Source organism: Streptococcus sanguinis (assembly GCF_900635155.1).
In the GTDB taxonomy this organism is placed as follows: Bacteria; Bacillota; Bacilli; order Lactobacillales; family Streptococcaceae; genus Streptococcus; species Streptococcus sanguinis_G.
This window is the reverse complement of record NZ_LR134002.1, coordinates 346,030-1,268,775: the sequence shown is the minus strand read 5'-3', so window position 1 is coordinate 1,268,775 and position 922,746 is coordinate 346,030. Positions and strand designations below refer to the sequence as shown.

At 42.9% G+C, this 922,746-nt stretch carries 883 protein-coding genes, 20 tRNA genes, 6 rRNA genes, 1 other RNA gene, 18 pseudogenes, 1 CRISPR repeat array, 2 riboswitches and 2 other annotated features (2 of these 933 cut by a window edge); of the genes and pseudogenes, 204 read left to right on the top strand and 724 right to left on the bottom strand.

Annotation, left to right across the window (positions count from 1 at the left end):
- The 41 genes from ELZ47_RS06525 to ELZ47_RS06315 all read left to right on the top strand — a co-directional run.
- Positions 1-1,319, top strand: the end of a protein-coding gene (locus ELZ47_RS06525) for a glycoside hydrolase family 3 N-terminal domain-containing protein (protein WP_164549570.1). It extends 1,480 nt beyond the left edge of the window; only the last 1,319 of its 2,799 coding nucleotides appear in the window; its start codon lies beyond the left edge, outside the window; it ends in the stop codon at positions 1,317-1,319.
- Positions 1,320-1,603: 284 nt separating this feature from the next.
- Positions 1,604-3,565 (top strand): peptide ABC transporter substrate-binding protein, encoded by a 1,962-nt coding sequence (locus ELZ47_RS06520; protein ID WP_126435622.1) that lies wholly within the window; start codon positions 1,604-1,606, stop codon positions 3,563-3,565.
- Positions 3,566-3,673: 108 nt separating this feature from the next.
- Entirely contained in the window at positions 3,674-4,531 is an 858-nt protein-coding gene (locus tag ELZ47_RS06510; protein ID WP_164549569.1) for a GNAT family N-acetyltransferase, read from the top strand.
- 119 nt (positions 4,532-4,650) lie between these two features.
- On the top strand, positions 4,651-5,553 hold the full coding sequence (locus tag ELZ47_RS06505; RefSeq protein WP_126435621.1) for a LysR family transcriptional regulator: 903 nt from the start codon (positions 4,651-4,653) through the stop codon (positions 5,551-5,553).
- A gap of 3 nt (positions 5,554-5,556) precedes the next feature.
- Positions 5,557-6,024 carry a signal peptidase II gene (gene lspA / locus ELZ47_RS06500; RefSeq protein ID WP_125330946.1) on the top strand — a complete coding sequence of 156 codons (468 nt, stop codon included), beginning with the start codon at positions 5,557-5,559 and terminating at the stop codon, positions 6,022-6,024.
- Complete coding sequence (locus ELZ47_RS06495) at positions 6,008-6,904, top strand: RluA family pseudouridine synthase (RefSeq protein ID WP_125330945.1); 897 nt, start codon at positions 6,008-6,010, stop codon at positions 6,902-6,904. The genes lspA and ELZ47_RS06495 overlap by 17 nt, the downstream gene beginning before the upstream one ends.
- A 115-nt stretch (positions 6,905-7,019) precedes the next feature.
- Entirely contained in the window at positions 7,020-8,129 is a 1,110-nt protein-coding gene (proB, locus tag ELZ47_RS06490; protein WP_126435620.1) for a glutamate 5-kinase, read from the top strand.
- Positions 8,130-8,150: 21 nt separating this feature from the next.
- Positions 8,151-9,413 (top strand): glutamate-5-semialdehyde dehydrogenase, encoded by a 1,263-nt coding sequence (locus ELZ47_RS06485; RefSeq protein WP_126435619.1) that lies wholly within the window; start codon positions 8,151-8,153, stop codon positions 9,411-9,413.
- 2 nt (positions 9,414-9,415) lie between these two features.
- A complete protein-coding gene (gene proC, locus ELZ47_RS06480; RefSeq protein WP_126436108.1) occupies positions 9,416-10,219 on the top strand; it encodes a pyrroline-5-carboxylate reductase in 804 nt (267 codons plus the stop codon).
- A 138-nt stretch (positions 10,220-10,357) separates the two neighbouring features.
- Positions 10,358-11,488, top strand: coding sequence for a radical SAM family heme chaperone HemW (hemW, locus tag ELZ47_RS06475; RefSeq protein ID WP_126435618.1), 1,131 nt, complete (start codon positions 10,358-10,360; stop codon positions 11,486-11,488).
- Positions 11,489-11,491: 3 nt separating this feature from the next.
- Positions 11,492-12,247 carry an acyl-[acyl-carrier-protein] thioesterase gene (locus ELZ47_RS06470; RefSeq protein WP_126435617.1) on the top strand — a complete coding sequence of 252 codons (756 nt, stop codon included), beginning with the start codon at positions 11,492-11,494 and terminating at the stop codon, positions 12,245-12,247.
- On the top strand, positions 12,244-13,014 hold the full coding sequence (locus ELZ47_RS06465) for a TIGR01457 family HAD-type hydrolase (RefSeq protein ID WP_126435616.1): 771 nt from the start codon (positions 12,244-12,246) through the stop codon (positions 13,012-13,014). The genes ELZ47_RS06470 and ELZ47_RS06465 overlap by 4 nt, the downstream gene beginning before the upstream one ends.
- On the top strand, positions 13,007-13,636 hold the full coding sequence (locus ELZ47_RS06460) for a TIGR01906 family membrane protein (RefSeq protein WP_126435615.1): 630 nt from the start codon (positions 13,007-13,009) through the stop codon (positions 13,634-13,636). The genes ELZ47_RS06465 and ELZ47_RS06460 overlap by 8 nt, the downstream gene beginning before the upstream one ends.
- Before the next feature lie 13 nt (positions 13,637-13,649).
- On the top strand, positions 13,650-14,633 hold the full coding sequence (locus ELZ47_RS06455; protein WP_126435614.1) for a CPBP family intramembrane glutamic endopeptidase: 984 nt from the start codon (positions 13,650-13,652) through the stop codon (positions 14,631-14,633).
- A 169-nt stretch (positions 14,634-14,802) separates the two neighbouring features.
- Positions 14,803-15,546, top strand: a complete 744-nt coding sequence (locus ELZ47_RS06450; protein WP_125330936.1) for a DeoR/GlpR family DNA-binding transcription regulator — start codon at positions 14,803-14,805, stop codon at positions 15,544-15,546.
- Positions 15,543-16,454, top strand: coding sequence for a 1-phosphofructokinase (gene pfkB / locus ELZ47_RS06445; RefSeq protein ID WP_125330935.1), 912 nt, complete (start codon positions 15,543-15,545; stop codon positions 16,452-16,454). Before ELZ47_RS06450 ends, pfkB begins: the two co-directional genes overlap by 4 nt.
- Positions 16,451-18,412, top strand: coding sequence for a PTS fructose transporter subunit IIABC (locus tag ELZ47_RS06440; RefSeq protein WP_126435613.1), 1,962 nt, complete (start codon positions 16,451-16,453; stop codon positions 18,410-18,412). The genes pfkB and ELZ47_RS06440 overlap by 4 nt, the downstream gene beginning before the upstream one ends.
- 125 nt (positions 18,413-18,537) lie before the next feature.
- Positions 18,538-18,912, top strand: coding sequence for a DUF1149 family protein (locus ELZ47_RS06435; protein ID WP_002915309.1), 375 nt, complete (start codon positions 18,538-18,540; stop codon positions 18,910-18,912).
- A gap of 2 nt (positions 18,913-18,914) precedes the next feature.
- Entirely contained in the window at positions 18,915-19,763 is an 849-nt protein-coding gene (locus ELZ47_RS06430) for a DegV family protein (protein WP_126435612.1), read from the top strand.
- A gap of 41 nt (positions 19,764-19,804) precedes the next feature.
- Positions 19,805-20,572, top strand: coding sequence for a 4-hydroxy-tetrahydrodipicolinate reductase (dapB, locus tag ELZ47_RS06425; protein ID WP_126435611.1), 768 nt, complete (start codon positions 19,805-19,807; stop codon positions 20,570-20,572).
- Positions 20,569-21,768 (top strand): CCA tRNA nucleotidyltransferase, encoded by a 1,200-nt coding sequence (locus ELZ47_RS06420; RefSeq protein WP_126435610.1) that lies wholly within the window; start codon positions 20,569-20,571, stop codon positions 21,766-21,768. The genes dapB and ELZ47_RS06420 overlap by 4 nt, the downstream gene beginning before the upstream one ends.
- Complete coding sequence (locus tag ELZ47_RS06415) at positions 21,765-23,633, top strand: ABC-F family ATP-binding cassette domain-containing protein (RefSeq protein WP_126435609.1); 1,869 nt, start codon at positions 21,765-21,767, stop codon at positions 23,631-23,633. The genes ELZ47_RS06420 and ELZ47_RS06415 overlap by 4 nt, the downstream gene beginning before the upstream one ends.
- The gene (locus ELZ47_RS06410) at positions 23,630-24,217 is read left to right on the top strand and encodes a hypothetical protein (RefSeq protein ID WP_126435608.1); all 588 of its coding nucleotides are present in this window, start codon (positions 23,630-23,632) and stop codon (positions 24,215-24,217) included. The genes ELZ47_RS06415 and ELZ47_RS06410 overlap by 4 nt, the downstream gene beginning before the upstream one ends.
- 71 nt (positions 24,218-24,288) lie before the next feature.
- Entirely contained in the window at positions 24,289-24,699 is a 411-nt protein-coding gene (locus ELZ47_RS06405) for a GNAT family N-acetyltransferase (protein ID WP_002933857.1), read from the top strand.
- Between the two features lie 754 nt (positions 24,700-25,453).
- On the top strand, positions 25,454-26,413 hold the full coding sequence (locus tag ELZ47_RS06400) for an ROK family glucokinase (RefSeq protein ID WP_126435607.1): 960 nt from the start codon (positions 25,454-25,456) through the stop codon (positions 26,411-26,413).
- Between the two features lie 104 nt (positions 26,414-26,517).
- On the top strand, positions 26,518-27,357 hold the full coding sequence (locus ELZ47_RS06395; protein ID WP_002915301.1) for a thymidylate synthase: 840 nt from the start codon (positions 26,518-26,520) through the stop codon (positions 27,355-27,357).
- Positions 27,358-27,481: 124 nt separating this feature from the next.
- Complete coding sequence (locus tag ELZ47_RS06390; protein ID WP_126435606.1) at positions 27,482-27,994, top strand: dihydrofolate reductase; 513 nt, start codon at positions 27,482-27,484, stop codon at positions 27,992-27,994.
- A 2-nt stretch (positions 27,995-27,996) separates the two neighbouring features.
- Positions 27,997-28,167, top strand: coding sequence for a hypothetical protein (locus ELZ47_RS06385; protein WP_002895584.1), 171 nt, complete (start codon positions 27,997-27,999; stop codon positions 28,165-28,167).
- A gap of 51 nt (positions 28,168-28,218) precedes the next feature.
- On the top strand, positions 28,219-29,448 hold the full coding sequence (gene clpX, locus ELZ47_RS06380) for an ATP-dependent Clp protease ATP-binding subunit ClpX (protein WP_002917310.1): 1,230 nt from the start codon (positions 28,219-28,221) through the stop codon (positions 29,446-29,448).
- 10 nt (positions 29,449-29,458) lie between these two features.
- Complete coding sequence (gene yihA / locus ELZ47_RS06375; RefSeq protein WP_126435605.1) at positions 29,459-30,046, top strand: ribosome biogenesis GTP-binding protein YihA/YsxC; 588 nt, start codon at positions 29,459-29,461, stop codon at positions 30,044-30,046.
- A gap of 147 nt (positions 30,047-30,193) precedes the next feature.
- A complete protein-coding gene (locus ELZ47_RS06370; protein WP_126435604.1) occupies positions 30,194-30,892 on the top strand; it encodes a glucosaminidase domain-containing protein in 699 nt (232 codons plus the stop codon).
- Positions 30,893-30,955: 63 nt separating this feature from the next.
- Positions 30,956-31,903, top strand: coding sequence for a homocysteine S-methyltransferase (gene mmuM, locus ELZ47_RS06365; RefSeq protein WP_126435603.1), 948 nt, complete (start codon positions 30,956-30,958; stop codon positions 31,901-31,903).
- Between the two features lie 113 nt (positions 31,904-32,016).
- Entirely contained in the window at positions 32,017-32,814 is a 798-nt protein-coding gene (locus ELZ47_RS06360) for a formate/nitrite transporter family protein (RefSeq protein ID WP_002904443.1), read from the top strand.
- Positions 32,815-33,051: 237 nt separating this feature from the next.
- Positions 33,052-33,393 (top strand): hypothetical protein, encoded by a 342-nt coding sequence (locus tag ELZ47_RS06355; protein ID WP_125331009.1) that lies wholly within the window; start codon positions 33,052-33,054, stop codon positions 33,391-33,393.
- Between the two features lie 106 nt (positions 33,394-33,499).
- Positions 33,500-34,129, top strand: coding sequence for a hypothetical protein (locus tag ELZ47_RS06350; RefSeq protein WP_002895573.1), 630 nt, complete (start codon positions 33,500-33,502; stop codon positions 34,127-34,129).
- A 110-nt stretch (positions 34,130-34,239) separates the two neighbouring features.
- Positions 34,240-34,375 (top strand) — a sequence feature (ribosomal protein L10 leader region).
- 37 nt (positions 34,376-34,412) lie between these two features.
- Complete coding sequence (gene rplJ / locus ELZ47_RS06340) at positions 34,413-34,913, top strand: 50S ribosomal protein L10 (RefSeq protein ID WP_126435602.1); 501 nt, start codon at positions 34,413-34,415, stop codon at positions 34,911-34,913.
- Positions 34,914-34,986: 73 nt separating this feature from the next.
- On the top strand, positions 34,987-35,355 hold the full coding sequence (rplL, locus tag ELZ47_RS06335) for a 50S ribosomal protein L7/L12 (RefSeq protein ID WP_002895571.1): 369 nt from the start codon (positions 34,987-34,989) through the stop codon (positions 35,353-35,355).
- A gap of 285 nt (positions 35,356-35,640) precedes the next feature.
- Positions 35,641-41,265 carry a ZmpA/ZmpB/ZmpC family metallo-endopeptidase gene (locus tag ELZ47_RS06330; RefSeq protein ID WP_126435601.1) on the top strand — a complete coding sequence of 1,875 codons (5,625 nt, stop codon included), beginning with the start codon at positions 35,641-35,643 and terminating at the stop codon, positions 41,263-41,265.
- A 367-nt stretch (positions 41,266-41,632) separates the two neighbouring features.
- Positions 41,633-43,369, top strand: a complete 1,737-nt coding sequence (locus ELZ47_RS06325) for an ABC transporter ATP-binding protein (protein ID WP_126435600.1) — start codon at positions 41,633-41,635, stop codon at positions 43,367-43,369.
- Positions 43,370-43,382: 13 nt separating this feature from the next.
- On the top strand, positions 43,383-45,161 hold the full coding sequence (locus ELZ47_RS06320; RefSeq protein ID WP_126435599.1) for an ABC transporter ATP-binding protein: 1,779 nt from the start codon (positions 43,383-43,385) through the stop codon (positions 45,159-45,161).
- Positions 45,162-45,217: 56 nt separating this feature from the next.
- Positions 45,218-45,772: a GNAT family N-acetyltransferase gene (locus tag ELZ47_RS06315; RefSeq protein ID WP_126435598.1), complete on the top strand. Its 555-nt coding sequence runs from the start codon at positions 45,218-45,220 to the stop codon at positions 45,770-45,772.
- 62 nt (positions 45,773-45,834) lie between these two features.
- Here the strand turns inward: ELZ47_RS06315 and ELZ47_RS06310 are convergent, their stop codons facing one another.
- Positions 45,835-46,989, bottom strand: a complete 1,155-nt coding sequence (locus ELZ47_RS06310) for a low temperature requirement protein A (RefSeq protein WP_126435597.1) — start codon at positions 46,987-46,989, stop codon at positions 45,835-45,837.
- Positions 46,990-47,367: 378 nt separating this feature from the next.
- Here ELZ47_RS06310 and brnQ point away from each other — a divergent pair, with 378 nt between their 5' ends.
- The 9 genes from brnQ (at position 47,368) to sdbB (ending at position 55,685) form a co-directional block, all read left to right on the top strand.
- Complete coding sequence (gene brnQ / locus ELZ47_RS06305) at positions 47,368-48,696, top strand: branched-chain amino acid transport system II carrier protein (RefSeq protein ID WP_126435596.1); 1,329 nt, start codon at positions 47,368-47,370, stop codon at positions 48,694-48,696.
- A 157-nt stretch (positions 48,697-48,853) separates the two neighbouring features.
- Entirely contained in the window at positions 48,854-49,564 is a 711-nt protein-coding gene (gene ccdA2 / locus ELZ47_RS06300) for a thiol-disulfide oxidoreductase-associated membrane protein CcdA2 (RefSeq protein WP_126435595.1), read from the top strand.
- Between the two features lie 27 nt (positions 49,565-49,591).
- A complete protein-coding gene (locus ELZ47_RS06295) occupies positions 49,592-49,912 on the top strand; it encodes a hypothetical protein (protein WP_002904456.1) in 321 nt (106 codons plus the stop codon).
- Positions 49,913-49,982: 70 nt separating this feature from the next.
- The gene (locus ELZ47_RS06290; protein WP_002904457.1) at positions 49,983-50,546 is read left to right on the top strand and encodes a redoxin family protein; all 564 of its coding nucleotides are present in this window, start codon (positions 49,983-49,985) and stop codon (positions 50,544-50,546) included.
- Between the two features lie 15 nt (positions 50,547-50,561).
- The gene (gene msrB / locus ELZ47_RS06285) at positions 50,562-51,671 is read left to right on the top strand and encodes a peptide-methionine (R)-S-oxide reductase MsrB (RefSeq protein WP_126435594.1); all 1,110 of its coding nucleotides are present in this window, start codon (positions 50,562-50,564) and stop codon (positions 51,669-51,671) included.
- Between the two features lie 59 nt (positions 51,672-51,730).
- Positions 51,731-52,465: a response regulator transcription factor gene (locus ELZ47_RS06280; RefSeq protein WP_126435593.1), complete on the top strand. Its 735-nt coding sequence runs from the start codon at positions 51,731-51,733 to the stop codon at positions 52,463-52,465.
- Positions 52,462-54,165 carry a cache domain-containing sensor histidine kinase gene (locus ELZ47_RS06275; protein ID WP_126435592.1) on the top strand — a complete coding sequence of 568 codons (1,704 nt, stop codon included), beginning with the start codon at positions 52,462-52,464 and terminating at the stop codon, positions 54,163-54,165. Before ELZ47_RS06280 ends, ELZ47_RS06275 begins: the two co-directional genes overlap by 4 nt.
- A 222-nt stretch (positions 54,166-54,387) precedes the next feature.
- Positions 54,388-55,095, top strand: coding sequence for a thiol-disulfide oxidoreductase-associated membrane protein CcdA2 (gene ccdA2, locus ELZ47_RS06270; RefSeq protein ID WP_126435591.1), 708 nt, complete (start codon positions 54,388-54,390; stop codon positions 55,093-55,095).
- A gap of 14 nt (positions 55,096-55,109) precedes the next feature.
- On the top strand, positions 55,110-55,685 hold the full coding sequence (gene sdbB, locus ELZ47_RS06265; RefSeq protein WP_126435590.1) for a thiol-disulfide oxidoreductase-associated lipoprotein SdbB: 576 nt from the start codon (positions 55,110-55,112) through the stop codon (positions 55,683-55,685).
- Positions 55,686-55,734: 49 nt separating this feature from the next.
- Here the strand turns inward: sdbB and ELZ47_RS06260 are convergent, their stop codons facing one another.
- The 3 genes from ELZ47_RS06260 to ELZ47_RS06250 form a co-directional block, all read right to left on the bottom strand.
- Positions 55,735-56,982, bottom strand: coding sequence for an NAD(P)H-dependent oxidoreductase (locus tag ELZ47_RS06260; RefSeq protein ID WP_126435589.1), 1,248 nt, complete (start codon positions 56,980-56,982; stop codon positions 55,735-55,737).
- A 17-nt stretch (positions 56,983-56,999) separates the two neighbouring features.
- Positions 57,000-57,605 (bottom strand): NADPH-dependent FMN reductase, encoded by a 606-nt coding sequence (locus ELZ47_RS06255; RefSeq protein ID WP_126435588.1) that lies wholly within the window; start codon positions 57,603-57,605, stop codon positions 57,000-57,002.
- A 170-nt stretch (positions 57,606-57,775) separates the two neighbouring features.
- A complete protein-coding gene (locus ELZ47_RS06250; protein WP_126435587.1) occupies positions 57,776-58,711 on the bottom strand; it encodes an FAD:protein FMN transferase in 936 nt (311 codons plus the stop codon).
- A gap of 258 nt (positions 58,712-58,969) precedes the next feature.
- Between ELZ47_RS06250 and nox the strand changes: the two genes are divergently transcribed.
- The 15 genes from nox (at position 58,970) to ELZ47_RS06175 (ending at position 79,205) form a co-directional block, all read left to right on the top strand.
- Positions 58,970-60,346, top strand: a complete 1,377-nt coding sequence (gene nox, locus ELZ47_RS06245; RefSeq protein WP_002917240.1) for a H2O-forming NADH oxidase — start codon at positions 58,970-58,972, stop codon at positions 60,344-60,346.
- 148 nt (positions 60,347-60,494) lie between these two features.
- The gene (locus tag ELZ47_RS06240) at positions 60,495-62,051 is read left to right on the top strand and encodes a ClC family H(+)/Cl(-) exchange transporter (protein WP_126435586.1); all 1,557 of its coding nucleotides are present in this window, start codon (positions 60,495-60,497) and stop codon (positions 62,049-62,051) included.
- A 118-nt stretch (positions 62,052-62,169) separates the two neighbouring features.
- Positions 62,170-63,042, top strand: a complete 873-nt coding sequence (gene efeO, locus ELZ47_RS06235) for an iron uptake system protein EfeO (RefSeq protein WP_126435585.1) — start codon at positions 62,170-62,172, stop codon at positions 63,040-63,042.
- A 4-nt stretch (positions 63,043-63,046) separates the two neighbouring features.
- Positions 63,047-64,255, top strand: coding sequence for an iron uptake transporter deferrochelatase/peroxidase subunit (gene efeB, locus ELZ47_RS06230; protein ID WP_126435584.1), 1,209 nt, complete (start codon positions 63,047-63,049; stop codon positions 64,253-64,255).
- Positions 64,233-65,933: an FTR1 family protein gene (locus ELZ47_RS06225; RefSeq protein ID WP_126435583.1), complete on the top strand. Its 1,701-nt coding sequence runs from the start codon at positions 64,233-64,235 to the stop codon at positions 65,931-65,933. The genes efeB and ELZ47_RS06225 overlap by 23 nt, the downstream gene beginning before the upstream one ends.
- On the top strand, positions 65,926-66,642 hold the full coding sequence (gene tatC / locus ELZ47_RS06220) for a twin-arginine translocase subunit TatC (RefSeq protein ID WP_164549637.1): 717 nt from the start codon (positions 65,926-65,928) through the stop codon (positions 66,640-66,642). Before ELZ47_RS06225 ends, tatC begins: the two co-directional genes overlap by 8 nt.
- Positions 66,642-66,830 carry a twin-arginine translocase TatA/TatE family subunit gene (locus tag ELZ47_RS06215; protein WP_002897604.1) on the top strand — a complete coding sequence of 63 codons (189 nt, stop codon included), beginning with the start codon at positions 66,642-66,644 and terminating at the stop codon, positions 66,828-66,830. Before tatC ends, ELZ47_RS06215 begins: the two co-directional genes overlap by 1 nt.
- Before the next feature lie 64 nt (positions 66,831-66,894).
- On the top strand, positions 66,895-67,476 hold the full coding sequence (locus ELZ47_RS06210; protein ID WP_126435581.1) for a xanthine phosphoribosyltransferase: 582 nt from the start codon (positions 66,895-66,897) through the stop codon (positions 67,474-67,476).
- A 115-nt stretch (positions 67,477-67,591) separates the two neighbouring features.
- Positions 67,592-68,935 carry an MATE family efflux transporter gene (locus ELZ47_RS06205; protein ID WP_126435580.1) on the top strand — a complete coding sequence of 448 codons (1,344 nt, stop codon included), beginning with the start codon at positions 67,592-67,594 and terminating at the stop codon, positions 68,933-68,935.
- A gap of 228 nt (positions 68,936-69,163) precedes the next feature.
- Positions 69,164-71,407, top strand: coding sequence for an ATP-dependent Clp protease ATP-binding subunit (locus ELZ47_RS06200; protein WP_126435579.1), 2,244 nt, complete (start codon positions 69,164-69,166; stop codon positions 71,405-71,407).
- A 206-nt stretch (positions 71,408-71,613) separates the two neighbouring features.
- Entirely contained in the window at positions 71,614-72,954 is a 1,341-nt protein-coding gene (gene lpdA, locus ELZ47_RS06195) for a dihydrolipoyl dehydrogenase (RefSeq protein WP_126435578.1), read from the top strand.
- A gap of 15 nt (positions 72,955-72,969) precedes the next feature.
- Positions 72,970-74,043 (top strand): thiamine pyrophosphate-dependent dehydrogenase E1 component subunit alpha, encoded by a 1,074-nt coding sequence (locus ELZ47_RS06190; protein ID WP_126435577.1) that lies wholly within the window; start codon positions 72,970-72,972, stop codon positions 74,041-74,043.
- Positions 74,044-74,061: 18 nt separating this feature from the next.
- Complete coding sequence (locus ELZ47_RS06185; RefSeq protein WP_111675830.1) at positions 74,062-75,093, top strand: alpha-ketoacid dehydrogenase subunit beta; 1,032 nt, start codon at positions 74,062-74,064, stop codon at positions 75,091-75,093.
- A 13-nt stretch (positions 75,094-75,106) separates the two neighbouring features.
- Entirely contained in the window at positions 75,107-76,366 is a 1,260-nt protein-coding gene (locus ELZ47_RS06180) for a dihydrolipoamide acetyltransferase family protein (RefSeq protein WP_126435576.1), read from the top strand.
- Positions 76,367-76,604: 238 nt separating this feature from the next.
- Positions 76,605-79,205 (top strand): PRD domain-containing protein, encoded by a 2,601-nt coding sequence (locus tag ELZ47_RS06175; RefSeq protein ID WP_125331083.1) that lies wholly within the window; start codon positions 76,605-76,607, stop codon positions 79,203-79,205.
- Positions 79,206-79,315: 110 nt separating this feature from the next.
- Here ELZ47_RS06175 and ELZ47_RS06170 read toward each other — a convergent pair whose 3' ends face one another.
- The 3 genes from ELZ47_RS06170 to ELZ47_RS06160 form a co-directional block, all read right to left on the bottom strand.
- A complete protein-coding gene (locus ELZ47_RS06170; RefSeq protein ID WP_164549568.1) occupies positions 79,316-80,701 on the bottom strand; it encodes an MATE family efflux transporter in 1,386 nt (461 codons plus the stop codon).
- Positions 80,702-80,816: 115 nt separating this feature from the next.
- Complete coding sequence (locus tag ELZ47_RS06165) at positions 80,817-82,778, bottom strand: family 20 glycosylhydrolase (RefSeq protein WP_125331081.1); 1,962 nt, start codon at positions 82,776-82,778, stop codon at positions 80,817-80,819.
- 83 nt (positions 82,779-82,861) lie between these two features.
- Positions 82,862-83,299 carry a DUF3284 domain-containing protein gene (locus tag ELZ47_RS06160; RefSeq protein WP_125331080.1) on the bottom strand — a complete coding sequence of 146 codons (438 nt, stop codon included), beginning with the start codon at positions 83,297-83,299 and terminating at the stop codon, positions 82,862-82,864.
- Between the two features lie 371 nt (positions 83,300-83,670).
- Here ELZ47_RS06160 and ELZ47_RS06155 point away from each other — a divergent pair, with 371 nt between their 5' ends.
- From ELZ47_RS06155 to ELZ47_RS06140, 4 genes are read left to right on the top strand one after another with little or no spacing between them, the layout of a single operon-like run.
- Complete coding sequence (locus tag ELZ47_RS06155; RefSeq protein WP_125331079.1) at positions 83,671-84,003, top strand: PTS lactose/cellobiose transporter subunit IIA; 333 nt, start codon at positions 83,671-83,673, stop codon at positions 84,001-84,003.
- On the top strand, positions 84,000-84,290 hold the full coding sequence (locus ELZ47_RS06150) for a PTS sugar transporter subunit IIB (protein ID WP_002909758.1): 291 nt from the start codon (positions 84,000-84,002) through the stop codon (positions 84,288-84,290). The genes ELZ47_RS06155 and ELZ47_RS06150 overlap by 4 nt, the downstream gene beginning before the upstream one ends.
- Before the next feature lie 13 nt (positions 84,291-84,303).
- Positions 84,304-85,611, top strand: a complete 1,308-nt coding sequence (locus ELZ47_RS06145) for a PTS sugar transporter subunit IIC (protein WP_125331078.1) — start codon at positions 84,304-84,306, stop codon at positions 85,609-85,611.
- On the top strand, positions 85,608-86,993 hold the full coding sequence (locus ELZ47_RS06140; RefSeq protein ID WP_164549567.1) for a glycoside hydrolase family 1 protein: 1,386 nt from the start codon (positions 85,608-85,610) through the stop codon (positions 86,991-86,993). The genes ELZ47_RS06145 and ELZ47_RS06140 overlap by 4 nt, the downstream gene beginning before the upstream one ends.
- Before the next feature lie 68 nt (positions 86,994-87,061).
- Here ELZ47_RS06140 and ELZ47_RS06135 read toward each other — a convergent pair whose 3' ends face one another.
- Positions 87,062-87,262, bottom strand: coding sequence for a 4-oxalocrotonate tautomerase (locus tag ELZ47_RS06135; protein WP_223322810.1), 201 nt, complete (start codon positions 87,260-87,262; stop codon positions 87,062-87,064).
- A gap of 105 nt (positions 87,263-87,367) precedes the next feature.
- On the opposite strand from ELZ47_RS06135, the gene ELZ47_RS06130 reads away from it, so the two are divergent.
- The 9 genes from ELZ47_RS06130 (at position 87,368) to ELZ47_RS06085 (ending at position 95,734) form a co-directional block, all read left to right on the top strand.
- Entirely contained in the window at positions 87,368-87,940 is a 573-nt protein-coding gene (locus ELZ47_RS06130) for a thymidine kinase (protein WP_125331077.1), read from the top strand.
- 36 nt (positions 87,941-87,976) lie between these two features.
- Entirely contained in the window at positions 87,977-89,056 is a 1,080-nt protein-coding gene (gene prfA, locus ELZ47_RS06125) for a peptide chain release factor 1 (protein WP_002895522.1), read from the top strand.
- The gene (prmC, locus tag ELZ47_RS06120) at positions 89,056-89,886 is read left to right on the top strand and encodes a peptide chain release factor N(5)-glutamine methyltransferase (RefSeq protein WP_125331076.1); all 831 of its coding nucleotides are present in this window, start codon (positions 89,056-89,058) and stop codon (positions 89,884-89,886) included. The genes prfA and prmC overlap by 1 nt, the downstream gene beginning before the upstream one ends.
- Positions 89,879-90,469 carry an L-threonylcarbamoyladenylate synthase gene (locus tag ELZ47_RS06115; RefSeq protein WP_125331075.1) on the top strand — a complete coding sequence of 197 codons (591 nt, stop codon included), beginning with the start codon at positions 89,879-89,881 and terminating at the stop codon, positions 90,467-90,469. Before prmC ends, ELZ47_RS06115 begins: the two co-directional genes overlap by 8 nt.
- Before the next feature lie 47 nt (positions 90,470-90,516).
- Positions 90,517-91,779 carry a serine hydroxymethyltransferase gene (gene glyA, locus ELZ47_RS06110; protein WP_125331074.1) on the top strand — a complete coding sequence of 421 codons (1,263 nt, stop codon included), beginning with the start codon at positions 90,517-90,519 and terminating at the stop codon, positions 91,777-91,779.
- 1 nt (position 91,780) lies between these two features.
- Positions 91,781-92,755 carry a nucleoid-associated protein gene (locus ELZ47_RS06105; RefSeq protein ID WP_125331073.1) on the top strand — a complete coding sequence of 325 codons (975 nt, stop codon included), beginning with the start codon at positions 91,781-91,783 and terminating at the stop codon, positions 92,753-92,755.
- On the top strand, positions 92,755-93,357 hold the full coding sequence (locus ELZ47_RS06100) for a lysozyme family protein (protein WP_002915229.1): 603 nt from the start codon (positions 92,755-92,757) through the stop codon (positions 93,355-93,357). The genes ELZ47_RS06105 and ELZ47_RS06100 overlap by 1 nt, the downstream gene beginning before the upstream one ends.
- Positions 93,358-93,622: 265 nt before the next feature.
- Entirely contained in the window at positions 93,623-94,477 is an 855-nt protein-coding gene (locus ELZ47_RS06090) for an alpha/beta hydrolase (RefSeq protein WP_125331072.1), read from the top strand.
- 276 nt (positions 94,478-94,753) lie between these two features.
- The gene (locus tag ELZ47_RS06085) at positions 94,754-95,734 is read left to right on the top strand and encodes a DUF1002 domain-containing protein (RefSeq protein ID WP_125331071.1); all 981 of its coding nucleotides are present in this window, start codon (positions 94,754-94,756) and stop codon (positions 95,732-95,734) included.
- A gap of 136 nt (positions 95,735-95,870) precedes the next feature.
- On the opposite strand, the gene guaA is transcribed toward ELZ47_RS06085, so the two are convergent.
- Positions 95,871-97,433: a glutamine-hydrolyzing GMP synthase gene (guaA, locus tag ELZ47_RS06080; protein ID WP_125331070.1), complete on the bottom strand. Its 1,563-nt coding sequence runs from the start codon at positions 97,431-97,433 to the stop codon at positions 95,871-95,873.
- Positions 97,434-97,671: 238 nt separating this feature from the next.
- Between guaA and ELZ47_RS06075 the strand changes: the two genes are divergently transcribed.
- The 7 genes and pseudogenes from ELZ47_RS06075 (at position 97,672) to xerS (ending at position 103,196) form a co-directional block, all read left to right on the top strand.
- Positions 97,672-98,370, top strand: coding sequence for a GntR family transcriptional regulator (locus ELZ47_RS06075; protein WP_002909746.1), 699 nt, complete (start codon positions 97,672-97,674; stop codon positions 98,368-98,370).
- Between the two features lie 152 nt (positions 98,371-98,522).
- Positions 98,523-98,855, top strand: coding sequence for a putative DNA-binding protein (locus ELZ47_RS06070; RefSeq protein WP_125331069.1), 333 nt, complete (start codon positions 98,523-98,525; stop codon positions 98,853-98,855).
- A 2-nt stretch (positions 98,856-98,857) separates the two neighbouring features.
- Positions 98,858-99,073, top strand: coding sequence for a 2-oxoglutarate:acceptor oxidoreductase (locus ELZ47_RS06065; RefSeq protein WP_126435575.1), 216 nt, complete (start codon positions 98,858-98,860; stop codon positions 99,071-99,073).
- Between the two features lie 27 nt (positions 99,074-99,100).
- Positions 99,101-100,675 (top strand): signal recognition particle protein, encoded by a 1,575-nt coding sequence (ffh, locus tag ELZ47_RS06060; protein WP_125331067.1) that lies wholly within the window; start codon positions 99,101-99,103, stop codon positions 100,673-100,675.
- 78 nt (positions 100,676-100,753) lie between these two features.
- Positions 100,754-101,554: an alpha/beta hydrolase gene (locus ELZ47_RS06055; RefSeq protein WP_126435574.1), complete on the top strand. Its 801-nt coding sequence runs from the start codon at positions 100,754-100,756 to the stop codon at positions 101,552-101,554.
- Between the two features lie 52 nt (positions 101,555-101,606).
- A pseudogene (locus ELZ47_RS06050) lies at positions 101,607-101,947 on the top strand (MepB family protein).
- A 178-nt stretch (positions 101,948-102,125) separates the two neighbouring features.
- Positions 102,126-103,196 (top strand): tyrosine recombinase XerS, encoded by a 1,071-nt coding sequence (gene xerS / locus ELZ47_RS06045; protein ID WP_125331065.1) that lies wholly within the window; start codon positions 102,126-102,128, stop codon positions 103,194-103,196.
- Between the two features lie 79 nt (positions 103,197-103,275).
- Here xerS and ELZ47_RS06040 read toward each other — a convergent pair whose 3' ends face one another.
- The 34 genes from ELZ47_RS06040 to ELZ47_RS05865 form a co-directional block, all read right to left on the bottom strand.
- A complete protein-coding gene (locus ELZ47_RS06040) occupies positions 103,276-103,914 on the bottom strand; it encodes a hypothetical protein (RefSeq protein WP_125331106.1) in 639 nt (212 codons plus the stop codon).
- 173 nt (positions 103,915-104,087) lie between these two features.
- Positions 104,088-105,077 (bottom strand): lipoate--protein ligase, encoded by a 990-nt coding sequence (locus ELZ47_RS06035; protein WP_125331064.1) that lies wholly within the window; start codon positions 105,075-105,077, stop codon positions 104,088-104,090.
- A 66-nt stretch (positions 105,078-105,143) separates the two neighbouring features.
- Positions 105,144-106,850 carry a dihydrolipoyl dehydrogenase gene (lpdA, locus tag ELZ47_RS06030; RefSeq protein WP_125331063.1) on the bottom strand — a complete coding sequence of 569 codons (1,707 nt, stop codon included), beginning with the start codon at positions 106,848-106,850 and terminating at the stop codon, positions 105,144-105,146.
- Positions 106,851-106,923: 73 nt separating this feature from the next.
- Entirely contained in the window at positions 106,924-107,967 is a 1,044-nt protein-coding gene (locus ELZ47_RS06025) for a dihydrolipoamide acetyltransferase (protein ID WP_126435573.1), read from the bottom strand.
- A gap of 710 nt (positions 107,968-108,677) precedes the next feature.
- Positions 108,678-109,670 carry an alpha-ketoacid dehydrogenase subunit beta gene (locus tag ELZ47_RS06020; RefSeq protein ID WP_002900354.1) on the bottom strand — a complete coding sequence of 331 codons (993 nt, stop codon included), beginning with the start codon at positions 109,668-109,670 and terminating at the stop codon, positions 108,678-108,680.
- Positions 109,671-109,688: 18 nt separating this feature from the next.
- A complete protein-coding gene (locus ELZ47_RS06015; RefSeq protein WP_125331061.1) occupies positions 109,689-110,657 on the bottom strand; it encodes a thiamine pyrophosphate-dependent dehydrogenase E1 component subunit alpha in 969 nt (322 codons plus the stop codon).
- 222 nt (positions 110,658-110,879) lie between these two features.
- The gene (locus tag ELZ47_RS06010; RefSeq protein WP_126435572.1) at positions 110,880-112,046 is read right to left on the bottom strand and encodes an ATP-grasp domain-containing protein; all 1,167 of its coding nucleotides are present in this window, start codon (positions 112,044-112,046) and stop codon (positions 110,880-110,882) included.
- A gap of 12 nt (positions 112,047-112,058) precedes the next feature.
- Positions 112,059-112,799, bottom strand: coding sequence for an esterase family protein (locus ELZ47_RS06005; protein ID WP_125331059.1), 741 nt, complete (start codon positions 112,797-112,799; stop codon positions 112,059-112,061).
- A 32-nt stretch (positions 112,800-112,831) separates the two neighbouring features.
- Positions 112,832-113,656, bottom strand: a complete 825-nt coding sequence (locus ELZ47_RS06000) for an alpha/beta hydrolase (protein ID WP_125331058.1) — start codon at positions 113,654-113,656, stop codon at positions 112,832-112,834.
- A gap of 163 nt (positions 113,657-113,819) precedes the next feature.
- Complete coding sequence (locus ELZ47_RS05995; protein WP_002906562.1) at positions 113,820-114,170, bottom strand: DUF1801 domain-containing protein; 351 nt, start codon at positions 114,168-114,170, stop codon at positions 113,820-113,822.
- Between the two features lie 98 nt (positions 114,171-114,268).
- Positions 114,269-115,603 (bottom strand): methylenetetrahydrofolate--tRNA-(uracil(54)-C(5))-methyltransferase (FADH(2)-oxidizing) TrmFO, encoded by a 1,335-nt coding sequence (gene trmFO, locus ELZ47_RS05990; protein WP_125331057.1) that lies wholly within the window; start codon positions 115,601-115,603, stop codon positions 114,269-114,271.
- Positions 115,604-115,696: 93 nt separating this feature from the next.
- Complete coding sequence (locus ELZ47_RS05985; protein ID WP_125331056.1) at positions 115,697-116,191, bottom strand: phosphoribosylanthranilate isomerase; 495 nt, start codon at positions 116,189-116,191, stop codon at positions 115,697-115,699.
- A 58-nt stretch (positions 116,192-116,249) separates the two neighbouring features.
- Complete coding sequence (gene topA, locus ELZ47_RS05980) at positions 116,250-118,343, bottom strand: type I DNA topoisomerase (RefSeq protein WP_125331055.1); 2,094 nt, start codon at positions 118,341-118,343, stop codon at positions 116,250-116,252.
- An 84-nt stretch (positions 118,344-118,427) separates the two neighbouring features.
- Positions 118,428-119,270, bottom strand: coding sequence for a DNA-processing protein DprA (dprA, locus tag ELZ47_RS05975; protein WP_125331054.1), 843 nt, complete (start codon positions 119,268-119,270; stop codon positions 118,428-118,430).
- A 132-nt stretch (positions 119,271-119,402) separates the two neighbouring features.
- The gene (locus ELZ47_RS05970; protein ID WP_125331053.1) at positions 119,403-119,966 is read right to left on the bottom strand and encodes a sugar O-acetyltransferase; all 564 of its coding nucleotides are present in this window, start codon (positions 119,964-119,966) and stop codon (positions 119,403-119,405) included.
- A gap of 19 nt (positions 119,967-119,985) precedes the next feature.
- A complete protein-coding gene (locus ELZ47_RS05965) occupies positions 119,986-120,750 on the bottom strand; it encodes a ribonuclease HII (protein WP_126435571.1) in 765 nt (254 codons plus the stop codon).
- Entirely contained in the window at positions 120,737-121,588 is an 852-nt protein-coding gene (gene ylqF, locus ELZ47_RS05960; RefSeq protein WP_125331051.1) for a ribosome biogenesis GTPase YlqF, read from the bottom strand. The genes ELZ47_RS05965 and ylqF overlap by 14 nt, the downstream gene beginning before the upstream one ends.
- Before the next feature lie 142 nt (positions 121,589-121,730).
- Positions 121,731-122,069 carry an ATP cone domain-containing protein gene (locus tag ELZ47_RS05955; protein WP_002895476.1) on the bottom strand — a complete coding sequence of 113 codons (339 nt, stop codon included), beginning with the start codon at positions 122,067-122,069 and terminating at the stop codon, positions 121,731-121,733.
- 292 nt (positions 122,070-122,361) lie between these two features.
- The gene (locus tag ELZ47_RS05950) at positions 122,362-122,961 is read right to left on the bottom strand and encodes a hypothetical protein (protein ID WP_125331049.1); all 600 of its coding nucleotides are present in this window, start codon (positions 122,959-122,961) and stop codon (positions 122,362-122,364) included.
- Between the two features lie 59 nt (positions 122,962-123,020).
- Positions 123,021-123,956, bottom strand: coding sequence for a 4-hydroxy-tetrahydrodipicolinate synthase (dapA, locus tag ELZ47_RS05945; protein WP_002902934.1), 936 nt, complete (start codon positions 123,954-123,956; stop codon positions 123,021-123,023).
- 82 nt (positions 123,957-124,038) lie between these two features.
- Positions 124,039-125,115: an aspartate-semialdehyde dehydrogenase gene (locus tag ELZ47_RS05940; RefSeq protein WP_126435570.1), complete on the bottom strand. Its 1,077-nt coding sequence runs from the start codon at positions 125,113-125,115 to the stop codon at positions 124,039-124,041.
- Between the two features lie 371 nt (positions 125,116-125,486).
- Positions 125,487-125,612 (bottom strand): hypothetical protein, encoded by a 126-nt coding sequence (locus tag ELZ47_RS12060; protein ID WP_260468431.1) that lies wholly within the window; start codon positions 125,610-125,612, stop codon positions 125,487-125,489.
- 506 nt (positions 125,613-126,118) lie between these two features.
- A complete protein-coding gene (locus ELZ47_RS05925) occupies positions 126,119-127,498 on the bottom strand; it encodes an ISLre2 family transposase (protein ID WP_126435569.1) in 1,380 nt (459 codons plus the stop codon).
- A gap of 387 nt (positions 127,499-127,885) precedes the next feature.
- On the bottom strand, positions 127,886-128,560 hold the full coding sequence (locus ELZ47_RS05920; RefSeq protein WP_126435568.1) for a hypothetical protein: 675 nt from the start codon (positions 128,558-128,560) through the stop codon (positions 127,886-127,888).
- 73 nt (positions 128,561-128,633) lie between these two features.
- Positions 128,634-128,867: a hypothetical protein gene (locus tag ELZ47_RS05915; RefSeq protein WP_126435567.1), complete on the bottom strand. Its 234-nt coding sequence runs from the start codon at positions 128,865-128,867 to the stop codon at positions 128,634-128,636.
- Positions 128,868-128,947: 80 nt separating this feature from the next.
- A complete protein-coding gene (locus ELZ47_RS05910; protein ID WP_126435566.1) occupies positions 128,948-129,769 on the bottom strand; it encodes a ParA family protein in 822 nt (273 codons plus the stop codon).
- A gap of 126 nt (positions 129,770-129,895) precedes the next feature.
- A complete protein-coding gene (locus ELZ47_RS05905; protein WP_126435565.1) occupies positions 129,896-130,687 on the bottom strand; it encodes a DNA adenine methylase in 792 nt (263 codons plus the stop codon).
- Positions 130,688-130,856: 169 nt separating this feature from the next.
- On the bottom strand, positions 130,857-131,444 hold the full coding sequence (locus ELZ47_RS05900; protein ID WP_126435564.1) for a recombinase family protein: 588 nt from the start codon (positions 131,442-131,444) through the stop codon (positions 130,857-130,859).
- Between the two features lie 98 nt (positions 131,445-131,542).
- Positions 131,543-132,349: a hypothetical protein gene (locus ELZ47_RS11920; protein ID WP_197715333.1), complete on the bottom strand. Its 807-nt coding sequence runs from the start codon at positions 132,347-132,349 to the stop codon at positions 131,543-131,545.
- Between the two features lie 17 nt (positions 132,350-132,366).
- Positions 132,367-134,013 (bottom strand): helical hairpin domain-containing protein, encoded by a 1,647-nt coding sequence (locus ELZ47_RS05890; RefSeq protein WP_126435563.1) that lies wholly within the window; start codon positions 134,011-134,013, stop codon positions 132,367-132,369.
- A 7-nt stretch (positions 134,014-134,020) separates the two neighbouring features.
- Entirely contained in the window at positions 134,021-134,395 is a 375-nt protein-coding gene (locus ELZ47_RS05885; RefSeq protein WP_126435562.1) for a plasmid mobilization protein, read from the bottom strand.
- A gap of 202 nt (positions 134,396-134,597) precedes the next feature.
- Positions 134,598-134,858, bottom strand: a complete 261-nt coding sequence (locus tag ELZ47_RS05875; protein WP_061592889.1) for a hypothetical protein — start codon at positions 134,856-134,858, stop codon at positions 134,598-134,600.
- Between the two features lie 66 nt (positions 134,859-134,924).
- Entirely contained in the window at positions 134,925-138,128 is a 3,204-nt protein-coding gene (locus ELZ47_RS05870) for a PBECR4 domain-containing protein (protein WP_126435560.1), read from the bottom strand.
- Positions 138,115-138,780 (bottom strand): toprim domain-containing protein, encoded by a 666-nt coding sequence (locus ELZ47_RS05865; RefSeq protein ID WP_232011379.1) that lies wholly within the window; start codon positions 138,778-138,780, stop codon positions 138,115-138,117. Before ELZ47_RS05865 ends, ELZ47_RS05870 begins: the two co-directional genes overlap by 14 nt.
- Before the next feature lie 67 nt (positions 138,781-138,847).
- Between ELZ47_RS05865 and ELZ47_RS05860 the strand changes: the two genes are divergently transcribed.
- Entirely contained in the window at positions 138,848-139,417 is a 570-nt protein-coding gene (locus ELZ47_RS05860) for a hypothetical protein (protein WP_126435559.1), read from the top strand.
- Here ELZ47_RS05860 and ELZ47_RS05855 read toward each other — a convergent pair.
- The 25 genes from ELZ47_RS05855 to ELZ47_RS05740 form a co-directional block, all read right to left on the bottom strand.
- Entirely contained in the window at positions 139,403-139,663 is a 261-nt protein-coding gene (locus ELZ47_RS05855) for a hypothetical protein (RefSeq protein ID WP_126435558.1), read from the bottom strand. The two genes, ELZ47_RS05860 and ELZ47_RS05855, sit on opposite strands and share 15 nt — an antisense overlap.
- Entirely contained in the window at positions 139,660-140,001 is a 342-nt protein-coding gene (locus tag ELZ47_RS05850) for a hypothetical protein (protein WP_126435557.1), read from the bottom strand. Before ELZ47_RS05850 ends, ELZ47_RS05855 begins: the two co-directional genes overlap by 4 nt.
- A gap of 66 nt (positions 140,002-140,067) precedes the next feature.
- Positions 140,068-141,909, bottom strand: coding sequence for a VirD4-like conjugal transfer protein, CD1115 family (locus ELZ47_RS05845; protein ID WP_126435556.1), 1,842 nt, complete (start codon positions 141,907-141,909; stop codon positions 140,068-140,070).
- Positions 141,910-142,449: a DUF3801 domain-containing protein gene (locus ELZ47_RS05840; RefSeq protein WP_126435555.1), complete on the bottom strand. Its 540-nt coding sequence runs from the start codon at positions 142,447-142,449 to the stop codon at positions 141,910-141,912.
- A gap of 58 nt (positions 142,450-142,507) precedes the next feature.
- Entirely contained in the window at positions 142,508-143,266 is a 759-nt protein-coding gene (locus ELZ47_RS05835; protein WP_126435554.1) for an LPXTG cell wall anchor domain-containing protein, read from the bottom strand.
- 47 nt (positions 143,267-143,313) lie between these two features.
- Positions 143,314-144,105 carry a hypothetical protein gene (locus tag ELZ47_RS05830; protein WP_126435553.1) on the bottom strand — a complete coding sequence of 264 codons (792 nt, stop codon included), beginning with the start codon at positions 144,103-144,105 and terminating at the stop codon, positions 143,314-143,316.
- Positions 144,106-144,253: 148 nt separating this feature from the next.
- Positions 144,254-144,511 (bottom strand): hypothetical protein, encoded by a 258-nt coding sequence (locus tag ELZ47_RS05825; RefSeq protein ID WP_126435552.1) that lies wholly within the window; start codon positions 144,509-144,511, stop codon positions 144,254-144,256.
- A gap of 21 nt (positions 144,512-144,532) precedes the next feature.
- Positions 144,533-145,174 carry a hypothetical protein gene (locus ELZ47_RS05820; RefSeq protein WP_126435551.1) on the bottom strand — a complete coding sequence of 214 codons (642 nt, stop codon included), beginning with the start codon at positions 145,172-145,174 and terminating at the stop codon, positions 144,533-144,535.
- Positions 145,171-145,761 carry a hypothetical protein gene (locus ELZ47_RS05815; RefSeq protein ID WP_126435550.1) on the bottom strand — a complete coding sequence of 197 codons (591 nt, stop codon included), beginning with the start codon at positions 145,759-145,761 and terminating at the stop codon, positions 145,171-145,173. The genes ELZ47_RS05820 and ELZ47_RS05815 overlap by 4 nt, the downstream gene beginning before the upstream one ends.
- Positions 145,762-145,775: 14 nt before the next feature.
- Positions 145,776-148,436 (bottom strand): phage tail tip lysozyme, encoded by a 2,661-nt coding sequence (locus ELZ47_RS05810; RefSeq protein ID WP_126435549.1) that lies wholly within the window; start codon positions 148,434-148,436, stop codon positions 145,776-145,778.
- Positions 148,437-148,450: 14 nt separating this feature from the next.
- Positions 148,451-150,817, bottom strand: a complete 2,367-nt coding sequence (locus tag ELZ47_RS05805; protein ID WP_126435548.1) for a VirB4-like conjugal transfer ATPase, CD1110 family — start codon at positions 150,815-150,817, stop codon at positions 148,451-148,453.
- Entirely contained in the window at positions 150,771-151,130 is a 360-nt protein-coding gene (locus tag ELZ47_RS11975) for a PrgI family protein (protein ID WP_232011378.1), read from the bottom strand. The genes ELZ47_RS05805 and ELZ47_RS11975 overlap by 47 nt, the downstream gene beginning before the upstream one ends.
- A gap of 71 nt (positions 151,131-151,201) precedes the next feature.
- Positions 151,202-151,612 (bottom strand): lactose transporter, encoded by a 411-nt coding sequence (locus ELZ47_RS05795; RefSeq protein WP_126435547.1) that lies wholly within the window; start codon positions 151,610-151,612, stop codon positions 151,202-151,204.
- 51 nt (positions 151,613-151,663) lie between these two features.
- Positions 151,664-152,200, bottom strand: a complete 537-nt coding sequence (locus ELZ47_RS05790) for a type IV secretion system protein (protein WP_232011377.1) — start codon at positions 152,198-152,200, stop codon at positions 151,664-151,666.
- A 217-nt stretch (positions 152,201-152,417) separates the two neighbouring features.
- The gene (locus ELZ47_RS05785; RefSeq protein ID WP_125336601.1) at positions 152,418-152,645 is read right to left on the bottom strand and encodes a hypothetical protein; all 228 of its coding nucleotides are present in this window, start codon (positions 152,643-152,645) and stop codon (positions 152,418-152,420) included.
- A 5-nt stretch (positions 152,646-152,650) separates the two neighbouring features.
- Entirely contained in the window at positions 152,651-152,980 is a 330-nt protein-coding gene (locus ELZ47_RS05780) for a YdbC family protein (RefSeq protein WP_126435545.1), read from the bottom strand.
- A complete protein-coding gene (locus ELZ47_RS05775) occupies positions 152,977-153,312 on the bottom strand; it encodes a hypothetical protein (RefSeq protein ID WP_126435544.1) in 336 nt (111 codons plus the stop codon). The genes ELZ47_RS05780 and ELZ47_RS05775 overlap by 4 nt, the downstream gene beginning before the upstream one ends.
- 258 nt (positions 153,313-153,570) lie before the next feature.
- A complete protein-coding gene (locus ELZ47_RS05770) occupies positions 153,571-153,780 on the bottom strand; it encodes a hypothetical protein (RefSeq protein ID WP_126435543.1) in 210 nt (69 codons plus the stop codon).
- Positions 153,781-153,848: 68 nt separating this feature from the next.
- Positions 153,849-154,724 carry a replication initiator protein A gene (locus tag ELZ47_RS05765; RefSeq protein ID WP_126435542.1) on the bottom strand — a complete coding sequence of 292 codons (876 nt, stop codon included), beginning with the start codon at positions 154,722-154,724 and terminating at the stop codon, positions 153,849-153,851.
- Positions 154,725-154,727: 3 nt separating this feature from the next.
- Positions 154,728-154,889 (bottom strand): hypothetical protein, encoded by a 162-nt coding sequence (locus ELZ47_RS11860; protein WP_002926338.1) that lies wholly within the window; start codon positions 154,887-154,889, stop codon positions 154,728-154,730.
- A gap of 91 nt (positions 154,890-154,980) precedes the next feature.
- Positions 154,981-155,523, bottom strand: a complete 543-nt coding sequence (locus ELZ47_RS05760; RefSeq protein ID WP_126435541.1) for a GNAT family N-acetyltransferase — start codon at positions 155,521-155,523, stop codon at positions 154,981-154,983.
- On the bottom strand, positions 155,520-156,173 hold the full coding sequence (locus ELZ47_RS05755) for a DNA alkylation repair protein (protein ID WP_126435540.1): 654 nt from the start codon (positions 156,171-156,173) through the stop codon (positions 155,520-155,522). Before ELZ47_RS05755 ends, ELZ47_RS05760 begins: the two co-directional genes overlap by 4 nt.
- A gap of 3 nt (positions 156,174-156,176) precedes the next feature.
- Positions 156,177-156,788, bottom strand: a complete 612-nt coding sequence (locus ELZ47_RS05750) for a DUF5052 family protein (RefSeq protein ID WP_125331044.1) — start codon at positions 156,786-156,788, stop codon at positions 156,177-156,179.
- Positions 156,785-157,318 carry a GNAT family N-acetyltransferase gene (locus ELZ47_RS05745; protein WP_221762802.1) on the bottom strand — a complete coding sequence of 178 codons (534 nt, stop codon included), beginning with the start codon at positions 157,316-157,318 and terminating at the stop codon, positions 156,785-156,787. The genes ELZ47_RS05750 and ELZ47_RS05745 overlap by 4 nt, the downstream gene beginning before the upstream one ends.
- 77 nt (positions 157,319-157,395) lie before the next feature.
- Positions 157,396-159,066, bottom strand: a complete 1,671-nt coding sequence (locus ELZ47_RS05740) for a formate--tetrahydrofolate ligase (protein WP_125331042.1) — start codon at positions 159,064-159,066, stop codon at positions 157,396-157,398.
- A gap of 213 nt (positions 159,067-159,279) precedes the next feature.
- Here ELZ47_RS05740 and ELZ47_RS05735 point away from each other — a divergent pair, with 213 nt between their 5' ends.
- From ELZ47_RS05735 to ELZ47_RS05715, 5 genes are all read left to right on the top strand, one after another.
- Positions 159,280-159,963: a phosphopantothenate--cysteine ligase gene (locus ELZ47_RS05735; RefSeq protein ID WP_125331041.1), complete on the top strand. Its 684-nt coding sequence runs from the start codon at positions 159,280-159,282 to the stop codon at positions 159,961-159,963.
- Between the two features lie 11 nt (positions 159,964-159,974).
- The gene (coaC, locus tag ELZ47_RS05730; RefSeq protein WP_126435539.1) at positions 159,975-160,526 is read left to right on the top strand and encodes a phosphopantothenoylcysteine decarboxylase; all 552 of its coding nucleotides are present in this window, start codon (positions 159,975-159,977) and stop codon (positions 160,524-160,526) included.
- Positions 160,510-161,073 carry an ECF transporter S component gene (locus ELZ47_RS05725; RefSeq protein WP_125330402.1) on the top strand — a complete coding sequence of 188 codons (564 nt, stop codon included), beginning with the start codon at positions 160,510-160,512 and terminating at the stop codon, positions 161,071-161,073. The genes coaC and ELZ47_RS05725 overlap by 17 nt, the downstream gene beginning before the upstream one ends.
- 238 nt (positions 161,074-161,311) lie before the next feature.
- Positions 161,312-163,030, top strand: a complete 1,719-nt coding sequence (locus tag ELZ47_RS05720; protein WP_125331039.1) for a phospho-sugar mutase — start codon at positions 161,312-161,314, stop codon at positions 163,028-163,030.
- Positions 163,031-163,146: 116 nt separating this feature from the next.
- Positions 163,147-163,494, top strand: coding sequence for a PedC/BrcD family bacteriocin maturation disulfide isomerase (locus ELZ47_RS05715; protein ID WP_125331038.1), 348 nt, complete (start codon positions 163,147-163,149; stop codon positions 163,492-163,494).
- A 47-nt stretch (positions 163,495-163,541) separates the two neighbouring features.
- Here ELZ47_RS05715 and mutY read toward each other — a convergent pair whose 3' ends face one another.
- The 5 genes from mutY to ELZ47_RS05690 form a co-directional block, all read right to left on the bottom strand.
- Positions 163,542-164,672 (bottom strand): A/G-specific adenine glycosylase, encoded by a 1,131-nt coding sequence (gene mutY, locus ELZ47_RS05710; protein ID WP_125331037.1) that lies wholly within the window; start codon positions 164,670-164,672, stop codon positions 163,542-163,544.
- Positions 164,673-164,737: 65 nt separating this feature from the next.
- On the bottom strand, positions 164,738-165,715 hold the full coding sequence (pta, locus tag ELZ47_RS05705) for a phosphate acetyltransferase (protein WP_009660434.1): 978 nt from the start codon (positions 165,713-165,715) through the stop codon (positions 164,738-164,740).
- Positions 165,716-165,735: 20 nt separating this feature from the next.
- Positions 165,736-166,626, bottom strand: coding sequence for an RluA family pseudouridine synthase (locus tag ELZ47_RS05700; RefSeq protein ID WP_125331036.1), 891 nt, complete (start codon positions 166,624-166,626; stop codon positions 165,736-165,738).
- Complete coding sequence (locus tag ELZ47_RS05695; protein WP_002930523.1) at positions 166,623-167,450, bottom strand: NAD kinase; 828 nt, start codon at positions 167,448-167,450, stop codon at positions 166,623-166,625. The genes ELZ47_RS05700 and ELZ47_RS05695 overlap by 4 nt, the downstream gene beginning before the upstream one ends.
- A complete protein-coding gene (locus tag ELZ47_RS05690) occupies positions 167,425-168,096 on the bottom strand; it encodes a GTP pyrophosphokinase (protein WP_125331035.1) in 672 nt (223 codons plus the stop codon). Before ELZ47_RS05690 ends, ELZ47_RS05695 begins: the two co-directional genes overlap by 26 nt.
- A 100-nt stretch (positions 168,097-168,196) precedes the next feature.
- On the opposite strand from ELZ47_RS05690, the gene ELZ47_RS05685 reads away from it, so the two are divergent.
- From ELZ47_RS05685 to ELZ47_RS05655, 7 genes are all read left to right on the top strand, one after another.
- The gene (locus ELZ47_RS05685; protein WP_312022626.1) at positions 168,197-168,760 is read left to right on the top strand and encodes a CYTH domain-containing protein; all 564 of its coding nucleotides are present in this window, start codon (positions 168,197-168,199) and stop codon (positions 168,758-168,760) included.
- Positions 168,761-168,895: 135 nt separating this feature from the next.
- Positions 168,896-169,852, top strand: a complete 957-nt coding sequence (locus ELZ47_RS05680) for a ribose-phosphate diphosphokinase (RefSeq protein ID WP_125331033.1) — start codon at positions 168,896-168,898, stop codon at positions 169,850-169,852.
- A 10-nt stretch (positions 169,853-169,862) separates the two neighbouring features.
- Entirely contained in the window at positions 169,863-170,975 is a 1,113-nt protein-coding gene (locus ELZ47_RS05675) for a cysteine desulfurase family protein (RefSeq protein ID WP_164549565.1), read from the top strand.
- 1 nt (position 170,976) lies between these two features.
- The gene (locus ELZ47_RS05670) at positions 170,977-171,324 is read left to right on the top strand and encodes a DUF1831 domain-containing protein (protein WP_125331031.1); all 348 of its coding nucleotides are present in this window, start codon (positions 170,977-170,979) and stop codon (positions 171,322-171,324) included.
- A gap of 122 nt (positions 171,325-171,446) precedes the next feature.
- Positions 171,447-171,668 carry a DUF4649 family protein gene (locus ELZ47_RS05665; protein ID WP_125331030.1) on the top strand — a complete coding sequence of 74 codons (222 nt, stop codon included), beginning with the start codon at positions 171,447-171,449 and terminating at the stop codon, positions 171,666-171,668.
- A gap of 120 nt (positions 171,669-171,788) precedes the next feature.
- Entirely contained in the window at positions 171,789-172,436 is a 648-nt protein-coding gene (locus ELZ47_RS05660; protein WP_125382264.1) for a redox-sensing transcriptional repressor Rex, read from the top strand.
- 24 nt (positions 172,437-172,460) lie between these two features.
- On the top strand, positions 172,461-173,153 hold the full coding sequence (locus ELZ47_RS05655; protein WP_125331028.1) for a gamma-glutamyl-gamma-aminobutyrate hydrolase family protein: 693 nt from the start codon (positions 172,461-172,463) through the stop codon (positions 173,151-173,153).
- Between the two features lie 68 nt (positions 173,154-173,221).
- Here ELZ47_RS05655 and radC read toward each other — a convergent pair whose 3' ends face one another.
- The 3 genes from radC to gyrA all read right to left on the bottom strand — a co-directional run bounded on the left by radC (position 173,222) and on the right by gyrA (position 177,292).
- On the bottom strand, positions 173,222-173,905 hold the full coding sequence (gene radC / locus ELZ47_RS05650) for a RadC family protein (protein ID WP_002930545.1): 684 nt from the start codon (positions 173,903-173,905) through the stop codon (positions 173,222-173,224).
- A 157-nt stretch (positions 173,906-174,062) separates the two neighbouring features.
- The gene (locus ELZ47_RS05645; protein ID WP_126435537.1) at positions 174,063-174,818 is read right to left on the bottom strand and encodes a class A sortase; all 756 of its coding nucleotides are present in this window, start codon (positions 174,816-174,818) and stop codon (positions 174,063-174,065) included.
- A gap of 14 nt (positions 174,819-174,832) precedes the next feature.
- On the bottom strand, positions 174,833-177,292 hold the full coding sequence (gene gyrA, locus ELZ47_RS05640) for a DNA gyrase subunit A (RefSeq protein WP_164549635.1): 2,460 nt from the start codon (positions 177,290-177,292) through the stop codon (positions 174,833-174,835).
- 196 nt (positions 177,293-177,488) lie between these two features.
- Here gyrA and ELZ47_RS05635 point away from each other — a divergent pair, with 196 nt between their 5' ends.
- Positions 177,489-178,475, top strand: a complete 987-nt coding sequence (locus tag ELZ47_RS05635) for an L-lactate dehydrogenase (RefSeq protein WP_002930548.1) — start codon at positions 177,489-177,491, stop codon at positions 178,473-178,475.
- A gap of 44 nt (positions 178,476-178,519) precedes the next feature.
- Here the strand turns inward: ELZ47_RS05635 and ELZ47_RS05630 are convergent, their stop codons facing one another.
- From ELZ47_RS05630 to parE, 15 genes and pseudogenes are all read right to left on the bottom strand, one after another.
- Positions 178,520-178,936, bottom strand: a complete 417-nt coding sequence (locus tag ELZ47_RS05630; protein ID WP_126435535.1) for an NUDIX hydrolase — start codon at positions 178,934-178,936, stop codon at positions 178,520-178,522.
- A 57-nt stretch (positions 178,937-178,993) separates the two neighbouring features.
- Positions 178,994-179,065 (bottom strand) — tRNA-Arg (locus ELZ47_RS05625).
- 87 nt (positions 179,066-179,152) lie between these two features.
- Positions 179,153-180,355, bottom strand: a complete 1,203-nt coding sequence (gene rpsA / locus ELZ47_RS05620; RefSeq protein ID WP_002897515.1) for a 30S ribosomal protein S1 — start codon at positions 180,353-180,355, stop codon at positions 179,153-179,155.
- A 162-nt stretch (positions 180,356-180,517) separates the two neighbouring features.
- Positions 180,518-180,589 (bottom strand) — tRNA-Gln (locus ELZ47_RS05615).
- Positions 180,590-180,602: 13 nt separating this feature from the next.
- Positions 180,603-180,683 (bottom strand) — tRNA-Tyr (locus tag ELZ47_RS05610).
- 49 nt (positions 180,684-180,732) lie between these two features.
- Positions 180,733-180,963, bottom strand: coding sequence for a DUF2969 domain-containing protein (locus ELZ47_RS05605; protein ID WP_002895433.1), 231 nt, complete (start codon positions 180,961-180,963; stop codon positions 180,733-180,735).
- Positions 180,964-181,068: 105 nt separating this feature from the next.
- Positions 181,069-182,094, bottom strand: a pseudogene (locus tag ELZ47_RS05600) (branched-chain amino acid aminotransferase); the annotation flags it as partial.
- A 168-nt stretch (positions 182,095-182,262) separates the two neighbouring features.
- Complete coding sequence (gene parC, locus ELZ47_RS05595) at positions 182,263-184,713, bottom strand: DNA topoisomerase IV subunit A (protein ID WP_126435534.1); 2,451 nt, start codon at positions 184,711-184,713, stop codon at positions 182,263-182,265.
- Positions 184,714-184,748: 35 nt separating this feature from the next.
- The gene (locus tag ELZ47_RS05590; protein ID WP_126435533.1) at positions 184,749-185,564 is read right to left on the bottom strand and encodes an aminoglycoside 6-adenylyltransferase; all 816 of its coding nucleotides are present in this window, start codon (positions 185,562-185,564) and stop codon (positions 184,749-184,751) included.
- A gap of 16 nt (positions 185,565-185,580) precedes the next feature.
- Entirely contained in the window at positions 185,581-186,117 is a 537-nt protein-coding gene (locus ELZ47_RS05585; protein ID WP_126435532.1) for a GNAT family N-acetyltransferase, read from the bottom strand.
- 29 nt (positions 186,118-186,146) lie between these two features.
- Positions 186,147-186,248 (bottom strand): annotated as a pseudogene (locus ELZ47_RS11970) (cell filamentation protein Fic); the annotation flags it as partial.
- Between the two features lie 72 nt (positions 186,249-186,320).
- Positions 186,321-186,695, bottom strand: coding sequence for a GNAT family N-acetyltransferase (locus ELZ47_RS05575; RefSeq protein WP_126435531.1), 375 nt, complete (start codon positions 186,693-186,695; stop codon positions 186,321-186,323).
- A gap of 63 nt (positions 186,696-186,758) precedes the next feature.
- Complete coding sequence (locus ELZ47_RS05570; RefSeq protein WP_126435530.1) at positions 186,759-187,505, bottom strand: DUF6261 family protein; 747 nt, start codon at positions 187,503-187,505, stop codon at positions 186,759-186,761.
- 247 nt (positions 187,506-187,752) lie between these two features.
- A complete protein-coding gene (locus tag ELZ47_RS05565) occupies positions 187,753-188,808 on the bottom strand; it encodes a hypothetical protein (protein WP_126435529.1) in 1,056 nt (351 codons plus the stop codon).
- Positions 188,805-190,754: a DNA topoisomerase IV subunit B gene (parE, locus tag ELZ47_RS05560; RefSeq protein ID WP_126435528.1), complete on the bottom strand. Its 1,950-nt coding sequence runs from the start codon at positions 190,752-190,754 to the stop codon at positions 188,805-188,807. Before parE ends, ELZ47_RS05565 begins: the two co-directional genes overlap by 4 nt.
- Before the next feature lie 190 nt (positions 190,755-190,944).
- Here parE and plsY point away from each other — a divergent pair, with 190 nt between their 5' ends.
- The gene (gene plsY, locus ELZ47_RS05555; RefSeq protein ID WP_126435527.1) at positions 190,945-191,595 is read left to right on the top strand and encodes a glycerol-3-phosphate 1-O-acyltransferase PlsY; all 651 of its coding nucleotides are present in this window, start codon (positions 190,945-190,947) and stop codon (positions 191,593-191,595) included.
- A 39-nt stretch (positions 191,596-191,634) separates the two neighbouring features.
- Here the strand turns inward: plsY and nt5e are convergent, their stop codons facing one another.
- From nt5e to ELZ47_RS05495, 12 genes are all read right to left on the bottom strand, one after another.
- Positions 191,635-193,782, bottom strand: a complete 2,148-nt coding sequence (nt5e, locus tag ELZ47_RS05550) for a cell surface ecto-5'-nucleotidase Nt5e (protein WP_126435526.1) — start codon at positions 193,780-193,782, stop codon at positions 191,635-191,637.
- 162 nt (positions 193,783-193,944) lie between these two features.
- Positions 193,945-195,213, bottom strand: coding sequence for a dihydroorotase (locus ELZ47_RS05545; RefSeq protein WP_125331104.1), 1,269 nt, complete (start codon positions 195,211-195,213; stop codon positions 193,945-193,947).
- 12 nt (positions 195,214-195,225) lie between these two features.
- On the bottom strand, positions 195,226-195,690 hold the full coding sequence (locus ELZ47_RS05540; protein ID WP_126435525.1) for an NUDIX hydrolase: 465 nt from the start codon (positions 195,688-195,690) through the stop codon (positions 195,226-195,228).
- Positions 195,691-195,698: 8 nt separating this feature from the next.
- Positions 195,699-196,352: a uracil-DNA glycosylase gene (locus ELZ47_RS05535; RefSeq protein WP_125331017.1), complete on the bottom strand. Its 654-nt coding sequence runs from the start codon at positions 196,350-196,352 to the stop codon at positions 195,699-195,701.
- A gap of 10 nt (positions 196,353-196,362) precedes the next feature.
- Positions 196,363-196,995 (bottom strand): hypothetical protein, encoded by a 633-nt coding sequence (locus ELZ47_RS05530; RefSeq protein ID WP_125331016.1) that lies wholly within the window; start codon positions 196,993-196,995, stop codon positions 196,363-196,365.
- A gap of 49 nt (positions 196,996-197,044) precedes the next feature.
- Positions 197,045-197,797: a DUF4336 domain-containing protein gene (locus ELZ47_RS05525; protein WP_126435524.1), complete on the bottom strand. Its 753-nt coding sequence runs from the start codon at positions 197,795-197,797 to the stop codon at positions 197,045-197,047.
- Positions 197,794-199,332: a glycosyltransferase family 39 protein gene (locus tag ELZ47_RS05520; protein WP_125331014.1), complete on the bottom strand. Its 1,539-nt coding sequence runs from the start codon at positions 199,330-199,332 to the stop codon at positions 197,794-197,796. Before ELZ47_RS05520 ends, ELZ47_RS05525 begins: the two co-directional genes overlap by 4 nt.
- Before the next feature lie 111 nt (positions 199,333-199,443).
- Positions 199,444-200,073, bottom strand: coding sequence for an orotate phosphoribosyltransferase (pyrE, locus tag ELZ47_RS05515; protein ID WP_125331013.1), 630 nt, complete (start codon positions 200,071-200,073; stop codon positions 199,444-199,446).
- A 78-nt stretch (positions 200,074-200,151) separates the two neighbouring features.
- Entirely contained in the window at positions 200,152-200,844 is a 693-nt protein-coding gene (gene pyrF, locus ELZ47_RS05510; RefSeq protein ID WP_125331012.1) for an orotidine-5'-phosphate decarboxylase, read from the bottom strand.
- A 247-nt stretch (positions 200,845-201,091) separates the two neighbouring features.
- The gene (locus ELZ47_RS05505; RefSeq protein WP_126435523.1) at positions 201,092-202,030 is read right to left on the bottom strand and encodes a dihydroorotate dehydrogenase; all 939 of its coding nucleotides are present in this window, start codon (positions 202,028-202,030) and stop codon (positions 201,092-201,094) included.
- A gap of 11 nt (positions 202,031-202,041) precedes the next feature.
- Entirely contained in the window at positions 202,042-202,848 is an 807-nt protein-coding gene (locus ELZ47_RS05500) for a dihydroorotate dehydrogenase electron transfer subunit (RefSeq protein ID WP_032909711.1), read from the bottom strand.
- A 206-nt stretch (positions 202,849-203,054) separates the two neighbouring features.
- Positions 203,055-203,912: a hypothetical protein gene (locus tag ELZ47_RS05495; protein WP_002915127.1), complete on the bottom strand. Its 858-nt coding sequence runs from the start codon at positions 203,910-203,912 to the stop codon at positions 203,055-203,057.
- A gap of 308 nt (positions 203,913-204,220) precedes the next feature.
- On the opposite strand from ELZ47_RS05495, the gene ELZ47_RS05490 reads away from it, so the two are divergent.
- Entirely contained in the window at positions 204,221-205,129 is a 909-nt protein-coding gene (locus ELZ47_RS05490) for a LysR family transcriptional regulator (RefSeq protein ID WP_002897493.1), read from the top strand.
- 117 nt (positions 205,130-205,246) lie between these two features.
- Here the strand turns inward: ELZ47_RS05490 and csm6 are convergent, their stop codons facing one another.
- The 15 genes and pseudogenes from csm6 to rpiA all read right to left on the bottom strand — a co-directional run bounded on the left by csm6 (position 205,247) and on the right by rpiA (position 222,422).
- Positions 205,247-206,563 (bottom strand): type III-A CRISPR-associated CARF protein Csm6, encoded by a 1,317-nt coding sequence (gene csm6, locus ELZ47_RS05485; protein ID WP_002915124.1) that lies wholly within the window; start codon positions 206,561-206,563, stop codon positions 205,247-205,249.
- On the bottom strand, positions 206,560-207,699 hold the full coding sequence (gene csm5, locus ELZ47_RS05480; protein WP_126435522.1) for a type III-A CRISPR-associated RAMP protein Csm5: 1,140 nt from the start codon (positions 207,697-207,699) through the stop codon (positions 206,560-206,562). The genes csm6 and csm5 overlap by 4 nt, the downstream gene beginning before the upstream one ends.
- On the bottom strand, positions 207,696-208,604 hold the full coding sequence (csm4, locus tag ELZ47_RS05475; protein WP_126435521.1) for a type III-A CRISPR-associated RAMP protein Csm4: 909 nt from the start codon (positions 208,602-208,604) through the stop codon (positions 207,696-207,698). Before csm4 ends, csm5 begins: the two co-directional genes overlap by 4 nt.
- Positions 208,605-208,615: 11 nt before the next feature.
- Positions 208,616-209,326 carry a type III-A CRISPR-associated RAMP protein Csm3 gene (gene csm3 / locus ELZ47_RS05470; protein ID WP_124765955.1) on the bottom strand — a complete coding sequence of 237 codons (711 nt, stop codon included), beginning with the start codon at positions 209,324-209,326 and terminating at the stop codon, positions 208,616-208,618.
- Positions 209,323-209,712, bottom strand: coding sequence for a type III-A CRISPR-associated protein Csm2 (gene csm2 / locus ELZ47_RS05465; RefSeq protein ID WP_032909801.1), 390 nt, complete (start codon positions 209,710-209,712; stop codon positions 209,323-209,325). The genes csm3 and csm2 overlap by 4 nt, the downstream gene beginning before the upstream one ends.
- Before the next feature lie 129 nt (positions 209,713-209,841).
- Entirely contained in the window at positions 209,842-212,139 is a 2,298-nt protein-coding gene (cas10, locus tag ELZ47_RS05460) for a type III-A CRISPR-associated protein Cas10/Csm1 (RefSeq protein ID WP_126435520.1), read from the bottom strand.
- The gene (gene cas6 / locus ELZ47_RS05455; protein ID WP_126435519.1) at positions 212,120-212,854 is read right to left on the bottom strand and encodes a CRISPR-associated endoribonuclease Cas6; all 735 of its coding nucleotides are present in this window, start codon (positions 212,852-212,854) and stop codon (positions 212,120-212,122) included. The genes cas10 and cas6 overlap by 20 nt, the downstream gene beginning before the upstream one ends.
- A gap of 2,104 nt (positions 212,855-214,958) precedes the next feature.
- Positions 214,959-215,577: direct repeats of the CRISPR family, unit length 37 nt; unit sequence GTTTCCGTCCCCTCTCGAGGTGATTGGGGTTTCTAAC.
- 103 nt (positions 215,578-215,680) lie between these two features.
- Positions 215,681-216,007 carry a CRISPR-associated endonuclease Cas2 gene (cas2, locus tag ELZ47_RS05450; protein ID WP_164549564.1) on the bottom strand — a complete coding sequence of 109 codons (327 nt, stop codon included), beginning with the start codon at positions 216,005-216,007 and terminating at the stop codon, positions 215,681-215,683.
- Between the two features lie 2 nt (positions 216,008-216,009).
- Positions 216,010-217,011: a CRISPR-associated endonuclease Cas1 gene (cas1, locus tag ELZ47_RS05445; RefSeq protein ID WP_126435518.1), complete on the bottom strand. Its 1,002-nt coding sequence runs from the start codon at positions 217,009-217,011 to the stop codon at positions 216,010-216,012.
- A gap of 111 nt (positions 217,012-217,122) precedes the next feature.
- A complete protein-coding gene (locus ELZ47_RS05440; RefSeq protein ID WP_125332561.1) occupies positions 217,123-217,860 on the bottom strand; it encodes an NAD-dependent protein deacylase in 738 nt (245 codons plus the stop codon).
- Between the two features lie 11 nt (positions 217,861-217,871).
- Positions 217,872-218,633: a hypothetical protein gene (locus ELZ47_RS05435; RefSeq protein WP_125332563.1), complete on the bottom strand. Its 762-nt coding sequence runs from the start codon at positions 218,631-218,633 to the stop codon at positions 217,872-217,874.
- The gene (deoD, locus tag ELZ47_RS05430) at positions 218,630-219,343 is read right to left on the bottom strand and encodes a purine-nucleoside phosphorylase (protein WP_004186762.1); all 714 of its coding nucleotides are present in this window, start codon (positions 219,341-219,343) and stop codon (positions 218,630-218,632) included. Before deoD ends, ELZ47_RS05435 begins: the two co-directional genes overlap by 4 nt.
- A gap of 334 nt (positions 219,344-219,677) precedes the next feature.
- Positions 219,678-220,490, bottom strand: a pseudogene (locus ELZ47_RS05425) (purine-nucleoside phosphorylase).
- 29 nt (positions 220,491-220,519) lie between these two features.
- Positions 220,520-221,731, bottom strand: coding sequence for a phosphopentomutase (locus ELZ47_RS05420; RefSeq protein ID WP_125332569.1), 1,212 nt, complete (start codon positions 221,729-221,731; stop codon positions 220,520-220,522).
- A gap of 13 nt (positions 221,732-221,744) precedes the next feature.
- Entirely contained in the window at positions 221,745-222,422 is a 678-nt protein-coding gene (gene rpiA / locus ELZ47_RS05415) for a ribose-5-phosphate isomerase RpiA (protein ID WP_125332571.1), read from the bottom strand.
- Between the two features lie 177 nt (positions 222,423-222,599).
- Here rpiA and mnmE point away from each other — a divergent pair, with 177 nt between their 5' ends.
- Positions 222,600-223,973 carry a tRNA uridine-5-carboxymethylaminomethyl(34) synthesis GTPase MnmE gene (gene mnmE / locus ELZ47_RS05410; RefSeq protein WP_125332573.1) on the top strand — a complete coding sequence of 458 codons (1,374 nt, stop codon included), beginning with the start codon at positions 222,600-222,602 and terminating at the stop codon, positions 223,971-223,973.
- A 385-nt stretch (positions 223,974-224,358) separates the two neighbouring features.
- On the opposite strand, the gene ELZ47_RS05405 is transcribed toward mnmE, so the two are convergent.
- The 7 genes from ELZ47_RS05405 to ELZ47_RS05375 all read right to left on the bottom strand — a co-directional run bounded on the left by ELZ47_RS05405 (position 224,359) and on the right by ELZ47_RS05375 (position 228,246).
- Positions 224,359-224,430 (bottom strand) — tRNA-Arg (locus ELZ47_RS05405).
- A gap of 40 nt (positions 224,431-224,470) precedes the next feature.
- Positions 224,471-224,818 (bottom strand): 50S ribosomal protein L19, encoded by a 348-nt coding sequence (gene rplS, locus ELZ47_RS05400; RefSeq protein WP_009660455.1) that lies wholly within the window; start codon positions 224,816-224,818, stop codon positions 224,471-224,473.
- A gap of 118 nt (positions 224,819-224,936) precedes the next feature.
- Positions 224,937-225,263 (bottom strand): fluoride efflux transporter CrcB, encoded by a 327-nt coding sequence (crcB, locus tag ELZ47_RS05395; RefSeq protein ID WP_164549563.1) that lies wholly within the window; start codon positions 225,261-225,263, stop codon positions 224,937-224,939.
- Positions 225,260-225,634 (bottom strand): fluoride efflux transporter CrcB, encoded by a 375-nt coding sequence (gene crcB / locus ELZ47_RS05390; RefSeq protein WP_125332576.1) that lies wholly within the window; start codon positions 225,632-225,634, stop codon positions 225,260-225,262. Before crcB (ELZ47_RS05390) ends, crcB (ELZ47_RS05395) begins: the two co-directional genes overlap by 4 nt.
- The gene (locus tag ELZ47_RS05385) at positions 225,634-225,897 is read right to left on the bottom strand and encodes a chorismate mutase (RefSeq protein ID WP_126435517.1); all 264 of its coding nucleotides are present in this window, start codon (positions 225,895-225,897) and stop codon (positions 225,634-225,636) included. The genes crcB (ELZ47_RS05390) and ELZ47_RS05385 overlap by 1 nt, the downstream gene beginning before the upstream one ends.
- A gap of 401 nt (positions 225,898-226,298) precedes the next feature.
- The gene (sufB, locus tag ELZ47_RS05380) at positions 226,299-227,681 is read right to left on the bottom strand and encodes a Fe-S cluster assembly protein SufB (RefSeq protein ID WP_126435516.1); all 1,383 of its coding nucleotides are present in this window, start codon (positions 227,679-227,681) and stop codon (positions 226,299-226,301) included.
- Positions 227,682-227,805: 124 nt separating this feature from the next.
- On the bottom strand, positions 227,806-228,246 hold the full coding sequence (locus ELZ47_RS05375) for a flavodoxin (RefSeq protein ID WP_002915076.1): 441 nt from the start codon (positions 228,244-228,246) through the stop codon (positions 227,806-227,808).
- A gap of 105 nt (positions 228,247-228,351) precedes the next feature.
- Between ELZ47_RS05375 and ELZ47_RS05370 the strand changes: the two genes are divergently transcribed.
- Together ELZ47_RS05370 and ELZ47_RS05365 are read left to right on the top strand one after the other, a co-directional pair.
- Positions 228,352-229,287 carry a DHH family phosphoesterase gene (locus tag ELZ47_RS05370; RefSeq protein WP_126435515.1) on the top strand — a complete coding sequence of 312 codons (936 nt, stop codon included), beginning with the start codon at positions 228,352-228,354 and terminating at the stop codon, positions 229,285-229,287.
- A 107-nt stretch (positions 229,288-229,394) separates the two neighbouring features.
- A complete protein-coding gene (locus tag ELZ47_RS05365) occupies positions 229,395-229,637 on the top strand; it encodes a type B 50S ribosomal protein L31 (RefSeq protein ID WP_002895374.1) in 243 nt (80 codons plus the stop codon).
- 362 nt (positions 229,638-229,999) lie between these two features.
- Here the strand turns inward: ELZ47_RS05365 and ELZ47_RS05360 are convergent, their stop codons facing one another.
- The 30 genes and pseudogenes from ELZ47_RS05360 to uvrC all read right to left on the bottom strand — a co-directional run bounded on the left by ELZ47_RS05360 (position 230,000) and on the right by uvrC (position 254,264).
- Entirely contained in the window at positions 230,000-230,443 is a 444-nt protein-coding gene (locus ELZ47_RS05360) for a YrhA family protein (RefSeq protein WP_126435514.1), read from the bottom strand.
- 12 nt (positions 230,444-230,455) lie between these two features.
- On the bottom strand, positions 230,456-230,740 hold the full coding sequence (locus ELZ47_RS05355) for an HNH endonuclease signature motif containing protein (protein ID WP_126435512.1): 285 nt from the start codon (positions 230,738-230,740) through the stop codon (positions 230,456-230,458).
- A 13-nt stretch (positions 230,741-230,753) separates the two neighbouring features.
- Positions 230,754-231,215 (bottom strand): immunity 22 family protein, encoded by a 462-nt coding sequence (locus ELZ47_RS05350; protein WP_232011375.1) that lies wholly within the window; start codon positions 231,213-231,215, stop codon positions 230,754-230,756.
- 430 nt (positions 231,216-231,645) lie between these two features.
- Entirely contained in the window at positions 231,646-231,825 is a 180-nt protein-coding gene (locus ELZ47_RS05340; RefSeq protein WP_126435510.1) for a hypothetical protein, read from the bottom strand.
- 36 nt (positions 231,826-231,861) lie between these two features.
- Positions 231,862-231,984 (bottom strand): annotated as a pseudogene (locus tag ELZ47_RS11965) (T6SS immunity protein Tdi1 domain-containing protein); the annotation flags it as partial.
- An 18-nt stretch (positions 231,985-232,002) separates the two neighbouring features.
- Positions 232,003-232,476 carry an Imm6 family immunity protein gene (locus ELZ47_RS05330; protein WP_126435508.1) on the bottom strand — a complete coding sequence of 158 codons (474 nt, stop codon included), beginning with the start codon at positions 232,474-232,476 and terminating at the stop codon, positions 232,003-232,005.
- A gap of 170 nt (positions 232,477-232,646) precedes the next feature.
- Complete coding sequence (locus ELZ47_RS05325; protein WP_126435506.1) at positions 232,647-233,090, bottom strand: hypothetical protein; 444 nt, start codon at positions 233,088-233,090, stop codon at positions 232,647-232,649.
- Between the two features lie 12 nt (positions 233,091-233,102).
- Positions 233,103-233,546 (bottom strand): DNA/RNA non-specific endonuclease, encoded by a 444-nt coding sequence (locus ELZ47_RS05320; protein ID WP_126435504.1) that lies wholly within the window; start codon positions 233,544-233,546, stop codon positions 233,103-233,105.
- A gap of 191 nt (positions 233,547-233,737) precedes the next feature.
- Positions 233,738-234,433 carry a PoNe immunity protein domain-containing protein gene (locus tag ELZ47_RS05315; RefSeq protein ID WP_126436104.1) on the bottom strand — a complete coding sequence of 232 codons (696 nt, stop codon included), beginning with the start codon at positions 234,431-234,433 and terminating at the stop codon, positions 233,738-233,740.
- An 8-nt stretch (positions 234,434-234,441) separates the two neighbouring features.
- Complete coding sequence (locus tag ELZ47_RS11960) at positions 234,442-235,071, bottom strand: hypothetical protein (RefSeq protein WP_232011374.1); 630 nt, start codon at positions 235,069-235,071, stop codon at positions 234,442-234,444.
- A 62-nt stretch (positions 235,072-235,133) separates the two neighbouring features.
- Positions 235,134-235,448 (bottom strand): DUF6572 domain-containing protein, encoded by a 315-nt coding sequence (locus tag ELZ47_RS05305; protein WP_125332677.1) that lies wholly within the window; start codon positions 235,446-235,448, stop codon positions 235,134-235,136.
- The gene (locus ELZ47_RS05300) at positions 235,445-236,101 is read right to left on the bottom strand and encodes a hypothetical protein (RefSeq protein ID WP_126435502.1); all 657 of its coding nucleotides are present in this window, start codon (positions 236,099-236,101) and stop codon (positions 235,445-235,447) included. Before ELZ47_RS05300 ends, ELZ47_RS05305 begins: the two co-directional genes overlap by 4 nt.
- 12 nt (positions 236,102-236,113) lie before the next feature.
- Positions 236,114-238,291: an LXG domain-containing protein gene (locus ELZ47_RS05295; protein WP_232011373.1), complete on the bottom strand. Its 2,178-nt coding sequence runs from the start codon at positions 238,289-238,291 to the stop codon at positions 236,114-236,116.
- The gene (locus tag ELZ47_RS05290; protein ID WP_126435500.1) at positions 238,284-239,003 is read right to left on the bottom strand and encodes a DUF4176 domain-containing protein; all 720 of its coding nucleotides are present in this window, start codon (positions 239,001-239,003) and stop codon (positions 238,284-238,286) included. The genes ELZ47_RS05295 and ELZ47_RS05290 overlap by 8 nt, the downstream gene beginning before the upstream one ends.
- Positions 239,003-239,302: a hypothetical protein gene (locus tag ELZ47_RS05285; RefSeq protein ID WP_232011372.1), complete on the bottom strand. Its 300-nt coding sequence runs from the start codon at positions 239,300-239,302 to the stop codon at positions 239,003-239,005. The genes ELZ47_RS05290 and ELZ47_RS05285 overlap by 1 nt, the downstream gene beginning before the upstream one ends.
- A gap of 11 nt (positions 239,303-239,313) precedes the next feature.
- Positions 239,314-239,742 carry a hypothetical protein gene (locus tag ELZ47_RS05280; RefSeq protein WP_126435499.1) on the bottom strand — a complete coding sequence of 143 codons (429 nt, stop codon included), beginning with the start codon at positions 239,740-239,742 and terminating at the stop codon, positions 239,314-239,316.
- Positions 239,743-239,821: 79 nt separating this feature from the next.
- Positions 239,822-240,118, bottom strand: a complete 297-nt coding sequence (locus ELZ47_RS05275) for a WXG100 family type VII secretion target (protein WP_032909709.1) — start codon at positions 240,116-240,118, stop codon at positions 239,822-239,824.
- A gap of 304 nt (positions 240,119-240,422) precedes the next feature.
- Entirely contained in the window at positions 240,423-242,324 is a 1,902-nt protein-coding gene (locus ELZ47_RS05270) for a CAP domain-containing protein (RefSeq protein ID WP_126435497.1), read from the bottom strand.
- A 702-nt stretch (positions 242,325-243,026) separates the two neighbouring features.
- On the bottom strand, positions 243,027-243,317 hold the full coding sequence (locus tag ELZ47_RS05260) for a cupin domain-containing protein (protein ID WP_002895366.1): 291 nt from the start codon (positions 243,315-243,317) through the stop codon (positions 243,027-243,029).
- Positions 243,318-243,346: 29 nt separating this feature from the next.
- Complete coding sequence (gene ldcB, locus ELZ47_RS05255) at positions 243,347-244,141, bottom strand: LD-carboxypeptidase LdcB/DacB (RefSeq protein ID WP_420031187.1); 795 nt, start codon at positions 244,139-244,141, stop codon at positions 243,347-243,349.
- 4 nt (positions 244,142-244,145) lie between these two features.
- Positions 244,146-245,876 carry a TcaA second domain-containing protein gene (locus tag ELZ47_RS05250; protein WP_126435493.1) on the bottom strand — a complete coding sequence of 577 codons (1,731 nt, stop codon included), beginning with the start codon at positions 245,874-245,876 and terminating at the stop codon, positions 244,146-244,148.
- Between the two features lie 15 nt (positions 245,877-245,891).
- On the bottom strand, positions 245,892-246,986 hold the full coding sequence (locus ELZ47_RS05245; protein WP_126435491.1) for a DUF6574 domain-containing protein: 1,095 nt from the start codon (positions 246,984-246,986) through the stop codon (positions 245,892-245,894).
- A 98-nt stretch (positions 246,987-247,084) separates the two neighbouring features.
- Positions 247,085-247,399: a rhodanese-like domain-containing protein gene (locus ELZ47_RS05240; RefSeq protein ID WP_126435489.1), complete on the bottom strand. Its 315-nt coding sequence runs from the start codon at positions 247,397-247,399 to the stop codon at positions 247,085-247,087.
- Positions 247,392-248,354 carry a zinc-binding alcohol dehydrogenase family protein gene (locus ELZ47_RS05235; RefSeq protein ID WP_126435487.1) on the bottom strand — a complete coding sequence of 321 codons (963 nt, stop codon included), beginning with the start codon at positions 248,352-248,354 and terminating at the stop codon, positions 247,392-247,394. Before ELZ47_RS05235 ends, ELZ47_RS05240 begins: the two co-directional genes overlap by 8 nt.
- 274 nt (positions 248,355-248,628) lie before the next feature.
- Entirely contained in the window at positions 248,629-249,117 is a 489-nt protein-coding gene (locus ELZ47_RS05230) for a prolyl-tRNA synthetase associated domain-containing protein (protein WP_002930655.1), read from the bottom strand.
- Positions 249,118-249,127: 10 nt separating this feature from the next.
- Positions 249,128-249,712, bottom strand: coding sequence for a uracil-DNA glycosylase family protein (locus ELZ47_RS05225; protein WP_126435485.1), 585 nt, complete (start codon positions 249,710-249,712; stop codon positions 249,128-249,130).
- Between the two features lie 54 nt (positions 249,713-249,766).
- Positions 249,767-251,173 (bottom strand): dipeptidase PepV, encoded by a 1,407-nt coding sequence (gene pepV / locus ELZ47_RS05220; RefSeq protein ID WP_126435483.1) that lies wholly within the window; start codon positions 251,171-251,173, stop codon positions 249,767-249,769.
- Between the two features lie 69 nt (positions 251,174-251,242).
- Positions 251,243-251,848: a nitroreductase family protein gene (locus ELZ47_RS05215; protein WP_126435481.1), complete on the bottom strand. Its 606-nt coding sequence runs from the start codon at positions 251,846-251,848 to the stop codon at positions 251,243-251,245.
- 297 nt (positions 251,849-252,145) lie between these two features.
- A pseudogene (locus ELZ47_RS05210) lies at positions 252,146-252,379 on the bottom strand (DUF4274 domain-containing protein); the annotation flags it as partial.
- A 49-nt stretch (positions 252,380-252,428) separates the two neighbouring features.
- Positions 252,429-254,264, bottom strand: coding sequence for an excinuclease ABC subunit UvrC (gene uvrC, locus ELZ47_RS05205; RefSeq protein ID WP_126435479.1), 1,836 nt, complete (start codon positions 254,262-254,264; stop codon positions 252,429-252,431).
- A gap of 364 nt (positions 254,265-254,628) precedes the next feature.
- Here uvrC and ELZ47_RS05200 point away from each other — a divergent pair, with 364 nt between their 5' ends.
- From ELZ47_RS05200 to ELZ47_RS05190, 3 genes are all read left to right on the top strand, one after another.
- Positions 254,629-255,885, top strand: a complete 1,257-nt coding sequence (locus ELZ47_RS05200) for an extracellular solute-binding protein (RefSeq protein WP_002930668.1) — start codon at positions 254,629-254,631, stop codon at positions 255,883-255,885.
- Between the two features lie 81 nt (positions 255,886-255,966).
- Positions 255,967-257,325 carry a carbohydrate ABC transporter permease gene (locus tag ELZ47_RS05195; protein WP_002904606.1) on the top strand — a complete coding sequence of 453 codons (1,359 nt, stop codon included), beginning with the start codon at positions 255,967-255,969 and terminating at the stop codon, positions 257,323-257,325.
- The gene (locus ELZ47_RS05190) at positions 257,325-258,161 is read left to right on the top strand and encodes a sugar ABC transporter permease (RefSeq protein WP_126435477.1); all 837 of its coding nucleotides are present in this window, start codon (positions 257,325-257,327) and stop codon (positions 258,159-258,161) included. The genes ELZ47_RS05195 and ELZ47_RS05190 overlap by 1 nt, the downstream gene beginning before the upstream one ends.
- Before the next feature lie 136 nt (positions 258,162-258,297).
- Here the strand turns inward: ELZ47_RS05190 and ELZ47_RS05185 are convergent, their stop codons facing one another.
- The 3 genes from ELZ47_RS05185 to rimM form a co-directional block, all read right to left on the bottom strand.
- Complete coding sequence (locus ELZ47_RS05185) at positions 258,298-260,859, bottom strand: CAP domain-containing protein (RefSeq protein ID WP_126435476.1); 2,562 nt, start codon at positions 260,857-260,859, stop codon at positions 258,298-258,300.
- A 189-nt stretch (positions 260,860-261,048) separates the two neighbouring features.
- Complete coding sequence (gene trmD / locus ELZ47_RS05180) at positions 261,049-261,771, bottom strand: tRNA (guanosine(37)-N1)-methyltransferase TrmD (protein ID WP_125332402.1); 723 nt, start codon at positions 261,769-261,771, stop codon at positions 261,049-261,051.
- Positions 261,761-262,279 carry a ribosome maturation factor RimM gene (rimM, locus tag ELZ47_RS05175; protein WP_125332404.1) on the bottom strand — a complete coding sequence of 173 codons (519 nt, stop codon included), beginning with the start codon at positions 262,277-262,279 and terminating at the stop codon, positions 261,761-261,763. The genes trmD and rimM overlap by 11 nt, the downstream gene beginning before the upstream one ends.
- Positions 262,280-262,477: 198 nt before the next feature.
- Between rimM and ELZ47_RS05170 the strand changes: the two genes are divergently transcribed.
- The gene (locus tag ELZ47_RS05170) at positions 262,478-262,936 is read left to right on the top strand and encodes a hypothetical protein (RefSeq protein WP_125332406.1); all 459 of its coding nucleotides are present in this window, start codon (positions 262,478-262,480) and stop codon (positions 262,934-262,936) included.
- Between the two features lie 110 nt (positions 262,937-263,046).
- Here the strand turns inward: ELZ47_RS05170 and ELZ47_RS05165 are convergent, their stop codons facing one another.
- On the bottom strand, positions 263,047-263,832 hold the full coding sequence (locus ELZ47_RS05165) for an alpha/beta fold hydrolase (protein WP_126435474.1): 786 nt from the start codon (positions 263,830-263,832) through the stop codon (positions 263,047-263,049).
- A gap of 247 nt (positions 263,833-264,079) precedes the next feature.
- Here ELZ47_RS05165 and ELZ47_RS05160 point away from each other — a divergent pair, with 247 nt between their 5' ends.
- Positions 264,080-264,391, top strand: a complete 312-nt coding sequence (locus ELZ47_RS05160; protein WP_125332419.1) for a VOC family protein — start codon at positions 264,080-264,082, stop codon at positions 264,389-264,391.
- Here ELZ47_RS05160 and ELZ47_RS05155 read toward each other — a convergent pair.
- From ELZ47_RS05155 to lepA, 14 genes are all read right to left on the bottom strand, one after another.
- Complete coding sequence (locus ELZ47_RS05155) at positions 264,313-264,834, bottom strand: GNAT family N-acetyltransferase (protein ID WP_125332421.1); 522 nt, start codon at positions 264,832-264,834, stop codon at positions 264,313-264,315. The genes ELZ47_RS05160 and ELZ47_RS05155 overlap by 79 nt on opposite strands.
- Before the next feature lie 158 nt (positions 264,835-264,992).
- Positions 264,993-265,664, bottom strand: a complete 672-nt coding sequence (locus ELZ47_RS05150) for a potassium channel family protein (protein ID WP_032913402.1) — start codon at positions 265,662-265,664, stop codon at positions 264,993-264,995.
- 10 nt (positions 265,665-265,674) lie between these two features.
- Positions 265,675-267,024, bottom strand: a complete 1,350-nt coding sequence (locus tag ELZ47_RS05145; protein ID WP_125332423.1) for a TrkH family potassium uptake protein — start codon at positions 267,022-267,024, stop codon at positions 265,675-265,677.
- Positions 267,021-267,572: a putative immunity protein gene (locus tag ELZ47_RS05140; protein WP_125332425.1), complete on the bottom strand. Its 552-nt coding sequence runs from the start codon at positions 267,570-267,572 to the stop codon at positions 267,021-267,023. The genes ELZ47_RS05145 and ELZ47_RS05140 overlap by 4 nt, the downstream gene beginning before the upstream one ends.
- A gap of 261 nt (positions 267,573-267,833) precedes the next feature.
- Positions 267,834-268,073, bottom strand: a complete 240-nt coding sequence (kphA, locus tag ELZ47_RS05135; protein WP_000379617.1) for an RNA-binding protein KphA — start codon at positions 268,071-268,073, stop codon at positions 267,834-267,836.
- 19 nt (positions 268,074-268,092) lie between these two features.
- Positions 268,093-268,365, bottom strand: a complete 273-nt coding sequence (rpsP, locus tag ELZ47_RS05130; RefSeq protein ID WP_002895310.1) for a 30S ribosomal protein S16 — start codon at positions 268,363-268,365, stop codon at positions 268,093-268,095.
- A 175-nt stretch (positions 268,366-268,540) separates the two neighbouring features.
- Positions 268,541-269,230: a YjjG family noncanonical pyrimidine nucleotidase gene (locus ELZ47_RS05125; RefSeq protein WP_126435472.1), complete on the bottom strand. Its 690-nt coding sequence runs from the start codon at positions 269,228-269,230 to the stop codon at positions 268,541-268,543.
- A 191-nt stretch (positions 269,231-269,421) separates the two neighbouring features.
- Positions 269,422-270,348 carry a DNA repair protein RadC gene (locus tag ELZ47_RS05120; protein WP_125332431.1) on the bottom strand — a complete coding sequence of 309 codons (927 nt, stop codon included), beginning with the start codon at positions 270,346-270,348 and terminating at the stop codon, positions 269,422-269,424.
- A 53-nt stretch (positions 270,349-270,401) separates the two neighbouring features.
- A complete protein-coding gene (locus ELZ47_RS05115; RefSeq protein ID WP_125332433.1) occupies positions 270,402-271,235 on the bottom strand; it encodes an AraC family transcriptional regulator in 834 nt (277 codons plus the stop codon).
- A 197-nt stretch (positions 271,236-271,432) separates the two neighbouring features.
- Complete coding sequence (locus ELZ47_RS05110) at positions 271,433-271,927, bottom strand: YkgJ family cysteine cluster protein (protein ID WP_125332435.1); 495 nt, start codon at positions 271,925-271,927, stop codon at positions 271,433-271,435.
- 167 nt (positions 271,928-272,094) lie between these two features.
- A complete protein-coding gene (locus ELZ47_RS05105) occupies positions 272,095-272,739 on the bottom strand; it encodes a hypothetical protein (protein ID WP_125332437.1) in 645 nt (214 codons plus the stop codon).
- Positions 272,740-272,843: 104 nt separating this feature from the next.
- Entirely contained in the window at positions 272,844-273,635 is a 792-nt protein-coding gene (gene pnuC, locus ELZ47_RS05100; protein WP_002895303.1) for a nicotinamide riboside transporter PnuC, read from the bottom strand.
- A 330-nt stretch (positions 273,636-273,965) separates the two neighbouring features.
- A complete protein-coding gene (locus tag ELZ47_RS05095; protein ID WP_125331403.1) occupies positions 273,966-274,598 on the bottom strand; it encodes a hypothetical protein in 633 nt (210 codons plus the stop codon).
- Positions 274,599-274,640: 42 nt separating this feature from the next.
- Entirely contained in the window at positions 274,641-276,464 is a 1,824-nt protein-coding gene (lepA, locus tag ELZ47_RS05090; RefSeq protein WP_164549560.1) for a translation elongation factor 4, read from the bottom strand.
- A gap of 122 nt (positions 276,465-276,586) precedes the next feature.
- Between lepA and ELZ47_RS05085 the strand changes: the two genes are divergently transcribed.
- Positions 276,587-277,402 (top strand): Cof-type HAD-IIB family hydrolase, encoded by an 816-nt coding sequence (locus ELZ47_RS05085; RefSeq protein WP_125331401.1) that lies wholly within the window; start codon positions 276,587-276,589, stop codon positions 277,400-277,402.
- A gap of 77 nt (positions 277,403-277,479) precedes the next feature.
- Here ELZ47_RS05085 and ELZ47_RS05080 read toward each other — a convergent pair whose 3' ends face one another.
- From ELZ47_RS05080 to ELZ47_RS05055, 6 genes are all read right to left on the bottom strand, one after another.
- Complete coding sequence (locus tag ELZ47_RS05080; protein WP_125331400.1) at positions 277,480-277,845, bottom strand: TIGR02328 family protein; 366 nt, start codon at positions 277,843-277,845, stop codon at positions 277,480-277,482.
- 51 nt (positions 277,846-277,896) lie between these two features.
- Positions 277,897-278,991 carry a ferrochelatase gene (gene hemH, locus ELZ47_RS05075; RefSeq protein WP_164549633.1) on the bottom strand — a complete coding sequence of 365 codons (1,095 nt, stop codon included), beginning with the start codon at positions 278,989-278,991 and terminating at the stop codon, positions 277,897-277,899.
- A gap of 195 nt (positions 278,992-279,186) precedes the next feature.
- Positions 279,187-280,470 carry a glycosyltransferase gene (locus ELZ47_RS05070; RefSeq protein ID WP_125331398.1) on the bottom strand — a complete coding sequence of 428 codons (1,284 nt, stop codon included), beginning with the start codon at positions 280,468-280,470 and terminating at the stop codon, positions 279,187-279,189.
- Positions 280,439-281,086, bottom strand: coding sequence for a hypothetical protein (locus ELZ47_RS05065; RefSeq protein ID WP_164549559.1), 648 nt, complete (start codon positions 281,084-281,086; stop codon positions 280,439-280,441). Before ELZ47_RS05065 ends, ELZ47_RS05070 begins: the two co-directional genes overlap by 32 nt.
- Positions 281,079-282,221 (bottom strand): glycosyltransferase, encoded by a 1,143-nt coding sequence (locus ELZ47_RS05060; protein ID WP_164549558.1) that lies wholly within the window; start codon positions 282,219-282,221, stop codon positions 281,079-281,081. The genes ELZ47_RS05065 and ELZ47_RS05060 overlap by 8 nt, the downstream gene beginning before the upstream one ends.
- A gap of 2 nt (positions 282,222-282,223) precedes the next feature.
- Entirely contained in the window at positions 282,224-282,994 is a 771-nt protein-coding gene (locus ELZ47_RS05055) for an SDR family NAD(P)-dependent oxidoreductase (protein ID WP_125331395.1), read from the bottom strand.
- Between the two features lie 138 nt (positions 282,995-283,132).
- On the opposite strand from ELZ47_RS05055, the gene pepT reads away from it, so the two are divergent.
- A complete protein-coding gene (pepT, locus tag ELZ47_RS05050) occupies positions 283,133-284,356 on the top strand; it encodes a peptidase T (protein WP_125331394.1) in 1,224 nt (407 codons plus the stop codon).
- Positions 284,357-284,467: 111 nt separating this feature from the next.
- On the opposite strand, the gene ELZ47_RS05045 is transcribed toward pepT, so the two are convergent.
- From ELZ47_RS05045 to ELZ47_RS04995, 11 genes are all read right to left on the bottom strand, one after another.
- Positions 284,468-285,265, bottom strand: a complete 798-nt coding sequence (locus ELZ47_RS05045; RefSeq protein WP_125331393.1) for a hypothetical protein — start codon at positions 285,263-285,265, stop codon at positions 284,468-284,470.
- A 201-nt stretch (positions 285,266-285,466) separates the two neighbouring features.
- On the bottom strand, positions 285,467-289,009 hold the full coding sequence (locus tag ELZ47_RS05040) for a pneumococcal-type histidine triad protein (RefSeq protein WP_126435470.1): 3,543 nt from the start codon (positions 289,007-289,009) through the stop codon (positions 285,467-285,469).
- A gap of 9 nt (positions 289,010-289,018) precedes the next feature.
- The gene (locus ELZ47_RS05035) at positions 289,019-289,957 is read right to left on the bottom strand and encodes a metal ABC transporter solute-binding protein, Zn/Mn family (protein ID WP_125331391.1); all 939 of its coding nucleotides are present in this window, start codon (positions 289,955-289,957) and stop codon (positions 289,019-289,021) included.
- Between the two features lie 282 nt (positions 289,958-290,239).
- Complete coding sequence (carB, locus tag ELZ47_RS05030; protein ID WP_126435468.1) at positions 290,240-293,419, bottom strand: carbamoyl-phosphate synthase large subunit; 3,180 nt, start codon at positions 293,417-293,419, stop codon at positions 290,240-290,242.
- A gap of 23 nt (positions 293,420-293,442) precedes the next feature.
- A complete protein-coding gene (locus tag ELZ47_RS05025; protein ID WP_164549557.1) occupies positions 293,443-294,519 on the bottom strand; it encodes a carbamoyl phosphate synthase small subunit in 1,077 nt (358 codons plus the stop codon).
- A 114-nt stretch (positions 294,520-294,633) separates the two neighbouring features.
- Positions 294,634-295,551: an aspartate carbamoyltransferase catalytic subunit gene (locus ELZ47_RS05020; RefSeq protein ID WP_002917113.1), complete on the bottom strand. Its 918-nt coding sequence runs from the start codon at positions 295,549-295,551 to the stop codon at positions 294,634-294,636.
- Between the two features lie 107 nt (positions 295,552-295,658).
- A complete protein-coding gene (locus ELZ47_RS05015) occupies positions 295,659-296,942 on the bottom strand; it encodes a uracil-xanthine permease family protein (protein WP_125331387.1) in 1,284 nt (427 codons plus the stop codon).
- A gap of 8 nt (positions 296,943-296,950) precedes the next feature.
- Positions 296,951-297,469 (bottom strand): bifunctional pyr operon transcriptional regulator/uracil phosphoribosyltransferase PyrR, encoded by a 519-nt coding sequence (gene pyrR / locus ELZ47_RS05010; protein WP_002895270.1) that lies wholly within the window; start codon positions 297,467-297,469, stop codon positions 296,951-296,953.
- A 231-nt stretch (positions 297,470-297,700) separates the two neighbouring features.
- The gene (locus tag ELZ47_RS05005; protein ID WP_125331386.1) at positions 297,701-300,241 is read right to left on the bottom strand and encodes a pneumococcal-type histidine triad protein; all 2,541 of its coding nucleotides are present in this window, start codon (positions 300,239-300,241) and stop codon (positions 297,701-297,703) included.
- A 136-nt stretch (positions 300,242-300,377) separates the two neighbouring features.
- The gene (locus tag ELZ47_RS05000; protein WP_126435464.1) at positions 300,378-301,010 is read right to left on the bottom strand and encodes a Pr6Pr family membrane protein; all 633 of its coding nucleotides are present in this window, start codon (positions 301,008-301,010) and stop codon (positions 300,378-300,380) included.
- Between the two features lie 7 nt (positions 301,011-301,017).
- Complete coding sequence (locus tag ELZ47_RS04995) at positions 301,018-301,356, bottom strand: zinc ribbon domain-containing protein YjdM (protein ID WP_002920966.1); 339 nt, start codon at positions 301,354-301,356, stop codon at positions 301,018-301,020.
- 274 nt (positions 301,357-301,630) lie between these two features.
- Between ELZ47_RS04995 and ELZ47_RS04990 the strand changes: the two genes are divergently transcribed.
- Together ELZ47_RS04990 and ELZ47_RS04985 are read left to right on the top strand one after the other, a co-directional pair.
- Positions 301,631-302,155: an ECF transporter S component gene (locus tag ELZ47_RS04990; RefSeq protein WP_125331384.1), complete on the top strand. Its 525-nt coding sequence runs from the start codon at positions 301,631-301,633 to the stop codon at positions 302,153-302,155.
- 20 nt (positions 302,156-302,175) lie between these two features.
- Positions 302,176-302,706 carry a transcription repressor NadR gene (locus ELZ47_RS04985; protein ID WP_193389755.1) on the top strand — a complete coding sequence of 177 codons (531 nt, stop codon included), beginning with the start codon at positions 302,176-302,178 and terminating at the stop codon, positions 302,704-302,706.
- Positions 302,707-302,830: 124 nt separating this feature from the next.
- Here ELZ47_RS04985 and ELZ47_RS04980 read toward each other — a convergent pair whose 3' ends face one another.
- The 9 genes from ELZ47_RS04980 to ELZ47_RS04940 all read right to left on the bottom strand — a co-directional run bounded on the left by ELZ47_RS04980 (position 302,831) and on the right by ELZ47_RS04940 (position 309,817).
- The gene (locus ELZ47_RS04980; protein WP_049553343.1) at positions 302,831-303,127 is read right to left on the bottom strand and encodes a hypothetical protein; all 297 of its coding nucleotides are present in this window, start codon (positions 303,125-303,127) and stop codon (positions 302,831-302,833) included.
- A 44-nt stretch (positions 303,128-303,171) separates the two neighbouring features.
- The gene (locus ELZ47_RS04975) at positions 303,172-303,639 is read right to left on the bottom strand and encodes an 8-oxo-dGTP diphosphatase (protein WP_126435463.1); all 468 of its coding nucleotides are present in this window, start codon (positions 303,637-303,639) and stop codon (positions 303,172-303,174) included.
- A 23-nt stretch (positions 303,640-303,662) separates the two neighbouring features.
- Complete coding sequence (locus ELZ47_RS04970; RefSeq protein WP_125382359.1) at positions 303,663-304,106, bottom strand: hypothetical protein; 444 nt, start codon at positions 304,104-304,106, stop codon at positions 303,663-303,665.
- Positions 304,084-304,620, bottom strand: coding sequence for a hypothetical protein (locus ELZ47_RS04965; RefSeq protein ID WP_126435461.1), 537 nt, complete (start codon positions 304,618-304,620; stop codon positions 304,084-304,086). The genes ELZ47_RS04970 and ELZ47_RS04965 overlap by 23 nt, the downstream gene beginning before the upstream one ends.
- Positions 304,610-305,155 (bottom strand): DUF1697 domain-containing protein, encoded by a 546-nt coding sequence (locus ELZ47_RS04960; protein WP_126435459.1) that lies wholly within the window; start codon positions 305,153-305,155, stop codon positions 304,610-304,612. Before ELZ47_RS04960 ends, ELZ47_RS04965 begins: the two co-directional genes overlap by 11 nt.
- Positions 305,156-305,190: 35 nt before the next feature.
- Positions 305,191-305,688, bottom strand: a complete 498-nt coding sequence (locus tag ELZ47_RS04955; protein WP_126435457.1) for a GNAT family N-acetyltransferase — start codon at positions 305,686-305,688, stop codon at positions 305,191-305,193.
- A 22-nt stretch (positions 305,689-305,710) separates the two neighbouring features.
- Positions 305,711-307,699, bottom strand: a complete 1,989-nt coding sequence (gene uvrB / locus ELZ47_RS04950; protein WP_002904675.1) for an excinuclease ABC subunit UvrB — start codon at positions 307,697-307,699, stop codon at positions 305,711-305,713.
- 158 nt (positions 307,700-307,857) lie between these two features.
- Positions 307,858-308,805 carry a CPBP family intramembrane glutamic endopeptidase gene (locus ELZ47_RS04945; RefSeq protein WP_126435455.1) on the bottom strand — a complete coding sequence of 316 codons (948 nt, stop codon included), beginning with the start codon at positions 308,803-308,805 and terminating at the stop codon, positions 307,858-307,860.
- Positions 308,806-308,878: 73 nt separating this feature from the next.
- A complete protein-coding gene (locus tag ELZ47_RS04940) occupies positions 308,879-309,817 on the bottom strand; it encodes a CPBP family intramembrane glutamic endopeptidase (RefSeq protein ID WP_126435453.1) in 939 nt (312 codons plus the stop codon).
- 194 nt (positions 309,818-310,011) lie between these two features.
- On the opposite strand from ELZ47_RS04940, the gene ELZ47_RS04935 reads away from it, so the two are divergent.
- Together ELZ47_RS04935 and ELZ47_RS04930 are read left to right on the top strand one after the other, a co-directional pair.
- Positions 310,012-312,180: an ABC transporter substrate-binding protein/permease gene (locus ELZ47_RS04935; protein WP_126435451.1), complete on the top strand. Its 2,169-nt coding sequence runs from the start codon at positions 310,012-310,014 to the stop codon at positions 312,178-312,180.
- On the top strand, positions 312,180-312,920 hold the full coding sequence (locus tag ELZ47_RS04930; RefSeq protein WP_002895249.1) for an amino acid ABC transporter ATP-binding protein: 741 nt from the start codon (positions 312,180-312,182) through the stop codon (positions 312,918-312,920). The genes ELZ47_RS04935 and ELZ47_RS04930 overlap by 1 nt, the downstream gene beginning before the upstream one ends.
- Before the next feature lie 57 nt (positions 312,921-312,977).
- On the opposite strand, the gene ELZ47_RS04925 is transcribed toward ELZ47_RS04930, so the two are convergent.
- From ELZ47_RS04925 to ELZ47_RS04905, 5 genes are all read right to left on the bottom strand, one after another.
- Positions 312,978-314,756: a serine hydrolase domain-containing protein gene (locus ELZ47_RS04925; RefSeq protein WP_126435449.1), complete on the bottom strand. Its 1,779-nt coding sequence runs from the start codon at positions 314,754-314,756 to the stop codon at positions 312,978-312,980.
- 66 nt (positions 314,757-314,822) lie between these two features.
- Positions 314,823-316,604 carry a serine hydrolase domain-containing protein gene (locus ELZ47_RS04920; protein WP_126435448.1) on the bottom strand — a complete coding sequence of 594 codons (1,782 nt, stop codon included), beginning with the start codon at positions 316,602-316,604 and terminating at the stop codon, positions 314,823-314,825.
- A gap of 101 nt (positions 316,605-316,705) precedes the next feature.
- Positions 316,706-317,518, bottom strand: a complete 813-nt coding sequence (locus tag ELZ47_RS04915; RefSeq protein ID WP_126435446.1) for a CPBP family intramembrane glutamic endopeptidase — start codon at positions 317,516-317,518, stop codon at positions 316,706-316,708.
- Between the two features lie 219 nt (positions 317,519-317,737).
- The gene (locus ELZ47_RS04910; protein WP_126435444.1) at positions 317,738-319,519 is read right to left on the bottom strand and encodes a serine hydrolase domain-containing protein; all 1,782 of its coding nucleotides are present in this window, start codon (positions 319,517-319,519) and stop codon (positions 317,738-317,740) included.
- A 113-nt stretch (positions 319,520-319,632) separates the two neighbouring features.
- Positions 319,633-319,824, bottom strand: a complete 192-nt coding sequence (locus ELZ47_RS04905) for a hypothetical protein (protein ID WP_002912675.1) — start codon at positions 319,822-319,824, stop codon at positions 319,633-319,635.
- A 621-nt stretch (positions 319,825-320,445) separates the two neighbouring features.
- On the opposite strand from ELZ47_RS04905, the gene ELZ47_RS04895 reads away from it, so the two are divergent.
- A complete protein-coding gene (locus tag ELZ47_RS04895; protein WP_126435442.1) occupies positions 320,446-321,972 on the top strand; it encodes an ATP-binding cassette domain-containing protein in 1,527 nt (508 codons plus the stop codon).
- A gap of 74 nt (positions 321,973-322,046) precedes the next feature.
- Here the strand turns inward: ELZ47_RS04895 and ELZ47_RS04890 are convergent, their stop codons facing one another.
- The 11 genes from ELZ47_RS04890 to ELZ47_RS04840 all read right to left on the bottom strand — a co-directional run bounded on the left by ELZ47_RS04890 (position 322,047) and on the right by ELZ47_RS04840 (position 332,894).
- On the bottom strand, positions 322,047-323,783 hold the full coding sequence (locus ELZ47_RS04890; protein WP_126435440.1) for an ABC transporter ATP-binding protein: 1,737 nt from the start codon (positions 323,781-323,783) through the stop codon (positions 322,047-322,049).
- Positions 323,773-325,515, bottom strand: a complete 1,743-nt coding sequence (locus ELZ47_RS04885) for an ABC transporter ATP-binding protein (RefSeq protein WP_126435438.1) — start codon at positions 325,513-325,515, stop codon at positions 323,773-323,775. Before ELZ47_RS04885 ends, ELZ47_RS04890 begins: the two co-directional genes overlap by 11 nt.
- A gap of 96 nt (positions 325,516-325,611) precedes the next feature.
- Complete coding sequence (locus ELZ47_RS04880; RefSeq protein ID WP_125331368.1) at positions 325,612-326,799, bottom strand: MFS transporter; 1,188 nt, start codon at positions 326,797-326,799, stop codon at positions 325,612-325,614.
- A gap of 156 nt (positions 326,800-326,955) precedes the next feature.
- The gene (gene asnS / locus ELZ47_RS04875) at positions 326,956-328,302 is read right to left on the bottom strand and encodes an asparagine--tRNA ligase (protein WP_125331367.1); all 1,347 of its coding nucleotides are present in this window, start codon (positions 328,300-328,302) and stop codon (positions 326,956-326,958) included.
- 22 nt (positions 328,303-328,324) lie between these two features.
- Positions 328,325-328,690: a VOC family protein gene (locus tag ELZ47_RS04870; protein WP_126435436.1), complete on the bottom strand. Its 366-nt coding sequence runs from the start codon at positions 328,688-328,690 to the stop codon at positions 328,325-328,327.
- A gap of 179 nt (positions 328,691-328,869) precedes the next feature.
- Positions 328,870-329,220: a hypothetical protein gene (locus ELZ47_RS04865; protein WP_126435434.1), complete on the bottom strand. Its 351-nt coding sequence runs from the start codon at positions 329,218-329,220 to the stop codon at positions 328,870-328,872.
- A gap of 9 nt (positions 329,221-329,229) precedes the next feature.
- Positions 329,230-329,823 (bottom strand): hypothetical protein, encoded by a 594-nt coding sequence (locus tag ELZ47_RS04860; protein ID WP_126435432.1) that lies wholly within the window; start codon positions 329,821-329,823, stop codon positions 329,230-329,232.
- Positions 329,824-329,837: 14 nt separating this feature from the next.
- Positions 329,838-330,257 (bottom strand): hypothetical protein, encoded by a 420-nt coding sequence (locus tag ELZ47_RS04855; RefSeq protein WP_002930810.1) that lies wholly within the window; start codon positions 330,255-330,257, stop codon positions 329,838-329,840.
- A 232-nt stretch (positions 330,258-330,489) separates the two neighbouring features.
- Positions 330,490-330,963, bottom strand: a complete 474-nt coding sequence (locus ELZ47_RS04850) for a hypothetical protein (RefSeq protein WP_126435430.1) — start codon at positions 330,961-330,963, stop codon at positions 330,490-330,492.
- A gap of 264 nt (positions 330,964-331,227) precedes the next feature.
- Positions 331,228-332,409, bottom strand: coding sequence for a pyridoxal phosphate-dependent aminotransferase (locus ELZ47_RS04845; protein WP_125331362.1), 1,182 nt, complete (start codon positions 332,407-332,409; stop codon positions 331,228-331,230).
- Complete coding sequence (locus tag ELZ47_RS04840; protein WP_125331361.1) at positions 332,406-332,894, bottom strand: DUF5590 domain-containing protein; 489 nt, start codon at positions 332,892-332,894, stop codon at positions 332,406-332,408. The genes ELZ47_RS04845 and ELZ47_RS04840 overlap by 4 nt, the downstream gene beginning before the upstream one ends.
- Positions 332,895-333,008: 114 nt before the next feature.
- On the opposite strand from ELZ47_RS04840, the gene ELZ47_RS04835 reads away from it, so the two are divergent.
- Both ELZ47_RS04835 and ELZ47_RS04830 read left to right on the top strand, forming a co-directional pair.
- Positions 333,009-333,455, top strand: coding sequence for a MarR family winged helix-turn-helix transcriptional regulator (locus ELZ47_RS04835; protein WP_002930817.1), 447 nt, complete (start codon positions 333,009-333,011; stop codon positions 333,453-333,455).
- Between the two features lie 85 nt (positions 333,456-333,540).
- Complete coding sequence (locus ELZ47_RS04830) at positions 333,541-334,089, top strand: NADPH-dependent FMN reductase (protein WP_002895223.1); 549 nt, start codon at positions 333,541-333,543, stop codon at positions 334,087-334,089.
- Positions 334,090-334,190: 101 nt separating this feature from the next.
- Here ELZ47_RS04830 and ELZ47_RS04825 read toward each other — a convergent pair whose 3' ends face one another.
- From ELZ47_RS04825 to ELZ47_RS04785, 9 genes are all read right to left on the bottom strand, one after another.
- A complete protein-coding gene (locus tag ELZ47_RS04825; protein WP_125331360.1) occupies positions 334,191-334,490 on the bottom strand; it encodes a DUF4176 domain-containing protein in 300 nt (99 codons plus the stop codon).
- Positions 334,491-334,521: 31 nt separating this feature from the next.
- Entirely contained in the window at positions 334,522-335,067 is a 546-nt protein-coding gene (locus ELZ47_RS04820) for a hypothetical protein (RefSeq protein WP_002918844.1), read from the bottom strand.
- Positions 335,064-335,606, bottom strand: coding sequence for a hypothetical protein (locus ELZ47_RS04815; protein ID WP_125331358.1), 543 nt, complete (start codon positions 335,604-335,606; stop codon positions 335,064-335,066). Before ELZ47_RS04815 ends, ELZ47_RS04820 begins: the two co-directional genes overlap by 4 nt.
- Before the next feature lie 101 nt (positions 335,607-335,707).
- Entirely contained in the window at positions 335,708-336,262 is a 555-nt protein-coding gene (locus ELZ47_RS04810) for an ABC transporter permease (RefSeq protein WP_126435428.1), read from the bottom strand.
- A gap of 33 nt (positions 336,263-336,295) precedes the next feature.
- Positions 336,296-337,744 (bottom strand): LXG domain-containing protein, encoded by a 1,449-nt coding sequence (locus ELZ47_RS11955; RefSeq protein ID WP_232011370.1) that lies wholly within the window; start codon positions 337,742-337,744, stop codon positions 336,296-336,298.
- Complete coding sequence (locus ELZ47_RS04800) at positions 337,735-338,094, bottom strand: hypothetical protein (RefSeq protein WP_126435426.1); 360 nt, start codon at positions 338,092-338,094, stop codon at positions 337,735-337,737. The genes ELZ47_RS11955 and ELZ47_RS04800 overlap by 10 nt, the downstream gene beginning before the upstream one ends.
- A complete protein-coding gene (locus ELZ47_RS04795) occupies positions 338,094-338,393 on the bottom strand; it encodes a TIGR04197 family type VII secretion effector (RefSeq protein ID WP_197715330.1) in 300 nt (99 codons plus the stop codon). The genes ELZ47_RS04800 and ELZ47_RS04795 overlap by 1 nt, the downstream gene beginning before the upstream one ends.
- Before the next feature lie 64 nt (positions 338,394-338,457).
- Entirely contained in the window at positions 338,458-339,186 is a 729-nt protein-coding gene (yaaA, locus tag ELZ47_RS04790) for a peroxide stress protein YaaA (protein ID WP_126435423.1), read from the bottom strand.
- A gap of 16 nt (positions 339,187-339,202) precedes the next feature.
- The gene (locus ELZ47_RS04785) at positions 339,203-339,787 is read right to left on the bottom strand and encodes a VanZ family protein (RefSeq protein WP_049553324.1); all 585 of its coding nucleotides are present in this window, start codon (positions 339,785-339,787) and stop codon (positions 339,203-339,205) included.
- Between the two features lie 129 nt (positions 339,788-339,916).
- On the opposite strand from ELZ47_RS04785, the gene ELZ47_RS04780 reads away from it, so the two are divergent.
- Together ELZ47_RS04780 and trhA are read left to right on the top strand one after the other, a co-directional pair.
- Positions 339,917-340,378: a DUF1836 domain-containing protein gene (locus tag ELZ47_RS04780; RefSeq protein WP_125331314.1), complete on the top strand. Its 462-nt coding sequence runs from the start codon at positions 339,917-339,919 to the stop codon at positions 340,376-340,378.
- Entirely contained in the window at positions 340,362-341,009 is a 648-nt protein-coding gene (gene trhA, locus ELZ47_RS04775; protein WP_002918829.1) for a PAQR family membrane homeostasis protein TrhA, read from the top strand. The genes ELZ47_RS04780 and trhA overlap by 17 nt, the downstream gene beginning before the upstream one ends.
- 64 nt (positions 341,010-341,073) lie before the next feature.
- Here the strand turns inward: trhA and ELZ47_RS04770 are convergent, their stop codons facing one another.
- Together ELZ47_RS04770 and ELZ47_RS04765 are read right to left on the bottom strand one after the other, a co-directional pair.
- Positions 341,074-341,640, bottom strand: a complete 567-nt coding sequence (locus tag ELZ47_RS04770; RefSeq protein WP_125331316.1) for an ECF transporter S component — start codon at positions 341,638-341,640, stop codon at positions 341,074-341,076.
- Complete coding sequence (locus ELZ47_RS04765) at positions 341,597-342,487, bottom strand: pyridoxamine kinase (RefSeq protein ID WP_125331317.1); 891 nt, start codon at positions 342,485-342,487, stop codon at positions 341,597-341,599. The genes ELZ47_RS04770 and ELZ47_RS04765 overlap by 44 nt, the downstream gene beginning before the upstream one ends.
- Before the next feature lie 39 nt (positions 342,488-342,526).
- Between ELZ47_RS04765 and ELZ47_RS04760 the strand changes: the two genes are divergently transcribed.
- Positions 342,527-343,846: a PLP-dependent aminotransferase family protein gene (locus tag ELZ47_RS04760; protein WP_125331318.1), complete on the top strand. Its 1,320-nt coding sequence runs from the start codon at positions 342,527-342,529 to the stop codon at positions 343,844-343,846.
- A 49-nt stretch (positions 343,847-343,895) separates the two neighbouring features.
- On the opposite strand, the gene ELZ47_RS04755 is transcribed toward ELZ47_RS04760, so the two are convergent.
- The 27 genes and pseudogenes from ELZ47_RS04755 to miaA form a co-directional block, all read right to left on the bottom strand.
- The gene (locus ELZ47_RS04755; protein WP_126435421.1) at positions 343,896-345,635 is read right to left on the bottom strand and encodes an ABC transporter ATP-binding protein; all 1,740 of its coding nucleotides are present in this window, start codon (positions 345,633-345,635) and stop codon (positions 343,896-343,898) included.
- Between the two features lies 1 nt (position 345,636).
- Positions 345,637-347,379: an ABC transporter ATP-binding protein gene (locus tag ELZ47_RS04750; RefSeq protein ID WP_126435419.1), complete on the bottom strand. Its 1,743-nt coding sequence runs from the start codon at positions 347,377-347,379 to the stop codon at positions 345,637-345,639.
- An 87-nt stretch (positions 347,380-347,466) separates the two neighbouring features.
- Complete coding sequence (locus ELZ47_RS04745) at positions 347,467-348,138, bottom strand: MmcQ/YjbR family DNA-binding protein (RefSeq protein ID WP_125331321.1); 672 nt, start codon at positions 348,136-348,138, stop codon at positions 347,467-347,469.
- Between the two features lie 34 nt (positions 348,139-348,172).
- Positions 348,173-348,805, bottom strand: coding sequence for a copper homeostasis protein CutC (locus ELZ47_RS04740; protein ID WP_164549632.1), 633 nt, complete (start codon positions 348,803-348,805; stop codon positions 348,173-348,175).
- A 64-nt stretch (positions 348,806-348,869) separates the two neighbouring features.
- A pseudogene (locus tag ELZ47_RS04735) lies at positions 348,870-348,959 on the bottom strand (N-acetyltransferase); the annotation flags it as partial.
- 94 nt (positions 348,960-349,053) lie between these two features.
- The gene (locus ELZ47_RS04730) at positions 349,054-349,653 is read right to left on the bottom strand and encodes a hypothetical protein (protein WP_002917067.1); all 600 of its coding nucleotides are present in this window, start codon (positions 349,651-349,653) and stop codon (positions 349,054-349,056) included.
- Between the two features lie 203 nt (positions 349,654-349,856).
- Entirely contained in the window at positions 349,857-350,903 is a 1,047-nt protein-coding gene (gene rfbB, locus ELZ47_RS04725) for a dTDP-glucose 4,6-dehydratase (protein WP_125331323.1), read from the bottom strand.
- A gap of 241 nt (positions 350,904-351,144) precedes the next feature.
- The gene (locus tag ELZ47_RS04720) at positions 351,145-351,738 is read right to left on the bottom strand and encodes a dTDP-4-dehydrorhamnose 3,5-epimerase family protein (protein ID WP_015605114.1); all 594 of its coding nucleotides are present in this window, start codon (positions 351,736-351,738) and stop codon (positions 351,145-351,147) included.
- A gap of 4 nt (positions 351,739-351,742) precedes the next feature.
- Complete coding sequence (rfbA, locus tag ELZ47_RS04715; protein ID WP_002897349.1) at positions 351,743-352,612, bottom strand: glucose-1-phosphate thymidylyltransferase RfbA; 870 nt, start codon at positions 352,610-352,612, stop codon at positions 351,743-351,745.
- A 134-nt stretch (positions 352,613-352,746) separates the two neighbouring features.
- Positions 352,747-353,571, bottom strand: a complete 825-nt coding sequence (tmpA, locus tag ELZ47_RS04705; RefSeq protein ID WP_126435417.1) for a ZIP family manganese transporter TmpA — start codon at positions 353,569-353,571, stop codon at positions 352,747-352,749.
- Between the two features lie 22 nt (positions 353,572-353,593).
- Positions 353,594-354,064 (bottom strand): annotated as a pseudogene (locus ELZ47_RS04700) (8-oxo-dGTP diphosphatase).
- Between the two features lies 1 nt (position 354,065).
- Positions 354,066-355,160 carry an NAD(P)/FAD-dependent oxidoreductase gene (locus tag ELZ47_RS04695; RefSeq protein ID WP_126435415.1) on the bottom strand — a complete coding sequence of 365 codons (1,095 nt, stop codon included), beginning with the start codon at positions 355,158-355,160 and terminating at the stop codon, positions 354,066-354,068.
- A gap of 11 nt (positions 355,161-355,171) precedes the next feature.
- Positions 355,172-355,969 (bottom strand): Nif3-like dinuclear metal center hexameric protein, encoded by a 798-nt coding sequence (locus tag ELZ47_RS04690; protein WP_125331326.1) that lies wholly within the window; start codon positions 355,967-355,969, stop codon positions 355,172-355,174.
- Entirely contained in the window at positions 355,956-356,645 is a 690-nt protein-coding gene (locus ELZ47_RS04685) for a tRNA (adenine(22)-N(1))-methyltransferase (protein WP_125331327.1), read from the bottom strand. Before ELZ47_RS04685 ends, ELZ47_RS04690 begins: the two co-directional genes overlap by 14 nt.
- A gap of 141 nt (positions 356,646-356,786) precedes the next feature.
- Positions 356,787-357,575, bottom strand: coding sequence for a glutathione-dependent disulfide-bond oxidoreductase (gene yghU, locus ELZ47_RS04680; protein ID WP_125331328.1), 789 nt, complete (start codon positions 357,573-357,575; stop codon positions 356,787-356,789).
- Positions 357,576-357,642: 67 nt separating this feature from the next.
- Complete coding sequence (locus tag ELZ47_RS04675) at positions 357,643-358,323, bottom strand: DnaD domain-containing protein (RefSeq protein WP_125331329.1); 681 nt, start codon at positions 358,321-358,323, stop codon at positions 357,643-357,645.
- 8 nt (positions 358,324-358,331) lie between these two features.
- On the bottom strand, positions 358,332-359,273 hold the full coding sequence (gene metA / locus ELZ47_RS04670) for a homoserine O-acetyltransferase MetA (RefSeq protein ID WP_125331330.1): 942 nt from the start codon (positions 359,271-359,273) through the stop codon (positions 358,332-358,334).
- Between the two features lie 147 nt (positions 359,274-359,420).
- The gene (locus tag ELZ47_RS04665) at positions 359,421-359,933 is read right to left on the bottom strand and encodes an adenine phosphoribosyltransferase (protein WP_002897341.1); all 513 of its coding nucleotides are present in this window, start codon (positions 359,931-359,933) and stop codon (positions 359,421-359,423) included.
- A gap of 317 nt (positions 359,934-360,250) precedes the next feature.
- Positions 360,251-362,470 (bottom strand): single-stranded-DNA-specific exonuclease RecJ, encoded by a 2,220-nt coding sequence (recJ, locus tag ELZ47_RS04660; protein WP_126435414.1) that lies wholly within the window; start codon positions 362,468-362,470, stop codon positions 360,251-360,253.
- Positions 362,471-362,575: 105 nt separating this feature from the next.
- A complete protein-coding gene (locus tag ELZ47_RS04655; RefSeq protein ID WP_126435412.1) occupies positions 362,576-363,166 on the bottom strand; it encodes an HD domain-containing protein in 591 nt (196 codons plus the stop codon).
- An 86-nt stretch (positions 363,167-363,252) separates the two neighbouring features.
- A pseudogene (locus ELZ47_RS04650) lies at positions 363,253-364,301 on the bottom strand (acyltransferase family protein).
- Positions 364,302-364,359: 58 nt separating this feature from the next.
- Positions 364,360-365,070, bottom strand: coding sequence for a class I SAM-dependent methyltransferase (locus ELZ47_RS04645; RefSeq protein ID WP_125331334.1), 711 nt, complete (start codon positions 365,068-365,070; stop codon positions 364,360-364,362).
- A 6-nt stretch (positions 365,071-365,076) separates the two neighbouring features.
- Entirely contained in the window at positions 365,077-365,832 is a 756-nt protein-coding gene (locus tag ELZ47_RS04640; RefSeq protein WP_125331335.1) for an SDR family NAD(P)-dependent oxidoreductase, read from the bottom strand.
- On the bottom strand, positions 365,829-366,758 hold the full coding sequence (rnz, locus tag ELZ47_RS04635) for a ribonuclease Z (RefSeq protein ID WP_002895167.1): 930 nt from the start codon (positions 366,756-366,758) through the stop codon (positions 365,829-365,831). Before rnz ends, ELZ47_RS04640 begins: the two co-directional genes overlap by 4 nt.
- Positions 366,759-366,768: 10 nt before the next feature.
- Positions 366,769-367,392 carry a cystathionine beta-lyase gene (locus tag ELZ47_RS04630; RefSeq protein WP_164549556.1) on the bottom strand — a complete coding sequence of 208 codons (624 nt, stop codon included), beginning with the start codon at positions 367,390-367,392 and terminating at the stop codon, positions 366,769-366,771.
- Positions 367,385-368,623, bottom strand: coding sequence for a GTPase HflX (gene hflX, locus ELZ47_RS04625; protein WP_125331337.1), 1,239 nt, complete (start codon positions 368,621-368,623; stop codon positions 367,385-367,387). Before hflX ends, ELZ47_RS04630 begins: the two co-directional genes overlap by 8 nt.
- Positions 368,624-368,654: 31 nt before the next feature.
- On the bottom strand, positions 368,655-369,539 hold the full coding sequence (gene miaA / locus ELZ47_RS04620; RefSeq protein ID WP_126435408.1) for a tRNA (adenosine(37)-N6)-dimethylallyltransferase MiaA: 885 nt from the start codon (positions 369,537-369,539) through the stop codon (positions 368,655-368,657).
- 82 nt (positions 369,540-369,621) lie between these two features.
- Here miaA and ELZ47_RS04615 point away from each other — a divergent pair, with 82 nt between their 5' ends.
- Positions 369,622-369,792 (top strand): DUF3042 family protein, encoded by a 171-nt coding sequence (locus ELZ47_RS04615; protein WP_125331339.1) that lies wholly within the window; start codon positions 369,622-369,624, stop codon positions 369,790-369,792.
- A gap of 68 nt (positions 369,793-369,860) precedes the next feature.
- Here the strand turns inward: ELZ47_RS04615 and ELZ47_RS04610 are convergent, their stop codons facing one another.
- From ELZ47_RS04610 to ELZ47_RS04390, 45 genes and pseudogenes are all read right to left on the bottom strand, one after another.
- Entirely contained in the window at positions 369,861-370,277 is a 417-nt protein-coding gene (locus tag ELZ47_RS04610; RefSeq protein WP_125331340.1) for a hypothetical protein, read from the bottom strand.
- A gap of 196 nt (positions 370,278-370,473) precedes the next feature.
- Positions 370,474-370,839 carry a nuclear transport factor 2 family protein gene (locus ELZ47_RS04605; RefSeq protein ID WP_125331341.1) on the bottom strand — a complete coding sequence of 122 codons (366 nt, stop codon included), beginning with the start codon at positions 370,837-370,839 and terminating at the stop codon, positions 370,474-370,476.
- Between the two features lie 83 nt (positions 370,840-370,922).
- Positions 370,923-371,848, bottom strand: a pseudogene (locus ELZ47_RS04600) (helix-turn-helix transcriptional regulator).
- A 16-nt stretch (positions 371,849-371,864) separates the two neighbouring features.
- Positions 371,865-372,335: a GNAT family N-acetyltransferase gene (locus ELZ47_RS04595; RefSeq protein ID WP_125331343.1), complete on the bottom strand. Its 471-nt coding sequence runs from the start codon at positions 372,333-372,335 to the stop codon at positions 371,865-371,867.
- Positions 372,336-372,346: 11 nt separating this feature from the next.
- Positions 372,347-373,096 carry a PHP domain-containing protein gene (locus ELZ47_RS04590; RefSeq protein ID WP_125331344.1) on the bottom strand — a complete coding sequence of 250 codons (750 nt, stop codon included), beginning with the start codon at positions 373,094-373,096 and terminating at the stop codon, positions 372,347-372,349.
- Between the two features lie 33 nt (positions 373,097-373,129).
- Entirely contained in the window at positions 373,130-373,444 is a 315-nt protein-coding gene (gene hisE / locus ELZ47_RS04585) for a phosphoribosyl-ATP diphosphatase (protein WP_002914873.1), read from the bottom strand.
- Between the two features lie 116 nt (positions 373,445-373,560).
- Complete coding sequence (gene hisI / locus ELZ47_RS04580; RefSeq protein ID WP_125331345.1) at positions 373,561-373,905, bottom strand: phosphoribosyl-AMP cyclohydrolase; 345 nt, start codon at positions 373,903-373,905, stop codon at positions 373,561-373,563.
- Complete coding sequence (gene hisF / locus ELZ47_RS04575) at positions 373,905-374,663, bottom strand: imidazole glycerol phosphate synthase subunit HisF (RefSeq protein WP_002914871.1); 759 nt, start codon at positions 374,661-374,663, stop codon at positions 373,905-373,907. The genes hisI and hisF overlap by 1 nt, the downstream gene beginning before the upstream one ends.
- A 2-nt stretch (positions 374,664-374,665) precedes the next feature.
- Complete coding sequence (gene hisA / locus ELZ47_RS04570) at positions 374,666-375,388, bottom strand: 1-(5-phosphoribosyl)-5-[(5-phosphoribosylamino)methylideneamino]imidazole-4-carboxamide isomerase (RefSeq protein ID WP_164549555.1); 723 nt, start codon at positions 375,386-375,388, stop codon at positions 374,666-374,668.
- A complete protein-coding gene (gene hisH / locus ELZ47_RS04565) occupies positions 375,366-375,989 on the bottom strand; it encodes an imidazole glycerol phosphate synthase subunit HisH (protein ID WP_126435406.1) in 624 nt (207 codons plus the stop codon). The genes hisA and hisH overlap by 23 nt, the downstream gene beginning before the upstream one ends.
- Positions 375,990-376,023: 34 nt before the next feature.
- Positions 376,024-376,608, bottom strand: a complete 585-nt coding sequence (gene hisB, locus ELZ47_RS04560) for an imidazoleglycerol-phosphate dehydratase HisB (protein WP_002912765.1) — start codon at positions 376,606-376,608, stop codon at positions 376,024-376,026.
- 11 nt (positions 376,609-376,619) lie between these two features.
- The gene (hisD, locus tag ELZ47_RS04555) at positions 376,620-377,912 is read right to left on the bottom strand and encodes a histidinol dehydrogenase (protein WP_125331348.1); all 1,293 of its coding nucleotides are present in this window, start codon (positions 377,910-377,912) and stop codon (positions 376,620-376,622) included.
- On the bottom strand, positions 377,909-378,553 hold the full coding sequence (hisG, locus tag ELZ47_RS04550) for an ATP phosphoribosyltransferase (RefSeq protein WP_002900079.1): 645 nt from the start codon (positions 378,551-378,553) through the stop codon (positions 377,909-377,911). Before hisG ends, hisD begins: the two co-directional genes overlap by 4 nt.
- The gene (locus ELZ47_RS04545) at positions 378,550-379,539 is read right to left on the bottom strand and encodes an ATP phosphoribosyltransferase regulatory subunit (protein WP_125331349.1); all 990 of its coding nucleotides are present in this window, start codon (positions 379,537-379,539) and stop codon (positions 378,550-378,552) included. Before ELZ47_RS04545 ends, hisG begins: the two co-directional genes overlap by 4 nt.
- A 55-nt stretch (positions 379,540-379,594) precedes the next feature.
- Entirely contained in the window at positions 379,595-380,653 is a 1,059-nt protein-coding gene (gene hisC / locus ELZ47_RS04540; RefSeq protein ID WP_002900077.1) for a histidinol-phosphate transaminase, read from the bottom strand.
- A gap of 471 nt (positions 380,654-381,124) precedes the next feature.
- Positions 381,125-381,430 (bottom strand): DUF4298 domain-containing protein, encoded by a 306-nt coding sequence (locus ELZ47_RS04535; protein WP_002900075.1) that lies wholly within the window; start codon positions 381,428-381,430, stop codon positions 381,125-381,127.
- Between the two features lie 33 nt (positions 381,431-381,463).
- Positions 381,464-385,138 carry a helicase-exonuclease AddAB subunit AddA gene (addA, locus tag ELZ47_RS04530; RefSeq protein ID WP_126435404.1) on the bottom strand — a complete coding sequence of 1,225 codons (3,675 nt, stop codon included), beginning with the start codon at positions 385,136-385,138 and terminating at the stop codon, positions 381,464-381,466.
- On the bottom strand, positions 385,135-388,416 hold the full coding sequence (rexB, locus tag ELZ47_RS04525) for an ATP-dependent nuclease subunit B (RefSeq protein ID WP_125331353.1): 3,282 nt from the start codon (positions 388,414-388,416) through the stop codon (positions 385,135-385,137). The genes addA and rexB overlap by 4 nt, the downstream gene beginning before the upstream one ends.
- Before the next feature lie 201 nt (positions 388,417-388,617).
- Positions 388,618-388,929: a hypothetical protein gene (locus ELZ47_RS04520; protein ID WP_125331354.1), complete on the bottom strand. Its 312-nt coding sequence runs from the start codon at positions 388,927-388,929 to the stop codon at positions 388,618-388,620.
- A gap of 47 nt (positions 388,930-388,976) precedes the next feature.
- Positions 388,977-389,822, bottom strand: coding sequence for a DUF4300 family protein (locus ELZ47_RS04515; protein WP_126435402.1), 846 nt, complete (start codon positions 389,820-389,822; stop codon positions 388,977-388,979).
- Positions 389,823-389,856: 34 nt separating this feature from the next.
- A complete protein-coding gene (locus ELZ47_RS04510; RefSeq protein WP_126435400.1) occupies positions 389,857-390,399 on the bottom strand; it encodes a ClbS/DfsB family four-helix bundle protein in 543 nt (180 codons plus the stop codon).
- 29 nt (positions 390,400-390,428) lie between these two features.
- Positions 390,429-390,839 carry a type II toxin-antitoxin system death-on-curing family toxin gene (locus ELZ47_RS04505; protein ID WP_125434353.1) on the bottom strand — a complete coding sequence of 137 codons (411 nt, stop codon included), beginning with the start codon at positions 390,837-390,839 and terminating at the stop codon, positions 390,429-390,431.
- On the bottom strand, positions 390,836-391,072 hold the full coding sequence (locus tag ELZ47_RS04500) for an AbrB family transcriptional regulator (RefSeq protein ID WP_126435398.1): 237 nt from the start codon (positions 391,070-391,072) through the stop codon (positions 390,836-390,838). Before ELZ47_RS04500 ends, ELZ47_RS04505 begins: the two co-directional genes overlap by 4 nt.
- A 124-nt stretch (positions 391,073-391,196) precedes the next feature.
- Positions 391,197-392,954, bottom strand: a complete 1,758-nt coding sequence (locus ELZ47_RS04495; protein WP_164549554.1) for a glycoside hydrolase family 13 protein — start codon at positions 392,952-392,954, stop codon at positions 391,197-391,199.
- A 233-nt stretch (positions 392,955-393,187) separates the two neighbouring features.
- Positions 393,188-394,069 carry an aminoglycoside phosphotransferase family protein gene (locus ELZ47_RS04490; protein ID WP_126435394.1) on the bottom strand — a complete coding sequence of 294 codons (882 nt, stop codon included), beginning with the start codon at positions 394,067-394,069 and terminating at the stop codon, positions 393,188-393,190.
- A gap of 120 nt (positions 394,070-394,189) precedes the next feature.
- Positions 394,190-394,618: an aminoglycoside 6'-N-acetyltransferase gene (gene aac(6') / locus ELZ47_RS04485; RefSeq protein WP_126435392.1), complete on the bottom strand. Its 429-nt coding sequence runs from the start codon at positions 394,616-394,618 to the stop codon at positions 394,190-394,192.
- 340 nt (positions 394,619-394,958) lie between these two features.
- Complete coding sequence (locus ELZ47_RS04480; protein ID WP_126435390.1) at positions 394,959-395,858, bottom strand: hypothetical protein; 900 nt, start codon at positions 395,856-395,858, stop codon at positions 394,959-394,961.
- A gap of 158 nt (positions 395,859-396,016) precedes the next feature.
- Positions 396,017-397,558 (bottom strand): ATP-binding cassette domain-containing protein, encoded by a 1,542-nt coding sequence (locus tag ELZ47_RS04475; protein ID WP_126435388.1) that lies wholly within the window; start codon positions 397,556-397,558, stop codon positions 396,017-396,019.
- Between the two features lie 166 nt (positions 397,559-397,724).
- Complete coding sequence (locus tag ELZ47_RS11950) at positions 397,725-398,306, bottom strand: hypothetical protein (protein ID WP_126435385.1); 582 nt, start codon at positions 398,304-398,306, stop codon at positions 397,725-397,727.
- Positions 398,299-399,039, bottom strand: a complete 741-nt coding sequence (locus tag ELZ47_RS04465) for an ABC transporter permease (protein ID WP_061589121.1) — start codon at positions 399,037-399,039, stop codon at positions 398,299-398,301. Before ELZ47_RS04465 ends, ELZ47_RS11950 begins: the two co-directional genes overlap by 8 nt.
- Entirely contained in the window at positions 399,029-399,928 is a 900-nt protein-coding gene (locus ELZ47_RS04460) for an ABC transporter ATP-binding protein (RefSeq protein WP_126435383.1), read from the bottom strand. Before ELZ47_RS04460 ends, ELZ47_RS04465 begins: the two co-directional genes overlap by 11 nt.
- Before the next feature lie 200 nt (positions 399,929-400,128).
- A complete protein-coding gene (gene rlmD, locus ELZ47_RS04455; protein ID WP_126435381.1) occupies positions 400,129-401,499 on the bottom strand; it encodes a 23S rRNA (uracil(1939)-C(5))-methyltransferase RlmD in 1,371 nt (456 codons plus the stop codon).
- Positions 401,500-401,583: 84 nt separating this feature from the next.
- On the bottom strand, positions 401,584-402,933 hold the full coding sequence (locus tag ELZ47_RS04450) for an LCP family protein (protein WP_126435380.1): 1,350 nt from the start codon (positions 402,931-402,933) through the stop codon (positions 401,584-401,586).
- Between the two features lie 18 nt (positions 402,934-402,951).
- Positions 402,952-403,785: a prephenate dehydratase gene (gene pheA / locus ELZ47_RS04445; RefSeq protein WP_126435378.1), complete on the bottom strand. Its 834-nt coding sequence runs from the start codon at positions 403,783-403,785 to the stop codon at positions 402,952-402,954.
- On the bottom strand, positions 403,782-404,258 hold the full coding sequence (locus ELZ47_RS04440) for a shikimate kinase (protein WP_126435376.1): 477 nt from the start codon (positions 404,256-404,258) through the stop codon (positions 403,782-403,784). Before ELZ47_RS04440 ends, pheA begins: the two co-directional genes overlap by 4 nt.
- The gene (gene aroA, locus ELZ47_RS04435) at positions 404,251-405,534 is read right to left on the bottom strand and encodes a 3-phosphoshikimate 1-carboxyvinyltransferase (protein ID WP_126435375.1); all 1,284 of its coding nucleotides are present in this window, start codon (positions 405,532-405,534) and stop codon (positions 404,251-404,253) included. The genes ELZ47_RS04440 and aroA overlap by 8 nt, the downstream gene beginning before the upstream one ends.
- A 131-nt stretch (positions 405,535-405,665) precedes the next feature.
- Positions 405,666-406,004, bottom strand: coding sequence for a YlbF/YmcA family competence regulator (locus ELZ47_RS04430; protein ID WP_126435373.1), 339 nt, complete (start codon positions 406,002-406,004; stop codon positions 405,666-405,668).
- Between the two features lie 18 nt (positions 406,005-406,022).
- Positions 406,023-407,129: a prephenate dehydrogenase gene (locus tag ELZ47_RS04425; protein ID WP_126435371.1), complete on the bottom strand. Its 1,107-nt coding sequence runs from the start codon at positions 407,127-407,129 to the stop codon at positions 406,023-406,025.
- Between the two features lie 15 nt (positions 407,130-407,144).
- Positions 407,145-408,311, bottom strand: a complete 1,167-nt coding sequence (gene aroC / locus ELZ47_RS04420) for a chorismate synthase (protein ID WP_126435369.1) — start codon at positions 408,309-408,311, stop codon at positions 407,145-407,147.
- Between the two features lie 90 nt (positions 408,312-408,401).
- On the bottom strand, positions 408,402-409,469 hold the full coding sequence (gene aroB, locus ELZ47_RS04415) for a 3-dehydroquinate synthase (protein WP_126435368.1): 1,068 nt from the start codon (positions 409,467-409,469) through the stop codon (positions 408,402-408,404).
- A 10-nt stretch (positions 409,470-409,479) separates the two neighbouring features.
- On the bottom strand, positions 409,480-410,334 hold the full coding sequence (locus ELZ47_RS04410; protein WP_126435366.1) for a shikimate dehydrogenase: 855 nt from the start codon (positions 410,332-410,334) through the stop codon (positions 409,480-409,482).
- Complete coding sequence (gene aroD / locus ELZ47_RS04405; RefSeq protein ID WP_126435364.1) at positions 410,324-411,001, bottom strand: type I 3-dehydroquinate dehydratase; 678 nt, start codon at positions 410,999-411,001, stop codon at positions 410,324-410,326. Before aroD ends, ELZ47_RS04410 begins: the two co-directional genes overlap by 11 nt.
- Positions 410,998-412,161 carry a class I SAM-dependent rRNA methyltransferase gene (locus tag ELZ47_RS04400; protein ID WP_126435362.1) on the bottom strand — a complete coding sequence of 388 codons (1,164 nt, stop codon included), beginning with the start codon at positions 412,159-412,161 and terminating at the stop codon, positions 410,998-411,000. Before ELZ47_RS04400 ends, aroD begins: the two co-directional genes overlap by 4 nt.
- Positions 412,162-412,501: 340 nt before the next feature.
- Positions 412,502-413,020, bottom strand: coding sequence for an HlyD family efflux transporter periplasmic adaptor subunit (locus tag ELZ47_RS04395; protein WP_002918766.1), 519 nt, complete (start codon positions 413,018-413,020; stop codon positions 412,502-412,504).
- 62 nt (positions 413,021-413,082) lie between these two features.
- Complete coding sequence (locus tag ELZ47_RS04390; protein WP_002918765.1) at positions 413,083-413,775, bottom strand: Csa1 family protein; 693 nt, start codon at positions 413,773-413,775, stop codon at positions 413,083-413,085.
- A 463-nt stretch (positions 413,776-414,238) separates the two neighbouring features.
- Here ELZ47_RS04390 and ELZ47_RS04380 point away from each other — a divergent pair, with 463 nt between their 5' ends.
- Positions 414,239-416,434: an LTA synthase family protein gene (locus ELZ47_RS04380; protein ID WP_126435360.1), complete on the top strand. Its 2,196-nt coding sequence runs from the start codon at positions 414,239-414,241 to the stop codon at positions 416,432-416,434.
- A 53-nt stretch (positions 416,435-416,487) separates the two neighbouring features.
- Here ELZ47_RS04380 and pulA read toward each other — a convergent pair whose 3' ends face one another.
- The 4 genes from pulA to ELZ47_RS04360 all read right to left on the bottom strand — a co-directional run bounded on the left by pulA (position 416,488) and on the right by ELZ47_RS04360 (position 422,348).
- Complete coding sequence (gene pulA, locus ELZ47_RS04375; RefSeq protein ID WP_126435358.1) at positions 416,488-418,785, bottom strand: type I pullulanase; 2,298 nt, start codon at positions 418,783-418,785, stop codon at positions 416,488-416,490.
- Positions 418,786-418,808: 23 nt separating this feature from the next.
- Positions 418,809-419,759: a diacylglycerol kinase family lipid kinase gene (locus tag ELZ47_RS04370; protein WP_002906169.1), complete on the bottom strand. Its 951-nt coding sequence runs from the start codon at positions 419,757-419,759 to the stop codon at positions 418,809-418,811.
- Positions 419,760-419,768: 9 nt separating this feature from the next.
- Complete coding sequence (gene ligA, locus ELZ47_RS04365; protein WP_126435356.1) at positions 419,769-421,727, bottom strand: NAD-dependent DNA ligase LigA; 1,959 nt, start codon at positions 421,725-421,727, stop codon at positions 419,769-419,771.
- Positions 421,728-421,832: 105 nt separating this feature from the next.
- Positions 421,833-422,348, bottom strand: a complete 516-nt coding sequence (locus ELZ47_RS04360; protein WP_126435354.1) for a QueT transporter family protein — start codon at positions 422,346-422,348, stop codon at positions 421,833-421,835.
- Positions 422,346-422,482: riboswitch (PreQ1 riboswitch) on the bottom strand. It overlaps the preceding gene by 3 nt.
- A 28-nt stretch (positions 422,483-422,510) precedes the next feature.
- On the opposite strand from ELZ47_RS04360, the gene ELZ47_RS04355 reads away from it, so the two are divergent.
- Positions 422,511-422,954 carry a GtrA family protein gene (locus ELZ47_RS04355; protein ID WP_126435352.1) on the top strand — a complete coding sequence of 148 codons (444 nt, stop codon included), beginning with the start codon at positions 422,511-422,513 and terminating at the stop codon, positions 422,952-422,954.
- A gap of 66 nt (positions 422,955-423,020) precedes the next feature.
- Here ELZ47_RS04355 and ELZ47_RS04350 read toward each other — a convergent pair whose 3' ends face one another.
- The 16 genes from ELZ47_RS04350 to ELZ47_RS04275 all read right to left on the bottom strand — a co-directional run bounded on the left by ELZ47_RS04350 (position 423,021) and on the right by ELZ47_RS04275 (position 435,422).
- On the bottom strand, positions 423,021-423,728 hold the full coding sequence (locus tag ELZ47_RS04350; protein WP_126435350.1) for a B3/4 domain-containing protein: 708 nt from the start codon (positions 423,726-423,728) through the stop codon (positions 423,021-423,023).
- A gap of 17 nt (positions 423,729-423,745) precedes the next feature.
- Positions 423,746-424,195 (bottom strand): MarR family winged helix-turn-helix transcriptional regulator, encoded by a 450-nt coding sequence (locus ELZ47_RS04345; protein WP_126435348.1) that lies wholly within the window; start codon positions 424,193-424,195, stop codon positions 423,746-423,748.
- 115 nt (positions 424,196-424,310) lie between these two features.
- Complete coding sequence (locus tag ELZ47_RS04340; RefSeq protein ID WP_232011369.1) at positions 424,311-424,763, bottom strand: hypothetical protein; 453 nt, start codon at positions 424,761-424,763, stop codon at positions 424,311-424,313.
- A gap of 276 nt (positions 424,764-425,039) precedes the next feature.
- On the bottom strand, positions 425,040-425,963 hold the full coding sequence (locus tag ELZ47_RS04335) for a YihY/virulence factor BrkB family protein (protein WP_164549630.1): 924 nt from the start codon (positions 425,961-425,963) through the stop codon (positions 425,040-425,042).
- 32 nt (positions 425,964-425,995) lie between these two features.
- A complete protein-coding gene (locus tag ELZ47_RS04330) occupies positions 425,996-426,853 on the bottom strand; it encodes a methionyl aminopeptidase (RefSeq protein WP_002900015.1) in 858 nt (285 codons plus the stop codon).
- 21 nt (positions 426,854-426,874) lie between these two features.
- Positions 426,875-428,152 carry a CBS-HotDog domain-containing transcription factor SpxR gene (gene spxR / locus ELZ47_RS04325; protein ID WP_164549552.1) on the bottom strand — a complete coding sequence of 426 codons (1,278 nt, stop codon included), beginning with the start codon at positions 428,150-428,152 and terminating at the stop codon, positions 426,875-426,877.
- Positions 428,145-428,696 (bottom strand): GNAT family N-acetyltransferase, encoded by a 552-nt coding sequence (locus tag ELZ47_RS04320; RefSeq protein WP_125331708.1) that lies wholly within the window; start codon positions 428,694-428,696, stop codon positions 428,145-428,147. The genes spxR and ELZ47_RS04320 overlap by 8 nt, the downstream gene beginning before the upstream one ends.
- Positions 428,697-428,729: 33 nt before the next feature.
- Positions 428,730-429,989, bottom strand: a complete 1,260-nt coding sequence (locus ELZ47_RS04315; RefSeq protein ID WP_125331710.1) for a UDP-N-acetylglucosamine 1-carboxyvinyltransferase — start codon at positions 429,987-429,989, stop codon at positions 428,730-428,732.
- A 268-nt stretch (positions 429,990-430,257) separates the two neighbouring features.
- A complete protein-coding gene (metK, locus tag ELZ47_RS04310) occupies positions 430,258-431,448 on the bottom strand; it encodes a methionine adenosyltransferase (RefSeq protein WP_125331712.1) in 1,191 nt (396 codons plus the stop codon).
- 175 nt (positions 431,449-431,623) lie between these two features.
- Entirely contained in the window at positions 431,624-432,238 is a 615-nt protein-coding gene (locus ELZ47_RS04305; RefSeq protein ID WP_125331714.1) for a tetratricopeptide repeat protein, read from the bottom strand.
- Between the two features lie 33 nt (positions 432,239-432,271).
- Entirely contained in the window at positions 432,272-432,739 is a 468-nt protein-coding gene (locus ELZ47_RS04300) for a deoxycytidylate deaminase (protein ID WP_002895042.1), read from the bottom strand.
- A 216-nt stretch (positions 432,740-432,955) separates the two neighbouring features.
- Positions 432,956-433,315 carry a 50S ribosomal protein L20 gene (rplT, locus tag ELZ47_RS04295; RefSeq protein ID WP_125331716.1) on the bottom strand — a complete coding sequence of 120 codons (360 nt, stop codon included), beginning with the start codon at positions 433,313-433,315 and terminating at the stop codon, positions 432,956-432,958.
- 44 nt (positions 433,316-433,359) lie between these two features.
- Complete coding sequence (rpmI, locus tag ELZ47_RS04290) at positions 433,360-433,560, bottom strand: 50S ribosomal protein L35 (RefSeq protein WP_002895038.1); 201 nt, start codon at positions 433,558-433,560, stop codon at positions 433,360-433,362.
- Between the two features lie 33 nt (positions 433,561-433,593).
- Positions 433,594-434,124 (bottom strand): translation initiation factor IF-3, encoded by a 531-nt coding sequence (infC, locus tag ELZ47_RS04285; protein WP_002895037.1) that lies wholly within the window; start codon positions 434,122-434,124, stop codon positions 433,594-433,596.
- Between the two features lie 16 nt (positions 434,125-434,140).
- Positions 434,141-434,271: a sequence feature (ribosomal protein L20 leader region), on the bottom strand.
- Between the two features lie 26 nt (positions 434,272-434,297).
- The gene (gene cmk, locus ELZ47_RS04280) at positions 434,298-434,975 is read right to left on the bottom strand and encodes a (d)CMP kinase (protein WP_125331718.1); all 678 of its coding nucleotides are present in this window, start codon (positions 434,973-434,975) and stop codon (positions 434,298-434,300) included.
- A 9-nt stretch (positions 434,976-434,984) separates the two neighbouring features.
- The gene (locus ELZ47_RS04275) at positions 434,985-435,422 is read right to left on the bottom strand and encodes an SAG1386/EF1546 family surface-associated protein (protein ID WP_125331720.1); all 438 of its coding nucleotides are present in this window, start codon (positions 435,420-435,422) and stop codon (positions 434,985-434,987) included.
- 45 nt (positions 435,423-435,467) lie between these two features.
- Here ELZ47_RS04275 and ELZ47_RS04270 point away from each other — a divergent pair, with 45 nt between their 5' ends.
- Entirely contained in the window at positions 435,468-435,665 is a 198-nt protein-coding gene (locus ELZ47_RS04270) for a ferredoxin (protein WP_295345912.1), read from the top strand.
- Here the strand turns inward: ELZ47_RS04270 and ELZ47_RS04265 are convergent.
- The 19 genes from ELZ47_RS04265 to ftsW form a co-directional block, all read right to left on the bottom strand.
- On the bottom strand, positions 435,662-436,150 hold the full coding sequence (locus tag ELZ47_RS04265; protein ID WP_125331722.1) for an EbsA family protein: 489 nt from the start codon (positions 436,148-436,150) through the stop codon (positions 435,662-435,664). The genes ELZ47_RS04270 and ELZ47_RS04265 overlap by 4 nt on opposite strands.
- Positions 436,151-436,229: 79 nt before the next feature.
- A complete protein-coding gene (locus ELZ47_RS04260) occupies positions 436,230-438,698 on the bottom strand; it encodes an LTA synthase family protein (RefSeq protein WP_126435344.1) in 2,469 nt (822 codons plus the stop codon).
- Between the two features lie 57 nt (positions 438,699-438,755).
- Positions 438,756-440,426, bottom strand: a complete 1,671-nt coding sequence (locus ELZ47_RS04255; RefSeq protein WP_125331726.1) for a rhamnan synthesis F family protein — start codon at positions 440,424-440,426, stop codon at positions 438,756-438,758.
- 16 nt (positions 440,427-440,442) lie between these two features.
- Complete coding sequence (locus ELZ47_RS04250) at positions 440,443-441,648, bottom strand: ABC transporter ATP-binding protein (RefSeq protein WP_126435343.1); 1,206 nt, start codon at positions 441,646-441,648, stop codon at positions 440,443-440,445.
- A complete protein-coding gene (locus tag ELZ47_RS04245) occupies positions 441,648-442,454 on the bottom strand; it encodes an ABC transporter permease (RefSeq protein WP_126435341.1) in 807 nt (268 codons plus the stop codon). The genes ELZ47_RS04250 and ELZ47_RS04245 overlap by 1 nt, the downstream gene beginning before the upstream one ends.
- Positions 442,455-442,459: 5 nt before the next feature.
- The gene (locus tag ELZ47_RS04240; protein WP_126435339.1) at positions 442,460-443,395 is read right to left on the bottom strand and encodes a glycosyltransferase family 2 protein; all 936 of its coding nucleotides are present in this window, start codon (positions 443,393-443,395) and stop codon (positions 442,460-442,462) included.
- Entirely contained in the window at positions 443,392-444,540 is a 1,149-nt protein-coding gene (gene cps2T, locus ELZ47_RS04235; protein WP_125331734.1) for a beta 1-4 rhamnosyltransferase Cps2T, read from the bottom strand. Before cps2T ends, ELZ47_RS04240 begins: the two co-directional genes overlap by 4 nt.
- 113 nt (positions 444,541-444,653) lie before the next feature.
- A complete protein-coding gene (locus ELZ47_RS04230; protein WP_125331736.1) occupies positions 444,654-445,901 on the bottom strand; it encodes a glycosyltransferase family 4 protein in 1,248 nt (415 codons plus the stop codon).
- 3 nt (positions 445,902-445,904) lie between these two features.
- The gene (locus ELZ47_RS04225; protein WP_125331738.1) at positions 445,905-447,212 is read right to left on the bottom strand and encodes a DUF2142 domain-containing protein; all 1,308 of its coding nucleotides are present in this window, start codon (positions 447,210-447,212) and stop codon (positions 445,905-445,907) included.
- A complete protein-coding gene (locus tag ELZ47_RS04220) occupies positions 447,199-450,180 on the bottom strand; it encodes a rhamnan synthesis F family protein (RefSeq protein ID WP_125331740.1) in 2,982 nt (993 codons plus the stop codon). Before ELZ47_RS04220 ends, ELZ47_RS04225 begins: the two co-directional genes overlap by 14 nt.
- 24 nt (positions 450,181-450,204) lie before the next feature.
- Complete coding sequence (locus ELZ47_RS04215; RefSeq protein WP_125331742.1) at positions 450,205-450,984, bottom strand: glycosyltransferase family 2 protein; 780 nt, start codon at positions 450,982-450,984, stop codon at positions 450,205-450,207.
- Positions 450,974-451,333 carry a DUF2304 domain-containing protein gene (locus ELZ47_RS04210; protein WP_125331744.1) on the bottom strand — a complete coding sequence of 120 codons (360 nt, stop codon included), beginning with the start codon at positions 451,331-451,333 and terminating at the stop codon, positions 450,974-450,976. Before ELZ47_RS04210 ends, ELZ47_RS04215 begins: the two co-directional genes overlap by 11 nt.
- Complete coding sequence (locus ELZ47_RS04205; protein WP_164549551.1) at positions 451,333-452,049, bottom strand: glycosyltransferase family 2 protein; 717 nt, start codon at positions 452,047-452,049, stop codon at positions 451,333-451,335. Before ELZ47_RS04205 ends, ELZ47_RS04210 begins: the two co-directional genes overlap by 1 nt.
- The gene (locus tag ELZ47_RS04200; RefSeq protein ID WP_126435338.1) at positions 452,046-453,017 is read right to left on the bottom strand and encodes a glycosyltransferase family 2 protein; all 972 of its coding nucleotides are present in this window, start codon (positions 453,015-453,017) and stop codon (positions 452,046-452,048) included. The genes ELZ47_RS04205 and ELZ47_RS04200 overlap by 4 nt, the downstream gene beginning before the upstream one ends.
- 26 nt (positions 453,018-453,043) lie before the next feature.
- Positions 453,044-453,991: a glycosyltransferase family 2 protein gene (locus tag ELZ47_RS04195; protein ID WP_126435336.1), complete on the bottom strand. Its 948-nt coding sequence runs from the start codon at positions 453,989-453,991 to the stop codon at positions 453,044-453,046.
- A 7-nt stretch (positions 453,992-453,998) separates the two neighbouring features.
- Positions 453,999-455,273, bottom strand: a complete 1,275-nt coding sequence (locus ELZ47_RS04190; RefSeq protein WP_126436100.1) for a lipopolysaccharide biosynthesis protein — start codon at positions 455,271-455,273, stop codon at positions 453,999-454,001.
- A gap of 312 nt (positions 455,274-455,585) precedes the next feature.
- Positions 455,586-456,782: an elongation factor Tu gene (tuf, locus tag ELZ47_RS04185; protein WP_002895003.1), complete on the bottom strand. Its 1,197-nt coding sequence runs from the start codon at positions 456,780-456,782 to the stop codon at positions 455,586-455,588.
- 255 nt (positions 456,783-457,037) lie between these two features.
- Positions 457,038-459,884 (bottom strand): phosphoenolpyruvate carboxylase, encoded by a 2,847-nt coding sequence (gene ppc / locus ELZ47_RS04180; RefSeq protein WP_126435334.1) that lies wholly within the window; start codon positions 459,882-459,884, stop codon positions 457,038-457,040.
- A 46-nt stretch (positions 459,885-459,930) separates the two neighbouring features.
- Positions 459,931-461,163, bottom strand: coding sequence for a cell division peptidoglycan polymerase FtsW (ftsW, locus tag ELZ47_RS04175; protein WP_126435332.1), 1,233 nt, complete (start codon positions 461,161-461,163; stop codon positions 459,931-459,933).
- 154 nt (positions 461,164-461,317) lie between these two features.
- On the opposite strand from ftsW, the gene ELZ47_RS04170 reads away from it, so the two are divergent.
- From ELZ47_RS04170 to lysS, 6 genes are all read left to right on the top strand, one after another.
- Positions 461,318-461,794: a glutathione peroxidase gene (locus ELZ47_RS04170; RefSeq protein ID WP_125331438.1), complete on the top strand. Its 477-nt coding sequence runs from the start codon at positions 461,318-461,320 to the stop codon at positions 461,792-461,794.
- A 208-nt stretch (positions 461,795-462,002) separates the two neighbouring features.
- On the top strand, positions 462,003-462,860 hold the full coding sequence (locus tag ELZ47_RS04165) for a glycoside hydrolase family 25 protein (protein WP_125331437.1): 858 nt from the start codon (positions 462,003-462,005) through the stop codon (positions 462,858-462,860).
- A gap of 142 nt (positions 462,861-463,002) precedes the next feature.
- Entirely contained in the window at positions 463,003-463,851 is an 849-nt protein-coding gene (locus ELZ47_RS04160) for a DUF368 domain-containing protein (RefSeq protein WP_164549550.1), read from the top strand.
- On the top strand, positions 463,844-464,329 hold the full coding sequence (locus ELZ47_RS04155) for an aminoacyl-tRNA deacylase (protein ID WP_125331435.1): 486 nt from the start codon (positions 463,844-463,846) through the stop codon (positions 464,327-464,329). Before ELZ47_RS04160 ends, ELZ47_RS04155 begins: the two co-directional genes overlap by 8 nt.
- 62 nt (positions 464,330-464,391) lie before the next feature.
- Entirely contained in the window at positions 464,392-465,027 is a 636-nt protein-coding gene (locus ELZ47_RS04150) for a histidine phosphatase family protein (RefSeq protein ID WP_125331434.1), read from the top strand.
- A 100-nt stretch (positions 465,028-465,127) separates the two neighbouring features.
- The gene (gene lysS, locus ELZ47_RS04145; RefSeq protein ID WP_002914784.1) at positions 465,128-466,618 is read left to right on the top strand and encodes a lysine--tRNA ligase; all 1,491 of its coding nucleotides are present in this window, start codon (positions 465,128-465,130) and stop codon (positions 466,616-466,618) included.
- Between the two features lie 97 nt (positions 466,619-466,715).
- Here lysS and ELZ47_RS04140 read toward each other — a convergent pair whose 3' ends face one another.
- The 3 genes from ELZ47_RS04140 to ELZ47_RS04130 are packed head-to-tail and all read right to left on the bottom strand — an operon-like array spanning position 466,716 to position 469,829.
- Positions 466,716-467,984, bottom strand: a complete 1,269-nt coding sequence (locus ELZ47_RS04140; protein ID WP_126435328.1) for an ABC transporter permease — start codon at positions 467,982-467,984, stop codon at positions 466,716-466,718.
- The gene (locus ELZ47_RS04135) at positions 467,984-468,682 is read right to left on the bottom strand and encodes an ABC transporter ATP-binding protein (RefSeq protein ID WP_002906126.1); all 699 of its coding nucleotides are present in this window, start codon (positions 468,680-468,682) and stop codon (positions 467,984-467,986) included. Before ELZ47_RS04135 ends, ELZ47_RS04140 begins: the two co-directional genes overlap by 1 nt.
- Positions 468,666-469,829 (bottom strand): efflux RND transporter periplasmic adaptor subunit, encoded by a 1,164-nt coding sequence (locus ELZ47_RS04130; RefSeq protein ID WP_002931019.1) that lies wholly within the window; start codon positions 469,827-469,829, stop codon positions 468,666-468,668. Before ELZ47_RS04130 ends, ELZ47_RS04135 begins: the two co-directional genes overlap by 17 nt.
- Before the next feature lie 210 nt (positions 469,830-470,039).
- On the opposite strand from ELZ47_RS04130, the gene gorA reads away from it, so the two are divergent.
- Entirely contained in the window at positions 470,040-471,389 is a 1,350-nt protein-coding gene (gorA, locus tag ELZ47_RS04125) for a glutathione-disulfide reductase (RefSeq protein WP_125331432.1), read from the top strand.
- Positions 471,390-471,743: 354 nt separating this feature from the next.
- Here gorA and ELZ47_RS04120 read toward each other — a convergent pair whose 3' ends face one another.
- Complete coding sequence (locus ELZ47_RS04120) at positions 471,744-472,475, bottom strand: cyclase family protein (protein ID WP_126435326.1); 732 nt, start codon at positions 472,473-472,475, stop codon at positions 471,744-471,746.
- Positions 472,476-472,946: 471 nt separating this feature from the next.
- Between ELZ47_RS04120 and ELZ47_RS04115 the strand changes: the two genes are divergently transcribed.
- Positions 472,947-473,492 carry a biotin transporter BioY gene (locus tag ELZ47_RS04115; protein WP_125331430.1) on the top strand — a complete coding sequence of 182 codons (546 nt, stop codon included), beginning with the start codon at positions 472,947-472,949 and terminating at the stop codon, positions 473,490-473,492.
- Between the two features lie 24 nt (positions 473,493-473,516).
- Here ELZ47_RS04115 and ELZ47_RS04110 read toward each other — a convergent pair whose 3' ends face one another.
- On the bottom strand, positions 473,517-473,729 hold the full coding sequence (locus ELZ47_RS04110; RefSeq protein ID WP_002894983.1) for a YdbC family protein: 213 nt from the start codon (positions 473,727-473,729) through the stop codon (positions 473,517-473,519).
- A 90-nt stretch (positions 473,730-473,819) separates the two neighbouring features.
- On the opposite strand from ELZ47_RS04110, the gene ELZ47_RS04105 reads away from it, so the two are divergent.
- Positions 473,820-474,176 (top strand): hypothetical protein, encoded by a 357-nt coding sequence (locus ELZ47_RS04105; protein WP_002899965.1) that lies wholly within the window; start codon positions 473,820-473,822, stop codon positions 474,174-474,176.
- Between the two features lie 26 nt (positions 474,177-474,202).
- Here ELZ47_RS04105 and ELZ47_RS04100 read toward each other — a convergent pair whose 3' ends face one another.
- The 3 genes from ELZ47_RS04100 to ELZ47_RS04090 all read right to left on the bottom strand — a co-directional run bounded on the left by ELZ47_RS04100 (position 474,203) and on the right by ELZ47_RS04090 (position 477,041).
- On the bottom strand, positions 474,203-474,526 hold the full coding sequence (locus ELZ47_RS04100; protein WP_164549549.1) for a CHY zinc finger protein: 324 nt from the start codon (positions 474,524-474,526) through the stop codon (positions 474,203-474,205).
- Positions 474,527-474,598: 72 nt separating this feature from the next.
- Positions 474,599-475,885, bottom strand: coding sequence for a peptidase U32 family protein (locus ELZ47_RS04095; protein WP_125331428.1), 1,287 nt, complete (start codon positions 475,883-475,885; stop codon positions 474,599-474,601).
- Between the two features lie 226 nt (positions 475,886-476,111).
- Positions 476,112-477,041: a peptidase U32 family protein gene (locus ELZ47_RS04090; RefSeq protein WP_164549548.1), complete on the bottom strand. Its 930-nt coding sequence runs from the start codon at positions 477,039-477,041 to the stop codon at positions 476,112-476,114.
- A gap of 130 nt (positions 477,042-477,171) precedes the next feature.
- Here ELZ47_RS04090 and ELZ47_RS04085 point away from each other — a divergent pair, with 130 nt between their 5' ends.
- Positions 477,172-477,474, top strand: coding sequence for a DUF3270 family protein (locus tag ELZ47_RS04085; protein ID WP_002897221.1), 303 nt, complete (start codon positions 477,172-477,174; stop codon positions 477,472-477,474).
- Positions 477,475-477,746: 272 nt separating this feature from the next.
- On the opposite strand, the gene ELZ47_RS04075 is transcribed toward ELZ47_RS04085, so the two are convergent.
- The 8 genes from ELZ47_RS04075 to ELZ47_RS04040 all read right to left on the bottom strand — a co-directional run bounded on the left by ELZ47_RS04075 (position 477,747) and on the right by ELZ47_RS04040 (position 484,216).
- Positions 477,747-478,226 carry a YtxH domain-containing protein gene (locus ELZ47_RS04075; RefSeq protein ID WP_002897220.1) on the bottom strand — a complete coding sequence of 160 codons (480 nt, stop codon included), beginning with the start codon at positions 478,224-478,226 and terminating at the stop codon, positions 477,747-477,749.
- A gap of 15 nt (positions 478,227-478,241) precedes the next feature.
- Positions 478,242-478,640, bottom strand: a complete 399-nt coding sequence (locus ELZ47_RS04070) for a DUF948 domain-containing protein (RefSeq protein ID WP_002897219.1) — start codon at positions 478,638-478,640, stop codon at positions 478,242-478,244.
- A gap of 57 nt (positions 478,641-478,697) precedes the next feature.
- Complete coding sequence (lgt, locus tag ELZ47_RS04065) at positions 478,698-479,483, bottom strand: prolipoprotein diacylglyceryl transferase (protein WP_125331425.1); 786 nt, start codon at positions 479,481-479,483, stop codon at positions 478,698-478,700.
- A complete protein-coding gene (hprK, locus tag ELZ47_RS04060; RefSeq protein ID WP_125331424.1) occupies positions 479,476-480,411 on the bottom strand; it encodes an HPr(Ser) kinase/phosphatase in 936 nt (311 codons plus the stop codon). Before hprK ends, lgt begins: the two co-directional genes overlap by 8 nt.
- A gap of 137 nt (positions 480,412-480,548) precedes the next feature.
- Complete coding sequence (locus ELZ47_RS04055; protein WP_125331423.1) at positions 480,549-481,040, bottom strand: NUDIX hydrolase; 492 nt, start codon at positions 481,038-481,040, stop codon at positions 480,549-480,551.
- 205 nt (positions 481,041-481,245) lie between these two features.
- On the bottom strand, positions 481,246-481,521 hold the full coding sequence (locus tag ELZ47_RS04050; protein ID WP_331852794.1) for a PspC domain-containing protein: 276 nt from the start codon (positions 481,519-481,521) through the stop codon (positions 481,246-481,248).
- A gap of 138 nt (positions 481,522-481,659) precedes the next feature.
- Entirely contained in the window at positions 481,660-482,097 is a 438-nt protein-coding gene (locus ELZ47_RS04045; RefSeq protein ID WP_126435323.1) for a SprT family protein, read from the bottom strand.
- Complete coding sequence (locus ELZ47_RS04040) at positions 482,084-484,216, bottom strand: Tex family protein (protein ID WP_126435322.1); 2,133 nt, start codon at positions 484,214-484,216, stop codon at positions 482,084-482,086. Before ELZ47_RS04040 ends, ELZ47_RS04045 begins: the two co-directional genes overlap by 14 nt.
- Before the next feature lie 178 nt (positions 484,217-484,394).
- On the opposite strand from ELZ47_RS04040, the gene ELZ47_RS04035 reads away from it, so the two are divergent.
- From ELZ47_RS04035 to zwf, 4 genes are all read left to right on the top strand, one after another.
- Positions 484,395-484,532, top strand: a complete 138-nt coding sequence (locus tag ELZ47_RS04035; RefSeq protein WP_002897213.1) for an SPJ_0845 family protein — start codon at positions 484,395-484,397, stop codon at positions 484,530-484,532.
- Positions 484,529-485,434 (top strand): permease, encoded by a 906-nt coding sequence (locus ELZ47_RS04030; protein ID WP_126435321.1) that lies wholly within the window; start codon positions 484,529-484,531, stop codon positions 485,432-485,434. Before ELZ47_RS04035 ends, ELZ47_RS04030 begins: the two co-directional genes overlap by 4 nt.
- Entirely contained in the window at positions 485,431-486,249 is an 819-nt protein-coding gene (locus ELZ47_RS04025) for a TIGR03943 family putative permease subunit (protein WP_126435320.1), read from the top strand. The genes ELZ47_RS04030 and ELZ47_RS04025 overlap by 4 nt, the downstream gene beginning before the upstream one ends.
- A gap of 175 nt (positions 486,250-486,424) precedes the next feature.
- Positions 486,425-487,891: a glucose-6-phosphate dehydrogenase gene (zwf, locus tag ELZ47_RS04020; RefSeq protein ID WP_126435319.1), complete on the top strand. Its 1,467-nt coding sequence runs from the start codon at positions 486,425-486,427 to the stop codon at positions 487,889-487,891.
- A gap of 44 nt (positions 487,892-487,935) precedes the next feature.
- Here zwf and ftsY read toward each other — a convergent pair whose 3' ends face one another.
- The 9 genes from ftsY to yycF all read right to left on the bottom strand — a co-directional run bounded on the left by ftsY (position 487,936) and on the right by yycF (position 498,725).
- Positions 487,936-489,456 (bottom strand): signal recognition particle-docking protein FtsY, encoded by a 1,521-nt coding sequence (gene ftsY, locus ELZ47_RS04015; protein WP_126435318.1) that lies wholly within the window; start codon positions 489,454-489,456, stop codon positions 487,936-487,938.
- A gap of 3 nt (positions 489,457-489,459) precedes the next feature.
- On the bottom strand, positions 489,460-490,278 hold the full coding sequence (locus tag ELZ47_RS04010) for a Cof-type HAD-IIB family hydrolase (protein ID WP_125331417.1): 819 nt from the start codon (positions 490,276-490,278) through the stop codon (positions 489,460-489,462).
- Positions 490,278-491,072, bottom strand: coding sequence for a Cof-type HAD-IIB family hydrolase (locus tag ELZ47_RS04005; protein WP_125331416.1), 795 nt, complete (start codon positions 491,070-491,072; stop codon positions 490,278-490,280). The genes ELZ47_RS04010 and ELZ47_RS04005 overlap by 1 nt, the downstream gene beginning before the upstream one ends.
- A 1-nt stretch (position 491,073) precedes the next feature.
- On the bottom strand, positions 491,074-494,610 hold the full coding sequence (gene smc / locus ELZ47_RS04000) for a chromosome segregation protein SMC (RefSeq protein ID WP_126435317.1): 3,537 nt from the start codon (positions 494,608-494,610) through the stop codon (positions 491,074-491,076).
- Complete coding sequence (rnc, locus tag ELZ47_RS03995; RefSeq protein ID WP_002903151.1) at positions 494,601-495,299, bottom strand: ribonuclease III; 699 nt, start codon at positions 495,297-495,299, stop codon at positions 494,601-494,603. The genes smc and rnc overlap by 10 nt, the downstream gene beginning before the upstream one ends.
- A gap of 121 nt (positions 495,300-495,420) precedes the next feature.
- Complete coding sequence (locus ELZ47_RS03990) at positions 495,421-495,780, bottom strand: YbaN family protein (RefSeq protein ID WP_004186130.1); 360 nt, start codon at positions 495,778-495,780, stop codon at positions 495,421-495,423.
- Between the two features lie 91 nt (positions 495,781-495,871).
- The gene (locus ELZ47_RS03985; RefSeq protein ID WP_125331414.1) at positions 495,872-496,672 is read right to left on the bottom strand and encodes an MBL fold metallo-hydrolase; all 801 of its coding nucleotides are present in this window, start codon (positions 496,670-496,672) and stop codon (positions 495,872-495,874) included.
- Between the two features lie 9 nt (positions 496,673-496,681).
- Positions 496,682-498,031 carry a cell wall metabolism sensor histidine kinase VicK gene (gene vicK, locus ELZ47_RS03980; protein ID WP_125331413.1) on the bottom strand — a complete coding sequence of 450 codons (1,350 nt, stop codon included), beginning with the start codon at positions 498,029-498,031 and terminating at the stop codon, positions 496,682-496,684.
- Positions 498,024-498,725 (bottom strand): response regulator YycF, encoded by a 702-nt coding sequence (gene yycF / locus ELZ47_RS03975; RefSeq protein WP_002894937.1) that lies wholly within the window; start codon positions 498,723-498,725, stop codon positions 498,024-498,026. Before yycF ends, vicK begins: the two co-directional genes overlap by 8 nt.
- Positions 498,726-498,971: 246 nt before the next feature.
- On the opposite strand from yycF, the pseudogene ELZ47_RS03970 reads away from it, so the two are divergent.
- Both ELZ47_RS03970 and ELZ47_RS03965 read left to right on the top strand, forming a co-directional pair.
- Positions 498,972-499,154: pseudogene (locus tag ELZ47_RS03970) on the top strand (amino acid ABC transporter permease); the annotation flags it as partial.
- A gap of 109 nt (positions 499,155-499,263) precedes the next feature.
- The gene (locus ELZ47_RS03965) at positions 499,264-499,668 is read left to right on the top strand and encodes a hypothetical protein (protein WP_125331412.1); all 405 of its coding nucleotides are present in this window, start codon (positions 499,264-499,266) and stop codon (positions 499,666-499,668) included.
- 91 nt (positions 499,669-499,759) lie between these two features.
- Here ELZ47_RS03965 and thrS read toward each other — a convergent pair whose 3' ends face one another.
- From thrS to ccpA, 6 genes are all read right to left on the bottom strand, one after another.
- Complete coding sequence (thrS, locus tag ELZ47_RS03960; protein ID WP_126435316.1) at positions 499,760-501,703, bottom strand: threonine--tRNA ligase; 1,944 nt, start codon at positions 501,701-501,703, stop codon at positions 499,760-499,762.
- Positions 501,700-502,392 carry an AAA family ATPase gene (locus ELZ47_RS03955; RefSeq protein ID WP_185758705.1) on the bottom strand — a complete coding sequence of 231 codons (693 nt, stop codon included), beginning with the start codon at positions 502,390-502,392 and terminating at the stop codon, positions 501,700-501,702. Before ELZ47_RS03955 ends, thrS begins: the two co-directional genes overlap by 4 nt.
- Positions 502,393-502,603: 211 nt before the next feature.
- A complete protein-coding gene (locus tag ELZ47_RS03950; RefSeq protein WP_126435315.1) occupies positions 502,604-503,086 on the bottom strand; it encodes a hypothetical protein in 483 nt (160 codons plus the stop codon).
- A 71-nt stretch (positions 503,087-503,157) separates the two neighbouring features.
- A complete protein-coding gene (locus tag ELZ47_RS03945; RefSeq protein WP_002894916.1) occupies positions 503,158-504,480 on the bottom strand; it encodes a glycosyltransferase family 4 protein in 1,323 nt (440 codons plus the stop codon).
- Between the two features lies 1 nt (position 504,481).
- A complete protein-coding gene (locus ELZ47_RS03940; RefSeq protein WP_002904961.1) occupies positions 504,482-505,480 on the bottom strand; it encodes a glycosyltransferase family 4 protein in 999 nt (332 codons plus the stop codon).
- Between the two features lie 245 nt (positions 505,481-505,725).
- Positions 505,726-506,730 (bottom strand): catabolite control protein A, encoded by a 1,005-nt coding sequence (gene ccpA, locus ELZ47_RS03935; protein ID WP_004192897.1) that lies wholly within the window; start codon positions 506,728-506,730, stop codon positions 505,726-505,728.
- A 162-nt stretch (positions 506,731-506,892) separates the two neighbouring features.
- On the opposite strand from ccpA, the gene ELZ47_RS03930 reads away from it, so the two are divergent.
- The 5 genes from ELZ47_RS03930 (at position 506,893) to ELZ47_RS03910 (ending at position 512,069) form a co-directional block, all read left to right on the top strand.
- The gene (locus tag ELZ47_RS03930) at positions 506,893-507,975 is read left to right on the top strand and encodes a M24 family metallopeptidase (protein ID WP_126435314.1); all 1,083 of its coding nucleotides are present in this window, start codon (positions 506,893-506,895) and stop codon (positions 507,973-507,975) included.
- A 533-nt stretch (positions 507,976-508,508) separates the two neighbouring features.
- Entirely contained in the window at positions 508,509-509,555 is a 1,047-nt protein-coding gene (locus ELZ47_RS03925; RefSeq protein ID WP_126435313.1) for a FecCD family ABC transporter permease, read from the top strand.
- A gap of 1 nt (position 509,556) precedes the next feature.
- Positions 509,557-510,312, top strand: coding sequence for an ABC transporter ATP-binding protein (locus ELZ47_RS03920; RefSeq protein WP_126435312.1), 756 nt, complete (start codon positions 509,557-509,559; stop codon positions 510,310-510,312).
- Between the two features lie 55 nt (positions 510,313-510,367).
- Positions 510,368-511,396, top strand: coding sequence for an ABC transporter substrate-binding protein (locus ELZ47_RS03915; protein ID WP_126435311.1), 1,029 nt, complete (start codon positions 510,368-510,370; stop codon positions 511,394-511,396).
- Positions 511,377-512,069 (top strand): alpha/beta hydrolase-fold protein, encoded by a 693-nt coding sequence (locus tag ELZ47_RS03910; protein WP_126435310.1) that lies wholly within the window; start codon positions 511,377-511,379, stop codon positions 512,067-512,069. The genes ELZ47_RS03915 and ELZ47_RS03910 overlap by 20 nt, the downstream gene beginning before the upstream one ends.
- A 186-nt stretch (positions 512,070-512,255) precedes the next feature.
- Here ELZ47_RS03910 and ELZ47_RS03900 read toward each other — a convergent pair.
- From ELZ47_RS03900 to ELZ47_RS03845, 12 genes and pseudogenes are all read right to left on the bottom strand, one after another.
- A pseudogene (locus tag ELZ47_RS03900) lies at positions 512,256-513,539 on the bottom strand (type I restriction enzyme endonuclease domain-containing protein); the annotation flags it as partial.
- Positions 513,538-514,041 (bottom strand): annotated as a pseudogene (locus ELZ47_RS03895) (HsdM family class I SAM-dependent methyltransferase); the annotation flags it as partial. The pseudogenes ELZ47_RS03895 and ELZ47_RS03900, both read right to left, overlap by 2 nt.
- Before the next feature lie 19 nt (positions 514,042-514,060).
- Positions 514,061-515,791 (bottom strand): DUF262 domain-containing protein, encoded by a 1,731-nt coding sequence (locus tag ELZ47_RS03890; protein WP_126435309.1) that lies wholly within the window; start codon positions 515,789-515,791, stop codon positions 514,061-514,063.
- A gap of 256 nt (positions 515,792-516,047) precedes the next feature.
- Entirely contained in the window at positions 516,048-516,941 is an 894-nt protein-coding gene (locus tag ELZ47_RS03885; RefSeq protein ID WP_197715328.1) for a DUF6414 family protein, read from the bottom strand.
- Between the two features lie 76 nt (positions 516,942-517,017).
- Positions 517,018-517,785 (bottom strand): annotated as a pseudogene (locus ELZ47_RS03880) (KilA-N domain-containing protein).
- Positions 517,786-517,951: 166 nt separating this feature from the next.
- A pseudogene (locus tag ELZ47_RS03875) lies at positions 517,952-518,557 on the bottom strand (type I restriction-modification system subunit M N-terminal domain-containing protein); the annotation flags it as partial.
- Between the two features lie 93 nt (positions 518,558-518,650).
- A complete protein-coding gene (locus ELZ47_RS03870) occupies positions 518,651-519,166 on the bottom strand; it encodes a methylated-DNA--[protein]-cysteine S-methyltransferase (RefSeq protein ID WP_125331748.1) in 516 nt (171 codons plus the stop codon).
- Positions 519,167-519,201: 35 nt separating this feature from the next.
- Positions 519,202-520,059: a VOC family protein gene (locus tag ELZ47_RS03865; RefSeq protein ID WP_125331750.1), complete on the bottom strand. Its 858-nt coding sequence runs from the start codon at positions 520,057-520,059 to the stop codon at positions 519,202-519,204.
- 229 nt (positions 520,060-520,288) lie between these two features.
- Positions 520,289-520,741 (bottom strand): Rrf2 family transcriptional regulator, encoded by a 453-nt coding sequence (locus ELZ47_RS03860; RefSeq protein WP_126435308.1) that lies wholly within the window; start codon positions 520,739-520,741, stop codon positions 520,289-520,291.
- Positions 520,742-520,797: 56 nt separating this feature from the next.
- Positions 520,798-521,646, bottom strand: a complete 849-nt coding sequence (locus ELZ47_RS03855) for a metallophosphoesterase family protein (protein ID WP_126435307.1) — start codon at positions 521,644-521,646, stop codon at positions 520,798-520,800.
- Positions 521,647-521,741: 95 nt separating this feature from the next.
- Positions 521,742-524,465, bottom strand: coding sequence for an FtsX-like permease family protein (locus tag ELZ47_RS03850; RefSeq protein WP_126435306.1), 2,724 nt, complete (start codon positions 524,463-524,465; stop codon positions 521,742-521,744).
- A gap of 1 nt (position 524,466) precedes the next feature.
- Positions 524,467-525,168, bottom strand: coding sequence for an ABC transporter ATP-binding protein (locus ELZ47_RS03845; protein WP_126435305.1), 702 nt, complete (start codon positions 525,166-525,168; stop codon positions 524,467-524,469).
- Between the two features lie 143 nt (positions 525,169-525,311).
- Between ELZ47_RS03845 and ELZ47_RS03840 the strand changes: the two genes are divergently transcribed.
- On the top strand, positions 525,312-525,872 hold the full coding sequence (locus tag ELZ47_RS03840; protein WP_126435304.1) for a TetR/AcrR family transcriptional regulator: 561 nt from the start codon (positions 525,312-525,314) through the stop codon (positions 525,870-525,872).
- A 90-nt stretch (positions 525,873-525,962) separates the two neighbouring features.
- Here ELZ47_RS03840 and ELZ47_RS03835 read toward each other — a convergent pair whose 3' ends face one another.
- The 21 genes from ELZ47_RS03835 to ELZ47_RS03725 form a co-directional block, all read right to left on the bottom strand.
- A complete protein-coding gene (locus ELZ47_RS03835) occupies positions 525,963-528,014 on the bottom strand; it encodes a C69 family dipeptidase (RefSeq protein ID WP_126435303.1) in 2,052 nt (683 codons plus the stop codon).
- A 124-nt stretch (positions 528,015-528,138) separates the two neighbouring features.
- Positions 528,139-528,960 carry a PrsW family glutamic-type intramembrane protease gene (locus tag ELZ47_RS03830; RefSeq protein ID WP_126435302.1) on the bottom strand — a complete coding sequence of 274 codons (822 nt, stop codon included), beginning with the start codon at positions 528,958-528,960 and terminating at the stop codon, positions 528,139-528,141.
- Positions 528,953-530,617 (bottom strand): C69 family dipeptidase, encoded by a 1,665-nt coding sequence (locus tag ELZ47_RS03825; protein WP_126435301.1) that lies wholly within the window; start codon positions 530,615-530,617, stop codon positions 528,953-528,955. The genes ELZ47_RS03830 and ELZ47_RS03825 overlap by 8 nt, the downstream gene beginning before the upstream one ends.
- Before the next feature lie 402 nt (positions 530,618-531,019).
- A complete protein-coding gene (locus ELZ47_RS03815; RefSeq protein ID WP_126435300.1) occupies positions 531,020-533,089 on the bottom strand; it encodes a M13-type metalloendopeptidase in 2,070 nt (689 codons plus the stop codon).
- Between the two features lie 425 nt (positions 533,090-533,514).
- A complete protein-coding gene (gene tehB, locus ELZ47_RS03805) occupies positions 533,515-534,378 on the bottom strand; it encodes an SAM-dependent methyltransferase TehB (protein WP_125331774.1) in 864 nt (287 codons plus the stop codon).
- Between the two features lie 193 nt (positions 534,379-534,571).
- Positions 534,572-535,039, bottom strand: coding sequence for an SsrA-binding protein SmpB (smpB, locus tag ELZ47_RS03800; protein WP_002894882.1), 468 nt, complete (start codon positions 535,037-535,039; stop codon positions 534,572-534,574).
- On the bottom strand, positions 535,002-537,350 hold the full coding sequence (rnr, locus tag ELZ47_RS03795) for a ribonuclease R (RefSeq protein ID WP_126435299.1): 2,349 nt from the start codon (positions 537,348-537,350) through the stop codon (positions 535,002-535,004). The genes smpB and rnr overlap by 38 nt, the downstream gene beginning before the upstream one ends.
- A gap of 89 nt (positions 537,351-537,439) precedes the next feature.
- Positions 537,440-537,673: a preprotein translocase subunit SecG gene (secG, locus tag ELZ47_RS03790; protein WP_002894878.1), complete on the bottom strand. Its 234-nt coding sequence runs from the start codon at positions 537,671-537,673 to the stop codon at positions 537,440-537,442.
- A gap of 42 nt (positions 537,674-537,715) precedes the next feature.
- A complete protein-coding gene (rpmG, locus tag ELZ47_RS03785; protein WP_072074309.1) occupies positions 537,716-537,865 on the bottom strand; it encodes a 50S ribosomal protein L33 in 150 nt (49 codons plus the stop codon).
- Positions 537,865-539,067: a multidrug efflux MFS transporter gene (locus tag ELZ47_RS03780; RefSeq protein WP_312022631.1), complete on the bottom strand. Its 1,203-nt coding sequence runs from the start codon at positions 539,065-539,067 to the stop codon at positions 537,865-537,867. The genes rpmG and ELZ47_RS03780 overlap by 1 nt, the downstream gene beginning before the upstream one ends.
- Before the next feature lie 3 nt (positions 539,068-539,070).
- The gene (gene coaE, locus ELZ47_RS03775; RefSeq protein ID WP_126435297.1) at positions 539,071-539,667 is read right to left on the bottom strand and encodes a dephospho-CoA kinase; all 597 of its coding nucleotides are present in this window, start codon (positions 539,665-539,667) and stop codon (positions 539,071-539,073) included.
- A gap of 5 nt (positions 539,668-539,672) precedes the next feature.
- On the bottom strand, positions 539,673-540,497 hold the full coding sequence (gene mutM / locus ELZ47_RS03770) for a DNA-formamidopyrimidine glycosylase (protein WP_126435296.1): 825 nt from the start codon (positions 540,495-540,497) through the stop codon (positions 539,673-539,675).
- A gap of 25 nt (positions 540,498-540,522) precedes the next feature.
- A complete protein-coding gene (locus tag ELZ47_RS03765; RefSeq protein ID WP_125331780.1) occupies positions 540,523-540,732 on the bottom strand; it encodes a helix-turn-helix domain-containing protein in 210 nt (69 codons plus the stop codon).
- Complete coding sequence (locus ELZ47_RS03760) at positions 540,732-541,223, bottom strand: hypothetical protein (RefSeq protein WP_125331782.1); 492 nt, start codon at positions 541,221-541,223, stop codon at positions 540,732-540,734. The genes ELZ47_RS03765 and ELZ47_RS03760 overlap by 1 nt, the downstream gene beginning before the upstream one ends.
- 152 nt (positions 541,224-541,375) lie before the next feature.
- A complete protein-coding gene (locus ELZ47_RS03755) occupies positions 541,376-541,846 on the bottom strand; it encodes an NUDIX hydrolase (RefSeq protein ID WP_125331784.1) in 471 nt (156 codons plus the stop codon).
- Between the two features lies 1 nt (position 541,847).
- Positions 541,848-542,630, bottom strand: a complete 783-nt coding sequence (locus ELZ47_RS03750) for an alpha/beta fold hydrolase (protein ID WP_125331786.1) — start codon at positions 542,628-542,630, stop codon at positions 541,848-541,850.
- A gap of 26 nt (positions 542,631-542,656) precedes the next feature.
- Entirely contained in the window at positions 542,657-543,556 is a 900-nt protein-coding gene (gene era, locus ELZ47_RS03745; RefSeq protein ID WP_125331788.1) for a GTPase Era, read from the bottom strand.
- A gap of 66 nt (positions 543,557-543,622) precedes the next feature.
- The gene (locus ELZ47_RS03740) at positions 543,623-544,021 is read right to left on the bottom strand and encodes a diacylglycerol kinase family protein (protein ID WP_002894866.1); all 399 of its coding nucleotides are present in this window, start codon (positions 544,019-544,021) and stop codon (positions 543,623-543,625) included.
- A complete protein-coding gene (gene ybeY, locus ELZ47_RS03735; RefSeq protein ID WP_126435295.1) occupies positions 544,002-544,499 on the bottom strand; it encodes an rRNA maturation RNase YbeY in 498 nt (165 codons plus the stop codon). The genes ELZ47_RS03740 and ybeY overlap by 20 nt, the downstream gene beginning before the upstream one ends.
- Positions 544,500-544,723: 224 nt before the next feature.
- Positions 544,724-544,796 (bottom strand) — tRNA-Thr (locus tag ELZ47_RS03730).
- 48 nt (positions 544,797-544,844) lie between these two features.
- On the bottom strand, positions 544,845-545,414 hold the full coding sequence (locus ELZ47_RS03725; RefSeq protein WP_125331793.1) for a GNAT family N-acetyltransferase: 570 nt from the start codon (positions 545,412-545,414) through the stop codon (positions 544,845-544,847).
- A gap of 130 nt (positions 545,415-545,544) precedes the next feature.
- On the opposite strand from ELZ47_RS03725, the gene ald reads away from it, so the two are divergent.
- Positions 545,545-546,657 carry an alanine dehydrogenase gene (gene ald / locus ELZ47_RS03720; RefSeq protein WP_125331795.1) on the top strand — a complete coding sequence of 371 codons (1,113 nt, stop codon included), beginning with the start codon at positions 545,545-545,547 and terminating at the stop codon, positions 546,655-546,657.
- A gap of 67 nt (positions 546,658-546,724) precedes the next feature.
- On the opposite strand, the gene ELZ47_RS03715 is transcribed toward ald, so the two are convergent.
- From ELZ47_RS03715 to rplK, 8 genes are all read right to left on the bottom strand, one after another.
- Positions 546,725-547,714, bottom strand: coding sequence for a PhoH family protein (locus tag ELZ47_RS03715; RefSeq protein WP_142998689.1), 990 nt, complete (start codon positions 547,712-547,714; stop codon positions 546,725-546,727).
- Positions 547,715-547,800: 86 nt separating this feature from the next.
- Positions 547,801-548,016, bottom strand: coding sequence for a YozE family protein (locus ELZ47_RS03710; protein ID WP_002894860.1), 216 nt, complete (start codon positions 548,014-548,016; stop codon positions 547,801-547,803).
- Between the two features lie 67 nt (positions 548,017-548,083).
- Positions 548,084-548,938, bottom strand: a complete 855-nt coding sequence (gene cvfB / locus ELZ47_RS03705; RefSeq protein ID WP_125331797.1) for an RNA-binding virulence regulatory protein CvfB — start codon at positions 548,936-548,938, stop codon at positions 548,084-548,086.
- 104 nt (positions 548,939-549,042) lie between these two features.
- The gene (frr, locus tag ELZ47_RS03700) at positions 549,043-549,600 is read right to left on the bottom strand and encodes a ribosome recycling factor (protein WP_002894858.1); all 558 of its coding nucleotides are present in this window, start codon (positions 549,598-549,600) and stop codon (positions 549,043-549,045) included.
- 19 nt (positions 549,601-549,619) lie between these two features.
- Entirely contained in the window at positions 549,620-550,345 is a 726-nt protein-coding gene (gene pyrH, locus ELZ47_RS03695) for a UMP kinase (protein ID WP_002894857.1), read from the bottom strand.
- A 194-nt stretch (positions 550,346-550,539) separates the two neighbouring features.
- Positions 550,540-551,988 carry an APC family permease gene (locus tag ELZ47_RS03690; RefSeq protein WP_125331799.1) on the bottom strand — a complete coding sequence of 483 codons (1,449 nt, stop codon included), beginning with the start codon at positions 551,986-551,988 and terminating at the stop codon, positions 550,540-550,542.
- Between the two features lie 128 nt (positions 551,989-552,116).
- A complete protein-coding gene (gene rplA, locus ELZ47_RS03685) occupies positions 552,117-552,806 on the bottom strand; it encodes a 50S ribosomal protein L1 (protein ID WP_002894855.1) in 690 nt (229 codons plus the stop codon).
- A 101-nt stretch (positions 552,807-552,907) separates the two neighbouring features.
- Positions 552,908-553,333, bottom strand: a complete 426-nt coding sequence (gene rplK, locus ELZ47_RS03680; RefSeq protein ID WP_002894851.1) for a 50S ribosomal protein L11 — start codon at positions 553,331-553,333, stop codon at positions 552,908-552,910.
- A gap of 151 nt (positions 553,334-553,484) precedes the next feature.
- Here rplK and ELZ47_RS03675 point away from each other — a divergent pair, with 151 nt between their 5' ends.
- Positions 553,485-553,832, top strand: coding sequence for a DUF3397 domain-containing protein (locus ELZ47_RS03675; RefSeq protein ID WP_002897148.1), 348 nt, complete (start codon positions 553,485-553,487; stop codon positions 553,830-553,832).
- A gap of 110 nt (positions 553,833-553,942) precedes the next feature.
- Here ELZ47_RS03675 and ELZ47_RS03670 read toward each other — a convergent pair whose 3' ends face one another.
- The 3 genes from ELZ47_RS03670 to ELZ47_RS03660 form a co-directional block, all read right to left on the bottom strand.
- Positions 553,943-554,329 carry a VOC family protein gene (locus ELZ47_RS03670; protein ID WP_126436098.1) on the bottom strand — a complete coding sequence of 129 codons (387 nt, stop codon included), beginning with the start codon at positions 554,327-554,329 and terminating at the stop codon, positions 553,943-553,945.
- A gap of 113 nt (positions 554,330-554,442) precedes the next feature.
- Positions 554,443-556,749: a DNA translocase FtsK gene (locus ELZ47_RS03665; RefSeq protein ID WP_126435294.1), complete on the bottom strand. Its 2,307-nt coding sequence runs from the start codon at positions 556,747-556,749 to the stop codon at positions 554,443-554,445.
- A gap of 128 nt (positions 556,750-556,877) precedes the next feature.
- Positions 556,878-557,060 (bottom strand): PspC domain-containing protein, encoded by a 183-nt coding sequence (locus ELZ47_RS03660; protein ID WP_002899876.1) that lies wholly within the window; start codon positions 557,058-557,060, stop codon positions 556,878-556,880.
- A 222-nt stretch (positions 557,061-557,282) separates the two neighbouring features.
- Between ELZ47_RS03660 and ELZ47_RS03655 the strand changes: the two genes are divergently transcribed.
- From ELZ47_RS03655 to ELZ47_RS03645, 3 genes are read left to right on the top strand one after another with little or no spacing between them, the layout of a single operon-like run.
- Positions 557,283-557,702 (top strand): NUDIX hydrolase, encoded by a 420-nt coding sequence (locus tag ELZ47_RS03655; RefSeq protein WP_126435293.1) that lies wholly within the window; start codon positions 557,283-557,285, stop codon positions 557,700-557,702.
- Between the two features lie 54 nt (positions 557,703-557,756).
- The gene (locus tag ELZ47_RS03650) at positions 557,757-558,575 is read left to right on the top strand and encodes a peptidylprolyl isomerase (RefSeq protein ID WP_126435292.1); all 819 of its coding nucleotides are present in this window, start codon (positions 557,757-557,759) and stop codon (positions 558,573-558,575) included.
- Between the two features lie 35 nt (positions 558,576-558,610).
- Entirely contained in the window at positions 558,611-558,847 is a 237-nt protein-coding gene (locus tag ELZ47_RS03645) for a zinc-ribbon domain-containing protein (protein WP_126435291.1), read from the top strand.
- 54 nt (positions 558,848-558,901) lie between these two features.
- Here ELZ47_RS03645 and ELZ47_RS03640 read toward each other — a convergent pair whose 3' ends face one another.
- The 32 genes and pseudogenes from ELZ47_RS03640 to ELZ47_RS03475 form a co-directional block, all read right to left on the bottom strand.
- Complete coding sequence (locus ELZ47_RS03640; protein ID WP_125331811.1) at positions 558,902-560,443, bottom strand: ABC-F family ATP-binding cassette domain-containing protein; 1,542 nt, start codon at positions 560,441-560,443, stop codon at positions 558,902-558,904.
- Positions 560,444-560,554: 111 nt separating this feature from the next.
- The gene (locus ELZ47_RS03635) at positions 560,555-560,863 is read right to left on the bottom strand and encodes a DUF898 family protein (protein ID WP_002899871.1); all 309 of its coding nucleotides are present in this window, start codon (positions 560,861-560,863) and stop codon (positions 560,555-560,557) included.
- Between the two features lie 12 nt (positions 560,864-560,875).
- Positions 560,876-561,568 carry a 5'-methylthioadenosine/adenosylhomocysteine nucleosidase gene (locus ELZ47_RS03630; RefSeq protein ID WP_126435290.1) on the bottom strand — a complete coding sequence of 231 codons (693 nt, stop codon included), beginning with the start codon at positions 561,566-561,568 and terminating at the stop codon, positions 560,876-560,878.
- Between the two features lie 76 nt (positions 561,569-561,644).
- Positions 561,645-562,067 (bottom strand): cell wall synthase accessory phosphoprotein MacP, encoded by a 423-nt coding sequence (macP, locus tag ELZ47_RS03625; RefSeq protein WP_126435289.1) that lies wholly within the window; start codon positions 562,065-562,067, stop codon positions 561,645-561,647.
- A 12-nt stretch (positions 562,068-562,079) separates the two neighbouring features.
- Positions 562,080-562,631, bottom strand: a complete 552-nt coding sequence (locus ELZ47_RS03620) for an NUDIX hydrolase (protein ID WP_126435288.1) — start codon at positions 562,629-562,631, stop codon at positions 562,080-562,082.
- Positions 562,632-562,639: 8 nt separating this feature from the next.
- Positions 562,640-564,019, bottom strand: coding sequence for a bifunctional UDP-N-acetylglucosamine diphosphorylase/glucosamine-1-phosphate N-acetyltransferase GlmU (glmU, locus tag ELZ47_RS03615; protein WP_126435287.1), 1,380 nt, complete (start codon positions 564,017-564,019; stop codon positions 562,640-562,642).
- A gap of 123 nt (positions 564,020-564,142) precedes the next feature.
- On the bottom strand, positions 564,143-564,937 hold the full coding sequence (locus ELZ47_RS03610; protein ID WP_126435286.1) for a DUF6612 family protein: 795 nt from the start codon (positions 564,935-564,937) through the stop codon (positions 564,143-564,145).
- 198 nt (positions 564,938-565,135) lie between these two features.
- Entirely contained in the window at positions 565,136-565,762 is a 627-nt protein-coding gene (locus tag ELZ47_RS03600) for a PadR family transcriptional regulator (RefSeq protein ID WP_126435284.1), read from the bottom strand.
- A 94-nt stretch (positions 565,763-565,856) separates the two neighbouring features.
- A complete protein-coding gene (locus ELZ47_RS03595) occupies positions 565,857-566,306 on the bottom strand; it encodes an ASCH domain-containing protein (RefSeq protein ID WP_126435283.1) in 450 nt (149 codons plus the stop codon).
- Positions 566,307-566,334: 28 nt separating this feature from the next.
- On the bottom strand, positions 566,335-566,703 hold the full coding sequence (locus ELZ47_RS03590; RefSeq protein ID WP_126435282.1) for a DUF7716 domain-containing protein: 369 nt from the start codon (positions 566,701-566,703) through the stop codon (positions 566,335-566,337).
- Positions 566,700-567,458: a GNAT family N-acetyltransferase gene (locus tag ELZ47_RS03585; protein ID WP_126435281.1), complete on the bottom strand. Its 759-nt coding sequence runs from the start codon at positions 567,456-567,458 to the stop codon at positions 566,700-566,702. Before ELZ47_RS03585 ends, ELZ47_RS03590 begins: the two co-directional genes overlap by 4 nt.
- Before the next feature lie 38 nt (positions 567,459-567,496).
- The gene (locus ELZ47_RS03580) at positions 567,497-569,053 is read right to left on the bottom strand and encodes an AbiH family protein (protein ID WP_126435280.1); all 1,557 of its coding nucleotides are present in this window, start codon (positions 569,051-569,053) and stop codon (positions 567,497-567,499) included.
- An 11-nt stretch (positions 569,054-569,064) separates the two neighbouring features.
- Entirely contained in the window at positions 569,065-569,763 is a 699-nt protein-coding gene (locus tag ELZ47_RS03575) for a 3-oxoacyl-ACP reductase (RefSeq protein ID WP_126435279.1), read from the bottom strand.
- Entirely contained in the window at positions 569,756-569,992 is a 237-nt protein-coding gene (locus ELZ47_RS03570; RefSeq protein WP_002899859.1) for a DUF2829 domain-containing protein, read from the bottom strand. The genes ELZ47_RS03575 and ELZ47_RS03570 overlap by 8 nt, the downstream gene beginning before the upstream one ends.
- Before the next feature lie 129 nt (positions 569,993-570,121).
- Entirely contained in the window at positions 570,122-570,580 is a 459-nt protein-coding gene (locus tag ELZ47_RS03565; protein ID WP_126435278.1) for a GNAT family N-acetyltransferase, read from the bottom strand.
- Between the two features lie 15 nt (positions 570,581-570,595).
- Positions 570,596-571,021, bottom strand: coding sequence for a GNAT family N-acetyltransferase (locus ELZ47_RS03560; RefSeq protein ID WP_126435277.1), 426 nt, complete (start codon positions 571,019-571,021; stop codon positions 570,596-570,598).
- 63 nt (positions 571,022-571,084) lie between these two features.
- Positions 571,085-572,095, bottom strand: coding sequence for a S41 family peptidase (locus ELZ47_RS03555; RefSeq protein ID WP_126435276.1), 1,011 nt, complete (start codon positions 572,093-572,095; stop codon positions 571,085-571,087).
- Between the two features lie 71 nt (positions 572,096-572,166).
- Positions 572,167-572,436 (bottom strand): hypothetical protein, encoded by a 270-nt coding sequence (locus ELZ47_RS03550; protein WP_126435275.1) that lies wholly within the window; start codon positions 572,434-572,436, stop codon positions 572,167-572,169.
- A gap of 42 nt (positions 572,437-572,478) precedes the next feature.
- On the bottom strand, positions 572,479-573,879 hold the full coding sequence (locus tag ELZ47_RS03545) for an amino acid permease (protein WP_125408870.1): 1,401 nt from the start codon (positions 573,877-573,879) through the stop codon (positions 572,479-572,481).
- A gap of 156 nt (positions 573,880-574,035) precedes the next feature.
- Complete coding sequence (locus ELZ47_RS03540; RefSeq protein WP_125356728.1) at positions 574,036-576,024, bottom strand: ABC transporter permease; 1,989 nt, start codon at positions 576,022-576,024, stop codon at positions 574,036-574,038.
- Positions 576,024-576,785 (bottom strand): ABC transporter ATP-binding protein, encoded by a 762-nt coding sequence (locus ELZ47_RS03535; RefSeq protein WP_002894797.1) that lies wholly within the window; start codon positions 576,783-576,785, stop codon positions 576,024-576,026. Before ELZ47_RS03535 ends, ELZ47_RS03540 begins: the two co-directional genes overlap by 1 nt.
- A gap of 178 nt (positions 576,786-576,963) precedes the next feature.
- Positions 576,964-577,095 (bottom strand): hypothetical protein, encoded by a 132-nt coding sequence (locus ELZ47_RS12055; RefSeq protein ID WP_009659231.1) that lies wholly within the window; start codon positions 577,093-577,095, stop codon positions 576,964-576,966.
- Between the two features lie 272 nt (positions 577,096-577,367).
- The gene (locus tag ELZ47_RS03525) at positions 577,368-582,587 is read right to left on the bottom strand and encodes a SpaA isopeptide-forming pilin-related protein (protein ID WP_126435274.1); all 5,220 of its coding nucleotides are present in this window, start codon (positions 582,585-582,587) and stop codon (positions 577,368-577,370) included.
- Between the two features lie 296 nt (positions 582,588-582,883).
- Positions 582,884-582,973, bottom strand: a pseudogene (locus ELZ47_RS03520) (SAM-dependent methyltransferase); the annotation flags it as partial.
- Entirely contained in the window at positions 582,945-583,811 is an 867-nt protein-coding gene (locus ELZ47_RS03515) for a PrsW family glutamic-type intramembrane protease (protein WP_125332524.1), read from the bottom strand. The gene ELZ47_RS03515 and the pseudogene ELZ47_RS03520, both read right to left, overlap by 29 nt.
- Positions 583,808-584,671: a PrsW family glutamic-type intramembrane protease gene (locus ELZ47_RS03510; protein WP_126435273.1), complete on the bottom strand. Its 864-nt coding sequence runs from the start codon at positions 584,669-584,671 to the stop codon at positions 583,808-583,810. Before ELZ47_RS03510 ends, ELZ47_RS03515 begins: the two co-directional genes overlap by 4 nt.
- A gap of 666 nt (positions 584,672-585,337) precedes the next feature.
- Positions 585,338-586,078: a class I SAM-dependent methyltransferase gene (locus ELZ47_RS03505; RefSeq protein ID WP_126435272.1), complete on the bottom strand. Its 741-nt coding sequence runs from the start codon at positions 586,076-586,078 to the stop codon at positions 585,338-585,340.
- A gap of 186 nt (positions 586,079-586,264) precedes the next feature.
- Complete coding sequence (locus ELZ47_RS03495; RefSeq protein WP_164549547.1) at positions 586,265-588,118, bottom strand: SpaA isopeptide-forming pilin-related protein; 1,854 nt, start codon at positions 588,116-588,118, stop codon at positions 586,265-586,267.
- 298 nt (positions 588,119-588,416) lie between these two features.
- Complete coding sequence (locus tag ELZ47_RS03490; protein WP_072074358.1) at positions 588,417-588,602, bottom strand: hypothetical protein; 186 nt, start codon at positions 588,600-588,602, stop codon at positions 588,417-588,419.
- A 33-nt stretch (positions 588,603-588,635) separates the two neighbouring features.
- The gene (locus tag ELZ47_RS03485; RefSeq protein ID WP_197715327.1) at positions 588,636-588,992 is read right to left on the bottom strand and encodes a class Ib ribonucleoside-diphosphate reductase assembly flavoprotein NrdI; all 357 of its coding nucleotides are present in this window, start codon (positions 588,990-588,992) and stop codon (positions 588,636-588,638) included.
- Complete coding sequence (locus ELZ47_RS03480) at positions 588,993-589,340, bottom strand: hypothetical protein (RefSeq protein ID WP_126435269.1); 348 nt, start codon at positions 589,338-589,340, stop codon at positions 588,993-588,995.
- A gap of 194 nt (positions 589,341-589,534) precedes the next feature.
- Positions 589,535-590,101, bottom strand: a complete 567-nt coding sequence (locus ELZ47_RS03475; protein WP_126435268.1) for a TetR/AcrR family transcriptional regulator — start codon at positions 590,099-590,101, stop codon at positions 589,535-589,537.
- Between the two features lie 151 nt (positions 590,102-590,252).
- Here ELZ47_RS03475 and ELZ47_RS03470 point away from each other — a divergent pair, with 151 nt between their 5' ends.
- The gene (locus ELZ47_RS03470; RefSeq protein ID WP_126435267.1) at positions 590,253-591,206 is read left to right on the top strand and encodes a hypothetical protein; all 954 of its coding nucleotides are present in this window, start codon (positions 590,253-590,255) and stop codon (positions 591,204-591,206) included.
- A 123-nt stretch (positions 591,207-591,329) separates the two neighbouring features.
- Here ELZ47_RS03470 and ELZ47_RS03460 read toward each other — a convergent pair whose 3' ends face one another.
- From ELZ47_RS03460 to ELZ47_RS03415, 10 genes are all read right to left on the bottom strand, one after another.
- Positions 591,330-591,746, bottom strand: a complete 417-nt coding sequence (locus ELZ47_RS03460; RefSeq protein WP_126435266.1) for a DUF3021 domain-containing protein — start codon at positions 591,744-591,746, stop codon at positions 591,330-591,332.
- Between the two features lie 10 nt (positions 591,747-591,756).
- Positions 591,757-592,212 (bottom strand): LytTR family DNA-binding domain-containing protein, encoded by a 456-nt coding sequence (locus ELZ47_RS03455; RefSeq protein WP_125340999.1) that lies wholly within the window; start codon positions 592,210-592,212, stop codon positions 591,757-591,759.
- A 22-nt stretch (positions 592,213-592,234) separates the two neighbouring features.
- Positions 592,235-593,080, bottom strand: coding sequence for an ABC transporter permease (locus tag ELZ47_RS03450; RefSeq protein ID WP_002931252.1), 846 nt, complete (start codon positions 593,078-593,080; stop codon positions 592,235-592,237).
- A gap of 1 nt (position 593,081) precedes the next feature.
- Positions 593,082-593,948, bottom strand: a complete 867-nt coding sequence (locus tag ELZ47_RS03445; protein WP_126435265.1) for an ABC transporter ATP-binding protein — start codon at positions 593,946-593,948, stop codon at positions 593,082-593,084.
- 137 nt (positions 593,949-594,085) lie between these two features.
- Entirely contained in the window at positions 594,086-596,098 is a 2,013-nt protein-coding gene (locus ELZ47_RS03440) for an ABC transporter permease (RefSeq protein WP_126435264.1), read from the bottom strand.
- On the bottom strand, positions 596,079-596,858 hold the full coding sequence (locus tag ELZ47_RS03435; RefSeq protein WP_002899832.1) for an ABC transporter ATP-binding protein: 780 nt from the start codon (positions 596,856-596,858) through the stop codon (positions 596,079-596,081). The genes ELZ47_RS03440 and ELZ47_RS03435 overlap by 20 nt, the downstream gene beginning before the upstream one ends.
- A 169-nt stretch (positions 596,859-597,027) precedes the next feature.
- Positions 597,028-597,783 (bottom strand): TraX family protein, encoded by a 756-nt coding sequence (locus ELZ47_RS03430; protein WP_126435263.1) that lies wholly within the window; start codon positions 597,781-597,783, stop codon positions 597,028-597,030.
- A gap of 149 nt (positions 597,784-597,932) precedes the next feature.
- Positions 597,933-598,313: a class Ib ribonucleoside-diphosphate reductase assembly flavoprotein NrdI gene (locus ELZ47_RS03425; RefSeq protein WP_164549545.1), complete on the bottom strand. Its 381-nt coding sequence runs from the start codon at positions 598,311-598,313 to the stop codon at positions 597,933-597,935.
- 11 nt (positions 598,314-598,324) lie between these two features.
- Entirely contained in the window at positions 598,325-599,305 is a 981-nt protein-coding gene (locus tag ELZ47_RS03420; protein WP_126435262.1) for a sensor histidine kinase, read from the bottom strand.
- Positions 599,289-599,975, bottom strand: a complete 687-nt coding sequence (locus tag ELZ47_RS03415) for a response regulator transcription factor (protein WP_032906647.1) — start codon at positions 599,973-599,975, stop codon at positions 599,289-599,291. The genes ELZ47_RS03420 and ELZ47_RS03415 overlap by 17 nt, the downstream gene beginning before the upstream one ends.
- Positions 599,976-600,124: 149 nt before the next feature.
- Here ELZ47_RS03415 and ELZ47_RS03410 point away from each other — a divergent pair, with 149 nt between their 5' ends.
- Positions 600,125-601,339 (top strand): DUF2974 domain-containing protein, encoded by a 1,215-nt coding sequence (locus ELZ47_RS03410; protein WP_126435261.1) that lies wholly within the window; start codon positions 600,125-600,127, stop codon positions 601,337-601,339.
- Positions 601,340-601,497: 158 nt separating this feature from the next.
- The gene (locus tag ELZ47_RS03405) at positions 601,498-602,694 is read left to right on the top strand and encodes a ferric reductase-like transmembrane domain-containing protein (protein ID WP_126435260.1); all 1,197 of its coding nucleotides are present in this window, start codon (positions 601,498-601,500) and stop codon (positions 602,692-602,694) included.
- Between the two features lie 151 nt (positions 602,695-602,845).
- Here ELZ47_RS03405 and ELZ47_RS03400 read toward each other — a convergent pair whose 3' ends face one another.
- Positions 602,846-603,406, bottom strand: a complete 561-nt coding sequence (locus ELZ47_RS03400) for a hypothetical protein (RefSeq protein ID WP_126435259.1) — start codon at positions 603,404-603,406, stop codon at positions 602,846-602,848.
- Between the two features lie 293 nt (positions 603,407-603,699).
- On the opposite strand from ELZ47_RS03400, the gene ELZ47_RS03395 reads away from it, so the two are divergent.
- Positions 603,700-604,227, top strand: coding sequence for a DUF2975 domain-containing protein (locus ELZ47_RS03395; protein ID WP_125353263.1), 528 nt, complete (start codon positions 603,700-603,702; stop codon positions 604,225-604,227).
- Positions 604,228-604,239: 12 nt separating this feature from the next.
- On the top strand, positions 604,240-604,449 hold the full coding sequence (locus ELZ47_RS03390; protein ID WP_002894739.1) for a helix-turn-helix domain-containing protein: 210 nt from the start codon (positions 604,240-604,242) through the stop codon (positions 604,447-604,449).
- Positions 604,450-604,503: 54 nt separating this feature from the next.
- Here the strand turns inward: ELZ47_RS03390 and lacG are convergent, their stop codons facing one another.
- The 12 genes from lacG to metG all read right to left on the bottom strand — a co-directional run bounded on the left by lacG (position 604,504) and on the right by metG (position 616,105).
- The gene (lacG, locus tag ELZ47_RS03385) at positions 604,504-605,910 is read right to left on the bottom strand and encodes a 6-phospho-beta-galactosidase (protein WP_126435258.1); all 1,407 of its coding nucleotides are present in this window, start codon (positions 605,908-605,910) and stop codon (positions 604,504-604,506) included.
- A 98-nt stretch (positions 605,911-606,008) separates the two neighbouring features.
- Complete coding sequence (locus ELZ47_RS03380) at positions 606,009-607,715, bottom strand: lactose-specific PTS transporter subunit EIIC (RefSeq protein WP_126435257.1); 1,707 nt, start codon at positions 607,713-607,715, stop codon at positions 606,009-606,011.
- Positions 607,715-608,032, bottom strand: coding sequence for a PTS lactose/cellobiose transporter subunit IIA (locus ELZ47_RS03375; protein ID WP_002894735.1), 318 nt, complete (start codon positions 608,030-608,032; stop codon positions 607,715-607,717). The genes ELZ47_RS03380 and ELZ47_RS03375 overlap by 1 nt, the downstream gene beginning before the upstream one ends.
- Before the next feature lie 49 nt (positions 608,033-608,081).
- Positions 608,082-608,915, bottom strand: coding sequence for a PRD domain-containing protein (locus tag ELZ47_RS03370; protein WP_126435256.1), 834 nt, complete (start codon positions 608,913-608,915; stop codon positions 608,082-608,084).
- A gap of 196 nt (positions 608,916-609,111) precedes the next feature.
- The gene (gene lacD / locus ELZ47_RS03365; RefSeq protein WP_002899822.1) at positions 609,112-610,092 is read right to left on the bottom strand and encodes a tagatose-bisphosphate aldolase; all 981 of its coding nucleotides are present in this window, start codon (positions 610,090-610,092) and stop codon (positions 609,112-609,114) included.
- A gap of 3 nt (positions 610,093-610,095) precedes the next feature.
- Positions 610,096-611,025, bottom strand: a complete 930-nt coding sequence (locus tag ELZ47_RS03360; protein ID WP_126435255.1) for a tagatose-6-phosphate kinase — start codon at positions 611,023-611,025, stop codon at positions 610,096-610,098.
- Between the two features lie 12 nt (positions 611,026-611,037).
- The gene (lacB, locus tag ELZ47_RS03355) at positions 611,038-611,553 is read right to left on the bottom strand and encodes a galactose-6-phosphate isomerase subunit LacB (protein WP_126435254.1); all 516 of its coding nucleotides are present in this window, start codon (positions 611,551-611,553) and stop codon (positions 611,038-611,040) included.
- Positions 611,554-611,569: 16 nt separating this feature from the next.
- The gene (gene lacA, locus ELZ47_RS03350) at positions 611,570-611,995 is read right to left on the bottom strand and encodes a galactose-6-phosphate isomerase subunit LacA (protein WP_126435253.1); all 426 of its coding nucleotides are present in this window, start codon (positions 611,993-611,995) and stop codon (positions 611,570-611,572) included.
- A 210-nt stretch (positions 611,996-612,205) separates the two neighbouring features.
- A complete protein-coding gene (locus ELZ47_RS03340) occupies positions 612,206-612,961 on the bottom strand; it encodes a DeoR/GlpR family DNA-binding transcription regulator (RefSeq protein ID WP_126435252.1) in 756 nt (251 codons plus the stop codon).
- Positions 612,962-613,177: 216 nt separating this feature from the next.
- Positions 613,178-613,834, bottom strand: coding sequence for a DUF4230 domain-containing protein (locus ELZ47_RS03335; protein WP_126435251.1), 657 nt, complete (start codon positions 613,832-613,834; stop codon positions 613,178-613,180).
- Between the two features lie 4 nt (positions 613,835-613,838).
- Positions 613,839-613,973 (bottom strand): hypothetical protein, encoded by a 135-nt coding sequence (locus ELZ47_RS12050; protein ID WP_002903218.1) that lies wholly within the window; start codon positions 613,971-613,973, stop codon positions 613,839-613,841.
- Between the two features lie 137 nt (positions 613,974-614,110).
- Positions 614,111-616,105, bottom strand: coding sequence for a methionine--tRNA ligase (gene metG, locus ELZ47_RS03330; protein ID WP_126435250.1), 1,995 nt, complete (start codon positions 616,103-616,105; stop codon positions 614,111-614,113).
- A gap of 244 nt (positions 616,106-616,349) precedes the next feature.
- Between metG and ELZ47_RS03325 the strand changes: the two genes are divergently transcribed.
- Both ELZ47_RS03325 and ELZ47_RS03320 read left to right on the top strand, forming a co-directional pair.
- Entirely contained in the window at positions 616,350-616,676 is a 327-nt protein-coding gene (locus tag ELZ47_RS03325; protein WP_126435249.1) for a DUF805 domain-containing protein, read from the top strand.
- 170 nt (positions 616,677-616,846) lie between these two features.
- Positions 616,847-617,428 (top strand): DUF805 domain-containing protein, encoded by a 582-nt coding sequence (locus ELZ47_RS03320; protein ID WP_126435248.1) that lies wholly within the window; start codon positions 616,847-616,849, stop codon positions 617,426-617,428.
- Between the two features lie 49 nt (positions 617,429-617,477).
- Here the strand turns inward: ELZ47_RS03320 and ELZ47_RS03315 are convergent, their stop codons facing one another.
- Together ELZ47_RS03315 and ELZ47_RS03310 are read right to left on the bottom strand one after the other, a co-directional pair.
- On the bottom strand, positions 617,478-618,110 hold the full coding sequence (locus ELZ47_RS03315; RefSeq protein ID WP_126435247.1) for a DUF421 domain-containing protein: 633 nt from the start codon (positions 618,108-618,110) through the stop codon (positions 617,478-617,480).
- On the bottom strand, positions 618,107-618,562 hold the full coding sequence (locus ELZ47_RS03310; RefSeq protein WP_002897090.1) for a DUF3290 family protein: 456 nt from the start codon (positions 618,560-618,562) through the stop codon (positions 618,107-618,109). The genes ELZ47_RS03315 and ELZ47_RS03310 overlap by 4 nt, the downstream gene beginning before the upstream one ends.
- A gap of 141 nt (positions 618,563-618,703) precedes the next feature.
- Between ELZ47_RS03310 and ELZ47_RS03305 the strand changes: the two genes are divergently transcribed.
- Together ELZ47_RS03305 and ELZ47_RS03300 are read left to right on the top strand one after the other, a co-directional pair.
- The gene (locus ELZ47_RS03305; RefSeq protein WP_126435246.1) at positions 618,704-619,531 is read left to right on the top strand and encodes an exodeoxyribonuclease III; all 828 of its coding nucleotides are present in this window, start codon (positions 618,704-618,706) and stop codon (positions 619,529-619,531) included.
- Between the two features lie 11 nt (positions 619,532-619,542).
- A complete protein-coding gene (locus ELZ47_RS03300) occupies positions 619,543-619,929 on the top strand; it encodes a bleomycin resistance protein (protein ID WP_125331172.1) in 387 nt (128 codons plus the stop codon).
- A 27-nt stretch (positions 619,930-619,956) separates the two neighbouring features.
- On the opposite strand, the gene nth is transcribed toward ELZ47_RS03300, so the two are convergent.
- From nth to tmk, 9 genes are all read right to left on the bottom strand, one after another.
- Positions 619,957-620,586: an endonuclease III gene (gene nth / locus ELZ47_RS03295; RefSeq protein WP_002905943.1), complete on the bottom strand. Its 630-nt coding sequence runs from the start codon at positions 620,584-620,586 to the stop codon at positions 619,957-619,959.
- Between the two features lie 94 nt (positions 620,587-620,680).
- Positions 620,681-621,034: an arsenate reductase family protein gene (locus ELZ47_RS03290; RefSeq protein ID WP_125331171.1), complete on the bottom strand. Its 354-nt coding sequence runs from the start codon at positions 621,032-621,034 to the stop codon at positions 620,681-620,683.
- A 135-nt stretch (positions 621,035-621,169) separates the two neighbouring features.
- Positions 621,170-622,345, bottom strand: coding sequence for a 3-phosphoglycerate dehydrogenase family protein (locus tag ELZ47_RS03285; RefSeq protein ID WP_126435245.1), 1,176 nt, complete (start codon positions 622,343-622,345; stop codon positions 621,170-621,172).
- A gap of 12 nt (positions 622,346-622,357) precedes the next feature.
- On the bottom strand, positions 622,358-623,449 hold the full coding sequence (gene serC / locus ELZ47_RS03280; RefSeq protein WP_125331169.1) for a 3-phosphoserine/phosphohydroxythreonine transaminase: 1,092 nt from the start codon (positions 623,447-623,449) through the stop codon (positions 622,358-622,360).
- Between the two features lie 237 nt (positions 623,450-623,686).
- Positions 623,687-624,451 (bottom strand): DpnI domain-containing protein, encoded by a 765-nt coding sequence (locus ELZ47_RS03275; protein WP_126435244.1) that lies wholly within the window; start codon positions 624,449-624,451, stop codon positions 623,687-623,689.
- A gap of 85 nt (positions 624,452-624,536) precedes the next feature.
- On the bottom strand, positions 624,537-625,406 hold the full coding sequence (gene rsmI, locus ELZ47_RS03270) for a 16S rRNA (cytidine(1402)-2'-O)-methyltransferase (protein WP_125331167.1): 870 nt from the start codon (positions 625,404-625,406) through the stop codon (positions 624,537-624,539).
- Positions 625,407-625,408: 2 nt separating this feature from the next.
- Entirely contained in the window at positions 625,409-625,726 is a 318-nt protein-coding gene (yabA, locus tag ELZ47_RS03265; RefSeq protein WP_002894690.1) for a DNA replication initiation control protein YabA, read from the bottom strand.
- Between the two features lie 24 nt (positions 625,727-625,750).
- Positions 625,751-626,641, bottom strand: a complete 891-nt coding sequence (locus ELZ47_RS03260; RefSeq protein ID WP_125331166.1) for a DNA polymerase III subunit delta' — start codon at positions 626,639-626,641, stop codon at positions 625,751-625,753.
- On the bottom strand, positions 626,638-627,276 hold the full coding sequence (gene tmk / locus ELZ47_RS03255) for a dTMP kinase (RefSeq protein ID WP_125331165.1): 639 nt from the start codon (positions 627,274-627,276) through the stop codon (positions 626,638-626,640). Before tmk ends, ELZ47_RS03260 begins: the two co-directional genes overlap by 4 nt.
- A 313-nt stretch (positions 627,277-627,589) precedes the next feature.
- On the opposite strand from tmk, the gene ELZ47_RS03245 reads away from it, so the two are divergent.
- Positions 627,590-628,477: a YitT family protein gene (locus ELZ47_RS03245; protein ID WP_125331164.1), complete on the top strand. Its 888-nt coding sequence runs from the start codon at positions 627,590-627,592 to the stop codon at positions 628,475-628,477.
- A gap of 35 nt (positions 628,478-628,512) precedes the next feature.
- Here the strand turns inward: ELZ47_RS03245 and ELZ47_RS03240 are convergent, their stop codons facing one another.
- The 12 genes from ELZ47_RS03240 to ELZ47_RS03180 all read right to left on the bottom strand — a co-directional run bounded on the left by ELZ47_RS03240 (position 628,513) and on the right by ELZ47_RS03180 (position 640,198).
- The gene (locus ELZ47_RS03240; protein ID WP_125331163.1) at positions 628,513-629,169 is read right to left on the bottom strand and encodes a CBS domain-containing protein; all 657 of its coding nucleotides are present in this window, start codon (positions 629,167-629,169) and stop codon (positions 628,513-628,515) included.
- Positions 629,170-629,430: 261 nt separating this feature from the next.
- Positions 629,431-630,141 carry an ABC transporter ATP-binding protein gene (locus tag ELZ47_RS03235; RefSeq protein WP_002894681.1) on the bottom strand — a complete coding sequence of 237 codons (711 nt, stop codon included), beginning with the start codon at positions 630,139-630,141 and terminating at the stop codon, positions 629,431-629,433.
- Positions 630,141-630,905: an ABC transporter ATP-binding protein gene (locus tag ELZ47_RS03230; protein WP_125331162.1), complete on the bottom strand. Its 765-nt coding sequence runs from the start codon at positions 630,903-630,905 to the stop codon at positions 630,141-630,143. Before ELZ47_RS03230 ends, ELZ47_RS03235 begins: the two co-directional genes overlap by 1 nt.
- A complete protein-coding gene (locus ELZ47_RS03225) occupies positions 630,905-631,858 on the bottom strand; it encodes a branched-chain amino acid ABC transporter permease (RefSeq protein WP_125331161.1) in 954 nt (317 codons plus the stop codon). The genes ELZ47_RS03230 and ELZ47_RS03225 overlap by 1 nt, the downstream gene beginning before the upstream one ends.
- Before the next feature lie 3 nt (positions 631,859-631,861).
- A complete protein-coding gene (locus ELZ47_RS03220; RefSeq protein WP_125331160.1) occupies positions 631,862-632,731 on the bottom strand; it encodes a branched-chain amino acid ABC transporter permease in 870 nt (289 codons plus the stop codon).
- A gap of 245 nt (positions 632,732-632,976) precedes the next feature.
- Positions 632,977-634,137, bottom strand: a complete 1,161-nt coding sequence (locus ELZ47_RS03215) for an ABC transporter substrate-binding protein (protein WP_002905096.1) — start codon at positions 634,135-634,137, stop codon at positions 632,977-632,979.
- 88 nt (positions 634,138-634,225) lie between these two features.
- Positions 634,226-634,495 (bottom strand): YlbG family protein, encoded by a 270-nt coding sequence (locus tag ELZ47_RS03210; protein WP_002920616.1) that lies wholly within the window; start codon positions 634,493-634,495, stop codon positions 634,226-634,228.
- Between the two features lie 161 nt (positions 634,496-634,656).
- Positions 634,657-635,274, bottom strand: coding sequence for an ATP-dependent Clp protease proteolytic subunit (locus ELZ47_RS03205; protein WP_223313447.1), 618 nt, complete (start codon positions 635,272-635,274; stop codon positions 634,657-634,659).
- An 80-nt stretch (positions 635,275-635,354) separates the two neighbouring features.
- The gene (upp, locus tag ELZ47_RS03200; protein WP_126435243.1) at positions 635,355-635,984 is read right to left on the bottom strand and encodes a uracil phosphoribosyltransferase; all 630 of its coding nucleotides are present in this window, start codon (positions 635,982-635,984) and stop codon (positions 635,355-635,357) included.
- Positions 635,985-636,147: 163 nt separating this feature from the next.
- Entirely contained in the window at positions 636,148-637,314 is a 1,167-nt protein-coding gene (locus ELZ47_RS03190; protein ID WP_125331156.1) for a MalY/PatB family protein, read from the bottom strand.
- 1 nt (position 637,315) lies between these two features.
- Positions 637,316-638,413: a cystathionine gamma-synthase gene (locus ELZ47_RS03185; RefSeq protein ID WP_164549544.1), complete on the bottom strand. Its 1,098-nt coding sequence runs from the start codon at positions 638,411-638,413 to the stop codon at positions 637,316-637,318.
- A 156-nt stretch (positions 638,414-638,569) separates the two neighbouring features.
- Positions 638,570-640,198, bottom strand: coding sequence for a putative polysaccharide biosynthesis protein (locus ELZ47_RS03180; RefSeq protein ID WP_126435241.1), 1,629 nt, complete (start codon positions 640,196-640,198; stop codon positions 638,570-638,572).
- Positions 640,199-640,284: 86 nt separating this feature from the next.
- Between ELZ47_RS03180 and ELZ47_RS03175 the strand changes: the two genes are divergently transcribed.
- Positions 640,285-641,730 (top strand): UDP-N-acetylmuramoyl-L-alanyl-D-glutamate--L-lysine ligase, encoded by a 1,446-nt coding sequence (locus ELZ47_RS03175; protein ID WP_125331153.1) that lies wholly within the window; start codon positions 640,285-640,287, stop codon positions 641,728-641,730.
- Positions 641,731-641,775: 45 nt separating this feature from the next.
- On the opposite strand, the gene ELZ47_RS03170 is transcribed toward ELZ47_RS03175, so the two are convergent.
- From ELZ47_RS03170 to treP, 9 genes are all read right to left on the bottom strand, one after another.
- Positions 641,776-642,531, bottom strand: a complete 756-nt coding sequence (locus ELZ47_RS03170; protein WP_164549629.1) for a CPBP family intramembrane glutamic endopeptidase — start codon at positions 642,529-642,531, stop codon at positions 641,776-641,778.
- 234 nt (positions 642,532-642,765) lie between these two features.
- Positions 642,766-642,960, bottom strand: a complete 195-nt coding sequence (locus ELZ47_RS03165) for a CsbD family protein (RefSeq protein ID WP_002894655.1) — start codon at positions 642,958-642,960, stop codon at positions 642,766-642,768.
- A gap of 100 nt (positions 642,961-643,060) precedes the next feature.
- A complete protein-coding gene (locus ELZ47_RS03160; protein ID WP_126435240.1) occupies positions 643,061-643,714 on the bottom strand; it encodes a DUF1803 domain-containing protein in 654 nt (217 codons plus the stop codon).
- A complete protein-coding gene (locus tag ELZ47_RS03155; RefSeq protein ID WP_126435239.1) occupies positions 643,707-644,219 on the bottom strand; it encodes a YiiX/YebB-like N1pC/P60 family cysteine hydrolase in 513 nt (170 codons plus the stop codon). The genes ELZ47_RS03160 and ELZ47_RS03155 overlap by 8 nt, the downstream gene beginning before the upstream one ends.
- Before the next feature lie 92 nt (positions 644,220-644,311).
- Positions 644,312-645,247: a manganese-dependent inorganic pyrophosphatase gene (locus ELZ47_RS03150; protein ID WP_126435238.1), complete on the bottom strand. Its 936-nt coding sequence runs from the start codon at positions 645,245-645,247 to the stop codon at positions 644,312-644,314.
- A 138-nt stretch (positions 645,248-645,385) separates the two neighbouring features.
- On the bottom strand, positions 645,386-646,195 hold the full coding sequence (gene pflA, locus ELZ47_RS03145) for a pyruvate formate-lyase-activating protein (RefSeq protein WP_002894645.1): 810 nt from the start codon (positions 646,193-646,195) through the stop codon (positions 645,386-645,388).
- Between the two features lie 246 nt (positions 646,196-646,441).
- On the bottom strand, positions 646,442-648,691 hold the full coding sequence (locus ELZ47_RS03140; protein ID WP_126435237.1) for an endonuclease/exonuclease/phosphatase family protein: 2,250 nt from the start codon (positions 648,689-648,691) through the stop codon (positions 646,442-646,444).
- Positions 648,692-648,878: 187 nt separating this feature from the next.
- Positions 648,879-650,510, bottom strand: a complete 1,632-nt coding sequence (gene treC, locus ELZ47_RS03135; RefSeq protein ID WP_164549543.1) for an alpha,alpha-phosphotrehalase — start codon at positions 650,508-650,510, stop codon at positions 648,879-648,881.
- Between the two features lie 71 nt (positions 650,511-650,581).
- Positions 650,582-652,579 carry a PTS system trehalose-specific EIIBC component gene (treP, locus tag ELZ47_RS03130; protein WP_125331146.1) on the bottom strand — a complete coding sequence of 666 codons (1,998 nt, stop codon included), beginning with the start codon at positions 652,577-652,579 and terminating at the stop codon, positions 650,582-650,584.
- Positions 652,580-652,767: 188 nt separating this feature from the next.
- Here treP and treR point away from each other — a divergent pair, with 188 nt between their 5' ends.
- Positions 652,768-653,481 (top strand): trehalose operon repressor, encoded by a 714-nt coding sequence (treR, locus tag ELZ47_RS03125; RefSeq protein ID WP_164549628.1) that lies wholly within the window; start codon positions 652,768-652,770, stop codon positions 653,479-653,481.
- Positions 653,482-653,895: 414 nt separating this feature from the next.
- On the opposite strand, the gene ELZ47_RS03120 is transcribed toward treR, so the two are convergent.
- The 8 genes from ELZ47_RS03120 to ELZ47_RS03085 all read right to left on the bottom strand — a co-directional run bounded on the left by ELZ47_RS03120 (position 653,896) and on the right by ELZ47_RS03085 (position 660,818).
- The gene (locus ELZ47_RS03120) at positions 653,896-654,237 is read right to left on the bottom strand and encodes a hypothetical protein (protein ID WP_232011367.1); all 342 of its coding nucleotides are present in this window, start codon (positions 654,235-654,237) and stop codon (positions 653,896-653,898) included.
- An 8-nt stretch (positions 654,238-654,245) separates the two neighbouring features.
- Positions 654,246-654,539, bottom strand: coding sequence for a hypothetical protein (locus tag ELZ47_RS03115; RefSeq protein ID WP_002914579.1), 294 nt, complete (start codon positions 654,537-654,539; stop codon positions 654,246-654,248).
- Between the two features lie 8 nt (positions 654,540-654,547).
- On the bottom strand, positions 654,548-656,059 hold the full coding sequence (locus ELZ47_RS03110; RefSeq protein ID WP_125331143.1) for a hypothetical protein: 1,512 nt from the start codon (positions 656,057-656,059) through the stop codon (positions 654,548-654,550).
- Positions 656,050-656,658 (bottom strand): hypothetical protein, encoded by a 609-nt coding sequence (locus tag ELZ47_RS03105; RefSeq protein WP_125331142.1) that lies wholly within the window; start codon positions 656,656-656,658, stop codon positions 656,050-656,052. The genes ELZ47_RS03110 and ELZ47_RS03105 overlap by 10 nt, the downstream gene beginning before the upstream one ends.
- A gap of 120 nt (positions 656,659-656,778) precedes the next feature.
- Positions 656,779-657,300, bottom strand: coding sequence for a hypothetical protein (locus ELZ47_RS03100; RefSeq protein WP_232011366.1), 522 nt, complete (start codon positions 657,298-657,300; stop codon positions 656,779-656,781).
- A gap of 128 nt (positions 657,301-657,428) precedes the next feature.
- Complete coding sequence (locus tag ELZ47_RS03095; protein ID WP_164549542.1) at positions 657,429-658,037, bottom strand: hypothetical protein; 609 nt, start codon at positions 658,035-658,037, stop codon at positions 657,429-657,431.
- A 164-nt stretch (positions 658,038-658,201) separates the two neighbouring features.
- On the bottom strand, positions 658,202-659,542 hold the full coding sequence (locus ELZ47_RS03090) for a hemolysin family protein (RefSeq protein ID WP_126435236.1): 1,341 nt from the start codon (positions 659,540-659,542) through the stop codon (positions 658,202-658,204).
- A gap of 151 nt (positions 659,543-659,693) precedes the next feature.
- Positions 659,694-660,818, bottom strand: coding sequence for an AI-2E family transporter (locus ELZ47_RS03085; protein WP_126435235.1), 1,125 nt, complete (start codon positions 660,816-660,818; stop codon positions 659,694-659,696).
- A gap of 74 nt (positions 660,819-660,892) precedes the next feature.
- Here ELZ47_RS03085 and ELZ47_RS03080 point away from each other — a divergent pair, with 74 nt between their 5' ends.
- From ELZ47_RS03080 to ELZ47_RS03070, 3 genes are all read left to right on the top strand, one after another.
- A complete protein-coding gene (locus ELZ47_RS03080) occupies positions 660,893-661,687 on the top strand; it encodes an ABC transporter ATP-binding protein (protein ID WP_125331138.1) in 795 nt (264 codons plus the stop codon).
- Positions 661,684-663,246 carry a beta-carotene 15,15'-monooxygenase gene (locus ELZ47_RS03075; protein ID WP_126435234.1) on the top strand — a complete coding sequence of 521 codons (1,563 nt, stop codon included), beginning with the start codon at positions 661,684-661,686 and terminating at the stop codon, positions 663,244-663,246. The genes ELZ47_RS03080 and ELZ47_RS03075 overlap by 4 nt, the downstream gene beginning before the upstream one ends.
- A gap of 111 nt (positions 663,247-663,357) precedes the next feature.
- Positions 663,358-663,732, top strand: a complete 375-nt coding sequence (locus ELZ47_RS03070; protein ID WP_125331136.1) for a hypothetical protein — start codon at positions 663,358-663,360, stop codon at positions 663,730-663,732.
- Positions 663,733-663,988: 256 nt separating this feature from the next.
- Here the strand turns inward: ELZ47_RS03070 and ELZ47_RS03065 are convergent, their stop codons facing one another.
- From ELZ47_RS03065 to ELZ47_RS03040, 6 genes are all read right to left on the bottom strand, one after another.
- The gene (locus ELZ47_RS03065; protein ID WP_126435233.1) at positions 663,989-664,543 is read right to left on the bottom strand and encodes a class I SAM-dependent methyltransferase; all 555 of its coding nucleotides are present in this window, start codon (positions 664,541-664,543) and stop codon (positions 663,989-663,991) included.
- Positions 664,537-665,484, bottom strand: a complete 948-nt coding sequence (locus ELZ47_RS03060) for a TIGR01212 family radical SAM protein (RefSeq protein WP_125331134.1) — start codon at positions 665,482-665,484, stop codon at positions 664,537-664,539. Before ELZ47_RS03060 ends, ELZ47_RS03065 begins: the two co-directional genes overlap by 7 nt.
- Positions 665,485-665,543: 59 nt before the next feature.
- Entirely contained in the window at positions 665,544-665,852 is a 309-nt protein-coding gene (locus ELZ47_RS03055) for an MGMT family protein (RefSeq protein WP_125331133.1), read from the bottom strand.
- 95 nt (positions 665,853-665,947) lie between these two features.
- Entirely contained in the window at positions 665,948-666,598 is a 651-nt protein-coding gene (locus tag ELZ47_RS03050) for a phosphatase PAP2 family protein (RefSeq protein WP_125331132.1), read from the bottom strand.
- Positions 666,588-667,145, bottom strand: coding sequence for an ECF transporter S component (locus ELZ47_RS03045; protein ID WP_125331188.1), 558 nt, complete (start codon positions 667,143-667,145; stop codon positions 666,588-666,590). The genes ELZ47_RS03050 and ELZ47_RS03045 overlap by 11 nt, the downstream gene beginning before the upstream one ends.
- A 132-nt stretch (positions 667,146-667,277) precedes the next feature.
- Positions 667,278-667,425: riboswitch (FMN riboswitch) on the bottom strand.
- Between the two features lie 116 nt (positions 667,426-667,541).
- Positions 667,542-668,045 (bottom strand): tRNA (cytidine(34)-2'-O)-methyltransferase, encoded by a 504-nt coding sequence (locus tag ELZ47_RS03040; protein WP_164549541.1) that lies wholly within the window; start codon positions 668,043-668,045, stop codon positions 667,542-667,544.
- Between the two features lie 341 nt (positions 668,046-668,386).
- Between ELZ47_RS03040 and trkA the strand changes: the two genes are divergently transcribed.
- Both trkA and ELZ47_RS03030 read left to right on the top strand, forming a co-directional pair.
- Positions 668,387-669,736 carry a Trk system potassium transporter TrkA gene (gene trkA, locus ELZ47_RS03035; protein ID WP_125331130.1) on the top strand — a complete coding sequence of 450 codons (1,350 nt, stop codon included), beginning with the start codon at positions 668,387-668,389 and terminating at the stop codon, positions 669,734-669,736.
- A 4-nt stretch (positions 669,737-669,740) separates the two neighbouring features.
- Positions 669,741-671,180, top strand: coding sequence for a TrkH family potassium uptake protein (locus ELZ47_RS03030; RefSeq protein WP_126435232.1), 1,440 nt, complete (start codon positions 669,741-669,743; stop codon positions 671,178-671,180).
- 50 nt (positions 671,181-671,230) lie between these two features.
- Here ELZ47_RS03030 and yidD read toward each other — a convergent pair whose 3' ends face one another.
- The 14 genes from yidD to ELZ47_RS02960 all read right to left on the bottom strand — a co-directional run bounded on the left by yidD (position 671,231) and on the right by ELZ47_RS02960 (position 680,697).
- Entirely contained in the window at positions 671,231-671,485 is a 255-nt protein-coding gene (gene yidD / locus ELZ47_RS03025; protein WP_126435231.1) for a membrane protein insertion efficiency factor YidD, read from the bottom strand.
- Positions 671,482-672,210, bottom strand: coding sequence for a pseudouridine synthase (locus ELZ47_RS03020; protein ID WP_125331128.1), 729 nt, complete (start codon positions 672,208-672,210; stop codon positions 671,482-671,484). The genes yidD and ELZ47_RS03020 overlap by 4 nt, the downstream gene beginning before the upstream one ends.
- The gene (gene scpB / locus ELZ47_RS03015) at positions 672,197-672,766 is read right to left on the bottom strand and encodes an SMC-Scp complex subunit ScpB (RefSeq protein WP_002894610.1); all 570 of its coding nucleotides are present in this window, start codon (positions 672,764-672,766) and stop codon (positions 672,197-672,199) included. Before scpB ends, ELZ47_RS03020 begins: the two co-directional genes overlap by 14 nt.
- Positions 672,759-673,469: a segregation/condensation protein A gene (locus ELZ47_RS03010; protein WP_126435230.1), complete on the bottom strand. Its 711-nt coding sequence runs from the start codon at positions 673,467-673,469 to the stop codon at positions 672,759-672,761. The genes scpB and ELZ47_RS03010 overlap by 8 nt, the downstream gene beginning before the upstream one ends.
- Positions 673,470-673,471: 2 nt before the next feature.
- Positions 673,472-674,203: a site-specific tyrosine recombinase XerD gene (xerD, locus tag ELZ47_RS03005; RefSeq protein ID WP_125331126.1), complete on the bottom strand. Its 732-nt coding sequence runs from the start codon at positions 674,201-674,203 to the stop codon at positions 673,472-673,474.
- A complete protein-coding gene (gene cbpB / locus ELZ47_RS03000) occupies positions 674,200-674,661 on the bottom strand; it encodes a cyclic-di-AMP-binding protein CbpB (RefSeq protein WP_002897025.1) in 462 nt (153 codons plus the stop codon). The genes xerD and cbpB overlap by 4 nt, the downstream gene beginning before the upstream one ends.
- Positions 674,658-675,179 (bottom strand): metallophosphoesterase, encoded by a 522-nt coding sequence (locus ELZ47_RS02995; protein WP_002897024.1) that lies wholly within the window; start codon positions 675,177-675,179, stop codon positions 674,658-674,660. Before ELZ47_RS02995 ends, cbpB begins: the two co-directional genes overlap by 4 nt.
- Complete coding sequence (locus ELZ47_RS02990) at positions 675,158-676,162, bottom strand: nucleoside-triphosphate diphosphatase (RefSeq protein ID WP_125331125.1); 1,005 nt, start codon at positions 676,160-676,162, stop codon at positions 675,158-675,160. Before ELZ47_RS02990 ends, ELZ47_RS02995 begins: the two co-directional genes overlap by 22 nt.
- Positions 676,159-676,953: a glutamate racemase gene (racE, locus tag ELZ47_RS02985; protein WP_049543891.1), complete on the bottom strand. Its 795-nt coding sequence runs from the start codon at positions 676,951-676,953 to the stop codon at positions 676,159-676,161. The genes ELZ47_RS02990 and racE overlap by 4 nt, the downstream gene beginning before the upstream one ends.
- Before the next feature lie 98 nt (positions 676,954-677,051).
- On the bottom strand, positions 677,052-677,300 hold the full coding sequence (locus ELZ47_RS02980) for a YneF family protein (protein WP_002894600.1): 249 nt from the start codon (positions 677,298-677,300) through the stop codon (positions 677,052-677,054).
- Between the two features lie 56 nt (positions 677,301-677,356).
- Positions 677,357-678,607: a diaminopimelate decarboxylase gene (locus ELZ47_RS02975; protein WP_125331124.1), complete on the bottom strand. Its 1,251-nt coding sequence runs from the start codon at positions 678,605-678,607 to the stop codon at positions 677,357-677,359.
- 104 nt (positions 678,608-678,711) lie between these two features.
- Positions 678,712-679,395: a Bax inhibitor-1/YccA family protein gene (locus tag ELZ47_RS02970; RefSeq protein WP_002913238.1), complete on the bottom strand. Its 684-nt coding sequence runs from the start codon at positions 679,393-679,395 to the stop codon at positions 678,712-678,714.
- Between the two features lie 25 nt (positions 679,396-679,420).
- Positions 679,421-679,912 (bottom strand): HD domain-containing protein, encoded by a 492-nt coding sequence (locus tag ELZ47_RS02965; RefSeq protein WP_126435229.1) that lies wholly within the window; start codon positions 679,910-679,912, stop codon positions 679,421-679,423.
- A 44-nt stretch (positions 679,913-679,956) separates the two neighbouring features.
- Positions 679,957-680,697: a TrmH family RNA methyltransferase gene (locus tag ELZ47_RS02960; RefSeq protein ID WP_126435228.1), complete on the bottom strand. Its 741-nt coding sequence runs from the start codon at positions 680,695-680,697 to the stop codon at positions 679,957-679,959.
- A gap of 84 nt (positions 680,698-680,781) precedes the next feature.
- On the opposite strand from ELZ47_RS02960, the gene ELZ47_RS02955 reads away from it, so the two are divergent.
- Together ELZ47_RS02955 and yidC are read left to right on the top strand one after the other, a co-directional pair.
- The gene (locus ELZ47_RS02955) at positions 680,782-681,060 is read left to right on the top strand and encodes an acylphosphatase (protein WP_049553182.1); all 279 of its coding nucleotides are present in this window, start codon (positions 680,782-680,784) and stop codon (positions 681,058-681,060) included.
- Between the two features lie 81 nt (positions 681,061-681,141).
- A complete protein-coding gene (yidC, locus tag ELZ47_RS02950; RefSeq protein ID WP_125331121.1) occupies positions 681,142-682,065 on the top strand; it encodes a membrane protein insertase YidC in 924 nt (307 codons plus the stop codon).
- 116 nt (positions 682,066-682,181) lie between these two features.
- On the opposite strand, the gene ELZ47_RS02945 is transcribed toward yidC, so the two are convergent.
- The 28 genes from ELZ47_RS02945 to ELZ47_RS02805 form a co-directional block, all read right to left on the bottom strand.
- A complete protein-coding gene (locus ELZ47_RS02945) occupies positions 682,182-683,417 on the bottom strand; it encodes a sensor histidine kinase (RefSeq protein ID WP_125331120.1) in 1,236 nt (411 codons plus the stop codon).
- Positions 683,401-684,102, bottom strand: a complete 702-nt coding sequence (locus tag ELZ47_RS02940) for a response regulator transcription factor (RefSeq protein WP_312022627.1) — start codon at positions 684,100-684,102, stop codon at positions 683,401-683,403. The genes ELZ47_RS02945 and ELZ47_RS02940 overlap by 17 nt, the downstream gene beginning before the upstream one ends.
- 4 nt (positions 684,103-684,106) lie before the next feature.
- Positions 684,107-684,727 (bottom strand): GTP pyrophosphokinase, encoded by a 621-nt coding sequence (locus ELZ47_RS02935; RefSeq protein ID WP_125331118.1) that lies wholly within the window; start codon positions 684,725-684,727, stop codon positions 684,107-684,109.
- Positions 684,728-684,880: 153 nt separating this feature from the next.
- Positions 684,881-685,363, bottom strand: coding sequence for a transcription elongation factor GreA (greA, locus tag ELZ47_RS02930; RefSeq protein ID WP_002894584.1), 483 nt, complete (start codon positions 685,361-685,363; stop codon positions 684,881-684,883).
- 145 nt (positions 685,364-685,508) lie between these two features.
- Positions 685,509-687,005: an endolytic transglycosylase MltG gene (mltG, locus tag ELZ47_RS02925; RefSeq protein WP_125331117.1), complete on the bottom strand. Its 1,497-nt coding sequence runs from the start codon at positions 687,003-687,005 to the stop codon at positions 685,509-685,511.
- Positions 687,006-687,055: 50 nt separating this feature from the next.
- The gene (locus ELZ47_RS02920) at positions 687,056-687,571 is read right to left on the bottom strand and encodes a GNAT family N-acetyltransferase (RefSeq protein WP_072074445.1); all 516 of its coding nucleotides are present in this window, start codon (positions 687,569-687,571) and stop codon (positions 687,056-687,058) included.
- Complete coding sequence (locus ELZ47_RS02915) at positions 687,571-688,083, bottom strand: GNAT family N-acetyltransferase (RefSeq protein ID WP_125331116.1); 513 nt, start codon at positions 688,081-688,083, stop codon at positions 687,571-687,573. The genes ELZ47_RS02920 and ELZ47_RS02915 overlap by 1 nt, the downstream gene beginning before the upstream one ends.
- An 11-nt stretch (positions 688,084-688,094) precedes the next feature.
- On the bottom strand, positions 688,095-689,429 hold the full coding sequence (gene murC / locus ELZ47_RS02910) for a UDP-N-acetylmuramate--L-alanine ligase (RefSeq protein WP_125331115.1): 1,335 nt from the start codon (positions 689,427-689,429) through the stop codon (positions 688,095-688,097).
- A 282-nt stretch (positions 689,430-689,711) separates the two neighbouring features.
- Positions 689,712-690,371, bottom strand: coding sequence for a cystathionine gamma-synthase (locus ELZ47_RS02905; protein ID WP_125331114.1), 660 nt, complete (start codon positions 690,369-690,371; stop codon positions 689,712-689,714).
- A gap of 54 nt (positions 690,372-690,425) precedes the next feature.
- Positions 690,426-693,527 (bottom strand): DEAD/DEAH box helicase, encoded by a 3,102-nt coding sequence (locus ELZ47_RS02900; protein WP_126435227.1) that lies wholly within the window; start codon positions 693,525-693,527, stop codon positions 690,426-690,428.
- Positions 693,528-693,654: 127 nt separating this feature from the next.
- Positions 693,655-693,822 carry a hypothetical protein gene (locus ELZ47_RS02895; RefSeq protein ID WP_420031189.1) on the bottom strand — a complete coding sequence of 56 codons (168 nt, stop codon included), beginning with the start codon at positions 693,820-693,822 and terminating at the stop codon, positions 693,655-693,657.
- 20 nt (positions 693,823-693,842) lie between these two features.
- Positions 693,843-694,181 (bottom strand): hypothetical protein, encoded by a 339-nt coding sequence (locus ELZ47_RS02890; protein WP_125331112.1) that lies wholly within the window; start codon positions 694,179-694,181, stop codon positions 693,843-693,845.
- A 47-nt stretch (positions 694,182-694,228) separates the two neighbouring features.
- Positions 694,229-695,539 carry a ribosome biogenesis GTPase Der gene (gene der / locus ELZ47_RS02885; protein WP_125331111.1) on the bottom strand — a complete coding sequence of 437 codons (1,311 nt, stop codon included), beginning with the start codon at positions 695,537-695,539 and terminating at the stop codon, positions 694,229-694,231.
- A gap of 42 nt (positions 695,540-695,581) precedes the next feature.
- On the bottom strand, positions 695,582-696,298 hold the full coding sequence (locus ELZ47_RS02880; RefSeq protein WP_126435226.1) for an NADPH-dependent oxidoreductase: 717 nt from the start codon (positions 696,296-696,298) through the stop codon (positions 695,582-695,584).
- Positions 696,295-697,194, bottom strand: coding sequence for a primosomal protein DnaI (gene dnaI / locus ELZ47_RS02875; protein ID WP_126435225.1), 900 nt, complete (start codon positions 697,192-697,194; stop codon positions 696,295-696,297). The genes ELZ47_RS02880 and dnaI overlap by 4 nt, the downstream gene beginning before the upstream one ends.
- Complete coding sequence (locus tag ELZ47_RS02870) at positions 697,195-698,349, bottom strand: DnaD domain protein (RefSeq protein WP_126435224.1); 1,155 nt, start codon at positions 698,347-698,349, stop codon at positions 697,195-697,197.
- Positions 698,350-698,823, bottom strand: coding sequence for a transcriptional regulator NrdR (nrdR, locus tag ELZ47_RS02865; RefSeq protein ID WP_002894570.1), 474 nt, complete (start codon positions 698,821-698,823; stop codon positions 698,350-698,352).
- A 171-nt stretch (positions 698,824-698,994) separates the two neighbouring features.
- Positions 698,995-699,810 (bottom strand): endonuclease/exonuclease/phosphatase family protein, encoded by an 816-nt coding sequence (locus ELZ47_RS02860; protein WP_126435222.1) that lies wholly within the window; start codon positions 699,808-699,810, stop codon positions 698,995-698,997.
- A 17-nt stretch (positions 699,811-699,827) separates the two neighbouring features.
- Positions 699,828-702,020, bottom strand: coding sequence for a PTS transporter subunit IIBC (locus ELZ47_RS02855; protein WP_126435220.1), 2,193 nt, complete (start codon positions 702,018-702,020; stop codon positions 699,828-699,830).
- Between the two features lie 286 nt (positions 702,021-702,306).
- Positions 702,307-702,996, bottom strand: coding sequence for a response regulator transcription factor (locus ELZ47_RS02850; RefSeq protein WP_061602877.1), 690 nt, complete (start codon positions 702,994-702,996; stop codon positions 702,307-702,309).
- 9 nt (positions 702,997-703,005) lie between these two features.
- Positions 703,006-704,430, bottom strand: a complete 1,425-nt coding sequence (gndA, locus tag ELZ47_RS02845) for an NADP-dependent phosphogluconate dehydrogenase (RefSeq protein WP_126435219.1) — start codon at positions 704,428-704,430, stop codon at positions 703,006-703,008.
- Between the two features lie 637 nt (positions 704,431-705,067).
- Entirely contained in the window at positions 705,068-709,540 is a 4,473-nt protein-coding gene (locus tag ELZ47_RS02840; protein ID WP_126435217.1) for a hypothetical protein, read from the bottom strand.
- Between the two features lie 74 nt (positions 709,541-709,614).
- Complete coding sequence (locus ELZ47_RS02835; RefSeq protein WP_126435215.1) at positions 709,615-712,266, bottom strand: valine--tRNA ligase; 2,652 nt, start codon at positions 712,264-712,266, stop codon at positions 709,615-709,617.
- Complete coding sequence (locus tag ELZ47_RS02830; RefSeq protein ID WP_126435214.1) at positions 712,259-712,837, bottom strand: AAA family ATPase; 579 nt, start codon at positions 712,835-712,837, stop codon at positions 712,259-712,261. Before ELZ47_RS02830 ends, ELZ47_RS02835 begins: the two co-directional genes overlap by 8 nt.
- The gene (locus ELZ47_RS02825) at positions 712,837-713,397 is read right to left on the bottom strand and encodes a GNAT family N-acetyltransferase (protein WP_126435213.1); all 561 of its coding nucleotides are present in this window, start codon (positions 713,395-713,397) and stop codon (positions 712,837-712,839) included. Before ELZ47_RS02825 ends, ELZ47_RS02830 begins: the two co-directional genes overlap by 1 nt.
- Before the next feature lie 261 nt (positions 713,398-713,658).
- On the bottom strand, positions 713,659-713,913 hold the full coding sequence (locus ELZ47_RS02815) for a DUF1912 family protein (protein ID WP_126435211.1): 255 nt from the start codon (positions 713,911-713,913) through the stop codon (positions 713,659-713,661).
- A gap of 26 nt (positions 713,914-713,939) precedes the next feature.
- Positions 713,940-715,301 carry a DUF438 domain-containing protein gene (locus ELZ47_RS02810; protein ID WP_126435210.1) on the bottom strand — a complete coding sequence of 454 codons (1,362 nt, stop codon included), beginning with the start codon at positions 715,299-715,301 and terminating at the stop codon, positions 713,940-713,942.
- A 2-nt stretch (positions 715,302-715,303) separates the two neighbouring features.
- Entirely contained in the window at positions 715,304-715,534 is a 231-nt protein-coding gene (locus ELZ47_RS02805; protein ID WP_002894544.1) for a DUF1858 domain-containing protein, read from the bottom strand.
- Between the two features lie 252 nt (positions 715,535-715,786).
- On the opposite strand from ELZ47_RS02805, the gene ELZ47_RS02800 reads away from it, so the two are divergent.
- The 4 genes from ELZ47_RS02800 (at position 715,787) to ELZ47_RS02785 (ending at position 721,547) form a co-directional block, all read left to right on the top strand.
- Positions 715,787-717,214 carry a helix-turn-helix domain-containing protein gene (locus tag ELZ47_RS02800; RefSeq protein ID WP_061591950.1) on the top strand — a complete coding sequence of 476 codons (1,428 nt, stop codon included), beginning with the start codon at positions 715,787-715,789 and terminating at the stop codon, positions 717,212-717,214.
- Positions 717,215-717,371: 157 nt separating this feature from the next.
- On the top strand, positions 717,372-718,880 hold the full coding sequence (gene glpK / locus ELZ47_RS02795) for a glycerol kinase GlpK (protein ID WP_002909032.1): 1,509 nt from the start codon (positions 717,372-717,374) through the stop codon (positions 718,878-718,880).
- A gap of 68 nt (positions 718,881-718,948) precedes the next feature.
- Entirely contained in the window at positions 718,949-720,775 is a 1,827-nt protein-coding gene (glpO, locus tag ELZ47_RS02790) for a type 1 glycerol-3-phosphate oxidase (protein WP_126435208.1), read from the top strand.
- 67 nt (positions 720,776-720,842) lie between these two features.
- The gene (locus ELZ47_RS02785) at positions 720,843-721,547 is read left to right on the top strand and encodes an MIP/aquaporin family protein (RefSeq protein ID WP_049547876.1); all 705 of its coding nucleotides are present in this window, start codon (positions 720,843-720,845) and stop codon (positions 721,545-721,547) included.
- A gap of 200 nt (positions 721,548-721,747) precedes the next feature.
- Here the strand turns inward: ELZ47_RS02785 and rlmD (ELZ47_RS02780) are convergent, their stop codons facing one another.
- Positions 721,748-723,118, bottom strand: coding sequence for a 23S rRNA (uracil(1939)-C(5))-methyltransferase RlmD (gene rlmD / locus ELZ47_RS02780; RefSeq protein ID WP_126435206.1), 1,371 nt, complete (start codon positions 723,116-723,118; stop codon positions 721,748-721,750).
- 55 nt (positions 723,119-723,173) lie between these two features.
- Here rlmD (ELZ47_RS02780) and ELZ47_RS02775 point away from each other — a divergent pair, with 55 nt between their 5' ends.
- From ELZ47_RS02775 to ELZ47_RS02760, 4 genes are all read left to right on the top strand, one after another.
- The gene (locus ELZ47_RS02775; RefSeq protein WP_126435204.1) at positions 723,174-723,950 is read left to right on the top strand and encodes an aminoglycoside 3'-phosphotransferase; all 777 of its coding nucleotides are present in this window, start codon (positions 723,174-723,176) and stop codon (positions 723,948-723,950) included.
- A 26-nt stretch (positions 723,951-723,976) separates the two neighbouring features.
- Complete coding sequence (gene recX, locus ELZ47_RS02770) at positions 723,977-724,753, top strand: recombination regulator RecX (RefSeq protein WP_126435202.1); 777 nt, start codon at positions 723,977-723,979, stop codon at positions 724,751-724,753.
- Between the two features lie 86 nt (positions 724,754-724,839).
- Entirely contained in the window at positions 724,840-725,373 is a 534-nt protein-coding gene (locus ELZ47_RS02765) for a DUF402 domain-containing protein (protein ID WP_002896978.1), read from the top strand.
- A gap of 127 nt (positions 725,374-725,500) precedes the next feature.
- A complete protein-coding gene (locus tag ELZ47_RS02760) occupies positions 725,501-725,818 on the top strand; it encodes a DUF960 domain-containing protein (protein WP_002899683.1) in 318 nt (105 codons plus the stop codon).
- A 375-nt stretch (positions 725,819-726,193) separates the two neighbouring features.
- Here the strand turns inward: ELZ47_RS02760 and ELZ47_RS02755 are convergent.
- From ELZ47_RS02755 to ELZ47_RS02675, 17 genes are all read right to left on the bottom strand, one after another.
- Positions 726,194-726,267 (bottom strand) — tRNA-Pro (locus ELZ47_RS02755).
- Between the two features lie 46 nt (positions 726,268-726,313).
- Positions 726,314-726,387 (bottom strand) — tRNA-Arg (locus ELZ47_RS02750).
- A gap of 57 nt (positions 726,388-726,444) precedes the next feature.
- Positions 726,445-726,518, bottom strand: a tRNA-Arg gene (locus ELZ47_RS02745).
- A gap of 34 nt (positions 726,519-726,552) precedes the next feature.
- Positions 726,553-726,638: transfer RNA gene (locus tag ELZ47_RS02740), tRNA-Leu, on the bottom strand.
- Between the two features lie 7 nt (positions 726,639-726,645).
- Positions 726,646-726,717: transfer RNA gene (locus tag ELZ47_RS02735), tRNA-Gly, on the bottom strand.
- A gap of 14 nt (positions 726,718-726,731) precedes the next feature.
- A tRNA-Thr gene (locus ELZ47_RS02730) sits at positions 726,732-726,804 on the bottom strand.
- Between the two features lie 16 nt (positions 726,805-726,820).
- Positions 726,821-726,902, bottom strand: a tRNA-Leu gene (locus tag ELZ47_RS02725).
- A gap of 5 nt (positions 726,903-726,907) precedes the next feature.
- A tRNA-Lys gene (locus ELZ47_RS02720) sits at positions 726,908-726,980 on the bottom strand.
- A gap of 32 nt (positions 726,981-727,012) precedes the next feature.
- Positions 727,013-727,085, bottom strand: a tRNA-Asp gene (locus tag ELZ47_RS02715).
- A gap of 5 nt (positions 727,086-727,090) precedes the next feature.
- Positions 727,091-727,163: transfer RNA gene (locus ELZ47_RS02710), tRNA-Val, on the bottom strand.
- A gap of 104 nt (positions 727,164-727,267) precedes the next feature.
- A 5S ribosomal RNA gene (rrf, locus tag ELZ47_RS02705) occupies positions 727,268-727,383 on the bottom strand.
- Between the two features lie 116 nt (positions 727,384-727,499).
- Positions 727,500-730,400 (bottom strand): 23S ribosomal RNA (locus ELZ47_RS02700).
- A 243-nt stretch (positions 730,401-730,643) separates the two neighbouring features.
- Positions 730,644-730,716 (bottom strand) — tRNA-Ala (locus ELZ47_RS02695).
- Between the two features lie 64 nt (positions 730,717-730,780).
- Positions 730,781-732,328: ribosomal RNA gene (locus tag ELZ47_RS02690) — 16S ribosomal RNA — on the bottom strand.
- The 16S, 23S and 5S rRNA genes sit together here with 11 tRNA genes alongside, the layout of an rRNA operon.
- Positions 732,329-732,661: 333 nt before the next feature.
- Positions 732,662-733,204, bottom strand: a complete 543-nt coding sequence (gene hpf / locus ELZ47_RS02685) for a ribosome hibernation-promoting factor, HPF/YfiA family (RefSeq protein ID WP_002903257.1) — start codon at positions 733,202-733,204, stop codon at positions 732,662-732,664.
- An 81-nt stretch (positions 733,205-733,285) separates the two neighbouring features.
- Complete coding sequence (locus ELZ47_RS02680) at positions 733,286-733,951, bottom strand: ComF family protein (protein WP_125331602.1); 666 nt, start codon at positions 733,949-733,951, stop codon at positions 733,286-733,288.
- Entirely contained in the window at positions 733,948-735,246 is a 1,299-nt protein-coding gene (locus tag ELZ47_RS02675; protein ID WP_125331604.1) for a DEAD/DEAH box helicase, read from the bottom strand. The genes ELZ47_RS02680 and ELZ47_RS02675 overlap by 4 nt, the downstream gene beginning before the upstream one ends.
- A 55-nt stretch (positions 735,247-735,301) precedes the next feature.
- Here ELZ47_RS02675 and ELZ47_RS02670 point away from each other — a divergent pair, with 55 nt between their 5' ends.
- On the top strand, positions 735,302-735,940 hold the full coding sequence (locus ELZ47_RS02670; RefSeq protein ID WP_125331606.1) for a YigZ family protein: 639 nt from the start codon (positions 735,302-735,304) through the stop codon (positions 735,938-735,940).
- 95 nt (positions 735,941-736,035) lie between these two features.
- Positions 736,036-736,965, top strand: coding sequence for a cysteine synthase A (gene cysK, locus ELZ47_RS02665; RefSeq protein ID WP_125331608.1), 930 nt, complete (start codon positions 736,036-736,038; stop codon positions 736,963-736,965).
- Positions 736,966-737,070: 105 nt separating this feature from the next.
- Here the strand turns inward: cysK and ELZ47_RS02660 are convergent, their stop codons facing one another.
- The 13 genes from ELZ47_RS02660 to ELZ47_RS02600 all read right to left on the bottom strand — a co-directional run bounded on the left by ELZ47_RS02660 (position 737,071) and on the right by ELZ47_RS02600 (position 751,489).
- The gene (locus ELZ47_RS02660; RefSeq protein WP_002901252.1) at positions 737,071-737,433 is read right to left on the bottom strand and encodes a S1 RNA-binding domain-containing protein; all 363 of its coding nucleotides are present in this window, start codon (positions 737,431-737,433) and stop codon (positions 737,071-737,073) included.
- The gene (locus ELZ47_RS02655) at positions 737,433-738,833 is read right to left on the bottom strand and encodes a bifunctional Cof-type HAD-IIB family hydrolase/peptidylprolyl isomerase (protein WP_125331610.1); all 1,401 of its coding nucleotides are present in this window, start codon (positions 738,831-738,833) and stop codon (positions 737,433-737,435) included. The genes ELZ47_RS02660 and ELZ47_RS02655 overlap by 1 nt, the downstream gene beginning before the upstream one ends.
- A 39-nt stretch (positions 738,834-738,872) precedes the next feature.
- On the bottom strand, positions 738,873-739,505 hold the full coding sequence (locus ELZ47_RS02650; RefSeq protein WP_009659067.1) for a response regulator transcription factor: 633 nt from the start codon (positions 739,503-739,505) through the stop codon (positions 738,873-738,875).
- Positions 739,483-740,502, bottom strand: a complete 1,020-nt coding sequence (locus ELZ47_RS02645) for a sensor histidine kinase (RefSeq protein WP_126435200.1) — start codon at positions 740,500-740,502, stop codon at positions 739,483-739,485. The genes ELZ47_RS02650 and ELZ47_RS02645 overlap by 23 nt, the downstream gene beginning before the upstream one ends.
- Positions 740,499-741,194: a cell wall-active antibiotics response protein LiaF gene (gene liaF, locus ELZ47_RS02640; protein ID WP_002893496.1), complete on the bottom strand. Its 696-nt coding sequence runs from the start codon at positions 741,192-741,194 to the stop codon at positions 740,499-740,501. Before liaF ends, ELZ47_RS02645 begins: the two co-directional genes overlap by 4 nt.
- Before the next feature lie 142 nt (positions 741,195-741,336).
- Complete coding sequence (gene pknB, locus ELZ47_RS02635; protein WP_126435198.1) at positions 741,337-743,187, bottom strand: Stk1 family PASTA domain-containing Ser/Thr kinase; 1,851 nt, start codon at positions 743,185-743,187, stop codon at positions 741,337-741,339.
- Positions 743,184-743,924, bottom strand: coding sequence for a Stp1/IreP family PP2C-type Ser/Thr phosphatase (locus ELZ47_RS02630; RefSeq protein WP_002893499.1), 741 nt, complete (start codon positions 743,922-743,924; stop codon positions 743,184-743,186). The genes pknB and ELZ47_RS02630 overlap by 4 nt, the downstream gene beginning before the upstream one ends.
- A gap of 18 nt (positions 743,925-743,942) precedes the next feature.
- A complete protein-coding gene (gene rsmB / locus ELZ47_RS02625) occupies positions 743,943-745,259 on the bottom strand; it encodes a 16S rRNA (cytosine(967)-C(5))-methyltransferase RsmB (protein ID WP_126435196.1) in 1,317 nt (438 codons plus the stop codon).
- A complete protein-coding gene (fmt, locus tag ELZ47_RS02620; protein ID WP_126435194.1) occupies positions 745,249-746,184 on the bottom strand; it encodes a methionyl-tRNA formyltransferase in 936 nt (311 codons plus the stop codon). The genes rsmB and fmt overlap by 11 nt, the downstream gene beginning before the upstream one ends.
- Before the next feature lie 83 nt (positions 746,185-746,267).
- Positions 746,268-748,655, bottom strand: coding sequence for a primosomal protein N' (locus tag ELZ47_RS02615; protein WP_126435193.1), 2,388 nt, complete (start codon positions 748,653-748,655; stop codon positions 746,268-746,270).
- 60 nt (positions 748,656-748,715) lie between these two features.
- Entirely contained in the window at positions 748,716-749,030 is a 315-nt protein-coding gene (gene rpoZ / locus ELZ47_RS02610; RefSeq protein ID WP_002893503.1) for a DNA-directed RNA polymerase subunit omega, read from the bottom strand.
- Positions 749,031-749,055: 25 nt separating this feature from the next.
- Positions 749,056-749,688 carry a guanylate kinase gene (gene gmk, locus ELZ47_RS02605; protein ID WP_002893505.1) on the bottom strand — a complete coding sequence of 211 codons (633 nt, stop codon included), beginning with the start codon at positions 749,686-749,688 and terminating at the stop codon, positions 749,056-749,058.
- Between the two features lie 187 nt (positions 749,689-749,875).
- Positions 749,876-751,489 (bottom strand): ribonuclease Y, encoded by a 1,614-nt coding sequence (locus ELZ47_RS02600; protein WP_002893506.1) that lies wholly within the window; start codon positions 751,487-751,489, stop codon positions 749,876-749,878.
- A gap of 365 nt (positions 751,490-751,854) precedes the next feature.
- Here ELZ47_RS02600 and ELZ47_RS02595 point away from each other — a divergent pair, with 365 nt between their 5' ends.
- Positions 751,855-752,337 carry an S-ribosylhomocysteine lyase gene (locus ELZ47_RS02595; RefSeq protein ID WP_002901276.1) on the top strand — a complete coding sequence of 161 codons (483 nt, stop codon included), beginning with the start codon at positions 751,855-751,857 and terminating at the stop codon, positions 752,335-752,337.
- 65 nt (positions 752,338-752,402) lie between these two features.
- Here ELZ47_RS02595 and ELZ47_RS02590 read toward each other — a convergent pair whose 3' ends face one another.
- The 5 genes from ELZ47_RS02590 to ELZ47_RS02565 all read right to left on the bottom strand — a co-directional run bounded on the left by ELZ47_RS02590 (position 752,403) and on the right by ELZ47_RS02565 (position 756,659).
- Complete coding sequence (locus tag ELZ47_RS02590) at positions 752,403-753,857, bottom strand: cell division site-positioning protein MapZ family protein (RefSeq protein WP_126435191.1); 1,455 nt, start codon at positions 753,855-753,857, stop codon at positions 752,403-752,405.
- A 12-nt stretch (positions 753,858-753,869) separates the two neighbouring features.
- Positions 753,870-755,024, bottom strand: a complete 1,155-nt coding sequence (locus ELZ47_RS02585) for a THUMP domain-containing class I SAM-dependent RNA methyltransferase (RefSeq protein ID WP_126435190.1) — start codon at positions 755,022-755,024, stop codon at positions 753,870-753,872.
- A 284-nt stretch (positions 755,025-755,308) separates the two neighbouring features.
- An RNA gene (gene rnpB / locus ELZ47_RS02575) (RNase P RNA component class B) lies at positions 755,309-755,676 on the bottom strand.
- Between the two features lie 21 nt (positions 755,677-755,697).
- The gene (gpsB, locus tag ELZ47_RS02570) at positions 755,698-756,060 is read right to left on the bottom strand and encodes a cell division regulator GpsB (RefSeq protein WP_050540601.1); all 363 of its coding nucleotides are present in this window, start codon (positions 756,058-756,060) and stop codon (positions 755,698-755,700) included.
- A 71-nt stretch (positions 756,061-756,131) separates the two neighbouring features.
- Entirely contained in the window at positions 756,132-756,659 is a 528-nt protein-coding gene (locus ELZ47_RS02565) for a DUF1273 domain-containing protein (RefSeq protein ID WP_048773574.1), read from the bottom strand.
- A gap of 67 nt (positions 756,660-756,726) precedes the next feature.
- On the opposite strand from ELZ47_RS02565, the gene recU reads away from it, so the two are divergent.
- Both recU and pbp1a read left to right on the top strand, forming a co-directional pair.
- Positions 756,727-757,329 carry a Holliday junction resolvase RecU gene (gene recU / locus ELZ47_RS02560; RefSeq protein WP_126435188.1) on the top strand — a complete coding sequence of 201 codons (603 nt, stop codon included), beginning with the start codon at positions 756,727-756,729 and terminating at the stop codon, positions 757,327-757,329.
- A complete protein-coding gene (gene pbp1a, locus ELZ47_RS02555; protein ID WP_126435186.1) occupies positions 757,322-759,463 on the top strand; it encodes a penicillin-binding protein PBP1A in 2,142 nt (713 codons plus the stop codon). The genes recU and pbp1a overlap by 8 nt, the downstream gene beginning before the upstream one ends.
- A gap of 77 nt (positions 759,464-759,540) precedes the next feature.
- Here pbp1a and pepC read toward each other — a convergent pair whose 3' ends face one another.
- The 13 genes from pepC to rsmH form a co-directional block, all read right to left on the bottom strand.
- Positions 759,541-760,875 (bottom strand): aminopeptidase C, encoded by a 1,335-nt coding sequence (gene pepC / locus ELZ47_RS02550; RefSeq protein ID WP_125331632.1) that lies wholly within the window; start codon positions 760,873-760,875, stop codon positions 759,541-759,543.
- A 78-nt stretch (positions 760,876-760,953) separates the two neighbouring features.
- A complete protein-coding gene (locus ELZ47_RS02545) occupies positions 760,954-761,514 on the bottom strand; it encodes a GNAT family N-acetyltransferase (protein ID WP_125331634.1) in 561 nt (186 codons plus the stop codon).
- Between the two features lie 47 nt (positions 761,515-761,561).
- The gene (nadE, locus tag ELZ47_RS02540) at positions 761,562-762,386 is read right to left on the bottom strand and encodes an ammonia-dependent NAD(+) synthetase (RefSeq protein WP_125331636.1); all 825 of its coding nucleotides are present in this window, start codon (positions 762,384-762,386) and stop codon (positions 761,562-761,564) included.
- Complete coding sequence (locus tag ELZ47_RS02535) at positions 762,383-763,843, bottom strand: nicotinate phosphoribosyltransferase (protein ID WP_125357071.1); 1,461 nt, start codon at positions 763,841-763,843, stop codon at positions 762,383-762,385. Before ELZ47_RS02535 ends, nadE begins: the two co-directional genes overlap by 4 nt.
- A gap of 107 nt (positions 763,844-763,950) precedes the next feature.
- Entirely contained in the window at positions 763,951-764,865 is a 915-nt protein-coding gene (gene trxB, locus ELZ47_RS02530) for a thioredoxin-disulfide reductase (protein ID WP_125357070.1), read from the bottom strand.
- Positions 764,866-764,930: 65 nt separating this feature from the next.
- Positions 764,931-765,155: a DUF4059 family protein gene (locus ELZ47_RS02525; protein ID WP_002896945.1), complete on the bottom strand. Its 225-nt coding sequence runs from the start codon at positions 765,153-765,155 to the stop codon at positions 764,931-764,933.
- Positions 765,156-765,326: 171 nt separating this feature from the next.
- A complete protein-coding gene (locus ELZ47_RS02520; protein ID WP_125357069.1) occupies positions 765,327-766,070 on the bottom strand; it encodes an amino acid ABC transporter ATP-binding protein in 744 nt (247 codons plus the stop codon).
- Positions 766,070-766,876 (bottom strand): amino acid ABC transporter permease, encoded by an 807-nt coding sequence (locus ELZ47_RS02515; RefSeq protein WP_125357068.1) that lies wholly within the window; start codon positions 766,874-766,876, stop codon positions 766,070-766,072. The genes ELZ47_RS02520 and ELZ47_RS02515 overlap by 1 nt, the downstream gene beginning before the upstream one ends.
- A 261-nt stretch (positions 766,877-767,137) precedes the next feature.
- Positions 767,138-768,481 carry a DEAD/DEAH box helicase gene (locus ELZ47_RS02510; protein ID WP_126435185.1) on the bottom strand — a complete coding sequence of 448 codons (1,344 nt, stop codon included), beginning with the start codon at positions 768,479-768,481 and terminating at the stop codon, positions 767,138-767,140.
- Positions 768,482-768,585: 104 nt separating this feature from the next.
- Positions 768,586-769,569 (bottom strand): phospho-N-acetylmuramoyl-pentapeptide-transferase, encoded by a 984-nt coding sequence (gene mraY / locus ELZ47_RS02505; RefSeq protein ID WP_126435184.1) that lies wholly within the window; start codon positions 769,567-769,569, stop codon positions 768,586-768,588.
- A 1-nt stretch (position 769,570) separates the two neighbouring features.
- Positions 769,571-771,859, bottom strand: coding sequence for a penicillin-binding protein PBP2X (gene pbp2X / locus ELZ47_RS02500; RefSeq protein WP_126435182.1), 2,289 nt, complete (start codon positions 771,857-771,859; stop codon positions 769,571-769,573).
- Positions 771,849-772,172 (bottom strand): cell division protein FtsL, encoded by a 324-nt coding sequence (ftsL, locus tag ELZ47_RS02495; RefSeq protein WP_002893529.1) that lies wholly within the window; start codon positions 772,170-772,172, stop codon positions 771,849-771,851. The genes pbp2X and ftsL overlap by 11 nt, the downstream gene beginning before the upstream one ends.
- Positions 772,173-772,179: 7 nt before the next feature.
- On the bottom strand, positions 772,180-773,130 hold the full coding sequence (rsmH, locus tag ELZ47_RS02490; protein ID WP_125331646.1) for a 16S rRNA (cytosine(1402)-N(4))-methyltransferase RsmH: 951 nt from the start codon (positions 773,128-773,130) through the stop codon (positions 772,180-772,182).
- 200 nt (positions 773,131-773,330) lie between these two features.
- Between rsmH and ELZ47_RS02485 the strand changes: the two genes are divergently transcribed.
- Genes ELZ47_RS02485 through ELZ47_RS02470 form a run of 4 tightly spaced genes read left to right on the top strand, consistent with a single transcriptional unit; the run spans position 773,331 to position 774,871 of the window.
- On the top strand, positions 773,331-773,546 hold the full coding sequence (locus ELZ47_RS02485; RefSeq protein ID WP_125331648.1) for a helix-turn-helix transcriptional regulator: 216 nt from the start codon (positions 773,331-773,333) through the stop codon (positions 773,544-773,546).
- Positions 773,547-773,593: 47 nt separating this feature from the next.
- A complete protein-coding gene (locus tag ELZ47_RS02480; protein ID WP_125331650.1) occupies positions 773,594-774,124 on the top strand; it encodes a DUF3278 domain-containing protein in 531 nt (176 codons plus the stop codon).
- Positions 774,125-774,155: 31 nt separating this feature from the next.
- Entirely contained in the window at positions 774,156-774,698 is a 543-nt protein-coding gene (locus ELZ47_RS02475; protein WP_124765598.1) for a DUF3278 domain-containing protein, read from the top strand.
- Entirely contained in the window at positions 774,695-774,871 is a 177-nt protein-coding gene (locus tag ELZ47_RS02470; RefSeq protein WP_002927526.1) for a hypothetical protein, read from the top strand. The genes ELZ47_RS02475 and ELZ47_RS02470 overlap by 4 nt, the downstream gene beginning before the upstream one ends.
- 57 nt (positions 774,872-774,928) lie before the next feature.
- Here the strand turns inward: ELZ47_RS02470 and ELZ47_RS02465 are convergent, their stop codons facing one another.
- The 25 genes and pseudogenes from ELZ47_RS02465 to ELZ47_RS02345 all read right to left on the bottom strand — a co-directional run bounded on the left by ELZ47_RS02465 (position 774,929) and on the right by ELZ47_RS02345 (position 804,911).
- Entirely contained in the window at positions 774,929-775,186 is a 258-nt protein-coding gene (locus tag ELZ47_RS02465; RefSeq protein WP_004189791.1) for a DUF896 family protein, read from the bottom strand.
- A gap of 20 nt (positions 775,187-775,206) precedes the next feature.
- Entirely contained in the window at positions 775,207-777,246 is a 2,040-nt protein-coding gene (gene glyS, locus ELZ47_RS02460; RefSeq protein ID WP_125331656.1) for a glycine--tRNA ligase subunit beta, read from the bottom strand.
- A 2-nt stretch (positions 777,247-777,248) separates the two neighbouring features.
- Positions 777,249-778,166 (bottom strand): glycine--tRNA ligase subunit alpha, encoded by a 918-nt coding sequence (gene glyQ / locus ELZ47_RS02455; RefSeq protein ID WP_125331659.1) that lies wholly within the window; start codon positions 778,164-778,166, stop codon positions 777,249-777,251.
- Positions 778,167-778,186: 20 nt separating this feature from the next.
- On the bottom strand, positions 778,187-778,948 hold the full coding sequence (locus ELZ47_RS02450; RefSeq protein ID WP_126435180.1) for an elongation factor Tu: 762 nt from the start codon (positions 778,946-778,948) through the stop codon (positions 778,187-778,189).
- Between the two features lie 310 nt (positions 778,949-779,258).
- Positions 779,259-783,779, bottom strand: a complete 4,521-nt coding sequence (locus tag ELZ47_RS02445; protein ID WP_126435179.1) for a S8 family serine peptidase — start codon at positions 783,777-783,779, stop codon at positions 779,259-779,261.
- A 326-nt stretch (positions 783,780-784,105) separates the two neighbouring features.
- Positions 784,106-785,191 (bottom strand): HigA family addiction module antitoxin, encoded by a 1,086-nt coding sequence (locus ELZ47_RS02440; RefSeq protein WP_126435177.1) that lies wholly within the window; start codon positions 785,189-785,191, stop codon positions 784,106-784,108.
- Entirely contained in the window at positions 785,184-785,522 is a 339-nt protein-coding gene (locus ELZ47_RS02435; RefSeq protein ID WP_126435175.1) for a type II toxin-antitoxin system RelE/ParE family toxin, read from the bottom strand. Before ELZ47_RS02435 ends, ELZ47_RS02440 begins: the two co-directional genes overlap by 8 nt.
- A gap of 174 nt (positions 785,523-785,696) precedes the next feature.
- Positions 785,697-786,110 (bottom strand): hypothetical protein, encoded by a 414-nt coding sequence (locus ELZ47_RS02430; RefSeq protein ID WP_126435174.1) that lies wholly within the window; start codon positions 786,108-786,110, stop codon positions 785,697-785,699.
- Entirely contained in the window at positions 786,085-786,918 is an 834-nt protein-coding gene (locus tag ELZ47_RS02425) for a hypothetical protein (RefSeq protein WP_126435173.1), read from the bottom strand. The genes ELZ47_RS02430 and ELZ47_RS02425 overlap by 26 nt, the downstream gene beginning before the upstream one ends.
- Positions 786,919-786,968: 50 nt before the next feature.
- Positions 786,969-788,177: a restriction endonuclease subunit S gene (locus ELZ47_RS02420; protein WP_126435172.1), complete on the bottom strand. Its 1,209-nt coding sequence runs from the start codon at positions 788,175-788,177 to the stop codon at positions 786,969-786,971.
- Entirely contained in the window at positions 788,167-789,774 is a 1,608-nt protein-coding gene (locus tag ELZ47_RS02415; RefSeq protein WP_126435170.1) for an HsdM family class I SAM-dependent methyltransferase, read from the bottom strand. Before ELZ47_RS02415 ends, ELZ47_RS02420 begins: the two co-directional genes overlap by 11 nt.
- Complete coding sequence (locus tag ELZ47_RS02410; protein WP_126435169.1) at positions 789,774-792,845, bottom strand: type I restriction endonuclease; 3,072 nt, start codon at positions 792,843-792,845, stop codon at positions 789,774-789,776. Before ELZ47_RS02410 ends, ELZ47_RS02415 begins: the two co-directional genes overlap by 1 nt.
- 204 nt (positions 792,846-793,049) lie before the next feature.
- On the bottom strand, positions 793,050-793,895 hold the full coding sequence (locus ELZ47_RS02405; protein WP_126435167.1) for an aldo/keto reductase: 846 nt from the start codon (positions 793,893-793,895) through the stop codon (positions 793,050-793,052).
- A 76-nt stretch (positions 793,896-793,971) separates the two neighbouring features.
- Entirely contained in the window at positions 793,972-794,166 is a 195-nt protein-coding gene (locus tag ELZ47_RS02400; RefSeq protein WP_126435165.1) for a hypothetical protein, read from the bottom strand.
- A 158-nt stretch (positions 794,167-794,324) separates the two neighbouring features.
- A complete protein-coding gene (gene nagA, locus ELZ47_RS02395) occupies positions 794,325-795,476 on the bottom strand; it encodes an N-acetylglucosamine-6-phosphate deacetylase (protein ID WP_126435164.1) in 1,152 nt (383 codons plus the stop codon).
- Positions 795,477-795,714: 238 nt separating this feature from the next.
- Entirely contained in the window at positions 795,715-796,065 is a 351-nt protein-coding gene (gene rbfA / locus ELZ47_RS02390) for a 30S ribosome-binding factor RbfA (protein WP_002893555.1), read from the bottom strand.
- Positions 796,066-796,241: 176 nt separating this feature from the next.
- Positions 796,242-799,037 (bottom strand): translation initiation factor IF-2, encoded by a 2,796-nt coding sequence (infB, locus tag ELZ47_RS02385; RefSeq protein ID WP_126435162.1) that lies wholly within the window; start codon positions 799,035-799,037, stop codon positions 796,242-796,244.
- Positions 799,038-799,056: 19 nt separating this feature from the next.
- A complete protein-coding gene (locus ELZ47_RS02380) occupies positions 799,057-799,353 on the bottom strand; it encodes a YlxQ-related RNA-binding protein (protein ID WP_002893557.1) in 297 nt (98 codons plus the stop codon).
- Entirely contained in the window at positions 799,346-799,642 is a 297-nt protein-coding gene (gene rnpM, locus ELZ47_RS02375) for an RNase P modulator RnpM (protein ID WP_002893558.1), read from the bottom strand. Before rnpM ends, ELZ47_RS02380 begins: the two co-directional genes overlap by 8 nt.
- Positions 799,643-799,810: 168 nt before the next feature.
- Positions 799,811-800,909, bottom strand: a pseudogene (nusA, locus tag ELZ47_RS02370) (transcription termination factor NusA); the annotation flags it as partial.
- Positions 800,910-800,968: 59 nt separating this feature from the next.
- A complete protein-coding gene (gene rimP, locus ELZ47_RS02365; protein WP_331852795.1) occupies positions 800,969-801,457 on the bottom strand; it encodes a ribosome maturation factor RimP in 489 nt (162 codons plus the stop codon).
- A 199-nt stretch (positions 801,458-801,656) separates the two neighbouring features.
- Positions 801,657-802,295, bottom strand: a complete 639-nt coding sequence (gene trmB / locus ELZ47_RS02360; protein ID WP_125331977.1) for a tRNA (guanosine(46)-N7)-methyltransferase TrmB — start codon at positions 802,293-802,295, stop codon at positions 801,657-801,659.
- Positions 802,292-803,086, bottom strand: a complete 795-nt coding sequence (gene ccrZ / locus ELZ47_RS02355; RefSeq protein ID WP_002893562.1) for a cell cycle regulator CcrZ — start codon at positions 803,084-803,086, stop codon at positions 802,292-802,294. The genes trmB and ccrZ overlap by 4 nt, the downstream gene beginning before the upstream one ends.
- 50 nt (positions 803,087-803,136) lie before the next feature.
- A complete protein-coding gene (locus ELZ47_RS02350; RefSeq protein WP_125331975.1) occupies positions 803,137-804,183 on the bottom strand; it encodes an ABC transporter permease in 1,047 nt (348 codons plus the stop codon).
- Positions 804,180-804,911, bottom strand: coding sequence for an ABC transporter ATP-binding protein (locus ELZ47_RS02345; protein ID WP_164549539.1), 732 nt, complete (start codon positions 804,909-804,911; stop codon positions 804,180-804,182). The genes ELZ47_RS02350 and ELZ47_RS02345 overlap by 4 nt, the downstream gene beginning before the upstream one ends.
- 68 nt (positions 804,912-804,979) lie before the next feature.
- Here ELZ47_RS02345 and ELZ47_RS02340 point away from each other — a divergent pair, with 68 nt between their 5' ends.
- Entirely contained in the window at positions 804,980-805,390 is a 411-nt protein-coding gene (locus ELZ47_RS02340) for an HIT family protein (RefSeq protein WP_125331971.1), read from the top strand.
- A gap of 9 nt (positions 805,391-805,399) precedes the next feature.
- A complete protein-coding gene (locus ELZ47_RS02335; RefSeq protein WP_125331969.1) occupies positions 805,400-805,687 on the top strand; it encodes a hypothetical protein in 288 nt (95 codons plus the stop codon).
- 120 nt (positions 805,688-805,807) lie between these two features.
- Here the strand turns inward: ELZ47_RS02335 and brpA are convergent, their stop codons facing one another.
- From brpA to ELZ47_RS02310, 5 genes are all read right to left on the bottom strand, one after another.
- Entirely contained in the window at positions 805,808-807,046 is a 1,239-nt protein-coding gene (brpA, locus tag ELZ47_RS02330) for a biofilm formation/cell division transcriptional regulator BrpA (protein ID WP_125331967.1), read from the bottom strand.
- A 7-nt stretch (positions 807,047-807,053) separates the two neighbouring features.
- Entirely contained in the window at positions 807,054-807,575 is a 522-nt protein-coding gene (locus ELZ47_RS02325; protein ID WP_125331965.1) for a GNAT family N-acetyltransferase, read from the bottom strand.
- Positions 807,568-808,008, bottom strand: coding sequence for a tRNA (adenosine(37)-N6)-threonylcarbamoyltransferase complex ATPase subunit type 1 TsaE (gene tsaE / locus ELZ47_RS02320; protein ID WP_125331963.1), 441 nt, complete (start codon positions 808,006-808,008; stop codon positions 807,568-807,570). The genes ELZ47_RS02325 and tsaE overlap by 8 nt, the downstream gene beginning before the upstream one ends.
- Positions 808,009-808,147: 139 nt before the next feature.
- Entirely contained in the window at positions 808,148-809,569 is a 1,422-nt protein-coding gene (locus tag ELZ47_RS02315; protein WP_126435157.1) for an NCS2 family permease, read from the bottom strand.
- A 145-nt stretch (positions 809,570-809,714) separates the two neighbouring features.
- Positions 809,715-810,317: a DUF1361 domain-containing protein gene (locus ELZ47_RS02310; RefSeq protein WP_125331961.1), complete on the bottom strand. Its 603-nt coding sequence runs from the start codon at positions 810,315-810,317 to the stop codon at positions 809,715-809,717.
- 123 nt (positions 810,318-810,440) lie between these two features.
- On the opposite strand from ELZ47_RS02310, the gene ELZ47_RS02305 reads away from it, so the two are divergent.
- From ELZ47_RS02305 to ELZ47_RS02280, 6 genes are all read left to right on the top strand, one after another.
- Entirely contained in the window at positions 810,441-811,253 is an 813-nt protein-coding gene (locus ELZ47_RS02305) for a Cof-type HAD-IIB family hydrolase (RefSeq protein ID WP_125331959.1), read from the top strand.
- Between the two features lie 219 nt (positions 811,254-811,472).
- On the top strand, positions 811,473-812,492 hold the full coding sequence (adhP, locus tag ELZ47_RS02300) for an alcohol dehydrogenase AdhP (RefSeq protein ID WP_125331957.1): 1,020 nt from the start codon (positions 811,473-811,475) through the stop codon (positions 812,490-812,492).
- Positions 812,493-812,952: 460 nt separating this feature from the next.
- Entirely contained in the window at positions 812,953-813,948 is a 996-nt protein-coding gene (locus ELZ47_RS02295; RefSeq protein WP_002893577.1) for a PTS sugar transporter subunit IIB, read from the top strand.
- A gap of 44 nt (positions 813,949-813,992) precedes the next feature.
- The gene (locus ELZ47_RS02290) at positions 813,993-814,799 is read left to right on the top strand and encodes a PTS mannose/fructose/sorbose transporter subunit IIC (protein WP_002893578.1); all 807 of its coding nucleotides are present in this window, start codon (positions 813,993-813,995) and stop codon (positions 814,797-814,799) included.
- 18 nt (positions 814,800-814,817) lie between these two features.
- Positions 814,818-815,759, top strand: coding sequence for a PTS system mannose/fructose/sorbose family transporter subunit IID (locus ELZ47_RS02285; RefSeq protein WP_002893579.1), 942 nt, complete (start codon positions 814,818-814,820; stop codon positions 815,757-815,759).
- A gap of 70 nt (positions 815,760-815,829) precedes the next feature.
- A complete protein-coding gene (locus ELZ47_RS02280) occupies positions 815,830-816,192 on the top strand; it encodes a DUF956 family protein (protein WP_125331955.1) in 363 nt (120 codons plus the stop codon).
- Positions 816,193-816,377: 185 nt separating this feature from the next.
- Here the strand turns inward: ELZ47_RS02280 and ELZ47_RS02270 are convergent, their stop codons facing one another.
- From ELZ47_RS02270 to ELZ47_RS02260, 3 genes are read right to left on the bottom strand one after another with little or no spacing between them, the layout of a single operon-like run.
- Positions 816,378-817,010, bottom strand: coding sequence for a GNAT family N-acetyltransferase (locus ELZ47_RS02270; protein ID WP_125331954.1), 633 nt, complete (start codon positions 817,008-817,010; stop codon positions 816,378-816,380).
- 13 nt (positions 817,011-817,023) lie between these two features.
- The gene (locus tag ELZ47_RS02265; protein ID WP_125331953.1) at positions 817,024-817,602 is read right to left on the bottom strand and encodes an NAD(P)H-dependent oxidoreductase; all 579 of its coding nucleotides are present in this window, start codon (positions 817,600-817,602) and stop codon (positions 817,024-817,026) included.
- On the bottom strand, positions 817,595-818,152 hold the full coding sequence (locus tag ELZ47_RS02260; protein ID WP_125331952.1) for a TetR/AcrR family transcriptional regulator: 558 nt from the start codon (positions 818,150-818,152) through the stop codon (positions 817,595-817,597). Before ELZ47_RS02260 ends, ELZ47_RS02265 begins: the two co-directional genes overlap by 8 nt.
- Positions 818,153-818,462: 310 nt before the next feature.
- Here ELZ47_RS02260 and serS point away from each other — a divergent pair, with 310 nt between their 5' ends.
- Positions 818,463-819,740: a serine--tRNA ligase gene (serS, locus tag ELZ47_RS02255; RefSeq protein WP_125331951.1), complete on the top strand. Its 1,278-nt coding sequence runs from the start codon at positions 818,463-818,465 to the stop codon at positions 819,738-819,740.
- A 120-nt stretch (positions 819,741-819,860) separates the two neighbouring features.
- Here serS and ELZ47_RS02245 read toward each other — a convergent pair whose 3' ends face one another.
- From ELZ47_RS02245 to ELZ47_RS02170, 16 genes are all read right to left on the bottom strand, one after another.
- On the bottom strand, positions 819,861-820,778 hold the full coding sequence (locus ELZ47_RS02245; RefSeq protein WP_125331949.1) for a TDT family transporter: 918 nt from the start codon (positions 820,776-820,778) through the stop codon (positions 819,861-819,863).
- Positions 820,779-820,850: 72 nt separating this feature from the next.
- Positions 820,851-821,915 carry an acyl-CoA dehydrogenase family protein gene (locus ELZ47_RS02240; RefSeq protein ID WP_125331947.1) on the bottom strand — a complete coding sequence of 355 codons (1,065 nt, stop codon included), beginning with the start codon at positions 821,913-821,915 and terminating at the stop codon, positions 820,851-820,853.
- An 18-nt stretch (positions 821,916-821,933) separates the two neighbouring features.
- The gene (locus tag ELZ47_RS02235) at positions 821,934-822,482 is read right to left on the bottom strand and encodes a carboxymuconolactone decarboxylase family protein (protein ID WP_125331945.1); all 549 of its coding nucleotides are present in this window, start codon (positions 822,480-822,482) and stop codon (positions 821,934-821,936) included.
- A gap of 199 nt (positions 822,483-822,681) precedes the next feature.
- Positions 822,682-823,452, bottom strand: coding sequence for an acetyl-CoA carboxylase carboxyl transferase subunit alpha (locus ELZ47_RS02230; protein WP_002927615.1), 771 nt, complete (start codon positions 823,450-823,452; stop codon positions 822,682-822,684).
- Complete coding sequence (accD, locus tag ELZ47_RS02225; RefSeq protein WP_002901174.1) at positions 823,449-824,312, bottom strand: acetyl-CoA carboxylase, carboxyltransferase subunit beta; 864 nt, start codon at positions 824,310-824,312, stop codon at positions 823,449-823,451. Before accD ends, ELZ47_RS02230 begins: the two co-directional genes overlap by 4 nt.
- Positions 824,313-824,411: 99 nt before the next feature.
- Complete coding sequence (locus tag ELZ47_RS02220) at positions 824,412-825,779, bottom strand: acetyl-CoA carboxylase biotin carboxylase subunit (protein WP_125331943.1); 1,368 nt, start codon at positions 825,777-825,779, stop codon at positions 824,412-824,414.
- 19 nt (positions 825,780-825,798) lie between these two features.
- Positions 825,799-826,221, bottom strand: coding sequence for a 3-hydroxyacyl-ACP dehydratase FabZ (fabZ, locus tag ELZ47_RS02215; protein ID WP_002896886.1), 423 nt, complete (start codon positions 826,219-826,221; stop codon positions 825,799-825,801).
- Positions 826,218-826,706: an acetyl-CoA carboxylase biotin carboxyl carrier protein gene (accB, locus tag ELZ47_RS02210; protein WP_049540999.1), complete on the bottom strand. Its 489-nt coding sequence runs from the start codon at positions 826,704-826,706 to the stop codon at positions 826,218-826,220. Before accB ends, fabZ begins: the two co-directional genes overlap by 4 nt.
- Positions 826,707-826,712: 6 nt before the next feature.
- Positions 826,713-827,945, bottom strand: a complete 1,233-nt coding sequence (fabF, locus tag ELZ47_RS02205) for a beta-ketoacyl-ACP synthase II (protein WP_002927619.1) — start codon at positions 827,943-827,945, stop codon at positions 826,713-826,715.
- 64 nt (positions 827,946-828,009) lie between these two features.
- Positions 828,010-828,744 (bottom strand): 3-oxoacyl-[acyl-carrier-protein] reductase, encoded by a 735-nt coding sequence (gene fabG / locus ELZ47_RS02200; RefSeq protein WP_125331941.1) that lies wholly within the window; start codon positions 828,742-828,744, stop codon positions 828,010-828,012.
- 12 nt (positions 828,745-828,756) lie between these two features.
- Complete coding sequence (gene fabD, locus ELZ47_RS02195) at positions 828,757-829,677, bottom strand: ACP S-malonyltransferase (RefSeq protein ID WP_125331939.1); 921 nt, start codon at positions 829,675-829,677, stop codon at positions 828,757-828,759.
- A complete protein-coding gene (fabK, locus tag ELZ47_RS02190) occupies positions 829,670-830,644 on the bottom strand; it encodes an enoyl-[acyl-carrier-protein] reductase FabK (RefSeq protein WP_002896881.1) in 975 nt (324 codons plus the stop codon). The genes fabD and fabK overlap by 8 nt, the downstream gene beginning before the upstream one ends.
- Positions 830,645-830,780: 136 nt before the next feature.
- Positions 830,781-831,005, bottom strand: coding sequence for an acyl carrier protein (locus ELZ47_RS02185; protein ID WP_002893611.1), 225 nt, complete (start codon positions 831,003-831,005; stop codon positions 830,781-830,783).
- A 55-nt stretch (positions 831,006-831,060) separates the two neighbouring features.
- Positions 831,061-832,035 (bottom strand): beta-ketoacyl-ACP synthase III, encoded by a 975-nt coding sequence (locus tag ELZ47_RS02180; protein ID WP_125331937.1) that lies wholly within the window; start codon positions 832,033-832,035, stop codon positions 831,061-831,063.
- A complete protein-coding gene (locus ELZ47_RS02175) occupies positions 832,035-832,469 on the bottom strand; it encodes a MarR family winged helix-turn-helix transcriptional regulator (protein ID WP_002901186.1) in 435 nt (144 codons plus the stop codon). The genes ELZ47_RS02180 and ELZ47_RS02175 overlap by 1 nt, the downstream gene beginning before the upstream one ends.
- 141 nt (positions 832,470-832,610) lie before the next feature.
- Positions 832,611-833,402, bottom strand: coding sequence for an enoyl-CoA hydratase (locus ELZ47_RS02170; protein WP_125331935.1), 792 nt, complete (start codon positions 833,400-833,402; stop codon positions 832,611-832,613).
- Positions 833,403-833,653: 251 nt separating this feature from the next.
- Here ELZ47_RS02170 and ELZ47_RS02165 point away from each other — a divergent pair, with 251 nt between their 5' ends.
- On the top strand, positions 833,654-835,018 hold the full coding sequence (locus ELZ47_RS02165) for an aspartate kinase (RefSeq protein ID WP_125445564.1): 1,365 nt from the start codon (positions 833,654-833,656) through the stop codon (positions 835,016-835,018).
- A 230-nt stretch (positions 835,019-835,248) separates the two neighbouring features.
- Here ELZ47_RS02165 and ELZ47_RS02160 read toward each other — a convergent pair.
- The 12 genes from ELZ47_RS02160 to ELZ47_RS02100 all read right to left on the bottom strand — a co-directional run bounded on the left by ELZ47_RS02160 (position 835,249) and on the right by ELZ47_RS02100 (position 851,532).
- Positions 835,249-835,322 (bottom strand) — tRNA-Asn (locus tag ELZ47_RS02160).
- A gap of 5 nt (positions 835,323-835,327) precedes the next feature.
- Positions 835,328-835,443: ribosomal RNA gene (rrf, locus tag ELZ47_RS02155) — 5S ribosomal RNA — on the bottom strand.
- A 116-nt stretch (positions 835,444-835,559) separates the two neighbouring features.
- Positions 835,560-838,460 (bottom strand): 23S ribosomal RNA (locus ELZ47_RS02150).
- A gap of 243 nt (positions 838,461-838,703) precedes the next feature.
- Positions 838,704-838,776, bottom strand: a tRNA-Ala gene (locus tag ELZ47_RS02145).
- 64 nt (positions 838,777-838,840) lie between these two features.
- A 16S ribosomal RNA gene (locus tag ELZ47_RS02140) occupies positions 838,841-840,388 on the bottom strand.
- A gap of 315 nt (positions 840,389-840,703) precedes the next feature.
- Positions 840,704-841,630: an ATP-binding cassette domain-containing protein gene (locus tag ELZ47_RS02135; protein WP_125332704.1), complete on the bottom strand. Its 927-nt coding sequence runs from the start codon at positions 841,628-841,630 to the stop codon at positions 840,704-840,706.
- Positions 841,631-841,640: 10 nt separating this feature from the next.
- Positions 841,641-842,708 carry an ABC transporter ATP-binding protein gene (locus ELZ47_RS02130; RefSeq protein WP_125445638.1) on the bottom strand — a complete coding sequence of 356 codons (1,068 nt, stop codon included), beginning with the start codon at positions 842,706-842,708 and terminating at the stop codon, positions 841,641-841,643.
- A gap of 8 nt (positions 842,709-842,716) precedes the next feature.
- Positions 842,717-843,643, bottom strand: a complete 927-nt coding sequence (gene oppC, locus ELZ47_RS02125; RefSeq protein ID WP_072074535.1) for an oligopeptide ABC transporter permease OppC — start codon at positions 843,641-843,643, stop codon at positions 842,717-842,719.
- Complete coding sequence (locus tag ELZ47_RS02120) at positions 843,643-845,139, bottom strand: ABC transporter permease (RefSeq protein ID WP_125332708.1); 1,497 nt, start codon at positions 845,137-845,139, stop codon at positions 843,643-843,645. The genes oppC and ELZ47_RS02120 overlap by 1 nt, the downstream gene beginning before the upstream one ends.
- A 64-nt stretch (positions 845,140-845,203) precedes the next feature.
- Positions 845,204-847,180 carry a peptide ABC transporter substrate-binding protein gene (locus ELZ47_RS02115; RefSeq protein WP_125332710.1) on the bottom strand — a complete coding sequence of 659 codons (1,977 nt, stop codon included), beginning with the start codon at positions 847,178-847,180 and terminating at the stop codon, positions 845,204-845,206.
- A 233-nt stretch (positions 847,181-847,413) separates the two neighbouring features.
- Positions 847,414-849,384, bottom strand: a complete 1,971-nt coding sequence (locus ELZ47_RS02105; protein ID WP_126435155.1) for a peptide ABC transporter substrate-binding protein — start codon at positions 849,382-849,384, stop codon at positions 847,414-847,416.
- Between the two features lie 192 nt (positions 849,385-849,576).
- Positions 849,577-851,532 carry a peptide ABC transporter substrate-binding protein gene (locus tag ELZ47_RS02100; protein ID WP_164549538.1) on the bottom strand — a complete coding sequence of 652 codons (1,956 nt, stop codon included), beginning with the start codon at positions 851,530-851,532 and terminating at the stop codon, positions 849,577-849,579.
- A 295-nt stretch (positions 851,533-851,827) separates the two neighbouring features.
- On the opposite strand from ELZ47_RS02100, the gene pbp3 reads away from it, so the two are divergent.
- Positions 851,828-853,096: a D-alanyl-D-alanine carboxypeptidase PBP3 gene (gene pbp3 / locus ELZ47_RS02095; RefSeq protein WP_126435151.1), complete on the top strand. Its 1,269-nt coding sequence runs from the start codon at positions 851,828-851,830 to the stop codon at positions 853,094-853,096.
- A gap of 123 nt (positions 853,097-853,219) precedes the next feature.
- Here the strand turns inward: pbp3 and sufB (ELZ47_RS02090) are convergent, their stop codons facing one another.
- The 9 genes from sufB (ELZ47_RS02090) to ELZ47_RS02050 form a co-directional block, all read right to left on the bottom strand.
- Positions 853,220-854,632: a Fe-S cluster assembly protein SufB gene (sufB, locus tag ELZ47_RS02090; RefSeq protein WP_126435149.1), complete on the bottom strand. Its 1,413-nt coding sequence runs from the start codon at positions 854,630-854,632 to the stop codon at positions 853,220-853,222.
- A 17-nt stretch (positions 854,633-854,649) separates the two neighbouring features.
- Positions 854,650-855,087: a Fe-S cluster assembly sulfur transfer protein SufU gene (gene sufU, locus ELZ47_RS02085; RefSeq protein WP_126435148.1), complete on the bottom strand. Its 438-nt coding sequence runs from the start codon at positions 855,085-855,087 to the stop codon at positions 854,650-854,652.
- Entirely contained in the window at positions 855,074-856,306 is a 1,233-nt protein-coding gene (locus tag ELZ47_RS02080) for a cysteine desulfurase (protein ID WP_126435146.1), read from the bottom strand. Before ELZ47_RS02080 ends, sufU begins: the two co-directional genes overlap by 14 nt.
- A gap of 40 nt (positions 856,307-856,346) precedes the next feature.
- Positions 856,347-857,609 (bottom strand): Fe-S cluster assembly protein SufD, encoded by a 1,263-nt coding sequence (sufD, locus tag ELZ47_RS02075; RefSeq protein ID WP_126435144.1) that lies wholly within the window; start codon positions 857,607-857,609, stop codon positions 856,347-856,349.
- Positions 857,610-857,650: 41 nt separating this feature from the next.
- Entirely contained in the window at positions 857,651-858,421 is a 771-nt protein-coding gene (sufC, locus tag ELZ47_RS02070; protein ID WP_126435142.1) for a Fe-S cluster assembly ATPase SufC, read from the bottom strand.
- A gap of 89 nt (positions 858,422-858,510) precedes the next feature.
- Positions 858,511-859,677 carry a glycosyltransferase family 4 protein gene (locus tag ELZ47_RS02065; RefSeq protein WP_126435140.1) on the bottom strand — a complete coding sequence of 389 codons (1,167 nt, stop codon included), beginning with the start codon at positions 859,675-859,677 and terminating at the stop codon, positions 858,511-858,513.
- The gene (gene mecA / locus ELZ47_RS02060) at positions 859,668-860,420 is read right to left on the bottom strand and encodes an adaptor protein MecA (RefSeq protein ID WP_125445632.1); all 753 of its coding nucleotides are present in this window, start codon (positions 860,418-860,420) and stop codon (positions 859,668-859,670) included. The genes ELZ47_RS02065 and mecA overlap by 10 nt, the downstream gene beginning before the upstream one ends.
- Before the next feature lie 175 nt (positions 860,421-860,595).
- The gene (locus tag ELZ47_RS02055; RefSeq protein WP_126435138.1) at positions 860,596-861,438 is read right to left on the bottom strand and encodes an undecaprenyl-diphosphate phosphatase; all 843 of its coding nucleotides are present in this window, start codon (positions 861,436-861,438) and stop codon (positions 860,596-860,598) included.
- Positions 861,439-861,577: 139 nt separating this feature from the next.
- Positions 861,578-863,473, bottom strand: coding sequence for a DUF2207 domain-containing protein (locus ELZ47_RS02050; protein WP_126435137.1), 1,896 nt, complete (start codon positions 863,471-863,473; stop codon positions 861,578-861,580).
- Between the two features lie 131 nt (positions 863,474-863,604).
- Between ELZ47_RS02050 and ELZ47_RS02045 the strand changes: the two genes are divergently transcribed.
- Positions 863,605-865,170 carry an ABC transporter substrate-binding protein/permease gene (locus ELZ47_RS02045; RefSeq protein WP_126435135.1) on the top strand — a complete coding sequence of 522 codons (1,566 nt, stop codon included), beginning with the start codon at positions 863,605-863,607 and terminating at the stop codon, positions 865,168-865,170.
- Entirely contained in the window at positions 865,167-865,907 is a 741-nt protein-coding gene (locus ELZ47_RS02040) for an amino acid ABC transporter ATP-binding protein (RefSeq protein ID WP_126435134.1), read from the top strand. The genes ELZ47_RS02045 and ELZ47_RS02040 overlap by 4 nt, the downstream gene beginning before the upstream one ends.
- A 95-nt stretch (positions 865,908-866,002) precedes the next feature.
- Here ELZ47_RS02040 and ELZ47_RS02035 read toward each other — a convergent pair whose 3' ends face one another.
- The 6 genes from ELZ47_RS02035 to ELZ47_RS02010 all read right to left on the bottom strand — a co-directional run bounded on the left by ELZ47_RS02035 (position 866,003) and on the right by ELZ47_RS02010 (position 871,922).
- Entirely contained in the window at positions 866,003-866,218 is a 216-nt protein-coding gene (locus ELZ47_RS02035) for a hypothetical protein (RefSeq protein WP_002893653.1), read from the bottom strand.
- A gap of 108 nt (positions 866,219-866,326) precedes the next feature.
- Complete coding sequence (locus tag ELZ47_RS02030) at positions 866,327-867,259, bottom strand: SPFH domain-containing protein (protein ID WP_002911761.1); 933 nt, start codon at positions 867,257-867,259, stop codon at positions 866,327-866,329.
- Between the two features lie 56 nt (positions 867,260-867,315).
- Positions 867,316-868,566 carry a threonine ammonia-lyase IlvA gene (ilvA, locus tag ELZ47_RS02025; RefSeq protein WP_126435132.1) on the bottom strand — a complete coding sequence of 417 codons (1,251 nt, stop codon included), beginning with the start codon at positions 868,564-868,566 and terminating at the stop codon, positions 867,316-867,318.
- 99 nt (positions 868,567-868,665) lie between these two features.
- On the bottom strand, positions 868,666-869,688 hold the full coding sequence (ilvC, locus tag ELZ47_RS02020; protein WP_002898885.1) for a ketol-acid reductoisomerase: 1,023 nt from the start codon (positions 869,686-869,688) through the stop codon (positions 868,666-868,668).
- Positions 869,689-869,752: 64 nt separating this feature from the next.
- A complete protein-coding gene (gene ilvN, locus ELZ47_RS02015; RefSeq protein ID WP_002898887.1) occupies positions 869,753-870,229 on the bottom strand; it encodes an acetolactate synthase small subunit in 477 nt (158 codons plus the stop codon).
- Positions 870,222-871,922 (bottom strand): acetolactate synthase large subunit, encoded by a 1,701-nt coding sequence (locus ELZ47_RS02010; RefSeq protein WP_126435130.1) that lies wholly within the window; start codon positions 871,920-871,922, stop codon positions 870,222-870,224. Before ELZ47_RS02010 ends, ilvN begins: the two co-directional genes overlap by 8 nt.
- 302 nt (positions 871,923-872,224) lie before the next feature.
- Here ELZ47_RS02010 and ELZ47_RS02005 point away from each other — a divergent pair, with 302 nt between their 5' ends.
- Positions 872,225-872,575 (top strand): hypothetical protein, encoded by a 351-nt coding sequence (locus ELZ47_RS02005; protein ID WP_126435129.1) that lies wholly within the window; start codon positions 872,225-872,227, stop codon positions 872,573-872,575.
- A 249-nt stretch (positions 872,576-872,824) separates the two neighbouring features.
- Here ELZ47_RS02005 and ELZ47_RS02000 read toward each other — a convergent pair whose 3' ends face one another.
- From ELZ47_RS02000 to ELZ47_RS01795, 42 genes and pseudogenes are all read right to left on the bottom strand, one after another.
- On the bottom strand, positions 872,825-873,424 hold the full coding sequence (locus ELZ47_RS02000) for a response regulator transcription factor (protein WP_126435128.1): 600 nt from the start codon (positions 873,422-873,424) through the stop codon (positions 872,825-872,827).
- Entirely contained in the window at positions 873,421-874,521 is a 1,101-nt protein-coding gene (locus ELZ47_RS01995) for a sensor histidine kinase (protein ID WP_126435126.1), read from the bottom strand. Before ELZ47_RS01995 ends, ELZ47_RS02000 begins: the two co-directional genes overlap by 4 nt.
- A gap of 4 nt (positions 874,522-874,525) precedes the next feature.
- Positions 874,526-875,260, bottom strand: a complete 735-nt coding sequence (locus ELZ47_RS01990; protein ID WP_126435124.1) for an ABC transporter permease — start codon at positions 875,258-875,260, stop codon at positions 874,526-874,528.
- A gap of 10 nt (positions 875,261-875,270) precedes the next feature.
- Positions 875,271-876,146, bottom strand: coding sequence for an ABC transporter ATP-binding protein (locus ELZ47_RS01985; protein ID WP_126435122.1), 876 nt, complete (start codon positions 876,144-876,146; stop codon positions 875,271-875,273).
- A gap of 417 nt (positions 876,147-876,563) precedes the next feature.
- The gene (locus tag ELZ47_RS01980; protein WP_126435121.1) at positions 876,564-877,166 is read right to left on the bottom strand and encodes an SP0191 family lipoprotein; all 603 of its coding nucleotides are present in this window, start codon (positions 877,164-877,166) and stop codon (positions 876,564-876,566) included.
- 109 nt (positions 877,167-877,275) lie between these two features.
- Positions 877,276-878,940, bottom strand: a complete 1,665-nt coding sequence (locus tag ELZ47_RS01975) for a DAK2 domain-containing protein (protein ID WP_126435119.1) — start codon at positions 878,938-878,940, stop codon at positions 877,276-877,278.
- 2 nt (positions 878,941-878,942) lie between these two features.
- Entirely contained in the window at positions 878,943-879,308 is a 366-nt protein-coding gene (locus ELZ47_RS01970; RefSeq protein WP_002893676.1) for an Asp23/Gls24 family envelope stress response protein, read from the bottom strand.
- Between the two features lie 142 nt (positions 879,309-879,450).
- Positions 879,451-879,639, bottom strand: a complete 189-nt coding sequence (rpmB, locus tag ELZ47_RS01965; protein WP_001140948.1) for a 50S ribosomal protein L28 — start codon at positions 879,637-879,639, stop codon at positions 879,451-879,453.
- A 126-nt stretch (positions 879,640-879,765) separates the two neighbouring features.
- Positions 879,766-880,428, bottom strand: coding sequence for a LiaF transmembrane domain-containing protein (locus tag ELZ47_RS01960; protein ID WP_126435118.1), 663 nt, complete (start codon positions 880,426-880,428; stop codon positions 879,766-879,768).
- A gap of 5 nt (positions 880,429-880,433) precedes the next feature.
- Positions 880,434-880,880 (bottom strand): LytTR family DNA-binding domain-containing protein, encoded by a 447-nt coding sequence (locus ELZ47_RS01955; protein WP_126435117.1) that lies wholly within the window; start codon positions 880,878-880,880, stop codon positions 880,434-880,436.
- A 190-nt stretch (positions 880,881-881,070) separates the two neighbouring features.
- Positions 881,071-881,143: transfer RNA gene (locus tag ELZ47_RS01950), tRNA-Thr, on the bottom strand.
- 51 nt (positions 881,144-881,194) lie between these two features.
- Positions 881,195-881,482: pseudogene (locus tag ELZ47_RS01945) on the bottom strand (GNAT family N-acetyltransferase); the annotation flags it as partial.
- 177 nt (positions 881,483-881,659) lie between these two features.
- Entirely contained in the window at positions 881,660-884,908 is a 3,249-nt protein-coding gene (locus ELZ47_RS01940) for a DEAD/DEAH box helicase family protein (protein WP_126435115.1), read from the bottom strand.
- Positions 884,905-886,785, bottom strand: a complete 1,881-nt coding sequence (locus ELZ47_RS01935) for an Eco57I restriction-modification methylase domain-containing protein (RefSeq protein WP_126435113.1) — start codon at positions 886,783-886,785, stop codon at positions 884,905-884,907. Before ELZ47_RS01935 ends, ELZ47_RS01940 begins: the two co-directional genes overlap by 4 nt.
- Positions 886,786-887,018: 233 nt before the next feature.
- Positions 887,019-887,900: a class II fructose-bisphosphate aldolase gene (locus ELZ47_RS01930; RefSeq protein ID WP_126435111.1), complete on the bottom strand. Its 882-nt coding sequence runs from the start codon at positions 887,898-887,900 to the stop codon at positions 887,019-887,021.
- Positions 887,901-888,077: 177 nt separating this feature from the next.
- Positions 888,078-888,163, bottom strand: a tRNA-Leu gene (locus tag ELZ47_RS01925).
- A gap of 144 nt (positions 888,164-888,307) precedes the next feature.
- On the bottom strand, positions 888,308-888,718 hold the full coding sequence (locus tag ELZ47_RS01920; RefSeq protein WP_126435110.1) for a GyrI-like domain-containing protein: 411 nt from the start codon (positions 888,716-888,718) through the stop codon (positions 888,308-888,310).
- Between the two features lie 70 nt (positions 888,719-888,788).
- The gene (locus ELZ47_RS01915; RefSeq protein WP_126435108.1) at positions 888,789-890,402 is read right to left on the bottom strand and encodes a CTP synthase; all 1,614 of its coding nucleotides are present in this window, start codon (positions 890,400-890,402) and stop codon (positions 888,789-888,791) included.
- 197 nt (positions 890,403-890,599) lie between these two features.
- Complete coding sequence (locus ELZ47_RS01910) at positions 890,600-891,286, bottom strand: B3/4 domain-containing protein (RefSeq protein ID WP_126435107.1); 687 nt, start codon at positions 891,284-891,286, stop codon at positions 890,600-890,602.
- Between the two features lie 120 nt (positions 891,287-891,406).
- Positions 891,407-891,997, bottom strand: coding sequence for a DNA-directed RNA polymerase subunit delta (gene rpoE, locus ELZ47_RS01905; protein ID WP_002898937.1), 591 nt, complete (start codon positions 891,995-891,997; stop codon positions 891,407-891,409).
- A gap of 91 nt (positions 891,998-892,088) precedes the next feature.
- Positions 892,089-892,838 carry a CPBP family glutamic-type intramembrane protease gene (locus ELZ47_RS01900; protein WP_125331886.1) on the bottom strand — a complete coding sequence of 250 codons (750 nt, stop codon included), beginning with the start codon at positions 892,836-892,838 and terminating at the stop codon, positions 892,089-892,091.
- A gap of 134 nt (positions 892,839-892,972) precedes the next feature.
- Positions 892,973-894,256, bottom strand: coding sequence for a trigger factor (gene tig / locus ELZ47_RS01895; RefSeq protein ID WP_125331888.1), 1,284 nt, complete (start codon positions 894,254-894,256; stop codon positions 892,973-892,975).
- 79 nt (positions 894,257-894,335) lie between these two features.
- The gene (locus tag ELZ47_RS01890) at positions 894,336-894,899 is read right to left on the bottom strand and encodes a TIGR01440 family protein (RefSeq protein ID WP_125331890.1); all 564 of its coding nucleotides are present in this window, start codon (positions 894,897-894,899) and stop codon (positions 894,336-894,338) included.
- 12 nt (positions 894,900-894,911) lie between these two features.
- A complete protein-coding gene (locus ELZ47_RS01885; protein WP_125331892.1) occupies positions 894,912-895,394 on the bottom strand; it encodes an ECF transporter S component in 483 nt (160 codons plus the stop codon).
- A complete protein-coding gene (locus tag ELZ47_RS01880) occupies positions 895,384-896,145 on the bottom strand; it encodes a bifunctional hydroxymethylpyrimidine kinase/phosphomethylpyrimidine kinase (RefSeq protein ID WP_125331894.1) in 762 nt (253 codons plus the stop codon). The genes ELZ47_RS01885 and ELZ47_RS01880 overlap by 11 nt, the downstream gene beginning before the upstream one ends.
- Positions 896,135-896,884 (bottom strand): tRNA pseudouridine(38-40) synthase TruA, encoded by a 750-nt coding sequence (gene truA / locus ELZ47_RS01875; protein WP_125331897.1) that lies wholly within the window; start codon positions 896,882-896,884, stop codon positions 896,135-896,137. Before truA ends, ELZ47_RS01880 begins: the two co-directional genes overlap by 11 nt.
- A 256-nt stretch (positions 896,885-897,140) precedes the next feature.
- Positions 897,141-902,879 carry an SIALI-17 repeat-containing surface protein gene (locus ELZ47_RS01870; protein ID WP_126435106.1) on the bottom strand — a complete coding sequence of 1,913 codons (5,739 nt, stop codon included), beginning with the start codon at positions 902,877-902,879 and terminating at the stop codon, positions 897,141-897,143.
- Between the two features lie 317 nt (positions 902,880-903,196).
- Positions 903,197-904,330, bottom strand: coding sequence for a molecular chaperone DnaJ (gene dnaJ / locus ELZ47_RS01865; protein WP_002911727.1), 1,134 nt, complete (start codon positions 904,328-904,330; stop codon positions 903,197-903,199).
- 137 nt (positions 904,331-904,467) lie between these two features.
- On the bottom strand, positions 904,468-905,100 hold the full coding sequence (locus ELZ47_RS01860; RefSeq protein ID WP_126435104.1) for a DJ-1/PfpI family protein: 633 nt from the start codon (positions 905,098-905,100) through the stop codon (positions 904,468-904,470).
- 227 nt (positions 905,101-905,327) lie between these two features.
- Positions 905,328-907,157, bottom strand: coding sequence for a molecular chaperone DnaK (dnaK, locus tag ELZ47_RS01855; protein WP_002905346.1), 1,830 nt, complete (start codon positions 907,155-907,157; stop codon positions 905,328-905,330).
- A 263-nt stretch (positions 907,158-907,420) separates the two neighbouring features.
- The gene (gene grpE / locus ELZ47_RS01850; RefSeq protein ID WP_125331903.1) at positions 907,421-907,957 is read right to left on the bottom strand and encodes a nucleotide exchange factor GrpE; all 537 of its coding nucleotides are present in this window, start codon (positions 907,955-907,957) and stop codon (positions 907,421-907,423) included.
- A 35-nt stretch (positions 907,958-907,992) separates the two neighbouring features.
- Complete coding sequence (gene hrcA / locus ELZ47_RS01845) at positions 907,993-909,027, bottom strand: heat-inducible transcriptional repressor HrcA (RefSeq protein WP_125331929.1); 1,035 nt, start codon at positions 909,025-909,027, stop codon at positions 907,993-907,995.
- 163 nt (positions 909,028-909,190) lie between these two features.
- Positions 909,191-909,919 (bottom strand): ABC transporter permease, encoded by a 729-nt coding sequence (locus tag ELZ47_RS01840; protein WP_125331905.1) that lies wholly within the window; start codon positions 909,917-909,919, stop codon positions 909,191-909,193.
- Complete coding sequence (locus tag ELZ47_RS01835; RefSeq protein ID WP_125331907.1) at positions 909,912-910,751, bottom strand: ABC transporter ATP-binding protein; 840 nt, start codon at positions 910,749-910,751, stop codon at positions 909,912-909,914. Before ELZ47_RS01835 ends, ELZ47_RS01840 begins: the two co-directional genes overlap by 8 nt.
- Before the next feature lie 41 nt (positions 910,752-910,792).
- Positions 910,793-911,365, bottom strand: coding sequence for a DUF2812 domain-containing protein (locus ELZ47_RS01830; RefSeq protein WP_125331909.1), 573 nt, complete (start codon positions 911,363-911,365; stop codon positions 910,793-910,795).
- Positions 911,365-911,688 carry a PadR family transcriptional regulator gene (locus ELZ47_RS01825; RefSeq protein ID WP_002908738.1) on the bottom strand — a complete coding sequence of 108 codons (324 nt, stop codon included), beginning with the start codon at positions 911,686-911,688 and terminating at the stop codon, positions 911,365-911,367. The genes ELZ47_RS01830 and ELZ47_RS01825 overlap by 1 nt, the downstream gene beginning before the upstream one ends.
- A 225-nt stretch (positions 911,689-911,913) precedes the next feature.
- Positions 911,914-912,702 (bottom strand): M15 family metallopeptidase, encoded by a 789-nt coding sequence (locus ELZ47_RS01820; protein WP_125331911.1) that lies wholly within the window; start codon positions 912,700-912,702, stop codon positions 911,914-911,916.
- On the bottom strand, positions 912,689-913,387 hold the full coding sequence (locus ELZ47_RS01815) for a histidine phosphatase family protein (protein WP_125331913.1): 699 nt from the start codon (positions 913,385-913,387) through the stop codon (positions 912,689-912,691). Before ELZ47_RS01815 ends, ELZ47_RS01820 begins: the two co-directional genes overlap by 14 nt.
- A 99-nt stretch (positions 913,388-913,486) precedes the next feature.
- A complete protein-coding gene (locus tag ELZ47_RS01810) occupies positions 913,487-914,188 on the bottom strand; it encodes a histidine phosphatase family protein (protein ID WP_125331915.1) in 702 nt (233 codons plus the stop codon).
- 120 nt (positions 914,189-914,308) lie between these two features.
- On the bottom strand, positions 914,309-915,205 hold the full coding sequence (locus tag ELZ47_RS01805; RefSeq protein ID WP_125331917.1) for a hypothetical protein: 897 nt from the start codon (positions 915,203-915,205) through the stop codon (positions 914,309-914,311).
- 132 nt (positions 915,206-915,337) lie between these two features.
- Positions 915,338-916,675, bottom strand: a complete 1,338-nt coding sequence (locus tag ELZ47_RS01800) for a PFL family protein (protein ID WP_126435103.1) — start codon at positions 916,673-916,675, stop codon at positions 915,338-915,340.
- Positions 916,676-916,685: 10 nt separating this feature from the next.
- Entirely contained in the window at positions 916,686-916,952 is a 267-nt protein-coding gene (locus ELZ47_RS01795) for an ACT domain-containing protein (RefSeq protein WP_002893729.1), read from the bottom strand.
- Between the two features lie 254 nt (positions 916,953-917,206).
- Here ELZ47_RS01795 and ELZ47_RS01790 point away from each other — a divergent pair, with 254 nt between their 5' ends.
- Positions 917,207-920,308, top strand: coding sequence for an LPXTG-anchored zinc carboxypeptidase (locus ELZ47_RS01790; RefSeq protein WP_126435101.1), 3,102 nt, complete (start codon positions 917,207-917,209; stop codon positions 920,306-920,308).
- A 58-nt stretch (positions 920,309-920,366) separates the two neighbouring features.
- Here the strand turns inward: ELZ47_RS01790 and ELZ47_RS01785 are convergent, their stop codons facing one another.
- Complete coding sequence (locus ELZ47_RS01785) at positions 920,367-921,401, bottom strand: dihydrodipicolinate reductase (protein WP_126435099.1); 1,035 nt, start codon at positions 921,399-921,401, stop codon at positions 920,367-920,369.
- An 86-nt stretch (positions 921,402-921,487) separates the two neighbouring features.
- Between ELZ47_RS01785 and ELZ47_RS01780 the strand changes: the two genes are divergently transcribed.
- The gene (locus tag ELZ47_RS01780) at positions 921,488-922,324 is read left to right on the top strand and encodes a MerR family transcriptional regulator (protein WP_002908007.1); all 837 of its coding nucleotides are present in this window, start codon (positions 921,488-921,490) and stop codon (positions 922,322-922,324) included.
- 150 nt (positions 922,325-922,474) lie between these two features.
- On the opposite strand, the gene ELZ47_RS01775 is transcribed toward ELZ47_RS01780, so the two are convergent.
- Positions 922,475-922,746, bottom strand: the 3' end of a protein-coding gene (locus ELZ47_RS01775) for a GH32 C-terminal domain-containing protein (protein ID WP_126435097.1). Its footprint extends 3,946 nt past the window's final position; only the last 272 of its 4,218 coding nucleotides appear in the window; the start codon falls outside the window, past its right edge — the gene reads right to left on this strand; its stop codon occupies positions 922,475-922,477.

Sequence of the window (922,746 nt, the reverse complement as noted above, 5' to 3'; positions counted from 1 at the left end):
TGACGCGAATCTTGAATCTAAAAGAAAAACGGGGTGTTTTAGACTTTGACCCATCTGAGCGAACCCAAGCCAAGGCTGAAGCAACTGTTGGCTCAGAGTTAAACAGAGATACCGAGAGAAAAATCGCTGCTAGTGCAGTAACGGTAGTTAAAAACGATGATACTGTTCTGCCCTTTAAGGTCAAATCTGGCGACAGAATTTTGCTGTTAGCAGCCTATGACGATGAAGTGCCTGGACTAGAGTTGGGTGTCAAGCGTTTGATAGCTGACGGAGTGATTCCGGCAGGTGTCACATACGAAGCGCTGAACTACAGCAAGACAACCAAGTTGGAAGATTTGAAAGGAAAGATTGACCAGGCTACTCACCTTGTCCTAATCTCTGAAATTGGTCGTCAATCTCAACTGGCTAGCGATTTCTGGCTGACAAGGGTTCCGACGGAAGTTGTAGACTATGCAAATGCAAGTGGAAAGCAAGCAGCTGTCATGAGCATTTCCAAACCTTATGATGTAGCGAATTATCCTAATGCCAAGGCTATTGTAGCAGTTTATGGAAACAAGGGCATGGATCCGACCGAGTCCCTGAAGCCGGACAATGCTTTTGGTCCTAATATCCCAGCTGGAGTGGAAGTGATTTTCAATGGTCAAAAACATGTTGGAACGCTACCAGTAAATGTGCCGCGTATCAAGGATAGCATCATGTCTGAGAAAGAGGTAGCCTATCCTATCGGGCATGGTCTCTTTTATACCGATCCAGTTAAGGATATCAAAGTCAATGTCCCTGCATCTGCTCAGCTAGATCAGCCTTTTACAGCTACGGTTACCCTGAGTGGATTAAATGGTCTAGAGAAAAATGACTACCGTCTTGCTCTTAAGATGGATAATCAGCATTTCAGCATTCTCCCTAGTCCAGACTATACCATCTCTGGTGATACTGTTTTGATTTCTAAAAAAGCTAATGATACCAATCCAGTTCAGATTGGCTTGAAAGGCATAGTAGAAGGACAGTTCAGTCCGGTTGTGTCTCTAACCTTGATTGACAGTCAAGACCGAGAATTCAGTATGGGAGAAGGTTATTACAAGGAGCTTGTTCAGGTTGCTGCAGCTAGGGAGAACGGGATTCCAGGTCAACAAAATCCTCCGCAGTTGAGTTTGCGTTCTGTTGAACCTGTAAGTTCTCGTCGGCAACTAAGTCAGCAGGCTACACAGTTTGGCCAGCTTCCTAAAACAGGAGACAACAGCAGCTTGTTCTTAGTCTTGCTGGGTGCCTTATTCTTGTTTGGAGTTGTCTATCTGTATGGCTTATCGTACCGAAGACTATAAGAAATAAAAGAACGAGCTAGCATTGTTAAACCTCTAACAGTTCTAGTCATTCTTGATAAAATAACAAAAAGGAAGAATCCAAAGCAACTTTGCAGTAAAAGTGGATTCTTCCTTTTTATGCGGCAATTCGCAGGAATGTGGTAACGGAAAGCTTTGTGAGCTTGCTAAAAGCACCCATCCTTAGATATTTTACTCAACAGTCATCGGTTTACTATTTACTTTTTATACGTTTTTTGGTATAATAGTTCATGTTATAAAATGTAACATCAAAGGAGGTTCTATCCATGAAAGCATCTAAATGGCTGATTGCGACTGGAGTTGCACTGAGTGCCGGGCTATTGCTGACGGCTTGTAGCCAGTCTTCATCTAGCACAAATAATTATACTTACGTTTATAGTTCAGACCCTGATAGCTTGAACTATCTTGCTACAAACCGTGCAACGACAGGTGATGTCATTTCCAACCTGGTCGATGGACTTTTTGAAAATGACAAGTACGGGAACCTGATTCCCTCAATCGCCAAGTCATGGACAGTTTCTAAGGACGGCCTGACCTATACTTATAAGCTGCGTGATGATGCTAAATGGTACACATCCGATGGTGAAGAATATGCAGAAGTAAAGGCCCAGGACTTTGTGACTGGCTTGAAGTATGCAGCAGATGAAAATTCTGAAGCTATTTATCTCGTTCAGGATTCTGTGAAGGGCTTGGATGCTTATATCAAGGGTGAAGATAAGAATTTCGACAATGTTGGTGTTAAGGCTATTGATGACCACACTCTGCAATACACTCTGGCTCGCCCTGAGCCTTACTGGAACTCTAAAACGACCAGTACGATTCTTTTCCCAGTCAATGAAGAGTTTCTGAAAGCAGAAGGAAGCAACTTTGGCTCAGTCAAGCCATCTAGCATCCTCTATAATGGTCCTTACTTGCTCAAGTCTCTGACTTCCAAGTCTGTGATGGAATTTGTCAAAAACCCAAATTACTATGACAAAGACAATGTCACTCTGGATAGTATCAAGCTGACCTACTACGATGGAAATGATCAGGAAGCACTGATCCGTAACTTCAGCGATGGCGTTTACAGCACAGCTCGTCTCTATCCGAATAGCTCTGGCTTTGCCTCAGTCAAGAAGAAATATGCGGACAATATTGTTTACAGCCCGCAGGATTCTACTTCTTATTACTATAATTTCAACTACAATCGTCAGTCTTACAATCATACTTCTAAAACAACAGACGCTCAAAAATCTGCTACAAACGAAGCAATCATGAACAAAGACTTCCGTCAGGCTATCAACTTTGCCTTTGATCGTACGTCTTATGGAGCGCAAGGGAATGGTGAAGACGGAGCGACTAAGGTCTTGAGAAATACCTTGGTACCGCCTAGCTTTGTCCAAATTGGCGACAAGGATTTTGGAACTGTTGTTGGGGAAAAATTAGTTAATTATGGTAGCCAATGGCAAGGAATTGACCTCTCTGACGCGCAAGATCCATACTATAATCCTGAAAAAGCTAAGGCGAAATTTGCAGAAGCGAAGCAAGCCTTGCAGGCTAAGGGAGTTGAATTCCCGATTCACTTAGATATGCCAGTGGATCAGTCTAGCACCATTGGCGTTCAATGGGCTAGCTCAACCAAGCAGTCTATCGAATCGGCTCTTGGAGCGGAAAATGTCGTCATTGACCTGCAAAAGATGAGCACAGACGATCTTAATAATATCACTTATTTTGCTAACTCTGCTGCTCAGAAAGACTATGATATGTCTACTGGTGGTTGGACTGGTGACTACCAAGACCCATCTACCTATCTTGATACTCTTAATATTAAGAACGGCGGAAGCTTGCAAAACTTTGGTTTTGAACCAGGTCAAGACAATGATAAGATTAAAGAGCTGGGCTTGGATACCTATACTAAGATGCTGGAAGAAGCTAATGCTGAAACGAGCAATGTGCAACTGCGTTACGAAAAATACGCAGAAGCAGAAGCTTGGTTGCTGGATAGCGGCTTGATTATCCCGACTATTTCTCAGGGAGCAACACCGTCAGTTACTAAATCAGTCCCATTCAAAAAGGCTTATTCACCAGTTGGTGTCAAAGGTTCAGGCTACAACTTCAAGCTGACCCAGCTTCAGAAGGATGTTGTAACGACCAAAGAATACGAAGCGGCTAAGAAAAAATGGAAAGAAGAAGCTACTGCGGCAAATAAAAAAGCCCAGGAAGAACTTGCTGACCACGTTGAAAAATAAAAACGAACTTAGCGAGATTGGGGCTGGATTTTTCCAGCCCCTTTTTGAATGGCTTGACAGGGCTATTCGTGGTAGAATAGAAAGAAATACTGGAAAGAAGTGAGACAGATGCAGATAAGTATTTATAGTGCATTACCTGAGAAAGAAAAGCAGGAATTGTTTGAATTAGTTCAAGAGTGTAATAAGGCAGACGGAGGCTATCGACTGCCCTATCTGGATAATAATTATAATGCAGATCCTGAAATGCCAGCCTTCTTCTTGGCTGAGATGGATGGCCAGACCATCGGTTTTTTATCAGTCTATGCGGATGAACCTAGTCAAGCAGAGGTTTCTCTCTATGTCTTGCCGGCGTATCGCTGTCAGGGTGTGGCTAATCAGCTCCTAGCTGCTTTTGCAAAAGTAGCTGATAAGTATGACTTGACCGAGATTGAGTATGTAGCAGAGCAGGCCTTTTTGAACGATCAAGCTGATTTTGCTCGGAGATTTGATTACCAAGAGGGTGAAGCTGAAATCTGGCTGACGCAGTCTGCTCAAACTTTTCCTCTGGAAAAGAGAGAAGGGATAGAGGTCTTGCAAGGAATTTTGGACTTGGCAGAAGAGATTGCAGCCTTTCAGTCCCAAGTCTTTGAGACACCGCTAGATGTTGCTTTGAAATACGCCCAAGAATCCATTAGCAGTAGCTCCAGTCTGCTTTACATCTTGAAGAAAGATGGTAGAGTTGTAGCTTCTGTGTCAGTTGATACGGATTTTGGTACCAATTATTTCTTTGGCTTGGCGGTTGATCAAGACTTTCAGGGACAGGGGCTAGGAAGCTATCTCTTGCTTGCAAGTATGCAGGATTTGAATGTGCGCAATGGACAGGACTTTCAGATTGTCGTAGAAAAGCAGAATACCCGAGCATTGAAACTTTATAAAAAGCTAGGCTTCAAAGAGATGACAGAGGTTGTTTATCTAAAAGAAAAATAGCAAATTTTTCTCAGGTTGCTCATTAAGTTCAAAGGATAAACCAGCTTCTTACGGCTGGTTTCTTTTGTTCTGCCTTGGTTTATGGTATAATGAGACGATATGTAAAGAAGGAAAATGTTATGAATATTCAACAATTGCGTTATGTGGTCGCCATTGCTAACAGTGGGACTTTTCGAGAAGCAGCGGAAAAAATGTATGTCAGCCAGCCTAGTCTGTCTATTTCTGTCCGTGATTTGGAAAAAGAGCTGGGCTTCAAGATTTTTCGTCGGACCAGCAGTGGGACTTTTCTGACTCGCCGAGGAATGGAGTTTTATGAAAAGGCTCAAGACTTGGTCAAGGGTTTTGATGTTTTTCAAAATCAATATGCAAATCCCGAGGAAGAGCGGGATGAGTTTTCTATTGCCAGCCAACACTATGACTTTCTGCCGCCTTTGATTACCCAATTTTCTCAGACCTATCCTGAGTATAAGAACTTCCGGATTTTTGAGTTAACAACTGTACAGATTCTGGACGAAGTCGCGCAAGGCCATAGTGAAATCGGCATTATCTACCTCAATAACCAGAATACCAAGGGTATTATGCAGCGGATGGAAAAGCTGGGCTTGGAAGTAATTGAGTTGATTCCTTTTCAGACCCACATTTACCTGAGGGAGGATCATCCTCTGACTCAGAAGGAGGAGTTGGTCATGGAAGATTTAGCGGCCTTGCCGACTGTTCGCTTTACTCAGGAAAAGGACGAGTATCTCTATTATTCAGAGAATTTTGTCGATACCAGTGCCAGTTCCCAAATGTTTAATGTGACTGACCGAGCGACTTTGAATGGGATTTTGGAGCGAACCGATGCTTATGCGACTGGATCTGGCTTTTTGGACAGCAATAGTGTAAATGGTATTACTGTCATCAAGCTTCGTGACAACTTGGACAACCACATGGTCTATGTCAAGCGAGAAGATGTGGAGTTGACTCAGGTCGGAGAAGACTTCGTATCGGTTATGAAAGAGTATTTTGCACAGAAAAAATAAAGTATGAAAAGAAAAATTATTATTCCTTTTGCAGTCTTAGTTCTTATTGCTGTGGACCAGCTGGTCAAGTTATATATTATCAGCGATTTTAAGCTGGGGCAAGTCAAGAGTTTCATTCCGCATCTGGTGAGTCTGACCTATCTTCAGAATACAGGCGCAGCCTTCTCTATGCTGGAAAATCAGCAATGGCTCTTTACTTTGGTGACATTTTTGGTCATCGGCGGAGCTGTTTATTATCTCATCAAGCATCTACATGCTTCAAAGTGGATGCTGGCCGGGCTGACCTTGGTGATTGCTGGCGGTTTGGGGAACTTTATTGACCGGATACGTCAAGGTTTTGTCGTGGATATGTTTCAGTTTGATTTTATCAATTTTGCTATTTTCAATGTGGCAGATATGTATCTGACCTTTGGTGTAGCTATTTTACTGCTGATGATTTTGAAGGAAGAAAAAGATGGAAGTAAGAATTGAGGCTTCAGTAGCTGGTCAGCGCTTGGACAAGGCGGTCGCTGAGCTGACAGACCTATCCCGTAGTTTGGCCAATGAGCAGATTAAGGACGGCCAGATTTTGGTCAATGGACAAGTCAAAAAAGCCAAATATGTGGTCAAAGAAGACGATGTCATCTCCTATGAGCTGCCTGAGCCGGAAGTGGTTGAGTATGTAGCTGAAGATATTCCGCTAGAAATCGTCTATCAAGATGAGGATGTGGCAGTCGTCAATAAACCTCAGGGGATGGTGGTCCATCCTTCTGCGGGCCATACCAGCGGTACGCTAGTCAATGCCCTTATGTACCACATCCAAGACCTCTCTGGCATCAACGGAGTTCTTCGGCCGGGCATTGTCCATCGGATCGACAAGGATACTTCTGGGCTTCTTATGATTGCCAAGAATGACCAAGCCCATGTGTCTCTGGCTGATGAGCTCAAGGATAAGAAATCCCTACGCAAGTATTGGGCTATTGTTCATGGAAACCTGCCTAACGACCGTGGAGTGATTGAGGCACCGATTGGCCGCAGTGAAAAAGACCGCAAGAAGCAGGCCGTGACGGCCAAAGGCAAGCCGGCTTTGACGCGTTTCCAAGTCTTGGAACGTTTTGGTGACTATAGCTTAGTCGAGCTTCAGCTGGAAACAGGTCGGACTCATCAGATCCGCGTTCACATGGCCTACATCGGACATCCTGTGGCTGGTGATGAGGTCTATGGACCGCGTAAGACCTTAAAAGGTCATGGCCAATTTCTGCACGCGCGAACGTTAGGCTTCACTCATCCTCGAACTGGTGAAGTGCTGGAATTTACAGCTGAAGCGCCAGCCATTTTCCAAGAAACCTTAGCAAAACTGCGACAAGAATAGGTAGGTCTGCTCATTGTTAAAATACAAATTTTCCTTTGACCGCTTCAATCGCGGTCGTTTTTATTTTCTGTAAATCGTGGTATAATAAGACAACCTAGCAGTGAAGGAAAAGGAAATGAAAGCAAAGCGAATCGTATTTAAGGTGGGGACTTCGTCATTAACCAACGCAGATGGCAGTCTGTCACGCGCCAAGGTAAAGGAAATCACTCGGCAGTTGGCTCTCTTGCACGAGGCGGGTCATGAGTTAATCTTGGTCTCATCAGGAGCTATTGCCGCAGGTTTTTCTTCTCTGGGCTTTAAAAAGCGACCAACCAAGGTGGCGGATAAACAGGCATCAGCTGCTGTTGGACAGGGTTTGCTTTTGGAGGAATATACAACCAATCTTCTTTTGAAGCAAATCATTTCTGCTCAGATTCTTTTGACTCAGGATGATTTTGCAGATAAGCGTCGGTACAAGAACGCCCATCAGGCCTTGTCTGTCTTGCTGAATCGCGGAGCTATTCCTATCATCAATGAAAATGACACGGTGGCCATCGAGGAGCTCAAGGTCGGGGACAATGATACACTTAGTGCTCAAGTAGCGGCTATGGTCCAGGCAGACCTCTTGGTGCTTCTGACAGATGTAGACGGACTCTACACGGCCAATCCGTCTACCAATCCAGATGCCCGCCGGCTTGAAAAGATTGAGAAGATTAGCTCTGAGCTGATTGATATGGCAGGCGGCGCAGGAACGAGCAATGGAACTGGTGGTATGCTGACAAAGATTAAGGCAGCAACGCTTGCGACCATGTCAGGTGTGCCGGTCTATATCTGCTCCTCACTCAAGACGGATGCTCTGCTGGAAGCAGCGGAGAAAACCAAGGATGGCAGTCTCTTTTTGGCTCAGAAAAAAGGTCTAAAAACGCAGAAGCAATGGCTGGCTTTCTATGCTAAAAGTCAAGGTGAAATCTATGTAGACCAAGGAGCAGCCAACGCTCTCAGAAACAATGGGAAAAGTTTGTTGGTGTCAGGTCTTGTATCTGTATCGGGGAGCTTTGCCTATCAAGATACGGTGGCAGTTTACGAGGAAGGCAGCGGAGCTATTCTTGGTAAAGGGCGTGTGCGTTTTGGCAAGTCAGCTCTTAAAGATATGCTCAAGTCCAATAAACCTAAAGGTGTTGTCATTCATCGGGATGACTGGATTTCTCTGACACCGGAGTTGAATGATTTATTTGCAGAATTTTAGAAGACGAGGAAAGGAGAAGAGATGACCTCAACACAAGCGATTTTTGAAAAGGTTCAGAAAGTCAAGAAGACGATCAATACGGCCACAACGGCTGAGAAAAACCATGCTTTGGAAGAAATGGCAAAGCAGCTCTGGCTTTCTCGTGCTGATATTTTAGCGGCCAATGAATTGGATATGACTGCAGCTAAAGGTAGCATTTCAGATGTGATGCTGGACCGCCTCTATCTGAATGAGGATCGCATTGCTGGCATGGCAGAAGGTATTCGCCAGCTGATTGCCTTGGAGGATCCTATAGGTCAAGTCTTAGAAAGGAACGAGCTGGATAATGGCCTTGTTATTAGCAAAAAGCGTGTAGCTATGGGCGTGATTGGGATTATCTACGAGAGCCGGCCTAATGTCACCTCTGACGCAGCGGCTCTGGCTCTAAAGAGTGGTAGCGCAGTCGTTCTCAGAAGCGGCAAGGATGCCTATCAGACTGCGCTAGCTATTGTCACGGCTCTGAAAAATGGCTTGGATCAGACGGAGATTTCGCCAGATTGTATACAGTTGGTTTCTGATACTAGCCGTGCTTCCGCCCAGGCTATGATGAAGGCCAAGGGATATCTGGATTTGCTCATTCCTCGTGGAGGTTCGGGACTGATTCAGGCGGTAGTTGAAAATGCTACTGTGCCGGTTATTGAGACAGGTACTGGAATTGTCCATGTATATGTAGATAAGGATGCTGATCAAGACAAGGCGTTGGCCATTGTTGAGAATGCCAAGACCAGTCGCCCTTCTGTCTGCAATGCCATGGAAGTACTACTGGTTCACGAAGAGATTGCAGCTGCATTTTTACCACGTTTGCAGAAGATGCTGGTAACAGATCGTGATGCTGCGCAAGAAAACCCTGTTGAATTGCGTTTGGATGAGAAAGCAGCTCAGTATATCTCTGGCTCGCAAGCTAAACCAGAAGATTTTGACACCGAATTTTTGGATTATGTCTTAGCGGTCAAGCTGGTTTCTTCGCTGGAAGAAGCGGTGGAGCATATTGAGGCTCACAGCACTCATCACTCGGATGCCATTGTGACGGAGAACGATGCAGCGGCAGCTTACTTCACAGAGCAGGTGGATAGCGCGGCAGTTTATGTTAATGCCTCAACCCGCTTTACAGATGGCGGTCAATTTGGCCTTGGCTGCGAAATGGGGATTTCTACTCAGAAACTGCATGCTAGAGGTCCTATGGGACTGAAAGAGTTGACCAGCTATAAGTACGTCATCCAAGGGACTGGTCAAGTGAGGAAATAATGATGAAAATTGGATTTATCGGTCTGGGAAATATGGGCGGCAGTTTAGCCCGCCTAGTTGCCCAAGATGAAAGATATAGAAGCGAATTATTCCTGGCTAATCGCAGTCGTGACAAGGCTGAAAAGATTGCTGCAGAAGTTGGTGGTCAGCCGGTCAGTAATGCAGAAGTTTTTTCGCGAGCAGAGGTGATTTTTCTGGGTATCAAACCAGCTCAATTTGCTGACTTGCTGGCTGAATATCAGGAAATTCTTGAAAAACGGGAGTCTCTTCTGATGGTTTCGATGGCTGCTGGTCTGAGCTTGGAAATATTAGAAAAATTGACACCTAGCCACCATCGTTGGATTCGGATTATGCCTAATACACCGGTAGCCGTAGGTGAGGGTGTTATTACCTATAGCTTATCTCACCAGGCGAATCAAACGGACGAAGACTTGTTGCGTGAGCTTCTGTCTTCGGCTGGCCTTTTAGTCAAACTAGAGGAAAAACAGCTGGATGCTGCCACGGCACTTGCCGGCTGTGGACCAGCTTTCGTCTATCTATTTATAGAGGCCTTAGCGGACGCTGGTGTCCGAGCAGGACTCAGTCGCGACATATCGCTTGAACTGGCCAATCAAACTCTCTTAGGCGCTGCCAAACTAAGTCAGGTCAGTGGTCAACATCCGGCTCAACTCAAAGACCAGGTCTGCAGTCCGGCTGGTTCGACCATCGCCGGGGTAGCTAGTCTGGAAGAAAATGCTTTTCGAGGAACGGTCATGGATGCCGTTCAAGCTGCCTACAAGAGGACGCAGGAGTTGGGGAAGAAGTGATTTAGAACTTCAATTTTTTAGATTATAAGAAAGAGTGTGACTTGCGAGGACAATTTTTGTCTTTGCAGGCTCACTCTTTTTTTCTTTGTTTGATAATCAAATAAGTCCTCTCTTTAAAACTGTGGTATAATAAGTACTATGCAAACCAAACCGACTTCTGCTTATGTGCACATTCCTTTTTGTACTCAGATTTGTTATTACTGCGATTTTTCCAAGGTTTTTATTAAAAATCAGCCGGTGGATTCTTATCTGGAGCATTTGATTGAGGAGTATGATTCCTACGACATCAAAAAGCTCCGTACCCTCTATATCGGTGGTGGGACTCCGACGGCTTTATCAGCGCCTCAATTAGCTTTTTTGTTGGAAAAGCTGACGGATAAGCTTGATTTGTCATATCTAGAAGAGCTGACCATTGAAGCCAATCCTGGGGACTTGGACCAGGAGAAGATTGCTGTACTCAAAGACTCACCTGTCAATCGGGTTTCGCTGGGCGTACAGACTTTCAATGACCGCACGCTTAAACAAATTGGCCGCAGTCACTCGGAAAAGGACATCTATGAGAATATTGCCAATCTCAAAAAAGCGGGTTTTGGCAATATCTCGATTGATCTGATTTATGCCCTGCCCAAGCAGACCATGGAAGATGTGAAAATCAACGTAGCCAAGGCTATTGCCCTAGACATTCCCCACATGAGTTTGTACAGCTTGATTTTGGAAAACCATACGGTCTTCATGAATCGGATGCGGCGAGGCAAACTGCCTCTGCCCAAGGAAGATTTGGAAGCGGAGATGTTTGACTACATTATAGCTGAGCTGGAAAAGGCCGGCTTTGAGCATTATGAGATTTCAAACTTTTCCAAGCCAGGCTTTGAGAGCCGTCACAACCTCATGTACTGGGACAATGCGGAATATTATGGTATTGGAGCGGGAGCGTCTGGCTATGTCGATGGTGTTCGCTATAAAAACCACGGGCCTATTCGTCATTATCTGCAGGCGGTGGAAGCGGGCAATACCCGTGTACAGGAAGAAGTGCTGACGCTGAAAGAAAAGATGGAAGAAGAGATGTTTCTAGGACTGCGCAAGAAATCTGGCGTTTCCAAAAAATGTTTTGAGGAAAAATTCGGTATTTCCTTTGAAGGCCAGTATGGAGCTGTTGTGTCTGATCTGACTGAGCAGGGCTTGCTAGTGCCAGATAGAGATATCGTGCGCATGACCAAACAAGGCCTCTTTTTGGGCGATACGGTTGCTGAGAAATTTATATTGGAGTAAATCATGGGCTTAACTTATCAAATGAAAATGAAAATTCCTTTTGATATGGCAGATATGAATGGCCATATCAAGCTGCCGGATGTCATCTTGCTATCCTTGCAGGTATCGGGGATGCAGTCGATCGAGCTTGGCGTCAGTGACAAGGATATGCTGGAGCAGTATAACCTAGTCTGGATTATCACGGACTATGATATTGATGTGACACGTCTGCCACGATTTGAAGAAGAAATTACCATTGAAACAGAAGCTTTAACCTACAATCGGCTCTTTTGCTACCGTCGCTTCACGATTTTTGATGAAGCGGGTCAAGCCATTATCCAGATGATGGCAACCTTTGTTCTTATGGATCGGGATAGCCGCAAGGTTCGTGCCGTTGATCCGGAGATTGTAGCACCATACCAGTCTGACTTTTCCAAGAAATTACTGCGCGGTCCTAAGTATCCAGCTTTGGAGAATCCTGTCAGCAAGGACTACCATGTGCGCTTTTACGACTTGGATATGAACGGACATGTCAATAATAGCAAGTATTTGGACTGGATTTTCGAGGTTATGGGGGCAGACTTCCTTACGAAGCATATTCCTAAGAAGGTCCATCTAAAGTATGTCAAGGAAGTTCGACCAGGTGGCATGATTGCTTCTAGCTACGACCTAGAAGGTCTGCAGAGCAATCACCAGATTTCCAGTGACGGCGAAGTCAATGCCCAAGCTTTGGTTACCTGGCAAGAGTTTAAACATGAGAATGAGGAAGAGCAGAAATGACTTATAAAGGATATTTGATTGATTTAGACGGGACGATTTATAAGGGGAAGAGCAGGATTCCGGCTGGTGAAACTTTTGTACATGAGCTGCAGAAGCGCAAGATTCCCTATCTTTTCGTGACCAATAATACCACACGCACGCCAGAAGCAGTGCAGACCATGCTGGCTGAAAATTTCAATATTGAGACGCCACTAGAGACTATTTACACAGCTACTTTAGCTACCATTGACTATATGGAGGAGAAAAATCTGGGCAAGAAAGTCTACGTTATCGGAGATGTCGGACTTAAACATGCCATTGAAGAAGCTGGATATATAGAGGATACAGAAAATCCTGACTATATAGTAGTGGGCCTGGACTGGGAAGTGGATTATGAGAAGCTGACAATAGCGACTCTGGCTATTCAAAAGGGTGCTCACTTTATCGGTACCAATCCTGATCTCAATATTCCGACGGAGCGCGGTCTGCAGCCGGGAGCGGGTGCTATCAACGCCCTCTTGGAAGCAGCCACTCGTGTTCAGCCGACCTTTATCGGCAAGCCTAATGCTATTATCATGGAAAAAGCGATAGAGCATCTAGGACTGGCGCGTGAAGAAGTGGTCATGGTAGGTGATAACTATCTGACAGATATTCGAGCAGGAATTGATAATGGGATTCCGACCCTCTTAGTCACGACAGGATTTACCCTGCCAGAAGAGGTGCCTAATCTGCCGATCCAACCGACACATGTCTTGTCCAGTCTAGCGGAGTGGGACTTCGATGCGTGATAAGTTGAGATTTTCAGCCAGCGTCTTGTGCTTGCTGGCAACAGCTATTTTGTTAACCATTTATCTGGCTTGGCTCTTATACCCGATGGAGATTTCTTATTTCAACTTACCGGATAAGGTGTATTTGAAAGCTGAGACCATCCAGTATAATTTTAATATTTTGATGAATTATCTGACCAATCCTTTTAGTCAGAAGCTGGCAATGCCGGATTTTCGCTCGTCTTCAGCTGGGCTGCATCATTTTCAGGCGGTCAAGTATCTTTTTCACTTGGCGCAAGCTATTTTTCTAGTTACTTTGCCGGCTTTGATCTTCTTTGTCAAAAAAGTGGTCAAAAAGGGATTTTTAGGCCTCTACAGACGGGCTTTTCTAGTGATGAGTATCTTGCCACTTGTCTTTGCTGGACTGGCCTTTCTGATTGGCTTTAACAGTTTTTTCACACTCTTTCATCAAGTTCTCTTTGCCGGAGACAATACTTGGATGTTTGACCCGGCCAAGGATCCAGTCATTTGGATTCTACCCGAAGAATTTTTCATGCACGCCTTTATTCTTTTTGCTTTGCTTTATGAGGGAATCTTTTTGACCTTGTATTTTCTGAGCAGAAAGGGGAAAGAGAAAATTTAATATAGGAGATTTTATGTATTATATACCCGAACCTTTAAATCCTAAAAAAGATCTAGGACGATTTTCAGCGACCTGCTTTACTTATTTATGGGTTATGCTTGGTTCTGTTTTCATTTATGCATTTGTGGCTTTTTTCGTTATCATGCCTGGGCAAGGTATGGATATTCAAAAGACACAGGAAGTTCTCACTAAATTTATTGAAAAAGATGGTGGAGCCTATATTCTAGCTTCCTGTCTCGGTGTGCTTACTTTCACGGTGTCTCGAGGAAAGCAGCTCTTTAAATACGACCTTCGTCGCAAGGGGCGGAAGATGACTCCTAAAGTTTTCTTTTATATGATTTGCTTCCTTTTATTCGCCCAAATGTTTACAGCTGTTGTCAATCAGATCATGCAGGCTATCATGCAACTCTTCAATCTAGATCTTTCTAGTATGGAATCAGGAGGCGGCGGTTCTGAAACACTGACCATGCTGATTTATTCATCCTTGATGGCTCCAGTTACGGAGGAAATTATTTTCAGAGGTGCTGGATTGCGAGCGTTGGAGAAGCATGGAAAAATTTTTGCCATTCTTCTGACTGCGATTTTGTTTGGTCTTTTTCACGAAAATCTTTATCAGTTTTATTTTGCTAGTTTGATTGGTTTAGGCTTTGGCTATATCGCTTTTGAGTATTCGATTATCTGGTCTATCATTTTTCATGCTCTCAATAACTTTGTCATAGCAGAAGGTATAGCTTTTCTTTCAAAAAAAGCTCCAGAGCCTATCGTTAACATCTTTTTTTACGGTCTATTAATCGCTGGCAGCACAGTATTTCTTTTGCTTTTAATCTTGAAGTGGCCAAAATTTAAGGAATACATTGATGCCAATCGTTCGCTCCCAGGGACCTACCGACAGGCTTTTAAATCAGTCTGGTTCTGGGTTCTGGTTGTGTTTACTTTTCTTGGAACCTTTCTGCCTGTTATGGCAGCCTATATTGTATCGTTGATCAATAATAGCTAATTGTCTTTTATTTGGCAGTTATGCAATGATATGAAAGGAGTCGGACATAGTCCAGCTCTTTTTTGTTCGGTAAAAAGATAGAAAATGAAAGATTTTGATAGAAAATGCTTGACATTGAAAAATAAAGAGGTATAATAATAATCGTAAACGATTCCAAAGGAGGTACTTTATGCTGAAGTCGGAAAGAAAGCAAGTTATTCTAGAGACAGTCATAAGAGAAAAATTTGTTTCTTTAGACTATCTAGTACATGCTTTAAACACTTCAGAATCAACTATCAGAAGAGATTTGGATGAATTGGAGAGCGAGCATAAGCTGCGACGAGTTCATGGTGGAGCCGAAAGCCTTCATTTTCTGCAAGAAGAGGAGAGTAATCAGGAAAAATCTATCAAAAGCATTCAAGAAAAGACAGCTATTTCGAAAATGGCAGCAAGCTTGATTCAAGAGCATGATGTGATTTTTATTGATGCGGGGACAACCAATGAGCTTTTAGTCAATGAGCTGCATGATCCAAGAGTGACAGTTGTCACCAACTCCATTCACCATGCAACCAAGTTGGTAGAGCGCAATATCCCGACAGTCATTATCGGCGGAAAGGTCAAGCGCTCAACGGATGCCAGCATTGGCGGTGTTGCCCTAAATCAAATCGGTCAGTTGAATTTCGATAAGGCCTTTATTGGAATGAATGGCATTGATGATGGCTTCTTTACCACTCCAGATATGGAGGAAGGAGCTGTCAAAAGAGCGATTTTAGAGAATGCTAAGAAGACTTATGTCTTGGCTGATCTTTCTAAACTAGGACAGACGTCCTTTGTAAAGGTCGCTCCTCTTGCCAAAGCAAGCATTATTACTAATCAAAATGAATCTGAAGTGATTCAAGCGCTCAAAGAAAAAACGGAGGTGATTGAAGTATGATTTATACTGTCACACTAAACCCTTCCATCGACTATATTGTCCGTCTGGACAAGGTCCTTATAGGAAGCGTCAATCGGATGGACAGTGACGACAAATTCGCTGGCGGAAAAGGAATCAATGTTAGCCGAGTTCTCAAACGTCTAGGTATTGAGAATACAGCGACTGGCTTTATCGGTGGTTTTACTGGCAAGTTCATCACAGATACACTGAAAGAGGAAGGGATTTCCAGCCATTTTATAGAGGTTGAGCAGGATACTCGTATCAATGTCAAAATTAAAGCAGATGCTGAGACAGAAATTAACGGACCAGGTCCAGAAATTTCCAGTCAGAAACTAGAAGAGCTGGAGTCATTTCTTTCTTCTCTGACTTCAGAAGATACAGTAGTCTTCGCTGGCAGCAGTCCTAAAAATTTAGGAAATGTTGTCTACAAGAGGTTGATTGGTCTGACCAGAAAGACAGGAGCACAAGTCGTCTGCGACTTTGAAGGACAGACGCTGCTGGATTCTTTAGAGTTTGAACCTCTCTTAGTCAAACCTAACAATCACGAACTAGGTGATATTTTTGGAGTCAAGCTTGAAAGCTTGGATCAGATTGAGAGTTATGCCCGTCAAATCTTAAACAAGGGTGCCCAACATGTGATTATTTCCATGGCTGGCGACGGTGCCTTGCTAGTAACTCAAGATGGTGCCTACTTCGCTAAACCTATCAAGGGCAACGTGAAAAATTCTGTAGGTGCTGGCGACTCCATGGTGGCTGGATTTACCGGAGAGTTTGTCCGCTCTGGCGATGTTATTCAAGCCTTCAAATGGGGAGTGGCCTGCGGAACAGCAACCACCTTCTCAGATGATTTGGCAACAGCTGAGTACATAAAAGAAATCTATGAAAAAGTAGAGGTAGAAAAAATATGAAAATTCAAGACTTACTAAGAAAAGATGTCATGTTGCTAGACTTGCAGGCAACAGAGAAAAAAGCCGTTATCGAAGAAATGACTCAAAGCCTAGTTGATCATGGCTATGTGACGGACTTTGAGACTTTCAAAGAAGGGATTTTGGCTCGTGAAGCCTTGACTTCTACAGGCTTGGGTGACGGAATTGCTATGCCCCACAGCAAAAATAGCGCAGTGAAAGAAGCAACGGTTCTTTTTGCCAAGTCAAATAAAGGCGTAGATTATGAAAGTTTGGATGGCCAGCCAACTGACCTTTTCTTCATGATTGCAGCTCCAGAAGGTGCTAACGATACTCACTTGGCTGCCTTAGCTGAATTGTCTCAATACCTGATGAAGGATGGTTTTGCGGATAAATTGCGCCAAGTGACTTCGCCTGATCAGGTGATTGAGCTCTTTAACCAAGCTTCGGAAAAAGCAGAAGAGCCTGCTGTCGTTGAACCTGCCAATGAAGGCGGAGACTTCCTTGTAGCTGTAACAGCATGTACAACAGGGATTGCGCATACCTACATGGCTCAAGAGGCCTTGCAGAAGGTCGCTGCTGAAATGGGTGTTGGTATCAAGGTTGAAACTAACGGTGCCAGCGGTGTCGGAAATAAACTTACAGCAGAAGATATTAAAAATGCAAAAGCTGTTATCATCGCGGCAGATAAGGCAGTAGAGATGAATCGCTTCGACGGCAAGCCGTTGATCAATCGTCCAGTTGCAGATGGTATTCGTAAGACAGAAGAACTCATCAATCTGGCTCTTTCTGGAAATGCTGAGATTTACAAGGCTGCCAATGGTGGCGGTACGACAGAGTCTAGTAATGAAAAGCTTAGCCTGGGTGGTGCTTTCTACAAGCACTTGATGAGCGGTGTTTCCCAAATGTTGCCATTCGTTATTGGTGGCGGTATTATGATTGCCATTGCATTCTTGCTGGATCAGATTTTGGGTGTGCCAAAAGATCAGCTTTCTAATCTAGGAAGTTACCATGAGATTGCAGCTCAGTTTAAAGCAATTGGTGGAGCAGCCTTTGGCTTCATGTTGCCAGTATTAGCTGGTTATATCGCATACTCAATCGCTGAAAAGCCAGGTCTGGTTTCTGGTTTCGTAGCTGGCGCAATTGCGAGCAGCGGTGCATCATTTGGCGGTGTTGCCTATGCTGAAGGCGGTCAGAAAACTCTTGATTTAGTTGGTGTATCATCAGGTTTCCTTGGTGCTTTGGTAGGAGGATTCTTAGCCGGTGGTGTTATCTTACTTCTTCGCAAGCTTCTTGCAGGTCTGCCTCGCTCACTTGAAGGTATCCGTTCAATCTTGCTCTTGCCTCTTCTGGGTGTTCTTGTGACTGGATTTGTGATGTTGGCGGTGAATATTCCAATGTCAGCAATCAATACAGCCCTGAACGATTTCTTGGCAAGTCTGAGCGGAAGCTCTGCGGTCCTCCTCGGTCTCTTAGTCGGTGGTATGATGGCTGTCGATATGGGTGGGCCGGTTAATAAGGCTGCTTACGTATTTGGTACTAGTACACTGGCAAGCACTGTTTCAACTGGTGGTTCACCTGTTATGGCAGCAGTTATGGCAGCTGGTATGGTTCCGCCTTTGGCAGTATTTATTGCAACTCTTTTGTTCAAACATAAATTTACTGAAGAAGAACGTGATTCAGGTTTGACAAACATCGTTATGGGACTATCTTTCATCACAGAAGGAGCGATTCCTTTTGGAGCTGCTGACCCAGCCCGTGCTATTCCAAGCTTTATCGTAGGTTCAGCTCTAACAGGTGCTCTTGTAGGATTGTCAGGTATCAAGCTCATGGCTCCTCACGGAGGAATCTTCGTTATCGGTTTGACAAACAATCCAATCCTTTACTTGGTATATGTATTGATTGGTGCAGTAGTCAGCGGTATTATCTTTGGTTACCTGCGCAAACCACTTAAAAAATAATATTTAAAGAATCTCGCTTGTCAGTGAGATTCTTTTTTGTGTTTTCTGGCCTGTAAATTTTAGCATGGAAACTTCGCTCGATATATGGTATAATGGGCCTATCGCATATTTTTAGGAGAATAAAAATGAATATACAGCGCGAAAAAGAATTTGTTAGTCAGTACCATTTTGACGCCCGAAATTTTGAATGGGAAAAAGAAAATGGCACACCTGAAACCAAGGTTGATGTGAATTTCCAATTGGTCAAAAGAGACGTCGAAGCCCACACAACTTCATTGATTGTGATTTTGACTTTTATGATTGTTTTTGAGAATTTTGTTATTAGCGGAACTATTTCGCAAGCCAACCACATTCACGGTCGTCTTATTGAGGAACCGAGTGAATTTGACCACGATGAAGTAGAAGAGCTGGCTCGGCCTTGCCTGACCATGCTCAACCGCTTGACTTATGAAGTGACAGAAATTGCTCTAGATTTGCCAGGCATTAATTTGGAGTTTTAATCATGAAGTTAGCGGTTATCACAGATTCATCGGCCTATCTGCCGGCTTCGCTGCTGGAGAATGAAAATCTTTTCGTCTTGGATATTCCAGTCGTGATTGCTGGTGAGACTTATGTCGAAGGCAGAAATTTAACAGCCAGTGAATTTTATGAAAAAATGGCTCAGTCAAATGAACTGCCTAAGACCAGTCAGCCTAGCATTGCTGAGTTAGAAGAGATTCTCACCATTCTAGACGGCAAAGACTATACCCATGTTCTGGGGCTCTTTCTATCTAGCGGAATTTCTGGTTTTTATCAAAATATTCAGTATCTGAAAGATGAATTTCATGGTTTACAAATTGCCTTTCCGGATTCCAAGATTACCAGCGCTCCGCTTGGTATCATGGTCCAATCTGCTCTAGAGTGGGCAGAAGAAGGGCTAGATTTTGAAACAATTTTAGCTAATGTTCAAAAGCAGATTGATGGCACCAGCGCCTTTATCATGGTCGATGACTTGAACCACTTGGTCAAAGGAGGACGCCTGTCTAACGGTGCAGCTATTCTGGGAAATCTGCTCAGTATCAAACCTATTCTGTATTTTAATGAACATGGCGTGATAGAGGTTTTTGAAAAGATTCGGACGGAGAAGAAAGCTACCAAGCGTATGTTGGAACTTGTCCAAGAAAGAACAGCGGGCGGTGTTTATCAGATTATGGTTATCCATGGCAATGCGCCAAAAAAAGCAGCCGAGCTTCAGAAAAATCTGCTAGACAGCGGTATTGCTAGTGAAGTTCCTATCGCAACCTTTGGCAGTGTCATTGGAACGCATCTAGGCAAGGGGAGCGTTGCACTTGCTTATATTCCTGTGATTTGATTGTCTGAGTGCCTGAGCTTGTCTCTGTAAGGAGGAGAAACATGAGTATCAAAGTTATTATTGCTGGTTTTAAAGGGAAAATGGGCCAAGCAGCCTATAAAATGGTAACAGAAGATTCTGAACTAGAATTAGTTGGACTGCTGGATCCCTTTACGGATGAAAAAGAAGTGGCTGGTGTTCCTGTTTTCAATGCTAAGGAAGAATTGGCTGGACTGGAAGCCCATGTCTGGGTTGATTTTACAACCCCAAAAGTAGCTTATGCCAATACTCGCTTCGCCCTAGAACAGGGATTTTGCCCAGTGGTCGGAACGACAGGTTTTACTCCTGAGCAGTTGGAAGAGTTAATCAAACTGTCTAGAGAAAAGGAGCTGGGCGGATTGATTGCTCCGAACTTTGCTTTGGGAGCTGTTTTGCTGATGCAGTTTGCAGCTCAGGCAGCTAAGTATTTCCCAAATGTAGAAATTATCGAACTGCACCATGACCAGAAAAAGGATGCACCGAGCGGGACAGCTATCAAGACAGCCGAGCTCATAAGCCAAGTCAGACCAAGCAAGCAGCAGGGAGCTGCTGATGAGGAAGAGTCTATAGTTGGCGCCCGCGGAGCTGATTTCGATGGCATGCGTATCCATTCGGTTCGCTTGCCAGGTCTGGTTGCCCATCAAGAAGTAATCTTTGGCAGCCAGGGAGAGGGATTGACCCTGCGGCATGATTCCTATGATCGCGCTTCCTTTATGACAGGAGTTAATCTTGCCATTAAAGAAGTTGTCAAACGCTCAGAATTAGTCTATGGATTGGAACATTTACTATGAGATTAGAAACTCTGCCTTCTGAATTTCAGGAGGCTTTGCCAGTATTAGAGAAGATAAAAGCGGCTGGCTTTGAAGCTTATTTCGTTGGGGGCTCTGTTCGAGATGCCCTTTTGCAGAGACCTATTCACGATGTGGATATCGCTAGCTCCAGCTATCCTGAGGAAACCAAGCGTATCTTTGACCGTACGGTTGATGTGGGGATTGAGCATGGAACCGTCTTGGTTCTGGAAAATAACCGTGAATATGAAGTGACGACTTTCCGGACCGAGGATGTTTATGTGGACTACCGCAGGCCCAGCAAGGTTTCTTTTGTGCGCTCGTTGGAAGAAGATCTCAAGCGGCGCGATTTCACCATCAATGCTCTAGCTTTGGATGAAAACGGTCAAGTCATCGATCTTTTCCAAGGCTTGGATGACTTGGAAAATCAGATTTTGCGGGCAGTTGGGACGGCTGCTGAGCGTTTTAATGAAGATGCTCTACGCATCATGCGGGGCTTTCGTTTTCAAGCTGCCTTGGATTTTGACCTAGAGCAAGATACTTTTGCAGCTATCAAGGATTGTGCTCCCTTGCTGGAAAAGATTTCAGTCGAACGAATTTTTATCGAGTTTGACAAGCTCTTGCTGGCTCCATTTTGGCGCAAGGGCTTAGAAGCACTTTTAACAAGCGGTGCCATAGAATTTTTGCCAGATTTGAAGGGGAGCAGAGCTAAGTTAGAACGGCTCTTTGACTTGGCTTCAGATTTTCGCTTTTCAGCATCTGAACAGGCTTGGGCAGCCCTTTTACTGGCTTTAGATGTGCAAAATGTCAAAGGTTTTCTGAAAAAATGGAAGACTTCTCGTGAATTTGCCAAGAAAGCAGAAGACTTGGTTGAGATTGCGGCCATCCGCTCAGAACGAGACTTGACCAAGCGCGACTGCTATGACTATGATATTGACTTATTGCTACAAGCAGAAGAACTGCGGCAGGCGCAAGGTTTACCAGTGGATTTCTCTGCGATTCAGAATCTTGATGCCAGTCTAACTATTCATAACAAACAGGAAATGGTGGTTAATGGTGGTATGCTGATGCAGGAGTTCGGCTTTGAGCCTGGACCAAAACTGGGTCAAATTCTGAAAGAGTTGGAACACGCTATTGTAGACGGCTGCTTACCTAATGACTTAGAGGTCATTTACGCCTATATCAAGGAGAAAAAATGAGCGATTTTATCGTTGACAAGCTAACCAAATCAGTAGGAGATAAGACTGTTTTTCGGGATATTTCCTTTATCATTCATGACCTAGACCGGATTGGTCTGATTGGTGTCAATGGAACAGGAAAGACAACGCTGCTGGACGTGTTGTCGGGCAAGTCGGGCTTTGACGGAGATGTCAGCCCTTTTTCTGCTAAGACAGGCTATAAGATTGCTTATTTGACTCAGGAGCCTGATTTTGATGAGGAGCAGACGGTGCTTGATACTGTTTTGTCCAGTGATTTACGGGAAATGCAGTTGATTCGAGAATATGAGCTGCTCCTGACGGCTTATGATGAAAGTCAACAGTCTAGGCTAGAAGCGGTTATGACCGAGATGGACTCGCTCCATGCTTGGGAAATCGAAAGCCAGGTCAAGACGGTTCTGTCCAAGCTTGGTCTGACTAATCTGTCACTTAAGGTTGGTCAGTTATCAGGAGGTCTTCGTCGCCGAGTTCAGCTGGCTCAGGTTCTCTTAGGTGATGCCGATTTGCTCTTGCTGGACGAGCCGACCAACCACCTAGATATTGATACCATTGAATGGCTGACGCATTTCTTGAAAAATTCAAAGAAGACCGTGCTTTTTATCACCCATGATCGCTATTTCTTGGATAATATTTCGACACGGATTTTTGAGCTGGATGGCGGTCGCTTGATTGAATACCAGGGAAACTATCAAGACTATGTCCGTCTTAAGGCAGAGCAGGATGAGCGGGATGCGGCCTTGCTTCATAAGAAGCAGCAGTTATACAAGCAGGAGCTTTCTTGGATGCGACGGCAGCCTCAGGCTCGGGCAACCAAGCAACAGGCTCGTATCAATCGTTTCCATGACCTCAAGAAAGATTTGGCAGGCCAGACGACTGAGAGCAATCTAGAAATGAATTTTGAAACCAGCCGTATTGGTAAGAAGGTTATCGAGTTTCAAAACGTAGACTTTGCTTATGACCAGAAGCCTATTCTCTCTCAGTTTAGCCTTTTAATCCAGAACAAGGACCGCATTGGGATTGTTGGAGATAACGGTGTCGGCAAGTCAACCTTGCTCAATCTGATTGCTGGTAAACTTCAGCCTCAGGCTGGTCAGCTCATTATCGGAGAGACAGTCCGAGTGGCCTATTTCTCTCAGCAGATTGAGGGCTTGGATGAGTCTAAGCGGGTCATTAATTACCTGCAAGAAGTGGCTGAGGAGGTCAAGATAGGCAGTGGAACGACTTCCATTGCAGAACTCTTGGAGCAGTTTCTTTTTCCTCGTTCTACTCATGGAACTTTAATCGAAAAGCTTTCTGGTGGAGAGAAAAAGCGCCTTTATCTGCTCAAGCTTCTTTTGGAAAAGCCGAATGTCTTGCTTCTTGACGAGCCGACCAATGATTTGGATATTGCAACTCTGACGGTACTGGAAAACTTTTTGCAAGGCTTTGCCGGCCCAGTCATTACAGTCAGCCATGACCGTTATTTCCTAGACAAGGTAGCCAGCAAGATTTTGAATTTTGAGGATGGAGTGATCAGAGAATTTTTCGGAAATTACACCGATTACCTGGATGAAAAAGCCTTTCTGGCAGAAAGCTCTGCTATTTCCCAAAAGGTGGAAAAGGAAAAATCGGCCAAAGTGCGCGAGGAGAAAAAGCGTATGAGCTACTTTGAAAAGCAGGAGTGGGAGTCCATTGAGGCCGATATCGAGGCGCTTGAGGAGCGGATTTCTGAGATTGAAGCGGCTATGCAGGAGAATGGATCTGACTTTACTCGCCTGTCTCAACTTCAGCAAGAACTGGATGAGCAGAACGAGAAATTGCTGGAAAAATACGAGCGCTATGAATACCTAAGTGGGTTAGATGGATGAAAGAAGTAGTGTTTAGACAGAGCTGGTTGAAGATATTCATCTTAGCTATATCGGCGAGCGCTCTTGCTGTCTTTATGACTGCAGTTCTTGTATTACCATCTAAAAATGGATACCTATTATTCGACTCCAATATTTCTGTGATTGAAAAAATGTTTTTAGTGATAGGTACAATTGTTTTTGATTTTCTCTCTATTTTGGTATGGATTTGTTTGTTTAGGGATAAACGTTTTCTTCGTCTAACGGAACAGGGCTTTTACTTTAAACCCCTTCTTTTTAGAGAAGTTTCGTTTTATAGTTGGGAAGAAATCCAGAGAATAGACTATAGAATTGAACGTATTCGACATTATGCAAAATATCAATTATTCAATAAGAGTCATATTTTGACGATTTGTTTTCATTCAGTGGATCCTGCAGTTTTGAAGAGAAGTAGGCTTGCTTCTAGAAAGAGCAAAAGATATAAGTTTGGTATTCCTGAACCGTTAGAAATTACTCTTATGTTATTGAAAAAAGAGAAACCAAAATATATTTATGAAACGATGATGGATTACCATAATCAATGGCGAGCAAATCAGAAGGATATTTAAAGTGAAGATATAGTCCGAACAGTTTCATAAACTTTAAATCTAAAACCTTTAGAGATGGAACGGAGGCATCTATGAAACTAAGATTGGAAAATACCAACTCGAAGAAGACACAAGAACTGGGAAATTTAATCAGATCCTACAATCGCTCTAAAAGAGAGTTCTCCAAAAGTGAGCCTCTTAACATCTATGTAGAAGACGAACAAGGAAATCTGCTGGCTGGTATGGCGGCCGAAACTTTTGGTAATTGGCTGGAGATTGAATATTTGTATGTGAGTGAGGATTTACGAGGGCAAGGCATAGGCTCAAAAATACTTTGTAGGGCTGAACAAGAAGCCAGAGAAAGAAAATGCAAATATTCATTTGTGGATACGTATCGGTTTCAAGCCCCAGATTTTTATAAACAGCACGGCTATACAGAAGTGTTCGCGTTGAAAGAATACCCCTATACTGGTGAAAGATATTATTTTACAAAAGAGTTGTGAGTTAGGATGAGTAAATATAGAAAAGATTATTGGTGAAAAATAGTGCAAGAAAGAATAATAAAAAGAAGTTCGAAAAAATACTTTTTTGGGCAATTCTTAATAGTTTATTTTCTATTTTTTTGTCTTATTTTTTTGTATGTTTTATCGTTTTGGAAAATCGACTGACATATTTTTATTCTTACATTTTATTAGTATTACTTTTGATTTTATATCTAATTTTGTTCGCTTCTTGGAGTCTTCTTTTTGCTGACAAAGAGTTCATTAGACTAACGGTGAACGGTTTCTATTATAAGCCTTCTCTAGTGGCTGATAGAGAATTTTTTTCATGGAAAGATGTGTCAGAGATAAATTTTCGTATAATACGAAACAGGTTTACAACTTCTTACAGAATTGAAATAAATTTTAATGACGTCGAGGGACTTTGTAAAACTTCAGCTATTGTACGTAAAAATAAGAAGCGCGTCTTTAAAAATCAAGTTGATTTAATTATCCCGTTGATTTTTCTTGAAGAAACGTTTCTGGAACGTATATATGATTCAATGAAGTATTATGAAAGAGAGTGGAGGATAGAATCTAACCATAAGCCATTGGTTAAGAAAAAGAAATTACTAGTACAAGAAAGTAAAGGATAAAAGTGGCTAAGAGAATTAGCAAAGTTAGATTTTTGTTGATTTTCACTTTTCTTTATGCAAACCTTTTCCTTACTGAAAAAATCTGATATAATGATGATAAATAAAACACAGAGGAGAACATCATGTCGAAAAAAATAATCGGAATTGACCTTGGTGGAACATCTATTAAGTTTGCTATTTTGACCTCAGAGGGTGAAATTCAGGAAAAATGGTCCATTAAAACCAATGTTTTGGACGAAGGTAGCCACATCGTAGAGGATATGATTGAGTCAATCCTGCATCGTTTGGACTTGCTTCAGCTTTCAGCAGAGGATTTTATCGGGATTGGAATGGGTTCGCCAGGAGTTGTTGACCGAGAAAAGGGCACTGTTATTGGTGCTTACAACCTTAATTGGAAGACGCTTCAGCCAGTCAAGGATAAGATTGAAAAAGCGACTGGGATTCCTTTCTATATTGACAACGATGCTAACGTTGCTGCTTTGGGCGAACGTTGGATGGGTGCTGGAGAGAACCAGCCTGATGTAGTCTTTATGACACTGGGTACAGGTGTTGGCGGAGGAATTGTTGCAGAAGGCAAGCTCTTGCACGGACTTGCTGGAGCAGCAGGAGAGTTGGGCCACATCACTGTTGACTTCGATCAGCCGATTCAATGTACCTGTGGCAAGAAAGGCTGCCTAGAGACTGTTGCATCTGCGACTGGTATTGTTAATTTGACTCGTCGCTATGCTGATGAGTATGCTGGTGATGCTGAGCTGAAAAAACTGATTGACAATGGTGAAGATGTCAATGCAAAGGTTGTCTTCGACTTGGCGAAAGAGGGCGATGAGCTGGCTCTGATTGTCTATCGCAATTTCGCGCGCTATCTAGGTATTGCCTGTGCCAATATCGGCTCTATTCTCAACCCATCTACAATCGTTATTGGTGGTGGCGTATCAGCTGCGGGTGACTTCTTACTTGATGGTGTGCGCAAGGTTTATGAAGGGAATAGCTTCCCGCAGGTTCGTACTTCAACCAAGTTGGCCTTGGCTACTCTTGGAAATGATGCTGGCGTTATCGGGGCAGCTTCATTGGTATTACAATAATTCTACAAGTATGCTTCATTTGTTCTCCTGCAGAAAGGTCTGTAGGAGAATTTTTATAGAAAATTTGCTATACTAGAAAAAGCTCACTGAACGAAGGAGAAATCATGACGCTAGCAGATACGATTTTCAAAGAGAATATTAAAAAAATTATGGAGCAGGGTGTTTTTTCTGAAAATGCCCGTCCGCGCTACAAAGATGGAAATGTGGCTAACTCCAAATATATCACTGGTTCTTTTGCGGAATACGATTTGAGCAAGGGCGAGTTTCCAATCACAACTCTGCGTCCTATTGCCATCAAGTCTGCTATCAAGGAAGTTCTTTGGATCTATCAAGACCAGTCTAATAGCTTGGAATTGCTCAACGACAAGTATAATGTTCACTATTGGAATGACTGGGAAGTTGGCGATACAGGTACCATTGGCCAGCGCTACGGAGCTGTTGTCAAGAAGCACAATATTATCAATAAAATTCTCCAACAGTTGGAAGCCAATCCTTGGAACCGTCGCAATATCATCTCTCTCTGGGATTATGAAGCTTTTGAAGAGAGTGACGGCCTGCTTCCATGCGCTTTTCAAACCATGTTTGACGTTCGGCGTGTAGATGGAGACATTTATCTGGATGCGACTCTGACTCAGCGCTCAAATGATATGTTAGTTGCTCACCACATCAATGCTATGCAGTATGTGGCTCTGCAGATGATGATTGCCAAGCATTTCGGCTGGAAGGTCGGCAAGTTCTTTTACTTTATCAATAACTTGCACATCTATGACAATCAGTTCGAGCAGGCGGAGGAGCTATTGCGTCGGGAACCTAGCGACTGTTACCCTAGGCTCGTGTTAAATGTGCCGGATGGAACCAATTTCTTTGATATCAAAGCAGAAGATTTTGACTTGCTGGACTATAATCCCGTTAAACCTCAGCTGAAGTTCGATTTGGCTATTTAACGATTTTGATAAGTGTATGCGAAAACTGCCAACCTCTGCAAAAGTTCTGCTTGAATCATACTTTAAACATGCCTTTTTACAGCAAATTTGATAGAATAGAGTTACTAATACAAAGGATAAAAGGATGACAAAGAAGATTATTGCCATTTGGGCTCAGGCAGAGGATGGTCTGATTGGAAAAGACAAGGTCATGCCCTGGCATCTCCCGGCAGAATTGCAGCATTTTAAGGCAACGACGACTGGACATGCTATTTTGATGGGGCGTGTGACCTTTGATGGTTTGCAGCGTCGCGTTTTACCAAATCGAATCAGTCTGATTTTGAGCAAGGACAAGAACTATCAATTTGACAATGAAAATGTCTTACTGTTCAGCAATGTGGAAGATGTCTTGGATTGGTACCACAGTCAGGATAGAAACTTGTATATTATCGGCGGAGCGCAGATTATCAGGGCTTTTGAGCCGTATTTGGAAGAATTGATTCAGACTCAGATTGCTGCTAAGCTTGAAGGAGATACCTATTTCCCTGAGACATTTGACTGGGCTCCTTATCAAGAAGTTAGCAGTGAATTTCATGCCAAAGATGAAAAGAATCCTTATGATTTCACTATAAAAAGATACCAAAGGAAGGACTCGTAAGAATGGAACGTAGTATTTTTGGTTTTTTTACGGCCTTTTTATGTGTCATTTGCCTTATTTGTGCCGTTCAAACCTTTCGGAAAAAGCGGTTTGGACTGGCGGCTTTATTTTTGTTGAATGCTTTTACAAATCTTGTAAATTCCATTCATGCTTTTTATATGACACTTTTTTAACATGTACGAAAGAAAATAAATAGATTTAGAATTTTAGAATTGGAGTAAACAATGCCTACAAGTCGTAATGATGATATGATGGTTTTTTGTTCTTTCTGTGGGAAGAACCAAGATGAGGTGCAGAAGATTATCGCTGGTAACAATGCCTTTATCTGTAATGAATGTGTGGAACTGGCGCAGGAAATCATCCGTGAAGAGCTAGCTGAGGAAGTGCTGGCAGATTTGTCTGAGGTGCCAAAACCTCAGGAGCTGCTGAATATCTTGAACCACTATGTTATCGGGCAAGACCGAGCTAAGCGTGCCTTAGCGGTAGCGGTCTATAATCACTACAAGCGTATTAACTATCACGACAGCCGTGAAGAAGAAGATGTGGAACTGCAAAAGTCAAATATTTTGATGATTGGTCCGACCGGGTCAGGTAAGACCTTCCTGGCGCAGACTCTGGCTCGCAGCCTCAATGTGCCTTTCGCCATTGCGGACGCAACAGCTTTGACTGAAGCTGGTTATGTCGGTGAAGATGTGGAAAATATCCTCCTCAAGCTTTTGCAGGCTGCTGACTTTAATATTGAGCGTGCAGAACGCGGCATTATCTATGTCGATGAGATTGATAAAATTGCCAAGAAAGGTGAGAATGTCTCAATTACTCGTGATGTTTCGGGTGAAGGAGTTCAGCAAGCTCTCTTGAAGATTATCGAAGGAACAGTAGCTAGTGTACCGCCGCAAGGTGGACGCAAGCATCCGCAGCAGGAAATGATTCAGGTTGATACCAAGAATATTCTCTTCATTGTTGGCGGTGCTTTTGACGGTATCGAAGAAATCGTCAAACAGCGTCTGGGTGAGAAAATCATTGGTTTCGGTCAGAATAACCGGGCGATTGACGAAGATGGGTCCTATATGCAGGAAATTATCTCAGAAGACGTTCAAAAGTTTGGAATTATCCCTGAGTTGATTGGTCGTTTGCCTGTTTTTGCTGCTCTGGAGCAACTGACAGTTGATGATTTGGTTCGGATTTTGAAAGAGCCTAGAAACGCCCTTATTAAGCAGTATCAGGCGCTTCTATCTTATGATGATGTTAAGCTTGAATTTGACGAAGATGCTTTGCAGGAGATTGCCAATAAAGCGATTGAACGTAAAACCGGTGCACGCGGTCTTAGATCAATCATCGAAGAAACTATGATGGATGTCATGTTTGAAGTTCCAAGTCAGGAAAATGTCAAACTTGTCCGCATTACCAAAGAAGCAGTAGATGGAACAGACAAGCCTATTCTAGAGACTGCCTAACGAGGTACCTATGGAAATCAACACACACAATGCTGAGATTTTGCTGAGTGCAGCAAATAAATCGCACTACCCTCAAGATGATATTCCAGAGATTGCCTTAGCTGGCCGATCAAATGTCGGAAAGTCCAGCTTCATCAATACACTTCTCAATCGCAAAAATTTAGCGCGAACGTCAGGAAAACCTGGAAAAACGCAGCTGCTAAACTTTTTCAACATTGATGACAAGCTGCGTTTTGTCGATGTGCCAGGTTATGGCTATGCCCGTGTTTCCAAAAAAGAACGTGAAAAATGGGGCCGGATGATTGAGGAGTATCTGACCAATCGTGAAAATCTCAGAGCGGTTGTCAGCCTTGTCGATCTTCGGCACGATCCTAGTGCAGATGATGTGCAGATGTATGAATTTCTGAAATATTATGACATTCCAGTCATTTTAGTTGCAACCAAAGCTGATAAAGTTCCTCGCGGAAAATGGAATAAGCACGAGTCAGCTACTAAGAAAAAGCTGGACTTTGACAAAAATGATGATTTCATTCTTTTTTCCTCTGTCACCAAGGATGGCTTAGATGCTGCTTGGGACGCGATTTTGTCAAAAATTTAATAATACGAATTAAAACCAACTCTTTCTCTAGTTGGTTTTTTTGAAATAAAACGAAAAATGTCATATACTTGTAAATTATCAATAGTGTTTTTTTAATCTTTAGTATGTTACAATGGTATCATTAACATCTTATTCAGGAGAAGTGCTGTGAAAAAGAGAATTTCAAAAAAAGGTAAGAGAATCCTTTCAGCTTTATTCATCATGACAACAACGATTGCTGTTGGTTTCATCTTGGCAAAGCATATTAATCCTGCTAGTGCCAATAATAGCGACCAGCAGCCTATGAATCAGACAGACTATTTCATTTCACAAATCGGTGAGCCAGCGCGTCAGTTGGGACAGGATAATGATCTTTATGCCTCTGTTATGATTGCACAGGCCATTTTGGAAAGTGGTTCAGGACAGTCTGGTCTGTCTGGTGAACCTCATTATAACCTTTTCGGTATCAAAGGTCACTATGACGGTCAGTCTGCTAATATGGAGACTTGGGAAGATGATGGAGAGGGAAATGCTTATACCATCAACGATAGCTTCCGTTCATATCCTAGCTATGTAGAGTCTCTGCAAGACTATGTTGCGGTTCTCAAACAGGGGCATTTTGCAGGCGCATGGAAGAGTAATGCACCAACCTATCAGGATGCAACAGCCGCCCTGACTGGTGTCTATGCGACAGATACTAGCTATAATGCTAAATTGAATTATATTATTGAAAAATACGATCTGACTCGCTTTGATTCACCACTCTATGAGTCTGGTGCTGGCTATATCGTTTACAATCCTTATCGTCAGCAATACACTACTCAAGATATCTTGGACGTCGATACTGCTTGGGCGAATAGATTTTAATAAAGACAACAAAAAAGAGGGAGACCTCTTTTTATGTTTAATCGTAGATTTTAGGAGTATTTCATGGGAAAATTTAAAGATTTGCTTGACAAGCAAGAAATTATTATTTTAGATGGAGCCTTAGGTACAGAGTTGGAAAGCCGTGGTTATGATGTATCTGGTAAGCTTTGGTCCGCTCAATACCTATTAGACCAGCCTCAGATTATTCAAAATGTGCATGAAAGCTATGTGAGAGCTGGCAGTGACATCATCACTACGTCCAGTTATCAGGCTAGTATTCCAGCATTTATAGAGACAGGACTAACTCCTGAAAAGGGTTATGATCTTTTAAAAGAGACCGTCTTCTTAGCACAAAAGGCAATCGAAAATGTCTGGCAAGCATTATCTCCGGAAGAGCAAAAGCAGCGGCCCTATCCTCTGGTTGCAGGCTCAGTAGGGCCTTATGCTGCTTATTTAGCTGATGGTTCCGAGTATACGGGAAACTACCAGCTGAGTGAAGAAGAGTTTCGAGATTTTCACCGTCCGCGTATCCAAGCTTTGTTAGAAGCAGGCTGTGATTTATTGGCTATTGAAACCATTCCAAATGGATCAGAAGTAGTAGCAATCCTCCGACTTTTAGCTGAGGAATTTCCGCAGGCTGAGGCTTATTTGTCCTTTGTTGCCCAGTCGGAGAATGCTATATCAGATGGCACTAAGATTCAGGAATTAGGAAACTTGGCTCAAGAAAGCCCACAAGTCCTGGCAGTTGGTTTTAACTGTACAGCTCCACATTTAATTGCTCCATTATTAGATAGGCTTGGACAAGTGTGCAACAAACCTTTTCTGACCTATCCAAATTCTGGCGAAACTTATAATGGCTTGACCAAGACTTGGCATGACGATCCAGAGCGGGAGCGGAGCTTGCTGGAAAATAGCAAACTTTGGCAAAATCAAGGAGTGCAGCTTTTTGGTGGTTGCTGTCGAACACGGCCAGAAGATATTGCTCAGTTAGCCAAAGGATTAAAGGGTTGAAAATAAATTTTCAATCCTTTTTTAGAAAATTCAAAAAGGTTCTCGAAAACGCTATCAAAAGCAAGAACTTTGTGATATACTATACATAGTTTAAATTAATAGGAGAAATTTTTATGCCTGAATCGACATTTATCCCTAAAATTGAAGCAGCTTGCCACAAGAAAGAAGCTTTGTTTGATACAAGCAAGGCCAAGTACGCTGTTCGTTCCATCTTTGCTGGAGCTTTCCTAACCTTTAGTACTGGTGCTGGAGCTATTGCGGCTGATTTGACGAATAAGATCGTTCCAGGAACTGGGCGTTTTCTCTTTCCTTTCATCTTTGCTTGGGGATTGGCTTACATTGTCTTTCTAAATGCAGAGTTGGTGACTTCCAATATGATGTTTCTGACTGCTGGTACCTTTTTGAAGAAGATTGACTGGAAAAAGGCTTTGATGATTTTGCTTTATTGTACCTTTTTCAATCTGATTGGAGCTTTGATTGCCGGCTGGCTCTTTGCTAACTCGGCTGCTTACGCAGGGCTTAGCAAAGATAGTTTCATTTCTGGTGTTGTACAGATGAAGCTTGCTCGATCTAATGAGCTGATTCTGCTCGAGGGAGTGTTAGCCAATATCTTTGTTAATATTGCTATTCTTTCCTTTGTTTTGGTCAAGGATAGTACAGCTAAGCTCTTCTTAGTTATATCAGCCATTTATATGTTTGTATTCCTGACTAACGAACACTTGGCAGCCAACTTTGCTTCCTTTGCTATCGTGAAATTTAGCTCAGCAGCAGCGGAAGTGCAAAATTTTGGTATTGGAAATATCCTACGCCACTGGGGCGTAACCTTTATCGGTAATCTCATCGGTGGTGGCCTACTCATAGGTTTGCCATACGCTTGGTTTAATAAAAAGGAAGAAAATTACGTGGATTAAAATGCAGCCTTAGGGCTGTATTTTTTTGAAAAAACATTTAAATTTCACACTTTAAAGGTCTAATTCAAACAAAGAAGTCAATTCCATTCAGTTCTCTAGTACGATCTTTGACTAACTTTCTAGTCTCTTTTTAATGTTCATTGACTTTCAATCTCTAATATCTAAGCAAAACAGTTGACAGATTTATCGAAGTTTGTTAAATTAATTTGGTATATTATGTAATCAAAAGGAGATGTTATGAATAAGATCACTATTCAGTCACCAGATGGAAGCAAAGTTAAAACCTTGTCACCATCCTACTCTATTACAACGTTACTATTTAGTTTTTTTGTCCCGCTTTTTCGAAAGGACTGGAAATACTTTGGTATTATTTTAGGTTCTTTCTGCGCTTTGCTTGTTATTGCTGTGCTTTTCATTCCAGAAGATTTGTTAAAGCCAATTGGAACAGCCTTTAATTTCTTTTGGACTTTTTTCTATAATCGTTTTTGGATAAAAGATCGTGTTTTCAATGACGGATGGCTGCCTGCCGATGAAGAAAGCAGAAATCTGCTTAAGAAGACTTTTCCTAATATGTCATAAAACTACTGAAATAAATTTTTTCTATGATAAACAAAGTTAAATACACAAGAGGGGGGATGCGATATAAAAGGAGATAAAGAATTGAGTTTAGGAGGAACTGAGGGAAGTGGGAAAAAGATTTGAGTTTTCGCCGCTTAGAGCTAGAATTTTGATGATGATTGGTCCAGTAATAAGTGCTATCTTCTTTGGTTTATATTCGTGTAGTTTTATTTATTATACATTAAAAGAAGGATTATCATTTTGGCTAGATATGATTCGTGATAATTTTATGTTTATTCTTTTCTTTATTTGGATCCATATGAGTTTAGTCGAGTCTATCTATAGAATGATAAAAAATAATCTTCTGTTAAACAGCAATATTCAGGAATTGAGAGGTTGTTACCCTGAGCTTGAAGATAGCTGGGACTATCTCAACGATGCGGACTACCTTGACAAAGATTTGCAAGTTTTGGTTTATGGCGATCATCTCATTTGTTACAGGACATTTGATATTGCCTACCTACCAGAATGTTCTAAGATAGGTGCATTTATGAAGGCGTCTGTTTTTCGTCTTTCCCGTTTTCGTGAGGTAAGACGAGTTCATTTTTCTGCATGGTACCTTGATGGCAGTGAATCTGAACTCCGGACAGATGAGTTGCGAAAGTTTATTGGAATGAATCAGAAAGCTCATAAAGACGCCTTATTTGATTATATAAGAGAGAACTTTGATTATATTGAACTCGAAACATACGACTAAGGGAAAGAAGTAGATATTAGTCAAGTAAGAGATTTGCAGAAAATAATGACTAATTTTTAAAAGATTGTATAAAAAGCTTGCAATCTTTTTTTTCTTTTGCTATAATTATCAATGGTTTGAAAAAACTGCCTAAGACAGTAGGGGAGCTCGACTCATAAAGATCCTACCGAGGACAAAACGTATCATGTAAAAAGAAGCGTATTGTACTTTCGTGTCTAGGTTTGGGCGCGTTTTTCTTTTGGAAAAATCCCCAAGCAAAATAATTACGGAGGTGAAACACTAAATGAGTGAAGCTATTATTGCTAAAAAAGCGGAACTGGTTGACGCAGTTGCTGAAAAAATGAAAGCTGCTGCATCTATCGTCGTTGTCGACGCTCGTGGTTTGACTGTTGAGCAAGATACCGTTCTTCGTCGTGAGCTTCGTGGAAGCGAAGTTGAGTACAAAGTTATCAAAAACTCAATCTTGCGTCGTGCAGCTGAAAAAGCTGGACTTGAAGACTTGGCATCTGTTTTTGTTGGACCATCTGCAGTAGCATTTTCTAACGAAGATGTTGTTGCTCCAGCGAAAATCTTGAACGACTTTGCTAAGAACGCTGAAGCACTTGAAATCAAAGGTGGTGCAATCGAAGGCGCTGTCGCATCAAAAGAAGAGATTCTTGCACTTGCAACTCTTCCAAACCGCGAAGGACTTCTTTCTATGCTCCTTTCTGTACTTCAAGCGCCTGTTCGCAACGTTGCACTTGCTGTCAAAGCAGTTGCAGAAAACAAAGAAGACGCAGCTTAATTTTAAGCTACGCAGCGTAGCTTAGCTACGAAAAAAATATTATAAATTTAAAACTTATTTGGAGGAAATAACAATGGCATTGAACATTGAAAACATTATTGCTGAAATTAAAGAAGCTTCAATCCTTGAATTGAACGACCTTGTAAAAGCTATCGAAGAAGAATTTGGTGTAACTGCAGCTGCTCCTGTAGCTGTAGCTGCTGCTGGTGCTGGTGAAGCTGCCGCTGCTAAAGATTCATTTGACGTTGAATTGACTGCAGCTGGTGACAAGAAAGTCGGCGTTATCAAAGTTGTACGTGAAATCACTGGTCTTGGCCTTAAAGAAGCTAAAGAACTCGTTGATGGTGCACCAAACGTTATCAAAGAAGGCGTTGCTGCAGCAGAAGCTGAAGAACTTAAAGCTAAATTGGAAGAAGCTGGTGCTTCAGTTACTCTTAAATAATAGAGTTTCCATGCATAGAAATCAACCAAGTCGAAAGACTTGGTTTTTTTGTATCCCAAAATTATTTTTATGTTAAAACGCTAACAAAAAATAGGATTGTATGATATAATTTAGACAGATTATTGCGATTTAGGAGATATTATGAATAAGATAAAAGTTATATGAGATTGTTGATTAGGGAATTTTTGTTAGGGGGATTCAGATGAATGAATGCAATTGATATTGTTGCTCGTTCTCTGGTTAAAGGATTTGTTATTCTTTTTAGAATAATTTGAAAGGGTTTTTATGAAAAAGTTTTTTGGGGAGAAGCAAACTCGTTTTGCTTTTAGGAAATTAGCTGTCGGGCTTGTTTCGGCTGCTATTTCTAGTTTGTTTTTTGTTTCTATCGTTGGGGTTGACTCTGTTCAAGCACAGGAGAAGTTGAATGTACACTATAAATACGTGACAGATACTGAAATAACTCCGCAAGAAAAGGAGTTGATTGTAAGTGGATTTCCTAAAATGTCAGAAGGCAACGAGGAAACTTACTATCTTGTCTACAGGTTAAACTCAAATACTGGAGCAAAAACCTTACCGAATACAGGCGACAGCAACAACTCCAATACTATGATGACGGCCGGTCTGTTAACGACGATAGGATTGGTTGTTTTTGTTGTGTCAAAAAGAAAGGTTCAAAGCAAGTTCCTATTGACTGTTTTGGTGGGTGCTGGTGTCGGAGGAGGTTTGATACTATCCGTCGATGCACTGGAGAATGGGATCTTACTGCAGTATAATGCGGAATATCAAGTGTCAGCTGGGGAAAGTCTGCCGTCACCAGGTGAGATCTCGGGCTATACCTATGTTGGCTACATAAAAGATGAATCGATTCAGAAATTATTAGACAATAAGATGCTTGATAATCAGCAGAATGCTAATCTAGATAAAGAAACTTTAAACCAAAATAAGAAGCTAGATTATTCAGTTTCTTTTGATAAGAATGGGCTGAAAAATCAAACTCTTGGCGTCAATACAATTGAGCCTCAAGATGAAGTCTTGTCTGGCCGAGTAGCTAAGCCTGAGCTATTATACAAAGAAGAGAACATTGAAACTGAGATAGCCTTTGGAGAACAAATACAAGAGAATCCTGATTTAGCTGAAGGTACTGTAAGAGTAAAACAAGAAGGCAAACCAGGCCGTAAAATCGAAGTCGTTCGAATTTTTACTGTAGATAATGCGGAAGTTTCAAGAGAAGTTCTTTCGACTAAAATAGAGGAAGCGACTCCTAAAATAGTGGAAAAAGGGACTAAAAAGCTTGAAACGCCAAGTGAAAAGCTAGTAGCTTCTAACTTGGTGGAACCCGAGCAAGTCGCTCCCTTACCAGAATACACAGGCGTCCAATCTGGCGCAATCGTTGAGCCTGAGCAGGTGGCTTCATTGCCTGAGTATACAGGTGCATTATCTGGAGCTATAGTTGAGCCTGAACAAATTGAACCTGAAATCGGTGGTGTCCAATCAGGCGCCATCGTTGAACCCGAGCAAGTTACATCGTTACCAGAATACACTGGTGTTCAATCAGGTGCAGTAGTGGCACCCGAACAAGCGACTCCCTTACCAGAATATACAGAGGTTCAAGCAGGCGCGGTGGTCGCTCCCGAGCAAGTTACACCATTACCGGAATACACAGGAACTCAATCAGGCGCAATTGTTGAACCTGAGCAAGTGACTTCATTGCCAGAGTATACGGGAACTCAAACCGGTGCAGTAGTAGCCCCCGAACAAGTCACCCCGTCGCCTGAATATACAGGCGTTCAATCAGGTGCAGTAGTAGCCCCCGAACAAGTCACCCCGTCGCCTGAATATACAGGCGTTCAATCAGGTGCAGTAGTAGCCCCCGAACAAGTGACTCCATTGCCAGAGTATACAGGCGTTCAATCAGGAGCCATAGTAGAGCCCGAGCAGGTAGAGCCTCCGCAAGAATATACCGGAAACATCGAACCAGCGGCGTCAGAAGCGGAAAATCCTGCTGAAAAAGCTCAAGAGCCAAAAGAGCAGAAGCAAGAACCAGAAAAGAATATCGAGCTAAGAAATGTATCTGATGTAGAGCTGTATAGTCTAACTGATGGAAAATACAAGCAGCACGTTTCTCTGGAGGCCATTCCAAGCAACAAAGAGAATTATTTTGTGAAAGTGAAATCTTCTAAATTTAAAGATGTTTTCTTGCCGATTTCTTCAATAGTAGATAGCACGAAAGATGGTCAGCCAGTTTATAAAATTACAGCAAGTGCTGAAAAATTAAAACAGGACATTGACAATAAATACGAGGACAATTTTACCTTCTATCTAGCTAAAAAGGCAGCGAAAGAAGTCACAAACTTTACTTCCTTTAGTAACTTGGTTCAAGCTATAAATAACGATCTCAATGGAACTTATTATTTAGGTGCTAGTTTGAATGCCAATGAGGTTGAACTAGAAAATGGCGCTAGCAGTTATATAAAGGGCAGATTTACTGGTAAGCTCTTTGGCAGCAAAGACGGAAAAAATTATGCTATTTATAATTTGAAGAAGCCTTTATTTGACACATTGAGCGCTGCTACTGTAGAAAATCTAGCTCTTAAAGATGCAAATATCTCTGGGAAAACTGATATTGGAGCCCTTGCAAATGAAGCGAATAATGCAACAAGAATTAACAATGTCCATGTAGACGGTGTTCTGGCTGGCGAACGTGGCATTGGTGGCTTGGTGTGGAAAGCTGATAATTCTAAGATTAAGAACAGCAGTTTCAAGGGAAGAATTATCAACTCCTATGAAACGAAGGCACCATACGATATCGGAGGATTAGTAGGTCAACTGACTGGCATCAACGCAGTAGTTGATAAGTCAAAAGCTACAATTACCATCTCGTCAAATGCGGATAGTACAAACCAAACTGTCGGCGGCCTTGCAGGTCTTGTCGAGAAAGATGCGCTTATCAGCAATAGTTACGCCGAGGGCAACATTAATAATGCGAAGCGCTTTGGAAGTGTTGCAGGTGTAGCTGGCTACTTATGGGATAGAGAGTCTAACGAAGAGAGACATGCTGGAAGATTGCATAATGTTCTTAGTGATGTTAATGTTATGAACGGGAATGCGATTAGTGGCTATCACTATCGAGGGATGAGGATAACTGACTCATTTAGCAACAAAGACAACAGAGTCTACAAAGTGACTCTTGAAAAGGATGAGGTTGTGACCAAGGAATCTCTTGAAGAGAGAGGAACAATCCTTGATGCTTCTCAAATCGCAAGTAAGAAATCTGAAATCAACCCTCTTTCTGTACCGATTGTTGAACCCCTACTGACTAGCACTAATAAAGAAAGTGATTTTTCTAAGGTTGAAGACTATCAAGCCAGTCGAGCTTTAGCATATAAGAATATTGAAAAATTACTGCCGTTTTATAATAAGGCAACCATTGTCAAATACGGTAATCTGGTAAAAGAAGATAGCACTTTGTTTGAAAAAGAAATCTTATCTGCAGTCATGATGAAGGATAATGAAGTGATTACAGATATTGCTTCGCATAAAGAAGCGGCGAATAAGCTCTTGCTTCATTATAAAGATCATTCATCTGAAAAGCTAGATCTCACCTACCAATCTGACTTTAGTAAGTTAGCAGAATACCGTGTGGGTGATACAGGTCTCATCTATACGCCAAATCAATTCTTGCATAGTCATAGTTCGATCATTAATGAAGTTTTGCCTGATTTGAGAGCGGTCGATTATCAGTCAGAGTCTATCAGAAACACCCTAGGTATTTCTTCAGGCGTTTCACTGACGGAGTTATACTTAGAAGAGCAGTTTGCTAAAACCAAGGAAAATCTAGCAAATACACTGGAAAAACTTTTGTCTGCCGATGCAGTCATTGCCAGCGAAAATCAAACGATTAATGGTTATGTCGTTGATAAAATCAAACGCAACAAGGAAGCCTTGCTTCTAGGTTTGACCTATTTAGAGCGCTGGTACAACTTTAACTATGGTGACGTGAATATTAAAGACTTAGTCATGTACCACATGGATTTCTTTGGTAAGGGCAACGTGTCACCTCTAGATACAATCATTGAATTAGGTAAATCTGGCTTTAACAATCTTCTGGCCAAGAACAACGTAGATGCTTATAGCATCAGCCTTGCAAACAATAATGCAACAAAAGATTTGTTTAGCACGCTGGCCAATTACCGAGAGGTATTTTTACCAAACAAAACAAATAATCAATGGTTCAAAGAGCAAACCAAGGCTTATATCGTTGAAGAAAAATCAGCTATTGATGAGGTGAAGGTCAAGCAAGAACAAGCTGGCAGCAAATACTCTATAGGGGTGTATGATCGAATTACCAGCGACACTTGGAAATACCGAAATATGGTCCTTCCTTTGCTGACAATGCCTGAAAGATCGGTCTTTGTCATATCGACTATATCCAGTCTTGGCTTTGGTGCCTATGACAGATATAGAAATAATGAGCACAAAGCAGGGGCAGAACTCAATAAGTTTGTTGAGGATAATGCCCAAGAAACCGCAAAACGTCAACGCGACCATTATGATTATTGGTATAGAATATTAGACGAGCAGGGCCGTGAAAAGCTCTATCGAAATATCTTACTCTATGATGCCTATAAGTTCGGTGATGATGCTACTGTCGGCAAGGCTACAGCGGAGGCACAATTTGACAGTTCTAATCCAGCTATGAAGTATTTCTTTGGACCTGTTGGAAACAAGGTCGTACACAATAGGCATGGAGCTTACGCTACCGGGGACGGCGTTTACTACATGGGCTATCGTATGCTGGACAAGGACGGAGCCATTACCTATACCCATGAAATGACGCATGATTCTGATAACGAGATCTATTTAGGCGGATATGGAAGAAGAAGCGGTCTTGGTCCTGAATTCTTTGCCAAGGGCTTGTTGCAAGCACCGGATCATCCAGATGATGCGACAATCACAGTCAACTCAATTCTCAAATATGACAAGAATGATGTGACGGAAAAATCTCGTTTGCAAGTCTTGGATCCAACTAAACGTTTCCAAAATGCGGATGATCTGAAAAATTATGTTCATAACATGTTTGATGTCATTTATATGTTGGAGTACCTAGAAGGGATGTCAATCGTGAACCGCCTGTCCGATGTGCAGAAAGTGAACGCGCTAAGAAAAATCGATAATAAATATGTCCGAGATGCGGATGGAAATGATGTTTACGCAACGAATGTGATAAAAAATATTACAATGGCGGATGCGCAAAAATTAAATTCATTCGACAGTCTCATTGAAAATGATATCCTTTCAGCGCGTGAGTACAAAAATGGTGATGTAGAAAGAAACGGCTACCATACGATTAAGCTCTTCTCTCCGATTTATTCGGCTTTAAGCAGTGAAAAAGGAACGCCTGGAGATCTTATGGGACGGCGTATGGCTTATGAGCTTCTGGCAGCCAAGGGCTTCAAAGATGGTATGGTCCCTTATATCTCTAATCAGTATGAAGATGATGCTAAGCAAAACGGGAAAACGATCAGTATCTATGGTAAGACCAGAGGTCTGGTAACAGATGACTTGGTTTTACGCAAGGTCTTCGATGGTCAGTTTAATAATTGGACTGAGTTTAAGAAGGCTATGTATGAAGAACGTAAAAACAAGTTCGACAGCCTGAACAAGGTCACATTTGATGATACGAGACAACCATGGACAAGTTTTGCTACTAAGACTATAAGTACTGTTGGAGAGTTGCAAACCTTGATGGATGAAGCAGTTCTCAAAGATGCAAACGATAATTGGTATTCTTGGAGTGGCTATAAACCAGAACATGACAGTGCTGTACACAAGCTGAAAAAAGCAGTCTTCAAAGCTTACCTTGATCAGACTAAAGATTTCAGAACATCAATCTTTGAAAACCAGAAGTGATTGGTTTGAGCTGTCAAATGGTCTGCAAAGTTGCAAGTCTGAAATGTTAGGGCAGAGCTTGAATTACTCTTAGACTCAGACCTTCTTGCAGATAAGAAATGACGAACCTAGTGAGAACTAGGTTTGTTTTTCTATATAAGTCATGCAATTAAAACAGTTGCGGGTCTGCTTTCAGGCAGTTTGCTGCTGACAGTCATTTATGAGGCTGATAATAGGCAGAAAAAAGCCTGAAATGACCTTTACCCTCCTTCATATTTTTGTTATAATATTTGTATTAAGGCGTGCATTTGCGCGCTCTTTTCTGTGTTTTAAAGGTACTGAGTACTTTAGAGTGAGTTATTTTTGAATAGATGGTGAAGGAGGACTTATGTTATACATTTGGTCTTATTTGAAGAGATATCCTAAGTGGCTGGTCTTGGACTTTGTTGCGGCAATCTTTTTTGTAATTGTCAATCTAGGCCTGCCAACGGTACTGGCTCGAATGATCGATGAGGGAATCAATCCTAAGCAGACAGACCGGCTCTTTTTCTGGGCTTGGGTCATGTTTGGCGTTATTATCTTAGGAGTGCTGGGGCGAATTGTTCTGGCTTATGCGGCTGGAAAGCTAACGACGACCATGGTGCAGGACATGCGCAATGATCTCTATGCCAAGCTGCAAGAGTATTCTCATCATGAGTATGAGCAAATCGGTGTGTCTTCATTGGTCACGCGCTTGACCGCGGATGCTTTTGTGCTTATGCAGTTTGCAGAGCAAACCCTGAAAATGGGTGTCATTACTCCCATGATGATGCTGTCCAGTATTCTTATGATTTTTCTGACCAGTCCGTCTCTGGCCTGGATTGTAGCTGTTTCAGTGCCTTTCTTGGCTGTTGTGGTCATTTATGTGGCGGTTAAAACCAAGCCCTTGTCTGAAAAGCAGCAGAAGACCCTTGATAAGATTAATCAGTATGTAAGGGAAAATCTGACTGGTCTACGCGTTATTCGGGCTTTTGCAAGAGAGGAATTTCAAGAGAATCGTTTTGCTGATGAAAATGAGGTCTATGCGCAAAACTCCAATAAGCTCTTTAAGCTGACTGGTCTGACTGAGCCGCTCTTTGTGCAGATTATTATTGCCATGATTGTGGCCATTGTCTGGTTTGCCCTAGACCCCTTGCGGGACGGCAGTCTTGAAATCGGAAATCTCGTTGCCTTTATCGAATACAGCTTTCACGCGCTGCTGTCCTTCCTCTTCTTGGCCAATCTCTTTACTATGTATCCAAGGACGGCGGTATCGAGCCAGCGGCTCAAGGAAGTCATGGACATGCCCATTTCAATCAATCCTAATGAAAATGGTGTAACCGAGACAGATACGCAGGGTTATCTGGAGTTTGACAATGTAACCTTCGCTTATCCAGGTGAGACAGAGAGTCCTGTACTGCATAATATTTCCTTCAAGGCTAAACCGGGTGAGACTATTGCCTTTATCGGTTCAACTGGTTCTGGTAAGTCTACACTGGTACAGTTGATTCCGCGCTTTTACGATGTAACACTAGGTAAGATTTTAGTGGACGCTGTGGACGTCCGTGAGTACAATCTGAAAGCTTTGCGTCAGAAGATTGGCTTTATCCCGCAGAAAGCTCTGCTATTTACCGGAACCATCGCGGAAAACCTACGCTACGGAAAGGAAGAAGCCAGCCAAGAAGAGCTGAGTCAGGCAGCTGAGGTGGCTCAAGCCAAGGACTTCATCGAGAGTCGAGAAGAGCGTTTTGAGACTCATCTGGCCGAGGGAGGCAGCAATCTATCCGGAGGGCAGAAGCAACGGCTCTCTATCGCTCGCGCGGTGGTCAAAAAGCCGGATATTTATATCTTTGATGACTCTTTTTCTGCTCTGGACTATAAGACAGATGCGGTGCTTCGTCGTCGCCTCAAGGAAGTGACAGGTCAGGCAACGGTGCTGATTGTAGCTCAACGGGTGGGAACTATCATGGACGCTGACCAAATTATCGTTCTGGATCAGGGTGAAATCGTTGGACGCGGGAAGCATGAAGAGCTGATGGAAACCAATGATATCTATCGTGAAATTGCGGATTCGCAGCTGAAAAATCAATCTTTGGCAGAGGAATAGAAAGGAGACTGATATGAAAAACACATCTAGTTTTGCTCGCCTGTGGAGCTACCTAAAAGTTTATAAGTTTGCAGTCGCCTTTGCGATTTTCCTCAAAATCCTCAGCGTCGTTATGAGTGTCGTCGAGCCCTTTGTCTTAGGTCTAGCCATTACAGAACTGACAAATAATTTGCTGGATATGGCTAAAGGTGTGGCTGGTGCCCAGATTAATGTGTCCTATGTTGGCTGGGTCATGGTCTTGTATTTTGTACGGGCGATTTTTTATGAAATCGGTTCTTACTATTCTAATTACTTTATGACCAATGCAGTACAGGCTACCATTCGTGACTTGCGCGATGAACTTAGTCATAAGATTAATCGCATCCCCGTTTCTTACTTTGATAAGCACCAGTTTGGTGATTTACTGGGGCGTTTTACCAGCGACGTCGAAGCTGTTTCCAATGCCTTGCAGCAGTCCTTTCTGCAGGTTATCAACGCAGTCTTTACTCTGATTTTGGTTATTGTCATGGTATTAGTACTCAATCTGCAGTTGGGTATCATTGTGGTAATCTCGATTCCGATTACCTACCTTAGTGCCCGCTTTATCGTGAAGAAATCCCAGCCTTACTTTAAACAGCAGGCAGATGCACTGGGAGCTATGAATGGCTTTGTTCAGGAAAATCTGACAGGTTTTAATATCTTGAAGCTCTATGTCAGAGAAGAAAGCTCCCAGGAGGATTTTCGTCAAATTACGCAAAATTTGCAGAAAGTAGGTTTTAAAGCCAGTTTTATCTCTGGTTTGATGATGCCTGTTTTGAATGTTATTTCAGATCTGACCTACCTCTTGCTGGCTCTCCTAGGCGGTCTTCAGGTTATTGCAGGGCGCTTGACAGTCGGGAATATGCAAGCCTTTGTTCAGTATGTCTGGCAGATTAATCAGCCCATTCAAAACCTGACTCAGTTAGCTGGTCAGCTGCAGAGTGCCAAGTCTTCTTTAGACCGGATTTTCCAAGTTCTGGACGAAGCAGATGAAGTAAATGATAGGACAGAAAAGCTGGATCAAGATCTGACAGGTCAGGTTAGCTTCAAGGATGTGGACTTCCAGTATGTGGCAGATAAGCCGCTTATTCGGAATTTCAATCTGGAAGTCAAACCTGGAGAGATGGTGGCTATTGTTGGTCCGACTGGTGCTGGTAAAACCACGCTGATTAACTTGCTCATGCGTTTCTACGATGTGACTAGAGGTGCGATTACAGTTGATGGATATGACATACGCCACCTTTCCCGCCAGGACTACCGCAAACAGTTCGGTATGGTGCTGCAGGATGCCTGGCTTTATGAAGGGACTATCAAGGAAAATCTTCGCTTTGGCAATTTGCAAGCCACTGATGAAGAAATTGTAGAGGCGGCTAAGGCGGCTAATGTGGACCACTTTATCCGAACCTTGCCAGGCGGCTACAACATGGAAATGAACCAAGAATCCAGCAATATCTCGCTGGGGCAGAAGCAGTTGCTTACGATTGCGAGGGCTCTTTTGGCCAATCCTAAGATTTTGATTTTGGATGAAGCGACCTCGTCTGTTGATACACGGCTGGAGCTCTTGATTCAGAAAGCCATGAAAACACTCATGCAGGGGCGGACCAGTTTTGTCATTGCTCACCGACTGTCGACCATTCAGGAAGCAGATAAGATTTTGGTGCTCAAGGATGGTCAGATTATCGAGCAAGGCAATCATGAGAGCCTCTTGGCTGATAAAGGATTTTATTATGACCTCTATCAGAGCCAATTTTCTAAAAAGGCGGAAGAAGCTTGATAATGCTTGCTAAATTTTTTGACAACTGCTAGAATATTAAGCAAAGTGAGGTAGCAATGTCTTTAACAAGTCAAATTATTACAGCAGAATTTCCCGATTTAGATAAGGTTGAGGCCTTAAACCGCGAGGCTTTTCCTGAAGAAGAGAGAGTTCCTATCAGTGAATTTCTCCGCTATACTAATGATAAACGGTCTCATTTCTTTGCCTTCTACAATGAGGAAGAATTTGTTGGTTTTGCATTTGCAGTTTATAACGAAAAAATGTTCTATGTCAGCTTCTTTGCGATTATGCCGCACCTTCGCAGCCATGGCTATGGGGGAGAAATTATTCATAAACTGACAGAGTTTTATCAAAAAACCATGGTTTTAGAGGTAGAACGTGTCGATGAAGAATGTGATAATTTAGAGCAACGTCAAGCACGTATGGACTTCTATAAGCGTAACGGCTTTCGAACGACTAATGCCTTTCTGGAATATGAAAGCTTAAGCTTTGAAATCCTGTATTTGGGAGACCATTTTGATGAGGAGGCTTATCGAGATATTTTCCATAGGCTGCAAGAGAAGAACTTTTTTGAATTCGAAATTAAGCACAGAAGATTTAGCGATGTGTAAAGATTGCTAAATGATTTATAGCCATTTTTAAAAGGTTGAGATAAGATGTCTCAACCTTTTTACTATGAAAAATCTCTTTTATTTTGTTTTGGATCGGGATGTACAATATTGTATTTCTCACGCATTAAGCGTCGATAGCGCATACCTGTCTGCTGCATCAAAAAAGTCGAAATGACTAAGGACAGGCCGAGTAGAAAAAGGTTATGGCGCAAGATATAGAAAAAGAAGCAAGAAAGAAACAAGATAAGAGAGTACTGACCAATCAGCTTCTTATCAATCTGGTAGAAGTCGTGATTGTACCAAGAAGTTGCTAAAGTACCGATGAAAAAGGCCAGGATGGAAAAGGTAAAGAAATAGCTGCCTAATTCATGATGGGTTTTATTGGCAATGAACTGGAGACCAAGAGTAAGAAACATGAGGCTCAGTATGATAATCCAATGAGCATAGTGGAGCAGAAGTGGTGAAGCATTTTGATGGTGATTAACATTGATAAAGGTCTGGATAATATAAAAGACAAAGAGAAAACCTAAACCGAGAAAGAAGACAATGCCTTCCAAAGGATAGTGAGTGAGGGGATAGGTGCGGATAATGGTAACAACGGATTCACCAAAAGTCAGAATTGTCAAAAGCTGCTTGCGCTCCAGAAAGTGAGCGAAATTGAAGCGATCTGTGAAGAGTTCTTTTCTGAAAAAGAGGGGCAAAATCAGAGGAAGATAGTAGACTGGAAAAACAGAAAGGGAAAAAGGAATCAGAGTAGTTGCTAGCGGAAGAAGAGCGATAGAATAGATAAGCAAGAAGCTGATATAAAACTTCATGACCCGATTAAATCCTAGCTTTCGTCCCTTGAGATAATATTGTAGGGCAATGGTCAGGTAAGCTAGTATCAGAAAACTATTAAAGGAGATAGCGGTAAGCTGGTTATTGGCAAGGACTTCTAAATCAAAATTGATGTTGAGAGCCAGATTTCCTACCCAAAGCATGAGAAAAATCACTGAGTAAATGTCAATCATGCGAGAATCACCGTATTTGTTGTAGTAATAAGCTTCATTATTCCAAATGCTAATCATGACAATGTTGATAGTGATAAAGGCTACAATTTGCTGCCAATTCAAAGGTTCGATATGAATGGCAGAAGTCATCTGACTAATCGCTAAGACAAAGGATAAGTCAAAAAATAGTTCGTAGTTGGATACGCGTTTCGAAACAATCTTGGACATCGATCCTCCTATAAATGATTAGGAAAGACAAGCGAAGTTAACATAAAATAGACAAAGAGATATGTAAGCTCTTTCTAACTTTTCTTCTCTTAGTATAACATAAAGGAGCCACTCAAGAAAGATAGGTAAAGAAGAGAATGATAAGGAAAGAGATTACGATTTAAAACAAAAAACGTTGTTTCGTTTTAAAACATTCAAAATCTCCAAAAAATCTGTGGATAAGTGAGGATTTTTCCCAAAATTCCGGATGAATAATTCGATTTAAATCATATATACTCTTTTGATTTGAATCAATATTCTGAAAAATTCAAAAGTCTTGCGGAGCGGGCTATTTCCATATATAATGATAAAGCATGAAAAAATTTAAAGGAGATTCCTGTGATTAAAAAAGGTGCCTTGACAGGCTTGCTCTTATTTGGAATATTTTTCGGTGCTGGGAATTTGATTTTCCCGCCTTCGCTTGGAACATTATCTGGCCAGCATTTTTGGCCAGCTATTGCAGGATTTGTCCTGTCCGGGGTTGGGCTTGCAGTTTTGACTTTGATTATTGGAACACTCAATCCTAAGGGTTACATCCATGAGATTTCTCAGAAAATTGCGCCTTGGTTTGCTATTGTCTATCTTGTAGCCTTGTATCTGTCAATCGGGCCCTTTTTTGCTATTCCGCGGACAGCGACAGTAGCTTATGAAGTGGGTATCGCTCCGATGCTGTCTAAAAATATGACAGGTATAGGATTGATTGTTTTCACGACCCTTTACTTTGTGGCTGCTTATCTGATTTCTTTGAATCCATCTAAGATTTTGGATCGGATTGGACGTATTCTGACGCCTGTCTTTGCAGTTTTGATTATTATCTTAGTCATTCTAGGAGCTTTGAAATACGGAACAACGACACCTCAGCAGGCTTCGCAAGCTTATTCTGTGTCAGCTTTTGGGCAAGGGTTCTTGGAAGGTTATAATACTCTGGATGCCTTGGCTTCCGTGGCTTTCAGCGTAATCGCAGTAACAACTCTTAACCAGCTGGGTTTCAAGAATAAAAAGGAATATGTTTCAACCATCTGGGTTGTTGGTTTGATGGTAGCGTTGGGATTTAGCGCCATGTATATCGGTTTGGCTTTTCTGGGCAATCATTTCCCAGTTCCAGCTGAGATAATTGCCAAAGGCAATCCTGGTGTTTATGTCCTGTCGCAGGCGACACAGGCTATCTTTGGACCTACAGCACAGATTTTTCTTGCAGCTATGGTAACTGTGACTTGCTTTACGACAACAGCTGGACTTATTGTATCGACTGGGGAATTCTTCCATAAAACTTTCCCTAAGGTGTCTTATAAAGTTTACGCAACCGTCTTTACTTTGATTGGGTTTGCGATTGCTAATCTTGGCCTTAATGCCATTATCCAATATTCTGTTCCAGTCTTGCAAATTCTTTATCCAATTACCATTGTTATCGTGCTGATTGTCATTGTCAATAAATTCTTGCCACTGTCCAAAATCGGTATGCAATTGACGGTAGCAGCAGTGACTCTGATTTCCTTTGCGGGCATTCTTGGGCAGCAGTTCCATATTACTAGGATAAGTGATATTGTAAATGCCCTTCCATTTGCTCAGGCATCCCTGCCTTGGTTGGTGCCAGCTCTAGTTGGAATCCTGCTTTCTCTCTTTTTGCCAAACAAGCAGAAGAGTGAGCGTTTTGAGATGGAGAGCTAATAGATAACATCCGCCACAATGTGGTGGATGTTTTTGCCCAATCCAGAAATCTCAAGCAATATAACATCAAATTCAAGTTTTTTCAAATCTTTCTCTCTATTTTTAGGGGGATTTTTATTTTATACTAGAGTCAGAAATTGATAGAGAGGTTTTTGAAATGGCAACAAGTTTTTTGTTCTTTATTTCTGTTTTTCTGGCGGGGATTCTATCTTTTTTCTCGCCCTGTATTTTACCGCTTATGCCAGTCTATGTGGGGATTTTGCTGGATTCTGATCAGCCGAAAACAGTTCGATTTATGGGAAGAGACATTTCCTGGTATGGTCTAGCTAAGACGCTCTGCTTTATAGCTGGCTTATCAACTGTATTCTTGGTTTTAGGCTACGGAGCTGGCGCTCTAGGGCAAGTCCTCTATGCCCCTTGGTTTCGCTACGTTCTGGGCGGGATTGTTATTCTACTGGGAATCCACCAGATGGGGATCATCAATATCCAGCAGCTGCAAAAGCAAAAGAGCATCCAACTTAAAAAGAATAGTAAAAGAAGTGATTTTCTTAACGCTTTTCTCTTGGGGATTACCTTTAGCTTTGGTTGGACGCCCTGTGTGGGACCTGTTCTGAGTTCTGTCTTAGCTATTGCGGCTTCAGGTGGCAATGGTGCTCTGCAGGGTGGGCTTCTCATGCTAGTATATACACTGGGCTTAGCCTTGCCTTTCCTAGCTATGGCTTTGGCTTCCGGCTGGGTATTACAGCGCTTTGCGAAACTCAAACCTTATATGGGAACACTTAAGAAAATCGGCGGTGCACTCATCATTCTCATGGGAATTTTGTTAATGCTTGGAAATCTCAATATCCTAGCATCGTTATTTGGATAAATATTGTATAATTAAAGGAGAAACATCATGAAAAAAATCACTACACTTACAATCGCTGCACTTAGTGTCTTTGTCCTAGCCGCCTGCTCTAATCAAAAATCAGATTCTGATATGAAGAAGATGGATGATAGCAGCATGATGAAGAAGGATGATATGAAAAAAGACGACATGAAGAATGAGGATATGAAAGACTCTAGCATGTCTGATGGTAAAATGAAAAAGGATGATATGAAGGACTCTTCTATGATGTCCGACAGTAAGTCTGATATGAAAGATGATATGAAATCAAGCGATTCAAGCATGAAGGATGAAATGAAAGATTCATCCGAAATGTCATCTGACAAATAAGAATTCCACCATAGGAAAGAAAGTCGTCAATTTTGTCGGCTTTCTCCTTATTTTGAAAGGAAAGAAAACGATGAAGAAGATATCGATATTGACTGTCAGTCTGCTTTGTGTCGGATTTTTGGGAGCCTGTTCAAATCAGAAGATGAACTCGGAAGTTTCTAAAAGTGATAAAAGTAATATGGAAATAAAAGCTGATTCTGAGCAATCTACCAAGATGGCCAAGGACTTTAGTCTGAAAGGAGTAGACGGCAAGACCTACAAGTTGTCTGATTTCAAAGGCAAGAAAGTCTACCTCAAGTTTTGGGCTTCTTGGTGCTCAATCTGTCTATCTACACTTGGAGATACCAATGATTTGGCTAAGGAGCAGTCAGGAAAAGATTATATTGTCCTTTCGGTGGTGTCTCCAACTTTTAACGGAGAAAAGTCTGCCGATGATTTCAAGGAATGGTATAAGTCTTTGGATTACAAAGACTTCCCAGTTCTCATGGACACCAAGGGAGAATTGCTGAAAGAATACGGTATTCGCTCTTATCCATCTGCTCTTTTTGTTGGCAGCGATGGTTCTCTTGCCAAGACACATATTGGCTACATGAGCAAGGAAGATATTGAGAAAACACTGAAAGAAATCCAGTAGAAAGGTGCAATGAACATGGAAGGAAAATGGAAGATTTTTCTAACTTTGATTGGCTTACTTGTCTGCTTTGGACTGGTCTACTTGATAGCGGGGAATGGTAAGCAATCATCTTCTGAACAGATCAAGAAAGCTTCAATGAGTAAGACAGAAGCTGTATCCCAACAAAAGCAAGAAGACGTCAAGGAAGAAGATAAGCGGGAGATTTATCTGGCTGGCGGCTGTTTCTGGGGAGTAGAAGAGTACTTTTCACGCGTGCCAGGTGTACTTGATGCAGTATCAGGCTATGCAAATGGCAAGGGCGACACGACCAAGTATGAATTGGTCTCCCAAACTGGCCATGCTGAGACTGTCCACATTACTTACAATGCCAAGAAAATTTCGCTAAAAGAAATTCTGCTTCACTATTTCCGCATCATTGATCCAACTTCTAAAAACAAGCAGGGAAATGATCAGGGTACCCAGTATCGGACAGGCGTCTACTATACGGATGAAGCTGATCTTGATACTATTAACCAGGTCTTTGATGAAGTTGCAAAGAAATATGATAAACCTTTAGCTGTTGAAAAAGAATCTCTGAAAAACTTTATCAAAGCAGAAGATTATCATCAGGATTACCTGAAGAAGAATCCTAATGGATATTGCCATATTGATGTCAATCAAGCTGCTTACCCAGTTATCGAAGCTAGTCGCTATCCTAAACCGAGCGATGAAGAGATTAAGTCCAAGCTCTCGCCAGAAGAATATGCTGTCACACAAAAAAATGACACAGAGCGAGCTTTTTCTAATCGCTATTGGGATAAGTTCGATGCTGGTATCTACGTGGATGTGGTGACGGGAGAGCCTCTCTTTTCATCAAAGGATAAGTTTGACTCTGGCTGCGGTTGGCCAAGTTTCACCCGTCCTATCAGTCCAGATGTAGCGACTTACAAGGAAGACAAGAGTTTCAACATGATACGGACGGAAGTTCGCAGTCGGGTTGGAAATTCCCATCTGGGCCATGTTTTCACAGACGGTCCTAAGGACAAGGGCGGCTTGCGCTATTGCATCAATAGTCTGTCAATCAAGTTCATTCCAAAAGCTGAGATGGAGGAGAAAGGCTACGGTTATCTTTTGGATTATGTTTAAGAGCATTTTGATTGAAAATTTGCTATAATAAATCCAGTATAAATAAGGAGTTGAATCTTGTGTATTCAATTATGATTGTAGAGGATGAGTATCTGGTAAGACAGGGGATTGCGTCCTTGGTAGACTATGAACAGTTTGGTATGCAAGTTATTGCCCAGGCTGAAAATGGAAGAGAAGCTTGGCAGAAATTTCAGGAAAATCCTGCTGACATCCTGCTGACCGATATCAATATGCCACAGATGAACGGTCTGGAACTGGCCAAGCTAGTCAGAGACCAGGCTCCTAAGTGCCATATCGTTTTTCTGACGGGATATGATGATTTTGACTATGCTCGGACTGCCATTAAGCTGGGTGCAGATGACTATCTGCTCAAGCCCTTTTCCAAGGATGATGTTGAGGAGATGTTGGCCAAGCTACAGACCAAGCTCGATAAAGAACGTAAAAAAGCACAGATTCAAAGCTTGGTCGATCAGGGACAACGCTCTGAGTTGGAAGAGGCTATTCACGCGCGTCTAGCAGATTCAGAATTAAGTCTGAAAAGTTTGGCTTTCCAATTAGGGTTTAGTCCCTCCTATCTTAGCGTTCTTATCAAAAAAGAATTAGGCTTGCCTTTTCAGGATTATCTGATCCAAGAGCGGATGAAAAAAGCCAAACTCTTACTCTTAACTACAGATTTGAAGATTTATGAAATAGCAGAGAAGGTAGGTTTTGAAGATATGAACTATTTTTCTCAGCGCTTCAAGCAGGTGGTCGGGCTGACACCTCGGCAGTTTAAAAAAGGAGAGGAGAAATGAAACGATATCCGCTTCTTATCCAGTTGATTGTCTATATTTTTCTGCTGGTTCTTTTACTCTTGGGATTTGTTGGTAGTCTTTACTATCAGACTAGCTCGGAAACTATTCGACAGCTGACAGAGCGGACGACGCGTAATAGCATGGAGCAAAGCGGGCAGTTCATAGCTTCCTATTTGCAGAAATTAAAACAAACCACTTCCACACTGAGCAAGGAAGAAACGATTCGGGAGTTTGCTCAGAATCAAGAAAGTAGTGAAACGTCAGTTCAGACTTTGATGAAAACCATTATTGAGACAGATCCGGATTTGGTGTCGGCAGTATTGGTTACCAAGGACGGGCGCGTGGTCTCAACAGATTCTCAAATCAGTATGCAGACATCCTCTGATATGATGAATGAAAAATGGTATCAGGAAGCTGTCCATACCAGAGCCATGCCTGTCTTGACTCCTGCTCGCAAGGAGTCTCTATCATCAGAGAAGGAGAAGTGGGTTGTTTCTGTCACTCAGGAAGTGGTGGATGAAGCAGGGCAGAATCTGGGTGTTTTGCGTCTGGATATCGGCTATAAGAGCCTCAAAGCCTATCTGGATCGGCTTCAGCTAGGGAAGAAAGGATTTAGTTTTATTGTCAACAGCCAGCATGAATTTGTCTATCATCCCAAGAAGAGTGTTTATTCATCCAGTCAGGAAATGAAAGCTATGCAGCCCTATATGTCGGTCAAGGACGGTTACGCAGACCAGAAACAGGCTTTTGTCTACCAGATTGATATCGAAGACAGCGACTGGACTTTAATTGGCGTCGCCTCATTAGAGCAATTGCAGATGCTTCAGTCACAGATGCTTTATTCTTTTTTGGGAATGGGCGTTTTATCACTCCTGATGTGCTTGACTGGTATTTGGTTTGTTCTGCGTTTGTGGATTAAGCCTCTGCAGAATCTACAAGCAGTTATTCTAAAAATTGGGGCAGGTGACTCAAATCTGCGAGCAGAAGCAAAGGGTTCTCCAGAGTTGGTTGACTTGGCTCAGCAATTCAATAAAATGTTGGACCAAATTGAACAGCTGATGGAAGCTGTCAAGACTGAAGAACAAAATGTCCGACGCTATGAGCTCCGAGCTCTTTCAGCTCAAATCAACCCCCATTTCCTTTATAATACCTTGGATACGATTGTCTGGATGGCTGAGTTTAATGATAGCAAACGTGTTGTTGAGGTAACAAAATCACTCGCTCAGTATTTCCGCTTAGCGCTCAATCAAGGACATGAACAGATTGCTCTTAAAGATGAGATTGATCACGTTCGTCAGTATCTTTTTATCCAGAAGCAACGCTATGGTGACAAGCTCCAGTATATGATTGAAGAGGATGAATCTCTAGCTGATTATAAACTGCCCAAGCTGGTACTTCAGCCTTTGGTCGAAAATGCCATCTACCATGGCATCAAGGAAATTGACCGACATGGCATGATTCGGGTGACGTCGGCAGTAGAAGAAGGACAACTGATATTGTCTATCTATGATAACGGCCGTGGTTTTGATGTCAACGCATCTATGGATGCGACTCTTCTTCGCTTAGGTGGTGTCGGTCTGAAAAATGTTGATCAACGTTTAAGATTGCAGTTCGGAGACGACTACCATATGGAAATCCAGTCCGAACCAGATAAATTCACTCGGATTAGTCTTTATTTGCCGCTAGTTACAGATGATTAGATCTATTAAGTTTTAAAATATTCAAGCCGGTAGAACTTTCTCCGGCTTTTTACTGTTTGAAAAAAATGCACTAGTTTTGCTGTTCATCAAGCGAAATTTTCTCTTTTCATAGTCTCATGAGTTTGCAAAAAAATTACCGTAGCGGATTTGTGAAAAATCTATAAGATTCATTTATAATGATAAGTGAATGTATATTCTACGTGAGTAGTTAGAGGAGAGAAAATGGAATCACCTTTATTTTTTGTTTCAGTTCTTTTAGCTGGTATTTTGTCCTTCTTTTCCCCTTGTATTTTTCCCTTATTGCCAGTTTATATTGGCATTTTATTGGATGACAAGGAGGTCAAGACCCTGAAAGTATTTGGCCGGGAGCTTGCTTGGCAAGGCATGGTTAGAACGCTCTTTTTCATTGCAGGCATCTCAACAGTCTTCTTTTTGCTTGGCTTTGGAGCAGGCTTTCTAGGAACAATTATTTACAGTTCGACCTTTCGATATGTGATGGGCGGCCTCATTATTCTGCTAGGTCTGCATCAGATGGAGCTTATTAATATTCGCCAGTTACAGATTCAAAAGAGCTTGACTTTCAAAAAGAACAGCCAGAAGCATCATTTTTGGTCGGCATTCTTATTAGGAATTACCTTTAGCTTTGGTTGGACTCCTTGCATTGGTCCGATTCTCAGCTCAGTCTTGGCCTTAGCAGCTTCGGGTGGGAATGGTGCATTCCAGGGAGCCATTCTGACCTTGATTTACACTTTGGGAATGGCTCTGCCTTTCTTAATCTTGGCTTTGGCATCTAGCTTTGTTATGCAGTATTTTAATAAAATCAAGCCTTATATGGGCCTGATGAAGAAAATTGGCGGAGCCCTGATTATTCTGATGGGAATTCTGCTGATGTTAGGACAGCTCAACGCCCTGTCTGGACTTTTTGGATAAAAGGAGAAAGAAATATGAAAAAAATCATTACATTATTAGCAACTGTGTCAGCTGTAGCATTTTTGGCAGCCTGCTCGGAGCAGGAGGATAAACCTATGACTATGCCCACAACCAGCAGCTCGTCTAGTGAGACCACTCAGACAAGCACAGTCACCCAAGCAGCTGTCAGTCAAGAGGCGCCTGACTTTACTCTGCAGTCTATGGATGGAAAAACAGTCAAACTTTCTGACTACAAAGGCAAGAAAGTTTATCTAAAATTCTGGGCTTCTTGGTGTGGACCTTGTAAGAAGAGTATGCCAGAATTGGTCGAATTAGCTGGTAAAACAGATCGTGATTTTGAAATCTTGACAGTTGTAGCACCAGGTCTCCAAGGAGAGAAATCTGTCGAGGAATTTCCAAAATGGTATCAAGAACAAGGTTATAAAGATGTACCAGTTCTATTTGATACTTCAGGAGAAATTTTCCAAGCCTATCAGATTCGCAGTATCCCGACTGAAATCCTCATTGACAGTCAAGGGAAAATCGGTAAAATCCAGTTTGGAGCTATCAGTAATGCTGATGCAGAAGCAGCTTTCAAAGAAATGAAATAAAGCAAAAAAGAATGGATCACAAGTCCATTCTTTTTAGTTTGTAATGTGATTAAACGCTAGCACCTGATGTCGCATCAGCTCCTCCGCCTCCGTGACCACCATCGCCTCCAGCATCAGAAGCACCAGAAGTAGCATCTGCGTCTCCATGGCCTCCAGTGGCAGGAGCGAATGGTCCGCTGCCTCCAACCAAACGTTGACCAGTTTCTTTTAAGTACCAGTCGAGCCATGGTTGGAAATTAAAGACGATTTCATTGATACCTGCGTAGGATCCGTCAGGATAGTACATAGCTTGGTAGTTGTGAGTATTGATAACGCCTGCAGGTGAACCTGGGACGATTGTACGTACGTATTCTTGGTTTCCGTTGCGAAGTGTTCCGATAACCCACTCTACATTTTTCATCCGAGCTGGTGGAAGAGAACCATGAACGGTTGACATGCGGCTACCTGATTGAGGTGGCACACGTTTGGCAAACATGGTGTCTGGGTCTTGGTGGGCGTTGTTGTAGTAGAGGAATTGGTTGTTATCGTCAGCGTATGTCAATTCAAATGGCATAGCTTTCAAGAACATATCAATTTGATTAACGGTCAAGATACCATGGTCGAGTTTGACATAAGTATCTCCTGAAACAGCTCCAGTGATTTCAGCGACCTTTTCTACCCATTCTGGATCATCTGGATCAACTTCCGTAATTGTCGTAGCGATTGGTTTTCCACAGTCTAAGTCTTCAGGTTCGATTGGTTTTGGTTTTTTCAATTTTGAAACGACCTCTACATATTTGATAAAGTTATCTAAGCATGTTTCAAGGAAATTCACAGTTCCTTCGTTGGTGATATTGCCATCATTGTCAAAAGCTTCCTTGGCTTTGCCCAGCAAGAACTCGTTGCCTGGAAGGGTATAAGCATTGACACCAGGGGCGTCTAGGATTTTACGCAGGTGAACTTGAGCACGAGAAGTTCCTTGGTCATAGTAAGAAGCACCGACGATCATGACAGGCTTGTTTTCGAAAGGATGAACCTCGTAAGAGAGCCATTCTAAGACACTCTTCAAAGGAGCGCTGATAGTATGATTGTGCTCAGGGGTTGCGATAATAACACCGTCTGCACGTGTGATTTTGTTATACAAATAACGCAATTGGAAGCTTTCATCCCATTTTTCATCTTGGTTAAACATTGGAACTTCATCGATTTCTAAGACTTCCAATTCAAATTTAATTTTGAACTGACGGCGGATGAATTCCAATAATTTTCGGTTATATGATTGTTCGTAGTTTGATCCTACAATTCCAACAAATTTCATTCTTTCGGTCTCCTATCTTACAATTTTTCCCAGTTAAATTCTTCAGCATCTTTGCGAAGCAATTCTTGAGCGTTGCGCAATTTGTCAGTGATTTTGACAAAGATACGGAAGTCATCAAAGATAGCATCCAATTTTTTGACAACATCAAGATCTACCAAGTCTCCGCTTTGGTCAAAAGCTTGAAGAGAATGTGAAAGCAAGAACTCATCTGGAAGAACAGTTGCCTTGATTTCTGGAGCGTTCAAAATTTGACGGAGCTGCAATTGGGCACGAGAGGAGCCAAGTGTACCATAAGAAGCACCAGTGATCATGATCGGCTTGTTCAGCAGTGGATAAATACCATAAGAAAGCCAAGCCAGAGCATTCATGAGCACAGCAGGGATAGAATGATCATACTCAGGTGTGCCGATAAGTACGCCATCCGCTGCATCAATTTTTTCGGCAATTTCTGATACCGACTCAGGGACGTTTCTGTCAGCAGGTTTATTAAACATAGGAATATCTTTAATCTCAACCAGCTCGATTTCAGCTTTGTCAGCGAAGTGCTTAGACATATATTGAAGAAGTTGCCGGTTTGTAGAACGGTTAGAATTTGTTCCAACAATTGCAATAAGTTTTAACATAAAATTTCCTTTCTGAAATTAAGATACAGAGCCCTCATGTGAGTATTTATTTTTCTTTAGGCAAGTAAAACCTAGAAGAAAGAGAGGGCATTTTTTTATGAGCATATTTATAAAAGATAGGGTGATAGAGGTAGCACTTGGTGTGGCAGCAAATTTATCACTTTTGAAAATTAAGAAGCAGGAGTTATCTTCTCTAAAAGGCCTGAGCTACAGAAGAGCTGACTGTCCTGAGTGATAATCAATGCTTCAATCCCAGTTTGCTGTTCAATCTGGGACAGAATTGATGTCGGACTTTCACCAAATAGGCGAGTCGTCCAGATTTCGCCATCTACCGACTTGTCTGAAACAATGGTCAAACTAGCCAATTGATTTTCGATAGGATAGCCTGTTTTGCGATTCAGAATGTGATGGTAGTTCCGCCCTTCAACTGTAAGGGTTCTCTCGTAAATTCCTGATGTGACTACTGACTGATTGGTGACAGCTAAGATAGCTGAATGCTTGCCGCGAGGCTGCTTGGGATTTTGGATGCCAATTCGCCAGGCGCGCTGGCTGACTGCATTTTGGCCAATCGTCAGAACATTGCCACCGAGATTGATAAGAGCAGAAGTCACTCCCTGGCTCAGCAAATAGTCCTTAATTTTATCAGCGATATAGCCTTTAGCTAAGGCGCCTAGATCCAGCTTCATGCCTTCCTTAGCCAAAAAGACACTGTGGTCTTCTGGATTCAGCTCAAGCAAGTTTGGGTCAGTCAGGCTCAGAGCTTGCTGAATCTCCTCCGTACTTGGGAGATGAGCGTCTGAAAATCCTATCCGCCAGGTCTGGACGAGAGGGCCAATCGTGATATTTAAGTGGCTGCCTTCTGCTAGGCTGTGATACTTTCCCAGATCAATCAGCTCAAAAAGCTCTGGATGAACTGAGACACTTTTAATTCCTGCCAAATGGTTGATAGTCATAAGTTCAGAGTCTTCATCATTGGCACTGAAGCGATTTTTATAGACATGAAGCAGTTGGACCGCCTCATCTAAGAGTATTTCCGCTCGCTCATGGTAGAGAGAGATGCAAATCGTACTCCCCATCAAATGAAGCGAGCGAGAAGTAAAGTCCACATTATCACAACCTTTCTAAAATTAACCTCTCTAACCTTATTATATCAAAAAGATACCGGTTTCACAATCTTAAATTTGTTATATTTTCAGAAAACGAAACATTGCAAAAGGTAGTTTTTCTGAAGCATTTAGACTGCAGTGGTACAGCTTTTTAGGTAGCCTAAGAATTTTTGAAAATTTCGAGCAAATTTCTTGTAAACGCTCACAGGAGATGATATACTTGTTTAGTAAATTATAAATTAAGGTAGGACTATTCTTATGAGTAAAATCGTTGTAGTTGGTGCAAACCACGCAGGTACAGCGTGTATTAATACAATGTTGGATAATTATGGTGCAGAAAATGAAGTAGTTATTTTTGACCAAAACTCAAACATTTCATTCTTGGCATGCGGAATGGCCCTTTGGATTGGACAGCAAATCAGCAAGCCAGATGGACTTTTTTATGCAGACAAAGAAACTTTTGAAGCAAAAGGCGCAAAAGTTTATATGAATTCACCAGTTGAGTCAATTGATTATGATGCGAAAAAAGTTACAGCTATCGTTGATGGCAAAGAGCATGTAGAGTCTTATGACAAATTGATTTTAGCTACAGGTTCTCAGCCAATTCTGCCTCCGATTAAAGGTGCTGAGCTGGATCCTAACAGCCGCGAATTTAAGTCAACCTTAGAAAATCTGCAGTTCGTAAAATTGTATCAAAATGCTGCAGATGTTATTGAAAAATTGCAAGACAAGAGCAAACATATCGAACGTGTGGCAGTAGTAGGTGCTGGCTACATTGGGGTTGAGTTGGCAGAAGCCTTCAAACGTCTTGGTAAAGAAGTGATTCTGATTGATGTTGTGGATACTTGCTTGGCTGGTTATTATGACCACGACTTGTCTGATATGATGCGCCAAAACCTTGAAGACAATGGTGTTCAATTAGCCTTCGGTCAAACTGTTCAGGCTATTGAGGGTGAAAGTAAAGTAGAACGCATTGTAACAGATAAGGCTAGCTATGATGTAGATATGGTTGTCTTAGCAGTTGGCTTCCGTCCAAACACTGGTCTTGGTGCTGGCAAGTTGGAAACATTCCGCAATGGTGCTTTCTTGGTGGATAAGAAGCAAGAAACTAGCATCAATGATGTTTATGCAATCGGTGACTGTGCAACTGTTTACGATAACTCTATCAATGATACAAACTACATCGCCTTGGCTTCTAACGCCCTGCGCTCTGGTATCGTAGCAGCTCATAATGCTTGCGGTCATGAATTGGAGTCCAACGGTGTTCAAGGTTCTAACGGTATTGAAATCTTTGGTTTGAAGATGGTTTCAACTGGTCTGACAGAAGAAAAAGCTAAACGCTTTGGTTACAGCCCAGCTGTGGTTGAGTTTAAAGATACTCAAAAACCAACTTTCCTTGAAAAGGTTGAGCATCATGATGTTACAATTAAGATTGTCTATGATAAGGACACACGTGTAGTTCTTGGAGCGCAGATGGTTTCTAGAGAAGACATGTCTATGGGGATTCACATGTTCTCATTGGCCATTCAGGAAAAGGTTACAATTGATAGATTAGCCTTGCTGGATCTCTTCTTCCTGCCACACTTCAACAAACCTTACAACTACATTACTCAAGCAGCTTTGCGCGCCAAATAAGAAAATAATTAAGTCTGGGACAAGTCCTGGACTTTTTTTGTAGAGTTTTTAAAAAGAAAACTGAAATAAGAAATTTATATTTCATCTGTTTATCAGGCCTGCTTTGTGCTAGAATATTGGTAAAGTAACTATTTAGAGGAGATTGAGAATGGCAAAAAAGTCTATCTCGCATAAGCACGACATCAAGAGAGAATTTAATTTCACAACTCATTCGATTATTTCCCAGGTTTTGCGAGGTGTTTTAGTTGGGATTTTTGCTGGACTAGTAGTGGGCGTTTTTCGCTTTTTGATTGAAAAAATCTTTCACTTAGTGCAGGATATCTACCACAGGAGTCAGCAGTCTATGCTTTGGTTACTGGCTTTGGTGTTCCTTTATGCTTTCATCGTCTTCCTCAACGCTCACTTGGTAAAGTCGGAGAAAAATATCAAGGGGTCGGGGATTCCGCAGGTCGAAGCAGAGCTGAAAGGTCTGATGTCGCTTTCTTGGTGGAGTGTTCTCTGGAAGAAGTTTGTATTGGGGATTTTAGCCATTTCCAGCGGTCTGATGCTAGGGCGAGAAGGACCAAGTATTCAGCTAGGCGCTATGAGTGGCAAAGGTGTCTCTAAATTTCTGAATCTAAGTTCCGCTGAGGAGAGAGCGCTCATTGCTAGCGGTGCTGCGGCAGGCTTAGCAGCAGCTTTTAATGCACCAATCGCAGGTCTGCTATTCGTAGTAGAAGAAGTTTACCGTCATTTTTCACGCTTTTTTTGGGTTTCTACGCTGGCGGCCAGTCTGGTTGCCAACTTTGTCTCTCTTTCTATGTTTGGCCTAACACCAGTACTGGACATGCCGGATAATATCCCAATCATGAGACTGGAGCAGTATTGGATTTACCTAGTCATGGGCTTGCTGCTGGGCTTGTCAGGCTTTATTTATGAGAAAGTTATTTTGAATATTCAGCTGCTTTATCAGTTTTTGGGTCGGTTGTTTAGGATTTCAGAAGCTTACTATCCTATTCTGGCCTTTGCCTTGATTCTTCCGATTGGTTATTTCTTACCTCACTTGCTGGGCGGGGGCAATCAGTTGATTTTATCCTTGACCGCTAGTCATTATACTGTGGGAACCTTGCTCTTATTTTTTATTCTGCGTTTTGTCTGGAGTATGTTAAGTTATGGAAGCGGCTTGCCAGGTGGCATTTTTCTGCCTATCCTTGCTCTGGGTTCACTGCTTGGCGGAGCAATGGGGGCGGTCTGTCTGCAGCTAGGTTTGATTTCTCAGGAGCAATTTCCGATTTTCATTATTCTGGGCATGAGTGGCTATTTTGGCTCCATTTCTAAGGCTCCACTGACAGCCATGATTCTGGTCACAGAGATGGTCGGTGACATTCGTAATCTCATGCCGTTGGGACTGGTCACTCTGACTGCTTACATTATCATGGATTTGCTAAAAGGAGCGCCCGTCTATGAAGCCATGCTGGAAAAAATGTTGCCAGACAGTATGGAGGACCAGGGAGATACGACTTTAATTGAAATCCCTGTTTCTGAAAAGATTGCTGGTCGGCAGGTACATGAGCTAAACTTGCCTGATGGGGTCTTGATTACCATGAATGTCCACAAGGGGAAAACTCAAACGGTCAATGGCAGCACGCGCCTCTATTTGGGGGATACGATTTACTTGGTGCTGAAAAAGACGGAGATTGGAAAAGTCAAAGAAGCACTGCTTTAGTGGTCTTAATATATAGTTTTTGATTAAATTGTCAGACAATTTCTTGAAATATGAGAAAAAAACTGGTATAATTTACAGGAAATAATCTCTATCTAGGAGAGAAAACAAAGGAGTCACCATGAAAAAACTTGGCATCGTCCTATTTTCAACGGCAATTTTACTGACTGGCTGTGCAGCCAACAACTCTTCAAACAAGACTGGCTCAAGCAGTCAAGTATCCAGCAGCCAAACAGCTGTCAATCAGAAAGAATTGGACAAGGCGACAGAGGATTACAAATCTTTTGTCCAAGGACAAATCGATCAGCTCCTGACAGATACGGAGAAATTTCGTGATACCCTTAAAGAAGGCAAGCTTGATGAGGCTAAAAAGCAATATCCGCTTATCCGTATGGCCTACGAGCGCTCGGAGCCGATTGCTGAGAGCTTTGGTGAATCAGACGTTAAAATTGACTTCCGCTTGGTCGACTATGTTGACGAAAACAAGACCGAAGAAGGCTGGTCTGGTTTCCACCGCATCGAAAAAATCATGTGGGAACAAAATACGACCAAAGGAACTGAAAGCTATGCTGATCAGCTGGTCAACGATATCAAGGAGCTAAAAGCTAAAATCGCAACAGTTGAAGTGACTCCGGATATGATGTTGACGGGCGCTGTTGACTTACTCAATGAAGTAGCGACCAGCAAGATTACAGGTGAGGAAGAAGTTTTCTCTCATACAGATCTCTATGATTTCCGTGCAAATATTGAAGGAGCAGAAAAGATTTTTGAGCTCTTCAAGCCATTGATTCAGGACAAGGACGAGAAACTTGTCAAGACCTTGGAACTTGAGTTTAAAAACGTCAACGGTCTTTTAGACAAGCACATGACTGACTCGGAAAACTACAAGCTCTATACAGAATTGACAAAAGAAGATACCAAGGAGCTGGCAGAAGCAGTTACCAAACTGGGTGAGCCTCTTTCACAAATGGGAGTCATTCTAAACGGGGAGTAATCATATGACAAACGACGAAAAATGGTTTAATAAAAAGATGGATCGTCGTGAATTTCTTAAAAAAGCAGGGATTGGAGGCGCTGGTCTTGCACTGGGTGTCTCTGGTGCATCTGCTTTTTTCGCTAATCAGGCGAAGGAAGATAAGAAATTCGCTGACGGTGAGGAAGAAATTAGCTTCTATGGGGAGCATCAGGCGGGTATCACAACTCCGATGCAGAAGAATATCTACTTTGTTGTGTTGGATTTGCATACGACAGATAAGGAGACCATTATCCGGCTCTTCAAGGACTGGACGGCCTATAGCGAGAAGCTGGTAGATGGAGAATTGGTCAAAAAAGATAATTCCAATGCTCTTTTGCCGCCAACGGATACTGGAGAAACTGTTGGTCTCAACCCTTATCGACTGACCTTGACCTTTGGTGTCTCAGCCTCTTTTCTGAAAAAAATGGGCTTGTCAGACAAACGACCTAAGGCTTTTCGAGATTTGCCGCCTTTTCCAAAGGAGCAGCTTAAAGAAAAATATACGGGTGGTGATATTGTCATCCAGGCCTGCGCGGATGATGATCAGGTGGCCTTTCATGCGGTCCGCAATCTGGTCCGCAAGGGGAGAAATGCTATCACTATGAAGTGGAGTCAGTCAGGTTTTGCTGCTATCGGAGACCGGATGTCAACGCCTCGTAATCTCTTTGGATTTAAGGACGGCACAGCCAATGTGACCAAGGAAAAAGATTTTGACAAGGTCATTTGGTGCGACAGCAAGGACTGGATGCAGGGTGGCTCTTACATGGCTGTCCGCCGGATCCAGATGTTCCTTGAAACCTGGGACCGGACCAATCTGCAGGAGCAGGAAAACACTTTCGGTCGCTATAAGGAGAGTGGAGCGCCTTTTGGCAAGAAAGACGAGTTTGACGAGGTTGACTTGAAATTGCTGCCAGAGGATTCACATGTCCGTCTGGCCAAGGAGGTTGATAAGCCTATATACCGTCGGTCTTACTCATACTCGGACGGGATTGATGAAACTACTGGTCAGTTCGATACAGGCCTGCTCTTTCTTTCCTTCCAGAAAGATCCAGATAGCTTTGTCAAAGTTCTAACTAATCTAGGCGCTCAAGATAAGATGAATGAATACGTCACACATATTGGCAGTGGCTTGTTTGCTTGCTTTGGCGGAGTAAAAAAAGGAGAATACCTTGGTCAAAAATTATTTGAATAAAAGTCTGTTGATATTAGGGCTCTTGCTGATCTTTTTGGCTAAGCCGGTTTTAGCTGACGAGAGCTACAGCAGTCTATTCGTCAAAATTACTGATGCCAGCACTGCAGTCAAGCAGAAAGACCAGGAAAAATCCAAGCAGCTAATCAGAGAGATCAAGACTGACTTTGAAAGGGTAGCTAATCACGACTCTGCAGCGGGACAAGAGGTAAGCAAGGCACTAGACTTATCGGGTCAGGTGACGGAGGAGAAGCTGACACAGATTTCTTCTGCCCTCTTGAAATTTGAGAAAGAGCAGAATCCAGTCGACTTAGAAGCCGAGAAAAAGAAGCTTCTCAGTAAGCTAGAGCCAAAATTTGAAAATTTACAAAAGGCTATTAGCGCTAAGGATTTAGAAGCGACTCGAGAAGCTTACAAGAAGATGAATAGCACCTGGACTACCAATGAAGGTGTAGTTCGAGACAGCAGTACAGCCCATTACGGCAAGGTTGAAACAGCTATTTCATTCCTGCGTAGCGCCATTGAGACGGAGCCTACTGACTTTGACATGATTCAGTCTTCTTTTGATGACTTGAAAACCGCCATTGATAATTTTGTCAAAGGAGAGAAAGTCCAAGAAGCTGCTGGCAATCTGACGCTGAAAGATGGAATTAAGCTGCTAGAGGAGGCCTTGAGTCTCTTTCAAAGCGGAGATGATAAAAAGGCCGCTGCTAAGATGAAAGAATTCATCACCATTTGGCCAACGATTGAAGGAGATGTCAGTGTCAATAATCCTTCGCTTTATACCAAGGTTGAGAGTCAGACACCTGTTATTATGGTCAAGGGGAGCGAAGAGAAGTATCAAAAGCAGCTAGAATCCTTGATTAGTGAGCTGTCACAGATTGACACGACATCTTCCTATCATTTCTTTGATGCTATGCTGATTTTGCTGCGTGAGGGTGTAGAAGCGCTCTTGATTGTCATGGCTTTGATAACGACTCTGAAAGCCTCCAAGATGAAAAAAGGACTCAAATGGATTTATGCAGGGGCAGCGAGTGGAGTTCTAGCCAGTGCTGTGATTGCAGCTTTGCTGCAGTTTCTTTTTCCGGCAGTTGCTTCTGGATCCAATCGTGAAATTATCGAAGGTGCAGTGGGAATTTTCGCTGTCGCCATGATGATATTGGTTGGTATCTGGCTGCATAGCAAGGCATCTATCGAGAAATGGAATGACTTTATGGAAAGTCAGATGAAGGCTGTAACAGCCACAGGCAGTTTTCTTTCCATGTTTGCTCTTAGCTTTCTGGCAGTTTTCCGTGAAGGGGCTGAGACCATCCTCTTTTATGCAGGAATTCTGCCGCGCATCACTATGACTGATTTCCTTTTGGGAATCGGCTTGGCTCTTCTGGTCTTGGTCTTGCTAGCCTTTATCTTGAGCAAGGCGTCTGGTCTGCTCAAGCCACACAGCATTTTCTTCTGGCTGACCTGGTTAATCTATGCCCTGGCCTTTAAGATGCTGGGCGTCAGCATCCATGCCCTTCAGCTGACCAATATCCTACCGACGCACTTAATCAATGGTTTTGTGACAGTAGACTGGATGGGGCTTTATCCAAGCCTAGAAGTGGTCGTCAGTCAGGCGCTCTTTATCCTGCTGGTGGTCTATGTTAGTTTTAAAAATCAGAAAAGCGAGCAGCGGCATGGATAAAAAAGAGCAGACTATTATTGAGCATTTGACGGAGTTCAGAAGGCGTTTTCTAGCGGTAGTGGCTTGCTTCTTCCTGGTTTTTCTGGTTAGCTTGCTCTTTTCAGCCGATATTTACCGATGGCTGACCAGTAATTTTGAGCAGAAACTGCTGGTGCTGGGTCCGGATGATATCCTTTGGATTTATATCAGTCTGGCTAGTCTGGTCGCTTTTTCCCTGACCTTGCCATTTTTGGTTTATCAGGTCTGGGAGTTTGTCCGACCGGCTTTGCGAGCTAATGAAGCACGAGCCGTTTTCGCTTATATCCCGGCTACCTTTCTCTGTTTTGTTCTGGGGCTGGCTTTCGGCTTTTACTTTGTGACTCCGGCTATTTTACAGGTTTTGCTGTCGCTGGGTGAGGGCCTCTTTGAGACACGGCTAACAGCACAGAATTATCTTAGTTTCGTCTTTCATACCACTATTCCGATTGCTTGCCTTTTTGAGCTGCCAGTTCTTGTATCCTTTGTGACTTCTATCGGTTTGCTCAATCCGAAATTTTTGGTAAAATATAGACGATACGCTTACTTCATTTTGCTGATTTTAGCTGTTGTCCTGACACCGGCCGACTTTATCAGCGATCTGACTATGACAATGCCTTTGATTTTGCTCTATGAAGTCAGCATCTTGCTCAGTCGCATCATTTATCAAAGAAAATCAACGAGGAGAAATTAATGGGACTTTTAAAAGACATCGGAGTACCTGGGGTAATCATTATTGTTCTGGGAGCCCTGCTCATTTTTGGACCAAAACGCCTGCCCGAACTGGGACAATCGATTGGTAAAATGTTTTCAGAATTTAAAAAAGCAGTCAATCATGCTGGAGAAGAAGACAAGACCGAGAATAAAAATGAAAAAGAGTAAACGAAAAACACGGATAGCCGTGTTTTTCTGCTAGACGCAAGATGATTTGTGAGAAGGAGGGCAAATGAAAAAATTAGAAGAACGGATTCTTAGAGATGGACAAGTGCTAGGTGAAAATATCCTGAAAGTTGACTCTTTTCTGACCCATCAGGTTGATTTTTCTCTGATGAAAGAGATTGGCCAGGTCTTTGCGGAGGCGGTAAAGGACGCAGGAATTACCAAGGTAGTGACCATTGAGGCTTCTGGCATTGCTCCGGCTGTCTATGTGTCTGAAGCGCTGAATGTCCCGATGATATTCGCCAAGAAATCCAAAAACATCACCATGACTGAGGGGATTTTGACAGCTGAAGTATACTCTTTCACCAAGCAAGTGACTTCGACCATTTCGATTGCTGGGAAATTTCTCAACTCTGACGATAAGGTGCTGATTATTGACGATTTTTTAGCTAACGGTCAGGCAGCCAAGGGCTTAATTACCATTATCGAGCAAGCAGGAGCACAGGTTGAAGCGGTTGGCATTGTCATTGAAAAATCCTTTCAGGATGGTCGTCAACTTTTGGAAACTGCTGGTTATCGTGTTCTTTCTTTGGCTCGCATTGCTGGATTTGAGAAGGGGCAGGTTGTCTTTACTGAGGCAGATATATGATTTCCTTTTCCTTTTGACTATCTGTCTGGCTTATAGTATAGTAAAGATAGTTGATATTTTAAAAATCTAAGCTCATTGATTTTACTTGGGTAGAAAAAGTTTTTGAGGGATTTCTATGCACCAAACTCATAATTTACAGCAGCGGATGCGGCTCTTTATTTCTATTTTTTTGCCAATTTTGATCTACCAACTGGCCAATTTTTCAGCATCTTTTGTCGATACGACTATGACTGGTCAGTATAACACTTTGCATCTGGCTGGTGTTTCCATGGCAACTAGTCTTTGGATTCCATTTTTCGACCTGCTGATAGGGATTGTTTCGGCCTTGGTACCCATAATTGGGCATCATTTAGGGCAGGGAAAAAAAGGAAAGATTGCTTCTGATTTTTATCAGTTTATTTATCTTTCTTTGGGGTTATCGCTAATTTTATTTGCTTTGGTATTTGTGGGCGCTCCTCTGGTTTTGTCTCACCTTAGCCTAGAGCCTTTAGTAGAAGAAGTAGCTAAGAACTATCTTTGGTATCTGGCGCTCGGCATTATTCCTCTTTTGCTATTTAGCACCATCCGTTCTCTGTTTGATGCTCTTGGATTGACCAAACTTTCCATGTATCTTATGCTCTTACTCTTACCTTTGAATGGCTCTTTCAATTATGCCCTAATCTACGGAGCATTTGGATTTCCAGAAATGGGCGGAGCTGGAGCTGGACTTGGGACTTCTTTGGCTTATTGGGTTTTGCTCCTCATATCCTTGTTAGTAGCAGTCAAACATCCCAAAATCAGAGCCTATGAGCTGTGGAAGATTCGACCGCTAGATAAAAAGGGCTTAATCGAAGGCATTCGACTTGGTCTGCCTATCGGAGGAACGTTTTTTGCTGAAGTCGTGATTTTCTCGGTTGTTGGCCTGGTCATGGCTAAGTTTTCGTCACTAATCATTGCTAGCCATCAGGCGGCCATGAATTTTTCAAACTTAATGTATGCCTTTCCTATGAGCATTTCAACCTCTATGTCCATCATCGTTTCTTATGAAATTGGAGCCAATCATCCTGACGATGTTAGGAAATTCTGTAAACTTGGGCGGCTGACGGCTTTGGGAATTGCTGGATTTACCTTTCTCTTTCTCTATATTTTACGTGATCGAGTGGCTGCTCTCTATGGTTCTGATGCCGAGTTTATCCGTATGACGTCCGTTTTTCTGACTTACAGCCTCTTTTTCCAGTTAGCAGATACTTTTGCAGCTCCTTTACAGGGCATTCTTCGGGGCTATAAGGATACTCAGGTACCATTTTACTTGGGTTTGATTGCTTATTGGGGAGTTTCGCTGCCCCTGGGTCTCTTCTTAGATCATTTTACCAGCTTGGGCCCTTACGGATATTGGATTGGACTTATCGCTAGCTTGGTGATGAGCGGCATTCTTTTTCAGTGGCGGCTTAATCGTTTGACTAAAAATATCATAACTTAAAGAGCGCTGGCTTGTCCTTTTAGGATAAGCTAGTGTTATTTTTTTTCACAAACTTTTATTAAAATTAGATTAAAACGGTAAAACGCTTACATATTTTCTAGTATATTGATTGTGAAAATGATATAATAGACATAAGATTATCAAGTCAAGTTTTTGTTAAAATAGGTTAATTTTTAGAATATTGTTTACAGTTGTCTTTGGTTTTCAGTAGAAAAGCGAGGGAACTATATGACTGAACACTATACCCATCTTTTGCAAGAAGTACTAAATGCTGCAAAGGAATTAGCTATTCAAAAACACAATTATCAAGTGGACATTCCGCATGTATGGACAGTGCTGACCCAGCCTCAGGCTTTTGCCTTGGAATTCTATACCAGTCTGGATCTTGATATTAATGAATTTATCAGTGTCATCAATCAGGAACTAGCCAAGATTCCTGTGTTTTCACATACGGACACGAGCCGCTACGGACGTCAGTATAGTCAACGTCTCAAGAATCTTTTGGATGATGCAGATGCTGAGAGGGCGGAACTGAGGGATGAGGTGGTAACAGTAGAGCACCTGATTCTTAGTCTATTTCAGCAACAGCGAAATCCGATAACTGTCTTTTTGAAGCAGGCAGGAATTGATAAGGAGCTAGTTGCGGCAAAGTTGAATAAGGTTCGCCAAGGCAAACGAGCAATCTCTCCAAGTCAGGAGAGTCGCTATCAAGCCCTGAGCAAATATGCGACTAACTTTAATCAATGGTTGGCTGACCAGACCGATAGACAGGTAATTGGTCGAAATGACGAAATTGACGATATTATCCGTGTGCTGTGTAGGAAAGAGAAAAGCAATGCCATTCTCCTAGGTTTTCCAGGCGTTGGAAAATCCAAAGTGGTAGAGGGGTTTGTTGGAAGATTACTTGCAGATGATGTTCCGGAACATTTACTGGGCAAGGAAGTTTTTAAGTTAAATCTAGGCGGACTGATTGCCGGAACTAAATATAGAGGAGAGTTTGAAGAGCGCTTCAAGGCTGTTTTGGATGAGGTGCTGGCTGCTAAGGGGAAGATTATTCTTTATATTGAGGATATCCACCAAATCGTGACAGCAGGTCGGACAGAGGGCTCTCTTGATGCAGGCAATCTTTTAAAGCCGCTCTTGGCTCAAGGACAGATTAATATCATCGGCACAACGACTTTTGCTGCCTATCGAGAGAGCTTCGAGCTAGATCAAGCTTTGGAGGGGCGTTTCCAGCGGATTCGCATTGAGGAGCCTGATCAAGATAAGGCATTGACAATTCTGCAAGGACTGCGGCAGAATTACCAGGACTTTCACGGAGTTTCCCTGACGGATGAAGCTCTGCAGGCAGCGATTAGTCTTTCAATTCGTTATCTGTCAGATCGTTATTTACCTGATAAGGCACTGGACTTGATTGATGAGGCTTGTGCTGTCAAGAAAATCCAGCTAGCTCAAGCGGAAACTGAACGACCAGACGTCAGTCGTGAGGATATAGCCAGTATCGTAGAACGTATAACGGGAATCAAAGTGCAGGGAATCATGGACAATGAGCGCGAACACCTGCTAAATCTAGACAAGCTCCTGCGCCAGAGAATTGTAGGACAAGACCAAGCTGTTCAAAAGGTTTCGGAGGCGATTTTGCGCTCGAGAGCAGGAATTCAAAATCCAAAGCGTCCTATTGGTTCATTCCTCTTTCTGGGGCCAACTGGAGTCGGTAAGACTGCTCTGGCTAAAGCCCTCGCTGAGCGGCTGTTTGGCAATGAGCTGGAAATGGTTCGACTGGATATGTCTGAATACATGGAAAAACATGCCGTTGCTCGTTTAGTTGGTCCGCCACCAGGCTACGTAGGATTTGAAGAGGGAGGACAGCTGACAGAAGCTGTTCGTAGAAGGCTTTATTCGATTGTCTTGCTGGATGAGATTGAGAAAGCCCATCCGGATGTATTTAACACCCTGCTGCAAGTATTGGACGAAGGACGCTTGACAGACTCTAAAGGGCGTACTATTGACTTTAAAAATACTATTTTGATTATGACAAGCAATATTGGCTCCCAGCAGATTTTGGAAAGTCTCAAAAGTGAACAGGGACTGACTGCTGAAACGCAGGAAGAAGTTCTGTCCCTGCTGCAACATAGCTTTAGACCAGAGTTTTTAAATCGAATTGACGAGACGGTTATTTTCAACCCTCTGAGGGCGGAAGATATGATCAATATCGTAAAAATTGTGGTTCGGCAACTTCAGGAAAGGTTGGAACATCAGAAGATTCAGCTTCATCTGAGCGAAGAAGTTTACGCTTTTTTAGCCCAGAAAGGTTACCAACCGGAGTTTGGTGCCCGTCCTATTCAAAGAAGCATTATGCGCTATCTAGAAACGCCTTTGGCTCGTTATTTGGTCGAAAATAAGGAAACAACTGAAATGACAGTTCAAGTCGGTTTGAAGGATGGGCAACTGGATTTTAATTATTTGGTATAAGTTTCTTCTAAAAGTAAGCGCTTACTATGTATATACAAAGAAAAACAAAGAAAGGGGGTTCATGGTTTCTGAGCAGACTCTATCCTGAGATTTTGAAATGAGTCTTAGGTATACGTAAAATAATGAGATGCTTTTTGTATCTATAGCCGACAGCAATCATTTTGATTGTTGGAGCACCCTTTGCATTTTATGAAAGGAGGAGAGTTTTGTCTGTTTATGATGTTTTGATTATCGGTGCTGGACCGGGTGGTTATGTGGCTGCTGAAGAAGCAGCTCGTTTGGGCAAGAAGGTGGCCGTGGTAGAAAAGAAGTCTATCGGCGGAACCTGCCTGAATGTGGGATGTATACCGTCTAAGGCTTATCTCCAGCACGGTCATTGGTTGCTGACAATGGAGGAGGCTAGGCGTTATGGCATTGAGAGCAAGCTTGAAAGGATTGATTTTGAGAAATTGGTAGACCGAAAGAATCAGGTTATTGCCAGTTTGCAATCTGGAATTCATGCTAGCTTTAAGTCTTTAGGTATTGAATATATCCAAGGGCAGGCCAAGTTTGTCAAAGACCGAACTTTCTCCGTCAATGGTAAAGAAATCAGTGGCAAAGATGTGATTTTGGCTACTGGCAGTTATCCTTTTGTGCCTCCTATCAAGGGATTGGAACAGGTTGACTATCTAACGACGGATACGTTTTTTGACTTGAGGGAGCTTCCTGAGAAGTTAGTCATTATTGGAGGTGGCGTTATCGCAATTGAGCTAGCTTTCGCTATGGCTCCTCTGGGTGTCGCTGTCACTGTTATTGAGGTTGCGCCGGAAATTCTTTTGACTGAAGAAGCAGAAGCGCGACGTGTGATTCAAAAGAAACTAAAGAAAATGGGGGTGATGATTTATCAGGGAGCTCAGATAAAGGGAGTAACTGCTAATTCTGTCTTACTTGAGAACGAGCAGGTTGCTTTCGACCATCTTTTAGTCGCTACTGGCCGTAAACCAAATCTAGAGTTAGCAAAGGATATGGGATTAGCCTTGACAGAGCGGAATTTTGTCAAGGTAGATCAATACTACGAAACATCCAAAGAGCATGTTTATGCTATCGGTGATCTCTTGGAATCTTATATGCTGGCTCACGTAGCCAGTGCAGAAGGGATAAAGGCTGTAAGAGCTATCTGTCGAAGAGCTGAAGAAGCAGTTGATCCGCTGGGTGTTCCCCGTTCACTCTACACCAATCCTGAAGTGGCTTCTTTTGGTCTCAGCAAGGAAGAGGCTGAGCAGGCCGGCTATGATGTTCTGGTCGATCAGCTGCCTTTCTCTTATAACGGGCGGGCTATCGCTATAGGTGAGACGGAGGGGTATGTCAAGCTAATTTCAGAAAAGCAATACCATCTTCTACTAGGTGCTGTCATCGTTGGTCCGCACGGTACGGATCTTCTACAGAATTTGATTTTGCTGAGGCAGGCTGAAGCAACGTTGGATCAAGTTCTTGAAACAGTTTTCGCTCATCCGACTACATCAGAACTTATACAAGAAGTCGCCAAAAGACTCGTTCAGGACGATTAATGAGGAGGTAAAAATATGTCACATTATAAAGATTTACCACAACGATTGACCAAAACAAGAAGCCAAGGGGCTGTATCGGAGCTAGTCGATTTAAAAGTCCATGATGCTACCGAAGTTGAGGTGGAGCAGATTTCCAAAGAAAAAGCCAAGACCATGTATAAAACCATGTGGGATATCCGTAATTTTGAGGAAAATACTCGGCGTTTCTTTGCAGCAGGACAGATTCCTGGCTTTGTTCACCTTTATGCCGGAGAGGAAGCGATTGCTACGGGTGTCTGTGCTAACCTGACAGACCAGGACTATATTACCAGTACCCACCGGGGACACGGTCACTGTGTTGCTAAGGGCGGTGATTTAAAGGGCATGATGGCAGAAATTTTTGGCAAGGAGACTGGACTTGGAAAAGGAAAAGGCGGATCTATGCACATTGCCGATTTGGACAAGGGAATCCTCGGCGCCAATGGTATGGTTGGTGGAGGCTTTGGTCTAGCTACCGGTGCAGCTATGCGCAACAAGTACTTGAAAACCGACAGTGTAGCTGTCTGCTTCTTCGGTGATGGTGCGGCCAATGAAGGGAATTTCCACGAATGTCTCAATATGGCATCAATTTGGAAACTGCCAGTTATCTTTGTCAATGAAAACAACTTCTTTGCAGAATCGACACCGCAATGGTATTCTTCAGCGTCTGGCACCATTGCTGAGAGAGCGGCTGCTTATAATATGCCCGGCGTTCGGGTTAATGGTAAGGATTTATTCGCTGTCTACCAAGTAGCCAAGGAAGCTGTAGAGCGGGCTCGTAGAGGTGAAGGGCCTACCTTAATTGAAGCTGTAACATATCGCGATCATGGTCACTTTGAAGGGGATGAGCAGAAGTATAAGGCTTTGGAAGGTGAAGAAAAAGACTGGGCTGATGTGGATGCTCTGGACGTCTTCCGTGACTACGCTATCGAGCATGGCCTCTTGACTGAAGAGGAACTTGATGCCATATTAGAGGAGTCTAGAAAGGATGTGGAAGAAGCTATCAAATTTGCTCAAGACAGTCCTATTCCTCGTTCCGAGTCTCTGCTGGAAGATGTATTTGCTGATTGATAGAAGGAGGTTGATCAAATGGCTAGACAACTGTTATTTATGAAAGCAATCAATGAAGCGCTGGATCAGGCAATGGCAAAAGATGACACCGTAATCCTTCTGGGAGAAGATATTGCTGGCGGTGTAACAATCAAGCACTTGGAAGAAGAAAACGAAGATGCTTGGGGCGGTGTAATGGGTGTGACCAAGGGACTCATGCCAAAATATGGCCGAGAGCGGGTGATTGATACTCCGATTTCAGAGCACGGATACGTGTCAGCTTCTGTTGGAATGGCTCTGACTGGCTTGCGTCCAGTACCGGAGCTGATGTTCAATGACTTTATCGGTTTCTGCTTTGATGCCATTCTGGGGCAGGGCTCAAAAATGCGCTATATGTTTGGTGGTAAGGCCAAGGTTCCGATGACAATGCGCACCATGCACGGGGCAGGAGCTTCGGCAGCAGCTCAGCACTCGGGTTCTTATTACGGTCTCTTCGGATCCATTCCCGGCATTAAGGTGGTCGTTCCGGCAACACCTTACGATGCTAAGGGCTTACTGCTGGCTTCTATTGAAGATGATAATATCGTCATTTATTCAGAAGATAAGACCCTCTATGGTATCAAGGGAGAGGTGCCAGAGGAATATTATACAGTTCCAATTGGAAAGGCTGCTGTCCGCCGTGAGGGAACTGATCTTACTATTGTCACTATCGGTAAAATGCTCTATGTAGCTTATGAAGTAGCGGATCGCTTGGAAAAAGATGGTATTTCGGTTGAAGTCATTGACTTGAGAACGGTAGCTCCTTGGGATGAGGAGACAGTCTTTGAATCAGTCAAGAAAACTGGACGGCTGATTATCGTTGATGAATCAAACCCTCACAATAACACAGCGACGGATATCGCAGCAGCAGTGACAGACAAATGCTTTGACTATCTGGACGGTCCAGTGAAATGCGTCTGTGCGCCAAATGTGCCAGTACCATTTGCGGTGAATTTGGAACAGCTCTATATCCCTAATGCTGATAAGGTTCTGACTGTTGCTGCAGAATTGATTGACGATCTGAAGAGATAGAAGGGAGGCAAGTATGGCTACAGAAATTGTAATGCCTAAGCTAGGCTTAACAATGACCGAAGGTCTGATAAATAACTGGCTGGTCAAGGAAGGCGACACCGTAGCTGCTGGTCAGCCTGTCTTGGAAATCAGTTCTGAAAAATTGACCAGCGATGTAGAGGCGCCAAGCGCAGGAGTGATTTTGAAAATTATCAGTCAGGCGGGCGATACTGTCCCGTGCAAGAAAGTAATTGCATGGATTGGTGAAGCAGGAGAATCTATTCCAGGTATGGAGACGGAAGAAGTCTCTGCGAATAAATCAGAAAGTGATAAGGGAGCAGTTGATTCAGAGCCAGAGCTAGCTGAAAAAACTGTGGCAGCAAGTTCCAACGCTGTTGGAAAAAGTGAACAGGGACGTATTTTTATCACTCCGCTGGCCCGCAAGATTGCTAAGGAAAAAGGATATGATATTTCCATGATTTCAGGAACGGGAGGCAAGGGCCGCATTACCCGACGGGATGTGGAAAACTATAAACCAGAGGCGCTTCCAAACCAAACACCTGAAAATAGCTCTGCGATCCTTCAGCCGGCTAGTCAGGCTGACTATGGCGCAGGATTGACAGGCATGCGTAAGTCTATTGCGGAGCGGATGATGACCAGTCTCCAGACATCGGCTCAGGTGACCTTGCACCGTAAGGTTGATATCAGCAAGCTGATAGCCTTTAGACAGGATATGAAGGATAAGGTAGCTTCTCCGCTAGAAAATGGTGAAATCAGCATCACGACCCTGCTGACAAAGGCAGTTGCCAAGGCATTGAAAGATCACCCTCAGCTCAACGCTTGGTATTTCAATGGTCAGTATCAGGAAGTAGAAGATATTCATATCGGGATTGCGACTGCGCTTAGTGATGGTCTAGTGGTGCCGGTTATCCGACACGTGGATAAGCTAACGCTGGCTGACTTGGGCTTAGCTATCAAAACAGAGGCCACCCAAGCTCGTAAAGGCACTTTAGATCCAGCTCTTTACTCAGGTTCAACCTTCAGTATTACCAATCTCGGGGCAGCAGGCATTGAATATTTCACTCCTATCCTAAATACTCCAGAAGTGGCCATTTTAGGAGTTGGTGCCCTGCAAACGGCGCTGGCTCTTGATAGCCAAGGACAGGTCTATGAGCAGAAATTCCTGCCGCTCAGCCTGACTTTTGACCATCAAGTCGTAGATGGTCAGCCTGCAGCGGAGTTTCTAGCCAGTCTAGCGGACAAGTTGGAATCTCCTTACGACTTGGTTTTCTGATAAATGAATAGGGACAATCATTCCTAAGTGAAAATGAAAAGGCCAGCTGTTTATATCACTCATTAACAGTTGGCCTTTATGTATTCTGTCATCCTCTTGCTTCAAATTTATAAAGGTTTGATAAGGAAATGACAGGATGATAGGGAGTAAGCTCTAAGGCTCTAAGTGGTTGGATAAAGCTGCGGTATAAGATAAATTGAATGACGATAATGGGAGAAAAATATCAGTGAGGTAGAATATGAAGGTTGCCAAAACACTAGTCTTAGAATATCTAGAACAAGAATTACTAAAGAATAATAAGCAAGGTCTTGAAACGAAAGTAATTGCTGCTGCTTTAGGAATGCAACGCTCAAATGTGAGCACTATCTTGAATCAATTGGTAAAAGAAGGGCTACTCGTTAAAGGAAATACACGGCCAGTTCAATACCAATTAAAAGAGGTATTTGTGGAAAATCCTTTGGATTTTCCAAGCATTATAGGTGAAAATGGCAGTTTGCGAACAGCCATCCAGTTAGCACAGGCAGCTATTTTATACCCAAATTATGCCCTTCCAGTACTCATTTTATCCGAGGTCGGTGCTGGTAGAACTCACTTCGTTAATAAAATGATGGAGTTTGCCATTCAAAATCAAGCGATTAGTAAACCTCAGTTGTTTGAAAAAATTAACTGCTTAGACTATATTGATGTTCTCGATGATTTGCTGAAGTTGTTATTTGGCTCAGAGGCAACGAAGTCTGTATTTGAGAAAGTAGCAGAAGGAATTTTATTTATAGATAACATACAAGTTTTATCTTCGGCGGATCAAAATAGATTGATTTCCTGGCTGAATCACAGAGAAGGGGAACAAAAGAGACGTCAGAAGAAAGGTTTGGTAATTATCGGAAGTAGCGCTAAGCTATCTGAACATTTATCCAATAAACTTCCTGTTGTAATCCAGCTGCCTTCTTATCCGAATCGACCGATTAGTGAAAAGCTAGAGTTACTAAATTACTTTTTAGCTATCGAATCAAAGAATTCTGCCCATGATATTCAAGTGCCGCGTGATGTCATTCATTCCTTCATCCTATCAGCGAATATTAGCAATATAAAAGAATTAGAATATGCAGTTCGAACTGCTTGTGCCAATGCTTTTGTAAGAAGTCTGAGGTCGGAGCTAAAAGATTTAACACTTAGTAATGACGATTTGCCTATTCCTTATCAAGGAATTCGGCATTTAGGTAGTCATAATGTAGTTAAAATCGATGAATTGATTGGCAAACGTAAGGTGTTGATTTATGATAAGGAGTTGGGATTGCTGGATTTTCCAGAGCAAGAGTCGGATGATTTATATAACAAAATTAAATCAGAATATTCTCAGTTATCAGAAAGAGGCATTGAGCAGGATGATATTTTTGAGGCAGTAAGAAACTATATTCAAAGCTATATTGAATACAAACCTTTTGTTAAGAAAGAGGATGAGTTGGAAAATCTTAATCAGCTTGAGACGATTGTTTCTGCTGAAGTAATCCAGTTGGTACAAGCCTTTGTTTTATCTGTTCAAAAAGAACTCAATATAGAGCTTAATTCGACGGCATATTACGGCATCAGCCTTCATGTCAATGCGATGCTTAAGCAGAAAGGGTCGTTAAACCGGCAGTTGGATAATGATGCTATTGTGAAAGTGATTCGGGATTATCCAATAGAGTATGCACAATGTTCTAAATTTGCCAGGCAGCTAGAAACAAGATTTCAACTAGCTGTTCCGATAGATGAAATCGTCATCCTAACCATGTTTATTATTGAATCCGAAAAGAAACAAGATAGTCTACGACCTATCTTGCTCTACGTTCTGCATGGTAAAGGGGTTGCCAAGTCCTTGGCTGAGTCAACCAAGATGCTGACTAAAAATAGCCAAGTGTATGGCTTTGATATTCTATTAGAAGAATCTCTAGAGGAAAGCTATCGTAAATTAAAAGAGCAAATTGAGGAACTAGACCAAGGTTTAGGGGTCATTGTCCTCTATGATATGGGCTCGATTAAGGAAATGCTGGATAAAATTCGAGAAGAAACTCTGATTAAAATCAGAGAATTTGAAATTCCCATTACTATTATTGGCATGGGGATTGCACGGCGCTGTTTGATAGAAAATGATATTGACAGTGTCTTTCATGCTTTTCATATGGAAATGAATCAGCTTTATAAAAATAGGGACCAGGAAAAAATCATCATTACACTCTGTTATACCAGCGAAGGTGGTTCTCTTCAGCTCAAGCACTATCTTGATCAGTATTCAAAGCTGGGTTACCGTGTCATTGCTTTGTCAGTTGCTAATAAGGAGATGTTGATTGAGGAAGTGATGGCCTTAAGAAAGACCTATCAAGTTCATGCTTTTGTTGGAACTTTCGACCCTCAAATTATGGGTATCCCTTTCATTTCCATTAAAGATGTTTTTGAGCAGCCCAAGGAGCACTTAGATAAATTATTGATGTTTGTACCGACCTCTGTCAATAGCTACGATTATGAGAAGGTTTACCAATTTTTAGAAGAGCAATTTGTCTATACTTCCTTAGCTAAGATTAAAAAGATTCTTCCTGCTATTTTAGATGAATTTGATTTTTATTATCAGCTGACAGAGGAGCAAACAATAGGTTTGTTTGTTCATATTGCGTGTCTAGTGGAGCGAACCCTTTCAGGAGAATGCTTGAAGAAGAGCAGTAAAGAAATTGCTGGTGTTATCGAAAAATTCCCTGATGACTATAAGCACGTTAGGAAAATCATCCGAACGGTGGAGCGAAGCTTTAAGATTCTTGTAGATGACGCAGAGGTCAGTGTTTTAATTCAGATGCTGCGCAAATTATAAAATTGTAAGTTGGAGTCGCAAACCAATAAAAAGCACCTAACTCTCATTACCTTTTTAGTCGGGATTTACATTTCCGATTTCTGTGGTAATGTTGTGATTTAGATGCTTTTTTACATGTGCTCTTGTACAAGATTATGCAGCCATTTCCCTGAGAAGACACGAGGGATGCCCCAGATTGGCTTGAGAATGTCTTCGCCATTTATCACAAGAAAGATTAGCCAAATGGGAGCCTGCAGACTAACCAGAGCATAGCCAAGTGGAATGCTGAAGAGCCAGACGGGTAAAATATCTAGCAGACAGGCATAGTTGGTATCGCCTCCGCTACGTAAAATCCCAACGATTAAAACAACACTAAATGCTTTTGGGATAAACAACAGGGCATTTAACTGAATCATCAAGATGGTTAGCTGCTCTGTCTGATTGCTTAAGTTGTAGAGTTTCAGGGCTAAGGGCGTGGCCCAGATGAGTAGGACGCTGACGATGAGCCCGATGAGAGGTAATAGAAGTAAGAAGCGCTTGGCATCTTGTAAGGCTTTTTCTACTTGATTCTCTCCGATGGTATTGCCTAGCATAACAGCTACGGCATTGCCTGCACCACGAACGAAGACAAAACCAATTTGGGCAATGGCGCTAGCAATCTGGGTAGAGGCCACCACTTCAGTACCTAATAGCCCGATAATGGCCAAGCCAATCGTTGTTCCGAGCGACCAGGCGCCTTCATTGAAGACGACTGGCAAGGTTTTTTTCAAAAATTGATAAATAAAATCTTTGTGAAAGGCAAAGAGTTCAGTTATGCTAGCTGCTCCAGCCATCCTTGTTCGATAGACACCAAATACTAACAAGCAAAGCTCTAGCAATCGAGCAATAAAGGTAGCAATAGCAGCACCAACCAGTCCAAGTTTAGGAAATCCAATCAGTCCAAAAATAAGGACGGCATTGCCAATGATATTGGTCGCCATGGATAGGAGACTTGCAAGAGTTGGTAAGAAAACTTCGTTACTACAGCGACACATGGTGGCCAAGGAGGTTGTGATAGCTGTCATCAGGTAGGTCCAGGAGACGATAGATAGGTACTGGGCGCCCAACTGAATAGCTTCGGTATCATGGATATAAAAGCCAATCAGTTGCTTGGGAAAAAGTAAAGCGACTAAAGTAAAGGAAGCGGAGATGATCCCGCTCAGCATATAGACTAATCCCAAGGTTTTTCTCATATCAGCAATTCGCTGGGCTCCCCAGTATTGGGCCATGAAGACAGAAGCTCCGCTACCGATACCAAACTGTACAATAGTCAAGAGAAAGAAAATCTGGTTGGCAGCACCAGCAGCTGCGATTTGTTTTTCCCCTAGCTGTCCAATCATGACAACATCAGCTAGATTGACAGCGCTGGCTAGTAGAAATTGAAGAGAAAACGGTAGACTGAGACGTAAGAATTGTTTCAGAAATGTTTTCTTTTCACTCACTCTCCCACCTCCTTTCGTTTCAAATAGGATAAGCAATCAGTATGTCTAGTAACCTGATATCTAGAAAGTTTCTGCTTTTTTTGAATTGGATGATTCTGATTCCTCATAAATTTCGCTATTTCTATCTGATAGCTTGAAATAAGCCTCAAGTTTAGTGATAATAGGCAATTTGATCAACAAAAATTTGACAATCTTTGTCAGCTTCTGTTTCAACCTCTACATTCTTCAATTCCTTTTCAGGATAAGGGTTTTGAATAGGAAATGCGAAGAAAGTTTGCTGCTCTTTTTGATAAGGTTTGGTTCTAAGCGAGACTTCAAATAATTGCTCATCTACTTTATAGATAGGTTCACCAGGTAAAGGGTTGGTATTGGTAGACCGATCCCAGTCAACACTTGTTTTGCCAATGTTTTCTCCAAAGATAATGGGAACAGTGAACTTGGTTTGATCAGTATAGATTAGTAGAATATTTCCGATTTGATAGGTTTCCATTTCAGGGAAGACACCGTCCACAAACCATTGGTATTCCACAAAATAGTCAGTAGCATAGCCAATTTCAATCCAGCTGGGATGCGCCAGTGCTTCAAGGCTGCGCGAGTGGTTTTGAAGATCAGGATAGTGGTAATGGAAGAGATAAGATAAGGTTTTATCACGGATAGTCGCATAGTCTTCATCACGATAGTCATGATTCCAAAACATCTCGTAAGCATAGGCCAAGCCAAAGAAAATGACATTTCTCTGCAGGATTACCTCATTTAAGGTGCTCCAGTTGGAGATGATAGCCCCCTTGCTCCCCTTCTTCAAATGCTCAGCCCAATGCGGAAAGAGATAGCCTTCAAAATTACCATAACGGATGCTAAAGCCTTCTTCTAAAACTTCATCTTCCAGTTGTTCATCCAAACTCCAGAGCCAATGGAGAATTTCGACATCTTTGGGAATCTGGTTAATAGCCTGCCAGGTTGCCGGCATGATGCCAACTTTTTTGCCTGTATCTTTTTTGAACTGGGGAGTGTACATGACGATTTCTGCTCCACCAAAAGGCCCTGCATCAGGAACGATAGCGTTTTTAAGTAACTTGTCTCCCCAAATCATGGTTCGGACATTTTTCTGTTTTAGATAGTCATAAATTTTGATAACATCCTCTGCAAAGATGTCTGATCCAGCCTTTCCTTTGCAGCGCTCACACATGGCAATTGAATAGTATTCATCATGTCCGATATTGATGACTTCAGGTTCAAAGACCTCAATGATTTCATCCAGAACATCAAAGAGGAGTTCATAAGAGGCAGGATTTGATGGGCAGTAAGTGTCCGGATAAGGATCTTCAGGGATTTCTGCGATTTCAGGGTGGCCAAGCATCAGGTAGTCACAGTGGCCAAGAGAGGGAACCTCAGGAATCACTTCAAAAAATCGTTCCTTACAGTAGAGGACCAGATCTTTCACATCATTTTGACTTAGAAATTCCCCATCACCATTTTCCATGTGAATGGCATTCTTGTACCAAGGGAAGGTATAGTCTTGGATTTCTTTGGTCTTGCCAGAGTATTCAGCCATATCAGCACAATATTTAATCCACTCCTGGTTAATTTCAGGGTGTTTTTTATATTCCATAGCACCGCCGATTTCAATCATGAGGGTATTGTACTTGAAGAAAGCAAGCATATCCACAAATTGCTTGAAGAAATCCATATTCTTACGAGACGGTAAAAAGACCTTGAGTCCACGCTCAGAACAGACGGGTTCGTCGTAGGCCAAACCATAAGGTAAGTAGCCATCCTGCAACATTTGGATAATCGAAATTGCCCCATAAAATAAGCCACGTTGGGACAAAGCATAAACGAAAATACCATCTTCAGTAGCCTTTACGATGTGCGCTTCAGGATTGGATGGATAGGCAAGTGAAAAGGACTGCATGACCTCTTGACCAACTTCTCGGGAAATCCCTTCTACGAAATGAATGGCAGGGAAAGCCAGCTGTCCATCATTTCTTGCTCTTGGATGAGCCCGTAAAGTGTCACTCAAAATAGGAATCGGGCTGAATATTTGAGTTTCTTTAGTGAAATAGCGACCGCTGTTTTCTTGTTTCCAATATTGAGGTGTGATGCCTTGTTTCATGATCTACTCCTTGAACTATCTGAATATCTGCGAGTCATAAAAAATTTGGTAGCAGAAAAGAAGGTATGGATCGGATTTGCCTTTTACTGAGTTTTCGCTTTTCTAGCCTTTTCAATTTCCCCTTGAATCTTATAAAGATTTTCCGAAAGGCGACCAAAGTAGAGAAGCTCTCCCATCCACTTGATGAGCTTGCTTTTTGAATTTTTTGTCAATTTATTTTGTTCTTGTTCTAGCGTAACCTCAAGCCCTTTTGAGCAAGGCTTGGTCTTGTAGGAAGTAATCGTTTTTTCACTGTGGGACGAGATTTGAATGACGTAGGTTTCATGGCGACGATAGTCCAGAATCTCATAATCAGTCTTGGTATAGACATTGTCTGACAATTTTGAGTAACGAAGTCCTTTCTTTAACCTATCTATCTTTTTTGTTTGATTGTCAGTTTGATTGATTTGATTCAGAAACTCGCTTTCCAAGAAGTCATAAAATTCATCTGAAGTGACTTGGAGTTCTCTAATAATCTTCATAAATTAAGTATATAATAAGCCCTTGCGGAAAGTAACCCCCTGAGGAAAAAGAGACGGATTTTAATGAATTTTATACTCTTTAGCTTTGTGTTATACATTATCATAAAAAACGATTAATTTTTATACACTAATTTTACGATAGGTTCTAAAATATATTAAAGGAACTATTTAAAAATAACAGAGTACCAGAGGTAAAGCACGTAAGAAAGTGTTGCTTTAAATTTTTTATAATAAATTGAGTATGAATGGCATTTGAAAATGGATACACTAAGCTAGAAAACTGTATATTAAGAAAATATAAACGCTTTTGACAGTAAAATAAAGCTATAGTAAACTTTGGGTAAGAAGTCAAATTGAAAGGAGGAGTTTGTATGGAAGAATGGAATAGTTCAGCGGAGATTATTGCCATGTCCTTAATTGCCAATTCTGGTGCGGCCCGATCCTTAGCTTTTGAAGCACTTAAAAAAGCAAAATTAGCCGAATTTGATGCAGCTAAGGAATTAATGGATGGGGCAAATAGTGTTATTTTAAAAGCCCATCATTCTCAAACGGAATTATTGCAGGAAGAAGCACAAGGAAACGGTCATCAGTTGAGTATATTGCTTGTTCATGCACAAGATCATTTTATGACGAGTCTCTTGGCTATTGACCTTATCACTGAGATGATTGAACTGTATTCCAATAGAGAAGGAGAAAGACAATGAAAATCTTATTAATATGTGCAGCCGGAATGTCCACGAGCATCCTGATGAAAAAAATGGAGCAATATGCAAATGACCAAGGTATTGACCTCGATATAAAAGCGGTCGGATTGATGGACTATCAAGATTATGCTCAGGACTATGACGTAATTTTATTAGGTCCTCAGGTTTCTTATAAACTTGATTCTGTCAAAGAGACAGTTTCAAAACCTGTTGCCACCATTCCAGCTATGGATTATGCAATGGGAGATTGTAAGAATATCTTTCAATTAATTAAAGCAATATCTTAAGGAGGTTTTTCTGATGGAAAAATTCTTTAACAGTAAATTCATGACCAAACTTCAGGAAATTGGTTATAAACTGGCCAACAATGTGTTTATACAGTCTTTACAAGCTGGATTAGGCTCTCTCTTGGGATTGATTACCGTAGGTTCCTTATTTCAAGTCTTAGCTGCAATTGGAAATGAAACTGCTCTAGGTTGGTTCAAAACAGGGGATGCAGTGTATAATACATTGACCTTGCCTTTCCGTTTTTCAATGGATTTTATTTCTATCTGGGTTGCCATCTTCTTTGCTTATCATTATGCTAAGAATTTGAAATTGAAATCCCCTATTATGGCAGCTGTTGATACAGCAGTTACTTTCATGCTTGTGGCAGGAGCTTTTGTTGATACTGAAGAATTCTCCGGTCTGCAATTAGACTATCTCGGCTCACAAGGTATGTTTATCAGCTTCTTCATTGTCTTTGTCGTCGTTCAGATTGAAAAATTCTGTTATGAAAAAGATATTAAAATAAAGATGCCAGATGTTGTGCCGCAGTTCCTGCAAGATAGTTTCGGCTCTATTCTGCCGGTATTCTTCTCCATCACTCTCTTCCTCTTGCTGAATGTTGGAATTGGAGCCTTGACAGCAGGAGCTTATAATGTTCCGTCTGGTTTTATGGCTCTCTTGCGTGCACCGCTTGGCGCTGTATCATCTGTTCCAGGTATTGTGATGCTTTGTATGTTAGCGCTGATTCTTTGGTGTTTCGGTATTCATGGTACCCTCATCATTATTCCAATCATTTCTCCGCTTGGGATTCAAGCGGCAACAACCAATGCTGCTCTTCATGCGAACGGTCAGCCAATGCAATTCTTCCCAGTCTTACTCTACACTTCCATGGCTTTAGTTGGTGGTACAGGGAATACCTGGGCACTAGTCCTGATGGGCTTACGTTCAAAATCTAAACAAATCAGTGCCGTATCAAAGATTTCGCTCATTCCTGGGTGGTTTGGTATCAACGAGCCAGTAACATTTGGTATGCCAATTATGTTCAACCCAATTCTTTGTATCCCTTATGTACTCAATGTGCCTATTATGATGATTTTGACTTATTTTGCTTACAAAACAGGCTTTATCATTCCAGCTTGGATTGTTGTCAGCGCTCAGTTGCCAATGGGCTTTAGTAACTATCTGACCACCCTTCGTTGGCAAAACTTTGTTTGGGACTATATCTTGATTTTACCAGCTATGTTAATCTACTATCCATTCTTCAAAAAATACGAAGAGCAATTGGTTAAGCAAGAAGCTGAAATGGAAACTCTAGAAGCCAAAGGAGGTGCAGCAGCTTGATTGATGTGACAAAATTTTCCAGAGACTTTCTCTGGGGATCGGCTTCAGCAGCCTATCAAGTTGAAGGAGCTTGGGATGAAGATGGTAAGAGTCTGTCTATCTGGGACACCTTTGTCCGCCAGCCTAATAGGACCTTTAAAAACACGACAGGCGATGTGGCAGTGGACCATTATCATCACTATAAAGAAGATGTGAAACTGATGGCCGAAATGGGCCTAAAAGCTTATCGATTTTCTATTGCATGGACCCGTATTTTGCCCGAGGGACGAGGAGAGGTTAACCAGAGAGGGATTGAGTTTTATTCAAATCTGATTGATGAGCTTCTCAAATATAATATTGAACCTATTATCACGATCTATCACTGGGATCTGCCTCAGACGCTTCAAGATGAGTATGGAGGCTGGGAATCCAGAAAGATAATCGACGATTTCCTGTATTATGCAGAGATTCTCTTCAAAAACTTTGGAGATCGAGTGAAATATTGGATAGGACTTAACGAGCAAAATGTCTTTGTTGGACTCGGCTACAGAGATGGCTATTTCCCACCAGGAATTAAAGACATCAAGCGAATGCATCAAGTCAATCACATTGTCAACTTGGCTAATGCGACAATTATCAAGCGATTCCATGATTTAAAAATAAAAGGTCAAATCGGTCCAAGCTTTGCCTTTCCTGTTCTCTATGCTCTGGATAATCGACCAGAAAATGTTCTAGCAATGGAGAAATCCTTGGATGTTAATGTTTGGTACTGGATGGATGCTTATCTATTGGGACGTTATCCAAAGACAGCCTTAGCTTATCTGAAAAATCAATTCGGTATAGAATTGGATATCCGAGAAGGGGATTTAGAGATTTTAAAAGCTGGTCGTCCAGATTTCGTTGGTGTCAACTATTACCAATCTCATACTTTTGCTGCTAATGTACCGAATGCTGAGGCTGGAGAGCCGGACCAGTTTAAGCATGTGCCAAACGAACACTTAGAGCGTACTAGCTGGGAGTGGGAAATAGATCCAATTGGTTTGCGAATTGCTTTACGGCGGATTACCAGCAGATATGACATCCCGATTATGATAACTGAAAATGGGCTAGGAGAGTATGATACCTTAACGGAAGATAGAAAGATCCATGACCCATATCGGATTGAATATCTTGATAATCATATTACAGCTGTACAAAATGCCATAGAAGATGGTTGCCAAGTCATCGGCTATTGTACGTGGTCTTTCACAGATCTACTTTCATGGCTCAACGGTTATGGCAAGCGCTATGGATTCGTTTATGTAGACCGTGATGAGGAAGAAGGGGGTAGTCTAGAGCGGATTCGAAAAGATAGTTTTTACTGGTATCAAAAATTAATTAAAGAATTTGAGAGCAAAAGATAAAACAGTAGAAGCCATTCATAGAAAAAAGCCAGCAGTTTGTATCCCTATACACTGCCGGCTTTTCTTTTTTATTTTTCCCTCATTTCTCCTTGTGGGAAGTAGGTTCCTTCTGGCATGTCGTTAATAATGACATGGACAGCAGACTGAGGTGCGCCTGTATTTCTGACAACGGCTTCAGTTACTTCCTTGGCAAGAGCTTTTTTCTGCTCCAGAGTACGACCTTCAAATAAATCAATTCTAACAAATGGCATATTTTTTGCCTCCTTTATTTCTTTATCATTATTTTATCACAAATGAGGTTTTAAAGAGTAGTGAATTATGGTAAAATAATGTGAAGTAAAAATGGAGATAGTGAATTAGCAAAGATTTAAATTATGGCTCAGTTATACTACAAATATGGCACGATGAATTCGGGCAAGACCATTGAAATTTTGAAAGTGGCCCACAATTATGAAGAACAAGGCAAGAGCGTAGTTATCATGACCTCGGCTGTTGATACCCGCGACGGTTTTGGTGTCGTTTCTAGTCGTATCGGTATGAAGCGGAATGCTATGGCTATTGAAGATCAGACGGATATTTTTGGCTATATCCAGCAGCTGCCTGAGAAGCCATACTGTGTTTTAATTGATGAAGCTCAGTTCTTGAAACGCCATCATGTCTATGATTTGGCTAGAGTGGTGGATGAGTTGGGTGTTCCAGTTATGGCTTTTGGTCTGAAGAACGATTTTCGCAATGAACTCTTTGAAGGCTCCAAACATCTCTTACTCTTGGCTGATAAGATTGAGGAGATTAAAACCATTTGCCAATATTGCTCTCGTAAGGCCACCATGGTTTTACGGACTGATAACGGAAAGCCGGTTTATGACGGAGAGCAGATTAAAATTGGCGGCCACGAGACCTATATCTCAGTCTGCCGCAAGCACTATTTTAACCCTGATATTAAGTAATCCAATGATAGAAATAAAGGAGATGATGAAAAATCTATGAACATCTATGAACAGTTACAGGCGGTTGAAGATCGCTACGAAGAGTTAGGTGAGCTTTTGAGTGACCCTGATGTGGTCAGTGATACCAAGCGTTTTATGGAGCTTTCTAAGGAAGAAGCCAGCACCCGAGATACAGTGACGGCATACCGCGAGTATAAAAAAGTCCTGCAAAACATCACTGACGCTGAAGAGATGATTAAAGACGCCTCTGGTGATGCCGACTTGGAAGAAATGGCCAAGCAGGAGCTCAAGGATGCCAAGGCTGAAAAAGAAGAATACGAGGAAAAACTAAAAATCCTTCTTTTACCGAAAGATCCAAACGATGATAAGAATATTATCCTTGAAATCCGCGGTGCAGCAGGAGGAGATGAGGCTCAGTTGTTCGCAGGAGACCTCTTGCAGATGTATCAAAAATATGCTGAAAGCCAAGGCTGGCGCTTCGAAGTCATGGAGGCTTCTTACAATGGTGTAGGTGGGATCAAGGAGGTGGTCGCTATGGTCTCAGGTCAGTCGGTCTACTCGAAACTTAAGTATGAATCTGGTGCACACCGCGTACAGCGGGTTCCTGTGACCGAAAGCCAAGGTCGCGTTCACACCTCGACGGCAACTGTCTTGGTGATGCCAGAAATCGAAGAAGTCGAATACGACATTGATCCTAAAGATTTGCGTGTTGACATCTACCACGCTTCAGGTGCCGGCGGACAGAACGTCAACAAGGTTGCAACCGCGGTTCGTATTGTCCATCTGCCAACCAATATCAAGGTTGAAATGCAGGAAGAGCGTACTCAGCAGAAGAACCGAGATAAGGCTATGAAAATCATCCGAGCTCGTGTGGCAGACCACTTTGCTCAAATTGCTCAAGATGAGCAAGATGCAGAGCGCAAGTCCACAATTGGTACAGGCGATCGCTCAGAGCGGATTCGCACCTATAATTTCCCACAAAACCGTGTGACAGACCACCGTATTGGATTGACTCTGCAAAAGCTGGATACGATTTTAGCTGGCAAACTGGATGAAGTTGTTGATGCCTTGGTTCTCTATGACCAAACACAAAAACTAGAAGAGCTGAATAAATAATGACATTGACTCAATATTTGACTGAGTTAGAGCAGGAGCTAGTAGCAGCGGGAGAAGAAGCAGAAAGCCTGTCTTTCGTTTATCGGGCTCTCAACGAGCTCTCCTTTACCGACTTTGTTCTAAAGCTTCGGACAGAAGTCAGCCGGGAAGACCGTGAGCAGCTAAAAGCAATTCAAGAGCAGCTGCTTGCTCACAAGCCAGCCCAGTATATCATTGGGAGCAGTGACTTTAACGGTTTGACTCTCAAGGTGGATGAGCGAGTTCTGATTCCAAGGCCTGAGACGGAGGAGTTGGTGGAGCTGATTTTGTCAGAAAATCCCGAAAGTTCTCTGTCTATCTTGGATATCGGAACAGGTAGCGGAGCCATTGCTCTTGCACTAGCAAACAGCCGCCCAGACTGGAAGATTACTGCTTCTGATCTGTCAAAAGATGCTCTTTCCTTGGCAGCAGAAAATGCTCAGTCTTGCGGACTCAACCTCACTTTTGTCCAATCTGATTGCTTGGATACAATACAAGGAAAATTTGACATTATCGCCTCCAATCCGCCTTATATTTCAGAAGAAGATAAGCATGAAGTTGGACTTAATGTTTTGACTTCAGAGCCTCACATGGCTCTCTTTGCGGAGGAAGATGGCTATGCAGTCTACCGGAAAATAGCCGAGCAGGCAGGAGACTATCTGACAGAAAAGGGAAAGATCTATCTGGAAATTGGTTACAAGCAAGGAGACGGTGTCAGGGAGTTACTAAAAAAATCTTTTCCGCAAAAACGAATCCGAGTTCTGAAAGATCAATTCGGCAAAGATAGAATGGTGGCGATGGACAATGGATAAGATAGAGAAGACTCTGGCAGCAGGCGGAGCAGTTGTCCTGCCGACAGAAACAGTTTATGGCCTCTTTGCCCAGGCTTTGAATCAAGAGGCGGTTGAACGTGTCTACGAATTAAAACGAAGACCTCGTGACAAGGCTCTTAATCTCAATGTGGCTAGCTTGGAAGAGATTTATGTTTTTTCTAAGAACCAGCCCAGCTACCTAGAGCAGCTCTATCAAGCCTTTCTACCTGGGCCGCTGACTATTATCCTCCAGGCCAATGACCGAGTGCCTGTTTGGATAAACTCAGGTATGGAAACCGTGGGTTTTCGGATTCCTAAGCATCCAGTTACGCTGGACTTGATTCGGAAGTACGGTCCCTTGATTGGTCCATCCGCCAATCTTTCTGGAAAAGCTAGTGGAACTTCTTTTCAGCAGATTATGATGGATTTTCAAAAGCAAGTCTCGGGAGTAAAAGATGATGCTGCTCTGACAGGTCAGGATTCAACCATTTTAGACTTGTCTGGAGAAAAGACTCTTATTTTACGCCAGGGAGCGATTACTCGCGAGGATATTCTCGCCCGGGTAAGTGGTATAAACTTTTAACTTTTAGGACCTAAGGTCCTATTTTCGCAAAAGAAGGGAGACACCTTATGATTTTTGACCAAGAAGACTACAAAGCATTTGACCCAGAGATTTGGGAAGCAGTTGCTAAAGAAGAAGAACGTCAGCAACATAATATTGAACTAATCGCTTCAGAAAATGTCGTTTCTAAAGCTGTCATGGCTGCTCAAGGTTCAATTTTGACCAATAAGTACGCTGAGGGCTACCCAGGCCGCCGTTACTATGGTGGGACAGATGTAGTGGATGTGATTGAGAGTCTGGCAATTGAACGCGCCAAGGAAATTTTTGGTGCCAAGTTTGCTAATGTGCAACCCCACTCAGGCAGCCAGGCTAATTGTGCAGCTTATATGGCTTTGATTGAGCCAGGTGATACAGTTATGGGCATGGATCTGTCTGCCGGAGGCCACTTGACTCATGGTGCATCAGTCAGCTTCTCTGGGCAAACCTATAATTTTGTATCTTATAGCGTAGACCCAGAAACAGAATTACTGGACTTTGATGCTATTCTCCAGCAAGCCAAAGAAGTACAGCCTAAGCTGATTGTGGCAGGGGCTTCAGCTTACTCTCATATTATTGACTTTTCAAAATTCCGTGAAATCGCTGATGCGGTAGGTGCTAAGCTCATGGTTGATATGGCTCACATCGCTGGTTTGGTTGCTGCAGGTCTCCATCCTAGCCCTGTGCCTTATGCGGATATCACAACCACGACAACCCACAAGACCTTGCGAGGACCTCGCGGTGGTTTGATTTTGACAAATGATGAAGAATTGGCTAAGAAAATTAACTCAGCTATCTTCCCAGGCATTCAAGGCGGACCGTTGGAACACGTCATTGCAGCCAAAGCAGTTGCCTTTAAAGAAGTGCTTGACCCAGCTTTCAAGATTTATGCCCAGCAGATTTTGGATAATGCCCAAGCCATGGCCCAAGTCTTCCGTCAGCATGACAAGTTCCGTGTGATTTCTGACGGTACTGAAAATCACCTTTTCTTGGTGGATGTTACTAAGGTTGTAGAAAATGGAAAAGTAGCGCAAAATCTCTTGGATGAGGTTAATATCACGCTTAATAAAAATTCCATCCCTTACGAGACTTTATCACCATTTAAGACTAGCGGAATTCGTATCGGTACAGCAGCCATTGCAGCTCGAGGCTTTGGTGTAACAGAAAGTATCAAGGTAGCCGAGCTCATTATCAAGGCTCTGGAAAACGCTGAAAACGAAGCGGTGCTGAATCAGGTGCGGGCGGAAGTTCGCGAATTGACGGACGCTTTTCCACTCTATGAGGGCTTGAACTAAGATGGATATTTACGTAAAAAAAGCCATTATTCATCAATTCAGCCCAGCTGATACCGAACTGCTGCTGGCGGATAAGTTTCTCAACATTACTCCCAAGATTGAAGAATACCTGCGCAAGAAGATTGAACGGGTCTATTCTGACGATGCTAAAACAGGTGTTTTCGATCCTGAAAATGTCTTTTTAGCCCAGCTTTCAGACGACCTATTGGAAACATCAGTGACAGTTGCCAAGCTCTGGCAGGAGGAGTTTTCTGTCAGTGAAAACCAGAAAACCAATGATCTGATTTTTGTCCAGTTTGACAAAGAAGGTGTGGAGCACTTTGCTTTTCTGCGGATTGCTCTGCGGGAAACTCTGACCCACTTAGGTGGCGAGGTGGACAATCCTATCAAGTTGACGCAGAACAATCTGCCTGGCTTTGGTACGGGTGCGGACGAGGCTTTGGTCATTAATCTCAAATCTCGCAAGTACCATCTGATTGAAAAGCGCATCAAGTATAACGGTGCCTTTCTCAATTATATGTCAGACAATCTCTTGCAGGTCAATCCGACAATCTCAGCTAAGAAATCAATCAAAGCACTTGAGAGGACTGCTCAAAAAGTTGCCGAAAGTTTTAACAAAGACGATTTTCAGTTCCAGTCCAAGGTCAAATCCAGTATTTTCAAAAATTTGGAAGAAAATGACGAACTGTCGCCTGAGAAACTTGCCGATGATCTTTTTGACAGCAATCTGACTGCCCGACTTACCTTTATTGACCAAGTCAAGGAAGCTATTCCTGAGCCAGTCAAGTTTGATGAGATTGACAGCAGCCGCCAGAAGAAAAAGTTCGAAAATCAGAAACTCTCCCTTTCAAATGGAATTGAACTCATCGTTCCTAATAATATCTATCAGGACGCAGAGTCGGTAGAATTTATCCAGAACGATAACGGGACCTATTCTATTTTGATTAAGAACATCGAGGATATCCAAAATAAATAATGTTTAAATTTCTAAGAAGACTGATTTTAGTCCTTTTCGTGCTCTTTGCTGGCTACAAGATTTATCAGGTTCATCATGATGTCAAGCAGGTCATGAAGTATCAGACATTGGTCAGAGAAGTGCTTGATGAGCAGGACACAGCGGCCAATGAAGAATTGGTGCTGGCCATGATTTATACAGAGACCAAGGGAAAAGACACCGATGTCATGCAGTCCAGTGAAAGCGCAACTGGTCAGACCAATGCCATCACGGACAACAAAGAAAGTATTCGCCAGGGAGTTCAGACCTTATCTGATAACCTAGAGTTAGCCAGCGAGAAAAAGGTGGATGTTTGGACAGCAGTACAAGCCTATAATTTCGGTCAGGCCTATATCGACTATGTAGCTAAAAACGGTGGCGAAAATACGCTAGAACTGGCTAAGAAATATTCCAAAGATGTAGTAGCGCCAAGCTTAGGAAATGTAACTGGCAAGACCTACGGCTACTATAACCTGATTTCAATTTTCCACGGTCCAGAACTCTATATAAACGGCGGTAATTATTATTATTCCCGCCAGGTCAAGATGAACATGCACATCATGCGCCTCTTAAAATGGTTTTAGAGAGTGGGACAGAAATCGGTAATTCGTTAGAATTCGATTTCGTCGTCCCACCTCCGCACAGTTGAGTAGGGCTGTAAAAGCTGATGAAATCAGCGTAGTAGAGCCCACTCAACCACTGCGTCTTGCTCGACAATCCAAAGACAATTGAGAGGCTAGGACTTTTGTCCCAGCCTCTTTTTTGATGGTGAAGTAATAATCCAGATATTTGTAACCATGATGGATACATGATATAATTTTGTACATCTATCATAAAAAGGAATGAAAAATGAACAAGAAACTTGGTTTTAAACTCCTCATTCTGGTTTTGGTGACAATTGCCGGTCTAACAGCTTTTTACAACCATAAAGAAGCCACTGAGCTCAACACAAAACAATATGTGCAGTCAACAACGCCGACCTTGTTTTTCCATGGTTTTGGATCCAGCTCTAATGCTGAAAATCATATGACAGAGGCTGCCAAAAAGGCTGGAGTCACTCAGACAATTATCACAGCAAATGTCAGTAAAAATGGGCAAGTAAGCTTATTAGGAGAGATACCGAAAGGTGCTATCAATCCCATTATTAAGGTAAACTACGAAGATAACCGCAATGCCGACTATGCTCAAGATGGCAAATATGCAGCAGCTGTGATTCGTAAGCTACAAGAAACTTATGGATTTGATAAGATGAATCTAGTAGGCCATTCGATGGGGAATATGTCCATCCTCTTTTATATGCTGGAGAACGGTCAGGATGAAAATCTTCCTCAGTTGCAAAAGCAGGTCAATATTGCCAACCATGTTAATGGTCTGGAAGGAAGGGACTTGCCTGAAGATTTGAGTATCTTAGATGACCAAACTGGCCAGCCTAATGCTATGAGCCAGACTTATCAAAATCTACTGGGATTACGAGAAGTTTACCCGCAAGATCAGGTAGATGTTTTGAACATTTACGGTGATTTTAAAAATGAATCCGACGGTTCTGTCCTCAATATTTCTTCTCGAAGCCTCAAATATCTCCTAGTTGAGAATGCTAAATCTTATCAGGAAAAGAAAATCACAGGTCAGTTGGCTCAGCACAGCCAATTGCATGAGAATCCAGAAGTAGACGAGTTACTGATAGACTTCCTTTGGAAAAAGTAGAAAAGAGCAGTTGCTGGCTAGCAAATTCAGTGACTGTTTTTTCTTTGAACTTCTTTGAGAAATGTTGTAAAATGTATCTATTATCTCGAGCCATTTATGGATGAGATAATAATAACTCCATCATTGCAGCAACTTAACTGAAGCACTCTGGACATCAAATGGAGCGAAAATTACAAGCTCAAGAAACAGAAATTAGAGGAACTCAGATAAAAGGTTTGCTCTATAAAAAAGCTATAGAATTTGGGAAACTATAGCGGGAGGAAAAGAGGAAAAAATATGAAATTCAAAAAAACTTTAATGACAGCAGGAGCCTTGCTGGCTACTCTGTTTACTGTATCGACCGCAGCTGCCGATTCAAATGTTCAGAAAGTCATTGATGAGACATACGTGCAGCCAGAGTATGTGCTGGGTTACTCCTTAGATGAGAGCCAAAAACAGCAGACCTTGCAGATGTTGGGCTACAATTCATCTAGTGACAGCAAGCCACTTAAGACCATGACACCGGAAGTCTACTCTAAAATCATGGATGTTGCCAATGACCCTAGCCTGCAGCTTTATTCTTCTGTAAAAATCCAGAAATTAGGCAGCAATAAGCCATTAGAGGTCAAAATTGTCACTCCGCAAAACATCACCAAGGTTACAGAAGATATGTATCGCAATGCGGCTGTTACTCTAGGGGTTCAGCACGCGCAGATTACCGTTGCTGCACCGATTCCGGTAACAGGTGAGAGCGCCTTGGCAGGGATTTACTACTCTCTGGAAGATAATGGAGCGACCATTCCTCAGGAAAATAAAAACCTAGCGCAGGAAGAACTGGCTGCCCTTTCTGGTATCAATGCTGAAAACACAGGTAAGGAAGGCTATGACGCAGACAAGCTCAACGTGGCTCTGGCTGATATCAAAGCGGCTATCGCCAACGCTAAGAAGAACAACAGCAATCTGACAGCAGATGATGTCCGTAAGATTGTCGAAGAAACCTTGAAAAACTACGGTCTGACTCAGTCAGTGACCAGTGACCAAATCAACCTCATCGTGAATTTCGCTGTCAATCTTTCAAACAGTGGAGTCATTACGGATTCTGACTTTACAAAGACGCTTAGTGACTTGAAAGACAGTATTGTTTCAAAGGCAGGGGATACCTTTAACAATATTAACCTTAACTTTGATGCAAATGGCCTCCTTCAAGAAGGCGGTAATTTCTTTTCTAATATCTGGAATGCCATTGTCAACTTCTTTAAAGGATTGTTTGGCGGTTAATTCTAAGACTATGTAAAACAAGGCTGGGACATGTTAGTCCCAGCCTTGTTTGTTATTTCTTAATATGTTAAATCCTCCATCAGAAGCGTTCTAGTGGAGGATTTTTACTTTTAATATTTCAAATTAGATTTATTTCTTACTCCCACTCTACAGTTGCAGGTGGTTTGCTGGTGATATCATAGACGATGCGGTTGACATGGTCTACTTCGTTGACGATACGAACAGAGATTTTTTGCAGGACATCCCAAGGAATCTTGGCAAAGTCAGCTGTCATTCCATCGATAGAAGTGATGGCGCGAATCGCAATTGTGTAGTCGTAAGTCCGGCCGTCGCCCATGACACCAACCGAACGGACTCCAGTATTAACAGTAAAGTATTGCCAGATGTCGCGGTCAAGACCAGCTTTGGCGATTTCTTCGCGGAGAATAGCATCCGATTCGCGGACAGTTTCTAATTTTTCCTCAGTGATTTCTCCCATAACGCGAATAGCAAGTCCTGGTCCTGGGAATGGTTGGCGCCAGACAATTTCATCAGGCATACCAAGCTCTGTACCCAAAGCACGAACTTCGTCCTTATAAAGTGTGTTCAACGGCTCAATCAGCTCAAACTGCATGTCTTCCGGCAGACCACCAACGTTATGGTGAGACTTGATAGTCTGAGCGGTGTCGGTGCCAGATTCGATAACGTCTGTATAGAGCGTTCCTTGAGCCAAGAATTTTACATCTTTCAGTTTGCTGGCTTCGTCGTCAAAGACATAGACAAACTCGTTTCCGATGATTTTACGTTTTTGCTCCGGATCTGAAACACCGGCTAGTTTATCAAGGAAACGTTTAGCTGCGTCTGCCTTGACGATATTCAAACCAAATTTGCCGCCAAGCATATCCATGACCTGATCAGCTTCGCCTTTACGCAAAAGACCATGATCCACAAAGATACAGATTAGTTGATCACCGATTGCTTTCTGCAAGAGAACACCGACGACAGAAGAGTCTACACCACCAGAAAGTCCCAACAGCACCTTCTTGTCACCGACGGTTTGGCGGATTTTTTGGATTTCCATGTCAATGAAGTTATCCATAGACCAGTCGCCTTTGGCTCCACAAATATTCAGAGCAAAGTTACGAAGAATATCGTAGCCAAACTCCGAATGACGAACCTCAGGGTGGAACTGAATGCCGTAGATTTTCTTAGCAGGATTTTCAATTGCTGCAAAAGGACAGTCAGCAGAAGTACCAGTACGGACAAAGTCAGCAGGAATTTCTGTTACTGCATCTCCATGGCTCATAAGAACTAGCTGGCTTTCAGGTGTTCCGTTGAAAAGGCTGGAGTTAGCAGTATGTGACAGAGTTGACTGCCCATATTCTCGATTTCCAGCATGACCAGCAGGGACAACCTTGCCGCCCAGCTTGTGAGTCAACAGTTGCATACCATAGCAGATCCCCAAAATCGGGATTCCCAACTCGAAAATTTCTGGGTCAATATCAAAGGAGCCGTCTTCATATACAGAATTCGGACCGCCTGAAAGGATAATCCCGACAGGCTGGATAGCACGGACTTCGTCAACAGTAATCTTGTTGCTCTTGAGCTCAGAAAAAACACCGATTTCACGAATGCGGCGTGAAATCAGCTGGTTGTACTGGCTTCCGTAATCAAGCACGATGATCTTTTCGACATCTTGCAATTCAGTTCTAGTTGTCATCTGTTCCCTTTCTTAAAAGAAGTAATCTTTTCCCCTCATTTTATCACAAAAAAGGAATTTTTCCAAGGTAATAAGGAGTAAGAGTGATGAAAAAGCGAATATGAGACTTTATTTGACTAAACAGCTAGAATCGTGAGAAAAGCAAGCGTTTGAGAGCTAATACTTATCATTTAGTTTGACATTTGAAGTATTTGGTACTAAAATAAAGGAAGGTACCAAATAAGAAAGAAGAGCCGACATGTTACCCGCATATATCAAAATTCATGATCAGATTAAAAAAGACATCGACGATGCCGTTTGGGAGATTGGAGAGCGCCTGCCCAGTGAGCGAGATCTAGCCGAAACCTTTAAGGTCAGCCGTATGACCCTGCGTCAGGCCATCACGCTCTTGGTTGAGGAGGGAGTGCTGGAGCGTCGGGTCGGTAGTGGAACCTTTGTAGCCAGCACACGCGTTCAGGAGAAAATGCGCGGCACCACCAGCTTCACGGAAATCATGAAAGCACAAGGCAAAACGCCGTCCAGTCAGCTCATTTCTTATCGACGCACTCTGCCGAGTGAGCAGGAAGTGGAAAAGCTAGGCATCCATAAGACAGAAAATGTCATTCGGATGGAGCGGGTTCGCTACGCTGACGATTTGCCGGTGGTCTACGAGGTGGCTTCAATTCCAGAGAAGTTCATTAAGAATTTTAAAAAAGAAGAGGTGACCAGTCATTTCTTCCAGACCTTGCAGGAACATGGCTATAAGATCGGCAAGTCCCAGCAGACTATCTATGCTCGGCTAGCTAAGGAAAAAATCGCCAATTACCTCGATATTCCTCGCGGCCATGCCATCTTAGGACTGACTCAGATCTCTTACTTTGACGATGGTACAGCTTTTGAATATGTAAAAAGCCAGTATGTCGGCGATCGTTTTGAATTTTATTTGGAAAACAATTAATAGCTGCAAAACTCTTGGTTATCACTAAGAGTTTTTAACTTGTCTTTCACTCGGCAAAAAAAGCTGATTGACCTTTTGCAATCTCATATTTCGAGTGTTTATTTCCCTTGTCAGACTAGAGTTTATCATGCTTTTCTGGTATAATATTTCTTATGGAAATTGAAAAAACAAACCGAATGAATGCTCTCTTTGAGTTTTATGCGGCGCTTTTGACTGACAAGCAGATGAACTATATCGAGCTCTATTATGCGGATGACTACAGCCTGGCTGAGATAGCTGAGGAGTTTGGTGTCAGCCGTCAGGCCGTTTATGATAATATCAAGCGTACAGAGAAGATTCTGGAAGACTATGAGAAAAAGCTGCACATGTACTCGGACTACATTGTTAGAAGTCAGATATTTGACCAAATTACGGAGAAATACCCTGAAGACAGCTATCTGCAAGAGCAGATCGGGATTCTGTCGGGTATTGACAACCGAGAGTGACTATGGCTAAGCAAGTTATCTACAAGGGAATGTCTTGCTGGTTGTTGGAGTTGGAAAAACCTTTTCCTGCCAGGGTACAAATCATCTCCCCTGACAATCTTTCTAAGGCAATGCAAGAAGGCTTCAGCTGCTGGGGATACCCAAATGAGATTATGAAAGAAATATCTGCTGAGGAATACGCTTGTTTAACACGTTTTGGAAAATTTCCACTGAATTGATTGAAATAGAAACTAGGAGAAATAAAAATGGCATTTGAAAGTTTAACGGAACGTTTGCAGAACGTCTTTAAAAATCTGCGCAGAAAAGGAAAAATCTCAGAGAGCGATGTTCAGGAAGCAACCAAAGAGATTCGTCTGGCCCTTTTAGAAGCCGACGTTGCCCTGCCAGTTGTCAAAGACTTTATCAAGAAAGTCCGTGAGCGTGCTGTCGGCCATGAGGTTATTGATACCCTCAATCCAGCGCAACAGATTATCAAGATTGTTGACGAAGAGCTGACAACTATCTTGGGTTCTGATACTGCTGAGATTATCAAGTCACCAAAAATTCCAACTATTATCATGATGGTTGGTCTGCAAGGGGCAGGTAAAACCACCTTTGCTGGTAAGCTTGCTAATAAACTCAAGAAAGAAGAAAATGCTCGTCCGCTCATGATTGCGGCGGATATTTACCGTCCGGCGGCTATTGATCAGTTGAAAACACTTGGACAGCAAATTGATGTACCAGTTTTTGCTTTAGGTACGGAAGTTCCGGCTGTTGAGATTGTCCGTCAAGGTCTGGAGCAGGCAAAAGCCAACCACAACGATTATGTCCTAATTGATACGGCTGGGCGTCTACAGATTGACGAAAAGCTCATGCAGGAGCTGTCAGATGTCAAAGCGCTGGCTAATCCGAATGAAATCCTCTTGGTTGTCGATGCCATGATTGGTCAGGAAGCAGCTAATGTCGCTCGCGAATTTAACAGTCAACTGGAAGTGACTGGGGTTATCTTGACCAAGATTGATGGGGATACCCGTGGCGGTGCAGCCTTGTCTGTCCGTCAGATTACTGGTAAGCCCATTAAATTTACTGGTACCGGTGAAAAGATTACTGATATCGAAACCTTCCACCCAGACCGCATGTCCAGCCGGATTTTGGGTATGGGGGACATGCTGACTCTGATTGAAAAAGCCTCTCAGGAATACGATGAGAAAAAATCGCTTGAAATGGCTGAAAAGATGCGAGAAAACACCTTTGATTTCAATGACTTCATTGATCAGCTGGATCAGGTACAAGGCATGGGACCTATGGAAGATTTGCTCAAGCTGATTCCAGGCATGGCCAATAATCCTGCCCTCAAGAATATCAAAGTGGATGAGAAAGAAATTGCCCGCAAACGTGCCATCGTATCCTCTATGACACCGGCTGAGCGGGAAAATCCTGACTTGCTGAGTCCTAGCCGTCGCCGTCGGATTGCCAATGGTTCAGGTAACAGCTTCGTTGATGTTAATAAATTTATCAAAGACTTCAATCAAGCTAAGCAGATGATGCAGGGCGTTCTATCAGGCGATATGAGCAAGATGATGAAGCAAATGGGTCTTAATCCAAACAATATGCCTAAGAACATGCCAGGTGGCGGAGGAATGCCTGATATGTCAGCGCTGGAAGGTATGATGGGCCAAGGCGGTATGCCGGATATGTCAGCTTTGGGAGGAGCTGGCATGCCGGATATGAGCCAAATGTTTGGTGGCGGTCTCAAAGGGAAAGCTGGAGAGTTTCTGATGCGACGCAGCATGAACAAGATGGCCAAGCAAATGAAGAAAAACAAGAAGAAGCGGAAGTAATAACAAAAAAACAAGTCGCATAACTAAGTTTTATGTGGCTTGTTTTTGAAAACATCAGATTCAGATACGGAGACTAGAATGAAGCCTTTTTTGACTCGATGCATTCATCGACTTGCTAAGACCTTTCAAAAATTATTAAACAAGATGCCTTCCCACCCTATTTCTCATCTACCTACCAGCAAGGTCGAAATACGTCCTATTATCATGATTCCAGGTAGTTCGGCGACAGAGAATCGTTTTAATCGAATGGTTAAAAAAATTAACAGGAATCAGCATCCGAATCATAGTCTGGTCCGTATTAAAGTCTGGAATGACGGACACATGACCTACAGAGGGCATTTGAAGCGGAAAGACATAAACCCCATTTTTGTGATTGGCTTTCAAAATAATCGTGATGGTTATGAAAATATAAAGCAGCAGGCAGCAATGTTTGACGCTGTCTTGACTGTCTTACGAGAGAAGTATTCTTTTAACAGGTTTAAGGCGCTGGGGCATTCTAACGGTGGTCTAGTTTATACAGTATTTCTGCAGCAATACCTAGCAAATCATTCCGGACTTGAGATGGAAAAACTCCTGACTATTGGCAGTCCTTATAATCTGAACAAGAAGAATCTCAATCATCGAGTTGAGATGTTAGATGACTTTGTAGCCAACCAGGAAAAACTTCCTAAGAAGCTTCAGCATTTGTCGATTTTGGGAATCTTTTTCCGAGATGGTGACGGAATTGTCCATAAAAGCAGTGTAGAGGCCGGGAGTTTGATTTACAAAGGAAAGATTGCCTCGCACAGAGAGGTAGTCGTCGTAGGCAAGGATGCCCATCATTCTTCCTTGCCGCAAAATGATCAGGTAATTGATTTGATTAGGGAGTTTTTGTTATAGTAAATATTTTACATAATTTAATTTTAGTAAAAATTAGAAAGACAATAAAACAATGAAAATGGTAGAGATTCTTCATTAGGTATTATGGTAACTTCGATCTGATAAATGAAAAATGGAATGAAGACTATGAAAGCATTTTGATTAAGCCAAAGGACGATCAAGAATATAGATGAACTGAACTGGTTTATTGTCGTTATCGACGACTGTCATTGTGGTTTATTTATAATTCCCAAAGAGGTAGCTATCAGTAAAAAAATTCTTTCTAGAAAGGATTGTAAAGGAAAGATGGCTATGCGTTTTTATCCGTCCTGGTGCACAAATTTAAATAAAACAGCTCAGGCAACACAAAAATGGCAACTGGATTATTTTCAAAAAATCGAATTAGAAGAATAAGTTTTAGGAAAAACAAGACAGAGTTTAGCTCATCAATTCTGTCTTGTTTTTATTATCTATTTTGTAGTAAAGTCAGATTGCTTACTTCTCTCTATCATTTTTCCGAAAAACTATAATTTTCTTGAAAAATATATCTAGATATGCTATACTACTGTTATAGAGAAAACGGAGAATTGTGGTGAAACGTGAATTGCTATTAGAAAGAATTGATAAACTCAAGGCCACTATGCCTTGGTACATTCTGGAATATTACCAGTCTAAGCTGGCGGTGCCTTATAGTTTTACAACCTTATACGAATACCTCAAAGAATATGATCGCTTTTTTAACTGGGTGCTTGAATCTGGTATAACGGATGCTTCGCATATTGCTGAGATTCCTCTATCGGTCTTGGAAAATATGACCAAGAAAGACATGGAGGCCTTCATTCTGTATCTGCGAGAGCGGCCGCTTCTCAATGCTAATACGACTCAAAACGGTGTTTCCCAGACAACCATCAACCGGACTCTTTCAGCCTTGTCCAGCCTCTACAAATATTTGACTGAGGAAGTGGAAAACGAGCAAGGTGAGCCCTACTTCTATCGAAATGTGATGAAAAAGGTTGCTACCAAGAAGAAAAAGGAAACTCTGGCTGCTCGTGCAGAGAACATTAAGCAGAAGCTCTTTTTAGGGGATGAGACGGAAGAATTTCTCCAGTATATTGATACGGAGTACCCTAAGAAGCTCTCTAACCGCGCTCTGTCCTCCTTCAACAAAAACAAGGAACGTGATCTAGCCATCATTGCCTTGCTGCTAGCCTCTGGTGTTCGTCTGTCTGAAGCTGTCAATCTAGACCTAAAAGACATCAATCTCAAAATGATGGTCATTGAAGTGACTAGAAAAGGGGGGAAAAGGGATTCTGTCAATGTTGCTGCTTTTGCTAAGCCCTATTTAGAAGACTATCTGAGCATTCGAAGCAAACGATACAAGGCCGAAAAGACTGATACAGCCTTCTTTTTGACTGAATACCGTGGCACTCCTAATCGAATCGATGCTTCTAGTGTCGAAAAAATGGTGGCCAAGTATTCTGAGGACTTCAAGGTGCGAGTGACGCCTCACAAACTCCGCCATACGCTTGCTACACGTTTATACGATGCAACCAAGTCTCAAGTTCTCGTCAGTCATCAGCTAGGACATGCTAGCACTCAGGTAACGGACCTCTACACCCACATTGTCAATGACGAGCAAAAGAATGCTTTGGATAAACTATAAAGTTACATAATTTAAAATATGTGAAAAAAGAGTGCAACAAAAGAGCGAGAAATCTATTGTAGATACTTCGCTCTTTCTTTTATATAAACTCAATCCAATAATTTCGATGTGGTTCAACAATCAGCGGCTTGCCCCAGAAGTGCTTGAGATGTTCAAGGTTTGCTGCTGTGACAGGTCGATTTTTGGCATTGTACTTTTCAGCGCTTTCTCTAGTTAGGAAGCATTTGACCGCTTCGTAGGAGCCGTCTGCTGTCTCCCTATTCAGCCCTTCAAAGCTAACTTCATCACCTGGCTGAGGGTTGTCCGTGAAGAGTCTTCCGATAAAATAGACAGTTTTACTCTTCATCAGATCGTAAGCCTTGATATTCTCTATTCGATTATTAGCTGCTGCAAACATGATGCAGAAGCTATCAACTAGGTCCTTTAAGGGCATTAGGTCTTCCTTGGGAACGAAGACATCTACCATGTAGAGCCCGCCAATGACAAGATTTTGGAAAGAAGGTTGCTGAATAACATTATCTAACGCCATGCCAAGTGGCAATTTCACGGCTTGATAGCCTGATTTTTCAAATTCTTCTTTCTTTTTCTCATAATCTTCTGCAGATATGCTAACATAAAAGTTGTCTGGATTAGGAGATGGTTTTTTCTTCAGAAAAGCTACAACTGTGCGGTCCAACTGCTCAAACAGACCAAGGCTTTCTACTGGGACTTTCTGCATCAAGACACCTCTTTCTCTGATTCCCTATCATTTTATCATATCTGGTAGATAAAGCCTAGAGAAAACTAGCTGGTTAAGGAAACGTAAGAATGTTGTTGATTTGAAATATACTGTTTACATGAAAAACCAAACTCTTCGAGAGCTTGGTTTTCTTTATGTCATAATGTCATATTTTAACCAACGATAGCTTCAGCAATCTCTTCTCTGCTGATTCCAGCAAAGTAGCGGCTGATATCAATCGTTTCAAGAGCTTTAAGGACATCTTCGCGTTCGTATTTAACGCCGCGCAGCACATCTTCTACTGCTGCTACGTCTTCAATACCAAAAAAGTCTCCATAGATTTTAATATCCTGAATCTTTGATTCAACAACATTGGCAAAGATTTCTACCTTACCGCTGGTAAACTTGGTCCCACGGCGCACGTTGTATTCAGGTGATTTACCGTAGTTCCAGTCCCAAGTTCCAAACTTGCTATCTCTGATTTGCTTGATTTCTTCCAGTTCATTCTCGGAGAAAACATATTCTGTCATTTCTGGATATTCTTTCTTCATGTAGTCCAGAAGCAGGTCGCGGAATTCTTCGACAGTAATCTTTTCTGGTAATTCATTGACAATATTTGTCACGCGTGCACGGACGGATTTAACGCCTTTTGATTCGAACTTGTCTTTAGAAACCTTAAGCGCATTGGCCAAGACAGACAAATCAACATCAAAGAGTAGGCAGCCATGGTGCATGATACGGCCATTAATATAGGCCTGTGCATTGCCACAGAACTTCTTGCCATCAATCTCCAGATCATTACGGCCGGTGAATTCAGCCTTTACTCCAAGTTCAGCCAAGGTGTTGATAACCGGCGTAGAAAAGCTCTTGAAGTCAAAAGCGCGGTCTTCGCTTTCCTTGGAGATAATGGTGTAGTTAAGGTTGTTTAGATCATGATAAACAGCTCCACCGCCACTGATACGACGTACGACCTCAATGCCATGCTCACGAACATAATCACGGTTGATTTCTTCGATGGTATTTTGGTGACGTCCCACTATGATAGAGGGTTTGTTAATCCAGAGCAGGAAAATTTCATCCTCATCTAAGAGGTGTTTGAAAGCATATTCTTCCAGAGCAATATTAAAAGCTGTATCATTTGAGTAGTTAACAATGTATTTCATAAGCTACCTCTTTATACGATAGAGACTGGAACGATGATTTATGCCCAGTCTAATCTATCTTTTAAATTATTTTTTCTTAGGTGAGTGAACTGCCAATCCCAGTACGTCCGCAAATGCTTCGTACATAACTTCTGAGAAAGTTGGGTGACCGTGAATGGTCTTAAGCATTTCTTCTACGGTGATTTCCATTTCGATGATGGTTGATGCTTCGTTGATCAATTCTGCAGCAGCAGGACCGATGATATGGACACCAAGCACTTCACCATACTTCTTGTCAGCGATGACTTTAACGAAGCCTTGAGCTGCGTCTGAAGCAATAGCACGGCCGTTAGCAGCGAAGTTAAACTTACCAATTGCTACATCGTATTTCTCACGAGCTTGCTCTTCTGTCAAACCAACTGCTGCTACTTCTGGCAGGGTGTAGATAGCCGCAGGTGTCAGATTGAGTTTAGCAACATGGTGATTGCCTTTCAGAGCATTTTCAGCAGCAACTTCACCCATACGGAAGGCTGCATGAGCCAGCATCTTAGTACCATTGATATCACCTGGTGCGTAAATACCTAGAACAGAAGTTTCCATGTACTCATTGACCTTGATAAGGCCGCGATCCAGTTCGAATTCAACCTCACCGATGCCTTCTAGGTCTGGCACGCGTCCGATAGACAGCAGAGCCTTATCTGCTAGAATATCTTCTTTTCCTTCAACCTTGATACGGAGTTTGCCGTTTTCTTCGACGATTTCTTCCAACTTGGTTTCAGTCAAAATTGTCATGCCCTTGCGCTCCAAGATGAGGCGAAGGTTTTTAGAAACTTCCGCATCCATAGCTGGTACAATGCGGTCCATCATTTCGATAACGGTAACTTTTGAGCCAAATGTCATGAAGGCTTGGCCTAGCTCAATACCAACAACACCACCGCCGATAATAACCAGATTTTCTGGCACTTCGTTCATTTCCAGAATATCATCACTGGTCATGACGAGAGATGATTCTATGCCAGGAACATTGATCTTGCTGACTTTGGAACCACCAGCCAAGATAATCTTCTTCGTTTCTAGCAACTCGCTGCCGTTTACAAGAACATTCTTGTCTTTAGTAATGGTACCAATCCCCTTATGAACATCTACGCCATAGCTTCGGAGAAGGCCAGCAACACCGCCAACAAGCGTATTGACAACCTTGTTTTTAGTTTCTAGAACCTTGTCCATGTCTACTGAGAAGCTTGGATTTTCGATAATGATACCGCGACTCGCTGCATGACCAAGGTTTTCAATGATTTCAGCATTGTGCAGGTAAGTCTTGGTAGGAATACAGCCACGGTTCAAGCAGGTTCCGCCTAGCTCAGACTTCTCAACCAAGGCAATCTTGCCACCCAGCTGAGCTGCTTTGATGGCCGCTACATAACCAGCAGGTCCGCCACCGATAACAACGATATCGTAAGCATCATCACTCTTATCATCATCTGTGCTTGTTGCCGTTGTTGCAGGAGTTGGTGCTTCCGCAGGTGCAGATCCGCCAGAAGTTGGGATATTTTCTCCTTCTTCTCCCAAGTAACCGATGACTTCCGTTACTGGAACAGTTTCTCCGTCACCTTTGAGAATGGCAATCAGATAGCCATCTTCTTCAGCTTCCAATTCCATGCTGACCTTGTCAGTCATGATTTCCAAAAGGATTTCTCCTTCTTTGACAAATTCGCCGACTTTCTTATTCCATTGGACAATTTGCCCTTCGGTCATATCCACGCCGGCTTTGGGCATAATTACTTCTAAAGCCATTTTTCTTTCCTTTTCTAACTAGTTTTTCATTTGCTGAGTGCCTCTTTGCTTTTTAGAATAGCAAAGAAAAATCTTATACCAACATTGAAATTGGGTCTTCAATCAAAGCCTTCAAGTCCTTCATAAACTTAGCTCCAGCCATTCCGTCAACAACACGGTGATCAATAGTCAAGCCCAGACTCATAATTGGACGGATAACAATTTCGCCGTTAACAACGACAGGTTTTTCCACTGTTGAGCTTACGCCCAAGATAGCAGAGTTTGGCTGGTTGATGATTGGACCAAAGGACTGAACGCCAAACATACCTAAGTTACTGATTGTGAAGGTTGAATTTTGCAGCTCGCTTGGAGCCAACTTGCCTTCCAAGGTACGTCCGATTACATCTTTAAAGGCTACTACAAGCTCTGATAGGCTCATTTTTTCTGCATTGTAGACAACTGGTGTCATCAGGCCATTATCCATACCGACTGCCATTGAAAGGTTGACATAGTTGTGTGTGATAATGGTTTTGCCATCCTCTGTCAAGGTCGAATTGAGGTAAGGATGTTTCATCAGTGTCTTCACAACAGCCATCGAAAGCAGGTCTGTGACAGTTACTTTCTTGCCAGTTGCTTCCATGATTGGCTCTAGCACTTTTTTACGCAAGGCCAGCATTTCTGTCATATCAACATCATAGTTAAGGGTGAATGTTGGCGCTGTCAGGTAAGATTCTACCATCCGCTGAGCGATAACCTTCCGCATTGGCGTCATTGGAATACGCTCAATTTCACCGTAAGGAGTGACATTATCAGGCACTTCTTCCACTTTTTCAATTTGAGCAGGAGATTTGATTGTATCGCTCTCAACATTCTCGGGCAAGAAGGCAAGGACATCCTTCTTCATAATCTTACCACGATGGCCAGTTCCTTGAATCTCTTGCCAAGCAATATTGTGTTCTTGGGCAATTCGTGTTGCCAGTGGTGAAATGCGCACCACATTTGTATCTTTATAAGTTTCCACGTCTTCTTTGTGGACACGACCGTTTGCACCTGAGCCAGAAACATCATAGAGGTTGATTCCCAAATCATCCGCTAACTTTCTAGCTGCAGGAGTCGCTCTTAGCTTATCATCAGCCATGACCTCTCCAATTCTATTATAAGATATTAAGGACGCAGAGGGCAATGAAAAAATAGGAGATTGACGCTGTGTTCGATGAACACAAGGAAATCTATCTTTTTTTCACAGACCTCCGTCCGAATTCAATTACATGATACTAAGGGCGTTAAAAAGCGACTGAAAAATAGGAAATCAACGCAGGCTTCGATGAAGCCAAGGCGCTTTATCTTTTTTCCAAGCTTTTAGCCCGTGTTCAACTCTACAAGTAACTTGGATACAAACGTATCTCAAGTTATTACGGTTGTCGCTATCGGCGACCAACCTAGTAGACTTACTAAGTCGTTCGTCGAATATCATCGATTCAACTCTCTCCTGTTGCAACTTTACAAGTAACTTGGATACAAACGTATCTCAAGTTACTACGGTTGCCGCTATCAAGCGGACACCCTAGTAGACTTACTAAGTCGTTCGTCGAATATTATCGATTCGACTCTCTCCTGTTGCAACTCTACAAGCAACTTGGATACAAATGTATCTAAAGTTATTATGGTTACCGCTATCGGCAATCAACCTTGTAGACCTACTAATTCGCTCATCGGATAAAATCGGTCCGAATATCGATTGTCTGTAATTAGTAAAATTTTAGCAACTTTGACCCTCTACACAAGATTAGATTACATAAAATAATTTATGTAATCTAATCTGTGAGAAAGCCTTTTCTATATTATACCTTATTCTTTATGATATGTCTTCCGAATAGCGTCTTTGATGCTTTCAACGGTCGGAATCATCGCATTTTCCAAGTTTTGTGCATAAGGCATTGGCACATCTTCACCTGCACAACGGCGGATTGGAGCATCTAAATAGTCAAATGCTTCAGACTCAGAAATAATCGCTGAAATTTCACCAATGAAACCGCTAGTTTTGTGGGCATCATTAACCAAAACGACCTTACCAGTCTTCTTAACAGAATTGATGATAATGTCTTTATCAAGTGGCACCAATGTACGCGGGTCAACCACTTCTACAGAGATACCTTCTTCTGCTAATTCTTCAGCGGCCTGCATGACACGGCGCAGCATTTTGCCGTAGGTAACAACTGTTACATCGGTACCTTCTTTTTTGATTTCACCTACACCGAGTGGGATCACATACTCAGGATCTAGTGGCACCTCGCCTTTTTGGTTAAATTCAGACTTGTATTCTAGGATAATGACCGGGTTGTTGTCTCGGATAGAAGCTTTAAGGAGCCCCTTCATATCTGCCGGAGTTCCTGGAGCGACTACCTTAAGCCCTGGAATGTGGGTAAACCAAGATTCCAAAGACTGAGAGTGTTGAGCTGCAGAGCCAACTCCATTACCTGCTGCACAACGGACAGTCATTGGCACTTGTCCTTTTCCGCCAAACATATAGCGCGTTTTAGCGGCTTGGTTGACAATAGCATCCATAGCGATTACAGAGAAGTCCATAAAGGTCATGTCTACGATTGGACGCAGCCCTGTCATAGCTGCTCCAGCTGCTGCTCCAGAAATCGCTGCTTCCGAAATCGGACAGTCACGTACACGCTCTGGTCCAAACTCTTCCAGCATACCAACAGATGTTCCGAAATCTCCACCAAAGACTCCGACATCTTCTCCCATCAAGAGTACATTTTCATCGCGACGCATTTCCTCAGACATAGCGAGGATAATGGTGTCACGAAAAGACATAGTTTTAGTTTCCATTTTCTTTTTCTCCTCTCTTTAGTCCGCGTAAATATCTTCAAAGGCAGATTCAAGCGGTGGGAATGGGCTATCTTCTGCGAACTTGACAGACGCTTCTACTGCTTCTTTGACTCCAGCTTGGATAGCTTCCAGCTCTTCCTCGCTTGCAATCTTGTTTTCCAGCAAGTATTTACGAAGATTTTCGATTGGATCCTTCTTCTTCCATTCTTCTACTTCTTCACGAGTACGGTATTTACCTGGGTCAGAAGACGAGTGTCCCAACCAACGATAGGTTACGCTCTCAATCAAGACAGGTCCTTTACCACTGCGAACATGCTCCACAGCCTTTTGGAAGCCTTCATAGACATCCAGAACATTATTGCCATCTTCGATGAACATACCTGGAATGCCATAAGCTGCGCTGCGCTCATGGATGTGCTCTACATTGGTCATTTTCTTGATGTCAGCAGAAATACCATAGCCGTTATTTATACAATAGAAAATTACTGGAAGGTTCCAGATAGAAGCCATGTTGACCGCTTCGTGGAAGACACCTTCGTTGGTAGCACCGTCACCAAAGAAGCAGACAACAATCTTGCCTGTCTTATGCATTTGCTGGGTCAGAGCTGCTCCGACAGCAATTCCCATGCCACCGCCTACGATACCATTAGCACCAAGGTTTCCGGCATCTAGGTCAGCAATGTGCATAGAGCCGCCTTTTCCTTTACAGGTTCCGGTGTATTTCCCTAGGATTTCCGCCATCATTTCGTTGAGGTTGATTCCTTTGGCGATAGCTTGACCGTGTCCCCGGTGATTAGAAGTCAGTAAATCATCCTCATTTAAGGCCAGCATAGCACCGACATTAGCTGCTTCCTCACCCACTGAGAAGTGAGTCATTCCAGGAACCTTTCCTTTTTTTACAAGTTGAGCAATTTTTAAGTCCATACGACGGATTTCTTCCATCTTACGGAACATCTCTAACAAAAGATCTTTATCTAAAGTTGCCATTTTTTTGCCTTTCTAAGCATAATTCTTCTATTTAATTCTATCTAAAGCTGTAAGCACTGTCAAAACTTTTGCTCACTTATATTTCACAAAGAAAAACCAGTCAATCCATTGGATAAACTGGTTTTCGACACCAAAATAGAAATTTCACAAACTTTTTGTGCTAGAGTAGTTTTTACTATTTTGAAACTGTTATACGAAAATAATAGCAGAGCACGCCTCTGATTAGTCTGCCTGTTTAGCAAAGTCTGCAATCATCTGCTCCATCTGCTCGCGGCTTGGTGTTGTCAGCATATAGAGGTAGTCACCTTGCAGCTCCGCAAATGCGGCTGGCATGTCTTTTTTAACCTTGAAATTATCTTTGTATTTCTCCAGCAAGTCAGCCTCAGGGTAAGCATAGTTCGTTGATGCACGGCGTGAGGTTGCCAGACAATACAGTGGCTCCATGTGGGCAGCTGGGAAAGGCTCTCCTGCTACAATCGCTGCATAGCCTCTGTAAAGATCGATTGAGTGAGCGAAATTATAGACATCAATGGTAAAGCCACCTGCTGGACGATTATTGTACTCAATGGCTACATAATCATCACCCTCGCGGAAGAACTCAATATGGAAAAAACGTTCTTTCATGCCGAAGATTTTGACAATCGCTTCTCCATAAGCACGTAGCTTTGGATCCATATCCTTGAGAACGTAGTAGGAATTGTCCATTTTATACATCATCAAATCCAGCGGTGTATGCGCATAGTCAAAGGTGGTTGCAAAGACAATCTGACCGTCCTTATCTACCAAACCATCAAAAGTACAGATTTCGCCAGACTGGACAAACTTTTCAAAGAAATAAGCTGTCTGATGATCCCATTCTTGCTTGAATCGTTCGACATCTTCTGCTGTTTCCAATTTAAAGGTCGCAGCTGCTCCCACTCCATTATCAGGCTTAGCAATCAAAGGCAGGCCAAGTTTCTTGACAGCCAAATCAGCTCCAGCTTCTGTATTGACAATCTGACCAGGTACGACTGGAACACCTGCTTTTTTAAAGAGTTTCTTCATCTCAGATTTGAACTTGGTCTTTTTCAAGTCTTTTGGTTTTGCTCCAAAAACATTGAATTGCTCGCGCAACTCAGCGTCCAGTTCCAGCCAGTATTCGTTATGAGACTCAATCCGATCAATAGGCCCATGCTTGTAGAAAAGAAAGGCGACAGCTCTTTTGACTTCGTCAAGATTTTCAAGATTTTCTACTCTGAAGTATTCAGTCAATGAATCCTTCAAAGGCTGGTCTAGCTGGTCATAAGGCTCCTGACCAATTCCCAGAACAGTGATACCTTTATTGGCCAGTTCCACAGTAAACTGTTGGAAATTTTGCGGATAATAGGGAGAAATAACGATATAATTCATAGGAAACCTCCTTTAAAGATTGAGTTCATTAAGGAAAAAAGGCATTTGCTTACGCCACCAAACCCAGTCATGGGAAACATCGTGGCCCCATTCAGCAAACCAAGCTGGAATATTCTTATGCTCAAAAGCCTCTTTCAGCGTGTAGAAGGAAGGCAGGCCATCCTGCTCCCAGTCGCCCAAGCCAGTACAAACGATAATATCCGCCTGTCGATAGCGGTCAATAAACCAGCCATCATTTTGGTTCCAGATATAGTCAGCTGGCGAGTTTTGATAAATGACTTCGTCGCTCAAATTATCACCGACAAAGAAACGTGCATCATAGACACCACTGAGGGCAATCACTTTATTGAAAACATCTGGATGCTGCAGGAAGAAATTAACAGCATGATAAGCTCCCATGGAGCAGCCTGTCGTCATCATAGGGTCAAACCAGCCTGTCTTATGCTTAACGAAAGGAATAGCTTCCTCGATGACATAACGCTCATATGCACGATGCATTTCTGCTCGATCGTGAGGATGCTTCCAGTCCGCCAACCAGCTCTCACTATCAACACTGCTAAGAGTGAAAAACTGGACCTTACCGGCCTCAATAAAACCTGCGCAGGCTTCAATCATGCCGAAGTCAGCATACTCATTATGGCTGCCGCCTGATGATGCAAAGACTATAATCGGGAGCCCAGCGTGGCCATAGCGATTGACATACATTTCACGGCCTAGATTGCTGCTCCAATGACTTAAAAATTCTACATGCATAGTTTCTACCTCTTTCTTAGTGTTTGACTATCTTACCATTTTTCGCCGATAAAACGGAAACAGTCCGGCAAGTGCTCCGCCCAAGCGATTTCATTGTGAATAGCTCCAGACTGGATTTTAATCTGGATATTGGCTAAGTCTACCCCAGACACAAGTAACTGTCGGAAATAGCTGAGCGATGAATCAATATAGGCCTGCTTGATATTGCCCGCCATCAATGTCTTATCTGTATCATCAGCCTCTTCCGTCCCAACATAAATGAAAATTCGCTGGTCTGCCTGGAGTGTTTTTCTCTCAATATAGCGGTCAAAAGCTTCCTGATGTAGCCAATTAGCTGATGAAAAGATGCCCAGACAACCAATCTGATCTTGGTATTCAACACCGATAAACTGGCTGATATTCCCCCCAAGAGAAGAGCCGATCATGGCCGTATGCATCCGATCAGACTTAGTTCGATAATGCTGATCAATAAAAGGCTTGACAACTTCCATGACAAACTCCGCATACTCCGTTCCCTTGCCGCCAAACTGAATACCGGGAATATTGGACTCTTGGAACTTCCAAGCTGAATACTCATTCATCCGCCCTTGGCCATCGTTGTCAATAGCCACAACAATCATTTTTTCAATATCTGGATTACGCTTGATTGTCGGAATCACCTTCCACGAATGGCCGCTGAAAGATTCCTTGCTATAAAGAACATTTTGTCCGTCATGAAAATAAACGACCGGATAGGTCTTGTTTGTATCCTGACTATAGTTCTTTGGAAGTAATACGCGGACACGGCGTTTCTGCTTGGTATAAGGAACGACTAATTCATGTGTTTTCATTTCAAGATAAAAATAGGATTTATTCATTTTCAGAAAACTTTCTATTTTCAAAATTTTTATTTATTATATCACAAATTAAGCAAAAAAGTTAGGGATTTCCTAACTTTTTGATGATTTTTATTAGATAATGATAGAAAATAGATTATTTATCCAAATAAGGTGTAAATCCTGCAAGGCTCGCTCAGCAATTTTATTCTGCTGCTTTTTGAGCCAATCGCAAGTAATCCGTCAAATGCTTGTTTTCTATATCTTCAAGCGTATGTAATTTCAAATGGCGACGGCCTTTACCCTTGCCTTCCAACAAACCGTATGGGTCTGCCATCTCGGCGCCACGACCAAATTCCACAGTTACATGCTGCTTATAAACAAAAATGCCGCAAAACGGTTCGGGGGCGGCAAACAAAATACCGCCATATTTCACTTCTTCGACTACCGTATCTGACAGTTGCCGTATTTTCGTGCGCACACTATTGGCGATTTCATACAAGGCAGGATTATTAATTAGCCAATCATCCAGCAGATTTTTTACTTTTTGGTTCATGGTCTCCTCCTAATTTGAGATTGTAGGTTGGTCATTGATGTCCGATTTCCAAATTTTTTATTTATTATAGCACAAAATCAAGAAAATCCTAACTTTTTTTAAATTTCTTGATAAAATTGTAAGTCTTTTAATGCTCGCTCGGCGATTTTTTCGTAACGTTCTTTTTTATCACGAATGCGCGGACCTTCCAATTCTTTGATAATCCCAAAATTGACATTCATGGGTTGGAAATGCTTGCTGTCAGCATGAGTAACATAATGAGGCAGACTTCCAATAGCTGTTGTTTCTGGAAAGACAAGTGCTTCTTCTCCCTTGAAGAGTCGAGCAGCGTTAATACCAGCAACTAGACCTGAAGCTGCTGACTCTACGTACCCTTCAACTCCAGTCATTTGACCTGCAAAGAAAAGATTTGGCTGTTTCTTAGAGCGGAAAGTCTGTTCAAGCAGATTTGGAGAGTCCATATAAGAGTTTCGATGCATGACACCATAGCGGACAAATTCTGCATTCTCAAGGCCAGGAATCATTTGAAAGACCCGTTTTTGCTCGCCCCACTTGAGATGAGTTTGGAAGCCAACGATGTTGTAAAGACTGCCCGCTGCATTATCCTGACGAAGCTGCACCACAGCGTATGGCGTCTTATATTCACCATCTCGAGGGCCTTGATAGTCATCTGGATATTCCAAACCAACTGGCTTCATCGGTCCATAAAGCATAGTTTTAATCCCTCGCTTAGCCATGACTTCAATAGGCATGCAGCCTTCAAAGTATTTTTCTTTTTCAAAGGAATTGAGCGGTGCTTCCTCAGCATTGACCAAAGCATCATGGAAATCCATAAATTCTTGCTTAGTCATAGGTGCATTGAGATAGGCTGCTTCCCCCTTATCATAGCGGGATTTGAGATAGACCTTGGTCATATCAATGGTATTGACATCGATGATTGGCGCTGCTGCATCGTAGAAGTAAAAACCGTCTCCCCCATTGAGCGCGTGGATTTTTTCGGCCAAAGCATCGCTGGTCAAGGGTCCTGTCGCAATAACTGTGATGGCATCTTCTGGAATTTCGGTGATTTCTTCACGAATGACCTCAATCAATGGATGATTGGTCACTAGCTCCGTTACCATCTGAGAAAAACCTTCTCTATCAACCGCTAAAGCACCACCCGCTGGCACCCGAGTCGCTTCTGCTGACCTTAAGATGACCGAGTCCAACCGTCGCATTTCTTCCTTGAGCAGACCGACTGCATTGGTCAGCGCATCTCCTCGCAGAGAGTTAGAGCAGACCAGTTCTGCAAAGTCTGCAGTTTTGTGCTGAGGTGTTGACTTAACACCCCGCATTTCATAGAGTTTGACTGGGATGCCACGCTTGGCAATCTGGTAAGCTGCTTCACTGCCAGCCAGACCAGCACCGATAACATTGATATAGGATGATGACATGATACTCTCCCTTGGATATTTCTAGATTTTCACTCTGACCATTATAACAAAAAGATAGTAAAAAAGACAGACAGGAGAATTCCTGAATGTCTATCATTTTGTCATTTTTTCCAAGTAAGCAATCTTAGCAAAATCCTTATGATTGTTATTTTCATTTCGGTAAGAATCTTGAGAAGAAGCACGGTAGATAGCTAAAAATTGCTCTGCATTCGGCAGTAGAAACTCAACATCTTCAACTTCTTTTCGAGTCAACTTCTCTAGCGGCACACCAGCGAATGCCTCCAAGGTTTCCATGGCTCCAAATTCAATAGATAAGCCTTCTTTTTGAAATTCATGCTCGTGCAGATCGACTAAGCGATAACCCAAGCGCTCCATCATAGGCTCAATCTTGTCCATATCGTAAATACGTTCTTCATCTGGTGCTTCCCAACCACGCTCATCACCATGAACATGAATATCAATATCACGCGCCTGCCAGTCTTGTCCAGTAACTTGCTCCAGACCTAGAGAACCCATCAGAAGTGGAACAATGCCCATCTTATTCAGTTGAGACGCGATTTTTAGAAATTCTGCAAATTTATCTGTCATAAACCCTCACCTCTTCTTCAGAAAGATATTCTACGTAATATAAATTATGTAAAAAATGTTATTTCACTTTTTCTTCTTCGTAATCGCCATTGCTGCAGACTACCTGCTTACCGCCACCACGAACTTTCTTTTCAATCAGATAATGGTCACATTTTGGACAGTTTCTGCCAACCGGCTTGTCCCAAGATGTAAAATCACAGTCAGGATAACGATCACAGCCGTAGAAAATGCGATTTCGTTTAGTCTTACGCTCAATAACTTGACCTTTCTGACACTGCGGGCAGGTCACGCCGATTTCTTTGACAATAGCCTGAGTGTGACGACAGTCTGGGAAATTGCTGCAAGCGTAGAACTTGCCAAATCTACCCAATTTGATGACCATCGGACTGCCACAGACCTCACAGTCAAAACCAGCTGGCTCATCCTTGATCTGGATTTTCTCCATTTCAGTTTCGGCTTTAGCCACTTCCTTTTCAAAAGGTTTATAAAACTCGTCAATAACTTTCTGCCATTGCTCTTTGCCAACTTCTACATCATCTAGTTTAGCTTCCATTTCTGCTGTAAATTTCACATTTACAATGCCAGGGAAGAATTCGACAATCAGTGAATTGACAATTTCACCTAGTTCCGTCGGCTCAAAGCGCTTGGAAACCAGCTTAACGTAATATCGTTTCTGAATAGTTTCAATGGTCGGTGCATAGGTAGACGGACGGCCAACACCATTTTCTTCTAAAGTCTTGATAAGAGTCGCTTCAGAATAACGAGCAGGTGGCTGGGTAAAGTGCTGTTCTGGATTGGTATTGATACGTTTGACGGTATCGCCCTTTTCCATATCTGGCAGCATTTTATTCTTGTCAGAGTCGTTATAAATAGCCAGATAGCCATCAAACTTGACCTGACTGCCGTTGGCAGCAAATTGGACACCATTTTGCCCCAGCTTAACATTCATTGTATCAAAGACTGCTGCTGTCATTTGGCTGGCTACAAAACGGTTCCAAATCAGCGTATAGAGCTTAAGTTGATCCTTATCCAGATACTTTGCGATACTTTCCGGTGTATTGAAAACGCTTGAAGGACGAATGGCCTCGTGGGCATCTTGAGCGCCAGAAGCGTTCTTAGCCTTACTGCCATGTTTGGAATATTTGGTGCCAAATTTATCCGTGATAAAGCTTGCTGCTTCATTCTGCGCTACTGGGCTGATACGAGTCGAGTCGGTACGCATATAGGTAATAAGACCTTGTACGCCAGAACCGATATTAATCCCTTCATAGAGCTGCTGAGCCACCATCATTGTCTTACGAGTCCGGAAATTAATCTTATTAGCGGCATCCTGCTGCATAGAGGAAGTCGTGTAGGGTAGCGGAGCATTGCGTCGACGCTCTTTCTTTTCGACACTGTCGACTGTAAAGTCATCCCCCTTGAGGTGAGACAGAACTTCTTTGACCTCATCGTTGTTGGTCAGCTTCATCTTTTTACCATTCATACCATAGAAGCTGGCCTGGAACTGACGGGTTCCTTTCTTGAAGGTTCCGTCAATTGTCCAGTATTCTTCTGGTTTGAAGGCATTGATTTCATTTTCCCGGTCGATAATCAGCTTGAGAGCGACAGACTGCACCCGACCAGCTGACAAGCCTTTTTTGACTTTTTTCCAGAGAATAGGAGAAATGGAATAACCAACCAAGCGATCCAGAACTCGGCGAGCCTGCTGCGCATCGACCAGATCCATATCAATCTGGCGTGGCTCTTTAAAAGCATTCTTGACCGCATCTTTGGTGATTTCATTGAAGACGACACGGTTTTTCTCTTTCTCATCCAGATTAAGAATATGGGCCAGATGCCAAGAAATAGCTTCTCCTTCGCGGTCCGGGTCACTTGCCAGAAAAACTTGCTTAGCTTTCTTCGCTTCTTTTTTCAAGTCATTAATCAAGGGCCCTTTACCACGAATATTGATGTATTGCGGCTCATAGTTATTCTCAAAATCAATGGACATAGTAGACTTTTTCAGGTCACGAATATGCCCGACACTGGCCAGAACCTTGTAGTTTCGTCCCAGATATTTTTCTATTGTTTTTGCCTTAGCAGGCGACTCTACGATGACAAGATTTTTCTTGGTCGTAGACTTCTTCTTTGTTTTTGTAACCAATTTAGACACCTTCTATAAGAAATAAATCTCATAGAGTTTAAACTATTTTTTGGTAGATGTCAACTGCTAACTTTTCTTATAGGAAAACTTGTTTTAAAAATCAAACTCAGAAAGGACGTCAGATCCTGATGTGATGCACTTTGCGCCCTCTTGAATCAGATGATGGCAACCGTCAGATTTACCATCTAAAATAGACCCCGGAATAGCAAAGACATCCCGCCCTTCTTCCATCGCTCGCTCACAGGTAATCAGGCTGCCTGAGCGCATCTTAGCTTCTGCCACGATGACGCCTCGACAGAGACCAGCGATGATACGATTGCGCTCTGGAAAATGAAACTTCAAAGGCTGTTCACCTGGACCATACTCTGTCAGCAATAAATGATTTTTGCCAATGTAAGACTGTAGTTTTTTATTTGCCTTAGGATAAAAGACATCTAATCCCGTTCCGATGACAGCAATCGTCTGACCTCCGTTTTGCAAGGCTGCCATGTGAGCCGCTGTATCTATTCCACGAGCCAGGCCGCTGACGATAACCAATTCATTATTTAGCTCCTTGACAATCTTTTGTACGGAGGCATTTCCTTGCTTGCTGCTGTCTCGACTGCCAACGACCGCTGCCTTGGGCAATTCTAGTAGTTTTAGATTTCCCTGATAAAATAACAAAGTCGGGGCATCATAAATCTCGCATAAATCCCAAGGGTAAATATCATCCAAAATAGAAAAGGACGGGAAAAGTTCAAATTCTTCCTTCAAAGCTGGTAAATCAAGCCCCTTGTATTTCTCTATAAAGAGAGCGGGATTACGGCACTCAGATACGACAGCCTTATCTCGGAGAGAAAGCTTGCCATCTCTACTCTCGGCGTATCTCAAAACGTTTAAAACCTGATGATTAGTCAAACCAGCTTTTTTCATTTTATAAATCTCAAAATTATTCATTTTTTCACCTCACTTTCTTAATTCGTAAAAAAATTCAAAAAAAGAACTGCAATACAGTTCCTTCTTTACGATTTTATTGAATTTGATGTTGTCAATAGCTAATCTCCTTGCCTATTGCCTTTAACCCATCTTTTATTCTTTATGAACAGGGATTTCCTTAATAATTCGTGCTGGATTACCAGCCAAGACTACATTGTCACCAAAAGACTTGGTCACAACCGCTCCTGCTCCGACTACCACATTATCCCCTAGTATCACGCCTGGCAGAATTGTCACACCGCCGCCAGCCCAGAAATTATCACCAATAGTGATTGGTGCTCCGTACTCAATACCGGAATTTCTTTCCACTGGATCAAGCGGATGAAGAGGTGTCAGAAACTGGCAATTTGGACCAAGCAAAGCATTATCTCCGATGCGAATGGGGCAAACGTCCAACATAGTCAGATTCCAGTTAGAACAAAAATTCTCCCCTAGATGAATATTGATTCCATAATCACAGACCAAATCAGGCTTCATAGCAAGATTCTCCCCTGTGCTGCCAAACCATTCTTTGATAATAGCACTGCGCCGGTCGCTGTCTCGCTCTTGGTTAAAACGATATTGAAATTCTTTGGAGCAGGCTCTAATTTTTCTTAAATCTTCATCTTGTGGTCGGTAAATCTCCCCAGCAATCATCTTTTCGTATTCGCTTCGCATGGCATCCTCCTTTTTATGTTTATTCACACATTGATTTTACGGGTTCAAATGTCTTGCGATGAATAGGAGTTACGCCGTTTCTTTCCAATCCTTGCAAATGACTTTTGGTCCCATAACCAGCATTTTTCGCAAAACCATAGCCGGGAAATTCCTTGTCGTAGTCTGCCATCAGCTTATCCCGAGTAACCTTAGCAACAATACTTGCCGCTGCGATAGACAGAGAGTTAGCATCACCCTTGATGATGGACTCTTGCGGAATCTCAACATCCAGTTTCATAGCATCAATCAGCAGATAATCTGGCTTGAGACTCAATTTAGACAAAGCCTCTTTCATAGCAAGCTTGGTCGCTTCGTAGATATTGACTTGATCAATAATATTACTGTCCATCAGGCCAATACCGACTGCCAAAGCTTTATCCATGACTGCTTGATAGATTTCTTGGTGCTTTTTCTTGGGAATCTTCTTGCTGTCGTTGAGCCCTTTAATTTTACATCCTAGAGGTAAGATGACAGCTGCAGCGACAACCGGCCCAGCCAAAGGACCACGACCAACTTCATCAATTCCAGCAATCGCCTGATAGCCGGCTTTATAAAGTTCTTTTTCATACCGTAACATCTGCTCCAGACGCAAATCCTCATCTAACTCCGCCTGAATAGCTCTTTTACGCTTTTCAATCGCCTTTTGAACTCCACTGCGTGGATCATTCGCCTCTTCTGCCAGAAAAGGATCAGCCAAATCAGTCACTAACTCTAAACGTTGCTGGATTTCTTTAATCGTTGCCATCTAGTTCTCCAACCGTATCCAAGCAATAACGACCTAGCTTGCCATCGCGGACATCTTTGACAAAAAGACTGTAAAAACGGTCATAGTCATCGCGGAAGCCGAGCTTTTTGGTCATATCCATAATCATGTCTGGTGCTTCCTGACTTAGATTCAGCTGCTTGAAGCGTGCTGTCAGCTCCTCAGGATAATGCTCCTTAAAATAATTAAGGCCGAAAATCGTCACCTCATCCATAGGTAGCAGATTATCCTTAATAGCTCCAGTCAGGGCGAGCTTGAGAGCAACCGTCTCATCTTCAAACTTAGGCCAGAGAATCCCTGGTGTATCTAAGATTTCCAAGTCTTTATTCGACTTGAGCCATTGCTGACCTTTTGTCACACCTGGCTTATTCCCTACAACTGCAATTTTCTTACCTGCCAAGCGATTCATGAGGGTTGATTTTCCAGCATTTGGAATACCGATAATCATGGTCCGCAGGGTTTCGATACGAATTCCTCTTTCCCTTTGACGTGCTAATTTATCTGTCATAAGCTTCTTGGCTGCGTCTGTTACTTTTTTTACAGCAGATTGCTCTTTGGAGTTAATAGACAAAGTCGGAATCCCCTGACTTTCAAAATAGCTCTGCCATTCCTTAATACGAACAGGGTCTGCCAAATCAGCTTTGTTTAAAATCAGAAGCTTAGGTTTATCACCCACAATTTTAGTCAGCATAGGATTTTGACTGGATAAAGGAAGTCTCGCATCGACCAGTATCGTCACAAAATCAACAAACTTAATATTTTCCTGTACCTGTCTCCGTGCCTTGGACATATGCCCCGGAAACCATTGAATCGTTGCCATAATTTATCCTTTCAATGAATATCATTGATAAAATTTTATATCTTTACCTATTTTAACATATTTCTAGAATTTAAGCGGGTGAATGCTAAAGTGATACACTCTACCTCAAGAGCAAAAAAAGCCCTCTAGGGCCTTTCTGATTTTATCTTACTTGCTCAAAATGAAGATGTACAGCGATATGATCTCCATAGCCGTTGCGCTCTAAATCGCGCTGCAAGCGATAGGAAATATAATGCTCTGCAATGGTAATATAGCCTGCACCCAAGAGGCGGCTTTCAACCATGGACTGAATCATACTGATCGTCGCACGTTCAACCTTAGCTTCTTCCAAATCCAGAACGACCTTTTTTGTAACCTGCGCTAAATTCTGACGTAAATCATCTGTCAACACATAGACAGTCTGCGCTGCCTTTAAAACTGCTTGATAAATTTTATCTGGGTCAAATTCAACAACCTCACCGCTCCGTTTAATAACTTGCATAAAAAACTCCTTTTATATTATATATTTCTAATCTAATGTATGTCTCTAACATGACTGCTGCCAATCTAGTTATCTATAGTCTGATCAAAAAGAAATCTGAAAACCAGACCATACTTTTACATTATATAATTTTTTCCAATATTTTTCAAAGGAAGTTTCCTTTTTTCTTTAGTCTTAAAAGACTATATAAAAGGACTGCTCTAGGCAATCCATTTTATGGTCTTCATAAACTATCAGATACTGAATTCACTTTTAAGTTTAAGTCAAGACGACTAACTTAGCAAGCCAAACATCATGTATCGGATTTCTCTAATGTTATGTCTTGTTTTTTGTAACGATAGTGCATTTTCCAGTGATTTTCAGACACTTCTTCTAAACTCAATGTTTTGTTAATAGGCTTAAATGACAATTTTTCTTCTTCAACTCTCTTTAAGAGCTCAACTAATAACTCTCCTCCAGCGTTTAGAGAAATTAAACTATCATCCTCACTATCATATTGAAGTAGAATTTTCTTTGTTGGTTTGTGAATAATGTTATAAAGATTGAAAGCTTTATCGATTTCAAAATTTTTCTCTTTATCAGCTACCATTGACAAACTGTGCAACTCCAACTGACCGATTTTAAAAGCTCCAAAAAGGCTGAAAACAATCCCTAACGCAACAAGTGTTTCCCAGATGAAAGAGAAAAGTTTCAGATCCCAATCAGTTATAAGTATAAGAAGTAAATAAATAACTCCTAAAACAAATCCAAGCAAAATCAATGCTGAACCATAGCATCCTGCCTTATCACCGGTCCGAATAACCGGCTTATCATAAACTTTTTTACCTTCAAGTTTTTCCAGTCTATGTTTAGTTTTATACTCCTCAATTCGTTCACTATGTTTTTCTGTCACAATATTCAATTCTTTCTTAATTATTTTTATCTATGGCATTCCTAAGACTGCTGCATCAATCAATAATCCGGTCTCAATACACCTTTAACCGTCTCTTTGGTTGCTTGATAGTCGCCATCAACCACGACCTTGATAATGCGTTTGGCATCTTCTTCGGGTGCTGGCACAAGTGGTAAGCGGGTTGGCCCAGCTGCAAATCCTAAGTAATTGAGTACTGCCTTGACTGGAGCTGGACTTGGGTAAGAGAAAAGGGCATTGACTTTAGGGATGAATTTCCGTTGGATAGCTGCTGCTTTTTTGATGTCATTGTGTTCAATAGCGTCCAGCATTTCAAACATTTCATCACCGTTTGTGTGAGAAGCAACTGAAATAACTCCATCAGCCCCCAGATTCATAGCATGAAATGCATCGCCATCCTCACCGGTATAAATCAGAAACTCCTCTGGACGATGTTCAATCAGATAGGCCATATTCGCCAGACTGGTACATTCTTTAACGCCGATAATATTTGGATGTTCTGCTAACCTCAGCATAGTCTCAGGTGTCATCTCAACTACTACCCGGCCAGGTATATTGTAGATAATGATGGGCAGGTTTGAAGCATCCGCAATGGCTTTAAAGTGCTGATACATCCCTTCCTGAGAAGGTTTATTATAATAGGGAACAATGGCCAAACCAGCTGCAAAACCACCAAATTCATCCACTTCTTTGACGAATTCGATAGAGTCGCGTGTTTCATTGGTACCAACACCGGCTATCAAAGGGACACGTCCTTTAACAACCTTTTGAACTGCCGCAAATAACTCCAACTCTTCATCGTGAGTCAGGGTTGGACTTTCAGCAGTTGTTCCAGCCAGCAAAATCCCATCTGTATGGTGGGCCAAAAGGTGCTCAATCAAGTCTGGAATAGCTTCAAAATTGATGGAGCCATCTTCATGAAAAGGAGTAATAAAAGCTGTGATGATTTTACAGTTTTTCAGATCCGCATACGCCATAAACTTACCTCTCTTTATTATACGAAAAGAGGGTTGAAAGAACGATTATTCAACCCTGTGCTGTCAAGTTTCCTTGGTCACTTTATTTTAATTCAAAAATCACTTCTGCTGTCGGACGAACTAAACCACGCTCATGTAGTGTCTCTGCGATTTGAACAGAATTCCAAGCTGCTCCTTTAAGAAGATTGTCTGAAACGACCCACATATGGATTCCTTTTTTGGCATCAAGATCCTTGCGAATCCGACCGACAAAGGTTTCTTTCTTGCCAACCGCATTGATTGCTTGCGGATAAACCTGATGAGCTACATCATCTTCCAGAACTGCACCTGGGAAAGCTGCGATTGCTGCTTTTACCTGGTCAATAGGGGCAACTTCCTTAGTCTCGATGTAGACAGACTCTGAGTGAGCAGACAAAATAGGAAGACGGACACATGTCGCAGAAACAGCAATAGAATCATCTTCCATGATTTTCTTAGTTTCCTTGGTCATCTTCATCTCTTCATAAGTGTAGTCGTTATCTGTAAAGACATCAATCTGAGGTAAGGCATTAAAAGCAATAGGATAATGTTTTTTATCGCCGCCACATGGGAGGATATTGGCTTCCGTGTCCTTAGGATTTACACCATCATTGAGAACAGAGCGCAATTGAGCTTGGGTTTCAAGAATAGCTCCCATACCTGCACCAGAAACAGCTTGATAGGTAGACACAATGATGCGCTCCAGCCCCCATTGCTGACGAACAGGCTCTAAAGCCACCATCATCTGAATTGTCGAGCAGTTAGGGCAAGCGATAATTCCCTTGTGCTGATCTAAGGCATGGGCGTTGACTTCTGGAACAACCAAAGGAACATCAGGATTTTGACGGAAATAAGAGGTGTTATCGACCACTACTGCTCCAGCTTTGACTGCGTAAGGAGCGAATTTTGCTGAGGTAGAACCACCAGCTGAAAAGAGAGCAATATCTACATCTTCAAAAGCTGTCTCAGTCGTCTCTTCAATAGTAATGTCTTGTCCCTTGAACTGGAGAACTTTACCAGCTGAACGAGCAGACGCTAGATAGCGTATTTTATCAATTGGAAGGCTAGACTCTTCCAGCATTTTAATCATTTGAGATCCAACGGCACCAGTGGCACCTACTACAGCAACTGTATATCCCATGCGATAACCTCTCTGAATTTTCAAAAAATTTTGTATTGTTAGTATTATACTATTTTTAGGGAAAAATGCAAATTTTTCTGAAGAATAGAATATAAGTGCGATATTTTAGATAAACTGCACCAACTTCCTTGCATCACTAAGAGATCTTTCAAGGTTTACAGATTTTGCTCTCACGATCAAAACTGCATCCATTGCTCTTCGACTCAACTTCTTACTGCAGATTCGTTTCATCAAGAGTAATAGCACTCACGACACAGTCCGTCTCAGCATCTATGTCTCTAAGCTCGGCTGCGACTAACTGTCTTGCCTATCTAAGAGGGGTCTCAGGGTTTTCAGCTTTTGTTCTTACGAACAAAACTGCATCCATTGCTCTACGACTCAACTGCCTTCTGCGAAGTTGTTTCATCAAGAGCAATAGCGCTCACGACACTGCGCGTCTCAGCATCAATGTCTCTAAGCTCGGCTGAGACAATCCTTCTTGCCTCTCTAAGAGACATAGAAAAATCCCCAATCCATAGACTGGGGATAAGGGCACTTTCGTGTGATCAGCAGGTTCACACAACTGATCAAGGTCCGCTCCTGCGTTTATGACCTCCCATGCTTCAATTTGCAGAAAAACTGCATATCGACTCATCGCACGAAATATAGTTTACCTTATCATTTTCCGTTTTGTCAAGGTATTTAATCTAAAAGTATGTGTCTCAATTTTTGAGAAGATAAAAAAATAGCAGAAATTCAAGGAAATGAGATGCAAACGTATACAATCGTTCACTTCAGCCTTGACATTCTCTACTTTATGCTGTAAACTAGATTAAAGACTGAGTAACACAACTGTACTTGTTTACTCGGTGGAGGTAGGTGTTAGCGCACCTGCCTCTTTTTTTGTTTCTTATTGCTATAATTATACAACTAATTTCAAGCGATGTCAACAGAAAAATGATGACGGCATGTCAAATAAACCCTAGAGTTTTCAACCCCAGAAGAACTATACAGGACTGTTTGATTATCTTAGGATAGTAGCACCTTTTTTATGACTTTGACGTCGAGCTTTATGTGCCTTTCTTCCCTCTCCAATCTGGAAATTCCGCTTTAGACTGTCCAAATGGTTCATGTATTTTCTTACTTTTCCTCCAGAAACCTTATCTAACCCTTTCATTTTTTGAGATGCTTTACGCCAGTCCCCGAAAAACAACTCTCTTAGGGTACCTTCTTCTACAGCTAATATCATATTAGCCATAATCTCAGCCCCCTCTAAACTCCAGATCATTCCCTGGTTCTTCATTCTGTAAGTAAGGCGCCTATGCTGCGACTCCATCACACCAATTCCTTTCTTTGGGAGATTGCGAAGTGAGGCAGGCTTTGTATAACTAAAATTACGCTTCAGCCTTCTGGCAAAGTCCTGAAAAGAAGCCGTTTCTTCCTCGTCGTCAATTAGACTTTCTGTTGTGTCAATGGTTGTTTGAAGAAGGTCAAAGTCATGCTGATAAATAGCCTGTTTCAAGAGTTCTTTTAGCTCTTCTGGCTGCGCTTTATAATTCTTTTCTATCTCTTGCTGCAAATGGTACGGATCCCAGAAATGCTCATGTCTTTGAACTTTAAAAGCGGCCGCAAAATCCTTGAAAACTTTGCCTCCATAACCCGGACCGCCATCAGAATTAGTAATAAGGGTTGTTCCCTTTCCTGTTTTATAGGTCTGATGCACGTAATCTAATGCCTGCTCTTTGGCTTTGCTACCAGATAAAGAAAGCACGTTCTTTTTATTTTTTAACTGCCTGCGTTTGGACTGGCCGACCTGCTCGCTTCCTGTATGGATGACATAATGAGAGATATTGCTATATTTGGCTTCCTCTCCTTGTTTAGATCGTGTTTTGACCCAGACTCCATCACCTTCAATGTAGAGCCTCTCAGGGCTTTTTTTGTTTTCCTCTGTAACTTCCGTAAGAGACAGAAGGTCATATTCTTCTTGTTCCTTCTTGAGCGCTGCAGCTCGCTTAACAGCTTTCAGGACAGTATCTTTTGTTAGATTGATACCAGTCATAAACTCTATCAGATCCGCTGTTTTGCGGTAAGTGGTACACGTTGAAATCTGGTTAATTTGATAAATCAGCTCCATGCTGAAACGGCTGTGTTTCTCCAAGCCAAGCCATTCATCCACCGGCACCTTGCAAGTTCCCTTTTTGTACCAGCGGTTTCTTTCAAAGCAAATTTCCCCAAAGATAAAAGCAACTGTACGGGCTGATCTATTTTTCAATTTGTAGCCCCTGGCACGCATAGACGGGGCAACCTGATCATCATATCGAGTTACAGCCTTCAGGAAGGCTTCTTCATTCTGCTTTCTCAAATCTGCTAAAAATTTTCTTTCATCCAGGACAGTCACACCCATAAGCTAACCCCTTTCTAAAACTTAGGTATTATATTATTGTTTTTTGGTGAAATTTTCAAGTCCATGATAAAAAAAGAGCCTGACCAACAGGCCAGGCAAGAGATAGTTGTTAGGGTTACCACCTCACAACCAGTATAACACAAACTTTAGAATAGTTTGGAAACAATCGCATCATATAGCCAGCTTTCAAAGTGGGCTATTTTACGATAAAAGGTACTTCCAACTCCAAAATATTTTTTATGCCAGCTTTTCAATTTTCTCAGCATTTCTTTCCTCCTTCAAGTGATAAGAAAAGTTTACCATGTACCAAATATTTTGGAGTAACTCACCTCTGAAATGTCATTTTTTATCCCTGAAATGACAAAAAAGACTTTCCAACCCGGAAAGTCAATATAAATCTGGATAACGTTTATAATAAGTATCATACATCATCTTATTAGCAAAATATAATTCTTGATCATATCTAGTGCCAAAACAATCGTTATCTGTTATAAATGCATCGTCAACAATATATGCATCTAAATAAGGGAGATTATTCTTCACGGCGTTTGTAGCCCTATGATTCCCATCTATAACTCTACAGAGCCCATTTAAATCTTTTAAAATAATGATTGGTTCGTCTTTTAATTCTACATCTGATAGATCTTCGTTCTGGTAATAAACACACTTCTTATCGATATTGCTAACATCTACCTCTTCTTTAATTTCAGAAAATCGTTTAGAGGCTATTTGACATGTCTCAAAATTCTGCCTTTTTAAGATGGTTGCTAATTTTCCTATGCATATCGTTATATTAAGATGGGGGAGGTATCCTCCGAAATTTGCCGGATATTGACAGTAATTCCACCAATCTTTAATCGATTCAGAATCCCTAGCATAATTTTTAGGTACTCTTGCTATACTTTTTGCAATACTCCTCTTTTCAAGTTCATTTAAAAACTCCAGATGAGAAATTTGTTGATAGCAATATTCTTCTATAGCCATTCTGTTCTTCTCAATCTTAGCTTTAGATTCTTTTGCTAATTTTTTTAAACGCTTTTTGTTTTTGCTTTGTTTGTTCATAGAGCCCCACCTTTTTCAAAATAGATTTATTTTGTTTTTTATCTTATATTCATCATATAAAAACAATATTTTTCTATTCTTGGATGCCTGCTATTAAATCATTAAGGAATGCTGCAGTAGATTTCTCATATCCGTTAGCTTTTGCTAAACGAGCCAGCTTTTCCTTATTCCTTCTCTCCAGTGTATAGGTAGAGGGAACTAAATCAGGCTCCTCTCTGCTCGGTAAACTAACACTAGGAATTGTTTTTTTATCTATCGGCTCTCCAAGAGCCTTTTTGATTTTATCTCTTTTTGCTTCGAATGCCATCTTGTTTCTCCTTTTTAAACTATTTTTATAATATTTATCAATTAGTTTTATCATTTTATAATATGATAAAACTATTATTTTCATATTATATCACAAATAACTTGAAAAGTCTGATCCATTTCTTCAAAGAATCTTCGATTTCTTTGAAGAACAGCAGCATCCTCAGCCATTTCAAAAATAGACTGTTTATCCATCGTTGATTTGTTAAACAATTCTTTTTGAGGAATATAAACAACTTCCTGCGTTCCCGGTAAAAAGATAGTGTTGTCATCCTCAGCCTGATTTAAAGTCTCTAATAGGCTTCTAGAAGAGTTAGTATTATGCTTAATCATGTTTGGTACGAAGTAGAGCTGAGCGGTGATATAGCTTTCTCTAGTTCGATAATTAATAACTTCGTTTCTGAAATTCTCCAACCTATCCTCCAGGTTAAACTTGGCATTGTAACCATGTTCGCTTGGGATAATCGGACTGATAATAGAGTGACTAACGGCTATAGCATTCCTAGTAGCCGTTGAAAAGTCTGGATGACAGTCAATAATCACATAATCAAACTGCTCAAGATTTTTTTCATCGTAATGATCTTCCAACCACATATACAACAGCATATCTTTATTGACCTTGTTTTCAAGGTGCTTTTCGATTGTGTCTAGTTGCATATAGCCAGGAATGAGAGTTATATTGGACTTAACAGGAATAAGTTTTACCTCTCCCTCACCCTTAAAGATATTAGCCACTGTGTCAGTGTCATCGTAAATATCATAGGTTTGTGTCAGATTACACTGATGATCCAAGTCAATTACTAAAACCTTTTTTCCTTGGCGAGCCAACCACTCACTGAAATTAAATGCTAGGGTTGTTTTACCTACCCCACCTTTGATAGCTGCAAATGTAATAATCTTCATTTCAAATCCTCTTTTCTATAGTCTATTATACCTTAATTGGTCGCTAGAAGCCTTCATTTTATGATTTATCAATAACTCATATTCAGAAAGACTCACCTAGAATTTTCTAGCAAAGTAACTTAGTTTTTAAAACAATTCAAGCTGTTTCTTTGACTGATAATTCATCCAAAGAACTTCTGTTCTAGGTAAACCATGCTCTGCAGTAGCCGCAAACTCAACTCTTTCCCAGTTTCTCAGTTGCTTTTTATAAAGTTCACTGTCATAACCGCTTAAGAGAATTTTTGCCTTAGATTGGTTCAGGATATCCAGCAATTCCTCGTGTTCCTGGTCTTCCATCTCAATAGTATACTGTTTCCTTGTCCTTGTACTAAGGACATAAGGAGGATCTATATACATGCATACATTTTCACGGTCATACTCAGAAATCAAATCAAATGCTGGACGACATTCAATCTGAACCTGCTTTAGCCGCAGAGAAATTTCTTGAATAAGTTCTGGCAGTTCGTTCCAATGCTTGACTGCATAGGCTCTTTCACGTCCATTCACATCACGTTTCCAGCCAGATTTTTCAAAATTCCTAAAACCGTGAGACATCAGTGACCGAATAATGAAATTAAGGGCTTTGTCTACCTCATTCTTTGGCTGTATTTCCCAAGCATTGTCATAGATTTTTCGACTATAAGGAGTCAAAAACAATTTTTCGATTAAAGTCTCTGGTTCTTGTTGGATAACTTGAAATAGATTAACAACATCATCATTTAAGTCATTAACTGTCTCAATGCTACTTAAAGTTTTTGTAAAGAGAACAGCTCCGCTGCCAAAGAATGGCTCTAGATAACTCTTATGATCTGGCATCAAGTCAACAATTTTACTGGCCAGATTCCATTTACTCCCTGGGTACCTCAAAATACTTTTCATTTTACTAACCTCATTTTATATTCCCAAGATTGCTGTTTCTGCGAGAGAATTTCTAGGATTTATTTCGCATCAGCTTTCTATCAATTATTTTAATATTATTTTTATAATATAATTATACTACAAAAATAATTAAAAGTAAATAAAAAAATATTATAAAAATAATATTTTTTTATTTTCGCTTGATATGAAATTTATCTCGATACCGCCTAAAAGTCCTTTCTGATATTCCAGTCAGCTTACTAACGTCTCTATCTGTATATCCCTGAAGATACAAATCAAAGGCATGCTGCAGACGCTCATCATCTTCAGTATAGAGAGCCTTCCTGCCCTGGTACTTACCCTGAGCCTTGGCAAGAACAATCCCCTGACGTTGGCGCTCCTTGATGCGCTCTCGTTCAGCCTGCGCTTGATACTTATATATTTCTAAAATTAGACTATTCAGAAGCCGCCTGAGATTGTCATCCTCAATTCCTCTCAGGGTTGGAAGATTTAGCACCTCCAAAGTTGCTCCCTTTGTTTGTAAGGCAGCCATTATCTCTGTCAGCTCCTGATTGTTTCGACCCAGACGCTCTAGCTCTGTTACGGTGACTACATCACCCTCTCGGACATACCCCAGGAGAGCCTGCAGCTGGGGCCGCTCCTTGCTGGCTCCGCTGGCCGCTTCTTGAAAAATCTTCTCACATCCCTTCAGCTGCTCCAGTTGCCGAGATAGATTTTGATCGGCCGAGCTGATTCTGGCATAACCGATTTTCGACATTTTCTTACCTCCTTTTTGCCTAACTCTATTGGCCGTTTCTTCAGGCCAGTAAAATCAAGTTGCACGTGCAAGGCCAATAGGGCATACCTTATTGGCCATTAGATTTGTCGAAATTCCATGAATTCAACTTTTACTTTATTCAATTTGAAACCTTCTTTGTAGTATGGAGCTTCATATCCTACTTTAGGAGTAACTTTAAAACGGAATAATGTTTTGATAGTCGTTCTATTTCTTTGAAATATATCATCATAAGATATCTCTAATTCGATGAAAATAAAATCCTCTGAAATACCATCTTTTAAAAACATAAAGTTAGGTAAAACAATATCAATATCAACTGTTTCATCTACAATAATTTCACCTAAAGAAACCGGAAAAGATTGTTTAATATATAAGTGACTTTCTTTATCCAACTTTGCATTTTTTAGAACTGCTTTATCTAAAGATACCTTAGTCGCTTCTCCTCTTCCTTTATTTTTTAATACCATATGAAAATGAGTGAGGTCTTTAGTAAATATTTCATAAATTCTCTTATCTAATTCTGATGATTTCTTCTTGATCTTTTGTTCGGACGATCCAAACGGAAAAGATACGATTACTTCTTGTCTTCCCATTAATTCCTCAAATTCATTATTCATTGAGTTGAATCTTAAAATAGGCTTATACTTGATTTCATCATCTTTTCTGCCTTGTTTTGATTGATAATCTAATGTGAAAAATAGACCTATTAATGTTATGACTGCTCCAAGAACAGCACCATAGAAAGACAGCAAATCTCCTGCTGTCCACTCGGCAGCTAACAAACGTATAGAGGCAATTTTAAAGGATAGATTTATAAGTAATGGTATTACAAACAAAATAACAATAGCAATAATAATAATTTTTGGCAAATCTTTCTTTTTCATGGCAATAAAACCCTTTTCTATTTTGTTAAATCTTCTTTTGGTTCAATTTTACCATATAGACTCTGATTTGTTCTTCTTGCTTCAGCGTTACGTTCTAATTTTTCATACTGAGTAAAGTCTTTGACGATACTATCAAACTTATCTTTCAGCCCTTTCCGCTCAACAGAAACCTCAATCACTTGTTTTTCAATATCTTTTGGATCTACTTCAGAAGATATTGAGTACTGCTCTAAAACCTGATAAGCAGCTTTTGCATCGATAGGGTTTTCCAAATGAATATCTTCCAGGGCAGAGGCTATCTTATTGAGTCGCTCGATTTTGTCATCTAACCGTTTGAGAGATTGTTGCGTTTCTTCAATCTGTTCAATGAAACGATCTCTTAAATCATGAAACTGGTCTGAGTCAGAGACATTGTGACTGACAAGATAATTATATTCCTTGACTAACTGTTCCAATTTTGAAATATTAGGATTTTTAGTCAGCACATATTCGCCGCTCTCATAAGCTAGTTGATTGATTAAAGTTGAACCTTTCATAAACTTATTGCTAGTAGAATTATCAGGATTGATGAAATAGAAAAAGTCAGATTTTTTGATAAAAATATCAAAGCTGCCATCTTCTTGTTTATCAATCAGCCGGTTAGGAATTTTTACAGTTCCCTGGTTTGCTATCCCGTATTGAATTTGTAGATAGATACCTGAGTCTGTCTCGTACTCGACTTGCCACGGTTCAATCTTGACCCTCTTTTCAAAGTCCTCAGCTTTTTCCGCTTGCAGCTTGTCATATTCAGTTTTGATTTTCTCTAAAGGATGAACAATTTCATTCTTTGCCAGGCGCTCCCTAATTTGTTCTTGAGAGTACCGTCCTTTTTTGGATAAGGTACTGTCTCTAGTATTTCTCTTCTGCTCTTGATCTAGCAATTTGTATTTTGCATACTTCCCAGAAAAGTCAACCGCTAGATTTAAGGCTTTTGCTTTATCCTGAAAATCGTCTAAGCTGGTTGAGTGTTTGAGCAAGAACTCAAGCCTAGATTTAATTTCTAACTTGAATGAATTTTCTCTGCGATAAGCTGCGTATTCTTTATGACCAAAAGGATTTTTTACAGCTATAATACTAGCACCAGCAACGTCCGCATGTTTATCAGAAATTTTCTCTAAGGCACTCTTGGTTTTTTTCTGCCAACGAAATTTATTAAGTGTAATCGAATTAGTCGAATTGATATAAATGTGATTGTGCAGATGGCCTTTATCTAAATGAGTAGCAATGACAAACTGATGACTTCCACCTGTCAGTTCAAGCGCAGTCTTTCGTCCAATCTCATGAACTTGCTCTGGTGTTAGATTATCTTCTGGAGAAAAGGACTGGATAACATGGTGAGCTAAAACATCATTTTTTGAAAATTCTTCATTGTTAATCGGCCGACCTTTTTCAATATTGGCCAGCTGTTTTAACTGCATCATTTCAGAAAAGGCCGAGTCCACATCGACCAGCAAATTTCCAGAAACCAGCTGAGAGACAGGCTGACCATTAACAATTTTGATAGGAAAATTCAAGTCAGGATCTAGTAATTCTGTTCCAATCGTTTTCGCTCCATCTTTGATATATTTCAGACCTTCAGCTAATTTATTGACCGATTTTATTTGTTTTACTTTTGTTACGACCAAGACATTTTTACCCCCGTCTTTCCTTTAGCAGCTTTTCAATCTGAGAAATTTCGTGATTGAAATTTTCTTCCATCAAGCGCTTTACTTTTGCGAGTGAGTGCTGTAAGTTTTGATAATTTTCTAAGCTGATTTCCTCGTTCGTGTTGACATATCTTGCTAGCTGGTTGATGTTCGTACCAATCCGATTTATCTCTGTTCTCAGTTTAATTAGTTCTGAATAATCTACCGTCACTACCTCACCAGTCAGTAGCATATAGCGAGCGTAGGTGTTGAAATTTGAAAAATTATGTTGAGCCATTCTTCGATTGATAAGCTCATTTTCTTCAGGTGTTACTCGCATAATTTTTTGTATTTGTCTATATAATTTTTTTGGATCGCTCATATTTTTTCCTCGAATTTCCTATTGACATCTGCATTGGCTCCCTCTATACTTTTCAAACTGGCAAGCATAGCAAGGTGATATCACCTTACGCATTTTAAAAGATTTTCCAAACTCCAAAAACTGGCATTTTGCCAATTTAGGAGCAGGAAAACCTTTCAAAGTTTTGGGGAAATCCCCAAGCCCCTTTTCCGTCCTTTGGACGTTATTTGCTTTCAATTCTTGAAAGCAAATCGACCTTAACAGCCTGATAGGCTTCATCTGAAATAGAGTCCAGATAGTCAATCGTCTCTGTATATTCTAGAGCCAATTCTGGATCAATCTCTTTCAAATCTTCTGCATCTTCATCCAGTAAAGCAATAGCCTTTCTGCGTTTTGCTGCAATAAAATCTTCATTTCTGCTGTAACGTCCATTCTCAAAATAGAATAGATTTAGCAGTAGAGTTGTTTCAACATTTTCTGTCATTTCATGTTTCCTCCGTTGTCTTTCTTCGTTGCATAAAGCCGTCAGATAATTGAGCAACAATATCCTTTACAGGTTCAGCTGATTGTTGCTCTTCTCGGCTTTTTTTATTTCATCTTTCGCCGTCTCTTTCTCTTTTGACTCTAAAGTTTGTTCTTTGGATTGCTCTTTCAATCGGTCTAGCTTTTGTTGAAAAGCGTCCTTTGTCAATTCTTTACTTTGATACTTTTCAAGAGCTTGGTCAATTCTAGCAATCAAACTGTCAGCTTCTTTTTGAACAATTTTGATTTGTCCTTCTAAGTCACTAAGTCCTCTTGGGTCTTGCGTCCAATTAGCCAAATATCCAAAACTATATTCGCTTGTATCAAGTCCATAATGACTAGATACAACAAAGGCTACTGACTCCGCTTGCAATTCTGCAGTGCTTAAATTAAATGGAGTCTCCGCTCTTTTTTCCAAATTGTGTAAATCTGAATGTGCCATTTCATGAAAGATAGTTTTTAACGTATGCTGCTCAGACAGACCTTTTTTGATAACAATTTCATTGCTGACAGGTGAGTAATATCCCTTGGCTCCCTTTGTATCTTCGCTAAAAGAAATTGGAACTCCGTTAGCTTCGGATACCTCTTTAGCGGACTTATAAAGATTGCCATAATCTTGATAAGAGCCTTTCAGTTCATAGACTGGTTTAGGCAATTCTTTCCCATCAGTCTGAGAAACATCAAAGACTGGAACGAGCTTAAAAGAGGTATAAGTAATTTCTTTTCCATCTTTATCAAGCAGTGGCTCATTCGTTTTTGGATCTCTTTTTTTCACTGTTATAGGAGCAAAAATCCGCAATGCTTTTTCTCCTTTATTAACACTTCTGCTAAATTCATCCTTCCATTTTTTGAAAGATGCGACATGAGAAGCTCTTGGATTTTGTCTCAAAATCATTTGAATATTCAGTGGTGAGTAATTGTGAAACTTACTCATAGCTAATAAATATTGCTTGTATGTGTCAGACTTGAAATAATCTTTTACTCCTTCTTTTAGAACTTGGGCAAGACCTTTACTATCTTTTGCAGCAATCAATTCAGCAACTGTTTTTTGCTGCCCGGAAGAAGAAAGATTTTCATTTTTAGAGTTATCAGCTGCCAAAGGATTTGAGCCGTAAGAAATTTCTTCCTGATCAGACTTTCCGTCTCCGTCAGTATCTGGACTATAAGGATTGGTTCCCATGTTGCGCTCTACAGCGTCTGGAATTCCGTCCCCGTCTGAGTCTCGTTCTAACTCTTCTTTTTGGGCTAGAGCTTGTTGTCTTTCCTGGTCTTCTCGTTGGATTTGTTCAACACGCTCTCTTAAACTTTGGGCTTGATTTTCTGGCATTGATAAATTCTCCTTTAAAATTTCTATTCCTTGATGTTGCTTCAAGGTTTCAAGCATTTGCTGGCCGCCATCAACAACAAACTCTTTATTTACCGATAAAGTTTTGATTTCGTTGTTCTTCTCAACAAAGACTCCCAAAATCGTTTTTTCTTGATTTAGAGCGTCTAACTCAACATTAAGTGTTTGATTAGGATTCAGTAAAGTTGCTGGAAAAGAAGAGCTATCATCCGTCCTGAAAGCCAGCATCACATCCCGATCATCTGATCGGATGGCATTAGCTACATCCAAGCGCCCCATCTTCTCAACGGAAGACAAATCATCGAAGACAAAGGAGTCTGTTTCAAAAATTTCAGGCAACAATGGCATTAATTTCACTTTATCTCTAAACCCTAGCCCCAGGCTCAAGTTGGCAAAGTTCCCTTTTCCTGCTGCTACGTCTTCTATAAATTGCTCAGAAAGGTTATCCACCCAATCAGAATATACAGGAGCAATCCCCGTCAAGTGCATCCAATGACGTTTTTCAAAATTCACCTGAAGCATCTGAACATCTTCCTTGTCCTGGTAGAAATAAGTAACCTTGCTGTTTGCTAATTCTTGCAGATACCAGGAAGCTGATTTTTGAATATCATCCGCATAACGATTTAGAAAACGAATATCTTTATTCGTCGCATAGTGATAGCCTTTTCTAAGGCGCACACTTGACTTTTTAGGCCGTTCAATGTTAAAATATAATTGAACATTGGCAGGAAAATCAGGTTGAGCCTTTGGCTCTTCAGGCTGTGGTGCTGTCCTTGAAGGTTCGCCTTCTAAATAACCGGAATTGCGATTGATTAGTTCGCCCCCAATGTTATTAATAGGCTCTTGGCTTCGGTCAAGAGCTTTTTCTTTGCTCTCCTTTAAGGCGTCGTTCCAGTCCATTTTATCTCTACCAGCTGGCATCGATGGCAAATCTGAACTGAAAGAAATTCCTTTATCAGCTAGGCGATTTATGAAAGTATGACCTGCTGCATCATTATCTACTGCTAAAGTGATTAGCTCCTGGTGTTTCCCATCTTTGAAAAAATCTGTGACCTCTGCCGTTTGAGATAGAAAGGTTGAATAGTTCTCAGGTTTGACCTGGGCTTTGATTTCTCCTAGTTCATACAAGAGTTCAGCGACGTGCCGGCTGATGGTTGACTCTTTCAAGCCATCCATTGCTACCAGACGCACGCCAGATAATTCGTCTTTGTGCAGCTCATAGTAACTCATTAAATCAATAGGAGCTTCTGCAAAAACAAGCCGCTTTGGCTGGCCAATGTCGATGTGCATTCCTGTTAGGCCGTCAGAAGCTCTCATAATCTGTTTTAAGCGGCCTCTTTCGTAGAGGTCATGATTTTCCCTTATCCCCTGCAAAGACGCTCCTATGACCTCATTTTGGCTATTTAAGCTCTTAAAGACAATGATAGGCTCATAGTAATTGCCTGTCTTTTTTGTAGCTTGAGCTAAGACTCCTTTTTCACCGAAAAAGTCAATCGTTTCATCACTCAAGCCCCTGACTTCCTTCAGGTATTCCCTGGCTTCTATGAACTTAGTTTCATAAGGCTCAAGGTAATAGCTGAAAGGTTCTTTTTCAGGAACGCTGGTCACATCGACCACGTCAAAACTACCTTCTTCCAGGAAGTGCTTCGCCTGCTTAAAAGAAAGCTTTTCCCCTGTCAATTCCTCCTGGACCACTTGGACCATTTTAATGACATCCCCACCATTGCTACGGGCAAACCAATTGAAATAGTTTTCCCTAACATTGATAGTGAAAGAGTCATGTTCTTCCCAAGCGTAAGTATAGCTTCCTGTTCGCTGTAAACTCATGCCCAGACTTTCTGCCACTTCTAGGATTGACAGGGCTTTGAGTTCTTCAATACTCGCCATCTATCCTGCTCCTTTCTCTAATTGTGCCGTTATGGCTTTTTTGGTCTGCTCGATGAACCGAAAATTTCTTGTCCTTCTCGCTAAGGTAGCCCATTTCCTGAAGTTTCAAGGAAGTCCAGGGGCTAAAGTTAAAGCCTACCAACCAATCTGACTTTGCACGTGCTTCTGCTTCTTCCGCATATTGACGGGTTTCCTCCGCAGGTCTTAGACTTTTGAACGCTTTGACGATACCTGCGTCGGTCAATGAATTGACCCAAAGACGATACTTGGCCTTTTTAAGCGCATTTGGTATCAACCTTAAAATAAGATAGGCGATTGACTCACCTTCACGGTCAGCATCCGTCCCAATGATGATACAGTCTGCTTGATTGACTTCTCGCTTAATCAAATTAAACTGCTTTTTCTTATCAGCTTTGACTTCATACTCGAAGGCTTCAGGAAAGGCAGAAAGATTGGCTAAGTCCCAATTTTCATAGTTCTGATATGGATTTTTAATCTCTACCAGGTGACCAACCGCAGAAACAATTGTCACTTGACCATCTAGCAGGTCTGTCTTGACTTTCCAAGCCCCTTTTTCATTCTTTGCTTGCCCCAGGGCTTGAGCGTACTTCTTGGCTTGGTCAGGCTTTTCTGCCAATACCAGATATTTCATAGATACGGCAACCTCTCTTTCTTTGGTTTTTGTGTTATAATTAAATAAAGTTATAAGGAGTAGCCCTATGGATTTTACACACGCATTTTTTAACATTGAACAATTACAAACTAAACATTTTAGATATAATTACATGTTCCATTCAGGAGACATCAGCATCATAGCCAATACTGATGATGATCATTTCCAATTGTTTGTTGTTATCTCAACTGAAAATCTCCAAGTCTGCCGTCAACTGAATTTATATCTTAAAGATGACAAGTATCAATTTAACGCCTATTGGCAAACAGAATACTTCTCCCAAATTTATCCAATTATCGCCGTTGACAATAAATTAGATATGTTTTGGGAAGATTTAATTGACAGGCTTTCAAAAATAACTGATGAACAATTAGAAAGGCTTGACCCAACACAATATCAGACTATGGTTCGTCAAGTAACAGAACAGTCAAGAGATACTATCTACCTCAGTCACTTAAGACAATCAAAAATGAGTAAGGATCAATTTGAAAAAATCTCCCGTTTCTATGGGAAAAGCGTAGCTTACAAGGTTCAAAGTATGGGCTGTACTTTGGTTTTCAGTAGTAACCCTCTTAAGAGCCATACCATAATTATTGACGACTTAGTCATCAAGTAAGTTAATATTCTCAACCATAAAGAGACTGTCTTCAGTCTCCACCAAGCCATCAAGTTCTGAAATCGTCTGAAGTAGCGTATCAACTATACGTGTATGTTCCTGGTACATCACAGCTGGCTTTTCACTTGCATAATTGACCAAGGTTTGAGTTGCATTTTTTAGTAAAACTTGAGCTTTTAAAATATCATCACCTGCACTTAAAACCTCATGGATGGTAGAAAGTTTAATAAGTTCCTCTTCAGTCATTTCATCACCTCTATTTCTTCCTGAAGTAAGCTCTCAATATTAGCTTTTAAGTAAGTCAACTTTTCTTTAGAAGGTTCAATCTCCTCAACTTCAAGCACTCCTCTATACCGTTTAGGGTAGCTAAAAAGCTGTGTAGAGACTGCTTGAAAATCCTCAACGTCTAATGTTTTAATCAAGATGCTAACAAAGTCGTTTAAGACCTCCCCCTGATTGCTCTTTTCAGTCACTTGATGTTCAAGGGCAAATCGCTTCAGGGCTTCTGCCATCGTTGGCATCTCAACGGCTGAAAAAAGGGTATCAAAATAACCTATTCCTCTCATATTAGTTGCTTGTATCATGTTCTCCTCCATTTCCTCAAAATACAAAAGAACCCTGGTAGGTAATCCTAACAGGTTTTCTTTTGGTTAAGCCACTTCCTCAAATGGCAATTTTACTTCTAGCACCTTTGCGCCAGTTGTTTCTATCACCCTATCGTGGTTGACATTGGCATCCCAATCATCCATATCAGACATGGAACGGATATAGCGATACCAATTTTTATCACTAGGGCTATTAGCTAGTTCTTTAGCCCGTGGATGCTGCTGCATGTTGGTCTTTTTATCCTTGAATACATGCTGCTTAGAGATAAAGACTAAAGCTTCGTCTACTCCTATTCTGGCCACCTCGTCTGGAGTTAATAAATCCCGTTGGATGGTTTGAATGGATTGACTGCTGGAGCCTTGCGCCCCTCGAGTGATCGACTGACTTTTTACATTGATTGTTTGTTTCCCACTCCTCATTGAGAAGTATTTCATCGTAAACTCGTCATTCGTTCCCAGATAAAGCAGTGTAGCAGAATTATTGAAAATTGTTTCCCACTGGTCTTTATACACCGTTTTTAGCTGGCTAATCGCTTGAATAATAATATCTATCGATATTTCACGAGAACGTACAGAAGACTGAACTTCCGTAAAAAATGGAAAGCGACCAAAATTGACAAATTCATCTAAAATTAAGCGAATATGAAGCAAGTCCTCTGGCTGGCAAGTCGGATGTAGCCCCTGGAGAATTTTGTCTGCCGTTTTCGGCAACTCTCTAAACATCATGGTAAACATGACCGTTGCAATGAAGTTGAAAGACTTATCTGTTTCAGGAATGGCGATAAAGACTGCTGTTTTTTCTGTTTGCCATTTTTCCATTTCCATTGAATCACGAGAGATCAAATTTCTAACGACATCATGGTCAAAGGCTGCAAAAACAGTAGTCGCCATGATACGAACAGATGTAGCTGTTCGTCCTTTTGCATTGTCTATAAAAAGCTGCCATTGTCTACAAGCATAGTTTCCAGGTTGTTCTTCTTCTAGCTCTTCAAACATCCGCTCAACCGGACTAGGAACGTCCTCATGCTCTCGTTGGATATTTCTCAGAAGATCCGTCATCTGGGCGATATTTGGTTCGTATTTCCCAAGCACCTTGCCGTCAAAATAGAGATAGCCAATCAGTGCCCTGGTAAGGAGCATTTCTGCTTTATTCCAAAAATCTTCTCCCAGGTTGTTTGAAACCTTTGTACCTTCTTTTAGAGCCGTTGCAACTCGGTCAATATCCATTTCATCGTGCATATAGTGGAACACGTTAAATTGATTGGAATTAGTAAAGTTTACCAGATCAAAAATTTTGATTGTATAGCCGTTTTCTTCGAGCATTTTTCCGCACTCTCGAACTAAAAGCCCTTTGGGATCAGTAACCACAAAAGAGCTGTTCATCTGCATCAAATTAGGTTTTACAAAAGTATAGGTCTTACCATCCCCAGGCAAGCCGACGGTCAGTGTATTCTTGTTAAGCTGACGATTGAAAGGCAGCCGTTTGTTAAATAGCCCCATTCTGGCATTTTGAGTGAAAATCATATCATTTTCCGGTTCTTTATCCCGAAAGCTGGCCAGCTCCTTGACCGTTGCATAACGAGCTGAACCATATTCTTCACCGTATCGATAGCGTCCTCTATCTCCTATCCGTAGATAGAACATTAGAACGATAAATAAAGCAATTCCTGCTCCGTACAAACTAACGGCAGTGAAGCTAAAATCGATTAAAGATTTACTACTCCAGTTTTCCATCATCCAGTCTAAGCGAGCATTATCAAAGATAATAGCTCCTTCTGTTGCTGGTGCAAGATCATATAGCTTGACCAGCCAATGAGCCAAATAAGAAAAGATTAGTCCAGCTATCAGATAAGGTAAAAATTTCCGCTTCTTTTGCTCTGTAATCATTTATAACCCCCTATCATCTTTAGCTAGAGTCTTCTTAGGTATAACTGCTTTTTCAACAGACTTAGCTTGAATTTCAACTTTTACTTGCTGCTTATGGTAAGCCAATTTTTCCTGAAGGTTCATATTTTTTGAGTTCTTAACCAGGTTATTTGTGACCTTTTCAGCTTTTCCAGGATCGGTTAAGTCATTTATAACCCCTTTGAAACTAGCCTCCAGAGCTTTCACATTTTTTGCATCGATAGCAATGGTACAGGTGCCGTCTTTGTTGTCCTTGACAGCAAAACCAACCTCATAGCCTTTCAAATACTCCTCTAGCCGATCAGAATTAACCTCACTAACCATGAATGTTTGAAAGTGCTTTGTCTCATTGGTAGCCATGAATTTATTCCAGTTAGCCTTATCAGTAAATACCTTGCTCTCAGCTCGCTCTTTTACTTTTTGGTAGCTTCCCTCAAGCATTTGGTACATAGTCTTTAAAAACAACTCACCAGTCAGTTTATAAACATCTACTACCTTTGTTGCAACTCTTTCCTGATCCATTCCTACGCTCCTTTCTAAAAAAAGCGGTCATTATTTCCTAACTGACCGCTCTATTTGGTTATTTGATTTCAGCAGATTTCTTCTTGAGAAAATAAGCACCAACTACAGCTAGCAAACCAGCTCCAGCCCAGGACATCATCGCTTCTTCTTTTTCGCCAGTGTGTGGTAGCTGCAGAGAGGTACTTGGTAAAGTTGCTTTTTCTCCTGATTGATTAGTAAGACTGATTGTCTTATCCGCATTGACTGTAGCCCCAACGACTTCAGCTGATACTGTATCAGTTGTTCCGTCTGCATAAGCAACCACAACTTGACTATCCTTTGTAGAGATTACCTGATAGCCCGTGTTGGTTTGGATTGGTGATGCAGAATTGACATTCGCCACAACCTGACCAGTTACTTGAGAAGTGGTTCCAACCTGACTTGCTCCAGCGTCTACAGCTGTTTGAGCTGAAACGTTGGGATTGTTAGTTGGAACGCTAATATTTGGGTTCAAGACCGCAGATCCCCCGTCAACTGTTGGAACAGTGACACCAGAACCAGCGGCAGTGTCTGTTGAAGCAGGTTGAGTTGTCGTGCTATCAGTTGGATTGCTGGTTGTTGGTTGAGTGGGTTGACTTGGAACAGATGGCGCTGTTGTGTCAGAAACTGGCGGAGTTGTTGGTGTAGTCTCTCCGGTTGAAGGAACTGTTACAACCGCTGGCACGTCAGTAGAAGCTGGAACAGTTCCAGAGCTGTCATTCGCAAAAGCGGTCAGAGAGCTTGCTGAAGTCAATACTGCAACAGATGATAGTGTGATAAGTTTAGTCCATTTTTTCATTTTTTATACCTCATTATGTTTATAATTATATTTATAGTGATATTCCATTATCTGCCAAATTTTGATGTTTTTGGCTGGCCGTCTAGGACATAGCCATAAACGGATTTTTTATCGATCTTGAAAGGGAGAGTTAAGCGACTTGTTTTTATGCTGTCATCTGCTCCCTTAGTAGTCACCACAAAAGTTACTGAAATAATATCTTTTGTGACTTTCTGCTTTTCATAGATGGTTGACTGTAGCTGTTCTGACTTGACTTCTACTCCTTCCGATTTCATCTTCTTACTCAGAAAATTTGTTATGTTTTCTTGATTTCCTGAGTAGTAGTTCGCAATGAAGAAGCGTCCTACTGCTTCCACCTGCCCCTGGGCTTCTTCATCGGCTAGCCGTTTCTCCAGTTGATTTATCTGCTTTGTCAGCTTTTGATTACTGATTGCTATTTGAGCCGGTGATATAGCAAGAGCGCCAATAGATAAGCCCAGCGCTCCAATAGCAACAATTTTCCAAATTAAGCCAATAGATTTTTGTTTTTCTTTTGATTGAGGGGCAATTTTTTTATTATTCACTTTTGGTTGCTGCTCAACTTTCTGGGGTTCAACAGGAATAGTCGGCTGAATTGTTTTAGCCGGTTCCTGAGGAACCTGAAAAGGGTTATTGCTAGATGGAGGTGCTGAGATTGGCTTTGTAGGCTCTTGTTTCAACTCTTTCTTGGGTTCTTCCTGGAACGATGCCGTCTGCGACTTGTTCCGTTGAAGCAAAGAAAAGCCTTTTTTCTCTCGCTTCAGTCCAAAGCCGGCTAGAGCTTCTTCTACTATCGCATGCAAAGGAAGCATCAAATTCATCGTGTCTAGGATAGAGCCATCTTCAACGACCTGCTCCAGAAATAACATGAAGGACTCTCTTCTGTCTTCTGCCCAGACAGACTTTTCATTGACATTGGCCAGGAGTTCATCCCGATTGGTGTATGTTTCTTGTTGTCTAGTCTGAATATTAGTGAGTCGGAACATGAGCATCACCGCCATTCTCAGCATTAGCAGCCTTGACTTGTGCAAATTGTTCAAACTCTTCTCTTGTTCTATTGGACTCGGCCATCAAAGCGAGAATATACTCAGCATCTGCAGCCTTTTGCTGCTTCAGCAAATCTTTCTCTTTTTCAGCAAGTTGAGCCTTTTGACTCTTGATTTTTGCTAAATCCTTTTCTAGCTTCTCCAATTTTGCTTTCAGTTGTTGTGATTTTCTAGTGACCATTCTTTCTCTCCTTTTCGGTTTCTAGTTGCTTGAGCTGCTTGATGCAGTCGTTGTCGCTTCTTCTTCTGGATGCCCTGCTTCTGACTGAGAGGTTGTTCCGGTAGAAGAAGGCAAATCCATTAGAGCCATTGTTTCAATTTTACTGATTTTGAATTTCCCGTTATCTTCGGAGTAGCTCAGCTTTAAGACTGTTTGATTTTGAACGTCTTTAACAGCTGAGTCATAGTTCTTCTTCTCGTCCAGTAACGTGTTAGTGTAACGTACTTGAGCAAGCACCTGATGGTTTTTTTCATCGATATAGATTTCTGAACCTTGATATTCAAAATCTACAACAAAGCCTTTATAAGTCTGATTTTGAGGTTCATCTTCTTTAGCGACTTCTTGGGAATACATGCCTTCTGTCATGTATTCCTTGTAGCGCTTGCGGTTTTCACCCAAATCCTTTTTTGTGTAATAGTTGAGTAGAAATTCTTCTACATCTTTCTGTTTCACATTAAAAGAACTGCTGGCAATGGTTGTTTTTTGCTTCGGCTTTTCTTGTGTCTTGGTCTTAGTGGAACCTTGGCCGGCTGAGAAACCAATCAAGGCTGCCAAAATAACTAGTAAAATCCACCCAACGAGTTTCAAAATCTTAATTTTTTTAAGGTCTAGCAATGATTTCACTCCTCCTTATTCATATCTTCTAGGTTAATAACTCCTGGCGCATATTCGTCTGTTTGCTGGCCGGCTTCCCCAACCGGATTGAGATTGACAATCTCAATCTTATCGATCAGCTGTTTTCCGTCTACTTCCTTATAAGTTAGTTTCAGGCTGTAGCTATTGGTTGTTCGGATTGTCTTTTGCTGGTCTTCCTCCCGTTTCTTCTGGCTCACACTGTCATATTCATAGGTTACTGTCGCAAAGACAACCGGTTCCTCCGTACCTACATAGATTTTTGAAGACTTATAACGGAAATTTTGCATGAGGGAGGTTCGGACTTTAAAGCCCGGCTCCTCCTCATTGGCCACCTCTTCCTGATAGGCTTGCTTCGTCAAGTAAGGCTGATAGTCTTCTCGGTTTGAGCCTACCTTGTCTTTATTAAAATAGGCCTTTAAAAAAGCTGAGACCTGACGACTGGCAATCTGGTTGTTGTTCTCATTAGAACTGTTTTTGTTGCCCCCTTGCCAGAAGAACATCAGGAGAAGGAGCAAAACAATACCCCCTCCCAATCCAATGAGTTTAAAGATTTTCACCTTTCTTTCGTCAATCATGTGTACTCCTTTTATTATTTAATTTTGATTTGTTGGCTTTGTACTAGTGCGGGCCCACCTGTAATGAGGAAAGATGGATCCGGACTAGCCGCTGTACCAATCGCTGGAGTCGGGCTAATTTCTAGATGAACGTGATAGATCGTTGTAGCACCTGAATTTCCCAATAGAGCAATTTGTTGACCAGCCTTGACTTTTGTTCCAGAAGCTAGCTTCGGCTGCTCTTTTAAGTGACCGTAATACAGATACTGATTGGTTCCCTCTGGAATAATCGTAATCTGATAACCACCAATAGCAGAATATCCTGTGTTATAAACAGTTCCATCTGTGATAGAGTAGACCGGCACATCTGCCGGCAATACAGACGTCCCATATTGGACGCTCAGCGGTGCTAAATCTACACCCGTATGTTTCCCACCAGACGGGCCGTACAGACCGCCTCCTGCCCCGGAAGACCAAGGTGTGAACCCATACGGTTGCATCACCCAATAATCAGTATTAAAAATTGGAGCATATTTGCCATTTGGCTTGATAAAGGAAGCTCCTCCGCTACCACCGCCATTTTCCAAATAAGAAAGAATTTGCTTGGCGCTGTCCTGTCTCTGCAGCAACTTATCACCAGGATTCCCCTCCCAGTTGATTAAAAATTGAGTCGCAAGAGACTCTACATTGTCATTGCTAGTCGCAATCCGCTTAGCAATTTCAATGTAATATGGTGAATCCCCGTTGAAGATAAAATCAATCTGTAATTCTAGGTCATACCACTTTTTATTTTTTTTCTTGGCATATTCAAGTAACATGGTATGACGTAAAGAACCATCACCAGTATCTGTCCACTGTCCTAACCCTAGACCTCTACGAAGAATATTCGGATAACGTCCATTATAAATAGCAGGGCCATTGATAGAAAGCCAAGCAGGGTCATCCCAGGAATTGGAGGAAGCACCGATAGGAGGATTGAGATAGTCACCTTCAGCTCTTTTGGCCTTAATGCCACTTTCCACCATAAAATTTCCCATAAAGGCTGACGCTCCTTTTTTGGTTGTTTTTGGTTCGTATTTTTTCAGATATTGATAGGTTTGATCAATCCTTTTTGAGGTGTCCCCGTCAAAATCTATATCTTTTAATACCGACGTTGTCTGTGTATAGCTAGCATTTGGAAGATAAAAGCCTGGATTGACATAGACCCATTCTTTTTTCTTCCGATCCTTGAGTTTTTTATAAAAAACCTCTTGGCCATCTTCCGAACCAACCGCTCCGATTTCATCCCCTGGCAGAACTTTATCACCGGATTTAAAGCGGGCTTCATCTACTTTTTTGTAGGTGAATTCCCGCTTTTTATCCTTGATGATAAAGTCTCCGTCTTTGATTTCAACTGTACCTGGCATGGTTGCGTATATTGGAGAACCTTTAGAAGCCTGTAAGACAGAACCCTCATAAAGTTTATCCTTACTTTCGTAACCAAAGCGCTTTGTGATAGTGACTCCTTCGACAGTTTCGTCAGATGTTTCCTTCGAGAACGGATGCTCTAAGTCATTATAGTTAATGTAAAAGCCAACTTGTTTAGCTTGCTCAACTACTTCCCCAAATTCTTCCTGATCCTTTTTAGAAAGTTTGATATAGTCATGCTTGCTGGATTTGATTACCTCTTCCATTGTTTGGAGATTATCTTTATCTCCATTCATTTCATTCCAAATATCCGTCAACAAGTCTCGATAAGGTTTATCGAACTCTAGTATCCCTTTCTTTTTGTTATAGGGCTTATCCAGTTTATAATCACTGTATTTATAGCCCATAAACATCATGACCGAGTCTATATCGCTCCAGTAATCAACTTCATCAGTTGACTTTTCCCTATCGAGTTTACTGAGGTGCGTCCAGGCATCCGTCAGGTCAAACTCATTCTGTGACACCGTAGAGCTTCCGCCTCCAAATAATGCACCTAGAAGCACAATAACCAGCACGGCTACAAATACAATCAGATAGGCTTTAGCGGATAAAGGATTTTTGATAGCTGTTAAAAGCAGCTTTCCAACTTTAGCCGTGACCTTACCTGCAACACTAGCAGTTTTCTTCGCCCTCTTTACTCTCAATCGTGAACGTAGACGCTGGTATCTATTTCTAAATTTGGTTTCCCACCGTTTAGAAACTGGGGTACGAGTAAAGCCACGACCACGAACTAAGTTATAAGTGCGATTGCTGGCTCCATAAATAGCTCTAGTTGTTCCTTTCGCAATCTTTGCAGTATAGCGACCAACTTTCTTAGCTCGTCTTATTTCTGCATGTGTACGACGAATTGTCCTCCTTGCTGAAGCGACATCTTCCAGGACATCATCGCCCGAGAACGCTTCATCCACCAAATAAGAAGCCTGCTGATGCAACATATGACCAGTTTTTTGAAAATTGCTGCCGCCATTTCTTTCTATTGCTCGCTTCTTCTTATCTTTAGCAACTTGTTTCTTTTCTTTTAAGACTTTGAGTTCGCCTTTTGCCACCGCATTTCTAGCTTCCGCCTTTCTAGTGACGTAATGCTTTTCTGCAGCGGTTTGCGGATTGAGAAGCTCTCTTTCTCTTTTATTGCCTGCCTGATAAGAGGCTTTCGTTGTCTTAATCTGAGAATTGATTTCTCTGTACTCCGCTTTGGCTTCTCTCACTTCTCGTCTTGATTTTCTTGACAACGTTTCACCTCCTATTAAGCATCTGTTGCAATCAATTCAAATAATCGAGTGTTTTTTGGTATTGGGTTTTCAAAAGGCACGACCACTTGACCAGCCACTATTAAGCCTGTTCCCTTGGCTTTTGGCTTTTCAATATATCGAATTAAGGTTGGGGTAAGGGTTATAGCTCTTGATAAAGCCAGCAAATCTGATTTCTTATGCTTTAGTAAAATCATAAATTCACTGTTGGAAACTAACTTCCGTCCTTCTTCTTTGTTCATCAGGGTTTCAATATTTTGGGTAATGGCTGTTGCGATTGCCCCATATTTCCGCACCCGAGAATACAATTCAGTAAAGAAGATAGCTTGAGCTTCTTCCTTGAAGTACAGCTGTACTTCGTCAAAGTAAATACGGGTTGTCAGTTGTCCTTGAGAGGCGACAACCTGGTTCCAGATATAGTCCTGAATAACCATCATCGCAAAAGGCTTCAACTTACCAGTCAACCGCTTCAGATTAAAGATAACAAAGCGGTCTGTAATATCGACATTGGTTTCATGAGCAAAGATATTTTGTGACCCTTTTGCATAGATTTCAGATTTAAGAGCCAGTTCCTGAGCCTCTGGTTCTTCTTGCTCTTCCAAGACATCATGCCAATCCTTCAGGGTTGGAGTCCGATCGCTCTTTTCAAATCGACGGTAAGTCTCCCTGGTAACACGATCAATGATTGTGTACTCAACATCCCCAACCTCATCCAGAATAGACTCAAATAGCCCCATAAGCAGATTTGATTTATCTCCGATTGGATCATTATCTTCATCCTTGAGCTGGCTTACATCCGGTAAATCAAGTAAATTAAGGTGAGACTTGGAGCCGATGAAAATATCCACCAGCTGCGCCCCAAATTCTCGACCAATATCAGAGTATTCATCTTCCGGGTCAACAATGATAATTCTGTCTTCTGGGTTCTTGAGATAAGTTGGGATAATCTCCATACTCTTGACCGTTACAGATTTTCCGGAACCAGAAGAACCAAGTACAACTCCTGAACCAGTATTCAAGTCTGCTTTCCGATCAACCGTGATAACATTGTTTGAAAGCTGATTTTGGCCGTAATACAAGGCACGGTCACTATCTGATTTCAAATCAACGTTAGTAAAAGGTACTTGGGTTGCCAGGTTAGCTGTCGTCATATCACGGATAAAACGACGTTTCACATTTAAGAATGTATGGCCGATAGGAAGAATGGTATTCAGCCCCTCTTCCTGGTAGTAGAAACACTCTTGAAAGTCAACCCCAACCTTACGAGCAGCAGTCAAAACCTTATCAGTTATATTGGCTAATTCGTCTTCATCTTTAGCCTTGAAATAAAGAGCAATCAGCCCTGAAAAAGCTTTTTGATCGTTGTCGTCAATTTCTTCTTTCCAGCGTTTGGTAGACTCAGAAATTTCCTTTGCTCGACCACTGACTGCCAGCTCCTGGTCTACTCCTTCTTGCGCACCAGAACGTTGAGCCTTAATCATTTCAGTCTTGATAGTGGTGTCAGCATTGTTAATCTTCTTCAAGAACTCTGCTGGTTCATAAGGTACAGCCTGAACCGTAATTGCCAACTCCTCTCCAATATCCGTCAGATTTTTAATCATCCGATCAGTTAGAAAGGTTGGAAAGTTTCGGGCATACATAACCTTAGCTACTCCATCATTGATCCGTAGACGATTTTCTAAGAAATGCAGTCGGTTAGGAGCAATAAAGTCCTTACTATGCAATTCAGATAGGGCAATATCCCGGTAAGAGTAAGGGAGTCTGTGTTTACCCAGCAGCAACTCCGCAAAGACATCCAAGCGCTCTTTTCCGTCTAGTTCTTGAAAACCAATATCCATCTGAGCATACTGATTTTCAAGCGAACTGCCAATTTCTTTCAAATTGGCATCCGCCTGCTCCCGATTATAGGCTTCTGTTCCAATCGTGACATATTTCTCAACCTGAAAATTCTTTGAGTCACTAGAAAAACGGCTCTCAATCATATCGTTGTATTCTTTTCGGAAGTTGTCGAAACCATCCCCAACCTCTTCATACTTGATCCGTTCAACTGTGTTATCTTCAATTTTTCTATTGATAACCAGAAGCTGAAAGGTTGATCCTGAGTCCAAAGAATTGAGCGCTTCGGCATGAGTATCTATCACATCGATTTTCTCTTCCTGATTAGCCGATAAATAGGCTACGTCACCCAGGCGATAGGTTCTAGACCATTTATCTTTAGCGACGTGCAATAGTCCGTTTTCATACAGGCTATTGTACTTGATAGTATTCTGTGTAGATGCCTTCAGTGTCCGTCTTAGACGATTGCGACGTTCCTTTTCAGCTTTCGTCAAATTCTTTGACTTTCCTCCAAAGTTTAAAATCATCTTTTGTAAACTCCTCTCCTTCCTCAAATTCTGTTAAATAGCCCCTTTTTTGGACTTTTAAATTAAACATCACTCTATCCTTAACGAGTTCATCAAAGCCTAGCCCATAAATTACAAAAGGCGGGGCAACGATAAAAGCCGTTAGGTACATTAAAATATCCGAGAGTCCCATCAGTGAAATGGTGATTGTAATAGCCGAAACTAGCACAATCCCCAACACCAAGATTAGAATTCGTTTGGTCATTCCAAACGCTATCGGGCGTTCATAATCATCAAACGTTTTTATAAATTCACTCCCTAGTTTATTGTTCATTCTGCCTCCTTCTAGCCAATTAAAAAACACCTTGCCTTGCAAAGTGTTAGTTCAACCTATTCAATTCAGTTTTATTCTCTGATTTTGCTAATGGTAGCCATAATAGCTCCGATAAAAGAAATAAGTAAAATAGCTAATACTGACCAACCAGTCTCAAATGGATTTCCTCCTTCAACGACATTCAAGATAAAGACTCTATAAGCAAAATAAGCAAATATCCAGAAGAGAGACAATCCAAGAAACATAACTACCCAATTCAACAGAACATTTAGGATAAAGAATGGGGTCGCAATCAGAAATCCAAACACCATGACAATGATGTTGAATGCAATATCAAAAAAAGTACCAATCTTAGACCAAATGGATGGCTTATACTTCTTCGTCTTTGATGGTTGGAATGGTACAGTAGCTGGCTCTTCTTCGGGAAAAGATAATTTGAAATGACTGCCTTCTCGCCTGATTTGATACTTCATTTCTGCCATGACCTCACCTCCTAATATATTAGAATTATTTTACCATATTTTTTATGATTTTTACATAGCATTTAAGAGTGTTTTCGCTTGTTTTTGACTACCAAAGAGACACATGATGTAAACAACGCTTTTACCAATAGAAGCAAAAGCAGTTACCCAATCGCCCTTACCTGCCTTAAACATATCATCTGAAACTAAAGCTGGATAAAGTTTAATAACAATGACCAACAACAATCCTTGAAAAGCATAAGCTGCAAAAAGCTTTAGAAAATTAATAGTGATATTTCTTGTCTTTTCTGACATGAATAAAGCTGTCAAAATTGGTGCCACAGCCTTGAGAATATACATCTGGAAAAATCTTAGAAAGGCAATAATTCCAGCACAAACGTTCCCAACAAAATCGGTTGCTGAACCAACTAAGCCAACTATTTGTTTCATGATCCAGCCGCTCACTCCTGAAGTATCTATATCAGATTTGAAACCTGTCTTTGGCAGGACACTGTTGACTAAGGTAATGCCTTTATTGAAAAAGTAGACTATAACATCAAAAATTTCTGAGCTGAAATAAACCAACATAAAGGCTAGAATATAGCCCAAGGCTACCTCCATCCAAAGCTGTATGGTTAAACTCCCTCCCTCTTGACCTAATCTCCTATTCCAGGACATCATGTCGAAAAGGAAGAAAGTTAAAATAATGACTGCTGCAATAGGCAATAAGGCATTATTGATTTTGTCCGCATACTGATTAACGGTTGAACTATAGCTAGCTAGAGATTTACTAATGCTATCCATTCCCTCTAGCTCCTTTCACTACTTATTTTGGAATTGAATTAAGCGCTGTAATGATTGCTTGGCAGACTGAAACTGCAATTACACCAACAGCGCCACCATTGATCATTGAATTTGCGCCTTTTTCCTGACGCATCGAGTCATTATTGTTTCGTCCTCCGAAAAATTCAATAACACCAACTAGTACCCAGACTAAACCTGTAATACCTACAATGATCTGTAACATTTGAAATACTTTTACTGCCGTTTCCATTTGTTTTATTCCTCTTTTCTATCTTCTGTTAGATTTAATTGTTGCAACACTTTCCTCAGGACAATCATTTCATCCTCGAAAAGTGTGACTCCTTTGCCAACTCGTGAATAATCGTCCTTCCAGGATCGAATATCATATCTTGGAACTGTGTTGTTCCAAGAAACTTTATTTAGTTCCTTCCGCCAGCCTTTTTCAGTGGTTGACAGTGTTGCTATATGCTCAACCACTTTAAAATGAACTGGCTCATTATTATCTTTTCTGGGGTGACGGTTGGACTGGTTCTGTTCCTGAGGTTTTTCAAAACTCCAATCATTTCCGTCTTTCCAATCCGTCATGTAGTTCCTCCTATTTTTCTTCTAGTTCGGTGATAACCTGTTCCGGTCAGTCTCAATACGCTTGTCATTCCAAATCGACATCTTCTTGCAATTAAAATATTATTTCTGGTAATTGTGCGAATTGCAGAAAAAATGTCTTTATACTCGACTTTCAACTCAACGACTCTAGACTTTCCGGCAACGTAACCACGTCTTGAAATGGTTCCATATTTTGGCTTTAAAACCAAAATCTCGCCAGTTTCCAGATAGGCAGAGGCTCCACCTTCACGTCCTAACTGTTTTAAATCTCTGATGCAGACTTCATTGTCTGCAAGGTCTTTAAATTTATTCATTCTTTTTCTCCTTCTCGAATAAATTTAGGTTAATTTACACCCATGCTGTATAACCTTAAAGGTTATATCCGTACTTCATGCGCACCGTTTATGGTTGTAACGGCAAACCTGCAAAAATGCAATATGTGACTGAGGCCAGAGTCTGGCTTTACACTCCGCCCCCTATTTTGTATCTCATAGTCACGCTGTATCAGGGCAGAGGATATATGCAGTTGTCAAAGTGCTTCAGCAGTTTATTGACTTACTGAGGTCAAGTTTTTAAAAATGTGGAATCAATTTAATCTCAAAATGAGGCAATCCAAAAGCTATTCCCAAAAAGAAAGTTAAAATAGCAGCAACTAAAAACCAAACAACTATCTTAGCACCTTCATCAATAATCAACTGCCAAGAAATACCGAACCATTCATACAGTTGATTTATAAGAAAACCTACAGTGATAAATATAAAAATATATGCAAAAAGTGTCATAAATTTCCTCTCCGTTCAAACATTTCTTTCTAGTAAAATCTATCTCATTGTTCCTGGAGAACAAAATCTTATTCCAACTGCTTTCTGGCATTGCTGTTGTAAGTTGCTAGTAGCCCATTGTAGATGTACTCAGCAACCATTTCAGATGAACGTGCAAAGCGCATATTCTCTAGAGCATACTTGTAACGATCCTCAAATGGCAGCATGATAACACTAATTACTGTTTCTGAGTAGTTATCTTCCAAAAGCTGAGCATATACCAAATCACAGATATAATCTTTATCATATTGGGTAGCTTTATCAACCTTCCGGAAAAGGGAATTTGGATCTTTATTTTTTGAATTTTGAGTAGCCTTTTCCTCATCCTCCTCAGAAATAATTAATTCAGTATCATTTATATCAGTATCACTAATATCAGTATCACTAATATCAGTATCGTTAGGGGATAAATCTGATACCGGGGTAGTATCAATTTGACACCCCCCTAGTGTTTTTTTGACACCCCCCTGGTCTAAATTTGACACCCCCCTGGTGTCAGATTTGAAATCACCTGATTTATCAGCATTTCTAGTAGGTGTATCATCTTGTAGTAGACCAAGGTAAATCCGGTTAGCAAGGTTTCCTGATTTACTAGTAGATTGTTGAATTTCACGAATTAAACCATATTCTGTAAGCTGCTTCTTAATTCTTAAAAGGGTAGATTTTGAACAATTTAGGATCTTCATTAGATTAGAGTTAGAATATACCAAATAGATATTTCCATCTTCATCAATCCAATTGTTCTTGAAAGATAAATCCAATCTGTCTTTCAGCATAGAATAAGCTACTTTGGAGTCTAATCTCATGTTCTCGTACAAAGGGCTTTCAAATAGAATTTTGGGCAATGCATAAAATCGTTCTGATGTTTGATAATGACTTGCACTAATAAATTTTATATCTCGCATTGATTAAACCTCCCTCAGTCTAAAAGCACCTTTTGAGTTAAATCTAATCAATCCAAACGCTTCTAGTTCTTTCAAATTTTCTAGCGTTTCTTTTCGGGTAGAACCTGTCTCTTTCATCAAGAATGAAATAATAGCCTCTCTGGATTCTTTTTCTTTAGGTGACATATTAGCCCCTCCTTAGTTATCTTAAATAAACAAAAAACGAGGAAATGATTTCTCATTTCCTCGTCAATTTCTTATTTAATTTTTCACTTTCTCAAAACTCTAGACACTTACAATCTAAAATATAAACAAAAACTTGTCTATCCTTCCACTCCTGCCCTTCTTTTTGGAATTGTTTCCGTACACCTTCACGATAGAAATCAGCTTGCTCCAGCAAATTCTGCGAAGGGATATTCTGTAGATCAACATGTGCTTCTAAACGATGAAATCCTAGTTCGCGACTGACTTTCTTGAGTTCTTCTAACATAGCTCTGGCGTAGCCCTGACGCCAAAATTGATTATGTATCGTATAACCTATTTCTGCCCATTGAAAATCATCTCTAGCTAGCACAAATAAATTAACCATACCTACATGTTTTCCTCTTTTTGCATCATAAATTCCCCAAATATACTGTTGGTCTTTCTCTCGGAAATCGCGGTGCTTAGCCACCAAATCCGCAAACCAACTTTCTGTACAAATTGTCATATCTAAAAGCCCAGCATCAAATGGTGATTGAGAAGGCAGTCTATTGGAAAATCCTTCCAGCCAAACCGAGTAATCCTTCTCTTCCAGATATTTTAAATAAATATGTTTCATAAATACTTACTTCCCTCTCGAATACTAAGTCCAGCCATTTCTATCTGATGCCGCTCGATAAATTCTCTGACCCAGTCTGGATTGGTTTTTGAATAATCTCTCAGCGCCCAGCCAATGGCCTTGTTAATAAAGAATTCTGTTTGGCCTAGATTATTCACTAAAATCTTCTCCAAGAGCTCCGTATCTGTTTCCTCTTTCCGAAATAGCTGATGATCAATTGCCAAGCGCCGCAGCCAGATATCCTCATCACGACTCCAAGCTAAAATAATCTCTTTGGTTTCTGGAAATCGGGCAATGATGGATCCAACCAAGCGGTCCAAAAAGTCTATGGTATCCCACCAAGATTTTGTTTGAGCCAGCTTTTTCAAATGAGACAAGTCAGATGGAATCAATAGTTTCTTGCGACTTTCCAGATAATCTAGCGAGGCATACTGCAATTCTCGATAGGGATTGTTCCAAGCTTCATTTATAAAATTCCAGTCAATGACGGAGTCAGTCTGCTGTTTGAAAAAAGTTTCTGCGAGCTTCCGTCTGGCTGGAGTCTTGACCCCTAGAAACTCAAATTTATTTTTCATATAGGCTTTCATAGCCACTGCATCATCAGGGTTAGCCACAGCTTTTAACTCTTTTACCAATTCCTCTACATTCATAGCTTACTCCAGCAATTCTCGGTCATAAATAGTGTAGTCGCAGCGGTAAATCACGAGGCGCTTGCCATCAATCAGTAATTCAGAAGTTTTAGGGGCATCGGATTTATCTAGAGAGACTCGGTCGCCAGCATAAGCTGCCAGAGGAGTCCCGTTTTGAGAGCGAATCAAAATGACCTTTTTCTTTCCGGTAAAGTCGTTTTTAAAGGCTGAAATCATGCGATTTAAAACGGGAACTGCATGGCTATTCTCCTCAACATCTGCAGTCTTTTGATATTGAGCAAACACATCTTTCAAGCCTTTTTCTTCTGCAATCAAGGAAGAGCCCACATGGTCAATCTCATACTTACCCAAGGTGATTTTGAGCACAGAAGAGTCTTCTTTAGAAATTCCTTCCGCATCAACTGAGTCAAACTCCTCGTTACGCGAGATAGATAGGGACTTGCCCGACATTTGATCAATGAGCTGGGAATTTTCATCATAGGTGCGAACCGTCATCTCTAAACCAATCCATTCCTCCTTGGCATTTTTAAACCAATTTTCAACGGACTGACAACCGGTCAAGGTCAAAAGACTAATGCTTAGAAGAATTATTAATAAATGTTTCTTTTTCATCATTTCCACTCCATTTCTTTTAAAGGTTTGATTGGTTTAGCTTGCTTGTCTAAGGACTTTTGGAGCCAAACAATGTCATGCCAACGTTCGAATTTATAGCCAATTTTAGGGAAATGTGCTACTTGCTTATAACCTCGCTTAGTATGAAAAGCAATGCTATCTTCGTTAGGTAAAGAAATACAAGCTAGAAAATGCATATATCCCATCTGATCTAACAGGTCTTCAAGTTCATCATAAAGCTTACTGCCGACTCCTTTTCCTCTAGCATCTTGACTGGCATAGACGGACAATTCCACCGCCCAATCATAGGCTGCACGCGCATAATAAGTCGAAGCATAGGCATAACCTAAAATTAAACCATCTTCTTCCGCTACGAGATAAGGATATTTTTCCAATGTTTTCTCAATTCTAGTTGCAAAATCCTTAATGGTCGGTACTTCATATTCAAAAGTGATGGCTGTATTTTCTACATAAGGCGCATAAATAGCAAGCAAAGTCGCAACGTCTGATGGGTTTGCTAATCTAATGTTCATGTTGGCTCCATATTCAATTCTCATTATTTTCACTATTATACCAAAAAAAGACTCGTAAAGAGCCTTTTAAACCAAGATTAAAATAGACCAATGGCTGTGCCGTCTGCTGCAACATCCATATTAAGCGCAGCAGGACGTTTTGGCAATCCTGGCATGGTCATGACATCTCCTGTCAAAGCCACGATAAAGCCTGCCCCAAGTTTTGGTACCAATTCACGAATGGTAATTTCGAAATTTTCTGGCGCGCCCAGAGCAGCAGGATTGTCTGAGAAGCTATACTGTGTTTTAGCCATACAGATTGGCAGCTTGTCCCAGCCATTTTTGACAATTTCGCGAATCTGAGTCTGCGCTTTTTTCTCAAAGTTTACCTTTGAACCACGATAGATTTCTCTGACAATCTTCTCGATTTTTTCTTCAATAGAGAGGTCGTTGTCATAGAGACGAGTGTAATGAGCAGGTTCTTCATTAATGGTTTTGACTACAGTCTCAGCCAGAGATACACCACCTTCGGCACCATCAGCCCAGACGCTAGCTAGCTCAACCGGTACTCCGATTTCTGCACATAGGTCTTTCAGAGTAGCAATTTCAGCTTCCGTATCAGATACAAATTCATTAATAGCAACAACTGCTGGAATACCGAACTTACGGATATTTTCAACGTGCCGCTTAAGATTAGCAAAACCAGCTCGGATTGCCTCAACATTCTCTTCTGTAAGTGCATCCTTAGCTACTCCACCATTCATCTTGAGGGCGCGCAAGGTTGCAACAATCACTACTGCATCTGGAGAAGTTGGTAAGTTTGGTGTTTTAATATCTAAGAATTTTTCAGCACCAAGATCCGCACCAAATCCTGCTTCAGTCACTGAATAATCAGCCAAGCGCAGCGCTGTGCTAGTCGCTAAAACAGAGTTACATCCATGAGCGATATTAGCAAAAGGTCCGCCATGAACAAAGGCTGGTGTCCCGTAAATAGTCTGAACTAGATTTGGCTTAATCGCATCTTTCAAGACTAAAGCCAAGGCTCCTTCTACCTCAAGGTCACGAACATAGACTGGTGAGCGGTCATAGCGATAACCGATGACAATGTTAGCCAAGCGCTTTTTCAAATCTTCAATATCCGTAGCTAGGCAAAGAATCGCCATAATTTCAGAGGCAACCGAGATATCAAAGCCATCTTCGCGCGGAATACCATTAACAGGACTTCCTAAGCCAACGGTCACATGGCGAAGAGCTCGGTCATTTAGATCAACCACCCGTTTCCAAATAATGCGGCGCTGATCGATTCCCAGTGCATTTCCCTGATGAAGGTGATTATCGATAAAAGCTGACAGGGCATTATTAGCAGTCGTGATGGCATGCATGTCACCAGTAAAATGCAAGTTGATATCTTCCATCGGTAAAACTTGCGCGTGACCGCCGCCGGCTGCTCCCCCTTTGATGCCCATAACCGGCCCCAAAGATGGTTCGCGGATGGCAATCATAGTTTTCTTGCCAATTTTATTGAGTGCGTCAGCCAGTCCAATGGTAATGGTAGATTTACCTTCTCCAGCAGGTGTCGGATTGATTGCCGTTACCAAAATCAGTTTGCCAACAGGATTTTTTTCAACCTCACGAATTTTATCAAAGCTTAGCTTAGCTTTGTACTTACCATATAATTCCAAGTCATCATAGTTGATGCCGACTTTTTTCACTACATCAACAATAGGCTTCAATTCAACACTTTGAGCAATTTCAATATCTGTTTTCATCAAGAACTCCTCTGTCAATTAATATAAAGATTATAACAAAAAAGAGCAAACTCTACATGATTAAGCTCTAAAAAGATTTTAATGTTCGGGAAAAAGAAAAGTTAAGAAATTTAAATTCTCTAAAATATAAGATTTCAGAGAATTATTTTCCGCTGTGACACTCTGCAATTAGAATTATTTTACTAAATTTCTTTTTTCTTGTAAAATAGTGCTATGAACATATTGATTACTTCTGGCGGGACCAGCGAGAAAATCGACCGTGTCCGCTCTATTACCAATCATTCGACAGGCCAGCTTGGCAAAATTATAGCTGAAAATTTCCTAGACAAGGGCGATCAGGTGACTCTGGTGACGACTTCTAAAGCTGTTCGCCCTGCAGCTCATCCCAACCTTACCATTGTCCAGATTGAAAATGTTGCAGAACTGCTTGAAAGCCTGGAGCCGCTCGTTCACACACATGATGTACTTATTCATGCAATGGCAGTCTCTGATTATACTCCCGTCTACATGACTAGTTTGGAAGCTGTAGCAGCTAGCTCTGATATGACTGAATTTCTGAATAAGACTAACTCAGAAAGCAAGATTTCTTCTCAGGATGATGTTCAAGTTCTTTTTCTCAAAAAGACACCTAAAATCATCAGCCTAGTAAAAAAATGGAATCCAGACATTCGCTTGATTGGCTTCAAACTCTTGGTCGATGTTTCTAAGGAAGAGTTACTCAAGACCGCGCGAGCCAGTCTCATAAAAAATCAGGCAGAAATCATTGTCGCCAATGATTTGACAGATATTTCTAACCATGAGCACAAAGCCTATCTTGTCAGAAAAGAGACTGTAACTCAAGCTCAATCCAAAGAAGAAATTGCTCAGCTCCTCTACCTGCATATCCACAGTCCATAAGGAGGGAAAACATGACTCAGATTATCTTAGCAGTTAGCGGCAGCATATCAGCTTACAAGGCTGCTGATATCACCAGTCGTCTAAAGAAAGAGAACTTTAAAGTTGCTGTCCTCATGACAGAGGCAGCTACAGAATTTATCACACCGCTGACCCTGCAAGTCTTGTCGCAAAGACCAGTTGCAATTGATATTATGCAAGAACCTGACCCTAGCAAGGTCAATCACATTGACATCGCTAAAGAGTCTGACCTCTTTTTGTTGGCGCCAGCTACAGCAAATACCATCGCTAAATTAGCTAACGGCTTAGCTGATAATATAGTGACAGCTACCGCCCTGGCTCTGCCGCCTCATACCAAGAAAGTTTTAGCTCCAGCTATGAACACTAAAATGTTTGAAAATCCACTAACCCAGCACAATTTGGAGCGCCTGCAGCATTTTGGATGGAGGATTATCCAACCGCGTGAAGCCGTTCTAGCCTGTGGCGATCAGGGGACAGGTGCTCTAGCTGAAATTGATACGATTATTAATATAGTAAAGGAACTTATTTATGAAAAAACAGTCTAAAATTGCTCAAATTGCTATTTTCTTTGCCATTATGTTGGTACTGCACCTGCTCAGCTCGGTTATTTTCAACTTACTTCCAGTACCGATTAAACCTACGATTATTCACATCCCAGTGATTATCGCCAGTATCCTCTATGGCCCTAAAGTCGGAGCTGTTCTAGGTGGGCTCATGGGATGTATCAGCGTTGTTACCAATACCTTGGTGCTGCTGCCAACCAGCTATCTCTTTAGCCCTTTTGTACCAAATGGAAGCATTTCTTCGCTTCTTGTTGCCATGGTGCCTCGCATTCTCATCGGTATCACTCCTTATTTCGTATATAAAGCAATGAAAAATAAAGCCGGCTTGATTCTAGCAGGCTCCGTTGGTTCTGCCACTAATACCATCTTCGTCTTGGGCGGTATCTTCTTTCTCTTTGCAAATGTATACCAAGGTGATATCAAAGCACTTCTGGCTGTGATTCTATCAGCAAATTCCATTGCCGAGTTAATCATTTCTGCGATTTTGACAGCAACTATCATTCCTGCGCTTGAAAAAGCCAAAAAATGATGATGATTTAGCTTTCCAGACCAAGCAATGCTTTGGTCTTTTTTTAAGCTCGCAATTCTGCAATACCATTCTGAAATCTTTGAAACAATGCCTTGAAAAGTATTTCATCGTTTTCTAGGTAACCTCTTTCAAAATTAATGAAAATATGCTACAATGAAAGCGATTAAGAAAATTTAAGAGCAGGATTTTTTACTAAAATTTCCATCTCTTCATTTTAAAAATAAAGGAGACTCCACCTATGACTTATCAAGATAACTTCAAAAAATGGCTTGATTATGCTGAACTTCCTGACTATCTTCGCCAAGACTTGAATAGTATGGATGAAAAAACTAAGGAAGATGCCTTTTACACCAATCTTGAGTTTGGTACTGCTGGTATGCGTGGTTTGATTGGCGCTGGTACCAACCGTATTAATATTTATGTTGTCCGTCAGGCAACCGAAGGTTTGGCTCGCTTGATTGAAGAAAAAGGTGATGAGTTCAAAAAACGCGGTGTTGCGATTGCTTACGACTCCCGTCATTTCTCACCAGAATTTGCCTTTGAATCTGCTGCTGTTTTAGCTAAGCACGGCATCAAGTCCTATGTCTTTGAAAGTCTGCGCCCAACTCCAGAACTTTCATTTGCGGTACGTCATTTAGGAACTTTTGCTGGTATCATGATTACGGCCAGCCACAACCCTGCTCCATTTAACGGCTACAAGGTATATGGTGAAGACGGCGGACAAATGCCTCCGCATGATGCAGATGCATTGACTGACTACATCCGTGCTATTGAAAATCCTTTTGCTATTGAGGTCGCTGATGTTGAAGCTGAAAAAGCTTCTGGCTTGATTGAAGTGATTGGCGATGCTATTGATGCTGAATACCTCAAGGAAGTTAAAGATGTAAATATCAACCAAAAACTGATTGATGAATACGGCAAGGACATGAAGATTGTCTATACTCCACTGCACGGTACTGGTGAAATGTTGGCTCGTCGCGCTTTGGCTCAAGCTGGATTTGATTCTGTAGAAATTGTTGAAGCTCAAGCTGTAGCTGATCCTGACTTCTCTACTGTTAAGTCTCCAAACCCTGAAAGCCAAGCAGCCTTTGCCTTAGCAGAGGAATTAGGCCGTAAAGTTGGTGCAGATGTCTTGGTCGCAACTGACCCAGATGCTGACCGTGTCGGTGTAGAAGTTCTGCAAAAAGACGGAAGCTACCTCAACCTTTCAGGTAACCAAATCGGAGCCATTATGGCTAAATACATCTTGGAAGCCCATAAGAGTGCTGGAACTCTGCCAGCTAACGCAGCTCTCTGCAAGTCTATCGTTTCTACTGACTTGGTGACCAAGATTGCTGAAAGTTATGGCGCATCCATGTTCAATGTCTTGACTGGTTTCAAATTTATCGCTGAAAAGATTCAAGAATTCGAAGAAAAACACAACCACACCTACATGATGGGATTTGAAGAAAGCTTCGGCTATCTGATTAAGCCATTTGTACGTGATAAAGATGCTATCCAAGCTGTTTTAGTCGTGGCTGAGCTTGCTGCCTACTACCGCTCACGTGGCTTGACTCTGGCTGACGGTATTGAAGAAATCTACAAAGAGTATGGTTACTTTGCTGAAAAGACTATCTCTGTCACACTGTCAGGTGTTGATGGAGCTGAGCAAATCAAGGCTATCATGGCTAAGTTCCGCGACAATGGTCCAAAAGATTTCAACGCTACTGCTATTTCTGTTACTGAAGACTTTAAGGCGCAGACTTCTACCGCCGCAGATGGTACTGTTACAGCTCTGACGACTCCTCCAAGCGATGTGCTGAAATATACTTTGGCTGATGGCTCTTGGATTGCTGTCCGTCCATCCGGAACAGAACCAAAAATCAAGTTCTACATTGCCGTTGTCGGTGATAGCAATGAGAATGCTCAAGCAAAAATTGCTGCTATTGAAGCAGAGATTAATGCTTTTATCAAGTAAAATAACACTATCAACCAGAGGATGGATTTCGCATTCTCTGGTTTTTCGTTTCCAAATCAAGCATTTTTTTGCTTTTTATGGCATACTAGTTTTATCAAAAGAAATGAGGATTATTTATGGAACACTTTGCTCAAAATATTAAAGACTTAGAAGTCACAACTGTTGACCGTGCTCATCAAGTGATTTCTGATAAAGAGACAGCAACTTTCTTCGTAGGTCGCAAAACTTGCCCTTACTGCCGTAAATTCGCTGCTACTCTTGCTGGCGTTGTCGCTGATACCAAGGCACATATTTTCTTTATCAATAGCGAAGAAGCCAGCGAATTAGAGAAACTGCAAGCCTTCCGCTCTGAATACAGCATTCCGACGGTTCCTGGTTTTGTTCATGTTCAAGACGGCCAAGTATCTGTTCGTTGTGATTCTTCTATGACTGCAGATGAGATTAAAGCTTTTGCAAACTTATAAAATTGATTCAATTCAAAAATCTGAGACAAAAAGAGTCCCAGATTTTTTTATTTATTTCTAACTTCCTGAAAAGCCTCCCACATCTTCTGCTGGGGTTTGGCAAAGGGGTAATTGCCAAAGTCTTCTGGATGAAGCCACAAGACTTCTCCCTCAGCTGCGTGCTGACTTTCATTAACTCGGCCATAAGCCAGCTGGATATGCCACTTGCGATGACTGAAAACATGCTGAACATTTGAAATGGACTGCTGCTGCCAATCAACAATCAAATCATAATCCTGCTCAAAGCTTTCTTGAGGAGATAAATCCAGACTTGGCTGATTTTCTGCTTGAAACTCCTCGATTTCAATCAAGGGAAAATGCCAAAAACCTGATAACAGGCCAGCAGCCTCATTCTTTTCAAGTAAGAATTGTCCCTGTTCATTTTCGATAATCAAACCCTGAAGATAGACCGGAACTGGCTTCTTTTTAGGTGCTTTGATTGGATATTTATCCATTGTTCCGTGTAAATAAGCTGCGCTGAACTCTTTTACAGGACTTTCTTCTGGACGAGGATTAACAGGGGCTTCGATATCTGACCCCAAATCCATCAGTGCCTGATTGAAATCTCCTGGTCTGTCTGGATCAATCAAAATCTCCATCATCGCCTGAAAGACCTTACGATTGCTGGGTTGGCCAATATCTAGATTCACTTCAAACAATCGACTAAGCACCCGCATGACATTGCCATCCACCGCAGGCTCAGCTAGACCAAAGGCGATACTAGCAATGGCACCAGCTGTATAAGGTCCAATTCCTTTAAGGCTAGCAATTCCTTCATAGCTATCAGGAAATTTTCCAGCGAAATCCGTCATTATCTGCTGGGCTGCTTTTTGCATATTTCGCACCCGCGAATAATACCCCAACCCTTCCCAAGCCTTGAGGAGTCTATCCTCTGGTGCCTGTGCTAAATCAGCTACTGTCGGGAACCAATCAAGAAAGCGCTCATAGTAAGGAATCACAGTGTCCACCCGAGTCTGCTGCAGCATAATCTCAGAAACCCAGATATGATAAGGATTATTTGTCCTGCGCCAAGGTAGATCACGTTTATTTTCATCATACCAAGTCAATAATTTCTCGCGAAAAGAGGCGATTTTATCTGCCTCCCACATCTCAATTCCATATTCTTTCAAATCTAACATAAATCTAGTATAGCATAAGGAAAGAAAAATAGGAGAGCTTATGCCCTCCAATTGTTTCCTATCGTTTAATAATGGCCGACAGCCTGACTGGCTGTAATCAAAGTCAGCTTGTATACATCATCCGCATTACATCCTCGGGAAAGGTCATTAACTGGATGGTTAAGGCCCTGCAGGATAGGCCCTACCGCTGAAAAGCCACCCAAACGCTCTGCCATCTTGTAGCTGATATTACCTGCTTCAATACTTGGGAAGACAAAGACAGTTGCTTGACCAGCCACCGGGCTGCCAGGCGCTTTCAGTTCTGCTGTTGCAGGAACAAAAGCTGCATCAAACTGCAATTCACCATCGATAACCAAGTCTGGACGCATTTCCCGAGCTAGCTTAGTTGCTTCTACGACCTTATCAACCTTCTCTCCGAAACCAGAGCCCTTGGTCGAATAGCTGAGCATAGCAACTTTAGGATCGATACCGAAAATCTGCGCTGTTAGGGCTGAGTTAACAGCAATCTCTGCCAAGATATTGGCGTCTGGATCTATATTGATGGCACAGTCACTGAAAATATAACGCTCATCATCACGCACCATGAGGAAAGCTCCTGAAGTGCGAGACACCCAAGGCAGAGTCTTGATAATTTGTAGAGCCGGCCGAACAGTCGCTGCAGTGGAGTGAATCGCTCCTGAAACCATTCCTTGGACTTTACCAAGATAAACCAACATAACACCAAAGTAGTTGACATCTTCCTTTAGCAACTGGCGTGCTTCGTCTGCTGTGATTTTCCCTTTACGACGCTCAACGAAAGCCTCTACCATTTCCTCGAAGCAAGAACAGTTTGAAGGATCAATAACCTGATACCCTTCTTTTATCCCTTCAATTTCTAGATAAATACGGATTTTATCAGGATTACCCAAAAGAACTGGTGTAATACTGGTTTCTTTCACCAATAGTTTGGTCGCCTGCAGAATACGCGGTTCTTCACCCTCTGGCAAGACAATCTTTACTTCCTTATCTTTCAAGGCTTCACGAATTGAGTCAAAAATTTTCATTGTTCTTAACACTCCTTTATCTATTTAGCTTTTAATTTCTTGATAACTTGTTTAAAATCTTCCGGCAAAGGACTGGCGCGCTCAACTTCCTGACCGCTAAAAGGATTATAAAATTTCAAAGAATGGCAATGCAAAGCTTGACGCTCTATTCCGTGTACCAAACTCCCTCCATAAAGGTCATCACCCAAAAGCGGAAAGCCAATGTGTGAAAAATGAACGCGGATTTGATGAGTCCGCCCAGTATGAAGATGGATATCCACCAGATAGACATCTCCAAATCGCTCTATGACCTTGTAGCTGGTATGGGCGTACTTGCCATCCTCTGTCACGCGCCTCGTAATGATACTCTCAGGGTTGCGCCCTATCGGAGCAATAATCTCGCCTTGTTCTTCTAGGAGACCACTACCCCTAACCAGAGCGTAATAGCGCTTTTCTATCAGCTTCCTCTGCAGCTGCTTGTCCAATCTTGCATGAGCATAGCCATGCTTGGCAAAGAGCATGAGCCCACTTGTATCCTTATCCAAACGCGTCACGATATGCACCTGTTGGTTTTCATAGTCCTGACCAATATAGTAAGCCTTAACGAAATTAGCCATGGTATTGGAATGGTTAACACTGGGAATACTGGCCACCCCTGCCGGCTTATCCAAAATCAAAAAATGCTCATCTTCGTAAATGACAGACAAGTCCTTATCAACAGCCTTCAGGCTCTCAAATCCCTTTTCAGACGGGATGTCAATCGTCACCTTATCGCCAATATCCAAGAGATAAACAGCGTTCTGAGGCTGATGGTTGACGAGAATGTTTCCTCCGGAAAATTTTATCTTAGCCAAGAGGCCTTTGGAAATTTCATGCCGCTTCAAAAAAGTCTTCACCTTGACATGTTCGTCGGCAATAAACTCAAACCTCATTCCTTGCACTCTCCAATAAAGGAGTCTCTGACACGATTCCAAAAGCTGGTATGGCTTGGTGAAGCCACAAAATGTATCTTATGATTGTCAATCTGATACTCAATACGGACAATATTTTTGAAAGAGAAAGTCTGATTATCAACCGCAATAGTGTGATAGTCACTGCGGGTCGGCACTAACTCAATCTTATCCTTTTTGGGAACAATGACCGACGAGCCCAACGTCCGATAAACCCGATTGTTGAGGCTGGCAATTTCTGTTACTTGCAAGGCTTCAATCGTCGGATGCAATACCGCTCCACCCAGAGATTTATTATAGGCTGTACTGCCCGTCGGAGTCGAAACGGAAATCCCGTCTCCTCGGAAACGCTCGAAATGAACCCGATTGATAATGACATCGGCTACCATAGTCCGATCCGAGCGCTTGATTGTTGCTTCGTTCAAAGCGCGAATGATGCGTGTATCACCATTTTCAAAAGTAATTTTGACATTTAAAATTGGATAAGAAACCTGAGCCCCGGAGTCTAATTTGAGATTTTCCACCAACTTATCTAGTTCAAAATCACGGTAGTCCGTATAGAATCCGAGATGGCCTGTATGCACACCAACAAAGCGAACCCGATCCAGCTGTTCTTCATACATATGAAAAGCCGATAGCAACATGCCGTCACCACCAACCGAAATCACGATGTCGGGATTCTTAGGAGTTAAAATAAAGCCGTTCTGTTTCAGCTTCTGCTTCAAATCCTGATAAACTTGTTCACTCTGTCTTTTCCGATTACGGATAATCGCTATTTTTTTATCTGTATTCTTCATCTGTATCATCACTATTTCCTACACCGTCATTTAACTTGCGGTGAAGAGGGTCAAAGAGGGCCTGCGCCTCCTGGATAGCGTCACGAATAGCACCCATCTCCTCATCCAGCTGATAGGCTAGGTTAGCTGTGGTTTCCAAGCGGCATTTGATTTCCTCGGGAAATTCTCCTTTATACTTGTAATTCAAAGAATGCTCAATCGTAGCCCAAAAATTCATCGAAAGGGTGCGAATCTGAATTTCAGCCAGAATAAGCCGATGACCATTAATCGTATCAACTGGATACTCTACAATCACATGGTAACTCCGATAGCCACTGGCTTTTTTGTTTTTGATGTAATCCCGTTCCTGAATAATCCGCATATCTGTCCTGTTTCGCAGGACTTCTAAAACTTCATCCACATCATCGACAAACTGGACCATAACCCGTAAGCCTGCAATATCCTGCATCTCCTGCTCGATGTTTTCCTCGCGAATGCCTCGCAGAACCATCTTTTCTTTAATGCTCTCAATTGGCTTGACACGCCCGGTCACAAACTCAATCGGGGAATGACGCTGCTGCTTGCGGTATTGCTTTCGCACCCCACGCAACTTAATTTTCAGCTCTCCAACCGCTTGAATGTAGGGGTCTAGAAACTCTTCCCATTCTATTGTCATACACTTACCTTGTCATATCATTATTTTTTGTATAAAATAAACACAACTGTTATTATAACATAAATCGCTTTCAAACAAAAGCAAAGAAAAGGACTTGAAAATGACCCACTTAGAAATTGAATTTAAAACCATGCTGACAAAAGAAGAGCACGACCGTTTGCTCCAGTTGTTTGCTGACATCACTCCTGTTAGCCAGACCAACTACTACATCGAGTCAGATCAGCAGTCTATCCGTCACGCTCACATGGCTTTTCGAGTACGAACTTTCAAGCATCGCGAAGCTGAGCTGACGCTCAAGATTCCTCAAGAAGTCGGAGCCTTGGAACTCAATCAGAACTTGACACCAGAAGAAACTGAAAATATTTTACAGAACAATATCTTTCCTGCCGGTGAGATTTTAGATACCCTGATTCAAAAAGGACTTCCCATTCAAGACTTAAAAGTTTTAGGCTCTCTAGAGACTATCCGCTATGAAAAAGAAGACGAAATTGGTCTGCTGGCTCTGGATGAGAGCCACTATTTTGGCAAAACAGACTTCGAACTTGAAGTCGAGGTTGAAGATTTTGAAAAAGGAAAGGAAAATTTCCTTGACTTCCTAAAACAGCACAAGATCGACTACAAACCCGGCAAGAGCAAGATAGCAAGATTTTCTGAAAACTTGTAAACCAACAACCACAAAATAGCTGAAATAATCTAATTTTTTTGGTAAAATAAAAGGTAGCAATCTAAAGCATATTGAAAAATAAATTTCATGGAGCATTAGATATAGAAATGAGACAAAAAGAGGACGGTCCAACTCATGTCAGATAAAAAAAATATGAAGCTTTTTTCCCTCAACTCCAATCATTCCATAGCTGAAAAAATCGCTGAGGCTGCTGGGGTTCCTTTGGGAAAACTTTCCTCCCGCCAATTCTCGGACGGCGAGATTCAAATTAATATCGAAGAGAGTGTCCGCGGCTATGATATTTATATCATTCAGTCCACTAGCTTCCCTGTCAATAATCACTTGATGGAGCTCTTGATTATGGTGGATGCCTGCAAGCGTGCCAGTGCTAATACAGTCAATGTTGTTATGCCTTATTTTGGTTACGCCCGTCAGGATCGGACAGCTGCTCCACGCGAGCCAATCACAGCTAAGCTAGTTGCCAATATGCTGGTCGGTGCTGGAGTAGATCGCGTGATTTCTCTGGATCTTCATGCAGTGCAGGTTCAAGGTTTCTTTGATATCCCAGTTGACAACCTTTTCACTATTCCACTCTTTGCCAAACACTACTGCAATAAGGGACTAACTGGCGAAGATGTCGTTGTCGTCAGTCCTAAAAACTCTGGCGTCAAACGCGCCCGCAACCTTGCTGAGTATTTGGATTCCCCGATTGCGATCATTGATTATGGCGAAGATGAGGCTGGTCGCTCTGAGGGCTACATCATCGGAGATGTCGAAGGAAAGAAGGCTATTTTGATTGACGATATTTTGAATACGGGTCGGACTTTCTCTGAAGCTTCAAAAATTGTCAGTCGTGAAGGCGCAATCGAAATCTATGCTGTATCCAGTCACGGACTCTTTGCTGGAAAGGCTGCGGAATTACTGGATAATTCTCCTATCAGGGAAATTCTTGTGACCGACTCTGTTGATACCAAAGAAAAAACACCTAAGAATCTCCACTACATTACAGCAAGTGAACTGATTGGTGATGCTATTGTCCGCATCCAAGAAAGAAGACCAGTCAGCCCGCTCTTTGCCTATCAAAAGAAATAAGGTAACCAGAGTGATTTATTTAGATAATGCTGCTACAACTGCTTTGTCGCCCGCTGCAATCCAAGCAATGACCAAGACTATGACTGTCTTTGGAAATCCTTCCAGTACACACAGACATGGTCGAGAAGCTAGTAAACTGCTCAGACAGGCGCGTGAGGATATTGCTCAAGCCCTGCATACTCAAAGCAATAAGATTCTTTTTACTTCAGGCGGCACTGAAAGCAACAATACTGCAATCAAAGGCTATGCCCTTCGTCACCAGAACCGAGGGAAGCATATTGTCACCACTGCTATTGAGCACCATGCTGTCTTAGAAGTGGTGGAATACCTAGTAGATAAATTCGACTTTGAAGCTACTTTTGTTCAGCCGGTGGATGGTCAGATTCGAGCGGAGGATATTAAGAAAGCACTTAGACCTGACACTATTCTTGTATCTGTCATGGCGGTTAATAACGAGACGGGTGCTATCCTTCCCGTTAAGGAAATTGGTGCATTACTGCAAGAACATCCTGCTGCTTTTCACGTTGATGCTGTCCAAGCAATTGGTAAACTTCCCATCTACCCTGGCGAGCTAGGAATTGACTTTCTATCTGCTTCAGCTCATAAGTTTCATGGTCCCAAAGGCGTTGGCTTCCTTTATGCCAAGAAGATAGATTTTGACAATTTCATGCACGGTGGTGATCAGGAAGAAAAACACCGGGCCGGAACTGAAAATCTAATCTCTATCACAGGCATGGCGGCTGCTCTGTTAGAGAGCATGGAACATCTAGAGGAAAATCTAGAGCATGCGCAATACTTAAAAGACAACTTACTTGCTGACTTATCGGACATTGACTTTTACTTAAATGAAAGTCAACCAAGCTTACCATATGTCATCAATTTGGGATTTCCCAATCAAAAAAATGACCTGCTTCTGCTTCAAATGGATTTAAATGCATTTTCCATTTCAACAGGCTCAGCCTGCACAGCCGGAGCTATACAACCCAGTCATGTCTTGCAGGCTATGTATGGCAAGGATTCCAATCGCTTGTATGAGTCCGTTCGGATCAGTACTTCGGATCAAACGACTCTGCAAGAGATTCAATTATTTACAAAGAAATTAAAAGAAATTTTAGGAGGATAAGATGGCCTTTCAAACATCTGTTAGCTTAGCAAACTGTGAATATACCTATTCACTTCACCCAAATGTCAAGAAATTTACTTTGCGCGACAATACTTTCTCGGAAAGCAAGGTTGGCAACTATGAACTCTCTCGTCTGTTGGAATCTGTTCCCAACAGCGGAAATGGTTTTCTGCTGAAAATCATCGTCAATAAAGATTTGAATGGTTTTAAAATTAACATCACTGACAAATCAGGCCTGCGCTTGGTCAATATTTTCAAATCAGAAGATCATCACATTATCCAACAAAAATTTTATTTTTTGATGGACAGCTTGGTTGAAAGAAATATTTTTGAAAAGACACCACAATAAGCAAGATTCTCGTAATTTTGCTTTTTTGGTTTTGACTCTTTAAAAAACCAAAAAAGCTTGACTTCTGCCTAGAACCCTTGAAAATATCAAATGACTAATCGAACCCAAAGAAAGGATTAACGATGGTTGAACTGACCTATTTGGACTCATATAAGGTAAAACGAACACTAACCTATGAAGACTTTGACGAATTTCTTCTAGCCTTCTCTGGCTGCGTCACGGTTCCTGACTCGCTCAGGGTGCTTTCTGTTACCTATAAAGGACACCAGCTGCCTTTTACAGGGCTAATTGGGGACTTGTACCGCCAGATGTACCAGTTAGACCTAAGTCTCTATCAGGACTAAGTTTTTCAACGCTACTATTCCCAGCGATTACTGATTTTCTTTTTTATAAATCAAACATCCTTAATTAGTTGATTTTTTCACAAACTTCCTATAAAATAGAATTAGAAAGGTTGTGATTTTGTGAAAACTGAAAAAAATACTACAATTCCCCGAGCAACTGCTAAGAGACTGTCGCTCTACTATCGTATTTTTAAACGTTTTAATGCTGAGAAGATTGAGAAAGCCAACTCCAAGCAAATAGCTGAAGCTATTGGCATTGACTCTGCTACCGTCAGACGAGATTTTTCTTATTTCGGTGAACTTGGCCGCAGAGGATTTGGCTATGATGTCAAGAAATTGATGAACTTTTTTGCTGACCTCTTGAATGACAATGCTATCACCAATGTCATGATTGTTGGTGTCGGTAACATGGGGCGGGCTCTGCTGCACTATCGTTTTCATGAGCGCAATAAAATGAAGGTTGTAATGGCTTTCGACACAGATGACCATCCAGAAGTTGGTAGCACAACCAGCGATGGGATTCCTATCTATGGAATTTCCCAAATCAAAGAAAAAATACAGTCAGGAAATGTGCAAACTGCCATCCTAACTGTACCTAGCGTAAAAGCCCAAGAAGTTGCATCTATCTTAGTTCAAGCAGGTGTTAAAGGTATTCTCTGCTTCTCGCCAGTAAATCTATCCCTACCTAAGGACGTGGTCGTTCAGTACGTTGACCTGACTAGCGAACTGCAGACTCTGCTCTACTTCATGAGAAAAAATGAACATTAATTTGAAAGAGGTATTGAACACTCAATGAGTAAACCAATTATTGGAATAACCGGAAATGAAAGAGAAATCCCAGACGATCACTTCATCCATATGAGCTATACGGCGACTGGATTCGTTGAGGGAGTCAAAGAAGTTGGCGGAATTCCAATAATTTTGCCAATTGGTGATGAAGAAATGGCAAAACGGTATGTTTCCGTTGTTGACAAATTAATCATCACAGGCGGTCAGAATGTATGTCCGCAGTTCTATGGGGAAGAAAAAGTCATTGAAAGCGATGATTATCTACTCAAACGGGACATTTTTGAACTTGCTTTAATCAAGGAAGCTCGCAGTCAAAATAAACCAATCTTCACCGTCTGCCGCGGAACCCAACTTTATAATGTCGCCCTAGGCGGAACTCTTCATCAAGACATTGAAGATCATTGGCAAGATAGCTCTGCTGAGTACACAACTCAAACTATGGTGACCAAAAATGGCTCTATTCTGCACGAAATTTACGGCCCTGCATCTGAAATCAACTCCTTCCACCACCAGAGTATCAAGGATTTAGCGGCTGGCCTAGAAGTCATCGCCTATGATCCTCGCGATAAGATTATTGAAGCAATCACTTCTACTGACGGTAGCCCTTTCCTTGGCGTCCAATGGCACCCAGAGTTCTTGTTTGGCTCCAGAGAAGGAGATTTAGCCCTGTTTGATTATGTTGTCAATATTCTTTAAAAGCCTCTATTTCTAGATAAACTTCTGTTCTACACGAATAGAAGTTTTTTATATTCAAGTAAATCAAATTATATCATATCTGTCTCTTCTCGGTAGCTATAGTAGTTAGACCTAGACACAATCAGATGATCCAAAAGAACCAAGCCCATCATCTCACACGCTTCTTTCATATGCTGCGTCACTTCATCATCGTTTCTGCTAGGAACGACTGATCCAGATGGATGATTGTGTACCAGTATGATAGATGTCGCCAGGTGCTTGAGAGCGTAGTGGAGAATTTCTCTCGGCTCAGCAATGCTTCTGCTTACAGTCCCCATGAAAATAGTCTGCTGGTGCAAAATTTGATTTTGACTATTAAGATAAATAGCAACCAAGCACTCTTGCCTCATGTCTCCTAGCTCTTGCTGCATCTTCTGGGCTAATTTTTGACTGCCCATAATCTGCTCTTTCTGCAGAACTTCTGCACGGTTAATCCGTCGCCCTAATTCGATAATGGCCTGTAGCTCCACAGCCTTAATCGGACCGATTCCAGAAATAGTCTGCAATTCCTGCAAAGTTAAATACTTAAGATCGTTCAAACTGGAAATAGATGATAAAATTCTTTGAGAAACTTGAAAAACAGTTTCTTTTTTGTTGCCTGTCCTGAGAAAGATTGATAGGAGTTCCTGATTACTAAGTTTTTCAGCTCCTTCTCTCATTAAACGCTCCCGTGGCATTATGCTAATATCATCTTGAAATGAAATGCTATACATAGAAACCTCCTTACCTTATTATTCGGAAAAAGAGTTAAAATCAGCAAGAATTGATACAAAAAATCTTTCATTCAGAACAAATTTTAGATAAAAAAACACTCCAAAAGTTAGAATTCTTCCTAACCTTTAGAGTGAAATATTTTTTAGTTTTTTACCTTTAAATCTGCATTTGATTATAGGATTTACTGAAAGATTCAAGAACTTCCTTAGGAGCCTTATCATACTCAACAGAACCTTCTAACGTTCCTTTGACAATAGTCCGGTTGGTTGCCGCGGCATCCTCACAAGTAACCAAAGTAATCTCTGTAACGCCTTCAGTATCCTCAATCAGATCTGTTCGATCCGGAGTTACCGTTTCAACACTGGTGATTACATAAGTATAGACTTGCTCTTTATCGGTGATATAAATCTTCATACCAGCCTTAGCACGGTCCAGTGGGGAAAAGAGCATGTTACTAGCCCCTGTGATGCCAAAGACATGGTGGCTAGCCAAGGCATAATTTCCCTGCCCCATCTGCTGGGTTTCTTTCATCGTACCAGCACCATAATACAATCCAGCATTATCCAGTCCTTTGAAGATTGGCAAATTCATGGATACTTCTGGAATTGAGATACCTCCGATAACAGGCAGTTGCTGCGCTTTCCACTGAGCATTGATGACCGCTTCTGTAGAAAGCGACTCTACCTTGTTAAAATCAAAACTTGTCTTAACGTTTTTATTCTTATCAATAGAGTCTTTAGAAACCTTGCTAACCTGATATTTGTTGGTATGCCAAACCATAATCATGTTTCGGATTTGCGCATTAAAGATTAAGCCAAGAGCCACAATAATTAATAATGTCGCAACGATATTGATAAAAATATTTCTTTTGCTTTTTTGTTTTCTTTTTCGACTTCTTTTTCCTTGTACCATATAGAGGTCCTCTTTTACGATTCGTTTTCTTCCTCTGCTACATCTTCTTTATCATCTGCTTCGACGCTTGTAAAGGTGACAATCTGTGCATTTTGGTCCAGACGCATGACCTTAACTCCCATGGTTGAGCGGCCAGTCTGAGAAATATTAGCCACACTGGTCCGAATGATGACGCCTGTATTAGTGATAATCATCAAATCTTCCTCGCCAGTAACAGTCATCAGACCAGCAAGAGGTCCGTTCTTATCAGTGATATTGGCTGTTTTAATCCCTTTACCGCCACGGCCCTTGGTTGGATACTCACTAGCAAGAGTTCGCTTACCATAGCCTTTTTCGGTAATGACAAGCACTTCGTCCCCCTCAGCAATCACACCAGCACCAACAACCTGGTCACCATCTCGAAGATTGACTCCGCGAACACCAGTCGCTATACGACTCATGCTCCGAACAGCTGTCTCATTGAAGCGGACAGAATAACCAAACTTAGTACCAATGATAACGTCTGCAGCGCCGTCTGTCAGAAAGACATTGATTAACTCGTCTTCGTCTTTCAAATTCAAAGCCTTGAGACCGTTCTGACGAATATTAGCAAATTCCGTTACACTGGTCCGTTTGACCACCCCATGACGGGTAGTAAAGAAGAGATAGGAATCATCACTGCGGTCCTGTTGGACATTAATAATGGTCTGAATGGTCTCTCCTTCATCTAACTTCAAGAGATTAACAACAGGCAAGCCCTTGGCTGTCCGACCATACTCAGGGATTTCATATCCTTTGAGACGATAGACTCGGCCTTTGTTAGTAAAGAAGAGCAGTCTATCGTGGGTACTTGTTGAAACAAGCTCTTTGACGAAGTCATCGTCTTTGACGCCAGTTCCTTGAACACCGCGGCCTCCGCGTTTCTGAGCGGTAAATTCAGCCTGATTCAGACGTTTGATATAACCTTTATTAGACAGGGTAATCAAAACATCCGCTTCCTCAATCAAATCTTCATCTTCAAGAGAAAGAACTTCCCCCACCATCAGCTCAGTTCGGCGATCATCAGCAAATTTACGCTTGACCTCGTCTAATTCTTCCTTGATAATAGCGATAACGCGCTCTGGCTTAGCCAAGATATCAGCCAAGTCTGCAATCAAGGCAATCAGCTCGTCGTATTCTGACTGAATCTTATCACGTTCCAAACCAGTCAGACGACGCAGACGCATATCAAGGATAGCCTGACTCTGGCGCTCAGACAGCTCAAACTTAGCCATCAATTCAGCTTGTGCTTCTGCGTCTGTCTCGCTATTACGGATAATGCGAATCACTTCATCAATGTGATCCAACGCAATCAGCAAACCAGCCAAGATATGAGCTCGTGCTTCTGCCTTTTCTTTATCGAAAGCAGTCCGTCGAGTCACCACTTCCTTTTGGTGCTCAATGTAGGCTAACAAAATCTCACGCAGAGATAGAATCTTTGGCACACCATTTTGAATAGCCAGCATATTGAAGCTGAAATTGGTCTGCATCTGAGTCAGCTTGAAAAGATTGTTTAAAATGACATGTGCAGAGGCATCACGACGAACCTCAATAACAAAACGTACCCCTTCACGGTTGGACTCATCACGAACAGCTGTGATACCGTCAATGCGTTTTTCCTGCACCAGACGAACAATATGCTCATGGACCTTAGTCTTATTAACCATGTAAGGAAACTCGGTTACGACAATTCGCTCACGACCATTTTTCATCTCTTCGATTTCAGTACGAGAACGAAGAACAATCGAACCCTTCCCTGTTTCATAAGCCCGGTGAATACCAGACTTGCCCATAACCAGTGCTCCTGTTGGAAAATCTGGTCCAGGTAGGACTTCCATGATGTCGCGAGTTGTTGCTTCCGGATTGTCCATGACAAGCTTAACTGCATCAATGGACTCACCAAGATTATGAGGTGGGATATTAGTCGCCATCCCAACTGCAATCCCTGTCGCTCCATTTACAAGTAAGTTAGGGAAGCGAGCAGGAAGAACTACAGGCTCTCTCTCGCTGGCATCATAGTTATCGATATAATCAACAGTGTTTTTATTAATATCACGAAGCATCTCCAGAGCAATCTTGCTCATACGTGCTTCTGTATAACGTTGAGCAGCGGCTCCGTCTCCGTCCATAGAACCGAAGTTTCCATGGCCATCTACAAGCATATAGCGATAGCTCCACCATTGAGCCATCCGCACCATCGCTTCATAAATAGAGGAGTCACCATGCGGGTGATACTTACCCATGACATCCCCTGTGATACGAGCTGATTTCTTGTGAGGCTTCTCAGGCGTCACACCCAGCTCATTCATACCATAGAGAATCCGACGGTGAACTGGCTTTAGACCATCACGAACATCTGGAAGTGCCCGAGCCACGATAACACTCATTGCGTAATCGATGAAACTAGTCTTCATTTCACTAGTCAGATTAACATTTACTAAGTTTCTGTCTTGCATTAAAAAATGCCTTTCTTTCATATTAAACTATCCTATATTATACCACATTTTCTTTAATTTTTCAGTATTTTGAACCATTTGTAAAAACGTTTACATCGCTAGATATACAAGTTGACCGTGACAAAATATGCCAAAAGTGGTAGAATGAATATGTATGGGAAATCTTTCCAAAAAAAAAATAAGGAGATGTTTAGAAATGACTGCTACTAAACAACATAAAAAAGTCATCCTTGTCGGTGACGGTGCTGTAGGTTCATCTTACGCATTTGCTCTTGTAACCCAAGGTATTGCTCAAGAACTTGGTATCATTGAAATTCCTCAATTATTTGAAAAAGCTGTCGGTGATGCTGAAGACCTTAGTCATGCCCTTGCCTTCACTTCACCTAAGAAAATCTACGCAGCTACTTATGCAGACTGTGCGGATGCAGACCTCGTTGTTATCACTGCAGGTGCACCTCAAAAACCAGGCGAAACTCGTCTTGACCTTGTTGGTAAAAACTTGGCTATCAACAAATCTATCGTTACTCAAGTTGTTGAATCAGGCTTTAACGGTATCTTCCTCGTTGCTGCTAACCCAGTGGACGTTTTGACATACTCAACTTGGAAATTCTCTGGTTTCCCTAAAGAGCGCGTTATCGGTTCAGGTACTTCACTTGACTCAGCTCGCTTCCGTCAAGCTCTTGCTGAAAAGATTGGCATCGATGCTCGTTCTGTCCATGCCTACATCATGGGTGAGCATGGTGACTCTGAGTTTGCCGTTTGGTCACATGCTAACGTTGCAGGTGTGAAATTGGAACAATGGTTGCAAGCTAACCGTCACTTGAACGAACAAGACTTGGTTGATCTTTTCATCTCCGTTCGTGATGCAGCATATTCAATCATCAACAAAAAAGGCGCAACTTACTACGGTATCGCGGTTGCTTTGGCTCGTATTACAAAAGCTATCCTTGACGATGAAAATGCTGTATTGCCATTGTCAGTCTTCCAAGAAGGCCAATATGGTGTTGAAAATGTCTTCATTGGTCAGCCTGCTATCGTTGGTGCTCACGGTATCGTACGTCCAGTAAACATCCCTCTGAACGATGCTGAAACTCAAAAAATGCAAGCTTCTGCTAAAGAATTGCAAGCAATTATTGATGAAGCATGGAAGAATCCTGAATTCCAAGAAGCATCTAAAAACTAATTATAAAAACATCTCCTGATAAAAGGGGATGTTTTTTTGTTGCTTTAAATGGATTTATTAGCAAAAATTTCAAGCAAATAAGGTACGATGAGCTCTTTCTCTAGGTCTTTTAAAGAAGTAATCCAGACAAAGTCTGTGTGCTCTTCTGGATCTAATATAATATCACGCTGCTCCGTAATTCTACCCGCATAAACTAAGCGTGTGAAAACAGTATCTTTGCTAGCATCAAACTGACTATCTTCATGGATAACCTTATCAATCCGAATCTTTTGATTAACCTCCTCCATAGCCTCGCGTAGAGTTGCCTCTCTAGGCAGTTCATTCTCTTCTACACTTCCGCCTGGAATATCCCAATAAGATGGATAAACATTAGGAAGGCCTCGCTTTATCTTAGAGCGTTTGATAAGCAAATACTTCCCCTCTTTCTCGATTAAGGTATGAGCGATTAATTTTACTGTCATTGCATGTTCCTCCAAGAAAGAGCAAAAAAAGACTCCGAAGAGTCCAATTTTAAATCATCCACCCTGAGAGAATCGAACTCCCATCTCAAGAACCGGAATCTTGCGTGATATCCATTACACTAAGGGTGGCAACTAATTCATTATAACTGATTTTCTTTGAAAATACAAGTGAAAATCAGAAAAAGAAGTTGAGAAATCTCAACTTCTTTTATCTAATTACAATTCAATATCGCCAAACAAATCAGCCATTGAGAATCCAGTTTGAGTTTCTGGAAGTTCAAAGTCACGTTTTTCTTGACGTTTTGGACGACGAGGACGTGATTGACGTTTCTCATCTTTTTGTCCTTCTTCTTGAGCTGGACGTTCTTCAAGAGCCTTGATAGAAAGTGATACACGCTCATCAGCAGCATTCACTTCAAGCACCTTAACAGTCACTTCTTGACCAACCTTAAGGGCATCCTTAGGGCTTTCAACACGTTTGTGAGAAATTTGTGAAATGTGAACAAGTCCATCAATTCCTGGCAATACTTCAACGAAAGCACCGAAATCAGTCAAACGTTTTACAGTTCCTTCAATCACATCGCCTGCCGCAAGTTTTTGCTCAACGCCATCCCATGGTCCAGGTGTTGTTGCTTTAAGAGAGAGGGATACGCGTCCTTCTTCTTCGTTCAAGTCAAGAACTTTCACTTCGATTTCATCACCAACTGATACAACAGACTTAGGTGATACGTTGCGCTCATGTGACAATTCAGTCAAGTGAACCAATCCGTCAACTCCGCCAAGGTCAATGAAAGCACCGAAGCTAGTGATGCGAGCAACTTTACCAGTTACAATATCACCAACGTTCAACTTACCAAAGACTTCAGCACGTGCTGCTGCAGCTTCAGCTTCTACAACTTCACGACGTGAAAGGATGAAGCGGTTTTCTTTTGGATCTACTTCTTTGATCTTAGCATCAAACTCTTGACCTACAAAACGCTCAGTGTTACGAACGAAACGAGTATCAAGCATTGAAGCAGGGATAAATCCACGAAGTCCTTCAAACTCAACTGAAAGTCCACCTTTAACAGCACGAGTGCCCTTAACAGTGACAACTTCTTCTTCACGACCAACCAATTTGTCCCAAGCTTTGCGAGCTTCCAAACGTTTTTTAGATACCAGGTAAGTTACGGTGTCTGTATCTTTACCTACTACTTGACGAAGAACAAGCAATTCAAGTGTTTCACCCGGTTTTACAAGGTCGTTGATATCAGCGTCGCGGTCGTTTGTCAACTCACGAAGAGTCAAAACACCTTCGACACCAGTTCCAGCGATTGCAACATTAGCTTGGTTAGCGTCAACAGTCAATACTTCAGCAGTAACGACGTCACCTGGCTCAACTTGGCTAACACTATTTAGCAAATCTTCAAATTCATTCATCTAAAAAAATCCTCCAACAATCAAGCTTTCGCTTGACATACTACTTATTTATTTTCCTAAGCACCCGCAAATGACATTGATCTATCGTTAACGATTTCCATCCTATAAAGAAATAAAACACCGAAGACATTTTATTATTTTATCAGATCTATTACCTAAGAACTGGGGTAGCTGGATTCGAACCAACGCATGAGGGAGTCAAAGTCCCTTGCCTTACCGCTTGGCTATACCCCATTAATATAAAGAATGGAGAGAGAGGGATTCGAACCCCCGAACCCGAAGGAGCGGATTTACAGTCCGCCGCGTTTAGCCTCTTCGCTATCTCTCCGACAATCAACGCTATCTATTATAACATTGATACAATGAAAATGCAAGCCCTATTTGCTTAAATTATAGGTTTCAATCAAAGTTTCCACAGCTCTTTCAAGTTTTTTATAAAAACTTTCAGCATTTCCATTTTTGATGATCGCAAACTGGCCATCTAGTTCAGCAATCTCGCCGATAACCTTCTTGCCAATAGCAAGACTATAACCGTCAAATTGGTCTGCTCCGACTTTCACTTTGCTATCTGTGATTTGAATTTCAATCTTTTTGTCTTTTTTACTCATAACTTACCTCTTTCAAATTTCTATTGTACACGAAAAAGGCTGACTACGCAAGCTATCTTGGGCTAGAATTACAGAAAAACTGCCCAATCAAGGACAGCTTTTAGATTATACTTTCACAATCCAACCTTCTGGCGCTTCTATATCACCGAACTGGATACCAATCAATTCGTCATACAGCTTGCGAGTGACTGGGCCGACTTCTGTTTCGCTATAAAAGACATGGAAATCTTCGCCGTGCTGGATACCTCCGATAGGAGAAATAACTGCAGCTGTTCCGCAAGCTCCCGCTTCAGTGAATTTACCCAAATCTGCCAGTGGAACATCGCCCTCAATCGGTTTGAGTCCTAGTCTATGCTCCGCCAGATAAAGCAAAGAGTACTTGGTGATGGATGGCAAGATTGAGGGACTGAGCGGTGTTACAAACTCATTATCCTTGGTGATACCAAAAAAGTTGGCCGACCCCACTTCTTCAATCTTGGTATGGGTGGCAGGATCCAGATAAATCACATCAGAGAAATGCTTATCCTTAGCAATCTTTCCTGGTAATAAGCTAGCAGCGTAATTGCCACCCACTTTTGCCGCACCAGTTCCGTGAGGTGCAGCGCGGTCATAGTCATCTGACACAATGAAATTAGTCGGAGTCAGACCGCCTTTGAAGTAGTTGCCGACTGGCATTACAAAAATAGTGAAAATGTATTCTTCAGCTGGCTTCACTCCGATAATATCGCCGACTCCAATCAAGAGAGGCCGAATATAAAGGGTTCCGCCTGTTCCGTATGGTGGAACATATTCTTCATTAGCTCGGACAACCTGCTTAACTGCATCCACAAACATTTCTGTTGGAACCTGCGGCATGAGCAAGCGATCAGCTGTCAGCTGTAAACGCTCCGCATTTTTATCCGGACGGAAAAGCTGAATACTACCGTCCTTAGTTCGATAAGCCTTCAGACCTTCAAAAGCCTGCTGGCCATAGTGAAGGCTAGGAGACGACTCAGAGATATGGAGCGTAGCGTCCTCTGTTAATGTTCCTTTTTCCCACTGGCCATTGCGATAGTATGCTAAATAGCGATAAGGCAGTTTCATATAGGAGAATCCTAGATTTTCCCAGTCGAGATTTACAGTCATGATCTTTTTCCTCTTCTTCCAAACTTCATTTTTAGATACTCCCTATTTTACACCTTTTTAAGATATTTTCAAGTATTATTTTCAATTTTCAGAAAATTTTGTTATTCAACCTTTTGTGCCACTATCAAAATTTTAGAAATTGAAAAAACCAGCTCCTGCGAACTGGTTTGATGATTACTTGATGTAAGCTGAGAAGACTTCTTCGTCTGAAATGGTATCAGAAATGAAGCTGCCGTTGCTAGTTCTCTCAGACAGGCTAAGATCAGCTAGATTAATCTCATAGGCAGTTCCTTTATTGGAAAGCACCTGCAAAATCTGCTCCTCACTGGCTTCTGCTTCTGTTGTGAAGAGGTCAAAGTCCACTGCTTCACCAAAGACTGGTCCAGCTGCAAAGACACGATGCGGCTTGGTCTTAAGATCTCTCAGAACTTGAAGACCGCGATTTGCCCGACTGGTAACAGGAATATCTGCGACTGCCATACGCTTGATCGAACCGCGCTGAGTCAGGAGGTAGAGCGAGTCTGTATTGGCGATAAAGGCTGCCGCTAGGACATCGTCTTTCTTGAGATTGATGGCTTTAACCCCAGCTGCCTTAGCTCCGATGACAGGAACTTCCTCAATATTGAAGCGAAGGGCATAGCCATTCTTGGTCACGAGCATAACATCATCCAGCTTAATCGGCGCCAGAGCAATAACCTGATCTTCTTCATTTTTTAGTTTAGCAAACTTAAGCGATTTGGACTTGTAAGTCCGCCAAGGACTAAATTCCTTGCGCTCTACACGCTTGATTTGACCTAGTTTAGTCGCTGCAAAGTAAGTGCCCTCCTCAAAGCTGTCCAGCAATTCTGTATAGATAACCTCTTCCTTGGTATCAAAATTGCTGATGGTCTGGCTGAGGTGTTCTCCGATTTCTTTCCAGCGGATGTCTGACAGCTCATGAACAGGCCGGTAAATAACATTTCCCAGGCTAGTGAAAATCAGCAAATGCTGGGTCGTCTTGGCTGGACTGACAAAAACCAGTCGATCATCGTCACGCTTGCCCATCTCCTCTAGAGTTGAAGCAGAGAAGGAACGCGGACTTGTCCGCTTGATATAACCAGAACGAGTCACGCTGACATAAGTCTCTTCCTCAACAATGAGACTAGCTGTATCAATCTCAATGGCGTTTGCCGTATCCTGCAGCTCACTGAGACGCGGATTGCCGAACTTCTTCTTGACATCACGGAGCTCACGCTTCATGAGGTTATACATGGTGCGCTCATCACCGATAATAGCAGCCAGCATCGCAATCTTCTCGCGCAGCTCTGCTTCTTCCTCTTCCAGAACCACTACGTCTGTATTTGTCAAACGGTAGAGTTGGAGAGTGACGATAGCCTCAGCTTGCTCCTCAGTGAAATCATAGCTGACTTTAAGATTTTCCTTGGCGTCTGCTTTGTTTTCTGAAGCACGAATCAGGGCAATCACCTCGTCCAAGATGGAAATAACCCGAATTAATCCTTGCACGATATGCAGTCGTTTCTCAGCCTTGGCCTTGTCAAAACGGCTGCGAGCCAGAATAATCTCCTTGCGGTGGGCAATGTAGCTGGTCAAGATTGGCACAATTCCCACCAAACGCGGCGTGAAATTGTCAATCGCCACCATGTTGAAGTTGTAATTAACTTGCAAATCAGTGTACTTAAAAAGGTAGTTGAGAATCAGCTCAGTATTGGCGTCTTTCTTGAGCTCAATGGCAATGCGAAGACCGTCCCGGTCGGATTCGTCCCGTACCTCAGCAATGCCGGCCACCTTGTTATTGACCCGAACATCGTCAATCTTTTTGACCAAGACTGCTTTATTAATCTCGTAAGGAATCTCGGTGATGACGATTTGCTCTTTACCACCCTTCAGCTTTTCAATCTCAGTTCTGGAACGCACCACGACGCGACCTTTACCAGTCTCATAGGCTTTCTTGATCTCATCACGGCCTTGGACAATGGCTCCTGTCGGGAAGTCTGGACCAGGCAGAAACTCCATGAGTTTGTCCACCTTGGCAGACGGATGGTCTATCATATAGATGACCGCGTCAATGACTTCGGCTAGATTATGAGGTGGAATATCAGTCGCATAACCAGCAGAAATCCCAGTTGCTCCATTGACCAAGAGATTAGGAAAGGCTGCCGGCAGAACAGTCGGCTCCTTCTCGGTATCATCGAAGTTCCAAGCAAAAGGAACGGTATCTTTCTCGATATCCTGCAAAAGATAGTCAGCCATCTCAGATAAGCGCGCCTCAGTATAACGCATAGCCGCCGGTGGATCACCGTCCATTGAGCCATTGTTCCCGTGCATCTCAACGAGAATCTCACGGTTTTTCCAATCCTGAGACATACGAACCATGGCATCGTAGATGGAGCTGTCGCCGTGGGGGTGGAAATTCCCCATGATGTTTCCGACAGACTTAGCAGACTTGCGGTAGCCCTTGTCAAAGGTGTTGCCGTCCTTGTTCATCGAATAAAGAATACGGCGCTGAACAGGCTTCAAGCCATCGCGAATGTCCGGCAAGGCCCGCTCTTGAATGATGTATTTGGAGTAGCGAGCAAAACGCTCTCCCATGATGTCCTCAAGGGACATGTTTTGAATGTTGGACATAATAATTCTCTTTTTATTTTTCTTTTTAATAATAACTAGAAGCTAAGCCTCTCCTCAGCATACTCAAGCATCTTCTCTGCGGTTGCTTTGTCATAGTGGAGGCCAGTTTTGAGAGAGAATGCCTGGGCTTCTTTGTGGAAAAAGCGCATGGTAGATAAGAGAGACCTGGTGATTTTTTTCTGGTCAGAAAAGTCAAGCAAGGCTGCAAATTCTTTCTCTTTTTCAGCAGGCAAATGCTGAAAGAGGTATTTGTAGTTCTTGCCAACATCGACCGTCCCCTTATCTGCTGCCACTTGCCAAGCTAAAAGCTTGAGCACTTCTTGCTGGCAGATTCCATACAAATGATCCGTCGCATAGACAAGGTGGTTCCGATGAATGCCCTTAACCACATAAGCTGACACCCACCAGAATTCATTGCAGGATTTGTCAAAGTCAGTCGCACTAGCTGGTGTCGTCCAATAGCGCTTGGGTGTCGGTGAATAAGGAGCAAACAGCCCCTGCGGGTCAGTCAGCACCGTGAAATCCGCTTCGCTATCCACCCACTTTTTGATGTGCTCCTTTGGGCAAAGGGTCAAATCTATCCGATTGCCATCCTCAAAAAGCATGAGATAGAGGCGGCGATGGTCTAGTAGGACATGTTGCTCAATCATGCGCTTGCCGAATCTGTCCAACCAAGCAAGGTCAGCTGTCAGAGCATCCAAATCTTCCACAATGTAGACCACATCATAGTCTTGGAACTCGTCCTTGGAAGCCTTTGGGTTTGTCCGTGAACCGGACATAGCGACAGCATCAACCTGTAGCTCTTTTGCGGTTTGCAAAATCGCATCAAACATCTCGGTTTCAGTTCTCATGGGAATACCTACCTTTTTAGTTGAAACTCTTGATTCTGTAGAGGACATGTCTATAAAGGGGACTGTCTGCTGGAACTTTTTCATTATCAAATTCTTTGACAAATTCCATGCCTAGCTTTTGCATGACTTTTTGCGAAGGGAGATTGAGCAAGGATGTAAAAGAGTAAACTTCTGACAAGCCAGCTTGCTGGAAAGCGAAGTCTAGACAGGCTTGGGCAGCCTCCGTCGCATAACCACGATTCCAAAATTCTTTTCGCAGACGCCAGCCGATTTCTACAGCTTCTTTTCCAGCAAAAATCCGCAAATCCGAATGGTGCAGACCTACCAAGCCGATAAACTCCTGACTGTCCTTTTCTTCAACAGCCCAAAGACTGTAGCCATAAGCCGTAACTTCATCTTGAATGCCCTGATAAAGTCGCAAGGACTCCGCTTGACTATATGGCTTCGGAAAATACTGCATGATCTCCGAATCCTGATTCAGAGCAATCAAAGCCGGCAAATCTGATTCCTGCAAGTCCCGCAAGATCAGACGGTCTGTTTCAAGAATAGTCATCTAAACCCTCCTCTGCAAACTTTCTTACCTCACAACTCCTCAGCTTTATATAGGCTATAGCCTTCATAGTAGTAACTATGGTCTACGCCCTTCATGTAGAGGTTGCGGTTATGAATGTCCTTTGTGAGGGCTTACTGATTTTTTCTTCCATCTTGGCTAATTCAAGCGAATCCGTCAGACCCAGTTTATTGGGTTGGCTCCTCTCATTCAGATTTCCTAAGCCCTGTTCCCACAGCTTTAAAACCTACTGTCTGATAAAATCCATCCGCTTCTGATATTAATTCAATGCGAGTTAAAGGATGTTTTTGATGAATTTCAGTGATCAATCGCCGTCCCAATCCTTTTCCGCGATAGGCTTTATCAATGATAATCTCAGCTAAAAAGGTCGTCATGACTTCATCTGTCAAGTAGCGGGCAAAACCAAGGATTTTCTGGTTCTCTTCAACTACCAAGTAATGGGACAGATTTGTTGAAAATAGTGATTTCACTTTTTCCTCTGTAAAAGAAATCCATTTTTCATTTTGATAAAGAGCATAAATAGCTTGAAAATCTTTTGTGCTTGCAGGTCTGATTATCATTTTCTACTCCTTTCAAATCCGATGCGACCACTAACAATTTTTCAACTCAAATTTAGTTATATTCTAGTTACTCTCCGACGCTTCTTCCTTCGCCTTCTTAGCAGGTTTGCGTTTTTTGTAGCGGTTGCGGATAGTGTTGAGATGGTCTCGAAGATTGACCACGTGAGTTCTTTCAGGATAAGCGTAAGCAATGATTGCAGTGAAATCAACAAGAAAATCATAGATTTCTTGGAGCTTGTGGCGGACGTTCTTATTCTGGCTCGGCGTCTTGCCCTTGAGCTCAGTCAGTCGCTCCTTGTAGACCTTCTCAAAGGCCTTCTGAGCAGCAGCCAGACTGTCGACATGGGCTTCCAGATGAAGCTTAACTAGCGCTGTCTGGTAGGCCGGCTTTTTCAGCTCTTGGACTAGGTGGTTAATGCCCTCGGTCTCTTTTTCCAAGCTAGTGCCAGCTAGGCCGGTGTAGTTTTTCAGGAGCTGAGACAGGGTCTCATAAGCTTCCTTGGTCGCTGCATCCTTGACCCGTGCAAAGGCCCGAACCAAAGATTGGAGCGTACCCAAGGCATCATCTCGCTCGCGGTCAGCCTGATCCAAACTAGCCACCAGCTTGCTGGACTTGGTCTGATGAAGCCCGCCCTGCAGCTGTTCCAGAAGTTTGTCCATCTCATCCAGCTTGGTCGTGTAAATGCCATCCACCTTATTTTCCTTGATAAATGCCGCAACCTCGCTCCGACTCTCAGACATGAGCTGGAAAAATTCGTTGTTTTCTAAAGTCTGAACATCTACACTAGTAATTCCATAAATTTTTTTCATTTCTATAATCTCCTAAATTTTTTATTTATTTTAACTTTAATTCCCGTTTTACCTTTTCTGATTTTCTGAAAAGGTTTTTTGCTTTAAAACTGCTTTCCAGAAAAACAAACGTTCGTCTTTTACTTGAAAAATACTCGCCAGATTTTCTGCCAAACAGAATTTGCCCAAAAATGCCTTATCAGAAAATCTGACGACCTCACTTAAGCTCTGGCGAGCTTGACAGAAAATCTGGTGAGGGTCTCTAGGACTAAGGAAGAGAATTCCTTGTGGGGGATATGTTATTTTGGGGGTTAAACCCTGATTTATAGATGTATCTATTATTTTTATCCCTTCGAATTAAATACTTTTCACGTTTTTTTATAAGCCTTAAAAATTTTTCCGTACTTAATAACTTCTCTTTATACTTCTCACCACCATGATAGTAACACTTCTTCAACTCTTTGTACCTTGGTTTTTCTAAAAGCAGTTGCTCTTGGAAAATTTCTTGAGCTATTGCGTATTCTTTTTCACGTCTATTGCTAATTAATAAGTCTAAAAACGTACTTGATATTGTGAAAAAAACAACTGATAGAGTCCACGGTAACTTATTTTTCCAATCAATATCGAAAACGAGGGTAGAAATTGCAAGAACGGATAAAATCATAGCTGGGCTAACAATTAAAGCTTCAACTTGAAAAACAGGTTGGCTTTTAATCAAATCACTTAAATACAACCATAAAATAAACGATGATATCGAAACGAGTGTTATCGTAAGAACTAAATTCTCTCCAAGACCATATTGCTTCGATGTGTTTTTTAGAATATCAGAAAAAAATAGTGGCCATATAGTCAACGGCAATAGTGACGGTAATTTTCTGAGCCATTTAATCTTTGCTCTATACTGTTTAGGAAACCTAGAAATGAGCCATTCTATAAATATAACAAGTTCAGGAATTATGGATCTGATAACCCCAAATACTACTATCAGAAATAGAATAATTATAAAACCAACAAAAACACTCAAAAATATGAAATCCTTATCAGATAACTTAAGTTTTGGAAAGATAACAAATAAAAATATATACAGTATAAAAGTTGTCGGTATCATACTAAAGAGATACTTAATTGCATCATTTTTCTGTCTTAAATTAATATCATCTTGATTATCAAGTATTTTTAAAACTTCTAAATTCTCTATTTTTCGTTTAGAATCTTTATAACTATAATTAGGTTCCGTATATCTATAGATCTTATCTATAGATATATCCATCCAATCGGAGAGATTAACCTTCCAACGCTCAATGTTCTCTATCATCCTTCTCAAAACACCATCTCCCCACTCTCCTCAAGCGTAAACTTGACATTATCCTCAATCCACTTGCGGCGTGGTTCGACCTTGTCACCCATGAGGACATTGACGCGGCGTTCGGCGCGGGCCAGGTCTTCGATGGTGACACGGATGAGGGTGCGGGTTTCGGGATTCATGGTCGTCTCCCAGAGCTGGTCGGCGTTCATTTCACCGAGCCCCTTGTAGCGCTGAAGCATAGCCCCCTTGCCAAACTTGCGGCGCAGGTCGTCCAACTCGCCATCGGTCCAGGCATACTCGACGACTTCGCTCTTGCCCTTGCCCTTGGACATCTTGTAGAGAGGCGGCAGGGCGATATAGACGCGACCAGCCTCAACTAGCGGGCGCATATAGCGATAGAAAAAGGTCAGCAGCAAGGTCTGGATATGGGCACCGTCGGTGTCCGCATCAGTCATGATGATGATCTTGTCATAGTTGGCATCCTCAAGGGTAAAGTCTGTACCAACACCCGCTCCAATCGTGTAGATCATGGTGTTGATTTCTTCATTCTTGAGAATGTCAGCCATCTTAGCCTTGGCAGTATTGATGACCTTACCGCGTAGAGGCAGAATAGCTTGGAACTTACGGTCACGGCCTTGCTTGGCGGAGCCACCGGCAGAGTCTCCCTCGACCAGATAGAGTTCGTTCTTGGTCGGATTCTTGGACTGGGCTGGAGTCAGCTTACCAGAGAGCAAGCCCTTGTCTTTTTTATTCTTCTTCCCATTACGGCTTTCATCACGCGCCTTGCGGGCCGCTTCTCTGGCATCTCTGGCCTTGATAGCCTTGCGGATGAGATTGGATGCCAGTTCGCCATTTTCCAAGAGGAAGAAAGTCAGCTTGTCAGAGACGATGGAGTCCACGGCAGGACGAGCCAAAGGGCTGCCCAGCTTGTCCTTGGTCTGGCCTTCAAACTGCAGGTGCGCCTCAGGGACTAGGATGGACAGGACAGCAGCCAGACCTTCGCGGTAGTCCGAACCTTCCAGATTCTTGTCCTTTTCCTTGAGCAGGCCCGTCTTTCTGGCATAGTCGTTCATGGCCTTGGTAATTGCGGTCTTGAGACCCGTCTCATGGGTACCGCCGTCCTTGGTGCGAACGTTATTGACAAAGGACAGGATATTATCGGCGTAGCCGTCGTTATACTGGAGAGCCACCTGAACTTGGAAGCCGCTCTCCTCGCCCTCGAAATAGAGAACAGGAGTCAGGGTTTCCTTGTCTTCATTGAGATAGCTGACAAAGTCTTCAACGCCATTCTCATAGTGGAACTCTACTTCTTCGCCAGTCCGCGCATCAGTCAGCGACAGACGGACATTCTTGAGTAAGAAGGCGGATTCCTTCAGCCGCTCCGCAATAGTGTTGTACTTGAAGTCTGTCGTTGAAAAAATCGTATCGTCCGGCATGAAGGTCACTTTGGTCCCAGACTTGGACTTAGGTGCAGTGCCGATTTTCTTGAGCGTAGTGACTGGTTTTCCGCCATTTTCAAAGCGCTGCTTGTAAACAGTCCCATCCCGCGTGATTTCCACTTCCAGCCAGCTAGACAGGGCATTGACAACAGAGGACCCTACACCGTGGAGACCGCCTGAGGTCTTATAGCCACCTTGGCCGAACTTACCACCGGCGTGGAGAACGGTGAAGATGACCTCAACCGTAGGAATGCCCATAGCGTGCTTGCCGACTGGCATCCCGCGTCCGTGGTCTGCGACAGTCAGACTGCCGTCCTTGTTAATCGTCACATCGATCCGGTCGCCGAAACCTGACAGGGCTTCATCGACAGCATTGTCCACAATCTCCCAGACCAGATGGTGAAGTCCGGCTCCGTCGGTCGATCCGATATACATCCCCGGACGTTTGCGGACTGCATCCAACCCTTCTAATACCTGAATGGCATCGTCATTATAATTGTTAATATTGATTTCCTTTTTTGCCACAAGAACCTCCTAATGATTCATCTTTTCTATCTTACAAGTTTTTGGCAAATATTGCAAAGATTTTTTTGAAAAAAATGCTGATGAGGACTGATTTTACACGAAGAACAATCCAATATCCGAGTAGACATTTCCTGCTATAAATTCTATCCTTTTCTATTGTAAGAAAGCGAAATAATGGTATAATAAAATCATGATGAACACGATAATTGGATTAATACTAGCATACTTACTGGGCTCTATTCCGACTGGACTTTGGATTGGGCAAATTTTCTTTAAAAAGAACCTGAGAGAATACGGCAGCGGCAATACCGGAACGACCAATACTTTCCGTATTTTAGGAAAGACAGCGGGGACGGCTACTTTTGCTATTGACTTTCTCAAAGGAACTGCAGCGACCCTGCTGCCTTTCTTTTTGCATATTGAGGGAGTTTCGCCGCTTGTCTTTGGCCTCTTGGCTGTGATAGGCCATACTTTCCCTATCTTTGCTGGCTTTAAGGGCGGCAAGGCAGTGGCAACCAGTGCAGGGGTTGTTCTGGGCTTCTCACCAGCATTCTTTGTCTATCTGATTGTCATCTTTGCCAGCATCCTTTATCTAGGAAGTATGATTTCTCTGGCAAGTGTGCTCTCAGCAGTCATCGCTATCCTGTCGGCGCTGCTCTTTCCTCTAGTTGGCTTTATCCTGCCCAGCTATGACCTCTTCTTCACTTTGATTATCATTGCGCTGGCTTTGATTATTATCCTTCGGCACAAGGACAATATCCAACGTATCAAACAGAAAAAAGAAAACTTAATCCCTTGGGGCTTGAATATCACCCATCAAAAGCCTGAGGCTAAGAAATAAAACGGAAGTGAACAACTTCCGTTTTATTGTGTCTTCTAACTAGTCTTCTTTATGACTTTTCTTGATTCCTGCCAATCCAAAGAATCCTAAAACCATACCAACTAGACTCAAAGCAACTGTTGATTCGCTGCCTGTCTGAGGCAGCACTTTAGCTGCAGGATCCTTTGTGAAGGTCTTGGCAACATGAACTGCTACTTGCTTGGTTTGTTTTGGAGTATTAACCAGTGGAGCTGCCTGTTTTGCAGGATCAGCTGCTTTGGCACCAGCTGGGTAGGAAGCCGCATTAGCTGGATCCGTTCCTTGCTTGATTTCTTCAATATCTGTGTAGCCATCACCATCTGTATCCTTAGTGGATGAAATAGAGATAGCACGTGAGTTTGGATTGATAACCGCATAGGCTGTCAAATCAGCTTTTGCAAGATAGTCTGCGAAAGCCACATCCATAGATGGTCCTTCCTCACGAGGGCCACCCAGCATGGTATAACCATCACCACCAGCAGCCAAGAAATCATTAGTCGTCAGATAGTAGGTCTTATTTGGATCAAGAGGCTCATAAACACCCGTTTCTTTGTTCTTAATCTCAATGTGGAGGACACGCTGATTGGCCGGCAGAGTCGTGTCGTAGTAGACTTTAGCACCAGAGATTTGCAGGTAACCACCGCTTGGTTCTAGCAGGGGTTGTCCGTTCTCATCCAGCACAGGCTTGCCATCTTTTTCCTGAAGAATAGAGCCTAGAGATTTGGCAAACATATCTGCGATATTTTGACCAGTTACCTTGATTTGAGAAATAGTATTTCCAAAAGGCAATACGGCGATAACATTTCCCTTGGTGATTGGTTTGTCTTTGGCAATAGTTTCGCGCAGGCCGCCTCCGTTAGTAACTGCCAGGTCTGTTTTGTTGGCAAAGCCAGTTTGACCATAATCGTAGAGAGCATCGGCTACGACATTACCCAGATTGGTTTCCCGAACGCGGACATTTTCACGGTCGCCATTAAGCTCTACTGGGCTGTTTGCAACGATAACCTTGGCATTATCTGAGTCGTACTTAGCTTTAATCTTGCTGACCATGTCTGCAACAACTGGGTCTGGAGCGACTTTTTTAGCTGTTTCAGCAGGGATTTGCTGAGGATTACCTAGCAGTTGATTGGCCTTGAAAGTCACTTTTCCGATATTGTGTAGGTAGCTACCGGTCTGGTTGTAAGTTACATTGTCACCATAAGTCGTAGACTCTACTGTGTGGGAGTGGCCGTCAATAACGGTTACACGCTTACCTTTGAGCTTAGGATTTTTAGAAAGGGCTTCAGCCAAAGTTGAACCGCGCCACTCAGTCGGAGTTGTCGTGTCAACGCCCAAGTGAGCTAGAACAACATAGTTTTTGTAGTTCTTTCCTTCTGCCGCTGCGCGTGCTTCGATTTCGTCAATGACGCGATTAACTTCTGTGATTGGATCAGTGAAGGTCACACCTTGGACGTTTTTAGGGTGAGTTTTTGTAGCAGTTTCTGGTGTTGTCACACCGATTACTACAAACTCATCTCCCTCAACCGCTGGGTCCTTGTCAACAATGGTAGAAGCTTGGAAAACTCGAGCATTATTGGCGTAGGTATTGGAGCTGAGAAGTGGGAATTTAAGAATTTCCTTGTATTTTTTCGCCTCATCTAGACCAAAGTCAAACTCATGGTTACCGACTGCCATAGCATCGTAGCCAATTTCATTGAGGATTTTCGCACGTTCTTCCCCTTTGGAACTATTGGAAATTGGCAGCCCTTGGAAGGCATCACCCGCATCCACAACAAGCACTTTAGGATTTTTAGCGCGCTCTTCCTTAATAACAGTAGCCAACTTAGCATCACCGATAACGCCTTTTTCCTCTACGATGCGGCCATGCACATCGTTAGTATGGAGAATCGTAGCCTCTGGCAGATTTTCAGACTGGGCTGGTGCTGCAGCGGCTTCTGTCGCAGCTGGACCAGCTGTATTCTGACTATCTGCTGGCTTTTCTTCTGCTGAAGCTGCTGGAGCAGTTGGTTGCGCTGCAGAAGCTGTCTCAGCAGCTGGCTGATTGGTCAACTCGGCCGCCGCTGGCTCTGGACTAGCAGCTGCCTCTTCTGCAGAGACTTGATGCGACAAAAAAGCAGGTGCCAAAAGCACTGTTGATAGAACAGGTAAGATGAAAAATTTCTTCTTCATATAACGAACACTCCTCTTTAGTATTTTGTTATATTATACCTCTTTTTGGTTTAAAAAGGAACTATATCCTTAATATTTCAACAAACATTCGGTTTTTCAGAAATTTTCTGGAAAGTTTTCTGTGTTAAAAAGACTCTGAAATTCATCAGAGTCTGAACTATATTATCCTTCAAAGACAATTTCCCCATCACAAATAGTAAACTTCACTTGGCCTTTAAGATTTTCACCAACGAAAGGTGAATTGGCAGCCTTGGAGGCAAAGTGATCAGTCACAAGTCTATTCTCTTCTGGGTCAAATATTGTCAAATCGGCAGGACCATCCTGAGCAATGAAGCCAGCATCGAAACCATACAACTGAGCCGGATTAAGAGTCATTTTCTCCAAAAGTTCCATCAAACTCAGATGACCAGCCTCTACCAGATAGGTCAGCCCCAGTGAGAGCGAGGTCTCAAGACCAGTCATACCAGAAGGCGCTTTAGTGATGTCTTCAACATTTTTCTCGTCAGCATGATGGGGAGCATGGTCCGTCGCAATGACAGAAATGACACCAGATTTGAGCCCATTGATAACCGCCAGACGGTCCGATTCTAAGCGAAGAGGCGGATTCATCTTAGCATTGCTGCCTTTGGTCAATAGCAAAGCTTCTGTCTTAGAGAAGTGCTGAGGTGCTGCTTCAGCAGTGACTTGAGCGCCTAGCTTCTGAGCGAATTCCACCACCTTTACACTCTCAGCCTTGGACAAATGCTGGATATGCACATGAGCCTTTGCATCATAAGCAATCATGACATCGCGGGCAATCATGCTGTATTCTGCCACACCTGTCGCACCGCAGATATGAAAATGCTCTTTGGCGATATGTTCGTTGAAACCAAGTATGCCGTTGAGATTAGGATCTTCCTCATGCAAGCTGATAAAGGTGTCATTTTTACGTGCTTCCACGAGCGCCTTGCGGACAATGCCAGCGTTGGTCAGCGGAATACCATCATCAGAAAAACCTACTGCACCAGCTGCCAAAAGACCTTGGAAGTCTGTCAGATGCTGCCCATCAAAATTCTCTGTAATTGTTGCAACCGACTTGATATGGATATTTTCACGACTAGCCGACTCTAGCACTTCTTTCAGAGTTTCAACTGTAGAAATGGTCGGATTGGTATTGGCCATCATAACAACTGTCGTAAAGCCCCCTGCTGCTGCTGCCAAAGCCCCTGTATGAATGTCTTCCTTATGAGTCTGGCCTGGCTCCCGAAAATGAACGTGTATATCCACCAAACCTGGAGCCACCACCAAACCACTGGCATCAATAACTTTTGCTCCTTCTGCCTGCAAATCTTGTCCAATTTTGACAATTTTCTTCCCCTCAACCAAGAGGTCGGAAATTTGGTCAAAACCAGTCTTAGGATCCATAACTCGTCCGTTTTTGATTAATAGCATCATCTTATCTCCTTATTCGTAAAAGTCCACCTGCGTATCCAATAGCTTATCTCCGTCATAAACAAACTTTGCAGAAAAGAAAGGCTTGTCTTCTAAAAGCCACTCAACAAAAGTATGATCGCCTTCCCAGGTTGGTTTAGATAAAATCTGGTCATAGGGCACCCATTCCAAAGTCCCTTCGTTGCATTCAATCAGTTCACCCTCGAACTCAGTCACCTTAAAAACATAGGTGTACCAGTCCAAGTCGGGAGTAAACTCTGGAAAAGTAATAACGCCTTTGAGAACAGGTTTAGCCTTTAGTCCTGTTTCCTCTAGAATCTCGCGTGCAGCGCATTCCTGCGGGGTTTCTCCTCGCTCTAGCTTGCCACCGACACCAATCCACTTCCCAGCATGAACATCATTGGGCTTTTTGTTGCGGTGCAGCATGAGAAACTCCCGGCCATTATCGATATAACAAATCGTTGCTAACTGAACCATACTACCTCCTAAGCTAACCAATCGATAGGATCCAAGCCCTTAGCCACTAAGAAATCATTGGTACGAGAAAAAGGTTTACTACCAAAGAAACCACGGTAAGCAGACAGCGGACTTGGGTGAGCTGACTCGATTATCAAATGTTGCGAATTGCTTATCAAGGCTTTTTTCTTGCGGGCATAGGAACCCCATAGGATAAAGACAACTGGATCAGACTTTTCATTAACTACTTTGATAATAGCATCTGTAAAAGGCTCCCAGATTAAGCCGGCATGCGCATTGGCCTGGCCAGCCGGCACTGTCAGACCAGCATTGAGCAAGAGAACACCCTGCTGAGCCCAGGAAGTCAAATCATGCGACTCCTTCACTCCAATATCATCAGCCAATTCTTTGAGAATATTCTGCAAAGAAGGCGGAGCTGGAATGTCATCAGGTACAGAGAAACTCAAGCCCTGTGCCTGTCTCGGTCCGTGGTAGGGATCCTGCCCTAAAATAACCACCTTAACATCCGCTAAATCTGTCGTCTGAATCGCATTAAATACCTTTTCCCGAGGTGGGTAAATGGTCCCTGAAGCATACACTTCATCTAAAAAATGATTGATTTTTGCAAAATAACCTTCCGGCAGCTGCTCCTTAATCAAAGCATGCCAAGCTGAATGCTGCATATATGTCTCCTTACGTCTCAATTTCACGAACTTGTTCATCTAGCTCTATGGCCGGATAATGGTCGGCTAGATAAGAACTAAAACGACTCCAATTTTTCTCTTTGTACCTAAATGGCATAAACTGTTCCCTATAATCTTGATTTCTGACAATAAGGAAGAATTTCGGCGGCAAAAGAGACTTGCTTTTCTTGCCCTTGTATCGACTATATTTCTGATATTTATTCAAGAAAATCTGCCAAATTTGAGAATCAATCTTCCTAAAACAGAAATAGTTATGATAAGTAATGAGGCAATCCTTATAAATCAAAAGCTTTAATTCTTTGTCATGAAAGTCAGCCTCTTCTTCTATTGTTTCAAAATCAGGAGTTGGAGATAATTCCTCCGTCATTATTTTAAGATATTTTCTATGCCTGCTGATATGCTCAGTTAATTCAAGAAATCGAACAAAAGTGAAACCAGAAATAATAATTCCACCAGCGACCCCTACATAAGCACTTTTTCTCTCACTCTTACTCGCTTCTTCCCGTACATATCCACTTCCGTTATGAATCAAATAGGAAAAAGCAAAAACGGTCAGCAAGATCAAAAGCATAAGAAAAACAATTTTGTATATAAAATAAAAAAACAAACTTCTCTTTATCATAAAATTTTAGAGACTTCCTCCTTGGAACAAGGCAATAAATAATTTTTTCCTATCTAATCCACCTAAGTGCTCTTCTTAGTTCTGCTGTGCCATTTTCCAGAAAACAAGAACCGTGGGCTAGGATGATTTTTTCTGGTTGCCAAGCCAGCATCTGCTCTAGACATTCTTTGGCTTCTTTTTGATGACCGATAAAGGTCATACGGTAGTCAATAGGCGTCTGACCATCTGGAGCTGCAACTCGAACTAACTTATAAGCCTTGCCACGAAGCTGACTTGGAAAACGCTCTGTTTCAAAATTCTCAATCAAATCTGTCAAAATCAAGGTTTGACTGTCCCTATGAAAAAAGACAACTTCCTCAATATAAGTACTTCCCTTGAAAACCAACTGTTCTATCTGGTCTCCCCAAGCTTCTGGAGCCTCATCCGTCAGTTTTTCATCAAAAGTGACTGAAATTTTCTGCTTGGTCGCTCTCTCCTCAACTCCTGGGCTAGACCAAGCAATTGCCTCAGGATAACGCTTCTTCCAGTCAGCTATATAAGCATAGTGAATCTTATTAGATGAAACAAGGTGTGCGACTGGTCCCAAAGCGTCCAACTGGTCAAACAAGGCTTGATTTGGCTGGATTGGTGAATGGCACCATAGCTGTCCATTTGCTAACTTGATGACAGTCATGCGGGTTGAAAAGGGGAGATTTATCAGCACCGCATCCATCTCAATCAAATCACCGTCGACAATCCAGATATTGTCTGCAATAGGCGTCAAGCTATAAAGCGGTTCATAGATAGGAACAGGTCTTTTCATTTCAAAGATTCCTTCTTTCTAGTCCAAAAGCGAAACTTCCCTAGGGCTTGTGGGTACTGAGATAAGCCCACAGCAGACAGAATCAAAATCTGTGGCAAAAACTGAATCAGATATCTCGTCTTTCCTCCCTCGAAAATCTGCAAAAAGAGCAGGCCACCAAAAACAGCTAAGGTTAGAAAATTCAGTTCATCACTGAAGCGATATTTCCAAAGAGCAAAGACAAGTCCTGCTGCCATGACAATCCAAACCACCTGCTTGGACAGCGAGAAATAGACAAATTCTGACTTGTCAGTGTTCAGGAAGAAGTCACGGACAAACTGAGTAAAAGGATTATTCTTCGTATCTTGGTAAAAAGGCGATATATAAGGTGTCTTTTCATTTTCGACACTGCGGTAGAGCCAGCCCAAATCTCCTTCTGCTACAGTCAAAGACTGCTTATGGAAGAGATGATGAGCGAAAGTCAAAGGATTATATTCACTTAAGCGCCGCTTGATTTCCTTGATAACATATTCCTTGGCAAACATACCGTTGTTGTAATAAGCTTGCTTATCAGGCTCAATATACTGCAAGAGCCCTTCTTTCATATCTTCCTGATTGTGGCCATTGAAGGTCAGACCTAGATTAATAAAGAGCAAGGGGCCTTTTGCCAATCCCTCTCCCTCCATAATCGGCACTTCCGTCTGATGCTTGGACCAGTAATGCAGCGGGGCATAGCTAATCGCAAAACTGCAAGCAAAAACGACCAGTGTCAGAAAGAACTTCTTCCAATTCTTTTTGAACAAGAGAACTCCGAAGACAGCTATCAGCAGAATCATTACTGTTGGTCTAAAGAAGAAAGCCAGACTTGTCATTAGCCCAAGCAAAATACCGCGCCAAACCAGCTGTCTGCTAGTCTCCTCTCCCTTCAGCAACCCCAGAACTAGAAAAATTTGCAGACTAATGAAAGGCAGGGGCGGAATATCCGTATACATTGAAAAGAAATAAGGAGAAAAGCCCAGTAAAAGCACATAAAGACTAAATACAGCATCTGCAGTTTTTTGTGAAAAATACTTTTGGCAACCCTTATAGAGAATCAAGGCCGTTACGTTAGTATAAACAATATTCAAGGCCTGCATGACCCATAGACCAGATTCCCCAAATACATTAAAGAAAAAACGCTCGTAGAGAAATAGTGAGACATTGTTAGGATTCCGGGTCAGATAGCTGGAAATGGAGCTTTCTTTCAGAGTTTTGAAAGCTCCTGTAAAGACTACTGCTGCATCCCGCCTAATCAAAAGCTCTGCTGAAAAGAGCATAATCAGCTGAAAAATAAAGGCAGCTACCATAACAAGAAATTTATGCTTCATCAGCCAATGATAGGACTTTTCTAGCAAATGCCGATAGCGATAGGCCAGATAAGCTAACCCAGCAAAGGCAATTATAGCTATACTATTCAGCTCTGCAACATGCCAGATGGCAATCAGAAACCAGTGAACAGCCGTAATCAGCATAACTTTCTGTAATATCGAAAAGGATAGATGATAAATCTTAGACATAGCTCTATTATACCAAACACAGAGACTTTAAGCCATTTTTAAAGGCAAGACAAGGACGTTTTACTGAAAAATGACCTGAATAAGAGTCAGATCATTTTATTTCTATTCGGTCTAGGCCTGCCAATTTTCTTGGTCATGCTTAAATTTCTCAAGCAAGGCCAAGCCCTCAGGACTGACATAACCTTCTGCTTCAGCCAGAGTGATTAGCTCAGTGTAGTTAGAAAGGGTCACCAATTTGACACCTGCTTCATCGAAGTTCTTTTCTGCCTTTGGCAGCTCATAGGTAAAGATAGCCGCTGCTCCAACCACATCCGCACCTTCACGTTTAGCGGCAGCGATAGCATCCAAGACCGAACCGCCCGTCGAGATTAAGTCTTCAATGACAACCATCTTCTGTCCAGGCACTACGCGACCTTCGATTTGATTGCCTGCTCCGTGATCTTTTGGTTTGCTGCGGATATAGGCAAATGGCAGGTTCATTTTATCTGCAATAATAGCTCCGTGAGGAATACCTGCTGTCGCAGTTCCAGCAATGACTTCTACATCTGGAAATTCCGCCCGAATCTTTTCGACAAAACCATCTTCAATCAAGGTCCGAGTCTCTGGATAAGCCAAAGTCACACGGTTGTCCGTATATATAGGTGACTTGATGCCCGACGCCCATGTAAAAGGCTCTTCCGGCTTCAAATACACAGCTTTGATTTTCAATAAATCACGCGCAATCTCTTTTGCTAAAGTCATTTTTTGCTCCTTATAAATTTGAATGTTTATGATGCTGTTAATTTTGTATAACGATTTAATTCGTATTTCTTGTTTTACCTAGCTATTCCACTGCTTCTTAATCTCGTGGTAAGCATCCCAAGGATTTTCAGCTTGGATAATTGGACGGCCGACTACAATATAATCACTGCCGATTTGATGAGCTTCCTGCGGTGTCATGACCCGTTTTTGGTCGCCGATTTCTGATCCAGCTGGCCGAATACCAGGCGTCACACAGAGAAAGTCATTTGCAGTAGCCGCCTTTATCAGTTCCACTTCTTGAGCTGAGCAAACTACGCCATCCAAACCAGCTTCTTTGGCCTTCCGAGCGTAATTGACAACAGACTCCTGAACCGTAGTCTGGATGTTTTGGCAATCCCGCATATCATCCTCACTGGTCGAGGTCAGCTGAGTTACCGCAACCAACTTAGCCTTATCCCCCAAGACCTTCTTAGCTTCGCTCATCATCTCCACACCACCCGCTGCATGAACTGTCACCATGTCAATACCAAAGGTACCTAGGACAGACATGGCTGAGCGCACCGTATTGGGAATGTCGTGCAGTTTCAAATCCAAGAAAATGCTGTGTCCAAGACCTTTCAGATAATGAACGATTTCTGGACCAATGGCATAGAAGAATTCCATGCCGATTTTGACATAGAGTTTTTCATCTTCCGGAAAATGCTCCAAGAAATCTTTGACATCATCAAAAGATGGAAAGTCGAGGGCGATAATAGGCCGTTCTTCACGCATGAGGGGAAAATCTCCTTTTAAATTATTATCTTCAAAAAAGTCCATTAGGCATTTATATCTCAAAACCAACCTTCGCATTAGGCTCAGAGCCATAGAAAAACCTTGCCCGAGAGCAAGGTTACACGAAAATGTGGCAGTATCTGCCATTCAAACGTATGTACCTTAGTAGCCTCTCTGGACTTCTTTAAAGGTTATATTTAGTTCATTCTATAATTTCACAGCAGAATTGTCAAGTAAAAATGTAACTTTAAAGCAAATTCTCTCGAACTTCTTTTCGTAAAGTTTCAAGACTTTCGATGCCGTATTTATCCATAGCCTTAGGCAGATCTTCAATGATGGTTGGGCAGGCATAAGGATCCGTGAAATTGGCAGTCCCTACCCCAATGGCTGAAGCACCTGCTATAAACATCTCCAGAGCAGCCTCCGCAGAATCAACTCCCCCCATACCAATAATAGGAAGTTTACTTGCTTGCGCCACTTGACGGATTAGCTTGAGCGCTACCGGAAAGACAGCCAGGCCCGACATACCGCCTGTACCATTAGCGATAATAGGCTTGCGCGACTTCAAGTCAAACCGCATACCTACTAAGGTATTAATCATGGTAAAACCAGCAGCACCAGCGTCTTCAACAGCCTTAGCTACCTGAGTGATGTCTGCCACACTCGGAGTCAATTTGACATAGACTGGTACAGCAGAAGCATCTACCGCTGCCTTGGTTGCTTCGTAAGCCAACTCCGGAACTTGACCAATCAACAATCCAGCATTGCCATGGTCTACATTAGGACAGGAGATATTTAGCTCAATAGCCTTGACATTAGAGGCTTGAGAAATTTTTCCAGCCACTGCGGCATATTCTTGATTGGAAAAGCCCGCTACATTAGCGATGATTGGAAGGTAGGGATAATGCTTTTGCAGCCAGGGCAGTTTTTCAGCTAGAACAACCTCAACACCTGGATTTTGCAGGCCAATGGCATTGAGCATACCAGCTGGCGTTTCTGCCACACGCGGAGTTGGATTGCCAAAGCGGGGGTCCAAAGTCGTAGCCTTTATCATGATAGAGCCTAGCAAGTCTAGGTCATAGTATTTGGCATATTCCTGACCGAAGCCAAAACAGCCAGATGCTGGAATAATTGGATTTTTCAGGTCCAAGCCTGGCAAAGAAACTCTTAAACATTGGTCACTCATTCTTTCCCCTCCTAAACAATAATCGTGCCCGTCTCAAAGACCGGACCGTCTTCACAAACGCGCTTATTGACTGACTCGTCCTGACCTGCAACATGAACTACGCATGCATAGCAGGCGCCCATGCCACAAGCCATACGAGACTCCATGGAGAGATAAGCATGCGGATGGTCCTGAAACTTACGATCCACATACTGAAGCATAGCTGGCGCACCACAGGAATAAACAGCCGCATAGTCTTGGGACAACTCATCCACAACGGCTGATACATAGCCCTGGCAGCCATAAGAGCCGTTATCCGTTGTAACAATGACCTCGGCGTATTCTTTCATTTCTTCCTCTAAAATGACAGCAGATTTATCAGCAAATCCCAGAACAGCAGTCACTTGAGTTCCCTTGGCATGCAATTCTTTAGCAACCTCAAGCAGAGGAGGGACACCAATCCCACCACCGATAATCAAAGCTCGCTCACCTTCCCTTACAGGACTCAAATCAAAGCCATTGCCCTGAGGCCCCATAACATCAAGAAAAGATCCAACTAGCAGTTGAGAAAAAATAGCCGTCCCGCCGCCTTCTATCCGATAGATGATGCGACAAGTCAGATTGTCTCGGTCAATCTCTGCAATCGAGATAGGCCGGCGCAAAAGCTTGCTGTCATCTGGTACCCGAATATGTAAAAACTGCCCAGCCTGCATCTGGCTGACCATTTGCCCCTTTAGAGTCATAGAAAAAATATTAGGTGCAATTTTGACTTGCTCCAACAGCTCCATCTGCTCGAGCATAATCTTTCCAAATCTCTTTTTACAACTGTCACTAACCATGACAACCTCACTTTCTACAAGAAAAAACCTCGCCGCAGCAAGGTTTCGCAAAAAACAAGGCAGCTAACTGCCTCTTATACCGCTTTTCCCACCTTGCAGCCTCACTGGACTTGATTAAAGGTTAAATTGTAAACATTATATCGTTAGAGATGAGGAATGTCAAGGTGACTACAAAAAAATAATGCATCAGAAAATAAAATCTAGAACTAGTTCAAATTTACAGAATCTTTTTTCACAAGATACCAGCTGCCCGAATCTATCTTAATAAACTCTAAATCGACTTGCCTAAGCTTCATATTGCTTTCATCTGGCTTAGGTGACACATAAGAAACTTTTAAATTAGAAATATAATCTTCAGCTGACAGATTTTGATTTTGCGGTGGTCCATACAGACTGATAATTTCTTCATAGGTAGAACCCGTTTGAGAATTTCCTTCCTTATTTTCCAAAAGCAAACTATCGAACGCTGCTTGAGTCCAAGTGAAATCTCTGCTCGCTTCGGTATCAATGGGTAATTTAGAACTATTTAAATTGTAGTATTCTTTAGAGATAAGTTTGTATTCATCTTTAAATTTTTCAAAAACTAAGCTTACATAAGCATACTTATAACGCTCGATACTATGCCATCGCAACCGAATTTGAGGAGTTTCTTTCCCATAATTCAAGGCTATCCATCCTTCACCCGAATCAGGCCTCCCATATCTGCTGATTATCGCATCCAGACTTGTCCCTCCAAGATTTTTGTCAAATCTTAAACCATCAAAATCCTGAACTTCCCAAGAAAATTGATATTCTTTTTCGTCACTTATCAACTTTCTAGCAAAAATTTCTGCCTCATTTTGTTCAGAATCAGAACTTGTAGAATATACTATTTCCTGTGTTGAACTAGTTTTTCTAGAAGTTGAATGTTTATGCGAATGAAGAAATGAAAAAACAACAGCCGTCAAAACAAGTGCTCCGTAAACTAAAGAACCTATGACAATAAATGCAGTCCTTTTATTCTTTTTCTCCTCTATGGAAATATCCGAAAATATTTCTTCGAATGATTCATCATCTTTTTTCATAACTTCTTGATTTAATTACCTTACTAACTTATAGATTTAGTTTAGACTACATATATAGTATTCAAAACAGATTTCATTAACCCTATCTAATAGACTAAGACCAACTTTTATTTTATCATGGCTATTTCAAAAAATCAAAATCCAGATGCAACCAATCTTATAAAAATCTTTATTCAAGTAGATTAAGAAAATCTACTCCCACCATTCTATATCCATAGTAAAATATATAAGTTATTACATATGTGAAGTTTCTCCTCAGAACTAGCAATCACTAGAAAAATCAACTAAGTTTGTGATAAAATAGTCCTATGAGAATTCAACAGTTACACTATATTATCAAAATCGTCGAGACTGGCAGTATGAACGAAGCTGCCAAGCAGCTTTTCATTACTCAGCCTAGTTTGTCCAATGCTGTGCGGGATTTGGAAAATGAAATGGGCATCGAGATTTTTATTCGCAATCCCAAAGGAATTACCTTGACCAAGGACGGCATGGAGTTTCTTTCTTATGCTCGGCAGGTAGTTGAGCAGACGCAACTTCTAGAGGAGCGATACAAAAACCCCGTCGCCCACCGTGAACTTTTCAGCGTTTCTGCCCAGCACTATGCCTTTGTGGTCAATGCCTTTGTCTCCCTTCTTAAAAAAAGCGATATGGAGAAATACGAGCTCTTTTTGCGGGAAACTCGGACTTGGGAAATTATTGACGACGTAAAAAACTTCCGCAGCGAAATCGGCGTCCTCTTTCTCAATAGCTACAACCGCGATGTCCTATCCAAGATGCTGGATGACAATCACCTGATTGCTACTCATCTCTTTACAGCTCAGCCCCATATCTTTGTCAGCAAGTCCAATCCGCTGGCCAAGAAAAAGCTGGTTCAATTATCTGATTTAGAAAACTTCCCCTATCTCAGCTACGACCAAGGGACCCACAACTCCTTCTACTTTTCTGAGGAAATTCTCTCTCAGGAACACCATAAAAAATCCATCGTGGTCAGCGATCGTGCGACCCTCTTTAACCTTTTGATCGGTTTGGACGGCTACACAATTGCAACTGGTATTCTCAACAGCAACCTCAATGGTGATAACATTGTCTCTATCCCACTGGACATTGATGATCCGATTGAACTGGTCTACATCCAGCACGAAAAAGCCAGCCTGTCTAAGATGGGAGAACGCTTCATTGAGTATCTGATTGAGGAAGTGAAGTTTGATAAATAAAGTAAAACACCTAGAAGCAGGCAGCTTACTGCAGGCTATAGGTGTTTTTTCTATTTTTCAGACTTGGTTTCACTTCAGGTCTATCAGATGGAGGAAAGAGGTAGGGAAAGTGGAAGTCTATTTAAGACAGCTGATTAAATCTTGATTCTTTATATCATAATAATCAAAATATTTCTGATATAAAGAGGCATTCATATCAAAATATGCAGCAATGACGAGCTCTTTCAACCCCTTCACCAATTCGTCCAATTCCTCTTGCTCCACTGAAATCACAACCAGTCCGTGAGCAACGTCATTCCTTTGCTTATTTACAGCTATAATTTTTGAAATTGGAGTTTCAAATTTAGAATATTCATGATAATGGTTGAGAATTTTAATCATATCAAAAATATTAATTCTCTTATTCTTTTTAATTAGTTCTAAATCTGAATGTCTTCTTTCAATCACAGATTTTAAGATAAACTCCGCAAAGGATTTTGCCTTGACTAGCACATCAGTCACTTGACCTCTACGGTTTAGAATATCAATCATCAGATAATAATTTAACACTTTTTGAAACTCATCTGTGTCACCATATTGCAAATTATCATCAGCTACAATCTCTTCAAGAACTCTCTGTTTTTGAAAAACACTAATCATGCTTTCTAATATATTTTTTGATTTTTCTTGATCTTGTTTATCAGAAATGATATCGGGATTTCCCTTTAAGATATCTAATGCTGCTTTGTATTCATACTTCAAAATGAAATCTTTATAGGTCCGTTGCAATAAATTGTTTTTTAACTTTTCGCCTGTTTCAATTTCTGGTTTACGCTCATCTTCCTTTTCTGCTGTTTGTTTTTTCAATAAATCATCTAAAACAACTTCTTCAAAATAAGGAGCGCCCTGATTAGACCTATTTGTTTTCTTCCCATTTGGAGAATCTACCCGAGCAAGTCTTGTATGATAATCCTTGATAAAATTGATAAAGTACATGGCAGCCTGGCATTGAGCAGTACCACTTGTAATATTTAAAATATAATCTCCGTTGGACATATCTTCTCTATCAAGGATTTTTTCTACAAATTTATACATTGCTTCAAATTCATGAACACCCTCTGTTACATACTCATTTTGAATCACAGGGATTTGGACTGCTTTTTTTCTATAAACAGTTTTAACAGTCCTTTCAAAGTTTTCCTGCTTTACCTTCATCTCATCACTATATATAACAATAAGCTTGTCAGGTAATTCATCTTTAATAATTACGAGTGCAGGACCATCTGAAATTTCCTGTTGGTATCCATCATGCTCATATGTATGAATGTCCCCTATAGACAAGGCTCTTCGAAAATTGTCCGTTTTTTCTCGACCCGTTTCATCTTTTTTTGTAGGATGTTTAAATTTTACACCAATCGGATCATACTGACTAATAAATGTGATTAATGTCTTCATCTTGTACCTACCTCCGTAATCGTAAAACAGGTTTTGCCCATTTCATAGAAATTTTGAGCATTATTTATCAAACTTTTTTCACCTTTAGTAGTTTTTATAACTTGCTGGGGCGCCTTTGTCAATTTTAGAGCTCCTCGTTCAGACATTTTCTTATGTCGTTTTTGAACTTCGCCATCCGCTTGCCTAAATACTGTTTTGGTCCAAGCGCCGCTACCACCACCTAGATAGAGGGGATAGGATAGATTGTTTTGAATTAAATGATTAGGAAATTTTTTTAGAAAGAAATCTTTATATCCTTCATAGCCTTCATCTTCTGTCATTCCAAAGTAAAATTTTTGTGCATATTCCCCAAGAGAAGAAATGAGCTCACCAGCTCTTCCACCTTCGAAACCTAAAGCGGCAATAATTTCAAATTCCAGCTTGGTTCCAGGTCTCAGAGCTTCACGATAGATACTTAGTGAATGTGGTTTTGTATCTTTATCTGGAGTGAAATCCCACTTTTGAACAAGAATTAAATCATCATTTGTCAGAGGCTGACTGTCTGAGACACGAATTTCATTAAAAATATCATCAAAAGGTTTTATTTTTTCATGTCTCTGTCGTCTAGTTGGTCCCCAAGGAATCGCTTTCTTATTTTCAATGATTTTGCCTTTTTTATTTTTCTTCTTAAAATTCATTGAGTGCCAATGCGTATTCATCAAAATAGTGCGAATAGCACCTTTAAGAGAGCTGCCAGGGATATAAGGGTTACCGTAACAATCTCTCATAAATTGATGAACGCCATTTATTTCTCCTAGATTTGTCGTTTCCTGATTTCGAGTTGCATTCTCTTCTTTAGGATTTTCAAGCCCTGTTGCTTTAAGTCTATAGCCCCCAAAATCACGTTTTGTTATGCCATGCTCAGCCAGAAAATCGCTTATTCGATTGGTTTTATTATCCGAATCAATTAAGAACTTTTGGAATTTTTCATCAATACCTTGTTTGATAAGTTCGTCATAAAGCAGAGTCATATCTGGAAAATAATATTCATCCCCTTCAAGAATATACTCACGAGCAGTATGAAGCTGACCACTCCCGATATGCACTGGTCCCAAAGTCCACAGAGTCAGCTTGAATTTCCTATATTTTGTCTTCATTTGGATTCCTCCAATATATAGAATAAGGGTTTAGTATAATGCCAGACTGAATGAGGAAACTCATCACTTGGCTTGACATCACAGATTTGCCCATTATAAGTTTTGGAAAAGGTTGAACCTGCCTTAAAAGTGTAAAGATTCTGCTTGCGATAATTAGACTCCGTCTCCTCACTAAATGCAAAGCCACTTGACTTTTTCAGTAAGTATCTTCCCTCATTCATTGCGAGTTTCAATTCACTATCTACCGGCAAAGAAGTCGTCAAAGCCATTACTTTCCCTGTATATTGAACAGTTAATCTTTTAAAAAAATCAAGCGGTTGTTGAACTGTTTTATCCAGAGTAAAACCACCGTAACCACTGCTGCGCTTGCCTCCGATACCACTAAACTGAAGACTTTCCAATAAACGATCCAACAAATCAGATTGATTGGCGATGAAATACAGACTGCTTTTGTCAAAGTGAACTGAAGCAACTTGATAAAGATTCCCGTCTTGGAAGGGCTGGTTTTTTGTGTTAACTGATTTTGTTGCCAGAGATTCACTAACGATACTATTTCCAGATAGAAAGCAGTCAAAATCCCCCAACTTAATAAAAGCTAATTTTTTTGCTTTTTTTGCTTCTTCCCGCTGTTTGATAATATCTTCATTTAGGTTGACTTTATCCAACAATGGATAGCCGATTGGCTTAGGGAGATAAGGGGTTTCCATATAGGGGAAAGCATCAGTCAATACAAACTCATCCTGTCGAGATAAATTCTCAAACTCATCTAAGACCCCCGCCTTAATAGCTTCAAGCACTAAGGCAGAGTAAAGACGAGCTGCCGTGAAAGTCATGACCGAATCATCCAAATGACCTTCTCCAAAATGAGCAGACTTAAAATCTAATTTATAGAGTTGATAGGCCATAGCAGACCTCCTTACTTAATTTCTGAATCTGGGATCTCTATACTTCCTCCACCATCGGACTCATCATTAGTAAATGGTTTCAGGGCTTTTTTAATCCTATCCTCATCAAATTCACCAAAGACAGTCCTAACCTCAAAGTTTTTAAAACACACTTTACCATAGCCGCGACTGCCAGAACCGCCTAAGTAATCCCATTCTAACAATTCAAAACCAGCTTTGAGAATTTCCATATCCTTTTCGACCTCAGTGAGTTCTTTCTCCTGAATAGAATAGATAATCTCAAAAGCAAATTCACTTTCACGAATAGCTCGCTCAACTTGTCGAGGAGTTGCTTCAGCTGTAATGCGATTGATTGTATTTTCAAACTTAACTTCTGTGTAAGTAGATACTCTTTTACCTAGCTCTTCTTTGTTGTTTAGAAAGGCATCTCGAAAAACCAAGCGGCCAATTTTATAAGTTTCTGAATTTCCGAAAAGACGGCTAATTTCCAAACTATCTTTACTTAGCTTCTCTGTTGTGTTGCTATTATAGTCTGTCCGATAAAGTAAGCTGCGCATTTTTCCTTTTAAAGTAGATCCAGGAATATAGGGAAGATTCGTAAGGGGATCTTTGATAATAGGATTATTGGTAGCACCAATAGCTGCGAAGGCATTACTGGTACCAATATGAAGTCCGCTTTTCAGCTCAATAATTCCTGAAATTTTTACTTTTGAATAGGTCATTGATCTCTTCCTCCATTGAATTTAAAATATGCAATCAAAGCTTCCATATATCGACAGAAGCGCTGTAAACTAGGTATATCTTGAATTTCTGTCAACGCTTCTAATAAACCTGCTTTTTTAACAAAATCTTCTACAGCTGGTTCTCTTCCGGATTGGTAGACAAACTGAATCCTCAAATAGGAAATTTTTTCTCTTAATTCCTCAATATCATTTTTTGTTTTACTTTCGTCAAAAAGATTGCTGGTCAAGGCTGCTAAATTACGAATTTGTGTACTGGTTAATTTGAATTTTATCTTCCCTTTGTTTGGCCCTTCTGTGTATGTCCCTGAATTTTTCAAGCTATGAATGACCAGGTCAGCTTTATCAACATAATCATCCGTCAAAATAGGCGACTTAAGCTTAAAAAATTTTTGTTCATTACTTTGATTACCATATCTATCTTGATTACGATTGTTTTGAAAATTCTTTTTACCGTTATTTCGGTTGTTCTTATTTTTTTCGTACGGTGCCATCTTTTATACCTTTCTAATCTCATATAGATAGTAGATGAGAGCGAACTCAGCTTCTCTCTGTGTTTTACTGCTCCTCTTGTACCAACCCCAAAAAGCATTTTTAAATTCTCTGAAATGCTCCTTCTCCTCTTTGTTAGCTTCATCTTCCATTCGCGCCAATAGATAGGCCAAGCGGGCAACATTCATCCTTCTATCATCTTCCGGCCCATATCCCTTATACATCGTTTTATCATTAAGTTGCAAAAGTTCGACCAAGCGATAGAGAAAATTGATGCCCCGCTCCTTCTGCCCAGAGAAATATCTCCGAATATCCTTTAATTTTCCTTTGTAAATCTCATCAATAAAGTCATCAAACGTGAAAGTGTACCGTTCATTGAAAAGAGAAATGCTATCTTTGCCATTGGACTTAGCGGCCTCTTCAAGATGTCCAGCATCCAAAGCCATCAGATGAATCGGGGTTTTATCTGGATAAAGCCCGATACCTGCTGATAAGGTCAATTTCCCATTTGTAAAAGCAATAAATTTCTGCCTAATATCAACCGCAAAATCTATAACATCCTGCCAGCTGCCAATCGCAAACACATCATCACCACCTGCATAGATAATCGTTAAATTCTTACCTTCTGCAAAATGATTAATATGAAACTTAAAGAAAAGACTCATTTGCTGAGAAAATACAGCAGAGCGAGCAAGAGTATTATAACTTCCAGCTGCTTGTTCAGAAAATCCAGCCATAAAGGCCGCACCTAGATTGTCTACATCCAAACGCAAAACAGCCAGACGCTTAATTCCCCTAGTCTCACCCTCATTTCCTTCGATTTCTTTTTGAGACAGACCAGCATAATCTTCGATATTCGCTGCCTGACGGTCTCCGATATAGACATGAATAGCAGCATAGTTCGTAGAAAATTTATTTTTCACATATAAACGACCTGAAGTGGGAATATCATCTTCACCCACAGCCAACAATACAGCTCCAGGGCCAATCGGCAGTCCTTCTTCTCCCTCTACAATCTGAAAATAATAATAGTCTTCCCTTTCAGGATTTTCAGTGTCGTTAAAAGTATGAATTATAGCAGCAAATCCTCTAAGCTCACGACAAATAGGACAAAGATTTTGTACATCCTCGCCACCTATCCGCAGTTCTTTTATATCCCCAACTGCATGGCAAATTTCACACTCTCGTTCAGATTGCTTACCACCCTTATTGAGCTCTCGCAGGGTAGTTGCATCGTAGCGAGAGATTTTCTTTTCAGAAATCATCCGACTAGTCTCTTGGTAGATCTCACGATAGTGTTGTAGATAACTAGCAACCGAGCCATAACGGTATTTCATAATCTGCTCTGCGGCAAATGGTGCCCAACCAAAAGCAACATAGAGACCCGTCTGAAAATGTTTCAGGAGGAAACTGTTAAATTCTATTTCAAACTGCTCCAAGACCGCCACTGTAGCTTCTGTATTGGGTAGAACGAAATAGGCATGGCCTCCACCGACATAAAGGGCATTGGCGCGTGATAGCGCCAACTTCTCCAAGAGACTATCCACAATATTTTCACTCATAAATTCCAGATAAAGACTGCGAGCCTTGAGTTGCTTAGCAGCCCCTTTGCTGGCGATATTGTAGATAAAGTCCTGAATACCAGAAAGATCAAAACTGGCTAGCAAGAAGGCTGATTCTCTATAAAATTTGGATTCATCATCTAGTAGAGTATATTGGTCTTGACTTTCCAGATAATCAAAAATCGAAGTAGCAAAAGCAACCGTTAATCGACTATGCTCTGCCAGAGAGAGATCTCCCAGCTCCTTGTCTCCAGGAAGTAGAGGAACTTTCGAAAACAAGCTCCTCCAAAGATTGAAAAAGGAAGGCAAGCTTTCTTCCTCTAAGGGAAGTTGTTGCAGTTTTTCATTCAAAATATTCAGCAGTTCCTTATAGCAGTCCTGACTAATATCAACTGTTTCGTTGACGGCAATATTGAGTTCACTCTCATCTGTCAAGACTTCAAACTTCTGATAACGAGCCTCCTCTTTCTTTTTGAAGGCGTTGAATATATCAGCCAGCGGTTTGAAAAGCTTCTCTTTTGAAACTTTGTTTTCATCCAATGAGCCACTGGCAATATGACTGGCCAAAGTGATTATTTTTTCTGTTCTGTTATCCCCACCAAAATTAAGATGGGGCAGTTGCTCTTTTAACCATTCTTTTCCCAAATCTATATCATCTGGCCGACCGTGCGAGCGACTAACAACTCGGCCAAGATTGTGAAACAAGGCCGCATGGATTAATTCAAGTTTTTCTTTCTTCAATTCTCATCCCTCCCATTCCTAAGCTGCATTTAGCTCCGACTCCAGAATATTCCCCGAATCTCAGAAGCATCTGGGCATAGGCCTTTAAAGTAGATGCTCCCTGAACCCGAATAGTTACCCTGCCCTCAAAGGCGGGGTATTTTCGTCCATGAATCGGAAAATAATGACTCTTTAGACGATAGCTGGTGATTTGACTATGCTCTGCTAAAAACTCCAGCGTTTCCTCCTCTATCTCTGCTTTGCCTTCCACCAGCCGGCTGTACTTCTGCATGAGGCTCTGAAAGATTAGACGTGTATCTGGAAAAAGGACAAACTGCCCCTGACGTTTAAAGGTCGTCGGAGTATAGAAGTTCAGGCTTATCAAGTGCGAAGCCTCATCTCCCTGAAAAACCTCCAGCAAGGACTGGGACGAAAGAGACTGGATCTCGATATTCTTCACCAGAATCTCCTCAGAATAAGTCTCTAATTTTATCGTTTCAAGACTCAATAACTGGGGCAATATCTGCTGCTCCGCTTCTTCTGAAAGTAAGTTTACCGTCCAAATAGACTCCTCCCGCTCCGAACGAAGATTCATCGAGTAGGGATTGGTCTCTTGCTGATGGAGGAAGGAGGCAAAGTCATCCGAAAGCTTCTCCATGAGAAAGCCCTGCAGTTTACAGACTAAGTCATCATCCTTCAAAGATACCTTTGAAAGATGCAATCGTATTTTCTTCACATTTCCATTCCTTTCTATAATAAGAAAAAGCGCCTAAAAACGGTGAAAGTATTTTTCACCGAATCTAGGGCGCCCTTTTTTAGTTATTATCAGTACTGTTTTTACGATTGTTATTATATCAAATCTTGAAAGCGATGTCAAGGTTTTTCTTATTTTAAATATCTAATCCTATTTTAAAAATCGCATCATAATCCCCCAGTTTGCAGTCCCCTCGCGAGGTGACTGGGGTGTCTTACAGAACTCACGTTTTATTTGGAATACTATGCTGAGTATGTTTCCGTCCCCTCCCGAGGTGACTGAGGTTTCTTACTTTATTGAAGTGAAGATTGAAGATCAGGAAGGCAATATGTTTCCGTCCCCTCTCGAGGAGACTGGGGGGTCTTACCAGTTGAGTGGTGAGAATGACAATCCTCGAAATCTATTGTTTCCGCCCCCTTCAGAGGTGAATGGGGGTTCTTACACGAACGAATTGCCAAAGACAGGAGAAGTTAGCAAGTTTCCGTACCCTCTCGAGGTGATTAGGGGGTATTACCAAGCCAAGCACAAGGAAGGAGGTCACCAAATGACAGTTTTTGTCTCCTCCCGAGGTCACTGGGGTGTCTTACTGTATTCGACTTCAAGTCTATGCATACACATTTGCGCGTTTCCGTACCCTCTCGGGGTGAATGAGGGTTCTTACCCAGCGTCTCGGTAACAGGGACGGCAGTAGTTGGCCGGTTTCCGTACCCTCTCGAGGTGACTGGGGGTTATTACGGAATGGAAAGTTTTTGAAGAGGAGAAACTTAGTAGGTTTCCGTCCCCTACCGAGGTAACTGGGGTTTCTTACTTTAAGACCGTAGACCAAGCAATCGACGGAGCCAAGTTTCCGTACCCTCTCGAGGTGAATGGGGGTTATTACCAAAGAGTAATTCTAAGGATGAGGAAGACGACGTTATGTTTCCGTACCCTCCCGAGGTGAATGGAGGTTCTTACAGAATCCCGTTTATTGAAAGGTTGAAAGAAATTTCGGTTTCCGTACCCTCGCGAGGCGAATGGGGGGTCTTACTTAAGAAAAGAAGAGCTATGAAGACAACCAAGAGTAAGTTTCCGTCCTCTCTCGAAGGTGAATGGGGGGTCTTACCAAGTCGCAAAACTACAAGAAGAGTATTAGAAGAAATGTTTCCGTACCCTCGCGAGCTGAATGGGGGTTCTTACTTATTGGTTTCCGTTGTCTTGCAGCTTATGCCGTTCTGTTTCCGTACCCTCCCGAGGTGACACTGGGGTTTCTTACAAAAAATGGTATGAGTTAGAGCTTCAAATTGAATTGTTTCCGTCCCCTCTCGAGGTGACTGGGGCTTTTTACCTATCCGTTTGATACACAAGTGTATTCAAACAATCCGTTGCCGTACCCTCGCGGGGTGATTGGGGGTTCTTACAAGTGGTGCTGAAGCTAATGACCAATACGTAGATAAGTTTCCGTAATCTCTCAAGATAAATGGAGACTTATAAGACCACACTCGGCACTTGGACGACCACGACAAGGTCTCCGTACCCTCGCGAGGTGATTGGGGGGTCTTACGCAGACTTACACAACCCTAAAGCACTTGAAGGGCAGTTTCCGCCCCCTCTCGGGGTGAATAGGGATTCTTAGAGAAGTATGCGAATGATTAGTAGTTTTTCAATGTTAGGTTTCCGTACCCTCTCGAGGTTACTAGGGATTCTTACGCAGTATGATACAAGCCTATATAAAATTCGAGAATATGTTTCCGCCCCTTTTCAAGGTGAATGGGGGGTCTTACCCGTAGTACCATTTGAAAACAAAATACCAACAAATACGTTCCCGTACCCTCTCGAGTAGACTGGGGGTTCTAACGCAGAAGATGGATAATCTTATTGACTTTTACAAGTGGGTTTCCGCCCCCTCCCGAGGCTACTAGTGGTTCTTACACATTAATGAACCATCTAGGAGTGGGGCACTTGAAAGTTTCCGTACCCTCCCGAGGTAACTGGGGGTTATTACCTTGAGAACACTTTTGATGAAAAGCATCTAAAACGTTCCCGTACCCTCCCGAGCTGAATGGGGGGTCTTACAGGAATACAGCTTTGAGCGTGAGATTGTAGTAGCGTTTCCGTCCCCTCTCGAGGCGGCTGGGGGTTATTACGGTGTGCTGAAATCAGATGAAGAGTTTTTCAAACTCTCGTTTCCGTCCCCTCTCGAGGTGATTGGGGTTTCTAACCCACGCTACAGTCAGAATCCTAATGATACCAAAGGGTTTCCGTCCCCTCTCGAGGTGATTGGGGTTTCTAACAAAAAGAGCGTTTCATTTATGAAACATATATGTCAAGTTTCCGTCCCCTCTCGAGGTGATTGGGGTTTCTAACGCAACTGAAGACAACTCTGGCGTAGACTTCTCTAAGTTTCCGTCCCCTCTCGAGGAGACTGGGGTTTCTAACAAAATTGCCGAGCTCGATACAGAACAAGTTGGTAATGTTTCCGTCCCCTCTCGAGGAGACTGGGGTTTCTAACACACAGACGGAAGAAGCCATAAAAACGCTATTGGATAGTTTCCGTCCCCTCTCGAGGAGACTGGGGTTTCTAACCGACCAAGGGCAAATGTAGACATCACAAGCCTAAGTTTCCGTCCCCTCTCGAGGAGACTGGGGTTTCTAACGAAATAACAGTTACCTGATACATATCTCTATGAAAGTTTCCGTCCCCTCTCGAGGAGACTGGGGTTTCTAACCCCATATCTTGTATAGGGTCTTCGCGTCAAACTACTAAATATAGTTTGACATCCCAGTTGAAACTTATCCTTATTATACCATGAAGCCAGCAAAATTTAAAGATTAAAAGAATAATATCTCTTCCAGCAACTCAGCGCCAGCATAGGGATTAAAGACTACAGTTTCTTCTTTATGCCCGACATATACGATGATATTGTCTCCTTCATCGGCTTGATAAAAGTCTCTTATATCTTTTATCAAAAGATCAAAATTCAGCTTTTCTATATCGACCTCGAAGCAAGAACGCTGAACCCTTGTACCATAGCCTTCTAAAAGCTTGGCTAGTTTTAAACGCCTTTTATTACTTACGATATCATAAATAACCAGACAAAACTTTGTTTTCTTCCTGGCAAATTCCTTGCTGACACTATCAAGATTATAAAAAGTCATCTTCACTCTCCCGTATAACTGCTGATATAGTCGTCAGCATTCCTTGACTTAAAACATCGAATCAAAGACTTGACTTGCTGATCTGCCGTGTACAAAAAAGTGTAGCGATTCTTATCCAATTCGACATAATGATGGATTTCTAAGATGCGCTCTCTCATAGCTCGAGAAAATACTTCAATCCCTTCCGAAGTCAAATGCATTTCATCCCCCATCTTCTCAAAATGCTCCCCCCTAATATCACCATGCTTAATCAGACTCATCACAGTATCATCTACTATGACTGGCCGCCACTCTTCCATTAGGTCGCTAGCTAGTACTGCATGATGGGTATGTGGCTGATGGGTAACTCCAAAGCCTGCACTAAGACCATTTTTCCGAATCAAGCCAATAAAACAGGAATGCAAAATCGAATACCCAAAATTTAGCAGCGCATTAAAACGATCTAAGGATGGCCTCCTATTGCGACTATAAAACTGAAAATCTTCCTCTACCAGTAGATTTAGATAGTAGAAATAAGATTTTGCAATCCTGCCTTCAATCCCCATAATTTCTGCTATGCTTTTGGCAGATTTAAGGCTCTCACAAGCAGATTTAAAACGTTTAAAGTCCTCTTCGTCAAATAGCCCTTGCTCATCGTATGCTTTTAGCAGATTTAATTGATTCATGATTTTTGCTGAAGCTATTCTCTGAGACATCTTCAGACAGAAACTTTTATCAAAAGAAGCCTGAGCCTGCTCTCTCTGCTTTTCATAGTCCGCTTCCTTAAAAGAATCCATCGAAAATAAAAACTCACCCTTGCTAGAAAAATAGAAGACTGGAATCCCATGGCGAGATAAAGATTTCAGTAATTGTGTTGATAACTGAGAATTACCAAATATAAGAATGTTATCAATTAGACCTAATGAAATAGCCTTGAGCATAGTGCGTTCTTGGTTCTTTATCATTAACTTACGATCACTAATTGATAAGCTGTATGAAGAGTTCTGAATATACAAATCGGCCATATTAAAACACTTTCTTTTTATTTAATATTTTAATATACCTATTTTAAGTTGTCAATAAAAACCCTTGCAAAATCTACAAGAGTCTTTTTTTCTTATTTTTAGAAATAGATTCTAGCCATCTCTTCTCAACTTCCCCAATACTTCCCCTATTTTACCTTCAATGACTAGGTCTGCCTGCTTGTCTTGCGGGATACTGGTTTTGTTGATGACGACCAGATGCTTTCCTGCAAAGTACTGGATGAGGCTGGCTGCGGGATAGACGACTAAGGAAGTGCCACCGATTATCAGTAGATCAGCTTGCTGGATAGCTTGGGCAGCCTGCTGGAACACTTCCATATCTAGGGGTTCTTCATAGAGAGTCACATCTGGTTTGACAATACCGCCACAGTCAAGGCAGCGAGGAATGGTACCGGCCAGAGCCAGAAAGCCATCCAAATCATAGAATCGCTGACAATTCAGACAGTAATTTCTATCCGCACTGCCATGTAGTTTGAGAACCTTTTTCGAACCAGCCATTTCATGCAAGCTATCAATATTCTGAGTCACTACAGCCTTGAGCTTGCCTGACTTCTCCAAATCTGCCAAGTAGACATGTGCTGGATTGGGCTTAGCATCTGGATAGAGAAGGTACTTCTTGTAAAAGTCAAAAAACTCCTGCGGATAGCGCTCAAACATAGTGTGAGAAACCAGCTGCTCCGCTGTAAAATGCTGTCCCAGCTTGACGCTGTAAATTCCATCTGAACTGCGAAAGTCCGGAATATTGGACTCCGTCGAAACACCCGCGCCACCAAAAAAGACGATATTCTGACTTTGGTCTATTAATTCTTGCAGCCTTGCAATCTTATCCATCCTGCTACTCCTTATAAGAGACTTTCTATGACCGCATTCGCTCGGTCGAAGTAAAAAGGTTCCCTCTGATATACTATGCCTGTCTCCTGCGCCAAATCAATCAGAAGCTCCATAAAGTGCTGAGATGAGAAACCTGTCGTCCTGTGCAACTCCTCCTCATCAAAAGGCTTGATAAGATGAGCCAACGGATTGCGGACTGACTTTTCTAACTCTCTTAGCTGTTGTGCTGATTCTTTGACGGATTCAGGCAAATTCAACTGCAAAATCATCTCCGTCAAACTAGAAGAATTGACCGTGCTTTCCGCATGAAAATTTTGCAGGTCAGGATTATCAGAATTTCGCATCTTTTCAAACTTCCAACGGTCGTAACTAGCCCCTCGCGAATTATGAATATAGCTCTCAATATCTGGTATTTGCATGCGAATCAGCCGCATAAAAATCCGATAAATAGCTGGACTGACAGCTCGGATAAAATCAATCAGCTGCTCATTCCTTAGCTTGGCTTCAAGGTCATAAAGGTAATTAACCAGCTGTTCGTCCGCTTCATTTTCATGGCAAAAAAGCTGAAAATCAGCTAGGTCAGACCCAGTGATTTCCAACTTTAGATTCATCATAGATTGGATATTGAGCTCTCTTCGCTCCGCTAAAGCCTCAAGAAGAAGGACCAAGTCAGACTGGACACTGCTTCCTGCTCGCTCAGCTAGTTTATGGGCATAAGCATAGTCATAGCGGGAAATAGCAAAGAGAATGGCTTCTTTGACATCTAGTTTCATGCTTCTGCAATTAAGGTTTCCAAACCAACCTTCATCATATCGGTAAAGGTATTTTGGCGTTCTTCTGCTGTCGTATCCTCTTCAGGATTGACCAAGCTGTCAGAAATAGTCATAATCGCGAGAGCATCTACATGGTGCTGAGCAGCCAGATAGTAAAGTGCCGCAGCTTCCATTTCAACAGCTTTAACTCCCCACTTACCAAGCTCAATATTCTTTTCAAAGTAGTTTGAGTAAAAGACATCAGACGACAACACATTCCCAACATGGGTTGTCATACCAAGACCTTTGGCGATATGGTAAGCCTTATCTAACAAATCAAAGCTAGCGATTTGCGGAAAATCATACTGTGGCCAGTCATTACGAATAATGTTGGAATTGGTTGCAGCTGCCTGCGCCAGTACTAATTCACGGACATGCACATCAGCATTCAGCGAACCCGCAGTTCCGACACGGATCAGCTTTTTCACACCATAGTCAACAATCAGCTCACGCGCATAGATAGAGATTGAGGGCATTCCCATCCCTGTCCCCATAACTGAAACACGCTGGCCTTTATAAGTTCCAGTGTAGCCGAACATATTGCGGACTTCATTGAAGCAAACAGCATCTTCTAAAAAGTTCTCAGCGATGAATTTAGCTCGAAGCGGATCCCCCGGAAGAAGGATTTTATCCGCAATTTCACCTGGCTTAGCAGAAATATGAATAGACATAGTTAAGATACCAAACCCGTCAAAAGCAAAGGGAAAATAGGAGATAGTCGCAGTGAGCGATGCTCGCAAGACCATCTATCTTTTTCCCACCGCTTTTAGGGTGGGTTCAATTCCTTTCTTTCTTAATTTTAATATTCCATAGAAAGACTAGCCCGAGTTCAATTCAGACTCAGACGCCCTTCCTTTCTGTGTTTATTCGAAAGATAGTTTTTCGCTCGTGTTCAAATCTGAACAACTCACTCTACCTTTCTTTAGTTTAATGATTTTATCAAGCAACATAGAAAGGCTAGCTCGGATTCAATTACAAACCCAGACACTCCGCCTTTCAACATTTTTACAATTCAGCAAGTGTTTCTTTAAGTAATCGTTTGAAATCACCCTTGACACGTTCTGTTACTTCAACCACTTCCTCATGATTAAGCTCTTCTTGGAAACCAGCAGCAAAGTTTGTAATGCATGAAATCCCAAGGACTTTCAAACCAGAATGTGCTGCTATAATCACTTCAGGAACAGTAGACATGCCGACTGCATCCGCTCCAAGTGTCTTATAAGCTCGGATTTCTGCTGGCGTTTCATAAGTCGGTCCAGTTACACCGATATAGACACCCTCATCCAGCTTGATACCAAGCTTATCAGCAACTTTATGAGCGACGGCACGGTATTCTGGAGTGTAAGATTTAGACATATCAGGGAAACGTGGACCAAATTCATCCAAGTTTTCACCGATTAAAGGATTTTGACCAGTCATATTGATGTGGTCAGTGATCGCCATAAGAGTACCAGGTCAATAACCAATACCGCCAGCAGCATTGGTAACAATAACACCAGTCGCACCAAGAGCCTTCATCACACGCACTGGGAAAGTAACGATTTCTAAAGGATTTCCTTCATAGAAATGGAAACGGCCTTGCAGTGCCAAGACTTTCCGTCCTGCCAAGTCTCCATAGACTAATTTACCAGCGTGACCAACAACAGTTGAACGGCCCCAGTTTGGAATATCCGCATAGTCAAGACTAACAGCATTTTCAATTTCTTCAGCCAATTCTCCCAAACCAGATCCCAAAATCAGACCAAATTCAGGTTCTGTCATACCTTTTTCTTTCAAGAAGGCTGCTGTTGCTTTGATTTTTTCTGATAAGCTTGTCATAAAACATTTTCCTCACTCTCTTATAATGCTTATACCAATTTGTCCAAGAAGCTTTCACCAATCATCGCCTTGTCCACTCCGAAGTTTTCAGCAACGGTAGCTGAGATATCCGCAAAGTGTCCAACAGGAATATGACCATGACCGCTCAGCGATTTTCCGAAGACCAAAAGCGGAATGTACTCACGAGTGTGGTCTGTTCCGGCATAGGTTGGGTCATTACCATGGTCAGCAGTAATCATGAGCAAATCATCTTCACGCATATTTTCAATGATTTCTGGGATACGAGCATCAAACTCTTCTAGGCAGTCACGGTAGCCATGTGGATCACGGCGGTGACCATAAAGAGCATCAAAGTCTACTAGGTTAGTAAATGAGAAACCTTCTTTGAAGTTTTCGTCTTTCAGGGCTTTGACCAAAGTATCTACACCATGATTGTTAGACTTATTGTGTCCCATATCATGGTTAATTCCAGCGCCGTTGAAGATGTCATTAATCTTACCAACAGAATAAGTATCAATTCCAGCTTCATTGAGCTTATCAAGTACAGTTGGCTCAAACGGAGAAACGGCATAGTCGTGACGGTTGGCTGTACGAGTGAAGTTGCCTGGCTCACCTACATAAGGACGAGCGATAATACGTCCCAGAAGCGCAGGGCGTTCCAAGGTAATAGAGCGGGCGTACTCACAGATACGATAGAGCTCTTCCAAAGGAATCACATCTTCGTGTGCTGCAATTTGCAATACTGGGTCAGCAGAGGTGTAGATAATCAGCTCGCCTGTTTCCATCTGACGAGGACCAAAGTCATCAATAACTGCTGTACCAGAGTATGGCTTGTTAGCCTCACGAATGACCTTGCGACCAGAAAACTCTTCAATCTGAGTCAGGATTTCTTCTGGGAAGCCATTCCAGAAAGTATCAAAAGGCTCAGTAATATTTAGACCCATGATTTCCCAGTGTCCTGTCATCGTGTCTTTTCCAAGAGATACTTCTTCCAGCTTGGTATAGTAGCCGCTAGGATTTTCTTCTTGAGGAACTGTCTTCAAAGGAACAGGACGCTCGATATTTCCCAGACCGATTTTAGCCATATTTGGCACATTCAGTCCTACCGTTTTGGAAATATGTCCCAGAGTATCTGAAGCACCATCTGGTACTCCTGCATTGACAAAGTTATTAGCATCTGGTGCAGCACCGATACCAACTGAGTCCATGACTACCAAGTGAATACGATTAAATTTTGGCATAAAATACCTCTTTCTATTTATTGGCCTCTAAAACTTGAAGACCCGATTTTCCAGCAACAATGACCTTGTCTACCATTTGATTAAACAGTCCATGCTCCACTACGCCCACAACATGATCAAGTTCTTGCGCAAACTCAACTGGATTTTCAATCACACCTAAATCTAAGTCGATAATGAAATTCTGCATGTCCGTAACAAATCGCTGACCATCCTTCTGACGAAAGGCAGGCTTATAGCCTGCACGCTCAAAGCGACGAAAGAGCTGCTCAGCACCGTACTGAACAACTTCTACTGGCAGCTTGAAGGCACCTAGCTTCTCTACCATCTTGCTCTCATCGACCACCCAGATATAGTGCTTAGTAGGAACCGCCACGACTTTCTCCATGAGAAGTGCGCCGCCACCGCCCTTGATACCGTTAAAAGCTGAATCAACCTCATCAGTACCATCAACAGTGACATCCACCTGATCCACATCGTCGATAGACTTGAGCGGAATGCCTAGCCCTTCAGCCTGTTTGCTAGTGACACTGGAAGTCGTAACAGCTGTAATCTGCAATCCTTCTTCCTTGATACGCCGACCAATCTCCTCGACAAAATAGTAGGCAGTCGAACCCGTCCCGAGACCTACAATCATCCCGTTTTGGACAAATTCAGCAGCCTTGATACCTGCTAGTTTTTTTAGATTTTCCATAGCACCTCCTCAAATCACACTACTTTTATTATATCATGATTCTTCCTGTTATGAAAGTGTTTTCTTTACCATACCTAAATTCCATTCCTTCCGCTTGATAATCGAAAGCCTTGCTCCTCCTTGATTTTTGCGTTACAATTAGGGTAATTGATTTTAAAACACAAGGAAAAATACAGTATGATTACCAGAGAATTTGATACAATCGCTGCGATTTCTACGCCTCTTGGCGAAGGGGCTATCGGTATCGTCAGACTGAGTGGGACAGACAGTTTTGCTATTGCCCAAAAAATCTTCAAAGGGAAGAATCTAAGCAAAGTAGAAAGCCACACGCTCAACTACGGCCATATCGTTGACCCTCAAAATCAGGAAATTCTAGACGAGGTCATGCTTGGTGCCATGCGCTCTCCCAAGACCTTCACGCGCGAGGATATCATCGAGATAAATACCCATGGTGGAATTGCGGTCACTAATGAAATTTTGCAGTTGGCAATTCGCGAGGGAGCTAGAATGGCTGAGCCTGGTGAGTTTACCAAGCGGGCCTTTCTCAATGGGCGCGTAGATTTGACTCAGGCTGAGGCTGTCATGGACATCATCCGCGCCAAGACCGATAAAGCAATGAACAACGCTGTCAAGCAGCTGGATGGCTCCCTCTCCAACCTTATCAACAATACTCGTCAGGAAATTCTCAACACACTGGCTCAGGTCGAGGTCAATATTGACTATCCCGAGTACGACGACGTGGAAGAGATGACGACCCAGCTTATGCGAGAAAAAACAGCTGAGTTCGAGGCTCTGCTGAGCAATCTTCTCGATACTGCACGACGAGGTAAGATTTTACGCGAAGGCATTTCCACTGCTATCATCGGCCGACCCAATGTTGGCAAGTCCAGCCTGCTCAACAATCTCCTTCGCGAGGACAAGGCCATTGTGACTGATATCGAGGGAACGACTCGTGATGTGATTGAGGAGTATGTCAATATCAAAGGCGTGCCACTCAAACTCATCGATACTGCAGGTATTCGGGAAACCGACGACCTTGTTGAGCAAATTGGAGTTGAGCGCTCTAAAAAAGCCCTGCAGGAAGCCGACTTGGTCCTCTTAGTTCTCAATGCCAGCGAGCCTCTGACGGACCAGGACAGACAATTGCTCGAAATCAGCCAGGACAGCAATCGCATCGTCCTGCTTAACAAGACCGACCTTGAAGAAAAGATTGAGCTGGACCAGCTACCAACTGATGTCATCAAGATTTCTGTCCTTCACAATCAAAATATCGATAAAATTGAAGAACGCATCAATCAGCTCTTCTTTGAAAATGCTGGTATCGTCGAGCAAGATGCCACCTACTTATCCAACGCCCGTCACATTTCCTTGATTGAAAAAGCTCTGGAAAGTCTGCAAGCCGTCAACCAAGGCTTGGAAATGGGTATGCCAGTAGATCTACTCCAAGTAGATATGACCCGCACCTGGGAAATCCTCGGCGAAATCACTGGTGACGCTGCACCAGACGAACTCATCACACAACTCTTCAGCCAATTTTGCTTGGGGAAATAGAAAACGAGAGGACTGAATAAAACAGTCCTTTTTATGATAAATAAAAACGAAACAACACAGCTCTAAAACGAAACATAGTCCCAGAGGATTTCAGAATGTGTTTTGGAACCATTCGAAACAACACAGCTCTAAAACTAACCAGACAAGACAGCTTCGTCTGTCAGTGTTTTGGAACTATTCGAAACAACACAGCAAGTTAAAATAAGGCAGTGGTTCTTAAGCCCAGTCCGTATTCAACTTGAAAAAGTGGGCACCGATTCGGTGCTTTTTTATTTTCTATACTAACCGTATTGTACTCCTATTTCCTAAAAAACAATTTATTTTATAGATTTTTTATTTAAACATAGAAAAAAACTACGTTTGACAACGTAGTTTTTCATATCCATGTCCCCTGCCGGAATCGAACCAGCAACTACTCCTTAGGAGGGAGTTGTTATATCCATTGAACTAAGGGGACTTAGAGAAAAACTCTGCCCAACGACAGAGTCTTTCTAAAATTAACGGCGAATTTCTTTGATACGCGCTGCCTTACCTTGCAATGCACGAAGGTAGTACAATTTAGCACGACGGACTTTACCGTAACGAACGACTTCAATCTTGTCAACACGTGGAGTGTGGATTGGGAAAGTACGTTCAACACCGATACCATTAGAGATCTTACGAACGGTGTAAGTTTCTGAGATACCAGCACCTTTACGAGCGATAACCACACCTTCAAAGATCTGGATACGTTCGCGAGTTCCTTCGACAACTTTTGCGTGAACTCGGACAGTGTCACCAGGACGGAATGCAGGGATGTCAGTACGAAGTTGACCTTCAGTCAAGCTTTGGATTAATGGATTCATTTTTTCTACTCCTATCTTACTAATCTTAAGGTTCATGACCGCAGCGGATTAGCCGTTTTTTGTGCTTCCATTAGGCACAAACTATATTATATCAAAATTTCTAAAAATGTAAAGATGTTTAAATGAAAATTCCCAAAAGAATCGCTAAAAAACCGAGGATATAGGTCAAAGCCAAATAGAGAAGGAATTTCTTTCGCTCCGAAAAGAGCTCTGCCAGCTCAGCATTCAAGGTCGAAAAGGTCGTCAAACCGCCACAGAAGCCTGTTGCCAAAATCACATAAAGCTGCTTGTCTTCTATATGATTATAAAAGTAACCGATTAGAAAAGCACCTAGCAAGTTTGCCAATAAAGTCCCAACTGGCAGAGAGTATATACTATTGACCTTGGAGAAAACATAACGCACGAGAGCACCAGCGCCGCAGCAGATTAAAACCGCCCACATCATGACTTCACCTGCTTTCCAGCCCATAGGGCGATTGCAAGGCCACCACCTACACTTAAGACTAGATAGATAAGAAGCTCCATATAGCTCCCTGAATCTGTTAGTTTGATACTGTCTAGCAGAAGACCAGAAAAAGTCGTCAAACCTCCGCAAAAACCAGTCGAAAGCGCTAAAAGCAGACGCTGGGACTTAACTTTACTGCTAAGATAGCCCTTGATGATATAGACCAGCAAAAAAGTTCCCAAATAATTGACCAGTAAGGTACCTAGCGGAAATGAATCATCAAAAACTGATATGAGCGCTACTTGGTAACGTAGCCAACCGCCTGCCATAGCAGATAAAGCCACAGCTATCGAATTCTGTACTTCTTTCATTAGATATTTTTATTCTGAAATTCACGCGAACGTTTTAAAATGTCAGAAAAGGTCGCGACAACAGTTTCCTTATAGTCTTTGTTTTCAACCTTATCCGCCACTCTGGCAAAAATCACATCTTCTCTCTTGCTATCCAAGACAGCTGCGCCTGTTAATTTTTTTAAAGCTACGACTTGGCCAACCAGATTCATTCGTTGCTCCAGCAGGGCAACGATTGCATCATCAACTTGATCAATTTCCTGTCTGATTTCTTCTAACGTCATCTACTTCCTCCTTGTATTCTATCTATCATAACAAAAAATAGTAAAATTTTCTAGTTCAATTCTAAATAAAAAGGTCTCAAGGACCTTAGATTAAGGGGGACTTGCAAAGGCGAGCCCCTATCTACAGATTAAAAAGGATCCCCGAACCTTATTAAAGGGAACTCGCTTAACCGAGTGCTTATCCGCAACCTAAAACAGTCCCCCGGACCTTAGATTAAAGGGAACTCGCAGGGCCGAGTCCCTATCTACAGATTAAAAAGGATCCCCGAACCTTTTTAAAGAGCACTCGCTTAACCGAGTGCTTATCCGCAACCTAAAACAGTCCTCCTGATCTTGGATTAAGGAGAACTCGCAAAAGCGAGTTTTTTATCCGCATATTAAAAAGGTCCACTGGACCTTTTTTAACCAACTGAGCCTTCCATACTCATGTTGATGAGTTTGTTGAGTTCGACGGCGTATTCCATTGGAAGTTCCTTAGTAATGGGTTCCATAAATCCGTTGATAATCATAGCTGTGGCTTCTTCTTCGCTTATTCCTCGGCTCATTAGGTAGTAGAGCTGATCCTCAGACACTTTTGAAACCTTGGCTTCATGCTCTAGCGCGACATTTGAATTATGGATTTCATTAAAAGGAATGGTGTCGGAACTGGACTCACCATCCATCAGAATGGTATCGCACTCGATATGAGATTTGGAGCCAGCGCTATTCTTGCCAAAGCGAACCTGACCACGATAGTCTGTCTTGCCACCATCCTTGGCCACTGATTTAGAAATTAAGGTACTGGAAGTCTTGGGCGCATTATGAAAAACCTTGCAGCCCGCATCTAAGTGCTGACCATAGTTGGCAAAGGACATAGAGAGGACAGAAGTCCGTGCATTTCGGCCATTAAGAATGCTACAGGGATATTTCATATTGACCTTGCTGCCTAAGTTACCATCAATCCACTCCAAGGTTCCGCCTTCTTCAACAATCCCCCGCTCCGTTACGAGGTTATAGACATTGTCCGACCAGTTTTGAATGGTCGTATAGCGGAAAAAGGCATCCTTTTTGACAATGATTTCGACATTTGCAGCATGAAGACTATTGCTTGTGTAAGTTGGTGCTGTACAACCCTCGATATACTGGATGGAGCCGCCCTCCTCAATAATCATCAAGGAGCGCTCAAACTGGCCGGCATTCTCCCCATTAATACGAAAATAGGTCTGAACAGGAACTTGGCACTGGACGTTCTTAGGCACATAGATAAAGGTTCCGCCGGACCAAACTGCACTATTAAGAGCAGAGAATTTATGCTCAGCATTTGAAATCACAGTACCAAAATACTGCTTGACCAAGTCCGGATATTCCTGAACAGCCGTATCCGTGTCAGTGAAGATAATCCCCAGCTTGGCAAACTCTTCCTTCATATTGTGGTAAACCACTTCAGATTCATACTGGGCCACCGCTCCAGATAGAAAGCGCTTCTCGGCTTCTGGAATTCCCAAGCGGTCAAAGGTTTTCTTAATCTCTTCTGGAACTTCGTCCCAACTGCGAGCCCGATCACCGCTTAGCTTTTGATAATAGATAACATCATCAAAGCGAATCCCTGTCAAATCAGGGCCAAAGTCGGGCATGGGTAACTTATGAAAGAGTTCCAAGGAGCGCAGACGATAGTCCAGCATCCACTGGGGCTCATTCTTGATTTCTGAGATTTCTCGAACGACTTCTTCTGTCAGGCCTTTACCAGTCGAAAAGAGCGGCTTGACATCATCATGAAAGCCAAAGGCATAGTCGCGTTCTTTCATAGGGACTCCTCCTTTATCTGATGGATAGCGCTTACTTACATTATACTCCTAATCATGAGAATTGTCAGAAAATAACACTTTCGCAAAATAAAAACGGCCGCAGCCGTCTCCTCTATTTATCACTTTAAACTTTATTAACCAAGCCTTCTGCAAAAGCTTCCAAGCGCGCAATATCATCATCTTCTGCAGATAGGTCTACTTTAACGCTTTCTGCCCCCTTCACCGCTCCTGTAGCAGCAAAGGCAGCATCAAAGTCATCAACAGCCTTGCAGAATTCATCATAGAAAGTATCGCCCGAACCGACCACTCCGTAGACCTTGCCAGACAAATCCAAACCAGACAAGTCTTCGTAGAAGTCCATCATCTCATCAGGCAGCTCACCATCACCATAGGTATAGGTCGCTACAATCGCAATATCTGCTTCCAAGAAATCTTCTGCATCGACAGTGGTGCACTCGTCCACTTCAACTTCTACATCCAGGTCTCTTAGCTTATCCGCCACAATATCAGCAATTTCCTCGGTGTTTCCAGTCATGCTGGCAAATACAATTTTCGCTAAGGTCATAGTTTCCTCCAAATTCTAATCTGCTCTCATTATATCATATCTTTTTTATTTTAAAAATAAAAACTCTTATGCTACAATGGGTAAAGAAAGTTGACGAGGTTATTTATGACTCTTTATCATGATATTTTAAGTAAGATCAAAGAATACGATACTATTATTATCCATCGCCATATGCGGCCAGATCCTGATGCTCTTGGCAGTCAGGTCGGACTGCAAAAGCTACTTCAATACCATTTCCCAGAAAAAACAATCAAAGCGACAGGCTACGATGAGCCCAATCTCATGTGGTTGGCGCAAATGGACCAAGTTACAGACGAAGAATACCAAGAGTCCTTAGTTATCGTCTGTGACACTGCTAATACAGCCCGCATTGACGACCAACGCTACACGACAGGTGATTTCCTCATCAAAATCGATCATCATCCTGATGATGAGGTTTACGGAGATATTTCTCTAGTTGATACAAGTTCCAGCAGTGCCAGTGAGATGATTTCTCTCTTTGCCTTTGAAAATAACTTAGTTTTGAGCAAAGAAGTTGCAGAACTCCTCTATGCTGGTATCATCGGTGACACCGGCCGCTTCCTTTATCCTTCTACTAGCGCTCGCACATTCGAAGTAGCTGCCAAATTACGCAAGTACGATTTCGACTTATCAACCTTGTCTCGCAAAATGGACTCTATCAGCCGCCAAGTAGCTAAACTGCAGGGCTATGTCTACGAGCAGTTGGTAATAGATGAAAATGGTACTGCGCGGGTCATTCTGCCTCAGGAAGTTTTACAAGCCTATCATCTGACCGATGCTGACACAGCAGCCATCGTCGGGGCGCCTGGCCGTATCGAAGGAGTCGGTCTGTGGGCTATCTTTGTTGAGCAGCCTGAAGGTCACTACCGTGTCCGCATGCGCAGCAAGGTTATTCCTATCAACGGTATTGCCAAAAATCATCACGGCGGTGGACACCCCTTAGCCAGCGGAGCCAATGCATTTTCTAAAGAAGAAATAGAGCAAATCTACACCGAGATGAAAGAATTGGCAAAAAAGTAAGAAATTAGTCTAAAAGTCTTGTCAAATCAATCAGAATTTGATAAACTATCAAAGTAACTAATCTATGGCTCGCAAAGAGACCATGGCAGAAAGGAAATTTTTGTAAAATGAGAAAAGATATTCATCCAGAATACCGCCCAGTTGTCTTCATGGACACTTCTACCGGCTACCAGTTCCTTAGTGGTTCAACTAAGCGTTCAAACGAAACAGTTGAATTCGAAGGGGAAACTTACCCATTGATCCGTGTAGAAATTTCATCAGACTCACACCCATTCTACACTGGACGCCAAAAGTTCACTCAAGCAGATGGACGTGTGGATCGTTTCAACAAAAAATACGGTCTCAAATAATCATAAGCACCAATCGGTGCTTTTTTTGTATTTGAACACTTAACAACAAAGTACTAGAATCATCCATATGAAAATGCATAAATTTTTGTACAAAATTTATAAAGCATATTTATTTATGTTATCATCCTAATGACTATGAGAATTTGATAATTTACGAATTAATTGAGCATTTCTCAATCGCCCCCCTACTCTAACTGAAAGAATAAGTTATTTGAATTTTCATCACAGCAGCTAAAGATTATAATAACTCACTATGTAAAAAGATCAGCAAAATTGACCTTTTTAATTACTTTATAATATTATTGATGAAGTATTGCTAAAAAGTCCGTGAAATTGTCTGAAATAAAATAAATATTGCTAAACTATTCCATAGCATCTGAAAGAAAACTTTCAAGTAAATCATCCAAAGAATTAAATTTCTCTACTACCTCCGCAGATGGCATATCTAATTCTAAATATTCATAGTTACTAGGATTATATACAAACCAACTAATATTGTTCTCTCCGATAAAAACAAACCGTTTATTTTCTTCAACTTCATGCCAAATTTTATTATACTCAAAGAAATCATAAACCTCAGCAGAACAACTATCATCTGTTTTTAAACCATAAAGTACACTCCCATTAAAATCAAGACCATTTACTTTTGTTAAAAATCGTGAATATTCTTGTTCCATAAATATTTTAACTTCGTTTATTTCATTTTTGCTAAGAGATTTAATTTTATCTAAATCAATTGGAGAATTTAACTTTTCCCCATAACCAGATTCAATTCTTTCTATTTTTTCTAAAAGTTCAAGCCACATTTATTTACCTCACTAATTATATATGTTTTTTCCAATGATTGGCCACAAAACTTCCTTACTTTCCCCGATTTTCATTGTTCTAACAATACTGTTTTGATAATTGGTAATAACTTTATGGTAAGGGTCATTCTTTATCAAGACCAAATTGCTAAAGTCGTTGGTTCCACTATCATCGAGTGGCAATTCATGGTGCACTTGATAACCTTTCGGCACAAATCCATCTTTCAACTTCTGAATATCCGTTTCACTAAGCCCATGAGATTTCAAATTACTCTGTAAAATTGTAGCTCGATTCATTTCAATCTTCTAATTATTTGTACCGTACAGTCGTTACAAATTCTGTGTTAATTGTTCGTGAAACATTGCTGTCAAACTGATAATTATATATCAAAATCAACGTATTATTGGGTGCAATATTGGCCTTTATGCCTTTTTGCTTTAATTTTTTTACAATAATGTTGTCATAGGATGCGCCCTTTAGCATATCAAACAAATTTGTAAAGCTGGTTTCAAAAACTTCTTTTTCAATTAGATAATCATCAATATCATCAATATCAATGTTATATTGATTGTAAAACATTGAAGGAATCACCTCTCCTTCATCATCATATTTCAAAGTTATAAACTCATCTAATTCTAACTTAGTATCAAAGTTGCCAATCCAAATTGACACTGTATTTTCTGTTTCCATGATTATCCTTTCTATTTTCCAAGAAACCGTAGTCCCTCTGGCAATGAGGCTATTCCACCATCTAGTCCATAATTTGCCCAATTATTTAACCTTCTGACAAAAGTTTCATAATCCAAAGAACTATCAATTATCCCCAGCAACTCATTATGAGCAAGCGTTGAACCTAGACCACCATGAACTCCGGTCGGATTCACAAATTTTACATCTGATATTGCCGTTCTAAGATCACGTATCTGTTCAGCATGAATCCCCATCTCTTAAATTGAGGTGCACGAGAAACAAGATGCCATTCATGCATTCCGCCAGGCGCTCTTAACTGTCTTTCAATTTTGCGTCTTAAATGCTTATTATCCCAAATTTGCTCTAATTGTTCAGGTGTTAATCTGTTGAAAAATTCTTCAAAATTACCAGATTTAACAGTTGGAATATCCTTAGGAGATAGGTCATCAATTACTATTGGCTCTTCCAGAGCTTTAGCTACATCATCTCCATGCTCAGCTGCCTCGCTTGCTCATTCGCTGAACTCTTGACGGGCTTTCTTGCCAACTTGTTCTGCCGTTTCCTTCAGGCCTCGAGCGACATCATCAGATGCATTGTAGACACGGGCACCACTTTTTGTAAAGTTGTCACTAAAGTTTGCTGGCTCTACAATCCCAGTATACCATAAATCATATGTACAAGCTTTTATCAAACTACAAGAAAACCACCTCGAGGGTGGTTTTTTCTATCAATCGTCCATTACTCCGCCTGTAAGCTGGTACATGAGGTAAATGTGCTCCAAGGTTTTTACCTTATCCATATGTTCCACATCTTTTACGCCACCCAAGGCTAGTAAAGTAACAAAACCGAAAGTTAAGACTTTGTTGTATTATACCAGTTCTAATTTTCCTAGTTCTTTCAAAGCATCAACTTTTGAAGGCGATGAGTCACTTTGCACAAAATTTTTCACTTCCTCAACATGATTATAAAAATCTATATTAATTTCTTTTAAGTTTTCAATAAATAGTTCTATTAAATTTGAATCAATATTTTCCAAAGGGGGAGGCAGTTGCTTCTGATTATCAAACAAGTAAGCTTCTTTAGCCGTCGAGCCAACTGCATAGCTAATATTATCCCATGATGGAACGTTAGTTTCATCCTCATCTAATTGCATATAGATAAAAAGTCCATTAAAATCTGTCCCATCATCCAATAAAGTATAGAGTTCTTTTCCTGTTTTATCTTTGTTTTCCAAAAAACTCCAGCAATCATCCAAGACGGCTCGAATTTGAGGCTTGTATTGCGTTTTCATCTGACTAAGAATAGCCTCTGAATAAATTAGCATAAAATAAGTATCAATCATCTTATCTCCTTATTATAAAATTTGTCCATTTTTTATTATGAAGTTTAACTTGCTACCAATTTCTGCAGATAGGGAGCTTGCAAAAAACTGAATTGAAAAATTGATTCAACTCAGTTTTTTAACTTAGAACAAAAACAAGATTGGTGCTGTGAAAATTACTTTCTCTTACTTTATATCTTCTTTTCCTTAACTTCCTCAAACCATTTTTCAAACTCTAGTCGTGGAAGCAATTCTTCATCCTTGTCATAACGCCCTTCATAGCTATAGCGACTATCAAGACTATTTTTCTGAGCATCATAAATCAACCACATTTCAGTTGGGTGTTCGCGGTTATATTCTTGGCACAGCTTAACCATTCTTTCTATATCTTGTGCCCCAATTCTTAATAGACTAAACTGAATTTCATCTGAACTATCTATTTCATTATGAAGGTAACCCGCAATCTCATCTCTATCCAGGTAATGATTATTAGTTTTAAAAAATACATCAAATCTATAAAAACCATCAGCAACACAATAAATAAAAATTTTATCTGCTTGATTTTGGACATATTCCATTGCTAATGAAATCATGCTAGCCTGAACTTCCATAAATCTATCTTCAAATTGTGTCATATTATCCTCCCTTTATCTGTTTATATTAGGAATTTCTTCAAAATACTCTATACCATCAATCTTATAATTAACTTCAAAGCTAGTTGGCCTCATTGAAGATCCCTCGTAGTTAATCTTAATATCTACTTCAACTTTCTTTGGTGGATTTGATTTTAAAGCATCTGCCCAATCACGTTCAATACGACAATATTCTTTTAGATTGACATCTTTAGCTTGTGAAACAAGGTTATCCAACTCGGGTGATCCACCAAACAAATCTCCGAAGATATGCTCTGCATGATCCCCGATTTCTTTATCTAGAGTATTGAAGTTATGGCGTAATCTATCTTCATGGAGTTTTAATTGTAAATCTTCGGCATAAGCCCGATCGATACGACCCACCTCATCAGTACGATAAAGATAGCGATGTTCTCCAGCCTCATATACCACATTAGGTTTAGGAACTTTTCCATCCATATGACTTCCATCTGTTAAAATTTCACTAGCTTCATCTATTCAATTTCTCGTTTGAGATTTTCCTAATTTTCTACCAGCTAGATTGATTCTATCATGAAGATGATTGATTGAAAATCATGAACAAATTCAATTTATTATATCATACAAACGCAGAATGTAAAAACCACCTCAAAAGGTGGTCAAATTAGGTATTATCTATCTTCCTGAACCAAGAGGTCGTATGGGAAAAAATCTAAATCTTTGAATCGTTCATCGTAGATACCCCTCATCTTGCAAAGGGCAGCGGTATCAAAACTCCAATAGCCGTAATAAGCATCATCTGTCTCATGCGTGTCATACCATGAGGCTTCTGAATGGGCATAGTACCAGAACTTCTGTGCTTCAATAACACTATCCGCATCATTCCCAATCATATTGAGATACTCTAGATGGGAACGGAAATTCTCTACTCGGCCGTCTAATAAATAGATAGCTAATGTATCAATGTAGCCTTCTTCAAACTGCTCACCTGCATCTACAAAGGACTGATACTTACTGAAAATCTTTTCTACATCCTCAATAAATTCTTCCTTACGGTCTTCAAATAGAACAGCTAATGAGAGGTAATCAATCAGTGTATAAATACTTCCTTTAGTTTGATAGTATTTCTGATAATAATTGAGACTAATTTTAAACCACTTAAACACTTCATCTAACGAGTTTCCTAGTGAATAATTTATTCGCAATAACTTCTCAGAGTAACTTGACTGTGATAGGTAATATCTATTTAGATATTGTGGTAAGACACGTTCTCTATGGTCTTGCCTCTCTCTCCTCTCAAATGTTTTCGAATTAAAATTTAACCTTTTCCCAAAATACTCTTTGTCTTTATATTTGTCTCTAAACATCATATTCCTCACTTCATCTTCTTGGCCATATCGTCTAATTGATTGACAATAATACGACCATTCTCCTTAACATTAAACAGATGGCTTTGAACATCACCAAATTCCATAGCATCTTGAATTGCAGCCAAATGTTCTTCACTTACTGCTTTGTCCAAACGATTATTGATCCACTCAAGATCCATCTGGTCCGTTCCATCCGCTAAGCCTTTACTCAATTTTGCTTTATTATACTTAGCCTCTGAAATGATATATGGTGGGTGACCATTTGGATTGTAGTAAACACCATCGATTCCCTTACGCCCAGCATCATCTAAGCCTGTTACCATGTCCTTGCTGATGCGCTCATAACCAAACTGACGGTAGTACTCGTCTTGAACCATTTCACCAAAGTTACCTTTCTTCAAACTAGAAGAAAGCGCCTCTTCACCATAGCGGACTTTTAAGATCTCAGCTTGTTGTTTAGCTATCTCCTCTACTGTATGTACTTCAGCAGTGACTGGAATATTATCCGCCAACATTTTTTTATGGAGTTCATCCAAATGGCTTTCCCACTTGTGACCTTCCCAATGGACTTCAGGATGAGGTTGTTCTGCGGCCTCCTTCACGCCCTTAGCCATATCATCACTATGCTTAGCCAACTGTTCACTGGCTTCTACGTCTGAAAAACCACCCCAAAGGGTGGTTGCATCAATTTACAGTCCTATTCTGGAAGATGGATATGGAGAGTATAGCCACTTTCAGCAAGTTGTTGAGAAACTACATTTAAGAATTTTACTGCATTTTCTACTAAATTATACATGAAATGAATGGATATAATAATCTTATCAAAATCATCTCCGTATTTCGGTACATATTGCTTGGTATCCAGATAAAGAAGGTAATTATTGAGCTTATCCTCAAGCAACTCAAAATGCTCTTCTTCAAATTCCCAGTTACAGGTATCAATAATCAATAACTCCAAGTTGCCATTTACAACACCCATTGTGTCGATTTGGTCTGTTTCGAATACACTCATTTTTTTAGCCTTTCTTTACAATAATCAACGATATATTCATTTATCCATTTACCCTTATTTTGGTATTTTCCTTGTTTACGCTTTGCGATCAAACCTTCAGCCATTTGGAGTGCATCTGCATACTGCTCCCGGTGAATCATTAATAACATTCCTATTAAATCATAACCCGCAAGACTTGGTCCATTCTCAACTGCATAGGCATAGAAATCCTCAAAAGATGAGAAGCTATTTATAAGTTTTAAGACTTCTTCATGCACTTCTGAGAGCACCTCAAAAACCTTGGATTCTACTTTTTCTAAATCAAGGCCATCCATTGTCCAGTCTTCTTTGACTATCTTATATGGTAACGATACACTATCGACTGTAAAGGCTCCAACTGCTCGAAGACTCATGGGCTCCTGCGAATTACTCATCATATCAAAAACTTCCCAAAAGATATCATCAATAATATAGGGTTTTATTGAAGGTTGAATTGTGATAGAAAACTGATTATCTGGAAATTTAATATCGATCATATACGAAACCAGATAGTCTCCTACTTTGTTGAAATAGGCCCAATCTCGAGACTTTAGTTGTAATTTTTTTGCTGCATTGCGCTGAACTTTTTTCAATTCTTTTTTTAGTTGTTTATCTATTTTTGAAAATTTAACCATTCAATCACCTCACTAATCTGGTCTTATAACTGGTATTTCAGTTCCAGGTGGAATTTCGAAGCCACCTCTAAATACACCTTTCCCTTTACCAACAACATGAGCATTAGCACCATCTTTAATCAATTGAAATGCTTTTTTTTGGTTTGGAGTAAGAGGAGCAGTAGCAGAGGATTTATACTCTTGAATCAATAACTGACCGGTTTCCTTATCATACCCCATTGCATCAACTCGAGTACGAACAATTTCACCATCGGGAGCCTCGACGTCAATCGTTATTTGTTCCTCAACATCAGTAGCAATTTTCTTGAAGTCTTCCAGTCTTTCTAGTTCGTACTGACGACCTTGGTTGCGTATTTTAGCCATTCGATCAGAAGTCTCTTTCCAATCCAGGGGTTCACGAGGTGTCTTTCCTTGTTTTGCTTTTTTCTTAAGATATTTTTCATATCGAGCCTGAACTTCAGGATCAGTAAATTTACCGTCCACAAATTCTTCCAGTCCTTTGGCTACATCATCTCCATGCTCAGCTGCCTCGCTATAGAGACCTCGACGTATGCGTTGATACTCTGCTCCTTCACTCGTACTCTGGTACAGTCGAGCTGTGTGCTTACCGATATCATCCCCATAACGGAATTTATCCAAGCCCGCAAAGGCGAACTTCTTGCGGCTAAAGTCATCCCATAGATTCCCTAAACGACTAGTAAAGAAGTCCTTGGTCGCGCCATAGCTTTCCCGAGCCAACTTACCCAGATGACTGTTAGACAGCGCTGTGCGAGCTTTTCTAAAATAAGACATTCCCTTCTGAATCTTGGGCGCCTGAGCCAAACGGCTGACTAGCTTGCTCCCACCAGCCATCTTAGCTAACTTAGCAGGACCAATCCATGAAACAATTTCACTAACGATTTCACCTGCCGCATGACCGCTCTCGTAGCCTGAAAACTTACCAACTAGATTGATTTTATCACGAATCGGTTGCTGCTTCAAATCTTTTGCATGACGCACATCATGGAGAATCGCTCCCATAATACTACCATCTCGAGTACTGTCGTCTAGGTCATTAATCAGATTATTCACTTCTGGAATCATTGTGACCAATCCAAACACATTTCCAAGCGTATTTAGAAAAACGTGCCCAAAAGTCTCTATCCCACCTTGTAAATCATCCTTCATCCACTGTGGAGTCTCATTTCCCGTGAGAGAATTATAGCCTAATATCACACCTTCAGTGGAATATTGAACAAGATCAACGCCAAACTCCGCAACTCCAAAAACTGCATCCCCTACAGCCCCAAAGGCTGCATCTCCAAAACCTTTTAACCATTTCCAGTTAGGATCATCCTTCATCCAGTTAGTCATACTATCTAAGCCATCGGAAAGCCCCTTACGCCAATCTCGTAGTGTTGCTTGAATCGGGTGATGAAGACGCCAATCTTTTTCTATTCGATCCCTTTCCTTTTCTTCCAATTCCTTGGCTTTTTGTGCCTCTAACTTGGCTTTCTGGACACTCTCATCTATCTGATCATCAATCTCCTTGACCTTATCTGCCATAGGAGAAAGATTATTGACTACTTGACTAATGATGGGATCGCTATAGTCAAGCCCATCTGTCTGGTGCAGTTGGCCTAGCAATTCTTGAAGATTCTGAAGACTGGTTTCAGTTGTTAGAGCAGTACCCTGGCTATCCCAAGCAGAAACTTTTTCTATTGTATTGGTTACTACATCCTTAGCATTGGAGAGATTGCCACCAAAATATTCATAGTTCTTAGCATCGCTGGTCACAGAGACTAGGTCACTGACGCTATCCGTTGCGCTGTTAATTGTTTTTCTAATTTGATCAATCTCACCTTTTAGGGTATCAAAATATTCGCTTGTAGACTTCAAATAACTATGGCTAATTATCGCTGTACTTGACTTCTCGCCAGTCGCTGATTGAAAACTCTCTACTTCCTTAGAAAAGTCACTTTGCAGGCTATAAAGAAGATCCTTTAGTTGGATTAGCAGCATATTATGCGAACTATTAATCTCACCAGCGATAGCTTGCCCCACATCTCCGTACATAGAATTAGAAGTAATAACAGAATTATAAGAGCTTTTAGCAGTCTCCAAGCTGGCAATTATTTTTTCTGACTGCGATTGAAGCCCCTCAAAAACATTATATAGTTCTTCTACATCGACGTAAAATCCATCACTCATCTAACCCCTCCTTCTCTACTACTTTCTCATTCAGAAAAGCTAAATAAGCCAACTGATCTACCATAGTCATAAAGGCTGTAGACAACTGGTGATTTTTGATATAAGTTTGGCGGATGACTTCTTCAGATATCCGCTCTTCCCATTCATTTTCATAACCCAAATGAACGACATTCTTAATCATCATGTTGCTAACAAATACAGGCGGAAAAGCAGCAACTTCACCAAATGGCCACACCCGACCAAAATAATCTATCACGTAAGGATCAAAACCTTCTGCCAAAGGAGCCTTACGTCCCGTCAGCATGACAAGCGCCCCTGGCTCCTCAGAAAACATCTCCTTAAGCTCACTGTTCAGCAAATCCAAATCAATCTCAACAACTGAACCAAGGGGATAAATTTTCCCAAAATAGACATCTAAAATAGCTAAAAAAAGAAAAAAAGAATCCTCAGACCACACTTGGTCTTGACCATTAAAAGAGAAGGTAATTTGACCGTTCTGAGTACGGTTAAAAAGAATAGTTGTACCCAGCAATGAATTGTATTCATACTGAGATTTTTTCAACTTGATTAACTTATATAATTCTCTCATTAAAGGAGGTCGATCTCCCAGAAATTCTCCAAATTTAACAACCGTATCTGTTATTTCAAAATCAGTATTCGGCCACGTCGACAAGACAGTACGAAAACTCTCTAACTCTTTAGTACCTGTCATTAGTTAAACCTCACATAATTCTTATTCTTATCAATTTGACTAGCATAGACAGCATCATCCTCAACAATTTTCTCACCCATTTTAGTCATCATATCCGTCCTCGCCTCTCCATACGACTTATAAGAAGTTAAAGCTGAGTTCCAACTATCTTGAATAGTATTAAATTTTTTAAAGCGCGAAAGAGTTGTCTTACTAATTTCTTTTTTTGACAAAGTTATAATCCCATGAACGCCTTTCTTAGCATTACTAACAACGCTAGACCATTCTTCTGGTTTTACACCTACTTGATCTTGAGACATATTTTCTCCTTTTACTGAATAGAATTCCACCAAGATTGTGCTTGGTCCCAAAAACTTTGGGCTGCTCCCAATAAATCTATCTGAGAAGCTTTCAATTTCACTAATTCACCATTAATGTTTTTCAAGGTATCCTGATAATTGTTTTCCATATCAGTCAGATTTGTAATTCCACGCTCGAAATGAAATTTACATTCGTTTTTTAAATCCCCTTTCCAATTACCCGCAGGAGACATATCTCCTGCAGGTCCATTAAAAAGATTTTCTGCACCATCAATTTTTCCATTTAGAAGAACTAACTGTTCTTCTAAAATTTTCTTCGCGGCGTTTAGTCGCTCTATTTTTGCGCCTGCATTATCTGCTTCTTGCTTTTTTTGATCTCCATTTATTTGGCAATTTCTCGCATTTTGAGCATATATTTCATTGTCAACGATTTTTCCCATTAAGTTCCCTTTCTTCTTTTTCTTTAGGTTTTCAAAAAAGGACTAGGACAAGGTCCTAGTCCTTTTATCAAAATGTGCATTAACCTTTGAAACCGAAGCTATTAGCATCTGCTGTATCACGCTCAGAGACAGTGTTCGCATAACTTACTAATTGTTGGTTAATAGATGACAAGAGCTCTTGAAATTTCACTACATCACCGTGGAGTTGGTTATATTGATCCAAGTATGACTTAAAAGCACTACCCTTCCAATGGGCTTCCATCTCACCATTAGCTGCATTTACTGTCTGAATCGCTGTTTCGATTTGATCACGAGCATTTGAATAAACTGCTGCTTGAGCAGTTAGTTCTTCTGGAGATAATGAAATTGTTGACATAGTTGACTCCTTAATTGTTTTAATAATAATATTATATAGTTTAGAAAAATAGATGTCAATAAAAAATAACATAAGTTTAACAACTAAATTTAAAATTTCTTCTATTTACTCTATTTAGTTGGTAAAAATAGAACAGTAAACAATACTTTCATTGAATGCTTTTTTCTATTCCAAATAATGAAATCCCGATTAAAAAGAGAAGACCTACTTGGTCCTCTCAATTCATAAAGATTCCTCAACTATGAAATAGTTAGTAAAAAACTACAACAAATTGATTAAATTTAAAAAAGTTGAAAATTCCTTATTATTTATAGCTGTAAGCCCAGTAGTAAACACCGTTTCCGTCTACAACTGTCGCTACTGCACCTTCAGTTACGTTAGGATCAAGAAGCAATTCTCTCAGACCGCTGTTAGCCCATTTCTTAACGACAACAGAGGCATCTTCATCACGACGTCCAACAAAGCCTGAGCTATCGTATTGACGTGAGATTTCATTTACTTTTGGAAGTGCTTGATTTTGATAAATGTCTTCTGACCATGTCAACTCTTTCAAGCCTTGAGCTTTACGCTCTTCATTGATTTTAGCGAAAGCTTCTTTAGCTTTTGAAACATAGTCATAGTTTGTATCATTTGTTGCTTCAACACGGTAAACAAACTTAACATAACCAAATTCTACATCACTGTATTTCTTGTCCTCAACGCCACTCTTAAGATTTGCAATCAAGACATAATCCTTAGCATATGGGTTTTCTTTGGTTTTCTCAAAGATTTCTGGATCTTCGATTTCCCATTCAACTTTGGCATCCCATCCTGCGTTATCAAGGAACTTAGGATTCATCTTTTCGATAACGTATTTCTTGAATTCTTCAACGTTCTTGAATGGCAATGGTTGACCTGCTTTAGCAGTTGTCACTAGGTTAGTTGAGTACAATTTCACGCTAGAGTCTTTATCACTGTACATGTATTCATCATCCGCAGTGTTTTCGTGAAGTTTTGGATCTACACCTGGATCGTTTGGATCAGTCATACCTTGCAGTTTCCATTTTTGTCCAATCCACTTCCAGTATGCTGAATAACCTGTACGCTCTGTGTTAGATGGTACATAATAGTAGTGTGTACTACCATCGAAGTAGTAATTTTTATCATTCTCAAGGGCTTTATCACCTGGTTTTCCTGGTGGGTAAACCAATTTTGGAGTTTGTCCATTTGGTGCCCAAGCTAAATGCTCAAGACCTTCTGCAGGTTTTTCAACGTATGACGGGATTTGATCTTCACTTGGTTTATCAGTCGTTACCAAACCAGGAGTTTCTGGCACAGCAGGTGTTGTTGGAGTTTCTGGTTTTGGTTCTGCTGGTTGCTCTGGTTTCGGAGCAAATGGATCAAACTCACCTTCTGCACCGTTAATTGGAGGATTTTCTGGCAAATCAACACTTGGTACCTCAGGTTTTGGTTCTGCTGGTGTAGTAGGCTCATCTGGTTTATCAGTAGGAGCTGGAGTTGGTTGCTCTGGTTCCGCTGGAGTCGGAGTTGGAACTTCTGGTTTTGGTTCTTCCGGCTGACTTGGAGTTGTTGGATTAGTTGAGTTATCAGCAGAATCCTTAACAAACACCCACTTGCCATTTTTATAGTAGTAATAGTCGCCATTATCCAACACATAGTAATGATAACCATTTTCATAACGATAATGCGGATCGTTTTCCAAGTTGTTATTGGATGTGCTGTTATTGTTAGTATTTGTCAATGGTTTCCACTCACCATCACGATAGATGCGGTAAGAACCATCCGTCATACGGTAGTAATGGTTACCATTCCAGTAAATGTAGTTTTCATCGTTTGCAAGATTGTTGTAATTATTCCAACCATTATATCCGTAGTTGTTGCTATAGTTGTAATTCCAGTTGTTATAGCCTGGATAATAGTTATTATAACCATAGTTGTAATTATAGCCATTGTAACCATAGTTATATCCGTAGTTATAGTTGTTATAGCCATAATTATAGTTGTTGTAACCATAGTTATAATTGTTGTAACGGTTATTATAGCCGTAATTATAATTGTTATAGCCGCCATTCCAGTAATTATAACCTGGTTGATAGTAGTTATAACCATAATCTTGAGCCTGAGCATTATTCGCAAGAGCAAATGCTGGAATAATAGCCGCAGCCGCTACAACAGATCTTGATAAGAGTCTGAAACGATTGTTCATATTAATTAAACCTCCAAAGTGACCAACATCACTTCATATTTTTGTGGGGGGAATTTATCTTTTGTGCACAACTTCATAAAAAAGAATTTCACGAAATACTGCCAGCTGACAGTTGACTGCTCCATCATTATCAAACGCAAAAAAACGAATCACTAGTTAGTGAATCCACCTGATTAAAGGTTGCACATAAATGTTTTTATAACATTTGATTTAGAAACAAAGAAGTCAATATGCTTGAAAATACTTTTTTATGCATATCTCACCCTCAAGACGAATTATAGCACAAGAAATTTTTGAATGCAAGCATTTTAGTTAACAAGGTGTAAATTATTTTTATGGGTAATTTTTTATAGTTCGTATTTTTGTTTTATTTTCTATTTTTTATCTATAGAAATCATTAAAATCTTCTCATTTACGAACCAATGCAATAGATAATTGTTTATAATTTGGTTTACATAGTGTAAATTATTTTTATTATTTATTTATTGAAACTCCTCGCCCTATCATTCTGATTTTTTATTTAAGTTTATTTTAAGCTTAAGTTAAGGCTTTTTTAAGCATATATTAAGTTTATTTTAAGAGTCAAAGAATCTGTTTATAAATTTCTTGATTGTGGGTTTTTATTTACAGAAATGAATAAGTGTTAAAGAGTAGTAAAAAATACTAGAAGCATTTATTGCAGCTTCTAGTATTTTGAGTTTATTAATATTTGAGTTGTTTGATAACCAAGAGGTGACTATCTTCTTCTCCAACCAAGCTGTGTGGCTCATTGGGCTCCATGGTTAAAAAGGAACCTGCCACTAGCCGCACAGTTTGTTCTCCAGCAGAAAAGCTCACATCTCCCGACAAACAAACAACTGTTACCAGTGCATCAGCACTGTGCTCTGGTACTTCTTTTCCTTTGGCAAGATGCAGATGATGGATGATTCTGCCTTCTTCTTGCACAGGTGTTTCTGCAAAATCATTATTGGGATTGGTAACAAAAAATTTCATTTTCTTCCTCCTTCTAATGGATGATGTGACTACTGATCTTCATAGCCTCCACCAGCAATGCCAAAATATTCTTCTAAAGATTTGCCTGATTGAGCAATTTCCTTGGCTTCTTGACCAATATAGCGCAGATGCCAGCTTTCAGGCATATAGCCAGTTGAACCTTCCTTACCCTCTAGATAGCGAACGATAAAACCATATTTATAGGCGTTATCTAGAAGCCACTGACTTGCTCCGGCTTCTTGCACGAGGTTACCACTCTTATCAATCAAGTCAAAGGCTAAGCCGGTCTGATGCTCACTGTAGCCTGGCCGAGCCGAATAGCGGTCTGCAGCTGCCTTACCATCCTGATTGACATAATTTTGATAGAGTTCTGTCTGAGTATCATAGCTGCGAAAACCACTGTATTGGTCGCTAATAGCATAACCTTGTGCCTGCATGTCTGCAATCAGTTTGAGCAATTCTGCTTTAGCAGTCGCATTCTCACCTGGATTATAGGAAGCTGACAAAGGATAGTGCTTGTTGACTACGAGAATCTCATCATATTTCCCTTTGACACTGTAGTAGCTGCCGTTATAAGAAACATTTTGATCAAGAGTTTTGGCCTCGTGATTTTGCTCCTTTTTAGTATCAGCACTATCTGAAGATGGTGTCGTATCTTGGCTAGAGTTTTTGCCATTTTCAGCATCTTGTTTCTTAACCGTACTGGTTGAACTAGCCACTTGTTTATCAGAGCTATCTCCGGTAGTGTCTTTACCTGACGAACACGCGCCTAGAACAAGAACAGATGCTGCAAGAAAAATTAGTTTACTGTATTTCATTGTCATAATATCAACCTTCTGAAACTTCAAGATTATAGATTACAAAAGAATCACCGCTAGGTTTCAAGTAATAAGTCTTATTTTTACGATTTACACTATTTGGAGTGTTATCGGTATAGTGGACCGTATAGTCCTCATATGTTGTCACGATATAGGAACCATTTTCTTCCTTGATTTCGCGGATATCCAAAGCTCCTGGCTCATAATAGTTAATTTTCGCTTTCTTAACACCACCACCAGTGGTCCACTCAACCATTTCTCGATATACTGCACTAGAGGTATCGTAGTATTGAGAATAGTTGTTGCTCCTATTAGAAACTGAGCTGAAAACAGCACTGCGGTAGTCATTAAGGAAAGTAGAGACTTTTGCCTTTTGAGCCTCAACCTTTTTCGCTTCTTCGTTCTTTTCTCTAATCTTAGAAACCACTTCCTTAGGAAGAGATAATTTCACATTAGTGGTGTCATCTTCCACAACAACTGTCTCTTTATTGGTAGTAAAGGTAGTATCAGAGATAGTAAACTTAGCATAAATTTCAAGTTCTTGATAAGGAACAAGCTGCAACTCAGGGGTCAAACTGCTACCACTCTCTTTACCATTAACAACGATTTTAATATCTGTTGCTTTTGAAGTTTCAGAAGGCATAGTAATTTTTAGCTGTTTCTTTTCAGACTTGAGATCGAGTTTGATTTCATTATCCTTAGCCGTAGCTAAATCAAGCTGAACCTTACTCTCTACATCTCCAACATCCGTCTTACCTTTGAGAGTAAAGTCTTGTTTGATAAAGTGATATTCACCCAATTCAGTGTCAGTGTTTTTCTTAAGAGTAATAGTTTTTTTCTCACCAGGTTTAATGGTAGCATTATCCAAATTGGTATTGACTTTAACTTTGACTGGATAGGAAACCATCTGATATTCCTGAAAAATACCAAATTTCTTACTCTTTTCAGTAACACCTAAAATCTTATTATTGTTGTCATCGATATAAGCAGATTTGCCATTTGACTCAACAATGTTATCTAGCTCAGTTTCGAGATTAATCTCCTGGCTCTCTAGATGCTCAACTAGCGCTCTTGCTTCAGCACGTGTCCACTTATCGGATTGAGTAGAAAGAAGACTTGCCACTTCATCAAAGTCTTTACTAGAGACGGCTTTTGCAAAATGGTCTGTGACCACTTTAACTCCAGTTATAGAATTTAAATAGAAGAATGCTCCAATCAAAGCGGCAACTAGAAGGGTTGGAGCCCCAATCATGATTGCTTGCTTCTTTGATATTCTCTTTTTAGCCTTTTTTACTGGTTTCTGTGGTAATTGTGAGTCGAGTAGTTCAGACCGAATAGGCAGGTTAGAGAATCCTTGACTCTTAGCCTCCGCAAATTCTTCTTTGGTAGGTTTTCGACCAATATTATTTTCAAAAGCTTGCAGCCAATTCTTACGAAGCTCTTCATATTGGCTAGATTCAAATGAGCTTTGCTTATCATCTTGGGAAGATGGTTGAACCGATTCTTCTGTGACAGAATCTTCAGAAGGTGTCTCCTGAACAATATTTTGATTATCAGAAGCTTCATCAGTAGTATTTTCTACTGACGAAGTATCTGTGGTTGCTTCCTCTGCTTCGCCTGCAATCTCCTTAATCTTTTTTGGATCAAAGTTAGATTGTTTGCCGGCTAGAAACTCACTTGCAGTTGGTTTTCGACCAATTACTTTTTCAAAGAGATCAACCCATTTTTCTTTTGTTGCCATAAATCTCCTCCAAGATTACATCATTGCGATACTAGTTAGTAGAGAAAAAGCGATGAAAGAGAAGAAAAGTGTAATCACACCATTGACAATAATGGCCAATAGGTATTTATAAAAAGGATCCATAGAGTTGTTTGTCTTGGAATAAATCAAAGCAAAGGTCGCCCCAACTCCGACTAACAAAAGACCAATCCATGTGAAGAACAGAGATAAATGAATAATACCCAACAGAGCAAACAGAGCTGAGACAGCAATAAATGGAAGAACAATGGCATAAAGTCGACCGTACCAATCAAAAGCCTTATTAAAGGTAAAACTTCTATCCTGATAGACCAAACGCTTCACAACAAAACCACCTAAAATAATAGAAAAAAGGAAGAGAGCTGCTGCTATCAGTGAAACAAAGAAGACTTTGAAATTAAAAGTCGGTCCATTATACGTACCTAAACTCATGATACCAATGGTACTGAAAATATTGTAGTTTGCGACAATAGCAAAAAAGAACACTGTCAAACCTAGAGATAGGTAGCCATTCACCTTACTGCTCTCAACTTCAGATGTCGGTGATTTCCAAGCTGAAACAAGCCAAGTCCAGAAACCTTTCATTGTTTTAGAAAACTCGTTGGGCTGAGGAGGTTGTTGACTGTAATAAGCCTGCGGTCCTTGTTGAGGTACTTGTGAATTGAACTGTCCTTGCTGTGTGTTGTTCTGATAAGCTTGCGGACCAGAAGACTGAGGCTGTCCATTAAAGGAAGTTGCTTGCTGAAATCCTTGTTGCTGATAAGGTTGTCCCTGATTAGCAAATTGATTTGGATTCGCTTGTTGCTGTGGAACTTCTTGATATTGTTGAGAAGCCTGCTGAGCAAAAGGCTGTTGGAAATTTTGTTGCTGAGCAAAGTTTTGTGGTTGACCTTGTGTTTCAACTGTTTGAGCTTCTTGTTGAGACTGTTCAAAGCTTGATGAAGCTGGGCTAGCTTCACTAGGCGCTTGCTCTGTCCTTACCTGTTCAGCTTCCACAAATTCCCCTGCAGCAAAAGCTTGAGCAATTTCTTCCTCTGTAGCTGAGCGTCCGTTAACGGCCTCAAAATATTCAAGCCAATCTTCTTTTGACATATATATTCTCCTATCCTCAATTTATTATACTACTATAGTATACAAAAAAAGGGCTGGAAATTCAATCAATTCCGGCACTTGCTCTTCTTAATCGCTTGTCATAACGTCAATTTAGCAGGAAAAGCTTCCACTCCTCCTTCGACATTGGTTACTTGGTAACCCTTGGCTTCCAAAAATTCGCAGGCACGCGCTGAACGTCCGCCTTTTTGGCAGATGATATGGTAGGGGATTTGTTTATCCAATTGCCCATAATTCTCCGGTAGGCTGCTGAGAGGCAGATTCTGAGCTCCAGAGACATGTCCAGCTGTAAATTCGTCCACCTCGCGAACATCAATCAACTGCAGTTCTTCAGCCTGCATTTTTTCATATAAATCTTTTGCATTAATTTTTTGCATCATTTTTCTCCTATTCATTCATAATCACAATTTTTCCAAAACCTGCCGTCCCCTCTATAAAAGCATGAGCTTTGGGCACTTGCTCTAGGGAAAAGACACGCCTTGGTGTAACATTGACCTGATAGCGGTCAATATAGTCAAATAATTCATCCATCAAATCTTGACTCACATGAGCTGAGTGGAAACTTGTCAGAAAACTGTTGTTTTTGATTTCTTCGATTGGGTTGAAATCATCCAGTTCCCACTGGCCGCCCAAGAGACCGGTGACACAGATAATCCCCCCCTCTGCAATATGGTCAAAAGAATCCTTGATAGTTGCCGGACCGACCAACTCAAGGATTTTATCAAACTTATCCTCTGTTTCCAGTCGGCCATCCTGGTCTATAATGATATCGTCGTAGGCTTGGTGCTTGAGCAGAAACTGTTTGGAACCACTATTGACCGAGCCCACGATATGTGTGTCTGGAAACTGTGCCTTGACCAGACGAGCAAAGGCCAAACCGACACCGCTAGTGGCAGCTCGGACTAAAATCTTGTCATTGGGCTCAATGCACAGATTTTTCATAGAACCTAGAGCAGTATAATAGGTCTCTGGCACTGCTGCCAGCTCAGTCCAGGTCAGGTTAGTCTCGATTGTATAAATTTGGTCGTTCGGCAGGAGGACATACTCAGCATAAGAACCATCAAAAGCTCGCCCCATTTCACCCATGATGGAAACCACTTTCTGGCCGACCTCTAAATCTGCTCGAGTCGTCTCGGCAACTTGGCCAACACACTCAATGCCTAAAATCCGAGGGAAGGTGACACTAGGCGATAAGCCCTCACGAGTAAAAATCTCCGAGTGGTTAATCCCAAATCCTCTGACCTTGACCAGCGTCCAGCCTTCTTGAAGTTCTGGAATTGGTCTTTCTTCCAGCAGAAGCTTTTCTGGGCCACCCGCTTCGTAAATGACTATAGCTTTCATCGTTTCCATAGAATCACCTCGCTTTCTACAAAGTTTAGCATTCTAAGCTTAGACTTTTCAAAAAATCAGTCAGCTACTCCTGCAAGATCTAATAGTTCTTTGACAAAATCATTATCCGGCTGTTGGAGAAGCCCTTGAGGGGAAGCAAGTTGCTGGATACGTCCTTCATCCAAGTTCAAGATAGAGGGACAAAACGCTAGCAAACGAGTGATAGAAATCCGCTAGGTTTGACATCCTGAGAGAGCAGCTGGATAGTACTACTCTATCTCAGCAAAATAGCTTACTAAAGCTCCAGCACTTGGTAAGAGTAGCCTAAATCTTGCAAGAATTTAAATAAATCTCTTGTAGAGACAAAAATAGTTTTTTCATTAGTATTGGGATGGAAAGTCATGATATCCTCTGATACAATGTCCCTATCAAAATAAACTTGAATGTCCTTCTCCTCATTGTTGAGAAGACCAAAGGGAGATACAGTTCCTGCTGGTAGGTTCATTTTCTCTGCCAAGGAGTCCAATGAGGCCATACGAATCCGATCGGCTCCCACTTGAACTTTAAAGTCATCCATATCCAATCGTTTCTTGTCATCCATAATGAGTAGGTAATACTGGGTTTTCTTCTTATTGGTTAAAAACATAGTCTTAGTCCGAACACCCTCCATGCCTTCAATATAGCTATCTGCCTGCTCTGTCGTAAATGCAGGAGGGTGCTCCACCACATCAAAGGTGATCCCCAACTCTTGCAACTTGTTAGCTACTTGTTGATATGCATCCATGCTTCTTACTTCATTTCTCCATGATATTTTTTACTAATTTTTGTAAATCTGGTACAACCTGAGCTGCAAACCAAGGATTTTTAGCCATCCAGATTTGGTTGCGGGGCGACGGGTGGACCAGTGGGAAAAAGTCAGGCAGGTAGTCTTGATAATGCTGAACCGTCTCGGTCAGCTTGATATTTCCTTTTTGATGCAGATAATATTTCTGAGCATACTGACCAATCAAAATGGTCAGCTCAATATCTGGCAAAAGCTCTAAAATCGGCTGATGCCATTTGTCCGCAAAGCCCTTACGAGGCGGTAAATCTCCAGACTTTCCATGTCCTGGAAAATAAAAATCCATGGGCAAAACCGCAAAGTAGCCAGAATTATAAAAAGTCTCTTCATTGACACCCAGCCATTCTCTCAGTCGGTCACCACTCTTATCTTTCCAGTAAAGCCCTGCCTGCTGAGTTTTCAGCCCCGGCGCTTGACCAACAATGTTAATCCGAGCATTCTTAGGTGCCGCAAAAAGCGGCTTGATTCCCTGCTCCGTAAATTCTTGATTTTCTGGATCAGCCATGATGGCCTTGGCAATATCCTCTATTGTTTGCATGACAGCTCCTTGCAAAGAAACTCATCCAGCAAGGCCAAACGAGTTCTTCTTTTTTTATTTGATTAGCTCGTAGATAGCCTCCGCGTAAATAGCCGCAGCACGGAAAAGGTCTTCTACATCTGTAAATTCATTGGCTTGGTGCATAGTGTTGACATAGTCAGGGAACATGGCGCCAAAAGCAACACCGCGCTTCAAAAGACGGCCAAAGGTTCCACCACCAATGACTTGCTCATGTCCTTTGAGACCCGTTTGTTTTTCGTAAACACTCAAAAGAGTTGCTACCAACTCATCATCTGCTGGAACATAGTGCGGAGTGTGTCCATGCTCAGATAGGCTTACTGACACAACATCAGCAACTTTTTCAAGACCGGTCTGAATCGTTTTCGGATCAGTACCTTGAGGGTAACGGATGTTCAGAGCAATGGTATTGTCAGCCTTGGCACTGTCAAAATGGAAGACACCAGCATTCATGCTGAGAGCACCCATTTTAGCATCTGTATAAGCGATTCCTAACTTCTCACCTGTAAAGTCCTCGTGCAGGACTTGAGCTGCAACTTCCAAATAAGCCTTGGAGTCACCAGCAAAGTCAAATTGGTTGAGGAAGAGAGCTAAATAAGTTGCTCCGTTGATACCATCCTCTGGTGTAGAGCCATGAGCTGATTTCCCAATGACTGTCACTTCAAGAGCGTCGCCATTTTCTTTCAGACTAGCTGAAACCTTGTGGGCAGCAACAAAGTCTTGTAATTTCTTATCCAATTCCGCTGCATCAACTGCTGCTGTAAAAATAGCTGTCGCAGATTCTGGCACCATATTCTCACGAAGTCCGCCAGTGAAGCTCTTGAGTTTAAAGCTGCCATCATTACTGTTAGCAAAGTGGAGATATTCTGTGATATTCCCTTTTTCACCGTTAATGATTGGAAATTCTGCATCTGGTGAGAAACCAAAGTCTGGCTCAGGTAGGCCAACATGCTTGAAATAATAGTCCATGTCTTGCCAACCAGATTCCTCGTCTGTCCCCACCACAAAGCGAACGCGCTTAGATACTGGCAATCCCAAGTCTTTGATGATTTTCAAACCATAGTAACAAGCCATGGTTGGACCTTTGTCATCAGATGAACCACGCGCATAAAGCTTACCATCAATAATTTCAGGTTTGTAAGGATCTGTATTCCAGCCACTCCCGGCAGGGACTACATCCATGTGGGCAAAAATCCCAAGTTCTTCCGTACCCTCACCAAAAGTAAAGTGACCAGCATAATTGTCAACATTCTTGGTTTCATAGCCATCACGCTCTGCGATTTCTAAAAACTTATGCAGAGCTTGAACAGGACCAGGTCCAAAAGGATGCTCCTTGTCTGCCTTGGAGTCATCCCGCTCTGAGTTAATTTCCAAAAGACTGAACAGGTCAGCTAAGAGAGCTTCTCTGCGTTTTTCAACTTCCGCTTTAAAATCAATTGTCATTATTTTACCCCAATTTCCAATTCGATTTAAATCAATAGAATTATGAATTAAATCGTAAATATTGATATGTCAACGTTTCTCAATGATTTCATCAACTGGCAAACGATAACTAGGTTCTAATTTTTCATCAGTATAACCAACAGTAATCAAGAGTTCCGGACGGAAACGCTCATCAATTTTCAAAACCTCATTAACCTTTGATTTATCAAAGCCTAAAATGATGTTAGATCCGATACCCTGGTCAGTCAGAGCCAGAACAAGGTTCATAGCCACCAGACCAGCATTGAGAGCTAAATAATCGCTCTTTTGCTGTTCACTATAGCGAGCAAACTCAGCTGGCAGATTCTGCATATAGAATTGGAGCTGCTCGTCAGAAAAATTTCTCACTCCAGCCACACGCGCAATCTTACGAGCCCGCTTGGTCAAATCTGTATCAGTAAAGAGGGCAATGGTCACTGGAGCTTCCTTAATCTGGTCCACATTTCCACCAAAAGCTGTCTCTGATAGAGCCTGATTACGCTCCCGCACCACAACGAACTTCCATGGCTGGCTATTGTGAGCACTGGGTGCCAACGTTGCAATTTCAATGGCTGTGCGAACATCCTTTGGATCCACAGGTTTGTAATTGAAATGCTTGGTCGCATGACGCTTTTTATTGAGTTCTAGAAATTTCATAAGTCGCATCCTTTTCTAAATATACTAGCTTCATTTTATCATATTTTGTAAGAGTTTGCAGGAGTTTTTCATTCTCTATAAGATATGGCTATCAGCTCTTGCCACTTGATAAGATTATTCCGTCGCAGAGGTTTCGTTTTCTCCATTCTGCCTACTTGACTCTCTTAAGCCCTTTTTAAATCGCTATAACTAGAGCTTCTTTCTTGATCAAAGACATTCTTAAAGTTTTGATTTTTCATAGATGTCTCAAGTCTAGGTTTAGGTATTCATTTTTCAGATGTTTAACTAATTATTTAATTAAACTACTATATTCAAATCTTTCCCAGAAACTCCATCAATGAAAATTGGATTTAATGCCAGTTTTAATTTTTTCAGTTTAAATTTTTGAATTCTCGTTATTTCGGGTAGAAAAGAGATATTCCCATTCGAAAATTTCCTTCTGATAATTTTATCATAGACATCTTTTACAAAATCTTCCCATTCCTTAGATAAAGAATTTGCAAAGGCTGCTTCTGCATCTAATAAATACCTGCAAATTAATTTCAATCCTAATCATATCTTCTACTTTCTATCTAGCTACTTATTCTAATTCTTTTATTGGCTCCGCCACCTCTCGCAACTGTGCTTGTTCCTGCTCCTGAGTTTTCGGATTTAACTTCTCCCGCACTGCTTCTGCCACTGCTCGTGGCACGCCGACTTCGACGATTTGGTCAACACTGGCTTCTTTAATCTTGGTTAGAGATTTGAAGTGTTTCATAAGATTCTGCTTGCGTTTTGGTCCCAAACCTTCAATGCCATCTAGCTGCGATGAGAAGGAATTCTTAGACCGGAGCTGGCGGTGGAAGGTAATTGCAAAGCGGTGGACCTCATCTTGGATACGCTGGAGTAGGAAAAACTCCTGCGAATTGCGAGATAATTCTACAACCTGAAGAGGGTCACCAAAGAGCAATTCATGAGTCTGGTGCTTGTCATTTTTTTGCAGTCCAGCGATGGGAATATCCAATCCCAACTGCTCCTGAATCACTTCTTTAGCAATATTGACCTGGCCCTGTCCACCGTCAATGACAATCAGATCAGGCGGAGTCAGTTCATCTCGAATCACCCGACTATAGCGCCGCTTGATGACCTCACGCATACTTGCGTAGTCATCAGGTCCTACCACAGTCTTAATCTTATACTTGCGATAGTCCTTCTTGCTTGGTTTACCATTGACAAAGACCACCATAGCTGATACAGGACTGGTCCCCATGATGTTGGAGTTATCAAAAGACTCAATACGAACAGGTGTCGGAATGTTAAGGAGCTGCCCTAGATTCTCAATAGCCCCTTGAGTCTTTTCAATAGATTTCTCCAAGAGGTCAAATTTCTGCTGGAGACTGACTCGGGCGTTTTTGATAGCGAGATTGACTAACTGTTTCTTCTCGCCTCGCTGGGGCTTAAGCACCTTAGTATCCACCATGGCTCGGACAGCTTCTTCGTCAATATCTGCCGGAATCAAAATTTCATTGGGCTTGAGGTGGGATTTTTCCTGATAGAACTGGCCGATATAGGTCAAAAAATCCTCATCAGGATCATTGTAATAAGGAAAGAGATTAACGTCACGCTCGATTAGCTTACCCTGGCGGACAAAGAAAACCTGTACACACATCCAGCCCTTATCCACATAGTAACCAAAGACATCACGATTCTGCAAATCCTTGGCCATGACTCGCTGTTTGGTTCGCAGGGTGCCAATGGACTGAATCAAGTCGCGGTACTCCGCTGCCTTTTCAAACTCCATAGCTTGCGCTGCGCCAGCCATTTTTCCCCGTAAATCCTCAATAATCTGGTCATCCTGACCCTTGAGAAAGGCCGCAACCTCCTGGGCTAGCTCCTTGAAATACTGGCTGTCTACCTGACAAATAGTGTGGGCCTTGCACTGCCCCAGATGGTAGTAAAAGCAGACCTTTTCAGGTGGATTGGTACACTTACGAAAAGGAAAGAGCCGATCTAAGAGACGCTTGATTTCATTGGCCGCACCAACATCCGGATAAGGGCCAAAATAAAGCCCACCGTCCTTTTTGACTTGGCGCGTGATGATTAGGCGCGGATAGGTTTCATTGGTAATTTTAATAAAAGGATAGGACTTATCGTCCTTGAGCATGATATTGTACTTGGGCTGGTTTTCCTTGATTAGATTGATTTCCAGAAGCAAAGCCTCAATATTGGACTCGGTGACAATAAACTCAAAATCCTCAATCTCAGAAACCAGAGCCTCCGTCTTGGTATCATGACTGCCACGGAAATAAGAACGAACTCGATTGCGAAGGTTCTTTGCTTTACCGACATAGATAATGGTACCGTTTTTGTCCTTGTGAATGTAACAGCCAGGACTGGTCGGCAACAGTTCCAGCTTTGATTGGATTAGCTTGTTCATAGGTCTATTATAGCAGAAAAGGGAAGCATTCAACAGGTAGACACTAGATTATTAGAAAATCATAAGTTTGATTCTTTTCATAGGTAATGATGAACTATAACTTCTCTTCATCTCTTCATACATGTACCAAAAATATATTGCGAATGAGACAAAATTCTCTTCATAATAAAGCGTTTTCGAAGTAAAAATCAAGCAAGCGATTGCACAGCCATTTTAATAGGCTTTGATAAAATAAACAGAAATAAAATAGAAAAATTTTAGAAAAATTAATATATTTTTAAAAAAATTTCAAAAAAAGACTTGACAAAAATTGCAAACGGTTGCATAATAGAATTGTAAATAAAAATTCCGGGAGGAAATAGGAATGAAAACATGGAAAAAAGTAGTATTGGGCAGTGTCAGCTTGCTGGCTGCAGGAACGCTCTTAGCAGCTTGTAGCTCAAATAGCAGCAAGGAGAGCTCTTCTTCTAAAGCCGATAGCAAGACCTTGAAACTTTGGGTACCAACTGGTGCTAAAGATTCTTACTCTGATACAGTTAGCAAGTTCGAGAAAGAATCAGGCTACAAGGTTGACGTAGTCGAAATGGAAGATCCAAACGCTCAGGAAAATCTGACAAAAGATGCTAGTACTGCTGCCGATGTTTTCTCTCTGCCACACGACCAACTAGGTAAATTAGTTGAAGCCGGAGCTATTCAAGAAGTTCCTTCTAATATGGCAGAAGAAATCAAGAAAAACGATACAGAACAAGCAGCGATTGGTGCTCAGTATAAAGGTAAAACTTATGCTTTCCCATTTGGTATCGAGTCACAAGTAACCTACTACAACAAGTCAAAACTTTCTGCTGACGATGTTAAATCATACGAAACAATTACATCTAAAGCTAAATTCGGCGGAAACTTGAAAGAAGTTAATGCTTACGCTACTGCTCCACTCTTCCTTTCTGTTGGCGACACTCTCTTTGGTAAAGATGGTGAACAAGTAGACGGAACAAACTGGGGTAACGAAGCTGGTGTGAACGTTCTGAAGTTCATTGCAGCTCAAAAGAATAACAGTGGTTTTGTAAACGTAGATGCTGCTAACCTTCTTGCTAAATTTGAAGATGGTTCAGTTGACGCTTTCCAATCTGGTCCATGGGACTATGCAGCTGCTGAAAAAGCTGTCGGCAAAGACAACCTTGGTATCTCTGTTTACCCAACTGTTAACATCGGTGGACAAGACGTTCAACAAAAAGCCTTCCTTGGTGTAAAACTTTACGCAGTTAACCAAACACCTTCAAACGGCGACACTGACCGTATCGCAGCAAGCTACAAACTGGCTCAAGCACTTACTAGCAAAGAAAGCCAAGAAAACCAATTCAAGTTTGAAGGACGTCACATCATCCCAGCTAACAAAGAAGTACAAGAGTCTGAAGATGTGAAGAAAGATGCATTGGCACAAGCTGTTATCACAATGGGATCTTCTGATACCTACACAACAGTTATGCCTAAACTTAGCCAAATGTCTGTCTTCTGGACTGAAAGTGCTGCAATCCTCAGCGATGCTTACAACGGTAAATTTGGTGAAGATCAATACCTCGCAAAATTACAACAGTTTGATAAAGATTTAGCAGCAGCTAAATAATTCTCAAGCAAATTTAAATAAGCATTGAAGTGAGGGGGGCAGCCTTCTCACTTCTTTCTTTGTAAATATAAGGAGAATACTATGACTCAGTCATCTTATGACAATGCATCCATGGTTCAGGTTTTTAAAGAGGGAACATGGGATGTCAAACTCTCTTTTCTGGTAATGGGACTGAGCAACCTTGTAAACAAACAATTTATCAAGGGGCTGCTCTTCCTCTTCTCAGAAATTGCTTTCCTGATTGCTTTTGCAGTTCAAATCATACCAGCTATTGGCGGCATGATTACATTGGGAACTCAAGAGCAAGGAGAGGCTATCAAAAAAGTTAACGGCTTGGAAATCACCGTTCAAGTAGCGGGTGACAACTCTATGCTGATGCTGATTTTTGGACTTGCTTCTCTTATCTTCTGTGCTGTCTTCGCCTACATCTACTGGTGCAACCTGAAAAGTGCTCGCCACTTAATGGCTCTTAAACAGTCTGGTCAGAAGATTCCTAACTTCGTTGAGGACTTCAAGACGCTTGCAGACGGCCGTTTCCACATGGGACTGATGAGCATTCCACTTATCGGAGTACTGCTCTTTACCATCCTGCCTCTGATCTATATGATCTGTTTGGCCTTTACTAACTTTGACCATAAGCATCCAGCTCCTAAGTCACTTTTTGACTGGGTTGGCTTCTCTAGTTTCGGTGATGTTTTCTCAGGCCGTATGGCTAGCACCTTCTTCCCACTTTTAGGCTGGACTTTGATTTGGGCGGTTGCTGCGACAGCTACTACTTTCTTCTTCGGAATTGTTTTGGCTCTCTTGCTCAATACCAAAGGTCTCAAGTACAAGAAAGTTTGGCGCACACTCTTCGTTATTACTATCGCAGTTCCACAATTCGTATCCCTGCTCTTGATGCGTAATTTCCTGAATGACAATGGACCTTTGAACGGATTGTTGCAAAGTCTCCATCTCATTCAGCATCCAATTCCATTCTTGAGTGACCCTGTTTGGGCTAAGTTCTCAATCATCCTTGTCAATATGTGGATTGGTATTCCATTTACCATGCTGGTAGCGACTGGGATTATCATGAACCTGCCTAGTGAGCAAATCGAAGCTGCTGAGATTGATGGAGCTAGCAAGCTTCAAATCTTCAAGAGCATTACTTTCCCTCAAATTCTCTTGATTATGGCGCCATCACTCATCCAACAGTTTATCGGGAACATCAACAACTTCAATGTGATCTACTTCCTGACAGGTGGTGGACCAACTAACTCTTCCTACTATCAGGCAGGCTCAACTGACCTCTTGGTTACCTGGCTCTATAAACTGACCGTTTCTGCCAAGGACTACAATCTGGCATCTGTTATCGGTATCCTGATTTTTGCAATCTCTGCAGCCTTCAGTCTCTTAGCCTATACTAGATCCGCATCATTCAAGGAAGGAACTGCTAAATAATGAAAAATAGAAAAAAACTCGGTTTATTAGGGATTTATGTCTTGTTGACTGTTTTAGCACTCATCTGGCTAACGCCGATTATCTGGATTTTTCTGACCAGCTTCCGTGGTGAAGGTTCTAATGCGGTCCCTTACTTCTTCCCTAAAACTTATACTTTTGACAACTATATCAGACTATTTAATAACAACACATATCCTTTTGTTCAGTGGTTTATGAATACCCTGATTGTTGCGACAGCGACTTGTATCCTGTCTACTTTGATTACTGTGGGTATGGCTTACTCACTCAGTCGTATCAAATTCAAGCATAAAAACCGTTTCCTCAAGCTGGCTCTGGTTCTTAACATGTTCCCAGGCTTCATGTCTATGATTGCGGTTTACTACATCTTGAAAGCACTCAATTTGACACAAACCCTGACGTCACTGATTCTGGTTTATTCAGCTGGAGCAGCTCTAGGTTTCTATATTGCTAAAGGTTTCTTTGACACTATCCCATATTCTTTAGACGAATCCGCTATGATCGACGGAGCGACCCGCTTCCAAATCTTCCGGACTATCACACTGCCGCTGTCAAAACCGATTATCGTTTACACAGCGCTTATGGCTTTCATGGGACCTTGGGTCGACTTCATCTTTGCCTCTGTCATCCTAGGCGATGTCAAGGAAAAATACACAGTGGCTTTAGGTCTTTTCCAAATGCTTAATAAGGATGCCATCAATAAATGGTTCTTGCCTTTCACATCTGGAGCGATTATCATCGCTATCCCAATCACTCTTCTCTTCATCTTCATGCAGAAATACTACGTAGAAGGTGTAACAGGCGGAGCAGTCAAATAAAATCTGTTATGTATATTGAAAACTTCCGACAGTTAATATCGGAAGTTTTTATCTTTCTTTTTATATTAGATTGTTTAATTGCTATAGACACAAAAAAATGAGTCTGGAAATTATTCCAGACTCATTATGTATTTCTTTAATTATAATCTTCGTCTCTGCGACGGCGCTTATTGGTTCCCAAAAAGGCAGCTGCACCAAGTGCCATACCAAAAATTGCAAGGCGTTCTGCTTCTGAACCAGTATTTGGCAGAATAGCAGGTACCGTTGGAGCCTTATCGGCTGTCGTAGCCACACTTGCTAGCTGAGCTGCAGGATTTACAACAAAATCAGTAAATGCACCACCACCTGCCGCTTGAACGGCACCCGTAGTTGCTCCTTTGACTTCACGAGTGTTCGCATGAACTTCTGCAGTCTTAGCATCTGAATCTTTCTTAGATTCATCCTCTGTACCTGGACCAGCTGCTCCACCTTTTACAGCTGTTAGAGTCTGTTTATCTTCACCTGAGCGATAGTTACTATTCAGAGCATTTCCATAAAGGAGAGATGCTTGGTTCAAGATATTCAAGAGAGTTTCATAATTAGCTTGAAGACTGTTGTAAGCCTCTTCAAGGACAGCTAAAGTTGCAGTTTCTTGATTTAAGATTGCTTGTTTAGCTTCATAATCAAGCTGCGCTTCTGCCAACTCCCGCTCTGCTTCTGCAAGTAACTGAGGAGCATTTTGAAGGTCAATAACTTTCTTTTTAGCTGCTGCTAATGTCTTTTGAGCAGACATCAAGTCCTCTTGAGCAGTTGTCAAATTAGCTTTCGCGGCTTCTTGAGCTGACTGAAGTTCTGCCAACTTATCTTTAGCTGCCGCTAGAACTGCCTGAGCATTGCTCAAGTTAGTCTGATAAGGTGCTAGGTTTGCTGCAATCTTAGCTGTCGCTCTGTCGAGAGCTTCCTGCTTAAGGGCAACATTTTGCTTGGTCAATGCCAGATTATTTTCAGCAGTTGCTACCTTCTGACGAGCTGCTTCAACTGCTGCAATTTGAGCTGCCGCTGCCTTTTGAGCATCAGCTAATTGAACATTGAGGATATTGATAGCTGATTCCTGACCAACTTTTTGAGCCTTGAGTTCAGCTAACTGATTCTTAAGAGCTGTAACATTTGCATTAGAACCTGCAGAACGACCACCACCAGCACGTAACAACTGCTCCATAGCCGCAACAGTCAATAGAGTACCGTTATTAACACGTTGGTCAAAGTTGCTAATGTGATGGAAACCAACTTCGGATGTACCATGAGGAGTGCCCCATTGATTTGGATGTTTATCATAAGCTGCTGAGATAGCATTGGCTTTATTGTCCATCATCTGAACATAGTGGCCAATCTGAGCAAATACACCTGCTCCAACTCTCATATAGATAGCATTAGCATCAATCTGAGTTTCATCTGTAGGCAGTCCATATTGCGCTGCAATCTCTTGGTAGAGAGCTTTTTCACTATGCCAGAAATTGACAGCCCCTTGCGGGTCAAAACTAATCGCCACATTCTCGTTACCAATCAGCTTACCCATGTGCCTGTTATTACGCTCAAAGTAGATAGTCTGAACCTGGCTGGCCACATTCGCATACGGATCAACCAACAACTCTTGTAAGCCGGCATTACGACGGTAAGCATTAATGGCCTTAACCAACTCTAAAGCTTGCAGGTTATTTTCTAAATTAGCTGGACTGGTTGGGTCAGAATTAACTGTGATACCAAACTCATTTTGTCCACGTTGATAAACTGCAAGAGCATTGTTAGCAGCATCACGAATCTCCTGATTAGCCGCATTGTTACGAACATTTTCTAAAAATTGAGAATAAGTCGTATTACGAAGGTCAACAGGAGCTGTTGCTGCTGCTTTCTCGGCAGCCGGAATCTGTCCTTCAAGAGAGCTGATAGCTTGATTGGTTTGACCCAAAGATTCCTTTGCCTGATTGATTTTATTCTGGATTTCAGCCTGCACTTGTGGAGCAGAAGACGCTGCTTGTTCTACCTTTGTCAGTTCAGATTTTGCATTGTCTAAAGCAGTCTGTGCTTGACTTTGCTGACTCTTAGCAGTTGCTACAGCTTGCTCTTCTGAGTTAAGTGGTGTTTTAGCTTGTTTCAATTCAGTCTCTGCAACATCTACAAGAGATTGACTGGCCTTAATAGTATTTGCTTGGTCTTTAACAGCCTGTTCTGCCTTAGCAGCTTTAGCTGTAGCTTCTCGAACGGCAGTGTCTTTTGCGCTAACATCTTGCTCTGCTGTTTTTGCTTCTGTCTCCGCTTTAGCAACATTTTCTTCTGTTGCTTCTGCCTGCATTTCTTTAGCAGTCTCAACAGCGGCTTCAGCAACTTTCACGCTAGTTTTTGCATCTTCAGCTTCTGTTTTAGCAGTATCTACTATCGATCTTTGCTCATCGAGTTTAGCTTTGGCAGCTTCAGCATTTTCTTGGGCAACAGCTACATCTGCTGCTGTCACTGGTTTCCCAGTTACTTCAGTCGCTTGTGGAGCTGTTACAGTTGATTCAACCAACTCATCCGCGTGCACTTGATGGGTCAGTCCACCAGAAATAATAGTTGTAGCCGCGATACCAGTCGCTACAACAGACTTGCCTATTTTCTTTTCCATAATCAATCTCCTTTTTATAATCTCACATACTATAATTAACCTGGGTATAGCAGCCCGCATAGTAATATACTATCACAAAACGCTAGTATTAACTAGTAGCAAACGTATCCTTTTAATAGTTTTTTTATTACAATTTAGTTACAAAAATGTTGTATTAGAAAAATAAGATGGTTTTTCTAACAAAAATGAGCATTTTTGTATTGAATAAAGAAAAACTCCTAGATTCTTTCTAAGAGTTAACTTTGCTTGTCAGTCAGATTGAGCTTGTCGAATTTCTTCTAACATCGCTTCTTCTTCGGCCGTCATTTCATAGCGTTCCAGCAAGTCAGGACGTCTTAGATAGGTCTTTTTCAGACTTTCATAGAGACGCCACTTGCGGATGTTTTCATGATGACCGCTCATAAGGACTTCAGGAACAACCATACCCCGATAGTCATAAGGCCGAGTGTACTGAGGATATTCCAAGAGTCCAGACGAAAAACTGTCATCTGTATGACTGGCTTCCTTTCCAATAACCTCTGGAATCAAGCGAACGGTAGCATCAATCATAGTCATGGCTGCCAATTCTCCCCCAGTAAGAACATAGTCCCCAAGCGAGATCTCGTCTGTCACTAAAGTCTTGATCCGCTCATCATAGCCTTCGTAATGGCCACAAATGAAAATGAGTTCCTCTTCCTTAGACAGCTCCTCAGCATAGGTTTGGTCAAAAGTCCGACCAGCAGGATCCAGCAAAATCACACGCGGTTGCTTCTTTTCAATGGCATCATAGGCATCAAAAATAGGTTGGGCCCGTAGCAGCATACCCTGGCCTCCGCCGTATGGCTCGTCGTCTACATGCCGGGATTTTTCAGCATTTTCTCGGAAATTGTGGTAGTTGATTTCTAAGAGGCCTTTTTCCCGAGCTTTACCGACGATAGAGTGTTCCAAGGGCGCAAACATCTCCGGAAAGAGAGTCAAAATATCAATTTTCATCGTCCAGTCCTTCCGGTATCTCTACATCAACCCGACCTTGCTCAATATCAATCCCCAGCACCACTGGCGGAATATAAGGCAGCAGCAAGTCGCGCTTGCCTTTGCGCTTGACTACCCAGACATCATTGGCTCCTGGCTGCAGAATTTCCTTAATCGTACCAAGAAGAACGTCATTTTCATAGACTTCAAGGCCGATGATTTCATGGTAGTAAAATTCCCCGTCTTCCAAGTCCGTCAAATCTTCCTCTCGGACCTTCAGAGTGAAATCACGGAATTTCTCGATGTCATTGATGTGGTACATCCCCTTAAACTTGATAATATCAAAGTTCTTGACCTTGCGATAGCTAGCAATCTCCACATCCATGACAAACTGATCTTTCTTGTCAAACAGGGCAAGGGTATTGCCTTTTTTAAAACGCTCTTCTGCAAAATCCGTCACTGACAAAACCCGCATCTCACCTTGCAAACCTTGCGTATTGACAATTTTTCCAACATTAAAATAATTCATCTCGACTCCAACATATTATACTCTGCCTAGTATTTTATCATGATATAGGGGAATGTACAAGGAAGATAAGGGGGAATTCTCTTGCCTATATTTATTTGATTAAAGTTGCTGTTTAACGTATAATTATACATATAGAACCTCAACACCGTAAACACCCAAGTGTGTTTACGCAAAACTAGAAAGAAGTTGGTGATACCTATGGGAAAAAAGTTAAGCAAACTCCTTCTCTCTACTGCTATTCTAGCTACCACAGCCGCCAGTTTAACTGCTTTGACACAGGTCAAAAAAGGCCAAGCAATGGAAAATGAAACGAAAGAAACTAGAAATATCTCAGCCCTTGACGAAAAAATTGCTCAAATTGATAACCTAACCATCAAGGCTTTCCTAGAATACTATGCTAATCAGAATATGACCTCCACATCGTCTCTTCCAATGATAGACGATTTAGAGGCCAATACGCGCATCATCGTTATTGATATAGACTATGCAGACACAAGCATCCCCCCTGCCATTGGAACATCAGTCGATGGATCCGAAGGGCCTGTCGGGGGAACTGTTGATGCTGATGGCCAATACATCGAGTTTGATACCAGTGACCATAGCAAATCCGCAACCGTTCAGGAAATTCGAGATGCTATTGCTGAGATACTAGGATGAAACTCTCATAAATATGTACTAAATAGCTGAGATTTTAATCTCAGCTATTTTGCATGTATCTTCACTCCCGCTTTCAATGTACCAATTAAAGTTTGTATACATCTTGCCCATCACACTTCTAAAAGAAGCTCAGCTATCTTTTCTAACTGACTCCAATGTAAATAATGATGGTTGCCTCCTAAAATAATCTGAGTATTTTGTGAAGCAAATTCGGAATCTTTATATTCTTGTTCTCGATAGGCCTGACTCAGGATAAAAATCGGGAATTGAAAAGAAATATCTATGTTTTGAAAATCGCTTTTTGCGATACTGCAGTAATGTTGAAATCCTTCTTGTACAGATTTTAATCTATCTGAACTCTTTTCTGCCTTAGCCCATAAGATTTTATAATCAGCTACTGAAAAACTCTCTTGTCCTATTTTTTTCAGATATTCATATCCTCCACCGAGCGTCTGAACTTTCTCCTGTAAGGATAAAAATTCGGGATAAGGATTCTGAGCCAATTCGCCATATAGAACAGAATAAGTGGTCGGCTCAATTAAGATTAGTCCCTGACAAAACGGCTCTGACTCAGCAACTTTAACTGCTACAAGACCACTAATACTGTGCGCGCAAACAGCATACTGGAGGACTTTAAAATGTGATAAAACCTCTATAATAGATTGAACCAAATCGTCCAAAACAACATTTTCTTGATTTTCCAGTGGGCTTTGGCCAGCATTAGGGTAATCTATTGTTAAATAGCCCCAATTTTTAGGTAACTTCCGAATAACTGGCAAAAAATTTTCATAGGTCGGCAGACTCCCTGCACCGCTTAAAAATACAGCAATCTTTTCCGCAGGTTGATAAGATACAAATAGCTGTCCTACTTTCGTTTTGATGATTTTTTCTTTCATAATGTTTCCAATCAATTCTTACAAATATTATCTGGGCACACACTACTATCTGAGAGTTAGCTATTTTACTATCAGAATAAGGACACCCCAATACCCAAAATTATATACCAAAATTTTTTCATATTCAACCAAGATTCGTGTTAGAAGAGGCAGTTGCTTGCACTGTGAATGAAGGCTAATCTCAAGGCTTGTTTTTCCTAAAAATCTATGCTAAGGTAAAGGCAGAATACGAAAAGGAGGGGCTACTATGATAAGAAGCGGCCATCTGATTTACAAGGTAAAAGGCTTACGGCAGGCGGTCAAGGAATGGGAAGAAAAGGGTTTTGTCGTCGAATACGGCAGAAGGAAAAAACCCAACAATGCCTTAATATACTTTAGTCAAGGCCCCTATATTGAGCTACTGGAAAATACGGGCATTCCTGTAATAGCCAAAATCATAGCTAAACTATTTGGCAGACCTAAAAATCTGGAGCGCTTTTTCTACTGGGATGAGTGCGAGGAAGGCTGGCAAGGACTTTGTATCGAAAAAGATTCTTCGTCAAAAGAATCACCTCGATAAAGAATTTCAAAGCTAAGATCCTCATATTCCAGAAATGCATTCGACGAGCGGAAACCCTTGCTTTTATAAAATTCCCAGCGAGCCTGACGCTGTTCAAGATTATCACACGGCTCATCTAGGCGCTCGATTTCTAAAAGCATGGTTTGCTGATAGAAATTGACCAGCTTTTCGATGATTTCACCGCCATAGCCATGGCTGCGCAAGTGGGGCATAATAGCAAAGAAACTAACATAAAAGGCTTGCGCGTTGGAGATGGCAAAGGCAAAACCAACAAATTCCTTTTCATGATAAAAAGCGAAAAAATTAGCATCCTCCTGTTCCTCATATCGTAAAAATTCACTGAGCGGTATCCTTTCCTCTTCTGGGAAACCTTCATTATTCAAGGCTTCTACCTTATCCAAATCTGGAAAATCTGCTGTAATGATCTGGCTGGTTAAGCTCATAAAATCACTCCTTTTCTAGTGATAGTATAATAAATTTTGCAACTGGTTTCAAAAAAGAGCCCTGAAAGAGCTCCTATGTATCCATTTTTTCTTCATATAATAGAAAGGTGCCGAATGCCTAGATAGAATCGGTTGGCCCCCACCGAAGAGGAATTATCCTAGCTGCTACTCACTATTTCACGTAAATTATCCAAATGCTGGTTATCAGTCACAGCCATAATGCTGACGCCTTCTGGCCAAACAAAGTCTGGAGTAAACTTGCTTTCCAAAGGCTGATTTTTTGTCAGACGGTAGCCGATAATATTAAGATGATAAAGCCTGCGAGCATCTACTTCACGGACCGTTTTCCCGACCCAGCTAGCAGGCAGTTCAAACTCAGCCACTACTACATCGTCATCCAGCTGGAAGACCTCAATCGAATGGTTCAAGAGAATAGTCTTGGCCAATGAAATACCAGCCTCCACTTCAGGCAGAATAACCAGATCAGCTCCCACCTTTTCCAGCACCTGCTGAGTTACTTCATCTTTGACCTTGGCAATGACATTTTTAACGCCCAATGCCTTGCAGTGCATGACCGCTAGGACGCTGGATTCCAGACTTTCTCCCGTCGCTACGATGACCGTATCACAGGACCCAACGTCTGCCGCCTCTAAAAGCTCCATATCAGTAATGTCCCCGATCACACCAACGGCAATCATGTCTTCATACTGATTGATTGTCTCTTCGTGATTATCAATCGCAATGATTTCTACATCTTGAGAAATCAAGGCCTCAATGATACTCTGTCCAAAAATCCCCAAGCCGAGGATTCCAACTGTTTGATTTGCCATTTCTTTTCTCCTATCCAATCATAATGTCCGCCTTGCTGTAATGCAAGGTTGCAGCCTTCTTCGGTTGATAATGGTTGAGACTGACCATAAGAGTCAGCGGCCCCACCCGTCCAATAAACATTAGCAACATAATCACAATCATACCAGCTGTATTGAGGCTGGTAGTGATATTGGCCGTGACACCAACTGTAGCCAATGCCGACACAGTCTCAAATATCAGGTAAATAAAACGATGACTGCTATCGGTCACTAGCCCAAGAGCCAAAAGACCAAGCAGAAATGTCAGCTGAAAAATCACTGTCACACCAAAAGCCTTCTGCACTAGCTGAGGAGAGAGCGTTCTCCGTCCCATATTGGTATGAGGTAAGCCCAGAATTTCCTTTCGAGCAAAAAGCAAAAGAACTAGGAAGGTCGTAATTTTCAGACCGCCCGCTGTACCACCCGGAGCCCCTCCCAGAAACATCTGGAGCAGATAGATAAACAGGGTTACTGGACGAGCAGCTGTATAATCAATGGAAGCAAAGCCAGCTGTCCTCATACTGACTGTCTGAAAAAAGCTGACCAGTAGCTTATCGCCAAAGGAAAGATTGCCAATCGTTCCAGGATTATTGTACTCCGTCCAGAGACTCGTGACCGTCCCAAAAACGAGGAGACCAGCAGTCAGCAGCAAGACTACCTTAGTATGAAAGTGCAGCCCCTTCTGTTTTCCTCCCAATTTAGTCGCCAAGTCAAACCAGACCATAAAGCCCAGTCCTCCAGTAATGATGAGGAGAGCCAAGGTGATATTGACCAAAACATCTGTCTGCAAGCCTAGTAGGCTATCATTGCCAAAATTATCAAAGCCCGCATTACAAAATGCAGAAACGGCTAAAAAGATAGAATTAAAAATCCCTTTTCTCAGACCAAACTTGGGAATGAAGCGAATCATGAGAAGGAGCGCACCCAGTCCTTCGATAGCAAAAGTCGTGATAAAAATCGAACGGACAAATTGACCTAAGGTACGATTGTTACCATAACTAAAACTATCCCGCAGAATACGGCGATCCTTGAGGCTGAGCTTTTTCCGACTTTCCATGGTGAAAAATCCGATAAAAGTCAGGATTCCCAAACCACCAATCTGAATCAGCAACATACAAAGGAGCTGTCCCCAGACATTGTATGTATCCACAACCGATTGAGTAAAAAGCCCTGTCACACAGACCATCGAGACAGCTGTAAAAAGATGATCCAGATAGCTCGCTTGGGAACTTGCCGTCTGCACCCAAGGCAGACTGAGTAGCAAGGAGCCACAGAATATCACCAGAAGAAAAGACAAGATAATCTTTTGCGCTGGTGACAAGTGTGAAAATAAATGCTTCATAAAGTTTCCTTTCCTGATCTAATAAAAGCAGAGGCCAGCTCTATCTGTCTTTCTCTTTCCTTGACAGCCCGCTGCATATCATCTGGACTCTGCAAATTTCTGACTTTGATGGCATAATCCGCTGCGACAATAGCATGGCCCCGCATGTGGCCTGTTGCGACTCCTTGGGCAAAAACACGCGCAGCATATTTACCGATTTGTGATTGGGCTTGCTGCGACAGTTTGTTAGCCAAGAAACCAGCCTGCCTTAGTTCATAGGCAGATGCCCTACCATCAAGTCGAGCCTGAAAAACCTCTCTTACCTGAGTCAAAATCTTCTGCTTTTCAGACTCATCTTCCGCATCAATCAGAGCTATAAAGCTTGACGCCATTTTCATAGCCCATCGAGCCAGTTGCTCCTGAGGAAGTTCCTCCAAAACAAGCTCCAATTCCAATCTCTTCTCACTATCATCCAGAATTTTTAGCTTATAAGGGCTCGGTAAAATCACTTGATCATTCTCATAAGACTTGCGCTCATGAGCGTTCCAAGCATAATCTTCTGACTTCATATGTCCTCCGGTTTCGAATTTCTCTAAACTCGCCCCTGCATTTCGTTCCCATCTTAAATGAAGTACCTAGTTCTCGCGAAGCTCGAACTGCATCAATGGTCCTAAACTCAACTGCACCTAATAACCTGTTTCGGCAAGAAAATTAAGGAACGTAGTTCTCGCGGAGCTCGAACTGCATCAATGGCCCTAAATGCAACTACGCCTAACGGCTTGTTTCATTAAGGGCCATAGAAAAAACGGGACACATAGCCCCGCTGCTTCTTATTTCTCATCAATAACGATGCGAACTTTTTTGTCTTCAGTTGGGACAGAGTAAACAATCGTCCTTATAGCGGATATAGTACGACCTTTACGACCGATTACACGTCCAACATCACTCTGATCAAGATCCAGGTGATATTCTAAAAATTCAGGTGTATCCTCAATCTTGATAGTTAAGGCATCTGGCTGTGAAATCAAAGGTTTCACTATCGCAATAATTAGATTTTCAATCGTGTCCATATGTCAACCTACGCTTCTATTATTTAGAGTATTTTGAATCGTGGAATTTCTTCAATACGCCTTCTTTTGAAAGGATGTTGCGTACAGTATCAGAAGGTTGTGCACCATTACCCAACCACTCAAGGATACGGTCTTCCTTCAAAGTCACTTGGTTTTCAGCTACAAGTGGGTTGTAAGTTCCAACCGTTTCGATGAAACGTCCGTCACGAGGTGAACGTGAGTCTGCAACATTGATACGATAGAAAGGTTTTTTCTTTGAACCCATACGAGTCAAACGGATTTTTACTGCCATTATTAAGGTCTCTTTTCTTTATTTTTTCTTTTGGTGAAATAGCAGAGCTATTAAGCACATGTTCTATTATAGCAGATTAAAAACAGCTGTCAAGTTTTTTTCTTGACAGAGTTAAAAATTTTTTAGATTAGTCTTTCTTGTTTAAAAGAACAATAGTTTTTCATTTGCAGTCTCCTTATGGAACCAATAGTCTGATAATGTCGTCATAAGAATAAGCGGTATAGGTCGGTTGAAAAAGACTTTCATTTTCTAACTGCTTGGGATTGTACCAGATAGAGTCCAATCCAGCATTATTAGCGCCAGCAATATCAGCTGTCAAAGAGTCTCCAATCATCAAAGTCTGAGACAGGTCAAAATCTGGTATTTGCTCTGCTATTTTTTCATAAAACAAAACTTCGGGCTTCTGAGTCCCCATCTTTTCCGAGATAAAAATATGATTAAAATAAGGAGAAATGTCGGAATGGGCCATGCGGCCAGTCTGAATAGCCGTGATGCCATTAGTCGCTCCGTAAATCTCATAATCAGCTGCTGTCAGACTGTCCAAAAGCTCGCTTGCACCAGCGTAGGTCTGACCCTGCTGAGCAATATGCTGCTGATAGAGAAGGGCCAACTCGGCTCCATCCTTCTCAATGCCAAAATGAGCAAAAAGACGAGAAAAGCGAGTATTGACTAGCTCAAGCTTGGTGATTTTCCCCTGCTCTAGTTCCCGCCAAAGCCCCTTGTTCATGGGAATATAATAGTCTTTGTAGCTTTGAATCTCTGTCACGCCTTGCTCCTCCAAAAAATGAGTCAAGGCGATGTCTTCTGCCGTATCAAAATCCAGCAACGTATGGTCAAGGTCGAAAAGTAGAAATTTGTATGACAAAATCGAAATCCTTTCTGTAACTGTAGTAGCTTCATTATACCACAATACATAAAAAACCAGCCGCTCAAAAATAAACGGCTGGTTTCTAATCTATTTATCCACTGGTATCCAGAGGTACATTTGATAGCCTGCTATCCCTTCTTTCGATCCTGCTGCATTTCCAAACAGCATCTTCGCTTTTCCCACTTCTTCTACTCTACTTTATAGTGAATACACAAATCTCTAAACTTATTATCTAGCGCTGCAATATCAAACAAGACTTCTGACAGTTTTTGATAATCTTCCTTGATACAAAATAGATGAGCTTGGCCGAACAATTTTGCTAAATTTTCTTTTAGTTCAGATCTGACCGTATCATGGTCTTTTAAGAAGTTGCTCATGTATAGATTTCTGATAGAAGCTAATTTGAAGCTAAAGTATTGATGAAGATGCTTTTGTTCTTCATTCAAGCCATTGTCTGCTACCGACTTAGCATATCTTGCTATCACATTATCCTCGCCACGTTCATATTGTTGCTTCATCAGTATAGATGTTTTCTTATAAATCTCTTTGGAAGTTGGAGATTTGATTTTTTGAAAGTTTCCCCACATGGAGAAAGAACCTCTTTTATAGCTGATATTTTTAGCTTCCCAGGCTTTCGAAAATTCTGAGAAACTCATTTTCATACAAGCAAAGCCTGCTGGATCATGGAAATAGATAAACTCATCATCTAGATTATAAACCGAAACAAAATGGTCCACCCCATACAAATGGATATGATTGGGGTTATAAGTCAGATACCCCATGTCCAAAGGGCCAAGAACAACTGGTCCGCTGAGCAAGAACTTGCTTAGCATTTCTCTGATAGAGAGAAGATCCACCACATTTGAATCCTTTATATAGTATTCATCGTATGTAAAACCCAGAATGTTTAAAGTATGGCTGATAGAACTATCTGGCATCCCATTATCAAAGAAGACTAAGGGATGTTTTTCATCTTCCTTTATAATACTAGCGCCATTTCCCATCACCATAATGGCTTCCAAAAACTCAGGGCGAACATCATACCCATACGAATGCAGCGCCATCGCAAGTGAATATGTATAGCAAAGAGAAACGTCCCCAAAATACATCTGCATAGCATTACCCTCCTCTGTAATCAATAGCTAAAAAATGACTTGCAATCGGCATTTTATTTCACCACTGGTATCCAGAGTTCCATTTGATAGTCTGGGGAGTACATATCACCCTCGGTGTAAACTTCAAAATCTGGTGCTCCTGAGTGGCGATAGCCAGTTTCTGGAAAAAAGACTTCCAAGACATATTTCCAAGCATGATGAATGCTGGTTGGAATAGCGCCTTTGACTGGTACGATGGCATATTCTGCTTCTGAGATTTCTTTGATTGACAGACCTAGTTCTTCTGCTTTAGCTTTATCCTTCACATCATAGGCAGCCGTATAGTTGATGATTTCGCCTTCTTTGACATCAGAGCAGACACCAAAGGATTGGCCACTACCCAGACTTTCTAGGCTTTCAAAGCTGTGATTTGCATAGAGCTGCTCCCATGCATACGGGCACTGGCTATTGTCAATAGCTTCCAATAGGACGCCTGCTACGGTAAAAGCAGGTTTCTTTTGAATCTTGATATCCATGTTCTTTCCTCCTGTAATCTTTAAGGATAATTGAAGTCTAGGAAAGACCCGATAAGGTTTTCCATTTCGAACTTCTGAGGGGGTCGCACCATGGAATTTCTTGAAGGCTGCGCTGAAGGCATCCGCAGACTCATAGCCGTATTTCATCGCAATGTCAATGACTTTCTCAGAGCTTTCCCGCAAGTCTGTCACAGCTTCTGACAGCCTGCGATTGCGTAGGTATTCTGCTAAAGTCATATCTGCTAGGATGGAAAAGAGCCTGCTAAAGAGAGCATAAGAATAGCCCGATAGCTGCTGAAATTGTTGCAAGTCCACTTCTGCGTCCAACTTACTTTCTAGATATTCCATGGTTCGATTGAATTGATGCATCATATTCTTTTTCACCTCACAAAAGATACTAAGACCGTTAAAAGCAAAGTGAAAATAGGAAAATTGGCGGAGGGGCTCCTGCTCCGAGAAAATTTCATCTTTTTCACACAGCTTTTAGGCCATGTTCAATTCTAACTATAGCCTAACAGATTTAAGATACTTCCGCCCTAGAATTTTTGTACAAGATTTAGAGGGGGATTTTACAAACTATCCCGCAGCTTCTCCACAAAGAGATAAGCCGCAGGACAGGTCAGGGTATTTTTGATTGTCAGATGATTAATCTGATGAATCTTCTTGCGGTCTGTATGGGGAAATTCTCTGCAAGCCTTTGGCCGGACATCGTAGATCGAGCAGAGATTGTCTCCACCTAAAAAAGGACAAGGCATAGCTTTGAAAACCTTGTCACCGTCTTCGTCTACCTGCAGAAATTCCTCTTCAAAAGCCGGCAGCTTCATCTTGAAATACTTGGCAATGCGGACTATGTCGGCTTCTTTAAAGTCTGGTCCCAGCGTCTTACAGCAATTGGCACAGGCTGTACAGTCAATCTCCTCAAAGACCTCATCATGGATTTGCTGGGCTAGTTTATCAAGGTTTTTTGGTGGCTTTTTCTTAAGACTGGCTAAAAATTTTCGGTGCTCTTTCTGCTTCTGCAGAGCTAACTGATGGTACTTTTCAAGGTCGATTTCTTGGGTCATATATTTTTCTTTCTGTATTCAAATTGTTTTTATTATATCATAAAATGAGCGCTCTTAAATGTTGTCAAACCCCAAAAATATGACATATTCCACCTCGCAAAAAAATCTGAGAACCAGTCTCAGATTTGCTTTTTATGAACTTAGAGAGCAATCATCACATGCGGTTGCTAAATGCTTTTTCCACCGTCCTTACTAGTGCTCCAAGTTTCTTCGATATAAGGTATAAACTCATATAAAGTATCTTCATCGCCCTCAAAGGACATCATATAGACCTTATCACCTTGTTTGAAGACCCAAACCGTTAGGTTTTGCGTGGATTTTAAAATAACATTAATCTGAAAGGCTTCATTTCCAGCTACGGTACTCTTTGCTCCCCAAAAATCATCGACTTCCTTATTATCCTTCCAGTGGTAGGCGATCCGTTGGGCAATGGTTTCAGCGTTGAATTCTTCACCTTCTCCAATATTGGCTTTTTCTTTTGTATAAGCATTCATCGTGACAATGTTATAGCCACTTCCATCCGTATACTGGACGCTGTCGCCACCATCTACGTCTGTAAACTTAATCCAATTATCAGGAATACTAATATAGCCATAATCATCAGAGCCGACGCGCATAGTACCAGTTGTCTTTGACGAATCTTTTTCTCTACGACTGCTACTACTTGTATCGCTGTCATCTCTCAGGGAAACCCGACTGGAAGAATCAGATGGTTTCCGACTGCTATAGCTCTTAATAAGGCTACAAGAGGACAGGGAGAGGCCGGTTAAGATAGTCAGGGAGAGCAGAAAGCACTTCTTTTTCATGGTCATTCCTTCCTAAATCTAATAAATTTTACTAATACTAGTTTACCATATTTTTAGGACGAAAGGAAAGAGATACATTGTCACGTCCGATTAATGTCCCGTTTATAAGACTATGCTTTTTTAGCAGCCTTATTCCACTGGTACCATCCGACCAAGCTGTTGATTAAATAGATCAAATATTTTCCTTGAATCTGAAGACTTTCACCCCACCAGAGGTAGATAGAAAAAATATTGGTCGCTGCCCAGAAAATCCACTGTTCGCGATAAACAGCCGTCATCAGGATTTGCCCTACACCATTTGTCGCATCTGTGATTGAATCACGATAAGGACGATTAGCCCCCACAGACTGATAAATCAAACCAAAGACCAACCACCAAAGCACACTGAGTGATAGATATTTTGTCCATCCTTTAGCATCTAGCTTACGAGCAACAAACTCTTGCTTTTCTTTCTTAAACTGACCTTGATAAATCCACACTAAGAGGCCAATTGGCTGCATGATGGTAAAGTAAAGAGTCGTCAGGACCTCACCATAGAAACCTTTCTGCAAAGCCAAAATCAAGTAAATCACAGAATTAATCAAACCAAAGAGGTAATTGCTAGCCCGTCCTTCAGAAACGAAAATCACACAGATAATCCCAGTCAGACTGCAAATCATCCCCGTCCAATCCACGATGCGATGTTCATATATCAGCTCCAGCCAGAGCGGAAAACTCCCTAGAATCAAGAGATAAACCCATTGACCTAGACTGCGATGAGCAAACAAATCGTCCCAGATAAGCTTCAAGGTACCAGAAAAGCCGAGCTTCTTCATGCTAGTCACCATTCGTTTGTAGCCACCAGACATTTCAGAAAGCGTCAGCTTCATGTTTGCGATTTTCTTTTGGATATAAGTATTCATTCTTTCTCCTTTTGTTTTTTAAGAGCCGTGTCAAATTGACTTACGGATGCAACGCTCTATTATTTTCGAACACGCACAAGGTTTGTCTTATACAGTGTTCACATTTTATCATATTCCTATTTCAGAAAATGTCAAGTAAAATCTTAAAAAGATTTCCTAACGTTCGGATTTCAAGAAAAGACCTACAAATTTTTGTAAGTCTTTTTACTTAGATTTGATAGTAGTCGAACGTTTTTTCTGATTTGTTACTATCTATTTGTGAAACATAATTAGCTTCTACACTGAAAAAAACAAGAGACTTAATAAATAGGCCTCTTGTTTTTTAAACTATTATTCGCTGACTGCTCCCTTGCCATCAAGGCTCCAAGTATCTTTCATGTTTGTAATGAAATCATCAAGAGTTTCTTCGTCGCCTTCAAAGGATAGTATATAGACTTTGTCATCTTTTTGGAAAACCAATGTATTAGCAAGTTGCCCCGATTTCAGAATGATGTTTATTTGAAAGGCTTCTATTCCTGAGACAGTACTTTTAGAGCCCCACATCTTCTCAATATTATCTTTTTGACTCCAATTATAGGCTACATGCTGAGCAATTGTTTCTGCATTGAAAGTCTCACCATCTGCTACTTCAGCTTCTGCCTTGGAAACAGCATTCATGGTAACGATATTATAAGCAGAGCCATCTGTATATTGAATAAGTCCCTCAACCTTTGCATCAAAAAATTTAATCCATTTACTTGGAATATCGATATAACCAAACTCAGGAGAACCAACACGTTTTGTTTCTTGACTGGCTTTGCTCTTGCTCTTTTTAGAAGAAGAATTTGAAGAATTCTTTTCCACTTGTGCAATAGAACTAATCGATGAGCTTGATTGTTCATCATTTTGGTCAGATTTGGCACAAGACATAAGAGTAAGTGAAGTCAATACTAGGACTGCTCCAAGCAGATACGATTGTTTCATGATTTTCTCCTTTTGAAATATATTGCCTAGAGAAATAAGACTTTATTCCTCATCCATACTCAGAACGCTGAGGAAGGCTTCTTGTGGGACTTCGACAGAGCCGATAGCTTTCATCCGTTTTTTACCAGCTTTTTGTTTTTCAAGGAGTTTGCGCTTCCGAGAAACGTCACCACCATAACACTTGGCCAAGACATTCTTGCGCAGGGCTTTGATGTCTGTCCGAGCCACGATTTTCTGTCCGATAGCGGCTTGAATGGGTACTTCAAACTGCTGACGAGGAATGATTTTCTTGAGCTTGTCTACAATCAGCTTACCACGCTCATAGGCAAATTCCTTGTGAACGATAAAGCTGAGAGCATCAACCTTGTCGCCATTGAGGAGAATATCCATCTTCACCAGCTTGGACGAGCGATACTCAGAAATTTCATAGTCAAAGCTAGCATAGCCACGAGTAGAGGACTTGAGCTTGTCAAAGAAGTCAAAGACGATTTCAGCAAGTGGGATTTGATAGATGACATTGACCCGATTATCATCGATATAGTCCATGGTCACAAAGTCACCACGCTTGCGCTGAGCCAACTCCATCACCGCTCCGACAAATTCCTGGGGCACCATAATCTGCGCCTTGACATAAGGCTCTTCAATGGAATCAATCTTAGTCGGATCCGGAAACTCGCTCGGATTGGACACATCCAGAGAGGCACCATCCGTCATATTGACCTTATAGATAACAGATGGCGCCGTCATAATCAAATCAATATTGAACTCACGCTCCAAGCGCTCCTGAATGACATCCATGTGCAGCAAACCCAGGAAACCACAACGGAAACCAAATCCTAATGCCTGTGATGTTTCTGGTTCAAACTGCAGACTGGCGTCGTTTAGCTGGAGCTTTTCAAGCGCCTCACGCAGGTCATTGTATTTATTGGACTCGATAGGATAGAGACCAGCGAAAACCATAGGATTCATCTGCTTATAGCCGGCTAATGGCTCCCCAGCTGGATTGTCCGCCAAGGTTACTGTGTCTCCGACTCGGGTATCCTGTACCGTCTTGATAGAGGCTGCGATATAACCAACATCCCCTGTTGCTAGGAAATCACGTCCAACAGCCTTGGGAGTAAAGATGCCGACCTCAGTCACGTCAAAGGTCTTACCATTACTCATGAGCTGAATGGTATCTCCCGGCTTGACCACACCGTCCATAACCCGCACTTGAAGGATTACACCACGATAGGCATCATAGACCGAGTCAAAAATCAAGGCTTTGAGCGGTGCTTCTACACTTCCAGTCGGAGCTGGAACTTTTTCTACTATCTGCTCTAAAATTTCTTCAATTCCGATACCAGACTTGGCAGAAGCCAATACGGCTTCGCTAGCATCCAGTCCAATCACATCTTCAATCTCTGCCCGCACCCGCTCTGGATCTGCAGCTGGCAGGTCAATTTTATTAATAACTGGCAGGATTTCCAAGTCATTATCCAGCGCTAGATAAACATTAGCCAAGGTCTGAGCCTCAATCCCCTGAGCCGCATCCACAACCAAAATAGCCCCTTCGCAGGCCGCTAACGACCGCGATACCTCATAGGTAAAGTCCACGTGTCCCGGCGTGTCAATCAAGTGGAAGATATAGGTTTCACCGTCCTTGGCGGTATAATTGAGCTCGATAGCATTGAGCTTAATGGTGATGCCGCGCTCCCGCTCCAAGTCCATGCTGTCCAAGAGTTGGGCCTGCATTTCCCGACTGGAAACCGTCTCAGTCGCCTCCAAAATCCGGTCAGCCAAGGTTGATTTCCCGTGGTCAATGTGAGCAATGATGGAGAAATTGCGGATCTTCTCCTGACGTTTTTTCAAATCTTCTAAATTCATTTTTCTCATCCTTTTAGGGTATTCTATTTATTATAACACAAGACCAGTGATTTTTCCTATAGACTCGGACTTTCTCTATAAATTATGCTATACTAGTCAGAGAATAATTTTGGAGACACTTTATGATTAAAATTCTTGCACTTGATATGGACGGCACCTTGCTCAACAGCAAAAAAGAAATTCCTCAGGCTCACATTGAGGCTATTCGCCAAGCTATTGAAAAAGGAGTCAAATTGGTTCTTTGCACAGGTCGTCCCTTGGTTGGCGTCAAGCCTTATTATGACAAGCTGGGCCTGGCACAAGAAAACGAATATGTCATCGTGGATAATGGCTGTGCTACTCATCAAACCAGCGACTGGAGTCTGGTGGACTGGCAAGAGCTGAGCGGTCAGGATATTCGCTATCTCTACAGCCTGTCTGAAAATAGCCCTGTCCAGCTGACTCTCTTTGATGAAGAGCATTATTTCGTCGTCGGAGAAAAAGCCAGTTCCTATGTCGTGAATGATGCTAGCTTGGTCTTTACTATTCCAACCGAGATTAGCCTAGAAGAGGCTTGCAGTGGTCAATACAGAATGTTTCAAGCTATGTTTTTAGGCAGCCAAGAGCAGGTAGATGCTTTTGAAGCTGACTTTGGCCAAGAAATCTGCCAGCGTTTCAGCGGCGTTCGCTCCCAGCCAGTCATTTACGAGGCCATGCCAGCCGGTGTGACCAAAGCCTTTGCCCTAGAGCGATTAGCTAAACAATTAGACATCAATCCTCAGGAAATCATGGCAATCGGTGATGCCAACAACGACATCGAGATGCTGGAATATGCAGGTCTCGGTGTTGCCATGGGAAATGCTTCAGACTATGTCAAAAGCCTAGCCGATGCCGTCACAGACAGCTGTGAAGAAAATGGGGTTGCTACTGCTATTGAGAAGTTTATTTTGAATTCATAAAAGTCAAAAAAGAAGAGCAATGTCTCTTCTTTTTTTGTTCTATAACCTTAATACTATGCCGTCTTGGCACTTGGAAATCAAAAAATTTCTATTCCTTTCTCCTTAAGATTTTCCATGCATTCTTGCAGATAGGCTGCGTCATGCTCCAGATAAATGGGATGTTCGAGCTCCTTAGCTGGCAAGTCCTGATAAGGTGGGCAGGTCTTGCCACGGTAGTCCTTATCCAGCCAAAGGGTGTCCGGCTGATAGCCCCGCTTCTGCATCTCTTCCATAATCAGCAGGTGATAGGCGTACAGACGATAAGGACTATGCTCAAAAACATAGTTGACCGTCGCATGCGGCTTGCCCCACCCTCGACCACGTAAGGCCGCACACTCACGGTGCTGGCCTAAAAGCTGCTGGCGCGGAAGTTTTTCAATCAAATCTTGGTGCCAAAGTCTCACGGTATTCTCCTTCTAGAATAATCTTATAAAGTCATCAACGAATATGAACAATCAACTCTTGGGCAGCTTTCCTGCTTTCTCCAGCATTTTCTTGACAAAATACGGCATCTTAACATTCTCACGCCCCTTTTTCTCAATTAGCTTCTTGACGAAATCTGGCATTTTCAGCTCTGCATCCTCTGCAAGAATCTGGCTACTCTCCTCCGATGGCTGTAATTCATCGAAGGTTTCTTCTTCTGGAAAACATTCTTTGAAGGGTTCATGCTCATGGCGGCGGATACTTTGAATCAGGGCATCAATTAGACGGGCATCTGCATTGGGCATAGGCGGTCTATGATAGGCAACACCCAAATCTTCGCAAAGTTCCTTGCACTCCACGTCATTGTCAAAAAGAACCTCTATATGCTCACTGATAAAGCTAATCGGCACAAAAATATAATGCTGCGGATGTGTTTCTTGCTGGCGCATATAGTCCAGTACATCAGGTTTGATCCAAGGGAGCCCAATGTCACTCTCACTCTGCCAAACATTGAGATAATCCTCCTCTGTCAAACCCAACCTGTCAGCAATCAAACGGGCATTGTCATAAATCTGATCAATGTAAGGATCTCCGAAATCCAAGGCCAGAATAGGCACACTGTGGGCTGAAAAGAAAATCTTGAAGGTCTCTTCTCCAACCTCTTCTGTAAGAATCTTTCTCAGTTCCTCTGCCCAATAACCAAGAATAGCTTCTTCCTGATACCATTCCTTAATGATATTAAAGCGGATGGAGTCACTCTGGATAAACTTCTCATAACCCATGACAGAATAGTAAGAAAAATGAGGCTCTAGGATCAAACAGATACAATCCTCAATACCATCCTCTTCCATCTGCTCAATCACATCTGGAATAAAAGGACATGAGAATTTATTGGCAAAATAAACCGCATACTCGCCAGCCAAACGCTGACGAACCTTTTCCACCTCTTCTAGACTGATACGCTGCAGAGGCGTTCCACCGATGAGGACATAGTTATCATAGAGGGTCTGAATTTCATGGTCTTGCGGCCTGACACCGCGGCGAATATTGGTAAAAAATTCAGCCACTCCCTCAAAGCTAATCTCCTCTGGCGAGCCAAAAGTCATCATTAGAATTGCTTTCTTCATCATCTTTCCTCTTCAGTCACTCCGAGAAAGCCAAGCTGGCTTACCAATGACTTGTTTGTAATCACTTTCATTTTAACATCTTAAAAAAGACTTGAATAGACCAAAAAACCTATTCCTTGAAAAGAATAGGGAAATTTAATAATTCAGATATTTTAATATTGGAGGTATGCTTTAATGGTTTGTTGAGTTTTCCAGTTATAAATCAACCTTAAGCAGCCGCCCTAGCTCTTGATAGAGAATCTCTGTAGGCTGATATTCTTTACTTTGCTGGGCAAGGTTTTTCAACTGAGACCAGTCCGTACGATCCGTCAATTCCTTAAAAAGGCGCAGCACTTCTGCATCATTCTTTCTGCGAGAAACCAGCCCCACCTGGGCAAGCTCAGCACGAACGGCATTGTCAAACTGGTCATAATCCTGCGGCAAAATGAGACTGGGAATCTCATGCTCAATACAGGCCATCATGATACCCGTTCCTGCGTGGTGAATAGCAAAATCTATCTTATCCAGAATGTCGGTATAGGGCAGATAATCAAAAAGTAGCAAGTTTTCCGCCAGTTCGCGCGGAGGATTTCCCAGACCACTAGCTTCACCCAAGGTAACGTAAAATAGGTAATCTGGGTAGAGATGACTCAGCTTTTTCGCTCTTTCCACCATTCGCTCCTTCTCCCATTTCAAATGCGTACCGCAAGTCACTAAAACCCGCTTCTTATCGGTCTCAAAATAAGACTCATGGGCTGCAGGCAGGCGATCAAAGGACAAGCATTTGTAGCCAACCCAGCGAAGCTGCTTAGGAAAATCATCTCGAAACTCTAGCTCTTTCATGCCTAAAGCCAAGATAGAGTATGGCGAATAAATAGCTTCTGTGCCGTCTTCCCGATAGAGTTTAAAATCTTGATAGTCTCCCAAACTCTTCTGGACTAAAGCAAAGGCTATTTTCTTTCCACAACGAATAGCTTGCCTGCCTAAGGCATCTCTTAATTTGTACAAGACCCCCTGATGAGGTTTCCAACCTCCCAAATAGGTCGGAGTTGTCGTCCGGCACTCAATCGCAACGGGACTCGGAATCGTAGTTATCCAGGGAATGCCAAAGCGATCAGAAATCAAGCCTGCTGGCGAAGCAACAAAGTCCGCTATGACCAAATCCGGTTTATCTCCCTCTTTCCAAATTCGATTTAATTCGTCTATAACTTCTGGAATTAGTCTAGAATTGGCTCGAAACTGCTGATAGGTAATCAAAGGATTGCTTTGCTGCGGAGTATTAGCGATATCCTCCATCACCGTCGGTCTTTCTGGAAAGAGAGCCAGACAGTCAAAACCGATTTCCTCTACTAACTCTTTCTTTTGACAGCCAGTGATAACCCGAATCTGAAAACGCGGATCCGTTAGCAGAGGCTTGACTAAGGTCAAAGTAGGCAGCAAATGCCCACTAAATGGCACACTAATCACATCAATCTTTATCACTTTTTCTAATCCAGTCATGAACTAATCCTTTCACATCTTCCCTGTATTCATAATCAAAATGATTGCTATCTACCATCACATCAGCTGGATGGCCATCTAAAAATCTGCTGTAAATATCCTTCCTGCCCTTGATGACCAGCAAGTCAATATCCTTGTGATTTAGGACTCTCCGTGAAACAGGCCCCAGCGCAATCACTCTCAGTCTGTACGGCAGATTTTCCTCACCCAAATCCTCCAGCCACTGGGTTAGTATATTGAGTCCCGAGCTCTTGCAGATAATGACAGCCTCCTCTGCATCTAGTAAAGGAGACAAATGCCGCTGCAAAGCCTCCTGAAAGCGAAGATTGCAGAGAGTATCCCAATAGTAACGAATATTGGAAATGGAAGCTGTCAACAAGGAAACTTGAGTTTGTTGCTCATGCTCAAATCTCTGGTTAAAGGGAAAATTACTAGCAACCACTGAGAAACCCGATGGACAAATCTGTTCAAGAAACTTAAGCTGTCCTGCAGTCAGACAAGCGCTCTCCAAATGACTGCTGCCACTGAGAAAAAGCAAGACTCTGCTGGATTTCAACATGGTTTGGTCTGGCGACAGAGCATCCAACTTAGCCAAGTACTGCTTCATCTTACTCATAGCGGATTTTCCCATCCGTCACTCGAATCTTCCTTCCCCGCCAGTTAATCAGAGGCGGACTAAGCAAGACATAGAGGAAAAGCCAAGGCAAGATAAGGTCATTCAGTACCTCGTAAAACACCTCATCCAGATACGGCCGGCCGGATAGAATGTGACGACGATAAGCCAGCATCCAAACCGCCTTGACCAAGAGCAAAAGCAAAGCCAGCAGCACAAAAGGCCAGCCAAGAAAGAAACTAATGAGCAAGGCAGGAAGGGGCAGGAAACTAGGCAATGCAATTAAAATAATAACCTTCCAGTCCAAGTGCTCCTTCAGATAGATAGAGCTAAAAAGCAGCCAACGCTTCATCTGCAGTAAATATTGCTTGGCATCCTTGATAGTAGTCCGAACATTACAGGTCACCCGCGTCTGGATAATCTCCACTCCCTTGCTGCGCAGAAAATCCGCTACAGCCAAATCATCACATAGATAGTCTTTAATAGCACTGAAAAGCTTCTGCTCTCTAGACAATTCAAGTGGCAGAATGTAGAACATGCCATTAATCGAGTGATTAGCTTTGACTTCTGCCATGGTAAAATAGGTAATGAAAGAATTTCCATTGACAAAAGCTGCCACTAGCTTGGACCAGAAATTGCTTCGCTCCTGATTATAGGGAATGCCGGTCAAAATAACATTCTCACCTAGATAATCTGTCAACTCCCCCATTTTTGAAAAATCAATAACGCTGTCGTCGTCGAGAACAATCAGATAAGGCCGGGTCAGCTCATCTATAATCTGCTCAATCTTATAACTCTTAGGATTAATCCCCTGAGGGACATCCTCCATGAGAAAAACGCGAATGCGCTGGGCATAAGAGGGATTTCGACAAATCTTATCAGCCACTCGCTGAGCTTCTGGATCAGACTGATCAATCAGCCAATAAAACTCAACCGCTTCTGTCTGCTGGATATTGGCTAATAAATCATTTTCCAAACGAGGGTCACCAGATAGGATGGGCTGAACCACCGTATAAAGCTCCTCTTGAAAGACTGATGTGCTGCTCTGCCCTTTTTTCAAATAAGTCAAAGACAAGAGCCAACGCAAGATAAAGAGAAGCAGGTAAGCAGCAGTCAGCAGGAAAAAAATAAGTTTCATGATTAAAGCCCCTTTCGTAGATAAGCACCAATCAAACGGATAATCCATCTTTGCGGAAGTAGCTTCATGAGCCAAGCCAGTAGTCGATATCTCTTGCCAACTATAGCATAGGAACGGCCTTGATGAAGCAGTCTGATAATGTGTCGTGCTGCTATCTCCGGGCTCATCTGCAACTGACTTCCACCTAAAGCATCCTGTAGCTCTGGAGGAAAGATAGCAGTCTGAACCGGTCCTAGTATGTAAAGGCAGACTTTCACTTCAGAGCCTTTGAGGCGCAGCTCTTCTTGCAAGGCTAGACAGTAAGTCTGCAAAGCGGCCTTGCTAGAGCTGTAAGCCGCCAGATAAGGATGGGGACAAAGGGCTGCCAGAGAGGAAAGTTGGACTAGCCTTATCTTGCGATTGCGATCCGCAACCTGCTTCATCAGTCGAACCGCCGCTTGGTAATTAACCTGCCAGATAGCATTTTCATCTGCTTCTGAAAGAGATAGCGCTGGACCAAAATTAGCCAGACCGCAGCAATTAATCACTAGATCCGCCTCTAGCTGCTGAGCAAAATCGTCCACAGCAGCTGCATCCAGCAAATCCAAAACTCTGCAGGAAAGCTTAGCTCTAACTCCAGACAGGTCCTCTTGCAACTGAGTGAGCTTAGCTTCATCTCTGCCGACCAAGACCAGCTGGTCTGTCCTTTGAGCCAGTTCTCTAGCCAGCTGACGACCTATACCTCCCGAAGCACCCAAAATCACAGCTTTGCTGATTGTTTTTTCCATTTGCATAGATATAGTTTACCAGATTTTGACAAGATATAAAACTAATTGCTAGATTTTACCTTTGCCCTCAAGAAACGAAAAACATTTCTCACTCTCTCCTGAATATGCTAAAATAGACTTAAATGAAATGAAAAAGGAGCATTTATGAAATATCCTAATCTTTTAGAGCGTTTTCTGACCTATGTCAAGGTCAACACGCGCTCAGACGAGACATCTACTACTACACCCAGCACCCAGAGTCAGGTGGACTTTGCCAACAAGGTTCTCATCCCTGAAATGAAGCGAGTCGGCTTGGAAAATGTATACTACCTGCCCAACGGCTTTGCGATTGGAACTCTGCCAGCCAATGACTCTAGCTTTACCTGCAAAATTGGCTTTATTTCACACATGGATACGGCGGACTTCAACGCAGAAAATATCCAGCCACAGGTCATTGAGAATTATGACGGCGGTGTGATTCCGCTGGGGCAATCCGGCTTTAGCTTAGATCCTGCTGACTTTGCCAGTCTCCATAAATACAAGGGTCAAACCTTAATTACGACTGACGGAACCACCCTTTTGGGAGCAGATGACAAGTCAGGTATTGCTGAAATCATGACGGCTATCGAATACCTGTCTGCCCATCCAGAAATCAAGCACGGAGAAATCCGAGTTGGCTTTGGACCAGACGAAGAAATCGGTATCGGTGCTGATAAGTTTGACGCAGAAGACTTTGATGTAGACTTTGCCTACACAGTAGATGGCGGCCCTCTAGGAGAACTCCAGTACGAAACCTTTAGTGCTGCTGGAGCAGAATTGACCTTCCAAGGCCGCAATGTCCATCCGGGAACTGCTAAAGACCAGATGGTTAATGCTCTCCAGCTGGCTATTGACTTCCACAACCAGCTGCCAGAAGCCGACCGACCAGAGAAGACCGAGGGCTACCAAGGCTTCTACCACCTGATGAACCTGACCGGGACTGTCGAAGAAGCCCAAGCTAGCTATATTGTCCGTGACTTTGAGACTGATGCTTTTGAAAATCGCAAAGCTGCTATGCAGGCCATTGCTGATAAGATGAACCAAGAGCTGGGCAGCGAGCGCGTTATCCTGACTCTCAAGGACCAGTATTACAACATGAAGCAGGTCATTGAAAAGGACATGACACCTATCCATATCGCCAAAGCAGTCATGGAAAGTCTGGACATCCAGCCTATTATCGAGCCTATCCGTGGCGGAACTGATGGCTCTAAAATTTCCTTTATGGGCATCCCGACCCCTAACCTCTTTGCCGGCGGCGAAAACATGCACGGCCGCTTCGAATATGTCAGCCTAGAAACCATGGAACGCGCTGTTGATACCATCATCGGCATTGTTTCCTATCAAGATTAAAAACGAAACCACAGAAATTCACGAGGAATTTCTGTGGTTTTTCGTGATTTGCAGAGAATAATATATTCGGATAATTTAAACACTTTACTCCTAAACATTTCTTATCAACTATCATTCCGTGAACTTATTTTGTGTTTTCTTATATTCTTTCGATTTTTCTCCATACCAGTCCTTAACTGTGTAGCCAAATTGTTTCCGATATTGTTCGGAATATTTAAAGAGATAGTATCCTCTCAGAATGTCAATAGAAAAAACATATATAGCAAATAAAAGAATCGCAGGCACAAAAGGTGTGACAATAGCATTAATTGCTCCCCTAGTATCACTTCCTGTCGAACGATCAAATAGTGCTAAAAAAGCAGTAATTCCCGTTCCCCCTATAAAAATAAGGCCATCAGATACTTTCTCCGTAAACAAAGCTGATAAAGGAACAAATGGTTCCCGATTTTCTATAGATTCTCTTATTTTTCTAGGAACGGTTCTCATGAGATAATAGCAGACAATTACAAACAGAAATCCCGATAGAATTCCTAGAAGATTTCTTCGTGAAGCTATTGATAAAGTTAAACAAATTTCCATTATGAATATTAACAAAAGCATATAACAAAAAGTTATATATTTTAAAATCATTGGATTGTTTCTATATTTTATAGAGGAAATAATATAAATGATGTAAAACATAAGGAACATAAGAATTAAAGGTACATTGAACCAACTGAAATTTTGAGTAGTATATATAGTATCACCGCTTAATAGTACAGGAACTACTAAAGATAAAACATATAGCAAGATTGAAAACAATGCAAATCCTATGAATCTTTTATAATTTCCTTTCGTCTTTACTTTAGTTACAATATCTTCATTAACGAAAGATTGACTTTCTTCAAATGTATAATTGAATAATCTCATTTTAATATTCCTCTCCAAGCAATGGTCAAATCATTCCAATAATAAGCATACCTTGCCAATCCTTATTATTTTCTCTGTTTATTCTAACACAATATCAATCAAATAAGTATAGGGTTGTGAAAATCAAAAACGAATGATGGTCTTAGACTTGGCTTGGTCTTCATCATTCGTTTTATTGTTATTTTACATCAAAATGTAAGCTTAGCTAATCTGAATAGTTTTTAGCTGGCCATCTGCTCCTGTAAAGCTGATGCTTCTGCTTGCTGGATTATAGCTAAAAGTCTCTGGACTGACACCGTAGAGCTGAGAAAGGTCCTGCAATTTCTGGTTGAATGCTTCCTCTGTCATGCCAAAACTCGCTGCTAAGCTTGATTGACCAGCTGGGTTTGCAGTTGTCGAAGCTTCTGATGGTTTGTCAGATTGGTTTTGAGCTGCTTCTCCAGTGGCAGATTCGGAAGGTAGATTGCCATTTTGCGCAGCATCTGGAGCACTGCTGCTGGCTGGCTGACCAGAAGCAGGTTGTTCAGACGGTGCTTCCAGGAAGCCTTTTTGCACCGCATACGCATCTGCTGCTTGGCGCTCAGCTTCTGACAAGTCCTTCTTGTAAATATAGTGCTCGTGGTCCAGATGAGCTACCCGATAGCCTTGCTCATCCGCTCCGACCATATCCTGCAGATTAAAGTGATAGCCATCATCGTCCCTATGCTGAGAATCAGACTCGTTTGTTCCCTCAGGATGGACGAGTGACTGCTGGAAGGCCAGGATTTCCTTGAGAAGCTCTTTCTTGTCAGTAGCTCTCTGTCCAAGCTTATCAAAAAGCTGGTCCAGCTGCTGGTATTGCTGCTCACTTCCTTGATTCTTTTCCAAATACTGATGGATAGACATGAGCAGATTATAAAGCTGCTGATAAACTTCCTGATTTTCCGTATTAGACGGCTCTTCCTTTTGCCCAGCAATGGTCCGGCTCATCTGGTCCAAAAGCTGCTGACTTGCTGCCAGCAGAGTTTGCTTGTCTGAGCTGCTGCTCTTTAACTCTTTACCTAATTCCAAGATTCTAGCTGCATAGTCTGCCCGGCTGTTTTGGTCCTTTACTTCTCCAAGTAGTTCCTGCGCTTTTCCAAGGAAGACAAGTGCTTGAGCGCTCTTTTCGCTATCATCCGAGGTGCCAAAATCGTCATAAATACCCTTCAAAAAGTCATAAATCATGGCTTTGTAGGTTGGCTGATCTGGCTCTCCCTGATCCAGCTCTGTCTTTTCAGAGGATGGAGAAGGCTGACCGCTAGCAAGGGCAGCTGCAATCTCTTTTTTAGTCTGATAGAGAGCGGGGAAAAGCTGCTGGAGATTGGTCGCTTCTATAAAGGCTTGAGACTTATAGAGAGTCAAGGTCAGCCCAGCTGCTTTTCTGCGCAGCTCAGGGCTCAAACGCCCATCCTCCAAAGCTTGGTAGAAATAACGAATGTAATCAACCGCTGTGACGCCTGTCCGATCATGATAATCTTCTAAAGCGGATAGTAATTGTCCAAGCTCTGCCATTTCATCTTGATTCTGGCTGGCATATGCCTTTTGCAGACGCTGTAGCAAGTCAGCTTTCTTCAATGCATAGCTATCCGTATCAAGTCGGTTCATTCTCTCCAAAAGCCCTTGATAGGTCTTGTCCAGCTCGGTCTCTTGAATTGGCTTGACCGTCTGATCCACATGGATAAACTGCTTATCAAAGTTATCCAGACTGTTCAGATAACCAGCTGTTGAGTTGCTAGGCAGCTTCTTCATAGTTTCCACAAACTGTCCCAAAGCTAGCTCAATCCGCCGCTGCATCAGAGGATCATCGGCATAGAGACGCTGACTGTCTGCTTTTAGGCTTTCTACTTTTCGCAAAACAGCAGCCTCATCATAATCGCCTTGCTCATACTTAGATTGAATCTGCGACAGGCGATTTTTCAAGGCTTCTGCAGCGCCCTTGGACTGGATCTTGATATAGTGATTGTGGTCGCCATGAGGAATGACAAACTGACCATCTTCAACTTGCAGACTGTAAGGCGACAGACCTGAGCGAAGGGCTGTTGTGTAGAGCTCATTCATGAAGTCCAGCTCTGCATTGCCCGTTACCAGGGGAATGCGGACATGCTCCTTGCGGACAGCATAGGGGTGGATATGAGTCGGATCATAGGCTTGGTCAGGGTTATTAAAGACAAAGAAACCATTTGAGATGCGAACCGCTTCTTTGGGAACGCCATAGGTTTGGCAGATATAAGAAATCTTTTCCTCATCGCTGGCATCGCGTGAATAGCGTTCAGCGTCATTGACTGCTGCAGATGGTTTTGCTGGCTGCTGCTTGGCCAAGACCTTCTCAGCTGCTTGAATCTGTTCAGCAGTTAAGTCTTTCTTGTAAAAGTAATGAGCATGATCTCCGTGCGATACCATGTAGCCTTGGTCGTCCTTGCCAATGACAGACTCCGCATGAAAACCATGGTCGTGATCAGGCTGTGACGGTAGCTGAGGCTTCAAAGCTTGCAGTGGATCTCCCAGAGGCTGGTAAATATATCCAATAGGAATCAAACGGGCAATCTTCGCTTCCAAGTCTGACAGCTTGTCATAAGGAATAAAATGATGATGGTCTCCGTGGGGGATAACGACCCCATTTTCTGTCCGGCGGCTGATTTTCAGTGGGTCAAAGACCACACCGTCCCCTTCATGATAGCGCTGAGATTGAGGCAGGGCATAGAGTTGCTGCAGCAGACTTGGCAAGGATGGCTGAGACGGCTGGAGCGGATTGGACGGACTCGGCTGAATTGCCTCTATGCTAGGACTTGGCTGCTCAATCTTTGAATGATTTGGCAGCTGTGGAGTCGGATTTGAGACTAGTCCACCCTGATTGATAGCACTATTCTGATTCCAAGTATCGGAAGAAGCAATCGTCCTGTTGTAGACAGGCTGATTCACCCGTCCGCCGGCCTGCCTGCTATTCCAGTAGCTCTGAGCCGCAGCCAATTCTGCCGGCGACAAGTCTCTCTTGGGAATGTAGTGAAAATGGCCGCCATGCGGCACGATAAAAGCATCGCCAGTATCCTCGATGACGTCAGAGGGGCTGAAAGTATAACCGTCATCCGTTTTATATCCCCCTTGCCCTTGGTGGGAAATTCCTGCAAGGTCTGCTGCCGTCTTTCCCGCAGCTAAGGACTTGCTAGGTTGACTGAAATCGCGAGTTCTGCTTGATTTTGTAGTGGAAGATTTGCCACTATCGCCTTCTTCCTTGGTCTTATGCAGCTTCTTCTGCCGTGCAATCTCATCTACCGAGCGGACATTACTGGTATGCTTGGCATCCTTGAGGTAGAGATAATACTTCCCATCTAGCTTGATGATATAGCCATCCTTGACCTCATTGACAATATCCGCTTCCTGCAGCGTGTAGTTAGGATCTCGTATAATCAGCTCTTCGCTGATAATGGCATCAAAAGGAACCTTCCCGTCAAAGTAATGATAATGGTCTCCATGGGAAGTGACATAGCCCTGATCTGTGATTTTCACGACGATTTGCTCTGCTTCAATACCTTCTTCATCATTGATTTGGTCAGGTGTCAAATTTTTATTTTTATCCGTCTTGTCACCCGAAGTCTTGTCCTCAATATAGGCTACTTTGTTATCTTTGGTCTGGGGTCGAGGCTGAGATTGCCATTGGATAAGCCCGTAAGTTCCGAGACCAAGAGCTAATACAGTAGCTGAAGCAAGGAAATATTTCTTTTTCATGGTTGTCTTTTATCCTTTCAAATCTTTAGCTAAAACAGCTAGATTTTTTTCTAAATTTTCTAAATAAGATAGTTGATTGGCTGGGTCTGCTTCCAGAGGATTCAGCTCCTTGATTTGTACACCGGTCGCCTTGACCAAGGTTTGAGCCACTTTGGAAGAAGCATTGCTTTCCACAAAAATGGTCTTCACCTGGTGCTCCTTGACAAAGTCTTCTATCTCTGTCAGCTGGCGCGGACTAGGCTCCTGCTCCGGTGAAATACCAGCAATACCCAGCTGGGCCAGCCCGAATCGCTTGGCTAGATAAGAAAAGGCAGTATGCTGGGTGACAAAGGTTTTGTTGGACACTTTATCAAAAATCTTCTGATAGCGCTCCGTCAACTCCTTGGCCTCTTCTTGAAATTTTCGGGCATTGGCCTGGTAAGTATCCCGATGGTCACTATCCAACTCCGACAGCCTGTCGGCGATAATCTGGGCTTCCTCCGCAGCCTTCTGAGGATCCAACCAGGTATGGGGGTCAAAGAGCGTCTTCTCATCCACTCCCTCTCCCGCTTGGACATCTTCCAAGCCAGCGACTCGATCCAGCTCCATTCCCTGAGAAGCCTCAAGGACTTGAACCTTGGAATTCTTGAGACTAGGATTCAGCTCTCCAGCCCAGGACTCCAAAGTCCGCGAGTGATAGACAAAGACATCTGCATCATAGATGGCTGCTACGTCATTGGCTGAAGGCTCAAAATCATGAATACCGCTGCTAGACTGAATCATGCGCACGTCATTCAAATCGCCCGATATAGCCTTAACCATGGAGTAAATAGGATAAAAGCTGGTTACAATCCTCAATCCTTGCGACGTACTGGATGGACTGGATTCCTTTTGAGACTGACAAGCCCAGAGACACAAGACCAGGGCCAGCATGCTAAGGCAAGCTGAGAATTTTAAAGCTCGTTTCATAATATCTCCTTAACTCATTATTAACCAGTTTATTAACTGGTTAATATCATACACTTTGTCAACTTCTTTGTCAAGTTTTTTAAGAAAATAAAGAAAAAAGGAAGTAGGATTCTTTCCCACTTCCTCTTTGCTTTTAATTCATTATATTTGAAAGGTTATTTACTATCACTATTCAAGGACAGAATAAGCTTATACAGATTCATTTTTCAAGCTTAACTGTATGAGATTACTTTTCCGACTTTGAGACTGTCAAATGACAATCTGGAACTGAAAACTCCATCTCTAAATCGCTTCTGTAGTGAAACTGCGGCTTTCCAGTACCTTCAGCATGGCATCAGCTGTGTCCAAGGCGGTAAAGAGAGGCACTCCATGCTCAATCGCTGAGCTACGGATAATTTGACCATGCTTGTCTGCTGTCCGCTTAGTTCCGACCGTGTTGATAATAGCCTGAACCTTGCCCTTGCGGATATAGGCTGGGATGTCCTTGTTATCATCACTGCCGATTTTTTCCACCAGACGAACATGGAGACCATGATTTTCAAAATAGGAGGCTGTTCCCTTTGTTGCCCAGATACCATAGCCAATATTGGCAAAACGCTGAGCTAGCTGCAGGGCTTCTTCCTTGCTATCATCTGCAATAGTAAAGACGACATTTCCAAAGTTTGGCAAATGGAGATAGGAAGCCTCAAAAGCCTTGTAGAGTGCTTTTTCAAGCGTGCGATCACTGCCCATAACTTCGCCGGTAGACTTCATCTCTGGTCCCAAAAGACTGTCAACCTTCGCCAACTTAGTAAAAGAGAAGACTGGCGCCTTGATATGAACCATGGAACTTTCTGGATGAAGGCCGTCTTCATAACCCAGCTCTGCCAGACTTTCTCCAAGGATCAAACGAGTCGCTACTTGCGCCATCGGAATATCGGTCACCTTGGACAAGAAAGGAACGGTCCGGCTGGCACGCGGATTGACCTCAATGACATAGACCTGCTCATCTTTGATGACGAACTGAATATTCATCATGCCGATACAGTTCAATCCTAGAGCCAAACGTTTGGTATAGTCTGCAATAGTATCCTTGACTTTCTGAGATAAGGTTTGCGGCGGATAGGCTGCCATGGAATCCCCTGAGTGAACTCCTGCACGCTCGATATGCTCCATAATCCCTGGAATCAAGACCTGACGGCCATCAGAAATGGCATCCACTTCGCACTCATCCCCAACAATGTAAGAATCGACCAAAACCGGATGGTCTGGACTGGCCTTAACCGCTGTTCTCATATAAGAACGTAGATCCGCTTCGTTTTCTACGATTTCCATGGCACGGCCACCCAAGACATAGGAAGGTCGCACCAGAACAGGGAAGCCAATCTTACGAGCAGCCTCTACTGCCTCCTCTTCATTAGTGGCCGTCTGACCCGGCGGCTGCGGAATATCCAGCTCCTTCAGCGCTTGCTCAAAGAGATCCCGGTCCTCAGCTCGATCCAAGTCCGCTACTTGGGTGCCTAAAATCTTAACACCAGCCTTGGACAGAGGCTCTGCCAGATTAATAGCTGTCTGCCCGCCAAACTGTACGATAACACCCTTAGGCTGCTCCAGCTCAATAACATTCATGACATCTTCAAAGGTCAACGGCTCAAAGTAGAGCTTGTCAGAGACAGAAAAGTCAGTTGATACAGTCTCTGGATTACTGTTCATGATAATCGCTTCATAACCAGCTGCCTGAATAGCTTTTACAGAATGAACGGTCGCATAGTCAAACTCGACTCCCTGCCCGATTCGGATAGGACCAGAGCCCAGTACCAGAACTGATTCCTTGCTGGATTTGACAGATTCATTTTCAAAACCATAGGTGGAGTAGAAATAAGGCGTCGCAGACTCGAACTCAGCAGCACAGGTATCCACCATCTTGTAAACCGGCACAATCTTTTGCTCCTGCCGGATGCGACGCACCTGCTCAGCTGTCATACCCCACAAGGATGCAATCTTAGTATCCGCAAAGCCATTTTGCTTGGCTTTCTTAAGCACATAGCTATCTCCGATATGACTGGCCAGCTCCTGCTCAATTTCGTAAATATGGAGCAGCTTATCCAGGAAAAAGACATCAATCTTGGTCAGCTCGGCAATTTCATCCGTACTGTAACCACGACGAATAGCCTCTGAGATGTAGAAAATCCGGTCGTCTTGCGCCTTGACAATCTTCCTCATCAGCTCATCATCGCTTACTTGACTGAGAGCAGGCAACTCATTGTGGTCCACACCAACTTCCAGAGAGCGGCAAGCCTTGAGCAGACTCTCCTCGATATTGCGGCCGATAGCCATGACTTCGCCGGTCGCCTTCATCTGGGTTCCCAGACGGCGCTCACCCTGCTCGAACTTATCAAATGGAAAGCGCGGAATCTTAGCGACCACATAGTCCAGAGCCGGCTCAAACATAGCATAAGTAGAACCTGTCACCGGATTAATGATTTCATCCAATGTAAGCCCTACTGCGATTTTTGCTGCCAACTTGGCAATCGGATAGCCAGTCGCCTTAGAGGCCAGGGCTGATGAGCGGGAAACCCGTGGATTGACCTCGATTACATAGTATTTGAAACTATGCGGATCCAGAGCCAGCTGCACATTACAGCCACCCTCAATCTTCAGCGCACGGATAATCTTGAGACTGGCATCCCGCAGCATCTGGTATTCATAATCTGAGATGGTCTGACTAGGTGCAAAAACGATAGAATCCCCTGTGTGGATGCCGACTGGGTCAAAGTTTTCCATGTTACAGACGACCAGCGCATTGTCAGCACCATCCCGCATGACTTCGTATTCGATTTCTTTAAAGCCAGCTATGGAGCGCTCGATCAGACACTGGGTAACCGGAGAGAGTTTGAGGCCATTTTCTGCGATTTCTTGCAGCTCTTCTTCATTGCTACAGATACCGCCGCCAGTTCCTCCCAGTGTAAATGCCGGACGGACAATGACTGGATAGCCGATGCCAGCCGCAAATTCCAGTGCTTCATCCACTGTATTGACAATTTCTGACTCAGGGATGGGCTGGCCTAGCTCTTCCATCAGCTGCTTGAAGAGATCCCGGTCTTCCGCTTGGTCAATGGCCGACAGCTTGGTTCCTAAGAGCTCTACTCCCAGCTCTTCTAAAAGCCCTGACTTGGATAATTCCATGGCCATATTGAGTCCGGTCTGGCCGCCCAGAGTAGGCAGAAGAGCATCTGGCCGCTCCTTACGCAAAATCCGCGCAACAAACTCCAGTGTGATGGGCTCGATATAAACCCGGTCCGCAATTTCCTTATCCGTCATGATGGTTGCTGGGTTAGAATTAACCAAGACAACACTGTAACCCTCTTCTTTCAAGGACAGGCAAGCTTGAGTTCCTGCATAGTCAAACTCCGCAGCCTGACCGATAACGATAGGACCAGAACCGATGACCATAATTTTCTGAATATCTTTACGTTTTGGCATAGTGCACCTCTCAATCTTGCTTCCTAGTAAGCCTGATGGGCATCCATCATTTCCATAAACTCGTCAAAGAGATAGTCTGCATCATGCGGTCCCGGCGCAGCATCTGGGTGGAACTGCACTGAAAAAGCAGGATAATCCCGATGGCGCACACCTTCGACAGACTTATCATTGATTTCTTCATGAGTCACAATCAGGCATTCTGGCAAATCCTCACGACTGACGGCATAGCCGTGATTTTGACTGGTAAAGTCAACTCGGCCTGTTGCAATCTCGCGTACCGCATGGTTGAAGCCACGGTGGCCGAACTTCATCTTATGCGTCTTGGCACCGTTAGCCATGGAGAAGAGCTGATGTCCCATACAGATCCCAAAAATTGGAATCTTGCCCTGAACACCACGAATCATGTCCAGAGCCTCCGGCACATCTTCCGGATTGCCCGGTCCATTTGACAGCATGACGCCGTCAGGATTGAGCTGGAGAATTTCCTCAGCTCTGGTATCATAAGGTACTACTGTCACGTTGCAGTTGCGTTTGGCTAATTCTCGAAGGATAGAGTGTTTGAGACCAAAGTCCACCAATACCACACTGCGACCAGTGCCCGGAGCTGGATAAGACTGCTTGGTAGACACCTGCTTGATGTTATCAGTCGGCAGAACTGTCGCCTGCAGCTGGTCTTGCAAATGCTCAATACTATCATCCGCATTGGCAATCGTCGCCCGCATAGTTCCATGCTGGCGGATAATCTTGGTTAGTGCCCTTGTATCAATTCCCGAAATGCCTGGTATCTTTTTGATTTTGAGGAACTCATCCAAAGACAATTGCTGGCGCCAATTGCTGGCACGGCGTGCATACTCATAGACCACCACTCCCTTACAGGTCGGCAGAATGGATTCATAGTCGTCCCGATTGACACCATAATTTCCAACCAAGGGATAGGTAAAGGTCAAAATTTGGCCGTTATAAGACTGGTCCGTAATCGATTCCTGATAGCCAGTCATGCCTGTGTTAAAGACGATTTCGCCTGTTACGAAAAGATCCGCTCCAAAAGCTTCCCCTTCGAAAATCATGCCGTTTTCTAATATTAAAAGTCTCTTTGCCATTGTTCCCTCCTGTCCAAGATGCAGACCGCCCACGACCATCCACATAAGATATATAATAATAGGGAGTGGGATTGCTTCACATAGCTTCACCCACTCCCGGCCTACTGTCCGAGATTATTGACGGCCTTTCAGAACTGCTTCGATAATAGCCATTCTGACAAAGACGCCGTTAGTCATTTGTTCAACGATACGCGATTTTGGTGCTTCGACTAGATGATCCGCAATTTCTACATCACGGTTAACTGGAGCCGGATGCATCAGAATCGCCGTATCTTTCATGCGGTCATAACGCTCTTGAGTCAGACCATGCAGTCTGTGGTAATTTTCTTTTGAAAAGATGGACTCGTAGTCATGGCGCTCATGCTGCACGCGCAGGAACATCATGACATCCACTTGATCAATCACCTCATCAATAGTGACAAACTTACCATAGTCCGCAAACTCCTGGCTCCGCCATTCTTCCGGACCAGCAAAGTAGAGCTCTGCCCCCAAGCGCTTGAGAATCTGCATGTTTGACTTAGCCACGCGCGAATGGTCCAAGTCACCAGCAATCGCAACCTTGAGTCCTTCAAAGCGACCAAACTCTTGATAAATGGTCATCAGATCCAGCAAGCTTTGGCTAGGATGCTGACCAGAACCGTCTCCTCCGTTTACGATAGAAGTCGTAATGGTCGGGCTTTCCACTAGCTCTTTGTAATAGTCTACTTCAGGGTGGCGAATGACACAAACATCGACGCCAAGGGCAGACATGGTCAGGATAGTGTCATACAAGGTTTCTCCTTTGTTGACCGAGCTGGTCTTGACATCAAAGTCCAGAAGATCGCAACCCAACTTCAACTCCGCTACCTCAAAGGCCTTGTGGGTCCGAGTTGAAGGCTCAAAGAAGAGGTTAGACACGATATGCTGTTCATCATAATGGACTTTAGCGCCATTTTTAAATTCGATTCCGCGTTTAATCAGCGCCATAACTTCTTCATTTGACAGAGTTTCCATAGAAACAAGGTTCTTAAGAGCGATTTGATTGGATGACATGATGTAATTCTCCTTTATGAAAGAATGAGGGCTTCCAGAGTGCTGCAAGTAAAGTCGCTCTGAGAGCAAGCTATTTTTGAACGAAAGTTAATGATTTAGTGCCTAGCTCAATCCTTGGGCTCAGGCAGGACAAGATAGAGGACAATTCCCAGAATAGTTGACAAGGCAACTCCTGAGATTTGCAGACCCGACAGCTGCAAGGTCAGACCACCGATACCGGATACCAAGATAACACTGGCAATCAAGAGATTCTTTTTATTGTCAAAGTTGGTCTGTGCTTCGATCAGAATCTTGAGACCGCTCGAAGCAATTACCCCAAAGAGGGCGATGGAAATACCACCCAGCACAGGACTCGGGATGGATTGGAGCAGGGCTGAGACCTTTCCCACAAAGCTCATGACAATAGCCAGCACTGCTGCACCTGCAATGACATAGACGCTGTAGATTTTATTGAGCGCCATAACTCCGATATTCTCTCCGTAGCTAGTCACTGGCGGTGCTCCGAAAAGCCCTGCAATAATCTGAGCCAGACCATCTCCAGTCAAGGTCTTGTCTAGACCTGGATCCTTGAAGAAGTCCTTACCTGTCAAGCTATTCAACACCATGACATGCCCGAAGTGTTCTGTCATGGTTACAAAGGCAATAGGCGCCATGGTTAAAATCGCACTAGGATAAAATTTGACATCGTAGTCCAAGAAAGGCAGACTCATAGGCGGAAGGTGGAACCAAGATGCTTGCCCAACCTTGGCAAAAGAAACGATTTCCTGACCAGTCACAGCCCCTAGAATTAAGCTAAAGATATAGCCAACTATCAAGCCTAGCAAGACTGGGATGATTCCCACAATCTTCTTACCATAGATATTAAAGAGGATGACTGCCAAGAGAGTGACCATTCCGATAATGAAGTAGGTCAAATCATACACCTTTTCCCCATTAGCTGCAGTCTTGTTCATCACATCGCTAACAGCTGTTCCAGCCAAGCTCAGACCGATGACCATGATGATGGGGCCTACCACTACAGGGGGAAGAACTTTGTCAATCCATGCATTGCCAGCAAACTTGACAATCAGTGCTACGATAAAGTAGACCAAACCACCGGTGATAGCTCCCTGAGCAACCGCTCCGATACCATCAGTCTTCATAAGCATCTGCATGGCTGCGATATAAGCAAAGCTGGACCCCATGTAGGCTGGAATCTTGTACTTGGTAACAGTCAGATGGGCAATTGTTCCAAGACCGCTGGAAAAAAGAGCCACCGCTGGGTCAATTCCCACCAGAATTGGCACCAAGACTGTCGCCCCAAACATGGCGAACAAGTGCTGAAAGGATAGTCCTAAAAGCAAACCTGGCTTTGGCATATCATGCACATCATACTTAACATCTTGACTCATTTAGCTTATTACTCTCCCATAATCAAAACTCGATCTTGACCGTCTGTCTCGGTCATCTCAACAATAATCTCCTCAGTTTGGCTAGTCGGAATATTCTTGCCGACATAGTCTGCCCGTATCGGCAGCTCGCGGTGACCACGGTCTACCAAGACAGCCAGACCAACGCGAGAAGGCCGCCCATGACTGACCAGATTATCAATAGCCGCTCGAATAGTTCTTCCTGTGTAGAGGACATCGTCGATCAGAATTACTTGACGGTCGGTAATATCCACTGGAATCACTGTCGTATCTTCTTCAACCTTGATATCATCACGAAAAGGCTTAGTGTCTACTTCAGCGACTGGAATATCGATATTCTCCAACTGAGCCAACCGCTTCTGAATCCGGTGAGCCAAGTGAACCCCACGGGTCTTAATCCCAGCCAAGACCACTTTATTTAAGTCCTTGTTGCGCTCGATGATTTCATAGGTAATCCGCGTAATCGCGCGATTCATGGTGATGTCATCGACAACTTCTTTTGTTTTCATTCTTTCCTCCTCAAACAAGAAAAAGTCTCCTTATTACAAGGAGACTTCAGAAAAATCTAGTCAGGCAAGCTAAAACAAGACGCACTTGCTTACACTCCACCCATCTTTTTACTTGCTCCTTGTCTATCTCTCTGGATAGAATTAAAGGATTATTTAATTTTTTATACTATATCACAAATTCAAAACTATTTCAAGAAAAAATTGTATTTTTTCTGCTTGACTGGGTAAGGATTAGTGACTAGCTTCTTTCTCCGCCTTTTCCTTATCTTTTGAATTCTTTTGATTTTCTTTGTTTTCTGCTTGAGCTAGCTCATCTTTTAATTCAGGATTTTCAGCAGTTGGCACTTCTTCTGATGATGGCTTAGAAGAGTTTTCTGGATTTTCATCACGATTGTTTAACTCTGCTTCAGGAGATCCAGCTGCATGCTCATTATCATTTGAAGCTCCTTGGCTGCTTACTTCAGCTGAGGCTGGCTTATCGGATGCTAGCTTTCCTTGTGCCTTATTAGACTCACTTTCCTTAGGTGCTTCCTTCTTTTCTTCCTTTGCATCAGCCGGCTTATTATTGTCAATGATGCCACCCTGAACATCTGGGAAATGCTGCGCTAAAGCCTTTGGAATTTTATTTTCATTCAATTCAAGCTCTGCTTTAGGGATGTGATTCTCGCTGACATTAATATAAGTCAACGTCTTATTTGGTTCCTGCAGAGCTAAGGTTGTGATTTTATTCTTGTTGACAGCCAGATTGTCTAAAGACCTAAACTGATTAATTCCTTCCAAGTTTTTCAGCTCATTCTCAGCCAAGTTTAAATTCTTCAAGGAAGACTGCGCAGCTAGAATGTCCAAAGATGTAATCTTGTTTTGACTTGCGGAAAAAGTTACTAAATTCTTAGCAGCTTCAACTCCTGCCAGAGAAGTCAGACGATTTCCATTTAGGCTTAGAGTTGTCAGATTTGGATTAGACTTCAGGAAATTCAAGTTCTCAACATTGGAATTGTCAGCTGTTAATTCTTCCAGATGGGAAGCTTTGAGAGTATTGAGATTTAAGTTTGGGTTGTTGGATAAGAAAAGCCTTGTTAAATCTTCTTTTTGGCTCAGAGCAGAAACATCTTGCAGCTGGTTATGCTCTAAACTTACCGCTTTTAATTTTGAAAGCTTGGTCAAAGCAGAAATATCTGAGATATTGTTGTAGTCAAGGTTCAATGACTCCAGATTTTTCAGCTTAGCTAGGGGTGAGATATCGGTAAGGTCATTTCCCGCTGCGGCGACTGTTTTGAGGTTCGGATAATCCTTCAAGAAAGATAAATCGATGATACCATTCTGGGAAATGTCCAAGCCTTCCAAGGTCGGAATTTCTTTTAAGAAATCATAGTTGGTAACGCCCGTCTTTGTCATCCACAGCTGTTTTAAATGCTTAAATTGCAGCACTGGTCTGATGTCCTTTATCGGAGTAAAGCCAATCCCCAGAACTTCAATATTCGGCATCAGTTCCAAGCCTTTTCTTTCCAGCGGATCTTTGCGCTGGCCGATATTTAGATACTTCACAGTTGCCAGCCAGGCTTTCATCTTTTCCGTATCCGTCTCATCTGATGGGAATGGGGTGTCTGCCGTAGCATGTAAAATATCCTCAATGATTTCATCATCAAATCCTAGAGCTTTCAAGGTTTCCATACCAACCGCGTCATGAGCGTGCGGATTTCCATGAGGGTCAAAAGGCTTGGTTGTATCAATCTCACTGACCAAGGTCGAATGGCTGTGATCGCCATGCGGATAGATAAATACCTTCCCTTTATCTGTATCGCTCACCTGAATCAGACTTTCATCGATTCCTAATTGCTGAGCCAAATAGGCCTTCTTCTTGGCAATTTCTTCTTCCTCTTCTAATGGATTTGGCGCAGGCTCAGGTGTAGGAGCTGGTGCTGGCGCTGGCGACGGTTCTGGTGAAGGCTGTGCTTGCCCTTGTCGGCCATAGTAGGCATCTTCAGCAGCTTTCTTATGTTCTGCGGGAATCAATGACTCCCAAGGCGAAGCAATCAACTGCTCATAGGGGATGAAATGAGTATGACCATTATGATCTGCTAGCAAGCCTGTAGCAAGTTTGCCTGTTACCCCTGTGCCTCTAAATAAGAATCCATCACTTGTAGGATAATCAATCCCAGCAAACTGGCGTTTAGTTGTCCCTTGCTGCTGTGGAACAGACGGTCTAAGCCTTGGCTGATAAACAGGTCCAGTAGTATTGCTAGGCGGCGTTGGACGATAACTCGGTGCTTGAGCAAGATTCCCCACAGACTGCTTCAAAATATAATGAAAATGATCGCCGTGACGCACAACATAGCCGTATTGGTCTTCCGACACAATGTCTCTAGGATTAAAAACATAGCCATCATCAGCAGTGCTTATTTGATTTGCCAGCTGAGGCGATCCTGCAGGCATTTGCCCATCTTTTGGTATCAGATAGGCCCATTTACTATTCTTTAGATCAGAATAAAAAATAAAGTGCGTATGGCCATCATGCTCTAAAATCAAACCTTCACTAGTTCTAGCTTTAATTTGAGACTCGCTTTTGAAGAGAAAACCATCATCCGTCGGCTTATCAACACCAGGAACTTGTCCTTTTTTGGTCGCCTTGCTTTTCTTCTTCACTTCTTGCTTGGTCTTCACCTTTTCTTGACTGCTTTCCTGTTGAGACGGCTGAGACTGACAAGCCGCCAAGCAAAGATTACAAGCAAGAATGATTCCTGCTAGACTTAACAGTTTCTGATTGTGTTTCATTTTTTCCTCCTATTTATTTAACCAGTTAATAATTAACTAGTTAAATATATCATACAAATCTGATATTGGCAAGAAAAAATCGAAGCAATATAAAAAAAACAGAGCAAATCTGTTTTTCATCTACAAGTACATGTCTCTAAGAAGTCTTCTTTTTTGAGAATGAGATGGATTTTATCCCGTAAAAGACAAAACCAAAAACAAGATAGGCTGCAAAGATAATCAGACACATCTGGATGACATAAGGCCAGCCTTTCTTAAAGACATTGAGGAAAAAGTAAGGAAATGGATTGTCCTTGGATCTTGGAATATCTATTTTCAAGAAAAAGCCATTAAAGAGAGCAAAGGCCATGTAGACCAAAGGCACACTTGTCCAAGAAATCGGATCAAACCAGCGGTACTGACGCGATTTGTCAAAGATTACTGTATCCAGAAGAAACGCCAAGGGGACTATATAATGACATAAAAAATTCTCTAGGCGGTAAAAATCTGTCGCAATTGGGGCTAGCAAGAGGTGATAAACGACACAAGTAATCATGATGGACATGGTCACCCCGCCCTTGATTCGCAAGATTTTCGGAGCCTTCCAAGCATCGCCAGATCTCATCATCAGATAGACAAGATAGCCCGTAAAGAGCAGGACCAAGAGATTGGACAAAACCGTATAGTACATGAGCATGCCCACGCCATACTTAGTGATTTCCAGATACACACCCAAAAAGGCCAGGATAAAAAGAATAATTCGATAAATTAAGATAAAACGACGATTCATAGAGACCTCAAATTTTCTTAACAAACTCTGACTTGAGCTTCATCGCACCGAAGCCGTCAATCTTACAGTCGATATTATGGTCGCCTTCTACGATGCGGATATTTTTCACGCGCGTTCCCTGCTTGAGATCCTTAGGTGCTCCTTTGACCTTCAGGTCCTTAATCAAGGTAACTGTGTCGCCATCAGTCAGCTTATTGCCATTAGCATCGATCGCTACTGGTCCTTCTTCTGCTTCTTGGACCTCAGCTGGATTCCACTCATAGGCGCACTCTGGGCAGACCAAGAGCGTTCCATCTTCGTAGACATACTCTGAATTACATTTGGGGCAGTTTGGTAGGTTGTTCATTTTTTCTCCATTTCTAGTCAAGGCTGCTAAATTTCCATACCAGCCTTCTATATATGATTAAGCTCTTCTTTCATTTTTCAAGTCCAGCAGAACACTAATCGATGTGAAGGTCAACTAAATTCTAAAAATCTAGTTTACTCCTATTTCCACACCTTTCTAGTATAAGCTATTTTAAGCATTTTGACAAATCTCTTTTAGGATTTCCTACAGGTCTTGACCTTTCTGCAAAAACAGTGTACTATACTAGTGTATATACAGATAAAAAGGAGTCACTATGAAACCAAAATCTAAAAATCAGTTTATGACACTGACCGCTTTTTTGACTGCACTAGCTATTGTTATCCCGCTGGTTATGCCGATTAAAATTGTCATTCCGCCCGCTTCCTTCACCTTAGCCAGTCATGTCGCTATCTTTTTGGCTATGTTTATATCCCCTCTCATGACGGTGATTGTCGTGATTGGCTCTGCTATTGGATTTGGAATGTCTGGGCTTCCTTTTATCATCACGCTTAGGGCCCTGTCCCACTTGCTCTTCGCTAGCATCGGCGCTCTTTATCTGCAAAAGCACCCTGACACATTGGACAGCCAGAAGAAGACTTGGATATTTAATTTCCTACTAGCCTTGATTCATGCCTTTGGTGAAGTGGTCGTCTGCATCCTCTTTTACACGACTTCTTCCTATCCAGCTAATGCTTTCTATATCTTATTTGCTCTGGTTGGACTTGGTACGGTCATCCATAGTATGGTCGACTTTGTCATTGCTAAGTTCATCTATCAAGCGCTGAAAAAGATTCGCTAGATCTTGAAGATTCCTGACTTTTGGTTTACAATGAAGCTATGACCAAGCAAAGACGAGAAGAACTATTAAACCTTTTGAAAACATCATCTGCTGCCCTCAATGGCCAGTCACTGGCTGAACATTTCCATGTGACTAGGCAGATTATCGTTCAAGATATCGCCCTCTTGCGGGCTGATGGTGCCCCCATCCTCTCAACCAATCGTGGCTATCTTTATAAAGACCGCCAAGAAAATGCTGCTGTCCATCAGCTCTTCAAGGTTCAGCATGGGGCTGAGGATATGGAGGCTGAGTTGCTGGCTATCGTGGATAATGGCGGGCGCGTACAGACTATTTTGATTGAGCATCCAGTTTACGGCGAAATCCAGACTTACCTGAAGCTTACCTGCCGCCGCGATGTCCAACATTTTCTCCAACAGGTCGCATCCTGTGCCTTTCGCCCCTTATCTGAGCTAACAGATGGAGTCCACTATCACCTAGTACAAGCCGACTCTCAGCAGGATTTGGACTATGTAGAATCCGCCTTGAGAGACCTAGGATTTTTACAGGAATAAATAACAAGAAAGAAAAAGACTGATTAGGCCCCAACCTAATCAGTCTTTTTAGTACATACTCTTGCGCCAACCGGCTTTCAAATGATAGATAGTCGCTATAAAAACCACTGATAAAACAATCAAACTATTCTTTAAAAGAAATTAAAAAAATTAATATTCCAGAAAATACAATACTAATAATTGACAAGCCCAAGACTCTAATCTCGTTTAAATCTATGTAGAAAGAATAAAGAAAAATGAGTAAATTAAGCAAAATCACTAATATATAAAACCTAGATTGGCTCTGCTTCCATCCTTTTAAAGTATGAAAAGCAAATGGAAATCTCAAACCGAATCCAGCATTTCTAGAAGGAAAAAAATGGTTTAAGCCCAAAAGAAAAAATGCAACAATAGCAATCCATAATGAAATCATGGCAGTCATCTACCTTTCTATGTTTGCACTCCAGACACAAAAGGAAACATTTTTTAATACATACTCTTGCGCCAGCCACCTTCTATGCGCTCGTGATAGTAATATTCAGATAATTCCTCATCTTCCATCATACGCAAAAGTTCAAGCATATCGTAAGCCAAGTCCAGCTGTGGCAGGCTATCCTTGTCTACCCAAGAAATCTCTCCCTCTTCTGTCGAGTGAATCTGACCAGAAAATTCAGTCGCTTTGTAACAAAAGACGATATAGCGAATCCCATCATCCGTATGCCAGTTCTTTACCCCGACCAGTTTTGGATGAATAATAGTCAAACCAGTTTCCTCTAAAATCTCTCGGACAACAGCATCATGGAGGGACTCACCCTTCTCAATATGCCCACCAGGAAAGGCATATCCAGACCAACGATAGCGCTCAGGAAAACGATATTGCATTAGAAGTTTACCGCGCGATACATCTTCAACAAGGCAGATATTTGTTAGGATTGTTTCTTGGGAACGTGACATAGATTCACTCACTTTCTAAGTTATTAAAACATATCTTCGTTATATTTCACTTCTGACTTCATGACAAAGGGATTAATCAATTCATGATGCTCATAGGTACTATGGACCACAAAACCTCTGACAATGATGATTTCTTTATCTTGTATATGATAGTCTATATTGATGGGCATGGCTGGATTCGGAATGATTGACAAAGCAAAGAATGCCGAAAACCAAAGATAAAGTGCCACTAGTGCACTGAATAATTCAAAAATGAGGTGATACCAATGAAAATCTCTTATCCTAAAAAAGACTATCCAAGAATGGATAAAGAAGGTCAAACAAAGAATAAAAAACCAGGTATTCCACAAAACCGGAGTAAAGGATAGACCAAAAGCTAACAAAATCAAATGAAGAATGACAAAGATTAGCAAGGCCAGATAGAGTGTTTTAAATGAAAATAACTTAGAGAGATTTTCTTTGGTCATGTTTTTTCCTCTTTTTTTCTTTGTATTTTAAAATTAACATCGTTAATGCTGGTATAAAGAAAAAGATTAGATAGGTAGCAATCGGAAACCAAACATAGCGAGGATTCAGGTTCCACAATGGTGGAAGAAAGCCCTCTCCGTCTTCTAATTCTATTCCTATAAAATAATGCAAAAGAAAAACTAGACCATTTAGATAAAGAAATAATTCTGAAAAACCTTTCAGTGTGTTGAAGCCTTCTTCTCTTAGACTTCCAAACCAGGAATAATATGGAAGAGCAATCAAGATCGTCAAATTTAAATATAAAGGGCTAATATATTTAAACTCACGAAGCGGACCCGGAATAGACTTATTTCCAAATGTTAAAAACCCCACTCCAATCGCAACCATTATAAAGAATATATATCCTAAAAGAGCTTCTACTAGCCAATGCTTTTCCAACCAAATGATAAACTTATTCCCCTGAACTTTTACTTTTCTCTTGTTTTTATTTTTCTTTTTGGTTTTACTTTTCATTTACCAACTCCACAATCTTCTGGAAAGTCTTTCCGTTTCGGATAGTTAGTTGCTTATAGAAACTGGACTTGAGCAGTTTTTTATGGTAGTTGGACTTGAGATAGTCCGCTTGGTCAGCATTGCTATAAAAGAAAGCTGTCTGCCCAAAATGCAGTTGCTCCTTGTCATTCGCCCAACTGCCAGCCAGCTCTTGAACACTCTCCCTATCTGTCTCCGGCAAATAAAAGAGAACATCTCGCCGAAAGGCTGTTTCATCCTGCCACCAAGCAGGCAGATTATCTCTTTCTTTTTGAAGCATGGCAGAGCTGACAAGGACAAAAGGCAGAGGAAAATCATAAGACCGACTGAAATAAGCCGTCAAAATCTCCCGAATCCTCTCCTCCTGCTCCTCGCTATCAAAGAAAAGATTGCCGCTGTTGATGTAGGAAACTGGATTTTCAAAACCCAACCCAGCCAAATCCTTCTTCAAATCAGCCATAACGACCTTGTTTTTCCCACCGACATTAATGCCGCGGAGTAAAAGTGCATAACGCATATGTGCTCCTTACAAATATATCTATTATTTCCAAACTAACTGTTAGAGTTTTTCGAGTAGATCATCCGTTTTTCTTTGACAGCTTTTCCTAGGTCAATGACCTTTTCCTGACCGTCAAAAACAAAACCCATTTTTTCATAAAAGGCGATGGCACGTTTGTTATCTTCTAAAACCCATAATAAAATCTCTTGATAACCATCCAAGGCAGCAAAAGCAGCCTCCATGAGTTGCCGTCCTACCCCCTTGCCATAATAACTTTTGAGGACATAAAGGGCAATAATTTCACCTGCTCTTTTATCTAAGTCTCGAAAATCACCATAGCTAACAAAACCGACCACTTTAGCAGCATCCAAAGCGATCAAGGTATTTTCAGGATACTTTTGACTATAAAACCGGCACTTATCCAAAGTCATCTGCTCTTGAAATTCCACGGGCAAGATGCCATCATAAGCTTCACGCCATGTCTGCCAATGAACTCGGGATTTCCCTTCTATCTCCTCAGCGGTTTGCATTGCTTTAATAGTTATGACCATTTGCTTTCCTCCTTGAAATCCCTTAATCCATCGCCTTTATTTCCAGAATCATATCGCGAATCTGTGCGGCTAGTTCGAAGTCCAGAAGTCCGGCAGCTTCTTGCATTTGACCTTCCAGTTTCTTAATCATGTCCTTGCGCTCTTGCTTGTTGAGGCTTTCGATTTCGACAGTTTCTTCCTTGTCTGGCAGGGCTGCCTTGGTCACACTGATCAGGTCGCGGATTTCTTTCTTGATGGTCTGCGGTACAATGCCATGCTCTTCATTATAAGCCATCTGGATTGCCCGACGGCGGGCAGTTTCATCAATAGCTCGCTGCATAGACTGGGTCATAGTGTCCGCATACATGATCACATGCCCCTCGCTGTTTCGAGCTGCCCGTCCAATGGTCTGGATCAGACCACGTTCATTGCGCAGAAAACCTTCCTTGTCCGCATCAAGAATTGCCACCAGACTAACCTCGGGAACATCGATTCCCTCGCGCAAAAGGTTAATCCCAACCAGAACGTCAAAGACACCCAAGCGCAAATCACGGATAATCTCGGTTCGCTCCAAGGTCTTGATGTCCGAGTGCATGTACTTGACCTTGACACCCATTTCCTTGAAGTAGTCCGTCAAATCTTCCGCCATCTTCTTGGTCAGAGTTGTGATAAAGGTCCGCTCATTCTTTTCGACACGGGCATTAATTTCTCCCAAAAGGTCATCAATCTGCCCCATGGTTGGGCGGACTTCCACCTCTGGATCCAGAAGCCCGGTCGGCCGGATAATCTGCTCAATAACAGTATCCGTCTGTTCATTTTCATAGTCTCCCGGCGTAGCGGATACATAGACAATCTGGTGAACATGGCTCTCAAATTCTTCTCGGCGCAGCGGACGATTGTCCAAGGCAGACGGCAGACGGAAACCATAATTAACCAGCATCTCCTTACGAGAGCGGTCGCCATTGTACATGCCCCGAATCTGTCCCATGGTCATGTGACTCTCGTCAATCATAATCAAGAAGTCATCAGGGAAAAAGTCCAGAAGGGTATAAGGAGGTTCTCCTTCGCTTCGACCATCCATATGGCGAGAATAGTTCTCAACACCGTTGGTATAGCCCATTTCACGTAGCATTTCGATATCATACTCTGTACGCTGTTTCAAGCGCTGGGCTTCCAGAAGCTTGCCTTCCTTCTCAAAGATAGCTAGCTGCTCCTCCAGCTCGGCCTGAATCTTGGCAATGGCTACTTCCATGTGGTCTTCATTGGTTACGAAGTGAGTGGCTGGGAAGATGGCCAAATGGTCCACCTCGCCCAAGACTCGACCGGTCAAGGCTTCAACCTCACGAATCCGGTCAATTTCATCTCCGAAAAACTCTACCCGAAAGGCATGCTCATCCCGGGAAGCTGGGAAAATCTCCACCACATCGCCACGAACCCGGAATTTCCCCCGCTGAAAGTCAATGTCATTACGCTCAAACTGAATATCAACCAAATCATTAAGCAGCTTGTCACGGGAAATCTCTAAGCCAGGACGCAGGCTAACCACACTATCAGAGTATTCCTTAGGCGAACCCAGACCATAAATACAAGAGACCGAAGCCACGACAATCACGTCATTGCGCTCCAAGAGGGCTGATGTCGCTGAGTGACGTAGCTTATCAATCTCGTCATTGACCGAGCTATCCTTTTCGATATAAGTATCGCTGGAGGGCACATAGGCCTCCGGCTGGTAGTAATCATAGTAGGAAACGAAGTATTCCACTGCGTTATTGGGGAAGAACTCCTTGAACTCACCATAAAGCTGGCCGGCCAGCGTTTTATTATGGGCGATAACCAGAGTCGGCTTGTTGACCTGAGCTATAACCTGACTCATGGTATAAGTCTTACCAGTACCAGTCGCCCCCATGAGAATCTGGGCTTTCTCGCCTCCCTCGATATTGTCCACCAGCTGCTCAATAGCTTGGGGTTGATCACCCGAAGGCTCGTACTTGGAAACCAATTCAAATTTATTATCTGTTATTCTGTTAATCATCTTTTATTCCTCAAATTGTGCTTCTATCATTTTACCATATTTGCCCTATTTTCTCTGGATTTGTGTGTAGGTAGAATGGCCACGCTTCTACCATCGTCTGTCCCTTGTCACACCTCTCGTTAAAAGACAAAAAAGCCCAGCTAAACTGGGCGAAATGGTTATTTTTTAAACATCAGCGCCTGAGGCAGGCGATTTTCTTTTTTAAGTGACCAGTAGAGATAGGCAATGCAGCCAATCAGGACGATACTGGCAAAAATAGATCCTTCAGCACCAAAAGCCCCACCGGATAGCAAATCCACAGAAGATTGTGAGCTATAGTTCAAAATTGAGGTAGATGCTCCTTGACCACTGACCTGAATACCATAGATATTTCCTTGCACAAAATTCCAAGCGCCATGCATACCAGCCAGTACCCACATATTGTCATACTTGAGCATAAGGAAACAAGCAAAGATACCGTCTAGTATGATATTGACAATAGAAAGAACGGTCACACCAGGGTTAAAGAGGTGCAGTGCCCCGAATAGAGTGCTAGAAATCAAGATACCAATGAAGATATTTGACTTAGCACTAACTGCTGGAAAAAGCCAACCACGCGTCACTAGCTCTTCTGTTCCACCTTGGAGAATCCAGAAAGGAATGATAGCTAGGACAAAAATCAAAGACTGCAAGTTAAGCTGACCTAATTTCAGACTGCCTGTCCCCGTAACTAAGAGCAAGACCACAACCATTGAGAACTGAACCGCTCCTATAAGGAAGCCTTTGAGGAGATTTTTGAACCAGTCTTCTTTGTAAAATCCCAGACTAGAAAAAGGACGCTTCTCACGATATCGAACCCAGAGGAAGACTGCTAGGGCGATAAAGAAGAAACCAGCTAGCTGAAAAAAGACTGTATAGGGAGCAAGCACCGCCATTGCTTCTGCTCGATTAACTGTAGGATCTGCAAAACCAATCAAGAGTCCGACAACTATTCCAATTGGTAACAACCCGACAAAACTTAAAATTCCTCCTCCATAAACAAAACCAATAGCGATTAAAATAGCTAACCAAACTGGTGGGATATAGCGCGATTGCTTGATAGCATCCAACATACGAGATTTAAACATATACACATTCCTTTCCTTGTTTGAATTTATTATAGCATATTATTTTAGGATGAGCAAAAGCTAGCCATCAATACTATTTCTGAGCCATTCTCACAAACACTGTCAAGCTACCGTCTTTTTTCATCTTGATAAGCAAGTAAAAAACGGCCAGCAAGAGAATGAGCGAGCTGAAAATAGAAGCTTCAGCGCCGAAAGCTCCACCAGTCAGCCAGCTCAAGTCCGTCTTAGGAATAAAGTTCAGGACCGCAGCGTCAACGCCAGTACCACTAACGCTGAAACCGTAGATATTTCCTTGGGTAAAGTTCCAAGCAGCATGAAGTCCTATAATCCCCCAGATATTGTCCGTCCGGAGCAGATAGAGACTTGCAAAGAGGCCAAATATGGCAATGTTAATAATGGGAAGAATACCAATATCTGGATTGCCTAGGTGCAAGAGGGCAAAGAGCAGGCTTGAAGTCAGCAAACCGATAGGCAGGTTGGTCTTTTTGACAGCAACTGGCAGCAGCCAAGCCCGTGTCACTAGCTCTTCTGCTCCACCCTGAATCATCCAGAGCGGAAGCAAAATCAAGATATAGAGAAAAGGTTCCAGCGTCAGCTGTCCCCATTCAAAAGAGCCAGCTCCGCTCAACAGCATAAGCAGAGCGACTAGACTAAAGAGGAGAAAACCTAATCCCAAGCCTTTACCGAGCTCCGTCAATCCGCCTTTTTTGACAAAGCCAAGAGTCACAAGCGGTCGTCCTTCAGCCCAGCGCACCCAAAGAAAGAGAGCCAGTATCATAAATACAAAGCCGAACAAGAGAAAAGGCAGGGCAAAATTGAAGAAGATTTCAAAGAATCCACCTTGGCCTAAAAAACCTAGCATAAGACTGAGGACAGCCGAAATTGGCTCCAAAGCCAGATAGGCCAACTGCTGTCCTCCTTGCACGAAAACAATCGCCAGTAAAAGAGACAAAATATAAGGAGGGACAAAGCGAGCTTGACTGACTCCGTCCAAGATACGTGATTTTTTCATAAGAACCTCATTCTATCCTTGCTTTCATTTATTTCCAGTATAGCAGACTTTGCTCTAAGAACAAAGAAAAGTTGCGGCTCAACTTACAAAAACTGAGAGTTTTTATGTCAGAAAACCTAACATGTAAACAGGAGAAATTTGCCTAATCATTGTTTTTTTGCTATAATGCTAGAATGCTAAAAAGGAGGAAGAAAATGAAGAAAAAATTCTTAGCAGTCTTGCTAACATTATTTCCATTTTTTGCGTTAGGGGCGACAGCCCAGGCAGATACGGTCAAAATCGTATCCGATACTGCTTACGCACCATTTGAATTTAAAGATTCTGATCAGACTTACAAGGGGATTGACGTTGATATCATCAACAAGGTCGCAGAAATCAAAGGCTGGGACATTGACATGAGCTTCCCAGGCTTCGATGCAGCTGTCAATGCAGTCCAAGCTGGCCAGGCGGATGCCATCATGGCTGGTATGACCAAGACAAGCGAGCGTGAAAAAGTCTTTACCATGTCTGATACCTACTACGACACCAAGGTCGTTATCGCGACGACTAAGGCAAACACCATCAGCAAATATGAACAGCTGAAAGGAAAGAAAGTCGGTGTCAAAACTGGAACGGCTGCCCAACGTTTCCTTGAGAAGAACAAGGATAAGTACGGCTTCACTCTCAAAACCTTTGACACAGGTGACTTGATGTATAATAGCCTTTCTGCTGGTGATGTCGATGCAGTGATGGATGATCAGCCTGTCATTGAGTACGCCATCAATCAAGGCCAAAACCTGAAAATTTCTATGAAGGGTGAGGCTGTTGGAAGCTTTGCTTTCGGTGTCAAAAAAGGCAGCAAGCACGAGCACCTAGTTACTGAGTTTAACGAGGCTATGGCACAGATGAAGGAAGACGGCAGTCTAGAAGAAATCATCAATAAATGGACGGCTTCTAAAGGCAGCTCTGACTCCGCTGTTCCAGAGACTTCTACTCCTGCTGGTCAAAAAGCTAGTCCGACAAAAGACAAATACATCATTGCCAGCGACTCATCTTTTGCTCCTTTTGTCTTCCAAGATGACAGCAACCAATATACTGGTATTGACATGGAGCTGATTAAGGCTATTGCCAAAGACCAAGGCTTTACTGTGGAAGTGACCAACCCTGGCTTTGATGCAGCTATTAATAGCGTTCAGACCGGTCAGGCTGATGGAATTATCGCCGGCATGTCTGTCACCGATGCCCGCAAGAAAACTTTTGACTATTCCGATCCTTACTATACAGCCAACTCTATCTTGGCAGTCAAGGACAGCAGCAATATCAAGTCCTACGAGGAACTCAAGGGCAAGACAGTCGGTGTCAAAACCGGTACCGCTTCTCAGACGTTCCTTGAAGAAAACAAGAGCAAGTACGGCTACTCTATTAAAACATTCTCAGATGCAGCTTCCATGTATGACAGCCTTAATACTGGCTCCGTCGCAGCTGTGATGGATGATGAGCCTGTTGTCAAATACGCTATCAAACAAGGCAAGAAGCTTAAAACACCTATTGAAGGGACACCAAGTGGCCAAGTCGCTTTCGCAGTTAAAAAAGGCAGCAATCCTGAGTTGATTGAGATGTTTAACAATGGACTGGCCAATCTCAAAGAAAGCGGCAAGTACCAAGAGATTTTAGACAAATATCTGGCTAGCGAAGAAAAGGAATCCACTGTAGATGAGTCCACTATTTGGGGCTTGCTGCAAAACAACTACCAAGAACTTCTTAAAGGTCTGGGAGTGACGATTGCTTTGGCTCTGATTTCATTTGCGATTGCTATGGTCATCGGGATTATCTTTGGTATGTTCAGCGTCAGCCCTTATAAACCGCTACGCTGGATTGCAGAAATCTTTGTCGATGTCATTCGTGGTATTCCATTGATGATTGTGGCAGCCTTTATCTTCTGGGGGATTCCAAACCTAATCGAATCCATGACTGGACAACAAAGCCCAATCAATGCTTTCGTTGCAGGAACCATCGCCCTCTCTCTCAATGCCGGCGCCTATATCGCAGAAATTGTCCGCGGGGGTATCCAAGCCGTTCCAGTTGGACAGATGGAAGCCAGCCGCAGCTTGGGGATTTCCTACTCTAAGACCATGCGCAAGATTATCCTGCCACAGGCAACCAAGATTATGCTGCCAAACTTTGTCAATCAGTTTGTCATTGCACTCAAGGATACAACCATAGTCTCAGCCATTGGACTGGCCGAGCTCTTCAAAACGGGCAAGGACATCATCGCCCGCAACTATCAGAGTTTCCGGATGTATGCTATCCTAGCCGTGCTCTATCTCATCATTATCACGCTCTTGACCCGCTTGGCAAAACGCTTAGAAAAGAGGATTAAGTAATGGCAAAATTAAAAATCGATGTGAACGATCTTCATAAATATTACGGGGAAAACGAAGTCCTAAAGGGGATTACTGCTAAATTCTACGAGGGCGATGTGGTCTGCATCATCGGCCCTTCCGGTTCTGGTAAATCAACTTTCCTGCGCAGTCTCAACCTGCTAGAGGAAGTGACCAGCGGGACTATCACTGTTGACGGCTTTGATCTGACAGACAAAAAGACTGATGTGGATCTGGTCCGAGAAAATATCGGTATGGTCTTCCAGCACTTCAACCTCTTCCCGCACATGACTGTTCTGGAAAATATCACCTTTGCTCCTGTTGAGCACAAGCGCTTGACCCAAGACGAAGCAAATAAGCTGGGGATGGAGCTCTTGGAAAAGGTCGGCTTGGCTGATAAGGCTGATGCCAGCCCTGACAGCCTGTCCGGCGGGCAAAAGCAGCGGGTGGCAATTGCTCGCGGTCTGGCCATGAATCCAGACATCATGCTCTTTGACGAGCCGACTTCTGCCCTTGACCCTGAAATGGTTGGCGACGTTCTCAACGTTATGAAGGATCTGGCCCAGCAAGGTATGACCATGCTGATTGTGACTCATGAAATGGGCTTTGCCCGTCAGGTAGCCAACCGCGTTATCTTTACCGCTGATGGTGAATTCCTAGAAGACGGCAAGCCTGACCAAATCTTTGACAATCCACAACATCCACGTCTTAAAGACTTCTTGGACAAGGTGCTGAATGTATAAAACCAAACGAAGAGCCAGCTTATATGCCGGCTCTTTTCTTGTTTCAAAATTTTTAAACTAGATCACCCACCATTGGTAGAGCGACCAGTAGAGGATATTGGCGACAATAGTCAACGCAGATAGACTAGTCAGAACTGTCAGGAAGAGACGAACTTTTCCGAGACTCTTTCGAGTCTTGCTAAAGAGCGGATAAACCGCACAGCCTGCTAAGAATAGGCCCAGACCGGCAAAGACTATGTAACGCCACTGAGCAATGATACTGAGATCCGTAGCACTTGAGCTAAGTAGGAGCAAGAGTAAATTGCAAGCCACGGCCACTACTCCTGCAGCTGTCAAAATGTGCCACCATTTCCAAGCTCGATTTTGCTTGCTTTTTTCTTTGCCAAAGACCAGTCGATAAAGGACTAGCACAAGCCGAACAAGTAGATTACCCAAAGCATAAACGACACTAAGACAAGCCAGAGCGATCAACCCAAACTTAGTCCAGATTTCCCAGTCAGGAACTCTCTCAAAATCACTGACCATAGTAGCGATTCGCGTTTTGCCATTTCCACTTTTATAAATAGTCCAAAACGAACGATCCATTCGCTCCGAAGACGGCTTCTTCATATGAAGCAAATTACCTGGAAAGAGCTGATACAAAGAAAGCGGACCTTGGTTAAAATTCCGAAGGATTTGATAATAGCCTGGTTCGAACTTTTTCTGAGTCTCTGCACTGGCTGTCGGACGTTTTCCGAAAATCAATTCTGGCATGCCATCATTATAAATTTCTTCCACACCTTGATTGGTCATGATTACCTGACCGATACCATCCTTCAGATCCAGCAGGAGATAGCTGGAAAAACCATTTGTATTCCCTCCGTGCCCTAGCACTGTAACACCAAATTCACTGGCCCAGAAGCCATGAGCATTACGAACGATGTCTGTATCAGGATAGGTTGCTGTCGTCGAATAGAGAGTCGTCCAAGTCTCCGACCGAGTAAAGAGAGTTTTACGACTTAGCAGGGCCTGAGCAAATTTTTGAAAATCACTCAATGTTCCTGTTGCGCGACCGACTGGATACAAGCCAACTTCATAAAGAGCATCGCCTAACAGGCTTCCATCTGTCGTATATCCTTTTACTTCCTTGCGCTTGGCTTGGACATAAGCATTGTCAGACAAGTCTTGAGCTATGGCCGTTCTCTCCATGCCCAGCGGCTGGAAGATATGCTCGTGTGTATAATCAACAAAAGATTGTCCAGAAATTCGCTCCACAATATAGGCTGCTAACCCCGTACTGTAGTTGGAATAAGCTGTCGTTGTTCCCGGCTCAAAGGACTGAGCCGGCTGATATTGGAGCAGCAAATCCTCTAAACTCTTGCCCCCTTGCATATAGAGAGGGGCTTCGTCAAATCCAGACTGATGGTTCATCAGATTTAGCATGGTGATAGGCTTGTCATACTGGAGATTTCTAAGAAAGCCTTTTGGCAGATAAGTTTTGATGTCTGCTTCTAGGTCGATTTTGCCCTCTTCCCAGAGCTGCATGACAGAGACCCAGACGGTCAGCTTAGTCACGGATCCCCATTCAAAGACGCTGTCATCATCGGCTTTGATTCCCTTTTCCTTATCCATATAGCCGAAGTTTCCTTGATAGATAGTGCCGTCTTTGTCAAAGACAGCTGTTGCCATGCCGGCTGTTGTCTTTTCGTGCTCTTTGACATAGTCTTGGATCTTCTGACCAATTTTGTCTCGATCCGTACCAGACGGCAACTTCTGCTCTTCAGCTAGCGCAGTGACTGGGCGAAAAAGCCCCAATGTTAAAATAGTTAGCAGTGTGAGAATAAATGTTTTTTTCATGCGATTCTCCTTTGCAGAATTACACAGACAAAGCCCGCCTTCCCAAAGGAAGGCAAGCAACTTATATCACATCACCCACCACTGATAAAGCGACCAGTAGAGGATATTAACGACTATGGCCAGGGCGGATAGACTAGTCAGAGCCGTCAAGAAGAGGCGGCCTTTTCCGAGACGCTTTCGAGCTTTGCTGAAGAGCGGAAAAACTGCACAGCCTGCTAAGAACAGGCCCAGACCTGCAAAGACCATATAACTCCAAGATTGAACAATTGAGTAATCCTGATTCATGGCAGCCAGTAAAAGCAGAATGAGATTTCCAGCAAACAGCAGCATTCCTAAAGAAGTCAGGTAATTCCAGACCTTCCAAGAGCGAGGTACCGAACTTTTTGCTTTACGCAGGATGAGACGGAAACCGCCAATCAGAAAACTAATCAAGATATTTCCCAGAGCAAACACGAGTGCCAGACCTCCAAGAAACACGACTAGATAATGCCTAAAGAGAACTGAATCGGAAATCCTTTCTGCATTAAGGACACCAAATTCGAGGCGGTCAGCACCTTGGCTTCGGTCAATAGTCCAGAAAGTGCTCTGCAGATCCGGCTGATCTGAGACTTTGTTAATCTTTTGGATTGCCCCGGGAATCATGAGCATGAAGGACAGCGGCCCCCTATTATAGCTTCTCAGATAGTGGTAAGAGCCAGGCTTGAACTGCTTTTTAGTAGCTTCACTGACAGTCTGCATCTTGCCAAATGTCAGCTCCGGCATTTGAACATTGTAAACTTGTTCATACAGTTGATTGGTTAAGATGACTTGGCCGATGCCATTTTTCAGATCCAAGTAAAGATAGCTAGAAAAGCCATCAGCATTACCACTGTGTCCCAGCAAGGTAACACCATAGTGACTGGCCCAAAAGCCATGAGCATTACGAACAATATCCGTACCAGGGTGGGTAGAGGTTGTTGAGTAAAGCTCGGTCCAAGTTTCTGGACGATGAAAGAGCGCCTTACGTTCCAGCAAGGCCTGGGCGAATTTCTGTAGGTCTCCTAGAGTCCCCACAGCCCCTCCGACTGGGTACATCCAGAGCTTAAATGGTGTATCTCCCAAGAGCTTACCTTGGTCATCATAGCCCTTATCCTCCTTGCGCTTTTCCTGTACGTAAGCGTTGTCCGATAAGTCAGGCAAGATAGCAGTCCGATTCATGCCCAGCGGCTCAAAAACATGCTCATGGACATAGTCTGCATACTTCTGCCCAGAAATCCGCTCCACGATATAGGATGCCAAAGCCGTGCTGTAGTTAGAGTATGATGTCGTCGTACCCGGCTCAAAGGACTGAATAGGCTGGTAATCGCGGAACTGCTCTTCCAAGTCGCTCTTATCTCCCTTTTTGTAGAGTGGCATTTCATCAAAGCCAGCCTGATGGTTCATCAGATCCAGCATGGTGATAGGTTTATCGTAGCGAAGATTGCGGAGAAAGCCTTCCGGCAAATAGGTGCGGATGTCTTCTTCTAAGTCTAGCTTCCCTTGCTCCCAGAGCTGCATGACCGACACCCAGACCGTCAGTTTAGTGATTGAAGCCCATTCAAAAACACTGTCATCGTCAACTTTGACTTTGTTTTCCTTATCCACATAGCCAAAATTTCCCTTGTAGATGGTTCCGTTTTTATCAAAGACTGCTGTTGCCATACCGGCCGTTGTCTTTTCATGTTCCTTGACAAAGTCTTGGATTTTCTGACCAATTTGGCTGCGATCTGTGCCAGACGGCAACTTCTGCGAGTCAGCTAAAGCAGCGCTCGGCCGGAAGATTCCTAGAGTTATAATCGTTAAAAGTATCAGAATAAATGATTTTTTCATAGCATTTCCTTTCTGTTCGACTCAAAGATTCACATGAGCTAAGGTCAGATAATTGTACAGTCTCCTTTTAATTTTAGAATCAGCTTATTCTTATTTTTTAGTCATGAGTTTTTCTCTTCTTTATCCGCCCGATACCAGAGATAAATACTGTAAAGGGTCAGAATGCCCAAGCCGCCAAGGTAAAAGAGGGAGTTGACCTGAGAAAAATCAAACTTATCAGCTAGGTTGATGCCGACAAAGGTTTCTATCAGAATGTCTAGCAGGGCGTGGAAAATCATACAGGCAAGGACGGATTTCGTCTTCTTATGCAGCGCAGCAAACCAGATAGACTGGATTATAGTTACAATGGTATAGACTAGAAAGGGATTCTGACTCCGATCATAAAAGCGGTCATAAAACCAGAGAGGAATATGCCAGCAAGCCCAAGCTAGTCCAGTTATTGAGGAGGCGATAAGCATAGAGAACTTCTTTTCCAAAGCCGGCTGCAGAAAGCCTCGCCAGCCAGGCTCTTCCATGCCACCAGCCATGGTCATGAGGTAGATAAAGGATCCAATAAATGAAAGCAGAGCTCCGTCTACTAGCTTGCCTCCGGAAGCTAATGCAAAAGTCACTGCCAGACCTCCACTGAAGAGTAGGAGATAGAGCCAAGTCCCTTTCTTGCTTGAGAAGATAAAGGAACAGATGGCTTTGAAGCCTTTTATTTTCAGCACCATTAGGCTTGCTAACACCGGTCCGAACATACTGAGACTAGATAGGAGGCCTTCCAGAGTCAGATAAAGTACGGGTGGATTTTCCGGCCAGAGATTTTTGAGAATAATCGCTAGCAACATAAATCCCCAAGTCCAGCCGAAGTTCCAAGCTAGGAACGGCCAGACTAGTTTTGGTTGTGGTTTGCTTCTTGTTTCATTGGTCATCTGATTTTCTCCTTTAAATGGTTTGATTTTATCTGCTTGCTTTTTGTAGTCTGATAAGATCCTTGATTTTTTGCTTCGTTTAGCCGCGCTCTGTATAAAAGACAGCTATCGTACTTCAGCTCCTGTTGAAAAATCACTAACCTTAAGATTGTAAAAAGAATTAATCAAACGGTTTACCTCATGAGACAGTCCATTCCCAAAAAGAAAGCGGGAAAATAATCACAATGCCCACCACTGATAGAGCGACCAGTAGAGGATATTAACCACGATTGCCAACGCAGATAGACTAGTCATGACCGTCAGGTAGAGTCGGCTCTTGCTCAGTCCTTTTCTTGCTTTGGTCAGAAGTGGGAAGACTGCACAGCCAGCCAGAATCAATCCCAGACCGGCAAAGACCATGTAGCGCCAGCTAGCTAAAAAGGTCAGATCACTGGTAGCAAATGTGTTGAAGAGGAGGAGGAAGTTTATAGCCACACCTACTCCAGCCAAGGAAGTTAGGTAAGTCCAGATACGAAGAGGTTTTGGTGTTTTAGATTGACCTTTTTTGAAGACCAAGCGGAAGAGATCCAGTCCGCCCCGTGCCAAAAAGAGAATGATACTGAAAACAATTCCGACTGCCGCTGAAATAAGCAGAGCCCAGTCTGTAAAGAACTCGCTATCCTTGACTCTGAAGTTATCGCCATAGGAAGCTGTTACCTTAGTCTCGTCTCCACTACCGCTGACTACTGAAAAATTCTGACTCAAAAGCGGATTGTCCTTGGATTTCTCAACAAACTGAGTGTAAAGCAAGATTCTGGAGATAGACATAGGACCACTGGCAAAGGAGCGAGCAGATCGGTAATTGCCAGACTGGAATTTGTCAAAGGTGGCTGAGTCCGTCTTTTTCTTAGGTCCAAAAACCAAGGCTGGCATTTCATAGTTATAAACCAACTCATGATCTTGATTCGTCATAATGGTCATACCTATACCATTTTTCAAGTCCAGCAGAATATAAGATGAGTAGCCAGTTGAGTTTCCTCCATGGCCAACAAGCGTCGTGCCGTACTCCCGTGTCCAAAAACCGTGCATATTGAGCGGCATATCCGTTCCTGGATAATTCGATGTTGCCGTGTAAAGGGTTGTCCAAGTCTCAGCGTGCTTGAAAAGCTTTTCTTTCTTCAAAAGCGCTTGGGCAAACTTCTGGAAGTCCGCCAGAGTAGAGACGGCATTCCCTGCCGGGTAAAGTCCTAAATGAAAATAGCTAGTTCCCATAGATGTCCCGTCCGCCCGATAAGAGATTTGCTCCATCCGCTTCTGGTAAATCTTTGGATTTTCTTTAAAGTCAGCTGATAGAGCAGTGTCTTTCATTCCTAGTGGTTGGAAGATATGTTCATGGACATAGGCTGAGAAGTCCTGACCGGAGATTCTCTCAACGATGTAGGCTGCCAGACTAGCAGAAAAGTTTGAGTACGCTGTCATGGTGCCTGGCTCGTAGGACTGTTCTGGCTGATTAACTGCCAGAATCTCCTCAATAGACAAGCCCTTATCTTCCTTATAGGCGTGGGTAGACTCGCCAAAGCCGGCCTGATGGTTCATGAGGTCTGTCATAGTGACGGGATTGTCGTAGCGCAAAGTCTTCATAAATCCCTCTGGCAGATAGGTGCGAATGTCTTCGTTAAGGTCAATCTTGCCCTCTTCCCAGAGCTGCATGACGGAGACCCAGATAGCTAGTTTCCCGACTGACCCCCATTCAAAGACACTACTGTCGTCGGCTTTAATGCCTTTTTCCTTATTCATATAGCCAAAACTACCTTGGTAAATAGTCCCGTCCTTGTCAAAAACGGTTGTTGCCATACCGGCCGTCGTCTTTTCATGTTCCTTGACAAAGTCTTGGATTTTCTGACCGATTTTGTCACGGTCCGTACCAGACGGCAGCTTCTGTTCTTCAGCCAAGGCTGTAACTGGCCGGAAGAGTCCTAGAGTTATAATCGTTAGAAGCGTTAGAATAAATGATTTTTTCATGATATTTCCTTTCTATTTAGCTTCAACAATCGCATAGGCGATACTTCTGTATACCATTCGGATAAAAATTCTTAACATAGCTTTCTCCTTTCTTACGCAATGATTTGCATCATCTAATCAAAGGTCACAGTTTCTACAGCCACCCTTGTCGCTTCATCTTTCTTGACATAGTCCTGAATTTTTTGGCTAATCTCAATGACCGCCGTGTTAGACTTCAAAGATTGCTCCATCGTCTTAGCTTGAGGCGTTTTTACTAGTCCTAAGCTTAGGACTGTTAAAAGCCAGAGAAATAAAGTTTTTGGCATGGTTTCTTGCTCCTTAGATACAATTTAAAATGACGACTGGAATCTATCCTATCCCATTCCAGCTCTTCTTATCTTTTACAAATTTTAGGCCTATTTGTATAATCATTTTATATATATTATTTTTATATACAAGACGATTATATATAATTTTTTGGTATATGTCAAATTTTTATATAATTAAAAAATTATATATCAAAATCAGCTTAAAAGCCTTGAAATCAATATTCTTAGAGAGTTTATAAAAATTTGCTCCAAAAATCTTTTAAAAATTTTTATTTATTTGAAAGCGCTTGACGAATTTACTTTCTTCTGTTAGACTTAAAGCAGAACTATTTCGGAGGTACATGGAGACATGAAAAATTAAGTCTATTTTTTAAAGGAAACTTTATTTAGTAGATTTTGTCATGTTTCTGCATATCCGCGGGATGTTCATTTTTTGTGCTTTCTAGCTTCTATTTGCTTATCTTTAGATTAATCCTGTCGCTCCTATGACAGTGTAAGCTGGAAGCCTATAGACGAATAATCCTACTTAGACACTCCTGTGTCTGCTTTGTGCAATCTCAACAGCTCTGCTAAATAAAGCAGGGCTGTATTTTGTGTTAAAAAACGAAGGAGACATCTATGCTTCAAATAAGAAATCTAACTATCACCCACCTAAAAGACCTGAAAGAGTTAGTCAAAGATTTGTCACTGACTGTCAATCAAGGAGACAAGGTCGCTATTATCGGTGAGGAGGGCAATGGCAAGTCCACCCTGCTCAAGCTCCTGCTAGACGAGCGACTGGTCAGTTCCTATGTCAGCTACAGCGGACAGATTGATAAGTCCTATACTGCTGCTGTCTACTTACCCCAGCAGCTACCTTCAGAGGATGCCCAACTGACGCTCAATGACTATTTCTTTGCTGATTTTGAGACAGAGCTGGACTATGCCAAGCTCTACCGCTATGCTGGAGAGCTCAACTTTGACAGCCAGCGTTTTGCCAGTCAGCAGCAGCTCTCTAGCCTATCTGGAGGAGAAAAGCTTAAAGTCCAGCTTATCAAGAAACTAGCCAGCGATTGGGACATTCTCTTTCTTGATGAGCCCTCTAATGACCTTGATCTCGAAACTCTGACATGGCTGGAAAACTTTATCAGCCACAGCCAGAGAACGGTCCTTTTCGTCTCTCACGACGAGCACTTTCTCGCTCAAGCTGCGACCAAGATTGTTCATCTGGAGCGAATCAAAAAGAAGCAGGAGGCTAGAACCAGTGTCAAGAGTCTGGACTATGAAAATTACCGCCATCAACGTCAGGAATCCTTTGAAAAACAAGGTCAATTGGCACGGAAAGAGCGGGAAGAACACGCCAAGACCATGGAAAAACATCGACGGGTTAAGCAGAGTGTGGAGCATACTTTACGAAACACCCATGACGCTACTGCAGGTCGACTGGTAGCCAAGAAGATGAAAAACGTCCTCTCGCAGGGCAAACGATTTGAAAAGGCAGGCGCTGAAATGACCGAAATCCCGACACAGGAAGAGGCCATCAGCCTTCACTTCTCAGACATAGAAGCTCTGCCATTGACCAAAAGAATCCTGAAATTAGAGGGAATGAAACTGGAAACAGACGAACGACAACTGGCGAAGAACCTGACTCTGGAGGTCTGCGGCCAGGAAAAAATCGGACTGATTGGTGCGAATGGTGCAGGCAAATCTACTCTGCTTAAAGAAATATGGAAGATTCTGCGTGAGCGGACAGATATGCGGGTCAGCTACATGCCCCAGCATTATGGAGACTTGCTGGCTGATGAGAGCAGTCCTTTGGACTTTCTGGCTCCCCCTGGCGACAAGTCCCATGAGGAGAAAATCCTGACTCATCTCGCCAGCCTCCAGTTCACGCGCGATGAGGCCCGCCACCCGATTGGGCAGCTTTCCGGAGGTCAAAAAGCCAAGCTCCTCCTGCTCAAACTAGTCTTAGACCGTCCCAATGTCCTCCTTCTGGACGAACCAACCCGCAACTTCTCTCCCACCTCTCAGCCTCAGGTTCGCCAACTTTTGGCGACCTATCCTGGCGCCATTATCGCTGTCTCCCACGATCGGATTTTTCTCAAAGAAGTCTGCCAGAAGATTTATCGACTTACGGAGACAGGGTTGGAGGAAGTTGAATTATAAGCAAAAAGAGTTGGAAATCCAACTCTTTTAGTTTCATTTAGCATCAATCTTTGAACTTTAATAAAGTTCCCCTTCTACTCCTTCGCTGTCTGCATTTGGTAATAAACACCTCTGGCATCCATGAGCTCCTGATGATTACCATGTTCGACGATATCACCATCTACCATGACGAGGATGATGTCAGCATTTTGAATAGTGGACAGGCGGTGGGCGATGATAAAGCTAGTCCGTCCCACCATGAGCTTGCTGAAAGCCTCCTGAATCAAGACTTCTGTCCGGGTATCGATGGAGGAAGTCGCCTCGTCCAAGATTAGGATTTTAGGAACTGCAAGGAAGACACGCGCAATGGTCAAGAGCTGCCGCTGACCTTGAGAAAGGGAGTCCCCAGCATCCGCCAGGTAGGTGTCATAGCCCTGAGACAGTTGCTGGATAAAGAAATGAGCATTGGCCGCCTTGGCAGCTGCAATGACCTCTTCTCGGCTGGCATCTGGCCGGCCAAAAGCTATGTTGTCATGAATGGTCGCCGTCTTGAGCCAAGTCTCTTGCAGCACCATACCAAACTGCTGACGATAAGAAGCTCTGGTGTAATGCGTGATGGGAATACCATCTAAAGAAATAAGACCACTATCAACATTGTAAAAACGCATGAGGAGATTGATTAAAGTAGACTTGCCAGCACCAGTTGGTCCGACAATGGCGACCTTGCTAGCTGCTGGAATCCTTATATTCAAATCCTGAATCAGCTCTTTTCCAGGCTCATAGCCAAAAGCCACATGATCAAAACTAATCTGTCCTTTGACATCTTCAGTCTGAAGAATTTCCTGACCTGACTCTGCTATTTCTTCTTGGTCTAAAACGCTGTAAATCCGCTCTGCACAAGCTAAAGCGCTCTGCAATTCAGACATGACTGACGATATATCATTGAAAGGCTTGGTGTACTGGTTGACGTAGTTGAGAAAAGTTACCAGCTGCCCAACCGTAAAGCCTGTTCCCTGAATGATTCGGACAGCCCCAAAGCCTACAATCAAAGCATAGATCAGGGCATTGATAAAACGAGTCGAAGGATTAACCGTTGATGAATAGAAAATAGCAGCCTGAGAATAGTCCGCATAGGTTTGATTGCTGCGAGTAAAAGCTGTATCAAACTGCTCTTGAGCATTAAAAGCCTGTATCAGACTTTCCTGGGTCAGACTTTCCTCAATCAGCTGGGTCTGTGCCCCTCTCGCCTGCGTCTGACGTTGGAAAAAGATAAAACTCTTTCTAGCAATAAAGCGAGCTAAGAAAAGAGAAAGGGGCGTCAAAAGCAGAACCAAAAGCAGGAGGAAAAGGTCCAATCTGGCCATGCTAATGATAGTCACTAAAATTGTCAGCAAACCAACAAAAAATTGATTAAAAACCATAAGTAGGCCATTGCTGAGCTGCTCCAAGTCCGTGGTCACCCTACTGACCAAGTCACCCGTTCCCTGTCGGTCTAGATAGACCAGAGGCAGGTAGTGAACCTTCTTGATGACACTTTGACGGAGCTGCTGGCTGTAGCGATAAACCAGCTGATTATAGAGCAAGGGATTGAGCCACTGAATCAGCGTATTGGCTAAGATGACCAACAGCATCTGCCCCAAAATCGGCATCACATGCTGCTCCGCTTGAGGAAGAAGGACGCTATCAACCGCATTCCCGATTAAAACTGGAAGAAGAACAGTCAGAGCCACTTGAGCCACCGTTCCCAGACTAGCTAGGAGAAAGAGCCAGCGCGCCTGCAGCAAATCTCGAGTCAAACGCCTCAAGCTGCTAGGTGATGTCTTATGCTTCATGCTTTCCCTCCTCTCCTTGACTATGCTGTGAGTGATGAATTTCTCGGTAAATGGCGGAGCTGATTAATAGTTCCTCATGGCGACCAAGAGCCACCTGTTCTCCCTTATCTAGGACTAAAATTTGGTCCGCTGAGCGCAAGCTATTGGTCCGCTGAGAGATCAAGACCAAACTGGTCTCTGTCAATTCATTCTTAATAGCTTGCAGCAGTCTAGCCTCTGTCAGATAGTCCAGAGCTGAGGTCGCATCATCTAAAACCAAGAAGGGTGTCCTCCGCAAGACAGCTCTGGCAATGGTTAAACGCTGACGCTGACCTCCAGAAAAATTCCGGCCAAAGGCCTCTACAGTCGCATCCAAGCCACCTTCCTTCTGAGAGACAAAGTCCGCCGCCTGAGCAATCTCTAAAGCCTGCCACAAGTCTGCGTCTGTTGGCTTGGTTGACATGCCCAAGGTCAGATTGGATCGGACGGTTCCTTGGAAAAGCTCCGCCTTCTGAGGCACCAGACTGATCCAGGACCTCCATTCGCTGAGATTTTTAGGACTGCGTCCTTGGGAAAAGATGGTTAACTGACCAGCAGCCACTGGATAGAGATGAGCCAGGAGCTGGACTAGAGTTGACTTCCCTGAACCTGTCCCGCCAATAACCCCCAAAGTCTGACCTCTTTTCAAATCAAAAGTCAGACCAGTCAGGGCTGGACTAGCTGCATTTGGATAAGAAAAGCTGACCTGCTGAACTTTAATAGCTTGATTCGGCAGAGCTGTTTCCTGCACTAATTCCTGCAGGATATCTTCTTCTTTCTGTTCAAAAACCTGACTGATACGACCTGCGCTGATATAGCTTTGATTGAGAGAATTGACCAGCATCGCCAGCTTGAGCAATTCCACCAAAATTTGCAATAAATAATTGACCAAGGCCACTAGCATCCCCTGGGTCAACAATCCCTTGCCAATAAAAGCATTCCCCTGCCAAATCACAGCAATCAGGGTACCATTGACCGTAAGAAAGGTCAGAGGGCTAATCAGACTAGCAAGAGCTCCCGTCCTAATTTGCCAGGTTTTATAGAGTTCGTTGCGATTGCGAAAGGTCTGAACCTCGCGCTGGGTCTGACCAAAAGCACGTATGACCCGCATCCCCTGCAGCTGCTCACGCGTCAAATTGACCAATTGATCTGTCAGCTGGCGAATCTTAGCATAGAGAGGGTTCATCAGACGAGACATGAAAACGATAATAGCCGTTAAAATTGCCACCATGAGCAAGAACCACAAGGTAATGGCCGGACTGATAGTAAAGGCCATAATGATGGAGCCAAAAACGATGATGGGGGCTCGCAGAAAGAGACGAAGAAATTGATTGATGCCCGTCTGGATCTGATAGGTATCGCTCGTCAGCCGAGTCACCAAGCTGGAAGTCGTCAACTCATCCCGACTGGCCTTGGGCAAGCGCAGAATCTTTTGATAGAGATCACCTGTCATCTGACGAGTAAAGCCCACAGCTGCCTTTGATGAATAATACTGGGCCACCACCGCTACCACCACGCCCAGCGCAGCCAAGCCCATCAAAAGAAAAACCATCCAGTAGAGATGGGAGCTGTCGTGCCTAGGAATGGTCTCGTCCACAATCCCCGCAATCAAAATCGGAACCAGCAGTTCAAAACTGGCTTCCAAAAGCTTGAACAAGGGTCCCAGCAAAGACTCTCTGATATAGCCCTTGAAATATTTCAATAAATCTTTCATACTGCTTTCTTCTCCATTAAACTGTATTTATTTTACCATAATTTTCAAAGGGTAAAAAATATTCTCCTTCTGACCAGCAGAAAGAGAACATTAATATTAGACTTCTTGTAAATTCTGGCTTATTTTCTTTAGACCCATATACAAAAAAGGTGTCGCTGCTAATAAGAAGCCGCCTAAAACTATAAAAGTCCAGTCAAAGCCAAAGTAATCAATCAACCAGCCTGTCACAGGGAAAATGACAATCATACTCAGGCTGAACATCATAGAGTAGACACTGAGCATGGTCGCCCGCACTTCACTTGGCAGCTGCTTTTGCAAATCGTTGTCAAAAATCGGCTGAAAGAGTGCATACAAGGCGTTGCTGATTAGATAAATCAAAATATAGATGATTGGCGTTCCAAAATAGGACAGCAGGTAGCTTGCTCCAGTAAGAAGAACCACTGAAGGAAAGAGTTTTAGGGCAGAATACTTCTTTCCAATCACACTCGCCAGATAGACTGCTAAGATATTCAAAGCACTGCCAATCAGCATGACTACCGAAATCTGCCAATCTTTTAAGTCAGGCAATTGATTCTGATAATAAAAATAAAACATACACATCAAGGTGCAGATGATTTGAGACAAAATCATCCAGATAAAAAGACTGGGATTCCTATGCAACTCCTCTTTGACAGCCCAGATAATCTTTTTCATGGTCAGACGTTCTGCTTTCTCTGCTTTAACACTTGGCTCCTTCAACATCCAGGTCAAGAAAAGAACGATGATAGAGGTGCCAATCATGATATAGTAGGTCAGATGCAATTGTCCATGGACAAAAAATCCAGCCCAGACCGTTCCCAAAGACCGGGTCGCTTCAGCCACTCCAGACATAAAACTGGAGATGGATAAGTAACGTTCCTTGAGTCCGGCCTCCACAGAAGAATCATAAACCATGGCCGCACTTGTCCCCGAATCAAAATTATAGGACCAAGCACTAATCACCATAGCCAGTGCATAAACCCAAAAGTTCCCCTGCCCCGCCAACATGAGAACAGAAGACACAATCCCAGCTATCCGGCTCAGATAAAGATTGGTCTTGTAGGAAAAGCGATCCGCCAACATCCCAGAAGGAATTTCACAGATGACACTAGTCGCATGAAAAATACTTTCCAAAAGCCCAATCTGCCAAAGGGACATGCCGTTTTGACTTAGAAATAAAATCCAAAAACTAGTAATGCCTAGAAAGGCAAAAAATTCAACTCCAGCCATCAGGCCGATATTTTTCCGATAACTTCTTTTAAACATACTTTCTCCTTTAACAAGTGTTTTCTAATTTCTATCCTTTGTCACTTGTTAATCCGCTGTTTACATGATCTCCACCTCTTCTTTCTCTAAAATTCTATATTTTGGATTATTCATAGTTCGATGTTGAAAAAACGCCCCATGGGCGTTTGATTCGTTTTATGGTTTAATACGATGCAGCATACGTGGGAATGGGATAGCTTCACGGATATGCTTGGTCCCTGCCACAAAGGTTACCATACGCTCGATACCGATACCGAAGCCACCGTGCGGAACTGTTCCATACTTACGAAGATCAAGGTAGAATTCATATTCTGTCGTATCCATACCAAGGTCATTCATCTTAGCAACGAGAGCATCGTAATCTTCTTCACGCATAGAACCACCAATGATTTCACCGTAGCCTTCTGGAGCTAGCAAGTCTGCACAAAGGACACGGTCTGGATTTCCAGGAACTGGCTTCATATAGAAAGCCTTGATGGCTGCTGGGTAGTTCACGACAAAGGTTGGTACACCAAAGTGGTTTGAAATCCATGTTTCATGCGGTGAACCGAAGTCATCTCCATGTTCCAGATGCTCATAGTCAGCATCTTCATCATTCTCATGAGCTTGCAAGAGGTCAATCGCTTCATCATAGGTAACACGCTTGAAAGGCTCTGCAATATAGCGTTTCAAAAGTTCTACATCACGTTCCAGCGTTTCCAAAGCTTGAGGAGCGCGGTCAAGAACACCTTGGATCAAAGCTTTAACATAAGCTTCTTGCAAGTCGAGTGACTCATCATGCGTCAAGTATGAATACTCTGCATCCATCATCCAGAACTCAGTCAAATGACGACGAGTTTTTGATTTTTCAGCACGGAATACAGGACCAAAGTCAAAGACACGACCAAGAGCCATAGCACCTGCTTCCAGATAAAGCTGACCAGATTGGCTCAAGTAAGCTGGAGTTCCGAAGTAGTCTGTTTCAAAGAGCTCAGTTGAGTCTTCTGCTGCATTTCCTGACAAGATTGGGCTGTCAAACTTCATAAAGCCATTCTTGTCAAAGAATTCATAGGTAGCGTAGATGATGGCATTGCGGATTTGCATCATTGCCACTTGCTTACGAGAACGCAGCCACAGGTGACGGTTGTCCATGAGGAAATCCGTTCCATGTTCTTTTGGCGTGATTGGATAGTCATTTGACTCGCCAATGATTTCGATATCTGTGATGTCCAGCTCGTAGCCAAATTTTGAACGCTCGTCTTCCTTGACAATCCCTGTCACATAGACAGAAGTTTCTTGGCTAAGCTTTTTAATCGTATCAAACTTCGCCAATCCTTCTTCTTCGCCAAATTTCTCGATGAAGTTAGGCTTGAAGGCCACCCCTTGGAAAAAGGCAGAACCATCACGTAGCTGCAAGAAAGCAATCTTACCCTTACCTGACTTATTGGCTACCCAAGCACCGATGGTCACTTCTTGACCAACATAATTTTTCACATCAATAATTGTTACGATTTTCTTTGACACGTTTTTTCTCTTTTCTATTTTTTTATTCTTTATGACAGACTGCCTCGACATTATTACCATCCGGATCCAAGACAAAGGCTGCATAATAAGGCTGGTGATATTGGGGACGAATGCCTGGGGCGCCATTATCTTTGCCACCCGCTGCAAGGCCAGCTTGATAAAAAGCATCCACCTGCTCCCTAGTCTCTGCACGAAAGGCAAAATGAGACGCATCTGATTGCCCCTGACTTAACCAAAAATCTCCAGCTGGAACTGTCCGAGGTTCTGCAAAACTTACTGCCTGAGGAATTTCAAAGGCAATCTTGTAGCCCAATGGCTCTAAAGCTTGTTGATAAAAGAGCTTGCTGGTTTCCAAATCCTTGACTGTAATTCCAAAATGATCAATCATATCTGCCTCCTAGATTGGTTGCTAAATGTCAATTTATTTCAAGACAAATCTTTTGGACATCTGTTCTATATTTTACCATAAAGCGATTGCAATAGCTATCCTTGAAGGGGCTAAATCTCAGAAAAATTAAAAAACCAGCCTCCTAAAGGCTGGCGGTTAACTCTCTCTGAATAAGAGGACTAATTTTTTGTTCCATATAGTAGGCGATCAACCATGTCATCATCATAGTTCAAGACTTTTTTCAAAGCCATCTTAAAACGCTGATCGCTGAGAATCTGACCTCCTGAACTCTGGTCAATCGTCGCATAATTCCCCTCCCCATCCTGAGTAAAGGCTACAGTGAGCTCTTGGTCAGGGTCTTCACAAACATCTCTCTGCGGATCTTTTGAACTGGTAGACGGTCGAAAGTCCATTCTTTGCAGGCGAAACGACAGTTCTTTATGAAAAGCCGCAATGTCCTTCTGACGATTGGCCACTGGCTCATGTTTGTCCAGCCAAGTCAAAACATCTTCTCTTGTAATATATATCATCTTCCCCTCCTAAACCAAATCAAAGTTCGCCCTGTAAATGACCGTATCATAGCTTGGGCTAGCTGCTGACAGAGCTGCTTGAATGATATGGAGCACGCGCTGCTGTTGACCTTCGAAAGCCAAGGGCAGGAGCATATTGGAGACATTTTTGACAATCACTCCCTTGGTGAATTCCCCATCTTCATAAGAAAAATCCTGCTGATGAAAAATGGTCTTGGTCTTAAATTCAATCACGTGTCCTTGCAAAATTAGCTTATAAGTCTTCTTCCAGTTGGTTCTGCCACCAAAGCGATAAAGGACCAAATAAATCCCCAAATCATGGTCTGCGACCCAATCACCCATCTCAAAGACTAGCTCATCATCAATCCCAGCCTTCTTTAAAAGCTCAATCCCTTCTTCAGAAATCATCTCGTGCACAAACTTCCAACTTCCTTCTTGAGGAAGAGATACTGCTCCCTCAGTCTCCTTCTGAGGGCTACTACTGACTTCTTTGTGGTGAACTTTTTTAGGGGTAAATTCCTCCTCCCAAGTCAAATCCTCTTCAATATCACTGACAGCCCGCCTAGTCGGGAAAAAATCCAGACACTTTTCTAATAATCCCATATCCTATCTCCTCTTTATCTGTACTCCACGTGGTTTACTTCCCTTATCTTTGTATCATAATAAGGGTTAATCTGCGACAGGGCATGTTGAATCACTGTTATGATCTTGTCCTCTCGTCCTTTTAAAACCTTGGGAATAACAAGCTGGGAGATTGTTTCTGTCGATAGACCTTTTACACTTTGATCTTCTTCATTGCGGGCTGGATATCTATCAGCCCTCTCTTCTTCTAGGCGAAATTCAAGCAAGTGGCCACCGAGAATCATGGCTAAGACTTGATATTTCCCTTCCCCTATACGAAATTGCTTGACGCAGAGAAAAATTCCTCTCTTCTCATCCTCTAGTAAAAATGGCAAAGCCAGTTCTTTTTCTTCAATAGAAAAATCCTCGAGAAGCTTCTTCTCTCTTTCCCCTATTTCCTTTCTGATAAAACCCATTTTATCTCCTTTTGTACAAAATAATCTTCATCCCTATTATTACTTAAGTAAAAAGACCATGAGGAACACACTGCAAGTCAATAGAATGCAGGGCTAGACCAAATGGACTTCTTTTATTATACACCGAAACACCATCGTCTTCAACTAAATACTCCTCAAATTTTTAAGTCGTCTGGTGATTCCTATCAGAAAGTGACTTATACATAGTTAATCTAGCATTGGTAGCTGCTATTTAATCAATTGGCGGATCATTCTTTATCTCTTCTTCCGTCTTCCAGTAGGTCATACTGCTCTTCTCAGTATCTACCTCCATCTTTTTATTAAGTCTAATATCAACCTTATAATAGGCACGTTTAATTAAAAACTTTTGACTGTTCTCTGCAGAACCCCAAGTTCTACAAACCATCAAAAAGCGTGCAGAGCCCTGTCCGGATATCTCCTCCTTAGTGTAAGAACCAGGAGCAGTTGGGCGTTCTAAGATTCTCATATTTAAATTCATTTCTGGCTGATAATCGTTCAAATACCAGTCTATTCGGGCAGAGTCATTCTCATAAAATTGGATACGGTAGCGATGACCTTTGGCTTGCAGACTATAGCCATTGGATTCGGAAATAGTGGTCCAACCCTGCTCTGAATCAAAGAAAACATAAGCTCCTAGCAAGACTAGACCGCCTAGAAAGAATAAGAAAATCAAACGACCTTTCATATTGTTCCCCTTCCACTATTGTTTAAATCCGTTAACAGCTGAATTCTAAGCGAAGCAAATTAACATTTATCCATGCTAAAGCTTACTAATTTTAGCTAGAGTTACAAACGCTTCCATCTCTTTCTATATTATTTTACCATTTTGTCAAACTATTTGCCAGTGCAGTTGAGAGGAACTGAAAAGGACGAACTCTGAGTCCGTCCTTATCTATTGTTTATAAATTTTTGTAGATTATCTTTAGCAAGCAATCCCGGATTGTGAGGTCTATCTACTCTCCATAAATTGCTGCAGACGTCCAACGGCTTCTTTGAGAGTTTCTAAGTCTGTCGCATAGCTAAGACGGACATTTTCTGGAGCACCGAAGCCTGCTCCGGTCACCAGAGCCACGCCAACTTCTTCTAAAATTGCTGTCGTAAACTCGGTCACATCTGTATAACCTTTCATTTCCATGGCTTTCTTGACATTTGGAAAGAGATAGAAGGCACCTTGTGGCTTGACCACTTCAAATCCTGGCACCTGAGCCAAGAGAGGATAAATAGTATTCAGACGCTCTTCAAAGGCTTGACGCATAGTCTCGACCGTTTCCTGACCGCCAGTCAGAGCTTCGATAGCTGCATATTGAGCCGCTGCTGTCGGGTTAGAAGTCGTCTGACCTGCAATCTTACTCATAGCTGCTATAATCTCTGGCTCACCAACTGCATAGCCAATCCGCCAACCTGTCATGGAGTAGCTCTTAGAGACACCATTGATGACCACTGTCTGCTTGCGAATCTCCTCTGATAGACTAGAAATTGGCGTAAATTTATTGCCGTTATAAACCAGACGTCCATAAATATCATCTGCCAAAATCAGAATATCATGCTCTACAGCCCAGTTTCCAATCGCCAGCAGCTCATCTGCTGTATAAATCATACCAGTCGGGTTGGACGGCGAGTTCAAAACCAAGACCTTAGTCTTGTCAGTACGAGCAGCTTCTAACTGTTCCACCGTCACCTTGAAATTATTTTCCTCAGTAGCTTGGACAAAAACAGGAGTCCCCTCGGCCATCTTAATCTGGTCCCCGTAGCTGACCCAGTAAGGCGTCGGAATGATAGCTTCATCACCTGAGTCAAGCACACTCATAAAGAAGGTGTAGAGGGAGAACTTAGCTCCGGTTGCCACCGTCACTTGATTAGGCTGGATTGTGTAGCCGTAATAGTTGGCAAAATACTCTACTACAGCTTCTTTTAGCTCTGGCAGACCGCTAGTCACCGTATAAAAACTAGCACGGCCATCCTCAATAGCTGCTACAGCCGCATCTTGGATATTCTTAGGCGTCGGAAAATCCGGCTCTCCCAGAGTCAGAGACAGAATATCCCGCCCCTGCGCTTTCAAAGCCTTAGCACGCGCTGCTGTTGCTAAAGTCACGCTTTCTTCCATCTTTAAGACACGATTTGATAATTTCATAGTCCCTCCTTGCTGACCAAGAGTCCGCTTTCAAAACCAATCAGGTAGTAGGTGCCTCCCGACTTGACTTCCCAGATGGGCTGATCCTGAAAATAGCCCATGGTCACCTTATCAACAGTTCCCGCTCCATTTTCCTTGGCAATGCTCTTCGCCTCAGCCTGACTGACGCCTTGGTCCAGTCGATAGACCCGAATCTCATTGGAATCTTTTGCAATCAATACAGCTTTTTCGACACCCTTACTTGTCTTGCCAAGAAGACTGTAGTAAGATTCCTGCCCATTGTAGAAGGCAAATGAGTCAACTTTTTCAAGATCTGCGTATTCCTTGGCCAAGCGGCTGCTTGCTTCCTTAGCCGACTGTCTCGGCTGCATAGATACTTGCAAAACTGCAAAAAATGAAAAGACAAGAACACTGAGAACGATAAAAATACCGATAAGGTACTGCCAAATTGGAAAACTGGCTTTATTTCTATTTTTATATTTCACTCCGTCATTATACTACAAATACTCCTATTTTTCTATCTTTTTTTGATGAGAATATTCTCAAAATTCTAAAGCAATATCCTTGCATATGATACTATTTATTGGTAAAATATTATTATGAAGATTACAGACGATTTAAGCAAAGAAACTCTGCTTGATTTGAAAACCATGATTGTCTTTCACAAGGCAGCAAGAACCATACGTGCCATTGAAGCCCAGATTTTTAAAAAGCATGATTTGACTCCTACTCAGTTTTCCGTCTTAGAAACCTTGTACAGCAAAGGGGAACTGCGTATTCAGGACCTGATTGACCGCATATTGGCAACTTCTGGCAACATGACTGTTGTCATCAAAAATATGGAACGCGACGGCTGGATTGTCCGCACCTGCGACCCAAATGACCGCCGGGCTTTTTTGATTGGTTTGACAGAACAAGGCAGAGCTAAAATTGAAGCCGCCCTGCCTGATCATATTAAAAATATTCAGCAAGCTCTTTCCATTCTCGAAGAAGACGATAAGCAAGACTTGATTCGAATTTTAAAAAATTTCAAAAAAATGAGCTAAATAATTGCTAACTAGTGATTAATGTTGTAACATATATTGTAACAAGAGAAATTTCTCTTTATTTTATAAAAAAGGAGACAATGCAATGTCTAAAGTATTATTCATCGTCGGCTCGCTTCGTCAAGGTTCTTTCAACCACCAATTGGCTGAGCAAGCTGAAAAAGCTTTGGCTGGCAAGGCAGAAGTTTCATATCTTGATTACAAAGATGTACCATTCTTCAACCAAGACATCGAAAGTCCTGCTCCAGCTGCTGTTGCTAAGGTTCGTGAAGAAATCTTGGCCGCTGACGCTATCTGGATTTTCTCACCTGTCTACAACTGGGCTATTCCAGGAGTAGTGAAAAACCTCTTGGACTGGGCTTCACGCGCTTTGGATCTGTCAGACCCGACTGGTCCATCTGCTCTGAATGCTAAGGTTGTTACTGTTTCATCTGTAGCTAACGGCACATCACCAGATGAAGTATTCAAGCACTACCGCAGCCTGCTGCCATTCATCCGTATGAACGTGGTAGAACCATTCACAGGTGTTGGTATCAACCCAGAAGCATGGGGAACTGGTCAACTGACTGTCGCAGAAGACAAACTTGCTGAACTCTCAGCACAGGCTGATGCTCTTTTAGCAGCCCTTAACTAAAAAGAGAAGATTATAAAAAAGAAAAGAAAACTTATAAGACACTAACCCCCCGCAAATAATTGCGAGGGGTTTTTAGAATGCTTTACTGACAGGAACAGGTATTATAAATCAGCTAAAGAATATTTAGGATAAGGAATTTGAGATAATTCATCTTCTATTTTTGCTAGCATTTTCTCTTCTGATTCATCTATATACCCCTCAAACCAAACTTTTTCAATATCTTCTTGGTTAAAAAAGCAAGCTTGATTATCCGTCATACCAAAAGGATATACACAACCGGAATAGTCTAAATAACCAATTTCACCCTTATTATTATATAGAGGATAACGGTTAATAATCATAATTTTTACTTGTCCATTTTTAAGTTGGACAACACTCCCTATCGGTAGTAACTTGGACATTAGAAACCTCCTTTAAAAATCTTCTCGAATTCTAAGTATTCTTCTTTTTTAATCTTTTTAGAACTTTTATCTGTTTGAATAAATGGGATCTTATGAGACAAAAATAAACAATCAAGAAGCCAATATCACTTAACAAATAAGAGACATAGACACCTCTGCTTAGATACTCAGTTGCATGATAAATTGCAAAAAAGGTAAAAAACAAACCGAATACAAGCTTCGCATATACATTTCGACTAAAAATATATAAAAATTCGTCCTTAATGGGAAGCGTTTCAAAGCGAAACTCTTTAAATGACAGTTCTTTCTTTGTTCTCACAAGTAATTCTACTAAATACCCAAGAATAATATAACCCAATACTAGAGAAATCAACTTCCACAGGAAGGAAAACTGGCTATTCGAAATAGAAGTAAATCCATGAAGCAGCAGAATGCTAGCTGCAGGAACATAATTCGTGAGATCCAGATGGAATGTTGGTCTATCTACATTGACATAGATTTTATTAGTTTTTGGGTCAAAATAATAGTTTCTACCCTGAAAAGCTAAGAGTTCGGTTAAATATTCTTTTTTCTTCATTTTAATTGCTTTTCCAGTCTTTTAAGGATAATCAATTTCTCTAACGGTCTATTTCCTATTAACATGAGCCCAGATGCCGGGAGAAAACCAATTATACCCATAAAAGAAAGGAAGCTTCCTGAAAAATAATAATCAATAATAAATTTAATTGACGTAAAAAATAGTATAGTCCCAAAAAACAATATTCCTTTACTTTGCATTTGTTGGTTATAAAGAAAATTAGACCAGTCAAAATAAAGTTTCTGATTAAAATTTTTCATAGTTCCTTTTCTAATATTTCTTAGAACAAATATTATCAAAACTAGAACGCAGAGAACAGTCGAACACAAAATAAATATTCTGATAGGCACACTGGCAACCTGAGGTGCTGTTGCTTCTGAATAAATGTTTCGTAAAAGAAAGGAAGCAGGCAGAATAGCCCAAGTGAGATTAGGAACTTTCTCTTCTTTCTTATCTATAGAGTAAAGTTCTTCAGTTTTTCTATCATAAAAAATATTTTTATCTCTGAAATTACCCAACCAAAATACATTCTTATTCATTGATTTCTTCCAAGTAACAACGGTTCATAATCATAGCACTTCCATTCAGTAAGTAATTGGTCATACATTACCTTGATCCATAGATTATAAGCTAAAGCTCTTTATTTATTTTTTATCAATTGCTTTATTGCCGTCATTCTTTTCATAAAATTGCTTTTTGCTGTTACCATATAAAATATAAAATAAAAGGCAATAACTTCTATTAAGTTTGTCATGGTAGGAGCGGTCAAATATTCTCTCATTTGAAAAACAGTTAAGAAAGAACTCACTGCAAATGTAATAAGAAGAATATATAATCGGTTTCTCTCTTCTTCTAAAAAATTCAACCAACCAACATGTTCATATAATTTGGGATTAAACGCCTCAACGTTTTGCCCTAAATACTCATCTTTAAATCCAAAGTGACAAACCAAAGATATAAGAATAAGACACGCACTCAAAACAATTACTTTGAAAATAGGCGATTCAATTTTTATATTGTTTACTTGAACGAGAAAGGCATTTCCCAAAATTCCAATCGCTACTACTAACCATCTGAGATTAGGAAAAACTCTCTCATTTACTTTATTTGAATATACTTTTTTACTTTTCACATCATAAAAGATGTTTCGACCTTGAAAGCCACCTATGATAATCATAGATTTCGTTTTCTTCATTTTTCAATACCTTTCTATTCAAAGTAAATTAAGCTACTGCTCAAGTCCAATTTTATCTAAGTAACCTTTAGAGCCTGAATTTTCTTTCTTATTATCTAACAAATAATTTTTTGCATCTTCAACAACTGGTTCTATATGTTTATCATAAACATCATCAAAAGACTTATTAGTTGCTACACTAATGATAGATCCTACTACAAAGCCAGTTGCAAAACCAGCTATACTACCTGGTCCTGGGAAAAGCGCTGTTCCAATTGCAGCTCCAATTTTACCAGCTCCCAGTCCTATACCGAAATGTCCCGCCGTTTTAAGAGCCGCATCCTCAATGTCAGCTCCATCATCAATCTGACTTTGATAGTCCCAAGCAACTAAAGCAGCGTTAACGCCTCTAGAAAGCAATCCACCAAAGATAGTGGAATTAGTTTGTAATTCAGGTCCATTTGCAGTCTCAACAACTTCAGTTGTTGTCGTTACAAAATTTGACCCAATGCCTACATTTGGACTATCTAAACCAAGTGAATAGGCCTTAAGTTGTTTAATCATCTCCCAGGTAAGGCCAGCTTTCTGTAAATTTTTGATCACAGTTGGATTGTTAGCTAACTGTTTATCAACTCCTTCTACTATTTCACTGATTAGGTTATCCCGAACCTCTTTGTCTAGATCTGGAAAATTCTTATTTAAAAATTCTTCTACTGCTGATTTCTTTTCACTAATAGTAGACGCTTTTTCTATCTTATTCAAAGTATTTCCATATTCTTTAACCAAATACTTAGCATTCTTAGAAGAATCATATTTTATACTTTCAATCTTCTGTCCTTGCATTTTCTTGACCCAGCTCATGTCCACTCCATCAACATAGTGATTACCGTTGCTGTCTACTAGGACTTGGCTTAGCTGGCTGGCTCCTTGGATAGCTAGACGGAGGACTTCTAGACTATCGCTGAAATATTGAGAAACCTGAGCGACAAAGAACTCCAGCTTTTCAATCTTCTCTTCCAATTCTTTGATTTGTGATTCAATTTGAGACTCTGCACTAGAAAGAATCACCAGAGACTGCATGTGAGAAACGATATTAAATGTAGCAATAGACTTCATACGCTCTAAGAAAGATTCTTTGGCTTCAATAGCCTTTTTGACAGAGGCTAGCTGCTGCTCTCTCAATTCTTTTGTCTTCTTCAGCTGATCCAGGTCGAGGTTTCCGTACTCAGCTACCTGAGCATCTGCAGCTCTGTATGAATTTAACTCCGTTTGAATGTCGTCCACTGCAGCCTGTAGCTTCTTTATGGCAGGAATGATAATCTCTGAAAAGAGGCCTTTCCCTGCTGTATAGGCAGCTCCCATGAGTTCTCCTGAGTCTAGGGTAGCTATTAGGTGGTCACAGCCCTGAGACAATCGGTCTGTCACCTCATTGGCCACTTGAATATTATTAGCCATGGCCTCCATCAGCTGTGAAGACTCTGATGAACTGTACTTTACTCCCATGGTAAAGAGTTCCTTTCTTTCGTCAATTTTTCTCGATTTTCATCTAATTTTTGCCGAACTTTCCTTGTTTGTTTGGAAACATTGTCCAACTCCTGCTCTACGTAGCTATCTATTGTTTGCTGCAAGGCTTGGTTTTCTTCCCATATTTTACGATTTGTAGAACTAGTCTCTGATACGGGATCTATCAAATTTTCTATTTGGGCATTCATCGTCCAAATATCTGTACGAAAATCCATTACCTTCTCTTCATAACGCCTTTTGAGAACTAAAAGATCTTCTTCTTGATTCTCAAGCTGAATGATTTGCTTATGTAATTGCTCACGTTTTTCTTGATTTTTATCTTTTATCATCAGTTGCTCCAACGTTGCGCCTGCTCTACATCACGCTTTTCAATTTTATAAGCTATATCAGGAAATTTATTAGCCTGAGCCAGGACAGCTACGCTAAAGTCACTGACAGCCTGCAGCATTTGATTGCATGCTTGGCGGCCTGCTTCCATCCCAGCAATCTCTGTTGTATAGCTAAACTCTACCTGCTGATTTTGCTTGTCACTTGTATCTACCCCAACCAATTCACTGATAACATTCTGAGCAGAGATAGTACTCGACTTAATTTTTCCCATAGTTCTAAAACTCCTTAGAAACTTCATTTATTTTATAACAATTTTATCACGGAAATATTACAAAAGTGTTACAAGGACCGGTTTTTCCTTTTTATACTTCCTTGACATAAACTAACTCTTGGTCACTGGACAGATCAGGTCGGTATGTAAAGCCTGCAAAGCTTAATTTTTTCATCTGTTCGACTTCTGTTACTTGGTTAGTTATTAGAGCTGTTAAAAACTCACCACGCGCTTTTTTAGAGATGGTCGAATGGACTTTCAGCTGGCCGTCTCGATCTTCCAGAAACTTAAAGCCTATCATGCGCTGGCGGATTTCCTTGGAAAAGACCGTTTCAAACTCGCTGGACAGGAGGGAGAAAATCATCTCATCTTCTGCCAGAGCATTGTCATAAGCTTCTTTCCAAAATGCCTTGAGACTCTTCCCATCTAACTTGAGTGGCATCATAAAGTCCAAGCGATGAGGCGCTATAGGCTCCAGGGCTGGGATGACACCGTAAAGCGCTGATGTGATGGCAAGATGCTTCTCGATATACTGACTTTCCTCCTTGGTATAGTCCCTCCTCTTGATATGGCGGTACATAAGGCCATCAAAAAGATAGAGGGCTGGAGCATGCTGAGCAGTTCCTTCTCGCAAAGCCTGAATGGCTTGCCGCTCTATCTCCGCTCTTTCTGGGGAAATTTTATAAAAAGATGCCAAGTCAGCTACTGACATGGTTGCCAACTCATTCAACACAGCTTGAGTTTGTGCTGAAAGTGGATTTGGGATTGCAGATGGCGCAGTTAGATTCAACTCTTTCGCAGTTGGGATAAGAATTTTCATAGTTTCCTTCTTTCATTTAGTGAATGTGTCGGACAACCCATTTGCCTAAGGCTGTCTCTAGTAGATAGCTGCCGATGATGAAGCCTAGCAGATTGGTCAAGATATCACCCAAGTCAAAAATGCCAAGGTGAAAGAGATACTGGCTCCCCTCAACCAGACCGATAGCTAAGGTAAAATAAGCCACATGTTTCCATGACAACTTGCAGAGAAAGCCCAGCGGAATGAACATAATGATATTCATGGTTGGTACCAGCTTATCTCCATAAATCCAATTATAGGTAAAAGACTGCAGGTCCAGACTGAAGCCCTGCCTGCCGATATTTTTCAAAAAGAGGGCATAAAATAGAATGAGAAAATAGAGGGTGTAACTAGCCACTACCTGCCAACGGGGAATGTGCCGACTGTAGAGACCACGAATAAAAAGCGAGGTAATGGCTGTCAGAGTCAGGATGATAGAAGCTGGTATCAGCAGGTTCCATTCTGGCTGATTCTTGTAAAAGACGACGGCTACGTAGGCATAAAAAAAGCGCATATAGAGCCAAGACCAAAAAATCAGACTGCCTAGGAAGGCTGCCATATCAAAGATTGTTTGTTTTTTCATCTGAAAGCTCCCTTTCTTCTTTTTAAAATTATATCAAATTTCAATGGGACATTCTATTTTTTGCTTGACTTTGTTTTACAGAGATGTTATCATCTAGTTATAAAGACTAGATAAGAAAGTGATAAAGATTTGAACTCTCAACAAGTTTTTCCCAAGTGGGACGAATTACCAGAACTAGACCTATATTTGGACCAAGTTCTGCTCTATGTAAACAATGTCTGTGGCTCTTCTATTTCAGCTGCTGACAAGGGACTGACCGCTTCTATGATTAACAACTATGTCAAGCATGGCTATATTGCCAAGCCAGTCAAGAAAAAATATCAACGCCGCCAGGTAGCTCGCTTGATTGCTATCACGACCTTAAAAACGGTCTTTTCTATCCAGGAAATTTCTGCTACTTTAAATATGCTACATAAATCAGCAGATTCGCAAGATCTCTATAATGACTTCGTTGACTACATGAATGGCAGCAAGCTAGACGTGGCACCCATCATTTCCACTGCCTGCCAGACGGTCAAACTCTATCAAAAGACCTTATCCCTAATCCAAGTACCAAATGAGGAGGAAGAAAATCTTGAACTACGCGCTTAAACTCAGTAAAAAACTATCCTTCGGAGAGGAAATTGCTAACGCTGTTACCCATGCGGTAGGGGCTGTTCTGATGCTTATTCTGCTGCCTATCTCAGCTATTTATAGCTATGAAGGGCACGGATTGGTGGCTGCTGTCGGAACTTCTATCTTTGTTATCAGCCTCTTTCTTATGTTCCTCTCTTCAACTGTCTACCATTCAATGTCCTATGGCTCGACCCATAAGTATATCTTGCGCATTATCGACCACTCCATGATTTACATCGCTATCGCTGGCAGCTACACGCCAGTCGTGCTGTCGCTGATGAATAACTGGTTTGGCTATCTCATCATTGCCATCCAGTGGGGCACGACCATTTTTGGCATTCTCTATAAGATTTTCGCTAAGAAGGTCAATGAAAAATTCAGCTTAGCTCTCTATCTGATTATGGGCTGGCTGGTTGTCTTTATCATTCCGCAGATTATCGGTCAAACTGGACCTATCTTCTGGGGACTCATGCTGGCTGGTGGTCTCTGCTATACTGTAGGAGCTGGTTTCTATGCTCAAAAGAAGCCCTACTTCCACATGATTTGGCATCTTTTCATTCTAGCTGCTTCCGCCCTGCAATACCTTGCTATCGTTTATTTTATGTAAGAGAAAAACACAAAAACCGTCTGAGGACTTTCAGACGGTTTCTTTGTTTATGCTGATTGTTGATTCATCCCTGCTTTTCTACAGTCTTTCTTTGCTTGTGTGCTTTTCTAACTTGCTGAAAGATTGGATATAAGATTGGGACAGCGATGACTGTCGCTAGACTGGAGCCAAATGTACCAGTAATCTTAGCTACTGCCAGCAAAAATGCTGCTGGTAAGCTACTCCAACCAAACAGTGTTCCTGTCAGAGTGTACTTGAAGATATTGAGCACAATTTTCACCAAAGCTGCAGCTACTGCTGTCACAAGAATATTTCTTAGTTTATCCTTTCTCTGAAAGAGTCCTTCATACAGAAAATGAATCACCACGGCCACCGCAAGTGCTTCTAACAAGATAATTGGGATTTCCGCTGCGTAACCATTCAGCAAGTCAAATATTCCCAATCCGATAGCGGCTGCTAAAAAGCCGAGTTTACTACCAAAAATCAGACAGCCCACTACCACCAGTGCATTCCCAAAGTGAATAAACTGAGCTCCGACAGGAATTTTAAAAAACTGAATGCTCAGAAAAATCAAAGCAGCAAATAAACTAATCATGGTTAAGGTTTGCAAATCGAGTGTTTGTTTCTTCATCTTTTTCCTCCATCAAGGCTTGAAAATCAGCAAAAAGCTCTCCTAGGTAGGGCTGGTAAAAAACGCCCTTCTTTGGATCTATTTGCTCTTTAAAGCTAAGTTCCAAGCTCTTTTCAATAAACTTCAAAATCACAGGCAGGGCTTGCTTGATATCAACCTCCTGAACAAAAGCCGCAGCCACAAGTGTCGTCAATATATCACCCGTTCCAAAAAATTGCTGGGGCAGAGATGGACTGGAAAAGAGGTTAAACCCTTCTGTTCCCGCATCAAAATAGGCCACACCAATCTGATTCTCTTTCATGGGCAAGCCAGTTAGCAAGACCTTGCTCGGTCCTAACTCAGCCAAACGCTTGCAGTAGTCCTCCCATCTATCTTCTGATAAACTATCTTCGTAGGGTTCTTCCAATAACAAACAGGCTTCCGTCAAATTGGGCAAAACTAAATCAGCATGCTGGCAGAGGCGACGCATATGGTCTAGATGGGCATCTGAAAATCCCTGATAAAAAGTTCCCTTATCCCCCATGATAGGATCCACGATAAGGGGCAAGCTTTTTTCCTCTTTAAAGCGCAGCAAATTTTCCACCTGAATATCAGACTTCAAATATCCTGTTATCAGAGCTGAAAAGTTGAACTCTAGGCTCTGCCATTGTTTCAAAAAAGCAAGCATCCCATGCGTGTAATCATCTATATAGATATTTGAAAAACCACCTGTATGGGACGACAAAATCATGGTTGGCAACAGGGCGACTTCTAGCTGGCAAATTGCAAAAAGCGGCAGGGCAGCTGTTGCGGCAACCTTACCTAAGCCAGAAATATCTGTGGCCAGAATGACTGTTTTTGTTTTCATGACTCCTCCTACTTGTTCTCTATTGTAAAATATCTGAAAATGAGTTACAATATGAAAAAATTAAATCTGTATGGGGACAGTTTTATGGTTAAAGCAAAATACCAACGCATCGTTGATAAGATTACTAAAGATATAAAAGAGGGAAAATTGGCTACTGGTCAGAAAATCCCTTCTGTCCGCAAGCTGGCAGAGCGTTATCACTGCAGTAAGGATACCGCGCAAAAGGCTCTGATTGAGCTCAAGTATCAGAAGTACATCTATGCCGTTCCCAAAAGCGGCTACTATGTACTGGAAAATGCTCAGGAAGAAAAGCAGGATTTGGAGCTGCCTGTGAGGGATGATCGCCACCAAGCCTACGAGGATTTCCGACTCTGTGTGAATGAAACTCTGATTGGCCGGGAAAATTATCTCTTCAACTATTACCCTCAGCAGGAAGGACTGGAGGATTTGCGTCGCTCCGTGCAAAAGCTAATGCTGGACTCTGCTGTCTATGCTTCTAGGGATCAGCTGGTACTGACTTCCGGTACCCAGCAGGCTCTCTATATCCTTTCACAGATTGAATTTCCCAATCAAAAAGAGCGTATCTTGGTGGAGCAGCCGACCTACCATCGGATTAATGATCTTCTGCTAGCGCAAAAACTTCCTTATAAAACCATTGAAAGAACACCGCAAGGAATTAATCTGCAAGAACTTGAGAGGATTTTTCAAAGCGGAAAGATCAAGTTTTTCTACACTATTCCTCGCTTTCACTATCCCTTGGGCCACTCATACACTCGGCAGGACAAGGAAGAGATTCTTCGGCTAGCCCAGCTCTATGATGTCTATATTGTAGAGGATGACTACCTATCAGACTTTGATAGCCGGCGGGAGTTAACCTTTCATTATCTAGACAATAGCCAGCGGGTCATCTACATCAAGTCCTTTTCTACCAGCCTTTTCCCAGCCCTGAGGATTACCGCCCTGCTCCTTCCGCCTCAGATTCAAAAGACCTTCATCGCTTACAAAAGCGCCGTGGACTACGACAGCAACCTCATCATGCAAAAGGCCCTATCGCTTTACATCGACAGTCTCATGTTTGAAAAAAATAGGCTGGCGCTGCTGCAGCTTCAAGAAGAGGAAGCAAGAAAAGCCCAAATACTACTGGAGCAAGCTCAGCTGCCACTAGCCAGCTATCTGACCAAGGACGGCATTCTGTTAGACTTGAGGTCACTTTCTTCCGTCAGTGCTCTCAAACACAGCAGCCTGTCGCTTGACTTCTTTGAACAGAGCTACCTTGCTAGCTGCCCTTACCAGTATGCTAAGCTGCCTTACGATAACTTAGAAGAAAATATAGAGAAATTAAAAGACTATTTAAAATAGGTGTAGAATTCATTTGGAATTCTACACCTTTCATTTATAATCAGGCTTTTCAAGACTCCATCATTCCAGCCTGCAGTTGGTACATCTTCTTATAGGTTCCATCTTGAGCTAATAATTCTTCGTGGCTGCCGGATTCGATAATGCGCCCCTTATCTAAGACATAGATGCAGTCGGCATCCTGAATGGTAGACAGACGGTGGGCGATGGCAATGGTCGTCCGTCCCCGCCGCATCTTTCTCAGTGAGGTTTGAATCAGCTCCTCTGTTTCTGAATCAATATTGGCTGTCGCCTCATCCAAAATCAAGATTTTAGGCTTGGTTGCGATGGTCCTAGCAAAGGCTAGAAGCTGCCGTTGACCGCTGGAAAATGTCGCTCCCCGCTCAGTCACAGGGGCGTCATATCCTTGAGGGAGCTGACTGATAAAGCTATGAGCATCTACAAACTTAGCCGATTCTATGATGTCTTCTCGCATCAGCTGCTCTTGGTAAAGCTGAATATTGGAAGCAACGGTGCCGTGATAAAGGAAGGGATCCTGCAAAACAAGGCCAATCTTTCGTCGCAGCTCCGCCTGACTATAGTCTTTAATGACACGGCCATCAATCAAAATTTGTCCCCGCTCAAACTCATAAAAACGCAGGAAAAGATTGATAATAGAGGACTTGCCAGAGCCAGTCGAGCCCACAAAGGCAATCGTCTGGCCTTTTTTGACAGAAAAGGAGATATCCTGCAAAACATCACGCTTCCCATCATAAGAAAAGGAAACATGCTTGAATTCGATACTGCCATCTTGGATTTGCAGGTCTTGATTAGCCTGCTCAGGCTCGTAGTCAGTGCGGTCCATAATTTCAAAAACCCGTTCCGCAGCAACCATAGATGTCTGTAAAACAGAGTAATTCTGCATAACATCAATCAAAGGATTAAAAAGCTGATTGACATACTGGATAAAGGCATACATAATACCAGCCGTAATTCCCACCACTTGCCAAGTCAAGCCAAAGTAAGTCAGAATCACTCCATAAGCCAAGATTTTCAGTAGGGACATGGCCGGTCTCAGAAAGAGACTGTTGATATTGAGATAGCGATTGGTAAAGCCTAAATGTTGACCGTTAATTTCTTCAAATTCTCTCAGCAAGCGCTTCTCTTGCCCAAATGCCTGAATAATCCGCATTCCCTCGATACTCTCAGATAGCTTGACATTCAAATCGCTGAGCTTATTACGGACCTGCTTGAGCTGACGATTGGATAAATGCTGATAGAGCAAGATAGATGCTGCCATCAGAGGCAAAAAGAGAGCGATCATCAAGGTCAATTGCCAGTTGAGGGCAAACATAGCGCTCAAAGTAACAACTAAAATCAGCAAAGAGCTCAAAAAATTAGAAAAAATCTCACTGAACATATCTGCTACTGCCTGAGTATCATTGGTCAGGCGGGAAACGATAGCACCAGCTGGCGTTTTATCAAAATAAGCCATTTGCAGACGCTGGATATTGGCAAAGCTTTCCTGTCGCAGGTCCCGAACCACACTTTGAGCCACACGCGCAAAGAAATACTTTCCCAAGAAGGTAAAAAGTACCCGCAAGAGGAAAAGACCATAGTAAAGAGCCAGGAAAGGCAGGCCAGCCCAAGCTTGATTACGGCCGATAAACTGATCAATAAAATAGCGGGCCAAGAGCGGCAATGCCGTTGTGACCAGAGTCGTCAGCAGGATGAAGGTCAAGGCCATGCTGCTCACTATCCTGTAGCGCCACATATAGCCTAGGAGGCGATGAAAAGTTGCTTTCTTTTTCATGTTAATCTTCCTCCTTCAAGCTCTCTGCCAACTGCTGATTATGGTATGTCTGAGCATACCAGCCCTTTTGCTCCAATAGCTCTTGGTGAGTACCCCGCTCCTTGATCCGTCCCTCTTCCATAACCAAAATCAGGTCTGCATGCACCAAGGCCGACAGCCGATGAGCTGTGATGATGGTTGTCTTGCCAGCACGCTCTGACTTTAGATTTTCCAAAATCAGGTGCTCCGTCTTGGCATCAACAGCCGACAGGGAGTCATCCAAAATCAGAATTTCAGGATTGGTAATAATAGCCCGACTCATCGCCAAGCGCTGCTTCTGTCCACCCGATAGAGACAAGCCCCGCTCGCCTACAACCGTATCCAGCCCCTCTGGCATAGCCTGAATATCCTCATAAACACCGCAGAGTTGAGCGGCAGCTAGAACCTGACTATCTGTCAGCTGGGGATTAGCAAAGCGGATATTGTCCCGAATGGACAGAGCAAAAAGCATCTGTTCCTGTGGTACATAGCCGATAAGACGACGCAGGTCTTTGAGGCGGTACTCTCGGATATCATGGCAATTCAGATAGATAGCCCCCTCCTGGATATCCTGCTCCCGCAGCAGCAAGCGCAGAAGAGTGGTCTTCCCTGAGCCCGTCTGTCCGACAATTCCCAGTGTCTGTCCTTGCTCAATGGAAAAATGAATATCCGATAAACTAGTCTCCTCTGCATAAGCAAACTTCTGAATGTCATAGTCCAATCGACCATTTTCCGCATGAGAAAGGGGTTGTTCAACTTCCTTGACATCTGACTCCTGAGTCAGCAGTTTCTCAATCCGTTCATAGGAAACAGCCCCTCGCTGGCCGATGTTAAAAAGATAGCCTGTAGCCTGCAGCGGCCAAACCAACATATCCAGATAAGTGATAAAAGTAACCAACTCTCCTATGGTAAACTGCCCTTGGGAGATAAAAATTCCACCGAAAATTAAGGTCAAAACATAAGAAAGGCCGATAAAAAGCAAAACCAAGGGGTCAAAAAGTGAATCGTACTTGGCAGCCAAAACGTTTTTTTCGTAAACCTCTTGATTGGTCTGTGCAAAAGACTGAGTTTCCGCTTCCTGATAGCCAAAGGACTTGGTCACTCGAATCCCTGAAACGCTCTCCTGAACCTTATTGTTCAAATCCGAAAAAGCCTCTTGAGCAGCCTTAAAACTTTCATGATTTTTTCGGCCAATCAAGCCCGTTCCCCAGGACAAGAAAGGCATGGGCACAATGGCAATCAAAGTCAGCCGCCAGTCCAAAATGAAAAACATAGTCAGCAGGGTCACCAAGGCTGTAATAGAAGCATCCACAGCTGACATGACTCCGCCACCAGCCAAACTGACAACCGCATTGATATCATTGGTTGCATGAGCCATCAAGTCCCCTGTTCGATATTTCTGATAAAAAGAGGGAGACATGTGAGTAAAATGCTCGAACAATCGAGAGCGCAGATTCCGTCCCAGATTATTGGATGTCCCTAAGATATAAAGGCGCCAGACATAGCGCAGACCGTACATGATAAAAGCTGAAGCAATCAGCAACAGCAAATTAAAGAGCAACTCTTGAGAAGTCAGATGTTTGCTAGCAACTCGGTCAATAACCTGACCGATGACTCTGGGCGGTATCAGATTGAAGACACTGACCAAGGACAAGGCCAAGATACCGATGATATAGCGCCGCTTTTCCAACTTAAAAAACCAGGCTAATTTTCTAATAAGGTTCATAATTTCTCCTATTCTTACTAGTCTTTTTATTATACTGTTTTTTGAGGAAAAATGAAACACAGCGGATTGGAGCGCTGTGCTTCGATTCTATTTTTTACTGGTCAGCTGGTAACTAACAGCCAGTAAATCAAAGATTTCCTGATCGCTCAGGCTATCATCCAAGGGCAGACTGAGCCAATATTTCTTATTCATGTGAAAGGCCGGGTAAATCCCCTTTTTCTGAATCAGCTCTGCCACATGGTCATTCTTAACATTCAGCACCTCAATAGCGCCGCTTCGCTCTGCTTCAAACTTAGACCAGTCTGTGGTCAGAAAAGCCCCATACCACTTTTTACTGTCTTGGTGGCGGAAAACCCCTGCTTTAGTCGAGCTCTTTCTGGACGACTTCTCCCAGAGGTACTCTATTTGCCCCTGATAAACCTCAGCCGCATGATCCCGCAGTCGCTTACTCTGCTCATAGAGAAAGCCAACCTCATCAAAACAGTGCTGACGGATAGCCAGCAGTACTGCCTGACAAGCTTCACGAACTTGACCGACAAACTCACCCGTCACTTGCTCCATCTTGACCTGCAGATAGGCGTCATCAGTATCATAGTCAAAGACCTGATAGTCTAGCTTCCCATCGCTGATAGTTATTTCCAAGCGAAAGTCACCCTTCATAATCTTCTGCGAGAAACGGTAAGCTCCATCAGACTCCTTAAAGCCGTAAGTCTGAAGCTTGTCTGGATTAGCCTTGTATTTTTCAAATAGTTCCAACATCTACTTAGCCGCTGCTAGCGCAGCTTCTCCCTCCTTAAAATACAATTTTAGTTCCATGAAGCTGGTCTACTGCCAGACTATCTATAACTTCCTGACGATTGCCCAAATGAATGCCACCACCCGGCATGATATCAATCCGATCAGCAGCATGCTCGATTAATTCGTCCAGCCAAGCAAAGTGCTCCTCAATCGGCTCACTAGCAGGACCTCCGTGGGTCAAAATTCGCTGGACACCATTCTCAATCAGCCAATCCATTTCGCCAAACTGGTATTCAGCCGGTATCGCATCAAAAGCCATGTGAAAGACTACTTCGAGTCCCTTGCAAGCCTCTAGCAGCCGCTGCATCTTCGGAACATCTATTTCGTTCTTCTCCGTCAAGACACCAAAAACGACTCCCTGACTGCCGGCTTCCTTGGCTTTTTGGATATCAGCCAGCATAATCTCAATCTCAAGGTCAGTGTAAACAAAATCACCGCCCCGAGGCCGAATCATAGTCATCACAGTCGCACCATAAAGCTTGGCCAAGTCAACTGCTGCTTGAATTACGCCATAGCTGGGCGTCGTACCACCGACAGCCAGATTATCACAGAGCTCAATCCGCTGGGCTCCCGCCTTCATAGCCTTTTCTAACAAGGTTACATTTTCCGCACAAAATTCATAAAGCATCATCTCACCTCTGATTTAATATATTGATTTCCTTTATCTATTATAACACAAGAGCTTCGTGATATCAGCTCTTATCAAATCTTTCAGCTTCTCTCTTACACCAATCAAGCCAATTGGTCTGATAGTCTTCCTTGGACAAGATGCGGTTCTGTAGGCATCTTTTCTACCTCACAATGCTATTGTTCAAATAATAGTATAAAAACTCCATTTGATTCGGAAGGACTCCTCCTCAAATGAAGTTTTCTTTTTTAGATTCCATAACCCATGCTGAACTGGATTTTAGCAGCTCCATTCTGGAAGCTGATTTTGTTAATGCTGTATTGACTCTGCGGCAGAGCTAGAAGGAAACTATCTCCCTCCGTCGTGATAGATGAATTTGAAGCCTGCATTTGTTGCTTCAGCATGCCTGTCACCCAAGATTTAGGGATAGGAAGAGAGCCCAGCTTGGCACTATCGATTGTGATGTGCAAGACATTATCCCTCACCGTCACATCCACCTCTAGGTCCAGCTTACTGTCAATGAAGAGCAGCTTGACTGGATACTGGATGCGCAGCTTATTGCCTTCAATACTGTAAACACTGTTCAACAGTTCCTGATTCTCAGAGTCAGCCAGAAAAGACTTGAGCACCTGATTAAGCTGGACGCTATTGAGAGAAACTTCCGTGCTGACTCCCTGAGCCGTCACATTGGCATTGCTCAAAGCTGGCTCAATAATACTCATCCAGGAAGCACTGCCTTGAACATTCTTTAATTGTTCACTTTGATTAACAGATGCAGGAACCAGAAACAGGACTGCTGCAAGCAACAGCACCAAACCAATTCCCACTACTCTTTTTACCATTTTCATGTTTGTATTCCTTTAATTTGAGAAAATCCCTTTAGCTAAAAACACAGAAAGGATTTATCTTATTTTACACTATTTTTGCATAATTTTCTGTAACAAACATATTAAAAAGCTAACAATCCTGTGAGAAAAGGCTAGAACAGATAATCCCAGCCTCTCAATCTCATAGCGCTAGTTTTACAAGGCTCATCATAGATAGCCTATTCTTACTTAATCACTTCCTGAGTCTTAGCATAGTTGGCTTCGACTGCTTCTTTTTCAGATTTCCACCAGTCTTGGTTATCCGTGTACCACTTGATAGTCTCTTTGAGACCTGCTTCAAAGTTGGTAAACTCTGGCTTCCATCCTAGCTCATCGCGAAGCTTGCTGGCATCAATGGCATAGCGGAGGTCGTGGCCGGCACGATCTGTCACATGATCATAAGCATCAGCTGGCTGTCCCATTTCCTTGAGAATCAGCTCCAGCACTTCCTTATTATTCTTCTCACCATCAGCACCAATCAAGTAAGTTTCACCGATTTGACCCTTGGTCAGAATTGTCCAGACGCCTGATGAATGGTCATTGGTATGAATCCAGTCACGGACGTTTTTCCCTTCACCGTAGAGTTTTGGCTTGATACCACTCAGGATATTGGTGATCTGGCGCGGAATGAACTTCTCGATGTGCTGGTAAGGACCATAGTTGTTTGAACAGTTAGAAATAGTCGCTTTGACACCAAACGAGCGTACCCAAGCTTTAACAATTAAGTCTGAAGCTGCCTTGGTAGATGAGTAAGGTGAACTTGGATTGTACTTTGTTTCAGCCGTAAATTTCTCGCCTGGTCCTTCTCCATGACCTGGCAAGTCTTCGCGTAGAGGCAGGTCGCCATAAACTTCATCAGTTGAGACATGGTGGAAACGAATGTCGTATTTACGAGCTGCTTCCAAAAGTGTGTAAGTTCCGATGAAGTTGGTATGAATGAATGGACTCGGATCATTGAGCGAGTTATCATTGTGGCTTTCTGCTGCGTAGTGAACGATAGCATCCACTTCAGCTGCCAGCTTATCTACCAAGACTGCATCAGCGATATCTCCAACAACCAGCTCAACACGGTCGCCTAAAATTTCTTCAATATTAGCACGATTCCCCGCGTAAGTCAGCTTGTCCAACACTGTCACATGGACATCTGGAAAGTTGTTGTAAACATAGTGGACAAAGTTAGAACCGATAAAACCAGCTCCACCTGTCACGATAATTTTTTTGTATTCAGTCATTTTTATTCCTTAACTTTTTTATAATTGCCTTAAGTGGTAGGGACGCAAGCAAACCTTCGGTTTCATTGCTTATTTTTGAGCCTAATGTCTCAAAAATCCCCTGTCATGTAACAAACTACATAATTTTTTACATGACTTACACCACAGCGGCAATCATTTCTTCCATTCGCTGAGCTCGGATAGGAGCTGAGCTAAATCATATATTTCAGTATCAATTAATAAATCAGAAAAGAATTCTTTTTTACAAATCTTCTTTTCTTAGAGGTTTGACATCCTTAAGTAGCGGATGGTTCTTGTCTGCTTCTGAGACTTCTGCTGCTTCTAGGTTTTCCCACTGGATGCCTAAAGCTGGGTCTGCATAGTTAACAAAGGCATACTTGGGTTTGAGTTCCAAAGCCCAATAGTCATTGACCAGATAGCTATAGGAAACAGTATCAGAAAGGACTTGGAAGCCGTTGGCGACGCCACGTGGCACAAAAATCCCCTTGCTGGCATCGATTACGGTCTGGTAGGTGTTACCAAAGGTCTCACCCTCACGCAGGTCGACCCAAGACCCCAGCACCTTACCGTCATCTGCAACAGAGATGTACTTATCCCAAGGCTCAGCATGAAGACCTCGCAGGACATTTTTACGAGAAAAGCTGACATTATTTTGCAGTTTTCCTTCTGCAAAGAAGCTTTCAGGAAAGCCTAGCGGCAGCATTTTTTCCTTTTGGAAATTCTCCTTAAACCAGCCTCGGTTGTCCCCGCGTACAGGGATATCAAATTCCAGCATTCCAGGGATTCCAGGAACCTCACGCGCTGCTAATTCCTTATCAAAAAATTGTTCAGTCATCTTCTTATTCTTCTCCAATCAAGCGCAAGAGATAGTGGCCATATTCATTCTTTTTCAATGGCTGCGCCAATTCATGCACTTGCTCTTTAGTGATATAGCCCATACGATAGGCAATTTCTTCCAGATTTGCCACCTGAACGTTCTGCATCCGCTGAACCGTTTCGATATATTGAGCGGCTTCTAAGAGACTTTCGTGAGTTCCTGTATCCAACCAAGCGAAACCACGTCCCATGAGCTCAACAGACAAATCACCACGATCCAAGTAGGCCTTGTTGACATCTGTGATTTCCAACTCACCGCGAGGACTTGGTTTGATGTTCTTGGCAATTTCGACGACATCGTTATCGTAGAAGTACAGTCCTGTCACTGCATAGTTAGAGCGCGGTTGTTCCGGTTTTTCTTCGATGGAGATAGCATTCATATTTTCATCAAATTCTACAACACCAAAGCGTTCTGGATCCTTAACATGGTAGCCAAAAACAGTTGCTCCTTTTTCCTTAGCAGCAGCATTTTGGAGCATTTTACTCAGACCTGGTCCATGGTAGATATTATCCCCAAGAATCAGCGCCACGCGGTCATCTCCAATAAAATCAGCCCCAATGATAAAGGCTTGTGCCAATCCATCCGGACTTGGCTGCTCTGCATAAGAAAGCTTGATACCGAACTCAGATCCATCTCCCAGCAGATCCTCAAAACGAGGCAGATCCGTCGGAGTGGAGATAATCAAGATGTCCTTGATACCAGCCAGCATAAGAGTTGACAGTGGATAATAAATCATGGGTTTGTCATAAACCGGCATGAGCTGTTTTGACGCAGCGCGGGTCAATGGATACAAACGTGTACCAGAACCACCTGCAAGAATAATACCTTTCATATGAGTTTCCTCTCTTAATGTATTCTCCTTATTCTACCATTTTTGAAAGCGGATGTCATCCTTTTCACTAGCCTTAAATAAAAGAAAAAGAGCGGAAATTCCGCTTTCTTCCGCTCTTTGATTCTAAGTTGGCATTACCCCAAAGCCACATCCAAAACCATCATGAGAACAAAGCCCACCATGAGACCTAAAGTCGACACATCGGTATTGCCATTGGTCTGCGAGTCCGGTATCAGTTCCTCTACCACCACGAAAATCATAGCTCCTGCCGCAAAGGAAAGGGCATAGGGCAGAATCGCCGTCATGGCCATAACAGCAACTGCCCCCAGAACCGCTCCGATTGGCTCTACAATAGCAGACATGGAGCCCCAGTAAAAGGCTTTAAGCCGAGACTTACCGTCCGTCCGAATCGGAATGGACAGAGCCGCTCCTTCTGGGACGTTTTGCAGGCCAATTCCCAAAGCTAGGCCAATCGCGCCGACAAAGGCTTCCGGACTAGGATTGGCGGCCAAAGCACCAAAGGCTACTCCGACTGCCAAACCTTCTGGAAAATTGTGAATGGTAATGGCTAAGAAGAGCAGGGCTGTCTTGGACAGCTTCTTTCGGCTGTGCTCAGGAACACTTTCTGCCTCCGAAATGTCTTTGCTCAAGTGCAAGTGAGGCACCACCGCATCAATCAGCCGCAGGAAAAAACCGCCCACTAAAAAGCCAATCGCTGCTGGCAACCAGGATAGCTTGCCATAAGAACTTTGCGCATACTCAATCGACGGTGCCAGAAGTGACCAAAAGGAAGCCGCAATCATAACGCCTGCCGCAAAGCCCATCATAATATCCAGCAGCTTACGACTGACCTGTTTAAAGAAAAATACAACAGCCGAGCCTACAATGGTACACCCCCATGTAAAAAGCCCAGCCAAGAAAGCCTGCATAACCACAGGCTGCGTTCGTAACCAATCCATAACTTCTCCTTATCCTCTAAAATCAATCATATAAAATCGTCTTGGTTTCCCCTATACAGTGTTTTTCCTCATTCCAGTAATGAATCCGCTCGAAAGAGCCTTTCCGCCAGTAGAGAGGCAAACGTTCACGTATGTCATCCTGCATATCTATTTGGCCAAGTTCCGAAATCTTTCACCATTTGGGCTCTCCTTCATGATCGTTTCCCCTGACCTGTCCTTCAAATGCAGTACAAAGAAAATCGTAATATACATACCGTTCTTCTTTACTTGGATTAGTGAAGCCTGAAATCCCCTTCAATTCCAAGTTTAGAGCAGTCAGCCCCGTTTCTTCTTTTAATTCGCGCCTTGCAGCTTCGAAAAAAGATTCTGGAAACTCTACCTCCCCACCTGGTTGTATCCATCCCTTAAAGTTATCATGCTGGCGATTAAGTAGTAGGATTTCTTCATCTTTTTTTACACAAATATTGACCCAATTCAAAATAGTTTCTGTCATATCAAACCTTCTTTACATACCGCTCAATAGGATAGTCCGCTGGATCCAGAACAACTGCTTCTCCTAAAGCCATTTGGACCAATTGGCGTCCGATAAGCGGACCAGTTGTCAGACCAGAAGAGCCTAATCCGCTGGCAGCGTAGACATACGGTAAGTCTGGCACAGCTCCAAAGAAAGGAGCAAAGTCGCTGGTATAGGCCCGTGTTCCCACGCGCTCGCCTAAAATCTCTGCTTTAGACAGCCTTAGCAAGTAAGTTTCCGCTTCTTGCTGCAACTGATTCAGCACTGTCCTATCTACCGTCAAATCAAAGCCCTGATTATTTTCATGACTGGCACCGACGCTGACCGTGCCTGCCAGAAAAGGAATGATATCCAGCTCACCCTCAGGCATAACAACTGGGTAGTCATCCGTCTTTTCAGCCAGCCTGAAATCACGTAGCTGTCCTTTTTGCGGCCGAACATCTGTCTTATAGCCCAGCGGCCGCAAGATTTCTCCCAACCAAGCCCCAACAGCTAAGATGACACAGTCAAAGCTACGACCATCCACCAGAAGTTGCTCTCCTTCTACTGTCAAGCTTACCTTTTTCTCAACCAACTCTGCCTTGCTTGCTTTCACAAGCGTCTCCGTCAAGAGTGCTCCCTCCACACGGGCACCACCGGAAGCATAAAGAAGTTGAGCAAAGCCTTGCAAGTCTGGAAATTTCTCCTGGGCTTCCTGACGGCTGAGAAGACTCACCTCCCCTATTAACGGCGACTCTTCCCGACGATTAGCAGCTAAATCATAAAGTTCTTTCAGCTTGCTCTCATCCTTTTTCAGCAGATAAACACCTGTCTGTTGGTAAAAGTCTGTCTGGATTCCAGCATCTTTCAGTTCCGCAATCAAGTCCTGATAAAAATCAGCGCCCAGACGCGCCATCCTATACCAAGCCTTGTTGCGTCGCTTGGAAAACCAAGGACTGATAATGCCAGCGGCTGCCTTGGTTGCCTGCCCCTTGCCGTCATCAAAGACAGTCACTTCCACATCTGGGGATTTTGAAAGATAGTATGCTGCTGTTGAGCCGACAATCCCAGCTCCAATCACTGCTACTCTTTTCATGTCGCTCCCTCTCAAATATGTCGGAAAGGATTGGTCCAAGCCTGACTAGCTAGAATCTCAATCTCCCATCCTTCTTCTGCCTTCCAAGTATCAAGCTTTTCTTTTAATTTTTCCGTAAATAGAACCTCGATATGATGTCCAGGATCCAGCGCTAAAAGACCTTCAGTCAGCATTTCCTGAGCTGTATGATAGTAAATATCACCTGTAATGTAGACCTGCGCTCCCTTGGTAATAGCCTCTGAATAAAAGGACTGACCGCTGCCGCCACAAATAGCCACACGCTCAATCACGCGTTCGAGATCCGCTTCTTCATAAGTAACCAGACGCAAACTATCTAGTCCAAAACTTGCCTTGACCTTAGCCGCAAAGTCCCCAAAGGTCTGAGGAGCAATCCTCCCCACGCGGCCAATACCGTGATCTGGACTCGTCTGACTGAGAAAACTTGTCTCCTCAATATCTAATAACTGGCAGAACCAGTCATTGAGCCCGTCCTCTACAACATCAATATTGGTATGACTGACATAGACAGCAATATCATGCTTGATGAGGTCTAAAATCATCTGATTTTGTGCTTTATCCGCCACTAGCTCCTTGAGGGGGCGAAAGATAGGCGCATGCTTAACGATAATCAGTCCAGCACCTGCCTCAATAGCCTCCGCCACCGTCTGCTCGCGAATATCCAGCGCCACTAGAACCTTATCCACTTCTTTGTCCAGAGTTCCGATTTGCAGGCCTGAAATGTCGCCCTCCATGGACAGTTCTTGCGGGCAATAGGCTTCATAACGGGCTATGATTTCACTTGCTAACATGGAGCACCTCCTTGATACCTTCGATTTTTTGGAACATAGCAGAGCGTTCCAACTCATTCTTTTCTGGGATATGGACTAGAGCTCCTTCTAGTTTCTTCAGTTCTTTCTGCCATCTTAGCTGAAAAGCAGGTGACTGTTGCTTCATCAGAAAAGGTCCGAAGCGCTTTTCTTGCTCTGTCAAAGTTTGCTGACCTTCTTCTGCCACTAAAATTTCATAAAACTTACCAGCCTCTTCTAAGATATCCTCAGCCAGCAAGTGAAAGCCATTAGATACTAGCCAGCTGCGAAGCTCATCCTCTCGATTATTGGGCTGCAAAATCAAGCGGGAAATAGACGCAAGTTTCGCTCTGCCATTTTCCAAAATCTCTGAAATCAAGCGACCACCCATACCAGCGATAACGATGGTGTCAATCTGATCTTCTGCTTCCAAAGCCGCCAGACCATTGGCCAAGCGAACCTTAATCTGCTCCGTCAGTCCATGTTCTGCAACATTTTTCTGGGCAGACTGAAAAGGCCCCTCTACCACTTCTCCGGCCAGAGCCTTCTCAATCCGTCCCTGCTGAATCAGGTAAATAGGCAGATAGGCATGATCGCTCCCAACATCCAGCAACTTTGCCCCATCCGGAACAAAAGCAGCTATTCGCTCCAAGCGTTGGGAAATAGTCTTTTTTTGCATTGCTTACTCTTTTCTAAACATTCTTCTATTCAGTATATCATTTTTAAAGGTATAAAAAAAGCAGCGGAGGAAAAATCAGCCTGTTGATAAACTGATTTTGTCTCGCCACTTGATGATGGGAAGTTCCTACCCATCACATGTTTATTTGATTTCCTGATACTCGGCAGCTAAACCGCGCTGAACCGCCGGACGAGCTGCAATCTTCTCCGCCCAAGCAGATAGATGTTTGTAGGAGAAGGCATCCAAGAACTCAGCTGCGCCTGGATAGAGCTTATCCTGTACTAACTGCCCATACCAAGACCAGATAGCAATATCAGCAATACTGTAGTCATCTCCAGCGATATAAGCTTTCTTGGCCAATTCTTTATCTAATAAATCAAGCTGACGCTTGGCTTCCATCGTAAAGCGGTTGATAGGATATTCTAGCTTTTCTGGAGCATAGTTAAAGAAATGACCGAATCCGCCTCCCAAGAAGGGCGCCGCTCCCGTCTGCCAGAAGAGCCAGTTGAGCACCTCAGTTCGACCAGCCAAATCTGACGGAATCAGCTTTCCAAACTTCTCTGCTAGATAGAGCAGGATATTGGCTGACTCAAAGACAGGAATCGGCTTATGAGCTAACTGATCCAGCAAGGCTGGAATCTTTGAGTTGGGATTGATTTTCACAAAATCTGAGCCAAACTGGTCGCCGTCCATGATGCTGATCTTATAGAGGTCATAGGCTGCCTCAGTGATACCCGCTGCCAGTAGTTCCTCCAGCATAATCGTCACCTTGACTCCATTAGGAGTCCCAAGTGAATAAAGCTGAAAAGGCTCTTTACCGACTGGAAGCTTCTGCTCAAAGCGCGCGCCTGCAGAAGGCTGATTGATACCTGAAAATTTTCCTTGATCGCTGTCCGCAGCAGACCAGACTTTTGGCAATTGATAGGTCATACTTTTCTCCTTTTTTATAAAATCAAGGGCCTGTCGTATCTAACAGGCCGCTGTAAATCAAATAAAGTCAGTCCTTCCACAAATTCATGGCATTGAGGAAATCATCTGAAACTGTCACATTTTGAGGGTTAGCGGCTTCACGCTCTTCCCTCTTAGCTTCTACTTGAGCAAGTGTTGTGATGCCTTCCTTGCGCCAATTGCGCAAGATAGCCTGAATATACTTCCAGTTGGCCTTGCCATTAAACACAGCCTCACGAAGAGCAGCCTTGACCAAGTCAGGATTGGTTTTATCGTCTTGAACAGTCTTGGTCAAATCCTCAATTTCAAAGGGTGTCAAGAGACGGCCCAGCTCCTGCTGGAAGGTCTCCACCAAGTCTTTCAAAACATTCTGAGGTGCCTTTGCCACAGTCTGTGGACCACTTTTGGCTACCAGCAGTTCATCCAGCTTTTCCAAAGCCGGCGAAGCATCAAAGATAACCTCTGTCTCTCCATTCAACTCAATGGTCTTATACTGCAAGAGACCTTTCTCCGTCAGATGGGACATAGAGCGATTGACTTCTGACAGAGTCTTACCAATATGCTCCGCAATCTGACTAGGTGCCAACTCTTCCAAGGAAGTCGTATTTTGCAGATAGAAAAACTGCCAGACCAAAAAATCATCGCTGGAATCAAAGATGTCCTTAAAATGTAAAAGAAGGGCACTCGGGATTACTAGATTGCCCGATTTAAAAGCTGATAAATAAGTCATGTCACCTCTTATAGATAAGCAAAAAACGATACATCATTTTCAGGACTTTCCCAGTCAAAAGGTGTCTCCTGATAGACAGCATAATTGACCCAATTGCTGAAAAAGAGTGCCGCGGCCGAACTCCAACGCAAGGCCGGTGTCGCATGGACATCATCGTTTTTGAAATAATTCTCTGGAATATGTGGATTCTTCCCTGCCTTCAAATCGCGGAAATACTCTTTAGATAAAGTATCGCGGTCGTATTCCATGTGACCGAAACTATACACCTCTCGCAAGTCCCGGCTAGCTAATACAGAGAGGCCCGTATCCTCTCCATACGAGAGAATTTCCAGATTAGTCAGATTGACAATATCTTCCTTTAGAACTTCAGTATGACGGGAATGCGGCGTATAAAACTCATCGTCAAAGCCACGGAAAAGTAGATTACTGCTGTCAGCTGACTGGCTATAGACACCCGATAATTTGCGCGTCATCTGCTGCTTGTCCACGCCGTAGCGAGCATAAAGTCCAGCCTGAGCTCCCCAACAGATATGCAGAGTCGAAAAGACATGAGTCTTGGACCATTCAATCACCTGCTGGAACTCTTCCCAGTAGTCCACCGCTTCAAAAGGCAGATGCTCTACCGGTGCACCAGTGATAATCAAGCCATCAAAATAGCGATTTTTAACCTCATCAAAAGTCTTATAGAAAGTCTCCATATGCTCTGCACGTGTCGTTTTAGACTGATGAGAGCTCATGTAGAGGAAGTCAATAGTCAGCTGCAGCGGCGTATTAGCCAAGTGGCGCAGTATCTGAGTCTCCGTCACCATTTTCTGAGGCATGAGATTGAGTACCAGAATATTCAGAGGGCGGATATCCTGATGGTCCGCCCTATCGTCATCCATGACAAAGATATTCTCAGAACTTAAAATTTCAACAGCTGGCAGTTTCTTATCAATCTTAATTGGCATGAAAATATCTCCTTCAATCGTTAGAAAGGCTTGGAAATACATTTCCAGCCTATTCTTTGTTTATAGAATGTACTTTCATTATACTGAAAGGAGATATAGTTTTCAATTATACTTTTTCTCTAACTAGATATAGTTAGAAACTATGCATTAATAGTGCATTAGAACCTTATAGTCGTAATCGCCGATAACTTCGCGACCCTTGAGCTCATCCAGTTCAATAAGGAAGGCGCATCCAGCCACTACACCGCCAAGGCGCTCAATCATCTCAATCGTCGCCTTCACTGTTCCACCAGTCGCAAGGAGATCATCGACAATCAGAACGCGCTGACCTGGCTTGATAGCATCCGCATGCATGGTCAAAGTATCTACACCGTACTCTTTTTCATAGTCAGCTGAGATAACCTCACGAGGAAGCTTACCAGGCTTGCGGACTGGAGCAAAGCCGATTCCTAACTCAAAGGCAACTGGACAGCCCACGATAAAGCCACGAGCTTCCGGTCCAACAATCATGTCAATCTTCTTATCTGTCGCATACTGAACAATCTCACGAACAGCGTAGCTATAAGCATTTCCATCTGCCATCAGCGGGCTGATATCACGGAATGTCACGCCTTCCTTAGGATAATTTTCGATTGTTGCAATGTAGTCTTTTAAATTCATGATATACTTTCTTTCAAAAAAATTTTTTACTCTCTATTATATCACTTTTTCATCCAAAAGGTAATAGAAAAGTTATTTTTTAAGGCCATCTATTATTTACATACAAAAGCCTATTCCTCATTCATTTAATTAATTAGGATTTTTGTTAAAGTTAAAAATCCTCTCCTTCTTATGGAGAGGATTAAATTGTTTCATAGAAGATGAGATGATTTCAAATCTATCGAACAGAGAGAAAAAATTCAGTTTTGACGCTTAAGATAATGCCATTCATCTAAAATTTTCTCCTTTGCGAGACTTAGGCTTAGTCCTTCATTATCTCATCTCTCCATCAAATAATCATAAATCTCCTGCACGGTGCCCAGAGCCATGAGTTCTTGTTCTTTGACTAGGCGCTTGAGATCTTGATAAACACGACTGCTGTCAATTTCTTTCTTTTCTGCTTCTTTATTGACTTTCATGACGCCTTCCGTGATGCTGACAAAGCCCAACTCTTCAAAAATCTGAATCATTTTGACCAAGAGAATAGGGTCGATTTTCAGGTAAGCTGCTAGATCCTTAAGCTTATAGCGAACGTCAAACTCAGGGAACTGATAAATTGTCTTGTAAAGTTTGGCAAACTGCTCACGGGTACCGTAACCGGTCAGATAGTATGGCTTAGCAATCTCATTCTTAAAGTAAATCGCTTCAAAATCCTGAGACTGAAGAATCGTCTTCAAGACCTGCAAATCATCGGGCAGGTCATAAACCACAACTGCTCTGCTATTTGTCAAATCTGGCAACTCCTCTGTGAAACGCAAGACTGGAACCTTGTCAGGCAGCGTCGCATTTTTGCTGCGAATATTGAAAAGCTGAACACCGTCCACACGGGCATCTACCAGCATGAGCTGGAGACTGGTCTGTCCATTCCATTTATTGACAGAGAGGCTGACAGCTAACTCCAGATTCTTGGTTTGGGCAAACTCTGTCGCTAGGCTTCCTTGACCAAAAGCTACTACTTCAAAAGATGCATCTTCCTGAGAAATTTTCAGCTTGAGATGGCTATTGCCAGCCCCCATAGTCCGAGCATTATCCACTTTAAAGCCCTTGAGGTAAAAAAGCGGCTTCTTATTGTCCATACCAAAAGGCGCCAGTCTCTCAAAGCTTTTAAGTGTGTCAAGGGTCAGTTCTGGCAGGTGCAGCTCCTCATCTAAATACAGGGCTGTTTTGCCAGTCAAATCCAAATCATTATCTGAGATGTAGGCTGTCAGGATAACAGATAGCTCTGCTAGTTTGTCTGCTTCAAGAGTCATTCCAGCTGCTCCAGCGTGCCCACCAAAGGCTATAAAGAGGTCACGGTGGCTGTCCAAGGCCTCAAAAATATTGATCGCTTCAATACTGCGGGCGCTGCCCTTTGCGATACCATCCTCAATATTGAGCACTATGACTGGCTGGTGCAGCTCTTCCAGCAAGCGCCCTGCGACAATTCCTAGTACACCAGGATTCCAGCCTTCCTTGGCCAACACCTGCACTGGTCTCTTAGAATCCAGCATGGTTTGTGCCTCTTCATAAATCTGCTGGACGATTTCCTTGCGCTCGTCATTTTTCTGGTTAATCATAAGCGCAATGTCACGAGCTTCTTCGTCATCAAAGCCAGTCAAAAGTTCAACCGCTGGATTGGGATCGTCCAGCCGTCCCAAAGCATTGAGTCGGGGAGCAAGCTGGAAGCCAACCGTTTCTTCATCCAGTTCATCTGGCTGAATACCAGCGATTTTGAAGAGTTCCTGAAGTCCTACGCGCTGGGTATTTTTGAGAACAGAGAGACCATATTTGACTAGAATCCGATTTTCCCCCGTCAGACTGACCATATCGGCAATGGTACCGATAGCAACTAAGTCCAAAAGTTCGACTTGGACTTCTTCCAGCAAGGCTGTTGCCAGCTTAAAAGCCACTCCACAGCCAGCCAGATGCTTGAAAGGGTAATCCGCTCCGCTATGTTCCGGATGGACAATCGCATAGGCATTTGGCAGCTCCTCAGGCATGGAGTGGTGATCCGTCACGATGACATCCACGCCGAGAGACTGGGCCAGCTCGATAGCTTCAAGGCCAGCCACTCCATTATCCACTGTAATAATGAGCGAGATGCCTTGATTTTCAATAAAATATTTGTAAACACTGCTATTAGGACCATAGCCGTCCGTAAAGCGATTGGGCAGATAGACCTGACACTCCGCCCCCAGCTGCTCCAAGGCTTCCTTGACAATAGATGCTGAGGTCATCCCATCAGCATCATAATCGCCATAGATCAAAATCTGCTCGTAGTTCTCAATCGCTGCGCGAATGCGCTCCACTGCCCGCTCCATATCATGCAGGTCATAAGGGTCGTGAAGCTGGTCTAAACCAGGCTCCAAAAATTCCTGTAAAGCCTCTTCAGTCTGCACACCTCTTTGGTAAAGAAGACTGGCAGCGGCAGGTTCTAATCCAGCTTTCTTAGCCTTTTTTAAAAATTTTTCGTCTATAAAATTAGTGGCAAACTGCCAGTCGTATTTTGAGCTAATCATGATGAGTGAAACACTTTCTCCGTTCAATCTTGTCTGAATATTATAACATGAAAAGACTGGTTCAACCAGTCTCAAACTTTCTATCTACGAGCAAGGCCCTCAGTCTCACTCATCTAGGTAAAGACCCTTAGCAACGCTTTGGTCAATAACTTCCTGAGCCAATTCCCAAAGAGTTTCAGAGGTTTCTTGGATAAAGGATTTCTTAGCGATGACCTGCGACTTGGTCAGGCCATGAGGGTTGTCATGGGGCTGAGCGACTTCCAAGTGATTGAGCAGAGGAACCAGAGCATCCAACACTCGGGCATATTTAGCCTCTATGCTAATGCCAGTTTCAAACTCCTGCCAAAGCTCTAAAAAGGAATCCTGCTGATCTGACGGCAACTTGTCCAAACTGATTTTCAAGGAGTCCAGCTCTCTATCATAAGAATCACTCTTTCCTACATCGTCAAAGATAAAGGTATCGCCAGCATATATTTCGCCCAAATCATGAATCAGTAACATAGACATGACCTTTTCCAGATTAACTTCTTCGGGAATATATTCTCGAAAAACTAGCGCCATGAGCGCACCCTGCCAACTATGCTCTGCAGAATTTTCGAAACGATAGGCATCCAAGGTTCGATTGTTGCGATGAGTGGCTTTGAGTTTTTCCAGCTCATTGGTAAAAGCCAGCTGCTGTTGTAGACGTTCAAGCATGTGGAACTCCTTTGAAATATTTTTATAGCTATTTCAATTCAAAATTGATAGTTGCTCTTAACGCTCTATATGATTTTCTTCAAAAACTAAACTTTCACTTCTTTTCTGTTTTTCTTCCCTCGCCAGCGAATCACCAACTCTGACGTCAGGTGGGTCAGGATAATCGTCAGAAGGAAGGCCCAACGGCCAGTTTCCCACTTGGTCAGGTGCTGGGATTTGAACAGAAAGAAAGATAACTCAATAAAGATAGGATGGAGGGAGAAATAAAGGATACTTAGATCTTTTAAATGTCGCCAATCTTTTCGCGCTTCCACTGTGTTTTTAACAGCCGATTGAATAAGAAGAACGTAAAGAGAATGAGAACAAAGAAAAAGTTTTTATCCAGTCCCTGCCTGATGTAAACCAGCACTCCTTCGCCTACTAGGAAAAGACTCGCCAACAGAAGAGGCAGCCAGCGTTTTTTCTGAAATAATGCTATCTGCTCGTAATCAGCTAGAAAGTAGCCTAAATAGATAAAAATGGGCGTATAGAAGAGGCCATTCCTGCTAGTGAAAAAGAGCTTGGCATAGACATCGTACCAGTCCGTCAGCAGGCTAGGCGCCAGGTAGGCGTGATAAGTCTCAATAGCACCTAAGGCAAAGAGAACCAGTAAAAGAACAAATGTTTTCTTGGGACCCAACTTCCTATACAAAAAATGGACCAGCAATAAACCTAAGAGAAAGGCAGGAATATACCAAAGCTGGTAGCTCATTCCGATGTAGAAGAGCGCTGCTAGAATAGCCAGCGGAGCTAGGTAGAGAGGCAAGTGCAGAGATTGGAAGTAAGTCAAAGCATAGAGAAGATAGACCAAACTCCAAAAGCAATAGACCTTTAAAATGCCTTTGATATACAGAGTCAGTTTCGTAGAACCGTGCTCTGGCTTCCAGCGTAATCGGAAAAAATAGACTGAAGAAATTAAAAAGAAAGGGACTGCCATGCGGCCAAACATACTCTTCTGAATAAAATGCAGGGCTTCATGTTCAAAAAGTCTCTGACAGTGAACCAGAATTACCAAAAGGGAAGCGATATATTGAAAAAGGCTGAGCAGGGCATAATTGACTGGCTGCTCTGGCTCTATGACTTCTCTCCTTTGCATCGAGCTTTCTCCTTATGAGGTTTGTTTAAGATGTAAATGAGCACTTTTTTCCTTTGACCTAGGACTTGACTAGCCAAACATGCTGAAAGGCAGCAATGTCCCGATAAGGAGATTGGTTGCAGACAGCCAGCTCCATCTCAAGCATCTTTTCAGCCCAGCCAGGGGCAGTTTTATAGTCATTGGATTGCAGCCCGTAAAAAATCCGTATCCCTTGATAATCCTGAACCTCTAAAGGCAGACCTGAAATCACTTCCTGAACCTGATAGACCTTAGCAGCCCCCATGCTGTGGGTTTGATATTCCTGACCTTCCAAAAAATGCTGAGCTTTTTCTGGGTCATTTTCAAAAACCACCGTATGCATAATGCGTCCAACCTCGTGATGCTTGACCAGAGAAATTTTGCCGTCCTTTTTTAAGAGGCGGGAAAATTCTGTCAAATAGAGAGCAGGGTCAGATACATACTCTAAGACATTATGACAGATGATGATATCAAAAGACTGGTCAGGCAGATTTTGCAGAAGGTCCAAGCTGCCTTGCAATTGCTCATAGGAAAAGTCCTGCTTGCGCTCGGCAATCATTTCTGAGTTCGGCTCGATGGCAGTTACTTGGTTCTTTTCCGCTAGAAAATCAGCCACAATCCCAAAACCGCTACCGAAATCAAGAATTTTCTGGCCCTTCAGCGACTCTAGAAAAGCAAAAACAATATCATACTGAAGCTTGCCCCAAGGCGCCTGCAGATGAGCTTTGTAGGCTTGTAGATTAGCTGTCATAAAACCTCACTTATAGTTAAACATATTGGCTGCCATCTTGTCGGCAATTTTTGGAAAAAGGGTATAAAGCTTGTGGGCTAGATTGAGAATTCCAGGTAGATTAATTTCCCGCTTCTTTTTGCCAAAGGAACTGACAATTTTGCTTGCTACAAAGTCAGGCTCAAGGATGTACTTGTCGACTGCTTTTACATAGGAACCGTCAGGATCTGCCTGATCGAAAAAGGCTGTTTTGATAGGTCCAGGATTGACTGTCGTGACATAAACCCCAAAAGGCAGGAGTTCCAAACGCAGGGCATTAGAAAAGCCAATAGCAGCAAACTTGGTCGCTGAGTAAAGACTGGACTTGCCACTTGCAATGAGGCCAGCCATACTAACGATATTGACGATATGTCCTTGACCTTCCTGCTTCATTCGAGTCCCAAAGATACGGGACAGATTCATCAGGGCAAAGGTATTGACTTCAAACATGGCCTCAATATCGCTTGAGCTAATTTTGTCAAATTCTTCAAAAATTCCATAGCCAGCGTTATTGACTAGGACATCTACGTGGCCATACTGACTGTCAATCCAATCAGCAAATCTCTCCAAAGCTAAGTTGTCTGTAATATCCAGCTCCACTAGGTCAAGATTTTCCCTTCCTCCATATAGTTCTTCCAGCTTGTCCTTGCTCCGGCCAACTAAAATCAGTCGGTCATGGGGCAAGAACTTAACCATTTCCTGGGCCAGTCCACCGCTAGCCCCTGTGATGATGATGGTTCTCATATCTCCACCTCTTCCAAGTCCTTGACCACATGGACGTTGTCAAAGACGCTACTTGCATCGCGGCGCATTTGGCTGATGTCCTTAGCTAGAAAGCGAGCACTGATATGATTCAGAAGGAGGCGCTTAGCGCCAGCTTCCTTAGCTACTTCTGCGGCTTGCATATTGGTAGAATGACCGTGATTACGGGCCAATTTTTCGTCTCCCTTGCCATAGGTCGCTTCATGTACAAGCACATCTGCTGCCACAGCTAAGCGGACGCTAGCAGCAGTCTTACGGGTATCACCTAGAATAGCAATGGTCTTACCTGGACGAGGGGCTGAGATATAGTCAGCTGCAATGATTTTGGTTCCATCTTCTAGGACGATATCCTGACCATTCTTGACTTTACCAAAGAGGGGACCAAAGGGAACGCCCGCTGCCCGTAACTTGTCCGCATCCAGCGTTCCTTCCAAATCTTTCTGCATCACCCGATAACCCACACAGAAAATCGTGTGATCCAGCTTATCCGCATAAACAGTGAACTTGTCCGTTTCCAGAATCTTGCCCAGACTGTTTTCATCAAACTCACGAAAATCAATCCTATAAGGCAGACGAGATCCAGACACGCGCAGGCTAGACAGGACAAAATTCTTAATGCCTTTAGGACCAAAAATCTCTAGGTCCGTCTGCTCTTCATTAGCCTGAAAAGAACGACTGGATAAAAAGCCCGGCAAGCCAAAAATATGGTCGCCATGCAGATGCGTGATGAAAATCTTGCTGATTTTGCGCGGTTTAATCGTCGTCTCCAAGATCTGGTGCTGGGTACCTTCACCGCAGTCAAACATCCAGACCTCATTGATTTCCTCCAAAAGCTTGAGGACAAGACTTGACACATTGCGAGCCTTGGAGGGCTGACCGGCTCCGGTTCCTAAAAATTGTATTTGCATGTTTTTCTTTCTAAATGATATAAATCATGGCAGAGCGATTCTGCGAGTGATAGTATTTTCTGCCAGCATAGGACTGAGCAAGCTGACTGACTTCATCTTGATTGTAGCCCAGAACTTTCTGGCTGCCATCTGCTAGCTGCTGCCAATCGGTCAAAGCAGTCAGAGCCTGACTGTCCACGACTTGAGACTCAGCTTTGAGAGGTACCATTTTTATTCTCCCAGCTTCTTCGTAAACCAAGTACTGTGGAAAGACTTGAGCGATTTCAAAGAGCAAGTCAGTTGTTACCTGCTCTGGCTTTTCAGGGAAGACCAAGCCGACTTTCTCGCTCTCATAGCAAAATCCATAGGACTTGCCAGAAAGATTAAGCCGGACAAAAGGTTTATTTTCTAAAAAACTTGGATTCGCATTCCACAAGTCCAGCGCCTGACTGATTTCTAAAAAATAGGCTGTCGCGGCTTCTGGACTTTTCTTCTGATAAAGCTCAGCAAAGTAAGCATTGATAACGCTGGGTGGCGGTGTGATGAAGCTAAGCTTCTGCTCCTCTGTCAGGCCAGCCAAGACTTGCTCTAAGTAGACCCTATCTAGACTCGTAAAACCGCCGTATTTCAGGGCCAAATCTATATAATCAGTCATAAAATTCTTCCAGTTTCCATTTGTTTTTCTCGTCAATCCAGCCTGAAATGACTTCGACATCGTCTGTATATTCCCGATTTCCGATAATAGCTACCTTCTCTAGGTCATGAATCTTATAGGCTTTCGCCGGAGCTACTTTGATAGTAAAAGGCAAAAAGAGCTCTTTCATTCGCTCCAGCAGGACTTGCTGCAAAAGAGTTCTGCTATTGTCCGCCTTAGCCGAAATCAAAGAATAAGGAGTCAGGGTTGGAGTAAAATCCTCTGCCTTGTCTGCTTTATTATAGAGAGTCAGCCGGGGAATATCCAGCATATCCAGCTCTTTCATGATGTCCAGGACGGTCTTTTCATGATCCTCATGATGAGGATCGCTAGCGTCAATGACATGGACCAGCAAATCAACATTTTTGCTCTCTTCCAGAGTCGACTTAAAGCTAGATACTAGCTCTGTCGGCAAATCCTGAATGAAGCCAACCGTGTCTGTCAGCGTGACATTGAGCTGACCACTGAGGTTGATGTTCTTGGTCGTGGCGTCTAGCGTCGCAAAGAGTTCGTCGGCCTCATACTGACTCTTACTAGTCAAGCAGTTCATGATCGTAGACTTTCCAGCATTGGTATAGCCGATGAGGCCGATTTTGAAAATACTGGATTCCAGTCGCTTTTCACGAACGGTTGCCCGATTTTTCTCCACTGCCTTGAGCTGGCGCTCAATATCATGAATCTGATTGCGGACACTGCGTCGATTGAGCTCCAGCTGGCTTTCACCAGGCCCGCGGGAGCCAATGCCACCTGCCTGACGGCTGAGCATGATGCCCTGCCCAACCAAGCGAGGCAGGAGGTACTTGAGCTGGGCCAAATGAACTTGGAGCTTTCCTTCATGACTCCTAGCCCTCATGGCAAAAATATCCAAAATTAGCTGCATACGGTCAATAACCTTGACACCCAAGCTTTCCTCCAGATTGACATTCTGCCGAGGTGTCAGACGGTTATTAACAATGACGGTCGAAATCCCTTCGGCATCAACCATTTGTCGGATTTCTTCTAACTTACCAGAACCGACAAAGGTCTTGCTGTCATACTTTTCACGTTTCTGGCTATAGGAGCCAACTACCTCAGCTCCTGCAGTCTTAGCTAGACTTTGCAGCTCCTCCATAGATAGGTCAAAATTCTCTGTGCCTGCCAGCTCAACACCGACCAGAAAGACTCGCTCTGTTTTTTTCTCTGTTTCTATCATCTCATATCCTTACTAAGACTTGGTCAGCCAGTTACTTGTCCAAAAACTTCCTGATGTCTTCCATGACCTGATTTTTATAGTCTGGATTTCCCACCTGATAAAAGGTCACTGACATCCGGTTGCGAAACCAAGTCAGCTGGCGCTTGGCGAAACGGCGGGTGTTCTGCTTGAGCTTGTCCACCGCCTCTTCAAGACTTATCTGACCTTCAAAGTAGGGGAAAAGTTCCTTGTAGCCGATACCCTTACTAGCTTGACTGGTCGGAGCCTGTTCATAAAGCCAACGAGCTTCTTCTAAAAGTCCGGCTTCCATCATCAGATCTACTCGCTGATTGATTCGCTCATAAAGTTTTTGTCGCTCATCATCTAGACAAATCAACAAAGCTTCATAATCTGGAAGATTGTTTTCTAGTTGCTCGCCTAACTGGGCAATCTCCAGCGCCCTCATAGCCCTGCGCCGATTCAGTTGGAGAATCTCGATACCCAGCTCTGCTATTTTTCCAAACAAATCCTCATCTGACCAACTGTCCAGCTGCGCCCGATAGGCCAGAATCTCCTCGTGAGGGACGGAGCCACCCAGATGGTAGCCCTCGAGCAAGCTCTGGATATAGAGCCCTGTGCCGCCGCAAATGATGGGAAGCTGTCCTTGAGCCGCAATCTCACGAATAGCCTGAGCCGCCTCAGTCACAAAATCATAGGCCGAGTAGCTTTCTCCAACCTCCCTCACATCCAGTAGATGATGGGGAACGCCCTCCTGCTCCTCCGGACGAATCTTGGCCGTGCCAATATCTAAGCCACGATAGACCTGCTGGCTGTCACCGCTGATGATTTGACCATTAAAGCGCTTGGCTACCTCAATACTCAGAGCCGTTTTTCCAACTGCCGTAGGCCCCACTATCACAATTATCTTGGTTTTCATCTTTTTTCCTTGAAAAAATTTTGATTTTTCGTTACTATTAATTATAACATAAATAATAAAAGTTCAGAAAAGGAGAAATCACATGGCTAAAGGATTTGGAAAAGGCGTTCTTACAGGAGTTGCAGCTACTGTTGCTGCTGTGGCAGGCGCAGTATATGCCGTCAAGAAAAAAGTCATCGAACCTGAAGAACAAAAAGCGGCTTTCATCGAAGAAAACCGTAAAAAAGCAGCTCGCAGACGCGTATCACACTAAGCTTGCATATTTCACTAAAAAGTCTGGAAAAATCCAGGCTTTTTCTTTTTTGAAAAACAGCAGTCAAATCAACTGCTGCAAACAAAGCTATTAGACTTTAAAAGCTCTTTCTTGGGCGGTTGAATGCCATAAGAGCTAAAGATATAATTGCTTAAGAGCAAGAATACTAACAACTCAAGCACAAAAAACAAATCGAAAGCAGTATTGGAAGACAAGGAAACGAAAGGAATCGCAAGACACATAATTGTGACATAAAAGATTTTCAAGCGTTTGATATAAAGCCAGAAGAGTTCAAGGCTTTGCCTGCCTCTAATCTGCAGCTTAGACTTACTTCCCGAGTGCCAGATGATAAATACTTCCGCAAAAAAGAATAGACCTAGCAAAATGATCATTCTCAAAAAATGAACCTGCAGAAGAATTCCCACTGCTAGCAATAACAAAACACCTAAGCTCAGCGCCACCACTGCTCGCCTAGTATTAGCCATAAAATCAACTCCTTTATATGACTACGAAGAACAGTCAAATTAATTATTGCTAATCGATTAGATTGCTCTAGGAAAACATATTTTATTTCGGCTTTATTTTACCACTTGGCAAGAAAACTTACAAATAATACGATAAAGCATTTGAAGAAGTCATTGGTTACTGAAAAAGCCACCATTCTGTGACTTTTCTACATGCCTATTTCCCTTGCATAAACTCTTGGAAACGATGAGTATCAAAGTAAATAGTAGATGCAATTAATTTATCTGATTCGTCAAATTTTAAAAATTCTGCGACATCCAATTCTAGTTCTTTTCCGTGTGGCGACTGCAAGCGATAGCGATTTAATGCAACAACTTCTCTCCCCTCTACCAGCATCTTCTTCACTTCAAGATTCTGGCTTAAAGCATAGAATTGACCTGCACCTTGCAGATAAACATCACGCCCTTGCCTGATCTCCTGACTATCGCACATTCCATAATTAAAGTTTTCTGCTACGAAATCTTCCCAGCCACCTTTATTAACTGCGGTAAAATAGCTTTCTGCTAATGTTTTTGTATCCATTTGGAACCTCCAAAAATAATTTAGGCAAGCACTCAACCAATGAGATTTTCAAGCCATTTAAGATTATACAAAAAGCAATATGACTACAGTCTGTCATATTGCTGAAGATTTTTTTGAAGAGTAATAATTAATTTATCCTGCAGTTCTTTTGGTGATATGACTTTTACTTGATGAGCAAAACTTAAAATCAATTCGAAAAAGGCCGGTGTCAATGCTCTGAAAGCATGTACCTTTATCCTTGTTTGCTCAACAGTGATTTCTTCTTCTGTGAAATGATCATAAATCTTTGGAAGCGCAGATTCTTCAAAAATTAGCTCTATTTCTTCTTTACTGCCCTCAACTTTATCTTTGGATGGATTTAAAAAAAGCTCTAACTTTTCTTGAGATAAAAGTGGGTAATCTCCAACATCGACAGCCTCTTCTACTGACTGCATATCACGAATCCTGCTGAGTTTGAAAAAACGAAAATCTAACTTTTCTAAACAGTAGCCGGTAACATACCAAGCATTCAGTTTAAAAATCAGACGATAAGGAAGAATCGTTCGCTGGCTTCGTTCTTGTTTTTTAGAATAGTAAGAAAAGGAAATTTTCTTCCCAGTTTGTATAGCCTGCTCAATTTCAAGTAAATAATTGTATTGAGAGACCATGAAGTAAGATCAAAGTAAAAAGGATTGACCTTGTCGGTCGCTTCTTGAGAAGTAAGCTTATGCTCAATATTGTCAAAACTTGGATGGCCAACAATTTTGCCGACATTTTGGCTCATATTGATGATAAACTGCTTTTCTTCTTCTGTGAAAAAGCTGCTGTCCATCTTGTAGTCATCAGGTATATAAAAGCCGCCCTTATCTCCACGTTCAGAGTAGATAGGGATTCCGGCTAAGCTTAGCGTATCCATATCTCGATATACTGTGCGGGTAGATATTTCAAAACGTTCAGCAATTTCTTTAGCCGTTATCTGTCTCTTATTCAAAAGGGCTAGCAAAATATAGATTAATCGTTCTAGTTTCATGAGTTTTCTTTTCTTATTACAATCGGCACAACATCAAATAATCATCTTCCCTCTCTTCAACCGTAACAAAGCCCAGTCTTTGATAAAAGCCAACGGCAGGATTGTCTTTGGAAACGGAGAGGGAAACACTTGGGTAGCCTTTGGACTTGAGTAAGTCCAGCATGGCCGTCATCAACTGCTGCCCTAGACCTTGACCCCTGAACTCAGGCAGGAATGAAATGGACAGAGAGGGAGTCCGGTCGTCATAATAGCCGTAATCTTTCATAATCCGAACCCAAACAGCTCCGACCAGCTGGCCGGCCACTTCTACTGCTAAAGCCCAATCATCTGGCTGTTGACCAAAATCCTTGATATACATCTCTAGTTCTGGTTCATTCAATATACTTCTGGGTAGCGGCTCTAGACCTTGAGGGATAAAAATAGCTTGGTAAATAAATTCCTCTAAGAGCGGGATTTCCTCTGATTTTAAGGACCTAATCTCAGTCATGATTTCTCCTTCTAGATCAACTGCTCCTCACCTATGCCAGCCTCTGCTAAGATTTTGGAAACTCGGTCAAACTGCAAGCGGAAATGCTCCAGCTTGTGGCCATCTGATCCCACTGAAAAGCGCTGACCGCCCAGCTCCTTGACTAGCGAAAGAGCATAGATATAGAGTTCCTCGTGGCCGTACAGATACATGGACTTGCAGTTGAGCTCAAAGGCCAGACCATAATCAATCATCTTGTGAAAAAGCTGTCGCAGCTCTGGTTCAAAAGTTTTTAACTCCTCTACGGTAAGCGCAAATTTTCGGAAACCATAGTCAAAGTGAGCTAGTACATCTGCTGGCACAGCTTCGATAGCCTCTTCTAACTCTCTCAGGTAGCGGGGAATTAACTCCATCTTATCCAGCTGCAAGACCGGATCTTCCAGATAGTCAAAACTGCCATTGTGGTGGACAGATAAGAGCTTGAGGTCGTATTCCTTGTCCGTTAGGAAAGCTAGAATATCGTCCTTACGCGGAGCGTAATAGCCAATTTCAATCCCCTTTTTAATGCGGTTGCCATATTGCTGGTTCAGCTCTGCTATTTTTGCTGAATAGGCCTCATAGTCAGGCACATCATCGTGGGGCGAGGCAGCTTCGTAAGGGTAGGGATTGGACAAATCATAGTGCTCAGTGGTGACAATCTCGCCCTCGTAATGGTCCAGATAGTCACAGAAATCCGCCTCAGAATCATAGGAAAAATAGGTATGAAGATGGTTGTCGCGCATGCTGGACCGCCTTTCTGCAAATCTTGTGTCCCTTTAGTAATGGTCAATTTCAGGTCGATCATGAATCCGGCTCTGCTTGCCCTGTCGGGCCTGGAGGACGGCCTCTACCTGATCCAGACTGACGCCAGTTTCGACGAGAGCGACCGCCAGATGGTAGAGCAGATCAGCGGTTTCATTGGCCATCTCGTCCTTGTCAGCATTTTTAGCCGCAATGACCACTTCTGTCGCTTCTTCTCCGACTTTTTTTAGAATCTTGTCCAGCCCCTTGTCGTAGAGATAGCTGGTATAGGAGCCTTCCTTGGGCTCTTTTTTGCGGTTGAGGGCTTCTTGATAGAGTTTTGCTAGCATCGTATCTCCTTATATCTTCCTTATTTTACTATAAAAAGCAATTCTTTCCAATGGCAGGCTGATGTCTTAATTTTATTTTTGCATTAAGCAAGTACTAAAGTAAAGCAAGGGAGCTTTTAGTCAGTTTTGCTGTCTTCCTCATCCCAAATTTTATGGAAAAAGCAGGATTTGGCACCGGTATGGCAGGCTGCTCCCAGCTGGTCTACCTCGATCAGCAGGGTATCTAGGTCGCAGTCAGCTGTGATTTTTTTGACAGTCTGGTAGTGGCCACTGGTGGCTCCCTTATGCCAAAGCTCCTGACGTGACCGGCTCCAGTACCACATCTGACCGCTGGTGCGTGTCAGCTGGTAGGCTTCTTCATTGAGATAGGCTAGCATGAGGACTTCTTTGCTGGTGTGGTCTAAGATAATGGCAGGTACGAGACCACCTTGCTTTTGAAAATCTAACTTTACTTCTGTCATCAGATGCGCACCTCCAATCCAGCTTCCAGCATGGCTTTTTTGGTTTCAGCGATGGAGACCTGACCATAATGGAAAATCGAGGCTGCCAAGGCACCCGTCGCTGCAGTCTTTTCAAAAACTTCTAGGATATGCTGGCTACTGCCAGCACCACCAGAGGCGATGATAGGAACGGAAACCACTTGAGAGACGGCTTCCAGCATTGGCAAGTCAAAACCAGACTTGGTCCCATCCTTATCCATACTGGTCAAAAGAATTTCCCCCGCTCCGAGACCGACAGCTTCTTGAACCCAATCTAACAGGTCGCGACCGCTGTCCTTGCGGCCGCCAGCCAGATAGACATGCCAGCTACCATCCGCTTCTTTCTTAGCATCCACAGCCAGCACCACACATTGGCTGCCGAATTTCTCAGCGCAGTCAGCTAAAAGCTGAGGATTTGCCAGTGCTGATGAATTAACCGCAACCTTATCCGCCCCAGCCTGTAACATCCGCTTCATGTCCTCAACCGTACGAATGCCGCCCCCAACGGTAAAGGGAATGAAAACCTGCTCCGCCACGCGCCGGACCATCTCGACCGTCGTGTCCCGCTCCTCGTGGGTGGCTGTAATGTCCAGAAAGACCAACTCATCGCAGCCGGCTTCATAGTAGGCCTTGGCCGCATCAACTGGATCGCCCACATCAGTCAGATTGACAAAGTTGATACCCTTGACCACCCGGCCGTCCTTGACATCCAGACAGGGAATGATTCGTTTTTTCAGCATGGCTAGCCCCTTTCTGCTTCCTTGATCTGATCTAGGCTGACTCGTCCACTGTAATAGGCCTTGCCAACAATGGCACCAGCCAAGCCCAGCTTTTTCAGCTCTTCCAAATCCTCTGCTGACTGAATGCCGCCAGAGGCAATGACTTGAGCATGCTTGAGGGACGCCAGCAATTTTTGATAATGCTGGATATTAGGGCCAGTCAGAGTCCCGTCTCGGTCCACATCTGTATAGACGAAGAGGCGAACGCCGATTTTTTCCATGGCCAATGCTAGGCTGATATAGTCCTGATTGCTAGTTTCCAGCCAACCCTCAGTCGCAACTAGACCCTCTTTCGCATCAATGCCAATCACGATTTTGCTGCTTCCAAAGCGCTCCAGCGCTTCCTTAACAAAATCAGGATTCTTAACAGCCATAGAGCCGATGATGACACGGTCAATGCCAACTGCTAAGTAATCTTCAATCTGATCCAGACTGCGAATGCCGCCCCCGACTTGGATGGCTAGACCAGTCTCCGCTTTAATCTGGGCAATCAAATCTCGATTGGCCGCCCGACCTTCTAAGGCTCCGTCCAAGTCAACCACATGAATCATGGTAACCCCAGCTTCTTTGAAAACTCGAGCTTGCTCCAAGACATCGGGATTGACCACCGTCTTCTGGCTAAAATCCCCTTTAAAAAGGCGGACGGCCTGGCCGTCTTTGATATCAATAGCGGGCAGTATTTTCATAGACATACTCCTTAAACTTCTCTAGGATACCGAGACCGACAGCACCAGACTTTTCTGGGTGAAACTGGCAGCCAAAAACCGACCCTCGGTGAATCATAGCTGGGATTGGTCGCCCATAATCAGCCGTCACATCCAAGTACTCCTCCGGAACATCTGTATAGTAGCTGTGGACAAAATAGACTGACTGGCCCTCTAGACCAGCTGTCAAAGCAGACGACTGCTGGACCTCTAAATCATTCCAGCCCATGTGAGGCACAGGCAGACTAGCCTGGTCCGGAATCCTACGGCAAACACCGGGAATCAAGCCCAGTCCAGAACTTTGACCATTCTCCAATCCAGACTCCAGCAGGAGCTGCATGCCTAAGCAAATGCCCAAGAGAGGCTTGCCATCAGCCACAGCCTGCTGGATAACGGAGACCAGCCCTCGCCTTTCCAACTCCTGCATAGCCGCAGGAAAAGCACCGACACCTGGTAAAATCAAGCCATCGGCAGCTAAAATTTCCTGCGGATTAGCTGACAGGCGTGCTGCTACACCGACCTGAGCCAGAGCGCGGAGGACATTGGCAGTATTTCCCGCGTCATAGTCAATGACAATCATCATCTCTACATCAACTCCTTTCACACAGAAAGACAAGCTAGAGTAAGCCCTTGGTGGAGTTGACTCCATGAATCTCTGGATTGATCGTAATAGCCTCCCGCAGAGCTCGTCCAGTCGCTTTAAAGAGGCTTTCCGCCTTGTGGTGGCTGTTCTTGCCATGAAGGATTTTCAGGTGCAGATTCATCTGCAGATTAAAGGCTAGGGCTTGGAAAAATTCCTCCACCAGCTCGGTGTCAAAATTCCCAAGCTTGGGATTGTCAAAATCCGCCTCAAAGACCAGATAGGAGCGACCAGATAGATCCAGACTGGCCATGCCTAGCGTTTCGTCCATGGGCACAAAGCTAGTGCCGTAGCGGTTGATACCTGCCTTGTCTCCCAAAGCCTGACGCAGAGCCTGGCCCAGCACGATGCCTACATCCTCAACCGTATGGTGGCTGTCCACCCAAAGATCGCCTTCGGCCTTGACCGTCAGAGAAATCCGACTGTGGCGGGCAAAAAGGGTCAGCATGTGGTCAAAGAATCCGACACCGGTCTCGATAGCTACCGGCTCCTGTTGATCAAGATTGACAGCCAGTTCAATATCGGTCTCCTGTGTTTTACGCTTGATTTCAGCTTGTCTCATGGCAACTCCTTCTATTTCTCCTGTCTGCGGGCTTCGATGGCCTTGGCATGTCCCTGCAGGCCTTCTGCATAGGCCAGACTGGTAATATCCTTGTCAGCCGCTCCTACAGCAGCACGGCTGTACTGGGTGTACTGGATGCGCTTGATAAAGTCATAGACTCCCAGAGCTGATGAAAAGCGGCTGGTGCTGGTTGTCGGTAAAACGTGATTAGCTCCCGCATAGTAGTCACCAATTGGCTCACTGGTATAATGCCCCAGAAAGACAGATCCGGCATTTTCAACCTGATCCAGATAGCTGTAAGCATTATCCATGGCAATCTCCAAATGCTCAGGTGCCACCTGATTCATAAGCTCAAACATGGCTTCCTTAGAAGGCGCAAGGATGATGCGGCCGTTGTTCTCAATCGAAGCACGCGCGATTTCCTCCCGCGGTAGCTCTTTGAGCTGTCTGTCCAGCTCTGCTTCGACTTGGTCTGCCAGCTCCTCCGAGTCGGTCACCAGAATAGCCCGAGCTAGCTTGTCGTGCTCAGCTTGCGACAGAAGGTCAGCAGCCACATAGACTGGACTGGCTGAACGATCCGCAATGACCCCAATCTCCGAAGGACCGGCAATCATGTCAATTCCCACGACACCATAGACCATCTTCTTAGCCGTAGCCACAAAGATATTGCCCGGTCCAGTTATCTTATCCACCTTGGGAATGCTCTCAGTTCCATAAGCCAGAGCTGCTACACCTTGGGCTCCGCCAATTTGGAAAATCCGATCGACACCAGCCAGCTTGGCTGCAACCAAAATCGCTGGAGTAAAATGCTCCTGGGGTGGTGTAATCATGATGATTTCTTTGACACCGGCAATCTTGGCTGGGATAACATTCATGAGGACGGAGGAAGGATAGGCTGCGGTGCCGCCTGGTACATAGGTGCCGACCCGCTCAATCGGCCGAATCAACTGACCACGGATAACTCCCTCACTGGGACTATCCTCAAAACCAGTCTCCAACTGCTGGCGGTGGTAAGATTCAATATTAGCTTGGGCATTTTTCAGGGCAGCCAAGACCTCTGGGTCAATCTCCTCAAAGGCCTTGTCAATTAGCTCCTGCCCAATTTCAAAGTCTGTCACCTCAACCTTGTCAAAAAGCATGGTATAGTCTCTTAAAGCTTGGTCACCGTCTTGTTTGACTCTTTCAATAATCTCAGCCACCGCTTCTTCCACATCTAAGTTTTGCTGACTGAGCTGCAGCTGCTCTTCGTATAAAATCCGTGAAATTTCTTCGTTACTTCCGCTTAAACGTTTGATAATTGTCATTTAAAAGCCACCTCTCTTCTTCCTACTAGGGATTCAATCTTTGCCACAAAAGGCATGATATCAGGGTTATTTTTCAGGGAAGCCTGATTAGCAATGAGCCGGGCTGACACCCGACAAATGTCTTCAAAAACCAGCAGGCCGTTAGCTGACAGGGTATGCCCCGTCTCCACAATATCGACAATGGCATCCGCCAGACCCAGCACCGGTGAAATCTCCACGCTGCCTTGAATGGAGATGATTTCCACATCTTCCCCCTTTTGATTAAAATAATCAGTTGCCACAGTCGGGTACTTGGTCGCAATCCGCTTGCGCTTGTGATCATGAGGGTCATAGCTGGGTACCGAGGCCAGTGAGAATTTACAAAGGCCAAAGTTCAGATCCAGCAGCTCCAGATAGCCGGTCGGATGCTCAAAGAGAATATCCTTGCCGACAATGCCCAAATCAGCGACTCCATGGCGTACATAGGTCGTCACGTCAGGCCCTTTGACCAAAAGAAAGCGAAAGCGACTGTCTGGACTTTCAAAAATCAAACTGCGCCCCTTGTCTGCCATGAAGGACATATCAAAGCCAGCCTTGGTCAGGAGCTTGACCGTATCTTCCTCAATCCGCCCCTTGGTCAGGGCAATGGTAATCTGACTCATCTGGCATCACCTTCCTTTCTGCCCTCGTCCGGCAGGTCATCATGAATGGCCTGATAGACACTGTCAATGTCAAGGGACCAGCCGATAGCTGTCAGCTCTGCTGCCCCGAAGCGCTTGAAAAGCTGGTCATAGCGCCCACCAGATAGAAAGGCATCTGGTACTCGGTCGCCAAAGACCTTGAAGGTCAGGCCGGTATAGTAAGGCATGGTCGCCACCTGTCCCAAGTCCATAGTTGTCTGATCCAGCAAGCCTGATAGGCTCTGCAAAACTTGCTCCACATCATCTAAAGATGTCAATATCCGCTCGTTGTCAACTATCTCTCTAGCCCTAGCTAAAACCTGTTGGCTAGGACCAAACAAATAGGGCAGCTCCTGCAAAAAATCATCAAATTCACTCGATCTGGTCTGGGTAAATTCAAAGATCCCCGTCCTATTTTTCTTGCGAATATAATCTAGCAGCTGGGCCTCCTCCTGCGAATCCAAGGCCAGACTCTCTAGAATTGTCTGCAGGATTGCTGCATGGGAAAACTCGAACTGATAAGACTTAACCTGCGCCAAATCCAGCGACTGTTTGGCTGTCTTGATAGCCTCAAGCACCGCATCGCGAACTGGATAGCCGATAATCTCAATACCTGCTTGACTGAGCTCGTTGGCAAGACCGCGCAGCTCTTCTTGATAGTGAAAGACCTTGCCCGAATAGGAAAACTTGGTCGGCGTATGCACCCTTGTCGAAGCAATAACCCGACCAATCTGGCTGGTCACATCTGGCCGTAGCACTAGTAGCTCGCCTTTTTTATCGAAAAGATGATAATGATGGGGCTCCACATGGTCACTGAAGACCTCGAAGTGCTCCAAAGTCGGTGTGTCAATCCGATTGAAGCCCTGAGCCATCAGAAAATCACTGATGTCCCGCTCAATCTCGTAAGTCACACGCGCCCTCTTGAAAAGCTTGTCATGCATGCCAATCGGAAGGGTGATTTTATTCATAGGCTGCTTTCCTTTCTTGCTCTATTCTTACACTGGCTGGCTTTGAGTCAAACTCTCAGCTGCTGCAAATTTCCTTGATGGCTGCCAGGACTTTTTCCATCTCTTCTCGCTGTCCGATAGAGATGCGCAGAAAGTCTTTGATTCGCTCTGCTTTTGGAAAATACCGCACATAAATCCGACGCTGTTCTAGCTGCTGGAAAAGCTCTGCTGCAGAAATTCTAGTAGGCTGGGCTAGGACAAAGTTGGTCTGACTAGGCAGGACTTGGAAATCCAGCGCAGCCAATTCCCCAGCAAACCAATCTCGGGTCTCTTGAATGGCTCTGCCGGTCTCGAGATAATAATCCCAATCTTCCACCGCAGCAAGGGCTAAGCGCTCTGCTAACATATCCACTGAGTAAGGATTGATGGAGTCCTTGACAGCTTTCATGACAGCTATTAAGTCTGGATGGCCGATGCCGTAGCCCACCCGCAGACCAGCCAAGGCCGCATCCTTGGAAAAGGTCCGTGTGATAAAGAGGTTGGGATAGGTGTCTAGCAGAGACAGGGCAGATTGACCGCCAAAGTGAATATAGGCCTCATCCACCACCACTACCACATCCTGATTGGACGCCAGAATTTCCTCCAACTGATCAAGTGGTAGATACATCCCCGTCGGAGCATTGGGATTGGCTAGGATAATGCCGCCATTGTCTCCAAAATAGTCGGAGGGATGGACCTCAAAATCAGCTGTCAGAGGGATTTCTCGAAAAGGCACGTGGTAGAGGTCCGCCCAGACCTTGTAAAAACCATAGGTCAAATCCGGAAATAAGACCGACTCGCCGCTGTTAAAGAAAGCCAGGAAAGCCATGGACAAGATGTCGTCGCTGCCGTTACCAATAATAAGCTGGTCGGGTGATACACCCAAGTTTGTCGCCAAAGCCTGACAGAGCTCCGCCTGATCCAAACTGGAATACTTGCGCAAGTCCTGGGCATCAAAGTTCTGCAGGGCCTCTGCCACCTTAGGACTTGGCCCATAAGCATTTTCATTGGTATTGAGCTTAATCATGTCTGGCTCATTGGGCTGCTCCCCCGCTACATAGGGGTTGATCTGCCTGAGACCTTTTAGCTTAACCATCTTGCCACCTCTCTTTCACACTAGCCATTATCTGACTCCGATTATCTTTTAGAACTTCTAATAAATGAAAGACGAAATTTACCGCTTTGGTAAAGGAATATAGGGGAATTTTCTGAATTCATTATAATAAAAAGCCCTCGCAAAAAAACTTTGCAAGGACGTTGACACGCGGTTCCACCTTTATTTGGACCACAGTCGCCTGAGGACCCTCTGGGAGTACGGGACTCCAGATTGATAACGGCAATCAGCCGTCGGACACTAGTCTCAGACTGCTGACTGATTTCGCATCCGCACTCAAGAATGTGTCGTCTAAGGATTGCATGCCATCTCACCATCAGGCACTCTCTGTTTCTTGTCTTAGACTTTTTCTCTCATCGCTTTCAATTTATTGTTGAATATTCTACATGAATTTTTATTAAAAAGCAAGAGGAAAATTGAAAAAAATTAATTATTTTTTTCTTTCTAAATAAATTAACGTTCTTTCAGCATAGAGCTGGACAAATCCAGCAGATTAATCGCTGTTTCAAAATGCTCCCCCATCAGATCATAGACAGCATCTTCACTTAAGACGCCGCAAGCTATATTTTCAGGGAATTCTGGACTATTTGAGTATTCTAAATCATCAAAAAAATTCTGACCAGTATAGTAGTCCCTCAGCTGTATATAATCTGACTGACAGCGCTCCAGCTCAGCTAAAGCTTCCTGGGCTCTTGCCAATACCTGAGAATATTTATTCAGGTGCTTTTCCATTTTTTGAATGCGTTCTAACTGTTCCACAGGCTTCCTTCCTTTCTGGACACGACAAAATAATCAATTCACCTTAACCACCTGCAGCTGCTCACCGCCCAGCAAAATCAAATATTTTTCAATTTGAGAAATGCCATAAGAACGGCTGAGAGCTTGAGCATATAAGTCTAGCTGGCCATGGTAGCGGGCAATCAACTCAGATGAATCCTTATATTTATCCGTCTTGTAATCAAAAAGGATAATCCGATCCTCAAAGAGCAGGTAACCATCTAAAATCCCCCGCAAAACAAAGTTCTGACCGCTGGCGTCATCCCTCTTGAGCATGGCAAATGGTGCTTCTCGACGAACTCTGTCACTGTTCTCAATCAAGAGACGTCCCAAATCTGTCTCGAAGAAAGATGCAATCTTAGGCAGCTGAATCTGCTTTTTGACCGCTTCATCGGCCTGAACCTGAGCCAAGGCAGAACGAAGTACAGCCATGCTGGGACGGCTATCCAAAGGAATTCGCTGCATGAGCTCATGAACGGCACTACCGACTTGAGCCCTAGTCACTTTGGCTTTCTTGCCAAAATCAGGCAACTCAAAGCTAGGCTGAGGCCGAAAAGCTGCTCGCTCATCCATGATATCCAGACCATCCGTATCCATGATTAGCTCATAAAACTTCTTAATCTGGCTTGGAGTTCGCACACTAGGCAGCTCAATGGCAGAGCGGTACTGGCTATTCAGTTGGTCCACGCTTTCTAAAATATCCAGAGCCCGACGGATGTCGTCCGACTGACGATTATCTGCCAAATCATCCGCTGGAAAGAGCACAGGCTCATTAATCTGCCCTATCTCTTCAGCAGTTAGCTCCTCATCAGTGACAAAACGGGTCTCGTAGGCGAGATTCTCATCGGAAAAAACGGCCTGAATGGCATAGAGCCAGTCTTGGAAATTACTGAGCTGGCTGCGCAGACTGGCAGACAAACGCCCTTGTTGGCTCTTGCCCCACTGACGCTTATCCAAAACCTCTTGACTGCCCTTTCCGACCAGATAGAGCTTGGTTTCAGCCCGCGTCATGGCCACATAAAGCAAACGCATCTGCTCAGACAGACTAGCCAACTGCAGCTCCGCTAGATTCTGCTGATAAGGTAGCGTATCCATGGAAATGCGCAGCTGATTCGGCGCATAAGGATCTTCCACAGACACCGATACATCCGCTACATACTTGATGCCGATTCCCTTGGTCCGGCTAAGGATAATAGCAGAGCTGCTATCCTGACGGTTGAAGGCCTTGTCCATATTGAGCAGGAAGACATACTTGAACTCCAGCCCCTTACTCTTATGAATGGTCATGAGGCGAACAGCGTCCTTAGGCGCCGCCACTGGCACACTGGCTAGATCATGCTGGTTTTCCAAGATACGGTCTATCATCCCGATAAAGCGAGAGAGACCTTTAAAGCTAGACTTTTCATACTCATTAGCCCGCAAAGAGAGGGCATAGAGATTGGCCTGTCTCTGGGCACCATTGGCCAGAGTTCCCACCATGTCATAGTAGAAACGATCCTGGTAAATCTTCCAAATCAAATCATACAGGGAGTGCGTCTTGGAATAAGTCCGCCAGCCTTGCAGGGTATCATGGAAATGCTGCAGCTTTTTCTGCAGTTCTTGGGTGACTAAAGCAGGATGCAAACCTCTTCCTTGGAGGGTGTTGACCAGCTTTTCATAAAGGTTTTCCTGAGAATGCTCTTGACAGGCCTGCAGAGACAGCCGAGCCAGCTCGTCCTCACCAAAGTCAAACATGGGAGACTTGAGAAGGGCGGTCAGGGCATAGTCATTCAGCGGATTATTGATGGTCCGCAGGGTATCCAGCATGACTAAGACCTCAACCGACTGCAGATAGTTTGCTGCGCCATCATCTGGTACCAGCGGAATCTGGTGCTGCTCAAAGGCAGCTAAAATCAAATCATTGCGGGTTCTGGATGCCGTCAGTAGCGTAATATCTTTAAAAGCCACTCCTTCTTCATTGTGCAGGCGGATGATTTCCTTGATGACTAGGTCCACTTCCCCAGCTGATACTGCCTGTGGCAAGCCTTCATCAGCCTCCTCTTCCGGACTCTCCTTGGAGCCTTCGTAGATTAAGAAGGAAGCGCGGTTAGCTGGATTAGGTTCACGTTTGGCTGGATTTCCAGCCACCAGATAGTGGGTTTCATTGTAGTCAATTTCCCCGACTTCTTCATCCATCAAGCGTTTAAAAACATCATTGGTCGCTTCCAAAACCTCAAGATGACTGCGGAAATTTTCCTTAAGGACAATCAGCTTGCCTTGACTGCTATCCTCTTGATAGGCCTTAAATTTATCGCTAAAAATCTGCGGGTCTGCTTGACGGAAACGGTAGATAGACTGCTTGATATCACCTACCATAAAGCGATTTTGTCCTCTGGAAAGCAAGTCCAGCATGCGCTCCTGCGTATGGTTGGTATCCTGATACTCATCCACCATGACCTCATGGTAGCGTTCCTGATAAAAGCGACGCACCTCTGGGAATGTCTCTAAAATCTCAATAGCAAAATGGCTGATATCGCCAAATTCAAAGGCATTTTCTGCTTTCTTTCGCTCCAGGTAAGACTGTGCAAAGTCCGCCACAAAATCCCGCAGAAGCTCAACCAGAGGCAGGCATTCATCCTGATGCTGCTCGATAAAGTCCAGCTGATAAAGTTGCTGGTCAAAGCTGCGCAGCCTCTCAATCATAGGCTTCCTAGCCTCATTGTAGTCCTTGGCCATTTCTTTTTTGAGCTCGTCAGCATTCTTGCCAACCCGAGCTGTAAAAGCCTGGCCATTGGACAGTTGGGAAAGTGCCACAATCTGTTTGAGAACCTGAGCTGTTTCTTCTATCGAGGACAGTTCATTCAGGCTTGCTAAGAGGGTCAGAGCATCCTGGACATTCTCCTGATATTTAGCACCCGCAAACTCTCTTCCTTCATGCTCCAAATGGACAGAAAAGAAAGCTTCCAACTCCCAAAGGGCTGATTTGATTTGACCGAATACCCTCTCTCTCTCTGCTGCAAAGTCACTGTGCTCATAACCATAGAGGAAGGTTTCCTCCAGCCAGCGCTGAGGACTGCTGGTTGACTGCAGAAAACTGTAAATCCGATAAACTTGCTCCCGAAAGCCTGATAAATCCTTGCGCTTACCAGTAAAGTTCTTTACCAAACGGCTAAACAAAACCTGACACTCACTGTCATAGTAACGGTCAAACACTTGGCTGAAGACTTCATTTTGCAAAATCAGCTGCTCGCTGGCAGACTGTAGAATCCGAAAATTTGGTGCCAGGCCAAGCAGGTAACCATAGCGACTCAGCACTTTCTGGGTAAAGGCGTCCATGGTGCCAATGTCAGCATTTAGCAGATCAGCCAATTGCTGGGCTAGATGTTGCTTGAGTTCAGGGCTCTCGGCCTCCTTCAAGGCCTGCCCCAGTTCCTTCTCCAGTCTCTCTTTGAGCTCTCCTGCCGCCTTGACAGTAAAGGTTGAGATAAAGAGCTGGCTGACCGCAACACCTCGCAAAATCTGGTCTATTATCCGCTGGACCATGACAAAAGTCTTACCCGATCCGGCCGAAGCGGATACCAGAATATTCTGGCCAGAGGAGTAGATAGCCTCAATCTGCTCTGCCGTCTTTTTCTGTGGCTTGTCCGAAGCAGATTCTTGAGCTTGCTTAAGAGCAATTTCTTCTGCAGTTAAAAAAGGAATTCTCTTCATTTTTCCATCTCCTCCCTCATCTTTTCTAGCCAGGCCTGGCGCAACTTCTCACCAGTCGGCCGCCTATCAAACTTGCTTGTATCCAGCTTTTCCAGCTGGCGTGCCTGTCCAAGATGGAAATTGGCTTCAAAGCCTGTAATGGCCTTAAACTGCTCTACATAAGGAGCAATGCTTCGCCCATTCTCTGTATAAGGATTGACTGCAAAGCGACCTGATAGTATGCCTTCCGCGGCTTTTTTGTAAAGATAAGCATTGTAGGCCAGCAGCAAGTCCAAGTCTTCCTGACTCAGCAAGTTTGTCTTATTTTTTTCATAGAGCGGACCAAGATCCTTGACAGCATCAGCCACAAAAAGTCCCTTGTACTGGAGTGGCTTCATAGACTGATTGGCTGCATCCGCCAAGGTCTTGGTATCTTTAAGCGCCACAATCGGATCGGTCATCTGCAAATACATGGCGCCAAAAGTGCCCTTTTCCTCTTGATAGTCTGCTAACTCCTCAATCGCTGCCAGATAGGTCGGCAGCTGAGAATTCAGTCCATTAAAGAACTTTTCAAAGCTGAACTTAATATCGCCAGACTTATAGTCCACCACTCCCAAACTCTCGGTCTTAGTCAGACGGTCAATCCGGTCCACCTTTCCGCTCACGGTCACTGCTCTGCCATTTTCCAAGGTCAGGAAAGGCTTAGAAGCAGATCCAAAGCCAGTCTCCTCACCAATGGTCTCAATCCCGCTTGGATGAGCCAGCACACGGCCAGTCGCCCGCGCCGTATCTAGTAAGAGCTGGCGGGCAAAACGGGTCTGGCCTGACTCACTGTAGATGCTCTCAAACTCAGCCTCTCGGCTAGTCTCTTCCATAGCCTGCGCTAAACGCCGGTCAAAATCGGCAGACGAATCATCCTGCAGAACCTTTTCGAAAATCCGGTGAAGGAAAATCCCATGACTGCGAGCATCAGGATGAATGGTCCACTCTTCCTGCAGACGCAGAACATACTTGAGAAAATAAGCATACTGATGCCGGAAATATTCGTTGAGGGCAGACGCTGACAGTCTCAGAGGCTGTTCTTGAGGGTAGAGGGCTTGCAAAGTTTCCGACTGCAGAGGCTCCGTTTTCAGTTCCTTGCTGATGTGCGGAATGCTGATGCCTTCTGCTGCCAATTTCTTGCGCAGTACCCGCACAGCTACTGCCCAAAAAGTCTGCTCCTCTGCTGTCCACTCTCGGTCAATCTCCTCTTGGTGGAGCTCAATAATTTGAGAAAGTAGAGCTCGGTAGCTACCAATATCATCACTGGAAGCCTGAGGCTTTTTGACAATGATGGGCAAGGAAAGCGGAGCTGCAGTCAATTCCAGTAGATAGGTCGATATGCTGTCCTCTACTTCATTGACCAAGGCTGGTGCAGACAAGACCAGCTCTTTGGTGGCAGAATTCATCAGTGATAGAGCTGTATAGCGATGCTTCTTGAGATTTTCTGAACTGGCAATCTGGAGTTCGGCCTGAGAATCCGTTGCGTCATTGAGCCGAGCCCGGTCTTCATCACTGAGCAAACTCTTGTTTTGCGCGATTTTCGGGAAACGCTCCTGGGTCAGTCCAATCGCATAGACGTAAGGAGCTGCTAAAGGCTCTATCAGGTCATAAGACTGGACCTTGACCACATCTACTGTTGCTGGCACCGTCCGATAGTTGGACAAAAGCATGCCAGACAGGATCAAGGCCAGAAAGTCGTCCAGTTTTACCTTGCTATCTTCAAAGACCTGAGCAAACTGCTCTAGAACATGACTAAAAGCCTTCCAGACTTCCTCATGACGCTCCTGCTCCTGCTGACTTGCTCCCTGCAGCAGAGCCGTCAAATTGTCCGAAAAACGGGCTGCTTGGACGAACTCCGTAAACTTAGCTAAGAGCCCCGACACCGTCTGGCTGCGGGATTTGAAAAAGTCTTGCATCGGAGTCATGACCCGGCGGCGAATATGATTAAGACGGTCTAGGTCAAATTTCCCTTGGCTATTGGCCGTGAAATCCTTAGCTAGCTTGCCTGCACCCTTAATGTCAGCATAGCGCAGATATTGCTCAAAATGATCCAGCTCCTCTTGAGTCAAATCTCCGTAGAGGCCCGTCTTTAAGAGATTGACCAGGTCTTCCAGTTGGAAGTTATAGCGCTTGAGCCGCTCCAAGGACTCAACAAACTGAACCAGCGGATGCTGGGCCATCGACTCACTCCGCCCCAGATAGTAGGGAATCTGATACTGGTCAAAAATGGTCTTGAGCTGAAGCTGGTAGGCTTCCACATCTCCCAAAAGCAGACGAATATCCTTATAGCGCACACCATCATGAACCCGCTGTCGGATGGACTTAGCCACAAACTCCAGCTCTTCTTTCTGGTTCATAGTAGACCAAATTTGAAGCTGTGAGCGGTCTGTCTCACTAAGACTAACCGTTGATTCTGAAAAGTCATAGCGACTCTCCAAGACCTTGGAAATCCGACCAAAGGCATCTTCTGCTTCTGCATGAGGGATATAGTCAGGCTTGACCTGATAGTCCTCAGCCAGCTTTCTCAAAAAATCCACACTAGCCTGATAGAGATTGCCCTCACGAAAGGCTGCTCGATAGGATTTTTGGCTGGCATAGGTACCGATAACAATCTCAACACCTTTCCGATGAAGAAGACCAACTAGGTATTCCTCTTCGGCAGAAAATCGAGTAAAGCCATCAATGACCAGAGCTAGATTCTCCAACTCCTCATCCGTATCACCTGATAGAATATGCTGGGCAAAAGCGGCAATCTGAGAAGACGAATCAAAATCGCCCTTATTCAGAGCAGCAGTCACCGCTGTAAAAATCTTGACCAGATCCTCCCGCTTCTCAGGCTCCTCAAGAAATTCCAAATCCGCAAAGGACATCTGGGCGGTCTGCAGTTCATGGTAAAGATCCATCAGTTGCTGGATAAACTGGGGATCCTTCTTAATTCTGCCATAGACCTTAAGTTCGCCATCATCTAACTCTGTCAAGGTCCGATAAATCAACATTCCCAGACCAATATCGTCCAAACTCTGCCCTTGCCGAACATCATTGAGGACAAAATACCGAGCCATCTGGGCAAAGCGCGTCACCGTAATGGCAAAGGAAGCCTGAGTTTTCAGGCACTCCAAAACCGCCCGCTCCTTCTCAAAAGATAGCGAATTTGGCGCAATATAAAAGACTCGCTTACCAGCCGCCACCAAGCTCTCAGCCTCAGCCACCAAAACCTTGGTCAAAGAATGGCGAATATCTGTATAAAGTAATTTCATAGCCTGCCTTTACCTCTAGAAAATATAGGAACATTATACCATTTTTGCCGATAATTCTCATGGAGAATAGTCCCAAAGCCCAATTAGAAGCCTGCATCCAAAGATAGCCTTAGTGACTATCCTCGTCATGTCCATAAAAAACGAGAAAGCCACTGCTTCCAGTGGCTTTCTATAGCTTCTTACTTCTTTCAAAGTAAGAGTTCATTTGATTTTATGCTTATTCATCTTTTCTTCAAAAATCTCTGTCATAATCACGCGCAATTCTTCTCTTTCCTTGTCAGGAAGTTCGCCTTGCTGCTTGGCTACAGCGTATAGTTCAGGATATTGCTTGGCAACTCGCTCAACCGTCTTGGTCGTCGCATGCCCTCTCACAAAGAAAGGAATCCTCTTAATCCATTCCTTGGGCACAAGTGCCAGAATCTTTTTGGCAGCTTCCTTATCGGAAATTTCTGGAGTACTGAGCCCTTGATTGATCTGCTCCTGTTCCTTTTCTGTAAAATCTTTTAATTCCATACGCTAAAATCTTCCAGTTCTATTTTCTTAATGCTAACAGAAGCACACTATTTACCCTCTACCCACTTATCATTGTCCATGATAAAAGGCTTGGCCAGTCCTTCCCCTGTGTAGTCCTTATATTTTGTCTGCAAGTATTTGTAGACATCTTCCTTGGTCGCAAACTTGATTGCCTGGTATGGCTCTTCAAAGGTCAGCTTTTCGACGAACAGATAGCCGTCTTTATCTGGAACCAAGACGCCGACATGGCCTACAAAGAGAGAATCGCCGTCAAGATTGTCGTGGACAATGACTGAAAGCATCCGTGCTTTTTCACTAAACTTGAACTGTTTGAAGTATTCCTCCATCTTCTTAGCATGGACTTTTACATCTTGAGTCGCTTCAGTCTTGACTCTTGAAAACAGGATATTAAAATCTTCCTTATCCTTGGCATCAAAGAGCTTGCCCTTGTCAATCGAATCATTATCTATGAACAAGAGTTCGTCATCTTTTTCTATTTGAGGAATTTCGATGCTATTTTTCAGCAAAGTATAAGTATTAATCCGACAATTTGTCCCGATAAAATCGCCCTTCTTTGCCTGCCATAGAGGATTGATTTTTTCCACATCATATTCGGTTTTGGTAAACTTAGTGAAATCGCCCCTTAATCCAGCAGAACCAACAAGTCCATTGTAGTCATTGACTAGATTGACAAAGTTATCGACACTGTCTTTATCCAATTCAGCAGCCAACAAACTCTTGACTTCTTCGACACTCTTTTTACTGTTTAGATTTGAATAAGTCGATGTAGTTTGACTTGTTTCTTTATTTTTCTGGGAACTAGCACATGCCACAAGCCCAAAAGTCAATGCTAAGCAGGCGCAGGACATGATTATTTTGCTGTATTTTTTCATATTTTATTTCTCTCCACTACTCGTATTCAATTAATTACTTTAATTTACAATTTTTCTGATGAGCCTTCAACTTTTTCATGGCCCAGTCATAATGGCTGGAGGTAGCACTTACAAAATAGGAACCTAGTACAGTCCCTCCGACCCATTTATATAAATTTTTTGAAAATAATTCTTCGTTTGTAAATGTGTCTGCCAAGTCCAAAACATCTTGATGGGACTGACGAAAGATCCCAGTTGCCTCTTCAAGAGAAGTATTCTGATGTTTCTTCCAAAATTCCAGATTCAGCTCTCCATAAGTCTTCCAGTTATAGGGAGCAGGAAGAAAAGGCTGCTCTTGCCCCTTTTGATTGGAATGCACCCAATTCAACAAGAGCTGATGCCACTCATAGAGGTGAATCAAAACATCTCTTAGATTTTTATCTCGTCTCCAATGGGCCTCTTTCTTCTTTTCATCCCGAGAAAAATCAAAGGGCGTATTTAGCTCTTGATCAGACAATTTGGAAATGAGAGTGTGTAGCTTCTCATAGTTTTCCTTAGCAGCTAACAGCAGATCTTCTTTAGTTTTCGGTCTAGGCATAAGATTGCACTCCTTTGCATAGTTAAAGCTTAATCGTTATCATTACGAAACGAATGTTCAGAAACCCATTTTGAGTAGCTTTTTAAATTTTGCTCAGACAGTGATGCAACCTCTATTCTTACACACATTTCAACCGCTTCTTCAAGCGTAACAGCAAAATGATAACCGTTTAATCGTAAAAATTTTACTAAAACATAAAAAGCCGTTTGTTTATTAGCACTAGCAAAAACATGTTTTTTTATCAATTGAACAAATAAAAATGTTGCCTTATCAAAAATCGATGGATAAAGAGGTTTCCCAAAAACAAATTGTTCAGGTAAGTTCACAATCATATTTAGTGCTGATGGACTAATCGTCTTGATTTGTTCTTTCGGAGAATAGCGCTGAATAACTAAAGTATTAATCTTTGCAATTTGCTTTTCTGTTAAATAGACTGTCATTTTTCCACCAAAGCTTTAAAAATATCATCGTATTCATCAAAAATATGATCTAAATCCAATTCAAAAGATTCGTCAGAAATATAAGTAACCTGATTTTCAGTCTTTTCTGGAGTAAAGACAATTTCGCCACTCGGTAACAATTTAGCATCGTAATGCACGCCACTCGGAATATTAAATTCACTTGGAATCGTTATTGTTATAGAATTCCCTTGTTTTCTAGTTTTTACTGCCATCTTGCTTCCTCCTTAGGGATATTATAACAGATAATTACAGTAATTACAAAAATAGAATAATCTTCCGACTTCTCTTATCTTATTTAGAATACATCATGGGATTAAGATATTAGTTAAACACATCTCAAATGCGAGACTCATCACAATAAACTACAAATCCCTTTGGTAAGATGACAACTTGCTGGTCATCAGTTTGGCAATGACTCACTAAATCAGCTGAATCTCTGTCTAAAAGATAATTCTCATTCGACTGATTAAAAATGGCTCGGATTACTTGATGATCATGTTGCCATTCTAAAGCCAGCACATTAGGCTTGATTTCTTCCAGGGTAAATTTCCCATACTGAATAATGCCCGCAACATCTTTGCGAAGCTGAATCAAGTTCTTCATAAAATTGAGCATATCATTGCTACTTGAAACCCGATCCCAAGGCATGACCCGTCTACAATCCGGGTCCATACCTCCGTCCAATTCTAGCTCGGTTCCATAATAGATACAAGGCGTTCCCCTTTGTAAAAAGAGAAAGGCGAGTGCGGATTTGACAAGATGGATATCTCCTTTGGCAGTCGTCAAGATGCGCTCTGTATCATGCGAATCCAAGAGATTAAACATAACCTCAGAAATCTGCTGCTTGTAGTACATGGACTGGCAGTTAATCTCAGCTATAAATTGACTGGTCTTCTTGCGCCTGCTCAAAAAGTAGTCCTTGATACTATCCGATAGAGGATAGTTCATGACCGCGTGAAACTCATCTCCATTCAACCAAGGCTGAGAGGTATGCCAAACCTCTCCAAGAATATAAAGGTCAGGCTTTTTGGCCAAAACAGCCTTACGAAAATCTCGCCAAAATTGATGATCAACCTCATTGGCCACGTCCAGTCGCCACGCATCAATATCAAAATGTTCAATCCAATAGGTCGCAACGCTTAAGAGATAGTCTTTCACCTCGGGATTTGCCGTATTTAACTTAGGCATATAGCTGGCAAAAGCAAAGGTATGATAAGGCAGTTCTTTTGGATTCACAAGCTTGTTATCCGTCACTGGGAACTTTTGAATGTGGAACCAGTCTTTGTAAGCTGACTTTTCACCATGCTTGAGAACATCCTGCCATTGAGCGGATTGATCGCCCATATGATTGAAAACTGCATCCAGCATCACCTTCATGCCACGCAGATGAGCTTGCTCCACCAGTTGACGGAAAGTCTCCTTGTCCCCAAAGTGTCGATCAATCTCAAAGTAATCCGTCGTATTGTACTTGTGATTGCTTGGAGATTCAAAGATGGGACAGAGATAAAGCCCTGTAATGCCCAAGTCTTGCAAATAATCCAGATGATCAATAATTCCTTGTAAGTCCCCACCAAAGAAATCACTACTTTTAGGTCTGATAGACGAATCCCAATCTAGAGATCCCTCTGGTGAAAGTTCAGAATTTCTATTGGCAAATCGTTCTGGGAAAATCTGATACCAGACCGTTTTTGAAACCCAGTCAGGAACCTGGCAACCATCAATTTCGTGAATATAAGGGAGTTTAAATCTGTTTCCTTCCGAAGCAAGATTTTCTGGAATATTGGCAGTGAAACCTTTATCTCCATACAAGACACTTTGACCTTCTTTATCTCTCAGCTCAAAGAGATACTGGAGCCTAGCAAAGCGCACAGAAACAGCTACTTGCCAATAATCAAATAAGGCATCAGAGGTCACTTTGACCATCTCTTTCACATCTTCATAAGAATCCTCAAGAAAGATAAAGGGGTCCCCATAGTGCAAAAGGATTTTCTCTATATCCTCTTTCTTAGTCCTAATTCTGATATGCACTTGACCTTCTTTATAAAGATAGGCATACTCCGATTCCGGTCTATGATAAATGGCTGTTAATTCCATACTTTTCATCTCCTAGATTTCTCTGTTTAAACTCATCGCAACTTTATGCAAACGATTCCACAATCTAGCCCTAGTATACTATTTTAAAAAAAGGATTGCAAGCTATTGTTTAAGTTTGGGAATAAAAGGTATAGTAGAGAATATTAAAAAGCCTTGGAGAAAAGGCTTAATATTAGTTTCTATCTTGAGATTTCATTTAATTATTTTCTTTTTCCAAATTGATATTCCAACGCTTATTCAGTATTATTCTTGTTCATATACCAACTTGGGACTAATCGGTTCATATAATCATACCATTCTAAAATTTCCTTTGCTTGATTTTGCATTACTGATACTTCTTCTTCTCCATAAGAAATAGCCCATGGAAGAGCTCCAATTAAGTTACTTAGAATGTAAACAGCAAGAAGTTTCCAAAATAAATCTGGAACCTTGTCATCAAAATATCCATCTATCATACCTGATGCAAAAGAGGGAGATACTTGAGCTGACCACACAATACGATTGAACTCCTCCCAAGGATCTCCAAAGTCAAAACGATCAAAGTCAATGACATAAATCTCACGATCTTCTCCAATCATGAAATTTCCAATATGATAATCACCATGTTGCAAAACTTGGGGTCTATTCTTTAGCAGTTCACGGTTTTTATCCAAAAAATCAATAAAGAGTTGACCACTTTCATATTGGACGGGACATTCTTTGTATTTGGAGATTTTATCATCAATTTTTCGATTAAAAAAGATTTCCCAGTCTTCACAAACTTCTGTAGCAGGAATTGTATGAATCTTTCTAAGCATTCTTCCTGCTTCTATCCCGTAAGTGTATTGTTGGTTTTCTGAATAAGTTAAAATGGTATCTATTGCATCTCTTCCATCTATCCACTCGTGTATAGAATGTACTTCGTCACCGCAGAATTCAAATTTAATCGGTTTACACATACGAACTCCAAGAAATGCAATCTTCTCCATTATATCAAATTCAATTTTCTTAGAATCTAACTTCTCTTTATCAGAAACACGCAATAAATATTTTTGATGGTTCTGGTGGTTTGTAACACAATATTTTTTATCATCTGACCAGCCTTTATTTATGGCTATCTTACTAATAAATTCCATCAATAACTCCTCGATTGACTTTACAAGATTACTATATTCTTAACTAATGAAAAGTAATTCGTAGTCCGTCCATTCTTTCACACTTCCTAAAGATACATAAATTTTGACCACGTTCTGAAATTATAATTTCTTCTTAAAATGAATAATTCTATTTGCCTCCTGAAATCCAATATTGAGATGAAATCTTATAGAATCCGTATTCGTTAAAGTACAGTCACTTGCAAATTCCTTACATCCTTTATTTTTCGCCCATTCCTCACATTTTGTACAGAGATTTTTAGCAATATCCTTTAAACGATATTCCTCGTCGACAATAATCCCTTCTAAGAATCCAACAGGACTATATTTACAACCTTCAACATAATCAAATCTGAGTGAACATAGTGCTAAACCTACAATTGTGTCACCTTCAACTTCAGTAAAGATTGCAGTATTTTTGCCATTCGTATATCTTTTTACTTCATAAATAGCTTCTTTATCGGTCAATTGGGGCCATAATTGTTTCATTAGTTTAGCCGTTTTTATAGAATCTTTTGTTATTCCATCCATATTGATGTTCCTCCGCAAATTACAAGCAAATGTTTCGAATCATGCTGTTACTTTGTTACTCATTGATTGATACCAATACCATCCCCTTCTACTTTTCGACTATCTCAGATCGGAAGAGCAGAGCCACACACTCAGTGGTTCGGACTTACCGTATCATTTCGTCAGTTTCTCTCCCCATTCTACGAGTCCTATCCCATGGGCGGAGCATCTACTTCTACTTCGCTGATACCTCAGCTCGTACAAGCAGTGATACCGCCTCAACATGTGCTGACGTTAGCTACCTATACTGTGAAACGAAATGTAGAGGGTCAGCATATTTGAATTAAACCATTAAACGTAACTAATGTGCTTTTCTACCAACGTAGACAAAGTTCAGGAGGTCTCTAAATTTTTCTCTCTCAATACTATCATGAAGCATATCCTCTATTTTATTTTGTTTATAATAATACAGTGCTTCCTCAAAATTCTTATAAAGCCGACCACTTTCATTGCTCAGAATCCGTGGGTCATTAATTTTATCCTTCCACAACTCATATATATTTTTATAATTTGATAACTGAATAGTTACTTCAAAATCACAGAAACTATAAAAATCTTCGATAGTTTTTTGATTTGGATAATCTACTTTAATCAAATCTTCTTGATTTTGTTCTAACCAGTCGCTAGTATAATTTTTTCCTTTCGTTTTTACTAACGATAATAAGAGTTTGTCTACCAATACAACATTTCTTCTATCAGCTTTTTTATATAAGTATGACAAAACTTTGAACCTCAATATAGGTGGTAAAAATGAGAAAGCTCTTAATATTACTCTGTCAGTAAATAAATGAATAGGGTATTCTAGGAAATAATCAATAAACAAAAATGCCACTAGTTCCAAAATTGCATTTTCTGCTTGACCAACGTCTTCAACTGTTCCTATACTAATGCTTTGAGTATGCGAATGTTTATTTCCCCAAGATGCTACTTTCTGAATTATTTCTTGAAACTCCTTTAAACGCCACTTCTCTAACAATTGAAGCTTTTCATGAACTTTTGTTCCTTTCTTAGGATAAAGCACATCACCAAGTAATAAAGGTTCTCCCTCACCCATATTAATTATTTTTCTAATAATTATCTCGGAGTACTGCCTTAATAAAGTCAACTTAGTTCTATTACTAGTATTGCTATAATATGAATCCTGAATTAAAATGGAAATTAATTCATTAAAATCATCTATCTCGAATTCTTTTATTGCCAATAGCTAATCTCCTTATATAATATTTTTTTAAAAAAACATATGGTAAAGCACCATAACTTTATTGTATATTATAAATGGAAAAAAAGCTAATCATCTTATTTTCCAACTCACAAAAAAGAGTGACCCCTGCCACTCCTTTTTGAAATCTATACCTCCACCTATCTATCCAATTTTATCACCTTATCATAGCGCTTCAAGTCCTCCTCGCTATAGTGATGAATCACTTCTACAAGTGCTTGTGGGAGAGAGAAGAGAAGCTGGCTGATTTTCTCTTGATTTCTAAGATCCAGATTGGCCTTGACCTCATCAGCCAGGATAAATTGGCGATTGTGATAGAGCGCGCGGGCAATTTCTAGCCGCTGCTTCTCACCGCCTGACAGAGTTTGATTGCTGGGTGTTTTGCCTTTAAGAGATTTCAAACCAGTTTGCTGTAGGATTTCTTCCATCCTTACAGAATCCAGTTCTTGCCCCAGCGCGATATTTTCCTCTAGAGTCAAACCATCAAAGACATGACTAGACTGGAGAATGTAGGCCCCCGCCTGATAGATTTCATCCGAGCTTAGCTCTTGTCCATGGTAGCGAATCCGACCTTGACTAGGCTTGATTTCTCCATAGATGAGGTTCAGTAAGGTTGTTTTCCCAGACCCACTTTCCCCGATAATGGCAATCGTTTCCCCTTCCTCAATGCTAAGGTCACAAGGAGCTAGGATTTTTCGACCATCACGCTCTACGCTGACTTGCTCTAGCTGGATAGGAAAGACGGAACTTTCAAGAGCTGAAGGTATTATCAACTCCTCTCCCAGCATGTTTTGATATTTATCACAAAGAGACTTAGCTGATTTCCTGGTATTGATAAAGTAGGATAGCTCCTGAAATTGGTAGCCGATATTATACGATACTAGGTAAATCCCAACAAAGCTGGCTGCAGATAGGTAGTTATAATAGGTCATGAAACCACCAATGACAATTGGCGCAACCGAGCAAAAGGCATCAATCCCATTGATAAAGAGACTGTTTAGCGTCCGTTGCTTTTCATAGGCGATTTCTTGCTCTAAAGCCTTGTGTAAATCCTTGGAAAATAATTTGTAAAACAAACTTTGTGCCCCATAATGTCTTATGGGACGGGCTCCCGCAATCATATTGGTCACTTGAGAGACATAGCCTTGGTTAGCCATAGACTTCTGCTTAGTAATCGCATCCAAGCGCTTGGAACCTATACTACTACAAAGGACAGGTATCGAATAAAAAACGATAAAGAGCAAGCCTAGAAAAAAATTAGTCCAGAGTGCATAACAGATGGAGACAGTTGTAAATCCCAAAGAAGAAATGATAATGACAGTCGGCTCAATATAGTTATCTTCTAGCTGTTTCACATCATTTTCCAGGTCGGACAAAACCTCGTCATCCGCTATCCGACGGCTATATAAGAAAGTCTGAAAGATAGCCTGCTTAATCCCTGACTTGAAGTCTGTCAGCACTCGTGCATAATAATAGCGTTTCCCCGCCAAACCCAGCAAGAGAATAAAATTCCCCACAATCCCCCAAATCAAAACCTGCCACAGCAACTGCAACTGGTGATTGGTAAAACTAGAGACAATATACTGAATCAAAGCTGGAGTAATAACAGCCTCCAGCCAAGTAATCATAATCGCCACGAAATAGAAGAATAAATACTTTTTAGTTACATAAGCTCTAAGCATAGCGTATAAACCTCCTGAAGTTATTTACCAACTTAGATAGTCGTTTTTTCTAGACAGGGATATAATAGGAGCCTGAATATTTGAATGAAACCATTAAACGCAGGGCCACTTTATAATCTTTCAGAGAAATATTTAAATGACTAGTTCTAAACATATCAATTTACTTTTATTTTTTATTCAAAAATATATTCAACATATCTGCATAGCTAACAAAGGGAGCTGGAAATACTAGTCCAGAATAAAATAGCATTATGGTATTAAATAAATTCAATAAGACGGATACTCGTTTAAAGCGTTCTGTTAACTTAATTGCCAGGGTATATAAGACAAAAAATACAGCATAATTAAGTATTAACATCAAAATCAAATCCACTAAATGGAATGAGGGCATAAAAAATTTTCCATAAAAAAACATATGCGATAGAATGATTGAAATCAAAAAAATGAGCGTCGACCAAATAAAATAGGTTGTTGATCTAGCAATATAAATCATCATTGGTGTCCGTCTAGTTGTTTTGATATTTGTATATTGATTAGTGCGAATTTCAAATTCTAACTCCTCATTAGCAAGTAATATCACATTAGTTATGGAATAATAAATAAAAAAATAGAGTAGATTTATCGGTTTATCACTATTGAAAATAATAATGATTCCTGTAATAAAAATCATGGAATAAATCACTTCGCAAATACTATCAAACGTGTATCGAACTCTATAATTAAAATATCTTCTTAATTCACTAAACATGGAAAAGGCTCCCTCTTTTTTTAGCAATGTTCAATAAAGTGAAAAATAGGAAAGTTCCAGCTGACCAATATACTGCACAATAAACTATAATAAAAAAGATACTCTGGTAGGACGGAGAAATAATAAAATTTCTCAAGGCATAGTAAGGGAAAAGCTTTCCTATAAAGCCAAATAAACCACCTAGCGGTGTTAGTATGCCAGTAAAATACAGCATGAAATAAGAAATTAACGATGTAATACTAGAAGTACGATTAAAAATGAAGCAAAGGCTTGATAGGCAAAAGCCCAAACCATACATGCTAATAATAGTTAGCATACATGCAGCGAGACTCGCAACTAACTTTAAGATACTATCCGGAAAATCAATATCATTTAACGTGAATAGAACGATAAATATAGGTATGGCTTTAACTAAATCCACCAATATCTGAACAATAATTTTAAACATTAAAACATGAAAAACACTCTTACTACTCTGGATTACACTTATCAAAGTTCTATCATAAAGGTCATCCTCAATAAAAAAAGTTGGGTGCGTTATACTATGACTCGTAAAATACCAAGTAAATAATAAACATAACAATAAAAATTTACTTTGTGTATTTTTAAAATATTGAAGATAAGCTGAAACCATTATCAAAATTCCAAAATTTGAAAAAAATAAATTAAATTTAAACTGCATCATCTCTTGCAGTTGTCTCTTCAACTCCCTTCTTATTTCTTTAATCATCATTGATAACCTCATACAATATTTCTTCGATGCTTTCCTCAACTTCTTCAAAAAATATCATCTCAAAATTATTAAAGATATTATTTTTTAACTGACTATCTTTTACTTCAACAATCAACCTTTCGTTTTCTACTTGATAAGATAAATCAGGAAACAGCCTCTCAAAAGCATCTTTCTCAGAATCTGAAATACCAATTCTATATTTAATCCACCTAGTATTTTTCCCAAAGATTTCTGAGAAACTACCTTGCTGTATTATTTTCCCTCTACTCATGATACAAATTCTTGTTGATATTTCTTTTGCAAAATAGATATCATGAGTCGTCATGAGAACAATGGTTCCTTTTTCTTGACTGAGAGTTAGTAATAATTTCGCAAACTGCTTTTTGGCAATGACATCCAGACCATTAGTTGGCTCATCTAAACACAATACTTTTGGCTTACAAAGTAACGCAATAATCAAAGACAATTTTTGTCTCGTTCCTTGTGACAATTCGGACACCAATACATCAACATAAGGATGGAAAGCTAGTTTATTAAATAAATCCTCCAATTCTTCCTTAATCTGACTACGCGAACTTTTATTCAAATGTAAAAAGTAATCAATATTTTGATTTGCCGTCAGGTATTCATAGTAGCCTCTACCGCTTTCTAGTACGAGCTTGACATTGTTATGAATATCTTTCGAAGTGTTCTTACTGCCAAAAACAAATACATCGCCTGCATCTTGTAACATTAAGCCAGAGATAATTTTTATGAAAGTTGATTTACCTGCACCATTGGTGCCCACTATAGAAACAATCTCTCCAGAATGCAATTCAAAGCTAGGAATGTCCAATACAACTTTACCACGAAAATTTTTCTTTAGATTGCTTATAATAATTTCATTCATACTCGCATTAACCTATTTCGATTACTAATACTTTGAACTGCCAAAAATTTAAAAACAAGGATTTTTAAATTACTTTCACTAAGACGTTCCTACGTTTTCACCAGCAATCCTACACACTCAGCGGTTCGGACTTACCGTATCATTTCGTCGGTTTTCCTCCTCATTCTACGAGTCCTATCCCATGGGCAGAACATCTGCTTCTACTTCGCTGATGCCTCAGCTCGTACAAGCAGTGATACTGCCTCAACATGGTGCGTTTGCGGAAATAAGTCCACCGGCTGGACTTTCTTCAACTCATATCCTAATTCTTGATAGAGTTTGATATCACGCGCCATGGTTGCGACATTGCAGGAGATATAAGTGATTTTCTTAGGCTCCATGCTGACGCTGGCTTTGATGAAGCTCTCCGTCAGGCCTTTTCGTGGTGGATCGACTAGGATAACATCCGCTTGGATGCCCTCTTTAAGCCAGTTTTGAATGGCTTCTTCAGCAGGAGCGCAGACATAGCTGGCGTTGGTAATGCCGTTGATTTCCGCATTCTTTTGGCTATTTTCGACAGCTTCAAGGATCACTTCCACACCATAGACCTGCTTGACCTGCTTGGCAACTGATAGACCGATAGTCCCGATGCCAGAGTAGGCATCAAGCACCATATCATCAGAGGTAAGCTCGGAAAAGTCAATGGCTGTCTGATAGAGCTTTTCTGCCATCTCGGTATTGACTTGGTAAAAAGCTGGTCCAGAGATTTGGAAGTTATTTCCCAGCATCTGGTCGGTAATGTAGTCTTGACCATAAAGCGTTCGCCAGTCTTTTCCAAAAATCGCATTGCCCGGCTGGTCGTTGATATTCTGCATAATGGACTTAATAGCTGGGAAAGCCTCTGTCAAGCGATCCATCAGCTGCTCTACTCGGAATATTTTAGGACGGGTTGTCACCAGGATTATCATGATTTCCCCTGAATAATGGCCACGGCGAACAACTAGATTGCGAATGAGTCCAGTCTTTTCTTGCTCATCGTAAGGTTTGAGGTCAAAACGACGCAGCAAATCACGTGTAAAGAGGATAACTTGGTCAATGACTGGATCCTGAATATAAAAATCTTCAATCGGCAGGAGGTCATGGGAATTTTTACGGAAAAATCCTATTTCCAGCTGGCCATTGACACGGCGGACAGGCACTTGAGCCTTATTACGGTAGCCCAGCGGCTGCTCCATACCAAGTGTCGGCGGCACCTCTACATCGGACAAACCAGCAATCTTATAGAGGCTGTCCTTGACCTGCTTGCGTTTGAAGTCCAGCTGGGCTGGATAGTTCAGATGTCCCAAGTCAGCAATCCCCGTACGAAGATAGGCCAAATCAAGATTTTCATTGCGCTGGTCTGAAGTACGAAGAAATTCCTCCACCTTGCCAAAGCCAATTTTTTTATTGACTTTGAGCACACGCATGCGAATGAGCTCACCCGGCAGGGCATTTTCCACAAAGAAGACCAGGCCTTCTGCCTTGGCCACTCCTGCTCCCTCATGGCTCAGATCCACGATTTCAACTTCAATCATATCATTCTTTTTTAACATATTTTTCTCTTTCTGCTTTATCGCTCTGCCATTTCCCAAAAGAAAAGGCAGGACATCGTCCTACCTTTCATTATATCATATATCTTATCTGAGCCCCATTTGCTGCAGTCTTTCTTTATAGGCTTCAAAGTCAATCAAGAGTCCTTGGCCACCGTACATGTCATAGGTATCCACCCAGTCGCCATTTTCCGGAATCGTCAGGCGCTCAACCCCATTGCGGGAATCTCCTGCCATAGAGAGACCATTGGTCAAAAGGAAGCTGTAAGGCACATTGGTCGAAGTCAAGGCAAAGACCTTACCAAGAGCTTCTGACCCGGTAAAGAGCTTAGTTGGATCTTTGACCTGCTGGAAAACAGCTGTCAAAACTTCCTGCTGACGGCGGGTCCGGCCAAAGTCACCCTCGTCATCCTTACGGAAGCGAGCGTAGTTGAGCAAGGTCCGACCGTCCATCTGCTGCTGACCGACCTTGATGGTTTGGTTGGGTACCACTCCGTCTTTCATATTCAGGTCATCTGGTACTTCAACTTCTGTCACTTTCTCTCCATCAATGGTTGAGAACTGAGCATTCATGCTGACACCATTTGGGAAAAGGGTGTCAATAGCTGTCGCAAAGGTCTGGAAATCTACCAGTGCATAATATTTGATGTCCAAATCAAAATTATCTTTGAGCATCTGGCGGACATAGTCTGCACCGCGGTTGTGGTTTTGCTCCCCAATCGTGTAGGCAGAATTGAGCTTTTGGTCATAGTAATCTGCTTGCGACGGATCCGTGTACTCATTGCTGACACCATCAATGTGAATAAGGGTATCACGCATAAAGCTGACCAATTTCACCTTATGGTCCTTATTACCAACATTCAAGACCATAATGGAGTCGGTCCGTGTCTCAGTCGAGTCATCACCAACTCGGCCGTCCGTCCCAAGAATGAGGATATTCACTCCGTCCTTAGTATCCTTGCCGTCAAAGAATTCCGTTTCTGCTGGTTTAGAATTGCCATTGTGTGCTGTCGTCAAGCCTTTGATAAACATGAAAATCATGCCCCCCAAGACCATAAGCAGGAAAATCCCTGCCCAAAGCAGAATTCGTTTCAAGCAGATTTTTTTGCGGGGTTTCTTGAGCTTGTCTTGTCCCAGGCCAGCTCCTGCCAGAGCTTCCGGCGCCTTTTTTTGCCTTCTGCTGCGAGAAGAACGCTCAGGGTACTTGGGCAAGAGACCAGAAGAATCCATTTCCACAGGCTCTTGCTCATAGGCGTCGCTAACTGTATGCGGCTGCTCGTCATGTTCCGGCACACTGGCTGAACTGCCAATCCCCTTGGACTTCTGACGCAGATAGTCAAATTCTTTCTTTTCTTTATCGTTTAGATAATAATAATTTTTATAGAGATAATCTAAGCGGAGCTGTTCATGATGGCTAAGATTTTCTGGTTTCTTCATCTCTTCTCCAATCTACTGCTACTTGTCCTGAATCAGAAACACACTGTAGCTACCAAAAATTTTATAAGTAATTCCAAGACTTGTCAACTCTTGATAGGCAAAATCCGCCAATTTTTTCTGCTCGTTGTCAATGTCAATAATGAAGAAATACTCTCCCAGAGCCGTTTTTAGAGGCCGGCTCTCAATCTTGGTCAAGTCAATCCCACGCCAAGCGAAGGTTGACAAAGCCTTATAGAGAGCACCTGGCAAATTGTCCGGCAAGGTCAAAGCCAGTGTCTGCTTGTCTCCTGTCTTGGTCAGTTGAAGCTCTGGCACCTCATGGCCCAGAATCCAGAAGCGGGTATAATTTTCTTCCATTTCCTGAATGTCGCTGGCCGCTACTTTGAGCCCGTATTCTGCTGCAGCCGTGCGCGGGGCAATAGCCGCAAAATTCTTTTCAGGATGCTCTGCTACAAAACGAGCTGCATAGGCCGTACTAGCTGTCACCTCAATGGCAGCCTGCGGATAATGCTGGCGGATGTATTTCTTTCCTTGGGCAATAGCCTGCGGGTGAGAAAATATCTTCTCAATTGGCTTTTCTAAATCAGTCACTAAAAGCTGCTGCTTGATGGGCTGAACGATTTCTGCCACTGCCTGAATGTCTGCTTGATGAAAGAGATAGTCCAGCGTCTCATGGACACTGCCCTCAATGGAATTTTCCACCGGAACAACCGAGTAATCCACTTCTCTAGCCTCATAAGCCTTCATGACCTCGGTGATATTCTGATAGGGCACCAAGTTCTCGTTGGGAAAGGCAGCTTGGGCTACATGGTGAGAAAAGGAGCCTCTAGGACCTAAAAATGCTATTTTCATTGAATTTCCTCAATAATTTCCTGCGGGCTTTTGAGCCTCGTATCAACAATCTGGGTCGCCACTTCCTCATACCAGGCCTGACGCTGCTCAAAAATCTGCTGCAAGTCTGATTTGCTCTGGTTTAAGAACAAGGGTCTCTCCTGCTCTGCATCCTGCCGGATTCGCTGATAGAGCGTTTCAAAATCTGCTTTCAGGTAGATATTATCAGCATTCTGAGTCAGTAATTTGCGATTTTCAGGGCTGACGACTACACCGCCGCCAGTTGAAACCACCAAGTCCGTATCAATCAACTCAGCCAAGAGCTGGGCTTCAGCAGCCCGGAAGGCCGCTTCACCATGCTGATCAAAATAGTCCTTGATTGACATGCCTAGCCGCTGGCAGAGCAGTTCATCCATATCGACAAAGTCTTGGGCTAAGCCTCTAGCCACTGTGGATTTTCCGGCTCCCATAAAGCCCAGCAATATCTTAGCCATGCATCAAGCCCTCCAAGTCGCTGAAGAAGCTTGGATAGCTGGTCTTAATGGCTTCAGACCGCTCAAGTTCTACCTGACCGCTTTTGGCCAACAAAGCAGCAATTGCCGTCATCATCCCGATGCGATGGTCACCAAAGGTATTGACTTGGGCACCATGAAGAGGTGTTTTCCCTTCGATAATCATGCCGTCTTCCGTCGGGGTAATAGCTGCGCCCATGCTATTGAGAGCGTCTGCTACAACCTGGATACGGTCGGTTTCCTTGACTTTGAGCTCCTCTGCATCACGAATAACAGTCCGTCCCTGAGCCTGAGTCGCAAGAAGCGCAATAATCGGCAACTCATCAATCAAGCGTGGGATAATCTCGCCGCCAATCTCCGTTCCCTTAAGCTCAGAAGTCTCAACGGTGATGGTTGCAGACTTGGCTACTGGATCAACATCCGACAGCTTCATCCGTCCGCCCATGGCCTCTATCACTTCTAGAATTCCTGTACGAGTTTCATTGATGCCGACATTCTCTAAAACAATCTTAGAGTCCGGCACAATCAATCCAGCCACCAGCCAGAAGGCCGCGCTGGAAATGTCTCCCGGAACCGTTACTTCCTGAGCAGTGAATTCCTGACCACCTTGAATGCGAATTTCCTTGCCCTCAACCTCAATCTGCCCGCCAAACTGGGCAATCATATCTTCTGTATGATTACGAGTGATTTCCTTTTCAATAATAATCGACTCTCCCTGAGCCTGCAAGGCAGCAAAAATCAAGGCCGACTTAACCTGAGCAGAAGCCACTGGCAGCTGGTAATTGATAGGCTGCAGTTCCCTGCTACCCTTCATCTTGAGCGGTGGTAAATCACGCTCAGTCCGACCAGCAATCTCGACTCCCATCTGCCGCAGAGGAATGGTCACCCGATCCATAGGTCGCTTGGATAGACTGTCGTCACCGAACATTTCTGCCTCAAAATCCTGACCAGCCAAAACACCAGAAATCAAACGGATAGACGTTCCAGAATTACCCATATCCAGCTTATTTTTCGGTGCTTGCAGACCTTCAAATCCTGCGCCATGAATCTTGACTAGATTTCCATCGTCCTCAATCTGCACGCCTAAGTCACGAAAAACCTGCATGGTAGACAGCACATCTTCTCCTCGCAGAATGTCACGAACAGTAGTGACCCCCTTGGCCAAACTACCAAAAATAATGGAACGGTGGCTGATAGATTTATCTCCAGGTACGCGGATATGACCCTTCAGGCCTTTTACATTGGTTGATAATTTCATAGGTGACCTCGTACTTTCCTTTGTTGCTTCTTATTTTATCATAAAAAGACCAGAAATTCTTAAAATTTCTGGAATCCTAGCTGAAGCAAAAAGAATCCGAGTATTCAGCCCAGATTCTTCTTTTTTTTAGTTTACTTAAGCAAATCTTGTACCGGATCAAAGATAATACGCTCAATGTCCGCCAGATAGATGGACAGTTGCTGCTGCTTATTGAAGAATTCAGAAAGAGCAGCATTGCCCTGAATCTTCTCACCAAAGGAAGTCATCTTGTCCTGCACCTCCTGGGTCGGTACCTGACCAGTCTGAGCCAGCTGTTGCAACTCCTGCTGGAAAGCCAGATAATCCGCAAAAATAGCCTTCGCTTCGCTATCAGCATCCACTGCTTTCTTACTTTCTGCGACGGCCTTGTACTCAGGTAAATCACGCAGATTTCTGCTCAGTTCATTGGCTAAATCATAAATATTTGACATAGAGTTCTCCAATCTATATTAGTCTTCGGACACTAGGTAATCCGTATTTTCTCTTACTATTGTAGCAGATTTTTCCAAATCTTGGCGACTTTTAAAGGTGATTTGCAGAACACCGTTGATATCTTCGCGGTTTTCCTCGTTAATCCGGATGTTGACGACAGAAATTCCGCGCAGGAGTTCCAAAATACCCAATATCGCATCTTCTTCGTCAGGCACTTCAATAAAGAGGTCATAAAAGCTATCTACACCAGCACGTTTATGAATTTCCATCTGCTTGCGGCTTTGCCGTCCTCGGTCGAAAAATTCCCAGATAGCTGTCTCATCCTTAGCCTCAATCGCCGCAGCTACCTTGTCTAACTGGTTTTTAAAGTCTTCCAGCCGCTCCAAAATGGCTTCGGGATTTGTCAAGAGGATAGAGGTCCACATACCTGGCTCACTCTCCGCAATCCGTGTCATATCTCGAAAACCACCAGCTGCAAAAGACTGGGTCAGCTCATGCTCTTGGCTATAAGCTGCCGCTTGCTCCATAAGGCTGGAGGCTAGGATATGCGGAAAATGACTGATTTGACTAGTCACTCGGTCGTGCTCGGCTGCGTTCACCTGGATAAAGCGGGCATGAAGACCACTCAGCAAGTCTTTCATTTCCTCAAGCGTACCAGGCTTGGTCAGGCTAGAGGGGGTGAAGATATAATAGGCGTTTTCAAAGAGAGTAACATGGGCGGCCTTGGCTCCGGTCTTGTGACTTCCGGCCATGGGATGAGCACCAACAAAGCGGACGGGCTTATTCTGCAGATACTTTTCTGCTGCTGCCACAATCTCAGCCTTGGTCGATCCAGCATCAGAGATGATAACATTTTCCTTCAGGTCCAGCTCCGCTAGATCCTTGATAAATGCTATGGTCTGCTTGATAGGCACAGCCAGAATAATCACGTCAGCCAATGGAGCAAAGGCCACAAAATCATCCGTCACTCGGTCAACCATTCCACGCTCTAATGAAACTCTACGCGATTCCTCACCGCGGTTGTAGCCGAGAACTTCATACTCAGGGTGATCACGCTTGATGCCCAGAGCCAAAGAAGCTCCAATCAGTCCCAGACCTGCGATATAGACCGTTTTTCTCTCCATGCCCTCTCCTCTCTTCTAAAAGTTCTTGACAAATTCCTGGTGGCGGGCTACCGCATCCTTTAGTTCTTCCAGATTGTCCGAAGAGAACTTCTCCAGAACTTCGGTAGCTAAAACTGTGGCCACCACGCTTTCCATGACAACACCCGCCGCTGGCAGAGCCGTAGGATCGCTCCGTTCCACTGTCGCCTTATAAGGCTCGTGGGTCTCAATATCCACGCTCATCAGTGGCTTGTAAAGAGTTGGAATAGGCTTCATAACACCGCGAACCACGATTGGCTGACCATTAGTCATACCGCCCTCAAAGCCGCCTAGATTATTGGTCCTGCGAGTGAAGCCATCTTCCTCAGACCAGAGGATTTCATCCATTACTTGACTGCCCTTGAGACGACCGGCTTCAAAGCCCACGCCAAACTCAACTCCCTTGAAAGCATTGATGGACACAACTCCCTGAGCAAGCTTGGCATCCAGCTTCTTGTCCCATTGGACATAGGAGCCCAGACCAACCGGCACACCGCCAACGACAGTCTCAATGACACCACCGATGGTATCCCCGTCTTTCTTAATCTGATCAATGTAGGCCTTGATTTCTTCTTCGCGCTCGGGATTGACAATGGAAACCTCTGACTGTGCAGCTCTATCCTTGATTTCTGCTACAGTTAGATTATCTGGTACATCGATATCGATACCGCCAAAGGTCACGATATGACTGGCTACCTCTACACCGATTTCTTCCAGCAAACGCTTGGCTACTGCTCCGACTGCCACACGCATAGTCGTTTCGCGCGCAGAAGAGCGCTCAAGAGAATTTCGCAAATCGTCAAAGCGGTATTTCATACCACCAACCAAGTCCGCATGGCCAGGGCGTGGTTTGGTAATCTTGCGCAGCCCTTTTTTCTTTTCATCCACATCCGCCGCACTCATAATCTCCAGCCACTTCTGGTGATCCAGATTTGTAACATTGAGGGTAATCGGACCGCCCATAGTCAAGCCATGCCGAACCCCAGAGGTAATCTCAACTTGGTCGCTTTCAATCTTCATACGGGCACCGCGGCCGTATCCACCCTGACGGCGCTTGAGCTCAGCATTGATATAGTCAGCGGTCAAAGGAAGACCAGCCGGCACTCCCTCAATAATAGCTGTCAAACGTGGTCCGTGAGATTCTCCTGCTGTTAAATATCTCATACATTTTCTCCTATTTCTGGGATGGAAAGATATGGACAGCCTGTCTATTTTTATCCAAACTGTCCAATCGTCTTAAACTCCATCTGGCACTTATTTCTTCAGAAATTCTTTCATCTCTTCCAGCGGAATCTGGTGAATACTAGCCGACCCTAGCTCGGGCACCAGTACTAGCTTGATAGAGTTGCCTCGAGCTTTCTTATCATGGGTCAGAGCCTGATAGAGAGCATTCTCATTCCAAGGCTGGTAATCCACCGGCAAGCCAAACTTCTGACACATACGGATGATATCTTCTGCAATCCCAGCCGGCATGAGGCCTTTCTTTTCAGCAACACTAGAAACCTGTACCATGCCAATCGCCACAGCTTCACCGTGCATGACTTTTCCGTAGCCTGCTGTCGCTTCGATAGCGTGCCCAATAGTATGGCCGAAATTCAGATAGAGGCGAACGCCATTATCCAGCTCGTCCTCGACCACAATCTTACGCTTGACATCGCAGGAATGATAGATGATGCTCTCCGCATGTTCCAAAATCGACTCTGGACTGCCATCCATTTCTGACAGCTCATCCCAGAGTTCCTTATCCTCAATCAAGCCGTACTTGACCACCTCGCCCATACCTTCAATCAGTTCACGCTGGCCCAAGGTATGCAAGACTTCTGGGTCAATCAGAACTCCGTCAGGCTGGGTAAAAGTCCCGACCATATTCTTAGCCCAAGGCGTATTGACACCTGTCTTACCGCCGATAGAGGAGTCCACTTGAGCTGTCAGACTGGTAGGAATCTGCACGAAATGAACGCCCCGCATGTAGGTAGAAGCAACAAATCCTGCCAAATCACCAACAACGCCGCCACCCAAGGCCACGATACCATCACTGCGAGTCAGACCAACCTTGACCAAAAACTCATAGACTTTGTTGACTGTCTTTAAGTTCTTGCTGGCTTCCCCCTCCAAAAAGTCAAAGACAAAAGTCTCAAACCCAGCCGCTTCCAAGCTCAGCTTGACCTTTTCCGCATAGAGTCGAGCCACTCGATTGTCCGTGACGATAACTACCTTCTGAGGCTGCCAAAGCTGACTCAGCCAACTTCCAGCCTGAGATAAAGACCCTTTTTCGATGAGAATATCATAGGGATGATGCGGGAGATTCACATTCAGTTTCATAAGCGCCTCCTTATTTGTATAACTCTTCTAAACACTGCCAAATTTCCTGACTGGGCATAGTTTTGCCAGTCCAAAGCTCAAAGGCTTCTGCTCCCTGATAGAGCAGCATACCAAGTCCATTGATTGCTGTGACATTTTGATTTCTGGCCCATTTGAGAAAGGGCGTTTCAAAAGGTTGGTAGATAACATCTGCAACTAAAATCTGGCTAGGCAGTTCAAGCTGTTCAGGCAGGGGCATGCTGATGCCATCCATACCTAGACTAGTCCCATTGACCAGAAGGTCTGATTGGTTGATTGTATTCTGTAAGCTATCCGCATCCTCTAAGGTTAGTACTTGGATACGACTCTTGGTTTGGTGGCTGATAGCTGCCATCTTTCTGACAGTCTTCTCATAGGAAGCTTGCCGAGTAAAGACGAAAATTTCCTCTGCATTGTCCAAAGCTGCTTGAGCAATAATAGCTGTCGCTGCTCCACCTGCTCCCAAAATCGTCATTTTTTTGCCCTGAATAGCAAAAGAAGGCAAGCTCTTAAAAAATCCCTTGCCATCTGTGTTATAACCAACTAAAATTCCATTTTTATTCACAACCGTATTGACTGCTCCGATAAGGCGGGCGCTGACATCAAGCTCGTCCAGATAAGGTATCACCTCCTGCTTATAGGGCATGGAAAGATTGACACCAAACATATCGTATCTGCGGATATTTTCTATACTGGCCTGCAGATCCTTCACTTCCACTTCCCAAGCTAGATAGACACCATTGACACCAGTCTTTTCAAAAGCCATATTGTGAATAAGAGGAGAAATACTGTGCTTAATTGGCTTGGCAACCACAGCAGCCATGCGGGTGTGGCCATTAATTCTCATTCAAAATCTCCTGGATTCTCTTCATATTGCTCAGAGAAATCTGACCAGGTGCTGACGCCATTTCCTGACTGGCAAATGACCAGCTGGAACCTGTCAAATCAGCCGCAATGCGTGAAATTTTACCAATTTTTCCCATGGAAATGGTGACAAAATCCTGCTCAGGATTTAAAGTCTTGAAACCGCGAGTATAGTTCATCAAGTCCAGCACATCCTGCTCATTGCGAGCCATGACAGAAACCTTTACCACCTTAGGGGTCAGAGAAGTAAGCTCAGACAGGATTTCCATCATATTTTCAGGCGTCTCCTCAAAGTTATGGTAGCTCAGCACCAAATTAGGAAAATCAAGCATTTCTTCAAATTTCTCCTTGTGAGAGAAATATTCAAAATCGATATAATCCGGCTGGTAAAAACCGGCTACTTCCTTGATGAGAGCTACATATTCATCATCGGACAGTTCGATTTCTCCGCCTTCCTGACGGGTCCGCAAGGTGAAAATCAATTCACGTCCGGCAAATTTTTCAAAAATAGCTGGCGCAACATTTAAAATGTCATCCTTGGCCAGAAAATCTGCCCGCCATTCAATAATATCCGCATCTTCGTAGCGTGATACATCAATTTCTTGAGCTTCTTCTAAACTCTTGGGCATTACAGAAACGACTAATTTCATTGGTCCACCTTTATTGTAAATACCTTGAGGTAATTACTGCTCCCGTCTTTTTTATTATAGACAAAGTCTGCTGGCAGGCCATACTCCGCAAGATAGCGGTGCTTTCTGCCGGCAAAACCTTTTTCAATTTCTTGTTTAAACTTACTTTTGGAAAAATTGGCTGCATTGGTACTTAAAATCATGATTCCCTGAGGATTCAAGATTTCCAGAGCTTGTGCAACCAAACGATGATAATCTTTAGCAACTGAGAATGTTCGCTTTTTATTTCTAGCAAAGCTGGGCGGATCTATCACAATGACATCAAAGCTTAGATCGTGGCGCTTAGCGTATTTGAAATAATCAAAGACATCCATCACCTGAAAGCGATGCTGATCCAATGTCAGACCATTGGCCAGAAAATGAGCTTCTGACAGCTCACGGCTGCGCTTGGCCAAATCAACTGATACTGTCTGACTGGCACCGCCCATGGCTGCTGCCACTGAAAAGGCAGCTGTATAGGAAAACATATTGAGTAAACTTTTACCAGCAGCCAGACCATCTACCAGACTGGCACGCACATCGTGCTGATCCAGAAAGATACCGGTCATGAGACCGTCATTCAGAAAAACCTGATAGCGAACTCCGTTCTCCAAGACTGTGAAAGTTTCTGGTGCTTCCGCTCCGCAGAGATGAGCCGATTCGTAATCCAAACCCTTGAAACGAATCTTTTCATAAGCCCCCTGAATCTCTGGGAAAACCTTAGCGAAGGCTGTCAGAATCTGCTCCTTGATAGCAAAGACAAAGTCATTGTACCAAGAAAAAAGCGCAAAGCCATTGTAGAAATCCACCGTGAAGCCACCGAAGCCATCCCCCTCTTGATTAAAGAGTCGAAAGGCTGTCGTATCAGACGAATGGAAATAGGTAGATCGTCTGCTCTTAGCCTGCTCAAAGAGAGTTTGAAAAAAATCCGAGTTCAGCTCTACCTTCTTCTGGGAAATCAGCCAGCCTACTCCCTTATTCTGCGGAGAGAGATAAGCTGTTCCTAAGAACTTTCCCTGACGGTTTTGCAGCTCCACACATTGATTCTGAAGAGAAAGAGCGCCAAAATCCTTTTTATCTAATAAAAGAATGCCCTTTCTCAGTTTTTCTTCTGCCTGTTGAGTAACAGTAAGTTTATTCATAAATTATATTATACCAAAGATTGTGAAAATTCTCAAAACATATTTTACATTTGAGTTAATAAAAGATTTCACAAACGAGAACAAAACGACTATAAACCTCTCCATAGAGGGGATAAGGCTTTTATAGAAATATTACAATTTCGCCGATTTAAAATATCTCAAATGCGGCTCAAATTTTCCTTAACTGGAGAAATTATGTTTTACTTAGAGGAGAAAATTTTTAGGAAATAAGACAAGGAAGGCAGAGAGGTATATTACCACAAAAAACCTCTCAGAACTATCTTCAAGATTTCTGAGAGGTTGTTCATTCATTCAGTAATATTCCAAATAGTATCTGAAATTATTTCTCCTTCAGACTGTCATTCAAACCATCCCGAATAGGGTCAAGGAAGTAATCTAAGATACTTCGATTATCTGTTTTTATTTCAAGTATTCCTGATAGACCTGAAACTAAGTCAATTCCTTTGTGCAAATGCTTCTTGTCAATCGCAACTTGGACTATATATACCATCCCTTTTCCTTTAACTTGAAAAGCAGTCGGGCTGATATAAGTCACTTTAGCAGGAATGGTTCCATAGTCTGAATAAGGATAGGCCTGTAATTTAACAACAGCCTTCATACCTTTTTGAATATCTGTTATATCCTTATCAGATACCTGAGCTTCAAATATCAGTTCTGAATCACTAGGGACGAGCCTTGCTACTGGATTTTCTGCACTAACTGTCTGTCCAATATGACTGACGATTAAACTTGCAATCTGATCAGTCGAAGGCGCCTTAATCGTTAGATACTCTAAAATATACTGTTGCTGAATCAATTCTGCCTCGGTCTTACGTTTATTCTCCGTTAAAGCAGCCATTTTTTGTGCAAGGCCGGTATCATCATGATGTAACTTGTATACTCTTTTCCCATTATTAACTCCTATTCTTCTATAACTGTTTCGCTAAAATAATATTTTTCTGACCGTTCTACCGATAATGTTAAAAAATATTTATCTTGTTTGTCATATTTTGGATATCCCCGAAATTCTAATAATGTCTTGCTTCCTTTGGGCAAATTAATGTAGCTGTTGATGTTTTCATTCGTAATCTCATAGCGGATGCTGTAATCACCTGTGACCGGACTTTCCGTAATAGCGTCTAAATCTAGAGACTTCAAATACTGATAATCAATAGGTAGTTGAGTAAAAAGAAATCTAACATTCTCTAAACTAGAATCCAGAACTTGACCATCTGTAGTTTGGAATCCATTCTTATCACTATAAGTCACAGTTGAAGTCATTATTATTTCATCATTATATGGTTGAATTCTTACTTTCGTGTAATCTCCGATAATCTGTTTGGTAGTATGATCACCCCTCAGTTTAAACTCGTGAAAAAATGTTTTATTGTTAGTCAGCTCTTGTCTTATATATACAATCCTGAACCCCTTGGGAAACTTCTTAAACAAATCCTCCGCCTTGGCTGTCGGATAAACCTCTGAGATTCTTGAGAATCGCTCTTCATACTCCTGTCTTTTAGCGTTTTTCATGATGGAACACCCCGCTAATATAGTTCCTGCAAGAAATAGGATTGCTAATGCACATAGTTTTTTCATCTTTTTCTTCCTTTCCATTTATTCTCCAACACTTTCACCCATCATCTGCTAAATATGCTGGAATGAGCGAGATTTTCATAGCCTTCTTCATCATCTCCCCTTTAAATAGACAGCATGCATTTATACTATAACAATAACTAGTAATAAAACTCTGCGCCAACGACTTTTGATATATCAACTTATCTTAATTATATGTTTTCCTATGTTTTTTGTAAATATTTTTTGAGTGTTTTTTTAGATATTTTCCTGCTGTTTTTCAAGTTTCTGGCCAACGATATTTGATTCTATTCCACTAATGTCTGCGGCAAAATGATCTTCATACAATAATCCTAAGAAAGCTTTCTCCATTAAAAACTTAAATATTTAACTGCTTCAAACATTTTCCTCAGTCAAAAAGAGGTCAATTTTTCCTTGCGCCGTCTTTTTATGTTATACTTAGAGGAGAAAATTTTTAGGAAATAAGACAAGGAAGTAACTTTTTGTGAAAAAAATAACCAAGAATTTACTCAATTTCATGAGTACGAGACTAGGTTTTGTCTTGATTTTACTGGTCCTCTATTGGATAAAAACCATGTGGGCCTACACGATTGATTTTAACCTCGATATTCAAGGTCTTTATCAAGTATTTTTAGCTATTATCAACCCTTTCCCTATCAGCCTCTTGCTGCTGGGACTGGCGCTTTATGTAAAACGAACCAAATTATTCTACAGCCTTGCCTTCGGAATCTATCTGCTCCTCTTTGCTTGGCTGGTATCTAATTCCATTTACTACCGTGAGTTCAGCGACTTTGTTACAGTCAATACTATGCTGGCTTCTAGCAGCGTTTCTGCTGGACTTGGGGAAGCAGCACTTGAGCTTTTCCGCCCTTGGGATATTCTTTATCTGATTGATTTCCCGATTTTGGCCTTCTTATTCTTTAAGAAATACATCCGTATGGATGACCGGCCTTTCAATAAACGCGCCAGCTTTGCTGTGACCTCCCTGTCCGCTATGCTGTTCTCAGCCAACCTTTTCTTGGCTGAAATTGACCGCCCTGAGCTCTTGTCACGTGGATTTTCCAACTATTATGTCGTTCGGGCTCTGGGCTTGCCAGCCTTTCTAGGTTACAGTGCTAACCAGACATATACCGCCAATCGTGAGCGCTCCAAAGCTTCTGAAAAAGACTTGGAACCAGTAACAGAATATATCCAATCCCATTATGCGGAACCAAATCCAGAATATTACGGGATTGCCAAAGGCCGCAATGTCATCTATGTCCATCTGGAAAGCTTCCAGCAGTTCCTGATTGACTATAAGCTGCAGGCAGATGGGAAAGAGTACGAGGTGACACCTTTCCTCAATTCCCTCTACCACTCCAATTCGACTCTGGCTTTCTCTAATGTCTTCAACCAGGTCAAGGCTGGTAAGACTTCTGATGCTGAAACCATGATTGAAACTGGGCTCTTCGGTCTCAATCAAGGCTCCTTCATGGTTAACTACGGTGGTACCAATACCCAGCAAGCTGCACCTTTTATTCTTTCCAAAAACGGCGGCTATACTTCTGCTGTTTTCCACGGAAATACAGGAAGCTTCTGGAACCGCAATACAGCTTACAAGCAATGGGGTTATAACTATTTCTTCGATGCGTCTTACTTTACCAAGCAGGACGACACCAACTCTTTCCAATACGGCTTGAATGACAAGATTATGCTGAAAGATTCCATCAAATATCTGGAACACCTGCAGCAGCCTTTCTATGCTAAGTATATCACGGTTTCCAATCACTATCCTTACACGACAAGTCTGATTGGTGACGAGATTGGCTTCCCACTGGCCAAGACCAAGGATGAAACCATCAACGGTTACTTTGCCACTGCCAACTATCTAGATTCTTCTGTCAAGGCCTTGTTTGACTATCTCAAAGAATCCGGCCTCTATGACAACTCTATTATCGTTCTCTACGGAGACCATTTTGGAATTTCCCAAACCCGCAATCCTAACTTGGCCCCTCTTGTAGGCAAATCCTCTGAGACTTGGTCCAATTATGACAATGCTATGATGCAGCGCGTACCATACATGGTAGTGGTACCTGGCATGGACAAAGGAAAGATCATTGATACCTACGGCGGTCAAGTGGATATGCTGCCAACATTGGAGCATTTGCTGGGCATTGACTCTAAAAACTACCTTCAGGTTGGACAAGACCTGCTGTCATCTCAGCATCAACAAATCACAGCATTCCGATCCAGCAATAACTTTGTCACTCCAAAATACACTAGCTTCAACGGACGGACCTACTACACCCAAACCGGTGAGGAAATTACCAATCCAGACGAAACCATCAAGAAAGAACTGGATGAGATTCGCAATGCCGCCAATACTCAGCTGAAGATGAGTGATGCTATTCAAACCGGTGACTTGATTCGCTTCTACAAAGGAAATGACTTAGGCAAGGTCAACCCTAAAGATTACTCTTATCTTAATTCAATGAAAGCCTTGTTGGCTATTGAAAAAGAAAAAGGCGACCAATCAACCAGTCTTTACTCCAAGCGAGGCAATGTTTCCACTGTGGACCTCTTTAACTCGCCAAGCTATAGGGCACTGCATCCAGAGCAGTTCCAAACTAGCAGCAGCGACGAAGACAGCAGTCAAGAAGACTCAAGCTCTTCCAGCTCTAGCTCCACAGCTAATCCATAGATAGCAAAAGCCTTAAGTCCATTGGACTTAAGGCTTTTCTTGTAGCTAATAACTTATTGAATAACTTCAAAAACAGAAACAGTCAGGTTTTCAACATAGAAAGGCTTCTTATGACGGCTATTGCCGACTAGGAGGCGCAGCTTGTCTGCATTAGGTAGATAGTAAGGAAGCCCGCTAGCATTAAAAATGACTTGATAATGCTTGTCATCCTTGATTTCAAAGATAATCAAACCACTGCCCTGCTCTGCTGATTGAACAAATACATGTTTATAAATATCTTCATAGGTCTGATAAGAAAAGGCCTTGCAGCTTGTCTTGAGGCGAATGATGTCCTTGATAAAAACAATGCTCTCCTGATGGTCCTGCAATAGATTCCAATTCACCTGATTGACTGCATCTGGCGCATTGTAGCTGTTCATAGCCCTTTCACGATCACTGTGCAGGACTTGGCCGTCCTCTCCCGTAGCTACGAGCTTGGTACGGGAAAATTCCTGTCCAACCTCCATGAAAGCCATGCCTTGCATGAGCAGGTTCATAGCAGTTGCCAACTCAATCCGCTTGGTGCGAGTCAGAACATCATCGTCGGGATGCAGCTCCGCAAGCAAATCATGCAGGTTGAAATTATCGTGAGCCTCCACGTAGTTAAGGACTTGATCAGGACTGCGATAGCTGCCTAGCTCACTGCTGCCAAGGATAGCCTTAGCGACGATATCCTCCGTCGCCTGACCACTGACAAAACCAGCTTTGATGCCGCCGTAAACTTCTGCTCCTTTGACCGCATCCCGCTCTGTATCATTGAAAAATCCAATCCGCGGTAACTGATAAGCATTGTCCTTCTTAGCCTTGTCTTCCGGTCTCAGGCCCGTTCCCATATCCCAGCCTTCTCCATAGAGCAGGATTCGTGGGTCCACTTCATCCATAGCTTGACGGATGGCATTCATCGTTTCCACATCATGAATTCCCATTAGGTCGAAGCGGAAGCCATCTACATTGAACTCCTCTACCCAGTACAGCAGAGAGTCAATCATAAACTTGCGGAACATCTCATGTTCACTGGCCGTCTCACTCCCCACTCCAGTTCCGTTTTGGAAAGAGCCGTTAGGATTCATCCGATAGTAATAATCCGGTACTGTAGCCTGAAAAGCAGAATCATAGGTCGAGTAGATATGATTGTAAACAACATCCAGTGTCACAGAAATCCCCGCATCATGGTAGGCCTGAATCATTGTTTTCAAATCACGAATGGCCTGCGCTGGGTCTGCAGGATTGCTGGAAAAGCTAGTCTCCGGAGCATGATAGTTCTGTGGATCATAGCCCCAGTTGTAGATTAGCTCTCCATTTTCATCATAGTCCTTGTGACGGTCAGAGACAGGCTGAAGCTGAACAACATTAACGCCTAAATCACTGATATAGTCAAAACCTGTTTTTTGCCCTAGATGATTGGTAGTTCCTTTTTGACAGGCTCCCAAGAAGGTCCCGCGCAGCTGACTGTCCACGCCTGAAGTCTCCGACTTGGTCAAATCCCGAATATGCATCTCATAAATCACTGCCTGATTTGGATTGTCCAAACGCCAGAGAGCTTCTTTGCCTTGACGGACTTGAAAACCAGCTACTTCAGTCTCATCCGATCCAAGAATCGCTGAGCGCTTGCCATCTGGACTGGTCGCAACAGTATAGGGATCACGAGTATAAAAATTGCGGTATTCAAAGCTAACATGGTAGTGATAAGTTTTGCCGGTCAAGTCTTCAGCTATTTCAGCCGACCAGACACCGATGGTATTTTCCTTATGGTCGTGAGAATATCGTTCTCCTTTTTGCATTGGGAAGATTTTATAAAGAGGAGCTTGATTGTCAGCCGATTCATAGACTACTAATTCCACCTTCTTAGCTGTCGGTGCCCAAACTTTGAAAGTATGTGCGCCGTCTGTCTGGCGGTGTCCCAACCAGCCTTGATAGCCCCAGCATTCATCAAAGTAGTCTGTTCTCAGAGCCATATCAAAGTTATGTGGCCGCCGGCGTGAATACTGGTGACTGGTCGTTGCAGCCTGCAGGGAATAATAAACCTGAGCATCTCCCTCAATCAGCCAAATTTCCGTCACCAGATGAGGAGGCAACAAATCAATATGATAGTCACATGACTGGCTAGACCAGTCTGAACGTTTGATAATCACATGAGCGTGATTCAAATGCTCCCAGGTCTCAAACGATAATTCCCCCTGAATACCAAAATAATCAAGTTTGGAAAAGGCTGCTTCCTTTCCCCATTGGTTTATTTGCCACTGCCACATATCATAGGAGAAATAATCTCCAGTAGGATTGTGGTAATGGACTAAGACTTTATAGTCTAGCATGTTCTTTCATCTCTTATCTAAAATTATTCTATTGAAAGGGCTGTCTGACTGATTTCATCGATATTGGCAAAAAATTCCAAATGTCCGTGCAGCACTTCCAGTTCAACAGGCGTATCGCCGCCGTATTCTCCATCCAAATTCAGCATAAATGGACCTTTTTTGTCTAAAATTTCCAGCTGCAGCTTGCTTGTTTTAAGGTATTCTACATTGATATCGCCAACGTGCTGACCGCCATTGATAGCCTGCATCATCAGACTCAGCATATCAAAGAGATTGGCTGTCTTAACCAAAATCAAAGTAAAATTCCCGTCGTCTAATTTAGTATCTGGCGCTAGCTTTTCAAAACCACCAATAGAGTTGGTCAGAGCCGCAAACATCAGCGAAATCTTCCCTTCAAAGACACCATGGTCGTGCTTGATACGAACCTTGCGGAACTTAGAGCGAGGGAGTTTTTTTGCTCCTTCTGCGACATAAGCAAAGTAGCCTAGGCGAGATTTGACTTCACTAGGAACACTGTAAGTCAGCTCAGTCAGAGTTCCAGCAGCTGCAATATTAATAAAATACTTGTTACCATAGGCCCGGCCAATATCCATCTTTATGGTCTGGTTCTTTTCGATAATGCGGGCTGCCGCTACAGGGTCTCCCATGGGAATCTTCAAAGCTCGCGCATAATCGTTGGTTGTGCCAGTTGGAATAAAGGCCAATTTAGGCCGTTCATCCAGATTCGCCACACCATTAACTACCTCATTGATGGTACCGTCGCCGCCTGCCGCAATAATCAAATCAAATCCTGCTTTTGCTGCTCTTTCAGCTTCTTTTTGAGCAGAAAGAGGCGCTGGAGTGGTCTGGTAGGCACTGGTTTCATAGCCCACATCCTCCAAAACATCCAGAACTTCCGCTATATTTTTCTTAATAATTTCCTGTCCCGAAGTCGGGTTATAAATCAATCGTGCTCGTTTAATCTTATCCTTCATACTTCAGCCTCATAAGCTATCAAGCCAATCTTCATCCCGAATTTCAATTCCCAACTCCTGAGCCTTGGCCAGCTTGCTGCCGGCATCTTGGCCAGCCACTACCAGATCCGTTTTTTTAGAAACAGATCCAGAAACATTAGCACCCAGACTCTGCAATTTTTCTTTAGCTTGATTGCGTGTCAATTTTTGTAATTTACCAGTCAAAACAACCGTCATACCAGATAGGGCTGCATCAGCCGCTGCCTTTTGCCCCAGATAGTCTAGATTCACACCTGCTTCCTGCAGCTCCGCCAAAAGAATCTGAGAGCCTTCCTGCTCAAAATAGGTATGCAGGCTTTGGGCAATTACAGTTCCAAGACTGTCAATAGCCGCAATCTCTTCTTGGCTGGCCTGAGACAGCTTAGGAATATCATGGAATTTCTCCAGCAAAATCCGACTGGCCTTACTTCCAACATGGCGAATCCCCAATCCGAACAAGAGACGTTCGGCCGAGTTCTCCTTGGAAGCTTGAATAGCAGTATACAATTTATTTGCTGATTTTTCCTTAAAGTTCTCTAATTCTAGTAAATTTTCTACCGTCAGCCGATAGATTCCAGCCACATCCTTGACTAGATTTTGAGCAAAGAGCTTCTCTACCACTGCTGGACCCAATCCAGTAATGTTCATGGCATCCCGGCTGGCAAAGTGAATCAAGCCCTCCTTGATTTGGGCTGGACAGAGCGGGTTAATGCAGCGCAGAGCTACTTCATCTTCAAAGTGCACTAGCTCACTCTCACAGCTCGGACAGTGACTTGGTATTTCCAGAGTCTCCTCTGAGACACGCTTGGACTCCACCACTCGCAAGACAGCAGGAATAATATCTCCCGCTTTATAGACGATAACGGTGTCTTTCTGACGAATATCCTTCTCCGCAATATAGTCCACATTGTGCAAAGTTGCTCGGCTGACAGTCGTTCCCGCTAGCTGAACCGGCGTCAGATTAGCTGTCGGAGTCACAACTCCCGTCCGACCCACTGTCCAGTCAACAGACAGAAGCTGGGCTTCTTTTTCCTCAGCTGGAAACTTATAGGCGATGGCCCACTTAGGTGCCTTGACAGTAAAGCCAAGCTCCTCTTGCACCGCCAAGTCATTAACCTTGATGACAATACCGTCAATCTCATAAGGCAGACTGTCCCGCTCCTCAGCGATCTTTTCGATAAACTCCCAAACCGCTTCGATAGAGTCCGCCAGAATATGTATAGGATTGACTGAGAAGTCCAAATCTGCCAGCTTGTTTAAGACTTCTTCTTGGCTGTCGACCTGAGTCGGACTGGCTTCTTGGTAGAGGAAGGTTGCTAGATTGCGCTTGGCCACAACTGCTGTGTCCAGCTGACGCAAGGTTCCTGCTGCCGCATTGCGGGGATTGGCAAACTCAGGCTCACCGTTCTCCTGCCGCAGCTGATTGACCGCATCAAAGGAAGTCTTGGGCATGTAGCATTCTCCACGAACTGTAATGTCCAGCGGTTCTTTCAAGGTCAGGGGAATATCCTTGACCCGCTTGAGATTTTCAGTGATATTTTCACCAACTGAGCCATCCCCCCGAGTCGCTCCTGCTACCAAGATTCCCTTTTCATAGGTCAGAGAAATAGAGAGCCCATCAATCTTGAGCTCACAGAGATAAGAGACTTGTGGAAATTCCTTGCGAATCCTCTGGTCAAAGGCTAGTAATTCTTCACGTGAAAAAGCATCCTGCAAACTAAAGAGAGGATACTGGTGTGGATATTTTTCAAATCCTTCTAAAATCTTCCCTCCCACCCGATGCGTCGGACTGTCAGGCAGGATATCTGTTGGGTACTTTTCTTCTAACTCCGCTAACTCACGATAGAGTCTGTCATACTCGCTATCCGATACACTTGGCCTGTCTGCCGTATAATACTCATGGGCATATCGGTTGAGCAATTCTACTAATTCTGACATTCTTTCTTTCATACTTCTATTTTATCACAAATACACAAAATCTTCCTCTATTTGTTCCGAATTCTTCCTAAAAAACAAGAGGATATAAAAAGAGCGGAAATTCCGCTCTCTGCTGTCTTATTTTGCCAAATCAATACTTTTTGCAATCTGGTTAATAATGATAGCTCCAGCAATCAAGGAAGCAAATTCTCCAATGCCTGTTGTAAACCAAGTCAGGAAGAATGGCAGGCCTTGCAAGAAATGTAATTCTGCAGCAATGGTCACCATCGAAATAGAAAAGAATACTGCAAAATAAAAATGATCCAAACGAATCAAGCCTTTAATCAGATATTGATTCTTATAGCGACTGAAAAGATAGACACCCAGTGACAGGAAAACTAAGGTGGATCCACCGCCGACGAAGACATCAACGATTCCAAAACTATAGAGATTAGCAATCATACAACCAATGGTGACTCCCATGATATATTTTCGGTTATAAAATGCCATAAAGTTCATCATTTCAGAAATTCTGAACTGATAGGCCCCATAACTAATAGCATTTAAAGGGGGCGTAATCGTTAGAGCTACGTAAATGGCAGCAACAATGGCAATCTGAGCTAAGTCACGAACTGTCAGTTTTTCTTGTTTCATCTTTTCTCCTTTAGCGGCTTTACCGCGTGTAATATGCTTGGCGAAAGAAGTTAAGCGCCAAGGGTTGCGTCACATGAGAGGAGCATCATTCGTTGATTCCCCCACAGATTTGGCAACCCAACTAGTATAGCATAAATCCTAGAAATATGATAGACTATCTTTATGAAAACTTTAATCAAAAAATTCTTTGACAATGAGGTTCTGTCCTATCTTTTCTTTGGTGTGGCAGCTACCCTTGTTTATATGACTACTCGTCTCCTTATCTTCGCTCTTACAGGACAGACATTATTTGCGACCATTACTGCTAATGTCACAGCAGTACTTTTTGCCTTTATCACAAATGATACCATTGTCTTTAAACAGCAGCGCAAAGGTTGGCAAAAACGACTTCTTAAATTTGCTCTGGCTCGTTCTGGCACTCTTTTGCTAGATATTGTTCTTGCAAAATTATTAGTAGATACTTACCCTAATATTATCGGGCAATTTGTCAAAAATGAACGCAACCTTATCAACTCGATAGAGTCTCTTTTCTCTCAAGTGCTTATTATTGTCCTCAACTATGTTTTCAGCAAAGTCTTTATCTTTGAAAACAAGAAAGCTAATTGACTATGGTACTTCGGCCTCAAAATATCAAATCTGGACCAGATAATTCTGATCCAGATTTTTATAGTCTTAAATTTCCAAGCTTGGATTATCAAGCGTCATATGAGTGATTTCACCTTTGACACCAAAATAGTCCTCAATCAGAGTCTGGAGTTCTGTCATAGCTGCTTGGACGCGTGCTGCTTGCTCTTCATTAATGGCCTCAATGACCAAGATGGCGTCCTTGGTCTCCTCTGTCAGCATGGTCCTCTGGGCTTCTCGCCAGTTAAGACAACGGCAGACAGCCCCCTCTTCATCATAGTAGATGATTTCTTCTGGCAGAGCCGGCGCGTCACTCTCAGCTCCCAGCGGGAAAAAGGCTTCGCCACCCTTGGCTTTTCCTAGATGAAGACCTCCGACAATCTTATCCAAATCCTCACCTCCACATGGAACCGCATAAGACAGCGAGACACTGTTGTAGATATCGACCAAAGGATTGATTGGATGAAGTTCCCGCCCCTGACTAACCCGCTTGAGCAGGGCTTCGATAGAGGAGCGCGCTCCTTTTTTGGTCTTGAATTTGCTGAAAGCCTGCCGCCACTCCTGAATGACTTCATTTTGAGTGAAGTTCTCGTCTAGGATAAAGTCCTCAGCTCGCTTTGCTCCCTTATCCAGCAGGGATTTGAAATATGGATCCTTACTTTCATCCACACTATTATCAAGCCCTTTGACCACTAAAATACTAATCTGAGCTTCCGGAAATACTTGCCAAAATTCATTTTCAATTGTAACTTTCATGCTCTACCTCTTCAATCTTAATAGTTTCTTTTTTGTCCTTTTTTGACGGCTTCCCAGTCACCTGTGATGTTTTCACGCACTCGGATCAGCATTTCCTCCAAGGCTTGAACTTCTTCCTGAGAAAAGTCCCGCAGAGATGTCTCTTCAGAATAGTCATTCTCCGCTAGGATAAAAGGATAAAGTGTTTCCCCTTTTTCCGTCACAAACCATTCCTTGTTCTTCTTGTTGCCTTTGGCTGCCTTCTGCTGCACCAAGCCCTTGGCTTCTAGCTTCTTAACAGAGCGGGCAACCGTTGAGCGATCCACCTTGAGCAGCTCCGACAGCTCCTCTTGGATAATTCCCGGATTCTCCGCGATTCGTACCAGATAAAGATATTGCCCCCGCGCAAGGTCAATATCACGAAACTCAATATTCGCAATGGAATCCAAAGCTCGGGCGATAATCCCAATTTCCCGCAATACTGACATATCCCCTCCTTTTATTTTTATTTGAAACTATTATATCACATTTTATTGCAAATGCAATAAAATCACCAAAAATAAAAAGAGGAAAATCCTCTTTAAGAAATCTATATCAACATCCTTACAAGTAAGGAATCTTCTTATTCTTATTAAGATTAGTAATGATACTAGAGAAAAATGCAGAATTCAATTCTTGACAGTAGCTAATCAGTTCTTGTCGATCCCTGTCCTCAAACAGGTAAGCCATTGATACTAGGACCTGAATTGGAGAAATGACCTGCCTGAAGTTCTCTAAGTAAGCTTCACGTTTAGCTGCACTATAGAAGTCTTGGACTTCCTCATGACTGAGTACAACCTCTCTTTGATTCAAGCCTAGCAAAGCTCTAGCAAATAAGTTCTGGTTGCCACTATCTAAGCTAGAGTATACATAGCTCAACTCTTTCTTGTCTTTATTTTGTAAATATACGATAGCTAAAGCCAAGCTTCGATAGAGAACAGTCGCTGAGTATTTTCCTTGAACTAATTCCTCCAAATAAGGTAGTAGGCTAGTACATTCCGTAGCTGCAATGGTCAAAATCAACTCATTCTGAGTTCCCAAGACCTTGGTTTAGTCATAACAAAGCCCAGAGCTTCAGCTAATGCTTGATCCAGGCCTTCTATACGTTGGCGTCTAATTTGCTTGGCTTGCTCTCTTAAGTAGAGGTAGTTTTTGAGATAGGAGCATAGAAACAAGTTCTTTATTTGAAGATACTGCTAATTGTTTTGCAGTTTTTAAAGTAGGCATAGTTTTCTTCTCCTTTCATTTTTTAAGACATAGTGACTAGAAAATTTAGTTTTTTGTGTATCTATCCTACTGTTTTTCTTTCACCAGCTGATTCTTAAAAGAAAATTTACCTGTACTTTCGACTTGAAATCCTGACTCACAGCAGCTCTGGACACTGGCATTAAGCACTGCGCCAACAATCAAAATTTTAGCAATCATGATAAACCAAAACATCATCACAACCATAATGATAGAACTAAAAAAACGAACATCAACCAGGTGATTTAAATAATTATCCATGTAAACGGAAAAGATATTCAGCAAGGCAAGAATAGTCAGGAGCACAAAGGCGCTGCCCGGCAGAACATAGCGTTTTTTGTTGATTTTCACATTAGGCAGGAAATAATAGAACATGACCAAAACCGCAAAGAGTAAGGCGTAAATCAATGGCTCCGTAAAATTCTGCAAGTGCTGATAAAGCTGACTATCTAGTTTCCAGTAAGTACGGAGAAAATCCAGCGACATATGGCCGAACATGGTCAGAAAGAGGGCCAAGGCAAAGAGAATCTGCAGACCTAGACTCACAAAGAGACTCATGACGCGATGAGAAATCAGCCCCCGGCTCTTGGCTACCCCATAGGCTTTGTTAAAAGCAATCTGTAGAAAATTCATTGACTTGGAAAAAGTCCAGAGAGCAGACAAGACTGAGAAGCTCAGCAGCCCAGTCGAAGGCTGGGTCAGCACTTCACGCATGACTTTTGCTACAACATCATATAAAGTCTCTGGCAGCATGTCCTTGATAGCTGTCAGAAAATCCGCAATTGGAATATGGAAATAAGGCAGAATATTGACGACAATCAAGAGCAAAGGAAAAACGGAAATCAGCCAATAATAAGCAACTGCAACGCTGCTCAGCTCACTATCTGCCTCTTTATAAAAATGGAAAAATGCTCTTAAAAACTGATTTTTCCGAACCTTACTAAATAATTTCTTCACTCTCTTCTCCTTCAAAAAAAGCTGAGACAATGCCCAGCCTTTGATTTCTAATATGTCCCTTCTTCTCCCTGGCTGGTCAGAATGACAGGACCATCTTTTGTAATGACAAACTGATGCTCATACTGGCAAGACAAGCCGCCATCCAGCGTTTTATGTGCCCAGCCGGTCTCAAAGTCCGTATCAATTTCCCAGGTACCTGTATTAATCATGGGCTCGATAGTCAGAACCATTCCCTCACGCAAGCGCAAGCCGCGTCCTGCTCGACCGTAATGTGGCACCATAGGCTCCTCATGCATGGTTGGGCCAACACCGTGACCGACCAAATCACGCACAACGCCATAGCCATGACTTTCAGCATATTCTTGAATAGCTGCGCCAATGTCGCCGATACGATTGCCAACCTTAGCTGCCGCAATTCCACGGTAGAGACATTCCTTGGTCACATCCATCAATTGCTGAGCCTCTGGGCTAATCTTCCCTACTGCATAGGTCCAGCAAGAGTCTGCCACGCCGCCCCGGAAGCTCTCTGTGTGCTGCTTCATTTGTGCTACATTGTCAAAATCTAGCTTGGACACATCCAACTCTGCCTTATCGACCAAGCCAACCACCATATCAACGCTGATGACATCGCCTTCCACCAGCTTCTGATGACGGGGAAAGGCATGGGCTACCTCGTCATTAAGAGAGCAGCAAGTCGCATAAGGATAGTCCATGACAGAGCCTTCAACACCAATTTGCAGAGGCAGCGCATTGTCTTCTTTACAACGCTTGCGGACATACTCTTCAATGTCCCACATGTCAATGCCTGGCTTAATCAAGTCTCTCAAACCGATATGGACCGAAGCCAGAAAATCTCCACTCTTGTCCATCAAGTCAATTTCACGCTGTGATTTTAAAGTAATCATTCTTTCTCTAAATTCCTCTTCTTAATTAATTTTCACTGTAATTGTGGCTTTGGCAACTAGCATCGCTTCCAGATACATCTCAAAGTCAATAATCGCTGTCCGCCTAGTCTGACGGATAATGCGCGGCTGGATATGCAGCAGGTCATCAATCTGAACCGCCTGAAAGAAATAGATCATCAGTTGATCGATAATCAAGCTGCGGCCGAAGTTGACCATGAGCTGCTGGGTAATCCGAGTCAAAATTTCTGTCAGCACACCGTTAGCCAGCACACCATTTTGCTCTAGCATAAAAGGCTCAACGGTAAAGGAGAACAAATCATCCTGACGGCTAATCTTCTGTCCCACCTGCTCACTGAAAGTCGGCAAGCTGGAAATCTGAGAACGGCTCATTTTTTCCATAATGTCCCGCCGCGTAATCACACCCAGCAAGGTCTGATTGCTGCGCACTACTGGTATCATTTCAAAATCTTCTGCAATCATGCGCTGGCTGATATTAGCAATATTGGCAGATAAACCTGTCATAAAGACATTTTTTGTCATGACCTTGTCCAAGGTTGTCAGAGGGGACTTATCCCCTGCATCCCTCATGGTTACTACTCCCACCAGCATCTGCTGCTGGTTGATAACCGGAAACCGGCTGGCGCGATTGCGACGAACCAAGTCTAGATAGTCACGAACAGTATCAGTATCATGCAAGAAGCCGTACTCGTGGCTGGAGCGATAGACCTGCTCCACTGTTAAAATATCGGTCTTGATCTGCATATTGGACAGGGCTCGATTAATCATGGTTGCAACGGTGTAGGTATCGTGCTTGGTCCTGAGAACCGGTATATTAAGCAGATTAGCCATCTTTAGAACTTCCGAGCTGACTTCAAAGCCTCCGGTTACCAGCACCGCATTCTCATTTTCCAGAGCCAAGAGCTGAATTTTCGTCCGGTCTCCGACAATCAGGAGACCGCCCTCTGTCAGATAGCGCAGGATATTCTGCTCCGTCATGGCTCCGATGGAAAATTTATTAAATTCTTTTTCTAGACCATCTTCTCCAGCCAATACTTCTGAGCCAGTAATATCAACAATTTCCTTGTAGGTCAGATGCTCCAAGACCACTTTCTTGGACTTAACCCGAACCGTACCACTCCGAGGTCTGGTCTCAACAATACCGCGGTTCTCCGCTTCCTTGATAGCTCGATAGGCCGTACCATCACTAACTCCCAGATAGTTTGAAATACTGCGGACACTGACCCTCTTGCCGATTGGAAGATTTTCAAGATAGGTTAAAATTTCCTGATGCTTACTCATTAAAATCTCCTCTCTCATAACGGTACTCCAGATAATCTCTCATCTTCCTCGTGTACCGATCACTCCCTTTAAACTGCCGGTAGAGGCTGAAGCCAGATTTTTGAGCTACCTTTTGACTAGCTAGGTTCTCTGCATGAGTGATAATACTAAGTCGTTTGAAGTCAAAGCGGGTAAAAGATAGAAAAGCAATTTCCCGAACAATTTCTGTCATCAGCCCTTGTCCCCAGTAGTCTTGCCGCAGAAAATAGCCTAACTCAGCTTCTTTCTTAATCTCGTCCATCTTTTCAAACTTGACAGAGCCAATCATTTCCTGCGTTTCCTTGTGACAAATAGCCCAAATCCCCAGAGGATTTTTCATAAAGAAATTGGCAATGACATATTCACTTTCCTCTAGGCTTGCTTCTGTCGGAAAAATGAACTGAGTATTTTCCGGATTGGACGCAATCTTATAAAGAGCGCCCGCATCTTCAAAGAGAATGGGCCGCAAAAAAGCATGCTCCGTCTCAATAAATGAGCAGGCCGCTAAATGTGTCCACAAATTCATTTGCTACCTCTACAAAAAATAAGCGAAAAACGCTTATTCTTCTATCAGCTGGATATCTGCACCCAGACTTGTTAATTTTTCAATAATATTAGAATAGCCGCGCAGGATAAACTCAATATTAGTAATTTCTGTCTTTCCTTGAGCCATCAAACCTGCAATAACCAAAGCAGCTCCTGCTCGTAAATCGGTCGCCTTGACCTGAGCTCCCTGCAGTTGATTTGGCCCTTCATAGACAATCTGATTGCTGCTGGTCGAAATCTTGCCTGCCATCTTAGCCAGCTCCGCCACATGGTTAACCCTCTTCTCATAGATGGTGTCCGTGATTTTACCGTGGCCATTAGCCGTCAGTAAGAGCGGGGTAATCGGCTGTTGTAGGTCAGTTGCAAAGCCTGGATAAGGAGAAGTCTTAATGTTGATAGCTCGCAGATTTTGCTGTTCTTCGACGAAAATGCTGTCTTCAGAAACCGTCATCCGAACACCCATTTCCTCAAGCTTGGCAATAAAACTCTCCAAATGCTCATAAAGGACATTATTAATCTGAATTCCCTGACCAATAGCTGCAGCAAGGGCGATATAAGTCCCTGCCTCAATACGGTCTGGAATCACTTGATGACGCGTTCCATGAAGGTGTGGAACCCCCTCAATCGTTATAATATCAGTTCCTGCTCCGCGGATATGTGCTCCCATATTATTCAAGAGAGTTGCCACGTCGATGATTTCTGGCTCCCGCGCTGCATTTTCAATAATAGTCCGACCTTTGGCCTTGACAGCAGCCAACATAGTATTGATGGTAGCACCTACGCTGACCGTATCCATATAAATGCTAGCGCCTTTCAGCTGCTGACCTCCTGTGGATAGGTTCATATAGTTGCCGTCCATGGTCATCTTAGCCCCCATGGCTTCAAAAGCCTTGAGATGCAAGTCAATGGGACGCGGCCCCAAGTCACAGCCACCAGGCAGACCTACCGTTGCTTCACCATAGCGACCAAGCAAGCTGCCATAGAAATAATAGGAAGCCCTTAGACTGTTGATCTTTCCATAAGGCATAGGGACGTTTTGGATACCACGCGGATCAATCGTCAGACTGTCCTCAGAGCGAGTAACACTAGCCCCCATGGCAACCATAATATCAATCAGACTATCCACATCCGAAATATCCGGAACACCATCTAACGTTACAATATCATCCGCCAGAATCACAGCTGGAATCAAGGCAACGACACTGTTTTTAGCACCATTAATAGTCACCTCTCCTTTTAAGGGGCGACCACCATGTATTACAATTTTTTTCATGTTTAAAATAAAGCTCTTTCAAGGTATTGCCATTTATTATACCACAGATTCGGGAAATTTCCTATACTTTTAGATAAATAAGACAATCGAAATTAAAATGAAACAGGGAAAATGGCTTTTTCAATAATTTTTCAAAAAAAATAGTATTGAAAAAAATGAAAGAAGCGCAAGGCTAGACTGCTTGCCTTTTTAAAGTTGCCTGTATAGAAATGACTTTTTCTTTAGAAAATAGAAAAGTTCCCAATCATGACGATTGAGAACTGTCTTCTTACTGCACTGCTGCCTTCAAAGCCTCTACCTTATCCAAATTTTCCCAAGGCAGGTCAATGTCTGCCCTACCCATGTGGCCATAAGCTGCCGTCTGACGATAAATCGGACGTTTCAGATCCAGCATTTGAATGATACCGGCTGGACGCAAATCAAAAATCTGACGAACTGCTTCCTGCAATTTGCTTTCTGCAACAGTACCAGTGCCAAAAGTATCGATGCGTACAGAAACCGGCTGAGCCACACCAATAGCATAGGCTAACTGCACTTCTGCTTTCTTGGCCAGTCCAGCAGCCACGATGTTTTTAGCAATGTAACGAGCTGCGTATGAAGCTGAGCGGTCGACCTTTGTTGCATCCTTACCAGAGAAGGCACCGCCACCATGACGAGCATAACCGCCGTAAGTATCCACAATAATCTTACGTCCAGTCAAGCCAGAGTCACCTTGCGGGCCGCCAATTACAAAGCGACCGGTTGGATTGATGAAGAATTTCGTCTTATCATCCAAATACTGGGCTGGAATAACTGCTTTAATTACCTTTTCAATCACATCACGATGAATCTCTTCATTGGTCACTTCTGGGTCATGCTGAGTCGAAATAACCACCGTATCCACGCGCACAGGCTGGTCATTTTCATCATACTCAACTGTCACCTGTGACTTAGCATCTGGACGCAGATAGGCAATCTCTCCTGATTTGCGCAATTCCGCCAATCGACGGACTAGCTTGTGACTGAGCGAGATAGGAAGCGGCATGAGCTCCGGCGTTTCATCCACTGCAAAGCCAAACATAAGCCCCTGATCTCCAGCACCAATCAAGTCCAATGGATCTTGATCCGCATTCCCACGAACTTCCAGAGCTTCATTGACACCCTGAGCAATATCTGGTGATTGCTCCACCAAAGACGGATGCACACCGACCGTCTCTGCTGAAAATCCATATTCTGTATTGGTGTAGCCAATCTCTGCAATGGTATCACGAACCACACGATTAATATCTACATAAGCTGTGGTCGAAATCTCACCAAAAACATGAACCGAGCCCGTATAAACGGCTGTTTCAGCAGCCACATGGGCATCTGGATCCTGACTCAAGACAGCATCCAAAATAGCATCGGAAATTTGGTCTGCAATCTTATCGGGATGTCCCTCCGATACAGACTCAGATGTGAAAAGTTTACGTTCTGACATAGAAATGTCCCCCCTTAAATAAATTGTTATAGAGTTACAAAGTACTGATAGAAATAACTACCACCTTATCGGGACTATATAACTTCTTCATTATACCACTTTTCGCTAAAAAGTTCAGAATTTTTTTAATAGAAAAAGCTATAATCAGAAACTATAGCTTTATTGCAATGATAATCTAAGGGCAGCTTGCTAACAACTCTTCAACTTCCGCCTTACCGATAGCATCACCAGCTTGGTCAAAAAGTCTGATAGCAGCCACAAAGTTGGTTCTTGCTTCTTGGAGATTTCCCAAAGCTTGAGCAATTTCACCTAAGCCTCGGTAACTACACGCATGATTTATCACATCATCTGACTCCATAGAATAGATATGTGACTTTTGCATAAAATCCTGAGCTTGAGCCAACCGGCCTAATTTAAGATTTAGATAGCCTAGCTCATAGAGATTAACTGATTGGCGATAATGGTCATCTGGTAAATACTTCGCTAGGAAAGCAGCTTCTTTTTCAATCCACTCTAAAGCTTGACAAAAATCTCCCGCAGATCTAGCAACATAACCTAGCTGATGATAAGCGATATGCTCATTTTCTCTATCACTTCCTTTCTGAGCCTGAATCAGGTAAGCCTCTAAATTTGCAAAAGCGCTCTGATAATCCTGCCTTTCTACAGCTAGATAGGCCCGTAAATTCCAGCGGCTAAAGGAATCTTTTTCCAGCTGCTGCTCTAGTTCTTCAGCCTTATTTAACTGTCCTTCAAAGAAATACTGCCAAGCGGCTGCCAATTTATCATTCATCTTTCTTCTCCTTTTACCTCCAGAACTTCTTCCCTAAACCAAATCCGTTTGAGCAATAGCTTTCTTGACATCATCCAGCGGCAAATGAACCAATTCCACTTCTTTTTCCTTGTAGAGATACTGAGCATAGTCATCTATGCGATATTGGTTGATATAGACCACTCTTTTGCAGCCGACCTGAAGCAGTTGCTTGGTACAGTTCAGACAAGGAAAATGGGTCACATAAGCCGTAAAGCCCTTGGGAACCCCCCGCTCGGCTCCTTGCAAGATGGCATTGACCTCAGCATGCAAGGTCCGTACGCAGTGACCGTCAATGACCAAGCACTCATGGTCAATACAGTGCTCAGTCCCTGAAACTGAGCCATTGTAACCAGTTGAAATAACCTTATTATCCTTGACCAATACAGCGCCAACCTTGGCTCGCTTACAGGTTGAGCGATTAGCGATTAAGAGAGCCTGAGCCGCAAAATACTGATCCCAAGCCAAACGATTCTCTGACATAATTTCTCCATTCTACTGATTTTTTATTTACATAAACGTCTGTTTTTTCTATTATATCGCAAATCCCTATTTTTAACTAGCTTTACCATGAAAGCTGTCTTATCAGTAACAAGCTTTTATCTATACTATAAGTAGAATGACAGGCTGTTTCTCTCTTCATACTTTTCATTAAAAGTTATAAAAAAGAACCAAGGAAATCCTCGGTTCTTTTTTTAATTATTTACCAAGCTTAGCTTTAGCTGCGTCTGCAAGAGTTGTGAAAGCTGCTGCATCGTTAACAGCCAAGTCAGCCAACATTTTACGGTTCACTTCGATTTCAGCCAACTTCAAACCATGCATCAATTGTGAGTATGAAAGTCCGTTCAAACGAGCTGCCGCATTGATACGAGTGATCCAAAGTTTGCGGAAATCACGTTTTTTCTGACGACGGTCACGGTATGCATAGTAGTAAGAGTTCATTACTTGCTCTTTTGCAGTACGGAACAAGATATGTTTTGCTCCATAGTAACCTTTAGCTAATTTTAAAATACGTTTACGGCGTTTGCGTGATACAACGCCACCTTTAACACGTGCCATTTATATTTCCTCCAATATTTCCTAGATAATCGTTACAGCAGCTCTTATTTCAGACCTGTAAGCATTGCTTTGATACGCTTGAAATCTCCTGCATGCACCATTCCTGCTTTGCGAAGATGACGGCGTTGTTTCTTAGTCTTTCCGTGGAAACGGTGAGAAGTGTAAGCACGGAAACGTTTCAAGCCACCAGAACCTGTACGTTTGAAACGTTTAGCTGATGCGCGGTGTGTTTTTTGTTTTGGCATAATGTTTTCTCCTTTTTCTATCTTTCTGACAATCTATTTTTTGTCAGGAATTGGCGCCATCTGCATGAACATCTGACGTCCATCCATCTTAGGCTTTTGCTCAATGATAGCAACATCCTGAGTCGCTTCAGCAAAATCTGCTAAAACTTTAGCCCCAATTTCTTTGTGGGTAATCATCCGACCTTTGAAACGGATAGATACCTTTATTTTATTTCCTTTTTCAAGGAACTTGCGTGCGTTGCGAAGTTTAGTGTCAAAGTCTCCCTTGTCAATAGTTGGACTGAGACGTACTTCCTTCACAGTAACAACACTTTGTTTCTTGCGTTGTTCTTTTTGTTTTTTCTGGTACTCAAATTTGAACTTGCCATAGTCCATAATTTTTGCAACAGGTGGTTTAGCTTGTGGCTGAATCAGGACCAAATCGACATTTGCTTCATCCGCAAGAGACTGCGCTTCGCTCAGCGGTTTAATACCTAACTGTTCGCCGTCAAGACCGATCAAGCGAACTTCACGCACACGAATTTCATCATTGATGAATAAGTCTTGTTTTGCTATGGTTTTCACCTCTTTTTTTATTTTTAGAGAAAAACAAGTGCGGACCTGCTAACGCAAACCCGCACTACATGATAGTATTTCATTTCTGAAACTGAATCCTGTAGAGCCAGACAACGTTAGTCGCAAGGCGAGAAGTTCTCACTTCTGCTTTTCTCAACTCTACTATCATACCAAGTTTCATTTTATTTGTCAATGATTTTTTTCGCTTTTTCTTCGATAAATGCAACAACTTCGGAAATGCCAACACCCGTGGTATCAAAATGAATGGCATCGTCTGCCGGTTTCAACGGCGAAACCTCACGATGACTGTCCTTATAGTCCCGCTCTGCAATTTCTTCTTTCAGTTTCTCCAAATCAGCTGGAATGCCTTTAGATAGATTTTCCTTGTAACGGCGCTCAGCTCTTTCTTCAACCGAAGCTACCAGATAAATCTTGAGCTCAGCCTGAGGCAAGACAACCGTTCCAATATCACGGCCATCCATGACAATCCCTCCCTGAGCTGCAATTTGCTGCTGCAAGGCAACCAGTTTCTCACGGACTTGAGGAATGGCAGATACCCAGGAAACATTATTGGTGACTTCATTTTCCCGAATTGGGTGGGTGACATCTACATCTCCGACAAAGACCAACTGCTCGCCATCTTCCGCCCGACCAAAACTGACCGAATGATTATTGAGCAAGTCTACAATTTCAGTGGCATCTGCTTCCGTCAGATGATGCCGCAGAGCCAAATAGGTTGCAGCCCGATACATGGCTCCTGTATCTAAATAAGTATAGCCAAAATCCTTAGCAATAATCTTGGCTACGGTCGATTTTCCACTGGAAGCAGGACCGTCAATCGCAATTTGAATCTGTTTCATGGCTGACTCCTACTCAATCTTCACAACGTCACCTGGATTGGCATACCAAGAACCAGTGGACATATGAGAAGGGTTAAGCTGTTCAAGCTTGGCAATGGAAATACCTGCACGCGCCGCAATGGCTGCCTCACCTTCACCAGGCTGGACAGTCAGAGTCCCCTCAGATGATTCTGTAGTATTTGCCGCTGGCTGCTCTGCTGTAGAAGACGCTTCACTGCTGGAACTTGCTGCTGAAGTGCCGTAGAAACCTTCCATTTGGGTCTGTCTATTACTTCCTCCAGTAGAAAGATAGGTCAAGAAGCACACCACCGCAACCACTAAAATACAGAAAATAATGGTTAATATGGTCAACAAGCGGTCTGCATTCAAAGCGCTAAACTTCTTAGTTCGTTTCAACTTTTCTTCTCCGTTATCGTATACATCTTCTTCCCATGGTTCTTTTTCCATGACTTCCTCCTTGAGTTTTTCTTAAAATCTTATTACAATATGGGTATGAAAGTAACACTCATTCCCGAACGGTGCATTGCCTGCGGGCTTTGTCAAACCTACTCAGATCTTTTTGACTATCATGACAATGGCATCGTCAAATTTTACCAGGACGACCAGCTCCTAGAAAAGGAAATCGCTGAGGATCCCGATGTCGTGGAAGCCATCAAAAACTGCCCAACCCGAGCTCTTTTGAAAGACTAGGATTTTTTGGACTGACTGCCATAGTAAGCTTCAAAATAGTCAATATGGGTAAAATTATCTACTAATTCTACCTCACCCTTAAAATGCTCATTCAGGGCCAGGGCGTTGACAAAATATTTCTTAGGCCACTTGCGCATACAAAAACTCCGGCTGCGGCTCTGCACTTTAAAATATAAGGTAATTGACGTCTTGGTCACTTCGACTTTTTCAATATCTGAAATCTTGACCTTTATCGGAGTAAAGGGATTAGCTGTGATAATTCGCAAGGTTCCATCGTCATAAATGGTAAAATAACGATGAACTCCCATTCCCAACAAAACCATGAACAAGAAGAAAGAAAACAGAACAAGAGTCGGCACTCGTGAGCTTTCATACATCAAAGCCAGGCCAACAAAAATCGGAATGACCGATAAAGACCAATATATTATCAGGATAGCTACATCTGGCTGCCAGTGATAGCGAACCTTACCAAAAATCTTTATCATGCTCACACCCCCATACTACTAGTTTAGCATAAATTAAGAAAAAATAGAACAGGTAGACTTGCCTATTCTATTTTTTTATTTATGATTTTGCTGTCTTAAAGAAGCTATCAGACAAATAGCCCTTGCCTCTGACCATATCATACTCAATCAGTTTCAAATCATCTGCTATTTCCTGTGCTTCTTCGTCCAATTCCTTTTTATCTACACTAGCCTTATGCAATACTTCTGTTAATAAAGCATAGTAAGGTGATACTTTGGAATTTGTCTGCTCCAGTAAGAGAGCGGAGAAATCACTAGAATTGACTCTTGGATAATCAAGTTTAGGAGTTTCATAATTGCTCCAAACGAAATAATCTGTCAGATATTGGCTTTCTGGATCTTCTTTAAAGGCTGACTGAGGATAGAGACCTGGCAGATGATCGCCATAAAAGACGACTGTTACCTTTTTATCTACCTTTGAAAGCTTCTCAAGAAAATCCTTGGTCGCCTGATCTGTATGGTAAAGCATTCTGACATAGCTGGAAAGAGATTCGTTCCCTTCCTTGCTAAAGTCAGGATAGCTGGCAGACATGTAGACAGGATTGGGCTCACTCCAAGGCATGTGGTTCTGCATGGTCATGACAGAGAAAAACTGTCCCTGCTTGCCATTCAAATGCTCCAAGACTTGATTATAAGTCGTTTGATCGCTGTAATTACCACCTATATTATCACCTTTCAAGCCTTTGGTACCATAGTGAATAAAGGTATCAAATCCCAAATCCTGGTAAATGACATTTCTGGCATAATTGCTAGGAGAAGCCAGATGGATTACTGTTCGATTCTTAGATGAATAAGCATCACTAATGGAAGGGAATCTATTCATCCTCGGGACAATTTCAGTATAGAGAACCGAAATAGATGGAGACAGATTATAAAAAGGCAAACCAGTCAGGGTTTGAAATTCCATGTTGGCCGTTCCTCCACCATAGCCGTCTGACTTCATAAGTCCACTAGTGGTGCGAGTTTTAACTTCCTGGATATAAGGAATTGGATTCTCAGACATAGTTACACCGTCAACCCGAGCAGGGTCAGAAAAGCTTTCACTCAGGAGGTAAATTACCGTTTGATCTTCGATTTTATTCTGGCGCTCTTTGTTAATATCTTCAGCAATCCCCTTGTATTTCTTTTCTATCTCTTGAATCTTTGCTTTGGAATAGCCACGCGGTTCGATCATGGTTGTATCGGACATCTGTGAAAACCAGACAAAGGAAAGGGAGCGCAGCTGTGAATTGACAGTATTTCCCATCCAAGTCAGGTCATGGTAATTATTCAAGACCGAAATAACTGGAATATTCTCTACTATTTTACCATTCTTTTTAGTGGCAAATATATCCATGACTCCCAAGAAAAAGACCAGGGGCAGGACTAGCAAGAGGAGCTGGTATTTAAGAACGGTAATGAGCTTTCCTGGCAAGATTTTCTTGCGCAAATACCAATAGAAAGCGCCTAGAGCAGCCAGTCCCAAGAAAGCATATAATCCATAATTGCCTCCGAGAAAGTCAAAGAGGGTCTTAGGATTTCTCAGCCAGACCATATCGCTAGGCAAAATTGGCTCTTGGCGATACTGGAATTTCAGACTGCTAGCTATGGTGGCAATCACCACTAAGGCTGTTATCAGCATGGTTGGCAGGAGAAAATGATTGAAAATCAGGTAAAGAGCCATAAAAATCATGAAAAAGACAATGATTTGAAAAAGACTGGCTCCAGTGAAAAGGTACCTCTCTAAAACAACTACATCTCCACGGATAGTATTTTGAATGGTGTAATTAAAGACAAGAGCAAACACTGTACTCAACACAAAAGCAACAGAAACACTGGCTTTATTTTGAGCGAGATCGCGCAATCCCTTAACAGCTAGAAAGCTTGGGAGAGAAAGCAGGATAAAGATAAGTGCGATAAGGCAGAGGAAAGTTAGCATAAAGTTCTGCGTTATTTCCAACTTGCCTTCCTCAAGGAAATTCACTAAATAGCTCTGGTGATGTAGCAATTCCGGCATCTTATCATCCATCAAAGAGAGGAAGAGGAAAATCTGGGACAGAAAAAGATTTTCTAGTACCTCTCTATTTTTCTTAGTAACTTGCAAGAACTTACCTGGAAAGCGTTTTTTAAGCTTTGGAAAATGAATAAAAATATAAGCAAATAAGAAAATCAAAAGCAAGCCAGGTAGGGAGTTAAACTGCCAAAAATGATTGCTAAACACTTGATCTGCTTTGAACTCAAAATCATTGACATGCTGCGTTACTGTCAGTAAGTAAGAAAATCCCGTATAGAGAGCGTAAATAATAGCTGACCATATAAAGAATCCTTTGCTGAAGAGCTGAGACAAGAGCTTACCCAAGCCAAACAAAAGAGGGAGCAGCATCAGAAAGGTCAGCCACAAGGCTGGATAATTCCGCAAATTTTCGCCTTCCTCCAACAATAAAACCGTCGTAACAGCGACTGTATCTAAAAGTAAAAAACTAATCAGTAAGTATGAGAACTGCTTATAGTGTTTGAGTAAAAATTTCATTTTTCTTTCTGGTAAATAGTTATATTCTCTAGCGAAATTTTTTGTGAATCAAGAATCTCACTTTTTCTTTAAAAGATTGGACAAACGATTTCGTATCTTTTGAGATAAATTTTTCTGACTTAATGTTTCTTTTTGCTCGGTCAACTCTTCCCTTTTCCTCTGCCAGTCCAGTAAAGGGGGGAGGGAAGATAAGGGCATAATCTTGAAATCATAATGATTGTCCCAAGCTATATAGACCAATAAATGCTCTAAAACATCAGACAGCTCCTGATCAGAGGATGGCAAACTTTCTAAGCTTTTCATCTGGAACACACTAGCCAAAGCAGAATATTTGAACCATAAGAAACCGCCATAGACTCTCGTCAGAGAAGGGGCGGTCATCAAGTCAAAAGACTTATGCAAACTAGCTTCCTGCCAGATAGCAGCCAGCCTTAGACGCGGCAGTTCTGACTCAAACAAGCCGTCTCTGACTAGGCGCGGCAAATCCGGAATAACAAGCCCTACAGCAGACTCCTGCTCCAACGCTTCTATACTTGCATCCGCATAATCCACCATCATATTTATCAAATCAGAGCGCATGGTTTGGTCAAAAACTGCCTGATTCTCCACCAACCTATGAGTAGATAGATGGCCGATATAAGCATAGTTTTGCAGAATTTCCTTCTGCTCCAGCATGGCAAGAAAGGCATGAGATTTCTGACTTAGGATAATCTGTACTTTATTGCCCAGATGAGCCAGCGCTATCTGCAGCTGCTTCCGCACTTCTGGCTGATTTGTTGTCACTAAATACTGATACTGAGACGAGAGAGAGAATAGCTTGTCCTGATACTGCTGAAAAATAGGAAAATCCGTTACATGAATATGCAGGAGGACAGGCTGATCTGTACGATAGTTCGAAGTTGACTGGGACAAATACTTGTCCACTAGCAAACAAGGAAGGTCCGGACCAAAATGATAGAAAAGATGTTCCCTAATAAGCGAAGTCGGATAGGATGAGTTGGTTTCAAGTTCTTCCAGCAAATACCTAGCCAAAAAAGGATTGCCCGTAAGAGCCTTGACCTTTAGAAAAGGGACCTTCGCTTCCAGAATCCTAAGTGGCTTATAGTATGAAAAGTCTGGATGGACCAATTCTCCCACTTCTTCCTGACGGGTATCAAAAAGAGCTTGATATCTGAATCCTGCCTCTACAAAGCGCTTGGTAAACTGGGTTTCGTAATGGTCTATCACATCTTGAACGTCAGTAAAATCTTCTACCTGAGACCAAAATTCATGGAAAGCCTTGTCTTTGAGAACTGACTGCTTAAAGGTCACAAAGTAGCTCTGCAGGTGTTCTTCAAAGTACCTGGTCTTGCGAAAATTAGTCATTCCCCAAAAATCGACTTGAGAATCCGCTTCAAAGCGCTGATAAATCGGCTCTAAATCCCATAGCGGACCAAAGCAAGTGTCGTTCATGAGAGTCAGAGAGTCTGAGTTCTGCAAAGTGTCAAAACCCAGCCAGTTCATGCCATCACGCCAGGCTGCAAAATCAAAGCCTCGATTATCCCGCTCAAGCAAGTCAGAAATGCCCAAGTCTTCTCTCAGCCGGCATTTGTCCTCATTGCTCAAAGGACTATTTGAAATAAAAATAATCTTAGAAAAAAGCGGCTTGAGCTGCTCCAACTGGTAGAAGACATGACCGCTTATATGATTGCATTTATTGAAATGAACATAGAGTAATATTCGTTCCATGAAAATACCTTATTCTTTATGATTGAGAAATCTTCCAACTGCCATTACGCTGGATTAAGCCAGTAGCAGAATCCTTAGCAGAGACATCGTCATCCTTAATATCCTTACGATTGACTAAGATAACTGGGTTGTTCTGAGAGTCTGCAAAGGCTAAAATCTGTTCTTCCTGATCCCGCACCGAAACCTGCAGTTTTAACTTAGCGTTATTTATCTGTGACACATGGCACTTGTAAGTCAAACGCTTCTGTCCAGGTCCTTCTGTTGGCTGATCCATGGAATTATCATTGTAAAGCCAGATAGTTCGATCGATATCTGTCAATGAAAAGGAAACATAGGTCGGAAGGTCTTGATTTACCTGATAAGAAATTTCAAATTCAATCTCTTGTTCAGGTGAAATCTGAGGCGAATGCAAGAGCTTAACCTTCAAATCAGAAACCGCTGCATTCTCAACCTGGAAACCTTCGTTCATGGCTTTTGTTTCAGTCGCATTGTCCAGACTGTACTGGTTGGCCACATCATCTGGATTACCGATAGCTTTGACCAAGCCATTTTCAATCAAGACAGCCTTGTTACAATACTTTTTAACAGCTCCCATATCATGGGTCACGAGAATGGTCGTCTTGCCCGACTCCTTACGATCTTTGAAGTAGTCATTACACTTACGCTGAAAGGCTTCGTCGCCGACAGCCAAGACCTCATCCAAAATCAGAATATCACCCTGAGCCTTGATGGCCACAGAAAAGGCCAGACGCACTTGCATACCGCTGGAGTAGTTCTTGAGCTTTTGGTTCATAAACTCGCCCAGCTCAGCAAACTCCACAATATCATCGTACATGGCATCTACTTCTTCTGTTGAGAATCCCAGCATGGCACCATTCATATAGACATTTTCGCGACCAGTTAGTTCTGGATTGAAACCGACACCTAGCTCAATAAAGGAAACCAACTTACCGTCAATAGTTACCTTGCCCTTCTCCGGAATATAAATCTCAGAGATAATTTTCAGGAGGGTAGACTTACCAGAGCCATTGCGGCCGACAATCCCGTAGAAGTCCCCTTTTTCAACTTCAAAGGAAATATCTTTCAAAACATGCTGTTCTTTGTAGCCTTTGATCCCCTTAAAACGATTGACCAAACTGGTTCTCAAACTCTGAGTAGCCTCAGTAGGCAATCGAAAGAATTTACTTACATGGTCGACTTTTACTGCAATATTATTTGACATTATAAAATCTCCGTAAATCTCTTAGCATTTTTATTAAAGAAGAACAAACCTAGAGCCAATATCACAAAAGGAATCAAGTAGGGAATGAGGGCGATTAGTTTGTTATTCACGATGTCCCAGCCTCTGACATTGACAGGAGAAACGATGAAATGGCGCATATCCTGCAGCATCTGAGCAATCGGATTGAGCATCATAATTTTAGCTACAAAGAATTGCTTACGCTGCAAAAGAAAGGTCAGAGAGTAGATAATGGGGCTGGCGTACATTCCAGCCTGAAGAGCCACTTCCCAAATCGGTCCAATATCCCGATACTTTACAAACAAGGAAGACAGCATAAGGGCGCAGCCCATTGCCAAGACCAATACCTCCAGAAAAAGAGGAATAATAACCAGCGTATGCAAGCCGAATTTCACCTGATTAATCAAGGCGAAGAGGAAAACAACGACCAGATTAATCAGGAAATTGATAGCTGCTCCAAGAACTGATGAAAAGACGATGGTATGCTTTGGAAAGTTCAATTTACGCAGCAAATCTCCCCGAGAAACGATGGAAAGCATGCCCATATTGGTAGCTTCGGTAAAGAAAGACCAGAAGACCATCCCCAGCAAGAGTCCTACTGTATAGTGGGGTGTGCCGTCATCAAAGCGCAAAAAGCGGACAAAGACCAGATACATGATGGTAAACATCATCAATGGCTTCAAAATCGACCAGAGATAGCCGACCAAGGACCCTTGATAACGCAACTTAAAATCCGTCTTGATTAATTCTTTCAAAAGAATACGATTTTTTTTACTAAAAAAATCCATGAATATTACTCCTTATAAGCAAACTTTGTGAGAATGAGGATCGTAAAAACAAGGGTATGAAAAGTGCGGTTTTTACGGTAACCATATCGGAGAATCCTACGCCAGCGCTCCTTAAAAGGCATCTCCATAATGGTCACAAAGTTCTCAATTAACTCTCTATTTTCAGCAGTAAGCGGCAGGACCAGCAAATTTCTGGCCTGAGTCTGACTGTCTTTTATCAATTTCCAATATTTGGCGAAAAGAACATGGGGACGCACCCAGTTTTTTACGCGTTTTCTGAGCGTTCGAGCTCCTAGCACATTATTCGAATGCTGGCGATAGAGCTCACCCGGCTTGTCAATATAGACTAGATTGCCAAAAGTCGCAGCCAGCAAGCCCAGATACCAATCGTGCATGAGCAGTTCATGCTCTTCCTTCCCAGTCCAAAGTTGGGCCAAGGCGCGATTAATCATAGAAACACCGCCCGTTACCGTATTCTCCGTCAGCTCTTGGACTAGTTCTGTATTAGCGTGATCCGACTGAGTGCGAATCATGCTTTCGTGAACGACCTGTAGCTCTTGATCTACGACCTTCAAGTCAGTATAAACCAGCAAGGGCAGACTGCTATCATATTTGTCTGCCTCAGCCAATTGCATGGCAATCTTGTCTGGCAGCCAAACGTCATCTTGGTCACTAAAGAGATAGAAATCCGAATCTTGGTATTGAAGCAGGCTATGAAAACTTTGAATGACACCTAGATTTTGTGGATTTTCCCGATTGATAAAGGAAATGCGGTCATCCTTGCGGCAAAAGTCTTCGATGACAGCCCGCGTCCCATCTGTAGAGCCATCATCGCGAATCAGCAGCTGCCAGTCCCTATATGTCTGCTCTTGAATACTATTAATCTGCTCGGCCAGAAACTGTTCCCCATTATAGGTGGACAGAAGAATGGTCACTTTCATGATAAAAATAAATCCTCGTATTCACCCACAATTTTTTCCCAGGTGTAGTTTTCTTTCATATTTTCTTTGGCGGCTTGACCTAGCTCCGCAAAGTTTGTCTGAGCATCTACTCGGTCAATCAGCTGGGCCAACTGGCCGGGTTCTTTTTGCCAGTAGAGAGCCGTTTCTTTTGCCACCTTACGGTTAAAGTCCACATCCAGCACCAGATTGGCATCTGTCTGAGCCAGAGCTTCCAAGAGTCCCGGATTAGTCCCGCCAACCTCATGTCCATGTATGTATGCAAAAGCATGATTACGGATATATTTGAGCAGATTCTGGTCATAAACCGTCCCAACAAACTTAATGCGAGAATCACGGTCAAAGCCCGTTTTCTGCTTAAGCTCTTCAAAATAGGGATTGCCCTCATGATTGCAGATAATCAGCAAGTCACGTTGGGTTTTGGATTTCATAAATTCTTGAATGATGGTTTCATAGTTGTTTTCTGGAACGAAGCGTCCGACAATGAGGTAATAGTCTTTTTCCTTACTGGCCCACTTTTCAAAGAAGACCCTGACCTTGCCTTCATTTTCCGTCAGATTAGACAGATAAACGTCGGTTCCATAAGCGATACAGGTCGTTTTAGACCAAGGATAAGCTTTTTGAATATAGCTTTCGATGCCTTGGTTGTCTGCGATAACTAGGTCCGCATGCTTGGTCATGACCTTCTCAGAATACTTGAGATAGGCTTGGACTGGCTTAGACCACTTGGCCCGCTTCCACTCCAACCCGTCAGGATTGATAAAGAATTGACCGCCTGCCTGATGGATACGACGAGCAAAGGGAAGGATAAAAGCACCAATCGTATTTCCAAGAATGTAAAAAATTGGCTGCTCAATCTGCTCTTTCTTAGCAAACTTGAGGGCGTAGGAGACAGCCATCATATCATAGGCAATTACGCGGGCCGGACCAAGCTTAGGTGGCTTGACTGTAAAACAGTCTACTCCCTTGTAGTCAAAATGATGAAAAGCTTCATCATCTGATAAGCAAGCCACATGATATTGGATTTGAGAAGAGATTTGATGCTCTGTCAATTTTTCGACAAAGGTTTCAAATCCTCCATATTTGGCAGGAAGTCCCCGACTCCCGATGATGAAGACATGTTTCATGATTTCCCTCAATTCAAGATTTTACAATCCATTCTATTATACCACTTTCTAGTGTGTTTGTATAATACAAAAAGGACAGGTAGAGCCACGGCTGCACTTGTCCTTTTCTTTCTTTAACCTCTTCTGCCGGAAAGCAACTTATTTTTCACTTTGCGTAAGAAAGAGCCTGCTGGTTGAGAAGGTAAATTTTTATCCAATAAGCATTTGACATGGCGCAAGGAGTTAGGCTTGTACATTTCAGTGTTTTCAATCTTATCCAATAAGTTTTGGTAAACACTCTGAACTGTGTAGCGCTCTTGGATTTTACCGAGATTAGCCACCGACTGGTCTTTTAATCTCTCAAAGTTTGCCAAGGCAATGTTTATCTTATCAGCCAACTCCTCAATATTGCCAGATGAATACAGCTGACCTTCTTCAAAGATTTCATAGGCGGATAGATGACCAGGATTGTCCGACAAAATGGTCGGAAGGCCATTCATAATCGCTTCAATATAGACTAAGCCAAAGGTTTCCATCGCAGATGGAAATACCGCAAGATCTGCTTCCGTCACCTCTGCCCAAGGATTGTCCTTGTGCCCCAAGAAACTAATATTTTCTATTTGATGTTCAGAAATATAAGCATCACATTTTTTTCTGTAATCCTCATCCCAGGCACCTATAAAAACTAAGGCAGGTTTTGGCTGAGATAGCTGGTTATATGCTTTTATCAATTCTAATTGATTTTTCCGCTCTGTCAAACGTCCAACTGACACAATACGCCTTTCGGCTCCATCCTTTTCTTCTGTATCAGTAGGCTGAATTTTCGTAAAAGGAGCAAAAGACAAGACTTTTCTGTCTGGCAGCAGATCCTGCAGCTGTCTCTGCAAGGCACCTCTAACTGCAAATATTTCCTGCGAGTAATCACTGATAAAATCTAGCTTTTCCTTATAGTAACCAAACTCTCCGTCAGGAAATTCATGAATCAGCCAGAAATGCGGAACATTCTCGCAGGCAGCTGCCACTGCTCCTTGAAACATATTGACCGTATTGGTGACAACCAAATCAATCTTTCGCTCCGTTAGTATCTTTCTGAGCGCTGAGGTATTTTCTTGATAAGAGCGAGCTCTAGACTCAGGACTACCTGGCAGGCCACCTGGCGCATCCTCCCACCACCATTTAACTGACGGCAAGGCTATAGTCTCAACACCCAAGGCTGCCAAGCTGGATATATAGTCCTGCTGAACGGCTACATGATAATCCGGAATCGCATTGATAAGCTGATGGCCCGTCTGGACCAAGTATTCCATTAAATTGACAATAGAGATTTCAGCTCCATTATCTAGCGTTCCCGTCGGCGAAATAAATAATATTTTTTTTTTCATAGCTTATCCTAATACATTCCAATAAAAGGGCACCATCAAGTAGAGGGAAACCAAGAAGTTAGCTACCAGAGTCCCAACCATCATTCGATTCACCACTCTGTCTTTAATGTCCAAGGTTCCTAGATTAGCAACAGTTGGTAACAGTAAAATCAAGAAGGGGGTAAAATAACGTCCCTGAGCACCAACCGATATCATGGCACCTTTACCTAGGACGATGGGCGTCCACTGCAGATACATAATCGACACAACAGCAATCACTTGAACCAGAAACAGATAACGCGACATGACTGTGTAGCCCTTGGTCATAAAATCTTTCTGCGACTGCAAAAAGATAAGCGCCAAAACTGCCACATCTATAAAAATCAGCCAAAGCGGCAGCTGGATAGTAAAATTCCCCAAAAAGCCAAACATACCGATTGTCAAAATGGTATTCAAGTCACCATTAGCACTTTGCTTAAAGAGCGTATTCAGCAAAACTTGGCCATAGTACAAGAGCCCACCCTGATTGCGAAAAGCCAAATGCAGGGCAAGAAAGAAAGCTGCAAAGCCAAGTATATAAAATATAATGCGATAACGAGCTACAAAAGCTTTGGTTGCAACAAAAGGCTTGTTCAGAACCGCAAGGAATCCTTCAAACTCAAAATCAACAAAAGGCACCAAGCCTAATAAAAGGACATTATTCGGTTTGGTGACAAAGAGGCCTATAGAAATTACCAAAAGCTCTAGTAGATTTCTATTGGTAAATTTCTTATAGTAGGCAATATTGGTCAAAAAGCCAATCGCCAACATAATTTCCAGGTAGTTCATCACATCGTAAGAGAGAGAAGCAGCCTGCTGGACCATAATAGGCAAAAGAGATAGGAAAAGTAGAGCTTTTTTGCCATATTTGAAGTATTTAATCAGCAGATAAACCCCGAAGATATATGCCAAAGCATTAAAGAGCCGCCCCAGCATCATGATGAAGCCTACTGACGGATAAAGCAAGCTTCCCAAGGTCATACCTAGCAGCTGAGGCAGGAAAGAGATAGCCTTGAGATTAAAGCCAAAGGTAAACTCTTCTTGCGCCAGATCTATCTTCTCTGAGAACAGCTGCTTGTACTCTGCCGGAGAAACATTCGGTGTGGAGGGGATTTTGTCCATCCATTTATATGTTCGACTGGTCGGTTTATGGAAGATCTCCCATGTCATACGAGCGTGATTTGTCTCATCAGGCACCCGATTAATCGGCTGTGCAATCATAAAAGTCAAGACAAAGATACTTGCCAATAATAGGAAAATATTCTCGACTTTTACTTCTTTATTTCTTTTCAAAATAAGTCACCATTTCATCTTTTTTATCTAAACTGCAATTTTCTAATACAAAAGCGTAGGCGTTCTCAGCTAGTTCTCTGCGTAAATCCGCAGAAAGAATCAGGCTTTTCAGCTTTTCTTTCCATTCACTATCTTTAACCAAAAGTCCCGTCTGACCGTCAATCATCATATCAGAAAAAGCACCGATATGACTGGCAATCGTTGGCACCTTGACTAGAGCTGCTTCTATCCACTTGATTTCTGACTTGGCCCGATTAAAGACTGAGTCAACCAGTGGAGCCAGATTAATATCAACCTGACCAATCAACTGAGGCAAGGTCTTCCAGTCCACATACTCATGGACGACAATACGCTGGGTATATTGCTTCATATCCTGCGGGATATCCAAGTGCCCTACAATATGAAGCTCCACAGTTGGGTAGTTGTCCAGGACTTCTTTGATAGCCGGCTTGATGAGCTCAAAATTTTCATTGTGGCTGATGGAGCCAGAGAAATAACCGATTTTGATTCTGTCGTCTGCACCAAAGTCTTCCTTCAAAAACTGCGAGCTAACCGCAATCAATTCGCTGGACGCCAGATTACGATTCAGTAGGACTGAGTCCTTGTATTTGAGCAATTCCTCTTTTAACTGAGTCGTGGAGGTAATCGCCCCATCACAAGCCGCCAGCATTTTCCCATAATTCTTCACTCCAGCATCGTAATTGCCCTTTTCCTTCTCAGATAAGCCCTGTGTATAGCTCAGCTGGTCCGTATAAAGGGTATCAAAGACCAAATCATCAATATCAAAATAGACTGGCTTATGCTCCTCCCGAGCCAAATCACATAAAATCTGGAGCTGGGCGGACCAAGGAGCGCGGTAGATAATGATGTGGCTGGCATACTGGGCCTGAGCCAGACTAAACTCAGACGCATTAACCACTTTCACAGCAAAGCCATTCTTTCTAAGCTGCTCTGCCTTATTGAGCACACGGTAGCGCGTACACTGCGGAATGATGTTCTCTACACCGTCAATGATGAGAATATATTGATCACGAGGCACATCTTTGAATTTTTGAACGATGTTCTCAAGAATCTCCACTGGGTAGTCTGTCTTCTCCCGGACATAATCCAACAAATCAGGGACTTCCGACTCTCTTTCCAGACCTTGCCATAAAAACTGCTGATCATCATAATTCTTCAAAGAAGTATACTTAATCAGAGGACTACCGGCCTTTAACATCCTTAATGGATGAATATACATAGCCGAATCCCGATTTTCGTGAACCAAGGCATCGTAACGATAGCCCAAGTCAGCAAAGTACTTTGTAAAAGTCGTTTCATGTTTTCCGATAGCCTCTTCCCTTGAATCCGTGTCAGTCAGCACTTGCCAATAGTCGTAGAATTCTTCGGACTGAAGCAGCAAAGGTTCAATCACCAAAAAATAAGACTGTAGGTGATTGGGAATGTAGCCATAGCGGTTAAATCCAGTGATATCTTCCTGGGTTTCTCCAAAGGAAATTCCCCAAAAGTCAAGATTTCTGCCAGCCATGGTTTGAAAGACAGCCGCCAAATCACTCATAGGTCCGATATTGGTGTCATTGACGAGCATCAGCTGAGAACAATGCTGCAGCGTTTCCTTTCCTAAGGAAAGAATGCCTTCACGAAAAGCTGCCGTATCATAGCCACTATTATCCCGCACCAAGACTTGCCCATACTGCTCTAAAGTTTCTAAATCCTCTTCAGCCAGTCCGCCGTTAACGACGATGAGAGTCTTATCAGCCAAAGCTGCTAACTTTTCTAAAAAGATAGTCTTATACTGCTGCAAGCGTGGCTCGGATTCAAAAATGACATAGACTAAGACTTTTTCGCCACTTGAAACTGAAGCTAAAGCTTTTTCCCTTTGAGAATTCCGCAGCCTTTGATAGTAATAAACCTTAGGAGACTTAGCGTTACGTTTTAGACGAACCAGCTGTTGCTTAATCCGACTTAAAACAACTTTGATGCTGCGAGGATTTTTGACTAATCGAGCCAGACGTTTCAATGGCGTAATCAAGCCATTTCCCAATCGGTAGGAAATAGATCGGCGAATACGAAACTGCTCCTGAATAGCATCATCTCGCTGTTCTTTTATCGTTCTCAGTCTGGATTTCAAGGAATCTAGATTTTTATGTAATAGCCGCTGATCCTCCTGCAGTTCAAGAACATAGTCGCTCACTTTATCCATATGCTGAATCAGCTCATCCAAACGACCTTCCAGTGTAAATATGTTCTTGCCCAGAGCTTGGTAAATATCATCTGGTATCTGTCTCACATACTTACGCAGGATTTTCAGATACATTTCGTAATGATATCTCGTAGAATCCCGTTTAGAGATTGACTCCTTATCAAAGACCCGGTAATTCAGCTTTGTTTTTGCATCATAAACTGGTTTCGCGCCTTGATTGATAATTAAGTTTAAAAGAAAATCATAGTCCTCCAGTTTTTCACGATTCAGCGCTTCATCATAATAAATACCATCAGCAACCGAACGACGAATGAGGGAACAGTTTGAAATATAATTCTCCGTTAAGAAAGCTAGCTTGTCATAGGGCCGTGATTTAAGGTAAACTTCCTTTTTATCAGGGTCATACAAATCACAATAGACAATATCTGCCTCCTCTTGCACCATGCTTGTGTAGAAGCTCTCAATATAGTCCGAATCCAGAAAATCGTCACTATCCACAAAAATAAAATAAGTGCCTTGAATTTGCTGCAAAGCCTTGTTTCTTGTCTTAACAACCCCCATATTTTCATGGCTTTCAAACCTCGTCGGAAAAGGGGAATCCGCCAAGACAGCCTCTATGATTTCAGCAGAATGATCAGAGGAGCCATCATCCAGTACCAGTAACTCAATATTTCGATAGGTCTGAGCAAAAATACTGCGCAAACACTGTTCAATATAATCTTGATGGTTGTAACAAGTTACAACAACAGATATTAAATCTTTCATATACTTTCCTTGTAAATAACTCTATTAGTTTGAGTTAGCATCTTGACTCTTCATGTATGCTTTATTTATCAGATGAGCAACCCACTTAGGCCAGAAAAGTTGATACATGAACAAGTCTTCTTTGGTCCGCGTATTATCTGAAATAGTCTTGGTTGTTTCAGACTCTCCATGAATCCGGTGGCACATAAGCTTCTCAGAAATATAAGCAAAGCGACCCTTATAGGCGCTAATCTTGTACCAAGCGTACCAATCCAGACTCACGCGCATTTCCTCATCAAATTGGAAATCGCTTAATGCCTCTAAGTTGTAAGTCACCGCCGGACAGGAAATGGGATTGCCAAAAGCCAGGACCCGATTTCTCCAAAAACGGCTGGCTGGCATTAGATTCAATGTTTTAAGCATGAGAGTCTTGATTTTCAGATTGGTATTAGCCGGAATTTTGACTCCATTTTTCTCTTCAAAGTAGTCTGTATAGGCAATGAGAATGTCCTTAGACTGCTCTATCTTCTGCATCACCGCTTCTAGATAAGTTGGCTCATAATAGTCATCCTGGTGGGCAATGGTAGTATAAGCCGTCTCAACAAAAGAAAGGGCATTGTTCCAGTCCTTACCGATACCACCGCCTTCTTTCGTATAAAAAGGAACACCGTACTTCTGGCACAACTGCTTGATTGAATCCAACGGTGTTGAGCTATAGCAAATAATCTTTGATGGCAAGGTTTGAGCTTGCAAAGACAGGATACATGCTTCCAAAAATTCACTTTCGCCATAGGCACAAATCACCCAGGTATGGTTATTTTTCATCTTCTTCACTCTCTAACTTAGACATTCTTCGCTTCATGATGGACAGTTCTTGCACCAACTGCTTGATTTGCTCCTTTTGCTTGGAAATGGAAATAGTATGTAAAAAAACAATAACCAGCAGGAAAAAGATAGCTAAGGACATGACAAAGTTCGATGTCAGCTCAAAGCCTAATAATTTGGCAATCGAAACTGGAATCCAATCAAAAATAGAGATAACAATCAGTACAAAGCCAATAATAATCCACATAAAGGCTTGCTCAAACAAAATATTGTTTTGATTGATATTCCGAAAGACAAAATACAGGAATAGAACTGAAGCCACTAGCATAACAATAGACAAAATGGACATTATTCACTCTCTTTCATAAAAGCAGCAATCAAGATCGAAGAACAAACTTCAATCATATAGCGAATGGACTTGATCGGAGTAATCGAAGAGACTCCTCCTGCACGTTCAAACATATTGGCTGGTGCTTCCACCACTTTATATTTCCGCTTCAAGATATGGACGATTGATTCTGGCTCAGGATACTTGATAGGATATCGCGCAGCGAATTGTCGAATAATGTCTCGATTAGCCAAACGATAGCCTGATGTGGTATCCAAAATCCTTGTACCAGTTGTTAATTTAATAAAAGCTGAAATAATGTTAATGCCAAATCGACGCATAAAAGTCGTCTGAAACTCCGAAGACTTGTCACCGATAAAACGAGAACCAACAACCAAATCCGCCTTCTGATGACGAATAGGCTCCAGCAAAGCATCCAGCGACTCAATATCATGCTGACCGTCTCCATCAAACTGTACGGCCACATCATAATCCTTCTCAAGAGCATACTTATAGCCCGTCTGAACAGCTCCACCAATTCCTAAATTCATAACCAAATGAATAGCATTCAGATGATGACTGTCCAAAATCTCCTTGGTTCTGTCAACTGACCCATCATTGATAACTACGTAGTCTAAGTCAAAATCAACTTTCTTTCGATATTCTACAATGCTCATAACCGTATTTAAAATACTTTCTTCCTCATTATAAGCAGGAATTATCATTAAAACTTTCAATTATCTTTCTTCCCTTTACAATAAATTTTAGCAAATAATGGAACTAACCTTAACTTCTCTAAGCTCAAAAAAACAATAAGTGAAATTTTAGTCTGAAACCTTTCGCCCTGAACCTTCTTAGACAACGGAGAGATAGTACTGATGAGTTTATTCTCTTTTAACCATTCCTTAATTCTAATATACTGATGAATAAACTCCTGATCTGATGAGGATCTCCCAGAAAAAAACAAATACCAAACATAATATCTTTTCAAGTAGTATACTACTAGCTCAGATGGCTTACCCAGCTCTAATATTTTTGAAAAAAGAACTAAAATATCAATTTTAGGAGAAAAACCTCTCTGAGAAGTGTTAGAAATACTCTGATTATTGTAATACCAATTATATCCTTTATAGTCTAATAATCCTATTTTATCTGTTGTCTTATAGGCAGCTAGGTTAAAAATGATATCTTCTCCTATACCATAGTCAAAAAATTCTAGATTGTTCGTTTTCAAGAACTCCGTGCGGTAAACTTTGGCCCAAGGAGCCATTATAATATACTTGGACCACTCTGACTGCTGTATATCTTGACTAAAGATAATCTGGTTATCCTGATTGACACGTTTGTACCCACCAATAACCAAGTCTAGCTTTTTCTCATGGATGGCCTGATAAAATGTTTCAATGTAATCACTATCAACAAAATCATCATTATCCATGAACATAGTATATTCTCCCTCAGCTAGAAGAATCCCCTTATTTCTAGTTACTGCAACTCCTTCATTTTGTTTGTCAATTACTCTTACAAAACTATACTTCAATTCATATTCTTTTAAAATATTTAAAGAGTTATCTTTCGAACCATCGTTCAGAAGAATAATTTCAAAATTCTTAAATGATTGATTCAAAAGAGAATCTACACAGCGTTTAATCCCGTCTTGTGCATTATAAACTGGAATAATAACTGAAATAGCTGGTTTAGACATATTTTTCCTTTCATAACTAATCCACTCTATTTATAAAACTTCAATAAAATAGGGAATAGTTTTATTGAAAATTTTATCCCCAATAAATTGGCTAATAGACCTGTTAATTTAAATGCTCGGTTCTCTATATATTTTGCATACTGGAGCAAATACTTATACTGATAAAGCAACTCTTTAATTTTAAAATTATCAATGTATTGATTTACATAAGGTAATATAGAGATATATGAGATTGCGAAATAGATATTTAAAGCTTTTTGAATTTCAACTGAATAGTTCTTCAAGTCAGAAAGTCCCGTCCTGATTCCTTCAAGAGTATCTTGAACATTTTTTTCTTTCACGACATTAGTCAAACTTCCTTTGCGGTTCTGTCGATACATGTATTGAGTACTATTAAGAATTGAAAATTTCTTTGTCATTTTTAAGATCCGAGAACAATATAAACTATCCTCAGATACCATTCCCTCTGGAAATTTCAGGCCGTTTTGAAATAATTTTTTCGATACACACTTATTCCAATTTGGACCATTAAATATTCCAAAGCAAGTAGCTTTTAAAATATTTTCCTCAAACATAGATATAGGGAAATCTAAAATTCTATCATCATAAAAATAACTGTAGCCAAAAACGATAACATCATCAATACATTCTGTAGTTATTTCATCAAGTTGATTCAAAAAGTGCTGATCACTCCAAAAGTCATCACCATCTAAAAACAATAAGTACTCTCCCCGAGCAGACTCAATACCTGTATTTCTTGCTTTTGAAGCTCCGCCATTTGTTTGATTTAACACCCTTACTTTATTGGTATTCTCCACAGACAATTTGTCAGCGACTATTGCAGTAGCGTCAGTTGACCCATCATTTATGATCAAAATTTCATAATCTTTAAATTCTTGAATTAAGACACTCTTAACACATTTTTCTAAATAATCCGCTACATTATAGGCAGGTATAATAATTGAAAATTTCATATGTTCCTTATTTTTTCCTTCTCAAAAAAGTATATGGATTCGTCATAAAATAAATAATCAGCGAGACACTCAACCAAGCAATCATAGAGATAAGGAAAGACAAAGAGGCTCCAAAAATTCCGTATTGGGATACTAGTGGTTCAGCTGTAAGAATGGATACAAGATACCCCGCTAAGAATGAAATGACCAAATAATGATGTTTTCTAAAAACAGTTAAAATATTATCACAGACTGTAGAAAATGTACTAGCAATACCACCTAACAAAAGAATGACGAAACTAATTTGATATTGATCCAATCTTGTCCCATAAATGATATTTAAAATAGGTATGGCAGCAATCGCCCCACCAAGACAAATCAAAACACTTGTTCCCCATAAAATCTTAAACAAGTTATTTTTATACGTAATAAAATGAGAAATTTTATTCTCTTCCTTGAAAATTGCTAGTTGTGTAACCATGGGGCGTAAAAAAACAATCATTAGATTCATTGCAAAAATTGGAGTGAATAAAATACTAAAGTCTCTCTGAACTCCCGCTTCAATCAATCCCCTATTAAAAATATCGTTTAATGCATACTTAGGTTGGTTATAGATTGAAACTAATAAAAAAGCATTTATAAATAAAGGTAAGCAGTCCTTTAAAATACTATAAATATCTTTTAGCTTTACTATAGAGATATTAATACGATGAAACAACTTAGATTTCGGAAAATCAAAAAAAAGAACTACTATGAAAGAGGTGATTGTTTGAAAAACAATCGATAAAAGAAGATTTTTAGAAAATAATAACAGAACAGCGAATATTATTGTTGAAATTATATTTCTAAAAAATAATGATTGACCAGCTATATCTAATCGTTCTTTCTGCTGAAACAAACCTTGAAATACATCAGACAGTGCTTCACTAACTCTGAAAAAAGATACCCAAAATATAATCCAAAAATTTTCATGAGTAGAAGAATTTAAAATTAAATAACCTAATAAAATTAATATCATTAAAATATTAGTTAGAAATCTAGTAGTCAAATATGCATCAAAAGAATATTTTTCTTTAATATCTGTTGCTTGAAAATCTCGAACTTGAAACCCCGCAACAATAACTAGTAAATTCGCAATTGCATAAGAAAAACTATATAAGTCAGCTGACTCACTAGATAAAGTACGAGTCACTATAAATAATAAAATAACAGATACAGCTGCTGAAGACAGGCTACCAAGAATATTCCAAAAGAAAATCTTTTGTGGCGATACCACTTTCAATATAATCAAACTCTCTTTCATTATAAATAAAACTTTATCCAATTATACCATAAATTCCTTTAAAAAAAGTAACCTTAGGGTACTAGATACTTATTTCTTCCCCCAACCTAACCAAAAAGGGCAAAACTTCTATCAAGCTTATATCTATACTTCTTCCCTTCCCGTCTCCTAAATCATCTTCAAGGTGCTTCTGCAAAATCGAGCTATCTACTCTGGAGATTACTGACTGCTTTCTATTCTTCTTTATTTTTTAAAACAATTACAATATTAAAAAACCCCGTTTTAACGGGGTTTAGTGTCTGACTATAATTGTTATCTGGGAACGGAATCGAATTAAGCTTCGATTTCTGTAACCATACCTGAACCAACGGTACGTCCACCTTCACGGATAGAGAAAGTAGTACCTTGTTCAACGGCGATTGGGTGGATCAACTCAACGTCGATTGTTACGTTATCACCAGGCATTACCATTTCAGTACCTGCTGGAAGTTCGATTGAACCTGTAACGTCAGTTGTACGGAAGTAGAACTGTGGACGGTAGTTGTTGAAGAATGGAGTGTGACGTCCGCCTTCTTCTTTAGTAAGGATATAAACTTCACCTTTGAATTTCGTGTGTGGGTTAATTGAACCTGGTTTAGCAATAACTTGTCCACGTTCGATTTCATCACGTTGGATACCACGAAGAAGTACACCTACGTTGTCCCCTGCAAGACCTTCGTCAAGCTGTTTACGGAACATTTCAACACCAGTAACAACTGCTTTTTGGATTTCTTCTTTGATACCAACGATTTCGATTTCGTCGTTGACTTTAACGATACCACGGTCGATACGTCCTGAAGCAACTGTACCACGACCAGTGATTGAGAATACGTCTTCGACTGGAAGAAGCAATGGCTTGTCAGTATCGCGTTCTGGTTCTGGGATGTACTCATCAACAGTGTCCATCAATTCCATGATGATGTCTTCATATTTAGAGTCACCTTCAAGAGCTTTAAGAGCTGAACCTTGGATAACTGGAAGATCGTCACCTGGGAAGTCGTATTCTGACAAGAGGTCACGGATTTCCATTTCAACCAATTCAAGCAATTCTTCATCGTCAACCAAGTCAACTTTGTTCATGAAGACGATCAAGTGTTTAACTCCAACCTGACGTGAAAGCAAGATGTGCTCACGAGTTTGTGGCATCGGTCCGTCAGTTGAAGCTACTACAAGGATAGCTCCGTCCATTTGAGCGGCACCAGTGATCATGTTTTTAACGTAGTCCGCGTGTCCTGGAGCGTCGATGTGAGCGTAGTGACGCTTAGCAGTTTCATACTCAACGTGCGCAGTGTTGATAGTGATTCCGCGTTCGCGTTCTTCTGGAGCAGCATCGATAGACGCATAGTCTTTAGGTTGGTTAACTGCTGAAGGCAAGCGACGTGCCAATACAGTTGTGATAGCTGCTGTCAAAGTAGTTTTACCGTGGTCAACGTGTCCGATAGTACCAATGTTAACGTGTGGTTTACTACGATCGTATTTTTCTTTTGCCATTTGAGTAAAAGCCTCCAATAAAATATATTTTATAGATAGACAGTAGGCAATACAGTCTAACTTTCCTTACTATTTTATCAAATTTAAATGAAAATGCAAGTCTTTTAGCATTTTTTTGTGAATTATTCCTTGTCTAATTTGTAGTAAGGTTGATACAAAGAAAAGCGGTTGAACTGTCACAAGTATAACGAATTAAGAAGCCCTTTGGTTACAAAAATGGAAAAAACCGGAAAAATTCCGATTTTTTTCTTTGTATTAGCCAGAGTTTCTCAGACCAGTTGCAATTCCGTTGATGGTGATGTGAATCAGCTTTTCTTGATCTGGTGTAAGCTGACCGTTGCGCTGACGCTTGATTAGTTCTAGCTGGATATAGTTCAAAACATTGAAGTAAGGCATACGATAGTGCAAGCTATCCCTCAGATAGGTATTTTCTGCTAGGAGCTCATCATGACCTTCAATCTCTAAAATGACATCCTTAGTCAGCTGCCATTCGTCCAAGATAATATTGAAAATATCGCGGACATTCTGATCTTCGCAAAGCTGCGCATACTCAAAAGCGATATTCATATTCGACTTAGACAGAACCATATCTACGTTTGATAAGAGTGACTTGAAGAACGGCCATCTCTTATACATAAATTGCAGAAAGGCCAGATTATTTTCTGGGTCTTCATCAATGAATTCCTTGAAACTTGACCCGACACCATACCAGCCTGGGAACATAACTCGACTTTGAGACCATGAGAAGACCCATGGAATAGCTCTGAGACCGCCGATTTCAGTGATGGTTTTACGGGCTGCTGGACGTGAACCAATATTAAAGCTAGAGATAGCCTTAATCGGGCTGGATTCAAAGAAATAATCGTAGAAACGCTCGTCACCAAAGACCAAATCACGGTAAATCTGATAACTGCGATTGACTACTTGATCCATGATCCGCTCATATTTATCAGACGTATGACTATCGCTCTTCTTATGAGTTACCATACGGTTAATGGCAGCAGACACCAGCATTTCCAAGTTATAGTAGGCTGCGTCTTTATTTCCATATTTATTACCAATGACTTCCCCTTGCTCAGTGAGACGGATCCGGTCATTGATACTGCGGAGTGGCTGAGAAGTGATGGCTTCATAAGTTGGACCACCACCACGTCCTACTGTACCTCCCCGGCCATGGAAGAAGGTAATTTTTACGCCAAATTGATCACCAATGGCTGTCAGCTGCTGCTGAGCCTTGTAGAGGGTCCAGCAAGAAGATAGGTAGCCACCGTCCTTATTACTGTCTGAATAGCCCAGCATGATTTCCTGATAATTATCCTTAGAAGCAATCCACTTCTGCGCAATTGGCAGAGACAGGTATTTCTCCATAGTATCACAGGAATTGTCCAAATCCTCAATGGTTTCAAAGAGCGGAACAATCTGGACACGAGCACCATTTTCATCAATCAGCCCCACTTCCTTGAGCATAATAGCCAACTCAAGTAAATCTGATACACTAGTCGAGTGAGAAATAATATTTTGCTTAATGACTTCCTCACCGATTGCATCTTTTAGCTGACGGGCTGTTTTGAAAATCTCCAGTTCTTTTTGCAGGAGTTCGGATTTAGATTCATGAGTAGCAGACAGAATACGAGGATCTTCAAGCAGCTGTTTGAGGAGGACCTGGCATTTTTCTTCTTCCGACAGACTACTATAATCCTGAACAATATTAGCTGAAGCCAAGAGTTCAGCCACACAGGCCTCATGAACGCTGGAATCCTGCCGCATATCAATGCTGGCCAAGTAGAAGCCAAAAACATCAACTGCTTGGAGAAGTTCAGTCAAGTCCCCACTTACCAAGGCTTCACCATGATGTTCGATAAGAGAATCATAAATGACCTGCAAGTCTTCTTTAAATTCCTGAGCTGTGTTGTAAGAAGGTGTCTCCTCCTTCTTCAGCTCAGTCAGGGTCTCGCTGATACGAGACTGGATATAGTTAGGAATGATTTCTCTTCCTTTATCGCTGACAGAAAGGTTGGCCTTCGCAGACAATTTTTCCTCAGCTCGGTCAGTCAATCGCTGACCGTCAGTTGCAAAGTTGCCTTCTTTAAGGTAAAGCAAGGTCTGAATCAGCTTGGACTGGATATAGTGGAAAGCACGGCGGTAAGGCTCATTTTCCCGATAAACAGACTTGTCAGTAGATAGAGCTGCCATTTCTGCTACTGCCTGACTGGTTTCTGAGAGGTTGGTCGAGAGCGAGAAGGTGCGATAGAGTGTATAAACCTTGTCAATGTAATAGTTGAGAATGACTTCACTCTGGAGGGTGGCTGATAGTTTCAGGGTCTCTGCTGTTACAAAAGGATTGCCATCTCGGTCTCCGCCAATCCACATTCCCATGGTAATAGGCTTAGGATTATCAAGCTTGATGCCCCGCTCTTCCGCCAAGCGTCTGTATTCGACCATAAAGTTGGTGATTGCTTGTAGGAAAGAGCTGTTATAGTACTCCATGACATTAGTAATCTCATTAGTTACTTTCAGCTTTTTCTCACGGATCATATCTGTCTGCATCATAAGCTCAATATAGCGGCGGAGATTTCCTAGCCACTTCTTCTCATTGACTAGGCCTGCTTTAACATCACGATGCTGGCGCAGCAAGCTATGGATATGATTGGTTAAGTCCAGAACGGTCTTACGCTGAACCTGAGTTGGGTGAGCTGTCAGTACTGGCACAACATTCAGATTTTCCAGAATCTCCTGAGCATTTTCCCGCGTTGAAATCAGGTCAATGGTTGTTGACAGCTTCCCAAGATAATCCTGATCGATATTGTTCTGATGGTTGATTTCATAAGCTAGGTCCACGTCTTCTGAGATATTAATCAAAAGCGGCAAAATAGAGAAATAACGGGAAATATACACCATTTCATCTGTCGACAGTTCTTCTACAATCGCTTTTAACTCATGATATTTGGAGTTAACAGCCAGCTCTTCCATGAGGGAGATTTTTTCAAAGGTCTCAGGGCCGAGAAGATTCCGAGTAATATCGGCAAGTAAGTCTGTCAAAATGGCAACTTCTTCTCGAATCACTTCTTTATTGCTGTAGCTTTCTAATTTGTTAAATGACATAATCTGCACCTTTCATTTTTGCAACAACTGTTCACACGAACTGCGATTAAGCTTCCTCAGACCGGCCTTGCGTCTCCGCTTCCATCTGCTCATACAAGGCATCACGGCGCTCGTTGGCATCAATATTGAGTACCAAGGCGATGGCTACTGACAAGACCAGAAGACTGTTTCCCCCCTGCGATAGGAAGGGGAAGGTTACTCCTGTAGAAGGAATGAGACCTGAGATTCCACCGATATTGATGAAGGTCTGCATGAGTATCATACCGCCAATTCCCAAAGCCATCATGGAATTAAATGGATTCTTGGCCCGAATCCCTACCAAGATAATTCTCAAAATCAGGAAAAAGAGTAAGGCCAGAATCAGACTGGCACCAAAGAAACCAAACTCTTCTATCACGATAGAAAATACAAAGTCCGTATGAGCCTCCGGCAGATAACCGCGCTTTTCAATAGAGTTACCCAAGCCTAGACCAAACCAGCCGCCATTACTCATAGCATAGTAGGAATTAGCCAATTGGTGGCCTGAGCCAGACAAATCCCTGAAGGGATTGAAAAAAGCACTGAAACGCTTGGCCACATACCCAAAGACTGGAATCTTAGCCACGCGCTCAACCCCAATTAACCAAATGCCAGCCAGAACCAAGCCGGAAACACTGACAATGGCTCCCAGCATCGTAGAAAACCATCGATAGCCAATCCCGCTGACAGCTATCATTATTACGACGGTCAAAAATAGAATAGTCGCATTTCCAAGGTCTGGCATAATCGCTACAATCCCAATCAGAATAGCCACCATGGTCCGCCAGTCGTTAAAAGCTTTAGGAAACCAATGGTTGTGAGTCAGAGCTTGATAATCATAAACCTTTATCTCCTCCTGCCTCTTTGTAAAGCGAAAGGCTAGATACCAGACCAGAATAATCTTCAAATACTCAGCAGGCTGAATACTGAAAGCTCCAAGCTTGAGCCAACCATGGGCGCCGTTAATAGTCCCTGTTATAAAACGAGATAAAAGTAAGAGGATAATCTCAGCAAAGATAACTATAGTCAGGATGCCTCCTTTTTTCAGGAAACCCAAGCGGATTCTATATAGGAGCGCAATTATAAAGAGACTTATTACCCAAAAAATCCCCTGATTCAAGACCATGCCAAAACCATTTCCTCCGGCCTGAATCGAGGTAGGACTCGTCGTTGAATAGACCACAATCAATCCCAAAACAGATAAAATCAAATAGGGAATCAAGATGGAATAATTCAACAAGTGTTTCTTGTCAATTTTCATATTTCACCATTAAACTTCTAAAAATTCAATTCTCATTATACCACCTTTTGGATTGAAAAAAAAGCACTAGCGCAAAGACAGGGACAATCATGGCTTGCTTTGCTGTTTTGTCATCAAAATATGATAAGATAGAGGGTAGATAAAGGAGGACAACATGACAGACATTTATGATATCGAAATCCAAAAACAAGACGGAAGTCCGCAAAAAATGAGTGATTATAAAGGAAAGATTCTGCTGATTGTCAATACAGCGACCGGCTGCGGCTTCACTCCTCAGTACCAAGAACTGCAGGAACTCTATGAGCGCTATCAGAAAGACGGATTTGAAATCCTGGATTTCCCCTGCAATCAGTTTGGCCAGCAGGCCCCTGGAGACGCTGCAGACATCAATAGCTTTTGCAGCCTTAACTACGGAACGACCTTTCCTCGATTTGCTAAGATTGATGTCAATGGTCCTCATACCGCTCCACTCTTTGACTGGCTCAAAAAAGAAAAAAGCGGTCTTCTGGGCGAAAATATAAAGTGGAATTTCACAAAGTTTCTGGTTAGCCGAGACGGCAAAGTTGTCAAACGCTTCTCTCCACAAACTTCTCCCCAAAAGATTGAAGAGCTCATTCAAAAGCTATTATAAAAGGTAAGAAAAAGCAAAACGATTTAGCCAACGAAAAATCACCTTCCACAGCCTGACTAATCTCTTTAAAAAAACAAGGCATTTTGAACTTTCAAAACGTCTTGTTTTTGCTTTATAATATTTCAATTATATTACATTTCATTCATTTTCCGGCAATTCTGGGGATATTTTTTGCTTTTTTATTTGTTTTAAGTTAAAATAAACCAGTATGAGGAAGAGGATTAAACCGCTTGCAATCCTAATTTTCTTTGCTTCTTTTATCGCTTTTATTTTGATAAGCAAGCAAATTACTGACTCTCAGGAAAAGCAAGCACAGGCAAAAATTTCACAAACTAAACAAACTCCAAGTTCCTCAAAAAAAGAGGAAACATCTGATGATTCGTCCTTGGATGAAGAGTTTATTTCCAGACCAATCATTGACATTTCTGGCTGGCAGCTGCCAAGTGAGATTAATTACGACTTACTCGCACAGAATGTTTCGGGAGTAATTGTCCGTGTTCATAGTGGAGCGCAGGCAAAAAAAGAAAATGCAGCAACTCATCTGAATGGTCTGGACAAGTCTTATGAAAGACATATCAAAGAATTTCAAAAGCGCAACATCCCTGTCGCGGTCTATGCCTATGTGGCCGCCAATAGCAAAAAGGAAATGGAAAAAGAAGCCGAAAGTTTCTACAAGGCTTCTGCCAAGTACCATCCAACCTATTATTGGCTAGACGTCGAAGAAAAGACCATGTCTGACATGAATGCGGGAGTTGAAGCTTTCCGAGCCAAGCTAGAGTCACTTGGTGTTAAAAATATTGGTATCTATATTGGAACTTATTTTATGGAGGAACACAGTATCTCTACTGATAAGTTCACAGCAATTTGGATTCCGACTTATGGTAATGACGACGGCTACTACAATGCCGCACCAAATACTGAGCAAGATTACGACTTGCATCAGTACACATCACAAGGTCAGCTGACTGGTTTCTCTCATTATCTTGATTTGAACCAGCTGTCAACCTTGAAAGACCAGACAGCTACTTATCAAAAGCTATTTACAGTTCCTAAAGAAAACCAATAGCTCAGAGCGACAGCTTAAGTCTCAAAGACTGCTGTCGTTTTTTATTGTCAAAAAATAGGAAATTTCCAGCCGTTTCCTCTTAATAAAGCCTATATTTTATGATATAATGATTTGATAAATGAAATTAGAAAAGGAAAATACAATGATTTCTTGGTTGAATAGAATTTTCAAAGGAATGGTCATTGCACTTGGCTTTATTTTGCCAGGAGTTTCAGGCGGTGTTTTAGCAGCTATCTTAGGTATTTACGAACGCCTGATTCATTTTTTAGCACATTTAAAAGAAAACTTCGTCGAAAATGTTCTCTATTTCATACCAGTTGGAATCGGAATGGTTTTAGGAATTGCCGCCTTCTCCTATCCTGTCAATCTGCTGCTGGACAACTACAAAGTGATTGTCCTTTGGGGATTTGCCGGAGTTATCATCGGGACTGTTCCTAGCCTTATTAAAGAGTCTGTCGCTAAAAGTGAGCGTGATCGGATTGATATTCTCGTTTTCTGGGTCAGCCTCATTCTCTCAGGAATCTTTCTTTATTCCTTAAATGGGATGGTCGGCACCTTGCCAGCTAACTTCCTCTCTTTTATCTTAGCAGGAGCTTTGATTGGACTGGGCATTTTAATTCCCGGACTCAGTCCGTCCAACCTTCTCCTGATTTTAGGGCTCTACGCTCCTATGCTGAACGGCTTCCGCAAACTGGATCTCTTGGGCACCTTTCTTCCTATCGGAATAGGAGGAGCCTTAGCACTGATTCTCTTCTCTAAGCTGATGGATCATATTTTGAAAAACTACTACTCTCGAGTTTATCATTTTATCATTGGCATCGTCCTGTCCAGTACCCTTCTCATTGTAGTGCCTCAAGCAGGAAACAGTGAAAGCATTAGCTATCATGGAGTTTCTATATTGACACTTGTCCTTGCAGCCTTTTTCTTCGGTCTGGGAACCTGGCTGGGACTCTGGATGTCACAATTAGAAGAGAGATATACTAATGGCTAAAAAAACAAAAATCAAAAAAACACTGGTCGAGCAAATTTTAAGCAAGGCTAAGATTGAACATCAAGGTCTGCAGCTAAATGCCTTAGCAGAACAGCCAGCCGATGGTTTGGATCGTTCGCAGATTTATAAAACCTTGGCCTTGACAGGAGACAAGACTGGTACACTGATTGGTATCCTGCCAATCACAGAGCATCTGTCCGAAAAGAAAATGGCCAAAATTTCTGGTAATAAAAAAGTCAGTATGATTCCTCAGAAAGACTTGGAAAAGACAACAGGCTATATTCACGGAGCCAATAATCCTGTCGGTATCCGGCAAAAGCATAACTTTCCAATCTATATCGACCAGTCAGCTCTAGAGCGAGATAGCATCATCGTGTCAGCTGGCGAAGTCGGCCGCAGTATCGAAATCAAGGCTCAAGATTTGGCGGATTTTGTTCAAGCTGACTTTGCAGATCTCAAGGAAAATCCTAGCTCATAATTCTTCAATACTGCACCTAATATTCTCAATAAACTCTAATAAGAAAGAAACAATCAACCACTATGAAATTATACTTTGTCCGACACGGAAGAACGGAATGGAATCGGGAAGGCCGCTTTCAGGGAGCCAGCGGCGATTCGCCACTGCTGCCAACCGCCGTTGAAGAACTGCATACCCTAGGAAAACATCTGGCTCAGACACAATTTGGCAAGATTTTCAGCAGCGACCTCCCTCGTGCCGTTCGCTCTGCTGAGATTATTCAAGAAGAAAGCCAGTTTCCGACTGAAATCGTATCAGTACCTGAACTGCGAGAATGGCAGTTGGGAAAACTGGAAGGCGCAAAAATCTCTACCATAGAAGCCATCTATCCTCACCAGATGACAGCCTTCCGCCACAATCTCTCACAGTTTAATCATACTTTTTTTGACGCTGAGTCAGTCTACCATACAACCCACCGGACCATTTCCTTTATTAAGACCTTAAAGGACAAGGACTATGAACAAATCCTCATTGTCGGGCACGGAGCTAACTTAACCGCCAGCATTCGAACCATGCTGGGCTATGACACACCTCTTTTGCGCAAGAATGGCGGTCTGACCAATGCCAGTATCACCATCCTTGAAACAGAAGACTTTGAGAATTTTGAACTGATTACTTGGAATAATACGGATTATTTAGTTGAAAAGGCAGAAAATTAAAGCTGGATTTCTAGCTTTTTTTCTTACTTTGTAGCCAAATATAGATGAATTTCCCTATCTTTTGTGATAAAATAGGTAGGAAAACTTTTGGAGGAAAAACATGACTACTGAACATATCGAGGAATTAAACGACCAGCAGATTATCCGCCGTGAAAAAATGGCTGCGTTGGCTGAGCAGGGAATTGACCCTTTTGGCAAACGATTTGAGCGAACTGCTAACTCTGCTCAACTGAAAGAAAAATACAACGATAAAGATAAAGAAGAATTAAACGAACTCAATGAAACAGCTATTATCGCTGGCCGTCTCATGACCAAGCGCGGAAAAGGAAAAGTTGGCTTTGCCCACATCCAAGACCGTGAAGGCCAAATCCAGATTTATGTGCGTAAAGATGCGGTTGGTGAAGAAAATTATGAAATCTTCAAAAAGGCTGACTTAGGAGATTTCCTCGGTATCGAAGGTGAGATTATGCGGACGGATATGGGGGAGCTTTCTATCAAGGCGACCCACCTTACTCATTTGTCTAAGGCTCTGCGTCCCCTGCCTGAAAAATTCCATGGCCTGACAGATGTCGAAACCATCTACCGTAAGCGTTATTTGGATTTGATTTCCAACCGTGAAAGCTTTGAACGCTTTGTCACTCGTTCAAAAATCATCTCAGAAATCCGACGTTACTTGGATGGACAAGGCTTCCTTGAAGTTGAAACTCCTGTTCTCCACAACGAAGCTGGCGGTGCTGCTGCCCGTCCATTTATCACCCACCACAATGCCCAAAACATTGACATGGTACTGCGGATTGCAACCGAACTTCACCTTAAACGTCTCATCGTCGGTGGTATGGAGCGAGTTTATGAGATTGGCCGTATCTTCCGTAACGAGGGAATGGATGCGACTCACAATCCAGAGTTCACTTCCATTGAGGTTTACCAAGCCTATGCAGACTTCCAAGACATCATGGACTTGACTGAAGGCATTATCCAACATGCAGCTGTCTCTGTAAATGGAGATGGACCGGTCAACTACCAAGGAACTGAAATCAAGATTAACGAACCATTTAAACGGGTTCACATGGTTGACGCCATCAAGGAAATTACAGGCGTTGACTTCTGGCAAGATATGAGTTTTGAAGAAGCTGCTGCCTTAGCCAAGGAAAAGAAAGTTCCGCTTGAGAAGCACTTCACCGAAGTCGGCCATGTTATCAACGCCTTCTTTGAAGAATTTGTGGAAGAAACCTTGATTCAGCCAACCTTTGTCTACGGTCATCCTGTAGCAGTATCACCTCTGGCTAAGAAGAATCCAGAAGATCCACGCTTCACGGACCGTTTCGAGCTCTTCATCATGACCAAAGAATATGCCAACGCCTTCACCGAGTTGAACGATCCAATCGATCAGTTATCTCGTTTTGAAGCACAGGCAAAAGCCAAAGAACTGGGTGATGACGAAGCAACTGGCATTGACTATGATTTTGTCGAAGCTCTGGAATACGGCATGCCACCAACTGGAGGTCTGGGAATCGGTATCGACCGTCTGGTCATGTTGCTAACAGATGTTACGACCATTCGCGATGTCCTGCTCTTCCCAACCATGAAATAATCTGTATTTTATACGATATTAAGAAAACAAATCCTGCTGGAATTCCAGCAGGATTTTTACATCACAAAAAAGCCTGGTTCCCCAGACTTTTATTATTTTATTCATATCTCAGTGCTTCGATTGGATCCAGTTTGGAGGCCTTGTTGGCTGGCAAGATTCCGAAGAGAACACCAATGGTTGCTGAGAAGAGAAGGCTAACGATGCTGACTGGTAGAGATACCGTTACTGGTATTCCTTCCAGCATTTGACTCATGGCTGAGCCTAATACAGACGCAAGTCCTGCAGCTAGAAGCAGGCCAATCAAACCACCAATCAGTGTCAAAATCATAGACTCAATCAAAAATTGCATCAAAATATTGCCACGCGTTGCTCCCAGAGCCTTCCGTAGACCTATTTCACGAGTCCGCTCAGTGACCGATACCAACATGATATTCATAACGCCAATACCACCAACAAAGAGTGAGATTCCGGCGATGGCACCGATAACTCCTGTCATGGCACCATAAATATTTTGCACTTCCTGATAGAGGGCACTATCATCTGTCACTTGATATTCTCCCTGTTGGAGTCCCGCAATTTCTGTTAATTTCTTGGCAACCTTAGGGCCAAGTTCTGGAACTAAGCTAGTATCATTCACTCGAAGAACAATCTCTGAAATTTCATCTACTCCAAAGTTTGCGGCTATGAGTGTATTGGTTGTAATAGCATTACCTCCATAGACCTGCATAGAGCCAGATGCAGCAGCAGTTTCAGGATCTCTATAAACCCCAATCACCCGATAGTTACTGGCACCCACTGTTACAATTTTATTGATTGCCTCTTCAGCGGAAGAAAAGAGGGTCGCAGCCAGACCTTCGTCTAGCAGCACAACACTGGCAAAGCCTTGATAGTCTTGCTGTCTCAGAGCACGACCAGCAATTATTTTGTATTTTTTCACCTGAATATAGGTCATGTTTGCACCGACAAAGTTGACGCGCTCAGCCTGCTTATTTTCGTAGCTAAAGGTTTCCATAGCTGAGTTGGTCACATAGTAGCCGTCCACTCCCTTGATATGGGTCAATTCCTTAACCCAGGCTTCCTGGGCCTTGGGTGGTTCCACCACTTCTTCGCTTTCATCTTCTACATTTACAGAATAGAGATCAGCTGTTTGTGTATAGGATCCGTCCTTGCTCTTTTTAGGAGAAAAGACGAGACGCATGTTTTTCTGACTTTTGGTAAAACTCTCATTGACCCGTCGGGTAATGGAATCTCCTAAGGCCATGATAACCACAACCGAAGCCACTCCGATAATAATCCCAATCATGGTCAGGAAAGACCGCATCTTGTGTCCAAGAATGGAGCTAATGGCAAATTTCCAGTTTTGCATTAGACTAGTCCTCCTTCCTTAGCGCTATCAGATGAGATGACACCGTCACGAATGACAATCTGCCGTTTGGCATAGGCAGCAATCTCAGGCTCGTGGGTTACCATGATAATGGTTTTCCCTTCTCGATTGAGCTCAGTTAAGAGCTCCATAATCTGCTCGCCAGTCTTGGTATCTAGGGCCCCCGTCGGTTCGTCAGCCAGAATCAGCGAAGGATTATTGACCAAAGCACGCGCAATGGCTACCCGCTGCTTCTGTCCTCCAGAAAGCTCTGAAGGTAAGTGGTGCATCCGCGTGTCCAGCTCCACCTTGGTCAGAAACTGCTCAGCCAAGGACTTACGTTTAGATTGACCGACTCCTGCATAGATTAAGGGCAGTTCCACATTTTGCAAGGCATTAAGCTTAGACAAGAGAAAGAACTGCTGGAAGACAAAGCCGATTTGCTTATTTCGAACCTTGGCCAGCTTCTTATCACCTAGCTTAGCTACTTCTTCGCTTCCTAGATGGTATTCACCAGTGGTCGGACGATCCAGCATCCCAATGATATTCATCAAAGTAGACTTACCAGATCCAGACGGTCCCATGATGGCCACAAACTCGCCCTCTTCAACCTCCAGACTGATGTCTTTTAATACCTGCAGTTCCTGGTCTCCATTGCGATAGCTCTTATTAATATTTTTTAACTCAATTAGCTTCTTCATAAGATTTCACCTCTTGACCGTCTTTCAAGCTATCTGTCGGATTGATGATAACTTTACTATCCTTTGTCAAACCAGATGAGATTTCTTGATTTTCAGCATCAGCATTTCCGAGCGTCACTTCTGTCTTCTTGGCAACTCCTTTTTCCAGGACCCAAACATAGTTCTTGTCTCCGTCCATTACCACACTGCTGACTGGCACAATGAGTCCCTGAGTATTGTTTTTAACTTCAATATTGACAGAGAAGCCTTGTTTGAGCTCACCAATCTCGCTGGTAATGTCAATTGTAAATGGATATTTAGAACCTGAAGCTGTTCCGCTGCCACCTGTTCCAGATGGTTGAGCTGCTGCCTGCTGGCCGTCTTTCGGATAGTTGGAAATGTAGCTGATTTTACCAGTCCATTTCTTGTCTGGGTAAACTTTTGATGTAATGGTCACTTCTTGACCGACAGACAAGTTAGCCAGATTGTATTCGGATAATTCACCCTTAATCTGCAGATTCCCATTGCTGACGATGTGAACCAAGGTTTGAGTAGCACCTGTTGTTGATTTTGAAACATCGCGGTTTACTTCTACGACCGTACCATCTGCTGTGCTGGTCACTGTCAAGGCATTGAGAGTAGCTTGTGCTTTGTTCATATTATCAACTGCATCAGCTCGAGCATCGCGCAGATCAGCTGCCTGAGACTCCACAGAACGCTGAGCCTGAGCTTCAGACGCACCATCTGCTTCTTCGTCGCCGGTTGTATTTACAGTCACACCATTGGTCTGCAAGTCATGCAATTGACGATCAGCTTTGCTAACCGCCCGAGCAGCTGCATCATAAGCTGCCTGAGCCTCTGCACTTTTATAAGTTACCAACGCTTGACCGGCAGTCACTTGGTCGCCTACATTGACCAGAACATTTTCCAAGTCACCCTTGGTGCTGTCATAGTAGATGTACTGCTCATTGCTGGCTGTGACATTTCCTGTCAGCAAGACTGAAGAAGCCACTGAACCTTCCTTGGCCTTCTGAACCAGCGGAGTCGTATCGACAGGCATTTCAGAAGGATTCCCTCCATTTAAAAACATGAAGAGAATTGCTCCTGCAACAACTGCAATCGTAGCTCCAATAATGCTAAATAATTGCCATTTCTTTAACTTTTTCATCTTTTTTCCTCCTCTTGATGAAAACGATTTTCTTTTGTTATATTATATCACAAGGCTATCATAATTCTTCTAAAAAAAATTTACAGTTTTTCACAAATGGTTGCTATTTTATCTCAGATAGTCACTCCGCTCAAATCCGTAGCAGATTTTTGCATTCACCTGCTAAAAAAGGTACAATTACCTCATATAATAGAAGGAGATTCTAACAAGATGAAAGAATTTGATATGATTGCTATTGGCGGTGGCAGCGGGGGAATTGCTACCATGAATCGGGCCGGCGAATACGGTGCCAAGGTTGCCGTTATTGAAGAAAAGAAACTGGGTGGCACCTGTGTCAATGTCGGCTGTGTCCCAAAGAAGATTATGTGGTACGGAGCCCAAATAGCTGAAGCTATCCAGCATTATGGACCAGACTACGGCTTTACCTCTGATAATCATGCTTTTGATTTTGCTACCCTTCGGAAAAATCGAGAAGCTTATATTGACAGAGCACGTTCGTCCTACGATGGTAGCTTCAAGCGCAATGGTGTTGAGCTGATCGAAGGCCGTGCCCGTTTTGTGGATGCAAACACTGTCCAAGTCAACGGTGAGCTTATTCGCGCCAAGCATATCGTTATCGCAACAGGTGCTCATGCTGCTATTCCAAATATCCCTGGCGCAGGCTACGGAGAAACTTCCGATGATGTCTTCGCTTGGGAAGAGTTACCTGAATCTGTTGCCATTGTCGGAGCAGGCTATATAGCAGTTGAGCTAGCCGGAGTGCTCCATGCTCTAGGAGTTAAAACAGACCTTTTTGTTCGTAAGGATCGTCCGCTGCGCAACTTTGACAGCTATCTGATTGACGGTCTGCTCCAAGAAATGGAAAACTCTGGGCTCCAGCTTCATACCCATAAGATTCCGCAAAAGCTGGAAAAACTTCCTGATGGCCAGCTCAAGCTCTACTTTGAAGATGGCAGCAGCCACACATCCCAGCATGTTATTTGGGCCATCGGCCGTAAGCCAAATGTTCAAGACCTCAATCTGGAAGCAGCTGGCGTAACTCTCAATGAACGTGGCTTCATCGCTGTCGATGAGTACCAAAACACTGTGGTTCCAGGTATCTATGCTCTAGGCGATGTAACAGGTGAAAAAGAATTAACTCCTGTTGCTATCAAGGCTGGACGAACTCTGTCTGAGCGTCTTTTCAATGGTAAAACAAATGCTAAAATGGACTACTCAACTATTCCAACTGTTGTCTTCTCCCATCCCGCTATTGGGACAGTCGGCCTGACTGAGGTAGAGGCTATCAAGACTTACGGAGCTGAAAATATCCGTGTCTATACATCTAGCTTCACATCCATGTATTCAGCTGTTACCCAGCACCGCCAACAGGCCAAGTTCAAGCTCATCACTGCCGGTGAGGATGAAAAGGTCGTTGGACTGCACGGCATTGGCTACGGAGTAGATGAGATGATTCAGGGCTTCGCTGTCGCTGTCAAGATGGGCGCTACCAAGGCTGACTTTGATGCCACAGTTGCTATTCACCCGACTGGCTCCGAAGAGTTCGTGACCATGCGATAAAAAATTCAAAATCAGAAGAGGTTTGGTATTCCAGCCTCTTTTTGACTTCTGCTACCATTTTATAATAAAGATCATGACCATTCCATAACTTAATCTTTCATTTTACAGACGAATCTTACATTTTTGTAAGATTGTAAATTTTAGCTATTTCAGATTCATTTGATATTCCTTTCAAATATCAGTCTAATGGAAGAAATTCAGATTTTTTTCAGACCATAGATTTCTGCATCCCTATTTTAAAGGGTAAATTGTCAAATATCCATCAAGAAATTCCAAAGATTATAAAAAGCGATCTATTTATTAGTTATTATATGAGACAAGGAGCCTGAAATGAAACCTCAGACTCCTTTTTCACTATGGTAAAATAGCTACAGCCCTCACTGGTGAACCGCTGGCTTGATGCCAGTTGGGAAAGCTAATCGAAATGAGAGCACCCTTGGCCGGCAATTGATCCAGATTGGTCATAACTTCTAACTGATAAATGTCCTGCTCCAAAAGATAGTATTCATTGAGCAGTCCATGCTCCGCTGTGGGGATACCCGCATCAGTGTCAAACGTCTCATGACCCACAGCTTTGACACCACGCTCCTTTATAAGAAACTCTAGAGCATCCCGTCCCCACCCTGGAGTATGCTGAACTTCCTGCTCATCCAGATTGCGCATAGCTGATTGACTCGGCCAACGCTTGGACCAGTCTGAGCGAAAGGCAACAAACGTTCCTGGCTCAATCTGCCCGTGCTCCGCTTCAAAATCTAAAATATCCTGCTTGCCCAGAATAAAGTCTGGATTCTCTGCTACTTCCTTAGACTTATCAATAACTACCAAAGGCAGAAAAAGATCTTTTAGCTCAATCTCTTCCAACCAGCGACCACCCTCCACAAAGTGAATCGGAGCATCAATATGAGTCCCGTACTGGCCAACTACAGAAAACTGCTGAACATGAAAACCGTCTTTCAAAGTGAAAATATCCTTTTTCTCCAAGGCAGGCAGAGCGGGAAAATGCGGACTGTCTTCCTTAATCTGATGGGACAAGTTGACCCATTTTTTCTCCTGTAGTTCCTGATAAATTTTTAATAAATCTGTCATATGCTTCTCCAATCTAGTCTGTCTTGCTTTGGAAAGATGTTGATTACGCACCCACACCTCTAGCAAAAACTCTTATTTACTTTTGCATTATTATATCAATCAAAGTGTGCTGCTGCAATTCTTTATAGCTTTTTTAGATAATCCTTTTTTATTGATAATAATATAGTTTGAAGCTATAGCTAATTTTTCTAATGAAACCTATTCAAACATTTAAAATTTTGGTATGATAGAACAAAGCAATCCAGAAACGGGGAAAACAGATGAATAAAACGAAAAAGCTTCTTGCAGCCTTGGGCATCCTTTTCTTTAATATTTTTGGTCTTATCGCCTTTATCGTCTTGCTTATCAGAAGCAAGAAACAGAAATGAAAATCTGTCTGAATAATTGTCTCGTCCGATTAAGAAGGACTTGACTTTTTTTTATTTAGCTTTTAAAATAGTTACCATAAAAATAAAAAGAGGTTTACTATTTATGAACAAGAACAAAGCATTTCTTCTTGCCCTCCCAGCTATCGGAGCTGCCTTCCTAGCTGTCCTGTCCCAATTAACTATTTCCATCGGCCCCGTTCCCATTACGCTGCAGACTTTTGCTGTCGGTTTGATTGCGACGATTTTCAAACCTCGCGAAGCTGTATTGTCGGTTTTCCTTTATCTGCTGCTGGGAGCTATTGGCCTGCCGGTCTTTGCTGGAGGAAGCGGTGGATTTCAGGCACTCTTTGGTCCGAGTGCCGGCTATCTCTGGTTCTACTTACTCTTTTCGCTTGTCACATCCAGTCTGACACATAAGGATAGTCCCTTCTATATGATTTTTATAGCCAATGTCTTGGGCGACGCTCTCGTCTTTGTCGGCGGTATCCTAGGACTGCATTTCTTAGGAGGTCTTGATTTCTCTAAAGCCATTGCGGTTGGTCTGACTCCTTTTATCCTGCCTGATCTGCTGAAGATGGTCTTCATTACCATTATCAGCATCCCTATTTTTAAGAGTCTGAAATTCCATTCCTACTTTTCAGAGAAATAGAAAAAACTGATAGAGCTTTCTCTATCAGTTTTTAAATGCATCCACGAGAACTTGGAATTCTTCATTAGAAAGTGTAATTCCCTTGCCCATCTTGCTGTGGTCTGGACTCCAAGTCCGAATATCATACTTAGCTGGTGCTCCGTTAAAGCTAACTCGATTGAGTTCCTTTGTCCAGCCCTTGTCATTTTCAGACAGGACCAGAAGTTTTTCTTCGATTTCGAATGTAAATTCAGTCATATTTCACCTCTTGTTTTATTTTCCAACTAATAATTCGTAAAAGAATTTACAATTTAGGGAATTTTGTTATATAATATATTGTAACAAGTTATGGAGATTTTAGCTATGAAAAAATATCTCGAAATGATTTTACAAAGAGCCAACGAATTTATCAGTGGCAAAAAGAATGAACAGGGACCAGAGGACAGCGGCCGCATTCTGCGTACTATTGAACTAGCTCTGCGAAAACAATCTGGTGTCCACGTTATCTTTCTGGATAAAAGCTTTACCGGCGACATTGTCAAATACGATCGCGAGCGCCTGCAGCTGATTATCAAGAATTTCAAGAAAAGTATGACCACTATTATCCGCGTGCAGGACATCAAGCGAATCAGTCTCGTACCCAATAATATCCGTGAAGCCCAAAAGAAAGACATTCGCATCACCAACCGTCGTTTCAAAAGATAACTCTTCCATCCAGTTAGATGGAAGAGTTATTTGTTTGTCTGAAAATAAATTGATCGATGCTTCTTGCATCCTGGATTAAAAGGATGATTGCAGATAGGACAGGCATCCTCACAGCCAAGGTACTGAGAAATAGTCAGCTCTGTCCTGCAATGGCCACAAAGAACTACTCGATCTTCTGACCGACTCACAGGATAGGCCAGAAAAGCATGGTTTTCGTAGCGGTCATGGCAGAGAAAGCAAGGATAGTATTTCTGACAAGCAAAGCACTTAAGGGCTATGATATCTCTCTCACTGTGATAATGCTGGCAGCGAGTCTCCTCATCAAGAACATCTCCGTAAACCTGAATCATGCTATTTCCTCTCTGAAAACCTCTATTCATAAAAATGGCTTTTAGATTAAAAAGCCACCTATGAATATAAGATTAAGCTCGGACGGTCACGCTAGTGCCATCTTCCTTGTAAAGATTAATCAAGCCTTCCTTTCGAGCCCGCACCATATCGCCAGCCTCTACAGGCTGCTCCAAGTGAATGGTCAGGAGTTCCATCGGATTAGGAGCCCGATCAATTTTGTTACCTTCAGCATCTCGAAGGTCTGTGATAAAGGTTTCAAAATGACGGAAGCCTGGTCCATAAAACTCAACCTGATCGCCTTCATGAATAACATTACGCTGACGAATAGTCGCTGTCTGACTGTCTGCGTCATAGGATACTACTTCTGCTACAAATTTGTATTCAGGAATCTTGCGTCGCGCTCCGAAAAGCTGCTCATTTTCAGTTGGAGTATGATAGTAGAATCCTGTGGCCAATTCACGTTGAGCAACTTTCCACATCTCATCGACCAAATCCTGCTTGATAGCTTCGAACTTTTCAGGACTTTCTAGATAAGCGTTCACTGCTGCTTTATAGCAGTTAGTCACCGTAGAAACGTAATGAATAGACTTCATCCGTCCCTCAATCTTCAAGCTATCTACTCCATTTTCAATCATGTCTGGTATGCGGTCAATCATGGACATATCAACTGCGGACATGGAAAATTCTTCTGGAACTTCACCCTTCAAGCTCTTACGTTCTTGACCAAAAGGCATGTCGTAGAGGTCATATTTCCAACGGCAGGATTGCGAGCAGCCTCCACGATTGGCATCGCGCATACTCATGTGATTGGATAACGTACAGCGGCCGGAGTAGGAAATACACATCGCTCCATGGACAAAGGCTTCTATTTCAACGTCAGTCCGTCGGCGAATTTCAGCCAGCTCAGCCATTGACACTTCGCGAGCTAGGACAACACGAGTCAGACCTAAGTTTTTCCAAAACTCAAGCGTTTCATAGTTGGTCGCACTGGCCTGAGTTGACAGGTGGATTTCCAGACCAGGTGCTTCTGATGCTGCAATAGCAATCAAAGCTGGATCTGAAACAATGACAGCCGCAATCCCGATGTCCCGCAAACGGCGGAACCACTCACCAGCTCCCTCTTCATTGCCCTCGTGCATGACCATATTGGCCGCGACATAGACCTTGGCACCATAACGAGTCGCAAACTGAACCCCTTCTTCCATCTGTTCAAAGGTAAAGTTCCCAGCCCGACTGCGCAGACCATAGGCCTGTCCGCCAATAAAAACAGCATCTGCTCCATATCGAACAGCTACTTTTAGCTTTTCCAAAGTACCAGCAGGTGATAACACCTCTGGTCGTTTCAACTTTCTTGCCATCATTTTCTCCTATTTGCAATATAAAAGTGTTGATGTCTAATCCTTATTATTTTATAGTAATTTACCCCTAAAAGCAAGGTTCTTTGAATTATTTTCATAATTCTAATTTTTAGATTATTCGAATTAATTCAAAAAACAGTTTAAAAAAACTATTTTTTAATACTAATTTTCCAATGTTTTTTTGTTCTCAAAAAAGAACTCCTAAAAGGAGTCTTAGTTTAAATATTTATTTTACCATATCAGGGTCATAGTCATAAAATCCTGTATCGAGAAAACGATTTTTCGGATGCAGTTTGTGAATCGCCTCATCCAGCACAAAGGCTTGATCTGAGCTAAACTTGCCTGCTTCAATCAAATCCCTTGCCTCTACAAAAATCTTAGCAATCTCAACAAAATTGTGGCCTGGCGTGTATAGACCTTCTAGCTTCCAGTGGCAAAATCCATGGTCAACCAATTCTATCAGCTTGGTCATCAAATCCAAGTCATTATTGGCAAAAATATGAGTACCATGATTGTCCTCAAAAATCGAGTAATGGCTCTGCGGGTCACTAGGTTCCGCCAGAAAGAGGTCTCGCTCCCGCGTCTTTTCATCATCGATATGAGTAAAGTTGTAGTAATTTTGCAAGAGAGGACGCTTGGAGTGATGGATGACACTAGCTCCGTAAACCAAGACTTCAGCAGGAATTTCCAGAATTTCTGGCATCTTAAAAAGCTCAGCAGAAGGAATCTCACGCGCCAAGACAGCTTCTGAAACTCCTGCGTTCTTAGCCCAAAAGTTAATCTGACGGCTGCTGGTAACCATGGTCGATGCGTCGTAAATGGTCTTTAATTTATAGCCATCGCGCTGCAGCACATAAAAAACACCAGCATCCCCAACGGTAATATAATCTGTCCCAATTTCCTGCAGAAAATCAAGATAGGGCTTGATCTTATCCATCATTTCCTGGTGCATGAGAGCGTTCACCGCAACGGTCAACCCTTTTCCTGCTTGGTGAACCAAATCAGAAATTCGATTTAATTCGTCTAAACTAAAATTATGAGGTAAACGAAGGCCATAATTTTTCTCTCCGACATAAATTCGATCGACATTCGCCTTCAAAAGTTCCTCAACTTGTTCTATACTTTCAGCTGTTGCTGTAATAATTATCTTTTTCATAAAACCATTATAGCAAAAAAATATAAAGGAGTGGTTTTTCATTCGAATTTATTCGTTTTGTAACTCTTTTGTAATATTTAAAACTGCAAAAAAATGGTAGAATTAGAGGGTACTGTAAGGAGAGAGAATTATGCACGTAAGAAAATACCAACAATATGATGACCCAACTGACTACTACTACCAAGAAATTGAATCTGAACAAACACCACTCTATCAAGAGTACTTACCTGAAGCAGAAACATCACCAAGATTAAGTGAACTCTTTTTCTTCTTAAATATTGCTGTGTTCTGTGTCTTGACAGTTTTGTTTAGCTTTGTATTTTTGAGCTTGAAAATGAATACATTTATGTCTTTCGCTTTGGCCATTGCTTCCAGCCTGATTAGCATTCAATCTTATCGCTTGTTCGCAAAGAAACGCCAAACTAGCAAATAAACCAACCTTGTGATTCTACGATTTTAAAATATTAAAAAAAACCGAAGACACCTTATGTCCTCGTTTTTTCATTCTAGCAAACAAAGAAGAGAGTGGGACAGAAATCGGTAATTCGTTAGAATTCGATTTCGTCGTCCCACCTCCGCACAGTTGAGTAGGGCTGTAAAAGCTGATGAAATCAGCGTAGTAGAGCCCACTCAACCACTGCGTCTTGCTCGACAATCCAAAGACAATTGAGAGGCTAGGACTTTTGTCCCAGCCTCTTCTTTGTTTTATTTTTCTTCTTGACTGTCTGTTTCAACAGCCTTTTCTTCTTGTCCTTCTGTCGCTTCTGCTCCGAAGTCAATGATGATTTCTTCTGAAGGTTCTTCTTCCTCTTCGAAGATCACAGGTTCTTCCTCAGCTAAGCTGCTTTCTTCTTTATCAAATTTTTCTTTGATTTCGTTAAACTTATCTTGTGAGTAGTCAACGACAGATTTTGTCGTTTCTTTGACAGATTCGATGACTGTTTCAGTTGTAATCTCGCCTTTCTCAACCTTTTCTTTGGTTTGTTGAATTGCACTGACAGCTTGATTTGAAAAGTCTTTAGCAGACTGAACGACAGCTTCGTGAATATCATCAGGATTTTCTTGGTATTCCTTAACAAAGTCCCGAACCTTATCTGTCGTTTCCTTTCCTTTCTTACTGGTCAGAAAATAAGCAGCAGCTGCACCAGTAACGGCGCCCAATAACAGTGATGAAAATTTTCCCATAATAGACCTTCTTTCTTATTTTTTAAACAATTTTGAAGCAAAACGCAAAGCAGATAAACCAGCCGTAGTTTTGACGGTTCCCTTACCAGCAGACACTGCTTTTTTACTCAGCGTACGCGCCTGAACGTTCAAATCTGAAACAGACTCAGACAGGTCTGCAACAGCTGTAAACAAAGGATCAATAGTTGCGACTTTTTGATTGATGTCGTCAGTTAAGACATTGACCTTGGCCAGTAAATCATTGGTTTGGTGAAGGGTCACGTTGACATCAGAAGTCAAGACCTTGATGGTATTTTCTGTTTCATCGAGCATCTTACCAGCTTTCTCACCCAGATTTTTGACGGTTATCGTCAAATAAATCACGAAGATAATGAGGGCTACCGCCAGTAAAGCATAAGCAATTTCAATTATCATATTTCTCTCCTTTCATCGCTGACATCTCTTACAAGAGTCAGCAGCTCTAAGCATTTCTTATTCTTGATAATAAGGGGCTTTCTTTTTTCTTTGGTAAATGATGATGCCGATTCCGACAAAAATAAGAATCAGCGACAGCCATTGGGAAACGCGCAGACCAGCAAACATAAGACTGTCCGTCCGCATACCCTCAATAATCATCCGACCAAATCCATACCAGATTAGATAGAAGGCGGCGATTTCTCCCTGTCTCAGCAACTTAGGCCGACGGCGGAGAACAATAATCAAGATAAAACCAAGTAGGTTCCACAGAGATTCATAGAGGAAAGTTGGCTGTCTGTAACTGCCTTCGATATACATATTCTCACGAATAAAGCTAGGCAGGTAGTTCAAACTCTTAACTGCTGCACCATAGGCTTCATGGTTGGCAAAATTTCCCCAGCGACCAATACTCTGGGCAATCATCACACTTGGTGCTGCAATATCTAGAAAATCAACTGGGTGAATCAGCCTTCTCCGACAGAAAAAGTAGAGAACGATAGCACCAGCTATCAGCCCGCCGTAAATAGCAATACCTGCTATCCCGCCATTCCAAAAATCAATGATTTTTATCAGATTCTTACCGTAATAATCCCATTCGAAGGCCACGTAATAAAGCCGGGCACCAACGATAGCTACGGGAAAAGCCACTAGAATAAAATCCAAAATATCATCAGGAATAATCTTCCGACGCGGAGCCTCTTTCATGGCAAGATAAACGGCTAAAACTAAGCCTGTGACAATACAGATGGCATACCAGCGAATACTGATAGGCCCTAGTTGGATAGCTACTGGATCAATCATGTTTCACCTCATTTCGGCTAATTAAATCGGTGAGGCGCTCTTCAAATATCTTGGTAGCATCATAGCCCATTTGCTTAGCTCGATAGTTCATCGCTGCAGCCTCAATCACGACTGAGATATTGCGGCCAGTCTTTACAGGAATTCGAATACGTGGAATTCTGACACCGGCAACCTCCAGCTCCTCTGTATCATTACCTAGACGGTCAAAAGTTTTTTGAGTATCGTAATTCTCCAAATAGACAGCTATCTGAACTTGAGAAGAATCTTTTACTGCACTGGCTCCGTATAAGCTCATGACATCGATGATACCAACACCACGAATTTCCAATAGGTGGCGCAGGATTTCAGCCGGCTCTCCCCAAAGGGTCATTTCATCCTTGGCATAGATATCCACTCGGTCATCCGCAACCAACCGATGGCCACGCTTAACCAACTCAAGCCCTGTTTCACTTTTACCAATTCCGCTGTCCCCTTGGATGAGAACCCCCATGCCATAGATATCCATCAGGACACCATGAACACTGGTTCTCTCAGCCAGCCGAGAATCAAGGTAGCTGGAAATTTCTCCAGACAAGCGACTGGTAGAGGTTTTGCTTCTAAGAATAGCAATCTGCTTCTCATCAGCAGCTCTAATCATTTCTTCAGGAATCTCTAAATTTCGAGCAATGATAATCACCGGCGTTTCAGGCTGGAACATTTTCAGCAGCACCTGATGGCGGTTATGAGAGCTCATCTTCATCAGATAAGACCACTCTTTCATCCCAATCAACTGTATCCGCTCGGGTGTATAAAAATCAAAATATCCTGTCATTTCAAGTCCTGGCCGAGAAATATCTGAAGTCTTTATTTCTTTCTCCAGTAAAACGTTATCTCCGTACTCCTGAGACAGGCGGGATATTTTTAAGAGGTCTTTGACCTTTACCGACATTGTCTTCTCCCTTCAAATTTGTCTTCCTCTATTATAGCAAATTTTTATCTCAAAAGAATCTTTAAGATTGATTTTAGGTCGAAAAAATATTTTGATTTAAATCAACTTTTAGTAAAAATAAAAAAACAGCCGCGACATCAATCAATCAGGCTGCTGAGAATTTTCTTTTGGTTCTTAAAACAAGGATGGTTTTCTACAAAGGCCGGGACCTCTTTCAGAGGCAACCAGAGATGAGCATCTGTTTCACCCGTCTGATAGCGGACTTGACTCTTATCCCCAGACACAAGCACTTCATAATAGTCGAAATGGCACTGGTCTTTGATAGAGCACACCTGCTCCAAAAGTCTGATGCTGTCAGGAACCAGGCCAGTTTCTTCTTCTAATTCGCGTAGGGCGGCTGTCTGACTATCCTCTCCTGCCAGCACACTGCCTCCCGCTCCGAACTCATAGTAGCCAGGATAGAGACTTTTATTTGCTGACCGCCGCATAAAGAGAATATCGCCATCTTGATGGCGAACCAAGACATTTACACAGAGATGAAACTGTCCTTCAGGAATTTCATCTCCTCGAACCAGGAGATGAGGGAGTTGATTTCGATTTAAGTCATAAGCATTCCAAACTTCTGCCATATTTCCTCCTTGGATGAATTATTAATATTTTAGTGGAGTTTTTAAGTGTAGATTTACCTGGTTTTCTAGCCTGCTTCTTTTTTAGAGTTTATCTAAAAGAAGCAAGCAGAAAATTAATCACGGCATAGAAATGTCTTACTAAAACATTCCCTACTTCAAGTAAAAAATCGGGAGTGCATCCCGAAATTTTCTATCTTATTAAGAATTACCAAAACCAACCGTCTTTATCGTCTTTGATTGCTTCTGCTTCTTTTCGTTTGCGTGGGCCAGTTCCATATATTTCCTCTTCTATGTCTTCTTTATAAGGCATAACCATAGCCAGCAGGATATAGATGAGAATTCCCAAGCCGAAATTGACCACAGTAAAGATAATAAAGAGGAAGCGCACTAGGCTCAGATCAAAATCAAATTTATCAGACAGACCGGACAAGACACCGGAAATCAGTCGATTCTTTTTCAACTTATAGAATTTCATGTTCATGATAGAGACCTCAATGATCATATTTACTTTATTCTACCATATTTCACAGAAAAACAATCGGGCCAAAGGCTGATTATACCTTAGAAAGTTCATTCTTTTAAAAAAAGGGAGTTCTTCAATGAACTCTCTTACTAATTATCAAGCTTTCTCTGACAAACGGAGCTTGCCCATACAGCGTCCGCAACGGTATTTTTGAAGATTGACTCTGCGTCTGCGACGGATAAGTGCTCCGCAGCTCAGGCATTCATAGATGAGAAAGGTTTGTGAGTCGGACAATGCAGGAGCGTAACGTAGACCATCAACTCGCTTGAGCAGTTCTTTAAAATCTCTATCTCCATGGCGGTAACCTCTACCCTGATAATAGAGATGATAGTGAGCCAGCTCATGGCGGACAATTTTTCGAAAGGTCTCCAGCCCAAAAGTTTCATAGATTTTTGGGTTGAAATCCAGATGGCCATCTTTAGGAAAGAAGCGTCCCCCCGTAGTGCGGAGACGCTTGTTCCAATAAGCTTGGTGGCGGAATTCCCAGCCAAAATCTTCAGCTGAAACCCGCTTGACATACTCAGTTAGATTCATTTGGTGCTATCAGAGAGAGGTTAACCTTCTCCCGTTCCACATCCAATTTATCCACCCAGACTGTGACTAAATCACCAACAGATAGGATCTGACTAGGATGCTTGATATAGTCCGTGCTCAGCTTTGAGATATGAATGAGGCCATCTTCATGGATACCGATATCCACAAAGGCTCCGAAATCTACGACGTTACGGACAACACCTTCCAGCTTTTGACCGATGTGCAGGTCCTTGATGTCCAAGACATCCTGCCGCAAAACAGGAGCATCAAAGGAATCCCGTAAATCCCGCCCAGGCTTGAGCAAGTCTCCAATAATGTCTTTGAGGGTTTCTTCTCCCAAGCCTAGCTCTGCAGCCAAACTAGCAATCTGAACAGCCTTTAATTTGGCTTGGACTGCTTCATCCAAACTGCTGATTTCTAAGCGCTTAAAGAGCTCCTCCACTGCCTTATAGGACTCTGGGTGAACGCCTGTATTGTCTAGCAGGTTATCACTTTCGGGAATACGCAGGAAGCCGGCTGCCTGTTCAAAGGCCTTTGCGCCTAGACGCGGCACTTTCTTGATGGCCTCGCGAGACCGAATCAAGCCTTCAGTTTCCCGGTACTTGACAATATTTTCTGAGATAGTTTTATTAAGACCAGCTACATGGGCCAGCAGGGCAGGACTGGCTGTGTTGATATTAACTCCGACTTGGTTGACCACTGTATCAACGACAAAGTCCAGACTTTCAGACAGTTTTTTCTGGCTGACATCATGTTGGTACTGGCCAACTCCGATGGACTTAGGATCAATCTTAACCAGTTCAGCCAAAGGATCCTGCAGACGGCGTGCGATAGAAATAGCTGAGCGCTTTTCAACAGTCAAATCTGGAAACTCATGACGAGCCAGTTCACTAGCAGAGTAGACAGATGCTCCGCTCTCATTGACGATAACATAGCTGACATTCGGATGGGATTTCAAAACTTCTGCTACAAAGGCTTCGCTTTCTCGGCTGGCCGTTCCGTTTCCAATGGCGATGATTTCCACGCCAAACTGCTCAATCAGCTCCGATAACTCTTTCTTAGATGCTTCAATCTGAGCTGGCTTTGCTGGCGCTACTGGATAGATAACATGAGTCGTCAGCATCTTACCTGTCGCATCAACGACAGCTAGTTTGGCTCCTGTCCGAAAGGCTGGGTCAAAGCCCAGTACTACACGACCTTTGAGAGGAGCAATTAGGAGGAGATGGCGGAGGTTATCTGAGAAGAGTTGAATCGCTCCATCCTCAGCAACCTCAGTCAGCTCGGTCCGAATACGGCGCTCCATTGCTGGAATGATTTTCTTTTTAACCGCTTGCTGAACTGCTTCAATAATATAGGCATTTTTCACCTTGAAGCGTACTTCAAAGAAGCGCAGAATTTTCTCAAGATTGTGTTCAAAACCAACCTTGAGAATACCTAGCTTCTCACCACGGTTAAGAGCCAAGGTACGGTAGCCTTGCATGGTCGCTACTTTTTCGGAAAAATCATAATAAATCTGGAAGACCTGCTTTTCATCCAAATCACCGTCTTTGAGACTGGATACGATAGAAGAATTGGTCTGCATCTCATGGTAGGTCCAAGCCCGCAGCTTGGTATCTTCAGAAATTGCTTCAGTCAGAATATCCACTGCTCCAGCTAGAGCAGCTTCTGATGTTGGAAAGGCTTCACTAGTAAGTTTCTCAGCTTCTTCCTGCAAATTAGCCGCATCTTGTAGGATTAAGCGGGCCAAAGGAAAGAGACCTGCTTCACGCGCAATAGTTGCCTTGGTACGGCGCTTCTCCTTGTAAGGCAGATAAAGCTCTTCCACATCTGCCAGCTTTTCAGCAGCTTCAATCTCAGAACGCAACGCATCCGTAAGTTTTCCCTGCTCCTCAATCTTAGCTAAAACCGTTGCTTTACGCTCTGCCAAGGCAGTCATGCTCTTATCTAAGTCAATGATAGCCTTAATCTCAACCTCATCCAGATTTCCTGTCATTTCCTTACGGTAACGAGCAATAAAAGGAATCGTATTTCCCTCAGCGGTCAGATCTAGGACCTGTGATACTTGGCTTTCTTTAAGGCCCAATTTCTGGGCAATTTTTTCAATATTTATATTTTCCATAACAATCCTATTATATCACAAGTGCTTTGAAAGATAGGCAGTTTTAGAACTATTTAGTAATATTTGTACAAAAAAATTTAGGGTAAATCAGTGACAAAGAGTCTCCTATGTTTCAAAATTTCATTTTTTGATAATTGGTAGTATAATAGAATTATTATTTTAGAAATGAGGTGCCTTTATGGCTGTTAAATTTACTAGATCAGATGATTTGGACAAGATGTTCGAGGAGTTTGCGACCTTGCCTAAAATGGAAAAGGTTGAGTTCCCTGAGGAAGACAAGAAAAAATCTAAAAACGAGAAGGATAAGAAAGAATGAGCTTCTTCTATCAGCTGCCGGCCAGTGTCCTGCAAGCTGGCGCCATCTTTCTCTCCATTATCATTGAAGCCCTGCCTTTTGTCTTGATTGGAAGTATCATTTCTGGCTTTATCGAGGTGTATGTCACGCCGGACAAGGTTTATCGTTTCCTACCCAAGAACAAATGGGCTCGGATTTTCTTTGGAAGCTTGGTTGGTTTTGTCTTCCCATCTTGCGAGTGCGGGATTGTTCCCATTATAAATCGGTTTCTGGAAAAGAAAGTTCCCAGTTACACGGCTGTGCCTTTTCTGGTAACGGCTCCAGTCATCAACCCCATCGTGCTCTTTGCGACCTACTCAGCCTTTGGTAATTCCTTCCGAATGGCTCTGCTTCGTGCTTTAGGTTCTATGGTCGTGGCTATTCTTTTAGGGATTTTTCTGGGCTTCTTTGCAGATAGTAATATCCAAAAAGAGAATCGCAAGGCTGTTCATGAGCATGACTTTTCACATCTCAGTAAGGGACAAAAGCTTTTTCAAGTCTTCATTCAAGCTATTGACGAATTTTTCGATACAGGCCGCTATCTGGTCTTTGGTTGTCTCTTCGCCAGCATAGTACAAGTATATGTGCCAACCAGAATCCTGACCTCTATCAGCTCGACACCAGCTGTTGCTATTCTTCTCCTCATGCTGCTGTCCTTCCTGCTCTCACTTTGCAGCGAAGCCGATGCTTTCATCGGGAGCTCATTGATTGCTAGCTTCGGCTTATCGCCAGTCTTAGCTTTCTTGGTCATTGGGCCTATGCTAGATGTCAAGAATCTGCTGATGATGAAAAACTACTTTAAGACACGCTTTATCTGGCAATTTATCAGCCTAGTTACCATCGTCGTCTTTCTTTACTCTTGGCTTGTGGGGGTGGTGCTATGATTCGATTTCTAATCTTAGTCGGCTACTTTGAGATTACCATGTATCTGCAGCTGACGGGCAAGCTTAATCAATATATCAATCTCCACTACTCCTATCTGGCATACTTGTCTATGATTCTGTCTTTTGTCTTGGCAGTTGTGCAGCTTATCATCTGGATGAAGAAGATGGAGGTTCACAGTCATTTAAGTACTCGCTGGGCCAAGTTAGGAAGCGTGCTGCTCCTTGTCATTCCGCTTTTTGTAGGAATTTTCTTTCCAACTGTAACCTTGGATTCGACAACAGTTTCGGCTAAAGGATTTCATTTCCCGCTAGCTGAGGGAACTTCAACTGCTATTCAGCAGGACGAAGGCACAACCAGCCAATACCTGAAGCCGGACACCAGCACCTACTTTACCAAAGGGGCTTACGAAAAAGAAATGCGGGCAGCCGCTAAGAAATATGTCAAGCAAGATACCATTCAGGTCACGACTGAGAACTACATGGAAATCATGGAGGTCATCTATGATTATCCCGACGAGTTTGTGGGCAAGACGCTGGAGTTCACTGGCTTTGTCTACAATGACCCCAGCGACCAGAAGAGTCAATTTCTCTTTCGCTTCGGTATTATCCATTGTATCGCCGACTCAGGTGTCTATGGCCTCTTGACGACTGGAAATACCCAGCATTTCGAGAATAATACCTGGATTCATGCCAAGGGAAAAATTACCATGCATTACCATAAAAGTCTGGGGCAAAGCCTTCCAACTCTAGAAGTTGAAAGCTTTGATAAGGTAGAAAAACCAGAAAATCCTTACGTTTATCGGGTATTTGAATAAAGAAAACGAGGCTGGCACAATCGTGTCTAAGCCTCATTTTTTTTGTATACGATTATTCTTGATAGAGCTGCTGTCTGCTTGATTTTGTCTCCCTTTTCAGAAAGCGAATTTCTAAATACAATCTTTAGAAAAATTGTGATAAAATAGAGACATCATTTAGAAAATAGGTATCAGGATGTCTTCAAAAGTTATTGTAACAATTTTCGGAGCCAGCGGTGACTTGGCCAAAAGAAAACTCTATCCATCCCTCTTCAGGCTCTATAAGTCTGGCAATCTTTCCAAGCATTTTGCAGTTATTGGAACAGCCCGCCGGCCTTGGAGCAAGGAGTATTTTGAGTCTGTCGTTGTCGAAGCAATCGCTGATTTAGCTGACAGTCCAGAGCAAGCCCAAGAGTTTGCTAGTCACTTCTACTATCAAAGTCATGATGTGCAGGATACCGAGCACTACATTGAGCTGCGCAAGCTTCAAAACCGACTCAATGAGCAGTACCAAGCCGAGCACAATAAACTCTTCTTCCTGTCCATGGCTCCGCAATTTTTCGGCACCATTGCCAAACACCTCAAGTCTGAAAACATCGTAGATGGCAAAGGATTTGAACGTCTGATTGTCGAAAAACCTTTCGGAACAGACTTGGCAACTGCCAGCCAACTTAATGAAGAACTCTTGGCTGCCTTTGATGAAGAGCAGATTTTCCGTATTGACCATTATCTAGGTAAGGAAATGATTCAGAGCATCTTCGCTATCCGCTTTGCCAATCTTCTCTTTGAAAACATCTGGAATCGTGACTACATTGACAATGTCCAGATTACCTTTGCAGAAAAGCTTGGTGTCGAAGAACGTGGCGGTTACTATGATCAGTCTGGTGCTCTGCGCGATATGGTACAGAATCATACCTTGCAGCTCCTGTCACTCTTAGCTATGGACAAGCCGAAAAGCTTCAGCAAAGACGACATTCGGGCAGAGAAAGTCAAAGTTTTTGAACGCTTGGTACAGCCCGATAAAGAAGACCTAAAACGCTTCTTTATCCGCGGCCAGTACAAGTCTGGTAAGGTCAAGGGCAAGAAATACATCTCCTACCGGAGTGAACCTAATGTCAATCCTGACTCCATGACCGAGACTTTTGCTTCAGGAGCTTTCTTCGTAAATAGCGATCGTTTCCGTGATGTTCCATTTTTCTTCCGGACTGGTAAACGCCTTACTGAGAAAGGCACTCTTGTTAATATTGTCTTCAAGCAGATGGAGTCTATCTTTGGTGAGGAATTAGCACCAAATGTTCTGACCATTCATATCCAGCCGACTGAGGGCTTCTCACTTAGCATGAATGGTAAAGAGGTCGGCGAGCGCTTCAGCTTAGCTCCTCTCTCTCTGGACTATCGAACAGATGCAACAGCTAGCGGTGCTTCCCCTGATCCTTACGAAAAATTAATCTTTGACGTCCTTAACAATGACTCAACCAACTTCAGCCACTGGGATGAAGTCCGCTCTAGCTGGGAGCTGATTGATCAGATTGAAGAGCTCTGGCATAGCAACGAAGTGCCTCTTCATGAGTATCCTGTCGGATCTATGGGACCAGATGCTTCCTTTGAACTCCTTAGAGAATTTGGAGCTGACTGGCAGTGGTCTCCCAAAAATAAGATTTAAAAAATATTCATAAAAAAGCCAGTACGTGTACTGGCTTTTTTGCTTTATACTAAGCCTTCAAGCAGGCCTTTCATAAAGTTCTCTGAGTTGAACTCACCGATATCATCAATCTTTTCTCCAAAGCCAATCAGCTTGACCGGAATATCCAATTCCTGACGAATAGCTAACACAACCCCGCCTCGAGCTGTTCCATCAATCTTCGTCAGTACAATTCCTGTGACTGGAGTAATTTTAGAAAATTCCTTAGCCTGAACCAGAGCATTCTGACCAGTTGAAGCATCAAGAGCTAGGAAAGTCTCATGCGGTGCTTCTGGATCCACCCGTTTAATAATACGGCCAATTTTCTCCAGCTCAGCCATGAGGTTGTCCTTATTTTGCAGGCGACCAGCCGTGTCAATCATAAGAACATCAACCTGCTCTGCCTGAGCACGCTCCATTCCGTCATATACGACACTGGCAGGATCGCTCTTCTCAGGCCCTGTCACGACTGGAACATCTACGCGCCGACCCCATTCAGCCAGCTGAGCTACTGCTCCAGCTCGGAATGTATCTGCTGCTACCAACATGACTTTCTTGCCTTGTTGTTTGTACTTATAGGCTAGTTTACCGATAGAGGTGGTCTTACCGACTCCGTTGACCCCAACAAAGAGCATGACAGTCAGTCCATTTTGGAAATTGATTTTTTCATTAAAGCGGCCATCTTTCTCATAAATGTCCACCAATTTTTCAATAATCAGTTGGCGCAGAGCAGCTGGTTTTTTAGCATTTTCCAGACGAGCTTCATAGCGTAGTTCCTCAGTCAGACTGGAAGCCACTTGAACCCCTACATCACTAGTGATGAGCAGCTCTTCCAAGTCTTCGAAGAACTCTTCATCTACCGAGCGGAAATTAGCAAAGAAGGCATTAAGCCGTGCTCCAAATCCTGTCCGAGTCTTCTTTAGGCTGCGGTCATATTTTTCCTGAGTGGATTCCTCTTGAGGAAGTTCAGCAGACTCTTCTGTAGCTTCTGCTTCTGATTCTTCAGCAAAATCAGCTGCTTGATCGACCTGTTCTGATTCTGTTAGTGGCCCAGCTTCTGTTTCTAGCTCGAACTCATTATTTGAATCAGTTCCCACCTCGTCATAAGAGACTGCTTCATGCTCAGTATGAGATGATGCTTCATCTGACAGGTCTGTTTGTTCAACAAGTTCTTCTACCGTTTCGTCACTGCTCTCGGAATGGTGCTCTTCTAGAGTTTCTTCAGTCTGAGTTGCTCCTTGAGCCACTTCTTGATTTTCTGCAATAATGTCTCTTTCATGCTCTGGCTCCTTGCTTTCTTCTTGGATAGCTTGAGATGCTAGCTCTTCAACATCAGCCAAACTATCTTTTGTATCCGAAATTTGGTCATCAAGTTGCTGCTCGCCCTGATAAGACTGAACAGCTTCCGCTTCAAGATTTTCTCCTGCTTCTGGAACAGGCGCTGTTTCTTCTTCAAGCTCGCCAATGTTTTCCAATGCTTCCTTGACAACTTCTTCAATCGGTGGTTCTTGTTTTTTTCGGCCGAAAAGGCGGTCAAATAATCCCATCGGCTAATCCTCCTTTAATACATATTCTTCAATAGCCCAAGCCACTGCATCCTCATCATTGTTCATAGGTGTCACCACATTAGCTGCTTCTTTGACGATGGCTACTGCATTCTGCATGGCTACTCCCAGACCAGCCCACTCAATCATAGAAAGATCATTGGCTTCATCACCACAAGCCATGACCTGACTTCTCTCAATGCCTAAATGGGCAATCAGTTTCTCCAAACCATTAGCCTTATGCACATTTTTCGGTGACCACTCCAGCAACATTTCTCTAGATTTGAAAATCTCATAGCGCTCAAATAATTCTGGAGAGATTTGCTCAATAGCAGCATCCAGTGGTTCTTGAGCATAAGCGGTGACACATTTATTGTAAGTCTGCTGGCTGGACAAATCACTAAAATCAATAGACTCAAAAGTTAGAGCAGGATTGAACTGAGCATAAAGCGAGTCTTGGTCTGACTGAATTTGATAGACAAGTCCTTCGCAGATAGCATCAAGGGGAATGTGGAGTTTATCCGTCTCCTCGTAAATCCGGGCTACATCATCATAAGAAAAGACTGTTTTATCAAGGATTTCTCCAGTGTTGCGCTGAACAAGACCACCATTAAAAGTAATAGTGTACTCATCCTCTCGACCGTCTGTTCCCAGCTCATGCAGGAAAAAGTCCATGGCCTTGAGGGGACGACCAGTAGTCAAAACTACCTTAACTCCCTTATCCTGAGCTGCTTTTAGAGCTGCTAAATTGCGGTCAGAAATCTTCTTGTCTGAATTTAAAAGAGTTCCATCCAAGTCCAGAGCAATCAGTTTTATATCTGCCATTATAATCCCTCCATGTAAGTGATAACCGACTGAGCATCATGGTGACCGATGACTTCCTTGGCCACTTCTAAAATCTCAGGGCGAGCATTTTCAGTCGCGATCGGATAGCCAGCCACCTGCATCATGTGCAAATCGTTGAGATTATCACCAAAAACCATAACCTGAGAAAGATCTATGTCAAGCTTCTTGGCCAGCTCAACAATGGCAACCCCCTTATCCACATGGTCCAGAACGATGTCAATAGACTTGTAGCCAGTCGTCATAGCCTTGACTCCGTCGATATTCTCATTGACCCAAGCTTCACCAGCTGCGACTTGGTCCTCAGCAAAATTGGTCGTAAACTTGAAAATTTCATCGTCGATATCAGCCAAGCTAGCCACTTTTTGAATGTTTTCATTATAATGAGCACTGAAGGAAAGATAGGTCGGATCCACAGTCTCCAATACATAGCAGGCGCGTTTGCCCGTCAAAAGCAGCTCGTTGACATTGACATAGGGAGATTCCTGCAGCTTGTCAAAAACCTTGAGGTAAAAGTCCCGAGGCATGGTTGCTTCATAGAGATCCTCGCCATGAAATTCAACTAAGCTGCCGTTTTCAGCAATAAAAATAATCTCATTGCGCACTTCCTCAAACAGCTTTTCCAGCGACAAGAGGCCGCGCCCGCTGGCTACGGCAAAATACATGCCTTTTTCTTTGAAGCGAGCCAAAACTTGCTTGAGACGGTCCATATCAAACTGACCTTTACTGTCTAAAAAGGTGCCATCCATATCCGTTGCTACTAATTTTATACTCATTTTACATACTTTCTAAATCTTTTAACTTGACCGAGACAATCTTGGAAACCCCAGATTCCTGCATGGTAACTCCGTAAATAGAGTCTGCAGCTGACATGGTTCCCTTACGGTGAGTGACCACGATGAACTGGCTGTCCTTGTCAAATCGATTGAGATAATCCCCAAAACGTTTAACATTGGCTTCGTCCAGCGCTGCTTCGACCTCGTCCAAGATGACAAAAGGAATGGTCTTAACGCGGATGATAGAGAAGAGCAGAGCTAAAGCCGACAAGGCCTTCTCGCCACCGCTCATCAGATTAAGCGACTGGATCTTCTTGCCCGGTGGCTGCACGGAGATTTCTACACCTGCGGTCAGCAAGTCTCCCTCCGTCAATATCAGGTCTGCCGAACCACCGCCAAACATCTGACGGAAAGTCACCTTGAAGCTTTCACGAATGGCTTCAAAGGTTGATTTAAAACGTTCCTTGACTTCGTCATTCATCTCTTCAATCGTCTCTAAGAGCAGATTTTTGGCTGATAGGACATCGTCTCGCTGCTCGTTGAGGAAGTTCAAACGGTTGCTGACTTCTTCAAACTGCTCGACTGCTTCCAGATTGACTGGACCTAAAGCTCGAATGGCTTTTTCCAAGTCCTTGACTTGGCTTTCAGCCGCTTGCAGACTTTCTAACGGACGAGCCTGACTGCTGGCTTCATCAAAGCTCATCTGATAGTCATCTGTCAGATTGCTTGCCAGACGGCGCATGACATCCATGAGCTTATCCTTTTCTGCCTCTGCTTTAGCCTGCCGGCGAATCAATTCTTCATTTTGATGGCGGGCTTGCTCCAAACGACTGGCAATATCGTCAGACTGACCTTCTAGATCTTCAAGCTCAAATTTCAGACGAATCAGTCTTTGATCCAGCTCAATCTTTTCTTGCTTGGCGGTCTCTAATTGCACTTCCATAATCGTAATATCCACCTTCTGCAGGCTGGACTGTTCCTTTTGCTCCATCAAAAGCTCCAAGGTTGCCTGCTCTTTTTCAAGATTGGCTTTTTCCTCGGACAGTCGCTCCAAGTCATTCTTTTCAAAGCGTTGGTTGGAGGTCAATTCTGTCCGCTGGAGCTTGAGTTCAGCCAGACGAGAGGAAAGCTTGTCAAAGCGAGCCTGAACTGCATCTTTGTTGGACTTCACCTGCTCTATTTCTGCAGTTATGTCCGTTTTTTCTTGCTCAATCTCGGTCAAGCGAGTCTGCAGTCGGTCTTTCTCTTCTGAAATATCCAGAGCAGATTGACCAGCCAACTCTTGCTCCTGTAGATTTTTCAGACTTGTGAGTTCTTCTACACGCTTGGCTAACTGTTCATAGGCTAGATTAGCCTTTTGCTCAGCTAAGCGAGCCTGCTCACCGTCTGTCTTGATTTGTTCCAATACCTGCTTAGCCTGACTTAGTTGGTTTTGCAGAATTTGCACTGCTTCTTCCTGCTCTTTCAGGCTGACATTTTTCTGCTTAATCTCCTCTAGCAAAGCATCTAGCTCTGGCTTGATAAAGATAGTATTGTTATTGCGGTTGGCACCACCGGCATAGGAACCACCAGTCCGAAGCTCTGTTCCATCCAAAGTCACCATCCGAACCTGATAGCGCACTTGGCGAGCCGCCGCTCGAGCATTTTCTACCGTATCAAAAATAGCAGTCGTTCCCAGCAGATTTTGAAAAATGCTGTCTAACGATGACTCATAGCTGACCAAAGAAGAGGCCAGTCCCAGAAAACCGGCACTCTTTTCAATCGTAGTGCGATGATGGTCAGGCAGCTGACGCGGCTTGATAGTTGTTAAAGGCAGGAAGGTTGCCCGGCCAGTCCGATTTTTCTTCAGAAATTCGATAGCCCGAGTCGCAGCCGCCTCATCTTCCACGATGATATTCTGACTGCTGGCTCCCAACGCAATTTCCAGCGCTGTCTGATAGTAGGGGTCAAAGCTGATTTTTTCACTAACAGCTCCAACAATACCGCCCAGTCGGCCAGCTTCCTGAAGTACACTCTTGACTCCAGCATAGAAATTACTGTGATTTTTGAGAATGGCTTCCAAGCTATTGGAACGTGCCTGCTTGTTTTTGAGGTCGTCCAAAAGCTCAAACATCTTAGTCTGCTGATGTTTATAATCTGCCTCTAGCTTCTCTACTAACTGGATCTGACTCTGGTAATCAGCCAGTAGATTCTTAAGGGCTTGGCGAGCAATTTCCAACTCCTCCAAACCAGCCTGCTCCTGAGTCTGACTAGCCTCCAAATCAGCCTGCAGCTTAGCATAGTCTGCTTTCTTGCTCTCAGCCAATTTAAGCTCGCTAGCCAGCTGGCTCTCCAGAGAAGTCAAGTCATTAGAAAGATTTGCCTCTTCCTGCATGAGCTTGACATACTGCTCACGCAGATGCTCAATCAGCTGGTCTGGATCATCTGAAAAGTCTGCTAATTCTGCTTCCAAAGCAGCGATAGACTGCTCGTTGTCACTCAGTTTGGCAGCTATTTGGCTCAATTCTGCTTGCTTGGCTTCTATGTTGCTTTCTATCTGATCCAGTTTTTCTGACAGAGCGGCCAAACGTTCTTCATTTTCCCGACGGCTCGTCGCTGCCTGGCTGGACTCTAGCTTAGAGAGGTCAATCTGACGCTCCAAATCACTGATTAAGCGGGTCAATTCCAGCAAACTAGCCTGATCATCAGACAGAGTTTGATTGAGCTCATGGCGCTTGGCCTTCAAGGTTTGATTTTCAACTTCCAGCTCATCGCGCTTGCTATAGTAGGCTGCTAGCTCCTGCTGGATATTCGTTAAATCTTCTTCAGCCTGAGTCAGCCTTTCCTTGTTAGCTGTCAGCTGAGCGACCAAAACATCCAAGAAAAGCTCTCGGCGCCGGCCATCCAGACTCAAGAAGCGCTTAGCAGTTTCAGCCTGCTTCTCCAAGGGCTTGACCTGGCTCTCCAGCTCGTAGATAATGTCTTCCAGACGGTCCAGATTATCCTGGGTCTGACTAAGCTTGCTTTCCGTTTCCTTACGGCGTGTCTTATACTTAAGCACTCCAGCCGCTTCTTCAAAAATTGCCCGACGTTCCTCCGGCTTGCTGTTGAAGATTTCCTCGACCTTCCCTTGGGAAATAATGGAGAAGGAATCTCGTCCCAGTCCAGTATCCATGAAGAGATCGTGGACATCGCGCAGACGGACTTTTTTGCCGTCAATCTTATACTCACTGTCACCGCTGCGGTAAATGTGGCGCTCCACCCGAATCTCATTGGCAGCATCCTTGATAAATTGGTCACTGTTGTCCAGAACCACTACCACTGATGCGTAATTTAGTGGCTTGCGGGTTTCTGTTCCCGCAAAAATCACATCGGGCATCTTCCCGCCCCGCAGACTTTTCACACTGGACTCTCCCAAGGCCCAGCGCAGGCTCTCCGTAATATTGGACTTGCCGGAACCATTTGGCCCAACAACCGCTGTCACTCCCTGATCAAAGACAACTTTAGTCTTATCAGCAAATGACTTGAAGCCCTGAATTTCAATTTCCTTTAAAAACATGAAGAACTTTCCTTTTCAAATGCGTTTTTAGCAGCTTCCTGCTCGGCCAGCTTTTTAGAACGCCCCTGGCCTTGACCGGACTTGCGGCCATTGATGAGAACAGCCACCTCGAAATTTTTGGCATGAGCCGGACCTGTTTCAGACACGACCTGATAGGCAATTTCCACATCACCATTAATCTGCAGCAACTCCTGCAGCTTGGTCTTATAGTCCGTCACCCGTTCAAAGTCTCCCGCTTCCACCTTGGGAATCATGACTTGATAGAGAAAGCTTTTGACTGCTTCCACACCCTTATCCAAGAGCAAGGCGCCTAAAAAGGCCTCGAACAAATCTCCTAAAATCGTATCACGATTCCGGCCGCCAGACTTCTCCTCTCCGCGTCCCAGCTTGATAAACTGATCAAACTGACAATCACGGGCAAAGCCCGCCAAGCTCTCCTCCCGAACAATCATGGAACGCAGCTTAGACAGATCGCCCTCTGGTCTCTTAGGATACTTGGTATAAAGATACTCCGAAATAATCAGTTGCAGAACAGCGTCTCCTAAAAATTCCAAGCGTTCATTGTGTGAAATTTTTAAGAGGCGGTGCTCATTGGCATAGCTCGTATGAGTAAAAGCCGTTTCCAACAAGGTCTCATCAGAGAAAACCAAGTCAAACTGCTCCAGCAATGCTTTTTTCAAATTTTCCATTACTATTTTATATCATGCTGACTTGAGTCAGATAAGCAGCATGATACCTTTTCCTTTCCAAAGATATACAGTCTCTATTATAACAAAAAACAGGCGCAAACGCACCTGCTGACAGTGATTTCTATTCCTTATCCGGAATTACTTTAAACAAATAATAGGTGATAAAAACGGTCAGACCCAACAGTCCAATCTTAACCCAAATAATAGGCGCTAGAAAAATGGAAATACCCATCAAGATATAGATGGAAACGATAATCTTTTTCTTACGCTCCTTGGCAATCGTTCCCGTCTCTCGAAAATCCGCCACATAGGTCTGGTACATCTTTGTATGATAAAGCCACTTCTCAAAGCGCTTGGAACTGCGCGAAAAGCAGGCAATGGACAAGAGAAGAAATGGCGTCGTCGGCAGGAGAGGCAGAAAAATCCCCAAAACTCCCAACCCTAAAGATAATAGACCTACCACAAAGTAAATTGGCCGCATACAAGCTCCTTTGCAAAATAAAACCGTTGCTTTTTAAATATTTAATGGATACCGCACTAGAGCAAGAAAACCAAACCTTGCGGTCTAGTGTTTAAATACTCGTCAAAGGCGTCGCGGTATCAGGCGAGGTATCATAGACCTGGAAGTCGTGGCCAACCGCCATATCAGCTTGAGCCAGTTGATTGACCATGGTCATGTGAGCCAATTCCTTGATATTGTTTTCCTTACTGAGATGGCCCAGATAGATCCGCTTGGTGCGATTGCCCAGCGTCCGAATCATGGTCTCTGCTCCATCTTCATTGGACAGGTGGCCCATATCCGACAAAATTCGCTGCTTGAGGCTCCAAGGATAGGCACCGCTGCGAAGAATTTCAATATCATGGTTGCTCTCAATCAGATAACCATCGGCATTTTCGATAATTCCAGCCATCCGGTCACTGACATAGCCCGTATCCGTCAGCATGACAAAGCTTTTGTCATCCTTCATAAAGCGGTAAAATTGTGGACAGGCTGCGTCATGACTAACACCAAAGCTCTCTACATCCAAGTCTCCAAAGGTCTTGGTCTTGCCCAGTTCAAAGATATGCTTTTGACTAGCATCCAGCTTGCCCAAGTCCTTTTCCATAGCCTTCCAAGTGGCCTCATTAGCATAAATATCTAAATTATACTTGCGAGCCAATACACCAACACCATGAATGTGGTCCTTGTGCTCATGAGTCACTAAAATGGCATCCAAATCCTCAGGCTTGCGCCCAATTTCGCCCAGCAAGCTCGTAATTTTCTTGCCTGATAAGCCAGCGTCAACCAGAATCCGCTTTTGGTCTGTTTCCAGATAGAAACAGTTACCGCTTGATCCTGACGCCAGAATACTGTATTGAAATCCTTTAGTCATGTTTACTTTCTATATATCATCTTCATTATCCCAGTCGTCATCGCGGACGCCATCATTCTCATAAGGCAAGACAATGGTAAAGGTCGAGCCCACACCATACTCACTCTTAGCCCAGATAAATCCCTGATGCTGCTTGATAATTTCCTTGGCAATAGCCAGCCCCAGACCCGTTCCGCCTTGGGCACGGCTGCGTGCCTTGTCCACTCGATAAAAGCGGTCAAAAATCTTAGGCAAGTCCTGCTTGGGAATTCCCAGACCTTCATCCGCAATCGAAAGAATCAACTGCTCATCAGTTGTCTTGATGGAAACAGTAATGGTTCCACCATCCGGCGAATACTTGATGGCATTGTTCATGATATTATCAATCACCTGAGTCAGCTTATCTGTATCAATCTCCACCCAAATCGGTGTAATGGGATAATCACGGATAATCTCGTATTTCTTGGTCTCGTCTTGATTCTTTATCTTGTCAAAGCGATTGAGGATAAAAGTTATGAAGGCTGTGAAATTCGTCAGCTCCACTTCCAGATGACTGGTCTCGTTGTCAATACGGGACAGACTGAGCAAGTCCGTCACCATCCGCATCATGCGGTTGGTTTCATTGAGCGATACCTTGACAAAGTCCGGTGCTACTGGCTCAGACAAGGCTCCCTCATCCAAGGCTTCCAGATAGGACTTAACACTGGTCAGCGGAGTCCGCAACTCATGGCTGACGTTGGAGACAAAGAGGCGACGCTCCCGTTCTTCCTTGTCCTGCTCTGTCGTATCATGCAAGACAGCTACCAAACCAGAAATGAAGCCCGACTCCCGCCTTACCAAGGCAAAGCGAACCCGCAAGCTCAAGTACTCACCATTTTCATCCTGAGAATCTATCGTCAGCTCAGGAACATTGGTAATCAAGTCCCGCAAATCATACTCGTCTGAAATCGAAAGCAGATCCAAAATACTCATATTTTGGACCTCATCTCTCTTAACTCCCAACTGCTTGGTTGCCATATCGTTGATAGTGATAATCTGCCCCCGGCGGTTGGTCGCAAGCACTCCATCTGTCATATAGGACAGGATACTGGAAAGGCGTTTAGTTTCTTGCTCAAGGTTTTCATGTGTCAGACGAATGACCTCTGAAAGATCATTGATACTGTTGGTCATATCTGTGATTTCTGGACTCCCTTGCATGTCCAGCACTTCAGAATAGTCACCTGCAATCAAATCTTTAACCTTTTGATTAAGCTGTACAAGCTTTTGGTTATCACGGCGATTTTCCAATAAAAGCAAGGCAACAACTACAATGAAGCCGATAATAATGATTGCAAAGACAAAATCCGCAGAAACCACAAATTGTTTAATTGCTTCAATCATTATTTCTCATATAGTAGCCAACTCCGCGGCGAGTCAAGATATACTCAGGCCGGCTTGGCGTATCTTCAATCTTTTCACGCAGGCGGCGGATAGTCACATCCACTGTACGGACATCGCCAAAATAGTCATAGCCCCATACTGTTTCTAGCAAGTGCTCACGTGTCATCACTTGTCCAATATGTGTCGCCAAATGGTGAAGCAACTCAAACTCACGGTGGGTCAGCTCCAGCTCCTTGCCATGCTTCTTAGCTACAAAAGCATCTGGCAAAATCTGCAGTTCCCCAATGGTCAGCTCGTTCGGACCACTTTCTTCCACTTGGTTTTCCACCACAAGGTCTGCACGACGAAGAAGTGCCTTGACACGCGCCTGCAGCTCACGATTTGAGAAAGGCTTGGTCACATAGTCATCTGCACCGATTTCAAGACCGATAACCTTGTCAAACTCACTGTCCTTAGCAGACAATACAATAATCGGCACATTACTAGTCTTACGAATAGTCCTAGCAACTTCCAGTCCGTCCACTTCTGGCAGCATCAAGTCCAGAATCAAGATGTCTGGCTGTTCTGCCTCAAACATTTCCAAGGCTTCCTTGCCATCAAAGGCAGTCAAAACCTCATAGCCTTCTTTGGCCATATTAAACTTAATAATATCTGAGATTGGCTTCTCATCATCTACAACTAATATTTTCTTCATATGTTCACCTTAACATAAGATTGGGATTGAATCAACTCCATGATAGAAAAGTTGTGACATAGTCAGCTAAGTCGTCCTGCATCAAAACGTGCAAAAGGCAATCTAGTTTGCCTAGCTAGACTCCCAATCCAATTTTATTTATTTATCTAGTCTTATTATACCAAAGTTTTCTTAAAAAACACTAATTCAAGCCATTTTTATTCCACATTTGTAGAAAATGGTGACAATTTAACAGAAAGATATCCCTTCTCTATTCTTGCACTCCAAGAGCTCTTTGGTTCTGCTCAAATTCTAATGGGACGCTATTTTGAAACTGAACAGGTCTTCGCGCTCTACCTTTTAGTAGCAGCCATCTATTTCCTGATTACCTTCGCCATTTCCAACTTCTCGCGCAAGCTATCCCAAGGCTGGGCTCAAGCTGAAGAATAGATAACTCAAATACAAACCTACTATCCAAAAGCTGAGTTTTTCCAACTCAGCTTTTATATTTTCAGCATTTATGATAGAATAATATCAAAGGCTAGACAAGGAGAACCCTATGAAAAAACTGACATGGCTTTTGTTCACTTTCTTCACACTCGTCTTTCTCAGCGCCTGCGGTCAGCACGCTACTTTTCAGGGAAAATGGAAGGCCCAGAAAGCAAACGGCGAAAACATCGACATTGTTTTCAATGACAAAACAGGCAAACTAGGTAATAAAGAATTTCACTATAAGATAGATGATTCAGGCTATCAAGACAATACTAAATATTACAGTATCACCGTCAGCGAGACCTATCACTACACCATCCTTTTCCCAGACGATGATATGAAAATAGCTACCCTTATAGAACCTGAAGACCCATCGAGCGATCCTCTTTATGGTGAAATGCTCTACGCCATGAACCGAGATGCCTATCCTGATTTTGACGATTATGTGGATAAATACCTGTATCAAGATTAAGAACCCTGCTGAGTATATCAGCAGGATTTTTCAAATTAAAAATAGTTTAACCCGAGCCAATTGCTCGGGTTTAATTGTTATCTAATGAATTCTACTTTTCAACGCGTGATTTGCTGGCAATGTCTGCTAGGATTTGCTCTACAAATTCGTCTACTGGTATTGTATGTGTTTCTTTTTGACCGTAGCGGCGGACATTAACAGTACCGTCTTCTACTTCCTTGTCACCAACGATGAGTTGATAAGGAATCTTGCTAGTTTGTGAGGCACGAATCTTGTACTGCATCTTTTCATTGCGCTCGTCCACATCTGCACGAACACCCTTGTCACGCAGCTTCTTAGCCACTTGCCAAGCGTAGTCAATATGTGCTTCATTGGAAACCGGAATCAAGGTCACTTGATGCGGAGCCAACCAGGTCGGGAAGGCACCCTTGTAATTTTCAATCAAGATGGCTGTGAAGCGCTCCATGGTTGAGATAACTCCACGGTGAATCATAACTGGGCGATGCTCTTCACCGTCAGCTCCGACATACTTGAGGTCAAAACGCTCTGGCAAGAGGAAGTCCAGCTGGATAGTTGACAGAGTTTCCTCATTTCCTAGGGCAGTTTTAACCTGGATATCAAGTTTAGGACCGTAGAAGGCTGCTTCTCCTTCTGCTTCAAAGTAGTCCACACCCATTTCGTCCAAGGCTGCTCGCAGCATGGTTTGGGCATTTCCCCACATCTCATCGTTATCAAAATACTTATGCGTATCCTGAGGGTCACGAAGAGACAGACGGAAACGATATTCTGTCAAGTTGAAGTCAGCGTAAACGTCGATAATCAACTGCAGCGCACGCTGGAATTCTTCTTGAATCTGTTCTGGCGTTACAAACAAGTGGCCATCGTTCAAGGACATTTCACGAACCCGCTGCAAACCAGTCAGGGCACCAGATTTCTCATAACGATGCATCATGCCAATCTCAGCGATACGGATTGGCAACTCACGGTAAGAGTGAACATGGTGTTTGTAGACCTGGATGTGGTGAGGGCAGTTCATGGGACGAAGAACAAACTCTTCTCCATCGCCCATATCCATGGTCGGGAACATATCCTCTTGGTAGTGCTCCCAGTGGCCAGAAGTCTTATATAGCTCCACAGAAGCCAAAGGTGGAGTGTAGACGTGTTGGTAGCCTGAAGCCAACTCTTTGTCAACGATGTAGCGCTCCAACTCACGACGGACAGTGGCACCGTTTGGCAGCCAGAATGGCAAACCTTGACCCACTTCTTGAGAAATCATGAAGAGATCTAGTTCTTTCCCTAACTTACGGTGGTCGCGTTCTTTAGCTTCTTCCCGCATTTGCAGATATTTCTTCAGGTCTTTCTTGTCAAACCAAGCAGTACCATAGACCCGCTGCATCATAGCATTGTCGCTGTTCCCGCGCCAATATGCTCCTGCCACGTTCAAGAGGTGGAAGATTTGAATCCGACCTGTAGATGGAACGTGAGGCCCACGGCAGAGATCCACATATTCACCCTGACGGTAGATGGTCAAACCGCCCTCATCTTCTGAGTGCTCTTCAATCAATTCCAACTTGTATGGATCGTTTTTGAAAATTTCACGCGCCTCATCCTTGGTCACTTCTTCACGGATGGATGGGAAGTTTTCTTTGACGATTTTCTTCATTTCTTCTTCGATACGAGGCAGATCTTCATTTGAAATTTGCCCTGCTTCATTATCTGTATCGTAGTAGAAACCATCCTGAATGGCAGGACCAACACCCAAGTGAATATCTGGGAAAAGGCGGCGAGCTGCTTGCGCAAACAGATGGGCTGCAGAGTGACGCAAGATGTCTAAAGCATCTTCATGGTCAGGTGTCACGATTTCAATGGCACCATCTTCAGTGATGGCACGAGTCGTATCAATCAATTTGCCGTTAAATTTACCAGCCAAAGCTTTTTTAGCTAGGGAATTGCTGATAGATTGAGCAATTTCAAAAGTTGTAACGCCAGATTCGAATTCACGCACAGCGCCATCTGGGAAAGTAATCTTAATCATGTGTTTTCTCCTTTAATATCTATTCTATTTATATTGGACAATTTAAAGATTCGAGCAATCTCTTCCGCAGTCTGCTTTTCTGATTGACGACCATCTGTCATGAGACTAGAATAACCTAATTTCATCGCTTCCTTACGAACCATTTGAGCAAAAAGAATGTCTCGCTGCATCCAGTTTTCAAAAGCTTGCTCAGGATTGGTTGTTCCCTCTAAGACATAAGGAACCCATTCTCTCTGTCTATAATGCTTTTTCTGAAAATCAGCTGTCGGAGTCAAGCATAGATAAGAGGGCACTGGGCATTCAAGCTCCTTTACCAAGTGAGGCAAAAGTCCTGCCCCCTCCACCAAGAGAGGTCTATCTTGATTTTTTATCAAGTAAGATTTTACATAAGGAAAAATCTCTTCGTAAAAGCGCCATTCTTCATCTGCCATCTCTTCTGGATTTCTCATCCAGATTTGTTCCGGATTTCTGTCCTGTCTAAGAAGGCAAATCGGCTGTGAGTCTGCACTTGCTTGACTCATCATCTCGTCTACCAAATCATCCAGTTTGATATGAAGCAGCTGATACTGTCTAGCAAGAAGTGAAGCAATTGTTGACTTCCCACTACAAGGCGATCCGCCAATCATATAAAGCACCATTCTCCCTCCTTCTGACAAAAGAAAAACGACATCCTCAAAAGGACGTCGCAACGTGGTTCCACCTTCATTTATGTAAGTCAAAAGACTTACACCTCGAATCGGCTCTAACGTAGCCACCGTTTTATGTTTGCATAAAAGCTGATAGAGTAGTCCCAACTGCATCCTCTACGCGATTTCCAGCTCCACGCGCTCTCTAAAAGATTTCCTGCAGGTGATATGTCTCTAGAAAACATTATAGCACGATTGGAGAAATTTGCAAGAGCTATTGTCCATCAAAACCAGAAAAATGATTTAGAGCCTCTTGACTCAAAGTGGCAGCTTGACGTTTTTTACGGTATTGCTCTGCCAACAGCATTCCTCCCAAAGAAAGGAATAACAAGACATGAATATCCCTAGCATTATAAAGCGTGGAAGTGATTGGATTATAAATCTTGTCTCCTGAGTAAAAAAGTCCGTCAAAAAAGTTTTTGAATAGATAATAATACTGAACCCCTGGAATCAAAAGAAGAAAGGGCAGTGAAAAATCTTGCATCCGAGTATTTATATAAACAATCACTGCACCAATCAAAGGAAGCAGCACAGCATAATAAAATAAATTAAGATTAGAAAGCCAGTTCAAATCGCTTCCCATACTCTCTGTATTATTTATAAAATATTGCCAAATTTGTTCCCAAATCAAACCCGAACCAACGACAATGCCATAGAACAAAAGCAACAAAGGCAGCTGTTTGAGATATTTTTTCATAAGATTTCTCCTCTATTTCTAAATAAAACCTTGCATAAATAGCTATTGCCGCAATGATGCAAGGCATGTTTCTATTCTAATAATTTAGTAATATTCCTGATTTTTTTCACTTGCTTACTCGAAGCTTTGAGGATACGAACGGAGCCATTGATGGGTAGAGAGATGACCTTGCCAGGCAAATAGGCCACCGTCTTGGCCAGACGCTTGGCAGCACTTTCCTCTGGGCTAAGCTCGTTGTGGAAGTCCTTGGAAATGGTTAAATCCAGATAAAACTCATAGACTCTGCGGCCAAAATTCTCCGCTGAAATTTCGTAGAGCTTGTCTGCTAACTTCTGCTCATCCATATCAGGCGTCGCAATAATTGCCTCTAAAATAGCACCTGATAAATCACGCTCTTGGTAATAAAGGGTTCCAAAAATTTTGTCACTGATAACATTATCCAGATAAGGATTGCCATGAGCAATAATCGGCGTACCGCTGGCTAAGCTTTCCAGATAAGTCAGACCTTGAGTCTCACTGGTTGAGGCAGAGATAAAGAAATCCGCAGCTTTATAGTAAAGGGCCGTATCACTAGGAGCAATCATCCCCGTAAAAATGACAGCTTCTTCAATCTGAAGCTTGGCAACCAGTTCTTTCAAGTCTTCCGCATAGGGACCATCGCCGACAATGACTAGCTTGACTTTGTCATTTTCTTCAAGGACAGCAGGCATCGCCTCAACGATAGCCTGGATATTCTTTTCATAAGAAATACGGGACAGACTGAGCAGCATAATCTCATCTTCAGCCAGACCTAGCTTGAAACGCAGCTTCTTGATATCCTCACGCGAAATTTCCGGCCGCTCAAACTTCGCCAGCTCAATCCCTGTCGGAATCACCCGTTTTTCTGCTTCGATTTTATAATCAACCAAAAGGTCATAAACAATCTCGCTAGGGCAGATAACCCCATCCAAGTCACTCATGAAGCCACGGACGATGTACTTGACCATACTAGGACGGATGACCATCCCCTTGGCAATATAGTGCACATAATCTTCATACTGGGTATGATAGGTATGTACTACCGGAATCCGAAGCTCTTTGGCAATCCAAATCCCCAGCAGCCCTAGTGAAAACTCAGTCTGAGTATGGATAATATCCAGCTGGTACTGACGAGCAATTTCTAGCGCATGAGAAAAGCCTCGGTAAGCCACTCTTCGGTCCTTAAAGGCAAAGAAAGGTACGCTGGGAATCCGAATAATCTGCCAATCCTCATAACGATTGACATCCTTGTCCGTCGTCGTAAAAATAAATACCGTGTGACCTAATTTTTCCAGCTCCGTCTTCAAAGTCCGAATACTGGTAGCAACCCCAGAGACCTGAGGAAAATAGGTATCTGTAAAAAGACCAATACGCATCTTACATCTCCAAAACTGTTTGATAAGCCTCAACTAACTGATCTGCAACATCGTCAATAGACCGGCTTTTAGCCACCTGATAGCCTGCTTCGCGCTTGTCCACCTTTTTATCTAAGACATTTCTCAGAGACTGGACAAACTCATCTACATTATGGCAGAGCTCGGCTGAACGCTCATCCACCCAGCCCTGATAGACTGGAATATCACGCAGCACAACATTCTGCTCACTAGCCAAGGCTTCCAGGACAACAATTCCTTCAGTTTCCTCATAGGACGGGAAAAAGAAGGCATCTGCTCCAGACATGGCTCCCTGAAATACCGCTCCCTTAAAATAGCCGGGAAATTCGACATTATCAGGGTGGTCAAAGAGAACCAGCCGGCGAATCTTGCGTGGAATCAACCAGAGATTGATAGAGCCCAGCCAGATAAAGCGTACATCAGGCATTCTGCGGGCAACCTCTACAAAATCCTCAATCCCCTTGCGGCGGAAATAAAGACCAGCACAAACGACCACCTTCTGCCCCTCTTCAATCTTGAAGTACTTTTTAAATACTTCTTCCTTGCGAGCATCTTTCTTATACTTAGGCAGGTCAATGCCGTTTGACACAGCCACCATAGGCGTAGTGACCCCATAAGACTGGATAAGCTGCTTGGAATACTCCGATGGCGTGATAATGAAATCCGCCTTTTTATACATGTGCGTCAGATATTTACCAAAAAGCGGAGCAAAGAGATTGGAACCAATAAAGGAATTTTCAAAGTCCTCCTTGGTCGAATGCCCATGCATAATCACTTTTTTATTGCCCCTCTTGGCAGCATGCAGAAGAAGCAAGCTACGGGGACCATAGGTATTGATGTGGACCACATCATAATCTCCTAAAACGTCCGTCGTATAAGGAATCCCAGCCAAATCCAAGGCATGCATCTGATGCTGGAGGGCTCGGCCGATTCCTGATTTCTCCAAAACGGACTTTCCTTCAAGATACAGTAATACTTTCATACTTCCTATTATACCTAAAATAAAATAAAAAGGAAAACCACAAGGGCAAATGAGGTAAAAAATCCATCCAAAGCCTGATAGCATATAGAAAACTGCTCTAACTGAATGGAAACAAAAAAAGCTGAGGTACTACGCCTCAGCCTCACTCAATAATAGTGAAAATCTCTTAAAGCAGTCATTGACTTAGTCTCTTCAGACGCTTTTCAAGTTCAGAGAAGTTCCTAAGCAGTCTTGCAGAACACCGCTTATTTCCGAGTTGATTTACGCTCGCTAATGCTGTGAGCCAGTAGAACTTCGCGTTCTTCCAATTCTTCCTTATGCATAATCTTAGTCAGCATGCGCATACTGATAGCGCCAATGTCATAGAGGGGCTGACCGATTGTGGAAAGGTTAGGACGAGTGAAACGAGCTACTTGCGAATCATCACTGGTAATGATTTCAAAATCTTCTGGAACCTTGATTCCTTGATCAGATAGACCATTTAAGAGGCCTGCTGCCAACTCATCTCCTGTGACAAAAGCTGCTGTTGCTTTGGAAGCAACGACACGCTCCGCCAAGTGGTAGCCATCATCATAAGAATATTTAGATTCAAAAACCAAGCCTTCGCTGTAAGAAAGTTTCTTGTTCTTCAAGCCATCTTTATAGCCTGATAGACGGATTTTCCCGTTGATATCATCTACGAGCGGTCCGCTGACAAAGGCAATTTTCTTATTGCGTTTAGCCAGTAATTCTACAGCATCAACCGTTGCTTGCTTGTAGTCAATATTGACGCTCGGAAGCTGATGCTCCACATCGACAGTACCCGCCAAAACGACCGGTGTGCGCGAACGTGAAAACTCTGAGCGTATTTTCTCCGTCAGATGATAGCCCATGAAAATAATGCCATCCACCTGTTTAGAAAAGAGAGTATTGACAACGGATACTTCCTTATCATCGTCCTCATCACTGTTAGCCAAGACAATATTGTATTTATACATTTCAGCAATATCGTCAATCCCTTTTGCCAAGGTTGAGAAATAGCTATTGGTAATATTTGGAATGACAACGCCGACGGTTGTAGTCTTCTTGCTGGCTAGTCCACGTGCTACTGCATTTGGACGATAGTCAAGACGATCAATGACCTCTAAAACTTTTTTACGTGTGTTTTCTTTGACGTTCTTGTTTCCATTCACTACTCGACTGACTGTCGCCATCGAAACTCCCGCTTCACGGGCGACATCATAAATCGTTACTGTGTCGTCTGTGTTCATATAGTTTCCTTTCTTCTATTGAAAATATCGTTTTCACTTTCCTACATTCACCATTTTATCACTTCTTGTAAACACTTTCAAGTATTTTGATAAGTTTTTGAAAAGTCTTGCTTTTTTTGACATTTTTTGCCAAAATAGAGGCATAGAAAGAAGGTTGTGACCATGACAAAAATCCAACAAATCACCCACTATCTCGAGAATGAGAAGCTAGATGCTGCTGTCCTGTCTGACCCTGTCACTATCAATTATCTGACTGGTTTCTACAGTGACCCGCATGAGCGGCAGATGTTTTTGTTTGTCTATCCTGACCATGAGCCCCTGCTCTTCGTGCCAGCTCTAGAGGTTGAGCGGGCTTCAGGAGCTGTTTCATTTTCAGTCCTTGGCTATATGGACTCGGAAAATCCTTGGCAGAAGATTAAAGCTGCCCTGCCGAATCACTCTTTCAAGACTGTCGCTCTTGAGTTTGACAACTTGATTTTGACCAAATATCATGGATTGAAAACTGTTTTTGATAGTGCAGAATTTACCAACCTGACTCCTTACGTCAACCGCTTGCGCCTGATTAAGTCTGCCGATGAAATCCAGAAAATGCTGGTAGCTGGCCAATATGCTGACAAGGCTGTTAATATCGGTTTTGACAATATTTCACTGGACAATACCGAAACAGATATCATCGCTCAGATTGACTTTGCCATCAAGCGCGAAGGTTATGAGATGAGCTTTGAAACTATGGTGCTGACGGGAAATAATGCAGCTAATCCGCACGGCATTCCCGGTGTCAATAAAGTTGAAAATAACGCCCTCCTCCTTTTTGACCTTGGCTGCATGGTCAATGGCTATGCCAGCGATATGACACGGACCGTTGCTGTCGGCCAGCCGGATCAGTTCAAAAAGGATATCTACCATCTGACATTGGAAGCCCAGCAAGCTGCTCTTGACTTTATCAAGCCAGGCGTCACAGCTCATGAAGTAGACCGTGCCGCTCGGCAAGTCATCGAAAAAGCGGGCTATGGTGAGTATTTCAATCACCGCCTCGGCCACGGTATCGGTATGGATGTTCACGAATTTCCATCCATTATGGAAGGCAACGACATGGTCATCGAAGAAGGCATGTGCTTCTCTGTTGAGCCTGGTATCTACATCCCTGGCAAGGTCGGTGTCCGCATCGAGGACTGCGGCTATGTCACTAAGAACGGTTTTGAACTCTTCACCGAGACTAGCAAGGACTTGCTGTATTTTGAATAGAATTTTATAGGCCTATATTATGTCTTGAATGATTATTGGACTTGGCAAAAGCCATCTGCCCATTTTAGCTATGATTGTCGGAGGCTTTCAGGCATCACTTTTTGATTAATGAGAAAATTGAATAAAGTGACCGCTTCTCACTCTTCTTTAGCTCAAATAGGTTTTGAGCATTGTTATAGCTGTCTTAGTCCTTACGCATTTATAATTTCAAAAAAACGATGGAAAAGTTTCTGTCGTTTTTTCTTGTTTCCTAGTAATTATACTAATTCATTTAGGTTCACCTGCTTTTCTTCCAATGATGTCGTCTCTCGAGACATTCCGAAGAACTCAATGGCTCCTCACTATCCAGTTTTTACACTAGCAAGATGATTTCATCACTGAAAATATTAAAAATCTTGCTACCAACAAAAAAACTCCACAAAAACTTATCATATCACAGGTTTTTATCCCTTCTTGCCCTTCTGATTTAAAAATGTTATAATTTTTTATGAAATTGTCTAAAAATTCTAATCTTTGCTATTAAGGAGGTCTGGATGCTCTTCAAAAGGTCAGAAAATCACGGGTTTTCTCGCTATATCTGCCTGCTCTTGCTTCTCATCGTTTTTCTGGCTTGTTCCCTCTTTTTGGCAGTATCTTTGGGATCAGTTACTATTGACATACAAGATACTTACCAGATTATTTTCAGTAAGCTCGGTTTTCCCCATGGCACAGGCAAACTATCGCCGTCCACAATCGCTATTGTTTGGAACATGCGGGTTCCAAGAGTGCTTTTGGGAATCCTAGCTGGTGCTGGGCTATCTGTCTGTGGCAGTGTCATGCAATCTACTGTCAATAATCCTATCGCAGAGCCTTATATCCTGGGAATTTCAGCGGGTGCAACCTTCGGAGCCACACTGAGCATTATATTAGGACTCAAATCCATTACTGGCGCAGGTGCCTTTATAGGAGCCATTCTGGCATCGGCAGTGGTCCTTTTTATAGCATCCATGCAGGGAAAAATGACGACAAGCAGTCTGATTTTATCAGGAACAGTTGTAAATGCCCTTTTTATCGCCTTTTCCAACTTTATCATTTCTGTCGGTGCTAATGCTGACAGCCTTATGACGATCAAGTTCTGGACCATGGGCTCGCTAACCGGAACTTCTTGGTCAGACCTTGCCTTGCCAGCTCTTGTTGTTGGTCTCTCCTTTTTGTTTTTCTGTTCCCAGTATCGGATTTTCAATACTATGATGATGGGGGACGAAGCAGCTCTGACACTGGGAGTCCCTCTGCGTTTTTACTGGTTCCTCTATATCACAGTTGTCTCAGTCATGACAGCGGTACTGGTTGCCTGCTGCGGCATTATCGGCTTTGTCGGACTAATCACTCCGCACATTGCTCGAAGATTAGTCGGTACCAACTACAAAAGGCTCTTTCCTATCGCTACCCTGCTCGGCTCTCTCTTTCTTGTCTGGGCAGATGTTTTGGCTCGAATTTTGGTCAAAAATGTCGAGCTGCCGATTGGGATCTTCACTGCTTTAGTCGGTGCACCCTTCTTTATCTACATTGTAGCCAAAAGCCGAAAGGAGGTAAGCAGCTGATATGGATCTAACTTGCCAAAATATCCACTATTCTATTGGCCCAAAAGAGATTTTAAAAGGGATTTCGCTCAAGGTCGAGGGAAATCAGTTTCACACCATTTTAGGCCCCAATGGAAGCGGCAAAACTAGTCTGCTCAAAACTATCTACCGCCAAATCAAACCTGATAGCGGGGACATTTATCTAGACGGAAGGCCGCTTGAACAGGTCAGCATAAAAAAAGCAGCCCAGAAAATAGCCGTTGTAACTCAGTTTAACCATCTTCAGTTTGACTGCACCGTCCAAGAAATCGTCATGCTGGGCAGGACTCCTCATCTGTCCCTTTTTCAAAAAGAGAGCGAAAAAGATTATGCCCTTGTCCGTCATGCCTTGAGGCAGGTGGACATGCTGGACAAGGGAGAGCGAACCTATCTATCCCTGTCCGGTGGTGAGAAGCAAAGAGTCTTGCTGGCACGCTCTTTGGCTCAACAGCCAAGCCTACTGCTCCTAGACGAGCCAACCAATCATCTGGACATCAAATACCAGCTGGATATGCTGCGTATCGTGAAAGACCTGAAGATCAATGTTTTGGCTGTTTTACACGATATCCAACTGGCTTGTCGGTATTCAGACTATTTGTACCTCATGAAGGGAGGTGAGATTGCATACCAAGGCGCTCCAAAGGAGGCCATCACCCATGATTCACTGCAAGCCGTTTACGGTATTCAGAGCAAAGTGATCTGGACCAAGGATCGACAGGCCATGATTCAGTATCTATAAGAGCCTGCTCTCAGCTTTATCTATACAAGCTCCAAGCCCAAGAAAGGAAGGCAATATGAAAAAAACACTCAGTATCTTACTCGTCGCAACTGCTGCACTGACAATGGCAGCCTGCAATTCTTCATCTAAGGAAAGCACGAAAGAAAGCGCAACTTCACAATCTTCCTCCAAAACAGAAAGCGCGCAAAAGAGCATAGCAGAGACAAAATATCCAGTGACAATCAAGACTTACGATGCCGAAGGCAAGGAGATTGATCAGATCTTTGAAAAGGCACCGGAAAAGGTCATCACCAACAACCTTTCGACGACCGAAATCTTGATTGAACTGGGATTGAAAGACAAGATCGCCGGTATGCTCAATCCAGACAATGATGTCACAGATAAATACAAGGCTGATATTGCCACCATTCCGCAAGTCGGCGACAAGAAAACCGTATCACAGGAAACTGTGCTATCCTATGAGCCAGACGCTCTTCTTGGGCGAAACATGATGTTTTCCGAGAAATCTCTGGGGACAGTCAGTACCTGGAATGAAAACAAAATTCCTGTCTATACACAGAAGGCTTCCCCGTCCAATACCAAGCAAGACCTAGGCAATATCGTTGAAGATGTCAAGAATATAGGAACCATTTTTAATGTCCAAGACAAGGCCAATCAGTATGCCGACCAGCTACAGGCAAGAATTGACAGTGTCAAGAAAACCAATAAGGCTAGTCAAAGGGAAAAGAAAAAAGCGCTCATCATGTGTGCCTACAACGATGAGACTTTCGGTGCCTATAAATCTGCCCTGCAGGAGAGTCTGCTTAACCAGCTCGGCTATACCAATGTAGCGACTGGAACCTCTGACCTAACCTTGGAAAATCTGGTCTTTATGGATCCAGAAGTCATCATCTACGTAACCAGCGACCGCAACAAGGCCATGGATGAACAAGCAGTTGATCTAATGAAAGCTAATCCCGTTCTGGAAGATGTCCCAGCGGTTAAGAACCAGAAGATTATGACCATCTCCTATGATGAGTTCATGGATTATGGACCTGCTGTAATTGACTCACTCGAGAAAATCAATGACTTTGTCAATAAATAAGACCTTTGTCTGGGATGGGATCACTGTCAATATTGCCCTGCCCCAAGATTATGACGGATCCCGACCTTATCCAGCAATCTTGCTAAATGATGGCCAGATAAACTACCTGAGCAGGCTTTCTTCATCGGTAATCTTAATCGGACTGATATCAAACAACAGGCTGGACGATTATACACCCTGGAAAGCCAATGCTCTAAGGCCTGGCAATCCTGATTTTGGCGGCGGAGCAGATAGCTACCACCAAAAACTATTCAACGGTATATTAGCAGAAATCAGACAGCACTACCTACTGGATGACAAGAGAATTGCCTATGGTGGCTACTCTCTCGGTGGACTAGCGGCTGTTTACAGTCTCTATAGTGTCTGCGAAGTTCCCTGTGTTTTTTCTATCTGCGGTTCTTTTTGGTACCCAGGTTTTAGCGACTATTGCCGGACACAGGACTTGAAAAACAAGGACTGTCTAGTCTATTTGCAGAATGGAAAGACAGAAGGTGCGAATCACTCGAACCGACTTTCCAAAGCTCCTTTTTATGCTGCAGAAATTCATCGCTTGATTCAGAAAGAAATCCTTACCACCTGCTCCGCCTTTGACCCTTACGGTCATCATGAAGCTCTCAAAGAGCGCTATGCTGCCTTTGCAGAATGGTTGACTACACAATGGCATATCGACTAATGAAAAACCCCTTTGTCACTTACAACATCTGACAAAGGGGTTTTTAGTTTATTAATGCAAGCAAAAGACTCTCACCAGTACAATGGTGAAAGTCTTGAGTAGAAAGATTTATTCAGTCTTCTCCCCCGCCTCCAACTTCAGTAGAAAAGATTTTTTATCAAGACCGCCGGCATAGCCTGTCAAATTTTATTTCGATTCAAATTCTACACTACTTTCAGCAGCCATCAGTTGGTCAGAAAATGAATAGGACTCATAATTATTATCAGGATTATCCGTCCACATTTCACATTGCTTGATAACAGTCACAATGGCATCTTCGACACCCTCCGGTGGATATTTGTGTTTCCTAAGGAGCCGTTTAACAAGCATGCGCATACGAGCACGCGCAGAATGTTTTTTCTGCCAATCAATAGTTCTGCTTTTGCGCAATGTCTCCGTTAATTCATGAGTCATTGCAACAAACTCATCATTTTCATAAAAATCTTTGACTGCTTGTGGTTGCGTCAAAGCATCATAGAAAGCTAATTCTTCATCGGTAAGACCTAAAGAATCCCCCTCTTCGTGAGCTTTCGCCATTTCTTTGGCCATTTTCATTAATTCAGAAATAACTTCTTCATTCGAAAGCATGCCATTCAGATATGCTCTCATCGCTCGCGAAAGAATTTCAGAGAACTTTTCGGATTTGACTAAATTTGTTCTTTGATATAAGGTAATCTGCTCTTGTAATAATTTTTTTAAGAGTTCTACCGCTATGTTTTTTTCCTTCATTTTAGAGATTTCATCTAAAAATTTAGGATCAAATAACGAAAATCCTGTATCAATATCTGAGAATAAATTAATGACACCTTCACTCTTGATAGAAGATTTTAGTAACTCATTGATACGATCATTAATATCTTTCAGAGAAAGCTTTTTACCCTCCCCAGTTATTCGTGTCAGCAATGTTCTGACTGCTTCAAAATAAGCTGCTTCAAAACGTTGCTCAGGAGTAAGCAAAGAACGACAAAGTGATAACGCTTGGCGTAAGAGTAACGATTCTTTTATGAAGAGCTCTTTCTTCTTCTCCTTGTCTACACTTGACAAGAAGTTTACCCCGCCACTAATTGTTTTAGCTCTGATTAAATCACTTGATTTAGAGAGCATGAATTCTGAATAGTCAAACCCATAAAACAAATCACGACAGACCTCTAGTTTTTCAACAAACTTTGGTAAAGCTGTCTTAGCTATATCAGTGTCCCCAAAGTTACCTTTATCTCGATTTGTATAATCGTACATAGCTTTCTTTAAAACACTTGAAATACCGATATAATCAACTACAAGCCCACCCTCTTTATCTTTGTATACACGGTTAACACGAGCGATTGCCTGCACAAGATTATGACCTTGCATTGGCTTATATACATACATGGTAGCAAGGCTAGGAACATCAAATCCAGTCAGCCACATATCAACGACGATAGCAATCTTAAAAGAGATTAGCTGGAAGAGCTATAATCCCCTCAATTAAGTCATCTTCGATAATTTTTTTACGAATGTCTCCTTCACCGCTCTGAGTCGATGAGAGTGAGCCATTTGCCAGAACCAAACCAACCTTGCCATTACTAGGATCCATATGATGAATCATGTGTTGAATCCAAGCATAGTTTGCATTGCTATTAGGTGGCGTTCCGTATTTCCAGCGAATATCATCTTGCAGTTTATCTGCTCCCCAGTTAGAAATATTAAAAGGGGGATTAGCCATGATATAGTTAGCTTTTAGTGTCGGATGTAAATCATTGAAAAAGCTGTTCGCTTGGTGCTCACCAAAATCCGCATCAATACCTCGGATAACCATGTTCATCTTGGCCATCTTCCAAGTATCAGCATTGGATTCTTGACCAAAAACAGATAAATTATTGATATTTCCACTATGATTCTCTATAAACTTAGCTGACTGAACGAACATACCGCCTGACCCAACTAATAAATCGTAAAAGATCTAGTTACTCTCACTAGTTGCTTTCATTTAATATATTGTCATAATAATATTCTCCCAATATTTTGGATCTTTCCTCTATATCATTTTCATTAAAATTTGGATATTTATTGCAAAAATTTCGAACTTGATTATATTTTGATTTTTTATATACTTCTAATTTCTCTTCATAGGCTAGATCACTAGCTTCATTATTTAAATCAATTTCTAAACATATTAAATTTCCAATGAATAATGTGTTATCGTTTGATATATCTTCGTTAATTATGTGTTCTATAGATGAATCTATACTATAAACTTCGCTATTATTTAATTTTGATGAAATTTTATTCAATACATATTTTGTTATTGCGTTAGTTGGAGACTCTTCTTTAGAAAACCTTAAACGTATAAAACCTGAAAGAAACTCTTCTTTTTGGGGATATCTGTCCTCAAACTCTTGATATAAGTATTCCTCTAAAATATTATTTGTATCACTTTTATTTTCGCTTTCTCGCAATTTTATTGCCAGCTTAGAAAATCTTGACTCATAAATATTTGCTTGATTTTTTAATACTCCTGTATATGCGAAAATAAAGTTTTCAATGTAATTAACCGCATCCTTGAAAGCTTTTGATGATATTTTGTCATTTGATTTAAATTTAAGTTCAAATAATGCTAATAGTGCTATTCTTGCTTGTGTAACGCCAAATGTTTTCTCTATAGCTTTTAAACTCTGGATTAACCAATTATATTCTTTTCTGTTATTATAATCATCTATATTAGGACTTACTATTTCCATATACGTCTCTGCTATAGTACTTAAATCTTCAACAAATTCCTCATATGATTTTTTACTAGATTTAATATGTTTTTTAAAAGAATCATATAGCTTTGAATTAGTTGTCTTTTGATATTTTGAAATCCAATAATGCCTATAAAATGTAGCAAATCCAATATTGGGATTTCTACTTCTCAATGTAGTTTTAATTCCCTCCCATTTACTTTCTATAATCTTATCCTTTGCATTATCGTCAGCATGAAATTTAGAATATATACTATTTTTAATTAAATCAATACTCGCAAGGTTTTTTCCCTTTGCATTCAATATTTCAAATATCTCATAAGCCGAATCTTTTTCTTCCGTTAAAATAGATATAACATTCATCTGAAGGATCTGATCTCTAATTGCTATCAACAAATCTTTATAAAGAGTGTTTTCATTGAAATCATATTTCCCTTTTAACTTCATCTCCTCCAACTCTGACTCAAAATAATTATAGGTTTGTTTTATGTTAATTTCTTCTTCGGTTGCAGGTTCAACATCAGTTTTTTCAATTGACTGAACATATGCTTCAAAATATGGGTATGAGGTAATACTTTTTAACTTAGGAATAGGACTTCCATAATCATCTTTTGTTTTAATATATTTAAATGTTGCTTCTGCTAAATCTTCTTCTTTTATATTTTTGAATTTATTGGTTAGAACTGATAACAATATAGTAATAACTGTAAGTCTTTGTTGACCATCAATAACTTCTATACTTTCATCTTTTTTTTCAGATCCCGAGAAAACCATAGTGCCTATAAAATAATCTGTGTTAATTAGCTTTTTATCTTCCTGTTTTATTCCTTCAAGTATATCTATAAAAAAGGTGTTATAGTAATACTTATCCCAGCTATATTCTCGCTGAAAATTCGGAATACTCATCATAGGATATGAACTAAACATTGTTTTAATTGTTTTTTTTTCTGGTGTAAATTTCATTTTACCTTCCTCCTATTAATAATTTTTCTATAATTTTAGTCCTTAAACCCAGTGTTCATCGTTACTATCTGCCGTTGTCGTAATTATGACGCGAGATCCACCTGTTAATCATATGGTCATATCAATACTTACAGCTAATAAATTTTCCGTCTATTCAAGTAGATTGTTAATTCTATAAACTGGGATTTAGAAATCTACATATTTGAAAAATTCACCTCTTAGAAATACTCGTTTTACTATTAGTATTCTTCTTTATTTAAATATAAATTGCAATAGGAATTACAATAACAGCAGGACCAGTTATTTTTGTTTTCAACTCAGGCAAATTGAATTGTTGCATATCAGTTGTTTTAAATGCTGAAAACATCTCATTTAATAATTCTTCTGATAGGATAGATAATGAAGTTTTTCTAAGAAGATCAATGTTTTCCGTATCTTTTTCACATATGGATATTACTTTACCAAGAACTTTAAAACGACCACCAATAATTTCCGATATATTGTCATTTGTAAGATATTGTTCTTGTACCGATAGCACTGTCATTCCTTTGGAATCAGACAAAATAAAATCAATTGTACCACTATGTTTTAACTCATTAGCAAATGACTCAATTTGTTTTATAGTTTCATTTTCTTTTTGCTTTTGATTATTTGCCTGTTTTTTATTACCTAGCTGTGGTTTTTCAGCAAAAATTTCCACCATACGAAAAAGGTCAATAAAAATATCCATATAATTTATTAGCGGATTTTTTTGTAATTCTCCTTCAACTTCAATAAAATCACCTACTTTCATTTTAGAAAAATTAAAATCTGAATTCAACATTTTATGTTCTAACAAAAATCCACGGAACTTGGACAAAAGAGAAACATTTGTGTGTACCTTTTCTTTAACAACACTTTCATTTTCACCCTTGTTTCCATCATGGCTTAATTCACCAGAAATATTAATTCTTAATAGTTTACTTAAAATCGTAGCAGATGTTGAAACTCCTGCATCGACCTTTTGAGCAGAATGATTTTCTTTATGTTCTGTATAATTGACCTGACTCACCATTGAAAAACCATCTTCCATAATAGCAAGCATATCTAAAACAATTTTTTCATTTATATATATCGGAACAATGAGTCTGTCTAAATTTATATCGTTCATTATTTTAATTCCTTTATTGCTTCTCTTTTTCACTTGCAAATTTAAATTTGTTTAGCTTTTTATTCTTTGAAAACAATTATTTCTTTTCTTCTAATCTTTTGATACCACTTTCATTAAGTTTTTCAAGTGACATCAGTTGAGTTCTTGCAAGCTTTCTAAGTTCTATCATTCTTTCTTTTGGGTTCATTCCTTTATCACTAAGAACTGCATTGTAGCTTTCCATATTGGCAAGTACCAATAATTCATTTAAACTTGCATAGTCTATCATATTACCCTTTTAATCTAGATTTTCTTCCTGCCACTGTTTTGCTCTTTTGTTAAATAAGGCAACATTGAGCATATCTGCTTCACTTGCGTATTTATAGGATAATTACTAGTTTGTTAGATCTCTTAAGAGATATTCTTTAATTGCATCTGATTTAAGTCTTTTATAGTCTTGAATAATGTAAAGCTTAAATTCTGGCGAAATCCATAAAGCAAATTCCATTGCTATATCAGTATGAGTAAATGTGCCTCCATATCGTCCTGACTTAGAAACAATACCTATTGCATTTGTCTTTTTAATCCAATTTTGTGGTGACAATGTAAATGCGTTACTACCTGCTTCATTTCTAAACCTATCGAATTCGATAGGTTTAAAATCTGGATTATGCATTGATTCTCATAAACCTAAAAACTGAATATTGTCTTTGCCCCTCAACCAGTTATTAATAACAATAAATGGTTCATCACTTTTATATCTTTCAATATCCGTTAAACTTATATAGTCATTTTTAAAGTCTTCAGTATAAATTTGAATAGCAAAACCTTTTGCTTTAATCATGTCTTTTTTCACCTTAGACATGTGAATTCCTCCTTTATGCTGATGTACTGTTTACAACATTTATTTCCGTAATAACTGCTCTAAACAGCAAACCACTATTCATTTTTTTGATTTTAAACTTTGGTAGAAGGTCTAAAATCCTTGTATTTACTTGACTATTTGCCTGTGTCATTATTATGACACGAAACCCACAAGCAGGATCATAAACACGGCCTCTATAAGGCTTTAATATTTCTACAATCGTTTTTACGATGCTGGTCGGAGTATAAAACTCACCACCTCGTTTTCCTTCATATGCCGCAAATTGTTCAATACAATATTCATAAGCACGCCCAAGTATATCTTTTTCATTCTCACCTTCATACATTTTAATATTGGTAAAAATGTCTACAAATTCCCCTAAAACTCGCTTATCTAAGTCTAGACTGACATAGATCTGAGGAAGGACATTCTCTAGACTAGGATTATCCTCTTCAATTTCACGCATAGCCTCATCCAAGACTGTGCCAATTTCCGAAGAATGGGCATGACTCGCAATAAATTGCCATCTAGCTATTTCAGGGACAAAGAAAATGTTCTCCTCTGAATATGCATCAGGATCATTCTCAAATCCGTCACCCTCTGCAAGTAATTGTTGGTATTTTTCTTCAAAAGCATCTGATACATATTTTAAAAAGATTAGACCAACAATAACTTTTCTGTACTCTAACGCTGAAATGTGCCCCCGAAGTGAATCTGCAGCATCCCATAGTTCCTTTTCAAATCCAATATTTGCGTTTGATTTTTTCGCCATTTTATACTCTTTTCCTATTTTAATCACATCCATTTTACCATATTTAAAGTAAGTTAAAAAGCACCATTCGGTGCTTTTTAGTTTATCAATAGTTTAAAATAGCCATCCTATTGTTTTCTCCCCCATCTCTAGTTTCAACAGAAAGGCTTTTTTATCAAGACCGCCGGCATAACCGGTCAGCTTGCCATCACTCCCGACAATCCGGTGGCAGGGAATCAGAAGGGAAATGGGATTATGACCGATGGCACCACCGACTGCTCTAGCAGAACCAATCTTACCGTACTCGGCTTGTAATTTCCGTAGAATGTCTGAATAGGTAGCCGTTTGTCCATAGGGAATCTTCTGCAGCACTGTCAGAACCTTGCTTCTAAACTCAGTCACTTGAGGTGCCAATGGAATTTCATCTGTCGCGGGATTTTCTCCCTTAAAATAAGCATCCAGCCAAGCAGAGACGCGTCGGCTGACTTCTGTCTCTTCCTGTTGCGCTTGCTCCAAATCGTAGCCTGCCCCAAAATATTTCTGGCCATCCAGCCAAAGCCCCAACAAGGCATTTGCGTCTGTCAAGATGAGAATCCGGCCAATCGGTGATGCATAATAAGTCTTGTACATAGTTTTTCTTTCTTTTAACTTCTTGATATGTCTTATTATACCACTCTTGTCTTAACTTTAGCCACAATCCCATCTGGGTCTGTGACTTCTAGCTCTTGGGAGCTAATCCATCGGACTGGCGCTTGCAGCTCCAGAGCATTTTCATAAATTGCTACTAACTCTTCTTTTCCTTGAACTTGCGCTTCAAAATAGGCTAGTCCCATTTGCTTAGGTTGGCGATGATTCAAGTGAGAACCTCCCCATTCATTAACTGCTAAATGATGATGGTAGTTTCCTGATGCCAGCCAGCTAGCAGAAGGTACAGAAAATTTATCCTCCAAGCTTAGAAGCTTTTGGTAAAAATGACTGGCAGCTCTGCTATTTTTCACAGACAGATGGACATGGCCCATACGAGTGCCCTCTGCAATACTAAACGGTTGGACTTCCTGACCTAGTTCATAGATTTCTTGAGCCGCGAGCGCTTCCGTCACTCCGATAATGCGACCATCCTCTCGAATATCCCAATCAGCCTGAGGCTTGTCCCGATAAAGCTCAATGCCGTTGCCTTCTGGGTCTTCCAGATAAATGGCTTCACTATAACCGTGATCCGCCCCTCCAACCATAGGAACTTTACTTTCTGATAAATGCTTCAGGATATCCGCCAAGGCTTGACGGCTTGGAAGCAAAAGCGCCAGATGATAAAGACCGTAAGCCGACTTAACGGACTGCTGGTCACTGGTTACTAAGAGTCTCACCAGCACTTGTCCGTTCCTGCCCAAAGCCACCTGTCCATCCTGCTCTTCCAAAAGTTCCAGACCTAAAACTCGCTGATAAAAATCCTTTTGTCTTGCTAGGTCGGCTACATAAAGTGCCACCTCTCCTAGATAAATCTTGCTTTCATATTCAAAAGTCATATACTTTCTCCTCTCTTTAATTTTAAATGTCAGCAGTTTTCCTGCTCAATCTTTTTTTATTTTCTCAAAACAGAGATAGGTTCCTTGATATGGATTTCCACATCTCTATTTGCTCCGAAAGATTATTTTAAATTATAATCATTTATATTACATCTACTAGTATAGCACATCTTAATGTAATGTCAATGATTACATCTTGGGATATTATTCACCAAAAAAAACAATCTGCTCACTGGGAAACAGATTGTTCTTTAATTTCTTTTTCGGTTGCTTCAACGACCTCGTCAAGGCTGGTCTGAGCCAATTCAGCTTCCATGGCTGCCTGAATAGCCGCCAAGCGGTCGTCTAAGACATTGTGAATGTTCTTGCCGATAGGACAGTCTGGATTGGGCTTGTCATGAAAGCTAAAGAGCTGGCCGCTCTTGCCTAGACACTCAACCGCACTATAGACGTCCAACAGACTAATATCTTTCAAATCTTTGGCAATCTCTGCTCCTCCAGTCCCACGAGCAACAGTAATCATTCCTGCATTATTGAGCTGGGACAGGGTCTTGCGGATGATAACTGGGTTGACGCCGACACTGCCAGCAAGGATATCACTTGTCAGTTTTTGTTTTTTTCCCTCCAAAGCCAGGACAATCAGCATATGGGTGGCAATGGTAAAACGGCTAGAAATCTGCATTTTTTCTCCTCCCTTATCATTTTCTCTCACTATTATATCTCAAAAATGGTGTAACTTCAAGAGTTACGACTGGACTTTAAGAAAGCTGCAATCTCATTCGCATAGCCTTCCCGCTCACTGATTTCCCGCAGCAGGTCGTGGTTGTGGGTATGGTGAATACCATTGACCAAACTCTCCCGATAAATCTCATAGTAAGGCAAGTGGAGCTCCCGAGCCAATCGCAGTTCCTGCTCCACATCGTAGGCTACGCGCCGCAGGTCGACATCAGCCAGACCCGTCTCATCAATCTCTAAAATGGCATACTGGGCTCGCAAGTCCTGGCGCAAAGCCGAATCTAGAAAGAATGGCTGACCAATAGAGCCGGGATTGATAATCAGCTGGCCCTTAGTCCCATAACGAAGAAACTGCTGGTGAATATGACCATAAACAGCGATAGCGCAGTCATTTCCCTCAAAAAGGCGGTCGAAATCGCTCTGCTCGCCAATATGAATCAGCTCCCGCCCCCAATTCTTATCTGGCAGATGGTGGCTAACCGCAATCTTCATGCCTTCTACTTCTGTCAAGACCTGTAGAGGAAGTTCCTGCATATGGTCAATCTCTTCAGGACGGATTTCCTCTAGAACAAAATGGCAGAGCCGGGTCAGGTAGAGATGGCTGGGACGAGCCAAATCCAGCTTTTGGTGCAGGGCATGCCAGAGACTGTCTTCCCAATTCCCTCTGACCTGGAGGCTGATATGCAGCTGCTCCATCCTATCTAAGATATTTCTGCGACCGGTTCCTGGCAGGAGCAAGTCCCCCAAAAACCAATAATCTGTCACCTGCTGGCTTTCCGCATCCGCCAGTACTGCTTCCAAGGCTGTGCTATTCCCATGCACATCTGATAATAAGGCAATTTTTCGTGTCATCGTGCGTCTTTCTCTTTCTTTACAAGGAATATTATATCAAAGTTCAAAAAAACTTCCACCCATCAAGTGAGTGAAAGTTTTGAAGTGTTTTTTTATCAATCAACAGACTTAAGTGCTTCCAGCATATCTACCCGTCTGAGACGGTAATTGACAAAGAAGCCAAGCAAGGTCAGGATAAGAGTCACTGCAGTTAGAGGAAACAGATAGACTGAGGGACTTACTTGAGGGTTTAAGCTGATAATGCTAGGCGCAACCTTCTCAATCAAAAAACGATGCAGGAAGAAACCGCCTAGAAGTCCAACTACCATCCCAATTACTGACAGAATAATGGTCTCTCGATAGATATAAAGTGTCACTTCCTTATTATGAAAGCCCAGAACCTTAATGGTAGACAGCTCGCGAATCCGCTCAGCCACATTGATATTGGTCAGATTGTAGAGAATGACAACTGCTAGAAGAACAGAGATCACCACCAAAATAAGCATCGTGTTATTAAGAGAATCAGCTAGAACGTTGAACTGCTTCACCATGCTAGCATTTTGGGAAACACTCTTGACAGACTTGAGGCTCATAAATTCATTGGCCTTGTCGACAATATTTTTACTAGAAGAGTCCTTGAGCCGCACTAGATAAGTATTTTTATCGGGCTTTTTCCCGTAAATTTTCTGGTAGTCAGTTGCCTTCATGAAGGCAAAATGACCAAAATGATTCTCATTGACTGCTGCAAGCTTGACAGACTTGCCATCCAGCTCTATACTGCCACCGGGGCTAACTCCAGCTATGCGGGCCAATTTATCCGAAACCACTGCACCGTCCTTGAGAGTTAGCTTTTGCTGCTTGTCGGGACTTTCTAACGAGATGAACGGTTCAAAATTTTCCTTGTCCGTAACCATCAAAGTGACTGACTCTGTCTCTTTTTTTCCTTTGTATTTCTCTGTCAAGGTTTCACTATAGATCTCCTGATAATCAGCAATCGAGCCATCAGCCAACATCTTTTTCAGCTTGTCTTGCTCAGCTTGATTCTCCCCAGGATTGACAGCGACAATCAAGTCGTATCGCAGAATCTCCTCAAACTGACGTTTGGGAATACCACCAATAGAAGATTGGAGTCCTAAACCGGCAAAGAGCAGGGCAACAGAACCCGCCACACCAAAGATGGTCATAAACATCCGCTGCTTATAGCGAAAGATATTGCGAGCTGTGACCTTCTGAGTAAAGCTAAGATGTCGCCAGATAAAGGACAGTCTTTCCAAAAAGATCTTGGAGCCTTTGACCGGTGGCTTGGGCAAAAGCAAGTGAGCTGCTTCTTCTGTCAACTCCCGTCTTGCCACCAAATAGGCAGGGAGAACACTGGATAGAAGGGAAAGTCCCAGGGCCAGTAAACTATAGGAAATATAAAAATAAGCATGAGGGGCAGAAAGCACCATCCCTCTGGTAATAATAGAAGAAATCACACCTGACAAGAAATAATGTCCCAACAGAATTCCTATGAGGGTACCTAGACTCCCCGCCACCAAACCGTAAAGAGCAAACTTTCGAATGATATCTCGACTATGATAGCCTAGAGCCTTAAAGACACCTGCATTTGTTCGCTCTTCATCGACAAAGCGAGTCATGGTGGTAAAGGTCACCATAGCTGCCACCAGATAGAGCACCACCGGGAAGATATTACCAATCGACGCAATACTATTCATGGAGTTTTTATACATATGATAGCCATTGCCACCTGACAGGGACTTGCGGTCATAGCTATGATAGGCAGGCTCTTTCAAACGACTCAAGTCTGCCTTAGCGCCAGCTAGCTTGTCCTTGCTAGTTGATAAGTCTTTCTCTGCCTGTGCGAGGTCTGCTTTTTTCTGATTGAGCTGGGACTCAGCTTCCTGAATCTGCTGCCGGCTCTGACTGAGCTGATCGGGAGCTAGGATAGAAGCGGATTGAGCTGCCGCTAGCTGGCTTTTTTGCTGGTCTAGCTGACTCTGAGCTTGCTCTAACTGTTTTTTCCCTTGGCTCAGTTCACTCTCGGCCTGACTAATCTTATCTTCACCATCCTGAATGGTGCTTTTGGCATCCGCCTCTAATCGCTTAAACCGGGCCGCTACATTATCTTCAAGGCTCTTGTCCAAAGCAGTCTGGTGCTCCTCCAAACGCTCCTGATAACTTGCAGAGAAGGGAGCCAGCTTTTCTAAATCATGATAGCGCAGGCGGGCAATACTGTAAACATCTGTATCAAAGACCTTGGGGCTGACTACAGCATAGGCTGATAAAGCCCCGCTGCCACTAGTCGCATTGCCCAGATTTCTATCAGACCAGAGCTCTGCCGAATTGACAAAACCCACAATCTTATAAGTCTTGTTTTTCAGAACTGACCGACTGCCTGCTTTCTCGGTCAGATCAATCTCCTGGCCAAGCTTGTATTTTTTAGACCAAAAGCTAGCTAAGGCAATTTCTTGCTCATTCTTGGGAAGACGGCCGGAGGTCACTTGAAAGTTTGAAATATCCTTGGTATCTGAGAATACTCGGAGAGCCTCCTCGTCTACGGTGACATCTGTCAGATAGCCAAACTCGACATCAGCTCCCTTAATAGCTTCCAACTCTTTCTGATCCGCCTTATCCAAACCATAGTCCGCCATAACAGCCAAGTCCATGGTTCGTTGCTCTTTCAAGTAATCTGTTGCTGTTCTGCGCATATTGGGTGGAGCGACCTTAAGTCCCACGAGAGCTAAAGAGCCCAGCATCATGAGGATTAAAATAGATAGGAAACGTCCTTTTGAGCTAGTGAAGGAGCGCAGAATATCTTTCCAATAAATCTTTCTCTTCATATCAATACTCCAATGTACTTATATCCTGAGGCTCTTCATTGACTGTAACACTCTTGACTCTCGCATCGTGCATGCGGATAACCCGGTCAGCAATGGGAGCCAAGGCAGCATTATGGGTCACGATAATAACTGTCGCTCCTTGATTGCGGGACATATCCTGTAAGATTTGTAGCACTTGCTTGCCAGTATTGTAGTCCAGAGCCCCTGTCGGCTCATCGCAGAGCAAAATCTTGGGATTTTTTGCCACAGCCCGAGCAATGGACACCCTCTGCTGCTCCCCACCTGATAGCTGAGCAGGAAAGTTATTGAGGCGTTTTTCCAGACCAACTGCGGTCAGAGCTGCCACTGGATCTTGAGCGTCCTTGACGATTTCAGAAGCCAATTCGACATTTTCCTTAGCCGTCAGGTTAGGCACCAAATTATAAAACTGAAAGACGAAGCCCACGTCATTGCGGCGATAGTCCGTCAGCTGGTGAGAATTGTAGTCAGCAATATTCTGTCCGTCTATCAAGATGTCTCCCTCATCATTGATATCCATACCGCCAAGGATATTAAGAACTGTAGACTTACCGGCACCAGAAGCACCCAGGATAATAACCAGTTCCCCCTTTTCAATCTCAAAAGAAATATCGTGATTGGCGACTATTTCCGTATCCCCCATCTGATAACGTTTAAAGCTATGTTTCATTTCAATATAAGCCATATCGTTTCTCTCCTTTTCAAACCCTATCTCCTTAAATCAACAAGGTGTTGATTCTAAATCACAGATATTATATAATGAGCTTAGATAAAAAGCAATAACCAAAATTCAACAAAGTGTTGATTTAAGCAAAAAGGGAAGAAAAAATGATCCAGAAAAGAAAAACCAGCACTAAGGAAGACATCAAGGAAGCCTTGATTCAGCTGCTTTCAGAAGAAAAATTCGAGAACATCTCTATCAGTAAGCTCTGCAAGCGGGCTGGGATTAATCGCGGCACCTTCTACCTCCACTACCAAGATAAGTATCAGATGGTTGATAGTCTCAAAAGTGACATTATTTCCCAACTTTCTAGTTATAGTATGTTTGAAGTGGAGAACGAATATCCCAAAAAATTAATGATAGCAAAATTTCATATACTGCGCGCTAATGAACGTCTTATCAATGCCCTGACCAGAAGCCATTATATTGACTTTCGAGAGGCTATTCGGGAGTACATAACCACTATCATTCTGAGTGACAAGCAAGAGACTGCTACCCAGCGTTTTTTAGAGGAGAACTTTCAGATTCCTCCGAAATATGCACTGGAAATCTTCCTATCCAGTGTTGAGGGGATTATTTCTCTTTGGATAGCTGGCGGAGCTCAAGAAGAACCTGAAGAACTCACTGACATAATTTTGACTACTTATAACTATGACTATTTGAGATAAGGGCTCTAGCTTGAAGGATGACCTAGACAAAAGTCGTTTTTTCCACTAAGAAAGGCCGGACATATTGCTCGGCCTTCTTTTTATTTTAGATTAGTTTTTCTTTGTTTTCTTCAAAAGGAAGAAGACTCCTGCTAGGATAATCAAGCCAGCAAGGCCCATGATGGTGACTTGCTCACCTGTTGATGGCAGGTCTTTTTTCTTGGCCTTGACGGACTGCTCATTTCGATACTGCACTTGATAGACAGAGAAATGATTGGTCGTGAAGCTGATAGTCTGGTTTTGATTAACCGTTACATCAAACTTCTCAACCTGCTTGCCATTTTCATCCAGAGCATAGACGGCATCTACTGGCAGGTCCTTGCGAACTGGAATCGTCACAAGGGTCGGACTGACCTGATGCACTGGCTGACCATTCGGATCGGTCAAGCGAATGTCATAGGTATCTGTCGGCTGATTCTTGCTTTCCAGTTTTTGCACAGACAGCTGAAGACCGCCCTTGACTAAGTCAGCATTTTTCAAGCGAATACCAGTTGCAACATCCACCAAGCTGTCATCTTCTACATTGACTTCCGTCCGTGTATCAGAACTGCTAGAAGTTGCTGAAGAGGAAGAACTGGATGAGCTTTGAGATGACGAAGAGCTGCTAGAATCTTTGCTGGAGCTGGAAGGAGTAGTTTTTGTTGCTTCCTTGATTTTAGCTTCCATTTCAGCTTCTAGCTCTTTCATTTCCTTAAAGACTTGCGCTGCTCGAGCCTGTGTTTCTTCTGTAACTTTTGCTGAGGAGTCTGGCAGAGCTGCATTGGCTGCATCTAGAGCATTTTGTTCCTCAATAAAGCGGGCTTCCAAGGCCTTCCATCTGTCTTGGACAGAAGTACCAAAGAGGTCTTGATGCTTGGCTGCCATATCGTAGATATGAGATGCTACCCAGTACCAAGAGTCTGGACTGTAGCCAGTTGTGTTGACCTTATAAGCATCGTAAGTATCTGTGATATTACCATTATAAGGCAGGTAAGGTGAGAAGCGAGGGCTGCCTACCGCTAGCCACATAGTGCCTCCGCCCATATTGGCTGGAACGCCGTCTTTAAGCTGGAAGATATGAGCTTCCATGACATTTGGGTTGCCCAGCGGATATTTGTAAACAGGATCTGTCGTACCGCGTTGTGGCAGCCCTTTACCATCTAGCTCCATTTGGTCCAGCGGTTTGAACTGAGTGCCCTCAAAGCGATTGCGCTGCATAGCCATGACATCTGCTACACTGATCTTTCTGTCTGTGGAGTGCATGAGATCAAAGTAAGAGTCGTTATAAGACACGGCCGCATTTGGATCCAGACTGGTGATACCTGCCCAGGCACGTGAACGATCTGCCTCTGCCATCGGTGGATTGTAGGACTGAGAAATATGGAATTTTCCGTCAATTTCTTTATAAGAATTAGCCTGCTTGGCTACATCCTGAACACCCTTTGATGCAATAACATTTTCTGTATCGTCAAAGTCAACACTGCCCAAGAAGAAAGTATTAGGAAAGACTGCATACTTGTCATCTGGGAATTTAATAGCAACATATTGGTGACCAGATAGGATTTCCATATACCAGACACCGGTCTTGTCAGCAATGGTGATAATATTCCCCTCTGCTGCTCCCTGCTCTCTGACAATTTGTGCCATCAGCTCCACACCCTGACGGGCTGTCTGAACATGGGGCAGAACGACGGTTGTCAGGATAGACTCTGCCAAGCCATTTTCTACATAAGGATCCACTTTTTGGATGGCATCATTGGCCTTGGCAGAAACTGTCGCAGAAATCGAAACACCGTATTCATTGAAGCCAACCTCGTCAAAAATACCTTGGGATGGGGTCACATCTGATACCGAAGTATACTTGTAGCTTTCTGCCGGCAGGGTCCATTCAAAGCCGTTGGTTTCATCGACCAGCTTGGCACCACTCGCATTGGTCTTTCTCGGATGAACCAGAAAGACCTTATTGTGATTGGGCTCCAAGTCCTCTGTCCGACCGTAAAGCGTCGTGCCGTCTGCAGTCAGGTCTTTCCCGACGATAAATCCTGTGCAGGCTTCAACCACTTGGAAAGGAAAGAGAAAAATGGTCGAAAGAGCTAACAAGGAACGAAACAATATTTTTTTCATAAAAATATCTCCTTTGTTTTTTTGTAAAAAATTACAAAATTAAATACTATATTCAGTATAGCCTTTTACTCCAGGTTTTGCAAGCGATTACAAGTTCTTGTTTTATATATTCCCTGAAAATTATTTAAATTTCTAAATCTGTCTTTTTCTCCTTCAAAACCAGTCGGTAAACTTCTATAAAAGTAGCAACGAGAAAGGCAAATAAGAATCCGACAACAATGTTAATCCGATGCTCTGTTTCGAAGAAAGGAGAGTTCCAAATAAAGTGATTAGCAACTGTTGATACGACGCACCAGAGACCAAAGAGGCGGTATTTCTTGTAAGCCGTGGAGAAGAGAAGATAAACTCCAACGGTTACCACTGCTGTATAGAGAGTATGTGAAGCCAATCCGCCAGCAATTCTTCCAACTGCTTCTAAGGATCCACTATATTCTCCCCCGAAAGTCACTCTGGATACATAGGCAATATCTTCTATGACTTGAAAGCCAAAGCCCGAACTTAGCCCAGCAATGAAGACTGACTGAATATCCTTGCGCCCCAAAATGTAGAGAGCTGCAAAAGCTGTCAGAGACTTGAAAAATTCCTCTGCAAAAGGAGCTGTCAGTGCATTGGTCCAAGCATTGAAAACAGCAGGATCCTTGATAAAGTTAGAGTTAATAATATCAATCAAGCTATTGCCTGCAAAACTTAGCCAGCCAGAGATAAAGGCACCTCCAAAGAGGGCTGTTCCTAGAACAATCGTCTCAACCGATAACTTTTTGGCGAGTTTTTTAATCAAGAAATAGAAAGGCAGGAAAAAGGCAGCTAAAACAGCAAAGTTCAGAACCAAGTCGCGGCCAGCTTCTAAGGTGACATCCTTCTCCGCCATGCCCCCAAGCTCAAACTGCAAGCCAATACCAGCTAGGACTAAGTAGATATAGAGAGCAATTCTTCTTGTTTTATTCATGACTGTCTGCTCCTTTTCTATTTTTTCCTTTGACAAGATAAATGGCTATTCCAATCACAGTCAAGACAAAGATACCTCCTGCAATAGCAATATCGTAGTCAAAATCTTCCAGACGAATTGTCTCCTCTGTGTCAGAGTCCTCTGACTCCTCAATCTCTTCTAAAGCACTTGTACCATATTCAGCCACGACCTTATCTTCAGCAATCTTCTGGATTTCCTTGAGGCGCTTAAAGACTAAATCCGCTCGCTCCATAGAATCCTTTGTTGCTTTCAGACTAGCTTGTTCTGGCTGTTCAGACAGACTAATCTGCTCGCTGTCATGAGCAGGCTGTTCCTCCATCCATTGGCTTTCCATACGCTCAATTTCACTGCGAATAGAGCCATCTTCAAATAGTTCTGGATATTTTGCAACCAAATCATTGATGCGGCTAACAGTCCAATACCAGGAATTCTCATTATAAGCTGTACTCATTTCTTGATAAGGCTGAGAGGTATTGCTGATATTGCCATAGTAAGGGAGGTAGGGCGCATTGCGCGGACTTCCCATGGCTAGCCAAAGAATTCCTCCTCCAGTAGAGGCAGGTAAATGATCCTTGAGCTGGAAGATGTGAGCCTCCATGACATTTGGATTGGAGATAGGATATTTATAAACTGGGTCTGCTTTGGTTTTATCTGGAATCCCTTTCCCATCCAACTCCATCTGATCTTGCGGTTTGAAGTCTGTTCCTTCCAAGCGATTGCGCTGCAAGTTCATGGCATCACGCAGACTAAGCTTGTCGCTGGTTGAGTGCATGAGTTCAAAGTATTCATCGTCATATTGCACATCTGCATTGGGATCCAGCGCCTTGATACCAGACCAAACCCGAGAGCGGTCAGCTTCAGCCAGCGGCGGATTATAGGACTGAGCTACATGAAAGCTCCCATTTATTTCCTTATAAGTCCCCGCATCACGCGCTGTTTTCTCAAGATCAGCTGAAAGAATCGTATTTTCACTACCATTTTGATCTAAACTGCCTAGGAAAAATGTATTGGGAAAAACAGCGTATTTGTCATCCGGAAACTTGATGGCAGCGTATTGGTGGCCAGAAAGGATTTCCATATACCATACACCCGTCTTGTCAGCAATCGTCACGATATTGCCTTCTGCTGCACCTTTTTCTCTGACAATTTTGGCTAAGAGCTCCACTCCCTCTTTGGCTGTTTTCACATGAGGCAGGACTACAGAAGTTAAAGCAGATTCAGCGATACCATCCTTAACATAAGGATCTACTTTTTGAATATCATCATTAGCACTGGCTGAGACTGTCGCAGAGATAGAAACGCCTTCCTCATTAAAACCGGCCTCATCGAAAACTCCCTGCTCTGGTGTCACATCCGGTACGGCCGTATACTTGTAGCTAACAGCTGGCAAATCAAAGCTAAAGCCATTGGTTTCATCTACGAATTGATCACCAGCCTTGTTATACTTGCGCTCCCGCACCACAAAATTCTTGTTGTGATTGGGCTCCAGGTCCTCTGTTCGACCATAGAGAGTCGAACCATCCGTCGTCAAATCCTTCCCGATAATAAATCCGGTACAGGCTGAGACAGCCTGAAAAGGGAAGAGTGTAAGAAGCATCAAGGCTGGAATAGCCCAACTGAAAAATTTCTTTTTCATCAGTTTCTCCTTTGTATATTAATTGATAAAATATTTATCGCATATTTAGTATACTATTCTCTTACCATGGTTGCAAGCGTTTCCAAAATCTCTTCTACCGCCTAAAATGAATAAATTCCCCTAGGAAAAAATTACTCTAGCTCTATACCTAGTAGCCCCTCCAAACCTCTTGTATAAATTTCCATAGATGTATATCAAGCTGCATAAAAATTTTTTTGTAAAAGAAAAAAGCCAGATAAAATCTGACTTTAAAGACACGTGGCTGCGGAGGCACAACCCGCAGCCGCGCAAGTGTCGCAGGAAAGAATGGATAGGAGAAAAAGAATGAACTTCTCTCCTATTACCAAACTGGTTGTGCTTCATAGCTTAGATTATTTTACCATCTTCTCTAGACAAGCAATCTTACCATACGCTGACCCGCTTATCTGGAGCCAGATACATGGCATCGCCTTCCTTGATTTCTGGATATGTTTCATAAAAGTCCTCTACATTTTTGAGCTGCTGGTTGACCTGTAGCTCGGCCGGAGCATGGACATCCACCTTCAAGAGAAGTTGGTTAAATTGCAGACTGGCCTTGCTTCTCCAGATATTGGCATAGTTTTCAAAGTAATTCTTCAAGTCTGCATCTGGATATTTCTTTTTAACGACTTCTAGAGTAGCTGAAAGTCCACCCGCATCGGCTACATTTTCTGTTACCGTAAGCTTGCCATTGACCTTGCCGCCGTAGATTTCAATACCATCCCACTGCTTGGTAACAGCTTCAATTTTCTTGTCAAAAGCTTTCTTATCTGCTTCTGTCCACCAATTGTTCAAATTCCCCTCTTCATCAAAGTTTGCACCGTTTGAGTCGAAGGCGTGAGTAATCTCATGACCAATAACCATACCGATACCGCCGTAGTTCTTTTCCATCTCTTGCTTAACATCAAAGAATGGATTCTGCAGGATTGCGGCTGGGAAGTTGATACTGTTATTTTCCTGTGAGTAGTAAGCGTTGATATCATAGGAAGGCATCACCCACTCGGTCTTGTCTACTGGCTCAGAGAAGTGCTCAACATCATATTGATTTTTTGCCTGACTCAAAGCAATTGCATTTTCAAAGAAGGATTTCTTGTCGTCCACTTTCAAGGCCTTAGTCACTTCGCGAACTTTTTCAGGATAGCCGATATAGAGTTTCATGGTATCCAGCTTCTTGACTGCTTTCTGCTTGGTTTCTTCTGACAGCCATTCGTTTTTCAGCATACGTTCCCGATAGACTTCCTTGATATCCTTGACCATTTGGGTCACTTCTTGCTTGGCTTCCTCACCGAAATATTTGCGTCCATAGTAAAGACTGAAGACATCTGAAAAAGTTCCTGTTGTCAGATCGTATGCTGCATCTTCTTTTGAAGTTGCTTCCTTAGTACCTTGCAAGGATTTTTGGTACTCTGCAAAAATCAGCCGATAGTCATCGGTTAGAAAACTAGATGCTGATGCTGCCTGCTTCACAAGCATCCAAGATTTGATCTTGCCAAAGTTCTTGTCATTAACTACCTTGGCAAAATTTTCATAATATTTAGGATTAGGAACGTTGACATCACCAGCTTCCTGGCCTAGATAGTCATTGATAATATCGTGAAACTTAAAGGTATCAGAGTAGGCATTGATGTCTTCTGCCGTCTTAAGATGGTGAAGATTTTTAATTTCCGAAGCTTCTTCATTGCTTTGGGCATACTTGGCCAATTCTCCATCAAATTCTAAGGCTTCTTTGACGATCTTTTCGCTGTCTTTTTCACTGTAGCCTAGCTTTTGAAAGGCTTCTTTGAATGCTTTTTCCAGCGGATCCATCATCCTTTTCTTAGCACCTTCATCTTCATAGTAGCTCTTATCCGGCAGCATAAGACTTGGACTGGACAAATTCACTTGTTTCTGATTGGTATTTTCCAGGTTAGAACTAATTTCAAGGGTAAACGGCAGTGCTAGACCACGCTTTTCCCAGTCAACAGCCTTGCTAGCCAGGTCCTTCAGGTCGGACAAATCTTCAATTTCCTTGAGATAGGACTTGAGAGGGGCTAGGCCATCCTTTTCCCGCTGCTTGAAGTCAGTAGCCTGCTGGTAGTATTTGATAAACTCGGGCATGCCTTCAATCGTTGACTCTTCTTTACCAGAGACTAGATTTTTGACATCCGCCTTCATCTTATCCTTGACCTGCTCGTTCAGCTCATAAAACACACCATTAGATGGCTGATCGCTAGGGATTTCTGCCTTTTCCAGCCATTTTTTATTGATGGCTTGATAGTAATTGGTTCTCACTGTGGCATTCTTATCGACCGGTGTCTCCTGAGGGACAAAGGTCTTATAAGCCAAGTAGCCACCGGCAGCCAAGATTAGGCCGGTCACAGTCAACGTAGAAGTTAGAATGATTTTCGTTCTTTTCTTCATGAGTTCCTCCTTGTATATTAAGTAAAATATAATTGACTTTTTTATTTTACTCATTTACTTTAACATATTCTTTTTTCCTCGTCAACAGAAAACTGAAGATCTGGAAAAATTTGCCGCAAGAGGAGAAAATAAGGTCTTTCAGTCTGCTTTTAAAAGTGTTCTGGTCTAGACTCACACTTAAAGAAGAACTAAAGTTTTCTACCAGCTGTCCTGTTGCTTCCAGCTCTTTTCTCTCCCCCTTGCACTTTCTAGTATAGCCTTCAAACTTCAGATATTTCTCAAGAAATTCTAAAATATTTCTAAAGTTTTTTACTAAAATAAAAAAGACTGGGACAAAAATGCCTCAGTCTAGCTTTATTATGTTCAAAAAATATTGAGGCTGAGACAATTTAAATTGTCTCCCAGACCTTTTAAACCAGAACCTCAAAATAAGTGAGCCAAGTTAAATTTTCAAAAATTAACTTCTGCCCTAGCATCTTCTACTGAACCTTTTTAGCCAGCATCGTCGCAAAGCGCAGCTGAATTCGATTGCCATTTTCATCACAGCGATGGAGGTGCCCAGGATTTTCATTGTACTTAACCAGCTCCCAGCTTTTATAATAGTCGGCAAGCTCACCTTCCTTAAAAGTAAAAGGAAAAGGCACAGTGCAAGGAAAGTCTTTTGTATCCATAGCACAGACGATGAGATTATAGCCACCAAGCGCTGTCTGCTCCTGCATATTGCGGATAATATCCGGAATCCGCTCCGCCTGCAGGAACATAAGTACAACAGTGGAAACGATCAAATCATAAGTCTGAGTCAAACTAGCTAAGTTGATGTCGTAGCTACCCACTGGCAGATCTAAATCCTCCTGCTCCACAATGCTCCGTAAGATCTCCAGTGCCAGCTCATTCTGATCTACAGCCGTCACTTCAAAACCCTGCTTGGCCAGAAAGAGAGCATTGCGACCTTGACCACAGCCTAGATCTAACGCCCGCCCTGGTCGGACTGTTTGCATAGCTTCCAAAACCTCTGAGTGAACGGGATTGCTACCGTATTTTTTAGGGAAATAATCCTCAGGCCGACAGTAAAACTCCAAATACCACTCCAAATCATCTGTCAGAGCTTCGACCCGATGCCAAGCTTGGGGCTGGGCAAAAGGATTGTCCTGACCAGCCTCAAAGATGTGCTCAGCCAGCTCCTCACCTTCCTCTGACATCTCAACAAACTTAAGGCGTCCCTTGAGAACAGTGATTTTGCCCCAAGTTCCCTCTTTGGTATTGTGCTTTCTCTTTACCGCTTCTGGCATGGTCTCAGCCGTCCACAGCGGCATACGTTTATAAGCTAACAATTCTTCTGTCATAAAAAATCCTTTCTCTGAAAGCAAACTACGAATAATCTAACTGTCTTTATCATACTCGAAAAGCACAGACTTGACAAGTGGCAAAGTGGCCAGAACTTTTTTGTTTGGCAATTTCAACAACGAACAATTTAAGATGGCTACTGTAGATGAGAATCACTAATATAAACCTAAAAAAGACCGGTCGCCCAGTCTTTTATCTTGTATTAAAGTTCTTCATCTGTCTTGCGATGTCGCGGTTTTGCTCGCGGCGTTTGATGGACTCGCGCTTGTCGTAATCGTGCTTCCCTTTGGCTAGACCCAGGAGCAGCTTAGCATAGCCGTCCTTGAGATAGACCTTGAGCGGCACCAGCGTCATACCAGTTCCCTTGGTCTCCTGCTCCAGCTTTTGGATCTGCTTCTTATGCAGCAACAGCTTTCTGCGACGTTCAGGCTCTTGGTTCCAGATATTGCCCTCTTCATAAGGCGCGATATGGACATTGCTGAGCCAGGCCTCACCGTTCTTGATCTGGGCAAAGCCGTCTTTGAGATTGATGCGGGCAGCCCGGACGCTTTTAATCTCCGTCCCTGTCAGCACCATGCCAGCTTCGATGGTATCCACAATGGTGTAGTCGTGTCTGGCCTTTTTATTTTGCGCGACGACCTTTCCTTCTCCCTTTGCCATGCTTGGCTCCTTTCTTGACTAGTTCCTTGTAAAATGCCTTCTGACTCTTGCCTTTCTTGGACTTCTTATCTTTCTTATCTCTGTAGCCTTTTTCTTTGGAAGAATGGCTGCGCTTGTCATCCTCACGGCGTCTCTTTCTGCCTGACCTGCCTCTGCTACTCTTGCTAGTCTTTTCTACCAGGTCAAATTCACTAGGCAGGTATTCAAAGTCAATCTCGCCTGTAGCCTTATCCGCTCGAACCAGCTTGATGCGAATCTGCTGGCCGACCTTGAAGACCACGCCAGACTTTTCTCCTTGCAGGGTCATCGTCCGCTCATTGTAGCTGTAAAACTCTGGCAGGTTTGTAACATGAATCAAGCCTTCGACCGTATTGGGCAGTTCAACGAAAAGTCCAAACTTGACCACGCTTGAAACTACGCCGTCAAACTCTTCCCAAACAAATTCTTCCATGTACTCAGCCTTCTTCATGGCTTCGACTTCACGCTCGGCTTCGATAGCCCTACGCTCTCGACTGGAAGACTGACTGGCAATCTCTGGAATCACTTGCTCAAAATGCGCTGCTATTTCTTTAGACTTGCCATAATCCCTCACCATCCTATGAACCAGAAGGTCCGGATAGCGGCGAATCGGACTGGTGAAATGCGTATAAAACTCCGCTGCCAGACCATAGTGGCCGTGATTGTGCTCAGAGTAGCGAGCCTGCTGCATGGAGCGCAGAAGCATCATAGACAGGACATCTTCATAAGGCTGGTCTTTGACCGCCTTCATAATATCCTGCAGAGCCTGCTGACTCATAGAGTTAGCCGTCCCGTAAATCCGAATCCCAAAGCTAGAGGCGTAGTCGATGAACTTCTGTACCTTCTCCGCCTTAGGCTCCTCGTGGATCCGATAGATAAAGGGCAGATTTAGCTTAGCAAAATGCTCAGCCACCGTCTCATTCGCCACCAACATAAAGGACTCAATCATGCGCTCAGCAATTCCCCGTTGACGCAGGACAATATCCACCGGCCGACCTTCTTTGTTGACCATGATTTTGGCTTCATTGGTGTCAAAGTTAAGCGCACCGCGTTTAAATCGCATGCTTTCCAGAATCTCATGCAGCTGGATCATGCTGTCAATACTAGGCACAATAACCTTGAACTGCTCAGCCTTTTCCTGGTCCCCAGCGATGATGTTGTTGACATCACTGTAGGTCATACGAAAGGTCGTCTTGATGACTGTCTGCGTAATGGTATGCTTAACCACGCGCCCCTTGGCATCAATCTCCATGATTGCCGACTGGGTCAGCCGGTCCACATTGGGATTAAGGGAGCAGATTCCGTTTGACAGGCGCTCCGGCAGCATAGGCACGACGCGGTCGGTCACATAGACAGAGGTTGCCCGATTGAGGGCTTCCTTGTCCAGCTCAGAACCTTCCTTGACATAGTAGGACACATCTGCGATATGGACACCTAGCTCAAAATTGCCATTTTTCAAGCACTTGATATGAACCGCATCGTCCAAGTCCTTGGCATCTGCCCCATCGATGGTAAAGGTAATCTCATCGCGCAGATCCAAACGCCCTGCCAAATCACTCTCAGTTGGTGCATCTGGAACTCGCTCGGCTTCTTCCAAGACCTTTTCTGGAAATTCGGAGACAATGTCCATCGACTCCAGCACTTCCAGTACATCAATGCCTGGGTCGTTGACATGACCGACTACATCGACCAGGCTCGCCACGAAGAAATCGTGTTTCTTGGTCGGATATTTGTCAATAGCAACCTTGAGTACCTCTGTGCCATCTAAAACCATGGCTGGTTTTTTGACATAAATAGGCTGACGGATTTTCTGATTTTTCGAGCTGATATAGCCGGCATACTTGGGCTTTTCCTCATCCAGAACCAGCTGGCCAACCGCTGACGTCAGGCTGTGCTCCAAAATATCGATAATCTTTGCCTCAGCTGATGTTCCCTTGATCCGGTCTGCCACCTTGGTGATGACTACTTCCACCGTATCGCCATCAATAGCATGATTGACATCATTGCGGCCGACAAAGAGGTCATCCTCTTCCTCATTCAGGGTGACAAAGCCAAAGCCATTCTTGTGAGCATGAAAAATACCCTTGAGCGTCAGACGCTCCTGCTTTTTCTTCTCATAAAGCTCAATCCGCCCCTCGTTATCAAAGCGAATCTGATGCTTTCTTTCCATCTGGGAGATGGTCTTAACCAAGCTACTAAAATCCTTGGAAGACTCTTTCCCCAAAGCAGCCGCCAGCTCATCTACGCTAGCCTGCTGCCTGTCTTTTAAATATTCAATGATTTCTGATTTCATATTCCTCTTCTCTTAATGAGCGTTTTCTTCATCCTTGCTAAATCTCTTTAAAACTTAAAAAATAGGCCAAGACGAAGTCAGAGCCCATTTTATTTACTAGATAATACTGCTAATACCAATGCAATCAGTAGCCAGAAGAAAATCATGATTCCCGTCATACGCTGCATCACAGCTTCAAAACCTCGTGCCTTAGGACGTTCAAACAAGTCGTTAGCACTGGCATCAAACACGTTGCTGGACTGATTTTTAGTTGGCTGCATGAAAATTGCAATGACAATAATAGCTGATAAAATGACTAAAATGGTTAATAATAGGTTGTACATAAATAAAAACTCCTTAAAATCCTATCTATTTTATCATAAAATCTACTTGGATTCAAGATGTAAAGTAACTTTTCTTTCCTTAGGACAATACTTTAAGACCTCAATTTTTTCCGGATGCGTTTTAGTATTTTTGCTGGTCAGATAATTCTGACTGCCGCAGCTGGAACATTTTAAATTTATTTTAACGCGCACTAGATATCCTTCTTTTTAAATAAATTTCGAAAACTAAAGAGATTAGCCAACATACTGACGGCGACCAGCCCTGCTGTTGCATAAAAGACTGAATGATAGCCATAGGCTGCCGCAATGAACGATCCAGACATAGGGCCGACCACTCCACCCAGATAAAAGAAAATCTGATTATAGCTGAAAATCCTAGAGATTCCAAACTTGGGTGTTATCTTGCTTAGCAGGGCATTGACTCCTGGTATCAGCGCACCTGTTCCTAGGCCAAATAAAAAGCGATAAAAGCCCAGCTGCATAGGGGAGCCAGCATTGGCACAGAGCAGATAAATCAGGATTGAATAGAACTGAGCCAGCACTAGAAGCCGGTGATTGCCGATACGGTCTCCCAAACGCCCCAGAATGCTGGAGCTCATCATGCTGGAAAGTCCCATGCTAGAAACGATGAGACCCGAAACAAAGATCAGATTGTCCTTTTGCCCTAGCTCTCTGACATAGAGGGAAAGGATGGGACTGATAGATTGAGCTGCAAACTGGATGACAAAGCTGGTCAGAAAGAGATTCATCAGCATCTTAGGATACCTGAGTTGACGCAGCAATTCCTTAAAGCCTACCTCTTCTTTTCGGGTCACTGGCACAAAATCCTCCCGAATCAAGTAAAAGGTCATCAAGGCTGCCACTAGAAAGAAGCCGCCAATAAGAAGAAAAACATTGCGAATACCGAACATCTCCGCAATCAGACCTCCAATAAAGGGCCCCATAAGATTACCTGCAACGACACCGGTCGAGAGAGTTCCCAGAGCATAACCAGTTTTTTCCTTGGGAGCCTGACTGGCAATCAGAGCTGTACTGTTGGGAACATAACCAGCGAAAACACCGTTTAGAAAGCGTAGGAGCAAGAGCCAGAAAATGTTGGGCACAAAAGCAATGCCGCCCATCGTGAAAACCATAGCAGTAGCTGCACGTATCATCATAGGCTTGCGACCATATCGGTCCGCTAGACTTCCCCATACAGGAGAGAGCAGTGCCGCTGAGATTGCAGAGAGAGAAATCCCTAGCCCAGCGTAATACTCCACCTCATGACCTCTGGCACCTAGCTGCTCCACGAAAAGTGGCATAAAAGGCGTCACCAAAGAAATGCTGGCACCAGTCAGGAAGTTCCCAAACCAAGCGACTTTCAGGTTATGTTTCCAATTTACTTGTGTCGTGATAAATCATCTTCTTTCTAATTTCTGCAAAGCATCGCGAATCTGCTGTCGGGTAGCTTCACGCGGACCATTATTATCAATCAACACGTCCGCCCTCTTTCGTTTTTCTCGAAGAGATAGCTGAGCTGCTATGCGTTTTTCCGCCTCTTCCTGACTGAGACCGTTTCGAGTCATAAGGCGGCTGAGCTGAGTTTCCTCTGTCACGTCCACCAGCCAGATTTGGTCAAACCAGTCTTCATATTGTAACTCAAACAGCAAGGGAAGGTCCATAAAAAAGATATCTTCCATCTCTTCCAGCAAATCTCGCCTGCCAGCCAGTTCCTCGTGGATTATCTGGTTTTGTATTTGACTGGACTGGGCTAAGAGTTCGGGATTCCCAAAAATCATAGCTCCCAGCTTGGGCCGGTCCAAGCGCCCATCTTCCTGTAAGATAGCTGGACCAAAAGCGGATAAAAGAGCTTGATAAAGCCGTTCCCCTGGCTCCTGCAGCTCATGCACTACTTGATCCGCATCAATGACTTTGTAGCCCTGCTGCCTCAAAAACTCTGTCACTGTTGACTTACCCGAGGCAATGCCACCAGTGATACCGATAATTCTTGCCATGGCAGCTACCTCGCTTTCTGGCAATGAGGACAGAGATGGGTACCGCGTCCGCCCAGCTTAATTTTCTCAATCGAGCTGCCGCATCTAGCGCAGGGTTGACCAGTCTTTCCATAGACCTGCAGAAAATCCTGCATCGTGCCGTCTTCACCCAAAGCATTGCGGTAGGTCCGAATGGTCGATCCTCTCTTTTCAATCCCAAGCTGCAAAACTTCTATAATCTGCTCACGCAGCCGCTTGACTTCAGCAGGCTTTAGACTAGATGCTGGCCTTGCCGGATGAATCCTCGCCAGCCAAAGGGCCTCATCTACATAGATATTTCCTAGCCCAACGACCAAGGTCTGCTCTAGCAAATAGGGTTTGATGGGCTTCTTGGAACGACTCAAAGCTGCTGCAAAAGGCGACAAAAGAAAGTTCGCCTCTGTCGGCTCAGGACCAAGCTTTCTGGAAGCAAAATAAGCCTCCAGCTGATCCTTTCTCAACAGTTCCATGGTCCCAAACTTGCGGACATCCTCATAAACAAGCGTCCCACCATCTGTCATCTCGAAAAAGACATGGGCATGTTTTCTCTCAGGCACCGCATCAGAATAAAAAAGATACTTGCCTTCCATTCGCAGATGGGAAACCAGCACTCCGCCTGTCAGGTAAAAGAGCAAATACTTGCCCCGACGGCCAATCCTTTCAATGGTCTGACCTGGCAAATCATGGACAAAGCTATCCACTCCCGTACCGATCATCTTGGCATAGCGGACCTGCACTTGATCAATCATCTTGCCAACAACCAGACGCTCCAAACCGCGCCGAACCGTTTCCACTTCAGGTAATTCAGGCATAAAGCTCCTTTCTATATTCTATTTATTAGTCAGAAATATACTCTAAAATATCAGCAGGCTGACAATCCAGCGTTTCACAGATAGCCAGCAAGGTTGCAAAGCGAATACCTTTAGCCTTACCTGTTTTTAGAATAGACAAATTTGCTTGTGTAATGCCAATAATTTCCGCCAATTCTTTAGAGGTCAAGCCCTTTTTTTCCAATACTTTATCTAAATTAACTTTGATTTTTCCCATCACACAAAACCATCTACATCTTCTTGAATCGTCTTCCCGTTTTTTATGACAAGATGCAAGACCCCTAAGACAACTACCAAAGCCAGACTATCAATATAGGGCAGAAATATATTATCTACAAACTCTATCCACGACTGTATAGATTTTTGACCGATAAAAATATCCCATATAATACTACCAATAGGTAAACAAGTAACCAAAATCAACAGATATTTACTAATACTATAACTTTCGTTCGTAAAAAACTGGTGAACTAGCATGCAGTGTAGAAAAGAACGAATCAGACCAAAGAGCAAAATCGGAAGCAAACCCAGCCAGATCATTTCATAAGATAACCTTAATAACTCTGCAAGTGGGGTAGCAGTTGATTGCCAGTTATAAATCATCAAGACAATGGCTACAAAACCTCTAGCTAAAAACCAGAAAGCACAAAATATTTGTACCAAACAAGTAATTATGGTTATTACTTGTTTCAAAATTCGCATCTTCATAGCTTACCTCCTTATTGTTTTACGATAATTTACCCTTACAATTATTATAAAACAATAATTTAACTAGGTCAAGAAATATTGTAAAACGATAATTCAATCAAACTATGCAGTATGATATTGTTCTAAATAAATGACCTCTTCATAGTAAGCTATCAAACCCACATATCAAAGCTGTCTGAAAAATACTCATCCAGCATCAGGCGGTGTTTATCCGATACATTTTCCAGCTCTGCTATTTCTTCTTTAGAAAAAAAGCCTAAACGCAGTGTTTCCTCGTTGTGAAAATTGGAAATATCAAAATTCTCCAGCGCCTGCAATTCATACAGAAAGACAACCGTCTGCACTTTATCACCATTAGGATAAGATTCATCAAAATTAGTATAAACATTCAGCAAGCGCTTGGATTCAACAGCAATGCCTGTCTCTTCGTAAAATTCGCGCACGGCTGCTTGAAGAGAAGACTCCCCGAGTTCCATAGCTCCTCCAGGAATCGCCCATGTTTTCTTATCACCTCGCAACTTCAGAAGCACACGACCTTCCTCGTCTGCCAGAATTCCACCCGCAAAATTCAGAATAACCTTATCATGCCCCACCTTGGAGCGAATATAGGAAATATAGTCCATATCAAAATCCTTTCAATTTCTCTGGGAAGGCAGCATTTTGAAAGAAATAGCGCAGTAGCTGAATATGCGTATCCACATCACTAAAAAGCCAAACATGCCCTTTGTCAGGATAATAGGCGCATTCAGACCTAGCATTTTTTTGCGCCAACATACGGTGCCAGTCATGAATGGTTTCGGCTTCTTTCCCACCTGAGACAAAGAAAGCAGGATTATCAAACTGCAAGTCAAGTCTCAACAGATTTGCCTGTGACATCGCACGGCGAAATGAGCGCCGTTCAGCTCTTTGGAAATCTGCAACAAAGCGCTGAACGTCTTGGACAGGTGCTCCGTCCTCTTGCATCATTTTTGTCAGGAGATTGGCTACAAATTTAGTATTTTTCAAGAAAGACATCAGATATACAATGGCAATGATCTTGCGATAGCCCTTAATTGGCTGAGGGCTCGCCCCATCCACCACGACTTTATCTATAAGGCTAGAATGTTTTTCCAACAACTTAAGAATGAGGGAACCGCCTAATGAAAGCCCAACCAAGTGCGGCTTGCCATGTGCTTTGCTGTTAATGACAGCCACAATCATTTCCACGACATCATCAAAGTTTGTCCACTCAATATCACGACTCGCTCCGTGACCAGGTAAATCTAAAAGGATGCAATGAAAATCTTGCTCAAGCGCAGCAACATGGTGTCGCCAAATCTGACTGCTAGAGCCTGAAGCATGCAAAAAGATAATACTTTTTGGATTTTGCTGCCCTCTTTCTTCAATGAATAATGATGGCATTTCCATCACCTCACTTACTAGTTTAGAAAACCTCAATACTCCTTCTTATTATAGCCAAAGTCCGCCAAGTCCAGCTTCTTGTCCCGCCAGTTTTTCTTGACTTTGACCCAGGTTTCTAGGAAGACCTTGTCCCCCAGCATGAGCTCAATATCGCGCCGAGCCATGGATCCGATTTTCTTCAGCATGGATCCGCCTTTGCCGATGATAATGCCTTTTTGACTATCACGTTCCACCATGATGGTCGCTCGAATATGGACCTTGTCCGTCTCCTCATCTCGCTTCATGCTGTCAACAACCACCGCGACTGAGTGGGGAATTTCCTCCCGTGTCAGCATCAAAACCTTCTCCCGAATCATTTCTGACACCAGAAAGCGCTCTGGATGATCAGTAATCTGGTCTTCTGGGAAATACTGGAAGCCTTCCTCCAAATTCTCACTGAGGATGTCAACCAGACGGGAAACATTATTACCCTGCAGGGCTGAAATCGGCACGATTTCTTTGAAGTCCAGCTGCTGACGGAAATCATCAATTTGCGCTAAAAGCTGATCCGGATGGACTTTATCAATCTTATTAACCACCAAAATAACTGGCACCTTAGCCGCTTTCAAGCGTTCGATAATCATATCGTCGCCCTTGCCACGCGGCTCATCAGCTGGCACCATGAAAAGGACAGTATCCACCTCACGCAGGGTGCTGTAAGCTGCTTCCACCATAAAATCACCTAGAGCCGTCTTAGGCTTATGGATTCCCGGCGTATCGATAAAGACAATCTGCTCCTTATCCGTCGTGTAAATCCCCATAATTTTATTGCGTGTGGTCTGAGCCTTATCGCTCATGATGGCAATCTTTTGCCCCATAACATGATTTAAAAAGGTTGATTTCCCAACATTGGGGCGTCCCAAAATAGCTACAAAACCTGATTTAAAAGTCATTATTTTACCTCTATTATTTCCATTAAAACAGCAGAAAATCGGCAGTCTCCCCCGATTTTCAAATCTTTAAAAAATCCAATCCCAAATCTTGGGAACAAAAATAATCAGTCCTGTCACAACAGCAAAGCCAGATACGACCAGAACAGCTCCCGCCGCCATATCCTTGGCATTCTTTGCCCGCATAGAAAAGTGGTAATCGCTGGCCAAATCCACGACATTTTCAATGGCAGAATTGACAATCTCAAAGGCAATGACCAGAAAAATGCTTAAAAAGAGAAAGAGCCATTCTATTGCGGACAAGTCAAAAATCAGTCCCGCAACTATCACTGCCAAAGCCGAAAGGACATGCTTGCGCAGATTGCGCTCCTCTTTAAAGGCTGTAAAAATACCGGTTAAAGCAAATTCCAGACTCGAGACCACATCTCGATTTTTCCATTTGCGTTTGTTATTTCCTTGTGAGTCCATAAGCAGTTAAAATTTCTTCCTGTAATCCAAACATTTCTGCTTCTTCTTCCGGCGTATAGTGATCATAGCCGTTGATATGCAGAAAACCATGCACTGACAAAAAGCCCATCTCCCGCTCAAAGCTGTGGCCGTATTCCTCTGCCTGCTCACGCGCCTTGTCCACTGAAATGAACAACTCGCCGATATAGGCGTCAAAATCTTCCAGCATCTCAGCTAGCTCAGGGTGGTCCAGCAAATCCTCCTCGTCAACAGCGATGTCCAGCTCAGGCTTATACTCCAAGCTAATCACATCCGTCGGCCGATCCGTATCTCTATATTCCAAGTTGAGTTCATGACTGCGCGCATTGCTGACAAAAGTCACAGCCATTTCTTTATTTTCCTTGCCCGTTTTCTGGGCCGCAAATTCTAAAACATCTTGGGTCTGTTTGATGATTTCTTCTGAAACCTGACCCGTTTCATCTACCATTTCGATATACATATCTTACCCGCTTTGCTAGTATTACCTTATTATATCATATTTTGACTCACTTTAGGGAGCCGAGGGCAGGCTTTTGGAAAATAGCAGAGCAGATTTGTCAACCTCTCACTGCAAAGACAAAAGCAGCTATTTTTATTTTTCTCCCTCCTAAAACTTTGCCTTTCACTATCAGCCATCATTGACAAAAAGAAAAGGCTGGGAAAACCCAACCTTGTCCTACAAGATGCTAATTGCCGGGATCGAACCGGCGACCTCATCCTTACCATGGATGCGCTCTGCCAACTGAGCTAAATCAGCGTACCTATCTAATATATCATGTAGATAGATGCTTGTCAATATCCTTTCTCATTTTTTTGCAAAATAATCTTCCCTAGTCAGATAGTAATGAACCCGTGTCACAATGCGGCCTTTCTCATGCTTGTCTAGATATGCGTAAGGCTCTTCGTGGGAATATTTCATACCAGACTTGACCATAACACGGCCAGATGCTGGATTATCTACATCGTGCAGCGCTACAAGTTTGTTCATCCCGATTTCCTCAAAAGCCAGCTTGATTACTGCGCGATTGGCCTCTGTCGTGTAGCCCTGATTCCAGTATTTTTTATTGATTACATAGCCGATAGCCGCCGTTTTCAAGTCTATCCTAATCTTATGCAGATCAATCGTTCCAATAAACTTGCCACTATCCTTTATTTCTATTCCCCAGCGCCCCAGAGGATTAGCCAGATAAAAGAGAGCGATATTATTGCGTGTTTCTTCCAGGCTTTTGTTTGTCTCAAAAGTATAGCGAGTATTTTCCTCATCTGAAGCGTACTCAAACATCGCAGGGGCATCGTCCAAGGTTACCGGACGCAGAATCAGCCGCTGAGTTTCCAGTCTGGCATGATGAGCCAGTTTGACATAGATATTTTCCATCAGGACCTCCTAGATTTTCTTAACAGAATAGCACAATTCACTGATGAAAGCAAACCACTCTGATTTTTTCTTGATTTTTGAAACGTTTTCCTATACAATAAAAACATCTTAAAAAAGGAGCATATTTTTTATGTTAATCGGTATTCCAAAAGAAATCAAAAACAATGAAAATCGTGTCGCTCTAACACCAGCTGGTGTTCATAGTCTCGTTGGTAAAGGCCATGAAGTTCTGATTGAGACAGATGCTGGTCTGGGATCTGGCTTTGCCGATGCTGACTATGAAAAGCAAGGTGCAAAAATCGTCTCTACTGCTGCAGAAGCTTGGGCAGCTGAGCTGGTGGTCAAGGTCAAAGAACCTCTGGCAGCTGAATATGGATTCCTCCGTGATGACCTCTTGCTCTTTACCTACCTGCATATGGCTGCCGCTCCTGAGCTAGCAGATGCTATGACTAGTGCTAAGACAACTGGTCTGGCCTACGAAACTGTTCGCGATCAAGATGGACAACTGCCACTCTTGGTACCTATGAGTGAGGTAGCGGGCCGGATGGCTGTCCAAATCGGAGCCCACTTCTTGACTAAGAGAGAAGGCGGATCTGGCGTACTTCTCGGTGGTGTACCGGGCGTTCCGAAAGGGAAAGTTACCATCATCGGCGGCGGTGTTGTAGGAACTCATGCTGCTCGCATTGCTCTAGGACTAGGTGCCCAAGTGACTATTCTGGATATCAGCGCTAAGCGTTTGTCTATCCTAGAAGATGTCTTTGGCCATCAAATCCAGACCCTCATGTCTAATCCTTTCAATATCGAAGCCAGCGTTCGAGAAGCAGATGTCGTGATCGGTGCTGTTCTTATCCCTGGAGCCAAGGCTCCGAAACTGGTAACAGACGATATGGTTAAGCAAATGCGTCCAGGCTCTGTTATTGTAGACGTAGCCGTTGACCAAGGCGGTGTCATTGAAACAGCCGACCGAGTGACGACCCACACCGAGCCTGTCTATGAAAAACACGGTGTCCTCCACTATGCAGTTGCTAATATCCCTGGGGCCGTAGCCCGTACCTCTACTATCGCCCTTACTAATGTCACCCTTCCTTATGTGGAGGCTTTGGCAGGGAAAGGCTTCAAACAAGCCATTGCAGATGACCAAGGCCTGCGCCAAGGTGTCACAACCTACCAAGGTCACATCACCAGTCAACCAGTTGCAGAAGGTCTCAACAAAGACTACACATCTATTGACGAACTCGTTTAGTTGAAAATTTCAACTTTAAAATCAATCCCACAAAAAAGAGCAGAAATAAATCTGCTCTTTTCGTATGTTATTCTGTTTCTTCTATATCTGATTCACTAGCTTTAACAGGAGCTGGTTCGTAAGCTCTAATAATCTCCGCTACCACTGGATGACGAACGACATCCTTAGCTGAGAAATGGACAAAGTCAATCTGCGAAATGTTTTTCAATTTCTCTTGAGCGTCAATAAGCCCAGATTTGACATTGCGAGGCAGATCGACCTGACTGATGTCTCCATTGACAATCATCTTGGACTGAAAGCCCAGACGTGTCAGAAACATCTTCATCTGCATGATGGTGGTATTCTGTGCCTCGTCCAGAATCACAAAGGCATCATCCAGCGTCCGTCCCCGCATATAGGCTAAGGGCGCAATCTCAATGATTTCTCGCTCCATAAGTCGCGTCGTCTGGTCCTTGCCCAAAATCTGATACAAGGCATCATAGACCGGACGCAGATATGGATCAACCTTTTCCTTAAGGTCACCAGGCAGAAAGCCCAAACTCTCACCAGCTTCCACTGCCGGCCGCGTCAAGATAATTCGCTTGACCTGCCCACGCTTGAGAGCTGTCACGGCCAAGGTCACCGCTAGAAAGGTCTTCCCTGTTCCGGCTGGCCCGATACCAAAGACAATATCATGATTTTTAACACTGTCCACATAGATTTTTTGACCAAGTGTCTTGACGCGAATCGGCTTGCCATAGCTGTCCTTGATAATCTCTTCTTCGTAGAGTGCTACAAACTTATCAATTTCATCATTTTTGACCATGGTAATGGCTGTCACAACATCGGGTGTGCCAATTGTCATGCCACGATTGACCAAGACCAACAGAGCCTGAATGACCTGTCGAGTCTCCTCGCAGGCAGCCTCCGTACCCAAAATCTGCACAATCTCGGTTCGGGCATGAATGGTGACCTTCAATTCCTGCTCCATTAGACGCAGATGGCGTTCATTAGAGCCAAAAAGATGAAAGGCATCATCTGGATGGCCCAGTTTTAATTCTACTGAATGTTCCTGCAAACAAAGAACCTCTCTATTTTTTTTGAATGAATTACCTTTATTATATCAAAGCAAGCAGAAAATGACTATTCCCAGCAATTATCTGCTTAATGAGCCTGATACTCTTCCCAAATAGCATCAAACTCACCCAAGTTAAAGGAAAAATTTGCGTGCTCCTCCAGAAAACGACTGACCTCATCAAAATCATCCGTATGCTTGGGAAAGGCCGTATCCTGAAAAGCCAAGTCCGCCAAAATAGCCTTTGGCTCCTTGCTCTTAGGATTGCGCTCTGTCATCAGCCAGCTGTAAAAAGATTTTCTCATAGCTTCCTTTCATTTCTTTAAGATCGTATCCTTCCAAGCATTAGCTCTAGATATCAACTCTTTAGCCTCATACCAACTCCGTTCCAGTCGGATCTTGCTTGATCTTACCAGCTTTCATCAGCCCACCCAGAGCTTTTTTAAACTGGCCTTTGGAAATGCCAAAGGTAGCCTTGATGTCGTCTGGTGAAGATTTATCGTTCAAAGTCATAAAGCCGCCATTGCTTTCCAGATAGGTCAGAATCATCTGGGCATCATTTTCCAGCATTTCAAATGAGCGAGGCTTGAGGGAGAGGTTAAGGGTGCGGTCTACTTCACGGAAGCCAATCACCCGTGCGTCCAAAACCTGTCCCAGACGAGGCTCAGCATAGCGCTCGCTTGGATGGATGAAGCCCAGCATATTATTCTCCGGCAGGTAGACAAAGGTGCCAGAAAGCTTGAGCCGATAAACGATGGCCGGCCAGTTTTGGTTCTGCATGTTATTATAGGCAGGACGAGCCAGACGCTGGAAATCCTCCTGATAGGCCAACTGGCCCCAGATGCGGTCTTTCTTGTCCACATCTAGACGGATATAAAGGCGGTCACCCTTCTTAGGCCAGAGTTCCTTGATTTCTGGCAAGATGTCTAGTGACACGACGATCTGCTTATCCGGCAGACCGGTATCGACAAAGACGCCTAAATCCTTGCGGACCTCCGTTACTGTTCCCCAGCCAAACTGCTCTTTAGTAGCCGTGACTTCAAGAGTTGTCAGACGAAGTTTCTGCTTCATATCGCTGTAGGCAAAGCCTTTGATAGACTGTCCCAGCTCATGCGCCCCCTCTTCCTTAGAAAGAGCGTAAACCTGACCATCCTTTTGAACAAAGTAAAAGCGATCATTTTCATCCGTGATGATACCCACGATGAAGCTGGCAAGATTTGTATTCATATAGACCTATTTTCTACCTTGCTTCTTCAAACCGGGCAAGGATTTTTGATGTTAAAACAACTCAGTCAGCCAAAGCCAACTGAGTTTTGATTCTGATAAAAATGTTAAACTTCTAAAAGTTCTTTTTCTTTGTTTGCTGTCATCTCATCGATATGTTTAACAGCATCGTCCGTTACTTTTTGAATATCCTTTTCCAAGGTCTTCAATTCATCTTCAGTGATTTCTTTGGCTTTTTCCTGCTTCTTAGCTTCGTCCATAGCATCGCGGCGAATGTTACGGATGGCAACTTTAGCATTTTCACCAACCTTTTTCACTTCTTTAGCTAAGTCACGACGGGTTTCCTCTGTCAGAGCTGGAATGACCAGACGAATCACAGAGCCATCGCTAGCTGGCGTGATTCCGAGGTCAGAAGCATTAAGCGCACGCTCAATGTCCTTGATAGAAGACTTGTCAAAAGGTGTCACCAAAAGAACACGCGCTTCTGGAATCGTAATAGAAGCGATTTGGTTGAGCGGAGTTTCTACTCCATAGTACTCCACATGGATGCGGTCCAAAAGGCTGGCATTGGCGCGGCCTGCACGGATGCTGCCAAATTCACGAGCCAAACTTTGGTGCGAGTGGGTCATTCTTTCTTTTGCTTTTTCTACAATTGCATTTGCCATGAGTTTCTAATCTCCGTTCTTATAAATTATTTGATACTGTTGTTCCGATTTGCTCACCGATAACAACGCGTTTGATATTGCCCGGCTCATTCATGTTAAAGACAACCAAGTCAATATCATTGTCCATAGACAAGGTCGAAGCCGTTGAGTCCATAATCCGCAGCCCCTTGCTGATGACATCCCGGTGGGTCAGCTCATCAAACTTAACAGCGGTCTTGTCTTTCTTAGGATCGGCATTATAGACACCGTCCACGCCATTTTTAGCCATGAGAATGGCATCTGCTTCAATCTCTGCTGAACGTAAGGCAGCGGTTGTATCGGTTGAAAAATAAGGAGAACCAATACCTGCACCGAAAATGACGATACGGCCTTTTTCCAAATGGCGAAGGGCTCGACCACGGATGTAAGGCTCAGCTACTTGCTGCATAGCAATCGCTGTCTGCACGCGCGTATCTACACCTACTTGCTGCAGCGAATCCGCCATTACCAGCGCATTCATGACAGTGCCCAACATACCAGTATAGTCGGCCTGCACGCGGTCCATGCCCGCTTCTGCTGCCGGCTCACCCCGCCAAAGGTTTCCGCCTCCGATAACTAGAGCAATCTGAACACCCAAATCGTGAACTTCTTTGATTTCTTCCGCCATCTTCTGAACGGTTTGAATATCAATACCAACACCTTTTTCACCGGCAAGAGCTTCACCCGACAACTTAATCAAAATACGCTTATACTTAGGTTCTACCATTTTTTTACTCCTTATTTTATCTGTACTATTTTACCACATTTTGAGATTTTTATATAGTTAAATCACTGAAATTTTTCTTTTTTCCTTTTTGGGAAATAGCAGAGCAGACAAGCTCATTTCACAAAAAAACCAGCCCCATCATCAGATAGGACTGGGAAGTAAAAACTTCAATCATTTTTCACATAATCCACTCACTACTTGAGAGACTGTCTCTTTTCTCGCTTAGCCAAGATTGGCAGGATAACACCCAGACTGATTAAGACGATTGGCGTCAGGATATTTGTCAAGAGAGAGAATTGCCAGCCAGCTGGATCTGTTACATAGTCTACTTTGGGAACCATCCCTAAGATGCAGGCAAAGGCTGTAAAGAGGAAGCACCAAGTTCCGATGGCAAAGCCAACTTTTGGATTTTTAGTAAACTTGTACTCGGCATCCTTGTACTTCTTCCAAGCCTTGTTCAACATCATGTAGGCCAGGAATACCCAGAGATACCGCATGGGCATAACGATGGAGTTGAGATTGGTCATCCACTTGACCAGGCCGTCAATTTCTTTGATTCCAAAGATAGGCAGAATAATCAAGAAGCTAACCAAAATCCCTGTCAGGATGTAACCGTTAATGAGGACTCCTTTTGATGTCCGCTTGCGCAGCCAGCTTGGGACAAACTCTTCATCAGCATTATTGAGCATGATTTGCAGAGGAGCATCAATAGAGAAGGCTAAGGCCGCGATCTGTCCGACCATATTGGTCAGGGCATAGATGACTACTAGTACATTACCCACACCCCAGTAGTTACCCAGCATTTGGAAGGCTTGGTAAGCGCCGTTTCGCATCAGGTCCTCAGGAATATTGCTGCCATCAAAAAGCATGCCCATAGCTAGAGAGCCTAGGATAGCAGATGCACCAACCATGACAGCCATGACAATCATTCCCTTTGGAAATTCCTTGGCTGGATTGCGTGTTTGATTAACGTAAGGCGAGATTTTCTCAGCCCCGCCGACCGCAAAGACTAAGAGGGAGATAGTCGTAAAATAAGAAAAATCAAAGTTGGGAATGTAAGTGCTGAGCTTATCCATATTGGCCGTCGCAAACTGCATGTCAGGCTTGATAAAAGGCGCCCCAACCGCTAAGAGAACGAAGAGGAAGGACATAATGAGCATGGCACTGCCAGCCAGTCCCCCAATCACCTTGAGCGTGGACAGGCCTTTGGTGGACAAATAGAGAAAGGCACCGAAAATCAGCAAGCTAAGAATAACGATCCAGTGAATATCAAGACTGCTCAAAAAGTCACCATTTCCCTGAAGAGCCCAGCCCAGCGGAATCAAAACTCCCTGTGGCTTTTGAGCCAGATAAGGAATATGCACCACCCAGTAAGTCCAGGCCGCAAAATAAGCCAGCCGCTTGGTAGAGGTTTTCTCCACCCAGTCACTGACACCGCCTCCGCTCTCCTTGAAAGTCGAGCCTAGCTGCCCCACGATGAGGGCATAGGGAATAAAGTAAATAGCTAGGATAAGAATCCAAGAAACAATTACTGAAATGCCCTGCTGGGAATAGTTGTTGACCACATTTCCCAGACCCCAGACCATATTAAAAGCAATCAGAGATACCATCAGCCAGGTTAGCTGGTTCTGATCTTTTTTCATGACACCGTCTCCTTTTGTTATAAAATAAATTGATTCTATAACATTATAACATGTTTCTATGAGTTTGTAATCGCCATCATCATTTTTATTTCAAAAAAAGAACTACCCGAAGGCAGTTCAATTAATTTTTAAAGTGAGTTTACGTCAACCTTGATACCAACACCTTGTGTAGTAGTGATAGTCAGGTTAGTTACGTAAGTACCTTTAGCAGTAGCTGGTTTTGCTTTTTGGATTGTGTCGTTAAAAGCTTTGAAGTTTTCAACCAACTTGTCAGCTTCAAATGAAACTTTACCAATGATAGCTTGTACGTTACCTGCACGGTCTGCACGGTAAGTAATCTTACCACCTTTAGACTCTTCAACTGCTTTTGCAACGTCCATTGTTACAGTACCAGTCTTAGGGTTTGGCATCAAGTTACGAGGTCCAAGGACACGTCCAAGGCGACCTACAAGAGCCATCATGTCAGGTGTAGCGATTACTACGTCAAAGTCCAACCAACCGTCGTTGATTTTTGCAACGAGGTCATCTTCACCAACGAAGTCTGCACCAGCAGCTTTCGCTTCTTCTGCTTTAGCACCACGTGCGAAAACAAGAACGCGTGAAGTTTTACCAGTTCCGTTTGGCAATACCATTGCGCCACGGATTTGTTGGTCAGCTTTTTTAACGTCGATGTTCAAGTTGTAAGCAACTTCTACAGTTGCGTCGAATTTTGCAAAGTTAGTTTCTTTTGCAAGTGCTACAGCTTCTTCTACGCTGTATGCTTTTGTGCTGTCGATTTTTTCAAGAGCAGCACGAAGTTGTTTGCTTTTTTTAGCCATTTTATCTTTCTCCTTGTAAGTGGTTCAATCGATTTTCATCTCCCACGTCACTCGTCAATCTGATCAAGTGTAGTGCGGGCAAATGGGATGTAAGTTATTGATTAGTCAACAACAGTGAATCCCATAGAACGAGCAGTACCTTCAATCATACGCATTGCAGACTCGATGTTTGCAGCGTTCAAATCTGGCATCTTAGTTTCAGCAATTTCTTGTACTTGCGCACGAGTAACTGTTGCAACTTTCGTTTTGTTTGGCTCACCAGAACCTTTTTCAACACCTGCAGCTTTCTTCAGAAGAACAGCAGCTGGCGGAGTCTTAGTCACGAAAGTGAATGATTTGTCTTCGTAAACTGAGATAACAACTGGAATAATCATACCAGCTTGATCAGCTGTACGAGCGTTGAACTCCTTAGTGAATCCCATGATGTTGATACCGGCTTGACCAAGCGCAGGACCAACTGGTGGAGCTGGAGTAGCTTTACCAGCAGGGATTTGCAATTTTACAAGTTTTTCGACTTTTTTAGCCATTTTTAAATCCTCCTTTGTGGTTTTGGCGGTAAATAAAGATTTTTACCTCCCACAAGTATGCTTTTCGCATACCTTTCTATTATACACTAAACTTTGTTAAATGCAAGGAATTTTATCTTCTTTTTTGAATTTTTTGTGGTAAAATAATCTTATGACACTATTAAAGATTGCTTCGATTTTATTTATCTTTTTAACTTTGATTTTAACCACTATTACTGTGCGAGTTTTTCAATTAAGAAAATACGGTTTAAACTTTGCGGACTTGGCTTTTCCGCTTTTTGTTGTGGAATTTTATATCATTTCAGACAAGGCCTACTACCACAGCTTGCTGCCCCAGCTAACCCTAGCTCTCTCAGTTCTCGCTATCGCCATCACCATCTATTTTCTAAAGAAAAAACGGAGTTTCTACTATCCTAAGTTCTTTAAGTTCTTCTGGCGGGCTGGATTTCTTTTGACCTTCTTCATGTACCTAGCCATGGTCATCGGACTCTTTTTGTAACAATGTAAAACAAAATCCATCGGTTATTAGATAGCCGATGGGTTTTTCATATGTGAGATTTACAAGTCATTCTTTTACCAAGAAAAAGGGACCTTCCGATGCTCCTAGTCTTATTCGTGAATCTCCAGAGGCAGGCCATCCGGATCAAAGAAGAAAGCCATCTTACGCCCGTCAAAGTCGTCATAACGCAGCTCAGTATGGGGAATCTCCAAACGGTCAAATTCCTCCAGCGTTTCTTTGACATTTGTCACTCGAAAGGCCAGATGCCTCAGACCAGTATGCTCAGGATACGGCAGGGCTGGCCGCTTAGGAGCTTCTTCCTTGATGAAAATTTCCAGAGTCAGATTTCCCTTGCGGACATTAAAGAGAATATCCTGCTTGTCCGGCCGATGGTGCTCATCTAGCATGTCAAAGCCCAGCTTGTCCACATAAAACTCCCTGGTCTTAGCATAATCATGACCGATGATAGCTATATGGTGAATAGTGTCTAGTTTCATACCTTCTTTTCCTTCCCATGGCAATGTGTAAGTAGAGAAAATCTGCTGGCTGACTGCTGGCAGATTTGTTTTTATCAAATAATTATCTTACTGGCAGACTAGTGAAATTAGAATCAATTAGTCTGCAAAACTTTTCTTGGCTTTGTTCCTTCGGCTGGTCCGATAACGCCAGCCGCTTCGAGTTCTTCCATAAGACGAGTGGCCCGATTAAAGCCGACCGAGAGTCGCCGTTGAATCATAGATGCGCTGGCTTTCTGAGTCTCGATAACCAAGGCCTTGGCTTCTTCAAAGAGAGGATCACCTTCATCGTCGCCCCCGCCAGTATCCAAATCACTTTCAGATACTTCACCAGGATCAAAGCTATCGTCATAATCAGCTTCAGCTTGGTTCTTGACAAAGGCAACAATTCGCTCCACATCTTCATCTGAGATAAAGGAGCCCTGCAAACGAACCGGATGGTTTTCATCAATAGGCTTAAAGAGCATGTCTCCTCGACCCAAGAGCTTTTCTGCCCCATTTTCATCCAGAATGGTCCGACTGTCTGTCCCGCTGGACACAGCAAAGGCAATCCGAGAGGGTACATTGGCCTTAATCAGACCGGAGATAACATCTACAGATGGTCGCTGGGTAGCCAGAATCATGTGAATCCCAGCCGCACGCGCTTTTTGTCCCAACCGAATAATGGCGTCTTCCACTTCCTTGCTGGCCACCATCATAAGGTCAGCCAGCTCGTCCACGATGACAACGATTAAAGGCAGGGGAACTTGCTTGTACTCTGATTGGGCATTGTACTCGGCTACTTTAGCATTATAGCCAGCAATGTTACGGGCACCGACCTTGGAGAAGAGTTCATAGCGGTTTTCCATCTCGTCTACAACCTTCTGGAGGGCGCGGCTAGCCTTACGTGGATTGGTCACGACTGGGATAAGCAAGTGAGGAATGTCATTATAAACGGACAGTTCCACCATCTTTGGATCCACCATCATAAACTTGACTTCATCCGGTCTGGCCTTCATGAGAATGCTGGCAATAATACCGTTGACGGCCACAGATTTACCAGAGCCAGTAGAGCCCGCTACCAAGAGATGGGGCATCTTAGCCAAGTCAAAGGAACGGACAGAGCCGTTGACAGCCTTACCAAGTGGGATTTCTAGGAGCTTGCTGGCATCCGTCTTCGACTGCTCCCAGAGTTCTCGGAAGGTCACGGTCGCAACTTCAGAGTTGGGTACTTCAATCCCGACAAGAGATTTCCCAGGAATCGGCGCTTCAATCCGCACATCCTTAGCAGCTAGGGCAAGAGCCAAGTCATCAGCCAGATTGGAAATCCGATTGACCCGAACACCAACAGCTGGCTTGACCTCGTACTTAGTGACGGAAGGTCCGATTTCAGCCCGCTCAACAGCAGCCTTGATGCCAAAACTAGCAAAGGTTTCTTCCAAAATCTTAATATTGTCTCGGACAATGCGCTTTTCTTTAGACTGGTTTTTAGGCTTGTCAGGCGCAAAGAGGTTGATGGTCGGCAGCTTGTAGTCCAGACTTTCCTTGGTGGTGAAGTCCACTTCTACGTCCACGTCCGCGTCTGCCTCCTCCATCTCTTCTTCGCGACCAAAGTCCAGAGGCTCATGAGGGTCATACTCTCCTAGTTCCTCATAGTCTGCTTCGTCAAAGTCCACAGCTGTTTCTGACAAGTCCTCGTCATCTAAAATCTCTCCTGTTTCAGGATCAACTTCAGCTTCCTCTTGCTCTACTTCAATGGCTTGCATAGCTGCCTGTGCAGCTTTTTCTTCCTGCTCCAGGAAACGGAGCTGACGCTTTTCTTCTTGCTTTTCTCTCCAATTTTGAAAGGCTGCCATAGCCTTTTCTGAAATATCATAGATAGACCAAGGGCTCATAAGCAGACCGCCCAAAAGAATGAGCAGCAGGCCGAAGAAATAAGAACCGATATTTGAAAAAAGGAAAGAGATTGGTGCGTACAGGAGAGAGCCCAGCAGGCCGCCACCCGCGAAGGAGCTGACCTTAAAGGCTGTCAGATCAGTCAAGACCCTGCCTAGAGTTGTGGATAAGACAGCTGCCCCTTCTAGCTTCAACACACTGACGAAATAAGCTTGGAAGATTAACTCCAGTCCCAAAAAGAGGCTGAGAAATCCTGAAACCGTCCCCTCGTGCTTGTGCAGCCACTTGAAAAAAAAGAGATAGCCAAAGCTGGCCAGAATAGCCAGATAGGCCAAGCTTCCCACCAAGAGGCGAATCATATTATAAATAGTAACCCCAAAGGCACCCAGCTTAATTGCTGCAAACAAAAGAATAAGAGCCAGCACAAAGGTGGCAATCATTCTCTTTATTGCTTTTTGTCTTTCTAATTCTGCTTTTGTCGGCCGGCGAGTTGTCCGGCCTTTTTTCGTGTTTTTCTTAGTTGCCATAACCCTTATTATACCATATTTGAGCCTTAGATGAGAAATCTTTTATCTAAATCAGAAGCAAAAAAACTTATTTATCCACGCAAAAAGAACTGGACTAGCCAGTTCTCAATTTTCTACCATTTAATTTTTTAAGCCTCTGGCATAACCGCCCAAGCAATCAAGTAAGCCAAGACACCTGTACCTGCCACACAGACCAAAAGAATCCAAATAACACGAACCAAGGTTGGATCTAAATCAAAGTAGTTTGCGATACCAGCACATACACCAGCGATTTTCTTGTTGTTGACATCTCTTGTCAGTCTTTTCTCCATGGAAAACACTCCTTATTATTTTTACTCTGTTTATTTTATCATAACATCTCTCAATGCACAAGTTCGCCTGCTATTAAGATCTCTCTTCAGATAAAATTTAATTAGATCAAGATGAATTTGTTCACTCTACCATACTTTTAACAAGTCCCAGCAAAACTCTTGTTCTTGTGTTAGAATAGAGGGAATTCTAATTAACAGTAAAAACATTTCAGGAGTAATATAATGCGAGCCGGAGTCATTCTTTACAATCCCCAAACCAAGCAAATACTGCTCATCCACCGCTGGAAAAATGGAGAAGAGTATTTTGTGATACCAGGCGGCGGAGCCGAGTCAGGTGAAACTGCAGTCAAAGTAGCTCAGCGAGAAATTCAGGAAGAGCTGGGTTGGAGCTTGTCTGAAAAGCAACTGCAGCCAGCCTTTACTTTCAGAAATGGCCAACGCTTAGAAATCTATTTTCGTGCCACTATCAGCCATACATCAGCCCCAATGATTCAGGGCGAGGAAGCCCTTCGCAGTCATGCCCAGAATATCTATCAACCCGAATGGTTAGACATAGAAGCAATTTGCGGCCTGAACTTACGGCCAGCAGGACTTAAAAATCTGCTCCTGGATTGTCTGACACAGGAGGATTTGAAAAACTAGCCTAATTGTAGTAAAATATCAGTAGTTTACAATCAAATGTGAGAAAGGTTTTATATGAAAAAAATTCTTCTTATCAGCCTCTTATCAGGACTTGTCTTGGCTGGCTGCTCTGGCAAAGGCAAGGAAAAGGAGGCTACTAGCTCCTCCGACCCGTCCAGCAGTTCCTCACTAGTGAGCTCTAGCTCTGATCCAGAGGAAACCAGCAAACTCCGTGAGCAATTCAAGGATGCCATGACCAACGAAAATGCCAATTTTCCGCAGCTATCTACAGAAGTTGCTGAAGATGAAGCGGAAGTCAAGTTGATAACGACTGAAGGCGATATCCGCATCAAGCTCTTTCCAAAACAAGCCCCACTAGCCGTTGAAAACTTCCTGACCCATGCTAAGGAAGGCTACTATGACGGCGTTTTATTCCACCGCGTTATCAATGAATTTATGATTCAGACCGGAGACCCTAAAGGTGACGGCACTGGGGGTGAGTCTATCTGGAAGGGCAAAGACAAGTCTAAAGACTCTGGAAACGGCTTTAAAAATGAGTATTCTCCATATCTCTATAATATTCGAGGCGCCCTATCCATGGCCAATGCAGGCCCTGATACCAATGGCAGTCAGTTCTTTATCAACCAAAGCAAGAAAGACCTGTCCAGCCAAATGTCTACGGATTCTTTCCCAGATAAGATCATCGAAGCCTATAAAAACGGTGGAAATCCTACTTTAGATGGCGGAGCTTATACCGTCTTTGGCCAAGTGCTGGAAGGGATGGATGTGGTGGACAAAATCGCTGCCGCAGAAACAGACGACAACGACAAGCCTAAAAAAGATATCAAGATTGAAAAAATCGAGATTATCAAGGACTATGACTTCAGTAAATAAGCTGAGTGCCCAACCAATAAAGGAGGGAAATCAATATGATTATCTGGGGATATAAAGGTTATCAGAAAAACGTAGGACAGACCCAAAGCAGTATCGAGTGTGCCAACTGCCACAACGTCGCACCTTGGGACATTATTGAAACCGGCCGAAAGTTTACACTTTATTGGATTCCTACCTTTCCTTATGGTAGAAAACATTACCTCACCTGCCCTGTCTGCCAGCACGGTAAACAGATTGAAAAGCAGGAAATCGAGCAGTTTTTGAATTATTAGCAACAGAAAGAGACGATTCTCAATGAACCGTCTCTTTTCTTTTATTAAATTTTATCAAGTCAACTGGTTAAAATCCCAGATTTGATCCATCCAGCCTTCATAGAAATCAGGCTCGTGGCAGACCATAAGGATGCTGCCCTTGTATTCTTTCAGAGCTCGTTTGAGCTCCTCCTTGGCATCGACATCCAGGTGATTGGTTGGCTCGTCCAGAACTAGGACATTATTTTCTCGGTTCATGAGGAGGCACAGACGGACCTTGGCCTGCTCTCCACCTGAAAGGACCTGGATCTGGCTCTCGATGTGCTTGGAAGTCAGACCACATCTGGCCAGAGCCGCTCGGACTTCCGCCTGATTAAGAGCCGGAAAGGCGTTCCAGACTGCTTCCAGCGGTGTCTGACGATTGCCGCCTTCGACTTCCTGCTCGAAATAGCCAAGCTCCAGATAGTCCCCACGCTCGACTTGACCTGCGATAGGCGGGATAATCCCCAGCAAACTCTTGAGCAGGGTTGTTTTTCCAATCCCATTTGCCCCGATGATAGCCACCTTCTGATTGCGCTCAAAGGTCAGGTTAAAGGGCTGGGTCAGCGGTCGGTCGTAACCAATCTGCAAATCCTTGGCTTGGAAGATAAAGCGGCCAGGTGTGCGGGCAGGCTTGAAGTCAAAGGTAGGCTTTGGCTTCTCACTCTGCAGCTCAATAATGTCCATCTTATCCAGTTTTTTCTGACGGGACATAGCCATATTACGGGTAGCCACACGGGCTTTGTTGCGAGCTACAAAGTCCTTGAGGTCCGCAATTTCTTTCTGTTGACGCTCATAGGCCGCTTCTAGCTGAGATTTTTTCATCTCATAAACTTCCTGAAACTGATAGTAGTCGCCAGAATAACGAGTCAAGTGCTGATTTTCCACATGGTAGACGATATTGATCACATCATTCAGGAAAGGAATATCGTGCGAGATCAGAACAAAGGCATTTTCATAGTTCTGTAGGTAGCGCTTGAGCCAGTCAATATGCTCCGCATCCAGATAGTTGGTTGGCTCGTCTAAGAGCAGGATATCTGGTTTTTCAAGAAGCAGCTTTGCCAAGAGAACCTTGGTCCGCTGCCCACCAGATAGCTCCGTCACATCACTCTCCATACCGTAGTCCATGACGCCCAGAGCCCGTGCAACCTCGTCAATCTTGGCATCTAAAGTATAAAAATCTCGGCTCTCCAAGCGGTCCTGCAGCTCGCCCACTTCTTCCATCAGGGCATCAACATCGACTCCTTCCTCAGCCATGCTCATATAGATTTCATTGATACGAGCCTCGGTCTTGAAAAGCTCGTCAAAGGCCGTGCGCAAGACATCGCGGACAGATTGCCCTTGCTCCAAAACAGCATGCTGGTCCAGATAGCCAGCCGTCACATACTTGGACCACTCAACCTTACCTTCATCCGGCAGCATTTTACCCGTCACAATACTCATAAAGGTTGACTTTCCCTCACCATTGGCACCGACTAGGCCGATATGCTCACCCTTAAGGAGTCGGAAGGATACATCCTCAAAAATAGCCCGGTCTCCGAAACCGTGGCTGAGATTTTTCACTTCTAAGATACTCATTTTTTCTCCTCTATCATTGATTGCAGTTCCTTGATTATACCATCAAAAGGGATTTTTTGGCAAGACAGAAGAAAAGGAAAAGCGAGCCACTTAAGTCTCGCTTGCTTGTTCTCAATTCGCATGATGTGTATGCTTGGTAATCCACTGGGTCAGTTTGATCTTCAGCCAAAAGCCATAAATACCAAAGGTAACAATGGTCAGGAGCCACCACTTGATCCAATTCCCAAAAAGCTGCATAGCAGTACCGTCAAAATAAAGACGGTGCCCGTCAATAACTGTATGTTTTATCTTCCAATTATACAGAATACACATGCCCCAAGGTGCACAAATTCCCAGTGTAAAAACGGTAATCAAGGTAGCTAAAATCACATGACCGATGTAAGAAAAGAGACCACCATCAAAATAAGACTCTTTGTACATACTATCTCTCCCTTAAACTAACTCTTTCAGAAACTGAATCAGGGTTTCTGCCGAGCGTTTACCAGCTTCAAGAATGAATTCATCAAAAGTGACATTAGCATCATGACTTGCCGTATCGCTCATGGCGCGAATAACCATAAAAGGCAGGCCGATCGAATGTGTGGCTTGAGCAATAGCTGCGCCCTCCATCTCGACAGCCAGGACATCTGGGAAATGCTCCTTAATGCGATCAATCTTGTCTTGACCAGCAACAAAGCTGTCACCTGTCGCAATCAACCCTACTCTTGCATTTTGATGGGTCTTTTCCAAAATTTTCTTCATTTCAGCAACCAGATAGCGGCTCGCTTCAAAATAGAGTGGCTGCCGTGCCATCTGACCGTAATCATAGCCGAAGGCTGTTACGTCCACATCATGGTAGACCAGACGATCTGCGACCACCACGTCTCCGATAGCCAGACCTTCTGCCACTGCTCCAGCTGAGCCTGTGTTAATCACGGCTGTAACCTTGAAGTCATTGACCAAAACAGCCACACTCATAGCGGACATAACCTTGCCAATCCCGCTTTCGACCAACACCACTTCATGGTAGCCGATGGAACCCGTATGATAGACATGTCCCAAACGCAGGTGCTTTTGCGGATTTTTCAAATGCTCCAGCAGAATCTTCAACTCCTCAGGCATGGCTGCGATAATTCCAATTTTCATATAATACCTCAAATCATCTGATGAAAAAGAAGCTTAGACAGGCTAGGCTTCCTTTTAAGTGCAATAGAGCTGGTTTTTAAGGCCACCAAATAATAGCAGCAATCAAACCAATCAAGAGGATAACCACCCAAAGGAGGATCTTATTGAGTTTGGCTTGAAAGAGGCTCCGCTTTTGGTTTTCAATCCGACGGCTCTTAGTCACGGTCGGATCTACCTCAATGTGCAGAGTCTCATCTGTAAACTCCTCTTGGTTTTGAGCAGTCTGATAGCCAAAACGACTCTGATTCTGCTGAGACCGAGCTTCTTCATAACCAAAGCGGTTTTGAGGGCTTTGATAACCAAACTGAGTATCCTGTCGGCTAGACTGCTGCGCGCTAAAGGAGCTTCTGCCAGTTGAAAGAATCTTGGTTTCCTCGTCATCCATGAGAGGCGGCCCCGAAATATCCTCACCGCGGTTAGCCCGCTCAATGATTTCATCTGTTAATAAAGCTTTTCCCATTGATCTACGTTCCTATTTATTCAGATTTTTTTGTTCCCAGTACTGAAGGGCCATGATGGTCTTGGCATCGCAGATGTCACCGTTTTGCAGCAACTGATGTGCCTCCTCCAGACTGACTTCAAAAAGTTCCAATGTTTCATCCTCGTCTTGGGGACGAGGGTTTTCGACCTTTGTTAAATGGCTGGCGCTGTAGAGCTTGATTTTTTCATTGCAAAAACCGATAGCAGAGTAGAAATCATAGACCAACTCCAGCTGTCCAGTGTAGCCGGTCTCTTCTTCTAATTCTCGGAGGGCAGCCGCTTGGGGATCTGCATTCTCTCCTAGCTCAAGCTTGCCAGCTGGAATCTCATAAGAAGTTGATTCAATCGCCTTGCGGTACTGCTTGACTAGAATCATCTTGTTTTCCGGTGTGATAGCAATCACAGCCACCGCGCCATTATGGAAAATCAAATCCCTTTGGGCTTGACCTTTGCCATCTGGCAGCTCTACCTGGTCCTGAACCACTTTAAAAATCGGTCCCTGATAAATCTCTGTCCGTTGGACGGTTTTTTCTTCAAATTCCATGACTGAACCTACTTATTTTGAGGATGATGAGGAAGTCGCTTAGCGTAATCTTCCTTGTTAATCTGACGACCACGTCCCAGAGCAATGGCATCTGCTGGTACGTCCTTGGTAATAGTAGAACCCGCACCGACCAGTGAGTTGTCACCCAGCTCAACTGGGGCAATAATGGTCGAGTTGGAACCAACAAAGACATTGTCACCAATGATAGTCTTGTACTTCTTCTGGCCATCATAATTAACCGTAATCGTACCCGCACCAAAGTTGACATTAGCGCCAACTTCAGAGTTTCCAATGTAGGTCAAATGACCAGCCTTGGTATTTTCGCCAATTGACGATCCTTTAACTTCAACAAAGTTTCCGACATGAGCATCCTTGGCCAGACTAGAACCCGGACGAATATGAGCGTAAGGTCCAACTGTCACACCGTCTGCTACACTAGACTCCTCAATCATGGAGTTGGTGATGACCGTCCGCTCTCCAATGACAGAGTCCACGATGTAGCTACCATTGGTCAGGATAGTCTCTGCCCCAATCTTGGTCTGACCTTTCAGGGTTACATTTGCTTCGACTTGGACTTCAGGCGCGATTTCTACATCAATATCAATATAGGTCGCATCTGGATTGACAAAGCTGACACCGTTGACCATATGCTGCTGGTTAATCCGGCGGCGCATGACACTCTCAGCTGTAGCCAAAGCCACGCGGTCATTAACTCCCAGACTCTCATCAAAGTCTTTCAGCGTATAAGCACCGACTTTTTCACCATTCTCGCGGAAAATACCAATCACATCTGTGATATAGTATTCGCCTTGAGCATTATTGGTATTGATATTTTTGAGGGCTTCAAAGAGACGAGCATTGTCAAAGACGTAAGTCCCTGTATTGATTTCCTTGATTTGCTGCTCAAAGTCAGAAGCATCCTTCTGCTCAACAATTTTCAAGACTTCGTCGTGCTGATTGCGAACGATACGGCCATAGCCGAAAGGATTGTCCGCTTCTGCTGTCAGGATAGTCGCAACATTCTTGTGGTTGATATGAAAGTCAATCAGATTTTTCAGGCTTTCTCCTGTAATCAGGGGAGTATCGCCAGCAATAACCAGCGTCTGACCTGTCAGATTTTCCAAAACAGGCTCTGCCATCATAACGGCATGACCCGTTCCTAGCTGCTCGGTCTGACGAACAAACTCTGTCTGACCTGCCAAGACTTGCTCGACCAGCTCTGCCTTATGGCCAACAACTGTCACGGTCTTCTCTGGATCAATAGCATTGACACTGCGAAAAACATGTTCCAACATGGAAATTCCTGCAACCTTATGCAGAACCTTTGGTAAATCTGACTTCATGCGAGTCCCTTTACCCGCAGCCAAAATAATCGCGTAATTTGTCATCAATTATCTCTTTTCTGTAGGATATCACCTTTATTATATCACTAAAAGGTAATTTTTAAAAATTAAAATCAATATACCAGAGAAAATGCTACAATAAAAGCCTTTCGCACAAAAAATCAGCCTTTAAACAGCTGATTTTGCTTTTTTTTCTTTGATTTTCTTTGGAAGATGAACTTTTGCTTTGCCATAGTCCTTGAAGACCGCCCGCTGCTTGAAGTAAATTAATTCTCCATCTAAAGCTGCATCTTCGTCCAAATCCATGGTCATATCAATAGAGCGGATGGTCCGAGTCTTAGGGTCAACCACAAAGGCAACCTTACACTTCTCAATGTCGATAGTCGTATCATAATGCTCATCATTATAAGCATAGTAGAAGGCATCAATAAGGTCATAGGCCAAATCACCTTCTGCTGTCACCGAAAACTCATAGCCGCCGTCCACTTTTTTCTTAGTCAGTTCTGACTCATTATCTACCATGACCTGCAGCAAAGCCTTAAAGGAGGACATGCCCGAATAGCCATCAATATGTTTGCGTGACTCCGTGTCATCAATGGTCTCAAATCCATCCTTCTCTTCCAAGTACATCCGATCTTCGCTGAAATAATGGGTCAGTTCTTGATCATCATAGGTTTCGTAAAGCTTGGCTAAATAAGGTGAATCTGAAACAGTCAGCTGTTTAACGGTCTCAGCTTTTCTTCTTTTGTAGCCTTCTAGATAGGTCGACTCAGACAGCCGATCCATGTAGAAACTATCCTGATCGAATTTTTTCAAGGATGCATCCACTACAGCAGATAGCTTAAAGCGGGACTCGATTGCTTCCGCTATGCCTCCTGGTTTAAAGTAAGTATAGAGAAAGGTTCCGCCAATCAGTACAAAGCAGACACAGCCGTAAATGATAAAAAAATGAACCTTCTTCAAAATCAATCCTCCTAGAAGCCTTCTGTCGTTTTATAGCTTTTATTATAAGCTTTTTTAGATCTATTTTCAATCTTTTCTCAGAAACGGTCTCTAAAAGACTGTAGCGGAAGAAATGCTAATTGGTTTTTCAAACTCTCAAAGTCATTGCCAAATGTATCTACAAGGCAAGGTGCCCCTGCTTTTTGAATACTTAGTATCTCAGCCCTCTTTCTCATTTTCAGCCAACTGCTGGCGAAGCTTGCTAAACCAGTCCAACTGAAAGCGGGCCGAATCCAGCCCAAATTCGAGCGTCTTCATCTCAAAATAGCCAATCCGAGAAATACTTTCAGCTAAATCAGCCGCCTGACTGGTCTCTATCAGCTCTGTAGCCAGATGGCTGTTCTGCTCTAGATAGGCTTTTACTTTTTCCTGCTCCTCTGTATAACGAATCGCGTTTTTGACAGCTTCAAACTCTTGGACTTCAACTTCCAGTCCCTCAATGGTTAAATCCAGCATCTGAAGCTGCTCTTTCTTTGGCAGATAACCCGTAAAAAGGAATTTCCCCAAGTCCATATTCTTGTTCTTGCTCATGTCGATAGGTGTTTTAAGCCACTCCAAAAACAAGATTCGTCCCGAAGCAGTAATGGCATATTCCTTCTTCATTTTTCCTTTTTCTACATACTCCGAATAAGTCACCGCCCCTTGCTGGGACAGTTTTTTTAAGGCTGCTTGGATACTTCCTAGACTGTCGCTGCACATAGAGCTGAAATTTTGCCGCATCACCTGACGAATTTCATAAACTGTAAAATGCTTTATCATGAGTAAGCCTAAAATTAATTTGTCCATTTCTCCTCCAAATCACGATTTATTTGTATACCTAATAGTAACACTTTTGCTTCAATTTATCAAGAATAAACAAAAAGCCTATTCAAAAATAGACTTAAGCTTGTTCCAGCGGATAGACCTTGCGAAATTCTTCTAGGACGACACCCGTTTCTTGGGAAAATTCCAAACCGGCTTCCGCCAGACACTCCGTGAAAAATTCCTCATGGACTTGCTGCCAGTAGGCCAAGGATTTATCTCCTTCTCCTTCCTTAAAGGCGTGTTCGGCTGAAACCTCATTAAAAGGCAGCACAGAGACTTTGGTGATTTCAACGATACAGACGGCCTGATCCTGACTGTCTAAAATGACATCAAAGCTTCCTACTTGCGGCAAGGGCTCATTTTCAAGCTTATAGAGCTCATAGGCCGAAGCTGTCGCTGTCTTTTCACCACGAAGCACTAAGTCGGCAAGCTGATCTGCCAAGGTACCGAAGGCCCAGGCATTAATCTCGTCACCAATCACCGGATTGATTTTCTTGTAGGCCTGCCACATTTCTTTTGGGGTCATCATCTCTCCTGTCTTTCTAAAATGATAATTATTGTTTATAAGCATCTTCCTTCAAAACTGGATCTTTATCAAAATCCATAAAGTCATCATGCTCATAATAGTAAAGTAGAGCCTGTAGACACTCTTGATCAGTCGCTTCTGCTTTCTGCTCCATGACTGACAAGAGAACATCCGCAAAATCTTCACCGTAATAAATCAGCTCCAGCTCTTGCTCCCTTACCTGTCTAGGGTAAACATCCCTATTATCCACCACTTTAGGATAATCAGTAAGCAAGTAGCTGTCCTGAAAATTCAGTTCTCCATTTTCCTTAGCATACAAACAGAAATCATCATCTAGCTCTTCCGATTTCACAGCCTCAATGATGTCTTTTAAGAAATAGGTTTGGTTTTTCTTCATTGGTCAAAAGTCCCTTTCCATTCATAAGCCGGATAAACTCCTAGACACTGATAGCCCAAGCTTTCTGCGACTTTTTTGGAGGCTTCATTGTGCGCATCCCAGAGAGGAAAGAGTGAGCGTTTTTGAGCTTCTAAAATCATCTGGGCACCCAAGATTTTGGCCAAGCCCTGCCTTTGGTAGGCTGGCTTGGTAGCAATTTCAATCTCAAGAGCTCCATGATAGACCAATCCTGTCGATACGCCAGCGATGATTTCCTCTCCTGAATAGAGTAAAAAACCAAAGCCACCCGCCGCTTGAAAATGGTCAAAATCGGAAAAATCACCCTGCAAATCCTGAGACCAAGCTTCCTCAGCCAAACGCTCATAACTCATCACATCAATCGGACAGAGGTAGTAGTTTGCAGGTAGCCTGCTCTGCCATTTCTCCAAAGCCTCTGTGTCAAAGGCAACCTTGTCCGCAAAAGCATAACGAGTAAACTGGCCCAGATCACTCTGACTATCGAGAAACTCTTGCCAGCTGGACTCCTCGGAGATAATGACCTTGTCAGCTAAACTATATTTTTTGCTAAATTCCTGCCACAAATTCGGATCCACCTGACCAGCCGGAAAGATGAAATTTCCTAGTTGGTAAAGGCAGGATGTCTCAGGCGCATTCATGAAGAACTGCCCTAGGCCAGCATCCAAACCGTAAAGTACCATATTTTTAGTCCAGGTTTGGAAAAGATTCTTAACTTTTTCATTGTTCGCATTCTTCATTCACTTACTTCAAACTCCAGTATATGTCGTTTTTTATACTAATATAAATTTTTTTTCATCTTATCAAGATTGTCACTCTTAACAAACTTTATTTTATTCTTTCCAGTTAGCTCAATTATTTTATTTTTTCCTAGAATAATAGCAAGATTCTTTACGATAGACCGTTTTGACTGTTCGTTATGATAAACAAAAATAAACTGATATGGTACTCGATTATATTCAGCAAGTTCAAAACATTTCCTAAAGATTTCTTTGTCAAGTGGATTGACAGAATGTCCAAAAACAATAATGTTTTTTATGTTACTACTTTTGAAAAAAATTTCAAAATCATTACCAGTTTCTTTAATTGTTCGTTGATAATATTTTTGATAAGGAATTAAATCCAGATTAATAGCTTCAATATCATCTTCTTTATCTTCTATACCAAATACCATTGTATTAATACCATTATTAATACGATTAAAATCTATTTTCCCATGAATAAAGTGAGTACTCATTAACGGAATATTAAATAATTTCAATGCTGTATCAGTATAGTTGAAATTAATAACCTTCGATTTTTGAATCTCTGGAATAACGTCCAATACCGATTCTTTTTTACTAATTTTATTTTTGTCAAAGTCTAACCTATCAAGATAAGTAAGATAAAATTCTAAATAATTTGTTAATTCCTCCAAAGCATTAATAAAACTTTCGTTCGTTTTTTCAACGACAGCCATATTTGTTAATTGATTAGAATTTGTTACTGTTTCTTGATAGATACACTTAACAACAAATTTGTATGCTACAAAGTTTTTCTTATGCCTAAATCTTTCTTTAAATTTTACTAAAGCTTGATTAGGTAAATATTCTTTGTAAATATTGAATAACTCCAAGTTTTCTTCAATATTTTCTTTCAAGTCGTAAACTGCTTCGGCAATATCTGAGATTATTGATTCGATACTAGACCAATTTGCTCCCAATTCTTCTCTATAATCCTTCATAAATTTAATAAATATATTATTATTTATCTCACCCAACCATTTTAGATTTCTTGACGAGTCAATTTTAGAATTGATAACCCCCTCTATCAAATCAATATCAAAAAAATCAAATCTTTTAGATCGCTTAATGGAAGTAGCTTTATCAGAAAATTGGTTAAGGGAGTATTTATTTTTCTTTAAATCAAACAAAAATTTGTTGAAAATAATATTAAATTCTTCCAAATAGTCTGGCGAAATTCCAATAGCAGTCTGCTGTTTACATACTACTTGGTATTCTTTTAACATTTTTATCAGATCAGTAGAAAAAATTTGTAGCAGTTCGTCAAAATTGAACTCTTTTAAAGTTTCAAAAATCAAACTTTCATATTCTTGAGTAGATGAAAAATCACTTACTTTCCTTTTTAAATCCGTTTCTATTTCACTTATATCTCCCCTTTCAAGTTTATTTAGATTTACTCTTTCAACTTCTTCTGAATCATATTCTGGATATCTAATTGGATAATTCAGGCAAATATAAATATAGTCTGAAAACATCAAAAAATCTTCATAACTAGTTTTTCTACCCATTGCTATATCAAAACCATTTCCCAAAATAAGAATATTGTCTGACATGTTCTTTCTCCTTACTTTAAACTCCAGCCACCGTCGATTTTGATAATCTCGCCCTGCATAGCAGCTGCCTTACCACTGGCTAGAAAGAGGCTTATGTCTGCCACTTCCTGAGGATCCAGCCAGCGCTTTATCGGCGTTTCCTCAGCAACCCAGTCTGCTAGTCCGCCTGGCTCAAAATCTGTGGCAGTCATGGCTGTCTTGACTGCGCCTGGTGCTAAGCCAAACACTTGGATATTTTTATCCGCATAGTCTAAGGCTATCTGCTTGGTCAGACCAGCCAGAGCATGCTTAGAGGCTGTATAGGCAACACCGCCACCACCAGCCAGAAAGCTAGCAATCGAGCACATATTAATGATGATACCAGACTTTTTCTCCAGCATTTTCTGCAGGTAAAAGCGAGTGATTTTCATAGTCGCGGTCAGATTGAGCGCAAAAAGCTGCTCCCAGTCCTCGTCTCTGGTCTCGTGCAGGGGACGATAGTCATCCAAGACACCTGCTGTATTACAGAGGATATCCACCTCAGGCAAGCTAGTGAAAAGCGGTGTCAAATCCCCTGCCAAATCCAGCTTGACAAAACGCAGCTCATTTAGAAAACCAGGATTTTCATCCTTGTCCACCCCATAAACCCGGTAGCCATTTTCCAAAAAGGTCAGAGCCTGAGCTCGGCCGATGCCAGAGCTAGCTCCCGTCACCAGTACCGTCTTAGTCATCTACTTCCACCCAATCTGTCGCGAGGACATCACAAGGAGTCGGACTCCACATGGAGAAGCCCTCCCCCTCACCTGAAACATTAATGAGGAAATAAGGTGTTACCTCGAGAGCCACCCCATTCTGCTCAATCGTGTCAAAGAGCTGGACGTAGTTCTCTGCCCCACCCCAGCCTGTACGCACATATTTTTTCTTGGCCTTAAGACCTGGTAAAATTTCTTCAAATGTCATGGTTTTCTCCTTTGTTTATTGGTAATCTTTGACAAATTCCCTACTAGCCGCCAGTAGTCATAAGTATATTGAACGACTTTTGCTTGATTGTCAACAATTTTATCTGCTGCTTTGCAATAAAGTCTAAAATTAGACCTTCTTCTTCATCTCCACAAAGAGATGAATATCACCATTGCTTTCCTGCGGGATGCGCCTCACCACTTCAAAGCCCATGTTGAGATAAAGCTGCTGGGCTCGGTGATTGAAGTCTGCCACGGATAGCCTTAGGACTTGGGGTGCAAAATTTTCCATGATAAAGTCCAGAATTTCCTGCAAAAATGCCGCGCCTTGACCTTTTCCGCAGTGCTCCGGCTTCATCCCCAAACCAAGCTCCAAAATGCGCTCTCCTTTCTGCTCCAAGCAGAAAAATCCATAGAGTTCCCCTTCACTCAGTACTTGATAATAACGGTCTCCGCGCGCTTCTGGGGAGACCATTTCTTCATAATCCTCCAGGTCATTTTTCATATCATAAAAATCATAAGGCGCCTCATAATGCCAAGTATTGGCAATTTCCAAAGCATGCTGCTGGGTTAGTGGTTCAATCATCATCTACTCCTCTTTTCTCTAAAAATCCCAATAAAAGCGTTTCTGGTCTGCTTTTTCGCTGCAGCCGAGGCTGCGGTAAAATGCATGGGCTGCGGAGCGGGAAATGCCTGAATTAATCCGAATTCCTGTGTATCCTACCGCTTTTGCCTCTTCACGCAAAGCTTGCATCAGCGCTCTGCCATGTCCCTGCCCTTGAAAATCCTGAGCGACGGCCAAAGCCAAGAGATTGAGCAAGGACGGGAAATAGAGACAGTCGTATCTAGCCGCATGAGCGTAACCTATGACCTGACCATCTTCTTCAACTACCAAAATCAAATGCTGGTCATTCTCTAGCAGCCTCTTCAGTTGAGCCTCCGTCGCTTTCCTATCGAAGTCATAGCCCAGACACTCAGCATTAAGTCGCTGAATGGCTGCGGCGTCACTTAGTTTTACTTTACGAATCATTTGTCACCTCGTTCTTCTCTTTATTATAGCAGAAAAGCAGTCTCTTTGACTGCTTTCAATGAACTATTCTCCTATCTGTCCCTTCAACCAAGACTCCGCCTCTTCTAAAGGATGGTCTGTTAGGACATCGGGCTGAATTGCCTCATTCTCATAAAGCTTGCCCGTGCGATCTAGGATACTCGAGGTAGTCAAGAGCAAAACCGCTCCATCATACAGTTGATAATAATTATTTCCCGTAGTATAGCTTGCCGTTGGCTGACCAAATATTTTAACGTTTGCCAGTCCCTTAAAAGCTAAAACAGTCATTTCTCCTGAGCTTCCTGTACGTTCATTGGTAAGGACGGTTATTGGCACTTTTTTTGCTTTCTCATTAGTCTGCTCCAGACCAAGCTGCTTCAGAACATCTGATCGCGAAACCGCGCTCTTGCTTCCATTTTTTTCAACGAATTGGAAGAGATCTTCATCAGGCAAAAGAGAGGACAGGCCCGCAATCATCGGATACATATTCCCGCCGGTATTATCTCTCAAATCCACAAGAACCGCCTGATAGTCACCCTTTTTAAGAGCTGCTGACAGCTTGTTGGCATAAGCCTTCGCTGCCTGTGCGCCACCAGTGAAAGCAGGAACTTTTACATAGAGAATACCCTCCCGATTCTGCACTTCAGGCTGATTTTTGCTTTCTGGACTATTTTCGGGATTATCCTGTGGGCTTAAAAAATAAGAATGCTTCCCGCCAGCCTCTTTGGTTAATTTTTCCAAGACAGGATAGGTGTCTTGATAAGTCTTGGCTGATTCAAGCTTCTCTAAAGCTTTCTTTTTCTCATTTTCCCAATCTTTGTCCGTATAAAGACCAAAATCAAGCTTTTTCACAACCGAGCGAGCGTAGTCCTGCGGACTAGGCGGAAAAAGAAAAATGCCGTAGTCTGGACCAAAGTAGGCCAGAAAACCTATTAAAAGAGCAAGCAAAACCAGTACTGTTCCCAAGCAACCTAAAAGAACTTTTTTCACAATCGCACAACCTTTCTTGTGAGGATTCCTGAGCTGATTATAGCAAAATAGAGACCTGTTTTCCATGTCTCTACCTTACATTTATCATCGTCAATCTTACATTTTTGTAAGATGATTTTATTTACATCTACAGAAGCTTATTTCCATCTCTCACTCTTGGAGAATGCAATCATTAAACCAGACCCAGCCAGAACTGCCAGAATAACAAGACAGATATTTTTCAGTGGATAGAGCCAGTCTTTATTTTTCTCATGCCAAGTTGTCTTCCAAAGCCGAACATACTCAGCATTCATATCTTCGGGCTGGTTCAGCTGAATATTAATCACAATCGCCAATAAGATCAGGGCGATAAAAGCAACGGCAAAGAGCCAGATTTTCTTCTTTTGGCTTAGGTTAAGTTTCTTCATTCTTTTCTCCTTCTACTTTCTGCTTAATAGCAATACCTCATCCTACTTCTCTTTTACAGCGATTTCAGAGTTTCGATAGCCATAGAAGGCATAGATGAGACTTCCCAGCGCTAGGGTAATTCCAAAGGCCTGCCAGGTTTCCTTGGTATACTGGGTCATGAAGGACAGGCAGATGATAATGGATAAAATTGGTGTCAGAGGTACTAAAGGCGTTTTGAATTCTCCAGCTTTTGGCATTCCTTGATCTTTCCGCAATTTCAAGACAGCCAGTGCCAATAAAATCAGATAGGCCAAGGTACAGATATTTAGGAAAGAGGCAATGCTAGCCAAGGGAAAGATACCCGCACAGACAGCTGAGGCAATCCCTACTAAAATCGTTGCATTCTTTGGAACCCGACTGTTCTCTGTCAATTTTTTGAAAGAGCGGGGCAAGAGACCATCACGCGCAATACTGTAAATCATCCGCGACAGAGCATAGGTCATGGAGATACAGACCGTAATCAGAGTCAAAATAGCGACGACAGAGATATAGTTGGCTGCCCAGCCAAGTCCGATGCTGCGCAAGGCAAAGGCCACCGCATCTGAGACATCCAGCTTGCTATAGTGGACAACCCCAGTCAAGACCAAGGTCACCAAAATATAGAGAATGGTCACGATGCTCAAGGATAAGACAATCCCACGCGGAACATTCTTTTGAGGCTCTTTGATTTCATCGACCGCCATGGAAATGGACTCAAAGCCCAGAAAAGCAAAGAACATGAGTGAAGCCCCAGCCATGATGCCGATCTTGCCGCCATAAATTTCTCCAAAGCCAAAAGGTGCAAAGTTAGACCAATTTTCTGGTTTGATGAAGAAAAATCCTGCAATGATAAAAAGTGCCAAGGCTGAGAATTTCAAGACCACCAAGGCTGAGTTGAAGCGCAGGGCTGCCTTGGAGTTCAGAAGGACAACTCCCGTAACAAAGGCCAAGACCAGAATAGGCAGCAAGTCCACATAAGTACCTGCTTTTGGATTGAAGGTGCCATTCAGAGCTGCCGGCAGTTGGATGCCAAAGCCGCTCAGCAAGCCCTTCAGATAAGAACCCCAGCCAGAGGCAACACCTGAAATAGCGGTCATGAACTCCATGATGGTCAGCCAGCCAGCCAGCCAAGCAGGAAATTCTCCCAGAACCGCATAAATATAACTATAGGCTCCGCCATTGGCCGGAATCCGTGAGGCAAACTCAGCGTAAAAAAGAGCTGAAATACTCACACAAAGAGCTGAAATGACAATCGAAACGGTCAGAGCAGGCCCAGCATATTTGGCTGCCCCGGTCCCTGTGATGGTAAAAATCCCAGTTCCTACCATTGCTCCAATACCAAGCAAAATTAAATCAGGAATTTTCAAGTGACGGCGCATGCCCGTTCTATCCTTGCTAGCATCTTTTTTTCTAAATATATTCATCTATTTTTATTCTCCTAATTGCATTAACGTCCTATTTTATCATATTTCCACGCTTTTAGGAATCTTTCTCAGAAATTTACCGAAAAGAAAGGCTGAGAGAAATCTCAGCCTAAGTCTTTAAAATAGATGAAAGCTATATGAAGCCTGTCTCTACTATCACATAGCCACAATTTTGCGATAGCTGCGAGAAGTAATGAGAAAGACACCGACATATACTGCAATAAACAGAGCACAAACACCCAGAGTCATCACTAACATGAGTGTGGCATTCAGCACCCCTAAAGCAGATAAAATCAAGCTCAGCATGTGATAGGCAAATGCCAAATGAAGAAAAGCAAAGATTAGTGGTAGGAAAAAGACTATCAGAATTTGCCTACGAATCGTTTTCTTAATTTGTTTTTCGTCCAATCCAACCTTTTGTAAAATAACAAAGCCTTCTCGATCTTCATAGCCTTCAGAAATCTGCTTGTAGTAGATGATAAGAACAGTTCCAAGCATAAAAACGATTGATAGGAAAATTCCAATAAAGAACATACCACCTAGCATTCCTTTTATTTCTTGCTTATCGAAGGCTGTCACCGAACCATAAATACCTTGATTTTCAGGTAAGGTGGTATTAAAACTGCTTAACTTTTCTTGGTATGCTTCTTTTAGTTTTCTCTGTTCTTCTTTTGGAAGCTTGAGATTTAATCCTCCATAATAGTTAACATTGACAGCGTAATCGTTCATAAATGAAGAAAAGATTTGACTCGGATTTTTAGCTACCATATAGATTTTTTCAGGCACTATCATATTCATCGGATCGGGTATATTACCGAAAACGAAATCTTCTTTTAATTTTCTCTTGATTTTTAAATTTTTATCAGCTAGCTGTAAATCTTTTTTGCTGTCTAGTTCCAGTCCTTGCTCAAATATGGCTACTTCATCATCTTTAAGCTGAAGATTTTGACCCGTCATTCCTTGATAATCACTCTCAGAAATGGCCAAAATATAAAGATTTGGAGTGAATGATTTCTGTCCCTTAGAATAAATATCTAGCTGATTACCAGTTCGACCGCTAACTCCTATCGTATAATACTGGTAAATAACTTTTTTACTAATCTGTAGCTGCTGCTCTTGAACAAACTCTGTCAAAGCTTGGTCCAGCACCTCACCTGTTATTTCTTTTCCTTGGATACTGAAATCATGCGGGAACATGGCATTCTGCATATAATCACCGCCAGCATAAATGTTAGCTCCACCAGATAAGGTAACCAAAACCATTGTCGACAAAATAGAAATCGTCGCTAAACCGATTGCATTTTTCTTCATTCGAAAAATTAGATTAGATACCGAAATCATGTTATCAGGCTGATAATAAAATGTCTTCTTCTTTTTCAAAAATTGTAAGAAAACAGTCGTTCCTGCATTGAAAAGTAGATAAGTCCCTAGAATAACAAAAAGTACAGCTACGAAGAAAATGATAATGGCTGCCATCGGATTAGATACACCTAAAGCAAGATAATAGCCAAAAGCGAGAGAAGACATACCAATAATAGTTTGCAAGAGTAAAAAGCGACTCTTTTTCTCCCCGCTATTTTTTTCTTTGACTAATTGCAGAGCATCAAACTTTCTTAAGTAAAAGCCGTTTTTAATCAGCAAGCAGAAAAATACAAAAGCATAGAAAATGATAATCAATACCAATACAAAAGGTTGAAATGTCGAAACTAGAACCACCTTGGTACCCATGAGCTTGAGCAGAAAGGCATAAATCAGCTGGTCAAAGAGAACACCAATAGTCAGCCCCAAGCTTACAGCCACTAGCCCAAAAATCAGAAGCTCAATAAAAGTCATAACAAAGAGATGGCGTTTATTGAGCCCCAACATGCCGTAAAGTCCTAGCTCTTTGGAGCGATTCTTCATGACAAATTGATTGGCATAAAAGACAATAATTCCAGCTGTGATGTTCACAATAACGACCCCTAGAACCAAAACGAGGATAACAGAGCTGGCCCCTGTCATTTTGGATAGATTGGGATTAAAAGCCAAGGAGTTGAAAATATAAGAAATGGCTACAGCCACACAGGTAGCCAATGCAAAAGGATAATAGAGACGGCGGTTCTTAATCAGATTGGATACCGCCAATTTTGCTGCTAATCGAAACACTAGTCTTTCACCTCACTTGCCATAACTGTCAGAGTATCGGAAATCTCTTGGAACATTTGCCGCTCGGTCTTGTCACCGCGGAAGATTTGATTATAAAGAATCCCATCCTTGATAAAGAGCACCCGCTTGGCGCGGCTAGCTGCTGCCGTTGAGTGGGTTACCATGAGAATGGTTTGACCGCGGGCATTGATGTCGTCAAAAACATCTAGCAGGGCTGCTGAAGACTTGGAATCCAAGGCTCCCGTCGGCTCGTCCGCCAGCAGAATCTCAGGGTCTGTGATGATGGCCCGAGCCACTGCAACCCGCTGCTTCTGGCCACCGGAAATCTCATAAGGAAACTTCTCTTGCAACTTGTTAATCCCCAGCTCATTGCAGGTCGTAACCAGCTTTTGCATCATCTCGGTAATGGGACGGCGAGATAGGACCAGTGGCAGGAGAATATTATCCTTGACTGATAGGGTGTCCAACAGATTAAAGTCCTGAAAGACAAAGCCTAATTTCTCTCGGCGGAAGCTGGAAGCCTGGCTGTTTTTGATGGTTGCTGTGTCAGTTCCGTTTAGAAAGACGCGGCCCTCAGTCGGCTTGTCCAGCATGGCTAGGATATTGAGCAGGGTGGATTTCCCGGAGCCCGACTCCCCCATGATGGCGACATATTCGCCTTTTTCTACCGTAAAGTGAATGTCCTTCAATGCCTCTACTTGACTACCCTGAAAGCGAGTTTTATAAATCTTTTTCACGTGCTGTACGTCTAATAATGTCATACTCGAACCTCTTCTTTATTTAAATTGATACTACTATCATACCGGAAAGACAGACAAGTTTCCATAACCTAATCTTTCATTTTGCCTGCCAATCTTACATTTTTGTCATCTTGTGCTCCAAGTCGGATAAAGAGAAAAGTCAACTGACCTTTCTCTCATCCTTGAATACTGGAAACTCTCAGTGACTGTACTGCAGCCAGAAATAATATTGACTGGAAGCACAGCCTAGACGAGTCTTCTCGATTTCTTCCTTGGAAATCTTTTGAGCTTTAGGTTTACTTTGGCGATGGTTAAAAAGATTGATTTTCATAGCGGGCCTCCTTCTTGAAATCTGATTATTAGTTTGGAAGACGTTTATCTTCTTTTTCTTTACATTTATAGGATACCGGATTCCCAGACTAGCTGCCATAAGATAACCTTTCATTTTAGCCTTTAAACTTACATTTTTGTCACTTAGAAAAAATAGTTTTTAATTGTCCTTAAACTGCGTCAATAGGCATAAATTCACCGATACCTATCGGCTTCTTTCATCAAGCGCATAAAAAAACAAGCGCCAATGTTCATTGACACTTGTTTTCTGTTTTATTTTTTGAAACGGATCCCGAAATAAACCCCACAACCAACTATCAGAATCAGACCGAAAGCAAGTAGCGTAAAGCTGATTTCTGTACCTGTGAAAGGCAGAATTTTCTTCGTCTTCCCCTTATCTCCAGGTTTATCTTGGTCTTTTTCTATTGGTTTATCTTGATTTGATTTTTTCGGATCTGGTTCATCTGTTTTTTTAGACGGATCCTTGTCTGGGCCAGTCGGTTTCGTTTGGTCAGTTACGACTAACTTCCCATCCTTGTATTCAACTGTATTTCCATTGGCATTTACAACTGTTACTGTACCATCGAGATTCACTTGGAACACAATGTCAGTAACAGCTAGGTAACCGGTTGGGGCTGCAGCTTCATGGAAGGTATATACTCCAGGAGCTAATCCAAGCTCATGCGATGTATTTGCTTCTGAAGTCCATTTCGCTACAGGATTACCAGTTGCCTCTTTGCCTTGGAAAATTTGAATCTCTGCACCGGCAATCTCAATACCGCCAAGGTTAACCTTACTGAAGATCACCTTACGTGGAAGGTCATCATCTTTGTCAGTCACTGTAACAGCTGAACCATTGATCGCAACGGTGTTAGATTCGCCCTTAGCGTCTTTCTCACCAACGTTTGTCATTTCCACTGTGCCATCATGCTTGACTTGGAATGTGATGTCGGTCACTTTGAGGTAACCCGTTGGAGCCGCTTCCTCATGGAAAGTGTAAGTTCCTGGGGCTAAGTTGATGTCCTTAGACTTGTTAGCTTCAGATGTCCAGCTTTCAACAGCTTGACCTTCTGCTTTATCGCCTTTGAAAATCTTGATTTCCGCACCAGCGATTTCCTCGCCACCAAGGCTAACCTTACTGAAGGTCACCTTACGTGGAAGATCATCATCCTTATCGGTCACGGTGACTTTAGAACCAGCAGTCACAACCTTGTTGTCTTCACCCTTAGAGTCTTTTTCGCCAACGTTCGTCACTTCCACTGTGCCGTCATGTTTGACTTGGAATGTGATATCGGTCACTTTGAGGTAACCTGTTGGTGCAGCTTCCTCATGGAAGGTATAAGTGCCAGGTACTAAGTTGATGTCCTTAGACTGGTTAGCTTCGGATGTCCAGCTTTCTACGGCTGTACCTTCAGCTTTCTCGCCCTTGTAGATCTTGATTTCAGCACCAGCGATTTCTATACCGCCTAGGTTGACCTTACTGAAGGTAACCTTACGTGGAAGGTCATCATCTTTGTCAGTCACCGTAACAGTTGAACCATTGGTTGCAACTGTGTTAGCTTCACCCTTAGAGTCCTTCTCGCCAACATTTGTCACTTCCACTGTGCCGTCATGTTTGACTTGGAATGTGATGTCCGTTACTTTGAGGTAACCGGTTGGGGCTGCTTCCTCATGGAAGGTGTAAGTTCCCGGTGCTAAGTTAATGTCCTTAGACTGATTAACCTCGGATGTCCAGCTTTCAACGGCTGCACCTTCTGCCTTGTCGCCTTTGTAGATTTTAATCTGAGCTCCGGCGATTTCTTCTCCACCGAGGTTTACCTTACTGAAGGTCACCTTACGTGGAAGATCATCATCCTTATCGGTTACTGTAACAGTTGAGCCGTTAGTTATGACCTTGTTCTCTTCACCCTTAGCGTCTTTCTCGCCAACGTTTATCACTTCCACTGTGCCGTCATGCTTGACTTGGAATGTGATGTCGGTCACTTTGAGGTAACCGGTTGGAGCCGCTTCTTCATGGAAAGTGTAAGTGCCCGGAGTCAAGTTGATGTCCTTAGACTTACCAGCTTCGGATGTCCAGCTTTCAACGGCTGCACCTTCTGCCTTGTCGCCCTTGTAGATCTTGATCTGAGCTCCTGCGATTTCTGTACCGCCAAGGTTGACCTTACTGAAAGTCACCTTACGCGGGAGGTCGTCATCTTTGTCAGTCACCGTAACAGTTGAACCATTGGTCGCAACGGTGTTAGCTTCGCCCTTAGCGTCCTTCTCGCCAACATTTGTCACTTCTACTGTGCCGGCATGGTTAACTTTGAAAGTGATGTCGGTTACTTTGAGGTAACCGGTCGGTGCTGCTTCCTCATGGAAAGTGTAAGTGCCCGGAGTCAAGTTCAACTCTTTAGACTGACCAGCTTCTGAAGTCCAGCTTTCAACAGCTGTGCCTTCAGCTTTATCGCCCTTGTAAATCTTAATCTGAGCACCGGCGATTTCTGTACCACCGAGGTTGACCTTGCTAAAAGTAATCTTACGCGGGAGGTCATCGTCTTTATCCGTTACGGTCACTTTAGAACCAGCGGTCACAACCTTGTTGTCTTCACCCTTAGAGTCCTTTTCACCGACATTGGTTACTTCTACTGTTCCATCCGTTTTCACTTGGAAAGTGATGTCAGTAACTTTGAGGTAACCGGTTGGAGCCGCTTCTTCATGGAAAGTGTAAGTGCCCGGAGTCAAGTTGATGTCCTTAGACTTACCTGCTTCAGATGTCCAGCTTTCTACTGGATTGCCTTCTGCCTTATCGCCCTTGTAGATCTTGATTTGAGCTCCCGCGATTTCTGTACCACCGAGGTTGACCTTGCTGAAGGTAATCTTACGTGGAAGATTATCATCCTTATCAGTAATAGTCAGAGTTCCACCATTGGTCGCAACGGTGTTAGATTCACCCTTAGCATCTTTCTCACCAACGTTTGTCACTTCCACTGTACCGTCATGCTTGACTTGGAAAGTGATATCGGTCACTTTGAGGTAACCGGTTGGGGCTGCTTCCTCATGGAAGGTGTAGGTACCTGGAGTCAAGTTGATTTCCTTAGACTTGCCAGCTTCGGATGTCCAGCTTTCGACTGCGTTTCCTTCAGCTTTCTCGCCCTTGAAGATCTTGATTTCCGCACCAGCGATTTCAGTTCCGCCAAGGTTGACTTTACTGAAAGTAATGGCTTTCAGACTATTGTCCTCTTTATCAGTTACAGTAAGAACCAAGCCATTTGCTTCAACAGAATCTGTTGCTCCTTTAGCATCAACTGTAATAGTACCATCGGAATGAACTGTGAATTTAATATCTTCTACAGCTACAAACCCAGCAGGAGCATGACTTTCTTTCAGAGAATATGTCCCTGGAGCTAATTTTACTACTTTAGATGCGTTGGCTTCGGATGTCCACTCTGCAACAGGTTTAGCTTCAGGACGAATCCGACTGCCTTTGTAAAGTTTCAGTTCCGCACCAGGAATCTCCTTCCCGTTTGGATCTACTTTTTTGATAGTCACATCACGTTCTGTGTCGTCATCCTTGTCTGTTACCTTCAAAGTTGCTCCTTCAGTCACAACCTTGTTGTTTTCACCTTTGGAGTCTTTTTCTCCGACATTAGTCACTTCCACCGTACCGTCATGTTTGACTTGGAATGTGATGTCAGTTACTTTGAGGTAACTAGTTGGCGCGGCTTCCTCATGGAAGGTGTAAGTACCAGGCTCCAAATTGATTTCTTTAGACTGATTAGCTTCGGATGTCCAGCTTTCAAGAGCTTGACCCTGCGCTTTGTTGCCTTTGAAAATCTTAATTTGAGCACCAGCAATTTCAGTACCGCCTAGGTTAACCTTGCTGAAGGTAATGGCTTTAGGACTATTGTCCTCCTTGTCGGTAATCGTCAGAATTGAACCCGCTGCTTGAACGGTATCTTCTGCTCCTTTTTTCACAAGAGTAACAGTGCCATTAGCACCTACAGTAAATGTGATATCTTCAACATATTGATAACCAGCAGGAGCGTTAGCTTCAGTCAATGTATAGGTTCCTGGAGACAGTTTTATGACTTTAGAAGTATTTTCTTCTGAAGTCCAGTCTGCAACGGGAGCTTCTTCCTGATCAACATGATCACCTTTATAGATTTTCAGTTGCGCACCAGGAATTTCTTTCCCGTTTGGATCTACTTTTTTGAAGGTTATATCCTGCTCAGTTACCGTCTTCTTATTGACGATTTCACGCGATACAGATTTGTCTGTTCCAAAATCCTGGGACCCAATCTTAATTTCCTCAGTTAATTTATCATATCCTGTAGGAGGAGTCACTTCACGGATGGTATAATCATCGCGCAACAAGTCACCCAAGTTGGCATTCCCGTTAGAATCTGTGGTTAATTTTCCGACAACTGCACCGGTCCGATCACGAACAACTTCAAATTCAGCACCTTGCAGATTTTCACCATTTTCATTGACCTTATGGAGCTTAATGGTGAAAACATAGCCTTCTCCAACACCGCCAGCAATCTGATAAGAGCGATTTTCAGCTGATGTCGTTGTTTGACCACCGTTATAGGTCATTGTAGCACTATTGGAAACACGCTCACCATCAACAAGATCGTAATCTGCTTTTGTCTTATAGTCCAGCAAATACCCGAAACCATCCATGTCGCCAAGGTCGATCGTGAATCCATCACCAGCAGCATTTTCCGTGATTTTTGATTGGAAATTAGCTGTCACGTCTTCTGTTGAATCCCGCACCCAATCTCCATTATTCCAGCGCCAAGCAATTTTATAGACCCGAATTGAGTCTCTCATGATTTTAAAATTAGGCGAGGTAATCTTGTCAGTTATCGTTACATCGGTATAATGCTCCATATTGCGGTTAATCGCAATATTATAATGAACTTCATTCTTACCGTCTTCTGCTGCCTGATAAGAGCTCTTTTCAATTTTTGAGTCATATCTTTTGGGCGGTCCATTATAATGGACGATTCCCGGATACAACATCCGACCTCCTACGGTAAATCCACCATTCAAGTCACCTTCTTGTCTCACAACATCATGGTCAACTCGTGCATAGAAGAAGAATTCTCCTTGGACACCAGACTTTTGCTCAACATAATTTGTATAGGTCAAAGTAATGGTCTTGTTGGTTGAATCCAAAAATCCATTTGCCACAACGTTATCCGAGCTGTCCTTAAGTTCAATAGCTGAAGAGTTCCCAAAAGCATACTCAGAAGGCAAGGTGATTGTTGTCGTATCACCTTGATGTACTTGGTTATCCGGCAAGACAAACTTTGCGTAAACTCGAAAAGTTTCCCAAATATCAACCCCCTGCGTCAAATCACCACCTGAAGAATTCTTCAGACTCATCTCCGTGATAGCATTACCAATCTCAGCTGCTTGTACCTGAGTCAGTGGCGCCAAAGATGGCAGAATTACTCCTAAAAAAAGAATAATAAGGTGGAGCAATGCTCTAATCCTTTTGTTCATGCAATTTTCCTTTCTCACAATATTCAGTTTTAAATGTACAATGTAATTGTATACTAACTGAGCTTCCCCATCTTGTCAGTGCCCACTTTCTAAAAAGCGAACATTTATAGATACATTACATCTACATTTTATCATACTATAAGAAAAATGGCTATACACAAAAGGAGATTTTTTTAACATTTGTTTAGCTTTTTGTCACTTAGCATGAAGGAATATTTTTCTAACAATTAAACTGTAACGAATGTTTCTTTTATTCAGAATCAAAAAAACCGGAAACAAAGTCCGGTTCTTCTGATTTATTTCCTAAACGTCAGGACATAAAATTTTCCGTCCCAGAGGAGTTTCAACTCCTTCTCCTTAACCCCTGCCGGTATAACGGCCTCTAAAAAGATGAGAATTTTTCAATCGTAATTCACCTGACTGCCTATCTATATCTTTTGCTAAACCATAGGCTTTATAGAGGACTAAAAGACTAAAAGCAAGCTCAAAAGCTAGAATTATCCGACCCCAATAAGTCTGATTCGCTGGCAGATTCCACAAGAAATGTAAAACAAAAGGCAGCATAACACAAAATAGGCCATAAGCAAATACAGATTGATTCTTCTTATGATAATGTAATATCAGTGCAAGACCGAAAGTAAGCAAAGATGTATATAGCCCGTGAGACATAAAAGCCGGAACTAAACGGCTTATGACTTGTGATAGAGAATCAGCCAAACCACGGTCTACATTATTAGCAATCCAAACAAATTGTTCTTGAATTTCAAATCCTGTACCCGCAGCATAGCCCAGCAGCAATATTGATTTTAGATTTTTTACTGGAACAAAGTAATAGGCGAAGACTACTGCTAGAAGTTTGGCAGGCTCCTCAATAGGCGGAGCAACAACAGAGTCCTGAATGATATTCACCCAGGAAGTCTTAGGAAAGTTACTTTCTAATAAATAAGTCAGTCCCCTATCAGCCGTACTAGATAGAAACTTCGACAGGAAAAGTCCGCCTATCAGTGCTAATAAAATAGCTGCCAAGGGGGTCTGCCATTTTTTAGCCAAAAGAAAGAGCAAAAGAAAGACTGGAACAATATAGAAAATTTCTAATAAACTAGCTACTCCCACTATCCCATAATCAGTACCTGACAAACTATAGGAGATATAAGGTTCTGTAACGACTCCTAGTCCAAGTATCACTAGAAAAAAGTAAATAAAAAGAATAAGTCTTTTCTTCATTCCTTTACCCCCATTCTGAAATCAAGGAAATGGTTGTTACCAATGTTTAAGTCTTGTTTTCGATCAAATTTTTTGGCAAAATGAAAAGCTTCGTAAAGAACAACTAAACTGAAAGAAACTTCAAAAGCAATCATAAGGGGACTGAAGGATAATTGACCGTTTGGCAAATTCCATAGAAAATGCAAAACAAAAGGCAAAATGAAACAAAATATTCCTTTATAAAATACTGATTGATTCTTCTTATAATAAAGTAGCATGAGTATTAAGCCAAAAGCCGTTAAAGCTGTATAAAGCCCGTGAGAAGTCAAAGCTGCGAAAATTCTCCCCAGAGCCTGAGAAATGGAATAAGCCAATCCTTTATCTAAATTTTTAGCAATAAAAGTGAACTGCTCCCTAATCTCGAATCCTGTCCCTGCCGCATAGCCTAGCAACAGTATAGATTTTATATTTTTCACAGGCATAAAATATATTGCCCAAACAACAGCTAATAACTTGACTGGCTCCTCAATAAATGGGGCTACTAAAGAATCTTTAAAGATATTAAAGAATGAGTGGCTAGGAAAAGTTGACTTTAACCAAGCAAAAATGCTCTCATCACCAACTATAGCAAAAAAACTGGATAAAAATAAGCCACCTACAAAAGCTAGCCAAAGAGCAACAGAAGGTGTTCGCCATTTGCGAGCCAAATAGGCCAATAATATTATAATAGGAACAATATAGAAGAGTTCAAGCAGACTCACTACACCAACAATCCCATAATCTTTTGCAGACAAACTATAAGATAAGTAAGGATTCATAGATAATCCTAACCCAAGACAAATCAAGGATAGGTAGCTAAATAAGACAATATTTTTCCTCATAAAAAGCCTCCTTTTCAAGAAAAACTACAAAAAGACTTATTCGAAAACGAATGATTATCATTTTTTTGCTTAAAATTCATCGAATTTATCCTCTTGAAAATAATGTAGTTGACTGCTTGTAGATCAGATTCTTAAAATCAACCGTCAAAAATTTTTGAATGAAATAGTAAAACATCTTACTAACTTCATTCTAGCAAAATATTAAAATTTTAATCTTACATAAATCTTACGTTCCAAACTTATAATCTTACAATATTGTAAGATTGCAAACATAAGTAATTCTAATATAATCTGTCATTTCATTTCCGGTGTCAATTTATTGTAAAAAGTTTAAACTTTCTTTAATCCCTCATATTAAATATTCTAGAATACAAACATCAATTATTTTTCAAAAAATTTGCAGTTATTTTTTTCATACAATATTCCTTTCTAAAAAGTATGATATTAGCCCTAAAATCATTTCTCTATTTGAAGAACATCAAAAGGGCACCCCCTATTATGCAAAAAGAAAGATAACCTTTCTGTAACCTAACCTGTCATTTCAGCTTTTAAACTTACATTTTTATCACTTAGCATGAAGGAATATTTTTCTAACAATTAAACTGTGTCGAATGTTTCTTTTATTCAGAATCAAAAAAACCGGAAACAAAGTCCAGTTCTTCTGATTTATTTCCTAAACGTCAGGACATAAAATTTTCCGTCCCAGAGGAGTTTCAACTCCTTCTCTTTGACTCCTGTCGGTATAGCGGCCTCAATTTCTCCTAAATCAACAGTAGCGTCCTTAAAATAGTCCTTGCTGAAGTGGTTCTTCTTATATTGCTGGTCCACATAGTCTGCTGTCTCGTCTGAAATCATAATCTTAGTTCCTGGCTTAGCCACCCGCAGCATTTCCTGCATGGCCTTGGCCTTATCACTAAAGAAATTAATTCCACCGATATGATAGACGATGTCAAAGCTATTATCTGCAAAAGGCAGGTCCTCTGCACAAGCATGAAAGAGTTGCAGATTGGTCTTCTTGGCACAGGATTTCTGACATTTTTTCAGCATGCCTATGGAAATATCTGCCCCAACAAAGTCTAGGCTTTTCAGGTCAATATTCTCAGGAATGTAGCGCAGGTCTTGACCAGTCCCGATAGAGACATAAAGGACGGATAAATGATCCTTCCATTCTATTTCTGCCATCTGGTTCTTTCTCAGCTTGTCAATTGCCTTGCCATGGAGAAGTGGCCCTATCCATTTTTCACCAAAATCATACCAGCGAGCCAAGCGATTGTACATGGTCATATACTTGGCATTGTCCCCTGAGACATAGTCCGGATTCAGCGCCAGATAGATGTCCCCATCTTTTTGAAAATCCTCTAACTTCAAACCTGGCTTCAGCTTCTCTTGAATTTTTGTATCTGTCATATCTTCTGTCTCCTTTTTCTATTTGCCATTTATTATAGAGGATTCTGAGCTAAAAACAAGAGTTTTTCCGTAAGTGGCTGCCCTGCATGAGTAACTGGAAGAAATTGCTCAGTAAGCTGCAAAAAAGCTAGTCCAAAATAAGCAAACAAAAAGAAGATAAAGCATTCTGCTCTATCCTCTTTTTCTTTATTTGCTCAGTCGAATCTTTCGGTAAAGTCCTAAAAGGGTTAGAACTACTAGACCGCCAAGAACCAATTCAATATTTTCGGCAGAGCCAGTCGCAGGAAGAACTTTTTTAGATTTTCCTTGACCGTCTGCTGCTTTATCAGAATCAGATGATTGATTTGGCTTAATACCGCCTTGAACTGCTTTATCAGGGGTACCAGGTTCAGCTGGTGCCGCTTGGTCAGTAATGAACAACTTACCGTCTGTATATTCTACAGCATTGCTATTAGCGTCTAGAACTGTTACAGTGCCATCTTCATTAACTTGGAAGATAATATCTGTCACAGCCAGATAACCTGTCGGAGCCGCTTCTTCATGGAAGGTGTAAATACCCGGCTCTAAGTTGATTTCTTTAGATTTGTCAGCTTCTGAAGTCCAAGATGCGACAGGACTGCCCTTGCTTTCCCGTCCCTTGAAAATCTGAATCTGAGCACCGGCAATTTCCTCACCAGCTAGGTTGACCTTGCTGAAGGTTACCTTTTTGTCCCCAGGAGTTGGCATTTGCTTGTTAACGACATTGACTGCAACCATTCTACTGTCTCCAGAATCTCCAGAAGCAGGACTGCCGACATTCAGCGTTTTACCAAAGTCTGCTGGACTGATCGTAATATCCTCTGTCAGACGGTCATAACCAGCCGGAGCAGTCGTTTCACGCAGGATATAAGTGTCGCGTAGAAGATTACCAACTTCCGCATTCCCATCCGCATCTGTCGTGATTGTGCCAACCACCTTATTGGTCGCTTTCCGCACCACTTCAAAGACTGCACCGCTCAGAGAAGCATTAGACTCATCTGTTTTGTGAACCTTCACCTTGAAGTTATAGCCTTCTGACTTTCCGCCAGCAATTTGATAAGAGTACTCGTTGGTGACAGACACTGTCTCGGTATTGTTGTAGTTCATGGTAGCCTTATTTCCTACAACTTCTCCATCAGCCAAATCGTAGTCAGCTAGTGTCTTGTACTCAACTAGGTAGCCGAATCCTTCTACATCACCGAAGTTGATTGTCAAGCTATCACCTTCAGCGCCAAAGGTCATCTTAGACTGGAAGTCTGCTGTTACATCTTCAGTCGAATCACGCGCCCAATCTCCATTATTCCAGCGCCAAGAAACCTTATAAACTCGTACAGAGTCTTGAACAATCTTAGCGTTTGTATCACCCAGCTTGTCCGTCACAGAGACATTTTTGTAGTTGCCCATGTTACGGTTAATGGCTACATTGTAGCGGATTTCATTTTTAGCATCGGCATCCCACTGAAAAGCACTCTTTTCTAGCAGAGATTCATACTTTTTCGGCGGCCCATTATAGTGAATGCTACCGGCCGGAATCCTATTATTGCCCACCGTGAAAGTAGTTGGAATATCCCTTTCCTCTGTGACGACCACATGGTCAATCCGCGAATAGAAGAAAAACTCGCCTCTGACACCAGACTTCTGCTCCACATAGTCAGTGTATGTCAGTGTGATGGTCTTGGCATCGCTATCCAGGACTCCATTAGCTACCAGAGCTCCGTTTTCATCCTTTAGCTCAATAGCTGAAGAATTCCCAAAGGTAAATTCATTCGGTAAATGAATCACCGTTGTATCACCCGCATGGGCTTGGTTGTCTGGCAGGGCAAACTTAGCATAGACACGGAAGGTCTGCCAGATATCCACACCATTGGTCAGCTGCTCACCAGAGTTAGTGGTGAGGTGCATCTCAGTGATAACATCATTGAGTTCCGCCGCCTGAGCCTTAAGGGTTCCGGCTAGGAAAGGCAGGAACACACCTAGACAGAGAATGATTAGCTGAAACCATACTCTCAGTTTTTTATTCATGCAATCTTCCTTTCTCACAAGTAAAATTTGTTTAAAAGTACAGCGTATTGACAAGCCAGTTGAACACGCTCTTTTCATGTTCTTCTGCCTTTTTGACAAACACTGGAAAGACAATACTAATTCATTGTACCATATTGGCTATTAAAAAACTATAGGAATGCTCACAGGGTTTTATCATAAAAAGGAGAAAGAAGATGTTAGTCTTCTCTCTCCTTTATGGTAAGCAAAACAGGCCAAATAATGAATAGATAAGCTGAAATAATTGAACAAATTCAGCTCTTCTATTTTGACCAAAAAGTCAATCTTTCTGTGACGCACTGGAAGTTGCATCTACTTGATTCTGATGTATTTCTTCTTGTTTGGAAGAATTTCTTTCCGTCTCATCTGAAGTGTCGGGCTCTTTCTGTGTATGCCCGCAGGCCGTTAAGATAAAGACAGAAATCAGAGCCAGAAACAAGCTCCCAATTTTCTTGAACCTAGACATACGAGTCCTCCATTTATGCGAAACTTGATGAGACTAGCACTCCGCCAAAAATGCCTGCACAGTCTTGACATCTTCTGGACTACCGCCTTGGTCAATATCGCAGATATGCTGGAGCCCATATTTTTCGATAATCAAGGCAGTCGCCCCGCAGAAAGTCCGACCATGTTTAACAGAGTCACCATTGTTAACAAAACCTTTAATCAGCCCAGGATGTTTCTTGATAAAGCGTTTGGTAGACCATGGAATTTTCCCAGCACCAGCATTTCGAGTAATGAGAATACAGGGCTCTTCAAGTTTCTCCTTGATGGTCTGGGTCGGATAGCCCAGTGATTCTGCAAATCGTTTTCCAACACCAGTATTTGAATCATAAACTACAATCATTTTCATCACCTATTTTCTTAAAAAAAGGATAGCAAACCAAGCCACAAAGCCTAAAACCACGACATCTGAGATGAGCATAAGCATGAACTCTAAATCTGGCATCATGTGAATGTACATCAGCAATGACAAAGTTGTCAAAGCCAGTGCCGTCAGCTTAGCAACTGCCGGCAAGCCCGGAATCAAAGCTGCTCCGATTAGGACAATGATGAGACCTCCGACTAAAAATGACTGAAAATCCACACTCAAACTAAAACCAACTGTTACACCGCCATAGCCAATGGTCAAAAGACCAATCAGCACCATACAGATACCCAAAATAGCCAATCCGCTCATGGCAAATCCTCCTTGCTTATTCATTCTTTTCCTCACTTTCTGCTTTTGAATGAACATTTCCAAATATTCATTCAAAGCCTTCTAAAAAATATTCCACTTTATCTAATTAAGTTGCTTTCCATTTCCGAATCACAGGACATAACCCATCACCTCCTTCGTTTATGAATGAATAACTTCAAAAATTCATTCACACCTATTTCTAAGAAAAGGAATTTCCTCTATTTGGAAAAAATCCCCTTAACAAAATATTTCACTAAAGTCTCAAGACTATCGAAGTAGCCTGAAAATTCCTGCTCCGTGACATGCATGTCTATGTAGTAAATCAAGTCATAAACCTTCATGATCTCAGCTATTTTCTCTTTCGAAAAGCCCTCTTCCTGCAAGCGCTGGCTGAAGGTCTGAATCAGAAACTGATGAAAGGCATTGGACGCTCGGCCGGAATCCTGATTATAGTAATCGTGCAGAATCTGAGAAATGCCCGGCTTGTTCCACTCAGCCAGAATTTTATTGGGCGAAATCAATTCAAAAGTGACTGCAAAAAGCTGTTCAATGATTGCCTCGGGCTCGCCCTGCCAGTCTACGCTTTGCATGATTCCCTCACGTATACGGCTATTTTCAGTTACATAAACCTCCAAGAAGATAGCTTCCTTGGACTCATAATACTTGTAAAAAGATCCGACAGCCATCTGGCTTCTCTTGGCAATATCAGAAATTCCAGCTGCCTTATAGCCTTTTTCTGCAAAGACTTCTCTAGCCGCAGCCAGGAGCTCATTTTTTTTATCCATTTCCACGCCTCTTTTGTGAATGAATTATATTTTGTGTTCATTCATATTTTAACACAATCTTGCCACTTGTCAAGCATTTATGCTATACTATACAAAAAAGATAGTTTGCTAATCAAATTATTTTTTTAGATTATATTTTGGAGGTTGAGCTATGCTCAAGGAAAGACGAAACCAGGGTATCATCGCCCTACTGGTAATTTCTCTTATTTTTCTAGTTGTTGCTGCAGTAATGGGCTTTATCCAATACCAAAAGGTCAACACCAAGACCGCCTATGACCGAAATAGCGAGTCGGGAGCAGATTCAGCAGTCTATGCTGAAGTGTCATATATTTTCCCAGAGGCCCTGATTGAAGTAGAAGATAATACTCAAGTTTGGCTGGTTGCCTACCAAGACGGATATGTTGGTCTGCAGGCTAAAAAAGGGGACAAGCAGATTGCCCAGCTCTTGGAAAAAGAGAAAAAGGGCGAGCTGGAAAAAAATCCTGTCCGAATCGTTGGCTCCTATGTTAATGCTAACTCCCCTAAAAAAAATCAGGGATATATCTCTAATTATGGCAGCCTCGTTCGCGGTCTCCTAGCAGACAATCCCGAAGTCATCACAGTAATGTCAAGCAGCTCCTATATCTCTATCACTGAATTTGAATCTGACAATCTTGCATTCATGTTCTACATTCTGTTTTTGATTGGACTCTGTGTTTTCTTTGTCGTTATAGGAATTATCGGCCGCAAGAAAAATATCGCTGCCTACGAAGAAATCTATGCAGCCTATCCAGAGGCCAAGGACAATCTCAATATCCTGCTGGAGCAAGCATCTTTCCACGATGATGTGCTGAAAATTGCTGTTTATAAAGACCATCTCATTACCTACTATCGAGGTTTCAAGGCAATTGATCTCAAACAGGTCGTCCATCTCTACCACCACATTCTCACCATGCATCGCGGCTTCGTTGCTTCAAACAGAAACTCAACCTTAGTTGCTGTTAGAAACAATCAAAAGAAATACCAAATGCCCATTAAGAACATTGGTAAAACAACAGACACTAAACTCCAGTCAACCTTTGACTATCTTTACAACCACTTCCCTCATATCCGATTGGGAGTGTAATAGCACATAAAACTCAAGCTAGAAAATCTAGCTTGAGTTTTTTAGATACAAAAAGACAGGAGCAGGATACAATCCAGCTCCATTTATTTTTATGATATGCTTGTCAGAACGTTTTTCAGCAAGTTACTTGCCTTCTTTTTCCTTTCTGCGCTTAGCCAAGGCGCTGTTAATCTTCTTGGTCTTAAGATTTGTATCCAAGTAATGAAAGAGCCATAAAAAGAGATAAATCAGAATAAAATCCAGCCAGAAATGCCAGTTGGCAATTAAAAATCCCCAGTTATTGTAGACCATGAAGCAGCATGCCAAGACTGCGACCGCAGCAAAATGCAGCAAAACCGAGACTGAAAAAGAGAATCGGTCTTCAAGAGTTTTTAACATTGAGCTGATGATCCCAATCAAACCGCTCATCACCATGACACTGATGATATTACTTGTTGTGGGCGGATTTTTTTGAATAGAGAGGGCAAGGACAATCAGATAGACTGCACTCCCTGTCTGGATGCCCATTAATATAGCGTGTAGACATTTTTTTATACTCATCACTTACCTCCTAGATTCCCAGATATTCCATCAAGAGTTTGACATAACGACGGCTGACTTCGGTCTTGATTTGATTGGTCAGCTTGGCCGTCATATTGCCAGAAAAACTGTCAGACAAAGACTCCAGATGGTCAATATTGATGACAGCATGCCGGGAAACCTGGATAAAGTTCGAGCTGCTAATCCGCTGCTGAAAGCGAGTCAAGGTCTCTGTCGTCTGGTAAATGCCTTCTCTGCTGTAAATCATCAAAGTTGTCTGGTTGATGTCTGCTAGGATAATATCTTCAGTCTTCAGCATGATAAGCTTATCGTCCGACTTGATAGGCAGGACACCACTTGGCCCAGCCTTGTACTGCTCTAAATAATCTAAGATAGCCTTGGCTTCAGCCGCTAGCTGGTCTGCCTTGACCACAACCAGCGGATCCTGAGATGAAATGGTTGGATCTGTTTCAAATTTTGCTTGCAAGAGGAAGCTCCCTATTCACATTCTATTGTAGTTTCAGCCGGCGGATGGCAATCATATTTTGCACCATCCAAATAAGCGCTATTGCAACTAAAACTATTCCAACTATATAGAAAGTTTCTGTCCTTGTCAAGAGCTCCTGCCATTCAATGCGAATTCCCATTGTTTTTTCGAAAGCTGCTTGCGGCTGGCTGTTATTGGCAAAAGTATCTGCTAGACTTTCCTTCATGAGAACCTGTCTGAAAAGAGAGGCCATATAGTTAGAAGGCGTAAGCTTCATTAGATTTTGTGCCATATTCGGCAAGGTTCCAATGGGGATATAGGTTCCCACTAGAAAACCAGATGTAGCTCCGACTACTGTCGCCAATTTCCCCAGACTATCCACTGATTTGAAACATTGAACAATCAGAGCATTTATCAGTGTGGCTAAGAGACTGTTCAAGAGCATCAGAAACATCAGGTAAGGAAGACTCCCCCATTCAAAGGAAACTTTATCCTCCAGCGTAAAATAGCTGAGCATAAAGGCAAACATAATGACCTGCATCAAAAAGCCGATAATAACAGAGCTGACAAGATAACTAAGCTGCAATCCCCATGGTCCCAAGTCTGTGATAAAGAGGTCGTCTGTCACCTTCCGCTCCCGGTCTTCGACCTGCCGAGAGAAAGCTGCCAATGTGGTCGTTAATCCTGTAACTGCCAATACACCGCCAATCAGCCACAAGTCCATCAGCTGGCTGGAATGAGCTTTGTAATTATTTTTCAAAAAAACGATATAAAGCACAAAGGGAATAATCGCTCCGAAGAGGGACAAAATTACCCCACTGCGGTTTCGGAAATAAAGTAAAAAATTACGTTTTATCAAAGCGAGCATATTAGCGTACCTCTCTTCCTGTCAGTGCCATAAAGGCATCGTCCATGGTTCCGGGTTGAAATTCAAATTGTTCGATATAGGGACCAGCCTGAGCCAATAAGGTCAGTGCTTCTTGAGTCGTTTTAGGGTGGAGGATAAATTCTCCCACCTTGACTTGCTCCCAAGCGCAGCCTCTTGGCAAACTTTTCTCTAAACCTACTGAGTCTTGACTCAAAATCCGTAAGGCATTACGGGCATAGTTTCCCTTAATCTGGTCTGCAGAGCCTTGGGCAATGACCTGACCATGGTCTACGATATAGATCTTATCCGCATCATCAGCTTCATTGAGATAGTGGGTTGTCAAGACAATGGTCATCTGCTCTTCTTTCTGAATTTGCTTGAGCAAACTCCAAATACTCTCCCGAGTCTGAATGTCCAAGCCTGTGGTCGGCTCATCCAGAAAGAGCAGGTCGGGACTATTGAGTAGGGCTCGCGCAATGTCCACCCGACGCTTTTGACCACCGGACAGTGTCCCATAAGGCTGCTTGGCAAAGGCTGATAATCCCAGCTGAGAGACCAAGCGATCGATTCTACCTGCCGGCATCTCCTTGTACTGCTTGGCTCTGATGGTCAGATTTTCCAAAACCGTCAGCCGGTCGTCCAATACACTGTTTTGGAAAACCACACCCAGCCTAGGCTTTTCAGCATAGCAAATCTGCCCGGATGTCGGCTGCAAGAGCCCTATCAGCATCTGAATAGTTGTCGATTTTCCTGCACCATTAGGGCCTAGAATAGCTGTAAAACTGCCTCTCTCAATCTGAATATTCAGATCATTGACAGCCACCTTATCGCCATAAACCTTGCTTAGATTTTTTGTTTCTACTAACATGATCTTTTCTCCTGTCCTTAACTTCTGAGACTATGATAGCAAGTCTTTTTTGAAAAATCTCAGCTTTTTGGACAAGCGGTAAAATCAAGGAGATGAGAGGTGAAAATCCAGACGTCAAAAAATCCCCGACCATTCGGTCAGGGAAGTTTATTAGCGGCGACAATCTTGCGGTAACTGCGTGAAGTCAGAAGAAAGACCAGAATATAGGTCAGGAGGAAGACACCGCAAGTTGCAAGTGTTGTCTGAATCAAAAGAGGAAGATTGGTCACACCTAGTAGGGCAACTATCAAGCGCAACATGTGAAAGACCGCTGCTACATGTAGAAAAGCAAAGATGAGAGGTAGGAAGAAAACAGTCAAAATCTGCTTGCGAATGGTACTTCTAGTCTGCTTTTCATCTAAACCAACTTTTTGCAAGATGATAAAGCCATCGCGATCTTCATATCCTTCAGAGATTTGCTTGTAGTAAATCACGAGAACAGCTCCTAGAAGGAAGATAACGGAGAGGAAGACACCGATGAAGAGCAAGGTTCCAGTAAGTTCTTGATAGCTCTTTTCTGCACTATAACGGTCACTAGCCATTGCGAAGCTACCATCTTGAGCTTGTTCCTGATCCAAAGTGTCCCTCAACCCCAGTTGGACTTGCTCTACAAACTTTTTACTGCCCTTAGTCTCTGAAGCAACTCCAATGTAGTAGTAATGATCCACATCGAGATTAACCTCTTTGACATCATTGACCACCATATAGAGCCCCTGTTCCATGGTCACATCGTTCGGATTAGGGATTTCCCCATGCGTGAAATTCGACGATAAAAGCTGCTTAATCTTCCAGTCCTTACCATTCACTCGGAGTGGCTTGTCCTTATTTAAGGAAATATTTTTTCCATAGACAAGAGTTTCATCGTCTGCCAGGTCTATCTTTTCCCCTGTCATTTTTTCATAATCCTGACGATTGATAACTGTAATCGTGCCGGCAGACTTGGTCAAGATACTTGTATCTGACTCTAGCTCTCTTTGCATTGGAACTGTCACATCATTACCAGCCAGTTTCGTGACGAAGGCTGATTGGTAGAGATAGGTAGTATAGCTTGGCTTCTTCAGACCTGAGTCCTGAGCTACTTGCTGGACCTTGTCCAACAGAGCCTCCTTCTGATCGGTCGATTTCGGCAAGACGACGCTGACATTGTAATCCTTTGGATGCAAGGTAGTAATATAATCCTGACCTCCAACATAGATATTGATTGTACCAACCAGAGTCACTAAGAGCATGGTAGATAGAATGGAGATAGTTGCCAATCCTGCTGCATTTTTACGCATCCGCGAGATAAGATTGGAAACAGAAATGAAATTCTGCGTTTTATAGTAGTAACCTTTGCGCTTTTTGAGAAATTTCAATAGTGTAATTGAACCTGCATTAAAAAGCAGATAGGTTGCTAGGATAACCATGATCACGGCTATAAAGAAATTGCCGATAGCAGCGACAGGCTTGGTAACGGTCAAAGCCATATAATAAGCCACACCCATGAGCAGGAGACCCAGCAAGGTTTGCAGAAAAAGGAAGCGTCCTTTCTTCTCGCCTGCTTTCTTTTCCTTCATTAGGTTAAGAGAGCTATAGCGTAGAAGACGCGTAGAGTTGAGCAACAAAATCACCGCAAAAGCGACACCCAGACTAGCTAGAGTCATCCAGGCGTTCTTCCATTGGAAGGTCGAGGCAAGAACTGCCGGCATTCCCATCAATTTCAAAAGGACTGCGTAGAGCATCTTATCTAAAGCTAGGCCAGACAAGATACCCAGACCAACTGTAAGTAGATAAAAGACACAGAGTTCAAAGAAGGTCATGACTAGCAGATGCTTTTTCTCCATGCCCAGTAGACTATAGACTCCCAACTCTCGGGAGCGGTTTTTCATAACGAAGCTATTAGCATAGGTGATAAGGATAAGGACGGCAATCTGAATGACATGGATACCAAACTGCAAGGTCATGCGAGCAGCTGCACCGCCATAAGAGGTCTCCATGTTGGGGCTATGAGCCAGTGAGATAAAACTATACAAAATCGCTGTTGCAAGTACCGTCGCCAAAGCAAATGGATAATACAAACTGCGATTTTTAACCAGATTGGACAAAGCCAGTTTACTCGTTAGTTTGAACATAATTGCCCACCTCACTTGCCATAACTGTCAGAGTATCAGAAATCTCTTGGAACATCTGCCGCTCGGTTTTGTCACCGCGGAAGATTTGATTATAGAGAATCCCATCCTTGATAAAGAGCACCCGCTTGGCGCGGCTAGCCGCTGCCGTTGAGTGGGTCACCATGAGAATGGTCTGACCGCGGGCATTGATGTCGTCAAAGACATCCAGCAACGCAGCCGAAGACTTGGAATCCAAGGCTCCCGTCGGCTCATCCGCCAGCAGAATCTCAGGGTCTGTGATGATGGCCCGAGCTACTGCAACCCGCTGCTTCTGACCACCGGAAATCTCATAAGGAAACTTCTCTTGCAGCTTGTTAATCCCCAGCTCGTTGCAAGTCGTAACCAGCTTTTGCATCATCTCGGTAATGGGACGACGAGAGAGAACCAGAGGCAGGAGAATATTATCCTTGACCGACAGAGTATCCAGCAGATTGAAATCCTGAAAGACAAAGCCTAATTTCTCCCGGCGGAAGCTGGAAGCTTGGCTGTTTTTGATGGTTGCTGTGTCAGTTCCGTTGAGAAAGACGCGGCCCTCAGTCGGCTTGTCCAGCATGGCTAGGATGTTGAGCAGGGTGGATTTCCCAGAGCCTGACTCCCCCATGATGGCGACATATTCACCTTTTTCTACCGTAAAGTGAATGTCTTTCAGTGCCTCTACTTGGCTGCCCTGAAAGCGGGTTTTATAAATTTTTTTCACATGCTGTACGTCTAATAATGTCATCTTGCTTCCTTTCTGTCTAGCAGGCACCTATCAAAGCCCTGCTTTTAGCAGTATTTATGAACTGCCTCCTAATTGATAAGTCTATTTTATCTCAATACCAAACGCCCAGCCATAACCTAAGCTTACATTTTAAAGTGCAATCTTACACTTTTGTAAGATGAGATGGGCTTTATTTTACCCAAAAGGCAATCAAAGCAATTAGCCAAAGGTGGGCTGGATAGAAAATATAGAAGAAATATTTGCTCCACTTGCTGCTGGATCCTCGCTCACCATTATAGAAGTGCAAGAGAGGAAGAACACTGATAAAGAGCCAGTCTGAATTATAGAGCAGCATCGATAGCGTGTCCTGCAAGGTTGGATAAATTTGAATACTCATGGCAAAGAGAACTCCCGCCCAAACTACATAGGACAAGTTTCTGAAAAAGACTTGATTTCTAAAAAGGTAGGTCAAGAGCATGAAAGGAAGCAAAGCCATGCCGCCTTCGCTAAAGAGAAGTCCCGCCAGCAAGACCAATACTCCTGCCGCTATCCGCAAACCACGCTTCTGCTCCTTAGCAGCTCGGCCATTGTCAGAAAAGCCAAAGAAAAGACTCAGCATGAGGACCCCGCAGGCCAAGGTCAGGAAGATATTGTGAGTGAGGTAGATGCCCTTTTCCTGAAAGAGGAGCGTCAGGATACAGTTTCCTGTCTGCATCAGGGCTGCCCAAAAGAAGAGCCGCATATTATAAGCCAGGCGGTTGCGAGTGTGGAGAAAACCTTCCACTGCCATGAAGGCAAATGCTACTCCGACACAGCGGGTTAGGGCATGCAAGATGCCATCCCAGCCGTCCGGCACCAGCCCTGGTATCTGGCTGATATGGTCAAAAATCATAAGAAATGCCATGAAGAGCTTCAACTGAAAAGCATTCAAACCTTTTGATTTCATTTTTCTGTCTCCTTCTTATTTCTTGCCTCTATGATAATAAAAAAGAAAGGCCGGTACCATAACCTAACCTTTCATTTGCTAGTTTTATTCTTACAATTTTGTCACTTTTAAAAATCATGCAGGAGCATCCGTCAAAAATAGCACAAAACCTAGTGGCTTTTATGCACACTTTCAGCGGTCTGCAACTGTCCTAGAAAGCCTTTGACTGCCTTTCTGTCTGCTTCCGTTCCAGAGCCCTCTATGTTACGAATATGGCGAAGACCATACTGCTCCACTATCTTATCCGTCGCCCCGCAAAAGGTCCGCGGATAACGCTTCTGATTGCCATTGATGACAAAGCCTTTGATTAGATGTCTGTACTTTCTGATGAAGCGCTTGGTCGTCCACGGAATCTGCCCTGCTCCGCTATTTCTGCTGACTAAAATACAGGGCTCCTCCAGCTTTTTCCAGACTGACTGGCTAGGCAGTCCCAGACTTTTAGCAAACTTTTTGCCCAAACCAGTCAGACTATCATAAACCACTACTAGCAACTTTCTTCCTCCTACTCAAAGATCAATTTCTTCTCAGGAAAGGCGATGGAAACCGTCGTTCCCTGACCAACTTGAGAGTCTATAGCAATCTTGTGTCCCAGCTGATCAGCAATTTTCTTGGACAGATAAAGACCTAAGCCTGATGACTGCTGGGTCAGACGACCATTGTAGCCTGAGAAACCGCGCTCAAAAACCCGCAGCAAATCAGCATTTTGAATCCCCAGACCCGTGTCCTTGATATAGAGGCTGCCTTCATGAAAATAAATCTCTATGCTGCCTTCTTTGGTGTATTTAAGACTATTAGACAGGACCTGCTCTAAAATCACTAGAAACCACTTTTTATCAGTGACAATCGTGTGGTCTAGATCATGAAGATTGAGACTGAGTCCTTGCTGAATAAAGAAAAGAGCGTATTTCTTGACCACTTCCCTGACCAAATCAGCCAGATTTTCCTGCTTCAGAACTAGATCATCATGGAAGCTTTCCAAACGGAGGTACTGGAGCACCAGATGAACGTAGGACTCAATCTTAAAGAGCTCCTGCTCCAACTGAGACTTGGTTTCCTTATCCTTCAAGTCTCCAATCAAGAGCGAGCTGGCAGCAATAGGTGTCTTGACTTGATGAACCCAAAGAGTATAGTAGTCCAGCAAATCATTGTATTTTTCCTGCTCAACCAAGAGCTGATTCTTCTGTTCGTACTCCAGCTCTTCCACTCTTTCCTGCAAGAGCTTTTCTAGAGGAGTCTGAGCCTGAGCGGAGACCTGTAGCTTCTGGCTGCGATAGCTCTTAAAGGCCGTCCAAGCATCTGCTCCGATAAACAAGAAAGACAGAAAAGCTAACAAGAGCGCGACATATTCGAGCAGACTGCGGTAAGTATCAAAGACAAAGGCAAAGAGCAGAATAAAGCCTAGCAGCAGAATCAGCAGAGCTAGAAAAAATCGCCGCGAATAAAGGTAAGATTTAAGAAAGAAAAATTTATCCTGTGTGTCCATTGATGAGACCGTATCCTATTCCTTTTTTGGTTTCGATGAAATTCTTCAGTCCGTGCTCTTCAAGCTTCTTACGCAGGCGAGCGACATTGACCGATAGGGTATTGTCATCGATGAAAAAGTCACTATTCCAGAGTTCCTTCATCAGATCATCACGCGCCACGATACCATCCGAATGCTCGAAAAGAACCCGCAAAATCTGAAATTCGTTCTTGGTCAAGGTCACCACTTTCCCATCAAAGACCAGATCTGTCGACTTGAGATTGAGAATGACACCCTGGTGTTCCAGGAGACTCTGGTCGTTTCCAAACTCATAGGAACGACGCAGCAAGCCCTGAACCTTAGCCAGAAAGACATTATTGTCAAAAGGTTTGGTCACATAGTCATCTGCCCCCATATTGATAGCCATGACAATGTCCATAGACTGATCGCGGGAAGACAAAAACATGATGGGCACTGTTGAAATCTTGCGGATTTCCTGGCACCAGTGATAACCGTTAAATAAGGGCAGGCCAATATCCATCAGCACCAGATGCGGCTCCTCACGGACAAAGATAGTCAGCACATCCATAAAGTCTTCGACTGCTACCACCTGAAAGCCCCATTGTTCTAGCATTTTTTTAATCATTTGACGGATGACTGGATCATCTTCTACTAGTAAAATCTTGTGCATCTTTCCCTCCCGATTTCTTGCTAGTAACATTATACCAAAAAATACGATTGCTTGTTTATCATCCTCAGTCTGAGGTAGGATTTTTCTGGAAAAGTCAAAATCTCTTAGAAAAATATGCTATACTAACTAGTAGAAATTGGAGATAAACCATGAGCAATATTTTTACTTACCTTGAAGAAGTTCAGCATGACAGCATTTATGATAGACCATTTAATGAGTTGGACCTGCTAATTCTGACAGAGCTGACCTACTTGCCTTTTGAGCAACTGGTGCACGAGGACATGTCCCCCTACTGCGACTGCCGATTGCTGGATTTGGCCAATCAAGTACCGCGCGACCTCTCCATGATGGTCAGCAAAAACCGACTAAAACTGCTAGATTCGGCCGCAGCCTCTACCCGCTTTAAAAATCTAAAACTGATGGGCTATGTCAATGACGTTGACCAAGATATCCAGAAGCAATTCGCTGCCTTGATTTTCAAAATCAAGCCTGATACCTATGTCCTGGTCTTTCGGGGTACGGACGACTCCATTGTCGGCTGGAAGGAAGACTTCCACATGACCTATATGGATCAAATCCCTGCTCAGAAAATGGCCGCCCGCTACCTGCAGAAGGCCTTAGAAAATCTACCCGGCAACTTTATCCTAACCGGTCATTCCAAAGGGGGAAACCTGGCTTCTTATGCGGCCAGTCAGATGGTTGCGTCGCTCCAAGACCGCATTGAAGCCATATACAGTTATGACTCTCCCGGCCTCAATCACTCTGTCACCGAAAGCGATGGCTATCAGGCCATGGTAGAAAAGATGAAGCGATACCTGCCTCAAAACTCCATCATTGGCATGATGCTGGAAACACCTAAGGAAGCTAGGATTGTCAAAAGCAGTGGCATCGGCGGCTTTGCCCAGCACGACACCTTTTCGTGGAAGATCAAGGGGAACTCTTTCCTATTGCTGGATACACTAGATGCAGAGAGCCTGCAGATAGACAAAACCTTTAAAAATTGGGTGAGCACCGTTTCAGATGAAGAACTTAAAGACTTTTTCGATCTCTTTTTCGGACTGATTTTGGATGCTGGTATCCAGTCTGTCGACGAACTGTCCAATGTTGAAAACTTTAACAAAGTTCTCGAAATCCTGAAAAATGCTCAATCTCTAACAGACCAAGAACGTGACATGCTACTACGCTTGTCCAAACTTCTACTGGATATGCGTGTCCAAAGCTGGAAAGACTCCATTAACTTGCCTAAGCCTTCTGCTATTGGCAAGGATATCCGAGAAAACCTATCACGCTGGAGCAAGCAGTTGCCTTTCGGCCAGTCTGAGACTGACAAAAAGGAAGACACTGCCGCAGAGGTTCAAGAGTAAAATCACAAATCTCTTCTATAGCTTGGCTAAGGGAAGACTTGACATATCCATACCAAAAACAAAACAAGCTCTTATCTTGACAGCTTGTTTTTTCTTTGTTAGAATGTAACAAATTCATTTACAACTAAGTAGTGATAAAAATCAGAAAGGACACCATCATGAAATCTATCAAAGGAATCGCCCTTATCGCTGTTAGCATAATCCTGACCATCTATGCTTGGGCTTCAGCTGGAATGACCAACTTTATTGTACCCGGTCTGGCCTTGACCACCCTTTCGCTGACCTTTTTACTTGCGACTCGGAACGCCCTTTTGGAAAATTGGTTCCATGGCATCGAAAAGATGTACGTCTATCATAAGTTTACAGCTATCTTTTCCGTCGTCCTACTTGCTCTCCACAATGTTGCTATGGGTGGCAGTCTCTGGGGCTCTCATCTGGCAGCCCAACTTGGGAACGTCGGCATCTATCTATTTGTCAGCATTGTTCTGGTGGCCTATCTTGGCAAGCACATCAAATATGAGGCTTGGCGCTGGATTCATCGCTTTGTTTATTTGGCCTATATCTTTGGTCTCTTCCACGCCTATATGCTGATGGGCGGTCGACTCCTAACACCGACCTTGCTAGGTTTCGTAGTCGGATTCTACGCTATCATCGGTTTAGCTTCTGGCTTTTACATCATCTTCCTCTATCAAAGTTTGGCCTTTCGCCATCTGGGAAAAATTCTGCAAGTCAAGCGACTGAACCACGATACCGTGGAGTTGAAGATTCAACTCAGTCAAAAGTTAGACTACCAGTACGGTCAGTTTGCCTTCGTCAAGATTTTCCAAGAAGGATTTGAAAAAGCGCCACATCCCTTCTCTATCTCTGGTGGTCATGACAATATCGTCTACTTTACTATTAAGAAATCTGGCGATCACACTAAGAAACTTTATGACAAGATCCAAGAGGGAACCAAGGTCACTATTGACCGAGCATACGGCCATATGATTCTTGAGCAAGGCCAGGAAAAGCAAATCTGGATTGCTGGTGGGATTGGCATTACTCCCTTCATCTCCTATATCCGTGAAAATCCTAATCTGAATCGTCCAGTCAGCTTCTACTACGCTTATACTGGAGCTGAAAATGCTGTTTACCTAGATCTCCTCAAAGACTATGCGGCCAAGAATCCGCAGTTTGACCTTCATTTGGTCGATAGCAAGGTCTCTGGCTATTTGGACTTCAAGAATTATCCTTTGGACGACAAAACTACCGTCTTCATGTGCGGACCTGTCAAGATGATGGATAAACTAGCCAACGAATTTAAAAAGACCAATCCTAAAGCAGATCTGGTCTATGAAGGCTTTAAATTTAAATAAAGAGTATAAAACATCAGGAGCAACAATAAGGTTGCTCCTGATGTTTTATTGTCTAGTAATGGATGGAGCGGAATCAAGATACAGCTTCGAAAGTCTACCTAATTCGGAAGAATCTTCTCCAGAGAATAAGGACTAATTTCAATCATCAATCTTACTGTTTTTTAGGCATGTTTGAAACAAACAGATAAGACATTTTCAAAACATTTACCAGTTTATCGCGTTTTTCTTTTACGCTTTGCAGGAACGGGTCCCGTACTTCTGTCGGAACTTCTAAATCATCTGGACCAAACTGAGATAATTGATCACTAAGAGTCTGTTTTGATTCTTCAAAAGCTTTCAAAGCTGTTTCCGCTTCTTTGTCAAAATCAGCTCTTTCAGACTCAGGGAGTTTTTCTCTAATTTCTCCACTATATTTGATGTAATTATCCGCAAGCTTATTATAGACGGTTTTTAAATCACCAATTGTTGTTGCGTTAGCGATTTCTTCGTCTGTAACCAAGACAAAGTCAGGTGTTTCTAGATTGGCACTTGACGAAGTACTTGAGCTGCTTGAGTTACTTTCTTTACTGCTTGATTTTGAAGACTTTTTAACTGAGCTAGAAGCAGCCTTGCTTTCTGAAGATTTAGAAGTAACGGATGAATGATTATTTGAACATGCTGCTAAGGTAACTGCTGCTAAAAAAACCACGCTGGCTGAAAAAATCTTTTTCATTTTTATCTCCTTAAATAATAAGTAATTTCATTATAGAATAAAACTAATGAGCTGTCAAAAATCCGACTATTTTTTAAAGAAATCAAAAATTCCCATTTTTTCCTCCTTGAATTAATTTGAAAACAGTATAGCATAAAAAATAAGGAATTACTTTTATGATAGAAGGAAATTTGTTTTTGCTTTTTATCGTTTTTCGATATATTTTTCTTGAAATACAATAAAAAATAGATTATAATAAGAATAAAAGGAAAAGAAAATCTACTGCCGGCTGATTTTCGATAGAGGTAAGCATCATGAAAAAGATTGAATTAAAAAATAACTCTTTACTCAAAGATATTGTTACTCTATTAAACCTTATCATAGTGGGTTATGCTGCTATTCTGGTGTTTCTTACTATCCTAAGTGTGATTTCTTACACCGGTCTTTCCGACAGGTTGGGAATAAAGCTCAATGTTCAATTTCTGCCCTCAGTTGATTTTTCAAATTGGTGGAGTATTCTAGCCTTTGTTATAAATCTTCTCACAGCTTCTTTGACTATTTATCTCATCTATCTTGCTCGTAATTTCATCAAAAATTTGATTGGTGGAAAGATTTTTGATTCATCGAATACCCAACTAGCCAATCGGGCATGGAAAGTCTTTCTGGCTCTGACCTTTCTTTCCGTTAAAGTTGCTGCATCAGGCAATCCCATCACCCTCCCCTTCTCTTTTAACGCCAGTGTGAGCTTTACACCTCTCTTGGGCGCTCTGATTATTTGGCTGATGATGAAAATTCTAGAAAAGGGGATTGATATAGCTGAAGAAAATGAATTTACCATCTAGGAGGCTGCTATCATGATTATCGTTAATCTTGATGTCCAGCTGGCCAAGAAAAAGATGAAACTGGGAGAACTGGCCGATATCATCGGTATCACCAACGCCAACCTTTCCATTCTCAAAACGGGCAAGGCTAAGGCTATCCGTTTTAGCACCCTCAATGCTATCTGTCAGGCCCTTGATTGCCAGCCCGGAGACATTCTAGAATTTACAGATGATGAAGAATAAAAAAACTCCCGTCCTAGCCAATTTCATTTAGCTAAGGATGGGAGTTTTGCTTTTCTATTCAATCATTTGTGTTTCGGCTAGTTTCTTATACCAGTGAGCGGATTTCTTCGGATAGCGTTCCTGCGTTTCGAAGTCTACGTAGAATAAACCGTAGCGTTTTTCATAACCGTTAGACCAAGAAAAGACATCCATCAGAGACCAGATAAAGTATCCCTTGACATTAGCCCCATCCGCAATCGCATCGGATAAAACTTCCAGATGCTGCTTGACGTAGTCAATGCGAGCATCGTCGTAAACTGTATTGTCCACAAATTCATCTTTATAACCCAGACCATTTTCTGTGATATAAATCTTCTTGTAGTTTGGATATTCTTTCTTAATCCTCATGATCTGATCATAAAGACCTTGCGGATAGATAATCCAATCCCAATCAGTTTTTGGTATATGGGTTGGAGATTCTCTGCGCCCTACACCCTTAATCTGGTACTTGGAGCTTCCCTTTTCGCCTTTTCCGTTATGGATAATTTCTGTTTCACCGTCAAAGTCGCGCATCCAGTCACTCATATAGTAGTTGATGCCAAGGAAGTCATTAAGATCTTTAGCTGCTTCTAAAGCCGCAAAGTCTTCATCTCGCAGATCCAGCTGGCCACCATTGACCTTAAGGATGTGATTTACACCTGCCAGAGTCACATCTGAATAGTGTCCCAGATAAGTTGCATCTAGGATAAATTTGTTATGAATAATATCTTCCAATTCTGCCGCTCTGACATCTGCTGGATTTTCTGGATCATAAGGATATTTTGTCGGAAGTGCATGAACGACACCGATTTCACCCTTGTAGCCCTTATCCTTATATAGCTTAACGGCACGGGCATGAGAGACCATCATGTTGTGATGGGATTGGAAAACCTTGGCCAAGTCATACTGGATACCTGGGGGGAATTTTCCAACTAAGTACTGGCCGTCTCCAATGGGTCCAATTTCATTAAAAGTCGTCCAATAGCGAACTTCTGGAAATTCTTCAAAACAGAAAGCCGCATAGTCCACAAAGTGCTCAATGTTGTCCCGATTGAGGAAATCGCCATTTGAATGAAGAGCCTCTGGTGTATCAAAGTGGTGAAGGGTCACAAAAGGTTCTACATGACGCTTGTGGCATTCTGCGAAAAGATTATGGTAAAATTCAACACCTTTTGGATTGACCTCGCCATAGCCTGTCGGGAAAATCCGTGACCAAGCAATGGAAATCCGAATCCCATTGACGCCATACTCTTCAGCCAATTTCAGATCCACAGGGTATTTATGGTAAAAGTCACTGGCAGGTTCTGCCGTGTACCAGTAGTTATCCTCTAGGTACTTATCCCAGGCAACAGGTCCTTTTCCATCTGTGTGGGTTGCTCCCTCAGCTTGATAGGCCGCTGTTGCACCACCGAAAATAAAATCTTTAGGTAAGCTTTTTGTCATCTTATTTTCCTTTCAATAGCATTTGAGGTGAAACAAATAAGTAAATAGGTAAGTAACAGAGGAATTGAACTTTGCTTCACCTCAAATGAACTAACAAATTAGTTGTTAAATTGTTCCTGCACGAAGGCCAGTGCTCCTTTACCATCACGGGTTAATTTGATGTATTGGCCGCCTTCAGTCTTAGCTAGCTTGATACCCAACTTATCAGTTTCCGCCTTCATGTCTTCAAAGTTGGAGGCAACTTGAGGAGCCAGGATAACCAGGTCAAACTCAGGCAGCATTTCACGGTGAGCACCGTAGCCGCCCGCTGCTGCTTTGACAGGAACATTGTATTCAGCTGCTGCTTTATTCAAAGAGTTGGCCAGCAATCCGCTAGTACCACCTCCTGCACAGAGCACCAGAACATTGGTTTCTTCGCTAATATTGTTTTGCGCTGGAGCTTCTTCATCCACTCCTGCTTTTTCAAGGATAGCGTCTGCTTTAGCAGTGTTAAAGTTAGCTGCTACTTTTTCTTTAAGAGCATCATTAGCTTTGCCAGAACGTTCTTCTTCTAGGATTTGTTCGTCATAAACCTTGACAAATGGATAATAAATAATCACATCCACTACGACAAGAAGGGCTGCAAGAACAAAGGACAGAAGCTGGAAGTTCGTACCCAGCACAATTCCCAGAGGTCCAGGTGTCACCCAAGGAAGGTTGGCTGAGAAGGAGTTCATGTTTAAGGTATCAACAAAGAATTTAAAAATCCATACGTTTGCGATAGGAGCAAAGATAAATGGAATAAAGAAAATCGGATTCAGTACGATTGGAGCACCAAAGAGAATGGGCTCATTGACACCAAAGAAAGTTGGGACAACAGATGCCCGTCCAATTGCACGGTTACGCTCGGACTTACAGATCCACATGAAGAGGAATGGAACAATCAAGGTCGCACCAGTACCACCCATAGTAACGATAAACATTTGCGTACCAGAAGTGATGACCTTATCCGCATGCTGACCAGCTTGAACCAGAGCCAAGTTAGCATCGATATTGGCATAAGTAATGGCAGCAATGGCAGGCTCAACGATAGACGGACCGTGAATTCCCACGAACCAGAAGAAAGCGTAAGCACCAAAGATAAGAGTGATTCCCAGATAGCCATCTGCCGCTGAGAAGAGCGGAGCGAGAAGTGTTCCGATGGATTCAGCAACGGTTACTCCTAGACTTGCTTTAACAAGCAGTTCCAAACCGTAGAGCAGAACAACTGATACAGTAAATGGAATCAAGTCTTTAAATACTTGCGAGATATTTGGTGGAACTTCTTCTGGCATGCGAATGGTGACATTATTTTTTACACAAACCTTGTAGACATTAACCGTAACAAAAGCTGCGATGAAAGCTGTCAAAAGACCTTTGGTTCCCATGAAGGCAGTCAGGAAGCCACCTTCCTTGGCAGGCTCAGCTGCCATGAGGAGGAAGCCGACCATAGAAGCCAGCATAGTAGACAAGAAGTTAATCTGGTTTGTCGCAGGCAGGTCGCGGTTGACAGAGTCAGTCAGAGCCTTGGCAGTAGTCCCACCCACAAAGAAAGCCAGAATCCCCATCGAATAGCTATAGGGGGTCATTAGGAAAGTTTCAATGTCCTTAGACCAGTGGAAGCCCCAAGCATTTGGCACATAGGCAATCAAGATAAAGATAGATGAGAAGAGGATAACTGGCATACCAGCGATAAAGCCATCCCGAATAGCACGAAGATAAATATTCCGAGAAATCTTCTCAAAGAAAGGCTTCCCTTTCTCAATAAGTCCGATGAGTTTGTTCATTATTTTACTCCTCTTTTGTATAGTTCAATCAAATGGTGCATCATGTCTTTTAGCAAGATGGTAGTCATTAGGTGGTCTTGGCCGTGCATCATGGTCACACTGTAAGCCAAGTCCTCACCAGCCGCTTCTTTTGTCAAGAGACTGGTCTGAGCATGGTGAGCTTCAGCGATGCAACCATTGGCTTCTTCTACCAAGGCGTCTGCCTTAGCAAAATCCCCAGCTTCTGCGGCTTTCAAAGCTTCCAGGAGCTTGGAGCGAGCGTCACCAGCGTAGGCCACAATTTCAAAACCGAGCAATGTTACTTCTTCTCTATTCATGAGAGTTCCTCCTTGTATTCTTATGTAAAATGTTATTATTGTTTTCTATTTATAAAAGACGTTGAATATGCAACACCAGGTAGACCCGTTCGCTGCGGTAGATATCAATTCCCGTCTTCTGGGCAATGATGTGGTAAATATCACTTCCGACCTGATAGGCTTGAGGATAGGTCATCTGGATCTGACTTTCCATTTCCAGCAGGGAAACATTGTCATCACGGCTTCTGTCCAGATAGTCCAAAAAGTAGTTCAAGTGAATCATAAAACGGTCATAAAAGTTGCTGTTTTCTGCACTTCTTTTAATACCATTTTTCTTCAGCTCTGCTTCAACAGCAGCCAGAATATCTTTTCGCCTGCCCAAGTGACTTTGCCCCTCAGGATTGGTCTCCCCTTCAGCATTGATAAAGTGATATGCAATGCGATTGACCTCGTCGCTAGGGAAATGATCCAACAACCGCTCGCGGTATATCGCTACTGCTTCCTGAGCAATCTGATAAGGGACAGGGTATTTGTCCGAAGCATCCGGCAGATCACTCTCCTTGTACCGCCCCTGCTGCACAGCCTGATATGAACAGTAGGTGTGATCCGTCAGCGTGACATAGATATACTCCTGGACTGGGTAATCATACTTCTTAGAAAGGGTGTCAATCACATCATAGGTCACTGTGATAAAGTCCAGTGGAACATCTTTGAGCAAGGCCACAAAGTTTTCTTTAGACTCTTCCGTTCTTAGGCGAAAGATTTTCTCAATCTTACTTTCCAGAACGATGTCACCCTTCTTTTTATTAAAAGCTATGCCACTGCCAATCAGAACAACCTCTTCACCATTTTCATGTTTGGCTAGAGCAACATTGTTGTTCATAGGATGTATGATTCGATACATATCTCCTCCTCTTCATTTTCTAGGGTTCTGGCAAAAGAAAAAGACCACAAACAAACCGAGGCTATATCTTCCCTCAATTTATTTGCGGTCACGCCTAATCCAACTTAGTAACGCTCACCCTATTCAATTTCTGATTTCATTATAGCATACCAGTCTCAGAATGTAAACCCTTACTTTATTTATTTTTTAACAAATTTTAGGCTCTTTCTTTCCAAGAGGTAGCTGTTTTTTGAAGAACCTTGTTGAGCTCATCAATATTTTCAAATCCTGTTGTACGAAGCCACTTGCGAGCTGCTTCTTCACCTTGCTCAATGTAGTCTTTGACACTGCCAGCCCAAGTCGCACGTCCGCAGAGAACGCCGTTGAAGTTAGCACCTGACTCATGAGCGAAAACAAGTGTTTCTTGGAAGAGTTTCGCTGATACACCAGCACTCAAGTAGATGTATGGCAGGTTAGTCGCCTCATCTTGTTCCTTGAAGAAGGCAGCAGCTTGTTCTTTAGTATGCACTACTTCACCATCGCCAAAGCCTTCAACGTATTTAACATTGACTGGTACTTCCACTTTCAAGACATCAATGTTGAAACGTGGGTCTGAGAAGACCTTCATAGCACCGATAACCTTGTGTGGCTTTACTTTAGCGTACTCAGCGCTGGAAGCATCCGCAATCTTTTCATCGTAAGCCAAGATTTCAAGGAAGAAAGGAATATCTTCTGCCACACACTCTGACCCCACACGCTCGATATAAGCCTGCTTTTGCTGGTTGAGTTCGTCAGAGCTATCTACATCATAGTAAAGGAGGAATTTCACCGCATCCGCACCTTGTTCTTTGATGCGTTTTGCTGACCAAACATCCAGACAGTCTGGCAGGCGCTTGGTACTAGAAGTATCATAACCTGTCTTTTCATAGGCCAATAGCAAGCCAGCATTCTTGTCCAAAGCCTTAGTAGCAGGCAGTCCATACTCAGGATCCAGAAGCATAGATGAAGCATAAGGAGTTAGCTCTTCTGCAACCAAAACCTTCAGTTCTTCCATTTGAGCTACTGTTGGTTCTGCTTCCTGGTGTTGAGCCATAAGGCGTTTCAAAGCACCGCGTTGGTCAAATGCCAAGGCAGAAATGATGCCATTCTCGTCAGAAAGTTTTTCCATGTACTTGCGTTTTTGTTCTGTTAATACCATTCTTTATACCTCTTTTACTGTGATTTGATTGTATAGGCCATCGTAGTTTTCAACGTTGACATGACCAGTCATTTTTTCTTGGGCATTGAGCATGCCCAGAACATTTGCTTTTTTGAGCAGAGAGACATCATCTTCTTGATGACTCAAGGCTGAAGAGATCCCTGCAACAGTTGAGTCTCCAGAGCCAACTGGATTGACCACTTGGATTTTAGGAATATCTACTTTATAGAAAGTATCCCAGTGCTTAGCAAAAGCTCCATCTTCACCGAGTGATACGATGATCCACTCGATTCCATCAAAGAGCGGTTCTGAAAGGACAGCTTTTAACTCATCCAAATCTTTGGAAACTTCGCGACCCAATAACTGAGAAAGTTCCTCGTTATTTGGTTTGATGGCAGTTGGTTTGACATCTGATTTGAGTACAGCTTCCAGAGCTGCTCCGGAGCAATCCAGCACCACCTTATTGCCAGCTTGATTAGCCATTTCAATCAGCTGGATATAGTATTCTGTCGGCAGGCCCGCTGGCAGACTGCCCGAGATACTAACTACCTCAGCTGATTCCATTAATGATTTAAAATGATGTAAAAAACCATTTGCCTCATCCGCTGTAATAGTCGGACCGGCTTCCAGTATTTCTGTTTGCTTGCCTTCGTGCAGAATGGCAATGCAGTTTCTCGTCGCTCCAGAAATATTGTAGAAGGAAGGTTGAACATTTGCGTGGAGATTTTGTAATAAAAATTCCCCATTATTCCCACCAATCAGTCCCGTCGCAGCGACATGGTCTCCAATTTCCGCCAAGACCCTAGTTACGTTGAGACCCTTGCCGCCTGCTGTTTTACTGACTTCCGAAACACGATTAACAGTATCAATTTTCAATTCTTCTAAGGGATAGGAAATATCAATAGAAGGATTCATGGTCACTGTAAGAATCATCTAGCTACCTCTCTAATCGTGGTACTCTCCACGATCCCATTTTTCAAGAAATTCTGTAAAGAAATTATCATCTGCTTGGTGAGCATTATGACTTTCAACGTGCTCAATCTTAGCAATCAACTTCTTGTTTTCTTCAGTCGGCTTGTACTCCGCATGAATGAAAGCTTCGATGATGTCGCACATGAGGAGCTCACCAGTGATTTTTCCACCAAAACCGATAACATTGGCGTTGAGTTCTTCCTTAGCATAGAGAGCCGAGGTCATATCGCGCACCAGAGCTGAGCGGATGCCCGGCACCTTATTAACCGCATTGTTAATCCCGACACCAGTACCGCAAATACAGATTCCCAGATCCGCCTTGCCACTGGCCACAGCTTCTCCTACCTTTTTTCCGTAGATAGGGTAGTGGGTCCGCACATGGTCATAAGTTCCGTAGTCCAGTACTTCGTAGCCTTTTGATTTCAAGAAATCTACGACTGCCATTTTTTCATTGGTAACGATATGGTCACATCCAATTGCAATTTTCATTTGACTTCTCCTTTTCTTAGCACATTTTGTTGAGCATGTCGACCCGGATTTGGTGGCGGCCGCCGTCGTATTTACCATTGACAAAGCCTTTGGCAATGTTCTTAGCCAGCCCTTCACCAACGATTTCAGCTCCCATCGTAATCATGCGAGAGTTGTTATGGCCGCGAGTCATGTAGGCAGAGCGTTCATCTGAGACTTCCGCCGCTACCATCCCTTTGATTTTGGTCGCTACCATAAATGGACCAGCACCATAAGCGTCAATGACAATACCAAGATTTTCCTCTTGTTTATTCACCTCAGCCGCAACTGCAAGGGTCACATCAACAAAATCTTGACCTTCTTTCGTCACATCCATTACTTCAAAGTTTTCTCCGACGAGAAAATCCTTGACCACATCTTTCAGCTTGCTTCCAGCAGCATCTGCTCCAATAATAATTGCCATGAGCATTCTCCTTTGTTTGATTTTTTGCACAGAATATTGTTTATAAAAAACATTTTCTGTTTCCTATAATCATACTATACTCCTTTAAAAGTTATTTGTCAACAGATTTTTTGTTTATTTTAATCAAAATATTTTTTAAAGATGATTAAAATAAACAAAAAAAGCCCTAAAAAGAGCCTTTTGATAATTTTTTCATCCATTTAAAATAAACTAGGAAATAATCTTGGTATAAACCTCCAGTTCTTCTTGAGCATTTTCAGACATCTGGTCTGTGATAACAGCTGTAATATCAGCCAAAGGACAGATAGAGGTGAAATCTTCCTTGCCAATCTTAGAAGAATCAATCAATAGGTAGGTCTCTGTCGAGCGCTCCAAAGCTAACTTCTGAGTATAGGCCTCTTCAAAAGAAGAGGTCATAATCTGCCCGTTTTTGATACCATTGCCACTGAAAAACATCTTGGTAAAATACATCTTGTCCATGATGGCATTGGTCATCTCGCCGACAAAGGCTTGAGTCGCTTCCCGCATCTCCCCACCAAGGAGAAATACTTTGAAGGTATCCGACTTCTTCTTCAGAAGATCGTGAAAAATCGGCAGACAGTTGGTAATCACGCGCAGATGCTGATTGCTGATTTCCTCAGCCAGTACTTCCACTGAAGTCCCCGGCCCAAGAAAAATAGTATCGCCATCTTCAATCAGCTCCACAGCCTTTTTGGCCACAGTCCGCTTGGCCTCAATATTCTGATAAAGCTTCTCTTCATGAGGGATTTCTCTATACTTGAGGTGCTGATTACTTTTAGCCCCACCGTGAACACGAGTCAGCAGTCCTTTACTTTCCAACTCAATCAAGTCCCGCCGAACCGTCATGTCGGAGACCTTCATACTCTCTACAATCTCAGCAACCGTCACTGTCCCAGCTCGATCAACCAGCCTAATTATTTCATCTTGTCTCTGATTTTTTCCCATACTTTAGCCTCTCTACACTCTAGTTTTGTTTATTATAACTCATTTTTCTGTTTTTTTCCATATTTTTTGTTTGTTTTAAACAAAAATGAGGGTTTGCGATATGGTATAGGACATAAAAAAGCACCTCGCAATGATGTGCAAGATGCTTTCTCCAGTTGATAGAACGATATATTTCACAATATGCCAAACTGTATCACTATAAAGAAATTTTAATACCTATTGATTTACATTTTTAAAGGTCACTTTAGCTTCTGGGTCAATACTAGTAACAATAGTTTTATAATAATGTTCTGCGGATTCTGTAATGAGATTTTTATATTGCTTAAGATATTCTTCCTGTTCTTTATTGCTAAGAGATTTAGCAACATGCTCTCCAGTATCAATATTTTCTGTTGCACCACTCAGCAGCTGACCACTCGTGTCATATAGTTTGTATCGCTCTTTGGGATCATCTGAAACCTTAACTCCTATAACTTCATATTTAGGGATAGTCAACTCATATTCATGATCAGCAATTTTCTTAACCTTGACTCCTTCTTTAATCCCAAATTTAGCTGTATAGTTAAGAATGATGATTGCTTTCTTAACAGACAATGGAATTCTGAAATTGGTACCAGGTAATTTCTTATCTTTCTCAATCACTTCAACCTTTTGAATGCCAACATCCAAAAAAACACTTTCGTTGACTTTCTCCAAGCGAGTGATTTGCGTATAGATTTGGCTTCGTTCATCTGAAGCGTTTTTACCTTGGAAAAATCCAATGATATTATAAGTTTTCGCAACAACAAAAAAGATAGCAAGAACGGCTACCACAATCCAAACGTAAATCTTAGCCCCCAAAACTTTTTTTATGAAATCCTTAACTATTTTCATTATACTACTTCCTCCGAATCAAAAATGCTGTTCCAAGGCTAATAATAGCTAGAAAAGCTGCTAAATAAGGATTCAGCGGAAAGAGAATGACAATTAAAAGCAACAACAAAACAAGTGATGCAATTTTTACTATTTTCATAATATAACTCCTAAAACTTTTTCAATAAAAATTATATAAATATATATACCTTTTGTTAAGCGGTTTCAAAGAGAATATTTACATCAAAAATCCCCCAGCAACCTCTTGCTGGGGGATTGTCATTAGATCAAAGATTGTTATCCAATCAAACTTCCATTGGGGACTTTCTCGTCCACAGTAAGGAGAGTCAGTTGGTCGCCGTGCTCGGCTGATAGAATCATACCTTGGCTGATGCGGCCCATCATTTTACGTGGTTTGAGGTTGGCTACGATTTGGACTTTCTTACCGACCAGTTCTTGCTCGTTTGGATAGTATCTAGCAATACCAGAGAGGATTTGGCGGTCCTCACCGTCTCCTGCATCCAAGCGGAACTGAAGAAGCTTATCCGAGCCTTCAACTTTAGAAACCTCTTTGACTTCTGCGACACGAATTTCCACCTTATCGAAATCATCAAATTTGATTTCCTTGCGGTTGAGTTTGAGCTCGACTTCTTCTGGATTCCATTCTTTTTCAACCGTAGGTTTGTTGCCTTCCATTTGTTCTTTGATATAGGCAATTTCTTCTTCCATATCCAGACGCGGGAAGATTGGTGTTCCTTCCCCTACAACTGTCAGACCTGCTGGGAGCTGGTCAATTGCTAGGTTTTCCAGTGAATCCGCTTGAGGCAAGCCAAGTTGGCTAAGGACAGCCTTGCTGGTTTCCATCATGAAAGGCTCAATCATGTGGGCAACAACACGGAGGCTAGCTGCCAAATGGCTCATAACTGCTGCCAGTTCTTTGACCTTGGAATCATCCTTAGCCAGAACCCAGGGAGCTGTTTCATCAATATATTTATTAGTGCGGGAGATGAGCGTCCAGACTGCTTCCAGGGCACGTGGGTAGTCAACTGCATCCATGTGTTTGTAGTAGTCAGAGATGGATTCAGATGCCACCTGAGCCAGAGCTCCGTCAAAGTCTGTCACATTTTCTTCATAGGCTGGCACCTGACCGTCAAAGTACTTGTTAATCATAGAAACCGTACGGTTGAGCAAGTTGCCTAGGTCATTAGCTAACTCATAGTTGATACGACCCACATAGTCCTCAGGTGTGAATGTTCCATCAGATCCCACCGGAAGACTGCGCATGAGGTAATAACGCAGGGCATCCAAGCCATAGCGTTCTACCAGCATTTCAGGATAGACCACATTGCCCTTAGACTTGGACATCTTGCCATCCTTCATGACAAACCAACCGTGGGCAATCAAGCGGTCGGGCAGCTTAATATCCAGCATCATGAGCAGGATTGGCCAGTAGATAGAGTGGAAACGCAGAATGTCCTTGCCCACCATGTGGAAGACTGTTCCATTCCAGAATTTATCGTAGTTAGCATGATCATCCTGACCGTAGCCAAGAGCAGTCGCATAGTTGAGCAGAGCATCAATCCAGACATAGACAACGTGTTTAGGATTAGATGGCACCGGCACGCCCCAAGTAAAGGTCGTCCGAGATACGGCCAAGTCTTCCAGACCTGGCTCAATGAAGTTTCTCAGCATTTCATTAAGGCGACCATCTGGCGTAATAAAGTCTGGATGAGATTTGAAAAATTCTACCAAGCGGTCTTGGTACTTGCTGAGGCGGAGGAAGTAAGACTCTTCTGATACCCACTCCACTTCGTGTCCTGACGGTGCAATTCCGCCGGTTACCTTTCCATTTTCATCACGGAAGACTTCTGCCAGCTGGCTTTCAGTAAAGAATTCCTCATCTGAAACCGAATACCAACCTGAATATTCACCCAAGTAAATATCATCTTGGGCCAAGAGGCGTTCAAAGACATCGGCTACAACCTTTTCATGGTAGTCATCGGTCGTCCGGATAAATTTATCATAAGAAATGTTTAACAATTTCCAGAGTTCCTTGACCCCAACTGCCATACTATCGACATAAGCTTGAGGACTAATGCCAGCCTCCTCTGCCTTGGCCTGAATCTTCTGTCCATGCTCGTCAAGACCAGTCAGATAGAAAACATCGTAGCCCATGAGACGCTTGTAACGAGCCAGAACATCACAAGCAATGGTCGTATAGGCAGAACCGATGTGGAGCTTACCGCTCGGATAGTAAATAGGGGTTGTAATATAAAAGTTCTTTTCAGACATGATTTCTCCTTAGGAGGCAAATGAGACCTCTTTTTATTCGGAAATTGCCATTTATCACGCAGATAAACCGCAAACTTCAACACTTTATTTTATCACCATTTGAAAAATAAAACAATGGATTGCCAACTTAGATGTATCTGCTCAACGAGGGTGAAGAGGGATGTACTGCTAAAAACAAAAATTAAATTGCAATATTTAGTGATTTATAATATAATAAGATAAATAAATTAATTAGGAGATTATTATGATTTATGCATATCTTGATTTTTGGCGGAGAGCTTTTGACTTCGCCGGGCGGTCAGATCGCCCAGATTATTGGTGGGCTATATTTGCCAATATGTTGATAACTATCTTATCTATAATTTTCTTACTTACGGTTGGAGAGGATGCAGCTCCTCTTCTATCGCTAATTCAGATTTATGGTTTCTTTAATATCATTCCTAATCTATCTCTGTCTATTCGCCGTCTGAGAGATGCTGGTTACCATTGGGCTTTTATCTTCGTGTCTTTTATTCCAGTTATTGGTAATTTCATTCTACTTTTCTTCCTCTGTCAACCCTCAGAATACTAAAAAATCAAGTTTCATCACTTTCTAATGGTAGGACCAATCCAAACGGGTTGGTTTTTATCTTGCAATATTACATTAAAACACCTAGTATAATACCTAGTATTTTCTGAAAACTTGCAATCATAGGGCAAATATAGTACACTAAATAAAAAAATAATAAAAGGAATTTTAATATGATTGATGCATATAAAAAATTTTGGAAGGGCTATGTAGACTTCACCGGTCGCTCAACTCGCCCAGATTTTTGGTGGCCCATTCTCTGCCATTTTTTAGTAATGATTCTAATACTTTGCATTGCTCTTGTGATTGAAACAGTTTTGAACTCTGAGACTGGAGGAGCCTTATCTAACACCTTAGCAGGTCTAATTGTGGTCTATTTTATTGCAATTCTTCTTCCCTCTCTCGCTATTCAAGTCCGTCGCTTGCGGGATGGTGGCTATCATTGGGCACTTATCTTATTGTACTTAGTCCCATTAGTGGGTCGTTTAATTCTGTTGGTGTTTTATTGCCAGCCTACTAAATATGAACCTGCTGTTAATAATTTCTATAACAATCAGAATTATCAAGAACAACAATTTGCCCAAAATTCTTATCAAAACCAGCAAAATTATCAAGGGCAGCAATTTGGTCAGAACTCCTATCAAAATCAGCAAAATTATTCAGGACAGCAATTTGATCAGAACCCCTATCAAAATCAGCCTAATCCTCAACAAAACTTTGCATCACCTGAAAACGAGCAAAGTCCATTTGAATAAAGCAAAAGCCATTCCGCTTCTGGAATGGCTTTCTCTTTGCAAGATTTTCTCAATAGGTCACAACATTCAAGTTGCCGCTTTCATACTCAGCGATGAAGATATTAGAAATATCATTATAGCCGTCTTTAGCCAGTCTCTCCACCAGCCACTCTTCTGTTTTATCAATAGACTCCAGAATATCAATTTGGACAACACCATCTGTGATAAGGGGATATTTAGGATTCTCTTCACCAGCCTGTACAATAATCAGCTGGCCGTTTTGTTCTATAACCGCCCGTTTGACCTGCTTGAGCTGGAAAATACCTTGGCTGCGCAGCTTCAAAGCCACATCTGCTGCTGAAAGACCAACAGAACGGCAGGCTTCGGGAATCAATTTCCCATGCTGAATCAACGTTGTCGGCTTGCCATCAATCAAATGCTTAACCGCACGGACATTGTTATTGAGCCACTTTAGGGTCAAGACCAAGATGGTCCACATGATGAGAATGACAGCATACTGAAGAATGTTAATGAAGCTATTATAAATCACCCCACCGATAATGCCACCAAGGACATAGTTTTGAATCTGGTCGATTGCTGAATTTGGCGCCAGATTGCCTTTTCCCGTCACATTGATGACAAAAACCAGTGAGAAAAGCCCCAGCGCTAGCTTAATTAGGATTTCAAGAAAATTCAATGTCATTTTTCAACCTCCACTATTTCGATATCTGTCGTCTTATGCAAGTCAATTTTTTCAAGCAAATATTTATCCGGCTCACTACCGCTCATAGCCCGATAAAAGTTCTTTCCGACTTTCAAAATCGCTCCATCAGTTGCGGCTGAAGTATTGACATAGACCTCCGACTTATCCACACCCAAGTCTTCTGAAATGACCTCAATAAAATGCAGAGAGGTTTGAAACTGGTTGTTAGAGTCTTGGTCAGTCTGAAAATTGCTAATGCCAATCAAGACCATAGCCACCAAGGCCAAAACAGAGATGATGGCTAGTTCCCGGAATTTTGAATCACGCTTATTGCGGTAGGCCTTAAAAGCAAAAAATCCTGTCACAAGCAGCAGCAAGACAGAAAGCGCAACTGTCACCCAGTTTTGCTGGCTGATCTGACTCAAAACATAATCATAAGAATAGAATTTCATGGTTTCTTCCCTCTATTTTTCTTGGATAATTATAGAAAAATTTTCATTATTTTTCAAGCTTTCTTACAATCACTTTGCTATAAATCATTCCTAAATTTTGTTATAATAAACTCAGTAAATTTTACTAGAAAAGGAAATTTTATGAAACTCATCTCTTGGAACATTGATTCTCTCAACGCCGCATTAACCAGTGATTCTGCCCGAGCTCAGCTCTCTCAAGCAGTCCTTCAAACCTTGCAAGCAGAAAATGCAGATATTATCGCCATTCAGGAAACAAAACTGTCTGCAACAGGTCCGACTAAAAAGCACCTGGAGATTTTGACAAATCTTTTCCCAGAATATGAAAACACCTGGCGCTCTTCCCAAGAGCCAGCTCGTAAGGGCTATGCCGGAACCATGTTTCTCTACAAAAAAGAACTGACGCCAACCATAACCTTCCCAGAAATCGGCGCTCCATCAACCATGGATGTTGAAGGCCGCATCATTACGCTGGAATTTGATGGTTTCTTTGTCACTCAAGTTTATACGCCCAATGCTGGCGATGGCCTCAAACGCTTGGATGACCGTCAAGTCTGGGATGCCAAATACGCTGAATACTTGGCAAGACTAGATGAACAAAAACCAGTTCTCGCTACTGGCGACTACAATGTGGCCCACAAGGAAATCGACTTGGCCAATCCAGCAAGCAACCGCCGTTCACCAGGCTTTACTGACGAAGAACGTGCTGGCTTCACCAACCTGCTGGCTAAAGGCTTCACCGACACCTTCCGCCACTTACACGGCGATATCCCTGACCAATACACTTGGTGGGCGCAACGTAGCAAAACTTCTAAAATCAACAACACAGGCTGGAGAATCGACTACTGGCTGACCAGCAACCGTGTGGCTGACAAAGTGACCAAGTCTGATATGATTGACTCCGGTGCGCGCCAAGACCACACACCCATTGTCATGGAGATTGAACTCTAAGGAGAAAACGAATGGACTATCAAGCTGTCATTCCTGAATTTGTGGTATCTGACATCGAAAAATCACGCCACTTCTACTGCAACTTGCTGGGATTCTCTGTCGAATACGAGCGTCCAGAGGAGAAATTTCTCTTCCTCTCACTTGAAGACTGCCAACTTATGCTAGAAGAAGGCAGCGCAGAAGAATTAGCCCAACTAACCTATCCTTTCGGGCGCGGTATCAATATTTCCTTTGGCATTGAGGATGTTCCTCAGCTCCACCAAAAACTGCTGGAAGCTGACTATCCCATCCATCGTCCCCTGACAAAAAGAGAATTTCGAGTGGGAGATAGCTTTATTTACCCTCATGAATTTGCGATTTTGGATCCAGATGGTTATTTTTTAAGATTTAGTGAGTAAGAAAGCGAAGTCATCAGACCTCGCTTTTTAAATGTCTTTAAAGTTATAGAGTTGTGGATAGTGATCGCACTCGGGATTTTTGGGATGGCAGATGGCTCGGCCAAAGTATATCATAGCCTGATGGGCAGGCAGCCAACGTTCCGGTGGAAGGACATCCATAACTCGCTTTTCTACTTCTAGTGGCGTTGCTGACTTTTTAACGATATCATGGTGTTTGCAGATGCGCTCCACATGGGTATCGACAGCAAAGGCTGGAATACCAAAGCCAACACTCATAACTACATTGGCCGTCTTGCGACCGACACCTGCCAGACTTTCCAACTCAGCTCGCGTTTGCGGGACTTGGCCATCAAAATCGTCCAAAAGTTGCTGGGCGCATTTCTTCAAAAACTTGGCCTTGTTGCGATAGAGCCCTAGGCGGGAGATGTATTTAGCAATGTCTGCTTCACCAGCCGCAGCCATGTCTTGAGGACTTGGATAGGCTTCAAATAAAGCCGGCGTTGCCTTATTGACCGCAGCATCTGTCGTCTGAGCCGACAGCATGACCGCTACCAAAAGCTCAAAGTGATTGCGAAAATCCAGACTGGGCTTGGCATCAGGAAAGAGGGCAATAATCTCTTCAATGACATGTCGAGCCCGTTTTTTTGATAAAACCATGATTCTTCTTTCTAAGATTGAGATAGATTTATTATATCATGAAAAGAAGAAGCATCCAAAAATCATGATTGAGAATGCAGCTGTTCTTAATACTTTACAAACCTAACTCTTCATACGCCTTCCGGTAGCCAATCTGCAAGATTTGGTTATCTCGAACCAGAAGCGGTCTTTTAATCAGCATGCCGTCTGTAGCCAGTAAATCTGCAGCTTCCTGAGCAGACAAATGCAGAACTTTTTCTTTTAGACCCAGCTCACGGTATTTGAGACCGCTAGTATTGAAAAAGGCCTTGAGCTCAAAGTCCGAGTTCTGGATCCAGTCTAGGAGCTGGTCCCGGCTAGGTGTATTTTGGACAATATCCACCTCTTCAAAGTCCACTCCTAATTGATTGAGCTCAGCCTTGGCCTTGCGGCAGGTAGAGCATTTGGGGTATTCGATAAATTGTAACATTGTTTTTCCTCCGTCCCTATGATAGCCCAGCTAGCTCCTTCTTGTCAAGCCGAGACTCATTAGAAAAAGCCGACAAGCGAACGGCTCATCGGCTGGTACAGACGCATTCCATAAAGAAACACCTCTATTTTTCGATTATTTTTTAATTAAACGCACTCGCACAATATTGTCACTATTCTCAAATCTATCAACCAGCTCCTGAATCTTGCTTTCGTCCGACTCATCCAGATCCAACAAAGTATAGGCATAATCGCCTTTGGAGCGATTGATGATATTGTCGATATTGATATTTAAATCACTGACCGCTGTTGAAATCCGAGCCACAATATTCGGTACATTTTTGTTAATCAGGGTAATCCGATAAGGTGCTGAGAGAGCCTGACGGACATTAGGGAAATTCACAGAGTTGATAATTTCCCCCGTTTCCATGAAGCGGCGGATAGTTTTCCCAGCCATAATAGCACAGTTTAGCTCAGCTTCTTCGGTCGAGCCGCCCAGATGCGGAAAGACAGTAATCTGTGGATGACGGAGCAGTTCTTCTACACCAAAGTCTGTGATATAGCGCTTGACTACACCAGCTTCTAAGGCATCAAAGAGGGCAGCATTGTCCACCAGCTCGCCACGGGCAAAGTTGATAAGGGTTGTTCCCTTTTGCATGAGACCAAAAGCCTCCTGATCGAAAGTAGCACGTGTATCCTCAGTCAGGGGCACATGGATAGTGATATAGTCACTCTTCTCAAAGATTTCCTTGATATCTGCTACCCGCTTGACATGGCTAGAGATATTCCAAGCTGTTTCAATGGATACATAAGGATCATAGCCAAGGACGTTCATTCCCAGACGATAGGCATCGTTGGCAATACGGCCGCCGATGGCTCCCAGCCCAATGACTCCCAAAGTCTTCTCTGAAATCTCTGTCCCAGCAAACTGCTTCTTACCAGCTTCCACTTGCTTGGGAACATCATCACCAGAAAGTCCATTAGCCCAGCTGTTAGCTGCGATATAGTCACGCGCAGAAAGGAGAATGGAAGCCAAGACCGCTTCTTTCACCGCATTGGCATTAGCTCCTGGCGTGTTGAAGACCACAATTCCCTGAGCCGTTGCCTGGTCGACAGGAATATTATTGGTTCCTGCACCTGCCCGCGCAATGGCTTTGAGCTTGCTTGGAAAATCTTGTCCATGCAGGTTTTGACTGCGCAGGATATAAGCATCTGGATTGTCAGACTTGTCTCCGTCAATCTGAAAAGCATTGCCAAGCTCCTTGAGCCCGATTTGATTGATATTGTTAAAGGTTTTGACACTAAAGACCATAGATTCCCTCCCCTAAGAATTCTCTTCTTCAAATTTCTGCATAAAGGCAATCAAGTCCTTGACACCTTGGAGCGGAAAGGCATTGTAGAGACTAGCTCTCATACCGCCTACGCTGCGGTGCCCCTTGATATTCTTGAATCCCGCTGCTGCAGCCTCTTTGTTAAATTTGGCGTCCAGCTCTGGGCTAGGAGACACAAAGGGAATATTGGCTACTGAGCGTTGCTGCTTATAACGGACTGGACTGCGATAAAAGTCAGACTGCTCAATGAAGTCGTACAAAAGGCCAGATTTTTCCCGATTGAGCTTTTCCATTTCTGCTACGCCACCCAGCTCCTTGACCCACTCAAAGACCAGTTTGGCCATATAGATGGCAAAAGTCGGTGGTGTATTGTAAAGAGAGCCATTGTCCGCATGAATGCGGTAATCCAACATGCTAGATAGAACTGGTTCGTCATCCAGCAGGTCTTCTCGGATGATAACAACTGTCACGCCAGCAGGTCCGATATTCTTCTGAGCCCCAGCATAAATCAAACCAAAATCCTCTACTCGGTATTGAGCAGCCAGGATATTAGAAGACATGTCCGCCACAATCGGCACGCCATTGGTCGCAGGCAGGTCATAAATAGCCGTTCCTTCGATAGTATTATTGGTTGTCAGATGCACATAAGCCGCCTGCGGATCAATCTCCTTTTCATCAAAAGAAGGAATTTCCGTGTAATTTAAATCCTCTGACGAAGCTAAAAGAATAGTCTCAAATGGAATGAACTTAGACAGCTTGACTGCTTCGGTGTAAGCTTTCTTTCCCCAAGATCCAGCCACTAGGTAATAGGCCTTGCCGCCTTGGGCTAGATTAAGGGGAATCATGCTAAACTGAGTAGAAGCTCCACCCTGCAAGAAGAGCACGCGGTAATTGTCCGGAATATCCATGAGCTCACGCAGCAAGCTCTCAGCTTCTTTTATAATATCGTCAAATTCCTTGGATCGGTGGGACAGCTCCATCACACTCATGCCACTTTGGGCATAGTCTAAAAACTCAGCCTGAGCTTTTTTCAAGACTTCCTTGGGCAATACTGCCGGTCCAGCAGAAAAATTGTAAATCGTCATATCCTACCTCCAAAATTTATTTTGTATATCATATCACAAAGTTTAGAAAATATCTATTTTATTTCAGAAAATCATCTCTTTTTTAGATAATTCCCGAACGTTGTTGAAATATAGATAAGCAAAACCAACTGTCTAATCCAGATAACAAAAAAATCCTGATTTTAAGTCAGGATTACTAAGTCTGAAGACATAGAAAAATTAAAGATTTAATTTCTATGGAAAGTGTTCAATCAATGTTCATAACTTCCTATATCTTCCTCTTCCAATAAATTCTATCATCCCTTTATCTCTTAGCAATTGCAATTGTTGGCGAATCTTGTCCTTAATATGATGGTTGTTAGGGAAAATGAGTTTTAAGCTTTCTTCAAAAGAATACATATCTTCAAGCGTAAACTCTCTCTCCTTGATTTTATCCAAGCATTTGAGAATTTCCAGCAACCATCCCCTAGTAGCAAAAGATTGCTTTCTAAGAAATAAGGTCTCTCTAAATTCTTTATGTACTAGTTCAGGCTCTCTAATCTGACCATTTTTAACTAGAAATATTCTTCCCTTTGATGACACTTGTGACAAATCGATATTGCAGCCTACCCAACCCGCGCGTCTTGCAGTCGGACCAAGTGGCTTCCTCTTAATTATAGTGTCAACTGTTATAAATTGCTTGGGAAGGACTATAAAATTTTGAACTTCATAAGTTTCCGAATAGGTCAAAAAGAAAAAGTTTGGATTATTATCTGCTTGTACTCTCTCAACCATAGTTGCATAAGCACCGTCATTGATAATAGAAGAAAAATTTCCCTTCTTACTTTTTAGTTCAAATTCTTCTGAACAACTCTGGCAAAAGAAGTCTGCAACAGGGCGATTATTTTCAAAGTGTTTCAAAGGGGTTTTACCACAATTTGGGCAATAGCTATGACGAGCAGCCCAATCTTCTGTCAAAACACGAGCCTTTTGACTGTTGCTTTTATAATTTTTAATTAAAGCTAAGTTAAACTGTAATTGCATAAGAACCTCGAAGTACGATAAACATCAACAACCTACTATAAAAATTTGACAGCAGGGAGCATGATTAAACACATTTTTAAAGTCTTCAACTTTCTATCAGTTCATGATAAACCGCATAGAGCTCGCTCTTGTTCCTGCCGTATTTCTTGGCGACGTTCTTGATGGCATGATTTTTTTTGCTGCCGGCTTCAACTAAAAGATCAATCTCAGCGAGTAATTGGTCCTGAGATATTTCTTGTGAAGCATTTTCTGCCGCCCCAGCTACAATCAAGAGACACTCTCCTTTAGGAGGATGTTCAGCCGTATAGGCCAGCAAGTCTGAAATCAAACCTCGCTGATACTCTTCATGAATCTTAGTCAACTCGCGCACCAAGACAACTTGGCGGTCACCATAAACTGCCAACATATTTTCCAGCGTAACCCGAACCCGATGAGGCGATTCATAGAAAATCTGGGTCTCAGGATAGGATTTTTTGCTAGTGAAAAATTCCTTCTGCTGGCCAGCCTTTCTAGGCAGAAAACCATAGAAAATATGCGGTTGGGGAGCCAATCCGCTAGCAATTAAGGCTGTTATTCCAGCACTAGGACCAGGAATTGGCACTACAGTAATTCCAGCTTCTAGCGCTACCTGAACCAAATCATGTCCAGGATCAGAAATGCTGGGCAGACCAGCATCTGAAACCTGGGCTATATCATTTCCGCTTTGAAGCATGTCCAAGAGAACTGGGATTTTCTCCTTGGCATTGTGCTCGTGAAAACTGATCTGTTTAGTCTCAATGCCAAAATGCTTAAGCAGCAGGCCGGTGTTTCTCGTATCTTCAGCCGCAATCCTGTCAACCTCTTTCAGGGTATTGACCATACGGATGCTCATATCATCCAGATTGCCGATAGGAGTTGCGACCAGATAAAGCTTGCCGTAGGCAGTTTCGCCCTTAAAACTTTTTTGAACCTGCATCGCTACTCCCTAAATAACAATTCATCGCAGAACATGCACTCTGCGTCATTCTCCCGGCGCTGGCCATAGAAATCCGTACAGACATGAAAGCCGTCATAGTAAAGCTTGCGCAGATTATCCCGATTTTTCTTGGTCTTGGTCGGAGCTTCCTTCTCCACCTCTCCCAAGCGCTCCCTCAGCTTGTCATTTTCCAGATGCAGAGCAATATTTTCCTCTACCACACTCTTGAGATTCTTCTTAACAGCTTCTACCTCAGCAAGGGTCACTAAAAGCGTCTGTGAAAAATCATCTAAGGCGTCAAATAAGTCTTTTTTATCCATTTTATACTCCTGTGCTGCCTCTTTTTACTTTCCTTTCAAAGTCATATATTCTAAAGCATTTTGAAAAGATACATTGGCCTGCCACATTTTCCGAGCCAGCAAAAGCTGCTCCAAGGCCTGTCGACCGCTTTCTGTTGCTATATCCTTATAAAATAACACTTCCAAGAGCTTGAAGACCTGTTCCTGCTTATCCTTATCATCAGCCAGCTTTGCCAGACGTGAAACCTGCAGAAATGCCTGACTGGAGCGAGTCTGAAAATCCTTGACAAAGCGCTCGCATTCGCTGACTAATTCAAAAAATGCGTTATTATGAGCCAAGCTTTCCGCTTCTGACTGAGTCTGACTATAGGCAGCTAGTAGCTCCGCTCGACTTTTAATCAAGCCATCCTGCTCCAAGCTGTGCTGCAAAGCAGCTGTATTTTTCAAAAAATGATAAACCTGAGTCCGACTTCGAATCGTCGGCAGAATCAGCTGTTCATCAGCAGTCAGGAGAAAGATATAAATCTCGCTCTGTGGTTCCTCAATGACTTTGAGCAAGGAATTGGCTGCATTAACATGCATCCGATCCGCATCGCAGATAATGAAAACCTGCCGACTGCCTTCCAGACCACTCTGAGAGAAGTTTCGGACCAGCTCTCGAACTCGGTCAGTTTTGATAATGTTATTAGCTGGTCGCACCACCGTTACATCAGAAAAATCTTCTTCTGCAATCAAACGACAAGAACGACAGGACTGACAAGGCCAGACGCCCTGCTTATTCTCGCAAAAGAGACTCTGAGACAGGATTTGGGCCATTTCAAAACTGCCAAAAGCTCCGGTAAACAAGTAGGCGTGACTAAGCCGTCCCTGTTCCAAAATATGCTGAAACTGCTCAAACAAGCTGGGCTGGCTTTTCTGTAAATCTTTTATCTTCATGACAGATTCCCAAATCGTTCCTGAATGATGGCTAAACTATCAGCTATTACCTTATCCAGAGGTTGACTGGCATCTACCTTTACAAAGCGCTCGGGCTCCTTATCAAGAATCGCCAAATAGCCCTGCCGAACCCGCTGATGCAAGTCCAAACCTTCCAAATCAAGCCGATTCACCTCTCGGCTCTCACTCCTAGCAATCCGCGCCAGCCCTTCTTCAACATCAATATCAAAATAGAGGGTTAAATCAGGTTTGAGACCATCTGTCGCAAACTGATTGAGCCATTCAATATCAGATACATCCAGACCACGGCCGTAGCCCTGATAGGCCACCGAACTATCGATAAAACGGTCCATCAAGACGATTTTCCCTTGCGCCAAAGCCGGCAAAACCCGCTCAGCCAAGTGCTGGCGGCGGCTGGCAATGTACAGTAAGAGCTCAGTCTTTGCATCCATAGCCGTATGACTAGGCTCCAAAATCACTTCGCGAATTGCCTCCGCAATCTGGACACCGCCCGGCTCCCGTGTCGTAATCAGACCAGTGCCATAATTTTTCAAAAAAGGAAGCAAGGCTTCCAACGCACTCGACTTTCCAGCCCCTTCCGGACCTTCCAGCGAAATCAAAATACCATTTTTCATCTTTACCTTTAATCTCTAACTTCTAATTTCTTAATCTTTATAAGAAAATGCAGATGAGACTTGCCCTAAAGCTTGATATAAGCTGCTTTTCAGAGTTCGTCCACATTGCTGAGCAGCCTGATAAGAGCTGACTCCGTCAACTCATTATTTTCATCCCACTCTTTTTTATCTATTGTTTATTTTACCAAAAAAAAAGCTAAAAGCCCATTATAAGAAAAAACTTTAAATATTTTTTCAAAGTGTTTTACAAAGGCTAAATTTTTGGTAAAATATATTCAGAAGAAATTTCTGGAAAGAGATTTAGGAGGATCTTATGTTTAAATTAAAAAACGTACTGGCCATCATTTTTGGGGCTGGAATTTTTTCTTTTGGGATTCATTATTTGGTCATTCCCTTTCATTTGTATGAGGGTGGAGCAACGGGTCTGACCTTGATTACCTACTATCTATTTAAAATCCCTGTCTCGACGACCAACCTAGTGATTAACATTCCTCTCTTTATTATTGCATGGAAGCTACTGGGTTCGAGAACCCTCTACCTCAGTATTCTAGGGACTTTCTCTGTGTCAGCCTGGCTCAAAATTTTTGAAATCTTACCTGCCTCCAAACACCTGCAAGACTATTTTATCTCAGCTCTGGACGGCGATGTCTTACTAGCCTGTCTTGGAACGGGGATTATTATGGGGATTGGACTGGGCACCATCTTTAATGCTGGCGGAACAACTGGCGGTACGGACATTGTGGCCCGCATCTTCAATAAATACACCAGCATTTCCATGGGCAGACTTATGCTGACGGTTGACTTTGTAGTCATTACCTTGGTTCTCCTAGTCTTCAAAGACTTACGCATGGTATCTTACACCCTCATGTTTGTCTTTATCACCTCCCGCGTCATTGACCTAATTGCAGAAGGAGGTTTTGCTGGTAAGGGATTCCTTATTGTTACCAGTAAGCCCACTGAGCTAGCTGAAGCTATCAATGACAAGCTGGATCGTGGAGTGACCTACCTCAAGGGGCAAGGCTTCTATAGCAAGCAGGATCTGCAAATTGTCTACTGTGTTGTTTCCCGTAATGAAATGCAGCAAATGAAAAAACTCATCAACCAAGTCGATCCATTTGCCTTTACTACTATTACCGAAGCCCATGAGATTTTGGGCGAAGGCTTCACTTTAGATGCCAATAAACAACCTATTGTACGTTAAAAACCTCATCTAGCGATGAGGCTTTTTTATTTTATTTATAAAGCTTTTGCAGCAGTATGTGTAATCTCAGCCAACTCAATAGCATGCTCTTCAAATTTTTTCTTGAGAAGCTCCATGTCTATATCACCTGCTAACTGTACTTCAATGACGACTTTGCCATCCTTGCGTGGGATATTGACTGTATTGGAGATGTTGAGATTTTCTTCCACTAGAAGACGGATTATCTGCTCAAGAACCCCCACCTTATTCTCAGTGACAAAGCGCAGACGGACTCCCTCTTCACCATAGCCAGACACTTCTAAGAAGGCTTTGAAAATATCACGGTCAGTAATAACCCCGTAAAGTTGCTCATTGTCCACGACAGGCAGGATACCAATCTTATTTTTCAGCATCAGATAGGTCGCATCTTCCAGACTGGCAAACTGAGAGATCGTAACCACATCACGAATCATAACATCACCAACCTTGGTTTTGTTGAGAAGATAGTTCATCTCATAAATGGACAGACTCGTTGCCTTAGATGGACTAGCTTCTGCAATCGTTCCTTCTGTCACCAGTCCCACTAGTTGGTCATTCTCAATCACCGGCAGACGGTGGAGTTTCTGCTCACGCATCATATCTGCCGCATGAGCAATCGTTGTATTTGGGCTGATATAAACCACCTTACGCGTCATAAAATCTTTAACTGCCATAAAAGTCCCCTCTACTTCCTATCCATAATTCTTATACTTATTATACTTTATTTTGAAGCTGATTTCAAACGCTTCCAAGTCCTTTGCCTAAGTTTTCAAAATTTAGAAAAATCCCGCGATTGGAAAAATTGAAGATAGACAATAGTCTACTAAACTAGCTTAACATCTAAGAGAAGAAAAAAGGTCCAATGGACCTTTTCAAAATGTTAAGTTACTATCGTAACTTTCTATCCACAACCTAAAAATGTCTCCCAGACATTTTTAGCCACCTAGATATGCTTTGCGGACTTCGTCAGAAGCGAGGAGTTCTTGACCGGTTCCGGACAGAACGATTTTACCTGTTTCAAGGACATAACCGCGGTCAGCGATAGAGAGAGCCTTGTTTGCATTTTGCTCAATCAAAAGAACTGTCGTTCCTTGTCGCTGAATATCTTGAATAATATCAAAGATTTCCTGGATAAAGATCGGCGCCAAGCCCATAGAAGGCTCATCCAAGAGCAAAAGCTTAGGTGTAGACATCAAAGCCCGTCCCATAGCCAGCATCTGCTGCTCACCACCTGAAAGGGTTGCAGCATCTTGGTTTTTACGCTCTTCCAAGCGTGGGAAACGAGAGAAGACCTTTTTGAGATTGGCTTGATTTTCTTCGCGATTTGTTTTGAGAAAGGCGCCCATTTCCAAATTCTCCAAAACGGTCAAACCTGGAAAGACATGACGGCCTTCTGGTACTTGCGAAAGTCCAGCTGCTACGATTTTTTGAGCAGGAACTTTTTGAATTTCATTGCCTACAAATTCAATTTTACCAGCACTTGGACGAACCAAGCCTGAAATAGTCCGGAGAATGGTCGTTTTCCCAGCGCCATTGGCACCAATCAGGGAAACGACTTCTCCTTCGTTTACTTCAAAGCTGACATCACGGACAGCCTGAATCATGCCATAATGGACAGAGAGATTCTCAACTTTAAGCATGGACATTAGGCTTCACCTCCTAGATAAGCTTCAATAACACGTTTGTCATTCTTGATTTCATCAGGTGTTCCGTGCGCAATCAAGCGGCCGTACTCCAGCACATAGATTCGCTCAGTGACTTCCATTACCAGACTCATGTCATGCTCAATCAGCATGATGGTAATGTTAAATTCGTTTTTAATCCGTCGAATCAATGCAGTCAGCTCTGCTGTCTCCTGAGGGTTCATCCCTGCAGCTGGCTCATCCAAGAAGAGGATCTTAGGCTCTGTTGCCAATGCCCGAACAATCTCCAAGCGACGCTGCTGACCATAAGCTAGGTTCTTAGCCAAGGTTTCTGCTTCCTTGTCCAAGTCAAAAATTTTTAGCAACTCCAAAGCCTGGTCTTTGAGTTCTTCTTCGTTTTTGTAGTAGACTGGCAGGCGGAAGAAGGAAGCCAACACATGAGCCTTATGATGATTACCAAAGGCAATCAAAACATTATCCAAAACACTAAGATCCTTAAAGAGCCGGATGTTCTGGAAGGTTCGCCCCAGACCTAAAGCAGCAATCTTGTAAGGAACCTTACCATTGAGCAAATGACCATCTAGTGTCACTGTTCCTTCACTCGGCTCATAAACGCCCGTTAAGAGATTGAAAAGAGTCGTTTTTCCTGCACCATTAGGGCCAATCAGACCAACCAGCTCGCCCTCGTTGAGTTCCAAGGTCACATCGCTGACAGCAGTCAGACCGCCAAAGTTTTTAGTTAGATTTTTTACATCAAGAAGTGCCATTATTCTTTGACCTCCTTATTCTTTTTGAAGAGCTTAGACAGACTGAGCTCCCAAGTTCCTAAAAGTCCGCCTGGACGGAAAATCATGACCAAGATCAAGGCCAAAGAATAGACAATCATCCGAATGCTGGATACATCCTGCAGCAGCATATTGAGAATACCCAATACTACTGCAGCTACAATGGTTCCAGTCATAGAACCTAGACCACCAAAAACGACAATAATCAAAATATTGATAGTGTTGGTAAAGGAATAGTCCTTAGGAACAACTGAACCAACGAAGCCAGCTTGAAGAGAGCCAGCAATAGAAGCCGTGATAGCTCCCAAGACAAAGGCTGTCACCTTGATTCTAGTAGTATTAACCCCAACAGACTCGGCAGCAATCTCATCCTCACGGACAGACAGAGTACTTCGGCCAATAGGACTGCGCAGGAAATTCAAGGTCAAAATAGTTGTGATAACAACAAAGACATAGACCATCTGCCAAGAAGTAAACGGCGGAATGGATAGGATACCAGCTGCGCCATTCGTCAAAGTACCGCCATTAATAATCAGAATCCGGATAATCTCTGAGACACCAAGAGTCGCAATCGCGAGATAGTCCCCTTTAAGACGTAGTGTTGGCAAACCAACTGCCAAAGCCACAATACCAGCAATGACAGCTCCCGCCAGCATAGCAATAAAGAAAGCTCCATAAGTTGGTGATTTAGAGCCAATAATTGCTACAGCGTAGGCACCTATAGCCATAAAGCCAGCATGCCCAAGAGAGAATTGACCCGAGAATCCGACGATGAGATTGAGCCCCACAGCCAAAATAATATTAATTCCGATTTGCTCTAAGATTTGAATGTAAAAAGCATTGAGAACACCGGCACTAACCAATACTGTCATCAGCAGGTAGCCGATTAAGACAAGGCCAAGCCAGAAAATATTTACCTTTAAATTCTTTTTCATACCTTACACCTTCTCTTTCACATTTTTGCCAAGGATACCAGCTGGACGGATCAGAAGAATGACAATCAAAATCGCATAGACAATGGCATCGCGGAAATCAGATAATCCAAGCGCTGTCGCAAAAGTTTCCAAAAGACCAATAACAAAGCCACCAAGCGCTGCACCAGGAATGATTCCAATACCACCTAGAACGGCTGCTACAAAGGACTTAATACCTGGAGTCATCCCCATCAGAGGCTCCAATGAATTATAGTAAAGAGCAATTAGAACACCTGCGGCTCCTGCAAGAGCTGAACCCAAAGCAAAGGTGAAACTGATCGTGCGATTGACATTGATTCCCATGAGCTGAGCAGCATCACTATCTACGGATACAGCTCGCATAGCCTTACCCATCTTTGTCTTCTGCACGATAAACTGCAGAGCCACCATGAGGAAAATCGAAATTCCCAAAATCAGCAGCTGAATATTTGAGATAGAAATCGGCCCCAAGTTAAAGCGTACTGTTTTAATAACCTGCGGGAAGGAACGGGTATTGGCACCGACAAAGAAAATCATGCCATACTCGAGAAGAAAAGAGACCCCAATGGCTGTAATCAAAGCCGCAATCCGAGTCGAATTTCGCAGAGGACGATAGGCTAAAAACTCAATAATCACACCGAGAATCGCTGTCCCAATCATCGCTAAAATGAGAGAAAGAAAGAAATTAAACTTCAGGATATTAATCAAGTAATAGCCCATAAAGGCACCAATCATATAGATATCGCCGTGGGCAAAGTTAATCAGCTTAATAATCCCATAAACCATGGTATAACCCAAAGCCAGAAGCGCATAAACACTACCCAGGATTAGACCGTTGACTAATTGTTGGAGCATTAGACACCACTCTTTCTATAATAAAATAAGGAATGGGAGAAAAATCAGCAGACTAGGTCGTGATTTTATCATCCCACTCCCAAAATACGAATAATAGTTGATTGAGAAACGAAGAAGAATAGATTATAAAACGATACTCTTTCAAATCCGCAGATTCATAAAGAAAGAAATCATCTACTAATTTGCTCAAGCAACTAGAAATAGAAAACAAGTCAAAGACTGGGATAGCCCCAGCCTCATAACTCTTATTCCGCTTTAACTGTTTCTACAGTATCTACTTGACCGTCTTTCAAGCCAATCATCAAAGCTGTTTTCACTGGATTGTGATCTTTATCAATAGTGATTGAACCAGTCACTCCATCGAAATCTTTAAGCTTAGCCAAGTTGTCTTTGATATCTACAGAAGTTTTAGCACCTTTGGCTGCTTCTGCTGCCATATAAACAGAGTCATATGCCAGAGCTGCAAACATAGATGGCTCTTCTTTGTACTTAGCTTTGTATGCTTCAACAAACTTCTTAGCTTTTTCTGACATTTCACCAGAAGTTGTAAAGCCAGATACATAGTAAACATTTGTAGCTGCAGCTGGAGTTGCTTGCTCAACGAACTTAGCATCACCAAAGCCATCAGGACCAACGATTGTTTGGTCAATGCCCAAACCACGCGCTTGATTGACAATTTTACCAGCTTCTGTATAGTAACCTGGAACAACCAGAGCATCAAATTCTTTGCCTTTAATCTTTGTCAAAGCAGCTTGGAAGTCAGTATCCTTGGATTGGAAAGTTTCTGTTGCTACAATCTCACCCTTGAACTCCTTCTTGAAGGCATCCGCCATTCCTTTAGCGTAGTCACTGGATTGATCATAGTAAAGAACAACTTTCTTAGCTTTCAAGTTGTCAGTGACATACTTAGAAATGATTTTACCTTGGTAGCTATCAATAAAGGTTGCACGGTAAAGATAATCTTGCTTGTTGGTCAGGTCATCCTGTGTCGCACTTGGTGTAATGATTGGTACACCTGCTTTAGCAGCATTTGCAGTAGCTGAAGCTGTCGCTCCAGAAGTCGCAGGGCCAATGATTGCATTTACCTTGCTTTGGGTAACCAAGCTAGTGGTGATGGTAGATGCTTCAGCAGTTTCTGATTTGTTATCCTTATCAGTAACTTCAATCTTCTTACCATCCACACCGCCAGCAGCGTTGATTTCATCAACTGCCAACTGAGCACCATGTTGTTCAGCTGTACCGTAGGCTGCTACTTCACCTGATTCTTCAAAGTTAAAACCAAATTTAATCGTATCGCCAATTTCTGTACCAGTTGCTGTTGAGTTGTTGTTAGATACTTCTCCACAAGCTGCGAGAAGGGCCGCACTAGCAAAAGCTACTAAGGATAGTGCAAATTTTTTCTTCATTCGGAAATCTCCTTAAGTGATTTATTTGATGATATAGTAAGAATATATCGAATTATCTGACAATTGTCAACCCTTTATAAAAATTTTATCAAATGATAACGTTTTCTTGCTCTCTATACAGGCTTCCAACAAAGTTTTGATCTAGTTCTTTTATATGAGAAATCCGAACTTGCTTAACATAGCGCTCCTTGGGCAGATTCTCCTGTAAGTTCTGGGCTTCCTCTTGCTTGACATAGAGATGCAGATAGCGATGCTTCTTAGAATGATAAATAATATCCCCAAAGTTTGCCAGCTTTTTGGCATCTCGATTATAGTAAAGATAGACAATCAAGCCCACCCTTTCTTCTCTTTCTATCATAAAGCTCCTTTCCGGTCCATGTACTTCTTAGATGATTATAGCAAAGATAGGGCAAAAAAACTAGCCCTCAAAAGCTTTATAGTCAGCTTAAAACACCTGAACTTGCTAGCTTGTCAGATTCAAAGCAGCAAAAAAGGAGCCGCTTTTTGGCTCCTCCTATGTTAGCTTAAATTGCTATTTTCCATGATTTCGTCAATAAAGCCGTATTCCAAGGTTTCCTGAGCACTCATCCAGTAATCACGTTCTGCATCCTTGTGGATTTGCTCAACGGACTTGCCAGAGTTTTCAGCCAAGATTTTTTCCAAGGTATTCCGAGTTCTAAGCAAGTGCTCAGCTACAATGGCCATATCTGTTTGCTGAGTACCACTTCCAGCTCCGCCCATTGGCTGGTGAATCAGATATTCTGCATTTGGCAGCATGAAACGTTTGCCTTTGGCACCACTGGAAGCAATGACCGTTCCCATGCTGGCAGCTACACCCATAACAATGGTCTGAACATCAGACTTAATGAAGTTCATAGTATCCACAATAGCCAGACCTGCTGAAACAGATCCACCCGGCGTATTTACATAGAGATAAATATCTTTAGTATTGTCCTGTGCATCCAAGAAAAGGAGCTGGGCAATGACTGAATTAGCCATATTATCCTCTACTGGACCAGTCAGCATGATAATCCGATCTTTTAATAGCCGAGAATAAATATCATAGGAGCGCTCCCCTCGGCTGGTTTGTTCAATAACTACAGGAATCATAGTTTTCTCTCTTTCTCTTTTTAAAATTTTCTATCAAACTAGGGAATAGAATTTCAAATTACGGAACTATTATATCCTTTTGGTCAAAAAAGGTCAAATAGAAACTTTTACTTGGTACCGAAAAGACGATCTCCTGCATCTCCCAGTCCTGGTACGATATAACCATGATCATTGAGATGGTCATCCAGAGCAGCTGTGAAAATATCAACATCTGGATGAGCTTCCTGCAAGGCTTTTACTCCTTCAGGCGCAGAAACCAAGCAGACAAATGTAATGTGGCTAGCACCACGTTTCTTGAGAGAATCCACCGCCAAGATCGCAGAACCACCCGTTGCCAACATTGGATCCACCACAAAAATGTGACGCTGGTCAATATCTTCTGGCAACTTGACTAGGTATTCAACCGGCTTCAAGGTTTCCTCATCACGGTACATTCCGATATGGCCGACCTTAGCTGCTGGAACCAAGCTCAGAAGTCCATCCACCATGCCAATACCAGCTCGCAAGATTGGAACAATAGCCAATTTTTTCCCTGCAATCTGCTTTTGAATGGTTTTCGTAATCGGTGTTTCAATTTCTACATCTTCAAGTGGTAAATCGCGCAAAACTTCATATCCCATGAGCATTGCGATTTCATCTACTAATTCACGAAATGCCTTGGTAGAGGTATCTGTACGACGCAATATAGACAATTTATGCTGAATAAGCGGATGAGCAATAACTTCAAGTTTTCCCATGATTGGATTTCCTTCTTTCAATTTATTCTTCTTATTATATCAAAAAAAGAGTGAAAAGGCTTGCCATAAGCAAGCCTTTTCAAGGATTTTCTGCACTTTACTTCCGTAGACTATAACACATAATATAAAGGTATTTGAGAAATAAATCAAAAAAATTTTTGATTTATTTTGGCAATACCTCTGCAATACGGGAGCAGATTTCTTCAACCATCGTCTCTGGAGCAGCAACATTTAAGCGGGCATGACATTTGCCTTCTTGGCCAAAATCACTTCCTCGATTCAGGACGACCTTTGCCTCTTCTCGCAGCAGCTGGAAGAGCTGGTCATCTGTCAGGCCATAATCTGAAAAGTCCAGCCAAATCAGATAAGTCCCTTGAGGCTTCATGACCCGTACGCGAGGTGCTTCCTTGGCAAAATAATCAACGACAAAATTCACATTTTTCTCAAGAACTTCCTTAAGCTCCATCAACCAAGACCAACCGTAACGATAGGCTGCTTCTGTCGTTAAAAAACCAAGGCTAGGAATTTCATGCTGGTTGTTGGCCAACTGGCGCTTTTTAAATCGTTGCCGCAAGCTAGGATTCTCAATCACAGCATAGGAATTTTTAGTTCCAGCAATATTAAAGGTCTTAGTCGCACTGGCTAAAATCAAGCTAAAGTCCTTAAAGTCAGGCGAGACAGTATTGAAAGACTGGTGCTCATGTCCAAACAGGGTCAAATCTTGGTGAATTTCGTCTGAGACCAAGAGGACGCCGTATTTTTGGCAGAGGCGGCCAATTTTCTCTAACACTTCCCGTTCCCAAACTCGACCTCCGGGATTGTGCGGATTGCAAAGAACATAAATCTTGACGTCATTATCTGCAATGTCCCGCTCTAGCTGCTCAAAATCAATCTGAAAAAGGCCGTCCTGCTCTAGCAAAGAATTGGTAATAAGCTGACGATTATTGAGCTTGACACTGCGGGCAAAAGGCGGGTAAACAGGAGTGTTGATGAGAATGGCATCGCCTTCCTCGCTAAAGGCTTGGATAGCCGTCGAAATAGCAGGAACAACCCCTTCAATAAATACCAAGGCTTCCCGATCAAAGGTATAGTCGTGCTCATCCCTCTCCCAATCTAGAACGGCATTGATCAGCTCCTCACTAGCATAGGTATAGCCATAGACTAACTGATTAGCATAGTCATGAACGGCTTGCTGAATTTCAGGCAGGACTTCAAAATCCATATCTGCAATCCAGGCTGGCAGGACTTCCTTGTCCTTCTCCACTTCTTTCCATTTATAAGTATGATGCCCTACACGACAGGGGGCTTTTTCAAAATTATATCTTCCCATATTATTCATTCTCCAAGGCTGCGCGTAAATCGTCTACCAAATCTCGACTATCCTCAATTCCAATTGACAGGCGCAGCAAATCATCAGTTAAGCCATAAGAATGACGCACCTCCACCGGAATGTCTGCGTGAGTCTGGGTCGTCGGATAGGTAATCAGACTCTCTACTCCACCCAAACTTTCCGCAAAGGTAAAGACTTTCAGGCTATTTAAGAGATGAGGAATCTTCCCTTCGTCCACAACTTTAAAGGAAATCATACCACCTTTGCCGGGATAGAGAACCTCTTTTACCGCAGGAGATGTCTTCAGAAAAGCGACTACTTCTTGTGCATTCTGAGTAGAACGCTCCATGCGGAGAGCCAATGTCTTGAGGCCGCGCAAAAGCAGATAGCTGTCAAAAGGAGACAGAACTGGCCCAGTTGTATTGAGATTATAGAAAAGCTTGTCATAGATAGCAGCGTCATTGGTCATGATAGCTCCAGCCAAGACATCATTGTGCCCGCCTAGATACTTGGTCGCAGAGTGTAGAACAATATCTGCTCCATCCTCCAGTGGTCTTTGATAAATGGGACTGTAGAAGGTATTGTCCACAATGACAGCTGCCCCTCTCTCATGAGCTGCTTTGGAAATGCGGGCAATGTCAAACTCCACCATAAGAGGATTGGTTGGTGTCTCTATATAGACAATATCTATATCTTCTGTCAATTTGTTCAGAAGCTCTTCTTCCGTATTGGCATAGGTAAAGGCAAAGCGCCCCTCTGCTTCAGCCTGAGCAAACCAGCGGAAAGAGCCGCCATAGAGATCCCGAACAGCCAAAACCTTGCTGCCGACTGGAAAAGCACTAAAGGCCAGCACAATAGCCGACATACCAGAGCTAGTCGCTAGGGCATAATTTGCACTTTCGATAGCAGCCAGAGTTTCTTCCAAGCTAACCCGCGTTGGATTCTTGGTCCGAGTATAGTCATAACCTGTTGACTGGCCAAACTCAGGGTGCTGGTAGGTCGTTGAAAAATGCAGGGGTGTTGTTAAGGCACCAGTTGCTTCATCTGTTTTAACCCCAGCCTGAGCCAGTAATGTATTTAATTTTACGTCCTTACTCATATTAACCTTCCAATCCTTCGCTAATATTTCACCCTCTATTGTAACATCTTTTGAAAACATTTATCTTTTTTCTTTTCAAGAGCTAGCTATAGTTTGAAACTATAATGTTGATGTTTTAAAAAAACAAAGCTAAAAATTAAAAAGCCTAGCGGCTTTTTAATAGATATGAAAACGTCGGCGCAGACTGGCTGCTTTCGAACCGATAAAGCGATCCATAAGGCGAACTTTGAGCGCCAGACCGCCATAAATAACGAGGCCAATGCCGCCAATTAGGGCTATATAGACAAAGCTGGAAATCCGTCCGCTAGGATGGAAGAAGAGTCCAATGAGCAGTTCTGCTACCAAGACAAAGATGGTCATCAGAACCGTCAGAATCACTGACAGGAGACTCCGTTTAAAGAGGTTCTTAGGATTCAGACCAGTTACCTTGCGAATTTCCTGATACATGAGCAAGATTGGGATAATCAAGCCAACTGTCGTCGCAAGAAGAGGTCCATAAGCTTTGAAAATATAAATCAATGGCACTTGCAGCACCAGCTTGACTCCTACTCCATAGAGGAAGTAAATAATAGCTTTTCGATTTTGGAAGAGGGCCTGAATCATCGGAGCCAACACCGTATATAGACTGAGGATGATGGTCTGCAGCATAGCAAAGATGAAAAGTCCCAGTGCTAAGCCATCTGGCTTGCCATAGAAGACAGTATACAGAGGTTCCGCTACCAAAACAGCACCAATGGTTGCTGGCAGGATAAAGAAAATCAGCATGCTGAGATTATCCTGCACTAAGCGGGCAGCCGAGCGGAAATCACCTTTGACATAGTTCTCCGTCAAGAGAGGAATCCCGACACCACCGATAGAGGTTGCCACTGCAATTAAAATCATGGTGACTTTATTAGGATTGGCTGAGAAATAGGCAAACTGAACCAAGAGCTCGGACTTGCTGTACTTGCTGATCCAACCCATGACATGGATAAAGGTAGCTTGGTCAATAATTTGAAAAAGCTGAATGGCAGAGCCTGTGATAATGAAAGGAATGGCTTCTCGGATAGTATCCCAAAGGAGGGCACGGCCATTAATCTCTGTAGCATTAACAGGCTTATGAAGGATGGAAGTCAGCATCCCTGTTTTCCAGAGATAGAAGGCTAAGACAGCCATGCTGGCCAACATACCAATAAAAGCTGCAAATGTTGACTGGGTAACCGCTTCTACATAGTTGCCAGAACCAATTTTCATGATGAAAAAGGCTGTCAGCAGCATCCAGATAACCCGAATGACCTGCTCCGCAATCTGACTGATGGCATAAGGCTTGAGATTGTTAAAACCTTGGAAAAAGCCTCGGATAACGCTCATCGATGGGAAAATCAAAACAGCCCAGGACAGACTCTGCATAACAGGCACCAAGTCTGAGCCACCACCTGACATGGAAGCGAAAACTGGTGAGAGCAGGTACATGATGACCGCAAAGACAGCTCCTAAAAGCAGCATAAACTTGAGAAACTCTCGGATGAGAGTGAAACTGTGCTCTTCCTTGTCAATGGTATTGTACTTAGCTACCTGCTTGGCCACTGCCACTGGCACGCCGGCTGTCGAAATCAGTAAAAACCAGGCATAGATATTGTAGCCCATAGTAAAAAGGCCGTTGGCCTCGGCGCCGTGCTTGCCCATCCAAATATACCAAGGAATGATATAAATGGCACCCAGAAGACGACTGATAAAATTGCTGGCAGTTAACCAGGCAGTTCCCCGCAGCATCTGCTGCTGCTGGCTTGTTGTTTCTTGGCTCATAGAAAACCTCTTCTATTTATTCTTCTTTTATTATAAACTTTTCCTTGCCTCTTGTAAAACCCAGCCATAAGGTTTACAATAGATTTATGATTAAAATTGAAACCGTATTAGATATTTTAAAAAAAGACCATAATTTTCGTGATATTGTTAAAGACGGAGATTACTTCTTCTCCTACAGCGGCTTAACTTTCGATAGTATCAGCTATGACAGCAGGGAAGTGGATGCCTCTACCCTCTTTTTTGTCAAGGGTGAGGCTTTTAAGAAAGAATTTCTAGAAAAAGCCGTCACAGCTGGCCTGCGCTTTTATATCAGCGAGACAGACTTTCAAGTGGGCATTCCGGTCCTCTTGGTCAACGATGTCAAGCAGGCCATGAGTCTCTTAGCCATGGAATTTTACGGCCATCCTGAGAAAAAGCTCAAACTGCTGGCCTTTACTGGCACCAAGGGCAAGACAACTACAGCTTATTTTGCCTATCAGATCCTTTCCCAAAGTCATCGGCCTGCCCTGCTCTCGACTATGAATACCACTTTGGATGGCGAGACCTTCTTCAAGTCAACTCTGACAACACCAGAGAGTCTGGATCTCATCAAAATGATGGCTCAAGCCCTTGCAAATGATCGGACTCATCTCATCATGGAAGTTTCCAGTCAGGCTTATCTCAAGAAAAGGGTCTATGGCCTAACTTTTGATGTGGGTGTCTTTCTTAATATCAGCCCCGACCATATCGGTCCTATCGAGCATCCAACCTTTGAAGATTACTTCTACAATAAGCGGCTCTTGATGGACAATAGCCGAGCAGTTATCGTGAATAGCGACATGGACCATTTCCAAATCGTGAAAGATCAAGTCACTTCTATGGAACACGATTTCTATGGAGCAGACTCTAGCAATACCATCATAGATTCTCAGGCTTTCAGCTTTGAAGCTGCTGGTAAATTAGCTGGCCACTACGATATCCAGCTCATCGGCAGCTTCAATCAGGAAAATGCAGTAGCGGCTGGTCTTGCCTGTCTGCGTCTGGGTGCTAGCCTCGAAGACATCAAAAAAGGAATTGCCGCAACCCGAGTCCCAGGCCGTATGGAAGTTCTGACTCAGAAAAACGGCGCCAAGGTCTTCGTTGACTATGCTCACAACGGCGTCAGCCTAAGCAACCTACTGTCTGTGGTACAGGAACACCAGAAGGGCAAGATTATTCTCCTCTTGGGTGCTACCGGAAACAAGGGTGAAAGTCGCCGCAAAGACTTCGGTCTCCTACTCAATCAGCATCCTGAGTTGACCCTTATCTTAACTGCGGACGACCCCAACTATGAAGATCCTCTAGCCATTGCGGAGGAAATCGCATCCTACATCTCCTATCCAGTGGAAAAAATAGCCGACCGAGAAGAAGCCATCAAAAAAGCTCTCAGTCTAACTGAGCGAGAGGGAGATGCCGTCATTCTGGCCGGTAAAGGAGCGGATGCTTACCAGATCGTAGAAGGAGAAAAAGTAGCCTATCCAGGAGACTATGCCCTAGCAGAAAAGTATTTATAAGAAAAAAGGCGAGTATATCGCCTTTTTATTGTTGTTTTGTAAAAGTTACCGCCATTTAATCAGAACGTACATCAAGCTGGAGCCAAACATATCCGCCAAGGCGTGCATGAGAAAGAAAGGCAGGAGGTTCTTGACCTTGTACTTGTAAAGGAAATAGTAAAAGAGACCGTATACCACTCCGATAACCAAAGCCCACAGCATGCCCTGATAGGTATGGAAAGAAATCCGAATGATAGTAGAGTAGGCCAGCGCCCACCACTTATACTTATCCTTAACAGAGGTCATAAGCCCCAGAAAGAAGAATTCCTCATAGAAGCCATTGAGAAGTCCGTAGAGAATAGCCATAGGTGACAGTTCAGCAAATTTCCTAAAAATTTCTAGCAAGTCCACATAAGACCAGAGAGTTGGATCAAAGTAATTGTACTCGCCGCTCAGTGTCGTCACAATGTCACCAAAGAACCCTACCGCTACAAAAATAAGAGGAGTCCAAAGGAGAACCGACCAGCTCATACGGATGGGAAGCTGCTTAAAGTCAAAGCGCCGAAGCAATAGATAAAGAATGGACAAGACCAGCATCAGTAGCTGAAAATTGAAGTTGCTAGAAAAAGCCGCTCCTTCGCTGGCTGTATTTGTCACCGTTTCAGTAGCTCCTGTGCTGGCGGTTGGCGCAAAGCTAGCTAGATAAAGCTCCGTTGAGCGGTAAATAAACTGCCCAAACATAAGCAGGGTAATCACAGCAATATCAAACCACTTCAGCTCTTTCAAAGGCTTAGAGGGGCGTAAGTGCATCAATAGTTTCATCATCCTTCCTTTCACCACCTGTAAATTCATATCACCATTGCAGGTTCTTTTTTATATTTCTATCTTAGCGTGAAAAGCTTAAATTTTTATTATTTACAAATTTATAAAACTTTTTTATTGCTGTTTACTGCTACCTGTTTCGTTTTTCATTTACAAACAGAAGGTGAAAAAAGATTTCATCTCTACTTGGAAAGGAAAAAAGAGAGTTAAATTTTAACTCTCTTCTCACTATTCTTATTTATCCAAGCTGTTTTTGATACCTTCAACGGCACCTTCTACAGCTTCTTTAGCATCTTCAGCAACTTCTTTGGCTTTGGCAACTGTTTTTTCTACAAAGCCTTCTGCCTCTGTCTTGTTATCGCCTGTAACTTTGCCCACGCCTTCTTTAACAGCGCCTTTAGCTTGATCAAATTTATTTTCTAGTGACATAATTTTGCCTCCATTCTTTTTTACGGTTTCTGATACCGTTTACAGTAGTATAAGTTTTTTCTTTTCAAAGGTCAAATATTCTGCTCATTCTATGGGAAGATCAGTCTAGCTGGAAAGTCAATCTCTCCTTATCAAAGCTGGCCTGCAACTCATACTTGCCTACTTCGTTTTGTCGAATATAACCTAAGATTACTAGGCTATCGACAAAAATGTCGCGCCGCTTCTGCATGAGCTCATCCTTGCGGACATACTTGAGGAGAAAAGTCGTCATATACTTGAGTGCATATTCGGGATTGACATCGCCCAAGACAGCATAGAGGGGCTTTTGTGCCTCAGACAGCGGAAAGTGGCGCTGCATCTTGTAAAAATAATTAGCCAAGGTCAGCTTATCCCGCTGAAAATCTGTCTCTTCCATCAAGAGCGCCGCATTAGTCTGATTGGAAAGCTGGGTTTCAAAGCGTAGCTCCAACAGCTCCTGATAGAGGGGACTGTCATCACGGATAAAGACTTCCTGATCCAAACGCAAATCCTCCAAACTTTCCACAAGAGGCAGAGTCAGGTAATATCGCTTGTTTTCCCGCCGAATGAAGCCTGCCTTGATATACTCTTCTATCGAACGGTCAATATTAGCCACGCCCTCAAACTCTCTCTTAATCTCCCGTAGAATCACTGCCTCATGCTGATCCAAATAATCAATCAGCTCCTGAAAAAAAGGCTGGCGCGTCAAGCGGCTGGGATTGATGATTTTAATCATGGAGTTCTCCTTTATAGATTAGTTTGCTTGACTGAGCCAACTGGCTAGGATTCGTCCCAGGCTGATTTAAGGGCACATCTAAGCCTAATTCTCGATAATACTCCTGCCAAAAATCAGAAATCAGATTTCCCTCATCGCCAAACTGCATGGGAATCGTATCAAAAACCGGCAAAATTTCCGCAATATACTCCGAACAGTAAAAACCTTCGGACTGCGGATAAAAGCTGAAATTATATGGCTTTCCTAGATGCAATTTGGCCCTTTTAAAGACAGCATCTGCATCAATAGCTGGATAGCGATATACGTCATAAACATCCTCATCCTGCAAAAAATCAGACAAATCTTGATTGACAACACCATTCTCATGGGTTGCATGATAAATCTCACCATTAAAAAAGATGGCCACATGACTATATGAACCAGTTGCTGCTCGGATGGCTGCTGCAATTTCTGAAGATCTGACTGTAAAAATCAAATCTCCGTCTTGTAAATCTTGAATCTTCATTTCTCTCGCCTATCAAAAAAGGAGCCGAGACCCCTTTTTAAGTATGAGGGGAATAGCCCTCATCTAGTAACTTATTTCCTCAAATGAGCTCTTTAAGCATTAAAACTTTCTGTCAGTTGAGGCACCACTTGCTTCTTACGAGAAACAGCACCTGCAAGGAAAGCATGGTTATTTTCAAGAACAAAGTTGAAGGCTGCTTCGACCTTATCCATATTGCTTCCGATAGCCAAAATCTCTGAGTCGGAGTTGATAATATCTGTAATCATCAAGACAAAGTCAGAGTAGCCATTATCAGCGATTGCTTTTTCAATAGCCGCTTCGATTTCTGCTTGACGCTCCAAGACTTCAGCAATATCAACTGTGTTGACCTGTGCCACACGGACATTGTTTCCATTCAGCTCAAATGTTTTCGCATCGATGTCAATCAATTCTTCTGCAGACTTGCTAGCCAAGTTTGTACCTGCCTTAAGCATTGCCAAACCATACTCTTCCAAGTTGACACCAGCCAGCTCAGCCAATTCTGGTGCAATGACCTCGTCAGTCGGATGAGTTGTTGGCGACTTGAGCAAGAGAGTATCAGAAATCAAACCAGACAGCATCAATCCTGCAATTTCTTTTGGAACTGCTACACCGTGCTCCTTGAACATACGATAAACAATAGAGGAAGCTGAACCAACTGGCTCCAATCGCATGTAAAGTGGACTAGCTGTTTCAAAGTTAGCAACACGGTGGTGGTCCACCACGCCATAAACTTCAACTTCAGCAATATCCGCCACAGACTGCTGGAATTCATTGTGGTCTGTCAGGATGACTTGCTCAGCCCCTTCTGCCTTGGCAGATGTAATCACGCGCGGTGCAGCCACGCCAAAGTAATCTAAAACAAAGGCTGTTTCTTCATTAGGCTCACCCAGAGCAACAGCTTCTGTATCCAAGCCATAAGCTTCGCGAGCCAAGTAAGCAAAAGCGTAAGATGAACCGATAGCATCTGAATCAGGATTTTGGTGACCGAAAACTAAAATTTTAGACATGATAAACCTCTTCTTTTATATAAACTTATTGCATTTATTTTACCACAATTACAGGCATTTCACAAAAGCAGAAGGGCATTTTCTTAAGAAAAATGGACTGGTCAGCCCACCAGCCCATTTATCCATACTCATAATAGATTAGCTATTATGCACCCGATTCATATACTCTGTATAGGATTCAGTCTGCATAAGTTCCTTGGCATTCTTAACTCGATCAGCTGTTGGAGGCTTAACACCTTCCAGCTTGTAAGGGATGCCTAGCTCCCGCCATTTGAATTCTCCCATGGTATGGTAAGGTAGAATTTCAAACTTATCAACATTCTTCAGTGTCTTAACAAACTTACCCAGCTCAATCAGGTCATCATCACGGTCGGTCAATCCTGGCACCAAGACATGGCGGATCCAGACTGGTTTTCCAATATCAGACAAGTACTTGGCACAGGCCAAGATATTCTTGTTGGTTTGGCTGGTCACGATTTTGTGCTGTTCTTCGTTAATTTCCTTGATATCTAGCAGGACAAGGTCGGTAACTGCCATGAGTTTGTCAAATTTTTTCAGATAGCGAGGCGTATTTCTGAATGGCAGGGCACAGGTATCCAAAGTACAGTGGATGCCCAGCTCTTTAGCCTTGGTAAAGAAGGCGATCAGAAAATCAATCTGCAGCAAGGCTTCTCCTCCGCTGACGGTGATGCCGCCTTTATTGCCCCAGAAGCCCTTATAACGGAGAGCTTCTTGCAAGACATCGTCCACGGTCCGCAGCTGAGATTTGTTGGTCTCCATCTCCCATGTGTCCGGATTATGGCAATACTGGCAGCGCATGTGGCAACCCTGCAAAAAAACAATAAAACGGATACCCGGTCCATCAACAGCTCCAAAACTTTCGGTGGAGTGGACCATGCCCGTTACCTTTCCATAATCAACTGCTTCTTCAATTTTCTCTTCAACCATAGCGCAACCTCTTAACTCTGAAAACGTTTTATAACTAACTACATTATAACATGATTAAAGCAAAAATAGACTTAATTTGCCTATTTTTTAGAAAACAAACTGTTTTTCAGTTTCATTTTCAGTGTTTTACAACAGATGAAATTTTAGGGCGAAAGCGGGAACAGACTTGCTCTTAGATGCTGGCAAATAAAAAATCAGGGTAGGTTCTTTAGTCCACCCTGATTTCACTTTTTAAATTGATTTTAGTTAATTTCTGCTTCTCTTTTTGAGAGTAAAAGCAAACATCAACAGGGCCAATCCCAAGACTGCCCAGCTACTGCTATTTTGGCCGGTCTGCGGGAGTCCCTTCTTCTTGCTGCTAGCTGTCTGACCTTGTCCAGTTTGATTGGACGATGGGGGATTGGTCTGAGACGGAGCTCCTTGTTCTGATGCTACAGAAGATTGTCCAGTTGATTGAGACGGCTGGGAGCTGTCAGATGTTGAAGCTGCAACATCCTTAGAAAAGTCCAGCTGCACCACTACTGGATCATGGTCTGAAGCTCTGCCATGTTCCTCCATGAAAGAGGCATTGATATGGACAGGGGCAAAGACTGCCTTGCCTGCCAGGTTCTTCGAAATGAAAATGTTGTCCAAACTTTGGTTGCTGCCGCGGTAGAAGTAGGAATAACGGTCAGCCGCATCATGCTCCTGCATGAGATTAATCAGTTCATTACCCGCCAATGCTTTAGCCGTTTCGGAAAATTCAAAGTCATTGAAATCACCAGTCAGCACAAACTTAAGGTTAGGATTTTGTCTCAGTCCTTCCTGAACAAAGCTATTTAAAATTTTAGCCTGCTCTATCCGAGCAGCCTGCGTATGCTGAACTGCTGGTTGAGCGGAGCCATAAACAGCATCATCCCCAATCTTGGACTTCAAATGATTGGCGATAACAACGATATGCTGTCCCTTAAATTCAAACTCAGCTGCCAAGGATTTACGAACCTTAGTAAAGGCTGGATTTGTTGGAGCAATCCGGGCAGGATTCTTAACCAAATGGCCACCGGAGAAGCTAGCAGCTTCGTCACTCGTACCAGCTTCTCTTTCAACTAACTTCACCCGATTTGGATCGTAGAGAAAGGCCACGCGGATATTAGAGCCGGGCTTACCGCCATCTTGACCGTCAAGTGGGGCAACTTCGGTGTACTTGTAAGTTTTTCCGCCCAATTCTTTGATGCGGGCCGCTAGTTTCTCACCGCTTTTGACACCGCTGGTCGTTCCGTCATTAACGCTGCCATTCTCATCTTGAACCTCGATGAGCGTGATGATATCTGGACTATGGATTTCATTGATAAAGGAATTGGCGATTCTAGTCACTTTTTCCTCAGGTGTTTCACCTTTTTTAGCATTAGCAGAAAAATTCTCGATATTGTAGGAAGCAATAGTCAGTTTGTCCTCGCTTGGATAGATAGGAGAGACCTGTCTCTGCAAGCCACCGTCCACCAAATCAGGCAGCTGAGTCGGCTCCAACTTGTAAATCTTCCCACGATAGGTCACGACTCCGACCACATCACCATTGAAATAATCCTTGGCCTTGGCAATGAATTTATTGCCAACATAGACTGGAATGGTTGCTGTGTTTTGGGCGTTTGGACGAAGATTGAGGCCTCCGATATTGTTTAATGGTTGGGCTTGGTAGCCTTCAGGTAAGACATAAATGTCTCCACGGTACTGCGGACCTAAAACGCGGGGCATCTTCACCGTCGTCAACATTCCTTCCAAACTTTCCCAGTAGTCCAAAGCTTCACTTTGAGGCTGATAGTCATTAATATCGTTATCGACCGTATCCTGAGGCATATTAGCCACGATGTCTACTGGAGCAGGTAAGTCAGCTTTCCCTTCCTTGGTCACCTTGGAAGCGACAAGCATGGTGACTGTCAAACTACCACTGGGCTTGGTAAAGGGTTGCCCTTGGCGAACGCTGAGCTCTTCCATATAACCTTCTTTGACGCGACCTTCAAGACTAAGTTTGTCTCCAACATCGACTTTTTCTTTAGAAACAACATAAAGAGCATCAGAAGTCCTGCTGTTTCCATCAGGACTCACGTCTTGAACATAAAAACCATAGCGGTCTGTTTTTGTCACAACTACATTGGAAACTCGAACTTCCTTGTCCTCATAGGGAGAGGCTTGTGATTCTCCCTGAATGGTTCCCACATTGGGCACAACCTCTGGTCCGCTAGTCGCAGCTTGTGCTGCAGCAGGGGCTTGGTCTGCCTTTTCCACTGTCTCTGTAGAAGCTGGCCTTGACTCTCCCGATTCTGCAGATGGACTCTCCGCTTGACTGGCAACCGGCTCATCGCTTACAGTTGGATTCTCTGTAAGAGCTGCCGCATCTGAAGTCGACGAACTTACTGCTTCTTCTGCTCCGACCGGTCGGACAGAAAAAAGCAGGGACAGAAAAGCAGCTAGCAAGACCACTGTGGGAAAGAGCTGCTTGTAAGAAACTTGTTTTTTCATGAACTTCTCCTTTTCTGTATAAATGTATATTATCCTATTTAATTTTTATTATAAAGAAAAGAATCAAATTTTGCAAAGGCTTTCTTAAAATTCTGTATTAGTTTCTCTCTCTTCAGAGAAATACTTGTCTAGGCTGGCCCAACACATGAAAAAGAATCTGGAATTTTTCCCAGATTCTTTCGAGACTTTAGTTTTCTCCTACTAAGATAGCCAAGGTTTCGTATGGCTGCAGGGTCATCACATGGTCAACCTGATTCTTGCCGTAATTGGACAGGAGAACCTGACCATTTTGATAATCCGGCAGGATGTCCACAGTAATCGGATCAGCATAGAAGTTGTTAAGGACTAAAAGTTTTTGTCCTTGCCACTCCCGCTCAAAGGCATAGACCTGAGGACTATCCTCATAGGCTGGCTGATAACTGCCCTCTGCGATGATAGGTAGTTCCTTACGCAAGGCAATCAATTTCTGATAAAAGGTAAAGATCGGTCCCTTGATTTCATTTTCCACATTGATAAGAGGATAGGATTTGCCCACCTTCAGCCATGGAGTTCCTGTTGTAAAACCTGCATTGACTGAATCATCCCACTGCATAGGCGTCCGAGAATTATCACGAGATTTAGCCTTGATAATCCTGAAGGCTGCCTCTGGCGATTGACCTTCAGCAAGCAAACTCTGGTAAGCATTGAGAGACTCAACATCCACATAATCTTCCATGGATTCATAGTCAGGATCCACCATGCCAATCTCCTCACCCATGTAGATATAAGGCGTCCCGCGCGACAGATGAATACTGGCTGCCAACATAGTCGCCCCTTCATTGCGGAAATTTTCTACATCAACAAAGCGGTTGAGAGCTCGCGGCTGATCATGGTTGTTCCAGAAAAGGGCCGACCATCCTTCATGATTACTCATTTCCTTGCCCCAAGTATGGAAGAGGCGTTTTAACTCTTCAAAGTCAAAGGCCTTAAGCGTCCACTTCTGTCCAGCTTCATAGTCCACCTTGAGATGATGGAAATTAAAAGCCATGGATAGCTCCTGCCGGTCTGGTGCGGTGTAAAGGATACAGTTTTCAATCGTCGTAGCACTCATTTCGCCAACCGTCATAACGGAATCGTCCTGACCAAAGGTTGCTTCGTTCATCATACGCAGATAGTCATGGACGATAGGCTTATCGGTATAGGCTGGCTTGCCCTCCTGCTCTGGACAGTCCGTCAGCACCTCATCTTTTCCGATGACATTGATGACATCAAAGCGGAAGCCCTTGACTCCTTTATCTCGCCAAAAATTCACCACCTTGAAGAGCTCTTGACGAACATTGGGGTTGCGCCAGTTAAGATCAGCTTGAGTCACATCATAGAGATGCAGATAATATTTGCCCGTATCACCAAATGGCGCCCAGGCACTGCCGCCAAACTTGGACAGCCAGTCCGTTGGCTCATCCCGCAGGATAAAGAAGTCCTGATAGTAGGAATCCCCAGCCAGCGCCTTTTGGAACCACTCATGCTCAATCGAGCAATGATTGAGAACCATATCCAGCATAAAGTCAATACCATGCTGCTGACCAACCCTTACCATCTCTTCAAAATCTGCCATATCTCCAAAGATAGGGTCTACCGCAGTGTAATCAGAAATATCGTAACCATTATCCCTCTGTGGACTCGGATAGAATGGATTGAGCCAGATCATGTCCACTCCCAACTCTTTCAGATAGGGAAGTTTTTCAATAATCCCGCGAAAATCTCCTAAACCGTTACCAGTCGTGTCTTTAAAAGATTTTGGATAAATCTGGTAAACAACCTTTGTTTTATCAAGTGTCATATTTTCTCCTTTTTTGAGAAAAGGGACAGGTTTTAAAGCACCGTCCCTTTCTATTGTCATTTCATTTTTCTTTATAGTGGCTTAGCGTTCATCAACTGACTACCTCGCTCAACTGCCCGAGGAAGTTGTTCAAGCTCCTCCACCTGATAACTGTCTGAGTTTGTAATGATGACGGGTGTTTCCGTTACATAGCCCGCTTTCTTGATCATGTCTATATCAAAGGAAATGAGCTTGTCGCCAACCTTGACCTTATCTCCCTGAGACACATAACCTTCAAAGCCTTTGCCTTCCAGATTGACAGTGTCCATTCCGATATGCATCAGGATTTCAACCCCTTCATCTGACAAGATGCCAATTGCATGCTTGGTTGGGAAGAAGACTGTTACTCTACCATTGACTGGTGAAACCAACTCACCTTGGCTAGGAACAATGACAACTCCGCGCCCCATCAAACCTTGTGCAAAGACAGGATCCGTTGCCTGACTCAATTCTTTGACTTCTCCAGCCAGCGGACTGGTGATTGTTACAGGAGTCAATGAATCAGCTGCTTGCACCTCTGGAGATGACTCGGCTTTGGAAGTCCCAGCAAATTCTGCCTCTTCCTGAGCTGCAAATTCTGCCTGCAATTCTGGATCTTCCTCTGTCTTCGTTAAGAAGCCTATCTTGTGGAAAAAGAAAGTCAGGAACATTGGTACAAGAATTGCTACAAGCATAACTCCTGCAAATGGAATCATATATTTTGCTTGGATAGAAAGGATACCTGGTAAACCACCAATACCAATAGCATTTGCCGTTATATTAAAGGTTACAGAAAGCAGACCCGCAATAGACGAACCAATCATTCCCGCAACAAATGGATAAACGTACTTGACATTGACCCCGAAGAGAGCAGGCTCAGTAACACCAAGGTAAGCTGAAATGGTAGCAGGCAGGGAAATTTGCGCTTCCCGCTCATCATGGCGTTTCATAAGGTAATAAGCAAATACAGCTGAACCTTGAGCGATATTGGACAGAGCAATCATTGGCCAAAGACCAGTACCACCGGCATCAGCAACCAACTGAGTATCAATGGCATTGGTCATATGGTGAAGACCTGTGATAACAAATGGAGCATAAAGGGCACCAAATACTGCGCCAAAGAGCCATTTAACTGGACCAGTTAAACCTGCAAGTACAACTGTTGAAAGCCCCTGACCGATTGTCCAACCGATAGGACCCAAGACAGTATGAGCCAGAATCAGAGCTGGAATCAATGATAAGAATGGCACAAAAATCATAGACACTACTTCCGGAATATGTTTACGCCAAAAGATTTCCAGATAAGATAGAGATAAACCTGCTAAAAGGGCTGGAATAACCTGAGCTTGATAACCAACACGATTGACAGTGAAGAAACCGAAATCCCAAACCCAGTCCTTAGCGATTTCAGCTGCTGGTGTCGATGCTACTGAATAAGCATTGAGCAATTGTGGTGACACCAAACAGATTCCCAAGACAATCCCAAGAATTTGGCTAGTTCCCATTTTACGAGAAACAGACCAAGTGATTCCAACTGGCAGGAATTGGAAAATTGCTTCTCCCGGAAGCCACAAGAAATGGTTTATTCCAGACCAGAATTTGGATACCTCTGTGATTGTTTTCCCATCCAACATAGACCAATGCACGGCCTCAAGGACATTGCGGAAGCCAAGGATTAACCCTCCGACAATCAAAGCTGGAATAATCGGTGTGAAAATTTCTGCCAGAGTGGCCATAACCCGCTGAAGGGGATTTTGGTTGCTCTTAGCAGCAGACTTTGCTGCTTCTTTTGATACCCCCTCAATACCTGAAACAGCAGTGAAGTCATTGTAAAAGATTGGCACATCATTTCCAATGATAACTTGGAATTGCCCTGCATTTGTGAAAGTTCCCTTGACCACTGGGATTGCCTCAATAGCCTTGACATTGGCCTTTTTACCGTCGCCAAGTACAAAGCGCATCCGCGTTGCGCAGTGGCTAACTGCTGTGACATTCTCTTTGCCGCCGATTGCATCTAGCAGATCTTTGGCTTCCTTCTCAAATTTTCCCATTTGACTACTGGCTGAATGAGAATCCAGCACTCTCCTTATATTTTTTTACGAGTCGGTTTTTCAACACACTCCTACAAATTATTGTAATCGATTTCAAAGATGTAGGCAAGTTGTTTGTTGAAAAAAGCCCTCATTTTTGATAAAATTTTCTAGGTTGTATGCAAAAAAGAAAACAAGTGGAGTTTATGATGAAGAAATACAAACAATTGTTCAAACAGATTGAGAAAGATATTTTAGAGGAACGTTATGCAGTCGGAGACTTCTTGCCCAGCGAACATCAGCTGACAGAAGACTACCAGGTTAGCCGCGATACAGTCCGCAAGGCTCTGGCGCTGCTGCAGGAAGAAGGATTGATTGAAAAAGTCCGCGGACAGGGTTCCAAAGTCATCAAGCATGAACAGTTTGACTTTCCTGTGTCTAAACTGACCAGCTATCAAGAAGTAGTCAAGCAGAATAATATGCAGTCCAAAACCAATGTTGTCAGCTTGGAAAAGATTACCGTAGATCAGAAACTATCCGACATCACTGGCTTCCCTCCCTACCGACTGGTTTGGCGAATCGTCCGTCAGCGCGTTGTAGACCAAATCGCCTCTGTCTTAGATATTGACTATTTAGACAAGGACATCGTCCCTGACTTGACAAGGGAAATCGGTGAGCAGTCCATTTATGCCTATTTGGAAAATGACTTAAAGCTCAACATCGCCTATGCCAAAAAGGAATTTACCATCGACCACGCCAATGACCGAGACAAGATCCTCATGGACCTAGGCAAGGACCAGCAGGTCGTCTCTGTCAAGTCTCAGGTCTATCTGGCAGACGGCCGCCAGTTTCAATATACAGAGAGCCGGCACAAGCTCGACAAATTTCGCTTTGTGGATTTTGCTAAGCGCCAGAAAGAATAACCTTGAGTCCCATCTAGACCACAAAACCACCTCTGCCTTCCAGCTGGCAGAGGTGGTTTCTTTTATGAGTAGTCTAAGGCTGCCTTGTTTTGGAGCGACAAAGAGCCTCAAAATTTCTTTATACTTGTTTTAGGAGATTTATATGAAAAAATTAGTTAAGGGCTTCTGCTGCTTTTTAAACGTTACTGATTCTTATTACTTCCTTTCCTACTTTTGCGCCTGAGAGAATGTCAATACTTGCTTATCATATAGGGTAACTTTAGATGTCATTGGACTGTCCTCATTTCTATTTTGATGGTATTAGTATAATCCCAGAAACTTAAGACAGACTTATAAAAAACTTGAAGGAAACTTAAAAGGCTGACATTAAATATCACTTTTTTATACTGCATTGATATATGGCATTTTTACAGTCTATACTTGAGAATTCTCAGCTTTCCTTCTTTTATAATATTCATCCTCCAATCGTTCTAAGTCTTTCCGATATTTAGCGGTTATTTCTTCCCTCTCTTCACTAAGTGCGTCAAAAAATTTTCTGAAAGACAAATCAAATTGTTCCATATTGTCATTCATCTTACTAACTGCTCGATATATCTCATCAGTTAAATGATTTCTAGAATAGTAAAGCAATTGTTCACTCAATAAATCCGTCTTTCTCCGAGCGTCTAATCTCATAGAATCCAGTACTTCTTCAACTTGCTCTATTTTCTTTAATTCTTGCTTATATTTCTCTTCTAGCCTGAATATCTGTTCCATAGCAGACCTCATTTAATAGGGTTTTGCAGATTTGGTTGTGGGATATTTGTTAGATAATTTGTCGCAGCTGTCGCAGCATTCCCAGAAAATCCACCCTTTAGACTGTTATTGAGAGTAGCAGTAGCAAAATCAGACATCTGTAGCTTTTGCTCAGCCAACCAAGCAGCTAAAAGACTAGACTGCGCTGTAACCTTAGATTTCTCCGATTGAATCAGAGCATCGATCATCTCCCGTTCTTGAGCCTTCATTAGTTCAACAAGATTATTATTCGCTGTTAATTCTATTCTTCTGAGATTTACCATAGTTCCTCCTACTTGCTACTAAACTGTATACTTCCTTGACGATCCACTTCTTCGAGTCTATCAGCTGCTTGGCGTATATTAGAACCAAAAATATCCAATTTCTGTTTGTAAGAAGCCGCCTCACTTAGCGTTGCTTCTTCAACCCCACTATCCCAACAAGTCTCCAATGTAAATTGAGACAAGAGCGATTCCAACTCGTCATCCGATAAATAGATTCTGCTACCATAAGCTACCAATCGGAGTGATGTCACCATGTTTTCAATATTTTGCTTATATTCGCTCAATTTTTGCTTGATTAACTCTTCAAAGTCTGCTCCTTGCTGTTCAGCTAAATCCGCAACTGCAGTCACAAGATCTTTTCGTAGATAAATCAACTGGCTCCCACTAACGCTTGAAAAACCAGACTGAGCCGTAGAAATTGTTTCAATCGCACGATTAATAGTCAATAAACGCTTATATCTAGCCTCAGATATAAACTCACCGTATATCTTTTTATACTCTTTAACATAGTATTCTTCATCGTGTTTGTCCCAGAAAGGTGACTGTTCGGCTTTAATTTTAGCTGCTTTGCGTACCTGCTTCTCCGTCATACCAACAAAGAATTCACCTTTTTTTGCATACCAGTCTAAATCCAGCATATTGCCAATCTTGGGCGGAAACTTTTCATAGTATTCGCGAATGAAGTAAGCTTCATCGTGTTTGTCCCAGATAGGTGTTCGCTCAGCTTTGATTTTGGCAGCTGCACGCACCTGATTTGGAGTCATCCCTGATACAAACTCACCCCTCTTAGCATACTTATCTGTATCCAGTTTATTGCCAATAATATAGAATGCCGCAGGGTTGTGATCTTCTGCAGGCGAATGCAGTCCTTGCGTTCCTTCACGTGAAATAATATTAGCATATGGAATCCGTCCACCATTGCTATCCATTATCGTAGTATCTTTCGTATTAGCATCATAGGTGGTGACATGTCGATTGATATAGGCTAAATCACTGGAAGTAAAGTTCCCCTTATCAAGAGCAGCCTGAGCACCCCAGTCTGTATAATTGACGACCATAGGGACATTATGGTCCGCTGCTACCTTGACAACTGGAGTCGCTGACTGACTAAAACCACTCATGGCATAAATCCTGACTGGCTGGTTTAGCTTCTTGTCACCTACTTCTGTAATCTTCTGGACACGCTGATAAAAAGCTTCAATATCCTCATGCTGAGCTGTCATTCCATCCCCATAAGCACCCCCGAATGCATTGCTGGTTGATGCCCAATGGTCTGAACTGATAAGGTTGGCAAAAACTGGCTGGGTTCCTGCGACTGTCACAATGGTCTGGGAAACAATGGGCTCCCCATTAGCATCCAAGGGAGCTACTGCAATAGCCTGAGTTACCCCCTCCACTCGGTCAATGATTTGAAATTGTTGGCCTGTATCAGGATTCTCAATAAACGTCTTTGATGGGTGTGTAGCATAATATTTAGTATCTTCTTGAAGAATCTGAATATCCCTATGTGTTACTTCCATTTATCCAAGTCTCTTTCATCAATTCGTTGAATTTCTAAATTATAACTAATCTCAACTTTGGGACTACCTTGGTCATTCTTTTCTACACCTTTAAGATATCCCTCATGAGAAAAAGCTTCCATCGATTCATCTGTTGTCTCGTGGTCTACCCATTTCAAATTTTCAGGTAGAGGTTGCCCCCAAATAACACTATTGTGTCTTCTTTTATCATCTCTTAGATTAATAATTTCCGAGCCATCATTAACATTAAAAGCCAAATCAGTCCCAAATACCATCTTATAATCCACAAGAACCTTCTCAACAAAACCATCATTTCTGAGATAGACTTTATTTCCATAACTATCATAAACTACTGGAACTACACGGCCTTGTAAAAAACTTTCTCCCTTTCCACCAGTAATAAAAATGGGAGAAAATTCGATTTTACTGATACCGCTATAATGCTCCTTTAGATAAGTCGCGATTTGTTCCTCATAAAGCTGAAAACCGTGCCGGTAGAGATTATCCACTTTCATTCGATCCATATAAAACTTACCTCCTATTACAAGTACGAAAATGCAAAGCAAAGATAAAAGAATAGATTTTGTTCGTTTAGACATATAAACCTCCTTTTCTTTATATATTAATTTTACCACAAAAAGAGATGAACAAATGACAAGAACTCAATTAATCATATGGAAAATTCTTCGTATGTATCTTTTCCTAAATAAATTAGTGCGTTACTGCCATTCGAAAGTCTCTCTTCCCTGTATTCGTCTAATTTCCAAATTATAGACAATCTCAGCTTTGGGACTGCCTTGACTATTTTTTTCTACTCCCTTTAGAAGTCCTTCATTCACATAGGCCGTCATAACTTCATCCATGATATCATCCTTCTTTAACTTTAATTCTGGAGGCAGGTGCTGATACTGATCAGCTTGTATATATTCTTTATCATCATTTAACAAATGAATAAACTCGGAACCACCGTACGCAAAATCTAATTCAAGACCGGAAAATGTTCCATAACGAGGTACTCCAATATCTAGAGGTCTGCCATTTTGAAGATAGGCTTTATTGCCATAATTATCATAAATCACAGGTATAACCCGAGAATGAACAAAGCTTTCTCCCTTTCCTCCACTAATAAAAATCGGAGAAAATTCGATTTTACTGATACCGTTGTAATGCTCTTTTAGGTAGGTTGCGATTTGCTCTTCATAGAGCTGAAAACCATGCCGGTAGAGGTTGTCCACTTTCATTCTGTCTATATAAAATTTACCTCCTATTACAAGTACAAAAACTCAAAACAGAGATAAAAGAATAGATTTTACTCGTATAGTCATACAAACCTCCTTTTCTTTCTAGTCCAACTTACCAAATTGGTGGGTTACTTCCATTCATAAAACTCCCTCCCCTGTACACGTCTAATTTCTAAATTATAGACAATCTCAGCTTTGGGACTACCTAAGCTATTTTTTTCTACACCTTTTAGATACCCTTCACGAGAAAAAGCATCCATCTTTTCATCAGTAATTTCATCCTTATTCAAATTTAATCCATCTGGCAAATGCTGGTAACCTTCCACACTAACAGATTCATTCTTCTTATTATGTAAATAAATTATTTCTGAACCATCATTGACATTAAAATCCAAATCAATTCCAGCTGTCATTTCATAATCTGCCACACCCATCTTTAAAACGCCATCATTGCGCAAATATACTTTATTACCATAATTATCATAAACTACTGGAACTATACGAGCATTTACAAAACCTTCTCCTCCTCCTCCACTTTTAAAAATAGGAGAAAATTCGATTTTACTGATACCGCTGTAATGTTCTTTTAGGTAGGTCGCGATTTGTTCTTCATAGAGCTGAAAACCATGCCGGTAGAGATTATCCACTTTCATTCGATCCATATAAAATTTACCTCCTATTACAAGCACAGAAAGGCAAATCAGTGATAAAAGAATAGATTTCACGCGTTTCATCATACAAAATACCATGTCTTTCTATATGTAGTTTACCATAAAACTAGAACCTTTTCCGCAATTTTACTATTGAATCATCTCTAACTCAATGAAACAAACTGCCTTATTACGGCAACCAAAAACAGACCTTCTTTATAAGAAAGCCTGTTTGTTTTACAAGGAGTCAACTATTTATTAGCTTCCTCATCTATTTCCACTTGTTCCGAAATTTTAACCTTAACCTTCGTGACACGGCCATTTTTAACCTTATCATTGGTCAAAATGAGCTGCTTATTCTGACTTTCGACTTCGTAGCTAATGCGTTCCTTCGGATCTGGAATAGTCCCTACACAAGTCAAATAATAACCTGCTATCGTATCCACATCGTCACTTTCGATTTCGACTTCAAAGTATTCATTAAAGTCATTGAGAGTCATGGTTCCTAAGACGATGTAGGTGTTCTCACCGATTTCATGGACTTCGATTTCAGCCTTGTCAGTCTCATCGTCTATCTCACCGACAATCTCCTCCAAGAGGTCTTCCAGTGTAACCAGACCAGCCATTCCGCCATACTCATCCAAGAGAATCGCCATTTGATTTTGCGTGTTGCGCAGCTCCTTGAGCAAATCATCGACAAACATGGTTTCCGGTACAAAGAGCGGCTCCTGCAGAATCTTACGCAGAACGATATTGTCAAAACCATTGATGAACCCTTCATTGAGCAGTCGCTTGGTATGAATCAGACCGATGACATTGTCCTTATCCCCATCATAGACAGGAATCCGCGAGAAGCTCTGTTTGAGAATGCTTTCGATGATTTCCTTGGTATCGTCCTGAATGTCCACCATAAAAGCATCCGTCCGCGGCACCATCAGTTCTCGAGCCATCAGCTCATCCAGAGAGAAAATCCCCTGCAGCATCTCAATCTCATCTGCATCCAAGGTCTCTTCGCTCTTGGTCAGCATATACTCAATCTCGTCCCGGGTCATCTTTTCGTCAGCATCATCAAACTTCATCGGCGTTATTCGACTCAGCAGGTTGGTTGATGCTGACAGCAACCAGACGAAGGGGCTGACAATCTTGCCAAGAAAGATAATGACCGGTGCAGTACGCACAGCTAGATTATCTTTCAGGTTCATGGCAATGCGCTTCGGATAAAGCTCCCCCAAAACAATGGAAATATACGTTAGCAAAATCAGGGCCAAGAAAGTTCCGATAGCACGTGCAGTCTCGGAATTTCCCATCCAAGAAGAGAAAAGTTTTCCCAGATTATGCGCAAAGCTAGCCCCAGACAGGATATTGATAACAGTAATCCCAACCTGAATAGTTGATAAGAAGTTATTGGGGCTTTCTAAGACAGCTAAGAGCCGGATATACTTGAGGTCGCCCTCTTCAGCCTTTTGCTCCACACGCGCTCGATTTAGCGATACCATTGCCATCTCAGCTGCTGAGAAAAAGGCATTTAACAAAGTCAATATAAACAGTAGTAAGGCTTGCCATAACATATTCTGACTGCCAGGGTCTTCCATTGATTCTTTCTCCTCGAAAAGTATAGGTAAATCTGATTATATCATATTTTTAAATTTAGTGCACAGGAAATGAAAATAAGACGGAAGGTCTTCCTTCCGTCTTATTTTCTGGTATCGAGACTCTGGAATTAATCAATTCCGAAACTCATCCTTATTTATTAATAATCCCAAACTCTTCGTTCTTCTTCTGCTGCTGGGCTTCCTTGTGATTGTCATAGAGGTTAGCCAAGAACTTAGCGATTTCCTTGAGGATAGAATAGGTCGGGATTGCCACAATCATCCCTAGCACGCCATAGATATTGCTGGATAAGAGTAAGAGCACCATGATGGTAATAGGATGAACCTTCATCACACCACCAACGATACGGGGATAGAGGATATTGCCATCTACCTGCTGGATAATAAGCATGTAAATCAAGGCCGCTACCATCTTCTGAGGATCGGTAAAGGCATAAGTAATGACCATAGGAATCAAGCCGATACTCGGTCCTACATAGGGGATTAGATTAGCCAGACTTGAAAAAATAGCAAAGACCAAAGCGTACTTGAGCCCAATGACGCTATAGCCAATATAGGCCAGAGCACCGATAATCAGGGCATCAATTGAAATTCCACTTATATAACGGGCAACAGTAGCATTGAGATTGGTCAACAAGCTTGAGATATTGAGCTTATCGCGCTTGAGGACTGTCCGCTCCAGCATGGGCAAAAGCTTATGGCCGTCCATGAGGAAATAAACCAAGAAAATCGGTGTCATAATTAAAATCATCAGCGTATTGACAACTGCTGACAGGACGCTGCCCAGACTGTTGGTCACACTGTTAAGGATATTTTGCAGAATGTCCACATAAGACAGGTTGAGCTGCTGGATGGTGGATTGGATATTCAGATTTCGAAAGAGCGGATTTTTAGATAATTGATTGACAAAACTTTGAATTTCCCAATAAAGGCCTTGCGTTGAATTAATCAAGCTGCTCAGCTGATTAATCAAAATCGGCAAGAGGTAAATAACGCCCAAAGCGATCAAGCCAAACAGAAGGCTGAGCGTCATCAGAATTCCAATCATTCGGTTGATTTTGAGCTTGTCCTGGAGAAATTTCACCAGCGGATTCGTAATATAGTAAAGAAATCCTCCCACAAGAAAGGGAATCAAGATGGTATTCACAACGCTAACAATCGGGGTTATCATATCCCCCATCTGACGCCAGATAAAGAAAATAATCGTTAGCAAAAGGACCTCACTGGTCCAAAACATCAGCTTACTTTTATGAAACATTTGACTCCTCCTATCAGTTATTTTACCATAAATTTTGTTATAATAAAGGAGATTTAACGAAAGAAAGAGTAAAAATGGAAAAGATTATCAAACTGGAAAATGTAAGCTTAGCTAAACAAGGCCGAACCATCTTAAAAGATCTCAACTGGCAGGTGAAAAAGGGGGAGCATTGGGCCATCCTCGGTCTCAACGGTTCTGGAAAGTCTACTCTCCTGCGCCTGCTCATGGCTGAACATTGGAAGACCCAGGGCAAGGTAACAGTTCTCGGTACTGAATTTGGTGCCGGCGACATTCCTCAGCTGCGAACTAAGATTGGAGTAGTCGGCTCCTTCATTGCTGAGCGTCTGCCCAGCCATCTCACTGCCGAAGAAATCGTTCTGACAGGCAAGTATAAAAGCAGTATTCTCTATGCTCCTTACGGGCAAACTGAGCTGAACCAAGCTTGGGAAATGCTGGCTTCCATTGGCGGGCAAGAATTGATTGGCCGAAGCTACGCCAGTCTGTCTCAAGGGGAAAAACAGCTCTTGCTGATTGCGCGCAGTATCATGGAAAAGCCAGAACTGCTTATCTTAGACGAAGCGACCAGTGGTCTGGATCTCTTTGCCCGCGAGCGCCTGCTGGATCAGATTGGTAAGATTACACAGATGGACCAGGCTCCAACCATCCTCTATGTCACCCACCATGTAGAGGAAATCACTGCTGCTATGGATCATGTCCTGCTCCTGAAAGAAGGCGAAATCATAGCCCAAGGTCCTAAAGAAGACATACTTCAAAAAGTGGTCATGGATCGCTTCTATCCCCAACCAGTCGAGCTGATTGAGCTAGGAGAAGACCGCTATTTCGTCAAGGTGGAGGTCAGGTCCTCATGAAGCAATTTTCTAATACCATCTTCAACCTGGGCTACTTCCTGATTCTGACCATGACTGCCATTGCCTTGCTTTTCCTGTCTGGGCAGATTCTGCTATCCCATACTTACATACCTTTGAGGATTGCTGAGGGTGTCCAATTCGTCAGTAATCCTTGGTATTTCTACCCTATCCTCCTGCTCTTTCTCCTCAGCCTCTTTTTAATCCGGCCCCTATTGGAAAAGGTTCAGACCAAGCACCTTTTTTGGATTTTGTCCTTCCTCTTTATAGCAGTAGCGATTTTTCTGATAACGGCCTACGATGGCCGCATCCGAGCTGACGCCAAGCACGTTTTCAATGCAGCGCTAGCCTTTAACCAAGGAGATTACAGCTCACTGACGACCGTCGGAAGCTACATGTATCGCAATCCCCATCAGTTAGGACTGATGACTCTGGAGCGACTTTATGCTTTTATTTCTCCAACGACTCAGTTTGCTTTTAGCATGAATGTCGGCTGGACTTTACTCAGTCATTTCTTGATTTACAAGATTACAGCTCTCCTCAATGCCAGAGAAATCATCCAAAAATACACGATTGTGCTGACTTTTCTCTTTCTACCACAGCTATTTTTCGTCCTCTTTGTCTATGGTACCATTCCCGGGCTCTTCTTCTGTCTGCTCAGTCTCTATGCTTTTATCAAGCTGGATCAGAAAGGAAACCTGCTCTATGCCTTGCTGGGAACTGCCAGCATCAGCCTGGCCTGCCTCCTGCGCAACAACTACATCATCTTTGCCATTATGCTGATCGGCGTCTACTTCCTGTCCATTTTTTATAAATGGTCTTGGAAGAAACCGTTAGCCATCATCCTGATTTTAGCCAGCATCGTTCTTTCAAACAAGGGACTGACTGCCTACTATGAGCAGCTGATTGGAGGCAAGATAGGTGTCGGCACACCAAAAATCGCCTACATCACTATGGGCCTGCGGGATGATCCTAATCGGCAGACCTTGGGAGGCTGGTACGATGCCTACAATACCAAGATTCTCAAGCGCAACAAGTACGATGAAAATTTGGCTACAGAAATGGCCACTCGAGATTTGAAGGACATTTTGATTCACTTCAGCAAGCATCCTACTTATGCGCTCAAATTCTTCTACGAAAAGGTCAAGTCTACCTGGACTGAGCCAACTTTTCAGTCTATTTGGACTGGGCCTCAGATTGAACGCCAGCAATACATGAAACCAACTGTCTTGCGCAGCATTTATGAGGAAAGAAAGGGGTATCAGATTGTTAATTTCCTGCTCTTGACCCTGCTAGCCAGTATCTATCTGCTCGCCTGTTTCTTTATCCTGCATAAATTTTTCGTCGCCGAGGAAAAGCTGACGCCTTTTGACCTCTATCCCTTCATCTTTCTCTTGGGGGGCGGCCTCTTCCACTTCTTCTGGGAAACCAAGAGCCAGTATGTCTATATCTATGTCCTCCTTCTCATCCCTTCCGCCGCTCAATCCTTAGTCGACCTGAGCGATTGGTGGAAGAACAAAGGAAAAGGGAAATCAACAGACCAGCTTGAGAAAAACCTATAAAACTTGAACACTTGATAAGAATTTGTTATAATTTTATAGGAATACTAAGTGAAACAAAGTTGAATTTGTAATTAAAATTTTTTGTATTTTGCGAAGGGAGAATAGCGATTTATGTTTTCAATATTAGGTGCAGTATTATTTGGAGTTATAGCAATTATGACAGTTCTTGTTGCTTGCGGTCTGCCTTTGGGCGAATATACAATGGGTGGTCAACATAAAATCTTACCTAAGAAATTTAGACTTGCGGCAGTCGTTTCAGTAGCTATCCAAATTTTTGCCATGATCATTATTTTGCAAGCTGGAGGTTTGCTTCCCTTGTGGTTTTCTTTTAAGATTACTAAATATATTTGTTTCTTCTTTGCCGCTTATCTATCCTTGAATACGATTATGAACATGATTTCAAAAAGTAAGAAAGAAAAATATGTTATGACTCCTCTTTCACTTATAGCTGCAATATGTTTTTGGATAACAGCATTTCAGATGTAATATGTGAAATGAGGATCATCTACAGTGCACCAAATTTGAGTTTGGCAATAACATCTCTACACATGATTGCTAGTGAGATTATTGTGGTATCATGAATACCGGAGGTGCAAAGACGATGAAACATAAGAATTTGTCTAATTGAATAGAACAATTTTTAAAGCAGTAAATCGCAATGGTTTACTGCTTTTTTTCTCATTTTTCAAAATAAAAGCGTCAATAAATAAAAAAGCACCTGATTAAACGCTTCCTAAGGCGTTTAACCAAGCACTTCTCTCAATTTCTCAATCATGACCAAGAAAGGCGGGTTGTTGATCTGATTGATTGTCTTGTAGAGGGCAACGGTGAAATCCTGCTGGGGCAGCTGACTGACGAAGTCTAGCACCGCATCTTTTTCAACTTCGCCACCTTCATGCCCGTAATAAATCATGATAGCTGCACGGCCACCTTTTTCCATGCCTCGACAGACCTTTTCCAGAGCTTCCAGCGTCGTATCAGGTCGGGTAATAACAGACTTGTCCGCCGAAGGCAGGTAACCAAGATTAAAAATTGCGGCCTTGAAATGGTCTGTGTATTGGTCCAGAGTCTCATGCCCAGCCAAGATTAGCTGGGCATTGTCCAAGTCCGCTTCTGCCAAGCGCTGGCGGGTCTTTTCCACAGCTTGCTCCTGAATGTCAAAAGCATAGACTTGCTTGGCCAACTTAGCCAGAAAGAGGGTGTCATGCCCATTCCCCATGGTAGCATCCACCACGGTATCTTCCTTGGTCACGACTTCTGCCAAAAAGGCATGGGCCATCTGTAAGGGTCTTAACATACGAATCTCTGCTCCTTTGCTTTACAGCCTTGTTTGCTGCCACGGCGACGCATTTCTGTCTCAATGGCATTGAGAACTTCCCATTTATTGAGGCTCCACATGGGACCAATCAACATATCCCGCGGAGCATCACCTGTGATACGGTGGATGACGATATGCTCGGGGATAATCTCCAGTTGGTCGCAGACGATAGAGACATACTCCTCCTGACTGAGCAGCTGCAGTCGCCCCTCATGATAATCCCGCTGCATACGGGTATTAGTCATCAAGTGAAGTAGGTGGAGCTTGATCCCTTGAATGTCATTATCGGTCACACAGCGGCGGACATTCTCTAGCATCATGTCATGGGTCTCACCCGGCAGGCCGTTGATCAAGTGAGAGACAATCTCCGCCTTGGGAGCCAACTTACGGACTCGCTGGACCGTCTCCACATAGAGCTCATAAGAATGGGCACGATTAATCAAATCTGAAGTCTCCTCATAGGTAGTCTGAAGCCCCAACTCTACGGTCACATGCATGCGCTCAGACAGGTCAGCCAAATAGGCAATGGTATCATCTGGCAAACAGTCTGGCCGAGTCCCGATATTGAGTCCAACGACACCTGGCTCGTTAATAGCCTGCTCATAGCGCTCGCGAATCACTTCAAGCTTCTCATGGGTATTGGTGAAGTTCTGGAAATAGACCAGATACTTGCGAACATCAGGCCACTTGCGGTGCATAAAGTCAATTTCTTTATAGAACTGCTCGCGAATGGGAGCATCTGGTGCCACAATGGAATCACCTGAGCCCGAAACGGTACAGAACGTACAGCCTCCATGCGCTACTGTACCATCCCGATTGGGACAGTCAAAACCTGCATCAATAGGCACCTTAAAAGTCTTTTCACCAAAAAGTTTTCGATAATAATCATTCAAAGAATTGTAAGATTTCATACCTTTCATTCTACCACAAAAAAGAGTATAGAAACAAACATTCCCTCTTTCACAAAGAAAGAAGGAAATCACCGATTCCACAAATAGACTTTCAAATCCACACAGCCATTAGCCTTCAAGTCCACTCCTTCAGCCCAGAGCAAGTGTTTCTGGTCTTCCCAGCCAGGTGCGAGGCGCCCTGCTGCATTGACAACCCGATGGCAAGGATGTAGACCGCCATAAAGTTCCGATTGACTGAGAATCTTTCCCACCAAGCGGGCATTTTTTGGCCGACCAATCAAACGGGCAATCTGCCCATAGGTCGCTACGCGCCCAGAGGGAATGGTATCTACTACTACCAAAACAGCATCAATGAGTTCTTGATTTAAATTAGACAAACTAAGCTCCTAATCTTGTTTGCTCCTATCTTAAAGAAAGGGATTTTCTTTTTCAAGACAAAAAGGCCAGCAAAACCAACCTTTCGCATCTATATTTATTTCTGCTTTCCCTTGAAACGCCACTGAAAGCGCAGCTTGTCATAAAAGGGAAATTCGATATTGAGAATGGCAAAGCCCATCAAGGCTCCTCCGATTACATCCGTCGGATAGTGCACACCCAGATAGACTCTGGATGCCATAACAGTGAAGATATAGACCAGGAGCAGGCCTTGTGCCAAGCGCTTGATTTTTTGGTTTTGAATCCGTTGCTGAGCGATAATAATCAAGGTTCCAAGAACAATGGCTGTCGCCATGGAATGTCCGCTCGGGAAAGAATAACCGCCCTCTTCGACCAAATGCGAAAGACTCGGCCGGCTTCTGTGGTAAACAAGTTTAATCAGCTTAATCAAAACCCCATGTAAGACCAGATTTCCCGCTAGCAAGGCAGCTTCTAGCTTCCATTTTTTATAAAGGAAAAACAGGACAAGAGCTGAAACCCAGATGATAATCCCGATCGGGTCAATCACACTGGTCACTAGTTTGAAAAATGTCGTCAAAGCTGCAGGCAAGTCTCCCCGCAGCCATGTCTGAATCGGGGTGTCAAAGCTGGTCAGCTGGTCAGGATAAAACTTGACCATGTAGCCTAGCATGACGAAAAGTAAAAGGGCAAAAGAGCCCTTTGTTAGATAAGATTGTTTATTTTTCATAGCGTTTTAGGACGGGCTGCAAGAGCGTGTAAATCAGCCAAAAGACGATAGCCCAGATCACTCCTTCTAATAGGTTAAAGGGGACAATCATGGTCAGCAGATACTTGGACAGGCCATATGTTTTATAGATATCAAAACCAGCAAATCTCGCAAAGAGAGGAACTGCATAAATGACATTTAAAACGATCATAGTGACAGTTAGACCAAGCGTTGCTACCAGAGAAGCCTTCACATAGTCAGACAAGTTTTTCCTTTTTTTCCATAAGAGTGCAAAAGCAGAAACAAATACAGCTACTGCCAATATATTCATGGGGAGACCGATTAGAGTACCTACACCATTATTATTCAAAGCTAGCTTTAAGACAGAGCGAATCAAGAGCACTGCTAGAGAGCTTTTTAAATCCAAGACTACCAAAGCCAGTAAAATCGGAATAATTGAAAAATCCAACTTTAGAAACTCGGTTATCAAGGGAATCTCATAAAGCATGAGTAGAAATGATAGAGCAGATAAAACTGCTACAATCGCCAACTTACGAGTATTTGTCATCACAGGTTCCTCCAATTTATAAAAATTAGAGAAGCCGGAAAGGCCACTGAAAAAAGGCTTGTCAGCTAATGATTATTTAGTATAAGGCTCAGCCCTTAAATAAAGATTAAACGGCAAGAATGCTTCACTGCCTCTCGTCTTCTCCCATCCAGACTATACTGTCGGTTGTGGAATCTCACCACATCAGCTTGCGCTCGCGGACTTGATTTGGCATTGAGAAAAAATTTCCAATCCAAAAATTACCGCCGGTCGGGAATCTCACCCTGCCCTGAAGACATCATTATCATAACAAAAAAAGCCTTCCAGAGCAAGCAATTTGATTGATGTAATTAAAAATGTTTCAACAATGGTATTCTATCTATTAGGAAAATTTACTGCTTAGATACATTCATTCCGCTACTTCAGCTTGTCCGCTTCATACTCATGTACCAAATCTAAGCCAGCAAAATTTTGCTGACGCAGGGCTTCATAGACAATCATACAGACTGTATTTGAAACGTTGAGGCTGCGGACATGCTGGTCGTTCATGGGAATACGCAGGGCCTTTTCTGGATGAGAGCGCATAAATTCCTCTGGTAGTCCCTTGTCCTCACGACCAAACATAAAATAGTGCGAGCTTCCTGCAGCAAAATTTTCCTCAGAATAGACCTTCTCCGCAAACTTAGAAATCAGATAAAGTCGGCCGTCCATCTGCTCCATAAAATCTTCTAAACTATCATAGTAGGTGATGTCCAGCTTATCCCAATAGTCCAGCCCCGCCCGCTTCATCTTGCGGTCATCAATAGGAAAGCCCATGGGCTTGATGATGTGAAGCGGCGAATTAGTCGCGGCGCAAGTACGGGCAATATTGCCGGTATTCTGCGGAATCTGAGGCTCAAAAAGAACGATATGATTTTTCATAATAAGAATATTTTTCCTAGTATTTTTCTTTAGATAAAAAAATAGCCACACTGCCCGGAGTCAAGCTCAGCAAACAGCGTGGTTAAGGCTTCATTAACTTACATCACAACAGGTTTGAGGTAAACCAATGAAGGTACTCATTTAGTATAACACTTTCAGCCTACAAGTCAATAAAAACGGCTCAAAAAATTCTAGTTTTTTTAAAATTTTCATAGGAAGATATCATTTTAGTGAAAAAATATCCGAAATTCTATAAATAACTAGACTATTCTGTATTATATAGATGAAATTTAAATGAAAAAAGAGTATGATAGATACATACTTTGGAGGAATCTAAACTTATGAAAATTATCGTTGTTGGCGGCGGGAAGGTCGGAACGGCTCTCTGTCGCTCCTTAGTGGCTGAAAAACATGATGTTATCCTGATTGAGCAGGATGAGGCTGTTCTCAACCAGGTTACCAAGCGCTATGATATTATCGGTATTTCTGGAAATGGTGCCAACTTTAAAATCCTAGAACAGGCAGATGTTGGGCACTGTGACATTTTCATCTCTATGACCGAGCAGGATGAGGTCAACATGGTTTCAGCGGTCCTAGCCAAGCGGATGGGGGCAAAGGAAACTATCGTTCGAGTGCGCAATCCTGAGTATTCCAACCCTTACTTTAAGGAGAAGAACATTCTGGGCTTCTCGCTGGTGGTCAATCCTGAGCTCCTAACTGCTCGCTACATTGCTAATATCATTGACTTTCCTAATGCCCTGTCAGTAGAGCACTTTGCCAATGGGCGAGTGGCACTGATGGAGTTCAAACTCAAGGAAGACAGCAATCTCTGCCAGATGAATATTTCCCAGTTCCGTAAGAAATTTGGAAATATCATTGTCTGTGCTATTGAGAGAAAAGGGCACTTGGAAATTCCTGACGGTGACTTCACTTTGGAGGCCGGGGACAAGATCTATGTAACAGGTAATCGCCTAGACATCGTTCAATTCCACAATATGGTACGCCCTAGAGTGGTTAAGAGCCTGATGATTATCGGGGCTGGCAAGATCGCTTATTACCTGCTCAATATTCTCAAAAACAGTAAAATTGAGCTCAAAATCATTGAATCCAACCGTGAGCGGGCAAACTTTTTCAGTCAGGAATTTCCTGATCTCTATGTCGTCCATGGTGATGGTACTGCCAAGGACATCCTGCTGGAGGAACGCGCTAATAACTTTGATGCCATCGCTACCCTGACTGGTGTGGATGAAGAAAATATCATCACTTCCATGTTCCTTAATAATCTAGGTGTACAGAAAAACATCACCAAGATTAACCGGACCAGTTTGTTGGAAATCATTGATAATCAAGATTTTGCCAGCATCGTGACACCTAAAGGTATCGCTGTTGATACCATTATGCACTTTATCCGCGGTCGCTACAATGCTCAATTCTCTAACCTAGAAGCTCTGCACCATGTAGCCAATGGCCAAATTGAGACCCTGCAGTTCCAAATCAAGGAAGAAAACAAGATGACTGGTATTCCTCTGTCTCAGCTTCATCTGAAGAAAGATGTCCTGATTGCGGCCATTATCCGTCAAGGCAAAGCCATCTTCCCTACCGGTGATGACGACCTGCAAGTCGGAGATAAGATTATCGTTACTACTCTGCTGCAAAATATCACCCAGATTTACGATCTGTTAGCGAGGTAGGCCCATGAATAGATCTATGATTCGCTACCTGCTGGCAAAATTACTACTGATTGAGGCGGCACTGCTGATTGTGCCCATTATCGTAGCTCTAATCTACGGTGAGCCCTTAAAAATCTTTCTCTCTATCGGGGCGACCATGGCCATCCTGCTAGTTTTAGGTTGCATAGGCTCTTATTTTAAGCCCAAGGACCTACATATCTACGCCAAGGAAGGTGTACTAATTGTAGCCCTTTGCTGGATTCTCTGGTCCTTCTTCGGAGCCCTGCCCTTTGTTTTTTCCGGGCAAATTCCAGACGTTATTGATGCTTTCTTTGAGATCAGCTCTGGCTTTACCACCACGGGAGCGACTATCCTTAACGATGTCGGTGTCCTCTCCCATTCGCTGCTCTTCTGGCGCAGTTTTACCCACTTAATCGGAGGGATGGGAGTGCTGGTCTTTGCCCTAGCTATTATGGACAATGCTAAAAATGGTCACTTGGAGGTCATGAAAGCAGAAGTTCCGGGCCCAGTCTTTGGCAAGGTTGTGTCCAAGCTCAAGAGTACGGCTCAGATTCTTTACATCATCTATCTAGCTCTCTTTGCTATCTTTGCTCTGCTTTATTTCCTAGCGGGTATGCCGCTCTTTGATAGTCTGGTCATTGCCATGGGAACTGCTGGCACAGGAGGATTCACCGTTTATAATGACGGTATCGCCCACTATAACAGCTCGCTGATTACTTATCTGGTCAGCTTTGGAGTTTTAGCTTTCGGGGTCAACTTCAATCTCTACTATTACTTGCTGATTCGCAAGTTTAAGGCCTGCTTTGGTGATGAAGAGCTTAGAGGCTATCTCTGGATTGTCTTTCTTTCTACTGCCTTGATTGCCTTTAATGTCTTCCACCTCTATCAAGGCTTTGCCAAGAGCGTGGAGATTTCCTTCTTCCAGGTTTCCAATATCATCACAACGACTGGATTCGGCTATGGTGATACGGTCAAGTGGCCTCTCTTTTCTCAGGTCATCCTGCTCCTGCTCATGTGTATCGGGGGCTCGGCTGGATCAACAGCTGGGGGATTCAAGGTCATTCGGGGGATTATCATTTCCCGCATTGCTAAAAATCAGATTCTATCTACCCTATCACCTAATCGCGTCCTGACCTTGCATATCAATGGTGCGGTCATCGACAAGGATACTCAGCATAAGGTACTGAAATACTTAGCTGTTTATATCTTGATTATTCTAGCTCTCATTTTCATTGTCAGCTTGGATAATAATAATTTCATGACGGTTGTCAGCGGTGTTGTCTCTTGCTTCAACAATATCGGCCCCATGATTGGGACGACAGATAATTTTTCTATCTTTAGTCCTTTTTCCAAACTGCTGCTAGCCTTTGCTATGATTGGCGGTCGCTTGGAGATCTACCCGATTCTCCTGCTCTTCCTGCCTAAGACTTGGTCTAGAAGATAGGAAATGTTCAGAGAATATAGATATATATAAAAGTCACACTAGATACTTATCTAGTGTGACTTTTTTCTTGAATTATTTCTTCTCAAACTGAAATGTTCTGGTACAGGGTCTTCGCCCGGCTGAGACCAAGGATGGCAACGGAGAATTCGAGCCAGACCCATCAAAACTCCCTTGGCACCATGCTTCTGGATAGCCTCTATCATATAGTTAGAGCAGGTGGGCCTAAAGCGGCAAGACGGAGGAAAAGCAGGCGATATGAAGCGTTGATAAAAGCGGACAGGAGCAATAAACAGTTTCTTTATCATTTCTTGGTCTTGGTTACAGCCAGCGTATGTAGCTGGCTGACTTCTTTCTTGCTGAGTTTTCGATACTCACCAGGCTTGAGGCCAGTTAAGTCCAAATGACCAAAGCGAGTCCGTGAAAGCTTATCTACTTGCAATCCGACCGCCTGGAACATCTTCTTGACCTGATGGTTACGGCCTTCGTGGATGGTCAGCTGAACGACCGAGCGATTTTTCGCCGGATCAACCTTGATAATCTCATAAACCGCTGGCTTGGTTTTGCGCCCCTCTATCTCAATACCGCGAGTCAGAGGACGAAGAACTTCTTTATTGGCCAATCCTTTGACACGGGCTACATAGACCTTATCAATCTCATTGCGGGGATGAATCATCTCGTCGGTAAAATCTCCGTCATTTGTCAGAATGAGAATGCCAGAAGTATCCCAGTCCAAACGACCGACCGGATAAATCCGCTCCTTGACCTGAGGCAAGAGCTCCACGACCGTCTTACGTCCCTTGTCATCACTGACAGAGGAAATGACCCCGCGCGGCTTATTGAGGAGGTAATAAACCTTCTCTTCGTTGTAGATAGGTTGGCCTTCTACTTCCACATGATCGCCAGACTTAACGTTCGTCGCCAGTTCACGTACCACTTGGCCGTTTATACTGACCTTCCCCTGCCTGATTAGCTCTTCTGCTTTTCGGCGGCTGGCTATCCCAGCATGAGCGATGTATTTATTGATTCTCATCGATATCTGTCCTTTCAATAAAGAGCTGGCTTTCTTCAGCAACTAGCTCTGTTTCTTCGACAATCGGCAGCTCATCTAAGTGATTGATCCCCATATAGTCTAAGAAATAATCCGTTGTCACATAGAGATTCGGCCGGCCAATGACCTCTTTTTTGCCATCCTCTCGAACCAGTTCAAAAGCCAAGAGCTTGGCTAAAGCACCGCTGGAATTAACTCCGCGGATGTCATCTATTTCTACCCTCGTAATCGGCTGCTTATAGGCAATGATAGACAAGGTCTCCAGCGCTGCCCGCGACAGACTTTGATTGATCGGCGCCCGTGAATAGGCCCGCAGAATCTCAGCAAACTCTGGCTTTGTGACCAGCTTGTATGTCTTTGAGGTTTCCAGCAGGGTCAGGCTAGAGTCTGGATTGGCTTCATATTGCTCAGCCAACTTCTCCAAACTCTGAATGACACCGGTCGGCGGCAAAGAAAGGATTTCTGCCAATTGATGAACCTTTAGTCCATCTTCTCCCGCTACAAAAAGCAGGGCTTCAATCTCTGCTAACTTACTCATTTCCTCTTCCTACTAAATAAATATTTCCAAAATTTTCTTCCTGAATGACTTGCACTTCCTGCACCTTGACCAATTCTAAGGTCGCCAGAAAGAGTGTGATAACCTCATTCATGTCTTTGGTCTCTGCAAAAATCTCCTGCAGAGCCAGACGGCTCTTACCTGCACAGCGCTGACGCACCACATCCATCATGTCCTCAATCTTGTACTCGTCTCGCACAATGGTTGTATGGCTCTTAGAAAACTCCTCTTGCTTCTTGGCGATAACCTTGGAAAAAGCCAAGAAAAGATCTATCGTTGACTTGTCATGCAGGAGCTCAGCATCTTCATAAACCAGCTCCAGCTTGGGCTTAGAATAATAAAGCGCCCGGTCATCATGCTGGAGCGACATTTTCTCACCTAAGAGCTTGAACCTACGGTATTCCTCAATCTGGCTCAAGAGGTCTTGCTCCAAATCATCTTCCAGTTCAGCATTATCCGCCACCTTAGGCAGAAGCTTGCGGCTCTTAATCAGCATGAGCTGGCTGGCCATGACCATATACTCGCCCGTCACTTCCAGCTTCATGGCCTGCAAAGTAGCCACATAAACCAGATACTGCTCGATGACCTCCGTAATGGGCACATCATAAATATCCACCTGGTACTTAGATACAAGGTGGAGCAGCAGGTCCAACGGGCCTTCAAAATCTTTTAGTTTGATATCCATTTTTATCTGTATTTTTCTAGTGTAATCATGGTTTTCAAGCCCAAATCTTGGGCAATATCATAGAGGCCAATCCCCTTCTCCCGCTGGCGCAAAATAAACTGCTCACGCAGGCTTTGGGCAGATAGACTGGCTTGTCCCTGCTCAATCAAGAAAGCCTCTAGCTGACGGAAGCCCCATTGACGAGAATAGGATTTGCCGTTTTTCTCAAATAAATATGTCCCTGTCAGATAGTCTTCTAACTCACCCGTCAGGCTCTCAGGAATCTTGATGACCCGCTTCTGACCGGCCTTTTCAATCTTCAAAACCTGAAAATCAAGATTGACATCTGTCACTCTGACCTGCAGAATCTCACTGGGCAGCAAGCCCATTTCCAAGATAAGAAGAGCCATCAGCCGCCCCCTGGGAACGCTTGATTCCTGCCAAAAAGCAGACAGATCCAGCAGTTCATTTTCCTGCTCCTTTGATATGGAAACCTTGGGCAGGACCAAGCGGTGAAACTCCTCAATAAGCTGCTGCTGATAAAGGAAGTAGAGAAACTGATTGACTGCTGAGAGCTTCCGCTTCTGAACAGCCGCCTTAAAATCCTTGATAGAGGCTTGATAAATCCGCAGATTGGTCTCGGTAATCCGGTCATGCACTTCCTCGATAAACTGCTCCAAATCATAAGAATAGGCAATTTTAGAATTTTCTGAGATATTTTTTTGATTTAAAAACGGTCTAATGTATTCTTTCATTTTTTGCGAATTTCGTACTTCTTGCTAAAGCCGTGCAACAAAGAATTGACAGCTTTCAAAATGGACTTTCTAGTAATAATTCCATAAAAATGCTGATCCTCGCCCACAACCGGCAGGAATGACTCGTCGACCAGCTTATGAAGTACATCTGATACAGTATAATCTGGTCCAACTGTCAAGTCGTCCATTTTAGTCATATGGACGATGTCTGTCATCATGAATTCCTCTTCTGGCAAATCATGGCGCATGCGATAGGACATGATGTCTGTCAGGGAAATCGTGCCAACAAACTTTTTATCTGCTGTCACGACTGGTACACGTGAGTAAGTCATCTGGCTCAGCAGTAGGATAGCATGATCCACATTGTGGGTGTCAATCATCACCGCCAGATTTTCCCCAGGCGTCAAAAAAGTTTCTTCATGTTGCAGCAGATAGTCTTCAAATTCCTTAGCAATCATCGGCTAAACTCCTTGGACAAGCTTGGATAAAGTTCATGATTTCGTGTATAGTAATCAACTTTAAAGCGGTCATCATCAATCTCTACCTTAGCGTAGAGGCGTTCGTTGAACAGGCCGCGTGGCTGGCTGATGGAGCCCGGATTCAGAAAGAGCGTTTTGCCCTCCATTCGAGCATCTGGGATATGCAGGTGACCATAGAGACAGATGTCTGCATTAACCTCTTGCGCCCACAAATCCAGCTTTTGAAAAGAAAAGTTGATATGGAAGAGATGCCCGTGAGTCTGTGCAATAATGGTCCCCGCCAAATCCGTCACCAATCGTTCTGGATAGCCGTCGTAAAAGTCCATATTCCCTGCAACAACCTGAATCCCTTGCCATACCTCATCATCAGAAGGAAGCTCAGAGTCTCCGTTATGGAAAATCGCATCTACCTTTCCAATATAATGATTCCTAATTTCTTCTACAATAGCACGGTCGCCATGAGAATCACTCATGACTATAATGGTTTGCTTTGCCATGCTGGAAATACCTCCACTAATTTCTTAACTGCCTGAGCCCGATGGGATTGCGCATTTTTTTCTTCTATCGTTAGTTCGGCAGACGTTTTTCCTGTTTCTCCCACTAAGAACAAGGGATCATAGCCAAAACCATTTTCCCCTTTTGGCTCATGGGCAATGTAGCCCGGCCAATCCGCTTCAACTACCAGAGACTCCCTGTCAGGACTGGCCACCACTAGGGTCGTATGAAAATGGGCAGAGCGATCTTTGACATCAAACACCATAGCCAATTCATGCAAGAGCTTGATGTTGTTTTCATCATCTGTCGCACCTACTCCAGCGAAGCGAGCCGACCAGACGCCAGGCAAGCCGCCTAAAACATCGACCTGCAGACCCGAGTCGTCAGCTAGCACCATTTTACCGGTCAACTTACTGATTGTCTCCGCCTTGAGCCGCGCATTTTCCTCAAAGGTAGTTCCAGTCTCTTCGACTTCTGGCAAGTCAGGATAATCATTGAGATTTTCAACCTTATAGCCCAGCTTATCAAAGAGTTTGCGAAACTCTGCTGTCTTACCTTCGTTTCGCGTCGCAATCAAGATGGTATCTCCGACAGCCATCTCGGTCTCCTGCCCCTGACCAAAAAAGTCAGTCATCTTAACTCCATCTTTAGACAGGAAGAAAATCTTGCGCAGCAAGTCCTTTTCTGTAATCAGAATAGCCCCCTTATGACTGGTCGCCTTAAAATCCCGCTCCTGGCGGTCGTTAATCATATTGAGGACAAACTGGATATAGGACATAGGCGAGCCGTATTTGACCACAACTGTAGTAAAGGCGTTGTAGTCTTCATCCAAATCCCGCTCAATCAGCTCGCTCAACTCTGCATCTATATGCTCCAAGAGCCTGTATGGGATGTCGTTGAAATGATAGCCAGCCTTGCGAAAGCGAGTCCATTCTCCGATATACCAATTGTTCTCGTCAATGTATTCATAAATTTTATTTGTCATAAGCTTACATGCTCCACATTCACTTTCAGGCCCAGCCAGCTTTCTGCAATCTCCGAAAAGCTTTTGGCATTGGCAGTTGTGTAAAATCGGTGATTGAGCTCCTGCTTTTCCCGGCTGCGGTTGATTTCAAAGTAATTGAGCAGGACAGAAATATCCCGTACGCACTCTGCCCCGCTATCAATCAGCTTCACATTTGGTCCCATCCTATTTTGAATAATAGGCCGGAGCAAGGGATAGTGGGTGCAGCCCAAGACAAGGGTATCTACTCGGCCAGCCAGAGGCTGCAGGGTTTCATAGACCACTTTTTTGGTAAGACTGGAATGAAGTTCATTGGACTCTACCAAAGGTACAAACTTAGGGCAGGCCAAACTTTCCACCTGCATCTCCGGCGAGAGCGCTTCAATCTTCTGCCGATAGATATCAGAAGAAACTGTCATTGGCGTTCCGATAACACCGATGCGGCCGCTGGCAGTTGACTTAATAGCTGCACTAGCCCCCGGCAGAATCACGCCCAGTACTGGAATATCCAGCTTTTCCTTCACTTCTTCCCAGACAACAGCAGTCGCAGTATTGCAGGCAATGACAATCATCTTAACATCCTTGGTCAGGAGGAAGTTGACCAATTGCCAGGTATAAGCGCGAATCTGCTCAGCAGGCCTTGGACCGTAAGGAGCCCGCGCCGAATCTCCAATATAAATGACCTCTTCGTGGGGGAGCTGCCGCATGAGCTCACGGACTACAGTCAAACCGCCCACTCCTGAGTCTAAAAAACCGATTGGTCGATTATCCATAAGGTCTTCTTTCTAAAACAAGGGACTGGAAGCCGATTCCAAATCCCCATTTTTTTATAGATTTTCTCTACTGGTATTAACAGCCAGCCACTAGAAAATTATTTTTTCTTTTTGCTCTTAGCAAGCGCAGCTTTCTGCTGGCTGATAATTTGACGATAAACTTGCTGTACTTTCGCTTCATTTGGCCGTTGACCGCTAGCGCTAAGCAAGGTCCGAACTGCTTCTACATTCAGACGCGGATTTTCTGCAAATTCCTTCTCAACTTGCCGACGAAGCAGATACATACCCAAGATCACGCCTCCAGCAAATGCTGCCATAATCAAGAAAATTGCTAAAACTAAATTCATATCGAGAACTCCTCTATTTCCTTTTTTACATTGCTCTTCATTATATCAAATTTTCTCTATTTTTCAAAATCAAAGCCATACAGTGTCGCAAAATAATCTTCTGGTTTTTCAGCCCGACGAATCATGCGAACATTGTCATCTTGTTCCAAGAGAATTTCGCTGGAGCGGAGCTTGGCATTGTACTGATAACCCATAGAAAAACCATGCGCACCCGTATCGTGGATCACTAGTGTATCGCCAATTTGACTGACGGGCAACGAGCGATTAATGGCGAATTTGTCGTTATTCTCGCAGAGACTGCCGACAACATCCACAATCTCTGTCTCTCCCTCGGGTCGATCCATATTGGTAATGTGGTGATAAGAGCCATACATAGCAGGACGAAGTAGATTAACCGCAGAAGCATCCACTCCCAGATAGGTTCGGTAGGTCTGCTTCTTATGGGTAACCTTGGTGACCAGCAGGCCATAAGGTGCCAGCATAAAGCGACCCAGCTCCGTATAAATCTTGACTTGCCCTAGGCCAGCCGGAGTTAGAATAGCTTCATAGGCCTGACGAACTCCCTGACCGATGACCGCAATGTCATTTTCCTCTCCTTCAGGCTGATAATTAATGCCGACACCACCAGATAGATTGATAAAGTCCAGCTCAACTCCTGTCTTATCCACTACTTCTACAGCCAGCTCGAAAAGCTGACGGGCCAGTTCGGGATAGTAGTCATTGCTGACAGTATTTGAGGCCAAGAGAGCATGAATCCCAAACTTCTCAGCTCCCAACTCCTTGAGCTCTTTGAAAGCTTGAATCAGCTGGTCCTTGGTCATACCAAACTTGGCTTCTTCCGGATTATCCATAATGCTAGTTCCCAGCTCAAAGACACCGCCAGGATTGTAACGGCAGGAAATAACCTTGGGAATACCAGCAGCCTCCTTTAGAAAAGCTACATCTTCATAGGCATCCAGATTGATAGTCGCTCCAAGGTCACGCGCAAACTGAAATTCCTCAGCTGGTGTGTTATTGGACGAAAACATGATATCCTGTCCAGCAAAGCCCAGCTTTTGGCTCATGAGCAGCTCAACATAGCTGGCACAGTCCACCCCGCAGCCTTCTTCTTTGAGGATTTTTAAAATAGCAGGATTGGGAGTGGCCTTGACGGCAAAATACTCTTTAAAGCCTGAATTCCAAGAAAAGGCCTCATGCAGGGCACGCGCTCTTTCCCGAATTCCCTTCTCATCATAAAGATGGAAAGGTGTTGGAAACTGAGCCGTAATCTCAGCTAGCTTTTCACGACTGACAAAAGGAGTTTTCATACTATTCTCGCTTTCTATTTGCTGGGTTTATTATACCATAAATCCATAGGAGAAACAAAAAGCACTGGAGCAAACGTCCAATGCTTGAGTCTTATTTAGCTTAGTTATTTGTTTCTTCCAAAAATACGCAACAAGCTGAGGAAGAGATTAATGAAGTCCAGATACAGATGCAGAGCCAGCGAAATTGCCCAGCCATTCCCTGGATTGCCATTGGTCTGCTCATAGACATAGCGGATTTTCTGATTGTCCCAAGCGATGAGTCCTGAGAAAATAAGGACACCAACGATACTGATGATAAAGTCCAAGCCACTGCTTCTCAAGAAGATATTAAGGAAGCTAGCAGCAATAATACCAATCAAACCGGCCATACAAGCTCTGCCCATTCCAGAAAGATCCTTCTTGGTCACCTTGCCGATGAAGCCCATAGCAAAGAACATAACGGTCGTTGTCAGAAAGGCTAAGAGAACAGTTGACTGAAGATACAGCGCCATGATAATACTTAAGGTAAAACCATTGATGGCTGAATAAGCTAAAAACATAGGCAACGCCGCTGGGCTATTGCTCCGAGCAGTTCCAGATGCTACCAACACAAGTATAAACTCAACTGCAATAGCTGCATAGAAAATCCAAGTGGAGCCTGTCAGAACAGAGATAATAATGTCCTGAAAGAAGTTTAGCATCAAGAGGGACACGATTGCTGAGATTCCGATACCGACACCAACGATAGAATAAATCTTAGCATAGAAAGAATTAATATCTGATTGATCTTGAATAATAGAATGATTCATAGTTACTCCTTTTATAATAAAACATTTACGGTTTCAGCATCTTTCGATGAAAGAGCTTGCGATTACCGCCCTTGCGTCTCCATGGTGCCGTTGCTTCTTTGACGGCCCAATACTTGTCCACCATCGTCACAATATAAGACTCCTTATAGCGCGGCGGAGCAATGGTCGCCCCCCACATATGCTTGACGATAATATCCTCTTCGACTTTATTAAGCTTGGTAATCTTACGAGCATTGCGAACTGCCAGACGGGGATGCACCCAGGCATGACTCTTCTTAAACTTGGTTACACGCCAGTCATAGTAGAATAAGTCATGAAGCAGGGCACCGCGTGCTGTGCTGCGGGCATTCCAGCCAAATTTTTTGGCAATTCTGTAACTAGTATAACTTACATTGATGGAATGTTCAAGTCTATTGGAATGAATATGATGGGGAATTTCTTTCAGTCGCTGAACACTAGGCTTTTCAATCAAGTGCCCAACATAGGCCATAAATTCCTCGTCCTTTTTGTAAGGCATAGAATCACCTCCCTTGCCAACTATTATATCTCTTTTTCTGATTTTTAGCTTAAATGAAAGATTAAAATACCAGCAGCAACAGCAACATTGAGACTTTCTGCCTGCCCCTTCATGGAAATATGGACCAGAATATCAGCTGCTGCCGTCATTTCTGGACTAATCCCCTGCCCTTCATTGCCCATGACTAGGACAAAGCTCTCTTTGCTGTCTACCTCTCTGTAATCGATAGATGTTAACGATAAGGTCGACGCTAGAATTGGCAGACTGGAAGACTGAGCCAGCCTAATAAAATCAGCCGTATCCATCCGATAAACTGGCAGATGGAAATGGCTCCCCTGCATAGAGCGCAGCGTTTTTAGGTTATAGATGTCTGCCGACGAGCTAGAGATAAAAACCCCGTCAAAACCAGCTGCATCCGCAGTCCGAATGATGGTGCCGACATTACCTGGATCCTGAACGTCCTCCAAGAAAAGATAGCGTCCACTTAACTCCGATGGTATTTCTTCCCTTTCAAAAGCCACTTCTGCGACAATCCCCTGTGGCGTCTTACTATCAGCCAAGTCAGCTAAAATCTCTGGACTGACAAAGATTACCTGAGAAAACTCAGCCAGCTGCTCTGCGTATTCCGCTAAAGCAAAAATTTGAATCAGCTCTGCCCCGCTGCTGACAGCTTCCTCAAATAAATGCCAGCCCTCGATCAAATAAGAATCCTTGCGGTATTTTTTGTGATGAAGTTTTTTAGCTTTTTTTACCACATTATTGGCTTTTGAGGTTATAATATTCATAAGAACATTATACCACAATTTAGCAGACTTGCACTCATACTGAGGGCTTAAATCCCCTCGGTCCGCTCACTAAAGGAGGATGCCATGCAAAAAGTGAAAATGACAGCCCAAGGACGGGTACAAGGGGTTGGATTCCGCTGGGGAGTCTATTCTCTAGCGCTGGAAATCGGAGGTATTACCGGCCGTGTCTGGAACAACGACGACGGCACTGTTGGCATTCTGGCTCAGGCTGATGACCCAGCTTTGATGGCCAAATTTATCCAGGAAATCCGAAAGGGACCGACACCTTTTTCTAAGGTCAGTTATTTGGACGTAACCATGGCTAATTTCGACTCCTATCCTGACTTTAAAATTTCAAATTAGGTCTGCAGAACTATTGTATATTTTGCAAAAAAACAGTAGAATAGATAGGTATTATTTTTTAGAAACAAAGGATATGAACTCGTGAAACATTTCAAACGCTTTTTATTCTCCGGTATGGGACTGGCTGCCCTTCTTTTCCTGTCCGGCTGTGTAGGCCGTGACAAGGCCGGCAATCCTTCTGGTCTGATCTGGGACGTGATCGGTCAGCCTATGGCAGATGGTATCCAATTTTTCGCTAAGAATTCAGGCTTGGGTTATGGTCTGGCGATTATCATCGTTACGCTTATCGTGCGAATTATCATTCTGCCGCTGGGAATCTATCAGTCTTGGAAGGCAACGCTTCAGTCTGAAAAGATGAACTACTTTAAGCCGATTTTTGCCCCAATCCAAGAGCGAATCAAAAATGCCGAGACTCAGGAAGAGAAAATGCAGGCTCAGCAAGAACTGATGGCTGCTCAAAAAGAAAATGGACTCAGCATGTTTGGCGGTATCGGCTGTCTGCCTCTGCTCATCCAAATGCCTTTCTTCTCAGCCCTCTTCTTCGCAGCCCAATATACTCAAGGGGTTGCAGGCAGTTCCTTCCTCTGGATTAACGATTTAGGCAAAAGCGATTGGGCTTTGACCGCCATTGTCGGTGTCCTCTACTATATCCAGTCAGTGCTCTCTCTGCATGGTATTGAAGATGAAACTCAAAGAAACAGCATGAAACAAGCTTCTTATATGAGCCCTATCATGATTGTTGGTTTCTCATTCTTCTCTCCTGCCGCAGTTACTCTCTACTGGGTAGTCGGTGGATTTATCCAAATCATTCAGCAATTTATCATCAACTATATCATTCGACCTCGCCTGAGAAAACAGGTAGCAGAGGAATTTGAAAAAAATCCTCCTAAAGGTTTGAAAAAAGCTAGCCGGGCTAAAGATGTCACTCCAAAAGCTCAGCCGGCTATTGAGCAAAAGAACAAAAAGAAAAAGAACCGCAATGCTGGTAAGCAACGGTCAAGATAAAGAAAAATTCTTCTAGCTAATACTAGAAGAATTTTTTTAATCTCGAGTAAGAATCAGCGTAACCGATATAAAAAACTCAGCAAACAAATCAATAACTGATGAACGAGGTGACTCTATCACAGTAAAACGGTAAAGCCAATCAAGCCCTTCTTATATGAAACCCAAATCCTGCCCTTGAAAATCCGTACCAGACTTTCTGCCATGGATAGGCCAATTCCGTAGCCAGGCTGCTTCTGATTGTGCGATTCGTCCTCGCGATAGAAACGGTCAAAGAAACGACTGTAATCAACATTTTTGCCGTCCGCGTAACTATTGGCTACCGTCAGACGAGCTCGTTTCCCGCGTTTAGCCTTGGTCAGAGTGACAAAAATTTGCCCATCTTCGTCACAATACTTGCAGGCATTGTCAATCAGGATACTAACCAATTCATAAAGTTCATCTTCAGTTGCCTTGACATGGATATCTTCCTGCAGCTTGATCTCATACTTCTTGCCTGCCTTCTCGATGACAGACTTGAAGTTTCCAGCCACTTTTTTGACAACTTCTGAGAAATTCACATCTACCAAGGTAACATCTGGCTGCTCTTCCAGACGGGCCAGAACGACCATTTGATTGATTAGGTTGCTGAGGCGCTTGACCTGGTCTTTGGTGCTTTCCGTCCATTCATTTTCGCCAGTCATCAGCTCTTGCAGCTCCGTATTGGCTGAGATGATTGCCAATGGCGTCTTCAATTCATGTCCCGCATTGGTAATGAAACGCTTTTGGTTTTCATAGTTTTTGATATAGGGACGGATAGCAAAGTTGGAAAATCCAGACACGACTAAGACAAAGAAAATAAAGCTATAGAAGCATAACTGGATAGACAGCCAGAAAAAATCATTGCGACTTTCGAGATAATTAGTCGAATCTAAGACCACCAGTAAATAGCGCTTGGTCTTGGAATCCTGCGTTATCTGGTAGGAATAAAATTGACTGCCTACCTTAAAAACCCCACTGCTGCGGCTGTTCTTAATCACTTTGTTAGCATAGCTGAGCGCCTGCTCCTTAGATAGATTGGAAAGATGGTCCAAGTTAGAGGAGTAAAGTGTTTTGTCTTCGTTATAGACCACGCTAAAATAGCGGTATTGGTAGATCGTGTCAATGGTGATACGGTCGTTTTGCAAGCTCTCTGCCGTTTCTTCTACGCTGGGAAAATCTCCATTATTGGCAGATAGAATATTGAGAACAGCTTGGATTTCTCCGTTGGTCTGCAGAAAGCGAACAGAGTTTAAGACAGCAATCATGGTCAGCAAAATACAGACAATAGCTGCCGAAGCCAACAGAATGAACCGAATTTTAAGCTTCCGAAACATGGCTATCTCCTTCCAGCGGCACCAGAGTGAAACTGCCGCCTTCCTCACCCAAGATAGCAAGGTCAGCATGAATAGCCTTCAGCTTCTGACGCAAATAGGAAATATAAATCCAGACGAAGCCTTCATCCAAATCCTCATCCTCATCTTTGGACCAAACATGGCGGAAGATTTCTTGAGTAGAAAGACTCTTCTGGGCATTGAGCATGAGAAATTCCATCATCCTAGATTCCTTACCGGCTAGGCGGATAGAGTTGGAGCTAATAAGCTCATGTTCTCCGACATTGAGGCTGGTTTGACCAATCTGCAGCAAATTGGGGGTGAACGTCGCTACCCGTCTTGACATAGACCGCAGGCGAGCCAGAAGCTCTTTCAGAGAGAAAGGCTTGGTCAGATAATCATCTGCACCGGCATCCAGCCCTGTGACCTTGTCATCCACCTCTGACATAGCTGTCAGCATGATGACATAGGTCGTATTGCCGGTTTGGCGGATTTCTTTCAGCGCTTCAATGCCTGTCTTGACCGGCATCATGATATCCAGAATCATCAAATCATAAGCATTTTCCTTGGCCAAGTCCACAGCTTCTTGCCCATCAAAAGCGGTATCAACCTGATAGCCCTCATGGGTCATCGCCGTTTCCAGGACACGGGACAGCTGCTGCTCATCTTCAGCTAATAAAATCTTCATCATCTCACTCACTTTCTCGAATCAAATTGCGGATGGTCTGCATGGTCACATCACAGGACGCCAGCTCATCTGCACAGCGTTTCAGCTCGCGGACAATCCGCTTGCTGTCTTTAATCTCATGCTTGTACTTCATCTGATGCTCTAAGCTGGCCCAAGAATCCATAGCAATGGTCCGAAGCTGGATTTCTACAAAATAGCGGCCAGGATTTTGACCATGACAGTCCTCATAAGGAGTCTCCACCTCTAATATCAAGTGATAGGAGCGATACCCATTAGGCTTGGCAGCTCGGATATAGTCCTTTTCCAGAACAATCTCACAGCCCTCCAGCTGACGAAGCACCTCAATCGTCTGATAGATGTCCTCGATAAAACCGCAAACAATCCGAATCCCAATCGCATCACGAATTTCTTTCAGGGCTGACTCTGGCGCCCTAGGCAGATTCTTGCGTTGGCATTTCTCTTCCATACTGGCTGCCTGCTTGATCCGTGCATTAAAATGCTCAAAAAGCTTCTGCCCTGTTTCCTGCTTGACTCGATCATTAGCCTCTTGAATACGCTGACTAAGATCATCTAAAATCTTTGGCAGATAGCCGCCGTATTTCCCATAAATATCTTGCTCTTGCATACAGTTCTCCTACTTTTCTAGCTTATTCTCATTATAGCATAACCATCTGTCTTTTCTCTATTTTTCCCCTGCTCTTCTTATCTAGCCTATACTCTCTATCTTAAAAGAAACGAAAAAAGAACCAGTCTTCTAGCCAGTTCCTTTTGGTATCGATTAAACGGTTTTTTCAACCTTGAGAATTTTAACGTCGTAGCTGCCAACTGGTGTTTCGACTGTTGCAGTATCACCTGTTTTCTTGCCAATCAAAGCTTGTCCAATCGGGCTTTCATTGGATACCTTGCCTGCGAAAGCATCTGCACCAGCAGAACCAACGATAATGTAAACTTCCTCTTCGCTTTCGCCTACTTCTTGGATGGTAACTGTTTTGCCGATAGCTACCTCGTCCTTGGCTACAGCGTCACTGTTTACAATCTCAGCGTAGCGGATCTTGGTTTCCAGACTAGAAATCTGACCTTCCACAAAAGCCTGTTCGTCCTTAGCAGCTTCGTATTCACTGTTTTCTGACAAATCGCCGTAGGAGCGGGCAATCTTAATACGCTCTACCACTTCTGGACGACGCACCAATTTCAATTCTTCTAATTCTTTTTCTAGTTTTTCCTTTTCCTCTAGGGTCATAGGATAAGTTTTTTCAGCCATTTTTTCTCTTTTCTTTTATTTTCTTTTATTTTAAAACTAAAACAAGAGGCTGAGACAAGTCTGTATCAGTCCCTTTTTTATATAGCAGGACTGAGAAAGCTAGAACTAGCTGCCCTAGCTTTCTCTCGTCTGCAATAACAGCATTTTAATCAGTGCTGCTGGATTGAGTGAGCTTGCTGTTGACATGCTCCTCAACATTTTTAGCGTGTTCCTCATAAGTATTAGCGAAGTAAACAGCGCCTGTTTCAACATTTGCCACAAAGTAGAGGTAGTCCGTCTTACTTGGATTAATGGTAGCTTCCAGAGCTGACAGGCTCGGACTATCAACTGGCCCAGGCATAAGCCCTTCTTTTTTATAGACATTGAAAGGCGAGTCGATATTGGTATCAATCTCAGCGTCCTCTTTCAGAGTCGTTTTCTTTCCTAGCTTGCCTTGAGCATAAAGGATAGCGATATTACTCTGAAGCGGCATCGCTTGATTGAGACGATTATAAAATACGCTGGCAATATCTTTGCGGTCTTGGTCTGTCGAACCTTCTTTTTCCACCAGAGAAGCAAGTGTCAGAACTTCATTAACCGTTAGGTTCTTCGCTTCAATGGTAGAGTAGTAAGAAGACAGATTGGTATTCATTGCACCCAACATCTGGTCAATCAAGCTTTCCAGATCCGCATTCTCACCATAGTTATAAGTGGCAGGGAAGAGGTAACCTTCTAAGCGGTACTTGACTCCGCTGTCCTTGCTTGGCAAAGTGCCCAGCAGCTGTGGATACTTAGCCGCCATCTTGGAAATGAAAGCTTCATCCTGCACCTTAGCTAGGAAATCGTCCTTGCTAAAAGGTGTCTTACTAGTCTTCTTAGAAGTTGCAGCTGCATTAACCGTCACAGCCTCCGCAATCTGCTCCAGTGTATAGCCTTCAGGAATAGTAACCTTACCAACAACTGGTGGTTGCGGTGTATCTGTTCCACCTTCCTGAAGCTGCCGAGCAATGGTATCTAGGTCCATACTCTTTTGGAGATTGTAATAGCCAGACTGGTAATTGTTAAAGCTTTTAATCTTGGAATAGAGACTAAAAACTTGGGCATTTTTAATCAGCCCCTTTTTCTCGAGGATTTCCCCAATCTGTTTAGAGCTAGAGCCTTCTGGTACTTCAACCGTCACATACTCTGTTGCGTTTGCATCAACAGGTTTAAGAGCTGAAGATACATAAGTATAGCCGACAACTCCTGTGACCACAAGTCCCAGCAGGACAATCAGCAAAACAGTTGTCATAATCCTGCGAGCTAATGTGTTTTGACGTTTTTTCTTGACCGTATTGTTAGCCCGATTAGCCCGAGATAGGACCTCATTGGGCTTCTTATCTTCCTCATCCACTCGGCCATAGACCTGAGGGTGAGCCTTTTCATTCTCTGCAACCTTGTAGGAAACATCTACCGAAGCCGGTCTAGCTTCAAAGTCATCCGCAGCTGCTGTTTCTTTTGCAGAAGCAGAGTCCACTTCTGACTGGCTAGTTGAAGAGGGAGTTTGTTCTTCCTTTTCTCCAGCTAAGTCTTTCAAAATCTGCTCTTTAAAGCTCAGATTCTTCTCTTTGTCTTGTGATTTTTCAGTCAAAAATTTGACCTCCTTCATCATAATCCCTAACATTATATCTTAAAAGTCAGATAAATGCAATAAGAGTAGGTTTTTCTAGCTTATTATTGGTTTTTTTGCAGTTTGAGTCTAGGATTTTCCCAGACCATATCAAACCAAGTAGCGCCTGCGTAAGTTGATTGTGACAAACCTTCATTTACAAAGGCATGCTTCTCGTAGTAAGCGGTGAGATAGTCGTGGCAGGTCAGATTGATGCCGTGGCGTTCATCTGCTATAGCAATTTCTTTCATGGCTTCCAATAGCTTGCGGCCGATCCCCATCCCCTGAGCATCTTTCGAGATAGAAAGGCTGGTCAGAGAGATAAAGCCACCGTCCAGATGACCATAATCTTCAATCTCCTCTGTAAAGGAAATATCCTTTAAATAACGTTCTGGACGAACAGGTCCCTCCAGATAGCCCAAAATCTTACCGTTCTTTTCTGCCACCAAAAAAGTTGAAGATAGGGTTTGGATATGTGCTGCTAGACTTTCGCGGCTAACAGCCTCTTCTGGACTGAAATTTTCCAATTCGATAGCATAAATGGCATCTAAGTCAGCCATTTGAGCTTGACGGACAATCATCACTTCTCCTTAAAATTGGGATTTTCCCACACCATATCAGACCAGACAGCTCCACCATGAGTTGAGTCAGAAATCCCTTCATGGACGAAACCATTCATCTCATAATAAGGTATCAGCTCATCATGACAGGTTAGGCTAATGCCCTGTCGATTTTGCTGAACAGCTGTCTCCTTGAGAGCTGCAAGCAACAAGGTTCCGACCCCCTGCCTCTGAAAATCCGGATGGACGGACAGACTTTGGACGGCAATGAAGCCACCTTCTGGAGGATTAGCACCCACCTTGCTAAAGAGATCATCTGTCAGATATCGCGTCTGAATAGCTGATCCAACAATATAGCCCGCCAGCTGACCATGCAGCTCTGCTAGCAAAAAAGTATCTGGAATCTGCTCAATCCGCTCTTTGAGAACTTCTGAACTGGCTGCCTCTGCTGCTGGAAAATTCAGCTGTTCAATTGCAAGAATTTCCTCCCAGTCGCTCAAGTCGGCCTGCCTAATTCGAATCGGTGCTTCCATCAAGTCTCCTTCTACTGAACATTGCTGGTCAGATTGGACAGGAGACGTTCAAAGGAATATTCATAGGTCTGGATGTCACCAGCTCCCATAAAGACATAAACGGCATTATCGTGGTCAAGAAGCGGAGAAACATTATCCACATCAATAACCTTAGCCCGCTTCACAATCTTTTCAGCCAGATCTTCGACCTTAACATCGCCATTGTCCACCTCACGCGCAGATCCGTAAATCTGAGCTAGATAGACTGAGTCAGCCTGATTGAGGGCTTCCGCAAATTCGTCCAATAGAGCAATGGTCCGAGTGAAGGTATGCGGCTGAAAGATCGCGACGATTTCCTTGCTTGGATATTTCTGACGGGCTGCATCCAGAGTTGCGATAATTTCCGTTGGATGGTGAGCAAAGTCATCAATAATAACTGTTTCGTTAACAATTTTCTCTGTAAAGCGGCGCTTAACTCCGCCAAAAGTCTTGAGGTGTTCCCGAACTAGATTCAAATCAAGACCTGCAGTGTACAAGAGGCCAATTACTGCTGTCGCATTCATAATGTTGTGGCGGCCAAAGCTTGGAATTTGGAACTCACCCAGCTCTTGCCCGCGGAAAGAAACTTTAAAGCCTGAACCGCTGGTAGAGCGCAAGAGGTCGTGAGCAACAAAGTCATTGCCCTCTTCCTTGAAGCCATAGTAGTAAATCGGGGCATTGGACGTAATCCGGCGCAGCTGCTCATCCTCTCCATAAATGAAGAGTCCTTTAGTAATCTGTTTAGCATAGTCATTGAAAGCGTTAAAGACATCTTCCAAGCTCGTGAAATAATCCGGATGGTCAAAGTCGATATTGGTAATGATCGAATATTCCGGATGATAAGGCATGAAATGACGCTCGTACTCGTCTGACTCAAAGACAAAATACTTGGCATTGGCAGAACCTCGACCAGTACCATCCCCAATTAAATAGCTAGTATCCGTGATATTGGAGAGAACGTGGGAAAGAATACCAGTTGTAGAGGTCTTCCCGTGGGCACCAGCCACTCCCAAGCTAACAAAGTCACGCATGAAGCTACCTAAAAACTCATGGTAGCGTTTATAGCCAATCCCGTTTGCGTCTGCATAGGCAATTTCTACATTGTTATCTGGACGAAAGGCATTGCCGGCAATGATTTCATAGTCTGGCTGGATGTTCTTTTCATCAAAAGGCAGGATGGAAATGCCAGCTTGCTCCAGACCTCGCTGAGTGAAATAATATTTATCAACGTCACTGCCCTGAACCTTATGGCCCATCTGGTGCAGCATCAAAGCCAAAGCGCTCATACCAGAGCCCTTAATCCCGATAAAATGATAGGTTTTCGTCATGATTACTCCTTAAGATACAAGGCCATAAAAGCAAGTCCAAAGAGGAAAATCTCCGCAGACCCTAATTAGCCCGCAGGGATTTTCTTTCTTTACAAGCTTTTAGGCACCACCAAAACACCAAAGAAGCCGGACCAATCAGTAAGTCCCAGCTTCTAGCATCGATTTTCTTCAACCGATGATGGATGTTATATGCAGATAAATTTTACATTTACATAATCAACTAGCAATTTTCCTTATAAACATCAGAAAATTGCAGGCAGAAAAGACTTGAGCAAGCCAGCTTTAATCACTGTCCAAGCCTGTCAAGTTCAGCTCTTGAGCCTTAGAATGCTTCAACTGCTCCTCCTTAGCTCTATCCTGATTATAGATCTGACTGGTTTTTAAAAAATCATAATTGTTCTTCTTAGGCTTTTCTTCCGGCTCCTGCGGCTGAGGGCTATACTCAGGCTGAATATCCGCCAAAATATAGTTATCCTGCTGAAGCCTATCGCCAAACTTCGTAAATTCCCCTGATGTTTTCTTCTGAAAAGGGGCAGTTGGCTTCGGTCTTTCCGCATTAGAAGCTGTCGGAAGCTTTCTGCTGCGGACCTTAGTCGGAAGGTCGCTGGTCAGATAAGGCGCTGAACGCTTCTTTTTCAAATCAGCCCGAGCTTCCTCGCGTGCCTGCTCAGCATAACGAATGGCCGGATCTTTCTTATCAATCGGCTTTTTAAAATCCTTGAAAGCAGACTGCTTTTGCAGCGGTCTTCTGATAGCCTGACTGGCAGCGATGGGAGCATGCCTGCTGGAGTCCACAATCGGCATCCATTCCAAATAATTACGGTCAGTATAGTCTCCGGTAATGTTGCTAATGAGATCCAGTTCGTCATAAAGATTCATATGCGGCATTTCCGTCAGCATGATTTCATCATCTGACACCAGAGGAAATTGTTTATCAGTCATATCTTTTTCCTTTCAACCCTTCATTATTATAAACTATTCAGGCTATTTTTCAAGCTATTCTGCCGAAATTCCCAGAATTTCTCGAATTTCCTCCACAGAGAGACTGGATTTAGCTTCTGCTCCGTCCAGAATAGTCGAAACCAGATTGCGCTTGCTCTCCTGAAGCTCCTGTATCTTCTCCTCAATCGTACCCCGTGTAATCATCCGATAGACTTCGACATTGCGCTCCTGACCGATACGGTGGGCACGGCCGATGGCCTGGGCCTCAACCGCTGGATTCCACCAGAGGTCAACCAAGATGACTGTGTCAGCACCGGTCAGATTGAGACCGACACCTCCGGCCTTGAGGGAGATCAGAAAGGCTGAACGCTGGCCGTCATTGAATGCTGTTGTCATGTCCTGACGCTCCTTGGCCGGAGTAGAGCCTGTAATCTTAAAGGACTCCATTCCAAGCTTGTCCAGCTCGCTCTCGATAATATCCAGCATACCACGAAATTGTGAAAATATGAGGACACGACGATTACCATCTTGTATCTGTTCAAGTAATTCCCGCAAACTTTCCAGCTTACCGCTCTCGCCCTCGTAATCTTCCATAAACAGCTTCGGAGTGTCACAGATCTGGCGGAGGCGCATAAGACCTGACAGAATCTCTATCTTACTGCGATTGATTTCATCTTCTGTCGCATGGATGATTCTGTCCTGCATCTGCTTGAGCAGAGCCAGATAAATGGTCTTCTGGCTATCTGCCAATTCATTGCGATAGGCAACTTCAATCAAATCAGGCAATTCCTGCAGCACATCTTCTTTCTTGCGCCGCATGACAAATGGTTTGATATAACGGGCGACTTTCTCAGCCGGTAGTTTTAAAAATTCCTTTTTACTTGGCAAAAGTCCTGGCATGACAATTTGGAAAATAGACCAAAGTTCTCCCAGATTATTCTCAATCGGCGTCCCAGAAAGGGCATAGGTATGCTCCACTTCAAAATCCCGCAAATACTGGGCAATCTTGGTCTGGTCATTTTTCATGACCTGAGCCTCATCCAAAATCAAATACTGGAAGTGATTGTCCCGGTATTCTTCCACATCCTGCCTGAAAGAAGCATAGCTAGTAATCGTAATCTGATGCTTCTCCGCAATCAGCTCATCACGAACATTTTTCAGACCATACACCACCGCTACATCCAGATGCGGAGCAAATTTAGCAAACTCATCGCTCCAGTTGTAAATCAGGCTGGATGGCGCCAAGATTAAGACTTTCTTAGAGTCATCTATACGCGAACTCAGAAAAGAAATCGTCTGCAGGGTCTTCCCTAGTCCCATATCGTCAGCCAGAATTCCACCAAATCCATACTTATCCAACATAGATAACCACTTGACACCCGTCTCTTGGTAATCCCGAAGGTCAGCCTTGACTTGCAGCTTGGGAAGAGGAAATTCCTCAGGGTGAGTCAGGTCAAAGGCCAGTTGCTGCACATCTTTTGAAAACTGTACCCTATCCTTGCCCTTGAAAAACTCTGCCAGTTGGTAAGCTGCTAGACTGCTAGTCTGAATGAAGCCATTTTTAGTCTGCTTACTCCGCAGCTGCTGCAAAGTCCTACTCATTTCCTTGGTCTCTTCATCGAAAATCAAAACTTGCCCAGACTTACTGATAAAGAAGTCCTGCTCCTTGAAGAGCGAATCAAGCACCGCATCGACCTCTGACTGCGCAATACCGGCAAAATCAAAACTAATATCTAAAAGGCCACCATTAAGTTGAACTGAAACATCTAGTTTTGCAGAAGCTCCTAGCTCCTGCAATTGATCAGATAACCAAACCTTGCCCAATTTTCTAAATGACGGAATAACCTCAGAAAAGAAATGATAAATCTCCTCCGATTTCAGAGGTAACCGTCGACTGACAAAATTGTCAGAAAAACCATTAGATACCATCGTTTTAAAAATGTCTTGCTCATGAGTGAAATCACTAGCATATGGTAATTTTTCTAGTTCTTCTCTACTCGTTATCTTTCTATCCTCAAATTCAAAAAGGAGAGTTAAAACGATTTCCCGATTTTCCGCAATATCAAAACTAAAGTGAGGCGTAAATTCATGTATCATTAATGATTTCGGAGCTTCAACCCGACCAACTTCACTAAACATGGACAAACTACCTGCCAATTTAGCTTTCTCAGCCACATCAAACTGCAAATGCTTTTCCCCGTCTTGACCGATAGGTAAATCTCCTAATGCTTTTATCAAAGTGATTTGTTTATGATTTAATTGGTAAAAGATATTGCCAGATAAAATATATTGACCATCATATAACATTTTATAATTTTTTTCTGAAACCGTTAATTCAAAGTAATCAGCATTTTCTTCAACCTCAAACTGATAAATCCCAGCATCCTCATGAAAATCCTGAAACATAACTTCTCTGTAACTATAGAAGCCACATTCCAACTGAAATGAAGTGAGATTCATTAACAGATTGACTCCTTCTTCAAATAGACTTGCAGGAAAAAATAAGTTGCGTCCTGTATTTGGAAAAATTAAATTGGATTCTTTTCCTTGGCTATCCTTTACTAGCCCCTGTAAAAAAATGAGAAGTTCCTGACTAGCCTCATCAAATTCTTCAAAGCAAATTGATTCATAATAGCTTTTTCCAATTTGATAATATCCTTTTTTTACCACGGTCCTCAAAAAAGATAAAATATCTCGAATGACATAAGAACGTTCATCTGGCAAACGTGAAATTCTAAGAGTCCAAAGAATATGTCCAAGGTAATCATCTTCTTGACCAAAAGCAGATAATTCATATCGAACATCCTCTTTAGATTTTTCAGAAAAGATTTTATCTAGAAATAAACTTCCGAAAGATACTAATTTTTGTGTCTCCTGCTGTGAAGTTTCTTTTTTCTCCATATTTTCCAAAAAAGTCTTACCATCTATATCATTTTTTAGAAAATATTCTAAACCAGCTAAATGAGCACAGTATTTTTTCTTTTGAAAAAAAACGCAAGAACAAAAAATAGCATCATCATTTAAACTATACCGTAAATTTTGTTCATCAATCCGAGCGTATAAAAAAGAATCCTTGGCTTCTAAAATTTTAATTTTTCCAGCTTCGACTAAGTTTATTCCTTCTGTCCGAATCTTACCAGGAATTAATTTTGCCATAATTACCACCTTACATTTATCTCACCATTATACCATACTTTCGACATAAAAAAAGAAAAGCAAGCTCTTATGCTTACTTTCATTTTTACATATAAACGTATGTTTGTCAAATTGCTGTTTTACAACTCTACTTCCGCTTCCTTGCAATCAAGTGAATCGGGGTTCCTTCAAAGACAAAGGCCTTGCGGATTTGATTTTCCAAGAAACGCAGGTAAGAGAAGTGCATTAGTTCTTCTTCGTTGACAAAAATGACAAAGGTCGGAGGTTTAGTTGCTACCTGAGTCGCATAGAAAATCTTGAGACGTTTGCCCTTGTTTAAGCCGCTGCGCTTTGAGATGAATTTTTCACTAAGAAAATACCAATTATAACATACAGTGATATAACTAGAATAAGCTTAAACAAAGACCATAGCATAAGCAAAAAAACAATAGTCTTATCATAAAAACTATGATAAGTTCCACTCAAATAGTATCCTTGCACTTGTACTTCAACTCCACTGAAAAAAAGTTGCCAAAGCAGAAGAAAGAAGGCCAGTAAATAAATAGTTGAAAGTATCCAAAACACTATATTATTCCCTAGATATCTCCTTAATGCCCAAACTACAAGCAGAAATACAGACAAGAAAGTTATTATAAATAATTCAAAATATGACACTTTCTATCTCCTCATAGTAAAAGTAGAAATCCCTAATCTTCCAGCTTCTACTTCCGTTTCCTTGCAATCAAGTGGATTGGGGTTCCTTCAAAGACAAAGGCCTTGCGGATTTGATTTTCCAAGAAACGCAGGTAAGAGAAGTGCATGAGTTCTTCTTCGTTGACAAAGATGACAAAGGTCGGCGGTTTAGTCGCAACCTGAGTTGCATAGAAAATCTTGAGGCGTTTGCCCTTATCGGTCGGTGTCGGATTAATCGCGATAGCATCCATGATAACATCATTGAGCACCGCTGATGGAATACGGGTATTCTGGCTCTGACTGATCTGCTTAATCATATCCGGCAGCTTATGGAGACGCTGCTTGGTCAGGGCAGAAACAAAGATAATTGGCGCATAAGATAGGTACTGGAACTGGTCACGAATATCTGCTTCCCAGTCTTTCATAGTATGGTTGTCTTTTTCCAGCGTATCCCACTTATTGACAACAATAACAATACCTTTTCCAGCTTCATGGGCAAAGCCAGCGATTCGCTTGTCGTACTCACGAATTCCTTCTTCGGCATTAAGCACCATCAGAACGACATCTGAGCGATCAATCGCCCGCATAGCCCGCATGACAGAGTATTTCTCTGTATTTTCATAGACCTTGCCTGACTTGCGCATACCAGCCGTGTCGATCATGGTAAATTCCTGACCTTCACTGTCCGTAAAGACCGTATCAATAGCGTCACGCGTTGTACCAGCCACTGGACTAGCAATAACCCGCTCCTCACCCAAAATAGCATTGATTAAGCTAGACTTGCCGACATTAGGACGGCCAATCAAGCTAAACTTAATCATATCAGGATTTTCAGCCACTTCTTCATTTGGCAGATTTTCAACGATTGCATCAAGAACATCTCCTGTACCAATCCCATGGACTGAGGAAACCGGGAATGGATCACCCAAGCCCAGCGCATAGAAATCAAAAATTTCATTGCGCATTTCGGGATTGTCGACCTTATTGACCGCTAAAATAATCGGCTTATGAGTCTTATAGAGCATGCGAGCCACATACTCGTCCGCATCAGTAATACCTTCCTTGCCAGACACGACAAAAACGATGACATCTGCTTCTTCCATGGCGATTTCAGCCTGGTGTTTGATTTGCTCCATAAAAGGCGCGTCAACATCGTCAATTCCGCCCGTATCAATAATACTAAACTTACGGTTGAGCCAGCTTGCTGTCGCATAGATTCGGTCGCGGGTCACCCCTTCAACATCTTCCACAATGGAAATCCGCTCACCGGCAATCCGATTGAAGAGCGTTGACTTGCCGACATTGGGCCGGCCGACAATGGCAATAGTTGGTAAGGCCATGTTTTTCCTCTTTCATTCTTTAGGACAGAGCCAAATTCCGCCCTATTTTTCTAATTTCTTTTCTTTGAACAATTGGTCAATAGCCTGATTAGGCTCCTGACCAAATTGGGCAGCTAGGCGCTGACTCCAGGTTTCCTTAGCTCGCTCGCCAGCATATTCAGTCTGTACGCGGTCATAGGCTTGGATAGTTGAACGATCCTGTTCATGATATTCTTCCTCAAATACCACTGCTTCATAAGGCAGCCGCGGCTTGACTGCATGGTTCTGGTTGGGAGTCCCCAGAGCAATCCCAAAGACCGGATAAGTGTAGTCTGGCAGATTGAAAAGCTCTGCGATTTGACTGGAAGCATAACGAACCAGTCCAATGATTACCCCACCATAACCCAAACTTTCAGCTGCTAACAGGGTATTTTGCCCCGCCAAAGCGGCATCTACTGAACTAATCAGGAGATTTTCTGCTCCCTCAGGATAAAAGTCTTCCGTATGCAATTGAACGCCCTTTTGAGCTCGATTGAGGTCGCCAACAAAAAGCAGGAAGGCTGAAGACTGCCGGATGGCTTCTTGGGGGACCAAGTCAAAGAGGGCTTCTTTTTTCTCTTTGCTTCGCACCACAATGATAGAGTAAGACTGGAAATTCTTCCAGCTGGACGCAGCACGCCCAGCATCAATGATAGCACGTAATTCCTTATCCGAAATCTGCTCCTCCGTAAATCGGCGAACAGACGTATGAGATTTCATTAAGTTAATCGTTTCATTCATCGGCGGTTCTCTCCTTCTAGGCGTACCTCCTGAGCCAGAAACTTAATTCGCTCCATAACCCGCTTGGCCTGCCAAGTCTCATCGCCATTCTTAGAGCTGGCAAAATGACGCTCTAAATCCGAAAAACTAAAGTTAGAAGTAAAAAAAGTTGGCAGATTCTCCTGCATACGGTGCTGGAGAATGACCTGCAAAATCTCATCGCGCATCCAGGGACTAGACTGCTCTGCACCGATATCGTCCAAAATCAGCACTTGAGCTGTCTTGACCTGGTCAATCTTTTCCTTTACCAAGCCGGAACTAATCGCATTCTTCACATCCAAAACAAAGCTTGGGTAATGTAGCAAAGTCGTTGAAACACTGCGTTTTTCTGACAAATCATGCGCCAGAGCAGCCATCATGTAGCTTTTTCCGACTCCAAAATCCCCGTAGAGATAAACAGCCTTCTGATAATGCGGAAACTCAGCAACAAAGTTGGTCAACAGTTCAAAAGCTTTGTAGCGGCCAACATCATCCAGATCCACCTGAGCTAGACTAGCTTCTTTGAGGCTGGCTGGTAGACTGATAAGATTGAGACGGCTTCTAATGGCCTCCTGTCTCTCCTGCTCAATCAACTCAGGCGTCTCTTCATAGGCAACATCTGCATAGCCTTCATTCTTCACCAAGATTGGCTTATAACCCTTGGCAATATAGGTCTCGTCCCCCAGCAAAAAGCGGTTGCGCTCCGTAATATATTGGTTAAACTTGGAGACACTGCGCTGAATCTCAGCTTGGGTCAGATTTTCCTGCTGAATAAAGGCTGCCACATCTGGGTCCGCCATGATTTGCTTGACCAGCTCCTGATAGTCAAACTGCCGCACCTTGCTCATATGAGGCATATTCTGTCCTATTTTCTCCATTTATTCGCCTCCTCCTTCAAGTTTGGCTAAGAGCCGACGTTTCTGCTCTTCTAGCTCGGCCTGCTTCTCTGCACTCGTTTCATTTTTATAATCTGGCTGACTCCAGTCAGGCACGTTGCTCTTGGAAGAGCCTTGTCCAGATTTAGCTGGACGGTTCTGGGGCTGCTGGTTGCGCTCACGGATTTTCAAGACTGCATCCTCAGCTGTCGTCACCTTTTGATAAGAAAAATCATTGGCTACCTTGAGAGCATACTTTTCATTGAGATTGGCTGAATCCACCTTATTAAAGGTCAAGAGCAAGATTACGTTGATAACTTCGTCCAAAAGACCTAATTCAGCTAAATCCAGCAAAAGCTTTCTCTCCGTCCGCGTAATAGCAGCCTGACGGGTTTTTTTGATTTCTGCCAGGAAGACCATTGGTGATGTTCGCTTCGCTTCTTGGATGATAGACTGCTCCTGCTTAGAAAACTGGCCTTCTGCTGGCTTCTGAGCTAGCTTTTGCTTCATCCTCTTGGTAGAAATGACCTGAGAAACTGCAGTTTCTCTAGCCAAGACATAGGTCTCATACCAAGTCCACTTTTTCTGCTCAGCAATTGCAAACAATTCTAGCACATCTTCCTTTTCATTGGCAAAACGAAGATTGTCCTGAGCCATCCGTTGCTTGAAGTACTCCAAATCAAAATCATTGACCTTTCGCACTGCTCTTGGTTGCTCAGCTTCCATACCAAACACCTGCATAAAAAGTTTGACCAATTTCTCTCCACTAGGATCTTCTGGTCGCAGGGTTTCTGCAGCAGCTTCGCCGATTTTCTTTTCCAAGAGCCGGCTGTACACATTATGGCCGAAAAATTCCTCCGCCGTTAAGGTCGAGTGGAGTTGAATCAGATAATGGTCATCTGTTTGATAAAGGTCTACTAGCTTAATCGCCGCTAAACGCTCAAAACTTTCTTCTAAAATATTAAGTCCAAAATCTAAATGATTGAGAATCTGACTGAAGAGGTGCTGCTTTTGCCCATTATCCCCAAAAGACAGCAGATAAAGATAAAGTATTACCGCTTCTCTCCCCAGAATCGGCAGATAGAGCTTGATCAAGATAGCAATATCTGGGCTGACTGCATTATTGCGCAAGAAAGAAAACTGATGGTTTGGTTTCATTTATTTGTCCTTTTTCTTCTTGGACCCCTTGGTAATCTGCTTGAGCAGGCTTTCCAGCTCGCCCACATCCTTGAAACTCCGGTAAACACTGGCGAAACGAACATAGGTGATTTCATCCAGCTCGGCCAGTTCATCCATGACTAAGGATCCAATATACTCACTATTGATTTCATTGTCGCTCTGACTGCGGACCTTTTGCTCGATTCGGTTGACAATCTCCTCTATTTCGTCACTAGATACTGGCCGCTTTTGCGCCGAGCGAATAATACCGTTAAAAATCTTATCCCGAGAAAATTGCTCGCGTGTCCCGTCCTTTTTGACAACAACTAGGGTTCTCTCTTCAACGCGCTCGTATGTTGTGAAACGATGCTGACATTCCTCACACTCACGGCGGCGGCGGATTGTATTTCCATCTTCTGCCTGTCTGCTATCAACTACACTTGATTTATTCCCACCACATTTCGGACAACGCATACCATTTCCTCCTAGAATCCTAATACTTCATTATAACACGTTTTCAAGAATAACAAAAGACAGCCGTTTGGGGTGTAATATTTCACCACTTTACCTTAAATATATGTTTATCAAAAAAGAAAAAGCGAGGCAAATCTGTTGCACTCACAGTCTTGCCTCATCTTTTTATTTCTATAACGTAACTTGCACTTCTAAACCAAAGTGGTCACTGACAACAGGTGTTTCTTTCCCGTCAAAAACAACAGCAGAGCGCTCAACGTCCATCCCTTGACTAGTGAAAACATAGTCTATCTTCAGAGCATGCTTATTATCATCCCAGCCTGCGATAGTCCCTTCTACTGTCGCCTCACCGCTAGCTTCTTTTGCAGCAGTATGACTATCCTGCAGCTTCAGCGGACTAGCTAAGATGGTCTGGTAGCCTTGCTGGCCAACCGGGTTGTTGAAATCACCCATGAGGACCAGAGGACTTTCCGCTTTTAGCAGCTCTGCTTCAAGTTTAGCCCATTCCCCTTGGAAACCTTTATCCCACCAAGACAGATGGCAGGAGGCAATTGTCAGCAATTGACCTTCTACCTCAGTCTCGACTAGCAAGACCTTGCGGGTATGGTAATCCGTAGGATCATTAGCCTCTGATACCAGAACCTCTCCAGGAGCCATAGGATTTCTAGATAGAATTGCCACTCCTTCGTTGTAAATATCAAACCCAATATGATTATAGGCCCAGGACCAATGATAGTCCAGTCCTGCCTCAGCCAACTTTTCTACCAGACATAGAGCAAAGTTGTCTTGATGAATCGCAATCGCTCCCTCAACCGCCTGATAGAAAGGAGCCTGAACAACCTGTTCAGACTCCGTTAATTGATTGACTTCCTGCAGGCAAATGACATCATATTTTTCTTGAAAAATGCGCTCTACCAACTGATTAAGCTTGGTTTCTTGCTCTTCTTCCATCCAACTATGAGTATTTAATGTCAGGAATTTTGCCATGATTTCTCTTTTCTATATTACAATTCAACCTTAGCAACAACTGTCTTAGCAGATGCTTGTCCAAGTTTTTCTACTGTTACAGACTTGATAGCTGTTGCATTTGTGAAGACTACGATTGTTGAAGTTTCACGTCCTGCTTCCTTGATTGCTTCCAAGTCAGCTGTGACTAGAAGATCGCCAGCTGCAACTTTTTGCCCTTCAGAAACATGAACTTCGAATGGTTTACCTTCGAGGCTAACAGTTTCCAAACCAATATGTACCAAGACTTCCAGACCGTTATCTGTCACAAGACCGATAGCATGCTTGCTAGGGAAGACGCTAGTTACTGTACCAGCAACTGGTGAATAAATCTTACCATTTTCAGGCTCAACTGCAAATCCATCACCCATCATTTTTTGTGAGAAGACTGGATCTTTAACATCTGCCAAGTCAATAACTTGACCGTCCGCTACAGTTTCAACTTCCTCAGTCACACCTTTGTAAGAAACTTCGGCAGCAGCTGATTCTACTTTTTGGCTAGGAAGTGTTTCAGGAATCACTTCACCAGAATCCAACAAGTCTTGAATATCAGATTTAAGAACGTCGGCTTTTGGTCCGTAGATAGCTTGAACACCTTGGCCTTTCATAACCAAGCCCATAGCGCCTTCAGCTTTCCACTGTTCTTCTGTTCCAACTTTTTCAGCATCTTTGACAGTCACACGCAGACGAGTCATACATGCATCTACATCTACGATATTAGCACGACCACCCAGAAGGTTGATAACATTTACTGCTTGAGAAGCTTCAGCAACTTTACCACCAGTTGACTCTGATGAAGAAGCTTCATCTGAACCGTCTGCTGTTTCGTAGTTGCCGTTACGTCCTGGAGTTGCATAGTTGAACTTCTTGATCATGAAGTTAGAAATGAGGTACATCACAACACCAAAGAGAATCGTTACCCAGATGAAGTTAATGATATCCATTCCTAAGCCAGCATTGATGGCCATTGGAGTACGGGTCAAGAATTCGATAGAACCGAATGAGTGTACACGAAGGTTTACGATATCAGCCATTGCAAAAGCAGCACCCTGAACAACTGAGTAAATCAGGTAAAGAGGAGTTGCTACAAACATGAACATGTACTCGATTGGCTCAGTAACCCCTGTCAAGAAGGTCGCCAAAGCAGTCGCAATCATCATACCTTTGTATTTGTGTTTCTTATCAGCATCCACATTGTGATAGATAGCTGCTGCTACCCCCATAAGGATACCGAAAGAACCAATCATCTGACCAACTTTGAAGCGAGCTGGGTGAACAGTCTCAAGTAAGTGTTGGTAAGTAGAAGGATCAGCTGATTTCGTACCAACCAAGTCAGTTACCCAAGCCAACCAAAGTGGATCTTGACCAGCTACGGTTGTTCCCGCACCAGAACCAGTAATAACCTCATAAACACCACCTAGCTCTGTGTAGTTCATCGGGATGGTCAACATGTGGTGCAAACCAAATGGAAGCAAGAGACGTTCCAAAGTACCATAGATGAATGGTGCCAAAACTGGCGCAGTATCTTGTGAGTTAGCAATCCAAACACCAAAGCTGTTGATACCTGATTGAACAACTGGCCATACGAATGACAAAACAATTGCTACGATTGCTGAGCGCAAGATAACAACGAAAGGTACAAAACGCTTACCATTGAAGAATGACAAGGCATCTGGCAATTTACGGAAGTTATAGTATTTGTTGTAAGCTGTTGCTCCGACAAAACCAGCGATGATTCCGACAAAGACACCCATATTCAGAGCTGGTGACTCCAAAACACTGATGAAATAGTCAGAAACCTTAATAGAAGCACCAAACATGGTTTTAACTACAGCTGTCTTATCAGCTAACATATCACCAGTAACGCCAAACATAACACCAGTAATACGGTTAATCAGGATAAAGGACAGACCAGCTGCAAAGGCACCGCCAGCTCGCTCTTTAGCCCAGCTTCCACCGATAGCCAAAGCAAAGAGGATATGCAGGTTACCAATAACCCCCCAACCAATCTGCTCTAAAACACCACCGGTAGTGACTAAAACACCTAGATTTGGATTAATCATCGGAATCGATTTACCGATACTAATCATCAGTCCTGCTGCCGGCATAACAGCAACGACCACCATCAAAGCTTTACCGAATTTTTGCCAAAATTCAAAGCTAAAAATGTTCTTGAATGAATCTTTCATCATTCAGACCTCCTTATATTTTTTGCAAACCACTCCTTTTTGTGAAATCGTTTGCATTTAGATACATCTATTATAGCACGATTTTTTATTTTGTAAAGGCTTTTATAAAAATATTTTCTCTTTTTTTGCATCCCAAAGGCTAAAATCTCTCTTTACCAGCCATATTCTTGCTATATTTTAACGAAAACGATTGCATAGAATTGTCAGAGAGTCCGCATTATTTCTCCGATCAATACTGTAACAAGCGCAAAAAAACTCCGTCTCCTAAGGAGAACAGAGTTTTGAATTTTTATTCTTGCATGGCATAACCAACACCGCGAACAGTTTTGATATAGCTTGGCTGCCCTTCCACATCAATTTTACTGCGCAGATAACGAATATAAACATCTACAACGTTGGTCTCTGTTGCACTCTCGTACTTCCAGACACGCTCCAGCAGTTGCTCACGGCTCATGACCTTATTGCTGCCCATCAGGGTTACCAGCAGATCGTACTCCCGCCGCGTCAGCGCAATGACTTCCTCACCGCGGTAAACCGTATGATTTTTAATATCCACTCGCAGATTGCGGTAAGAGGTCGGAATTTTCAAGAGGCTGCAGTGCTGGTCGATAAAGTCGCGTCCGCGGAAAATGATGGAGACGCGCTCCACTAAATCACTGATAATGAAAGGCTTGACCACGTAAGAAACGGCAAAATGCTGGATTGCCTCCTGCTGCTCCGCAATCTCCTCGCGACTAGCCAAAACGATAATAACCGAAGCTGGCTTAATCAAGCTCAGCTGCTTAGCAAAATCGCTGGCATTCATATCTTGAAGATCATAGTTGAGCAAGAGCAAGTCATAATCCACATCTTTAGCCAGAGACAATCCCTCTTGACCAGTCTCAGCTAAATCTACAAGAAAGCTTTCTTTTTGCAGTTCCAAACTTACAAATCGTGCAAGATTTTTTTCATTTTCTACTAGTAAAATTCGCTTTGCCATAGGCCTATCCTATTTTTCGTCGTACCAAGAATAGTGGAAGGTACCTTCTTTGTCTTTACGGTTGTAGGTATGAGCACCAAAGTAATCACGCTGAGCCTGAATCAGATTAGCTGGCAGATTTTCCGCACGGTAGCTATCAAAGTAAGCAATGGCACTGGAGAAGGTCGGCACTGGTACACCTGCTTGCACAGCCAAGCTGACAACATCACGGACCGCCTGCTGATATTTAGCCGTAATATCCATGAAGTATTCATCTAAGAGTAGGTTTGCAAGGTCAGCATCACGGCCATAAGCGTCTGTAATCTTTTGAAGGAAGCGGGCACGGATGATACAGCCAGCACGCCAGATAGAAGCAATCTCACCAAACGGTAGGTTCCAGTTGTTTTCCTTAGAAGCTACACGCAATTGAGCAAATCCTTGAGCATAAGACATAATTTTTGAGAAGTAAAGAGCCTGGCGGATCTTTTCAATCAACTCTGCCTTATCTCCCTCAAAGGTGAATGCAGCTGGTTTTGGCAATACCTTGCTGGCAGCTACACGCTCATCTTTGTAGGTAGAAATGTAACGCGCAAATACTGACTCTGTAATCAGTGGCAGCGGCACACCTAGATCCAAAGAAGATTGACTGGTCCACTTACCAGTTCCCTTATTGCCAGCCGCATCCAGAATGTAGTCAACGATTGGACCATCTTGACCTTCATCGTCCTTGCGTGTCAAGATATCCGCTGTAATCTCAATCAGATAGCTATCTAGCTCGCCTTTGTTCCACTCTGTGAAGATGGCTGCCATTTCACTAGCTGAAAGCCCCAGCAAGTGCTGCATAAGGTCATAACTCTCAGCGATAAGCTGCATATCTCCATATTCGATCCCGTTATGGACCATTTTTACATAGTGACCAGCGCCATCAGGACCGATATAGGTCACACATGGTGCACCGTCTTCAGGAGCTTTAGCAGAGATTTCTTCCAAGACATCGGCTACCAACTCATAAGCTTCTTTTTGACCGCCTGGCATGATAGATGGTCCTTCCAATGCGCCCTTTTCACCGCCAGAAACCCCTGTACCGATGAAGTTGATACCAGAGTTAGCCAACTCTTCATTACGGCGAATAGTATCCTTGTAGAAAGTATTCCCACCGTCAATCAGAATATCGCCCTTATCCAAGTGAGGAAGTAGCGCCTGAATAGTCGCATCTGTACCAGGACCAGCTTGAACCATCAGCATGATCCGACGCGGTTTTTCGATAGAGTTGACAAAAGACTCTACATCATAGCTTGGCACAAAGTTTTTCTCAGGATGAGAGGCAATGACGTCCTCCGTCTTATTTGCTGAGCGGTTATAGATGGCAACCGTATAGCCACGAGATTCGATATTTAGGGCAAGGTTACGGCCCATAACAGCCATACCAACAACACCAAAATTTGCTTTAGTCATTATGTTCTCCTATAGTTTGTTTGTCTTATTTTATCATTTTTAAGGCTTAAAAGAAAGTATTAAGTCGGTGACGGATGAAAGGGGGGTGGATAGAAAAACCAAGCTCAGATGTAACTGAACTTGGTTGTAGGAATTTACAGTAAAATAGAGACTTTCATAATAATCTCCAAATACCTAGTTGGAAATGACTTCTTGCTGAACAGCATGAATATCACGACTACCAAAATAGGTATCTAGATAATTTTATTAATAAGTCTGATGTGAAACACTAATAAACTAATTAATTTACGTCATCCATAACTCGTTGATCTATCCAAATCTCAACTCAATTCCCCCGAAAAGTCTGAAAGGAAGCGTGCTATATTGTTTTCGAGCGGGTTTGAATTGAAAAAATTTGTCATGTGGTAAGCTATTTTCTAAAATATTCGACTTTTATAGTATAACATGAATAAATACATGAATAAATACATGAATTAGTAATTGAAAACAAAAATAAGATATTATTTTAATTGTATGACATATAACTTTAATTCGGAAATGTGGCAAAACATATTCCTAAAGTTATAAAATTTGACTTTTAGTAATTTGGATAGTATTTAAAAATAATAAATTGTACAATTCCATTAGTTTTTTAGTTCTATTTATTCATCAATTCGTCAATCAGAGTTCGCGAGCTACCAAACTCATTTTCAAACATTTGATCAATAATATCTAAACACCTATCCGCAATATCGTCCCCCATATGTTTATCGTAAAGTTGCATCATCAATCTAGAAAGATATTCTTCTATTCGTCTATAATAATATGGTTCTAGTTTCAATTCATTAGTTTTACTCACAATATTGCATACTGTTTCAAAAATGATGTTTTCATATTCTGAAATTGATTCTTGTTTTTCAAGAGATTCTAAAAAATAATAATATAACTTATCTCTATATTCAGAAGCTAGTAGATTAAGTATTAAATCCTTATCTTCTTTAATATCTAATAAATCATCCCTGAATAGTTGTGGTAAAATTTTTTCTAAATTTGTAACATTCTTACCTAAATAATTCAGTATAATCTTCTTTGATTTCTCTTCATGGTTCTTTACCTTTAAATAATTAATAGCCATCTGACAAATACCTTCTACTTGAAGTCCACTTCCACTATATACAGTTGATTCCATATCTCCTTTATTTAAGTAAATTTCTGTAATCAGGCATGAGGCATTTTTTACAAGTAATGTATCTTTTGAATCAAAAGCTAACTGCAATAGAGATTGAATTTGTTCTTTCTCATCTTCGTATAGTCTATACAAAATGTAGTTACTATGCCAATGAGCTAACATCTTTTCATCCGTAAAAATCCCTCTAAATAACTCTCTAGCAAAATCCTTATCTAAATCCAAAATTATATACATAAGAAAAATAGCATTTAAGCGTATGTAATCGGTCTTATCATTAGCAAGTGAAACAATAGTATCTTTGAAGTACGAAATATATCTTGATGAATTTTCTATTAGTTTCGTCAAAGCATGAATTCCATAGCCTCTCAAAGTTGAGTACGATTGTTGCAGATAATTTTCTAGTGTCTGATTCTCGTTAAATTTATCAAGAGCATCTAAATCAGTTTTCTTAAGATAATAATTAAGTCTTTCTAAAACTTTCTCAGACCATGCAATATCTGAGTGTTTCTCTATGACTCGGAAAAAATAATAAAGATTCTCCCAATTATTTTCGTTTACAAAATTTAATAGTATAAATTCAAGATCACTTAAAACAGTATCTGGAATTTTTTCTAAGTCTACAATCCCCCCCAGTAGACCATCTATATAATGTTCATTGATTTTATGATTAGACGATAAGTTTAAAAATAAAGAAACGTATTCTTTAGGATTTTTAGAAACAGTACTTCTAAAATCAGTAGCCAATTCTCTAGGAGAAGACTTAATGAATATTTTTCTCTCCCTATCCCACGTACATTTAGTCTCACCTTTAGGACTGATGAGAATATTTCTCCAAGATTTAAGAGAAATGTTCTTACCTTGTATTGGAGAAACTACATTTCCGAAATGTGAATCATAAAGATAATCAGGAAAATTATTAGATCGTTCTAATACATTTAGTAATTCAATAGCTTCATTACTCATTCGTTCTTTCGGTAAAACTGATAACAATTTATATTGTAAATCTCCCCAAAATGGCCAATAAACCTTAATATCATTTCGAGATTTATTTGTTTCGATTCTCCTTGTTAGCTTTTGTGTAGCATCAGATGATATATAATGAATAATTTGTTCTTCAAGTTTATTATATATTTCTAATGAACATCTCTGTGCAACTTTTGAAATCAATCGTTTAGCTAAAAATAATTTGCTTGAATGGCGTTGAGATTTTTCAAAGAGTGTTTTATCAAAATCAGCCAGTAAATATTCAATACAAGTATCAAAATAATTCGTAGGCAAGTAATACATTGCACCTAAAATAACTTCATTATAGAGATAATCACCATTTCCCATATAATTACTATAAATTCCAAAAAAAATCTCAGGATGCTTCGAAATTAAACATTTATTTGCTTCATTTAATAAATGAAGGTAATATCTTTGTAAGCTATCGCGTTCTTTCAAGGCTAGATTGTATTTAGTTGAATTATTCTCGGAATACTTTTTAAGATAAGGCAATAATGTTTGGACGATTTGTATACAATTTTTATCTATGTAATTATGGGAATCTTCGTCGAATTCCTTTGATTCACTATAAAATCTATTGCTATTATCAGAGTCTTGAAATTTGTCAAGAAATAAACATATAATATTAATTGTATATGCGTTTATATTTTTATAAAAGTCATCAAACAAATCTGGTTCTTTTAGATAAGATTTCCAATAATGCAATCTTACCTTAAAAAATTCTTCTGAATCATTATGATAATCATTAAAGAAACAGCCCCGCCACTCATTTTTATCATCAGAATTTACTATTGATAATTTGATAAATTTAATACTTTCAGTTGTGTAATTTGGAGAGATACTACTTAATAAATTAATTACTAATATTCTATTCTCATCTAACCACTTTTTAAAAATACCCTCTTCCAATAAAAAATTCACATATAATTGATGACCACTAATTACCGTTTGACACAAATGATTTCTATACTCTGTTTCTTGAATCAGCTCTGCTATATAATTTAAAATCTTTTTAGATGGTTCTTGAATACTTCCTAAGATTTCAAAGAAAACATATTTGAAATTAAACCTGACATTATCACTCTTTATTAATCTAGTTCCAAAATTTAAAAAATCTTTTTCTGATTCCTCTAATAATGATTGAAGAAAAATCTGAAATTGATAACGTCTTGTTGGATTCTGTTGTGTTTTATTTCCAAGAATGTCGTTTACATCAGAATTAGTATAGTAATCAAGAATCATTCGCTCTGCAACAAAACAGTCTAGGAATGACTGATGAACAAAAGAAACTTTGTTGGAACGTTCTGTTAACATCCCTTGACTAGTTAGATAACGCAAAGCCCTTTCATTAACCAGTAGTCTTTTCTTGCTAAATACAGTTTCACCTGTATCCGTAAATAGTTTGACAAATTTTTCTTTTAAATCACTCAGATTATCTTCAATGAGGTTAGCATCGTGACACTTCTCTGATAAATCTCTCCACCATTTATCTACTAGATTATATGTACTTGTTATTTGATAGTACTCCTCTTTGTTATTAATTTGTTCCCATATATAGAGATTACTAGGAGTTCTTAGTAACTGTTTTAATTTATTTGGATAGCTATGGTATTTACTTCCTAAAATTTCCTCAACCTCATTTTCCAATAATTCATTAACTTCAACTTTATGCCAAGATTCAATATCATCTTTCGATTTATTTTCAAATAACGCCTTAATTCCGTTATCATTTTCTAAATCATAAGTTCTGCAAACAAAAATAATTGAGATTTTATTTTCTCTTTCCGAATTGAGGTTCCGTATCTCTCGAATCAACTCCAAACAAGTCGCAAGTGAACTTTTAGAATTTCTTGCTGTCCATCTTAATGCATCTAGTTGATCTAATATAAGAACAGGATTATCCTCTTTAGAAAAAGCGTTCAAACAATAACTTATGCTAGCAGGAAATCCTAACTGCTCCCCCCATCCTTGTGCTGTACCCTCAGGAATATAACAATCTAGTTTTAAACCTAAGTGTAAAATATTACTTTTATTACACCAATCAATAATATTTTCTGTTAAACCACTTTTACCATTCCCAGCTTTCCCGTGAATGATAATTGATTTTCCTTCTTGAATATATTTCTTACATTCATCAAATTGTGTGCGAATTTTTAGACCGGAATCCAATGTTTTAAAGCTATTTTTATACTCATCATTTAAAATATTTATTCTAGGTATTATCCTATCATCACGTGCTAAATTTCTGAATTCAATTTTCTCATTTTTAATAAATTTCTCCAAATCCTGAAATGAAAGCCATCTTCCATAAATTTCACCTTGTAAAATTAGATTAATGAATTTTGACTTTATGCTAGCAGCATCACCAATAAAATATTGACTAATCATATCTTTTATAAATTCTTCATTTTCTGGAGATGGATCTTGTCTAATCACTGTTCTACTTAAAAAATTTATAATTTTTAGAATATCCTTTTCCTTAGAAAATCCCAAATGCTTAACATAGTTATCAAATAAGTTTTTAAGCTCTGAAGATGTATTAACTTGATAATCAATAAAAGACTGAGCATTATCATTAGTCTTAGCTCTATAAATTAAATCAGAAAAGTTTGTAAACGGAAGTGGACTAACTAATGAAACTTTAGTTGTCAAGTCTCTGCTTAGATGCAATTTCCAACATTTCAAAATTCCACGACTATTTAAATCTGACAAAGTCCAATAATCTTTACTAGCATTTCTTCCTTTACATTGTTGAGCTTCTGTTATTCCGTTAGAGTATCTAACCCAAACGTCCACCCCCTCTTCTTCTTCACCTATAGCTTCAACTTTAATAGCATCTATTTTTTCAGAAATAATATCAATAAATTTTAAAACAATCCAGTTGAACTCATATTTATTACCTAATTTATCTGCTCTTCCACCTGATTCATAAGGCATATCTGTACCTCTTTTTGATAATTTATTTATACTGATTATACCAAAAAACACGGCTTCTCACCGTGTTTCAGTATTTATTTCACTAGTTTCCTCATCTCATCAATCCGCGCCACAGTCGCATCGTACTTAGCTTGGTAGTCGGCTTGTTTGTCGCGTTCTTTTTGGACGACTTCTGGTTTGGCATTGGCTACGAAGCGCTCGTTAGAGAGTTTCTTGCCGACCAGATCCAGTTCTTTCTGCCATTTGGCTAGTTCTTTTTCGAGACGAGCTAGCTCTTCCTCGACATTGAGGAGGTCTGCCAGCGGCAGATAAATTTCTGCGCCTGTGATGATACTAGACATGACTAGCTCTGGCACGGCGAGGTCTGCTGCGATTTCCAGATGCTCAGGATTGGTGAAGCGCTTGATGTAGTTGACATTATCCTTGAAGAAGGTTTCCAGCGCACTGTCTGTCGTCTTAATCAAGATGGTAATCGGCTTGCTTGGCGCCACATTGACCTCAGCTCTGCTATTGCGAACTGAACGGATCAGGTCCTTTAGGGCTTCTACGCCAGCTGCTGCCTCGGCATTTTCAAACTCTGGACGAACCACTGGATAAGCTGCTGTCACAATGGTGCCTTCTGAGATTTGTCCAAAGATTTCCTCTGTCACGAAAGGCATGATTGGGTGAAGCAGGCGCAGGATTTGGTCCAGCGTGTAGAGGAGGACGGAGCGAGTGATGACTTTCTCGTCGTCATTGTCGCTGTAAAGCACTTCCTTGGTCAGCTCCACATACCAGTCGGCAAATTCATCCCAAATGAAGTTGTAGAGGATGTGACCAGCCACACCAAACTCAAACTTGTCGAAGTTCTCAGTCACCTTGCCAATGGTTTCATTGAGGTTATGAAGAATCCAGCGGTCAGTAACATTACCAGCTTTACCAGCCGCCACCTGAGCGACATTCTCACGCGCCGCATCAAGCGTCAAACCTTCATTGTTCATGAGGATATAGCGGGAAATGTTCCAGATTTTGTTAATGAAGTTCCAAGAAGCATCCATCTTTTCATAGCTGAAGCGGACGTCTTGTCCAGGAGCAGAGCCGTTTGAGAGGAACCAACGAAGGGCATCCGCACCGTATTTGTCAATGACATCCATTGGATCAATCCCATTTCCCAGTGACTTGGACATCTTACGTCCTTCCTCATCCCGAATGAGGCCATGAATCAAGGCATTTTTGAATGGCGACTTGCCAGTAAATTCCAAACCTTGGAAAATCATTCGAGACACCCAGAACGGGATAATATCATAACCAGTCACCAAGGTCGATGTTGGATAATAACGCTTGAAGTCTTCTGAGTCGACATCAGGCCAGCCCATGGTTGAGAATGGCCAAAGGGCTGAGCTGAACCAAGTATCCAAGACGTCTTCGTCCTGAGTCCATCCGTCACCTTCCGGTGCTTCTTCGCCTACATAGATTTCACCGTCAGCATTATACCAAGCAGGGATTTGGTGACCCCACCAGAGCTGACGAGAGATTACCCAGTCGTGGACATTTTCCATCCATTGAAGGAAGGTATCGTTGAAACGAGGTGGGTAGAATTCTACCTTGTCATCTGTATCTTGGTTGGCAATGGCATTCTTCGCCAATTGGTCCATCTTGACGAACCATTGTGTAGACAAGCGTGGCTCAACCACTACACCTGTACGTTCTGAGTGACCAACGCTGTGAACACGTTTTTCGATTTTAACCAGAGCACCAATTTCTTCCAGTTTCTTGACAACCGCTTTGCGGGCTTCAAAACGGTCCATGCCTGCAAATTCGAAGGCCAAGTCATTCATGGTTCCGTCGTCGTTCATGACGTTAACTTGTGGCAAGTTATGGCGTTGACCAACCAAGAAGTCGTTTGGATCGTGAGCAGGCGTGATTTTCACGACACCTGTCCCAAACTCAGGATCTGCATGTTCATCCGCCACGATTGGGATTAGTTTATTAGCGATTGGCAGGATAACGTTTTTACCGATCAACTCCTTGTAGCGTGGGTCTTCTGGATTGACTGCAACGGCAACGTCCCCAAACATAGTCTCAGGACGAGTTGTCGCAACTTCAAGGGCGCGTGAGCCATCTTCCAGCATGTAGTTCATGTGGTAGAAAGCACCTTCTACGTCCTTATGGATAACCTCGATATCAGACAGAGCTGTGCGAGCTGCTGGGTCCCAGTTGATGATAAACTCACCACGATAGATCCAGCCTTTCTTGTAAAGCTCGACAAAGACCTTGCGGACGGCTTTGGACAAGCCTTCGTCAAGAGTGAAACGCTCACGAGAATAGTCAACAGAGAGACCCATTTTGCCCCATTGTTCCTTGATGGTAGTGGCATATTCGTCCTTCCATTCCCAGACCTTATCGAGGAATTTCTCACGACCGAGGTCATAGCGGGAAATGCCTTGCTCACGCAAGCGCTCCTCGACCTTAGCCTGAGTCGCGATACCCGCGTGGTCCATCCCTGGAAGCCAAAGCGTATCAAAGCCTTGCATGCGCTTCTGACGGATAATGATATCCTGCAAAGTTGTATCCCAAGCGTGACCTAGGTGAAGCTTACCAGTTACGTTTGGTGGTGGAATCACAATCGAATAAGGCTTAGCCTTTTGATCTCCTGAAGGCTTGAAAACATCCGCATCAAGCCATTTTTGATAACGACCAGCCTCAACCTCGGCTGGATTGTATTTAGGTGAAAGTTCTTTAGACATGGGTGTGTCCTTTCTCTATTGTATTCATTTTATCTTGAATCTGCTTGGCAACTTCGGCTCCAGACAGATTCGTATTATTTATTTTAAGGTAGTGGTGCAACTCATTCGGTTGATTTTGAGAATTTAATTGAAGTGTTTCATTGGTCTCTAAAATTTCTCTTTCAGATATCTCAATATGTCGTTTTAAGGGTTTGTGCTTTAATCGATTCTCCGTTCGATTTCGATGTAAGCGCTCTTCAAGACTTGTTTCCAACTCCACAAAAAGAATCTCTTGATGATAGTCATCCAACAAATTCTGAATTTGCTTCAAATACAGCAGCTGGTACTGATTTGAAAAATCAATTACGTCTGTTAAAATCACCGATCGATGATTCCGAGCGCTTGTTTCAAGAAAAGAAAAGGTAATCCCTCGAACAAACTCCCACATTTCCTCTGTAAAGTCCTGATAGATTTCTAGTGCAAAATCGATGGCTTGATGGTTATAAAAGAGGGTAGCATCTGTCAGTCGAGATAACTCTTGACCAATCGTCATTTTTCCTGATGCTGGAGCGCCAATGATGAAAATGTGCATCAAACCACCTCCCACTCACTCCTAAGCAAACCATATCTCAAATCATCACAACGCTTGCCTCGGGCATCTTTACGGTCTCGTATGCGAGCTTCGAGGGTGAAGCCAAGCTTCTCTGCAACTCGTTGACTTTGAAAGTTATATCCAAAGCAAGACAATTCAATTTTATGAAGATCCAATTCTTTAAAAGCTAGATCAATCAAGGCACGCGCGGCTTCTGGCACATAGCCTCGCCCCCAATAGTCTGGGTGCAGAAGGTAGCCAATCTCCAACATATCATCTTCATGACGATGGTTGAAATCGACAGAGCCAACGATTTTGTCGGTCCCCTTGACAACAATCCCGTAGCCTGCTGGGAGATTTTCTTTTTTATTGCGCTCAGGCAGAGTATGCTCCAGGTAGTAAATCTCATCTTCCAAGGTCTTGACGGGCGGAAAGCCTGCTGGGTAGGAGACTTCTGGCAAACTAGCGTAGGCATGGATATCCTCAGCATCAGCCACGGTGCGGACTCGCAATACTAGCCGTTCCGTTTCTAATCGTTCTGGTAACTCAGCTCTTGTCATCCTTCTCCCTCACTTTCCATAAAAAAATCCCTGCCATATCCATGACAGGGACGAATGTGTTTATCCGCGGTACCACCCAATTTCGGGCAACGCCCGCAACTTTCGTCTTTGAAGTAAATACAAAGACACTTTTATTTCATTTTTAACCATCAGTAACCAGTTTTGACACATTTGTGGACTTCTCAGCGCCGCCACTTTCTGTAAAATGCTTGACTCAAAACACCTCTGATGAACTTATTCTATCACCTTTCCAGCGAAAAATCAATAATTTCTCTCGCCTAAAAGTCCGTCTGGCAGGTCATGAAATCCCTTGCCCGCCTGATAGTTGTCGAATTTCCCTAAAAGGAACTGGTAGGCATCGAGACGACTTTCATAGCGAATAGCCGCTTCCTTGGCCCGCTCGTCTTGGTCCGCTTCATAGACAGCCTGACTCTCCTTGAGGGCCATCTCGTTAATCATGACCTGGGTCTTGACCCAAGCTTCAAACTCTTGTAAAAATTCCTGTTCGTAACTCATGTTTCTCACTTTCTAACTGCAAATACCTAGTCCAAATCTCTGTAAAAATCACTATCAATATCACGGAAGGGCTGAATGTCCTGCACATACTCCAGCACTCCCTGAAACTCACCAGCCTCATCCCGCACTGCTGCATAGGTCACATGGACAAACTTGCCCCGTGATTCCGACTTGAACCACATCTCAAACTTGTCCCGCTCTCCCTCGCGCAGAGCCTTGAAAATCTGCCGCACCTTGTCCAAAAACTTAGGTGGGTGACAGAGCTCGACATTGCGCCCTATCTGGGAAGGCGTCCGCTTGAAAATCATCTCGTCCGCCGGCACGCTGTCATTATAATACTGGAAAATATCGTCCTTATTGACAAAGGTAATCTCCATGGGCAGATGGTCCAAAATCAGATTGGCCTCCGCCACTGACAGATAGCCATGGCCAAAAGACTGCTGGGAGTCCCGATTAAAGGCTTGCTCCTTCTTTTCCTTAGGCTTAAAGGAAATAGTGACCTGACCATCCGGCGTATCAATGACCTGCTGAAATCTGCCATCACTAGTCTGCTCTGTGCTGGCTGGCGCTTCGCTTCCTTCATCAGCAGCAGCCCCAGCTTCCTTCTCCGAGAATGAGTGCCGCGCAGGAATCCATTTCTCTGTTGGCTTGATGATAGCATAACCATAAGCATCACTCTCCTCAGCAATCTTGAGCCAGTCATCCTGATGAAAGGACTCCAAGAGAATCATAAGCAAAATGGACTCTTCCTTGAAAATCATAGCTTCAAACTCAGCCACAAAAGCCTCAAACTTGTCCTTGACTTCCTCAATCGAAGTATCCGGCAGTTGCTCTGCAGCAATCTTAGCCTCTTGGAAAAGGTCCCGAATCTGGTCGTCTACCCCCCACATGACCTTGGGCGGCGAATCATGGCCGTAGCTCTCCATGATAGGAAACATAAGCTCTTCCTTGCGCTGATAGTGGACATCAAACTGACCTACCAAATTCAGCTGGCGCTGGAGTCCCTTGCGTATTTCAGGAAGAAGGTCCTCAACTTCTGTGCTTTCATAGGTAGATAGGAGCCTGCGAACCCGCATGAGGGCAGCCCGCAAGGCTAGATTTTCCTGCTTAAAGATCTGAACCGGATGGCCTGGATGGTCAGTATCCGCCACCTCTACATTCTGAATGGCCCCTTTAAAGAGGTTGGCATGGACATTGCAGAGGGACATGACGTCTTCGAAGGTCACTCCCGTATCTGAGTTCATTAGCTCATGCTCCATCAGGCTGATCTCAATAGCGGACACACCTGCAAAATGCTCGTTGAAAAGCTCCTGAACAGATTCTGCTGAAGCTCCATTATGTAGGTCCAGCAAGATAGACTTGAGGACCTCAATGCGTTCAGTAGCCATGCCTAAATCCCCACCACTTCATAGCCATTTAATTCCAGAGTTTGCTTGATTTTATTAAGGTCAATGCCATTCATACCAGCACCTTTTTTGATAGAAACCACGCGCCCGACTGTATTGCGCATAACGGGATTGGCCAGAGGCGTAAAGCCCAACTCGACCAGAACATCCAAAACTTCTGGCTGCTTCTCAATCACTTCTGCCACCGGGATAGACAAATCAATCACATTATCCATAGCTGCTCCTTCATCGTCATTTTTCTACAATTATACCATAAAAAAGCTCTTAGCCTCAAAGCAAAAAAGTGTGAGTTTCTGCTCCTCTTACACTTGTTCAAAAGACATGGAATAGCGAATTAAGAAAGACATGATGATAGATTTCTGCCCTTCATTATTTCCCAGTGCGGTGATTAAAAATATAAAGCACATTGCTTCGTCTTTTTTCCCTTTTGTGATAAGCTAAGATTAGTGAATTGAGAGGGTTTTCGTATGTATCTTGCAGACTTAATGGAAAAGAGTGAAGCGGGGCAGTTTATTGTCCTGTCTTATTTACAGCAGCATTCTACATCCAGTTTGAAGGATGTCATGTCTGAAACAGGCTTCTCAAAAGCAACCTTGACCAAGTACATTAGCTTGATAAACGACAAGGCTATGGACCATCATGCAGCCGTATCCATCCAGCTTCAGGACGAAACACTCAGTCTGTCTGTCGGACCGGATACCAAGGGACGGGATATTCGCAGACTCTTTTTGGGCAATGCCGTCAAATATCAGATTTTAACCTACCTGCTCTACCATCAGCAGTTTTTAGCCCATCAATTAGCTCAGGAACTGATGATTAGTGAAGCAACACTCGGCCGTCATATATCCGGTCTAAATCAGATTTTATCAGAGTTTGAGCTATCTATCCAAAATGGCCGCCTGAAAGGTCCTGAACACCAGATCCGCTATTTTTATTTCTGCCTCTTTCGCAAGGTTTGGTCTAGTCAAGATTGGGAAAAAGAACTTCAAAAATCAGAAAGAAGGCAGGAAGTTGCCGTCTTAGAAGAACTCTGTGGAGCCCAACTCTCTCAAGGACAGCGATTGGACTTGGCTCTTTGGGCACATATCACCCAACAACGCCTAAGAGTCAATGCCTGTCAATTCCAAAACATTGAGCAGAAAATGCAGGGCTATTTTGAAAATATCTTTTACCAGCGCTTGCATCGCCGAACAAATGATTTCTTTGCTGGACAGCACATCACCCTGAGTCTCGAAGATGGCGAAATGATGATTTTCTTTTCATTTCTGATTTCCCATCGGATTTTACCCTTACACACCATGGAGTATATACTGGGCTTTGGCGGTGAAATTGCCAGTCTGATTACGCAACTGATTCAAGAGATGAAATCTCAGGACTTGCTTGGTGACTACATCGAAGATCAAGTGACCTACGAACTCAGTCAGCTCTGCGCCCATGTCTTTCTTTTCAAAGGCTGTCTCTTGCAAGACAAATACAAGCATGATTTGGAATTGCGCCATCCGTACTTATGGAGCGAATATGATTATCGACAAGTGGCAGACACGATTTTTAGCAAATTGCCTATTTTCCAGCAGGGAACATCTCTGGATAAAAAGGTGTTGTGGGAATGGCTCCAGCTGATGGAATACATTGCTGAAAACGACGGTCAACTCATCAAGATAGGCATGGACTTGATAGATAGCTTTATCGTTGTTTCCAGGATGACAGCCATTTTAAGGCGATACTTAGAGTACAATCGCTTTATTACGATTGAATCCTACGACCTTACCAGAAATTATGACCTCATCATCACCAACAATCCTATCCATCAAACCCAGCAGGCTCCCATCTATTATTTAAAAAATGACCTGGATTTGGAAGATTTGGCTCAAATCCGTCACATGATATTTCATTAAGAAACTTGGAGAAATCCAGGTTTCTTTGTGATTTTCGCACAATCTCCTCAATTTTTTTAAAAATTTAAAAAAAGTTGATAAAAAAGAAAGCGTTTTATTTTATATACTAGTTACTGTAGAGGAAACATCCTCAAGATTTTTACTAGGAGGACAGTTCATGTCACAAGAAAAATACATCATGGCCATCGACCAAGGAACAACTAGTTCCCGCGCCATCATCTTTAACAAAAAAGGAGAAAAAGTTAGCTCCAGTCAAAAAGAATTTACTCAGATTTTCCCTCAAGCTGGATGGGTTGAGCACAATGCCAATGAAATTTGGAACTCTGTGCAGTCTGTTATCGCCGGTGCCTTCATCGAAAGTGGAGTCAAACCTAACCAAATCGAAGCCATCGGAATCACCAACCAGCGTGAAACAACTGTTGTCTGGGATAAGAATACTGGCCTTCCTATCTATAATGCTATCGTTTGGCAATCTCGTCAGACTGCTCCTCTGGCTGAACAGCTGAAAAGCCAAGGCTATGTGGAAAAATTCCATGAAAAGACTGGTTTGATTATTGACGCTTACTTCTCTGCTACCAAGGTTCGCTGGATTTTGGACCATGTAGAGGGAGCGCAAGAAAGAGCTGAAAAGGGTGAATTGCTCTTTGGGACTATCGATACTTGGCTGGTTTGGAAATTAACTGACGGCGCGGCTCACGTGACCGACTACTCAAATGCAGCCCGTACCATGCTCTATAACATCAAGGATCTTAAATGGGATGATGAGATTTTGGAAATCCTTAACATTCCAAAGGCTATGCTTCCAGAAGTTCGATCTAACTCAGAAATCTATGGCAAGACTGCTCCATTCCATTTCTACGGCGGAGAAGTTCCAATCTCTGGTATGGCTGGTGACCAACAGGCCGCTCTCTTTGGACAGTTAGCTTTTGAGCCTGGTATGGTTAAGAATACTTATGGAACTGGTTCTTTCATCATCATGAACACTGGTGAAGAGATGCAGCTGTCTGAAAATAACCTCTTGACAACCATTGGCTACGGTATCAACGGCAAGGTTTACTATGCTTTAGAAGGTTCTATCTTCATTGCCGGAAGTGCCATTCAATGGCTGCGCGACGGTCTTCGGATGGTTGAAAATTCACCAGAATCTGAAAAATATGCTCTCAATTCTCACAACAATGACGAAGTCTATGTCGTACCTGCCTTTACTGGTCTGGGCGCTCCCTACTGGGATCAAAATGCACGTGGATCTGTCTTTGGCTTGACCCGCGGAACCAGCAAGGAAGACTTTATCAAGGCTACTCTGCAATCCATCGCTTACCAAGTACGCGACATCATTGATACCATGCAGGTGGATGCCAAGACTGCTATTCAAGTCCTCAAAGTCGACGGCGGTGCTGCTATGAACAACTTCCTCATGCAGTTCCAGGCTGACATTTTGGGAATCGATATTGCCCGTGCTAAAAACCTAGAAACAACTGCTCTCGGGGCTGCCTTCTTAGCAGGACTTTCAGTAGGCTACTGGAAAGACTTAGACGAACTCCGCACTCTCAACGAAACTGGAGAACTCTTTGAACCATCTATGAATGAATCCCGCAAGGAACAACTCTACAAAGGATGGAAAAAAGCCGTTAAGGCAACTCAAGCCTTTGCAGAAATCGATGACTGATACTGATTCTTATTTTGATAATCAAGTCAGTAGAAGCATGAAACGACTAAGTTAGAAAGTGTGCAATTATGGAATTTTCAAAGAAAACACGTGAATTATCGATTAAAAAAATGCAGGAACGAACCTTGGACCTCCTGATTATTGGTGGTGGGATTACCGGTGCTGGGGTAGCCTTGCAAGCGGCAGCTAGTGGCCTGGAGACCGGTCTGATTGAAATGCAGGATTTTGCAGAAGGAACTTCTAGCCGTTCGACTAAGCTGGTCCACGGCGGACTTCGTTACCTCAAGCAATTCGACGTAGAGGTGGTCTCAGATACAGTTTCAGAGCGTGCTGTAGTTCAGCAAATTGCCCCTCATATTCCAAAACCAGATCCTATGCTCCTGCCTGTCTACGAAGAAGAGGGCGCTACTTTCAGCCTCTTCCGCCTCAAAGTGGCTATGGACCTCTATGACCTCTTGGCTGGTGTCAACAACACTCCTGCTGCTAACAAGGTCTTGAGCAAGGAAGAAGTGCTAGAACGGGAACCCGAACTGAAGAAGGAAGGTCTGGTCGGTGGCGGTGTCTATCTTGACTTCCGTAACAACGACGCTCGCCTCGTGATTGAAAATATCAAACGTGCCAACCAAGACGGCGCCCTGATTGCCAACCATGTCAAGGCAGAAGGCTTCCTCTTTGATGAAGCAGGAAAGATTACAGGTGTTGTTGCGCGTGATCTCTTGACAGATGAAGTCTTTGAAATCAAGGCTCGCTTGGTCATCAATACAACTGGTCCTTGGAGCGATAAGGTACGCAATCTGTCTAATGACGGTGAGCAATACTCACAAATGCGTCCAACCAAGGGTGTTCACTTGGTGGTTGACTCTAGCAAGATCAAAGTTTCTCAGCCAGTCTACTTTGACACAGGCTTGGGAGATGGTCGGATGGTCTTTGTTCTTCCACGTGAAAATAAAACCTACTTTGGTACGACAGATACTGACTATACTGGTGAACTAGAGCATCCAAAAGTAACCCAAGAAGATGTGGATTACCTCTTGGGCATTGTCAACAATCGCTTCCCAGAAGCAAAGATCACAATTGACGACATCGAAAGTAGCTGGGCAGGTCTGCGTCCTCTCATTGCAGGAAACAGCGCTTCTGACTACAACGGCGGAAACAACGGTACCATTAGCGACGAAAGCTTCAATGCACTGATTGCGACTGTTGAAAGCTATCTAGCCAAAGAAAAATCCCGTGAAGATGTTGAAGCAGCTGTTACGCAACTTGAAAGCAGCACATCTGAAAAACACTTGGATCCATCTGCCGTGTCTCGCGGTTCCAGTCTAGAGCGTGATAACAATGGCCTCTTGACCCTTGCTGGCGGTAAGATTACGGACTATCGTAAGATGGCGGAAGGCGCTATGGAGCGCGTGGTTGAAATCTTAAAAGCAGAATTCGACCGCAGCTTCAAGCTCATCAACTCGAAGACCTACCCTGTTTCAGGCGGAGAGCTCAATCCAGCTAATGTGGATTCCGAGATCGAAGCTTTTGCGCAACTTGGTGTCTCACGTGGCTTAGACAGCAAAGAAGCCTTCTATCTTGCAAACCTTTACGGCTCCAATTCTCCTAAAGTCTTTGCCCTCGCTCATAGCATCGAGCAAGCACCAGGTCTCAGCCTAGCGGATACCTTGTCACTGCACTATGCTATGCGTAACGAATTAGCACTTAGCCCAGTTGACTTCCTGCTTCGCCGGACAAACCACATGCTCTTTATGCGGGATAGCTTAGATGCTATTTTAGAGCCAGTTCTGGACGAAATGGGACGCTTCTACGACTGGACAGAAGAAGAAAAAGCAACTTATCGAAACGATGTTCAAGCTGCCCTTGCAAATAACGATTTAGAAGAATTAAAAAAATAGAAAATACGAGAAGAGGCGGTAGATTAAGAACTGTCTGCCTCCCCTTCTTTTAAATGGAGTAACATAAATGATGAAAGAAATCTTTGGCGAATTTTTAGGCACACTGCTCTTGCTCCTTTTGGGAAATGGTGTAGTTGCAGGTGTAGTTCTTCCCAAAACCAAGAGTCACAATTCAGGCTGGATTGTAATTACTATGGGATGGGGGATTGCCGTTGCCATCGCTGCTTTTGTATCTGGCAACCTTGGACCAGCCCATCTGAATCCTGCCCTCACTATCGGAGTAGCCCTGAAAGGTGATTTGCCTTGGGCATCTGTACTTCCTTACGTCCTTGCTCAGTTTGCAGGTGCTATGGTCGGACAGTTTCTAGTCTTCCTACAGTTCAAGCCTCACTATTTGGCAGAAGAAAATCCAGCAAACATCTTGGGCACATTCAGCACAGGACCAGCTATCAAAGATACCTTCTCTAACCTGATTAGCGAAATCCTTGGAACTTTTGTTCTTGTACTGACTATCTTCGCTCTTGGACTTTATAAGCTGCAAGCAGGCATTGGTACTTTTGCAGTCGGAACATTGATTGTCGGAATTGGTCTCTCACTTGGTGGAACAACTGGCTATGCCCTCAACCCAGCTCGTGATTTAGGCCCTCGTATCATGCACAGTCTTCTTCCTATTCCCAAAAAAGGTGATGGTGATTGGAGCTATGCTTGGATTCCAGTTGTCGGACCAATCATTGGTGCCGTCCTTGCAGTCCTAGTCTTTGGCTTATTCTAATATAATTTATTGCCATTAGAGAACACTTGACGAGTGTTCTCTTTTTGTGACTAATTGATTAGGTGGAGACTGACCTTCCAAACTTACGCTTCCGATAAAACCATTGCAATTTTGACAAAAGAAAAGACTTAGCCCTTTATTAGAGAAGACTAAGTCCTTTTTTGAATGATTTTGTCAACTTTTTTGTGAGTCGTTTCTGATTAACTCAAACGAGAGCTATCTCGTTTGGATAATTTCACCACTGCTTCAGTCCGAGCGGTATGCGGAAACATATCAACCGACTGGATGTAGTGGACATCGTAGACCCGACAGAGCTTGACCAAATCGCGAGCCAGAGTTGAGACATTGCAGGAAACGTAGACCATCTTCTCAGGTGCATAACGAACAATTGTCTCCAGCAGCTTATCGTCCAGACCTGTTCGCGGCGGATCGACAATTAAGGCATCCGCCCTATAACCCTCAGCGTACCAGCGAGGAATAATCTCCTCTGCCGTTCCAGCCTCGTAGAGCGTATTGGCAAAGCCCATCCTTTTTGCATTACGCTTGGCGTCTTCAATGGCCTCAGGGATGATGTCCATGCCCCTCAGAGATTTGACCCTTTTAGCAAAGGCAAAGCCGATGGTCCCCACTCCGCAATAAGCATCAATTAAATGGTCTTCTTCCGTTACATCCAGCGCCTTAACCGCCTCCCCATAGAGCACCTCTGTTTGCTCAGGGTTGAGCTGATAGAAAGCTCGAGGCGACAGGGAGAATTCATAGTCCAGCACTCCTTCTTGGATTGCCTCCTCACCCCAGATAATCTCTGTCTTATCCCCATAAATCTCACTAGACTTGCTCGTATGATAATTGACTGCTACTGTCTCCAACTCTGGAAATTCAGCCACTAGGTCTTGAACTACTAGAGAGAAGTCCAGCTTGCGCCCTGTCACAAAAATCATCTGCACCTGACCCGTCTTTCTGGATCTGCGAATCATGACCGTACGTACTCCAGCAGTCTTCCTCTCATCATAGATAGGCAGCCTATACTTACTTAAAAGCCGAGCAACCTTATTTATGATCTGTTGCGTTACCTTGTCCTGAACCAGACAGTTTTTCAGCGAGACCAGATAGTGGGAATTCTGGGCATAGAGCCCCGCTTTGACCTCATCCTTAAATTTCCGAGTCTGAAACTGCAACTTGGCCCGATAATAGAGCGGCTCCTGCATACCAATGGTCGGACGAATCTCATAGTTCTCGTAGCCAGCTGGCGCAAATTTTTTCAAAGCCTGACGCAGCAAATCTTCCTTAAACTCCAACTGCTTGTCATAGTGGAGGTGCATGATTTGACAGCCCCCACACCTATCATAAATCTCACAAGGCGCTTCCACCCGAAATTTTGACCGCTTGTTGATGGTCAAGAGCTTGGCCTCGATGAAATTACGCTGAACTCTGGTCACCTGACAGTAGACTTCCTCGCCTTTCAAAGCCCCTGGCACAAAGACCAGAGTTTTCTTATAAAATCCAATCCCTTCCCCATTAATCCCCATTTTCTTAATTTTCAAAGGGATTCTTTGCTTCACTTTCACATTCATGCTTCTATTATACCACGCTGCGTCGCATTAGTTGAGAATATGTTACAATAAAAGTATGAAAGCAGAAAAAATATCCCTTCCACTAGCCCAGTTCCCTGAGCAAATACGAACTTATCTAGAGGGAGCCAACTTTTACGACAGCTCCTCACATTCTGCAGCCAGCGTTTTCTATGCTGATACAGGCTATTATTTGAAAATCGACCAAAAAGGCCAGTTAGCCCAAGAAGCCACACTTGCCAAGTGGTTTGAAAAGCAAGGACTCAGTGTGCCTGTCATTCACTACCTGACAGAAGATAAGGACTACCTGCTGACTAAAGAAGCCGAGGGCAAGGACGCCCTAGCCTTTCTTCAACAGCCAGAAGAACTTTGCCAAACGATGGCTACCGCACTAAAAAAACTTCACAGCATCCAACCCCAGCATTTCCCAATCCAGCATCGCCTCCAACACTATAAAGAACAAGCAGCGGAAAATTATCGGAAAGGTTGCTTTTATCAAAAAGCCATACTGCCTCAATTTCATATCCAAAACCGAGAGGAAGCTTACCAGCTTATCCAAGAGCAGGGACAGCTACTGACGGCGGACGCCTTGATCCACGGAGATGCCTGCTTGCCTAATTTCATTCTGAAAGACGCAGCAACCTTCTCCTGCTTTATTGACCTTGGTCTCGCCGGCCTTAGCGATCGCCACTTTGACCTTTACTGGGCGATCTGGTCTCTTACTTATAATTTATCTGAACCTAAATATGCAGAGCTATTTCTTGACTACTATGGCAGGAAGGATGTTGATACAGACAAACTGCGCTTGATTGCTGCCTTTGAAGCATTTGGCTAAAAGAAAGGACTTTACCAAAATCCCCTATGAAAATCACAAAAATCGAAAAGAAAAAAAGACTCTACCTCTTGGAGTTGGACGACAGTGAAAAGCTCTATATTACAGAAGACACCATTGTTCGCTTCATGTTGTCTAAAGGAATGGAAATCACGGAGCAGGAGCTAAAAGAAATTCAAGGCTATGCCCAATTTTCCTACGGAAAAAATCTAGCCCTCTACCATCTTTCCTTCAAGCAAAGAACTGCCAAGGAAGTTAAAGACTACTTAACACAGCACGACATCCAACCAGAAATCATCAGCCAGGTCTTGGACAATCTAAAAAAGGATAATTGGATTAATGATAGAAAATATGCTAACTCTTTTATCCAATCCAATCTTATCACTGGTGACAAAGGCGCTTTTGTTCTAAAACAAAAACTCAGCCAAAAAGGGATTTCTAGCACCATCATAGAAGAAGAATTGAGCCAGTTTGATTTTACTGAACTAACAGACAAGGTTGCCGAAAAGCTGCTCAAAAAACATCAGGGAAAACTGCCCAGCAAGGCCTTACAAGATAAAATACTTCAATCCTTGATAAACAAAGGTTTTTCCTATAGTCAAGCTAAAACCGCCTATCAGCATTTGGAAATCGAAGAAGACAAAGAAAACCAGCAAGAGCTACTCTATAAAGAGCTAGACAAGAAATACCGCAAGTACTCAAAAAAGTACGACGGCTACGACCTAAAACAGCGTTTAACCCAAGCTCTAGCCCGCAAGGGCTATGATTTCTCCGACATCGCTAGCGCCCTGAGAGAATATCTTTAAGATTTCCAATGAAAACTTATGCATTTCTATGAAAATATGTTACAATATAGAAGATGAACTTATAAATTGTAGAAAGTTGGTAAGTTATGAAACTTCCAAAAGAAGGCGACTTTATTACAATTCAAAGTTATAAGCATGATGGGAATCTTCACCGCACTTGGCGAGATACCATGGTACTAAAGACAACAGAAAACGCCATTATTGGCGTTAATGACCACACACTGGTAACAGAAAGTGATGGCCGACGTTGGGTAACACGTGAACCAGCCATTGTCTATTTTCATAAAAAATACTGGTTTAATATCATTGCCATGATTCGCGACAATGGAACTTCATACTACTGCAACCTAGCCAGTCCTTACTATCTGGATAATGAAGCTCTAAAATACATTGACTATGATTTAGATGTCAAAGTCTTTGCTGATGGTGAAAAACGTCTCTTGGATGTAGAAGAATATGAACGCCACAAAAAACAGATGCACTATTCTGATGATTTGGATTTCATTCTCAAAGAAAATGTCAAAATCCTAGTTGATTGGATTAACAACGGAAGAGGTCCATTTTCAGATGCTTATGTCAATATTTGGTACAAACGTTATGTTGAACTAAAGAATCGATAAAGTTGTCAAAGAGCGCAAGCTCTTTTTCTTTTGTCTAATTCGGCCTCACCAGAGGTCAAATTCTTGCAATCTCAAGCATTTTCGGGTATCATATAAGAAAATCCAGACTGTAAGAAAGGAGTCTCCAATGGCATTTACAAATACTCTCGGCCGATATGCCAGCTTTGGCATCATGACGAGCCTCCCTGAAGAAATTGTCGACTCATTCTGGTACATCATTGATAACAATCTCAAAGGGGTCTTTGAACTTCGCCCAGTCCTCAAGTTCGAAATCATCAACCGCCAAGGAAGAGTATCTCTACGATTCTCACAAAAAAACTTCAACACCATTATTTCATTTGACTTAAACTATCAATTTGACCCTTTCTTTCCTAGAAAAGTCTACATCGTTGATAATAAGGGCAAAGAAACCATTATGCTATCTGACGAATACTCTTTGATGTAGTAAATCAAACTCAGCACATATAAAAACCTCTGAAAGCAACTATTCACTGCTATCAGAGGTTTTTATCTTTAATATTATTCATCCCAAATGGAAAGTACATTTGAGCAGCTTGATACAGCCTAAACTCCCGGAACACTAGTCTTATAAATAATCTAAACCAGATTAAATAATCAAATCACTTGCTTTCTAACATGAATATAGAAAAGGACAGGACCAGTAAATCTAAAAAGATTGTATCTCTAATTAAATCCGACTATAAGTTAAGTAAGGAGTCTTAATAACAACATATGTTAGCTAAGTCATAGATACTGAACACACAGTTTTCTTAAAAAAGAAAAAAGATAGATCAGTATATCTATCTTTTATGTTATCTAGTCGGGAAGACAGGATTCGAACCTGCGACACCTTGGTCCCAAACCAAGTACTCTACCAAGCTGAGCTACTTCCCGGTGTTTAAACAATCTAAAAACGGAGCCCTAAGACTTCGCTTCCAAATGCACCCTAGAGGAGTCGAACCTCTAACCGCCTGATTCGTAGTCAGGTACTCTATCCAGTTGAGCTAAGGGTGCTCACTATTTATATTAAATTCATTATAACAAAAGTTAAGAAAAAATCAAACAATTTAATGCACCCTAGAGGAGTCGAACCTCTAACCGCCTGATTCGTAGTCAGGTACTCTATCCAGTTGAGCTAAGGGTGCTCATCTTCTTCCACTTCTGCCTCTTACAAGTCTATGCCGAGGACCGGAATCGAACCGGTACGATCGTTACCAATCGCAGGATTTTAAGTCCTGTGCGTCTGCCAGTTCCGCCACCCCGGCCGCCTCAAGCGAACGACGGGATTCGAACCCGCGACCCCCACCTTGGCAAGGTGATGTTCTACCACTGAACTACGTTCGCATCCTATTCAAAAATGCCGGCTACATGACTTGAACACGCGACCCTCTGATTACAAATCAGATGCTCTACCAACTGAGCTAAGCCGGCTCATTATTATCTTATATGCGGGTTAAGGGACTTGAACCCCCACGCCCTAAAGCGCCAGATCCTAAATCTGGTGCGTCTGCCAATTCCGCCAAACCCGCTCTTATGACCCGTACTGGGCTCGAACCAGTGACCCTTTGATTAAAAGTCAAATGCTCTACCAACTGAGCTAACGAGTCTCTTACTTTTCTTGAAATCTTCTCGACTTCAACGGTCCCGACGGGAATCGAACCCGCGATCTTCGCCGTGACAGGGCGACGTGATAACCGCTACACTACGGGACCTAATATGGGAGTTAACGGGATCGAACCGCTGACCCTCTGCTTGTAAGGCAGATGCTCTCCCAGCTGAGCTAAACTCCCAAAGGGTGGAGTCTAGCTCAGCCAACGGTGAGAAACTTCGTTTCTCTCATCCGCCGATTGTAATTTCGATTTCCTCTCCATTACAACTAAGCTAAACTCCCTTCGCTAAGCGACTTCCATATCTCACAGGGGGCAACCCCCAACTACTTCCGGCGTTCTAGGGCTTAACTGCTGTGTTCGGCATGGGTACAGGTGTATCTCCTAGGCTATCGTCACTTAACTATTGAATTAACTGTCCTGTCCTCTCAGACAAGCCTTGTCAACTCAAAATTGAATACAATATCAAATCTCACAATTCTCTAAACCATTCGCTGCACTCTGATGAAGTTCTTATTCTAGGATAAGTCCTCGAGCGATTAGTATTGGTCCGCTCCATTGCTCACACAACTTCCACTCCCAACCTATCAACCTGATCTTCTCTCAGGGCTCTTACTAACTTGCGTTATGGGAAATCTCATCTTGAGGTGGGTTTCACACTTAGATGCTTTCAGCGTTTATCCCTTCCCTACATAGCTACCCAGCGATGCTCTTGGCAGAACAACTGGTACACCAGCGGTAAGTCCACTCTGGTCCTCTCGTACTAGGAGCAGATCCTCTCAAATTTCCTACGCCCGCGACGGATAGGGACCGAACTGTCTCACGACGTTCTGAACCCAGCTCGCGTGCCGCTTTAATGGGCGAACAGCCCAACCCTTGGGACCGACTACAGCCCCAGGATGCGACGAGCCGACATCGAGGTGCCAAACCTCCCCGTCGATGTGAACTCTTGGGGGAGATAAGCCTGTTATCCCCAGGGTAGCTTTTATCCGTTGAGCGATGGCCCTTCCATACGGAACCACCGGATCACTAAGCCCGACTTTCGTCCCTGCTCGAGTTGTAGCTCTCGCAGTCAAGCTCCCTTATACCTTTACACTCTACGACTGATTTCCAACCAGTCTGAGGGAACCTTTGGGCGCCTCCGTTACCTTTTAGGAGGCGACCGCCCCAGTCAAACTGCCCGTCAGACACTGTCTCCGTAGATGATAAACCTACCGGGTTAGAGTGGCCATAACACAAGGGTAGTATCCCAACAACGCCTCCATCGAAACTGGCGTCCCGATTTCATAGGCTCCTACCTATCCTGTACATGTGGCACAGACACTCAATATCAAACTGCAGTAAAGCTCCATGGGGTCTTTCCGTCCTGTCGCGGGTAACCTGCATCTTCACAGGTACTAAAATTTCACCGAGTCTCTCGTTGAGACAGTGCCCAAATCATTACGCCTTTCGTGCGGGTCGGAACTTACCCGACAAGGAATTTCGCTACCTTAGGACCGTTATAGTTACGGCCGCCGTTTACTGGGGCTTCAATTCATACCTTCGCGTTACCGCTAAGCACTCCTCTTAACCTTCCAGCACCGGGCAGGCGTCACCCCCTATACATCATCTTACGATTTAGCAGAGAGCTGTGTTTTTGATAAACAGTTGCTTGGGCCTATTCACTGCGGCTGACTTAAGTCAGCACCCCTTCTCCCGAAGTTACGGGGTCATTTTGCCGAGTTCCTTAACGAGAGTTCTCTCGCTCACCTGAGGCTACTCGCCTCGACTACCTGTGTCGGTTTGCGGTACGGGTAGAGTATGATACAACGCTAGAAGCTTTTCTTGGCAGTGTGACATCACTCACTCGCTACTAAACTTCGCTCCCCATCACAGCTCAACGTTATAGGTATAAGCATTTGACTCATACCACGCCTCACTGCTTAGACGTACATCCATTCGTACGCACGAGTTAGCCTACTGCGTCCCTCCATCACTTCATACTCTAGTACAGGAATCTCAACCTGTTGGCCATCGGATACACCTTTCGGTCTCTCCTTAGGTCCCGACTAACCCAGGGCGGACGAGCCTTCCCCTGGAAACCTTAGTCTTACGGTGGACAGGATTCTCACCTGTCTTGCGCTACTCATACCGGCATTCTCACTTCTATGCGTTCCAGCGCTCCTCACGGTACACCTTCGCCACACATAGAACGCTCTCCTACCATACCTATAAAAGGTATCCACAGCTTCGGTAAATTGTTTTAGCCCCGGTACATTTTCGGCGCAGGGTCACTCGACTAGTGAGCTATTACGCACTCTTTGAATGAATAGCTGCTTCTAAGCTAACATCCTAGTTGTCTGTGCAACCCCACATCCTTTTCCACTTAACAATTATTTTGGGACCTTAGCTGGTGGTCTGGGCTGTTTCCCTTTCGACTACGGATCTTAGCACTCGCAGTCTGACTGCCGACCATAATTCATTGGCATTCGGAGTTTATCTGAGATTGGTAATCCGGGATGGACCCCTCACCCAAACAGTGCTCTACCTCCAAGAATCTTCATGTCGACGCTAGCCCTAAAGCTATTTCGGAGAGAACCAGCTATCTCCAAGTTCGTTTGGAATTTCTCCGCTACCCACAAGTCATCCAAGCACTTTTCAACGTGCCCTGGTTCGGTCCTCCAGTGCGTTTTACCGCACCTTCAACCTGCTCATGGGTAGGTCACATGGTTTCGGGTCTACATCATGATACTAAGACGCCCTATTCAGACTCGGTTTCCCTACGGCTCCGTCTCTTCAACTTAACCTCGCATCATAACGTAACTCGCCGGTTCATTCTACAAAAGGCACGCTCTCACCCATGAACGGGCTCGAACTTGTTGTAGGCACACGGTTTCAGGTTCTATTTCACTCCCCTCCCGGGGTGCTTTTCACCTTTCCCTCACGGTACTGGTTCACTATCGGTCACTAGGGAGTATTTAGGGTTGGGAGATGGTCCTCCCAGATTCCGACGGGATTTCACGTGTCCCGCCGTACTCAGGATACTGCTAGGTACAGAATCTATTTAAAATACGAGGCTCTTACTCTCTTTGGCTGACTTTCCCAAGTCATTCTTCTATAAATTCTGAGTCCACATTGCAGTCCTACAACCCCGAAGAGTAAACTCTTCGGTTTGCCCTCCTGCCTCTTCGCTCGCCGCTACTAAGGCAATCGCTTTTGCTTTCTCTTCCTGCAGCTACTTAGATGTTTCAGTTCACTGCGTCTTCCTCCTCATTTCCTTAACAGAAATGGGTAACAGGCATCAACCTGTTGGGTTCCCCCATTCGGACATCCCCGGATCAAGTGCTTACTTACAGCTCCCCGAGGCATTTCGTCGTTTGTCACGTCCTTCTTCGGCTCCTAGTGCCAAGGCATCCACCGTGCGCCCTTACTAACTTAACCTTATTTTTGACCTTTCAGTCTTAAACTCATTAATATTCACAGCGTTTTCGGTTTATTTTCTTGTTACTATTTGATATCAGTATTCAATTTTCAATGGACAAGTAGGATAGCTATCAACCAAAGTTGAATTCCAGACTAACTTCTTAGGAAAAAAGACTAACTTCCTTGTGTTCATCGAACACAGTGTCAGTTCTCTATTTTTCTACAGAAGTTCCCGCAAGCGGAACGTCTTCCATATCCTAATGGAGCCTAGCGGGATCGAACCGCTGACCTCCTGCGTGCAAAGCAGGCGCTCTCCCAGCTGAGCTAAGGCCCCACATAGCCCTCTCAAAACTAAACAAGACCCAAGTGCATTCCGTATGTCCTTACGGACTCCTTAGAAAGGAGGTGATCCAGCCGCACCTTCCGATACGGCTACCTTGTTACGACTTCACCCCAATCATCTATCCCACCTTAGGCGGCTGGCTCCTTACGGTTACCTCACCGACTTCGGGTGTTACAAACTCTCGTGGTGTGACGGGCGGTGTGTACAAGGCCCGGGAACGTATTCACCGCGGCGTGCTGATCCGCGATTACTAGCGATTCCGACTTCATGTAGGCGAGTTGCAGCCTACAATCCGAACTGAGACTGGCTTTCAGAGATTAGCTTGCCGTCACCGGCTTGCGACTCGTTGTACCAGCCATTGTAGCACGTGTGTAGCCCAGGTCATAAGGGGCATGATGATTTGACGTCATCCCCACCTTCCTCCGGTTTATTACCGGCAGTCTCGCTAGAGTGCCCAACTGAATGATGGCAACTAACAATAGGGGTTGCGCTCGTTGCGGGACTTAACCCAACATCTCACGACACGAGCTGACGACAACCATGCACCACCTGTCACCTCTGTCCCGAAGGAAAACTCTATCTCTAGAGTGGTCAGAGGGATGTCAAGACCTGGTAAGGTTCTTCGCGTTGCTTCGAATTAAACCACATGCTCCACCGCTTGTGCGGGCCCCCGTCAATTCCTTTGAGTTTCAACCTTGCGGTCGTACTCCCCAGGCGGAGTGCTTAATGCGTTAGCTGCGGCACTAAGCCCCGGAAAGGGCCTAACACCTAGCACTCATCGTTTACGGCGTGGACTACCAGGGTATCTAATCCTGTTTGCTCCCCACGCTTTCGAGCCTCAGCGTCAGTTACAGACCAGAGAGCCGCTTTCGCCACCGGTGTTCCTCCATATATCTACGCATTTCACCGCTACACATGGAATTCCACTCTCCCCTTCTGCACTCAAGTTAAACAGTTTCCAAAGCATACTATGGTTAAGCCACAGCCTTTAACTTCAGACTTATCTAACCGCCTGCGCTCGCTTTACGCCCAATAAATCCGGACAACGCTCGGGACCTACGTATTACCGCGGCTGCTGGCACGTAGTTAGCCGTCCCTTTCTGGTAAGATACCGTCACAGTGTGAACTTTCCACTCTCACACCCGTTCTTCTCTTACAACAGAGCTTTACGATCCGAAAACCTTCTTCACTCACGCGGCGTTGCTCGGTCAGGGTTCCCCCCATTGCCGAAGATTCCCTACTGCTGCCTCCCGTAGGAGTCTGGGCCGTGTCTCAGTCCCAGTGTGGCCGATCACCCTCTCAGGTCGGCTATGTATCGTCGCCTTGGTGAGCCGTTACCTCACCAACTAGCTAATACAACGCAGGTCCATCTGGTAGTGATGCAGTTGCATCTTTCAATTAAGTATCATGCGATATTCAATTTCATGCGGTATTAGCTATCGTTTCCAATAGTTATCCCCCGCTACCAGGCAGGTTACCTACGCGTTACTCACCCGTTCGCAACTCATCCAAGAAGAGCAAGCTCCTCTCTTCAGCGTTCTACTTGCATGTATTAGGCACGCCGCCAGCGTTCGTCCTGAGCCAGGATCAAACTCTCATTAAAAAGTTTGAGTTCGCACTCATTACTGTCCACTGACAGATTTATTTTCGTTTTTTTGACAGGTTACATATCTCTATGTCACCCTGCACTTGGTTCGTCTTGTTCAGTTTTCAAAGGGCTTTGTCTTTCGCGACAACTATATTAGTATATCACCCAACCACACCTCCTGTCAATACCTTTTCTAATTTTTTTTACATTTTTTTGGAGTTTATTTTTAAACTCTAAGTATAAAGTTAATTTCTTTGTGCCTAGGTTGCTTGTTCTATGTCATCTGGCAGTATAACTTTCTATGAAATAATAAGGGTGAGAAACTTGCTCTCAACCCTCTTTTCTTATTTATTTGACTTCTAACAGTCCAATATCTCCATCTTCACGACGGTATATAACATTTGTGCTGCTGTCCTCTGCATCGGAATAGATAAAGAAATCATGACCCAACAAATCCATCTGCAGAATCGCTTCTTCCAAGTCCATTGGCTTCAAATCTATGTGTTTTGAACGGACAACTTTTGATGGGACTTCTTCTGCTTCTTCAGCAAAGGAATCTGTGAAAAGCTGACTTGTAGCAACTTTATTGCGATTCTTTCTTTCAATCTTGGTCTTATTTTTGCGGATTTGGCGCTCAATCTTATCTGTGACCAAATCAATTGATCCATACATGTCCTGAGAGATATCTTCTGCACGAAGAGTGATGGAGCCTAGCGGAATTGTCACTTCCACTTTCGCAGTCTTTTCACGGTAAACCTTGAGGTTCACACGCGCATCAAGTTCTTGCTCTGCTTGGAAATACTTCTCAATCTTCTCAAGTTTAGAAACTACGTAGTCACGGAGAGCATCTGTTACTTCTAGGTTTTCACCACGGATACTATATTTAAGCATATAAGTACCTTCTTTCTAAACATAAATGTTTTATTTATAATATCATTATAACGCTTTCATTCCTTTTTTGCAAATTTTTTCTTATCTTGCGATTGAAAACGACAATACTTCTTTCACACCGGCTTCCAATAAGATTTGCTTGGCCAATTGCAAGGTTTTTCCAGTCGTATAGATATCATCAACCAGCAAAATTTTATCTGGCAAATCAACTTCTTTCTTAATTTCAAAGGCTTGCTGAGTCTGCAGACGCTCCTCACGTGTCTTGCTCGACTGGGCTAGGGTGTCTTTTTTCTCTAAGATATTTCTATATGCTACTTTTCCTGCATCTAAAATTCCCTGCACTTGATTAAATCCTCGAACTTGAAATTTTTCTATACTGACTGGAATCGGAACAATGGTGTGCTCTCTAAACATTTTGACTGCTTTTTTAGTTGCTTTTGCAAATACAAAGCGCAATGCATAGTCTCCCTGAAACTTGTATTGACTGAAATAAGCCTTCATTGCTTGATTATAAGTAAATATTGACTGGTGCTGGACTAGATTCCCTTCTTCCTCCCACTTTTTGCAATCTGTGCATAAATCTGATTTCCCGTCGCGAAAACAGCGAGGGCAATGCTCTTCAGATATGCGTTCAAAATTTTGATAACAAGTGGAGCAGCAGCTTGGTCCTTCTTCTTTTAATAGAAAAAGCCGTAAAAAACTACTTTTGTCCTCAATTTGCCCTTTGCATAAAAGACACTCTGTCATAATCCCGCCTCCTTATTCATATCCCTCATTTCCCGAATTGCCTTTTCCATAGCAAGGGTAGTCCCATCATGAAAAAATAGCAACTGTCCAGTTGGTCTGTCCAAACTGCGGCCAACTCGGCCTGAAATCTGAACCAGGGCACTACGACTGAACAAGCGATGATTGGCTTCCAAGACAAAAACATCTACACCAGGAAAGGTTACCCCACGCTCTAAGATAGTCGTTGTCACCAAAATAGTGATCTCCTTGCGACGAAACTGTTCAACAATCTCCAGACGATTTTCTGTTGTGGAGGCAACAAAAGCTAGCTTTTCATCCGGCAGAGCAATCTGCAGAGCCTGAGCAAAATCCTCTCCTCTTTGAATTTCTGCAGCAAATATCAAGAGAGGAAATTGAGTCTCCCTCTGTTTTTGTATATAGTTCAAAAGTTTAGGTGCTATTTTCTTCTTCTGAAGATGTTTTTGAAAATCGGATAACCAAACTTTCTGAGGGATAGTCAAGGGATTACCATGAAATCTTCTGGGAAGACTCAGGCGTTTCAGCTCACCTTTTTGAACCCTTTTATCCAGTTCATCCGTGGAAGTGGCTGTCAGAAAAATAGTTGTAGCATCCTCTTTCACAGAACGTTCTACAGCGTGATACAGCATGGGATTATCCACATAAGGAAAGGCGTCTACCTCATCAACAATCAGCAAATCAAAAGCTTGATAAAATTTTAATAGCTGGTGAGTGGTAGCAATTACCAAGGGACTGCGAAAATAAGCTTCTGACTCCCCATGCAGAAGGGCTATTTCACAAGAAAAATCTTCTTTAAGGCGCCGATAAAGCTCTAAACAAACATCAATCCGCGGACTGGCCAAGCAAACAGAACCACCTCTGTCAATAACTCTGGCAAGCACTTGGTAAATCATTTCTGTTTTTCCAGCGCCAGTAACAGCATGCACTAACGTATCCTGTCTTTTCTCTAGCGCATCAAGTAAGCCTTTGGAGACCTTCCCCTGAAACTCTGTCAGTTGCCCCCGCCATTTAAGCACCTGATTTTTAGGAAAATCCTCTTGAGGAAAATAGTAGAGTTTTTGGTCACTCCGCACCCGTCCCAAGATTAAGCATTCTCTACAATAATAAGCTCCAACAGGTAGCTGATTTTCTCGTTCAATCAAACTGTTGCAGCGTCCGCAGCGTAGCTTGCCTTTTTCTTCTTGGATACTGGGAATTGCTTTTGCTTGTGCGCGCAAGCTAGACTCTAACTGACTTTCTGTAAATATCCGTCCTAAACAATCTTGTAACTCTAACATACTTATATATTCGTAATTTTTTGGCAAAATTTATCTTTTTTTGTAAAATATAGTTATGGAATTTAAGACAATTAAGGAAGATGGCATGGTTCAAGAGGAAATTAAAAAATCCCGCTTTATCTGCCATGTGAAAAGAGTTTACTCCGAGGAAGAGGCTCGCGCTTTTATCGCTGCTATAAAAAAAGAACATTACAAGGCTACCCATAACTGCTCTGCTTTTATCATTGGAGAAAAGAGCGATATTAAACGAACCAGCGATGATGGGGAGCCTAGCGGAACAGCCGGAGTTCCTATGCTGGGAGTTCTAGAAAAGCATGAATTGACCAATCTTTGCGTTGTGGTTACTCGCTATTTTGGCGGTATTAAACTAGGAGCCGGCGGTCTGATTCGAGCTTATGCCGGCAGTGTTGCTCTGGCTATTAAGGAGATTGGACTGGTTGAAATAAAAGGACAGACTGGCCTGCGCCTAAAACTGTCTTACAGCCAATATCAGGATTTTGCGAATTTTCTCAAGGCAGAAAATCTTGCTGAATACGATACTGAATTTACAGATACCGTCTCCACTCTTCTTTTCGTTGACAAAGGTGAAAGAGAACTGCTCAAAGATAAACTGACTGAGTTTTTTAAGGGCAAATTGGAGATGATAGATCAAGGGCTGCGCCAAGTAGAAGTCCCCCTTGACGTTTTGACATAAAGAAAAGCTATGGCTCTCATAGCTTTTTTATATTTTACAAAGCGCTTGTTTCATTTTATACTAATTCTATTAAATTATATTGAGGTATGTATCCTATGTCACGTATTTATCAAAATATTACAGAACTAATTGGGCAAACTCCCATTGTCAAATTGAACAACTTGGTTCCAGAAGGAGCTGCTGAGGTGTATGTGAAGTTAGAAGCTTTCAATCCCGGCTCTTCTGTCAAAGACCGGATTGCTCTCAGCATGATTGAGGCGGCTGAACGCGATGGCCTTATCAAGCCTGGTGATACTATCGTTGAAGCAACCAGCGGAAATACTGGTATTGGCCTTTCATGGGTTGGAGCAGCCAAAGGCTACAAGGTTGTCATTGTTATGCCAGAGACCATGAGTGTGGAGCGCCGCAAAATTATCCAAGCTTATGGTGCTGAATTAGTCTTGACTCCAGGTAGCGAAGGAATGAAGGGTGCTATTGCAAAAGCACAAGAAATCGCACAAGAACGAAATGGCTGGCTGCCACTGCAGTTTAACAATCCGGCCAATCCAGAGGTTCACGAACGAACAACAGGAGCAGAAATTATCGCTGCTTTCGGTGAAACTGGACTGGACGCTTTTGTTGGCGGTGTCGGAACTGGCGGAACTATTTCCGGTGTATCTCACGCTCTCAAAAAAGTTAATCCGAACATCCAAATCTATGCAGTTGAAGCAGACGAATCTGCTATCCTTTCTGGTGAGAAGCCAGGTCCTCACAAAATCCAAGGACTTTCAGCTGGATTCATTCCAGAGACTTTGGATACAGCAGCCTACAACGGTATTGTCCGCGTAACTTCTGATCAAGCACTGGAATTCGGACGCTATATTGGCGGTCAGGAAGGCTTCTTAGTGGGGATTTCATCTGCTGCCGCTATTTTCGCAGCTATTGAAGTAGCGAAAAAACTAGGAGCTGGCAAGAAAGTCCTTGCTCTGGCACCTGATAACGGCGAACGCTACCTGTCTACTGCCCTCTATGAATTTGATGCTTAGTATTTTTTGAAAAACATGTCCATTTCAACTTAGCAGTCGGCTATGAATTGAATAGCAATTCTATCCAAGCAAAATATCCTGTTCTCTTGTGGAACAGGATATTTTTTAAACTTTTTCTTCTTTTAAGAATTTTTTTGCCTCTTTGATCCAGATAGGCAGTTGTCTGCCTAAAGGTTCAAAACCAATTTTACAGCGGTCGTTTGAAAAGCGGTGGCGTCTAGGGAGGCGGTGCTTTTCTTCTTCCAGGGTTCGCATGGACAGACTGGACTTCCCAGAAAATTCATCATAGTCCACAACCTGTACTAAGACTTGCTGGCCAATCTTTACACTATCATGGATATTCTCAATATAACCCGGACGAATTTCTGAGATATGAATTAGACCAATTGTTCCGTTTTCCAGCTCAACAAAAGCTCCATAAGGCTGAATCCCAGTGATTTTGCCTTTTAATTTATCACCGATTTTCATCAGTCTTCTACCTCAATGGTCTCAATCACAACATCTTCCACGGGTTTGTCCATCGCACCCGTCTCAACAGCTGCAATCTTGTCCAAAACTTGGTAGGATGCTTCATCAACAAGCTGACCAAAGACAGTATGGCGCCGATCCAAATGCGGTGTTCCTCCCTGACTGGCATAGACTTCAGCGATAGCTTCAGGCCAGCCGCCGCGGCTCAATTCCTTAGCTGAATAAGGAAGATCTTTATTTTGAACAATGAAGAATTGACTGCCGTTAGTATTCGGCCCAGCATTTGCCATGGAAAGAGCCCCACGAATATTGTATAACTCAGGTGAAAACTCATCTTCAAATTTCTCGCCATAGATAGACTGACCGCCCATACCGGTACCAGTAGGATCACCACCCTGAATCATAAAGTCCTGAATAATGCGATGGAAAATCACACCGTCATAATATCCATCTTTAGCAAGGGCAATAAAGTTGGCTACTGTTTTTGGTGCCTGTTCTGGAAACAGCTGAACTTTCATGTCACCGTGATTAGTCTTGATAGTCGCTTTTGGACCTTCTGCTGCTGCAAGTTCTACTTGTGGAAAATGTAATTCTTTTTCTACCATACCTAACTCCTCTAAAGCGGCAAAAATACCGTCTTCTTCTACCGTTTTTGTAATATAATCTGCTCTTTTTCGCAGTTCTTCATGGGAAATGCCCATGGCAATGCCAATTCCCGCATAGTCAAACAATTCCAGATCATTGAGTCCGTCGCCAAAAACCATGACATTTTCAGGTTTGAAGCCCAGATGCTCGACAACCTTGGAAACTCCGGCTGCCTTGGACCCTTCTGTCGGTACCACGTCTGACGAATGAGGATGCCAGCGAACCAAACGCAGGTGTTCTGCTAATGTATCCGGCAGCTGCAGGCTATCTCCTCTATCTTCAAAGGTCCAAAGCTGATAAATATCCTTGTCTAAATGAAAATCTGAATCAACAGGCAAATCTGGATAAACCACATCAATGGCCTCTGAAATCAGAGAATTTCGATTAGACAAGGCCGCTTCATGACTTCCGACCAGACCATAGTCAATCCCTTCCTCCTGAGCCCAAGCAATATAGGACGTCACTCTATCGGACGGGATAACCGTCTGAGAAATCACCTTCCCTTTGCTGTCTTCGACATAGGCTCCGTTCAGGGTAACGAAAAAGTCTGGCTGCAAAGCTCTCAATTCCGGCACAACACCAAACATTCCTCTTCCAGACGCAATACCCGTCAAAATCCCTTTGTCCTTCAACTGCTTGAAAACTGTCTGGATAGAGTCTGGGATAAAACCTGTATCCTTGACCCGCAGGGTATCATCTATATCGAAAAAGACAATTTTTATCTTTTTTGCCTTATACTTTAATTTTGCGTCCATATCTCCCCTTGTCCAATCTTAATCTTTTCTATTATACCATTAAAAATCTTCTTGTGGGACAAGATGGTGCTGAAAAGCATAAACAACTGCCTGAGTGCGGTCGCTCACCTCCAATTTGGACAGGATATTGGAGACATGAGTCTTGACCGTTTTGAGGGAAATAAAGAGTTCATCCGCAATTCGTTGATTTTCATAACCCTTGGCCAAAAGCCCTAAAATATCACGCTCACGAGCTGTCAAATCCTCGTGAAGTTCAATATGGTTGCGATGATACTCCACTTTCTTGCTGACCTCTGTTTCAATGGCAAATTCTCCCTTGGCCACTTTTTTGACGGCACGGAGAATTTCTTCAGCGCTGGAAGTCTTAAGCATGTATCCATGAGCGCCTGCATCCAGAACAGGATAAATTTTTTCATTATCCAGATAAGAAGTCAAAATCAGAATCTTTGCTTCCGGCCACTCTTTCAAAATGGCCAGTGTCGCTTCAATCCCATTCATCTCAGGCATGACGATATCCATGATAATCACATCCGGACGACTTGCTAAAGCTTGCTCAACGCCTTCTTTACCATTGACTGCTTCAGATACTTCAGCTATACCATCTTGCAGTTCCAGGTAACTTTTCAATCCCAATCTGACCATCTGATGGTCATCCACTAACAATATCTTCATGATCTTCTCCTTCTAGTAAAGGTATCGTGATTTCAATAGAAAGGCCTTTTCTGGGGGCAGTCAAAAGCTTAAAGGTACCCGCCATATCCCGCACACGGTCTTCCATATTTTTCAAGCCGTAGCTGAGTTCATCCTGAGCCAGCGGATCAAAACCGACGCCATTATCAGATACCTTGATTTTAAGCTCATTAGGTGCCTGATAGAGGTAAATATCCAACCGACTGGCCTGGGCATGCCGCAGTGTGTTGTTGATAATTTCCTGCATAATCCTGAAGACATGCTCCTCCATCTGTTTGGGTAGATGCCCAACCTGATGATTGAAGTGAACATCAATGTCGCTTTTATCAGTCAGCTCCTTGATAATCACATCCATACCTTCGATCAGAGTCTTATTTTCCAACTCTGTAGGTCGTAGGTGGAGCAGGAGAATCCGCAAATCCTTCTGGGCTGTATCCAGAATATCTGCAATCCCCGTGAGCTGCTTTTGCAGTTTTTGTCCATCGAGCCTTTCTACATTTCCAGCGACTCCTGAAAGAATCATATTGGCTGCAAATAATTCCTGACTGACAGTATCGTGCAAATCACGCGCAATCCGCCGCCGTTCTTTTTCGATAATTTTCTCTTCTGTCTGCAGGGTTTGATTTTCAGACTTTTGGAGATTCTCTGTCAGACGGTGCATCCTCCTCTCGAGCTGATGCAGAGAGCGATCCAACTCGGGTTGGTCTGTCGGCTCCAGCCTCCGTCCATCCAGCAAATTCCGAAGATTTTTTTGCACATGGGCTACCGACAGATATTGTATCAAGCGAGCTGCTATCACAATCAGAATGGTCAGTGATAAACCGATAATCACAACAAAGAACACAAAAGACTGCAACAGCTCCAAATCATTAAAGAGCTCCTGCCAAGTGAAATCAAAAATATTAAAAATATAATGAAAGATGATAAATAAGACAAAGAAAGTATAGAGGAGAATGAGAAAATAATTTGATTTCTTCACTTTCTGACAACCTCCACATTTCCTAAGAAGCTGACGAGGACTATCTTCACTGTCTTATTGGCCCGTTTATAGTCTGGTGTCGTCAGCGAAATGGTTTCGTTGCGCAGCTTGCGAGATGGATGATGCAGAAAGTTCAGCTCCCCATAGAGAGTGTTGATTTGCAGCTGAATTTCCACATCCAGCGGCACAATAATCTTGGTATCGCCAAAACCTTTTCGAATGACAATGACATTATCATGGTTGACCAAAATCACATCTTCCAAATGAATGGTGTCTTTCCCAACAATGCGCAAGAGATTGATGTCGTGGAATTGACAGCTGTCCTTAGAAAAATGCTGCAGGTCCCCCAACCAGCGATTCTTTTCACTCTGAATTTCCACATCTTCTTCGTAAACGAGATGGGTTTCTTGATTTTCCTTATAGATATAAGGGTAGGCCACAATCATCCCATAAACCAGCGCGAATAAAAGGGCAGCAATGACGTAGGGATTGAGCATAATAATGAAAAACAGCATAATCATGGAAGCGACTAGCAGAAAATTCCCTTTTTGCTTGCCGAAGTAATAATAGAGCAGCAGCAAAAAAAGGACCAATATAATGACAACTCGTGAAAAATCAGCTGCCAACATGGTCACCAATGCCATGGATAATAAGACTGTTTCAACAAAGACAAATAATTGAACCTTCCACATAGCCGTTTCCTTTCTCTACCTTCCTATTTTAACAAAATTAGGCCAAAAATCCTCCGTCCAAGGCATGAAATGGGGAAATTTGTCCAGCAAAAAAGAAAAACCATCCTTTCAAGCCAGAAAGCTTAAAAGGAATGGTCTTTCATCATTGATGTTCTGAAGAACTAGAGCTACTAGAATGACTTTCATCATCGGACGATGAACTGCTCTTCGAGTTGCTAGATGATGATGACGAACTAGATGATGATGGTGTCGTTGCTTCTGTCACGTAAAGAGTGATTTTTTCATTAGATTTGAGGTCAATAGTCTGACCTGCTGCTGGTGACTGGGAAGTTACCAAGTCTGCCTGAGTAGAAGTGACCGAACGGTCAACAACTCGCTCAATTCGGGAAGAAGAAATTCCCATTTGGATCAAGTAAGAACGTGCATTGGCGTAGGTGTACTGCATGCTGCCAAAGTCAGGCATGGATACACTAGTTACTTCTTTGGCTACTGTCAGCTTGATCTTATGATTAGAAGTCAAATCATAGGTCGAACCAGCTGCCGGTGACTGACGAATCACCTGACCTGGCTCGTACTCGTCCGATTCCTCCTCAACAATCTCAATCAATTTCTCAGGAACCTTAAAGTTTTCTTTCAAATCTTTGACGGCCGCATCTTTCAGTCTCTCAGTATAATCTTCCATCACAAAGGTCTTGGGCCCCTTGGAGATAATCAGGTCAATCTTGCTGCCTTCGCGGCGCTGACTATTGGCCTGTGGATCAGTTTTAATGACTTTGCCAGATTCGACATTGTCGCTGTATTCTTCCTTTTCGTCTCCGACAACCAGCTTCTTAGCTTCGATAGCGGAACGAGCCTCTGCTACAGTCTGACCAGAAACATCTGGCACGCTGGTATTGGATGGGCTATTATAAAGAAGGACAACAAAAGCCGCCAAAACCAATAGGACTGCAAAGAAAAGTACCTTGTAACGCGTTCTCAAACGACGTTTCTTTGGAACTTTCTTAACCGCATCAGCTGTCTCTTCCTTAACTTCAGTCGCTTCCGCTTTAGGCGGTGTTGACTTAACAGGTGGAACTGCTGGCTGCGGTACAGGCGAGATTTTTGGCAAGGTCTTGGTGTCTGCTTTCGCTACATCATCAAAGACCAATTTCTTTTCATTGCGGCGCTCATAAGATAAGCTGCTAGACAAGTCAACATACATCTCTGCAACCGACTGATAGCGATCCGTCAGTTTTTTGGCTGTTGCCTTAATGACCACATTTTCCAAGGCTTGAGGCACATTAGGATTTTCAGAAATGATGGATGGCAGCGGCTTTTGGAAATGCTGAAGAGCAATCGTAACGGCACTATCCCCGTCATAAGGGATATGACCTGTCAGCATCTCATAAAAAATAATCCCCATTGCATAAATATCACTCTGAACAGTTGCTTTAGAGCCACGCGCCTGCTCAGGCGATAGATAATGAACCGAGCCCAGCATAGAGTTGGTCTGAGTCAGACTTGTCTCTGCAAAGGCCACCGCAATCCCAAAGTCTGTTACCTTGGCATTGCCATCCGGGGTTAAGAGGACATTTTGTGGTTTCAGGTCACGATGGACAATACCGCGTGTATGCGCTAAGCGCATCGCCAGCAAGATTTGTCCCATGATTCTGACTGCTTCTTCATTTGAAATCGGAGAATTCTCTTTGATATAGCGCTTGAGGTCAAGACCTGCTACGTATTCCATAGCCAGATACTGCTGGCCGTCTTCTTCCCCAATATCAGTGATCCGAACGATGTGCGGATGGTCCAAATCAGCCATCGCCTTAGCTTCCCGCTGGAAACGCGCGACAGCGATAGGATCTGTCTGGTAATTGGTTCTAAGAACCTTTACCGCAACTTCCTCACCATCCAAAATCAAGTCCTTGGCCAGATAGACATCTGCCATGCCTCCGCGGCCAATCTGCTTGATGATTTTATATCGCCCGGCAAAGATTTTGCCGATTTGAATCATGCCTTATCCTCCTTGTCAAAGCGAACCAGAGCAACTGTGATGTTATCCAGTCCTCCAGCATTGTTGGCAAAGCGAATTAAGGTTTCTGTTTTTTCAGACAGGCTGATGTCGCTGGTGACAATGTCACAAATTTCACTGTCTGAAATCATATTAGTCAGACCGTCACTGTTGAGCAGAAGGTAGTCACCATCCTCCAAGGTAATCATGCCATAGTCAGGCTGTACTTCGTCTTTTTGACCAATAGACTGGGTAATGATATTCTTCTGCGGATGACGCTCTGCTTCTTCTGGAGTAATCTGTCCAGCTTTCAACAAAGCATTAACAAGCGAGTGGTCATTAGTCAGCTGACGGTATTCATCACCACGAATCAGGCCGATGCGAGAATCACCGATATGGGCATAGATGGCTTGATTATCAATAATAGCCAAGGCTTCCAAAGTCGTTCCCATACCCTTGTATTCTTCATCTTGACCAAATTGATGAATGCGCTGATTTTCCTCTTCCAAGTGCTCCGCAAACCATTCACGCACCTGATTCACCGAATCAATCTGTGTATCAACCCAGGCAGCTCCTAAGTCTGTCACAGCCATTTCGCTGGCAATGTTTCCAGCTCTGTGACCGCCCATACCATCTGCCAAGATGATAAGGGTCTTGCCCGCCCGATTCACAAAAAGATTGGCATAATCTTGGTTATTTGTACGCTTTTGACCAACATCTGTTAATAATGAAATTTCCATACTGTCAGTTTCCTCCTCTTATTCCGATATCTTCCTAAATTGACTGATAAAAAATCCGTCGCTTTCATATAATTCCGGCGTAATTAAGATACAGCCGTCTTTGACGATATCTTTTCTTTCATGGTCTAATAAGACTTGCTCAAAATTCGGATGACTGGCCAGAAATTTCTCGACAACCTCAAAATTCTCTTTGGCCATAATCGTGCAAGTACTATAAGCTATTATACCACCTTTACGTAGACTTTGACAAACGCTGTCTAGTATATCCAGCTGAATTTTTTGTAAATTCTCAAAATCTGCATTTTCTTTATTATATTTTATATCTGGTTTGCGGCGAATTAAGCCAATACCAGAGCAAGGAGCATCCACCAGGATTTTATCGAAAGCATCTGGGCCAAACGTCTCAAACACCTTGGTCGCGTCCAGCTTTTTAGTGGTGATTTTATCTGCCAAGCCCAGTCTTTCTGCATTTTCTTCTACGAGCTCTAACTTATGATCGTAGAGGTCCAAGGCTGTAATGTGGCCGCTCGTCAGATAGGAAGCCATGTGGACAGTCTTTCCGCCCGGTGCACTGCAGGCATCCAGAATCTGCTCCTCCCCTTCGATGGCCAGAATCGGAGCCACAAGCTGACTAGACTCATCCTGAATCGTAATCGCTCCGCTTTCAAAGAGCTGGTGCCCAGCAAAATGCCCCTGTTTCTTAACCAAGGCTGACGGAGATAAGAGCGAGTCCTCAGCCCCTAAAAGCTGGCGAAGCTCTGCCTTGCACGACATATCCGTCACGCGAATGCTGGCCTTGCTACGAACAAAGAGACTGGCAAAGATAGCTAAAGCTCTTTCTTCGCCATACTCTTCTATCAGGTCTTTGACCAGCCAGACCGGCAGAGAATACTGGATCGAATAGCGCTTGTTTTTGCGCTTGATTGTTTCAAAATCAGCCACACCCTCACGCTCAATCCTACGTAACAAGGCATTGATAAATTTCTCACTGCCACGCTTACGGATTTTCGCAATTTCAACAGCCTCATGAACAACTGCATGCTGAGGGATTTTATCTAGATAGAGCATCTGGTACAGACTGAGCATAAGCAGAATGTAGAGCCAGTTATCTAATTTATCCCTATCCTCAATCAGATGGGAAAGATACCATTCCAGAGTGATTTTCCGAGCAACTGTGCCGTAAACCAGCTCTGTTACCAGACCTTTATCTGCTTGACTCAGCGGACTTTGACTCAGAGCTCGATTTAAGGCGATATTGGAATAGGCTCCTTCTTCAAAAACTTCTTCCAAAATTTCCAAGGCCTGCCAACGGGCCGTTTTTTGCTTACTTTCCAAAAGTATCTCCTGTGGACAGGCTGCGGCCCAGTCCATTCAAAAAATCAACGATAGCCATCTTGGGCTTACCAGCAGGCTGAACCGTCTTCAGCGAGAGAGCTCCCTGACCAGCTGCGACCACCAGCTCTTTTTTACTAATAGACAATATCTGTCCAGGCTGACCGTCGCCAGACGCCATATCTGCTTCGTAAATCTTAAAGCGTTGCCCCTGCAGCAAGGTATGAGCTACCGGCCAAGGATACATGCCGCGGATTTGATTGAAAATTTGGCGGTTTGTTTTTCTCCAGTCTATCCGCTCTTCTTCTGGGCTGATATTCGGAGAAAAAGTGACCTGGCTTGGATCCTGCGGCTGAGGAATAATCTGCCCTGCCCTATAAGCTGGCAGCACATCCAATAACAGATTTCGACCGATAAGCGCCAATTTTTCAAAGAGAGTTCCAACATTGTCTGTCTCTTCAATCTGCACCGCTCTGCTGGCTATCATGTCTCCAGCATCCATTTCCTTGACCATTTCCATAATCGTAACACCCGCTTGCTCATCACCATTGATCAGAGCATAGTGAATGGGCGCACCACCTCGGTATTTAGGCAGCAAGGAGGCATGAACATTCACCGCAAAGTCAACACTGTCTAGCAAGCGGCTAGGTAAAAACTGCCCAAAAGCAGCTGTGACAATACCGTCTGCTTCTAAGTTCATCAACTCCTCTAAATCCGAGCTTTGAGCCAGCTTCTCCGGTTGATAAACTTGCAGCCCGTATTCCAAGGCCAGCTCTTTTACTGGAGTCATGCGAATCTCTCTTTTACGGCCGACGGCCCGGTCCGGCTGCGTCACCACTGCTAACACTTCGTATTGCCCGCTGTCCAGCAGCCCTTTTAGGACAGTCGCTGAGAAGTCCGGTGTTCCCATAAATATTATTTTCATCATTTTAAACTATTGATTCCTTTTTTGTTCCTTCCCTTATTATATCAGAAGTCGTCTACAACAACCTTAACCTCGGCTAAAAAGCTTTACATAAAATTTTGTGGTTCATTATCAATTGTCAGGCGTAAATCTTTATTGTCCCGATTCTGTGCCCAGTCCAAGACTTGATTTAGCGTCGCCTGCAGCTTGTCTTCAAAGCGATATTTGAGCAAAATCTGATAATGATAGAGATTATGGGTGCGAGCTATGGGCTTCGGAGTTGGACCTAGGATTTGCACTTTTTCTGACAGACCGCTCCGCAGAATATCCATAACCTCATAAGCTTTTCGCACTGCTGTCTCTTCATCCTTATGCGACAGGGTTAGACCGACTGTAAAGTAATAAGGCGGATAGCCTAGCTGCCGGCGGATTCCCATTTCATAAGCATAAAAGCCCTCGTAATCCTGCTGCTTGGCAAACTCAATGGCATAATGATGAGGATTGTAGGACTGAATGAAGACCTGACCAGCCTTTTCAGCACGACCAGCCCGGCCCGCCACCTGAGTCAGCAGCTGGAAGGTTCGCTCTGAAGAGCGAAAGTCCGGCAGATTAAGAGCTGTGTCTGCATTGAGTACACCAACTAGCGTCACGTTTGGAAAATCCAATCCCTTGGCAATCATCTGAGTGCCTAAGAGAATATCTGCCTGCCCCTGACCAAAGCTTTCTAAAATAGCTTCATGACTGCCTTTCTTACGGGTCGTATCTACATCCATCCGCAAAATACGAGCCTGTGGAAAGAGCTGAACCAGCTCATCATAGGCTTTCTGCGTCCCAGTGCCATAATAGCGGATGCTGCGGCTGGCACAGTTAGGACAACTCTGAGGAATATTCTTAGTAAAACCACAGTAGTGGCAGTTCATGGTCTTAGTGTCCATATGCAGGGTCAGAGAAATATCACAGTTGGGACAGCTGTCAACGGTCCCACATTCCCGACACATAACAAAGCTGGAATACCCCCGCCTGTTGAGCATGAGAACCGTCTGCTCTCCCTTATCCAGACGATCTTGAATAGCCTCTAGCAGGACTGGGGTGAAATTACTGGCCTCATGCTGCCCGATATAATCCCGAAAATCCACCACTTCCACTTGAGGAATCTGCGCCAGCGGATTTGCACGCTTGCTGAGCAGCTGAAAATCATAGACTCCACGGCTTGCTCGGGCACGGCTCTCCAAGCTCGGAGTTGCCGAACCTAACACTAAGACAGCTTGATTATACTGAGCTCGCAGGAGAGCCACCTCTCTAGCATGATAGCGAGGATTAGAATCCTGCTTGTAGGAGGACTCATGCTCTTCATCAATGATAATGGCTCCAATATTTGTCAGCGGAGCAAAAATAGCTGAACGCGCGCCGACAACGACCTGGGCAGCTCCTCGCTCCACCTTGCGCCACTCATCATATTTCTCACCGTCAGACAGACCTGAATGCAAAATAGCAACTTGATCGCCAAATCTAGAAATAAAGCGATCTGTAACCTGCGGAGTCAGAGAAATCTCTGGAACCAGCATGATAGCGGTCTTGCCCTGAGCCAATGCCTCTGCGATGACCTGCAAGTAAACTTCGGTCTTCCCACTGCCCGTAACTCCTTCTAAGAGAACTGGCTGAGAATGACTCTGACCAATTTTCTGAGTGATTGCCGTAACCGCTGCGGCTTGTTCATCATTTAAGGTCAGACTTTGTTGCTGCCGCTCCTTTTGGAAATAAGCAGCAGAACGGCTGATTTCTCTATCCTCAATGCTAATTAGGTTTTCTTTGATAAAGTAATTAATAATATCGCGCGAAAAGTTTTCTCGCAAATCAGCCAAAAGCTGGCTGTCCTGCTGCTCCAGCAAGACTTCTTTTAATGCTTGTTTTTTCTTAGCTTGTCGGGGAAGGTCATGATTTTGCAGAGCGGTATGATTGACCTGATACCATTTCTCAGTCTTAATATGCTTCTTGTCCGTCGCCTGATACTCCAGCCGAATGCGGCCAGTTTGGGTCAGTCGCATCAGCTTGGCCTGGCTTTTCTTGTCCAAATCAGAAAAGCGAAGACTGTCCTCCTGACCAAAGATAGCTGAGCGTTCCTCATCATTCAGCAGCTCCGTCGGATAGAGTAGTTTATCATAGCTGGAGTTGAGAAGACTAGGCAGCATGGCCTTTAAAAGGCTAATCTTATAGGAAAAGACTGACTTGCGCAGCTCGTCCGCCAGCCAGAGCTGTTCCTGATTCAGCACGGGACTGAAATCAAGGACTTCCGCAATCTCCTTCAGCTCTTCTTGGTCTCCTGTCTCATCAAAACCAACCACAATCCCTTGAATCAAGCGATTTCCCTGCCCAAAAGGAACATGAACCCGCATGCCAGCTGCCAGCATCCCTGCAAACTCTTCTGGAATAGCATAGCTATAGGGCTTGTCCGTCTGCATCAGAGGAACATCCACAATAATCTTTGCTAGCTTCACATTCTCACCCCACTTTCCTAAACATCATTACAGAAAAAATAAGATTGAGCATCCCCAACCTTAAATCTTCTCACCTTCTTCTTTTTCTTTAGCGATTTGCTCTTTAATCTTGCGTTCTTCTTCTTCTTTACGCAGGCGCTCTTCTTCTGCCCGACGGCGAACTGCCTCACGCTTGCCTTCTGGATCTGGATGGATAACGACATTGCCGGATTCAATTTCTTCCAAAGCACGAAGAGTGGATTTGACAGACTTGAATTCCTGCGTAGCGGGAGCTCCAGCTTCAAGCTCATGAGCGCGCTTAGCTTCTAAAATAACCAAGGAATACTTTGACGGAACCTTGTCCAGCAAAGTGTCAATAGACGGTTTTAACATCATAATTTTCTACCTAATTTCTAACTTTCTATCGAATAATCGTTTCATTTTTTGGAAGCATGTCCTGATAACGGCCGATAACACGGTCTACTCGGAAATGCTCTGCTTCAATCACGCGCTTGACTCGGTCGGCAGCCAGCGGAACCTGATCATTGACAATGGCATAATCATACTCGCGCATGAGGGCAATTTCTTCTTTGGCCTTTTCAATGCGCTGGGCGATAATCTCAGCACTGTCTGTCCCACGGCCGACCAAGCGGTCTTTGAGTTCTTCTAAGTCTGGAGGAGTCAAAAAAATAAAGACGGCATCTGGAACTTTTTTCTTGACTTGCAAAGCTCCCTGAACCTCAATCTCTAAGAAGACATCAATACCTTTATCCAACGTTTCATTGACATAAGTCAGAGGCGTCCCGTAGTAGTTTCCTACATACTCTGCATACTCCAGCATCTGTCCCTGACGAATCAGCTCTTCAAACTCCTCGCGAGTGCGGAAGAAATAGTCAACTCCATCCACTTCACCTGGACGCTGAGGACGAGTCGTCATGGATACCGAGTACTGAAATTGGTTATCAGTGCTTTCAAAAATTTCTCGTCTAACAGTCCCTTTTCCTACACCAGAGGGACCAGAAAAGACGATTAGTAAGCCTCGTTCCGTCATCATGTCTCCTTCACAGTCTTTCTATCTAGTGTAACAAAATTAGGCTGATATTTCAAGAGGATAGGAAGAAATGTATGTGTCTAGAGTTTTGAGAAAATAGAAAAAATAAGCAAGCAATCATACGGAAAACTAAATAGGCCAGCAGAACATTCAAGAAAAAAGCAATCTGTTACCAGACTGCATTTCTTCTTTATTTTGCGTAGTCAACGGCTCGCATCTCACGGATAACTGTTACCTTGATATTGCCTGGATATTCTAAGTTATTTTCGATCTTTTCACGAACATCGTGAGCCAAAATCGTAATCTTGTCATCCTTAATCTTGTCCGGCTGAACCATAATCCGGATTTCACGACCGGCTTGTAAAGCAAAGCTGTTCTTGACACCCTTGAAGCTATTAGCGATTTCTTCCAAATCTTGGAGACGCTTGATATAGCTTTCCAGAGATTCACTGCGGGCACCTGGACGAGCAGCACTGAGAGCGTCTGCTGCAGCTACGATAACAGCAATGACACTTTCCGCTTCCACATCTCCGTGGTGACTGGCAATCGTATTAACAACAACTGGATGCTCCTTGTACTTACGAGCCAGTTCTGTCCCTATTTCCACGTGGCTGCCTTCAACCTCACGGTCGATAGACTTGCCAATATCATGGAGGAATCCAGCACGGCGAGCTAAATTGGCATTTTCACCCAACTCAGCAGCGATGATACCGGAAAGCTTGGCCACCTCAATAGAGTGTCGCAGGACGTTCTGACCATAAGAAGTACGGAACTGCAAGCGCCCCATGATTTTCATCAAATCAGGATGCAGGTTAGGAGCTCCGATTTCATAAGCTGCGGCTTCCCCGTACTCACGGATACGATTGTCAATTTCTAGACGGTTCTTCTCAACCAACTCCTCGATGCGAGCTGGATGAATGCGACCGTCTTTCAAGAGTGCTTCCATGGTCATACGAGCAATCTCGCGACGAATCGGATCAAAACCTGAGAGAGTAACCACTTCGGGCGTGTCATCAATGATGACATCAATACCAGTCAGACTTTCAAAAGTCCGAATGTTGCGACCTTCACGGCCAATAATCCGCCCCTTCATACTGTCATCTGGCAGATGCACCGTTGAGTTGGTTTGCTCGGCGACATAATCACCGGCAATACGCTGCATAGCTTGGACCAAGATATTCTTCGCAACCTTGTCAGACCGCTCTTTGATATCTTGCTCCGCATCCCGAATTCTAGTCGCAATCTCTTTAGAAAGCTTGTCCTCGGTCTGCGTCAAAATAATATCACGCGCTTCTGTCTGCGATAGCGAAGCAACTCGCTCCAGCTCTGCTGCCTTCTGCTTTTCAAGTTCCGCTACTTGTTCTTCACGCGCATCAATGTGTTTAGATTTATCTGAGAGACTTTGTTCTTTTTGCTCCAAAGCCTTTTCTTTGTTGCTTAAATTATCGTCTTTGCGGTCAAGGGTAGAAGCACGCTCTGTCAAGCGGCTTTCGATTTGTTTTAACTCTTGACGTTCAGACTTAAATTCTGCATCAACTTGTTCACGATATTTTCTGGCTTCTTCTTTTGCCTCCAAAAGTGCTTCTTTTTTAAGCGAACTTGTTTCTCGCTTGGCTTCTTTGACAATCAAATCAGCTTCGCGTTCAGCCTGTCCGCGTAAATTGGTTGCTTCTTGTTCAGCATTTAAAAGAGTAAGCTCTGCAGCTTCTTTAGATGATTTCATCTTAGCCGAGACACTTACATATCCAATCACTAAACCAATGATGGCAGCAAAAACAGACATAATTATAGGAAATAGGTCCATGTTTTTACTCCAAATCTATTTAATTGTTGAATTCAAAATTCCATACTATTCTATCACAAATCTAAAAAATTCACAAACCTATTTTTTGAAAATCAAGAAAGCTTTTGTCCATTTTTTAGAGACAAAATCATCAAAGTTTGTAGAAGCCTGAGCACCAAAACTTTTTCAAACCATAAACAAGATTATTCAAACTTTTTATTTTTCTAAAACTTAAACTTTATTCCCAAATAAAAAATTTTTATGCTATAATCAGAGAAAGAAAAGGAGTATATGAGACAGGCTTTTTCTTCGCTAACAAGACAAATCTATGGCTTGATATCACTAGAAAAACCTTCTCGCACTCGCTACATTGTAAAGGAGAAAACATGTCTAAAGAAGTTATCGTTGAAAGCTTTGAGCTGGATCACACCATTGTCAAAGCACCTTATGTCCGCCTTATCGGAGAAGAAACTGGCCCTAAAGGCGACATCATTTCCAATTTTGATATCCGCTTGGTTCAGCCTAACGAAGATTCCATTCCAACTGCCGGCCTGCATACCATCGAGCATTTGCTAGCCATGCTGATTCGCAAGCGCATTGATGGTATGATTGACTGCTCGCCTTTTGGCTGCCGCACCGGTTTTCACATGATTATGTGGGGCCAACACAGTTCTAACCAGATTGCTCAGGTTATCAAATCCTGTCTGGAAGAAATTGCTGAAACAACTAGCTGGGAAGATGTCCCTGGAACAACCATTGAATCCTGCGGAAACTACAAGGATCACAGCCTCTTCTCAGCCAAAGAATGGGCTAAACTTATTCTCAGCCAAGGAATCTCAGATGATGCCTTTGAACGCCATGTGATTTAAAACAATAAAAAGTTCTCGAAATCGAGAACTTTTTTTGTGCATATATAATGAAATTCATCAACAAACTAGAAATCAAGTGAGTCAGCATGACCCGGACCATTTCCGACGAAGTAGCCAGTCTTACAGTTGATACTGAAGAGGTAGGTGCCGTCTGGCTTGAAGAGGTTATAGTAGCCGTTTCCTTTAATAATATTGACGCGTTCCAGGATATAGTTATCACCAGAAATATAACCACGCTCACGAGAAGTTTGCAAAATTTTCTCCAGAACGCCAGGGTTGAATGTCCAAGCTGGATTGTTGACGTCATCAATAGCCGCTTGGTTATAAGGGACTCGACTGAGATCTCTCTGCAGATTTACTCCATTGCTTGGAAGACCATAGCCAGAGTATGAGCTGGAAGCGCCTGAACCAGAAGCAGACGAGCTTGAACCGCCGCTTGTACCCGTACCGGTGCCTCCCTGATCAGTAGCAGGCGCTGGTGTTGGTACTTGTTGACTACGTCCTTGGGCAATTGCTGCCTTTAGAACTTCATCTAACTTAGCATTGCCACTTGATACATCTGAGAAGGTCGCATTTGTATTGGCCTTGGCTTCCTTGTTCAAGACACCGTCAGTGATTGCTCCGCCATCAAACTGCGAATTGACACTTTGGATAGCCGAAATCTGCTTGACCAAGGAATCGTACTTGCTCTTGGCTGCATCATAATCTTTGCTGCCTTTTAGCTTTTCAAGTAAGGTTTTTAATTTTTCCAAGTCGCCGAATTTACTGTTTTTGACAGCTGTCTGATTGCTATCTGTGAAAAATGCAGCATATTCATCATTAAAGGACTTCAGATTCTTGGCAGTATTATCAGAGCTAGAGGAAGACGAACTCTTTTTGCTGGACTGCGATGTTGAAGAGCTGGAGCTTGTAACGGTCTTGTGACCCCAATTATGCCCCAGAGCAAAGTAGAGCCCTGTTCCCGCTACAGCAATCCCTAGAAGTCCCAAGACAGGATAAAGGAAAGCTTTTTTCTTGTAGAAAGGTGTCTTAGGAACCTCTAATTCCTTCTCATCAAGCGGCTCCGGAATAGGACCGTAAGATGTCTTTTGAACGGGAGCAGCAATCGAATCCGCCTGCTCTGAGCGTTGACTGCGAGATCCTAAGGGGTTTGGAGCTGCTTCTGGCTCACTTGCAGTCTCAGTGGCTGTCGACTGAGCTGTTTGAATCTCCTGTTCACTTTCAACCTCTTGCCGTCTTTCTTTGATGAAGTCGGTCAAATCAGAAGAGGCTTGCTCAGCCTGAGCCGTTTCCTGCTCCTGCAGCTTTCTGATTTTCTGGGTTTCAAATTTTCCAGCTTCGATTTCCTGACGGTGCTGCTTGATATACTTATCCAGCACATTGTCGCTTTCATTCACACCGGCTTCCAGCTCCTCTTTCTTACGAGTGGCTTGGCCGACTGTCATTTCCTTGGCCTCTTCAAAATCAAGGACCGACTCTTTCTTTTCTTCTTCCGGTGAGTAGTTTTCTTCTTTCGTCACGGCAAATCCTTTCTAATCTAACTGACGTTTGACCCGCTGGCCAAAATACTGATATAAATCAACTTTTAAAGTACCATTATAAAGTTTGCGTTTTTTATCGGCCTGACTGCCGTATTTGCTTTCAAAAGCTTCATCGCTGGTCAGGATAAATTTGCTCCAGGTTTTGAGCGGAGCAAAGGTTTCTCCCATTTCCTGATAAAGCCTAGTCACAGCCTCATCATCTAGAAGGCGCTCCCCGTATGGTGGATTAGAGATAATCACACCATTGATCTTATCTGTATGCAAATCCTGCAGACGCATCTGCTTAAACTGAATCTTCTCTGCAACTCCTGCTTGCTCAGCGTTTTTTCGAGCTAGCTCTACCATACGGCCATCGATATCCGAGCCAGCAATATCCAGCTGGATGGTCTGATCAATCTGACTGAGTGCAGTCGAGCGAGCCTGGGCTACCAGGTCTTTATCCACCCAATTCCAGTCTTCAAAGGCAAAGGTACGATGGAGTCCTGGCGCTATCTTCATCCCAATCATGGCTGCCTCGATACAAAAAGTACCAGAGCCGCAAGTCGGGTCAATCAAAGGCTTATCTGGATACCAATTGGACAGAAGTAAAATGGCCGCTGCCATATTCTCCTTAATCGGTGCACCGCCCTTATCTGCCCGATAGCCACGTTTGAAGAGGCTGGACCCTGTCGTATCAATCATGACTGTCGCTACATCTTTTAGGATAGAAACCTCTATCCTAAACTCAGCTCCATTTTCCTGCAGGGGCACCCCTTCCGGACGTGCATAATGCTTCTGCAGCTTCTTGACAACTGCCTTTTTAGAAATAGCCTGAACACTAGGCTCGTTGTGAAGTTTTGACTTGACGCATTTAGCCTTGGCAATAGGAAATTTAGCTCCCAGCGGTAGATAATTCTCCCAATCCAGAGCAAAAACTCCCTGAAAGAGCTCTTCGAAAGTCTTAGCTGGAAAACTGCCAACTACAATCTTAATCCGATCGGCCGCGCGCAGCCAGAGATTGGTTTGAATAATGGTACTGACATCACCCTCGAAGCGAACCCGGCCATTTTCGACCTGACAATCAAGCCCCAGCTCTCTGATTTCTCGGCCAACGACAGCTTCTAGCCCTGCCGCTGCGGTCGCAATTAAATTAAATTTTTCTTTCATCTCGGCTTTAAAATGGATTCCAATCTATACAAACAAAGGGAGTGAGACAAAAATCGTGATTTCGTCACATCGATTTTCCTCACTCTCCCTTTTTAAATTTTGGGCTGAGAAGGTTTCGCTACCATTTGTCAGCTAGCTCATTACTTGAAATGTCCATCAGACAAATGAAGCAACAGCTAGTTGGACTTGGCAGAGAATAGAGCGCTCAGCCACTCTCTTGCTATTCTATTATAAAATTTAAAGAGGACAGGACTTGCCGTCCCAGCCTCAGCCTATATGCAATTTTCTGTAAGCCATGTTTTGTTCCGGAAATGACTAGGTACCATTTCCTTCGATAATCATCTGTCTACTGTTTCCAGTCAGAGTGCTATGTTCGCTTCCACGCACTCCATGCCCCGACCAAAGTTTGGGTTGCTAGCTTGAGGGGTTTACCGCGTTCCACTTCTTCTGTTTCCAAAAGAACTACGTCACTGTGGCACTTTCAGACCTAATCAGACATATCCAAAGACTTAGCCCTTTCAGTCGCCGTAACGGAAAAATCCGTCCCTAGGCTTATTTCTTCGCCTAGCACAAACACTACCGGCATCACAGCCAGTGCTAGCATGGACTTTCCTCATGAAAATCTAAAATTTTCACGCGATTATCCAAAAATTGCACTGTTCTATAAGGACCATTATTCACGATCCAAAATTTGTTTCCCGAATACTTCCTTTTCAAGACGGTTCAAGCGCTTCAAGATATCAAAGTTAGTCGCAGAAGTCATCTGTGGGAAGCTTTCTACAGTCGACTGAGTCGCTTGTGTTGATTGGACAGGCTGAGTCGGCTGAACCGGTGCTTTTTCAACCGGCTTCGCAGCTAACTCTTCCTTGAGACGGCGATTTTCCTCGCGCAGCTCCTTTACCAAGGCTGCATAAGTCTCATAATCCTTGATAATATCGTCCAAAAACTCATCTACTTCGGACTTACTATAGCCGCGTACTTCGCGTTTAAAATCCTGATCAAAAATATCTTTTGCTGTAAAAATAATACTTGCCATCTTCTCTCTCCAATCTAGTTTGTCATATTCAATTATAAACAAAATGCACTATAAAAATCAAGATTTATCATCTAATTTCCCGAAAAATTTTCGGCCACTTCATTCAGGTCATCAAATGTTAATTTTTTGATAAAATATTGTTCTTGTTTTTTCATTTCTTGGTAAAGATATTTCAATTTTGTCTCCTGTTCTTCATCGTAAAACAGGTAGGCTCCGTCCGTATTTTGAATGATAAATTGATTGTAATCACGAAACTGACTAGGATTTTGGTAGGTCGGATAAGCATACTTGACGAAATCCGCCTGCTTAAAAGCAGCTAATTTGGCTTGATTGCCTTCGTTCCAATTTTCACCTTGATTCTCAAAGAGAAAGATGGTTGCCGTCTGAAATTCATAGTCCTTTTTCAATTCATTAGCTAGATCCAAAACCCAAGACTCAAAGCCCAGATTGCCCATAAAAACAAGCCAATCCACTCCATCTTCCAAAAAACGGATTAAGTCCCTTTTAGCGGCTTCTTTTATGATGTTTATTCTCATATCTTTTTCCATCGAAATGCCGATTTCAAAGGCTTTGTAGCCTGTTATTAGTAGACTGGTCATTTATTCTCCCTTAAAAAAGTTTTTTGTGGTATAATAGAGTGATGCTATTGTACCAATAAGGAGTTTTATGGTCAACTATCCGCATAAGCTAAAGGCAAAAAGCAGTATCAATAGGCCAGTTTCTGGCATGATTAACTTTGCCAATCGTGGGATGTCTTTTGAAAAGATGATCAACGAATCCAACAGCTACTATCTAAGCAGAGGACTCGCTGTCATCCATAAAAAGCCTACCCCCATTCAGATTGTTAAGGTTGATTATCCGCACCGTAGCCGAGCCAAGATTGTAGAGGCTTACTTTCGACAAGCTTCCACAACAGACTATTCTGGTGTCTACAAGGGCCATTATATTGACTTTGAAGCCAAGGAAACCCGACAGAAAAAATCGATGCCCATGAAAAATTTTCATTCGCATCAGATTGAGCACATGGAGGCTGTCCTTGAGCAAAAGGGCATCTGCTTTGTCTTACTGCATTTTTCCAGCTTAAGGGAGACTTACCTGCTTCCCGCTTCTTATTTAATTGAGTTTTACAAGATCGACAAGGGAGGGAAGTCCATGCCCTTAAGCTATATTCAAGAGCATGGTTATCCGATTGAAATGCAGCAGCTTCCCAGCATCCCTTATCTTGAAATTATCGAACAAAAACTACTAGGTGGTATTATAAATGAATAAACAAACTCTTATGCAGGCTTTAAAATATCTTGCAAGTGCACTTATAACCCTGCTTATGATTGGATTCGTGATTGGCTGTTTGGTATTTACCTACTATGCTGTCAAGGCTCCCAAGCTTTCTGAAAAAGACCTGATCGCAACCACATCCAGTAAGATTTTTGACAGCAATAACAATTTGATTGCGGACCTAGGCGCTGAAAAGCGGGTCAATGCTGAAACAAGTGAAATTCCTACGGATTTGGTTAACGCCATTGTCGCCATCGAAGACCATCGCTTCTTCAATCACCGCGGGGTGGACTTTATTCGGATTGCAGGTGCCCTTATCAGTAACATCCGTGGCGGAGGCCGTCAAGGGGGATCAACTCTGACCCAGCAGTTGATTAAGTTGTCCTATTTCTCAACTTCTTCTTCGGACGCGACCCTTTCACGTAAAATCCAAGAAGCTTGGCTGGCTGCTCAGCTCGAGCGGAAAGCGACCAAGCAGCAAATCTTGACCTATTATGTCAATAAAGTCTACATGTCTAACAGTAACTACGGTATGCAGACAGCAGCCCGAAGCTACTATGGCAAGGATTTAAAAGATTTAAGCTTACACCAAACGGCTCTGCTGGCAGGTATGCCTCAGGCACCGAATCAATACGATCCCTACACCCATCCAGAGGCTGCAACCAATCGCCGTAATCTGGTACTTCGTGAGATGCACGATCTCAAATACATCACAGATGAACAATATGAGCAAGCCAAAAACACACCTGTAACTGACGGACTTCAAAGTCTGAAAGCTTCTACTAGCTACCCAGCTTACATGGATAACTATATTAAAGAAGCAATTGAACAGGTTGAAGAAGAAACTGGTTACAATGTCCTGACAACTGGTATGGAAGTCTATACAAACGTCAACACAGAGGCTCAGCAGAAACTCTGGGATATTTACAATACTGAAGACTATGTAGCTTATCCAGATGATGAAATGCAGGTTGCCTCCACCGTTATGGATGTCCAAACTGGTAAAGTCATTGCCCAACTCGGTGCCCGTCACCAGTCTACCAACGTATCCTTTGGTACCAACCAAGCTGTTGAAACCAACCGTGACTTCGGTTCAACTATGAAGCCAATCACAGATTACGCTCCAGCTCTTGAAAATGAAGTCTATACTTCAACTGCTGCTCCTATCACAGATGCTCCATATAACTTCCCGTATTCCAGCACACCAGTTTATAACTGGGATAAGAAATACTATGGCGGGATGACGATTCAATACGCGATTCAGGAATCCCGTAACGTTCCTGCTGTGAAAACGCTGGAAGCCGTTGGTCTGGATGAATCCCTCAAGTTCCTGAATCGGATAGGGATTAACTATCCTGAAATGTTCTATGTTAATGCCTTTTCAAGTAATACCAGCAAATCCGGCAACGAGTACGGAGCCAGCAGTGAAAAAATGGCTGCTGCCTATGCTGCTTTTGCCAATGGCGGTACTTACTACAAACCTCAGTATGTCAATCGCGTCGTTTTCAGTGACGGAACGGAGAAGACCTTCTCCAACAATGGTTCCAAGGCTATGAAGGAAACGACAGCCTACATGATGACCGATATGATGAAAACAGTCTTGCAGTCTGGTACAGGTACAAACGCTGCCATTTCTGGTGTTTATCAGGCTGGTAAGACTGGAACCTCCAACTATGCTGATGATGAATTAGCCAAACTGACCAAGCCTTACTACTACTCTAGCATTGTCACGCCAGACGAGCTCTTCGTTGGTTACACACCTAAGTATTCAATGGCTGTTTGGACTGGCTACTCTAACCGCCTGACACCAATCCTTGATGACGGGGTTAAGGTTGCAACAGATGTCTACCGCGAAATGATGCTTTACCTAGCTCAAGACGGCTCTGCTTCAGAAGATTGGGAAATGCCAGATGGTCTCTACCGCAGTGGCTCTTATGTCTACCTCAACAGTGGTACCGGCTATAACCGCTACTACAATAATCAACAGTACTATAACTATTCTAGCTATAGCAGTTACAATACAGAATCTAGCTCTGACACATCAGCTTCCAGTGAGCATTCTGGCGATTCAAACAATAGCTCTTCTAGCCACAATGACTCATCTTCCGGTGACGGTGGAAATGACTAGGGTTACGAAGATTAGAATACAAACTAAAAGAGTAAGAATGAAAAATTCTTACTCTTTTCTTATTCTCTCATCAAAGCTTACTTTGCCAAAGCTCCCATGGGATCCCAAGGAGCCAAGACAATAGGCTCTTCTTCATAAGCAGCTAATTCTGCGGCTGTCAAAAACTCTTTACGAACGACGATTTGATAGGTATACTCGTCCATCCAAGCGTCAGAGGCTACGAAATAGCCCTTGTTACCAACCTTTTCACCCCAAGAGTTTTCGACCTTCCATTTCTTAGCCTTACCATTTTCATCCAAGTCTACCCCTGTCAAGACCATGGCGTGGGTCATGAGGCTTTCGCTATAGTCCAAGCGGCCAGCCTTGTCCTGAGTTAGTCCAATATCCATGCTGGCAGTGAAATCGTGCATCCCCTCTGCCATAACACCTTCCTTGCGATTGCTAGACTGACCAACATCCGAGCCAAACCAAACGGTCTCACCAGCCTGCATTTGAGCGATAGCCAGCTCTTTTAGTCGGTCCATTTCAACATTCAAATAACGAACGGGCTTGCTGCCAACGACATTGCCCAACATCTCAACTGAATAGGACCGACCATAAGGCTTGTCTGCAGTCGGCGCATTGATGATAGAAACATAGTCATCTAGCTTTAGATCGACATATTTTTGATAGAAAGTCAGAGGTGTCAATCCGCTCTCGCTATGGAAATGATTGTCCTTATCGCGATAAGAAAAGTCAAACTGGCGAGGCGGCAATCCTAAATTCATAGCTAGAAAGTTAAAGACTTCCTGTAAGAGTTCTTCTTTCTTGGCCTGAAGTTCAGCCGATTCTGCCCCTTCCGCTGCTAATTCTCGCAAAATCTGCGCATCTTGACGCAGGAGTTTATTGAGAATCTGATTGAGCTCGCGACTGTCACTGGAAGAGATTGACTCTGGATAGACCGACTTGGGTACGACCCCGTATTTCTCAAAGAGGGAAACAACCATATCCCACTGACCGCCATCCTGCTGAGGCGTGTCTAAGAGAAACTTGACCTTGCGATTAGTCAATTCTTGGTCAGCTGTCGCCAGCACCTGCTCTAAGAACCAGTTGGATTTTTCATATTTATCCCAAAAGAAGGTATGGGCCTGAGATAGCTCAAAATCTTCCAATTGGAAGTTCGCAATCATCTTGTGGCGGAAAGTATTAAGAGCTGCAAACATCCAACAGCGCCCTGAAGCTTTCTGGTCACTGACCTTATCTTTCGTGAGATCTAGTGAAAAAACTGGTGTATTTTCCACGGCAGCGCTTCGCTTCTCCAAAGAAGTCAAAAGGCCATTGTGACTGATAGCATTTTCCATTGCTGCAAACTTGGGATTGGCCTCATAAGCAGCATACAACTTATCTGTAAAATCTTGTTCTAACGAATGCATAGAATCCTCCTTGTCATTATACATCTATTATAGAACTTTAAAAAAGGAGCGCAAGTAAAAAGGCTGGACAAAAGAGTCCTAGCCTTTTTCTAAATCGGATTTTAGGATTCCATAGACGGAAACATCTTTGACTTGTCCTTTATGAAATACAGCCTGACGGAAAGTGCCCTCGTAGCTCATGCCAGCTTTGGCCATGACACGCCCAGAAGCTGGATTGGCTGTTACAAATTTTGCTGTGACACGATTGAAACCTGCGTCTTGCAAGAGGTTGTTCAAAACAGCTTTCAAAGCTTCTGTCATCAATCCTTGTCCCCAATAGTCTTTACTTAGAATGTAACCGACCTCGCAAGCATTGACTGCCTCATCCATGTCCACCACACTGATGTCCCCGATTACAGAATCAGGATTTTCTTTCAGGCAGATGGCCCACTTGTAAAAATCCATGTTTTGATAATTCTCAACCCAGCGAGCAATAGACTGTTTGGTGACTTCAGGACTCTCGTGAGCATCCCAGGTCACATGCAGCAAATTATCCGGACGAGAAGCCCAGTTGTCATACATAGCTTGAGCATCCGTTTCCAGAAAAGGTCTTAGCAAAAGACGTTTGGTTTCAATGAACTGTGTACCTATCTTTTTCATAACTTCCTCGTTTCTTGGCTCAGACTAAAAAGTTCTGATAGAGATTTTCACTTCCAAAACTCGTCAAAAATTGTAATTGGCAAATGGCGTTTGTGCTGACCTTTATGCCACCAAGATTCGATAGTTTCTTGGGCTTGGGTTGAAACGGACTTACCTTCAAGATAATCATCAATTTCATTATAGGTCACTCCCAGAGCGACTTCATCCGCAATCCCAGGTTTTTCTTCTTCCAAGTCAGCCGTCGGCACCTTTTCATAGAGAGCCGGATCCGCTCCTAAGGCGGCCAAAAGCTGCTTGCCTTGACGCTTATTGAGACGGTAAAGTGGTAAGATATCTGCTCCTCCATCACCAAACTTAGTGAAAAAGGCCGTGACATTTTCTGCTGCATGATCCGTCCCAATGACAGCCCCGCTGTAAGAACCGGCCAGAGCATACTGGGCAATCATACGACTGCGCGCCTTGATATTACCCTTGTTAAAATCAGAGACTTTGGCACCTGTTGCCTCCACAGCCTTTGTCATAGCATCGGCGGATTCCTTGATATTGACTGTCAGACTAACATCAGGCTGGATAAAAGCCAGAGCCTTTTGCGCATCATCTTCATCTGCCTGGACACCATAAGGCAGGCGGACAGCGATAAAGCGATAGCCATCATCTACAGTTTCAGCCCGCATTTCTTCTACAGCCATCTGAGCTAAGCGGCCAGCCAAAGTAGAATCCTGACCACCAGAAATTCCCAGAACATAACTTTTCAAAAAAGGGTGCTTCCTCAGATAGGCCTTGAGAAAGTCTATCGACTTGCGGATTTCTTCCTCCGGATTTATGACTGGTTTGACGCCCAATTGAGCGATGATTTCCTCTTGTAGACTCATTTTTCTGCTCCTGTCTGGTAGGCTTTCTTGCGCATCTGGTCAATTAAGTCCATCTTATCCTGCCAGATATCTCGAGCCAAGTCAACTGGATAATCCTGTGGATTGAGAACCCGCTTGTACTCGTCCCAAAGTTTATCAAATTCCTTACGGGCATAGGCTTGAATTTCGGTCAGACTTAGCTGATCATAGACTAAATTACCTTCTTGGAAAATATCGACCAAAAGCGGTACGGCATCAAAATTTTTGACAGTTTTATTGATATAGGTATAGGTTGGATGGAACATTTCCAGCTCTTCCAAACCATTGACATCAAGGCCATCATAGGTAATGTAGTCTCCTTCGGACTTCCCTTTTTCACGACTGGTAATACGCCAAACCTGCTTCTTGCCTGGAGTAGAAACTTTTTCAGCATTATTGGACAGCTTGATGGTATTGCGCAATTCTCCATTCTCATCTTCAATAGCTACAATCTTATAAACTGCTCCTAAAGCCGGCTGGTCATAGGCTGTAATCAACTTGGTACCCACGCCCCAGACATCAATCTTAGCCTTTTGCATTTTCAAGTTGAGAATGGTATTTTCATCCAAATCATTGGACGCATAAATCTTAGCATCAGGGAAGCCAGCTTCATCTAATTGCTGCCGAACTTTCTTAGAAATATAGGCAAGGTCTCCCGAATCAATGCGGACACCCAGAAACTTAATCTTGTCTCCTAGCTCACGCGCCACCCGAATGGCTGCCGGAACGCCTAGGCGCAATGTATCGTAGGTATCTACTAAGAAAACACAGTTACGATGAGTCTCAGCATAAGCTTTAAAGGCCTCATAATCATTTCCATAGACTTGAACGAGAGCATGAGCATGCGTTCCCAAGACTGGAATATCAAAGAGCTTTCCAGCCCGAACATTGCTGGTTCCGTTAGCTCCGCCAATCACAGCAGCCCTAGTCCCCCAAATAGCAGCATCCATTTCCTGGGCCCGGCGTGTACCGAACTCCATCAGAGGTTCATCTTCGATGACAGAGCGGATACGGGCTGCCTTGGTGGCAATCAGCGTCTGAAAATTAACGATATTGAGAATAGCAGTCTCAACAAGCTGACACTGAGCCAGTGGACCTTCCACCTGCACGATTGGCTCATTGGCAAAAACCAAATCACCTTCCTGAACAGACCTTACGGTCAGGCTCATCTTGAGATTTCGCAAATAATCCAGAAACTCTCCGTGATAGCCCAGGGTTTGCAAATAATCTAAATCGCTCTGGCTGAACGTCAGATTATTGAGATAGGAAATAATTCTTTCCAAGCCCGCAAAGACCGCGTAGCCGTTATTAAAAGGATTCTTACGGAAAAAAACTTCAAAAACCGCATGCTTGTTGTGAATATTTTGCTTGAAATAAACCTGCATCATGTTGATTTGGTACAAATCAGTGTGTAGAGTTAAACTATCATCTGGGTACATCTTCTTGCTCCTTTACGCTAGATACCTTTTATTATATCATAATTCCAAAAAAGCTAAGCAAATCCTGTCAACTCACTTGAATAGACACACTTGCTTAGCTTATATTTTTATGCTTGCTCTGTAAGATATTTGTAGGCTTCCTGACTGGCAATGGCACCATCACCAACAGCTGTCGTAATCTGGCGCAGGTCTTTCTGGCGAACATCACCAACAGCGTAAATACCGGCTACTGACGTTTTCATCTGATGATCCGTCAGAATCCAGCCAGCCTCATCAGTAATGCCCAAATCCTTAGCAAATTCACTAACCGGATCCAGACCGACATAAATGAAGATGCCACCAAACTCTGCCTGACTAAGCTCACCCGTCTTGACATTCTTAAAGGTTACGCCAGTAACCTTACGCTCATCACCATGGATGCTTTCCACTACAGAATCCCAGACAAAGCGAATCTTTTCGTTGGCAAAGGCGCGATCCTGCAGAACTTTTTGTGCTCGCAGCTCATCGCGACGGTGAACGATGGTCACACTTTTTGCAAAGCGCGTCAGGAAAATAGCTTCCTCTACCGCTGAGTCGCCACCACCGACAACCAGCAAATCTTCATCACGGAAGAAGGCACCGTCACAGACCGCACAATAGGAAACCCCGCGGCTGTTGAAGTCTTCCTCACCAGGAACTCCCAGATGACGATGATTAGCGCCAGAAGCAATGATGACCGTTTTAGCTTCAAAACGCTCATCTTCTGTGATGATTTCCTTGAAATCGCCTCGGTCTTCAATTTTTTCTACTAGGCCAAAGAGATGTTCAACACCCAGATTCTCCAGAGGCTCAAACATTTTCTCTGCTAGCTCAGGACCACTGATATTGGCATAGCCTGGATAGTTTTCAATGTCAGCTGTATTGTTCATCTGACCGCCAGGAATACCACGCTCCAGCAGGGCAACTTTTAGGTTACTGCGGGCTGCATAGAGGGCAGCTGTCATGCCGGCAGGCCCAGCTCCAATAATAATTGTATCGTACATAACTCTTCTTTCTCCTTGTTGTAACTAGAATTATTCTAACAACTTTTTTACAGTTTTACAAGCATTTAAGCTTTTAGGACAATGAGCAAGCCAAGCGTCGCAAAAGACAGGACTGGAATCGTCATAATGACAATCAGAAGGACATCGTACAGATGACTCTGGCGCTCCTTAGCCGTCTTGTCCTTGCGGCGAATCATCCGCAGTCCAATCCATAAACCCGCAATGATCCCTACACCGACTGCAGTATAAATCAGACTCTCGATATAAAGTGCAAATATTTGATCTAACATGTCAACTCCTCAAAGGTCAATCAGCCTCGTAGTGCAAAGAAAGGTAACAACTCCAAATCTAACCGTCAGCATAAAACACCAACTAGATAAGAAAGTCTGCTCCACAGTATGCTAAGACTGAAAACAAACTCAGCTGGTCTAGCCAACTGAGCCTTCACTGTCTCTATTATATCAAATATAGGTCCGTTTGTAACTAGCAAAAAATTCCTTGGTTCTTTCTTCCTTTGGATGATGGATAATCTCATCTGGTGTCCCAGACTCTATGATTTTCCCCTTGTCCAAAAAGAGTACCCTGTCAGCCACCTGAGCGACAAAGGACATATCATGACTGACCAGAATCATTGTTTGGCCAGACTTGGCTGCATCAGCGATTGATTTTTCTACTTCTCCGACTAACTCAGGATCCAAGGCTGAGGTCGGCTCGTCTAGCAAAAGAACATCTGGCTTCATAGCTAAAGCCCTTGCCAAAGCCACCCGCTGCTTCTGACCGCCTGACAGATGTCTAGGATAGTGATTTTCTCGGTCTGACAAGCCAACCTTTGCTAACTCTTCCTTGGCTAGCTTAGTCGCTTCTTGGTCTGACAATTTCTTAACTACCAGTAGACCTTCCTTAACATTTTCCAGAGCTGTCCGACGAGAAAAGAGGTTGAACTGCTGAAAGACCATGGCTAGCTTGCGGCGCAGCAGCAAGATCTCATCTTTGGAAATCCTTGAAAAATCCACTTTGAAGCCGTCGATAGCAATCTTTCCGCTATCTGGCTGTTCCAGATAGTTGAGGCTGCGGAGAAAGGTTGACTTCCCAGCACCAGAAGAGCCAATCAAAGCTACCACTTCGCCTTTTTGAATATCCAAACTGAGATCATCCAGAACCTTTTGACCTGAAAAAGTCTTACTTAAATGTGAAATATTAATCATCAGATTCCTTCTCCTTCTGCTTGCTGAAGCGATTCAAATTTATCCGGCTGCTTGATATCCATCATCTTTTCAATCCAGCGACCAAGCTGCTCAATGAGAATATTGACAGCCCAATAAATCAGGGACACCGAGATAAAACGCTCAAAATAACGGTAGTCTGCCCCTGCGATAGCCTGCGCCTTGGCAAAAATTTCCACTACACCAGCACTAAAGGCCAGAGAAGTCCCCTTGGTCAAGCCAATCAGGGAATTAATCAGACTAGGAGTCGCTACCACTGCTGCATTGGGGATAATGACACGCATATAAACCTGCTTGTTGGTCATCCCTAAGCTGCGAGCAGCCTCAATTTCTCCCGGATCTACGGACAAGATTGCTGCCCGGATGGTCTCACTTGCATAAGCCGCTTCGTTGAAAGCGAAGGCAACAATCGCAAAGACAGACGCTGGAATCTCGTTGATATTAAAGTTTGTGCCATATTTCTGATTGATGGCCTTGAGCAATAAAGGAATCCCAAAATAGGTCAGCATGAGCTGGACCAGCAGAGGCGTTCCTCTCAGAAAACTGACAAAGAAAGCCTGAATCGGATACAGGACTTTAACCCGATTAATCTTGACGACAGCAAAAACCATGGCAAGCATAATACCAAAGACTGCACCGCCCACCGTCAAAAGAAGGGTGATTGGCAGATTTTGCAAAATGCCCGGAATGGCCTCAAAAACGGCCCTTAAACTAAATAATTTACCATCTGGAATGATCTTGAGAAACTCCTCATACCAACCAGTTGTCAGAAGATAAGTTGTAACCACTGTTATTACTTCCTTTTCTTGATAATGAAATATTTTAACACAATTCTGGAACAAAACAAAGAATTTGCTCCGCTTTGACTAGCAAGCTACGGCCTTTTTGACAATTAAAATATGAGTAGTATGTGCAAATATCCTGTAGCCAAATACCAAATAGACCGCACTAAGCCCAATATAAAAATAGACTAGTTTCACTAGTCTATCATATCTATCTCACAAAGACTAATATATTTTTCTTATCACAGCGATAAGAAAAGTATATCACTAAAAGGTTTGCCGCTTAGCCTTACGCTCTGCCCGACCACGTGCACGATTCTCTGCTCGCTTAGTCTTGCGGCGCTTTTCGTTCACCGCCCACTGGATTTTTTTCTTGTAGCCTGGTTTGATTTTTTTCTTTTTCTTCTTGACCAGCCCCAGCATTTCCGTATCCAGCTTCTCCCGGCTCTTTTCCCGATTGGCCCGACGGTCTCGGTCGTAGGTATCCTGGAATTCGTCATCTTTTATCATCTTGGGAATGAACTTAATCCCCATTTTTTCCAACTCCCGAATATCTGAGTCGTCGCTCGGCTGGTAGAGGGTAATGGCTGTGCCGAGAAGACCATTACGGCCGGTGCGGCCTACCCGATGGACAAAGAAAGACAAGTCCTGAGGAATGGCATCGTTGATAACATGGCTAACACCTTCGATATCAATCCCCCTCGCTGCCAAGTCAGTAGCGACAATGTACTCAAAATCCAGATTCTTAACCTGATTCATGATACGCTTGCGCTCCCGCGGAGCAATATCTCCATGAATTTTAGCAACTTTGAGCCCTTGAGCTGTCAGATAGCTGTGCAGCTCGTCTGCCCTCGTCTTGGTATTAACGAAAATCATAGCCAGATAAGGCTGCAGGAGCTGACTGATTTGATAAATCTGAGCATTCTTGTCTCGTCCCTTGGTTGATAGGAGCCAGTTTTCAATGGTGTCCGCAATGACCGTCTTGGTCTTAATCTGCTCAATAACTGGATTAGACAGGTATTTTTTCAAAAAAGGCTGAAGCTTCTGTGGAATAGTCGCTGAAAAAACGAGAAACTGCAGGTCTTTTGGCAGCCGGCCTGCAATCTTATCAACTGTCGCCAAAAAGCCCATGTCCAGTGTCATATCTGCCTCGTCAACGACAAAGGTCTTGGCCTTGTGAATGGCCAAGTCGCCAGACTCTACCAAGTCATAAATCCGCCCAGGCGTTCCGATGACGATATGAGGCTGACTGGACTCTAACTTCCCAATCTGACGAGCCTTGTCAGTCCCACCGACATAATTGGCCACCCGAATCTCTTTTTCAGAAAAGCTAGCTAACTGCCGAGCCGCCTGATAAATCTGCGCTGCCAGCTCTCGACTTGGGGCTGTAATAACAGCCTGCACGCTGTCTGCTTCCTCATCCAGCATTTGAAAGATGGGCAGCAAAAACGTGTGGGTCTTCCCAGAGCCTGTCTTGGACTCACCGACCAAATCCCGACCTGACAATACCACAGGAATCAGCTTCTCTTGAACGGTAGTCGCTTCAACGAAGTTCAAATCCCTGAGCGCCTCCTGAATATATTCTTTAAACTTAAATTCTGTAAATTTCATATTGTCCTCTATTCTATTATCCTAACTATTATACCAAAAAAATAACCATCCTGCTTACCCTCAAATCTAAGAAGCAGAAAAGCGAGCCAGAGACTCGCTTCTTGCTATAGATATAGGATAGCCAGGGTCAAGAGACTGCCCACGATACCGATTCCCCAGAAGAAGAAATCGACCTTCCACTCGCTCCACTCCTTGCCGTGGCCAGTTAGGCCACCCAGCTCAAAGTGATGATGAACTGGAGTCATCCGGAAAATCCGCTTGCCACCAGTTAACTTGAAGTAGGTCACCTGCATCATGACAGAAGTCGTCTCAAATACATAGACAATACCAATCAAAAGCAGGGTCCATTCTTGGTGAAGGGAAATAGAGATAGCAGCCAGCATACCGCCCAAAGCCAAGCTTCCTACATCTCCCATGAAAATCTTAGCGGGCTTGTGGTTAAAGACAAAGAAGCCTAGCAAGCCGCCAATCATGCTAATGATGACAATCAGAATATCAAAACGCTTCTGCTCAACAGCAATCACAGCATAAGCCACCAAGCTAATGACTACAGAAATGCTGGCCAAACCATCAATTCCATCCGTCAGATTGACAGCATTGGAGAAGCCAATCAGCCAAAAAAGTACGAAAAAGATATAAAGGAAGCCCAGATGGACAGGAACGGTGAAGACATTCAGCTGGTCGCCAGCTCCGTGCTGATTGTAAAAGAAGTAAAAGACAACTCCACCGACCAGCTGCAGAAACAATTTCTGCTTGGGATTTAGACCCTCGTTGATCTTACGAAACACCTTGAGAAAGTCGTCCAAAAAGCCGACAACACCATACAGGACCAAGATAAAAAGAATCATGATCAAGCCGTTGGACAGCTGATGCGAAATCAAACCTATAACAAAGCTGGCCAGAACGGATGTCAAGAGAAAGACTGTACCACCCATGGTTGGCGTTCCAGCCTTGGCCTGATGCTGCTTAACATCTTCGTGCATTTGTTGGCCTGTGATACGAGCCTTATGGTAAAAACGAATAAAGGCAGGAATGCCGATGATAGTTAGGATAAAAGTTACGATTCCTGCAATAAGAGCAATAAGCATATTAGTCTCCCATTGTAATTGTTATTTTCTTGAGATTTTTCAGCGAAGTATTGGTCTTTTCGCTCTGCTTGACGACCTTGGAGCCCTCTCCTTTGAAAGTGACTTCGATGTCCTGCCACTTGGCAAAACGTTCGACATTGGCCTTGGTCCAGCCGTACATATCAGGCAGACTGTCTAAATCATCTGACAAGATTAAAACCTGTTGGTTGGCCTTAAGATTTTTGCCCTCTTTGACAGATACTTTTTTAATCTTGCCACCTGTTCCCAGCACAATTGGCTGGACTAGGTTGCGACGCAATTCATCTGCCAGACCGCCAGGACTGATTTGATGTTTCAGACCTAGTTGCTTGGTCAGTTTTTCTACGGACGGCATTTTATAACTGGTTTCTTCAGTGACTGTTTCAAGAGCTGGAGTTGCCTCCGTTGTCAGATTAAGGCTGTCTTTGAGAGCGACTGCTTCTTCCAAGACCGGATTGACCACTTCCTGCCAGAATATTGGCTGGAATTTTTCCTCAGGCTGCTGAACAGTCACATACATGATAAATTCAGGATTTTCTGCCGGCGTCATGGCAACAACTGAATAGATATAGTCATTCTCACCCTCTAGATAACCATTTTCAGAAGCGATCTGAGCGGTCCCTGACTTAACAGCTACATTCTGACCAGCCACTTGAATAACAGGCTCGCCACCAACATTCAGGGTTCCTTTGTAGGGGTCTGTTCCGACCTGAACCATATAATCCCGAGTGGTTTGAGCTGCTTTTTCTGAGACAGGATTTCCGATAATTTCCGTCGCAGTCTTACGAGCTGTATTGGTTTTAGGATCATGGATAGCATTGATAAACTTAGGCTCCACCATGACACCATCATTGGCTACGGATGAGAAAGCCCGCAGCATCTGCACCTGTGTCACACCAATCCCTTGACCGAAGGAGCTCATGGCAATCGTTACATAGTTATCACCTGGCAGGGAGCCATAGGTTTCATTCCCCATTCCAAAGCGGGTCGGCAGACCAAACTTAAACTTACTTAAGTAGTCTAGCCACTTGTCATTGCCCATCTTCTGCTCCAGAATGGTCATACCGACGTTACTGGAATAGGTAAATCCTTGGGCAAAGGTCAAGGTCTCCCCTTCTGAAATCCCCATGTTGACGTTCCAGTCCCGAATGGTCGCATCCATGACCTTGTACTCTCTACTGTCATAGGTATCGTTAGGATTAAAGCTACCATTATCAATAGCTGAAGCCAGAGTCATGACCTTCATGGTAGATCCAGGCTCATACTGACCTTGATAGAGCATCGTGTTCCAGTTGCCCAGATTCTTCTCATTCAAGCCTTCCTTGGTATCTGCATTATAGGTCGGCCTTTGAGAAGTGGCTAGGATTTCACCGGTCTTGGCACTGACCAAGGTTGCATTGACAAACTTGCCTTTGACTTTTTCCTGGAAGGCGTTCATCCGCGTTTCCAGGTATGTTTGCAAATCAGCCGACAGCGTTGTATAGACATCCTTACCATCCTCTGCCTGTACAGAGACCTTTTCTGACCCAGGCACAACATTACCATTTCGGTCTTTTTCGTAGGTCACAATCCCATTCTGACCAGCAAGAACCCTATCCAGAGCCTGCTCCATGCCAGAAGTCCCTTTCAGCGTCTTATTACCTTCCTTATCCTCTTGCAGCTGAGCAAGACCAATAAACTGGGAGGCAAACACGCCGTTATTATAACTGCGGTTAGGACTGGTAGTAAAGTCAATCCCTTCAATACCAGCAGCTTCAAAGGCTTCCCGCATAGCATTCATATTACTGTAGGTAATGCCATTGCCCTGTGCCCCGAAGGAAACCTGCTTGAGATTTTTCTGCGACAGCTGGGTTTTGACGTAGTCCTTATCCAGCTCTAGGTATTGATTGAAAATCTCTGCCACCTTATCATACTGGGATTCTTCTACGTAGAGAATCTTGCCAGTAGCTGACTTGTAACTCTTGTCAATAATGGCATAGACATTATAGGTCGTGGCATCCTCTGCAATGGGAACTCCATTTCGGTCATAGATTGTTCCCCGCCGGGCAGCGACTGTGACCGTCTTTTGATGGACTACTTCTGCACCCTTTGATAGATTAACCCCGAACTTCTGGTCTGTCCCGATAATGATGGCAAAATTAATCAAGAAAACGAAAAAGAGAAAGATAGCTAAGATGCTCATGCTCTTTCCCACTTGCCGCCGATTGTATTCAGGGGTTTGCCTATTTTTCAGGGCGTATTTTTTAATTCTTTCAAAAATTCTATTCTTCATCCGTTGAACTCACTGTTTTACGATTTCCCTTCTGGAGTTTCATATCCTGAGAGCTGGCTAACTGAGACAGCCTTTCATAGCGGGTCAGTTCATTGACTTCCTGCTTGATATCGGCCAGCTCTGTCTGCTCCGCTTCAATCTGTGTATTGACTTCTGTCAAATCCCGATCTACCTGCAATAGCTTGGTCTGCATAAAGACGATGCTGACTGCTAAAATAATGGCAGTCAAAACGATAGAGCCGTAAAAGGCCTTCTCAACTCGGGAAAATTTTCGCATCTGATCTTGAAGCGGGTTTGGTCTTTTTTCTGACATTTCTTCCTCACTTGTGTATCTTACGGGCCACGCGCAGCTTGGCGGAATGAGCCCGGTTATTGCTTTCTAATTCTTCTTTGCTTGGTAAAATTGGTTTGCGGCTGACCAGCTCCAGCTTAGGCTGCAGTTCATCAGGAATGAAGGGCAAGCCTTTAGGAATATCCACTGTCGACGCCTCTTTGAAAAGCTGCTTGGTCAGGCGGTCTTCCAGCGAATGAAAGGTAATGACCGCAATCCGGCCGTCCACCGCCAGCAAATCAATTGCTTGCTGAATAGACTCATCCGCAGCGCCCAACTCATCATTGACCTCAATCCGAATGGCCTGAAAAATCTGCTTGGCTGGATGACCTTTCTTCTTTAACTCCTTAACTGGCTTGGCTGACTTGATAATTTCAGCCAGTTCTGTCGTTGTTTCAATGGGCTTGACACTTCTAACCTGCTCAATCTTGCGAGCAATCTGCTTAGAAAACTTATCTTCGCCGTATTTAAAAAAGATTCGTACTAAATCCTGATAGCTATAATGATTAACAACCTCAAAAGCTGTCAAGGCTGCATCGCGGTTCATGCGCATATCCAAAGGCGCATCCTGTTTATAGGAAAAACCACGCTCACGCTGATCCAGCTGAGGACTGGAAACGCCTAAGTCATAACAAATCCCATCAATTTCTTCCACACCGGCTTCTTGCAAACGGCTCTTGAGGTGGCGAAAATTGTCCTTGATAAAGGTCACCATCCCCCGCTCTACATAAGGAGCCAGGCGCTTTTTAGCATTGTCAATAGCTGTCTGGTCCTGATCAAAAGCATAAAGATGCCCCTCATCCCCGAGCTGGCTCAAAAGATATTCGCTGTGACCAGCACCCCCAAGGGTCGCATCGACATAGATGCCGGCAGGCTTAACAGCCAGCTGGTCAACCGTTTCATGAAGAAGAACAGTAATGTGATGAAATTCGTTTGTCATATCTTACTTATTATATCACATTCAAAAGCAAAAAAAAATTTAAAAGAAAAAGTAAGCGGATGAAATCATTTTTAAAATTTTTTGTCAGATATACTTGACACTTTTTTCGAAAAGTATTATACTAGCATAAAATAAAAGTCAAATATAACTGACAAAGTTACTGAAAGCTATCAGTTATAGTATTAGAAAGGAAGGGTGTAATGAATCGTGTCAAAGAATTTCGAAAAGAAAAAAAGATGTCTCAACTAGAGTTGGCCAAGTCTATCGGGGTATCGCGGCAAACTATCAATATGATTGAAAACAACAAATACAACCCCACCCTCGAGCTCTGTATCAATCTGGCTAGAGCGCTGGATACTGACCTCAACGCCCTCTTTTGGGAATCCCAGCTGACAGATGAAGATTCAAATGACTAAGAGTTTTTCCCTGCAGCAACATTCATACCTAAAGAAAGGAAACAAACATGAAAAAACAAACATTCTCAGACAAGATGATTAAACGATTTTACGGCATTACTGGACCTTTGGACGAGCAAAAGCGCCAACAGGCTGAGCACTTAGGAAATATAGGCTTTATTTGGCTTTTCTTGATTTTGCAAGTTGGTAATTTCCTAGCTTTCATGCTAGCCGATATCTATCCAGGCTTAGATGCTCGAATTTACCCCATTATTATAGAGGTTCTTACCTTTATAATAGCTGGTATCATTTACTTCAGGTCTGAGAAAGAGCACCTGGCAGATTTGGATTTGGAACTCATGAGTGAAAAAGAAAGGCGCAAGCTTCAATATCCCGGTCTTAAGATTGCTCTCTTCGTTGGGTTGACTTTCCATCCTATCTTTAGCCTTGTAGAAGCAGTCACTCTCAAGCAAGACTTTTTCACTCTCTTTTTACAAGCTGATCGAATCCTGAAATCAGCCTTGGTCGCTAGCATTTTAGGTGTTTTTATCAGCTTTTACTTTAAATCACGCAAACACCATACTGAACAGAGCGAATAATACCTTGACCTAAGCTAGAAAGGAAACAAACATGAAAAAAGAAACATTCTCAGACAAGATGATCAAACGATTTTACGGCATTACTGGACCTTTGGACGAGCAAAAACGTCAACAGGCTGAACACTTAGGAAATATAGGCTTCATCTGGCTTTTCTTTATTCTGATTTTTGGCAATGCTATCGCCTTTCCCCTAGCCTTTCGCTGGCCCAAAATTATCGCTGTTGCCTATCCTATCCTGCTGGAAATCCTTATCCTCGGCTTCTGTGTCTATATAGTCATCCAAGCACGCCGCAAAGGAATTGATGACCTAGAGCTAGGACTTCAGGATGAAAAAGAAGAAAAAGCTATGAAACATGCTGGTCTCAAAGCAGGTTTCTCTTATTGGTTGCTCTTTTACCCTCTCTTCGGCATCATGATAGCTGTCATGGAAAAGAAAGATATCCTACAAGTTTTGCTTCAGCCTAAACTCATTATAACTGGATTAGCCGCAGGCCTTGGATTTGGACTGATGATGCATTTCATTGCCAAAGGAAAGATTCGCCAAGCACAAAAAAAGGAGGAAGAAGACCTATGAGACTAAATCTCAAAGAAAAAATGGATCTAGGCATTCTGTCCCTCATTATTGCCATCGCTGCTTATTTCTTTTTCCGTATCACGGAGCCTTGGATTTTCTGGCTGGATGTAGCAATCATCGTTAGCTGCATCTATGTAGCCCTCCGCATTTTGAAAAAACGTAAACAAGAATAAAAGAACCCCTCGACAGGAACTTTCGAGCTTCCTAGCGAGGGATTTTTTTATATTTACTTAAGACTCTGGGTCATCCAGACTTCGGCCATGAAGGCCTTTCTCGCGCTGAACTTGACGCAACTTCTCAGGTGTCACATCATTGCCATCCTCATCAACAATCTTGATGCCTTCGATGTGATGACGAACAGAGCGACGGTAGCCTTCGATATACTCTTCACGAAGCTTGGCTTGTTCCACTTTTTCCTCAGCAGTTAGACCTTCAGCTTTTTTCTTTTTAGCTAGTTCGTTGATGCGTTCAATTTTTTTAGGATCCATGATTCTACCTCTCTTACCTTTTATTTCGTATTAATCTGATTAAACTGGGCCAGCTGTCCCGCCTTTGCTGTCAGAGATGCGAGGAGAGCTAGGCGGTTGCTGCGCACAGCCTCATCATCAGCCATAACCATGGTATGGTCAAAGAAAGCGTCAATAACTGGACTGAGGGCAAAGAGTTGATCCAAATTGGCCGCTAAGTCAGATGTCAGCTCTACTGCTTCAATGGCAGCTGCCAAGTCTTTTTCCTCTTGATTTTCAAAGAGAGCTGGATTGACAGCTGTCTGACCTTGGGCTTTCTCAGCTAGATTAAAGACTCGAGATAGGCTTTCCACTGCTGACTTGAAGTTATCTTCCTGAGCTTTTTCTGCTAAAAGCGCAGCTGTTTCTACCAAATCGCGTACGACGAAATGAGTGCTTTGAAGAACAGCTGTCACGATATCTTTTGGAATGCTGCGATCCATCATTTTCTCAACACGGGCACGGAAGAAGTCCAGCACGGCCTCTTGATTGTCATAGCTTAGGCTATCAAACTTCAGTTCGTAAAGTCGACCAAGAAGCTGAGCCAAGTCAATGTTCCAGCCAAACTTGTCCAAGATACGCACAACACCCTGAGTCGCACGGCGTAGTGCATACGGGTCATTGGAACCGCTCGGAATCAGCCCAACTGAGAAGAAGGACAGAATGGTATCCAGCTTATCAGCCAGAGCCAAGACTGCTCCGACCTTGGTGTCAGGCAATTCGCCATCGGCTGAAGTCGGCATATAGTGCTCCCGAATGGCAGCTGCCACCGTAGCATTCTCACCAGCCAGAAGAGCATACTTTTCACCCATGATACCTTGCAGCTCATCAAATTCCCCAACCATGCCAGTCAGCAAATCAAACTTATAAATAGCCGCTGCACGAGCCAAGTCAGCTGTCTCATCAGCATCCAATCCTGCCTCTTGTGCCAAGAGAGCAGCAATCTTGCCAGTTCGCTCCATGTGCTCTGCCAGAGAGCCAATCTTTTCGTGGAAGGTCACATTGCTCAGCTTTTCAACCAAGTCAGCAATAGCCAGCTTTTGGTCTTCCCGCCAGAAGAATTCCCCGTCTTCCAGACGAGCCACCAAGACTTTCTCATTTCCCTTGATGACATTTTCTAAATGCTCTGCATTCCCATTGCGGACAGAGATGAAGTGCGGCAAAAGTTTGCCTTCAGCATCGCGCACAACAAAATAACGCTGGTGCTCTTTCATGGAAGTTACCAAGACTTCCTCAGGCACCTCTAAATATTTGGCATCAAAATTACCTAGAAAAGCAGTTGGATATTCTACCAGATTCAACACTTCATTGAGTAGGTCTTCGTCAATCTCGATAGAAACTCCGTGCTCCTCTTCAAGTGCTCGAATCTGCTCGACAATCATATCTCCCCGCTCAAGAGGACTGGCAATGACAAACTGAGCCCGTAGGTCATCTTCATAAGAATCTGCTGAAGCAATCTCCGTTTCTTGACCCAGGAAGCGGTGTCCTCGGCTAGTACGGCCGCTCTTGATATCCAAGAAATCCAAGTCAAAGGCCTGCTCATCTAAGAGTACAGTCAAGGTGTGGACCGGGCGGATGTATTCAAAGGTGTTGTTGGCCCAGTGCATGCTGACAGGGAAGGTCAGGGCTTGCAGAACTTCTGTCACTGCTGGGATGATCTCTTCTACAGGGCGACCGATTTCTTCCTTGGTCACATAGACGTATTCTTCACCTTTGATTTCGCGGAAAGTAATGTCATCAACCGTTAAACCCTTGCCACGGACAAAGCCTTCTGCAGCCTTGGTAAAGTTCCCATCTTCATCCAGAGCAATTTTCTTAGAAGGACCTTTGAAATCTTCTGTCAAATCAGACTGCTTGTCCGCCAAGCCAACCACGCGCACCGCCAAACGGCGAGGCGTTGAGAACATTTCAATCTTCTCAAAGGTCAGACGATGGTCTGTCAGGAAGGCTCCCATCTTGTCGCGCAGCTGCTTCATGCTCGGTGTCACGACATAGGCTGGCATTTCCTCCAAGCCTAATTCAACTAATAAATTTTTTACCATGATTATTCTCCCTCCTCTGCCAAGAGTTTATCGCGAGTCTCTGCATCCAAAAGCGGATAGCCCAGACGCTTGCGCTCAGCCACAAAGGTCTTGGCCACGACACGTGCTAAATTCCGGATACGAGCGATATAGCCAGCCCGCTCAGTCACAGATACAGCGCCACGCGCATCCAAGAGGTTAAAGGTATGCGAGCATTTGAGAACATAGTCATAGGCGGGGTGCACCAGATGCTCGTCCAGACAGCGCTTGGCTTCCGCTTCAAACTTTTCAAAATTCCCCAAGAGCAAGTCTTGATCGCTGACCTCAAAGCTGTACTTGGAATGCTCATACTCAGGATGCGTGAAAATTTCGCCATACTTAACGCCATCAGCCCACTCAATATCATAGACAGAGTCTACTTCCTGGATATAAGAAGCCAGACGCTCCAGACCATAAGTCACCTCAGCAGTCACCGGCTGAGTTGGCAGACCTCCGACCTGCTGGAAATAAGTGAACTGAGTGATTTCCATACCATCCAGCCAAACTTCCCAGCCCAGACCAGCCGAGCCGGTTGACGGATTTTCCCAGTTATCCTCGACAAAGCGAATATCATGCTCCAGTGGATTGATACCCAAGAGTTCCAAAGACTGCAAATAAAGTTCTTGAATATTGCTTGGAGAAGGCTTCATAACCACCTGAAATTGGTGGTGCTGATAAAGACGGTTAGGATTTTCCCCATAACGGCCATCTGCTGGCCGGCGAGACGGCTCGACATAAGCCGCATTCCAAGGCTCTGGCCCAATAGCCCGCAGGAAGGTATAGGGACTCATCGTTCCCGCCCCCTTCTCATTGTCATAAGCCTGCATGAGCATACAACCCTGATCATTCCAGAACTGCTGTAAAGTCAAAATAATTTCTTGAAATGTTAATTTCTTAGACATTTTTTACTCCTTTAGTTTGTTTATATCTCTTTGTCTATTATTTTCTGCTGTATGAACCAATCCAACAAGGGAAGTGTTTTATCTGTATTTGCCCACCGATGATAAAAATCAAAGACCGCTTGCACACTGCCTAGATTTTCTACTAGCTTGTCAACTGTCAAAAAACTGCGCCAGTATTCGTAAAAAATACTAGCATAATTCCCTTGATAAGTTGAAGTGCCGAAATCATTCAATGAGTGCCAACCGTGCTTTTTCTGAAAGAGCTTTACGAGAGACTGATTACAAGCTTTTTCCACTCGAAATTCCTCATTTGTAAAGAAATACTTGCGGCTAATATACTCAACCATCCCTTCTTCAAACCAGATATAGGCACCGTATCCATCAAAATCATCTAAAAAATGCTCCGACCAATGAGCTAACTCATGGCCCACAATCTGCAAGAGAGAATTTTCAGACAAAGACTGATAGTGGTTTGCTATTGCTTGAGTTTGGTGAGAGGACTCGTAATTCTCCAACTGAAGAAGATATAAATCTTTCCAAACCGTCAATTCGGGAGTCATAACCATCCGCCTATCATTTGTATAGGCTGGTACAGGAATTTCCCGAATGATCTGCGTAGCAGAATCAAAATCGGACCAAATGATGGCTTGCGGTAAATCATAAACCGCAAACTCGTCTTTTAAAAAAGCTAGATAATCCTGCAACTTTGCGGCATTCTTTGCGACGAAATCTCGAAAAGCTGCTAATTGGTTCTCGTCTTTTACAAGATAAAAGTTCTCCACGAATCTCCTTTCTTTCGAACAATAGACTCAGTACGCAAAAGAACCACATCCGACAGTCCTAGGCTATTCACCTAGGGGCGTCAAGACGCGGTTCCACCCTAATTTATTACTTCATTGCTTTTGAAATTATAACCGAAAGCGCCATCTGCACTGCTTCCCTATCCGGCTCACACTATCCCGAACTCGCTAAAAAGTAGACAATGAGAATTCTTTCTAAAAAAGATTATAGCAGAAAATAGGGCCAATGTAAAATACTTATCGAAAAATCCCTCAAGTTTCAACTTAAGGGATTTCAACTAATCTAAACCAATTAGGCTTGTCTAGGCTTTTTCGGTCTTACGACTCTTGGCTTTCTGCCATCGAGTTTTCTTTTTGCCTCTTTGAGGTTGGCAATAGCTTCTTTGACATCTTCCTGGCTGGCACCTGGATCCGCCAAGACTGCCTTAGCCTGTGCATAAGCTTCTAGATAAGCCGACTTCAATGCGTCACTCGCATAGATAAACTTATTGCTAATGGCTTGGTAATGCACCTCATCATCGACTATCTTCTTGAGATTGGTAAAGTTAGTCGCCTTGCCATCCAGCTTCTTCTCTGCTGTAGTCAGCTGAGCTAGAGCTGTATCGATTTGCTCCTGGGTCACCTTGTCCTGCACCAAGAGCAGAGCCACTGCTTGGAAGGCCTTGTCATAAGCGCGGCGAGTCCTATCCTTAGCATTGGCATAAGCTCCTGTCTTAGTAGTAGCTGCATAAGCTTCCACAGCTGCTTTAACCGCAGCAAGATCGGAGTCCTTGCCGTCTAGATCAGCAGATGCTGTTTCTAGTTTTGCTCTTACGGCATCAACTTGCGCTTGGGTCAGTTTACTTGTCAAAGCTTCCTTGGCTGCCTGATATGCTTGGTCGTAAGCTGTGCGCTTCGCTGCAGAAGCATTGTAATACTGAGCAGTGCCGACCAGACTAGACTGCTGATTGACAGCCGCCAGCAAGCCTGACTTGACGATAACTCCCAGTTTCAGCAGGTTGTTTTTGCCCTCTTTGACCTCAACAGTCGGCTCACTTTCCCAGAGCTCGTAGCCGGTCGGCAGGTTGACAAAGACAGAGTAGAATCCAGATGCTACGGATCTTCCGAAGGCATGCTTGCCAAACAGTTCTGCTGGAAGCGTATAAGCATCGCCATTATTATTCTTGAGAACCACTTGGGTATTCTTCGGAACAGCTTGATCAAAGGCAACGCTGACCGGTGCAAAGACCAGCTTCTTGACCAGAAACTCAATCGTCTTAAAGCTATCTTGGGCTGTCAGCTCAAACTCCTGAGTCAGAGCGCTGTAGAAACGAAGCTCATCCTTATCATAAGTAAAGATCTCAGCTGTGTAGCGTCCAAACGGCAGAGCGTTGATTTTCTTGCCCTTATCCAACTCTACATATTTGCCCTTGCTGTCCTTGATCCGATAGACAAAGGTCGAAGATACATCTTGATGCGTATTAGCATCCACCAGAGCGACACGGATACGACCATCATTTTCAGCACTGACTAGCTCTGACAAAGCTATGGAATCACGGTTACCCGCATAATCCTCTACCACATAGAATATCTTAGACTTGTCCACTCCTTTTGGCAAGGTGTAGCTGCCATCCGCATTGGCTGAGATGTAAACCCGACGCTCGTAATCACGCTCAATGCCAAAATCATCCACTGCTTTATAGGTCTCTTTCCCTTTTTCATCTGCTTGCAGATAGAAGACCTGTTCTCTCAAAATACCGCCGTTGCCAACATCTTTTGGCTTACGAGCTGTAAAGGTTTCTGCACCATCCTTGGTACTGATATAGCCTGAGCTAATCAAAGGCTTCTGATTATCAATCTGCAGGTTAAAGCTAATCTGCTGCTCTTTAGCACCTGGCACATCTGGCGTATAGCGAACCACATAGGTATAGAGGCCATCTTCCAGCTTCTCACCCTTGCTATCACGACCGTCCCAGTATGTATCTTCTAGTAGGTAGGACTTAGGATTGTCTGACTGACCACTATAATAGTTCTTGCGGCCTTCTCTAATCGTGCTGCTCTGCCAGATTGGGAAGCGATAGTCCGTATCATCTGCCGTATAGACACTAGCTGTCAGATTATTGATATTGCGATAGAGAACTGTCCGATACTGGATGCTGTCTTGATTTCCATCTCCATTCGGTGAGAAGGCTAGACGAATCTTGCCATCTGCTCCCAACTGCAGCACATGCTTACCATCAGCATTTTCTGCAGTTCCAAGTACAATTGAGCTGCGAGCAGCTGTTCGACCGGTAGAGTAGAGTGTATCATTCGACTCTGTCACAAGGGAAGATACATTGTCATCAGATAGGATACTCTTGTCCTCTGGCACTGGGTAATAGAAGCCTGACTTGCCTTCTTGGACCAGATCATAGATTGGTCTTTCTAACGCTGGCAGATCTTGGAATTGCCCACGGAAGCCCATAAATGGCAGACTAATAACATCGCCGTCATCTGCTGGATCGACAAAGCGGACAAAGCCTTCTAAGAAATAGCCGTTCGGCATCTGCTTGATCAACTCTTCCGCAAACTTAGCAGTATTTACCTTGACCGTCACTTTCTGGCTGCTGTGAGCCTTGACGGTGACTTCTGGCCAAACTGTTTCGGTTAGTTTGCGAGGTGTCAGGGTAAAGTAGCCATCCTTGACCGCATCCGTGTTGGTATTGACAATCATCTTCAGTGTCCGATCCTTATCCGTGATATTATGAACCGTAACATCAAAGGTGAAGCTGTCTTGGACATTGCCCAAGGAAACGCTAGGATATTGGTTATCTCCTGTCACATAGAGGCCGGTAGAAACAGCTGCTGCCGTATCCACGATACCAGCACCCTGCTGACGCGGAGAAGTATGGACACCTGTTTCCTTGTTGACGTGCAGCTTAGCAGTTGACATGATGAGTGCTTTGACCAAATCGGCATTCTGGGCAGGTGTTAAGTCTGGATAATGCTGAAGGAGATATTCCTTGACCAGAGCCGCTACACCAGCCACATGAGGGGTAGCCATACTGGTTCCCTTCATAGAGCCATAGGTATTGTCATTAAGCGAAGAGTAAATATCGCCACCTGGTGCTGTCACATCTGGCTTGAGCAAGCCATCTGTCGTTACACCCCAACTAGAGAAGTCAGACAGACTACCAGCTCCTAGATGCGGCCGATTGACCTTAAGACCATTAAAGACTACCTTGTAATGACCAGCTGCCAAAGCCTCTCCATATTCCTTACTGATAAAGGCTGATGGAACCTTTTTAGATTCACTATCCAAGCTCATCGTTAGGTTAGCTCCGTCGACATTATTGTAGATCAGAGCACCAACAGCACCATGGCTGATAGCATTTCTAACCTTTTCAGCAAAGGTAAAGGAACCACGCTGGATAAGAGCCAGCTTACCTGTCAGATCCTTACCAGCAAAGTCCTCTTCACGGCCAAGACCAACATGGACATACTCATATTCCTTGCCCTTTTCAAAGGTTGCATTTGTCTCACCCATGGAGTAGCTGAAATGACCATTCAAAAGCTTATCGTTCTTTTCCAGACCACGCACTTCCATGACTTCCTCTGTCAGAACAGTGTTATTGACAGAAGCGACTGAGATAGAGCTTTCTGCTGTTGAAGGACTGCCAACTAGACCATAGTCTGGATTTTCAACCAGCGGTTTAGAGTATTCACTTCCGAAGGTGTTGTCATTACCCGCCGCAATGATCACACTCACTCCCTTGGCCCGAGCGCGCTCAATAGCGGCCTGCAGACTAGGGCTGACATCAACTGTAGATCCTGTCGCTGAGCCCAGACTCATATTGATGGTATCAGCTCCCAAGGCTACTGCATCATCAATGGCTTTGATATAGATAGCGTCGCTTGTTGTGCGTTGACGGTCTGAGAAGACCCGCATAAACATAACTTGCGCTTCTGGCGCAACACCATAGACATACTCATCATTAGGAGCTTTCTTGTTGGGATTTCCCGCTGTAATCCCTGTTACGTGCATACCATGCGAATAACTGTTCTTTTCCTTGATATTGTCATCACCGTCGATATAGTTATAGGCATAGACAACCTTGCTGTTGTACCATTTACCGTAGTCAATACCGGCCTTTTTCTTAGCCTCTTCCAGAGCTGCCTCTGTCTGATACTTGGCATTTGACGGGTCAGAGATCTTCAGAACCTCATGATGGACATCCAGACCTGAGTCGATAATGGCTACCACACGGCCTTGACCTTTATAGCCTTGAGACCAGGTCTGAGGAACCTTAATAATCTCATTGGTACTGATGCTACTTGGCTTAGCATCGCGAGAAGTTGGTGACTCCGCTACTGCATCAGAATTAGTAGCAGGCTTTTCTGAGTTTGCGGCTGCCGGAGAGTCTACAGTCGGACTAGCTGGAGCTGTTGGCTTGGTCTCTGTGGCAGATGGCTGAGTTGCCTTCTCAGCACTTGAAGAAGCCTGTTCTGGTGAAGAAGTCGCACTTTTCTCTACAGGAGCTGCAGATGCTTCCTTAGCCTCTGCCGTAGAAGGCTGACTGGCCTGATCTGTACTTGAAGCAGCCGATTCAGAAGAAGCTGGTGCTGCTTTCTCCACAGGGGCTTGAGTTGCTAGCTGACTCTCAGGTGCAGTTGTTTGAGAAGCAGGCTCAGTCGCTGATACCACAGCGGTAGATAGCTGACCTTGCCCTGACGAACTAGCTGTCGCCTGCTCATCCGCCTGAGCCTGTCCCGCACCAAAAATCAGAGCAGTTCCCAACAGAACAGAAGCCAAACCGAACTTGTATTTACGGAGTGAAAAACGTTGTCTTTGCATAGAAGTCTCCTTACTTTATTTATAAACCATATTATAATAAAAATTTTCTGACAATTCATACACTTATAACAAATGTAACCAAAACGTAATAATGGCGAATGTTCTAGTCAAAAGCTGCTATATGATAAAGTTTCAAGTCTCTATTTATTTGAAATACAGAATAAATACAGTTTAAAATCCGGAAATAAGAAAAACCAATCAGAACTAGCGCAGAATGCACCAGTTTGATTGGTTTGTGATAGGATGTTTATGAAATATTATTTCTCATTGATAAATAAGCAGACGAACTACTCCTTGGAATAGGATTCTCATAAAATCAAAAATTCTCAAGAAACAAAGTAATAGTTCTCTTTTAATTCTCTAAACTGCTCATATCCAAGGTACTGTTCCTTCTGCAGACGACCTAAGATAATACTCGGGTGAATATCTATTTCCTCAGCAAAGCAAAGGATATCTGACTTATCAAAGTTCCCTTTTTCAACAAAAGCTTGATAGTCTTCAGGTCTAATCAAGAGATCTTTTGCAAACTGGTCTGCCTGCTCCTCGGAACGAAGGTATGACTCACTATTTCCAGCATCAGATGAAAAATCATTCTCCAAAATGTGCCCAATCTCATGGAAAAGTGAGAACCAGAAAATATCGGATGCTTTATTTCTATCTGTGAGTAAAAGCAAGGCACTACCGTTACTGAATTTTTTAGTCGCTCCATTCAAATTAGCATTTGGTAACGCAGGTAGACCGACTAGGACAACACCACAGTCTAACAAGATATCATACAAGCATTGAGGAAAGACTTCAGGATCTTGTCTGGTCAACTTTCTCAAAGCAGGTAAGCTTCTCTCAAGCTTTCTGCGATTGAGCTTAGTGCTCGTTATATCACGCGCTTTTTTAGATGCCAACTCCAGCATGATATTGGAGTTGACTATACTTTTAGTCGTAAACTCACGCGTATTCCGATAGCTGACTAGATGGTTAAAAGATGAGAGGTTTTCTAAACTTGCCACACTTAGAATCTTGCGAAGCTCGACAATCTTTTCCTTCAAACTATAGCGTTTGTCTGGAACGTAGCCTTTTTCCTTAAAATACTTGAAATCAATCATCTCACAGATTTCTTTCTCATAACCTTCTTCTAGCTCTTTTTGTTCTACAATCTCTGCCACTTTTACATCGTAAGCATTTTGAAGATTGAGCCAAGTTTGCATGGAAACTCCGCTTAGCTTGGCTAACTTATGAGCCGTCTCTTTACTAATGGACTCCTCAGCATTGACAAGCTTGCTGACAGTCTTTGCAGAAACTCCTAAACGCTCCGCAAATTCTTTTTGCGTTACGTTATAATCTTCAATCAACTCTCCAACATACTGACCTGGATGAAAAGCAATCAGGTCTTTGTACTCAACAATTTTATTACTCATAGTGATTGCTGACCTCCTCTATTTTTAGGATTTCGATTTCAACAGGACTGGAAAAGACCTTTTCTAGATCCTCTTCACGAAAACCGACAATCAACCGATAGGAACTTTTCCTACCATCTATATCCAAAGCAAACTGACCTTGTCTCTTTCCCTTGAGTTGGTGAAAGTGATATTTAGGAAAAGCTGTCACACTAGCCAAAGAATCCGCCGCTTCAAAAAAATTGATCAATTGATGCAACTTTACCGCAACCTTATCCGAAAAATCCTTTTTCGCTTGCCTTAGCTCTGTGCACTGCTTTTTAACAGTTTTGTTTGTATAGATAAGCTTCATAAGTTCCTTTCTGTTAAATTTAATTACCTTTTAGGTAATTAAATTATAACATGAATAAAAAATAAAAGCCAGCCAAAGCTTGATTTGGCTGGGATAATGAATACAAAAACAAGACATTAAACTTTGTAATATGATTAAAGATATAATCGTTGATAAAAATTGAATTCAAAAAAATTAATCATTTATCTCAACTAAAAGTAATTTAAACAATCCTTGAGTAACTACAATTATTATAGTTACAATACTTAGTAAAAAACCTACATTTATAAAATTTGGAATACAATTAATATTTAAAGATAACTCCATCATATAAAGTAAACTAACTACAAATGTATAGAAATATCTAACAATTATTTCTTCCCATTTTGATGAATAAATGTTTGATTTTTTATCATATAAGACAGATCGCATAGGAGAGGAATACAATATAGCAATAGCAGAAAGTAGAAAACCTGTGATTACAGAAATAAAAGATACTGTGTCGCTATGATTTAGTAGCACATAATCCCTTAATAAATATGATACAAACAGACTTATTACTAAAATACCACCAGAAATATTTCTATCTTTTTTTCGTAACTTTCTCATTTGATAAACTCTCTATTTCTTTGAGCAAAATATCTTTTACCTCTGATCCTAAAAATTTCCCAGTTGCATGTTGTTTCTCGACATTAATTGAAATCTTTTTGATAAACGTACCACGGTTAAACACATGTTCAAATCCAGCATCATCGTTTCCTCTAATTAAGATACCTGAAAGTTGATGATTCTCAGACTCTTTTACAATTCTTCTGAGAAATGTTTTGATTTTGTTTATTTTCATACTAGAGAGCTTTACGTTCAGAGTTAAATCTTCTAAACCATCAGTTTCAAATAAATCATATAGAGCTTCGCGTTTTTGTGATAAAGTTGCAAAAATATTATCTTTTGAAGTAAACTGAATTTCATCAACACTAGATAATATTTTAAAAAATTCCTCTTTATCTTCGTAAAAACCTTTTATGCTAAACTCAAACCCTGTTGTATTTTTAAGAATTTTTTCTAGCAAATTACGGTGTCTCACATCCGAAAAATACAATAAATTATTATCCAAATCGAATAAGACAAAGAATTGCTTCAGAAACTCCAGCTCCGTTTCTGATTTAGGATTTTCACGTTTTTGATTTGTATAATAGTCCGTTACAGTAGTATCTCTGGGCTCTAACTTTCCAGATTCTATAACTAAAAAAACATAATGCTTATTTTTATCAACCTCTAGATGATATAACCCTTTTTCGTGTTTTAAATCACATGGGTTCAACTTATCAAAATTCTTTAAAATAGGCTGTAACCGCCTCTCCCCTCTTTTTTCACTTTTAATAAATGGTTTCCATATAGAAAAAGTAAGCTCTGACATTTATTTGCCCTCAAATTCTTTCAACTTTAAAATTCTATCTGCTCTTTCCTCTACTCCACCCTCACCTGCCCATTCATCAGCATTGGCAAGAGCCAATCGCGAAGTTGGGTGAGTTCTTGGTTTTGTTGCTGATTTTTTATAATATTATTTAATATACTTTCAAACCTTTCAAAAATTGAATATAAATATTTATCTTTAGGTATAATAACATTGATTGCTTTTAAATCTTTATCACTTAAATGACCTACTGTTGTTCTTGAGACTGATTTTTCTCGCAATTTGATAAAAGGTTCAATCTGATATTTAAGTACCATATTAGGTAATTTATCACTATTTACTTTTACAACTCGTTGATTAAGATAACAATCCTCTTTAATCCAATAATTCATATGGAAATTCCCATCCATACCAATTAAAACATCACCAACATTAATTTTATATTTATCTTCTACTTCTTCTGTAGAATAATTAGTGATATCATTTCCAAGAATGTCTCTAATTCTAATCACCGGAACACCTTCGCCGGTACTATTAAAATAATCAGTACTAAAAGGATAGCCATACTGAACTTCTGCGACATTAAAAAGATTCTCCACTCCCCACCCCTCTGGGATTTCGCGTTTGAGTTCTGGGTGATAGACCATCTTGCCGCCACTTGATTTGTAGGGTTTGCCATTCTGGTCTGGGAAATCAAACTGGACAAACCAGTAGTCATAGAGAGTCTTGGCCATAGCTTCCAACTCTTGGTTGATTTGGATGTTGGTTCGGATTTTTTGATTAATATTATTAATATTTTTTGAAATTCTATTTTGTTCTTCCCTAGAATCAGGTACCGGTATAACTATAGATTTAAACATTGTATGCGTCAAATCCGGTTGTACTGAGTTTTTAGCTTGTGAATTGGCTTGCTTTTTAACAAAATTAGAATTTAAAACAGTATATAAATAATCCTTTTCAAGTTCATCAGTTTTTAACGACACAATAAATGAATTGTTATGAACTACTCCTTGCATACCTCTAAATGCAAGTCCAATCTGACCAGTTCTAGTATAAATAATATCCTGAGGGTTAGCTATCACTGAGCTATTAACATCTTTGGATACAAACTTACTAAAATTTGAATCCATCATATCAGCAATTCTCAACAATGGGTAGCAATAAGTAATATCTTGAATGTCAGAAACAAGATGGGCACTACCTTTATTAATTGCCAACCCTTGTCGTAACTCGACAAAATCTCCTAAACATCTAAGCTTCATACTTCAACCCCTTCATCTGCTCTTCTATCTCCAGCTCCAGTGCATGCGATTGCTGGAAGAGGTCTGAGAGTTTGTTTTGAAAGGCGGTCATCTTAGCTTCAAACTCTTCTGCTGTGATGTCTACATAGTCAATCTTGATGTCAAAGTATTGACCTGCGCTGAGAGAGTAGTTTTTCTCCTTGATTTCCTCATAAGAGACCGTGACAGAAAAGTCTTCGACGGCTTCTTTCTGGATAAAGGTCTCGATGATCTTCTGCTCTTCTTCTGGAGAGAGCACGGTCTTTTGGTTCTTACCTTCCTTGACCTTGATTCCTAGGTTTGAAGCATCGATCAGGACGACATCGCCCTTGTTTTTCTTATCGATAAAGAGGATGGAAACGTTGGTACCTGTCGTCGCAAAGATATTGGACGGCATAGACACGACACCTGCCAGCATTTGATGGTCCACCAAGTGTTGGCGGATGGTCTTGTCAATCCCTGACTGGGCAGTGATAAAGCCTGTCGGTAAGACAACGGCTGCTTGGCCATCTGCTTTCAAAGAATAGATGATATGTTGGACAAAGAGCTCATAAATGGCCATCTTATCCTTAGACTTTGCAGGAACCTTTGGCACCCCTGCAAAGAATCGCTCACTGGCCTCTGGCACGGCCTCCACGCGGTCACGCCACTCTGAAAAGTCCAGCTTGAAAGGAGGATTAGACACGATATAGTCCATCTTTTCAGGATGGCGGTTAGCAGTGATAGTATTTCCCTGTACGATATTATGGATGGAGTGTTGGAGGCCATTCAAGATCAGATTGAGACGGAGAAGATTAGAGGACTTCTGCGAGATGTCCTGACTATAGACCGTAGTCTTATCCACACCGATACGACTAGCCAGGTTCATGAGCAAGGTTCCCGACCCAGCTGAGGGGTCGTAGATGCGCACATTTGACGGCTGGTCATGGCCTACCAGGATATCCGCGATAATCTTAGCGACTGAGTGAGGTGTGTAGTACTCGGCATACTTGCCACCACCGTCTTTGTTGTAGTCCTTGATCATGTACTCAAAAAGAGTAGAGAAAAAGTCAAAGCCTTGTGAAAAAATATCTTCGTCAAACTTGATACGGGCTAGGAGATTGATGATAGACTTTGCGACCTCGTTGCGCTTACTGCTATCTGAGATGGTATCTGTAATCAAACGCTCGTCAAAGAGACGAATAGCCGTATCCCCGTCAGTATGAACGGAGAAAATATCGTTATTGTCAATAGCGATCTGGTTGAGAGTATTTTCAAACGTCTCATAGAAATCATCTTCATTTTGCTTACGATGCAAAGTCTCAATGAACTGCTCAGGTTTGAGCTGAGCAGTCGCAGTGCCGATATCTTCCAAGAGCCAGCTATAATCATCATCGCTCATCTTAATAAGTTCCTCATAGATATTCTTAGCATCTACTGCCTTTGCCTCATAGAGAAACTTATCATTTAAAAATTTATATAAGAACGATTGGGTAAGAAGCTTGTATTCACCAGCCTCTCCTCCTAAACCAGCATGTGTAAAAACAGCTTTTAAATCATCAACTAAATCTTGGACAAGATTTTTGTATTTCTCATTCATTAATGTTGGTATTCCTCTTCATATTGTTCAAACAGTGATTCCACGAGTTTTTCAAAATTTTCTCTGGTCAAACTACTGTTTAATTTTGTTTTTTTCATTTCCTCGCGAGCTGCCTGACTAATCATCCTTTTTAGAAAAGCCTCATTATCTAGTACGCCTTGATTTTGACCAACTAGTCTATCAATCTGAATTTTAGCTCCCTTGATGACATGATAAACTGCAGGAAAAGCACTAACTTTGGACGAGTTCGTTGCATGCTTATAGCTTCTAGCAGCCATCTCATCTCCATCAAAATTCATTGTCAAACGTCTCATACGAGTTCGATAATCATCAACTGCTCCAAAAAGTTTATGATAAGCCTCTTTGGTATGCAGAATAACATCCATGGTGTATCCTTCTTCCTCATGGATCATATGTTTTTTCATAATTCGCTTGAACTCTTCAAAAAGTTGAACCCATTCAGGATCTTTTTTATCTTTATGGTTATTAAGTCCATTGGCGACCCGCCGACGTAAATCGTCCAGATCATTAGCAGCTAATCGCAATTCCTCTTCTGCAATTTTTACAAAAGAAAAACTAGTTTCTGACATCGCAAGGTTCAGTAATGCCTGGCTAGAAAAGTCATCGGGTCTTTCCATAGCAGAAAGGTTGATCAATCTTCTGGAGATGATGTTCAAAAAAGTCGAAATTAATTTGATATCAATTTGATCCATTAACTCCTTATAGCCTAGGAGACTTGCAATGTTATAGTACTGTTTCACAGATTCTATCGCTTTTTTGAGTTCAATCAACTCTCTTCTGTCTTTCACTTCATCAACAGCTATTGCAAAGGCCGCTCGATTTCCAGTTGGGTAATCCATCAAAATAAGATTTGATTTTTCCAATTCTCGACTAATCTCATCAGCGGGTACAAAAAGAGACCCAAAGACATCTTCTCCATTTTCACCAGTGACTGTAATATCATACTCATGATTAAGTTCCTCAAGATAGGCTCGATTAGTCTTATCAAACTCTTGGGAAATATCTGCAAAGTCAACTACATAACCGAACAAATAATCTTTATAGGGTCTATTAACACGAGTCAGAGTTTGTAAGAGATTATGAGCTTTTATTTTGCGACCTAAATAAAGACGTTTTAGCCTAGGAGCGTCAAAACCAGTTAGAAGCATAGAGTAGACAATAATCAAATCAATCTTGCCTTCCTTAAATGCTTCCACCCTTTCTTTCTTATAGTCCTTATCCCCTTCATCATGCAAAATGAGAGCTGAACTTAGGTTGGTTTGACCATTTCGCCGTCGTTCCTCAAGTTGACGTTCTAGCTCACGCGCCTGTTTAGAAGAATCGCAAACAATCATCCCTCCGATAGAATCGTCATCAAAAATAAATTCCCTTGCTCTAGTGAAATCTTCTAAGATAAAATCTAACATTGGTGAGACATACTTACGATGGGCAAAGATGTCTTCCTTAGACAGTCCACCACGTTGAATTTCTTCATTTATAACCCGAAGATTTTCCTTATATGAGGTTTCAATATCTTCTCTCATCAGTCGGAGAGTAAAGCCATCGTCAATAGATTGGTTGTAGTAATATTTATGGATGTAATTTCCGAAAATATCTCGCGTCGTTGCATGACTCTCTTTGGTCCGTCCATCTTTCTTGTAGGTAATCAAAGGAGTACCTGTTAGTGCAATTTTAATAGCACCTTTGTCCGAGTTGTAAAGATTTGGCAGATAGGATCCTCGTTCATTGTAAGACCTATGAGCCTCATCAATAAAATAAACATTTTGACAGCTAAGATCATATCCAGAACGATCTCTCAAATCAGAGCTGTCTTTGAATTTTTGGATATTTACAACAGCAACATCATAGCCATCCTGCTTTTGATTTAATTCTTTTGGTTTATTGATACGTTTAACCCGTAAACCTCGCTTAGCAAACTCTCTATAGGCTTGGTCAGCTAAATCTAAGCGATCAACAACAAAATAGAATTTTGGAATAATACGTTGTTTTGAAAAATAATTTTTTAAATAACGAATATTAAAATAAGCCAAGGCTGTCTTACCCGAACCTTGAGTATGCCAAATAACACCCTTTTTAATACCCTTTGAAATCATATCTTTGATAGCTCGGGTAGCAAAATATTGCGGATAGCGCATTACATGCTTTTGTAGTTGGCGTTGCCCGTCCTTACCTTCTTCCTCAACATAAGCAAGACCAAAACGCAACATAAAAAAGAGACGCTCTTTTTGGTAAATAGAAGTCAGAAACGAATTGCATGGGGTATCCGGCTGCATATTTGTTGCAAACTCTGGAAGGGTTTGAAGCGGGAGCTGATTCATATCTGCTAAAACATTTTCAATATCTTCCTGAGTTAGAGACTGAAAAGCATGAAGAAAATCAGCCTCCCTTTCTTCTTTAAAGGCATTGAATTTTGTCTTAGAAAAGGAGTTTGAACAATAATAAGACCCCTGTCTTTGGCCTCCTTGCCCACTCACATAAGATGAATTATCTGAAAAGGTAATAAATTGTGTTATATTATTGAAACGGCGAAATTTCTTGTTTTCAAAGCGATATCTTGTTCTATCCTGCTCGGATTGAATACCTGTTTTCCCATCTCTAATCGCATTGGGCTGTTTCACCTCAATATAAGAGAGCGGCAAGCCATTAATGAAAACCATCACATCTGGTCTGAACTCATCATTGCCATTTTTACAAGAAACTTCCAAGGCTACATGAAAAGTGTTCTCTTCCAGATTGTTCCAATCAATGTAGGTTCCCCCTTCATTCCCCTGAAAACGATTATAGAAAGCTCGCCCCAAATCATTTTGATTCAATTCTAGCTTGATATTATTTAAATCTCGTTCAAAGTCCATATCTGTTGCATAATTATTCAACTTAAGGTACTGTTCTCTAAAAATAGATACCAAAATATTCGTTTCAGGATCCCTTTCAACAATTTCTTGGCTTTTACGAGACAGATAGGTATAGCCCATCCGAATTAAGTGAAGTACAGCAGGAATTTGGACGCGAGTTAATTCAGAAAATTTAATTTGGTCTGCTCTTGTTCTCATATAATCAACCCTTACTATAAAATCTATTATTTCTTATTATACCATTTTTTCATTCGTTTCTTATTCATTACATAAAATAAATCAGCTAACAAAAAATCTCTCAATATATAAACTGAGAGATTTATTTTATCTACAATAAGTTCATGTCCTAAATCTAATGACTTAGAAACTAGTATCGAGTAATTTCCTGTTTAGGATTTTCATCTAAAAATCCATCCCATCCGGATTTGGTGCGCCACCGGCCAAACCGCTGACATTTTTGAGCACTTCCAAGTCAGCAGCGTCTAGCTCGATGTCAAAGCAGTCCAGATTGCTGGCAATCCGGCTCGGAGTGACCGACTTAGGCAGGGGCAGGAAGCCTTCCTGCAAGCTCCAGGCTAGAGCGACTTGTGCAATGGTCTTGCCATACTTGTCTGCCACAGCCTGCACGGCTGGATTTTGGAAGAGCTCACCTTGACCAAATGGTCCCCAAGCTTCCAGTAAAATCTCATGCTCACGACAGAAGTTCACCGCTTCTGTCTGATAGACACCTGGAGCCAGGCGGATTTGATTGACAGCTGGGGTCATACGCGCAGTTTCAAGCAAGGCTTCTAAGTGATGAGGCAGGAAATTGCTGACGCCAATCGCTCGAATCTTTCCGAGATTATAAAGATCTTCCATAGCCCGCCAGACTTCGGCATTGCGCTTTTTCCAAGCATCGTTTTCCCTCAGGGGTTTGGGATTCGGCCAGTGGATGAGGTAGAGGTCCAGATAGTCCAGTCCCAACCGCTCCATTGAGGCAGCAAAGGCCTCTTGAGCCTCCTCATAAGTATGAACGTCATTCCAAAGCTTGGTCGTGATGAAGAGCTCCTCCCGCGGAATGCCGCTGTCCTTGATTGCCCGTCCGACACTCTCTTCGTTCTTATAGATAGCTGCCGTATCAATGTGACGATAGCCTGCCTTGAGAGCGGCTAATGTTGCCTGATAAGCTTCTTCGCCATCCTGAGCCTTCCAAGTACCAAAGCCCAGCACCGGAATGCCTACACCATTGTTCAAAAGATATTCTCTCATCTCATGTCTCCTTCATAAGTTCCATCTACTGCCTTCAGTAAGGCAGCTGCTACAGTGATTACAAGAGCAGAACTGCTCACTTTTTTTCCTTCTTCTTCAGTATTGGTTTGGGTTTGAAGATATTTTCCTTGGTCGGCTCCATTCCTTTACTGAAAAAGCTATAGATAATGAAAGCAACTCCTGCGACAAGGATTAAGATTCGTCCAAAGATCAGTCCCGCCAGCATCAAAACAAGTCCCATTATCAAAAATTTCGCATCAATTCGTTTCATAGCCTACTCCTGTTTACATTATAGTCTCATTATATCACGCCTAAGAAAGCAATTCAAATCTAGGAGAAGGCTATCGAGTAGCTTGCCAATCAAAAAGAACAGGTTTCCCTGCTCTTTCTGAAAAATATAAGGAGACTAATTTAAAATACCTGCGGTTCTCATACATGGAATCGTTCTTGACCATCAAGGTAAGTAGCTACCAGCTCTAAATCTTTATCCAAGACGATAAAGTCAGCATCGTAGCCTTCCTTGATTTGTCCGCAGACATCATCAATATGAACGGATTTCGCCGGAATCAGGCTAGCCATCATGACCGCCTGATGAGGATTGGCAATGCCCCATTTGACCACATTTTTCAATCCGTCCTTGAGTTTGAGGATAGAGCCAGCTAGATTGCCCGTTGACTTGAGCCGAGCTGTTCCTTCCGCCACGACCACTGGAAATTCTCCCAGCATGTAGTCACCATCTTCAAGACCTCCTGCAGTCATACAGTCAGTAATGAGGGCAATATTTTCATGTCCCTTCTGCTTGAGCAAGATGTCACAGGCCTTAGGGTCCACATGATGGCCGTCACAAATCAGCTCCGCATAGGTGTGGGGCAACTCATACATGGCACCAACCATGCCCAGCTCCCGGTGGGTCAAGCCCCGCATACCATTGTAAGCATGCACCCAGACACTAGCGCCTGCTTCGACCGCAGTTTTGGCTTCATCATAGGTTGCGTTAGAATGCCCCAAAGCAACGGTCACACCTTCATCACTCAGCGTACGGACAAATTCCTCTACGCCTTCACGCTCTGGTGCGAGAGCAATCTTATTGAGCAAGCCATTTGCGGCCTTCTGCCAAGCACGAAACTCATCCATGCTAGGATCTTTCATATAGGCAGGGTTTTGGGCGCCTTTATACTTCTCGGTGAAATAAGGCCCTTCAAAATAGAGTCCGCGAATCTTGGCCCCGCTGGCTTCTTGATAGCGAGCACCGATATTTTCAGTAACCGCTAAGAGCCGTTCATAGGACGAAGTCAGCGTTGTAGGTAAAAAGCTGGTCACACCGGTAGTCAAGAGACCCTCACTCATGGTATGAAGAGTTCCTTCGATGTTATTGTCCATTACATCAACACCACCGAAGCCGTGAATGTGCGTGTCCACCAGACCTGGTGCAATTGAGTAGCCGCTGTAGTCTATGACTTCTGCATCCTGCGGAACAGACTGCACCAGCTTGCCAAATTTACCGTCAATCAGCTCTAAATAACCGCCCTGACGGATTCCCTGAGGATAGAAAAATTGATCTGCTTTAATATATGTAGGCATAAGACTGCCTCCCTTGTCTTGACTTCTGTATTCTCTGCCATTCAAAGCGGAATTCTGTGATAGAGCTAGCATCTTTCTATAGCTGCTTTCTAACTCCCGCTTTTGAATCTCTGAGTTTTCTTGACTATATTATAACTCTTTCTTTTTTATTTGTAAATGGTATATACCTATTTTTACAAAAAATTGTTATATTAAATTAAAAAACAGAAAACCCAGCCATGACAGCTGAGTTTCTGCTTTACTTTTTCTCTAAATCGCGCAGCATCTGGTCGATTTTATTGCCATACTCGATGGATTCGTCCTTGACAAAGGTCAAATCTGGAATCTTGTACATTTTCAGATTGTGACCCAGCTCTCGCTTGATGGTACCGGTCGCTTTTTCCAGACCGGTCTGAGCTTTTTGATTATCAGAGGCCAGATTGCTCATAATCGTGTAGTAGACCTTGGCCATGGACAGGTCGCCCAGCATTTGGACATCGGTAATGGTTACACCCTGCACCCGCGGATCACGAACTTTTTTCTGCAAGATTTCATTGACTTCGCGCTTGATTTCCATGCCTACACGGTCTGTACGAAAATTATTTGCCATGAGATTTCCTTTCTAATTTTTCTCTTCTGCAATATAAGCTAGGCTAGGCCTAGCTTATATTTTAGTTTTGGTTGAATAAGATTCGTTTTAAACTCTTTGTGAAAAAAACATGGGACTAGAAGTACAGACTTCCACCAACAATGATTTCACTGCGAGTTTTTAACGGACTTCTTATCTTATTTCTTAATTTCTTCCATGATGTAGGCTTCAATCGTGTCATCTACTTGGATGTCATTGTAACCATCAATCATGAGTCCACCTTCGCGGCCATTAGTAACTTCCTTAACATCATCCTTGAAGTGCTTGAGGCTGGCAAGCTCCCCATCGTAAATCACGACGCCGTCACGGATAACGCGAACCTTGGAATCACGGGTCACTTTACCGTTGATAACCATAAATCCACCGATAGTACCAACCTTGGAAACCTTGAAGGTCTCGCGGATAAGAGCTTCCCCGATGATTTTTTCTTCGTATTCTGGATCCAGCATTCCCTTCATGGCATCTTCCATTTCTTCGATAACCTTGTAGATAATGCTGTGGAGACGGATTTCGACATCATCAGCTTCTGCCTGTTGGCGGGCCTGAGATGTTGGACGAACGTTAAATCCGATGATGAAAGCATTTGAAGCTTCCGCGAGTGTCACGTCAGATTCATTGATAGCACCAACCGCTGAGTGGACGATGGTAATCTTAACGCCTTCCACTTCAATCTTTTGCAGGGAAGCAGACAGTGCCTCGACAGAACCTTGTACATCAGCCTTGATGATAACATTAACAGACTTGACTTCACCAGCTTTGAGGGTATCAAAGAGATTTTCCAGACTGACGCGGTGAGTAGCTTGACGCTGTTTGAGAAGGGCACGTTTGGCACGTTCTTCACCGGCTGCACGCGCAGCTTTTTCATCTTCATAGACAGCAAAGTGGTCACCAGCCATCGGAGTTTCATTGAGACCAGTGATAGAAACTGGTGTAGATGGTCCTGCCACCTTAACACGACGGCCTAGGTCATTGGTCATAGCCCGAACACGACCGAAGGTATTACCAACAACAATTGGATCCTGCACATTCAGAGTTCCCTGCTGAACCAGAAGGGTTGCGACAGCACCTTTTCCTTTATCCAGACGGGCTTCAATGACTGTACCAATCGCTCGAACAGTCGGATCTGCCTTGAGCTCTTGAATTTCAGCCACTAAGAGGACTGTTTCTAGCAAGCTATCGATATTTTGATTGAATTTCGCTGAGATTTCGACAAATTCAGAATCTCCGCCCCAAGCTGTTGACATGACACCATGCTCAGCCAACTCACCAATCACTCGCTCAGGATTCGCTCCTGGCTTATCAATCTTGTTGATGGCTACAATGATTGGGACATCAGCCGCCTTGGAGTGGTTGATAGCTTCAATCGTTTGCGGCATAACACCGTCATCAGCCGCTACCACCAGGATAGTGATATCCGTAACAGAGGCACCGCGGGCCCGCATAGAAGTAAAGGCCGCGTGTCCAGGCGTATCCAAGAAAGTAATCTTCTTACCGCTTTCCTCGATCTGGTAAGCACCGATGTGCTGAGTAATACCACCTGCTTCACCTGTAGCTACGCGAGAGTTACGCAAGGTATCCAAGAGGGTTGTTTTACCATGGTCAACGTGTCCCATGATGGTTACAACTGGCGGACGCTCTACCAAGGCATCTTGGTTGATATAACCTTCTTCCACGAAGAAGCGCTCAATGTCAGCTGTGTCAACTTCCACCTTCTTCTTAGCTTCGATACCGTAGTCCACCATGAGGAGCTCAATAGTATCGCCGTCAAGAGATTGGTTTTGCGTTGCCATCACGCCCATCATAAAGAGCTTCTTAACAATTTCAGCTGGCTCGCGCTTGATCCGTTTTGCAATTTCTGCAACGGTCATTCCGTCTGTATATTCAAATTCAGTTGGCAACTCATGGAACTTACGTTCTGTAACAGGTTTTGGTGCCTGATTATTGTTGCCCTTTCCTTTTTTATTTTTCTTGTTTTTATTCCAATTACTATTTCTTTGATTTCTCACTTGATTTTGACTGCTTCGATTCTTTTGTTGTTTTCTTGGACCTTCTTCTTCGCGATCAAAATCATCGCGCTTCTTATCTGGTCGAGCTTGCTTCTTACGACGCGTATCCACAGCGGCTGGCGCTGGGCTTGGATTCGCTGCTGGAGCAGACGGAGCTGGTGCAGGCTGAACTGGTGCACTTGCTTCTGCCTTAGGCTGCTCCTTACGGCGATTTTGCCGTTCCATAACTTCTTTAGCTTCTTGTGCTTGCTTAAAGCGTTCCTCGCTGGAGCGAGCGTATTCAGCATTCTGCTCTGCTTTCAAAGCTGCTGCCCGGGCCTTAAAGTCAATCTTCGGTCCTTGAGGCTGTTGGCGGTTTTGACCGTTAAATCCTTGATGATTCTGACCATTGCGGCGGCCATCTTGACTACGATTATCACGACGGTCATTTGGACGATTGCCCCTATCTCGGTCGTTGCGGTTTCCGCGATTCTTATTTCGACTATCACGGTCCTCACGTTTGCCTTGCTCTTTGTTTTGTGGTTTGCGGTTGCCTTGCTGCTTCCGACGCTCTGCCTCTTCTTTGGCTCTCGCTTCACGCTCTGCCTTAAAGTTCCGGCTTTGCGGGCGCTTGACTGGCGCTACCGTTTCTGCTTTCGCTTCTGGCTTAGCAGTTACTTTTGCTTCTGTCTGTTCTGCCTTGACTGGTGCCGCCTCTTTGGCAGGAGTTTTTTGCGGTGATGGCTGAGCTGCTGCAGGCTTTTCTGCAGTAGCTTGAGGTGCGGCTGCTTTTTTCGTAAAGCTGGACTTGATTCGCTCACCAGCGTCAGCTTCTACGCTGGATGAATGACTTTTGACATCCAATCCCAGTTCCTTAGCACGAGCCACTACCTCCTTGCTTTCTTTTCCCAGTTCTTTGGCGATTTCATACAATCTTACTTTAGACAAATCTTGTCCTCCTCTTCTATTACATAAGAGACCTCATTTTCTTTGTAAAACCAGCATCTGTCACGGCAAGCACTTTTCTGGCCTTGCCAATGGCAGAGCTTAATTCCAGTGTTGAAAACACGGTTGATACTTCTACTTGGTAGTAACGACTTTTATCAGTGATTTTCTTGCTGAGATTAGGAGCTGCATCCTGGGCCAAAAAGACCAGATGTGCTTTTCCCTCCTGGATAGCTTTGACGGTCAGCTCCTCACCAGAAATGATGCGGCCAGCCCGCTGAGCCAGTCCCAGCAAATTTGCAAGTTTCTCTTTATTCAAGACCTAACTCTCTTCTTTTGACCTTGTGATCGACATAGGCGATTAGCTCATCATAGAAAGCCTCATCCACTTCCATACTGAAGCTGCGGTTAAAGACCCGCTTCTTCTTAGCTTGAAGGGCTTCTTGATTGTCCAGCTTGATATAGGCTCCACGGCCGTTGGCCTTGCCTGTCGGATCGATAAAGACTTGACCTTCCTTGTTCTTGACAATCCGCAATAAATCGCGCTTGTCAATCACTTCGTTGGACACCACTGATTTTCTTAAAGGGATTTTTCTTGTTTTTGCCATTCCAGCCCCCTTAATCTAGTTCTTCAGCTTCGCTTTCTAAACCAGCTGTTTCCAGTACAGTTTCCTCTGCAGCTGCGTCAAAGTCTGTTGCTTCTGCTGCTGAAACTTCTGTCTCTAGAACAGCTGCATCCGCAAGAATTTCTTCAGCTTCCTGAGCAAATCCGCCCAGTTCATTGGCTGCTTCCATTTCTTCAAACTCAGTGGCAGACTTGATATCAATTCTAAAGCCTGTCAAATGAGCTGCCAAGCGAACGTTCTGTCCGCGGCGGCCGATAGCCAGAGAAAGCTTGCTGTCCGGTACGACAACCAAGGCCCGCTTGTTATCTTCTTGATTAAAGATAACTTGGTCAACCTCGGCAGGAGCAATAGCGTTGTAGATAAATTCAGCTGGATCTGCTACCCACTCGATGACATCGATATTTTCTTCAGTCGGTACCATACGACCGCTCTTGGGATCATATTTGGCAGGATGGAACTTGCTAGTAATTTTCTTGATATTGGCTCCACCGCGTCCGACGATTGTACCGATGGCATCCACATTAGGATTGTGACTGCGAACCGCTACCTTGGTCCGATCGCCTGCTTCCCGTGACACGCTCATGATTTCCACAGTTCCGTCATAGACTTCAGGGATTTCCTGCTCCATCAAGCGCTTGATCATTTCTGGATGACTGCGGCTTACAAAGACATTGACGCCGCGAGGATTGTCTTCTACTTTGTAGACAAAGACTTCGATGCGGTCATGAGAGGCAAAGACCTCACCAGGAATCTGGTCTTGCTTCGATAGCTGCGCTTCAATGCTACCTAGATTGACATAGATAAAGCGATTGTCAAAGCGCTCCACCGTCCCGCTCATGATTTCATTTTCATGCTCTTTATAGGTATTGTAGGTGATTGCTCGGGTCTGCTTGCGCATCTTTTCCATGATGGTTTGCTTGGCTGACTGAGCAGCGACACGGCCAAATTCAGCTGGTGCTTCTTCAAACTTGATCTTATCTCCCAACTCATAGGCTGAACTGATAGCCAAGGCATCTTTGAGGCTGATTTCCAAACGGCTGTCAAAGACCTCGTCCACGACTTCGCGAACAGTATAGACACGGAAATCTCCTGACTTTTCGTCAAACTCAATGGCTGCGCTGTCCGCCTGACCATAGCGACGACGATAGGCTGAGCGGAGTGACTCAGTCACTGCGTCAATGATATCTTCTTTCTTGATTCCTTTGTCTTCTTCCAGAATGCGGAAGGCCTCTAGCATTTCTTTACTCATTTTCATATGACTTTTGCCGAAACAAAAGTGTTCCTTTCTTTTCTATATTGCTTCTGCTGCTAAAACTTAACGGCTAATCTGGCTTTGGAAACCAGACTGTAGGGAATTTCGACTTCTTTTCTGCGAGTCTTGTCCAGATATTCCATGTGCAGAACATCCTCTTCAAAGCTCAGCAAGGTTCCTTCAAAGACTTTCTGCTTGTCAACAGCCTTATAGATACTGACATGGATATAGCTGCCGACTGCATCGGCTAGCTGTTCCTTGGTCTTGAGTGGGCGCTCCAAGCCAGGACTGGTCACTTCCAGAAAATACTGTTCCGGGAAGGGATCTGGTTTGATTTGATCCAAGAGCGGACTAATAATATCCGTCAAATCCGCTGTATCATTGACCGTAATGCCCTCAGGCTTATCTACAAAGACACTGAGAACATAGTCCCCGCCCATCTTTCCGTACTCAATATCGACTAATTCATAGGGGGCCAGAATGGCTGGTTCAATAACCTCCCTCACCAATTCAACAATCGTTGCGATATGACGACACCTCCTCACAGATAAGAGGCGAAGATACTTCCTCGCCTCTCTTTCCTTATTCATTACTAGTATTATAGCACGACAAGTCCCAGAATGCAAGGGAAATATGCTGTGCAAGCTTTTAAAGCTCGAATTCAACTTAAAACAATCTTATTTTTAAGTAGAATTCTTTTCTAATAATAAAGTCTTCAAGGAGTATTTCCTCGAAGACTCTTTCTTATTCAAATGCTGCTTCCACCCGGTAGATGACTTGTCCCTTGTTAGCAAATTTCTGCTCATACTCAGTCAGGACATTGTCCTCGAAGTCGCTGGCATGCAAATCCAACCACACGCCCTTTAACTTCATACCATACTGTGAAAAGCTAACTAGGCTATACTCAAAAAGACCACGATTGTCCGTTTTGAAGTGGATTTCTCCATTTTCTGGAAGAATCTGCTGATAGGTCGCCAGAAAGGACTGATAGGTCAGACGGCGCTTTTCATGACGTTTCTTAGGCCAAGGATCTGAAAAGTTTAGATAGAGGCGGTCAATCTCGCCATCTTCAAAATAATCAGTCAGATCCGAACCATCCACCCAGAGTAGCTTGATATTGGGCACATCCGTTGCCAGCACCTTGTCCAAGGCATAGCTGAGGACCGATTTCTGGATATCAATCCCGATGTAGTTAATATCTGGATTGGCCTTGGCCATACCGGACACAAAGGCTCCTTTGCCGCTGCCAACTTCGATATGAATTGGATGATCATTGCCAAAAATCTCCTGCCATCTGCCCTTGGCGTCTGCTGGATTTAAAATCACATACTGGGGATGCGCCTCTAGCAGTTCCGTCGCTCCCTTACGATTCCTTACTCTCATTGTCCTCTTCCGTATTTAGAACGGAAGTTTCGTAATGCGTAAATCTCCCGGTTCACATTTTCTAAATCATTGTTTTCATAGTATTTAGCAATCTGCATCAGATAAGAATACTGTCCAAACCAGTATAGCTTATTGAAAACAGTCTGATTATATTTATAGCCATAAGCACTCAGCCACTCTTGCCAACCTGAATCAGGCACATAATGGCTTAAAATATGTGCTACATCCATCATCCTGTCTGTCAGGCGCACAGAATCCCAATCCACCAAGTAAATAAGCCCGCTGTCGGTCTCTACCCAGTTGCTGTGGCGCACATCTCCATGCACGATGGTCGCGTAGTCCTCACGAAAGGCTGGTACTGTCTGGCGTAGGTCGCGGATAACTGATTGCAGATATTGATTATTCCTCAAAGCAAGCGGCACTTGATTGAGCCAAGCATTCAGCAAATCAGTCGGCGTTTCCAAAGTATAGCCCAGCTTGGTCAGCTGCGTCATCAATGGGCGCGAGCGATGCAGCCGTGTCAAAATATTGATTACTTGCTTTTTGGACATATCATTTGGGGTCAGAATAGTGCCTGAAAGCCACTCCTGCCCGCTCATTACGTTGCCGTCCGGCATCCGGCGGCTCCACAAAAGCTGCGGTGCGATTTGTTCTCGAGCTAAGCCTGCTAAGATAGGGGTTGTATTCATCTTGACGAAAACGCGCCCCCCGTCCGGATAAGTCCCCATATAGGCCTTTCCGCTCTTACCAGCTATCGGTGTCAGGGTCAGCTCGTTATCAACCAAGTCCATGTTTCCCCTCCGTAAAAAGTTTCTTTATCATTTTACTAGTTTTACCTCTTTTAGTCAACCAATCTCCGTAACTTAAACGGCAGATAGAACAGATAGAGTAGGGCAGTCGCTCCCAGCATGGCCAGCACTGCTGTCTTGTCTTGGAAAAATAGCAGAGCAGTCAGCACTTCAGCCAAGAGAACACTGCTGCCAATCGAAGTGATAATTTGTCTTGCTCCCTTCAGCTTTTCCCCTCTTTCTATCGGAAAAAGCTGGGTCAAAAACTGATAGTCAAAAGCTTCGTACAAGGCCGTCAGCTGGAAGACTAAGAGGTAATTGAACAAGACCGCAAAAGCAGCAGCAATCCAAGCTTGACTGACAAAAACCAAGGCCAAAAGAGCCAAAAAGAGCAGTCTCAAGGTTAGAGCAAAAAAGTCTCCATTTCGCAAGTAAGAGCGCAAAAAGAGATTCTGCCAGGTCTTGCTATGCTGCTTGCCCAAAAGTCTCGTCAAACCATCCAGATAAGCCCGGCGCTTGACACTGTTTGAAATGCCCTTGACATTGGTAAAGAGAGCAAAGAAGCGCAGAATAGTTTGCTTTCGGGCTGCCTCATAAGCGATTAGCGCCTGCCAGTCCAAGCCATTTTCAGTAAAGAACTTCTTGGCCTTAGCCTGAAACAAAAACCATTTCAAGACTAGCATAAGGAGACAGTAGAGCCCGAAGCCCCAAACGGGCAATCCCAGAGCCAGAAAAAGCGGGGCTAACAATAGCAAGATTCCAGTCTGTAAGACTGCATACAAGAGATAGGAACGTAGAATCTGAGCCTTGATAAAAGCTCTGACTTCTGCTTCTCTGACCAAGAAAAAGAGAGCATCCGGCTTTTCCAGATAGGTCGCAATCCGTCCAAAAGGCAAGATAAAGAGCGATAGAATAACCAGACTGGCAATAATGGGTAGGTGGTTGGTCGGAAAATGTCGCAAAAGCTGACTGTACTGAACACCTAAAAATCCCATAAAAATCAGCAGAAAGAGCACGAAATGATCATTAAAAACATAGCGCAGGTATTTCAAACACTGCTGACGAAAATCCTGTTTTCGTTTGGCAAATAATTCTTTCATAGCGCTGCCTCTTCTGTCAGGGCTAGATAGATGTCATTCAGACTAGCATCCGGCATTTGAAATTGAGCCCGCAACTCAGTCAAGCTGCCCTTGGCCCGCACTTGACCCTTGTGCAGAATTACAAAACTATCGCACATCTTCTCGGCAGAGTCCAGAACATGGGTGCTCATCAGAATCGACTTGCCCTTCTTCTTTTCCTCCTCCAAGAGCTGGATAAGGTCTGCAATCGCTACCGGATCCAGACCCAGAAAAGGCTCATCCACAATAAAAAGGCTGGGATCAACTACAAAAGCACAGATAATCATCACTTTTTGCTTCATCCCTTTTGAAAAGTGAACAGGGAACCAATCCAGTTTTTCCTTGAGTCGGAACATTTCCAGTAGCTTACCCACGCGCATAAAAGCTGTTTCTTGTTCAATGTCGTATGCCATGGCTACCGTCTCAATGTGCTCGCGCAGGGTCAATTCTTCATAGAGACTAGGCGTTTCCGGGATAAAACCGATTTTCTTGCGATAATCGCTGGGATTGGTCCGCAACTCCAGTCCATCAATCTGAATCTGCCCCTTATAAGGCGTCAGAAGACCAATAATCTCATTGATAGTCGTGGACTTGCCCGCACCGTTGAGACCAATCAGACCAACCAGCTGGCCATTGCCCACTTCAAAGCTGACATCCTTTAAAACCGGGATATTAACATAGCCGCCCGTAAGCTCTTTGATTTCTAACATATTTTCTCCGAATTCTGGTATAATGGTTCTTATATTATAACAAAATCTAGCGAATAGAGGTACCATTTATGGCTGATTGTATTTTTTGTAAAATTATTGCTGGAGAAATCCCTTCTTCAAAAGTCTATGAAGACGAGAAAGTCCTTGCTTTTCTGGATATTTCCCAGGTAACACCAGGTCATACCTTGGTTGTCCCTAAAGAGCATTTCCGAAATGTGCTGGATATGGATGCCGACAGCACCAGTCAGCTCTTTGCTCGCGTACCTGACATTGCCCGTAAGGTGATGAAAGCCACAGGTGCAGCTGGTATGAATATCATCAACAACAACGAAGAAATTGCTGGACAGACTGTCTTTCATACCCATGTGCATTTGGCACCACGCTACAGTGATGCAGATGACCTCAAGATTACTTTCGAAGCCCACGAGCCAGACTTCCCAGCTCTGGCCGAATTAGCTGAGAAGATTGCGCAAGCTTAAGGAGGGAATATGAAACTTTCAAATATTTTCCTATTTATCGGTGCCGCAGCAGCCAGCTACAAACTGGTTGAAAACCGTCAAAAAATCCAAGAAGAAATCATTGAAACAACAGATAGTCTAGACAAAGTAAAGGACAGTCTAGCCAATATCCAACGAAATATTGCCATCATTCAAGAGCAAAAAGAGCAAGTCAAAGACATGGCCCAAGATCTTACTTATAAATATAAAGTCCTTGAAAATCAAGCTCAAGTGCAGATCCAGCAAGTCAAAGAGATCTGGGAAAAGTACGAGGCTTGATAGAGAAAAGGCGTATGATAGGGGAACAATAATTCCAATCAGCCGCCGCGTCAAGAGCTTTCCGTCATAACCAAAAGAGACCGAGACATTTTGTCCCGGCCTCTTTTTATATTTAACTTTTTACTCTGTAGTCGCATTGACTACTGGCTGACTTTGCGGAGCGCTGACACTGACATCTGCCGCTGGGGCGGAGGAAGCCGCTGGAGCAACTGGAGTCGTATTCGTAGTTCCAACTGTTGTATCTGTCGTCGGATAAGAGTAATTCTCATAGCCATTATTATAAGTTGGCTGACTATAAGGAGGCACGTAGTTACTATTGCTTTCTGTACTGCTAGACGCACTGCTGCTATTGCTGCTTCTTAGACTGTTGCCGCCCATAATATCTTCATAGAGAACAGCATTGGTCTTCAGACTCTTAACTGTGTCCAAGCCCAGAGACTTACGGATTAGATTCTGCATGCTCAGCAAATGCTCTGACGTCACCAGCTGATAGCTTCCACCGTCAGGCAAGGTCGCATCTTCTCCACGCAGCTGCTCAGACTTGATGTTCTTAAAGGCATCCTGATAGCCTAGCAGTTGGGGAATGCTTTTTGAATCAAGCGCGATATTGGTCTGCATATTGCTGCTGACAGCTTTTAAAATAGCCTGATAATGGCTGACACTGTTGAGACTGAGAACTTTTTCAACCACTTTCTTAATTACTTCACGTTGACGCTTTTGGCGGCCATAGTCACCCTCTGGATCCTGATAGCGCATGCGAGCATAGACAAGCGCCTGATCACCATTGATGGTTTGCTTGCCAGGCTCAACCTTAGCAGTATACTCCGGCTCATTATCCTCAATAGAAATTGGGAAGTCAAAGGTATTATTGACCTCAATACCACCTACTGCGTCTACTAACTGAACCAAGCCCTGCATATTGATCATCACATAGCGGTCGATGTGGATATTCATCAAGCCCTCAATAGTCGAAATGGCTAACTCTGCTCCGCCTGTCGCATAGGCTGCATTCAGCTTGGCTTCAACTGTCTGACCGTTCTCATCAATCTGAGTCAGAATATCACGTTCCAAACTCATCATGACTGTTTTCTTAGTCTTGGGATTGACACTCAAGAGAATCATGGTATCGCTGTTCCCGACCCAAGTATCCTCGCGGGATCCGCTCCCTGTATCTACACCCATCAGCAAAATGGTCATGGGCTTAGTCGCAGAAATGACATCTGTCTCATTTCCCAAGCCCTTATAAGTCTTGGACAGCTCATCTGTTGACTGACCATAGATTGTCCAAGCATAAGTACCGATACCAGCTGTCGTTACGACAAGGAGGCTAAGAAACATCATTATAATCTTTTTAAACATATCTTTTTTAGTCTATCAGTTTACCCATCAGGTAAACATCAAGAAATATCCCTTCTTTTAAATAGGCTCCTCTTTTTTGTAAGCCTTCAATTTCAAATCCTAAATCTTTATAAAGATGAACCGCTCGTTCATTTTTAACCTGAACGCTCAGCTCCAAACGTCTAATATCCTGAGAATCTTCTGCCCAAGTCAGTGCCTCTTCCAGCAATATGCGTCCCAGTCCTTGGTTCCAGAAAGCCTTCTTCACCACGACAAAGACTTGACCAATATGGCGAATTCGCTCATGGAAATCAGCTGTGATGCTGACTAGGCCAGCAATCTCACCATTTAAAAGCGCCAACAGATAAAGCTGATTACTAGAAGCAGCCTGATGCTCAATGAATGAAGCCATCTCCTCTTGATTCATCAAAATTCCAGCTTCATCCAGCGTCATATAATCTGACTCAGACCCAACCTGATTGAGGAAGGCAATCAGCTCAGCAGCATCCGTTTTTTCCGCTTCACGCAAGCATAATTCATATTCAGTCATTCTGCAGTTCCTCAAGCAACTCTTGAGCTCGCTTTCCTTTGGCTTCAAAAACCAATTCACGCCCATCTTCCTTTTTCAAGAGGCTTAATTTGAGATAGTCTTCAGGCAGATTTTCTCCCAGCAGCTCCCCCCATTCAATGACCGTCACGCCTTCCCCGAAGAGAAAGTCATCCAAATCAATGGAGTCTGGATCGTCTCCAATGCGATAGACATCCAGATGATAGAGTGGCAAGCGCCCCTCATATTCCCGAACAATGGTATAGGTTGGACTTTTAATCATCTGACTGATACCCAAACCTAGAGCCAGACCCTTAGTAAAGGTTGTCTTCCCTGCTCCTAAATCTCCCGTTAAAACCAGTACGTCTCCCGCCTGAAGCAATGTGCCCAGACGCTGACCCCACTGGATTAATTCTTCCTCATTATGACTAAACATTCTCTTATTATACCAGAAAAAATTTTTTTCTGCTTAATTTTGCAAAAGAAAAATCAGCTAGGAAAAGCTGATTTTTTATACCAAAAACATATCCTATACAAAGGGTACTAAAATCAAGGAAATCCAGCAATGTTTAGACCTAATTTAAAGCCAGATTTACGAAATTCAAAATAAATAGAAGATCCAAAATCCAAATCATAGAATGCACATCCTTGGCTTGACCTTTGAAGATTTTGACCAAGGTGTAGGTAATAAACCCAGCTGCTATCCCGTGAGTGATAGAATAGGCAAATCCCATAAAAATAGAAGTAAAGAAAGCCGGAATGGCTTCTGTCATATCATCCCAATGGATATTCTTCAGACTAGCCAGCATCATAATCCCAACAATAATGAGAATCGGTGCAGTTGCAGCATTAGGAACAATAGCCAAGAGTGGGCTAAAGAAGCTTGACACTGCGAAGCAGATAGCTACGACCAAGGCGGTCAGACCTGTTCGGCCGCCAGCTCCGATACCAGCTGCAGACTCCACATAAGTCGTCACGTTAGAGGTTCCAGCAATGGCGCCAATAGAGGTTCCGATGAGGTCCGAGTAAAGAGCCTTATCCAAACCTTCTGATTCATGGTTTTCCCCAGAAGTTGCCACAATCCCGACCTTTTCACCTGTACCGATCAAGGTACCAATGGTATCAAAAATATCTGTCAAGGAGAAAGCCAGAATAGCCATACATGTCTGAGGCCAGCGAGTCGAATCTGCTAAGAGGGCACCCAGACCTTTCGGACCTACTGCCACCCCAAAAATCTGTCCCAATTCACTAACAGCAGTGCCAATGTTATTCTGCCCAAAGTCAATAGCTGACAAATCAACCAAGCCAACCAGAATAGCTACCACAGTCGTTACTAGGATGGATAGGATAACACCACCCTTGATATTTTTCACGATAAAGAAGATTGTGATGGCGAGACCAACCAAGGCTACGATGACAGCTGGATTATTAAAGTCTACCAGACCGGGAGTTGCTGCTGAATTAGCCGTGATAGCCGCTGCAGCCTTATCTGCTCCCTTGCCAGCTACTGTATAATTGCCTGGATCGATTGAAAACTTGAGCAAGCCAGCATTTTTAATACCTACATAGGCCAGAAAGACCCCGATTCCTGCTGAAATTGCTGCGCGCAAGGAGCCAGGAATGGACTCGATGATCATTTTACGCACCTTGGTCAAAGTGATAATGAGCGAAATAATCCCGCAGATAAAGACCATAGCCAAGGCTTCCTGCCAAGTGTAGCCCAAGGCAAAGACGACCGTAAAAGTGAAAAAGGCATTCAGACCCATACCCGGTGCCTGCGCATAAGGCAAGTTGGCAAAGAAGGCCATCATTAAGGTGCCGGCAACAGCCCCGATAATCGTAGCTAGGAAAACACCCTGCTTGGGCATACCAGTCTGAGCCAACATGGCCGGATTGACGAATAAAATGTAGGACATGGCAAAGAAAGTCGTCAGACCAGCCAAAACTTCTGTCCGGACATCTGTCCCTTTTTCGGTCAGTTTGAAAAATTTATCCATTTTTCAATAAATCTCCTTTTGAGTAAAATTTATAATATCTAGTTCAATAACAAAGAAAAACAGATTGAATTTCGTTTATTTACGAACGATAATTTAAATTATAATAAAAAACATTCACTTTTTCAAGATGAATGTTTCGCTTTTCTTATTTTTTATTATCTCTCATCAGAAATACCAAACTCATAAACTGCAAAAAGGCAAATCCAAGAATGAAAGGCAGACGATCAGGCTGCAAAGTTTGCAAGAGCTTCTGTAGAACTAGCTGAGGATGAAGCAATAAATCCCAGCTATTGAGACGATCATAACGTCCTATGTAGATAGCCATACTGGACACAGCCGACAGAGCTGCCATCAGCAACAAGTCCAAATACCAGTTAAACTTCCAGCGTTCCTTGATGACATACCAGCTCTCCATACCACAGAAAACTCCGAATAAAATACTGGAAACAAAAGCTAAAAAGAGCAGGAAAACACTTGGCTTACTCAGAACATCTGTCACCCAAGTCATATGAATCAAATCAGTGATCATATAGAAAGTGTTGGGGAAGAAAAGCAACCACAGCAGGAAAAGAAGAGGATATACCCACTTCTGCTTCTTGAATAAAAGTGTCAAGATAGCTGCATCATAGCTGATTAAGGCCAAGGTCATATTCCAGATGAGATAGGTCGGACCGCCATTTAGAGATTGGATATAGATAAAAAAGGCAATCATCAGAAAAAGAGCATGAATCATGATTGGTTTACGCATACGAAAAGCTCCTCCTTGCTATGTCATAATTGTGACTGATTAGAGCATCATTATAACATAAGTCGTGTTATTTACACTGAATTCTGTTATAATAGTCTGTATTATCACTGAAAAGAGACTCACATGACAAAAAAAGTAATCGCTGTGGACTTGGACGGAACCTTGCTGGATTCTAACAGCAATCTGTCTGACTTCACCAAAGAAACTATCAAAAAAATTTCCAAAAAGGGCCACAAGGTCATTATCACAACAGGCCGGCCCTACCGCATGGCTTTGAAATATTATAAAGAATTAGAGCTCAATACGCCCATGATCAACTTCAATGGCTCTTTGACTCATATTCCAGAAAAGAAATGGGACTTTGAAAAATCGCTAACGCTGGATAAATCCTTTCTGCTGGATATGGTTAAGCGCAGGGATGAGATTGAAGCGGATTTCATTGCTGGCGAATACCGCAATAAGTTCTACATCACCAATCCCAATGAAGAAATCGCTGATCCCAAGCTCTTTGGCATCGATGCTTTCAAGCCTGAAAACCAGTTTCAAGCCAATCTGGTAACGGAGAATCCTAACGCCATTCTCCTGCAGACGCGAGCAGCTGACAAATATGCTTTGGCAGAGGAAATGAATGCTTTTTACCAGCATGAACTTTCTATCAACTCTTGGGGCGGCCCACTCAACATCCTCGAGTGTGCTCCCAAGGGTGTCAATAAGGCCTTTGCCCTTCAGTATCTGCTTAATATTCTCAATGTAGACCGTAAAAATCTGATTGCCTTTGGCGATGAGCAAAATGATACTGAGATGCTGTCCTTTGCTGGCACTGGCTATGCCATGAAAAATGCTAATACTGACCTTCTTCCATACGCTGACCAGCAGTTATCTTTGACCAATGACCAAGATGGCGTCGCCCACGAGCTAAACAAACTCTTTTTATAAAAGTAGACAATTAGGCAAACTCTGTTCGAGAGTTTGTCTTTTATTTTTTTCTTCCCTCAAACTCCGTTAGTTGCAAAAAGCTTTAAAAATAGGAGCTTATCAGCTATGTCAGAATATTAGAGTGAATTCACGCTTAGTTTTGTAAGCGTTTGCTATTTTGTTTGAGTTTGTGATATAATTAACATAATCAAAAAACTAAATAACAGAAGGAAACTACTTATGAAAGCAGTTGTTGTAAATCCAGAGGGAACTAATGTCCAACTCGTTGAAAATAAAGAAATGCGTCCGCTTGAAACAGGGGAAGCTCTCGTTGACATCGAATACTGCGGTGTCTGCCATACGGACCTGCACGTCGCACACGGTGACTTTGGCAAGGTGCCAGGTCGCGTTCTTGGACACGAAGGTATTGGTATTGTCAAAGAAATCGCTCCAGATGTAAAAAGTCTCAAAGTCGGAGACCGCGTCAGTGTCGCTTGGTTCTTTGAAGGCTGCGGCGCTTGTGAATACTGTACAACTGGCCGCGAAACCCTTTGCCGTACAGTAAAAAATGCTGGTTATTCCGTTGATGGTGGGATGGCAGAGCAATGTATCGTAACAGCTGACTACGCTGTCAAAGTCCCTGAAGGACTCGATCCCGCCCAAGCTTCTTCTATCACTTGTGCCAGTGTAACCACCTACAAGGCTATCAAAGAAGCCCAGCTGCAACCAGGCCAATGGACAGTTATCTTTGGAGCAGGTGGATTGGGTAACCCAGCGGTTCAATATGCCAAGAAAGTCTTTAATGCCCATGTTGTCGCTGTTGATATCAACAATGATAAGCTAGTTTTGGCCAAAGAAGTTGGTGCTGATATCGTCATCAACGGCCATGAAGTTGAAGATGTCGCTGCTCTTATCCAAGAAAAAACTGGCGGTGCGCATTCTGCCATAGTAACAGCCGTTTCTAAAGTTGCCTTCAACCAAGCGGTGGACTCTGTTCGTGCTGGCGGTCGGGTAGTTGCCGTTGGATTGCCATCTGAAATGATGGACCTCAGTATTGTCAAAACCGTTTTAGATGGCATCCAAGTCATCGGTTCCCTAGTTGGTACTCGCAAGGACTTGGAAGAAGCCTTCCAGTTTGGTGCTGAAGGATTGGTGGTTCCTGTCGTTCAAAAACGCCCTGTTTCAGATGCAGTGGATGTCTTTGATGAAATGGAAGCGGGTACCATTCAGGGACGTATGGTACTTGACTTCACACACTAATACTTTAAAACATGTTAATCCCAACATTTACCAAACTTTTGGAAACTTATGATAGACAGGCTTGATATTATTTAGAAACTTTTGCCATTATAGAGGGAGACTAAAGACATAAGATGCGATTTTCTGTCTTTGGTCCTCCTCTTTCTTTTTTGATAAATAAACACTTTCTCAAACAAAAGTCTCTTCTGTCATTTCAAAAATCTCTTTCATATTATTTCAATGTTTTTCATATATTAATCTATTATATTTTCTATTTTCCTAATTTATTAAAACATTTCTATAGCTAAGGTTTGCTTGTACCTATATTTATCAGGTTTTCAGCAAATACTGACATTTTTGAAAGAAAAAGTCGTTTTTAGGAACAAACGCTTGCATTTTTCATGAAAACGTTTTATAATAAACTTGCCTTAAAGTTTTCTTAAAACTTAAGTCAAACATTTTATAAGGAGGAATGTCAATAATGAGTATCGGAATCATTATTGCTAGCCACGGTGAATTTGCTGCTGGTATTCATCAATCAGGTTCTATGATTTTCGGTGAGCAGGAAAAAGTACAAGTTGTAACTTTCATGCCCAACGAAGGACCAGATGATCTCTATGCAAAGTTCAATGACGCTGTGGCTTCGTTTGATGCGGACGATGAAGTGTTGGTCTTGGCTGACCTTTGGAGTGGCTCTCCATTCAACCAAGCTAGCCGTGTCATGGGTGAAAATCCAGACCGCAAGTTCGCTATCATTACAGGCTTGAACCTGCCTATGCTGATTCAAGCTTATACAGAAAGGATGATGGATGCCAACGCCGGCGTTGAAGCTGTTGTTGCTAACATCATCAAAGAAGCCAAGGAAGGAGTCAAAGCTCTGCCTGAAGAGCTGAATCCTGCTGCTGAAGAAGCAAATGCTCCTGCTGCAGCTGCTCCAGTTGCCCAAGCAGCAATCCCTGAAGGGACTGTAATCGGTGACGGCAAGCTCAAAATCAACCTTGCCCGGATCGACACACGCTTGCTGCACGGTCAGGTAGCAACAGCTTGGACGCCAGATTCAAAAGCAGATCGTATTATCGTTGCTTCTGACTCAGTTGCTCAAGATGAACTTCGTAAAGAATTGATTAAGCAAGCTGCACCAGGTAATGTCAAAGCCAATGTTGTCCCAATCGACAAATTGATTGCTGTTTCAAAAGACCCTCGCTTTGGCAACACTCATGCCTTGATTCTGTTTGAAACTCCTCAAGACGCCCTTCGTGCTGTTGAAGGCGGTGTGCCAATCAAGACCCTTAATGTCGGTTCTATGGCTCACTCAACTGGTAAAACAATGGTCAACAACGTACTGTCAATGGATAAGGAAGACGTTGCCACTTATGAAAAGCTTCGTGACCTTGGCGTTGAATTCGACGTACGTAAAGTACCAAATGACTCTAAAAAAGATTTGTTTGATTTGATTAAGAAAGCCAACGTGCAGTAAAATCAAACGTTTTGCTTTTATTAATTTAGGAAAGGATTTAGAACATGTCTATTATTTCTATGGTTTTAGTAGTCTTTGTTGCCTTCTTAGCTGGCCTAGAAGGTATCTTGGACCAATTCCAATTCCACCAACCGCTGGTTGCTTGTACCTTGATTGGACTGGTAACTGGTAATTTGGCTGCCGGTGTTATGCTGGGTGGCTCTCTCCAGCTGATCGCTCTTGGCTGGGCTAACATCGGAGCTGCTGTAGCACCTGATGCTGCCCTCGCTTCTGTTGCCGCTGCCATCATCATGGTACTGGGTGGAGACTTCTCAAGCAAAGGAATCGCTGTAGCACAAGGTGTTGCTATTCCACTTGCTGTTGCTGGTCTCTTCTTGACTATGATTGTCCGTACTTTGTCAGTCGGTTTGGTTCACGGTGCAGATGCTGCTGCGAAAAAAGGAGACATTAAAGGAGTTGAACGCGCTCACTTTATCGCTCTCTTCATGCAAGGAGCACGTATTGCTATCCCGGCAGCACTTCTTTTGATGATTCCAGCTGAGTCTGTTAAATCTGCTCTTGAAGCTATGCCAGCTTGGCTATCAGAAGGTATGCAAATCGGTGGTGGTATGGTCGTAGCCGTTGGTTATGCAATGGTTATCAACATGATGGCAACTCGTGAAGTATGGCCATTCTTCGCTATTGGTTTTGCTTTAGCTGCTGTCAGCGAACTCACTCTGATTGCCCTCGGTGCAATCGGTGTCGCTATTGCCCTCATCTACCTTGCCTTGTCTAAAAAAGGCGGAAATGGTGGCGGCGGAGCAACAGCTTCATCTAACGATCCAATCGGCGACATCCTAGAAGACTACTAAGAAAGGAGACACACTATCATGACAGAATTAAATACTGTAAAACCTGATGAGTCAGGAAAATTGACTCTTTCAAAGGCTGACCGTCAAAAAGTTTGGTGGCGTTCTACTTTCTTGCAAGGTTCTTGGAACTACGAACGTATGCAAAACTTGGGCTGGGCTTATTCACTGATTCCAGCTATTAAGAAACTTTATACTAAAAAAGAAGATCAAGCTGCTGCTCTTGAGCGTCACTTGGAGTTCTTCAACACTCACCCATATGTTGCAGCTCCAATCATCGGAGTTACACTTGCGCTCGAAGAAGAAAAAGCAAATGGTGCAGCAATTGACGATGCGGCTATCCAAGGGGTTAAAATCGGTATGATGGGACCTCTGGCTGGTATCGGAGACCCTGTCTTCTGGTTCACAGTTCGTCCAATCCTTGGAGCACTTGGGGCATCTCTTGCTTTGACTGGAAATATCATTGGGCCACTTATCTTCTTCTTAGCTTGGAATGCTATCCGGATGGCTTTCCTCTGGTACACACAAGAATTGGGCTACAAGGCCGGTTCTGAAATCACTAAAGACATGTCTGGTGGTATCCTCCAAGACATTACTAAAGGTGCTTCAATCCTAGGTATGTTTATCTTGGCTGTTCTGGTTGAGCGCTGGGTATCTATTAAGTTTGTCTTTAACGTTTCATCTGTTAAGCTAGATGATAAAGCATATATTCATTGGGACAAATTGTCTAGTGGCTATAAGGGTATCCAAGAAGCCTTTGCTCAAGTAGGTCAAGGACTATCTCAAACCCCTGAAAAAGTTACAACTTTCCAACAAAACTTGGATTCCTTGATTCCTGGTTTGATGGGACTACTTCTAACTTTCGCTTGTATGTGGTTGCTTAAGAAGAAAGTATCCCCTATCACTATCATCATCGCCCTCTTTGTAGTTGGTGTACTAGCTCACGTTGCTGGTTTGATGTAATCAAAAAGAAGGTTTCGGCCTTCTTTTTATTGTGGTATAATAGCTGTATTATTTAAAAGGGAGTTACTCTATGGCACAGTCACAAAACAAAACAGTTGAGTTTAATACTACTGGCGTATCCTATCTTGGATTAGGCGGAAAGGTTGGGAAATTTTTAATCGGCGAGACTGCTCTGGAGTTTTACGCTGATGCCAATGTAGAAGACTATATCCAGCTGCCTTGGACGAGCATCACTGCTATCGGTGCTAATGTTTCTGGCAAGAAAGTCAGCCGCCATTTTGAAATCTGGACTGAAAAAGGAAAGTTTCTCTTTGCCTCCAAAGACTCTGGTAAGATACTCAAAATTGCGCGTAAGCATATTGGCAATGACAAGGTAGTTAGATTGCCGACTCTGTTACAAAAAATTGCTGGAATCTTTAAGAAGAAAAAATAAGGTTGAAAAAGTTTCAACCTTATTTTTTATATTTTCGACTAAGACAAAGACTGCTTGTATCAACAAAATGGAGCTAGCACAAAAATTGGAAAGTGAAACAATCTGAGAATGCACTATTTCAGCCCCTTGAAATGATAGGGTGGGGTAAGCTGACATTATCAATGCAAGACCGTATCATTAGATTTTCAAAAAGTATAAACATCAGCTAAATTTTTCTCGAAAGTCCATGTCTTGACACCTTCAACATCACGGACATCTAGTTGTTTAAATCCGTTCTTTTTGTAAAAACGACAGTTGCTTTCTGTATGAGTAATCAAAGTAAGCCACTGGCATTTCTCTTCTTTGGCAAGCAGCTCAAGTCCCTTTGAGATAAAAAGACCGCCAACTCCCTGTCCTTGATAATCAGGCAGCACACCCAGCAGTTCAAGATATAGAGTTGAAACACCCCTTTTCTTAGCTTCTTTGCTCCCCTCCCCAAAGACTTTTTGAAAGGCTAAAAGCTGGGGAATATATTGCCACATCCTCCATGCTCCTGCCTGCAAAAAGGAAAGTATACCGACAGGATGGCTACCGAGCTTATGAATAGTAGCGACCGCCATAAGACGCCCGTCCACTTCAGCAAGCAGGCAAATATGATGACGCATCGCCGCCTTAACCATAACTGCATGCAATCTATTTAGAAAATCAATATAAGACCAACTGCTGCCAAAGAGAGGACGGAATTTTTCTCTGTAGACCTCATGCTCAGCAAAAGCAGCAGTTAAAACCGAGACCGCAGCAGCAAGATCCCTTTCATCTGCTCTTCTAAAACGAATCATGATAGCTACCTCTTCAAATCTTTTCTGCTAATTTTTCTAAAAAAGCCTGCCGTTTTTCAGCTGTAGACTGAGAAATATTCCCGAAATTCAACCAACGGCGCTGTCTAGCACCGATAGACTTAAAGGTATGGCCCAACATGGCTTTCTTGACGACATCACCACAGAAATACTTAAGATAGAAGGTCGGTGCTGCAGAGGTAGTAATAGCCAATACCTCTTTAATATTGGTCAGACGACCAACTAACTGGCGAGTTTTCGTCTCCTCGTAAATCTTATTTTTCAAAAAGACCTTATCTTCAAAGCCCTTGACAATAGCTGGCATATCCGCCCACCAGATAGGAAAAATCATGATAAGGCGGTCACAGGACGCAAGAGCTTCCTGATATTTTAAAACCAGCGGGTCTAGTGCCTGCCCTTTATTAAAAAGCGCTAGCTCTTCCTTGGTATAGACAGGGTTAAAACCATCCTCATAGAGATCAATCAGTTCATAGGTCTGACCTTTCTTCTCCAACAAGTCCTGAACCTGCTCTAAAATAGCATAGTTAAAGCTTTTATCATAGGGATGTGCATAAACAATGAGATTTTTAATCATGTTTGTAACCTCCTAGTAAATCATTGAACATTGAGCGATAGACTTCCTCATCAAAAGGCTCCAAACCTTTGGCAATAAAATGGCCATAGCCTGTGATGAAGGTATCCAGCTTGAGCAAGAGAATCTTTTTCTCTTTCTGACTCTCAATAGGCAGCCTATCCAGATAAGCCACCGTCTTGTTCCCGATTTCCAGAAGCTCACCTCTCCGGTAAGCCTCTATCGCCACAGGACTGAAAAAGAGAAAATCCATCATCCGACTGTTGGACTCATATTCCGATAAAAGAAAAAGTCCTATCTGCCAAATGCAATCCAAAGGATCAGATACTCCGTCAAGATACTGCTCCTCTAAACGTCTAAGCTGGCTCTGATTTTCCAAAAGACAGACCTGATAGTAAAGATCCTCCTTGTTTTCAAAAGCCTTGTAAAAAGCACCAGTCGTAACCCCCAGCAAAGATGCCAGTTTCCTCAGGGGGATATTCTGATAACCATATTCTCTGATAAGCTGGCTTGCCTTCTCAATCATACGGTCGCGCGTTGTTTGTTTTACCATAAGAACTCCTTTAGATAACTATGTTACCTTTATTTAAAGATAACATAGTTATCTTTTTCTGTCAAGATTTTTCCTATCCTAGGATTTACATTTTCCGGAAAATCCTGTATAATAGTCGAAACGGATAAGTACTATTGGGCACTTTTCAGAAAGTCTGCGGTGGCTGTGAGCAGATAAGGAGAAAATAGGAAATTCTACCGTTAGTTTTAAAAATGAATAATTAAGCAAGTGCACTTTTGTGAAGTTGGATGGAACCGCGGCTCTGCCGCTCCAACAGTTTCATAAAGTGCTTTTATTTTTGGAGGTACCTATGTTAGATTTAAAACGCATCCGTACGGACTTTGATTCTGTCGCTGAAAAATTAGCTACGCGAGGTGTTGACGCTGCTACCCTAAACCAAATGAAAACCATTGACAAAGAACGTCGGGATTTATTGGTCAAGGTCGAAGAACTCAAGGCAGAGCGCAATACTGTTTCTGCTGAAATTGCCCAAGCTAAACGCAACAAAGAAAATGCAGATGACAAGATTTCTGCCATGCAAAAACTCTCTGCTGAAGTCAAGAACTTAGACGCAACCTTGGCTGAGCTAGACGCTAAGTTGACCGAGTTCACTACTACTCTGCCTAATATCCCACATGAAAGTGTTCCTGTCGGAGCAGACGAAGACGAAAACGTTGAAGTTCGTCGCTGGGGCACACCGCGCCAATTTGACTTTGAAGCCAAGGCTCACTGGGATTTGGGTGAAGAACTGGATATCTTAGACTGGGAGCGTGGGGCAAAAGTTACTGGTGCTCGCTTCCTCTTCTACAAGGGCTTAGGAGCAAGACTTGAGCGTGCTATCTACAACTTCATGCTGGATGAGCATGGCAAAGAAGGCTACACAGAAGTCATCACTCCTTATATGGTCAACCACGATTCTATGTTTGGGACTGGGCAATATCCTAAGTTCAAAGAAGATACGTTTGAGCTAAGCGATACCAACTTCGTTCTGATTCCAACTGCTGAAGTTCCGCTGACCAACTATTATCGAGATGAAATTTTAGACGGCAAAGAATTGCCAATCTACTTCACAGCTATGAGCCCATCATTCCGCTCCGAAGCTGGCTCTGCTGGTCGTGACACGCGCGGTCTCATCCGTCTGCACCAATTCCACAAGGTTGAAATGGTGAAATTTGCCAAGCCAGAAGAATCTTATCAAGAGCTGGAAAAGATGACTGCCAACGCTGAAAACATCCTGCAAAAGCTGAATTTGCCTTACCGAGTTGTAGCACTCTGTACTGGAGATATGGGCTTCTCAGCCGCTAAGACCTACGACTTGGAAGTTTGGATTCCTGCTCAGAACACCTACCGTGAAATCTCTAGTTGCTCTAACACAGAAGATTTCCAAGCTCGTCGAGCTCAAATCCGCTACCGTGACGAAGCAGATGGTAAGGTCAAACTCCTTCATACTCTCAACGGTTCTGGACTGGCTGTCGGACGTACAGTGGCAGCTATCTTAGAAAATTACCAAAACGAAGATGGCTCTGTGACTATCCCAGAGGTTCTGCGTCCGTACATGGGTGGATTAGAAGTTATAGCGCCAAAATAAAAAGCAGTTCATCCTGATAATTTGCCTGTATTATTAGGTCTAAGTTCAGACTTATTTTGCTAAAATTAAAAAAATCCGAGATCAACTCAGAGAAAATCAAAAACAGAGTTTCAAAGAGTATCATCTCGGATTTTTTGTTATCTTTCTGGCTCGCAATGAGACTATATAGTAAAAACAAACATAGAGGATGATTACGAAAGCTATCAGAGCTTCTGCATGACTCAGCCAAACAAGCCATGTCCAACCTAGATAATCAAGTCCCAGTTTCAGGGCAAAAGCTGTATTGACAAGAGGAAAGGTCAAGGCTGACCAGCTAAGCTGAGGGCCCAGTCGGAAAATGCGAGGTAAAAGACATAAAACCAACAGATAAAAGGCTTGCGATAAGAGGATCAGCAAGGCAACAAACCAACCTTCAGCATCAGAACCAGCCAAACGGATATAACTTCCCAACAGGAGCGAGAAAGGTGCACAGTAAATGGCCCACTGCGGCTTTAAAGCATCAGGCAGCCTTTGTGACCGCCTAACCTTGTAAAACAAGGGATAGAGAATCAAACTCAGTAGCAGAGCAAAAAACCAAGCCAAATAGCCCAAAAACGGCTGATGAACTACACCCTGAGTCAAGCTTACCATGGCTAATCCAACATATAGGACCGTCCAGCTCGGGGTCAAAGATAACCCCTCAGCCTTAAGAACATACTTCCAAGTAAAGATAGCTATTAGAGAAAGATGCAGCAGCAAGGCCATGTACCAAAGCAACAGACCCATCCAAAGTAAACCAAGCTTGCTTAGGTAAGAAGCTAAAAGCATACTAGCCATAGGATAAGTCGCAAAGCTCGATAAGAAAGAGGCCTTTTGCAAATCTTGCCGATAGTCCGAAAATGACAGCACCAAAGCCAGTGTCAGATAAAGCCAAAGTATCAAAGCCAGACCATTCAAGAAGTGGAAAAAGATAGAATGGTAGTTCAGTAAAAGATTAGCTAAGCCAAATAGGCCTAGAATCAACCCAGATAAAAGAATGGGCGGTCGTTTACTGTTCACGAAGCAACTCCTTTATAGTAATGTCTTGAAGTCCCTTTTCAATGACAATCAAATGTTTGTTTGCCATCATTTCTATGAAACTTCTAAAATATGCCGCAGCTGTACTGCACTCGGTGATACAATGGGAAGAAAAGCTCCTTCGTTCCAACGGCGGATAAAGCCAGAAGTCGAATTACTCAAATATCCTCTGCCTCCACTAGCCTGCAGCTCCAAGAGCAGACTTTGGGCTACCACATCAATTATATCAATTCGCAGCTGGAAGAGCTCCTTAGGACGCTCAACAAAATAACTAGGCTGGAGAAGACCTCTATAGAGCTGATCCTGGATCGCAGTAAGAGTAGCCACTTGCTCCTCCCACTCCTCTCTCAAAATAGAGCGGACTGACAGATTAGCTTCGACCTCTGCCAATGACTTCTCCGCTAGGCCAAGAGCCAGACCAAATTGATAACCTAGAAAAGCTGGGCGATTTTCTGCCAAAAATTCCAGGGCATCTTGTGCAAGAATCCATTCCTCTTGCAAAGCCACATGATTAAAGGTCAGGGCAGCTGTATTTCCCCCTTGTAGAGATACAAACTCTAAATCCGCTGAACGGGAGAAATTCTCTGCGTCAGACGGCACAGCCAGAACCAGCGGCTGGCGGCTCCCGTCTTCGAAACCAGCAACAAATATGCTGAGGAAGCGATCCGCGCGAGCATTGGTTACCCAAGGCAGACGCCCCTTGAGATAAAGCTGCCCGTCTTCCTCCACAATAGAGACATTTAGCTCTTCTAGGTCCGACAGGAATTTAACGGCATTAGACAGTGCTGTCGCACCTGCATATTCCCCTGACAGAAGCCCTTCCAAATAGTGGTCTCTAAAGTAGGGATTAGCAGACTTTAAGACGTTATCAATAAAGGTCCTTTGCCCCCAAGAGATAAAGGAGGCGGTCAAGGAATGGTGAGCCAGATCCTTGAGCACTTCAATCACATCCGTATCATTTCCACCTCGGCCTCCCAGCTCTTCTGGAACGCCAACCCGGAAGGCTCCTTCAGCAGCGATACGCTCAATCAATTGATTGCCTGCTGCACAGGATTCTTTGTCAATTTGGTCAGCGTGGTCATCCAACCAGTTGATAAACTCTTCTGAAAAAAATGTCATTTGCCACCTCCTCAAAGACTAGGCATAAGGCTGCAATTCCGGATTAATTGGCGTGTTGGCCAGATTATTGGCATAATTGCAAAGGGTCGCAAGGCTGACACCTAGAACTACATCCAGAGCATTCTCATGCGTATAGCCTGCTTCTAGGAAGTCTGCCAAAGCCTCGTCTCCGACCCGTCCCTTAGTATTGATGACAGCAATGGTAAATTTAGCAAGTGTATCTAGCTTCGGATCTGTATCAATCGGAGTACGATTGCGCAGAGCCTTCAAAAGATCATCATTCATTTGAATCTGCTTGATTGAAAAGGCTGTATGACCCGCCACACAGAAAGCACAGCCATTGGTAACTGCAGCCGTAATCTGCACTACTTCACGCTCAGTTGGTGTCAGGCTGTTACGGCGATTGATGGCTCCAACCGTCCGATATGTTTCCAAAGCCGTTGGCGCATTAGCCAAAAGACCGATAAGATTGGGAATGTAGCCACCGTTATCTTTTTGAACAGTTTCCAGGACTTCTTTTACCTCAGCTGGTGCGGACTCAATCGTGTGGATAGTAAATTCTGACATATGAAACCTCATTTCTTTTAATTAGAAACTATCTTAACATAGGACCAATAGCTTGTATAATATATATTTTATATAAGTCCTATAAAGAGAATATAATACGATTTTTCAAACTAAAATATATTTCCCTCGTGAGGTAGCTCCACATCAATTTTAAACAAGAATCCGAAACGAGAAAAAGAAGCCTTCTGGCTTCGATTTTTTAATATTTTCTGAATCTCTGGTAGCGATTTTCCAGTAATTGCTCCAAGGGTAGCTGAGACAGACTATTCAACTCAGTTGCGATTTCTTCTTTCACTGCAGCCAGTAATTCATGGTTGTTAAAGCCTCTTTCAGGAATAACCTTATCTACCACTTCCATCTGCAAGAGCTCGTGTGAAGTAATTTTCATCAGCTCTGCTGCTTCCATAGCGCGGCTGCCGTCTTTCCAGAGAATAGAAGCAAAGCCTTCCGGACTGAGAACTGCATACATAGAGTTTTCCAGCATCCAGACCTTGTCTGCTACAGCCAAAGCCAAGGCACCACCAGAGCCACCCTCACCAATGATGATGGCAATAATCGGCACTTTGAGATTGCTCATTTCCATCAAGTTACGAGCAATAGCTTCCCCTTGGCCACGCTCCTCAGCACCGACACCAGGATAAGCACCTGCCGTATTGATGAAAGTTACCACAGGACGGCCAAATTTTTCCGCCTGCTTCATGAGGCGCAGAGCCTTGCGGTAGCCTTCCGGATGCGGCTGACCAAAGTTTCGGCGCAGATTGTCCTGCAAATTGCGTCCCTTTTGAATACCGACCACCGTTACAGGCTGACCGTTTAGCGTCCCGATACCACCAATCACCGCACCGTCATCTCGAAAAGAGCGATCCCCATGCAACTCGACGAAGTTATCAAAAATTCCTTGTGCAAAATCCAGCGCAGTCAAACGAGCCTGATCACGCGCTTCTTTTATAATCCGAGTGATTTTTGTCATGCTTGACCTCCATGGAATGCTAATAAGGTAGCAAGTGTATCTCTCATGTCACCACGCTTGACGATGGCATCCACAAAACCATGCTCCATGAGAAATTCAGCCTTTTGAAAATCATCTGGCAGCTTCTCACGAACTGTGGACTCAATAACCCGACGACCGGCAAACCCAACAAGAGCCTGAGTTTCGGCCAGAATAATATCACCTTCCATGGCAAAAGAGGCTGTGACACCACCAGTTGTCGGATCTGTCAAGACAGTCAAATAGAAGAGGCCTGCAGCAGAGTGCCGCTGAACAGCCGCAGAGACCTTAGCCATCTGCATCAAGCTCATAATACCCTCCTGCATGCGGGCACCACCAGAAGCCGTAAACAGAACGACTGGCAATTTATGCTCTGTCGCATACTCAAAGAGGCGGGTAATCTTTTCACCCACTACTGTCCCCATAGATGCCATGATAAAGTTTGAATCCATGATACCAAGAGCCGTTTTATGCCCCTTGATGCTAGCCGTCCCAGTCAGAACAGCCTCATCAAGTCCCGTCTTCTCACGGGTAAGAGCCAACTTCTCCTGATAGTTTGGGAAGTTCAGAGGATCCTTGGTTTCAATTCCAGTGAACATCTCCTCAAAACTATTCTCATCCACGGTTAGGTTTAAGCGCTCATGAGCAGAAATACGAAAATTATAGCCACAGTTAGGGCACACACTGTCATTCCCAAGATCTTTTTGGTAAATGGTATGCTTACAACCTGGGCATTTCGAAAAGAGTTCGTCCGGTACCTCAGGCTTTGCTTGAGGCTTTTCCCGACTCGCTCGATTAGGATTGATACGGATATATTTATCCTTCTTTGAAAACAAAGCCATCGTTTACGTCTTCTCCTTTTCAAGATTTTATACTCAGGCACATCAAACTGCAAGAGCCGCCGTCTTTCGAGTTTACAGAGTAGCTCTTACATGTCTCATCTATTGTTTCTCTCGATAAGCCGGAAGGAACTTCTCCATGAGAAAGGCTGTGTCATAATCACCAGCAATCACATTAGGATCTGAGATTAAGTCCAATTGGAAGCCGCTGTTGGTCACAACACCGTCAATTTCTAGTTCATAGAGTGCACGTTGCATCTTCATCAGAGCATCAAAACGATTTTCCCCATGAACAATTATCTTCGCAATCATGCTATCGTAGTAAGGGGGGATGGTGTAGCCAGGATAGACGGCTGAATCAACACGCAGCCCCACTCCACCGCTTGGCAGATAAACATTTGAAATCTTACCAGGACTCGGCGCAAAGTTAAAAGCTGGATTTTCAGCATTGATCCGACACTCAATTGCATGCCCTCGGATTTCAACATCATCCTGACTGAAGGACAGCTCTTGACCGTTTGCAATCTTGATTTGCTCTTTTACGATATCCACACCAGTGACAAACTCGGTCACGGGATGCTCAACCTGCACCCGAGTGTTCATCTCCATAAAGTAGAATTCACCCTTGGCTTCATCAAGCAGAAACTCAATCGTTCCGGCATTTTCATAGCCGACAGACTGAGCAGCCCGAACAGCTGCTTCACCAATCTGCTGACGCAAGGTTTTCCCAATTGCCACAGACGGACTTTCTTCCAGCACTTTCTGATTATTACGCTGCAAAGAGCAATCCCGCTCGCCCAAGTGGACCACATGTCCCTGCTGATCTGCCAAAATCTGCACTTCAATATGGCGCGCTGGATAGATGACTCGCTCCATATACATGGCACCATTACCAAAGGCGGCTTTGGCTTCGCTAGATGCAGACTCAAAGGCCGCTACTAAATCCTCAGCCTTTTCAACCTTACGAATGCCCTTGCCGCCGCCGCCAGCAGAAGCTTTAAGCATGACTGGATAACCAATCTTTTCGGCGACTTCCAAAGCTTCTTCAGAGGTATGGACTTCTCCATCAGAACCTGGGATAACCGGCACTTTCGCCTTAATCATCTGAGCCCGAGCATTAATCTTGTCCCCCATCAAGTCCATAACAGCACCTGAAGGTCCAATAAACTTAATGCCAACTTCTTCGCACATAGTCGCAAATTTAGAGTTTTCGCTCAAAAAACCAAAACCAGGATGAATGGCTTCTGCACCTGTCAGAACAGCAGCAGACAGGACTGCATTCATATTCAGATAAGAATCAGTGGACTTGGCTGGACCGATGCAGACGGCCTCATCAGCCAGTAAAGTATGGAGTGCTTCCTTGTCAGCCGTTGAATAGACGGCTACCGTATCAATTCCCAACTCGCGGGCTGCACGAATGATTCTGACCGCAATTTCCCCACGGTTAGCAATTAAAATTTTACGAAACATGGTGAAAGCTCCTTTTTATCTACTGACCAATCGCAAAGGTCAAAGTACCACTGGCTGCAAGTTTTCCATCAACTTCCGCTTTCGCCTCTACAACCGCAATCGTTCCACGTCGCTTGACAAACTTAGCTGTCATAATCAGTTGATCACCTGGTACAACTTGCTTCTTGAACTTAACCTTGTCCATGCCAGCGTAGAAGACCAGTTTGCCCTTATTTTCTTCTTTAGACAATTCCAGCACACCGGCTGTTTGAGCCAGAGCTTCCATGATTAAGACACCTGGCATGACAGGGTATTGAGGAAAATGTCCATTAAAGAAAGGCTCATTGACTGTCACATTTTTCAGAGCAACAATCTCATCTTCACTAACTTCCAAAACGCGGTCTACCAAAAGCATTGGGTAGCGGTGCGGAAGTGCTTCTTTTATTGCATTAATATCAATCATTTGATGCGTACCAGCCCTTTCCCAAATTCAACCATTTCTTCATTCTGAACCAGAATTTCTGTAACCAGACCATCTTTAGGTGCTGGAACTTCATTCATGACCTTCATCGCTTCAATAATCATCAGGGTTTGACCTTTTTTAACTTGGTCTCCAACAGATACAAACGGCGGCTTATCTGGACCAGCTGCTAAGTAAGCTACACCAACCAAAGGACTTTCTACAACATCACCTTCAGCAGCAGGTGCCGGAGCTTCTGAAGCTGTCTCTGGCTCTGCAGGCGGAGCTGCTTGAGGAGTTGGCTCAATCACAGGCGCACTCGCAGGCTGCAAAGGTGCAGCAATTGGAGCAGCACTGGCTGTTGGAACCGCAGCCTGACCCTCATTCTTACTAAAAGTCAGCTCATCGCTCTGATTTTTGTAAGAAAACTCACGCAGACTAGACTGGTCAAACTGCGCCATTAAATCTTTAATTTCGTTGATATTCATAGGTTTTTAAGCCTCCCAGCGTTTAAAGGCAAGAACGGCATTGTGGCCGCCAAAGCCAAATGTATTAGAAATCGCATAAGGGATTTCCTGTTCCTTACCTTGACCGTAAATAACGTTGGCTTCAATATAGTCTGGCAGCTCTGTTGTACCAGCTGTTTTTGGCACATAGCTATGACGCATTGCTTCAATCGTTGCAATAGCCTCAACTGCGCCCGCCGCTCCGAGCAGGTGTCCTGTAAAGGATTTGGTTGAAGACACCGCTACATCTTTACCAAAGACAGAAACAATGGCTCCGCTTTCGCCTTTTTCGTTAGCAGGGGTTGATGTACCGTGAGCATTGACATAAGCCACATCTTTTGGCTCAATTTCAGCTTCTTCAACCGCCTGTTTGATAGCCTTGATAGCTCCCAAACCTTCTGGATGCGGAGAAGTCATATGGTAAGCGTCACAAGTATGACCGTATCCTACCACCTCAGCCAAGATAGTAGCTCCGCGTTTCTCAGCATGTTCCAAACTTTCCAGAACCAGCATACCAGAACCTTCACCCATGACAAAACCATTGCGATCCTTATCAAAAGGAATGGATGCACGCTTAGGATCTTCTGTGGTAGAAAGAGCAGTCAAAGCTTGGAAACCAGCAATCGCAAATGGTGTAATAGAAGCTTCTGAACCACCGACCAGCATCACATCTTGATAACCGAACTTAATTGAGCGGAAAGCTTCACCAATCGCATCGTTTGCTGAGGCACAAGCCGTATTGACAGACTTACAAATTCCATTGGCTCCAAAGCGCATCGCTACATTTCCTGCACCCATATTTGGCAGAGCTTTTGGCAGGGTCAAAGGTTTGATACGTTTAGGACCTTTTTCATGCAAGCGAACAACCTGTTCTTCAATTTCCTGAATCCCGCCGATACCTGAAGCTACAATGACACCAAAGCGATCCTTATCCAGGGCATCTACATCTAAGTGAGCATTGTTGACCGCTTCTTGAGAAGCATAAAGCGCATAAAGAGTGTAATTATCATAACGGTTGGTATCCTTTTTGACAAAATATTTATCAAAAGGGAAATCCTGAATTTCCGCCGCATTGTGAACACTATATTCACTATGATCAAATTTAGTAATTGGACCGATTCCAATGTTGCCTTCTTTTAAATTATTCCAGAATTCTTCTGGAGTATTCCCGATAGGTGAAGTTAAGCCGTATCCTGTTACAACAACTCGATTAAGTTTCATATTGAGCTCCTTTATTTAGATGAATCAACTGATTTTATACTCGTTAATATTCAAAAACTTTGACTTACTGCATAGTAAATCCGCCATCAATCGTGAGGACTTGTCCTGTCAGATATTCTTGACCAGCCAAGAAGAGCGCAACATCTGCAACTTCTTCTGGAGTACCAAAACGCTTCATTGGAATGAGTGCCAGAGACGCCGCCTTTACTTTTTCTGGAAGTACATCTGTCATATCAGATGCGATAAAGCCAGGGGCAATACAGTTGACACGGATATTACGTGCTGCTACCTCACGGGCAACTGATTTAGAAAAACCAATCAGACCGGCCTTGGACGCTGCATAGTTAGCCTGACCGACGTTCCCTGCCAGACCAACAACACTTGACAGACTGATGATAGCACCCTGACGAGCTTTTGTCATCGGTTTCAGGACTGATTGCGTCATATTGAATGCCCCAGTAAGATTCACTTTCAGCACCCCCTCAAAATCTTCTTCCGTCATTTTCAGCATGAGCTTATCACGTGTAATACCAGCGTTATTGATCAGTACATCAACAGATCCCAAGGCTGCAACAGCTTCTTCTACCATTCGCTGGGCATCTTCAGCTTTGGAAACATCTCCAATAACAGTTACAACTTTCCCAGAATAGCCGGCAAATCCAGCCAAAACATCATCAGAAATCTCCGCTAGTCCGTTTAAGATGATATTGGCACCGACACTAGCAAATTTATGCGCAATTGCCAATCCAATTCCGCGAGCGGACCCAGTAATTAATACATTCTTGTTTTGTAATTCCATGATGATTCCTCATTATTTTTCTAGAAGAGCATTTAAACTTTCTACATCTTCAACTTGGCGGACATCCGCAGACTTATCAATTTTCTTAATAAAACCAGACAAAACTTTGCCAGGACCAATTTCGATAAACTCAGTCACGCCAGCTTCCTGCATTTTAGCAATGCTATCATAAAAGCGCACTGGCTCCATTACCTGACGAGTCAAAAGCTCTCTGACTCTCTCTTTTTCCATCACAGTTGCTTCTGTATTACCGACCAAAGGCCGCACAAAATCTGAAAACTCAACTGTTTCCAAGACTTCTGCCAATCGTTCGCTGGCTGGCTTTAAAAGCGCCGTATGGAAAGGTCCAGATACATTGAGTGGGATTAAGCGCTTGACACCGGAATCTTTCAAAAGCTCCACAGCCTTGTCCACTGCTGCCACTTCTCCGCCGATAACGATTTGACTAGGCGTATTATAGTTAGCTGGTGAGACTACACCAATAGCACTTGCTTCTTGGCAGACCGCTTCAATGAGAGAAACTTCTGCATTTAAAACTGCGACCATTTTCCCAGAACCAGCTGGAGCCGCCTCTTCCATAAAGCTACCGCGCTTAGCAACCAAGGCCACCGCCGTCTTGAAATCAAGGGCACCCGCAGCCACCAAGGCCGAATATTCTCCAAGAGAGAGACCAGCTACCATGTCAGGCTCTACTCCCTGATTAGCTAAGAGGCGATAAATAGCTACTGAAGTCGTTAAAATAGTCGGTTGCGTATAGCGAGTTTGATTGAGCTTTTCCTCATCCTGATCAATCAAAGCTCGGACATCATAGCCTAGAACTTGGCTAGCCTCATCAAAAGTTGACCGCACAAGCTCATACTGATCATAAAGCTCGCGCCCCATTCCAAGGTACTGCGCTCCCTGACCGGCGAAGAGAAAGGCTCTTTTAGTCATTTCTAGTTACTCCTGCCCAACGTTTTGCTTCCTGCTGAATCTTCTCAGCAGCACCATAATAGATATCTTTGAGGATTTCTTCGACTGTTTCTTCCTTACTGATTAAACCAGCAATTTGACCAGACATGACGGAACCATTTTCCACATCTCCGCGAACAACCGCATTGGCCAAAGCACCAGCTCCAAGATTTTCAAAAACAGTCAAATCTGGATTTTCTTGCTTGAAGGCTTCTTTTTCTGCCTTTTCGAAATCACGCGTCAGCTTATTCTTAATAGCACGAACCGCATGACCGAAGTGCTGGGCAGAGATAGTTGTATCAATATCACGAGCCTTCAAAATCATATCCTTGTAGTTCTGATGGGCATTGGATTCCTTAGCGACGACAAAGCGAGTTCCGACCTGAACGGCCTCGGCTCCCAGCATAAATCCAGCTGCAGCCCCAGAACCATCCGCAATACCACCGGCAGCAATAACCGGAATGCTAACTGCTTCTGCAACCTGACGAACCAAGGACATGGTAGTCAATTTTCCGATGTGGCCACCGGCTTCCATACCTTCTGCAATGACTGCATCCGCACCGATTTTTTCCATCCGCTTAGCCAAGGCCACGCTTGGAACTACAGGGATAACTGTAATCCCCGCTTCATGGAAACGAGCCATGTGCTTGCTTGGATTACCCGCACCAGTTGTTACTACTTTTACTCCCTCTTCAATGACGAGATCCACAATGTCGTCTGCAAAAGGAGAAAGGAGCATGATGTTAACTCCGAAAGGACGGTCCGTCAAAGACTTAATCTTGTCAATATTAGCCTTTACCACTTCCTTGGGCGCATTTCCGCCACCAATGATACCAAGACCGCCAGCTTTTGAAACCGCGCCAGCCAGGTCGCCGTCAGCAACCCAGGCCATCCCGCCTTGGAAAATAGGATAATCAATATTCAATAATTCTGTAATACGTGTTTGCATAATACCTTCCTTTTATCATTGCTTAAGTAATAGCTTGATCTCAAACTATCACATACTGGACGTATTTTCTTTACTTTGACAGTCAAACTATTACCTAAACAAGAGAGAATATCTTTCGATACTCTCAGTTACTTGCTTATTTAGTTTTTTCTTCTACATAAGCAACCAAATCACCAACTGTGTTCAAACCTTCTTCAGTTTCAATTTGGATGTCAAATGCATCTTCAATTTCTGAAATCACTTGGAACAAGTCCAATGAATCTGCTTCAAGATCATCGAAAGTTGACTCAAGAGTAACTTCTGATGGCTCTTTGCCAAGTTCTTCAACGATAATTTCTTGTACTTTTTCAAATACTGCCATGGATAGACTCCTTTAAAAATAAAATATTTTTTATCATGTGTTTCCACTTGATTAACTAAATTGTAACAATAAGCGTGCCCCATGTCAAACCTCCACCGAAACCTGACATCAAAATTATCTGATTTCCCTTCAGTTTGATTAGTCCTTGCTCGACACACTCAGATAATAAAATCGGGATGCTAGCTGCACTAGTATTGCCATATTCCATCATGTTGGCCGGAAGTTTCTCCCGAGCAACACCAAGCTTCTTAGCCATTTTATCCAAAATACGGATATTGGCCTGATGCAGCAACAGAAAATCCAAATCTTCCGCTGAAAGCTGACTGCTTTCGATGGTTTCTTTGATAGAACGAGCAACATCACGAATAGCAAAGTCAAAAATAGCTCTACCGTCCATTGTCAGATAAGGCTGATTCTCACCTTTTTCAGAAAAAGGTGAAGCCAAACCGATTTTTCCGCAAGTCAGACTATCTCCGCGAGAGCCGTCCGTAAACTGACTCTCTGCCCAAAAATGCTGTTCTGAAGCACTTTCCAACAGTACACCGCCAGCACCATCTCCGAAGAGAACAGCTGTTGAACGATCCGACCAATCTACCGTCTTAGAAAGGGTCTCACTACCTATGATTAGACCTTTTTGATAACGACCTGAAGAAATTAATTTTTCTCCAGTCGATAAGGCGAAGATAAAGCCACTGCAGGCCGCCGTCAGATCAAAGGCAAATGCATTCTTAGCCCCAATATTGGCCTGTACTCTCGCAGCCGTTGAAGGCATTAAAGAATCCGGCGTAATGGTGGCAACAATGATAAAGTCCAGATCTTGAGCAGAAGTCCCTGACTTTTGTAGCAAATTCTCTGCAACTTTTGTCGCTAAATCACTGGTCGTCTCATCTGACGATAAATGGCGTTTTTTAATCCCAGTTCGACTTGAAATCCACTCATCACTGGTATCCATAATCTCGGCTAGATCATCATTGCTGACAACCTGACGGGGAGCATAATGAGCCACTTGGCTAATCTTAGCATAGTTCATTATTTCAAATCCTCTAGGAAACTATATAAATTTTGCAGGCCCTTTTGCATCACTTGTCTCTCTTCTGGACTCATCCCATCCACTACCTGCATGACCATGCGGTTGTGGAATCGCTTGTGAAGACGATACAAAAGCCGCCCATTCTTTGTCAAATTCAGATGCACCACACGACGGTCAACTTCCGACCGACGCCGCTCAATATAACCCTTACGCTCCAGATTATTCAAACTAGTTGTAACAGTCCCCAAAGTAACCATCAATTCTCGTGATATATCACTTGGAGTAGCATTTGGGGTTGTGCCGATGACATCTATTGTATGCATTTCCTTAATGGAGACATCGTTGAAGCGACTGCTTCTTAGGCTCGATTCTTCAATAACCAAGACATTATTGAAAATAGACGTTAAGTAATCATTTACTAACTGAAAATTCAAAACCAGACCTCCTTAAGAAAATACTTTGACAATCAAATTTTATCAGATAGAAAAACAATTTGCAAGCTTTTTTGAAAATTAATTTGATTTTCAAATATTTTTGTAAACAACTTGCAAAATAAGCAACCTTGAACCAATACATTATTTACCAGTGAAGTTTGGACGACGTTTCTCAGAATAAGCCTGAACACCTTCTTTGAAATCTTCTGTGAAAGCCAGCGATTTCTGCAATTCTAACTCTAGTTCTGCATACTCAGACCAGCCGCTAAACAGACTCTTCCAGACCATTTCTTTCATGGCTCTGTAAGAATTAAGAGAACCGCGTTTGAGCTTCTTGAGCAACTGTTCCGTTGTTTTTTCCAATTTCTCTGCTTCACAGACTTTATAAAGCAAGCCATAATCCAGAGCTTTCTCTGCAGTCAGAGCTTCCCCGGTCATAACCAGATGGGTCGCCCGAGTCACCCCGATAGCACGAGCCAGTAAGAAAAGACCGCCAGCATCTGGCGCCAGACCAACTCCGACAAAGGCTTGAATGAAACGGGATTTTTCAGTCGCAATACAGAAATCCGCTGCAACGACCATATTGGCAGCCGCACCAGCAACAGGACCATCAACACTCATGATAACTGGCTTAGGAAGGCGTTTCATAGCAAAAGAAATATCATTGACCAATTCAGCGATTTTCACCAAGGATTGGACATCATCATCACTGACTGCTCTCTGCATCTCAGCCAAGTCTCCACCCACTGAAAAAACCTTTCCATTCGCATTGATAACTAAAAATTTGACGGACTCATCCTTAGCAGCAAGTTCAATAGCCTCTAAAATTTCCTCACACATAGGAATATTAAAGCCATTTGAAACTTCAGGACGATTGAAAGTAATCGTTGCTACTTCATCTGCTACATGATAGAGAATTCCATTAAATGTCATTTCAGCTCCATTCCCGACCTGATCTCAAATCAGCCGTTTTATTTTATTCTTAAATAATTTGATATTCAAATTATACACAACTTATATTTTATCATAAAATATAAAAGAAAGGAAATAAAAAATGGGTAAAAATAAATTAGCGTTCTGATTTAAACGATATTAGTAATAATTTGGGTAAAAATAGTATAAAAACAACGTTTGAATAATTTTCAGAATTTTGTTATAATTTTTAAAATAAGATAGGAGAGCCTATGAAAGTTGTAAAATTTGGCGGAAGTTCACTGGCTTCTGCGACTCAATTAGAAAAAGTTTTGAAAATTGTCAAATCTGATCCTGAACGTCGATTTGTTGTAGTATCAGCGCCAGGAAAACGCCACGACGACGATATCAAAGTAACCGATGCCCTGATTAAATATTACCGAGAGTATATAGCAGGAAATGATGTCACGCCAAACCAACAGTGGATTATCAATCGCTATGCAGATATGGTGGCAGAACTAGGCTTGAAACCAAAAGTTTTGGAAAAAATTTCCAAAAGCATTACAACACTTGCAACCCTGCCAATTGAAGAGAATGCATTTCTTTACGATACTTTTCTCGCTGCAGGGGAAAATAACAACGCCAAACTGATTGCAGCATATTTCAGTCAAAATGGAGTTCCTGCTCGCTATGTTCATCCAAGAGAAGCGGGACTCCTTGTTTCCAATGAGCCAGGTAATGCTCGAATTCTCCCTTCCAGCTATGATAAAATTGAAGAACTCAACAATTCTGACGAAGTTCTAGTTATTCCAGGTTTCTTTGGTGTTACTCAAGATGGCCAAATCTGTACTTTCTCCCGTGGTGGTTCTGATATTACAGGTTCTATCATTGCTGCGGGTGTTAAAGCAGATATTTATGAAAACTTTACTGATGTTGATGGAATTTTTGCAGCCCATCCTGGCATTGTCCACAAACCGCATTCCATTCCCGAGCTAACCTATCGTGAAATGCGTGAATTAGCCTACGCAGGCTTTACTGTTCTCCATGATGAAGCTCTGCTTCCAGCATACCGCGGTAAAATTCCTCTGGTTATTAAAAATACCAACAATCCAGAACATCCAGGTACTCAAATTGTTCATAAACACAGCAAGGACCATCTACCAGTCGTTGGAATTGCTGGAGATGCAGGCTTTGTCAGCATTAATATGTCCAAATACCTGATGAACAGAGAAATCGGCTTTGGTAAACGCGTCCTTCAAATTCTTGAAGATCTGAACATTGGTTGGGAGCATATGCCTACAGGAATTGATGACCTCTCCATTATCTTGCGGGAACGCGAATTAACTCCTATCAAAGAGGAAGAAATCCTTCGCCAGCTTGTCCAAAAAGCAGAGGTTGATCATGCAGAAATTGAACACGACCTTTCCATTATCATGATTGTTGGTGAAAAAATGAAAAGCCATATCGGGGTTACAGCCACTGCAACCAAAACTCTTTCAGAAAACAACATCAACATTCAAATGATGTCCCAAGGTTCAAGCGAAGTATCTATCATGTTTGTTGTGGAAAAAAATCAAGAAAAAGCGGCCATCCGCGCTTTATACAGAGCCTTCTTTGAAGTCAATACAGAATCATAAATGCAAACCTCAGAAGCATTTTTATCATACAATCACTCGATAATCGAAAAAGGCAGAAGTTAGTTACGCACTAACTTCTGCCTTTTTGATTTAACTGCTAAATACTGTTATTTAATTCACAGACTATCTGAAAAACATTAGCATTTAACACTACCACACACAATCATAGAATTATCTCCCATTGTAAATAATACTAAGAAGTACAAAAAAGAGGTAAAACCTCTTTGAAACTCCGCCAGTAGGACTCGAACCTACGACATCATGATTAACAGTCATGCGCTACTACCAACTGAGCTATGGCGGATAAACGCTAAGCGACTTCCATATCTCACAGGGGGCAACCCCCAACTACTTCCGGCGTTCTAGGGCTTAACTGCTGTGTTCGGCATGGGTACAGGTGTATCTCCTAGGCTATCGTCACTTAACTATTGAATTAACTGTCCTGTCCTCTCAGACAAGCCTTGTCAACTCAAAATTGAATACAATATCAAATCTCACAATTCTCTAAACCATTCGCTGCACTCTGATGAAGTTCTTATTCTAGGATAAGTCCTCGAGCGATTAGTATTGGTCCGCTCCATTGCTCACACAACTTCCACTCCCAACCTATCAACCTGATCTTCTCTCAGGGCTCTTACTAACTTGCGTTATGGGAAATCTCATCTTGAGGTGGGTTTCACACTTAGATGCTTTCAGCGTTTATCCCTTCCCTACATAGCTACCCAGCGATGCTCTTGGCAGAACAACTGGTACACCAGCGGTAAGTCCACTCTGGTCCTCTCGTACTAGGAGCAGATCCTCTCAAATTTCCTACGCCCGCGACGGATAGGGACCGAACTGTCTCACGACGTTCTGAACCCAGCTCGCGTGCCGCTTTAATGGGCGAACAGCCCAACCCTTGGGACCGACTACAGCCCCAGGATGCGACGAGCCGACATCGAGGTGCCAAACCTCCCCGTCGATGTGAACTCTTGGGGGAGATAAGCCTGTTATCCCCAGGGTAGCTTTTATCCGTTGAGCGATGGCCCTTCCATACGGAACCACCGGATCACTAAGCCCGACTTTCGTCCCTGCTCGAGTTGTAGCTCTCGCAGTCAAGCTCCCTTATACCTTTACACTCTACGACTGATTTCCAACCAGTCTGAGGGAACCTTTGGGCGCCTCCGTTACCTTTTAGGAGGCGACCGCCCCAGTCAAACTGCCCGTCAGACACTGTCTCCGTAGATGATAAACCTACCGGGTTAGAGTGGCCATAACACAAGGGTAGTATCCCAACAACGCCTCCATCGAAACTGGCGTCCCGATTTCATAGGCTCCTACCTATCCTGTACATGTGGCACAGACACTCAATATCAAACTGCAGTAAAGCTCCATGGGGTCTTTCCGTCCTGTCGCGGGTAACCTGCATCTTCACAGGTACTAAAATTTCACCGAGTCTCTCGTTGAGACAGTGCCCAAATCATTACGCCTTTCGTGCGGGTCGGAACTTACCCGACAAGGAATTTCGCTACCTTAGGACCGTTATAGTTACGGCCGCCGTTTACTGGGGCTTCAATTCATACCTTCGCGTTACCGCTAAGCACTCCTCTTAACCTTCCAGCACCGGGCAGGCGTCACCCCCTATACATCATCTTACGATTTAGCAGAGAGCTGTGTTTTTGATAAACAGTTGCTTGGGCCTATTCACTGCGGCTGACTTAAGTCAGCACCCCTTCTCCCGAAGTTACGGGGTCATTTTGCCGAGTTCCTTAACGAGAGTTCTCTCGCTCACCTGAGGCTACTCGCCTCGACTACCTGTGTCGGTTTGCGGTACGGGTAGAGTATGATACAACGCTAGAAGCTTTTCTTGGCAGTGTGACATCACTCACTCGCTACTAAACTTCGCTCCCCATCACAGCTCAACGTTATAGGTATAAGCATTTGACTCATACCACGCCTCACTGCTTAGACGTACATCCATTCGTACGCACGAGTTAGCCTACTGCGTCCCTCCATCACTTCATACTCTAGTACAGGAATCTCAACCTGTTGGCCATCGGATACACCTTTCGGTCTCTCCTTAGGTCCCGACTAACCCAGGGCGGACGAGCCTTCCCCTGGAAACCTTAGTCTTACGGTGGACAGGATTCTCACCTGTCTTGCGCTACTCATACCGGCATTCTCACTTCTATGCGTTCCAGCGCTCCTCACGGTACACCTTCGCCACACATAGAACGCTCTCCTACCATACCTATAAAAGGTATCCACAGCTTCGGTAAATTGTTTTAGCCCCGGTACATTTTCGGCGCAGGGTCACTCGACTAGTGAGCTATTACGCACTCTTTGAATGAATAGCTGCTTCTAAGCTAACATCCTAGTTGTCTGTGCAACCCCACATCCTTTTCCACTTAACAATTATTTTGGGACCTTAGCTGGTGGTCTGGGCTGTTTCCCTTTCGACTACGGATCTTAGCACTCGCAGTCTGACTGCCGACCATAATTCATTGGCATTCGGAGTTTATCTGAGATTGGTAATCCGGGATGGACCCCTCACCCAAACAGTGCTCTACCTCCAAGAATCTTCATGTCGACGCTAGCCCTAAAGCTATTTCGGAGAGAACCAGCTATCTCCAAGTTCGTTTGGAATTTCTCCGCTACCCACAAGTCATCCAAGCACTTTTCAACGTGCCCTGGTTCGGTCCTCCAGTGCGTTTTACCGCACCTTCAACCTGCTCATGGGTAGGTCACATGGTTTCGGGTCTACATCATGATACTAAGACGCCCTATTCAGACTCGGTTTCCCTACGGCTCCGTCTCTTCAACTTAACCTCGCATCATAACGTAACTCGCCGGTTCATTCTACAAAAGGCACGCTCTCACCCATGAACGGGCTCGAACTTGTTGTAGGCACACGGTTTCAGGTTCTATTTCACTCCCCTCCCGGGGTGCTTTTCACCTTTCCCTCACGGTACTGGTTCACTATCGGTCACTAGGGAGTATTTAGGGTTGGGAGATGGTCCTCCCAGATTCCGACGGGATTTCACGTGTCCCGCCGTACTCAGGATACTGCTAGGTACAGAATCTATTTAAAATACGAGGCTCTTACTCTCTTTGGCTGACTTTCCCAAGTCATTCTTCTATAAATTCTGAGTCCACATTGCAGTCCTACAACCCCGAAGAGTAAACTCTTCGGTTTGCCCTCCTGCCTCTTCGCTCGCCGCTACTAAGGCAATCGCTTTTGCTTTCTCTTCCTGCAGCTACTTAGATGTTTCAGTTCACTGCGTCTTCCTCCTCATTTCCTTAACAGAAATGGGTAACAGGCATCAACCTGTTGGGTTCCCCCATTCGGACATCCCCGGATCAAGTGCTTACTTACAGCTCCCCGAGGCATTTCGTCGTTTGTCACGTCCTTCTTCGGCTCCTAGTGCCAAGGCATCCACCGTGCGCCCTTACTAACTTAACCTTATTTTTGACCTTTCAGTCTTAAACTCATTAATATTCACAGCGTTTTCGGTTTATTTTCTTGTTACTATTTGATATCAGTATTCAATTTTCAATGGACAAGTAGGATAGCTATCAACCAAAGTTGAATTCCAGACTAACTTCTTAGGAAAAAAGACTAACTTCCTTGTGTTCATCGAACACAGTGTCAGTTCTCTATTTTTCTACAGAAGTTCCCGCAAGCGGAACGTCTTCCATATCCTAATGGAGCCTAGCGGGATCGAACCGCTGACCTCCTGCGTGCAAAGCAGGCGCTCTCCCAGCTGAGCTAAGGCCCCACATAGCCCTCTCAAAACTAAACAAGACCCAAGTGCATTCCGTATGTCCTTACGGACTCCTTAGAAAGGAGGTGATCCAGCCGCACCTTCCGATACGGCTACCTTGTTACGACTTCACCCCAATCATCTATCCCACCTTAGGCGGCTGGCTCCTTACGGTTACCTCACCGACTTCGGGTGTTACAAACTCTCGTGGTGTGACGGGCGGTGTGTACAAGGCCCGGGAACGTATTCACCGCGGCGTGCTGATCCGCGATTACTAGCGATTCCGACTTCATGTAGGCGAGTTGCAGCCTACAATCCGAACTGAGACTGGCTTTCAGAGATTAGCTTGCCGTCACCGGCTTGCGACTCGTTGTACCAGCCATTGTAGCACGTGTGTAGCCCAGGTCATAAGGGGCATGATGATTTGACGTCATCCCCACCTTCCTCCGGTTTATTACCGGCAGTCTCGCTAGAGTGCCCAACTGAATGATGGCAACTAACAATAGGGGTTGCGCTCGTTGCGGGACTTAACCCAACATCTCACGACACGAGCTGACGACAACCATGCACCACCTGTCACCTCTGTCCCGAAGGAAAACTCTATCTCTAGAGTGGTCAGAGGGATGTCAAGACCTGGTAAGGTTCTTCGCGTTGCTTCGAATTAAACCACATGCTCCACCGCTTGTGCGGGCCCCCGTCAATTCCTTTGAGTTTCAACCTTGCGGTCGTACTCCCCAGGCGGAGTGCTTAATGCGTTAGCTGCGGCACTAAGCCCCGGAAAGGGCCTAACACCTAGCACTCATCGTTTACGGCGTGGACTACCAGGGTATCTAATCCTGTTTGCTCCCCACGCTTTCGAGCCTCAGCGTCAGTTACAGACCAGAGAGCCGCTTTCGCCACCGGTGTTCCTCCATATATCTACGCATTTCACCGCTACACATGGAATTCCACTCTCCCCTTCTGCACTCAAGTTAAACAGTTTCCAAAGCATACTATGGTTAAGCCACAGCCTTTAACTTCAGACTTATCTAACCGCCTGCGCTCGCTTTACGCCCAATAAATCCGGACAACGCTCGGGACCTACGTATTACCGCGGCTGCTGGCACGTAGTTAGCCGTCCCTTTCTGGTAAGATACCGTCACAGTGTGAACTTTCCACTCTCACACCCGTTCTTCTCTTACAACAGAGCTTTACGATCCGAAAACCTTCTTCACTCACGCGGCGTTGCTCGGTCAGGGTTCCCCCCATTGCCGAAGATTCCCTACTGCTGCCTCCCGTAGGAGTCTGGGCCGTGTCTCAGTCCCAGTGTGGCCGATCACCCTCTCAGGTCGGCTATGTATCGTCGCCTTGGTGAGCCGTTACCTCACCAACTAGCTAATACAACGCAGGTCCATCTGGTAGTGATGCAATTGCACCTTTCAATCAATTATCATGCGATATTCAATTTCATGCGGTATTAGCTATCGTTTCCAATAGTTATCCCCCGCTACCAGGCAGGTTACCTACGCGTTACTCACCCGTTCGCAACTCATCCAAGAAGAGCAAGCTCCTCTCTTCAGCGTTCTACTTGCATGTATTAGGCACGCCGCCAGCGTTCGTCCTGAGCCAGGATCAAACTCTCATTAAAAGTTTGAGTTCGCACTCATTACTGTCCACTGACAGATTTATTTTCGTTTTTTTGACAGGTTACATATCTCTATGTCACCCTGCACTTGGTTCGTCTTGTTCAGTTTTCAAAGGGCTTTGTCTTTCGCGACAACTATATTAGTATATCACCCAACCACACCTCCTGTCAATACCTTTTTCTAATTTTTTTACATTTTTTGAAAAATTATGGTTTTTAAGTTAGTGGTTGATATTACATACCTTTGTGGCCGATCGATTAATTTACATTCTATATCTTTTTTAAATGCGCAAAAAAATGCCCTTTCGGACATTTTTTCTATTCTTGTTCTTGTTTATACTTTTCGAGTTCAGCTTTATTAGCCCAGACGTAGTGTCCTGGACGAATCTCTGCCATTTCTGGTTTATCAACAGAATAATCGTGCTGTTCAGGATCGTAGACCTTCAAGACTTTTTTACGCTCTAAGATTGGATCTGGAATTGGAACAGCTGAGAGCAGGGACTGTGTGTAGGGATGGACAGGATGGTTGAACAACTCCTCTGTCTCAGCCACTTCTACAATGACTCCTTTGTAAATTACGGCGATACGATCAGAAATAAAACGAACTACCGAAAGGTCATGGGCAATAAAGAGATATGTCAAGCCTAATTCTTTTTGGAATTTTTTCAAAAGATTCAGAACCTGAGCTCGGACAGACACATCCAAGGCGGAGATGGGCTCATCTGCAATTACGAAATCTGGTTGCATGACCAAAGCGCGAGCAATCCCAATCCGCTGACGCTGTCCACCAGAGAATTCATGAGGATAGCGAGTTAAATGCTCAGCCAACAAGCCAACTTCATTGATGATATCTTTGACTTTTCTTTGACGATCTTCTTCGTTATCAAATAAGTGGTAATTGTAGAGACCTTCAGAAAGGATGTAGTCAACAGTTGCACGCTCATTCAGACTGGCAGCTGGATCTTGGAAAATCATCTGAATCTTGCGAATCAAGTCCGCTTCTTCTGCTTTTGACTTTTTACCATTAATCTTTTTACCTTCATAGAAGATTTCGCCTGCACTGGTATCATTAAGTCCGATAATAGCTCGACCAATAGTAGTCTTACCAGAACCTGATTCTCCTACAAGAGAGAAAGTTTCCCCCTTGTTGATGAAGAAATTTGCATTTTTTACTGCTACAAATTTCTTACTTCCTTCACCGAAGGAAATTTCTAAATCTTTAATTTCAACTAATTTTTCAGTCATTTCCTTCCTCCTAAGCTTCTAATTGATTGAAGCCCATTTTTGAACGAATTTTTTCATGCAGGTTTTCGATAATCTCTGGTTTATGAACCTTAGGCGCATCTTCATGGAGCAACCAAGTCTTAGCCCAATGAGTATCTGACACATTGAAAGCCGGCGCTGCTTCTTCAAAGTCAATTGACATAGCATAGTCAGAACGCAAAGCAAATGCATCTCCTTTGATTGGCGAATAAAGAGACGGTGGAGTACCAGGAATCGAGTAGAGGGCACCATTTGCATCTGCTAGCTGGGGTAAGCTGGACAGCAAACTCCATGTATAAGGATGTTTTGGCTCGTAGAAGATTTCTTCAACTGTCCCGTATTCGATAATCTCACCAGCATACATGACTGCAACCTTATCTGCAATACTAGCTACAACTCCAAGGTCGTGCGTAATAAAGATGGTTGTGAAATGATATTCTTGCTGCAAGGATTTGAGCAAGTCAATAATCTGCGCTTGAATCGTTACATCGAGGGCCGTTGTCGGCTCATCACAGATAAGAATATCAGGACGGCAAGCCAAGGCAATAGCAATAACAATCCGCTGCCGCATACCACCTGAGTATTGGAAAGGATACTCTTCGAAACGTTTTTCCGCATCTGGAATCCCGACCTTGCTCATATAATCAATGGCCATTTTTTTAGCTTCTTTGGCTGATTTTCCTTGGTGCTTGATAATGACTTCTGTAATCTGGCTTCCAATAGTATTAATCGGATCCAAGCTCGTCATCGGATCTTGGAATATGGTCGCAATTTTTGCACCGCGAATCGGCTCCCAATCCTTGTTACTCCGAAGAGTTGTCAAATCTTTGCCACGGTAGTCAATGGTTCCTTGAGCTACACGACCATTTTCTTCTAACATACCAGTAAAAGTCTTGGTTAAGACAGACTTTCCTGAACCTGATTCACCAACAATAGCCAGGACTTCGCCTTCAATCAAGTCCAATGAGACACCGCGAATGGCGGTTAAGACACGATCGCGAACATCGAATTCCACGACAATATCGCGAGCAGTCAATATTACATTTTCATTCTTTGTCATATTTACTCCTATCTATGTGTACGTGGATCGCTGGCGTCGGCTAAGTTTTGCCCAACTACGAAGAAAGTGAGGGATACCAAAATCAAGGTTGTAAGTGGAATCCAAAAGAGGTATGCATTGGTCGTCACGTTTTGAGAATAATCTGAGATCAAGCGTCCTAAACTTGGCACTGTTACAGGAAGACCTAATCCAAAGAAGGACAGAAAGGCTTCGTAAGAGATAAAGCTTGGCAGCATCTGTGAAGTGGTGGTCACGATAACAGATACCAACTGTGGCATAATGTTCTTCGTAACAATCTTGAGAGTCGGTGTACCAAGAGTACGAGAGGCAAGGTTGTATTCCAAATCCCGATAACGCATAATCTGCACACGGATAGTGTAGGCAATACCGACCCAACCAGTAATCGTCATGGCAAAAATCAGATTCCAGAAACCAGCACCGATAGAGTAAGTCAAGACGATGACAATCAAGAGGGCCGGGATATTTGAAATGATATTGTAGACTTCCATCATGACGCGGTCAACTGTTTTGGAAATTCCCCAGATACCGCCGATGATAACTCCGATAGCCAGGTTAATAACTGTCGCAATAATCGAAATAAGAATAGAGTTACGAGCACCAAACCAAACACCATCAAAGAGAGACTTACCATTACTATCCGTTCCGAACCAGTACTGACCACTCGGCTTGATGTAACGCATGCTAAAGTCGTTTACCTTACTCACGTCATTAAAGTCGAAGTCTGAAAACATAGGATAAATGAAGCTCATAAGAATAATGGCAATCAGAATTCCCAGCATGGTAATGGTTGATTTCTTTTTCAGAAATTGACGCATGACTGATTTCCAGTAAGAGTAGGCTGGAGCATCAATCGTTTCAGAGGCAAAATCGTCACGTTTGACAAATTGGAATTTGCTTTTATCAATTGTAGCCATTATTTACCTCCTTTTGATGTTAACTTGATACGTGGGTCCAGTACAGTCATCAGAATATCACCCAGCAAGAGGGCAAAGATAGACAGACATGTGAAGATGAATACAAGACCAACAACCATAGAGTTATTGGATGCCTTAACGGAATCAATCAACATCTTACCCATACCAGGGAAAGCAAAGACTGTTTCTGTCAAGGTTGCACCCGCAATAACTCCGACGATTGAAGCTGGAATACTAGATACCAGCGGCACCATAGCGTTTTTAAAGATGTGCTTGTTAGAAATTTCTTTTTCTGAGAGACCCTTAGCACGCGCAAAGCGGACAAAGTCCTGAGACTGAAGGTCAATCATATACCGGCGAATCCAAACAGCTGTCCAAGGAGCACTCAAAAGCCCTAGAATAACAGCTGGTAGGACATAAGAACGCCAATCTCCCGCTCCCAAGATTGGGAAAGAATCTGGAAGACCAAGAGCAGACCCTGCCAAACGGACAATGTAGACCAAGGCGATGGTTGGCAGTGACATCATAAAGGTCAAACCTGCTGTGGAAATGCTATCAAACCATGTATTCTTGAGTCGAGCCATGTAGGATCCGAGCGGAATAGCAATCAGATAAGACAGAGCCACACCAATCAAACCAATAATGGCTGAGCTGGTAATCATGGACGGATTTTGATAGTTGCTTTGAGTCGCTGTATAGGCATCTCCCTTACCAAACTTAGCAATGTCCTGTGAATCGGCTTTGCTTGGCGTCTTATAGGTACGAGAGTAAATGTTAACAGACGATGTCTTTTTGCCTGTTGGGAATTGAACTTCAGAAGACTTAGTTTGTCCTTGTCCTTGCGTAATAACCTGCAGAACAGGGATATTAGCATAGGTCGGATAAGAATTACCTAAATTAAAGGTAATAAAGTTCTGGTGGACAAACGGGAACTGACCATTAAAGTACAGCAGATACTTATGCTTGGTACCAGAACCCACAAGAGACCAACCAACAGAAGGATCATTTTCAAACCGGATATAACGCTCTAGGTTTGGATTTTCCTCATCTTGAATAACATTTGGATGGTCAATTTGAATCAAATTAGCATAGAACTCAAAGACACGTTCATATACCGGCACTTCACGTACAGCATAGAATTCTCCGCTCAGTGGGAATTCTTGCAACTTCCAGCCGTTGCCAAGTTTATCAATATACTTCTGATAAATCTTCTTGTTTGCTTCTGTAGCTTCTGTTGTAACAGAGGAATCTTCCTTGCTGGCTTTCTCCTGCAGTTCCTTAGTATCATAATAGTCAATGTAACCCATCCGCTCAAAGATGGTGTTTTCATAGTTAGCTTTTTTATCTTTATTGGTCGCTATTTTATTATAGTTAGGATCCTGCTTGAAAATCAACCTTCTTGGCACCATGGTATAGATAATGGCATAAGTCAGGGTCGTCACCAAGAAAATCGACACAATCGAGCGTAAGATACGCATAAAAATATATTTTTTCATTTATCGTTTCCTTTAAATTCCAAAAGAACTTTCTCCTCTAGTAGAGAAAGTTCTCTTAGCAAGCTTATTTCACGTGGTCTGCTAATTCTTCTTGAGCTTTTTTATTAGATTCCACACGTTCTTTATTCCATTTTTCCTGAGCGCTATTATAATCTTTTGTCGTTACAGTCTCATCCTGCAATTTCATGTACTTATAACTTGCTGCTTCACGCGCCTTAGCACCAGACCAAGCAAACGGTGCTGAGAATGGTACTACCTTAGTCAAGGTTGGACGGCCAGTTCTAGAAGTTACCGGAATCAACAAAGCACTATCAGTCAGCCAAGCCTGAGCAGCCGCGTATTTTTCGTAGCGCTTGTTGAGATCCATCTTCTCTGCTCCAGCTTCTTCAACTAATTTGGTATATTCATCCAAACCAACTTGTTTTGCTGCAGCATTATCGGTGCCGTCAAATCCTAAGAAGGTCTTAGTATTCTCACCACCAGGTTTGATAACATCCAGATAGGTAGATGGGTCTTGATAGTCAGGAGACCAGCCGACATTGTCTGAAATATCCCAGTCCTCTTCAGCAGCAGAAGGTGCGAACAAGGTAATGTTGGTCACTTCATCTTTAGACAATTGGTGAACATCAATCACAACATTATCTGTTCCCAAAGTCTTTTCAATAGACTGCTTGAGGGATTGAACGCGCTGTACTTTAGAAGTAGCTGTTTGATCAACCGGAATGTCCAGATGGATTGGGAATTCTACGCCATCGGCTTTCAAAGCTTCTTTTGCTTTTTCAAATTCAGCCTTAGCTTTGTTCTCGTTATAGAATCCATCTTGGCCATCTGAGAAGTCCACATCTTTCCATTCGTCACCATAGGTTACGACTTTTTCCTTAACTAAGTCACCGAAGGACTTGTCACCAGCTTGTACAAATGTAGGCGGAATGTAAAGGTTACGAAGAAGTTTGTCTGCTCCGTCCTTACCATTAATCTGAGATGCATAAGACTCACGATTGAAGGCAAAGGTCAAAGCCTGACGGAAGTCCTTGTTAAGCAAGGCTTTCTTAGTTGAAGTCTTTTGAGTTTCTGACGTCTTAGCAGTATGGTTGTATGACTGACGATCAATGTTTGTACCTACTAAGAAAGTTGAGGCATCTTGAGGTGTATAGACGATATTATCTTTAAAGTCTTTTTCAACCTTTTCATAAGTCGCACTAGTTGGGAAGAGTCTAGCTGTTGTCAGAGCACCTTGACTGAACTGCTCAGCTGGCTTCCCTTGGTCTTGCCCGTCATAGAAAGAGAGTTTAACTGCATCTACGTGAACATTTTCTTTGTCCCAATAATTAGGATTCTTCTCAAATTGAATTTCAGATTTTGAAGTCAATGATTTGAGCAAGAAAGGTCCGTTATAAAGCAAGCTTGTTGGATCAGTTGCTTGAGCGAACTTATCACCTTGGTTTTTCAAAAAGTCTTTGTTTACTGGGTATAGAATTCCCATTGTTGTCTTAGAATTCCAGAAGCTTTCTGGCTCATTAAGAGTATATTCAACGGTATGATCATCAACTGCTTTGATCCCTACTTCTGAGAAATCAATCTTCCCAGAAATATAGTCCTTAAGCCCTTTGACAGAATCCTGAACCAAGTAGATTGTTTCAGATTTATTGTCTGCAGCATACTTAAGACCTGTAACAAAGTCTTCTGCTGTCACATCTGCGTACTCTTCACCTTCGGAAGTATACCACTTAGCATCTTTGCGAAGTTTGTAAGTATAAGTTTTTCCATCTGGTGATACAGTCCATTCCTCTGCCATTGATGGAACTAAGTTCCCATATTGGTCGTTTTCTAAAAGACCATCAATGACATTGGCTGTCAAGTCTGTAGTAGCTGCCTTACTTGAAGTAAGATAGTTCAAGTTTTCAGGGTCTGTTTCGTAGATATAATTAAAGGTCGTAGAGCTGCCTGAGTTTGTCTTTGGCTTAGAGCCTGAGCAAGCTGCAAGAATTCCAGCGGCAAGAAGTGTCACTCCTGCAAGTGCAAGGACTTTGCTTTGTTTCATATGGGTTTCTCCATCTTTTAGATTTTTAGATTTAATTAAGATTATAGCATAGATAGTACTAAAAGTAAAATAAATTTTCAGAATATTAAGTTAGCTCACTAGCACCCTAAGATGTTTATGCAATTGCTTTCCTCAGATGTTTATTATCTAGGATTAGACAAGCTTAGTCTCGCCCATTTCGACTCTAAAATCATCAAAAATCCCACTGTCTGCTACAATGGGATTTCCTTGCTTTATTTGATATGTTCTGCGAGTTCTTCTTGAGCTTTTTTGTTGGATTCTTCCTTTTCCTTTGCCCATTTTTCACGCGCTTTTTCATATTCTTTAGTCGTTATTGGTTTATCTTGGATTTCAACATATTTAAAGCTGTATTCACCCTTGTTTCCAGTCCAAGCAAATGGTCCTGAGAACGGAACAACCTTACGGACACTTGGTGTTGCACCAGATGACCATGCCGGCATCAACAGGGCACTGTCTGTCAGCCAAGCCTGAGCTGCAGCATACTTTTCGTAACGTTTGTTAATATCCTCGTTTTCTGAAGCAGCGTCCTCCAAGAGCTTGTCATACTCTTCAAAGCCGGCCTCTTTAGCTGCTGCATTATCTGTTCCAGGGTCAAAACCAAAGTAGCTGTCAACATTCTCACCAGTCTTAGAGCCAGTGATTTCCAGATAAGAAGATGGATCGTTATAATCTGGGCTCCAGCCGAGATTATTATTCAAGTCCCAGTCTTCTTGAGAGGCAGAGTTCGCAAAGTAGGTGATGTTATTCAACTCATCATCTGTCATCTGCTGAATATCAATCACCACATTGTCAGAACCAAGATTGGATTCAATAGACTGCTTCAGTGACTGAACACTCTTAACGCCATTGGTATCTGCTGAGCTGACCGGAATATCCAGATGAATAGGGAATTCTACCCCTTCTGCCTGCAGCGCTTCCTTAGCTTTGGCAAATTCTGCCTTGGCTTTCTCCGGATTATAAAGGCCATCCTGAGCGTCGTCTAATTTGACTCCCTTCCACTCATCACCGTAGCTAGCTAGATTTTCTTCTACAATGCTGCCGAACTCTTTACCATTAGCTTGTACAAAGGTTGGCGGAACAAAGGTATTACGAAGCTGCTTGTCTGCTGCTTCTTCGCCATTGGTTTGTGCAGAATAAGCAGTACGGTCAAAGGCAAAAAGCAGAGCCTGCCGGAAATCTTTATTGAGCAGTGCTTTCTTAGTGGAAGATTTCTGTGCATCCGTTGTCTTAGAAGTATGCTCGTAAGACTGACGGTCGATATTAGTTGTGACAACGAAGGTTCCTGAACCTTGAGGAGTGTAGACGATATTATCGCCATACTGTTTCTTCACACTGGCAAAGTTGGAACTATTTGGGAAAAGACGAGCAATGGTGTAGTTGCCATCAGAAAAGCCACGCACCAGAGATTCTGTATCTTGACCATCATAGTAAGAGAATTTGACAGTGTCAATTTTTACCTTTTCCTTATCCCAATAGTTTGGATTCTTCTCTAAGCTAATTTGAGATTTCGAAGTGATAGATTTCAAGATAAACGGACCGTTATAGAGGACACTGGTTGGATCCGTTCCCTGAGCAAACTTGTCACCTTTTGATTTCAGAAATTCTTCATTAATTGGGAAAAGAATCCCCATGGTTGTCTTAGAATTCCAGAAACTTTCTGGCTGATTCAAAGTGTATTGAACAGTAGAATCATCCACCGCCTTGACACCCACTTGAGAGAAATCAGTTATTTTACCATTGACATAATCGTCCAAGCCTTTAATGGATTTTTGAACGATATAGAGACCATCAGACTTGCTGTCTGCGGCATGCTTCAGACTGGTCACAAAGTCCTTAGCAGTCACATCTGCATACTCTTCACCATCAGAAGTATACCATTTCACTCCCTCACGAAGCTTATAAGTATAAGTCAGACCATCTTTTGAAACAGTCCAATCTTCCGCTAGAGAAGGCACTAAGTTACCATACTTATCGCTTTCCAGCAAACCATCTACTACATTAGCCATTATCTCATTGGTTGCCCGCTTATTGGACACAGTGTAATCCAACGTATCTGGATCTGCGGTATAAACATAGCTATAGTTTTTCCCAGATGAATTAGAGCCGCCAAACGAACAGGCAGCCAAAATTCCTGCAGAGAGAATGACAAGCCCAGCAGCTGCAGCTAACTTAGATGTTTTCATAAACTTCCTCCAGTTTTCATTAAGATTACTTTCATTATAGCACTTCTGCGACAGGATGTAAACGCTTCAATGCAATAGAGAGTCATATAAAAAAAGAGACTGGGACAAAATGTCTCAGCCTCGCTTTATCGTATTAACAAACTTTTGATTCCAAACGGTTTGCAAAGAGTCAAAAGTTCGCGGTTCAGAACCTTATTTGATGTGTTTTTCTAGCTCTTCTTGGGCTTTTTTGTTGGATGCTTCCTTTTCTTTTTCCCATTTCTTAAGAGCCGCTTCATAGTCTTTAGCTGTCACAATATCATTTTGGAGTTCCATGTTCTTAAAGACATAGACATCTCCTTTGATTCCGACATAAGAGTAAGACTTGGTAAATGGCACGACCTTCTGAACAACTGGTGAACCACCCGCAGAAACACTAGGAATAACAATGGAGCTATCTGTCAGCCAAGCCTGAGCTGCTGCGTATTTGGTATAACGAGCGTCAGTATCTTGTTTTTCCTTATCTGCATCATCCAATAACTCTTTGTATTCGTTCAAGCCGACTTTGTTGACGATATCTTGATTTTTCCCTTTTTCTAAGCCTATATTATCCAGAATATCACCAGTTTCTGGGTTGAAAATATTCAGATAAGTTGATGGATCTTGATAATCCGCTGACCAGCCAGACATATTGAGGTCGTAGTCTTTCTGAGCTGCTGTTTCTGCAAAGTAGGCAGAGTTATCATAATCATCTGTGGACATTTGCTGAACATCAATAACGACATTTTCTTGACCAAGCGCTGCTTCAACAGACTGTTTGAAAGAGTTGGTTCGCTGTACTAAGACTTTATCAGTCTGATCCACAGGAACATCAATATGGATAGGGAATTCAACACCTTCTACTTGTAAGGTTTCTTTAGCCTTAGCAAACTCTGCCTTAGCCTTGTCAGCATTGTAGATGCTGTCTTGGGCATCTGTCAGTTTGACACCGCTCCACTCATCGCCGTATGTAGGAAGTTTGCTCTCTACAACATCTGAAAAGTCTTTGCCATCAACCTGCACGAAGCTAGGAGGAACAAGCAAGCTACGGATGAGTTTAGTCGCTCCATCTTTGCCATTCATCTGAGCTCCAAAAGATGTACGGTCAAAGGCAAAGTTAATCGCCTGACGGAAATCCTTGTTTTGAATAGCCGCTGTAGTCGCTGTCTTCTGAGCATCTGTGGTCTTAGACGAATGATTATAAGCCTTACGATTCAGATTGAAGCTAAAGAAATAGCTGGTTGAGTTCTGTGGTGTGTAGATAATATTGTCTTTGTACTGCTTTTCAACAGAAGCGTAGTTAGAGCTTGTTGGGTAAAGCCGTGCTTGAGAATAGGCTCCGTCTGAGAAGTTGCGGATCAAGGATTCCTGATCTGAACCATCATAGTAAGTCAGTTTTATATTTTCAACCTTGACATTGTCCTTATCCCAGTAGTTCTGGTTTTTAGCGTATTCAATGACAGACTTAGAAGTAAAAGCCTTCAGAATATAAGGGCCATTATAAAGAATGGAAGAAGGTTTTACAGTACCAAAATCTTTTCCTTTTGATTCCAAGAATTCTTTATTAATCGGAAAGAGAATCCCCATGGTCGTCTTGGAATTCCAATAACTTTCTGGCTGGTTAAGAGTGTACTCGACCGTATAGTCATCGACAGCCTTGACGCCAACCGTTGAAAAGTCATTTGACTCACCCTTGACATAGGCATCCAAGCCTTTGATAGAGCTTTGGACGATTGGAAGAGCTTCTGATTTTTCATCTGCCGCATGCTTCAAACCAGTGACAAAGTCCTGGGCTTTGACACTTTCATATTCCTCTCCATCTGAAGTGTACCATTTAGCATCTTTACGAAGCTTATAGGTATAGGTCAGTCCATCCTTTGAAACAGTCCAGTCTTCCGCAATAGATGGAACCAGATTGCCATACTTGTCATTTTCCAAAAGTCCATCAACCAGATTTGAAGCCACATCAGAAGTCGTTGCCCGATTGGAGTTTACATAGTCCAAGGTATCAGGGTCAGCAATATAAACATAAGAGTAAGTATTGCTGGCGCTAGAGCTTCCACAAGCGGCTAAAATCAGTGTTGACACGACTGTCAGTCCAGTAATGGCCAACCATTTAGATTTTTTCATGAGCATTCTCCTTCTCAATTCAGTATATTGTATTATTATACAATATTTTTTTGAAAAAGCAAACACTTTATGTAAAAAAGTAATAATTTTCTATTTTTCAGCCCTATAAACTATGTTTTTTCAAATATTTTTTAATTATTGTCATATTTTTCTATTCTAAACTTTATAAAAATGCGTTAAAAGTCAATATCGGCGCCTTTTTACATCTATTCTGTAATATTTTTATTATCCTTCATTTGTGAAAGAAAAGAGCTTTTTATGATACAATGGTTATATCTTGTTTTAGGGGAAAGAAATGAAACGATTATTCCTATGTTTACTAGTTCTGGTCGTAATGACCGCCAGCAAGGTTTCAGCAGATGATTACAACATTGCCGCTAAAAGTGCAATGGCTGTGGATGCTACTTCTGGAAAGATTCTCTACGAAAAAGACGCAACTACTCCGATTGAAGTTGGCTCTATTACCAATCTTTTGACCGTCTATCTGGTCTATGAAGCCATTGACAGAGGAGATCTGACTGCCGATACCTATGTTGATATTTCAGACTACGCCTACAATCTGACAGCTAATCCAAATATCAGTAATGTCCCTTTGGAAGCCAGACGTTACAAAGTCAAGGACTTGATTGCTGCCTCCTTGATGTCCAGCGCCAACAGTGCCACGATTGCTTTGGCTGAGAAGGTTGGGGGCAGCGAAGAAAATTTCGTCCAAATGATGAAGGCCAAGCTCAAAGAATGGGGAATCAAAGATGCTACTATTGTGAACTCCACAGGGCTAAATGCTCTTCTTCTGGAATACGCAACTGAAGAAACAGACTATACTACCTCAGCTAGCACAGCTAAAAAAAGCAAGGACACTGAAAACAAATTCAGCGCCTACGACTTGGCTGTTATCAGCCGACATCTGATTATGGACTTCCCTCAAGTGACAGACGTCACGTCCAAGTCCACAGCCAAATTTGCAGGGACGAGTCTGGAAAACTATAACTTCATGCTGGAAAACCAGTCCAACTTCCGCTCAGGTGTAGACGGACTCAAAGCTGGCAGTTCAGATAAGGGAGGATCTTCCTTTGTTGCAACGACTACTGAAAATGGTATCCGCATGATTACTGTTGTGCTGGACGTTGAGCAAACTGACGGTGACCCCTATGCGCGCTTTGTAGCCACAGCGTCTTTGATGAACTATGTTTCGCAAAACTTCACCCAGACGACTATTGTGGCTGAGGGGGAGGCCTACAATAAAAGCCATTCAACAGTTATTGACGGCAAGCAAAAGACCGTTCCAGCCGTCGCCAGCAAGGATTTCACCATCATTGAGCGCATTGCCAATCAGGCTGAGCACAAGGTGGAATTTTCAACCAAGGAACAAGGCTTCCAAGCTCCTCTGAAAAAAAATACCGAACTCGGTACTTTGACCTATACCGACCCTGAGCCAATCGGTCAAGGCTATCTGGAAAACAAAGCACCCTCTGTCACAATGGTGGCAGGCCAAGAGGTGGAAAAAAGTATCTTCTTCAAGGTCTGGTGGAATGACTTCGTCCGCTATGTCAACGAGAAACTATAAAGAACAACCGCGAATCAAATGATTCGCGGTTGTTTTGTATGTTTTATAAATGTTGGACTAGAACTAGCAAACTTCTTTGAATATTAACTCGCAATGCGGTTCTTCAAGCAGTGATTTAAAGTTTTACCCAACTGACCCTTCCATTTCATAGCTGATAAGGCGGTTAAGCTCAACAGCGTATTCCATAGGCAGTTCTTTGGTGAATGGCTCGACAAAGCCCATGACAATCATTTCGGTAGCTTCGGATTCGGACAAACCACGGCTCATAAGATAGTAGAGCTGCTCTTCTGAAATCTTAGAAACCTTGGCCTCGTGCTCCAGCGCTACCTGGGAGTTGTGAATTTCATTAAAAGGAATGGTATCTGACGCAGAAATATCATCCATGATAATCGTATCACACTCAATATGGCTGACGGATTTCTGTGAATTCTTTCCAAAGGTCACTTGACCTCGGTAATCCACCTTACCTCCGCCCTTAGCAATAGACTTAGACACGATAGATGAGCTGGTATGCGGAGCATTGTGAATCATCTTAGCCCCCGTATCTTGGTGCTGATTGGTATTGGCAAAGGCAATAGACAACATGGTTCCACGTGCTCCAGGTCCATCCAGATAAACAGACGGATACTTCATAGTTGTTTTCGCACCAAGGTTCCCGTCAATCCACTCAACTGTCGCATCTTTCATGGCCCGCGCCCGCTTGGTCACGAGGTTGTAGACATTATCGGACCAGTTTTGAATAGTGGTGTAGCGCATATAGGCACCATCGAGGGCAAAAATTTCAACAATCGCGGCATGCAAGCTATTGCTGGAATAAGTCGGAGCAGTACATCCCTCAACATAATGGACGCTAGCGCCCTCATCAACGATAATCAAAGTCCGCTCAAACTGACCAGAATTTTCATTGTTAATCCGGAAATAAGTCTGCAAGGGAACATCTACCTTGACACCTTTTGGCACATAGATGAAAGTACCACCAGACCAGACAGCGGAGTTGAGAGCTGCTAGCTTGTTATCTGTTGGAGGGACCAGCTTAGCAAAATACTGCTTGAAAAGCTCTGGGTATTCCTTAAGAGCTGAGTCGGTATCTGTGAAGACGATTCCTAGCTTTTGGAACTCTTCCTTCATATTGTGGTAGACCACCTCGGACTCATACTGGGCAGCCGCACCTGCCAGGTAGGCTCTCTCCGCTTCTGGAATCCCAATCCGCTCAAAGGTTTCCTTGATCTTTTCAGGCACTTCATCCCAGCTTCTAGCAGGCTTATCAGAGGCCTTTTGGTAATAAATCAAGTCATCAAAATTAATTTCCGACAAATCCGGTCCCCAAGTCTGCATCGGCATCTTCTTGAAAGCCTCGTAGGATTTGAGGCGGAAATCCAGCATCCACTCTGGTTCATCCTTGGCTGCAGAAAGCTCACGAATGACCGCTTCATTCAGCCCTTTCCCTGTCGAGATAACAGGCTCAACATCGTCATGGAAACCAAACTTGTACTCACCGAGATCAATCGGTTTTGGTTCTACTCTTTCTTCTGACATAATTTCCTTTCACGTTCTTACTTTTTATCTTCTTCAATTGCTCGCTTGAGGGCATTCCAACCCAAGGTCGCACACTTAATCCGCTGCGGGAATTTGGCAACGCCTGCTAAAAAGGCTCCATCTCCCAATTCTTTCTGGCGACTGTCTTCCTGGCCCTGAACCATCTGTGAGAAAACTTCTGCCAATTCCAGGGCCTGCGCTTTTGTCTTGCCTAGAACCGCATCCGTCATCATGCTGGCCGAAGCCGTTGAGATGGTACAGCCAGAATTTACAAAAGCAATATCCTCAATCTGGTTTTGAGCATTAAACTTCACAGACAGGCTGATAACATCGCCACAGGTCGGGTTATTGAGGACTACCTGCTCCACATCTTCCAGTTTCCCATGATGATGGGGGTGAGCTGAGTGGTCGGTCACAACCGCCTTGTAAAGACTGTCTAACTTAGAAAGCGCCATTGAAAAACTCCTTTGTCTTTTCTAAAGCATCTACCAGCTTGTCGCAATCTGCATAGGTGTTATAGATATAAAAGCTGGCCCGCACAGTCGCTGGCACCTGCAGATAGGTGAGTAAAGGCTGAGCACAATGGTGACCCGCCCGAACAGCCACTCCTTCGTAGTCTAGAGCTGTCGCGACATCATGCGGATGGAGACCATCCAGGTTAAAGGCAATCACGCCCGAACGCTGGGCCAAATCCTGAGAGCCATAAATGGTCAACCCTTCTACTGCCTGCAGCTTAGGAAATACATAAGCAATCAGGTCTTGTTCATGCTGAGCAATGGCATCCATACCCAAGTCTTCCAAATAATCAATGGCCGCCGCAAGACCGATTGCTCCTGCCATATTCGGAGTGCCGGCCTCAAACTTCCACGGGATCTCCTTCCAGGTAGCCTCCTGCTCATAGACAAAATCAATCATTTCGCCGCCAAACTCGACTGGCGACATCTCTTCTAGCAATTCTTCCTTGCCATAGAGAACCCCAATGCCGGTAGGCCCAGCCATCTTATGCCCTGAAAAGGCGAAGAAGTCCACATCCAAATCCTGCACATCAATCTTCATGTGCGGAATGGATTGAGCCCCATCCACCACTAAAAGTGCTCCTTGCTGATGAACCAGCTGGGCAATCTCTTTGATGGGATTGATGACACCGAGGACATTGGAAGCATGAGCCAGAGAGACAAACTTTGTCCGCTCATTGAGCTTGGCATGGAAATCCTCCATATCCAGAGCACCATCCTTGAGATAGACATAGACCAACTTGGCTCCGGTCTTCCTACAAGCTTCCTGCCAAGGAATGACATTGGAATGGTGCTCCATGATAGAAATCATCACTTCATCACCAGGCTGCAGCCTTTCAGCCGCAAGCTGAGCCACCCAATTAAGACTCGTCGTGGTCCCTCGTGTAAAGAGAACCTCTCTGCTAGAAGCTGCATTGATAAAAGAACGAACTCTTTCTCTGGCTGCTTCATAGGCTGCCGTTGCCCGCTCAGCTAGCGTATGCACACCGCGGTGGACATTGGCATTGTCTCTAAGATAGTAGTTTTCAATAGCTGCCAGCACCTGCTTGGGTTTCTGGGTTGTCGCCGCATTGTCCAAATAAACCAAAGGTTCATCATTGACAATTTGGTCCAAAATGGGAAAATCTTGCTTGATTGCTTCTGCATTAAATCCAGACATGAAGACTCCTATCTACTTATACGGGACAAGGCCCAGCTTTTTATCTTTTTGCGAGAATAATATCGATATTCTCAATCATTTCATCACGGACTTCCTTAACAGGGATTTCTACAATCACTGAGCCTAAGAAACCGCGCACGACCAAGCGTTCAGCCGTCGCCTTATCAAGTCCCCGACTCATGAGGTAATACATATCCTCCGGATCAACCTGGCCGATAGAAGCCGCGTGACCAGCTGTCACATCATTCTCATCAATCAAGAGGATTGGATTAGCATCTGAGCGAGCCTGATCAGACAGCATGAGAACCCGGCTTTCCTGCTGGGCATCTGCTCCCTTAGCCCCTTTGATAATATGGCCGATACCATTGAAGGTCAGGGTTCCTTTTTCTAAGATAACCCCGTGCTGCAGGATATTTCCGATAGAGTTGCAGCCATAGTTAGTTACGCGGGTATCAATTCCCTGAACTTGCTTACCGCTGGAAAGAGCCACCACCTTCATATCCGCATGACTGCCCTTGCCATAGAGGTCGCTATCAAAGTCAGCTACGACATTGCCTTCGTTCATAACGCCGATGGCCCAGTCAATCATAGCATCGTTTTCCAGCTTACCACGACGGCTGATATAAGCCGTTACATTTTCGCCCAAACGGTCAATAGCTGAAAATTTAATCTGAGCACCAGCCTGGGCAATGACTTCGACGGTGATATTGGCTGTCGCTGGAACAGAGCCCTCACCATAAGTCTCCAAGCGTTCCAAGTAGTTAACCTTGGAATGCTTGCCTGCGATAATCAAAATATGCTTGTTAAAAGGAACATCGCTTTCGCTATCCTGATAAAAAATGCCTTCAATCGGCTGGTCAATCTCAACATTGTCCGGCACATAAAGAACCGCACCACTGTTGAAATAGGCAGTGTGGTAAGCCGCCAATTTGTCCTCGTCATACTTGACTGCAGACATAAAATGCTTCTCTACCAGCTCTGGAATTTCTTCCAAAGCTGTGTGAAAATCTGTGAAAATCACACCTTGCGCAGCTAAGTCAGCTGGCAATTGCTCTAGAACTGTCTGGGTACCCATTTGAATAAACTTGAGATTATCTCCGAGAGCAGTGAAATCCGGCACGCTGCTCAAAGGTTCGCTGTCGCTAATACGGCCGTCGCCCAGATTCCAACGATGGAATTTAACCCTCTCGATAACTGGCAAAGCCAATTGGTCCATCTTCTCAAAAGCCTTCTGACGGAGACTAGCCAACCATCCTGGCTCAGCGTGCAACCGTGAAAATTCTTGAATTAATTCTTTAGTCATGTCATTCTCCTATCTTTTATCAAAGTCAAAAGAATGTTTGACTAAGCTTCTTCCTTGTAATTGAAGCCCAATTCTTCAGCCAACTTAGCATAACCTTCTTTTTCCAAGCGGACTGCCAATTCCGGACCACCGGAAAGAACGACCTTGCCTTCCATCATAACGTGAACCTTATCCGGAGTGATATAGTTGAGCAAGCGTTGGTAATGGGTGATAATCATCGCTCCAAAACCTTCACCACGCATAGCATTAACCCCTTTAGACACAACCTTAAGCGCATCAATATCGAGACCCGAGTCAATCTCATCCAAGAGTGCAAAAGTCGGCTCTAGCATGAGCAACTGCAGGATTTCATTGCGCTTCTTTTCACCGCCGGAGAAACCTTCATTAAGGTAACGCTCAGCCATTTCTTCTTTCATGTTAAGCAATTCCATCTTTTCATCCAGCTTCATGATAAAGTCACGGACAGAGATTTTTTCCTCGTCTTCTTTGCCAGCATTCATAGCAGCACGGAGAAATTCTGCATTAGTAATGCCAGGAATTTCACTAGGGTACTGCATAGCAAGGAAGAGTCCCATGCGAGCACGCTCATCCACTTCCAACTCCAAGATATTGACTCCATCAAAAAGCACCTCTCCTTGAGTCACTTCGTAGTTAGGATTGCCCATGATGGCTGCAGACAAGGTAGACTTCCCTGTTCCATTTGGGCCCATAATAGCTGCAACCTCTCCTGTTTTCAGAGTGAGATTCACCCCTTTGAGAATTTTTTTCCCTTCAATTTCAACATGAAGATCTTTGATTTCTAAGACAGACATTTCTTTTTCCTTTCTTTGCTTAGCTGATTTACACACTTTAGTATACCAAAAAAAAGCCCAAAAGGCTTTTATTTTGTTTAGAGCTATTCTTATTTATTCCTCTTTTGACGCCATTTCCGCCGAACTTCCTCTCGGTAGGAGGAGTTCCCAATAAAGCGGAGAATATTGAGCAAAGGAGTACGATTAGGTCCCAAAACTCCGACCAGCTCAGCAAAGAGCTCAACTCCCAGAAGTAAGCCAATCATCAAGAGCACGCCCCCAATTCGACTGGAAACATTCAACAAGAGAGAAATCATGGCAAAGACCAGCGAAATTCCGTAGATAACCAGCACTGTTCCTCGGTGAGTCAATCCCAGAGACAAGAGTCTATGATGGAGATGGTGCTTGTCAGGCGTGTAGAATTTCTGACCAGACAGGGTACGGCGGATAATCGCCAGAAAAGTATCCGTAATCGGCACCCCTAAGATAATCATAGGGGTCACCACTGCAACAGCCGTCGCATTTTTCAGCCCTTGCAAAGACAAGACGGCAATCATAAAGCCAATGAAGAGAGCCCCCGTATCACCAAGATAGATGATAGCTGGATGGTAATTGTAAGGGAAAAAACCTGCAATCGACAAGACCAAAACGAAAATAGTCAAGGTCAGAAAGAGATTGTGCTGGGGCAAAAAGAAGTAAGAAACAATTCCCATCGTCACCAAGGAGATAATGGATACCCCGCTCACCAGGCCATCCAAACCATCAATCAAATTAACTGCATTGGTGATAGAAATAATCCATACCACTGTCAAAATATAGGACAGCCAAGGCTCAAAATGCAGGAAAGGTCCGCCAAAAGGAATCTTAAAATCATCCAATCGGAAATCAGTCAGCCACCAGATTAGACTGGCTGCTAGAACAATTCCACCCATTTTCAGCATAGGCGACAGCTCTTTGATATCATCAATCAGCCCTGTAAAAGCAATAATCAAACCACCTAGTACAACCGGCCAAACATAATCAAAATAGGTCTGTCCAAAAAAATCTACAGCAACAATCTGCGGCATCAAGAGCAGAGTAGAGATAGAAAAGGCCGCTACAATCGCCAACCCGCCACTGCTAGGCATGGGCTTTTTATTGATTCGGCGAGCATTGGGATAATCTACCGCACCAATCTTAAAGGCTAAGAGCCGAACCAAGGGTGTCAGAATCACCCCGATAAAAAAAGTTCCCAGTAATACCAAGATAAACTTTAAAGGAAAAGTAATCATAGGCATTCAACCTTCTGCAGACCGGAGACCGCATCTGTCACCAAAAGCAGATGACCGTGCTCCTGCAGCACTGCCCGAGTGATATCTGAGTCATCTGCGAATTCACGCATCTTGGCCAAGAGCCAAGCTGGATAGCGCTCTGGAAAGCCCTCAACATCTACTAAAATCGTCAAATAATAAGCTGAATCATACTTATAAAGCTCTGATAAGTCAATCTTATAGTCCACCGTCTGGGCAAAGGCCGCAGCAGCCTTAATATCTTCAAAACGCAGGATATAGTAAATGTAACGCTCTGCATTTTCTGCTGACTGCTCATCAGCCTCCTCCTGAGAAAGCTGCTCCCTTTCCTCTGCTTCGGCTGTTTCCAAAGATTGGACTGCTTCTATGTCTTCCTTACTCTTTTCAAAAATGCTCTTTTCTAGTGTCTTGAGGAATTCATCTGGAGACATATGAGACAGCTCGTCCATGTCTGGCAGATCTGCCAAATCCTCAAAACTCAGATTCTTATCCAATTTAGATTTGGTAACAAAAACATCCACCTTATCTGGCTTAGGCGTCACTCGAAAACTCAGCATACCGCTGTCCAAAAAATTATCCGGCATTTCCAACTCATCTAAGATGGTATAGAAAAACTCTTCTGTCTTTTCTTGGGGGACCAAGAAATCGGCCATTTCCATGCCACGCTCTTCCAAATCTTCCAGCTGAATCGTGATTTTTATGGTCGAATCACTAATCTGTTTCATTTCCATATCTCTACCTCATACACTTCTAGTCCTACTATTATACTAAAAAATCCCCCGTATTTCAAAAAATAGCTAGCATTGGTCTGAAAATGGAAGTTGCAAGAAAAAAGCTCTCAGAAAATTCCGAGAGCTTATTATTTCACTACATGAGATAGTCAGAGAAACATTAAAATTACCTCTTTTATCCCATCAAGGCTTTGATTGCTGCATAAACCAGAAGCACACCGCCCAGGCCAATCCGATATTTCCCAAAAGCGGTAAAGTCATGCTTTTTGACATAGTCTGTCAGGAAACGAATCACGACTAGACTGACACCGAAGGCCACCCCCATGGCAACTAAGAGCAAGAAAATTTGCCCAAATCCCAGACTGTTCCCATTCTTGATAAACTTAAGAATTTTCCAGCCACTAGCGCCAAACATAATGGGAATCCCCAGATAGAAAGTGAACTCTGTCACGACAGAACGACTGACACCATTCAAGAGACCACCGACAATGGTGGCGCCAGAACGGCTAGTCCCAGGAAAGAGAGCTAGAACCTGAAAGAGACCAATCTGCAAGGCAGTCTTGTAAGGCAAATAGGCTAAATCCGTCACAGCAGGCTCCTCATGCTCGCGCCTTTCCAGATAGATAAAAGCTACGCCATAGACAATCAGCATCACTGACACAGAGACTAGATTGTAGAAGTGCGCTTCAAACCAATCATCCAAAAATAAGCCGATAACAGCAGCCGGCAAGGCTGCCACGACCACCTTGGCCCAAAGCTGCCAGGTCTTTTGAACCTGACGTGCTGACTTGCCTGATTTAAAAGGATTGAGTTTGTCAAAATAGATGACGACAACCGCCAAAATTGCTCCCAGCTGGATAACGACATTAAACATTTCCATAAAGGCTGGACTTTGATTTTTATACTGGATAAAATCTTGAATTAAAATCAGGTGCCCTGTACTGGAAATCGGCAGCCATTCTGTGATTCCTTCGATGATACCGTAAATAATAGAGATGAAAATTTCAATGATAAACATAGAATACTCCTGAAACAAGGGTCTACTCAAGGAAAATCACATTTAAATTCCCAAAGAGTATTAGGTCTTATTATATCACAATTTAAAGGCTAGGAAAAGCCAGTACTAAGACTTTTCTGGCTAGGAGGGAGCTTATCTATCAGAAAGCTCCACCGCCTCCACCGCCTCCGCCACCGGAGAACCCACCACCTGAACTTCCGCCAGAAGAGACAGAGAAATTGCTGGCTGTGGTGGCTACATGGCCGTAGTTTGAGAAACTGTGCATACTGCTATAGAAGGCATAGTGCAGGTTAGCCTGAACATAGCTGTCCATAGATGGATTTTCCAAGTGAATCTGACGCAGAGCCATGACACGGCTGACACGATCTGCATAGCCAAAGAGGGTCGCATAGACCAAGAGACGGTTCCACAAGATAATGCCTTCGATTTCTGTCTTGTCCAGATGGGCAATATCTCGCAGCATATTGGAAAAACTTCGCCACAGATAGAAGTCGTGCGCGCCTTTGTCATTCAGGACGCCATCTCGCCAATAAAGCTGTGCCTTACTAGCAAAAATGAGAATCAAAACAAGCCCCATCAGTGCTAAGGGAATATATATCCAGATAAAGCCTCCAAAAGCGGCCGAATAGACAAATAAAAATCCAAGAGAAAATAGTAAAACAGCACTAGCTAGAATAATGGCAGTAATCAGCAATCTCTTTTCCTGAACTTTAAGAGGCCGGTAGTGACCAAAGAGACCCAAACGCTTGCCTTCAGATCGCACTTCTTTAGATAAGGAGCGCAAACTGTTAGTAAATAAGGACTTGATATTACTACCAATGTTTCGGATATAGGACTCATCCGCAGAAGACTTGTGCTTATAAATATCTTCTGAAATTTGATAGGCTGAAAAGAGATCTTTGACTTTTGCTTGGGATTGCTTGTTAAAAGCCATGCCCAGAAAACGTCTCTCAAAGTCTGCCAGCCCATCATAAGTCGCAATTTGCAGAACAGGATTTTCAGCATCTCCCTGCAGGAGGAGATTGCCCCTATCCAGCAGGTCTAACAAAGTCGCCTGAACCATGTTTTCAAAGTTCAGCACTGCCTTACCGCCCCTAGTCGGATCGACATCCTCCATGTCTACTGCGTAAATATTTTCCGCCAAGACAAGGGGAGCCAAGTCCTGAGGAGCTTCGTATAGACGGGCATTCTTGGGATAAGACTGCTTAGGCTTGATCTTCTGGGCAAAGACAAAATAAAGGATAGCCGCTACAAGGATGGCACATAAGAGCAGCAAGGGCAGGTAAATCTCACCCAACTGCCGGTAAAAAAGTGTCTGGCGGGCAATTTTTTCTTCTACAGCTTTAAAGGCTGGTAAGTAGTCGCCCTCATCTTCATTCTCTGATACCAGAGAGACCGCTTGTCGATCCCAATAGCCGTGGAGCTCGACATTATCGCCCGAGCCAATTCCATTGATTTTGACCAGATAGTCAGTGCCATCCTTATCCACGAAAGGCTGGGTACCAAAGTAGCCACTATGAGCAAAGAGTTCACTCTTATCTGGATTGCTCAAGCCAGAAACCGTCAAAACGACCTCTCCTATCCCCTGATCCCAGTCGCTGATAGGAGTCCAGTTGAGCTCAGCAATATCCTTGTGAAGAAAAAGGAGATTTCTCAACTGCCAGGTCACAGTGACAACAACTCTGTCACCGTCGTTTCCTGAATTATAGATTTTGACTTCATAACCGTCGCCTAAGTCTTTGATTTCTGGCCTAAAGTCCTCATCAGTTTCACCATTTGTCAGAATCGAGACCGCTGGATTTCCGTCAATGGCAAAACCATTGGGCATCTTTCCAGCCGAGCCCAGCGAAACAATCTGACCATTATAGTCGTCATTAAACTTGTAGGTCACTTTCTCTGTGTAGGTGGCTGTATTGTCCTCACGCAAGGCCAGATCGCCCTGATAGGATTCAATATCATAGTCAACAGCCGAGACAACCCGACCAAAACAAAGACAGGAAAATAAAACCAACAGAAGATAAAAATATCGCTTCATATTCAACCTCTCTTTACAGATACTTTGCTCTATTATATCATTTTTATCAAGTAAGGGCTTACTAGGATTGAAAAGAACCGCAACTTTCGATAGAATAGGAAGAACTATTATTAGATAAGCAGGAGAAACCCATGAAGAAATTATTACTCACTCTATTTACAGCCCTCCTGGTCACCTTAGGAACAGTCCATGTTATTCAGGCCGATGACTACCTGAGAATCGGTATGGAAGCAGCCTACGCCCCCTTCAACTGGACTCAGGATGATGATTCCAATGGTGCTGTAAAAATCGAAGGCACCAACCAATATGCCAACGGATACGATGTGCAGATTGCCAAAAAAATTGCACAAGAGATGGGCAAGGAACCTCTGGTTGTCAAGACTTCTTGGAATGGCTTAATTCCTGCTCTGACCTCTGGCAAGATTGATATGATTATTGCTGGTATGAGTCCAACTGCCGAGCGGAAAAAGGAAATCGCCTTTTCCAACAGTTACTACACCAGCGAGCCAGTTCTCCTAGTTCGTAAAGATGGAAAATATGCATCCGCTAAGACTCTAGAAGACTTCAAAGATGCTAAAATCACTTCCCAGCAAGGAGTTTACCTCTACAATCTCATTGACCAGTTGCCTGGCGCCAAAAAAGAAACAGCTATGGGCGATTTTGCCCAGATGCGTCAAGCCTTGGAATCTGGAGTTATTGATGGCTATATCTCTGAGCGGCCAGAAGCCTTGACTGCAGAAGCTGCCAACTCCAACTTCAAAATGATTCAGTTTGAGAAAGGCTTTGAAGTCGGCGAAGAAGATGCTTCCATTGCCATTGGTATGCGCAAGGATGACGACCGTATCGAGCAGGCCAATGTTGCTATCGCTAAGATTACCACCAATGACCAAGTCAAGCTAATGGACGAGATGATTCAGAAACAGCCTGTTGATACGGATAGTGAAGCAGCTAAGGAATCATTCTTCAGTCAAGTAGCTAAGATTCTAGCTGAAAACTGGCCGCAATTCCTACGCGGAGCTGGTTTAACCTTGCTCATTTCGATTACAGGAACCATCGCAGGTCTCATCATCGGACTGCTAATTGGCGTTTATCGTACAGCACCAGCTTCTAAGAATAAATTATTAGCATCACTGCAAAAAATCTTCGGCTGGTTCTTAAATGTCTATATTGAGATTTTCCGCGGAACTCCAATGATTGTTCAGTCCATGGTTATCTACTACGGAACAGCCCAGGCATTCGGAATTTCTATCGACCGGACTATCGCTGCCATTTTCATCGTCTCCATCAACACCGGAGCTTATATGAGTGAGATTGTCCGCGGTGGTATCTTTGCCGTTGACAAGGGGCAATTCGAGGCCGCAACAGCACTGGGTATGACTCACGGCCAGACCATGCGCAAGATTGTCCTGCCTCAGGTTGTCCGCAATATTCTGCCCGCAACTGGTAATGAATTTGTCATCAACATCAAGGATACATCCGTGTTGAACGTTATCTCAGTGGTTGAGCTTTATTTCTCTGGAAATACCATCGCTACCCAAACCTACCAATACTTCCAAACCTTTACCATCATCGCTGTAATCTACTTTGTCCTGACATTCAGCGTGACACGCATCCTGCGCTATGTTGAAAAACGCTTTGACACAGATAACTACACGACAGGTGCCAATCAAATGCAGACAGGAGAAGTGAAATCATGACAGAAACCATTTTAGAAATTAAAAACCTCAAAAAGTCTTACGGTGAAAACGAAGTCCTCAAGGACATTTCCCTCACAGTTCATCAAGGAGAAGTAATTTCCATCATTGGCAGCTCTGGCAGCGGAAAGTCAACCTTCTTGCGCTCTATTAATCTTTTGGAGACACCAACTGGCGGTCAGATTTTCTACCGTGGCAAGAATGTCCTAGCAGAGAACTATGACCTGACCCATTACCGTGAAAAGCTGGGCATGGTCTTTCAGTCTTTCAATCTCTTCGAGAATCTTAATGTCCTTGAAAACACCATCGTTGCTCAGACAACGGTCCTGAAAAAAGAACGGTCAGAAGCTGAGAAAATTGCCAAAGAAAATCTCAACAAGGTTGGAATGGGCGAGCAGTACTGGCAGGCCAAGCCTAAGCAACTCTCTGGCGGTCAGAAGCAGCGGGTCGCTATTGCCCGCGCCCTCTCCATGAATCCTGATGCTATCCTCTTTGACGAGCCAACCTCAGCCCTAGACCCTGAAATGGTTGGTGAAGTTCTGAAGATCATGAAAGAACTGGCTCAGGAAGGGTTGACAATGATTGTCGTAACCCACGAGATGGAATTTGCCCGTGATGTTTCCAGCCGTGTTATCTTTATGGACAAGGGCGTTATTGCTGAATCTGGCAGCCCGCAGGATATCTTCACCAATCCCAAAGAAGAAAGAACCAAAGAATTCCTGCAGCGCTTCCTCAGCTAAATTACTTCTATTTTCAAAAGCAAAAAGGAATCTGGAACTAAGTCCAGATTCCTTTTTTTATTTAATGAGCAATATCAGTTGCACGATTTTGAAGTTTAGTCTTCAAATTTTTCATGGTTTTTGTCGTAGAAATCAATCAAGCCAAGAGCTGTTTCAAAAGAGATATTTTTCACTTTTGCACGTCCTTGAGCAAGAGCAATGATAGACATTTCACGTGCGTTTGTTTCTTTACTAATACGGTAACCGGTGATCTTCTTATCACGTACCCAACTAACAACAGATTCTACTTTCTCGAAATTAGATTTAGCCATTTCTTACTCCTCTCTATTCTAGCTACATCAACTACTATAATTGTTTTTATACAGTTTGTCAACTTAAACAAACCAAATTCGAACAAATTAAATAATTCTGAATTTTCTTTACTTAGCTTTGAGGGCTGAAAGTATCTGAGTCCGAATACTTTCGACACCTTCTGGATTTGCCGGAAGGAAGATGGTATTATTACCCGAACTATCTGCAAAATTATTCAGCGTATCCAGGTACTGGTTGGTCAAAAGAATAGACATAATCTGCTCTTCTGTCAACTCAATATTAGCTCCCTTCAATTCCTTGATAGAGTCTGCCAAACCATCCACAATGGCCTTCCGCTGCTCGGCAATACCAACCCCATGCAGGCGGTCTTTCTCAGCTTCTGCAGAGGCAGCTGTCACAATCTTAATCTTGTCGGCCTCTGCCAATTCCTGAGCAGCCACGCGCTTACGCTGGGCCGCATTGATTTCGTTCATAGACTGTTTAACTTCAGCGTCCGGTTCAACCTTGGTAATCAAGGTTTTGACAATAATGTAACCATAGGTCGACATTTCTTCAGCCACTTGTTTTTGGACTTCTAGGGCAATTTCGTCCTTCTTTTCAAAGAGCTCATCCAAGGTCAGTTTTGGAACGGAGGAACGAAGGGCATCTTCGATATAGGACTTAATCTGTGCTTCAGGACGCATAAGCTTGTAATAAGCGTCAATCACGTTGTTCTCATTTACGCGATACTGGGTCGCAACATTCATGGTTACGAAAACATTATCCTGTGTCTTAGTCTCAACGATAATCTCGCTCTGCAACAAACGCAGCTGAACGCGAGCCGCTATCTTGTCAATCCCTAAAGGAAGACGGAAATTGATACCGCTGCTGCTGGTTTTGTGATAGCGTCCAAAACGCTCAATGATTGCCACAGATTGCTGACGAACCACATAGACTGCACTAAGCAGCAAGAATATAAAGATTATGATCAATATGATAAAGAAAAATGGAATAAAAAACATGTTCAAGCCTCCTTGATTCACTATAGTATATTCTAACATATTTAATTTGCAGTTTCAAACGAAAACATACAAATTAGGCTAAAATATATTTACAATCAGACAAGCATATTGTAGAGTGTTTCATTCCCGTTCAGATTGATAAAGGAGGGATCGAACTGCTCAATACGATTAATCAAAGAAGCATAATCATGCTTATCTGCCAGAGAAATACCAATCAAAACTGGTCCCGTTCCCTTGCTTGCCCGCTTGATATATTCAAAACGAGTGATGTCGTCATTAGGCCCTAAAATATCATTCACAAATTCCCTCAGGGCACCAGGACGCTGTGGGAAGTTAACCACGAAATAGTGCTTGATACCATCATAAATAAGTGCCCGTTCTTCCATCTCTGGCATACGGTTGATGTCATTATTACCACCTGAGATAATGCAACAGATAGTTTTCCCCTTGATGTACTCGCTCAGAACTTCCAAAGCAGCAACACTTGCAGCACCAGCTGGCTCTGCGACAATCCCTTGCTTGGAGTATAGGTCAATGATGGTCTCTGAAATAAGCCCTTCATCTACACCGATAAGATTTTGAACATTCTTTTGTGTAACCTCATAAGTTGATGCACCGACTTTCTGGACTGCGATGCCGTCGGCAAATTTATCGATTTCTTTAAGCTTGACCGGACCTCCAGCTTCAAAGGCTGCTTTCATACTGCGGGCACCGTTGGCTTCCACACCAATAACTTCGATAGCTGGCTGACTTTCTTTGATATAGGTTGAGACTCCTGATATCAGGCCGCCGCCGCCAACTGGTACCAAAACAGCATCAAAAGTGATAGCTTCTCTCCTAGCCTCATCTAAGATTTCGTAGGCCACTGTTCCTTGACCAGCTTGGACATCATCATTGTCAAAAGGATCGATAAAGGTGCGATTTTCAGCCTTAGTATAGTCAAGCGCTGCTTTAGCCGAAGCATCAAAGGTATCTCCAACCAGCTTGATGTTCACAAATTCACCACCAAAGAAGCGGACCTGGCCAATCTTCTGCTGAGGGGTCGTGATGGGCATAAAAATAGTTGCTGGAATTTTCATTTCCTTACATGTATAGGCCACTCCTTGAGCGTGATTGCCCGCAGAAGCACAGACAACCCCACGCTGACGTTCCTCTTCGCTAAGTTGAGAAATAGCGTAATAAGCCCCACGGAGTTTAAAAGAGCGCACCCGCTGCATATTTTCTTTCTTCAGGTAAATCTTGGCCTGATACTTCTCTGACAAATAGTGGTCGTAGTCAAGCGGAGTATTGACAACCACATCTTTTAACACTTTATGAGCATGCGTGATATCTTTTGCTCTGAGCATTTTTCTTCCCTCCCTGTTTTTTCAGTTTATTCTCTATCAAGCAAAACAAGGGGCTGGGAATTCGCATTCCAACCCCTAATGTCTTATCTGCTCTTTATCTTAATTGTAAATCTTGAAAGCATCGTCGTCGTTTTTACCAACGAATGGCATTGCTTTACGCAATTCTGCACCGACCTTTTCAATCTCCAGATTAGCAGCTTGCTCACGGTAAGCAGTCAGTTTTGGACGACCAGCTTTATAGTCGTCAACGAAGTCATTAGCAAATTTACCGTTTTGGATATCAGCCAAGACCGCCTTCATGTTTTCTTTGACTTGCTCAGTAATCACGCGCGGACCAGAGACATAGTCACCATATTCAGCTGTATTTGAGATAGATTGACGCATCTTCTTGAAGCCACCTTCATAGATCAAGTCGACAATCAGTTTCATTTCATGCAGCACTTCAAAGTAAGCCAATTCTGGTGCATAGCCTGCTTCAGTCAGAACTTCAAATCCTGCTTCAATCAGGGCAGTCAAACCACCACAAAGCACAGCTTGTTCACCAAAGAGATCTTCTTCTGTTTCTTCTTTATAAGTTGTTTCAAGAAGTCCAACACGAGCTGAACCAACACCTTTACACCAGTCCATTGCGATATCTTTGGCATTTCCAGTAGCGTCTTGGTAAACCGCATAGAGAGCTGGTACACCAAAGCCTTCTTCGAAAGTACGGCGAACCAAGTGACCAGGGCCTTTCGGTGCGCACATAAAGACATCTACATCGGCAGGAACTTTGATAAACTCAAAATGGATATTGAAACCATGAGCAAAACCAACAGCATTGCCAGCTTCCAGATTTGGAGCGATTTCTGCTTCATACAAATCTCTTTGGATTTCATCCGGAGCCAAAATCATGATGACATCAGCCAATTTAGCTGCTTCTGCTACTGTATAAGTATCAAAGCCATCTTCTTTAGCCTTATCAAATGACTTACCAGGACGAACACCGATAATCACATCGTGGCCTGTATCGCGCAAATTTTGTGCATGGGCATGACCTTGTGAACCATAGCCAATTACGGCAATTTTCTTACCGTCAAGTGCTGCTACTTTTACATCTTTTTCGTATTCCATTGTTACTGCCATAAGTTTTTCTCTCTTTTCTATTTTTCTTACCTGTTAGGCGGTTTTAACAAATTAAAGGTTTGGTTTAATCACGGGTAAAGCCTGTCGCTCCAGTCCGAGCAATATTTTTGATACCATATGGACGAATGACCCGAAGCAGAGCCTCGCTCTTCTCCGCATCACCAGTCATCTGAACGGTAATGGAGCTAGGTGCTACATCTACAACTGTCGCCCGGAAGGGTTGGATAATAGACAGAATCTCTGCCCGCTTATCAGCTGGAGCCGAGACCTTAACCAGAATCACTTCACGCTCTAAGTGAGGACGGTCTGTGATATCTCGAACCCGAATCACATCAATCTGACGATTGAGCTGCTTGATAATCTGCTCGACTTCTGCCAAGGAAGCTACATCAATGATGATGGTAATACGGGATACTTCCGGATTTTCCGTCGTTCCAACTGAGATACTCTCAATATTAACCTGACGTCTGGAAAGGACACCCGTGAAGCGGTTCAGAACACCCGAACGGTTTTGGAGTTTAGCTGTCAACATTCTACGCATGGAACTTCACCCCCAACATCTCATGATTGCTCTTGCCAGCCGGCACCATTGGAAGAACGTGCTCCTTGCGAGAGATATCTACCTCGATAAACATTGGTATATCTTCCTTTAAGACTTCCAAATCCTGAACAATAGTCTCCGGATTGTCAAATTTATAAGCTTTAACACCATAGGCCTGAGCCATGAGCTGGAAATCTGGCAAAGTATCAAAGACAGACTCAGAAGTACGACCATCATAGAAAGCTTCCTGCCACTGGCGCACCATGCCTAGCGAATGATTGTTGAGCATGATGACCTTAATCGGAATCTTATAGATATTGAGAATAGCCATCTCTTGGTTGGTCATCTGATAACCACCATCTCCGACAAAGAGAACGACTTCCTTATCCGGATTGGCAATCTTGGCCCCAATCGCTGCTGGAACACCGAAGCCCATGGTTCCCAGACCGCCAGATGTTACCAGTTGGCGCTCGTTTTTATAAGGATAATATTGGGCTGTCCACATTTGATGCTGGCCGACGTCCGTTACGACGATGGCGTCACCCTTGGTCAGCTCGCCCACGCGCTCAATAACAGCCTGAGGCTGTACGACACGTTCTTTTTTATCATACGAGCGGACTCGCTCCTTGTCCTGGGTTACTTTTTCAATCCACTGGCTGGTATTGTTATGCACTTGCTCTTCATTGAGCAGCATCTGCAGGGCTTTCTTAGCATCCCCTACGATAGGGATGTCTACACTGATAATCTTTCCAATTTCTGCTGGGTCAATATCAATATGAGCCACTTTAGCGTTCTTGGCAAAGGTTTTCGGATTACCGGTCAGACGGTCATCAAAACGGCAGCCGATACTAATCATAAAGTCAGCCTCAGTCATGGCAATATTGGCCGCAAAAGAACCGTGCATTCCACCCATACCTAAGAACAAAGGATGGTCTGTCGCAATAGTTCCCTGACCCAACAAGGTAGTGACTACTGGAATCTGATACCGCTCCGCCAAAGCAACCAGCTCTGCTGCTGCCTCGGCATAACTAATACCGCCTCCTGAAAGAAGAACCGGCTTTTTAGCCTTAGAAATCTGCTTGATAATCTTTTTAATCTGCAATTCATTAGGCTCAATAGTCGGCTGATAGCTCGGCAGATGCAACTTGCTGTCATAGATAAAGTCCGTTTCCAGAGCGGAGACATCCTTAGGCAAATCAATAACGACTGGCCCAGGACGACCTGTCGTCGCAATGTGAATAGCTTCTGTAATAATACGCGGAATTTCTGCCGTCTCCCGAACCTGATAATTATACTTGGTTATAGGAGTCGTAATACCAACAATATCCGCTTCCTGAAAAGCATCTTTACCGATTCCGGCCTTGGCTACCTGACCAGTAAAGACTAAAAGGGGTACGCTATCGCTCATGGCATCAGCAATTCCGGTAATGGCATTGGTCGCTCCTGGACCGCTGGTCACAACCGCAACTCCGATTTTCCCAGTAGACTTAGCATAGCCTTCTGCTTCGTGAACACAGCCTTGCTCATGGCGACCTAGAATATGATGGATGCCTTCAAAACTATAAATAGCATCATAAAGCGGCAGTACTGCTCCGCCAGGATAGCCAAAAATCGTATCAACACCAAGACTCTTCAAGGTTTCTAAAACAAGCTCTGAACCTGTCTTAGGAGTTTCTAATTTGATTTTCTCCATTTTTCCCCTTTCATTTATTTACAATTTTCTAAAAATTCAAAAAGCTTTCTACTATGATAACATTTTTGAAAAAAATTGCAAGCCATGCAGAATATTTTTCTACATTTTTTTAGCAATTTATCGGATGAAAAGGGAAATTTTTCCAAAGAAACCGAATAAGAGCATGCTGCTTCCATATCAGTATTTGCCTTTTCTCTGTAAACAGGAAAACAACCTTCTTACAATATTGCTTTTATTTTCTATGGACTTCCTTTTTCTTTAGTGGTATAATAATGCTATCAATTTATCAATGGAGGTCAACAATGGAGAAATTTCTTAATATTTTCAGAAGTCTTGACCGTTCTTGGCTGATTCGTCACTACATTTTCAGCTTTGCTTTCTTTGGGCTACTATTTGTTATGCTAAAAGGTTTCAGCACATCTCTTCCTGTCTGGCTTCTTTATCTAAGTTTCACGATTTTTTATCCTTTTGCTATGTTTGTTTATGAAAGCATCGTTGATTTGATTATAGGGGACAACATTTTTCTCATTCCTGTCCTTATTATGATTATTTGGAAAATCATTCGCTTCTTTATCATCTGGCTTTTTTCCATACCTATCGGCTTGATTGGACTAATTTATCTCTACTTTTCTGGCAATCGTAAAACTAACTAAGGCTGCTTCCCTAAGACAAGCAAAAACCGCAGTAAGAATGATAATTCATTCTTAGATTATACAAAACAAAAGAAACAGGTCTTCTACCTAACTATGGTATAGAAAACCTGTTTCTTTTTTGCAATGTTTTAGTTTGTTATCTCTGAATGGTTGCCAGATCGCCTCCACAAGATTGGAGATTGAAGGAAAAGAAATAATGTTTTTTTCTTGATATGGCAATGTATCTGATTCCTCATAAGCTCCTTCCAGCTATAACCAGCCTTTCTCTTGCCCGATTCGGACGGCTTCTGTTCGATTTTCAGCATCTAGCTTGGTCAAAATAGCAGACATATAGTTACGAACCGTTCCATTTGACAGGAAGAGTTTTTCAGCAATTTCTTTATTGGACAGGCCAGCCGCTGCTGCTTGTAGGACTAGTCTCTCCTGCTGAGAGAGAGGGTTCCTGCTGGTCATCAGTACCTCCATCAATTCCGGCGAATATTCCTTTTGCCCATCTAGAACGGTGTGGATGGTCTTCATCAAATCCGCAATACTGCGCTCTTTGAGCACATAAGCATCTACATCCGCCTTAACAGCTCGCTCAAAGTAACCCGGTCGCTTAAAGGTTGTGACGATGATGACCTTGATATTTGGCCGATTTGCCTTGACCCATTCGAGAACGTCTAGGCCGGTCTGGTGAGGCATTTCCACGTCCAAAATAGCTACATCAACAGCTCCTGACTTGAGACAGTCAATGGCCTTCTGCCCATCCGCGGCCTGATAGACTTCTTTGACATCTGGCTGCAGCTGCAAGAGCTGAGCTAAGGCATCTCTCAGCATACTTTGATCTTCTGCTAACAAAAGTTTCATGATTCCTTCCCTCCGTATGGCAATTCAATCCGAATCCGCGTCGGATTTTGACTGCTGAGAATCTCAAGCCTTCCTGACAAGGCAGACAGTCGCTCTCGAATACTATGCAACTCCCGACCAGTCAGCTTTTGAAAACCACAACCATCATCCTGAATGTCTAAAATAAGCTTTTCGTCGATCTTTGCCAAAGAAAAATTACTCTTTTTAGCCTTGGCGTGCTTGATGATATTGGTCGCTGCCTCCAGCAAAATCATACTGATTGTTGACTGCTGACTCGGTGGGATACTAGCAACATTGAGCTGGTTATCTATCTCGACCTGAACACCGCTCATCTCCAGCATGGCACGAATGGTCACTAGTTCCTCGTCCAGCGTCCGATTCTTTAGATCATTAATAATCCGCCGAACATCAGCCATGGATTTCTTACTAATTTCTTGCACTTCCTTCAGTTCTTTTGCTGCCTTGTCATAGGCTTCCATCTGCAAAAACTGCTGAGCCAGCTCCGCCTTAACACTGAGCATAGCAAAGGTATGCCCTAGACTATCATGTAAGTCACGGCCAATCCGATTGCGCTCATTTTCTGCTAGAAAGAGATTCAGCTGGGCATTTTGCTTGACCTTTTCTTCCTTGATCTGATCTGCCGTCTGAATCCGATGGAGACCAAAGGTCACACCATCCGAAAAGAGAAAGGTTACAATATAGAAAAGCAGCTCTGCTGGACCAACATTGCCCATCAAATAATTAGTCAGCACAATAGCAGGCTGCAAGGCGAGAAAGGTCAAAAACCGCCAGGATTTAAAAGAAATATCATCCAGTTCGTAAATAAGCAGATTAGATAGATAAAAAATGTACCAGGTAAACCCTGTATTTAGCCAGACAGAACCATAATATATGTAAGCAATCAAGAGCCACCAAGAAAAAAACTGGATAAGGCGATGGTTACTTAACAAGACCGCATAGTAAGCCGCAACAAAAATAGCTGTCCAGAACAAGAGGAAAAGCGGGTATTCCCCGCTAATCACTCCCGCAACTGGAAAGATAATAAAGACCAGCGCAATATGAAACATATAGTGGACTTGTTTAAGTTTTTCCCACATGAATTTATTTTACCTCAATTCGCTTTTTGAGCTGCAGCACAAGAATGCTGACCAAAATCGTATAAATCAGAACAATCAAGGCTGCCTTACCATTAAACTGATGGTGTTCTAGATAAGAAGAAACAACCTGCATCAGTTGATAACTTGGTGTCAACTTACCGATTGGCTGGAGCCATTTTGGAAACATAGTCAGAGGAAACCATAGACCGCCCAGAACAGCCAGTGCCATATAGACGATATTTCCCACAACAGACATGAGCTGAGCACTTGGCAAGAGACTGACCAATACACCCATAGCAATAAAGACCACACTTCCTACCAGAAGGATCACGGCAATAAGAAGCCAGTCTACCATTGGTAGATTAACCCCGCGAACAAAATGCCCAATCGAGAAGACTACGATGATAGAAAGCATAAAAGTCAACAGCGTACTGCAAAGTTTTGATATATAATATTTTACCATAGAAATCGGTGAGTGCTGAATCATTTTTTGCCAGTTATTATTTTTATCAGACTGCAAAGTGCTTGGAATGCTAAAGAAGGCACTAGACATGATACTAAAAAGAGTCATTGAGAAGAGGTAGCCTTGAAGCACCAGATTAGGCGTATCACTTCCAGACATCATTCCTGAGAAAATCAGGTAAAAAACGCTGGGCAGACCAATAGACAAGAGATAATAAGCAGCCTGCCGTTTCATTAAAATCAACTCAATCTTCATAAGACTTGCCATATTTTTCATGATTACTCTCCTATTCTTGTGTCGTTTCAAAAATACTATCCAAGAGGGTACGGTTACGTACTTCAATCTCTTCGATTGTACAGCCGTGTTCCTGCAGAACCTGCCAGACCTGTCCAGCATCTCTAGTCGCAAAAGATAAAGCCTTTTGCTTGATTTCTAAATCAGTCACATTATCCAGCTTTTCCAGCACAGACTGATAAGTCAGCGGCAAGGTGAAGTGTTTTTCCTGCTCCTCACTGCGCATAGCATAAGGTGTCGTATCCCGAATCAGCTCACCCTTGTGCAGCACCAAAATCCGGTCTGCCGTATGCTCGACTTCTTCGATATAGTGAGAAGAATAAACGATGGTCACTCCCTGCTGCTTGAGCTGATTAACAATTTCCCAGAAATGCTGACGAGTAGAGGTGTCCATAGCAGAAGTCGGTTCGTCCAAGAACAGAATCTTAGGACGGCCAATCAGACTCAGAACAAAAGAGAAGAGACGCTTTTGTCCACCAGACAGCTTGCTGGCCAACTGATTCTTTTGCTTGTCTGTAAATTGCAGCAAGCCATCAATTTCTTGATTGGATAAACTATTTGGATAAATAGCTTGGAAGAACGTCAAGAGTTCCTTGACCTTCAAATCCTCCACCACTGTATTTTCCTGTGGTAAAATCGCTACCGACTGCTTGAGATGATTGTCAGTTGGTTTGAGCCCCTGAATCCTTGCCTGGCCTGCTGTCAGAAACTTATCACCCAGCAAACAATCCATGAGAGTCGTTTTCCCTGCTCCGTTGGGACCAATCAAGGCTACACAGTCACCTTGGGAGATTTCAAAGGAAATATCCTTTAAAATCTCCTTACCGCGAATGCTTTTAGAAAGCTTCTTTACTTCAATCAGTTCCATTTTGCTCCTCCTTTGATTTGATAAACCGTATGTGCATCTTTCCTTTATTTTTCCAAAACCGGAAGAAGAACAAAGACCAAATGCCTTTTGAATTCTTACAGCAACCTTTTATCATTTTGTTAACTATATTATAAGGCAAAGAAATTTTTCCTACTAGTTGATTTTGTCACCAGCTGACATGACAAATGTCACTATTCTGCTTTTAGAACACAAAGCTAGCAAATATTGGAATAATCTGATTGTATCCCTTCTGTATGAAGACACAAAAAAGCCGGCTGCCCTCCTTGAGAGGAGCCGACTAGTTGTATGTCTGTTGCAATTTAGATAGAAACTGAACTTAAAGTAACTTAATCTAAAAATTTTTTCAATAAATTAACTACTCAATTTGTAAGATGAGAGACCAACGCTTTTTAAACTTTAGCTCTGTCCCTCTTCTTTGAGGCCGTTGAGCTTCAGACTCAGAATAAACATCTCAGGTGTAATATCCTTAATGTCCTTCAGTCCAAAACCTTGGAAGAAACTGTTCTTTTCCACTTCTTCGACATTGACCTTTTGCAAATCAATTTCAATCAAGGTCTGCAATTTCTTCTCTGCCGTAACTGAATAATCAATATTAACACCTTCCAAGCTCTTAGCTGCTACATAGTTTGAATCAGACTGCATTCCTTCACGAATGATTGCCGTCATTTCCTCCGGAGTCAAGGTAGCTGAAGCTGCACTAGCTTCTTCTGGTAAGGAAGTGAGCAATTCCATCCGAAGATTCAGGATTTTCTTGCCCTGATAGGTAATGGTGTCACGATGGTGAATGCCCTCAATGTCTCCGACTAAAGTTTTAGAGACAATCTCTGTACTTTCAGAAGAAGAACTGGATGACTCGCTGGAGTTAGAGCTAGTTTTAGTCCGCCTAGAAGAAGCTGCTGATTCAGAAGAATGTCTAGGACGATGCTTGCTGAAGTTAGGAAACACACAGCCTGTCAAGAGCACCGAAGCAGAAATAACAAGAATGAAAAATTTTTTCATAGTTCACCTTTTTTACTTTTTATTTGTTACAGTATAACATAATACCAGTTTCTTGTCTAAGTATTTTCTACAAAATGACAAAAGACAACCTTTCGATTGCCTTTTTATGCTATTCAACACTAAAAATATATGGATAGACCGGCTGACTGCCCTGATGAATTTCTACTTCGACATCCTCGAATTGTTCCATCAAATCTTGAGCAAGACTGCTCGCCAACTCTTCATTGCCATCCTCACCGATATAGATAGAGACAATCTCGCTGTCTTCATTGAGCATCTTGCTGAACGTTTCTTTCAAAGCTGTCAGCATGTCTGGATTAGAAACAACAATCTTACCATCCACCATACCGAGGTTGTCATTTTCATGAATTTCCAAGCCATCAATCGTTGTATCACGAACCGCAGTCGTCACGCTACCGCTGACTACTTCTGCCAAGGCTGCAGTCATACGCTCCTGGTTTTCCTCGATAGTCTTGCCGCCATCAAAAGCTAGGAGACTGGTCAAACCTTGAGGAATGGTGCGAGTCTCAATCACTGCTGCAGGCTGTTCGATCACTTCTGCTGCTGATTGGGCTGCCATGAAGATGTTTTTATTATTTGGCAAGATAATGATATTACGAGCATTAACTTGCTCCACGGCCTTGATGAAGTCTTCTGTAGATGGGTTCATGGTTTGCCCGCCAGAGATGATATAGTCAACTCCCTGAGCCTTAAAGATTTCAGCCAGACCATCACCAGCCACGACAGCGATAATCGCAAATTCTTTTTCTTGAGCCGACTTAGCTGAGCGTTCTTCCTTTTCAACCTGCGCTTCATGTTGGTTGCGCATATTGTCAACCTTAACCTTGACCAAACTACCATACTTGAGGCCTTCCTGCATAACCAGTCCTGGATCTTCAGTATGAACATGGACTTTGACGATTTCGTCATCGTTGACTACCAGCAGGGAATCCCCCAAATCGTTGAGGTAATTGCGAAATTCATCATAATCAAAGTCTTTGACATAGGTTGGCCCTGTCTTGAGAGCCACCATGATTTCTGTACAGTAGCCGTGTGTAATATCTTCTGTTGCCACATGGCCAGCTACAGACTTATGATGCTCAGCATTGATCATCTCAGACATGGTTGCAGGTGTCGCCACAAAGTCCTCAGAAGCGATATATTCGCCTGTAAGAGCAGACAAGAAGCCTTCGTAGATAAAGACCAGCCCTTGACCGCCAGAGTCCACAACACCGACTTCTTTCAGAACTGGCAGCATATCCGGTGTCTTAGACAGAGCAGCCTTAGCTCCTTCAAGAGCAGCTTTCATAACTTCTACAGCATCATTAGTGACTTCAGCTTTCTTCTTAGCTCCGATAGCCGCACCGCGGGAAACAGTCAAAATCGTTCCCTCAACCGGCTTCATAACTGCCTTGTAAGCCACTTCTACACCAGACTGAAAGGCCAGAGCTAGGTCTTCACCAGTCAGCTCTTCATGCTCTTTCACACTTTGAGAAAAACCGCGGAAAAGCTGGGAAGTGATAACTCCTGAGTTACCACGCGCGCCCATCAAAAGGCCTTTCGCAAAGATACCCGCCGCTTCGCCAACTGTTGAAGCAGACTTATCTGACACTTCCTTAGCACCATTTTCAATAGTCATACCCATGTTGGTACCCGTATCACCATCTGGAACCGGGAAGACATTCAAAGAGTTTACATATTCAGCCTGTTTATTTAAGCGAGTAGATGCTGCCTGCACCATTTCTTGAAATAAACTAGTAGTAATATTTGCCACGATTATTCTCCTACGACTTTAATATTTTGGATATAAACATTCACTGCATGGGCAGTAATTCCGAGCTTGTTTTCCAAACTGAATTTAACACGCTCTTGGATGTTTTTGGAAACTTCACTGATTTTGACTCCATAGCTTAAGACAGTGTAGACATCAACTGCGATATCACCTTCATCAGTCGCTTTCACAACCACGCCCTTAGCATAGTTTTCTTTTCCTAAAAGGGCTTGAAAATTATCCTTGATTGCGTTTTTGCTGGCCATGCCAACTACACCAAAAATTTCAGTCGCTGCACCACCGACGATTGTTGCAATCACATCATCAGTCAGCTCAATTTGACCATCTTTTGTATTAATTTTCACAGTCATAATTTGTACCTCAAAAGTATTTTATAGTTTATTCTACCATATTTTATACAGGGTGTAAAAGAGGAAGGGTCTAAATCAACTGTCTAGGCGGAAATTTCCAAGCAAAAAAGGACGGAAAATTTCCATCCTTTTTAAATAAAGATTAAACGCGTTCAACTTTACCTGATTTAAGGGCACGAGCTGAAGCCCAAACTTTTTTAGGTTTACCGTCAATCAAAACAGTAACTTTTTGAAGATTTGGTTTAACAGCGCGTTTTGTTTGGTTCATCGCGTGAGAGCGGTTGTTTCCTGATACAGTCTTACGACCAGTAAAGTAACATACTTTAGCCATTATCGTGTTTCCTCCTATTAGATCTAATATTACGGATGTGCTAGCACCACATACCTTCCTATATTACCAAAAAACTTGACGTTTGACAAGTACATTTGTCCAAACTTTCGAAATTAATCCGTTTTCCTAAACATAGCTAATTTTCAAAGAGCCAAAAGCTACATTACCTTTGACATAGAGAGTTTTTCTCTTTTCATTGACATTGCGGGGGTTATAAACAGAGCCGAAGGCATTATCTACATCCAGCTCTACACGCCAGTCACTAGGCACATAAAGCATCACACTGCCAAAAGACAGATCCACTTCAAAAGTTGCTGAGTCACCTTCGATTCTTGCATTATCAAAATAAACCGATGCACTGCCAAAAGCACAGTCTAACTTCTCATAGGTGAAGTTTTCCGAGTTGATATAGCGAGTGCCACTGCCAAAAGCAATATCATCTTTTGAGGAAGAAGAGGCAGTTGAGAAGATACGCCCCTTAAAAATGCGCTGGGGCTTGAAAATCATATTGAGACCAATACAAGCCAGAATACCACCCAAAACCAAGGTTCCTGTTGAAATAGCTAAAAAGTGGTAAACGGCATTAGCAATAATCAACGCAATAACTGCCATGATAAGCCCAGTGCCAAAGTCTCTTTCTAAGAAATTTTCCAAGGCAAAATAGGCAAACATTGCAACTACTAACATGGGCCAAATATTAAAATTGAAGGCAGGAATCCCAAAATTCCCCTGCAGCAGGACCCAAGCTGCCAAGACTAGAAAGCCGATTCCAAAAATTGTTTTTTTCATGATAATTACCTCACTTCACTTAACTTTTCTTTTACTAACTGATAATAATGCCTAGACACATGCACCTGTTTATGGGTATTGTAAAACTGGACGGTGCTCGTTCCTGAAAAGGACTTGTCCAAAGCATAGATAGACTTGATATTGGCAATGGTGGACTTTGAAATCCGACAGAAATAACGGGGCAGAATCTCTTCTAACTCATAGAGTTTTAGCTTGACCTCATAAGCATCATTGCGGGCATGGGCAAAGATCTTGCTGCCGTCTGTCTCAAAAAAGAGAATGTCCGCTAAATCGAGAAAGTACTCACTGCTTTCCTTATAGAAAAGAATAGATGGAGTCGCTGTTTCTTCCAGAGCTTCCTGAATACGCTGAATCCGCTCATCCAGCCGCGAAACTTTTATCACCATTTCTGTTTCATCCAAACTTTGATCTAACTCAATCCGAATGTTCATACGCTCTCCTTTCCATCTGCTTATATTTATTATAACAAGAAACTCCCGAGAAACAAGGCCTTTTCAGTAAGTGGTCAATTTTGACCGGTAAGTGGTTTATAAGAGATGATAGAAAGTATATTTACCCCAGACAACAAAAATTTCTAGCATAAACAAAGAAAAAAGAAGCCTTTAAGCTTCCAAATTAAGATGCCGATTGCAGGGATCGAACCTGTGACCTACGCGTTACGAGTGCGTTGCTCTACCAACTGAGCTAAATCGGCGCCTTTTCCCCTTTATTTTAGCATCTTGAGTTTTTTTGTCAAGGGAAAATTTCACAACTTTTTAACCCAAATCAAACTAGGGTTGCTTTTATCCCAAAGTTCAGGAAAGATTTCTAACTTTTTAAAGCTCTGAGCCTGATAGAAAGCGTTAGTCCTGTCGTAAGTAGGATAATGACCTGGTGCTACCGTTTTTACCTGCAGATAGGATGCTTTTTGACGAGCAGATTTTTCTAAAACTCCTAGAAGTTGACTACCAATTCCTGCTCTATGATAGAATTTCTTAACAGCTAGACAGTCAATCTCAGCACAATCTTCACTAGAGTAGGATAAGCAGGAAAAACTCACTGGTTTCTTCCTAGGTTCTTTTATTTCATTTTATAAAAGCCCTAATTTATTTTTTTAGAATTTAACTTCATATAAAAACACCCTAATCGTTAGATTTTCTTTCTAACTTTCAGAGTGTTGATTTCTTTAAAAAACTTTCAGTTTGTGACAAATAGAAAAACCGACTGTAGTTTATCCAAAATATTTATCTACCAATTCCTGAATTCTACCTTCTTTAGCAGCAGGGATAGTATCTTCTAGAACAAAGTTCTTTCTACTAATATCTTGAGAAAGATTTCCAAAGATAAAATTAGTGGAAATGTTATAGATAATTTCTGAAGGCGCAAATCCATAAACTTGATTTTCTAGGATATGTTTTAAGCGTTCTTCGGGATTTGGAAAGGCTTCTTTCAAGCCATTGCTGTTATATAGCCGCTTGACAAGTTCTGCAATATAGAGACCTGACTTCATGTACAAATCAATCAATGTCTTAGATGGATCATCAAAGATTCCTGGGTTTTCTTTTTCAAGGTCATCCACCATTCTCTTCACCACACGTTTAGGAGTGAAAATCTGGTTGGTTTTTTGCGGTGGAATATAGTCAAAAATATCTTCTTTCTGATCTTTAAAATAATCTGCCAACTCCTCTTTCTTGCGAAGAAATTCTTGAATGGCTTCATCAAATGTTGCTCGATCGAAGAGATGCCCTGCAAAATCCTGCCCACCATCTCTCAAATAACGAAATTGGTCAATCGTAATACCAGTCACTTCAAAGAAGACATACTCAGGAACAAAGGTGTCAAAATTATCAAGTGTTAGAAATTGATCACCATAGGCCATGATGAAACTTGGAATTGTTCGTGCAAATCCTCGAAGATGGTCCCGAATCTCATCTTGGGCTGATTGTTTCAACTGTTCCACACGTTTTATCTCAACCTGTTCGATAAACTTCTCGGGCATTTTTTCCACTTCTTTTTTGAGTGTTTGTTCTAGTTTTTCTTTATGAATGAGATTATTTTCTTCTAAACGTTTTTCAAAAACTTCTTGAATCTTATCTTTTTGCTCTTTATCATTTTCTTCCTTGAGCTGTTGTTGCAACTCTTCCTTGATATGAGCTTCAGAAACTTTACGTTCTATCTCATTTTTTCGAACTTCGTTCTCAAATGTTGCTACAATTTGTTTCTTGATGTGGTCTGTTTCCCGAGTTTTCAGATCATATCCAACTTTCAATTCCTCTACAATTACTGAAGAAACGGTCTTACTCAAGTCATTGACCAGCTGTTTTTGAGTTCGTTCCTCATCTTTTGTGACTAACTCAGCGACAGACTCACCAAGCCCATAAACTTTTTCACCAAAAAGTCGTGCTTGTTGATTGACCACGATTTCATGGTCAACCACTGCATTGCCCTCATCATCCACTATAACACCTGAAAAATCTAGTAAATCAGAAGGTGTTTGTAACTTGCCTTCCTTTTCTACTGGTAATTCATTTAAAATGTCAAGAACTGTTTGACTAGCTTGGAAAATTCCACTGATATTATCAAAAAGGAGATTGGACATAAACCCTCGTTTGAGGACTTCCCTAGCTTTTATCTGACGAGGTATGGTTAGTACTGCCTTGGCATCAATTTCAACCATCTTGCCAGCACGATCCTCAGCTATGACAGGGAAGAAATTCAAGAGTTCTCTGATGTTTTCTTCGCGAGTTGCGGAAGTTCCACCACCTCCTGCAGTTGCAAGTGATAAGTTATTAGCAAACTCATCAAAGAGAATCAAGGTTCTTTCTGGCGCAAAGTCAAATATATAGGCTCTTTCTTTGCGGAAGTGATTTCCTTTGTTATCGCTCCATGAGTAAGGATTTTGAGCACGGAAGGCAGCTTGCATATAAAGGGCAGGTGATTTCAAGTTTGATAACATCAATACACCTGTCCATTCAGGGATAGTCACGCCTGTCGTCAACTGACCGACGGATAGGGTAATGGTTTTGTCATTCTCTGCTATCGCTTTTCTAACCAAGTCTAAGGATTTCAGTTTGACCTTATCATCTTCCTCGGACATACGCCCGTCACCAGCAGCTAAAACAATCTCATAGTTTTCATAGATGGGATGTTCTTCTAGTAGTGCTTTTAAAGCTTTAGCTGAGGCTACACGTTCTAACAGCCAAAAAGTATGCTTGAGTTCGTTCCGAAGTTCTTTGGTTGAAAATGGATATTTTTCATTGCTTGATAGAGTATTTAACCAATTTCTGACATCTTGCTCATGGATAAATTTCCCTTTATCATCTGTAGCGAAAAATTCACTCAAGTCAAAAGCATAGTCGATATTTTCGCCATCTAGTTGAGCACCTTTTTCTAACTCCTCGCCAATCATCTGAGACATCTGATAGGTAAAGAGATTTAACTGAGGCAAGCTTTCATATGGATTTTCCTCTTCTTGTTCAGGCGACCAAGTAGTTTTAGCCGCCTGCTCATCAGCATAAGACCAGTTGTAGATTTGCTCCTCTGTAAACTCTCCCTTTGCCAATGCCTTAAATGGAGTTCCAGAAAGATGTAAGGTAAAGTTTCGACGAATCTTATTAAAGGCTTGGTCTGTTTTAAAGGTATCAACTCCTTCATGAGCCTCATCGATAACCAACAAATCCCAATGGAGATCTGTAACCCATTTGAGTTTATTGTGCTCTCCACCTAGATAAACCGAACCTTTCAAGTCTTGGAGACTAATAAAAGCAAGTTGTCTTACATCATCATCTAAAATGCCAACAAATTCTTTTCGTGACAAGGTTGGGCGATTTTTAAGGCTATCCGATTCAGAAACAAACTTGTAAGTCGTTTGACCTGCTATGAATTTTTCAAAATCATCATACCATGAGTTAGCAATCGCAGGTCTGTTGGTTACAATCAGGACATTGATAGCTTCCATCCGACGAGCTAGGTCATAGGTAGATAAGGTTTTACCAAAGCGTGGTTTGGCATTCCAAAGGAACTTACCTCCTAGATGACTTTGGAAATAAGTGAGAGTCTTAGTTACTGCTTCTTCTTGCTCTTGTCGCAAAGTATAGTCCTGTCCTTGGCCAGGCTGATAACCTGACAAATCATGCTGAACAAACTTATCGAAAAAATTTTTAGATCTTTCAGGAGTTCCATTAAAGTAGAACCATTCCGTCTTAGGACGACGTTCTACATCATGAAAAGAAAGGAAATGGTGGAAATCATGATCCTTAAAAGTCTTTCCCATATCAGGTTCTTCCGTATAAGCTGCATGTCCAGTCCACAATATGTCTGTATCTATATGAGCTGTGTGAGTTTGCTCCTTGATACGTTGAGTAACATCACGTTCCGTATAACCAATCTTAATCCAGCCCTCATTACTAGTTACCGTAGGGGTGGTGTAGGCATAGATTTTAGGATGAATCTCTTTTGAGGTTTTAATTTCTACCATCAATCCATCTCCCTTACATGAGTCTCAATAAAGGCAATTTCCTCTTGAGAAAGGTCATATTTTTTATAGAGCTGACGGTCAATATCAGCCACTGATTGTGTCCAATCAATGTCCGAATTGACCGTAAAGTCTTGGAGTGGAACGTATTGCCATTTATCTTTGGTATTATCTTGGGTAATTTTTAATATTCCAAGCATAGCTCGAGCAAATTTAGACTTTATGTATTTCAACATAGCTTTTGCTTCACTTTCAGTATCAAATGCACCAAAAGAGATAAAAGTATCTGTGAAACCCACGAGTGGGGTACCCACGAGTGGGGTCGATAGGACTTCGCCAATCGCCCCACTGCCGTTAGCAGCAGGTACTAGAACTTTATATTTCAAAAGATTTTCATGTGAAGCTAAATATTTTTTAGGAATAAAACGATAAACTCTTTCATTGTTTAATCTGCCTAAAATTTTAAAACAATCCTCTGCTTCTTGTTCAGAAAAAATATCAAGTCTTCCTAGAATTGGTTTTCTTAATCGCTTATCTTTACCATTACTACCTATTAAATTTTTATAATTAGGATAGTCTTCATAGAGTTTTTCCAAATCAAATTTTGACTGTGTATAAATGATTTCCATTATTGACTTAAAGTCAAAATTATTCTCAACTTTTTTTAGTATACTATTAAGTTCCTTAAAATGAGTAAATGTACCTATAGGTCCTTGCATCTTTTGAGCATCATAATAGGTAATTGCTACACCACCCTTTATGTCAGTTCCAACGAAAACTTCTGAACTATTTTGTTTATAATAACACACCTTATAATGTTTGCTACTAAGAATTTTTTTATTCCATGATTTAGGTGTTTTTCCAGCATTGAATAAAAATCTTGCTGGTGTAATTAAGATTGATTTATCTGAAATTTTACTCGCTTCATCAATAAACAAATGGTATACCGGGTCATCACTCGTACTTGTTCCCTGTGCCTCCTCTTGGTAAGGCGGATTTCCTATCACGACATCAAATTTCATTTCACTTTCCTCGCTTGATAGGCTCTCAAAACCTATCATTTTATTCTTTTTCCAGTCTTTGATTTGGGTTTTAGATTCTTCTGCTTGTTCTACTTCTAGCTCATCTGAAAACAAGCTTAGCTGTTGAGATTGCTCTTGTGTAGCTGAGTAAGGACTGATTTTATTCAATCCATCCATTTGAAAGACATTGTAGGAGATAATAGTCGCAATTTCTTTCTTCTGCTCTAATCTTGGTTGATTTCCAGTCTTTGCAAGATAGTAGTCCTCGAAGGTCGCTAAAAGATTTTCACGCGCCAAGAGGAGAGAGTCTCCTTGATATTCATAACCATAAGAAGAACGATAAGCTTTTTTTACGAGTTCATAGAAGGTGGCTTCATCTGAGACCTCACGACTAATGCGCTGCAATTTTCTATCAAGAAAACCAACTCGTTCAGATAATGGAATTTCCTCACCAGTCACTGTATCATAGCGAGTAACCATATAGGGTGCTTCACCACAGGTAATTTCTAGCCAACGCACCTGGATATAATCTTCAAGTGATAGAGCCTCAAGATTGGCTTCAACATAACCATTTTGCTTTTCAACTAAACAAGTTGGTGTAAAGACTTCAGCTCTAATCTTGGTTCGATCTTTTTGTTCATGCTTAGACTTTTCAGATCTGGGCTGAATTAAGCTGGCGAAGCCCCCTGTCACTTTTCTTGGTGTAATACGATCGCTGGGACCAAAGCCCTTTCCCAACAACTCATAAGAATGTGTCCCCCAGACAATAGATTTCTTTGTCGTCCGATCTTTTAATAGAATATTTAGTAAATCCGAGGAATCTTTATATAGCTTTTCCTCGCTAATATCAATTGTTGACATAGGACAACCTTTCTCCTTATTTTTAATTAATTATAACATATTGAGCTTTCTAATAAAATATTTATCAAATGAGCTTAATATAATTTCCACACTAACTAAAGCTACCCTTCCCTAAGCATAGTTATTTCTATTTTTTTGTACAATCATTAGTGAATTAAAACTTAGTTAGTTCCTCAAACCACCAAAAAACCCACCCTTACGGGCAGGTTTCTGTTTTGTATTGTTCAGCTAGATTAAGCTTTACCTTCTGAACCGAATACATCGATACGTTCTTCAACTGATGCTTGGATAGCTTTTACACCATTAGCCAAGAATTTACGAGGGTCGAAGAGTTTCTTCTTGTCGTATTCTGCTTCGTTTGCTTCGTAGTCACGAGCAAATGCACGAGTTGCATTAGCGAATGCGATTTGACATTCAGTGTTAACGTTAACTTTCGCAACACCAAGTTTGATAGCTGCTTGGATTTGGTCATCAGGAATACCTGAACCACCGTGCAATACGATTGGGAAGCCTGGAAGAGCTTCTGTCAATTTCTTCAAGTGGTCAAGGTCAAGACCTTCCCAGTTTGCTGGGTAAGGGCCGTGGATGTTACCGATACCTGCTGCCAAGAAGTCGATTCCAGTTTCAACCATTGCTTTAGCGTCTTCGATTGGAGCCAATTCACCTTTACCAATGATACCGTCTTCTTCACCACCGATAGTACCAACTTCAGCTTCTACTGAGATACCTTTAGCGTGTGCTTTTTCAACAACATCTTTAGCTAATTTAAGGTTTTCTTCTACTGGAAGGTGTGAACCATCAAACATGATAGAAGTGTAACCAACTTCGATACACTCAAGTGCATCTTCGTAGTGACCATGGTCCAAGTGAATCGCAACTGGTACAGTGATGCCCATTGATTCTACAAGGTTAGCGATCAAGTTACGAGCAACTTTGTAACCACCCATGTATTTAGCAGCACCCATTGAAGTTTGGATAAGCACTGGTGCTTTCTTAGCTTCTGCCGCACGCAGGATAGCTTGAGTCCACTCAAGGTTGTTTGTGTTGAATCCACCAACTGCGTAACCATTGTCACGAGCTGCTTGGACAAATTTTTCTGCTGAAACGATTGCCATTCTTATCAGGCCTCCTCTTATTTTTTGTGGTTAAACCACTTACATTGTTTATTTTATCACTTTTTCACTAAAATTGCTAGTTTTTCCTGAAATTTTAAAGAATTACAGGGAGACGATTAGCCTTTTTAAGCGTCTCTAGTGCAAAAAGAAAAAGCTGGCCAAAGCCAGCTTACTTGATGCGGAGAGAGGGACTTGAACCCTCACGACCTAAAGCGGTCACAGGATCCTTAGTCCTGCGCGTCTGCCAATTCCGCCATCCCCGCGATTGAGTACCTTACTAGTATAACAGGACAGCTAAGGCTTGTCAAGAAAATTTTTGACTTTATTTCAAAAAATCAACCTTCTACTCAATCAGCAAATCTAGGAAATCTAAGCGAAAATGCATCTAAGGCAGGAACACAGAAAACTCAGTGCTGCTGAGTCGCAACAAAGACAGCCACTGTTTGGTCGGGATCGTATTTTTCAAAGTCAATAGTGTAGTCCCGATGAAGCTCACCTGTTTCTTCTGCTTGCCAAATCCTTTGCCAAGCATGAAGAACCGCTTGAGGACCCTCCTTATCCGCTTCAAACACTTGATAGGTCTGCTCAGAGGTATCAAAATCATAGACTTCCCCATCTGTCAAACGGCAGATAGAGAGACTATAGTCTCCTTTGTAATCACTGGCATAGTCATGATAGACAGCATAGACCGGTTCCCCCTCAGAAAAAGCTTCTTTCACAGCTCCCTCTTGTTCCTGCCAGAGAGCTTGGATTTTTTCTATACAATGCTCATCCTGAAAATTATTAGTACGAATACTAGCTAAAATATTTAGAAACATCTTCTTCCCTCCTTTTGTTTTTCATTATAACATTTCTCTAGAAAAGTCGCTTAGGTCAGACAAAGCAAGTCTATCTCTCCTGGCTCTTTTCTACCGCTGCTGTGACAAATGCCGTATAAAGACCTTCAGCTCGGTTCGGTCGGCTAGAAAGCTCTGGGTGGTATTGACAGGCCACGAAGAATTTATTTTCTGGGATTTCCACTATTTCGACCAAGCGATTGTCCGGTGAGACTCCAGAAAATACAAATCCAGCTGCCTCAAACTGCTCGCGGAAAGCATTGTTAAACTCATAACGATGACGGTGACGGCGCTGAACGACTTCTTGATAGTCGTAAGCCGCTGCTGCCTTAGAGCCAGGCTTAAGCTTAGAAGGATAGAGCCCCAGTCTCAGCGTTCCACCCAAGTCTTCGACATCAATCTGATCACGCATGAGGTCAATAATCGGATATGGTGTGTCTGGATTGAGCTCCGCTGAGTTGGCATCAGCCAATCCCAGGACGTGACGGGCGAATTCGACACAGGTTAGCTGCATACCCAAGCAAATGCCCAGCATAGGCACATCCTGCTCACGCGCATAGCGGATTACCTGAATCTTCCCTTCAGTTCCTCTCTGACCAAAGCCACCCGGAACGATAATCCCATCTGCACTTCCAAGAAGCTCTGCCGCGTTTTCGGCCGTTAGCTGATTCGCATCAATCCAGTTAATCTTAACTTCCGCATCATTGGCATAGCCGGCATGCTTGAGCGCTTCGACAACTGAAATATAGGCATCTGGCAACTCAACATACTTACCGACCAGAGCAATATGGACCTGCTTTTCCAGACTCATCACTTTCTCTACCATAGCTGACCACTCTGTCATATCCGCATCCGGCACATCCAGCTTCAGATGGTCACAGACGATTTGGTCCATCTTTTGGGCCTGCAAATTTAGAGGAATTTGGTAAAGATGCTCCACATCCAACGACTCAATGACCGCCTCCGGCGCCACATCACAGAATTGAGCCAGCTTATTTTTGATATTTTGCCCAGCTGGCTCTTCTGTACGGATGACCAGCATATTTGGCTGAATCCCCAGACCTCGCAGTTCTTTGACAGAATGCTGAGTCGGCTTGGTCTTCATTTCGCCAGCCGCCTTGAGATAGGGCAGGAGGGTCGTATGGATATACATAACATTGTCTGCTCCGACATCCGCCTTCATCTGGCGCAGAGCTTCTAAGAAAGGAAGAGACTCAATGTCGCCCACTGTACCTCCGACCTCGGTGATAATTACATCCGAGTCCGTCGTCCGTGCAGCCCGCTTGATCTTGTCCTTGAGAGCATCCGTAATATGCGGAATGACTTGGACCGTCGCCCCCAGATACTCTCCTTTACGCTCCTTGCGCAGGACTTCGCTATAGATTTTACCAGTGGTGACATTGGAGTATTTATTGAGATTAATGTCAATAAAACGCTCATAATGCCCCAGATCCAGATCCGTCTCGGCTCCATCATCTGTGACAAACACTTCCCCATGCTGGTAAGGGCTCATGGTACCAGGATCAATGTTGATATAAGGATCAAATTTCTGAATCGTAACCTTGAGACCGCGATTCTTCAAAAGCCGGCCCAAGCTAGCTGCCACAATCCCTTTCCCGATAGAAGAAACCACACCGCCGGTGACAAAAATATATTTAGTTGACATACGTGCTCCTTTTCATAAAACAATTCGTTCCAGCAGCATCGCAGTTGCTGGAAACTTATCTAGAGGAGGATTTTCCATAATTTGTCTGAAAAAGAAAAATAGCTCCCTGAACACAGGAAGCTCTGACCTCTAAAAGAGGTGCCCGAACAGTATGATATCGCAAATCTAAAAAATTGTCAAATGATTTCAGTCGGTTTTCATCCATTTTCACCAATACTAATGACATGTGTTTCAAATTCTACATCAGGCATGCACTCTGCTAAATCGTGACGGATTCGTTCCAAGGCTGCCAGACGCATTTCGACAGAGGTATTGGCATTCCCCTGAATGATGAAAATGGCAGCCTTGGTCTCCTCATCAAACTTATAATACTCGCTGTCACGTACATCCAGCCAAGCCAAAATGCCTTTGGCATCCCGATAGACATAGTCCGTCTTGGCAACATGCTTCTCCTTGGACAAAATAGGCAGAAAAACATCTTCCTTTTGGCTTACGGTGAATTCTATCTGACCTTCAATCTTATCAAAATCATGCCCTCCAATAGCCAGTAGGGAATGCAGGGCTTCAACGTTATAAATATCAATAATGCTATTAATATGAGGGAGCGAGCCTCGGTGCTGGATATTGCGAATCAGAGCAGGAACCGTCGGAGGATTTTTCTTGACACTGCGACCTACGCGCTGCAGTATCTCTATATAACCTTGAACCACCGGCGACTCAAGCACCTCATCCAAGTCGCAGGCTAAAGCCCAGTCTTCCATTTCCTTTTTCTTTTTTAGAAATGAGGAAGACAGTTCTGCATGAGGATTGACATTCTTGGCAATCCCGATAACGACACTTTTTATGCCTAGTTCACCCAGACTCTTATCAATGACAAATTTCATAGCAGCATACCTCCATCTTTTCTTTATTAAATTTTATTAGTATTCTACACCTTCAGAACTTATATTTCAAGGAATATTAAAAGAAACAAAGGATTGCGTCCCTTGCTTCTTTTGGTTGATTTATTCTTCCTCTTCGGTCTCCGTGTCTTCGTCAGAGTAGTCGTCATCTTCTTCGTTGAGTTCGACTTCTTCACCTAGATCATCTGGAGCAATTTCGTTGATTTCAGCATCATAAGCTTCCACTTCGTTCTTCTCATCGTCTGGATTTTCCTCATCGTATGAGAGAGCTGGATCTGCTTCGTAGCCGTCCTCATCTTCTGGATCGTCATCGCTGTAGTCAATGGCATCCTCGTCGCCATCCATAAAGGCATTGACGCGTTTCTTCTTGCGTTTCTTAGGTGCGTCGTCCTCATCAGTCTCTTCCAAAGCAATGATTTCTTCATCCACTTCGTCAATAGCATACCATGAACGCAGGCCCCATTTATTATCTCCCAGCGGAATAAAGCTGCCGTCTACATTGAGTTCTGTGTAGAATAAAGGCAGAGCATCACGAATCTCACTGTTTGATTTTTCCAGATAGTTTTGAATTTCATTGACCAAATCATTAAAATACATCTCATGGTCGCGTCCGCGGGCTTCCAAAATGGCACGCGCCACTTCAATCATAGAAAGCTCACTTTTTTCCTGTCCAGCAAATACTTCTAATTCCAAGGCTTTTCTCCTTTTTTGTCTTTCCTTACTATTTTACGCTAATTTCCAAAAATAGTCAAAGGGTTACCATTTATATTTTAAGTTAATTTTTTCAAATTCCTAAAAAAACGAACCTAAGCAAATCGACTACAGTATGGGCCGTTATGGCGCTGTAGAGCCCCTGTTTCCGAAGCAAAAAAGCAAAAGGCAAGCCGAAAACAAGACTAAGAATAAGGACACTTCCTATATCAAACTTTTCCAGACTAAAGTGAATCAGAGTATGAGGCAAGATCAGAATACCATAAACTAACAAATTCTCCACTTTTGAAAAAGTATCTTTTTTAGTCAGGTAAATGATAATAGCAAAGAAAAATAATCTAAAAGATACTTCTTCAAATACACCTGCGCGGAGAGCATCTAGGACAGCCTGAATAGGAAAAGAGCCTGGTAGACTGATAGGCTCTTGTGCCAAAGCGAGATTGAAAAACCCCAGCACAAAGCCCACAAGAAGCCCCAAAATCAAAGCAAGAGCTGCTTGTTTCGGACTATTGAGTCTTAAAAGGGTTCTGAATTTTTCCTTTTCCTTCAATAAAAGACTGCTAGCCAGATAAGTCAGGACAGTCAAAGCAGCAAAAATAGGATTCGAAAAAACCGCCAAAAATCCCAGAATAATAGCTGTTATCCAGTCCCTTTTTGAAAGTTTGTAGTAGCTCTTAGCAATTACAGCCAGGGCCATACCAGCTAATAAAAGGAGCCAAAAAAACGCTGCATTATGAAATAAAAGATTGACTATTAGCCAATAGAAAATAAAAAAGAGAAGAAGCAAGCTTAGCTTCAGATAAGATTTTTTACTGCTTTTCATGCTCGACCTCCTTCACGAGTTCTATGGACTAGCGACAGAGCAGGATTTCCTTTTAGCTATACTATTATTATAGCAGAATCAACTCTTGTTTTATAAAAAAAAGAGGCAAGAATCATATCTTGCCTCTTTCATCTTTATTTCACTTTTGCAGTACTTGTAATCACTTCAACAGCTTTCTTGATAGCAATGTCGTGTTTCAGCATGTCTTCTGACAGCAATTGACGAACACGTTCTACTTCCATGTTGTAGTCTGTAGCCAATGAAGTTACTTCTGCTTCGATTTCTTCTGCGCTAGCTTCAAAACCTTCTGCCTTAGCAACTGCTTCTACGACAAGGTTTGTCTTAGTGCGTGACTCAGCATCTGCTTCGTATTGTTTGTGTAGGTCTTCCTGAGTTGTACCAGTGATTTGGAAGTACATGTCAGGTGAGATTCCTTGGCGTTGCATATTGCCCAAGAATTCATTAACAGCGCGGTGTACTTCTTCGTGGACCATTTCTGCTGGCAAGTCAACGATTTCAGCGTTTGCTACTGCTTTATCAATAGCTGCTGCTTCTACCGCATCGTTATAAGCTGTTTCCTTAGCTTCTGACAATTCTTTGCGGTACTTTTCTTTCAGCTCGTCAAGTGTTTCCACTTCTTCGTCGATATCTTTTGCAAGTTCATCGTCCAATGCTGGAACTTCTTTTTCTTTAACTTCATGAATAGTTGTCACAAACTTAGCTTCCTTGCCTGCCAAGTCTTCTGCTTGGTAGTCTTCTGGGAAGGTTACGACAACGTCCACTGTTTCACCTGCACTGTGGCCAACCAACTGCTCTTCAAATCCTGGGATGAATTGACCGCTGCCCAGTCCAAGTGAGAAGTTGTCACCCTTGCCGCCGTCAAATTCAACGCCGTCAACAGAACCAACAAAGTCAATCACAACTGTATCACCGTCAGCTGCTGGACCTTCTTTGAGAACCAACTCAGCCAAGTTGTTACGCTCACGCTCAATGCGCTCATCTACTTCAGCGTCAGTCACTTCTTTGCTAGCTTCAACAGTTACTTCCAAGTCTTTGTAAGCACCCAGTTTAACTTCTGGCTTAGTGACTACTTCAGCTTTGATGACCCAGTCTTGACCTTTTTCCATAGACTCTACATCAAACTGAGGCTGAGCAACTACTTCAATACCCACTTCTTTGACAGCAGCTTCGTATGCTTCTGGAAGAAGAGCGTTCAAAGCATCTTGGTAGAGGGCTTCTTCACCAAAACGTTGGTTGAAGATAGCACGTGGAAGGCGACCTTTACGGAAACCTGGTACAGCAATATCTTTTTTTACTGAGTTAAATACACGGTCCAAGGCAGGCTTGATTTTCTCTTGACTGATGCTAAAAGTCAAAAGGCCGCGATTTGTTTCTTTGTTTTCAAATGATACAGACATTCTGTCATTTCTCCTTAAAATTTATTGAATACAACCCATTATAGCATAATTAGAGTTTTTTTCAAAATTATTTTTCCTTTTATCCCTTCCTGATTTTATCCTCTGTATAGGCCGCTCTAGCGCCGCCAATCAGCTTGGGACGGCTGGCTAAAGCTGTGACATGGGCAGCTCCCAATTCCTTGAGAATCGGTCGGATAGGAATCTGCACGTGCTTGACATGCATGCCGATAGCAGTATCTCCAATGTCCAGCCCCGCCTGAGCAACGATAAACTCCACCTCGACAGGATCCTTCATGTATTGGAAAGCTGCTAGCTGACCGCTGCCTCCAGCATGAAGAGTAGGCAGAACATTGACAATTTCCAAACCCTTCTTGTTTGCCAAGGCTCTTTCGACTACGAGGGCGCGATTGAGATGCTCACATCCCTGGACCGCTAAAAAGATACCTTTCTCTTCTAAGATATCCAGTATGGTTTTGACAATGATCTGTCCTACTTCCAGACTGGAACTCTGACCGATATGGCCTCCGACAACCTCACTAGAGGATAGACCCAGAACAAAAATATCTCCCTCGACCAAGGCAGCCTTGTCCAAAACATCTAGAACAATCTGACGAGTTTCTGCTCCAATCTTAGCTAAGTCCATGTCCCACCTCACTTATTTCACTGTGACTGTCTTTTTCAAACTCTCCGGGAAAGCTTTGTAAAGGGCAAAACCGACTGCTAAACCAAATGCATTCTGCATAAAATTGCCTAAGATTCCAGCCAGGCCTGCTCCGACACCATTCATGATACTGTCAAAGAGGGCGTAGCCACCGACCATAGCCACCGCGGCCAAAATCAGCCCCAAATATCGTTTCTTGCCCTCAAAGCCAGCAAAGAAACCCTGAAGTCCGTGGCAAATAAGGCTGAAAATCATCCACTGAGGATAGCCGGCAATCATATCAATCAAAAAGCCTGTCAGTCCTCCCACAATAGCAGCTTCCTTGCGCCCAAAGTAGAAAGCTGTAAAATAAATCCCTACATCCAACAATGTCAAAAAGCCTGTCGCCGTTGGGATTTTCACAAAATTCCCCAAAACCACAGACAGTGCTGTGATGAAAGCTAAGATAACTAATTTTTTAACTTGATTATTTCTCATACTGAACTACCCCATATTGATCTGAGCGCTGAATCGCTCTGTAAACAAAATCTTTAGACAATTGAACTGCTGCAAGCGGAGACTTACCCAGAAGCAGCTGACTGGCAATGCTGGAAGCAAATGTGCAGCCCGCTCCGGTATTGTTGCTGGCCAGCACTGGCGATTCCATGACCTCAAAATCTCGACCGTCATAGTAAACATCCACCGCCCGCTCCTTGCTTAAGCGATTGCCGCTCTTAACCACCACATGCTTGGCTCCCAAATCATAGAGCTCCTTGGCTGCAGCCTGCATATCCTCTAGAGTTTTGATTTCTTTTTGGGTCAATAGCTGAGCTTCTGCCAGATTTGGCGTGATGATGCTGACATAAGGGAAAAACTTGATGATTTCTTCTCTCAGCGCACTAACTTCCAAGTCATGATTTTCCTTGCAGACCAGAACAGGATCCAGCACTACTGGTATATCAGCATGCTGCTTGACAAAAGCCAAAGCCTGCTCTGCTATTTCCAGATTGGGTAAAAGTCCTATCTTAATAGCAGAAAAAGGAACAGCCTTGAGACTGGCTAACTGCTGGGTAAAAACCTCTTCCTCAACTGGGATGACCTCAAACCCCTTGTCAGTCATAGCCGTCAGGCAAGTCACAGCTACGAAACCATGCAGGCCATTGACCGTATAGGTAGCCAAATCAGCGTGCAGCCCACCGCCGCTGAAAATATCATTGCCCGAAAGGGCTAAAATCAACTTATTCTTCATAACGAATCTCCTTTAGATAAAGGCCGTTTGGACCGGCTGTTGGTCCTGCCAGATGGCGGTCTTTCTCCGCTAAAATCCTCTGAATCTGCTCCACCGGCATGCGCTTATTGCCAATCTTGAGCAGCGTCCCTACCATATTACGGATCTGCTTATAGAGAAAGCCATTACCCGAAAAAGTAAAGACCAGAAAATTCCGCTCTGCATCATAGCGAACTTTAGCCTCGGTAATAGTCCGAACCTTGTCTTCCACACTGGTCCCTGAAGCCGTAAAGCCTGTAAAATCATGCGTCCCCTCTAGCTGAGCAATCGCTTCTTCTATCAGACGCAGCTCCAAAGGATAAGGATAATGCGTAGCATAATGGCGCATCATAGGATTTTTGGGCCGGCCGATGTCCACCAAGAATTCATAGGTCTTGCTGTGCTTATTGTAGCGAGAATGAAAATCGTTCGACACCTGCTCCACACTAATAAAATCAATATCTTCCGGCGTCTGGGTATCCAAGGCAAAACGCAATTTCTCTTCATCCCGCTCTTCTGGTAAATCAAAATGCAGCACCTGGCCCAGAGCATGGACACCGCTGTCGGTCCGGCCCGCTCCATGAATCACCACAGGCTGGCCTTTATTGATACGGGTCAGGGTCTTTTCAATCTCTTCCTGAACACTTCTGGCATGAGGCTGTCGCTGAAAACCAGCAAAGTCATAACCATCATAGGAAATAATAGCTTTATAACGTGTCATGTGTTTATTTTAGCAGGAAAAAAAGCCCCCAGCAAGCCCTAAAAGCAGGAACTGTCTGGGGACAGATTTTTTTGAAAAATATCGTTTAAGAATCAGGTTTTTTTCTGTTCCGGCTTGCCATCATGCAACAAAATAACCCATCTGAATCAGACTGTCAGTGACGACACAAACAGAACAAATTCAAATGGGTTATTTATCGCATATTTCTAAAGGTCATTATTTGCAGTTACACGTGCAGCAAATCTAACACTTTTTCTTAGGAACCCCAAATGGAGTTTTCATCCATAAAGCTGTTGGTGTTCTTCAGCAATTGTGTAAAGACAGCATACTTGAAGTCCTTGGTTGCCCGTTCATCGACACGAGACTTCTTCAGATCCTTGTCAACAGCTTCTGCAAAGCCAGCTTTCAACTCTTCATAAGTCGTATAGACTTTTCCGTTGACAGTCACCGGCTTAATACCTGAGCTTTGTGCTTTATCCACAACTTTTCTGAAGTAAGCTTTCTTGAAGGCTTCCATGGTTTCAAATTCGCCTTCAGAAATTTGCTTGATGATAAAGTTATCGCTCAAACCAGTCACACCTTGCTCATTGGCTGTCTTACGGTGTTTATTGGAAGCATAGCTTACAAAGCCTTTTTCATAGCCATAGTAACCCCAGATTCTGAAGGTATTATGCTTGAACATCAAGGCGCCTGGCGCTCCAGTATTGTTTTGGCCGCCGCCATAGATACCCGTCATAAAGTCGATGGCAATGTAACTAGAGTCATAGTCAGCAGGATTATAGGTTCGATTGTCAACCGCACGGTTAGACAGCAAGCCTTGGTCAACCAAGTCATCTACAGATGAGACAGACATATTCGCTTTCTCCTCAGCCGTCAACTCTCTTACGACGTCGTATTGGGTTCGAGGATCCACAACTTTCGGTTCAACCTTCTTGAACCATTTGGCTGCTGCTTCATTTCCTTTATCTACAACCGCTTGGCCTTCAAGGTAATCCAGCAGCATGAGGGTATCATTATATCCCTTCATGTAATGGTCGATGTCTGCTCGGTTCTTGAAGAGACTTGGCGAGCTATTGAAAATGAGGCTGCCATTATTTGGACGATCAAAGGCCATATTGAGACCCAAAGCACCCCAGCCCGGCTGATCAGGAACAGGTGACTGGAGCATACCTTGGGCATACCCTTCTGGTCCGATACCTTGTCGTCTGCCGTGACCGCCCAGATAAATATCTCTGTCATTGACGTGGGTGAGTTCGTGAGTGAAGACGGACACACCATATTCCGTCAAGAGGTCAAAGGCCTCGAAGTTCACACGGATTGAACCAGCAGCATGGGCACCGTAGCCATTTGACTTGTACCAGCCACCAGCTCTGCCGCCAACTAGGTTAAAGAACTCGCGGGATGGTGCATAAGGATTGCCCTTATTATCATTTCCGTTGACATCAATCCAGCCACGCCCTTCTACATCGAAACCATCCCATACAGCCGTTACATTTTCCTTGACCATTCTTGGCTTGATATTATCTGAGAGCAGTTTGTACCAAGTGTCTACGTGATTTCGATGCTGGGTCGCTACTTCCTTGATGCGCGCATTAAATCGTTCATCAGACCATGACCGGCGCTTGTCTCTGTTGACAAAGGCCATGGTGCTATAGTTTGACAGAATGGCTAAGCGCGTATTCTTCAAGGTTAGCAGCGGAAGGATATAGTTGCTGAAATATTCAGAATTGAGGTTATCAAAGACGCGATACTTAGCAGACTTGATCTCCTCGACTTCTGACTGGCGTTCTTCAAACTGAATAAATCCTCGGGTTGCATCTTTGAACCAAGAATCCATATCCGCAAAGTCAGTCAAAAGACGACGGTTGTAATCCAAGTAAGCCACCAAATCACTAGACTTGGACTCAGCCTTCAACTGACGTGCAAACATATTGACATTGTCTGCCCCTTTCAGTTGATTTTCTGTCGAACGTCCAATCTTAATCAAGCGATCTAGCAATGGTACTTTTTCACCATAGAAGTCTGGTTTGAAGAGCACCAGCTCCTTGAGGTTGTAGTTACCAAACTTGAGATCGTAATAACGGTTGAGGTAGGTCAGACCGAGCATGATAGCGGTCTTATTCTCTTCGATTTTAGCTTTCAGAGCTTCATTGGCTGCTGGATTATCAGCATGGAATCTTGTCCATTCATTAGCAAGGATTTTACTAATCATATCCTGCAAGTTGGCTTTCACCTCAGCCAGAGATTCATCCAAGAAGAGGCGCTTGACTTTGTTGACCCTGTCATTATCATTTGGAAGACCAACAGATTGATAGACTTCATCACTGTACAGCTCAAAACTCTTCAAGCTCTCAGTCAGCTGGGTCAGCAAGTCTTCTTTGACAGCCGTTGAGTGATTTGGAGTATAGACCGTACCAAGCTCTGCGATTTGATATTCTGGCAGAGTCGTCTGTTCAAATCGTGCTTGATTTTGAAGATTGTAGATGATCTTGCTTCCGTCTGCAAAATGGACTAATATCTTATCTGCATCCGTTCCGCCAGCAACAAACTGGTTGCCCTTCAGCGCTTGAACTGATAGAACTTTCTTAGTCAACAGATCGCCCGCCTTACCAGCGTCCACCAGCTTATTGGCCTCATGAATCAAGAACTCTTGATTGTAGAAAGGCATAAAGCGCTCGAAGTTCTGATAAAGCTGTTCATTTTCTACTTTGTAACCTTGCTTATCTTGATAAGTACTTGTTCTTAGGATAGAAGCGTTTAACTTTTCAGATGTGACTTCATTTGCGCTGCTTTGGTCAAGGGCGGTAATCTGATAGCTCTTGACTTTTTGCTCCGCTTCAGCTTCTGTCAAGCGACGGAACTTGGCATCTTTTCCTGTCTTGGTTCCAGAGCTTTGTCCCTGAACACCAAAGAGATTTTGGAGTTTTTGCCCCATCCAAGCATCCGTAATCTCATTATCTGAGCTAAAGAGCTCTTTACCGTTCACTACTGTGGCATAGCTGACGGTGTCATTGATAGTTCCATACGGCCAAATGGAAGCAGCGATACCAGCTGAATTTCTTGAGCCTGCATCCTCTAACTTACCTTTGGCAACTGATTGCATCAATCTGCCCCAATTACCCCAGCCTGAACCTGAATAGTCCGTGAAGTTTTGAGCGACCAGCATACCTGCATTTTGACCACTCTTGACCCAAATATCGGCTTCGACATACGCGCGTTTAACCAAGGACATAGCGTTACTTCCTGCGATACCGCCTGTCACAGAGTTTCCACCCTTGGACTTAATACGGCCCTTAAAGGAAACATTTTCAACGCGAGATTGGCCTTCTATATTGTTAACAAGACCAGCAATATGGTCTCTTCCTTCCAAGTATCCTTGGACATTGACGTTTTCGATTACTCCTTTATTCTTCAAGCGAGCAGCAATTGTGGCAATTGTATCGCCCGCTTGCGAATCTGGATAAACCATATTGACCCGCTTAAAGTCAATATCCTTGACCGTTCCGCCAGTAATCGTATCAAATAGAGGATGTGCCAAGTCTAAAATCGCATGGCGCTCACCATTTTGCCCACCAATCAGCTGGCCTTTGAACTCACCTTGCAGGTAAGACTTGCTGTTGGCAGGTTTGTCAATCAGCTTGGCACTGATACTGCGGCCCAGAATAAAGGTTCCAGAAGGATTTTCCTTGATGCCGTCCAAGAGGTCTTGGAAGTCATAGTAGACATTTCCTTCACGCTTCTTAGCCTTTTCCAGATAGAAATCAAAGCTGTTTTGAAGACCGGTTACGCTTCTTTGCAGCAAGTCTGGCAGCTGAGCCTGAATCTTAAAGACAGGCTGGTTATCAACGACCACTTCCTCGATAGAAGTAACCGGCAGGACAGTATCCTTGAACTGGTCGGATGTAAAGTGCAGGTAATATTGATCCAGATTGGCTGGCTTTTCAGCCAGAGTAGGCATCAATTTTGTCTGGCCATTTTCAACCTTCATCAAGGAGACATTAGTAATGGATTTGAGTTCCACCTTCTTCAGGTTAAGCTGGAATGTCTCTTGAGCTAATTCCTGACTTTCAGGGCCATTTCCTAAGTCATAGGACAGAGTCGTCTCAATCTTATACAGTGTATAGTAGTCCAAACCACTGAAATTAGCAGTCAGCTGGCCTGCCGCCAAGTTCTGCTCAGCTATCAACTGGCCATCTTTCTTCAGACGAACATGAGCACTAGTAAAGGCTTGGTCCCTATCCGTCAGTTGGTATTGAATTTGCGCAGATTTCTGCAATTCATCCTTATTAACTGCAGATACTGTCAGACTCGGCGCTACTTTAAGGGCCAATAAGTCTGCCAAAGCCTGCTTGAGTTGGTTGACACCCGCATCTACTTCATCTTGACTCGACGAAGTTTGATAAACCGTCGCAGCCATATTCTTAATTGCCTGCAGCTGCTGATAGGATTGATTGGTGTAAACTGCTGGATCCACAGCTGCTGCTAAAGCTAGCTGCTTGCTCAATTCTTCTTTATTGATGCGAGCCTTGCTACCTCGAGTGACTACTGTATCAACCGCTTCGTGCAAGATTCTTTCGGTTGTTTGCGGCTCCGAGATCCGATTACCGTCCAAGACTTCATAGCTGGTTACAATTTCTTTTTGACCTGGATTTCCTTCGACAGTGGTCTCTTCATCAAGATACTTGCTATCATCTGTCTTGTGAACAACTTGAGGCTCAATCGTTTCTAGCTTGATGTCTGTATGCAGACTAGGTTGTTCTGGTTGAACTGTCGATTCGCCATTAACCCCACCTGTGTATTCTGGGAGGGCGGGCTGGACCGGAGCTATGTCTCCTGCCGTGCCTACTGGAGCATCATAGACTGGAAGTTCTTCTTGAACTGCTGATTCGCCGTTGACACCGCCCGTGTACTCTGGTAGAGCGGGCTCTACCGGTGCTGTATCGCTAACTACACTTATCGGAGCCGTGTAGACCGGATTTTCTGCTTGAACTACTGACTCGCCATTAATGCCGCCAGTGTATTCTGGCAAAGCAGGTTCAATCGGGGCTGTGTCGCCTACCGTGCCTACTGGTTCCGTGTAGACTGGATTGTCTGCTTGAACTAACGATTCACCGTTCACAGCACCGCTGTACTCTGGCAAGGCTGGCTCTTGTAAACTTTCCCCTTTCGCCGTTTCTATAGGTGGATTTGACGGCTGAGGAGCTGGACTAGGATTTGGAGCTGGAGTCGGAGTCGGAGTAGGAAGCTTCCCTATCTGTCCAGAGTCGCTTTCATCAGGATTCAGCTGATACAGCGACCCTGCTTGAGCAGCTCGATCAATAGAGTCAGAGTCCTCTTTTGAAGCTTCGGATAATTCTGCTTGTCCTCGAGCTTCTTGACCAGCTGGCAGGGAGGCCGGCTTGCTTCCTGTCAAAGCCCGCAAATCAGAAGCGGTAAAGTAACCGATATAGCTATAGCCTGCAATGGTCACATCCGCTTCAGAAACTGTTGACGAAACCGCAACTTGACGGTTATAGGAAAGCAGTTCCCGATTTTCTAGCGCAAACGCTTGAGGAGACTGTAATAGAGTCTGTCCCAAGCTTCCTAGCAAAAGCACTCCTAGTAATTTGCCAGATTTCTTTCGTGAAAATACCAAGACAGCCAAAATAGCCGTTCCCGCAAATAGGCTGAGAAGCGGCTGAACATTATGTCCTGTATTTGGCAAGACGGCTTGCTTATCCTTCCTACGATAAATCAGGTAATAGTTTTCCCCTGTTTGCAGATTTTCAGGCAGACCTTTCTTTATCAGACCTTTTTCCTGCTCTGTTAGCTCTTGCTCTTCAACATAAGTATAGTGAGCAGTCGCACCGCCTCCTACTTCATCTGCAGCAACAGTCGAGCTGGACAAAAAGCTCCCAAAAATCAGAGCTGCAATGGCAACTGAGCCCACGCCGACAGACAATTTGCGAATCGAATATTTCTGAATTCGCTCCTGCACTTTTTCAAAACGTTTCACTTTATAAATCCCCTTTTTCCTAAAATGTATAAAGCTAATCTCCCAATATCTCCCTGGCCAACTCCCTAGCAGGCTAAAAAGATACTTTTTATACACTTAGTATTATCATATATCTTTTAGGAAATTTTTACAATAGATTTTGCTTAAAAAAATCATTTATTTTTGTAAAAAGGAGATTGAAAATTCGCTTCACCTTTTCTAGCGAATTTCTTTCCATGAAAAAGGGTTTTGAAGGAGCGATCTTCCTCAGCTAAATTCCGCTGTTTTCTTTGCGAAAGCATAAAAAGAGCAGCTCTACACCGCTCCTTTTTATATAATTACAAATCTTCCAAGGCATCTTTCATTTTGTCGAAGAAGCCTTTTTTCTTAGGATTGACCGAGATATTGCCTGCTTCCGCAAATTCTTTGAGGGCCGCTTTTTGACGGTCGTTGAGGCCGGTCGGAGTCACAACATTGACAGTAACATACTGGTCACCCATGCTTCCACCTCGCAGACTCGGTGCTCCCTTACCACGCAGACGGAAACGCTTTCCAGTCTGTGTTCCTTCTGGAATATTCAGCTCAACATCCCCGTGAACAGTTGGAATATCAACGCTGTCACCAAGAGCTGCTTGGACAAAGTTGAGATTGAGCTTGTAGTAAATGGTAGAGCCATCTCGCTCAAACTTGTCACTCGGCTCAACTTGGACCACGACATAAAGGTCACCATAAGGACCGCCATTAAAGCCTGCTTCACCTTGACCAGACAGACGAACCTGCTGACCAGTTTCCACACCAGCAGGGATTTTCACCTTGACGCTGTGGGCCTGCTTTTCATGACCCGTTCCGTGACAGGTTTCACACGGACTTTTGATTTCTTTTCCTCGGCCGTGACAGACATCACAGGTCACTTGCCGGCGCATCATGCCAAGCGGTGTCTGGGTATCGACATTAATGACACCTGAGCCATGACAGCGGCCACAGGTAACAGGACTAGTCCCTGGCTTGGCACCAGACCCAGCACAGGTATGACAAGTCGCTTCACGGTTATACTTGATTTCCTTCTCAGCCCCGAAAATGGCTTCTTCAAAGCGGAGATTCACACGATACTGAAGATCGTCCCCTTGGCGCGGAGCATTAGGATTACGCGAAGCACCGCCACCAAAGAAGCTAGAGAAGATGTCTTCAAAGCCGCCAAAGCCGGAGCCATCAAAACCACCGAAGCCGCCTGCACCGCCGCCAAAGCCACCATTAGCTCCCGCTGCACCGTATTGATCATAGGCCGCCCGTTTTTGCTCGTCGCTCAGCGTTTCATAAGCCTCTTGGACTTCTTTATATTTGTCCTCCGCCCCAGCTTCCTTATTAATGTCGGGATGATACTTTTTAGATAATTTCCGATAGGCTCTCTTGATCTCATCCTGAGAAGCATTCTTAGAGACACCTAGACGGTCATAAAATTCTGTATTGTTCATGTAAGATACCAAGACCGTAAAATTCGACTGAAAAATAGGAAATCAGGCGACGGAGCGATGCTCCTAGGCTGATTTCTCTTTTTTCCGAGAATTTAGGTCGGGTTCAGTTCCTTTCTTTAAATTTTAGAAAATATTGATCAGAGGGTATTTTCAAATTCATGCTTCATTTCAGCAAACTCTTCTTCTGATAAAGTGAATATCAAGTCCTCTTCCGAATACTGATTCCGTTCTTTAAAATAGTTGTCAGCATTATCTACCAAACCTAGACTAAGAAGCACTTTTCTCGCAAACGCTTGATGTGCAAAACCAACAGCTGTAATGATATTCTTATCTTGCAGAACAGCTTGAGCTTTGAAATTTCTCCTAGGAAGAAAGTCAAAATAGTCAAAGAAGTTTTGCCAAATTCCACCTGTAAATTTCGTGTCGTTCAACAAGCCTGCTCTCGCCAATAAAATGGGTGCTGAGGAAATAGCTGCAATAAAAATCTCTTGCTGCTTCAAACTTTTTAGAAAAGAAATTAATTTTTCATCATGCAGAGCAGGAGCAATGTTTATCATTCCTGGCAAAATAACACAAGAATAGTCTTCGATGACCACTTCATCCAATGTTCTAGTAGGTTGACAGGGAAGTCCATCTTCCGACGTTATAACATTTCTATCTGAACCAGCATAATCAATCTCAACACCAAAAGATAGAGCTAAAGTACTGGTCAGACCAACTACTTCATAAAGTGAAAAATTAGGATAAATCAAACAGAGCACTTTCTTCATAAGCGTCACCCTCTAGTTTAGCGAAAAACAGAGGCTGGGTTGCAACCTCTGGATTTCTTTCTATCATTAAGATGTGAAATTTTCAAAACAATATTTTTCGAAAAATTTTTGACGCGGTAGCTGATTGGATTTTAGGTTCGTCTTTCAGACTCCCAAAAATCCTAATCATCCTCGCGGGGGTTCGACTACGAACTAAAAACTTTCAATTTTTAGTTCTGTCTCACCACCTATTTCTCCGTAAACTCTCCGTCTACGACATCGTCGTCTGCTTTAGTTGAGCCAGCGTTTTCAGCTCCTTCTGCTCCTGCTTGGGCTTGTTGAGCTGCAGCAGCTTGCTCGTAGAGTTTCACTGCCAATGCTTGAGCTTTTTCGTTGAGAGCTTCCAATTTCGCTTTCATGTCGTCCAAGTTATTATCTTCTTGCGCTTTCTTAAGTTCATCAAGAGCAGCTTGGGCAGCGTCACGCTCTGCGTCGAAGCCTTTGCCTTCAGTTTCCTTGATGGTCTTTTCAGTCGCAAAGATAGCTTGGTCAACTTCGTTACGAAGGTCAACTTCTTCTTTACGTTTCTTATCTGCTTCAGCATTCGCTTCTGCATCCTTCATCATGCGGTCGATTTCTTCGTCAGTCAGACCGCTGTTAGATTGGATGACAATGTGTTGTTCTTTTTGAGTTCCAAGGTCTTTAGCCTTAACAGACACGATACCGTTCTTATCGATGTCAAATGTTACTTCGATTTGAGGGATTCCACGAGGAGCAGCTGGGATATCTGTCAATTGGAAGCGTCCAAGAGTCTTGTTGTCCGCTGCCATTGGGCGTTCACCTTGAAGAACATGAATATCAACGGCTGGTTGGTTGTCCGCTGCTGTAGAGAAGACTTGTGATTTAGAAGTTGGAATCGTTGTGTTACGGTCGATCAGCTTAGTGAAGACACCACCCATTGTTTCGATACCAAGTGACAATGGTGTTACATCAAGAAGGACAACGTCTTTGACATCACCAGTAATAACACCACCTTGGATAGCTGCACCCATGGCAACTACTTCATCAGGGTTCACTGATTTGTTTGGTTCTTTACCAGTTTCAGCCTTAACAGCTTCTACAACGGCTGGGATACGAGTTGAACCACCAACAAGGATCACTTCGTCGATTTCTGACAAGCTCAAACCTGCGTCAGAAAGAGCACGACGAACTGGTTCTTTAGTGCGCTCTACCAAGTCACGAGTCAAATCGTCGAATTTAGCACGAGTCAGAGTCATTTCCAAGTGGAGAGGTCCAGCGTCGCCAGCTGTGATAAACGGCAAGCTGATTTGAGTAGAAGTTACACCTGAAAGGTCTTTCTTAGCCTTTTCAGCTGCATCTTTCAAACGCTGAAGCGCCATCTTGTCATTTGACAAGTCGATGCCGTTCTCTTTCTTGAACTCAGCCACCATGTGGTCGATAATCTTTTGGTCAAAGTCGTCACCACCAAGTTTGTTGTCACCAGCAGTTGCCAATACATCAAAGACACCATCACCCAACTCAAGGATTGAAACGTCAAAGGTACCACCACCCAAGTCAAAGACCAAGATCTTTTCTTCTTTATCTTGTTTGTCAAGACCGTAAGCAAGGGCTGCTGCAGTTGGTTCGTTGACGATACGTTCTACTTCAAGACCAGCGATTTTACCAGCGTCTTTAGTCGCTTGACGTTGTGCATCGTTAAAGTAAGCTGGTACAGTGATAACTGCTTTGCTTACTTTTTCACCAAGGTATTCTTCTGCGTATCCTTTCAAGTATTGCAGAATCATAGCTGAGATTTCTTGCGGAGTGTATTCTTTGCCATTAGCAGCTACTTTTTCAGATGTTCCCATTTTTGATTTGATGGAAATGATTGTATCTGGATTTGTTACTGCTTGACGTTTTGCTGCATCACCAACGATGATTTCACCATTTTTGAATGACACTACAGATGGTGTTGTACGATTTCCTTCTGGGTTTGCAATGATTTTGCTTTCAGTTCCTTCAAGAACTGCAACTGCTGAGTTTGTTGTACCTAAGTCAATACCGATAATTTTAGACATATTTTTACCTCTTTTTACTTTAATTTTCTTTTTGATACTCTTCTTTAGTTCGTTTCGCTCGTTAAAAGCAAAGCTGAACGAATGTTTTCTTCCTTCATAGTTTATTGTCTTTTCGGACAAGTTTTCTATTATGTAAGTTATGACACGAGAAGTCGAAATTATACGCAGTAGCTGATTGGCAGTTCACTTCGCAAACGCTCGTGACCAGCCTAATCACCCTTGCGGGGGTGCGTAAACGAAATCAAAGATTTCTGACTTACCTCCTAGTTATAAACAACCACCATAGCTGGTCTAAGGATACGGTCATGAAGTTTGTAGCCTTTTTGGAAGACCTGCGCGATAGTGTCAGCTGGGTGCTCATCATCGGCTGGAACGGTTTGAATGGCCATGTGATAGTTATGGTCAAAAGCTCCGTCAGCTGCAATTTCTTCGATACCCTCTTCTTTGAGAGCATGAATCAAGCTTTCCTGCACCATTTCCAGTCCTTTTTTAACATCATCTGTTAGCCCTTCAACGGCAAGTGCGCGCTCCAGATTATCTATCGAAGGCAAAATAGCTTTTGCCAGATCCTGACTGCGGTATCTTTGCAGCTGCTGGCGTTCTTCATTTGCTCGACGCTGGATGTTCTGCATTTCTGCATGAGCACGGAGATATTTGTTTTCAAAATCTTCTGCCCGCTCATTAGCTAGTTCTAATTCTGATTTTTCAGGGCTTGCTGATTCAGCTTGCTCAGCTGCTTCTACAGCTTCCTCTTTTACTTCTACATCTTCTGGATGTTCTTCTTGTTTATGTTTTGCCACAAGGCACCTCCTTTTTAGGAATATTTCTATTATATTTAATGGACTTCATAGTGATTGCTGCTAAGATAGCGGTAGAAGTCGGTCAGTTTCATGGTCAGTACGCGGTTGACGACATTCATCTGACTGACCAGCCGTTGGTAGTCAAGATTGACCGGACCGACAACTGCCAGCACCCCAAAGCCTCGATAAGGAATCAGGAATTTGCTGGAAATCAGCGTTAGATCAGCCAAACAGCTTTCTCTACTGTCTGCCACGCGCACGCTTTGCATCTGATCTTCGGCCAAACCGTCGCGAATCTCAAAGGCTACTTTCTGCGGGTCATCAAAAAACTGATAAGCTGACAGATCTGAAAATTCCAAGAGTTGAACCTTGCCAGACAGAATCACATTTTCCTTGAAAATATCACCAAAGATATGCTCAAAGAGTTGGATGACATTGTCCGTCGTAGTGAAATAGCGTTGGATAATCTGCGGAATCTCCGTCCGAATCTTGTAATGGATGTCCAACACTGTCTGTCCCAAGAATCGCTCACGTACCAAGCCTTTAAGCCTGTCTAGATCTTCTCTTAGGAAGTTGCGCGGAATCATAAACTGACTGGTGATGGTATTGGACTCATCCAAGGTGAAGACCGCTAGAGCCGTGTGCTGACTGAGCACAACGATGTCAAAAGCTGTCAGGCGCTGCCGACTGGGTTCTACATCCAGTGCAACAACCGTGCATCCACTGAGCTTAGTCAAAAGGTCTGCTGCCTGTTGAAGAATGTCCTCCAAGTTGAAAAACTCATGGTCAAAGGCTTTGATAACCTCATAGAGTTCATTCTCAGCGAGACGATCAAAGGACAGAGAATGCTTGACAAAGTATTGAAAACCAGCCACGCTAGGCTTACGGCCGCTGGACGTATGCGCCTTTTCCAGAAGCCCCTGCTTTTCCAAAGCCGCCATATCGTTGCGGATGGTGGCACTACTGGAATTGATGGAATCCTGCAGGGCTTTGGATCCGACCGGCTCGTGAGTCTTGGTAAAGATATCAATAATCAAATTCAAAATCTCATTTTGACGCTCCGTGACCACGGCATCACCTCCAATCAAGATTCTGCTGTCGATTAGCACTCAACCACCTCGAGTGCTAACTCATGATTCTATTATACACTCTTCTACTCCAAAGTCAAGACAAAAACTCAAAAAATTAGCACTCTTTTTACAAGAGTGCTAAAAATCAGTCTGGCGACCTAGATTAATCCTCCAGGATTTGCAAATGGCGCATCAAATAGAAAGAAATTCCTGCAAAAAGAAGCAACCAAACTAGCAGAGCCAAAAATTCTCCGCTCCATAAATGGAAATGAGACCAATCTTTCATATAACTACTAAAGAGGCCCATAAAGCTATAACGCAGCACCTTCGACAAGTCCTCGCTCATATTTGAAAACATAGGAATAAATGCCGCTAAGAGCATGGCTGGAACACTAAGGGATTGTGCCATGACCTGATTTTTACAAAACAGACCAACCATTAAAAAGAAGAAAATTAAGACCAGCATGGTCAACAAGAGAACCAAACTATAGCTGAACAGATGATGAGAAAGCTTAGCTCCCACCAAAAGTGGGGTAATGACGATATAAAAAATCCCAATAATCGCTGGCCAAATTAAAGCGGAGAGAATGTATTGACCAGCTGTCACACCAGCCAAGCGCAAACTTTGCAAATTATGTTTTTCTCTTTCCTCAGCTAGGATGATGATGATGGGGGTTCCAACTGACATGGCTAGAGAGAAAGGCAAAGAGATATTCAGTAATAAAGTAGCTAGTTTATCAGCTCCAATTTCCTGCTCCGCTCCATTCAGAGAAAAAATAAATTTATAGAGAAAAATGAGGAAAATCGGCATGAAAACCTGCAATAGAATACTTTTATTAGCTAGTGTCACTTGACCTCTTAGCCAAATCATACCTTTGAATTTATTAGACATTTAAGGTACCTCCTGTCAAAGTGATGAAAACATCTTCCAAAGTTGGTTCGCAGGAATGAATACTGATAACATTGGACAAATCCAAGCCTCCTTGCAGCTCCTCAAAGGCCACCGTCTTCGTCGTCAAATTTACATATTCTAAACGAACCTTCTTATCCGTATTATACTTTTGGATAATCTCATGCGGACTGCCCACTTCGACTAATTTCCCTTTACTTAGCAAAGCCAAGCGATCACACAGGAGGGTAGCTTCCTGCATATCATGAGTCGTCAGAAAAATAGTTGTCCCCTGCGCTTTTAGTTCCAGCAGCAATTCGTGAATGGTGCGAGAGGTTGACGGATCCAAACCACTGGTTGGCTCATCCAAGAAGAGTAGTTTGGGTCGATTAATCAAGGCACGGACCAGTAACATCCGCTGCTTCATACCAGTAGATAGTTTTTCCGCCACCTTGTTGCGACTATCATAAAGCCCCACTTTTCGGAGGAGTTGGTCGACTTTCTCCATACCAACACCAAAGATCATAGCGTAGGCTTTGAGATTTTTGTAAAGTGACATCTTTTCATAAAATCCGCTGCCATCGCTGACAATCCCAATCTGCTCTAGGACTTCTGTCTTTAAATCCTCAACCGGTGCAGACAGCACATGAGCTGATCCAGAATCTGCAGACAACTGACCAGTCAAAATATTGATGGTCGTGGTTTTACCGGATCCAGAAGGCCCTAGGAACCCAAAAATCTCTCCCTCTCGGATGGAAAAACCGATTCCTGCCAAGGCTTCTTGCTCTTTGAACTTCTTTTTCAAGCCTTGCACTTCAATAATGGTCTTTTTCATTGTTTTCCTCGCTTTCACAACAGTATTTAACAAAACTGAAATCAGTCTTTCAGTTCCTGCCTCATTTTCCAAAAACGCAAGGCAATATGGACCAGCTGACAGAACAGAATAAGCAATATGACACAGTCTATTGCTAAGATTGATTTGAATAATAGACTTGCTTTCAAACTCTTCTGGAAAATATCTAGAAGGAGATAGGTAGTGACACACAAAACCATGATGGCTGGTAAAAACCGCCATACAAGCAAACGCTTGACCATCTCTAGCTTAGACCAAGCATCATTATAGATTTCAAGATCGCTGTCTGCATCAATCTGAGAAACTGGCTTGCGGAAATAAGAAAATTGATTAAAGTTTGCAATATGCTCCCAGCCGCAATCCTCAAAAAGTTGATAATAGGATTCTTGCTCCGCCTTCTTTATAGGGCGAAAATCTAATTGATAGGCCACTTCCTGAGGCGGACAGGCTTCAAAAGTATAACAAACCGCAACAAGAAAGGGAGAATAACTTACTTTTTTCAATTTCCAGCCTTGGCTATGCATTTTTTTAAAATAAGCCGCTTCTCTGTCATAGTCTGCAATGGTAAAGATTTTATAGACAATCTTCTTTTCCATCAAACTTCCTCCTTACTATTGCGGTAAAGGCGCTCAATCCGCTGGATTTCCAACTCTAAAATCTGTCTTCCAAGCTCCGTGATAGAATAGAGTTTTCTCTTTTCTTCCTCACGAACAAAGGCAATTAGACCATCTTTTTCCATCTTTGCCAAGGTTCCGTACATGGTTCCCGGGCTGATGGATAGCTGTCCTTCTGTCAGCTCCTTGACTTTTTGAGTAATACTGTAACCGTGCCTCTCTTTCTGAAGACAGAAGAGGATATAAAAACCTGTCTCTGTCATTGGCACATAGACTCTCCTAAGCTTTTCTGTCAATCCACTCATCTTTTTATCTCACTTTCACCTCGATATATCGAACCTTGATATAAAAATTATATCGCAGTCCGATATAGTTGTCAAGGATTTATAAATATTTTTTACAGAAAGTGATTTCTTTTTATCTTTCAATACTTGTAGCTAAACCTGCTTTAAATCTGAAGCAAACGTGATTAGAGACCTGCCTCCTGATAAATCAGCATAAAAAAAGCCAGGAAAACCTGACTTACTTGTTTATTTCCCGGCTGCTTTAAGCAGAGCAATATATTCTTCCAGAACCAGATTGTGCTTCTGCATATACTGGGCATTCTCCACACCGACATAGCGGTAATGCCAGTTCTCAAAATCAACTCCAGTAATATCACTCTTGCCATCCGGATAGCGAAGGACAAAGCCATATTGCGGAGCTAGCTCAGCAATCTTGGCTGCCAGTTCATCCTCCTGACCTTCTGGGACACTCATATCAATAGCCAAGCCCGTTTGATGTTCGCTAGCTCCTGGAAGCTGCACTTGCTTCAGCACGATGCTGACTGCTTCTTCATTTGACAAGCCTTTGGCGACTTCCCCAGCAACTTTTTCGTTATAGAGTTCCTCCTGCTCAGCTCGGCTGCGATAGCCAGAGATTAAAGTTTCTTCAGGAGCTATCGTTTGGGCTGCAGCTAAGAACTGCCTAGTATTTTCAGCAATACGGCTGTCCACCTGGATCTCCCCGATCTGAGTCAGATCAGGTGTCTTTTCTTCTTGCTGATTGTCACGATTGACTAAAATCAAATTCCAGTCAGTAGAAGACACCTTGGGCAAATCAGACTGCGAACTCTCTGAGCTAGAAGAGCCCTTCATAGCAGAACTGCTAGACGAACCCGAAAACTGAATCTTTGCAAGCAGATCTTGTAACAAGGACGGACGGAAATAAATCGCCGTTCCTCCAGCTGCCAGACACAAGACGATTAACAACAAAAACGTTAATCCAATCTTCTTAGACTTCGATTTTCTCTTTTCTTTGCGATGTTTAGCGCGTTTCAACTTCTTCCTCCATTACTTCGGCACCGGTCTCACGATAAGACATATCTCCGATGCAAGCTACTGTGAATTTACCGTCTTCATAGTCTACAACCGTCACACTGCCGTTGTCCAAACCATGAGGCTGAGTTCGGTTGATTAGATAGACAAAGGTTCCGATGGTCATGCCGTGGCTGACGACAAGAGCATTGCCACCGCCAGCAGCTTCCAGCTCCTCAGCTATGGCTGAAAAACCTTCCCAGATTCGGCCGCTGAGCTTTTCCCAGTTTTCTGCCCAGCCTGCTGTATCAACTTCTACAAGACCTTCTGCTAGCTCAGCATAGCTAAGCTGATGGACGTGCTCTATATTAAAGACCCGAGGCATTACACCCATAAAGAGTTCCCCATCATAACCACCGTCAAAACTGCCAAAACACCATTCACGAATCCGCTTGTCAAAGGTATAAGGTATCTGACCTGTCAATCCCAGCTCCTCTAGAATAATGCCCATGGTCTGAATAGTTCGGCCGCTGTCACTAGAACGGGCCATTTTGAAATCAAGCCCAGCTTCTCTCAAGCCAATGCCTAACTCATGAATGCCACGTTCCCCAGCTTCAGTCAATGGGGTATCAGACCAGCCTTGAGCCCGGCCGATAGTATTAAACATGGTTTTGCCATGACGAACCAAGTATAATCTTGTTTTTGCCATTTCATTTCCTCCGTTATTCTTTTCATATTATACCATTTTATAAAGAAATTGGCGCCATCTGGCTTTCAAAGCAAAAAGCAGGAGTCTCAAAACTCCCGCTCATTCTTGATTTTCTCGGTCCAATATAGCTGCGCCAATCTGACGGTAAGACACATCGCCCAGAGCTTGAATGCTGAAGCGACCCTTTTCATACTCCAACACTGTGACACTACCATTATCAACATTAGGATTTTTCGTGATATTCTCATCAACCAGATAAGCCAAGGTACCAATGGTCATGCTGTGGCTGACGACCAGAGCATTGCCGCCGCCAGAGGATTCTACCTCTCTAGCAATGGCTTCAAATCCTTCTAAAATCCGACTGCTAAGCTTGTCCCAAGACTCAGCCCAGCCAGCCGTATCCACTTCTACCAGACCATTCGCCAAATCCGGCCAACTGAGTTCCTTGTAATTATCCGTCTCAAGAACTCGTGGGATAACGCCATGAAAGAGCTCACCCCCATAGGCACCATCAAAACTTCCGAAACACCACTCCCGGATGCGCTTGTCATAGCGATAGGGAATCTGCCCAGTCAGACCCAGCTCCTCTAGGATAATCCCCATGGTCTGAATGGTCCTACCGCTATCACTGGAAAAGGCTTTGACAAAAGGCAAGTTAGACTCTCGCAATCCGATACCCAGCTCACGAATACCGCGCTCGCCTTCGACAGTCAGCGGCGTATCAGACCAGCCCTGTGCCCGACCGATAGTATTAAACATGGTCTTTCCATGACGGATAACATAGAGTCTTGTTTTTGACATAGTTTACCTCTTTTATTTTTGTTTGTTATAGTAAATTTTGAAAAAGGCCTTGGCTTTCTTTTTGATACCCTGTTCCATCATTGACAGAACTGCTCCAACCTGAAATCAATCCCCAATCAACTATAGAGACTGAATATGAACTTTTACAGCACTGACACATCCAAGAACAATGAATGGATAATGGAGCCAATAATTAAGACCAAACTGTCCGGATAAAGCGGCTTTATTAATCGCGATAACGGCTTGCAAAATATTGCCTTCCCCTTGGTAAAAAGAATTGGCATAACCGATTTGAACAGCTAAAAAGCTCATCGTTAAAGTAAAAAAGAAACTTGCCACAATTCCTAAAACAGAAATCCCTTTGACAAACTTTTCATAGCAAGCAATGCTAAATAGCAGTGTAAAACTTGATATGTAGCCCATAGCCAAGGATGCACCTGTCAGGAAGAAGACAAGGCATGCACCAAGCAAGCTAATCAAGAAAGCCCCGACAATCCCCAGGAAATAATGTATTTTCTGCGGACTTTGATGAGGAAGGGAGCGCTTTGTCACCTTATCCTGTGAGATAGAAATCATTCGGTCATAGCTAGATGGCGTGAGAAAGAGCCAGGCTCCTCCCACCTGATACAAGTCTACATCTCCGGTTTCACCGGTTTTCTCACAGGCGCTAACCAGCCCTTGCTCCTCAAAGTAGCGGGTGCAGTCTTCAATAGCCTCCTCCAAAATGTCCGGCAGCAAATCTCGGTCTTGATTAGCCAAAATCTGACAGGCCAGACAGTAGCCAGCTCTCTCAAAATCAATCAAGACCTCGGAATCGTTGATCAGAGCTTCCAAGGCATCTCGACCGATATAGCCCTGCTCACATCTGACCGAGAAAAAAATCGCAAATTCGTCGCCATCTGTTATGGTCTCTAGATAAAAAGCATAATCCCTTCTACGGCCATATATAATGCCGCTCTCCTTATCAAAATCCAAACCTAAATCAAGGGCCAGCTCAGCTAGCTCTCTTTTATTCATAACCTAAACAATCTCCTTATAATCCCCTACATCTCAAGCATCCAGCTAGATTCAATCCCGCAAACTCCTACTCGGAAACTGAATAGCTGTCCTTTATGATGCTTTCTTAAAAGCTGTTTCAAATCTAGCTTTTTAATTTTTAAAGCTGTGAATAGGCGCTGGAATTTGACCGCCCCGGGCGATAAAGGCAGCTGACGAAGCCTGATTGACCTTCATGACCGGAGCTGTTCCCAAGAGCCCACCAAATTCAATCATATCGCCTTCCTTGCCCTTCGGAATAATCCGCACAGCTGTCGTCTTTTGATTGATAACGCCAATCGCTGCCTCATCCGCAATCATGGCTGCGATGGTTTCAGCAGGTGTCGCTTCTGGAATGGCAATCATATCCAAACCTACCGAGCAGATAGCTGTCATCGCTTCTAGCTTTTCTAGATTGAGCGAGCCATTCTGCACAGCTGCAATCATGCCCTCATCTTCTGACACAGGAATGAAAGCACCAGACAGACCACCAACCTGATTGCAGGCCATGACACCGCCTTTTTTGACTTGGTCATTGAGCAGGGCAAGCGCCGCTGTCGTGCCATGAGTGCCAACTGTTTCCAAGCCCATTTCTTCCAAGACACGGGCCACTGAGTCTCCGACTGCCGGTGTTGGAGCCAGACTCAAGTCAACAATCCCGAACTTGACGCCCAGACGCTCGCTGGCCATCTGACCGACCAACTGGCCGATACGGGTGATTTTGAAAGCCGTTTTCTTGACCGTTTCAGCCACCACGTCAAAGCTCTCACCACGGACCTTTTCCAAGGCTCGCTTGACAACACCTGGCCCAGAAACACCAACATTGATGACCACATCTGCTTCACCGACACCATGGAAGGCGCCCGCCATGAAGGGATTGTCCTCTACCGCATTGGCAAAGACGACTAGCTTGGCCGCCCCCATGTCAGAAAGCTGGGCCGTTTCCTTGATAATACGCCCCATATCCGCAACCGCCGTCATGTTAATACCGGTCTTGGTCGAACCGATATTGACAGAGGAACAGACCTTGTCCGTCTCTGCCAAAGCGCGCGGAATGGAATTAATGAGGATTTCATCGCCTTTTTGATAGCCCTTTTGGACCAAGGCCGAGAATCCGCCGATAAAGTCAACACCGATTTCCTTGGCTGCCTTGTCTAAAGCCTTGGCCAAAGGCACGTAGTCTCTGCTATCTGTCGCTGCCCCAATCAGCGAAATCGGAGTCACGGAGACCCGCTTGTTGACGATGGGAATTCCCAGCTCAGCAGAAATTTCATCCCCAACTGCCACTAGGTCTTTGGCTTTGGTCGTGATTTTTTGGTAAATCTTCTCCGCCGCCCGATCAATATCTGTGTCGATACAGTCCAAGAGTGAAATGCCCATGGTGATGGTCCGAATATCAAAATTCTGCTCCTCAATCATGGCAATGGTTTCTGTTACTTGTCTAATATCCATCCTTCACTCCTTAGATATTGTACATGGCATCAAAAATGGCTGCGCTTTGAATGTTGATTTTGACGTTAAGCTCTTGGCCGAAAGCTTCAAACTCGTTGCGAAGGGCCGTAAAATCTTGCTTTTCATCGCTTGAGACCAAGGCCATCATGGTAAAATATTCCTCCAAAACGGTTTGAGAAATATCGTCAATATTCAGCCCCAACTCCGCAATCTTTGTGGAAACTCCAGCTACAATCCCTGTTTTATCTTTTCCGACAACGGTAATAATTGCTTTCATGCTTGGCTCCAATCATTTTTAGTTTGTCTCATTGTAGCATAAATTCGAGGATTTTGTATACTATTTCAGAAAATAAAGACAGAAGGTTCGGATATTGCAAATAGCACTTGGAACAAGAAGATTCTCCTACGCTCAGCAATTCATCTGAGAGATCATTTTAGGCATCTTTGTATGTTTTTTCTATTTTTAATTGAAAGCGCTTTCGATATTTGTTATACTAAATATAGAATATTTTACACAAAGGAGATTTCCTAATGAACGATTCATACAAGAAGCGTCTCTATACTCAGGCTTTGAGTTTATCAGCCGCTGTATTGATGGCTGTCTTAGCTCAGGGCAAGGCCGCGGCTGACCAGCATAACAGCACTGAGTCACAGCCGGCCGCCAATCAGGTAGAGACTGTCACTCCTGCAACAGAAGCTGCTCAAGCTGCTCCAAATCAGACAGGAGAAAAAGAACAGACTCCTGCTGCTGAGAATTCTGCCGTTTCTGCCGCAGGTCAACCAAGAGTAGCTGCTTCTGAAGAAGCTAAGACCCAGCTGGCTGATGGCACCGTTTATATGTCTGAGTCTGCAGAGCTCAAGGATACCGTCCAAGGACAGGCTTCTCAGGCGGGCAAGCTGACCTGGACTCTGGACAATAAACCGATTGCAGACTGGAAAACCTGGAACATGGACACTGGCACCTTTACTGGGCAACCTTTTCTCACCATCGAGGAAAAAGCCGACGGAAATGACCTTCATCTGAATCTGCAGTTTAAGGAACTTTTCGGACAAGATCTCAGCCTGCGCTCTCCCAACAATATCCGCCGCACTTATCGGAACTTCATCGGGAGCCATGAATTGGTCGGTACGAGTCAGGACCTAGGACTGACCATTCGTAAAAATATCATCTTGCGCCCTTACGAAGACTTCCACAGCCATGAGGAAATGCTGGCATCTATTGAAAAGAGCAGACAGGATGCTAAAACGAACCGCTTGGTTCAGATTGAGAACATCGGAAAGAGCGCTCAGGGTCGTGATATCAAGCTGGGTATCATCAGTTCTGACCAAAAGAGCATTGACGACTACCTCAGTACAACCAATCCTCAGGCCTTGACCAAACCAGCAGAAATGCTGGCAGCTCTCAAAAATGGCAACCTAGACTATAAACTGCCCGTCCTCATCAACAACACCCACGCTGATGAACAGCCTGGGATTGATATTATCACAGGTCTATTTAAGACCTTTGCAACTAAAGACCAAGTCAGCTTCAAAACAAGTGCTGCTGATGGTTCCGAAAAGATGGTCACTCTCAACATCCAAGACTTGCTGAAGAAGTTTATCTTCCTCTTTGACTTTACGGAAAACCCTGACGGCGATGTCCTCAACACTCGGGCTCTGGCCAATGGTCTTGACCCCAACCGCGATACTAGCTACCAAGCCAATCCTGAGACTCGCACTGTTGCTGGATTGATTAATAAATGGAATCCGATTGCTCTCTACGATGTCCATGGCTTTGTCAAGGAATTCCTGATTGAGCCGGCAACCCCGCCTCACGATCCTAACTTTGAATATGACCTTTTGGCAGACCTCATGCTGGACAACGCCCATCATATGGGGCGGGCAGGCGTTGCCAACTCTGGCTATGATAAATACATCATTCCTAAACTCGACTGGGGAGACGGATGGGATGATTCCTTCTCAGGCTACACAGCTGTTTATGCCATGTACCATGGTATCCTAGGGCATACTATCGAAATCCCAGAGGGCAATCAAGAGTCCTACAAAGCTGGATACTATGCGGTCCTAGGCGGTCTGGACTATCTGGCTCAGAACCCCGACAAGCTCATGGAGATGCGTCTCAACTTCTACCTGCGCGGCATCAATAAAGTCGAAGATCCTAAGGCAGAAAATGAGCTCGTCGGACCAGATGGCCAGGTTGTAGGCCGAATTAAAAAAGGCCAGGAAAAATTCTTCCCAGACTACTATGTCATCCCGATGGGGCTAGATAAAGATAACGATAGCCAAGAAGCCTTTAATATGATTGACTATTTCAAGCGCAACGGTGTGCTTGTCAAAGAACTCAAAGAAGACAGCGGCAACTATAAAAAAGGTGATTTGGTTGTCGATATGGCGCAAGCTAAGCGTGGCTATGCCAATCATGTCCTCTACAAGGGCTCAGATGAATCTAAGTGGGCAGCTATGTATGCAGAGTTAGTCGTCAATTTCCCAGATATGAAAGGCTTCAAAGCTCAACCAGTTTTTGGTGAAAAGCTCTTTGAAGGCAAGCTAGGAGAGGTGACAGCCCTCCGTGCTACCCGTACCAGCCAGGTTGACAATAAAGCGCCTTATTACGTCATTGCCAATACGTCTGAAAGTGCCGTTAAGGCCGTCAATCAAGCTCTTGCAGAAGGCAAAAAGGTCTATCTGACAGACGATGGCTATATCGTTGATACGCCGACCTTTACCAGCCTTCTGGATCGCTATGCCATTTACGGTGATGCCCTTTATAAGATTCCACTGGGACCAATTCTGAAGCCTCTAAAGGTCTACGCACCACCGCATCAATTTTCATGGGCAGGCGTGGACGCTCCAGCACATACTGCCTTAGCTCTGAAGAATATGGGCTTTGAAATCGTCGATCGCCCAGAAGATGCGGACGTCATCGTCCTTGAAAGCAACAACTATGACAAGTCTCTTGTCGGACTCAAGCCAACCATCGTCGTCGGAGGCTCTGCTATGCAGCGCTTGGAAAAACTAGGAATCCTAGACGGCTTTGATGCTGAGCGCTTCAAGAACGGCAGTGACTACGAGGGCTTGATGAAGGCTGTTATCCAAGACCAAGACCCGCTGACCAGCGGCTATAAGAAGGATGGACTCTTTTACTCCAACTCTGGTAACTGGATTGCTAAGATTCCTGCTAACTTTAGAACTCTTGCCAGCATTGCTGGCAGCGACTTCTATATCGCTGGCTGGTGGCCTGGCAATGAACAGCTGGCCAACAAAGTCGTAGCCATTGCTGGTACCTATAACGAGAAGCCTCTCTTTGTCTACGCTGGCAATCCGACTAACCGACTTCACCCTGTTCATTTCTACCGCTGGATTTCCAATGCTATCTTTGGCAGCCAGTTGGCCGAGCTGACTGACCTCCCGAGTCCTACGACACCTGATCCAACCTATCAAGCGCCAAGTCAGACTGTCCTTGACTGGAAGCCTGCTACAGTGAATCCACCGGCTCAAACGGTAGTCCTGACCTACAACAATCAGACTCTACCAGAGACCGGAAGCCAAGAAACAAGTGCTAGCTTCGCTCTAGCTGGACTTCTGGTTGCTGGAGCAGCTGGACTCTTCCTCTTAAAGAAGAAGGAAGACTAATACTTAAAAACACACCTCCCAATTGATACGGGAGGTGTATTTTTAGTTATAAGCTCTGCTATTTTTCCACATAGGTATGAAGCGGATAGGTCGGATAGGCCAAGTCACGCGCCAACTCTGAAGTTACATAACCTGCCGGTGCGTCTAACACAGATGGGATACGATTGACAATGGTAGCACAGGTCAAAGCTACAGTATCAGGCTTGCTGACTGAGAAGACTAGATTTGGCACACCAGTAATTTCCCAATCACACATATCTCCGTCATTTTCACGATAGACCTTGCCAATACACTCTACTTCTAACTCAATTCCCTGATGGGTATGAATGGTCGTCACAGCTGACATACCCGTTACTTGCCCAGCTGGAACTGTACGTCCCAGCGTTTCAGAATAAACATCTTCATCCAAAATGTAAGGAACACTCTTTTGTGAAATATTCTGAATGGTCCAGTTCATCTTAGAGCAGATAGCTTCAGCAGCATTCCACATATAGGACGGCAGACTCTCAGCACTGGCAATTTCCTTTTCAAACCGGTCTGGAGCGTAACCAGCACCATGCGCTTCTGCGAGAGCCAGACCATAGTCTTCTACATTGTAGCTGACAACCCCTTTCACCTTTTGGATGCGATTGAGACCAGCCATAGCTAAGCAGGGCATATTAATCCAGTAAATATCCTGCATGCCGGAGCCCATGATAGTGACACCATATTCTTTAGCCAGCTTGTCCAAGCGGTTTGTTTCAGATGGCGAGGTCGTCCAAGGGTAGATCGCTTCCTCACAGGTCGTGATGATATTAACTCCATGCTTGATGGCTGTTTCAAAAAAATCATACATTTCCGGCATATATGAAGCAATGGTGACAATGGCAATGTCTGCGTCACACTGGTCAAACACACTGTCAGCCTTATCAGAAATCAGGACACCAGTCTTATAGCCTAGCTCTGCAAAATCACCAACATCCTGCCCCACTACCGCAGGATTGTTATCAATAGCTCCGACGATTTCTACACCGTGATCCAGTAGGTACTTGAAAATCACTTTAGACATCTTGCCGCAGCCATACTGAACAGCACGAATTTTTGTATTTCTCATGGCAAACCCTCCATTAATTGTTATTATTTTCACAATTATAGTATAATATCTCTAGTAACTAGAGAGTCAATAGAGGGTTTGAAAAAATGAAAAAAATTTTGCGTATCGGAGAATTTTCCCAAATAAATCAGATTTCCATCCAAACTCTACGATTCTATGACCAAATCGGTCTTTTAAAACCCTATAAAGTCGATCCAGAAACCAATTATCGCTACTACCACATCAATCAATCTTCTCTGGTTGACTCCATTCAGTACCTGCGTCAACTGAATTTTTCTCTAGAAGACATCAAAGAAATCCTATCTTATAAAGACCATTTTCAACTTCACCAGCTTATTGAGGAGCGCTATCAGCGCCTTCTAGAGGAAAAAGAGAATTTAGAAAAACAAATCCAAGAAATCGAAATCTTTCGGTCTGGTGCCCGTATCTATGGCGAAAAACAGAGCGAGCAAGAACTGGAAATCCTAACTTTTCCTGAGCGTCAGCTGCTTACTTTTGAAATTGATCAAAATATTTATCAAATGAAAAGTGAAGAATACGAACTTGCTCTACGCTGCTTCAAGCAAGAAATTATGCGTTACAGTCCTTTTTTTCCCCATTTCAGCCGCGTCGGATCCATTATGAAACAAGAAGATTTCCAAAAAGAAAGATGGATTTCCAAGCAACTCTGTCTCTTCCATCATACTCCCAATGAACTCCCTCACTTAAATCGAATATTGCTGCCGGCAGGAAATTATGCTGTTGCTTATTGCCCTTCCTTTGCAGATGAACTTAAAGCTCTGCCGCATTTTTACCAGGCTCTGTCCCAAGCTGGATATACTCCTGTGGGGGATTATATCTGCGAGGTCATCCATGAACAGCCACAACTCCAGGAGCAGCACCGCGATATGTTCATCCGGATGCAAGTTCGGATAGAGGATTAAAAAAGGAGGAAAGAGGATGTAGCGGAATTTCTTGCCAGATACTGGAGCATGCTCAGCCAAAAACTAATCATTTCACAGGCCGTATCTATATCAAAAAAGGATGGGAAAACACCCATCCTTTTTATATACAAATAACCATTGCTTAGCACCTTAGCCTTCTTGTTTCTTCCTTCCAGCTAGAAGACCCATTCCCAGAAAAGCTAAACCAGCCAGAGGCAGAAACTTATCTTCTTGAGTGCCAGTCGTAGGCAGAGCTGAGTCGGGAGCTGGCTGCAATCTTGGCGACGAAATAACTTTCCCTTCCTCACCTTGCTTCAGAGCTTGAGGCTGGGCTATTGTCAAAGGCTGTTTAGTACTTTCAGCCACCACCTTGCTGCCAACTTCTACTAGTTCGTCAACTGCTAGAGAAAGCACTTCCTGAC

Bases quoted from the DNA above. Each gene is read 5' to 3' on its own strand.
- ELZ47_RS06520 (WP_126435622.1), top strand. From the start codon at position 1,604: ATGAAAGCATCTAAATGGCTGATTGCGACTGGAGTTGCACTGAGTGCC.
- ELZ47_RS06510 (WP_164549569.1), top strand. From the start codon at position 3,674: ATGCAGATAAGTATTTATAGTGCATTACCTGAGAAAGAAAAGCAGGAA.
- ELZ47_RS06505 (WP_126435621.1), top strand. From the start codon at position 4,651: ATGAATATTCAACAATTGCGTTATGTGGTCGCCATTGCTAACAGTGGG.
- lspA (WP_125330946.1), top strand. From the start codon at position 5,557: ATGAAAAGAAAAATTATTATTCCTTTTGCAGTCTTAGTTCTTATTGCT.
- ELZ47_RS06495 (WP_125330945.1), top strand. From the start codon at position 6,008: ATGGAAGTAAGAATTGAGGCTTCAGTAGCTGGTCAGCGCTTGGACAAG.
- proB (WP_126435620.1), top strand. From the start codon at position 7,020: ATGAAAGCAAAGCGAATCGTATTTAAGGTGGGGACTTCGTCATTAACC.
- ELZ47_RS06485 (WP_126435619.1), top strand. From the start codon at position 8,151: ATGACCTCAACACAAGCGATTTTTGAAAAGGTTCAGAAAGTCAAGAAG.
- proC (WP_126436108.1), top strand. From the start codon at position 9,416: ATGAAAATTGGATTTATCGGTCTGGGAAATATGGGCGGCAGTTTAGCC.
- hemW (WP_126435618.1), top strand. From the start codon at position 10,358: ATGCAAACCAAACCGACTTCTGCTTATGTGCACATTCCTTTTTGTACT.
- ELZ47_RS06470 (WP_126435617.1), top strand. From the start codon at position 11,492: ATGGGCTTAACTTATCAAATGAAAATGAAAATTCCTTTTGATATGGCA.
- ELZ47_RS06465 (WP_126435616.1), top strand. From the start codon at position 12,244: ATGACTTATAAAGGATATTTGATTGATTTAGACGGGACGATTTATAAG.
- ELZ47_RS06460 (WP_126435615.1), top strand. From the start codon at position 13,007: ATGCGTGATAAGTTGAGATTTTCAGCCAGCGTCTTGTGCTTGCTGGCA.
- ELZ47_RS06455 (WP_126435614.1), top strand. From the start codon at position 13,650: ATGTATTATATACCCGAACCTTTAAATCCTAAAAAAGATCTAGGACGA.
- ELZ47_RS06450 (WP_125330936.1), top strand. From the start codon at position 14,803: ATGCTGAAGTCGGAAAGAAAGCAAGTTATTCTAGAGACAGTCATAAGA.
- pfkB (WP_125330935.1), top strand. From the start codon at position 15,543: ATGATTTATACTGTCACACTAAACCCTTCCATCGACTATATTGTCCGT.
- ELZ47_RS06440 (WP_126435613.1), top strand. From the start codon at position 16,451: ATGAAAATTCAAGACTTACTAAGAAAAGATGTCATGTTGCTAGACTTG.
- ELZ47_RS06435 (WP_002915309.1), top strand. From the start codon at position 18,538: ATGAATATACAGCGCGAAAAAGAATTTGTTAGTCAGTACCATTTTGAC.
- ELZ47_RS06430 (WP_126435612.1), top strand. From the start codon at position 18,915: ATGAAGTTAGCGGTTATCACAGATTCATCGGCCTATCTGCCGGCTTCG.
- dapB (WP_126435611.1), top strand. From the start codon at position 19,805: ATGAGTATCAAAGTTATTATTGCTGGTTTTAAAGGGAAAATGGGCCAA.
- ELZ47_RS06420 (WP_126435610.1), top strand. From the start codon at position 20,569: ATGAGATTAGAAACTCTGCCTTCTGAATTTCAGGAGGCTTTGCCAGTA.
- ELZ47_RS06415 (WP_126435609.1), top strand. From the start codon at position 21,765: ATGAGCGATTTTATCGTTGACAAGCTAACCAAATCAGTAGGAGATAAG.
- ELZ47_RS06410 (WP_126435608.1), top strand. From the start codon at position 23,630: ATGAAAGAAGTAGTGTTTAGACAGAGCTGGTTGAAGATATTCATCTTA.
- ELZ47_RS06405 (WP_002933857.1), top strand. From the start codon at position 24,289: ATGAAACTAAGATTGGAAAATACCAACTCGAAGAAGACACAAGAACTG.
- ELZ47_RS06400 (WP_126435607.1), top strand. From the start codon at position 25,454: ATGTCGAAAAAAATAATCGGAATTGACCTTGGTGGAACATCTATTAAG.
- ELZ47_RS06395 (WP_002915301.1), top strand. From the start codon at position 26,518: ATGACGCTAGCAGATACGATTTTCAAAGAGAATATTAAAAAAATTATG.
- ELZ47_RS06390 (WP_126435606.1), top strand. From the start codon at position 27,482: ATGACAAAGAAGATTATTGCCATTTGGGCTCAGGCAGAGGATGGTCTG.
- ELZ47_RS06385 (WP_002895584.1), top strand. From the start codon at position 27,997: ATGGAACGTAGTATTTTTGGTTTTTTTACGGCCTTTTTATGTGTCATT.
- clpX (WP_002917310.1), top strand. From the start codon at position 28,219: ATGCCTACAAGTCGTAATGATGATATGATGGTTTTTTGTTCTTTCTGT.
- yihA (WP_126435605.1), top strand. From the start codon at position 29,459: ATGGAAATCAACACACACAATGCTGAGATTTTGCTGAGTGCAGCAAAT.
- mmuM (WP_126435603.1), top strand. From the start codon at position 30,956: ATGGGAAAATTTAAAGATTTGCTTGACAAGCAAGAAATTATTATTTTA.
- ELZ47_RS06360 (WP_002904443.1), top strand. From the start codon at position 32,017: ATGCCTGAATCGACATTTATCCCTAAAATTGAAGCAGCTTGCCACAAG.
- ELZ47_RS06355 (WP_125331009.1), top strand. From the start codon at position 33,052: ATGAATAAGATCACTATTCAGTCACCAGATGGAAGCAAAGTTAAAACC.
- rplJ (WP_126435602.1), top strand. From the start codon at position 34,413: ATGAGTGAAGCTATTATTGCTAAAAAAGCGGAACTGGTTGACGCAGTT.
- rplL (WP_002895571.1), top strand. From the start codon at position 34,987: ATGGCATTGAACATTGAAAACATTATTGCTGAAATTAAAGAAGCTTCA.
- ELZ47_RS06330 (WP_126435601.1), top strand. From the start codon at position 35,641: ATGAAAAAGTTTTTTGGGGAGAAGCAAACTCGTTTTGCTTTTAGGAAA.
- ELZ47_RS06325 (WP_126435600.1), top strand. From the start codon at position 41,633: ATGTTATACATTTGGTCTTATTTGAAGAGATATCCTAAGTGGCTGGTC.
- ELZ47_RS06320 (WP_126435599.1), top strand. From the start codon at position 43,383: ATGAAAAACACATCTAGTTTTGCTCGCCTGTGGAGCTACCTAAAAGTT.
- ELZ47_RS06315 (WP_126435598.1), top strand. From the start codon at position 45,218: ATGTCTTTAACAAGTCAAATTATTACAGCAGAATTTCCCGATTTAGAT.
- ELZ47_RS06310 (WP_126435597.1), bottom strand. From the start codon at position 46,989: ATGTCCAAGATTGTTTCGAAACGCGTATCCAACTACGAACTATTTTTT.
- ccdA2 (WP_126435595.1), top strand. From the start codon at position 48,854: ATGGCAACAAGTTTTTTGTTCTTTATTTCTGTTTTTCTGGCGGGGATT.
- ELZ47_RS06295 (WP_002904456.1), top strand. From the start codon at position 49,592: ATGAAAAAAATCACTACACTTACAATCGCTGCACTTAGTGTCTTTGTC.
- ELZ47_RS06290 (WP_002904457.1), top strand. From the start codon at position 49,983: ATGAAGAAGATATCGATATTGACTGTCAGTCTGCTTTGTGTCGGATTT.
- msrB (WP_126435594.1), top strand. From the start codon at position 50,562: ATGGAAGGAAAATGGAAGATTTTTCTAACTTTGATTGGCTTACTTGTC.
- ELZ47_RS06275 (WP_126435592.1), top strand. From the start codon at position 52,462: ATGAAACGATATCCGCTTCTTATCCAGTTGATTGTCTATATTTTTCTG.
- ccdA2 (WP_126435591.1), top strand. From the start codon at position 54,388: ATGGAATCACCTTTATTTTTTGTTTCAGTTCTTTTAGCTGGTATTTTG.
- sdbB (WP_126435590.1), top strand. From the start codon at position 55,110: ATGAAAAAAATCATTACATTATTAGCAACTGTGTCAGCTGTAGCATTT.
- ELZ47_RS06260 (WP_126435589.1), bottom strand. From the start codon at position 56,982: ATGAAATTTGTTGGAATTGTAGGATCAAACTACGAACAATCATATAAC.
- ELZ47_RS06255 (WP_126435588.1), bottom strand. From the start codon at position 57,605: ATGTTAAAACTTATTGCAATTGTTGGAACAAATTCTAACCGTTCTACA.
- nox (WP_002917240.1), top strand. From the start codon at position 58,970: ATGAGTAAAATCGTTGTAGTTGGTGCAAACCACGCAGGTACAGCGTGT.
- ELZ47_RS06240 (WP_126435586.1), top strand. From the start codon at position 60,495: ATGGCAAAAAAGTCTATCTCGCATAAGCACGACATCAAGAGAGAATTT.
- efeO (WP_126435585.1), top strand. From the start codon at position 62,170: ATGAAAAAACTTGGCATCGTCCTATTTTCAACGGCAATTTTACTGACT.
- efeB (WP_126435584.1), top strand. From the start codon at position 63,047: ATGACAAACGACGAAAAATGGTTTAATAAAAAGATGGATCGTCGTGAA.
- tatC (WP_164549637.1), top strand. From the start codon at position 65,926: ATGGATAAAAAAGAGCAGACTATTATTGAGCATTTGACGGAGTTCAGA.
- ELZ47_RS06215 (WP_002897604.1), top strand. From the start codon at position 66,642: ATGGGACTTTTAAAAGACATCGGAGTACCTGGGGTAATCATTATTGTT.
- ELZ47_RS06210 (WP_126435581.1), top strand. From the start codon at position 66,895: ATGAAAAAATTAGAAGAACGGATTCTTAGAGATGGACAAGTGCTAGGT.
- ELZ47_RS06205 (WP_126435580.1), top strand. From the start codon at position 67,592: ATGCACCAAACTCATAATTTACAGCAGCGGATGCGGCTCTTTATTTCT.
- ELZ47_RS06200 (WP_126435579.1), top strand. From the start codon at position 69,164: ATGACTGAACACTATACCCATCTTTTGCAAGAAGTACTAAATGCTGCA.
- ELZ47_RS06190 (WP_126435577.1), top strand. From the start codon at position 72,970: ATGTCACATTATAAAGATTTACCACAACGATTGACCAAAACAAGAAGC.
- ELZ47_RS06185 (WP_111675830.1), top strand. From the start codon at position 74,062: ATGGCTAGACAACTGTTATTTATGAAAGCAATCAATGAAGCGCTGGAT.
- ELZ47_RS06180 (WP_126435576.1), top strand. From the start codon at position 75,107: ATGGCTACAGAAATTGTAATGCCTAAGCTAGGCTTAACAATGACCGAA.
- ELZ47_RS06175 (WP_125331083.1), top strand. From the start codon at position 76,605: ATGAAGGTTGCCAAAACACTAGTCTTAGAATATCTAGAACAAGAATTA.
- ELZ47_RS06165 (WP_125331081.1), bottom strand. From the start codon at position 82,778: ATGAAACAAGGCATCACACCTCAATATTGGAAACAAGAAAACAGCGGT.
- ELZ47_RS06160 (WP_125331080.1), bottom strand. From the start codon at position 83,299: ATGAAGATTATTAGAGAACTCCAAGTCACTTCAGATGAATTTTATGAC.
- ELZ47_RS06155 (WP_125331079.1), top strand. From the start codon at position 83,671: ATGGAAGAATGGAATAGTTCAGCGGAGATTATTGCCATGTCCTTAATT.
- ELZ47_RS06150 (WP_002909758.1), top strand. From the start codon at position 84,000: ATGAAAATCTTATTAATATGTGCAGCCGGAATGTCCACGAGCATCCTG.
- ELZ47_RS06145 (WP_125331078.1), top strand. From the start codon at position 84,304: ATGGAAAAATTCTTTAACAGTAAATTCATGACCAAACTTCAGGAAATT.
- ELZ47_RS06130 (WP_125331077.1), top strand. From the start codon at position 87,368: ATGGCTCAGTTATACTACAAATATGGCACGATGAATTCGGGCAAGACC.
- prfA (WP_002895522.1), top strand. From the start codon at position 87,977: ATGAACATCTATGAACAGTTACAGGCGGTTGAAGATCGCTACGAAGAG.
- prmC (WP_125331076.1), top strand. From the start codon at position 89,056: ATGACATTGACTCAATATTTGACTGAGTTAGAGCAGGAGCTAGTAGCA.
- ELZ47_RS06115 (WP_125331075.1), top strand. From the start codon at position 89,879: ATGGATAAGATAGAGAAGACTCTGGCAGCAGGCGGAGCAGTTGTCCTG.
- glyA (WP_125331074.1), top strand. From the start codon at position 90,517: ATGATTTTTGACCAAGAAGACTACAAAGCATTTGACCCAGAGATTTGG.
- ELZ47_RS06105 (WP_125331073.1), top strand. From the start codon at position 91,781: ATGGATATTTACGTAAAAAAAGCCATTATTCATCAATTCAGCCCAGCT.
- ELZ47_RS06100 (WP_002915229.1), top strand. From the start codon at position 92,755: ATGTTTAAATTTCTAAGAAGACTGATTTTAGTCCTTTTCGTGCTCTTT.
- ELZ47_RS06090 (WP_125331072.1), top strand. From the start codon at position 93,623: ATGAACAAGAAACTTGGTTTTAAACTCCTCATTCTGGTTTTGGTGACA.
- ELZ47_RS06085 (WP_125331071.1), top strand. From the start codon at position 94,754: ATGAAATTCAAAAAAACTTTAATGACAGCAGGAGCCTTGCTGGCTACT.
- guaA (WP_125331070.1), bottom strand. From the start codon at position 97,433: ATGACAACTAGAACTGAATTGCAAGATGTCGAAAAGATCATCGTGCTT.
- ELZ47_RS06075 (WP_002909746.1), top strand. From the start codon at position 97,672: ATGTTACCCGCATATATCAAAATTCATGATCAGATTAAAAAAGACATC.
- ELZ47_RS06070 (WP_125331069.1), top strand. From the start codon at position 98,523: ATGGAAATTGAAAAAACAAACCGAATGAATGCTCTCTTTGAGTTTTAT.
- ELZ47_RS06065 (WP_126435575.1), top strand. From the start codon at position 98,858: ATGGCTAAGCAAGTTATCTACAAGGGAATGTCTTGCTGGTTGTTGGAG.
- ffh (WP_125331067.1), top strand. From the start codon at position 99,101: ATGGCATTTGAAAGTTTAACGGAACGTTTGCAGAACGTCTTTAAAAAT.
- ELZ47_RS06055 (WP_126435574.1), top strand. From the start codon at position 100,754: ATGAAGCCTTTTTTGACTCGATGCATTCATCGACTTGCTAAGACCTTT.
- ELZ47_RS06040 (WP_125331106.1), bottom strand. From the start codon at position 103,914: ATGCAGAAAGTCCCAGTAGAAAGCCTTGGTCTGTTTGAGCAGTTGGAC.
- ELZ47_RS06035 (WP_125331064.1), bottom strand. From the start codon at position 105,077: ATGAAATACATTGTTAACTACTCAAATGATACAGCTTTTAATATTGCT.
- lpdA (WP_125331063.1), bottom strand. From the start codon at position 106,850: ATGGCTTTAGAAGTAATTATGCCCAAAGCCGGCGTGGATATGACCGAA.
- ELZ47_RS06025 (WP_126435573.1), bottom strand. From the start codon at position 107,967: ATGGCTGATGATAAGCTAAGAGCGACTCCTGCAGCTAGAAAGTTAGCG.
- ELZ47_RS06020 (WP_002900354.1), bottom strand. From the start codon at position 109,670: ATGGAAACTAAAACTATGTCTTTTCGTGACACCATTATCCTCGCTATG.
- ELZ47_RS06015 (WP_125331061.1), bottom strand. From the start codon at position 110,657: ATGGCAACTTTAGATAAAGATCTTTTGTTAGAGATGTTCCGTAAGATG.
- ELZ47_RS06010 (WP_126435572.1), bottom strand. From the start codon at position 112,046: ATGAATTATATCGTTATTTCTCCCTATTATCCGCAAAATTTCCAACAG.
- ELZ47_RS06005 (WP_125331059.1), bottom strand. From the start codon at position 112,799: ATGCATGTAGAATTTTTAAGTCATTGGAGCAGCAATCTAGGCCGTGAA.
- ELZ47_RS06000 (WP_125331058.1), bottom strand. From the start codon at position 113,656: ATGAATAAATCCTATTTTTATCTTGAAATGAAAACACATGAATTAGTC.
- ELZ47_RS05995 (WP_002906562.1), bottom strand. From the start codon at position 114,170: ATGAACCAAAAAGTAAAAAATCTGCTGGATGATTGGCTAATTAATAAT.
- trmFO (WP_125331057.1), bottom strand. From the start codon at position 115,603: ATGTCATCATCCTATATCAATGTTATCGGTGCTGGTCTGGCTGGCAGT.
- ELZ47_RS05985 (WP_125331056.1), bottom strand. From the start codon at position 116,191: ATGACAGATAAATTTGCAGAATTTCTAAAAATCGCGTCTCAACTGAAT.
- dprA (WP_125331054.1), bottom strand. From the start codon at position 119,270: ATGAATAATTTTGAGATTTATAAAATGAAAAAAGCTGGTTTGACTAAT.
- ELZ47_RS05970 (WP_125331053.1), bottom strand. From the start codon at position 119,966: ATGCGAAGCGAATACGAAAAGATGATTGCTGGGGAGATTTACCGACCA.
- ELZ47_RS05965 (WP_126435571.1), bottom strand. From the start codon at position 120,750: ATGGCAACGATTAAAGAAATCCAGCAACGTTTAGAGTTAGTGACTGAT.
- ylqF (WP_125331051.1), bottom strand. From the start codon at position 121,588: ATGGCAACGATTCAATGGTTTCCGGGGCATATGTCCAAGGCACGGAGA.
- ELZ47_RS05955 (WP_002895476.1), bottom strand. From the start codon at position 122,069: ATGCAAGTTATTAAACGGAGCGGTGAGGTTGTTGAATTTGACCCAGAT.
- dapA (WP_002902934.1), bottom strand. From the start codon at position 123,956: ATGGCGTATGCGGATCTGAAAAACTGTAAAATCATCACAGCTTTTATT.
- ELZ47_RS05940 (WP_126435570.1), bottom strand. From the start codon at position 125,115: ATGGGATATACAGTTGCTGTAGTAGGTGCCACTGGTGCCGTTGGATCT.
- ELZ47_RS12060 (WP_260468431.1), bottom strand. From the start codon at position 125,612: ATGTCTCTTAGAGAGGCAAGAAGGATTGTCTCAGCCGAGCTTAGAGAC.
- ELZ47_RS05925 (WP_126435569.1), bottom strand. From the start codon at position 127,498: ATGGGTGTGACTGTCCTGGATGAAAGAAAATTTTTAGCAGATTTGAGA.
- ELZ47_RS05920 (WP_126435568.1), bottom strand. From the start codon at position 128,560: ATGAACAAACAAAGCAAAAACAAAAAGCGTTTAAAAAAATTAGCAAAA.
- ELZ47_RS05915 (WP_126435567.1), bottom strand. From the start codon at position 128,867: ATGGCATTCGAAGCAAAAAGAGATAAAATCAAAAAGGCTCTTGGAGAG.
- ELZ47_RS05910 (WP_126435566.1), bottom strand. From the start codon at position 129,769: ATGAAGATTATTACATTTGCAGCTATCAAAGGTGGGGTAGGTAAAACA.
- ELZ47_RS05905 (WP_126435565.1), bottom strand. From the start codon at position 130,687: ATGAAAAGTATTTTGAGGTACCCAGGGAGTAAATGGAATCTGGCCAGT.
- ELZ47_RS05900 (WP_126435564.1), bottom strand. From the start codon at position 131,444: ATGTCGAAAATCGGTTATGCCAGAATCAGCTCGGCCGATCAAAATCTA.
- ELZ47_RS11920 (WP_197715333.1), bottom strand. From the start codon at position 132,349: ATGAAAAAGAAAGATTTGCCAAAAATTATTATTATTGCTATTGTTATT.
- ELZ47_RS05885 (WP_126435562.1), bottom strand. From the start codon at position 134,395: ATGAGCGATCCAAAAAAATTATATAGACAAATACAAAAAATTATGCGA.
- ELZ47_RS05875 (WP_061592889.1), bottom strand. From the start codon at position 134,858: ATGACAGAAAATGTTGAAACAACTCTACTGCTAAATCTATTCTATTTT.
- ELZ47_RS05870 (WP_126435560.1), bottom strand. From the start codon at position 138,128: ATGGCGAGTATTGAAGAACTCAAAGCCCTGTCAATCCTAGAAGTGGCA.
- ELZ47_RS05865 (WP_232011379.1), bottom strand. From the start codon at position 138,780: ATGAAATATCTGGTATTGGCAGAAAAGCCTGACCAAGCCAAGAAGTAC.
- ELZ47_RS05860 (WP_126435559.1), top strand. From the start codon at position 138,848: ATGGATTTTACACACGCATTTTTTAACATTGAACAATTACAAACTAAA.
- ELZ47_RS05855 (WP_126435558.1), bottom strand. From the start codon at position 139,663: ATGACTGAAGAGGAACTTATTAAACTTTCTACCATCCATGAGGTTTTA.
- ELZ47_RS05850 (WP_126435557.1), bottom strand. From the start codon at position 140,001: ATGATACAAGCAACTAATATGAGAGGAATAGGTTATTTTGATACCCTT.
- ELZ47_RS05845 (WP_126435556.1), bottom strand. From the start codon at position 141,909: ATGATTACAGAGCAAAAGAAGCGGAAATTTTTACCTTATCTGATAGCT.
- ELZ47_RS05840 (WP_126435555.1), bottom strand. From the start codon at position 142,449: ATGGATCAGGAAAGAGTTGCAACAAAGGTAGTAGATGTTTATAAACTG.
- ELZ47_RS05835 (WP_126435554.1), bottom strand. From the start codon at position 143,266: ATGAAAAAATGGACTAAACTTATCACACTATCATCTGTTGCAGTATTG.
- ELZ47_RS05830 (WP_126435553.1), bottom strand. From the start codon at position 144,105: ATGAATTTGATGCTTCCTTTGCATGCGATAGTAGAAGAAGCTCTAGCC.
- ELZ47_RS05825 (WP_126435552.1), bottom strand. From the start codon at position 144,511: ATGGTCACTAGAAAATCACAACAACTGAAAGCAAAATTGGAGAAGCTA.
- ELZ47_RS05815 (WP_126435550.1), bottom strand. From the start codon at position 145,761: ATGATTGACGAAAGAAAGGTGAAAATCTTTAAACTCATTGGATTGGGA.
- ELZ47_RS05805 (WP_126435548.1), bottom strand. From the start codon at position 150,817: ATGATTTTAAACTTTGGAGGAAAGTCAAAGAATTTGACGAAAGCTGAA.
- ELZ47_RS11975 (WP_232011378.1), bottom strand. From the start codon at position 151,130: ATGAACAATAAACTAGGGAGTGAATTTATAAAAACGTTTGATGATTAT.
- ELZ47_RS05795 (WP_126435547.1), bottom strand. From the start codon at position 151,612: ATGGCAGAAATGAAGTATCAAATCAGGCGAGAAGGCAGTCATTTCAAA.
- ELZ47_RS05785 (WP_125336601.1), bottom strand. From the start codon at position 152,645: ATGGAAACGGCAGTAAAAGTATTTCAAATGTTACAGATCATTGTAGGT.
- ELZ47_RS05780 (WP_126435545.1), bottom strand. From the start codon at position 152,980: ATGACGGATTGGAAAGACGGAAATGATTGGAGTTTTGAAAAACCTCAG.
- ELZ47_RS05775 (WP_126435544.1), bottom strand. From the start codon at position 153,312: ATGAATAAATTTAAAGACCTTGCAGACAATGAAGTCTGCATCAGAGAT.
- ELZ47_RS05770 (WP_126435543.1), bottom strand. From the start codon at position 153,780: ATGACACTTTTTGCATATATTTTTATATTTATCACTGTAGGTTTTCTT.
- ELZ47_RS05765 (WP_126435542.1), bottom strand. From the start codon at position 154,724: ATGCGAGATATAAAATTTATTAGTGCAAGTCATTATCAAACATCAGAA.
- ELZ47_RS11860 (WP_002926338.1), bottom strand. From the start codon at position 154,889: ATGTCACCTAAAGAAAAAGAATCCAGAGAGGCTATTATTTCATTCTTG.
- ELZ47_RS05760 (WP_126435541.1), bottom strand. From the start codon at position 155,523: ATGAAACATATTTATTTAAAATATCTGGAAGAGAAGGATTACTCGGTT.
- ELZ47_RS05755 (WP_126435540.1), bottom strand. From the start codon at position 156,173: ATGAATGTAGAGGAATTGGTAAAAGAGTTAAAAGCTGTGGCTAACCCT.
- ELZ47_RS05750 (WP_125331044.1), bottom strand. From the start codon at position 156,788: ATGATGAAAAAGAAACATTTATTAATAATTCTTCTAAGCATTAGTCTT.
- ELZ47_RS05745 (WP_221762802.1), bottom strand. From the start codon at position 157,318: ATGAACATTAGATTAGCAAACCCATCAGACGTTGCGACTTTGCTTGCT.
- ELZ47_RS05740 (WP_125331042.1), bottom strand. From the start codon at position 159,066: ATGAAAACAGATATTGAAATTGCTCAAAGTGTTGAATTGAAGCCTATT.
- ELZ47_RS05735 (WP_125331041.1), top strand. From the start codon at position 159,280: ATGAACATATTGATTACTTCTGGCGGGACCAGCGAGAAAATCGACCGT.
- coaC (WP_126435539.1), top strand. From the start codon at position 159,975: ATGACTCAGATTATCTTAGCAGTTAGCGGCAGCATATCAGCTTACAAG.
- ELZ47_RS05725 (WP_125330402.1), top strand. From the start codon at position 160,510: ATGAAAAAACAGTCTAAAATTGCTCAAATTGCTATTTTCTTTGCCATT.
- ELZ47_RS05720 (WP_125331039.1), top strand. From the start codon at position 161,312: ATGACTTATCAAGATAACTTCAAAAAATGGCTTGATTATGCTGAACTT.
- ELZ47_RS05715 (WP_125331038.1), top strand. From the start codon at position 163,147: ATGGAACACTTTGCTCAAAATATTAAAGACTTAGAAGTCACAACTGTT.
- mutY (WP_125331037.1), bottom strand. From the start codon at position 164,672: ATGTTAGATTTGAAAGAATATGGAATTGAGATGTGGGAGGCAGATAAA.
- pta (WP_009660434.1), bottom strand. From the start codon at position 165,715: ATGAAAATTTTTGACTCAATTCGTGAAGCCTTGAAAGATAAGGAAGTA.
- ELZ47_RS05700 (WP_125331036.1), bottom strand. From the start codon at position 166,626: ATGAGGTTTGAGTTTATTGCCGACGAACATGTCAAGGTGAAGACTTTT.
- ELZ47_RS05695 (WP_002930523.1), bottom strand. From the start codon at position 167,450: ATGATACAGATGAAGAATACAGATAAAAAAATAGCGATTATCCGTAAT.
- ELZ47_RS05690 (WP_125331035.1), bottom strand. From the start codon at position 168,096: ATGACAATAGAATGGGAAGAGTTTCTAGACCCCTACATTCAAGCGGTT.
- ELZ47_RS05685 (WP_312022626.1), top strand. From the start codon at position 168,197: ATGACCCACTTAGAAATTGAATTTAAAACCATGCTGACAAAAGAAGAG.
- ELZ47_RS05680 (WP_125331033.1), top strand. From the start codon at position 168,896: ATGTCAGATAAAAAAAATATGAAGCTTTTTTCCCTCAACTCCAATCAT.
- ELZ47_RS05670 (WP_125331031.1), top strand. From the start codon at position 170,977: ATGGCCTTTCAAACATCTGTTAGCTTAGCAAACTGTGAATATACCTAT.
- ELZ47_RS05665 (WP_125331030.1), top strand. From the start codon at position 171,447: ATGGTTGAACTGACCTATTTGGACTCATATAAGGTAAAACGAACACTA.
- ELZ47_RS05655 (WP_125331028.1), top strand. From the start codon at position 172,461: ATGAGTAAACCAATTATTGGAATAACCGGAAATGAAAGAGAAATCCCA.
- radC (WP_002930545.1), bottom strand. From the start codon at position 173,905: ATGTATAGCATTTCATTTCAAGATGATATTAGCATAATGCCACGGGAG.
- ELZ47_RS05645 (WP_126435537.1), bottom strand. From the start codon at position 174,818: ATGGTACAAGGAAAAAGAAGTCGAAAAAGAAAACAAAAAAGCAAAAGA.
- gyrA (WP_164549635.1), bottom strand. From the start codon at position 177,292: ATGCAAGACAGAAACTTAGTAAATGTTAATCTGACTAGTGAAATGAAG.
- ELZ47_RS05635 (WP_002930548.1), top strand. From the start codon at position 177,489: ATGACTGCTACTAAACAACATAAAAAAGTCATCCTTGTCGGTGACGGT.
- ELZ47_RS05630 (WP_126435535.1), bottom strand. From the start codon at position 178,936: ATGACAGTAAAATTAATCGCTCATACCTTAATCGAGAAAGAGGGGAAG.
- rpsA (WP_002897515.1), bottom strand. From the start codon at position 180,355: ATGAATGAATTTGAAGATTTGCTAAATAGTGTTAGCCAAGTTGAGCCA.
- ELZ47_RS05605 (WP_002895433.1), bottom strand. From the start codon at position 180,963: ATGAGTAAAAAAGACAAAAAGATTGAAATTCAAATCACAGATAGCAAA.
- parC (WP_126435534.1), bottom strand. From the start codon at position 184,713: ATGTCCAACATTCAAAACATGTCCCTTGAGGACATCATGGGAGAGCGT.
- ELZ47_RS05590 (WP_126435533.1), bottom strand. From the start codon at position 185,564: ATGAGAACTGAAACCGAGATGTTTGATGCGATTTTGCAAACCGCAAAA.
- ELZ47_RS05585 (WP_126435532.1), bottom strand. From the start codon at position 186,117: ATGACTATTCTTGAAACAGACCGTCTGATCTTGCGGGACTTGCAGGAA.
- ELZ47_RS05575 (WP_126435531.1), bottom strand. From the start codon at position 186,695: ATGATAATCAGACCTGCAAGCACAAAAGATTTTCAAGCTATTTATGCT.
- ELZ47_RS05570 (WP_126435530.1), bottom strand. From the start codon at position 187,505: ATGAAAAAAATTTATGGAATTACTAGTGTAGATGTTCAGACTTTAGAA.
- plsY (WP_126435527.1), top strand. From the start codon at position 190,945: ATGATGAACACGATAATTGGATTAATACTAGCATACTTACTGGGCTCT.
- nt5e (WP_126435526.1), bottom strand. From the start codon at position 193,782: ATGAAGAAGAAATTTTTCATCTTACCTGTTCTATCAACAGTGCTTTTG.
- ELZ47_RS05545 (WP_125331104.1), bottom strand. From the start codon at position 195,213: ATGCTATTAATCAAAAACGGACGAGTTATGGATCCTAAGACTGGTTTT.
- ELZ47_RS05540 (WP_126435525.1), bottom strand. From the start codon at position 195,690: ATGGTTCAGTTAGCAACGATTTGTTATATCGATAATGGCCGGGAGTTT.
- ELZ47_RS05535 (WP_125331017.1), bottom strand. From the start codon at position 196,352: ATGCAGCATTCAGCTTGGCATGCTTTGATTAAGGAGCAGCTGCCGGAA.
- ELZ47_RS05530 (WP_125331016.1), bottom strand. From the start codon at position 196,995: ATGATAAAGAGAAGTTTGTTTTTTTATTTTATATACAAAATTGTTTTT.
- ELZ47_RS05525 (WP_126435524.1), bottom strand. From the start codon at position 197,797: ATGAAAAGACCTGTTCCTATCTATGAACCGCTTTATAGCTTGACGCCT.
- ELZ47_RS05520 (WP_125331014.1), bottom strand. From the start codon at position 199,332: ATGTCTAAGATTTATCATCTATCCTTTTCGATATTACAGAAAGTTATG.
- pyrE (WP_125331013.1), bottom strand. From the start codon at position 200,073: ATGACTTTAGCAAAAGAGATTGCGCGTGATTTATTGAAAATCAAAGCT.
- pyrF (WP_125331012.1), bottom strand. From the start codon at position 200,844: ATGCGTGAAGAACGGCCTATTATCGCCCTCGACTTTCCATCTTTTGAT.
- ELZ47_RS05505 (WP_126435523.1), bottom strand. From the start codon at position 202,030: ATGAGTGACCAATGTTTAAGAGTTTCTTTGCCAGGCTTGGACCTGAAA.
- ELZ47_RS05500 (WP_032909711.1), bottom strand. From the start codon at position 202,848: ATGGTTAGTGACAGTTGTAAAAAGAGATTTGGAAAGATTATGCTCGAG.
- ELZ47_RS05495 (WP_002915127.1), bottom strand. From the start codon at position 203,912: ATGAAAAAAGATGATGAATCATTCGAAGAAATATTTTCGGATATTTCC.
- ELZ47_RS05490 (WP_002897493.1), top strand. From the start codon at position 204,221: ATGAGAATTCAACAGTTACACTATATTATCAAAATCGTCGAGACTGGC.
- csm6 (WP_002915124.1), bottom strand. From the start codon at position 206,563: ATGAAGACATTAATCACATTTATTAGTCAGTATGATCCGATTGGTGTA.
- csm5 (WP_126435522.1), bottom strand. From the start codon at position 207,699: ATGAAGACAAAATATAGGAAATTCAAGCTGACTCTGTGGACTTTGGGA.
- csm4 (WP_126435521.1), bottom strand. From the start codon at position 208,604: ATGGCCTATCAACTCTATAAATTAGATTTTAAGTCTGCTCATTTTGGA.
- csm3 (WP_124765955.1), bottom strand. From the start codon at position 209,326: ATGACCTATTCAAAAGTAAAAATTTCAGGAATTATTGAGCTGAAAAGC.
- cas2 (WP_164549564.1), bottom strand. From the start codon at position 216,007: ATGACTTTTTATAATCTTGATAGTGTCAGCAAGGAATTTGCCAGGAAG.
- cas1 (WP_126435518.1), bottom strand. From the start codon at position 217,011: ATGGCCGATTTGTATATTCAGAACTCTTCATACAGCTTATCAATTAGT.
- ELZ47_RS05440 (WP_125332561.1), bottom strand. From the start codon at position 217,860: ATGGATAAGATTGCAAGGCTGCAAGAATTAATAGACCAAAGTCAGAAT.
- ELZ47_RS05435 (WP_125332563.1), bottom strand. From the start codon at position 218,633: ATGAAACTAGATGTCAAAGAAGCCATTCTCTTTGCTATTTCCCGCTAT.
- deoD (WP_004186762.1), bottom strand. From the start codon at position 219,343: ATGTCTATTCATATTTCTGCTAAGCCAGGTGAAATTGCGGATAAAATC.
- ELZ47_RS05420 (WP_125332569.1), bottom strand. From the start codon at position 221,731: ATGCCAAAATTTAATCGTATTCACTTGGTAGTCATGGACTCAGTTGGT.
- rpiA (WP_125332571.1), bottom strand. From the start codon at position 222,422: ATGGAAAATCTAAAAAAACTAGCAGGTATCAAGGCTGCTGAATTTGTC.
- mnmE (WP_125332573.1), top strand. From the start codon at position 222,600: ATGATTACCAGAGAATTTGATACAATCGCTGCGATTTCTACGCCTCTT.
- rplS (WP_009660455.1), bottom strand. From the start codon at position 224,818: ATGAATCCATTAATCCAAAGCTTGACTGAAGGTCAACTTCGTACTGAC.
- crcB (WP_164549563.1), bottom strand. From the start codon at position 225,263: ATGATGTGGGCGGTTTTAATCTGCTGCGGCGCTGGTGCTCTCGTGCGT.
- crcB (WP_125332576.1), bottom strand. From the start codon at position 225,634: ATGAAAGAAGTACAGAATTCGATAGCTGTGGCTTTATCTGCTATGGCA.
- ELZ47_RS05385 (WP_126435517.1), bottom strand. From the start codon at position 225,897: ATGACGTTAGAAGAAATCAGACAGGAAATTGATCAAGTTGATGATGCA.
- sufB (WP_126435516.1), bottom strand. From the start codon at position 227,681: ATGAAAGAACGCGACTATGCCTTTGGCTTTCATGATGATGTCAAGCCG.
- ELZ47_RS05375 (WP_002915076.1), bottom strand. From the start codon at position 228,246: ATGACCTTAGCGAAAATTGTATTTGCCAGCATGACTGGAAACACCGAG.
- ELZ47_RS05370 (WP_126435515.1), top strand. From the start codon at position 228,352: ATGACTCTTTATCATGATATTTTAAGTAAGATCAAAGAATACGATACT.
- ELZ47_RS05365 (WP_002895374.1), top strand. From the start codon at position 229,395: ATGAGAAAAGATATTCATCCAGAATACCGCCCAGTTGTCTTCATGGAC.
- ELZ47_RS05360 (WP_126435514.1), bottom strand. From the start codon at position 230,443: ATGTGGCTTGAACTTTTAGAAAAAATAGAAAGAATTGAATCTGGTTAT.
- ELZ47_RS05355 (WP_126435512.1), bottom strand. From the start codon at position 230,740: ATGAATCGAGCTACAATTTTACAGAGTAATTTGAAATCTCATGGGCTT.
- ELZ47_RS05330 (WP_126435508.1), bottom strand. From the start codon at position 232,476: ATGATTGATACTTATTTTATGCTAATTTATTCAGAGGCTATTCTTAGT.
- ELZ47_RS05325 (WP_126435506.1), bottom strand. From the start codon at position 233,090: ATGACACAATTTGAAGATAGATTTATGGAAGTTCAGGCTAGCATGATT.
- ELZ47_RS05320 (WP_126435504.1), bottom strand. From the start codon at position 233,546: ATGGATGGAAAAGTTCCTAAACCTAATGTGGTATATGAGGCTGGAGAA.
- ELZ47_RS05315 (WP_126436104.1), bottom strand. From the start codon at position 234,433: ATGTTTAGAGACAAATATAAAGACAAAGAGTATTTTGGGAAAAGGTTA.
- ELZ47_RS05305 (WP_125332677.1), bottom strand. From the start codon at position 235,448: ATGAGTGTATTCGAAACAGACCAAATCGACACAATGGGTGTTGTAAAT.
- ELZ47_RS05300 (WP_126435502.1), bottom strand. From the start codon at position 236,101: ATGGTTAAATTTTCAAAAATAGATAAACAACTAAAAAAAGAATTGAAA.
- ELZ47_RS05295 (WP_232011373.1), bottom strand. From the start codon at position 238,291: ATGAGTGATGGATTTTACGTCGATGTAGAAGAACTATATAATGTTTTT.
- ELZ47_RS05290 (WP_126435500.1), bottom strand. From the start codon at position 239,003: ATGACAGGTACTAAAGAGTTAGAGAGTTTTCGTACTGTCTTGTCGACG.
- ELZ47_RS05285 (WP_232011372.1), bottom strand. From the start codon at position 239,302: ATGTCTCAAGATCAAGTAGGTGTAAAACCAGAAGAATGGTCTAGCGTT.
- ELZ47_RS05280 (WP_126435499.1), bottom strand. From the start codon at position 239,742: ATGGGAAAAATCGTTGACAATGAAATATATGCTCAAAATGCGAGAAAT.
- ELZ47_RS05275 (WP_032909709.1), bottom strand. From the start codon at position 240,118: ATGTCAACAATTTCATTATCTCCAGAAGAACTAACTGCTCAAGCAGCA.
- ELZ47_RS05270 (WP_126435497.1), bottom strand. From the start codon at position 242,324: ATGAACAATCGTTTCAGACTCTTATCAAGATCTGTTGTAGCGGCTGCG.
- ELZ47_RS05260 (WP_002895366.1), bottom strand. From the start codon at position 243,317: ATGAAATTTTTTGTTACCAATCCCAATAATGATTTTGCAGAAACACCT.
- ldcB (WP_420031187.1), bottom strand. From the start codon at position 244,141: ATGACAATGAAATACAGTAAACTAATTTTTCTTGCAGCATCTGTTCTT.
- ELZ47_RS05250 (WP_126435493.1), bottom strand. From the start codon at position 245,876: ATGGCAACAAAAGAAAAATGGGTTGATCTCTTTGAAAAAGTAATTGGT.
- ELZ47_RS05245 (WP_126435491.1), bottom strand. From the start codon at position 246,986: ATGTCAAAAGAAGATTGGCTTGAATATTTTGAGGCCGTTAACGGACGC.
- ELZ47_RS05240 (WP_126435489.1), bottom strand. From the start codon at position 247,399: ATGAATAGGAGAAAAATGATGCAAAAAATTAATGCAAAAGATTTATAT.
- ELZ47_RS05235 (WP_126435487.1), bottom strand. From the start codon at position 248,354: ATGGAAACGATGAAAGCTATAGTCATTTACGAAGCGGGTGGCCCAGAA.
- ELZ47_RS05230 (WP_002930655.1), bottom strand. From the start codon at position 249,117: ATGGATGCATATCAACAAGTAGCTAACAAGTTGCAAGAGTTGGGGATC.
- ELZ47_RS05225 (WP_126435485.1), bottom strand. From the start codon at position 249,712: ATGCAAACAATAGAGGATATTGCCAAGGCCATCATGGCTGATCCAGAA.
- pepV (WP_126435483.1), bottom strand. From the start codon at position 251,173: ATGACAATTGATTTTAAAGCGGAAGTTGAAAAACGCAGAGAAGCTCTC.
- ELZ47_RS05215 (WP_126435481.1), bottom strand. From the start codon at position 251,848: ATGAAATTTCTAGAACTCAATAAAAAGCGTCATGCGACCAAGCATTTC.
- uvrC (WP_126435479.1), bottom strand. From the start codon at position 254,264: ATGAACAAGCTAATCCAATCAAAGCTGGAACTGTTGCCGACCAGTCCT.
- ELZ47_RS05200 (WP_002930668.1), top strand. From the start codon at position 254,629: ATGAAAACATGGAAAAAAGTAGTATTGGGCAGTGTCAGCTTGCTGGCT.
- ELZ47_RS05195 (WP_002904606.1), top strand. From the start codon at position 255,967: ATGACTCAGTCATCTTATGACAATGCATCCATGGTTCAGGTTTTTAAA.
- ELZ47_RS05190 (WP_126435477.1), top strand. From the start codon at position 257,325: ATGAAAAATAGAAAAAAACTCGGTTTATTAGGGATTTATGTCTTGTTG.
- ELZ47_RS05185 (WP_126435476.1), bottom strand. From the start codon at position 260,859: ATGCGGGCTGCTATACCCAGGTTAATTATAGTATGTGAGATTATAAAA.
- trmD (WP_125332402.1), bottom strand. From the start codon at position 261,771: ATGAAAATTGATATTTTGACTCTCTTTCCGGAGATGTTTGCGCCCTTG.
- rimM (WP_125332404.1), bottom strand. From the start codon at position 262,279: ATGAATTATTTTAATGTTGGAAAAATTGTCAATACGCAAGGTTTGCAA.
- ELZ47_RS05170 (WP_125332406.1), top strand. From the start codon at position 262,478: ATGGGAAAAAAGTTAAGCAAACTCCTTCTCTCTACTGCTATTCTAGCT.
- ELZ47_RS05165 (WP_126435474.1), bottom strand. From the start codon at position 263,832: ATGAAAGAAAAAATCATCAAAACGAAAGTAGGACAGCTATTTGTATCT.
- ELZ47_RS05160 (WP_125332419.1), top strand. From the start codon at position 264,080: ATGATAAGAAGCGGCCATCTGATTTACAAGGTAAAAGGCTTACGGCAG.
- ELZ47_RS05155 (WP_125332421.1), bottom strand. From the start codon at position 264,834: ATGAGCTTAACCAGCCAGATCATTACAGCAGATTTTCCAGATTTGGAT.
- ELZ47_RS05150 (WP_032913402.1), bottom strand. From the start codon at position 265,664: ATGGCAAATCAAACAGTTGGAATCCTCGGCTTGGGGATTTTTGGACAG.
- ELZ47_RS05145 (WP_125332423.1), bottom strand. From the start codon at position 267,024: ATGAAGCATTTATTTTCACACTTGTCACCAGCGCAAAAGATTATCTTG.
- ELZ47_RS05140 (WP_125332425.1), bottom strand. From the start codon at position 267,572: ATGAAGTCAGAAGATTATGCTTGGAACGCTCATGAGCGCAAGTCTTAT.
- kphA (WP_000379617.1), bottom strand. From the start codon at position 268,073: ATGGACACGATTGAAAATCTAATTATTGCGATAGTGAAACCTTTGATT.
- rpsP (WP_002895310.1), bottom strand. From the start codon at position 268,365: ATGGCAGTAAAAATCCGTTTGACTCGTATGGGTTCAAAGAAAAAACCT.
- ELZ47_RS05120 (WP_125332431.1), bottom strand. From the start codon at position 270,348: ATGCAGATGTATTTTGGGGACGTTTCTCTTTGCTATACATATTCACTT.
- ELZ47_RS05115 (WP_125332433.1), bottom strand. From the start codon at position 271,235: ATGATGCATCAATTCAATCGAACCATGGAATATCTAGAAAGTAAGTTG.
- ELZ47_RS05110 (WP_125332435.1), bottom strand. From the start codon at position 271,927: ATGACCCAAGAAATCGACCTTGAAAAGTACCATCAGTTAGCTCTGCAG.
- ELZ47_RS05105 (WP_125332437.1), bottom strand. From the start codon at position 272,739: ATGACCATGAAAAAGAAGTGCTTTCTGCTCTCCCTGACTATCTTAACC.
- pnuC (WP_002895303.1), bottom strand. From the start codon at position 273,635: ATGAATACTTATATCCAAAAGAAAATCGCAAACATGAAGCTGACGCTT.
- ELZ47_RS05095 (WP_125331403.1), bottom strand. From the start codon at position 274,598: ATGAAACAATCGTATCTGCTTGGAGCAGTCCTAGTATTGACTTCACTT.
- lepA (WP_164549560.1), bottom strand. From the start codon at position 276,464: ATGAATTTAGAAGATTTGAAAAAACGTCAGGAGAAGATCCGCAATTTC.
- ELZ47_RS05085 (WP_125331401.1), top strand. From the start codon at position 276,587: ATGATTAAAATTCTTGCACTTGATATGGACGGCACCTTGCTCAACAGC.
- hemH (WP_164549633.1), bottom strand. From the start codon at position 278,991: ATGAAGAAAGCAATTCTAATGATGACTTTTGGCTCGCCAGAGGAGATT.
- ELZ47_RS05070 (WP_125331398.1), bottom strand. From the start codon at position 280,470: ATGACTGGATTAGAAAAAGTGATAAAGATTGATGTGATTAGTGTGCCA.
- ELZ47_RS05065 (WP_164549559.1), bottom strand. From the start codon at position 281,086: ATGAGTAAGATGAAGCAGTACTTGGCTAAGTTGGATGCTCTGTCGCCA.
- ELZ47_RS05060 (WP_164549558.1), bottom strand. From the start codon at position 282,221: ATGAAACTTATTTTTTTCCTGCTGACTGCTGCTTACCTGCTTCTCTTT.
- ELZ47_RS05055 (WP_125331395.1), bottom strand. From the start codon at position 282,994: ATGCAAATGGAAAAAACAATCAGCAAAGCTGTGATTTTGGGTGCTTCG.
- pepT (WP_125331394.1), top strand. From the start codon at position 283,133: ATGAAATATCCTAATCTTTTAGAGCGTTTTCTGACCTATGTCAAGGTC.
- ELZ47_RS05045 (WP_125331393.1), bottom strand. From the start codon at position 285,265: ATGAGATTATTCAATTATACATTTGAAGAAAGTCAATCTTTCGTTAAT.
- ELZ47_RS05040 (WP_126435470.1), bottom strand. From the start codon at position 289,009: ATGAAAAAGAAATATTTCCTTGCTTCAGCTACTGTATTAGCTCTTGGT.
- ELZ47_RS05035 (WP_125331391.1), bottom strand. From the start codon at position 289,957: ATGAAACGAGCTTTAAAATTCTCAGCTTGCCTTAGCATGCTGGCCCTG.
- carB (WP_126435468.1), bottom strand. From the start codon at position 293,419: ATGCCAAAACGTAAAGATATTCAGAAAATTATGGTCATCGGTTCTGGT.
- ELZ47_RS05025 (WP_164549557.1), bottom strand. From the start codon at position 294,519: ATGGCAAAGAGACTTTTAATATTAGAAAACGGCATGATTTTCGAAGGG.
- ELZ47_RS05020 (WP_002917113.1), bottom strand. From the start codon at position 295,551: ATGTCATCCAATCAAATCGCTCTTAAGAACCTTGTTTCTATGGAAACT.
- ELZ47_RS05015 (WP_125331387.1), bottom strand. From the start codon at position 296,942: ATGAGTCAAGATGTTAAGTATGATGTGCATGATATGCCAAAGCCAGGT.
- pyrR (WP_002895270.1), bottom strand. From the start codon at position 297,469: ATGAAAACAAAAGAAGTTGTCGATGACATCACCATGAATCGCGCGATT.
- ELZ47_RS05005 (WP_125331386.1), bottom strand. From the start codon at position 300,241: ATGAAACACAATCAGAAACTGTTAAGTCTAGCAGGAATCATTCTTGCT.
- ELZ47_RS05000 (WP_126435464.1), bottom strand. From the start codon at position 301,010: ATGAATCGTCGTTTTATCTTAATTTATCGAATTATTCTTTTTATCCTG.
- ELZ47_RS04995 (WP_002920966.1), bottom strand. From the start codon at position 301,356: ATGAACAACCTACCAAACTGCCCCAAATGTAATTCAGAGTATGTCTAC.
- ELZ47_RS04990 (WP_125331384.1), top strand. From the start codon at position 301,631: ATGAAACCAAAATCTAAAAATCAGTTTATGACACTGACCGCTTTTTTG.
- ELZ47_RS04980 (WP_049553343.1), bottom strand. From the start codon at position 303,127: ATGACTGCCATGATTTCATTATGGATTGCTATTGTTGCATTTTTTCTT.
- ELZ47_RS04975 (WP_126435463.1), bottom strand. From the start codon at position 303,639: ATGTCACGTTCCCAAGAAACAATCCTAACAAATATCTGCCTTGTTGAA.
- ELZ47_RS04970 (WP_125382359.1), bottom strand. From the start codon at position 304,106: ATGACCAAAGAAAATCTCTCTAAGTTATTTTCATTTAAAACACTCTAT.
- ELZ47_RS04965 (WP_126435461.1), bottom strand. From the start codon at position 304,620: ATGAAAAGTAAAACCAAAAAGAAAAATAAAAACAAGAGAAAAGTAAAA.
- ELZ47_RS04960 (WP_126435459.1), bottom strand. From the start codon at position 305,155: ATGCGTTATGCACTTTTACTCCGCGGCATTAATGTCGGTGGGAAAAAC.
- ELZ47_RS04955 (WP_126435457.1), bottom strand. From the start codon at position 305,688: ATGGTCATAACTATTAAAGCAATGCAAACCGCTGAGGAGATAGAAGGG.
- uvrB (WP_002904675.1), bottom strand. From the start codon at position 307,699: ATGATTAACAGAATAACAGATAATAAATTTGAATTGGTTTCCAAGTAC.
- ELZ47_RS04945 (WP_126435455.1), bottom strand. From the start codon at position 308,805: ATGTTTAAATCTCGTATGTTGGATGCTATCAAGCAATCGCGCTATATC.
- ELZ47_RS04940 (WP_126435453.1), bottom strand. From the start codon at position 309,817: ATGAAAAAATCACGTATCTTGGACGGAGTCAGTCAAGCTCGCTTTGTC.
- ELZ47_RS04935 (WP_126435451.1), top strand. From the start codon at position 310,012: ATGAAGAAAAAATTCTTAGCAGTCTTGCTAACATTATTTCCATTTTTT.
- ELZ47_RS04930 (WP_002895249.1), top strand. From the start codon at position 312,180: ATGGCAAAATTAAAAATCGATGTGAACGATCTTCATAAATATTACGGG.
- ELZ47_RS04925 (WP_126435449.1), bottom strand. From the start codon at position 314,756: ATGAAAAAAACATTTATTCTCACACTGCTAACTATTTTAACATTGGGG.
- ELZ47_RS04920 (WP_126435448.1), bottom strand. From the start codon at position 316,604: ATGAAAAAATCATTTATTCTGATACTTTTAACGATTATAACTCTAGGA.
- ELZ47_RS04915 (WP_126435446.1), bottom strand. From the start codon at position 317,518: ATGACCAATGAAACAAGAAGCAAACCACAACCAAAACTAGTCTGGCCG.
- ELZ47_RS04910 (WP_126435444.1), bottom strand. From the start codon at position 319,519: ATGAAAAAATCATTTATTCTAACGCTTCTAACGATTATAACTCTAGGA.
- ELZ47_RS04905 (WP_002912675.1), bottom strand. From the start codon at position 319,824: ATGCCAAAAACTTTATTTCTCTGGCTTTTAACAGTCCTAAGCTTAGGA.
- ELZ47_RS04895 (WP_126435442.1), top strand. From the start codon at position 320,446: ATGCTTCAAATAAGAAATCTAACTATCACCCACCTAAAAGACCTGAAA.
- ELZ47_RS04890 (WP_126435440.1), bottom strand. From the start codon at position 323,783: ATGAAGCATAAGACATCACCTAGCAGCTTGAGGCGTTTGACTCGAGAT.
- ELZ47_RS04885 (WP_126435438.1), bottom strand. From the start codon at position 325,515: ATGAAAGATTTATTGAAATATTTCAAGGGCTATATCAGAGAGTCTTTG.
- ELZ47_RS04880 (WP_125331368.1), bottom strand. From the start codon at position 326,799: ATGTTTAAAAGAAGTTATCGGAAAAATATCGGCCTGATGGCTGGAGTT.
- ELZ47_RS04870 (WP_126435436.1), bottom strand. From the start codon at position 328,690: ATGATTGATCATTTTGGAATTACAGTCAAGGATTTGGAAACCAGCAAG.
- ELZ47_RS04865 (WP_126435434.1), bottom strand. From the start codon at position 329,220: ATGATATATATTACAAGAGAAGATGTTTTGACTTGGCTGGACAAACAT.
- ELZ47_RS04860 (WP_126435432.1), bottom strand. From the start codon at position 329,823: ATGGGATTATTAGAAAAGTGTCTGGATTTTTTCCCGACTAGGCGGGCT.
- ELZ47_RS04855 (WP_002930810.1), bottom strand. From the start codon at position 330,257: ATGGGTTTTATCAGAAAGGAAATAGGGGAAAGAGAGAAGAAGCTTCTC.
- ELZ47_RS04850 (WP_126435430.1), bottom strand. From the start codon at position 330,963: ATGAAAGGTCGTTTGATTTTCTTATTCTTTCTAGGCGGTCTAGTCTTG.
- ELZ47_RS04845 (WP_125331362.1), bottom strand. From the start codon at position 332,409: ATGAAATTATCAAATCGTGTCTTAAAGATGGAAGAAAGCGTGACTTTA.
- ELZ47_RS04835 (WP_002930817.1), top strand. From the start codon at position 333,009: ATGAAGATTACAGACGATTTAAGCAAAGAAACTCTGCTTGATTTGAAA.
- ELZ47_RS04830 (WP_002895223.1), top strand. From the start codon at position 333,541: ATGTCTAAAGTATTATTCATCGTCGGCTCGCTTCGTCAAGGTTCTTTC.
- ELZ47_RS04825 (WP_125331360.1), bottom strand. From the start codon at position 334,490: ATGTCCAAGTTACTACCGATAGGGAGTGTTGTCCAACTTAAAAATGGA.
- ELZ47_RS04820 (WP_002918844.1), bottom strand. From the start codon at position 335,067: ATGAAGAAAAAAGAATATTTAACCGAACTCTTAGCTTTTCAGGGTAGA.
- ELZ47_RS04815 (WP_125331358.1), bottom strand. From the start codon at position 335,606: ATGAATAAGAATGTATTTTGGTTGGGTAATTTCAGAGATAAAAATATT.
- ELZ47_RS04810 (WP_126435428.1), bottom strand. From the start codon at position 336,262: ATGAAGAAAACGAAATCTATGATTATCATAGGTGGCTTTCAAGGTCGA.
- ELZ47_RS11955 (WP_232011370.1), bottom strand. From the start codon at position 337,744: ATGGGAGTAAAGTACAGTTCATCAGAGTCTTCACAGCTGATGGAGGCC.
- ELZ47_RS04800 (WP_126435426.1), bottom strand. From the start codon at position 338,094: ATGATAAAAGATAAAAATCAAGAAAAACGTGAGCAATTACATAAGCAA.
- ELZ47_RS04795 (WP_197715330.1), bottom strand. From the start codon at position 338,393: ATGAAGTTTCTAAGGAGTTTTAGAACTATGGGAAAAATTAAGTCGAGT.
- yaaA (WP_126435423.1), bottom strand. From the start codon at position 339,186: ATGAAAATTCTTATCCCAACTGCGAAAGAGTTGAATCTAACTGCGCCA.
- ELZ47_RS04785 (WP_049553324.1), bottom strand. From the start codon at position 339,787: ATGAAAAAACAAACAATCTTTGATATGGCAGCCTTCCTAGGCAGTCTG.
- ELZ47_RS04770 (WP_125331316.1), bottom strand. From the start codon at position 341,640: ATGAAGAAACAAACACTCGATTTGCAAACCTTAACCATGATTAGTTTA.
- ELZ47_RS04765 (WP_125331317.1), bottom strand. From the start codon at position 342,487: ATGAAAACAAAAACAGTCATTCTGGCCACAGATATTTCTGGCTTAGGT.
- ELZ47_RS04760 (WP_125331318.1), top strand. From the start codon at position 342,527: ATGAGTTACAATATGAAAAAATTAAATCTGTATGGGGACAGTTTTATG.
- ELZ47_RS04755 (WP_126435421.1), bottom strand. From the start codon at position 345,635: ATGAAAAAGAAAGCAACTTTTCATCGCCTCCTAGGCTATATGTGGCGC.
- ELZ47_RS04750 (WP_126435419.1), bottom strand. From the start codon at position 347,379: ATGAACCTTATTAGAAAATTAGCCTGGTTTTTTAAGTTGGAAAAGCGG.
- ELZ47_RS04745 (WP_125331321.1), bottom strand. From the start codon at position 348,138: ATGTTGGAACTATTTGAAAAATACAAGGCTAATCCAGACAAGCTTCAG.
- ELZ47_RS04740 (WP_164549632.1), bottom strand. From the start codon at position 348,805: ATGCTTTATGAATTTTGTGCGGAAAATGTAACCTTGTTAGAAAAGGCT.
- ELZ47_RS04730 (WP_002917067.1), bottom strand. From the start codon at position 349,653: ATGAAAATGGTAAAAAGAGTAGTGGGAATTGGTTTGGTGCTGTTGCTT.
- rfbB (WP_125331323.1), bottom strand. From the start codon at position 350,903: ATGACTGAATACAAAAAAATTATCGTGACAGGTGGAGCTGGTTTTATC.
- ELZ47_RS04720 (WP_015605114.1), bottom strand. From the start codon at position 351,738: ATGACTGAACAATTTTTTGATAAGGAATTAGCAGCGCGTGAGGTTCCT.
- rfbA (WP_002897349.1), bottom strand. From the start codon at position 352,612: ATGAAAGGTATTATTCTTGCAGGTGGTTCTGGTACACGTTTGTATCCA.
- tmpA (WP_126435417.1), bottom strand. From the start codon at position 353,571: ATGGATTGGTTACGAACGCAGCCTGTGGTTATGCAGGCTTTCTTGGCT.
- ELZ47_RS04695 (WP_126435415.1), bottom strand. From the start codon at position 355,160: ATGAAAAGAGTAGCAGTGATTGGAGCTGGGATTGTCGGCTCAACAGCA.
- ELZ47_RS04690 (WP_125331326.1), bottom strand. From the start codon at position 355,969: ATGTTAGCAAGTGAAATCATAGCCCGTTATGAAGCCTATTGCCCGCAA.
- ELZ47_RS04685 (WP_125331327.1), bottom strand. From the start codon at position 356,645: ATGCAAAAAAAGACTATTTCCCAACGCTTGGAGCGAATAGCTGCTTTT.
- yghU (WP_125331328.1), bottom strand. From the start codon at position 357,575: ATGACCTATCAATTGCCAAAAGTCTGGTCTGCTGCGGACAGCGATCAA.
- ELZ47_RS04675 (WP_125331329.1), bottom strand. From the start codon at position 358,323: ATGACTTATTTATCAGCTTTTAAATCGGGCAATCTAGTAATCCCGAGT.
- metA (WP_125331330.1), bottom strand. From the start codon at position 359,273: ATGCCAATTAAGATTGATAAGAAACTGCCAGCTGTTGAAATTTTAAGT.
- ELZ47_RS04665 (WP_002897341.1), bottom strand. From the start codon at position 359,933: ATGAATTTAAAAGACTACATTGCAACAATCGAAAATTATCCTAAGGAA.
- recJ (WP_126435414.1), bottom strand. From the start codon at position 362,470: ATGATTAGCTCAAAATACGACTGGCAGTTTGCCACTAATTTTATAGAC.
- ELZ47_RS04655 (WP_126435412.1), bottom strand. From the start codon at position 363,166: ATGCTTGAACGTCTACAACAGCAGCTGGCTTTTACCAATGAGCTGGAA.
- ELZ47_RS04645 (WP_125331334.1), bottom strand. From the start codon at position 365,070: ATGACAGCTAATCTACAAGCCTACAAAGCTCATCTGCAGGCGCCTTGG.
- ELZ47_RS04640 (WP_125331335.1), bottom strand. From the start codon at position 365,832: ATGAGAACCATCATCATCACAGGGGCTAGCGGTGGACTGGCCCAGGAA.
- rnz (WP_002895167.1), bottom strand. From the start codon at position 366,758: ATGCAAATACAATTTTTAGGAACCGGAGCCGGTCAGCCCTCCAAGGCT.
- ELZ47_RS04630 (WP_164549556.1), bottom strand. From the start codon at position 367,392: ATGACTGATTATATAGATTTGGCCCTGAAATACGGCGGTTTTACGAGT.
- hflX (WP_125331337.1), bottom strand. From the start codon at position 368,623: ATGATAGAAACAGAGAAAAAAACAGAGCGAGTCTTTCTGGTCGGTGTT.
- miaA (WP_126435408.1), bottom strand. From the start codon at position 369,539: ATGAAAACCAAGATAATTGTGATAGTGGGGCCTACGGCAGTTGGAAAA.
- ELZ47_RS04615 (WP_125331339.1), top strand. From the start codon at position 369,622: ATGGCTAAAGGATTTGGAAAAGGCGTTCTTACAGGAGTTGCAGCTACT.
- ELZ47_RS04610 (WP_125331340.1), bottom strand. From the start codon at position 370,277: ATGGCTAATACTAGGCGAGCAGTGGTGGCGCTGAGCTTAGGTGTTTTG.
- ELZ47_RS04605 (WP_125331341.1), bottom strand. From the start codon at position 370,839: ATGGATACAAAAACATTAGCAGAAAGCTATTTTACCGCAGTTAATAAA.
- ELZ47_RS04595 (WP_125331343.1), bottom strand. From the start codon at position 372,335: ATGACTGAGATTAGGTCCTTAAAATCAGAGGAAATCCCGCTCTTAGAG.
- ELZ47_RS04590 (WP_125331344.1), bottom strand. From the start codon at position 373,096: ATGCGCGACAACCATCTTCATACCTATTTTTCCTATGATTCTGAGGCG.
- hisE (WP_002914873.1), bottom strand. From the start codon at position 373,444: ATGCTAGCAAAACTCTATCAAGAAGCCCTCAACCGCAAAAAAGAGCCC.
- hisI (WP_125331345.1), bottom strand. From the start codon at position 373,905: ATGACAGAAGTAAAGTTAGATTTTCAAAAGCAAGGTGGTCTCGTACCT.
- hisF (WP_002914871.1), bottom strand. From the start codon at position 374,663: ATGCTGAAAAAACGAATCATTCCCTGTCTGGATGTCAAGGACGGCCGG.
- hisA (WP_164549555.1), bottom strand. From the start codon at position 375,388: ATGAAAATACTGCCCGCTATTGATATCAAAGACGGCCAGGCCGTCCGC.
- hisH (WP_126435406.1), bottom strand. From the start codon at position 375,989: ATGATGATTGTCATTGACTATGACGCGGGAAATACTGCCAATGTCCTC.
- hisB (WP_002912765.1), bottom strand. From the start codon at position 376,608: ATGAGACAAGCTGAAATCAAGCGTAAAACACAGGAGACCGATATTGAA.
- hisD (WP_125331348.1), bottom strand. From the start codon at position 377,912: ATGACAATTATCAAACGTTTAAGCGGAAGTAACGAAGAAATTTCACGG.
- hisG (WP_002900079.1), bottom strand. From the start codon at position 378,553: ATGAGTCAGATTACCATTGCCCTGACCAAGGGGCGGATTGAGGAAGAT.
- ELZ47_RS04545 (WP_125331349.1), bottom strand. From the start codon at position 379,539: ATGAATAAAATCACCCTTCCGATTGGCATGCATGACAAGCTTTTCAAG.
- hisC (WP_002900077.1), bottom strand. From the start codon at position 380,653: ATGGTTAAGCTAAAAGGTCTCAGGCAGATCAACCCCTATGTAGCGGGG.
- addA (WP_126435404.1), bottom strand. From the start codon at position 385,138: ATGAAGAGAATTCCTTTTTTAACTGCAGAAGAAATTGCTCTTAAGCAA.
- rexB (WP_125331353.1), bottom strand. From the start codon at position 388,416: ATGAAATTACTTTATACAGATATTCGCCATTCTTTGACCAAGGTTTTG.
- ELZ47_RS04520 (WP_125331354.1), bottom strand. From the start codon at position 388,929: ATGGAATTAAAAGATTTTACAGAAAAGGAACAGGAGCAGATCAATCAA.
- ELZ47_RS04515 (WP_126435402.1), bottom strand. From the start codon at position 389,822: ATGAAAAAATACAGCAAAATAATCATGTCCTGCGCCTGCTTAGCATTG.
- ELZ47_RS04510 (WP_126435400.1), bottom strand. From the start codon at position 390,399: ATGCCTAGACCGAAAACTAAAGAAGATCTGCTGTTAGCTGCTAAGGAA.
- ELZ47_RS04505 (WP_125434353.1), bottom strand. From the start codon at position 390,839: ATGACAGTCTATTTAACAGAAAAGCAAATTGCAAAGATTAATACTTTA.
- ELZ47_RS04500 (WP_126435398.1), bottom strand. From the start codon at position 391,072: ATGGCAGTAAAAACTAGAAAACAAGGGAATTCTATAACAATAACGATT.
- ELZ47_RS04495 (WP_164549554.1), bottom strand. From the start codon at position 392,954: ATGGAATTAACAGCCATTTATCATAGACCGGAATCGGAGTATGCCTAT.
- ELZ47_RS04490 (WP_126435394.1), bottom strand. From the start codon at position 394,069: ATGGAATTTATTAGTAAGATAGCCATAAATAAAGGCTGGTCAGATGAT.
- ELZ47_RS04475 (WP_126435388.1), bottom strand. From the start codon at position 397,558: ATGCTTAGAGCTTATGTAACTAAAAAGTATTTATTCTTCTATTTCGTG.
- ELZ47_RS11950 (WP_126435385.1), bottom strand. From the start codon at position 398,306: ATGTTTAGTGAATTAAGAAGATATTTTAATTATAGAGTTCGATACACG.
- ELZ47_RS04465 (WP_061589121.1), bottom strand. From the start codon at position 399,039: ATGATGATTAAAGAAATAAGAAGGGAGTTGAAGAGACAACTGCAAGAG.
- ELZ47_RS04460 (WP_126435383.1), bottom strand. From the start codon at position 399,928: ATGAATGAAATTATTATAAGCAATCTAAAGAAAAATTTTCGTGGTAAA.
- rlmD (WP_126435381.1), bottom strand. From the start codon at position 401,499: ATGTTAAAAAAGAATGATATGATTGAAGTTGAAATCGTGGATCTGAGC.
- ELZ47_RS04450 (WP_126435380.1), bottom strand. From the start codon at position 402,933: ATGAAGAAACCAGAAAATCTTAGCCATCATGAACAGCTCCGCTTAGAT.
- pheA (WP_126435378.1), bottom strand. From the start codon at position 403,785: ATGAAAATAGCATTTTTAGGTCCTAGAGGCTCCTTTTCTCACCATGTA.
- ELZ47_RS04440 (WP_126435376.1), bottom strand. From the start codon at position 404,258: ATGGCTAAGATATTGCTGGGCTTTATGGGAGCCGGAAAATCCACAGTG.
- aroA (WP_126435375.1), bottom strand. From the start codon at position 405,534: ATGAAATTATCAACCAATGTAAAAGGCCTGAAGGGTCATATCCGCGTA.
- ELZ47_RS04430 (WP_126435373.1), bottom strand. From the start codon at position 406,004: ATGTCAAATATTTATGATTTAGCCAATGAACTGAGCAGAAATCTGCGT.
- ELZ47_RS04425 (WP_126435371.1), bottom strand. From the start codon at position 407,129: ATGGAGAGAAAAACGGTCTATATCGCAGGTCTGGGACTGATTGGAGCT.
- aroC (WP_126435369.1), bottom strand. From the start codon at position 408,311: ATGAGATATTTAACAGCAGGAGAATCTCACGGACCACGTTTGACAGCT.
- aroB (WP_126435368.1), bottom strand. From the start codon at position 409,469: ATGAAACTGAATGTGAATCTCCCGCATCATCCCTATGATATTCTCATC.
- ELZ47_RS04410 (WP_126435366.1), bottom strand. From the start codon at position 410,334: ATGAGAATTAATGGCCACACCCGCATGGCTGCTGTGGTTGCCAAGCCA.
- aroD (WP_126435364.1), bottom strand. From the start codon at position 411,001: ATGAAATTAGTCGTTTCTGTAATGCCCAAGAGTTTAGAAGAAGCTCAA.
- ELZ47_RS04400 (WP_126435362.1), bottom strand. From the start codon at position 412,161: ATGAATAAACTTACTGTTACTCAACAGGCAGAAGAAAAACTGAGAAAG.
- ELZ47_RS04395 (WP_002918766.1), bottom strand. From the start codon at position 413,020: ATGGCTGCTTTAACGGAGAATAAACGTAAGACCGAGGCAGAATTGATT.
- ELZ47_RS04390 (WP_002918765.1), bottom strand. From the start codon at position 413,775: ATGGAAAGGAAGAAAAAGATGAAAAAACTATGTGCATTAGCAATCCTA.
- pulA (WP_126435358.1), bottom strand. From the start codon at position 418,785: ATGCTAGACTATAAAGTCTTAGTCCATTACCACAATCCTACTGGAGAT.
- ELZ47_RS04370 (WP_002906169.1), bottom strand. From the start codon at position 419,759: ATGAAGGATAAGATTAAACGAGCACGATTGATTTATAACCCGACTTCG.
- ligA (WP_126435356.1), bottom strand. From the start codon at position 421,727: ATGAAAGAAAGAATGTCAGAATTAGTAGAATTGCTCAACCGATATGCC.
- ELZ47_RS04360 (WP_126435354.1), bottom strand. From the start codon at position 422,348: ATGAAACAAGAAAAACTGACAGTTCGTGACTTAGCTCAGATTGCCATT.
- ELZ47_RS04355 (WP_126435352.1), top strand. From the start codon at position 422,511: ATGAAAACTTTAATCAAAAAATTCTTTGACAATGAGGTTCTGTCCTAT.
- ELZ47_RS04350 (WP_126435350.1), bottom strand. From the start codon at position 423,728: ATGAAAGTTACAATTGAAAATGAATTTTGGCAAGTATTTCCGGAAGCT.
- ELZ47_RS04345 (WP_126435348.1), bottom strand. From the start codon at position 424,195: ATGTCAGTATTGCGGGAAATTGGGATTATCGCCCGAGCTTTGGATTCC.
- ELZ47_RS04330 (WP_002900015.1), bottom strand. From the start codon at position 426,853: ATGATTACTTTAAAATCACAGCGTGAAATTGACTTGATGGACAAGAGT.
- spxR (WP_164549552.1), bottom strand. From the start codon at position 428,152: ATGAGTAAGCATCAGGAAATTTTAACCTATCTTGAAAATCTTCCAATC.
- ELZ47_RS04320 (WP_125331708.1), bottom strand. From the start codon at position 428,696: ATGAATTTGTGGACACATTTAGCGGCCTGCTCATTTATTGAGACGGAG.
- ELZ47_RS04315 (WP_125331710.1), bottom strand. From the start codon at position 429,989: ATGAAAAAAATTGTAATACATGGTGGTCGCCCCTTAAAAGGAGAGGTG.
- metK (WP_125331712.1), bottom strand. From the start codon at position 431,448: ATGTCAGAACGTAAACTTTTCACATCTGAGTCTGTATCGGAGGGACAT.
- ELZ47_RS04305 (WP_125331714.1), bottom strand. From the start codon at position 432,238: ATGAATGATAAATTGGCAGCCGCTTGGCAGTATTTCTTTGAAGGACAG.
- ELZ47_RS04300 (WP_002895042.1), bottom strand. From the start codon at position 432,739: ATGTCAGAGAATCGTTTGGCTTGGGATCAGTATTTTGCGGCTCAGGCT.
- rplT (WP_125331716.1), bottom strand. From the start codon at position 433,315: ATGGCACGTGTTAAAGGTGGCGTTGTATCACGCAAACGCCGTAAACGT.
- rpmI (WP_002895038.1), bottom strand. From the start codon at position 433,560: ATGCCAAAACAAAAAACACACCGCGCATCAGCTAAACGTTTCAAACGT.
- cmk (WP_125331718.1), bottom strand. From the start codon at position 434,975: ATGAAACAGATTCAAATTGCGATTGACGGTCCTGCTTCCAGTGGAAAA.
- ELZ47_RS04275 (WP_125331720.1), bottom strand. From the start codon at position 435,422: ATGGAAAAAGAACCATGGGAAGAAGATGTATACGATAACGGAGAAGAA.
- ELZ47_RS04270 (WP_295345912.1), top strand. From the start codon at position 435,468: ATGAAAGTAACACTCATTCCCGAACGGTGCATTGCCTGCGGGCTTTGT.
- ELZ47_RS04265 (WP_125331722.1), bottom strand. From the start codon at position 436,150: ATGATAAAGATTTTTGGTAAGGTTCGCTATCACTGGCAGCCAGATGTA.
- ELZ47_RS04260 (WP_126435344.1), bottom strand. From the start codon at position 438,698: ATGAAATTTTTACTCAAACACTATAAGCAGTTCTCATACTTACTGATT.
- ELZ47_RS04255 (WP_125331726.1), bottom strand. From the start codon at position 440,426: ATGGAACGAATATTACTCTATGTTCATTTCAATAAATGCAATCATATA.
- ELZ47_RS04250 (WP_126435343.1), bottom strand. From the start codon at position 441,648: ATGTCAAATAATATTGCAGTAAAAGTCGACCATGTAAGTAAATTCTTT.
- ELZ47_RS04245 (WP_126435341.1), bottom strand. From the start codon at position 442,454: ATGGATTTTTTTAGTAAAAAAAATCGTATTCTTTTGAAAGAATTAATC.
- ELZ47_RS04240 (WP_126435339.1), bottom strand. From the start codon at position 443,395: ATGAAAGTGACCATTCTTCTGTCCACCTATAATGGGGAACAGTTTCTG.
- cps2T (WP_125331734.1), bottom strand. From the start codon at position 444,540: ATGAAACATGTCTTCATCATCGGGAGTCGGGGACTTCCTGCCAAATAT.
- ELZ47_RS04230 (WP_125331736.1), bottom strand. From the start codon at position 445,901: ATGAAAAAAAAAATATTATTTATTTCGCCGACGGGAACGCTAGATAAT.
- ELZ47_RS04220 (WP_125331740.1), bottom strand. From the start codon at position 450,180: ATGAAAGATTTAATATCTGTTGTTGTAACTTGTTACAACCATCAAGAT.
- ELZ47_RS04215 (WP_125331742.1), bottom strand. From the start codon at position 450,984: ATGAAAAATAACCATACCTGGGTGATTTGTGCCTATGGCGAAAGTGAA.
- ELZ47_RS04210 (WP_125331744.1), bottom strand. From the start codon at position 451,333: ATGTCCATTTTGTCTATTGTTATGCTAGTGGCTTCAGTTCTATTCCTG.
- ELZ47_RS04200 (WP_126435338.1), bottom strand. From the start codon at position 453,017: ATGTCTAAACCAGCTATTTCAGTTATTATTCCAGTTTATAATGCACAA.
- ELZ47_RS04195 (WP_126435336.1), bottom strand. From the start codon at position 453,991: ATGAAATTTTCAATTATTATACCTGCCTATAATGTAGCGGATTATTTA.
- ELZ47_RS04190 (WP_126436100.1), bottom strand. From the start codon at position 455,273: ATGAAAGAGAGTTTGATTATATTGAAAGTGGTATCGCCACAAAAGATT.
- tuf (WP_002895003.1), bottom strand. From the start codon at position 456,782: ATGGCAAAAGAAAAATACGATCGTAGTAAACCACACGTTAACATTGGT.
- ppc (WP_126435334.1), bottom strand. From the start codon at position 459,884: ATGTCATTTAACAAATTAGAAAGCTACAGCAATAAAGAAGTGATTCGA.
- ftsW (WP_126435332.1), bottom strand. From the start codon at position 461,163: ATGAAAATTGACAAGAAACACTTGTTGAATTATTCCATCTTGATTCCC.
- ELZ47_RS04170 (WP_125331438.1), top strand. From the start codon at position 461,318: ATGACAGACATTTATGATATCGAAATCCAAAAACAAGACGGAAGTCCG.
- ELZ47_RS04165 (WP_125331437.1), top strand. From the start codon at position 462,003: ATGAGGAAGAGGATTAAACCGCTTGCAATCCTAATTTTCTTTGCTTCT.
- ELZ47_RS04160 (WP_164549550.1), top strand. From the start codon at position 463,003: ATGATTTCTTGGTTGAATAGAATTTTCAAAGGAATGGTCATTGCACTT.
- ELZ47_RS04155 (WP_125331435.1), top strand. From the start codon at position 463,844: ATGGCTAAAAAAACAAAAATCAAAAAAACACTGGTCGAGCAAATTTTA.
- ELZ47_RS04150 (WP_125331434.1), top strand. From the start codon at position 464,392: ATGAAATTATACTTTGTCCGACACGGAAGAACGGAATGGAATCGGGAA.
- lysS (WP_002914784.1), top strand. From the start codon at position 465,128: ATGACTACTGAACATATCGAGGAATTAAACGACCAGCAGATTATCCGC.
- ELZ47_RS04140 (WP_126435328.1), bottom strand. From the start codon at position 467,984: ATGCAAAACTGGAAATTTGCCATTAGCTCCATTCTTGGACACAAGATG.
- ELZ47_RS04135 (WP_002906126.1), bottom strand. From the start codon at position 468,682: ATGAAGAAGCTAATTGAGTTAAAAAATATTAATAAGAGCTATCGCAAT.
- ELZ47_RS04130 (WP_002931019.1), bottom strand. From the start codon at position 469,829: ATGAAAAAGTTAAAGAAATGGCAATTATTTAGCATTATTGGAGCTACG.
- gorA (WP_125331432.1), top strand. From the start codon at position 470,040: ATGAAAGAATTTGATATGATTGCTATTGGCGGTGGCAGCGGGGGAATT.
- ELZ47_RS04120 (WP_126435326.1), bottom strand. From the start codon at position 472,475: ATGACAGATTTATTAAAAATTTATCAGGAACTACAGGAGAAAAAATGG.
- ELZ47_RS04115 (WP_125331430.1), top strand. From the start codon at position 472,947: ATGAACAAGAACAAAGCATTTCTTCTTGCCCTCCCAGCTATCGGAGCT.
- ELZ47_RS04110 (WP_002894983.1), bottom strand. From the start codon at position 473,729: ATGACTGAATTTACATTCGAAATCGAAGAAAAACTTCTGGTCCTGTCT.
- ELZ47_RS04105 (WP_002899965.1), top strand. From the start codon at position 473,820: ATGGAGATTTTAGCTATGAAAAAATATCTCGAAATGATTTTACAAAGA.
- ELZ47_RS04100 (WP_164549549.1), bottom strand. From the start codon at position 474,526: ATGATTCAGGTTTACGGAGATGTTCTTGATGAGGAGACTCGCTGCCAG.
- ELZ47_RS04095 (WP_125331428.1), bottom strand. From the start codon at position 475,885: ATGGCAAGAAAGTTGAAACGACCAGAGGTGTTATCACCTGCTGGTACT.
- ELZ47_RS04090 (WP_164549548.1), bottom strand. From the start codon at position 477,041: ATGAAAAAGATAATTATTACAGCAACAGCTGAAAGTATAGAACAAGTT.
- ELZ47_RS04085 (WP_002897221.1), top strand. From the start codon at position 477,172: ATGCACGTAAGAAAATACCAACAATATGATGACCCAACTGACTACTAC.
- ELZ47_RS04075 (WP_002897220.1), bottom strand. From the start codon at position 478,226: ATGGGAAAATTTTCATCACTGTTATTGGGCGCCGTTACTGGTGCAGCT.
- ELZ47_RS04070 (WP_002897219.1), bottom strand. From the start codon at position 478,640: ATGATAATTGAAATTGCTTATGCTTTACTGGCGGTAGCCCTCATTATC.
- lgt (WP_125331425.1), bottom strand. From the start codon at position 479,483: ATGATTGATCCAGTAGCTATCCAACTAGGGCCTATCAGTATTCGCTGG.
- hprK (WP_125331424.1), bottom strand. From the start codon at position 480,411: ATGTCGGTAAAGGTCAAAGACCTCTTAAAAATATCCCGCCTGTCTCAG.
- ELZ47_RS04055 (WP_125331423.1), bottom strand. From the start codon at position 481,040: ATGGCAGAAGTTTGGAATGCTTATGACTTAAATCGAAATCAACTCCCT.
- ELZ47_RS04050 (WP_331852794.1), bottom strand. From the start codon at position 481,521: ATGAACATGAAATTCTATAAGTTGAAAAAGAATCGACTGATTTCCGGT.
- ELZ47_RS04045 (WP_126435323.1), bottom strand. From the start codon at position 482,097: ATGAATCTAACTGAGTATGTCAAGCGGGTTTCAGCTGAAGATTTTGGC.
- ELZ47_RS04040 (WP_126435322.1), bottom strand. From the start codon at position 484,216: ATGGAAAATATAAATATTGAAAAAATTGCCCAGAAATTGGGCCTTAAA.
- ELZ47_RS04035 (WP_002897213.1), top strand. From the start codon at position 484,395: ATGGCTGTTAAATTTACTAGATCAGATGATTTGGACAAGATGTTCGAG.
- ELZ47_RS04030 (WP_126435321.1), top strand. From the start codon at position 484,529: ATGAGCTTCTTCTATCAGCTGCCGGCCAGTGTCCTGCAAGCTGGCGCC.
- ELZ47_RS04025 (WP_126435320.1), top strand. From the start codon at position 485,431: ATGATTCGATTTCTAATCTTAGTCGGCTACTTTGAGATTACCATGTAT.
- zwf (WP_126435319.1), top strand. From the start codon at position 486,425: ATGTCTTCAAAAGTTATTGTAACAATTTTCGGAGCCAGCGGTGACTTG.
- ftsY (WP_126435318.1), bottom strand. From the start codon at position 489,456: ATGGGATTATTTGACCGCCTTTTCGGCCGAAAAAAACAAGAACCACCG.
- ELZ47_RS04010 (WP_125331417.1), bottom strand. From the start codon at position 490,278: ATGGCAGATATAAAACTGATTGCTCTGGACTTGGATGGAACTCTTTTA.
- ELZ47_RS04005 (WP_125331416.1), bottom strand. From the start codon at position 491,072: ATGAGTATAAAATTAGTAGCAACGGATATGGATGGCACCTTTTTAGAC.
- smc (WP_126435317.1), bottom strand. From the start codon at position 494,610: ATGTTTTTAAAGGAAATTGAAATTCAGGGCTTCAAGTCATTTGCTGAT.
- rnc (WP_002903151.1), bottom strand. From the start codon at position 495,299: ATGGAAAATTTGAAAAAAGCATTGCTGGAGCAGTTTGACTTGGTTTTC.
- ELZ47_RS03990 (WP_004186130.1), bottom strand. From the start codon at position 495,780: ATGCGGCCAATTTACTTTGTGGTAGGTCTATTATCTTTAGGGTTGGGA.
- ELZ47_RS03985 (WP_125331414.1), bottom strand. From the start codon at position 496,672: ATGACTAAAGGATTTCAATACAGTATTCTGGCGTCAGGATCAAGCGGT.
- vicK (WP_125331413.1), bottom strand. From the start codon at position 498,031: ATGATTGAAGCAATTAAACAATTTGTGGTTTCTGCGGATTTTGTCTTT.
- yycF (WP_002894937.1), bottom strand. From the start codon at position 498,725: ATGAAGAAAATATTAGTTGTAGATGATGAGAAGCCAATCTCAGATATT.
- ELZ47_RS03965 (WP_125331412.1), top strand. From the start codon at position 499,264: ATGAAAAAACTGACATGGCTTTTGTTCACTTTCTTCACACTCGTCTTT.
- thrS (WP_126435316.1), bottom strand. From the start codon at position 501,703: ATGATTAAGATTACTTTCCCAGATGGCGCTGTGCGTGAATTCGAATCT.
- ELZ47_RS03950 (WP_126435315.1), bottom strand. From the start codon at position 503,086: ATGAAAAAATATCTCAAACAGCTGCCTTTGTTGCTTTTGTTCTATGGC.
- ELZ47_RS03945 (WP_002894916.1), bottom strand. From the start codon at position 504,480: ATGCGTATTGGTCTTTTTACAGATACCTATTTTCCTCAGGTCTCTGGG.
- ELZ47_RS03940 (WP_002904961.1), bottom strand. From the start codon at position 505,480: ATGAAAGTATTACTGTATCTTGAAGGAAAGTCCGTTTTGGAGAAATCA.
- ccpA (WP_004192897.1), bottom strand. From the start codon at position 506,730: ATGAACACAGACGACACAGTAACGATTTATGATGTCGCCCGTGAAGCG.
- ELZ47_RS03930 (WP_126435314.1), top strand. From the start codon at position 506,893: ATGACAAAAATCCAACAAATCACCCACTATCTCGAGAATGAGAAGCTA.
- ELZ47_RS03925 (WP_126435313.1), top strand. From the start codon at position 508,509: ATGCTCTTCAAAAGGTCAGAAAATCACGGGTTTTCTCGCTATATCTGC.
- ELZ47_RS03920 (WP_126435312.1), top strand. From the start codon at position 509,557: ATGGATCTAACTTGCCAAAATATCCACTATTCTATTGGCCCAAAAGAG.
- ELZ47_RS03915 (WP_126435311.1), top strand. From the start codon at position 510,368: ATGAAAAAAACACTCAGTATCTTACTCGTCGCAACTGCTGCACTGACA.
- ELZ47_RS03910 (WP_126435310.1), top strand. From the start codon at position 511,377: ATGACTTTGTCAATAAATAAGACCTTTGTCTGGGATGGGATCACTGTC.
- ELZ47_RS03890 (WP_126435309.1), bottom strand. From the start codon at position 515,791: ATGAAATTTACACCAGAAAAAAAAACAATTAAAACAATGTTTAGTTCA.
- ELZ47_RS03885 (WP_197715328.1), bottom strand. From the start codon at position 516,941: ATGAACGATATAAATTTAGACAGACTCATTGTTCCGATATATATAAAT.
- ELZ47_RS03870 (WP_125331748.1), bottom strand. From the start codon at position 519,166: ATGTACAAGACTTATTATGCATCACCGATTGGCCGGATTCTCATCTTG.
- ELZ47_RS03865 (WP_125331750.1), bottom strand. From the start codon at position 520,059: ATGACTTTTGAATATGAAAGCAAGATTTATCTAGGAGAGGTGGCACTT.
- ELZ47_RS03860 (WP_126435308.1), bottom strand. From the start codon at position 520,741: ATGCAGATTTCTAGCCGTTTTACCATTGCCACCCATATGCTGATTGTC.
- ELZ47_RS03855 (WP_126435307.1), bottom strand. From the start codon at position 521,646: ATGACACGAAAAATTGCCTTATTATCAGATGTGCATGGGAATAGCACA.
- ELZ47_RS03850 (WP_126435306.1), bottom strand. From the start codon at position 524,465: ATGAAGAGAAAGATTTATTGGAAAGATATTCTGCGCTCCTTCACTAGC.
- ELZ47_RS03845 (WP_126435305.1), bottom strand. From the start codon at position 525,168: ATGGCTTATATTGAAATGAAACATAGCTTTAAACGTTATCAGATGGGG.
- ELZ47_RS03840 (WP_126435304.1), top strand. From the start codon at position 525,312: ATGATCCAGAAAAGAAAAACCAGCACTAAGGAAGACATCAAGGAAGCC.
- ELZ47_RS03835 (WP_126435303.1), bottom strand. From the start codon at position 528,014: ATGAAAAAAATATTGTTTCGTTCCTTGTTAGCTCTTTCGACCATTTTT.
- ELZ47_RS03830 (WP_126435302.1), bottom strand. From the start codon at position 528,960: ATGAATAAAACAAGAAGAATTGCTCTCTATATCTACTTAGTCCTAGCT.
- ELZ47_RS03825 (WP_126435301.1), bottom strand. From the start codon at position 530,617: ATGAAAAAGAAATTTTTCAGTTGGGCTATTCCAGCCTTGATGCTTCTT.
- ELZ47_RS03815 (WP_126435300.1), bottom strand. From the start codon at position 533,089: ATGAGTAAAATAAAAAAGTCAATTATATTTTACTTAATATACAAGGAG.
- tehB (WP_125331774.1), bottom strand. From the start codon at position 534,378: ATGACAGAAGAATTGTTAGCTTATAAACGTATGCCGCTGTGGACGGCT.
- smpB (WP_002894882.1), bottom strand. From the start codon at position 535,039: ATGGCAAAGGGAGAAGGAAAGGTCGTCGCGCAAAATAAAAAGGCCAGA.
- rnr (WP_126435299.1), bottom strand. From the start codon at position 537,350: ATGAAATCAGAAATCATTGAATATTTAAAAGACAGGCAGCAGGCTAGC.
- secG (WP_002894878.1), bottom strand. From the start codon at position 537,673: ATGTACAACCTATTATTAACCATTTTAGTCATTTTATCAGCTATTATT.
- coaE (WP_126435297.1), bottom strand. From the start codon at position 539,667: ATGGCAAGAATTATCGGTATCACTGGTGGCATTGCCTCGGGTAAGTCA.
- mutM (WP_126435296.1), bottom strand. From the start codon at position 540,497: ATGCCTGAATTACCTGAAGTGGAAACGGTTCGGCGCGGTTTGGAGCGT.
- ELZ47_RS03765 (WP_125331780.1), bottom strand. From the start codon at position 540,732: ATGGGAAAAATCAAAGTTAATTTAGATAAAGTATTGGAAAAAAAGGGC.
- ELZ47_RS03760 (WP_125331782.1), bottom strand. From the start codon at position 541,223: ATGAAGATGCGAATTTTGAAACAAGTAATAACCATAATTACTTGTTTG.
- ELZ47_RS03755 (WP_125331784.1), bottom strand. From the start codon at position 541,846: ATGGACTATATTTCCTATATTCGCTCCAAGGTGGGGCATGATAAGGTT.
- ELZ47_RS03750 (WP_125331786.1), bottom strand. From the start codon at position 542,630: ATGGAAATGCCATCATTATTCATTGAAGAAAGAGGGCAGCAAAATCCA.
- era (WP_125331788.1), bottom strand. From the start codon at position 543,556: ATGACTTTTAAATCAGGTTTTGTAGCTATTTTGGGACGCCCCAATGTT.
- ELZ47_RS03740 (WP_002894866.1), bottom strand. From the start codon at position 544,021: ATGGACTCACAAGGAAATAACAAACGCAAATGGAAAAATCGAGATGTG.
- ybeY (WP_126435295.1), bottom strand. From the start codon at position 544,499: ATGTATATCGAAATGGTAGATGAAACGGGTCAGGTTTCAGAAGAAATC.
- ELZ47_RS03725 (WP_125331793.1), bottom strand. From the start codon at position 545,414: ATGGAAAATATCTATGTCAAACTGGCTCATCATGCCAGACTGGAAACT.
- ald (WP_125331795.1), top strand. From the start codon at position 545,545: ATGTTAATCGGTATTCCAAAAGAAATCAAAAACAATGAAAATCGTGTC.
- ELZ47_RS03710 (WP_002894860.1), bottom strand. From the start codon at position 548,016: ATGAGAAAATCTTTTTACAGCTGGCTGATGACAGAGCGCAATCCTAAG.
- cvfB (WP_125331797.1), bottom strand. From the start codon at position 548,938: ATGAATACAAATCTTGCCAGCTTCATCGTGGGTATCATCACGGATGAA.
- frr (WP_002894858.1), bottom strand. From the start codon at position 549,600: ATGGCAAATGCAATTGTAGAAAAAGCAAAAGAAAGAATGACCCACTCG.
- pyrH (WP_002894857.1), bottom strand. From the start codon at position 550,345: ATGGTAGAACCTAAGTATAAGCGTATTTTGATTAAGTTGTCGGGTGAA.
- ELZ47_RS03690 (WP_125331799.1), bottom strand. From the start codon at position 551,988: ATGAAAAAAGATCAGAACCAGCTAACCTGGCTGATGGTATCTCTGATT.
- rplA (WP_002894855.1), bottom strand. From the start codon at position 552,806: ATGGCTAAAAAAAGCAAACAACTTCGTGCTGCTCTTGAAAAAATCGAC.
- rplK (WP_002894851.1), bottom strand. From the start codon at position 553,333: ATGGCTAAAAAAGTCGAAAAACTTGTAAAATTGCAAATCCCTGCTGGT.
- ELZ47_RS03675 (WP_002897148.1), top strand. From the start codon at position 553,485: ATGACACTATTAAAGATTGCTTCGATTTTATTTATCTTTTTAACTTTG.
- ELZ47_RS03670 (WP_126436098.1), bottom strand. From the start codon at position 554,329: ATGAAACTAGACACTATTCACCATATAGCTATCATCGGTCATGATTAT.
- ELZ47_RS03665 (WP_126435294.1), bottom strand. From the start codon at position 556,749: ATGGCAACTAAGAAAAACACGAAAAAAGGCCGGACAACTCGCCGGCCG.
- ELZ47_RS03660 (WP_002899876.1), bottom strand. From the start codon at position 557,060: ATGGAGAAAAGACTGACAAGAGATGTCAACAACAAGAAAATCGCTGGT.
- ELZ47_RS03655 (WP_126435293.1), top strand. From the start codon at position 557,283: ATGCGAGCCGGAGTCATTCTTTACAATCCCCAAACCAAGCAAATACTG.
- ELZ47_RS03650 (WP_126435292.1), top strand. From the start codon at position 557,757: ATGAAAAAAATTCTTCTTATCAGCCTCTTATCAGGACTTGTCTTGGCT.
- ELZ47_RS03645 (WP_126435291.1), top strand. From the start codon at position 558,611: ATGATTATCTGGGGATATAAAGGTTATCAGAAAAACGTAGGACAGACC.
- ELZ47_RS03640 (WP_125331811.1), bottom strand. From the start codon at position 560,443: ATGAGTATCTTAGAAGTGAAAAATCTCAGCCACGGTTTCGGAGACCGG.
- ELZ47_RS03635 (WP_002899871.1), bottom strand. From the start codon at position 560,863: ATGTACAAAGAGTCTTATTTTGATGGTGGTCTCTTTTCTTACATCGGT.
- ELZ47_RS03630 (WP_126435290.1), bottom strand. From the start codon at position 561,568: ATGAAAATTGGAATTATCGCAGCCATGCCTGAGGAGTTGAAGATTCTG.
- macP (WP_126435289.1), bottom strand. From the start codon at position 562,067: ATGGGAAAAGCTTTATTAACAGATGAAATCATTGAGCGGGCTAACCGC.
- ELZ47_RS03620 (WP_126435288.1), bottom strand. From the start codon at position 562,631: ATGGAATTTGAAGAAAAAACCGTCCAACGGACAGAGATTTATCAGGGA.
- glmU (WP_126435287.1), bottom strand. From the start codon at position 564,019: ATGACAAATTACGCGATTATTTTGGCTGCGGGTAAAGGGACTCGCATG.
- ELZ47_RS03600 (WP_126435284.1), bottom strand. From the start codon at position 565,762: ATGGACAAATTAATTTTAGGCTTACTCATGATAAAGCATTTTACAGTT.
- ELZ47_RS03595 (WP_126435283.1), bottom strand. From the start codon at position 566,306: ATGACCCCAAAAGAAATGTGGCAGGCCTACAAGAAAATCAATCCGGTG.
- ELZ47_RS03590 (WP_126435282.1), bottom strand. From the start codon at position 566,703: ATGAAGAAAAACCAAACCTATTTCTTAAAAGACATCATTGAGGCTGTG.
- ELZ47_RS03585 (WP_126435281.1), bottom strand. From the start codon at position 567,458: ATGAAGAATGCGAACAATGAAAAAGTTAAGAATCTTTTCCAAACCTGG.
- ELZ47_RS03580 (WP_126435280.1), bottom strand. From the start codon at position 569,053: ATGTCAGACAATATTCTTATTTTGGGAAATGGTTTTGATATAGCAATG.
- ELZ47_RS03575 (WP_126435279.1), bottom strand. From the start codon at position 569,763: ATGACTAAGACGGTACTGGTGACGGGAGCTAGCTCTGGCATCGGCCGA.
- ELZ47_RS03570 (WP_002899859.1), bottom strand. From the start codon at position 569,992: ATGACATTTGAAGAAATTTTACCAGGTCTTAAGGCCAAGAAAAAATAT.
- ELZ47_RS03565 (WP_126435278.1), bottom strand. From the start codon at position 570,580: ATGATGATTGAACCACTAACCCAGCAGCATGCTTTGGAAATTGCCAAT.
- ELZ47_RS03560 (WP_126435277.1), bottom strand. From the start codon at position 571,021: ATGATTCGTAAAGTAAAACTAAGTGACGCCGCAGCCATTCAGCGACTT.
- ELZ47_RS03555 (WP_126435276.1), bottom strand. From the start codon at position 572,095: ATGGAAAACAGGTCTCTATTTTGCTATAATCAGCTCAGGAATCCTCAC.
- ELZ47_RS03550 (WP_126435275.1), bottom strand. From the start codon at position 572,436: ATGAAGAAACTTAACCTAAGCCAAAAGAAGAAAATCTGGCTCTTTGCC.
- ELZ47_RS03545 (WP_125408870.1), bottom strand. From the start codon at position 573,879: ATGAATATATTTAGAAAAAAAGATGCTAGCAAGGATAGAACGGGCATG.
- ELZ47_RS03535 (WP_002894797.1), bottom strand. From the start codon at position 576,785: ATGACATTATTAGACGTACAGCACGTGAAAAAGATTTATAAAACTCGC.
- ELZ47_RS12055 (WP_009659231.1), bottom strand. From the start codon at position 577,095: ATGAAAATCAATCTTTTTAACCATCGCCAAAGTAAACCTAAAGCTCAA.
- ELZ47_RS03525 (WP_126435274.1), bottom strand. From the start codon at position 582,587: ATGAACAAAAGGATTAGAGCATTGCTCCACCTTATTATTCTTTTTTTA.
- ELZ47_RS03515 (WP_125332524.1), bottom strand. From the start codon at position 583,811: ATGAAGAAAAGACTTATTCTTTTTATTTACTTTTTTCTAGTGATACTT.
- ELZ47_RS03510 (WP_126435273.1), bottom strand. From the start codon at position 584,671: ATGAGGAAAAATATTGTCTTATTTAGCTACCTATCCTTGATTTGTCTT.
- ELZ47_RS03505 (WP_126435272.1), bottom strand. From the start codon at position 586,078: ATGACAGATACAAAAATTCAAGAGAAGCTGAAGCCAGGTTTGAAGTTA.
- ELZ47_RS03495 (WP_164549547.1), bottom strand. From the start codon at position 588,118: ATGAATAAAAAACTGAGAGTATGGTTTCAGCTAATCATTCTCTGTCTA.
- ELZ47_RS03490 (WP_072074358.1), bottom strand. From the start codon at position 588,602: ATGTCTAGGTTCAAGAAAATTGGGAGCTTGTTTCTGGCTCTGATTTCT.
- ELZ47_RS03480 (WP_126435269.1), bottom strand. From the start codon at position 589,340: ATGAATAAGCAAGGAGGATTTGCCATGAGCGGATTGGCTATTTTGGGT.
- ELZ47_RS03475 (WP_126435268.1), bottom strand. From the start codon at position 590,101: ATGGATAAAAAAAATGAGCTCCTGGCTGCGGCTAGAGAAGTCTTTGCA.
- ELZ47_RS03470 (WP_126435267.1), top strand. From the start codon at position 590,253: ATGCTCAAGGAAAGACGAAACCAGGGTATCATCGCCCTACTGGTAATT.
- ELZ47_RS03460 (WP_126435266.1), bottom strand. From the start codon at position 591,746: ATGAGTATAAAAAAATGTCTACACGCTATATTAATGGGCATCCAGACA.
- ELZ47_RS03450 (WP_002931252.1), bottom strand. From the start codon at position 593,080: ATGCTCGCTTTGATAAAACGTAATTTTTTACTTTATTTCCGAAACCGC.
- ELZ47_RS03445 (WP_126435265.1), bottom strand. From the start codon at position 593,948: ATGTTAGTAGAAACAAAAAATCTAAGCAAGGTTTATGGCGATAAGGTG.
- ELZ47_RS03440 (WP_126435264.1), bottom strand. From the start codon at position 596,098: ATGTTCAAACTAACGAGTAAACTGGCTTTGTCCAATCTGGTTAAAAAT.
- ELZ47_RS03435 (WP_002899832.1), bottom strand. From the start codon at position 596,858: ATGACATTATTAGACGTACAGCATGTGAAAAAAATTTATAAAACCCGC.
- ELZ47_RS03430 (WP_126435263.1), bottom strand. From the start codon at position 597,783: ATGAAATCAAAAGGTTTGAATGCTTTTCAGTTGAAGCTCTTCATGGCA.
- ELZ47_RS03420 (WP_126435262.1), bottom strand. From the start codon at position 599,305: ATGGACACACAGGATAAATTTTTCTTTCTTAAATCTTACCTTTATTCG.
- ELZ47_RS03415 (WP_032906647.1), bottom strand. From the start codon at position 599,975: ATGCACAAGATTTTACTAGTAGAAGATGATCCAGTCATCCGTCAAATG.
- ELZ47_RS03410 (WP_126435261.1), top strand. From the start codon at position 600,125: ATGAGCAATATTTTTACTTACCTTGAAGAAGTTCAGCATGACAGCATT.
- ELZ47_RS03405 (WP_126435260.1), top strand. From the start codon at position 601,498: ATGAAATCTATCAAAGGAATCGCCCTTATCGCTGTTAGCATAATCCTG.
- ELZ47_RS03400 (WP_126435259.1), bottom strand. From the start codon at position 603,406: ATGAAAAAGATTTTTTCAGCCAGCGTGGTTTTTTTAGCAGCAGTTACC.
- ELZ47_RS03395 (WP_125353263.1), top strand. From the start codon at position 603,700: ATGAAAAAGATTGAATTAAAAAATAACTCTTTACTCAAAGATATTGTT.
- ELZ47_RS03390 (WP_002894739.1), top strand. From the start codon at position 604,240: ATGATTATCGTTAATCTTGATGTCCAGCTGGCCAAGAAAAAGATGAAA.
- lacG (WP_126435258.1), bottom strand. From the start codon at position 605,910: ATGACAAAAAGCTTACCTAAAGATTTTATTTTCGGTGGTGCAACAGCG.
- ELZ47_RS03380 (WP_126435257.1), bottom strand. From the start codon at position 607,715: ATGAACAAACTCATCGGACTTATTGAGAAAGGGAAGCCTTTCTTTGAG.
- ELZ47_RS03375 (WP_002894735.1), bottom strand. From the start codon at position 608,032: ATGAATAGAGAAGAAGTAACATTGCTCGGTTTTGAAATTGTGGCCTAC.
- ELZ47_RS03370 (WP_126435256.1), bottom strand. From the start codon at position 608,915: ATGTATCGAATCATACATCCTATGAACAACAATGTTGCTCTAGCCAAA.
- lacD (WP_002899822.1), bottom strand. From the start codon at position 610,092: ATGGTATTAACAGAACAAAAACGCAAGTACATGGAAAAACTTTCTGAC.
- ELZ47_RS03360 (WP_126435255.1), bottom strand. From the start codon at position 611,025: ATGATTCTTACAGTGACCATGAATCCTTCTATTGATATTTCCTATCCC.
- lacB (WP_126435254.1), bottom strand. From the start codon at position 611,553: ATGAAAATTGCAATTGGATGTGACCATATCGTTACCAATGAAAAAATG.
- lacA (WP_126435253.1), bottom strand. From the start codon at position 611,995: ATGGCAATTATTATTGGAGCAGATGCTGCTGGAAGCAAGCTGAAAGAT.
- ELZ47_RS03340 (WP_126435252.1), bottom strand. From the start codon at position 612,961: ATGGGAAAAAATCAGAGACAAGATGAAATAATTAGGCTGGTTGATCGA.
- ELZ47_RS03335 (WP_126435251.1), bottom strand. From the start codon at position 613,834: ATGAAAATAGTTAAGGATTTCATAAAAAAAGTTTTGGGGGCTAAGATT.
- ELZ47_RS12050 (WP_002903218.1), bottom strand. From the start codon at position 613,973: ATGAAAATAGTAAAAATTGCATCACTTGTTTTGTTGTTGCTTTTAATT.
- metG (WP_126435250.1), bottom strand. From the start codon at position 616,105: ATGTCTGAAAAGAACTTTTATATTACAACCCCTATTTACTATCCGAGC.
- ELZ47_RS03325 (WP_126435249.1), top strand. From the start codon at position 616,350: ATGATTTATGCATATCTTGATTTTTGGCGGAGAGCTTTTGACTTCGCC.
- ELZ47_RS03320 (WP_126435248.1), top strand. From the start codon at position 616,847: ATGATTGATGCATATAAAAAATTTTGGAAGGGCTATGTAGACTTCACC.
- ELZ47_RS03315 (WP_126435247.1), bottom strand. From the start codon at position 618,110: ATGACATTGAATTTTCTTGAAATCCTAATTAAGCTAGCGCTGGGGCTT.
- ELZ47_RS03310 (WP_002897090.1), bottom strand. From the start codon at position 618,562: ATGAAATTCTATTCTTATGATTATGTTTTGAGTCAGATCAGCCAGCAA.
- ELZ47_RS03305 (WP_126435246.1), top strand. From the start codon at position 618,704: ATGAAACTCATCTCTTGGAACATTGATTCTCTCAACGCCGCATTAACC.
- ELZ47_RS03300 (WP_125331172.1), top strand. From the start codon at position 619,543: ATGGACTATCAAGCTGTCATTCCTGAATTTGTGGTATCTGACATCGAA.
- nth (WP_002905943.1), bottom strand. From the start codon at position 620,586: ATGGTTTTATCAAAAAAACGGGCTCGACATGTCATTGAAGAGATTATT.
- ELZ47_RS03290 (WP_125331171.1), bottom strand. From the start codon at position 621,034: ATGTTACAATTTATCGAATACCCCAAATGCTCTACCTGCCGCAAGGCC.
- ELZ47_RS03285 (WP_126435245.1), bottom strand. From the start codon at position 622,345: ATGGTCTTTAGTGTCAAAACCTTTAACAATATCAATCAAATCGGGCTC.
- serC (WP_125331169.1), bottom strand. From the start codon at position 623,449: ATGACGATTTACAATTTTTCTGCTGGACCGGCAGTATTGCCCAAGGAA.
- ELZ47_RS03275 (WP_126435244.1), bottom strand. From the start codon at position 624,451: ATGCAATTACAGTTTAACTTAGCTTTAATTAAAAATTATAAAAGCAAC.
- rsmI (WP_125331167.1), bottom strand. From the start codon at position 625,406: ATGCAGGTTCAAAAAAGTTTTAAGGGCGAAACTGCCTACGGCAAGCTT.
- yabA (WP_002894690.1), bottom strand. From the start codon at position 625,726: ATGGATAAAAAAGACTTATTTGACGCCTTAGATGATTTTTCACAGACG.
- ELZ47_RS03260 (WP_125331166.1), bottom strand. From the start codon at position 626,641: ATGAAGATAAAAGATTTACAGAAAAGCCAGCCCAGCTTGTTTGAGCAG.
- tmk (WP_125331165.1), bottom strand. From the start codon at position 627,276: ATGAAAAATGGTATTTTGATTTCGCTGGAAGGTCCGGAAGGGGCTGGA.
- ELZ47_RS03245 (WP_125331164.1), top strand. From the start codon at position 627,590: ATGTTTAAATTAAAAAACGTACTGGCCATCATTTTTGGGGCTGGAATT.
- ELZ47_RS03240 (WP_125331163.1), bottom strand. From the start codon at position 629,169: ATGGCAGTTAAAGATTTTATGACGCGTAAGGTGGTTTATATCAGCCCA.
- ELZ47_RS03235 (WP_002894681.1), bottom strand. From the start codon at position 630,141: ATGTCCATGCTTAAAGTTGAGAATCTCTCTGTCCATTATGGCATGATT.
- ELZ47_RS03230 (WP_125331162.1), bottom strand. From the start codon at position 630,905: ATGGCACTTCTTGATGTAAAAAATCTAACTAAAAACTTTGGCGGTCTG.
- ELZ47_RS03225 (WP_125331161.1), bottom strand. From the start codon at position 631,858: ATGAAAAAGAATTTAAAGGTAAATATTTTCTGGCTTGGCCTTGTCTTA.
- ELZ47_RS03220 (WP_125331160.1), bottom strand. From the start codon at position 632,731: ATGCTCCAACAATTAGTCAACGGTCTAATCCTGGGTAGTGTTTATGCG.
- ELZ47_RS03215 (WP_002905096.1), bottom strand. From the start codon at position 634,137: ATGAAGAAAAAATTTGCACTATCCTTAGTAGCTTTTGCTAGTGCGGCC.
- ELZ47_RS03210 (WP_002920616.1), bottom strand. From the start codon at position 634,495: ATGATAGAAAGAGAAGAAAGGGTGGGCTTGATTGTCTATCTTTACTAT.
- upp (WP_126435243.1), bottom strand. From the start codon at position 635,984: ATGGGAAAACTTGAAGTTATTGCTCATCCGCTTATTCAGCATAAATTG.
- ELZ47_RS03190 (WP_125331156.1), bottom strand. From the start codon at position 637,314: ATGGGAAGATATAATTTTGAAAAAGCCCCCTGTCGTGTAGGGCATCAT.
- ELZ47_RS03185 (WP_164549544.1), bottom strand. From the start codon at position 638,413: ATGAGTAAGGACGTAAAATTAAATACATTACTGGCTCAGGCTGGGGTT.
- ELZ47_RS03180 (WP_126435241.1), bottom strand. From the start codon at position 640,198: ATGAGCCAAGAAACAACAAGCCAGCAGCAGCAGATGCTGCGGGGAACT.
- ELZ47_RS03175 (WP_125331153.1), top strand. From the start codon at position 640,285: ATGATTAAAATTGAAACCGTATTAGATATTTTAAAAAAAGACCATAAT.
- ELZ47_RS03170 (WP_164549629.1), bottom strand. From the start codon at position 642,531: ATGAAACTATTGATGCACTTACGCCCCTCTAAGCCTTTGAAAGAGCTG.
- ELZ47_RS03165 (WP_002894655.1), bottom strand. From the start codon at position 642,960: ATGTCACTAGAAAATAAATTTGATCAAGCTAAAGGCGCTGTTAAAGAA.
- ELZ47_RS03160 (WP_126435240.1), bottom strand. From the start codon at position 643,714: ATGATTAAAATCATCAATCCCAGCCGCTTGACGCGCCAGCCTTTTTTT.
- ELZ47_RS03155 (WP_126435239.1), bottom strand. From the start codon at position 644,219: ATGAAGATTCAAGATTTACAAGACGGAGATTTGATTTTTACAGTCAGA.
- ELZ47_RS03150 (WP_126435238.1), bottom strand. From the start codon at position 645,247: ATGTCTAAAATTTTAGTTTTCGGTCACCAAAATCCTGATTCAGATGCT.
- pflA (WP_002894645.1), bottom strand. From the start codon at position 646,195: ATGGTTGAAGAGAAAATTGAAGAAGCAGTTGATTATGGAAAGGTAACG.
- ELZ47_RS03140 (WP_126435237.1), bottom strand. From the start codon at position 648,691: ATGAAAAAACAAGTTTCTTACAAGCAGCTCTTTCCCACAGTGGTCTTG.
- treC (WP_164549543.1), bottom strand. From the start codon at position 650,510: ATGACACTTGATAAAACAAAGGTTGTTTACCAGATTTATCCAAAATCT.
- treP (WP_125331146.1), bottom strand. From the start codon at position 652,579: ATGGGAAAATTTGAGAAGGAAGCCAAAGATCTGCTAGATGCAATCGGC.
- treR (WP_164549628.1), top strand. From the start codon at position 652,768: ATGAAGAAATACAAACAATTGTTCAAACAGATTGAGAAAGATATTTTA.
- ELZ47_RS03120 (WP_232011367.1), bottom strand. From the start codon at position 654,237: ATGGAACAGATATTCAGGCTAGAAGAGAAATATAAGCAAGAATTAAAG.
- ELZ47_RS03115 (WP_002914579.1), bottom strand. From the start codon at position 654,539: ATGGTAAATCTCAGAAGAATAGAATTAACAGCGAATAATAATCTTGTT.
- ELZ47_RS03110 (WP_125331143.1), bottom strand. From the start codon at position 656,059: ATGGAAGTAACACATAGGGATATTCAGATTCTTCAAGAAGATACTAAA.
- ELZ47_RS03105 (WP_125331142.1), bottom strand. From the start codon at position 656,658: ATGTCTAAACGAACAAAATCTATTCTTTTATCTTTGCTTTGCATTTTC.
- ELZ47_RS03100 (WP_232011366.1), bottom strand. From the start codon at position 657,300: ATGAAAGTGGACAACCTCTACCGGCATGGTTTTCAGCTCTATGAAGAG.
- ELZ47_RS03095 (WP_164549542.1), bottom strand. From the start codon at position 658,037: ATGATGAAACGCGTGAAATCTATTCTTTTATCACTGATTTGCCTTTCT.
- ELZ47_RS03090 (WP_126435236.1), bottom strand. From the start codon at position 659,542: ATGGAAGACCCTGGCAGTCAGAATATGTTATGGCAAGCCTTACTACTG.
- ELZ47_RS03085 (WP_126435235.1), bottom strand. From the start codon at position 660,818: ATGTTTCATAAAAGTAAGCTGATGTTTTGGACCAGTGAGGTCCTTTTG.
- ELZ47_RS03080 (WP_125331138.1), top strand. From the start codon at position 660,893: ATGGAAAAGATTATCAAACTGGAAAATGTAAGCTTAGCTAAACAAGGC.
- ELZ47_RS03075 (WP_126435234.1), top strand. From the start codon at position 661,684: ATGAAGCAATTTTCTAATACCATCTTCAACCTGGGCTACTTCCTGATT.
- ELZ47_RS03070 (WP_125331136.1), top strand. From the start codon at position 663,358: ATGTTTTCAATATTAGGTGCAGTATTATTTGGAGTTATAGCAATTATG.
- ELZ47_RS03065 (WP_126435233.1), bottom strand. From the start codon at position 664,543: ATGTTAAGACCCTTACAGATGGCCCATGCCTTTTTGGCAGAAGTCGTG.
- ELZ47_RS03060 (WP_125331134.1), bottom strand. From the start codon at position 665,484: ATGAAAGGTATGAAATCTTACAATTCTTTGAATGATTATTATCGAAAA.
- ELZ47_RS03050 (WP_125331132.1), bottom strand. From the start codon at position 666,598: ATGAAAAATAAACAATCTTATCTAACAAAGGGCTCTTTTGCCCTTTTA.
- ELZ47_RS03045 (WP_125331188.1), bottom strand. From the start codon at position 667,145: ATGACAAATACTCGTAAGTTGGCGATTGTAGCAGTTTTATCTGCTCTA.
- ELZ47_RS03040 (WP_164549541.1), bottom strand. From the start codon at position 668,045: ATGAAAAATCATATCGTTCTTTTTGAGCCTCAGATTCCGCAGAATACC.
- trkA (WP_125331130.1), top strand. From the start codon at position 668,387: ATGAAAATTATCGTTGTTGGCGGCGGGAAGGTCGGAACGGCTCTCTGT.
- ELZ47_RS03030 (WP_126435232.1), top strand. From the start codon at position 669,741: ATGAATAGATCTATGATTCGCTACCTGCTGGCAAAATTACTACTGATT.
- yidD (WP_126435231.1), bottom strand. From the start codon at position 671,485: ATGATAAAGAAACTGTTTATTGCTCCTGTCCGCTTTTATCAACGCTTC.
- ELZ47_RS03020 (WP_125331128.1), bottom strand. From the start codon at position 672,210: ATGAGAATCAATAAATACATCGCTCATGCTGGGATAGCCAGCCGCCGA.
- scpB (WP_002894610.1), bottom strand. From the start codon at position 672,766: ATGAGTAAGTTAGCAGAGATTGAAGCCCTGCTTTTTGTAGCGGGAGAA.
- ELZ47_RS03010 (WP_126435230.1), bottom strand. From the start codon at position 673,469: ATGGATATCAAACTAAAAGATTTTGAAGGCCCGTTGGACCTGCTGCTC.
- xerD (WP_125331126.1), bottom strand. From the start codon at position 674,203: ATGAAAGAATACATTAGACCGTTTTTAAATCAAAAAAATATCTCAGAA.
- cbpB (WP_002897025.1), bottom strand. From the start codon at position 674,661: ATGATTGCTAAGGAATTTGAAGACTATCTGCTGCAACATGAAGAAACT.
- ELZ47_RS02995 (WP_002897024.1), bottom strand. From the start codon at position 675,179: ATGGCAAAGCAAACCATTATAGTCATGAGTGATTCTCATGGCGACCGT.
- ELZ47_RS02990 (WP_125331125.1), bottom strand. From the start codon at position 676,162: ATGACAAATAAAATTTATGAATACATTGACGAGAACAATTGGTATATC.
- racE (WP_049543891.1), bottom strand. From the start codon at position 676,953: ATGGATAATCGACCAATCGGTTTTTTAGACTCAGGAGTGGGCGGTTTG.
- ELZ47_RS02980 (WP_002894600.1), bottom strand. From the start codon at position 677,300: ATGAATTTAGTTTTAGCAATTTTCTTGATTATGGCAGCATTTGCTGGA.
- ELZ47_RS02975 (WP_125331124.1), bottom strand. From the start codon at position 678,607: ATGAAAACTCCTTTTGTCAGTCGTGAAAAGCTAGCTGAGATTACGGCT.
- ELZ47_RS02970 (WP_002913238.1), bottom strand. From the start codon at position 679,395: ATGAATCATTCTATTATTCAAGATCAATCAGATATTAATTCTTTCTAT.
- ELZ47_RS02965 (WP_126435229.1), bottom strand. From the start codon at position 679,912: ATGCCTTACAAAAAGGACGAGGAATTTATGGCCTATGTTGGGCACTTG.
- ELZ47_RS02960 (WP_126435228.1), bottom strand. From the start codon at position 680,697: ATGAATATTATAACCTCAAAAGCCAATAATGTGGTAAAAAAAGCTAAA.
- ELZ47_RS02955 (WP_049553182.1), top strand. From the start codon at position 680,782: ATGCAAAAAGTGAAAATGACAGCCCAAGGACGGGTACAAGGGGTTGGA.
- ELZ47_RS02945 (WP_125331120.1), bottom strand. From the start codon at position 683,417: ATGTTTCGGAAGCTTAAAATTCGGTTCATTCTGTTGGCTTCGGCAGCT.
- ELZ47_RS02940 (WP_312022627.1), bottom strand. From the start codon at position 684,102: ATGAAGATTTTATTAGCTGAAGATGAGCAGCAGCTGTCCCGTGTCCTG.
- ELZ47_RS02935 (WP_125331118.1), bottom strand. From the start codon at position 684,727: ATGCAAGAGCAAGATATTTATGGGAAATACGGCGGCTATCTGCCAAAG.
- greA (WP_002894584.1), bottom strand. From the start codon at position 685,363: ATGGCTGAAAAAACTTATCCTATGACCCTAGAGGAAAAGGAAAAACTA.
- mltG (WP_125331117.1), bottom strand. From the start codon at position 687,005: ATGTTAGGGATTATGATGAAGGAGGTCAAATTTTTGACTGAAAAATCA.
- ELZ47_RS02920 (WP_072074445.1), bottom strand. From the start codon at position 687,571: ATGATTGTCCGTCAAGCTCAAATGGCTGACTTAGATGCCATTTATGCT.
- ELZ47_RS02915 (WP_125331116.1), bottom strand. From the start codon at position 688,083: ATGGAAGCACCGATTCGAATTAGGCAGGCCGACTTGAGCGACTGGGAG.
- murC (WP_125331115.1), bottom strand. From the start codon at position 689,429: ATGACGAAAACCTATCATTTTATCGGGATTAAGGGCTCTGGTATGAGC.
- ELZ47_RS02905 (WP_125331114.1), bottom strand. From the start codon at position 690,371: ATGACTGATAAACAATTTCCTCTGGTGTCAGATGATGAAATCATGCTG.
- ELZ47_RS02900 (WP_126435227.1), bottom strand. From the start codon at position 693,527: ATGGCAAAATTAATTCCTGGTAAGATTCGGACAGAAGGAATAAACTTA.
- der (WP_125331111.1), bottom strand. From the start codon at position 695,539: ATGGCCTTACCAACTATTGCCATTGTCGGCCGGCCCAATGTCGGCAAG.
- ELZ47_RS02880 (WP_126435226.1), bottom strand. From the start codon at position 696,298: ATGAATGAAACGATTAACTTAATGAAATCTCATACGTCTGTTCGCCGA.
- dnaI (WP_126435225.1), bottom strand. From the start codon at position 697,194: ATGGAGAAAATAGGACAGAATATGCCTCATATGAGCAAGGTGCGGCAG.
- ELZ47_RS02870 (WP_126435224.1), bottom strand. From the start codon at position 698,349: ATGAAACCAAACCATCAGTTTTCTTTCTTGCGCAATAATGCAGTCAGC.
- nrdR (WP_002894570.1), bottom strand. From the start codon at position 698,823: ATGCGTTGTCCGAAATGTGGTGGGAATAAATCAAGTGTAGTTGATAGC.
- ELZ47_RS02860 (WP_126435222.1), bottom strand. From the start codon at position 699,810: ATGGCAAAATTCCTGACATTAAATACTCATAGTTGGATGGAAGAAGAG.
- ELZ47_RS02855 (WP_126435220.1), bottom strand. From the start codon at position 702,020: ATGATGAAAGATTCATTCAAGAACATTTTTAGCTTTGAATTTTGGCAA.
- ELZ47_RS02850 (WP_061602877.1), bottom strand. From the start codon at position 702,996: ATGGCAAAGCGAATTTTACTAGTAGAAAATGAAAAAAATCTTGCACGA.
- gndA (WP_126435219.1), bottom strand. From the start codon at position 704,430: ATGACTAAAGCAAATTTTGGTGTTGTTGGTATGGCTGTTATGGGCCGT.
- ELZ47_RS02840 (WP_126435217.1), bottom strand. From the start codon at position 709,540: ATGCCTTATGAATCAGGTGGAAGAGCAGATAAATTAGGTAATAAATAT.
- ELZ47_RS02835 (WP_126435215.1), bottom strand. From the start codon at position 712,266: ATGTCTAAAGAACTTTCACCTAAATACAATCCAGCCGAGGTTGAGGCT.
- ELZ47_RS02830 (WP_126435214.1), bottom strand. From the start codon at position 712,837: ATGCACATTTTCATCATTGGCGCTCCAGCATCAGGAAAAATGACGATT.
- ELZ47_RS02825 (WP_126435213.1), bottom strand. From the start codon at position 713,397: ATGACAAGAGCTGAGTTACCAGAACGATTAGAAACGGAACGGCTAGTA.
- ELZ47_RS02815 (WP_126435211.1), bottom strand. From the start codon at position 713,913: ATGAGTTACGAACAGGAATTTTTACAAGAGTTTGAAGCTTGGGTCAAG.
- ELZ47_RS02810 (WP_126435210.1), bottom strand. From the start codon at position 715,301: ATGGCTACTGAACGCATTGAGGTCCTCAAGTCTATCTTGCTGGACCTA.
- ELZ47_RS02805 (WP_002894544.1), bottom strand. From the start codon at position 715,534: ATGGATAATGTGATTGATTTGTCTATCCCGGTGGCAGAAGTGATTGAG.
- ELZ47_RS02800 (WP_061591950.1), top strand. From the start codon at position 715,787: ATGTATCTTGCAGACTTAATGGAAAAGAGTGAAGCGGGGCAGTTTATT.
- glpK (WP_002909032.1), top strand. From the start codon at position 717,372: ATGTCACAAGAAAAATACATCATGGCCATCGACCAAGGAACAACTAGT.
- glpO (WP_126435208.1), top strand. From the start codon at position 718,949: ATGGAATTTTCAAAGAAAACACGTGAATTATCGATTAAAAAAATGCAG.
- ELZ47_RS02785 (WP_049547876.1), top strand. From the start codon at position 720,843: ATGATGAAAGAAATCTTTGGCGAATTTTTAGGCACACTGCTCTTGCTC.
- rlmD (WP_126435206.1), bottom strand. From the start codon at position 723,118: ATGAATGTGAAAGTGAAGCAAAGAATCCCTTTGAAAATTAAGAAAATG.
- ELZ47_RS02775 (WP_126435204.1), top strand. From the start codon at position 723,174: ATGAAAGCAGAAAAAATATCCCTTCCACTAGCCCAGTTCCCTGAGCAA.
- recX (WP_126435202.1), top strand. From the start codon at position 723,977: ATGAAAATCACAAAAATCGAAAAGAAAAAAAGACTCTACCTCTTGGAG.
- ELZ47_RS02765 (WP_002896978.1), top strand. From the start codon at position 724,840: ATGAAACTTCCAAAAGAAGGCGACTTTATTACAATTCAAAGTTATAAG.
- ELZ47_RS02760 (WP_002899683.1), top strand. From the start codon at position 725,501: ATGGCATTTACAAATACTCTCGGCCGATATGCCAGCTTTGGCATCATG.
- hpf (WP_002903257.1), bottom strand. From the start codon at position 733,204: ATGCTTAAATATAGTATCCGTGGTGAAAACCTAGAAGTAACAGATGCT.
- ELZ47_RS02680 (WP_125331602.1), bottom strand. From the start codon at position 733,951: ATGACAGAGTGTCTTTTATGCAAAGGGCAAATTGAGGACAAAAGTAGT.
- ELZ47_RS02675 (WP_125331604.1), bottom strand. From the start codon at position 735,246: ATGTTAGAGTTACAAGATTGTTTAGGACGGATATTTACAGAAAGTCAG.
- ELZ47_RS02670 (WP_125331606.1), top strand. From the start codon at position 735,302: ATGGAATTTAAGACAATTAAGGAAGATGGCATGGTTCAAGAGGAAATT.
- cysK (WP_125331608.1), top strand. From the start codon at position 736,036: ATGTCACGTATTTATCAAAATATTACAGAACTAATTGGGCAAACTCCC.
- ELZ47_RS02660 (WP_002901252.1), bottom strand. From the start codon at position 737,433: ATGAAAATCGGTGATAAATTAAAAGGCAAAATCACTGGGATTCAGCCT.
- ELZ47_RS02655 (WP_125331610.1), bottom strand. From the start codon at position 738,833: ATGGACGCAAAATTAAAGTATAAGGCAAAAAAGATAAAAATTGTCTTT.
- ELZ47_RS02650 (WP_009659067.1), bottom strand. From the start codon at position 739,505: ATGAAGATATTGTTAGTGGATGACCATCAGATGGTCAGATTGGGATTG.
- liaF (WP_002893496.1), bottom strand. From the start codon at position 741,194: ATGTGGAAGGTTCAATTATTTGTCTTTGTTGAAACAGTCTTATTATCC.
- pknB (WP_126435198.1), bottom strand. From the start codon at position 743,187: ATGATTCAAATCGGCAAAATCTTTGCCGGGCGATATAAAATCATCAAG.
- ELZ47_RS02630 (WP_002893499.1), bottom strand. From the start codon at position 743,924: ATGGAAATTTCATTATTAACAGATGTTGGTCAAAAGCGTACAAATAAC.
- fmt (WP_126435194.1), bottom strand. From the start codon at position 746,184: ATGATGAAAATAATATTTATGGGAACACCGGACTTCTCAGCGACTGTC.
- rpoZ (WP_002893503.1), bottom strand. From the start codon at position 749,030: ATGATGTTAAAACCGTCTATTGACACTTTGCTGGACAAGGTTCCGTCA.
- gmk (WP_002893505.1), bottom strand. From the start codon at position 749,688: ATGATGACGGAACGAGGCTTACTAATCGTCTTTTCTGGTCCCTCTGGT.
- ELZ47_RS02600 (WP_002893506.1), bottom strand. From the start codon at position 751,489: ATGGACCTATTTCCTATAATTATGTCTGTTTTTGCTGCCATCATTGGT.
- ELZ47_RS02595 (WP_002901276.1), top strand. From the start codon at position 751,855: ATGTCTAAAGAAGTTATCGTTGAAAGCTTTGAGCTGGATCACACCATT.
- ELZ47_RS02585 (WP_126435190.1), bottom strand. From the start codon at position 755,024: ATGAAAGAAAAATTTAATTTAATTGCGACCGCAGCGGCAGGGCTAGAA.
- gpsB (WP_050540601.1), bottom strand. From the start codon at position 756,060: ATGGCAAGTATTATTTTTACAGCAAAAGATATTTTTGATCAGGATTTT.
- ELZ47_RS02565 (WP_048773574.1), bottom strand. From the start codon at position 756,659: ATGACCAGTCTACTAATAACAGGCTACAAAGCCTTTGAAATCGGCATT.
- recU (WP_126435188.1), top strand. From the start codon at position 756,727: ATGGTCAACTATCCGCATAAGCTAAAGGCAAAAAGCAGTATCAATAGG.
- pbp1a (WP_126435186.1), top strand. From the start codon at position 757,322: ATGAATAAACAAACTCTTATGCAGGCTTTAAAATATCTTGCAAGTGCA.
- pepC (WP_125331632.1), bottom strand. From the start codon at position 760,875: ATGCATTCGTTAGAACAAGATTTTACAGATAAGTTGTATGCTGCTTAT.
- ELZ47_RS02545 (WP_125331634.1), bottom strand. From the start codon at position 761,514: ATGAAAAAGATAGGTACACAGTTCATTGAAACCAAACGTCTTTTGCTA.
- nadE (WP_125331636.1), bottom strand. From the start codon at position 762,386: ATGAGTCTACAAGAGGAAATCATCGCTCAATTGGGCGTCAAACCAGTC.
- ELZ47_RS02535 (WP_125357071.1), bottom strand. From the start codon at position 763,843: ATGTACCCAGATGATAGTTTAACTCTACACACTGATTTGTACCAAATC.
- trxB (WP_125357070.1), bottom strand. From the start codon at position 764,865: ATGTACGATACAATTATTATTGGAGCTGGGCCTGCCGGCATGACAGCT.
- ELZ47_RS02525 (WP_002896945.1), bottom strand. From the start codon at position 765,155: ATGTTAGATCAAATATTTGCACTTTATATCGAGAGTCTGATTTATACT.
- ELZ47_RS02520 (WP_125357069.1), bottom strand. From the start codon at position 766,070: ATGATTAATATTTCACATTTAAGTAAGACTTTTTCAGGTCAAAAGGTT.
- ELZ47_RS02510 (WP_126435185.1), bottom strand. From the start codon at position 768,481: ATGAAATTTACAGAATTTAAGTTTAAAGAATATATTCAGGAGGCGCTC.
- mraY (WP_126435184.1), bottom strand. From the start codon at position 769,569: ATGCTTATTGCTCTTATTGCAGGAATCGTAACTTTTATCCTAACTATC.
- pbp2X (WP_126435182.1), bottom strand. From the start codon at position 771,859: ATGAAGAATAGAATTTTTGAAAGAATTAAAAAATACGCCCTGAAAAAT.
- ftsL (WP_002893529.1), bottom strand. From the start codon at position 772,172: ATGTCAGAAAAAAGACCAAACCCGCTTCAAGATCAGATGCGAAAATTT.
- rsmH (WP_125331646.1), bottom strand. From the start codon at position 773,130: ATGACAAACGAATTTCATCACATTACTGTTCTTCTTCATGAAACGGTT.
- ELZ47_RS02485 (WP_125331648.1), top strand. From the start codon at position 773,331: ATGAATCGTGTCAAAGAATTTCGAAAAGAAAAAAAGATGTCTCAACTA.
- ELZ47_RS02480 (WP_125331650.1), top strand. From the start codon at position 773,594: ATGAAAAAACAAACATTCTCAGACAAGATGATTAAACGATTTTACGGC.
- ELZ47_RS02475 (WP_124765598.1), top strand. From the start codon at position 774,156: ATGAAAAAAGAAACATTCTCAGACAAGATGATCAAACGATTTTACGGC.
- ELZ47_RS02470 (WP_002927526.1), top strand. From the start codon at position 774,695: ATGAGACTAAATCTCAAAGAAAAAATGGATCTAGGCATTCTGTCCCTC.
- ELZ47_RS02465 (WP_004189791.1), bottom strand. From the start codon at position 775,186: ATGGATCCTAAAAAAATTGAACGCATCAACGAACTAGCTAAAAAGAAA.
- glyS (WP_125331656.1), bottom strand. From the start codon at position 777,246: ATGGTAAAAAATTTATTAGTTGAATTAGGCTTGGAGGAAATGCCAGCC.
- glyQ (WP_125331659.1), bottom strand. From the start codon at position 778,166: ATGTCTAAGAAATTAACATTTCAAGAAATTATTTTGACTTTACAGCAG.
- ELZ47_RS02445 (WP_126435179.1), bottom strand. From the start codon at position 783,779: ATGCAAAGACAACGTTTTTCACTCCGTAAATACAAGTTCGGTTTGGCT.
- ELZ47_RS02440 (WP_126435177.1), bottom strand. From the start codon at position 785,191: ATGAGTAATAAAATTGTTGAGTACAAAGACCTGATTGCTTTTCATCCA.
- ELZ47_RS02435 (WP_126435175.1), bottom strand. From the start codon at position 785,522: ATGAAGCTTATCTATACAAACAAAACTGTTAAAAAGCAGTGCACAGAG.
- ELZ47_RS02430 (WP_126435174.1), bottom strand. From the start codon at position 786,110: ATGAGAAAGTTACGAAAAAAAGATAGAAATATTTCTGGTGGTATTTTA.
- ELZ47_RS02425 (WP_126435173.1), bottom strand. From the start codon at position 786,918: ATGTCAGAGCTTACTTTTTCTATATGGAAACCATTTATTAAAAGTGAA.
- ELZ47_RS02420 (WP_126435172.1), bottom strand. From the start codon at position 788,177: ATGAAGCTTAGATGTTTAGGAGATTTTGTCGAGTTACGACAAGGGTTG.
- ELZ47_RS02415 (WP_126435170.1), bottom strand. From the start codon at position 789,774: ATGAATGAGAAATACAAAAATCTTGTCCAAGATTTAGTTGATGATTTA.
- ELZ47_RS02410 (WP_126435169.1), bottom strand. From the start codon at position 792,845: ATGAGAACAAGAGCAGACCAAATTAAATTTTCTGAATTAACTCGCGTC.
- ELZ47_RS02405 (WP_126435167.1), bottom strand. From the start codon at position 793,895: ATGAGAGAATATCTTTTGAACAATGGTGTAGGCATTCCGGTGCTGGGC.
- ELZ47_RS02400 (WP_126435165.1), bottom strand. From the start codon at position 794,166: ATGAAACGAATTGATGCGAAATTTTTGATAATGGGACTTGTTTTGATG.
- nagA (WP_126435164.1), bottom strand. From the start codon at position 795,476: ATGCCTACATATATTAAAGCAGATCAATTTTTCTATCCTCAGGGAATC.
- rbfA (WP_002893555.1), bottom strand. From the start codon at position 796,065: ATGGCAAATAATTTTCGTACAGACCGTGTAGGCATGGAAATCAAGCGC.
- rnpM (WP_002893558.1), bottom strand. From the start codon at position 799,642: ATGGCAAAAACAAGAAAAATCCCTTTAAGAAAATCAGTGGTGTCCAAC.
- trmB (WP_125331977.1), bottom strand. From the start codon at position 802,295: ATGAGAGTAAGGAATCGTAAGGGAGCGACGGAACTGCTAGAGGCGCAT.
- ccrZ (WP_002893562.1), bottom strand. From the start codon at position 803,086: ATGGACTTGGTTGATAACGAGCTGACCCTGACACCGATAGCTGGTAAG.
- ELZ47_RS02350 (WP_125331975.1), bottom strand. From the start codon at position 804,183: ATGAAAGAATTATTTGCCAAACGAAAACAGGATTTTCGTCAGCAGTGT.
- ELZ47_RS02345 (WP_164549539.1), bottom strand. From the start codon at position 804,911: ATGTTAGAAATCAAAGAGCTTACGGGCGGCTATGTTAATATCCCGGTT.
- ELZ47_RS02340 (WP_125331971.1), top strand. From the start codon at position 804,980: ATGGCTGATTGTATTTTTTGTAAAATTATTGCTGGAGAAATCCCTTCT.
- ELZ47_RS02335 (WP_125331969.1), top strand. From the start codon at position 805,400: ATGAAACTTTCAAATATTTTCCTATTTATCGGTGCCGCAGCAGCCAGC.
- brpA (WP_125331967.1), bottom strand. From the start codon at position 807,046: ATGTTTAAAAAGATTATAATGATGTTTCTTAGCCTCCTTGTCGTAACG.
- ELZ47_RS02325 (WP_125331965.1), bottom strand. From the start codon at position 807,575: ATGACTGAATATGAATTATGCTTGCGTGAAGCGGAAAAAACGGATGCT.
- tsaE (WP_125331963.1), bottom strand. From the start codon at position 808,008: ATGTTTAGTCATAATGAGGAAGAATTAATCCAGTGGGGTCAGCGTCTG.
- ELZ47_RS02315 (WP_126435157.1), bottom strand. From the start codon at position 809,569: ATGGATAAATTTTTCAAACTGACCGAAAAAGGGACAGATGTCCGGACA.
- ELZ47_RS02310 (WP_125331961.1), bottom strand. From the start codon at position 810,317: ATGCGTAAACCAATCATGATTCATGCTCTTTTTCTGATGATTGCCTTT.
- ELZ47_RS02305 (WP_125331959.1), top strand. From the start codon at position 810,441: ATGACAAAAAAAGTAATCGCTGTGGACTTGGACGGAACCTTGCTGGAT.
- adhP (WP_125331957.1), top strand. From the start codon at position 811,473: ATGAAAGCAGTTGTTGTAAATCCAGAGGGAACTAATGTCCAACTCGTT.
- ELZ47_RS02295 (WP_002893577.1), top strand. From the start codon at position 812,953: ATGAGTATCGGAATCATTATTGCTAGCCACGGTGAATTTGCTGCTGGT.
- ELZ47_RS02290 (WP_002893578.1), top strand. From the start codon at position 813,993: ATGTCTATTATTTCTATGGTTTTAGTAGTCTTTGTTGCCTTCTTAGCT.
- ELZ47_RS02285 (WP_002893579.1), top strand. From the start codon at position 814,818: ATGACAGAATTAAATACTGTAAAACCTGATGAGTCAGGAAAATTGACT.
- ELZ47_RS02280 (WP_125331955.1), top strand. From the start codon at position 815,830: ATGGCACAGTCACAAAACAAAACAGTTGAGTTTAATACTACTGGCGTA.
- ELZ47_RS02270 (WP_125331954.1), bottom strand. From the start codon at position 817,010: ATGATTCGTTTTAGAAGAGCAGATGAAAGGGATCTTGCTGCTGCGGTC.
- ELZ47_RS02265 (WP_125331953.1), bottom strand. From the start codon at position 817,602: ATGATTAAAAATCTCATTGTTTATGCACATCCCTATGATAAAAGCTTT.
- ELZ47_RS02260 (WP_125331952.1), bottom strand. From the start codon at position 818,152: ATGGTAAAACAAACAACGCGCGACCGTATGATTGAGAAGGCAAGCCAG.
- serS (WP_125331951.1), top strand. From the start codon at position 818,463: ATGTTAGATTTAAAACGCATCCGTACGGACTTTGATTCTGTCGCTGAA.
- ELZ47_RS02240 (WP_125331947.1), bottom strand. From the start codon at position 821,915: ATGACATTTTTTTCAGAAGAGTTTATCAACTGGTTGGATGACCACGCT.
- ELZ47_RS02235 (WP_125331945.1), bottom strand. From the start codon at position 822,482: ATGTCAGAATTTACTATCCACACGATTGAGTCCGCACCAGCTGAGGTA.
- ELZ47_RS02230 (WP_002927615.1), bottom strand. From the start codon at position 823,452: ATGACAAAAATCACTCGGATTATAAAAGAAGCGCGTGATCAGGCTCGT.
- accD (WP_002901174.1), bottom strand. From the start codon at position 824,312: ATGGCTTTGTTTTCAAAGAAGGATAAATATATCCGTATCAATCCTAAT.
- ELZ47_RS02220 (WP_125331943.1), bottom strand. From the start codon at position 825,779: ATGTTTCGTAAAATTTTAATTGCTAACCGTGGGGAAATTGCGGTCAGA.
- fabZ (WP_002896886.1), bottom strand. From the start codon at position 826,221: ATGATTGATATTAATGCAATAAAAGAAGCACTTCCGCACCGCTACCCA.
- accB (WP_049540999.1), bottom strand. From the start codon at position 826,706: ATGAATATCAACGAAATTAAAGATTTAATGGCGCAGTTTGACCAGTCT.
- fabF (WP_002927619.1), bottom strand. From the start codon at position 827,945: ATGAAACTTAATCGAGTTGTTGTAACAGGATACGGCTTAACTTCACCT.
- fabG (WP_125331941.1), bottom strand. From the start codon at position 828,744: ATGGAATTACAAAACAAGAATGTATTAATTACTGGGTCCGCTCGCGGA.
- fabD (WP_125331939.1), bottom strand. From the start codon at position 829,677: ATGACTAAAAGAGCCTTTCTCTTCGCCGGTCAGGGAGCGCAGTACCTT.
- fabK (WP_002896881.1), bottom strand. From the start codon at position 830,644: ATGCAAACACGTATTACAGAATTATTGAATATTGATTATCCTATTTTC.
- ELZ47_RS02185 (WP_002893611.1), bottom strand. From the start codon at position 831,005: ATGGCAGTATTTGAAAAAGTACAAGAAATTATCGTTGAAGAACTTGGC.
- ELZ47_RS02180 (WP_125331937.1), bottom strand. From the start codon at position 832,035: ATGAACTATGCTAAGATTAGCCAAGTGGCTCATTATGCTCCCCGTCAG.
- ELZ47_RS02170 (WP_125331935.1), bottom strand. From the start codon at position 833,402: ATGACATTTAATGGAATTCTCTATCATGTAGCAGATGAAGTAGCAACG.
- ELZ47_RS02165 (WP_125445564.1), top strand. From the start codon at position 833,654: ATGAAAGTTGTAAAATTTGGCGGAAGTTCACTGGCTTCTGCGACTCAA.
- ELZ47_RS02135 (WP_125332704.1), bottom strand. From the start codon at position 841,630: ATGACTGAAAAATTAGTTGAAATTAAAGATTTAGAAATTTCCTTCGGT.
- ELZ47_RS02130 (WP_125445638.1), bottom strand. From the start codon at position 842,708: ATGACAAAGAATGAAAATGTAATATTGACTGCTCGCGATATTGTCGTG.
- oppC (WP_072074535.1), bottom strand. From the start codon at position 843,643: ATGGCTACAATTGATAAAAGCAAATTCCAATTTGTCAAACGTGACGAT.
- ELZ47_RS02120 (WP_125332708.1), bottom strand. From the start codon at position 845,139: ATGAAAAAATATATTTTTATGCGTATCTTACGCTCGATTGTGTCGATT.
- ELZ47_RS02115 (WP_125332710.1), bottom strand. From the start codon at position 847,180: ATGAAACAAAGCAAAGTCCTTGCACTTGCAGGAGTGACACTTCTTGCC.
- ELZ47_RS02105 (WP_126435155.1), bottom strand. From the start codon at position 849,384: ATGAAAACATCTAAGTTAGCTGCAGCTGCTGGGCTTGTCATTCTCTCT.
- ELZ47_RS02100 (WP_164549538.1), bottom strand. From the start codon at position 851,532: ATGAAAAAATCTAAATGGTTGGCCATTACTGGACTGACAGTCGTGTCA.
- pbp3 (WP_126435151.1), top strand. From the start codon at position 851,828: ATGAAACGATTATTCCTATGTTTACTAGTTCTGGTCGTAATGACCGCC.
- sufB (WP_126435149.1), bottom strand. From the start codon at position 854,632: ATGTCAGAAGAAAGAGTAGAACCAAAACCGATTGATCTCGGTGAGTAC.
- sufU (WP_126435148.1), bottom strand. From the start codon at position 855,087: ATGGCGCTTTCTAAGTTAGACAGTCTTTACAAGGCGGTTGTGACCGAC.
- ELZ47_RS02080 (WP_126435146.1), bottom strand. From the start codon at position 856,306: ATGTCTGGATTTAATGCAGAAGCAATCAAGCAAGATTTTCCCATTTTG.
- sufD (WP_126435144.1), bottom strand. From the start codon at position 857,609: ATGACTAAAGAATTAATTCAAGAATTTTCACGGTTGCACGCTGAGCCA.
- sufC (WP_126435142.1), bottom strand. From the start codon at position 858,421: ATGTCTGTCTTAGAAATCAAAGATCTTCATGTTGAAATTGAAGGGAAA.
- ELZ47_RS02065 (WP_126435140.1), bottom strand. From the start codon at position 859,677: ATGCCTATGATTACTTTTCCTTTAAAGTTTATCTTGGTATTACTGGGA.
- mecA (WP_125445632.1), bottom strand. From the start codon at position 860,420: ATGGAAATGAAACAGATTAGTGATTCGACCATAAAAATCACGATTCAG.
- ELZ47_RS02055 (WP_126435138.1), bottom strand. From the start codon at position 861,438: ATGTTTATCATTGAAATTTTCATCTCTATTATTTACGGTATCATCGAA.
- ELZ47_RS02050 (WP_126435137.1), bottom strand. From the start codon at position 863,473: ATGAAGCGATATTTTTATCTTCTGTTGGTTTTATTTTCCTGTCTTTGT.
- ELZ47_RS02045 (WP_126435135.1), top strand. From the start codon at position 863,605: ATGAAGAAATTATTACTCACTCTATTTACAGCCCTCCTGGTCACCTTA.
- ELZ47_RS02040 (WP_126435134.1), top strand. From the start codon at position 865,167: ATGACAGAAACCATTTTAGAAATTAAAAACCTCAAAAAGTCTTACGGT.
- ELZ47_RS02035 (WP_002893653.1), bottom strand. From the start codon at position 866,218: ATGGCTAAATCTAATTTCGAGAAAGTAGAATCTGTTGTTAGTTGGGTA.
- ELZ47_RS02030 (WP_002911761.1), bottom strand. From the start codon at position 867,259: ATGTTAGAATATACTATAGTGAATCAAGGAGGCTTGAACATGTTTTTT.
- ilvA (WP_126435132.1), bottom strand. From the start codon at position 868,566: ATGCTCAGAGCAAAAGATATCACGCATGCTCATAAAGTGTTAAAAGAT.
- ilvC (WP_002898885.1), bottom strand. From the start codon at position 869,688: ATGGCAGTAACAATGGAATACGAAAAAGATGTAAAAGTAGCAGCACTT.
- ilvN (WP_002898887.1), bottom strand. From the start codon at position 870,229: ATGCGTAGAATGTTGACAGCTAAACTCCAAAACCGTTCGGGTGTTCTG.
- ELZ47_RS02010 (WP_126435130.1), bottom strand. From the start codon at position 871,922: ATGGAGAAAATCAAATTAGAAACTCCTAAGACAGGTTCAGAGCTTGTT.
- ELZ47_RS02005 (WP_126435129.1), top strand. From the start codon at position 872,225: ATGGAGAAATTTCTTAATATTTTCAGAAGTCTTGACCGTTCTTGGCTG.
- ELZ47_RS02000 (WP_126435128.1), bottom strand. From the start codon at position 873,424: ATGAAACTTTTGTTAGCAGAAGATCAAAGTATGCTGAGAGATGCCTTA.
- ELZ47_RS01995 (WP_126435126.1), bottom strand. From the start codon at position 874,521: ATGTGGGAAAAACTTAAACAAGTCCACTATATGTTTCATATTGCGCTG.
- ELZ47_RS01990 (WP_126435124.1), bottom strand. From the start codon at position 875,260: ATGAAAAATATGGCAAGTCTTATGAAGATTGAGTTGATTTTAATGAAA.
- ELZ47_RS01985 (WP_126435122.1), bottom strand. From the start codon at position 876,146: ATGGAACTGATTGAAGTAAAGAAGCTTTCTAAAAGCATTCGCGGTAAG.
- ELZ47_RS01980 (WP_126435121.1), bottom strand. From the start codon at position 877,166: ATGAAAAAATTTTTCATTCTTGTTATTTCTGCTTCGGTGCTCTTGACA.
- ELZ47_RS01970 (WP_002893676.1), bottom strand. From the start codon at position 879,308: ATGACTGTGAAAATTAATACAAAAGATGGTCAAATTGAGCTGACTGAT.
- rpmB (WP_001140948.1), bottom strand. From the start codon at position 879,639: ATGGCTAAAGTATGTTACTTTACTGGTCGTAAGACTGTATCAGGAAAC.
- ELZ47_RS01960 (WP_126435118.1), bottom strand. From the start codon at position 880,428: ATGAAAAAAACAATTTTTGGAATCGGCTTTCTAGTCTTGGCAGCTTGG.
- ELZ47_RS01955 (WP_126435117.1), bottom strand. From the start codon at position 880,880: ATGAACATTCGGATTGAGTTAGATCAAAGTTTGGATGAAACAGAAATG.
- ELZ47_RS01935 (WP_126435113.1), bottom strand. From the start codon at position 886,785: ATGTCAACAATTGATATTAGCGAGGAAAAGCTATATAAAGATTCCTCG.
- ELZ47_RS01930 (WP_126435111.1), bottom strand. From the start codon at position 887,900: ATGGCAATCGTTTCAGCAGAAAAATTTGTCCAAGCAGCTCGTGACAAT.
- ELZ47_RS01920 (WP_126435110.1), bottom strand. From the start codon at position 888,718: ATGTTTCTAAATATTTTAGCTAGTATTCGTACTAATAATTTTCAGGAT.
- ELZ47_RS01915 (WP_126435108.1), bottom strand. From the start codon at position 890,402: ATGTCAACTAAATATATTTTTGTCACCGGCGGTGTGGTTTCTTCTATC.
- ELZ47_RS01910 (WP_126435107.1), bottom strand. From the start codon at position 891,286: ATGAAATTTGTCATTGATAAGAGTCTGGGTGAACTAGGCATAAAAAGT.
- ELZ47_RS01900 (WP_125331886.1), bottom strand. From the start codon at position 892,838: ATGAAAAGCAGTAAAAAATCTTATCTGAAGCTAAGCTTGCTTCTTCTC.
- tig (WP_125331888.1), bottom strand. From the start codon at position 894,256: ATGTCTGTATCATTTGAAAACAAAGAAACAAATCGCGGCCTTTTGACT.
- ELZ47_RS01890 (WP_125331890.1), bottom strand. From the start codon at position 894,899: ATGGACTTAGCTAAGATTGGAGCAGAAACTCGTCAGATTGTTCTAGAT.
- ELZ47_RS01885 (WP_125331892.1), bottom strand. From the start codon at position 895,394: ATGAGAAATAATCAAGTTAAAAAATTAGTTATCTTAGCTTTCATCACA.
- ELZ47_RS01880 (WP_125331894.1), bottom strand. From the start codon at position 896,145: ATGAAGAATAAGTTGATTTTAGCCCTTTCGGGCAATGATATTTTCAGC.
- truA (WP_125331897.1), bottom strand. From the start codon at position 896,884: ATGACACGTTATAAAGCTATTATTTCCTATGATGGTTATGACTTTGCT.
- dnaJ (WP_002911727.1), bottom strand. From the start codon at position 904,330: ATGAACAATACAGAATTTTATGACCGTCTAGGTGTCTCTAAGAATGCT.
- ELZ47_RS01860 (WP_126435104.1), bottom strand. From the start codon at position 905,100: ATGAAGAAAGTGCTCTGTTTGATTTATCCTAATTTTTCACTTTATGAA.
- dnaK (WP_002905346.1), bottom strand. From the start codon at position 907,157: ATGTCTAAAATTATCGGTATTGACTTAGGTACAACAAACTCAGCAGTT.
- ELZ47_RS01840 (WP_125331905.1), bottom strand. From the start codon at position 909,919: ATGTCTAATAAATTCAAAGGTATGATTTGGCTAAGAGGTCAAGTGACA.
- ELZ47_RS01835 (WP_125331907.1), bottom strand. From the start codon at position 910,751: ATGAAAAAGACCATTATTGAAGTGCAAGGCTTGAAAAAGAAGTTCAAA.
- ELZ47_RS01830 (WP_125331909.1), bottom strand. From the start codon at position 911,365: ATGGAAAAGAAGATTGTCTATAAAATCTTTACCATTGCAGACTATGAC.
- ELZ47_RS01825 (WP_002908738.1), bottom strand. From the start codon at position 911,688: ATGAGTGGATTGACAGAAAAGCTTAGGAGAGTCTATGTGCCAATGACA.
- ELZ47_RS01815 (WP_125331913.1), bottom strand. From the start codon at position 913,387: ATGGCAAAAACAAGATTATACTTGGTTCGTCATGGCAAAACCATGTTT.
- ELZ47_RS01810 (WP_125331915.1), bottom strand. From the start codon at position 914,188: ATGTCAAAAACAAGACTCTATGTTATCCGTCATGGAAAGACCATGTTT.
- ELZ47_RS01805 (WP_125331917.1), bottom strand. From the start codon at position 915,205: ATGAATAAAAGAGAGCTAGCTGAGCTGGCCCTTGATTTAGGTTTGGAT.
- ELZ47_RS01800 (WP_126435103.1), bottom strand. From the start codon at position 916,675: ATGGATATTAGACAAGTAACAGAAACCATTGCCATGATTGAGGAGCAG.
- ELZ47_RS01795 (WP_002893729.1), bottom strand. From the start codon at position 916,952: ATGAAAGCAATTATTACCGTTGTCGGAAAAGATAAAACAGGGATTGTA.
- ELZ47_RS01790 (WP_126435101.1), top strand. From the start codon at position 917,207: ATGAACGATTCATACAAGAAGCGTCTCTATACTCAGGCTTTGAGTTTA.
- ELZ47_RS01785 (WP_126435099.1), bottom strand. From the start codon at position 921,401: ATGAGAAATACAAAAATTCGTGCTGTTCAGTATGGCTGCGGCAAGATG.
- ELZ47_RS01780 (WP_002908007.1), top strand. From the start codon at position 921,488: ATGAAAAAAATTTTGCGTATCGGAGAATTTTCCCAAATAAATCAGATT.